The sequence below is a fragment of the Chlorobaculum parvum NCIB 8327 genome, from assembly GCF_000020505.1.
Classification (GTDB): domain Bacteria; phylum Bacteroidota; class Chlorobiia; order Chlorobiales; family Chlorobiaceae; genus Chlorobaculum; species Chlorobaculum parvum_A.
In genome coordinates this window covers 749,045-1,671,790 of record NC_011027.1, presented here as the reverse complement: position 1 = coordinate 1,671,790, position 922,746 = coordinate 749,045, and the positions used below count along the sequence as shown (strand labels likewise).

Below are 922,746 nucleotides of genomic sequence, written 5' to 3'. Positions count from 1 at the left end.
TCCGTCCGATGTGGATATTCGTGAAAGCGAGGCGCGAATTATCGCCTATCTCGTCAAGCCTTCTTTGCTTGATCGTAGCCGTACGGAACGCCAATATTCCCGACCGGTGTTCAGGTCTCCTGCCGGCCGTCGGAAAAAATTCTCCGGCTATCGGCGCAGCAGGTAGCTTAAACGATCAGACTGCCGACATATTCCTGGAACGACGGCGCATCCGGTTGCGAGAAGAAGTTGTCGATCTCGATAGCAATTTTTTCGCCAATGTCGGGATAGACGAAATTCATCGTGCCGATCTGGATGGCGCTGGCTCCTGCCAGCAGGAACTCCATCGCATCGGCGAACGAGGCGATACCGCCCATGCCTACGATCGGAATTTTGACGGCATTCGATACCTCCCAGACCTTGGCCAGCGCAATCGGCTTGATAGCCGGGCCGGACAGCCCGCCGGTCACATTCTTCAGAAGCGGCTTGCGGGTGCGGTAATCGATCGCCATGCCGACCACGGTGTTGATGAGCGATACCGAGTCCGCTCCGCTCTCTTCAGCAGCCAGTGCGATGGCGCTGATCGAGGTGACATTCGGCGTGAGCTTGACCATCAGGTGACGGTCGGTCAGCTTGCGCAACGTCGAGACGATCTCGCGGGTCGCGTCCGGGCTGACGCCCATGATCATGCACTCACCTTTCACGTTCGGGCAGGACAGGTTCAGCTCGTAGGCGGCGATGCCTTCAACCTGGTCGAGCCGTTCGACCACCTGACAGTAGTCATCAATCGACTTGCCTGCGATGTTGACGATCACCTGCGTGCCGATTGTCTGCAAAAACGGAACCTTGTCCGACACAAACTTGTCGAGGCCGACGTTGGCCAGTCCGATAGCGTTGATTATGCCGCACGAGGTTTCAGCAATGCGCTGCGGCTGGTTGCCCGTGCGGGGCTCAGGCGAAATGGCTTTGGTGACCAGTCCGCCGATTTTCGACAGGTCGCAGAGTTTTGAAAGCTCTTCGCCGTAAGACACGGTGCCCGAGGCGAGCATGACCGGCGAGCGGAGGTCGAGACCCCTGCCGAGATTGATGGCGGCAGGGGAGTTGGTAACTGTTGAAGCTGATGAGGTCATGGTACTCTGTTAATGGCTCAGGGACGCTGGTCATTGAGGTAGTAGCGCATGGTGTACTCCTTGACCATGCGGTCGGTGTTATAGACCGGAGCGATGGAGGCAATGGCGTTGCGCACGTTTTTCAGCCACCTGACCGGAATGTTGTGCTCGTTGCGCTCGTAGAAGGTTGGAATGACCTGGTGTTCGAGCACTTCGTACAGGTGGGCGGCATCGATGCGATACTGCTCGTCGTAATTGTCGTTCTCCTCTCCGCTGCCGATCGACCAGCCGTTGGTGCCGTTGTAGGCCTCACACCACCAGCCGTCCATGATGCTCAGGTTCAGGCCGCCGTGCAGCACGGTTTTCTGGCCGGAGGTGCCGCTGGCTTCCATCGGCCTGACCGGGTTGTTCAGCCAGACATCGACGCCTGAAATGAGGCGCTTGGCCACGCCGATATTGTAGTTCTCAAGGAAAATCACTTTACCGAGGAACTGCGGGCGGCGCGAGTGTTCGACGATCTGGCGGATGTACTCCTTGCCTGCATCGTCGTGCGGATGGGCTTTGCCGGCAAAGATGATCTGCACCGGCATGTTCGCATTGTTGACGATGGCGTTCAGCCTCTCCAGATCCTGGAAGATGAGCGGAGCGCGCTTGTAGGTCGCGAAACGCCGGGCGAAACCGATGGTCAGCACGTCGGGCGACAGAATGCTTTTGGCCGATCTCGATGAGTCCGCCGGTTTGTACGGCGTGTACTGGTGCTGGTGATAGAGCTGGTTGGACAGGTAGCGCGAAATGTAGTCCATAAGATTGCGCTTCAGACGGTAGCGCATGCACCACAGTTCGCTGTCGGAAACACGAGCCAGAACAGTTTCCGCAGACTCTCTCGACGAGAACAGCTCTTCAATGCTTTCGGCATGGTTTTTCCAGAACCGGTCGGTGAAACCGCTGCTCCAGCTTCTGGTGTGCACACCGTTGGTGATGTGGCCGATCGGCACCTGGTTGGGGTCGTCGGTGCCGTAGAGGTGCTTCCACATCTCACGTGAAACCTCGCCGTGCAGCTTCGAGACGCCATTGGCGCAGCGGGAGAGTTGCAGGGCGAGCACGGTCATGGTGAACAGTCCCGAGGTGTCCGCCGGATTTTCTGCCCCGAGCTTCATCATGTCTTCGAAATCGATGCCGATTTGACCCAGGTATTTCGAGAAGGTGTAGCTCATCATGTCTCTCGAAAAGCGGTCGTGGCCGGCAGGCACAGGAGTGTGCGTGGTGAAGACGCACTGCTCCTTGACTTTGGCTTTCGCCTCCTGGTAGGAGAGCCCCTTGCCGAGCTGTTCGGCAAGCAGTTCAAGCGTCAGGAAGGCCGAGTGCCCCTCGTTCATGTGATAGACCGCAGGATCGAGCTTCAGTGCCTTGAGCAGCTTGACGCCGCCGATGCCGAGCAGAATCTCCTGATTGATGCGCATGTTCTGGTCGCCGCCATAGACCCGCGAGCAGATTTCACGGTAGTGCGCTTCGTTGGCCGGAATGTTTGTGTCGAGCAGGTAGAGCGTGGCGCGTCCGACCTTCAGGCTCCAGGCTTGCGCATACACGGTGCTCTGCGCGATGGTCAGCTCGATGATCAGATCCTTGCCGTCTTCATCGGTCACCTTCTCGACCGGCAGGCTTTCAGGGTATTGCAGCGGGTAATCTTCGTTCTGCCAGCCATCCTGGTTCAGGTACTGGCGGAAATAGCCCTCTTTGTAAAAAAGGGTGACGCCGATGAAGTTGAGGCCGAGATCGCTGGCCGATTTGATGTGATCGCCGGAGAGAATGCCGAGGCCGCCAGAGTAAATCCGGACACTTTCGTGGATGCCGAACTCGGCGCTGAAATAGGCCACCGGTCTGGAAAGCAGTTGGGGCGCGTGGTTAGCCGCCCAGGTGTTCTTGTCCGCAAGGTAATCTTCAAAGCGCCTGCTGACCTGGTCGATGGTGATGCCCAGCTCGCACGAGCAGCGGGCTTCGAGCTCTTCTGCCGAGATGTGCCGCAGCAGCTCCACCGGGTTGTGATTGACCTTCTCCCACAGCAGTGGCGAGAGATTTTTGAACAGCTCTTTGGCTTCGGTATCCCATGACCACCACAGGTTCCTTGAGAGCTTTTTAACGGCGGAGATATTTTTTGACATATTGGATTTAAGGGTTTTGCTGCTCGCCTCAGGTGGTGCAGATTAAGAAAATGGAGTATCTTGCCGGATGCCTCCCCGAGGCGGGAGCGCAAGGGTGAACAACGGGGAGCGGAATGCTACCCCGCAACCAAGCCAGTTTCATCGATTGACTGACTGAATTTGAAAAGCTAAATTTAAGCCTTTCAATCTGTAAATCAACAGTGCACCAGTGTCCTTTGGTAAGAAAGTAACCATAGCTCATTTATCCGACCTGCATATTGCGGGAAAGAGCGATCGCCATCAGCTTGCAAGGCTCGAGCGCATGTTCGAGGAGTTCGTTCATCGGGGGTACGATCACCTCGTGATGACCGGTGATTTGATCGACACGGCCTCTCCTGCCGATTGGGAAATTTTGAGGGAGGCGCTTGAGCGAAACGGCCTGTTCGACTGGAACAAAACAACGCTTATTCCAGGCAATCATGACCTGATCAATCTCGAAGAGGAGATGCGCATTTACAACGCGCTCAATCCGATTGACGGCTCCCGGAAGAAGAGGGCCGAAGGACGGATTCGTGCGTTCGACGCCATCTTCCGGCCGCTCATCAGCGGTGACGGCGAGGCCGGAGCAGGCCTGCCTTTTGTCAAGGTGATGCGTTTCGGGGAGATGTCGATCTCTTTTGTGGCGGTCAATACTGTCGACCCGTGGTCGCCGACCGATAACCCGCTCGGTGCGCGGGGTAGCGTCTGGCCGCAAACGCTTCAGGCGCTGTCTGATCCGCAGGTCGCGCAAGCGCTCGATGGCAGTTTTGTCATCGGGCTCTGTCATCACGCCTACAAGGTCTATGGCACCGGCGCCATGATCGATCAGGCGTTTGACTGGACGATGCAGTTCAGAAACCGTGACGACTATCTGCGGATGATGAAAATGCTTGGTTCAAATCTGGTGCTGCATGGCCATTTTCACCGTTTCCAGGTTTACAGCGTCGGGGGAGTGACCTTCATCAACGGCGGCAGTTTCCGCTACTTCCCGAAACGGTACGGAGAACTGGTGATCGGCGCGGACGGCGAGTGGTCGCACCGGTTCGTCAATGTCGTGTGGTAAAGCTCCGGAATGCAGATTTCCGGAATTCTGCTAAAAAAAAGAACCCTGACAAAAGCCAGGGTTCGGTCGATCTTGAAACAGAATTTCCGGGATCAAGTCAGTTCATGCCGCGCCGGGCGAGCTGACGGTCCATCATGACCAGAGCGTGTCCCTTTTCCCCCGCCATCTTGATGGTGCCGAGAATTTCGCTCGCAGCCGCCTCTTCCTCAACCTGCTCTTCGATGAACCAGTGCAGGAGCACCTGGGCTGCGTAATCCTTCGCTTCGACGGCAGCTTCGTACAGCTTGTTGATCAATGCCGTGATTTTTCGTTCGTGGCTCAGTACCTCTTCGAACAGGTGGGCCGGCGATTTGAACTCCGAGGTCGGCTGGGGGATGGCAAGCAATTCAACTTTGCCGCCGCGCTCGTTGACGAACTTGTAGAGCTTCATGGCATGACCCTGCTCTTCTTTGTACTGAAGTTCGAGCCAGTGAGCGAATCCGGGAAGATTCATCGAATGGGCGTAAGCCGCCATCGACAGGTAAAGATAGGCCGAAGCCATCTCATGGTTGATCTGTTCGTTGAACGCCTGCTGAAGTTTTTTGCTGAGCATAGGTGTCTCCTTGAGTTGGGGAATGGTTGGTTGTGTGATGTTCAGGATTATCTGTCGCACAACCAACCATGAAGGGGGGCTGATCGTTTCAGCATTCTGTTGTTCAGGCGAGTTTTACGGCTTCGATACCCTGTTCTTTCATGTATTCCCGGATTCGCTTGGCGTGGTTCTGGTCTTCGCTGGCGAGCTGCTTGAAAATATCGGCCGTCAGCGATCCGGTTTCGCTCTCCATGAATTCCTGGAAGTGCGCCTCGCCAGCCGACATTTCAATCTCCAGGGCAAGGTTCAGGGCTTCGTCTCGCGAGTACGGATTCTGCTTGAAGCGGTTGGCCTCTCCGGTGATCCGTGCGTTGTTCTGTTTCAGCGCTTCGAGGTCTTTCGAGAGGAGATTTTCGGGGAAGAACTGCAACGGCTGGGGCTGCTTTTTTTCCTGCTGAAGCAGGGCGGCGTGGCTGCGCTCCTCCATCGAAAGCTGCCACCAGAACTCTTCATCTTCCTCGAAATGATCGTTGAAGAGAGTGTAGAGACTGGCCAGGTTCAGTTCGAGCTGTATCGATTCGTCCAGAAGGGCGGCAATGGTCGGTGATTCGGACATGGAATGCAATGGTTGGTGAACGGATTGAGATCGCAAGATAAACAACGGCAGGGATATTGCGGATGCTCAAGATAATTTTCGATGCGCATGCTTACTCGTATTGTTTCCGGCGGACAGACCGGCGTTGACCGCGGGGCGCTCGATGCGGCGATTGCGGCCGGGCTGGAGCACGGCGGTTGGTGCCCGCGCGGTCGCCGAGCCGAGGATGACGAGATCCCGCAGCGGTATCGGCTCCGTGAAACGCCATCGCCGCGCTACGAGGCGCGAACCGAGTGGAATGTCAGGGACTCTGATGGTACGCTGGTGCTTGTTACGGGAGCGCTGAGTGGCGGTACGAAGCTGACGGTTGAGTGCGCCCGTAAGTTCGAACGACCCTGCATGATTGTCGATCTGGGCAAAGCATCAGATGTGCAAGCTGTAGTTGAGTGGATCGGGGAAAACGGAATCGAGGTGCTGAACGTGGCCGGGCCGAGGGAGAGTGAGTCGCCGGGCGTCACTTTCGATACCCGGCGCTTCGTGGCGGAAATTATTGATCGCGATAGGTCGCGTACTCCTGCAGGCTCTTGACGCCAAACTCGTGGCGGCGCATGTAGGCGATCGCCATGGCCGACGCTTCGGCAGCCTCGATGGTGGTAACGAACGGCACGCCGCTCTGCACCGATGCCGCGCCGATGGCCTCTTCGTCATGCAGCGCCTGCTCGCCCCTCGGGGTGTTGATGACGAAATCGACCTTGCCGAGCTTGATGATGTCGAAAATATTCGGGCGTCCTTCTTCCCCCACCTTGAAGATTTTTTTGCACTCGATGCCGTGTTCAGTCAGGAAATTGTACGTGCCGGTTGTGGCTACCAGGTCGAAGTCCATCCGGTACAGCTCCCTGGCGATGTTGATGATCTTCTCCGACTTGTCCTGATCGTTGACGCTGATGAAGACCGTGCCGGACGGTGGCAGGTGCATGCTTGCCGCCTGGTAGGCTTTGGCGAACGCTTCCGGGAACACTTCGGCAAGGCTCATGGCTTCACCGGTAGAGCGCATCTCCGGGCCGAGATAGACGCCAGACTTGACGAATTTCGAGAACGGGAAGACCGGCTCTTTGATGGCCATGTGCTTCAGTCCCAACTCATCACAATCTTTCAGGTTGAACTCCTTGCGCAGGTCGCAGAGCTTTTCACCGAGCATGACGCGCGTGGCGATCTTGACCACCGGAATCGCGGTCGCCTTGCCGACGAACGGCACCGTGCGGCTGGCGCGCGGGTTGACCTCGATCACGTAAACGCTGCCGTTCTGCACGGCGTACTGCACGTTCATCAGGCCAATCACGCCGATGCTCTTGGCGAGCTTGCGGGTGTACTCCTTCATGGTGGCGATTGCCGCCGGATCCATGTTGTAGTAGGGCAGAATCGAGGTGGAGTCGCCGCTGTGGATACCGGCGGCCTCGACGTGCTGCATGATGCCGCTGATGACGCAGTCGGTCTCGTCGGCCAGAGCGTCGATGTCGAACTCCACGGCCGTTTCGAGGAAGTGGTCGATCAGAAGCGGATACTTCTCGCTGATGAAAAGTGCCTGATCGACGTACTCCTTGAGCGAGTCGTCATTGTAGATGATGCGCATGGCGCGACCGCCGAGCACGTAGCTGGGGCGAACCAGCACCGGATAGCCGATGCGTTTGGTGATTTCCTGAGCTTCGGCGAAGCTGGTTGCCGTACCGTATTCAGGATGCGGAATCTCAAGCTTTTCGAGCAGCGCACCGAACCGCTTGCGGTCTTCGGCCAGGTCGATGCCGTCGGACGAAGTACCGAGAATGTTCACGCCGGCAGCATCGAGCTTGGTCGAAAGCTTGAGCGGGGTCTGGCCGCCGAAGCTGACGATGACGCCGAGCGGCTGCTCGTGCTCGATGATGCGGATGGTGTCTTCAAAAGTCAGCGGTTCGAAGTAGAGCTTGTCGGCAATATCGTAGTCGGTCGAGACCGTCTCGGGGTTGCAGTTGACCATGATGGTTTCGTACCCGGCTTCACGCAGGGCGAACACCGCCTGCACGCAGCAGTAGTCGAACTCGATGCCCTGGCCGATGCGGTTCGGGCCGCCGCCGAGGATGATCACTTTCTTGTTGTCGGAACGCACCGACTCGTTTTCCTCGTCGTAGGTCGAGTAGTGGTACGGTGTGCTGGCGTCGAACTCCGCCGCGCAGGTGTCGACGGTCTTGAAGACCGAGACCACGCCGTAATGGCTTCGCAGCTCACGTACGGCCGCTTCATCGGTCTGGAATATGGTTGCGATCTGGAAATCGGAAAAGCCGTGCTCCTTGGCTTTTTTCATAGCCGAGGCGGGCAACTTCTGGCTGAGGGCCTGCGCCTGTTCGGAGAGTTCAGGGCGTGGTGTGGTCATGCGCGGACGTGTTGGAAAATCTTGAAAAGAGGTCTGTAAATCAAGATAACGATTCAGGGCTGTACATTACAACGGCCAGAGTATAATAAAAAGCCTCTCGAACTCAAAGCCCGCCTGTTCATCGTCGGCTGGAGTGGCTTTGCCTGTCGCTGAAGACGGTTCAGGAATTTTAGGGGTGCCCGTTATTTTACTATTATATTCTTTTCATGTAATTTCCGACCGGCAATCCGAGCCAGGTAACCACAGTATTGATCAGGAGTGTGATGAGCAACAATCAGTTCGATTCCATAGAATCAGCCATCGAAGACATTAAAAACGGCAAGCTGATCATCGTCGTCGATGACGAAGATCGGGAGGATGAAGGCGATTTTATCGCCGCTGCCGAGCATGTGACCCCCGAGATGGTGAACTTCATCACCAAAGAGGCGCGCGGCCTGCTCTGCGTGGCCATTCCCATGGAGCGCGCCCGCGAGTTACAGCTCGAACCGATGGTGCAGCGCAATACCTCCCAGCACGAAACCAACTTCACCGTTTCAATCGACGCGATCGCCGAAGGGGTGACCACCGGTATTTCGGCCTACGACCGATACATGACGCTCAAGATGCTTGCCGATCCGTCCTGCACGGCTGATGACTTCTCGCGTCCGGGGCACATCTTCCCGCTTCGCGCGATGGATGGTGGTGTACTCCGCAGGGTAGGCCATACTGAAGCGGCGGTCGATCTCTGCCGCCTTGCCGGATGCCAGCCGGCTGGACTGCTTTGCGAGATTTTGCACGACGACGGCAGCATGGCGCGTGTGCCCGAACTGCTCAAGCTCAAGGAGAAGCTCGGCGTGAAGCTCGTTACCATCAAGGATCTGGTGGCTTACCGGATGCAGCAGAGCAAGCTGGTGCACCGCGCCGTCGAGTCGAAACTTCCCACCGCGCACGGCGAGTTCGGCCTGATAGCCTACGAAACCATGGTCGATAACCAGAACCACATGGCCTTTGTCAAGGGCGATGTCGGCAATGGCGAGCCGGTGCTGGTTCGGGTGCACTCGCAGTGTGCCACCGGCGACACCTTCGGTTCGCTTCGCTGCGATTGTGGCCACCAGCTTGAAACCGCCCTGCGCATGATCGAAAAAGAGGGACGAGGCGTCCTGGTCTATCTGATGCAGGAAGGACGCGGCATCGGGCTCATCAACAAGCTCAAAGCGTACAATCTTCAGGATGAAGGGTTCGACACGGTCGAGGCCAACGAGAAGCTCGGTTTCAAACCCGACCTTCGCGACTACGGCATCGGTGCGCAGATTCTTCAGGACCTCGGCGTTCGGAAGATGCGGTTGATGACCAACAACCCGAAAAAGATTGTCGGTCTGGAAGGCTATGGCCTCGAAATCGTCGAACGCGTACCGCTCGAAATCGAGCCGAACGAGGTGAACCGCCACTACCTGCAGACCAAGCGCGACAAGCTCGGTCACATGATCGAAACCGTTTCCGGCAACGAACGCATTATCTTCGAGCGTCTTGCCGAAGAGCAACTGAAACAGCATAAAAAACAATAAAACTCCCACGGGAGAAGGACAGACGATGGACTACGAACTTCTCAAGCGGCTCGACCCCGAGGTCTTCGAGGCGATTGCCAATGAAACCAGACGCCAGACTGAAACCCTGGAGCTGATCGCTTCGGAAAACTTCACCAGCACGGCGGTCATGGAAGCCTGCGGTTCGGTCATGACCAATAAATATGCCGAGGGCTACCCCGGCAAGCGCTACTATGGTGGCTGCGAATTTGTCGATGTCGCTGAGAACCTCGCCCGCGACCGCGCCAAGAAGCTTTTCGGCTGTGAGTACGTCAACGTGCAGCCGCACTCCGGCTCCAGCGCCAACATGGCGGTGCTCTTCGCTGTGCTCAAGCCGGGCGACTCCATCATGGGGCTCGACCTCTCCCACGGCGGCCACCTTACCCATGGCAGCAAGGTGAACTTCTCCGGCCAGTTCTTCGACGCCCACTCCTACGGTGTCGACAAGGAAACCGGCATTATCGACATGAACGCGGTCGAAGAGATGGCATTAAAGGTCAAACCGAAGCTCATCATCACCGGCGCGAGCGCCTATTCTCAGGGCTTCGACTTCAAGGCGTTCCGCGAAATCGCCGACAAGGTTGGTGCGTTCCTTATGGCCGACATCGCGCATCCGGCAGGCCTCGTTGCCGCTGGACTTTCGGCCAACCCGGTTCCGCACTGCCACTTCGTGACCACCACCACCCACAAAACCCTGCGCGGCCCGCGCGGCGGCATGATTATGATGGGCAAGGATTTCGAGAATCCGATGGGCATTACGGTTAACACCAAGAATGGCCCGCGTGTGAAGATGATGTCCGAGGTGATCGACGCCGAGGTGATGCCTGGCATTCAGGGCGGTCCGCTCATGCACATCATCGCCGGCAAGGCGGTTGCCTTCGGCGAAGCGCTCCAGCCCGAGTTCAAAGCCTATGCGCAGCAGATCAAGGACAACGCCGCCGCGATGGCTGCCAAGTTCCTCGCTGCCGACTACCACATCGTCAGCGGCGGTACGAAGAACCACCTCATGCTGCTTGACCTGCGTAACAAGAACGTCAACGGCAAAGTGGCCGAAAACCTGCTGCACGACGCAGGCATCACGGTCAACAAGAACATGGTGCCCTTCGACGACAAATCACCATTCGTTACCAGTGGTATCCGCGTCGGTACCCCGGCCATGACCACCCGCGGCATGAAGGTCGCCGAAGCTGAAAAGATCGTTGAGTTCATCGATCGCGTCATCTCGGCAGCCAACGACGACAACGTCGCCGATGTCTGCAAACAGGTCAGGGCCGAAGTCCGCGAACTGTGCCTGCAGTTCCCGCTGAACGGCTACGGCTTGCAGGTGTAAGCTGGGGGCGCCAGAGCATTACCAAAAAGGCCGGTTACTGTGAAGGTGACCGGCTTTTTTTATTTTTGTTTTTTACTATATATTTTCGTTCTGGTCCTAACTGAAAACAGGGTAAAAAATTATGTCTGACACGGGTAACGGGCTTGCGGGGAGTTTTAATGATGATCTGTTAAGATTGGAAGAGATTTTTTTGCCGAGTTTTTTTTATAAGAAGATGCAGTATTATTTCTCGAGCTCAGGCTTGATTAGTAATGATGTCTTATTTGTTCATTACACATCGGCAGAGTCTGCTTTCTCTATTATTAGAAACAAGCGCGCTAACATGTGTAACGCTGTTCATATGTCAGACTATCGGGAAGTGCAGAATGGCTTCAATTTTATGGATGATTTTGTATCAAAAAAGAATAAACATTGGGTTAAATTTGGAAATATTATTGAGGAGTTCTTGCCTGGAGTTTTTGATAGATCTATAAAGGTTTATAATGATTATTCTCGTGGAGCTAAGGATAATCTTTATTTTTTATCAGTTTCAGAGCATGATGAAAGTGAGAATGAATTAGGTCGATTATCTATGTGGAGAGTTTTTGGTGGTCAGTCAAATCATGTTGCTATAGTTCTTCGAATTCCAGCCCTATCAGTCGTTTCACAAGCTTTGGGTATATCCTTTAATCCTGTTTTGTATGCTGAAAAAGATCAGTATTATTATGAGCTTGATGAGGTAATCAAAAATGTTAAAAATAATGAGTTCTTTCTCAAGAGGCTAAGTCCAGATCTTGTTGTAAATGCAATAGTTTCAATGATTCTGGTTAATGTTTTCTGTATTAAACATAAGGGATTTCAAGAAGAGCGTGAGTGGCGTTGTATTTATTTGCCAGAATGCGGTTTGCCAGAATTTTCTTCTCAATTAATTGAGTCAGGTGAGGATGAAATAGCGGGTTTTTCACAGAAAATATGCAAGATGCCTCTGGATTCTGCTATTCATCCTATGCTTTCTGCTATTGATTTTTGTAAAATGTTTGACAGCTTAATCATTGGTCCTTCGGAATGCCCTGATAGTATGTATGAGGCTTTTTGTCGGGAATTAACAAATATTGGTGTTTTGGAAGCAGAGTCGAAAGTAAGGGTTTCTGGTATTCCTGTTAGATGATTGAGTACCCGATTGCTGGCTTTATGGAATGCCTCATATTGCTCTGTTGCTTTCGTTAATAGATGTTGGATAAGAAATATTTATTAGAAGCTCTCGAATCGAATAGATAAAGTTTTATTCTCCCAGAATCCCTCTGATCGACTCGTCAACCTCCTGCTCCATTTCGCGGAGCTGGTTGTTGATGTCGTGGAGTTGCGCGAAAAGCTTTTTCTCTTCCGGCTTTTCAGATGTGCTGTTGAGGCGGTTGAGAATGTCCTGCTTCTGGCGTTGCAGCGGTTCGAGTACGATGGTTTTGACTGCGACGAGGAAGTGAGAAAGGCAGCGGCGGGCGTGCTGGGCGGCTTCCTGCGGGGAGGGGAGGTTGGTTTCGCTGACCGGAAGTCGGAAGAGGATGTCGAGCGCGATGTTGCGTGCTTCTTCCAGGCCGAGGGAGCTGATTTCCGAGGTGATGTCGATGTGGCCTTCTTTGTCGTCCATCTCGCGGAAGCGTTCGACCAGATGCGTAAAGATTGCTCGTGCAGCAGGGTGTTCAAGCGTGAACATCGATTCGTGCGAAGCGGCGAAATCGAGCACTTCGTTGCCGTAGAAGGTGCTTTCGAGCAGCGCTTCGAGAAAGGTGCGCTCGGCCACAGAGATCGGGCGATTATCGGCCTTCACTTCGGGCGAGCTTTTCTGCTGGCTTGGCCCCCGTGATTCGTAGCGAGGCGCACGATCATCGTTGCTGGAGGCCATCACCTTGCGGAGCGTCTGGCGGCTGAGGTCAAGCTTTTTCGACAGCTCTTCGAGGTATAACTCCTTTTGGACGGGGTCGGCGATCAAGGCGATGCTTTTGGTCATGGCCGAGATCGCTTTGGAGGCGGTATCAGGGTTTTCCATGAGCCCGGCGTCGCGATAACAGCGGAGCTGGAAATCCTGGAATGAGCTTTTCTCACTTTCGAGCTCTTCGAGAAACGCCTCCTTGCCATAGTTTCTGATGAAGCTGTCGGGGTCGTCGCCACCGGGCAGGAGGACTACCCACGGGGTAAGCCCCTCGGAGAGCAGGATGTCGATGCCGGCAAGCATCGACTTTTTGCCCGCGTTGTCGCCGTCGTACAGAAAAAGAACGCGCGAGGTGTAGCGCTTGAGAATTTTTGCCTGGTAGCGGGTGAGTGCCGTGCCCGAGGAGGCCACCGTGTTGGTGACTCCGGCCTGGTGCATGGCGATCACGTCCATGTAGCCTTCCACGAGAATTGCCGTCTCCTGCTTGCGGATGTCGTTTTTGGCGGCGTGCATTCCGTAGAGCAGTTTCGACTTTTCGAAAATGGCGCTCTCCGGCGAGTTGATGTACTTCGGTGTCTGCGGATCGTTCGAGAGCGTCCGGCCGCCGAAGCCGGCCACCTGTCCGCCGACAGTCAGAATCGGAAAGATGATCCGGTTGCGGAAGGTGTCGTATAGACTGTTGCGCTCCCGGTGGCGCGTCACGAGGCCGAGGGCGGTGAGCTGCTCGACCGGAATGTTGTCACGCCGGGCAGCGTCGAGCAGGAACTCCCACGCTTCGGGTGCAAAGCCGAGGCCGAATTTGCGGATCGTGCTCGCTTCCAGTCCACGCTTGCCGACGAGATAGGCATACGCCGCCCTGCCTGCATCGCTCTCCAGAGTTTGGTGAAACAACCGGGCTGCCCAGCGGAGCGTTTCATGCTGGTTGCTTTCCTGTTTGTCTTCCTGTTGCGCTTTCTGCAGCTGGTATTTGCTGGTGTCCACTCCGGCGCGCTTGGCCAGCATCTCGACCGCTTCGGGGAAAGTCACCTTCTCCATCTCCATGATGAAGGTGAAGACGTTGCCTCCCTTGCCGCTCGAAAAGCATTTGTAGATCTGCTTGTCGGGCGAAACGATGAAGGAGGGGGTTTTCTCCTGCGTGAAGGGGGAGAGGGCCTTGAAGTGGCGGCCTGACGGATTGAGCCTGACATAATCCGACACTATGTCAACAATGTCCGAACTCTGTCGGACTTCATCAATCATGCGTTGGGGGATCATGGGCGACTTTTCTTCCGGGTGACTTGGTTTGCGGTGTTATGATAGTCCTAAAATACATAAATCACAATCCGTTCTTCCCGGTTTTAAACAGGACGTTTTCTGAATTTTTTTTTGCCTGAACGCCATATTCCCACCTTCTTCTTCACTTTAGTCGTTGTCGGGAAAGTGCTTTGTTACTACATTATCACAGTGGTAACTCGTTTGTATTGAAGATGGCTTGATCCGCGGGGGCTGACCTGCCTGCCGATGAGTTGCCTGGTACTGTTTTTGAACAAAGGGGGGAATTTCCCATGAATTCCGATAACTCCAACCTTTCAATTTGTACGCTATGAAGCAGGGTTTTTTTACGGCGATTCTGATTGTGGTGACCTACTCGGTTTCTCTCGGATTCTATGTCTGGATGGGCACGACGCCACCGGATTCGATGTTCCACGCGCTCTGGAAGGGTGGGCCGATTGTGTCGGTGCTCATGGCGCTTATCCTGATGGTGATTGCCTACGTGGTCGAGCGTATCGTGGCGCTGAACAAGGCTTCGGGCAAGGGCAACATCACCGAGTTTGTGCAGAGCCTCAAGCAGGATATCGATGCGGGCGCGGTTGATCAGGCCATTTCCCGCTGCGACGATCATCAGAGTTCGCTTGCGGCTGTGATGCGGGCGGTGCTCGACCGCTACAAGATGCTGGCGGTGCACAATGTGACCGACCGTGAAAAGCGCATCAGCGAGATGGAGAAAGCTGTCGAGGAGGCGACCGTCATGGAGATGCCGCTGCTCGAAAAGAACCTCGTGGCCATCTCGACCATCGCCTCGATTTCGACCATGGTCGGCCTGCTCGGCACCACACTCGGCATGATCCGCGCCTTCGCAGCGATGGCCACCAGCGGCGCGCCCGACGCCGTGCAGCTTTCGCTCGGCATCTCCGAGGCGCTCTTCAACACGGCGCTCGGCATTCTCGGCGGTATTATGGGCATCGTGGCCTACAATGTGTTTACCAACCGGGTTGACAAGTTCAGCTACCAGATCGACGAGGCTGCCTTCTACATCATCCAGACCCTCGGCACGGGCAAATCCCAAGCGTGAAGTAAGTCATGTCCAGGATCAAACGAAAAAGGGTCGGGTTCCGGATCGACATGACGCCGATGGTGGACGTGGCGTTTCTGCTGCTCACCTTCTTCATGCTGACCACCAAGTTCCGGCCGCCGGAAGTGGTGCAGATCGATCTGCCCTCATCCCACTCCAACATGAAGCTGCCCGAGTCGGAGGTGCTCACTGTGACCGTTGCCGGCGACAACTCATTCTACATGGGGGTTTCGTCGCAGCCGACAAGAGAGCGGCTGTTCGATTCGGTCATCCGGCAGAAGCTCCTGAACGGTGGTATGTCTCCGGCAGCTGTGGCCGATTCGCTCAACAGGTTCAAGCTTACCGACAGTTTCAAAATCGAGAAGGAGGAGCTTGCCCGTTACATCATGATGTCGCGCTTTGCCGACCAGCGGATGAGGCCGGTCATCAAGGCGGACAACAACGCCGATTACGAGTCGGTCAACTATGTCATCAAGGTGTTCAAGAAGATGAACCTGCTCAACTTCAACCTGGTGACCGTGCTCGAAAAGGAGGTTCGCTGATATGGGCATGGTCGATTCACCCGAACGGCGCGGCTCGAAGCGGGGCAAACGCCAGCGCAAAAGGCTTGGTTTCCGGCTCGACATGACGCCGATGGTCGATGTCGCATTCCTGCTGCTCACTTTTTTCATGTTGACCACTACCTTCGCCAAGTCGAATACGATGGAGATCAACATTCCGCCGGAGAAGGGCGAGGTGGCGGTGGCCGAGCTGAACGTGATGACGCTCCGGGTGCCCGGCGACGGTTTTGCCTACTGGTCTCTCGGTGAGGCATCACCTCGTCAGGTTCCGTTGTATGACAAGGGCGACGCGCACTTTTCGCTCAGTCGTGAGCTGCGGCAGGCGCTGCGGCAGGAGTTCGCGCGAAACAGCAAGCTGGTAATCGTCGTTCGCATCAGCGACAAGGCCAAATACAAGTCGCTGGTCGATATTATCGACGAGTTCAACCTGATGAAGATCGACCGCTTCAGCCTCGATGATTTTACCGATCAGGATCAGGCTGAAATCAACAAGGTAGCGTCTCACCATGCAGCGTCGGAGCCCTCCGTCGCCAAGGGTGCGTGACCTGCAACAAGCAAGACAGGAGTACGGATCGTGTCGTCGAAATTGAAATAAATGCATGAGGATGCGGCCAGGAAGGCGCAGCGGTGGACCTTCCGCGAGCAGTTTCTCGATACCGACAGGCTGCGCCATATCAATTACGGGAATCTGACGCTACGTCGCGAGGCACACCTTTTTCTGACTCATGGGGTTGTGGTTTCGGTGCTTGCGCTGATGCTTTTCTGGATTGTCAGTGCCAACTGGAGCCGCCTGCTGGGCTTTACCGGCATGTTTGGATCGTCTGAGCCGGAGACGGTTCAGTGCTATGAAATCGTCACCAATGTGACGCAGCTTCCTCCACCGCCGCCGATCGCCCCGCCCGAACCACCGTCGGTCAAACGGGTTGCTGCACCGGTCGAAGCTGCGCCGAAGGTCGGTAAAATCAAAAAGGTTGCCGAAGCACCTCCGGAGCAGACCTTTGCCACGCAGAAAGAGATCAAGCAGGCTATTCAGCAAGGCCCTGCCGATCAGAATGCCGGTGGTGGAACTGGTGGCGATACCGTTGTGGAGTTCGTCAACTGTCAGACGCCGCCGACCGTGGTCAGTATTCCCAGCCTGAGATACCCGGAGATGGCCAGAATTGCCGGAATCGAAGGCCGTGTCTTTGTGCGCGTGCTTATCAGCGAGGATGGACGCGCCATGAAGGCCAATGTCGTCAAACGTATTCCGTCGGACGGCACGATGTTCGATCAGGAGGCGATCCGCATCGCGATGGAGACCAAGTACACGCCGGGAATCCAGAACGGCCGCAAGGTGAGAGTCTGGATGACCATCCCGGTGAGGTTTACGCTACGGGAGTCATAGGCGGTAACTGGCAATGGAAATGGTAAGGGCGACCGGTCGCCCTTTTGCATTATCTCCTCTTGTCTTATACGTTCTGCTTTTTCTTCCCCCGCCAGAAAATCGCGAACAGAATCCACAGATACGCGCCCACCAGTGTGAAGGGAGCGATGCCGAGGGCGAAGAAACCGTCAACCTCCTTCTCGATATACATGACGGCGTAGCTCAGGGCGAGCACTGCCGCGCCCAGTGCGATGAACAGGTAGTTCACTGCACCGAGCGGCATGACGGCAGGTGTCGGCTTCGCAGCCGCTGGCGGCTTTGCCGTTTCGGCTTTAGCCTTGCGCCTGTTTTTCTTCGCTGAAGATGGCATCGAGCGTATCGAGACAGAGTTGCGCCTCCTCCTTGCTGATCGACAGCGGCGGAAGCAGGCGGATGACGTTCTGGCTGGTAGCATTCACCAGCACGTTTCTTTTCAGCGCCTCATCGACATAATATTTGGCCTCGCGGTTGACCGTGATGCCGATCATCAGGCCGTACTGGCGGATTTCGAGAATCTGCGCATGCTTTTCAGCCATCTTTTCAAACGCGGCTCTCATCATCGCGCCGGTTTCGATGGCGTTTTCCATGAGCTTGTCTGCTTTGATTGCCTCGATCATGGCCAAGCCTGCCGCGCAGGCGACCGGGTTGCCGCCGAAAGTGGTGCCGTGGCTGCCGGGCGTGAAGACCTCCGCAACTTTTTCAGTGCCGATGATCGCGCCGAGCGGCAGGCCGCCGCCGAGCGGTTTGGCTACGCAGACCAGATCGGGCTGGATGTCAAACGGCATGTAGCTGAAGAAGCTGCCCGTACGTCCGCAACCGGCCTGGATTTCATCAGCAACGATGAGGAAGTCGTGCTCCGCTGCCAGCTCTTTCAGCCGCGCGATGAAGGCTTCGCTTACCTTGTGGATGCCGCCCTCGCCCTGCACGAACTCGACAAACACCGCAGCCGTGCGGCTGGAGACCTTGCGTTCCAGATCCTCAATGTTGTTGAAATCGATCATGCCGGTTTCGGGCACGAGCGGTTCGAAGCCGCCGACATATTTCGGTTTGGCGGTCAGCGAGAGCGCGCCGTAGGTTCTGCCGTGGAAGCAGTTGGTTAGTGAGAGCACCTGCGTTTTCGATGTGTCGCCATTGCGGGCGGCGAATCTTCTCGCCAGCTTGATGGCTGCCTCGATCGCTTCGGTCCCGCTGTTGCAGAAGAAGACCTTCGACATCCCGGAAATCTCCAGCAACGTCGCGGCCAGGTCGAACTGCGGCTTCTGCATGAAGAGGTTCGAGACGTGAATGTATTTGGCGGCCTGTTCCGTGATGGCGTGTTCAAGGCGCTGGTCGCCGTAGCCGATAGCGTTGACGCCGATGCCCGCGATCATGTCGAGGTAACGGTCGCCTCCACTCGTGTAGAGAAATGAGCCTTTGGCGTAAGCGATATCGAGAGGCAGCCTTGCATAGTTGTGGAAGAAAAGCTGCTGTTCGGTTTCGAGATTTATTGCAGGAGTGTGCATGGTTATCATTAATTCTTGAAAGATGACAAATCTGTAAAACGGTGCTTCAGTTGTTCTCGTTCTGCTGGTTTTGGCGATGACGAATCACGCTCCGGATCGCGCGCCAGACGCCGTATGCTCCCAGAAGCGCCGAATACCAGAGCAGGTCGCGGCCATCCTTGCCAGTCATGGTCGAAGCATACCAAGCAATATACGCTGCGAGCACCAGAAACGTCAGCGAGAGCAGGGCATCAAGTGTTGGAATGACCAGCGACAGGCGTTTTTTTTCGGGCGATTCCAGTTCAGGATGAGGGGGCATCGTCTTTGCACGCTTTCTTTTCCCGGTAGAAGCGCCAATCCTTGTTGACGATCAGCCGCGCGCCGTAGCCGAACGTGAAGTAGGACCAGGCCCACTGCATCAGCACGAAGACGCGGTGACGGAAGGTTGACAGGTAGTAAATGTGCACCAGGAGCCAGGTGAACCACGCCAGGGCGCCGTCGAACTTCAGGTTGCCGATCTCCACGATCGCCTTGTTGCGCCCGATGGTTGCCATCTGCCCCTTGTCGCGGTACTTGAACGGCTTGCGAGGCTTGCCTTTCAGGTCATCGCGAATCATTCGCCCGATGGCATTGCCCTGCTGCATTGCCACCGGAGCCATGCCCGGCAGGGTTGAGCCGTCTTCGAGCGTGAAACAGGCCTGATCGCCGCCGACGAACACTTCGGGATGACCGGGCAGGCTCAGGTCGTTTTCGATTTTGATCCGTCCGCTCCGGTCGGTTTCGACGCCCATGTTGGGGCCGATTTCGGAAGCTTTGACGCCTGCCGCCCAGAGCACCGTGGCAGCTTCGATGCGTTCTCGTCCGATCTGTACGCCATCGGCATCCACGTCGCTGACCATGCTCGATGTCCAGACCTGCACGCCGAGCTTTTCAAGTTCGCGGGTGGCCTTGCTCGACAGTTCGTGCGAAAAGGTGCCGAGAATACGCTCGGCAGCTTCGACGATGAAGATGCGGGTGAGCTTCGGGTCGATGTTCCTGTAGAATTTCGACAAGGTGTAACGACTCATTTCCCCGATCGAACCGGCAAGCTCTACGCCCGTTGGTCCGCCGCCAACGATCACGAAAGTGAGTTGCTTTTTGCGCTCTTTCGGATCTTTGGTGCGTTCGGCAGCTTCGTAAGCCTCCATCACCCTGCGGCGAATTTCAGAGGCCTGGGCAAGATTTTTCAGGCCCGGTGCGTGCTCTTCCCAGTCGTTTTTGCCGAAGTAGTGGTGCTGCGCTCCGCAGGCAAGGACGAGGTAGTCGTACTCAAGATCACCGAAATCGGTAATCACCTTCCGCTGTTCGAGATCGACGTTGGTGACCATGCCCTTGAAGACGGTAATGTTGTCGTGGCCAGCCAGCATGTTCCTGAGCGGCGTGGCAATATCGCCTTCGCCGAGCGCGGCCATGGCGACCTGGTACAGTAACGGCTGAAAGAGATGGTAGTTTTTCCTGTCGATCAGGGTGACTTCGACATCTTTGCTGTTACTGAGCATTCTTGCGGCGTTGAGTCCTGTAAAACCTCCGCCGACGATCACGACCTTTTTTTTCATCTTCTCCGGAAATCTCCTATTCACATGGATTTGGCGCGGGCATTGACGTTGATGATAATAACGGGGAGCAGGCTGGTTACGGCAACAATGCCCTCATCGTGCGCAAACTCTGAAAAGTAATAAAAAAGCGACGGAAATTACTATTGCCGTTGCCGAAGCGTTGCTGAAAACAGCTCGCTTCAGCTCAGCTTTTCGATGATTCGGGCATGGTCGGGAAACTTCGCGGTCAGCGCTTCCCGATCGGCGAAGGAGAAGTCGCGGAAGTCGAAGCCGGGTGCGACCACACAGCTCACGAGGGCGTATGCGTCTGGATCGTCCGACTCGGCAAGGGATGCGCCGAAATAGTCCCCAGCAGGAACCCAGGAGTGCAGCACCTCTCCGGCGTCCGGGTTGTCGCCAAGCGTAAACCGCGACGGTTTACCGGTTTCAGGGAAGCAATGCACGTCGAGTGGTGAGCCGGCGTGGAAGTACCACTGCTCGTCGGAGTGGATGCGGTGCAGCCGCGAGTGGTCGCCTTGCTCCAGCAGGTAGTAGATCGAGGTCGCGTAGCTTCGCGCGGAGCCGAAGGTCGCGGCTCCGCTGAAGTCGTACTCGCCCTCGCTGCGGTAGGTTTCGCGGTACCAGCCCCCTTCGGGGTGGCGTTCGAGCCGGAGCCGGTCGATCCAGAACTCAGCCGTTCGCACGGAGCTTTTCCCTGACTTTGGCGGTTTTCTGGCGCGAGGCGTCGGCAAGCTTTTGGCGGAACTCCTTGAGCTTCTGCATCAGCGCTTCGTCGCACAGTGCGAGCATCTGCACGGCGAGCAGCGCCGCGTTGCGGGCGTTGTCGATACCGACTGTGGCTATCGGAATGCCGGCGGGCATCTGCACGATGGCGTAGAGCGAGTCCTGGCCGCTGAGTTTCTTGTTGAAGATCGGTACGCCGATGACCGGCAGGGGAGTCATAGCCGCCGTGACGCCCGGCAGGTGCGCCGCGCCACCCGCACCGGCGATGATCGCCTTCAGGCCGCGCTCCTGCGCCGAAGACGCGTAGGCCTCGAGGTCGCCCGGCGTGCGGTGTGCCGAGATGACCGACATTTCAAACGGAATGCCGAACTCGTCGAGGACGCTGGCCGCCTCTTTCATGATGTCGAAATCGGAATCGGATCCCATCAGGATGCCGACCATTGGCGCCTGTGCGTCTGTGGATGATGGTGTCATGGAAAAAAGAAATTATGCGGCCTTACTAATGATTAAGGCCGTTGCAGTTTGAGGGCTATAAATTTGCGGAGTTTTTGTATTTTCACCAGTGCATCCAAAAAATAACACTTGCCAAGGAAGAATACAATGACAACAGATGTCGTCGCAAAGCTGGCCTTGAAGTACAGCAATCCCGGTCCGCGTTACACCAGTTATCCCACCATTCCGTCCTGGAGTGAGGATGGAGTGACTCAGGAACAGTGGAAAGAGGCTATGGTCAAAGGCTTCAACGAAAGCAACGAGACCTCGGGTATCAGTATGTATATCCACATCCCGTTCTGCGAAAACTATTGCTACTTCTGCGGCTGCAACGCTCATCGCACCACCGACCACTCGTTCGAGAAGCCTTACGTCGATGCGCTCATCAAAGAGTGGCAGATGTACCTCGACGTCTTCCCCGGCAAGCTCAACGTCAAGGAGCTGCACATCGGCGGTGGTACGCCGACCTTCCTCAGCCCCGAAAATATCATCCGTCTGGTCGAGACCCTGTTCAAGGATGTCAACAAGATGGACGACTATATTTTTAGTTTCGAGACCAATCCCCGTTCGACCACCCGCGAGCACCTCGAAGCGCTCTACAGCGTTGGTTTCCGCCGCATGAGCTTCGGCATCCAGGACTTCGACGCCACCGTGCAGGAGGAGATCAACCGTCCGCAGTCCTTCGAGCTGGTCAAGGAAAAGATCGACATGGCCCGCGAGATCGGCTTCAACTCGATCAACTTCGACCTCGTCTACGGCCTGCCCAAGCAGACGCTCGCCACGGTCACCGACACCATCCAGAAAGTGATGGAGCTGCGTCCCGACCGCCTCGCATTCTACGGTTACGGTCACAACCCGCACCTCTACGAAGGGCAGCGCCGTTTCAAGGAGGAGGATCTCCCGGTGGGCGACGTCAAGCAGGAGCTGTATGACAAGGGCCGCGCAATGCTCGAATCGATCGGCTACCACGAAATCGGCATGGACCACTTTGCCATCGAGGGCGATGCGCTTTACGAGGCGATGAAGAACAGTACCCTGCACAGGAACTTCATGGGTTACACCGAGAACACCACTCAGATGATGATAGCGCTCGGCGCTTCGTCGATCAGCGATACCTGGTACGCCTTCGCGCAGAACGAGCGCACCGACGCCCGCTACGTCGAAGAGGTCAACAAGGGCCGCTTCCCGATCATGCGCGGTCACCTGCTCTCGGACGAGGATCTGGTACTGCGCCGCCACATCCTGAACCTGATGTGCCGGCTTGAGACCTCCTGGGAAGATCCGAAACTTTACACCGATGAGCTCGACATTGCCCGTTTCCGCCTCGAAGACATGGAGAACGACGGAATCGTCGAACTCGGCGAGAAGAGCGTGAAGGTCACCGAAATCGGTGTGCCGTTCCTTCGCAATGTCTGTATGGCCTTTGACGCGCATCTCTGGCGCTCCGACAGCCTTTCCAAGGCCTACAACGTGTCGCGAGACATCCAGAAGGAGTACATCGAACGGGCCCGCCAGGCCAAGCTTCAGCAGACAAGCTGAAATAGTACCGGTTAGTTTTTTAAAGGGTGATCAGTTGGTCACCCTTTTTTTTGGCGCTGACCGTATGCGCAGCACGATGAAAACATGAAGACAAAGAAGATCAACCAACGATGACCAAACGGATCAAGACAGGATTTATCGGCAGCGGCTGGGCGCAGGTGGCGCAGGCACCGGCTTTTTCGCTGATGGACGATGTAGAGCTCGTCGCCGTGGCGAGCCCGACAGAACGGCGCCGCCAGAAGTTTCTCGATCGATTCGGTATTTCGAAGGGCTATGCCGACTGGCGTGAGATGCTCGATGAGTGTTTGCTCGACCTGGTTTGCGTCACCACGCCGACGTTTCTGCACGAGCCGATGGTTGCGGGCGTGCTTGACAAGGGCATCGGTGTGCTCTGTGAGAAGCCGTTCGCGCTGACCGTCGAGGAGGCCGAGCGCATGACGGAGCTTGCCGAAAAATCGCCGGGGCTGGCCTTGATCGATCACCAGCTTCGCTTTCACCCTTCGGTCAGAACCATGAAGCAGATGATCGACAGCGGCGAAATCGGTAAGCTTTACGAGGTTCGTGCGGTGGTGAATCTCGCCTCGCGCAACCGAATCGACTTGCCGTGGTCGTGGTGGAGCGACGCCTCGAAAGGGGGCGGAGCGCTCCGGGCGATCGGTTCGCACCTGATCGATCTGAACCGGTTCCTTGTCGGCAAAATTTCCGAAGTGTGCTGCAACCTCTCGACTTCGATCCCGCAGCGTCCCGACGCTTCAAAGCCGGGCAATACCCTGCCGGTTACTTCGGATGACAGCTTTGCCATGTTCATGAAGTTCGGCCCCTCGTCGGTGGCGCTTGGCGCTTCGTCGCTCATGCATGTGAGCACAGTGGGCTCCTACACCTGGTTCTCGCTCGAAGTGGTCGGCAGCCTCAAAACCATCCGGCTCGATGGGGCTGGACGGCTTTGGGAGATCGTCAACAGCGAGGTCAAGGGCGGACGCAGCCTGATCGACGCGCCGCGCTGGAAGCAGGTCGAGCCGATCCTCCCGTGGGACGAGCTGGTTCTTCAGGAGAAGATCAAACAGTCCTCACTCGCCGTGCACGGTATCTTCGCTGTCGGCTTTGCCTTCCTTGCGCACCGTATCGTCAAAGCGCTTAAAAACGGCGAGCGCTCCATCGAAGACGCCGCCAGCTTCCGCGACGGCCTCGCCATCCAGAAAATCATGCAGGCTGGCATGGATTCCGACCGCGAGAAGCGTTGGATGAAGGTGTAGTTGAGAATGGATAATTATGTAGGGGCAGGCCTTGCGCCAGTCCGGTTGCTTCCTTCGTCTGATCTGTCCAATAAACAATGTTAGAAACTGGAGAAACTGAATCGTGGCGTGGGTAATGCTGTTCATAGCCGGCCTGTTCGAGTGTGCCTGGGCGGTGGGGTTGAAATACTCCGAAGGATTCTCGCGCCCCGTGCCTTCTGTGCTGACCATTGCAGCGATGCTTGTCAGCTTCTGGCTGCTCTCCATGGCGATGAAAACCGTCCCGGTCGGAACGGCCTACGCGGTCTGGACGGGCATCGGCGCGGCAGGTGTGGCCGTAGCTGGTATGCTGCTCTTCAACGAGCCACGCGATCTTGCGCGGCTGTTCTGTATTTTTCTGATTATCGCCGGAGTTGCAGGGTTGCGAGTGCTGGCTGGGAAGTGAGCCGCCGTTAGCGAATCGCTCTCTTCAATTACCAATTACCCAGCCTCCTCTTCCCAGCACTGATAGAGCGCATCCAGTTCCCGGCAGATTTCGTCGTACTCCTCGGTAGCCTTGCGGGTTTCGTCGGTGGGTTGCTCGTAGAATGAGGGCTGGGCCATCATCTCTTCGTGCTGCTGTTTGGACTCTTCAAGCCGTTGAATCTCCTTTTCGATTGCCGCGATCTTTTTGCTGTTGGCTTTGGGCGCGGCAGGTTTTTTTTGCTGCCGGTTTGCTTGCCGCGGCTTTTTGTTCAGCAGCTTTTTTCGCTTCAGCTTCCGACTGCTGCTTTTTCTCCTCTTCCCACGCTTTTTCAGCTTTTTCGAGGTATTCGGCGTAGGTGCCGAGATAGACCTGCACTCCACCGTTTTTGATCTCGAACACCTTGTTTACCAGGCTGTCGAGGAAGTAGCGGTCGTGCGAGACGATGAGGAGCGTGCCGTCGTAGTTTTCGAGCGAGTCGATGAGCATCTCCTTGGAGCGCATGTCGAGGTGGTTGGTCGGCTCGTCCATGATGAGCAGGTTGGAGGCCTGAAGCAGGATTTTTGCCAGCGCAACCCTCGATTTTTCGCCGCCGGAGAGCACGGCGGTTTTCTTCTCCACCGCGTCGCCGCTGAAGAGGAAGCAGCCGAGGATGTCGCGCACACGGCGCTGTGCTTCGGCTGTCGGTGCAGCGTCCATCATCTCGTCCAAAATGCTCTTTTCCGGCGAGAGGTTGTCGGTCTGGTGCTGGGCGAAGTAGTTCATGCTGACGTGGTGGCCAAGCTGGCGCGTGCCTTTGAACTCGATCTCGTCAGCCAAAATCCGACAAAAGGTGGTCTTGCCCGCGCCGTTCGAACCGACGATGGCGATGCGGTCGCCGCGCATGATTTCGAGGTCAATATCTTTCAGCACCTCTTTGGTCGTGCCGTCCGGCAGGGTGAATGACTTGGAAACGCCCTCCAGCCGGAGCACTTCGCGGCCTGACGGTCTCGCCTTTGGGAACGAGAAAGAAATCTGCGACAGATCCTCCTCCGGGGCCTGCAGCTCCTCTTCGAGCTTCTGCATCTGGCGCAACCGGCTTTGCGCCTGACGCGCCTTGGTGGCCTTGTAGCGGAAGCGATCGACGAAGGACTTCAGGTCAGCCATCTTTTTCAGATCGTTCTCGTAGCGCGACATCATGAGTGTGTATCGCTCGGCCTTTTCTTTCTCATAAAAGCTGTAGTTGCCCTTGTACTCGGTGATTTCGTTGAAGGCGATTTCGAGTGTCTTGGTGGTGAGCTTGTCGAGGAAGAAGCGGTCGTGCGAGACGATCAGGTAGCTGTGCTCGTAGTTGAGCAGGTACTGTTCAAGCCAACGCAGCGAGTCGATGTCGAGGTGGTTGGTCGGCTCGTCTAGCAGGAGGAGCGTCGGGTTTTGCAGCAGCAGCCGGGCGATGAGCAGGCGCATCTGCCAGCCGCCGGAGAACTCCTTGACCTTTTTATAGAAATCCGCCCCGCTGAAGCCGAGGCCGGAAAGAATTTTCTCAGCGTCGGACTGCATCCGGTAGCCGCCGAGCCGCTCGAAGTCGTGCGAGGCGTCGCTGAAACGCTCGATCAGCTTGTGGTACTCCTCGCTTGCGTGATCCTGATCGGGCAGCGCGAGCTCGTGCTCCATGCGCGAAATCTTTTCAGAAAGTTCATGCAGCGTTTTGTTAGCTTCGAGAGCGTACTGGAGCGCGGTTTTGTCGAGGTCGCCTTCGAACGAAATCTCCTGCGGCAGATAGCCGATGGTGGTCGTCGAAGACTTCATGATCTGCCCTTCGCTGATGGGCCCGTCCTCCTTGAGCTGGCCGCTCAACAGGCGCAGGAGCGTTGACTTGCCGGTGCCGTTCAGGCCGACCAGCGAGGCGCGATCCTTGTCGCCGATCCGGAATGAGGTGTCGCGCAGGAGCACTTTGGTGCCTGCCGAAAGAGAGAGATTTCGTGCTTCGAGCATGGAGTCGCGGTTTCAGGTTTGTGGTGAAGATACGATATTTCGTTAAAGCTCCATGCTACCGTCCGTTTCCGTCCGGAATCGCCTTGCATGGCGCTTGAAATGAAATACCATGTCGTCCAACCGGTGAGTGTTTTTCAAATCACAGATTATTGATCCGCCTCATGAGACGATTTCGCGCAACTCGCATTTTTGTCGCGGTACTCTGTTTTGCCTGCCTGCCGGGGGCAGCCGCATCGGCGCTTGAAACGCTGAGCTGGTCGCAGTGCCTCGATGAAGCCGCCTCGCATCATCCCGATCTGCGTTCGGCGGCAGAGTCCGTCCGGCAGGCCGAGGCGCAGCGCAAGATCGTCAAGGGTGGCACGTTGCCGGCCGTCAGTGCCAGCGCTGGCGGAACGCGCTCCGCCTCAACTGACGCTGTGGCAAGCGGGGCGTGGTCGTACGGGGTCAACGCCAGCCAGTTGCTCTACGATGGCGCCAAAACCTCAAGCGAGGTGAAGTCCGCCACCGAAAAACTCAAGGCGTCGAGGTACAGCGAAGAGGCGGTTTCGGTCGATACTCGCTACGCCCTTCGGGCAGCGTTCGTGCAGTTGCTCACCGCGCAGCAACAGGTCTCCCTCGCCGAGGAGATCATGACGAAACGAAAGCAGAACCTCCGTTTGATTTCGCTGCTTTACAAGTCAGGAACGGAGAACATCGGCTCGCTCAGCAAGGCACAGGCTGATCTGGCGGAGTCGGAGTTCGAGGTGGCCCAGGCAAGGCGTGCGCTCGATCTTGCCCAGATGGTGCTCAGCACCCAGCTTGGTCGCCGCAGCTTCACGCCGATCCGCGTGACCGGGCAGTTCACGGCAAGCGAACAGACCCGCACACCGCCCGATTTCGACAGCATCGCGCGGAACAATCCGGCCTACCTCGAACTCACCGCGCAGAAAGATGCTGCCGGATACAACCTTCAGGCCTCGAAGAGCGCGTTCATGCCTTCAGTCTCTGTTTCCACTGGTTTTGGCAACAGCTCGTTCAGGCAGCTTCCGCCTGACCGCACTGACTGGCAGGCCGGGATCGACGTGTCGGTGCCCATTTATGCCGGTGGTGCAGGACGAGCCGGAGTGGCCAAAGCGAGAGCTGTGGTCAACCAGCTTAGCGCCGATGAAGAGAGCCTCTACTTTTCACTCATGCGGAGTCTGGAAGAGGCGTGGAAGAACTTCCGCGACGCTTCCGAAAAGGTGGATGTCCAGAAAAAATTTCTCGATGCCGCTGCCGAGCGGGCAAGAATCGCCGATGCGCAGTACTCTGCCGGCTTGGTCTCCTTCAACGACTGGACTATCATCGAAGACAATTTCGTCAGTGCGAAAAAATCATTTCTCAACGCCCGCTCAAATCTGCTGACCGCCGAAGCAGCCTGGGTGCAGGCAAAAGGAGGGACTCTTGAAACGAGGTAAACAGCTCATGATCTGGGGTGGCGTGCTTGCCATAGCGGCCATCGCAGGATTTTTTTATTTCACGACCGCTTTCGACAGCAAGGCGAAGGTGTCGTACCGGGAGTACCGGCCTGCAATCGGTGATATCCGTCAGATGGTATCGACCACGGCAACGGTCAAGCCGCAGAACCGGCTTGAGATCAAGTCGCCGGTCAGCGGGCGCATCGACCAGATTCTCGTCAAGGAGGGCGATTTCGTCAAGAAGGGGCAGGTGCTTGCGCTCATCAGCTCCACCGAACGGGCTGCGCTGCTCGATGCAGCCACGCAGAAAGGGCAGAGCGAGATCGATTACTGGAACAAAGTTTACAATCAGACGGCTCTCATTTCGCCCATCGACGGGCAGGTGATCGTGAGCGATCTCAATCCGGGCCAGACCATCACCACCAGCGATGCCGTGCTGGTGCTTTCAGACCGGCTGATTGTGCAGGCTGACGTTGACGAGACCGACATCGGCAACGTACAGGTCGGGCAGAGAACCGAGATCAGCCTTGATGCCTATCCCGAAATCAGCGTCGAGGGCGTCGTCGATCATATCTATTACGAGTCCACGCTGGTGAACAACGTGAATATCTACTATGTCGATATCCTGCCTGCCAGGGTGCCCGATGTGTTCAGATCCGGCATGAGCGCCAATGTCGATATCATCGTCAAGGAGGAAGACCGGGTGCTCACGCTTCCGCATGCTGCTGTCAAAATGCAGAATGGTCAGTCGTTCGTGCTGAAGAAAGTCGCGGGTAAGGACTCGCTGAAAACGGTGCCGGTACAGGTCGGCCTGCAGGACGACAGCAGTGTGGAGATTGTCAGCGGACTTTCGGCTTCGGATGTCGTGCTGGTTGAAAACAAGTCGTTTGAGCTGCCGAAAGATAATGGTGGCAGTAATCCATTTATGCCGCAACGCAAGCGTGACAATCAGAAGAAGGGCGAATGATCGAGGTCGTTGACATCACCAAAAGCTACACGATCGGCGAAAGCTCGGTTCATGCGCTGCAGGGGGTAAGTCTCACCATCGCGCAGGGCGAGTTCGTGGCGATCATGGGAGCGTCCGGATCAGGCAAGTCCACGCTGATGCACATCCTCGGCATGCTCGATGTGCCCGACAGCGGCCAGTACCGCCTGATGGGCAAGGATGTCGGCAAGCTGAACGGTGATGAACTGGCCACACTCCGCAACAATGTGGCGGGGTTCGTGTTCCAGCAGTTCCACCTGCTTGGCCGGATGAGCACGATCGACAACGTGATGCTGCCCTGCATCTACAGTGACGAACGAAGGGATTTCCGAAGCGATGCCCTTGCCCGGCTCGAAATGGTCGGCCTGGGGCACCGGGCGGATCATCGCCCGAACCAGATGTCCGGCGGCGAGCAGCAGCGGGTGGCCATTGCCAGGGCGCTGATTCGCGATCCGATGCTCATCTTTGCCGACGAGCCGACCGGCAATCTCGATACGAAGAACTCGCACGAGATCATGCGGATTCTCACCGAGCTGCATCAGCAGGGCAAAACCATCATCATGGTGACCCATGAGCATGACATTGCCGCCTATGCCGATCGCGTCATCACCATGCAGGACGGAAAGATTATCGATGATCGAAAAAAAGAGGATGCGGGCCGACGAAGCGAAGTTTCCGGCGAACCGATGAAACTCGATCACCAGCCGCTGTTCAAGCCGTCGCGGATGCTCGGATTTGTGAAGCAGGCGTTTCGTTCGATTGCGGCAAACAAGATCAGGACGCTGCTTTCGGTGCTTGGCATTCTGGTTGGCGTGGCGTCGGTGATCGCCATGATGGCCTTGGGATCGGGGGCTCGCGCTTCGATGGAGGAACGACTTAAATCGATGGGCTCGAATCTGCTCTCCGTCAGGGGCGGGTCAGCCAAGATTCGCGGTTCCGCCCAGGGCTCCGGCACCTTTACCCGCTTTACCAGGCAGGATGTCGAGGCCATTGCAGAGTTTTCGCCACTGGTCAGGTATGCTTCGGGCTATGTGACCGGGACGGCGCAGATGGTCTATCTGAACCGAAACTGGAGCAGTACGGTCGAGGGCGTGGGAATTGAATACGGCAAGATGCGTTCCACGATACCCACCATCGGCCGATGGTTTACCAGTGATGAAATCCGGTCGCGCAGGAAGGTTGCCATTATCGGCACCACGGTCGCTTCCGAGCTGTTCGGCAATGACGACCCCGTGGGCCAAACCATCAAGATCAACCGCATCAACTTCAGGGTGATCGGTATTCTTCCCCCCAAAGGATTTGCCGGTCATCGGGACCAGGACGATGCTGTGCTCGTTCCTGTAACTACCGCCATGCACCGGCTGCTTGGCCGGGACTATCTGAACAGCATCTATGTCGAAGTGACCAGCGCTGACAGGCTCGACGCGGCCAAAGAGGCGATCGACGCCCTTGTTCGCAAGCGACACAAACTTCAGCCGAATGACGAGGATTCATTCTACATCCGCGACATGACCGAGTTCCAGCAGATGCTCAGCGCCACGACCGAGACGATGAGCATGCTGCTCGGCTCGATTGCGGCCATCTCGCTGGTGGTGGGTGGCATCGGCATCATGAACATCATGCTGGTTTCGGTGACGGAACGCACCCGCGAGATCGGCCTGCGCAAGGCCATCGGCGCGCGGCGGGGGGACATCATGCTCCAGTTCCTGATCGAGTCGGTCGGCATGACGCTCACCGGCGGCCTCATCGGCATCGCGGTCGGCGTGGGCGTGTCGGTGATGCTTTCGACCTTTGCCGGGTGGGCGGTGCAGACCTCGATTTTTTCTGTCGTACTGGCGACCGGATTTTCGGTGCTGATCGGTCTGTTTTTCGGATTGTGGCCAGCCAAAAAAGCCGCCGGACTCAAGCCGGTCGAGGCGCTACGCTATGAGTGAGTTCTATGGCTGCTGGTAAAATCCCGTTTTTGCAGACCAGAAATATTTTTTTGAAAAAAATAAAAAAGCGCGCAAGGAATCGTGGGGGGCGTCGTCCTATTGATTGAAAGGTACGATTGAATGATATGATGATTATGTGATTGTGATGTTATTGTTAGTATGGGGTTGATGTGTTGTTCTTTGTGTTGTGAGTGACAGCAATATTCCGGATCTTCTTCGCTATGCTGTTAGGTTGTGTGCCGATGTGTGATTGTGGTTATGGCAGATGATTGATGAGATGCGGAGAAGGACGGACGATTGCTGAAATGACAGGGCGAAAGGTTGGTTGATCCTTTCGCCCTGTTTTTTTATATCGTTTTGGGGGATGAATTTTCAGGTTTCGAGGCAAAGCAAAAGCCCGCTTTCACATCGGTAGTGGAAGCGGGCTTTTCTGCTTTAATGCTTTGTATGGACAGGGCTCAGGCCGAGGCGAGTGCTTTCTGCACCTTTTCAGCGGCATCCCTCAGGCCGTTGGCGGCGATGAGGCTGAGGCCAGATTCATCGAGCATTTTCTGTGCCTCTTTGGCATTGGTGCCTTCGAGGCGCACGATGACCGGTACTGTCAGGCCAATATTCTTGGCAGCTTCGATGACGCCTCCGGCAACGCGGTCGCAGCGCACGATGCCACCGAAGACATTGACAAGGATGGCCTTGACGTTTTTGTCGCCGAGGATAATCTTGAAGCCCTCTTCAACCGTTTTGGGGCTGGCGCCACCGCCTACGTCGAGGAAGTTGGCCGGTTTGCCGCCGGCAAGCTGGATGAGGTCCATAGTGCCCATGGCAAGGCCGGCACCGTTGACCATGCAGCCGACGTTGCCGTCGAGGCGCACGTAGTTGAGGTTCGACTTCGATGCTTCGTACTCAAGCGGATCTTCTTCGGTGATGTCACGCAGTTCGTGGAAATCCGGATGACGGTACATGGCATTGTCATCGAAGTTGATCTTGGCGTCGAGAGCCAGCACGCGTCCCTCTTTGGTAACCACGAGCGGGTTGATTTCTGCCAGCGAGGCGTCGATGGTAGTGTATGCTTTGTACAGCGCATCGATGAACTTGACGCCATTGCGGAACTGCTCACCCTGCATGCCGAGGAAGAGCGCCGCTTCACGAGCCTGGAAGCCCTGCAGGCCGTACTTCGGATTGACCTGAATTTTGAGGAGCTTTTCGGGGGTCTCTTCGGCCACCTTTTCGATCTCCATGCCACCTTCGGTCGAGACCATCAGCACGTTGCACGACGTAGCGCGATCGAGGGTGATGCCGAGGTAGAACTCTTTGTCGATGTTCATGCCCTCTTCAATCAGCAGTCTCCTGACCTCCTTGCCTTCGGGGCCGGTCTGGTGGGTTACCAGTGTGGTGCCGAGCATTTTCTGGGCAATTTCATACACCTCTTCGGGGGATTTGGCCAGCTTGACGCCGCCGGCCTTGCCGCGCCCACCTGCGTGGATCTGCGCTTTGACGACCACTACGGGGCTTGACTGCTCTTCGAAAAGCTCGGCCGCAGCCTGTTTTGCTTCTTCAGCCGAAAATGCTACTATGCCCTTGGGAACGGCCACACCGAACTGTTTCAGGATGCCTTTGCCCTGATACTCATGAATATTCATCGCAGAGGTTCTATGGTTATCGAAGAATACGCGCCGGTTGAAAACCGGGCTTCAATGCGGAAAAAGTTTAAACTTTATGATAACAAAATTTCTGCTTTTACTGAAACCGCTGCGGCTTGTGGCGCAGATTTCTTCGCTTGCCTATGTCTGATCTGAATCGCTGCATGGAACTGGCTTTTCGGGAAGCCATCAAGGCTTATGAAAGCAAAGAGGTGCCGGTCGGTGCGGTGGTGCTCGACCCGAACGGTTTGGTCATCGGCCGTGGCTACAATCAGGTGGAGACTCTTTCGGATGCCACCGCTCATGCCGAGATGATCGCGTTGACCTCGGCGATGGCCACGCTCGATAATAAATACCTCGAAGGGTGTACGCTTGCCGTCACGCTGGAGCCCTGCCCGATGTGCGCCGGTGCGATCGTGCTTTCCAAAATCAGTCGCGTGGTGTTCGGTGCCTGGGACCCGAAGATGGGCGCATCCGGCACCGTGCTCAACGTCACCGGCTGCAGCGCCCTTAACCACCAGCCCGAGGTGTACGGCGGTATCATGGAACACAAAGCCGAAAGCCTGTTGCAGGATTTTTTCCGGGGGTTAAGAGGGCGATAAACGAGCGTGTGCGAAGAGGAGGGGAATACGGGGCGTTAATTCAGTTTCATTCAAGAGCTCTGTGCTTTTGTGTGCTCTCTTTCATTGATATTGATCGCGACCGCTAGTATTTACTCATTCCCGGTTTCTCTGATAATATGTTTCAACGAGCTGGCCAGGTGGGAGACGATGTCCTGGGCCACGCTGCTGCCTGTTGATGGGGCTGTGACGGTGTCAAGGCTTTCGATCCCGGCCTTCTTGACGGCATTGCTGATCGTAACCGACAGAATCGGGTTGCACTCCTTGACAATCTCCTTGACCATGAAGGATGCCTCGAACATGCTCTGCTGAATGATTTCCTGCTTGTCTTCAAGCGACAGCATCTGGCAGTGCTTCGAGGTGATGATACCGGCCAGGCAGGTCAGATAGGTGTTGGTTGCGCCCGCCAGAAACAGGTTGAGGAAAAACGGGGTCAGCAGGTTTCCTCCCGGTAAGAGCGAAGAGAGCGTGTTGCTGAACGAGCACTGGATGATCGGCTTGATGTGGGCCGGAAGTTCATCCTTGTTGAAGTCCGACAGCGGCAGGCATTCGTAAACCGATTTGAGTAGCTGCACGAACTCTCTGGCCGATTGATGGTGGTAGTAGCTGGAATAAATATGCCAGATCAGCTTGATGTTGTTCATCAGCGATGTTGTGGTGCCGTACGAGGTGTTCTGGGCAAAGGCGCCGATGAAGAAATTCTTGGTGGCGACGGTCTTGGTGTGGTTCAGCGCATCGACCTCATGCAATTTGAGGTTGGTTTTAACCCAACGCAGATCGCCACTTTTTCTGCTGTCTTCCGGCATTGTGGTATGCACCCTGAGTGCCCTGGAGAGGTAGGCGATATAGTCGTCAAAATGCTTGCCGCCCTCCCTGTCTGCCAGCGGCGGAATCTTCGGCGCTTTCCAGAGTCGGTAGCCGGTGACGGCTGTGATGATGAAAAAAATAGCCCAGAGCGCAAGGAAAGCGTAGCCCGAAAAGGGGAGAAGCTTTTCGAGCAGCATCGACAGGCTGTAAAGCTGGTTGACAGCTATGGCTGCCAGAAGCAGGAAGATGAATGAGGCCGAAAGCCTCAACCAGGAAATCAGATGGCGCTTCATGTCGGCAGGAAGGTGGTTTCTGACCGAAATGCTATTTCGTAACGGGCAAATTGTTCACCCTGTTACATCTTTCATACAAAGTAAGCTATCCGATCTTCCGAGGCAAAAATACTTCCTGCTTTCACTGCTCCTTTTCGATAGCCGGTTTGCTGATGGAGTGGTTTTCGCTCAGGAGGTAATCGTTGAAAATCTCCTCGGCTGTGGGCAGTTGCCAGGTGCCATCGGGCAGGCGGTTGGTGGTCTCTTTCAGGCGCGAGACCGTTTGCCCGCAGGTCCAGCAGTCATAGCGCGCCATACCGGTGCAGAGGCATGTGTGGTTTTTGACGACGAAACGGCCCTCGGCAGGGTCTCTAGATTCGAGCGCCTGGTAGTAGTCGTCGATGTAGGGGCATTTACCCGAGTTGTCGAGCAGGTAGCCGAGTCCCTCGCAGTTGGGCTTTATGCCGTACTGAAGCGTGGGTGACTGCTTGAGCATGCGCATCGGGTAGCCGGTCGTGGAAGCGGTGTTGACCTCGACATCTTCCGGCTGGGCATTGATATAGTGCTGTTTGACCTTGTCCGGAAGTCCCGATTCCTGCGCGATGGTGAACCGTGTGGCCACCTGAACAGCCGAAGCGCCCATCTGCAGGTACTCCACCGCGTCGGTACCGGTGAAGATGCCGCCTGCCGGAATGACCGGAATATCGAGATTCTCTTTTTTCAGGAAGGCGATCGTTTCAGCAACGATGGTTTGCAGACTCTGTGACTGCCAGTCGTCCAGGCTGAAGCCGAGATGGCCACCCGCAAGAGGCCCTTCGACCACAATATAGTCCGGCAGCCGCTCAAGCCGGATGGCTCGTTTCAGGAAAATCGAGAGTGCCCGCACCGAAGAGATGATGATTCCGAGCTTGACGTCACGGAACCGTTCGTGATCGCTGATAAGATCGAGGGTTCTGAGGTTCAGGCCGGCGGCGAGCGTGATGCCGTCGATGCCTGCGTTCAGGGCAGCCTCCAGGCGCACCTTGAGCGTCGCAGCGGAGTTGTTCATCGTGAGCTTCTCCATGCAGTTCATGAAGATCGCCCCATTGCCCGTTTTCCGGCTCATGGTGTAGTCAACGAAGCGCTTCTGCGCTTCGGCGAGCTGCTCCAGATCGAACTGCACGCTCGATTTGTCCGGATTATTGAAGTTCGAGGCGTACCTCTGGCGTTTGTCGCTGGTGTAGGTGGTTCCGAAAATCTGATCACAAACCTGCATGACCTCGGCATCGGAAATATGGCCGATACCGCCCAGCCGTTCTGCCGAGAGTGCAAGCTCCGAAGTCGAGATGTTGACTCCCATGCCGCCGATCACGATAGGGACAAACTCTTTTCCGCCGAGCGTAAATCTGAAATTGTTGACGTTCATGGTGTTCAGATACGATACGTGCTGATTACTGAGGTACTGCCCGGAGGGCACCGCTGATTGGTTCCGTCATTCGATGGGCAGCCTTTGCCGGTGCCATGGAGTCAGGTTTGCTCATCAAGCGTCAAAAATCATATAAGATAGAACATTTTGATCGATAATGCCATACACGCCACCTAACAGAGGAGAAAAAAACTGCACACGCATGACGGGAAAAAGAGGTTAGCAGCAACTGTGGGAGCTACTGAGAGAATGTTTGAGAATGGGGTTTCAGAATATTAAATTGACAAGCCCGTAAAGGGCGCACTCTTTCCTTTTTTCAAAATACACTAATAGAGTTAGGAGCGTTACATGAAAAAACTTGTCCTGCTGAGGCACGGCGAAAGCCAGTGGAACAGGGAGAACCGTTTTACCGGCTGGGTTGATATTGATCTTTCGGAAAAAGGAAGGGAAGAGGCCAAAGCCGCCGGTCAGCTCCTGAAGGACGAGGGATTCGTGTTCGATATGGCCTACGCTTCGGTACTCAAACGCGCCATCAGGACGCTCTGGACGGTGCTCGACCAGATGGATCTGATGTGGATTCCCGTCACCAAGTCCTGGAGGTTAAACGAACGTCACTACGGTGCGCTTCAGGGGCTCAACAAGACTGAGACCGCTCAGCGCCACGGCGACGAGCAGGTGCTGATCTGGCGCCGCAGCTACGACACTCCGCCCCCGGCCCTCGATGCTGACGACGAACGTCATCCGAGCAAGGATCGCCGTTATGCTGCGCTCACTCCCGAGGAGCTTCCGGCTACCGAGTGCCTGAAAGACACTGTCGCGCGCTTCCTGCCTTACTGGCACGAAACCATCGCGCCGCAGATCATGGACGGCAAGCGTGTCATCATTACGGCCCACGGCAACTCGCTCCGTGCGCTGGTCAAATATCTCGACAATATTTCCGATGAGGATATCGTCGGCCTGAACATTCCGACTGGCATTCCGCTCGTGTACGAGCTTGACGACGATCTGAAGCCAATCCGGAGTTATTACTTGGGCGACCAGGAGGAGCTGAAGAAAGCCCAGGAAGCCGTGGCAAAGCAGGGCAAGGCCTGAGGCCGGTAAGGTGAACGCTCCGGTTTCGCTGTTTTTCCGACTGCATTGAAGAGGACTTCAGAGCAGTCTTAAATGGTCAGGATTTTTTTATCCAATACCTTATATTCTGGCCTCTGAGCGAGGAACGTCCCGTTTTTTTGAATTTTTCTGAATTGATGTGCCTGAAAATATGAAAGCAAAGCATGAAGGGGGACTGTACGATCCACAGTTCGAGCATGACGCCTGTGGTGTAGGATTTGTCGCCAACATCAAGGGTGCCAAGTCTCATCAGATTATCCGGCAGGGCTTGCAGGTTCTGGTGAACATGAAGCATCGTGGCGCTACCGGCTATGAAAAGAATACCGGTGACGGCGCCGGCATTATGCTGCAGATTCCCGACAAGTTCATGCGCAAAGTCTGCGCCGAGAGGAATATCGAACTTCCCGCTCCGGGCGAGTACGGCGTTGGTATGGTCTTTCTTCCGCCGGACCTCACGCAGCGTCGTGCTATCGAGGATATCTGTCGCCAGATGGTGCAGGCCGAAGGCCAGAAATATCTCGGCCTCCGCAAGGTGCCGACCGACAACTCTACGCTCGGCCAGATGGCTCGTTCACAAGAGCCGGTCGTGAAGCAGATTTTCGTGGGCCGTGGCAACGATAACATGACGGAGCTCGAGTTCGAGCGTAAACTCTACGTCATCCGTCGCCGTATTTTCAAGCGTGTCCGTTTTACCTCCGGCCTGCTCGGCAGCGGTTATTTCTACGCATCGAGCTTTTCGTCTCGCACGATTGTTTATAAAGGCATGCTCAATCCGGAGCAGGTCGAGGAGTTCTATCCCGAGCTGAAAGATCCGGACATGGAGAGCGCCATCGCGATGGTGCACTCCCGCTTCAGCACCAACACCTTCCCGAGCTGGGATCGCGCCCATCCGTATCGTTTCCTGAGCCACAATGGTGAAATCAACACACTCCGCGGCAACGTGAACTGGATGAAGGCTCGCGAAAAGAACATGCAGTCCTCCATCTTCAAGGGTGCACTCGAAGAGATCAAGCCGATTCTGCTCGAAGAGGGCAGCGACTCGGCTACGCTCGACAACGCCTTCGAGCTGCTGGTCATGTGTGGCCGTTCGATGGCCCAGGCAGCCATGATGGTCATTCCGGAACCGTGGTCGGGCAACGAATCGATGGATCCGGACAAGCGCGCATTTTACGAATATCACAGCTGCCTCATGGAGCCGTGGGATGGCCCTGCATCGGTGGTCTTCACCGATGGCGTCCAGATTGGTGCCGTGCTCGACCGTAACGGTCTGCGCCCGTCGCGCTACTACATCACCAGTGACGACCTGGTGGTGATGGCCTCCGAGGTCGGCGTGCTCGACATCGAACCTGAAAAGATTATCAAGAAGGATCGCCTCCAGCCGGGCCGAATGTTCCTGGTCGATACCAAAGAGGGACGCATCATTTCCGACGAGGAGATCAAGCAGAGCATCGCTTCCGAGAAGCCCTACAAGGAGTGGATCGACCGCAACGTCATCGAACTCGATGCGCTGCCGGAGCGGGAGCTGATGAAGAATCCGGATCAGGACAACTACAGCATCACCGCCCGTCAGAAGGCGTTCGGCTACACCAATGAGGACATCACCCTCCAGGTCAGGCCGATGGCCCAGAATGCCATCGAGCGCATTGGTTCGATGGGCAATGATACGCCGCTGGCCGTGCTTTCCAATCGCCCGAGGTTGCTGTACGATTATTTCAAACAGCTCTTCGCACAGGTGACCAATCCTCCGATCGACTCGATCCGCGAGGAGATCGTGACCTCCACGACGGTCATGCTCGGCACCGAGGGCAACCTGCTCGAAGCCGAGGAGATCAACTGCCGTCGCCTGAGGGTGCCGCATCCGATTCTCACCAACGAGGATCTCGAAAAAATTCGTGGCATTGACAAGCCCGGTTTCAAAGCGATCACCCTGCCGATTTTCTACAACGTCGCAGAGGGTGGTCGGGGGATCCAGGAGACCATGCAGGACTTGTACCGTCAGGCCGAAAAGGCGATCAATCATGACGGCGTCAACATTATTATTCTTTCCGACAAGGGCGAACTTGAGCATTCGCGCGCTCCGATTCCTGCGCTGATGGCGCTTGCCGGATTCCACCAGTTCCTGATCAGCGCTGGTCTCAGGACGAAAGTCGGTCTCATTGTCGAGTCGGGCGAGCCGCGTACGGTGCACCACTTCTCGATGCTGATCGGCTATGGCGCAGGGGCGATCAACCCCTACCTGGCGTTCGAAACCATCAGCCAGCAGGTGGCCGAAGGACGCATCACGATCGATGAGAAGAAGGCGATCAAGAACTACGTAAAGGCGATTGTCAAGGGCGTAGTCAAGACGATGGCCAAGATGGGCATCTCGACCGTGCAGAGCTATCGCGGTGCGCAGATCTTCGAAGCGGTCGGCCTGAACGCCGAAGTGGTCGATGCCTACTTCACCAAGACCCCTTCCCGCATCGAAGGTATCGGGCTCGACACGCTGGCCGAAGAGGTGCGCAAACGCCATGAAGCAGCTTTCCCGCCTGGCGGTAACAAGGTCAATCGCGGCCTGGAGGCTGGCGGCGACCGCAAGTGGCGTCACGACGGCGAGTACCACCTGTTCAATCCTGAGACGATTCACTACCTGCAGCACTCCTGCCGCACGGGCGATTACGAGCTGTTCAAGAAGTATGAAAAGCTCATCGACGAGCAGAGTGAGCACTACTGCACGATTCGTGGTCTGATGGATATCCGTTTCCCCGGCAAACCGATTTCAATCGATGAGGTCGAGCCGGTTGAGGAGATCGTCAAGCGCTTCAAAACGGGAGCCATGTCGTACGGTTCCATCAGCAAGGAATCGCACGAGGCGCTGGCCATTGCGATGAACCGCCTCGGCGGCAAGAGCAATACCGGCGAGGGTGGTGAGGATCCGGATCGTTTCACGCCGGACGCCAACGGCGACAGCCGTATGTCGGCCATCAAGCAGGTTGCATCTGGCCGCTTCGGTGTGACCAGCGAGTACCTGACCAATGCGCAGGAGATCCAGATCAAGATGGCGCAGGGCGCCAAGCCCGGAGAGGGCGGCCAGTTGCCCGGCACCAAGGTCTATCCGTGGGTTGCCAAGACCCGCCACTCTACCCCCGGCGTGGGGCTGATTTCGCCGCCGCCGCATCACGATATTTACTCGATCGAAGATTTGGCTCAGCTCATTTTCGATCTCAAGAACGCAAACCGCGCAGCTCGTATCAACGTCAAGCTGGTTTCGACGGTTGGTGTCGGCACTATCGCTGCAGGCGTTGCCAAAGCTCATGCCGACGTGGTGCTTATCAGCGGCCACGATGGCGGTACCGGTGCTTCACCGATCTCCAGCATCATGCACGCTGGTATGCCGTGGGAACTCGGCCTTGCTGAAACGCACCAGACCCTCATGCTCAACAACCTGCGCAGCAGAATTGTCGTCGAGGTTGACGGTCAGCTCAAGACTGCGCGTGACATTGTCATCGCAGCCATGCTCGGTGCCGAGGAGTTCGGTTTCGCTACCACGACGTTGGTGGTGATGGGCTGCATCATGATGCGCTGCTGCCAGGATGACTCCTGCCCGGTAGGCATCGCCACGCAGAACCCCGAGCTTCGCAAGAATTTCAAGGGCAAGCCAGAGGATGTTGAGAACTTCATGCGCTTCATTGCCCAGGGCGTGCGCGAGTACATGGCACAGCTTGGTATCCGTACGCTGAACGAGCTTGTCGGTCGCGCTGACCTGCTTGCCACCTCACGCACCATCAAGCACTGGAAAGCCAACGGTGTGGATCTGTCCAAGATGCTGCACCAGGTCGATACGGGCGACAACGATACGCCGTACTGCACCATCAAGCAGGAGCACGGCATCGAGGAGAGCCTCGACATCAAGACCCTCCTGGCGATCTGTGAACCGGCCATCAAGCGCGGTGAGAAGGTTTCGACCACGCTGCCGATCAAGAACATCAACCGCGTCGTCGGCACCATCGTCGGTAACGAGGTCACTAAAGCTTGGGGTAGCAAAGGACTTCCGGATGACACCATCCACCTGAAGTTCATGGGTTCGGCTGGCCAGAGTCTCGGCGCGTTCATTCCGAAAGGCATGACCATCGAGCTGGTTGGCGATGCGAACGACTACATCGGCAAGGGCCTGTCGGGTGGCCGGATGGTGGTCTATCCGCCGAAGGCATCGACTTTTGTGCCCGAGGAAAATATTATCGTCGGCAACGTGGCCTTCTACGGCGCGACCTCCGGTGAGGCCTACATTCGCGGCATGGCGGGCGAGCGTTTCTGCGTGCGCAACAGCGGCATGGAAGCGGTTGTCGAATCGGTCGGCGACCACGGCTGCGAGTACATGACCGGCGGCAAGGTGATCATTCTCGGCAAGACCGGCCGCAACTTCGCGGCGGGCATGTCCGGCGGTGTGGCCTATGTCTATGATGTTGACGGCGCTTTTGCCGGACGCTGCAACCAGCAGATGGTGAGCCTCTCGCCGGTCGAAGAGTCGGAAGAGCTTGCGTGGCTCAGGTCGAAAGTCGAGCGGCATGTGGCCGAAACCGGCAGTGAACTTGGCAAGAGCCTGCTCGCAGAGTGGCCGAACGCATCACTGCGTTTCGTCAAGGTGCTGCCCAACGACTACCAGCGCGCCATCGATGCAATGAAAGAGGTCGAAGCGCAGGGCCTGACCGGCGACGAAGCCGTCATGGCAGCTTTTCAGAAAAATGTGCATGATCCTTCCCGTGTGTCGGGGAACTAAACTATCAGGGGTAACCCGAACAACGCATTACGATTTATGGGTAAACTGAAAGGATTTATGGAGTACCGGAGAGCCCTTCCCGCTGACAGGGAGCCTCTGGAGAGAATAAAGGACTGGAACGAGTTCCATGAGGAGATGTCGGTTGAACAGCTTGCCGACCAGGGTGCTCGCTGCATGGATTGCGGCACGCCGTTCTGCCACTCGGGCATCATGCTCAGCGGCATGACCTCAGGTTGTCCGATTCACAACCTTATTCCCGAGTGGAACGATCATGTTTATCGCGGCTTCTGGCGCGAAGCGTATGAGCGGCTCATGAAGACCAACAACTTCCCGGAGTTCACCGGAAGGGTCTGTCCCGCGCCGTGCGAAGGCTCCTGCGTGCTCGGCATCATCCAGCCACCGGTGACCATCAAGAATATCGAGTGCTCCATCATCGAACACGCTTTCGCTGAAGGGTGGGTTGAACCGAAAGAGATCGCCGTTCGCACCGGCAAGAAAGTCGCTGTTGTGGGTTCCGGCCCGGCAGGTTTGGCTTGCGCTGACCAGCTCAACAAGGCTGGCCACTCGGTCACCGTGTTCGAGCGTGACGACCGCATCGGTGGCTTGCTGATGTACGGCATCCCGAACATGAAGCTCGACAAGCAGCAGGTTGTGCAGCGTCGCGTCGACCTCATGAAAGAGGAGGGCGTCGCGTTCGTGACCGGTACTGAAGTCGGCGTCAACTACCCGGCTGACAAGCTGCTCTCGGAATACGATGCCGTGGTGCTCTGCACCGGTGCGACCAATCCGCGTGACCTTAACGCCGAAGGGCGCGAGCTTGATGGCATTCACTTCGCGATGGAGTTCCTCCGCGCAGGTACCAAAGCGGTGCTCGACGGCACCGAGCCTGAGCTGTCCGCCAAGGGCAAGCATGTGGTCGTGATCGGTGGCGGCGATACCGGCACTGACTGTGTGGCCACCTCGCTGCGCCAGGGGTGCAAGAGCGTCATGCAGCTTGAAATCATGCCCAAACCTGCCGACTTCCGCCAGGATGACAACCCGTGGCCCGAATGGCCGAAGGTCTTCAAGGTCGATTACGGTCAGGAAGAGGCCCACGCCGTGCAGGGTGAAGATCCCCGTAAATATCTCATGATGACCAAGAAGTTCATCGGCGAGAACGGCAAGCTGAGTGCTGTCGAGGTCTCGAAGGTTGAATGGATCAGTCAGGAAGGACGCACCATTCCCGTTCCGGTAGCCGGCAGCGAAGAGATCATTCCTGCTGACCTCGTACTGCTTGCAATGGGTTTTCTTGGCCCCGAATCGCAGCTTCTTGAATCGCTTGCTATCGAGACGGATGGACGCAGCAACATCAAGGCAGACACCAGCAGCTACCGCACCAGCGTTGACAACGTCTTCGCTGCCGGCGATGCCCGCCGTGGCCAGAGCCTCGTCGTTTGGGCCATCAATGAAGGCCGTGCAGCCGCAAGGGAGTGCGATCGCTTCCTGATGGGCAGCACCAGCCTGCCGTGAACGAATCAACAGGCAGAAGTGTTGCAAGAAAACAAAAGAGGCTGAACGAACAGAATAACCGATATGGAACAACAGAAACTGAGGGAACTGCTCGAAACCCTTCATCAGGAGCTCGGTCAGGTCGGCACGGTCGATGAAAAGACCGAAGAGGTGCTTTCCTCGCTTAGGGAAGACATCTCCAAGCTCGTCAAGGATGGCACGAAAGCGTGTGAGGAGGAGGAGAGCATGACTGACCGCATGAGCGATGCCGTCGGCCACTTCGAGGAAGATCATCCTCGCCTCAGCATGTTGATCCAGCATGTCCTCGACAGCCTTGCCCGCATGGGACTGTGAGCGTGAGGCTGTCGAGCCCCCTCCTTGATCATTCATGATTTTTTTTAGCTCCGATCTGACGGGCAACGTTTTACAAGAAATCAGGGCTTCAGCCCAATCCGTTCAACCACGGGACTTAGCCTCCTGTGGTTGACGTATCAACCGGTATCAAATGACCAAAGACAAAGAGCCACGCAAAGACCATACCAGCGGAAGAAAAAACTTTGGAGGCGAGCCTCCTGTGGTTTGCTCTTTCTGCGGCAGAACCAGCCATGAGGTCAATAGCATGGTGGCCGGGCCCAATGCTTTTATCTGTGATCGCTGCATTCTCAGCTCGGTCGAGATTCTGCGTAAAGAGATCAGCGCCATTCGCCATCCGGAGAAAACGAGTGAGCCGGCTTTCCAGCCACGCCTGAAGAGCCCTGTAAACATCAAGGAGTCGCTCGACCAGTACGTCATTGGTCAGGAACGCGCCAAGAAGTCGCTCTCCGTGGCGGTCTATAATCACTATAAGCGTATCGACGCTCACGAATGGACAGCAGAAGACGAGGTTGAAATCGAAAAGAGCAACATTCTGCTGATTGGCCCTACCGGTACCGGTAAGACCCTGCTCGCCCAGACGCTGGCCAACCTGCTGGAAGTCCCGTTCACCATCGCCGATGCAACTTCGCTTACTGAAGCAGGCTACGTAGGCGACGACGTCGAGACCATTCTCGCCCGTCTTCTGCACGCCTCCGACTTCAACCTCGAACGCGCCGAACGCGGCATTATCTACGTTGATGAAATCGACAAGATTGCCCGCAAATCGGCCAACGTCTCCATCACCCGTGACGTTTCAGGCGAAGGTGTTCAGCAGGCGCTGCTCAAAATTCTCGAAGGCTCGGTGGTTGGTGTGCCCCCGAAAGGCGGTCGCAAACACCCCGAGCAGCAGTTGATCAACATCAACACCAAGAACATCCTCTTCATCTGCGGAGGAGCGTTCGAGGGGCTCGACAAGATCATTGCTCGCCGCGTCTCCAAATCCTCGATGGGCTTCGGCTCCAAAGTCAAGGACAAGCAGACCGGCTACGATCCCGAGATTCTCAAACTCGTTACCCAGGACGACCTGCACGAATACGGCCTCATTCCCGAATTTATCGGTCGCCTGCCGGTGATGTCCGCACTTGATCCGCTCGACGCATCAGCTCTGCGTAATATTCTTGTCGAGCCGAAGAATGCGCTTGTCAAGCAGTACAAACGCCTCTTCGAAATGGACGGCGTTGAACTTGAATTCACCGACGAAGCGCTCGACAAGGTGGTTGAAATCGCTATAGAACGCGGTACAGGTGCTCGCGCCTTGCGCTCCGTGCTCGAAAACGTCATGATCGACATCATGTTCGAGTTGCCCACCCTCAAAGATGTTCAGAAGTGCATCATTACTTCCGAAACCATCGATAAAATAAGCGGGCCGGTGTATGAGAAAAAGGACGGAAAAGAGCGTTTGACTGCTTGAAGAGAGGCTTGAAAAGAATCTGAAAAACAGTTTGTATTCAATTCTGAAAGTTCTATATTAAGGCCTTCTCATAAGGGCGGTTAGCTCAGTTGGTTAGAGCGCTACCTTGACACGGTAGAGGTCAGAAGTTCGAATCTTCTATCGCCCACCCCCACAAAGCCCTGCAAGATAAAGACTTGCAGGGCTTTTTTATTCCTTCCAAAATACTCGGTTTTACGTGATTTTCGTCGTTTTTGAGCGTTTTTTATATTAAATCTGCGACGCATATGCGACGAGGATTTTCCTTCTCTGATCACTTGACAAGGAGGTTGCAATGAGATTCACGCTTAAACATCGGGTTCTGCCCCCAAGGCAAGAAAATGGTGACACTCTTTTTTATCGAAATTTTTGATCGGGGCGAGCGGAAGTATGAGTTGCTCGACATGGTCGCCGATCCGGCAGACAAGGACAACCAGAACCGTCTGGTCGAGGTGTTTCGGCGGCTCGAATACAACGGGTTTTCTGTTCGAAGCATCGACCGAGATCAGGGATTCGCTTTGCAACCATTTTCTACTACCTCTCGAAAACCGGAGCTTGCAATCTGAATCCGTATTCAGTTTTGGATACCTCAATGGGCGCTTGCTTCAAGCTACGGCTTTTCAGCATAAGACAGGATGTAGTCCAGACCGGCGTACACACTGTCGGCTGAACGATTCAGGGTTAATTGTGCCATAATCTTTGCAAGGGGATGCATCTTGCCGACAAATGTCCGGTTTTTTGCCAGATACTCATGAAGAGGTTCATAGACATCATCACGGATTGATTTGATATCAATATGGACAAATCCGGCTTTGGAGAGCTTGTTCTGGTAGGATGGGATCAGGTAGTAGTTGTCTTGTGGAATATTGAATTTTCCTGCCACAAGGTTCCATGAAAACCATTGCTCTATTCGCCTGAAGGGGTTGTCGGAGTTTTCTGTCGGCACAATGTCCGCTGTCACAAGCCTGCCGCCCGGCCGCAAAACGCGAAATGCTTCCCTGAAAAAATCCTCTCGGGTTCTGTAGTGGAAAGCGCTTTCCACGGAAACAACCAGATCGACGGATTCATTTTCAATCGGCATCTCCGTTGCCGAGCCTTCTTTTAAATCGACTGATTTTTCGAGTCCCGCATCGGCAACGTTCCGCCGGGCGCGTTCAACCTGGGATTTCGTAATGTTCAGCCCGATGATTTTTTCGGGCTTCAGTTTTCTTGCCCAGAGGATGTCCTGATCGCCAAAACCGTACCCGCAATCCAGGACGGTATCGCCTGGCCCCATGCCACCTTTTTTCGCCACCAGCAGCGCAAGCGCTTCACTGGCTTCATCGATGGTATCTGCCTCACGCCAATAGCCGAGATTCAGATAGAGGGCGTGCTCGGTCAGAGATGAAGTGCCGATCAGATCATAGACTTCCGTGGTCTTCAACCCGTGGAACGGATTGAAAAGCCAGTTCAGATACCTGAAAAATCGATCGGTTGCGTTGTCTGACATGGTGATTACTTTTTTGCAGTGAAGAGGACGGAATCATGCTGAGTGTCCGTCGATAAGCATAGTAACTTCTCAATGCGCTTAGAGGTTACAGGTCATCAGGAAGCCCTTGGTATCTGTTCAAGAAAACGCTTGCGCAGCTCTTCGGACGGCAGCATGCACTCCTCTTTTTTCCCGAAAAGCTGGTACCGGTTCTGCGCTATCAGATCATAGAGCATATCGCGCAAGGGCTTAGGAATAGCCTGGAATGCGGCGAGCAGATTCCACGGCATGTCGAGTCGGGAGGCGATTTCAATGGCGGCAGCACTTCGGGTGAAAGCGCGGTCACTGCTGACAAGCACTACGGTGTCAAGCCGGGAAGTGTTGATTCCGAAACGTGTTAGGAGAGATGCTCCGAGAGGAGACTGGGCTGGTGTGAAATAAAACAGCCCGGCGCCGTCACGCTCAAAGATGAAATTCACCGAAAACTCACACAGATTGCAGACACCGTCGAAAATCACGATGTTTTCCGGCAGAGAGGCTCGAGGCTTGTCCATTACGCTTTCAAATAAGATTAAGGATGCGATTGAATGGCTTTCTTACATGAACTCCCCGAAACAATCCGGAAGTTCCGGTCCTGCTTCCTAACTGTTGCCGCGTTACGTTAGCCACCAATACGCGGTGCTCGACATCGATTTCAAGGCAAGCGCCAAGTGCTGGCATGATCTCCGGCAGGATCAGGAGCCGGGCGTGGTTTCAGCCCAGGCTGCACGCCTTCCGGAAATCCTTAAGACAGCCAAACAGAAAGGAGCAGCCCAGCGCTTGTGATCATCGACCCAGCACTGCACTTCGAATCGGCTGCACTGGCTGCCGCGCGTTTCATCGGAGGAAAAAACTTCCAGCACCATTTGCTCAAACCCTTCTTTTTCTTATACTTCATCCGAACATGTGGTGTCTGTCATCGCGAGATGACGGGCTTAAAAGGGAATCCGGTGAAAGTCCGGAACAGTACCCGCTGCTGTAATCCCGCACCGGCTGCAAGGCTGGTGAAAAGGTTCGCCAACAATGCCACTGTCCCAGTTTTGGGATGGGAAGGCTGGTGAAACCCGGGAAAGTCAGAAGACCTGCCTCATTTTTTTAACGCTTCGGGAATAAAGCAACATACACCATGAAACACACCCTCGTTCCATTCTCTGGAACAGGCTGGTTTCGTGCATCGTTAACGGCGATGCGCAACCGGCTGTTCCGATCTCTTCTCTCTCGATTCATCCCTGCTGCCTGTTACGATCCGCTTCGCTGGTCGTTCGGCCTGCCATGGCATCCGGTGATTTTTACTGCCGACCCTCGTTTGATGGGCCATTCCCACCTTCACGAGCATTTTCTGTTGTTGTCGATTCATGAGGCTCAACGGAACGCTCAACATTTCAATGCATTTCCAGTTTCTCGCTGTCAACGTTGTGCGGGTTATGATGGCTTTGCCGCTGCCGCTCATCCGCTGAATTCCGTTCCTTTCTGGCTTTTTAACTGATAGAACAAAACACGCGACCATGAAAAAAAATCTTATGGCGGTAACGCTGCTGTGCTGCGCTGCCCCGGCGTATGCGGCCCATCCTCTTGTTACCGACGATACCGGAACCCAGGGCACCGGCGGCTGGCAGATCGAGTGCACGACTGGATTTTCCTCCAACAGTGAGAGTGACGAAGGCATCAGAATCAAAGAGCGGGAAAACGAAGCAGCGGTGGCGGTCTCCTACGGTCTGTCGGAGGACATCGACATCGTTGCCGGATTGCCGTACCTGTGGTATCAGGTGAAGGAAAATCAACTGGTTACTGCTGATGAAAGTGGCATCGGCGATATGACGCTTGAGCTCAAGTGGCGGTTCTGTGAAAACGAAAAGAACGGATTCAGCCTTGCCCTGAAGCCCGGTATCTCTCTGCCGACCGGTGACGCCGACAAGGGGCTCGGCGCTGGTCGGGTGACTGGCGGTGCGGTGCTGATCGCCACAAAAGAGTTCGGGGCGCTGACGCTGCACGCCAACGCTGGCTACCATCGCAACGCTTACGAACTCGACGAGGATGCGGCGGCGTGCAACAAGCACATCTGGAACGCATCCCTTGCGGGCGAATATGCGCTTTCGGAAAAGCTCAGGGCGGTTGCCGATATCGGTCTCGAAACGGCCGAAGAAAAGGGTTCACGCACACATCCTGCATTTCTGGTTGGAGGGCTGATTTACAGCGTCACCGAGGATTTCGATTTCGATCTTGGCATCAAGAGTGGTTTGAACGATGCCGAACCTGATACGGCTGTGCTGCTGGGCGTGGCCGCACGATTCAATTAAAGGAGGAGATGATGAACAATCTGAAATTTCGTTTTGTCGCTGTGCCCTCGATGGTTGCGGGCATGATACTTTTTGGCGGTGGCGAGGCTTGGGCGATGCACATCATGGAGGGGTTTTTGCCCCCTTCGTGGAGCCTGTTCTGGACGGCAGTGTCGTTGCCTTTTTTTGTGCTCGGCTTCCGTTCGATGCGCAAAATCGTTGCCGACAATCCGCGCATGAAGTTGCTGCTGGCTATGGTCGGGGCGTTCGCGTTCGTGCTCTCGTCGCTCAAGATTCCGTCAGTTACGGGAAGCTGTTCGCACCCGACTGGCGTGGGGCTCGGAGCGATCATGTTCGGGCCGTCGGTAATGAGCGTGCTCGGCGCGATCGTGCTGCTCTTCCAGGCGTTGCTGCTCGCACACGGCGGGTTGACGACGCTTGGTGCGAACCTCTTTTCGATGGGCATCGCCGGGCCGTTTGTGTCGTACGGCATCTACAAGCTCGCCGACGGGATGAAGGCTCCGCGCTCGATGGCGGTTTTTCTCGGCGCGGCACTGGGCGATCTGGTGACCTACGTCGTCACCTCGCTCCAGCTTGCCGCCGCTTTTCCGTCGACGACCGGCGGGTTTGCCGCAGCCATGTTCAAGTTCCTCGGCATTTTCGCCGTGACGCAGGTGCCGCTTGCCGTGAGCGAGGGCATTCTGACGGTGATGGTCTATAACACCATCCGCTCGTATGCCGGCGAGACTATGTTCAGTTCTGCAACGCTTTCCGGGGAGGTGAAATGATGAAAAAGTCGATCCTGAAAAATCTGCTGCTTGCGGCACTGGTGATAGCGCTCGCTGTCGTGCCGCTGATGACCCTCAAACATGCCGAGTTCGGCGGCGCTGACGGCCAGGCCGAGGAGGCGATTACGGAGTTGCAACCCAGCTACGAGCCGTGGTTTGCGCCGTTCTGGGAGCCGCCGGGTGGGGAGGTCGAGAGCCTGCTGTTTGCGTTGCAGGCGGCGCTGGGGGCTGGTGTGCTGGGCTATGGCCTCGGGTTTCTCCGGGCTTCGCGCGAACCGTCCGGAGAGGCACAGGTTTGAGAACGCTCGACCACTATGCCGCAAGCTCCCGGCTGCGCGATGTCGCGCCGGGCTACAAGCTGCTCTATGCGCTTCCACCCATCGCAATGGTGCTTTGGGTGGACTCCGTGCCGTTTTCGCTGCTGGTGTTTGGCCTGATGAGCGCCTCGGTCGTCATGAAGGGAGGTGTCCGGCCTGGTGACTATCTCCGCTGGCTGCTGCTTCCGGCAGCCTTTCTCATGACCGGAACGGCAGCTGTCGCGTTCGATATTTCCGTGCATCAAGAGTCATTTCTTTTCTCGATTCCGGTTGGCAGTGCTTTCATCGGCGTGACCTCAGCCGGCCTTGCGATGGCGATTCATCTGGCGTTCAAAGCGATGGCGTCGGTTTCGTGCCTCTACTTCATCGCCTTCACGACGCCGGTGGCCGACCTCGGACGCTCGATGTCGGCGCTGGGCGTTCCGGGGCTTTTCATCGAGATGACGTTGCTCATCTATCGTTTTGTGTTTCTGCTCTTCGAGACCGCCTCGGAGATGGCGACCGCGCAGCGCTCGCGGCTCGGCTACGCGGGCACGGCGGTTTCGTTCCGCTCCCTTGCGTTGCTCGCCTCGAACCTGTTCTTCTTTTCGGCCCGTCGCGCCGAGGAGGTGTATGTGGCGATGGAGTGCCGGGGCTATGACGGCTCGATCCGCGTACTGGCTCCGTCGAGCGGAGAGCGGCAGCCATCGTTCGCCGGTCTCGTGTTACTTGAGCTGGTGCTGCTTGGCCTCGCCGTCGCCACGCATTTCGGGAGGTTTTTCTGATGGCGTCACCGGATATTCTCCGAACCGAGGCGCTCCGGTGTGTCTGGCCGGACGGCACGGTGGCGCTCGATGGCGTCGATCTTTCGATTCGGACGGGTGAGGTTACAGCGTTGCTCGGCGGCAACGGTGCGGGTAAGTCGTCGCTTTTGCTCGGCTTCAACGGCATTCTGAAGCCGAGTTTGGGCCGGGTGCTCTTCGGCGATGAGCCGCTCGACTACTCGGCGAAGGGGCTGAAAGCGCTGCGGCAGGAGGTCGGCATCGTCTTCCAGAACCCCGACGCGCAACTGTTCGCGTCGAGCGTTTACGAGGACATCTCCTTCGGACTCTGCAATCTCGGCCTGCCGGAGCCGGAGGCGCGGCGGCGGATCGACGCGGCGATGGAGCTGGTCGGCGTCGCGGAGCTGGCGCGCAAGCCGGTGCACCACCTCAGCTTCGGGCAGAAAAAGCGGGTGGCGCTGGCCGGGGTGCTGGCGATGGAGCCGTCAGTACTCTTGCTCGACGAGCCGACCGCCGGACTCGATCCGCAGGGCGCGGACGCAATCATGCGGTTCATTCGTGATCTGCAAAGCACCTCAGGCATGACGGTGGTCGTCGCTACGCACGACATTGAAATGGTGCCGCTCTTCTGCGACCGGGCCTGCGTGATGGAGCGGGGAAGGGTGCTCTTCGAGGGTGAAGTTACCTCGATGTTCGAACATCGCGACCTCATCCGGCAGGCCGGGTTGCGGCTGCCACGCATCGCGCATTTGATTGAGATTCTCGTCTCGAAAGATGGTTTCACGCTGCCCGGCAATGCGATGACGATTGGGCAGGCGCGAAAGATTTTGAAACAGCTGAATGTGAAATCGGATGAAAACAAATCAGTGCAAGGGTAAGGTGTTTCTGGTCGGGGCCGGGCCGGGCGATCCGGAGTTGTTGACCGTTCGGGCGCACAAGCTGCTGCAATCGGCTGACGTGGTGCTACACGACGCGCTTGTCAGCCCGGAGGTTCTCGCGCTGCTGCCGCTTGGCGCGGAGAGGATCGCCGTCGGCAAGCGCATCGGTGACAAGGTCGATCAGACCGATCGCCAGTTGCGGATCAACGAGTTGCTGGCCCGGCACGCCCGCGCGGGTCGATGCGTCGTTCGGCTCAAAGCCGGTGACCCCTTCATGTTCGGGCGTGGCATCGAGGAGGTGCGCGCGCTGGCCGCTGTCGGTGCTCCTTGCGAGGTGGTGCCGGGCATCACGGCTGGCATCGCCGCCGCTGAGCTTTGCAGGATACCCTTGACCGAGCGCTACCGGAACACCTCGGCGCTCTTCTGCACTGGCCAGACGGCGGACTACTCGCTGTCACATTTCTCGGCGGTGATCGAGCTGATGAAGGCGGGTACGCCGCTGGTGATGTACATGGGCTTCGAGCAGCTCGACAGGATCGTCGAGCGCTTCATCGAATCAGGCCTTTCTCCAGACCTCCCGGCGTGCGCGGTGTCGCGAGTGTCGCGAAACGATCAGGCGCTGGTCAGCGGCACGCTCGGTACCATCACCCAGCAGCTCCGGGAGAGCGAGCTTCCCCTGCCGGTGGTCTTCATCATCGGTGAGTATGCTGTGCCGGAAGGGGCGCACAATCGAGATCAGACCGATCCATCTGATCAAAATCACAGTTTCAACCAACATGACCAAGCATCGTAAAAAACGGAAGCAGATCAACAAGAAGGCGATTCTGCTTGCCCATTTCGGCACGACCTATCCCTCGGCACTGCCGTCGCTGGAGAATATCCGGCGGCAGATACAGGCACGGATTCCCGGCATCGAGGTTCGTCACTGCTTCACCTCGAACATGGTGCGCAACATCTGGTCGGCGCGGCGTTGCGATCCCCGAAAGTGGCTCGACGAGGGGGTGGCCGACGAGTTCCTGAACGTGCAGGGTTTCCTCGGAGCGATCGGCAATTTACAGGACGGCAACTACCGGACGATCATCGTGCAGCCGACGCACATGTACCACGGCGAGCAGTTCGAGGATCTGAAATCGTACGTGTCGGCGCTTCAGTCGATCCGCACCATCAAGCGGGTCTGGTCGCCCTTCGAAAAGGTTGTGCTGTCGCGCCCGGCGCTCGGCACCTGCGGCGTGGAGCACGACTACACCGAGGACATCGAGGAGGTGGCCGCGTTGTTCGAGGATGACGTGGAACGCGCCCGCCAGCTTGACGCGGCGCTGGTTTATGTGGCGCACGGCAACGACTTCTTCTCGTCGGGCGTGTTCCACGAAACCTGTGACGTGATGCGCAGCCGCTATCCGGGCGCGGAGATTCACATCGGCATGGTGGAGGGGCAGCCCGGCGTGGAAGAGATCGTCGCTGAAGTGACGGGCAAAGGGCGCACGACGGTGCTGCTGCGGCCCTTCATGATAACGGCAGGCGACCACGCGCACAACGACATTGCCGATGACGATCCCGGTTCGTGGAAAGGCGCGTTCGAGGCGGCGGGATGCCGGGTCGAGACCCGCATGGAGGGACTCGGTTCAGACGACCGCTTTGCCTCGATCTTCGCCCGCCGGATTCTCGAAACCGCCGAGGATCATGGCATCGAGCTGTTTTCAGCATCCGACAAAATCGATTAGCGCTTTGAACAACCGTTTGCAACCCAATGAACAAACAAGGCTCTCTCATCAGCGTTTCGCTTGGGCCGGGTGATCCCGGTCTCATCACCGTCAAGGCGCTGGCCCAACTTCGCGAGGCTGACCTCATCTACTATCCCGGCACGGTCAGCGCTTCGGGCGCGGTGACGAGCGTGGCGCTCGATATTCTCGAAGCGTACAATCTTGATCCGTCGAAGCTTCGCGGGATGCTTGTGCCGATGTCGCGCTCGCGAAAAGCCGCTGAGGCGAGTTATGCCGCAAACTACGCCGCGATGGCGGAGGAGGTGCGAGCGGGTCGCCGCGTGGCGGTGGTGAGCGTGGGCGACGGGGGCTTTTACAGCACTGCGTCGGCGATCATCGAGCGGGCGCGGCGGGACGGTCTGGAGTGCTCGATGACGCCGGGCATTCCGGCCTTTATCGCTGCCGGGTCGGCTGCCGGAATGCCGCTTGCGTTGCAAAACGACAGCGTGCTGGTGCTGGCGCAGATCGATGAGATCGGTGAGCTCGACCGCGCCCTCGCAAGCCGCAGCACCGTGGTGGTGATGAAGCTTTCGACGGTCAGAGATGAACTGGTCGGTTTCCTCGAACGGTATAGCAAGCCCTTTCTCTACGCCGAAAAGGTGGGCATGGCGGGCGAGTTCATCTCGATGGAGATTGACGACTTGCGCGACCGCGCCATCCCTTACTTTTCGCTGCTGGTCTGCTCACCGCATTGCCGGCAGTCAACCTTTTCGCCATTTATGTCATGAAAGGCAAAATTACCGTCGCGGGCCTCGGCCCCGGCAGCGATTCGATGATGACCCCGGAGGTGCTCGATGCGATCCACTCAGCGGACGCGGTGGTCGGCTACACCGGCTATCTCAAAAGCATCGAGCACCTGATTCCGGACTCCGTCCAGACCGTGGCGACCGGCATGACCGGTGAGGTGCAGCGGGCTGAACAGGCGTTCGTGCTGGCCTCCGAAGGGCGGAGGGTCGTCGTGGTCAGTTCGGGGGACGCGGGCATCTACGGCATGGCGCCGCTCATCCTCGAACTGTACGCGAGCGGTCGCTGGCCCGAGGTCGCGGTCGAGGTGCTGCCAGGCATCAGCGCGTTCCAAGCCGCCGCTGCGCGGCTCGGCGCTCCGGTGAGCCACGACTTCTGCGCCATTTCGCTCTCCGACCTGATGACACCGTGGGAGGTGATCGAAAAGCGGATCGAGGCGGCGGCCTCAGCGGATTTCGTGACGGCGGTCTATAACCCCCGCAGCAGCGACCGCTACTGGCAGATTCATCGCTTCAGGGAGCTGTTCCTGCGCCACCGTTCACCCTCGACGCCGGTGGGGATCATCCGCAACGTCTCGCGTAGCGACGAGTCGGTCGTGCTGACGACGCTCGGCGAATTCGATCCCGACTCGCTCGACATGTTCACCGTGATGCTGGTGGGCAATTCGACCACCTTCTTTTCAGATGAACAGATGATTACGCCGAGGGGCTACTTCCGCCAGAAAGAGCCGGCTTTGACACCAGTCGGCCAGTCGATCATGAGCGGCAGTTTCCGCACCATCGCCGGACTGATGAAGCCGGATGCTCGCCCGACAGACGAGCGCTGGGCGGTCATGCACACGATTCACACCACCGCCGATTTCGAGATGCAGGATCTGTTCCACGCCTCGCCCGGCGCGATCCGGCGGTGGCACGAGGCGCTGACCGCCGGTGGCGCGACGATCATCACCGACGTCACGATGGTGCAGTCCGGTCTGCGCAAGGCGGCGCTGGAGCGCCACGGCGTGACGGTGCGCTGCTACCTGCACGACGAGCGCGTGGCCGGGCTGGCCAGAAGCGCGGGTATCACGCGCAGCCAGGCAGGGATGCGGCTTGCCGCCGAGGAGCATCCCGACGCCCTTTTCGTGATCGGCAACGCGCCGACGGCGCTGCTGGAGCTGGCCTCGCTGTTGCATCGCGGGGGCTTCGCGCCGATGGGGGTGATCGGCGCGCCGGTCGGCTTTGTGAACGTGGTCGAGTCGAAGCACCGGCTCAAGGCGGCGGCGGGCGCGACGCCGATTGCCGTCATCGAGGGGCGCAAGGGGGGCAGCGCCATCGCGGCCACCATCGTCAACGCCGCCTTCAGCCTCGACGAGGCGGAGGCGATGAATCCGGGGTGCTATGTCTGAGCAGTTCACGCTCATCGGCCTCAGCGACAGCGCGGAGCCGCGTCTCGATCCCGCCGCTATCGAGGCGATTGGTGCGGCTCGCATCTTCGCGGGCGGAACCCGCCATCGCGAAATCGTCAGCGCGTTGCTGCCGTCCAGCTCTCGCTGGATCACCATCGCTCCGCCGATTGACGAGGTGCTGTCGCAACTTGCCGGGGCGGACGAGCCGGTGGTGGTGTTCGCCTCTGGCGACCCCTTTTTTTACGGCTTCGGTGCGACCTTGCGGAAGCGCTTTCCCGGCGCGTCGATCCAAAGTTTTCCAGAGTTCCACTCGCTCCAGATGCTCGCGCAGCGCTGCATGATACCTTACCAGTCGATGCGCCACGCCTCGCTCACCGGGCGGAGCTGGGAGGAGCTGGACTGCGCTCTGATCGCGGGCGAGCGGCTCATCGGCGTCCTGACCGACACCCGTAAAACTCCGCCTGAGGTGGCGCGGCGAATGCTCGATTTCGGCTATTCGGGCTACCGCATGGTAGTCGGCGAATCGCTCGGCGGCAGCGATGAGCGGGTAACGCGCTGCACGCTCGACGAGGCCGCCGGGATGGAATTTGGCCGACTCAACTGCCTCTTGCTCGAAGCCACCGAACCGCCGAAACGCTGGTTCGGCATTCCCGAAAACCTGTTCGACGGCCTGCCGGGACGGCCCAACATGATTACCAAAATGCCCTTCCGCATGGCCGCCCTCGCCGCGCTGGAGCTTGGCCGGGCGCGAACCTTCTGGGACGTGGGCTTCTGCACGGGATCGGTGGCCATCGAAGCGCGGCTCCGGTTTCCGGGTCTTGCGGTGACCGCTTTCGAGAAGCGCCCGGAGTGCGACGCCCTGCTGGAGAGCAACGCCCGTCGCTTCGGAGCGCTCGGTATTGCGAAGGTGATGGGCGACTTTCTTGAGCAGGAGCACCCTGCGCTCTGCGGCAGCGACGGTGTCGATGCGGTTTTCATCGGCGGCCACGGCGACCGGCTCGACGAGGTGTTCGATGTGGTAGAGCGTCACCTCCCCCCCGGAGGCCGGGTGGTCATGAACGCAGTACGCGAGTCTAGCGCCGAAGCTTTCGCCGCCAGCGCCGTCCGCCACGGCATGGAACTCGCCGAGCCGCTCAAGCTAACCGTTGGCGAGCACAATCCCGTGAGCGTGATGAAAGCTGTGAAGCCGGGGTGAGCGCTCGACCCGATCCGTAAGATCAGACGGATAGGACTGATCTGTCTGATCAAAGCGTTGCGGGAAAATTTTCAACCAGTTGTTTCACAAAACCCATGCACGAACGAATCGCCATTATCGCCATCACCGAAACCGGAATTGCTCTCGGCCACTCCCTGAAAAGCCTGCTCGTGGCCGATGGGTTTGCCGGGTGCGGGCTGTTCTCGTCCCGCGCCTTCGAAGGTGTCGAAACCATCGAGAGCGTGCCCGCCTTTGTCCGGCAATCGTTCGGCAGCTTCGACGCCTTTATCTTTATAGGCTCGCTCGGCATCTGTGTGCGTTCGATTGCGCCGGTGTTGCAGAGCAAGCACACCGATCCGGCGGTCATCAACTGCGACGAATCGGGGCGGTTCGTGCAGAGCGTGCTGTCGGGCCATACGGGCGGGGCGAACGCGCTGGCGGGGCGGCTCGCGCGTCTGCTCGGGGCGCAGGCGGTGCTGAGCACGTCGAGCGATGTGCAGGGGTTGTGGCCGCTCGATATTCTGGGGCGCGAAGAGGGGTGGAGCGTGGAGTTTGCTTCGCCGGTCGCGGGAGAGTCGATGACCACGGTGATGGCGGTGTTCGTGAATCACGAGCCGACGACGCTGCTGCTTGACGTTCGCGACTCACTCACCGACCAGCTCGAACGCACCGCGCCGCCGTTCGTGACGATTGCGTATCGCTTCGAGGATGTCGATTTCAGCGCCTGCCGTCTTCTGATCGCCGTCACGCCGCGTCTCATCGAAGTACCGGTGCAGACGATTTTCTATCGCCCGAAGGTACTCTGCGTTGGGGTCGGGTCGGAAAGGGGCATCGATTCAGAACGCTTCGTCCGCTCAATCATGGCGGAGCTTGCCGCTGTCCGGCTTTCGCCGCGCTCGATCCGCAGCGTGGGGTCGGTCGATTTCAAGATGGATGAGCAGGCGTTCATCGCCTTTGCCGAAGCGTGTGGCACGACGCTGACGGGCTTCGCTCCAGAGCAGCTCGAAAGCGTCGGGCTGGTGCCGAATCCGTCGGATGTCGTCTTCCGCAAAACCGGCGTGCACAGCGTCTCCGAGGCTTCGGCGGCGCTGCTCTCCGGCGAGAACTGGTGGCTGGTGGAGAAGCAGAAGGTCGCGCTGGCTGGCATTCCCGAAGGTCAGCCGCGTCACTACACCTTCGCCGTCAGCCTTTTGCGCGGAGCCGAGCGGCGCGGGCGCATCGCCATTGTCGGGGCGGGGCCGGGCGATCCGGAGCTGGTGACGGTCAAGGGCAGGCGCTACCTCGAACAGGCCGACCTGATCCTCTATGCGGGCAGCCTCGTGCCGGAGAAGCTGACCCACTACGCCAGGCCGGGCGCGCTGGTGCGGAGTTCGGCTTCGCTCTCGCTCGAAGAGCAGTTTGCGTTGATGGAGCAATTCTACCGTCAGGGCAAGTTCGTCGTGCGGCTGCACACCGGCGATCCCTCGATCTACGGGGCGATTATGGAGCAGATGGCCTTTTTCGACGCCGGGGGCATGGAGTACGAAATCGTGCCGGGCGTGTCGTCGTTCCAGGCGGCAGCAGCGGTGTTGCAGTCGCAGTTCACCGTGCCGGAGAAGGTGCAGACTATCATCCTGACTCGCGGCAGTGGCCGGACGCCGGTGCCGGACAAGGAGCGGCTCTCGGAGCTGGCGCGCGCGCGTGCAACCATGTGCATCTACCTCAGCGCCGAGTGGAGCGACGAGGTGCAGTTCGAATTGCTCGAACACTACCCGCCCGACACTCCCGTGGCGGTCTGCTACCGGCTCACCTGGGACGACCAGCAGGTGTGGCGCGGGCGGCTCGACGGGCTGTCGGCGCTCGTCCGGCAGAGCGGCAAAACCCGCACGGTGCTGCTCGTGGTCGGCGAGGTGATCGGCGCGCGCGGCGGGCGCTCGAAGCTCTACGATCCGTCGTTCACGCACGGCTTCCGCGAAGGTCATGGCGCATGAGGTGGGCGGCGTGATTCTGCTCTTCGGCGGTACCACCGAGGGACGGAAGGCAGCGGCGTTGCTCGACCGGCTTGCGATGCCCTTCATCTACTCGACCAAAACCCGCGTCGAGACGTTCACGACCACGCACGGCGAGTTCCGCCACGGCTCGCTCGACGAGGCGTCGCTGTCCGAGCTCGTCTCATCGCGCGACGTGCGGCTTGTCATCGACGCCGCCCATCCCTTCGCCGCCCGACTTCACCGCTCGGTGTTCGAGGTTTGTGAGCGTCTCGCCGTCCGCCTGATCCGCTTCGACAGAGCGTCAGTGACTTTTCCTGATTTTGACGGACTGCATTCCGTCGCCGATTTTCCGGAAGCCCTCGGCCTGCTGAAGCGGCTCGATCCCGCTAAACTGCTCGCTCTGACCGGCGTGCAGTCTGTCGACCCGTTGCGTCCGTGGTGGGAGCGGCACGAGATGCTATTGCGCATTCTGCCGTCACCGGCTTCGATGGAGCTGGTGCAGCGCGAAGGTTTTCCCGAAGCGAAGCTGCTGCCGATGAACCCCGACGGTTCGGATGAGGCGCTCGAAGCGCTCGTTCGGGAGCATAGTGTCGATTGCCTGCTCACCAAGGAAAGCGGCGAATCAGGCTTTTTCTCATCGAAACTTCGGGTCGCCGAGCGGTGCGGGATTCCTGTTATCGTCATCCGCCGTCCGCCCGCTCCGGCGTTCGATACCGTCGTCTTCTCCGTCGATGAGCTTCAAAAATGCCTGACGGAGCACGCTGCCCTCAAGCCGCTCCGGACGGGCTACACCACCGGAGCCTGCGCCGCCGCCGCCACAAAAGCCGCTATGATCGCGCTGCTTGACGGCGCTGCCCCCGACTCGGTTACGCTCACGCTGCCGTCCGGCAAAGTCGCCAGCTTCGGAATCATCTCGTACCGGGCGGGAAATGGGAGGGTGCGGTGCGGTGTGCGAAAGTTTGCGGGCGACGATCCCGACGTGACGCACGGGTTGTTGATCGTCAGCGAAGTCTCGCTTGTGCCGGACGGCGAGCCGGGCGAGGTGCGATTTCTGCAAGGTGAGGGGGTTGGCAGGGTGACGCTGCCAGGGCTGGAGATTCCGCCCGGCGAACCGGCGATCAACCCCGTGCCGCGCCGGATGATCCGCGAGTGCGTCGCCGCTGAGCTGCGGCAGCGTGGGTTGCGCTACGCCGTTGACGTCACGATTTCAGCGCCGGGAGGCGAAGCGGTCGCCCGCAAAACCATGAATGCCCGGCTCGGCATCACCGGCGGCATTTCGATTCTCGGCACCAGCGGGGAGGTCGTGCCCTACTCGATTGAGGCGTGGCTCGCCAGCATCCGCCAGTCCATCGCCGTCGCCGCCGCCAACGGCTGCACGACCCTCGCCCTCACCTCCGGCCTTCGCAGCGAGCGTCACCTCCGCGCGCTCTACCCCGACCTGCCGGAGCTGGCCAGCATCCACTACGGTAACTTCATCGGTCGCTCGCTCGAACTCGCGGGCCAGCACGGTGGCTTCAAGCGCGTCATCGTCGGCGTCATGCTCGCCAAGGCCACCAAGCTCGCCCAGGGCCAGGCCGACCTCTCCAGCCGCGTCGTCCCGCTCGATCCCCGATGGCTCGCCACTCTTGCCGTAGACCTCGGCTACAGCGATGAGCTCGCCAACCAGCTCGCTGATCTTCATCTCGTCCGAAACGTGACCGATCTCATCTCCTTCACCAGCGACGAACCGCTTTATCTGGCCATCGCCAGCGCCTGTCATCGCGCTTGCCGCCAATGGCTCTCCGATACGCCGCTGAGCTTCGTGCTGTTCGATATGGAGGGAAGGTCGGTGATTTCAGACTGAACAGCGATTACCCCTTCTCTTTCAATGTTCCTGTTTAGTAAGAGCTTAAGAGTTACAAAGAAAAGCCTGCATGTTACAATACGAACATGCAGGGCTTTTCTTTGAGTATTTATGGCTTCTAAAGAAAAAAGCTTTTTCTCAGAAGTTTAAACGGAATACGCCGTTCTCCAGAGAATCAATACGCTCCAGATTTTCTTTCGAGATTTTTTACTGTCAGCCATACGCCGATAACCCCCATAACTGAAACTCCAATGGCCTGCGTTGTTGGGGACAAGTCTGTTACTGTATTGATGAGCGACGTGATCAACTCTCCCATATTTAATAAGTATCCCATGATTTTCTCCTTATTGGTCGTGTTTCGATATCAATTTCCTATTCTCAGTAGATTTTGTATATGTGCTGTGTTTCGTAAGTACGGCCGTTTATTTATTCGAAATGTGTATCAAATGATTTTTTGTACTGTTGAAATATAGTAATAAGCGCAAAAGCTTGCAAGAGAATTCTGTAGCTTTACATCATTTTTCTATTTGTATAAGTCATAGAATACAGTTAGTGAGGGGCATTAGGCGAAGAGCAGAGCGCTTGTTCATGACAGGCAAGTGGCTCACCACCCGGTGCTTTGACTCGCAATTGAGAGTGCTTTGTGGAATGGGCTATGTTTGCTGAAAAAAGAAGCTGAACAGCCCTGTGGCCATGTTTGTCACTCATAAATTCTGATCAATCGCGCTGCTGTTCAAGGAAACGCACGCATACGGTTCCATTGTGTAATTATCAATGCGTTTGCTCGTTAGATGTTATAAGCCAGTAAAGGCTCTCAAGGCCTTGGGAGATTAACGTTCACCTGGTTTTAGCCTACTCCGCATGGCTGTATTGTAGTTGCCTGTTTTATAAGTACTTATACAAAACGTCTCCTATCATGCCCTATCGTGGTTGATCGTGTCGCGGAGGCTGAGAGAGTCTTTTCTTTAACGGCTTTTCTGGAAAAAGGGGAGGGGGACAGGTTTATTCTTTGCCTGAAAGCGGAGTTCAGTTGGAGAGAGTATTGTGGGAGTTGTTTTTTGATGGCATGTGTATCGAGGAGGTTTTTGTGGAGAGGCGGTCTTATTTTGATGAGCTTGATTTTGTCAGGTTTGCTCCCAATCGTAATTTCCTTCCGGATTTTTTCCAGTCAAGAATTTATGGGGAACTTAAAGCAGTTTTTTCCGCTGGCAAGATCACTTAATATCTATAAAGGCGGAAAAGGGAGAGAGATGCGTTTGTCCCCTTTCGTTTATTCTTGTTCAGTCGGGTGATCTCTCTGTTTTGTTTAAAGGGTGCATTTTCCTTTCAGTCATGGATACCTTGAGTATTTATTTCAAAAGAAGTAATGGCGCTTTAATTCTAAACAGACGGCGTTGCATGGAATGGCGCAAGGCAAGTGGACGAGCGGGTCAACTCCGGTTTTGGGTAGATCATCAGCCCGATTGTCAGTGCCCGCAAAAGTTTTGCTCGTAAAAAATAGCTCTTTGAAATTGATTGTATATGTATTATATTTATTCCTGATGAGACGTGTATATTTTTTTTATGAATTCCGTGCGTTCTTCTCATTAAGTGCGTTTTGATGTTCCCTGTATACTTGTTAAATTTGTTAAGAGTTATAGAGTGCTAAATGATTAAACGTGCGTGATGTAATGATTTTAATTGGTTTACCGTGACTTGAGAATTATTGAAAAATAGGCTGTCATTAGGTTAAACTTTTTCATTGAGGTATTGGTCTGTTTTAATTAACTTTTGTTGTATCCTTTTAACTAACATCATCGGGAGACAAAATCATGTCAACTAATTTCTATGCCATCAAATTGTTTGTTGAAGCTTTGCTCAGCAAGTATTTCGGTGTGAAGTCGCAAAAAGGTGTTACTATGATTGAGTACGCCTTGATTGCTGCTTTGATTGCTGTCATTGCTATTGCGACGATTACCACTGTTGGTACCAATCTCAATTCCGTTTTCAATAGGGTTGGTACTGCTCTTAACTAAATAAGCGAGAGCTTTTTATGGTTAAAGCTTTGCAAATTTAAAGTCATAGCTGTGAAAAAACCAGTTATCATTGCCATCGCACTCGTTCTGGGTGCGATGGCCGCTTACATAGCTGCTCGCATGAGTACTGTTCAGACTGATGGTTCAGAGGCTAAGGTTGTTATTGTCGCTATGCCGATTGACGCTGGTAAGGTTATTGCGCCTGACCAGATTAAAGCTGTTCAGTGGCCAAGCTCGGCTGTTCCATTGAATGCGTTTGCTCGGACTGCTGATGTTGTCGGTCGGGTTGCGCGTGTCTCTATGATTGCTGGTGAGCCTGTTTTGCCAGATAAGTTGGCTCTCAAGGGAGCAAAAGGGGGCTTGGCCTCAACGCTTCCTGAGGGAAAACGCGCCATTACGGTCAAGGTAAATGAGGTTATTGCTGTTGCCGGGTTTGCTTTGCCTGGTAGCTACGTGGATATTCTGGTAAATGGTAAAGATGATAATCGCAGGTCTTTTTCGCGAACGGTGTTGTCGCGTGTTAAGGTGTTGGCGGTTGATCAGGTGACTACTGGAGACCCTGATAAACCAAAATTGGTTAATGCTGTAACCGTTGAGCTTTCTCCGCGAGAAGCCGAAAAGCTTGATCTCGCTCGCAACATTGGAAATCTTTCTTTGGTTTTGCGTAATGAACTTGATACCGCTGAAGTAAACTCTGAAGGCGTGCGCCTTCCCGATATTGTGCACCCGCAGGCCACTGGTGACATCACCTCTTCGCCTGATGTGCAGGTTGTGTCTCCACGTCAAAACCGTGGACCTGAAGAAATTCGTGGCACGAGCCGCGAGTCTGTTGCCACCCCATAGCCCATAGCCGACATGCAAATGAAATTAACATGTTTAAAGCGTTTCGCCTGCAAGACGGCTGCTCTTGCGGTGCTTGTTGGAGCCTTTCCCATGGCTGTGATCGCCGCTCCATCAACCTATCGTGTGTCTGAAGGTGAATCCAGGGTATACCGGATGGGTAGCCCCATCAAGCGCGTTGCTGTGGGGAATCCTGAGATTGCCGACTATATCATTCTTAACCCTACAGAGCTTTATTTGTTGGGCAAAAAAACGGGGGCCACTAATCTTATTGTCTGGGATCAAAACGGTAATTCTGCGTCTACGCCGCTGCAGGTTAGCAGGAATGTAGAACCTATAAAGGATCTGATCAGAACCGTTTTGCCGAATGAGACTGACATTCATATCTATTCTTCAGGGCCTGCATTGGTACTGGCAGGCACGGTGTCGAATTCCCTGGCTGCTGAAACCGCCTATCGTTTGGTAAAAGGGTATTTAGGGGGAGATGTGCCGGCGGATAACCCTGAAAAGACCCTAACCAATACCAAGCCCGCCGATAGCTATGCGGGAACTGCAAGCTTATCCGGTATTGTTAAAAGTGCTAGCCTTGTTGCTGGTGGGCCAACTGGTGCTGAGGGATCTGGAATGTCTGGTGTGGTCAATCTTCTCAAAGTTCGTGACGCACAGCAAGTTCGCCTTGAAGTACACATTGCAGAAGTTTCCAAAACTTTCATGCAGGCCTTAGGCTTCGAATGGGCGGGCCGTATAGGTAATGTTTCGGGGGGGCTTATGACTGGATTTGTCAGCAATGAGACTATCAATCTTCTGCTAAAGGACAACACTTCTCATTCACAGCGGATCAAAGCGGAAAACGAGTGTGATAATGGTTGGATTAAAATTTTGGCCGAGCCTACTATTGTAGCTATGAGTGGTCAGGAGGGCTATTTTCTTGTCGGCGGTAAAATCTATGTTCCTACTATAACCGCTAACGGGGCAGTTGACTACCAAGAACGTACGTATGGTGTTGGTTTGCGATTTACGCCCACCGTTTTGGATGCTGGTCGTATTTCGCTCAAGGTTGCACCGGAGGTTTCTGAGCCGCCAACGTCTGCGGCTGATGGAACTGGCACATTGCTGGCCTTTAAAACCAGCTATGCATCTACCACCGTTCAGATGAATGAAGGGCAAAACCTTGTTATTGGTGGTCTTTTGAAAGACAAAATCACAGAAACCTTAAAAGCCGTGCCTTTGCTGGGAGACATTCCTCTTCTTGGCGCTCTATTCCGGCACACCAAGATCGAATCTGAAAATACCGAACTTCTGGTTGTTGTTCGTCCTACTCTGGTTGAAGCCAGCGATACTCCACCAGAGCTTCCGACTGACAGGTTTATTCCGCCTACTCAAAAAGAGCTTTTCTTTGACGGAAAGCTGCAAGGTTCAAGGAGTGGACAATGAAAGCCATTCACGCAGATGTTGCCAAATTCAGGACGCCAGTGAATGCTGGCGTCCAATCGCAAAAGGGGAATGCGTTAATTGAATTTGCGTTCGTTCTGCCCGTCTTTCTGGTTCTCCTTTTTGGAATGGTTACTTTTTCTCTGGGCATTTATGACAAAACCGTGCTTACTATGGCTACACGAGAGGGCGCTCGTGCTGGAGCCGTATACGATGCAGGCAATTATGACAGCGATGGTGATCTTGATGTGACGAGCGTACAAACCAAAGCACGCAATGCCACCTTGGCTGTTTTAGCTAATAAGCTTATCTCTTTTGGGAGTAAGACCCCTACCGTGGACAACCCGAGCATTACAGGTGATATTCTTACTGTAACTGCGCATCTCAATTATACTGGCATTTTCTTTTTGACAGGGGGCCAGGATATTTCGGCTACATCAAGCATGAGGATTGAGGCTTTGCAATCATATGCATCACCATGACACCTTATATCCATCACTATGATACTTTTACGCCAAAATAAACTGCCGAATGGTCAGCGTGGTGCTGTTACCATTATGTTTGCCATTTTTTTAGTGGTATTGTTGGGCTTTGCCGCATTGGCTCTTGACCTGGGCCGCATGAACCTGACCAAAGTCCAGCTTCAAAGCGCAGCCGATGCTGCTGCTTTGGGTGGTGCGGGATCGCTTGTTAACTCGTCGCTCTCAACCTACGATTGGGACGCGGCAGAGCAAAAGGGACTGGTGCTTGCACAACACAATATTGTCAATGGCGAGCAGATTCAGCAAGCGACGATTGAAGCCGGATACTGGAACTCATCGGATGGTTTTCGCCACCATGGCACATCAGGTGTTCCCGTTACCGGAGATGTTCCCGCTGTGCGTGCTACGGTTGCTCTCACCAGCACCCAAAATAATGGGCCTTTAAAGTTGTTTTTCGCTCCTTTTCTTGGTATCAACGAAAGTAATATTCCGGCCAGTGCCATTGCCGCTATATACCCACCTGCAGGCGGCGTGGGCATGTTTCCTTTTACCCTCGGCAAGGATGTCTTCAACAATTTTTGGGACAGCGAGACGCAAACTCCTAAAACGGAGGATCCTTTCATGGTCAATCTTGAAACATATTATCCGAAAGGTGGTATGGGTACATGGACTTCTTTGACAGAAGAGATCGGTGGGGGATCAAGTGACGTCACAACAATTGGTGGTATTTTTTGGGACAAAAAGGATGATACTCCCATCAGGACAACGATACCGATGAAACTTGGACAGGAAATTTGGGTCGCAGACGGCGACATGTCTATACTGTACAAGAATAAACAATATGAGTTTCCTATCGGCGAACCGATTGTTATACCTGTTATTGAAAATGTTGATCCTGGAAGCTGGCAACCAATTGTCGCTTTTGCCGGCTTTGTTATTGATTCCTCTCATTCTCAAGGAACCCACAGCTATATTACTGGCCATTTTATTGATGCGACTACGATTCCAGGTCTCATTCCGGGCAATGGCAGCGGTGTTCCGTACGGCGCATTCACTCCTCCCTATTTAGTACAATAAACGCACATGAATATTGCTGTTTACTCTTCCCAGCCCTGGGAAGTTGATGATACACAAATTGAATTGAATCAACACCAGGTTGTGCGTTTGGTTGGCGAGCCAGGGGAGATGGTGCGAAAAATCAAGAGCAAAAACCCCGATCTCGTTTTGGTGGTCGGTTTTGACTGCAACGACGCCAATTACCTGCGAGAGCTGGAGAAGCTTTGCCTGACTCTATCGAATGCTGCTATTGTAACTCTGCATCCGCAAGCACAGCCTGAACAGTTGCGCTCACTTATGCGTGCGGGTGTACGTGAAGTTATTGATGACAGCACACCAAAAACCCTGCAACAGGTTATCGGACGCGCCCTCATTCGTTCCAAGGGCTCGCATATTATCCAGAATCATGTTTTTGGATTTGTTTCTTCAAAAGGGGGTGATGGCAGCTCTTGCATTGTTGCCAATTTGGCTTATGCACTTTCTCAGGTGCCCAATACCCGCGTACTTGCAGTTGATGTCTCTTTACCTTTTGGTGATCTTGACATGTATCTCACTGGAGAGACCCATCCTGATGATTTGGCAGACATCTCGAGTCAATCTGAAAGGCTTGACCAGTCGCTACTCGACAGCATGGTGCAGCATGTCAGCCCCACGCTTGATCTCATTCCCATGCCAACCACGTTCGAGAAAATTATTACTATCGAACCTGAGCGCGTGAGTGAGCTTATTCACATTGCTTCAAATTTTTACGACTACATTCTGGTTGATTTTGGTATATCTCTTGACCGCATAGGCATTTGGGTTGCAGAGTACCTTGACGAATTATGCATTGTATCGACCCCTTCGTTACCGTCGCTGCGAGGGGCAGGACAAGTCCTCAAGCTTTGTAAAGAGTTTGAAAAACCTATTGCTCGCATTGAGAATATTCTTAACCGATTTGACAACAATGCGCGCATCTCCGGCGCCGAAATCGAAAAAGTCATTGGCAGACCAATTAATAAAAGCCTGCCCTCTGATACTGACGCGGTGGAGGCTGCCCTCCTGATCGGTCAGCCCTTCGTGAAAGAGGCTCCCAAATCAAAACTTTCTCAATCTATTTTCGATTGGGCCGCTGACCTTACAGGTAACAGTCAACCAAAACGCTCGCTATGGGAACGCTTAAAGATCAAATAGCTCGCTGGAACCTCTCTACAAAACGTGGTTCAGGTGCTCCTGAATCTGAGTCGTCCACTTTCCCTGAAAAAACTGATATTGTTGAGGCTCCAACTCAACCAGTAGCGGCTAAAAAAAATAATGCCACAAGAGTGGATGACTTTTATGCAACCAAAACCAAGTTGCATCAAAAGTTACTCAGCCGTATAGATCTTGACTCCATAGAGGCTCTTACCCCTGAGCAGCTTCGTAATGAGCTGGGAGTATTGCTTACTGCGCTCATTGATGAGGAGGCCATGCCTCTTAATCATCAAGAGCGTGCCAGAGTTGTGGCTGACCTGAAAAACGAAATCATGGGTTTGGGGCCTTTGGAGCCCTTGTTGGCAGATCCTACTATTTCTGAAATCATGGTCAACGGGCACCAGAACGTCTATATCGAAAGACGGGGGCGCATTGAGCTCACTGATATTCGCTTCAGCGATGACGCCCACCTCATGAAGATCATCGACAAGATCGTTTCTCGTGTGGGCCGGCGAATCGATGAGTCTGTTCCCCTTGCAGATGCTCGCTTGCCAGATGGGTCGCGTGTCAATGCTATCATTCCTCCGCTGGCTCTTGATGGCCCATCACTCACTATTCGTCGTTTTGCAGTTGTTCCTCTGCAAATGCCAGATCTTCTTGAAAAGAATACTCTTACACCCGCCATGGCTGAATTGTTATCAGCTCTGGTTAAAGTCAAGTGTAACATCATTATATCAGGTGGTACTGGTTCGGGTAAAACTACGTTGCTCAATATTTTATCTGGCTATATTCCCCAAAGCGAACGAATTGTTACCATCGAAGATACTGCCGAACTCCAGCTGCAGCAGGATCACGTTGTTCGCTTGGAAACACGGCCGCCCAATATCGAAGGTAAAGGCGAAATCACCATGCGTGCGCTAGTAAAAAACTCTTTGCGTATGCGCCCTGATCGCATTGTGCTTGGTGAGGTTCGTAGCTCTGAAGTGATCGATATGCTACAAGCCATGAACACCGGTCACGATGGTTCGCTTACCACTATTCACGCCAATACTCCGCGAGATGCGATGGCCCGTCTCGAAAACCTTGTTGGACTGGGGGGAATCAATCTGCCCAGCAAGGCCCTGCGCCAGCTTATTGCTTCGTCGGTTCAATTTATCATTCAGATTTCACGACTCTCTGATGGCACCCGAAAGGTCACGAGTATCCAGGAGCTTATCGGCATGGAAGGCGATGTCATTACTACTCAGGAAATCTATAACTTCAAGCGTACCGGTACTACTCCGGATGGATTAGTCGAGGGACTCTTCAGTGCCACAGGGGTGCGTCCAAAAGTTGCAGAAAAAATCCATACTTATGGCATTGTGCTCAGTGATGGTATGTTCACCCCAGCTGAAGTTAACCTCTAACTTTTTAGCGCAACATGACGACGTTTTTGATCTCTTTTTTTGCTTTTGCGGCGGTTATCCTGATCGTGCTGTTTGCCTATGGGGTATGGGTCAATTTTTTTGATCCTAGCAACAAAGCCAAAAGAAAGCGTTTGAAGTCGATCAAAAGCGCTGTTCAATGGGGCGGGCAAAGTCCCAGCATTGCGCAAATCAACCAGAATGACAGTGACCTCGAAATATGGTTACGTTCGCATTACAGAGTATTTGTTCGGCTTGAAAACCTGCTTCACCGTGCCCGTAGTCCGTTTAGCGCCTTGCGTTTATTGGGGATCATGAGTGCCGTGTTTATTTTGGTTGTGATGCTCGGGCTCTTGGTCCATACGAACCCGATTGTTCTTTTTGTGTTAGCTGTTGCTTTTGCCAGCAGTCCGTTACTCTGGTTATCTCGACAGGCTAACAAACGTCGCCAGGCTTTCTCAGAAAAACTTCCGGAAGCGCTCGATTATGTTACGCGTTCTCTGCGTGCTGGCCACAGCCTTACCTCGGCTATTGGCATCGTGGGTAAGGAGTTCCCTGGCCCTATAGGGCAAGAATTCAAAATTGTTTTCGATGAAATCAGCTTTGGCATTCCATTCAAAGAAGCTATGGATCGGTTAGCTGACCGTGTCGAAAGCGTAGATCTTAATTTTTTTGTCATCTCTCTTGAGATCCAGCACGAAACTGGTGGCAACCTCACTGAACTGCTTGAGGGGTTGGCCAAAACTATTCGTGAGCGCTTCAAACTGCGCGGAAAAGTTCGCACGCTCTCAGCCGAAGGACGTATATCAGCCTTGGTGCTGGGCAGTATGCCATTTATTCTAACAGCTATTCTCACTGTAATAAACCCTGAATATACTTCGGTGCTCTGGAGCACTCCCCAAGGCCACACACTGATCATGGTCATGGCGGTGCTTATGGCCCTTGGATTCTTTTCGCTCAATCGCATCAGCCAGATAAAGGTTTAACCATAGCCAAACTCACCATGCCAACCACCCTACAAATTCTGACTATTGTGCTTTCAGGGGCCGCTGTTGCTTCGGTTGTGTTTGCTTTTTACAGTTTGGGAGTTGACAACGCCTTTAAAAAACGTCTTACCCAGATTTTTAGTGGTAGTGGGGCGCCTCCGGCCGATAAGCCTTCTTCCAAGCCGGTCAAAAGCCAGAGAGTCGCCACAGTTGTCAACATTCTTTCGAAACTTTCGCTTCCTGATGAAGGTTGGCAAAGTTCCGCTGTTCGTGTCAAATTTTTGCAAGCTGGCATTCGAAACCAAAACGCCCCTCAATACTACTTTGCTATTAAAACCTTACTTACCCTGGTTTTTCCTGTCTTGCTCGCTTTGTTTTTGGTATTAAACCAGCCTAAGCTTCAGCTGATTCATATCATTCTCTTTGCGCTGCTCACCGCAGCAGCTGGCTATTATCTGCCCGAGTTACTGCTTCGTTTTATTACTCAAAGACGCATTGAACGCATGCGTAACGGTCTGCCAGACATGATTGAACTCATGGTCATCTGCACTGAGGCGGGGATGAGCATCGACGCTGCATCAACCCGCATTTCGCGTGAAATGGCCCGTTCTTACCCCGACCTGTCTCAGGAATTTTACCTGTCTTCCCTTGAAATGCGTGCAGGCGCTACCCGTCTCGACGCCTTGCGCAACATGGCATTACGCGTAGGTCTTGAGGAACTTGAGGATCTTGTTTCCGTGCTTATACAGGCCGACAAATTTGGTACAAGCTTGGCGGATTCATTGCGCGTGCACTCAGATGTTATGCGTACGCGCCGCTCCCAACGTGCTGAAGAGCTTGCCAACAAAGTTCCTGTCAAAATGTTGCTGCCGCTTATCCTTTTTATTTTCCCTACGCTTTTAATGGTGCTGCTGGGACCAGCAATCATTCAGCTTCTTGATGTCTTATCCAAGCAATAAGGCCCTATGAGTCTTGGCAACATTTTGCATGTCTTTTGGACTCAATGGCCTTGGCTTATTGCCGGTGCATTGGTGGGGTTTTGGCTGGTTCCTTTTGGTCGCATGATTCCGAGCAAAGTGTTGCGGGGTGCACAAGTTCAATTGCATGAATGGCTTGGACCAGGTGGAGGCCTGGAGCAGCCCGTTTCGTTTGGTCGACGCCTTTGGGTGCCGGTCGTTAATGCCAGTTTGTGGGGCTATGCGGCAGCCGCCTTTACCTCCGCTACATTTTGGGCCGTGTTGTTATGGGCCTGTTTGTCCAGTACTCTTGTGTTACTTGCCCTCATTGACTGGGATACGACTCTGCTGCCGGATTTGGTTGTTTTGCCGTTAGGAATAGTCGGCATGGTCAGCAGTTATGCCGGATTTACCTCGCACACTCTTCTCGTAAGTACAGTGTCTGCGGCTGTGGTGTTTGGGCTGCTTGGGGGGCTTGCCTGGGCATTTCAGCGCATCAAAGGGGTTAGTGGTGTTGGTGGTGGCGATCTTAAACTCTTAGCCGCACTAGCGACTTGGTATGGCGTTATCGGCGTATTTTATGTAGTGTTATTGGGCAGTGTCGTTACTGTGATCTGGCATTTGGTGTGGCGTCGTTTCAAGGGCTTTGATCCCCAAGCCGAATGGCCTTTTGGTCCTGCCCTGGTACTGGCCGCGCTGGTATGGCTTGTCGGCTCTTTATATCCTCTCCTAGGTTGATTTTACAACCGTAACTTGCTTTTTATCTTTATTTTTTTAAAGTCTATTGTTACTTTTATTTATGATGATATGATTGTTTTTTTCCCTTCCCTTAGTAAGGATTGTATCATTTTCAGATTTGTTAATACTAACTAATTTGATAAGGAGCTTAAGCTATGCTAAAGAGGGAGAGCTTGCAAAAAGGTGTAACCACAATTGAGTATGCATTGTTAGCTTCTTTGGTTGCTATTATTTCGATTTTGGCTATTGGGGATGTTGGGGATCAGTTGGTAATTCTTTTTAATGCTGTTGTAAACGCCTTTCCTGGTTAGTAAGCGCGCCTGTCCTGACGCTTCGTCGGGTGATAATCGATTTTATTTTCATTCAGCCATGCCGTTCTATCTTGTCTGTTATTGCACAAGGTGAGAGTGTGATTATGCTTTGTTGACTGTAAACGTTTATCGCACATAGCACTACTCTACGCTAAGGTTCGGTTCACCTACCCCGCCTCTGTTCAGCTTTACAGCCCCCGCTTGTTGACAATCCGACATTAGTGAAATTGATATTCTTGGCAATTAGTATCATGAATCCGGGAGGGGAGCAGGCATTGCTATAAAAATACCACTTTTAGCTAAGAAAAAATGAAATATAGGTTTAAGTGGTGATCCCGGATTACCGAAAATCCTCTGGTAATCCGGAATTTTACCGGTTAGATTGTGCCATTGGATGTGTAACTTGAGGGCATTGTTGCCATTGAATTGGATGAGGGCATGACCTGTAGCTGTCTCGTTGTGTGATCGAGCTGCGTGTGAGGTGCTCTCTGCTCGAATAGTTAAGGTTTCTGGCAGAGCTGATTCGTGCAAAAGATGACCCCGATCGAATACCCTCAGATTTTGACAACAGTCGATAAATTTACTCAATAGGCTCGTTTCTACATTCCATGCCGAGACAAAACGAAGATAAAGGAGAACCCGCAAACTCAGATACGCATTGGCTTAATCGGGAGCGTCTTTCAGTGTACCCCCGTATCATTCTGGTACTATTCCTTTTGTATAGCCTTGCGTGGGTTTTGACGTCGAAAAATATGCTTGACCTAAATGGGAAGCCTCTTGGTGCAGACTTTATAATGTTCTGGGCGGCCTCTCATCTTGCTCTGACGGGTCATGCTCAAGACGCCTACCATATCTCGTTACTATTCAAGGCTCAGCAAATTGCAATACCTGCATCGAAAAGTGTTTACGCATGGTTTTACCCGCCTTCGTTCTATCTTGTTATTCTTCCCCTGGCCTTATTGCCTTATACGGCAGCATTCTGGGCCTTTATGTTGTCAACGCTGGGGGCATATCTTCTGGTATTACGTCGCATCATCCGGGGCGATATTGCGATGTGGTGTCTGGCTGCTTTCTCGGGATTGTGGGTGACCCTTATGCATGGTCAGAATTCATTTCTGACGGCGGCTCTCGCTGGTGCGGCATTGCTCAACGTTGAACGAAGGCCGGTGTTAGCAGGTATATTTATCGGCTTGCTTGCTATCAAACCTCATCTTGCAATTCTTTTTCCTTTAGTTTTAATCGCTATTGGCGCCTGGCGTACCTTTATAAGTGCCGCTGTGACGGCAATTACTTTTACTGCCATTGGTACAGCCGTATTGGGCTACGGTGTGCTAAAAAGCTCTTTGGAGAGTCTTGGCTATGCGCGACTATGCCTGGAAAACGGCTCTTTGCCCTGGGTGAAGACCCCATCAGTGTTTGCCTTTGCGCGTATGCTTGAGATGCCTGTTGCATGGGCTTACTTTATTCATTTTATCTGTGCTGTCGGTGCTGTTATTATCGTATGGCGGGTGTGGCGTCGTTGCCACGACCGTAATTTGCGTGGCGCTGTTTTTATGACGGCGACCTTTCTGGTCAGCCCATATCTTTTTGATTACGATCTTGTATGGTTGGCCTTTCCCATCGCATGGTTAGCCTTGGATGGGCTCCGTAACGGTTGGTTGCGCGGTGAACGAGAAGTGCTTGTCGTTGCCTGGTTGTTGCCGATGGTTATGGTTCCGATAGCTGTAGTTCTGAATGTGCAAATAGGGCCGTTCGTGCTTTGTGCTTTATTGTGGATTGCCGCCCGTCGGGCTACAGCTGCATCGATGATGGGCGATCCGGTAAGCGATAGTACAGATAAGTTCGAGACTGTACCGTAAGCGGTTTCGCCATAGCGTTTCCAAAGCGAAACAACAAGAGTTGTTTTAATTGTCAGCTGCTGTCTCGATTTTGGTTTTTTGCGCTTATTCCACTCAAGCGTTGACTTAATGGCCTCTGCAACCGGCTCAGCCTGAGCCGACTAAATACGGATTAGTGACAATCGCCGGTCGGAAAGCAGGCTCCCTCGTTCAAACGATAGAGTTCGTATTCGCCGCGCCGCTCCACCAACATCGCGTTGTTTTGTAACCAGCCGATCCATTCCCAGTTTGGCAAAACGATGGAGCGATCACAGGGCTGCACGAGCAGATAATCATCCGCGGACACTTTGGACGACGGCGTGAACGATTTAACTGTCCGCTTGGACAGATAAGTCATCGGGTAAGCTGCTTGCTCTATCAAGGCATAGATGCTTGCGGACGCAGGCAAAGCTGCCAGAAGAGCAGCCATTCCATCCTGGTTTGTTCGAGCCTGGAATAATTTCCCGGGGTTCCCAATCGCGAACCGCGAACATCTTCATACACCAGTGCAAGCGAGTCTCCTACCGCAAGTATGCGTATGTTGAGTAAAACCTGAATTGCACACATAAGGATAATCGCGGAGTGAGCAATCATAATCGTTCTATCCTGTCTCACACGGCTAAGGATAGTCAAACCGAGCAGGATGGCTGCCAGCCACAGAAGCGGAATAGCCGGCCAGAGATAACGGATGTGCGGTATTGGGGATTTGAGCACCCAGACGAGCCACCCCACACCACCCGCCAGCAAAAGGAAACTGCATAAATCTAAGAGCTTGCGATCATACTTCTCATTATCCAGCAAAGATATGAACCAGGCAAGCAGCGCGACGATGGCCATTACAGGAATAATTCCATTAGCCACCACCAGGTAGTTGAGCCGCATAATGATACCCCCGTATAGGGGGGCAAGTCCGGCGGCCCCTGCGGTTGCCAACAGGTGACTCTTAGAGAAGTCACCGAACGCATATAAATAGGCCGCTTCAAATCCGATGAAGACAAAAATAGCGACGTAAATGGCAATAATAGGATAAATAAGTCGAGCACCTCGGTGAACAAACGCCGACCACACCAGGATAGCCGGCAGCATCGTAAGACAGATCATGCGCGTGGCACAGGCAAGCCCGAATAACACACCGCCCAGGATTGCCATACCCATTGATCGATGACCAAAGTGGACCCAATACAGCGCTCCAAGCAAAAAAATGGTCGTCGCGACGATCTCCGCTGTCGCTAATGAGGCCTGTAACAGAAAGCCAGGGGCCGTTACGAACAGGGCTGTTCCGGCAGCAGCGAGAACCCTGTCCTTAACTCGGAGTTCGATTATTTTGAATACAATTCCTAACAGGAGCCCCGTAACGAGTAACGAAGCAAGGCGGTGGACGAAGATATTTTCGCCCCACACAAGAGCAATCAAGCCATGCAGCACGAAATGCACTCCACCGGAAGTGAGTACCGGTACCTCTACAGCGCTCGCAGGCAGGAATCGAATGCCGAAGGCCTTCATGGTGCTCATAAGGATACAGCTTTCATCGGGCTCCACGGTCATGGCGAACACGCCGATGCCAAAAATCAGGATAAAGCAGATAACGATTGCGCTATAAACGGTTGTCAGCACAGTTTTTTTTTGAATCATTTGTGTTTCAATTCCTTTTCTGTAATCCGGCGAGATGGCATCTTATTTCGCGGCTTCGATGACGCGTTTCCTGATACGATGAATGAGATACTATCCATGTTCTTCAGAAAAGCGTGTTCAGCAAGTTTTTTTCATGAAATACGCTGCTGTTATAGGTCGGCAGTATTATCGGAAGCCGAGGAGAGGCGCGCATAAATAAACTCACTCTGTCTGGTCAAAATTGATCCGCTCGGATTCGTACACCCGCGGTCTCGCAAGAACCTGAGTGTAAATTGCCCCCACGTATTCCCCAAGAATGCCGATAAAAAACAGCATCAGGCCGAAGAAAAAGAAATTACCGATAAGTAGCGGCGCGATGCCTGCCTGAAAATTGTCCCAGAAGATGAGCTTGCCAACAAGATAGCCGATCCCGACCAGAAAGCTCAAAAACGAAAGCACAAAGCCGGAAAACGTCGCAAGTCGTAACGGGACTTTGGAATTACTGATGATACCCAGAATCCCGATATCGTACAGGGTAAAAAAGTTGTTCTTGGTAATACCTCGCGCTCGTCTCGGCTGGGTATAGGTAATCCGCTCAACCCTGAACCCGACTTCAGCAATAATGCCTCTGAAAAACGGATAAGGGTCTGGAATGTTCTTCAGAATCTCTATGATCTTTCGGTCATACAAGCCGAAACCGGTATAGTTCTGGATGATATTCACATCCGATACGGATTTGAGCAGACCGTAATACAGCTTTCGAATGCCGAACATCAACTTGCTTTCCTTGCTCTCTTTTTTGACAGCCGCTACGATTTGCGCACCCTCTTCCCATTTCTTTATGAGTTCCGGAATCATGTCTGGCGGGTCTTGGAGATCTGACGCCATCACGATACAGGCATCTCCGCTGCTTTGAAGTATCGCATGATACGGAGAGCGGATATGACCGAAATTTCTCGAATTGACAATCAACTTCACCCGCTTGTCCTGCGCGGCGATCCTCTTGATTTTCTGCACCGTCGAATCCGTCGAGGCATTGTCGATCAGAATGAATTCGTAGTCGTACCCTTCCATGCCAGCCATGACGGCAGTGAGCTGCCGGTAGAGTTCCTCGACATTCTCCTCTTCATTGAAACAAGGAGAGACCAGGCTGATCATCTTTTTACCGCTCTCATTCATAACAAAACATGGTTATCGTTTGAAGGTAAAGCCTCGGTGTCCAAAAAAAGAAATCAGCGCTGTAACGGCAATAATAAGAAACTGCGCGATCCAGATCGAAAGCCGGGCATAATCCACCAGCAGCCAGAGCAGGACAATGCCAATGAGCGCACCAAAGCCATAAACGATATTGCTTTTGAGATATTCAATAAACCACCGTCCCTTGGTACGAAAGACAAATAATTTGTAAACAACAAATGACATGGCAATGGAAACGATATTGCCGATCAGCCCGATGATGGTTATATGGATGAATTTCGACAGCGTGAGGTACAAGCCAACGCCCGCAAAATAGCCGAAAAGAGTATTCCAGCCAGCCGCCAGCAGATACCGGAGATTCCGGTATCGAGCCTCTGTCAGCAGACCGGCAAAACCTGTCTGCAGTGTTTTCTGACCCAAACCGCTACCTCCCTTGCTGTTTGCGGTTGATTGACAGATACTCCTCGTACACCCGGAGGCAGGCCAGCCGGTCATCGAGATCAAATACTATTGCCTGCATCAATCAGCTCCACGAGCAGCCATAACGGCACGTTTGATTGCCTCATGCAATGGCACAGTAACAGTCAGACCAAGTTCTTTTGATGCGCGCGTAATGTCGGGGACATACCGACGTCTGAAATTTCCAGCATCTATACCAGTGTCGAGCACCTGCACCGGCACTTTTGGATGAACAGTTTCGGCAACCATATTGGCAAGTTCAAGAAGAGTGATCGCTTGATCGGATCCGACATTGTAGGGCCGACCGGATTGACCATGTTCAAGTATCGTCAATAGCCATGTTGCAAGATCACTTTGATCGAGATAAGAACGAATCGGCAACCCATTTCCCTTGATTGTGATTTGACGACCGGCAACAGCATCTGCGATGAAGTTCCCGATTGCAAAATGCGCATCAAGCGGCAAGTCCGGGCCGACGAAGGCAAAGCAACGCGCCACCAATATTTCTATACCAAATGCGTCGCCATACAGCGCACACAAGTGTTCGGCTGTGCGCTTGGCAACGCTATACGCATGGCTTGGCTGAAGCGGGTCTGGCATACCGTTATAGTCTTCGGGAATACGCTCCATTTTTTCTGGTTGTGGGCCGTAAACGCCACCGGAACTTGTCAGCAGAAAACGTGTTGCTTCGACCCGATGTGCAAAATCAAGCACATTGCGCGTACCATCAACAATCTGGTTAAAGCGTTCCAGCGGAGTCAACATCGGGCCGTTGGTAGAGTCCGTGGCGGCATGCAGGATGTGAGAACAATTCAGCTCGGTTGGGAAAGTTTTCGGCATTGTAACGTCTCCCTTGACAAGCGTAAGCCAAGGCAGCCCAACAAACTCAGGATAGGATGCAAGAAAGGCATCCGGAGAACGGCTCATGAGGGTTACTGCCGGAACAGATTTGCCCTGCGTTGATTGTTGTATCCAGTATCGAAGGAGAGATTTTCCGAAGAAGCCGGTCCCTCCAGTCAGAAACAATCGCTTGATTGTCATGCTTTCATCGTTCTGGTGCTGCATAAGGCACTGTAACTATGCCTGACCAAGCCTTTTTTCGAGCATTTCGATGCGATATTCATCTTCGGACTTGACGCGGTGATAGTAACGGCGCTTACTCTTGAGCCAGAGCAATTCGAATTCAACCGCTTTGAGAATAGCTTTCTCAGGATCATTAAGTATAGAATTCGATTTGAAAACAACTTTTCTGGTCTCAAATTTATCGATCAGCGCTTCAGAATGGAGCTTTGAAATGAAATCGATAGACCCGATCGAGATGGCACCGCCCAGGCCGGTTTTCAGTCCTTTCTGCCTAGCCTTGCTGAACACCGTATGGCAATAGTCGTACATCTGATCGCTATCGACGATATGACGGTCACGGCCTATCGAGCCAACAAAATCCACTCTTCCCATTGTAATGCCATGCAACAAATCGATATGCTCAAGAGCAAAGATTTCATCCAGATTGTTGTATGCTGTAATGGTTTCAATATTAATAGCAAAATCAATATCGGCGCGATTATCTTCAGCAACAAAGGTTTTGATAGCATTTAGAAACTTCGAGACGGCAAACGCTGTCTCCGCCATGGGCGCAATGACGCCTTTGACTCCGATGGAAAGGCCGTTGTAAATATCGGTTACGGCTTCAACCCCGCCGATTTTAAGAATAATCGGCAGGTTAACCTTAGAGGTAACGTCCTTGAGGCGCATCATCTCCTCAATCCTGCTCCCCTCGGCTTCAAACTCCGCCTTGATCTCGAACACCCCATACTCATCACGAAGTTGTTTGAGGACATCGAGCATCTGATATTCAATACTGTTCATATCACTGATTCTCAAAAATTTCAATTAATGTTTGTAACCCCGTCCTGAATTCATCCACCTTGAGATCGTCATATTTGGCCAGCATGAACTCTTTATCGGCAAGTACAATACTCAAATCTGCCCCAATGCGTTTCTTGTCATTTTTCATAGCTGCAAGCAGTAAGTCCGCATCATAATGCCGCGAATCGAACGCGATAGGCAGGCAGGGGAGCACAATTTTTTTAATACCTTCTAACATTTCCTGACTCATTACTCCTCTGGAAACCGATATAGTCCCGGCAAACAGAATGCCGATCGAAACGGCTATGCCGTGAGGTATGGCATAGCCTGAGGATATTTCAAGCGCATGGCCGAAGCAGTGCCCATAATTGAGCAGATTTCTTCTGCCAAGATCGAATTCATCGTTTTCCATGTAATCGATTTTGATCGCCATATTTTCCCTGATGATCTCATCAAGCATTTCATGACGTTTGACCTGTTCGATTTTTTCAGCTATCTGATAAAGGTCGGGTTTGGCAAACGGATTCATCAACTGAAACTTGATGGTTTCACCGATGCCGCTGTAATAATCGATTTCGGTCAGCGAGGAGAGCAATGCCGGGCAGAGATAGATAGTCGCTGGCGGGTAAAAAGTCCCAAGCAGGTTTTTACGGCTGCCGAAATTCAAAGAGGTTTTGCTACCAATGCAACTGTCGGTCTGGGCTAGAAAGGTCGTGGGTACGAACGTCCAGTTAACTCCTCGGTAGAGCGTGGAGGCAACGAAACCGGTTACATCCTGGGTTATGCCTCCTCCGATTGAAACCAAATTGATATTTCGTTTGGCATTCCGGTCAATCAGTGACGAATAGATGCCAGAAACCGCCTCAAGGTTTTTGTTCTCTTCGACCGCTTCGAAGGCGATAATGTCGGCTGCATCAGCCATCCGGTCGATGTCGGAGCGATAGATTTCCAGAACATTGGAATCGACGATCAACACTTTGTTCGGCAACGGCTGAATGGCTTTCGAGACCCTGTCAATCGTGTTCTCGAAAACAACTTTGTAGTCCCTTATGTTCGACTTGATCAGCAGATCGGTCATGCTATAAATCCCCCGTCGACAATAAGGGTTTGGCCGGTCATGTACGAGTTGCGCTCGCTGACCAGAAACGCGATCGATTCGGCAATCTCCCGAGGCTCGGCAAAGCGCCGCAGCGGAATTTCCTGCCTGATCTTTTCCTGCTCCTTTGGCGTCACGTTTTTCCGGGTCAGGGCTGTATCGACATAGCCGGGACAGATCGAGTTGACCAGTATATTGAACGGCCCGAGTTCTCTGGCAAGTGATCTGGTCATACCGTTTAGGCCAAACTTGGTAGCCGAGTAGAGGGTTCGTCTCTCCTTTGAGCGAATCCCCCAGATCGAGCTGACGTTGACGATTCGCCCAAAACCTTGTCGCTTCATGTGCGGTACGCAGTACTTGATGACAAGAAGAGGGGCGACAAGATTGATGTTCAGGGCAGTTTCGATCTGCTCAGTTTCGATCTGTTCGATGTTTTGTGGAGTGTTGATCCCGGCATTGTTAATAACAATATCATAGTCTGAACTCCGGGAAAAATATTCTTTAATGCTCTCCTGCAAGCCCAGATCAAGCTCGCTCCGGCTGGGAGCGTGGACGACAAAGCCAGGCTGTGCGGACAAGCAAGCGACTATCGAGGATCCGATCCCCCCTGTGCCGCCGGTAACCAGAATCTTCTTAATCTTCATCAATGGTTCCGATAATCATCTGTTGATTGAATACATCACGATCGAGAAACGGGAACATGTCTTCGAGCGGTTTGGAGACGATTCTGCCATCAGACTTGACTTCCGAAGAGAGTTTGGGTTCCATCTTTTCGCCGGGGTCAAGCATGACTTCGCATACGACCGGTCCATCTTCTGAGAGAAAAGCTTTGATCTGCTCGGAAAGCCCTTGGTGATTGTCGATTCTGCCATTTTTCAGGCCATAGGCCTCGGCCACTTTCAGGGTATCGGGACAACTGACGCCGCTACTTGCTTCGCAACCTACAAAGTGACCTTTAAAAAAGCCTTGCTGGGTGTTTCGGATCGAAATATACCCTTCGTTGTTCAGTACGAACAGCTTTATCGGCAGGTGATTGTGAACGATGGTCTGCAACTCCTGAATGTTCATCTGCATACTTCCGTCGCCGGTAACGCAGATTATCTGGCGATCTGGCGCAGCATAACAAGCTCCAATAGCTGCGGGAAGATCATAGCCCATCGAGGCACAGCCCGAGTTGACGACAATGTTCTGTCCTTGTTTGAGCCGCAAGCTCTGATAAGAAGAGACGCATGCCGTGCCGTTTCCGAATACGAACACCGCGTTGTCGGGGGCGCAGTCTGAAAGCACATCGAAGAAATGGTACGAATCCACCTTGATTTTGACTTTCTGGCGTTCTTCGATTATGGTGGGGAAGGTCTCCCGGTAACGGCGACACCGCTCCATCCATTGTTGATGCATCGGTGATAGCGTTTCAAGTGCGCATGACAACGCCTTGATGAACGCGCCCGCATCAGCACAGACGGGAATGTCTGCTTTGATCGTGTGCTTTTTAAGTTCGTTCTCATCGATATCGACAACGACTTTCTCGGCCTCACGACCGAAATATTCCCAGTTATAGCTAATGGCTCGAACGTTAAGTCTTGCTCCGATGGCGATGATAAGATCGCTGTTTTGTACCGCGAAATTGCCCGCCCGATGCCCGAGGGTTCCGAACCGGCCCGCATAGCAAGGGTCGGACTCCTTTACGATGTCGTAGCGGGCAAAAGTGCCAAGCACCGGAATGCCGAGTTTTTCTGCCAAAGCCCGAAACTTGCCGACCGCGCCCGAGAGTACGATGCCGTTTCCTGCGATTATCACAGGACGCTTGGCTCGCTTCAAAGCGGTCATGACCTGGTCGATTTTCAGGTCATAATCAGGTTCGGGGGGCGGCGCGAAGCCTTCGAGCGATTCCGGCTCGATCTGCGCGCCCTGGATGTCGAGCGGCACGTCGATCCAGACCGGCCCAGGCCTGCCATGCTTGGCCTCATACAACGCTTTTTCGAGGTGGAAGCGAATCGAATTCTTGTCAGTAATCATCACCGCATACTTGGTGATGGGACGAACGATATCGACGATGTTGATTTCCTGATCGCCGAGTTGCCGAAGGTTGAGTTCGGGCTGCGAGGCGATGGTGGTCTGGAATTTGACCTGACCGGAAACAATCAGCATGGGAATCGAATCGACCCAAGCCCCCATCACGCCGGTGATGGCGTTGGTGCCGCCTGGCCCGGTGGTCACATAGGCGATGCCAATCTGGTTCGACACCCGCGAGTATCCCTCGGCAGCGATCGCGCAGGCCTGTTCGTGATGGTTGCAGACGTAACGGAGCTTTTCGTTGCGGCCAAGAGCGTCGATCAGGTGCATGTTTCCGCCGCCGGAGACCATAAAAACGGTCTTCGCGGTCTGCTCATGTTCTGCGATAAGCTGTGCTATATAATCGGCAACTCTCATAACTCAAATAAAGGATTAAATAACTTTAAAGAACAATTACTTGATTGTCGATTTTCATCTTCTTTATTTGCTCAAGAATCTCCGAAGCAAACAGTGCTGAAGCAACAACAACAGGTCCGGAAAATTCACACAACACATTTGGCCCAAAAACCGGACGGCCGAATAACGACTTCCCCTGTTTTCCACTATCAGAATCAACAAAGAAAGATATCTTTGCTTCACCCAGCATTGAAGACGCAAGCAGGCGCTTGGTATAATTGCCTGCTCCCCATATAGCTATATTGAGCTGTGAGTCAATAATGTTTTTTAACGACTCAAGCCGAGTGTCAAGTAGTGACTTGGCAACATATTTTTTTAATTCATATCCAGCATTTGAACGAATAAAAACCATGCCCACTGCTGGATATAAATCAGTTCCGCTGACCTCAATAATTTTTTCTACCACCTCATTACTGGCCAAACCAACAGAAAGAGCAAGGTGATCCAATGAGTTACGATCAAAATGATTTATATGCTCAACATCAAAGTAATAAAACGGGACTTTATAAAAATTAGCATATCTTGATGCGTCAGGCACCTCTATATAAATCTTACCATCCGCTTTAAGAAGGGATATAACATTTTTTAGCGCCCCTTTTAAATCATAAATATGTTCAGCCACATGAGAAAGGATAATCAAGTCAAATTTCTTGCCCTCAAAAATCTGCATCAAATCATCGAATAACGATCCTGACTTTCCATTAATGTAAGAAGGCATTTCGTGAACACACTTCGAGGCAGGCTCAAGAGCGTTTAAGTCTGAATATCCTTTTTCTTTTAGTTCTTTTAACAGTCCACCACCTCCGGAACCAATGTCAAGAATAGCCTTCTCTCTGCTCAATAGCCCTGATATAAAATCAGCAGTAACAGACAATCGTTTTTTATCGTATTCTGTATCGCCATAGCCTGAGGCTGTATTCTTATCTTCATACTTAGAAAGCAGCTCATAATACAAATCATACTTCGCCTGATCAGCATCAACATCGGCAAACAGAAATGAGCAATCTGTGCATTTTACAACATCATATGAGGTAGGCAAGGGGTTTTCTGGTTCCAAAACAAAATCCATGTGGTGGATAATCTCCCCATAACCGCACCCGCAAACAGGACACGCCCTTGACAACTCTTTTTTTTTGTTCAATCATCTTCCTTCTACCTTTTTTGATAGAACTTGTATAATCCAGGAAATTTTTTCCTCGCTCATTCCCGGATACACCCCAACCAGAAAGTATCTCGCATGATTTTGTCGGTGACTTTTAGCCCCCTCACCACCCGGTAGCCTTTTCGGTCGCGACGCATCTCATCAAAACATGGGTGTTTGACGAGATTCCCGGCAAATAGCATTCTGGTCTGGATTCCGTTAGCCTCAAGATGGTTGACCATCTGGTCGCGTGTAATACCTGCATTTTCTCTTACCGTCATCAAGAATCCGAACCATGATGGCTCGCTGTCTTTTGTCGCCTCGGGCAATATGAACCGGTCTTCCAGGGGCGCCAGCCCATCACGAAGCATCTGCCAGTTTTTTTTGCGTGCAGCAATGAAGTCCGGCAGTTTTTCAAGTTGAGCGCACCCAATGGCGGCCTGCATATCGGTCACTTTCAGATTGTATCCGAAATGCGAATAAACATATTTGTGATCGTAACCGAACGGAAGCTCTCCAAACTGCTGCCCAAAGCGGTTCCCGCAGGTGTTGTCCCTGCCTGAAGGGCACCAGCAGTCTCGACCCCAGTCCCGGAATGAATCGATCAACCTTTTAAGCAGCGGATCATCAGTGTAGATAGCCCCACCTTCACCCATGGTCATATGGTGTGGGGGATAAAAACTGGAGGTGCCTATATGGCCAATGGTTCCGGTATATCGCCATTTCCCGTTCAACTCATAGCGCGATCCAAGAGCATCGCAATTGTCTTCTATCAGCCACAGATTGTTGGCATCACAGAACGCCTTGACTGTTGCAAGATCAAAAGGGTTGCCCAGCGTGTGTGCCAGCATGACGGCTTTCGTTTTATCCGATAGAGCAAGTTCAAGCTGCGAGCAATCTATGTTACAGGTCGGCAGTACAACATCCACAAAGACCGGAATGGCTCCATACTGGATAATCGGGGCTACCGTGGTTGGAAAGCCGGCAGCTACCGTTATGACTTCATCACCCGGCTTTATCCGGCGCTCGCCGAGTTTCGGTGAAGTAAGCGCCATAAAGGCCAACAGGTTTGCAGAGGAACCGGAATTGGTAAGGGAGCAATATTGAACACCAAGAAATGTTGCAAACTCTTTTTCAAACTGCTCGGCATACCGCCCGGAGGTCAGCCAGAATTCCAGTGAACTGTCAACAAGGTTGACCATCTCCTGCGCATCGAACACCCTGCCGGCGTAAGCCACCCGTGACTGACCGGGTTGAAATGGGGCTTGCTGAGCAGGCTTGTGCACCAGTTCGTAGTACTCTCTGGTTTTGTTCAGGATCTCCTGCTTCAGAGCTTCTGCCTTGTTTGTCATCAATTATCCGGGCTCCTGTTTCTGCTTGTGGTTATAACGCAATAATCTGATCGTCTTCGGCTGCCAGAACGTTCACAAAAATCTTGCGCGCGGCCTGTTCCGCCTCCATCCGGCTTTTCCTGTCGGGATACCTGAACGCATCGAAATGCACCAGCGCGAGCTGTTTGGCTCCTGCCTCGAGGGCGAGCCTGGCTGCGCTTTCGGGATTGAGATGCGGCCAGTCCTGATTCTCTTCGCCACTTCGAAAAGCACATTCGGCTATCAACAGATCGGCATTGCTGGCCAGCTCGACCGCGCTTTGGCAGTAGCCGGTGTCGGGGCAATAGGCCACGGTTTTGCCTTCGATGCCTAAGCGAAAGCCGATCGTGGGTACCGAGTGGCGCATTGGAGCCGACTGAACCGTAAAGCCGTCGAGTTCGATGGCTGTTCCGTCATGCTCCCTGAGCGTAACCGGATACGAAAGGGCGGAAAAAGGCAGGGAGTAGGGCGGGGCGATGATGGTTTTGAGATGTTGGAGATCGCCCTTACGGCAATGAATGGTCAGTCCTTTTGGAATACTGAACTTGTTGAGCAGGTGCAGGCCGATAATATGATCGAGATGCAGATGACTCAGAAACAGGTGAACCGGTTTGTCGGCACACATGAACCGGTCAGCGTTCTGCAAGCCGTTACCGGCATCGAGCACGATCACCGATGCGCTGGTTTCGACAAGAGTACAGATCGTCTTGCCTGTGGATGAGTCATACCATCCGTTCGTGCCGAGAAACACCACCTTCATACGCATTTCTCCGCTTGTCAACTATTCATGTAAGCCTCGATCTGCGCCTGGCAAATCTCTAATATCCGGCCACTTTGGTACTGCTGGTACCAGTTCACCGTTTCGCTGACCGCGCGATCGATGCTCCATATCGGCTTCCAGCCGAGAAGCGCTTTGGCCTTGGTGATGTCGAGCCTGAGCAGATGGGCCTCGTGAACTGCCTCCGGATTTGAACGGTTTTCCCGCGATCCGCTTCCCCAGACCTTGACGACAGAATCGACCAGTGCACCGACCGTCAGGAAGCTGGACTCTTCCGGCCCGAAATTCCAGGCCCCTTCGTAAACCCCAGGATTCTCGAAGAGCTTCTCGGCCAGCAGCAGGTAGCCGGAAAGCGGTTCGAGCACATGCTGCCACGGGCGGACAGCGTGAGGATTTCTCACCACGATCGGTTCACCCCTTTCGAGATGCCTTATGCAGTCTGGGAGAATCCGGTCAACCTGCCAGTCGCCGCCTCCGAAAACGTTGCCGGCTCTGGCCGACGCCAGACTTTTGCCATGTCGGGCAACGTCCGCAGGATTGAAAAAGGAGTTCCGGAAAGCCTCAGTCACCAGTTCGCTGCACGCCTTGCTTGAACTGTAGGGATCGAATCCGCCAAGCCGGTCGTTTTCCCGGTAACCCCAGACCCACTCCCTGTTTTCGTAACACTTGTCGGTCGTGACGTTGATGATCACCCGAACCGAATCGCAGCGGCGGCAGCATTCAAAAACGTTGACCGTGCCGCCAACATTGACGTCATAGGTCTCTTTGGGATTTTCGTATGAATACCTGACCAGCGGCTGGGCGGCGAGATGAAAAACGATCTCCGGCTGCTGCCGTTCAAAAACGCGAAACAGTGTGTCAAAATCCCTGACATCACCGATTTGAGAGGCGATATGCTCTCCGATGCCGGAGAGTACGAAGTTGTCGTTTGAAGTCAACGGAGCGAGGGCGTAGCCGGAGACCTCGGCTCCCATCATCTTCAGCCAGATAACAAGCCAGGAGCCCTTGAAACCGCTGTGCCCGGTTACAAGAACTTTTTTACCGGCCCAAAATAAGTTGTTCAGCATCGTCTCATCCGCCATTACCACTTTACCAGAGCTTCCATGGAGCGGCGCCCGTTTTCCAGAGTTCTTCGAGCATTACCTTGTCACGCAGGGTATCCATTGGCTGCCAGAACCCATGATGGGCATAAGCGGCAAGCTCACCTTCTCCAGCAAGACGCTCCAGAGGTTCCCGTTCCCATGAGGTGTGATCACCTTCAATATAATCGATCACCTCAGGCGAGAGAACGAAAAAGCCGCCATTAATCATTGCTCCATCGGTTCTGGGCTTTTCCTTAAAGGTATGAACCTTGTGGTTCTTATCGATGTCGAGCACGCCAAAGCGACCGGAAGCAGGCATGGTTGCCGTAAGAGTAGCCTTTACTCCCTTGGAACGGTGAAAAGCAAGCAATTTATCTATGTTGATATTGCTAACACCATCTCCATAGGTAAAAAAGACCTCCTTCTCGTCTTTCACATAGTCTTGCACTCTCTTGAGACGGCCACCTGTCATTGTGTGTTCGCCAGTATCGATCAGGGTGACGCGCCAGGGCTCGGCTTTATGATGATGGACCTGCATCTCGTTATGCTCCATGTCGAACGTGATGTCCGACATGTGCAGAAAGTAGTTGGCGAAATACTCTTTTATCAGGTAACCCTTGTAACCGCAGCAGATGATGAAGTCGTGAACGCCGTAAGCCGAATAAATTTTCATGATGTGCCATAGAATCGGCTTGCCACCGATTTCAATCATCGGTTTTGGCTTCAGGTGAGTCTCTTCGGAGATGCGGGTGCCGAGACCACCTGCAAGAATAACAGCTTTCATGATAGTTTGTTTTACGCCTAAAGACTTCGTTGTAAATCGTAAATCTGCTTATATGCCCGTAGCTGGAATGGCTAAATTAGAGTTTTCAGATCTATTGCATTGTGTTGCAATGCATTCCATAGGTGTCACTTGTTTCAAGGAATAATGGGGCCAGAGCGCGCTGTATTCCTTTCGCCAGGCTTCGATTTTCTGCCTCGCATCTTCCATGTCCAGGAGCCAGTTTTCCGACAGGCACTTGTCCTGTAACTTCCTGTTAAATGATTCAATATAGGGGTTATCCGTCGGTTTGCCAGAACGGGAGAAGTCCGGCACTCCCTGTCATAAGCTCAGCGATCCAGCTTCTTCGGGATGAACACGCAACCATTATCGCCTCGCAGCCGCGCCAGGCATACAACCTTTCGACTGTGAACCTGATGGTTTAGATGTTTCACGACATCATAAGCCTTGATTTGCCGATCGGCTACGAGATCCATGCCCACCTTCGATACGGAGACTGGTTTTGGCCTGACGGCGAGCAATGGCCATCTGCGCCCCAATGAATTTTTTTGTTTCATGGCAGTTTTTCCTTGTTTGGTTCGAGTTACTCGTTGCCCGAAAACTCTATTTTAGATCGGTCCAGTTTTCTGGGTGGGGGACAGGGGGGCAAGACCGGTGGCTAAGGACAAGCTTCTTTCCATTGGCTGAAAGCAGTTTTTAGAAGTTCAGAGAATGCAAAAAATGCCATCGGTCAGTATCACAATACCTGGTAAATTAAATCATATGGATGAAGCGAGAGCCTGTTTGTTATTCTTGAAATTCCCAACTTAAAAAGCCACTGTTTTAATCAAAAGTATTGGTTTATAAGCGGCGATATTTTGTATATTATTCTGCATTTTGTAAAAATCAAAGTCGTTAAATACGTTTGGATGTTATCTGAATCTGTCATAATTATAAGTTGAGAGTAGTTGAGTAGAATGGTAAATTAAAACGATAATTTTTTTTGCGTGAATAAAAAAGATCGGCCTGAAAGTTATTGCGGATATATTTAAAAAAAAGAGACGTAAAATGCTGAAAAATGTCAATGATCATTTTGTGGCTTATGATAATGAAGAAAGCGGATACCATCCGGTATTTATTGTTATAGTGATTCTGTTAATTCATGCATCAATTTTCATTAATAACCATGAGGCGATTTTAAATCAAATAACACTGCGTGATTTTGATGGGTACTGGCATCTCTTGAGAGTTGAAAGTTTATATCATACAGGCAATTTATACGATACTATAATTCCTCGAAGTAATGCTCCATATGGTGAGCATCTTCACTGGACGAGAGCTTTTGATTTGATATTATATGCTGGAGCATATGTGGGTTCTTTTTTTGTTGGTTTTAATGCCGCTCTTTTTTGGTGGTCCATGTTTGTTAACCCAATTTTACATATTTGTTCTTTTCTTGTGCTTTTTTGGGGGGTTCGTGATTTGATTGGAGATGCACGCGCTTCTCTTTTTGGGATTATTTTTCCTTTTCAGCCAGAAATCACTTCCGTATTTATGCCGGGTATTCCCGATCACCATGGAGCGCTTCTTTTTATTTTTTCACTATTTATAGTTCTCTTTATTAAGTCGATTTTGAATGATAATTTGAAAATACTTTCTATATGTGGGATTGTTGGCGGTATCTCTCTTTGGTTTAGTATTGAAAATATTGTAATCGTTCTAATCGCTTTTTCTGTTTTAGGATTTGCTTGGGTAATTGAGGGTAAGCCTTTTGAAAGTAAAAATATTCTCTTCTCTTTTACGTTGTTGATTTCAACGTTGTTGACAATGCTTGTTGATACAAGATTCGATGATTTAATGAAAGTCGTTTATGATCGTCGATCAATCGTTCATGTATTTCTTTGGCTTACTATTACGTTCTTTTGGATAGTTATCTTTTTCGTGAGCCGGTATTCTAAGATTATTGAGAAGAAAATTTCTCGAATTTTTGCGGCAATATTTGGGGTTTTTGTGTGTATTTTTTTGATGCACGAATTATTCCCGCTCTTTTTTAGAAGCCCACTTGCAGAAATTGATCCTGTAGTAAAATCAATCTATTTAAATCAAACAACAGAGTTTACTGGATTGTTTTCTGCGAATAGCCATTTGCCGAAATCAGCTATTGTATATTGGGCTATGACGCTGCCTGCGATTCCTATCAGTTCTTTTTTTGTGTGGCATAGTTTTGATAGGCAGAAGAAAGTTTGGGTATTTATAATGATTGTGAATATATTTTTTATAGTTTGGTCAGCCTTGACTTATCGTATGATTACATATGCTTTTTTATGCGCTTTAATACCAGTTTCTTATTTGCTTTATCTTCCTTTTGCGTATATTCAGAATAATGTTGGCCAGCCATATAATGCGTTGGTAAGATCATTTTATATTATTGTTTGTTGTTTTGGTTTGTTTATTCTTCCTGTTAAGATGTTTAGCTCCAGTAGTCAGGGGAATTTGTTAAGGGATGGAAAATTTTTGTTACAATTTAGCCGCTATCTTAATGAGGATAAATTTTTTAAAGAAGAAAAAAGACGAACTCTTACAAGTATGTACATGGGCCCCTTAATTCTTTATAAAACTCCACATGAGGTTATTGGTACACCATCACATCGGAATGTTTCAGGTATACTTGATACCTATCATGTTATGAATGCGCTAAACGAAAGTGATGCCCATATGATTATTCAACGAAGGGGTATACAGGTAATAATCATAGGTAGACCAGAGTCAGGAATCGGTGATTATTTTATTCAGGATGACAAAGCAAAGAATGATATGGGTGAAATATTTCACCACCAGCTTTGGAAAGGAAACGTCCCGACATGGCTTCAAATATATCCGGTTCCCAAATCATTACAAGGCAAAATAAAAGTATTTCTGGTTCTGGAGTAATGTGCCGGAAATCCTTCAAAAATAAATGATTGAACAATGGTTCAGAGACCTAAAGTTTTAATTTTTATTGTGGCTTACAATGCAGAAAAGACAATTCAGAAGGTCTTGACGCGCATTCCTGAAGATCTCCTTGATGATTATGAGGTAGAAATTTTAATTATAGATGATAAATCCTCTGATGATACTGTAGTGCGTTGCCATGAGGCAATAAAAAGCAGCCATCTTAAATTTAAGACCCATGTTAAGGTAAACCCTAAAAATCAGGGTTATGGAGGCAATCAGAAGATCGGGTACCAATACGCTATTGAGCAAAATTATGACTGTGTTGCTTTACTTCACGGTGATGGTCAATATGCTCCAGAATGCTTGCATGATTTAATAGAGCCCGTCATAAAGGGTGAGGCAGAGGCTGTATTCGGATCCAGAATGATGAAGCCTTTCGGAGCCTTAAAAGGTGGTATGCCTATGTATAAGTTTGTTGGTAATAAAATTCTTACTTTTTTTCAAAATCGAATGTTAAAAACCTCTTTAAGCGAGTTTCATTCTGGTTACAGGGTGTATTCTGTAGAGGCTTTAAAGCAAATTCCTTTTCAATTAAATACAGCTGATTTTCATTTTGACACCGAAATAATAATTCAACTGATTTTTAGAGGTCTTCGTATTGCCGAGCGCCCAATTCCGACATATTATGGAGATGAAATATGCTATGTGAATGGTATTAGGTATGCTTTTGATGTTGCTGTTGCCACTATTAAAGCAAAAATGCAGTTTCTTGGTGTTATTTATGATAAGAAATACGATATTTTTTAATAGCATTGTTATGGCAATAAGGGTGAGCTTACGCTTATCGGTTATTTAATTATCTTAAAATAATCAGGGTTAATACAGCTGCCGAGGGCTGTGATTGCTGGTTGACTTTACTTTTTACGGAAACAACAACTAACCTTTTCAGGAAGGAGTGGAATATGCAAAAGGAGAATTGGGAATGCCCTAAATGTGGCAACCGTTATTTCGAAACAGGTCAATTCGCAGCGACAGGCGGTTTGTTTGCAAAAATTTTCGATGTGCAAAACAAAAAGTTTACCACCGTTACCTGTACGCTTTGTCAGTATACTGAAATTTACAGGGCAGAATCGAGCAAAATTGCCAATATTTTTGACTTTTTCACGAGCTGATTAAATGAAGCTTCTCCCGGAGCTGAGAGTTGGTTCCGGGAGATGAGGTGATGATGTTTACAAGGCAATCTTGTTCGTACGACCATCGAGCATGCAAAATCGAATGCGATGCAGTTTTGAGTTTCGCTTCAGGAAAATACGATGAAGTCGGCTCAGAGTTGTTTAAACTCTTGTGTATTTTATACAGACCTCAAATCACATTGTTTGAGAAAATACTATGAATGAACGGCCAATATACCCAAAGGATGAAGAAGTTAAGGTTGAGTGGACAGTAATTCATAAAGCAATTATTGTTCTCTCAGTGATTGTTATTTGGCCATTGTTCTTTTATACGACAGATATCAATAATGACATTATGAAGAAGTTACTTGCTGTTTCAGGGCTGAATATTGATATAATTGGCGTTGTTGTAGCTTCACTTAAAACTCCATACTATGGTCTTTTTTGTGATGGAGGAAAAGTTGAAGTTACTCGTGCTAAGGTTGAAAAGAAATACTTCCAGTTTGGCATGTGGCTTATTGCGCTGGGGTCATTGTTTCAGGCAATCGGGACCTTACTTTAAATTGATTCTTTTAAGAATGTTATTTATGAGTCCTTAAAGTGAAAATTATAAAATATATGTCGAAGTAAATATGGATAAAAGTGATATGCCTACTGATCGACAAATCAAATACGCACAAGACTTGGGAGTCAGAAATCCTCAAGGTATTAGGCGAAGTGAATTAAGTGAGCTAATAGATGAGGCTCTTTTTCGGAAATATCCGCCAAGTGACAGAAACTTAAAGGCTGCGAGTGATTTTGGAATTGAAGTTCCTAAGTACATCACCAAGAGAGCTTTGTTTGACCTTATTTGGAACACACTAGAGAATGAAAAGAGAGATGAAGATTTGGCTTCTTGGTATGCTTATCGAATCTGTCGTAGCTTTGTAAAAGGTGCTGTAGATCATCCTGAGGCTAATAGTGTTATTTCGGCAAAAATAAAAGAAATAGGGAAAGCTTTAGCCGCCGATCCCAGAATTCTAACTTCGATTAAGCGCCATAGTGGACAAGATGTCATTTGGTTTGGACAATGGACAAGCCCAAACGGCGCCCTATTGGAAGGAGCAAGCAAAAGAACAAAAGCCTATAAGACGGCTTCTGCTCTTATCGAGAAGCACTTAGAGCTTTTTGATCCTAATATTCGTCATCCTGATGCTGGGTTTAACAGTAAAGACTTTCAAGGGGGTGGGTGTTTTTCAGTGATGTTTGTTTTGTTGCTTTTAGTGACTTTTTTGGTGTTTATGTTTGTGGTATAAACAATGCTTTTAGGGGCTATTATTCGATGCTTCTCATTATTTTTATGAATGAAAACCAACAAAAAAATCTATCATGAACGAGTAGCAAAAAAGAATTACCATCAATCCGGGGTAGTCTGGTGGACGTCTTTGTCTCCGAGGTTTGCGCATCAGAGTGGCTGACATTATCGACCTGCTGGCCAAAAGCTTTATTTGTGGTTTTCTGAAAGAGCTGGATTTTTCACTCTGCTTTGCTTCGTTTCGAATGACAATAAATGTAAAATCACTTATCGTCCTTGTATATCACCTCTTCAACTCTCCTCCGATTTTCGTACTTTCGAGCATAGATCATTGTAGTAATTCGATTTACCAATTATGAAAATCGGGATTTCCTGTCATCATACCTACGGCGGTAGCGGGGCAGTGGCGACCGAGTTGGGGAAGGCGCTGGCCACGAAAGGCCACACGGTGCACTTTTTCAGCCAGGCAGCCCCGTTCAGGCTCGGGCTCTATTCCAAGAACATCTTCTGCCACGAGGTGGAGGCGATGCACTATCCGCTGTTCGAGAGTCCGTTCTACTCGCTGGCGCTGGCCTCCAAAATCGCTGAGGTCGCGTACTACGAAGAGCTGGATGTGGTGCACGCCCATTACGCGATTCCCCATGCCATCAGCGCCGTGCTGGCTCGCCAGATGCTGGAAGAGCGATGCCCGGAGTCGCAGTGCTTCCGGATTGCCACCACGCTGCACGGCACGGACATTACCATCGTCGGTGCCGACAAGAGCATGAAAGATGCGGTGCGGTTGGCGATCAACAAGTCGGACGGCATCAGCGCCGTGTCTGGCTATCTGCGCGACGAGACCATCAAGATGTTCGACCCGCGCAAGCCTATCGAGGTGATTCACAACTTTGTCGATACGGCGCTGTTCAAGCGTCTCGATGATAATCGCCCGAAGCAGATGCTCGGCCTGGACGGCGGCAAGGTGGTGATTCACATCTCGAATTTCCGTCCGGTCAAGCGCATCATGGATGTGCTGGCGGTGTTCGAGCGCATTCAGCGTGACGTTGAGGCAACGCTGCTGCTGGTGGGCGACGGGCCGGATCGCAGCGAGGCGGAGACCTGGGTGCGGCGCAACGGGCTTGGCAGCAAGGTGCGGTTCCTCGGCAAGCTCGACGACATCGTGCCGCTGCTCTCCATTGCCGACCTGATGCTGATGCCGAGCAACGTCGAGTCGTTCGGACTTGCGGCGCTCGAAGCGATGGCATGCGGGGTGCCGGTGGTGGTGACCGATGCGGGCGGATTCCCGGAATTCGTGCGGCAGGGGATTGACGGCTATCTGCACGACCACGGCGACATCGAAGGCATGAGCCGCAGCGCGATTTCAATTCTCAAAGACGATGCCGTCTGGCAGCGCTTTTCGGACGCGGCCGTAAACCAGGCAGGGCGGTTCGAGACCGCCCTGAAGGTTCAAGAGTACGAAGCGTTTTATCGCAGGCTGATTGACGAAGCCCGCGAGCGCAAAGCTCAGTAACGCTTGGTCGAGAGCAGCACCGAGCGGTAGTTCTCCAGATCTTCGAGCACTGCGCCGGTGCCGCGCGCCACGGCGGTCAGCGGGTCTTCGCTGATGTGCACCATCAGCTTGGTCTCCTCGTTGATCTTCTTGTCCAGCCCTTTGATCAACGCGCCGCCACCCGCAAGGAACAAACCGCGGTCGAGGATGTCCGCCGAAAGCTCCGGCTTGGTGACCTCAAGGCTCTTCTTGACCGAGGTGATGATTTGGCTGATCGGAGTCGCGATCGCTTCGCGGATGGTTGCGGAGTTGATTTCGCGTTCCTCCGGCAGGGCGGTCACCAGGTTGCGGCCACGCACCATCATGGTCAGCTCCTTGTCGAGCTTGTACGCCGATGCGATCCTGATTTTCACCTCTTCAGCCGTGCGTTCGCCGATGGCCAGGTTGTAGGCCTTGCGGAAGTGGCGGATGATGGCGTTGGTGATGTCCGTGCCTGCCACGCGCAGCGATTCGCCCGAAGCGATGCCGCCGAGCGAGATCACCGCGATTTCAGTCGTCCCGCCACCAATGTCCACGATCATGTTGCCCATCGGCTCCTTGACGTCGATGCCGATGCCGATTGCGGCGGCCATCGGTTCGGCCACCAGATAGACCTCCTTGGCGCCGACGTGCTCTGCCGAGTCGCGCACGGCCCGTTTTTCCACCTCGGTGATGCCGGACGGAATGCCGATCACCATGCGGCGGATGCCGAGCGAGAACTGCTTTTTGGTCTTGTTGATGAGGCCGCGAATCAGCTCTTCGGTTGCCTCGTAGTCGGCGATGACGCCGTTGGCCAGCGGCTTGATGGTGACGATGCCGGGGTGCGTTTTTTCGTGCATCAGCAAGGCGTCGTGGCCGATGGCGACGACTTTGCCGGTATTGCGGTCGCGGGCGACGATGGACGGCTCGTTGAGCACGACGCCCTTGTTGCGGATGAAAATGAGAGTGTTGGCTGTTCCGAGATCGATGGCGATGTCTCTGAACAGGTTACCGAAAAAGCTCATGATGAGTAAAGATCTTGGTATGGTGCATAGAGGCTTGAAAAGAGCTTTTTTCTGAGCACGTTGAAAAAATTGCTGTGCGACCCGATTGCAGCGTTGCTCCGACAGCGGTCGGAATGGCGCCCCACATCAAGGTACGTTTTCGCGGTACTCTTCAGGCTGGATTCCAAGGGTTTCAAATGAATTCTAAAAGTACTTAAAGGAACCTTTTTTTCAAATGAAATCATTGGTCGTGCGAGCCTCTTTTTGATGCGCTCTTCAAGCCCTCCGCTGCCGGGGTCGTCGTGTTCGGCTGTTTCGTTTCAAGCGGGTATTGATTACATTACAGGCCAAAGAATAACGCTCCTCAAGCGGGGCTATCACAAAAAATCATCGAATCAGCCGTGCTAACGATCTATACTTTTCCTCAGGACGAAGCCGCCCTCAAAGAACAACTCAACCGGACGGTATCGTTTGATCCCGAAGCGCAGAAGACGGTCGATGAGATTCTGCATCGGGTCAGAACCGAGGGCGACAAAGCTATCCTCGACTACACCGAGCGCTTTCAGGGGGTTCGGCTCGAAAGCATGATGGTGCCGCAGGAGGAGATCGATGCTGCCTACGCGGAGTCAGATCCGGAGTTCATCTCGATCCTCGAAGAGGCGTATGCCAATATCACGGCGTTTCATCGTAACGAGGCGGAGAAAAGTTTTTTCTACGAGCAGAAGGGGGGAGTGATTCTCGGCCAGCGCGTGACGCCGATGGAGAAAGCGCTGCTCTACGTACCGGGCGGCAAGGCGGCCTACCCGTCGTCGGTGCTGATGAACGCCGCGCCCGCGCAGGTGGCTGGCGTCGATGAAATCTACATGACCACGCCTTGTGATGCCGAGGGCAAGGTCAACCCGCACATTCTCGCCGCAGCGAAGGTCGCGGGCATCACGAGCGTTTACCGCCTTGGCGGGGCGCAGGCCGTGGCGGCGTTCGCCTACGGCACGGCGTCGATTCCGAAGGTGGACATCGTCACCGGCCCCGGCAACAAATATGTCGCGCTGGCCAAGAAGCAGGTGTTCGGCCACGTCTCCATCGACAGCATCGCCGGGCCGTCCGAGGTGGTGGTGATTGCAGACGAGAAGGCCGATCCGGAGTTCATCGTGATGGACATGTTCGCCCAGGCCGAGCACGATCCGGACGCTTCGGCAGTGCTTATCACGCCGTCCGCCGCAGTTGCCAAGGCGGTGCAGGAAGCTGCCGCTCGTCTCGCCAGCACGATGCTGCGCGGCGAAGTCATCACCAAAGCGCTCACGGACAACGGCGGCATAGTCGTCACGAACTCGATGCAGGAGGCCTGCAAGGTGTCGGACATGATCGCGCCGGAGCACCTCGAACTGCACGTCGAAAATCCATGGGAGATTCTGCCCGACCTGCGCCACGCCGGCGCGATTTTCATGGGGCCGTGGTCGTGCGAGACGGTTGGCGACTACTTCGCCGGGCCGAACCACACGCTGCCGACCAACGGCACGGCGCGTTTCTTCTCGCCGCTCTCGGTGCGCGATTTTGTGAAGCACACCTCCATCATCGCCTGGTCGAAGGGTGAACTCGGAAGGGCCGGGGAGAAGATCGCCCGCTTCGCCGACCACGAGGGGCTTCAGGCTCACGCCGAAGCGGTTCGCGTCAGACTGAAAAAGCTATGAGGGTCGAAGAGTTCGACTACACCCTTCCCGAAGAGCGCATCGCAACCTACCCGCCAGCCGAACGCGGCTCGACGCGGCTGATCGTGCTCGACCGGGCGGCGGATTCGATCACCCATTCAGTTTACGCTTCGCTGCACGAGCGACTCCGTCCGGGTGACCTGCTCGTGCTGAACAATAGCAAGGTGATCCGTGCGCGGCTCATTGCTAACAAGCCGACCGGCGGACGCATCGAACTGATGTTGCTCGAAAAGCACGAAGGCGTGCAGAACCTCGCGCTCTACCGTGGACGGCTGAAGGTCGGCGACCGCTTGCTGGCGCACGGCGCGGAACTTACGGTCGAAGCGCTGCCCGACCACGGCGTCGCGCGTCTCTCGTGCGACACGGCGAACCTTACCGAATTGTTCGAAGCGCACGGCTCCGTGCCGATTCCGCCCTACCTCAAGCGCGACGCCGAAGAGGTGGATCGCGAGCGCTACCAGACGGTGTTCGCCGAGCTGCCCGGCTCGGTTGCCGCGCCGACCGCCTCGCTCAATCTCACCGACGAGCTGCTCGAAAAAATCAAGGCCAAGGGAGTCGATGTCGTCCACATCACGCTGCACGTTGGGCTCGGCACTTTTCTGCCGATCCGCTCCGAGACCTTCGAGGAGCACGTCATGCACCGCGAGTTTTACAACATCCCCGAATCGAGCGCCCACAAGATCGGTGAGGCCAAAGCCCGTGGCGGGAGAGTCGTCGCCGTCGGCACCACGGTCACCCGCGCGCTCGAACACGCCGCACCCCGTTTGCTCGATAGCGATTTTTCGCAGGAGGTCAGTGGTGAGGCGGACATCTTTATCTATCCCGGCTACGAGTTCAGAATTATCGACGCCCTGCTCACCAACTTCCATGCCCCACGTTCCACGGTGCTCATGCTCACCGCCGCTTTTGCAGGAAAAGAGCTGCTGAGGCGAGCCTACCAGGAAGCCCTCGAACGCGACTACCGTTTTCTAAGCTATGGTGACAGCATGTTTATCAGTTGATTATTGTCTGTCGAGACCGTGCGTGAACCGTCCGGACGCTTCGTGAAACATTCGTTTCGTCGTCCATTCTGTCAGATTTGTATCCAGCCGTGCAATTGCCCGGTTTAAAAAAATTCACCGCGATCTGACAGCCCCACCCATTTTCTGAAATTGTTAACTTCGACCTCTTTTTCTCCTCAAAAAGTTCGGTTTCCTCAGCTGCTCCTGCTTTTGTGATTTTGCATTTCTTTTGCAGTGGGGTTATTTTAACGTTTTGCCTTTTTTCAGGCAGATACCATTCCGGCTTTTACCGTTCGCCGTAATTACCATCGAATAATCACTCATAATCTTTTCAATGGAGATCATTATATGAGTCTCATCAGTCAGTATCGCGCCCATACAGAGGAACGCGCGAAACTTGGAATTCCGCCGCTTCCGCTGACCGCCGACCAGGCCGTCGAGCTGATCGCTCTGCTCAAGGAGAATCCGATTCAGGAGCAGGAGTATCTTGTCGATCTGTTCGTGAACCACATCAGCCCCGGCGTGGACGATGCGGCGCTCGAGAAAGCTTCGTTCCTCGATGCGATCATTCGCGGCGAAGCATCGTGCGCAGCCATCGATGCAGTCGAGGCGGTTCGCATTCTCGGCACGATGCTCGGCGGCTACAACGTCAAGCCGATGATCGACGCGCTTTCGAGCGCTGATAGCGCAGTTGCCGAAGCCGCCGCACTTGCGCTGAAAAAGACTCTGCTCGTCTATGATTCATTCGACACGGTGGTCGAGCTCTCCAAAACCAACAGCTACGCCAAAGAGGTGCTCGAATCATGGGCCAACGGCGAATGGTTCACCTCGAAGCCGACGCTTGCCGAAAAGATGACCCTGACGGTCTTCAAGGTTCCGGGCGAAACCAACACCGACGATCTCTCCCCGGCCAGCGAGGCCTTTACCCGCAGCGATATTCCGATGCACGCGCTCAGCATGCTCGGCTCCAAGATGGACGACCCGATCGGCACCATCGCCAAGCTCAAAGAGAAGGGCAACCCGCTCGCCTACGTCGGCGACGTGGTCGGCACCGGTTCCAGCCGTAAATCGGGCATTAACTCCGTGCAGTGGCACCTCGGCAACGATATCCCCGCCGTGCCGAACAAGCGCACCGGTGGCGTGGTGATCGGCGGCATCGTAGCTCCGATTTTCTTCAACACCGCCGAAGACTCCGGAGCGCTACCGATTCAGGCCGACGTGACCTCGATGGAGATGGGCGACGTGATCGACGTCTATCCCTTCAAAGGCACTATCGAGAAGAACGGCGAGGTGATCTCAACCTTCTCGCTCGAGCCCAACACGCTGGCCGACGAGGTTCGCGCTGGCGGACGTATTCCGCTCATCATCGGCCGCAACCTCACCCGCAAGGCCCGCAAGGTGCTCGGCCTCGGCGAAGAGTCGATCTTCAGCCGTCCCGAACAGCCCGCCGATACCGGCAAAGGCTACACGCTGGCGCAGAAGATGGTCGGCAAGGCGTGCGGCCTCGATGGCGTTCGCCCCGGCATGTATGTCGAAGCCGAGACCCTCACCGTCGGCTCGCAGGACACCACCGGCCCGATGACCCGCGACGAAATCAAGGAGCTTGCCGCCCTGAGCTTCGGCGCCGATCTTTTCATGCAGAGTTTCTGCCACACGGCGGCCTACCCGAAACCGTCCGACGTGAAGATGCACCGCAGCTTGCCGTACTTCATCATGAGCCGCGGCGGCGTGGCGCTCAAACCGGGCGACGGCGTCATCCACACCTGGCTGAACCGCATGGTGCTGCCCGATACGCTCGGCACCGGCGGCGACTCGCACACTCGCTTCCCGATCGGCTGCTCCTTCCCGGCAGGCTCTGGCCTCGTAGCCTTCGCAGGCGTGACCGGCACCATGCCGCTCAACATGCCCGAGTCGGTGCTCGTGCGCTTCAAGGGCGAACTCCAGCCCGGTATCACCCTGCGTGATCTGGTCAACGCCATTCCGTACGTCGCCATCAAAAAAGGCCTCCTGACTGTCGAGAAAAAGGGCAAGAAGAACATCTTCGCCGGTAAAGTACTGGAAATCGAAGGCTTGCCGCAGCTGAAGGTCGAGCAGGCGTTCGAGCTTTCTGATGCCTCTGCCGAGCGCAGCGCCGCGGCCTGCACCGTGTGCCTCGACAAGGAGCCGGTCATCGAGTATCTCGAGTCCAACGTCAAGCTGCTCGGCCAGATGATCGACGAGGGCTACGGTGACGCCGAAACCATCAAGCGCCGCATCGGCAAGATGGAGGAGTGGCTCAAGAAGCCGGAGCTGCTCGAACCGGATGCCGACGCCGAGTACGCAGCGGTCATCGAGATCGACATGAACGAAATCACCGAACCGATCCTGGCCTGCCCGAACGATCCTGACGACGTGGCCACGCTCAGCGAGATTCTTGCTGACGAGAAGCGCCCGAACAACATTGACGAGGTGTTCGTCGGAAGCTGCATGACCAACATCGGCCACTTCCGCGCCCTTGGCGAAGTGCTGCGCGACAAGGGTCAGGCGAAAGCCAAGCTTTGGGTTGTGCCGCCGACCAAGATGGACATGAAAAAGCTCATCGAAGAGGGCTACTATGCAGTTTATGGTACTGCCGGTGCTCGCACCGAGGTGCCAGGCTGTTCGCTTTGCATGGGCAACCAGGCTCGCGTGGCGGACAACGCCGTGGTCTTCTCGACCAGCACGCGCAACTTCGACAACCGCATGGGCAAAGGCGCGCAGGTCTATCTCGGCTCCGCCGAACTGGCCGCTGTCTGCGCACTGCTTGGCGAGATTCCGACCAAAGAGAAGTACATGGAGGTCGTCGGCTCGCTTGCCGAGAATGGCGACAAGGTCTATCGCTACCTGAACTTCCATCAGGTGAGCGCCGAAGAGCTGCAAATGCTCGTCGATTAATCGACCTTTGAGTGCATCCCGCCCCAGTTTCACCATGCTTGGGCGGGATTGCTCATGCAATGTATGAACAAATCCTTCACGGCTGCTTTTCGTATGGCGCTGTGGAGGATTTGTTATTTAAGAGATTGTGGGCTGAAACGCATTTTGCTAGTGAGGGGCGATGAAAAAAATATAGCTGTAAAGGATTTTTTGCAGGCCCTGCCCTTGCGTACCCGTCACCATCATGACAATTTTTGATGCGCCTCTTCTTTTTTTGCTTATTACGCCTGAAAATGCTTTTTTGACTATATTGGTGTATTTTTGGCGATTATTATTCGAATAAATGGTGTACAGAATTCTTCTGAAGCCATGAGTGTGATTTTTTGAAAACTCTCTCTTTTTGATTATCATTTAAGAGCTGAACAAGCTGTAACACAATCATTTATTTGACAATCAAACTGCATTCGAATCATGAAAAAACTTTTCGTGTTCATGTTCCTCCTGAGCTCTGTTTCTTTCGTTGGTTGCGCTCAGAAGTCAGAAGCACCTGTTGAAGAAGCCGCTCCGGCTGAAGCCCCTGCAGAAACCGCAGCTCCGGCTGAAGAAGCTGCTCCGGCTACCGAAGAAGCTGCTCCTGCTAAGTAATCTCTTTTACAAGAGCTTTAACGAAAAAGAGACAGAGGTAACTCTGTCTCTTTTTTTTGTTCATCCGTTACTGATTACCAAGCCTTGCTTTAAAGAGACTGGCGAATTATTATTTGGTAGTAGGTTTGCAAAAGGACTGTGGGCAAAAGGTTTTTCTTTAAGTTGCTATGCGTTTACCAGAATTTCAGTGGGCGCAAATACTCGATCATATCAACGCATTTGAATCTTCCTCAGGGGTTTGCTTTTGATTTTTTGATGCAAGCAAGCTTTGGCCGTTTCCTCGTCAGATTCCGGCATATAGGCCGTTATGAAACTTTGTCAACGTTGGGGTGGTTCACATCCGTATCAATGCTTAATTAATCAACAACGACATGAAAAGAGTGACCGTTTTTCCCTTGCGTGCAACCATGCTGTTGCTTGCAGGCCTGATGATCGGTGGTTGCAGCCCTACGGTGAAGGTGCAGGCGCCTGACAAGCCGATTACCATCAACATGAATATCAAGATTGACCATGAGATCAGGGTCAAGGTTGATCGTGACATCGACAACGCGCTCAACAAGAGAACAGACATTTTCTAAACAGGGAGCATAACCATGCAGATGAACAAAGCTTATCGTAAGGCAGCGCTGGCAAAGACCGTCGTTCTTTTTATCACGTTGCTTTTTGCATTCACGTCGTCAGCTTTCGCGCTCGATTTAGAAACGGCGCTGACCAAGGGATTGGTTGGGGAGGTTGATGACGGTTATATCGCTATTCCGCCCAAGGCGGGGAATGAAGCCGCCGAGCTTGTCGATGAGGTCAATGGAAAACGCCTTGACGTGTACAAAGAGATCGCCGAAAAGAATGGCATTTCAGTTGAGGCAACCGGCCAGCGCACCTTCCAGAAGCGCTATCCCGACTTCCCGGCAGGTACGTGGGTGAAGATACAGGGAACATGGTCACAGAAGTAGCCTGCCCGTCGTGAAATGGCTTCTCCGAATTCTCGTAGCGCTTGTATTCCTGGCGACGGCTGTTCTTGCCGGTGCGTGGCTCTTTTTTCCGTGGTATGCCCCCGCACTTGTTGAGCGACTGATTGCCCGGAATGGCGTTGCCATCGAACTGAGCGACGTCAAGCGCCCCGGCTTTTCAGGCATCGGTTTCGGCAGGCTTGAGGCTACGGTGACCACCGAACCAGACTCATGCGATACCATAGCTCCGAGTTACGCCCTGAAGCTTCTGAATGGCCGGGTTTCATGGCGTCGCATCGCGGCAAAAAACAATGCAGCCTTTAGCCTTCAGCTTGACGCCGATTCGGTGTCGGTGCGCCAGACCCCTTCGGATATTCGCTTCAGCCAGGCAAAGCCCCGCCTTCGTGCGCGCATCGACTTGTCAAAATCTGCCGGTTTTTTGCCCTCCGTTTCGCCCGATTCGATTACCACGAAGATCAGCAACGGCATCGTCGAAGCCGGGCAGTTGCGTCTCGAAAAGCTCTCCTATACTGTGCTGCTTACCAGGACGAACAACTGGGTGCAGCAACCGGCTCGTTTCCGCGCCGACTCGCTGTTGTCGGGCAATACCGCGACGCCGCTGAGTGACATCAAGGCGACTTTCGGCCTGAAAAAAGTCCGGAAAAGCCCTGCACGATAACTTTCACCGACTGCTCGGCACAGCTTTTCGGCGTCAGAGCTTCCGCTCCGAAAGTTGAATTCAACCTCCGAAACAAGCGCACGGCATTCGAGCTTAAGGTCGATAACGTGCCGCTTGCGGAGCTTTCGCCGAAAACCGGGAAAGCTGCTATAACCGGCAAACTCAGTGGCGTTATTCCTGTCGAGTACCTCGACTCTACAATCCGGATCAACAACGGGACCATTGATGCCGAGAAAGGTACAAAGATCGCTTTCAAGACCGACAAGACGACCGTCACGTTTGATGCGGGACACCGCCCAAGCGAATCGCCGCTTATCGCAAATCTCAACGCGCTGGTGAGCCTCGATACCGTCGATGGCTCTCTGTCGGCGATTACACTCAAGTCCTTTTCGGCCCGGTTGCTGGACGGACGCATCAACTCGACACCGGCCCGGTACGATCTCGATTCAGGTACAACGGCCGCTACCATCAACATTGACAACGCTTCGATTCTTGACCGTCTGCGCTTGCAAGGCGAGTTCAGCGGCAAACTGAAGGGCAGGATTTCCGGCTCGTTTCCTGTTCGTCTCACACGCAATGGTTTTGCTATCGATAATGCCAGGCTCTCAGCCCAAGGCTCCAGCTCGATCCTGCAGACGGTGGCGATACCGCCATCATCCGGGGAGGAGAGGCTGTTCTCGAAGGCGGGAAGCAGTGAGGTGCAATGGGATTTCACCGATCCGGTCATTGTGCTGAACCGCGCTCCAGCAGGCAAAGTGACGATGGACATCAATCTCAAAAGCCTGAAACGCAAGACTGGCAGCGGTGAGTTGCTTCTCACGTCGCCCAAAGGCAAGCTCACGATGTTCGCTCATCCTGCCCGTCCGACACTGCTTTCCTTGTCTGACTTTTCGGCGGGCCTTCTCGATGGCACGGTTGCTGTCGAGCGCATGGATTACGACCTTGCAACGAAGCATACTGAAACCCGCGTGCAGCTCAACGGCATTCCCATCCAGTCACTGCTTGACCTGCAAGGTGCTTCCAAACTTTCTGCGACCGGCACTATCCGCGCGACGATTCCGCTCGTGCTCGACAACAACGCATTCAGCATTCCTGATGGCAACATGGATGCGGAGACGAAGGGAACCATCACCTATTCGACCACCCCGGAAGAGCGTGCCGCTGCCGGGGCCGGTATGCGCCTGACCTACGAAGCGCTTGGCAATTTCTTCTACTCCGAACTGATCTCTACCATCACCATGACGCCTGACGGCAACTCCCTGATTTCGATCAAGCTCAAAGGTCGCAATCCCGATTTCCAGAACAATCGCCCGGTGAACCTCAACCTCAACATTGAGCAAAACCTGCTCGACCTTTTCAGAAGTCTCACGCTTTCATCGGACATCGAAGAGGCGATCTCGAAGAAGGCGCTGGAGAACAGCCAGAAGAAATAATGCTGGCGATGAAGCGCAGATTCACTCAACTCAATGGGTTCATGCGCACTTCTGCATGAGCGGCTTGCTGGTGGCGTCCATCGCGCTTTTTTTCAGATACCGTTCACACTGCTTGCGAATATCGTAACCGAGCATCGAGCCGAGCACAAAATCCTCCTCCGGTGTCAGATCGCGGAGCTTCTTCTCCCCGCAGATCAACCGGACAACCGTCACGCATTCCGGGGCGCCGAAAAACACGTTGATCGTCTTTGTTCCAGCCGCATGAATGTGGTAGTCGATGCCGAACCTGCGCAATCTGGCTGTCGCCTCGGCCATCTTTCCAACGGGCAGGGTGTGCATTACCAGACTCCGCAGCCCTTTGCGGAATTCGTAAATATGATGGATCAGAACTTTCATAGTCGTGGTTTCGTGAATTTTCGAGAAAGAGCGGGAATGCCGGAGGGCCGGGTCAGTTGATCCACTCATACCGTTTGTGCCTCATCCCGCCGCACTTGCCGCAACAGGCCGATCCGAACGCATCGTGCTGCTTGGCTGCGACGCGCCCCTTGAGAATCCAGTGATCGAGCATCGACTCGACCAGCGAAGAATCAGCTTTGAAGTGGTTCGCGATCTGCTTGAGCGAAGCGCTCTGTTCTTGCCGGAGATAGTCTCGAATATCAGTTAAGCTCATGATTGTAAAAGGTTATGGCTGTTGTAAAAAGGTTGCAATGGCGGGAGAGTGGGAGATTCTCCCGCCATCGTCATCAGAATCACGCACCTTCTCTCTTCGAAAATGCACCGTTCCCGGCCAGATACATCAGCGTCACCGCGACGGCAAGCACCAACAACATCACCGCGACCCATGCGGCGGAGGTGCCGGGGTGCGCTCCCCACGTGCCGATCTGGTAGCTGAGCACGGCGAAGACGTAGGCCAGGCCTGTCGTCCACGCTCCGGCGAAGAGCGTCCAGGCGAGGTTGGTTTCGCGATAGACCGCTGCGATGGCCGCCACGCACGGGAAGTAGAGCAGGATGAACACCAGGTAGGCGAACGCCCCCGCCGTGCCGTCGAAGAGATTGACCATCGAGCCGAAGATCGATGAGCCGACACCCTGCTCCTCGGCCACCGCGCCCCGGTCGCCGACGTTGATGCCAAGCGGATCGAGCAGCGATCCGGCGATGCCCGCCAGATTCTCCGGAATCGTGGCGAACGCTTCGCCGAGGCTCGCCATGAGGCTGAAGCCTTCGTCTGAACCGTCAGCCATGTCGTTCGCATCCATCGCCGCGTAGAGATTGTCGAGCGTGCCGACCACCGCCTCCTTGGCGAAGACGCCGGTGAAGAGACCGACGGCGGCGGGCCAGTTCTCCTCCTGCACGCCGAAGGGCTGGAACACCGGCACGAGCGCCTTGCCGGTGGCGGCAAGCACGGAGTTGTCGCTCTCCTCGTTGCCGAAGCTGCCGTCGGTGCCGATGGAGTTCATGAAGCCGAGCACCACGATCACCGGTACCAGCACCTTGCCTGCCTTGACAAGGAACGAGCCGAGCCGGTCGCCGACGCGGAGCGCAACGCCTTTGAAGGTCGGCAGGTGGTAGGGCGGCATCTCCATGATGAAGGGGGACGGATCACCTTTGAGCAGCGTTTTTTTGAGGATGAAGCCGGTCATGATCGCCACGGCGATGCCCATCAGGTAGAGCAGAAACACAAGGTTCTGCCCGCCGGTCGGGAAGAAGGCCGCCGCAAAGAGCGCATAGACCGGCATCCTCGCGCCGCAAGACATGAACGGCGTCATCATCACCGTCATGATTCGGTCGCGCTCGTCGCTCATCGTGCGGGCGGACATGATCGCCGGAACGTTGCAGCCGAAGCCGACCAGCAGCGGAATGAACGCCTTGCCGGGCAGGCCGACGGCCCGCATCCCGCGATCCATCACGTATGCCGCGCGGGCCATGTAGCCGGAGTCTTCGAGAATCGACAGGAAGATGAACATGAAGCCGATGGGCGGAATGAAGGTGGCCATCGTCTGCAACGCCCCGCCAACGCCGCTGGCGAGCAGCACCGTGAGCCATTCGGGCGAACCGACCGCTCCGAGTACGCGACCGAATCCATCGACGAAGAGCGCACCGGCGGCGATGTCGAAAAAGTCGATGAACGCACCGCCGAGATTGATCGTAAAGAGGAACATCAGGTACATTACGCCAAGGAAGAGCGGAATGCCGAGAAAGCGGTTCAGCACCAGCGAGTCGATCTTGTCGGAGAGCGACTTTTCGGTGCTCTCCTTGCGGGTGATGGCTGCCGCCGAAAGGTCGGAGACGAGCCGGTAGTGCGCATCGGCGATGACGATGTCGGGATCGTCGCCAAGCGCATCGGCAGTCCGCTCCCGCTCCTCGGCGAGCGACGAACGGGTCGCACCGTCGAGCCGCGCCTCCAGCTCGTGGTCGTGTTCGAGCAGCTTCATGGCGAACCAGCCGGGATCGTAGCCGAAAGCGCGAGCGTGGTTGGCGGTCGATTCGGCAACCCGTCGGATCGCCTCGTCAAGCTCCGCTGGAAAGCGCACCTTCGATCCAGGCGCGGAAGCCCCGCCGGTCGTAAACCCTTTCGCGATGGCCGCTTTCAGCTCCGCGACTCCTTCGCCGCGCGACGCCACCATCGGAATGACCGGACAGCCGAGCAGCGACGAGAGCCGCGCCGGATCGACCGAAATGCCGCGCTCTTCCGCCGAATCGACCATGTTGAGCGCCACCACTACTGGCACGCCCATTTCGAGCAGACGGCTGGTGAGGTAGAGGTTTCGGTCGGGATTCGAGGCATCGACGATGTTGACGACAAGTCCCGCCTCCCCGGAGAGGATGTAGCTTCGCGCCACCTCTTCGTCCTGCGAAAGCGACGAGAGCGAGTAGATGCCGGGCAGATCGACCAGCTCGTATTCCTCGCCGTCGTGGCGGAAGCGCCCTGTCTTTTTATCGACCGTCACGCCCGGCCAGTTGCCGACCCGCTGGTTCAGCCCGGTCAGGGCGTTGAAGAGCGTCGTCTTGCCACAGTTGGGATTGCCCACCACGGCCACGATTCGCTGGAGCGGCGAGGCCAGAGCCTTCGCGCTCGTCCGTTGTTTCTGTGCAGCCAGTTCCATCAGCGCACCTCCTCGACCGTGATGTTCTCGATGTCGGACTTGCGCAGTGACAGCCGATAGCGGCGAACGGTCATCTCGACCGGATCACCCAACGGCGCGATGCCTTCGATGCGGACAACCTCGCCGACCAGCATTCCCATCTCGGCCAGCCGCCTCCGCAGCCCGCCCGACGACGGCATGGCGACAATCCGCGCGGATTGTTCCTTTTTTCTAGTTCAGACAATTTCATGATGCAATCCTCCTGACCATGACGCGCATGGCGATTCCCCGGCCAATAGCCACCTTGCTGTCGTGTACCCGCACCAGCAGTGGCATCCCCGGACTGTTTTCGATGATTTCAATGGTCTGACCGACGGAAAATCCCATCTCGGCCAGACGTTTTCCATTTTCCCGGCCATACGAGTGATGACGATGACCGTGCAGGCCGGCCTGAGACCGGCCTGGCCGGAGGTTGACGATCTCGCCAACCTCCCCTTTGCCAAGCATTCCTAACGGAGCCATAACCACACGCCTCCTCAGAATTCCATGGCCAGTTGCAGCGTAAACAGGTCGCGATCGCCCTTTACGCCCTCATCGACCCGGCCGTTTTCGCGCAGATATTCGAGCGCTACCGCCGTATTTTCCATGAACTCGTAGCCGATGGTCGCGCCATACTGCCGACGGACGTCGAAATCGGTCGCGCCCGCGTAGCGCAGCGTTACCGCCACCGGTTCGGCGATGGCGTACTCAGCTTCGAGGTTCCACGCCAGCGGCTTACGGCCCGTACGATCACCATCGGCAAACTCATCGAGCGCCGTGATGTACTCCGCCCGCAGATCGACCGGCCCGAAGCCCGCCATCGCCGAAAGCCCTACGCCGCCGACCAGCTTCGAAGTGCTGCCGTCGAGCGCCTCGTAATCATCGCTCAGTCCGTCGGTAGCCGCGATATTGTTGGTCCACGAAGCGCCGACGCGATAGCGCAACTCCTCGCTTTCGTCGTCAGCCACGCACAAAGCGGCGACGATGGTATTGACCGCATTGTCGCCGCCCTTCTGCACATCGGCTTTGAACGCCGACACGCCTGCCACGAAAAGCTCCGATTCATAGCCGAGCGTCACGGTGCCGTGGTGCTTCGTTTCGGCTAGTTCGAGCGTCACCGGATCGGCCACCATGCCGGTCGAAAAATCACCGAACGACTGGGTGATGCGGCCAGCCTCGACGAACAACGGAAGGTTTGCCGGAGTAATGCGAACGAACGCCTCGTCCACCAGCAATTCGTCGTCGCCATCCTCTTCGTACAGCAGCGTCGCGAAACCGGAAACCCGGTCGTTCAGCTTCGCTTTGAGACCAAGCTCGAAGGTTGAAAGAGTAATGTCTGAAGAGGTTTTTCCATCTGAGGGGTCAGTGATGGAGCCCTCGGTCTCGATAAGACCGCCAACGGCAAGAGTGTCGCCAACTGGCCCCGAAGCTGCGCCATCGGCTTCAGCCGCATACAGGCCTTTCGAGCAGAGTACGCACAATGCGACAAGGGTAAGGGTTTTGGAAAAAGGGATGTTCATGGATCAGAATGATTTGAGATTGATGGAGATGCGCACCCAGAATGGGGCGCAGAAACTCGATCAACATAGTATTTAATTAGATTAAATAAAAATAAGAGGGAGGTGAAAATCATTTGTCCGCCTAAATCAGCACTCAGCGTTCAATCAGGCACGCTGTCATAATGCTGGTGATATGCTTGAATTCAGGGAAAAGTCGAAACGAAAGGGAAGTTTTCTGCAGATTTCTTCCGATCTGCAGAATCGGTCATACTAGTAGCAGAAAAAACTATCGACACCGAAAGGGATAACGCAACGCACAACAACTACTCAGCGTGCATATGATTTGGATTCGTTATAACGAAATCGCAGAAATTATGCGATAAAACCTTGTTATTTTAGCTGTTTATTACTATAATAATAGCGCGTTACTTCTGTTTTTCGTATTCAGCTTTTTGCTAAGCAATACGTTTTATGCATGGTAACGTCCTACTAAATATCTTCAACTTGTCGGAAACATCCGTTACCCGGCAAGATCAAGTGCCCGGCAGGGGAAAACCCCTATCCCCTGTCAGTGCACTTTAGCAGTCTGTTATCATCGAAACACCTTGCCGGTAGCAGATAGAAAGTAGCGCTCAGCTCTCCTTGGAGTTGTAGATACGGCCACCGGATTGTTGATACAGTAACAACACCTTACGCGCTCGTTCACGCTCAACGTCGGTGCTCACTTGAATACCCCTCGATTCAAGCTCCGCTATCCAGTTTTCCGGTTTTGCACCCTCATCAAATCCTATCGATTTCGCGTCTTCGCTCTGTGCGCCGGTCGCGACATACTGTACCCCTGACCAGGGAAGAGCCCCGAAACACATCGCGCAGGGCTCAGCGCTGGAGAGCAGCTCATGCGCTGGCATGCCGGGGTCACCGAGATCGTAGGTGTCCAATTGCTGTTGCGCCAGCATGATGGCCACCATTTCGGCGTGCAGGATCGAAGAGTTTCGGGAAACAACGAGATTGACGCCGAGCGATACCAGCTTGCCGGTTTCATGCTCGAACACAGCTGCGGCAAACGGCCCGCCCGTTTTTTCCTCAATATTTCTTCTCGCAGCTTCGATCACGAACCGCATTCGTTCCTCAAGTACAACGGATGCCCGGTAGCTTCCGGCATATTCTGCCAGCCATTCCGGGAGCGTAAATTCTATTATGTTTGGCTGCTTCGTCACGGTTTTTTCGACGGTCTTTTTCAGATAATGCTCGGCCTCACGCCTTCTTTTTCAGCAACGCTCGGCGTTTGCGGACCTGAAGCATCGGGAAGCTTTCGAGCGGGCCGAGTTTGTTTTTGTCGTGCTTGATGCGCGGCGTGGTCTGCAGATAGGCGCAGATGAGGTTGGTGAGCGAAACGAGCGAGTCGATGTGCGTGCGCTCATAGCCGTGCGAGGCTTCAAGGCCGAAGCAGATGAGCGCGGTGCGGATGTCGTTGCCAGCCGAGAGTGCGGAGGCGGCGTCGGAACGGTAGTGGCGGAAGAGGTCGCGGACGTAGGGGATATCGTTGTCTTCGCAGATCTGGATGAGCCGGTGGGTGAGGTGGTAGTCGTAGATCGCGCCCTGGTCGCGCATGGCGATGATGACCGTGTCTTCGCGCGAGTTCTGGCCGGGCGCGACCGTGGAGTTGTCGATGGCGACCATCGCGGCGATGTTGCCGGTGAGGATCGACGACGCGCCGGTGCCCTCCTCTTCGGTGATGGTGAAGAGCGGATGGCAGTTGACCGGCAGCGTGATGCCTGCCTCTACAATCGCCTTGATGGCCGTGAGCTGGCAGGCGACGCCGGCTTTGTTGTCGAGATGCCGCGCCTTGATGAAGCCGCTTTTCGTGATTTCCGGATTGGTATCGACCGCCACGAAGTCGCCGATGTTGAAGCCGAGTTTTTCCAGCCCCGCCTTGTCATATACCTTTTCATCCACCCGCACTTCGAGGTTGTCCCACGATACCGGCTGGGTGTCGATCTCCTCGTTATAGACGTGCCCCGAGGCTTTGAGTGGCTGGATGGTGCCGCGGTACATGTTGTCGTCGGTGTAGATGGTGACGCGCGCGCCCTCGGCGAACCGTGCCGACCAGTGGCCGATCATGACGATGCCGAGCCGTCCGTTGCTTTTCAGCTCGCGCACCATCGCGCCCGTGGTGTCGAGATGGGTGACGATGGCACGGTCGAGGTTCGGCTGTTCGCCTTTCAGCGTTGCCCGAATCGCGCCGCGACGGGTCAGCTCGAAGGGCACGCCCATTTTCACCAGCTCGCGCCCGACGAAGTGGACGATCTCGTCGGTGTAGCCCGTCGGGCTGGGAATCTGGAGCATCTTGAACAGAATGGAGCGGAGGTAATCGGTATCGATGTTGATCATGAAATCGCCCTTGCAATGCTTTGCGGAAACAGAAAATCGATGAAGCGCTCGGCGGTCGGTTGCGGCTCGTGGTTGGCCAGCCCCGGCCGTTCGTTGGCTTCGATAATGACATAATCGCTCTTCTCGGGCGATGATACAAGAAAATCGAGTCCGGTAACCGGAATGCCGAGAATGTCAGCGGCTTTACAGGCGGCCTTGCCAAGCTCAGGATGAAGCTGGTCGGTGACGTCGTGAATCGTACCGCCGGTGTGCAGGTTGGCCGTTTTGCGCACTTCGAGCTCCTCGCCTTTCGGCAGGATGTCGTCGAGTTTGTAGCCTTTCAGGCCGATGGTGCGCTGAAGCTCGTCGTCGATGGGAATCCGGCTTTCGCCCTGCGATGCCTTTTCCCTGCGGCGGCTCTGCTTTTTGACGAGGTCGAGAATCGAGTGCTGCCCGTCACCGGTGATTTTCGGAGGTCGTCTGACCGCGGCGGCAACCACTTCGTAGTCGATCACGATGATGCGCAGATCCGCGCCTTCGACCATCTCTTCGAGCAGCACCTTGGAGCAGATCGCTCCGGCGGTTTTGATCGCCTGTTCAAGCTCTTCGGTAGTGGTGATCCCAACCGTGATGCCCTTGCCCTGTTCGCTGTCGGCTGGCTTGACCACCAGATGCCCGTGTTTTTCGAGGAAGCGGATGTTTTCTTCCGGGCTGGTGGCGACCTGCTGATCCGGAACCCTTAGCCCGGCGGCGGAGAGCATGCGGTGCGTGGTCTGCTTGTCGGCGCAGCGGCTCATGGCGATGGCCGAGGTCAACTCGGTCAGCGATTCGCGGCACACCACGCTCGCTCCACCCCACGAAAGCCGGAAATAGTTATCGACCGGATCGAGCACATCAACGCGAATCCCACGGCGGCGAGCCTCATTGATGATGATGGTCGAGTAAGGATTCAGCTCCGCTTCAGGCTGCGGGCCGGAGAAGAGCCGCTCGTTGATCGCGTTTTTGTTCTTGACGGTGAAGACCGGAATCTGCACGAAGCCGAGCTTTTTGTACATCTCGATGGCCGCGCCGTTGCTGTGCAGCACCGAAAGGTCAACGAAGCTCCGGCCTTTGGCTTTGTAATGTTCCGCCACCGTCTGCACCACCTGAACCCCGAGTCCCGAATGCCTCGCTTGCGGATCGACCGCCAGCGCCCAGAGACTCGACCCGTTTTCCGGATCGTCGAATGCTGCCTTGTGGTCGATGGTCATGCACACGGCGATGACCTGATCCGTATCATCGTCCACGGCGACCCAGTAGTCGATGCACTGCTTTGCGGCGATTTCTCTCAAAAATTCCGGATCGGCAGGTACCATGTTGTGCACGTTGTAGATCCAGTTGACTCGGTCGATATCCTTTGCCGGATCGAGCTGACGAACCGAAAACATGCCACTCGACTTCTGTAGCGGAGTGTAGTCATCGAGCCACAAGCGGAAGGTATACGACGGGTCGATGAACAGGTTCTGCGGCGCGTACGAGAGCACTACCTGCGGATCGCGCAGATAGAGGGCGATGTCACGAAAGCCCTCTTTTTCCTGACGCAGTATTTCGGCGATCCGGGTGTTGTCGTGAAAGGTGTGGCCGAAAATGACGCGCCCCCATCCGCACTCGATGATCACGTTCTGCTTTGGTAACTCTGCCGGTTGCCCCCAGCTTTTCATGCTGGGGGACTGCATCGGTACCAGAGTCTCTTCACTTCGGTGTTTTCTTGTCATAGTCCCTGCTCCTGTAACCAGTATTCGAGAAGCGTGATCTGCCAGAGCTTCGAGCCGCGCAACGGTGTGATGTGTTCCTTCGGCGCATCGAGCAGCATGTCGACATACTCTTTTTTGAAGATGCCCCGCTGCCGGGCCACGTCGCGATTGAGCACGCTTCTGGCCATGTCGAGGTAGTCGCCTTCGAGGTACTTCAGCGCCGGAACAGGGAAGTATCCCTTCGGCCGGTCGATCACCTCGTGGGGAATGATGCGGCGCCCGACCTCTTTCAGCACATACTTGCCGCCGTCCGGCACCTTGTACTTGCCAGGGATTTTCGCCGCCAGCTCGACCAGCTCGTGATCGAGGAACGGCACGCGCGCTTCGAGTCCCCAGGCCATCGTCATGTTGTCCACCCGCTTGACCGGATCATCGACCAGCATCACGTTGCTGTCGAGCCGCAACGCCTGATCGATAGGCTCCTCCGCACCGGGCGCTGCAAAGTGGTTCGCGACGAACGCCGTGGCGTAATCCTCCTTGCAGTAGTTTGACGAAACCGCCTGGCAATACTCGTCGAAGTCCCGGTCGAAAAAGGCGTTCCGGTAGGTCTCGACCGCCGAGGCCGGAGTCGCCTCCATCATGGGCGGGTACCAGTGGTAGCCCGCGAACACTTCGTCCGCTCCCTGCCCGCTCTGCACCACCTTGACGTGTTTGCTCACCTCGCGCGAGAGCAGGTAGAAGCCGATCACGTCGTGGCTCACCATCGGCTCACTCATCGCCCGGATGCAGTCGGAGAGGTGGGTCTGCAACTCGCGGTGATCGACAAAAATCTTGTGGTGGTGCGTCGCGTAGCGCTCGGCGATGATGTCCGAGTAGCGGAACTCGTTGCCCTCCTCCTCGGCCACATCCTCGAAGCCGACCGAGAATGTGTTGAGATGCTTTTGCCCCAGCTCGCTCAGCAACCCGACGACAAGCGACGAGTCCAGTCCACCGGAGAGCAGTACGCCGACCGGCACGTCAGCCACCAACCGGCGTTTGACGCTCGTCAGCAGGCTCTCGTACACCATGTCGATCCACTCCTCTTCGGAACGTTTCAGCTCCTCATCGGTGCGGCTGTAATCGGCCTGCCAGTAAGTTTCGATGGTCGCCTGTCCATCGGGCTCAACCGTCATCGTGGTTGCAGGTGGAAGCTTTTTGACGCCGTTGAAGATCGTGTGCGGCGCAGGCACCACCGCGTGGAAGCTCATATAATAGTTCAGGGCGACCGGACCGAGCGAGGTGTCGATGCCGCCGGATTTCACCAGCGCGGGCAGCGACGAGGCGAACCGCATCAGCGAGCTGTTCCTGTGGTAGTAAAGCGGCTTGATGCCGAGCCGGTCACGCGCAAAAAAGACCCGCCCGCTGTCGCGCTCCCACACGGCGAACGCAAACATGCCCTGCAGGTGCAGAACGCAATCGCGCCCCCATGCGTGGTAGGCCTTGACGATCACCTCGGTATCGGAGTGGGAAAAGAAGGTGTACCCTTTTTGCTGAAGCTCGTCGCGCAATTCGGGGTAGTTGTAAATCGCGCCGTTGAAGACCAGCGTCAAGCCGAGCTGGCTATCGACCATCGGCTGCGAAGCGTGGTCGGAAAGATCGATGATTTTCAGCCGCCGGTGCCCGAAACAGACCCGGTTGTGAGCGAAAAGGCCCTCGGCGTCAGGCCCTCTGGGTTCAAGAATGTCGATCATACGACCAACCGCCTCCGACGAGGCCGCCACGCCATCGAAACGCAGCTCTCCGGCAATTCCACACATTATGATGTTCTTCTGTATCGTTCAGATTACGCCTGGGTCGGTCGCCGCATCAATCCTGATGTAGCTGACACTGTTAATGCGCAATATTTTTCTGCGCTTTGCCAGGGATCACTAAAGAATGGGTGATAAAAAACTCAAGTGACCTAATATAATGAACTTTGCCGGGGGGATAAAGGATGGCACGAAAACGTGTCACAGACAGGCCTGATCGTTGCTGGACGCGTGGGTTTTTCGGGAATTCCGACCTTGAGTGAGATTTGTTTTTCAGCACAAGTCCTGTCCCGGATTCAACACTGCTCTTGATGTAATCAATCGAGACACCTATATTCCCGCCTGATTTTGCTGTTTGGCCCGCCGAATTTGTTTCGATTTCTCCTGTCCTTCGCTTTTCAGCCGCTGGATACTGGCCAGATGACCACCAGAAGACCCATGCTCATGCAAAAAACTCTGAAACAGGAGTGGCTCTCCAATCCGCGCGGTGACTTTCTCTCCGGGCTCGTCGTGGCGCTCGCGCTCATTCCCGAGGCGATTGCCTTTTCGATCATCGCGGGCGTCGATCCCAAGATCGGCCTCTACGCCTCGTTCAGCATGGCGGTGGTCTCGGCTTTTGCCGGTGGGCGTCCGGGCATGATTTCGGCGGCGACTGGTGCGATGGCGCTGCTGATCGTGCACCTCGTTAAGGATCACGGGCTTGAGTATTTGCTTGCTGCTACGATTCTTACCGGTATCCTCCAGCTCATCGCCGGGTATCTCAACCTTGGCAATCTGATGCGCTTCGTCTCGCGCGCGGTGGTCACCGGCTTCGTCAATGCGCTGGCGATTCTCATCTTCATGGCACAGCTTCCAGAGCTGACCAACGTCACCTGGCACGTCTATGCGATGACCGCCGCGGGCCTCGTCATCATCTACCTCTTTCCCTACGTGCCGCTGGTCGGCAAGGTCATTCCCTCGCCGCTGGTCACCATTGTTGGCCTGACCATTGTTTCGATCCTGCTCGGCCTCGACATCCGAACCGTCGGCGACATGGGGCAGTTGCCCGATGCCCTCCCGGTGTTCCTGCTTCCGCAGGTACCGCTGAACTTTGAAACCCTGCAAATCATTTTCCCGTATTCGGTTGCGCTGGCCATCGTCGGAATGCTGGAGTCGATGATGACCGCCACCATCGTCGATGACCTCACCGACACGCCGAGCGACAAAAACCGCGAGTGCACAGGTCAGGGCTACGCCAACATCGCCACCGGATTTCTCGGCGGCATGGCTGGATGCGGCATGATCGGCCAGTCGGTCATCAACGTCAAATCGGGCGGACGCACGCGGCTTTCGACGCTGACGGCGGGCATCCTCCTGCTCATCATGGTGGTCTTTCTCAGCGACTGGATCCGCCAGATTCCGATGGCCGCGCTGGTGTCGGTGATGATTATGGTCTCCGTCGGCACCTTCTCGTGGGACTCGATTGCGAAGCTGAAAACCTACCCGGTTTCGACCAACATCGTCACGGTCGCCACGGTGATTACGGTGGTGTATACCCACAACCTCGCCATCGGTGTGCTGGTCGGCATCCTGCTCGCGGCGATGTTCTTCGCCAACAAGGTCGGGCGCTACATGGCCGTCACCAGCGCACTGAGCGGCGAAGGCGCGAGAACCTACACCGTCAGCGGGCAGGTCTTTTTCGCATCATCCGAGAAATTCTTTGGCTCGTTTGACTTCAAGGAGGTGCTCGACAAGGTGGTCATCGATCTGTCACGCGCCCATTTCTGGGACATCAGCGCCGTCACCGCGCTGGACAAGGTGGTGCTCAAGTTCCGGCGCGAAGGCACTGAGGTCGAGCTGATCGGTATGAACGAAGCCAGCGCCACCATCGTCGATCGCTTCGGCGTTCACGACAAGCCCGAAGAGGTTGAAAAACTGCTCGCAAGCCATTAACGGAGAACCGACAGCGACAAAAAAGATATTGGGCTAAAGCCCTTATATATATTGTCTTATCTGTAACCCCGGACTAAAGTCCGGGGCAACTGTTTACTAGTTGTAATCACTGGAGCAATAATCCGATCTTACATTCACATTGCCCCGGCTTTCAAGCCGGGGGATACAGAATCAACCAGAAATACCAAGGGCTTCAGCCCAATCTCTTCCGTTGACAACAGCTTCCGACTTGTGTCGCCGGATAATCAAGGAGAACCGACATGCCAAAAGTAATCGCCTGTATTGACGGATCGGCTGCCGCCGGAGCGGTGTGCGACGCCTCAGCCTGGGCCGCCTCGCAACTCGACGCGCCGCTGTTGCTCATGCACGTGCTGGAAAAACCGGAAACGCCGGTGAAGGGAGACCTCTCGGGCAACATTGGCCTCGGCACGCGCGAGCACATGCTCGAAGAGCTGGTGGAGCTGGAGGAGAAAAAGAGCCGGATCGCGCTCGACCTTGGCAAGCAGATGCTCCGCGACGCCTGCGAGCGCACGGCGGCACTCTACAAGGGCGAGACCGACTCCCTGCAACGTCACGGCAGCCTGGTCGAAACCGTGCTGGAGCTGCAACCGGAAAGTCGCCTGCTGGTGATGGGTCGGCAGGGCGAAGCGCACGAAAACAGCCCCGGAAGCATCGGCAGCCACATCGAAACAGTCGTCCGCGCCATGCAGCGCCCGATTCTGGTGGTGATGCCCGGATTCACGCCGCCGCAACGCTTCATGATCGCCTACGACGCCAGCGAAACGTCGGAAAAAGCGCTCGACATGGTGGCGCAAAGCCCCCTCCTGAAAGGCCTCGAATGCCACGTCGTGATGGTGGTCAGCAACAACAAACCGGAACACCACCAACGCCTCGACGCAGCCTGCCGAAAGCTCGAACAGGCGGGATTTACGGTCGAAAGGTCGCTGCTTTCAGGCGAAGTCATCGAAACTCTGCACGACTATCAGGACAGCCACGCCATCGACCTCATGGTCATGGGAGCCTACGGCCACTCAAAAATCCGCCAGTTTTTTGTGGGGAGTAATACGACGAAGATGATTGGTTCGAGCCGGATTCCGCTGTTGTTGTTGCGGTGAGAAGTGGGGGAGAGGATCAAGGAAAAAAGGGTGACACATTGTGGTCACCCTTTTTTATTTACGTTCACTGTGCATGGGGTTTTCTTCGTCTTGCGCCCAATTGGTGGGATTGTTTTTGATATACGTTCTGATATTTTCTAAGTCCCGTTCATTTCTGATGACCCGCTCAAAGTAGTTCCGCTGCCAGATTTTGCCGATCATATCCAAACCGTTCTCGTCAATGTGAGCAAGAACATCCTTTACTGATTTCGACTTGAACGCACCAACAATCATGCCCAACGTCGGGGTTGGTGGAGATATTGGAGCTGTAGGGGTAGGCCTTGCGCCTACCCTTTTTCTGCCATCACGAAACTCCGGTTTATCCGACTCGTTTATGAACACAATGCCATGCAAATGATTCGGCATGATAACGTATTCATCCAGCGAAATCATTGGAAAGCGTTCAGGCAACGTTCGCCAATTGCGATCCACGATTTCGCCGATTGATGTCAGTTCGAATCGGAGTGCAGAGTCGGGTTCGGGGTTGGGAGGTGTGTTGAGAGGATGGGTAGCCGCAAGGGCTACCCCTACATTTACATCAGGTTGTTGCGGTTTTGGCTGGTTTGACAATATCTGGTCGCCGTTTCGAGTGCAAATTGTTACGAAATATGCTCCGCCTTTTGAATAGTCATATTCGGCCAACCGAATCGAGCGGCGATGATGTTTTTGGGAATCGTAGTTCATTGTGAATCATAACGCCCCGGGCGCTCAGCAGTCGACCGTCACGGGTTACAGCACGAGTCATCTGACGCGACGGGCGCCCGGTCTGCTGAGCGAGGAGTTAGCCACGTGTGCGAAGCTCCCCAAAGAAGGCGATGGCTCTGCTCCCGCCAAAGAACCCCATACGAAGCAGACACCGAGGCCCTTCGCAGGGCGTGTGTACCTGATACCAGAACACGTCAGGGTTCGAGCCGTGCTTTGGCTCGACCTTGAACAGCTCATCGGCATAGCTTGCGAGCGCCATGCGAGCCTCCTGAATGTCGGCGGCATTGGGCTCATGGGGGAAATCGATGAAGTCCGCACGCACATGCAACTTCCCTTCCCATCGTTCACCGAAGTGATGAAAGTAGATTCCCTTGGCGACCAGCTCGAGGCTCTTGGAGAAACGTTCGCCGTCAAGGGCGAACTGCGTAGCCTCATGAACAGCTCCGGTTGCGCTATCCCGCACCCAGCAATCCTTGCTGCCTTCAAGAAGTGATGTCGTGAGAGCCGGCCGACGCGCAATTGCGCGCCCCAGCTTTGTCTGCACCTGAGCCAGCGCAATCTCATTTGAGGTGATGCTGGTGCTCAGCACGTACAGGAAGTACTCGTCGTCACCCGACTTTGTCAAATTGTGCTCGGTGCATGCAGGAACCGTGATAAGGTTGATGCGTCGATCTATGCCATCAAGCGAGTCCTTCGCCTCGGGGAAGAGACACTTGGGTGGAACGTGCTCCCGTGATGTTGACAGAGCGCCGCAGGAGTAGCAGAATGTCATGCTGACCTCAACTCGCTAACATTAATTAGGTTTATCTGCATAAGAACGCGGACTCTTGATTCGTGTCCGCATAAGATGCCCGCAATTACCCTTCATTCAAAAAAAACAATTTACTGCAAATCCACCCACAAACTAACCCCTCTCACATCCCCGCCTTCACCGGCAACACCAGCCGAAACCCCCGGAAATCATTCACCGCTTTCGGCACCACGAACGAACGTTGCGAGGCGCGGAAGGCGAATTTGTCGGGGTAGCGCCAGCAGCCTCCTCGTTCCTGGCGGAGGGCTTCGTCGCCGTCGGTGGCGTTGCCGGAATCGCCCTCGCCTTCCCAGATCGAGCACCACTCCATGATGTTGCCGCTCTGGTTCCAGGTGCCGTAGCCGGAGACCCCTTCGGGGTACGAATAGACCGGAGCGACGGACTCTTCGCCTTTGTTGTTGCGGTTCCGGCAGTTGTTTTCGTCCCATTTGTCGCCCCACGGGTAGAGCAACCCTTCCGGCCCGCGCGCGGCTTTTTCCCACTCGGCTTCGTTGGGCAGGCGGCATCCCGCCCATTTGGCGTAGGCGTCCGCGTCGTCCCAACTGATGAGGACGACCGGGTAGTCGTCGAACTCTGCGGGGCACCCCTCTTCGCGCCAGAAGGAGAGCGAGTCGATCCGAGCGCCGATGTTGGGCGGCTGGTGGCCGGTGGCTTCGACGAAGGCGCGGTACTGGCGGTTGGTGACCGGATAGACCGAGATGTAGAACGCTTCGAGTTGCACGCTCCGCTGCGGGCTTTCGCGGTCGAGGTCGTCGCCCATCGTGAACTTGCCCGCGGGCACGAGTACCATAGGGGAGCCATCCCGCTCGTTGACGATGACCGGCGGCAGCGCATCATCGGACGGGCGTATCGCGCGGCTTCTGAGTTCGGAAAGGGTGTCGTTCAAATTCATCGTAGCTCCGATTGTTGTGAAGCCGCCGCGCCTAGTTCGGCGGAGGCGTTGCGGGCCTGGCCGTTTTTGACCATCTCGCGCAGGCCGTCGATCACCGGCTGGTGCGAGGCCGAGAGCGGCACCATTGCGCGGGCGGCGTCGAGCAAGTCCTCGGTCTCGATCTCGCGGCGCTTGTCGCGGAAGGCGGGAAACATGGCATCGTTGACCAGCGCTTGCAGTTCCGCGCCAACGAAACCCTCGGTGGCGTCGGCGACGGCGTTGAGGTCGAAGCGGTGCGAGAGCATGGTGTAGCCGCGCTCCTTGAGGTGTACTTCGAGGATGTTGACGCGCTCGGCGTGGGTCGGCAGGTCGAGGAAAAAGACCTCGTCGAATCGCCCCTTGCGCAGCAGCTCGGGCGGCAGGCGCTCGACGTTGTTGGCCGTGGCGAAGACGAAGACCGGTGCGGTTTTTTCCTGCATCCAGGTCAGGAACGTTGCGAAGACGCGGCTTGCCGTACCGCTGTCGCCGACCGATCCGGCGAACGCTTTTTCGATCTCGTCAACCCAGAGTACGCACGGCGCGATCACCTCGGCAATGCGGATTGCTTCGCGGATGTTCTGCTCGCTCGATCCCAACAGCCCGCTGAAGATCGCGCCCACGTCCATGCGGAGCAGCGTCATGCCCCAGTGCCCGGCGGTGACCTTCGCGCAGAGGCTTTTGCCGGTGCCGGGAATGCCGATGAGCGCGACGCCTTTCGGGGTGCTGAGGCCGTACTCGCGCGCTTCCTGGCTGAACGCCTCCTGCCGCTGGTCGAGCCACTGCTTCAGCGCGCGAAGGCCGCCGACGTTGCTCATCGAGCCGGTGTAGGGGTAGAGTTCGAGCGCGCCGCTTTCGCGGATAATGTGGCGCTTTTCGTTCAGCACCTGCCGCACGCTCCGCTCGTCGAGCGGCTGGCCGCCCGCAAGCACAATCGCCTTGCGGAACGCCCGCGCCGCCTCGACCATCGACAGGCCGAGCGCGCCCTCGACGAGCCGCTCACGCAGGCCGTGCGTCGCGTTGTCGAGCGAGCGCGTGGAGCGGGTTTCGCGTTCGAGAAGCTCCAGAATCTGCTCGCTGCCGGGCTTGCCGACGTCGATGGTCGGGATGTCGTGGCACAGCTCTTCGGGCAGGTTCCGGCCCGGACTGGTGACGATGATGTTCACCGCTTCGTCGCGAAACGGCAGGCGCGAAGCGAGGTTGCGCAACATGCGCGACACCTTGCGGTTGTGCTCCCAGAAGTGGTTAAAATCCTTGAGGATAAAGGTCGCAGAGCCTTTGTACTCGTCGATGATGTCGAGCACGGTTTCGGGCGTCGCGCCCATCTTGCTGAAGGTCGCCGCCGGTTCGCGCACCTGCAGGAACTGGTCGCCGATGTCCCAGGTGATGAGGCCCATGCCGCTTGGCCAGTCGGATGCGTTCGACCACCCGGTGAGCGCCTTGAGCGCGTCCTCTTCATCGATGGTTACCAGATGGATGACGGCTACGCGTGCCGCAATGTTCAGTTTCAGTTCGTCGAGCCAGGACATGCTGATGTTGGTTTTACTTCTGTGACTCTGTGTTGCCAAAAAATCCGAAAAAATGCGCTGTCATTCTGATTTCGACCCAACAACTGTCGGGGCGGGCGAAGAATCCAGAAAGTCACGTAAAATATTTCAAATCAGTCAATTGTAGTGATGTCCGAAAAAAACTGGATTCTTTCCCGACAGTAGTCGGGACTGCCGCACGAGTTCACTTTGCTCCGTTCAGAATGACAGAAAGAATCGAAGATCATCCAGAGAAAAAACACTTTCGGAACAGCCTTTTTATTCCGTCAACGAAAATAAATCTCAAATGCCGCCGTAGAAAGAAATTGGGCTAAAGCCATGATTTATTTTGTTTTATCCATACACCCCGGACTAAAGTCCGGGGCAATTATTTAAGAGTTTAAATGACCAGAATTTAAAGCTTCACGACCGGCAAGTCGGCCACCGGCAGTGGGAGAGTGGAGCCGTCGCGCAACCGGATCGTTGACTGGTTACCCGGCTCGGTGTCGCGGAGCCAGAGCGTGAGGCGGCGGTTCTTGTCCACTCCGAATCCGGCGACAAAGCGGCGGTCGCCCGAGCGGCATGGTGGCACGGCATGGATGAATTCGCTGTCTTCGGGATTGAGCGCTTTGTGCCGCGACTCCAGCCGCTCGCCCTCTTTGACCGGACGCAGCCCGTCCGCGCCGTTGACGTAGGAAATGAGCGGGCGGCTCATCAGCGTGCGCTCGTAAATCACCAGCCCGAGCACCTCCTGCACGTCCGAGGCGGCCTTGATGTACTTGCTGCACACCGGTTTGCCGGTCGGGTAGGGCGTGCCGCGCGGAACCACCGGTACCAGCTCGAAGTCGCGCAACTCGCGGTTCCAGCTCCGCAGGCAGTAGTCGTGCGTCAGCGTCTGGTCGATCACGCCGCCCGAAAAGCGGCACGCGCCACGCGCAATGGCTTCGAACGGGCGGCCTGCGTGAACCTCCGTGCCGGGGAAGTACTCCCGGATTTTTTGCTGGATGCCGGGCAGCAGGCTGCTGCCGCCGACCAGGAAAATTCCCTTCAGCTCCTCCTTGCGGATGCCCGCCCGGTCGCGCGCCTGATCGAGAGCGCGGTCGAGCGTGCGGACGATGTGCTGGTAGAGGTTGTTCATGCCCGGCTCGCGCTTTTTTTCGAGCACCGCTTGCAGCGTGGCGGCGGTGAGCGTCACGTCGATCAACCGGCCCGTCACGTCGTTGAAGCGGGTGAAGGAGGCCTCCGGACTACCGTTCGAGAGGGCGATTTTGGCCTCTTCGACCGCTTCTAGCAGCGACGGGCCAATGGAGGCGATATCCTCGTCGCTGAGCGCTTGCTCTTGCTGGATATGCTCCAGCAGCCAGTTGTCGATCATGATGCCGCCGATCTCTTCGCCCGCGCGCCCGAGAATGCGGCAGCGGGCGTGCGAAGCGCTCCGCAGGTCGGTGCGGACGATGGAGACGTCGAGCGTGCCGCCGCCGAAATCGACGATGCCGTACGGCTCGTTGTCGAGAACTTCTTCGCTGTAGCCGAGCATACAGGCGGTCGCCTCGTCGATGATGCTGATGCCGCCAGGAAAGCGTTTGATCGCCGCCTCGCGCAGCCAGTCGATGTAGTGGTCGAACGCCTCGACCGGCACGGTCAGCACCAGCTCGTCGTCGATGTCGCCGAACGCGCCACGCACGAACATCAGGATGCGATCCACCAGATCGTCCGCCGCCAGCCGGGGGTAGATCACCCTGCCGTTCACCCGCCGCCCGCGGTTGGCCCCGCCGGTGCGCAGCATATCCATTTTCAGCCAGCGGAACGTGCCCGGATGGTTCGCCAATCCCGCTCCGGCAACCTGGCTGCCGACCAACGGCGTGTCGCCATCGCCGAAATGGATCATGGAGGGAATGACCCGCGCATCGGCCCCGCCCGGCTGGGGGTAGCGGATGCCGAGGTTGGGCAGCTCGGGAGTTTCTATGTCGTTCAGGGCCTCGTTCCAGCGAGTGACCACGCTGTTACAGGTACCAAAATCAAACGCAAGAGGCATAGATTAGCTACTCAAAGGTATAAAATGCCGTTTCCTCGTCATTCCCGCGCAAGCGGGAATCCAAAATTCGGAATAAGCACATGGGTTCCCGCTTTCGCGGGAATGACGGACCAGAATGCCGCGAGCCCAATGATGATGCATATTTGTTTTAGAAATGGAATGACATTGTCCGTGTTTGACCATTTCTTCCATTTTTCTACTCAGTCCATTTTGTTCATTTCCTCTTTCCCTGAGCTGGACTTCGCGGCTCCGGCCTGCGCCTTGGCGACGAGCTTGCCGTTGAACCGGAATCCCGCAAAGCGAATCAGCACCGGCTCGCCGGGTTGAGGGCGGGCGCCGTCGAGCATCTGGTGAAGCGCTGGATCGTACGGCTGAGTTTCGCCGACAGTGCCGATCTCTTCCAGCCCGCGTTCGGCAAGGATTTTCCGGAATGACGATGCCACCTGCAACAGATCGGCGGGATTCAGATCGCCCTTTTCAGCGTGGCGGGCCTGCATCGCCGAAAGCGTGGCCAGTGGCGCGGCGCATTGGTGGGCGATGCTCTCGACCGCCTTGCCTCCAGCCCTCTCGACCTGCGCTTTCGACTGCTCCCGCAGAAGCGCATACTCCTTTCTCAGCCGCGCAATCTCCTCATCACGTTCGGCAAGTTCGAGTCGCAACGTGGCGATGGCCTGGGTTTCAGCGCGATCGTCACCTTTCAGGGCTGCAAAAAGGCGTTGCAAGATGCCCCTACCACTCCACATCGGTCACCTCCTCCGTCTCCACCGCGTTGCTTTCCGTGGCGTCGTCGCTGCTGTCAACGGTGATGAGGCCACGCAGGAAGTAGCTTTGAAAGAGCGTGAGCAGTTGCAGGAGCTTGTGCCGATAGTCCTCTTCGGACGCGCTTCGGAGCTGATCAGTCAACCGGCTGCTCTCTTCAAGCGTTCCGGGCAGGCGCATCGAGAGGATGCCCGCCACGACGTTGTCCTGCGGACGAAGCCACAACACATGCTCATTTCGCGCGCTTTCATCCGGTGCGTTGAACAGGTATTGCACGGCGAGCTTTTCAGGCCACGTGCCGTTCACCGAAATCTCCCTAAGTTGACTGCGAGGGATCAAATTCCGCTGCGCACCGCAGTAGAGCGCTCCAGCACGTCGGAATGGATCGGGGCTTGACAAATCCTGCCGGATCGATTCGTCGCTCTGATAACGCTCCGTCCAGAACTCAAAAATCTCTCGTGTCCCCGGAGGTGTGGACCGGCGGGCTTCCGGAAGCAGCTCGGTAACTTCACGGAACAGCGCGACTGCCTGCCCGACAATGGCGGCTTTGGCGGGAGCTTTCGGCCTGCTACTGCTTTCCGCCCAGAACGCGATCACTTCGAGTGCGCCGTTGAACGGCAATCCCCGCAAGCGGTCGAACAGCGCGTCGTGGTCTCCGCAGAGCTTGAGGGCTTCGATGACCAGCTGTGGATCGTGCTCGTCGCGGACGGCGTGGTCGTAGGCCGCAATCAGGCGGGACTGCTGGCTGTTGAGCACCGTCAGGCTGATGCGCTGCCGCTGAACGCTCGATGCGGCGAGCCAGGCTTTTTCGAAAATGGAGTAGTCGGGGTCTTCGAAGTTCAGGTAGCGCTCCGGGTTGCCGCGCACCAGCCCGAACAGCGCATCCATTTCCAGCGCGGGCGCATGGCGGCCCTGTGCCTCGATCATCGCGGCGATGTCATCACGGTCGAGCTGGCTCCAGAGCGCGAACAGCAAGCCGCTGCCCCAGTCGTTCTTCGGCATGGCTTCGAGCGCTTGCAATAAGTCCGACTCAAACGATTTCGATGCTTCCGTTCTTTTCAGCAGCTCCTCGAAACGCCGCGATTTCCAGTAGTTCCACACCGCTGTGTGCATCACTGTTTCGCTGCTGTGCCGCAGGTTCAGCAGGCGCTTGAAGATCTCATCTGCTTCCGGATGCGCCTTTTCAACCGCTTCTGCCAGAGCTACCGCAGCCTCGCGGGTTTTGCTTGCAAAAAGGCGCTCCACGGCTTTTTTTCTGAGGAACTTGCCTAAAAACGCGTTCGTGGAGAAAAGGTGTTTTTCAGCGTGCATGACTCTTTGTCCGGCGTCTAAAAATGGTTGATGCAAAAGATGATACATAGATCACTTTTTATCAAGCCGGAGGAAGGTTTTGATGGTGATGCGCAGCGAGGATGAAAAAGCAAAAGGCTGCCCCGGTTCTGGAGTCCGGAGCAGCCTTTTGATGGATAGATGAGGCCAGCTTTTACTTGTTGAGCTGTTTGTGGCAGAACCACCAGTCGTAGCAGTCGTGCTGCTCTTTGCGCTTTTCGGCATCCTTGATGTTGGTAGCCGGCGGGATGATAACCCGGTCGTTGAGCAGGGCATTGTTCGGCCAGTCGGCAGGCATGGCGACCTTGTTTTTGTCGGAAATCTGCAACGCTGTTACCGCGCGCAGGATTTCATCCATGTTGCGGCCGATCTCCTGAGGATAGTAGAGCACGAGGCGCACCTTGCCTTCGGGGTCGCCGACGAACACGGCGCGGACGGTGTTGGTGCCCTTGCCGGGGTGCAACATGCCGAGCTTGTTGGCGATGCGGTCGTTGGCCGCCACGATCGGGAAGGTGATCTCGACGTTCAGGTTATCCTTGATCCACTCGACCCACTTGATGTGCGAGAAGACCTGATCGACGCTCATGCCGATGAGCTTGCAGCCGATCTCTTCGAATTTTTCAGCGCGCTGCTGGAACGCTACGAACTCGGTGGTGCAGACAGGGGTATAGTCTGCCGGATGGCTGAAGAGCACGAACCATGATCCCTTCAGGTCGCCGGGGATGCTCATCGGGCCATGCGTGGTCTGGACGTTCAGTTCCGGAAAGTCGTCGCCAAGCAGCGGCATGGACATTTCAAAGTACATTTCGTCGTCAAAATTTGACATGATGGATTTTCTCCTTTTTGATTGTTTTGGTGTTTGGTGAAAGACAATGGTTGGCACCAGGTGAATGGTCGGATCAGTGCCGTTTGTTCACGGGGTTAATGATCAAGAAAAGCCTGAAAAAGAGGAATTGGTTCCGGGTGATCGAGTTTTTTTAAAATAAATCTAAAGAAGCGCTTTCATCATGGAAAGGGAAGGGCGGTCAAAACGGAGAGGGGAGCTGAGCGGCATTGGTTTAAAGCCGAAAAATCGGTTCATTATGAAGCAGAATTATTTAAAAAAGTTTTCCAACCTTATCAGCGGAATCAATGAAGAAAGTGCTTGTGGCCGGGGCGACCGGTTACCTCGGCCGTTATGCGGTGCAGGAGTTCAAGAATCGCGGGTACTGGGTGCGCGTGCTGGTGCGCAATCCCGAGAAGTTCAAAAAGCCGGGGCCGTTTTTCGCGCCGCAGATCGATTCGCTTGTTGACGATGTGGTGTTTGGTGACGCCACCCAACCCGAAACCATTGCCGGGCTGTGCGACGGCATCGACGTGGTTTTTTCGTCGCTCGGCATGATAAAGCCTGACTTCGAGCACGACAACTTCGACGTTGATTATCAGGGCAACATGAACATTCTTTCCGAGGCGCTGAAGGCCGGGGTGAAGAAGTTCGTGTACGTTTCGGTGTTCGACGCGCACCGCATGATGAACATTCCGAACGTGCAGGCGCACGAAAAGTTCGTCCGCGAGTTGCAGGCCGCGAAGATCGAGAGCACGATCATTCGCCCGAACGGCTTCTTTTCGGAGATCGGCCAGTTCGTCGCCCGCGCCCGCCGTGGCTTCATGCTCTGGATTGGCGATGGCTATAACCGCCAGAATCCGATCCACGGCGCCGATCTCGCCAAGGTTTGTGCCGATGCTGTGGACAGCAAGGAGGCGGAGATCGAGGTCGGCGGCCCGGAGGTGTTCACCTATCGCGAGATGGTCGATCTGGCTATCGAAATCGCCGGCACGCAGCCCGCACAGGTTCCGTTGCCGTTCTGGCTGGCTGACGGAATCGTTGGCGTGGTTGGGCTTTTCAATCGCGACGTGCATGATGTTGCGCTGTTCGCCACCACGCTCAGCAAGATGGATTTCGTTTCGCCGAAGTACGGCACCCATCGCCTGCGCGATTTCTTCAACGAGTGCAAATCGCTGCCTTTGTAAGGTATCAGATTTTGATGCGTGATTGAAGCCGGAGGCTATCCGGCTTCATTTGTCCGACACAATGTTTGTTCACCCTTTGACTCTTTTCGAGTTGAACTGCAAAATGCGGCAGCAGTGGACGTTAAGGGGAACCTCTTGTCATAAAACGAGGTTGCTCTGAGCTGAATAGTTGATTCATCAAAGAAGAGTCGATGGCCTGTAACAGGGCCTTCGATATTTTATGAGGAACCTGTCTTTGCTTTTCCTGATCATTACCGGTTTTGCCGTTTCGGCAATCGCGCCATACCTCTATCGGCTGCTGAAGGCCCGGTTCGTCTGGTTCGGGGTGGCCTTTCCGCTGACGCTGTTTGCGAGCTTCATGCTGAAGTATCCGCAGGTGGCCTCCGGCGTTCCGGTGCGCGAGCGCTGGAGCTGGGTGCCGTCGCTTGGTCTCAATCTGAGCTTCGTGCTCGACGGGCTGAGCCTTACCTTCGTGATGCTGGTGACGCTGATCGGCGCGGCGGTGTTCCTGTACGCTTCGGTCTATCTGCGCCACTACGAGGAGGCCGACCGCTTTTTCGGCTTCATCGGCATGTTCATGACCTCGATGCTTGGCGTGGTGCTGGCCGACAACATGCTGTTGCTGTTTCTGTTCTGGGAGCTGACCAGCATCAGCTCGTTCCTGTTGATCGGTTTCAACCACCACGCGCCGACCTCACGCGCTTCGGCGCTGAAGGCGCTGCTTGTGACCGGCGCGGGCGGCCTTGCGCTGCTGGCCGGAATGCTGCTGCTGGGGAGCGTAACTGGCAGTTTCGAGATTTCCTCGTTCTACGCGATGAACGATCTCATCACCTCCCATCGCCTCTATCCGGCCATCGTCGCGCTGATTCTCGTCGGCGCGTTCACCAAGTCGGCGCAGTTTCCGTTCCACTTCTGGCTGCCTGACGCCATGGCCGCGCCCTCGCCGGTGAGCGCCTACCTGCACTCCGCCACGATGGTCAAGGCGGGCATCTACCTCATCGCGCGGTTCAACCACGAAATCGGCGGCACGGCGCTCTGGCAGGACACGATCCTCGTCGCTGGGGCGACAACCATGATTTTCGCGGGACTGCTCTCCTATCGCCAGAGCGACCTGAAGCGGCTGCTCGCCTACTCGACCCTGTCTGTGCTGGGCACGCTTGTGATGCTGCTTGGCATCGGCTCGAAGCTGGCGATCAAGGCCTTTTTCATCTACCTCATCGCGCACTCGCTTTACAAGGGCACGCTGTTTCTGGTGGCCGGAACGCTCGACCACGAGACCGGCACGCGCGATGTCTCGAAACTTGGCGGCCTGTGGAAGGCGATGCCGGTGACGGCGGTGACGGCGGCGCTTGCCTCGTTTTCGATGATGGGGGTTATTCCCTTGATCGGCTTCATCGGCAAGGAGACGCTCTACAAGGCGGTGCTCGAAGTGCAGCCGTGGGGCCGCGTGCTCATCGTGCTCGCGGTCGCGGCGAGTGCGCTTCTCGTGGTGGTGACCTTCCTCGTCGGTTTCCGCCCGTTCCTCGGTAAACCCCGGCCTGAGCTGCAGAAGGTGCACGAAGCGCCGGTGGCGATGCTCGTCGGTCCGTTCATCCTTGCGCTTTCGGGGCTGTTGCTGGGGCTGTTTCCGGACTTTTTCGTCGGTCACCTGCTCGAAGAGTCCGCCGTCAGCATCATCTCTCAACGGCTCGACATCGAGATCGAGTTGTGGCACGGCTTCAATCTGGTGCTGCTTCTGAGCTTCGTCACTCTGCTCGCGGGCGTCGGTCTCTACCTGCTGCGCTCCATCGCGCTCTCCCGCATAGAAAATCTCCATCTGCCGGGCCTCGTCAAGCCCTCGATCTGGTACGAACAGGCGCTGGCCGGAATGCTGCGCTTTGCCACCTGGCTTACTTCGTCACTCCAAAACGGCGACCTGCGCTGCTACCTCGCGGTCATCATCCTCTCGGCGCTGATTCCGGCTGGTCTGATGCTTTTTAGCTCGGGGGGCGCGGGCGGTTTTGCAGTGACGCTGCCCGCCGATCTTTCGGTCACGCCGTATGAAATTGCGCTCACCGTGATTATCGTGCTGGCGACTGGCCTCTTGCTGACGAGCGATTCGCGGCTGAAGGCGATCGTGTCGATGGGCGTGCTCGGCTTTGGCGTCGGCATCATTTTCATCATCTACGGCGCGCCCGACGTGGCGCTGACCACCTTCGCGATCGAGACGTTGAACGTCATTTTGTTCGTGCTGGTGCTGGCCCATCTACCGAAGTTCACCTCACGGTCGCGCCCGACCGGGCGGCTTCGTGACGGTCTGATCGCGGCCTCGGCGGGAGTTTTCATGACCCTGACCGTGCTTCAGGTTACCTCCACCGATCTGTCGTCCCGGCTGAAGGAGTACTTCGGCAGTGCCAGTCTGCCCGACGGGCATGGGCGGAATGTGGTGAATGTCATTCTCGTCGATTTCAGGGCACTTGATACGCTCGGCGAAATTACTGTGCTAGCCATCGCGGCTATCGGCGTATTTGCCCTGCTGAAACTCAGAACCGGTAAAACGGATTGATATGAATTCGCTGATTCTTTCGACATCCTCCCGCTATCTGCTGGTGCTGTTGCAGCTCTTTTCGGTGTTTCTGCTCTTGCGCGGGCACAACGAGCCGGGCGGCGGTTTTGCGGGCGGGCTGGTTGCAGCAGCGGCCTACGCGCTCTACTTCATCGCCAACGGCGTTGAGGAGGCGCGGCGCGTGTTCCGCTTCGAGCCGCTCACGGTGGTGGTCGCGGGCCTCGGCGTGGCGCTTGCGAGCACGCTGCCGTCGATTCTGGGCGGCATGGAGTTCATGCAGAGCGTCTGGGTCAACACCGGCATTCCGGTGATCGGCAAGGTCGGCACGCCGCTGCTTTTCGATGTCGGGGTCTATCTGCTGGTGCTTGGCATCACCCTCAAAATCGTTTTTTCGCTCGCCGGGGAGGATGAACCATGACGTTTCTGCTCGCGCTCATCACCGGCCTCTTTTACGCCGCCGGAATCTATCTGCTCCTGCGCCGCAGTCTGGTGAAGGTGATCTTCGGCATCATGTTCCTCGGCCACGCGGCCAACATGCTGATCTTCAGCACCGGGCGCTTGACCAAGGGCGCTCCGGCCTTCGTGCCCGAAGGGGCACAAGCGCTCGTCGAGCCGTTCGCCGATCCGCTGCCGCAGGCGCTGATTTTGACCGCCATCGTGATTGGCTTCGGCTTGCAGGCGTTCGCCATCGTGCTTTTCAGGCGAAGCTATGAGGAGCTTGGCACGGACGACGTTGACGCCATGCGCACGACCGACCGCATTGAGCAGGTTGGGGGAGGTGAGTCGTGAAACTGCTGCTCGTCCTCCCGATCCTCCTGCCGCTCGTGACGGCGCTCGTCATGCTGCCGTTCCGGGAGCGCTCCGGCGTGCAGCGCGGCCTCGGGCTTGGCGCGTCGCTCGTGCAGGCGGTGGTGGCAGTGGCGCTGCTCTCGCGGGTGTATGCGGGCGGCATCCTCACGCTTCAGGCTGGCGGGTGGGCGGCTCCGTTCGGCATCACGCTTGTGGCCGATCTGCTCTCGGCGGTGATGGTCGCCGCCACGGCGCTCATCGGCCTGACCACCTCGATCTACTCGCTCGGCAGCATCGACCGCGAGCGAGAGCGTTTCTTCTTCCATCCGCTCATGCAATTGCTGCTTGTTGGCATCAACGGCGCGTTCCTGACCGGCGACCTCTTCAACCTCTACGTCTGGTTCGAGGTGATGCTCATCAGCTCCTTCGTGCTGCTCGCGCTCGGCGGAACGCCGCGCCAGCTCGAAGGGTCGGTGAAGTACGTGACGATCAACCTGCTCTCATCGGCGATTTTCCTCTCGGCGGTTGGCATCCTGTACGGCGTGGCGGGCACGCTGAACATGGCCGACCTCTCGGCGCGGCTTCCGATGATTGAGCAGCGCAATCTGCTCTCGGTGGTGGCGGTGCTGCTGCTCGTCACCTTCGGCGTGAAGGCGGCGATTTTCCCGCTCTTCTTCTGGCTTCCGGCCTCGTACCACACGCCGCCGGTCGCCGTGTCGGCTATCTTCGCCGGACTGCTCACCAAGGTGGGCGTCTATGCGATTATGCGCGTGTTCACCACGGTCTTCACAGGCCCCGAGTCGGAGGCGATTTTCCGCATTCTGCTCTGGATCGCGCCGCTGACGATGGTGGTGGGCGTGCTCGGCGCGGCGGCGCAGTACGATTTGCGCAAGCTGCTCTCGTTCCACATCGTCAGCCAGATCGGCTATATGCTCTTCGCCATCGCGATCCAGTCGCCGCTGGCCATTGCGGGCGGGCTGTTCTACATCGTGCACAACATCATCGCCAAGACCAGCCTGTTTTACATCAGCGGCATCGTCCGCCACAAGACCGGCGCGTTCCAGCTCAAGAAGATCGGCGGGCTGTACAGCACGGAACCGCTCCTGGCCGCGCTTTTCCTCGTTTCGGCGCTCGCGCTCGCGGGCATTCCGCCGCTGTCGGGCTTCTGGGCCAAGCTCATGGTGATTCGCGCAGGCCTCGAAAGCGAGCACTACTTTGTGACCGCTGCCGCGCTTGTGGTGAGTTTGCTGACCCTCTTTTCGATGACCAAAATCTGGAACGAGGCGTTCTGGAAGGATGACCCCGGCGTCATCAAAGTCACGGACGAGGCGCACGGCAACGGACGCACGGCGCTGCTCTACCTGCCGGTTGTGATGCTCTGCGGGGTGATCATTTTCTTCGGCCTTTCGTTCGAACCGGTCTATGAACTCTCCGCCCGCGCGGCGGGGCAGTTGCTCGATGTCGAAAGCTACCGGAACGCGGTGCTGGGAGGTGGCCTGTGAGTCAGTTCCTCTTCAACATTCTGCTCGCCTTCGCGTGGATGCTGCTCACCGGCGAGAGCAGCGCGCCGAGCTTCATCTCCGGTATGGTGGTCGGCTACCTGATTCTCTGGATGTCGCGCTCGGCATTCGGCAAGGAGACCTATTTCTCGAAGATACGGCAGGTTACGGGCTTTGTGCTTTACTTCCTTAAGGAGCTGATTCTGGCCAATCTGCGGGTGGCATTCGATATTCTGACGCCGAAAAACTACCTCGATCCGGGCATCGTCGAGGTGCCGCTCGATGTCGAAACCGATCTCGAAATCACGCTCTTCGCCAATCTGGTCACCCTGACACCCGGCACGCTGAGCCTCGATGTTTCGGACGACCGTAAAACCCTTTATGTCCACGTGATGTATCTCGAAGATGAAGAGCAGTTCCGGCACGAGCTGAAAGATGGGCTCGAAAAACGATTGATCGGGGTGATGCGATGAGCTTTATCGAACTGTCGGCCACGATCGCCCTGTCGATCATCGGCCTCTCCATTCTGCTGATTTTCCTGCGGCTGCTGATCGGCCCGGAGATCGAGGATCGCATCGTCGCGCTCGATCTGCTCTCGGCCAACACCATCGCTTTCATCGCGGTCTATTCGATCCTGAACGCGAACACGGCCTTTCTCGATGTCGGAATCATTCTGGCGCTGCTCGCCTTTCTCGGCACGGTGGCGTTTGCGTACTATCTCGAACGAAGGAGGCGGTCATGACCGAAATCTTCAGCGGCATTTTCATTCTCGCGGGCACGATTTTCATCCTGCTCTCCGCGCTCGGCATCATCCGGATGCCCGACCTCTACACCCGCATGTCCGCCACCACCAAAGCCTCAACCCTCGGCATCGGCCTGGTGCTCACCGGCACGGTGCTCTTCTGGCAGGACGCCGCCATCACCTTCCGCGCCGCCGCCATCATCATCTTCCTCTTCCTGACGGCCCCCGTCGCCGCGCACATCATCGGGCGCGAAGCGTGGAGCCGGGGAGTGAAGCTCTGGTGCAAAGACGAGTCCGCGAAGTCCTGCCGGAAAGTGCGGGGATGGGACAAGAAGAATTGATGATTTGCGGGGGAGCATGGTGTGCGTCTGCGTTCCACGCCGCATCGAAACCATCGTTGTCTTCGTAGGGGCATCCCGATTAGTCGGGATGCCCTTTTTGTTTTTTTTGGACGGGAAGGGCGACCCCGACTCGTCGGGGATGGCGGAGCCGATTGTTATTTGGTCGCTGGGTCGTCGAGCAGCTCGATGGGCAAGCGGCGGCATCCGTCGGCGAGGCCGATCCAGCGCCAGGCGTTCGGCGACGCCCAAAGCAGCTTTGGCTCCGTTTCACTCCACGAAGCGGTTTCGTTGTCCGGTAGGTTGGCCATCGTCATGAGGCACTGGCCGGTTTGGGCGTCCCAGAGCTTGAGGGTTTTGTCGGAAGAGCCGGAAATGATGCGTGTACCGTCGGAATTGAATCTACATGAAAAGACAGGAGAACTATGCCCAGAAAATGTTATCAAACAATGTCCTGAATTTACATCCCAGAGCTTGAGAGTGTGATCAGATGAAGAGGAAAGGATTTTATCGCCATCTGGGCTGAATGCACAATCCCAAACGGCTTCTATATGGTCTTCAAAGGTGTTGATACATTGTCCGGTTTCAGAATCCCATAGCTTGAGTGTACTATCCAGTGATGTTGAAAGAAACTTTTTTCCATTGGGACTGAACGCGCAGGATACAATATCTCGTGGGTGCCCCTGTATAGTCATTAAAAGTTCTGCTGAATTTGCATCTAATAGCATTAACAAGCTATTTCTTGTATCAGTATTGACGTCTGTTGTTGCAAGTATTTTTTTACCATCAGGACTGAATGCGCAGGCGCGAAAAAAATAAGAGCTTTTATATTTTATAATACGTTTCCCTGTGAGGGTGTCCCACAGATAAATACTTCCATTCAAAGAAACAGAAAGGACCTTTTTACCATCAATGCTGAAAGCACAGTCTTTGAACCAACTTATTTTTTTTATGCTTAAAAGTCATTAAAACCTGGCCAGAAAAAGAATCGAAAAGTTTTATTTCGCTGCTATCCGTTACGGAAATAATGCGGCTTCCGTCAGGACTGAATGCACACATTAAAACAGCATTGCTGTACTCCGCCAATATCTTAACACATCGTCCTGATTCTGTTTCCCATAGTTTGATGAAATGATCGTGAGACCCAGAAATAAAGCGATTCCCAGAAGGATTAAACGCACATGCACTGATAAGACCGCCAGTTTTTGAAATGTTCATAATACACTGACCTGAAGAGCTTTCCCAGAGTTTGATGCCGTTGCGTGATGTTGATATAATTTTTGTTCCATCAGGACTGAATGCACAACTATTACTGTCAAACCAGCTACGATATTCAGGGAGTGAAATGAGAATTTGTTGAGAAAAGGCATCCCATAACTTCAGAGTATTGTCATATGAGGCGGAAATAATGCGTGTTCCATTCGGACTAAAGGCGCATGACCATACCGCACCCGTATGCCCAGAAAGAGTCTGAATACAATTTCCTGATTGAGCCTCCCAAATCTTTAGAGTGTGGTCGGAAGAGGCGGAAATAATGCGTGTTCCATCAGGGCTAAAAGCACATGACCATACCGCTTCGGTATGCCCAGAAAGAGTCAATAGGCACTGCCCTGATCGAGCGTCCCAAATCTTGAGCATTTTATCGGAAGACGCTGAGATGATGCGTTCACCATCGGGGCTGAATTTTGCATTATTGACCTCCGATAGATGACCACAAAGGGTTGAAATGCAATGGCCTGATTGAACATTCCATATTTTTATTGTCTTGTCATAGGACGAGGATATAACATATTTCCCGTCTGGGCTGAATGAACAATCGCTTATGGTTAAGGCGTGTTCGAAGAATGTCGAAATGCAATTGCCCGAATATGTATCCCAAATTTTAACTGTTTTGTCACCGGAGCCTGAAACAACTCGCGTACTATCCGGATTAAAATTGGCGGCGTTGACTGAACCAGTATGGCCGATCAAAGTTATAAGGCAGGTGCCGGATTTAGCATCCCAGAGCTTGACTGTTCCATCAGCTGAGCCAGATGCAATCTTTGTGCCATCCGAGTTGAAAGAGGTAGCTTTGATTCCAACAGAATGGCCATCATAGAGTGATAATTGCGGATGTTCTGGAAGTGACGAACTGACAATGCCTTCGCACCTCGCAGCAACGAACTCTGCATCAACGGGAAAATCGACCATTTCCGTCGCTTCACACTCAACAAACGACGCAAGCCTGAGTTCCGCCCCCGCCCAGCGGCTTTGCCGCAAATCGCAGTTCCGCAAGATTCCGGCGTCGGCATCGGCTTGCGAGTAGTCGACTCCGGTGGCGTTGCAGCCGAGGAACTCCGCGTTGACGAGGTTGGCGCGGCTGAACGAGGCTGCGGCGAGCACGGTGCTGCGGAAGCTCGTGCCGCGCAGATTCGCCCCGTCGAACCGCGCGCCCGAAAGGTTCAGGTTGCTAATCACCCATCCGGCAAGTTCGGCCTGTTCGAGCCGGACGTTCCGCGGCGCGGGGGTGCGCATTCCGCGCTCGTGCAGCTTCAGCCAGAGAGCGAAGGCGAGTTCCGAAACCTCCTTCCGGTAAGCGTTTTCAAGGATCGAGGCGAGTGCCGCGACCACCTTTTCGCCTTTCCGCTCATCGGCGGCGAGCATATCGGCCACGAAGTCGAGCGTCTCTTTCGACGGCATGTTCATCGCCAATTCCTGCGGCTCGAACTCCCGCGCCGACAACCCATCGACCAGAAATCCCGCAAGGAAATACTCCTGCAACGAGGTGTGGGCGAACGAGAAATTGTCCTCCTCCTCGCGGATGATAAAGGTCGCCGTGCGCAGGTCTTTCTTGAGTGTTTCGCGCGGCTTTTCTCCCCGATAGGCTTCGCTGATCGCCGGATGGTCGGCCAGCCAATCGTCGAGCCAATCGTCGAGATCGTCCGTCTCCAGCCCCTCGCCGCCGCGCCGGTGGAGTTCGGCAGCCAGCGACTTCATGAGCCGCTTCTTGTGCGACGTGCTGAACTCGTGCTTGCCCTCGTCCCGCGCCAGCCAGTTCTCGACCGTCGTGTCGTAGAGCGTGGCCGTGTTGACCTGCTTGTTTTCGGACGCCAGCCGCTCGATGTCCGGAATGAACTCCGTCATCAGGTTGAGCGTGTAGGGGCGCGACGCGAGCTCTTTCAGGTTGTGCACCTTCCCGAACAGCCCGATGATGCTCTCGATCTTGTCGCCATCGCAGCCGAGCCGCTTCTCCAGATACTCCCGGATCTGCGCCGCGTCGAAGGGCAGGAGCGTGCAGGAGCGGTACTCCTCGCGGGAGCGCCCCTCGCGATCCCTGCCGAGGAAAAGCGTGTTCTGCTCGATGGTGTCGCGGAAGTAGTGGGTGCGGCAACTGATGAGAATTTTGCCCTGCGGCGGCGCGTTCTCCTTGTCGCTCCGCTGCTCCCGGATGCTCCAGAGTTCGGCGATGAACCGGTTGGTCTCCTCCGGCGAAAAGTGCACTGTCTTTTCATCGAGACCGTCGAACAGAATCATCGCCCGGTTCGAGCGCACCAGCCGGATGACGTCCTCCGGCGTCACGATGCTCTTGTCGAGCGGATCCTTGGTGAACTCGATGGCGTCGCGCAAAACATCGACGAGGCGCGGCACCTTCTTCTCCGCGCCGACGCGGGTCGAAACCCGCCGCAAGTCGATGTAAATGCAGAGCGGCACCGACTCCGGCGACTCGTCGTGCAGCGCATTGATCTCCCGCGCCAGCATCCGGCAGGTAAAGGTCTTGCCCGTCCCGAAATCGCCAAGCAACGCAAAAAACGGCACGTCCGACTCAAGCGCCCAGCTCCTGATGTAAGGCCGCGCCTGCACGGTGTCCGCCGACGAAGTGGCTTCGGTTTGATGGGAGATAACGCCCGGCAGGCCACAAGTGTCGATGAATCGTTCACATTCGTACGACGAGCATCGATATTCCAGATTTCTTTTGATGAATTTCTGTGTGCCATCTTCGTCCCGAATGATGCCCTCAACTTCGTGCTCTTCCGTTTCAACGCAAGCGACCTCTTTATGCTTTTCCCGCTGTTTCAGAATGCTCTTTTCGATCTCTTCAACGAAATCGTTGATAAATTGACTCAGATTCGCACCGCTGACTTTTTGAAACGGTTTGGTCTGTTCAAAGAAAAATATCTGGCGGTGGTCAAGTCCGTGCGTTTCCAGATTGTCGATGTCGATGGGTTTGAGCGCGACGGGAAAGCACTTGTCTTGAAGCAGCGGAATTTCGTGTTTTTGGATGTAAGTGCTTGCCAGAAAGCGGTTCGACAGTAGTAAGATGCCGTAGTTGCACCGGCTGAGCCTGTCCTGCAATTCATCGTGCCATGTGTCGCCGCAGAGCAGATCGTTATCCGAGGATAAGACAAACTGGAAATGCCTTGAGATTGCAAGCCGCGCTTTCAGCTCATCGGTGAATCGTTGCTTGACGCTCTTGTCGTTGTGGGCATACGACAGGAAAAGCTCGATGCGTGGCTTGATTGTCGCACGAATCTCCACCGCTTCCGACGACCGGTAGCCCGCCATTTCGGCATAGCCGGGTTTCATCGCTTGTTCGACGTTGCTGGCATCTTGCGACAGCCTAGCGGATGCGGGCGGGTGGTTCGGCGGCGTGGAATCAGGCATGATTGTGTGGTCGAATGGCTCGGGAAATGGCGTAAAAAGAATATAGGATAATGAGCGTACCATCCCGCAATCAACAGAGGGAGAGTTAATCCATTTTCACTCCAGTCTCAACCTACCTCTTCACCTTCCGGTCGATAATACCCGCACCGACGCTGTCGCCCCAGACGTTGACGGTGGTTCGGCAGCGGTCGAGGAACCAGTCGATGGCCAAGATCAGCGCAATGCCTTCGACTGGGAGGTTCACCGCTTTGAGCACCAGCACCATCGTCACCAGCCCCGCTTCGGGAATGCCTGCCGCACCGATGGCGGCGAGCGTCGCCGTGAGGAAGACGACGACGAGCTCCGGCGTGCCGAGCGTGATGCCATTCATCTGCGCGATGAAGATCACCGCAACCGCTTCGTAGAGTGCGGTGCCGTCCATGTTGACCGTTGCGCCGAGCGGCAGCACGAATCCGGCGGTGCGTTTTGAGATGCCGTTGTTCTCCTCGGCGCACTCGATGGTGAGCGGCAGGGTGGCTGAACTCGACGCGGTCGAAAAGGCGGTGAGCAGCGCGGGGAAGGTTCGGACGGCGTAGCCCGACGGCGAGCGTTTGCCGAAGAATTTCAGGAGCAGCGGCAGCGTGACGAGGCTGTGGATCGCGAGGCCGCCGATGACCGTCGCGGCGTACTTGCCGAGCTGTTGCAGCTCCGGCCAGAAGCCGCTGAAGCCGCCCGCTTCGCTGAGTCGCCCGGCGATCAGCGCCCCGATGCCCACCGGCGCGACGTACATCCCGAGGTGGATGATCTTCATCATCGCCTCGTTGAGGCTGTTGAAAAACAGGATGGCCGTGCGGCCCGCCTCGCCGGTCATGGAGAGCGCTGCGCCGAGCAGCAGCGAAAAGGTGATGACCGGCAGGATTTCGTTGTTCGCCATCGCCTTGAAGATGTTCGACGGCACGAGGCCGCTCACGACTTCCTTGAGAATGTCACCGATGGCTCGCTTCTCCTGCATGAAACGCTTGTCAGGCTGTCGGTCGAGTCGGATGCCTTTTCCCTCGCCGTTCTCCGGCGTCACTGCTTCAGCCCGCCGTTTCCATCCGGATGTCGTGATGACAATCGTGTCGCCGGATTGCCGAGTCGAGTCGATCGAGGCCGAGAGGTTCCGGTCGAGCAGGTGCAGGGTCGAGGTCGTCAGATCGCTGTCCGGAAGCGCCGCCGAGTCTATCCGGACGGTGTTGCCTTCGATGCGGTACTGGACGTTGGCCTGCGTGATCGAAGCCTTCGAGTTCTCCAGTCCAGCTTTGCCCGGTTGAATCCAGAGCACCAGTAGAATGCCGGTGAAGACCGACAGCGCCGTGGTGCCGATGTAGTAGCCGAGCGTCCGCGTGCCGAGCGAGCCAAGCTTGCGGACGTCGCCGAGCCGCGCGATGCCGCTGACCATCGCTGCGATGATGAGCGGCATGACAATCATCATCAGGAACCGGATGAACAGGTCGCCAACAAATTTTACCGTGAGGCCGCCTTCCGGCCAGAAGCCGCCGAGCAGCGCCCCCGCCACGATGCCGGTAATAATCCCGATAAGGAGTCTGTTGTTGTGGTTGCTCTTTTTGACTGGTGACTGCTGCATTTCTTTGCGCTCCTCCATCGATTGTTTTACCACTGGTATCCCAGCTTCAGGCGGTAGGTTGTGTCCCAGGGCACGGTGCCTTCCGGGGCGTCGCCGTTGTACGAGGTTTTCAGTTCAGCGCTGGTGTTGAGCCCTCCGGCGATTGGTGCTTTCAGGCCGCTCCAGGTATCGAATGACAAACCACCAGCGTCGGCGAGGCTGACGAGGCCTTTGTTGCGATGGTACAATTCCAGCTTGCCGGGAATGATAAAATAGCTGAACTCCATTCTCCACGCGTCGGAAATAAAGCTTTCGTTGCTGCGCGAGAGGTACTCCTCGGAGGTGTATTCGAGACCGTTCTCAATGCTGAACTTCGTGCGGGTGTTGTTGACGATGTTCCAGCCGAAGTAGGGGCCAGCCGTCCAGCGCAGGTTCAGGTCGGTCATCCGGTCGCGCTTGACCGAGGCCGATGCGCCGTAGTAGAGATTTTTGGAGAAGTGGTTGTCGTAGGTCGTTCCGACCGTCCAGCGGTTCTGTATTTCGGTGCCGTCGGTTTTGTAGTATTCGAGCTCTCCTGCCAGCCTGACGCGGTGTTTCAGCTTTTTCCATTCGAGATTCGTCGCAATATCGCTCCGATTTTCATGCGTGTTGCCTCGGTCGAGTTTGAAGGAGAGGCCGATTTCGCCGCTGAGCCTTGCTGCCTTGCCGGTTTCCCAGTCGTCGGGATTGATTTGGGAGACATTCACTGCCGGTTCGCTTTGCTGGTCGAGCAGAATGCGATCGCCGTTCCGGATGATGGATTTGACCGGAATGGTGCCGTTGCCGGTCAGGCGCACGTGCATCGGTTCATCGTCGGAGCGGATTTCACGAACTTTTTTCCATTCGATGCTGATGGTTCCTGCGTAGCCGGTTTTGAATTTTACGATGTCGTCGCTCATGCGCTCGACGGTGCCGGTCAGCCGGTCGCCGTTGTCCAGCGTGATGGTTTGCGCAGCAAACGCAGGAGCGGCGTGTATCAGGCAGAAAAGCGTGAGGAGCGGAAGAAGCAGGGGAGAACGATGCAACGTCATGGTGGCTTGTCGGGGTTGTCAAAAGTGGGTGGTGATTGTGATGAAAAACAATATAGGCCTTGCGTTTTCCCCAGTCAACCGTACCGTTCTTTCCGACAATTTGGAACTTTACGCTTCTTCTCTTACGTTAAGTCACCATAATCTTTCGTGTACGAAATTATTCTGTACGAAAGAATTGTTTTTGTAAACCCAGTTTACCGGGGATATGCAGCAGCATGTGTATTCTGACCGCGATTCAGCCGGTCGCAGTTATGAGGCCCTTCGCCGCATTGCGCGGGCGCTCGATGTTCATTCCCGGAAGCTGTACCGGGAGTACAGCCTGACCTCACCCCAGATGTTGTGCCTTCACACCCTGAAGCGTGAGGGTCAGCATATCCTTTCCGCGCTTGCAGCTCGGCTGCATCTCAGCGTGAGCACGACCAACGGCATTATTGACCGTCTCGAAGCCAAGGGGCTGGTGCTGAGGAGCCGCTCGCAACAGGATCAGCGCAAGGTGTTCATCACCATCACGCCTGAGGGGGAGGAGCTGCTCGACAAGGTGCCGGAGCTGATGCGCGACATTTACGCGCAGGCGTTCGCACGGCTCGAGCCCGAGGAGCAGGCATCATTTGCGACAATGCTCGACAGGCTTGCAGGTTGGCTCGATCCTTCCGGTAACAACCAAGTATATCATGACCTTATCCCTTGCCCAGAAACAGATTATCAAACGAATCGACCCGGAGACGACTCCGTCGGACTGGAGTGACTGGCGGTGGCAGATGCGCCACAGCATCCGTGATCTCGATACCTTTGAGCGCCTTCTGGACATAACCCTTTCCGACGAGCAGCGCAAGGCATTCGGCGAGACGGTACAGAAGTTTCCGATGTCCACCACGCCCTACTACCTCTCGCTCATCAATACCGACGACATGGAGAACGATCCTGTCTTTCTCCAGAGCGTCCCCTCACCCCTCGAACTCAAGATCATGAAAGGCGACATGGCCGATCCGCTCCACGAGGACGAAGACAGCCCGGCTCCCTGCGTGACGCATCGCTACCCCGACCGCGTGCTGCTGCTCGTGAGTAACACTTGCCCGATGTACTGCCGACACTGCACCCGCAAGCGCAAGGTTGGCGACGAGGATACCATTCCCAATCGCGCGGCTATTCAAGCGGGGATCGACTACATCCGCAACACTCCACAAGTGCGCGACGTGCTTCTGAGCGGCGGCGACCCGTTCCTGCTTTCGGATGAAATGCTCGACTGGATCCTCACCGAGCTGCGAGCCATCGAGCACGTCGAGATTATCCGTGTCGGCACCCGCACGCCGGTGGTGTTGCCGCAGCGTATCACGCCAGAGCTGGTGGCGATTCTCGGCAAGCACCAGCCGGTGTGGGTCAACACGCACTTCAACCATCCGCGCGAAATGACCCAGTCGGCGCGTAACGCGCTTGCTCGCCTCGCCGATGTCGGCGTGCCGCTTGGCAACCAGACGGTGCTGCTCTCCGGCATCAACGACTGCCCGCGGATCATGAAGGCGCTGGTGCACAAGCTGGTGGCCAACCGTGTCCGTCCCTACTACCTCTACCAGTGTGACCTCTCCGAGGGGCTGTCGCATTTCCGCACGCCGGTGGGCAAGGGGATCGAGATTCTCGAAAGCCTGATCGGCCACACCAGCGGCTTCTGTGTGCCGACCTACGTCATCGACGCACCGGGCGGCGGCGGCAAGATTCCGGTGATGCCGAACTACCTCATTTCGTGGTCGACCAACAAGGTGGTGCTGCGCAACTACGAGGGTGTCATCACCACCTACAAAGAGCCGGACTCCTACGAGCCGACCTTCTGCGACCGCAATTGCACCGAGTGCGATTTGCAGCTCAACTTCGAGGATGCCGAACAGTCAAAGGCCATCGGCGTGCAGCAGCTTCTTGCGGATCATGACCAGACCATTTCGCTCATTCCATCGTCGAATGCTCGCCATAAAAGGCGGAAGGGGGAGGCCGAAGAGGCATGAGCTGGATCGACTACCTGATTTTCGCGGTTTACATGGCCGCGATTCTCGGTGTCGGAGTCTATCATTTCAGGCGTAACGGCGATGCCGAGGATTACTATGTTGGCGGGCGCGACATCGCCCCTTCGCACGTTGGTTTGTCGATCGTGGCGACTGACGTTGGCGGCGGCTTTTCAATCGGGCTCGGCGGCGTTGGCTTTCTGATGGGGCTTTCCGGGAGCTGGCTGCTCTTTACGGGTCTGGTCGGCGCGTGGCTCTCGGCGGTGCTGCTGATTCCGAAGCTGAAAAAGCTCGACCGGCACCACCGCTTCATGACCTATCCTGACTTTCTGCGCCACCGGTACGACAGCCGCGTGGCGGTGCTGGCCGCGCTGATCTCCGGCATCGGCTACCTCGGCTTCACCGCTGCCCAGATGCTTGCCGGCGCCAAGCTCGCCTCGGCTACCATTCTGCAAACCAACCCTTTCGGCATGGAGCAGGTGACCTTTTCACTGCTGGTGATCGCCGTGGTCACGGTGCTCTACACCATGATCGGCGGCTTGAAGGCGGTGATCTACACCGATACGGTGCAGTGGATCGTGCTGCTTGCCGGGCTGATTCTGGTGACCATTCCGGTGACGCTTGTCAAGATCGGTGGGTTCGGCGCGCTCGTTGCGGCGCTGCCTCCGAGCCACTTCAGCCTCACTGCCATCAAGCCGACCACCTTCATCAACTGGATGGTGACCATCGTACCGATCTGGTTCGTGGGCATGACGCTTTACCAGCGGGTGTACGCCTGCCGGAACGAGCGGGAGGCTAAAAAAGCGTGGTACATCGCCGGGCTTTTCGAGTATCCGATCATGGCTTTTACAGGCGTGTTCCTTGGCATGTGCGCCCGCGTGGTGTTCCCGCAGGCCGAGCCTGAGCAGGCGATGCCGATGCTTATCAGCCAGATTCTGCCCGCCGGAGTGACCGGCATCGTGGTGGCGGCCTACTTCTCGGCCATTATGTCCACGGCGGATAGTTGCATCATGGCCGCGTCGGGCAACTTCACCAACGACCTGCTGTTCCGGTTCTTTTTCAGGGGTTGGGAACACGGGCGCGGCGGCCTTCTGATTTCAATGGTCGTGACGCTTCTGATCGGGGTTGGTGCGGTGCTGCTGGCGGTGCAATTCACCACGGTGCTCGACGCCATTTTGCAGGCCTATGCGTTCATGGTTTCGGGGCTCTTCATTCCGACGCTTGGTGCGCTCTTCTGGCGACGCGGTTCCTCAGTTGGCGCGCTATTCGGCATGGCGGGCGGCGGCACGCTGACGTTGCTTCTGATCTCGAAGTTCATCGCGCTGCCACCGGAGATTGCAGCGCTCGGCCTCGATCCGACCCTGTACGGCATTCTGTTTTCGGCGTTTCTCTATGTCGCAGGATCGCTGCTTTTTCCACAACGCGAGCGTTCCGGCGGCGCCTCGTCAATCCTCGAATCATGACCACCACACCCGACATTATCGAAACCCGTTTCGGCGCGCTGTTGCAGCACGGGCCGTTCAGCCGCCGCATTTACCTGATGAAGATGGGTGATGCCGATCCGCGTAAACTTCCGGATCAGCTCGATGCGCTTGCACGAGAGCACGGCTACACCAAGATTTTCGCCAAGCTGCCGAGAGGTTCGGAAGGGGAGTTTGTTGCGAATGGATACCGCGTCGAAGCCTCGGTGCCGGGTTTTTATCGAGGAGAAACGGAGGCGATGTTCCTGGCGCGATACCTCGACCCGGCCCGCGCCGAATCGCCCGAGGTCGCCGAGATCGCCCGCATCGTGGAACTGGCGTCCAGCAAGCCAGCCGTCGAGCCGCCGCCGCTTTCGGCGGAGTTCACGCTCCGGGCCTGCACATGCGACGACGTGGCGGAGATGGCCGAAATCTATCGCGAAGTTTTTCCCACCTATCCGTTTCCGATCCACGATCCGGCATGGTTGCTCGAAACGATGGAGAGCCACATCGACTACTTCGGCGTCGAGGATGCACAACAGGGGGGCCGTCTTGTCGCGCTGGCCTCCTCGGAGATGGACCTCGACGGCCTGAACGTCGAAATGACCGACTTTGCGACGCTTCCTGAATTCCGTGGTCGCAACCTCGCGCTGCACCTGCTCGCCGAAATGGAAGAGGCGATGCGGGAGAAAGGTATGCGCACCGCTTACACCATCGCCCGTGCCGTCTCGCCTGGCATGAATATCACCTTTGCCAAAGCCGGGTATAAATTCAGCGGCACGCTGGTGAACAACACCAACATTTCGGGTGGCATCGAGAGCATGAACGTCTGGTACAAGAAGCTGGCCTGAACCGTTATGCGGCGTCTTTGCGTTGCCGGGTTCTGGGTTCGGTTGTTGGTGATTCAGGGCTCCGCTTACGAGGTGAGCGTGAAATTCCTTACATTACGTTCCGTTTCGTGTTCAGTGATCAAATCATAGGTTTTATGAGGTTTTTGAGTCATCCTTTCAGTTTGTTTTTGTTGTTCGCTTCTGTTTTTGCCAGCGCTTTTGTGCCGGGCGGTGAGTTGTATGCCTCCGCAGCACCGGCGGCGGCGCATGCTAACCTTCCACCGGTCTGGCTTGTTTCCCCCTTCGTAGTTCTGCTTTTGATGATCGCCACCGGCCCATTGTTCTACCACCGGTTCTGGGAGCGGCACTATCCGAAAGTCACCGTCGTTCTAGGGCTGATTGTGGCCGCCTATTACTGGCTGTTCATCCATCACGGAACCCACGCGCTCAGCCATGCCTTGCAGGAGTACATCTCCTTCATCGCGCTTGTCGGCTCGCTGTTCATTGTGTCGGGTGGTATTCTGATCAAGATCGACCGGCCAGGCACGCCAGTGGTCAATGTGCTGATTCTGATCTTCGGCGAGATTATCTCGAATTTCATCGGCACCACGGGTGCTTCCATGCTGCTTATTCGCCCTTATCTGCGCATCAACGAGGGGCGGCTCAAGCCTTTCCATATCGTCTTTTTCATTTTCGTCGTCAGCAATATCGGCGGCGCGCTTACGCCGATCGGTGACCCTCCGCTGTTTCTCGGCTTTCTGAAAGGGGTGCCCTTCTTCTGGGTTATTTCAAAGGTTTTCCTGCCCTGGTTTATTTCGCTTGCCCTGCTGCTGCTGGTGTTTTTTATCCTCGATTCAAGGGTTAAGGAGAGCGCCAAAAAAATCGAGAACGCTTCGGGCGGCATCAGCGTCACCGGCAGGCGCAGCTTCGGTTATCTGTTGATTGTCATTATTTCGGTGTTCCTCGATCCTGCCGTCATCAAGGGATTTCCGAGTCTTCAGCAGATGTTTGGTGTGCCATTCGGCATTCGGGAGCTGATTATGGGTGCGGTGTCGATCGTGGCGTACAAAACTGCCAACCAGAAAGCGCTTGCGGGCAATGAGTTCAACTTCGAGCCGATCAAGGAGGTTGCCTTCCTGTTCATCGGCATTTTCATGACCATGATTCCCGCGCTTGCGCTGATCGAGGGCTATGCGGCCACCCATGCGGCTGAACTTTCGCTGACGAGGATCTACTGGCTGACCGGTATGCTCTCCGGCGTGCTCGACAACGCGCCGACTTACCTGAACTTCCTTGCCGGTGCAATGGGCAAGTTCGGCCTCAACATCGGCGTGGTGAGTGATGTCGCTCTATTTGCCGCCGGAACAGATTCGCCGGTAACCGGGGATGCTACTTCGGATCTGTATCTGATGGCCATATCGGTTGCTTCGGTCTTTTTCGGGGCTATGACCTACCTGGGCAACGCGCCCAATTTCATGATCAAGAACATCGCCGCGCAGACGGAGGCGGAGGTTCCGAATTTTATCGAGTATGTTTACAAGTATTCGATTCCGATTCTGGTGCCTATATTCATCCTTATATGGTTCCTATTCTTCAATCACTGAGTTGCTCTCAATCCAATCGAACGATCCATGAAAAGTTTTATTGCTGCCGTTAACAACGGGGAGACGGGATTTGCCATTGGAAACTCCGTGTATCTGCCGTTTCATTGCGAAATCATCAGTATCTGGATTGGCAAGGAGATGTCGCTCATCTCGTCTCCGGATATGATTTCCGATCTTGCCGACGAGGAGACGATCGGCATCAGGGAGGGGGATTCCTTCACCAATCTGGTGTTCAGGAAGTGGGGTGATCTGGCAAGGGAGCTGGGCAATCACAAGGGCCATATCATTCTGCATGCGGCCGAGAAGGGGGATGACATCTTTAAACGCGAAAACCTCCATTACATCAGGATGGGTTTTCATGACCATCAGAAAGAGCTCTCTTTTGAGATCATTGACGATCCGTTCCGGTTATAGGCAAGAATCCGGCTGCCCGGTTTTAGCCGTGCCTCATTCTGCCTCAATTGAACCCTCATTACCCCTGTCATGTTCCTGAAGTCAGTGCTCAGACATCTCAATTTACGGCAGCATGCTGAAGCACCCGATGTGGTTCATGAGGCAGTCGAGACCGATATCGTGTTCACCGGAGCGCGTCTTTGGGTGCTGGTTTCGGCGATCATTCTGGCTTCGGTCGGGCTCAACATGAACTCCACCGCGGTGATCATCGGCGCCATGTTGATTTCTCCACTCATGGGGCCGATCAACGGCATGGGCTACAGCCTTGCTACCTACGATTTTCCGCTGCTGCGCCGCTCGTTCAAGAACTATTCGTTTGCGGTTGTTTCGAGCCTTGTGGCTTCGACGCTTTATTTTGCCATCACCCCCGTCTCCAGCGCCCACTCGGAGCTGCTTGCGCGCACCAGCCCGACCATTTACGACGTGCTGATCGCCCTGTTCGGCGGCCTTGCCGGAGCGATTGCCCTGACGACCAAGCTCAAGGGTAACGTGGTGCCGGGCGTGGCGATTGCGACCGCTCTCATGCCGCCGCTCTGCACGGCGGGTTACGGGCTGGCTACGGGCCATTTCAAGTTCTTTTTCGGCGCGATGTACCTGTTCGCCATCAACAGTGTCTTCATCGGCCTTGCCAACGCCTGGTTCGCGCGCGTGATGCGTATTCCGCTTCGAAGCACTCTTGCCGAGGAGAAGAAAGTTGGCATCCACCGCCTCATTACGGTGGTCACTTTTGTGATGCTTGTTCCGAGTCTCTATTTCGGGTATGTGCTTGTCAAGAAGGAGAATTTCATGCGAGATGCCACGAAGTTCATCCAGAACGTCAGCATTTTCGAGGGCGATTACCTTTTGCGTTACGATATCGATGCCGGTGATCGTTCGATCTTGCTCGTTTATGGCGGCAAGCCGCTGACTGCGGAGAACAAGACCGCTTTGCGCAAACGCGCCATCGAGTTCGACCTCGACGAGGCGACCCTGACCTTTGAGCAGGGACTGGTGATCGGTGATGACAAGGCGTATCAGGCTCAGCTGTATCAGGACAAGTTGAATCAGATGCAGGAAACCGATCAGCTGAAGCTTGAAATAGCCCGTCTCAATGCGGTTCTGCAGCGGAAAGCCCAGCAGCAGGACAGCCTTCGCCAGGTCAGCTATACCGGCCTGAAACTTCTCAACGAGGTCAAGCCCTTGTTCCCTCAGGTTACCAGCTGCCTCTACGCTGAACCCTACCTTTTCAGCGACAAGACCGGCGCAAAGGCCATACGGCAGCCCTACGTGCTGCTCTCCACAAGCAAGCCTCTCAGACTTGCCGACCGTACCAAAGTGGAGAAATGGCTCAAAGCCCGTCTCCAGAACGACACGTTGCGCGTGGTGTTCGAGGGGAAGTAGACGCGGTGATGATGGCCGCCTGTTGATGCTTTTCAAGCTGTTTCAGTGGGGCTGCTTTGCATGTCTCAATTACCAGCGTCCCCTTATCTGACACCAAGTCTTTTATAGAACTGCGCCTGAAATCAGGGCGGACATAAACCAACACCGACATCCGACAATGGAGCAAAGTGCTAAAAACTCAATAATTCGCTTCAAGTATCTCTATCGTGACGGAGGGAATTACAAAAAGTGGGGTTTTGCCGATTTTGAGAACCCGGAAGGGTTGGAACTCGGGGAAATCAACAGACGGCTGGAAAGCTGTTTTGACATGAAATGCTTGTTCAACGCCAAACAAGCTGAACTACCAGAGGTTTTTCTTTTCGAAGAGGATGAGTATTCAGTTAACGCCGATGACCACTGCCTTCATGAGTATGACTCCATTGAAGCAGTTGATGCTTCAAGAGAAGATATTGATTTGCAGGATCGAACGATTGGGGCGTTTGTGAAGCATGTAGAGAAATGTTGGAAAAATGGATGGAAGGTATTTGACCCAAATGACATTTGGTAACTTTAGCCGCTAATCAAGGTGATTTTTAGCCAATCTCCTCAACACCCAAGGCTTTGAGGTATTTGTAAGTGCTATCATAAAATCTGGATGATCTTGTCGGATCATCGCCGCTCCCTTCCGGCACAAAAATGACCATCCCTTGTCGAGCTCTGGTGAGCAAGACTCGGTAAGCATTTTTCTGATATTGTTTTCGCGATTCGCTTTTGATTTGCTGCCATTTATTGCCCCGGAATGAGTAATGCTCCCAACCTTTATTTCCGTAACGGAAGTCCCCATCCCACGAAACACAGGCCCAATCAAGCTCCAGACCTTGAACGTGAAACTCAGTAGCAACCTCTTCGAGATAGTAAGATGAACGAACATCCTCCTTACCGTCGAGGAACCATTTAATGTGATTCATTGGAGACCGAACATCGATAGCATAGGGTTTGAGACGTTGAGCTTGAGATGATACAACCATGCCATAACGCTCTGAGCCTCTCGCTTGCGCTTTCAGCCATTCTTTGGCACAATCAAGGTTTCTGGTGAGAACAATTGGGTAACGCTCCTGAAGCTGTTGATAGAGAGCCTTTGCTTCCTCGACTTCACAATCAAGCACCGTTTTGACAAACCTTGAAACGCTTTCCGCCCTAAAAGAGCGCATAGAAGTGGCGAGATGAAGCTCATTATGGAAATGGACGTTCTTTCGCGTTTGGATTGATGCAAGTACTTCACCAGACTCATATTCGCTATCGGTCAACGCCGACGAAATAAACAGATGCCAATCAGGATATTTTTCCCTGACCGCTTCAATCCATGCGCTGATACCAGCTTCTCCAGTGTTGATTTCCTGACCGCCACCGACAAGGCAAACAATGACTGCCCAATCGTCTCTGCGATCCATACAAGAAATGAGGTATTCAGGCTCGGATATTTCAAAATCAGGAACGCCTTTTTTCTGCTTCATGAAGAATGAAGTCTGCTCCTTGTTCCACGCGCGTTGTGCTTCGTCAAAAAGCGCAACATGCTCTACCGGAGCTTGTCCATCGTTCTTTTGGCAATCATCACGGAAATGGTGGACATTTTGAATAAATGCCTTAACCCTTGTTTGCGCTTCTGACTTTTTAAGCTTTTTTCCGTGGTTCAGTTTTTCTCGAAGAATAGTATCACGAGCAAGTGCTTCACGAAGAATATCTACAAGCGGTTTATTGCCAGAGAGAAAAACGCTATAGAGTTCGCTTTGTTCATCGCTATAACGGGTGGCAATATTCAGACCGACAAGGGTTTTTCCTGCTCCAGGCACCCCGGTGACGAAGCAAATGACTTTTTCTTTCTTTTCTCTTGCTTGGTCAATGATGCGAAAAAGCTGTTCCGAGGTCTTCGTGAGGTTGATCGCTCCGGCATCGTTCCTTGATATTTCAGCAACACCATGACCTGCATAAAGTGCTCTGGCAGCTTCGATAATGGTCGGTGTTGGTCGATACGCAGCATCAGCCCATAATTTTGGGTCAAGAGTGGTCTCGGGAATTTGATGAATAATTGCTTTAAGCGTTGAAGCAAATTCGGCTTCGTTGGTGCGCACTGGTTCATAAAGCCCTAGAATCCTTGGATGCTTAAACAATAAAGCAGGATTAGCTTGAGCTTTTGTTGCGAGCAATACCGGAATGACGATTGCGTTGTGACTCGCCTCATGGAAATATTTCAGGTCGAGCGCATAATCGTAGGATTGGTCAATATCTGTCATGAGATATTGATTGGCATCGATCTTGAATTCAATGGCTATGACAATACCTTTAATCAGCAGAACGGCATCGATCCGACGACCCATGCGTGGAATGTTGAATTCAAGATGCAACCAGCCATCATGGCCTTGTAAGGCTTTACGAAGGATCGAAATCTCTTTGATCCATGCAATTTTTTGAGTTGGGAGGTCGGCAAAGGTACTGTTCAACACGAGTTCTCCGATAACTTGCTCATCGGAAGCATGTTGAAAGACTTCAATACTTGCGCTGTACCATGACCGATTCATAATTTTTGAATTGAGGGGTTATGCGGTCAGAAACTCTTGATGCAACTTTGAAGTGCAAATTCTTTTCAAGAATTATAGGGATTCGCATTCCCACCTGCAAGGACAGGTGGAGGCAGGTACTGAACGAAGCGAACCGAATCGGCAAAAAGCATTTGCTGACCGTACAGCAAGGCATTTCGCTAAATCAGTTCCGTGAAATGCGTGCGCATGATGTGCAGCTCGTCGTTCCGGCAGAGATCATAAAATTGTATCACAAGGATATTCGAGCTGAAATCATGACACTTGAGGGATTTTTGAGCGAAGTAAAGACTCTGGATTCATGAGTTATGGAAACAATCTGACTGGTAGGCCATCATCCTTTCTCGCAATATTCCCCTAGCACGCTCTCCATCAATTCTCCCAGCTTTCGGTAGGCTTCGAGTTTCGCGCCCTCTTTCAAATCATCAATAAATTGTGGCACCCAGCGGCAGAGGTGCTGACGGATGAATCGCTCTGAGGCTTTTTGGGCATCCTTGCTCACGGCTTTGTCCAGCGATTCCGCGGAGGCGAGAAAGGCAAGGAACTCCAGCTCTGTCGATAGGTGGTCGATCAGTCCCGGCTCCACGGTCATCTCCCATTCGGCATAGGCGGCAGAGACCGCTACGGCAGCGTCGCCGTGCATCCGCTTTTCCAGATAGATCGATTCGTAGGGCGGGCAGGCGGTGTGCGGGTAGCCGTTGATGAACAGGCGCGTGTATTCGGCCTGAAGCGGCTCGGTCTCCTCAAGCTCGAAGGCTCTGATGAGTGCCTGACGCTCCTCTTTGCCCGTTTCGATTTCGTCCGATACCTCGACGAGCGTAGGAATGAACGCCTGGTTCGGATAGGCCAGGGTGCGGCTCAGAAATTTGAAGACGAGCGCCTTCTGCAATGGTGAACTCATAGTGGATAAACGATGGACGCCCGGTGATCCGACAAGCGGAGACCGGGCGTCGAGGTTTTTGCTTTCAAGCCGTAGGTTACCAGGGGAACTGGAACATACCGGCTTTCAGAACGTAGATACGCAAGAGGAAACCGCCGAAGAGCACCAGCGAGCTGGCCATCAGAACCGGCAGTGCGGACTTCTTTTCTTCGTGCCCGTGCCCGGCGAAGAAGATGCTGTAGGTCTCGATGAGCAACGGCACGATGAGGCCTGCCACGAAGAAGCCGCCGATAAAGAGCGGGCTCTGGAACAGGTACTCGGCCGAAGCGCGAGCGCCGGTGGGCAGGAACATTGCGAAGTTGAAGTAGGCTCCGAGAATGATCAGCTCGGTGACGATCAGGACGGCGTCGAGCTGTTCCAGCTTGGAGGTGATTTTGTGCGCGAACTCGTTCTGCGAGAAGGTCGAGAGCAGCAAGAGGAAGGCGGCGCCGGTCGAGAATCCCGAGATCACGAACAGCAGCGGCAGGGCCGGTGTGTTCCAGAAGTTGATGGCCGGAGCCGCTGAAATCAACAGGCCGGTGTAAATGGCCACCAGAAAGCCTGCCGCCGAACCGGCCAGCGCGGCCAGCTTGTTAAAGCGCTCCAGAAGGCCGAGGATCGACTCGGGAATTTTCCGGATGATCGGCTCGAGTTTCGGCCACACCTCAAGCAGTGGTATCACATACGCGATAGCCGATACAAAATAGAAGTTGATAAAGATGACGCCCCAGAAAATCCACGATTTGGGATTGGTGAGGGCGTAGATAGCCTTGAGTGGCTGGAGCATGTCCGCGAGCAGGAAGATGGTGCCAAGCACCAAAAAGAAGATCGATGACATGACGGCCACGGAAAGCATTTTGCGGTCGCATCCCTCGAAGAGGTGAAGCACCGCGCTGATGGCAAAGGTAGCGCCTCCCAGACCTCCAAGAAAAAGGTAGGTGGCAATCTGCCAGTGCCATACTTCCTGATGTACAAACGTCATAATGAGGGCCTCCTTGCTATGATGGGATGTAAAATACTTTCGGAGAGGTGCCGAGCCCCTGGTTCAGCGCCTGCGCCTTGCCGCTGGTGGCAAGCTTGTGCGCCTCGCTCGACGGGTCGTCGAGATCGCCGAAGATCCTCGAATGGGTCGGGCAGGTGGCTGCGCATGCGGGCTCCAGATTTTGAGCCAGTCGCTGCACGCAGAAGGTGCACTTGTCAACGTGAGGCACCTTGTGCGTGACATCCTCGCCGTACAGTTCGTGCTCCTTTTCGACATCCTCGCGGTCGTAAGGGTAGCGGGCATCGTACGGACAGGCGATGCAGCAGGCGTAGCAGCCGATGCAGCGGTCGTTGTTGACCAGCACGATACCATCATCGTTCATATGGGTTGCCCCGGTCGGACAGGCCGACAGGCACGGGGTGTTTTCGCAGTGCATACAGAGGCGCGGAAGCAGCACTCTGCGCACATCAGGGAATGAACCCTGTTCTTTGTCTTCGACATGCGTCCGGAACTTCTCGCTCCAGAAGGGCGTCTGGTTTTCAGCCGAGCAGGCAGCCATGCAGGCCTGACAGCCGACGCAGGTACGCATATCCATTACCATTCCATAACGGGCCATAGATACTTACTCCTCCAGTTAACTGTTTACAGGCTTGACGCTTACGGTGAACTCCTGCGACATGAACGAGGCCGCGATAGGCTCGATGCTGTAAGGCATCAGTTCGTTCAGTGCGGTGCCCTTTCCTCCGGCGACGCTGAGTTTCTTGTTCCTGCTGCCGTAGGCCGAGGGCAGGAAGACCGTATCGGGCCGGATCATTTCGGTGGTGAAGAGCGTGGCTTTCACCTTTGGGCCGTAGCGGAGGTTGGTGACCTCTACCTCCTGGCCGTTGGACAGGCCGAGCGCTTTTGCCTTTGCCGTGTTCATCCACAGGCCCATGAACTGGCCTTTTTTGGGTTCGGTGACTGCGGCGAGCAGCGCATTGTTGTTGTTGGTCGATGCGTGCGACACCACCGGCACTTTGCCGTAGGTGAAATAGAACTCGTCGCTGCTGAGATCGTTCTTGTCGCCCTGGTCGGTGACCATGCGTGGTACATAGCCGAGCACCGGGTTGAAGATGGGCTGCTGACCGGCCTGCTGCGTGAACGATTCGAGAATCGGGCTGAACAGCTCCAGACGTCCCGACATGGTCGGCACGGGAATCTTGCGCGGCAGGTTCATCTCTTCGACCACTTCGTCGGCGTTCTTGAGCAGGAGCAGACCTTTGTCCCTGATGGTCGCCTCGACCTGCGCGCCGGTCATCTCCTTGCCGGTGAGCTTGCCGGAGAATTTACCCATCGCCACGTAAGCGGTTTTGAGGAACGCTTCGTTGAGGGGTTTGCCGGCCTTGTGTGCGGCTTCGGCCTCGCTCTTGAGCATTTCGGGATCAAGCCCTGCATACTCGGCGATGCCCTCCAGATAGTGGTCGAGCTTGCCCATACGGCGTGCGATTTCGCACAGAATGTCGGTGGTATCGCGCGTGTCGAAGAGCGGATCGATCGCCCGCAGGCGGGTGGTGTAACCAATGCCGGTTTCGGGGCCGAGCGGGTAGAGTAAAGGCTCGTTGCGCTCCAGATAGGTGTGGTTCGGCAGAATCACATCCGCGTAAAGCGTCGTGTCCGAAGGCAGTACGTCGATGGCCACGACCAGGTCGAGATTGTCGTTGGTGAGAATCTCCTCCCACCGTTTGGCCGGGAAGTAGTGGCGGATCGGGTTGGCCGCGTTCATGATGAGCGCCTTCATCCGGTACGGTTCGCCGTTGTAGGTCATTTCACCCTTGACCGCTTCGAGCAGGCCTGTGTCGGCCATGGCCGGCAGGAATGCCGAAGGCTTGCCAGCCTTTTGCTGCTCCATTGCCCAGGCGAACGACAGAGCGGGTTTGCCATGTTCCCACGCCTTCGGGTTGGCGAAGATGTCGAGCAGGCCGTGCGCGAAGCCCATGCCGGGGCGTTCGACCGGCGGCTCGTGGCTGCTGTCGATGCCGTGCTGCATGTTGTGCCACGCTTTTTCGGAACGGTGGTGGTACTCGCCGCTCATCATCCAGCCTCCGGGTTTGTCGATACCGCCGACCAGCGTCTGGATGATCGCCTGCAAACGGCGCTGTCCGATGAGGTGGTGGTAGCGTGCACCCATCCATCCCGGATCGACAAGTGCCGGTCGCGCCTGACCGAACTCGACCGCGATGCGGCGAATGGTTGATGCTGGAATATCGGTGATTTCCGCTGCCCATTCGGGAGTGAACGGCTCGGACTCTTCGATGAACAGATCGAACACGGTCGTCACGTTGTGGCCATTCCAGGTCAGCCCTTTGGGCGCGTTGAGCGAGGGCTGGATGCGTCCACCGGCAGTCGTTTTCTCGTTGCTGTTGGTGTAGGCCGGAACGGCGCGGATGCCGTTGCTGATCGCGTCGTATACATAGTAGGCCGAAGGTTTGCCTCCGCTCATGTCGGCGGCAAGATGCACCGAGCCTTTTTCGTCCTTGTAGGCAAGGAACGGAGCGTTGGTGTGCTTAGAAACGAACGCTGCGTCGTAGAGCTTTTCGCGGAGCAGGGTGTGCAACATTGCGAGGAAGAAGGCGTGGTCGGTGCCCGGTTTGACCGGAATCCACTCGTCTGCCTTCGAGGCCAGCTCGCCCATGCGCGGGTCGAGACAGACCACTTTCGCACCGTTCTTCTTTGCCTGCCCGAAGCGCACAGCGCGAGCGGTCGAGATAGCCGCCACCGAGGCGTTGTTCAGGCTGAAGAGGATGTATCGGGCGTTTTCGAAGTCGGCCAGAATCTCGTCGTGCACGTTGAAGTTGCCGGTCACCAGATCGGTGCCGAGGTGACCCGCCGTCACGCAGTGCTGAAGCGGCGAGGCGATGATATTGGGAATCTGCATGGTCTGGCAGAAGGGCAGGCTGAAGTGCATGTACGATACGCACGCCGTCCAGCCGCCGATAAGGCTGGTTTCCCAGGGATTGATTTTCTGCAGACGGCTGACGATGTACTCGTATGCTTCGTCCCAGGTTGCCGCGCGGTAGTTCCACTCGCCGCGCTTGCTGCCCGCGACGCGAATCAGCGGCTGCTTGAGGCGATCCGGATCATAGGTCTGGCGAAGGCCGGCCTGGCCGCGGGCGCAGATGCGTCCACGATTCAGCGGGCTATCTTCGTTGCCATCGATTTTGACGATTCGACGCACGCCATCGCTCTCTTTGGTCTGGACCTTGATGTCGCAGAACGAAGAGCAGAAGTTACAGATGCTCGGCACCCAGGTGGTCGTGCTGCTTGCAGCGGCGCCCTCCGTAGCCGGAGCGGTGGCCATGCCCCAGATCGGATGCAGGAGGGACATGCCGCCGATTACGCCAGCCGCTTTGAGAAACTGACGGCGTGAAATGTGTGTTTTGTGCATAAATGCTCCCCTTCAGACAGATGGTTAATGCCGTAATCCCATAGCGGGAAAGAATATGATAGCTGGATAAGGGATGTAGGTCTGCCTTGTCTTTATTGCTGTTCCTGTAGCAGATAAGGCGATAATATAGCGTCACATGTAAAACGTTGCAATAGTTATTTTCTTGTTCTGTATGATGATAACAATTGTTTACGCGTGCGGAGACTTCATTTTTCAGAAGTGCTCTGGCGTGTTTTTTATGGTAACGATTGTTATTTCCTTTGTCCCTGAAATCAGCGGCTGCGTTATATCATTTTCTTGTTAACGATAGTGACTATGGTTCGGTTTGGCAATGAGTTGAATGGTGTGATATTTATGGCGTTATCATGAGTCCTGAATGTAGGATAACGATTGTGAATGCTGGATTTGTGAGGTTTGCGATAAAAAACAACAGGATGAGCGGTGTTGCTTTTTTAGGCAAAGCGAATTTCTTTTTTTTAGTGACGATAACGGCGTAGTTCTTCCGCTGTTTTAAAAAGCGATGGCTTCGCCTGCCGGGTAATGACGATCTGTCTGGAGAGTGGTCAGGAAGGGAAATGGCTCAAATCTGGTTAGATTGCCGGAGCTCTCGGAGTATTTCCCGGTTTCTACCTTGCCTGCGAGAGCTCTGCTGACAGGCAACGGCATGCTGTTTTCTTCTTCAGGCTATTTTTGACCATTGTTGACCATGCATAAAAATGTGAGGGGCGGTCTCCGGGCCGTTGCGTTATTCGAGGCCGGCAAGGGCGTTCTGGTTTTTTCGCTGGCGCTTCTGCTCTCAACGTTCGTTTCGCGCGATCTTCCCGGCATTCTTGCCGAGATCAAGCTGCGATGGCACGTCGATCCATCAAACCACATTCCGGGGCTGGCAAAAATGCTTCTGCATGATCTGACCGGAGCGCGCCTTCATTTTCTGATTATGCTTGCCGCTATCTACGCGCTCATGCGCTTCATCGAGGCTTACGGGCTCTGGTTCGAGCGACGGTGGGCCGAGTGGTTCGCGCTCGTGAGCGGGGGTGTGTATCTGCCGATCGAACTCTATGAGATTGCCCGGGGGTTCAGTTGGCTGAAGATGGGGGTGCTTGCGATCAATCTCATCATCGTCGGCTATATGGCTGTTCTGCTGATTCGCGGGAAGGTGGCGCCGTCCATAGAGCAGGATGCGCCTGATTGTGTTTCATGACGGTGCAGCATCCTCATTTTCCTGAATACTCCTGATTGCATAGTGTTGCGGAAGCGGCGAGCCGTTGCTGCACTGGTATTCCCGTTGTATGTTTATTAATACACCGGGGTTTCCGGAGTGCTTAACGGTTGCAGGGCAATGAACAAAACCAGATATACCGCGATACTGGCTGGCGTCCTCTTGTTGGCAGGGTTTGCCTACATCGGTCTCAATTACGGGGAGCTTGCCCGTTTCGTACAGCTTATCGCGCATATCGATCCCCTCTGGATTGCTGTGGCCGTTCTGTTGCAGGCCGGAACCTATGGCTCGCTTGCCTGGATCTGGTACCGCATTCTGGCTGTTCAGGCTGTCCGTGCCCCCTTCCTGCAACTGATTCCTCTGGCCGTCGCCAAGCTGTTTGCCGATCAGGCGTTGCCTTCAGGGGGAATCAGCGGTATGGCTTTCGTGATTGCCGCATTCAAGCGGCGTCAGATTTCCGGATCGCTTGGCATGGGCGTTATGCTGCTTACCCTGCTTTCGTTCTATATCTCTTTTGCCATCGTTGCGGTGGTGGCGCTGCTGGAATTGTGGGCGCATCACGAAGCGCATCGCTGGATGGCTTGGGTTGCCGGTATTTTTCTGTTAATGTCTTTGATCGTTCCCGGCGTCATTCTGCTGTTGAAGAGGGGTGGACATCAGCGCCACCTGCCGGGCAGGCTATTGCGTTTTCCTCTGGTTGCCCGATTTTTCGGTATGCTTGAGGAGGTGCCGGACGATCTCTGGCGAAAGCCCTGGCTGATGGCTGAGCTGACCGTCTATCAGACGGCGGTTTTTCTGCTCGATGCAGCCACGCTTCTTGCAATGCTTTACGCTTTGGGGGATACGGTGCCGTTCGTTTTGGTGTTTGCCTCTTTTGTGATGGCCTCGGTTGTCGCCACGGTCAGCCTGATTCCGATGGGACTGGGCTCCTTCGAACTCACCTGCACAGGCTTGCTGGTGTCAGGCGGGGTCAGCGTCGAGTCGGCAGTGACCGCCACGCTTCTTCTTCGTGGTTTTACACTCTGGATTCCCATGATTCCGGGATTGTTGATAACCCGCCGAGTTGCCAAGTGATACTACATCGGAATATTCCCGCCCATTTCCGCTGCAATGGAGGACATATCGGAAATACGCTGCTTTTTTATTAAATTCCATACTTATTTTTGGATTCCGTTTCGGCAGTAGCATTATCGCGGCGAAGATCGAACGCTGGTATGCTATCTGCAAGGCGACCGTCGATGCACGGGAATCGGGCGACCGGACAGACTTCCTATGAGAGTGATGAATACCAAGGCATTAACATTTTAATAAGTATTTGAGTGGCAAGACAACGCAAGACATCAAGACCGCGTCCCGAGAAAGGTCCGGCGAAGAAAAAGAAAAACCGCCCGGCGCGTCAACATGAGAACAATGAAAAAGTACGGGCGAACGATCATATTCTGATCAACGAATTTCTGTTCAAGCGGGGTGAAACCTCCATGGCGACGGAGATCATCTCGTTCCTGACCGATCACGAAGGCGAACGCTTCAGGTCGGTGGAACTGGCCAAAAAGATGGGGTATGGCGAGTCTCGCCAGCTTCCGGGTTTCTGGTACGTGCTGCACAAGTTGCAGGAGGACGGCGTCGTTGACAAGGACAGCAATCGCTGCTACGGCTGGGCTGGACTGGAACCCGACACCTACGAGGAGCATCTGGTCGAGGGCCGTCACTTCCCGCAGCCCGGCAAGGAGCGCTACAAGGTCGATCAGACCTACCAGGGCAAGCTCACTACCCATCCCAACGGTTACGGCTTCGTCGATGTCGAAGGCTTCGATGACGATATTTTCATCGGTGCCGACATGCTTGGTCAGTCGCTGCATGGCGACGAGGTCGAGGTGCTGGTTACCAAAGTGCCTGAAACCTACGTGTCGAAGCAGTCGCCGCACCAGCGTTGCGAGGGGCTTATTGTCAATGTGGTCAGCCGCAAGCTTACGACGATTGTCGGCACGCTTCAGCGCGAAAACCGCCGTTTTCTGCTCAAGCCCGACCAGCGCAAGATTCTGCCCGAAATTCACATCTCCGTCAAGGACGCCAAAAAAGCCAAGGATGGCGCCAAGGTGTTGGCTGGCGATCTGGAGTTCCTGAAGAACGGCACGATCCAGGCCAGGGTGATCGAGATTCTCGGTCAGGCCGGAGAGTCGCAGGTCGAAGTGAGCGCCATCGCTCGTGGCCTCGGTATTGACGAGACTTTCGAGCAGGAGCTGCTGACCTTCGCTGAAAAGGTTCGCGAAGAGATTACCGACGAGGATCTTAAAGAGCGGCTCGACATTCGCGACAAGGACGTCTTCACCATCGATCCGGTCGATGCGAAGGATTTCGACGACGCGCTCTCGATCGAGAAGCTCGGCAATGGCGGCGGCTACAAGGTCGGCGTGCACATCGCCGACGTGTCGCACTACGTGCCTGAGAATTCGGCGCTCGACAAGGAAGCTCGCAAGCGTGCCACGTCAGTCTACCTCGTTGACCGCGTGATTCCGATGCTGCCGTCGCGCCTTTCCGAAAAGGTGTGCAGCCTCAATCCGGGCGTGGATCGCATGGCTTTCTCGGTTTTCTTCAATATCACCAAAAAGGGTGAGGTCAAGAAGTTCGAGTTCCACAAGACGGTCATCCACTCCAAGCGCCGTTTTACCTACGAAGACGTGCAGCAGATTATCGATGCTGGCAAAGGGGATTACGTCGAGGAGCTGCAAGCGCTTGAAAGCCTGAGCAAGACGATTCGTGCCCAGCGCATGGAGTCGGGCGGGCTTGAATTCGAGACCGAGGAGGTGCGCTTCAAGCTCGGCAGCAATGGTGAACCGGTCGAGGTCATCAAGAAGGAGCGGCTCGACAGCCACCGCCTGATCGAGGAGTTCATGCTGCTGGCCAACCGCACGGTGGCCGCCTACCTGACCGCCCGGTACGCCGAGAACGAAAAGAATCCGCATCCGGTGATCTACCGCGTGCACGGTGCTCCTCAGATGGAGCGGGTGCAGGTGCTGGCCAACTTTGTACGCAAGATCGGCTTCGACCTCAAGCTCGACCGCAAGGGCAAAGACAGCGCCACGGTGTCGTCCAGAGCGCTGCGCGAGCTGTTGCAGAAGGTGCACGGCACGAACGTCGAGTTCCTGGTCAACGAGCTGGTGCTGCGCTCCATGTCGAAGGCGGTCTATATGTCCTCCAACGACGGCCACTTCGGCCTCGGTTTCGAGCACTACACGCACTTCACCTCGCCCATCAGGCGCTACCCGGATCTGGTCATACACCGCATTCTGTTCGAGTACGAAACGACGCGCAAGAAGCGTCGCAAGGTGACGCCCGAAAGGATCACCGAGATCAGCGCGACCATCACCGAGGTGTGCCAGATCACCAACGAGCGCGAGAAAATCGCCACCGAGGCGGAGCGCGAGTCGGTCAAGCTCAAGCAGGTGGAGTACATGTCGAGCCATCTCGGCAACACCTACGGAGGCGTCATCACCGGCGCGACCGAGTACGGCATTTACGTGCGCATGACCGACTTCGCCATCGAGGGTCTGGTGCACATGCGCAACCTCAAGGACGACTACTACGAATACGACGAGGCGACCTACTCACTCGTCGGTAGGCGCAAACACCGTCGCCTGCAAATCGGCCAGCGGTTGAAAGTAAAGGTGCACGAAGTCGATCTGACGAGAAGAACAATCGATCTCACGCTGGCGTGAGGTAGGGTTGATTTGTTGGGATTGATGAGAAAGCCGGGCTGCGAAGTCCGGCTTTCTGCGTTTTGTGGGGGGGATAGGGGAGGTGAGGTGAGCGTTAGTGTTTCTGTTACGAATAGATTCGGTGATAAAACTCCTAATAATTCATTGAATTATCACTGGACTAACGTTTAAGGCTAGTGTCATGTTTCTTTTATATTGACGGATAATGCTGTGGCGTTTGGATGCGCATCTGCTGCTAAGTGGCTTAAAGTAAATGATTTAATAAAGGATTTCTGGTCTTTGATGAGACAGTTTTGCGGAGACATGACACTAGGGGCGGTGAGGCCGTCCGACTGGGGTGATGTGTTAGATGTATGGTAGCTCGTACTCATACTGATGCACCTTCCCTGACATTACCTCACCTAACAAACTCCAATGACTTTGACTTTCCGTTGTGGCTCCAAACATCCAAAGCTCACGAATTTTTAAGCCATCCGTATCAATATCTGAAAATTCTATTCTTTCCCTTCGATTTATTTTAATACCTACTATAAGATCATCGCTTCCAGAATATTTCGACAAACTATTGATGATATTTTGGAGGTTGGCATTTGGGTTTGCATATGCCGGAACAAGCTCTTTAAGCTGGATAGGTGCGAAACTCTGTACTTCCCCATCATTCCATGTGAATATTGAATCGAAATCCGAGTGCTCCTCGCGCGAAAATAAAATATCTTTTTTTAATGTCAGTGAAAGTAGTTGGCAAAATATTGCTGCATCCCAACTTTCACGTTCTCGTTTTAGCTTATTTGTTCGTAGTGCCTTTATTTTATCAGGTGTGTTCGTTATTGATATTTCTTCTCGGATTTTCCGAAGCTTTGGTAGTACTATTTTCGGATTAAAGTATTCATACCTACGCCATTCTCTCGGTACTTGCTTATCCATACGTCTAACATTAATAAGATTGATTCGCAAAAGGTGCATTTTTTTTGATAGGGTGAAAAGAAAAGTTCATGCTTCAAACCTTTTCCAAACCTTCGCAAAGACCTCATCACCCGGAATTGTCTGAACTTTACCAGATCGCAACTCCCCAAGACGACGCTGTGCTTCTGTAACCCACTTTTTGTCTATTTCTGATTTCGGCTGGTTCAGGCTGCGCAGCAGTGAATCCACCACGAATGCGCGCTCTTCAACTGGCAGCGACACCGCTTCGTCAATAAGTTGCTTTGTATTCATTATTTAACCTTCGCTACTGATTTGTTTACCCATTCGCAGATTCTTAACCATCAACAGTAAAAAAATAGCGTAAAGATTTCAACCCTGCCATTTGTCCTCCCATCTCAGAACAGTGTAGCCTGCGACGAGCCGCTCATCTCGGCGATGTAGCGGGGGACGTCGAATTTTCTTTTGCAGCCGTTGGCGTTCATGTAGCGGATGGTGCCATAGATCGGGCGCTCGACCCAGGGGCGGTCGTGGAGGCCGCCGATTGACCAGGCGACGCCGACGTAGCCGTTGGGATCGCGTCCGTCGAGGGCGTAGCGATCGTTGAGCATGAGCGCGATGTCGAAGGCTGCCGCCGGGGTGGCGCTCCATTCGAGAATCTTTTTGGCCCAGTACATGCGCATGTAGCCGTGGATGACGCCGGTTTCGAGCAACTGCGTCTGGGCGGCGTTCCAGAGTGGATCGTGGGTTTGCGCCTGCTCGAACTGCTCTGGCGTGTAGATGGCGTCGCGGCGGTCGCCGGTGTGTTCCAGCAGCGTCTTTTTTGCCCACTCGGGGATGCCGTCGAACGAGTCGTACCGCTCGTTGTAGTAGCAGTAGTTCTCCGATAGCTCCCGTCGGATGAACAGCTCTTCGACGAAGGCTTCGCGGTTAGCTTCCGAAGCTTTGCTCCGAGCAGCCTCGAAAGCGGCGTGCTGGGCGCTAAGCTGGCCGAAGTGCAGGTAGGGCGACAAGCCTGAAACCGCGCCGGAGTTTGGATCGTTGCGCTCGTCGGCGTAGCGGCTCAGGCGGCCATCGACGAAGTCTCGCAGGTGCAATTCCGCCGCCGCTTCGCCCGGCTCCAGCGCGGGTACGGCTTTGACCGAGCGATCAACCTTGAGCAGCGTTTCCATCTCATCCCACTCCACCGGCGGCGGAAGCTTGTCGGGTTGATGCTGGAGTTCCGGTTCGGGGAAGTCTGTCAGAAACTCCTCGCGCAGGGTGTTGAGTTTCGGGCGGATCGTGCGCGCGGCGTACTCCTGCTTTGGCGAGGCGAGCCAGCACGGCACGATGTTGTGCGCATCGACTTCGTAAAACGTGCACGAGAGGCCTGGCGCGACTTCCTGCTTCCAGTCGCGCACCAGCTTCAGCGGCGAGAAGTCCGCGACGAGCGCTCCTGCGTTCCGGCTGGCGGCATACTCCGGCAGCGTTTTGCCCGGCTCGCCGTAGAGCGCAGTGAACAGCACGCCCAGCTCACGCAGTCTCGTTTCCACCTCACGAAGTCCGCGGAACATGAAGTCGTAGTGGCGCATCGGCGCGCCGAGAAAGCCGGGCGCGAGGGTGAACACCACTTCGAGCGGCTGGCCGAGCTGGTTGGCCTTTTGGCTGGCGAAGAGCAGCGCCCAGTTGTGGCGCACGCGCTGGTCGCGCGACATCCAGTAGATGACCGTGCCGTGCTGGTCTTCGATCTGGTTCAGGTGTCGCACGCGACGCTCGTCGATTGTTATTGCTTTGGCCATTAAAACTCTTAAACAATTGCCCCGTCCCGAAAGCTTTCGGGACGGGGTATGCGGATAAAACAATATAAAATAAGGGCTTTAGCCCAATTTCTTTCTTTGACGTCGATTGGTGTTATGGCCGCATTAGTAAGCTCATCGCGTCAGCACTTTCACGCTTTGACGAGGCCGGTTACGGCGAGGAAGTTCAGCAGGATCGAACGCCCGGTTTCGGCGTATTCCTCGCTGATGGCATCGAACTCCGCGAGCAGCTCATTGCGATTCATCGCCTTCAGGTCGGCGTCGATGCCGATCCAGCTCTCGAACATCTCGGGCGTCATCTCGAAGTGGCATTGCAGCCCCCATGCGTTGCTTCCGACCCGCACCACCTGATTCGTGCAGCCGCGCCCCGTGGCGAGCAGCGTCATACCGTCCGCCAACTCTACCGTTTCACCGTGAAGCTGAAACACCCGCAACCGCTCCGGCATCCCATGGAAAAGCGCGTCGCGCTTGTCGTCGTCCGTTAGCTCCACCATGAACGGTTCGCCGTCAGGTTCGCGGAACCCGATCTCCTGCCGGGGGCACTTCACCACGTTGCCGCCGCGAGCTTTCACAAGGAGCTGCAAGCCGAGGCAGATGCCGAGGTACGGTACGCCAGAGTCAAGCGCCTTCTTGATCAGCGCCAGTTCGCTGATGATCTGCGGTGTCGCGTCATTGGCGCTCTGCGGCCCGCCGAGTACCACCATGCCAGCAAAGCCCGCCGGATCGGGTGCGGTTTCGCCCTTCGAAAGATCGCAGAGCTTGAAGTCGATTCCATGCTCTTTCAGCAAATCGGCAAGGATTCCGGGGCCTTCATGGCTGATGTTCTGGACGATGAGCAGTTTGTTGTTCATAGGTCATCCTTGGGGTGATGGGTAGATGATGCAGCGACTTGAAAATCAATGTAGTACGGCAGGTTCTTTCCGGCAAATCCAGCGGATGCAAGAGGGAGATTGCGGTTCAATCCGGGGGGAGGGTGTGGGCGAGTGGAGTTGGCGCTTGATTTTTTGGGACTTTAGAGGCAGTAACGCCGTTGGTGCGTTGCCTCGGTTCCTGTTCGTTATTTAGATGTGTGTATAGGTTTGTCTTTGTTTGATAAAGGGTGTTTGTATAAAAAGTATACTATTTGCTTTGTTTTTTGTTCATCATATTCATAACTTCTATATGAGAAGTTTATAAATGACTATTTATTTTTTGATCGTCGCTCTAAACCGAGGTATCACTGATGAGAACAAAGATAATAGGATTTGGTTTTGCGGGGTTAGTGCTTACCGCAGGCACTCTGCAAGCTGCACCATTCGCACCGACCCCTGATGCGGGTAGTCTCCTGCGCGAACAGGAACCGCAGCGCATGCTCCCCTCCGATCAGTTGAAGAAGCCTGAGGTGGAGCCATTCGAAGAGGGAATGCAACCAGATGACGGAGTGCGTGTCCGTGTCAAGGGGTTCTCATTCCAAGGCTACGAAGGGGTGATTACTGAGAAAGAGCTCAACAATATTGTGGCGTCATCCGTAGGACAGGAGCTTTCTTTTGGCGACCTCCAAAGGCTGACAAACAAGATTACGTCAGTTCTCAAGGAGAGGGGTTGGTTCCTGTCGTGGGCCTACCTTCCGAAGCAGGATATTACCCAGGGGATAATCATTATCCGGGTTGAGCAGGGCAAGAGCGATGGCACCGTCCGCTACAATTTGGAACAAGCACCAAGGCTCAAGCAATGCTTTCTTGAGAATATGATCGGTGATTCTGTGGCCAAAGGTAAGGCCATGAATCAGAAAGAGTTTGAGAAGGCTGTCGTGTTGATGAACGATATTCCTGGTGTCATCAGCGCCAAAGCTTCGCTCTCTTCAGGATTTTATTCCGGAACGAGTCAGATAGATCTCACCGTGGTTGAAGGCCCCCTGGTTTCAGGAAACGTGTCGGAAGACAACTTTGGAAACCGCTATACAGGTGAGTGGCGTACTAATGCTCAGGTGACGTTGAATGATCTGAGTGGATGCGGAGACAAGCTCGATTTCACAGGTACCTATTCCGGTGATCTGAGGCAGGGCGCAATCAATTACTCTTTCCCGATTCTCTACGATGGTCTCAGGGGTAACGTGGGGTTCAAGGCAATGCACTATGAATTGGGTAAGGAGTTGTCGGTTTACGGATTTGATGGCGGCAGTTATGAAATCAATCTTGGCCTTGACTATCCGATTATAAGGACCCGGAAGTCAATTATGGTTGCTTCGGCGGGTTACGCATACCGGGAGTTGAAAGATCAGTGGTACAATGGTCAGACCTACCGTGAACGCTATACGAATGACGTGTCCTTTGGCCTGAAAGGAGAGCGTTGGGATTCCATCTTGGGAAACTCGTACACTTCGTTCCGTGCCATGGTGACATTGGGCGATTTGAACCGCCCTGTTGACCTGCTGGGCACCAACCTGGCTGAGACGGGCCAGTTTTCGAGATTCAATTTCGCCCTGTATCATCTTCACCATCTCGCCCCCCAGACGACTGCAAGCATTTCGTGGACGGGTCAGCTTGCGCCACAGAACCTCGATACGAGCGAGCAATTTTCATTGGGCGGCCCCTACGGCGTAAGGGCTTATCCGCTTGGCGAAGGCTTGGGTGACCAAGGCCAGATGATCAATGTGGATTTGCGTTATGCTATACCGGTAGAATCGCTTCGTGGAAGTGTTCAGCTTTTCGGTTTCTACGATGCGGGTCAGGTCCAGTTACATCATGATCTGAAAGGGACGAATGTCGATACAGCAACGGGAAAGAACACCTACTGGTTGCAGGGCGCCGGTCTTGGAGTCAATTACGATTACTCTTCGAGGTTCAGCCTTCGGGGTAGCTGGGCGCATGCGATCGGCAAGAATCCCGGCAGGGACATTTACGGAAACAATTCCGACGGCAAAGATGATCGTGATCGTTTCTGGCTTCAAGCAGTGCTTTTTTTCTGAATCACCCGTAGGATGTTGGGCGATCAAACAGGTCGGGCAAGGTGGCAGTTCTGTAGAGCCTCTCGATCTTGAAAACAGAGGTAACGTAGAGGTTTTGGAGTTCATAAGGCTTGTCAAGACATAGAATAATACTACCATGAACAAGATATTTCGCATTGTCTGGTCAGCGGTGAAAGATAAATGGATCGTCGTGTCGGAGAAAAGTTCGGCAAAAGGCGCCTACATGTTCACCGTAGGGGCTATTATGAGCCTCGCAGCATTTATGGCAATGGCATCGCCAGCAATGGCCCTCGATCCGGGAGCATTGCCTACTGGTGGTCAGGTCGCGGCAGGTAGCGCGAGCATCACCACCAGCGGCACCCAGATGACGGTCGATCAGGCGACCCAGCAGCTCATTGCCAACTGGAGCACCTTCAACATCGGTGAGGACGCTTCCGTGAATTTTGTTCAGCCGAATTCTACTTCGGTTGCGCTCAACAGGATTTCCGACCAAAACCCCAGCGAGATTCTGGGTACGCTTTCGGCGAATGGCAATTTGATGCTTGTAAACCGTGCTGGCGTCATGTTTGGCAAAACCGCGACCGTGAATGTCGGTGGTTTGGTGGCTTCTTCGCTTGATATCAGTGACAGCGATTTCCTTACGGGAAACTACCAGTTTACGAACGCAGGTTCGGCCGGTTCAGTAGTCAACGAAGGAGCGATAACAGCCAATGGTGGCGTCGTCGCGATGATAGCGCCGAAGGTTACCAACAACGGAACGATCAGCGCCCCGTCAGGAAGCGTGGCCATGATGGCCGGTGACCAGGTTACGGTTCAGTTTCTGGGTGACGGTATGATCAGCTATACTGTGGACAAGGGAACGATTGATGCTCTTGTTGAGAATAACAGCCTCATTCAGGCTGGCGACGGCTACGTGGTGATGACTGCCAAGGCAGCCGATGCGCTGACGAAGTCGGTGGTCAACCAGACGGGCATCGTTCAGGCCACAGGCATTAAGGCCGATGGTGGTCGGATCATTCTCGATGCCGATGGCGGGCAGGTCAACCTCTCAGGTACGCTGGACGTTTCGTCTGCCGCAGGCAACGGCGGATCGGTTGTCGTTACCGGTGACGAGGTGAATGTGCAGAGTGGCGCCTTGATTGCTGCTGACGCGACTGATAATGGTGACGGCGGTACCGTCGTTCTCTCTTCCGACGAGGCGACTACCTTTGCGGGTACCATATCGGCTGAGGGTGGCCCGAACGGCGGAAACGGTGGATTTGCCGAGGTGAGTTCCCTTGGTTCTCTTGACATTACTGGTCATGCTTCCTTGCTGGCTCCTGCAGGAACAGTTGGCACTCTTTTACTGGATCCCCATAGCATTGCTATTATTGATGGTGCCAATGATGGGGTAGCACCCTCCGGAGAATATTCAAAGATTACTAACGGCTGGCTTGCTTACCAGCTGAATCTCTCGACGGTTGACCTTGTGGCAACCAACGACATCAATTTTCTTGCTGATCTGACTTATTCAGGTTCCGCAAGCACATTGACCCTTAACGCTCCTACCATTGTATTGACAGGGGACGGAACGAGTTTCTCCATTAACGCCAGTACCGCAGACTTAAACCTCAACTTTGGTACTGCTACAGACCAGAATACGCTTCTGCTTGCCGACGCAACGATCACTACGCTCGGTGATGTTACGTTCAACGGCAATGTCGGTGGTGATCATGATCTGACAATTACCGCAGCGCAGGTCACGTTCAACAACGGGGCTACAGGTGGGTTCAGTGGTAGTTACTGGGATGGAACAATCGGTTCGTCACCGAACGACTACTATTTCACTTATTCTGGTGCAAGCCTGAACAATACGGTTTTCACTCTTGACTTTACAACGGCAACTGTTACTTCTGATAAAAATGGGGGTACAAACGTACCAATTACCGGTGAGTTTTTGCCAGGCAATGCCACCTTTAGGGTTGGTGATAATATTCACCTCAACTTTAATGGAAATAATGCTCGTGCCGGTACCGAGCCCGTTGTAGTTTATGGTGCAGATGGGTTGCCGATTGACTCTTCGTACTATGAAATTATGGGTACCGGGCAAGGATACCTTGTGTTCAATTCTGAAGTCGAGGTATCAAGAATCACCTTTACTGAGGGGAACGCGAGTGGGGCTGAAATTTCTGGAACATGGATTGGCCCTAGTTACAACGTGGTCGACGTGCTTTCAGCACCGGTACTGACCAACCTTGACATTACGGGCCCGACCTATATCACAGGGAACATTACGACCACCGAAGACCAGACGTATGTCGGCAATGTAGCTCTTAACAGTAACTCGGTGCTGACAGCCCGGGATGTTGCGATGAGCTCCTTGGTCAATCTTGGGAGTTATGACCTGACGGTGAACAATACCGGCACTGCCAGCTATATAGCTGGGACGATCAGTGGCACTGGCTCGCTGACCAAGGACGGTACAGGTACGCTGGTGCTGATAGGTAATAACACCTATAGCGGTACGACCACCATTAGTGATGGAACGCTGCGGGTTGGCTCGGGTATGACGAGTGGTACGCTGGGTACTGGCAATGTGCTCGATAACTCTCATCTGGTGTTTAACCGTTCTGATACTTCCAGCTATGCCGGAGTGATTTCGGGAACAGGAGACGTGACCAAGGACGGAGCAGGCACGCTGATACTAACTGGTGATAACACCTATAGCGGTACGACTACGATTAATGCTGGCACGCTTCAGGTCGGCAACAACGGAACGACCGGTACCTTGGGTACTGGCCAGGTGACCGACGACGCAAACCTGCTGTTCTACCGTTCCAACAGTTATGACCTTGACGAGGTGGCTGCTGGAGGCATCGTTGGTGACGGCAATGTCACCTTGGCATCGACGGGTGGGGATGTCTCTATCACCAATGCCACGATTGCGATGTCATCTGGAAGTACCATTACAGTCTTTTCTGGTACACCGGATACCGCTAATCTGTTTGCTCAGATGTCGGGACCTGATAAATCGGCTCTCAAATACAAAGCCTATGGTGTTGAGTATGGTGATGTGTCGATTCCAACGAATGGCACGTACAACTTCTTCTATCGCACAGAGCCAACTCTGACGGTCACACTGACTGATTCGAAGACTTATGACGGCACGAACACGGCAAATAATCCTCAGCTTGTAAGTGTTGTTTCAAGTGTTGACGACGGCGACTCATTTGATAGCCTTGATTACAGTGATTTAGTTACGAGCGATGTCACTTTTGATGGCGTTAATGCAGGTTCGCACAATTTGAACTTTGACGTCATTGATAACGAAGTAACGCCGATCGTTGTCGACAACTGGTCTATTTCTGGATACGATGTGCAGGGCGCAGGTACAGGTACGATCACGCAGGCCCCATTGACGATCACGGGCGGCACGACGAGTCACCAGTACGACGGAACCCAGTACACCAACACCTACAGCGTTACCTCTGGTACACTGTATGGAAGTGATGCGGTGACCGGTGTAACGACGCTGGGCACAGGCACGAATGCCGGCACGTACAACGACAATCTGACGTCGGCAACGGGCAGTGGCCTGTCGAACTACGACATCGATTTCGTGAACGGCTCACTGACGATCACGCAGGCCCCATTGACGATCACGGGCGGCACGACGAGTCACCAGTACGACGGAACCCAGTACACCAACACCTACAGCGTTACCTCTGGTACACTGTATGGAAGTGATGCGGTGACAGGAGTGACGACGCTGGGCACGGGCACGAATGCCGGCACGTACAACGACAATCTGACGTCGGCAACGGGCAGCGGCCTGTCGAACTACGACATCGATTTCGTGAACGGCTCACTGACGATCACGCAGGCCCCATTGACGATCACGGGCGGCACGACGAGTCACCAGTACGACGGAACCCAGTACACCAACACCTACAGCGTTACCTCTGGTACACTGTATGGAAGTGATGCGGTGACCGGTGTAACGACGCTGGGCACAGGCACGAATGCCGGCACGTACAACGACAATCTGACGTCGGCAACGGGCAGCGGCCTGTCGAACTACGACATCGATTTCGTGAACGGCTCACTGACGATCACGCAGGCCCCATTGACGATCACGGGCGGCACGACGAGTCACCAGTACGACGGAACCCAGTACACCAACACCTACAGCGTTACCTCTGGTACACTGTATGGAAGTGATGCGGTGACCGGTGTAACGACGCTGGGCACAGGCACGAATGCCGGCACGTACAACGACAATCTGACGTCGGCAACGGGCAGTGGCCTGTCGAACTACGACATCGATTTCGTGAACGGCTCACTGACGATCACGCAGGCCCCATTGACGATCACGGGCGGCACGACGAGTCACCAGTACGACGGAACCCAGTACACCAACACCTACAGCGTTACCTCTGGTACACTGTATGGAAGTGATGCGGTGACAGGAGTGACGACGCTGGGCACAGGCACGAATGCCGGCACGTACAACGACAATCTGACGTCGGCAACGGGCAGCGGCCTGTCGAACTACGACATCGATTTCGTGAACGGCTCACTGACGATCACGCAGGCCCCATTGACAATCACGGGCGGCACGACGAGTCACCAGTACGACGGAACCCAGTACACCAACACCTACAGCGTTACCTCTGGTACACTGTATGGAAGTGATGCGGTGACAGGAGTGACGACGCTGGGCACGGGCACAAATGCCGGCACGTACAACGACAATCTGACGTCGGCCACGGGCAGTGGGCTGTCGAACTACGACATCGATTTCGTGAACGGCTCACTGACGATCACGCAGGCCCCATTGACGATCACGGCCAATGACGACTCCAAGACCTATGATGCGGTGGCATACACAGGCGGCAACGGTGTCACGTACTTTGGTTTCGTCAATGGGGAAGACATCAGTATTCTTGGTACGCTCGTTTACACGGGCAATAGCCAAGGTGCCATCAATGCTGGGACCTATCAGATAATTCCAGCTATTGAGGAGGAAGAACCGGGATATTACAATTATTCCATCACGTATAATCCAGGTACCCTTACGATTGAGCAGAGCCTTAATCCGGCTGATGTTGTTGAACTGATTCCTCCGGGTCCCGTTATCCTGCCGGAAGATGTCATCGGCGGTAAAGGCTCTAATCCTCTGGTTAACACAACTGGTATGGATTTCGGCAGCTTCGCGGAACTGACTACTGGTAGTGCTGCCGAGCTTATCGCTGACGGCTCAGCTGAAGAGACTGGTGGTGGCACGCTGCTTGAGCAGAGTGGTGTGTCTGGCGAGACCAGGACGGTAGCTATGGGCAGTGAAGGTGAGGTCGCTTCATCCGAGATGACCTCTGGAACCGTCGAAGAGGCTACTGCTCAGGTGGTTGTCAAACTGGTCAGGAATGCTGAGGCAGGTACGACAGGCTTGATCGATGTTCTTATCCCTGAAGCAATGCTTCGCAGTAGTTCAGCTATTACGTTTGAACTTCCAAAAGAGGTGAAAGGGCTGCTGTTGAAAGGTGATGGTAATGAAACCGTGAAGCTGGAAAACAATAATCCTCTTCCGGCATGGATCACCTACAACAGAGGTAGTAAATCCTTCACCGCGATCAATCCGCCATCAAATGCCTTCCCGATGAAGGTGGCGATAACCGATTCTGCAATGCTTAGCTGGGTTGTCGACATTTCGATTCGTTAACAGGGTGGTGTGATGCCTGTGTTGTGGGAAGAGGGTGTTCCGGGAGGTAAATCCGGAACACCCTCTTTTTTTGTTGCTTGCGCGACCTTGAGGGGCGATGATTTTGCTTCGTGAAAAAAGCTGTTTGAGTTGGTAGTTTTCAGAGGAGGTAATTCTTGAGATAATCCTTTGCCACTCCAGAGTCGATATTTTTCAGCCGACGGTATACGTCCATAGCTACGACACGATTTTTTTTGGTTGCGTAATGTCTGCCTAAACCGACCAGTGCTTTAACATTGTTCGGGTCGCATCGCAATGCCTGTTTGAAGGCCTCTAAAGCTTTGTCGCTTTGATGGTTCTTCGTATATGCATCCCCGAGGGCTTGCCATGCTGTTGAATCGTTCAGATTTATTTCTGTCGACTGAATGTAGGTATTGATGCTTTCATCCACACGTCCTGTCAGACGATAGGTTTCGGCCAGGTTGTTTCGTGCGGTATCATAATTTGGATTGATTTGCAGTGCATGCCTGAAGGCATCGATCGATTGGTCGACATTGCCGTTATCCCTGTAGGCTAAGCCAAGGTTATTCCATATAACAGAGTTGTTGCCATTAATACTGATGGCTTTTGTGAAGGCTTGGATGGCTTCTTTCGGACTTCCGTTTGCTTGCAGCGATATTCCGAGGTTGACCCATGCTGAGAGATAATCAGGCTTGATTTGTACTGCCTGCTGGAAAGATTCTGTAGCCATATCAAGGTCGCCTTTTTTTAGGTACAGTATCCCTATGTTTTGCCATGCTGCAGCATTGTTCTGGTTCGTGAGGATCGATTTTTTATAGGCCTCGATGGCTTCGAGTTTCATCCCTGCAACGACATAAGCAAAACCAAGGTCATTCCATGCTTTAGAGTTATCCGGTTTGATCTGCACCGCATTTTGAAACGCACTGATGGCGTTTTGTGCATTTTGAATGCGGTTGTAGGCAATACCTAAGCAGTACCAGGCATCACAGTTTTTTGGCTGGGTCTTGGTCCACAGGGTACAATGCCTGATCATGCCTGACCAATCCTTGTTTTTTTCATAAGCGGCAGCTTTGTTAAGCCACTCGGAGCATTGCCTCGTCTTTTTCGCATGGCTTAGTTGTGGCTTGGAGGCTTCAAGCACCCATTCGACCGGAACGGCGAAATTGAGGCTTTTGCCGCTGACCATGTAAAACGTGGGGAGTCCTACCAAACGACCTTCTTCATCGAACAAACCTCCACCGCTTGAACCGGGAGATATCGGAGTTGTCGTCTGAATATAGTTTCCGCCATCGACAGTCCTGAATCCTGAAACAATTCCGTCGGAAAGTGTTTTTTCAAAGCCTTCCGGTGCTCCTATTGCATAGACCTTTTCTCCCACCTTGAGCTGGCTGGCATTGCCTATAACGGCACCTGGTGCGTTCAGCCCCTCGACGTCCAGCAGGCATATATCACGCTTTGGATCGGAGTGGGTTGCTTTGGCTTCGAACTCTTTTCCGTTAAAGAGAACCGTGATTTTATTTGCCCTGTTGACAACATGAAAATTGGTTGCGACCTTGCCGTCAGGCATGACAACGCCACTGCCAAGTTGTTGCTTGATACCTTTGTTATCGTAATTGTAGACAACGACGATGCTTTGGGATGCTTGCGCAAAGATCTCGCTTGCCGATTTGGCATAAAGCAGTCCTGGAAAGGCTTGGCTTGCTGACACCATCACAAGCAGGATAAGTGCTCTAAGAAGATGCTGGATCATTGCCGTTTGCTTTAATGGTTTTGCCGCAATACAAGAAGCGCAATCAGCTTACGAAGGTCGGTATTTTCAATTGATATACATGCTCTTGTCGTAATACGGGGCCCTTCGCTGATAGGCTTCTTATACATTTTAAGCAAATATAGTATAAGTGATTTTATGATGTTTACAAAACGGGAATCACTGTGACATATACTTGTAACACAATACATAAGAATATTTTAACGGGTATTTGTATATATATATTATAAATTCTGTTACTTTTTTTGATGTCTCAGTGTATACTGGGGTATATGGTTGTATAGGAGGCTTGTGCAGGGGTAATGAGCCGTAAGTTCTTTGATATAAGTTCTTTGATATAAGAAGTGATACGCTTTAGGGCGCGAATTGCCACAGTCTGGAAATGTTTATGATAGCTGCGTGGGGGAAATCGCAAAAAACGAAGAAAAATTTTTCCCGATGAGCTTCAATTCAACCGTTCAAAGGGATTTTTCAGCGGGACGATTGTCGCCGGAGGGGAGTCTGTTTTCTGGTTTCAAGGTAGGGTAAGGTCCTGTGAGATCAAGCGGAGCCGTGCGTTATGTGGCGGTTAAAATTCGGATTCTCACCTAACTGAAGCAGGTGGGGAGTGTGATGACAAAACAAGCTGGTGAGCTTCAGCCGCGTTTTAATCTGAGTGTTGAAGTGTCTATAGACAATGACCTCAAAAAAAGAATTGCTCACGTCAAGCTCGGCCACGGCAAAAGAGGGGCGCAGAGGCGGGTCATAGAAAATGCTTACTTCGTCAGTTATGATTTCCGGCGAAACATCTTCGTAATCCATGCGAATGGGCTCTGTGAGGGCTTTTTCTTTACCGGCAGCCCTTCGCGTTCCCAGCGGATGAGGCCGCTCTGCATATTGTGCACTTTTTTATGACCCTGGTTTGCCAGCATTTTCGAGGCCATCCCGCTTCGGCTACCGCTGTGGCAGGCAATAATGACCTTGCGTCCAGTTGGGATTTCATGAAGCTGGCTCTGGAACTTGCTCATCGGCACCGACATGAACTCTTCCACATCGAACGCCTTTCGGTCAATTTCACGGTTTTCCCGGACATCGACCAGCAAAGCCCCTTTTCTGATCATGGAGAGCGCTTCTGACGGGGCGATATTTTTGACATTGTTCCTGTTTGCCTTGGCCATAATGTAACTGCTTGGATTGAATGTTTGGTGAGGCTCGCGTTTTGACAGTACGGTTTCGTTTATGGGCAGAGATATTACAAAATATCGGCGGGAAGAGCAATGCCGGAGTTTCGGTTCAGAGCAATGCATCTGGCCGGAAGACAGGGGGCAGTGCTTCAGGGGCGTGAAGTTGATTTCTCTGTTTTCTATCCTGTCAGGGCGCTTGGTTACAAGTGGCTTTGTGCGTTGTTGATCGATTGACTTGTACAGTCGCTAAAAACACGAAGTCCCCCTGAATCATTCAGCAAAGCGAGTGAATCATGAGAATTCTGTTGAGTAGATGGTAGGAGCATTCGGGAGATCATACCGGGACAGATTTGGTGGCACTCGAGAAAAAGCTCCAGGCAGTCAACTCGGTAGATACGGCAGGCAAGCGCAGCTGCAAAGATTTCTGCGTTCGCGATGTTGCTCGTTCGATTTCGGCAGCACCGGTCTATTTCGAGCCAGTCAATATTCAAACTGGCGACAAGTCGGTCTAGTCGTTGATCGATGGGGGCGTGTTCGCCAATAACCCGGCGATGTGCGCCTGTGTTGAAGCGTTCAAGATGAATCCGACGATCAGGATCAATGAGTTGCAGGTTCTCTCGATCGGTACGGGCGCCATCCTGGATTCATACCACTACTCTGAAGCCAATAGCGCGATGGATTTCGCATTGGAAAAAAATGGATGCTTTACAGCGGGCCGCTATGATAATTTTACTGTACCGAAGCAGTTTGACAGCTTTGCAGAACTGGTTCTCTCGATTTGAGGGGGGCTTGCTATGGCGGTGAAGGGGGCGATTGCCCTGCTGGATACGAAGAACCCCGTTTGAGGCTGACGATTGGTTCGCCTTAAACGGGGTCATCTGTTTTGCGGAGAGGGTGGGATTCGAACCCACGGTACACTTGCGCGCACAACGGTTTTCGAGACCGCCCGATTCAACCACTCTCGCACCTCTCCGTGTGATAAATCAGGGACTGTGAATATAGGAAACCAGGGCAGATTAATCAAAGGAAATCTCTATCGGTTTCGCAGGACGGGCGGATAGACATTTTCTGGAATTCCACACGTGAAAGCATGCGCTTGGACGAAAAGGCTGATTATGTCAAGCATGCTCTTTTTGGCTCTGAGATATCTATGGTTTGCAGGTCGTGTTCACTCTTGTTGTTCCGCTGTTGGGATTGATGTATAACTGTTTTTATCCGATGAGAATAGCTATTTTTTTATCTGATTTTCTGCTTCCGTACTACATTGGTTTTACTCTCTTTGTCTTTCTGCTGAAGCTGAAGAATTCGGAATGTCAAAAAGTAAAGAAATGGATATACTGGCATTAAAGCTCTTTTCGCTGGTGATTAACACGTACCTGCGTATTCGTTACTCGCGCTATTATCGGCGCTTCAGAAGAGTGGTCGGTTATCATCCGAATGTTGCAATACCTGAGCGCTACCACGAAAAAATGTTGTGGAGAAAGATGTTCGATAAAAATCCGGAATTCAGAGTTTTTTGTGACAAGCTTGCGTCAAAAGCATATACCGAGAGCAAGTGCCCATCGTTGAAAATTCCGTTGACGCTATGGCAAACAGGCAGTGTCGATGATATTGAGAAGATGCCGCTTTCAGAAAACATGGTGATAAAGGCAAACCATGGTTCAGGATATAACTATTTTCCGTCAGGTGCTCAGGGTGATCAGGAGGAGTTGAAAGGTATGGCTTCGCAGTGGCTTGGGAAAGAGTATGGTCGGCGCGAGCATGAATGGGGGTATTACGGAGTTGAACGGAAGATTTTTGCTGAGAAGCTTCTTCCCAATTCGCCTGATGATCATTTTGTCGATATGGGAATAAGGTGCGCGAATGGTAAGCCGATTTTGCTTTCAGTCACTACCAATACGAAAAGACCCGATCAACGGATAGGGTATTTCGATCTGGATGGTAACCGGGTATATACCCCGGAATTACCTCGCGGAGCTATAAAAGGGCTTGATCATAACTTCGAATTGCCGCTAACATCAAGAGAGGCCATTCGCTTTGCGGAAATTCTGAGCGTTGGGGTTGATTATGCGCGCTTTGACTTCATGATCAGCCAATCGCAGGTGTATGCAGGTGAAATCACTGTCTATCCGGCAGCAGGCATGAGCAGGGCCAGCATAGAGAACCAGATCGGCCCGGATACCATTTGTAACGAGCATTGGGATCTTAGGGATAGCTGGTTTTTACGGAGCAGGCAGTCTGGGTGGAAGGCGCTCTATGCAAAGTTGTTAAGAAATTACTTGAACCGAAAGGCAATGCTTGCTGCATAAATATCCCGTTCGTTTGCCGGGGTTGGATAGGAATAATTGGGGCGTCGAGTATCGTAAAATTGTCCTTGCTATCGCCGAATGTTGTTTTTGAGCGGTAATGCCTGCAGCGGCGTGTTTCTGATTAAAACCAAAAAAAGCCTCCGGTGTTCGGAGGCTTTTTCTCTTTGGAGCGGGAAACGAGACTCGAACTCGCGACCCCAACCTTGGCAAGGTTGTGCTCTACCAGCTGAGCTATTCCCGCTTGAGAGGCCTAATTATAGGGAAAATTCTTTTTGTGTGCAACAGGTAGGTGAATTTTTTGCCAGCGTCCATTGGGGGGTGGCAAGTGATTTGCGAATGGCTGTTTAGTTGCGTTCTGTGACGGTTGCCAGGCGGGGCTGAGCGTGGTATTGAAGTCGAGGGGGATAGAAGTAAAAAAGCCTCCGGTGTTCGAAGGCTTTTTATCTCTTTGGAGCGGGAAACGAGACTCGAACTCGCGACCCCAACCTTGGCAAGGTTGTGCTCTACCAGCTGAGCTATTCCCGCGTCTGGTTAAGTGTGCTTAATGTAGGAAAAAGTCCAATTTCGCGCAACAGGATTGTGAAGATTTTTTGTCTTGCAAGATTCTCGCTCTTCTGTTGTCGGCTGATTCCGGGCAGCCGCAAGGGCTGCCCCTACAAGCATGAATTGCCGTGATTCAGTTTTACAGCTTCAGCTCATCCATGATGGTGCCCATATCCTTGTCACCCCTTCCGGAGAGATTCACCACGATGATCGACTCTTTCGGCATTTCGGCGGCTCGTTTCATGGCGTAGTGCACGGCGTGGGCCGATTCGAGGGCGCAGATGATTCCTTCGGTTTTGGCCAGTGCGTCGAGTGCTGCAAGAGCTTCTTTGTCCGTTGTTGAGGTGTAGCTGACCAGCCCAAGCCTCTGCAGGTAGCAATGCTCCGGGCCGACGCCTGGGTAGTCCAGACCGGCGGAGATCGAGTGCGCCTCCTGCACCTGGCCGTGCTCGTCCTGCAAGAGCTTCATCATTGCGCCGTGCAACACGCCGATTTCGCCCTTGGAGAGCGAAGCGGCGTGCCTGCCTTCGAGTCCCTCTCCGGCGGCTTCCACGCCGATCAGTTCGACCTCTTTGGCATCCGGCAGGAACTCGTAGAACATGCCGATGGCATTGCTACCGCCGCCAACGCAGGCCACAATTACATCAGGCAGACGTCCTGCTTGTTCAACAACCTGCCGACGGGTTTCGCGGCCGATGACCGACTGGAAGTCGCGCACCATCATCGGATACGGGTGCATTCCGATAACCGAACCGACGATGTAGAAGGTATCTTCGGGATTGTTCATCCAGTCGCGGATCGCTTCGCTGGTGGCGTCCTTGAGCGTTCTGCTCCCCGCAGTGACCGGGCGAACCTCCGTGCCGAGCAACTTCATCCGCGCGACGTTCGGAGCCTGGCGGCGGATGTCCTCTTCACCCATATAGACGATGCAGTCGAGACCAAAGAGCGCGCAGACGGTGGCCGTCGCCACGCCGTGCTGGCCCGCGCCGGTTTCAGCGATGATGCGCTTTTTGCCCATGCGTTTGGCGAGCAGCACCTGTCCGAGTGCGTTGTTGATTTTGTGCGCGCCGGTGTGGCAGAGGTCTTCGCGCTTCAGCCAGATCTGGGCGCCGCCCTGCCTTTCGCTGAGCCGCGCGGCGTGGTAGAGTGGGGTCGGGCGGCCAACGTAATGGCGAAGCAGGTTGTCGAATGTCTGGCGGAACTCCGGATCATCTTTCGCCTTGAGGTACTCCTCTTCGAGATCGGCGGCGTTTTTGACCAGCGTTTCGGGAATGAATTTGCCCCCGAACGTGCCGAAATGGCCGAATTCGTCGGGTGCGTTGTAGGTGACCTTCTGCGTCATAGAGCGTAGCGAAGTTTTTTGAGAATCGTTCTCTGAATGCGGCGTTGCCGCGGATGACGATGCCTGAATAGTTTGATGTTCTGAAACGTGCCCTTAATATAGAAAGCTTTGCCTCATATATCCATACGGCAAGATGTTCAGTCCGGTTTCGGGCCTCTGATAAAGGCCAAAGGTTTCCTATATTCCGTTTCTGTTCGATGAGTTTTAATCCCTGCTCGTAAATCCAGGAAGATTCGCCCGTGAAACTTGCCAGATCACTGAAACTTCTGATGCTGTTATTGGCCGTCCAGGCGGCTGACGGGCTTACGCCACTGCGTGCGGACGAGCCAGAGCGGAAGCCGGGAGATATCGACTCGACGGTGGTCTATACGGCGCGTGACTCGCTGTCGTATAACTTCGACCAGCGCACCATCGAGCTGTTTGGCAAGGCGAAAGTCGAGTACAAGGACATTCGCATCGAAGGTCCCACCATTACGGTCGAGCAATCGAAGAGCACCGCGTACACCAGCGCGTCGAGTGCTGCGTCCGGCCAGCCTCGTGAACTTCCGAAGTTTACCGACAAGGATGGCTCGTTCAACGCCGAGACGATGTCGTACAACTACAAAACCCGCTACGGTTCGGCATCGGCGGTGACGTCGAACGAGGAACTCGGCATTTTTTCCGGCAAGCAAATCGAACGGATGCCCTCCGGCGAACTGCATATCGAGGATGGAACGTACACTACCTGCGACCTCGAAGAGCCGCACTACTGGTTCTGGGGGAAGCACATGACGATCATTCCGGGCGACAGGCTCATCTCCCGGCCGTTCATCATGTACATCCATCCGGAAATTTTCAACAAACGGCTGCCGGTGATTCCGATCATTCCGCTGCCCTACATGTCGGTGCCGATTTCCAACAAACGCGCCTCGGGCTTCCTGTTCCCGAGGATCGGGCGCAGTTCCGGGCAAGGTATTTACCTGTCGAATCTCGGTTACTTCTGGGCAATCAACGATTACCTCGATCTCCGCGTAGATAGCGATGTGTCGTTTAATGGAAGCTGGCGGCTCGGCGAGCGTTTCCGGTACAAAAAAGGTGAATTGTTCAGCGGCAGGATCGAAGGTGAGTACGCGCGAATCGTGCGCAATGATCCCGGTGATCCGGACTATGCCCGTTACATCAAGCGCAATCTGCGTATCAAGCACCATCAGGTATTCGACCCGACAGCCAGGCTCGATGTCAACCTGCACTATCTGGACGGCAATCGCTACTACGATATCAATTCGATCGATTCCGAGTCGATCGTTACCCGGCAGGCAACCTCCTACGCTTCGTTCTCAAAGAGCTGGGATGAAGGGAACCGCTCTCTCATTCTGGGATACCAGCGGGTCGATGATCTGACCGATTCCGATTTGACCCAGAAGGCTTCGGCTTCGCTTTATCAGGAGCGGATCTATCCCTTCCGAACGAGGCTTTCGGCGCCGCTGTCCGATTGGCGTTCCCGTTTTTCCATTCAGCCGAGCCTGTCTTTCAGCGGGGAGTTTGTCGATGATGCGAACGGTACGAACGACCTCTATATCGGCAATGCCGGGCTGGAGGTGAACTACCAGCAGGAGTTCGCTCCCGGCTATCGCGCGATGTTCACTCAGGGGGTGACCGTTCAGGGGCAGCACAAGGTCATGACGGCGCAAGATGACCTGAGTGGCACGAGGGTTCAGTTGCCCTTTACGATTCACTCCACGCTGTTCAAATATCTGAACCTGACGCCATCGCTGACCTTTACCCATTACCGGGTCAACAGTACGTTGCAGTATGACAGTGGCAGTCAGTCGCTTGTTACCGTCAACGAGCCGGACGAGTATTCGACCACGGTCTTCTCTGTCGATGCCCAGACCCGTCTGTATGGCGTGCTCAACACTCCGCCGCTGGAAAAGCTGGTGGGCCTGAAGGCGTTGCGACATACCTTTATCCCGACGCTCACGTTCACGTATAACCCGAATTATCGGGGCGATGAGTACGACTATTACCGCTCCTATTACGATCCGGTTGCGCAGTCGATGGTGAGCTACAACCGGTTCGCTCAGTCGCTCTACTCCGAGGTGCCGGAAGAGCAGACGTATGTGGGCCTCAATCTCCAGAACCTCATTCACGGCAAGTTCCGCAACAACGACGGAAGCTATCGGACGGCGCAGCTCCTGTCACTGACGGCTTCGTCCGGCTACAATTTTGCGGCTGATGAAATGCCGCTTTCACCGCTGGTCGTGACGGCTTCCAGCAACGCCTTTTCGCCAGCCCTGCTTTTCAGCGCGGGGGCTACCTACGATTTCTACAGCTTCGATCCTGTGACGGGTGAGCGGGTGGATAAGCTGGCCATGGACGATGGCAAGGGGCTGTTGCGTTTCGTCAATGGATTCCTCAACATGAGCGTGAGTTTCAGCGGTCACCTGCGTTCGGAGTACAAGGCCGTCGATGGCAATCAGGAGGGGGAGTCGCTGGTGAAACAGAGTGAGTCACCGATCCAGCGTGCCATTTTCAGGGAGCGGTTCACGGACGACCAGCTTGTTGATTTCAAGTCGTCGCTGCCGTGGTCGCTGCGCATGTCGCTTTATCTTGTGAGCGATAAAACCGATCCCCTCGACCCGAGTACCACCGCTTTGCTTAATACGGCCACAAAAGTATCGCTTTCCCGAAACTGGCAGGTGGGCCTCAATACCGGCTTCGATCTCGGTAACGGCAAGTTCGTCTACCCGGCCCTGATGGTCTGGCGCGATCTGCACGATTTTCAGTTCAGCGCGCAGTGGGTGCCTTCAGGGGAGTATGAGGGCTACCTCTTGCAGATAGCCATGAAGCCTGCCCAGCTCAAGTACCTCAAGGTGCAGGCCACCAGCGGCAATACCACATCAGGCTTGTAGCATAGCTCACTCCAGACGCCCGAGAATGTGGGCGAGGCGTGCGTTGAAGGTTTCGTGCGCGTCGTGGTGGATGCAGTGACCCGCTTTCGGAATGATGTAGGCGCCTGCCTGCGGAAGCAACTCCTGGAATTCCGGAATGATTTTGTGCGGTGGCAGCGCGGTATCTTCCGCGCCCCACATCAGCCAGGCATCGCCCTTGTAGTTGCAGGGCTTGATGCCCTCGAGCATGAAGTCGTGCGGTCGTTTCGACGGCGACAGGTACGAAAACATTGCGCCTCGATCCGGAAGTGGGCGTGAAAACTGGTTGATCAGGTTCAGATCGACCTTTTTCTGGTTGTAGTAGGTCGGGGTGAGGCTCTGGCTGACGCCGACCGGGTTTGCGAACGCCGCGAAAAGCATTTCGCCGATCAGCGGTGAGCCGACCAGTCCGAAGAAAGCTTTGGCCATGCCGTCCATGCTGTCTCCATACAGGCCGGAGGGGTTGGCCAGAATCAGCCCGCGAACCCTTTCCGGATTCAGATGCGCATAGATGACGCTGCCCGCCCCGCCCATCGAGTGACCCACCAGAATGATTTTGTCGAGCTTTTTCAGGTGCATGAACGCCTTGATCTGGGCAGCGAACAGTTCCAGGCAGTACCGTACGTTGGGCTTGGTGGACTGGCCGAAACCGATCAGGTCCATCGCGTAGATTCTGTACCTGTCCGAAAACGCCGGAATGTTGTCGTTCCAGTGCTCGATCATGCCGCCATAACCGTGAACGAACAGCAATGGCGTGTGGGGTGAGTCAGCCGGGCCGTACTCCCGATAGCGGATTTTTGCTTCGTCTTTGTCCGAGAATTGCCAGATGAACCAGCGGTCTTTCGATGCCATTGTTGTGCCGAATTGGGGCAGGGAGCCCATTGAAGACTTTTGAAGGCAAGATATAGCGGTTCCGGCAAGAATTAAAAGCGGATCGGGGAATTTCCTGAAACAGGTGTTGGTTTATCCTGTTTTACAAAACATCCTATTTCGCTTATGCTGCAAGTATCCAGAAAATTCGAGTACGGCCTGCACGCCGTTTCCTACCTTGCTATGAAAGGCCCCGAACGACCCGTGACGGTCAAGGAGCTGGCTTCCGAAATCGGTTTTTCCCAAGTGTTTCTCGCCAAGGCGATGCAGAGTCTCAACAAGGCAGGCATCACCCGCTCGGTGCAGGGCGTCAAAGGCGGCTACACGCTTGCCAGACCTGCCGAACAGATTACCGTGGCAGACATCGGCGTGGCCATCGAAGGCGAACCACACCTCATGCGCTGCTCCCAGGAGAACTGCGACTGTGAAATTGAATCCACCTGTTCTCACAAAGCCTACATGTTCAACCTTCAGAAAAGAATCCAGCAACTGCTCGCAGAAACGACTGTTGCGTCGCTTCTTCATAATTATCATGCCCCTGTTTCGGGTTGATGCAAGGCATATCTGTTCCGGGAACGGAGATTGTTTTGTTTATTGTTCTGTCGTCACGCGGCTTTCCTCGTTGAAACGTCTGGAATTTTGTCAGTCAGAGCACTCATTGCATGTCATCCACTCAGAACCGTACCGAATCAAATACATCCATCGCAAGCACGGAGAATGGAGCTGAAACAAGGCTTCCCGACATCGTGCTTCGCGGCGTTTCGACGCATAACCTCAAGCATGTCACCGTTCGTATTCCCCGCAACCGGTTTGTCGTTCTGACCGGCTTGAGCGGTTCTGGCAAGTCGAGCCTGGCGTTCGATACGCTCTATGCCGAAGGCCATCGGCGCTACGTCGAGTCGCTTTCGGCCTACGTGCGGCAGTTTCTCGAACGGATGCCCAAGCCTGAGATCGAGAGCGTCGAGGGAATCGCGCCAGCTATCGCCATCGAGCAGAAGGCGATTCCGAAGAATCCCCGTTCGACGGTCGGCACCGTCTCTGAAATCTACGACTACCTGCGACTGCTTTATGCGCGAATCGGCAAGATCTATTCGCGCGACACCGGCGAGCTGGTGCTGAAGCACACGCCTGAGGATGTGAGTTTGCAGGCGCGGTTCTTCGAGGATCGTACGCGCTTTTATGTGGGCTATCCTTTTCCCAGCCATCACGACCTCAAGCATCACGATCGTACCGTGGCTGAGGAGCTGAAGAATCTTTTGAAGAAGGGCTTTTTCAGGCTGCTCAAGGATGAGACCGTACTCGATATTTCGGATGAGAAGGTTCGCGCCGGGGTGGAAAAGCTCAAGCGCGATGAACTGTCGAATCTGCTGGTGCTGGTTGACCGGTTTGCCGCCAAAAAGGATGAGAAAGTTTACAGCCGTGTCGCACAGGCTGCCGAGACCTGCTTTGCCGAGTCGGATGGCCACGCCATCATTCGCGTCGCCGGAGGCAAGGAGTACCGCTTCAGCGACCGGCTGGAGCTGAACGGCGTGGTTTATCAGGAGCCGTCGCCGCAGCTCTTCGCGTTCAACTCGCCCATCGGGGCGTGCACGGCATGTCAAGGGTTCGGTCGGATCGCGGGCATCGATGAGGATGCGGTCATTCCCGACAAATCGCTGAGCCTGAAGGAGGGCGCGATTTCGTGCTGGAACTCCGAGAAGTATTCGTGGTATCGCAAGCAGTTGCTGAACATTGCGCCCGAAGTGGGCATTCCTGTCGATGTGCCGTACGAAAAGCTCAGCCGCGTGCATCGCGAGATGGTCTGGAAGGGCATTCCGGAGCGGAGTTTCAAGGGCGTGCGCCCATTTTTCGAGGAGATCGAAAAGGATGCAGGCTACAAGGTGCATTACCGGGTGTTCCTGAGTCGCTACCGGGGCTACGCCACCTGTCCGGAGTGCGAGGGAGCGCGGCTCAATCCCGACGCCTTGCAGGTACGGGTCTCCGGCAGGAACATCGGCGAAGTCGTGCGTATGACCATCGCCGATGCGCAGGAGTTTTTCCAGGGGCTCGACATTTCGCCTTTCGACCGCTCGGTGGCCGACTCGGTGCTGCGCGAGATCAACAAGCGGCTCGGCTACCTGATGGATGTCGGGCTTGACTACCTCACGCTCGACCGGCTGACGCACACCCTCTCCGGCGGCGAGTTCCAGCGCATCAACCTTTCGACCTCGCTCGGCTCACCGCTGGTGGGCGCAATCTACATTCTCGACGAGCCGAGCATCGGCCTGCACCAGAGCGACTCGGCGCGGCTCGTGGCGCTGCTCAAGCGGCTGCGCGACCTCGGCAACACGGTGGTGGTGGTCGAGCACGACCGCGAAATCATCGAGGCTGCCGACGAGGTGATCGACCTCGGCCCGCGCGCCGGACGGCTCGGGGGCGAGGTGGTGTTCCACGGCCCGCCGTCGGCGATGGCAGGGGCGACGGGATCGCTGACTGCCGATTATCTCAGTGATCGCAAAAAGATCGCTGTGCCTGCCGAGCGGCGCACGCCGGACTTTTCGCGCTGCATTGAAATCACCGGCGCGATGCAGAACAACCTGCGCAACATTGACGTTCGATTCCCGCTCGGCGTCATGACCTGCATCACCGGCGTGAGCGGCTCGGGCAAATCGACGCTCGTGAACGACATCCTCAAGCTCGGTATCATCCGTGAAAAAGAGGGTTCGCGCGAGAAGGTTGGCACGCACCGGGCCATCAAGGGCGTCGAGCTGATCGAGAAGGTCGAGCATGTCGATCAGTCGCCCATCGGCAAATCGAGCCGCAGCAATCCGGCCACCTACCTCAAGATTTTCGACGACATCCGTCAGCTCTTCGCCTCGACCCGCGAGAGCAAGTCACGCGGCTGGAAGCCTGGCTACTTCTCGTTCAACATCCCCGGCGGGCGCTGCGAAACCTGCGCGGGCGAAGGTACGGTCAAGATCGAGATGCAGTTTCTGGCCGACATCGAGGCGGTGTGCGAAGAGTGCGAGGGCAAACGCTATAAATCCTCGACGCTGGAGGTGAAGTACAACGGTCTGTCGATCGACGAGGTGCTTGATCTGACCGTCGAGGAGGCGATCACCTTTTTCAGGTCGGAAAAGTCGATTCAGAAGAAGCTCAAAGTGTTGCAGGATGTGGGGCTTGAATACATCCGCCTCGGCCAGTCATCCAGCACGCTTTCCGGCGGCGAGGCGCAGCGACTGAAGCTCGCGCACTTTATCTCACGCTCCGACGTGAGCAACACGCTCTTCATCTTTGACGAGCCTACCACCGGCCTCCACTTCGACGACATCGACAAGCTGGTGCGCTGCTTCGAGGAGCTGATGGCGCGCGGCAACACACTGGTCATCATCGAGCACAATCCCGACATCATCAAACAGGCTGATTGGATCATCGACCTCGGCCCCGGCGCAGGTGTGCGTGGTGGCGAGGTGGTCGCCGTCGGTACACCCGAAGAGATTCGTGATTGCGAAGCTTCCCTGACGGGCAGGCATTTGAAGGGGTACGTGTAGCAGCAGGTCAACGAAAAACCTGAGAAACAGCAAGGGCAAGAGAACCGTTTCTGCCCTCGCTGTTTCTGAACGTTTGAATCCTCACAAATTCATCTTCAGTGGATCGTCCTCAAGTGCGCCGCCGTGCAGGCGGATATGGGGGTAGTGCGTCTCGGAGGTGCGTTCCGTCCACGCCTCGCCGCCATCTTCGACAATCGATTCGTTTTTCTCTACCGACAGGCGATTTGAGGCGAGTGCTACAATTTCAGAGAGGATTTCATGATTGGCCTTGTCGGCCTCGGTCGCGACGTCATCCCTGATTTTCGAAGAGAGGCTGTCCAGCTTTTCAAGCGCGACTTTGCCGATGGTGCCGAGCATTTCAGAATCTTGTTTGTTGCGGTCGTCCGGAGTCATAACTAATGGGTTCGATTTGCAGGCTTTTGCTGTATTTCGTGATGAAAAAGTATTTGCGGTCTGAAAATCTTTTTTTATAATGGATTCAGCTTTTAGCACTCTCGTTAGGTGAGTGCTAAACAGTGGCCCGAACCAGAAGTTCGGGGAAAATCTGACTTGAAAAGAAGTACAGACGATTCAATATAAACTCAAACGAGAAAGAAGACAATGAACTTGAAACCATTAGCTGATCGAGTTATTGTTAAGCCCGCACCGGCTGAGGAAAAAACCAAGGGTGGTCTCTACATCCCCGATACCGGTAAGGAAAAGCCTCAGTATGGCGAGGTTGTCGCCGTTGGCGAAGGCAAAGTGGCAGACAACGGCCAGCTTGTCCAGATGCAGGTCAAAGTCGGAGACAAAGTCCTGTATGGCAAATACTCCGGCACCGAAGTTCAGGTCGAAGCTGAGGATTACCTCATCATGCGTGAGTCTGACATTTTTGCGATTCTTGGCTGATCAATTCACCGTACAGTATTTACTAAATCCTAAAGGAGGAACGCTTTACAATGGCTGCTAAAGATATTCTCTTTGATTCCGACGCACGCGCCAAACTCAAGGTCGGCGTCGATAAACTCGCCAACGCCGTGAAAGTCACGCTTGGCCCAGCCGGTCGCAACGTGTTGATCGACAAAAAATTCGGTGCTCCCACCTCCACCAAAGACGGTGTGACCGTCGCCAAGGAGATCGAGCTCGAAGATGCATTCGAGAACATGGGCGCACAGATGGTTCGCGAAGTGGCTTCCAAGACCAGCGACGTTGCTGGTGACGGTACCACCACCGCTACCGTGCTTGCCCAGGCCATCTACCGTGAGGGTCTGAAGAACGTCGCCGCTGGCGCACGTCCGATCGACCTGAAGCGTGGCATCGACCGCGCCGTGAAGGAGGTTGTCGCTGAGCTTCGCAGCATCAGCCGCAACATCTCCGGCAAGAAAGAGATCGCCCAGGTCGGCACCATTTCGGCCAACAACGATCCTGAAATCGGTGAGCTGATCGCCGAGGCGATGGACAAAGTCGGTAAGGACGGCGTCATCACTGTCGAAGAGGCCAAGGGCATGGACACCGAGCTGAAGGTTGTCGAAGGTATGCAGTTTGATCGCGGCTACCTCTCTCCCTACTTTGTGACCAATCCCGAGACCATGGAAGCCGAGCTCGAAGAGGCTCTCATCCTGATCTACGACAAGAAGATCAGCAACATGAAAGAGCTGCTTCCGATTCTCGAAAAATCTGCCCAGTCCGGTCGTCCGTTGCTCATTATCGCCGAGGACATCGAGGGCGAGGCGCTGGCCACCATCGTGGTCAACAAGCTCCGTGGCACTCTGAAAGTCGCTGCCGTCAAGGCTCCGGGCTTCGGTGACCGCCGCAAGGCCATGCTCGAAGATATCGCCATCCTCACCGGTGGTACCGTTATCTCCGAAGAGAAGGGCTACAAACTTGAGAATGCTACCATGGCCTATCTCGGTCAGGCTTCCCGCGTCAACATCGACAAGGACAATACCACCATCGTCGAAGGCAAAGGCAAGCAGGAAGAGATCACGGCCCGCATCAACGAGATCAAAGGCCAGATCGAGAAATCGACCTCCGATTACGACACCGAGAAGCTCCAGGAACGCCTGGCCAAGCTCTCCGGCGGTGTTGCCGTGCTGAACATCGGCGCATCGACCGAAGTCGAGATGAAAGAGAAGAAAGCTCGCGTCGAAGATGCTCTGCACGCAACCCGTGCAGCGGTTCAGGAAGGTATCGTCGCAGGTGGCGGCGTCGCTCTGATCCGTGCCATCAAAGGCCTGGAGCGCGCAACTGCTGACAACGACGACCAGAAGACCGGTATCGACATCATTCGTCGCGCACTCGAAGAGCCGCTCCGCCAGATCGTTGCCAATACCGGCACGACCGATGGCGCTGTGGTGCTTGAGAAAGTCCGCAGCGGTGAAGGCGATTACGGCTTCAACGCCCGTACCGAAGAGTACGAAAACCTGGTGGACGCCGGTGTGGTCGATCCGACCAAGGTGACCCGTAGCGCGCTCGAGAACGCCGCTTCGGTTGCCAGCATCCTCCTCACCACTGAGGCTGCCATCACCGATCTTCCGGAAGACAAAGCTGACATGCCGGCAATGCCTCCGGGCGGCATGGGTGGCATGGGCGGTATGTACTGATCCCCCGATTGCTCATAGCAACAAAAAAAGGCCTGCGAAAGCGGGCCTTTTTTTGTTGCGTATTGTGGTTGTTGGGGGGCTCAGCTCAGCATCGCTTTTATCGTGGCGGTGAATTCTCGCATCTTAAACGGTTTGCTGATGAAACGCTCGTTTTCAGCAAGCTCATTAAGGTTTGTCAGATCCTTTGAGAAGCCCGACATGAAAATCGTTTTCAGGTGAGGTAATATGGAGATAAGTTTTTTTGAAAGTTCTTGTCCGCTCATCTCTGGCATGACTACATCAGTTAGCAGCAGATCGACTCTTGTCTCTGAGTTTGTTACGATGTTGATTGCCTCTTGTGCTGAAGTTGTAGAAAGAACACGGTAGTTGTTTTTCTCAAGCACTGTTTTAACAATGTAAAGAATGGTCCCATTATCATCGACTACGAGTATCGTTTGCTTATCATCAGGACTAGCGACATCTTTCGGGGTTATCTTTTTGTCTGGCTCGATTTTGTTTTCGACAACGGGCAGATAAATTGTAAAGCGGCTTCCATTGCCTGGATTGCTTTGGCAGTTAAGATAGCCCTTGTTCTGCTTTACAATACCATAAACGGTTGATAGTCCCAATCCAGAGCCTTTTCCGACGTCTTTGGTGGTGAAAAAAGGGTCGAAAATTTGGGACATTACTTTTTCGTCCATTCCGCAGCCTGTGTCGATTACTGAAATCATGGCAAATAATCCAGGTGTCTGGCAAGGATGATCGGAATAGCAATCGGAGGGTTTAACCCTGACGGTGGCTGTTTCTATCCTGACGGTACCAGTGTCGGTAATGGCGTCGCGTGCGTTTTCGCACAGGCTTATCATTATCTGATCGAGCTGTAAGGGATCAATCAGAATCTTTGCGTCATGACTGTCGGGGTGCCACTCCAGATTCAGTTGCTCCCCGATTAGCTTCCTCAGGTAGGGTAGCTTGGTGAGAAGCGTCGCATCGAGTTCCAGAATTTTGGGGTGGATCGTTTGTTTGCGTGCAAATGCCAGCAATTGCTGTATCAGGTTAGCCGCTTTTACTGTTGAATTTTTAATATGCTGAAGGTTTTCGGTGATCGTGCCCTTCGGAGATACCTGTTCAAGAACTATTTCAGTGTGCCCTAGGATAACGGCAAGCCCATTGTTGATGTCATGGGCAATGCCTCCGGCAAGCCGGCCGATCGAATCCATATTCTGTGTATGCTGAATGGCTTTCAGCATTTTTTGTTCTGACTCTTCGGCATGTTTTCTTGCGATGATGTCCCAGGCTACTCCAGTAAGCATGCTTACCAGTGTGCTGTCTTTTTCATCGTAATCGGTCGGTTTGTTGGCGAGCTCAAGTGTTGCCATGAGCTTGTCGTTGCGAATGATTGGCACGATCAGCTCGCGTTTTGCTTCTTGATGGCTGGCGATATTGCTGTTACAATGCTTGATCGAAGCATGATCGTTGTTGATCACAACTTTTTTTTGTGAGATCACATCTGCCAATAATTCGGGATCGATTTCAATGGGGGGCTTGGCATGCCCGCAGTTATCTGTTTTTGCAAGAGTCGAACAGGCGTGCCGAAAAATCTTATGGTCTTCCGAAATGAAATTGAAAAAGCCAAGTGTGCTGCCTGTCAGACGTTCTGCCTCATTGATCGTAAAGTTAAGCAGCTCTTCGGTCGAAGCGTGTTCAGCCAGTTCAAGCAGTTGGTGCCGGAATTTTGTCAGTGCCTCAAAGTATTGACGTTCGCCGTTTTCCTGCATGATGAAGTGGAGCACGGTTTTAGCTTGTAGCTTCGTTGTGCCGAAACTTACCTCCACATACTGAAGCATGCCGTTAGCGCAGCGGTGCATAGATGCAAAACGGCCGCGTTCCTGTGTCGCCAACTCCAGCAACCATGACTTGTTTCGCGTCCATGAAGGCGCATCGATTTCATTGATGTTTTTTGACTTGAGCTGTTCGATGGGCCATCCGTAAAACTCTGTAGCTGCTTGGTTAGCATCGATGATGTGCCCGGATTCAGCATCGATCAGCAGCATCACGGCAGAATGGTTTTCGAATGCCTTTAAAAAAAATGTTTCGCTTTGTGGAGTCACGGTCGAAGAGCTGTCACTCGTTTCTGCTTGTTGGGTGCTTTTTTCAGCATTACAGTTGAGCTTATCCTTGGGCATGGCGAGTGTTATTTTTCAAAACATTTAAGTTCAAAAATAACATGAAAAAATGAAGATTGAGAGTATTATTGCATAGATATTGGTTTTTTTTGAAAAACGTATGGTCGAAAATTGAATTTTCCTTGAGCTGTTAAAGAAACGATCGGAAGTTGAAGTAAAGTGATATGAGTGATGGTACAGCACACTTCAGGGGTGTGTCAGTAGGCTTCTCATTACATCTTTTTTATTTATGTCTCAGATTGCTTAAAATTACAACCAATTATTTATTCGTCATTACGACCTGAATTTATGAAAGCAGTGCTTCTGGTCAGCGGTGGGATGGACAGCCTCGTGGCGACCGCTCTGGCACATCATCACGGGTTTGAGCTTGCGGCGATGCATGTCAATTACGGGCAGCGTACGTGGCAGAAAGAGCTGGAGTGCTTCCGTCAGATCTGTGACCATTATGGCATCGAAAAGCGCCTTGAGATCGATGCCGGATTTCTCGGCGCAATCGGCGGCTCTTCGCTGACCGACGCAGCCATTCCGGTTGGCCCGGCTGATCTTGCCGGCACCGATATTCCCACCAGTTACGTGCCCTTCCGCAATGCCAATTTCCTCTCAATGGCCGTGAGCTGGTCGGAGGTGATTGGCGCGAATCGCATCTACATCGGCGCGGTCGAGGAGGATTCGTCCGGCTATCCTGATTGCCGCAAAGTCTTTTACGACGCCTTCAACCAGGTGATCGAGCACGGTACGCGGCCCGAAACCAGCATTGAAATCGTCACGCCGCTGATCGACATGAGCAAGGCCGAGATCGTCAAACGAGGTATGGAGCTCGACGCGCCGTTTCACTTTAGCTGGTCGTGCTACAAAAGCGAGGGCAAGGCGTGCGGCGTGTGCGACAGTTGCGCCCGGCGGCTGCGGGCGTTCGCATCGGTCGGTATCGCCGATCCGGTCGAGTACGAAGTCCGGCCCGATTATCTGCAATAACAAAGAAATTCTGAAGTTTCATGGAAAAGGCTTATTCCAATCCCTCCGAATCCGCATCGCTGAACGTGCGCTTCAAGCTCGCCTTCGGGCTGACGGCCCTGATCTGGATCACCGGCCTGGTCGGTCATTTCACCCCGCTCAAAGAGTGGCCCGCGCTGGCGCTCTACGTCATCGGCGGCATCGGCGTGGTCGTCTGGCGCGGCGTGAGCAAGGGGGAGTGGGCCGGGATGTATCTGGCGGGCGGCGATCTGAAGAAGTCGCTCAAGTGGGGTGGCATCGCGGGCGGAATCCTTTTCGTAATGGACATCGTCAACACGGTGATCTACTACTCGAAGGGCGCCCCGCCGATGGTGGACATGCTCGGCATTCTGGTTAACATGAACTTCCTTTTCCTCTTCCCGATTCTGGTGCTGGCCGAGGAGTTTCTGTGGCGCGGGCTGATGCTTTCATCGATGGTCGAGAAAGGTTTCAATCCTCACCTGAGCGTGTTCGTGACAGCGATGTGTTATGTGCTGAATCATTACGCCGTCGCGCCGGTCGGCATGTACGAACGCGGGCTGATGGCGATGATGGCTTTTCCGATTGGCATCCTCGGCGGTTATATTGTGCTCAAATCGAAAAACGTGTGGGGTAGCGTGCTGGTGCACATGATTACCATGTTCTCAATGGTGCTCGATATTTTTGTTATCCCAAATCTTGTGCCCTCATTATTTCATCTATGAAAGAGAATCGTATTACCCGGCTGATGAAGCAGGACAAGAAGCTTCTGCTGGCCTACTATATGCCTGAATTTCCCGTGCCGGGCGCGACCCTGCCGGTGCTCGAAGCGCTGCAGGAAAACGGGGCGGACATCATCGAACTCGGTATGCCGTATTCCGATCCGATCGGTGACGGGCCGGTGATTCAGGATGCGGCGCACAAGGCAATCAGCCACGGCGTGACCGTGCGGAGCATCCTCGATCTGGTCAAGCAGGCGCGCGCTGGCGAAGGGTGTAAGAAGATCACCACGCCGATTCTGCTCATGGGGTACAGCAATCCGCTCATCGCCTACGGTGGCGATTGTTTCATGGCCGATGCGGTCGAGGCTGGTGTCGATGGCCTGCTGATTCCCGACCTGCCGCCCGAGGAGTCGGAGGATTTCCTCGAACGTGCTCGGAGCTTCGGTCTGACGGTGGTTTACCTCATTTCACCGGTAACGCCACCCGACCGGATCGAGCTGATCGACTGCATGTCCACAGATTTTTCGTACTGTCTGGCGGTCAATGCCACCACCGGTACGGGCAAGCTCGACACTGCCGGTATGGACGAGCAGATCGCCGAGTACCTGAAACGTGTGCGCAAACATGCCAAGAAAAAGTTCGTGGTCGGTTTTGGCATCAAGGATCGCGAGCGCGTGCGCAAAATGTGGGAGCTGGCCGACGGTGCGGTGGTCGGTTCGGCGCTGTTGCAGCAGGTGGCTTCGGCGAAAACGCCCGAGGAGACCGCTGCCATGGCTGCCGAGTTCTGGCAATCACTGCGCTGACTCCGATGATGGAGCCCCGGCAAGTGGGGCTCCATCAAGCCCAACCTTACCTGATCATGAGCACGCCGAGCACACAGTCCCCGATGGTGACGGTCATCATTCCGCATCTGAAAAACTGGCTGATGCTCGAATCCTGCCTCGACGCTCTCCAGACAAGCACTTTTCAGGACTTCTCCATCATTGTTGTTGATAACGGTGGCAAGAAGTCCGACCTTTCCGGACTTGAAACCGATTATCCCGACGTCACCGTGCTTCGCTTGGTCGCTAACGCTGGGTATGCCGGCGGCTGCAATGAGGGGCTGAAGCACGCTGATTCGCCGTACGTGCTTTTTCTGAACGACGATGCTGTCGTCGAGTCCGATGCGCTCGGCCATCTGGTCGAAACCGCCGAGCGCGATCCGATGATCGGCGCGCTGCAACCGAAGATTCTTTCGCTGCCGGAGCGACGGAAGGGTAGGCGGGTGTTTGACTATGCCGGTGCGGCTGGCGGGCTGATCGATCGGCTGGGCTACCCTTACTGCCTTGGTCGGAATTTCCGTGAGCGGGAGGAAGATCACGGGCAGTATGACCAGTCCCGCGAAATTTTCTGGGCTTCGGGCGTAGCGCTGTTTGCTCGTTGCGATGTGTTCGAAAAGCTTGGTGGATTCGAGGCCGGTTTTTTCATGCACATGGAGGAGATCGATCTCTGCTGGCGCATGAAGTTGCAGGGCTACACGGTGCGCTCCGTACCGCAGGCTGTCGTTTGGCACGAAGGTGGCGCATCGCTTGCCGAAGGTTCGCCGCTGAAGGTCTATTACAACCACCGGAACGCCATGCTTATGTTGCTCCGCAACCGGAGCGCAACGCCGCTCATGCTGTCGCTTCCGTTGCGCCTGGCGCTCGAAGTGGTGTCGATGCTCTTCTATCTCACCGGCGGAAAAGAGGGGATAAAACGAGCCTCCCAAGTGGTACGGGCAGCTGCCGCTACACTGCGCCGATTGCCGGAAACACTTCAGCAGCGCCAGCTGATCCAGCGCATGAGAACTGTTACCGACAGCGAGCTGTTCCGTGACTCGCCGTTTTCGATCTTTCTTCCGAAACGCTCCCGTTAGCTTCATTTCTTTTCTATCCAATCCTCTCTTTTTCTTTTAAAGCATCGTCATTTTTTCGCTGAACTGTTTGCAGAAACGAAACGCGACGAAATGCTATGTTCGTACCGGATGCTCGAACATAGCGCTCAAACTATCCCCTCTTTCAAACCGATCATAATCAACATGAAACTCAAGGCATTGAGATACGGTGAGTTTTTCCAGGGCAAGATCAGCATGTACAATCACAAACGCCCCGTATTTATCAAATTCCTCGAATGCATCGAAAAAGAGACGCAGGAGTGGCTGGTCGATTTCTATCCCAGAAACGGCCTGACGCCTGGAACGGTGCTGGCGATCGATCACCCTGAAGAGAATGTTTTGTGCGAAATCCTCGGCAGAAAAAGCTCCGGTCGGTTTGTGCGTCTGCTGAACCCGGAAGTCGACCTCAAAGAGGTGTGGGCACAAAGTGAACTTGCACTTGCCGACTGATGGTTTCGTCAGGATTCTGATACGACTGGAACGGAAAGTCTTCGATATGCAAACCGTTGAAATCACGGAGGGGGGCCATGCTCCAAGAATCAATTGAATCGATAAGGCGTCAGGTGCTCACCCAATTGCACACCGCCCGGAAAGAGGGGCGAACTCCGGAATCGATTAAAACCGCGCCACATACCTACCACCATTTTCTGGTCGCCTTCATGCACCAGCTTAAAACCTCATCCAGCGGCGTTGAGCTTTTTGGTATTCCGCTGGTCATTGCTCATGATGTCGATGAAATAGCCGTGAGCCTAAGCTGATAGGCGCTATTCCGGTCTGCATCTTTTCCAGGCTCCAAGGAATGAACCCGCAACGTAAAAGCGCACAAGGCTATAGCTTAGCGTGAAGAAGAATGCGATTTTTCCTGCGTTCAACCATGGTCCCGAAATAGTGGATAGATGAGTGAATACGTTGATGTGTAATAATGCGTCAGCCTCAACCGGATAATAAAGCGTATAACCCAGCGCAAGGCTTCCGGCGAGGGATAAGGTTGCGACGGTGACCAGTAAAGCAAAATACTTCAAGGGCTTGTCGGTCATCTCCTGGCTCTGGAAAGCTATGCGTTCGCTGACATCATAGGGTTGATTATCAACTGGTACGGTATTTGAGCCGAGGCTTTCGACGATCAGGATTCTTCTCCACTCAATCGCCGCGCTGACCAGACGGCTGAAAATACCCCTGACCGGCCGGATTTTATTCCATTTATCTTCGAGCCATGACGGGGCCATTTTGCGGCTGTCGGCGGTTTCATCCTTGTATGCCGTCAGCAGGTTCGGCTGCACCCAGAGCAGAACAGCGGCAATGATGGACAGCCAGCGCCATAAGAGCGAGTCGTTCAGGATGCCATAACTGACCAGCGCCGTTGTTGCCAGTGTGGTGATTAACGGAATCAGGTAATAGGCCCACCGTTTCGCTGATTTGAACGCTCTTGTTTTTTCGTGAATCTCCTTCCAGACAAAGTCGTCGCTGGTGTTGGCGGTTTTGGTGTCGATAATTTTGTCAATGATGCCGAAGAAAAGCTCCTGATCCGTCCAGTACAGGTTGTGCGCAACGCCGGGAATGCCGTAACGCCTGAAAACGACATCGTGATTGCCTATCGGGTCGGTGTTGAACAGCGTTTGATACACCGGAGTTTTCATCGCCTCTTCCAGATGATGGCCAACCGGATCCTGTTCGTCGCAGAAGTTGTAATGATACATCTTTTCCGGGGCGGACGTGGTGACTGTTCCAGTGTCGTAGAGGTGCAGATAATTATCAGGCCAGAGTGCAAGAAATTTATCGATAGGAGAGCCGATGGTGATGAAATTGGTTACATGATTTTTCCATGATACGTAGGGGATTTCAGGTGCGGCAATGCTCTTGTGCTCTTGTTGGTCACCGTTTGCATGCGCGGTATCGGCGTTAAACAGCTCGTCTGCATTTGGAATGATGTGCCTGATAACGTCGAGAATAGCCGGGTTGCCTTGCTCGGCTTTCCATATGCTCTGGAGTTTGCCGTGCAGGTAGTTCCAGTTCTTTTTTTCGATGTCATGAATGAAATCGTAGCCTGGAAACGGCAGGCTCTCGGGCCACTCTTCGCTGGTGTAGTCGTTTCGCCGGATGTCGTCCCTGATGTGCGCGTAGACCAGCGAGTCGAAACTCATGATGCTGCCGAGACTGTGCGCGATGATGGTGAATTCCGGTGGTTCGTATGCCGGTTTTTTAGCGTTCTGCTCTTTGCTCTGGTAATAGATTTGCCAGTACCATTGCAGAAAATCCCTGATCATGATTTCATCCAGCACGACATGGAAATGCCTGACCGCGCGTCCTCGGGTTCTGCCGTAATCGCCATAAAGATGCACGTCGCCCAGGAAGCCGTCAAAAACCAGTTTCGTCAAGGCGGCATATTTGAATGCCAGCATCTCTTTAACGGGGATGGCCGTATTGACGATGGACTTGAGCATTGGCAGCGCCCAGGAAGCCATCGGCTTGCCATTCTTCTTCCGAAGCTCAAGCTTTTCGAGCAGGGCCGAGGCCCACTCTTCGGTTGAGGAACCGAAGGTTTCAATATCGCTCCTGAGAATGAATTGCCAGGCTATATCGACGAATCTGAAGTTCTTGCCGTTGGGGTCAGTGGAAATCGCTCCGTTGAATTCCTGCGGGTTGGAATCCTGCGATACGGAAATCCCCTCGAATTCTGCCCAGCCGTGACCGATTCCGTCATTGCGAACGGTTTGTTCCGAGAGATTGGCCGGTATGATAAAATTATAGGTCGGGGTTTCGGAGGATGAGCTGCGTTGAAACCACTGTTTTTTTGAATCTGGAGAGACGGGTTCTCTGTGGCGAGCTTCACCGAAACGCTCTACAACCGGAGGGGCCGTGACATTGGTTTTCTGCTCGCCCATGCCATGCACAACGACGATATATTGCCGTTTTTGAGGGCTCGCCGAATTCTGGTGCTGGTTATCCACGGCTCTCTCCTTTTCTTTCGGTGAATAGATAAAGGGAAACACGTAAAAAGTAATGTTTTTTTACCCTTTGTTAAAGGCTCAACACCGATGGCTGGTCAGCTTATTAAGGTGCAAAGGAGATTTGTGAATCTTTTGCGACCTCTCAGAAATGATTCTAAATCAGCAGGTTAGCAAGGTTTTTGCTAAAAGGTAGGACATTGGTTGGCCAGACAATCGGTGTTCCGATTCGAGACGATATCGGGGGTCACTCGCCGGTGAAGTCTGCCCAATTGTTTGGTGTTTCGTACCAGCGGAGGTTTTTGAGTGTCACGCCTTCGGGGAGCTTGTCGCTGATCTGGTTGAAGGCCCATTTGGCGAGGTATTCGGCGGTGGGGGGCTCGTCGGTGACCAGCACGCGGGTGTTGCGCTTGAGGATGAATTCGAGGTCTTCCTTATCCTCTTTCCAGACCGCAAAACCGTGATCGAGCACGTCATGAATCTGCTTGTCCATGATTTCGCGCAGGAACTTGAAATCCATCACCATGCCCTGTTCGGCATCGCCGTCGCGATTGATGACCGGGCCTTCGACGCTTGCAACAATCACGCCGCGGTGGCCGTGCAGCTGGTTGCAGAAGGTGAAGCTGTTGGGAAGGGTGTGGCCGTAGTCGATCTCGATTTTCCTTGAGATAAGCATGGTGTCGCGCGGTGTCGTATTCATGGAGCTGTAGGCAAGTGTACGTAAAATTTTTCAGAAAACATGGAGCATTTTCCGTTCGTTCAGACGACCTGATGCGTGGTGTGGCAAGGGGCAGGTGGATGGTTTGCAGCGTTTTGCGTACATTTGGCCAGCTGGTTTTATCAGGTGTTTGCAGGAGGCGGAGTTTGTCGCATACATCGACAGGAAACCTTTAAGAGACCGGCAGGACTTTATAGCATCATACGGCGGGCAGTTTCGGCTCGCTGCCACAAGCCATAGGGAAGGTGATTATGAGTGTACAGGATATCTGGTCGTTGATCCGGGAAGAGGCGCGTCTTGAGTGCGAGCGTGAGCCGGAGATACGGCTGTTTCTTGAACAGCACATTCTGCGGTACGACGAGTTTGCTCCAGCGCTGGCGATGTTGCTTTCCGTGAAGCTCGGCTCGAAGCACTTTCCTCCGCCGGTACTGGAGGGGATTTTCGAGGATTTTTACCGTCAGAATCCGGAGTCTGTCCGGTGCGCTGCCTGTGACATGGTGGCCACGCAGGAGCGCGACCCGGCAGCGGTGAACTATTTCGAGATCATGCTTTTTCTCAAAGGCTATCAGGCGCTCCAGTCTTACCGGTTGGCGCACTGGCTGTGGCAGAACGGCCGCAAATCGCTGGCCTATTTCCTGCAGAATCGCATGTCGGAGGTGTTCGCTGTCGATATTCACCCGGCGGCAAAGATCGGCAAAGGCATTTTGCTCGACCACGCCACCAGCCTCGTCATCGGCGAGACCGCCGTTGTTGAAGATAACGTGTCGATTCTGCACGAAGTGACGCTCGGCGGCACCGGCAAGGAGGGCGGCGACCGCCATCCCAAGGTCGGAAAGTCGGTGATGATTGGTGCTGGCGCCAAGATTCTCGGCAACATCAAAATCGGTGAAGGCGCTAAAATCGGTGCCGGCAGCGTGGTGCTCGACGATGTGCCGCCGCACTACACGGTCGCCGGCGTGCCTGCGCACATCGTGGGCCGCACTGAAGTGCCTGAACCGTCACTCGATATGAACCAACGCCTCGTGTTTCCGGAAAAACACAAGCAGACAGGCACCCATCACTCGTGCTTGTGAGTGGGTGAGTTGTGACAATCGAGAAAATGTAAGGGCGGACCTGCGTGTCCGCCCTTTGTGTGTCATCAGAAATCAGTGGTTCGCCACTTCAGACCATTGTTTTTCAGCTTTTACAGAATATCGATGGTCATCTCGATCGGAAAGTGGTCGCTGAATCCCTTTTTTGTCTTTTTATCGAATGCCTTGGGTCTTTGCTTGTTGCCTGGAGCCATTTCCGGCGTGGTGAATATCCGCATCGACTCCGGCCTCGTCTTCAGGCCTGACTCGCCGTAACAGAGCCCGCGTGACACCATGAACTGGTCGAACAGGTTCATCGTATTTGCCGAGTCGCTGCTGAAAAAGATTGTCCCCGTATCCGGTTGGGCGAGCAGCGGCCACGAGAGGTTGAACAGCGCTGGCTGGCGTTTTATGTAGGTGCTGATGGCAGGAATCTCGTGGTTCGACGAGGCTTTTACTACTTCTTCGACCTTGTCGAGATCTTTTGACGCCAGCAGATAGTCGGTGATGCTGCGGCAGAACGGGTCATCGTTGAAATCGCCCATCAGCAGTACATTGCGGTTCCAGCGTGCGTTCAGCTTTTCAAGCTCACCGGCAGCATCGTGAACCTCGGCGTACTCCTGCCGGCTGAGTTTCAGCACATCGTTCACGAGCTGGCCACAACGCTCTGCTACGGTGATGCGGTGCGGCTCCGATTGGTACTGCCCCTGACGGCGAGAGGGCCAATGGTTCACGAAGACATTTAGTTCTGCCCCAGTTGCCTTGAGCGTCAGTCGAACCTGAAAGATGTCGCGCGTCGGAAAGCGGAAGTTCACCAGATGGCCCTTCATATCTTCCACTGGCGGGTCGTTGAAGACCTTTGCCGAGTAGATGAGCGAGCAGTCGATGCCTCGGATGTCGGGCGCCTCGACATGGGCCAGACGATAGTCATTACGACCGATCTTTTCCAGCAGGTAATTCACCACCTCTTTATTTTCGACCTCGCACAAGCCCAGCAGGTCTGGGCCTGCGCCGCCATGCATCTGTTTGATGATGTTCGCGATATTGTCAACCTTGATGTTAAACACCTCTTCCGTCCATCCCTCTTCGGGCGTGAAGTCGAGATCGGTTGCGATGGTTGATGCTGTGGTGTCAAACAGGTTCTGAACGTTCCAGAACGCGACGTTGATTGCTGACATGATCAGGGGCCTCCGGATATTGTTGTAAAACCGTTGGTTATGTCATCTATCGTACATGCTGACGATCGGGATGTTTTTGACGTTAGCGGCTTAGGGGACGAGATCTGCTTGATAGCTATCGATGTTCAGGTTCAAAGTATGACCTCACGTTTTTCGACAATCTTGAATGCGGGGACTCATAATGATGCGGTTGAACTTCTGAGAGAGAGTACTGCGCTGCGAACTCCATAACGCACATGGTATTAAAGCGGCGATGTGGGCCGATTTTTACACCGACATAACTGAATGTGCCGTTCAGCATGTTTTTTCTGTGTCCGCGTGACAGAACGCCGTCATCGATGAGCAGCCCCACGATGACTTGGCGGGCATCATCGAATCCGTAAGCGAGATTCTCCGCTATACATCCATCCCATTGTCCGTAGCGTTCGATCCGGTCTGACATCGAAGAGCCGTCGTTGCCTGTATGCCCGGTTGTTCGGGTTAAGCCCTGATCTTGCACCAGATCACGAGCGGCCAGTGTAAGGCCTTTGCTCGGCAGCAAGGGACGCATCGGTCTGGTATTTTCCAGTTCGTTGATGCATTCTTCGAGCGCATCAACTCCTTCGCGTGTTCTGATGGGAAGTTTTCCGGGGAGCTGGAGCAGGTTTCCGTTGTAGTATTTTCTTAGAGGGGCAAGGTATTGGCGGGCATAGCCTGCAGGGTCGCTTCTCAACAGGTTGATTTCTGTGATTATCGCTAACTCGGTTCGGTTCAGGTAAGGTTCATTATTAAAATGGTGTGCAACTTCAGAAGCGCTTTCACCGCCTTGCTCAAATTGGCCGGAATCCCCTTTAAATAGTACGTGGGCGCCTTTCGCCTGCCCGGAGGCAAGCGTCAGCAGGAGCAGCACCAAGAGGGCTATTCTGTTACGATTGAATGGCATGATCTTGAAAACAGATCGTGTCGATGGTTCTACACCTAATTCCTGTGGTATCGATTATATGGTATCAGGCGTTTATAAAAAGAAAATAACAGGTATTATCAAATATATAGAACGGGAAAACACCTTGTCAACATGTTGGGTAATCAATTTGGTTAAGGTCATGATTCCCTTTTACGTCAAACCGCTATTGCGATATTGGTTGGGTTACTCCACGTCAATACCGTAGTGCTCAAGCAGGCCGGGCAGCCCATGGAGTGAGAATTTCGCTTTTCTGAGACGGTTCGATTCAGGCGGGATGGAGAAGTTAACGGCCGTGCGCAAATCGGCTTTTTCGAGATTGGTGTGGAAAAAAATCGCCAGCCGGAGGTCGCAGTTGTCGAAACGTGATCCCGTCAGGTTTGCCTCGGTGAAATCGGCTTCCTGCATGTCGCAGTCGTCAAACACGGTGTTTTTCAGATCGAGGTTGGTGAAAACTGAAAGTTTGAGGATGCATCGCTTGAAGTTTATCTCAAGCAGCAGTTTCCGACAGTCGCTGAACTGCACGCCGAGCAGTTTGCAGTCGATGAATTTCACCTCCTGAAACCCTGTGTCGATGAGTTTTGCAAGCCCCATGTCGCACTGCTCAAAAGAGCATTCCCTGAACATGAAGCCTGAAAGATCGGCTTGTGCCAGGTTGCACTGCACAAATCGACAATTTTCGAATACCTCGCCCAGCTTTTCAAGATCGCCGAACGCTTGTTTCTCAAAGACCTTGTCGACGACAGGTTCTGCTGTTTTTCTGTTCATCTGCTCCTGTTGAGGTTATCACCCGGTTTGTGAGGGCTTTCGGTTCCTGAAACTCTTCACAGCGCCGTGGGGTTGAGGTGTTCGATCGATCCATCCAGTAAATATACCATCACTCACTCAACTCATGCCCGCCGAATTTTTCTCATTGATTAGTGAGATGTTCCTGTGGTTCGAAGCGTGGTTTTTGGGGCAGCCGAGCAATGACGGAGATACGTTATCATGGCAGTTCAAAACGAATCGCCGTACGTCGCTCATGTTGAGGGGTGGAAAGGTGAGGTGAGGTGAGGGGGGCCACATCAGGCTGCTTGGGGCTTTGTACGAAGGAGCCCAATGTGATGATTTACACTCGGAAAGCGCAGTTTTCCGAAGTCAGCCAGGATGATGTTAATACGATTATATTGGTTCTTCAAGGTTTGATGACAGAGTTTCAGTTGTTCAGGCCTCCGGTTGATGTTTTTGGCTTTTTTCGCATTTCCTATGTTTGCAATTGACCTCTGGCTTGTCGGGAGGCGGTCAATGTCGGGACGTGCTGCAAGTGTCGATAGTTGCTCTGTCTGTGGTATCAGCATTCCTGTCAACTACTCGCCTTGTAAGTCTTCCACATACTCTTATGCTCATAGGAGCTTTTCAAAACCATACCGCATTGTTCGATCATGAAAACGTTACGACTATTCTTTCTGGCCGTTTTTCTGCTATCTATGTATCTGCCAGCCAGTACTCAGAATGTGAGTGCTGATGAGCCAGCATCGCTTGCAATTCCGTCAGGCGCTGGCGCGATTACTGTCAGAATTGCCGGTTTGCGCAATAGTGACGGCTCTCTTTCAGTTGCGCTGTTCAGTGCCAAAAAAGGGTTTCCCGGTAAATTCGATAAAGCGGTCAGAACCCTGAGCATTCCGGCGTCAGCGGAGCCTGTGGTGGTTTTCGGCGATGTGCCCTGGGGAACGTACGCCTTGGCTGTCCGTCATGACGAGAATGGTAACGGCAAGCTCGATGCCAACTTTCTCGGGATGCCCAAGGAGGGGGTCGGAACCTCGAACAATCCGAAGTCAAGCTTTGGCCCGCCTTCATTCAAGGACGCCTCTTTTATGCTTGACCGGAAGAATCTGGAAATGACCATCAAGCTCAGATATCTCTGAGATGGGGCGTGAGCAACCAGTTTGAATGCGTATCTTTGGCTCGAATAATTTGTCGCGATCACTAAAAAGTACAACGTATGGGTATGCTTGAAGCCATCTGCATGAGTGTTGAAAAGGGGACGGTCAAGCTGCCGGTTTCATCAGCCCGGCTCCGTGAGTCGTGGGGAATCGAGGGCGATGCTCATGCGGGTGAGTGGCACCGGCAGATTTCGCTTCTTGCTGCAGAGAGCATCGAGCAGGTTCGCCAGGTGTTGCCTGAACTCGAATTCGGTATGTTCGGTGAAAATCTCGTGACCCGCGGCATCGATCTTCCCGGGCTTCAGGTCGGCGACCGGTTGCAGGTTGGCGAAGCGGTGCTGCTTGAAGTGACCCAGATCGGCAAGGAGTGCCACAACGGCGGGTGCGTCATCCAGCAGGCGACCGGTGACTGCATCATGCCGCGCGAGGGCATCTTCTGCAAAGTGCTGGCTGGCGGAGAGGTCGTGCCTGGAAATTCAGTGAGTGTTTTATAGCGTTTCCCGCAAGGGTAGGAGCGAGGCCGGCCCCTACACTTTTTTTCATTTACCCCCCAATTCGGGACATACTTGATGCGGCGTTGTTTCGGCCGCTGTGCAATCCATCCTTCGGTTTTTTCCCTACCGCTTCGAGTATCTGTTTTCTGATCTGTTCGCGATTGAATCCGTCGTTCATGGCGGGTTTCAGATCGATGCTTTCCTGATGATAGAGGCAACTGATGATTCGGCCGTCCGCGGTGATTCTGAGGCGTGAGCAGCTGCCGCAGAAATTGCGGGAGAAGGCCGGGATGATGGCGATCGAGCCCTGATAGTTGGATAATCTGAAGCTGTAGTGTTCGGTGTCGCGCCCGGTGACCGCCTCAAGCTGTGGGTAGTGCTGGAAAAGCTGTTCCCGGATCATCTCGGCTCCCATGAACTTGCCGGTGCGCCATATCTGCTGGTCATCAAACGGTTGCAGCTCCATGAACCTGACGTTGAGCTTGTGGCTGCGGGTGAGTTCGACAAAGTCCGGAATTTCGTCGTTGTTGATGCCACGGAGCATGAGCGTGTTGATTTTGACGCTCATATCGGGAATGTCGAGCAGCCGGTCGAGCGCTGCGCGGACGCTGGCGAAGCGGTCGCGGCGGGTGATGTCGCGGTACTTTTGTGCGTCGAGTGTGTCGAGGCTGAGGTTGATACCGTCGAGCCCTGCCGCAATCAGCTCGTCCAGATACCGGTCGAGCAGAATGCCGTTGGTGGTGAACTTGACCGTGTCGATGCCGGGAGTCGCTTTGGCGCGCCGAACCAGTTCGACGATGTCCGGGTGAAGCAGCGGCTCGCCGCCCGTGAAGCGTACTTTCCGGATGCCCATCTGTGCGAGAACTTCGATGACCGCTACTGTTTGGTCCGCGTCGAGCTGGTCGATTTTCCGGTCAGCATCTTCCTCGTTTTTAAGGCAGTAGGTGCAGCGCAGGTTGCAGGCGCTGGTGACGGCGATGCGCACGTAGTCGATCGTGCGCCCGAACCGGTCGGTTAACGCGGCGCGGTTCTGTTCGGAATCCGGCGTCATCGCAGGCCTCCGTTTTCCATCATTCGCCGGGCTTTGTCGAAAGCATCGGGATCGTTGGCGTTGAAGAGTGCCGATGGGTCGCGCGGTTCGACGAGTTCCACCCGATTGCTGCGGAGAAACGAGCGCAGCGAGTCGTTGCCCGCGGCGTGCGCTTCGAGCAGCCGACGGCGCGATTTCGGTTCGTAGATCGTGAGCAGCGGCTCGGGCCGGTCACGGTCGCCCGCAGCGAACGCTGTGGCGAATCGGAACGGATTCCGCGCTTCCGTGAGTTCGGCAATCGCCGCTTCGTCGAGCAGCGGAAAGTCGCACGCCGCCACGAGCCAGGCGGCGTGCGGACGCTGGCGCTGCGCAGAGAGCAGGCCACCGAGCGGGCCTATGTCGAGATAGCTGTCCGCGATAGCCGGAATGTTCGCGCTCGTCGTAAAGCATTCGATCTGCTCGGCCTGGCAAGAGATGAACACTTCATCGCAGACGCCGCCAAGCAGCGCCGCAGTGCGTTCAAGCTGGTTCTGGCCGTGGTAGCTGAGCGTCGCCTTGTCGCGACCCATGCGCGAGCTTTGACCGCCCGCGAGCACGAGGCCATGGAGTGGCACGGCTTCGGCGCTTTTGCGGAGCAATCCTTCGACGAAAGTTCCGATCTCCGTCAACTCATTTCGATGGAAGAGCGGCAGGCCGAAGCGTTCGAGTCCGTCCGCATTTCCATCATGTACCAGCGCGAGGACTTGCGGGATTGCACCGTTTTCAAGCATCGGCAGCACGGCGCGGTCTCGATCCACCATCAGCAGTTTCGGAATCGGCAGCTCTTTCAGGCCTTCGATGAAAAGCAGGTCTGCCGAGAGCGTCGATCCGGCAATGTCCAGCCGATCCGTTCCTCGCGAAATGAGCGCCTCTTTTTCGCGGTCGGCGATCAGCACTGGTACGGCTCTGGCTTTCGTGAAACGGTCGGAGTCCTTGCCTTCACGGTCGATCTCGAAACGGTGGCAACCGTGCTTGAATGCGGCAACCTCGAATCCATTTTCCGAAAAACGCCGGATCAGCTTTTCAACGAGGGTGGTTTTGCCCGAGCCGGAGAGGCCGCCAACGGCTATTTCAAAGGGATGGAACATCGTGTCGTCTCGAATCAAAAAGCGTTCGCCCACGGCAGCCACGCGCAGGTGACTACTGAGCCAGCGGGGATCGGTTCGGGTGATGTTTCGGCTTCGATCAGGCAATCAGCTTCACTGAGCGCGGTGAGCATGTGGGAGTCGGTTTGCTGCGAAACGCGGCAGCGGAGCACGCCGTCGTCGATTTTCGTTGTGCCGAACAGAAAGCGGTAGCGCTTGCGGTCGGCGGGGAAGGGCTCGTCGAGCAGCGCGGTGAATTTCGGGGCCGGAGTCGCACCCTGCATCAGCGCGAGGGCGGGCAGGGCGTATTCGAGCAGGCAGACCAGCGCGGAAATCGGGTTTCCCGGCAACGCAAAGCAGAGTGTGCCCGCAGCGGTCGATCCGAAGTAGAAAGGCTTGCCGGGCTTCTGTGCCACCTTCCAGAACTTCTGCTCTACGCCAAGTTCGCCGAGTGTTTCGTGCATGAAGTCGTACTGGCCGGTCGAAATACCGCCTGCGGTGATGACCATGTCCGACTCGTCAATCGCCGAAGTGAGCGCCTCGCGAATCGCTTTACGATCATCTCTCAACTGGTGCATTTCGACGATCTGCGCTCCTGCGGCTTCAAGGCAGGCGGCCAGCATCGCCAGATTGCTGTTGTAGATCGCGAGTGGCTCAGCCTTTTCTCCGGGTAGGCGCAGCTCGTTGCCGACCGTGATGATCGAGATTTTCGGTTGTGGCCTCACGAGCGCAGAGCCGTGTCCAAAGGTGCCGAGCAGGCCGGTCTCCGCTGGTGTGAGGCGGGTTCCTGCGGCCATGAGCAGCTCGCCGATCTTAACCTCTTCGCCCGTGTGCCGGATGTTCGCGCCTTTTTTCGGAGCTTTGTAGAACTCCACGGTTTCTCTCTCGAACCCGCTGGTCTGCTCGAACGGCACTACGGTGTCGGCTCCGTCGGGTACAGGCGCGCCGGTCATGATGCGCGCGCAGCTTCCAGCTTCGAGCGGCGCAACGGCGAGCGCTCCGGCGGCCAGCTCCTGCGAGACCGGGAGCGTGACGGGTGCGCTGTCGGATGTTCCGGCAATCTCATCGAATCGCACGGCAAAGCCGTCCATCGCGGCGTTGGTGAAGCGCGGCATCGGGAAGCCTGCGCGAACCTCCTCGGCCAGTACGCGGCCACGGAGCTGGTGCAGCGGAACGGAGACGGTTGCGCCCAGTCGTTGCACCGTCGCGGCGATAATTTGGTGAGCTTCCTGAACGGTAATCATGCGTGGCCCTCCCCCCGGAGCATCGGAAAGGCGTGGAATATCGCGGGCAGCAGCACTTCGAGCGCGTCGCTGGCCGCGCCCGCGCTGCCCGGCAGGCAGACGACCAGCGTGTCGCCGATCAGCCCGGCGGCAAGGCGCGAGAGCATTGCGGTGCGCGTTTTGCCTTGCCCCCACCGGAGCAACTCCTGCTCGACGCCGGGCAGGCGGCGGGTGAACTTCGGCGTGAGCGTGTCGATGGTCACGTCGCGCGGCCCGAGGCCGGTCCCGCCGGAGGTGACGATCAGCTCCACGCCATTTTCGATCCATCCGTTGACTGTTGCAAGCAATTCTGCTGCTTCGTCCGGAATGATCGTCAGTTCCTCGACTGGGCATCCGGCGTTTTCAAGTCCTTCCCTCAGAATTCGTCCTGAACGGTCAGTTGCCATGCCTGCCGCAATCGAGTCTGACAGCACCAGCACGGCGCACTTCGGGCGATGCTCCGTCGCGAGCGACTGCTTACCGCCGGTTTTGCGGTCAAGCCGCACGCCGGTGATCTCCATCGTTTTATCTACCGCTTTGCACATGTCGTAAATCGTCAGCGCTGCAACCGACACCGCGGTCAGCGCTTCCATCTCTACGCCCGTCGCCTCGCGCGTGATGACGCTCGCCTTGATGCCGATGCGATCCGCGTCGATTTCGAATTCGATATCGACCCACGAGAGGTTGAGCTGGTGGCAGAGCGGAATCAGGTGCGCGGTCTGCTTGGCGGCCTGGATGCCCGCGATCTTGGCCGCGGCCAGCACGTTGCCCTTCGGCAGCTCGCGTTCACGGAGCAGCGCGATGGTCTCGGGGTTCATGACGATCCAGCCGGAGGCGCTGGCTTGTCGGCGCGTTGGCGGCTTGCCCGACACGTCAACCATGCTGACCATGCCGTTGTCGTCGATGTGGGTGAATTCCATGAAAAATCGTTTTTAGGCGCGATCCCGCATCCGGTTGGCGCAGGAGTGAAAAGCGGTTTCCCGGGCAATATAGGGATTCTTCATCCTTTTTTGCATTCTGCCTGCAACCTCTCCGGCAGGCCTGCTCCGGGCATCTCCTTTTTGTGAATTCTCATATAAGGTTTGGAACTCATTCAAGAAAATAAGAGTATAAAGAATGAGTTAACTGAAGCCAACGCTGCGTAGATGTGGGTCGGGCTTCTGTGAGAAAATCGTATAAAACATCTTAATAAAAAAGGATACCGTTATGGGAACCAGAGGACGTGAAATCGTAGGCGATTCCATTGATCGTGTACTTGAGCTGCTGAACAAGGCCTTTGCCGATGAGTGGCTTGCTTACTATCAGTACTGGATCGGCTCCAAGATTGTGGAAGGGCCGATGAAGGATGCAGTCATCGCCGAGCTTTTGCAGCACGCCGCCGATGAGCTTCGCCATGCTGAAATGGTGAGCACGCGCATTATTCAGCTTGGCGGTACGCCGTTGACCAGCCCGAAGCAGTGGTTTGTCGAGACCAACTGCGGCTATGACGAACCGACCGACAAGTTTGTCAAGATGATTCTCGAACAGAACATCTCCGGCGAACAGTGCGCCATCACCACCTACAACAGCATCATCCAGGAGATCGGCATGAAAGATCCGGTCACCTACAACCTGGCCGTGCAGATTCTCCAGGACGAGGTCGAGCACGAAGAGGATCTTCAGGCGCTTCTTGAAGACCTCGGCGTCTTCCTGCGGAAATAATTTTTAACGCATCATTTATCACTCATAATTCATCACTCAACTTATGCCGACGACACACGAAAACCTGAAGAACGCATTTGCCGGTGAAAGCCAGGCTTTCATGAAGTACATCACCTTCGCCGAAAAGGCCGAGAAAGATGGCTTCAAAAACATCGCCAAACTGTTCAGAACCACCGCACAGGCCGAGCGTATCCACGCGCAGGGGCACCTGGCTGCCGATGATGCCATCGGTTCGACCGCTGATAACCTTGAAACAGCCATCGGCGGCGAGACCTACGAGCACAACGAAATGTATCCGCCGATGTACGAGCAGGCCGTAGCCGAAGGGCACAAGGCCAAGCGCATGTTTGGTTTCGCCGTGGAGGCTGAAAAGGTGCACGCCGCGCTCTATCGCAAGGCGCTCGAAGCGGTCAAGGCCGGACAGGATTTGGCTGAAACCGAAATCTGGCTCTGCCCGGTATGCGGCCACATCGAACTTGGCACGCCTCCGGAGCACTGCCCGATCTGCAATGTGAAGGCATCGGTCTATATCCAGATCGCCTGAGCATTTGCTTTCAAGCACTCATGTTTTCGCCCTCCGGCCTCAAACCGGGGGGCTTTTTTTTTGTTTGCTGCCGTTCTCTACTTTGAAATGACGCTTGTGCCTCCAAAACAGTGCAAGGCGCAGGCTTTTGAAACCGTAACAGGCTCGTATGTCGGACACGAAGAAGAATTCACCGGTTTCGTCGCTGCTGCAGCATGAACGGCTGCGGGTGCCGGGTATGTACCTGTCGTTCATGGCGCGCCATTTTGTTCACGACAACATCCTCATGAGTGCCGGTTCGCTGGCGTTTCAGACCCTGCTTTCGCTGGTGCCGCTTATGGCGGTGAGCTTGTCCATCCTCCGGGTTTTCCCGGTTTTTGGTTCGCTCAAGCAGAACATCGGCGACTTTCTGTTTCAGAACTTTGCCCCTGCGCAGGGCGCGTTGATGAAAACCTATCTGTGGGAGTTCATCGATAAAACCTCTTCACTCTCTACCGTGGGAGGCATCTTTCTGATTGTGATCGCCCTGTTCCTGATTTCAACCATTGACCATACGCTGAACGGCATCTGGGAGGTGCAGGCTCCGCGCAAGGTGATGCAGGGCTTTACCCTTTACTGGACGGTGCTGACGCTTGGCCCGCTGCTGATCGGTACCAGCGTTGTGGCCAGTTCGTACGTCTGGTATTCGGTGTTTGCCGGTGGTGAGCTTCTGCAACAGAAGGTGACGGTTCTGTCCTATCTTCCATTGATTAATACCGCCATCGCCCTGTTTTTGCTCTACATGGTGGTGCCGAACCGGAAGGTGCGTTTCAGGCACGCGCTTGCCGGTGGCGTGCTGGCTGCGCTGCTGTTCGAGCTTGCCAAGCGCTGGTTTGCTTTCTATGTGGCGAATTTTGCCACCTTCGAGGCAATCTACGGCGCCTTGTCGGTGGTGCCGATGCTCTTTTTCTGGATCTATCTGGAGTGGGTGGTGGTGCTGACCGGTGCGGAGTTTGTTTTTTCACTCGGCTATTTCAACCCTGAAGAGCCTGACGAGCAGCAGGAGTTCGACCCGCTGCAGGGGGTTCCAGAGGTGCTCGCCGTGTTGAGCGCGGTCTGGCAAGCGCAGATATCGGGCAGCTTTCTGACCGGGAAAAAGCTCCTGACGTCGGAAATTATCGCCGACCGTAGTAAATTGGGCCTTATTGTCGAGTTTCTGGAGCGGAACCATTTTGTGCACCAGACAGCTGACGGCGGCCTTGCCGTCAATGTCGATCTGCACTCCATGACGCTTTACGAGCTCTATTCGCAGATGCCACGGGAGCTTTTCAGCAGCGAGCCGGGCAGGGAAGAGGTTGCTGATGGCGAGATATTTGAGCAGATGCGTTCAGGCATCCGCGCAGCGCTACAAAACACGATGCAGACACCACTGATCGAACTGGTTAACGATTCAACGCAACGAGATCCATGAGCTATCAGGTCATAGCACGAAAATACAGACCTTCACGATTTGCCGATATAACCGCGCAGGAGCATATCACCGGCACGATCCAGAACTCCCTCAGAATGGGGCGGGTCGGCCACGGCTACATCTTTTCCGGCCTTCGCGGCGTGGGCAAGACCACGGCGGCGCGCGTGTTCGCCAAAGCGGTGAACTGCCAGCGCATGATCGAGGACCCGAAGTACCTCAAAGAGGTCACCGAGCCGTGCGGTGAGTGCGAGAGCTGCCGCGACTTCGACGCGGGAGCGAGCCTGAATATTTCCGAGTTTGATGCGGCTTCGAACAACAGCGTGGACGACATCCGCCTGCTTCGCGAGAACGTGCGCTACGGCCCGCAGAAAGGACGCTATCGCGTCTACATCATCGACGAGGTGCACATGCTCTCGACGGCGGCGTTCAACGCTTTTCTCAAGACGCTCGAAGAGCCGCCGCCGCATGCGATCTTCATTTTCGCGACCACCGAGCTGCACAAGATTCCGGCCACGATCGCCTCGCGATGCCAGCGCTTCAACTTCAAGCGTATCCCGATTTCGGAGATTCAGCGCCAGCTTCAGTTCATCTGCGATGCCGAGGGAATTAGCGCGGATGATGATGCATTGCAGCTCATCGCGCGCAAGGCGCAGGGCTCGATGCGCGACGCCCAGAGCATTCTCGACCAGGTAATAGCCTTTGCCATCGACAGTGAAGGGGAGCGGGCGATCCGCTACGATAAGGTCTCCGACCTGCTGAGCTACATCGACGACGAGCACTTTTTCATGGTGACTGACGCCATCGTTTCCGGAGACGCTGCCGCCATGCTCGACGTGGCCGGCATGGTCAACCGCAACGGTTACGACGAGCAGGATTTTCTCGAAAAGCTGATCGAGCATTTCCGCAACTTCCTTGTCATTCACAATCTGCGCTCCAGCCGCCTGATCGAACGGCCCGAACCGGTCAAGGAGCGTTACGAGCGCGACGCGCTGAAGCTGACGCCCGAGGTGATCATGGCTATGACCGATCTGCTCATGCAGACGCAGCGTGAGCTGAAATTCTATGCCGAACATCAGTTCCGCTTCGAACTCGCGCTGCTCAAGCTCATCGCTTTGGGGCAGGGAACCACAACGGCGGATGAAAAAAAAAAGCCGATTCTGAGCCTGTAGGTTCACCTCAAGTTCCGCAAGCTGCCCAACCTTCTCCGAAACCAGCCAGAAAATCACAACGACCAGTGGCCGTGCCGCCGCCTGCCGCTTCCGCCAACATGCCTTCGGTACCGCCACCACCCCCTCCGGCGCCGCCATCTCCGCCGCCGTCATCAAGGGCTTTTTCATCCGAAGCTCCGGCCTCCAAACCGGCAGGAAAGATCGATCTCGGCTCCTGGAAACAGGCTTTCTCGAAGTTTGGCAGCAACGCCGACCAACGCATTCCGGCCAAGGCCCGGGCTGTTGCGGGAGGAGCCGCATCCGCACCGACTGGAGGGGCGCCGGTGGCCGTACTCGAACAGTTGCGCATGGAGTGGGGACGTTTTCTGGAACATCTCTCGGCCAAAGGGTTGCAGGTGATGGTTTCCCACCTCCACGCCTCTGATCTGATGGCGTGCAGCCCTGATGGGCTGGTCGAACTTGGCTGCTGCCGGAAATTCTCCTACGAAGAGTTGCAGCATGATGCCGATCTGCTCGCGCGCGAAATGGCCGACTTTTACAAGCTGCCGCTGAAAGTCTCGGTTCGTTACGATGCTGCCCGTGACGCCTGCACCCGGGAGAAAAGCGTGTTCACCATGTTCCAGGAGCTGTCCGAATCCAACGAGGTGGTCAGGTATCTGATCAAGGAGTTCGGCGGGGAGCTGGTTTACTGAATGGGGGGCTTTACAATTCGTTCAAAATTCATGATATTCAGGGTCATCTCTTTTAGCGGATTGCAGCGTTTTTTGCTCGCTTTTTACCGGCAGGGAGGTGCATTCAGGTTTTTCACAACGTTTGATCAGCGATAGTTTTATGAGTAAGGAGCCAACAGCGGCGGCAGGTTTACAGAATAGATTCAGAACTCACTACTGCGGTCTTTTGAACCGCGATTCGGAAGGGGCTGGGGTGAAACTCGGCGGTTGGGTGCACCGCATCCGCGACCACGGCGGTCTGATTTTCATCGATTTGCGCGACCACACCGGTATCTGCCAGCTCGTGATTCAGCCGGAAAGCGGCGAACTCTTCAGGATTGCCGAAGGTCTCCACTCCGAATCCGTCATCTCCGCTGAAGGTTCGGTGGTGCTTCGCTCCGACGAAACCGTCAATCCGCGCCTCGCTTCCGGCGCGATCGAGGTAGTTGTCTCCGCAATCAAGATCGAAAGCGCCGCACATCCGCTGCCCTTCCCGGTGGCCGATTACATGCCGACCTCCGAGGAGCTGCGCTTGAAATACCGTTTCCTCGACCTGCGCCGCGAAAGGCTGCATGAAAACATCATCTTCCGCAGCCAGCTCACCGCCGCTGTTCGCAAATATCTCACCGATCTGGATTTCATCGAAATCCAGACGCCGATTCTCACCTCCAGCTCGCCCGAAGGCGCGCGCGACTTCCTCGTGCCGAGCCGTCTGCATCCCGGCAAGTTCTACGCTTTGCCGCAGGCTCCGCAGCAGTTCAAGCAGCTTCTGATGGTCTCAGGCTTTCCGCGCTACTTCCAGATCGCCCCGTGCTTCCGCGACGAGGATGCCCGCGCCGACCGCAGCCCCGGTGAGTTCTATCAGGTCGATATCGAGATGTCTTTCGTCGAGCAGGACGACCTGTTCGTGATTCTCGAAGGCATGTTCAAGCATCTGGTCGAGACGATGACCACCAAGCGCATTGCGCAGTATCCGTTCCCGCGCATCAGCTACAAGGATGTGATGAACCGCTACGGTTCCGACAAACCCGATCTGCGCATTCCGATCGAGATTCAGGATGTCACCGAACTGTTCGTCAACTCCGGCTTCAAGGTGTTTGCTTCGAACACCAAAGAGGGGTGCTGCGTCAAGGCGATGGTGCTGAAAGGGATGGGCAACGAGTCGCGCCTGTTCTACGACAAGGCTGAAAAGCGCGCCCGCGAGCTTGGTTCGGCAGGTCTGGCCTACATCCAGTTCAAGGAAGAAGCACCAAAAGGGCCGGTCGTCAAGTTCCTCAAGGAGGAGGAGATGGCCGCGTTGAAGGAGCAGCTCGGCATCGAAACCGGCGACGTGGTGTTTTTTGGCGCAGGCAAATGGGAGCAGACCTGCAAGATCATGGGTGGTATGCGCAACTACTTCGCCGATGTCTTCCCGCTCGACAGGGACGAGCTGTCGTTCTGCTGGATTGTTGATTTCCCGATGTTCGAGTACAACGAGGAAGACAAGAAGATCGACTTCTCGCACAACCCCTTCTCCATGCCGCAGGGTGAGATGGAGGCGCTCGAACAGCACTCGCCGCTGGACATTCTTGCTTACCAGTACGACATCGTCTGCAACGGCATCGAGCTCTCCAGCGGCGCGATCAGGAACCACCGCCCTGACATCATGTACAAAGCGTTCGAGATCGCAGGTTATCCGCATGATGAGGTTGACGCCCGTTTCGGCCACATGATCGAAGCCTTCAAGCATGGTGCTCCGCCGCACGGAGGCATCGCGCCCGGCCTCGACCGTTTGGTGATGATCCTGCGCGACGAGCAGAACATCCGCGAAGTGATCGCCTTCCCGATGAACCAGTCCGCACAGGACCTTATGATGGCCGCCCCTTCGGAAGTTACCGCCCAGCAGCTCAAAGAGTTGCACATCAAGGTGGAGCTGCCGGAAGAAGAGGCGTGACGGCTGGCTGATCGGCACAGTTGGTTAAAAATGAAAACTCCCGCAAGACGCAAGGTTTTGCGGGAGTTTTCTCTTTTGAAAACATTTCCTGATTCCAAATAAGATCCTGTTTACAAAAACAGCAACAGGCTCACCGCCATGACCAGCATTCCGCCGACCAGGCCGCCGATGGCCAGGTGGTGTTCGCCGTACTCTTCGGCGGTGGGGAGAAGTTCGTCGAGGGAGATATAAACCATAATTCCGGCGACGCTGGCGAAGACAAGGCCGAAGGTGAGTTCGGTGAAGAGGGTACGCAACAGGAAAAAGCCTGCGATAGCTCCGATCGGCTCTGCAAGTCCGGAGAGGAATGAGAGCACAAAAGCTTTCTTTCGGCTTTTGGTCGCGAAGTAAATCGGGGCTGAAACCGCGAGACCTTCAGGAATATTGTGAATGGCAATGGCCACTGCAATGCTGATGCCGAGCGTCGGGTTTGAGAGGCCGCTCATGAAGGTCGCGAGGCCTTCAGGAAAGTTATGAATCCCAATGGCCAGTGCGGAGAAGAGCCCCATTCTCAGCAGTTTGGCTTTGTCTTTCGCCGAAGATTCTTCGATGATTTTCTCGGTATTCATCTCGTGCGGGTTTTCATAGGCCGGGACGAGTTTATCGATCAGCGCGATCACGAAAATTCCCACAAAGAAAGCGATCACCGTCCAGATATATCCCGCTTTATCTCCCAGCTCGACCGACAGGGCATCTTTTGCCTTGACAAAGATCTCGATCATCGAAACATAGAGCATCACTCCTGCGGAAAAACCGAGGGAAACGGTCAGCATTTTGGGGTTGACATCTTTCGACAGGAAGCCGATGATGCTGCCGATGCCGGTGGCAAGCCCAGCCAGCAGGGTGAGTGAAAAGGCGAAGAGGATGCTGTCTGACATGGGTTATCAAAAAGTTGATCGATCTGCTAACAATAGTTTGATGAGCAACTTACCATTCTTCCTGAATGTGGTCAAGGTTTTCTGACCAGAGGCGCGGGTTATCCAAAAATAAGACTTGCAGCTCGGGAGCGCGTTGGCGAGCCAGACCGGATTAAGAGGATGATGCTTTCTCGACCGGCGGCGAAAAAATTATATGGATGGAACTAAACGCGGAAATGCCATGGTTTGAAAAACAAAGTATCATGCCTATCGGAAATCACGGTGTAGGAGCACGTATCCGCTACTTCGCTTTTCCAACTTCCAACTTCAGGCTTTTTTGTTCGTACATAAAAAAGCTCAAACTGGAGATGTCATGAAAAAACATGTATTGCTGGCAACGCTGGCATCCGGATTGCTGTTTTTCAATCCTTCAGGTCAAGCTCTTGCTGACGTTGACTTGCACGTCAATGTAGGAGGCCCCGGCTTTGTGGTCGGTTACAATCCGGACTTTTTTTATGTGCCGGATCTTGGTTACTCCATCTCATATGGAGGTCCGTACGATATTATCATGTACGGAGGATACTACTATCTGTACCGTAACGGGTACTGGTATCGTTCACGCCATTATCGCCATGGGCGTTGGGTGCTTATCGACCGCTACCGGCTTCCCTACAAAATCAGAAGGTATCGCTGGCATGATATCCGAAGGTTCAGGGATGTTCATTACCGGCGGGTCCATCCGAATCGCTTCAGGGACCGTCGCGAGCGAGACTGGAGAGACCGACGGGATGACCGTCGCTGGGACCGGGATCGCAGAGACGATCGCCGTGATCGTCGGTACGACCGTGATGAAATCAGATTGCGTTAATTGTTGAAAAAATAAAGGAATGGAACCTTGGCTATGCTCTCGATAGCCGAGGTTCCATTGTTTTCATTCGCTGATTGATTGATGCTCCTATCGATGAAAACAGGGGAACAGAAAAAATCCCACACGACGTGCTGTCTTGTGGGATTTTCAGTTTTTGCTGATTCCGTCAACTGGTGAGTTCAGGACTTCAGAGATAGATCTCCGGCGTGAGTTTGCGGGTGAAGCGGTTCATGAGGAAGTTGACGAACCAGACCCAGTTGACGGGTTTGCCCTGCATGCGCTTCATGATGGCGCTGCCTTTGTAGACTTCGCGCTGAAGTTTGATGAAATTTTCGAGCAGCTTTTCGCCGCCGAGCTTTTTCGGCTCGAACATGTAGTGGTAGGTGTCGTACTTGTCCCAATCGAGGTGGCGTACCCTGTCTTTCATCTCCTCGAAATAGGGGGTGCCGGGGAAGGGCGTGACGAGCGAGAAGACCGGGAACTCGATGCGGTTCTGCATGATGAAGTCGTAGGTCGCCTGGAAGCTCTTTTCGTTGTCATCGTCGAAGCCGAACATGAAGTAGCCCTGGATGGCGATCTTGTTCTTGTGCAGGTTGTTCACCGCCGTTTCATAGTTTTGCAGGCGGTTCGAACCCTTGTTCATGGTTTTGAGAATGTCGGGATTGAGCGATTCGAAGCCGATGCTCATGAGGTCGCAGCCCGAACGCCCGGCTACTTCGGCCACCTCTGGTTTGTGCAGGAAGTTCATCGAGATGTTGGCATTCCAGCGCACGCCGAGCTTGGCCATTCCTTCGAGCAGCTCCATGAAGTATTTCGGCCTGAAACTGATGTTGTCGTCCATGAAGGAGAAGCGCACCTTCTCTTTGCCAAGCCGCTCCTGATGGGCGCGCATTTCGTCAAGCACCAGATCGATTTCGCGGTAGCGGTAGCTTTTGCCATACACCGTCGGCGTGGTGCAGAAGCTGCATCCAACCGGGCAGCCTTTGGTGGCCAGAATCGGGATAAGCTGGCTGTATTTTTTTGCGTGTGGAGAATTCAGGGCAAAGCTGAAATCCGGAGGCGTCATGTTGGTCATCGGACGCAAATCGCTGGATTTGTAGAAGCTCTTCATTGTACCCTGAAAAATATCGCGGGCAAGTTCGTCCCAGACCGATTCGATCTCGCCGTAAATGACGCTGGTGCAATGCGATGCGGCTTCGTCGTGCAGCATTGTGGGGTGAACGCCGCCGAGCAGCACGATTTTGCCCTGCGCTTTCGCGCGGTCGCCGATGCGGTAGGCGTTCGTGGCGTTGAGCGTGCGCGAGGTGATCGCCACAACGTCGAAGCCCGAGAAGTCCTGCGGAATCGTGTCGCCGGTTCGCTCATCGAGGAAGGTGATGTCGAAATACTTGCTGGCCAGCGTGGCAACCATGATGAGGTTCAGGGGCATGCTGACCGTACCGGAATCGACCATCATGCTGGTCTGGCTCTTGGGCTGGATGAGCAGCCATTTTTTCCGGGTCTTCTGTGCGGCGGCGAGTTGTTCGAGGGACGGGCCCGCACTGTCGGAACGGGAAACGGTCGATTCGGCGGTCTGAAGATCTTCTGCCAGCATGCCTATACTCAATAAGTGGTAATGATTTCAGGGCAGCGTGAAAAATTGACGTCTGTCGTCCCTATCCGGAAAGCCTCTGGAGAGGGAGCATTCATGACATTTGTTGCTTTTTCAAGGTGCCTTACAGAATGAATTCACAAGGTATGAAAATTTCCCTAAAAAAGTCTTTAACGCCCTGAAAAACAGGGGCGATCAGGAGCGTTTTTCAAGGACAGCGACGGTAAAGCGGCTGATGCAGACCAGTCGGCCCTGGTCGTCGCGCAGCTTGATGTCCCAGACCTGTGAGGTGCGTCCGAGATGCAGCGGGGTGGCGGTGGCATGCACGGCGCTTTCGCCTTGGCGCACGGCGCGAAGGTGGTTGGCGTTGATCTCCTGACCGACGATAAAGTATTTGTCACGATCCACGCAATACGAAGCGGCGATGCTGCCGACTGTTTCGGCAAGCGCTAACGAAGCTCCGCCGTGCAGAATGCCGATGCGCTGGATGGTACGGTGATCGACAGGCATAGTCGCCGTCATGAAGTCGGGCCCGACAGCCGTAATTTCAATGCTGAGATGGTGGGCCATCTGGCCTTCGATGATCTGCGTTGCATTGATCTCTTCGGGCGTGACCGGAACCGTGAAGATTGAATCCTGTGTCATGGCGCGAACGGGTTGGGCTGGAGAGGGACAGGCGAATCGGAGATTTCCGGGAATGCCGGAGAGCGGGTGACGAGATTCGAACTCGCGACATTTTGCTTGGGAAGCAAACACTCTACCAACTGAGTTACACCCGCTTTTCAACAGTACTCGCCTGACGGTCGAGATCAGGCGGGTGCTCTGTGTTTGGTGGTGAGAGAGGGAGTTGAACCCTCGACCTCAGGGTTATGAATCCTGTGCTCTAACCAACTGAGCTATCTCACCTTAGGGGCTGATAATATACGATGGCGCTTTTCAAAAAACAAGCGTCGGCCAGCAATTAATTTTCGCTTTTTCTGGCTTTGAGTCCGGCCAGAATCGCCTCACCGACAGGGACGTCTTCGGGCGTAGTGATCTTGATGTTGTGGTAGCCCATCTCGTAGACATGAATCTCCTGCTCGGGGAAGTAGCGCTCGACAAGCGCCGCGTCATCGGTGGCATACACGCCGTCGCTGGCGGCTTTCCGGTGTGCTTCGATGAGTTTCGCTGGTGTGAATCCCTGCGGGGTCTGCACCTGCAGCAGGCGGCTGCGGTCAAGGGTTTCGCCGAACACCTCGGGGGTGCGTCCGATGTATTTGATGGTGTCCTTGGGCTTTGTAGCGGGCACGCATGCGCCGTGCTCTGCCGAAATCCTTGCGATCTCGTCGATCTCTTCCGGTTGGATGAAGGGGCGTGCGCCGTCGTGTACCAGGATCGCGTCGGGCATGACGCCAGATGATTCGATCTCCTCTTCGATCAGATCCATGCAATTTCTGATCGAGTCCTGGCGTTCTTTTCCGCCTTCGATGATCGAGTGGATCTTCGTGAAGCCGTTCTCGCGGGCGAGCTGCTTAAACGGTTCGATGCTGTCGGATTTGGTGGCGATATAGACCGCGTCGACCGATTCGGCATCCTGAAAGGCTTTCATGGTGTGCCAGATGACCGTATGGCCTCCGATTTCGATCATCTGCTTGCTCATGCCGCCATCGAGCTTCATGCGTTTGCCGACTCCGCTGGCGGCGATGATTGCAACGGTTTTCATGGTCTTCAGACGATGAGCATTGAGTCCCCGTAGGCCAGGAACCGGTAGTTGTTCTTGAGTGCGGTTTTGTAGGCGTCCATGAGCAGGCGGTGCTCGGCGAAAGCGCTGACCACCATCATCAGGGTCGTTTCGGGCTGCTGGAAGTTGGTGATGAGCGCGTCGGTGACCTTGAAGTTGTAGGGCGGATAGATGAACTTGTCGGTCCATCCCTGGCCGAATTTGATCTTGCCCTCCACGGTGGCATTGGCTTCCAGTGCGCGGCAGGTCGTGGTGCCGACGACGAACACCCGTCCGGACTTGTTGACCTTGGTTTCGTTGATCTCCATGGCCGTCTGGTAGGGGATGTTGAAGTACTCGGAGTCCATCTTGTGCTTCGATACATCTTCAACCTCGATGGCGTTGAAGGTGCTCAGGCTCGGGTGCAGGGTGATGGGCAGAATCTTTACGCCCACTTTCTGGATCTGTTCCAGTAGCGGCATGGTGAAGTGCAGCCCGCCCATCGGGGCGACCACGGCACCGGTCTGGCTGGCGTAGACGGTCTGGTAGTCGGTCCGGTCCGAATCCTTTGGCTTTCTGGTGAAGTAGGGTGGCAGCGGTACCTGGCCGATTTTTTCAACCATCTTGAAGACGTCGATATCGGGGTTGAGGAAGCGGATCGTCCGGCCTCTCGAGGTGGTGTTGTCTACTACTTCGGCCACAACGTCGTCCTCGAAATAGATTTTATTGCCGACGCGAACCTTGCGCGCAGGATCAACCAGCACGTCCCAGAGCCCGGCCTCTTTGTTCAGCTCGCGGAGCAGAAAGACCTCGATCTTGGCGTCGGTTTTCTCTTTCTGGCCGAAGATTTTGGCCGGAAAAACCCGGCTGTTGTTGACCACCAGCAGGTCGCCTTTTTTGAAGTACGAGACAATGTCGGTGAAAACCTTGTGCTCGATGTCCTTTTTGCGCCGGTTCAGCACCATCAGCTTGCAGGCGTCGCGGGGCGATTCGGGGTGGTCGGCGATTCGTGTTTTGGGGAGGGTATATCGAAAGTTCGAGAGCCGCATATCGTTATTGGGGGTCTGTGAGTGATGAGCCCTGAATAGGCGAACTTAAATATAGGGCGTGCCGCGTGAAATACAAAATCCGGAGGAGGGTTGGGGCTCCTCCTCCGGGATGTGCGGTTTAGCTGATGTGTACGGTCGTTGCTTCGCCTTTTTTGAGCGTCACAGAGTGGCCGCCGATCAGAGCCGGTTTTTCCTCCGCCTCGGATTCGGTCAGGGTGACCGTGATGCTGGTTGGCGTGAGCGCGATTTTGTACCAGCTCTGTTGGAAGCAGAGGCTGGTTTCGATGCCTTTCCAGTGCACCGGGAAGTTCGGGCTGATGTTGAGCATGTCGTTGTAGAAGGCGATGCCGGCGAAGTAGCGGGTGACCGTGTCGATGGTTCCGGCCATCACACCGCAATGGATGCCTTCCTGGGTAGTGCCGCCCTGCGTGTCCTGAATGTCGCTCTTGAGCGCTTCGACGAACCAGTTCCACGCGGTTTCGTGGCCACCTTCGAGGTAGCTCGAGATGATCGAGTGCACCACCTTGCTCAGAGTCGATCCGTGGCTGGTTCTCGGTTCGTAGTAGGCGTAGTTGTCGCGCACGAACCTTATGGGATTTGGAATGTGGTAGCCGAGCTTTTCGAGGAGCGAACAGACTTCCATCGGGTTGAGCGTGTAGAAGGTCATCAGGACGTCTGCCTGCTTGGCCACTTTGTAGTGGTCGGGCGAATCGTTCTCGGCTTTCAGAATCCTGTCCATCCGGTGGATGTTGCCATATTTGAGCTTGTAGTGCTCCCAGTCGAGCTCCTTGAGCCCCATGTAGCCGTCGAACTGTTCGAGGATACCGTTCTTGTCGATGAGCACGTTCATCTTGCTCATGATCTCGCGCCACTGCATGAACTCGTCGTGGCCGATGCCGATCTTCTCCATGAGCTTGTCCATCACCTCGGGATCGAGTTTCTGGCTGAACTCGAGCGCTTTTTCAAGCAGCCAGGCGGTCATGATGTTGGTGTACGAGTTGTCTTTCAGGCCGTGCTTGCCGGTGCCGGGCAGCTCTTCGTGGAACTCGTCAGGGCCCATGACGCCTTCGATGTGGTAGCGACCGGTTTCGGGCGAGAAGGTGGCGATGCTGGCCCAGAAACGGGCGATCTCGAACATCATCTCGGCGCCATAGTTGTTCAGGAACTCCATGTCGCCGGTGTCGTGCACGTAGTGCCAGGCGTTGTAGAACACCGCAATCGAAACGTGGCGCTGGCGGCAGCTCAGGTCGGGATCCCAGGCGCCGCTCTTCGGATTGTAGTGAATGGTCGGCGTCTCCTCGCGTCCGTCATCGGCGGTCTGCCAAGGGTACATCGCGCCGTGGTAGCCGTTGTCGCGAGCGTAATCGCGCGCTGCGTCGAGGCTGTGGTAGCGGTACATCAGCAGGGCGCGTGCCACCTCGGGCGCGTGCTCGATGTAGAACGGCATGATATAAATTTCATCCCAGAAGTAGTGGCCGCGATACCCTTCGCCGCTGAGGCCGCGTGCGGCAATGCTGGCGTCGATGTTGACGTTGTGCGGCGAGGCGGTCGACATGAGGTGGTAGATGTGCAGCCGGAGCACCTTCTGGCTGAAGCGGTCGCCGTCGATTTTCATGTCGGCTTTGTTCCAGATGGCGCCCCATGCAGCGCAATGGCTCTGGAACAGCTCGTCGAAGGTGCCTGCCGATGCGAGCGTTTCGGCGCCGGCCTTCACCGGATCGTGCTGCCCCTCGTCGCGCGAGGTGTGGATCGAGACCACCTTTTCGATGATGCAGCGCTTGTCTGACGAAACCTTCAGGCGGAAGTTCTCGCTGATGCGCCGTGGGGTGCTGGTGACGCTGCCGCCGCTCATCGGTTCACCGTGGAAGCCGCAGCGGATGGACGTGCGGGCGTGGGTGACGATGTCAGTGCCAGTGTGGTTGGTGCGTACGTGCAGGTAGATGCCGCCGTTCTCACCTACTGTTCCGTGATCGACGTGGTCGAGGTGGTCGTTCGAGAGGCTGCTGTAGCGCTGGACGCCTTCGTTCTTGACCAGACCGTCGATGGTCGATCGGATTTCAAGTTCAGCCGAGTAGTTGATCGGCTCGATGATGTAGCGAAGCGCCGCGACATGCGGATTGTCCATGCTGCAGAAGCGGCGGCTTCTGATGCGGGTGATGTTGCCGAGTGTATCCTGCACAACCATCTCACGCTCCATCAGGGCGTGGCGCATGTCGAGGTTCTGGCGATAGCTCAGGATTTTCTGCTCCAGCGGATTGATGAACTCGCCGCTTCCGATTCGGAACTCGATGGGCAGCCAGTTCGGAGCGTTGACCATGTCATTGTTCCAGATGGTCTGGCCGTGAACCTGTGACGGAAGCTTGTTGAATACGCCGGCCAGGTAGGTGCCGGGGTAGTGGTGCTTCGAGGCCATGCCGCTCTCGAAAGCTCCGCGCACGCCCATGTAACCGTTGCCGATGGCCGTCAGCGATTCGCGGAGGCGTTCGTCCTTTGGCTTCCAGGAGTCGTAGCGAAGATCCCAGCCCTCTTTTTCAAGCCCTTCGTCGAACCACTGTTCAATATCCTCGATGGTGATTTCGCTCAGATCGCGCACCACGATGTCCGCGCCCTCTTCCTTGAGTTTGATACCCTCGATTTCGCGGGCGATGCCGAGCACCAGCCCGAAATTGCCTTTCGAACCCGCCTGCACGCCTGAAATGGCGTCTTCCACAACCACGCAATCGTTTGGTTCGAGGCCAAGGTTGGCTGCGGCAGTCGTGAAAATGTCCGGATTGGGCTTGCCTTTGAGTTTCAGCTCGATGGAAACTTCGCCGTCAACGCGCGTCTCAAAAAGCTCTTCCAGATGCGCGAGCTGGAGAATGAGTTTGCAGTTGCGGCTCGACGAGGCGATGCCGATGCGCACGCCGCGAGCCTTGAGGTTTTTGATGAACTCGACCGAGCTCTGAAATACCTCGGGCCCTTCCTTGACGAGAATTTCGGTAAAGAGGCTGTTCTTCCGGTTGCCGAGTCCGCAGACGGTCTCCTGTTCCGGAATATCGTCGAGCTCGCCGTAAGGAATTTCAATGTCCCTGGAGGCTAAAAAGCTTTTAACACCCTCCATACGCGGTTTACCGTCCACATATTTCAGATAGTCCTGATGAGGGTCGAAAGGGACGTAGGGCTCATTGTTGACCTCGGCATAATTCTTCAGAAATGAATTGAACATGGCCTCCCAGGCGAGGCTGTGGATTTTGGCCGTGCCGGTGATGACACCGTCGAGATCGAAAATGACTCCTTTGAAATTCATACTCATTCTTTGGGTTGTCGGTTAAAAGAAGGGCTTTACTTTTCGTTGAGTGCTCAGAGTGAAAGTAGCCCAAGAATCGTTAACAAAATATCGGGATAAGGTACCATGTAGCTTTTGGGGCAGATATCCTTGACCCGTTGCATAAGTTTTTCATCGCGGGTGACGAAAATTGTCCAGACATCGTCGTACATCTCCATCGCCTTTTTCAGCATCGGAAGGTCAGAGGAGGTGTCGCCGCAGACCAGTACCGAGCCGCTTGCGCGTTCAATGCCGAGTTTGCCGCAGATGAATTCCAGACCGTCGCCCTTGTCGAAATCCCTGATCTGGTTCGTCGCGGGATCGTCGTCGATGGTGAGGATGATTTCGATGTCGAGGCCGGTGTCCTCGATTCTGAAGTTCTTGCCTTCCGGATCAATATTTCGCACGATGCCTTTGACCTTTTCGAGAAACGCTGTCGACTCGGCTTCATTGATCGAGCGGGTGATGTCCTGACGGGCGATGGTGGTCTGGCCGAACTTTATCTGCAGGGCTGAACCGATGAAGTTGAATTTCTCGAACGAAGGGTCGCGCAGAATCAGTTGCATCCGCTCGTTGAGCAAACGGATCAGCTCCTGCTTGCCGGGCGCGATGGGGTAGGAGTGGAACTGCCCGTCGATGTCGATGAACTCACGCCCTTTCGAACCCGCATACACAAAGATGTGCTCAGGGTTGATCGAAACATTCAGGATGCCGAAATCCTTGAGCGGCGCCGAGGTGATGATCAGCGGATACTTGCAGCAGTTTTTGGCGAACCGGGAAAGAAAGACCGAATTGTAAATCGGCTGGATCGATGAGCGGTAGCGCCCGCAATAGTTGTTGGTGGTGCCGTCGCGGTCGGTGATGAACGCGCTGAAGCTTTTACCACGAAGCATCTCCACGCCGTCGGTGACGTAATCGGTGAAGCCGGGAATGAACTTGGCGAGGTATTCGATGAAACGGTCTTCACCGTATTCGAGGTAGTAAATATCCTTCTGCAATTCGCGAATTTCGTAGGTCAGATCGACCTCGATCTGCTTCATGCCGTCCAGACGCAAGAGACGCTGGCCGGTGTAATCGTCGATATAGATGGTTTCGAGGGAGTACAGCGCATTTTTCAGGGACTCGATGCAGCCTTTGCCTACGACCCTCTGCTTCATGATGTTCCGAACGATCGGCTCTCTCAGATCTCGGGTTTCGGATTTGAGCCGGTAGAGTTCCTTGAGCGTTCTGATATCCTGCAACGTAATGGGAAAGTTGCAGGTGCGGAGACTTCTCTCATTAACAATCGTAGTGTGCATACGAGCCCGGCTGAAGGAATAGAATAACGATGTGAAACGTAAATTTACGAAAAAAGAGTTTCACGATTCAGTAAATCTTGTTTTTTGTGTCGCTGCCAATGCCTAACAGCTCCCACGTTTTTCCGGTTCCGTCTTAGCGTTTACCGTCTTCTGGAACCTCGAGAGCTTGAAGTGCCGAGAGGATTTTCCGGTGGATTTCCTGTGGCGTCAGAAGTGCGTCGATCATGATAATTCGCTGCGGTTCAGCTTCCAGAATGGCGTGATAACCGGCCCGGACACGCTGGTAAAATTCAAGCCCCGAATTCTCCATGCGGTCCAGCTCTTCGGACTCGAACGCCAGCGGCAGCGATTTTTCGGAGAACTTCCTCAACAGCGCGTCTTCAGGCGTGAGGTCGAGGTAAAAGGTGATGTCGGGGCGAATGCCGTGCGAGGCGATCCGGTTGATTTCTGCGAGCATGTCGAGGTTCAGCCCGCGGCCGTAGCCCTGGTAAGCGGTGGTCGAATCGAAAAAACGATCCAGAATGACGTCGCAGCCGTCCTCCAGTGCGGGCACGATGATCTTCTCCATCAGCTCTGCCCGGCTTGCCGAAAAGAGCAGCAACTCTGCGATCGAGGTGATATCGTTATGGCTTTCGAGCAGCAGCTCCCGAATCTGCTCGGCAACGGGTGTCCCGCCCGGCTCGCGCAGGGTGAGCACCTCACGGCCGCGTTCCTGGAGATGGCGTTTCAGCTTGACGACCTGGGTCGATTTTCCTGCGCCGTCGATTCCTTCGAAGGTGATAAGCATAAGTCTTAATGCGCTGGTGTTTCCTCAAAAATAAAATTTTTGACCGCCGAGCTGAACTTTTCCGGGTATTCAAGCATAGGGCAGTGGCCGCAATCCCTGAAGACGATCAGCTTTGATGTGGGCAGCTCTTGCTTGACCACAGGGGCGATTTTCGGTGAAATATACTGGTCATGGTCGCCCCAGATGATCAGTACAGGCTGCGTCAACTCGCCAAGCCTCGAACGCAGGCCAGTGCGCTGCATGTCGAGCAGCGGCATGTTCCGGTTCAGCTTCATGGTCGTGTCGAAGGCTCCGTGGTCACGTGCAATTCCGAGCAGCTTCCGGTAGAGCCCTCGGTCGATTGCCTGCCGGTTGTACAGGGCGGCATCGAACATTTTGCGGGACATCTTTTCGGTCGTTACCAGCGGTTTGAGCAGGTGACGCACGCCGGGTAGGCTGATGGCTCTCGACCATGACGGCAGGGTGACGAAGCCGTCAGTATTGCTCAACACCATTTTGTCGAACGTTCCGGGATGAATCAGGGCGGTCGCGAGCAAGTACTTTCCCCCCATCGAGTGACCGGTACCGTACACCGGCCACCGCGCGATTGCGCCGGTTTTTTCAAGGAACTCGTGGATCAGATCGGCATAGAGCTGAAGCGAGTAGACGATGCTCTGCGGTTTGTCGGAGCCGCCGAATCCAAGCAGGTCGAGACCGAGAACCCTGAATGAGCCGGCAAGCTGCGGTATGACCGGATCGTAAAAATCGAACGATGCTGAAATCCCGTGCAGAAGCAGCATTACGGGAGCATTGCCCCCTGTATCGAGATACCGGTGACGGTGACCGCTAAGCGTGATGTACCTGTCTTGAGCCGCCATTGCCAGAGGGCATTATGATCACAAAGAGGTGTTGTTGCGAGGGTTGAACGGGAAGTAAAAGCAAAATAAGCAATGAACGGCAAAAAACCGTTACGGCGGCGTTTTAAAGGGGCTTGCAGAAAACGATGAACGGCTCTTCTGCGTTTATTAAAAATAGTGTATGTTCCCGCCGATCATGTAAAAAATATAACGTGCATTTTCTCTATGACTCTGAACAGTGTGATTCATCTTCTGCATCAGCACGACCAAAGAACGGCATTGCTGCACAGTGCCGGTAGGGCGTTCGTTGGCGTGGCGTTGTGCTGTGGCTTGCAGGGCTGTTCGGGGCGCTCCGACGACCAGAACCTTGCGCCACGGGATGTCCCGGGAGATCACCATCAGATGGCACCCGTTGATCCACAGCCCTCGTCCAGAGATATGCCTGGCTGGCTCGACCTTTATCGTGAGAAACGTCTGGAGAACATCTCAAGTGTCGATCATGTCGTCATCGTAAGGTTCGAGTCTCTCGGAGACCGTGACGAGGTGTATAGCTACTATGCCGACAAGTTTGGCAATGAGGAGAATTTCTCCTCATTTCGTGACAACCGCGACATTATCAGCTTCATAAAAGAGGGGTATGGGGTGAAAATCACACTACTCAACCCATCGAAAAACCTGTGGTCTCTCGAATACCATCGTCAGTCGATCTGAGCCTCCCGCCAAGGGGGGCTAATTTTTTGCCTCGTTCTGTTTGCTGACCTCAAACGGAGCGTTTCCTCTTCTTGCCACTTTTGCTTTTTCTCGGCCTGTCTGCAGCCGTGCGTTAGTTGCTCATTTCCTCATTCAGAAAAAAATATTCAGCTGAACGCAGGAATTTCCGCTGGCGGTCGTCGTATTGGGTGAGCGGTTGCCGCATTGATAATACTGGCACCCGATACGATAAACAAACGAGAGCTATACGATGAAAAAGACGATTATTACGACAGCACTTCTTGCCGGATTTATCGGTGCGGCAGGTACCGCATCAGCAGCAAACAACGACAGGCAGGCTCCGTGCCCGCCTCCAAGCGTTTCCCGGTCGGCTGACGCTCCCGGTTACGGTATGAGGCCGGATGCAAGAGCACAGAAGAGGGCTTCGATCAAACAGGCGCTGAATCTGAGCGATCGTCAGGAACGGAAAATGGTCGAGTTGCGACAGAACTTTTTCACCCGCAGCCGTCCTGTTGTTCAGGATCTCATGAATATGAGACGTGAGCTTGCTCTTGAATCGGTCAGGAAACATCCCAACAGGATGAAAATCGACAAACTTACCCGTAGAATCGGACAGGTGCATGAACAGTTGGCTGAAATGCAAAGCCGCCATCTCCATAATGTGGCGTCAGTGCTTGACGACAAGCAGCTTGACCGGTTTATGCATATGAAAGATCAACGTGGCGACAGGCACTGGAAGAGAAGCTGAGCCGTTCACAGACAAAATAACCGCTGAAAGCAGGAAAGCCGGGATTACCTTTATCCCGGCTTTCCTGTGTCTGATCGATTTTTTCAGTGAGCCTGTCCGGTCGGCCTGATAATGATTTCACTTACATCCACATGCGGAGGCTGGCTGAGAGCGTACATCACGCCTCGCGCCACGTCGTCCGGAAGCAGTTCCGGAGCGACCGGTTTCTGCAAGCCATCCCAGAACGGCGTATCCACAATGCCCGGCTCGACCAACGTGACCCGCACGCCCTTGCTTGCCACTTCGTTGCGGATCGCCTGCGCCATGCCGGTTACCGCCCATTTGGTGGCTCCGTAGAGGTTTCGCATCGAGGTAACCCGGCCCAGAACCGAACCCGTCACGAGGAAATGTCCCCCGGTTTTGACCAGCTCCGGCAGCGTGAGGCGCGCCGTGGCTGCCGCGCCGAAAACGTTGGTCATCACCATGTCGCGCCACTCGTTGGGTCTGTGCTCGCCCTCGATGAAAGACGATCCATTTGAAAATCCCGCATTGGCGAAAACCGCGTCGAGTCTGCCGAAGCGCTCGATGGTTTTCTGCACCATCGCCTCCTGCTGTTCCCATTCCGCCACGTCGCACGGCACGGCTATTGCCCGCTCGGCGCCGAGTTCATCGACAAGCGCCGTCAGCTTTTCCGCCGACCGCGCTGCCACCACGACCCGCCAGCCCGCCTCCACGGCCTGAATCGCCGTCGAACGCCCGATGCCGGTCGAAGCCCCGGTTATGAGAAGAACCTTTCCGTTATCTGAAGTACTCATAATGTGCTATTTGTATGGTGATTTAAGCGTTCATGTTTGGCGCTATAAGTTTACTGAGGAGATTTGCCTTTCAGTACTTCTCGTATGATCTGGGCAAGCACGGTAAGCCTGACTGGTTTTTTGATCACTTTACGGATTCCGTAACGATTGAGCGATATCGAATCTTCTATGTTTTTGCCGTAACCGGTCATCAGAAGTATCGGAAGCTGTGAATTGAGCTTGTGCAGATTTCGAGCCAGTGCGGTGCCTGTCATTTCTGGCATGGTCAGGTCGGTAATCACCAAATCATAAGCTTTCGGGTCATTACGGAACTCTTCAATCGCTTCAAGGGGGGAATTTTTTACCGTAACAGCTATCCCGAGGTGGTTCATCATGACACGCATTACCTTGGTGGCAGCGTGTTCATCATCGACAACAAGTACCCGTATTCCCGAGTTGTTTTCTGCAGACAGGTCGTTACTCTGCTGAGCATGCAGTTCCTCTGCGATCACGGGAAGATAAATTCTGAATGTGCTGCCATTACCAGGTAAGCTCTCGACCGTTATGTCTCCTTTAAAGCTGGTTACAATACCATGCACCACTGAAAGACCGAGTCCTGTGCCCTTGTTGAATCCTCTGGTTGAATAGAAAGGCTCGAAGATCCTTTCTATTGTGCTTGCTTCCATACCGTGACCGTTATCGGTAACCGTAAGCTGAGCATAGTGACTGTCTTTCAGATTCGGATGCTTTTTGTGAAACTCGTTATCAGCAATAATCTCCCGAAGGTCTATGGACATTTCACCACCCGAATCCTCCATTGCCTGGAAGGCGTTAGTGCAGAGATTCATGATTACCTGGTGAAGCTGCGTTGGATCGACCAGCACGTTACCGCATTTGCTGAAACGGGTCTCGATGGAGATCGTTGATGGGATTGATGGACGCAAAAGTTGCATTGCCTCTTCGACGATCTGCTGCACTTTTATGATTGCAGGTTCGGCCTTTTCAGCGCGGCTGAACATCAGAATCTGTGACACAAGGTTCTTTGCTCGTTCTGCTGCCTGCATGATCTGCGTATAGAAATCATGCGGCAAGTTGTTCTCCTGCATCAGAATGGAGCCCATTTCCGCATAGCCGAGGATCGGTGTGAGAATGTTGTTGAAATCGTGCGCGATGCCGCCGGCAAGTGTGCCGATGGTTTCAAGGCGTTGGGTTTTTATCAGGTTTTCTTCGAGCAGCTTTTTTTCTGCCTGTGCGTTCACCTTGTCGGTTATGTCAAACAGAATGCCGTCAATCCCTGAAAAGCTTCCGCCGTCCGAAAAGACCGAAGTGCATCTGTTTTCGAGCCATTTGACTTCGTTGTCAGGCAGGATTATCCTGAATACATTTGTCTTCGATGTCTGGGCTTGGTGGAGTTGGTTGAAGAAATCAGCAAGAGGTTGCCGGTCTTCAGGATGAACCAGTGTCAGTGCGTGATCGAGTGAGCCCAGGTTATTGTCCAGAACAAGATGTTTCGTCCATGCTTGTTTGGCATCTGAAAGGAAGTTGATGGCATTATCGGTCGATAGGTGATAGACGATACCGGGAATATTGCCGATGATGGATCTGAACTCTTCGCTGATCCGTTTCTGAAGCGCGCTTTCGCGCAAGGCAGCTTCAGCCCGCTTCATTTCGGTGAGATCGATCACTGTGGTGCGTATTCCGGCAACTTTCCGCCCTTTTCTGATGGGGGTGTTGTATAGCAGTAACGGTAACCGGCGTCCGTCTTTCATGACTATGGTCTCCTCGTTACCTTGGGCGGTATAGTCTGGATCAAATATTTTCTGTTGCTTTTCAAAGGCCAGTTCGAGATTTTCTGGACAGCAAAAACTCAAGGCGGGCACACCCTTTTGAAGCTCTTCGGGAGAAATATCGAAAAACTTCATTCCCGAATTATTGATATAATTCACGATGCCCTTCAGGTTGGTTTCGAAGAGCGGAAAAGGCAGGAATTCGGTGAGCTCGCGGAATTTTTTTTCACTTTCGATAATCGCCGCTTGGCTTTTCAGGCGATCTGAAATATTCCGGGCGATCCCGAATACGACCGGTTCGCCGTCCCAAGTGCCAGGAGTGATTTTCGTTTCCACGGGGATGGTCTCGCCCGATTTCTTGAGAAGGGGAACAGTACAGAGCTTTTCTGTGTCGGAAAGTATCGCATCGACAATTTTTTGAGCATGTGTTCGCTGCCCTGACGGATGGATTTCGAGCACGTTCATTTGCCGCAGCTCATCGAGTGAATAACCGAGTGCTGCTACTGTTGCCATATTGGCATGCACAATGGTTCCATTCTCGGCAAAAATGAACAGCATGTCGTCGATCGATTCGAACAGGGTTTCAAGATTACGGCTGACCGCGCTGATGCGCTCTTCGTGTCTTGCCTGCATAATGGTTGGCCCTATATGCGAAGCAACCGTTTCAAGGGCTTTGCGGGCAAACACCGGGACTTCATCGAGCTTGTGTGAGCTGATAGTGAATAGGGCGATAGGACGTTTTTTGTTGAATACGGGCAAAATGGCGTAGGCATTCACGCCCTCCTGTAGCAAACATTGAGTCGTTTGTTCGCTGATTTCAGGCGTCTGATCGTTGTACAGGGCTTTTCCGGACTTCATGAGCTGGTATTCCGGAGAGTTCTTCTTGAATACAGCAAGTGTCTTGATGAGCTCATCTGACAGTCCCTGACTGTGGAAAAGGTTCAGGGCTTTTTTGTTCTCATTGAGCAGATAGACCGCGCCGCTATCCATGCCTGAAATCTCCATCGCAGTATTGAGGCAATGCTGTATGGTTTCTTCAAATGACTGTGACATACTCAGTTTCAGGGCCAGATCCAGCTCGCACTGAAGCAGTTTTTTTACCCTTTGACGCTGTAAAGCATTGGCGATGATGCCTCCAGCCAGTGCAAGGATCGATGCGGAATCGGAGGGCCATTGACGCTCCACCCTTACGGCGTCAAAGCCGATGAAGCCAAACGGATCATTGCCCGATATGAGTGGGATGAGAATGAGTGACTTAATATTTTGCTGTTCGAAAATCTTCCGTTCTGCAGCAGCAGCGTCCGGGAGTTCAGATACCCTCGGTATGATGATCACCTCGTTATTGGTGATTTTTTTTGTGATCCAACGGAATTCGGAGGAAGGAAGCTGCTGAAATATATCGATCTTCGGTTTGACGCCTTTGGCGCACCATTCGTGGGTGTTGTCCATGAAGCGCATGTTGTCATAGAGCTGGAAAATATAGCTTCGGTCAGCCCCTACGAACGCGCCGATTGTCTCCAGTGCTTTGTTGATCATGCTGTCGATCTGCTCTGAAGAAGCGCTGATGAACTGGTTGGCAATGGTTGAAATCAGGCGATCCAGTCGCCGGTTGTAGGCTTGGGCGAGTTCGGATTGTTTTCTCAGGGTGTTATCGAGCACATAGCCTTCAAACCTGGTGATGCAGCCGTTTTCATCCCTGACGATTGTGGTGAAATCGTACATCCAGGTGATGCCGCCATCTTTGCGAATGATGCGGTACTCCTGCTCGAATGAGGTGCTTTCGGGATTGGTGAAAAAAGCGGTCATCTCATTCAGAACCCTGTCAAGATCATCCGGGTGGATGATATCATCATATCCGATGACTTCCGATGTAAAATCTTCGGGAGCGTATCCCGTCAGCGTGGTTACATTCGGAGAGACATATTCGGCTGGGTAGCCTTCAGTATTTAACCAGCGAAAAACCGTGATCGGGCCTTCCAGAAAGAGATTTATTTCCTGCCGAAGCTTCTCTTCGGCATGTTTGCGCTCCGTAATGTCTTGGTGCGATCCAGCCATTCGGATTGCATTCCCTTCCCGGTCATGTTCGAATACCTTGCCGCGAGTGAGGATCCAGACCCAGTGGCCATTTTTGTGTTGCATCCGGATCTCTGCCTCGTAGTCATCTAACTTGCCTCGTAAATTATCTTCAAGCAGTATGTTGGCCTTTTTCAGATCATCAGGATGGCAGAGACTTTTCCATTTTGCAAGCGTGATCGGCCCAAGCTCTTTTTGAGTATAGCCGATCATTTCAGCCCATGCTTTGTTAATAGATACAAGTCCGGTTTGAATGTTCCAGTCCCAGTAGCCGGCTTTTGTGCCTTCGATAACCAGAGATAGTCGCTGAAGCTCCTTTTTCAGTTCAGCATGTTCTTTTTTGAGGCTGTCAATATCCGATTCATTGTTTTGAATCGGATTTGCGATTTTGGAGCCCTTGTTCATTAGAGGTAAGATTGCCGTGATGGTAAACTCGGATGACGAGTAAAATACTGCTGTTTGACGATTTTTCTAAATATTTACGAGTTATTACGTCGTTTATGACGTAGAGATTGCCGTTGTTTTTTTGTTGAATAAAGGGGCATTTTTAGGAACTAACCTGTATCGGGGGATTGGTTATGGGGTTGATCGGTGATGCTGATGCCTGGCATCTCAAGCTGTCGCTGTATGAATTGACATCTTGATGCTCAAAAAGATTTAGGGGGATTGTCGATTGTTGAGTTTTGTTGGAGCCTCTTTACAAAGGGGGGGGAAAGTTTTACGTTATCAGTTCAGGCAATCGGGTCTTCCATCCGGAGAAGAGGACAAGGCCGCGTTCGAGGGCTGGAGCGTTTTTGCGGATGAGTTTGAGTTTGCCGATATGCTGTTGTGTTTGTTCGGCGAAAGCGCTGCAAGTAAACTTTGGTGCGGCTTTTTTGTATTCGGTTTTGTCGTCGCTGGCGATGTAGCCAATTTCCCGGTTTTTCCATAGATTTGTGACATCGTTTCGTCAACCCGTAAAATCATTTTTTGCTATGGCTTTGATGGATCCGGCAAGCTGGATGTTCGTGCTTGTTGTCAGTATCGTCTGCTCGATTGCGTGCGCGATTGTTTCGTTCAATAAAGGGTATCGCGGTTCTCCGGTGTTCGCGTGGTTCGCAGCGGGTTTCGTGTTCAGCGTGTTCGCACTGATTGCCATCATTCTCGCACCGCACCACCACGAGGCGTAAATGGGGGCTGATGGCAAACAAAAAGGGAGCCGTGCGTGGCTCCCTTTTTGTTTGCTTGATGCTGGATCTTACCTGTAGTCTCGATCCCGGTCTCTGTTCCTGTCATTATCCCGGTCTTTGCGTTCACCGTCATCGTTTTTGTCGCCCCGATCGAATGAGCGCTTCTGTTCCTGATCGGACTGAAATCTCGGTTTGAAATCCCGTTTGTTGTCGTTGTTTCTGTAATCAGGATTGCTGTTGAATCGTCCATCAGATTTGAAGTCCGGTTTCCCGTCTTTTTTGTCATCTGAACGGCGATCCTTTCTGAAATCCTGCCTGAAGTCGGGTTTGGTGTCCAGCCTGCCCTCGGGTTTGAAATCCTTTCGACCGTCAGGCCTGAAGTTCGGTCTCTCATCCGGCCTTCTGTCACGCAGGTCGCGGTTGTCCCGGATTCTCTGTTCCCTGAAATGCCTGTCCCAATAGGAGCGGTCGTGGCGGCGGTACTCGTAGTCGCGGCGGTGCCAGATGTCGTTCCATTTATGCCTTCTGATTTGCCAGGGCAGGTCGTAATATCTCACCAGCCTCCACGGGCCGCGGTAGTAGGAGGCGCGGTACCAGTTGCCGTCGCGGAAGACGAAATAGAAGTCGCCGAAACGGATGAGATCGTAGTCCCAGCCATACGAAACGTAAAAGCCGTAATCATCGAGATAGATGAAGTCGGGATAGTTGCTGACGACAAGAACCGGACTTCTGTTACCCATGCTGATATGGACGTTCAATTCGGCCTTGGCATCGCTCTGTGGCGCGAAAAGCAGGACGCCTGCGATGCCAGTGGTTGCAAGAAAGAGTGATTTTTTCATGGTCGGTAGCTTTGGTTTATACACTTGACTGCAAGAGCATGTGCTGTATACTCGTGGAGAAGCGCGCTGCATGTTGCGCCTTCTCGTTCTCAACCATATGACGTTGCCGTCTGGCGATTTCTTTCACTTGCGTAAAAAAATCTTTTTCAGCGGGCTGAGAACAGTGCTTGCATGGGTCAAGCTTTGCCTTTTGCTACCGATCTGTTCAGCGCAGGTCGCGGATTTTTTCCAGCAGCACTTTGTGGGTGGAAATATCCGGATCACTTTCAGAGAAGCCGTTCAGTTCGAGGTTTTTGGCTACGAATTGGAGCAGGCGGCCATCGAGGTGTTCGGCGATGCCAAGCATGTGAGAGCGATGGTGCAGCAGTTCGAACAGAATCACTTTTTCGGCCTGGTTGCGCTTCATCTTTTCGAAAATGCGGGCCATAAGTTCGTCATCGATATGACGTGAAACTTCGCTGAAGTATTCGAGCGGGAGGTCGTTGGCGTAACCTACAGCCTGGTCGACGCCCATAGTCCGGCAAACGCCGGCTGAAATCTGCGGGCGGATGTGTTCGACCATGAGCGGTATGACGATGAAGTGCGGAATGAATCGCACGATCGAGCCAATGGCGTGATAGAGTTCGTCAAAGCCGTCGGTTTTATTGTTCACCACGTCTTTAACATAACCCGCGAGTGCTTCCTGTGCTTCAGCATCAAGCGTTTTGAGGGATTCGGGCAGAGGGGTTTCAGTCCAGGCGAGCGTTTGTTCGATAGATGACATAGGAGGATAGTATTGTCCGGCGACAGAAAGCCGGAGTTGATGCCGGGCAGGTTGCTTTTCGGCGCAGTACTGCGTTCAATAATGGTATTCAAAATAATGGTGAAATGAAAAGCAATTACGCGAGTTTGCCCTAAGGCTTTTCGCGGCGCGCGACTTGTTGTTTGTGTCATTGATTTTTCGTTTCGCCGGAATAAAAAATATTCGCAATGATTACTTTGTTTTTGGGCGTACAGCAATGGTCTACACGCGCTGTTGTTCTTCAGTTTCACGTTCAAACAACCTTATCGAAAGGAGTAAAACTGTATGGCGACTATTAAAGCGGATTTCGACAGCTACAAAATCTGGTATTACAGCGGTCATCCCTATGAGGCGCTGATCTATGTCTATAAAGACAAAAAGTATGTCGGGCGTATCGTTTTCTTTAAGGATGACGCGGCGATACCGGCGAATGCAAGCTATCCTGAGCCGTCGATTCACTATCCCTTGAGCCGCTTCGATCATGTGGTAAGCATTCTGCGCGAGGAGAAGCCGCTCTACCTGCACCTTAACCTCACCAACAAGATTGGTACGGTAGCTACTGCCGACCTCGAACCTACCGGAGAGGAAGAGGGTGTGTAAGCGATTTCGTGATGATAACGATCAAAAAGCCCCGTCTTCAGCGGGGCTTTTTCTTTGAGGTTTTTCAGGCGTGAGTCGGACTTATGGTGTATTGGCTATCCTCTGCTCAACAATCGAGCGCTGGGAGCAAACGGGTAGGGCAACAAATGTTTGCAGTAAAGAACAATCCGATCTTTTTACAGGCTATCAGGCTGCGATGACTTTCTGTAATTTGACAATGGCCGCTTTTTTCGCTTTGCGTCCTTCCTCCCAGTCGCTGCCGAACATGGCGGCTTCGCTGATTTTGTCCATAATGGAGGTCAGACTTCTGATTTTTCGCCTGTCTGAACCGCTTACTTCAATTTCCAGAATCGCATTCTGCAAGCACTGGATTGCATCAAGGAACTTATCCTTTTCGATATGCTGGATGGCGAGTTGTGCTATATTTGCTGTCATGGTTTACTAACGTAGTTGTATTGTGCCAAGGGGCTAAAGAATGTTTTTAGAATGACAACGTTGTCGAGAAAAGATCCCTCAGGCAGCTTTTTGGATTTTGAAGTTCAAAATACGTCATCTTTGTGACGTACCTTTATGCTCAAAATATATGAGATGCGACTATTATTTGCTAACGGTTTGTGTAGCCTATATAATCGCATTCCAGGGAACACAGGAGTTACGTAAATGCTTCCGGGATCAAGTTATCAGTTTGACGTTAATGCCCTTCAGTTTCTTGCGCGATCCGCGAGGTGAAGTTGTATCAGTTGAAGCTGCCGTTTTTTGTGCTGCCTTCTACGTCTTGTCTATTCGTATCGCTTTGCCTCTTCAGACTTGTTCGTAGCCTGATCGGGTTGCCGTGGTGTGTCAGGATTGGCCGGAAAGGTTTACTTGTGAATCTCAGAAGTTCATTAGGGCTTCTTGCCAATCGTTTACAGACTGAGCATGTTCAGGAATGGCCAAAGCAAGATTATCGCAATGGCTAACCTTATTATTTCCACGGGGAGTGTCAATGATGGGTACGAATGTAAAGATTTTAGAGGATTATTTCAATGGAGATCTACCCGAAATTTATCAGTGCCCTTACAAAACCTAAAAGCGTTTTTTGTGAAGACATTGCAGCGGCGTTTTTGTGGTGTAATAAGTGTGTTGTGTGATCAAGCGTTGGTGAAGTGGCTGGTATCCTGAGGAGAGAAGTGGGGGAATGGAATATTCAGAAAGGAAGTATAGTTTTAGACGGCACTTGTCGTTTAAACGTAAAGGATAACAGAGAGGCAGGGTGGTTGTGGAGCATATTTTTGAGTTCAGCAATATCAGCGCCTATCGGGGCGGCACCAGGGTATTCGATGGGTTTAACCTGACCATCCGCAAAGGAGAGAATACGGCTATTCTGGGGCCGAACGGGTCTGGGAAGACGACGCTGATGAAACTGATTTCCCGGGAGATTTATCCGGTGCATTCTGAAAAGAGCCGGATGCTGGTGTATGGGCGCAACCGGTGGAATGTGGAGGAGTTGCGTTCGCGGCTGGGGATTGTGTCCAATGACCTCCAGCAGGAGTACGGTGCTTGTGCGCGAGGGCGGGATGTGATTCTTTCGGGTTACTATTCGAGCATCGACGTGTGGCCGCATCAGATGTTCAGCGCCGATGAGCTGGAGCACGCCGAAACGTTGATGGGGGAGCTTGGCATTGAAGCGCTGGCCGAAAGGCCATACGGCAGGATGTCGACCGGGCAGCAGCGGCGCTTTCTTCTGGGTCGAGCACTCGTGCACGAGCCCGAAGCACTTTTGCTCGACGAACCGACCAGCGGCCTCGATATTCCAGCGACTTTCCACTACCTCGACACGGTCAGGCGGCTGATGCGTCATGGTACTCAGCTTATCCTCGTGACTCATCACCTGCACGAGATCCCGCCGGAAATCAGCCGGGTGGTGTTCATGCGAGACGGTCGGGTTGTAGCTGATGGAGGCAAACAACAATTGCTCACCTCCGGGCCAGTTTCGGAGCTGTTCGAGTGCAGCGTCGAGGTTGTCGAGCGAAACGGGTTTTATCAGGTGTTACCGGGGAGTCGTTGACCGTTGATAACGGCCGATTTTGTTGGTCTTCTTGGTTTTGTGCTCTCACTCGGAAATCGTTCTTTGTCCCTTTGTCTCCATCTTATTTGTGCGGACTTTGTTGCTTCTGTGACTTGGCGGGAACGGAACTTTCCTGTAACTGGTTAGTCAAGCAAGTGCTTTTGAATGTTTTCATATAATCATTTAAACCATCTCCATTATGGCAACAATTACCCTGAAAGGTAATTCCATCAATACTGCCGGTGAGCTTCCGGCAGTCGGCAGTCAGCTTCCTGCATTCACTCTTGTGAAAAGCGATCTGTCTGAAGTAACCCAGGCCGATTTTGCAGGCAAAAAGGTTGTGCTGAACATTTTTCCGAGCCTCGATACGGCTGTTTGCGCTGCATCGGTGAGGCGTTTCAACAAGGAAGCCGGTGAGCGCGGTGATACGGTTGTACTTTGCATCTCCGCCGATCTGCCGTTCGCGCAGGGCCGTTTCTGCACCACTGAGGGACTTGAAAATGTGGTGTCGCTTTCAGTATTCCGTTCGCCCGAGTTCGGTGGCGATTACGGCCTGACCATCACCGACGGCCCGCTGAAAGGCCTGCTTTCACGCGCGGTGATCGTCGCCGACGCCGCAGGCAAGGTGCTTTACACCGAACAGGTGCCCGAGATCGTGCAGGAGCCTGATTACGATAAAGCGCTTGCGGCGCTCGCCTGATTCCTTCTGATTTTTCGTGCAAGCCATGCCCGCGTGATTGCGGCATGGCTGCCGACTCATCCTTTTTTTTGTTACTATATTCATCCGGTTACGCCGGATTTTTTCATTTGTTATCACCAAGAATCGTACAAGGATGTTTACCGGAATCGTAAAGGATATTGGCACGGTCGAGAGCGCCGCGCGGCAGGGAAGCGGGATGCGGTTGAAGGTTCGTTACACTTCGCAGGCGGAGTTCGGCGACCTCTGCATCGATGAGAGCGTGAGCATCGGCGGCGCTTGCCAGACGGTTGTGGCGACGGGGCCGGGGTGGTTCGAGGTCGATACGGTGGCTGAAACGCTCAAGAAGACGACGCTCGGCTCGTTCCGTCCGGGTGCGAAGGTCAATCTCGAACGTGCCGTGCGGCCAATGGATCGGCTCGGCGGACACTTCGTTCTTGGCCACGTCGATGGCGTCGGGCGGGTTTCGCGCATCGAAGAGGTGGGCGGCAGCCGGATGATTTCGGTGGCGTTCGACTCGCGCTTCGACGCCTGGATCGTCTCCGCCGGTTCCATCGCCATCGACGGCGTGAGCCTCACCGTAGCGTCGGTCGAGCCGGGCGAGTTCACCGTGGCGATCATCCCCTACACCTTCGCCAACACCACCATCACCGGTCTCGCTGCCGGGAGTGAGGTGAACCTCGAATTCGACATTCTCGGCAAGTACGTCGCTCGGCAGCACTCCGCCGCTGCGCCGCCGTCGCAGGAGTCGAGCCGTATCACCGAATCGTGGCTCAGCGGCCAGGGGTTTGCATGATGCCGGACGAACACGCGCAATCCGACCTGTTCGGCTACTCCGATCCGGGCCGCTCGTCCGGCAAAGGGAGTGCGTTCCAGCCGCTGGCCGAGCGGGTGCGTCCGCGCTCGATCGACGAGCTGTTTGGCCAGGAGCATCTCGTTGGCCCCGGCGGGCCGGTCAGGAGCTACCTCGAACAGGGGCGGATTCCCTCGATGATCTTTTGGGGGCCGCCCGGCTCCGGCAAGACCACGCTTGCCGAAATCTGCGCCGGGTCGCTGAACTACCGCTTCGAGCAGCTCTCGGCGACCGACGCGGGCGTCAAGGATGTGCGCCGCGTGCTGGAAGTCGCGCAGAAAAGCCGCTCCATCGACGGGCGGCAGATGCTGCTCTTCATCGACGAAATCCACCGCTTCAACAAGGCGCAGCAGGATACGCTGCTTCACGCCATCGAGCAGGGCCTCATCGTGCTGATCGGCGCGACTACCGAGAATCCGTCGTTCGAGGTGAACCGCGCGCTGCTCTCCCGGATGCAGGTTTACATTCTCAATCCGCTGAGCGAAGCCGAGGTGCAGCGCGTTGTCGAGCGGGCCATCGGGAGCGATCCGCAGCTCGCCGCCGCCGGAGTCGAGGTGCGCGACATGGAGTTCCTGTTGGCCTACGCGGCGGGCGACGCGCGAAAGGCGCTCAACGCGCTCGAAGCCGCCCTGTCGCTCGCGCCGCTCGGGACCGCGCCGATGGTGATCGACCGCAAGCTGCTCGAACAGGCGCTCCAGCACCGCGCTCCGGCCTACGACAAAGGCGGTGAGGCGCATTACGACACGGTGTCGGCCTTCATCAAATCGATGCGCGGCTCCGACCCTGATGCGGCGCTCTTCTGGATGGCCAAAATGATCGACGGCGGCGAAGACCCGAAGTTCATCGCCCGCCGCATGGTGATTTTCGCCAGCGAGGACATCGGCAACGCGGACCCCTACGCGCTCACGCTCGCCGTTTCGGTGTTCCATGCCGTCGAACTGATCGGCCTGCCCGAAGCGCGGATCAACCTCGCCCAGGGCGCGACCTACCTGGCCTCGTGCCCGAAATCGAACGCGAGCTACCAGGGCATCAACGAGGCGCTGTCGGAGGTCAAAAAGGGCGCCGCCAACGCCGTGCCGCCGCTCTACCTTCGCAACGCCCCGACCGACCTGATGAAAGAGATCGGCTACGGCAAAGGCTACCGCTACCCGCATAGCTTCCCCGGCCACTTCGTCGATGAGCACTACTTCCCCGAACAGATGGAGCCAAAAGCCTACTACCGCCCCACCGGCGAAGGCCGCGAAAAGTTCATCCGCGAACGGCTGGAGGGGTTGTGGAAGGATCGGTACGGGGAGTGATTGCATTGCATAGACGCTGGTGGTATATTTGAAGCACAACTATAATTCATACCCCGCCATGAGCCTGCTCAGATTTTTCATTCCTCTTTTTCTTACGCTTTGCCTGGCGTGGCCGGCCTTCGCCGAAACCAAGCCTGAAACTGAAGCTGAAATGCCCGTCGGATCGGAGCAGCCCAAAGCAGCGCCGCTTGTTATCAGTCTTGACGATGCCGTCCGGATCGGGTTGCAGCATAACCGGCAGCTTGAGATTGCGCGCCTGGACAAGCGGATGGCTGGGCAGAAGGTTCGGGAGTCGTGGGCCGAGGTTCTGCCGCATCTTTCGTCGAGTTTGACTTACACCCGCACGCTGAAGCCATCAGTGATCTTTTTGCCGTCAACCATTTTCGGTGGCACTGGAGGCACGCAGGCGATCGAGATCAGTTCAGACAACTCATCGGTTGCGTCGCTCAATCTCAACCAGAATATCTTCAAGCTCTCGGCTTTCGCGGGCATCAAGGCTTCCGGGCTGGTGCGCGAGATCAGCGACGAGTCGTATCGCAACACTAACGCCGAGGTGGTGACTTCGATCCGCCGGGCCTATTATGACGTGCTGATTGCAGCTGAAAACCGTAAGCTTGTCGAGCAGAGTATTGCCCGTTGGGAGCAGGCGCAGCGCGATACTGATGCCCTGTTCCGGCAGGGAGTTGCGGCCGACATCGATACGCTCAAGGCCTGGCTTTCAGTCGAGAACCTCAAGCCGGATCTGATTCGTGCGCGTCACGGAGAGTCCATCGCAGCCACGAAACTGAAGGTTGTCATGGGGATCGAGCAGGATACTCCGCTCGCGCTTTCCGACTCTTTGGCTTTTACTGAAATTCCTGTTCCGCAGGGAGTTGCTGCTGCGTATCGAGAGGCGCTCGATAATCGTCCCGACGTCAGAAGCCTGGGGCTTCAGGTCGAAGCGGAGAATGAAAAGGTAACCGCCGCACGCTCCGAGGGTTTGCCGGTGCTTAGCGCGTTTGGTCAGCTCCAGGCGCAGACTCAGTTTGATGACGACACCGCGCTTGATTCGACCCGCTGGCCGGTTTCATCCTCTGTGGGCTTGCAACTCAGCGTCCCTATTTTTTCAGGTTTCGCAACCAGCTCGCGGATCGAGCAGGCCAAGATCAATCGCTTGCAGCAGAGAACCCGGTACGAAGACCTGAAAGCGCAGGTCAGGGCCGACGTTGAGGTTCGCCTCTCGAACCTTATCGAGGCTCGCAAGCGCATCGACGTGCAGTCGAAAACCATCGCTGTCGCCGAGCGCAGCTACCGCATTACGCGTCTCCGCTTGCGTGAAGGTATCGGCTCACGACTGGAACTGACCGACGCCGAACTGCAATTGCAGACCGCCAAGACCAACTACCTGCAAGCGGTGTATGATTATCTGATCGCAGCGACTGAATTGGAGAAGTCTCTCGGCCGTATCAATCCTCCAGGGCAGGAGATGTGAGGACGGTTGATCGTGGGGAGGAGGGCAGCCGCAAGGGCTGCTCCTACAAAACAACCAAGAACATCATCAATCCCCTTGCGCTTCTCGTAGGAGTAGCCCTTGCGGCTACCCTTTTCGCGTGTTAGTGTGAGCAGGGAAGGCACAGGATCCCCCCTACGAAAGATTCATAATCTATCAACCATAATCCCGCGCAGGCGGTTATCCCTTCAGCCTGACCGCGCGGACGACGATGCTCGATGCTCGTTTCGGATCGATACCTGCGAAAAGCGAGCCTGTTGTCCGAAGCGCGGCTCGTGCGAGGCCGCCGATGCCGAACGGTTGCCCGTTGACTTCGCGATCCAGCTTTTCGCTGTACCAGACGTTGTAAACGGTATCTGGCAGCCATTTGCCGATTTCGATCACTGAAAATCCGTGTTTTTTGAGAAGCGCTTCCAACGTTTCAGGGGTGAAGTGGTAGAGGTGGCGTGGGGCGTCGAGGGCGATCCAGTTTCGTCCGTAACGGCGTGCGTCATCGCTGTCGAGGTTGGGCAAGGCGATGATAAGCTGGCCTCTCGCATCGAGAAGCTCTCGAGCTTTGTCCAGATTTTCACCAATCCGGTGCAGGTGTTCGAGCGCGTGCCAGAAGACGATGCGGTCGAAACGGCAGTCAATGCTGGTGTCCGGTAATTCCGTTTTCGTGACGTGCGCGAGTCCGGCGGTTCGGGCTGCCGAGGCGGCGTTGGGGTCGGGTTCGATTCCCCAGAGATTTTCCGTCGGAATGCCGAAATCCTTCTGAAGCCGAAGCAGCAATCGGCCCGACGAGCAGCCGACTTCGAGCACCTTTGCCGATCTGGCAGGCTTGTCGAGTTCTTTCATCACCAGTCTCGCTTTTCCGGCCAGCAGCAGATCGCTGAGCGCAAGATAGGCGCGGTCGCGCAATGAACGGGAGTTGGTTTGGTTCAGGAACGGGTCGTAGGATTCAGCGGGGTAGTGTGCGGCCATTTCGTTCGCATCGGGCCGGGGATCGAGCATGACGAGGCCTGATTTCTTCGAGCGCACAAGATGCCACGGTTTGCCGGAAAGGTTGAATCGGTCGGGAACCTGCATCAGCGGGGTGAACTCCCGGTTTCCGGAGAGGGGGCAGGGGGCCGATTCCATGTGCTCGGGTTACGAAGCTTTCTGCTCGCTTTTGAGCTTGTCGATGGCCTCTTTGAGCTGGACGTAGGTTCTGCGCAGGTCGTTGGAGAGCACCTTGGTTTCACCGAGCACCGGCATGAAGTTGGTGTCGCCCTCCCAGCGGGGCACGATGTGGAAGTGGATGTGCGTATCGACGCTGCCGCCCGCAACCTTGCCGAGGTTGGCGCCGAAGTTGAATCCCTGCGGCTTGTGGGTGATTTTGAGCGCTCTCATGCAGAGGTCGGAGATTTGCATGATTTCAAGCATCGTCTTGTCGTCAAGATCGCTGAATTCCGGAGTCTGGCGGTAAGGAATGACCATCAGGTGCCCGCAGTTGTACGGGTAGAGATTCAGAATGGCGAAGCAGTACTCACCACGAGTGAGCACGTAGCGCTCTTCATCCTGCTCCGGCGGAATATCGGCGAAGACGGACTTGCCTTTCTCCGGCTTCGGGTGTTTTTCATCCTTGAACGAGTCCATATACACTTCGCGCCAGGGGGAGTACATTCGTTGCATGGGAAATCTCTGCTGATCTTGTGATCCGGTCTTACGGGTTGCCGGGATCATGACACATTTTAGAGGGGGCTTGAACAATCACTGCGTACCAAAGGTGGGACTCGAACCCACACGAGCTTGCGCCCACTGGATTTTGAGTCCAGCGCGTCTACCAATTCCGCCACTTTGGCATGAGTCCATCATGAAAAACCTGCTTCGTAATTTGATTGCAGCACTTCCCGAAATTTGTCGGGATTACACTCAAACCGCTTACGACGGTTTTTCATGATGTCAAAGAACGTATGGTGCGAGAGAAGGGACTCGAACCCTTACGCCTCACGGCACTAGTTCCTAAGACTAGCGTGTATACCAATTTCACCACTCTCGCGTTAAAGAACGCCAATATACGTGGTTTCCCGTGATAATACATAATCTTCTCGAATTTTCCTGATCGCGATTTGAAAGCGGATTTCTTACAAGCATTGAATGCGCACCGATCGAGGCGACAGGCGCTGAATACTCTCTGAATCATAAGCCATGAGCGAAGTGTTGGCGTGATCTGTTGCTTTCGGTTTGTGTTGGAAAGCGTTATCTTCTCGAACTCCTGAAATTGGTCGATCAGACCTCTTTTTTTCACTTACAGATTCTCTGATGCAGTTCGATATACGCCGGTTCGCCTCTCTGGTTTCATGGGTTATCAGTCCTGTCGTCGTGGCGCCGGCAGTTTATCTGTTTGTTGTGCTGATCGGTTATCGTGAGGAGCCTCGCCACTACGAGTGGCTTACCGTGCTTTTTCTGGCTGCAACTATCGCGCCGATGTTTCTGATCTACGGCTTGAAGAAAATCGGCAAGGTTTCGGATTACAACATCAGCTTCAGGGAGCAGCGCTTTCTGCCGCTGTTTGTGCTTGTCGGCCTGAACCTGATCGGCTACGAGTTGATGAAGCAGCTCGATTCCCCGCGTTTTCTTTCGGGGATTCTGTTTTTCAATGCGGTTAATACCGTCGTCATTCTGCTGGTTACCCTTCAGTGGAAGATCAGCATTCATCTTTTTTCTCTTACATCGTCGATTGCGCTTCTGGTGCTGTTTTTCGGCCCGCAGTTTCTTGGACTCCTTGTCTTTATGCCGCTGCTGATGTGGTCGCGCATTCACCTCAGAGCGCACAATTTCATGCAGACGCTGGTGGGCGGCATCATCGGGTTTCTGATGATGTACCTTGAATTCAAATGGTGGCTTACCCTGTGAGAAAACGGCGCTACACGGTGGTGCTGGTGACGTATGGAGAGGTTGAAAAGCTCTCGGTGCGCGCTCTCTGGCCGAGTTCCCGCAAGATTGTTGAGGTGGTGACCCGGCAGATCGTGCAGTTGCCGAAGCTGCTGATCTACATGCTTGCCGATTACCGTTCAGCCAAGCACTATCTCGACTGGAAGCTGAACCGCTACCGTTCACGGCTGGTTGAAATCAACCGTAAACAGACGAAGGGCGTGGCTGATGAGTTTCGGCGTCATCCGGAGCTTGCTGGCGAGAGTGCGGTCGAGGTGACTGATGCCTATTATTTCGTTCCGCCATTTCTGGAAGAGGTGATCGAAAAGGCGCAAGGCAGGTCTGACGGGATTCTGGTTGTGCCGATGATTCCGGTCGAGTCGGCGTTTTCCTGCGGTCCGGCCTGCCAGATGGCTGGCGATCTTTTGGGCGAGGGGCATCTCGGATTGCTCAGAGTTGTTCGCGGCCTCTGGAAAGATGAGGAGCTGCACCGCCTCTATCTCGATCATCTTTTCGAGTCGCTTGGCTCTATCGAAAAGCCTGGTCGGAAGGGACTGGTGCTGGTGATTCACGGTACGATCGTACGCAATCGCAGAGGAGAGCGTCCATCGGTGTTTACCGGCTTGGATGAGACCTTCGAGTTTTACCGGATCATGCGCGATAAAATTATGGCCGATCCGCGCAATTCGTTCGACGAGATCAAGATCGGTTGCCTGAACCACAGTCGGGGAGGCGAGTGGACGCCCGAGACGGTGGAACGCGCCATCGCCGAGTTCGAGCAGGAGGGATTCGAATCGGTTGCGATGTTTCCGTTCGGCTATTTCGCCGACAACAGCGAGACCGATTACGAGTCCAAAAAGTTGCTTGACCATTCAAGCGTTGCCCATAAACACTATATTTCGTGCATCAACGATTCTCCGGCATTCGCCAGGTGGCTGGCCTCCAAAATCGCTGGTGAACTCGGAGTGCTCGAACTCCAGCTTCGGGCGTTTGGTGCAGATGAAACCCAGGAATGAATACCATGAACGATAAAGAGCCCATCGCTCCGTTGACAGACGATCATGCCACCGCCCGTGAGGGGCAGTATCGGGAGGCGCTTGAACATATCGAGGCAGGAAAGTACCATCAGGCGATTGAGTTGCTTAATGTGCTTGCGGGACCAGCCTCAAGGGATGCGCGGATTCGCTATGCCCGCGCCGTGGCGCTGCTCTCGACCGGTCTTTACCGCCAGGCGGGCACTGATCTTGTCTTTACCGTCGTGCTCGACAGGGAGTTCCTTCCTGCGTATCGCCATCTCGGTTACGTGCTGCTTTCGATGGGAAAAGAGGAAGCAGCGATCAAGGTGCTACACAAAGCGCTCGAGCTGGATCCGAACTTTGTCGATGCCTGGGGCGTGCTTGCCGATGTCTATATGGATCTCGGGGAGAATGAAAAAGCGTTCGAGGCGCTCGACAAGGCGCTTGAACTTGAGCCACGGAACAGCGAGGTGCACTGCAAGCTGGCCATGTATTATCTGTCTCGAGGCGACATCAAGGGGTTGCGTAGCGAGTATGAGCTGCTCAAGGAGATGGAGCCCGATGTGGCTGCCCAGATTGCTGAGCTGCTGCCCTGACAGGCTGGCTTGAAAAGAAGAACAATGAAAAACGATCAGGAACGATGAAGTTTTTTCCAGACGAGGAGAAAAAAAAGCGGTTCATGAAAAACGGCCTGCCGGTAATGTTTGCCGTGGCCTGGACGCCCATTATCTGGATGGTGCTTGCTGCTGTGCTTGGACCGGTGCTTGAGCGTGTTTTACCGGTATGGCAGTTGGTTGTGCTCATCATAGCGATGCTTTCCGTGCTGGCTATGGTGATGCTTGTCCGATTGTTCAGAATTCTCGGTTTAAAGTTTTTTGGTGAAAATGGCTGATCGCTAAAATATTAAGACTGTTAATTGCTTCTACTTAAAATGTGTGGGTGAAGTGTTTTTGGTGTCTGCTTTTTTGTGTCAAAAAAAGCAGCTTTTTGTATCGGCTTCAATGGTTTTTTTCTTATATTTGCGGCACTTGATTCAGAGGCTTTTCAAGCCCCGCATAGAAAAGGGAGCCAGAAACTCCCTTTCCTTTTAATGTCAAACAGCTGAACATGGATCAGACGTTAAGCAATTTTGGTACCGTTTTCGTGTTCCTCGTCCTCGGTATCGTGTTTGTGGTGGGTGGTTACCTGACGGCGAGAATGCTCCGCCCGAGCAGGCCCAACGAGGAAAAGCTTTCAACCTATGAGTGCGGTGAGCCGGCTGTGGGTAGTGCCTGGGTCAAATTCAATATCCGCTTTTACGTTGTCGCCCTTATCTTTATCATCTTCGATGTCGAGGTGGTGTTCCTCTATCCCTGGGCAACGGTTTTTAAGCAGCTCGGTATGTTTGCGCTTGTCGAGGTGCTGATTTTTGCCGGCATTCTTGTGCTGGGACTTGTTTATGCATGGGTGAAGGGTGACCTGGACTGGGTGCGTCCGACTCCGAATATCCCGAAAATGCCGGAGCTGCCGAAACGGCACTCGTCTGGTCGTTCGAACGGATAATCTTTCAATCATCATCGATTACACGCTATGGGTTTGCTTGATGCCAAGGTATCGAACCGGAATGTTCTGGTAACATCGGTTGACAATGTGATGAACTGGGCCCGCCTCTCTTCTCTGTGGCCTATGGGTTTCGGTCTTGCATGCTGCGCTATCGAGATGATGGCAACCAACGCTTCGAACTACGATCTCGAGCGCTTCGGGATTTTCCCGCGTTCGTCGCCTCGCCAGTCCGACCTTATGATTGTGGCCGGCACGGTCACCATGAAGATGGCCGAAAGGGTGGTGACGCTCTACGAACAGATGCCTGAGCCTCGCTATGTGCTTTCTATGGGAAGCTGCTCGAACTGCGGCGGTCCTTATTGGGATCACGGTTATCACGTGCTCAAAGGTGTTGATCGCGTCATTCCTGTCGATGTGTATGTGCCCGGTTGCCCTCCGCGTCCCGAGGCGCTGATCGGCGGGCTGATGAAGATTCAGGAGTTGATTCGTATGGAGGGGCTCGGTATTTCGCGTGAAGAGGCCCTGAAAAAGCTTGCCGAAAAGAGTGTCGACGCCCAGCAGGTACTCGACCAGACTCGCAAAGCGGCGATAGCCTAACCAATATTATCCAAGACAAGGGAATGGAAGAAGCAGCAAACCAAATGTCGCCGGCGGTTCTTGAAAGCAAGGCGGCCTATGATATTATCAAAGAGCGGTTCGGTGATGCGGTGTCGGAGTTCGATGCCAACCCCACCATGCCCTTTTTCGAGGTGCTCGATGCCAGCAGATGGGTAGACATCGCACTCTACATGCGCGATAATTCTCTTCTGCAATTCAACTACCTTGCCTGCCTTTCGGGCATGGATTATCCCGAAGAGGAGAAGCTCGGTATCGTCTGCAATCTCGAGTGCATCGGTAAGTACACCCACAAGCTTGCCGTCAAGGTCAAGTGCCAGCGTGACGGTGGCTCCATTCCTTCGGTCTCATGCGTGTGGCATACGGCCAACTGGCATGAGCGTGAAGCCTACGATATGTACGGCATGGTCTTTGAAGATCATCCCGATCTGCGACGGATTCTCTGTCCTGAAGACTGGACCGGTTATCCGCTTCGCAAGGACTACAAGGTTCAGGAAACCTATCACGGCATCAAGGTTCCGTACTGACTCCAATCACGACGCTAACAGACGAGAGCACAAAACGTAAACAAGCTTCCGAGCATGCAGGAATTAGGTAAAGTTGAATCGAACTCCATAAGGGTCACCCGTCAGGACGACAAGCGCATCACTATCGAAAAGGATCTCGATACTGAGCATATGGTGCTCAGCATGGGTCCGCAGCACCCTTCGACTCACGGCGTGCTCCGTCTCGAATGCATCACTGACGGTGAGGTGATTGTCGAGGCCGAGCCCTATCTCGGTTATCTCCATCGCTGTTTCGAGAAGCATTGCGAAAACGTTGACTATCCCGGCATTGTTCCCTACACCGACAGGATGGACTACCTCGCCGGCATGAACAGCGAGCTGGCCTACTGCCTTACCGTCGAGAAACTGCTCGACATCGAAATTCCCCGCCGCGTTGAGTTCATCAGGGTCATCACCTCCGAGCTGAACCGGATCGCCTCACACCTTGTCGCTATCGGCACCTACGCTATCGACCTTGGCGCGTTTACTCCGTTCCTTTTCTGCTTCCGCGATCGCGAGCATATCATGAATCTGCTCGAATGGATCTCCGGTGCGCGTATGCTTTATAACTATATCTGGATCGGTGGTTTGGCTTATGATGTTCCGGCCGATTTCAAAAAGCGCGTTGCCGAGTTCGTGACCTACTTCAGGCCGAAAGCGGTCGAACTGTACAAGCTTCTGACCGAGAACGAAATTTTCGTCAAGCGTACCAAGGGCATTGGCATCATGCCTGCCGACGTGGCAATCAACTTCGCCTGGAGCGGCCCGATGCTCCGCGGCTCCGGTGTCAAGTGGGACTTGCGCCGCAACGACCCCTATTCGGTTTATCCGGAACTCGATTTCGAGGTGCCGGTGCCGGACGGCAAGTTCTCCGACGTCGGTGACTGCCTGTCTCGCCACCTGGTTCGTGCGCTCGAAATGGAGGAGAGCCTCAAAATTATCGAGCAGTGCCTCGACAAAATGCCTGAAGAGCAGGGTTTCGACCCGCGGGCGCTTATCCCCAAGAAAATCCGACCGAAAGCTGGTGAAGTCTATGGCCGTGCCGAGAACCCGAGAGGGGAGCTTGGCTACTACATCGTAAGCGATGGAAAGTCGACCAAGCCTGTTCGTTGCAAGGCCCGCTCGTCGTGCTTTGTCAACCTGGCGGCCATGAAGGATCTTTCGAAGGGGCAGTTGCTTCCCGATCTGGTGGCCATCATCGGCAGTATCGATATCGTGCTGGGAGAAGTTGACCGCTGACCGTTTTAACAAGACAATAGTTTATTTCAAGCAGGTTCGCCTATTGATATGAGTTCATCACCATCTCTGAATACCTGGTCCGACGCCCTTTCAGGATTGTCCATCGGCTGGTTCCCGCTCGGTCTGGTCATCATTGCGGCCATTCCGCTCGTGTTCATTGCGCTCTACGCGCTGACCTATGGCGTGTACGGCGAGCGCAAGATTTCTGCGTTCATGCAGGACAGGCTTGGCCCGATGGAGGTCGGTATCTGGGGTCTGTTGCAGACGCTGGCCGACATTCTGAAGCTTCTCCAGAAAGAGGATATCGTGCCGAAGCTGGCCGACAAGTTCCTCTTCGTGATCGGCCCCGGTATCCTTTTCGTTGGTTCTTTTCTTGCCTTTGCGGTACTTCCGTTCGGCCCGGCCTTTATCGGTGCCGACCTGAACGTGGGTCTCTTCTACGCTGTCGGTATCGTTGCCATCGAGGTTGTTGGTATCCTCGCCGCCGGTTGGGGTTCCAATAACAAGTGGGCGCTCTACGGCGCGGTTCGAAGCGTCGCCCAGATCGTGAGCTACGAAATTCCCGCATCCATCGCGCTCCTGTGCGCCGCCATGCTGGCCGGCACGCTGAGCATGCAGCAGATCACCATGATGCAGGCAGGCCCCGGTGGCTTCATGCACTGGTTCCTGTTCACCAACCCGATCGCCTGGCTGCCGTTCCTTATCTATTTCATTTCCTCGCTTGCCGAGACCAACCGAGCCCCGTTCGATATTCCTGAAGCTGAATCCGAGCTTGTGGCCGGTTATTTCACCGAGTACAGCGGCATGAAGTTCGCCGTGATCTTCCTTGCCGAGTATGGCCGCATGTTCATGGTGTCGGCGATTATCTCCATCGCGTTCCTCGGCGGCTGGACCTCTCCGCTTCCGAACATCGGTGGTCTGGAACTCAATACCATGACCAGCGGGCCGGTGTGGGGCGCTTTCTGGATCATCATGAAGGGCTTCTTCTTCATCTTCGTGCAGATGTGGCTTCGCTGGACGCTTCCCAGGCTCAGGGTTGACCAGCTCATGTATCTCTGCTGGAAGGTGCTGACGCCTTTCTCCCTGATTGCATTTGTGCTGACCGCAATCTGGGTGATCAACCATTAATCGTGAGAGCATAGACAGGCAAGCAAGACGAACAACAAACTATGAGCGAGTACTTCAGCAATATAAAGACCAGTGCGACCACCATCGCGACCGGCATGGGCATTACCCTCAAGCACTTCTTCAATGCGGTCAAACGCAAGGGAGATGCGGGTATCGACGATGCCGACTACTTCCGCCAGGTCGATGGTCTGTGCACCTTGCAGTATCCGAAGGAGGCGATTCCGACTCCGCCGCATGGCCGCTATCGCCTGTATTGCAATATCGATGACTGCATCGGTTGCCGTCAGTGCGACCGCGCTTGCCCGGTGCAGTGCATCACCATCGAGACCATCAAGGCGACCAGCGATGATCTTGAGGCCTGTGGCAAGACCTCCGGTGGTCAGCAGAAGAGAATGTGGGTTCCGGTTTTCGACATTGATGTCGCCAAGTGCATGACCTGCGGCATCTGTGTCAGCGTCTGCCCGACCGAGTGCCTGTATCACACTCCAGTGGCTGATTTTTCGGAATTCAACGTAAAGAACATGATGTATCACTTCGGCAACCTCTCGAAGATCGAGGCCGAAGCGAAGACGAAAAAACTTGCCGAGCAGCAGGCCCAGGCAGCCAAGGAAAAAGCTGCTGCAGGTGGTGCTCCGGGAGCAAAGCCGGCACCGAAACCGAAACCGGCGCCTCCGCAGGCCTGAAGACTGTCATACGATTAACTGTAGATGAATGCAACGGCGAGAACGGCGCCGAATACCAACAAGTGCTGATAAATCATGAATGAACTGACCATTCCAATCATCTTCTACATCTTCGCGGCTGTGACCGTTGTGTCGGCGGCGTTTGTCGTGTTTTCGAAAAACGTCATCTACTCGGCCTTCTCATTGCTGTTCACCTTTTTCGGCGTGGCTGCCCTGTATGTTTTTCTGAGCGCGGACTTCATCGCCGTGACGCAGGTGGTCGTCTATGTCGGCGGTATTCTGGTGCTGCTGCTGTTCGGTGTCATGTTCACCAACACCATCATGTCAACCGAGCTGAAAGCGGATGTCATGAACATGGTGCCGGGGGTGATTCTGCTGTTTCTCATGATTGCCGGTATGCTGTTCACTTTCTACACTGGAGGCGGCTGGATGCCCGGACTGGTGCAGCTTCAGGGCAGTGTTGTCGAGAGCATCGGCATGGAAACCATGTCCCGCTACATGCTGCCGTTTGAAATGGTCTCTATCGTGCTGCTGGTCGCCCTGCTTGGCGCGGCGTACCTGGCTCGCTACGACAAGGCTCAAAACAAAGAACAATAAGGGGAGTTCAAGAATACATGGAACAGTTTCTGTCGATTGGCGTCAATCACTTCCTGACGATTTCCGTATTGCTTTTCAGTCTCGGCATGTTTGCCGTGATGACCCGCAAGAACGCCATCGTCATTCTGATGGGTGTCGAGTTGATTCTCAATGCGGCCAATATCAACTTCCTGACCTTCTCGAAGTACAACGGAGGCATGGAGGGGGTGATGTTCAGCCTTTTCGTGATCGTGCTGGCCGCTGCTGAAGCTGCCGTTGCCCTGGCTATTGTGATCAATATTTTCAAGACCTTCAAGACGGTCGATGTCTCAAGCGTGGACACCATGAAGGAGTGACCTGTCACGCCATAACTCTTAAAGCTGCAAATTCTCTGTAAACCGAAACATGATGCACAGTTTAATCCAGTTATCGATCGCTGTTCTGCTCCTGCCGCTGCTCTCGTTTGTGGTGCTGATATTCTTCAACCGCAGGCTGCCGCGCAATGGCGATTTTGTTGGACTCGGTCTGTTGGGAACGTCTTTGGCGATTTCCCTCTATATTTTCTGGACCGTGATCGTTCAGCACTACGATCCTGCGTTCAGGGTTGCTTGGGATTTCACCTGGCTTGATTTCGGCAATGTGCCCGGAGTCGGTCCGCTGCAGATCAAGATGGGAATCGTGATCGATAACCTCACCGCGATCATGCTGGCGATGGTCAACCTCATCAGCTTCCTGGTGCATCTGTACTCGACCGGTTACATGCACGGCGAAACCTATTATGGCCGTTTCTTTGCCTATCTCGGTATCTTCACCTTCTCGATGTTCGGCATCGTGCTCTCCGACAACCTTTTCTCTATCTATATTTTCTGGGAGCTTGTCGGTCTGTCTTCCTATCTCCTCATCGGTTTCTACTTCCACAAAGACAGTGCGGCTGATGCACAGAAGAAGGCCTTCCTGACCAACCGTGTCGGTGATATCGGCATGTGGCTCGGTATCCTTATTCTTTATTCGCAGTTCCACACTTTCGGTTACCAGGAGATTTTCGCGCATATAAAGAACGGCGACTTCCACATGTCACAGGCCTGGCTGACTGCTGCCGGTGTGCTGCTCTTCATGGGTTGCGTCGGTAAATCGGCCCAGTTCCCGCTGCACGTCTGGCTGCCGGACGCTATGGAAGGCCCGACTCCTGTTTCGGCGCTTATCCATGCGGCGACGATGGTTGCGGCCGGTGTCTATTTCGTGGCACGTATCTTCGTGATCCTGACTCCGGACGCGCTGCACGTGATCGCTTTCATTGGTGCCTTCACCGCTTTCATGGCCGCGACCATTGCTATTACCCAGCACGACATCAAGCGCGTTCTGGCCTACTCGACTGTTTCGCAGCTCGGTTACATGGTGCTCGGCCTCGGCGTCGGTGCTTACTCTGCCGCGCTGTTCCACCTTCTGACACACGCTTTCTTCAAGGCTTGCCTCTTCCTCGGTTCCGGTGCGATCATTCACGCTATGCACCACGAGCAGGATATGCGCTGGATGGGTGGCCTGTACAAGAAGATGCCGTGGACCTTTGCTACGTTCATGATCGCTACGCTGGCGCTTGCCGGTCTGCCGCTTACCAGTGGCTTCCTTTCGAAAGACGCTATTCTTGCCGGTTCGCTCGGCTTTGCAGCAGTCGAAGGCGGCGGAATTTTCTACCTGATTCCGGTGCTCGGTTTCGGTGCTGCTGTTCTGACCGCCTTCTACATGGGCCGTCAGATCTGGCTGGTTTTCTTCGGTGAGAGCCGTACCCACCTCAAGCCGAAATCGGCTCACAGCATGGACGATCACTCCGATGGCGATGTCGATCACATTCATGACGCAGCACATGGCGGTCACGACGATCATCATCCGGTTCACGAGGTTGCCTGGAACATGAGGCTCCCGCTGGTGGTGCTGGCTACGCTTTCGGTTTTTGCCGTCTTTTCGCCTGATCCGTTTGATGGCGGAAAGGGTTGGTTCATGCACCTGGTGCAGACTCCGGCAACGGTGGTCAGCTCCGGTGAAGCGGTGCCTCACGAAGGTGCCGCGCTTCACACAACGCAGGCAGGTATGCTTCTGGCTGAAGCCCACACCGACACGCAGCATGTCGAGGCAGCAGCAGAGCATGGTCATGTTGCCGAATCCGCTCATGGTGAGGAGGCTCACCACGGCCCGGTGTACGATGACCCTCGTCAGGCCGAAATCGCGCACATGACGCACGAGAACCACTACACGGCTATCAAGCTGTCGTCGATTATGGTGGTCATCGGTATCGGTATGGCGCTGATTTTCTATGTTTTCAGAATCATCGATCCCGACAAGACTGCGCAGGCCATTCGTCCGCTCTATCTGTACTCGTTCAACAAGTGGTACTGGGACGAGATTTACGACGCGACTGTTATCAAGGGTTCGATGCTTATCGCCAGGATTTTTGCCTGGTTCGATGCCAACATCATCGATGGTATCGTCAATGGCGTTGCGACTGTCTTCAGAAAGGTTGCATTCGCCAACGGCAGTTTCGACAAGTATGTCGTGGACGGACTGGTCAATTTCACGGCCTTCACCGTTCAGACCACCGGCGCCGTCTTCCGGAAGGTTCAGACAGGCAAGGTGCAGACCTATCTGGTCATGGTGGTTGTGGCAGTTCTGGGCTCGTTTGCCTGGTTCATTACACAATTCATGAAATAACCGAACGATTTAATTTATCTCCGAACATAACAGGTACTGAACATGCTGAGCTTAATTGTATTTCTGCCGATCATTGCCGGACTTATCATTTTGGCTGTGCCCGCGTCGCAGAAGCAGATCATCAGGATCGTGTCGCTCCTGGCTGCGCTGGCGCAGGGAGTGCTCGCCTTCCTTATCTGGCGTCAATACGACCCCACGATGGCGGGTATTATCGCCGCTCCCGGAGGGTCGCCGGAAGGTTCCTTCCAGATGATCGAGCGCCTGCCGTGGATCTCTCTCAACCTCGGCTCGTTCGGCCCGCTGAACATCGAGTACTTCCTCGGCGTTGACGGTCTTTCGATTACGATGGTCATCCTGACCGCGCTGATTTCGATCATTGGCGTGCTGTCGAGCTGGACGATCCAGAAACAGGTGAAGGGTTACTTTATTCTCTATAACCTGCTCAGCACGGCCATGATGGGCTGCTTCGTGGCGCTTGACTTCTTCCTGTTCTACGTGTTCTGGGAGCTGATGCTTCTTCCGATGTACTTCCTCATCGGTATCTGGGGCGGTCCGAGAAGAGAGTATGCTGCCATCAAGTTTTTCCTCTACACGCTGTTCGGTTCGGTGTTCATGCTTCTGGTTATGATCGGCTTGTACTTCAGCGTTATCGATCCGGTGACCGGTCACAACACCTTCAGCCTCGTTGCCATGGCCAGCCAGGAGAACTACATCCCCGGTGCTATCCTCGGCCCTGAAAGCACGACCTGGAGATATATCGCCTTTATCGTTCTGTTCATCGGTTTTGCCATCAAGGTTCCGATGTTCCCGTTCCACACCTGGCTCCCTGATGCTCACGTTGAGGCTCCGACTCCGATCTCGGTTATTCTGGCCGGTGTGCTTCTGAAGCTCGGTACTTATGGTATGATGAGGATCAACTTCCCGCTGTTCCCTGAGGTTTTCCATGCAGGTCTTTATGTGATCGGTGTGTTCGGCGCGATCAACATCATCTACGGCGCATTCTGCGCTCTGGCCCAGCAGGATCTGAAGAAGATGGTTGCTTACTCGTCGATCAGCCACATGGGTTATGTGCTGCTCGGTCTGGCCGCTGCCAATACCGAAGGTATGATCGGTGCGCTCTACCAGATGTTCAACCACGGTACCATCACCGCCATGCTCTTCCTTCTGGTCGGTGTCATTTACGATCGCGCACACTCTCGTCAGATCGACAAGTTCGGTGGTCTGGCTACCTATATGCCGGTCTATGCCGGTTTCGTGACCGTCGCATGGTTCGCTTCGCTTGGCCTTCCTGGCCTCAGTGGCTTCATCTCTGAGGCGCTCGTGTTCGTCGGTGCGTTCACCGAGCCGATCACCCGCCCGATCGCTATGGTTTCCGTACTCGGTATCGTTTTCGGTGCTGCTTACCTGCTCTGGTCGCTGCAGAGGATGTTCCTCGGCAAGCGCAAGCCGGATGCACTGTATGAACTTGAAACGGATGCAGAAGGTCATGAGCACATCCACTTCCACGACTGGAAAGGCAAGCTCGATCTCGACGCTCGCGAACTTACCATGCTTGTTCCGCTGACCATTATCGTTATCGCGCTCGGTATTTATCCGATGCCGGTGATGGGGCTTTTGACCAGCAGCATCAACAAGCTTGTCGAAGTTCTCGGCCCGGTTGCCATGACGGCGATGCATTGATCCGGTAATCCAAGTAAAAAGACTAAACGTTTGAGCACTATGTTCGAAATGCCATCAGGCGCTGAAATACAAAGCATCATCTCGACGCTCAAGAGCGGTGCTGGATATTTTCTCCCTGAAATCTACTTGTCGGCCCTGTTTCTGGTGTTGATCGCTCTTGATCTGCTCACTGGCAGGAAGAACAGCCGGCTGCTCGGGCCGGTTACCATTGCCGGTCTGCTCGGCGGCCTGTACTTTGTCTTTCAGCAGCAAGCCATGCCGGACACTCAGTTCTTCTTTGGTTTGTACACGCTTGACAGGTTCGGAATTTTCTTCAAGTACTTCTTCATCGCCTCGGGTATTCTGGCCGTGCTCACCACCATGGTGGACGACACGATGAAAAAACACGAGTCCGGCATGGGTGAGTACTATGCGCTGACCGTGGCCATGGTTGTCGGTATGATGATGATGGCCTCTTCAAATGAGCTGCTGATGCTCTTCCTCGCTATGGAGCTGGTCAGTCTTTCGGCCTATGCGCTTACCGGTTACTACAAGCGCGAGAAGCGCTCTTCTGAAGCTGCGCTCAAGTACCTTGTCTATGGCGCTGTCTCATCGGGAATGCTGCTGTATGGTTTCTCGCTGATCTATGGCATGACCGCCGAAACCAATCTTATCCGGATCAACATGATGCTGATCGCTCATGGTTACGATCCTCTGGTTATGATTCTGGCGTCGTTGCTCATCATTGCCGGCCTGGGTTACAAGATGGGCGCTGTACCGTTCCACTTCTGGAGTCCCGATGTTTATGAAGGTGCTCCGACTCCGGTGACCGCATATCTGTCCGTTGCTTCGAAAGCTGCGGGTTTTGCCATGCTCATGCGCTTCTTCTACGTGGCGATCCCTCATGGAATGACCGGATATGAAGATTTTCTGCATATCGACTGGCTCATGATTTTGATGGTCATCTCAGCGGCCTCGATGATTTATGGTAATGTTGTCGCTATCTGGCAGAAGAATGTCAAGCGTCTGCTTGCTTACTCTTCGATCGCTCATGCCGGTTATCTGCTGCTTGGCATCATTACGATGAATGAGTTGGGCGTCCAGGCGACTCTGGTTTATCTGGCCTCCTATCTCCTGATGAACTACGGTGCATTCTATGTTGTGATTCTGATCGCCAATCGCACCGGAAGCGAAAATCTCGACGATTACAAAGGCCTTGGCAAAAAGATGCCGCTGGCTGGAGCAGCGCTCACCGTGTTTCTGATTTCTCTGGTCGGTCTGCCTCCGACCTTCGGTTTCATCGGCAAGCTGATGATTTTCTCGGCACTGCTTTCCAAAGGAAGTGTCTTTATGTGGCTGGCTCTGATCGGTATTCTGACCAGTGTCATTTCGCTCTTCTACTACATGCTGATCCCGCTCAACATGTACCTTCGGGAGTCTGAGAATCCTGAGGAGAATGTGGTCGAAACCGGCATGGGCGCCAAGCTTGTGACGGCAGCGCTTATGATCCTGACGCTCTATTTCGGTCTCTTCTTCCAGCCGATTGCGAACTACGCACACTACTCTTCAGTTCTTTTCGGTGCGATTCTGAACTGAACGATTTTGCCATACCCTCTTTGATAAGTCTTAAAAACCCGGTCTATTTTACAAGATGGTCCGGGTTTTTTATTTGATTCATCCCGGTTGATTAATAAATTTCGGATAGGTGAAGGATTTTGTTAATAACAATTGTTACGTATATTTGTTCTATAATGATTTTGTGATGCCACCCCGGTAGTTGAGGAAAAGCATCGTGACAGCCCCTTTTCCCCGTATACCGTGAATCTCTTTCAATATCCACGGAGGGTTCTATGCAACAAAAGCAGACATTCGAGGAGGTGTTTCAGTCACGAGGCCTCTCCCGAAGGGATTTCCTGAAATTTTGCAGTTTAACGTCCGTCGCTCTTGGCCTTGCGCCTTCGATGCTCCCCAAGGTCGTCCACGCCATGGAGACCAAACCCCGCACTCCTGTCATCTGGCTTCACGGTCTTGAATGCACCTGTTGTACTGAATCCTTCATTCGCTCTTCCCATCCCATCGTTGCTGACGTCATCATGAACATGATCTCCCTTGATTATGATGACACCCTGAGTGCTGCTGCCGGCCATCAGCTCGAAGCTGTTCGCAAGCAGATCATGAAGGACTACAAAGGGCAGTACATTCTCGCCGTCGAGGGCAATGTGCCGACAAAGGATGACGGCATGTACTGCATCATTGGTGGTGACTCGTTCCAGAACGTGCTCAAGGAGACGGCTGCCGATGCAGCAGCGGTGATCGCCTGGGGTGCATGTGCCTCGTTCGGCTGCGTGCAGAACGCCAAGCCCAATCCGACCGGAGCGCAACCGATCGACAAGATCATCAAGGACAAGCCGATCGTCAAGGTGCCCGGTTGCCCGCCCATCGCCGAGGTGATGACTGGTGTCATTACCCACGTGCATACTTTTGGTGAGCTTCCCGAGCTCGATCGCATGGGACGTCCGAAAGCGTTCTACAACACCCGGATACACGATAAGTGTTATCGTCGCTCGTTCTTCGATGCCGGCATGTTCGTGGAGTCGTTCGACGATGAATCGACCCGCAAAGGGTGGTGTCTCTACAAGATGGGCTGCAAAGGGCCGACCACTTACAACTCCTGTTCCAAGATTCAGTGGAATGAAGGGACCAGTTTCCCCATCGGTTCAGGCCATCCCTGCATCGGCTGTTCCGAGCCGAATTTCTGGGACAAGGGGCCATTCTACACGAGGCTTGCCGATGTTGAGCTGTTCGGTACCGATTCGACGGCCGACAAGATCGGTATGGTGGCGCTCGGTGCCGCCGCAGCCGGTGCGGCCGCTCATGCGGCAGTGACGGCGGTCAAGCATCGCGGTGGCGAGGGAAAGGAATCTGAACAATAACCCAAGGAGTAGCAGGCATGTCGAAGAAAATTGTTGTTGATCCGATTCCCCGTATCGAGGGGCATCTGAGAATAGAGGCGAAGATGAACGATGCCAACGTCATCGAGGATGCGTACAGCACCGGCACCATGTGGCGCGGCATCGAGGTGATCCTGAAGGGGCGCGATCCTCGTGACGCCTGGGCTTTCGCCGAACGCATCTGCGGCGTCTGCACGACGGTGCATGCGCTTGCGTCGGTGCGCTGCGTTGAGGATGCGCTCGGTATCGAGATTCCGAAAAACGCACGCATCATCAGGAACCTGATGAACGCCACGCAGCAGACGCAGGACCATCTGGTGCACTTCTACCATCTGCACGCCCTCGACTGGGTCGATGTGGTCAGCGCATTGAAGGCCGATCCCGGCCAGGCATCTGCGATCGCGCAGAGCATTTCGGCTTGGCCGAAGTCCTCGGTCGGCTACTTCAAGGATTTGCAGAAGCGCCTCGTGGCTTTTGTCGAAAGCGGTCAGCTCGGCATTTTCTCGAATGGTTACTGGGGCCATCCGGCCTACAAGCTGCCCCCGGAGGTGAATCTGATTGCCGTAGCGCACTACCTCGAAGCGCTCGAATTCCAGAAAGAGATCGTCAAGATTCAGACCATCTTCGGTGGCAAGAACCCGCATCCGAACTACGTGGTGGGCGGCATGGCCTGCGCCATCGACCCGAACAGCGACACGGCCATTAACATCGAACGGCTTTCGATGGTCAAGTCGATCATCGACCGAACGCAGCAGTTCATCGACCAGGTTTACATTCCTGATCTTATCGCCATCGCCGGGTACTATAAAGGCTGGCTCTACGGTGGCGGTCTCGGTAATTTCATGAGCTATGGGGATTTCCCGGAGACCACGCTCGACGATTACGAAAAGCTCTTGTGGCCGCGCGGCGTCATCATGGGCAAGGATCTTACGACGGTGCTCGACGTCGATCCACGTGATATGTCGCAGATCAAGGAGGAGATCGCCCACAGCTGGTACACCTACAGCAATGGCAGCGATCAGGGTTTACACCCGTGGGAAGGGGAGACCAACCCTAAATACACCGGTCCGAAGCCACCGTTCGAGTATCTCGATACGGACAAGAAGTACAGCTGGCTCAAGACGCCGCGCTGGAAAGACCAGCCGGTCGAGGTCGGCCCGCTGGCCCGCGTGCTGGTAGCCTACGCGAAGGGCGATCCGATGATCAAGGATACGGTTGGCATGGTGCTTTCGAAGCTCGAAGTCGGCCCCGAAGCACTCTATTCGACCCTCGGACGAACAGCCGCGCGCGGCATCGAGTGCAAGCAGACAGCCGGCTTCATGCGCCACTTCTACGACGAGCTGGTTGCCAACGTTAAAACCGGTGATTACCAGACCTTCAACAGCGAACGCTGGGAGCCGTCGACCTGGCCGAAGGAGTGCAAAGGGTTCGGATACACCGAAGCGCCGCGCGGCTCGCTCGGTCACTGGATCAGGATCGAAAATGGCAAGATCGGCGATTACCAGATCGTGGTGCCATCGACCTGGAACGCTTCACCGAGGGATGGCCGTGGCAACTCAGGCGCGTACGAAGCTGCCTTGAAGGGCACGCCGATGCACGATCCCTCGCAGCCGCTTGAGATCCTTCGCACGGTGCACTCGTTCGATCCTTGTCTTGCCTGTGCGTCGCACGTGTTTGACATGAATGGTAACGAGATTACGAAGGTAAGGATCGTTTAATACGGAGGTTATCATGGGACGGATTATCGAGGAAATCTATGTGTGGCGCCTGCCGGTCAGGCTCTACCACTGGGTCAACGCTTTCAGCATCGCGGTACTGCTTGGCACTGGTCTGTATATTGCGTACCCCGTGCTGGCCGCACCGTCCGGGGAGGCGGTGTTTCACCACGGCATGGCGACCTGGCGGGGCGTGCACTTTGCGGTGGCCTTCGTGTTCATCGCCAACTTCCTGTTCCGGATGTACTACGCCCTGATGGCCCGGAACGACCAGTATGCCCGTTTCGGCGGTTTTCAGCCCTGGAAACCCTCGTGGTGGGGCAAGCCTTTCAAGGAGCAGATGGCTGCCTATCTTTTCCTTCGCAAGGGTGAGCCGGACTACGTCGGCCATAACCCGGTGGCTGCGCTGACCCACTTTCTGTTTATCTTCTGCGGTTCAGTGTTTATGATCACCTCGGGACTTGCCATGTACGGAGAGAACAACCCCGGCGGCCTGAGCGAAACGCTGTTTGGCTGGATGCTTCCACTCTTTGGCGGAAGCTACAACTTGCGATTTGCTCACCACCTGATGGCTTGGATTTTCCCGTTCTACATTCTGGTGCACCTGTACGCGGTGTTCCGCCACGACATCGTCGATCGCAGCAGCGTAACCTCTTCGATCATAACCGGTTACAAGCACAAGGTTGAGGATGAAGCTGCGTTGTAATTGATGATCGAAAATGAAGCATTGATAACTGGGGCGGGCCTGTGTGTCCGCCCTTTGGCTGTTCAGTAAGTCGAAGTTCGAATGCTTTTTCCATAACTCCCATAATCTTTTAGTTTTTCCCCTGTGAAAACAATCAACGTAGTTGGTCTCGGCAATATTCTGTTTGGTGATGAGGGGTTTGGCGTCGAGGCTGTTCGGGCCCTGGAGGCGTTCGGTGAATGGCCTCAATCGGTTCAGTTTGTGGATGGCGGCACACAGGGGCTCTATCTGCTCGACTATTTCGAGTCGTGCGATGCGCTGATGGTGTTTGATTCGATCATTCCTGTCGAGTTCGAGCCAAAGGTCTACTGCTACCGGAACGACGAGCTGCCGGCATTTATCCATCGCAAGATGTCGTCACATCAGATGGGGCTGAGCGAGTTGCTGAGCGTTGCAAAACTGCACGACCAGGTGCCGTCAGAAATTGTGCTTATCGGCGCGCCGCCGCATGATCTGGGGCTTGGCAACGGTCTCAGTGAGCCGATGCGTGGCCACTTGGATCGAGCGGTAGCGATGGGACGCGAAGTTCTGGAAGAGTGGCTGGAACAATGAAGAACCCCGCTTCTCGAAAGTTCATCAGAGAAGCGGGGTTCTTCATTGTTATGTGCTGCGGTGATTGTCCGGCGCGACGTTAGTGGCTGCCGATCAGGCGCAGGAACTCGCTCCGCGTGGACTGGCTTGTCATGAAGTCGCCCGACATGGCCGAGGTCGTGGTCACCGAGTTCTGCTTTTCGACGCCACGCATCACCATGCACATGTGAGTCGCTTCGATCACCACTGCCACGCCGCGTGGGTTGAGCACGTTCTGGATTGCATCCCGAATCTGCTGTGTCAGGCGCTCCTGCACCTGAAGCCGCCGGGCGAACACCTCAACTACTCTCGGAATCTTGGACAGTCCTACGATTTTGCCGTCGGGAATGTAGGCCACGTGCGCCTTGCCGAAGAAGGGGAGCATGTGGTGCTCGCACATCGAGTAGAGGTCAATATCTTTGACCAGCACCATTTCATCATACGACTCGGTAAAGAGCGCCTTCATCAGCAACTCTTCCGGATCCTGCTCGTAGCCTTTGGTCAGAAATCGCAGAGATTTGGCTACCCGCTCCGGGGTCATAAGCAGCCCTTCACGCTCCGGATCCTCTCCAATACCTTGCAGAAGGCTGTATACGGCATTGCCCATCAAGCTGAGGCGTTCCTCTTCCTGATGGTCGCAAGCTTCATCAAAGCACTCATCGAGATCGCATTGCGAAAGGCGTGATTCTGCAGATCGGTTATTCTCCACGATAGGTGACACTGTTTTTTCCTGTTTCATGTATTTTGACTTCATGGAGGCTAACCTCCTGTTTGGTAATGGTTTCCAGTCGCGTTTCGAGGATGTCCCACACGACAACAGCCAGAATTTCCGTTGTCGGGACGTGGTTCTGAAGCTCCTTGACCTCGAAGTTCATGTGCCGATGATCGAACCGTGTGACGATTTCCTCTTCAAGAATCGTTTTCAGCTTTTTCAGGTCGAAAAGATAACCGGTTTTCCGATTGATCGGGCCTGAAAGGGTGATTTCAAGCAGATAATTGTGGCCATGCCCATACTTGCCACTGCACTTCCCGTACAGGCTTCGGTTTTCCTCTTCGGAAAGTTCGGGATTAAACAACCGGTGGGCGGCATTGAACTCAATCGTGCGTGTGACGTATATTTTTCTCGGTTTTTCGAGGATGTCATTCATCGGCAATTGGTAATGGAGATGCCCGTTTTTCGACACAGAGCCGTTCAAAAAACAGGACGGTGAACCGTAATTTTTCAGATCAACCTTGTCGGTTGGCTATAAGTTTCAGCAGCCTCAATCCTGAGGGCTTGGTCATATGCAACGCTTCGGTACGATAATCGAAACGGTCAAAGGGGGAGAGCTGTTTTTTTATGCAAGAGTCCTGTCACTGACAAGGGCTGTTTTCTATAAGTTGCAAACGATAATGTTGTTCAATCATTATGGCTAAATCACTTGACGATCTTATCAGAACAAGTGCACTACCTGTTTTTGTCGATTTCTGGGCGGATTGGTGTGGCCCTTGCAAGATAGTGGCTCCAGCCGTTCAGCAGCTTGCCAAAGAGTTTAAAGGCCGGATAACCGTGGTCAAGGTCAACGTCGATCAGCAGCCAGATGCTGCCGCCCGCTTCCAGGTTCAGGGTATTCCGGCCCTTATGCTCTTTGTCGGTGGTCAGATTCAATGGCGTACCGCCGGTGCTATCCCTTACCAGCAGATGCGTCAGGAAGTCTTAAAGGTGATCGGGTAGCGGTGTGCGCATGCGACGCGAAAGGTGTCGTTCGCCAAAATAGCAGGAAAAACAGAGGGGCGACCGGTTGGCCGCCCCTTTTTGTATTCTCTCTTGTCTCTTGCGATTAATCTCGCCGGTTCATGACCATCACATAATAAAGCAACTGCATGATCGCCTGCGCGGCGGCAGCAACGTAGGTAAGCGCAGCAGCATCAAGCACGGCGTTTACGCCTTCCATTTCACGCTGTGAGACGATGCCCTGGGAAACCAGCAACTCCTTGGCTCGGCGGCTTGCATCAAACTCCACCGGCAGCGTTACCAGCGCGAAAAGCGCCGTGCCGCCAAACAGAATGATGCCCGCCCAAGCCAGCGAACTGCCCAGCGTGCCGGAGAGGAAAAAGCCGATCATGAAGAGGATCGGCCCAAGCCAACTGCCGAGTGAAACCACCGGTACCATCGCTGAACGGATGGCAAGCGGGAAGTAGTCCTTCTTGTCCTGCAAGGCGTGCCCTGCCTCGTGCGCGGCAACGCCCACCGATGCAATGCTCGGGAGGCTGTAGACCTCTTCGCTGAGGCGCAGCACTTTGTGGCGAGGATCGTAGTGGTCGGAGAGCATTCCCCGAGTCATCTCGACGTTGACGCTGCCGAGACCGCCACGCTGGAGAATCTTCAAGGCCGCCTGCGCTCCCGTCATGCCACTCTGGGTCGCCACCTGCGAATATTTTTTAAACGCTGATTTGACTTTGAACTGCGCCCAGAGGCCGAGCAACAGCGGCGGAAGGGCGAACAGAAAATATGCCGGATCGAAATAAAACATGGTTGTGCTATAAAATATTGGTTGGTTTTGCCTTGTAAATCTGTCAATAAAACAGAAAAGAGGCAAGAATCGTTTCGAAGAAAAGGAGTGTCCCCAGCTTCTTCAAGCGTACGAATCTCACCGCTCATTTGACGTCAAAGCGGTGTGCTTCCGGCGCGCTGATCGTAAGCCTGTACAACAAAAAAAGCCGCCTCGTACTGCAGGCGGCTTCTTGGTGGTGGGGACAGGACTTGAACCTGCAACCTTCGGGTTATGAGCCCGACGAGCTACCAATTGCTCCACCCCACGATGTTATGGCTCTAAATCTAAGAGAATATCCGGATTATCCAAATAGAAATCCGGGAAAGTACATCCGGATCACAGAACGAATGAACATTATGGTCAGCGTTATTCGCGACCGGCGATCATTCAGCCCTCCTTTTCAAAATCGAACAGTCCTCCACTCGAAGATTTCGCTTTTTTCGGACTTCGCGATCGATTCGGTGCTTGTCATGCCATTGCAAAAGCTTGGGGATTTTTCAGCGAGCGACGCGACTGGTGGTTGTTTTGTACAAAAATACCGGTTTTTGCGGCATTTTCCGCTCTTGGAACGAATGTGGTCAGGATTTGTTCTGCCATCGAAACAAAATGTCAGCTTCATTTTGAATGCGTCACTTAAAAGGAAATAGCTGATTTCAAATATTGTTATGTTTGATAAGCATTCCTGTGATTCAACGAAATCCTAAAAACTCACGAGTATGAAAGGCAGAGTCGCATTGGTTACGGGTGCGAGCCGGGGTATCGGGCGGGCTACGGCCAAGCTTCTGGCTGCCGAGGGGGCAGCGGTGGCGGTCAACTATTTCCAGAGTGAAGGCGCGGCTCATGCTGTCGTCGATGAAATTACGCAGGCTGGCGGCAAGGCGCTCGCCGTCCGCGCCGATGTGCGCGATGAGGCGCAGGTGCAGGCGATGGTTGCGGAGGTGGAGCAACACCTCGGGCCGGTTGATCTGCTGGTCAGCAACGCATCGATCGGTTTTCCGGTCAAGCCGTTTACGCAGTTCGCCTGGGATGAATTCGAGGCCAAGCTCACCGGCGAGCTGAAATCGATCTTTTTCTGCTCTCAGGCGGTTCTGCCGGGTATGATCGAGCAGAAATCGGGCAGCATCATCGCTATTTCGAGCACGCTGTCGCGTCACTCCTCGCCTGGATTCATCGTTCACAGCACGGCCAAATCGGGCCTTGACGCTTTCGTGCGCTCGCTCGCTGAAGAGGTCGGCGCCTTCGGCATCCGTGTCAACGTGATCGCTCCCGGCCTCACTCTGACTGACGCTACGGCCTGGCTACCCGACGATCAAAAGGCGATGATGGCCGATATGACACCGCTCAAGCGAGTCGCCCTTCCGGAAGATGTCGCCGGGGCGGTGCTTGCGGTAGCCTCCGACCACAGCCGCTTCGTGACCGGCTGCTACATTCCGGTCTCGGGAGGTATGTTTATGCTTTGAGGCCGAATATGTCTGGCCGATGAAAAGGATTTATGCAACGTCAATTAACGGACACCACAAATGCAGCAAGAGTCAATACTGACAAATTACAGTTCGTTTTCCTGTCGACGTATGCCGGTGGGTTTGATCGGAATCAGGGCGCACGGTGGACGGGTTACTGATCTATTATTTATGCACGTTGAGCCGTCAACGGCTGTCAGTGCTCCAGGTTCACCGTTGATCGACGAGGCGTTCGGGCAGCTCGACGCGTGGTTTGCAGGGCGCCTGAAAGCATTTTCGTTGCCTTTGGCTGATGCTCGAACCGATTTCGAGCGCCGGGTGCGGGAGGCGATGCTCGCCATTCCGTATGGGCAGACAGCGCCGTATGGTGAGCTGGCTGCGGCGATTGGCTCACCGGGTGCGGCACGAGCGGTCGGGTCGGCGTGCGGGCGGAATCCGTTGCCGATCATCGTGCCGTGCCACCGGGTCGTTGGTGTTGGGGGACGGCTTGGAGGCTATTCAAGCGGGGTGGAGCTGAAGCGGTGGCTGCTCGATTTTGAGCGCAGGAATCGTGGATAACTGACGTCACAAAGTGAACCTATGAGCCAGGTGTATCCGAAAATTTTCAGGCTGAGTTTGGTGATGTCCGGAATTTATTGGTAGGTTTCGGTCTTTTCGTTGATTTTACGTTATTTGTGATAATAGACTGTAACATCTTTTCCGCTGTTGTGTTTTCACTATTGTTAAACCGGGTTTTGTATTTTTCTTTCTTTACATTCCAGCATTTGCGTTTATCTGTCATTTTTGTCTCGCCCTGACCATGAGCACGATTCCCACATTCAGATCCCATCTTTTCAGGCTCGCTTCCGCTGGATTGCTTGTCTCATCGCTTTTTCTTTCAGGATGCGGCAGCAAGCAGGAGAAGCCGCAGCAGATGATGCCGGAGCTACCGGTGATGAAGGTCGAGCCCTCGTCAGCGTCGGTTGCGAGCACCTATTCCGTCCGGCTGGAAGGTTTGGCTGATGCGGAGATCCGGCCGCAGGTGGATGGAACGCTGCAGGCGATTCTGGTCAAAGAGGGTGAGCTGGTTAAAAAGGGACAGGCGCTGTTCAAAATCGACGACGCGGTCTATCGCGAGCAGTACAAGACGGCGCTGGCTGCGCAACATGCTGCAGAGGCGCAGGCGCGGGTGGCGAAGGTCAATGTCGACAAGCTGATTCCGCTGGTGGAGAACAAAGTGGTTTCGCCGGTGCAACTTACGACGGCCAGGGCGCAGTTCCAGGCTGCAAAAGCGCAAGCCGATCAGGCGGCGGCAACGGCCAAGACCGCGGCGATCAACCTCGGTTATACCGAGATCAAGGCTCCGGTGGCCGGTTACGTCGGGCGGATTCCGTTCCGTCAGGGTAATCTTGTGACCAAAAACCAGACGCAGGCCTTGACCATGCTCTCGGACGTGAACCGCATGTACGCGGTGTTCAGCATGAGCGAATCTGCATTTGCAGATTTCAAACAACGCTACGCCGGTGCGACGCTTCAGGAGAAAATCAATGCCGTGCCTCCGGTCAGGCTGACCCTGTCGGATGGTACGGTCTATCAGCATGAGGGCAAGCTCGAATCGATCAGCGGCGGGTTCGATTCCTCGACCGGCTCGATCGGCCTTCGGGTGTCGTTCCCGAACAGGGAGGGGCTGCTGCGCAGCGGCAACTCCGGGACGGTGAGCCTCATGGCCGGCTATCACAACGTGATGCTCGTGCCGCAGGCGGCCACGGTTGAGCTTCAGGACAAAGTGATGGTCTGCGTTCTGACCGAGGGCAACAAGGTGATGAAAAAGGTTATTACCGTTGAGGGTGCGAGCGGCCAGAACTACATCGTCAGTGACGGCATCAAGCCGGGCGACACGATTGTTACGGCCGGTATCGACCGTTTGCAGGATGGCATGGTCATCAAGCCGCTGTCCGGGGATTCGGCGGGCGCTACGGCACCGGCTCCATCAAATCAAAACGGTCATTAATCCCCAGGGCTTATGTTTGAACGCTTCATCTCCCGCCCTGTACTGGCGACTGTCATTTCGGTCATTCTCGTGATTCTTGGCCTGGTCAGCATGAACCAGCTCTCGATCACGCGCTTTCCCGACATCGCTCCGCCGAGCGTTTCGGTGACGGCGAGCTATCCCGGCGCGAACGCCGAAACCGTCGGACGCACGGTGGCTCCGCCGCTCGAAGAGGCGATCAACGGCGTCGAGAACATGACCTACATGACCTCGACCTCCTCGAACGACGGGTCACTTTCCATCAACGTTTTCTTCAAGCAGGGCACCGACCCCGACCAGGCGGCGGTGAACGTGCAGAACCGCGTAGCGCAGGCTACCAGCCGCTTGCCCGCCGAGGTGAACCAGATCGGCGTTTCGACCATCAAGCGGCAGAACAGCCAGATCATGCTCATCAATCTGTCGAGCAGCGTCAAGGCGTTCGATGCGACTTTTTTGCAGAACTACGCCAAGATCAATATCGTCGATGCGCTGGCCCGCGTGCCGGGTGTCGGTCAGGTGGCGGTGTACGGCAAGATGGATTACGCGATGCGCGTCTGGCTGCGTCCGGCGCAGATGGCCGCGTATGGCCTGTCGCCGCAGGAGGTGTCGGCGGCGATCCAGAGCCAGAACCTCGAAGCTGCGCCGGGTGAATTCGGCCAGATGAGCGACGCGCCGATGCAGTATGTGATGAAGTATCGCGGCAAATTCGAGCGCCCGGAGGATTACGAAAACATCGTCATCCGAGCCAATCCGGACGGTTCGCTGCTGCGCCTGAAGGACATTGCGCGCGTCGAGTTCGCCGCGTACAGCTACACGGTTAACGCCAAGGCAAACGGCCAGCCGAGCGCGGTCATGGCGGTCTATCAGGCGCCCGGCTCCAACGCCAACGAGGTCGAGACCCAGCTTCGCGAGGTGCTGGAAAAGGCGTCACGAAGCTTTCCTACGGGCGTCGAGTATGCTATTCCGTTCAGCTCCAAAAAAGTTGTGGATGAGTCGATCGAGCAGGTGCAGCACACCCTTATCGAGGCGTTCCTGTTGGTATTCCTCGTGGTGTTCCTCTTTTTGCAGGATTTCCGCTCGACCCTGATTCCGGCCATCGCCGTGCCGGTGGCGATCATCGGCACCTTCTTTTTTATGAACCTGTTCGGTTTCTCGATCAACGTACTGACGCTTTTCGGCCTGGTGCTGGCCATCGGTATCGTGGTTGATGACGCCATCGTGGTGGTCGAGGCGGTGCACGCCAAGATCGAGGAGAAAGGCTACCCGGCCAAAGTCGCCACCGTTTCGGCGATGCGCGAAATCACCACGGCCATCGTGACCATCACGCTCGTCATGGCGTCGGTGTTTCTGCCGGTTGGATTTCTCGAAGGTTCGACCGGCGTCTTCTACCGCCAGTTCGCCTTCACGCTCGCCATCGCGATCCTGATTTCAGCGGTCAACGCGCTGACCCTCAGCCCGGCGCTCTGCGCGATTTTCCTGACTGATCTGCACTCCGAAGAGAAGCACTCGCGTTTCGGAGGTTTCGCCGGGCGCTTTGTCAAGGGGTTCAATGCCGGATTTGACGCGGTTCGCCAGCGCTACAGCGGCATCCTCGACTATTTCATGCGTCACCGGATGGTGGCGTTCGGGGCGCTTGCCGTGGTGACTGCCGTGGCGTTCTGGATGTTCCAAACCACGCCGACCGGCTTTATTCCCGACGAAGACAACGGCTTCGTGATCGTCTCGGTCTCCACGCCGCCCGGCGCGTCGATGGCCCGTACGCAGGAGGTGATGGATCGGGCGGACAAGGTTCTGCGCACCATGCCTGCGATCAAGAAGGTGATTTCGGTGACCGGCATCAACATCCTTACCCGCAGCTCCTCACCTTCGGCGGGCCTCATGTTTATTCAGCTTCACGATCTGAAAGAGCGCGGCAAGGTTCGAGACATCAAAGCGATTCTCGGGCAGGTCAACCAGAAGCTCGCGCCGATCAAGGAGGGCAACTTCTTCGCGCTCTCGATGCCAACCGTGCCCGGCTTCGGTACGGTGAGCGGTCTCGAAATGGTGTTGCAGGATCGCAGCGGCGGTGATCTGCACAAGTTCGAGGGGGTGGCGCAGGGGTTCATCGGCGCCCTGATGCAGCGGCCTGAAATCGCCGTGGCGTTCACCACTTTCAAGGCTACCTATCCGCAGTACGAGCTGGTGGTCGATAACGTCCGCGCGGCCGATCTTGGCGTGAGCGTCAAGGAGCTGATGACCGTGCTTCAGGCCTATTACGGCAGCCAGCAGGCCTCCGATTTCAACCGCTTCGGCAAGTACTTCCGCGTCGTTCTGCAGGCCGAGCCGAACGACCGCCGCACGCCTGATTCGCTCAACGGTATCTTCGTCAAGAACGCCAGCGGCGAGATGGTACCGGTCAGCGCGATCATTACCCTCAAGCGCGTCTATGGCCCGGATGCGGTTGATCACTTCAACCTGTTCAACGCCATTTCGATCAACGCCATGCCTGCCCCCGGTTACAGCACCGGTCAGGCGATTCAGGCCGTCGAGGAGGTCTCGCGCACCAATCTGCCGACAGGCTTCACCTATGACTGGAAAGGGCAGAGTCGCGAGGAGATCGAATCGTCGGGTGGATTGTTTTTCATCTTCCTGCTCTCGGTGGTGTTTGTCTATTTCCTGCTCTCGGCCTTGTACGAAAGCTATCTTTTGCCGCTGGCTGTTATGTTTTCCATTCCGACCGGTCTGCTTGGCGTGTTTATCGGCATCAAGCTGGCGGGGATCGAGAACAATATTTACGTGCAGGTGGCCATTATCATGCTGATCGGCCTGCTCGCTAAAAATGCGATCCTCATCGTCGAGTTTGCGCTCCAGCGGCGTTTGGCCGGTATGCCGCTGGTTGATGCGGCGATGGCGGGAGCCAGGGCAAGGCTTCGCCCGATTCTGATGACCTCGCTGGCTTTTGTCGCCGGTCTTTTGCCTCTGCTTTTCGTGACCGGCCCGGCCGCGTTGGGGAACCACTCGATCGGCGCGTCGGCCATCGGTGGCATGTTCATCGGCATGGTGCTCGGCATTCTCGTGGTGCCGGTGCTCTTCGTGGCGTTCCAGGGCTTGCAGGAGCGCTTCACCGGCCCGGCAGCTCCGATCGTCGAGGCGGGCGACCTGCTTGCCGAGCATCTGAAAAACGAGGGGGCGCACGAATGAAGAACCAGTACAATCAAGTTATGAAACGCGCGCTGCCGCTGTTGTTGTTGATCTCCTTTGCCGGATTTGGCCTCTCGGCCTGTAGTCCGATCAAGGAGTACAGGCGTCCCGATGTGGCGCTTCCCGAGACGTATCCCGGACAGAAAACTCCCGGCAAAGAGCTGGCCAGGGTGCCGTACCGTGAATTCTTTGCCGATCCGGCGTTGCTCGAACTGATCGATAGCGCGGTCGAGAACAACCACGATCTGCGCATCGCGATGAAGAATATCGACTACGCACGCAAGTCGCTCGATGTGGCAAAGCTCTGGTTCCTGCCCGAGGCCGATCTGGGCGCTACATACAGCTATTCAAAAGATTCGCGCAACAGCTATGGCGCTTCGAAAGGTCAGGAGCGTACGAGCCGAAGCTACACGGCGGCGCTGAGCGTGTCGTGGGATGCAGACATCTGGGCGAAGTTGCAGAACTCGAAAAAGGCCGCCCTCGCCGAGTATCTTCGGAGCACCGACGCGGCAAGAGCTGTGCGCACAACGCTCGTTTCATCGGTTGCACAGGGCTACTGGAACCTCACCATGCTTGACGAGCAGATCGACATCGCCCGCCGCAACATTGCGCTTGCCGATACCACGCTGGCCATGATGCGCCTGCAATACGATGCGGGTAACGTCACCAGCCTTGCCGTCGATCAGCAGGAGGCGCAACTGCTGACGGCTAAACTCGCATTGCCGAAGCTCGAGGCGTCGAGAAACGCGCAGGAGAATGCGCTGTCGATTCTGGCAGGCAGGATGCCCGGCACGCCCATCAAACGGAGCCAAGGTGCGAAGGCAGTCGTGCTGCCCGATTCGCTCGGCGCTGGCGTGCCGCTGGCGCTGCTCCGCAATCGTCCTGATGTGCGCGCCGCCGAAGCCTCGCTGATGGAGGCGCACGCCATGACCGGAGTGAATAAGGCGATGATGTACCCTTCGCTGACGGTCACGGCGGAGGGCGGGCTGAACGCCATCGAGTCGAGCAAGTGGTTCTCGACGCCCGGTTCACTCTTCGAGTCGCTTCTGGGCGGTCTTACGCAGCCTGTGTTTCGCCACGGACAGCTCAAGGCGCAGTACGAACAGTCGAAAATCAAGCGCGACCAGGCTGAGCTGGCGTTCCGTAAAACGCTGTTTGTGGCCGTAGGGGAGGTCTCCAACGCGCTTGAACAGGTGGATAAAACCGGTGAGCAGGAGAACATCGCCGAAGCCCGCGTGGCCGCGCTGCGCAAGGCCGCCAGCAATTCCTGCTTGCTCTTCAACAGCGGCATGGCGACTTACCTCGAAGTGATCACCGCCGAAAGCTCGCTGCTCCAGTCAGAGCTTGAACTGGCCGATGTCCAGCGAAGTCATCTGGCAGCTATCGCCGATCTGTACCGTGCCGTGGGAGGCGGCTGGCAGGAAGAGGGTGAAGTGCTCGGTCAGCGATGAACAGCATCAGGACAGAGGTCATTGTGGATGCGCCGCCAGAGCAGGTTTGGGCGGTGCTGACTGGGCTCGATCGTTACTGCGAGTGGAATCCATGCATCCGGAGCGTTGACGGAGAGGGAGGGCCAGACCAAACCCTTCTCATTACCATCAGGTTTGCATGGCTGCCGCCGATCCGGTTCAAGGCTCAGCTCGATCGATTCCGTCAAAACGAAATTCTTGGCTGGCGCGCGGTTTTCCTCGCCGGGCTGTTCATCGGGCATCACTGGTTCGAGCTGCACCCGCTCGACTCCGGCAGCAGCACACGATTCGTGCATTGCGAAACCTTTGACGGATTGCTCTCCACACCTATTTTTGTAGTCCTCTCCGGTCTGTTCCGTCAAGGCTACACTGCGATGAATCGGGCGTTGAAAACCCGTGTTGAGCAAAAGTAACTGTCCAGAAGTTGCATTCGTTGCTGTTTTTTGTGTAATATCTTACTTACGCGAAAACATGCATACGATATTCAGATCAACGAAACTTAACTGAACGGACATGTTGAAAGAAACTGCCAGTGCCGTTGGCGCGGCATTTGTGTTCTCGCCAATCGGTATGCCGATCGTTGCGCACGGCCTTGCCGGACTGCTCGTCGGAACCGCCACGCTTCATGTAGTCAACGGAGTCATCAACGACGTCAAAGGCGCCGGAGATACGCTGCGCCGCGAGCGCATCCAGCCTCAGGATGACCAGAAATGGGAGCAGGAGGATTAAAGCCCTCTATCCTTTGCTCCTTTTTCAGCCCTTGGTTTCTGACGAGGCCTTTGCTTCCTATCCCTTCTGATTTACCGGCAGCCAGAGTGTTTGTCGGCTATACACTCTTTTTTCGGTTTGCAAGGTTCTTCCAAAATTTCGATGCAGCGTTGATCGGATTTTTACGACTTGTTTTTAGCTTTAGCAACTTGCGCAAGGCGTAATCGTGTTGTCTAACGCTTCGTTGCTGTTGTTTGGCTGTTTATTTCATTGTTTTATTACAATCCGAAACTATCTGGTTCAAATCATTTTTGCCGACTCTTTTGTTTCGGGCAGCCTGAAGCGCAGATGCGTACAGTCTTCCATCTGGTATCAGAACGATTGTGTAGAGAGCTATTTCCCTTCGAAGGTGGGTTTTTTCGTTATATTTAAAATAAGATCCGAAAGGTGATCGCTTACATTCAAGAGCGAACGCGAGCTGGGCACTGTAGAGGGAAATTGGGAATGATGGAGAGATGTGGTGGACAATGTAGGATTCGAACCTACGACCTCTCGCGTGTGAAGCGAACGCTCTAACCAACTGAGCTAATTGTCCTCAAAAATGGAGAGGTAATGTAGACTTTAGTGGCGATTTTTGCAACGGTTTGAACAATTTTTCGTCTTGCCTGTCCATGTTTTTCCATCATTCGGGGTGGAATAAGGTAAGCCCCGAGAGACAGAGTTTTTATCTGACATCAACCTAACCAATTGACTTATGGAACAAGAGCCTATTAAAGGGAGTGTGCTGACGACTGCGGCCGGTGTCGCCGGAGCTGGCGCGTTGTTGTCTCCTGCCGGTTTGCCGATTTTACCGGGTCTTGTGGGGCTGGCCGTTGTGGGGGCAGGCCTCTTTGCTGCAGGAACAGCCGCGAAGAAGGTCGGCGAAATGCTTGCCGGTGGCCTCAATCAATCGCAAGAACCGAAGGAGGAGGATTCGCCCTTCATGTGATCACCGGTTTATTTGATGCCTTTGCAGCTTTCTGCGGGGTATTACTCTTACCTTTAAGCCCCTCCCAAGTTCGGTTTTGGGAGGGGCTTTTTTCTTTATCCGAGACTTTTCAGCAGCGTATCGAGTTCTTCTGGCTCAGTGACCGCCGGGTAGCACTGCCCCTTCGCGCAAAGCCAGGCGGCAGGCTGACCGTGGTGATCTTTTGCGATAGCGACAGCCTCGGAGGGCAGCCACTCCACATTCTCATTGGCATGAAGAATCGTCAATTCCGGTTGGAAGTGGCGGCTGGCCGCTTCGACAAACCGCTGTATCGCCGGATCGCTGCGCTTGCCGGAAACGATGAGCTGTGCCGGTGCGGTGTCGGCCATCGCTCTGGCCGCAAGCATCAGCGGCAGGGCGACGGGGTTGGCGTCGAGCGTGCTGCTGAAAAAGTTGATGGTGCGCAGGGCAATCTCGCGCAGCTCGTCGCGCCCGGTCATGGCGGCGAGCCGGAGATAGTTGAAGGCGCTCACCGAGTTTGGCGAAGGCTCGGCGGTGTCGTTGTCTTCAATCATGCGCAGAGGCGCGCTCTCGTCGTCGAACGCAGTGCTGTAAAAAACGCCCTGCTTCTGGTCGAAAAAGCGTTCGATCTGCGTTTCGGCCAGTGCGATAGCCGTGGAGAGATATTCGGGGTCGAGCGATGCCTGGTAGAGGTCAATCAGCGCCTGAATCATGCAGGCGTAGTCACTCGCCTTGCCGTCGATGGCCGCTTCGCCGTCACGGTAGCGCCGGAGCAGCTTGCCGGTCGCCGAATCGTAGAGCGTACCTAGAATGAAAAGGGCAGCACGTTCGGCGGCTTCGAGGAGCTTCTTGTCCCGCAGCACCAGCGCGCCTTTGGCGAGCGCGGAGATCATCATGCCGTTCCATGCGACGAGGATTTTGTCATCCAACCCCGGTCGCGGTCGCGTCAGCCGTGACTCAAACAGCTTCGATCGCGCTTCTTTCAATCGTCGAGAGGCCTCGTCCATCGAAAGCCCGAAACGATTTGTCAGCTCTTCATCCGAAGCGGTGCGCTTCAGGATATTCCTGCCGATGAATTCTCCGTGCGGATCGACCGGTGCGTTGCCTTCCGGTCGGACGCCGTAAGCCTCCATGAAGAGCACGGCCTCGTCCGGGTCGAGCAGATTGCCGATCTCTTCTTCCGTCCACACATAGAATGTGCCCTCACGCTTTTCTCCGCTGCCGTTCGGATCAAGGCTGTCGGCATCTTCGGCCGACCAGAATCCGCCCTCAGGCGAAGTCATATCGCAGAGCACGTAGTTGAAGATGTCGCGGGCGGTGTCAGCAAAGAGTGCCTCTCCGGTCAGTTGATACGCTTCGAGGTACGAGGCGGCGAGCTGAGCATTGTCGTAAAGCATCTTCTCGAAGTGAGGCACGTGCCAGAAGCGGTCGGTGGAGTAGCGGGCAAAACCGCCGCCGCCTCGTCCGGTCACACCGAGCTGGTCGTGGAGGCCTCCGGCGGCCATCTTCCTGAGCGTCACGAGCGCCATGTCAGCCGCGGTCTGGTTGCCGGTGCGGGCGGCATGGCTGAAAAGGAAGCCGAGAATCGATGGCTGCGGGAACTTCGGTGCATTGCCAAAGCCGCCCCACTCGGCGTCGAAGCGTTGCGCCAGCGCCTCGAAGCAGCGTGCGGCATGAGCGTCGCTAACATCTCCCGGTCCTGACTGGGGTTTGGCGATGTCGAAAAGCTGATCCATGATCGAACCCGCCGAGGCGAGCAGTTTCGGGCGGTCGTGCTCCCACATCCGCGCCAGGGTTTCGAGCACTGAGCGGAACGACGGCATTCCCCAACGTTCGGCGGGCGGAAAGTAGCTTCCACCAAAAAAGGGCTTGCGATCCGGTGTCATCCACACCGACATCGGCCAGCCGGCGTTACTCGTGGTTGCCTGCACGAAGAGCATGTAAAACCGGTCGATGTCGGGATGCTCCTCGCGGTCGAGCTTCACCGGCACAAAGTGAGCGTTGAGGAACCCGGCGATTTCCGGGTCTTCGAACGACTCCCGCTCCATCACGTGGCACCAGTGGCAGGTCGAGTAGCCCGAGGAGAGAAAGATCGGCAACTCTTGCTGTTGCGCTTTCCGGAACGCCTCTTCGCCCCACGGATGCCAGTCAACGGGGTTCCATGCGTGCTGGAGAAGGTAGGGGCTTTTTTCGTTGATGAGCCTATTGGGTTGCTGTTCCATCGCCGGAGGGTTTGGTGATTGTCGTTACTCGTACAACGCACAGCGCAAGGTTGAGCGTTCATGCCTCGGAAACATTCTGGCGGAGCCAGCGGTTAAAAGAACAAACTCGCGACGGACTGCCCGTTCGCAAGGAGGAATACATCGTGAACAGAATTTTTTTCATACTTCTGACCGTGCTGCTGGCCGCTTGCGGGAATTCTCCGGAAGGTCGCGCCTTGCCCAGCACGGCAATGAACACGCACAAGGAGGCATCAATGACCTGGAATAAGCTCACGCCAGAGGAGAAATACGTCATCATCGACAAGGGAACCGAGCGACCGTTCAGCGGGGAATATTATCTCAACAAGGAAAAAGGCGTCTATCAGTGCCGTCAGTGCGGGGCGGATCTTTTCCGTTCGGATGCCAAATTCGAGTCGGGAACCGGCTGGCCGAGTTTCGATGACGCCATTCCGGGCGCAGTCCGTCAGGAGACCGATCGCGATGGCCGAAGAACCGAAATTCTCTGCGCCAACTGTGGCGGGCATCTTGGCCATGTCTTTTTCAACGAAGGCTTTACCTCGAAAAACGCCCGCTACTGCGTCAACTCCATCTCCCTGTCGTTCGATCCTGCCGACAAGCCAGCACCGACCACCGAGAAGGCGATTTTTGCCGGAGGGTGTTTCTGGGGCGTCGAGTACCATTTCAAGAAGACGCCAGGCGTGATTTCGACAACCGTCGGGTACAGCGGTGGCCACACCGATCACCCAACCTACGAAGAGGTGTGCACCGGACGAACGGGTCATGCCGAGTCCATAGAAGTGGAGTTCGATCCTTCAGTCGTCAGTTACGAAACGCTGGCCAAGCTCTTCTTCGAGATTCATGATCCGACGCAGGAAAATCGGCAGGGGCCCGACATCGGCACGCAGTACCGTTCGGCGGTGTTCTATCAGAACGAACAGCAGAAAAAGATCGCCGAGGCGCTGATCGATCAGCTCAAGAGCCGCGGTTACGACGTGGTGACCACGGTTGAAAAAGCTGGAGAGTTCTGGCCCGCCGAGCTGTACCATCAGGACTATTACGAAAAGACGGGGCATCGTCCTTACTGCCATATCTATCAGAAAAGATTTTAACTGCCCTGTGACACCAACAATCAGCTTTTTGCGGGATGCGCTTGACATCCCGCTTTTTTTGTGATATTTTATTGGCATATGCTAATAATAAAATTCAACTGACGATGCCCAGACCAATGAAATGCAGAGCTATCACCGAAGATCCGGAGCACCGGGCGTTCGGGCCGTTTGCTGCCGAGCACTCCGATGCAGAGCCGCTGGAGATGACCTTCGACGAGTTCGAGGCAATCCGGTTGGCCGATGTGGAGGGGTTGTATCAGGAGGAAGCTGCCCGTCGGATGCAGGTGTCGCGCCAGACCTTCGGCAACATTCTGGCTTCAGCCAGGCAGAAACTCGGGCAGATGCTCGTGCTGGGCAGACGGTTAAACGTAAAAGGAGGAAACATCATGGTTTCAAATGAAGAGAGAAAGTTCGGTTGCGCCGCGTGCGGCCATAGCTGGTCGGTGCCGTTCGGAACCGGACGGCCAGAGGCATGCCCATCATGCTCAAACGAGAATATCCATCGCCTGTCGCCCGGTGGCGGATTCGGTGGTGGTCGCCGGGGCGGCGGACGTTGCCGCGGATTCCGTACCGGTTTGCAGCAACATGAAGGTCACGGAGAAGGGCGTGGACAGGGCAAGGGTCAAGGCAAGGGCAACGGTCAGGGCCGGATGCGTCGCAATCGTGAAGCAGGAGGTGAAGCATGAAAATCATCATTCCGCTTGACGAGAACAACGGGCTCGGCTCAAAAGTGTGCGAACATTTCGGCAGCGCCCCGTTTTACGGGATTGTGGAGACCGGAACCGGAGCAGTCGAGATTATCGAGAATGCGAACATGCACCACGACCACGGCCAGTGCACACCTGCCGATGCGTTCGCAACTGTAGGTGCGGGGGCCGTCATTGTTAATGGCATCGGAGCACGCGCGGCGGCAAGGCTGCAAAGCCTCGGAATCGACATCTACATGGCTGCGAAGGCCCCAACCCTCGCCGAGGCCATTGACCGCTTCAGCAACGGCTTGTTGCAGAAAGTCGGCCCGCAAAAAGCCTGCGAAGGGCATGGCTGCCACTGAGCAGTTGATAGTTGACAGTTGATAATTGATAATGAGGGCGACCGGTTGGTCGTCCTTTTTTATCCGCTCTCTTTTCACTTCGTCTATCCCGTCCACCAAGCCCATTTCGTCCGTAGTGTTCACCTTTGCTTTTGTGTCTCTCTTTTGGGAGATTGAAGGAAAAGGGGGATGATGCGTGCGATGTTGCTTGAGCGGATTACCGATCTGCATGTGGAAGCGGAGCCGTTGGTGTTTCGTGAGGTGCCAGTGCCCGAGCCGCAACGGGGCGAACTGCTGCTTCGGGTGGGCGCGTGTGGCGTTTGTCATACGGAGCTCGATGAGATCGAGGGGCGGACGTCACCGCCACGCTTTCCGGTCATCCTCGGACACCAAGTTGTAGGGCGCGTCGTCGCTTGCGGCGATGGCGTCGCAGGCATCGAGATCGGCAGCCGCCGCGGCGTGGCTTGGATTTTCTCCTCGTGCGGCCACTGTTCGCTCTGCCTTTCAGGCAACGAAAACCTCTGCCCGGAGTTCCGTGCGACCGGGCGCGATGCTGACGGTGGCTATGCCGAGTATATGACTGTGCTCGCGGATTTTACCTATCCCGTTCCCGACGTGTTTACCGATGCCGAAGCAGCGCCGCTTTTGTGTGGTGGTGCGATTGGCTATCGCTCGCTGATGCTCGCAAATCTCCGCGATGGCCAGATTCTCGGCCTGACCGGCTTTGGCGCTTCGGGCCATCAGGTGCTCAAACTTTCTCGTTACCTCTTTCCCAAATCTCCGGTTTTTGTCTTCGCTCGTAGCGAAAAGGATCGTGAGTTCGCCCTCTCGCTCGGCGCGGACTGGGTTGGGGAAATCACCGCCGATCCGCCGGAACCGTGCGATTCCATTATCGACACGACGCCCGCCTGGTTGCCGGTGCTCTCGGCACTCGAACGGCTGCGGCCCGGCGGACGGCTCGTCATTAACGCTATCCGCAAGGAGTCGCGTGATAACGATCTGCTCGCAGGCATTTCCTACGAACGCCACCTCTGGATGGAAAAGGAGATCAAAAGCGTGGCCAACATTACGCGAGCCGATGTGTCGGCATTTCTCGATATCGCAGCCCGGATGGGGCTGAAGCCCGAGGTGCGGTGCTATCCGCTCGAAGAGGCCAATCGCGCGTTGCTCGACCTGCGTCACGGCAGAGCCAAAGGCGCGGCGGTGCTCATTCCGTAATCAGGAGGTTTTGGCGATCTCCTCTCTGACGGTTTCAATGAGATCATCGAGGTTTTTGACCGCGTCGATCCGCTCTTTGCTCAGCAGAACCTCGATCTTTTCGTTTTTACGAAGGATGACCGGATAGTCGAATCTGAGATCATACTTTTTTTCGAATTCGTCATGGTGAAAGAACTCCATCGGCAGGCCGATGCTTTTGCGGAACTCCCGCCAGCGTTCTTTTTCGCCGAGCGTGTCCTGCGTCAACTCGCAGAGGCTGCACTTGTAAGTTGACGGGCTGAGCGTTTTGTGCCCGGTATCGAGCAGAGTGCTGACCCCTCCGCTGTCGGTGCTGTAGATGAAAATCAGTGAAGTTGCCATGATGTATGCTGTTGCAGCTGTTCGCTATTTTTACATGTCTATTCGGGTAACGCCTGTCCTGGCTGAAACGATCCATTCGGGTGGCAATTTGAGTTCATACTGCATTATTTGAAGGGAGAAGACTTTTCGTTGAGTCTCTCGGCTCGAATATCAATTTGAAATCTTTATTTTTGTGAAAATGCCGTAGTATATTGTGCTTATGGCACGCTTTTCCCCTGCCCCGGTTTTCTGTTCGCGATAGTTCTAAACTCTCTTACCCCTATCGTTATGAAGCCCATCCGCATTGACGATTACTGTTTCGACCGTATCCATCTCTGGTTGCAGTACGACCCCTTCGTGCCCGAGTTTATCGAGATGGTGATCGAAGTCTTTTATCCGGCGAACCGCAAGGCCAACGGCTTGGTGATGTTCAATCACGGCTTTCTGATTGGCAACGATCTGCTTTGGTATCCCAAAAAGATTGCCGGTATGCTGCTCAACGACAATCCGCTCTTTGGCATCAATCCGTCCGCTTACTATAACTATAGCGAGGCGATCGTCGAAAAGAACTGGGCGATGGCGTTTGTCAGCGCCAGTCATGCGCAGGTTGACTGGATGCCGTGGACCGATATCGGCGGCAATCCGAGGGTGGGGCAGGAGACCTATGCCGCTGCATCATACCTTATTCGGTACGGCTTGACCGAGTTCTTCTGGCTGGCTGAGGCCAAGGGGCACAACAGCAAGAGCTTTGATGCCAAGCTCGCCCGCGACGCGCAGTTCATGGTTTCCAACAACGTCATTTTCGCTGGGCATTCGGTTGGCGGCGCTCACGCGCAGGCTGCGGCGTGCGGGTTTGACACGCTTCGGCAGATCGGGCGCAAGCAGTGTCGCCCCTTCAACCCGGTGATCTACAACCGGGAGCTTCTGCCCGCGTTCAGCAGGCCAATGGCCGACTGGCCTGAGGAGGATCGTGCCAATCCGGTCGGGTTGCTCATGCTCTCGCCGGTTGACCAGCATGTGCCGATCTTCATGCCCGGCATGAGCGAATACCGCGCGGCGCTCGCCTCCCGCCAGATGCCGATGACGATGATTGTCGGCCAGTGCGATTGCGCGAGCCTCGACATGTCCCAACCGCCCGCCTGGTCGGACACTCCCGGCGTCGAGAGCGAGTTCAGCCAGCTCACTGGCGATGGTTCCTGGGTCGTAGCCTCGCAGGTGGAGCGCGGCAGCCATTGCGGTTATCTGACTGACAAGAGTCCGCTGTGCAGCGTGGCTGACCTGCCGAGCCAGTGCAAGCGCTGCCCCGGCGTCGATGTGTACAAACCGATGGGCGCAGAAACGGCGTTCACCACCGAGATGCTCGGGAAGTTCATCGATCTCTATCCGAATGGCGGTGGATTCCAGGGGGGCTTCAGCGACTGGATCGACAGCGAGTTCATCACCTGGCTGAACCGTCAAAGTCCGTGCTGCGATCTGAACCTGATGCCGATGCCCGGTGGCGGTTACATCGACAACGTTCCGCCGGTGTAGTGTTAGTGCGCGGAAAATTTGAAACAGAAAAGGCCGGGATTTGACGTTCCGGCCTTTCTTTTTTTCGCTTTGAATTTTTTCAGGCGTTGGTGTTTTGCCGGTCGATCAGCGCGAGCACGTCGCTGGCAGAGTTGCAGACTTCGTAGTAGTTTTCGTAACCGGGCTTGACCATCCGGTCGGCAGCGATTCGTTCGAAGAATTGTAAAAGCTGATCCCAGAAGCCTTCCGTGTTGAGCAGGATGATCGGTTTGTGGTGCTGGCCGAGGTGCTTCCAGGTGAGGATTTCCATCAGCTCGTCGAGCGTGCCGAGTCCGCCCGGTAAAATCACGAAGGCGTCCGCCCAGTCGGTGAGCAGCATTTTGCGCTGGTGCATGGTTTCGACCACGTGCAGCTCGGTCAGTCCGGAGTGAGCCACCTCGCGCTCTTCGAGGAAGCGCGGGATGATGCCTTTCACCGTGCCGCCAGCCTTCAGAGCTGCGTCAGCGGTGTGGCCCATCAGCCCGACGTTTCCGCCACCGAAGACCACATCGATCTTCCGCTCGGCAAGTCCGCGGCCAAGCGCTTCGGCCTGGCTGAAGTAGGGTTCGGGCGCGAGGTTGCTGGAGCTGCAATAGACGGTGACGGAACGGATCATGATTTGGCTGGTTTGTAGGTTCCGGTGATGCTGTCCGGCGAGCGCCGGTAGAGGTAGGTCGCAGGTTCGTCGATCTTCAGAACGCGATGGCGTTGGGCGGCGCGATCCCACAAATCCGGATCTTCGGCATAGTCGAGCGCCCGGAAGCCTCCGATCTCGATGAACAGTTCGCGCCGCCCGAACATGGTCGCGGCGAGGATGCAGTCGTTGACGTGTACCAACTTTTCGACGTCGTGTCGATCGCAAACCCAGGGATCGCCTTCGCACACAAAGCCGCCCGAAAGCAGATCGGTCTCCGGCATCGATTCGAGCATCGAGAAGCGCGATTCAAGGTGCCCGGGCAGGTACAGGTCGTCGCTGTCGAGAAAGGTGATGTAGCGCCCGAACGAGGCCTGAATGCCCGCGTTGCGGGACAGTGCGACTTTGCGGTTGCGGTGCTTCAGGTAGCGGATGTTGGCGTGTTGACGGAGGTAGCCGTCAACCACGTCGAAAGTTTCGTCTGAACTGCCGTCGTCGATGACGATCAGTTCCCAGTCGGTGAAACTCTGCTCAAGGATGCTGTCGATGGCCGACGAGAGGTGTGGCGCACGATTAAACGTGGGCAGGATGATCGAAACAGCCGGCTGGATGTCGAAAAGCGTGGTCTTCATGCTCTTCACTCCTTGCTTTTCAGGGTTCGCCGACAAGCTGCACGAAAATTTCGCGGCTGCGCGGCCGGTTGTCGTGGTCGATGAAGACGATCTGCTGCCAGGTGCCGAGCACCGGTTCGCCGCCGCTGACCGGCAGCGTGACGGCTGGACCCATGAACGAGGCACGCATGTGCGAGAAGCCGTTGTCGTCGCCCCAGGTCTCCGAGTGGCGGCTGCGCTCGGTGCTCGGAAAGAGCTGCTGGAGCTTCTCGCGGAAATCCTCGACAAGCGCCGGTTCGAACTCTATCGTCGTTACGGAAGCGGTCGATCCAACAGCCGATACTGTGACGATGCCGCTCTTCAGGCCCGAGTCGGCGATGATGCGATTGACTTCACGAGTCACATCGACGATGTCGGAAAAACCCTGCGTGTCAAGCCGTATGCGGTCGCTGTAGGTCATGGATTGATCGCTTTGATGGCGAAGGCGCAAACCATCATGCCTGCGACGAGGAAGTTCTGGGCGATGGCGTTGTAGCGCACGTCCATAGTTCTCGGCGAGCGCACGAGGCTGAATTGAAGGAAAAACTGCGGCACGACGAGCGCTGCCGTCACCCATCCGTACACCGGTTCGCCGATCAAAAACATGTAGCCCGCTGCCATGAGCTGGCCGAGGTCGATCATGATCGCTGCGATCAGCGCTGCTTTTCGTTCGCCGAAGACCGCCGGAAGGGTGTGGATGCCGACCTGCCGGTCGCCTTCGATGGATTTGAAGTCGTTGATGGTCATGGTGCCGGTGCTTGCGATGGTGTAGAGCGTGGCCACGATGAGCGACGGCGTGATGGCGTGCAGCGAAAAGTCGGGCCGGTAGGCGATTTCGCCCGCCACCCACGGAATGATGAGGTACGACACCGCGACAATGATGTTGCCCGCCCAGAGCCGCTTTTTCAGCTTGATCGGATTAGCGCTATACAGGTGCGCGTTGATGATGCCGACGACGACGTAAAGCGCGATGAGCGGATGCACCAGCCAGCCGACGACGACCGAGAGCACTGACCAGAGCGCGATGAGCATCGTGGCGCTTTTGAGCGAAATCGCGCCGCCGGGAATCGGACGGTTGGGTTCGTTGATTTCGTCGAGGTCGCGGTCGAAGTAGTCGTTGAGCATCTGGCAGGTGCCGGTAGCGAGCGGGCCGGTCAAGAGCACGGCGAGCCAAAACTTTGTTTCTCCGAGCTGTTGCCAGCCGAAGGCGCCGCTCGCCACCGCGCCACAGATGAAGCTCCAGACGACCGGAATCCAGGTGACTGGCTTCAGGAACCGCACGAACAGGCTGAGGCTTGAAACCGGTTCGAATGAGCGGCGCCCCTGAACGAAGGGCTTGCGCCGGCTCACTTCGGAGGACGCGCGTTCCTGCGTTTTATCGAAAGGGATGTTGTCCGGAGAATTGTTGCTCACCCGATAGGCGTTGGGTTGGTCGAAACTCAAAGCCTCAAAAATAACATGTAAAACCAAGGAATAAAACTTCATGCGGGAAATAATGGGAAACGGTTTCTGTGCTATTATACTTGTTCGGAGAGGATTGGGAGTTTAATTTCCCATGTTTTCACGTTAAGACCAGCACTTTTAGAACCTATGTCAAGCCCCAAGCCTATGTCTTTTGTCAAGTTTATCAAAGAGATGAAACAGAGCTTCATGCTGCATCCCATAGCGGCTCATTTCAGTAACGGTTTGATTCCTGTTGCCGTGCTCTACCTGTTGCTTACCCTTTTCGACGGCAGTCCCTTCTTCGAGCATACGGTGATTCATCTGCTCCTCGTTTCGCTTCTTGCCATTCCTTTTTCGTTTTATTCAGGCATTCGCGATTGGAAAACCAAATACAAGGGTGCCAAAGCTCCGGTGTTTCAGAAAAAAATCAGGCTTTCGATTCTGCTGCTGGTTGCCGGTATTCTTGCCACGGCGATTCGTTTTGCCGTTCCCGATGTGATGCAGCAGGGCGGTCCGCTTGCCTGGGCCTATGTGGCCATGCTGCTTGTTATGCTTCCCACGGTGGTGCTGCTGGGCCATCATGGTGGCAAGCTCTCGGCAGGGCAGCGCACCGAACGGTTCCGCTGATGCAGGTCGAGCTGTTACCGGTTTGCGCGGACGATCTTGAGGAGATGGCCGCCATCTTCAATGATTATGTCGAGCACAGTCTGGCCACCTGGACTGAAACGCCGGTCAGCGTCGATCGTTTTGAGGAGCTGATGTGCTTTGCGCCGGACTATCCGGCCTTTGTTGCGCGAGACGTAGATGGAGTGATGGCTGGATTTGGTTTGCTGCGACCGTACAGCTCGATTCCGGCTTTCGACCGAGCTACTGAAATGACGTGCTTTCTCAAGCAGGACTTTACCGGCCAGGGGATCGGCCGCAAGCTTCTCGCGGCGCTTGAGTCTGATGCTGCAAAACTTGGTGTAACTACAATTATTTCGATGCTTTCATCGTTAAACAAGCAGAGTCTGCATTTTCACAGTAGGTGCGGGTTTATCGAACGGGGTCGCCTGGTTGGCATCGGTCGACGCAATGGTCTCGATTTTGATGTGGTGCTGTTTCAGAAGAGCATCGGTGAAGAGTGATGAAACTCGAAACGTATCGGGATGCAGTCAAAAAATGCCTACACTACGGTGAAACGTCGTCATTGTAGTGGGCTTGTGCAGAAAAAGAGCTTTTTAGCAACAAATTCCGCCTTCTCTTTGTACTTTTTAATATAAAGGTGAAGTGTGTTTTTCTCTGCTTGTCGGAAGTTGTGACAGTGGGCAGTAGAAGTTTAAAACAAGGGTAATTAACTATGTCAGGCAGGATCAGACATTCCCTTGCAGGAGGGGCTCATGTGGTGATCGGTGAAGTAGGCACAACGTTCAGTCAATCGAGTGCATCGGTTTTCGTTGTCACGGTGATGCTGGTGTTTGGTGCACTGATATTGCTTCATGGAAATGCCGTTGCCAAACAAAAGGTCGTTCCTCAGGGGGAAGACGCGGTTACCTCTTTTCTGGTCAAAGAGACGGGGAGTTCTAATTTCCTGAAAGCAAAAAATATTGACCAACGTATTTCTCCGGCCAGTCTTACCAAAATTATGACCTGCATGCTCGCCATCGAGAGCGGTCGTCTTGACGATGTCGTGACCATCCCGCCTGAAGCAACGAAGGTTGAGCCCACAAGAGCCGGTTTCAAACCTGGAGACCGCATCAGATTGCGTGATCTTGTTGCGGCGGCGATGGTCAATTCAAGTAATGATGCGGCCTTTGCCATCGCTATTCATCTTGGCGGCAGCTTGAATGGATTCGTCTCCAAAATGAATGCCCGTGCCCGTGCGCTTGGCATGACGCATACCAGGTTTACGAATCCTGCCGGTTACGATCGCGGTTCGTATGCCGGGAACCATTCGACAGCTCGGGATTTGATGAAGTTGACCGAGCATGCTATCAGGTATTCGGAGTTCAACAAGATCGCCAAACTTGACAGAGTTGTATTCAATGAGCTGAATACCGGCAAGCGTTACTCTCTGCGTTCTCATAACAAGCTTCTTGATCGCTATCCTTACAGCGTCGGTATCAAGACCGGCTATACGTCAAAAGCCGGCCCGTGCCTCATTGCCAGGGCCGTGTGCGAGGGCAAGGATATGCTGGTCATCATGCTTCATGCTAAAACTGACCGCTGGGAGCTTGCCTCATCGATGTTTGACCAGGGGTTCAACCTTGAGACTACTCCAAGGAGAACGTTGCGGGGGAAGAAAACGCAAATTGAGGAGATCCGCGCCACTGAAATCAAGAAGAGTCAGGCAGCTAAAAAGTCGTCGACAAAGAGTTCAAAAACTGCTGTTGTTTCCGTCAAGAAGCCTTCTGTGAAAAAGCCAGCCACTGTTCCGGCTGAGGTGGTGTACGCTCGAAGGGCCGAGGCGCTTGAGGCTTTAAGGCTCAAGGTCGAACGCCAGAAAGCCGAGCGGGAGGCGGCCAATAAAGAACCTGAAAAGCATTCAGAAGATCAGGCTGGAAATCAGCAGACTCAGAACGTCGGGGATCAAGAATTTTCGCTCTCCAGTCAGTCCGCTTTTGTGTCAAATGGATAATCTGACTGATTTTCGTTGAGCTTTTTCTCATCGTGCTTTAACCCCGCTTGATGATCTGATTTTTTCTCACTACCAATTTGTTTTATGGTCAAACACATCGTGATGTGGCGGCTCAGAGAGGAGGCGCATGGCAACAGCCCGGAAGTTAACGCTCGCCTCATCAAGGAGAAGCTCGAAGCGCTTTCTGGAAAGATTCCCGGATTACTTTCGATTGAAGTCGGGCTTGATTTCAGCCGCACCGACAGCTCTGCCGATGTGGTGCTTTTGTCGGAATTCACCGATAAGGTTGCGCTCGAAGCCTACCAGCGGCACCCGGAGCATCAAGCGCTTATACCGTTCATCGGAGGAGCGTCAAGAGAGAGGCGCGTGGTTGATTACGAGTGCTGAGAAGTGAAAGAGAAGGGATCGTGAGCAGTGGAGATTTTGTCGGCGACTCCCATAATGTTCGTGATTATTTGGCGCCGGTACGTTTTCTGTAAGAATCGGTGAGTGTTATAACTTCCAATCGCTTTGCTTTGAGCAACAAAAAAAGAGGCCACAGAAAGCGGCCTCTTTTTTTATAGCGATAACAGGGAGGTTGAATCAGCCCTGAACGATGCACTCTGCCGGGCAGACTGCAACGCAAAGCGGAGCATCAGCATAACCTTCGCACTCGGTGCAGGAAGCTGCATCGATAACGTAGATTTCGCTGCCTGCGGAGATGGCGTTAACCGGGCATTCGGGTTCGCAAGCACCGCAGTAGGTGCATTCTTCAGTGATATACAGTGCCATATTGATGACGTGCTTTGATAGTTATAAAAAACAGAAAGAACAGGTTTTGGTCAATTCTTTGAATATAAACTTTTTTCACCCCCGAAAACAAGCCGAAGGTGAGAATTTCGAGGTCAAATTCTGACCCCTGTCATCGGAGTGTGGCGCGGTGTATTACCGCCAGTCAACACCTATGCATGATTGCTGCTCAGACTTTGTCAATGCAGTCAACCGGACAGACGGCAACGCAAGCCGGCTCGTCATGATAGCCCACACAATCCACGCAGACATCTTCGTCAATAACATAAATGCTGTCGCCGGGTGAAATTGCGTTGACCGGGCATTCGGGTTCACATGCTGCGCAGTAAGTGCATTCATCGTTAATACGGTGTGCCATGATCGTTGGGGTTTGGATTTGAAAAACGGCTTTGACGCACTGGTGCAGAGTTGTTTGCGTGCAGTAAGCGCTGCTTCTTCTTCGTGAGATGGCGCGGGCGCTTGATTGTTCACCTCTGTACTTTAACAAACAGAGTTGGGGCGGTCAAAGTTTCGGCTTTGGCGAACTGGCAGGTTGGAGTGCCTCTTCATGGTGTTCGTAGGCGTTGATGATATCCTTGACCAAACGATGACGCACGACGTCCGATTTGTCGAGGAAGACGAAGCTGATGCCTTTGATGCCTTTCAGGATGTGTTGCGCGTTCATCAGGCCGGACTCCATCTCTTTGGGCAAATCAACCTGCGTGACGTCGCCGGTGATGATCGCTTTCGAGTTGACGCCAAGCCGGGTGAGACACATTTTCATCTGCTTGCTCGACGCATTCTGCGCTTCGTCGAGAATGATGAAAGAGTTGTTCAGCGTCCGGCCGCGCATGTAGGCGAGCGGCACGATTTCGATGACTCGCCGCTCAGTGAGGAATTTGAGTTTTTCGGCAGTCAGCATGTCCTGCAGGGCGTCATAAAGCGGACGCAGGTAGGGATCGATTTTCTGTGCCAAGTCACCGGGCAGGAAGCCGAGACTTTCACCAGCTTCGACGGCTGGACGGGCCAGGACGATGCGTTTGATGCTTTTGGATTTCCATGCGGCTACGGCAATCGCGACCGCCGTGTACGTTTTGCCGGTGCCCGCCGGGCCGATGGCGAAGACTACATCATTTTTTTTCGCTTCGGCTACCATCCGGCGTTGTCCGCCGGTTTTGGCCTTGACGACGTAATCCTTTGTTTCGACGATGACGTCCTGATCACCGGCGTGGCTGATCGATGGGTGCGAAACCGGCGAGAGGGCAAGGCTGACCAGCGCATTGACATCGTTCTCAAGTACTTCACCGTGCTGGTCGGCAAGAAAGATCATCTCCCTGAAAATTTTTTCGATTGCCGTTACCTCGGGTTCATCGCCGCTGATCGTAATTTTATTACCCCGGGCGTTGATGCGCGTGTCCGGGAAGGCTTCACGGACTTTTTTCAGATAGCTGTCGTATGGCCCGAAAATAATGACCGGCTCGATGCCTTCGAATTCGATTGTTTTTTCAGTCAAGGTTTTCCTTGTTTTATTCTGTCGACCGACGGTTTTCCAGATGCGGTGAAGCGGTGTTCAGGTGGTTGCGGACATAATCGCGCACGCCATCTTCAAGCGAAGTCATTGGCTCGGTAAATCCGGCTTGCCTGAGATTGCCGCAATCGGCGCAGGTGTAGTACTGGTATTTTTCCCGAATGGTTTCGGGCATGTCGATAAACTCGATGTTGACCGGTTGCTCCAGCGCGTCGAACGTTGCCGTTACAAGGTCTTTGAAACTACGCGCCTGACCGGTTCCCACATTGAACAGTCCTGCCGCCGCAGGAGTTTCCAGCAGCCAGTGCATGATGCGGGTGCAATCTTTCACGTAGACGAAGTCGCGCATCTGCTCTCCGTCCGCAAAATCCGGATGATGCGACCGGAAGAGCTTGACCGTCCCGTGTTCGCGAATCTGGTTGAAGGCCTTGAAGACCACGCTGGTCATATCCTCTTTGTGGTACTCGTTCGGGCCGTAAACATTATAGAATTTCAGGCCGGCCGCCTTGTCGAGGATGCCGTTGCGGTGCGCCCAGCAGTCGAAGAGATGCTTGGAGTAGCCGTACATGTTCAGCGGCCTCAGTCGGTCGAGCGGTTCAGTGCCATCGGTGTATCCCGCCGAGCCGTCGCCGAAGGTCGCGGCGCTCGATGCGTAGATAAATCGCACGCCTTTGTCGGCGCACCATGATGCCAGCAACTTTGAATACTCGTAGTTGTTGCGCATGAGCAAGCCGGCATCCTGCTCTGTTGTGGAGCTGATGGCGCCCATGTGGATGATCGCCTCGATGTCTGGAAGCTGGTTATGCTGTAAGAGGACGGGGAGGTCGTCTTTGTGGACGAAGTCGGCGTAGCGAAGGCCTCTGAGATTGAGCCATTTTCCTTCGGATGCAAGCCCAAGGTCATCGACGATCAGTACATCGTTAAGACCATGACGGTTCAGCTCCCAGAGCATGGCGCTGCCGATGAATCCGGCGCCGCCGGTAATGATGATCATGAAAAAGGGTCAAAATGGTTGTGCACAAAAAAATATACGCCTGTTGGCCTGTAAAAGCAAAAGACCGGTTCGCTGGAGAAACCGGTCTTGCGCTGGGATATATGGAGGCATCAAAACGATTCAGGCAGAGGCCCTTAGAAGATGGTCGTGGGTAAAGAACTTCCGTCCCCAGAACAGCCACAACCTGATGGTGTCCACCGGTTTGCCGATGACTTCAGAAATCTGCGCGTGCTTCAGGCCGGTGATTTCGGAAAGCAGCACCGAGAGCTTGATGTCTGCCGTCCATTTCCTGAATGAATCCATCAGACTTGCAGGTGCGTGGTCGCTCTCGTAAATGTCCAGATCGGCGTGTTGTCCGTAGGTTTCCAAGTAGCAGTTCCTGAACGTTTTCAGTACATCGGTCTTTTCGACATCGAAATCGGTGTTGAGGTACGTGGAACTCACCAGATCGGAAGAGGCCTTTTCGCTGCCGGTCATCCAGTAGGCGATGCTGTATATATCGTCAATCAGATCCAGAGGGGTTCTTTTGATCTCTATCATGATGGCTCCTTTTCTATGATTGTAACTTGGATAAATTTTGTCCTGTTTTAATGTAGATAAAAAAAGTGACTTGTCCAGTTTTTTTTCCCGAAAAATGCAAAAAATCGTTTCTTACTGAGGTTATTGGCTGGCATGGGGGAACTTTGTATTTGTTTGATGATCCCAAGACTGGCAAAACAACTTATTACGGCGAGGTGACCGTTACTCCGACCCTCTACCATAAGACGTCGAAAACCGGAAATTCCAGCACTATGAAGAGAGATTTCAGAGCCTTGCTTAATCCAGCCCTGGAGCGGATCGAGGCCTACAAAGTCGAGGGAGGTCAGGACGCAGAAGTCAAGCTCAACCAGAACGAAAGCCCGTTCGACCTGCCGATGTGGCTCAAGGACAAAATTCTCGACGAGTTCCGCCGTGAGCCCTGGAACCGCTATCCCGACATTTTGCCGTATCGCGGCATGGCGACCTACGCCTCGTTCCTTGGGGTGCCCGCCGAATCGGTGATTATGAGCAACGGCTCGAACGAGATGCTCTATACAATCTTCATGGCGTGCGTCGGCGCGGGCCGCAAGGTGTTGATTCCGGAGCCGTCGTTTTCGCTCTACGACAAGCTTGCCGTGCTGTTGCAGGGGGAGATTGTGAGCGTGCCGCTGAATCCGGATCTCAGCTTCGATGTTGATGCCATTATCGCAGCAGCCGAGAGGGAGAAGGTCGATTTCATCGTGCTTTCGACGCCAAACAATCCGGCCGGCAAGTCGATGAGTCACGACGAGGTCGAGCGGATCGTTTCGACTTGCGACGCTATCGTGCTTGCCGACGAGGCGTACATCGAGTTTTCGCAGCAGGAGTCGGTGGTCGATCTGATCGACCGTTATCCAAACCTGATCGTGCTGCGTACCATGTCCAAAGCGCTGGCGCTGGCCGGGATGCGCATCGGCTTCGCCATTACGAATCCCGAGCTGATGGCGGAGATCACCAAGCCGAAGATCCCCTTTGCGTCGGGCCGCCTGGCTGAAATCACCCTGGCCAATGTGCTTGAGAACTATTCGCTGGTGACTGATGCGGTGCACTACATTCTCGCCGAGCGGCAGCGCATGGAGCAGGAGCTGGCCGGAATCGCCGGTGTCGAGGTGTTCGAGAGCGATACCAACTTCCTCATCATCAGGGTTGGCAATGCCAAAGAGGTGTTTACGAAACTTCGGGAAGGGGGCGTTTTGGTGCGCAATGTTTCGGGCTATCCGCTCATGCAGAACTGCCTGCGCTGCAACATCGGGCTCATCGAGGAGAACGATCGCCTGCTGGAACTGCTGAAGAGCTGCTGATAATGGGGGAGTTCCGGCAACTCTCCGGCGACGAAATGGGGCGGTTGACGCCGGAGGCCTACAGCGCTACCGAGCGCCATCCGGTGACGCTGATGCTGCACAACATCCGGAGCATGTGGAATGTCGGCTCGATGTTCAGGACAGCCGATGCGGCGGGCATCGACGAGATCGTCATCACCGGCTACACGGCCACGCCGCCGCGCAAGGAGATCGACAAAACCGCTCTCGGTGCGCAACTCACCGTCCCGTGGCGTCACTTCGCCGACCCGCTGGAGGCGCTATCGGTGCTGAAAGGCGAGGGATGCAAGGTGTTCGGGCTTGAAATCGCCGAGAACAGCCGCTCCTACTCTTCACTCCAACCCGATGATTATCCGCTCGTGCTGCTTGTGGGCAATGAAGTTGACGGGATCGGCGATGAGCTGCTTGCCCGGTGCGACGGCGTGCTTGAAATTCCCCAGTACGGAACAAAGCATTCGCTCAATGTGTCGGTGGCTGCCGGGGTGGCTCTTTTCGAGTGTGTACGGCTTTTCCGGGGGTAGCGGTGAACTTTTAAACACGAAGCGGATTCTTATAGTTAATAATTGTATATTCAGGTTGCTTTCCGGTTCGTGGGTTTTTCTTATAAGGCACTGTTTTTCTTTACGCATTTGACCAGCCTTCATGGGCGGCCGGAACAGCAGACCTGAAGCTTTGCCTGCCTTCATTGCCTTGGCTCTTATCAGTAACATTGCATGCTTCACTACAAAAAACATCTGATTGCCGAAGATGCCCCCTGGGTAGTGTTCGTGCATGGCGCGGGAGGAAGTTCCTCGATCTGGTTTTTGCAGATCAAGGAGTTCGTCAAGCACTTCAACGTTCTTCTTGTCGATCTTCGCGGGCATGGACGTTCCAAGCAGATGGCTTCCTCGAAGGAGGATCGGCACTACAATTTCGATGTGGTTACCCGTGATGTGATCGAGGTACTCGATGATCTCAATATTGAGTGTGCGCACTTCATTGGCATTTCGCTCGGCACTATTCTGATCCGCAATATCAGCGAACTGGCTCCTGAACGGGTCAGCTCCATGGTGATGGGCGGGGCGATCATCCGGCTCAATGTTCGCGCCAAGGTGCTGGTTGCCGTGGGCAATATGTTCAAGCGCTTCGTTCCCTATATGTGGTTGTACCGCTTTTTCGCATGGATCATCATGCCGCGCGAGCGCCACAAGCAATCGAGGCTTCTGTTTGTAAACGAGGCCAAGAAGGTTGCCCAGAAGGAGTTCATGCGCTGGTACCGGTTGACCTACGAGCTGACCCCGCTTCTGAAATATTTCGAGGAAAAGGATACGGCGATTCCGACCCTCTACCTCATGGGTGAAGAAGATCACATGTTCTTGCCGGCAGTGCGCTTTATCGTGAGCCGTCACACCAACTCAAAGCTTGAGGTTATCGGCAACTCTGGCCATGTCTGCAACGTGGATCAACCTGCCGAATTCAACGCCCGTGCGATTGCATTTCTTAAAGGTGTCAGCAAGAATGGCTGTAAGTCTGCGCCTGAATCCGAGCCATCAACTCCATCTCTGGAACTGGCGGTCTGTTAAGCTGTTGTGTGTCTGATTCTGCTGTCGTCTGCCCTGTGGTGAATGGCAGGGGAGTCGGTCTTCCTGTGTTCAGGCAACCGTTTTGTTGAACTGGGTCATCGCGTGTTCGATGCCGTTGAGTGCGAAGTCGAGCACGGCATCGGCGCTGGTTTCGACTACGCGGTCGATCACTTTTCTCTCCTCCTCATCGAATTTCCCAAGCACGAATGATGAAAACGAGCCGGGGGGCATGTCGCCCTTGCGGATGCCGATTCGCAAGCGGGAAAATTCGTTGGTGCCCATTTGCTGGATAATGTGCTTCAGGCCGTTCTGTCCACCGTCCGAGCCTTTGGCGCGCAAGCGGATGGTGCCGACCGGGAGGTTCAGGTCGTCGCAGATGACGAGCATGTCCTGTCTCTTGACTTTGTAGAACTGCATGGCCGCCATGACTGCCTGGCCGGAGTGGTTCATGTAGGTCGTCGGCCTGACGAGCAGCAGCGACTCTCCGCGGTGGCTGCATTTGGCTTCGTGGTATTTACCTTTGCCCGCCTTGAACGGCGCCTGGAATGACGATGCAAGCCGATCCACGACCTCGAAGCCGACGTTGTGGCGGGTGCCGTCGTAGCGGGGTTCCGGATTACCGAGTCCGATGATGAGTTTCATGGTAGCGTGCTTGTCGATCGAGCAGTGTCATGCAAAAGAAAACGGCGGCCTTCCGTAGAGGAAGACCGCCGTATGGTACGAAACCGTCGCGATTAATCAAAGCAGTGGAGCGATGACCAGTGCGACAACGGCGATGAGTTTCATGAGAATGTTGAGGCTCGGGCCGCTGGTGTCCTTCAGCGGATCGCCAACCGTGTCGCCGACGACCGCCGCCTTGTGCGTGTCGGAACCCTTGCCATAGACCACGCCGTCGAACTCGATCTTGCCCTCGATGCGTTTCTTGGCATTATCCCATGCGCCACCGGCGTTGGACTGGAAGATAGCCATCAGCACGCCCGAAGAGGTTACACCGGCGAGCAGGCCGCCGAGCATCTCCTTCGAGGTGAAGCCGACTACAACCGGTACGAGTACGCCAAGCATACCGGGCAGCACCATTTCGCGGATGGCTGCTTTGGTGGAAATATCGACGCAGTGCGAGAACTCAGCCGTGGCAGTGCCTTCGCGCAGACCGGGAATTTCATTGAACTGACGGCCGACCTCGCGGATCATGTCGCCAGCTGCACGGCCAACCGCGCCCATTGCCAGAGCGCTGAACACGAATGGCAGCATCGCGCCGATGAACAGGCCAGCCATGATGATTGGCTTGGAGATATCGAGCGTTTCGATGTGCGCCTGCTGGCGGAAGGCAGCGAAAAGAGCCAGTGCGGTCAGCGCTGCGCTACCGATGGCGAAGCCCTTGCCGATGGCGGCGGTGGTGTTGCCGACAGCGTCGAGCTTGTCGGTGCGTTCGCGCACTTCCGGCGGCAGAGCGGCCATTTCGGCGATACCACCAGCGTTGTCAGAAATCGGGCCATAAGCGTCAACGGCGAGCTGAATGCCGGTCACCGAAAGCATACCGAGTGCCGCGATGGCGATACCGTAGAGGCCTGCGAAGTGGTACGAGGCGACGATGGCGATCGAGAGCACGATAATCGGCAGGCCGGTGGACATCATGCCAGTGCCGAGACCGGCGATGATGTTGGTAGCCGCGCCGGTGATGCTCTGGCGAGCGATTTCAATGACAGGCTTGTTGTCGGTCGAGCAGTAGTACTCGGTGATAAGGCCGATCAGCACGCCGGAAGCAAGGCCGATGAGCACTGCGTAAAAGACGTTCAGCGAGGTGTAGGTGAAGCCTTCGGCGGTCCAGCTTGCGGGCAGGAAGTAGTCGATGATCACGTAGCTTAGTCCAGCCATGATGAATGATGCACCGAACTCACCCATGTTGAGGCCATGCTGCGGGTTGCCGCCTTCCTTGACCTTCACGAAGAATGAACCAACAATCGAAACGATGATGCCGACCGCCGCAATGATGAGCGGCAGCATGACGGCCGCCACCGGGCTGACGCCCATGGAGTTGAATGCCGGAACGAAAGCCGCACCGAGCACCATGGTGCCGATGATCGAACCGACGTAGCTCTCGAACAAGTCAGCGCCCATGCCTGCGACGTCACCGACGTTGTCACCTACGTTATCGGCGATGGTTGCCGGGTTGCGCGGGTCATCCTCCGGAATGCCTTCATACACCTTGCCAGCCAGGTCGGCGCCGACGTCAGCCGCCTTGGTGTAGATGCCACCGCCAACGCGGGCGAACAACGCGATGGACGAAGCGCCCAGCGAGAAGCCCGAAATCAGGTTGATCACTTCGGCCACGTCGGTAAACATGTTCGAATAGATAATAAAGAGAGTGGACAGGCCCAGTACGCCGAGACCGACCACCGAGAGTCCCATCACCAGACCACCCGAGAACGCGATGTTGAGCGCATCAGCCAGGCCGGTTCGTGCCGCATTGGTCGTACGAACGTTGGCTTTGGTGGCCACTCTCATGCCGAAGAACCCGGCCAGAGCGGAGCACAGCGCGCCTACGATGAAGCTGACGGCGATGATGGGGGAGGTTTCAGGACGGTTGCTGTTGGCGAAGCCGAGAAGAATGGCGACGGAGATGACGAAGATGATGAGCACTTTGTACTCTCGCTTCAGAAAGGCCAGTGCTCCGTCCGCGATGTGACCGGCGATGGTGGCCATTGTCTCGGTACCTACATCCTGGCGGGAGATCCACGAGGCCTTCATGAAGGCGTACAACAAGGCAAGAACACCACTTACAGGAATGGCATACAAAACAAATTGTTGGTCCATGTTCTTTGCTGTTAGAATTGCTTGTTATCTGGAATGAAAAGGCGCAAAACAAGAACATCAGGCTTGCAGGAAGCCGTCGGCAGGTGATGGGGAAGCTCTCGATGGAGGCTTCGGTGGGGGGATTTGCTTGATCATGGTAATCATAGCGACTTAAAAATGTACACTTTATTGTCTGCCCGTCAAAGCCTAAACAGTGAGTGATCTCCAGTTCAGGGGACGAAATGATCGCTGAATGAGGAGGTTTTTTCTGATTGCGGCTACAAGTCAGGGGGCTGGCAATTCAACTTCATCGAAAGTTTGTATCCGATTGGCTGCTGTGGAGTTACCAAAAAAGCAAAGCGGAAAGCCGAAATAGTTACGGAACGACGTCAATCTTCAGGAGCAACGGCAGGTGGTCGGAGTAACCCCCTTTGAACTTGCCTCGCTGATAGGTCGAGTAGAGCGTTTTTCCGGGATGGCTGAACATTTCGGGAATGGAGAAGACTCTGAATGATTTTGTGTCGATAGAGAGCTTACTGTTATCGAGCAGCGCTGGGGAAACCAGGATCTGATCGATCCGTTCCCACTGTTTTCGGTAATAGTAAGTGCCGGGGGATTTGGTGTCGTTCCAGCAGTTATAGAGCAATCGATTGGCTGAGCTTGTGACCTCCTTTCGGTCAAACGAAGAACCGAGCACCGTTCTGATCGAGCGGTCGTTGGGATGATCGTTGAAATCGCCCATTACGATTATCTCGGCCATCGGGTTACGGGTCGTGAGGCTGTCAACAATGTGGCGGGCAACTTTTGCGGCAGCGATGCGCTTTGGCTCGCTCCACTTGGCATCGAACGAGCGCGAAGGCCAGTGGTTCAGCACGACGGAAAATGGATGGCCGGATGCCATGAACCCGGCCACGATGACGTATCGGGTGCCTCGGCCGTTATCAAGCGTTACGCGGCAAGGTTTCGAGCCTGTGAATTTCAGCGTTGCCGGATTCCATGCCAGTCCAATGTCGATGCCTCTCGGATCGGGGCTTTCATGATAATCGATCTTGTATTGGGCATGATCGATGGCTTGGAGCGTTCCCTCGAATACGCCCCGGTTCTCTGTCTCCGCAAAAGCCACGATATCCGGATAGCGTTCGTACTCACGTTGCTGTTCAATCGCCCGAAACACCTGAGCGATTCGCAACTGCTTCAGAAGCAGCTTTTTAGGCGTCCAGTGACGAGACCCGCCCGGTGTGAACTCCCGGTCATCGACCTGTTTGTCATTCTTTGTGTCAAACAGGTTTTCGACGTTCCACCACATGATAACGACTGACTTTCGTGGCTCTTTGCTCATTCCATTGGAGCATGGAGTGGTGAGAAGCAGGAGCAGTAGTATAAATATCCGGCTTGATCGCATACTCAGTTGAAGACTGTTTTTGGCCTGGATTGGCGTATTTTTTTTGCTGTTATTTTTAACAGAACTGTGTTCTTATTGTAAGATTGTCTGTTAATGTACTACAGTATAAATACTTTTATTTCTCCTTTTTGTCGGTATGACAAAAAGGAAATATTTTTCAAATTCTGTGCTAGAAAATCTCTTTTCAGTGTGTTTGAAAAAGATTTTCGCCTTTGTCAAAAGAATTGCTGTTTATAACTGTATGTTCATGTGTGAGCTTCTGTTGGTTGGATTTTTATTTTGTTTTTTTGTGTAATTGTGCCTACGTTTTAAGTGAAACGCAATAAGGTTTTAGTCACATGAGCCTTAAAAGATTTTTGGCAAAATCAGTTGTAATTGAGTACCAGTTTACTTATGTGTTCAATGAGTTATTGCCAGACAGTCGATTGTGGTGCGTGTGGTGTGGCTGTTGGTTAACCAGGATTCAAAAAATTTTGAATCCTGGTTAGTATTATTTTGGCGTTAATCGTAATTTTTTACTCATTCTGAAAATCATAGGTTTTGTTCTGTGAGGTCATCATCTTACCCAAAAAAAAAGGAGAAAGACATGAAAAAAATTCTTTCAGCGGTACTTCTGGCACTCCTCTGCGGATCCGGAACGTCATTTGCATCGGATAAAACCGACGAAGGCTGTAACACCAAGCAGTTCAGCTTGGGTTACGAAGGCGTGTTTGCTGGTGACGTGTTGCAGGGACTTAGCTCACGTTACTGGTTTAATGAGAATCTCGGTGGTGAGCTGAATCTCTTCTATGGAAGAGTTGGTGTTGATTTTGATTATTCTGACACAAATGCAGATCTGTTCCTTGCCGAGCTGAAGATGCTTTACGCGCCGATCGTCAAAGAGAACAGCCGCTTCTATGTCGGTCTCGAGGGTGGAATCGGTTCGATTGGTGGTGACACTATTCCTGATGATGTCGACATCACCGTTTATACCATCAGCCCATTAATCGGTACCGAGTTCAGATTTGCCGAGATCCCCGATGTTTGCTTCAACTGGGAAGTTGGCTACAAGTTCCATCGGGTCAACGTGGATACTGAAGAAGGAGATGTGGACGTCAATATCGACGGTACTTTCGTGACCTTGGGTGCTCACTACTACTTCTAATCGAAGGAGTGTTCCTATCTGGTGTACGCACCAGAATGACAGTCAGACAGCCACCTCATGTTAAAATGAGGTGGCTGTTTTTTTTGGGGGGTCACAAAAAGCTACAGCAGGTAAATAAATCTTATTACTGGGTGAGTTTTCTCTTATGGAGATCGGGGAGAAGATTCACGGATGCCAGCATGTTTAGCAACCTACTGTGGAGTGTGATGTGAGCGGATGGCTGTTTTCAGTTTCACCGGGCGCGATAGTGTCCAGAAAGTTCTTATACTTGTGCTTTTAATTGCTCGAAAAACCTCTTTTGTCTCTTTTGTGACATTTTTCCTCCGCCATGAACTCCCGGTCATCGACATGCTTGTCGTTCTTTGTGTCAAACAGGTTTTCGACATTCCACCACATAATAGCGGCTGGCTTTGGGAGTGCTCTGTAAAATCTGTTGCCTTATGAAGCTCTTTATTTGTCCGAGAGTTGAATGAGCGAGGTGATTATTTTGAGGATTAATTAGCATTCCTCACAGATTGCTTGTGAATTACGGATAAGGTTTGTTATTGTAAGTATAATTATTAATGAACTTTATCTATTTGTGCTGGCTCTGTGTTATCGAACCAAAAATCAACAGTTTTATGAAGCGTTTCATACTTGGCAGTCTTGCTGTATTTATGATAGCTGTTCCTGTATCGGGGAGTGGAGAGAGTTTACAGGCAGGCGACGCATCAAAGGGAGTCGCCGTTCAAATGAACGCCGATGCTGAGAGCGGAGATGCCGGTCAACAATATCTCATGGCAGTCAGGTACTACCATGGGCAGGGCGTAGAGCGTGACTATGCCGAGGCGATGAAATGGTTTAAGCGTTCCGCCGAACACGGCAATGCCGAGGCGGAGTACGCCGTTGGATACATGTATGACAAGGGAATCGGGGTAAAGCAGGACTACGTTGAGGCGATGAAATGGTACCAGCGTGCAGCTGCAAAAGGCAACGACAACGCTCAAAACCAGATCGGTTACCTCTACCAGCATGGGTGGGGTGTGCCGATCGACTATGCTGAAGCGATGAAGTGGTTCAGGTTATCGGCTGCCAAAGGCAACTATGCTGGTGAAAGTAATATCGGGGTTCTGTACGAGCGCGCTCAGGGGGTCGAACAGGACTATGCTGAAGCGATGAAATGGTATCGCATCTCGGCGGCCAAAGGCAATGGCGAAGCGGAACTCAATATCGGCAACTTGTATCACCATGGTCTCGGGGTTAAACGAGACCTTAATGAAGCCATGAGATGGTATCGTTCGGCTGCGGCCAAAGGGAATGAGGAGGCTGCACAAAAGCTCCGCATCTTGAATGGCAGTGAACGGGAATCATCACATGATGGCAGCATGCATGAAGCACATCATGACTAATCATTATTGCTTTGACTTAAAATGCTGATGGTGTCGGGTTCTGGCCAGTCTTGGATTTTGAATTCTGGTCAGAACAATCGCAAGGGCCTATCGGTTTGGGCAAGTCTTGCGCGGTGAAGTTTTTTCTTTACGTTTTAGCGTGCGATACGTAACTTAATCAGGAATTTTTGATCACCTTGACCCGGACAACCGGCTGTTTACAGGAGTATGACCAACAAGTTCGATGTTAAGGAGCAGGCCAGGGATATTCTCGAGGAGACGCTCGACATGGAAGCCGTCGTCTATCTCGGCAAGATTTCTGATGAGATGCAGCAGATTTTTGCCGGCAATCCCATGCCCTCCTTTGCTGATGTCGCTCGTATTGTGACCGACTATTTTACCCGCGATGGCCGTCCAACGGAATTCATCGAGGACTGGCTTCGCACTGCCGATGAGCATAGCAAATCGCGAGGGCTTGATGAGACCGATCGCCCCAAGGCGATTCTCTCGGATCTTGGCGTTTTCAGATTTATGTGGTTCCTGAAGGAGCGTGGCCTGACTGAAGAGCAGATCAATATTGTGCTGACCGGAGCCGTGCAGCAGGCGACTGACGGCCAGCAGGGCGAATGAAATTTTTATCGATTCCGGGGCAAGTGAACCGGGATTCACCAGGACGACAAAACTTTTAGAAGTATTCTTTCAATGAACAAGCTTACACTGCTTCACGAGGGCAAGGCTAAAAAAGTCTGGCAGACCGATGACCCGGACCTCATCATACAGGAGTTCAAGGACGACGCGACCGCGTTTAACAACAAGAAAAAGGGTTCCATCGCCGACAAAGGCGTGACCAACAATGCCATCGCCAGCCGCCTGTTCACCATGCTTGGTGAAAATGGCATTCCAACACACTTCGTCAGCAAGCTGAACGACCGCGACATGCTTTGCAAGAAGCTCGACATTCTTCTGATCGAGGTGGTTACGCGCAACGTCGCTGCCGGTTCGCTGGTCAGGCGTTACGGGTTTGCCGAAGGTACCGTGCTTGAGAAGCCGATTGTCGAGCTCTACCTCAAGAATGACGATTTGGACGATCCGCTCATGAACGAGGATCACGCTGTTGCGCTTGGCCTCGGAACCTACGAAGAGGTTGCCCAGCTCAAGGATATGGCCGAGAAAATCAATAGCCTTCTCGTGCCGTGGTTTGCTGAACGGAAGCTCAGACTCGTGGATTTCAAGCTCGAATTCGGGCGTCACAAGGGCGAGATTCTGCTCGGGGACGAGATCAGCCCCGACACCTGCCGTTTCTGGGATGCCGAGTCGGGCGAGAAGCTTGACAAGGATCGTTTCCGCCTCGACCTTGGCGGCGTTGAGGATGCATACTCCGAGGTAAAGAGGCGCGTCCTGGAGCAGTAAATCATCGATGCCGGAAACCTCTTCAATGCTTGAATCAGTTGTTGCCTACCTGCAACAGGCCGAACCTTCTTCGGTCTATGCAGTATTGTTTCTATCGGCATATTTTGAGAACGTCATTCCCCCGATTCCGGGGGATGTGCCCGTGGCTCTTGCCGGATACCTTCTCACCTTCAGCCATATCACCGTTTCCGCTGCTTTGTTCTGGTCAACGTTTGGTTCGGTGGCCGGCTTCATGACCGTGTTTCTGCTCAGTCGTTTTCTTGGGCTGAAGCTCTACGCAGCTGGAGAAAGCGAGGTGCGTCACAAATTTGCCCGAAGCATTCACAAACTGTTTCCTCCCTCCGAAATGGAGGCCGTGCGCCAGAAGTTTTCGGGCCACGGCTACATGGCGGTTTTGGTGAACCGCTTTCTTTTCGGGTCGCGGGCGGTTATCTGCATCGTGGCCGGCATGTTACATCTGAAAATACCGCTGGTGCTCGCTGCCTCTTTTGTCAGCTCGCTGCTCTGGAATATTCTTTTATTGAGCACTGGCTATCTGCTCGGCAGCAACTGGGACAAGATCGGTCAATACGCGGTGCTTTACACTGCGCCGTTCACCATCCTGTTTACAGGTTTTATTATCTGGAAAGTCGTGGCCTATCTCAAAAAAAGAAAACAGCAAGCTGACGGGGCATAACTTGGTAAATTAGGCGTCCGCTTTTAACTTTAAGGTTTTCTGACGGGCGGTTTCCGGCGTCCTTCTGACACCATTTTTTCATTTTCAGCCATCATTTATTTATCGCTTCCATCATGGCAAAACATCTGAAGCCTTATCCTGCGGAGAAAAAAGGCAAGCACTTGCAGCTTTCAACCATCGATGAACTCAAGGACATGGCCCGTCAGGTGCGCCGTGATGTGGTTCGCATGCTGGCTAAAGCCAATTCGGGCCATACCGGTGGTTCGCTTGGCATGGCCGATATTTTTACGGCACTGTATTTCAAGATTCTGAAGCATCATCCGCATCAGTTCAAGGGCGAAACCGATCAGGATATGCTGTTTCTCTCGAACGGCCATATTGCTCCGGTCTGGTACAGCGTACTGGCCCGTTCGGGTTACTTCTCCCTCGATGAGCTGAATTATCTGCGCGAGATCAACTCCTACCTGCAGGGGCATCCGACCTGCGAGTCGGGGCTTCCGGGCATCAATATCGCATCCGGTTCGCTTGGTCAGGGTTTGTCGGCGGCTGTCGGTGCGGCGCTTGGCCTGCGCATGGATGGCAAAAAGGGTAGAGGTTTTCTGTCTGATGGGCGACGGCGAGTGCCAGGAAGGGCAGATTTGGGAGGCCGCCATGAGCGCCGCCCATTATCAACTCGGCAACCTGATCGGCATTGTCGATTACAACAACCAGCAGATCGACGGTGAGGTTTCGGACGTGATGGAGGTCGAGCCTTTTGCCGACAAATGGCGAGCCTTCGGCTGGGATGTGCTCTCCTGCGACGGCAACGACATCGAGCATTTCATCGATACGCTTGAGTATCTTCGCAAGGATACAGGCCGCACCAAACCGGTGGTGGTTCTGGCTAAAACGGTCATGGGCAAGGGTGTACCCTTCTTTGAAGGTACGATGCCCGACAAGTCCAACTGGCATGGCAAACCTCCGTCCAAAGAGGACGAGGCAAAGGCGCTGGAGATTCTCGGCGTGACTATTTTCGGTGACTTTTAAGCTGTTTCGATAGGACTTGCAGATTCATGCGGGCAGATACCGGGGGCGAAAGATCAGGCATCTGCCTTCGCGCGACATCCGGCCCTGCACCAGCAGGGTCAAAAAGTCGCTCTTTGATACGCTTGCGGCGCGGATCGATTTTGAGGGCATCGACGTGCTGGACCTGTTTGCCGGATTCGGCAATCTCGGCTTCGAGGCGCTGAGCCGCGGCGCACGGAGCGTGTGCTTTGTGGAGCAGAATCGCAAGGCGCTCGATACGATGAAGCAGACGGCTGCCGACATCGGCGTACAGAGTTCAGCGCGGTTCGTCATGGCCGATGTCTCGGCGTTTCTCAAGCGGCAGGAGGGGCCATTCGAGCTGGTGTTCTGCGATCCGCCCTACCGCTGGGAGGATTACGAGCTGCTTATCCGTTCGATTCTCGATACCGGTCTGCTTGCTGCCGATGGGCTGCTGTTGATCGAGCACCATGCAAGCCACGATTTTTCTCAATCACGCGGGTACCTTTTCCACAAGGATTACGGAACGACGCGAGTCTCTTTTTTTACACCCGAACCGTGATTTCATGACCAGAAAAGCCATCTATCCGGGAACCTTCGACCCCTTCACCAACGGTCATCTCGACGTGCTCGAACGGGCGCTGAACATCTTCGATCACGTCGAAGTGGTACTGGCCGAGAACAGCCAGAAGCAGACCCTTTTTTCTGTCGATGAACGTCTTGAAATGGTTCACGAGGTGGTGCGCGAGTTCTCGAATGTGAGCGTCGATGTGCTGCACGCGGGGCTTCTGGCCGATTACGCGCGGCAGGCCGGAGCCAGCGCCATTGTTCGCGGCGTGCGGCAGGTCAAGGACTTCGAGTACGAGTTCCAGATGTCGCTTCTGAACCGCCACCTCTATCCGGAGGTGACGACGGTGTTCCTCATGCCGAACGTCAAATACACCTACGTCGCCTCGACCATCATCCGCGAAGTCTCCATGCTTGGCGGCGACGTGAGCAAGTTCGTTCACCCCTTCGTGCTCGACAAGCTGAACGCAAAGCGGGCTGAGCGCGAGGGGCAGTCATAACAGTTTGCATTACCAAATTAACAACCAATACCACCACCATGAGCGCAGAGAGCCATGAGCAATACCTGAGCAAGAGAGTGCAGAACATGCAGGAATCGCAGACGATGCGGATTACCGGCCTGGCTAAAAAGATGAAGGCGGAAGGCAAGGATGTCGTGAGCCTTTCTGCGGGCGAACCGGACTTCCCGACTCCGGATAACGTCTGCGAGGCGGGCATCGAGGCGATCCGTTCCGGCTTCACCCGCTATACGGCAAACGCCGGAATTCCGGAGCTGAAAAAAGCGATCATCCGTAAACTCCAGCGCGATAACGGCCTGGAATACGCCGAAGATGAAATCATCGTCAGCAACGGTGGCAAGCAGACGCTCGCCAACACCTTCCTTGCGCTCTGCGACGAGGGTGACGAGGTGATCGTGCCCGCGCCCTACTGGGTGAGCTTCCCCGAGATGGCTCGCCTGGCCGGAGCGACGCCGGTGATCGTCGAAACCTCCATCGAGACCGGCTACAAAATGACGCCGGAGCAACTCGCCGCGGCCATCACGCCGAAGACGAAGGTGCTCGTGCTCAACTCGCCATCGAACCCCTCCGGCGCGGTGTACAACGAAGCCGAGGTGCGTGCGTTGATGAAGGTGCTCGAGGGCAAGGAGATTTTCATCATCTCCGACGAGATGTACGACATGATCTGCTATGGTGGCGTGCGACCCTTCTCACCTGCGCGGATTCCGGAGATGAAGCCCTGGGTGATCGTCAGCAACGGCACTTCCAAGAGCTACTCGATGACCGGTTGGCGTATCGGCTACCTGGCTGCGCCGAAATGGATCATCAAGGCGTGCGACAAGATTCAGTCGCAGACCACCTCGAACGCGAACTCCATCGCCCAGAAGGCCGCCGTGGCTGCTCTCGATGGCGACCAGTCCATCGTCGAACAGCGCCGTGCGGAGTTCGAGAAGCGCCGCGATTTTATGTTCCGCGAGTTGAACACCATTCCCGGCATCGAATGCACGTTGCCGGAGGGCGCATTCTACATCTTCCCGTCCATCAAAGGTCTGCTCGGCAAAACCTTTGGTGGCAATGTGATGAAGGACTCGACCGACGTCGCGGAGTATCTGCTCGCCGAGCACTACGTGGCCACCGTGCCTGGTGATGCGTTCGGAGCGCCGGAGAACCTGCGCCTGTCCTATGCGGCCTCTATCGAAGAGCTGGCCGAGGCGGTCAACCGCATCAGAAAAGCGTTCAGCTAAGCGCAGCCCATGCTGAAGGTTCGCCGGAGCTGGGCATATACTCGATGGTTCGGCTGGTATTCGCGCTGGCAGTTCCGGCGGCATTTCCACTCGCTGAGGGTGCAGATGCCGACCGGTCTGCCGGAAATGGATCCTTCGATTCCGGTCATTTTCTACGGTAACCACGCCTACTGGTGGGATGGCTTCTGGTCGCAGCTCTGCACGGAGCTCTATTTCCGGCAGAACCTCTTCATCATCATCGAGTATCCGCAGCTTCTCAAGCACCAGTTTTTCACCCGGCTCGGGGCCTTTTCCATCGACCGATCCAATGCGCGAAGCGCCATCGCCACGCTTGATTACGCTGCAACGTGCCTGCTGTCACCAAGTGAAAAGCAGAACGCGCTCTGGATTTTTCCGCAGGGAAAGATCGAGCATGTCGATAAACGTCCGCTCGTTTTTTTCAGGGGAACGGCCGGCATTGCTGATCGTGTTCTGAAAAAGAGCGAATCACTCTATCTTGTTTCAGTTGTCAGCCGTATTGAATATCTTGAGGAGCAGAAACCTGAACTTTTCCTGTCTTTCGGGTCGCCGAGAGTGCTGAAAAGAGCGGATTGGCAGGGGCTTGACGCCCTGACCGCCTTCATGGAGCAGACGACCGAATCCCATCTCGACAAGGTGAAGCAAGCGGTGATCGAGCGACGTCTCGACGGCTTCGATATGGTTATACGCGGTTCGGAATCGATCAACCGGCGTGTCGAAGCGTTTCGTAAGCTCTTCTCCGGAAGTGGTTCGGCAGAGAAGTGAGGTTAAAAAATAGTGCTGTCGTTTCACCGAGCAGGGGAGCGGCAGTGATGATCAGGACAATGTTGTATGAGTACGGTTTTATGCAGTTGCCTGCTTGGCGATAATGCCAGGATCAGGCTGAAACTTTCGAAGCTACTACATGAGCAGACCACTGACCTCTATGCCGGGGAACTGGCGGAGAGTGCCGCTCAGGTCTGCGAGGTCGAGCTGAAAGGATGCCGCCGGGAATTTTACGTCAACAAGACAGGTGGTGAGCTTTCGATCGGCATGCCGGTGATTCTGGAAGCTGATGGCGGTTATGATTTCGGCATGGTCTATTCGATGGGCCGGATTGCGCAGCGCAAGCTTGAGCTCAAGGGTTTGATGGAAAAAATAGATGAGCTGCCGGCTGTCATCCGCAACGCCAGCGAGGAGGATGTTGCTGCGTTTACCGAGCTTCGCAAACGCGAGCCGGAGATCAGGGCAGCCTGTCACGAGCGGATCGAGCGTCATCGGCTCGACATGAAGCTGGTCGATATCGACCTCAGGCTCGATCAGCAGAAGCTTTCGGTCTATTACACGGCTACGCATCGCGTCGATTTCCGCGGCCTGGTACGTGACCTTGCCGGCGAGTTCAAGGCGCGAATCCAGATGGTGCAGATCACCACACGCGAAGAGGCCCGTCGCACCAACAGCCAGGGCTCGTGCGGCTGCTCGCTGTGCTGCTCGACCTGGATGCAGAAGATTCACTCCAATCCGTTTGCTGAAAAACCTCAGACGTTTGAGGGGACGAACGGAGATAACCTCTCTTTCAACACCATCGGTTTGTGCAACCGTCCCAAATGCTGCCTCGGGTTTTCGAAAGGGAATGGAGGCAAGAACGGTTCATGCCGCAGCAATAGCTGGCCAGCAGTCGGCACTACTTTTGCCGTTCGGGAGGGCAATGCCGTTGTCGAGGGGGTCGATCCACAGCGGAAATGCATCTGGATCCGCTACGAGAGCAGCGGCCAGAAGCGCCGCATCTCGTTCGATCAGTACAACAAAATGGCTGGTCAGCGCCCGTAAGTGCCGTTGTCGCTCCACATTTCCTGATACAGTTAAACGCATTTTTCCCCTTGCCGGGAGCTAGACCTATTTTCTGAAAGACCTTTCGATATGAGCCATACGTTCCAAAGGACGCTTGTCACGACCGCTCTTCCTTACGCCAACGGCCCGGTGCACCTCGGCCACCTCGCCGGGGTTTATCTGCCCGCCGACATTTACGTACGCTACAAACGCCTCTGCGGCCACGACGTGATCCACATCGGCGGCTCGGACGAGCACGGCGTGCCGATTACCATTACCGCCGACAAGGAGGGCATTTCACCGCAGGACGTGGTTGATCGCTACCACAAAATGAATGCGGATGCCTTCGCCAGGTGCGGTATCTCCTTTGATTATTACGGCCGCACCAGCGGGCCGGTGCATCACGAGACCGCTCGTGAGTTTTTCTCGGAAATCGAGAAAAAGGGGATTTTCGTCAAGAAGACCGAAAAGCAGTTTTTCGATCCGAAGGCGGGGCGCTTCCTCTCCGACCGCTACATCACCGGCACATGCCCGGTCTGCAAGACTCCCGGCGCGAACGGCGACCAGTGTGAGCAGTGCGGCACGCACCTCAGTCCGACCGAGCTGATCGATCCGAAGAGCAAGCTCTCCGATGCTACGCCGGAGTTGCGCGAAACCCTGCACTGGTACTTCCCGCTCGGGCGCTACCAGAAGCAGCTCGAAGCCTTTGTTGAACGGCACACCGGCGACTGGCGCTCCAACGTGGTGAACTACTCTCGCACGTGGCTCAACCAGGGCCTCGCCGACCGCGCCATCACCCGCGACCTCTTCTGGGGCATCTCGTTGCCGCTCGACTCCGAAGAGGCGAAGGGCAAGGTGCTCTACGTCTGGTTCGACGCCGTGCTTGGCTACATTTCATTCACGAAAGAGTGGGCCGAAAAGCAGGGCGACTCCGAACTCTGGCGGCGCTACTGGCAGGATCCGGAGACCCGCATCATCAACTTCATCGGCAAGGACAACGTCGTGTTCCACACGCTGATGTTCCCGGCGATTTTGATGGCCTGGAACGAGGGGCGCAGCGAGGGACGCTACGAGCTGGCCGACAATGTTCCGGCCTCCGAGTTCATGAACTTCGAGGGACGCAAGTTCTCCAAGTCGCGCAACTATGCGGTCTATCTCGGCGAGTTCCTCGAACGCTTCCCGGCGGACACGCTGCGCTACAGCATCGCGATGAACTACCCGGAGAACAAGGACACCGACTTCAGCTGGAGCGACTTCCAGAACCGCACCAACGGCGAGCTGGCCGACACGCTCGGCAACTTCATCAAGCGCTCGATCGACTTCACTAACTCGCGCTTCGGCGGCGAGGTGCCTGCGGACATCGATCTTGAAGCGTGGGACGGCCTCGGCATCGACTGGTTGGCGAGCTTCGGCAAGCTCGAAGCGGCCTACGAGGGCTTCCATTTCCGCGAGGCAACCGCACAGGCGATGGAGATTGCCCGCTTCGCCAACCGCTATCTCACCGAGAGCGAGCCGTGGAAAGTCATCAAGGTCGATCCGGAAGCCGCGGGCCGCACGATGGCCGTGTCGCTGAACCTTTGCCACACGCTCGCGCTGCTCTTCTGGCCGATCGTGCCTGAAACCGCCAATCGCATCTGGAAGATGCTCGGCTTCGAGGGCAGAATCGACGACCTGGTCGAACCCGGCAATCCGGTTTGGCGCAAGGCGCTCGAACCGGGGTTGAAGAAAGGGCACAAGCTGCTCGGTTCGTCGGAAATCCTCTTCTCGAAGATCGAAGACAAAGACCTCGAGCCCGAGCTGAAAAAGATCGAAGCCCTGCTTGCCGAAGCGGAGCGACGCGAAGCCGCCGAACAGCCTGCGCCGATGACCTTCAAGCCGGAGATCACCTTCGACGACTTCCAGAAAGTCGATCTGCGCGTTGCCAGAGTGATCGCATGCGAGCCGGTCAAGAAGGCCAACAAGCTGCTCAAGCTGCAATTGCAGGTCGGCTCGGAACAGCGCCAGGTGCTCTCGGGCATCGCGCAGCACTTCACGCCCGAACAGATGGTGGGCAAGAACGTTGTGCTGGTGGCCAATCTCGCCGACCGCACCATGCGGGGCGAGCTGTCGCAGGGCATGATTCTCGCCGTCGAGGGCGCCGATGGTCGCCTGTTTCTGCTGGAACCGCAGGGCGAGGGTATAAATGGGAACTCTGTCAGTTAATTGTTTGTTAATTACGATGGAAGTTGTACATTAAAAAGACTTTACATCGTGGGGTGGAGCAATTGGTAGCTCGTCGGGCTCATAACCCGAAGGTTGCAGGTTCAAGTCCTGTCCCCACCACCATTCAGAGGCCGCGCCATGTTGTGCGGCCTTTTTTTGTTTAGAGCCTCCGTGTTTTTTTACTGCTTTCGCAAAGTATATTGCCTTCGTTTAGCTTTTTTCTTATAGGACTTATACGACCTATAAGTTCTGTAAGAAGCAAGACCAATCCTCCGCAAATTTCCAGGGCTATTTCCTCATGGGCCGCATTACCTCTTTTTTGTTGTTTCTGCTTGTTCTTGCTGCTTCCACAGCCTATGCCGAGCCGTTCCGGTATGGGATTGACGTGCTTGATTCCGAAAGATGTTTGCAGCTTCAGGGTAAACGGGTGGGCATGATTACCAATGCCGTGTCGGTTTCGCGCTCCGGGGAGCCGGGCTATCAGGTGTTGCTGAGCAATGGCGTTGATCTGAAATTTCTCATGGCGCCGGAGCATGGCTTCACGCTTGAGCGGCAGGCGGGGGAGGCAGTCGGTAATGACGAAGTTGGCGGCAGCATTGCGGTCTATTCGCTCTACGGCAAGACGAAGCGCCCCGATCTTGAGCTTCTCAAAACTATCGATGTGCTGGTGTTCGACCTTCAGGACGCCGGTGTCCGCTGCTTTACCTACATCTCTACCATGAAGCTCGCCATGGAGGCGTGCCGTGACGCGGGGATCGTCTTCATGGTGCTTGACCGGCCGAATCCCATTGCGCCTATGCCAGTTTCCGGCTTCGTGCTGGATCCGGACTATGAGTCGTTTGTCGGAGCGGCTGAGCTGCCCTTCATTCACGGTATGACGGTGGGGGAGATCGCTACGTGGCTGCAACAGCGGGATTACCCGGAGCTTTCGTTGCAGGTTGTCCGCATGAGTGGCTATCGTCACGACTTGTTCGCCGACGCGCTTGAGGGGTACAGCTTCCGTTCGCCATCGCCCAATCTCCGTGACTTCGAGACGCTGCTGCTTTACCCGGCTACGGTCATGCTCGAAGCTACCGCAGTGAGCGAGGGGCGCGGCACCGAGGCTCCGTTCAAACTTTTCGGTGCCCCGTTTATCGACAGCGAAGTCCTGTTATCGGAACTGCAGCAATACGATTTACCGGGCCTTTCTCTTCAGCCGGCATCGTTCATCCCGTCGAGCAGCAAGTTTGCTGGGCTGACGTGCTACGGTATCCGCCTTGCCGTGACCGATCGTGCGATTTTCGATCCTTTCAGGATGCAAGTGGCGATTCTGCTGGTTTTGCAAAAGCTGTATCCCGACCAGCTCGACCTGAACAAGGAGTTTTTCGACAAGCTTGCCGGAACCGATCGCTATCGACATATGCTTGTCAGGAAGAAGCCGATCGACAAGATTCTCCATACTGCGCAGAAAGAGGTGCGCAAATTCAACGAGAAGAACCACGGTCGCTTTCTCTATCCCTGAACCCTGATGCGGATGGCTCGTGCGGAATCAGGCACTTGCCCCTGATGCCGCTCGGGCTGAGCAGAATCTGCCATAGCTGGATGGCGCGCGCCCGGAAAGCGCCCGAACAGCTTAACAGGTAGTAGCGCCACATGCGGTAGAACCGGTTATCATAGTTCTTTTCAAGTCGCGGCCAGTTGCGTCTGAAATTCTCTTCCCAGGCCTTGAGCGTCAGTGAGTAGTCGTGGCCGAAAGAGTGCCAGTCTTCGAGGATAAAGCAGCGTTCATACGCACGGGTGATCTGGCTGGCCGCGGGCAAAAGGGAGTTCGGGAAGATATATTTTTCGATCCAGGGATCGTTCGCCATTGAGGGGGTATTGCTGCCAATGCTCTGCACGAGGAGACGCCCATCGTGATGAAGGCAGTGACGGGCGGTTTCGAAAAAGGTGCGGTAGTTCCGATATCCCACATGTTCGAGCATGCCGAGGGAGACGATGCGGTCGAACGTGCCTTCGAGCTTGCGGTAATCCATCAGCCTGATTTCGACATCGAGGTTTGCGCAGAACTTCCTCGCGAAGCTTGCCTGTTCTTCGGAAACGGTAATGCCGACCACTTTCGCTCCATACTGTTCTGCGGCAAACCGCGCGGTTCCGCCCCAGCCGCAACCGATGTCGAGCAGCTTCATGCCCGGTTCGAGGCCGAGCTTGTTGAATACCAGCGTCAGCTTGTTGCGCTGCGCCTGAGCGAGTTCGCTGGTCTTGTTCCAGCAGGCGCAACTGTAGAGCATCAGGGGATCGAGCATAGCCAGGAAAAGGTCATTGCCCGCATCGTAATGCCGTTTGCCCACTGTGAAGGCTCGTGCGGGTTTTTGCAGGTTTCGAACCGTGCTCTGGAGCGTTTTGACCGCTTTGGTGAGCGTGACAAGCTGCTGGTCGATGCCGGAGGAGAGAATCCGGTAAAACAGCTCGTCGAGATCGTCGCACTCCCACCAGCCATCCATATAGGACTCGCCAAAGCCGAGGTTGCCCTCAAGCACGGTTTTTCTGAACATGCGGGGATCGTGCACGCGGACATCCCACGGATTGGGGCCGTCGATGGTTACACCTGCGGTGTCAAGAAGTGTTTTGAGCCGATCGCGAAAGAGGTCGTCAAGCATGGCAAGGCGCTCCTTTCTCTGGATAAAACAGTTCGTTTTTCAAGAGAAGGCGGCAAGGTACTGACCACCGTTCAAAAAATAGTGTAGACGCTAAAAAAAGTCAAATGGAGGGCTGGCGGATAGTGCTGCGTGTTGAGCTGGAAGCCGAGATGGGCAGTCAGTCCAAATGTTCGGATTTTTTTCTGACCGCCTTCACCGGTTGAGAATTTTTCTTCGGGCGGCCGCGCTTTTTCGGCGTTTTAGCCACTTTGCGGGGCTTGACTTCGGCTTCATCATCGTCCTCTTCGCGCTCGTTGCTGTCGTCGGTTGTTTCGTCGTCCATGTCGTCGAACGATTCGCTTTCGTATGCATCGTCGGGCAGAATATCGATCTCTTCGTTCACCTCATCGTCACCGTCGTTGTCATCATCATTTTGCTGCTGCCGGCGCGCCTTGCTGGCACGTTTACCTTTCAGGGCCGGTTCGATCAGGGTCATGACCTCGTTGATCGATGAGAAGATGAAGAGCTGTTTGTCCAGGTTGGCGAGTTTGAGCAGATCCTTGATCTGCTGGCAGAGCGAGACGAAAATAGCCAGCCCTTCTGAACTGTTGGCGCGCTGGTGGGCAAGAAGGATGGAACCTATGCCAGACGAGTCGATTGCCTTGACTTGTGAAAAATCGATGATGATGTTTCTGCTTGCCTCATCACTGACCATCGTATCGATTGTTGTCCTGAACCATTCGGCATGCCGGACATCAAAAACCTGCTCTTCGAGCTTGAGGATGGTCAACTCCTTGCGAGTCGATATGGAGTGTTTCATAAAAAAACTCCAGCGGAAAAACGGTAACTAATTTTTTTAAGGCATGTGAACAGCCTTTTCGCTCCACAATCAGTGAGGGATGGTTATACAATCGATGCGGAGCGACCCCTATCCCTATTATCGTACAAAATTCCATTCATTCAAATCATATTTTTTGCGATAGCGTAAAATATCGGTGGGAGTTGAGAGGGGAGGTGGGTGCGTTCAGAGCTTTATTGCGTAGAGGCAGGTGAATGTGGTAAAAGATCAGGCAATTTTCTCGCAAAGCGACTCAACCAGCGCCTCAATCCCGGCTTCATCAAGCGGGCCTTTTACCCATTCCACATCGAGTCGGTTACGGAAAAATGTCAACTGGCGTTTGGCATAGTTGCGGGTGTGCTGGGCGATAAGGGCTTCAGCGGTCTCCAAATTGTACAGCCCTTCGAAGTGTTCGAAGAGTTCGCGATAGCCAACGGTAGCAAGGGCGTTGAGTTTTTTGCTGCGCCATTCGTCACGAAACTTGTCGAAAAGATGGCGGGTTTCGGCTTCGAGTCCGGCGTGCATCATTTCGCTTGTGCGTCGGTTGATGCGCTCGTAGAGCACTTCGCGGGGCAGATCGAGGGCGATGACGGTGAACTCGATGCCGGGCGGCGGGCCGGAGGTTTTGCGTTGCAGGGCGGTGACCGTCGTTCCCGAAATTTCGATGATTTCGAGGCTCCGGATGAGGCGCTGGGTTTTGGTGGGGTCGAGGGTTTTGGCCTGCTCCGGGTCGAACGCTTCGAGCCGTCGGTAGAGCGCTTCTGCGCCGTGCAGCTCAAGTTCATGCTTCAGCCGCGCTCTGATCTCCGGATTGGATTGCGGCAGTTCGGCGAAGCCTTTGAGCAGGCCTTCGAGGTAGAGCGTCGAGCCGCCCGCCACGATAGGTGTAATGCCGCGCTGACGTAGTTCGCGGATTCTCTCTGCCGCCTGTTCTGCGAAATCTCCCGCGCTGAAGGGTTCGCCGATCTCCTTTTCGTCGATGAAATGGTGTTTGACTTCATTGAGCATCCACTTCGGCGGCTTGGCGGTGCCGATGTCCATGCTGCGATAGATCTGGCGCGAGTCGGCCGAGATGATTTCTCCGCCGGTTTTACGGGCGATGCGGAAGGCCAGCTCCGTTTTGCCGGAGGCGGTGGGGCCGAGGATGACGAGGACAGGTTTCTGGCTCATCGATTCGCGTCCAGTGGGAAGAGTGGTTTGAGCGCGGCGTACACTTTCGAGACCGGCAGGCCGACGACGTTGTAGTAGCAGCCGTCGATGCCGGTGACGAAGCAGGCGAGCAGCGGGTCCTGAATGCCGTACGATCCGGCTTTGTCGAACGGTTTCATCACTTCGATGTAGCGGGTGATCTCTCCGGGCGTCATCGCGCCGATCTCGACGATGGTGCGGGCGTAGTCCGTGATTGCCTTGCCATCGTGCAGGATACAGAAGCCGGTGAGCACCTCGTGGCTGCGGCCTTGCAGCGCGGAGAGCATCTCAAAGGCGTGGTCGGCGTCGCCGGGTTTTCCGAGCGCGGCGCCATCGAGCACTACCGTGGTGTCCGATCCGAGTACGATCGCTTCGCCAGCGTCTTGCGGCAACGTCCACATTACGGCTTCGGCCTTCTGCTTCGAGATCGCCATCACGTTCTTCTCGACTGTCAGCGCCGGGTCGAAGGTTTCATCGATCTCGACCGAGGCGGTTTCGAACGGAATTCCCGTCATGGCGAGCAATTCCCGACGTCGCGGCGATTGCGAGGCGAGGATGAGTTTGCGGCGCGAGGTCATTGTTAATCGAAGGTTTTCCAGTTTCTCTTCGACAGGTCGCGGTAGATCATTACGCCAGCCAATGCTCCGGCGGCGTAGTAGAGCGCGGCAGCCAGCGGTTCGCCAAAGATCAGTTTGCCGGTTCCGAACAGTGTGGCGTAAACCAGCACGATGCCGAAAAACCAGTTGGCAAAAAGGGCCGGGAAGCCGGTGTCGCCTTGTACGTCAGGAAGTTCGTCGGCCACCGGTTTCCACAGCGCTCCGCCAACCCTCGTGGTGCGGTAGAAGGCGTGCAACGTTGATCTGTCAGTTGGTTTGGTGAGCCAGGTGACGGCGAGGGTTACGGCAATCGTGAAGAGCACGATGATGTAGATTGACTCGGGGAACACGATCGTGGTGAACTGGCTGATCCAGGTGTATGCAACGATCGGCGCGACCATCGAGGTGATCTCCGACCAGGCGTTGAGCCGCCACCAGAACCAGCGCATGATCAGCACGAAGCCTGTGCCCGCGCCGCACTGGATGATGAACTCCCAGGCGCCGGTGATGGTCTCCAGCACGTAGAACGTGATGTAAAGGGCGAAGATCGCCGTGATCGCCGTGACGATCCGCGACATCAGCACGTAGTGGTTCTGTTCAGCCTCCGGCTTGACGAAGCGCTTGTAAAGGTCGTTGATGAGGTAGCTCGTGCCCCAGTTCAGGTGGGTCGAGAGCGTTGACATGTAGGCCGCCATGAAGGCTGCGATGAGCAGGCCCTTCAGTCCGGCGGGCAGCACGGCGTTCATGACATACACGAAGCCGTCCTCCTTCTGACCGGCGGGCAGGTGAGGGAACATCACGAGGCTCGCCAGGCCGACGACGATCCATGGCCACGGGCGTACGCAGTAGTGCGCAATAGTGAACCAGAGCGTCGCCAGCAGCGAGTTTTTTTCGTCCTTGGCGCTCATCATGCGCTGGGCGATGTAGCCGCCGCCGCCCGGCTCCGCGCCCGGATACCACGACGACCACCACTGCACGAACGCCATAGCAGCAAAGGCGGTGAAGGGCAGGGCGTAGGCTCCGGTCGCCGATGTGTTGACGGTCGAAGAGAACGACGGGAAGAAGTCGAACATCCAGCCAGGCAGGGCCTCTTTCAGGCCGCCAGCCGCCGTAACCTGCGGCGAGTTGACCGCCAGCACTGCGAGGACGATGCAACCACCCATCGCGATGATGAACTGCACGGCATCGGTGATTGAAACGCCCCACAGGCCAGACATGCCGGAGTAGATCGCCGTGAAAATCACGAGCCCCACGATGGTGAGCTGCGGGTCTAGGCCGGGGATCATGATCTTGATGATTTTGAACATGGCCAGGTTCACCCACCCGATGATCACCGCGTTGATGAAGAGGCCGAAATAAATCGCCTTGAAGCCGCGCAGAAAGCTCGCAGCCTTGCCGCTGTAGCGCAGCTCGATGAATTCGAGGTCGGTTAGAATGTTTGCCCGTCGCCAGAGCCGGGCGAAAAAGAACACCGTAAGCATTCCACCCGACACGAACGTCCACCACACCCAGTTCCCCGCGATGCCGTTTTTGGCAACAAACCCCGCCACGGCGAGCGGTGTGTCGGCGGCGAACGTTGTGGCAACCATGCCGGTACCTGCGATCCACCACGGTAGCTTGCGTCCCGAAAGGAAGAACTCGCCAACGTTTTCGGATGCCCGCCTTGAAAAGAACAGGCCGACCAGCAGGGTTAACAGCAGGTAACCCGCAATGAATGAGATGTCCAGTGGGGTGAGTTGTGCCATGGTCGTGTGTTGGGTTTGGTGCCTTTTCAGGAATGTGGTGGGCGGTTATCCATGTTGTCCATTGGGTCTATTTTGCCCATCAAATCCACCGTGATTACTCACAAGGGCGGTTCACAAACCGCCCCTGCAAGTTGCGCGCCGGTTCTTTGTTACGCCTCTATGCGCGACAGTTCTAGGAAGCTCTGGTAGCGGTCGTCTACTTCGAGCAGGTTGAGATCGTTGTAGCGGTATGGGCCGAACTGCTCCACGCAGAAGCTGGCCATCGCGCTGCCGTAGAGCACGGCTTTGCGCATCTCGGCTTCGCTGGTGTTGCCGCAGCGGGCCAGGTGGCCGATGAAGCCGCCTGCGAAGGTGTCGCCAGCGCCGGTCGGGTCGTAGATCGATTCGAGCGGGAAGGCCGGAGCTGCGAAAATACCGTTGTCGGTGAAGAGCAGGGCACCGTGTTCGCCCTTTTTGATGATGAGGGTTTTCGGACCCATCTCGCGGATGATGCGGGCGGTCTTGACCAGATTCGGTTCGCCGGAGAGCAGGCGGGCTTCGCTATCGTTGACGATGAAGACGTCCACACGTGCGAGCACTTTTTTCAGCTCCTCGGGTTTGCCTTCGATCCAGAAGTTCATGGTGTCGCAGACGACCAGCTCCGGGTCGGTGATCTGGTCGAGCACTTTGAGCTGCAACTCGGGATCGATGTTGCCGAGGCACACATACTTCGCGTCGCGGTACTGCGTCGGGACATGCGGGTCGAACTCGGCGAAGACGTTCAGCTGCGTGTCGAGCGTGTCACGGGTGTTCATGTCGTAGTGGTAACGGCCCGCCCAGCGGAAGGTTTTGCCATCCTCGATGACCTGGATGCCCTTGGTGTCGATGTTCTTGGAGTGGAGCAGGTCGAAGTGCTCTTTTCCGGAATCGGAACCCACGACGCCGACCATTTTGATCGGTTCGTCGGTGAAGTAACTGGCCGACAGCGCGATGTAGGTCGAAGAGCCGCCGAGGGTGTTGTCAGAACGGCCAAAAGGAGTTTCGATGTCGTCGAAAGCGAGGGATCCAATGACGAGAAGTGACATGATGTGATGATAGTTAAATGGTTTACTGGAAAAATTTTTTCGGAATTACTCTTCATCCGTGCCGGGTAGTTCGAACAGCACACACTGACCGGGAGCGAAATCGATCACGAGCTTGTGATCGGAAACCGTCAGCGTTCGCCCGGTGATCAGCTCTTCGAACTCCATCTCTTGCTGACCGAACTCCATTGTGCCGGTGACCGGCTCTTCGAAGTTGCTGTTACCGACGAAGACAAGGTTTTTGCCACCCGATTTGCGCATGACGGTCAACAACTGCAGATCGGAGATGTAGGGCTGCGTGATCGAGCCTTTGTCGCCGCAGCGGATGAGATCGAAGTACTGCTGCCGGATGTCGAGCACCTTGCGGATGTCGTCGCAGAGCGGGTCGAGGCCATTCGTTTTCGCCCAGTCGCAGGCAGCGGGCGCGAAGAGCGGCAGCGTCTCGGCGGGGAAGCGCTGGCGGTCGTCGTCGGTGAAGTTCAGGCCGAGGTTAACAGGATGCCACTCGCAAATTTCCATGCCGGAGTGGATGAACGGCATGGCCGGAAGCACTGCGCCAAGCGTGAAGAGGAAGAGCGAGCGGCGGCGCCCGGCCTCTTTGCCCGCGAGGTTATGGCAGACTCTCGGCGTGTTGTGGTTCTCGCCCGTGGCGAAAAACGGGATCGCTACGCCGTTGCGGTTCAGGAAGTTGAGCAGCCCCTTGATGAAGAGCACATCGTGAATCACGAAGGGCAACGAGCCGAAGACGGCGTTGAACCCCTCCTCCTTCAGCTTCGGCGACGGGTCGAAGTTTTCATCCCAGAAGGCAAACTCTGGCGCACCTTTGCGAGCTTCAGCCACGATGGATGCCTTCAGTTCCGGCGGCAGGGCATGGCCCATATCGATCATCGCGCCGTCGATGCCGAACTCTTTGCGGTAGTGCGGAATGATGCCCGTAATCTCCCGCCAGAGCTTCATGGCGCGGAACTCGGGCTGTTCGAGCGCCTCGTCGTACATCCGTATCGTGTTGTAGGCAATGTAGTTAAAACGCGGCGAATCGTGCAACTTCAAATAGGTGACGTCGGTCCACGGTGGCTGGCGGTCGTCCGGCGGCCAGTCCGAGAAGGCGCTCGCGATGACGCATTCACCGCCGTCATCGGTCGTGCCGGTGTAGCCGTTCGCACCGAGTGTGAGCTTCTCCGGAGCCGGGACGAAGCGGTTGCGGTACGTCTCATCCGGTTCAGGAAGCTCGTGGAAGTCGTGCTTGTCCACCTGCTCGTAGATGCGCGTCAGCTTGTCGTCCTCGAATGCCGGAGCACTGTAGGGCGGCAGGCTCTCGCCGGATTTGATCCAGTAGAACCACTCGGGATGTTTTTCGATCCAGTCGCTGTCGATTGATGCCGTGCGGAAAACGAACTCGAAGACGACCCTCATGCCGAGGTGGTGTGACGCTTCGACGAGCGCTCTGAGCTGCGTTTCAAGCGACAGGTCGAGCACCGGTTCACCGAGGGTTTCGTCGAGCTTGTACTGGTTTTTGATCGCATACGGCGAGCCGAGCGAACCCTTTCGGTTGACTGCCCCGATGCTGGTCAGCGGCAGGAGGTAGAGCGTGTTGACGCCCATTCGCTGGATATACGGCAGCATCGCGATTGCCTTGAGCAGCGTGCCGGTTTCGCGGAATCCCTCCGGCAGCGCATCCGTGCCGATGTGCCCGTCCAGGTTGTGATCGAACGCGGCATCGTACCTGACGAAAAGGTTGTACACCGTTGCCGAAGCGCTCCAGTCGGCATCGTCCGGCCCGGTGTTCAGGGCGCAAGGCGGCGCATTTCGGATGGCGTTGAGCGTGTCGCCGTAGTAGTCAACCGGATCGACCATTGACACGCCGGTTGTGCCGTTGTGCCAGAGGTTCGGCACGGCATATCGGTGCGAATAGCTGCTGCGGTCAGCTGTTGCCAGTGATGCGAGAAGCAGGTCGAGGGATGGTATTGTCAAGCTGTTAGCCGGTTTTTCAGGATCGATGAGGCGAAAATTATGGCTAAAGATAATTATTATCGGGAAAAGAATAGCGGAACGATTGACGGTAGAGAGTGAAATGGGCGGAAGGTCGATGAGAACCATCAGGATGCAGATCGAGTACGACGGCACCGATTACTCGGGGTGGCAGCGGCAGCCGGGTGACGTAGTGACCGTGCAGGGCGAGATCGAGCGCGTGCTCGGACGCATCACGCAGGAACCGGTGAGCATCGATGGCGCAGGCCGAACCGACAGGGGAGTGCACGCGCGCGGGCAGGTAGCGAGCTTTGCGGTCGCTTCGGAAATGCCACTTGGACGCATGATGCACTCGGCCAACTCGCTGTTGCCTTCGACGATTCGCATCACCTCCATGCGGCAAGTGCCGGAGTCGTTCCACGCGCGCTTCAGCGCTACCTCGCGGGAGTACCGCTACGTTCTGCTCGAACGTCCCTCGGCCATCGACTCCCGCTTCGCCGGGTGCTCGCACGGCAAGCCGGATGTGGTTTTGATGAACCGGCTGGCGGCGATGCTGGTCGGAACCCATGATTTCGCAGCCTTCTCGAAAGAGACCCCTGACCAGCAGGGAACGCTTTGCACGGTCACGGAGGCGCGCTGGTACCGCTCTGGGCGATTCCACGTTTTCCGCATCGAGGCGAACCGTTTTCTCCGCAGCATGGTGCGCTTTCTTGTCGCCGGGATGATCGAGGTTGGGATGGGGCGGCTTAGCGAAGAGGAGTTCTCCCGGATGCTTGTCGATGGAGGGCGCCCCGCGTCGCTGGTTCCTGCCGATCCTGCCGGGCTTTTTCTCTGGAAGGTTCGGTATTGATTCCTGCACGAGCTGCGAGTGCTTTGGCAATTTCCCTCGCTTGTAATAATCGGGCCGTCTGGTTATGTTAAATTTTAGGTTGTTTGCGCCATGACTTGCTTCCGTTCTGATTTTATTCATCTGCTTAACTCGGCCAAACTTGTGAAGAACTTTCTGCAGTCAGGGTTTTTTCTTTTCTGCGTCATCGTGCAGATTGCATGCTTCCGCTCCGATGCGTTTGGGGAGCAATATTACAGCGTTCCGGAGATGCGGGCTTCGCGGGTGAATGCCATGCTCGACAGCCTGGTGCGCACCACCTATGTGCAGCCCGACCGTTTTTATTCTGAAAGAACTGCCTCGGGTGGTGATGTTTTTCCCGAAGAGTTCATCCCTCAGTTCACCGATTCTGTTTACGTTTCCAGGATTGCCGGGCTTGCCAGAAAAAGCAGGTTCAATCTGGTCTATAATCAGCACGTCAAAGGCTTTATCCGCGTCTATGCGGTGGATAAGCGGAAGGCCGTTTCAAAAGTACTTGGCCTGACCAGCATCTATTTCCCGTTGTTCGAGGAGAAGCTCCGCGAGTACAATATTCCTCCGGAGATGAAGTATCTGCCCATTGTGGAGTCTGCGCTGAATTCTACCGCTGTTTCCCGTGCAGGAGCGCGGGGGCTGTGGCAGTTCATGAGTGGCACGGGCAGGATGTATGGCCTGCAAACCTCGTCGTTCATCGAAGACCGCTACGATCCCACCAAGGCGACGGTTGCCGCGTGTGAACATCTCAACGATCTTTACGACATGTTCGGCGACTGGTTTCTGGTGCTTGCAGCATACAACGCCGGTGCCGGTAATGTGAGGAAGGCAATCAGGAAGGCAGGTGGAGCCCGCGATTTCTGGGAGATATTCCCGTACCTTCCGCAGGAAACGCGGGGATACGTTCCGGCTTTCATTGCCGTGAATTATGTGATGAACTTCTACAGCGACCACAATATCAAGTCGGTAGAGCCCAGCTATCGCTATTCGGAGACCGAACGGGTACCGGTCAGGACTGCTCTTACCTTCGAGCAGCTCCACGAAACCATCGGTGTGCCGATGGAGGACTTGGCATTTCTGAATCCGCAGTACACGGCCGGCCTGATTCCTTCGCCAGAATCAGTACCGAACATGATTCGCCTGAACAGGCGCCATGCACAGATGTTCCGGGATAAAGAACGGGATATTTACGCTTACCGTCCGGAACTGGTGGCTGAAAAGGAGCGTCAGTATGCGATGGCGCGCAGCACCGAATGCCAGAAGGAGGTTGTCAGTCAAAGCCGCCGCAGTGGCCGCAAAGTGCATGTGGTCAGGCAGGGAGGCTCACTTTCAAAGATTGCCCGCAGATATGGCTGTTCTGTCAGTCAGCTCATTTCCTGGAATAATCTGAAAAGTTCTACGCTGAAACCGGGCCAGAAGCTCGTGGTCTTTAAGTCTGTTTCGGGTGACAGGGGATGACGCATTCCTTGAAGGAAGCAGCGGCACGGTTTGTAATAACCTCGCAACAAGCTGACGGGGTGGGTTCCGATAAAACAGTTGGATGCTTACTTTACCCCTTCAGCCACAGTTCTGCGATGGGTAGCAGCATTCCTGGTCGCCAGTAAGGCTGGCTTTTCCGGTACGGTTGTGAATGAGCGTGCCGAAGTGCTTTGGTGAGGGAGTTGATTGCCGAAGGAGTTAATTCCGTGGCACTTGTTCTTCTTGTCATTGCAAGTTTTTTCTTATCTTAGCTTTTCAAATTTTGCACGCATCGGATGCCCGGTTCTTTCCGGGATAAGGACAGTTTTTTTAACCACCAACAAAGGGTACTTAACACAGCGTATGCGTAATATCATTTTCACCGGCAAGGGTGGCGTCGGCAAAACTTCAGTTGCAGCAGCGACAGCCCTGAGAGCAGCAGATATGGGTTACAAAACCCTCATCATGTCTACCGACCCGGCCCATAGCCTCGGTGACTCTCTCGATGTAGAACTTGGCCCCTCTCCCGTTAAAATCACGGAGAACCTCTGGGGTCAGGAGGTCAGCGTTTTCGGTGACCTTAACCTGAACTGGGATGTAGTCAGGGAGCATTTCGCCCACCTCATGGCTTCGCGTGGTATCGAGGGCGTTTATGCTGAAGAGATGGGTGTTCTTCCGGGTATGGAGGAGCTCTTCTCACTTTCGTATATCAAGCGCTACAACGAGGAGCAGAAGGATTTCGATCTTCTGGTGGTTGACTGCGCTCCGACCGGTGAGACCCTCAGGCTGCTTTCGCTGCCCGAGACCTTCGGCTGGTTTATCAAGTTCATCCGCAACGTCGAGAAGTACATGGTCAAGCCGATGATTCGACCGCTCTCCAAGAAGGTCAAGAAGCTCGACGATTTCGTCGCTCCCGAAGAGGTGTACGAGAAAGTCGACAACCTGTTCTCTTCGACCGAGGGCATTATCGATCTTTTGGCCGATGGCACCAAAACCACCATGCGCCTTGTGATGAACCCGGAGAAGATGGTCATCAAGGAGTCGATGCGTGCGCTGACCTACCTGAACCTCTACGGTATCACGGTCGACAGAATCACCATCAACCGAGTCATGCCCGACAAGAGCCCCGACCCGTACTTCCAGCAGTGGCGTGGCATCCAGCAGAAATATATCGACCAGATCAACGATGCCTTCGCACCGATTCCGGTTGCTGAAGTACCGCTGTTCAACAACGAGGTGGTCGGTCTGGAGATGCTCCGCAAGGTTGGCGAGAAGGTCTATGGAGACGACAACCCGCTGGATGTCTTCTTCAAGGAGAACCCGATCAACGTCATCAAGAACTCCGAAGGCCACTACACGGTTCGCGTCAAGCTGCCGTTCATGGAGAACATGGGCCTTGAGCCGAAAATCATGAAGCTCGGCGATGACCTGACCATCCGTATCGGTGACTATCAGAAGATTGTGGCGCTTCCGATCTTCCTGGCCGGCATGGAGTCTACCGGTGCTTCGTTCGAGGGCGGCTGGCTCAATATCGAGTTTACCAAGGAGTAAGAGCTCCTTTCTTTCATACCCCATTGGAGGAACAGGAGAACCTGCCAGCGTGGCAGGTTTTCCTGTTTAGGGACGTATGTTGCAGCCGCAAGGGAATTTACACGCGACGGCTCCCGTTATTCTGGTTGATTTATTATCTTCCTCACATATTGTGTATAATTGACGATTTTTCTGAGTACTACGAATGCAGCAATTACAGGATTTACGAGTTTCAAATATCATCACGCTCTCTGCGCCTCGGGAACTGAAGGAGAAGTTGCCCGTGACCGAGCATATCGCCGATACGGTTTTTCAGGCAAGGCGTGAAGTAGAGGATATTCTTACTGGCAAGGACTCGAGGATGCTGGTCATCGTCGGGCCCTGTTCCATCCATGACATCGATGCAGCCAAGGAGTATGCTACCCGGCTTCTTTCCTTGCGTGAAGAGCTCAAGGAGCAGTTCTGCATCGTGATGCGTGTCTATTTTGAAAAGCCGAGAACAACGGTTGGATGGAAAGGCTTTATCAACGATCCTCATCTGAACGATACCTATGATATCGAGCATGGGCTCTACCATGCGCGCAAGCTGCTGCTCGAGTTGAACAAGCTGGGTTTGCCGGCGGCAACCGAGTTTCTGGACCCCATTACGCCACAGTACGTGGCTGACCTGATCAGTTGGGCCGCTATCGGTGCCCGTACGATCGAGTCGCAGACCCACCGCCAGATGGCGAGCGGCCTTTCGATGCCGGTTGGTTTCAAGAATTCAACCGATGGACGGCTTCAGGTGGCCATCGACGCGATTCATTCGGCGATGCACCAGCACAGTTTCCTGGGGATCGATCAGAACGGCAGGAGCAGTGTTATTACCACCAAGGGAAATCCTTTTGGTCATCTCGTGCTGCGCGGCGGATCGAAAGGGCCTAATTACGATGCCGAGAATGTTACCAGAGCTGAAAAGCAGCTTCAGAAAGCCAAGCTTTCACCTTACTTGCTTGTCGATTGCAGCCATGCCAATTCCGGCAAGAAGTTCGGTAATCAGGTCAAGGTCTGGGAGGATATTCTTGCCCAGAAGGAGAACGGCAACAAGAGCATTGCAGGTGTTATGATCGAAAGCAACATCTGTTCCGGGAACCAGCCGATTCCGGACAACCGTGAAGAGTTACAGTATGGCGTCTCCATTACCGACGAGTGCGTCTCCTGGGAGGAGACTGCCAAGATGCTTCGCGATGGTGCTGATTTTATGAAGCGCATCAGCGCGACGGTTTAACGAACATTTATTTAATCATTAAGTTTTTAAGCGATGAATATCGATAGAGTTGTCTATGCCGTGGCCGGATTTTTTATTCTGGCCAGTGTTCTTCTTTCTCAATACCATGATATTCGCTGGCTCTGGTTCACCGGATTTGTGGGTCTGAACCTTTTCCAGGCAGCATTTACCGGCTTCTGTCCCCTTGCCAAAGTTCTCAAGGCGCTTGGCGTGGAGCCCGGGCAGGCGTTTAAATAACGTCCCAATTTTTCAGCCCCCGGCCGTTTCAACGCTGGCCGGGGGCAGCCCTTTCAGCGGGGGCGGCCTTTTCTCCGCTGTGAACGTCTTAACCCGATCAGATCGACATGAGCATCGAAATCAGGCGCGTCAATACCAGGCATGAGCGGAAGCAGTTCATCAAGTTTGCGTGGAAAATCTATCGCAAAGATCCGGAGCTGAATCGTAACTGGGTGCCGCCGGTCGTGTCGGATTACATGAAGACTCTCGATACTGAAAAGTACCCCCTCTACGAACATGCCGACCTGGCCATGTTCACCGCATGGAAGGAGGGCATCATGGTTGGAACGATTGCTGCCATTCAGAACCGCCGTCACAACGAGATTCATCAGGATAAGGTTGGTTTCTGGGGCTTTTTCGAGTGCATTGACGACCAGAAAGTGGCTGACGCCCTTTTCGAAGCGGCCGCCATGTGGCTCAAGAGCAAAGGGCTCGATACAATGCGGGGCCCGGTGAGCCCGTCGATGAACGATCAGTGCGGTATGCTCACCAAAGGCTACGACAGCCCGCCGGTGTTCCTGATGCTTTACAATCCTCCCTACTACAACGAACTTTGCCTGAACAGCGGCCACAAGATTGGCCAGGAGTTGCTTGCCTGGTATATCGACCAGAAGATGATCGATATCACCCGCCTGAGCCGCATCGCGCAGCACGTACTGAAGCGCGAGGGGTTGAGCGTCCGGGATCTCGACATGAAGCGCTTCGACAGTGAGATCGAAAAGATCAGGGAGATTTACAACAAGGCCTGGGAGAAGAACTGGGGCTTCGTGCCTATGACAGACAAAGAGTTCGATTTCATGGCCAAGAGCCTCAAACCGCTGGCTGATCCCCATTTCATTTATTTCGTGGAAGACAAGGATGGCAAAACCATCGGCTTCTCGCTTTCCCTGCCCGACATCAATCAGGCGCTCAAGCATGTGAACGGCAATCCTTTCACGCCGTGGGGGCTGGTCAAGTATCTCTGGTACAAGCGCAATATCTCCACATACCGTACCATTACGATGGGGGTGTTGCCTGAATACCGCAACAAGGGTATCGACAGCATCATGAACGCGCGTATTTCGGAATATGGCGGCAAACACGGCCTGTTCGCCAGCGAGATGAGCTGGGTGCTCAAGTCCAACGAAGCCATGAGCAAGCTCGCCAAGGTCATTGGCGGCATACCCTACAAAGAGTATGTGATCTATGAAAAGGCGATCTGAGGAAGGTCGGAGTTCCGCTTTGGTTTGACAGGCAAAGTGGACAATGTGGCGGAGGAAAAATCGTTTTCAGCACAAAACAAAAAAGGAGCCTAATGGCTCCTTTTTTGTTAACCTAACAAAGAACGTTTCCACACTTAGAACGAGGCCATGAAGACCAGGTAAGAATTTTCGGTATCCGGGTTGTAGATAGCCGAAGCGGTGTAGCGGTCTTTCGACACAGCGATACCGGTGTTGACCAGAGCAAGTTTCTTGCCTTCGCCATCACCATAGTAGCCTTCGTTACCGAGACCTGCGACAGCTTTGGCGGTGTAGCCATCCTTATCGTAGAACTGGTAACCAGCTTCGCAGTACCATGCGTTGTCATAGTCGTTGCCTGCGACGAACACGGCGGCCATCAGGTCGATATTTGCATAGGTACCGCTGGCGCTGATTTCGATGGTGTTGTTGCCATTTTCACCGAAGTCGAAGGTGTTGCCTTCTTCAGGATCGCCGTTGTAGTCGGTTACAGCAAGGGTGACAGGGCCAACCGGCATGCTGATGGTGAGATCAACTTCTTTATAACGGTCCTTGGGATCAGGCCAGGTTCCGCTGTTTTCCGAGAGAGCATAGGAGCCCCAAAGGCCGACGGAAAGACCGTTTTCGAAGGTGTAGGAAAGGCTGGGCTGGATCGCAGCGGAATCACCGAGATCGCTACCTCTCCAGACATAGCTGCTGACGATGTCTGCGCCGAGCTCAAAACCTTCAGCTGCCATTGCGTTGCTTGAGCCGAAACCTGCGAACAGAACTGCGGCGAGTGCAATCAGTTTTGCTGTCTTTTTCATTTGACAATAACTCCTTACGTTTACTGTGGTGTTATGGTTTGTGTGTACATACCGGGAGCTCCCGCCACACGAAAGCTCCCGAAAAGGTCAGAATGCTGGATTAACCGATGGCGCTGTTGCCTTTTTCTTCGGTTCTGATCCGAATGCATTCCGGAAGGTCGAATATAAAAATTTTTCCGTCACCAATCTCACCTGTTTTTGCTCCTTTTATGATTGCTTTTACCGTAGTGTCAACAAATTCATCATTGATACCGATCTCAAGCTTGAGCTTTTTCAGGAGATTGACCTCACTCGGGACGCCGCGATAGACCTCGGTGTAACCACCCTGAGCGCCGCATCCGAGAGCGTTGGTAACGGTCATTTTTCGAACCCCGGCGTCGGCAAGGCTTTTTTTCACGTCCGACAGCTTGTGGGGCTGGATCATTGCTACAATGTATTTCATTGCTTAGGCTCCGTTTAAATGCGTTACTGGGTTGTGTAGATATCGAAGCCATAATAAGCTTCTTCTTCATGTTCTGAAATATCGAGGCCTTTCATTTCTTCATCCTTGTGAACGCGCAGGATACCCATAGCTTTCAGGATGAGGAACAGGACCAGCATGGTGCCGAAACCCCAGGCCGGGATCACGAGCGAACCGGTGATCTGGGCAACCATAGGCTGGCCACCGAAAATCCAGGCGGCGATACCACCCCAGATGCCGTTCAGGCCATGTACCGGCCATGCGCCGACCGGGTCGTCGATACGGAGCTTGTCGAGCAGCATGATGCCGAGCACGACAAGAACACCACCGACTGCACCGATAATCAGCGAAGCATTATAGGAAACCACGTCGCAGTTTGCCGTGATGGCGACCAAACCGGCAAGCATACCGTTCAGAGCCATGGTAAGGTCTGGCTTCTTGAAGAGGCCCCAGGCGAAGATCATGGCAACAACCGCGCCAGCGCAGGCGGCAAGGGTGGTGTTGACAGCAATCTTCATGACGGCAGCCGTGTTGTCACCGCCGACAATGGCAAGCTGGCTGCCGGGGTTGAAGCCGTACCAGCCGACAAGAAGAATGAACACACCAAGGGTGCTGAGTGCGAGGTTGTGGCCAGGCATGGCGTTCGGCGAACCATCTTCGTTGAAGCGGCCAAGACGGGGGCCGAGTACGATGGCACCGGCAAGACCGGCAAAACCGCCGAGAGCGTGCACCACAAGCGAACCTGCAAAATCGTGGAAGCCCATGGCGTTCAACCAGCCGCCACCCCACTGCCAGAAGCCACTAATGGGATAGACAAGTCCTGAAATGACTGCTGAATAGATCAGATAAGACCTGAACTGCATCCTTCCGGCAACCGCTCCCGAGACGATCGTTGCGGCTGTTGCGGCAAAGGCGACCTGGAAGAGGAAGTCCACCGCAGGATAGAGGCTGCCAGCTGCAATATCTGGCATGTCAGTAGTGATTCCCCAGCTGCCGAAACCAAAGAAGCCGCCGCTGAAGGCATCACCGGGGTACATCATTCCGTATCCGATGAAGTAGAAGAGGATAGCGCCGATGGCCATATCCATCAGGTTCTTGAACAGGATGTTCACGGTGTTTTTGGCGGCGTTCAGGCCTGTTTCAACCAAAGCAAATCCCGCCTGCATGAACAGCACCAGCACGGCGCAAATAAACAGGAAGAAGTTGTCGATGGCGAAGGCATTGACAGCGTCCGGTGTCGGCGCGGCTGCGGCCGTTTCCGCCAGGAGCGGAGGGCTCAAGATTGCCGCTGCTACAAGCAGTCCGGCAGCAATTGCCCCGGATTTCGACAGAAATGATTTCATGATTGTTGAAAGGTTACGGTTGTGAAAAAAATAAAGCTGAGTGTGCTCTTTTGCGTTGAATTATTAGCTCATCACACAGGTGCAATATAAATTTTAAATGAAAAATTACAAATCGGTAAGAAAAATAAGTTGGATATTGTTGGTGGACTAAAAAAATAAAGTCGAGGTTTTTCAGGGGTGGTTTGCCTGCATCATCAGTGCTCATTACCTTATCTGACAAGTGTTTTCGGGCATCAATTCATGTTGCCATGAGCTACTACCGATTTTCTCTGCCATCTCAACTCAGCTTTGCAGATCAGCTCAGGCGGTGGGTTGCGACGCTGTCCAGCATTGAGGGATATGGTGAGCAGTTTTCATCGGTGCTGTGGCTGACCGTACATGAGGCCTTCGTCAATGCGGTTTTACACGGCAATCAAAGCGATCCGGAGCAGCCTGTCGTTATGCTGTTCGAGTCGGGCTGGAAAGGTGGTGCCAGATTTCTTGGGGTTCAGATACGCGATTTCGGTAAAGGTTTCGATCCTGCCCCTCAGCTCGCCGCGACCCGCTCAGAGGCTGCCCGGTCGAGACCTTGTGGAAGAGGTTTATTGCTGATGAACCATTACGCTGCCAACCTGACCGTCGAACGGCTGCCGGACGGATGTGTCGTGCTCATGCGTTATATTCCTTACTGAGATTCATCGACTCTATAATTATTAAATCCCCCCAGATCATTATGCACCTGTCCCGCAGTGCCGAATGGAGTGCCCTTGAATCCCATTTTCAGGACACCGGCAATCTCGCTATGACTGAGCTTTTCATGGCCGATTCCGGTCGAGCCGAACGTTTTTCGCTCTCGCTGAACGGTATTCACCTCGACTACTCAAAGAACAGGATCACCGATCGCACCATGGAGCTGCTCATGGATCTGGTGAAGCGTTCGGGTATTGAAACAAGGCGCCGCGAGATGTTCGACGGTGAGCGCATCAACTTCACCGAAAACCGTGCCGTGCTGCATACCGCACTGCGCCGCCCTCCGGGCTACGAAATCAGCGTCGATGGCGAGGATGTGGCTTCTGAGGTCGCCGATGTGCTTGAGCAGATGAAGGTGTTCTGCGAGAAGGTGATTTCAGGGGAGTGGCTTGGTTACACCGGCAAGCGCATGACGGATGTCGTCAACATTGGCATCGGCGGCTCGGATCTCGGCCCCTATATGGTCACCGAAGCGCTGAAACCGTTTGCTCACGGCAAGCTGAAGGTGCATTTCGTCTCGAATGTCGATGGTTCTCATCTTGCCGAAACCGTTCGAGAGCTGAATCCGGAAACGACGTTGTTTATCATCGCATCCAAGACGTTCACCACGCAGGAGACCCTCGCCAACGCCATGAGTGCCAGGGCATGGTTTCTTGACAAGGCTACTGATCACGCGCACGTCGCAAAGCACTTTGTGGCGGTTTCCACCAATCAGGAGAAGGTCGAGGAGTTTGGTATCGACTCGGCCAACATGTTCCGCTTCTGGGATTGGGTCGGCGGGCGTTACTCCCTCTGGTCGGCGATCGGTCTGTCCATTGCGCTCTATCTCGGCTTCGACCGTTTCGGTGAACTGCTTGCTGGCGCGAACGCGATGGACGAGCACTTCCGGAGCGCGCCACCGGAGGAGAACATGCCGGTGATTCTCGCTATGCTCGGCATCTGGTACAACAACTTTTTCGGTGCGCACACGCAGGCGATCATTCCTTACGACCAGTATCTGCACCGATTCCCGGCTTTTCTGCAGCAGCTCGACATGGAGAGCAACGGCAAGCGGGTTGATCGCGCGGGAGTCGAAACTGAATACGCCACCGGGCCGGTGATCTGGGGTGAGCCGGGCACCAACGCACAGCATGCTTTTTTCCAGCTGCTGCACCAGGGGCCGAATTTCATTCCGGTCGATTTCATCCTGCCGCTCAGGAGCCAGAACCCCATCGGCATGCACCACGACATGCTGGTTGCCAACTGCTTCGCCCAGTCCGAAGTGCTCATGCGCGGCAAAAGTGAGGCCGAGGCGCGCAAGGAGCTGGAGGCCAGCGGCTTGTCGGGGCTCGATCTCAAGATGCTGTTGCCGCACAAGGTCTTTCCGGGCAATCGGCCGACCAATACCATCCTGCTCGATCAGCTCGATCCCTTTACGCTGGGCAGCCTGATCGCGCTTTACGAGCATAAGGTGTTCGTGCAGGGAGTGGTCTGGAACATCAACTCCTTCGACCAGTGGGGCGTAGAGCTTGGCAAACAGCTCGCCAAGGCGATTCTGCCGGAGTTCGAGTCCGAAGAGCCGATCGAAGGTCACGACGCTTCGACCAACGCGCTGGTCAATCGCTACCGGAAATTTCGCAAGGCCGAACCTTCGTCGGAAAGTGATCAGCTCTCAATGTTCTGAGCGCTGATACAAAAATCGGAATCAGAAAAGGCCGGTCGGTATTGTGGGAATACCAATCGGCCTTTCGTTTTTCATTCAGTCAGAAGTCAGCGATCAGAGTCCGTTCCGCTTGAAAATAATATCCACGCTGTTTTTGAGCTTGCCCTGAATCGTCTCCGGGCTGAAGAGTTTGTTGATCTCTTCGGCGGTGATGTGTTCGAGCAGCTCCTTGTCCTGAAGCACCAGTTCCTTGAGCTGAATTTTCTCCTGCCAGCTCTTCATGGCGTTGCGCTGTACGAGGCGGTAGGCCTCCTCGCGGGTGAGTCCTTTGCCGGTGAGGGCGAGCAGCAGCGTCTGCGAGAGGGTAAGGCCGTAGGAGGTGTCGAAGTTCTGCTCCATGCGTTCCGGATAGACGAGCAAGGTCTCGATCGAGTCGCGGAAGGTGCGCAGCATGTAGACCAGCGCGATGGTCGAGTCGGGCATGATGACACGCTCGACCGAGGAGTGCGAAATGTCGCGCTCGTGCCACAGAGCGACGTTCTCCATCGCGGCGATGGAGTTGGAGCGCACCACGCGGGCCAGGCCGGTGAGCCGCTCGAAAGTGATCGGATTGCGCTTGTGCGGCATCGCAGAGCTGCCTTTCTGGCCCTTGCTGAAGAACTCTTCGGTTTCGCGAACCTCGGTGCGCTGCAGGTGGCGCAGCTCGGTCGAGAACTTCTCGATCGACGAGGCGATAATGGCGAGTGTCGTGGCGTACTCGGCGTGTCGGTCGCGCTGCAGAATCTGCGTCGAGATCGATGATGGTTTCAGGCCGAGCTTCTCGCAGACGGCAGCCTCGATGTCCGGTGACAGGTGCTGGTAGGTGCCGACTGCGCCGGAAATTTTGCCGACCGAAACGGTTTCGAGCGCGCGCTTCATGCGTTCGAGGTTGCGCTTCATCTCCTCGTGCCAGAGCAAGAGCTTCAAGCCAAAGGTGGTCGGCTCGGCGTGGATGCCGTGCGTGCGGCCCATCTGCAGGGTGTATTTGTGCTCGACGGCTTTCTTGCCAAGAACAACGATCAGTGACTCGATATCTGCGATGATGATCTTGCCTGCGTCGCGCATTTGCATGGCCAGGCAGGTATCGACCACGTCCGAAGAGGTGAGTCCCTCGTGGACGTAACGCGAGTCGGGGCCGACGTATCCGGCGACGTTGGTCAGGAACGCGATGACGTCGTGCTTGGTCTCGCGCTCGATGGTGAGAATCTCCTCGACGTTGAACTTCGCTTTCTCTTTGATGGTCGCAAGCGCGTCGGACGGGACGATTCCGGCTTCCATGCGCGCCTCGACGGCGGCGATTTCAAGTTGCAGCCAGCGTTCGAATTTGGCTTCATCGCTCCAGATTGCCGAAATGTCTTTCGGCGAGTAACGTGGTATCAAGGTAGGGTGATGTTTGGTTCAGGAAGTTGTGTGTCAATAAATATAAGTAAAGCAAGAGCGGAGGGAAAACCAGGTCGTCAGGAGACGGATGTACGTGTTTTCAAGCCTCCCTCTTCTCCACCATTTCCCGGTACACCGCACTTACAAAATCCAGCGCGGCCTGGCGGTCGTAGGGAATATCGCCGTCGATGATGGCGTTCTCCATGCGCGACTTGATGATGCCCACCAGCTTGCCCTGCGGCAGGTTCAGCATCTCCATGATGTCGGTGCCGCTGACGGGAGGACGCCATTTCGCCAGCAGATCCTTTTCGCCAACCTCGGCAATTTTCGCTTCGACGTTGTTGAAATTCTTCATGATCCGCTGCACCTTGCGCGGATTTTTACTGGTGACGTCGGCGCGGCAGAGCGTCATCAGGTCGTCAAGGTCCTGCCCGGCATCGAACATCAGGCGGCGCACCGCCGAGTCGGTGATTTCGTCCTTCGACAGCGGAATCGGGCGGTGGTGCAGCCGCACCATCTTCTGCACGTACTCCATCGGTTCCATGGGCCACTTCATCGCCCGGAAAATGCGTCGTACCAGCTTGACTCCCACCGCCTCGTGGCCGTGGAAGGTCCAACCGGAGCCTAGGTGGAAGCGCTTGGTCACCGGCTTGGCGATGTCGTGGAAGAGAGCGCTCACGCGCAGCCAAAGTTTGTCAGAATGCTCCGCGAGGTTGTCCACCACCTGAAAGGTGTGGAACAGCGTATCCTTGTGGCCGAGGCCATCCACCTGTTCGATGCCCGCCATAACGTCCAGTTCCGGGATGATCTCCTTGAGCAGGCCCGTCGAATGCAGAATTTTGAGCCCGATCGATGGCTTCGGGGCCGCCATGATTTTGAGGAATTCGTGGCTGACGCGCTCGCGCGAGACGATCTGGATCCGGCTGCTCATCGCCTCCATCGCTTCGAGCGTTGCCTCATCGAGCCTGAAATCGAGCTGGCAGGCGAAGCGGGCGGCGCGCATCATGCGAAGGGGATCGTCCGAAAAGGTCTGTTCCGGATCGAGTGGCGTTTTGAGCAGTTTTTCGCGGATGTGGCGCTGACCGTCGTACAGATCGACGAGCTCGCCGCGTTGCTCCCGGTTCAGGCGCAGGGCGAGGGCGTTGATCGTGAAGTCGCGGCGTGAGAGGTCATCCTCCAGCGTGCCGATGCTGGTGATCGGCTTGCGTGATTCGGGGTTATAGCTCTCCTTGCGTGCGCCGACGATTTCAAGCTTGAAGGTGCCCGCCTCCGGATCGTCCAGCTCGATCTGCGCGGTGCGGAAGCGCTCGAATAGCACGAAATTCCGGCCGCCAAGCTGCTCGGCAATCGCTTTGGCGAACGGCACCGGTTCGCCGATCACCATGATGTCGATGTCGGTGCAGGGGCGCTGCATGATGAGATCGCGAACGTAACCGCCCACGAGGTAGCAGGGGAGACCGGCCTGGTCGGCGAGGTCTCCGATGCGGTACAAAATCTCTGGAATGTCGTCGTGCTTTGCTTTCAGCATTCGGTCGTCGGTATCGTATTCGTCGGGTCGGATTCAGTCGAGGTCAGCGGTGTTCTTCCGGATTTCATCGGTGATTCTGCCCGCCACCATCAACGCACGGCGTCCCTCTTCGGAGGTGACCACCGCCGGACGGCCTGTGCGGAGGGCGTCGATGAACTGCTCCAACTCCACCTTCAGCGCGTTGACCTTCGGCACGTCGGGGCTGACGTAGTCGAGCGCCAGATCCTTCAGCGACTCCTGAATTTCGCCGAACTGTTCCAGAATCTTTTTGGTGGCGAAGTTCTTGATAGGATTTTTCGAGGAGCGATCCTCGGGCTTGACCAGCCGGAACACCTCTGACTTGCCGCTGTTGAAGTCCAGCGAAGCGTAGCTTTTAGGCTTGCGGCTGAAGAAGCGCAGCTTGCGGAGTTTGCTGCGGCTCAGGCGGCTTGCCGTGACGTTGGCGATGGCGCCGTTCTCGAATTCGATGCGCGCCGTGGCCATGTCCAGCTCGTTCGAGAAAACCTTCACGCCCGAAGCCGCGATGCTGCGAATGTCGGACTTGATGAGCGAGAGCACCAGGTCGATATCGTGAATCATCAGGTCGAGCACCACCGAGACGTCGGTTACGCGGCGTGAAAAGCCGCTCAGCCGCTCGGCCTGGATGTACATTGGCTCGCCAATGTACGGCTCGACCGCCAGCAATGCCGGGTTGAAGCGTTCGATGTGGCCAACCTGGATGGTCAGTCCCTTCTCCTTTTCGAGCCGGATCAGCTCGTCGGCCTCCTCAAGGGTTGCCGTGATCGGCTTTTCGATGAACAGGCTCAGTCCCGCTTCGAGAAGCTGTTTGGCGATGACGTAGTGCGAGCTGGTGGTCGTGGCGATCACCGCAGCGTCGCACGTGTCGGCCAGTTCCGCCAGCGAGCCGAAGCAGTGCACATCGTACTTTTTGCCAATCTCCTGCAATCGCTCGGGGTTCAGGTCGAACACACCGGAAAGCTCCACATCCGGGTTCTCGGCGGCGATCTGTTTGAGTAGGTTCGTATGGAATTCGCCGAGCTTGCCGACGCCTGCAACGCCTATGCGCATGGTTGTCTCCTTTTCGTTTGCAGTCGGTTGGTTAGTCTGCTACGCTTGCCGATGGCTCCAGCGCCTCGATGTCGTATTTGAACAGGCTCATGGATATGATCGTCCCGATGATGGTCAGCGCTCCCGCCGTGTAGTAGGGGAACCGGTAGTCCATCCCGTAAAGCACACTGCCGGTGATGGGGCCGAGGATGCGGGCCAGGGCGTTGACCGACTGCGCGAAGCCCATAATCTGCCCCTGCTTCTGCTTGTAGCTGTAGAGCGAGATCATCGAAATGTTCAGCGGGTTGACCAGACTCGTGCCGATGGCGAAAAAGAGCAGGATGCCGAGGCCGATCGTGAAGAGTGCGTTTACCGGAATGAACGGGATGAAAAAGACACCGATAAACGAAGCAATGTGGCCGAAAACCATGAGCTTGTGCTCGCCGAGCTTGCGGGTCATTTTCGGCAGCATTCCGCCCTGCACGATCACCGAAATGAACCCGACGTAAGCGAACAGGTAGCCTACCTGCTGCTCGGTAGTGTGGAACCTGTCGCCCCAAAGCAGAATCGCCGCCACCTGCATGTTCACGATTGCCAGCGAGTAGATGAAGTTGATAATCATCAGCAGCGCCACCGGACGTGAGCTGAACGCTTCGTGGACTCGTTCCGCATACGCGCTGCTCTTGCGGGCGAGCGAGGCCAGGAGCGAGGTGTCGGCATGAGCTGCTTCTCCGCTCTTTCTGAAGAGCGACAGGAAGCCCTCGGCGTGAGGATTGGTTTCGCTTAGCAGGAAGAGCGCCAGGGTGAAGTTGGTGAAGTTCAGTCCGGCTGCGAACAGACCGACCATCGAAATGCCGAAGTTGGTCATCAGCACACCGCCGATCAGCGGGCCGATGATGAAGCCGATACCGAACGCTGCGCCAAGCATGCCCATTGCGCCCGAGCGGCTTTTCGAGTCGGTCACGTCGGTAATGGCTGCCTGCGCCGCCGCGATGTTGGCCGAGCCGATTCCCGACAGCGAACGCGCCAGAATCAGGAGAGGAATCGTCACCGCCTGTGAGAAGAAGACGTAGGAGACTGAGGCCAGAAAGATGCTCGACAGCATTACCGGACGTCGTCCGATCTTGTCGCTCAGCTTGCCCCAGATCGGCGAAAAGATGAACTGCATCGTCGAGTAGATCGCCGCGATCAGGCCGATCATGAAGGGCGACGCTCCAAGCTCCTTGGCATAGGTCGGCAGCAGCGGAAGCACGATACCGAAGCCGATCAGGTCGAGCAGAACTGTCAGGAACAGAATGACCAGCGGTGATTTCTTCATGAAGGGGCGAGCCGTTAGATGGAGCTGAAAATGCCCAAAATACAAAAATCGCCCGCCATGTTGAAACGGCATGTCAAGTTTGTGGGGTGGATGGGGGAAATCACGTCAGAGTGTTCTCAGTGAACCAGTAGGCGCTTCGCTCTTTCCCCTTGTGAGAGGTGTAACCAATCAGTATATAAAAGAGACTGGTGTCTACGGCAGGCTGATGGACTCTTCAATCAAAAGATATTGATGAAATAATGTCAACGCGATCTGATCAGGAGCGGGATCAGTGTATCGATATGCTCATCGCCCGAGTGCAAGAGCTTGAGGGCGAAGTCCTGCGTTTGAAAGGAGACCAGCATGATTCAGCTCCCGGCGTTTCAGCGCCGAAGGTGAAACCGGTTTCAGTAACAAGACCAGCAAGGTCATCTGAGCTCCAACGTTCAAAAAGCGCCAAGCCCTCTTCTTCAGCTACTCTCGAAAATGTCATCGGCACCCGCTGGATCGGCACTATCGGGATTGTCGCTGTCATTTTTGGCGTCTCATTTTTCCTCAAGTACTCTTTCGATAACAACCTCATCGGTGAAGCCGGAAGGGTGATGCTTGGTATCGTTGGCGGTATCGCTTTTCTCATTACGGGCGAATACCTTCAAAAAAACAAAAACCTCGGACGTTATGCGCAGATCCTCAGCGGCGGCGGTTTGGCCGTGCTGTATCTGTCTTTGTATGCAGCATTTACGCTCTATCATCTGATTCCTGCATTTCTGGCGACAATTGGCATGGTGGCGGTCACGACGACCGGCATTACGCTTTCGCATCGTTATTCGGCCTATTCACTCGCTCTGGTCGCCCTCGCCGGTGGATTTCTGACTCCCGTCTTGCTTTCAACTGGCGAGAACCAGCCTGTTGAGCTGTTCAGCTACATTTTGTTACTCGATTTAGGAACCTTGCTCCTGCTGCGGTTTCGCCAATGGCCTTCGCTTGCTGCCATTTCGCTCTTCGGAACCGCATTGCTCTATGCTCTCTGGCATGAAGCGTTTTACAGCCTCGATCAACACACGATTGCTTTCGTTGCGGTAACGGTGTTTTTTATTGTTTACAACCTCTATCTCCTCTTTTTCCGTGATCGAAAGGCATCGGAATCGACAGCCGATCATCTCGTCATTTTTGGCTCGGGCCTGTTTTTCTTCATGGCGTTTCTTGCCCAGCAGGAATTTGCCGATACCTGGCCGGTCAGGTTCTTCGCGCTGCTTCTTGCCGGAATCGAGATCGGACTGGCCGGTTTCACCAGCCTCCGTTCGAAGGCGCTGCCGATGACGGTTGTGTCGTATGCGGTGTTGTCCATCGTTTTGACGGTCATTGCAACCTTCGTCACTCTCGGGCAGCATTGGGTTTTGGCGGCGCTTTCGGTTGAAATGGCCGTTCTTGGCTGGTGGGCTTTCAAGCTCGATCTGCCGGTTTTCCGCTGGGGCGTCTATCTGCTTGGCCTTGTGGTACTGTTGCGCTTTTCCTATGAAGCAACCTTGTATCTCGCACCTTTTGAAAGCTTCGTTCCTGTTTTCAACAAACGTTTTCCGGGTTGTGCATTAGCGATCGCCGGTTTTTATGTGTTGCTGTATGCCGGTTCGCGGCACAGGAATATTCTGAGTATCAATGAAAGAAGCATCAATGCGATCATCTTTTTCATCACCCAGGCGCTGTCTCTGATCCTCTTGTCTCTTGAGGTTCATGAGTTCTTTGACCTCGGCCCCGGCAGTGATTCCTCGGTTTATGCCTATCAGATGTCTCTTTCGGTACTCTGGACGCTCTATGCGTCATTCCTGATTGGAGTTGGAATCGTCAGGCGAATCCGCAGGGCCCGTATTCTGGGTATCCTGATTCTGGGTGTCGCGGTGCTGAAGGTGTTTTTTATGGACCTGTCGTTCCTCGAAACGGTGTATCGTATTATTTCATTTATTGTTCTCGGGTTGTTGCTTCTGGCTGTGTCCTATGGCTATAACCGTTTCAGGCATATCATTTTCGGAGAAGATCAATCATGAAGAAATCTGTCCTTCAGGTACTGCTTTGCCTGATTCTGCTGCTCGATGGAGCCGCAGGCGTTTGCGCGACGTTTGACGAGCGCCTCTGGGAAAAGTATGCGCAGATCGAATTACCGAAAGAAGGAAGCAATGGTTCTCTTGCGGCCTTGCCCCTCGACAGTTACCGCCTTGGAGATTTGACGGCGAGCACTCCTTTCGCCGATTTCCGTGTGGTAACCGACCGGAAAGAGGAGGTGCCCTGGCAGATTGTATCGAAACGTCCCGAAACGCGCCAGGAGTTGATAGCTTTCCAGATGCGAAATCTCTCGACAACCGAAAATGGTGATACCTGGGCCGAGTTTCTTGTCGATGAGAACGGTACGGCTGTGAACGCTTTGCAGATCATCTCGCCCGACACCAACTACATCCGCCCGGTGGAGGTTCTCGGTAGCCGGGATGGCAAGGCATGGCAAACGCTTCGCAAGGACGGCGTGATTTTCGAGCTGGATAAAGGTGAAAAACTGAAGAACGACAGGCTGTCAATTCCAAAAACTACGTTCCCACATCTTGCCATCAGAATTGCCAATGGCGGGAAAGAGGCGTTGAAGATCACCGAGGTCAGGTTGTTCCGGCAAAGGAATTCGGCAGGGCAAACTTACAGGATTCGGGGGACCATCGAGAAGCAGGCGTTCGATGATTCGAGAAAGGAAAACAGCGTTGTGATGCGGATGGACAAGGCTTTTCCTGTGGATCGTCTGGAAATTGTAACGAACGATCGCAATTTCCAGCGCTTCGTCACTGTTGAAACCAAAAACAACAAAGGAGTTTGGGCGGCGGTTGGCGGAGGGACTATTTACAATTTCGATACGCCTGATCTTCACTCATCGCAACTCTCGATAGAGCTGCCTGAAATTTCCGCGGCGGAATATCGCCTGGTTTTTCGCAATCACGACAGCCCGCCGCTGACCATCAGCAGTGTTTCCGGTATAGGGTACCGGAGGGTGCTGGTGTTCAAAACCTATCCGGATCGTAAACTTTTTCTTTTCTGGGGCAATCCATCAGCTAAAAATCCGCAGTACGATCTGGCAAAAGCTATTAATGCCGAGAGCGTGGACAAACTGCCAGTTGCAGGGCTTGGCCCGGTTCGCGAGAATCCTTCGTTTGCAGGAGATGAGGCTCGGCTGCCCTTTTCCGAACGCTACCAGTTTCTGCTCTATGGGGCCGTCATTCTTGCCATCGCCGCTCTACTGTTCATGCAGTACCGTGTGTTCAGGCGCATTCATGTTGATGACGCGAAAACGAAATCCTGACACTGAATTTTGAAATGAAACGCAATCAACTGAACCATTTTTTTACGCAGCTGCTTTTAGTGGCGTCGTTCCTTGCCATGGTTGCTCCGGCGCAATCCCTGGGTTTCTCTGGTAAGGTGCAGCGCGTCTATACTCCGCCACCGGACAGCGTGGAGCGCAAGGCGATACTCGATGCCATGCGCGCGGAGCTCCAAAAGCAGCACAATCTCGACGTGGCATTTGTCGTCAGGGAGATGAAGGTCAGCGGCGGCTGGGCGTGGGTACATACCATGCCGCGCTCAAAGGATGGCGGCTCCAGATATGAGGATTTTTCCGCGCTCTTGCGCAAGACGGATGGGCGCTGGAGGGTTGTTGAAATTCCCTGCACCGAGCCTGATAATCCGGAGTGCATCGATAATCCCGACTATTTCAGCAAACTGCTCGATCGATTTCCCGGACTTCCTGCTTCTATTCTGCCTGCCGGAACTCCGGAACGTTGACAAAGATTTTGATCCTGAGCCGGAAAAGGTCTGAAAAGCAGTTTTTAAAACAAATGCCCGATCATGCCAAACAGAAACCAGCACCCGTTAGCGCTTGCGCTCTTCTCACTACTCAGCGCACTCATCGTTGCTCACGCTATTTACCACTACACCATTCTGCCAGACCGGGTTGCCACTCACTTCGGGCTTTGGGGAGAGCCGGATGCCTGGGGGGCGAAAAGTGTGTTTTTCATCTGGTACGGCATCATCGGCCTACTCCTCGTGGCCACCTGGGCCTGGGTGAAGCGGACGCTTACGCCGGGTCATACCTCGTGGCTCAATATTCCCAACAAGGAGTACTGGCTTGCCCCTGAGCGTCAGGATGAAACACTCGCCTGGCTCAGGACGGGCCTGCTTCTAGGCGGTTCTGCCACGCTGCTTTTCCTGCTCGACCTCATGCACCAGTCATTTCAGGTCTCCCTCGGAAAAGCGACAAAGCTGACGCACATCGTTACCAGCTTTGCCATCTACCTCACTTTCTGCGTGGCCTGGATCATCTCAATTTATCGGCGGTTCGGGAGGAAGGGGTGACGGGGGAATTCGTGGACAGAGGAGCCGTCGGTGTTCGCAACGTTACGTAGATGCCGGTTTTGGCGGTCGCTGATTTTTAAGCGTTTTTTAAGATGATGTTTATCCTGTTTTAAGGTCGATGCGGGTATGTTTTCTCAAGCTGATTTTTCAGCCTTTGAGTAAACGTATTCAACCATGCAAAAACCTTGAGACACCATGAAAGCTAACATTCGATCCTGGGCTACGCCGCTTGTGACCGGGGCACTTCTGATTTCCGCCGTTACCGGCGTGTTTCTGTTTTTTGAATTTGAAAAAGGGCTGGTCAAGCCGGTTCACGAGTGGCTTGGCTGGCTGCTCGTCGCAGGCGTTGTTTTTCACGTGATCGCGAACTGGAAAGCCTTTACGGGCTATTTTTCAAAAAAGCTCGCCATGTCGATCATCGGCTTGTGTGCCGTCGTGACGGTGGTTTCGGCAATGCCATTCCTCGGTGATAAGGAGCACGAGAACGGCAAGCGCGTTGCCCGAGCATCGGCAAAGATGCTCGAATCGTCATCGCTTGAAACCGTGGCGCTGGTGGTGAAGCAGCAGCCCGACGAGCTGATGGCGAAGCTCCGCAATAACGGTTTTGCCGTCGATGCGCCATCGCAGACGATTGCCGGTATCGCTTCGGCCAACGGCAAGAGCCCATCCGAACTGCTCGGCGCGCTGATCGGCAAACAGGGCGGTGGTGAGCATGGCGACGATGATGACGATCATTAATCCAAACGCCGCATGAGACTGCTGATTATCGAAGATGAACCGGGAATCGCGGGCTTTCTGAAGGAGGGCCTTGAAGAAGAGTACTTTGCGGTCGATGTCGCCAGCGACGGCCGCACGGGGCTCGACCTTGCCATGACCAACGAGTACGATCTTTTGCTCGTGGACTGGATGATTCCCGGCATCAGCGGTATCGAGGTGTGTCGGAGACTGCGCAAGGAGGGCAACGATGTGCCGATCATTTTCCTGACGGCAAAGGACACCATCGAGGATGTTGTGTTCGGTCTCGATGCAGGCGCGAACGACTACATCCGCAAGCCCTTTGAATTCGAGGAGCTGCTGGCTCGCATCCGTGTGCAGTTGCGACGGCGGGGCAGCGAAAGTTCCAAGCTGAGCACCGGTGAACTGACGGTCGATCCCGCTTCCCATCAGGCCCGGTGTGAGTCTATCGATCTGGCCCTTACGCCAAAAGAGTTCGCGCTGCTCGAATTTCTTTTGCGTAACAAGGGGCGGGTCTGCACCCGGAGCCGCATCATCGAGCATGTGTGGGACATGCACTTCGATTCCGACACCTCGGTGATCGACGTCTACATCAACTTCCTTCGCAAAAAGCTTGATGCGGCCGGATGCCGTGATCTCATCCAGACCATCCGCGGCGTGGGCTACATCATTCGCGACGAGGGCGGAGAGGCGCAATGACGACCTCGTCCGGTACGGCTTCGGGTCGCTCCCGGCGCAGGCGGATTTTCTCCTCGATGAGCCTGCGCAGCCGGATCGCCCTCTACTACACCGGCGCGACCGCTGTACTGATTGCCATCGTCTTTGCCGCCATCATCTTCACGGTCGATAACGTGGTCTATCGTCACCTCGACGAGGAGCTTCGCCATGAGGCTGCCGAGACGCTTCGCGAGGGGCGTATCTGTAACGATAATTTCGAGGGCTTCGTCCGAGGCGGCGTTCATGTTGACGACGAAGAGGCGGATCATCAAGGCGACCGCGAACGGCATCACCAACGCGGTCGCCGCAGAGACCTCGACGTCGAGTTCGTGCAGTTTTCGGACGCCGAGGGACGAATCGTCCAGAAATCGGAAAGCCTGTTCGAGAACGTGCTGAGCGTCGAGAATGGCAACCGCGAGCCTGTCTTGCGCAACAGCACGGTCGGCAGCTCGACGGTGCGTCAGCTCCAGCTACCGCTCCTGGGCAGTGACGGCAAAATCAACGGTTACCTCGTCGTTGCCGTGCCGCTGCGTGGCGCGATTCTTGTGCTGCGCGACATGTCCACGACGATGCTCATTTCGTTTCCCGTCATCATCATTCTGCTTTTCGTCGTGACGCGGTTGATTGCCGGACAGAGCATCAGGCCGATCGACGAGGTGATCGCCACGGCGGAGACGATCACGCAGTCGAACCTCGACCAGCGCATAGCCCTGCCCCGGAACCGCGATGAGCTGTACCGGATGTCGGTGACGGTGAACGCGCTGCTCGACCGCCTGCAACAGGCGTTCGGGCGTGAAAAGCAGTTCACTTCCGATGCGGCGCACGAGCTGAAAACGCCGCTTTCGGTGGTTAAGGGAACGCTCGAAGTGCTGGTGCGCAAGCCGCGAGAGGCCGAGCATTACGAAAGCCGCGTCCGCATTTGCCTCGCGGAGCTGAACCGCATGGCGCGGCTGATCGACCAGCTCCTGATGCTGGCTCGTTACGAGAGTCAGAGCGGCAAGCCCACCATCACCGAGGTTGATCTAGCACAGCCCGTCAACGCCGTTTTGGAACGCTTGCAACCCATAGCCGCTCAAAAGGGCATCGCCATCACGCTGCATGACAGCCGCCCTGGCGTGGTCCCCGCCGATCCCGCGCTGCTTGAGATCATGCTTGGCAATCTTCTCTCCAACGCGATCAACTATTCGCCCGAAGGCTCGCCGGTTGAAATCCGGATCGGGCGGCGCGACGGCGCAGTGATTTGCGCCATCGAAGACCACGGAGTCGGCATTCCGGAAGCGCAGCTTCTTGCGATCTTCGACCGCTTCTACCGCGTTGACGAGTCGCGGAGTGCGGGGACTGGCGGCACGGGCCTCGGTCTGTCAATCGTCAAAAAACTGGCCGACCTCCAGTCCATCACCGTCTCGGTCACAAGTGAGCCGGACAAGGGCAGCATCTTTGAACTGGTGTGGCGTCAAGAAAAAACTGAAAGATGAGCAAGTCCGCAAGGTGTTTGTTGGTTTCATCATGTCACCAGGATTGCCGAATGACTGGAATTTCGAGTCGGAAAAAGAGCGTGATAAAGCTTTGCGGTGTGATTTTTCGAAAGTGAATGAGGAATAGAGCAGGTGGGAAATCTCCCCGGAGTTTGTTCGATCAATCAACTCCGGGGGGCTGGTTCATTAGGTGTCTTTATTCGTCCTCTCCTACCGGTTCGCTTCCTGTGTAGATTTGTGCGGAATTGTCTGCTTCATTGTAGTTGAAATACACCGGTTTTTCATGCCGAAGTATATCGACGATTGCTTCCCAGTCACGGATATGATAGTGAACGTCAATGAAGTGTGTTATTGAGCGTATTTTGTTGCCCGGCAGGGGATGGCCGTCCGGAATGAACCACACAACAGCTCTACCAAAACTCCCGAACAGATTGATTAATCGCTTGCCCCCATGGGTTTTAGGGTCAAGCATATTGATGAAGTAGGCATCGATTTGCCCGAAATGGGTTGCCATAATCTCCTCCTTGTTTTGATGTTCAGCTCATCGTGTTATTTCAGTGATCGTGAAAAACGTTGAATTTTCTGAAAAAGCAGGAGCAACTTAAGGGCATCATTACTATGTTACCGACTTTCTCAAAGAGATGCAATCAGATCGCGTGCTGATGCCGAGAGAACACGGCTTCCGGTAATGATTTTTCTGTTGGCAGTGGTGCCTTGGTTCCTATGCATTCCAGACTGTATCTTGTTGTATGGCAAGAATCTGCGCGTTTGTGAAACTGGCAAATAATAACCATGTCCGCTCAATCCCGTAACCATTCGCTTACTCGTTTTGTGTGGCTGTCGATAACAGCTGCTCTGGTCACCATTGTGCTGAAAATGGCGGCGTGGCAGCTGACCGGCTCGGTAGGGCTGCTCTCCGATGCGCTCGAATCGTTCGTCAATCTTGCCGGGGCGATGATGGCGCTGGCGATGCTGACCTTGGCCGAGCGTCCGGCGGACGAATCCCACGCTTTCGGGCACGGCAAGGCGGAGTATTTTTCGAGCGGCTTCGAGGGATTGCTGATCCTGATTGCTGCGCTCGGAATCGGTTACAGCGCGATCGAGCGCTTTTTTCATCCGCAGGCGCTGCATGACGTCGGGCCTGCTCTCGTCGTCTCCGTTTGCGCCGGGGCGGTGAACCTCCTGACCGCACGCACGCTGCTGAAGGTTGGCGAGCGGGAGCACTCGATTACGCTTGAAGCTGACGCGCATCACCTGATGACCGACGTCTGGACTTCCGTCGGGGTGATTGCCGGTGTTGCGCTGGTGTGGCTCACCGGACTGACCTGGCTCGATCCGCTCATTGCGCTCGTCGTGGCGTTCAATATTCTCTTCACCGGTTGGCGTCTTCTGAAACGCACCGCGGACGGCATGATGGATGCCGCGCTCTCCCCCGACCAGATTGCCGAAATCCAAACCGCTCTGCTTGAGGTGTGCGGGGACGAAGTGACATACAAAAATCTCAAAACGCGGCTGGGCGGCAATGTGGCGTTCATCACGCTCGACGTTCTCGTTCCGGCCAGCTGGAGCGTGCAGCTCGGCCACGACTGGTGTGAGCGCATCGAAGCGCATCTGCATCAAGTCATCCAGAACTCGCAGGTCGTGACGCATCTCGAACCGCGCACACAGTCGTGAAGAGGAGCGTCATTGAATCGTGGAGGTGATGGCGGCATGAAGTATCGTCTCATTGTGTTTGATTTCGACGGCACGCTGGCCGACAGCGAACAGAGCATCATGGAGGCCATGCGGCTGGTGGCGCGTGATTTCAGGCTGTCGGAGATCGATCCCGCAATTGTCCGCCGCGGGATCGGACTGCCGTTGCAGCGTACGATTGAAATGGGGCTTGGGCTTGAAGCCGATGATGCCGCTGAGGCGGTCGAGCGTTACCGGAAGTATTACAAGGAGATCGCTTTCGACACGACCAGTCTGTTCCCGGAGGTCAAGGAGACGCTGGAGCTGTTGCAGCGGGAGTATTTGCTTGCTATCGCTTCCAGTAAAAGCAGGCAGGGGCTTCTGTCTATGATGCAGCATCTCGGCATTTTCCAGCACTTTGCTTCCATCGCCGGAGCGCAGGATGTGCAGCGGGGCAAGCCAGCGCCCGACATGGTGCAGCTCTCGCTGGCGCGCCTCGCTGTTCCGGCGGAACGGTGCCTCGTCGTGGGCGACACGGTGTTCGACATCGAGATGGGCCAGCGGGCATCCGCCGATACCTGCGCCGTTACCTACGGGAACCATTCTGCCGAGGAGCTGCGCGGGGTGAATCCCACCTGGCTCATCGATTCGTTCGAGCACATCCTGTCGTGCCTGCATGGCGGCGGTGAGGCGGATTGACCAATCTTAACCGGATATTTTTTCATGCAACGTGCGTCGGCTGATAGCGTGGTGGTGCTGGACTTTGAAACAACGGGCTTGTCGCCGCAGTATGGTGACCGGGCCATCGAAATCGGCGCGGTGCTTCTCGAAAACGGCGTAATCGTCGACCGTTTCCAGCGGCTGATGAATCCCGGCTTTCGGATCAGCCCGTTCATCGAGAGCTATACTGGCATTACCAACGAAATGCTCAAAGTCGAGCCGCCCTGCGAAGAGGTGATGGCCGGGTTTTCGGACTTTATCGCCGGGCACAACATCGTGGCGCATAACGCCTCGTTCGACCGGCGCTTTCTCGACTTCGAGCTGAAACGGGCGCGCCGAGCCTACGAGGGCGATTGCTGCTGCTCGTTGCTTCTGTCGCGGCGGATTTATCAGGATGCTCCGAACCACAAGTTGCAGACTTTGGTCAACCATGCAGGCATACCGAAAGTCGGCAGCTTTCACCGCGCGTTGGCTGACGCCGAGATGACAGCGCATTTGTGGCTGTCGATGATCGACCGCATCCGCCAGCACTACGGTGTTCAGGCGATCTTCTTCGACCAGCTCACCGAACTTTCGAAAATCGACAAGCTTTACGCTCATCGCTACCTCACCGATCTGGCGAATGGATGAGTGGAACGACGGCGATGAGGACTCTTGAGTCATCGAAAATTTCCGCGCGGAGCATTGGTTCGAAGCGCTGTTTTTGATATACTTTACACGAGCATGTGGTGCCCGGCATGGAATCGTGACGGGCTTAAAAGGGAATCCGGTGCAAGTCCGGAACAGTACCCGCTGCTGTAATCCCGCATCGGTCGCAAGGCTGCTGACACGGTTTGCCGAAAAGGCCACTGTCCCGACAATTCGGGACGGGAAGGAGGGCAAAACCACGGGAAAGTCAGAAGACCTGCCGCATCTTTTTTTACAAGCTTCGGGAATAAAGCACCATATCATCATGAAAAAACCCCTTGTCCCATCTGCCTGGGCAGGCAGGTTGCGCGCCTCATTCAGAGCGCTACGAAACCGGCTGTTCCAGGCGCTTCTCAACCGGTTCATCCCCGGTTTTCTTCACGATCCGTTTCGCCTGCCGTTCGTCGTGCCGATGCGGCCGGTATCGTTTCCCACGAACGCTTACGAGCTTTTCTCTGCTCAGCAGGAGGGAGCCTCGCTGTTGTTTCATCAGGAGGATGACGGGAGCGACAATCTTTCTGAACTCACCTCATGCGCCGCCTGTCAGCGCTGCGCGGGCAACGACAGCATTGCCTTTGCCGGGAACACGCTCACCACGTTTCCTGCTTGGCGGTATAACTGACGGAAGCTATCGGCGCAGAGGCTTTGCGTTATCAAATAAAAAATCTCCGGACACGAGGATTTTCAATGAAACCAACGTTATCAGAGCATGAGCGCCGTCGCCTGGATCTACGCGTCGCTGAAACGGAAAAGCGCACCGGAACCCAGATCGTTCTGAGCGTCATCCAGCGTAGCGACGCGTATGCCGAGTTGCCATGGAACGCTTTCGCTTTGGGCGCGTCGGTCGCCGGATTGATCCTGTTTCTGTTGCATTGGAGGCTCTATGCGTGGTATCCGGAAGCGTCTCTACTGATTGTGGTGGTGGGCATACTGGCGGGTGGTGCGCTTTTGGCGCTGCTGACGGTCATGATGCCGCGATTTGCAAAACTGTTCTTGTCCGACTACCGCGCCGAAGTTGAGGTGCAGCAGTATGCCAAAGCGCTGTTTCTGGATCGCGAGCTGTTTGCCACCCGGCAGAGAACAGGCATTCTGCTGCTGGTCAGTTTGTTCGAACATCGGGTTGTGATTCTGCCTGACAAGGGGCTGGGCAAGCGTTTAAAGGAAGATGATGTAAACAACATGATCGCGGCAATGACTTCATTGCTGAAGCGTAGGCAAGTCGCCCAAGCCTTCGATGCCGGTCTGGACTATCTGTCCCGAATACTCACCGCCACCTCGCCTGAACTCCATAGCGACGAATTGCCCAACGACATTATCGAGGAGGAGGGAGTATGAAGCAGCGAGTGATCTTTCTGTTACTCCCGATCGTGCTGTTTGTCAGCTCAGCCCTTTTTGGCGCGGAGGTGCCGTACCTGACCGGGAGGGTCACGGACAACGCGCAGCTTCTTTCCCCTGAGGTGAAGCGCTCATTGTCGGAGAGTCTGAAGGAACATGAACAGCGCACCGGCAACCAGATTGCCGTCCTGACGATTCCAACGCTTGATGGGGAGAGCATCGAAGATTACGCGGTCAGGGTTTTCGAAACATGGAAACTCGGTCAGAAAGAGAAGGATAATGGTGTCTTGATCGTCGTGGTGCCAAACGACCGGCGGATGCGCATCGAAGTGGGGTACGGTCTTGAGGGCACGCTTACTGATGCAACGGCAGGGCGAATCATTCAAAACATTATGACCCCAAAATTCAAAAACGAAGACTTTAATGGTGGTATCACGGATGGCGCCAAAGCCGTGATGAACGTCCTCGAGGGTGGGGTATTGCCGGAGACAGCAGTCAAGTCCGATTCGAAGAAAAAGTCGGGTTTCTTTGAAATGGAGGGGCCGGAGCTTTCGATAACGGAGCGCATTCTCATTGGCGCGTTTGTTTTCGGCATCATCGGGCTGTTTACGGCGATTGGCATCCTCACGCCTGGTTTCGGGTGGTTCTTATACTTTTTTCTGATACCCTTCTGGGCGGTTTTTCCCATGGTTGTGCTGGGCCCGGATGGCGCATTGTATTGTTTGATCACCTATCTGGTCGGCTTTCCGGCAGCAAAGCTGTTCATCCGGAACACCGACTGGTATCAGAAAGCTCAGAAAGATCTTCGCACGAAGGGGCAGGCTTCAATCGGTGGCATGGTGATTCGCTCTGGAGGTTCCGGTTCGTCGTGGTCGTCCGGTGGATCGAGTTTTTCTGGCGGTGGGGGATCGTCAGGCGGTGGCGGTGCCTCCGGCAGCTGGTAGGGGGATGGTGATGGCTGTTGAATCGCGTCACCACGCCGACAATATGGACATTTGATTTGTCCTTTTCGGGAAAGGAAATCCAGAATATTGCAGAAATTTTTTGGCCGTCGGCCACTCCTTAGACCATAGCATCGTGATGCAGAAAGATTGGTGGATCCCGATACTTCAATGGACACTTCCGGGCGTTGCGCTGACCATCATCATGGGATGGCTCTCGAAGAGCAGGATGAGTCGACGGTCTGTAACGGAAGTCAATACCTTAAGGCATCCAACGGGTATTCTGGTCATAGGGCTCATCGGATTCGCTTTTTTTGCCGGTATCGCTGTGGTGTCGAACACCATCGGCAAGAACAGCACAACCACTATCTGGACGACCCTCATTTTCCTTTTCTTCGCAGGGATGTCGCTCGCTATGGTCGCCGACTACTTTTTTGCCCGTCATCGCCTCAGCGCCGATGGGCTCGACTATGGCAGGTTGACTGGACAACGCGGTTACATCCGCTGGGTGCAGGTTCGACGTGTTGAGTACGCGCCCTCGATGCGGTGGTTCAAGCTTCATATGCCGTCTGGGCCTCCCATCAGGATTTCAGCAATGCTGATGGGTTTGCCTGCGTTTGCGCAACATGTTCTGGCGTACGTACCGGCCGGGCGAATCGACAATTCAGCAAAAGCTTTGCTGATCGAGACTGCCGATGGCAACCTGCCTGAAGTCTGGAGTTAGTCCGATGCCGCAGGAGTAGCCGAGCCATTACATCAAACTGACATTCCGGCAGCAGAGCTTTTCTGGCGTTTTGACGTTGCGTAACCCTCCTCGTCTTTTCTTCTCTGTTCATCATGGAGTTGCTTATTTCAGCAGTTTCTTGCCGCGCGTTTTTTTCTTGAATGGTTATTGCGTTACGTTTCAGATAAGCGATATCTGGCCAACCTCATGGCTGACATAATCGCGCACAATCGCAGATGGTGCGAGTTGTACAAGCTGCTGAATCCGTTCTTTCAAGCTGGGGTCTATGCTCAGCAATAACCGGCGGCTTCAATCCTGAATTCCAGTGACGCATGAAACCGTTTGATGTGGTGATTTCCGGGGCTGGTCCTGCAGGGTGCACGGCAGCTTTGTCGCTTGCGCGGAAAGGGTTGCGCGTTGCCTTGATCGACAAGGCGCAGTTCCCGAGAGATAAAACGTGCGGCGACGGCGTCACCCCAGCATCGGTCAGGCTTCTTGAAGAGCTTGGTGTCGTGGAGGTCGTTCGCCAGCGAGTAGGGCCGCTGACGGTGTTCAAAGGCATCACCCTCTTTTCTCCCGATGGCGCGGTTGTGCAGGGACGGTTGTCGCAAACCGGCGACCGGTCGAGCGAAAGTTACGTTATCCCCCGATCGTTGCTCGACGACTGTTTCGTTACCTGTGTAAAAGCCCACGAATCGATTTCCTTTTTCGACAATACCGAGTCGCGCGAGCTCATCATAAACGGTGATTCGGCCAGGGGGCTAAGTACTTCTGGAGGTGAATTTTACGGGAAGTGCATTGTTGCGGCTGACGGCGTCTATTCGCCGATAGCCGCTCAGCTTGGGCTCCTGAACCGACAGAAAGAGCAGCAGGGATTTGCCATGCGGGCCTATTTTTCAAACGTTAACGGCCTGAGCGATTCCATCGAACTTCATTACGACAATCTCATTCTGCCGGGCTACGGCTGGGTATTTCCCGCCGGTGAAAAGCGAGCCAACATCGGCGTGGGCATCATGACGCGTTTCAAGGAGCCGCGCGGTCTCAAAAACATGTTCAAGCGTTTTGTCGCTGAAAACCCGGTTGTCTCCAGCAAGCTGAAAGATGCGGCGATGGAGCCGGGTACGCTGAAAGCGTGGCCTCTGCCGTTCGGTTCATTTCGGGGAATGCGGAGTCAACGCAATGTTTTGCTTGCTGGCGATGCCGGCAGTTTTGTTGATCCGCTGAGCGGAGAGGGGATTTTTTATGCCATAAAAAGTGGTCAATTCGCAGCTGATGCTATCGTCAAAGCGCTTGCGGAGAATGATCGCGCACAGGCCGGAGCGTTTTATGAAAAGTTGTGGAGAAAAGCATTCGAGTTCGACGAGTTCAGCGTCGGCTATTTTCTGCAAACCATGCTGAACAGCCGTTTTCTTATGGAAACGCTTTTGCAGTTTGCATCGAAAAAACAGTCTCGCGCTGATTTGCTGGCCGATATTATTGCTCATAACCGGAAAAAACTCGATCTGGTGAATCTGCTCAATCCGTTGTTTTGAGGTGTATCGCGTTAACCTTTAAGGTAAAGTGAGGGAAATATGCAACTCGATATGCACTATTATGGTACCTACGCCATGGCTCGGGCTGCCGGGTTGAAAAAAGAGGTTTGCGAAACGATTGCGACAGCTGCTCAATTTGTTGATGATAATGCTGAAAAAGAGAGTGTATTTTTCAGGGACGGCGCCCGATTGGATGCTGAGGCTACTGCGCATCATACGATGCATTTGAAGAATCTTAGCCGGGAAGATCAGCGGCAAATATGGGTCCCTTTTCATTTCCTACCGGGTAATGAGGGCGATAGTTATACGCAGCGACTGGTTTGCAAAAAAGATAGTGAAATAGCACAAGAAATGATCAAATACAATGTAGCGTTGCTGAACCAGCCGTTTGCTTTGCCGTTACTTGGTATAATAGCCCATGTCTATGCAGATACCTTTGCGCATTATGGTTTTTCCGGAGTGAGTTCGAGGCATAACAAAATTGTGAACAATAGTATTGCTTTTCATGTATCATTAAGTCCTGATATCGAGAAATATATCACTGATAAAGCGAAAAAATTTGTGAATGATTACCCGAAAGAGGGTGGGTTATTTCATAATATCAAGTCATGGCTTGCAGAGGAGGTAACCGGTGCTTTAGGACATGGAGCTGTAATGACCTATCCTGACAGGCCTTTTCTTGTCTGGAATTTTGTTTATGAAAATAATACTGATGGGGCACATTGTCCAGTTAGAAATAATCCGGAAACCTATGTCGAATTCTGTGTAAAAATCCATGAAATATTTCAGAGAGTAGCTAAAGAACATCCTGATTTTGCCGATAAGGCAGCATTTATAGATTTTTCAAAGATAGAGTCAACGGTAAAAGAAATTATCAATCTACAAGCTCCTAAAGAGGGTAGAGTTGATGCCTGGAAAAAGGCTGCGCGGAATGGACTGCTCTTTGGAACAGGGCAAGAAACAATTCCTGATTATGATGAAAACGTTTGGCATAACAACAGAGATAACCTTAAAAGAACTAAAGACTCAAGAGTTACTCCAGGTTTTCCTGTGTATCGATTTTATCAGGCTGCGGCAGTGCATCGTATCAATATTCTGAGGCATATTTTGCCAGCAAAAGAATTGATCGTTGCGTGATTCAGAGCTTCACTTCATTTTATCGCTGCTCGTTACAGTCGCTCTATTGAGGTGTTGCTGTAAGAGCCCTTTACGTCGTTTCGTGTTGGCATAAAGCCGAAAATCCTCGTTTTTCTCCTTTCAAATTCTCCAGCACAAACTCGCACCGTTCATCGACCGGCACTTTCGGTACTTCAATGAGTTTGTATCCCAGCGATTCGTACACCGCGCGGATGGCGTGGTGGAGCGCTTCGGCTTCTGCGAGGCTTTGGGGGCGTTCGGTGTCGTTGATATAGATTTCAGTCCACGGGGGGAGGATAAAGACCGTGCGCTCGTATCGGCACCGGTTGTGGGTGTCGAGCCATGCTTCGGGGATGTCGAGGCCGCTCTCGTGGAGGTAGCCGAAGATGTCGGGAAGGCCTCGGTCGAAAAAGCAGAGCTCGCCAGTTGCTGCGGCGTGGTTGTGCTGGCGGAGCATTTCTTCGAAGGCGAGGCTGGCGAAGGCTTCGAGGTCGTTCCAAGGCATTACGCCGTTCGGACGCTGGGCTTCGCGGCGGATCAGCTCGCGTGACACTTCTGCATAGCAGCGGTGGCCGTGCTGTTCGAGCCTGGCGATAAGCGTGCTTTTGCCACTGCCCGGCCCGCCGGTGATGATGTAACGGCAGGTCGTTTTTGTTTCGGTCGCGCTCATGCCAGCGTCAGAACAGGGAACCAGTTGGCGATCATGTCGAGCTTTTTTCGGCAAAGAATGTTCGCTCAAATTTGTTATCGAAAAACCGCATAATGGCTTTAAAAGTATCAGATTCTGGCGAAAAAGCATGCAATAATCCCGGCAAAAAGCTCATTAATCGGTATTGCGCCGACCTGCCGGATTCCGGAATAAAAGAACCGTCTTCTTGTTTTTTATGGTAACAATTGTTAATAATGGGGAAGCGAAATTCAATGGAGGTGCAAGTGAAAATAGCAATTAGTGGTAAAGGCGGCGTCGGAAAAACGACGATCAGTTCAATGATTGTGAGGGAGCTTGCATCAAGGGGGCGAAAGGTTCTCGCGATTGATGCCGACCCCAATGCAGGGCTGGCTGATGCGCTCGGTTACGATAGCGAACGGATGGGAGCTATCGTGCCGCTGGTGGAACGCAAGGCGCTGATCGAGGAGCGCACCGGAGCGAAGCCGGGGGAGTCTGGCGGCTATTTCGTTCTGAATCCAAAGGTTGATGATTTCGTTTCCCGCTATTCGGTCGATGTGAACGGTGTGCCGACCATCGTCATGGGTGCCCTGAAGGAGGCGCTGTCGGGCTGTTACTGTTCCGAAAACGCGCTGCTCCGGTCGTTTTTGCGGCACCTCATGGTCGAGCGCGACGAATGGGTCGTGCTCGACATGGAGGCGGGTTTTGAGCACATGACGCGCGGTACCGCGCAGTCGGTCGATCTGTTGCTGGTGGTCGTCGAGCCGGGCGAACGCTCGATCAGCACAGCGCGGAAGCTGATCGAACTTGCTGAACACACCGGCATTCCGGAGACGCGCCTGGTGCTCAACAAGCTTCACGGCGAGGAGCAGGCTCTCGCTGTCGCCGGAAAGCTCGGCGCGGAGCGGGTCATCGAGCGGATGCCGTTCGACATGGAGGCGGTCAGCGCGGATCTTTCCGGGGCGATGCCGTATGAGGCCTGTCCGGAGCTGGTCGCAAAAATCAGGAGCCTTGTTGACCGCCTCGAATCCCTGACAGAAAGAGAAAAAATTTTCTGACAGGATGGTCTCAGTTTTGGAATATTGTAAACAATTGTTAATATCATAATGAGATGTCGATATAGAAATGTAATTAAGTGCCGATACAGTAGTAAGCCATTCTCTTCCCTTCGAGTACTGACTTCAGCGTTCACTGACATCACGAACGCGCTTATTGCAAGCAGCATATCAGGTTTTCGTTCACTTCCAGCAATCGGAAGTCTTTTTTTAGTGGTCGATATTAACAATTGTTATCATTTTGTTTTCTGCTTTTCAGCAGGGGGGGATGTGCGGCAGCATGCGCGCGCTACCTGACTATACGCTGAGTTCGGAAAAGAGTCGTTTCAAATTATCCATTCAACAAGCAAAAGGAGGCTCTCATGAGTCAAGGAAACAATGGCTTTTCACGCAGGGATTTTATCAAGCAGTCGGCCATCGGTCTCGGCGCGGTTCTTGGCGGCAGTTCATTGCTGGCAGCGTGCAGCCCTAAATCCGAAGGTGGTTCCGCTGCGGTGAAGGGCGGCAAGAAGGTCACGAGCTGTTACCTGCCGATTACCGACGCCACGCCGATCATCCTTGCTCATGAGCTTGGCTTCTACAAGGAGCTGGGTATCGACTCCGAACGGCCGGTGCTGATCCGCGGCTGGGCGCCGATGGCCGAGGCCTTTATGGCCGGACGCTTCAACCTGACCCATCTCTTGGCTCCCATTCCGATCTACATGCGCTACAGCAAGAACTTCCCGGTCAAGGTGGTTGCCTGGGATCACATCAACGGCTCGGCCATAACCGTCGGCAAAGAGAGCGGCATCAAGTCGTATGCCGATCTCGGCGGCAAGCAGATCGCCATTCCTTACTGGTATTCGATGCACAACATCATTTTGCAGATGATCGCCCGCGAATATGGTATCGAACCGGTGATCCAGAGCAAGACCGCGCCGCTGAGCAGCAAGCAGGTCAACCTGTTCGTCATGGCTCCGCCGGACATGCCGACGGCTATCGCCTCGAACGCCATCGATGGGTACATCGTCGCCGAGCCGTTTAACGCCGCTGGTGAAGTGCTGGCGGGTGGTCGTATCGTGCGCTTCACGGGCGACGTGTGGAAAAACCACCCCTGTTGTGTAGCGGTCATGAACGAGAAGGATATTGCCGATCAGGAGTGGTCGCACAAGGTGATTCAGGCGCTGGTCAAGGCGGAGCTTTGGGCGCTTAACAACCCCGAACAGGCTGCGCATATCCTCTCCAAAGATGGGTCGAAGTACCTCCCACTTCCTGAAAAGATCGTAAAACGAGCGATGATGAAGTACGATCTGGAAACCTACGGCCCCTCCGGCACGGGCGCGATCAAGCATCCGGAGTGGAATGCTCGCCGTCTTTCTTACGAGCCTTACCAGTTCGAGTCGGCTACCAGGCATATGGTCGAAATGATGAAACAGACCAGAATGGATGGCGACACCAGCTTCCTTCAGAAACTCGATCCCGGCCGTGTTCACAGTGAACTTATGTACACGGCGGGCGTCGAGGCGGCGGCCTCAGCCCTCGGTGGCCTGACGCAGTTCGCTGCAATCGACCCCAAACAACCTACCGTCCGGGAAGAGATAATCAGCATCTGACCGCGTCAGGGATCGTTCACTTCCTCCGGTCCATTTTAACCCCGGCATCGTTCTGGCACGTCTCGCCCGTGCCGGTTGTGGGCGCGCGCGTGTCAGGAATATTTTGGTAACCAGCTATCGGAATCTGTTTTATGGCAAATCAGAATGGCAGCAATGCCACAGGAGTTCAGGGGAAACTGCTGGACAGGGTATTTTATCTAACCGGTATTTTGCTCTTCCTCGCCGTCTGGCAGCTCGCCAGCATGTTCAAACTTTTCGGCGCTGATTTCAGCGACTCATTCTCGCCTGTTGCGGCATTTTCGGCGCTGTTCGAGATGATAAAAAGCGGAGAGCTGATACACCACGCCATTCCAAGTATTCGCAGGGTGTTGACCAGCCTTTTACTGGCCATTATCGTTGCGCTCCCTATCGGTGTTCTGGTTGGCTACTTCAAAAGAGTCGAGCAGCTCACTTACGTGGTGTTCCAGTTCATGCGCATGATTTCGCCGCTTGCGTGGATGCCCATCGCTATCATCATCTTTGGTGTGGGCGATGTTTCCGTGACCTTTCTGCTCTGGCTGGTCGCTATCTGGCCGCTGATCCTGAATACTTCGCACGGCGCGGGACGGGTCAGCCCGCTTTGGGTGAACATGTCCCGAACGATGGGCGCAAAGGACACTGGCATTCTGCGCAAGGTGATTATCCCCGCTGCCGTACCGGACATGCTCACCGGCCTCAGGCTCGCCGTAGGGGTGAGCTGGATCATCCTCGTTCCGGCGGAGATGCTGGGCGTGCCGGACGGTCTCGGCTACTTCATTCTCGACACCCGCGACCGCTTCCGCTACGACCAGCTCATGGCCACCATCATGGTAATCGGCGCGATCGGCTATCTGCTCGACTCGGCCAACCGGTGGTTGATTAAAAAATTCGCATGGAAACTTTGAAGGGAGAACCGATGAAGCAAGAACAGATTCTCATCAGCGTTGAGCATGTTTCGAAACGCTTCGAACGGGAGCGGGGGTGATGCAGGTGCTTCATGACTGTACCTTCGAGGTGATGAAAAATGAATTCCTCGTCATCGTCGGTCCGACCGGTTGCGGCAAGTCCACCCTGCTGAACCTGATTGCGGGGCTCGATTTCCCCAGTACCGGCTCCATCCTTCTCGAAGGCGAGCAGGTCACAGGGCCGGGTGCGGATCGGGGGATGATTTTTCAGGAGTATGCGCTGCTTCCGTGGCGCACCGTGCTGAAAAACGTGGAACTCGGTTTCGAGTTCCAGAACCGCGAGATGGACGCAGGGCAGCGCAAGGCCGAGGCGATGCGCTACCTCGACATGGTCGGCCTCGGCTACGCCGCCAACAAGCACCCTGTCGAGCTTTCCGGCGGCATGAAGCGCCGCGCGTCGCTGGCGATGATTTTGGCCATCCGCCCGAAAATCCTGCTCATGGATGGCGCTTTCAATGCGCTCGACTCGAAGACGAAGATGACCATGCATCAGGAGATTACCAACATCTGGGCGACTGAAAAGAATACGGTGGTGTTCGTCACCTCCGATCTTGACGAAGCGGTCAAGCTCTCCGACCGCATCATCGTGCTCGGCAAACATGGGGAAATCGACGCGGTGCTGCGCAACGAGCTGCCAAGGCCGAGGCTTGGCAGCGCGGCCCGCGATCCCGGGTTCCACCACCGCTTCGTGGCGTTCCGCGAGACGGTGATGAATGTCATCAAAAAGGATGTCGGGATGCGAACCTGCCGCGTGGCCTGAACGGCTTCGCCGGTCAAAGATAAAATCTGAAAAACATGAACGAGACGATCACAACCGGAAAACTTCTGCTTGAGCTGAAAGATGTCTGCAAGACCTTCGTGAAGGATGGCGCTGAATTCAGGGTGCTCGAGGGGGTGAATCTCAAGATCGACGAAGGGGAGTTCGTCTGCATCCTCGGCCCGACCGGATGCGGCAAATCGGTCACCCTGCAAATCGTTGCCGGTCTCCTGGAGCAGTCCTCGGGCCGCGTGATTCTCGACGGCAAGGAGGAGCATGGACCCGGTCCGCACAAGGGGATGGTGTTTCAGGAGTACGCGCTCCTGCCGTGGCGGAACGTGGTAGAAAATGTGGAGATCGGCCTTGAACTCAAGGGGGTCTCGAAAAAGGAGCGGCGAAAAATCGCGCTGGAGTACCTCGACATCGTCGGCTTGAAGGGATCTGCAGAGAACATGGTGCATGAAATTTCCGGCGGTATGCGCCAGCGGGCGGCGATTGCGCGCGCTTTGGCGAACCACCCGAAAATCCTGCTCATGGACGAACCGTTCGAGGCGCTCGACGCCCTCACCAAGGAGGAGATGCAGATCCAGATTCTGAAAGCGTGGGAAAAAACTAGGACGACCATCTTTTTCGTGACCCACGACGTCGATGAGGCGATCTTCCTTTCCGACAAAATCTGCGTGATGGACATCAATCCCGGCAGGGTGAAAAAGATCATCGAGAACCATTTGCCCCGGCCACGGCACGAAAAGGTGTGTCGCACGGATGCGGAGTTCAGTGATCTGCGCGACCAGATCATTCAGCTCTATTCGTCTCTGAAGGATGATGAACTTGATCTTGTCTTTTAGGGCTGCCTTTTAACATAAACGGATAACCCTATCGCATCATGGCACACAAGAAATATAGAGGGGCTGTTACCTGCCTCCTTCTGGCTACGGGATTGCTCGGCGCATGCAAGGGCGAGCCGCTAGGCGAAAAGCGGGGAAAAGTAGCGGATAATATGCCGGCGGCCGGGGTGGCGGAGTTGGAGCACGCAACCGGCAATGACCCGACGACCAACGAACGTGCGGTCAACGGCCTTCGGCTCTACCTCGGCTACTGCTTCATCTGCCACGGTCAGAGCGGGCGCGGCGACGGCCCTTACGCCTGGACGCTTTCGGTGAAGCCAGCCGATCTGGCGGATCGCGACTCCTTTGCCGGGAAAACCGACAGGGAGATTCACGACGTCATCAGCCGGGGCGGCGTGTCGCACGGAAAGTCGATTCACATGCGTCCGCTCGGCATGCAGCTCAGTTACGCCCAGATCGAGGATATCGTGGCCTATATCCGGGTACTTAACCGAGGGGTGCCGGTCGAGCTGGAGAAAAAAAGCGGCTACACCGCTTCGGACATTTACGGTATGTCGTGCATCATGTGCCACGGCAAGAAAGGTGATGGCAACGGAGAGATCGCGCGAAAGCTCGGCATTACTATCAGGCCGCTCGGCGGCAGCGAGGTGCAGGCGATGAGCGACGAAGAACTCAGAAAAATTATTTCAGAAGGCATCGCCGATCCGGCGCGGTCCAACGCTTACTACATGCCGCCGTGGCGTGAGAGCCTCACCGGCGAGCAGATCGACGAGCTGGTGCGCTATGTCCGGTCGCTGAAAAAGCCCTGAACCAACAATGGAGTACGATCATGTCAGACGAGAAAAAATATCAGTACAACGACGAGCTGACCAGTTCGCGGCAGGCTCCGGTGTATCGTCCGGGGATGTCGCTGAATGAGCGTATAAAGCTCGTGCACAAGCTCAATTACAGCAAGGAAGAGGTGATCGCCCACACGGCCAACAAGGCGGTGGCGGAGATGGTCGGGCACATGGAGAAAGAGGGGATAGGCAACACCTTCGACCGCTTCATGCAGCAGCATCCGCAGTGCGGTTTCGGCCTCACCGGCGCGTGTTGCGCCTTCTGCTCGTACGGCCCGTGCCGGGTGAACGAAAAGCATCCCCACTCGATCTGTGGGAAGGATGTCGATCTGATCGTCGCGGGCAACGCGCTGCGGCGGCTCGCCTCGGGCATGTCGGCGCACGGCGCGCACGCCCGCGAGGTGTTCATCGCCCTAAAGGCGGCAGGCGATGGATCGGCGCCGATTCCGATCAAGTGCCCCGAAAAGGCGTGGGCGGTCGCCAAAGCGCTCGGTCTCGACGCCGAGGGCAAAAGCGTCGAGCAGATCTGCGTCGAGATCGCCGACCGCTTCATCGACGACTTGCAGCGCGCCTTGCCGAAGCATCACGACACGCTCTTTGCGCTCGCCCCGAAAGAGCGCTCGGAGCTTTGGGAGCAGCTCGGCATCATCCCGATCAGCGCCTATCACGAGTGTTTCGAGTCCAACAACCTCACCAGTCACGGCACAGACTCCGACTTCGAGAGCCACATGCAGGCGTTCCTGCGCACGGTGCTCGCCTACGCCTACACCACCGTGGTCTCGACGTCGCTCGCCACTGATATCGTGTACGGCCTGCCTCGGCGCTCGAAGCTCAACGTCAATCTCGGCAGCATCCGCAAGGACAACTGCATCAACATCGGCATCAACGGCCACGCGCCGATGGTGGCCTTCGCCATCTGCGACATCGTCGGCACGCCGAAGATCATGGAGAAGGTGAAGGCGGTCGGCGCGGAGGACATCCGCCTCTACGGCATGTGCTGCACCGGCGGGGAGTTCGTCGAGCGCGACCTCGGCATTCCGCTCGTCGCAATGGCCTCCTCCGCCGAAATGGCCGTCGCCACGGGCGCGTTCGAGGCGATCGTGGTCGATCAGCAGGATGTGCTGCCCGGCATGATGCCTGTCGCCCGTCGCTTCCACACCAAGGTGATCACCACCTCGCCATCGGGCCGCAAGGAGGGGGCGATTGTGCTCGAACTCGACTACTATCTCAAAAATCTCGACAGGATTTACGAGCTTGCCGAAGAGATTCTCGACATTGCCATCGAAAACTATGTCAACCGCGACAGCGAAAAAATCCATATTCCCGACATCAAGGCAAAGGTGGAGTTGGGCTTCAGCGTCGAGGAGATCGCCCGGCTGTTCGAGGGATCGATGCCCGAAAAGAAGATTCACGGCCTCGCCCGGTTGCTGGAGGAGGGCAAGATTCGCGGCATCGTGAACTTCGGTTCCTGCGGCAACATTCGCGGCGCGGTGTTCGAGCGCAACCAGGTCATCATCGCCCGCCAGCTTATCAAGAACGACGTGCTCGTGACCGCCCACGGCTGCTCCGGTATGGGGCTGCTGTTCGCCGGTCTGGCGCACCCGGACGCCTCGAAGCTGTGCGGCCCCGGACTTCGCGAGGTGGTCGAAACCTTGCAGATTCCGCCTGTGCTGCACGTCGGCGCGTGCACTGACAGCACGCGAGCCAGCCAGGTCATGGCCTACACGGCCAACGCGGCGGGCCAGCCAAATCCGGCGATGCCCTTTGCGATGGTGGCTGCCGACCCCGCCGCCGAAAAGACGATGGGCGCGCGCTACGCCTTCATCCTCAACGGCATCGAAACCTACTCCTGCGTGCAGGACAATACCCTCGCATCCGACCGCTTTATCGATTACGTGAGCAACCGGCTGCGCACGATGGTCGGCGCGGCGATGAACTGGAATCCCGATCCCTACCAGACCTCCGAAGACATTCTGCGGATGCTCAATCGCAAGCGCGAAGCCCTCGGCTGGCCGGTCAGCGACTACGTCATCGGTACGAAGGAAGAGATCGAGGAGACGATTCCTGACACGGTCGAGATCGGCAAATCGTGCTGCATGAATGGTTGACGGGGGAACGACATGTCCAGACATTGTTCAACCGAAGCGGAAGAGCTGCGCCAGCACTGGGATGCAAAATATCACGCCGCGCCATTCGAGCGCCTGAGCTGGTATCAGAGCGTCCCGCAGGAGTCGCTGCGCCTGATTGAGGCGACGGGTATCGCCCGAGATGCGCCGGTTATCGACGCGGGCGGCGGCGCGTCGCTGCTTGCGGAAACGCTGGTGAATCTCGGCTATGCCGACATCACGATTGTGGATTGTTCCCAAAAAGCGCTCGATGAAGCTCGAAACCGGATAAGCTCGTCAGCTTCTCGCGTCGCCTGGATTTGTGCCGACATCCGCACGTTCCGCTCGCCAAAAAAATTCAGCCTGTGGCATGACCGGGCGGTGTTTCACTTCATGACAGGCGAGGATGACCGCCGCCGCTATCTGGCGAGCCTCGACGCCTGCCTCGACGAGGACGGCGTGGCGATCATCGGCACCTTCGCCACGAACGGCCCGGAACGGTGCAGCGGTCTCACGGTGCAACGCTACGATGCCGCACTGGTTTCGAGCGTTTTCGCGCCGCGCTTCAAACTTGTCTCATCAAGCGACGTTCAACATCTTACTCCTTCCGGCTCGACGCAGGAGTTCGCCTGGTTCACATTCCGGCGAACGAACCGCTGAGGTCAGCTGTCATGCTGATTCGTTTATAACTGTATTCAGAAAAACCAGTTAGCGAGATGGTCGCGTTCGCCCCAGTAGAGGTGCAGGTAGGAGGCGATGGTGTTGCCGACGCGGAAGAGGCTGGTTGGAACCTCTTGGTCGCGGGCGTTGCGGATTTCGGCGATGGTGTCGATTTCGCCTTGCCGCGAGATGCGGGAGTAGTGGAATTCGTGGCCTCGCAGCTCCACACCGTTCGCATCCGCCGGATACACCTTGCGGTAGCCGAGCGTGAGGCGGGCCTCCTGCATGGTGGTGTCGAGGTCGAGCACGCCGCACATCGGGTGGGTCGCCCCGTCGGCGAGGGTGAGCGTCTGGCCGAGGTACATCAGACCACCGCATTCGGCGTAGGTCGCGCCTCCGTTGCGGCACCATTCAGCGATAGCATTGCGCATTTCGGCGTTCGCGGCAAGCGCTCGCGCGTGCAGCTCCGGGTAGCCTCCGGCGAGGTAAACCAGGTCGGCTTCGGGTAGCTCGTGGTCGTGCAGCGGGCTGAAGAAGCGCACCTCGCCGTACTGCTTGAGCGCCTCGATGTTGGCGTGGTAGATGAAGTTGAACGCTTCGTCCCGCGCCACGGCGATCATCTTGCCCGACTTTTTCGCCACCGGACGGATCGGTTCGACTTCCGGCAGTTCGATCCGCGCCACTTCGAGCAACCGCTCGATGTTGACCGTTTTTTCGATGTGGTCGGCCATCGCATCGATGAGCTTTTCGCGGTCGTACTCCGCCGAGGTGTTGAGGCCGAGGTGTCGCTCGTCGATGGTGATGGCGCTGTTGCGCGGCAGGTAGCCGAGCGGTTCGACGCCAACGTCCTTCGCGGCGGCTTCGAGGTAGCTGTAGTGCGACGCGCTGCCGACGCGGTTGAAGATCACGCCCGCCACGTTGACCGACGGGTCGAAGTTCTTGAATCCGTACAGGATCGGCGCTGCCGAGTAGGCCATCTTCGAACCATCGATCACCATGATGACCGGTAGGCCAAGCAAGGTGGCGATCTCGGCGCTGCTGCCGTTCGAGCGCTCGGCTCCGTCAAACAGCCCCATCACCCCCTCGACCATCGAGATGTCTGCCGATGCCGCGTGGCTGGCGAAGAGCGAACGCACGTGCTCTTTCGAGGCCATGAAGGTATCGAGATTGAGGCCCGGTTTCGAGGCTTCTCCGGTCGAAGCGGCCATCGCGTGCAGCATCGTGTCGAGGTAGTCCGGCCCGCACTTGAAGGGCTGCACCTCCATGCCGCGCCGCGCGAAAAGCCGCAACAGACCGAGGGTGATAGTCGTCTTGCCGGAGCCGCTCGACGGGGCGGCGATGAGAAAGCCACGATTACTCTTCATTGCTCTCGATCAGCTTTTTCATTCCGGCGATGCCTTCGAGGATGCGCGGGCCGGGGCGCAGGTAGAGGCGGTTGTCGAACTTGTCGTAAACCCGGTCGTTGCGCACGGCGCTGATGCCCTGCCAGCCGGGACGCTGCTTCAAAGCGGCAGCGGCAGGCGCTTCGTTGGCCATGTACATGCAGGCGATCACGTCCGGATTCTGCTTGATGACCCATTCCGGTGAGACCTGGAAGTACTCCTTCTCGACCTCGTCACCGATGTTCTGGCCGCCCGCGTAACCGATCAGCCGCGACACGAAGCTGTCGCGACCGCCTGTCCAGAGCGGATCGTTCCAGATTTCAAGGTAGATGCGGGTTTTGTGCTGCTTCGCATCGGCCTCCTTGCGATACTTCGCCAGTCCTTGCTCGATCACCGTCGCGAGGCTGTCTGCCTGCCGGACGTGGCCGGTGAGCGCGCCGAGCTTGCGGAGTGCGGTGGGCAGCTCCTCGGGATCCTGGCAGCGGATGTGCTCGCGACGGATGTGCATCTCGGCCATTTTTTTCGCCGTCTGGTCATCGTCAAGATCGACGTCGAGCACGAGGTCGGGATTCATCGATGCGAGCACCTCCAGTGACGGGCGTCCGAACGAACCGACCACCGCCACCTTTTCGGCTTCGGCGGGCCAGTCGCAGGCGCTGGTTCTGCCTACGAGCTGTGGCCCCGCGCCGATGGCGTAGAGCATCTCGGTGAGGCTCGGCGCGAGGCTGACGATGCGTTGCGGAACTTCCGCCACCGCTTTCTCTGCATTGTCGGAGCTCTGCGGTTTCGAGCACCCCGCCAGCGTTTGCAGACAGAGCGCGAGGAGAATGAAAAGGGGAGTTAGATTACGGCGTGAGCAAGCGGGCATACTGTTGCAGGACAAGGTTATGGGTGAAAGCAAGTTGCATCGAGAGCGCTTCGTCGAGTGGGAACCACGCCATTTCGGATACTTCTTCGGGCTGCTCTTGCAACGCGCCCGATCCGGTTCCGGCAAAAACGAGCGCCACGGCGTGGAAGTTGTACTCCGGAAAAATCTCCTCGAACCAGCCGACGAACGTTTCTGGCGCAAAGTCGAGGTTCGTCTCCTCCTTCACTTCCCGAACTACGGCCTGTTCGACAGGTTCGTAATCGTCGATATGCCCGCCGGGTAGGCACCAATGATCCTTGAACGGATTGACGTTACGCCTGGTGAGCAGGATAGTCGAGCGCTCGCTTTCCGATGGGTGAATGATGGCTCCGACGGTAGCTTTCGGCATGAGCAGGGGAGTTGATGATCTGGTGGATTCACGAACTGGTGGATTCACGAAAAATCACCTGCAAGATAGTGCAGAGGTGTTTTCAGGGCAAGTGGTTTTCGTGGGGAGAGGGGAGAGGACGGGGTGTTGGTGTAAATCAACTTTATCGTGCTTGGCACGCACGGCAGAAACGGCTTCGATAACATGTTTTTTAGCGGCGAAAAAAAACGTCTTAGTGGTTGTACGCTGATCAGAAACCATGAGTATATTTACCCCGTCTCACTTTTCAGCAAACCCAAGCCTATTCAGGACTGTATTTAGTGGAAGGGCTTATTCTTCTGAATCTGTTTTGTTTGAATTTTCACCACCAGAGGCGTCACCGTCCCCTGTCGTAAATGTCGGAATTTTATCCGGTTTTTTACTTGTATTGCTTGTAATATCATGTTCAAAAATAGCATCTTTAAAATGCTCTTCTCTATTTTTTCCCTCTGATTCGAGATTTTTTTTCTTGTCGTAGCTCATTATTAATCCTCCTCAATTGTTCGAATATATATGATTTGCTCGCCAGATGGTGAATAGTACCACGCCTTATCTGGAGTAAGTTTCCCACCCTTCATAACCATTCTCGCATCCTCTATCAATGCCTCATGAGTTTTGTGATTGAACTCTCGCAAAACTCCAACAATTTCCGTTCCATTAGAAAACTTTACCAAATGCCATTTACCTATAAACTTATCTATTGCTTTTACCGGAAATATACTTGAATGAGTTGAAAGTCGGTAATCACTAGAATGGAGAATTTTTGAGATCCAATCTCTATTGATAACTTCAGACCACGTAAGTGCAGATATTATCGTAAGTGTGAATATACTTAAAATAGGCTTCCATCCAGTACTTGTAACTTGAATATTTAGAATTTTTGCCATTGAGTAAATGACAAGTGAAGCAATTAATGCATCAACAATGTAGTGATGAGCTTCATATTTTGTGAGTGAACACCTTAGATTTACCACTTTGAGAAATAAAAAACCTGGAAGAAGCAGTATTAAAACCTCTATTGTTTCTTTTGATACATCCATGATTCATCTTCTTTTTTGCGTTTAATCGGTAGAGAAGCATGCAAAGTCTATGCAAAGATTAATTATAGGGGTGCCTCATAAATCCTAAAATTTTGATTTTGCAGTATTGCACGCTAGAATTCTCAGCCTATCTAAACACATTTATTACTCGTTTAGTCGGCGTATCGTATCGACGCAATCCTGCATCGCATGTTTGCACTGAAAATTTCAACAATCATCGCACACGTAAATTATAAGCAAAATTCTGCACATCACCGCACAAAACTCCCGTCTGCCGCGCATAAGCATTTGCGGCAACACCCGATCATCGATAACACCAAAAATCGACCGGAAATGCGCTAATGGGATACTTTTACCGCCCTACGTCGTTACAAAAAAAGAGCCGGTCGATACCGCTGAACGAAACTGAGATGTAACGAACTGAATGAGTACGCATACAAAAACTTGGGTACAGCGGTTGCCTGTGCCGATAGATGAGGCGTGGGACTTTTTCTCACAACCGGGTAATCTTGCCCGAATCACTCCGCCCGAAATGATGCTGAAGGCCGAGGGCGGCAATGCGGGAATGGCAATCTATGAAGGCATGAAGCTGAACTTCGTGCTCTATCCCTTCATGATGATTCCCGTGCGGTGGACGACAGAGATTATGACAGTCTCGAAGCCCGATTTCTTTGCGGATCGGCAGCTTGCGGGGCCGTACGAGCACTGGTATCACCGCCACCTTTTTCGCCAAATCGAGGGCGGGACGGAGATGACCGACATCGTGGAGTATGCGCTGCCGCTCGATCTTTTCGGCGAGGTGGTCGAGGCGCTGATTGTGGGGCGGCGGCTCGACGAGGTGTTCGAGTTCCGGCGGCGCAAGGTGGCGGAGATTTTGGGGGCCATGCCTCCTGAAAAGGAGTAACATCAGACAACCGAAGTGATGGAGTCACAATCCGTACTCTCCAATTTTCTCCTGTTCGCGGGAGGACTGGCGGTTTTCCTATTGGGCATGAAGTCGCTCAATGCGGGGCTTCGGAAAGCGTCGAGTGGCAAGATTGCGGGGTGGCTCTCCTCGATTACCGGGAACTCGCTTTCTGCGCTGCTTTCGGGCGCGGTGGCGACGATTGCCGTGCAGTCGAGCAGCATGGTAATGCTGACGCTGATCGGGCTTGTGCAGTCGCAGATTCTCACCTTTACGCAGTCGCTCGGCGTGGTGCTTGGCGCGGAGATCGGCACCACGACGATGGCGCAGCTCATCGCTTTTTCGCCGGGTGAACTCGGATTGCCGATGTTCGCTGTCGGTTTTTTCCTCTCGCTTGTCAGGCGGAAACGTGGCGTTGCCCTGTTCGGTGAGGTGCTTGCCGGGCTCGGTTTGCTCTTCTTCGGCCTCAAGCTGATGGGCATGGCGGTCGCGCCGCTTCGCACCAGCGAAGAGTTCCTCTCGATTCTGACCACGCTCGAAAATCCCATCCTCTGCGTGCTGGCCGGAGCGATCATGACCGCTATTATCCAGAGCAGCGGGGCGTTCATCGCGATCGTCATCACCATGGCCCAGCAGGGGACGATCACCCTTGAAATCGCCGTGCCGCTGATGTTCGGGGCCAATGTCGGCACCTGCATCACGGCGGCTATCGGCAGCGCCGGAAGCATGCGCGCAGCACGGCGGGTGTTCCTTGCGCAGCTCATTTTCAACCTGGCTTACGTCGTTGTTTTCGTCATTTTCCTGTCGCCCTATCTCGACCTGATCCGCTCGATTTCGCCGTCCGATGCTGCCGGAGGGCTGCCACGTCAGATCGCTAATGCCCATACCGTTTCCAACGTCTTCATGGCGATCGTGTTTCTGCCATTTCTGCCGCTGTACGGGCGTTTTCTCACCAAAATTTTGCCAGACGACCCGGAGGAGATCGGGCGCATTCCGGCCGTGTGGCATCTGAAAGACTCCGCGCTCGCCACGCCGGAGGTGGCTGTCGGGCTGGCCCGTCAGGAGATTGCGCGCATGAACAAGATTCTCGGGCGCATGTCGCGAGCGCTGCCCGAACCGTTCCTCGGCACCGGGAATGGTCGGGACATCATCTACAAGCATCTTCCGGTTTCTGAAGGCCTTTTGATGCGCGAGGAGAAACTCGATTTTCTGGAGAAGAAGGTGACCGCCTACCTGATCCACATCATGCAGGAGGCAGTCGATGAACCGCTTCTTCGGCAGGCGGCGGCTTTGATGGCGCTGGCCAAAGATCTCGAATCGGCTGGGGATGTGGTCGAGACCCTGCTTGAAGAGTTTCCGTCGGGAGGCAATGGCAGCCAGCTGACCGAGGAGGGCAAGGCGGAGATCGAGCGGCTGCACGAGCAGGTGTGCCGCGAGATTGCGGCCATGAATTTGGCGATTGCGGAGATGAGCTTCCAGCGAGCCGCGGCGGTGCTCAAAGAGGGCAAAGCGTTCCAGCGCATGTTCCTCGAACTCGGCTTTACGCACATGAAGCGCATCAAGAGTCGCCCCGAGTCGGGAAAAACGCACGACCTGCACATGGAGTTGCTTCGTGCGCTGGATGTGTTGCATCACCAGACGATGTCGATGGCCCGCACCATCATCCGGATGGCTGACGGCAATGCGTCCTGAACTGCTTGCAAATGAGGCGGAAAATTGTAAATTGCCTCCGCAAAGATAACGTTCTTTTACATGATAGCTGGTGCCGGTTTTAAAGCCGGAGAATAGGGAAGTACGTGAGATTCGTACACTGTACCCGCAACTGTACAACGGCAAGCTGCCGCTGACGAACATGGCCACATGTCCGGATGCTGCAGTCGGTGCGCGTCACTGCCAGGCTCCTCCAGGGAGCGGGTGGGAAGGCCGTACTGCTTGAGCCGCCAAAGTCAGGAGACCTGCCAGTTAGCTCTTTGCTCAGTAACAAGACTACGGGTTATAGTCAGGCAAAGCACTTCCGGTTTATCCGAAAACCAACAGCATCGTTTTCAGAATCCATGCTGCTCTTGCGGTACTTTCCGCTGAGCGCGGCTTTCGTCAGTCCGTTCGATCCATGCTGTGTTTCGGCGCCGGTTCAGTCCTTTTCCTCTATCCCTGTCTGTTGATGATTCAGTTAATTCAACACAGGACAACACCATGAACAAACGTTCGCTCGCCATTCTGATGGCGGCCATGCTCTGCAACTCCGGTCTTCGGGCTGAAGTGGCTTCAAACAACTATGTCGGTCAGGAGGTCGTCGTCTCGGCTACCAAAACGCTCAATTCTGTTGCCGATGCCGGCGGCAGTTCGGTGACGGTGATCACCTCCAAAGAGATCGAAGAGTCGGGTCAGACCAGCGTCGAAGAGGTCATCAAGGGCCAGCCGGGAATCGATATCGCATCCAATGGCGGTCCCGGTTCGACCACCAGCATTTTTCTCCGGGGCGCCGATGCCAAGTACACGCTTGTGCTGATCGACGGGGTGCCGATCAACGACCCTTCGGACGGCACGATGGCCGCAGATATCTCGAAAATCACCACCGACAATATCGAGCGCATTGAGATCGTTCGAGGCCCGGCAAGCATGCTGTATGGTTCAGGCGCTTCGGCCGGTGTCATCAACATCATCACGAAAAAAGGTAGCGCAAAGCCGTCGGTGTATGCCGGTGCTGAGGGCGGTTCCTACTCGACCTGGAAAGCGTACGTTGGCGCAAACGGCAGCACTGATCTGATCGATTACTCGATCAGCGCTTCGCGGACGAAAACGGACGGTTTTTCAACAACCGATGAGCGTAACAAATGCATCAATCCCGATGACAACAGCTTCGAGAAGGATGGATATGAGAACTCTACGCTGTCCGGCAATTTTGGCCTGAAACTCAACAAGCATGTGACGCTTGAGACCTCCCTCAGGTATACCGATGCGGAGTATGAGTACGATGGTCCCGGCACGGATGTCATCGGAAACAAGCAGGAATCCGCGTTGTTCAGTGGCCGGGTTGCGCTGAAAATGAATTATCAGCCGCTCTTGAGCACCCTTTACTACAATGTCAGCGACCAGAACAGGAGATATTTCACTATTGACGGGCTGAGCAGCACCTACGACGGTTATCTCTACGAGATCGGCTGGCAGGGCGACTACGCTCTTGCCGACAACAATACGGTCAGCGTGGGAATCAATTCCCGTGAAGAGAGCATGCAGAACGAGAGCTTCGGTATGTACGCTTCCAGCCTCGACAAGAGCATGGGCACGACCGGCATTTTCGTCGAGGATCAGTGGCGTATCGGCGGTTTGCGCCTGGTGCAGGGCATTCGCTACGAGGACAATCAGAAGTTCGGCAGCAAAACGACCTGGCGTGTCGCGCCTTCCTATACCTTTGGGAGCACCACTCTAAAATGCAGCTACGCCACCGGTTTCAGGGCGCCTTCACTCTACGAGCTTTACTCGCCCTACGGCAATGAAACACTCAGCGCCGAAACCAGCGAAGGGTGGGATGCCGGGTTCGAGCGGAAGCTTGCCGATAACCTCACGATTGGCAGTACCTGGTTCAGAACAGATTATGACGACCGCATTGCCTTTGACATGTCCACCTGGAAATACGCCCAGGTCGAAGGCAAGACCAAAACGTACGGTCTGGAGAGCTTTGCCGAGTGGCGTCCGTCAAATGTGCTGTTCTTATCCGTGAACTACACCTATACCTACACGAAAGATCCCGAGGGAGAAAGCCTTAACCGTCGCCCTCGTCACAAAGGCGGGCTTGCGGCAACATGGAAGGCCTCGAAAAAGGCGACCCTGAACACGAATCTCCAGTGGGTCGGATCACGTCTGGACTCTGGCGCCAAGGATGATGATTGCGTCGTGACCAACAAGCTCGAAAGCTATTTCCTTGTCAACGTTTCCGCCTCATACAAAATGACCGACAACGTCGAACTGTACGGCCGTATCGACAACCTCTTCGACGAGTACTACGAGGAAGCCTGGCGCTACGCAACGCCCGGCAGGTCGGCTTACGCTGGTGTGAAGGTGACGCTGTAAATCCGGTCGTCATCAATCATGAAACAATTGATACTTACGATGCTGCTCCTGCTTGTTGCGGGGGCAGCCGGGGCGGGGGAGCGGATCGTCAGTCAGTCGCCGTATATCACCAACACCCTGATGTATCTCGGACTCGGTGACCGGATTGTCGGCGTCAGCCGGTATGACGATCTCGACAGGCCGAAAACCGGTGGTGTCATGGATCCCGACAAAAAAGCAATTGCTGCGCTTCATCCCGATTATCTGTTTGCTTCGGACTGGACGAGCGAGGAGGTGCTCAGGCAAGTGACACCAAAAGGCGCCGAGTGTGTCGTGCTGCATGGTTTCCAGAACATGAATGAGGTTACCGAAAACATCCGCACCATTTGTAAGACGCTCGGCGTCGAGGATGGCGAAGCGAAAGCTGCCGCATTCGACCGGCGGTGGCGCGAGGCTGCAGCTCAGGTCGATGGCCTTGGGCGTCGGGCGCTGATTCTTTCGAGTTGCAAAGGGACGCCTTTTTCTTTCGGCGTAAAGACTTATCTTCATGATCTTTTCGCCACGGCAGGTTTCAATGTCGTCGAGGATTATCCGACGATCCGTCACCTCAGGCCGGGTGCGCCGGTGGCAACCGTTGCCGATCTTGTGCGTCGAACAAAGCCAGAGATCATTTTTGTGCTCAAGGATGATGCCCATTCGTGCCCAGTCGTCATCGGTACCGGGAACTACCAGGTGGTGCAGTTGAACGGGGCCAGTTTCACCTCTGCTTCGCCGAGGCTCCTTTCGGGTATCGAGGAGTTGCAGCGACAATTCGGTGAACAGCATGGGAGGCTGAAATGACCATCAGCACTTCAGAGCGTGATGCGCTCTACAAAGTGATTTACAACCGCCGCGATGTGCGAGGTCAGTATCTGCTCGATCCGGTGCCGGACGAGGTGCTTCGCCGGGTGCTCGATGCGGCGCATCACGCGCCGAGCGTTGGCTTCATGCAGCCGTGGGACTTCGTCGTCGTGCGCGATTTCGAGGTGCGGAAGCAGATCAAGGACGGCTTCGAGCAGGCGCACGCTGAAGCTGCTCGTATGTTCGAGGGTGAACGGCGCGAGCAGTATCGCAGCTTCAAGCTCGAAGGGATTCTCGAAGCGCCGGTCGGCATCTGCGTCACCTGCGACCGCAGCCGCAGTGGCGAGGTGGTGATCGGGCGCACGGCCAATCCGGAGATGGACCTGTACAGCTCGGTCTGCGCGGTGCAGAACCTGTGGCTCGCTGCACGTGCGGAAAATCTCGGCGTCGGCTGGGTGAGCATCATCCACCACGACCATGTGCGCCGGGTACTCGGCATTCCGGAGCACATCGTGCCGGTGGCGTGGCTCTGCATCGGTTACGTGAGCTTTTTCCACGAAACGCCGGAGCTGGAGCAGGCCGGCTGGCTGCCGCGCCTTGCACTCGACGACCTGCTGCATCAGGAGCAATGGTAACTGATTTCGTAACGCCCATGACCAACATCGCCATACTCGGTACCGCCTCGGACGTCGGCAAGAGCATCGTGGCCACCGCGCTGTGCCGCATTTTCAGCAACGCGGGAGTCGATGTGGCGCCCTACAAAGCGCAGAACATGTCGAATAATTCAGGCGTCACGCCGGACGGTTTCGAGATGGGCCGGGCGCAGATCGTGCAGGCGATTGCCGCGCGGGTGACGCCCCATGCGGACATGAACCCGGTGCTGCTCAAGCCTAACACCGACACCGGCGCGCAGGTCGTGCTGCAAGGCAAAGTGTGCGCGGACAAGAGCGCTCGCGAATATTTCGGCGACACGCGGCGCTGGGCCGAGGCGGCGTTCGAGAGCCTCGACCGGCTGGCAGCAGAGCACGAGCTGCTGGTGATCGAGGGGGCGGGGTCGTGTGCCGAGATGAACCTCTACAAGCGCGATTTCGTGAATTTCAAGACCGCTCGGCGCGCCGGGGCGGCGGTGATTCTCGTGGCGGACATCGACCGCGGCGGCGTGTTCGCGCAGGTGGCGGGCACGCTGGCGGTGATTCCGCCGGAGGATCGGGCGCTGGTCAAGGGCGTCATCATCAACCGCTTTCGGGGCGACAAATCGCTCTTCGACGAAGGCGTCCGGATGCTCGAATCGATGACCGGCGTGCCGGTGCTCGGCGTGCTGCCTTGGGTCAAGGCGCTCGCCATCGACGCCGAGGACGCCGTACCATTGTCGTCGGTGGTCGATCCGAAGCGCGAGCCGTCTGGCGACAAGATCGGCATCGCGGCGATCTACTTCCCGCACATCTCCAACTTTACTGACCTCGCACCGCTGGAGCGCGATCCCTCGGTCGAGCTGCACTACCTCCACCGTCCGAAGTCGCTCGATAGCTACAATGCGCTGATCCTGCCCGGCTCGAAGAACGTGCGCGGTGACCTCGCATGGCTCGAAAAAATGGGCTGGCGCGACGAGATCGAGAAATTTCGCAAACGCGGTGGCATCATCGTCGGCCTCTGCGGCGGCTATCAGATGCTCGGGGCCTCCATCGCTGATCCGCACGGCGTCGAGGGCGCTCCGGGCGAAAGCGCGGGGCTTGGGCTGTTGACCGTCAAAACTGTGCTCGAACGCGAGAAGATGCTGAGCAACACCATCGGCACGCTTGCGGGCTCGTCCTGTTTGGTCGGCGGTTACGAAATTCACATGGGTCGGACGGAGGTCGATCCGGGCGCGTCGCCGCTCATCGACGTGACGGAGCGCAATGGCAAGGCCGATGCAGGCTTCGACGGAGCTTTGAGTGCCGACGGGCGGGTGATGGGCACCTATTTTCACGGCTTCTTCGACCGTCCGGAAGTCCGCACCTGGTTTCTGCGAATGCTGGACAGCGGTTACGAATCGCCAGTGGGAGCGTCCGCCGCTGATCCATTCGAGCTGCTTGCCAAGCATTTCTCGGAAAATCTCGATCTTGAGAAGCTGTTTGCTATTGCCGGTCTTTCGGTCAAAGGGGAGAAAGAGTCATGAACCACGATCATCTGCTGGCACATCGCCACGGCGACCGTTCGGGCGACAGGCTTGCGAGTGCCATTTCGCTCGACTTCAGCGTCAATCTCGCGCCTATCGACCCTCCGTTGCAGGAGCTGTTCTCCACCACCATTCCATTTGCATCCTATCCCTCGATGGATGGACATAGTGTGCGCGAGTTCTATGCGGCCCGGTTCGGCCTCGAACGGCAGTGCGTGCTGGCTACGAACGGTGCAATCGAGGGGCTGTACCTGATTCCGAGAGCGCTTGGCCTCAAGCGTGTGCTCGTTCCGCAGCCGAGCTTCTTTGACTACGGGCGCGCTTGCCGTCTTGCCGGAGCAGAGGTTGTGCCGCTGCCGCTGGAGGCCGCCACGGACTTCGCCTTTCCCGACATCGACACCGTAGCCTCGGCGCTCGAAGGGTGCGACGCGCTGATCGCAGGCAGTCCGAACAACCCGACCGGTACGCTGATTCCGAAGGAGCTGATTCTGGCGCTGGCCTGCCGTTTTCCTGACAAACTTTTCATCATCGACGAGGCCTTCATCCAGTTCACGGAAGCGTTTCCGTCAAACTCGCTGATGTCGGAGATCAAGGCGTTCCGGAACATCGCTGTGGTGCATTCGCTCACCAAGTTCTACGCCATCGCCGGGTTGCGCCTCGGCGCGGTGATTGCACATCCCTCGATGATCCGGCGGCTGTTCGGCCACAAGGAGCCGTGGACGATCAACGCTATCGCTGAACGCGCTGCTACGCTGTTGCTCGACTGCGGGGATTTCGAGGAGCGGGTGCGTGCCATCGTTGCCGAAGGGCGCCGCCAGTTCTCCGAAGGGCTTGCCGGTAACCCGGCCATCAAGCTTTACGGCGGCGCGGCCAATTTCCTGTTTGCTTCGGTTGACGAAACGGTCGGTCTCGATTTTCTGCAGGGTTTTCTTGCCGAGCGCGGAATCCTGGTGCGCGATTGCTCCAATTTCGACTCCATCGATCCGACCTTTTTCCGCTTCTGTATCCGGATGCCGATGGAGAATCGACGTCTGATTTCGGCGCTGAACGATTTCGGAAAGGCATCGAAAAGCGCCAAATCTACCGTCCGGGAGGCGGTTCGATGACCTTTCTGCTTTTGCCGCTGGCTTTTCTGCTCGATCTGCTGCTTGGCGATCCGCAGTGGTTTCCTCATCCGGTGAGGCTGGTCGGCAAACTGGCGTCAAGCACGGAAGCGCTGTTTCGTGGCATGACGTTTTTGCCGCTCAGGATGGCCGGAGCGCTGACGGTGGCGATGGTCATCACGAGCACGGTGGTGACCGTACTCGCTGTGGAGGTGCTCGCTTTTGTGCTGCACCCGATTGTGGGCATTGCGGTGTCGGTGCTGCTGCTCTATTTCGCGATCGCTCCACGCGATCTCTACGACCATGCAGCGGCAGTTCGGAATGCGCTCCGTGCGGGTGATCTGGAGTTGGCTCGCCGGAAGGTGGCGATGATGGTCGGGCGCGATACTTCGACGCTCGACGAAGAAGGGGTTGCGCGTGCGACGGTGGAGAGCGTGGCCGAGAACACCTCGGACGGTGTGAGTGCGCCGCTTTTCTATGGCCTGCTGTTCGGCCCGGCAGGGGCCTGGCTGTACAAGGCATCGAACACGCTCGACTCGATGTTCGGTTACCGCAACGAGCGCTACCGTGAGTTCGGCTGGGCGTCGGCGCGATTTGATGATTTTATGAACTACCTGCCGTCGCGCCTGACGGTTTTGGCTGTTGCTGCTGCGGCTTTTATTTTAAGGCTCGATCCGCAGGGCGCATTCCGCGCGGTGAAGGCGGGGGCGCGGCTGCACGAAAGCCCGAATGCGGGCTATCCCGAAGCGGCCTTTGCCGGGGCGCTCGGCGTCACGCTCGGCGGTGAGCGGAGCTACGGCGGCGTTACCAAAGCCGTGCCAACGCTCGGTCTTCGCAACGGGGCGATGGACGCCGACACGATCACCCGCGCCATGCGACTCATGTACGCGGCATCGGCGCTTTTTCTTGCCGCCGGTTCGGGGATGCTGTTTGTTTTTTACCTCATCTTATTTTCAAACATACACTTATGACACAGAAACGGGTTCTTCTTTTTACGGGTGATGGCAAGGGCAAGAGTACGGCCGCATTCGGCATGCTCTCTCGCGCGATCGGCCACGGCATGAAAGCACGGGTTATCCAGTTCGTCAAGGCGCAGGAAGGGGTCGGCGAGGTGCTGTTTTTCACCCGCTTCGAGGAGGTCGAGTGGGATCATTACGGAAAGGGATTTCTGCCGACCGATCCCGAAAGCCCGATGATGCAGAAGCATCTCGAAGCGGCGGAGTTCGGCTTCGAAGAGGCCATCGACGCGCTGGCTTCGGACGAGTATGACTTTGTGCTGCTCGACGAAGTGTGCTATGCGGCCTCGAAAGGAATCATTCCGCTCGAACCTCTCATCAAGGCGATTGTCGATGCTGATGACAAGATCATCGTGCTCACCGGTCGTAACGCGCCGCAGGCGCTGATCGACGTTGCCGACACCGTGACCGAGATGAAGATGGTCAAGCACGGCTACGAGCAGGGATTGCTCTCGCAGGCTGGCGTGGAGGAGTGAGCCTGACGCGCTCGAATAAAATGAAGGGCGGCGACGGCTGCCGCCCGATGATCGTTCAGGGTTCGCCGGTCAATCGCCGACGGGCGCTGCTGCTGGCGGCGGCCATTCCGGCGCTGCTCGGTCTGTCGCTTCTGCTTGGTCCGTCCGGCATCGGTCTGCCCGACACGTCGTCGATTTCGGGCCGCGCGATCATCGACCTGCGGCTCGGTCGCTTCGTGATGGGGATGCTGGTCGGTGCGGCGCTCTCGACCTCCGGCACGGTGTTCCAAGCGATTCTGCGCAACCCGCTGGCCGAGCCGTACGTGCTTGGCGTGAGCGGCGGCGCAGGGCTTGGCGCGGCGTTGAGCATCCTCGTTGGCGGCGGAATCCTCGGCGCGGCGGGGCTGCCGGTGACGGCGTTCTTTTTTGCCGTCGTCACGCTTTTCGCGGTCTACGCCATCGCGGGTCAGGGCGGCGGTATGCCGTCGGTTTACAGCCTGATCCTCTCAGGCGTGATCGTGAGCGCGATCTGTTCGAGCGTCATCATGTTTCTCGTCTCGACGGCCAATGTCGAGGGGATGCACACCGTGATGTGGTGGATGCTCGGCAACCTCCAGCCCTCCTCGTGGGGCGACCAGCTCATCGCGCTGCTCTTCATCGCGAGTGCGTCGGTGGCGCTGTGGCTGCTCGCACCGGCGCTGAACGTGCTGACGCTGGGCCGCGAAATGGCGCACTATCAGGGGCTGAACGCCGGGACGGTCACCGTTTCAAGCTTGCTGCTCGCCACGTTGCTGGCGGCCACGGCGGTCTCGATGGGCGGCATGATCGGCTTCGTGGGTCTCATCGTGCCGCACGTCATGCGGGCGATCTTCGGCCCCGACCACCGCTGGCTGGTGCCTGCCTCGGCCTTCGGCGGCGGGGCGTTTCTCGTGCTCTGCGACGCTTTGGCCCGCATCGTTATGGCTCCCATCGAAATTCCCGTTGGAGTGGTGACGGCGCTGGCGGGCGGCCCGTTTTTCCTCATTGTGCTCAGAAAAAGGATGAAGTATGCCTGGAATGACTGAGCTGGGAGCGCCCGCGCTCGCGTTCCGGGGCGTCACCGCCGGGTACAAGGGGCGCACGGTACTGCACGGCGTCGATTTCGGGATCGCCGAGGGTGAGTTCGTCTCGCTGATCGGCCCGAACGGCTCCGGCAAGAGCACCTTGCTCAAAACCGCCACCGGCTTGCTCAAGGCGTCAGAGGGCAAGGTCGAGGTGTTCGGGCGCGAGGTCTCGTCGCTCAAACCGCGTGAACGCGCCTCGCTCATCGGTGTGGTGCCGCAGAAGCTCGACTCGCCGATGGCCTTTACGGTGGGCGAAATCGTGATGCTGGGCCGGAATCTGCGCGGGCGCTGGACGGGGCTGGAGGGGCGAGACTACGACAGCGTCGAGAAGGCGATGATCTACACCAACGTGTTCGACATGAAGGAGCGCCGCTTCAACGAACTGAGCGCTGGGGAGCAGCAGCGCACGGCGCTCGCGATGGCTCTGGCGCAGGAGCCGCGCATCATCATGCTCGACGAATCGATCGCGCACCTCGACATCAACCACAGCCAGGAGGTGCTCCGCATCCTGATGAACATCAACCGCGAGGAGAAGATCACGGTGCTGCTCGTCAGCCACGACCTCAACCTTGCCGCGCAGGTTGCCGGGCGGCTGATGCTGGTGCAGCACGGGCGGCTGGTGAAGAACGGCTCGCCGGAGGAGGTGATGAAGTCCGACTTGCTGAGCCGCGTCTATGACTGTGAACTGCGCGTGCGGCGCGACCCCTTCAGCGGCAATCCGGTGGTGAGCGGCGCGCTCGATGAGCTGCTGCGGCGACCGGCAGTGCGCAAGCGGCTGCACGTCATATGCGGCGGTGGGTCGGGCATCGAGTTGTTCCGGCGGCTCTCCATCGAGGGCTTCGAGGTGACGTCCGGGGTGCTCAACCGGCTCGACTCCGACGCCGAAGCGGCCCGTGCGCTTGACATTCCGTGCGTGCTCGAACAGCCCTTCTCGGCGGTCGGAAGCGAGGCGTTCCGGCAGGCTGCCGCGATGGTGTCGCAAGCCGACGGCGTGGTGATCGGCCCGGTGCCCATCGGCCCCGGCAACCTCGTGAACCTCCGGCTCGCCGCCGAAGCGCTCGACGCGGGCAAGCCGGTCTGGATCGCCTCCGGCCTCGACAAGCGCGACTACACGCCCGGCAAGGAGGCCGCCGAAATGTCATCGAGGCTTCGCAATGCCGGAGCGACGGAGTGGAAAGGAATCCAGGAACTGACGGCTCTGCTCAATCGGGCGTGGCCGGAATCGCAACGTTAAATGAAGAAGTACCCGTTCAGACTCGGCACCTCGTCCTACATCATTCCGGACGACATTCTGCCCAACGTGCACTACCTGGCGGGCAAGGTGCAGGACATCGAGCTTGTGCTCTTCGAGTCTGACGAATTCAGCAACCTGCCGACGCCAGAGGTGATCGCAGAGCTTGTCGCGCTGGCCGCAGAGCACGACCTCACCTACTCGGTGCACCTGCCGCTCGACGTCTATCTTGGCAACGACGATCCAGGCGAGCGCGAGCGTTCGGTGGGCAAGTGCCACCGGATTATCGAGTTGACGCGCGAGCTGCCAAAGTCCGCTTTCGTGATGCACTTCGAGGCGGGCAAGGGGGTGGACATCAACGAATTTTCCGACGAAGAGCGTTTGCGTTTTGCCGGAAACCTCGCCGATTCAGCGAAGATGCTGCTCGACGGCTGCGGCGAATCGGCCTCGATGTTCTGCGCCGAAAACCTGAACTACCCCTTCGAGATCGTCTGGCCGGTCGTCGAAGAGTTCGACTTTTCGGTAACGCTTGACGTGGGCCATCTCGAATTCTACGGCTTCCCGACCGCCGACTATCTCCGCCGCTACCTGTCGCGTGCGCGAGTGCTGCACATGCACGGCACGACGGAAGGTCGTGACCATAACTCACTCGCGTACATGAATCCCAAAGCGCTTGATCTGGTGGTCGAAGCGCTGCGTAAGGCTGATGGCGAACCGAAGGTGTTCACGCTGGAGATTTTCTCGGAAGCGGATTTTCTGTCGTCAGTTGAAACACTTGAACGATTTTCATCATGATTCGAGCCGTCGCTGATTCATCAAACACAATTCAATCGCTATGCCTGAAGTGATCTACGTGACCGGCGGAGCGCGGAGCGGCAAGAGCAGTTATGCGCTGAGGCTTGCCGCTGCCTACGAACGCCGGGTGTTTCTTGCCACCGCCGAGGCGTTCGATGACGAGATGCAGCGTCGTATCGATAAGCACAAGGAGGAGCGTGAAGAGCGATTCACGACGGTGGAGGAGCCGGTGTATCTCGACAAGGCCTTGCGGGCGTTGCCCGAAGGTACTGAGGTGGTGCTGGTCGATTGCCTGACCGTGTGGCTGGGAAACATGATGCACTATCTCGGCGATGAGTCGGTGATCAATGAGCGCATCGATGCTCTGCTCGACGTGCTGAACGCTCCGCCGTGCGACATCATCTTCGTCTCCAACGAGGTCGGTATGGGCATCGTACCCGAAAACGCGATGGCTCGAGACTTCCGCGACCTTGCCGGAACGCTCAATCGCAAGGTGGCCGAACGCGCTACGCAGGCGTATCTACTGTGCAGCGGACTGCCTTTGGTTCTCAAACAATCAACCCCGGACTAAAGTCCGGGGCAACATGAATGTAAGATTATTGAATGTCCAGTGGGATGAATCCCGCCTGAATCTAAAACTGTAATTCAACTTCTATGACCGACCGTTTTCAGCAGCTTCTCGCTTCCATCAAGCCTGTCGATATGAACCTGACCTCCGCCGTCAAGGCGCATCTCGATGATCTGACCAAACCGCAGGGGAGCCTTGGGCGGCTCGAAGAGATCGCGATGAAATATTGTATCGCGACCGGCACAAGCAAGCCCTCGCTGTCGAAAAAGAAGGTGTTCTGCTTTGCGGGCGATCATGGCGTGGCAGCCGAGGGCGTGTCGGCGTTTCCTGCCGAGGTGACGCCGCAGATGGTGTACAACATGCTGGGCGGCGGGGCGGCTATCAACGTCTTGTCGCGCCATGCCGGGGCCGATCTTGAAGTTGTCGATATGGGGGTGAACCACGATTTCGCGGAGCATCCGATGCTGCGCCGATGCAAGGTGAAGCACGGTTCGGCGAACATGGCCGAAGGCCCGGCGATGAGTATCGATGAAACCTTGCAGGCGATCATGGCGGGTGCGGAGCTGGCCATTGAGGCGCGCGAGCAGGGTTACGAGTTGCTTGCCACCGGCGAGATGGGCATTGCCAACACGACGCCCGCGACGGCGCTCTACTCGGTGCTGCTCGACATGTCGGTGAATGCAATCACCGGGCGCGGCACGGGCATCGACGACGAGCGGCTCCATCACAAAATTGCGGTGATCGAAAAGGCGATCGAGGTCAATCGCGCCAATCTCGCCACGCCGCTCGAAGTGCTGGCGGCGCTGGGCGGTTTCGAGATTGCGGGCATCTGCGGTTTGATTCTCGGGGCGGCGTCGGTCGGGATGCCAGTGGTCGTCGATGGTTTCATCTCAAGCTCGGCGGCGGTGTGCGCCATCAAGCTCTCATGCAAGGTGAGCGACTACCTCTTTTTCAGCCACCTCTCCAATGAGCAGGGCCACCGCGCGGTGATGCAGAAGCTCGGTGCAAGGCCGATCCTCGATCTCGATTTGCGGCTCGGCGAGGGCACCGGTGCGGCGATGGCGATGCAGGTGATCGAGGCGTCGCTGAAAATCTACAACGAAATGGCTACCTTCAGTTCGGCAGGAGTTTCCGGCAAAAACGACTGAGTAACATGGACTCTTTTCTCGACATACAGCGGCAGCGCGCCGACAGTGAAAGCAAGTTTATTGACTGCAACGGTTTCAGGGTGCACTACAAGCTCTACGGCAGTGGCAAGCCGCCTTACGTCGTGCTGCTGCACGGCAGCTTTCTGAGCATGCGCTCGTGGTACGACGTGACAAAGCCGCTCTCTGAAGGGGCGACGGTGCTGATTTTCGATCGCCCTGCATTCGGGTTGACCTCGCGCTCGCTGCCGAAGCGCAACAACGAGGTGCGTTACAGTCCGGAGGCGCAGAGCGATCTCGTCGTGGCGTTGATGGACAAGCTCGGTTTCGACCGCGCGGTGCTGGTGGGCAACTCCACTGGCGGCACGCTGGCGCTGCTCACCGCCATGCGCCATCCGAAGCGCGTGCAGGGCCTTGTGCTCGTCGGCGCGATGATCTACAGCGGCTACGCCAACAGCGAGGTGCCGTCGTTCGTAAAGCCCTTCATGAAGGCGATGCGGCCGGTCTTTTCACGCCTGATGAAACTGCTCATCGCGAAGTTGTATGACAAAAACACCAGGGGATTCTGGCACGTCAAGTCGCGCCTTTCGGACGAGACGCTTGCCGCTTTCAGAAATGACTTTATGGTTGGCGACTGGTCGCGTGGTTTCTGGGAGCTGTTTCTCGAAACGCACCGACTCCATTTCGACAAGCGCGTGCCTTCGGTCGCGACGCCGTCGCTCGTGGTGACCGGTGAGCACGACCTGACAGTCAAAACCGAGGAGAGCTTCCGGTTGGCCAAGGAGCTGCCGGGTGCGGAGTTGCTTGTCATCCCCGATTGCGCTCATCTTCCGCAGGAGGAGCAGCCTGCCGCGTTCGCTGCCGGGGTGAAGCAATTTGTCGAAAAGCTCGCCTGAGATGCTGAGCGGACTCGTGACGGCGCTCCGGACGCTGACCGTGCTGCCGGTGCCGGGGCGTGACGCCGAGCGGTTCAGTTCGTCGCTCTACTGGTTTCCGGTGGTTGGGCTCGTCATCGGCGGCATCGTCGTGCTGTTTGCCCGCGCCGGAATGGGCGCCGGATGGCCGGAGCTGGCCGCCGTGCTCGCGCTGCTGGGCGGGTTCATCCTCACTCGCGGGCTGCATGCCGACGGGCTGGCTGATCTCGCCGACGGCTTTTTTGGTGGGCGAAACCGCGAGGCGGCGTTGCGAATCATGAAAGACCCCAACGTCGGTTCGTTCGGCTCGCTGGCGCTCATCGGAGTAATGCTCTTCAAGTGGATTTGTCTGCTTGAACTGGCCCGCGCCGGAGCGTACGGCATGATCGCCGCCGGAGTCGTCCTGTCGCGCACGGCGCAGGTGCTGCTTGCCGCGAGGATGCCTTACGCCCGCAGTGAGGGCGGTACGGCTACGGCGTTTGTCGAGGATGCGGGCTGGCCGCACCTGCTCGTCGCCTCGGTCTCCGGCGTCGTGTTGCTTTTCGTGCTGCTCGACTGGCAGGTCGTCCCATCGTCGATCCTGCTCTTTGGCTCGGTTGTCGCCCTGTTCTTCGTCGGCTGGTTGAGTCACCGCAAGATCGGCGGCATCACGGGCGACGTGCTCGGTGCGTGCAGCGAGCTGGTGGAGATTGCCGTGTGGTTCGTGGCGGCGCTGTGGCTCAAAGGTCTTTTTTCGGCGATAGCGTAGTGCCCGTTTGCACTCGGTGATTTTTTCAGCACGTTGCTAATCAATTGCTATATCGTTATACTTGGACACGGAATTTTAACTTCAAGCTAAAGACATTTCCATCTATGGCCAGTGATTTGATCGTGACGTTCGGCGGCGGTAAAAAGGTTAACGCCGAATTCAGAGGATTTACCATCAAGACCGACCAGTCCGTTCACGGCGGTGGCGAGGGTTCTGCCCCCGAGCCTTTTGCCCTGTTTCTCGCTTCAATCGGCACCTGCGCAGGCATCTACGTCTATTCGTTTTGCCAGAGCCGCGAGATTCCGACCGACGGCATAAAAATCGTGCAGAGTCACGAGCCTAAAGCGGGTGGGCGCGGTATCGGCAAGATTACCCTGACCATCGAGGTTCCGCCGACCTTCCCGGAAAAGTACAAGGATGCGGTTATCAACGCAGCCAACCTCTGCGCGGTCAAGAAGCACATCATGGAACCCCCGGCTTTCGAGGTGAAAACCGAAGTGGTCGAGGGCTGAAGGATATTTCATACCAAGGTGGTGCTACCCGGCTTGAAAGCCGGGGCAACATGAAATGTAAGAGGTCTGAATGTCCGCGGGGCTGAAACCCAGCTGAATATTCTCGAACCGCTTATTACACTTGAAAGGCTGTCCCGGTGTGTCGTCACTGCGACGGCCTTCCTGCTTTAAACGATACCGGCTGATCTATGAAAAACCAGCGCGCGGGCAGACCGGTCAGCTGCCGTTCTGTCGAAGATGTTCCCAAAGTGACCTGCTTTCTCCCCGAAGGGGTGCGCCCGGAGCGCCAGCAGAATGTGGTGCTGACGCTCGATGAGGTCGAGTCCCTGCGGCTTGCGGACCTTGATGGGCTGTACCACGCCGATGCGGCTGAAAAGATGAAGGTCTCCCGCCAGACCTTTGGGCGCATCATCAAATCCGCCCGGAAAAAGGTTGCCGACGCCTTGGTGGGCGGCAAGACTATCTGCATCGAGGGTGGTAACATCGACCAGCCTTGTCCGAACGAAGCGGCGGAGGGGGAGGCGGCTTGCGTCTGTCTGCACTGCGGCCACCGCCAGCCTTGGGTGCAGGGCATTCCGTGCCGGACGGCGCGTTGCCCGCAGTGCGGTAAACTGTTGATTCGTCAGGGGAGGTACAGCAATGTCGAGTGAGCAAAACCTCGATTTTTCCATTCTGCCGTTGCCGCGCATCCATTTCGGCGCGGGCAAGCTTTCTTGCCTGCCTTCATCCGTTTCGGCATACGGCCGCACTCTGTTGCTGGTGACTGGCCGGAGCACGCTTCGGCGCTCCGAAGCGGCTTCGGGGTTGCTGGAAGAGTTTCATCGCTCTGGGATCGAGGTCGAACTTCTGGAGGTCGCGGGCGAGCCGTCGCCTGAACTGATCGACCATGCCGTGGAGCTTGGGCGCAAGCGCCCGTTCGATGCGGTTGCGGCAATCGGCGGTGGCAGTGTGCTCGATGCGGGCAAGGCGATTTCGGGCATGCTGCTCCAGCACCATTCGGTCGAGCGTTTCATCGAAGGACGTCCGGGCGTATTGCTGCACGACGGACGCAAAGTGCCGTTTATCGCTGTGCCGACCACCTCGGGCACCGGCAGCGAAGTGACGAACAACTCGGTCATCAGCCGCGTCGGGCCGGGTGGCTTCAAGCGCTCGCTGCGCCATCCGGCATTCGTGCCCGATGTGGCGATTATCGATCCGGAGCTGATGGTGAGCCTGCCGCGCGAGGTGACGGTTTCGACCGGCATGGACGCCTTCACCCAGTTGCTCGAAGCCTACCTCTCGCCTTTCGCCAGCGCCTACACCGACGCGCTCTGTTGCAGTGGCCTGGAGCACTTCGCCCGCTCGTTCGAGGCTGCCAGCGGCGACGGCGCGGCTTCGGTTGCTGTGCGCGCCGACATGGCCTACGCAGCGCTGATGTCGGGCATCGCGCTGGCCAACGCGGGTCTAGGCATCGTGCACGGCTTCGCCTCGTCGGTCGGCGGCCTGTTCGACATCCCTCACGGCACGCTCTGCGCCACGCTGCTCGCCGAAGCCACCCGCGAGAACATTCGCCAGCTTCAGGCAAAAGGGGAGCCTTCAGTCGGCCTGTCCAAATTTGCCAACGCGGCCAGAATTCTCACCGGCAAATCATTTTCGAGCGAAGCCGAAGCGTGCGAGCAACTTGTCGCAAAGCTCGAAGCGTGGCAGGAGCAGTTCGCGTTTCCGCGTCTCGGCGAGTTCGGGATGAGCGAGGAAGATTTCGAGGAGATCATCGCCACAACGCGAAGCAAGAGTAACGCAGCTCCGCTTGATGCAGCTGCGATGCGGCGGATTCTCGCAGCGAGGGTTTGATTAGTTGATAATGGATAGTTGACAGTTGATAGTTTGGGAAGAGCAAAGTCCGAACCCCGAAAGGTGTTTTTGTGGCCTTCCTTGATTCGTTGCGCTCAAAAATTCAATTTCCCATAGTCAACTGTCAACTGTCAACTGTCAACTGTCAACTGTCAACTGTCAACTGTCAACTGTCAAAAATCTGCCTTTTCGCCTCTTGAACTCCACCATTCGTCGCCGTAGTTGTAGTACATCTCTTCGCCTTCGCTGATGTTGCGCAGGGCGTAGAGCACCAGCTCGGTGCCGGTTGGGGTGTCTTCGCGGTAGTAGGCGACGTTGGGGGTCGAGGAGTGGTTGAACATCATGCCGTAGCCCATGGCCACGAGTCTGCGGGTTTCGTCGCTGCCGTAAAAGACGTAGTTGTAGAGTTCGCCGCCGATGTCTTTTTCGTTCACTTCAAGCGCCGGGCAGCGCTCGATGATGTCGCCTTCGTTGATCGCTTTGAGCGCAAATGCGCCGCGTCCGGCGACCGTCGATGGACCGATGCGCACGCTGCCGCGGCAGATTCCGTCCTGCTTTTTGCGGAGAACGTTGACGGCAACCGCGCCCGCAGCCGCCCCGGCGGCGAAGATGATGGTCGCTATAAAAAAGAGAAGTGGTGTCATGCGATTCCGGCTGTCGATGGAAAAGCTGAAAATACAAATCTCGCGGCTGAATCCATCGAGCGGATGCCGGAGCATTCAGGAATGTTTTCTCCGGCGGAGTGGTTCGATTCGGAGAGGTTTTTTTTAACCATGTCTGAAGGTTTGTGCCGATGATCGATCAAGCGCATCAATCCGTTCTTACCGTCGATGGGGTGTCGAAAAGTTACCTGATGGGTGAGGTGACCGTCAAGGCTCTGCACGACATTTCGCTCGATTTCGGGGCAGGCCAGCTCGTGGTGCTGCTCGGCGCGTCGGGCAGCGGGAAATCGACGCTGCTCAACATTGTCGGCGGCCTCGACGTGCCCGATACCGGCAAAGTCACCTTCCGGGGCAAGGACATCAACGCTTCGGGCGAGGAGGGCTTGACCGCCTACCGCCGCCGCTCCATCGGCTTCGTCTTCCAGTTTTACAACCTCATCTCAAGCCTCTCGGCGCTCGAAAACGTGCAGCTCGTGACCGAGCTCGTCGAAAATCCCATGCCGCCAGACGAAGCGTTGCGCCTCGTCGGCCTTGGCGACCGCATTAACCATTTCCCATCCCAGCTTTCCGGTGGCGAGCAGCAGCGCGTCGCCATCGCCCGCGCGGTCGCCAAACGCCCGGAACTGCTGCTCTGCGACGAACCCACCGGCGCGCTCGACTACACTACTGGCAAGCTCGTGCTGGAAGTGATTGAAAAAGTCAACCGCGAACTCGGCACCACCACGCTCGTCATCACGCACAATGTTTCCATCGCGGGCATGGCAGACCGGGTTATTACGTTGCGAAGTGGGGAGGTGATTGAGGATCGGCGGAATGAAGAGAAGATTTCGCCTTCGGAGTTGTCGTGGTGATGAAGGGGATTCTTTCAGGTATATTATCAGGGCATAACTCAAGAATCAGGCGTGTTATAGGTAAACCATATAATCAATTTTCGCAAAGGGTTAGTATTGTGCTAATGGATATTTATATCGACCATAACGTATGGGACTTTCTGTTTGATCGTCAGATTGACCTTATGAAAGAGCTTGCCACGAGTGAATTCGCATTGCACCTGACTCGTGAGGCTGAGTTTGAAATTCCACCTACACCAGATCATAAGCGTCGATATATTGAGCAGACTATTGCAACGTGTAATATTGATGTTCGTCCGTACTTTGGTTTTTATGATGAGCAACATAGCTCATCAGATCAACGAGTTGGCGGCTGGGGTGTTGGCTATTGGGCAAGCGAAGAAGAAATGAAATTCATTGATTCCCAACAATCAAGGTTAGGCGCAAATAAGAAAAGAAAAACGAGATTATTCAAGAATGAGGCAGATATATCGTTGGCAGCACGCTCGTTGCAATCGGTTGTTCTAACACTGGATAAGAAAGCGGGGCCGCTCCAAGATGCATACCGCCAAGGGGGAAAGGTCGTTTATTTGACTGATTTCGATAACAGTGGTCTTTCATTAAAAGATTTTATTATGTCAGCGCTGAAAGGGACAAATAGCTAGTCAGGCATTGAACGGAATGGCGTTTCCGCGTCACCTTTGGCACTACTCCAAAGCCTCCTGTTAACTGAGTATTAGCCAACATGAAACCAGACGATAAACTCTGCAAGCTCGACAAGAAGGAGATCGAGGAAAATATGCCTGCTATCGTAGAAGCAGTTTCAAAGCCTAGGTACATTTGCCAGAAATGTGCGAGGGTGTCGAAAAAGAAGAAGAATCTTTGCAAGCCGAAGAAGTTGCCTTCGCGCTAATGGGCTTTTTTGCCTATCTCTTCAATCCTGCCTTACTGATATTTCCTGAAATCATACTGTGCAGCCAGCCTCTTTTTCTCTTCCTGCGGGAGCGAGGTGAAGTAGGCTTTCCAGCCGGGGCAGAAGTTGATGTGCCAGCGCCAGAATCGGCCGACGAGTGAGCTTGGATTCTGGTCGTATTTGGCGCGCAGTTTGCAGTTTTTGCAGGGTGCATCAGCCATGAGTTTCTCCTGTTTGTAATCAGTTCGATTTGATTATTTGCCTGCCTGTTCAATCATCCTTTCAATCCTGAATGTAAAGATTTTCCAATTCCAGCCGTCGGGTCTGTCATCAATATCAAGATAAAAATGACGAAGAGTCGTCATCGCGAGTCCCGACCTGTCGGGGCGTGGCGATCCATTTTTGCCTTCGCTGATTGCGGCATGGATTGCCGCGTCGCTTTGCTCCTCGCAATGACGGTGATGCTGGACTGTTATGGCGACAACACTATGCTGATACGTAACAGCCGGTAAAACGGTTTTTTGTGGTTCGGTGTTGATACCTTGTAGATGTACGCTGATACGAGAATCTCCACACGCAATTGTCCATGAAAGAGCTCAACCGGAAACTTCTGCGCGATCTTCTGCACATGAAGGGGCAGATGCTGGCGGTGACGGCAGTGGTGCTGTGCGGGATTGCGGTGTTTGTGTCGATGACCAATGTGAAGTACTCGCTGGAGGTGTCGCGCTCCGATTATTACAGCCGCTACCGGTTTGCCGATCTGTTCATGCAGTGCAAGCGTGCGCCGGAGTTTTTGCGCGGCAAGGTGAGCCGCATTCCGGGCGTGGCGACGGTGAGCACGCGCATCCAGACCGATGTGACCGTGGATGTTCCGGGGCTCGATGAACCGGCGACCGCGCACCTGGTGTCGCTTCCCGACCGGGGCGAGCCGTCGCTGAACGGCGTGTACATTTCATCGGGGCGCATGCCCGATCCGTCCCGCCCGGAGGAGGTGGTGGTGAGCAAACCGTTCATGAAGGCGAACCGCCTTCAGCCGGGCGACCACATTGGCGTGGTGATCAACGGGCGCTGGAAGCGGTTGCAGATCGTGGGCGTCGGGTTGTCGCCGGAGTATATTTACGAGGTGCAGCCGGGCGCGTTTTTCCCGGATAACCGCCGATTCGGGGTGTTCTGGATGAACCGCAAGGCGCTTGAGTCGGCGCTTGACATGAGCGGCGCGTTCAACGATATGGCGTTGACTCTGGCGCACGGAGCTTCGGAAAAAGAGGTGATCCGTCAGCTCGACAGGATCTTCGCCCGCTACGGTTCGCTCGGGGCTTACGGGCGTGACCAGCAGCTTTCCGACCGCTTTATCTCCGATGAAATCCGCATTCTCGGCATCGAAATTACCGTTTTGCCGACCATTTTTCTGGCGGTCGCGATCTTCCTTCTGAACATCGTCCTGCGGCGGCTGGTGAGCACGCAGCGAGAGCAGATCGCCGTGCTCAAGGCGATGGGGTACAGCAACGAGGATATCGGCCTGCACGTGCTCGGGTTTGCGCTTGTGCCGACGGTTGCGGGCGTGATGCTCGGTACGGGAGGCGGTGCGTGGCTGGGTACGCAGTTGCTGCAACTGTACGGCGACGTCTATAATTTTCCCAGGCTGATCTATGATTTCCGGATGGAGAACGCCTTGGCCGCGGTGCTGCTGAGCTTCGGTGCGGCGGTTGGCGGAGCGCTCGATGCGGCTCGCAAGGCCGTGAATCTCCCTCCAGCCGAGGCAATGCGTCCCGAGTCGCCAGCGATCTACAAGCCGGGCATTCTCGACAATCCGCAAATCGCCCGCCGGTTTTCGACGCCGGTGCGAATCATCGTGCGCAATATCGAGCGCCATCCGTTCAAATCGCTTCTGTCTGTGACCATGATCGCGCTCTCCATCGCCATTCTGGTGGTGAGCCGCTACACCTTCGACTCGGTCAAGCGCATGAGCGAGGTGGAGTTCGGCTCGCGTCATCGGGAGGATGTGACCGTGATTTTCAACGAGGCCATGCCGCCTTCGACCGCGTTCAGCTTCGCGTCGATGAAGGGGGTGCTCGATGCGGAATATTATCGCGAGGAGCCGGTTCGGCTGCGGTTCGGTTCCCATTCGCGGCGGCAAACGCTGAAAGGCTTGCAGAAAACCGACGGTTTGCAGCGCCTGACCGACAGCAATGACCGGCTGCAGAATCTCCCCGCCCGTGGTTTGCTTTTGACGACCACGCTGGCCGACCTGCTCGACGTCAAGGCGGGTGATGTGCTACAGGTCGAGTTTTTGCAGGGGGAGCGCCGTTCGGTGGAGGTGCCGGTGGCAGGAACCATCGACGAACTTCTCGGTCTTTCAGCGTATCTTCGCATCGATGAGCTGAATCGCCTCGCCGGAGATGGCGGCGCGCTGAGCGCAGCATTGCTGAAGCTCGACGGTTCGAAGCGCATCGCGTTGTACGAGCGCTTCAAGCAGACGCCGGGGATTGCCGGTGTCATGATGCTTCAGGCCATGAAAAAGAGCTTCGACGAGATGATCGCCAAAAGCATGAACACCTCGACCTTCATCCTGACAGCGTTCGCCTGCGTGCTGGCGTTCGCGATGATCTACAACGGTGCGCGCATCACCTTGTCGGAGCGGGTGCGTGAGCTGTCGAGCCTTCGCGTGCTCGGCATGACCAAGCGGGAGATCGCCGTGATCCTCCTCGGCGAGCAGGCAGTTTTCTGCATCGCGGCCATTCCGCTCGGCTTTGCGATTGGCGTCGTGCTTTCGGTTCTGCTGGCGAAAGCGTTGAGTTCGGAACTGTACCGGATGCCGCTTGTTTTTACGCCGGTCAACTTTCTTTTTGCCTTTGCCGTTATGGTTACGGTTGCTATCGTTACGGGTCTGATTGTGGGTCGCAGAATCCATACGCTCGACCTGATCGCCGTTTTGAAAACAAGGGAGTGAGATGAAACCATTGAGCAGAACCCAGCGCATTGTCGCCATTTCATCGGTCGTAGTCATCGCCCTGCTCGCGCTGGTGCTTCGGCCAGCACCGTTGCCGGTCGATGCCGGAAAGGTGAGCTACGGGCCGCTCGACGTGACGCTTGAAGACGAGGGATACACCAGGGTGATCGACCGCTTTGCCATCGCCGCACCGGTGACCGGCAAGCTGCTGCGGATCGGGCTGGTGGAGGGCGACAGTGTCCGGTCCGGCATGACGGTGGCCTCGATTTTGCCGCCTGATCAGAATACGCGGGAATACCGCGAAGCGGCGGCAATGGCCGGTTCGGCATCAGCTTCCGTGGCCGAAGCCCAGGCGCGGCAGCGGCAGATTTCGGTGCAGCTTGCCCAGGCACGTCTGAAAGCGGAGCGTTACGACCGCCTCTATCAGGAGGGCGCGGTGTCGAAGGAGAGCCACGAGCTTGCTCGGGAGGATGCCTCGGTACTTGAAAAAGAGGCGCGTGCAGCGCAAGAGGCGGTGCGTGCAGCGCGCTTGCAGGCTGTCGCCGCCGAGGCGCGCATCGACCGGAAAATCGCCACGAAGGCGGTCGAGGTACGTTCCCCGGTGACGGGCCGGGTGTTGCGCATTCCCGACAAGAGCGAGCGATTCGTGACGGCCGGTACGCCGCTGGTCGAGATCGGTAATCCGGAGCAGCTTGAGGTTGTCATTGATGTGCTCTCTTCGGACGCCGTCAGTGTGAAGCCCGGTGATCCGGTTGCTATCGACGACTGGGGCGGCAAGGGGACGCTCAAGGCCTCCGTGACGCGCATCGAACCGGCAGCGTTCACCAAGACCTCCGCGCTCGGAATCGAGGAAAAGCGGGTGAACATCATTGCCACGCTCGACCAGCCGGAACCGCTTCTCGGCGACAATTTCCGCGTTCAGGCCAGCATCGTCACCTGGAGTGCCGAACGGGTGCTCAGGGTGCCGGTCAGTGCGCTTTTCAGGAGCGGCCAGCAGTGGGAAGTGTTCGTCATCGACGGCAGACGGGCTAAAACTCGCAAGGTGAGCATCGGCCAGCGCGGCATCGATGACGCCGAAGTACTCGACGGTCTCCGCGATGGCGAGCGCGTGGTGATGCATCCGCCGAACGAGTTGCAGGACGGCATGAGGGTGACAACCAGCAGCGAGTAGTGTAGGGGCACAGTCCCTTGCGGCGGCCCTTTTTGATAACAGCTTTTCATCCGACGGATCTGTTGGATTCTTTAAAAAATCGAGTTAGTAGTGCAGAAGAACGGAATTGAGCGTGTGCTGCTCATCGTCGGGGCGGGGGCTTCGGGGATGCTTGCGGCGATTTCGGCGCGGAAACAGGCAAGAGCGCTTGGTATCGCTGACAAGCAGTTTCGCATCATTCTGTTTGAGCGCAATCCGAAGCCGGGCAACAAAATCGCTATTTCGGGGGGGGGACACTGCAACCTTACCCATGCTGGCGATGTTCGGCATCTGCTCGAAACCGGTTTCTTCGACAAAAAGGAGCAGCGTTTCCTGCGTCACGCGGTGCACCGTTTTTCCAATGCCGATCTTCTTGAGCTGTTCGGCAGGTATGGTCTCAAAACGATGGCGCGTGAGAACGGTCGGGTTTTTCCTGAATCGGGTCGCGCCGCCGAGGTGCTGGAGCTCATGCAGCGAATGCTTCGCGACAGCGCGGCGGAGATCGTAACCGGCGCACGAATCGATCGTCTCGACTGTGACGACCGCGGCTGCATTGTCTGCGCTGGAGATCGGTGCTTCGAAGGCGATACGGTGATTCTGGCGGCTGGCGGCTCCTCATGGGGCTCGTCGGGCACCACCGGTGACGGGGTCAGGCTGGCGGCTTCCGCCGGGCAGACCGTCGTTCGTGTGCTGCCCGCGCTCGCACCGCTCTGGTTCAACGCACCGCCGCGACGTGAGCTGGTAGGGATTTCGCTGCGTAACGTGGCGCTTGTTGCCGAGTCGGACGGCGCGAGTGATGTGCGCCGCGGCGATGTGCTTGTCAGCCATCGGGGCGTTTCCGGCCCGGCGTGCCTCTCGCTGTCGCGCTCCGTGGCTTCCATGATGGCGTCAGGTGCTCAGGTCAGGATTGCAATCGATCTCTTTCCCGGTCACAACGAACAGGCGCTCTCCTCGTTTTTGCTCGACCAGGCTTCTCGCCATGGTAGCCGTCTTTTGCGTACCGTGCTCCAACGGATGCCGGTCGCTCCTGAAAAGCTTGGTGAGTCGGAGAACGAGAATGGGGAGGTGCAGACCATTCCAAATGCTTTTGCCAACGAAATTATGCGCTTGGCGAAAATCGATGAGACGGTGACGATGAGCGTGCTCGGAAAGCAGCAGCGCCAGCGTATCGTCTCATTGCTGAAGCGTTTGCCGCTCGGTACGGTGCGCAAGGTGCCGCTTGAACAGGCCGAAGTCTCAGCTGGAGGGGTTGCGCTTGGCGAAATCGATCCCAAAACGATGCGCTCGAAGCTTAACTCTCGCCTCTACTGCTGCGGTGAGCTGCTCGACTACGCGGGCGAGGTGGGTGGTTTCAACCTGCAAGCAGCATTTTCAACAGGCTGGGTGGCCGGTCTGGAAGCCACCCAGGCATTGTTCGGAACCGAACCCGCTTAGCCCGCGCAGGAGTATGCTGGGTCGCCTTTGCGGTCGTAAGGCCTAACTTCGATTTTGCACTGCTGGAGATTGAACGACTCCTGTCGGTCTTCGAACACTATTCTTCCCTCGCTGAACCTTACTTTCATCGGTACCACGATTTTGCGCTCGACGCCGCAGGTGTTGTCCTTCAGGCTGGGGGCGAAGCGGTGTGCGTTGCCAAGCTGATCGGTTACGGTGATCTCTTCTGCGATGGTTTTGAGTGCCATAACGGTGCCTTCCGGGCTGAACTGGAGCGAATTGAGGTCGCCATGCACACCCTGCGGATCGTTGTCATAAGCGGTCATGGTGCCAATGGGCGTTTCGACCTGTACCACGCCTGCCGGTTCGAGCGAGCGGATCGCGCCGTCCTCGTAGAATGCAATACCCGTGCGAACCCTGATCTGACCTGCCGGCGTCATCAGCGTCAGGAACTCGCCCGGCCACAGGGTCAGGCTCTTTAGAGCGCCGCTTTCGTAAAACTGGATGGCGATGAACTTGGCGCGAAGGCTGCCGATCGGCGATTCGACGGTCATCTCTTCAGCCAGTTCAAACTCGTTTTTGGCCGTCCAGAAGCCACTGAGCTTGCCATCGAGCGGGAAAACCCGCTTGACACTGCCCGATTCGTAAAAGGTGACCAGCTCGGCAGGAATGCCTCCGACCGGCGTGCGAAGAAGGGTTTGGGTCTGTAGCGCTACCGATTTGATGGCGCCGTTCTTATAGAAATAAAAAGGTTTAAGCTGGCGGCGCCCCATGTCTTCTGCCTCGTACTGCGGAATCAGCTCTCCGTAGGGTGTGCTGAGCACATTCTCCTCCTGGACAAGGCAGCCGTCGGTTTTGCCATTCGAATAGAGTGTTCTGAATTCGACGCCTTTGAGCTCGCCATATTTGGTGTTGAAAGAGGTCATAATTAGTCCTTTTTTGTGCCGTGGAAATGTGCCTTTCTTGTATTGTTATATGCAATTACTGTGCCAGCGAAGAATGCTTTTGTTCTAAACTATTGAAGCGTAGGCGTTTGGCGATTTTTCTACTGTTCGCCTCCAATAATCTTAATTCATGGATAAGGCTACATTTCTGTAGGTGTGCTTGAAAAATCTACATTTTCGATGTTTTTGGCCGGTGCCGAGCTCCTCACTTTTTCTCTTCGGGGTTGCGGAGGTACTTCATGTTGATGTTCAGGGTTATTTTCTGCTGGGCAAGGTCAAACTGGGAGTCCGAAAACGAAGGTGGGCCCATTTTCAGCTTCGGATTGTTTGATGTGCCAAACCCCTCTTTCGGAATGCCGAGGAACGCCTTGTCCATTTTGCCGTTGCCATTCTCATCGTGCAGTACACTGACCGCGTAGGTGCCGTAAGGAACGTTCTTGAAAAGCACGATGCACTGCTTTCCGGCTGGAACGCTTTTGCCCTTGATGGCCCTTTCGCTTTTATCGGGGAATCCCTTTTTGGTGTTGAACAGCGCGACGCCGACCGTGCCGTCGGAACTGCGGATATTGTCGATGCAAACCTCGATGATGCCTGCGGAGTCAGGATTCTGTTCAGCGCCTGCGGGAGCCGAGAGGGCGAAAATCAGCAACAGGAGCAATGCAATTTTTTTCATCGTTCAGTAACGTAGTGTTCAGGAGAAAGACTTTGGATGTATAACCGCCGCGCCGGCTCTGGAGTTTATTCTTCAGGAGCGGACGTTACCATTCGGTACATTGACAAGAAAGGATTTTGTTTTGAAACTGCTCAATAAAAAAGGAGATGAGATGTCAGTTGAATCCACACTTCAGCTTGCCGCCGATGCTCTCGAGGATGTTCGCAAACGCCTTGAACGGGCAAGGGCCGATGCGGATGACGATTATGAAATCCGTCAGGCGATGCAGCATCTCGACGATGCTTCAGAGTATGTCAGAAAAGCTGTGAAGGAGATCAGGCAGCAGGGCTGAACGTGCATGGTCAGCCCTGCTGAAGAGGTGTGTGATCAGAAGCTGTAAGCCACGCCGACGGAAACAACCGGGTAGTACTGGAGGTATTCCAGGTCCTTTTTAAGATCGGCGGTCTCTTTTTCAAGGCTGTCATCGAATCCGGGAATGAGCGACGTATCTTTCGTTGGCTCAAGCGTGACATTCGGTTTGCCCTGGAACAAAACTCCGATATCAACGGTGACTTTCACAGGGCTGCCCTTGCTGAGAGCGTTTCCCCAGCCAATTCCCAGATACGGGGATGCTTTCCTGAAATCGATCTTACCGTTTACATCACCGATGCTCAGAATCTCGTATTTTATCCCGCCGATGTCAAGCATTAACCCTTCGGGCTGAGCGACGCCGGTCACTTTGCTGTTATTGATGAAGATGCCGGAGGTAACCTTGAACCCGTTGTCAAATGGATAATAGTCGAGTAACAGCGGGACCGACCTGAGTTTGACCGTGTAGTCGTACTCTGTTTCGCTCTCTATGCCGGAGCCATCGTAGCTGAAGAAGTTCAGGCCGCTTCGGAAATTAAGTCTGGAGAGCAGGCCGACTGTTACCTCGCCTCCTATGCCGGCACTTCCGCCTCTGAGGCCGATGGCAACGTTTTTTGCTTTTGCTGAAGCAGGAGCGATCAGGCTGATGGCCAGTATCGCCGAAAGAAGTGTTTTGCTGAAAAGTTTTTTTTGCATGCCCGTTGATGTTTTGATAACCATTGATGAAGGGGTGGTTATATATGCGGGCGTAATTAAAGATAAAATCCGGGCAATGCCAAAAGTAAAGTTAAGCCTGTAAACGCTTGCGGTTTTTTTGTCTCATCGGTTTCCCGTAAGCTCAGGGAGCCGTTATTTTTATTTCTACAGGTGACTCTCTATTTTATTTGCCATTTTTACGTCTTTTCTGAACGCTCAACGATAAACTACTGACCAATGCAAAGCCGTGCCCCTTTTGATTTTCAGAACGATGTCATTGAACAAAGTAATTTTATTCCGGTGCTGGTCGATTTCTGGGCTCCTTGGTGCGGGCCTTGCCAAAGCCTTGCTCCGGTGCTTGAAAGCCTTGCCGAGCGCCATGTAGATAAATGGAAGCTTGTCAAGGTCAATACCGAGGAGTTGCCCGACATTGCGTCCCGATATGGTGTGAGAGGCATTCCCAATGTGAAGCTTTTTTCACACGGCGAGGTGATCGACGAGTTTACCGGTGCGCTTCCCGAATATCAGATCGAGCAGTGGCTCAAAAAGGCGCTGCCAAGCCAGTGGGCCGAACAGGTGCAGCGCGCTTCCGCAGAAATGGCTGATGGCAATGAGGCAGGCGCCGTTACCTTGCTCGAAGAGGTGCTTGCCAATGAGCCCGACAACAGCAAGGCTGCGGCGATGCTGATTCGCCTGATTCTGTTCTCGCGTCCCGACGAAGCGCTGCGTCTTGCTGAGCCGCTTGAGGGAGAGCCGGAGTATGCCGATCTCAGCGAAGCTGCGCGAACTCTTGGAACACTTCTGGTACGACCGCCCGGAGAACTTCCGGATGGTGACTCGAAAGATGCTTACGGTTCGGCCATCGAAAGCCTGAGAGCGGGAGAGCTTGACAGCGCTCTCGACCGTTTTATCGGCGTGCTGAGGGAGGATCGTTACTACGACGATGACGGTTCGCGCAAAGCCTGCATCGCTATTTTCCGCCTGCTTGGCGAGGAGCACGATATCACGATGAAGTATCGCCGAACCTTCGACCGCGCATTCTGAGTTTGATTGATCAGGGCGGTTTACGAACCGCTCTGATGGCGGGAGTAAGCATCCTGCATCATTTCTCTGTTGCCTTTTCTGTATCTGAAGTTCTAGCAGTTTTCTCTGCAGAAATGTTTCGATAACCAGAATTACGTCAACTTATGCCGGAGCAACGAAATATTGTCATCGGTGTCGATCTTGATGGTGTGTGCGCCGATTTTTACGGGCGCATGCGCCAGATTGCCGCCGAGTGGTTCGAGCGGCCAATTGGCGAGCTGCCTGCCGAAGTTTCATACGGCTTGTCGGAATGGGGGATCCGGAACAAGAGCGATTATGACAGTCTGCACCGTTTTGCCGTGACGCAGCGAGAGCTGTTCAGCAGCATGGAGATGATTCCAGGCGCCCGCAAATACCTCCGCATGCTCTCCGACGAGGGGTATCGCATCCGCATTATCACGCACCGGTTGTTCATTCACTACTTCCATGCCACTGCCGTTCAGCAGACGGTCAACTGGCTCGACAGCCACGGAATTCCTTATTGGGACCTCTGCTTCATGAAGGAGAAATCACAAGTAGGAGCGGATATCTATGTGGAGGATACGCCTGAAAATGTCATGAGCCTTCGTGAAAAAGGGCTGTATACCATCTGTTTCGGCAACAGCACCAATCGGCACGTGGATGCGCCCAGAGCCGAGTCCTGGCAGGAGGTGTACGAGATGGTTCGGTCGTACCTCGCGTAATTTAAGGGGCTTTGTAGCGGCAGGCACAAAAAAAGCAGCATGACGTACCCCTATACATCATGCTGCACATGTAAACTATGTTAATCAACGGGCGTCAATTATATAGTTTACTCGCCTTTAATATAGGTGGGAAAAGATTATTCGCAAAACAGAATTGTCGAAAATTTTGCGATTTCTTCATATTTGTAGAACGTGATGCCGTAGTATTGTGGCAAGAAGTGCGGGTTATGTCGTAAAGTGCTGCGTTTTCTCCGGAGCCTGAGCCTCTCGTCACCTGATCTATATCGGGTGACGAGCATGAACAGTCAGCTCAACTTTTCGGGATTACAGGTTCGTTACGTAAAAGCAGGCGAACTTGAGGTAGCTGGTTTCGGGCATGGAGAGCAGTATCGGGTGATCCGGCGGCTGCGCATTGCGGGAGATGAGTCTGAGGTGCTTGCCTGCGTGTAGTGCCCCGAGCTGGACAGCGGCCAGAAAATCCTCTTCGGAAACGTGGTGTGAGCATGAGGCTGTGGCCAGAAATCCTTCATTTTTGACGAGCTGAAGACCAAGGCGGTTAAGCTTGGTATACGCTTTCAGGGCGGTCGGAACGGTTTTGCGGCTCTTCGTGAAGCTTGGCGGGTCGAGAATCACCAGATCGTACGAGCGGTTTTCCTGCCTGAGTCGGCCAAGCGTTGCAAATGCGTCATCCGCCACGATCGAGAACTTCTCCAGGCCATTCATGCGGGCGTTCTGCTCGGCGCGTTGAAGTGCATCCTGCGATATATCGACCATCGTCGTTGATCGCGCTCCGGCGTGCATGGCATTGAGCGCAAAGCCTCCGTCGTTGGTATAGACGTCGAGTACGTCGGCATCCGCGGCGTATTTCCGGATGTGGCGGCGGTTTTCGCGCTGGTCGAGGAAAAAGCCCGTCTTCTGTCCTTCGAGAATGTTGACCCGGTAGCTGATGCCATCGTCATTGATGACCTGCCAGGCATCGTTTTCATCACCCAAAAGCATCTCTTTGTAGAGCGGCAAGCCTTCGAGTTCCCTGAGTGGCGATTCGTTGCGCAGCACAATCGCTTTTGGGTCGAACAGCTCTCGCAGTACTTCGGTGATGATCGGCAGGTGGTTTTCCATACCAGCCGAAAAGGATTGCAGGACGAAAGCTTTGTCAAACCGGTCAATCACCAGGCCCGGCAAGCCGTCCGACTCCCCGTGCACCAGCCGCCAGGCGTTGGTTTCGCTTTCCGGATAGATTTTTTCGCGCAGTTTGAGCGCTTCTCGGATTTTATTGCGGAAAAATTCCCGATCAGGCTGGGTTTCGTCTCTGGTCAGCAGGCGGAAAGCGATCAGCGAGTGCGGATTGAAAAAGCCGGTGCCGAGTAGCCGCCCGTCGTTAGTGAAGAGCTGGACGGTTTCTCCAGCAGCGATGTCACGCGGCACCTCTTTGAGTTCGTTGCTGAAAACCCACAGGTGGCCGCCAAGCAGCCGCCGATGCTCTTTCGGTTTGAGGTAAAGTGCGTGCATGGATCGAAAACTCCGGAAGACGTGTTTTGATAGAGACAGGATTTGATTAAAATAACATTTCATAACAATCCACCTCATGCGGGAACTGACATTCCCGGCAAGCCGGGTGGTCTGTCAGAATGAGATGAAAAGGCAAGGGAGATGGTGATGAAGAGAGTTATTCGAGCGATGTTTTTTATGGTTCTGCTGATTGCGGCTGGTTGCTCCCAGATGCGCACCGTTTCCCGGTTGCCATCGGCGCCGGGTGAGTCGGTGACGCTGACGCCTGAACTTGAAAGGCTCTACCGCCAGGTTGCATCCCACACCAGCAAGGTTGAGGCGCTTGACGGCTATGCCGATCTTTATCTTACGACGCCGAAGCGCAAGGCCAAGGCGTACTGTAATGTTCAGCTTCGCAAATCGCAGGATGCCCGCCTCATCGTGAGTGCCGGCATTCTCGGCTGGCCTGTTGCCGACCTCTGGATCCGTCCCGATTCGCTGTTCGTCAACGATATGCTGAACAACAGAATGCTGGTTGGCCGCAACAGCGGAGAGAATCTCGGCAAGATTATCGGTCTTAGAAGCAGTTTCGGCAAGCTGACCGAAACGCTGTTTGGTGTTCCTGATATGACCGAGCCGGTCAGTGCGATCGAATCGGTCAGAATGGTAGGGGATCTGGTATGCTACAAGGTTCGCTCAAGCAGTGGCGCCAAGGAGCTGTTTGTCGATGCGATGTCGAAAGAGCTGAATGGGATTACCTATTTCGATCTTTACGGCCGCAAGACTGCCGAGTTCCGGTTTGCCGATTATCAGATGAAGCAGCAGGGTTCGTCAGAGCTGATGGTGCCCAGAGAGATCGATATGACGCTGTTTCCCGATGCTCCCCCTGATGGATCGAGAAGCCTGAAAGTGGTGTATGATGAACGGGTGATCAATCCGGAGCACTTTTCCATCCGGTTCAAGAAACCTTCTAAAGCCCGTACGGTCAATCTGGATGAAGTCGAGCAGTTGCCCTGGTTGTGATGGCCGATGGTAACCGTATTCAACGCGACCCAAACGACAAAAGGCCCCTTTTCGGAGGCCTTTTGTGATCTGAATTGACGGTCAAGGCTTATTTTGCAGCCTTGTAGTTTTCGTTGACGAACTCCCAGTTGAGGAGGTTGTCGATGACCGCAGCTACATGATCGGGACGGCGGTTCTGGTAATCGAGGTAGTAAGCGTGTTCCCAGACGTCGATGCAGAGCAGGGGAGTCTGGCCGCTGGTCATGGGGTTCTGAGCGTTACCGGTTTTAACCACCTTGAGCGTGCCATTGTCGAGTACCAGCCAAGCCCATCCGCTGCCGAACTGGGTTGCAGCGGCGGTTTTCAGCTCTTCCTTGAATTTCTCCACGCTGCCGAAATCTTCGACGATTTTTGCAGCTACGTCGCCGGTCGGCTCGCCGCCGCCATTCGGGCTGAGGCAGTTCCAGTAAAAGCTGTGGTTCCAAGCCTGTGCGCCATTGTTGAAAACGCCTACCTTTGAAGCGTCATCAGCCGTTTTGAGGATAACCTCTTCAAGACTCATTGAGTCAAACGGCGTACCTTCGACAAGGCCATTATAATTTTTGACGTAGGCTGCATGGTGCTTGCCATAGTGAAAACCAATGGTGTTGGCCGAAATATGCGGTTCAAGAGCATTGTCGGCGTACGGGAGTGCAGGTTGCTGATATGCCATAGGAGTATTTGATTTTTATGGTTGAGCAGACTACGTTAAGAAGTAACCCATTAACCGGCCTTCTGACCTTTTTAGTTTCAGGGGGCGGAAAATAAATCAGTCCAGTTGCACCAGACTTTTTTTTCTAACAGCGCGAAGGTTGATTGCTGCCATGCGGTCGTTGCCGATTTTTGTTGCGTTCACGGTCGTGCTCAGCGGCTGTGGTTTGCAGCAAGAGAAAGCGCTCGATGCCAACGATCTTCGTTTCGCCGATTTTTACGGTGATTATCTTGCCCGTTCAGGCGTGACCCCAAAAGGCAAGGCTGCGCCGTATACCGATCTCACTCCGGCCGAACTCGATACGCTGTTCGCGCGGCACGGTCTTGATCAGAAGACCTTCGATGCCAAGCTGCAGGCTTATGCACAGAACCCCCGACTTTGGCGCAAAGTGCTCGAACGGGTACAGAAAGATCTTCACCACAAACAGTAGCAGAGCATGGAGCGTTTACCATTGCTTGTCGGAGTTACCGGCGGCATCGGCAGCGGCAAAAGCACGGTTTGCGCCATGCTTGTCGGGATGGGCTGCGAGCTGTTCGAGGCCGACCGCGTCGCCAAAGAGCTTCAGCTTCAGGATCCCGAAGTCATTGCCGGAATCAAGGCGTTGTTCGGCAGCGAAGTTTATCACTGCGACGATTTGGGCGTACTTTCGATCGATCGCAAGCTCATCGCCTCGGTTGTCTTTTCCGACAGCCGGAAGCTTGAGGCTCTCAATCGCCTGATTCATCCCAAAGTCGGGGAGGCCTTCCAGCGCGAAATTTTACGCTGTGCAAAAGAGGGGAAAAGGATTTTGTGCAAGGAGGCGGCAATTCTGTTCGAGTCCGGAATGTATCACGAGCTTGATCGTATCATCGTGGTGGCGGCAAACGACGGCTTGCGTCTGGAGCGCGCCGTGGAGCGAGGCATGGGCACTCGTGAAGAGATCAAGCGGCGCATGAAAGCGCAGTGGCCGCAGGAGCAGCTCATCAAGAGGGCTCACTACGTGATCTTCAACGACGGCACTCTCGACGAACTGCGCGCGCAGGTCGAGCAGGTGTATCAAAGCCTCGAAAGTCTGGTCGCGTCACTCTGAAATCGCTTCTGCCAGCAGTGGCAGCGAAGCCCGGTAACGATAGGATGTGTCGGTGTGAGTGTCAGGAAATTCTTCGTATCGGTGCGCAATACCCAGTTCGTTTGCTCTCGTGGTAAAGCTCCGGTGCCCGAACTGGAGGTTGTACTCGTCGAGCGATCCGCAGTCCAGGTAGAGCAACCGGAGCGATCCGAGCGCATCCTGATAGCGAGGCTCTTCAAGCATCGTGAGTGGATCGAAGCTTTTCCAACGCTCCCAGCGTTCCGGAATAAGCTGGCAGGTGTGTGGCTCGAATGGCAGGTGCATGTTTGACGGCGCAGGCTTCGATGGGTCGGGATCGTAGCAGGCAGCCATTGCCATGATGTCGAGCAGCGTAAACTCTCCCTTTGGTTTTTTGTCGAGTGACTCCCAGCGCTGGAAAAAAGCCTCAATACTTCCATCATAGCGTTCGAGAATGCGTGCAGCGTTCGGGAAGTTCGGGCGGTAGCAAAGCTCGAAATCCATATCTCCGCTGTGGCAGGCTAGGGCTGAAAAGCGATCAGGATGCCTCATGCCGAGCCTCAGCGCGCCGAACCCGCCAGATGATTTACCGACAATTGCGCGGTGACGGGCTTCCGGAAGGGTGCTGAATTTGCGGTCGATCACGTCGATCAGTTCCCCGGTCAGGTAGGTTTCATATGCGCCGGTCGCCGCTGAGTCGACATATTGGGAGCCTCCGTACCGGGTCATGCAGTCCGGCATAACCACGATCGTTTCCGGCATCGAACCCTCACGAATCAGCCTGTCAATCATCTCCGGCACGGTTTGCCGACCGAATCCATAGTTCAGGAAGCTCATGCCGGTCGAGGCAAATCCTGCCAGCAGGTAGATCACCGGAAAGCTTTTCGTGCCATCGTAGGATGGCGGGAGATAGACCGGTACGTAACGCAGCGCCGGATCGCCAAGGGGGTTGTTTTTCAGTACCTCGCTCTTTACAGGCTCGAATACCAGGTTCGGTCGGCGTGCCTCAGACCGGTTCATACCTGACTCTCCTGCATCTGCTGCTTGTTGCGCTTTTTCTGCACTGCGGCCGAAATGTAGATGCTGATTTCATACAGCAAAATCATAGGCACGGCGATAACCGTCTGGGTCACCATGTCGGTCGAAGGGGTGACGATGGCCGCCACCACCAGCATGGTCACCACGGCGTGACGTCGGTAGAAGCGCATGAAGGCCGGCGTGAGCAGGCCGATTTTGGACAGCACGTACGAGAGGAAAGGCAGCTCGAACACCAGCCCCGTCGTCAGCAAGGTGCCCATGAAGAAGCTGATATAGTCCTGAATGGCGATGTTGTTGGTGATGAGTTCAGAACCGAATCCGGCAAAGAACTTCAGCGAAATGGGCAGGAAGACAAAGTAACCGAAGGCGATGCCGGAAAAGAAGCAGACCGAGATGAACAGGATAATGAAACGGCTGGCCGCTTTTTCCGTGTCGTGCAGGCCGGGCTCCACAAATTTCCATATCTGCCAGACAAGAAAGGGAAAGGCAAGAACGAAGGCCGAGAAAAAGATAACCTGAAAATAGAGTGAGAGCTGGCCATACGGCACCAGGTTCTGCAGGTGAATGTCGGGACCACTTTTCTTGAGCGGGCCAATGAGCACGTCATTGACCAGATAGTCGGAAAAGAATGCGCTGGCAATGGCCGCCACGAGGAAAGCGATTCCCGCCCTGATGAGCCTCCAGCGAAGCTCTTCGAGATGATCGATGAATCCCATCCCTTCCGCTTCCTGTTCCTGGTCGGCATCAGCTTCCTCTGCGGTCGCCGGGGTCTGTTCGCTTTTTGCGGTCAGCGCGCCTACCGCCGCTTCGGCCGCTTCGAACGTCTCAATTTCCGACGACTCTTCAGGCGCGTCACTGTTTTCCTGTACAAGCTCTTCGGCCTTGACGGGAAGCAGTTCATCTCCGTTGTTGTTCTCGGCTCCTGTGCCGTCCGTTGGCGGTATGGTTGGTTCGCTGTCGTTACTCATCTCGAATTACGGAGGCGGATTGCCGTGAATGGTAGCCACTGTTCAGGAAAAAATCGGGAGGGATGTTGGGCCGCATGCTTTGAATGCCTGCAGGAACAGCCCGTAATCCGTTTTATAGTAAGAAAGATAGCCTTTGTGCGCAAATGGTTTTTTAGGTTGCCCTTCCAAGCCGGGAGTGGCGGGAACGGCTTGCTGCGCTTGGCGATTTGTTCAATCATGGAAATATCGATAACTTCACCCGGTTTCAACCCAAGCGCAATTCCGCCGGGCATTCGAGCGCACACACATAGTCAGGAACGTCTGTGAATATCAATGAGGTTACCTCTTCGGTTGCCGAAGAGCTGAAATTGTTCCAGGAGCGGTACAAAACCGTTCTGCACTCCAGCAACACTCTGGTTGACAAGGTTACCCGCTACGTTCTTCGGCAGCAGGGCAAACAGATCAGGCCGACGCTGGTGATTCTGGGCGCTAAGGTGTGCGGGGGAGTCGGCGACGTGACCTACCGCGGGGCTATCATGGTCGAACTGCTCCATTCGGCCACGCTGATTCACGATGACGTGGTGGACGGCGCCGAGATGCGGCGCGGGATTCCATCGATCAACGCGCTCTGGAAAAACAAGATTTCCGTTTTGATCGGTGACTACCTGCTCTCCAAAGGGTTGCTTTACTCGCTTGAAAACAGCGATTACCGTTCGCTTCATCTAGTGTCGGAGGCTGTCCGGCGCATGAGTGAAGGTGAAATTCTCCAGATTCAGAAGACCCGCAGTCTCGACATCACCGAAGAGGATTACCTGAGTGTCATTGCTGACAAGACCGGTTCGCTGATCGCCACATCCTGCGCCATCGGCGCGGCAAGCGCCACCGATTCCGAAGAGGAGATCGCCAGGCTCAAGCACTATGGCGAGTTTCTCGGGTTGGCGTTCCAGATCAGGGATGACCTGCTCGACTACACCGGTGACTCCAAAAAAACCGGCAAGCAGCTCGGCATCGACATCAAAGATCGCAAGATCACCCTTCCGCTGATCTATGCGCTGCGCCAGTCTGACAAGGCGGAGCAGAACAAGATCAAATCGATTCTGAAAAGTTCAAAGAAGCGCTCGGTCCGAAGCGGCGAAGTGATCGATTTCGTCACCCGGAAAGGGGGGCTTGAGTACGCAGCGACTGTCGCCGAAGGCTTTGCCGACAAGGCGCTCGAATCGATTGCCAATTTTCCTGAAAGCCCCGCGCGGCGTTCTCTTGAACTGCTCGTCGATTTTGTCATGAAGCGCCAGCATTAAGAAGCTTTTAATGTTTGAGACGTTCGTCAGGTATCAACACACCAGCCCCTACAGATGAAGAAAGTTCTGATAGTCATTCTGCTGTTTTTCGCAGCGATTGTCGCCATCGACAAGCTTCTGCTGCCTTACTATACCGAGATCGGGCAACAGACCGTTGTTCCTGATGTGCGGAACATGACCTATGCGCAGGCTTCCAAAGCCTTGGAAAAAGTCGGGCTGAAGGCGATGAAGAGTTACAATGTGCGCTACCTGCCCAATGTGTCGCCGGATCAGGTGATCGATCAGGTGCCAGCACCTTCATCGGTGGTCAAGCCAGGTCGCAACGTCTATCTGGTTCTGAACCGCAAAGATAAACCGAACTACCCGATGCCGGATCTGAGTGGCCGTACCGAGCATGAGGCTCGACAGGCGCTTGAGCGGATCGGCATGGTTATTTCCGATGTGCAGACCCAGGCTATATCCGAGCCCGACCAGGACGGTCGTGTGCTCAGCCAGTCGGTGCCACCCGATGTGGTGCTCAAATCTGGCAGCGAAGTGTCGTTTATTGTTGGTAAGCTCGAACAGGAGCCGACCGGCACGAGGCGCGTGATCGTGCCCGATGTGCTCGGCATGTCGGTCGATCAGGCGCGTGGCGTGCTGATTCGAAGCGGCTTGTCGCTCGGCAAGGTCAGCTATGAGCGCTCGATGCTTCTGGTGCCTGATACGGTTATCGGTCAGAAGCCTTCGGCTAACGAGATGGTTCAGTACGGCCAGTCGGTCGACATGACTGTCGCTGAGGCAGAATGACCTTATCGCCCACGCCTTGTTATGGCTGAGTGGCGCTTTTTCTGCTTTCACCTGCGTTGCTCATGACATTTTCAGAGGTGCCCCTGATGAATGATTATGTTCTTCTACTGACCGGTATCGCGTGCGCTGGATTCGGCGGAGAGCTGTTTGTCCGGGGTACGGTCGGTATCGCCTCCGTCCTGCGTATTGCACCATCAGTTATTGCGGTCACCATTGCGGCATTTGCGACATCCAGTCCGGAGCTTTCTGTTGCAATCAACTCTGGGCTGGCCGGGAAGTCCCAGCTCTCTCTCGGTGACGCACTCGGCAGCAACATCGTCAACATCTCGCTTGTCCTGGGTTTTACGCTGCTCATCTCCGGGATTCCGGTCAGCAAAGAGGTCTTGAAACGCGATGCACCGGTGGCTATTCTGGTGCCCTTGCTGATCGCAATTTTTCTCATTGACAACATCATCGATCGGCTCGAAGGTCTGTTCATGCTCGTCTTTTTCGGCGCGTGGATGGCAACAACGCTGAAACAGGCCCTTAAAGAAAGGGCTCCAGCTGGTGGTAGGGTAAGGACAGTCGACAGGCTCGTGCCCTTGCTTCAGGGGGTCGGGGGGCTGATTCTGCTTGTCGTTGCCGGGCGGCTGATTGTCGTTTCCACGGCCGGCATCGCCAGGGATTTTGCGATCGACGACTTCATCATCGGCGCGACGCTTGTAGCGTTCGGAACATCCGTGCCTGAACTCGCCTCGACCGTACTGGCAAAAATAAAAGGGCACGATGAAATCGGCGTCGGAACGGTTCTTGGCAGCAACATCTTCAACAGCCTTTTTTATTGTTCCCATTGCGGCTATCATCAAACCGATTAAAGTTCCGCTCCCGGAAGTCGCTCCCGCGCTTTTTTTCGGTGTCCTGTCGCTCCTGATCGCCCTTCCGCAGCGCAATACCAGGCTGGTGCGCCGCAGGCAGGGGGTGCTTCTGGTGCTGATGTACTCCGTGTATGTGATGACGCTTTTCTTTTTCAGCCGGTGAAGGGCAGGAAGCTGCTCATTTGGTTCTGATTTGATCCGGAATATCCGAGAATGTCTATTGTTATATCTAGTCTGTTCGATGATGTACAATTGCTGTTTTGTAGTATTAAGAGGTTGTTTTTTGTGTATAAATGAGATACTTTAAAGGCGGTTTAACTAGCCTCTACTCCTATACTTTCGAACAGCAAAATCTGGTAAGCGTTTATGAGTTTTGAGTACAGTATTTCACATTGTTTTAGATGATAGAGCGTGTCAAATAGTGCTAACTATTTTTAATAAATTTATCATACTTGATCTGCTTTGCTTTATTACACTTTTATATTAATTAGTTTTTCTTAATCAACCTCAAAAGCGACAATATGTTTAAATATCTTCGCATCTTCTCATTCCTAGCTATTTTTGTATTTGTTGGTTGCGCATCACCAACCATTTACACAAAACCTGAATTTTCTGATGTTACGAAATCTCATCGGAAAGTAGCTATTCTCCCATTTACTGTAAACATTGATTCAAAAAATCAATCGAAGGATTTTACTGTTGAAATGGCAAGAAAAGCCGAAAAGGATGAAGGGTATTTATTCCAGCAGCAGATTTACGCTCAGTTCCTCAAACAGCAGTCAAAAGGTAGGTATACAGTTGATTTTCAGGATGTCGAATACACGAACTTCCTTTTGCGTAAAGGTGGTATTACCTATGAAAATATAATGAATTATACAAAATCAGACCTTGCAAGAAAACTCGGTGTTGATGCGGTGATATCCGGTACGATCAAGCGTACAAAGCCAATGTCGGGAACTGGGGCAGCAGTATTAGGTATTTTGGTTGGTTATTGGGGATCAACCAATAAAGTTGATGTTTCCTTGAATCTCTATGGTGAGAAATCAAATGATTTACTCTGGAAATATGATCACGAAGCATCCGGTAGTGTAGGTAGTTCTCCTGAGAGGCTTGCGAAATCTTTGATGAAGGGAATTTCAAAAGATTTTCCCTATAAAAGACAGAGGAACTGAGACTCAGGTTCTGTAAATTCTTAATAGAATAGGCTGTCTTGGAGGCAAGATTTCAGGGCAGCCTATTTTGCATTTGCAGAAAACAGGCTTTTTATCTCGCGATTGTGCCGTGTGTTTTTTAGATATATGTGGCGCTGTACAAATAAGCTTAGCAATGAAATACGGATTTGGTGACGTTATAATGTACTCCGTGTATGTGATGACGCTTTTCTTTTTCAGCCGGTGACGGATACCGTTCATTTTCGGGAATTCATCAAGCCTCAAAACAGCATGAACATTGCCGCCTTGTTTGACCGTTGCGCGACAGGATACGACCGTGACCGCCCCAAACTCGTGCCCTGCTTTGACCAGTTTTACGGCGCAGCTATGTGGATGATTCCGTTTCCGTCCGATGCGCTGCTCCGCGTGCTCGATCTCGGCTCGGGCACAGGTCTTTTTGCTGCGATGGTAGCAGAGGCGCATCCGAATGCCTTGTTGCATCTTACGGACATTTCGGAAGCGATGCTCGGCGTGGCGCGTCAACGGTTCGCCGGAAATTCACAGGTCAGCTTTGCCGTGCAGGAGCATCTCGCACTCATCGACGAATCTGCGTTCGATCTGGTGATGTCCGCTCTGTCGATTCACCATCTCGAAGATGAAAGCAAGCGCGAGCTTTTTGGCAAGATATTCCGTGCTTTGCGCCCCGATGGCATGTTCATCAACGCCGACCAGGCGCTCGGCACAACGCCGGAAGAAGAGGCGGACTACGAACGCCAGTGGCTCGCCGATGTCGCAGCCAATGGCGCGACTGCCGAAGCGATTGAAGCTGCGAAGGCACGAATGCGCGCCGACAGGAATACTACGCTTGCCGATCAGTTGCGATGGCTCGAAGAGGCGGGATTCCGCGAGGTGCGTTGCCGGTATTCACGAGCGCGGTTCGTGGTGTATGGGGGATGGAAGAGTGGATAGTTGCTGAACATGCGTTTTCAGCTTATGCCTGGCGCATTCAAACACAGTGACGGATGATGGTCGGGGCAAAAGAGGTTGAAAACCTCTCTGTCTCTGAACCTTTGCGGATGAACTTCACCGGTAGTTGGTATTTTTGTACTCTTCGCGCATGTCTTTGATGCCGGTTGTGCGGTCGTTGCCGTCGCTGATGATGCCGAAGTATTCAAGGATGATTCTGAACACAAGCCAGAGACCGGCGAAAAGGAGGCGGATGCTTTCGGCAATGGAGCTGAAGAACTTCATGGATGATGACGTTAAATATTGGCCAGGAAGGGTTAGAACGCTTCCCGCCGTGTACTGGGAAAACCTGAATATAAAAAAGCCATTCGATGAATGGCTTTTTTCATTGTCAGAATTCAAGAACGCGGTTATCCCTTAATCTGTTTCTCAGCCTCAGTCCAGTCATCTTCGTGACCGCCGTGGGTCATGCCGCGTTCCACCCAGCGGTAGTAGGCAGCGACGCGGATCTGCTCTTCGGTCATTTCCGGTGCAGCTGCTGCGGGTTTACGGGTTCTGGTCGTTTTAGCCGGTTTGGTTGCCCCTGCGGCTGTTTTTTTTGTGGTTCCGGCTTTTGTGGTTTTTGCGCTGTCCGATTTTTTTGCGGCTTTCGGTTTGGCTTCAGCAGTCGTGGCAGCTTTTTTGGTGGTTTTCTTCTTGGCCGGAGTTTCCGGGGTTTCAGAAGTGGTTGCTTTTTTTGCCATGGTATTCAGGTCTTCTTCGAGAAAGAAATTCGATAAATGAGAGTATTTCTGTGCAGAACGCTCCGTAAAAAATGGGCCTCCTGTCGGCAGGAAAGATAACCAATTAAGGCGATGAGTGTAAGGTGAATCGTCACTTTTTCACCAAGGTGTAACTGAAAAAGTGACGAGTGGAGGGTAAGGTTTAAGCGCTGTTCAGTCCTATTCTAAAACCTTGCTTTTCAACCTCTTTTCAGCCCTGTTTTGAAAAGAGCGGGGAAGCTGATAATCGAGAGGATTGCGATGGCTTGCACCATCATGAAGATGTCTTTGGGCACCATCGTGTTGACGGCCAGACCTCCGTAATCGAGCCAGGCGAAGAGGAGCGCCGAGACGATGATCCACACCGGATTCGATCCGGCCAGCAGCGCAACGGCGATACCGATGAATCCGACTCCAGAGGTCAGCCCTGCTTCGTACCAGTGCTTGTAGCCGAGCACGAGGTTCGCTGCGCCGAGTCCGGCCATCGCTCCGCCGAGCGCCATGGCTCCGAGGATATGCCGATCCGTCGCGATTCCCGCGTGGCGGGCGGCGTCGGGGTTGAGGCCGGAGGCGATCATCGCGTAGCCGTAGCGCGAGCGGTAGAGCAGAATCGCCGCACCTGCGGTCACGCTGAACGCGATGAAAAGTGAAAGGTTCGCCGGGGAGTGCCAGTTAAGGCCGAAAAGCTGGTCGAAGCCGGGCAGGATACCGCCGGAGATGATCTCCGGAGTGTGTACGGTTGACGGCACGGCGAAATAGTTGGTGAGCAGGTAGCCGACCAAGCCAAGCGCGATGAAATTGAGCATGATGGTCGAGATCACCTCGTTGACGCCGTAGCTCACTTTCAGCCAGCCAGCCAGCAGCCCCCACGCTCCGCCAGCGGCCATTGCCGCGAGCATTAACACCGGTATGGCGACGAGGGCAGGCGTGCCTGCCGGGAGCGCGATACCGCAGAGCGCGGCGGCGAAGGCGCCCATCAAAAGCTGGCCTTCGCCACCGATGTTGAAGAGGCGCACCTTGAAGGGCAGCGCCACGGCGAGGCCGGTGAAAATGAGCGTCGTCGCCCGGAACAGCACCTGCCCGCTGCCGTAGCCGGAGGAGACGGTCGAACGCAGCATCTTTTGCCAGACGGCGAGCGGATCGCTTCCCGAGGCCACGATGATGAGGCTGCCCGCCACGAGGGCGAACAGAAGCGACAAAAGCGGGATGAACGGTTCGATGCGTTTCGGCGACATGTGCGGGCGTGGTTTCAGGTGATGTGCAGGCCGATCTCTTTCTCGAAGCCCGACTCGTGCTCACGTCCCTGGCGCACCTCAGCTTCGGTGAACTCGTGCCGGATCACGCCTTTATAGAGGCAGCCGATGCGGGTCGAGAGCGCGATCAGCTCTTCGAGTTCGGAGGAGATGAGCAGAATGGCGAGGCCTTTCTGGCGGGCATCGATGATCCGTTTGTGAATCTGCTCGATTGCGCCGATATCGACGCCGCGCGTGGGCTGGGCGAGCACGAGCAGCTTGAGCCCGGGGCGCTCCATTTCACGTGCCACCACCACCTTCTGCTGGTTGCCGCCCGAGAGTGACGCAACGGGCGGATTCGCGCCGGGCGCGCTGCTCCGGATGTCGTAACGTTCGATCATCGTAGCGGCGTTCTTGCGGAGGGTTTCGCTATCGAAACCGATGCCGCGATGAAATGCTGGTTCCCGATGCCGTCCCAGAATCAGATTTTCCGCGATGCCGTATTCGGCCACGACGGCCGATTTGAGGCGGTCTTCGGGAATCATCGACACGCCGAGTCCGGCAATCTCTGTCGGGCTCAGGCCGAGCGCAGATTGACCTCCGATCCGGATCGCGCCTTCGGTTCTGCCGTCGCGGTCGAACGTGCCCCACAAGAGCGAGAGCAGTTCGCTCTGGCCGTTGCCCTCCACGCCTGCGATGCCGTAGATTTCACCTGCGTGTACCGTAAGGCTGAGTCCCCGCAGCTTTTCGATCCCTTGCGGCGAAACGTATCGCAGCTTGTCGATGGAGAGCACCGTCGCTTCCGGCGTCTGTTCCGGATTGTCGGTGCGCAGCAGCACATCGCGGCCCACCATCATCCGCGCCAGCTCCTCCTTGCTCGTCTCTGCGGTCTGCACGGTGCCGACCAGCTTGCCCTTGCGCATGACGCTCACTGCGTCGGAGATAGCGAGTACTTCGTCGAGCTTGTGGGTGATGAGCAAAATCGTTTTCCCTTCGGCCACCAGCGAGCGGAGCGTGGCGAAGAGCCGCTCGGTTTCGGGAGGGGAGAGCACTGCGGTCGGTTCGTCGAGAATCAGGATGTTCGACTTCCGGTAGAGCAGCTTGAGAATCTCCACCCGTTGCTGCTGGCCGACCGAGAGTGACGATACCAGCGCGTTGGGCTCGATGTCGAGTCCGTGCTGTTTACCTAGCTTTTCGATTTCGTCGCCGAGTCGTTTTGACGGCAGCATAAAACGGCTGCCTTCCTTGCCGAGCATGATGTTTTCGGCAGCGGTCAGCGTCGGTACGAGCATGAAGTGCTGGTGAACCATGCCGATGCCTGTGTCGATAGCCTCTCGCGTTGAGCTGAAGCTGCGCTTTTTGCCGTCGATTTCAATGGTGCCGGAGTCGGGATGAAGCAGCCCGTAGATGATGTTTGACAGGGTGCTTTTGCCTGCGCCGTTTTCGCCGACCAGCGCGTGGATCGTGCCCGCTTCGATCGACAGGCTGACGCCGTCGTTGGCCTTGAGGTTGCCGAACTGTTTGGTGATGCCGGAGAGCTTTACTGCCGTCGCCATGCAGCCTCCGCCTAAATCCAGCTCAGCACTGTCTTGATCGCCTCCTTGCTGTCGAGGGCGACCCGGTAGGCAAGTTCGAACTGCTCGACCGGAAAGACGTTGGTGAAGAACTTTTCGGTATCGAGCACCTCCTGATCGAGCAAGGCCTGGGCGTCATCGAGGTGCCGGCGCTCGGTAACGCTGGAGCAGATGATCACCGGTTCCTTGTGCTGAATCAGCCGGTAATCGTAGCCGAGCACTTCGTAGCTGCCCATGAGCAGCGTTTTGGCCCGCGGTTTCATCAGGCGCATCGACTTTTCGATCATCAGAATGCGACCGGTGGTTTCGATCACCAGATCGTAACTGTCGTTGAAGTCCGAAGTGAAATCGGCGATGTCGATGGCGATGTTTTCGGCATGGGAAAGCTGGCCGCGAAGGGGGAACACCTCAAGCGCATCGACCTGCCTGACGCCTCGATGATAGAGGTACTCCGAAACCATCAGGCCTACCGAGCCGAGGCCGAGGATGAGCACGCGCATCGACGGGTCGAAATCGATCTTTTCCATCGCAGTGAGCACATAGGCCACCAGACCGGTTAGCAGGTCGCGGTGAATCGGCTCTCGGCCGAGCGGCAGCACGTTCTCTTCGGAGGTGGGAATCACTTCAGCGTGGCAGCCGTAATACGGGTCAATGCCGACCCAGCGGTCGCCCTTGAAGGCATAGACGAAATCGCCCTCTTTGACCCCGGTTACCTCTGGGCCGGTGTGCATCACCTGGCCGATGGTTTCGCTGCCCGGCATCACCGGATAGGCGAGCACCTTGTGCGAAACCGGCTTGTTGGTCAGAAGCAGTCGGTCAAGGCCCGGCGTGATGGTGCTGGCGATGGTCCTGACGAGAACGTCACGTGGCCCGTCGGCCACATACTTCACGGACTGGAGCTTGAGCTTGTTGGCTTTGAGGAGGACGAGGGCCTGTGCTTCTCCCTGCATGGTCGTCTGTCGATTGTCTTGAGTTTCAGATGTTCAGTACGGCGTTCATGAGCCATGAGACCACGCTGATGCAGACTGAGCCGAGCACGGCCCACCAGAAACTCTGTACGCCGAAGCTGTCTACCAGCACAGCGGCGAGTTGCAGCATGAGCGCGTTGATGACCAGCATGAAGAGCCCGAGCGTGAGGAGCAGGAGCGGAATCGAAAAGAAGACCAGCACCGGCTTGAGGAGTGCGTTGACGAGGCCAAGCACCAGCGCTACGATGAGCGCCGCACCGAAGCTTTTGATGGTAATGCCCGGCAGCATGTTGGCAGTCACGTACACCGCCGTAGCGCTGATGAGCCAGTGAATCAATATACTGAACATGGTGATCTCCTTTCTTTGCGTAACGTTTCAATTCTTGCGCTTCTCTGCTCTTCCAATGTAAGACATTTCAGGTAAAATGGCAGAAAACCTGTAGGGGCGTCTTGTGCCTGCCCAACCCTGCCTGGCATCGCTATTCATCTCGCCCAAGCCGTTCCCATTTTTCCTCTTCAAACCCCCATCGCTTCGAGCGCTTCGTGCAGCGTTCGGCAGCCGTGGATTCTGATCGGCAGCTTTTTGATCGACGCTTTCAGCTCGCGTGTGTTCGACTCCGGCAGCACGATCGATTTGAAGCCGAGATGCACCGCCTCGCGGATGCGGCGCTCACCGTCGCTGATGGCGCGCAGCTCGCCTGATAGGCCGATCTCGCCGCAGCAGCAGGCGGTCGGGTTGCACGGCTTGTCCTGCAATCCGGAGGCGACGGCAGCGGCAATGGCCAGGTCTGCAGCCGGTTCGACCAGTTTCAGGCCGCCCGCGATCTTGACGAACACATCCTGCCCGGCGGTCTGGAACTGCAAGCGCTTTTCGAGCACGGCGAGGATGATGGCGATGCGCTTGAGGTCGAATCCGGTGCTGATGCGCTGCGGCATCGAGTAGCCGGTTCGCGACACCAGCGCCTGCACCTCCACCATCAGCGCGCGTGACCCCTCGATTCCGGCTAGCACTGCCGTGCCGGGTACGTCCGTGCGTCGATCTGAAATGAAGAACTCTGACGGGTTCGAGACCTCTGTCAGGCCGTCTTCCTCCATCTTGAAGACGCCGATTTCGTTGGTCGGGCCGAAGCGGTTTTTGACCGAGCGGACGATGCGGTAGCGCTGGTAGTTTTCGCCCTCGAACTGGATGACCGTATCGACCATGTGCTCCAGCGCCTTCGGCCCGGCCAGTGACCCCTCCTTGGTGATGTGGCCGATGATGAGCAGGATGAAGTTCTGCTCCTTGGCCGCGCGGATGAGCGAGGCGGCGCATTCGCGAATCTGCGTGATGGTGCCTGCCGAACTCTGGTAGTCGCTCGAATAGACGGTCTGGATTGAATCGACGATCACCATTTCCGGCTGCTCGTTCGCGATGGCGTCGAGGATGCGTTCGAGCGCCACTTCGGAGACGAGCCGCAGGTTCGGAGCCTTGATTGAGAGCCTCCTGGCGCGTTCGCGAATCTGGTTCGGCGACTCCTCGCCCGCGACGTACAGCACTTTTTTGCCCGCCAGTCGCGGAACGAGTTGGATCATCAGCGTCGATTTGCCGATGCCCGGTTCACCGCCGACGAGGATCGCCGAAGCCTCCATCAGCCCGCCGCCGAGTACGCGGTCGAGCTCGCCGATGCCGGTCATCAAGCGGTGGAATCCCTCCGGAGGGGTGTCATCGAGGTTCTGCACTTCAGGTATGGAGCCGGCTGGGCGCTTCTTGCGGGTTTTGGCGTCCGGTTCTTCGGCGTGGGTTTCAACCAGCGTGCCCCAGCTCTGGCACTCGAAGCAGCGCCCCTGGTATTTCAGCGAAACTGCTCCGCAGGCCGAGCAGATATAACGAACGGTCGATTTAGCCATGAAACGGTGCTTTCTGTCGATTTTTTTCGCAAAGCCCGCAGCTTTGCAACTTTCAACTCTATTGATTACATAGAGTGCGTTGATGCAGAGGTCTTGCTGTTTTGAATGCAACTTCTGCGCGCAATGTTCCGTTGAAGATACGATGATATTGTCATTCCGCCGATACCTCTCGAAACGACTCTATTGGCTTTTCTTTGCGAGAATCAGGGACGAGGGGGGCATGATGAATGTTCAAAGCACAAGACAGTGAAGAGCCTTCAAATTCGTACGCAGATTTTCCATTCCGTTTTTCCCACCCATCCAGGCCGGTTTTGTCGAGCCACGCCGCCGGTTCCGGTATTCCATTACTGAAGATGTCCGTTGTTTCCATCGGTGAAGTGCTTGTCGATCGCGCCGTGCTTGACGCAAAGTTCAGTTGCCCTCTCGAGCTGTGCAAGGGAGAGTGCTGTGTCGAAGGCGAGCTTGGTGCTCCGATCGACGAAGCCGAGGCGCACTATCTCGAAAGCGTCGTCGAGCCGCTCCGTCCTGTGCTGCCGGAACGTGCGCTCAAGTACATCCGTCGCCATGGCTGCACGGAAATCTATCAGGGCAACCTCTACACCCGCACTATCGACGAGCGTGAATGCGTCTTCGTCATCCACGAGAACGGTATCGCGCTCTGCGCTGTCGAAGCGGCGTGGAAACGGGGGGAGCTGTCGGCCACCAAGCCCCTGTCATGCCGACTGTTCCCGATCAGGGTGCGGAAAAAGTTCGGATTGGATTATCTTGTTTATGAACAGCATGCCATGTGCCGCGAGGCCCGTCGTCAGGGCGCGGAACAGCAGGTCAGGCTCATCGATTATGTCGCCGCGCCCCTCATCGAACGCTACGGGCGCGAGTGGTACAACAGCCTGAAGGAATTTGTCGATTTATCCTCCTGAAGTAATTCATGGCCGAGATCAGGCTACAGCAGAGGCAGACCCAGAGCCTCCAACTGACCGCCCAGCAGGTGCTGACCAGTCAGTTGCTCCAGCTTCCGCTCAACCAGCTTGAACAGCGGATTTACGAAGAACTGCAAGAAAATCCGATGCTCGAACTGGTCGAGGAGCGTAGCCAGCCTGATTCTCGGGACGGAACCGCTCCGGCGGCCGGGGTTGACGATTCTCAGGAGATGTTCGATTCGGAAGGGCGCTTCGACCGTGCTGCTCTCAAAGAGCGCAGCAGCGACAAGGCTCCGGGCATCTCTGCCCGATCGTCCGGCTCGTCATCGGGTGGCGAGGATCGCTTTTTCCAGGCTGTGCAGCACGATACGTTCCACGAGCAGTTATTACGCGAATTGTCGTTTCAGGAGGGGATAGGTCAGCGCGAGGTGCTCATTGCTGCCGAAATTCTCGGCAATCTCGACGGCGACGGCTACTTCACCGAGGAGCCGGAGGTGATCATCGACGGGCTCCGGGAGGCGGATATCGAAACCGACGAAGCTGAAATCCGGGCGATCCAGAAGCGCATCTGGTATCTCGATCCGCCCGGCGTGGCGGTTGCCGATCTCCGCGAGCGACTCTTGGTGCAGCTCTCGGTCTTCGATCACGACCACGATCCGGCAGCGGTGAAGCTTGCTCGCACGATCCTCGAAAAGTCGTTCGACGATTTCATGAACAAGCGCTTCGACCGCCTGCTGAAAAAGCTCGATATCGGCAAGCAGCAGCTCGAAGAGGCTATCGGAGTGATTACGTCGCTCGATCCGCATCCTGCCGGTGTGTTTGTCGATGAAGGAGGGCACTATATCTCTCCGGATTTCATCGTGACCTATGAAAACGGCGCGTTGACCGCCGTGCTGAACGATCGGAGTAGCTTGTCGGTCCGGGTCTCGGACGAGTATCGCGAGGTGCTTGCAAAGCGGATGGTGCCTACCGCAGACCGGCAGTTCATGCGCAAAAAGCTCCAGCGCGCGAACGACTTCGCCACGGCGCTGCAGATCAGGCGGCAGACTCTGCTGAAGGTAATGGAGACCTTGCTGATCGCCCAGGCCCGTTTTTTCATCGACGGCCCGCGCTATCTCCAGCCGCTGGTGATGAAGACCGTGGCTGAAGAGAGCGGTTACGATATTTCAACCATCAGCCGCGCGGTCAACGGCAAGTACGTCCAGACCCGCTATGGTGTGTTCGAGTTGAAATACTTCTTCAGCGGCGCGCTTTCGACCGACGAGGGCGAAGAGTTGTCGTCGAGAATCATCAAGGCGCAACTTCGTGAGATTATCGAAGCGGAGAATCCGGCAAAGCCGCTCAGCGACGACCGGTTGGCCGAACTGCTTGGCGAAAAAGGGGTGAAGATCGCCCGCAGAACGGTTGCAAAATACCGTGAACAAATGCAAATTCCAGTTGCAAGATTAAGAAAAAGAATAGGTTAAACTCATTATTACGATAGCTCTATGGGTCAGCAAAAACCGCAGATACGATCGACTACAGTCCTCGGTGTGCTCAGGGATGGCAAGGCCGCGCTCGGCAGCGACGGCCAGATGACGCTCGGTAACACCGTGATGAAACACTCAACCCGCAAAATTCGTAGCCTCTACCAGGGCAAGTTCGTGACCGGATTTGCCGGAGCTACCGCCGACGCGCTCACCCTGCTCGAACGGTTCGAGGCGAAGCTCGAAGCCTACAGCGGACGGCTTGACCGCGCTGCCGTGGAGCTTGCAAAAGACTGGCGCACCGACAAATACCTTCGCCGCCTCGAAGCGATGCTGGCCGTCGTCAGCTCCGACAAGGCGCTCATCATCTCCGGTACCGGCGACGTGATCGAGCCGGAGGACGGCATCGTGGCCATCGGGAGTGGCAGCATGTACGCGCTGGCTGCGGCACGGGCGCTCATGAAGCACACTACGCTTTCCGCCGAAGAGATCGTTCGCGAAAGCCTGCAAACGGCCGCCGAAATCTGCATCTATACCAACGACCACATTGCTATTGAAACCCTCTGATGTCGGCTTTACGGCAGCAAGGGTTCACTTTATGAACTTTTGAACGAACTCAATGAATAAGGATTCTCAGGAAATGTCATCATCCAGCGATCTTCAGAACCCTTCGGTAAAGTTGATCGGCGACGAGCAGCTCACGCCGAGCCAGATCGTTGAACAGCTCGACAAATACATCATCGGCCAGAAGGATGCCAAGAAATCTGTGGCCATCGCCCTGCGCAACCGGCTGCGCCGCCAGAACGTCAGCGAAGAGCTTCGCGACGAAATCATGCCGAACAACATCATCATGATCGGCCCAACCGGCGTCGGTAAAACGGAAATCGCCCGGCGGCTGGCCAAGCTCGCCAAAGCGCCGTTCGTGAAGGTGGAGGCTTCGAAGTTCACCGAGGTCGGCTATGTCGGCCGGGATGTCGAATCGATGATCCGTGACCTGGCCGAGCAGGCGGTAGCGATGGTGCGCAGCGAAAAATCGGAAGAGGTGCGCGAAAAGGCGGCCTTGCTGGTCGAAGAGCGTTTGCTCGATATTCTGTTGCCTCCTGTCAGTGGTATTGAGGAGCAGGAGAGCGAAGGCGATGAGGAGGGGCTGGTTGTTTCGGGTGATGAGGTGACCGGTGACGAGCGAAACCTCGAACGCGAAATCAACCGGAAGAGCCGCGAAAAGATGCTCGAACGGCTCCGCAGCGGGCGGATGGAAGACCGGCAGATCGAAATCGAGATCAGCAGCGATGGGCAGGGCGGCATGATGCAGATTTTCGGGCCGCTCGGCCAGATGGAAGATCTCGGCGGCATCATGCAGGATTTGATGAGCGGTATGCCGAAGAAGAAGAAAAAACGCCGCCTGACCATTGCCGAAGCGCGCAAGCTGCTCGAACAGGAGGAGGTGCAGAAGCTCATCGATATGGACGTGGTTGTCAAAGAGGCGCTCCGCAAAGCCGAAGAGTCAGGCATCGTGTTCATCGACGAAATCGACAAAATCGCCGCGCCGACCACCGGTGCGGGCGGCAAAGGCCCCGATGTAAGCCGTGAAGGTGTCCAGCGCGATCTGCTGCCGATTGTCGAAGGTTCGGCGGTTTCCACCAAGCACGGCATCGTCAAGACCGATCACGTGCTTTTCATCGCTTCGGGGGCGTTCCACGTGGCCCGTCCGTCCGACCTCATTCCCGAACTGCAGGGCCGTTTCCCGATCAGGGTCGAACTGAAAAGCCTCACCGAGGAGGACTTCTTCCTGATTCTGACCCAGCCGCGCAACGCACTGATCAAGCAGTATCGCGCCATGCTTCTGACCGAGGAGATCGACCTCGAATTTACCGAAGATGCGATCCGCGAAATCGCCAGGACGGCCGCCAAGGTGAACGAGACCGTCGAAAATATCGGCGCTCGCCGTCTGCACACCATTCTGACCAATCTGCTCGAAGAGCTGATGTTCGGTATTCCCGAAATGGTCAAGGACGGCAGCATTGACAAACATGTGGTTATCGATGCCGAAAAGGTTCGCGAGAAGCTTGGCAAGATCGCTGCTGACAGAGATCTCAGCCAGTACATCCTCTAATCGAAACACGGAGCAGCCATGAAACCCGTCTCCATTCTGGTGATGAACGGCCCGAATCTTTCGCGACTCGGCAAACGCGAGCCGGAGATCTACGGTAGCCTGACGCTTGATGACATCAACCGTGGCCTTGCTGATGCGTTTCCAGAGGTGACCTTCGAGTTTTTTCAGTCCGAGTACGAAGGTGCGTTGCTGGAAAAGCTCTTCGAGCTTGAAGACCGGGGCGGTTGCTCCGGCGTGGTGCTCAACGCTGGTGCACTGACGCACTATTCGATTGCCCTGCGTGATGCAATCAGCGCCGTGATCATGCCTGTGGTTGAAGTGCATCTCTCCAATGTGCACAAGCGTGAAGGGTTCCGCCGAACCTCGGTCATCTCAGAGGTTTGTGTCGGAGTGATCGGAGGGTTTGGCGCCGACAGTTATCACCTTGGGGTGCAGGATCTGCTGAAACGGGTTGAGAAGGAGTGAGAGGATTTCAGGGTCTGAAATCCAGGCTAATGTAAAAAGGCGGTTCATGAACCGCCTTTTTACATCAATCATCCAGTTTTTTCTTCAGCTTCCGGATCAGCTCCCTGATTTCGTCGAGTCGCCTGATGTCGCTTTTCATAAGCACCGGTTTGTTTTCAGCGGCAAGGAGAATGTCGAGCGCCTCTTTGTCCCGATTTTCCTCAAGATAAAGAAGCGCGAGCTCGTGGTAGTGCCTGATGACTCTCGGGTTGAGGCTGATCGCTTTTTTGAAATCCTGCTCGGCTTTCTCCCGGCTTCCTTCTGGCATTTTTCCTACAAACGTCCCACCCATGAAGCGGCTGAACCAGCCGATATTGGAGACCTGAAAGTTGTATGAGCCGAGCATCGACCAGGCGACGTCGTCGTTCGGGTTCAGCGCGAGTGCTTTGTCAAGCTCGTGTTTGATTTCTGCGGCTCGCGCCAGCTTCTCTTTCGATCCGAGCTTGTCGGATTTTACGGCCAGGGCGGCGGCCAGCTAGGTGTGGGCACTGGCGTTGGTGCTGTCGATTTGCACCGCTCTCCGGCCGTAGTTGACCGCTTTCGTGTAAAATGGCATGCGTCGCTCCTTTTCATCCGGGTCGATGGCCTCGGCCATGCTGATGTTCAGGCGGGCGAGTTTCCAGTACAGAGCCGCAGAGTTTGGCGCGATGGGCAGAAGGCTGCTGTAGAGCGAGTCGGCTTTTTCGTACTTCAACGACAGGTATGCGCTGTCGGCTGCATCAAGTATCGCGGTCTCTTCTTCGGTGAGCGCATAACCGATTCCGCATGGTGTCATCAGCATGACGAGCAGGAGCAGCAGCGTGAAGCGTATCGAGGGCGTAGCGTATCGTTCCTGTTGCAGTTGTCTCGGGGCGTGAATCATTTGAAGAGCATTGAATTCGGATGTTTCCGGTGAAGCGATCGGTCAAGTCCCAACCACTGCCCGGTGGGCAGAACCATGAACAGTACGGACATGATAACGAGCGGCGGAATGGTTTCGTTATAGTAACCACCAGCAGCGAAGTTGAGCAACATGAAGAGCCCGAATGCCGCGTTGATGCGGGTTGTGACGCCGAGCAGCAGCGCAACGCCGATAATCAGTTCGCCGATGGTAACGATCCAGGCGATGGGCATGACCATCGGAATGGCAAAATGCGCCAGATAGGAAGCCTGGAATGCGGCGACAGAAGCCTCAAAAGAACCGGCGGTAGCGGTTTCCGCAGCCATCCGTAGCTCGCCCAGCCGCTCGGTGAAGTGTTGGGTCAGGATGTCGCCCCACATCCAGCCGTGCATGATCTTGTGGACGAATCCGTACAGAAAGAGCAGGGTGTAAAGATAGCGCAAAAGCAGCACGAGAATCACGCCCGAGGCTTTGAGCCAATGCGACTTAAGGTAACTGGTGTTCCACTGAAACTCTGTCATGGATTTCGGGTTGATTATTTCTGCGTTGTAACCGGTTTCGCAGAAATTTACGACAAAAAAAGCGTTTTACAGAAGATGCTGGGGATCGACATCGACGGTGATGACCAGGTTGTCACCTCGGAAAAGGCCGAGTGCGTCGTACTGTACCTGTCTGAGGAGCGAGCTTGGCAAACGGACGCCGAAGAGTTTCAGGATGAGCTGAAAGCGGAACCGCCCTTTCATTTTCATCATACCTGCCGGCGCGGGGCCGAGAATCGTGCCGATCTTTTCGGTTACGACCGGTTCGATTTTTTCCCGGAGCGCCATTGCGCCGCGTTCGGCGGCCTGTTCGGAGGGTGAGGAGCACTCGAACTTGATGAGTCTCGAAAAAGGCGGATAGCCAAGCTCTTTGCGGGTGAGCATCTCGGCTTCGAAGAAATGCCGGTAGTCGCTTTTCAGTACGTGGCTGAACAGCTCGTTGTCGCGGTTGTAGAGTTGAAGCAGCACTTCGCCAGGTCTCGATGCTCGTCCTGCTCGTCCCGACACCTGCGTCAGCAGCGAGTAGATGCGCTCCGAGGCGCGGAAGTCCGGCAGGTTCAGGCCTATGTCGGCCATCAGCACGCCAACCAGCGTGACGTCCGGAAAGTCCAGCCCCTTGGCCACCATCTGGGTGCCGAGGAGAATCCGAGCGGTTTTGTTGCGGAAGGCGGTCAGAATCGTGGCGTGGGCGTCTTTGGTAGAGGTGGTGTCGATGTCCATCCGCAAAATCTTCTCATCCGGAAACAGTTCACCCAGCTCCTCCTCGATGCGCTCTGTGCCGCTGCTTTTGTAGAACAGATTGCCGGATTTGCACGAGGGGCAGGTTTCGCGGAACGGCTCGATGTGGCCGCAGTAGTGGCAGCGGAGCGTCCGGTCGGTCGAATGGTAGACCAGCGGGATGTTGCAGTGGCTGCATTGCGGGGTGTGGCCGCATTCGAGGCAGAGCAGGCTGCCCGCAAAGCCGCGGCGGTTTTGCAAGAGGATGACCTGCTCGTCGCGCTTGAGGCGTTCGCGGATTGCGTCGTACAGCGCTCCGGAGATCGACGGCGTGACGCGCTGACTGCCGGGCATCCAGACCAGCTCGATTTTGGGCATTTGTGCCTGGTCGATGCGTTCGGGCAGTTCGAGCAGGGCGTATTTGCTTTCGACGGCATTGTGGTACGACTCGAACGATGGTGTGGCCGAGCCGAGCACGCAGATGGCGTTTTCGAACATGGCGCGCATCACCGCCGTGTCGCGAGCGTGGTAGCGTGGTGTGCGATCCTGCTTGTATGCTCCGTCGTGTTCCTCGTCCACGATAATCGCTCCGACATTCTCCAGTGGTGCAAACAGGGTCGAGCGCGCGCCGAGCGCGATGCGCGCCTTGCCCGTACTGAGCCGTTGCCACGCCTCGTACTTTTCCTGATCGCTCATGGCGCTGTGTATGATCTGGATTTCATCACCGAAATAGTGGCGGAAGCGGGCCGCGGTTTGTGGGGTGAGGGCGATTTCGGGGACGAGTACGATAGCTGTTTTGCCGCTGTCGAGCACCCGGCGCAGCAGCTCGATATAGACCAGCGTCTTGCCGCTGCCGGTCACGCCGTGCAACAGAAACGTCCGGAACCGCTCCTCTTCGAGCGACCCGGTCAGCGCGTCGAGCGCCTGCTGCTGGTGCCGGCTGAGCGCGGTGATCTCCTTCTGCACTTCGTCGAAGCGAAGCCCCTCCTTGAGTGGCGCGGCGATTTCGACTTTTTCGGCCAGCCCCAGCTCGACCAGTCCGTTCAGTACCGCTCTCGAAATGCCGCTTTCCTCGGCCCGGAGCGGCTTGTCGGGTTCAGCGAAGAGCAGCTCGAACGCCTCGCGCTTTCGCGGCGAGCGGGCGATCAGTTTTTCTGGCTCTTCGGGGAGCGTGGGGCTCAGCCGCCATGCCGTGACGGTTCTCGGCTTTGTTTCAGCAAAGCGCTTGGTGATTTTAATCAGCCCGCCTCTTTCGAGCTCGCCAAGTGTGGAGTAGAGCCCCTTTCTGCCGAGGCGTTTGCGGAGCTGCCGAACGGTCAGGCGCTTGTCGCGGCTCAGCATCTGCAGAATTTTCCGGCGCAAATCGGTGCTTTTAATTCGGGACTCCGGGCTTTCCAGACGGAAATCGCACAGCTCGATCACCTCGTCGACCGTGTTCCGCAGCGGCGCGGGAAGGGCGGTGGTGATGCAGTCGACGGGCCGGGCGACATAGTGATCCGACATCCAGAGCGCCAACCGCATCATCTGTGGTGTCAGTACCGGCCTGCCGTCGTTGAGCACGTCCAGCACCTCGCCGTCTACCGCATTCTCGCCTGGCTGTTCATCCAGAGACGCAACGTAGCCGATGTACGCCGAAGCCCTGTGTCCCCCGAGCTTCACCAGCACCTGACAACCGGTCTGCAGACGCTCTTCCAGCGCCTCTGGCACCGACAACAGGAACGGTTCGTCCCGATAGATTCTTTCAACGTAAACCTGTGCGCGCATCGAGGAGGTTGTTCAAGAGCGGATGTTTCATCAGCAAAAAGAGAGTTCGATCGTTGTCATATAAACAAAAAAAGCCAGTCATAACAACTGGCTTTTTTCCTGATGCTCTGTTTGGCGATCACTGCTTCAGTGCAGCGATAATATCCTGCTTGATCTGCTCGACCTGGCCGATGCCGTTGATGCAGCTGTACTTCGGCGCATCATCAGATCCTTCAATGGCGAGATTGCGATAGTAGCCCACCAGCGGTTCGGTCTGATCGTGATAGACCTTGAGGCGTTTGCGTACAGTTTCTTCGGTGTCGTCGTCGCGCTGCACCAGGTCTTCGCCGGTGACGTCATCCTTGCCCTCGACGGCCGGAGGATTGAAGACGATGTGATAGGTACGGCCCGAAGCAGGATGCACACGGCGACCGCTCATGCGTTTGATGATCTCTTCGTCGGGAACGTCGATTTCGATGATGTTGTCGATGCGGATACCTTCGGTTCTGAGGGCGTCTGCCTGGGCGATGGTGCGGGGGAAGCCGTCGAACAGGCAGCCGTTCGCGCAATCATCCTCTTCGATGCGCTCCTTGACGAGGCCGATGATGATGTCGTCCGGCACGAGACCGCCTTCATCCATAACTTTCTTGGCGGCCATACCCAGTTCGCTCTGCGCCTTGACGGCGGCGCGGAGCATGTCGCCGGTTGAAATCTGGGGAATGTCGAATGCTTCCGATATGTATTGTGCTTGTGTTCCTTTTCCTGCGCCTGGTGCGCCCAACAGGATTACTCTCATGAAACGCTTTCCTTTATGAATTTTTTTTCAGGGAGACAACGGTAATTTTCGGTCGTGATGGCTTTTTAGCCTCTTCCTGACCAGTTGATGCCGGAGTTTCCGCGGGAGTGCCGTTCTGGATGGGGGAGATGGGTTCGGGCGCATTGGCCGTCTCTCCGCCGTTGCGGGATGATTTGAACTCGATGGTCTGCTTGGTGGCAGGCTTTTTGAGTTCGATGGTCTGTTTCGAGGGTTTTTTCAGTTCGATCGACTGTTTGGCAGGCTTCTTCAGCTCGATGGCTTTGGGCTTCGGGTTGCTTGAGCGGTGCTCGAGCTTTGTTTCGTCGAAGAGCTGCTGGAAGGCGCTGGAAGAGTTTTTCGGATCGAGGGAGCGCAGGACATAGTCGTCTTCGCTGAGAATCTGCGGTCTGAACTCGAAATCGAGCGAAGCGAGCATCATGCGCAGCATTCTGCGGCTTTCTCCGAGATCGCCCCTGGCATCAATTCTTGTATGAGCTTTGGCGTTGACCGTGGTGATTTTGAGGCCGTTGACATCGGTTTCTTCGATCAGCCCGAAGGTGACGTCGATCTTCATGCCGAGCAGAGCAAACGATGAGACTTCGGCGCGGATCGACTTCATGCCGCCCACAGCCGTTTTCTCGCTTTTGAGATCCCAGCCGACCCAGCTTTCGACTTTGTTGACAATGACCTCGGAGACCTCGTTTGAAGGGGCGGCGTAGTGACGCACCTTGAGCTCGGCGAAGACTGGTTTATCGGAGGTGTGGGTGGCATTGCTTGTCAGGCCATGATAGACCTTGACCATTTCGTCTCGGAAGGGCAAGAAGCTGAATAGATCCATGATGAGAAGTGCCGGTGTTAAAAATTACTGCGGGACACGGTTAAGAAGGTCTCATGCGTTCCGGTTGAAGCTGTTTCTCCGGAGAGTTGCAAGCATGACATGTCTTTGCGGCGTCCTACGGCTTCGCCCCGTCGTTACCCGACCTGGTGGCTAACTGGCCGCAAGCGGCGTTGATGGTAGCACCCTGACTTTTTCTGACGGTGACGTGCAGACCGGCATCCAGCAAACGCTCGATAAACATGGATTTTGCGCTGCCGTAACCTGGCCTGAACTTTAAATTAACGATTGCATTATAATCAATCAAATTAATTTTGCACAAGCCCCGCTTTGCAAAACGGGCCAGTTTTCGCGCGTCTTCAGGGGCGTCGTTGATTCCCTCGAGCAGCATGTAAACGAGCGTGACCGGCTGGCCGGTTTTGGTGTTGTAGGCCGAGATTGCCCTGGAGAGTTCGTCCAGCGGGTAATCGGCTGCCACCGGCATCATTCGCTCCCGCGTGGCCTGGTCTGCGCTGTGTAGCGAGATTGCAAGCTTGGTCTTGAGCCCTGATGTGGCAATCCTGCCGATTTCCGGCACGAGGCCTACGGTGGAGATGGTGATTTTCCGCTCGGAAATGCTGAAACGGTACTCCTGCTCGGTGAGCGTGGAGATCGATTCGAACACGTTGTCGAGGTTCAGCAGCGGCTCGCCCATGCCCATGAATACAGTGTTGGTGATCCCCCGGCCATACAGCCGGTGGGCTTCCTGCTGGAGCAGGAACACCTGATCGGTGATTTCCGGGGCCACGAGGTCACGTTTGAAGCCCATCTGCCCGGTGGCGCAGAAGGTGCAGCGCAGCGCACAGCCGACCTGCGAGGAGATGCAGGCGGTCATGCGCTCTTCCGAAGGGATCAGGACGCTTTCGATCAGCACACCGTCATCCAGCTTTACGAGAAATTTGGAGGTCGGAATAGCGCCGGGTGCAGCGCACTGGGCTGGTTCGGTTTCAGTAGCATCAAGCGTAGCTGGGCGGATGGCCCAGGAGCCCGCCAGTTGTTCGCGCAACTTCTTGCCGAACGAGGTCATGTCTTCGAAACTGAGAGCCTGATGGCTGTAAAGCCACTGGTGCAGCTGTCGGGCGCGGTAGGCCGGTTGACCGAGGCGCTGCATGAGGTGCTCAAGCTCCTGCCGGTTCAGTTCCCTGATGTTCGGCAGAGCGTCGTCAAAGGGTTTGGATGCACCAGAAAAAGACGGTTCCGGCATAAAACTTTTGCTTCTCTTTTGATGAGCCGATAAAAAAAGTACTTTATTTTGTATACTTGTTATCGGATTTGTAATAGTCGTAATAAGTAACCGAGAAAATAGTATGTCAGTGGAACCAACGAAAGATAAAAAAGATTACAATCATCAGTTGCTCGACAAGGTCATTTACGCCCGCATCCGGTTTGCGGCCCTGGCTTACCTGATGAGCGTACCTGAAGCATCATTCGTTGAAATCCGTGACAGTATCAGGGCTACGGATGGCAATCTGAGCATCCACCTTAGAAAACTCGAGTCGGCTGGCTATGTTGAGTGCCACAAGACCTTTGAGAGCCGGAAGCCGTTGACCAATTTTCGTGTAACCGACAAGGGCCGTGAAGCTTTTGAGCAGCATTTCCGGAACATGGAGATGTTCTGCGGTAGCACGCCGGGTTTGCAGATGGCCTGAACAGTAGGGCTTTCGGTTGCTTTTTCGCTATGTTTTCCGGATCGGTGTTCCGGTTTTAGCTGTTTTGATATGGCTGGATTGTATCAGGTGAGGGAATCGCTTTTCTTCATTGTTGTGCAGTAATGTTGAGTTTTTTGCCACCTATTTCCCGATCTGATGATTACACCTGAATATGGCCGGACATTGACTCCTGAGGAGTGGCAACCGGTCGTCGATGAAATGCTGGCAGCGAGCCACATTCTTCTTTCCACCCACGAAAATTCCGATGGTGACGGACTTGGCAGTCAGGTCGCGCTTGCCATCGTTCTCCGGGCTCTCGGCAAGGAGGTGGTGATCATCAATCCTACCATCGTGCCGCCGAACTATGTTTTTCTCACAGACTTTTACGATATCAAGGTTTTCCGCGACCGCAACGAGGAGGATATTCAGGAAATTTTCCTGGCCGATCTCCTTGTGGTGCTCGATGCCAACCTGCACGACCGGATCGGTAACCTCTGGCCACATGTGGAATTCGCGCGGGAAATGGGCAAGCTCAGGTTGTTGTGCATCGATCACCATCTCGATCCCGAGGATTTCGCCGATCTGACGATTTGCGAAACCTACGCCTCTTCGACCGGCGAACTGGTGGGCGATCTCATTGCGGCTATTGAGCTGAAAACCGGGAAAAAGCTCTGCACCAGCGATGCGGCCTCCGCGCTCTATGCGGCCATCATGACCGATACGGGCTCGTTCAGGTTTCCCAAAACGACCCCGTATACCTATCGTCTTGCCGGAAAACTGGTTGAGAAGGGCGCTGATCCGGAAATGGTTTATGACTTTATTTACAACTCATTGACTCCCGAATCACTCAAGCTGCTTGGTCTTTCTCTTACCAATATCCGTATTCTTGACGACGGTCTGATTTCATGGCTTTTTATCAGCCAGGAGATGCTCGAAGAAACCGGCAGCAAGCTGTTCGATACCGATCTGATTATCCGCTATCTTCTGAGTGTGCCGACCGTGAGGGTTGCTGTGCTGATGGTCGAAATGCAGGATGGCCGCGCCAAGGTGAGCTTCAGGTCGAGAGGCAAAATCCACGTCAATCGCCTGGCCGGTCATTACGGTGGCGGAGGCCATATGAATGCGGCCGGATGCCTGCTGAAAATGTCCGCCGAGAAAGCTCAGCGGGTGGTTCTGGAAGATGTGCGTAAGTTCACCCGGGAAAATCTCAACGTTTAATTTCATCATCACTTTAAAGATTTAAGCTCAAGTATGCGACTTACCGTTACTGCAAAAGAGGGGGGCTCGATCAAGGCTGATGCCCTCGTCCTGTTCATCTCCACGAAAGACCTGAAAAAAGAGGCTGGAAAGCTCCTCAGAAGTCTTGGCGCTGATGAAGGCGCTTTGAAGGATTTCAAGGCTTCCGCAGGCGAACTTGTGATGGCTTACCGGGCAGCTTCCGGGAAGAGCCCTTTGAGGCTTTTGCTGGCGGGGATCGGTGATGGCCTCAAACTGGAAGAGTTTCGCAAGGCTGCTGAAGCAGCCGCACGAAAGGCGGTTGATCTGAAGATCGGCATTCTGGCGCTTGATTGTTCCGGAGCTGCTCAGTGGGCAAAACAGTTGAAATGCAAGAGCGATGAGTTGGCGGCTGTTCTGGCCGGGGCAGCACAATACGGCGCTTACCGTTTCGATCGCCTCAAGAGCGGTAAACTCGACAAGAAGAAGGATGAGAGCAAGCCGAAAGGCATTTCGGAGCTGGTGTTTGCCGGGTGCGGCACTCAGCTCGGCGCTATTGAAAACGGCGCGAACGCAGGTATGATCGTCGGTTCGTGCCAGAACGCGGCAAGAGATCTGGTCAACCTTCCGGGCAACCATCTCTCCGCCGAAGATCTGGCTGATGCCGCCCGTGAGGCCGGCAAACGCGGCGGATTCGAGGTAACGGTGTTCGACAAGAAGAAGATCACCGAGCTGAAGATGGGCGGATTGCTTGCCGTCAACAAGGGAAGCGAGCAGCCTCCGACGTTCACCATCATGGACTACAAGCCCGAAGGCAAGGCCAAAAAGACCATCGCACTGGTTGGTAAGGGCGTGACCTTCGATTCCGGCGGCATTTCCCTGAAGCCTGCCCAGGGCATGGAGGAGATGAAGTCCGATATGGCTGGTGCAGCCTGCGTCATCGAGGCTGTCGAGGCAGCTGCCCGGCTTGCCTTGCCGGTTCGCGTGATCGGCTTCGTGCCCTCCACGGACAACATGCCGAGCGGTTCGGCGCAAATGCCCGGTGACGTCATTACCACCATGTCAGGCATTACGGTCGAGGTGGGCAACACTGACGCCGAAGGCCGTCTGATTTTGGCCGATGCGCTCACTTACGCCAAGCAGGAGTACAATCCTGACGTGATGATCGACCTGGCCACCCTCACCGGAGCCTGCATTGTGGCGCTCGGTTATCCGGTCGCCGGGTTGTTCAGCAACGATGAAGCTCTGGCAGACCGTTTGTTCAAATCGGGTCAGGCTTCCGGTGAAAAGGTCTGGCAGCTGCCGCTCTGGGACGAGTACGCTGAGCTGATCAAATCCGATGTGGCCGACGTGCACAACACGGGCGGACGCGGCGCAGGCTCGATTACGGCAGCCAAGTTCCTCGAAAAGTTCATCGATGGCCATAAGCACTGGGCTCACGTCGATATCGCCGGCCCGGCTTTCCCGACCAAGGGAGGATCGAAGGTATCCGGAGCAACCGGTTTCGGTGTGCGACTTCTGGTGGATTTGCTGCAAAGCTGGTCCTGAGCTGAAACGTGGCGGAGGAGGTGTTACGCGATATGGCAGAGATCAGTCAGAATCCCGTGGTGATCGTTCCCGGTGTGCTGTTCTGGGACTCTCTTTACGAGGTGATGAGGGATGCGTTGTCTGAATGGATCCCGAAAGAGAAGATCGCTATCGCGCCAGTCAGTCTGCTGGACTGGATCGGCATGCCTCCTTCGCCCGAGCGCTCGACCAACAGCGTCATGGCGGCTCTGGACCGCACGGTGCGGCAGATGGCCGCGAAGTTTCCTGGCGAGCCGGTCACCATCGTCGCCCACAGCGGCGGTGGAACGGTGGCCATGATCTACCTCCTCCAACACTCCTTTCAGGGCGATGTCTATCAGGTGAATGGTATGGTCGGCAAGCTTGTGACCCTCGGCACTCCTTTTCATACCCACGAGCATTTTGCGAAAATCAAGACCGACTTCATTTTCAAGCATCTCGATCCCGATTTTTTCAGCAGATACCCTGTGGTATCTGTCGTTAGTGATCGCTATCAAGGTGCGCTCGATAGTGGTTTCACCGAAAAACTCTGTTACCTCTTTTACCGCGGAGTCACCGATGAGGGAAATCTCCCCGGAGATGGCGTGGTACCTGCAAAAAGCTGCTTTCTGCAGGGAGCTGAAAACGTGACCATTCCCGACTGCGAACACGTGCCAGCTCCGCATACCCGCTGGTATGGCACCAAAGAGGGGGTAGCGCAATGGATAGAGTGGTTATGAGCTGAACGCAGTTTGTTGGTTGGCTTTGAGTGACGATAACCGTGACTCTTTCCGGTCAGTCAGCCCGACTTTCAGTCTTGTCGGGAAAGTGGTAGAGCGGGCCGTGTCCGTGACCAAGTCTCCAGCCTGCGCCGGCCTGCAATGCTTTGCGGGTATAATCGATTCCTCTGGCTACGGCTTCGGACATCCCCAATTTCATTGCAAACCCCGCTGCGATGGCTGATGAGAGCGTGCAGCCGGTGCCGTGCGTGTTGACGGTGTTGATTTTCGGATTCGAAAACCAGTAAAACCTCTCTTCGTGCAGCAGGCAGTCGTGACAAACCTTGCCCTCCCAGTGCCCGCCTTTGACCAGCACCGACGGTGCTCCCTGCATTTGTAACTCCAGCGCGATCTGTTCGATCTCCTCTTTGCCGCCTGATGGCGGGGCGTTACGGCCTGTCAGCATGGTTGCTTCGGGCAGGTTCGGGGTGATGAGGCTTACCAGCGGAAATAGACGTTTCATTGCCGCCGTATCGTTCGCCGAAAACAGCGCGGCACCGCTCGAAGAGCGCAGCACGGTGTCGAGCACGATCGGCACGCCGTCGAGTCCTGCAATCAGCCCTGCAATCGTCTCAGCGTTCCCAGCAGGGCCCAGCATGCCGATCTTGATCGCATCGATGCGGATATCCGATACAATTGTCTCGAACTGCTTGGCGATAAATGAGGATGGAATCGGGTGAACGTCAGCTACCCCCATCGTGCTTTGCGCAGTCACGGCGGTGATGACGCTCAGGCCGTAGCAGCTATGCGCGGCGATGGTTTTCAGGTCTGCCTGGATACCTGCACCGCCACTGCCGTCCGAACCGGCGATGGTCAGTACTGTTGTGTAGTCGCGTGTCGCGTTCATTGACGGATGCGTTTGACCAGTTCGCGGGTCGCTGCAACCGGGTCGGCACTACCTGAGACTGCCGAGATGACCGCAACGCCTGATGCTCCGGCCTTGATGACCTCAGCTACGTTCTGCAGTTCGATGCCGCCTATTGCGATGACCGGCAGCCCAGAAGCCTCGATGATCGGTCGGATCGCGCTCGTACCGATAGGTGGCATCGGTTTCTCCTTGGAGCTGGTGGGGAAGATGTGCCCCACGCCGAGGTAATCGGCCCCTTCTTCTGCGGCTTTTGCGGCTTCGGAGGGGGTTGATACCGACACGCCGATGAGCGTTTCAGGGCCAAGCAGCGCTCTTGCCGAAGCAACAGGTATGTCCTGCTGGCCGAGATGCACGCCGTCGGCATGTGCCGCAAGAGCAATGTCTACGCGGTCGTTAACGATAAACAACGCTTCGTATTCGCGGCAGAGCGCCTGGATTCTGACTGCCCATTCAAAAAGGTCACGGCCTGATGCCGATTTCCTTCGAAGTTGTACCATGCGCGCGCCTCCTTCGAGGGCCATGCGGGCCAGTTCGACAGGGTTGGATTGCTGGTCGGTGATGACGCAAAGCAGTCGTCGTGGAATAGTCATGAGGGCAGATACGAAAGGAAGAGGTTGATCGTTTCAGGCATGGTTTCTGGATCAAAAAAGGGTCTCATGGCGGCAACTCCCCAAGCTCCGCATTCAATGCACGACGGAGAGCGCTCTGGCGTTATGCCTCCCACCGCGAAGACCGGCAGGGGTGTTGCCCGGCAGACCTCGCGCAGTCGTTCGAGCCCTTGTGGGGCGCCGAACGGTTCCTTGGATGGCGTCTGAAAGACCGGCCCGAAAAGCAGATAATCAAGTCCGGCCGCGGTGGCAGCTCGTGCCGCTTTTGCCGAATGCACGCTCTGGCCGACAATCAGCGAGGGCGCAGCCTTTCTTACCGCGTCTGGAGGACATGAGGCTTCGGGAAGGTGGACGCCCGAGGCTTTCGAAGTCAGGGCAATGTCAAATCGTTCGTTGACTGTGAAAAGTGATCCTGTTGCCTTAATGGCAGGGACAATCTGTCGGCAGAGGGCTTCAAGTTCTCCCGCATCGAGCCCTTTTTCTCGCAACTGATACACCACTGGTGCTGAACAGCCGAGAGCTTCGGCTTGGCGAAGCGCAAGTCCTTGCAGCGAACGATGCTCCTCGCCACTGCTGACAATCATGAGGCGGGGGAGTGGGGTTTGTTTTCTGACCATGAAAGCAATTTCAGGCACGATAACTATTTTTCAAAAGTAATCATAATTGCCTGGAGCCGCTCAATATGAGTGACGGATAGGCGGTTTTTTAAATCAAAAATGGAGCATGACTATGCTTACCAACGAAGAACGTCTCATTAAAGCAGGCATCGTTCTGCCAGAAATTCCCATGCCGGCGGGGCTGTATCAGCCAGCTATCAGGGCAGGGGGAATGATCTATACTTCTGGTCAGCTGCCGCTGGTTAACGGAGAATTGTTGAATCCTGGAGGGCGCGGTTGCGTGACTAATGAGCGAGAGCATGAGGCTATAAATGCAGCGAGGGTAGCCGCCCTTAATGCCGTTGCAGCTGTTCGTGTAGTCGCCGGATCACTGGACAATATCTCTCAAATTGTAAAGCTAACCGTCTATGTTTCAAGTGCTGATGGATTTACGAATCAGCACAAAGTTGCTAACGGAGCATCCGAAATTATTGGTGAAATCTTCGGAGAAGAGGGGAGACATGTTCGAAGCGCAGTAGGCGTAAAGTCTCTTCCATTAAATGCAAGTATTGAGGTTGATCTATTGGTGATTTCTATGGATTTTTAGTGTTTAATTTTATGATAAATGCTTGTATTGATTGCTTTTTATTTGAAGTTTTATTTTCATTAATGATTTAAAATTAACTTTCTATGAAAAGTCATAAGTTATTTTATTTTAATAACTAATTGTTATTTATAGTAAAAACATTTTATGTATTTAATTGCCTTTTTTTATCTTTTTATTGTTTTGTTTTTGTTTGTGATTTAATGGAGTGTTGGTGTCTTTAATTTTTAATTATTTTTTGTATTTACTCGGAATAGGTGCGTGATTTAGTGAGTTTTATGGCAGTATTTAAGAGTCTTTTTGCTGTCTTATTGATGGTTTATTAATCTGTTGATTGCCTCATAAGAGGAAGTTTTGTGGAGGGTTTATTTGGTTTTTAGCTGGTATTGGCTGCTGCTTATTACTCTCTTGCTAATGTGGTTTTTTGTGATTTCTACGTGTTCTTATTGTGCCTGCTTTCGTAATTGGTCGGCTCGAGCTTTACGCTGATGCGGCGGTCATTGCGTCTGTGTTTTTCCATTCAGAGTGCAGGCATTCTGCTGCGATTTCATTATCATTTAAGGTGAATCCATTCTTTCTGGTCATCCCTTTGCCCAGAAATTCCCTATTGTACTGATTTCAATCCGCTCCTTTTTTATGTCTCGTATAATCAGCGTACTGGTGATGATTTTCGTTCTGGTGTTTGGTATCTTCATCGGATCGAGGTTGAATCGTGAAAACGTGGGGGAGCTTTCGGGCAGTCAGTCCAAAATGGTCGATGCCTACAGGCTGATCAGTTCGAGTTATGTCGATCCTGTCAATAGCGACAGTCTTGCAAGTGCGGGCATTCAGGGCATGGTTCAGTCACTTGATCCTCATACGATGTACCTCGAGCCTGAAAAGGCGGCCTACAGTAATGCTGAATTCAAAGGGAATTTCGATGGAATCGGCATTGAGTTCGACGTTGTCCGGGACACTCTACTCGTGGTCACTCCCCTTGCGGGAGGTCCCAGCGATGCGGTCGGTATTATGCCTGGCGACAGGATTATTGCCATTGATTCGAAGCGCGTTATCGGCATTACCCCTACAGCGGTGCTCAAGCGTCTAAGAGGCGAAAGAGGCTCCAAAGTCAACCTCGCGATTTATCGCCCACTGACCAGCCGTACCCTTGATTTTACAGTCACCAGGGACAAAATTTCGACTTCAAGCATCGATGCGGCTTTTCTCGATGACGCTGAAACCGGATATATCAGAATCAGTCAGTTTGTAGCGACTACCTCAAAAGAGTTTCGCGCCGCTCTGGAGAAGCTTCGTGCACAGGGGATGAAGCGACTGATTATTGACGTCAGGGGTAATCCGGGCGGTTTTCTCGATCAGGCTGTGGCTGTGGCCGACGAACTTTTGCCTGACGGTAAGCTTATTGTTTATACCAAAAGCCGTCATGGCGGTGAAGACCAGATGAAGTACAGCTCCAAATCAGGCGGTCTTTTTGAAGCCGGGCCGCTCGCCTTGCTTGTTGATCGGGGGAGTGCTTCGGCGGCTGAAATTCTTGCCGGCGCTTTGCAAGACAACCACAGAGCGGTTGTTATCGGAGAGCTGACGTTCGGCAAGGGGCTGGTTCAGCGCCAGTTTGCCTTTTCCGACGGTTCCGCCCTGAGGCTCACGGTTTCCCGTTACTTCACTCCATCAGGACGGCAGATTCAACGCAGTTACGACGAGGGGCTTCAGGGGCGTGAGCACTATTACAAGGAGCGGTTTACCCGAGAGCTGCCGGACAGTTTCATGAAGAAGTATGGTGGGTTTATCTACCGTGACGGTGGCGATATTTCGGTGTACAGCACCAACGGCATGATGGGGAGTGCGACAAGCGACAGCTTGAAGACCGTGCTTGCCCGAGTTGGCGGTATCATGCCCGATTACTGGGTGTTCAGCAAATCATACAGTAACCTCTATCAGGAGCTGTATGCCAGAGGGGTGATCCAGGATATCGCGTTGAAATTGATCGATGATCCGAAGAGTCATGTTCAGCAATACCGTGATTCGGCTGAAAAATATTTTGAAGAGTATCACGGGCCGACCGATTTGAAGGCTTTGATCAGAAAAGAGTGTGCTGCCCAGAAAATTCCGTTTTCTATTGTTGAATTCAATCGTGATCGCAACGATATTGCCCTAGCGCTTAAAGCCAGAATTGCACGGCAGTTGTTCGGAACGGAAGAACAGATTCGTGTGTTGATTCGTGAAGGTGATCCGTTCATGAAGGTTGCAAGGCATTTTATTGAAAAAAAGCCTTCGTGAGGCATCCCAAAACACTTGTTGGACCATCTCCCTTTACCGACGATCCGGTTCGGGCAAGTAGATCAATGCTCATCCTGAATTTTTCAGGAGATGGTGTTCTTTTTGCTTATGCCAGCTTTTCATGGCGCCTTGAACCGCTGAAAATTTCCGGTTCATTGTTGTGAAATGGTTTCACTGAAAATCAACCACTTCATCATTATCGACTATGTCACTCCTCGAAAAAATCAATAGCAATACCTGTACGCTCAGGTTCAACAACGACTGGCTGAAGATTTTTACCTGCCCGGTGCCTTCATCCGACTTTCTTTCCTTTGTTGGTGTTGCGACCATTGACGCTCCGCAGCACTCCGTTCTCAGCCTTCTTTACGACATCGAGTCGGCACCTGACTGGGTCTGGAAAACCAGCGAAATGCGTATTCTTCAGGAACTTGACAACGACAATGAGGGCCGTGTGGTTCTGCAGCACGTCACTGCGCCCTGGCCGGTGACGGACCGGGAAATCATCAGCCGATCGACTGCCTACAAAGATCCCGAAACCGGTGAGGCTTTTATCAAGATTGAATGCCTTCCGGATTTCATCCCTGAGGATAGCCGGTACGTCAGGGTTCGCAAGCTCGAAGGGGCGTGGAATATTCTGCCGCTGTCGGACGAGCAGTGCCGTGTGGTGTTCAGACTGCATATCGAACCGGGCGGAGAGATTCCCTCATGGCTGGCAAATATCGCCGTGATCGACACGCCATATCACACGTTGAACAACCTGCGCGACTTTGTGAAGCGCGAAAAGTACCGCGAGCCTGTCGATGCAGCGTTTAACGAGTCGCCAAAAGATATTATCAGAAACTATACCGATTTTATCTCGGAATAGAGCCCTCGGGTTTCTCTCGTATCATCATCAGAAGTTCAAGCCAATGGATGTAGCTACCGCCCTGCAGGGCAACTGGGAATTTCGTGTCGATCACAAGGCTATCAAGGTCTATTCATCGAAGATCCGTGGCTCCGAGGTGCTGGGCTTCAAGGGTGAGACCGAGTTCGATGTGTCACTCAGGAAGCTGATCAGTCTGTTTCATGATTTTGACAGCTACGGGCGCTGGGTGCATCAGCTTTCCGAAATGCAGGTGTTGCATCAGAACGACGATCTCGATTACGTCGTCCGCCAGGTGCTCAACACGCCCTGGCCGATTCCCAAGCGCGAGATGATTGTGCGTACCGAGTTGCATGCTTCCGAGGAGGGGGCGCTTGCGTTGACGATGAACAGCGCTCACGATTTTGTGCCGGTGAAGCCGGATATGTATCGGGTGCGTGAGGCCTGGGGCGCCTGGATACTACTGCCCGTCAACGAGAGCAGGGTGCACGTGACGTTCGTGATGCATCTCGATCCGGGTGCCGATATCCCGCCTGCGCTCAGCAACGCTGCGCTGTTCGAGGTGCCTTTTTATTCACTGCAGAAGATGCGATCGCTGGCGCAGGACTCCTCGTACGCGCCACCGTGGCCATCAGTGGTCGATAACCACATCCACATTTCCTGAGTGGAACTTGAGCCGCCAACCCTTGTTGTTATAAAGAGTTCCTCAAATGGGCTATGCAGGCGTTGAAGAGTTTTTCCGGCCTGACCGGTACTGCGCCGACCTCCTGACAGACGGTGTGGGCTGCAAGATTGGCTATCCGGGTGCTGGTGACCAGGTCGAGGTCCGAGGCCATGCCGAGCGCCAAGAGGGCGATCACCGTATCGCCGGCGCCTGATACATCGGCCACATCGAGCGAGATGGCCGGAAGGTGAGTGAATTTGCCGTCGTAGACCGTCATGCCTTTTTCGCTTCGGGTCACCACGAGGCTTGATACCACGAGTTTTTCTACAAGCTGAAGGCAGGCATTTTCGACCTCGCTGTCGTCGTTGCTCACTGCAATACCGAGCGATGCGGCGAGTTCTGAGAGATTTGGCTTGAAGACCGTGCAGCCGCTGTAGGAGAAAAATCCCTTGAGCTTCGGATCGACCAGTACCGGCACATTCAGTGCCTTGCAGGTTGTGATGACCGCTTCGACCAGTGACGGGGTGAGCACTCCTTTATTATAGTCTTCAAGTACCACTGCGTCCAGTGACGGCGCGACTTCCCGGAACATGCCGAGCAGTTGCGCTTCGATTGCCGCATCGAGCGGATGGCGCCGCTCGTAATCGACCCGGGTGATATGGTGGTTCTGTGAGAGGATGCGGGTTTTGCAGGTGGTGGGGCGCGAAGGGTCGGCTACGATCATGCCCGTATCGAGCTCCTGCTCCTGCATCAGTCTGAGGAGGTTCTCGCGCTCCGCATCCTGACCGGTTACGCCTATCAGGAGGGTTTCGGCACCGAGTACATGAGTGTTGATCGCCACGTTGGCCGCTCCGCCGAGTCGGCTGTCTTCACGGGAAACATCGACCACCGGCACCGGATATTCCGGCGAGATGCGCGAAACATGGCCGAAGATATACTTATCGATCATCAGATCGCCGATAACGGCAATTTTCCGGTGTTTGAAGGTCTGAAAAATGTGTTCGATAATTTCGGCGGGCATGGGTGACAGGTTAAATTGAAGTCAGGTAAATATAAAGGAAAAATACCATGAGGGTCATTGCATTGACTGGTTTTATTTTATGATAATTTTTTTATATTTAAAGCTATCCATTTTTAGAATTTATGTGACCGATTCATCATGTTCGACAATCTCAGTGATAAACTTGAGCTGACCTTCAAGAAACTCGCCGGACAGGCGACGATCAACGAGGTCAACATCGGTATCGCCATGCGTGACATCAAGCGCGCTCTGTTGAGTGCCGATGTCAACTACAAGGTTGCCAAGAAGCTGGTCGAGGATATAAGAGAGAAGTCTCTCGGCGAGGAGGTCATCAAGAGCGTTTCGCCCGCGCAGATGATCGTCAAGATCGTCAACGACGAGCTGGCCGAGATCATGGGTGGCGAGAACCAGCCGCTGAATCTTCCGCCGAAAAAGATGCCGGCAATCGTCATGGTGGCCGGTTTGCAGGGTTCGGGTAAAACCACTTTCTGCGCCAAGCTTGCCAAGCGCCTCAAGAAGAACGGCAAGAACCCGATGCTTGTGGCTGCAGACGTCTATCGTCCGGCTGCTATCGAGCAGCTCAAGACGCTCGGCGAACAGATCGACGTTCCGGTTTACTCGGTCGAAGAGCAGGATGCCATGAAGGCTGCCCTCGGCGGTCTCGAGGCGGCTAAAAACGGCGCCAAGGATGTGCTGATTGTCGATACCGCCGGTCGCTTGCAGATCGACGAGGCGATGATGGCCGAGGCCGAAGCGCTCAAGAACAAGCTCAGCCCTGACGAGCTGCTCTTTGTCGTTGATTCGATGATGGGTCAAGAGGCGGTCAATACGGCCAAGGCCTTCAACGAACGTCTCGATTTCGACGGCGTGGTGCTCACCAAGCTCGACGGTGATTCCCGCGGCGGTGCAGCGCTTTCGATCCGTCAGGTGGTTGAAAAGCCGATCAAGTTCATGAGCGTGGGGGAGAAGGTCGATGATCTCGATCTGTTCTATCCCGATCGTATGGCCCAGAGGATTCTCGGAATGGGCGACATCGTCAGTTTTGTCGAGAAGGCCCAGGAGACCCTCGACCTCGAAAAGACGATGCAGATGCAGTCGAAGCTCATGAAAAATGAGTTCGACCTCGAGGACTTTTTTGATCAGTTGCAGCAGCTCAAGAAGATGGGCTCGATTCAGGGGCTCATTGAAATGGTGCCCGGCCTGAACAAGATGGTACCCAAGCAGGATCTCGAAAATATCAACTTCAAGCCCATCGAGGCGATGATCTCCTCGATGACCAAAGAGGAGCGCAAAAGCCCTGAAATCATCAACGGCAGCCGCCGCAAGCGCATCGCGCTCGGCAGCGGAACCCGGGTTCAGGAGGTCAACATGCTGCTCAAGCAGTTTACCGAAATGAAAAAAATGATGCGTTCGGTCAACCGCCTGACCAAGTCCGGCAGGAAGATCACCACGGAGAACCTAGCGCTCGACAAGTTTCTGAAACGATAAATGAATACTATCTCTTACAATAAATTAAACACATTACGTTTTGGTTAAGATCAGATTGAAAAGAGCCGGAAGGAAAAAGATGCCATTTTACCAGATCGTTGCTGCCGACGGGCGTGCACCGCGAGATGGTAAGTTTCTCGAAGTGATCGGTCACTACAACCCGACCGCCAAGCCGCATGCTGTAACCATCGAGAAAGATCGCGTCGCCTACTGGCTGAACGTGGGTGCCCAGCCGACCGCTACGGCCCATAGCCTCATTCGCGCAACCGGTTTGCTTCATGAAATGAACCTGAAGCGCCGCGGTGTCAGCGAGGCTGATATCGCTACCGAGATGGAAGCGTGGCAGCAGCGTGAAGCCGAGCGTCGCCAGAAGCGTCTTACGGCCAAGACTCGTCGCCGTCAGGCCAAGAAGGCTGCCGAAGCTGCCGGTTCCGCCGAAGGCTGAGGTCGATACAGGGAATTCTGAACCGGCTGAATAGGAGTGGAACTGTTTCTGACAGGCATCGTTTTGAAGCCCAAAGGGCTGAAAGGCGAACTCAAGGTTCAGCCGGTGACCGATTTTCCCGAAAGTTTTCTGACGCGCCGTGAATATTATATAGGCAAGAGTCCCGAAGAGGTCGTTGTCCGCAAAGTGCGGTCAGCCAAGTTTCAGCAGGGTTTTGCCTGGTTGATGTTCGAAGGCATCGAATCCCGCGAAGAGGCCGAGGCCGCAGCCGGTTCAAGGCTTTACGTGACCGGAGACGCGCTCGAGCCCATGCCCGACGATCGAGCCTACCTTCACGACCTGATCGGTCTGGAAGTGGTTGACGAAGCAGAAGGTAGAGTGGGGGTTATCAGCAATGTCTTGCAGATGCCGGCGCAGGATGTCTATGAAATCGATACGGGTGGCAAAAAAGTGCTTGTGCCCGCAGTCGAAGAGTTTATAACGGAAATCGATCTCGATAAAGGGATCGTGACGTTGCGGAGATTTTCCGAATTTCTGTAGCGTCGAAGCCTCAGATTTTGGGGCGATATGTTCTTGACAAGATTGAAAAGGCAATGACTCAGATGTGGACGCCATGAGGATAGATATCATTTCCGTCATTCCGGATTTTTTTGCCTCGCCCCTTGAAAAAGGGTTGCTTGGCATCGCAAGGCGGAAAGGTCTTGCGGAAATCCATGTGCATAATCTGCACGATTACGGATTGGGCCGCTACCAGCAGGTAGATGATGCGCCGTTCGGAGGAGGGGCTGGAATGGTGATCCGTCCAGAGCCGGTGTTTGCATGTATTGAGAAGTTGCAGGCTGAAAGGGCGTATGACGAAGTCATTTTCATGACCCCTGACGGTGAGCGTTTCGAGCAGAAGAGAGCCAACAGGCTGTCTACAGTGGAGAATCTCATCGTGCTGTGCGGCCACTACAAAGCCATGGACGAAAGGATTCGCCAAACGCTGGTGACTCTGGAGCTTTCGGTCGGTGATGTGGTGCTTTCCGGAGGAGAGATTCCCGCACTCATGGTCATGGACGCCGTCGTCAGGCTCATTCCCGGAGTGCTCGGTGACGGTGAGTCGGCATTGACCGATTCGTTTCAGGGCGAGCTTCTGGACTGTTCGTGGTATACTCGCCCAGCGGAGTTCCGCGGGATGAAGGTGCCCGATGTGCTGCTTTCAGGCCATCATGAAAAAATCGAGCGCTGGCGGCAGGAAAATGCGCGTGAACGAACGCTCAGGCGCAGGCCGGAGCTGCTACGCAGAGAGAGTGAAGAAGAATAACCATAAAGATAAAGTGTCATCATGGATCAGTTAATTCAGTTGGTTGAAGCGACCCAGGAAAGGAACGATATTCCTGAAGTTCGTCCCGGCGATACCGTCAGGATTCAGCTCAAGGTTATCGAGGGTGAAAAAGAGCGTCTTCAGGCTTTCGAAGGCGTCGTGATCGGCGACAAGGGTGCCGGTACATCCAAAACCATTACCGTTCGCAAGATTTCTCACGGCGTTGGCGTTGAGAGGATCATCCCGGTCAACTCGCCAAACGTTGAGAGCATCACGGTCGTCAGGAATGGCAAGGCACGCCGCGCCAAGCTCTTCTACCTGCGCAAGCGTACCGGTAAAGCTGCACTCAAGGTCAAAGAGCGCAAGACCGCTTCTGCCCAGGCCTGAGCTGTACTCTTTCCAGCATTACACGCAGAGCTGCACTGCCTTAAAAAAAGGTGGTGCAGCTTTCTTGCGTTCCGGCAAAAGTTCAATGGAATGGACGTGGTTGCATTTGGCTGATTTGATGGATGAGCGTTGATGACAAGTGCGAACCATCCCGACAGCATTCTGCGAATTACTTGCCCGCCTTTTATGCCTGACCGATCCCTTTTCCTTCCTTGTTTGGTGCTTTTCCAGCTTCTTGCTTATGTTGCTTTTCCGTTAACGGTAAACCAGCATTGCAGAAGCTATGAATGTCACTTTTGTCGAGTCTTTCCAGTCAAAAATTCTCGAGTTCTACCAGCAGAACAGACGCAGCTTTCCCTGGCGTATGACCACCGACCGCTACGCCATCATGGTGAGCGAAGTGATGCTTCAGCAGACGCAGGCCGACCGCGTGGCGCGCCGGTTTCCGCTCTGGCTGGAGCGCTTTCCTGACGTACAGACGCTCGCTTCCGCTTCGCTTCGGGAGGTGCTCGATGCCTGGAGCGGTCTCGGCTATAACTCTCGTGGTCAGCGCTTGCACCGAGCAGCGGCAATGGTTGTCGAACAGTTTGACGGTTGCGTGCCATCGGATCCTGCCCGTCTTATCGAGCTGCCCGGCATCGGAGCCTACACGAGCCGCTCGATTCCTGTCTTCGCGGACAATCTCGATCTTGCTGCTGTTGATACCAACATCCGGCGAGTGCTGATTCATGAACTGAACCTTCCAGAATCGATTACTCCAAAAGCGCTTCTGGCGGTTGCCGAAGAGGTGCTTCCGAAGGGGAGAAGCCGCGACTGGCACAATGCGCTCATGGATTACGGTGCGATGGAGCTGACCGGGCGGAAGACAGGCATTGCGCCGCTAACGCGCCAGTCAACCTTCAAAGGTTCCCGACGTTGGTACCGCAGCGCGTTGCTGCGCGAGCTGCTCAAGAGCGGCGAACTTTCCCGCGAGGCGGTCGAAGAGCGGTACGCGGATTGCCCTTACGGCATCGGCACGATTGTCGATATGCTGGTCGAGGAGGCGATGATAGAGGAGTATGGCGAGCAGCGGATGTTGCGGATTGCAGGGGAGTCTGGTGGGGGCGGAGGTAAATGATGAAAACTCCTTTACCCGAAGGAGCGATTACGGTCACGTTGTTTTTTGATTCCGATTTTGATTTTTTTCTTCCAGCCTGGGGCTCAGGCTGCCTGGATTCGACACCCTTTGGTTTACTTGGGCAGGATGACCGCTAACGCTCCGCCGGTCAGCGGCGGACGCTGGGGCGTCAGTTGTCCCGGCGTGTTAGCGAGGGAGTCACCTCTTACTACGGTCCGCCGACAAGTGAGTAGGCCCAATAGCTACCGTCCTGAGCTTGCACACAGATCACCGTGGACGTCGAGTCCAGGACAGCAATAGCAGGAGAGGGGCTGTCGAGAATCGCCTTGAACCGCAAGCTCCCTCCAGCCACACGTTGCAGATCAGCTGGGTCTTCGATCTTGCCGGGGAACCGAGACTGGAATTCCTCCCACGACTCACCTAGGCGGTAGTCACGCCCTTTGTACTGGACGACAACCGGAGGAGGGAACGGATAGATCCAGTAAAGGCAAATCAGGAGTGCGACGACCAAGGTGGCAGCCACCGATACGAGCAACCGCCTTGGTCCCCGCCGATTACATGGTGCGATATGCCCTTTCTCCAGATTCATGCGCTTTCCCTCGTTGCTCATCTCGCTAACGCTGCAAATAACCGGACGCAAAAAGCGCGTAGCGGTTTTTGTGGTCCGAGTTAATTTGCCTTGTTATGTTTTCTCTAGCGATGAACATTGTGATCGGTAAAGCTTTCGCCTTCTGAATGCGACACCCACCTTCTGTATTTGCTATTTCTTAGCTTCTCACTAGACTCAAATTCCGACTGATCAATGAAGATTCCCAAATTGATTACAAGCTCAGACATCCCATTGGAAATCAAATCCAAAATGGCATTATCAAGGAGATGCGTGTTAATAATTAGCTTTCGAGTGCTTGGATCAAAAATTCCCAGCGTGTAATGTGGAAACAACCCTCCAAGCAAAGATATTTCTTGTTCGTCAGGGTAAGGCTCGTCATTGTAGGTTGGCAAGTCTAGGTGCTTTAAGCGTTGCTCAAGCTGTATGAGACTACCCAGATATGCAGCCCTTTTCTTTATGGGCCTCGGTATCCACCCACAATAGACAATCTGATCATGACCAAATCGATTTGCGACTTTATGGTTCTTTGTTGTAGATAAAAAGTTAGAGTATCGTTTGTACTCCGTTTCTCCGATCACGTGCAAGAGCCAGAGATAATAAATTTTTATTTGTTGTTTTTCTTCGTCATCGACAAGCGAGATTTTCTCGATAAAGGAATCCCTATTGGCTCTACAAAAATACCGAGTAAACTCACTTTCCCCAGAATACAAACCATCCTCAATGGAATGTTCAATTTCGTTGAATATTGTTTTAAAAACAGAGTTATCCAGTGAGCGTATCTCGATCGGCACATCTATGCCATCGGTAGCATATAAATAGGATCTTGATTTTGTTCCGATGTAGAAAATAATGTCTGAATGAGTTGCTAGTAACTGTTCTCGACCGAGGCTTGTCGTTGTGTTGGCGCCAGATTGCTCATATGCACTAACCCTGTCTTCTCCCCTAAACACTGCTTGGCAGTTATCCTCATCAAGCAGAGCATCAATGAACACCCTGATTAATTTTTCTTTCTCAGGCGACACTGAACCCAAAGAATCGTTTGTGACGCGCTGAATACCCACACTTTTCAGCAGTTCTTTGAGATACATATACTACCTCCCTTTAAAACATAACGCCTAGCTCATCGGGAAAATGCGAGCACAGCGAGTATTTTTTCCGGTGGAGCTACTTGTTAGCCGAATTGTCTCGTTTCTCAACTGCATCAAGCGCACCAGAAGGCAGATCATCGTAGAAGCTCTCTATTTCTTTTGGCTCTGTGATCATTTTGTCAGCAATAAAGTTTATAAGACCAAATAGTTTCAGAACTCGATCAGGTTCCTCCGAAAGGTTTATTTCACCAGGATGTACCGCATTGTTTCCAGTAATTCTTAGTGCATCCAAGGACTTTTGGACGAGGGGATTTAGACCTTTCGCAACGAGACTCTTTATATCAGAATTTATGTTTTCTCCCTTTTCACCGAGTTGCACACAGAGCTTTTGCAAACTCAGCCTTAGAAGAGCTCCTGCTGCTCTAGGTGAGTCACCAAGAATATTGGCGGCTTCCAAGTAATCTGCTTTTATTTCATCGGACAAATCAGAATTAGGAGGTGGTGGTAATATTTTCTTGGGGTATAGCATGTTGTTGTCATGCCAAACTGAAATCCCGTTGCAGTGTTGACACTTTGTAACAATCCAGTCTTTTGTAAGAGGTTCATTGAACTTCGATTGCTGATCTACGATGCTTTCCCAGCCAAAATTGGAGATTGCATGCACGTGTCCATAGAATTGTTTTGCATACACGTTGCAATGGGGGCAATGATATTCTCCCTTACCAAGAACCGGAGGATAGTAGTCAGTATTTTTCATATTAAATTGTAACCTCCAGACGGCTAACAAGTTATTAGTTCGTTTCTTCATATCTCGTCTCATGTGACGCTCATCAACAGTCTTCTGTAATCAAACCCGTTAAAAAAATACCATAAAAGTTGAGTAAAATCAAGAAAGTTTTAAATTCCACTTTTATGGATATCATATTGAAATCAGGATAAACGAGAATAGAGATATCACCTATGATCACCCTGCCGAAAGCGCTTGTAGACAAATTCAACGACTGGCTGGGGCGTGAGGCGGTTGATACCAACCGTCATGGCGAATATCGGAAATGGTTGCGCTATTATCTGGATTTCTGCCATAAATACGGGCATGGATACCTCGACGAACGGAGCCTTGGGCTATAGAAAGACAAAGCACCACATTCCTTTCAGAGCGGGGGAGCAGTCACGTGCTGTTCGCTTGTACTATCGAATGGCGGGTAATGTGGATGGTGTCTTGTCGGCATCTGCTTGAGAACCTAAAATAATAGCAAAACGGTCTCCAGCCCCCACGCAGTCTGAAGGTGCCTCTTGGGTGGATGAACTGACAAAGCTGAGGGAAGAAATCCAGGTTCGACATTATTCTGCTAAAACGTTCGTGAGCGAGGTTTTGGCTCGCTGACCTCACTCGGTGTTGTAGACCATGTTGAGGGCGTTGTAGAGCTTGTCGATCTCATCGTTGTACTTTTTCGAGATTTCCTTGCGCTTGAGCTTGAGGGTCGGAGTCATCAGAGCGTTTTCAATTGAAAATGCCTCCTCGACCAGCAGGAACTTTCTCACCTTTTCATGCGTGGCAAGCTGTCTCGAGACGGTTCGCAGCAGTTGTTCGTAGACTTTGATAACCTCCTTGGCCTCGATCAGCTCTTTGTTACTGCCTGCCGTTATCTGATGTTCAGACGCGAACTCGCTGAGCTTCTGGAAATCGGGCACAATCAGGGCGATGAGGAAGGGGCGTTTTTCACCGACAACCATCGTCTGATCGACATACGGGCTTTCGAGAATGAGATTCTCGATGGGCAGTGGAGCGATGTTCTTGCCGCCGGAGGTTACGATGATATGCTTCTTGCGGTCGGTGATCTTCAGGTAGCCGTCGGCATCGATCTCGCCGATGTCTCCGGTGTAGAACCAGCCATCCTTGATCACTTCTGCGGTTGCTTCATCATCTTTCCAGTACCCTTTCATGATGTTGGGCCCCTTGAGCAGGATTTCGCCATCCTGGGCGATGCGCACCTCGACGTTTTTGACCGGCGGACCGACCGTGCCGAATTTGACATTTTCGGGCCGGTTGACGTTGGTGACTGGCGACGTTTCGGTCAAGCCAAATCCTTCGAGAATGGTGATGCCGATGGACTGGAAGAACTCCCCGGTTTTCTGCGGCAGCGCCGCGCCTCCCGACACGAAGTAGCGCAACCGTCCGCCGAACTTCTCCCTGAGCTTATGATAGACCAGCTTGTCGGCCAGCTTGTGCTGCACGTTGACTATCGGCGAGACTTTTCCTTCCGCGAGCTGGTTGTGGTACTTTTCACCCGTGCTGACCGCCCAGTAAAAGATTTTCTCCTTGAGCCCGCCCTCTTTGGCAACCGCCTTGAGCATGTTGGCTTTCATTCTGTCGAACAGCCTCGGCACCGTAAAGATAATGGTCGGTTTCGCCTCCATGATGTTCAGGGAGATGGTCTCGATGCTTTCAGCGAGATAGATTCTGGCTCCGCAGGCGAACATCAGGTAGTAGCCGCCGGTGCGCTCGTAGGCGTGGGAAAGCGGCAGGAACGACAGGCTGCTGTCGGTTTCGTCCAGCCGGATGACTGTGGAGCACGACTTGACGTTCTCGCAGAGGTTCCGGTGGGTGAGCATGACCCCTTTTGGCAGCCCGGTGGTGCCCGACGTGTAGATGATGGTGGCAACGTCGTCAGGCCCGGTTTTAATGCCGTCAAGCTGCCAGGGGGCTGCTTCCAGTATCTTTTTGCCCTCGCTCTTGGCCTGGCTCAGCTCGATGACATCCTCGATCGGTTCGTCGAGCTTGTTCATGACGATCACCAGGTTCAGATCGTTGAGCTTGGGCCAGATAGAGAGGATTTTGCCGAGCTGAAGCATGTTCGAGACGATGATGCCCTTGGCTCCACAATTGTTCAGAATGTACTCGATCTGATTCGGAGGGAGTGACGGATAGAGCGGCACGTCGATCGCTCCGAGCGAGAGAATGGCCATGTCCGCAAGATACCAGCTGGGCCGGTTCTCTGACAGGATCGCAACCCGGTCACCGGATTCGATGCCCTTTTCCTTCAGAAAAGCTGCGAGCTGCCGGCAATCCTCTGCGAGGGAGTCGTAGCTTATCGGAACATAGGCTCCGTTGATTTTTCTTGCGATAGGGGCTTGGTCGCTCTGGCCTTTGAAGTGGCTGAAGACCGAGGTGAACAGTTCGGGCAGAGTCCGAAAATCAGGATTGATAAGTCCCATGAATTACAGGTTTTGTTCCGGAAATCTGTAGTCCTGTATGTCAGGATTGAGGCATGTAGTCAGTCAGAGAAGAGCCCGGCTTGCATTGCAAGCAAAACGGGCCTGATCAGGCGATCATCATCGAAACCGGGAGCATCTGGGTCAGCGTCATATACACAATAACTATTTACTAATCGGTAACCTCTTCTCCAACAGCTTTTCATCGTCTATCCCATTATTTTGATGAGATGTACCGGGAGAGCGCTGACCATGTGATATTACTGCTGGATTTTTGATATATTCATTGCTTGGAATAAGTTACCGGCTTTTTTCCCGGAATGGAACGCGGGCTTTGTTTCCCGGATGTTTTCTCATCGACATCTGATTTATGCAAAAACAAAACAACGGAGCAAAGACGTGGCCCGGGTATGCGGGGCTTGCCGTCGGCCTGGTGCTCATTGGTTACCTCCTTTTCCATGAGATCGATCTTGCCGCCGCTATCGAGCGGATCCGTTCAATCGGCATCTCTTCGGTCTGGATTCTGGTGCCCTATCTCTGTCTGCATGTTCTGGAAACACTGGCCTGGCAGAGGCTTTTTCCGAAAGAGGTCGGACCGGTTCCTTTTGCCGGTCTTTTCAAGATTCAGGTGGTTAGCGAAACGGTTTCGATGACTCTGCCGGCGGGCGTGGCCGTAGGGGAGCCCTTGCGACCCTGGCTCTGCCGGAAGTTCCTCGGCATTCCGTTGCCGGACGGCTTTGCCAGCGTGGCTGTTCGCAAGCTGCTGCTCGGTGTCACCCAGGGCATCTATACGCTGCTTGGTGCGATTGCCGGATTCGGTATGCTCCAGTCGGTCTCATCGCAGGTGGTTGGCTTTAAAGGCCTCGGTCTCATTATGGTGGCGGCAGCTCTTTTCATTACCGTGGCCATCTCCATGCTGCTGCTATTGTTGACCAACGGCAAGGCCGCTTCGAGTCTGCACGGGCTGATGATGAAAATTCCGTTCCAGAAGGTGCGAAGCTGGCTGCTGGAGCAGGAAGCGGGGTTTGCCGAGACCGACCGCAAGCTGCAGCACCTCAAATCCGGCGGCCTTGCACCGTTGATTCCCGTCATAGTGCTCTACGTGTGCGCCTGGATGACACTGGCGGTTGAAAGTTATCTTATATTGCATTTCTTGGGTCTCAAGGTGACCTTTTTTCAGGTGCTTGCTTTCGACACGGCCTTGACCATTCTTAGAGCGATCTTCTTTTTCATCCCGTCCGGCCTGGGGATTCAGGACTTGGGCTACCTCGCATTTTTTCATGCGCTCGGTTTTCCCGATTACCTTGCTTATGGAGGAGCATTCGTGATGTTACGGCGCCTGAAAGAGATCATCTGGTATGCGATCGGCTACGGGGTGATGTTCATGGAAGGCATTCATCTTCAGGATGCACAACAAGTTAGTGAAGAGGGCGAATGAGGAAGAAGATTCTGTTTGTGTGCGGTTCCATGAACCAGACCACCCAGATGCACCAGATTGCAAGACATCTCGGTGAGTACGATCAGTGGTTCACCCCCTTTTTCAGCGACGGACTGCTCGGCAAAGCCTCAGAAATGGGGATGCTCGAATTCACGATCATGGGCAAAAAGCGCTCCAGCAAAGCCATCGATTACCTGCTTTCCAACGGCCTTCAGCTCGATATCGGCGGTGTTCTGCACCGTTACGATCTTGTGGTGACCTGCACTGATCTGATCGTTCCGAAGCACCTCAAGCGCAGCAAAATCGTGCTGGTACAGGAGGGGATGACCGAGCCGGAAACCATTCTTTTTCATCTCGCCCGGAACTTCCGCTGGGTGCCCCGCTGGATTGCGGGCACGTCGACGACCGGCCTGTCCGACACCTACGAAAAGTTCTGCGTGGCAAGCGAAGGGTACCGCGATCTCTTCATCAGCAAGGGCGTCCGGCCAGAAAAGATCGAGGTGACGAGCATTCCCAACTTCGATGATTGCGAGCGCTTTCTCGACAACGATTTCGAGCATCGCGACTACGTGCTGGTCTGCACCTCCGACAACCGCGAGACCTTCATCTACGAAAACCGCAAGCGCAACATTTTCAACTACCTCGACATGGCCGACGGGCGTCAGTTGCTCTTCAAGCTGCATCCGAATGAAAACGTCAGCCGCGCAACCCGCGAGATCGAGCGTTACGCGCCCGGCAGCTACGTCTATGCCGAAGGGAAGACCGAGGAGATGATCGCCAATTCGCAGATGATGATCGCCCAGTTCTCCTCGACCATCTTTGTCGGCTCGGCGCTGAACAAGCCGGTACACTGCGGCCTCGACCCCGACTGGCTCCGGCGACTGACGCCGTTGCAGAATCGGTCCGCGGCCAGCCGGATCGCCAAAGTCTGCCGCCAGGTGATCGAAGGGTGACATGCAGGAAAATCTTCAGCGCAATGCGCAGAGTGTAGGGCAATATCGTCCGGTGCGATATATTGAATCCTGCCGAAGCCGTATCGGCTGAGGTCAACGTGACCGGCAATTTTTGAAGACGAGATAACGGGACATGCAAACGGTAGCCATCATTCCAGCCAGAGGCGGCTCCAAAGGGCTGGAACGGAAGAACATCCATCCGGTTGCCGGCAAGCCGCTGCTTGCCTGGAGCGTTTTGCAGGCTCTCGATTCGAGCCACGTCGATCGCGTGTTCGTGACCACCGATGATCCTGCCATCGCCGAGGTCGCTCGAGCGTACGGCGCGGAGGTGATCGACCGTCCCGAACATATCAGTGGCGACAAGGCGACCTCGGAGTCGGCGCTCCTCCATGCGCTCGAAGAGATTGCCGCGCGGCACGGCGCAGAGCCGGAGACGGTCGTGTTTCTCCAAGCGACTTCACCGTTGCGCAAGCCCGGCGACATCGACCGTGCCATCGAGGTGTTCCGCCGCGAAGCTGCCGACTCACTCATTTCAGTTACCCGCGCCGACGACCTCACCATCTGGGAGCAGCGGGGAAGTGACTGGAACAGCGTGAACTTCGACTACCGCAATCGCGGGATGCGGCAGGATCGCCCGTCGCAGTACATCGAAAATGGCTCGATCTATCTGTTTACCCCATCGGTGCTGCGCGATTTCGGCAATCGTATCGGCCAGAAGCTCTCGGTCTATCCGATGGAGTTCTGGCAGACCTGGGAGATCGACACCATCGAAGAGGTCGATCTCGTTGAGTATTACATGACCAAAAAGGGGCTCGCTCAATCGGGGCAGGCCGCATCTGAAACCTGAAGAACCCAACAGAATCAGCATGAACTTTTTCCTTTCCACCGACCTGTGCATCGGGGTCAACGAAGCCCTTGCCGTGCATGAACATCTGCAATCACTCGGCATGAAGAAACCGGGCCTCATCTACGATGCGAGCCTTTCGGGCAACCTTTACTTCGAGGATGTGCTGCGCAATATCAATGCGAGCTTTTCTAATTGCGTGGTCTATTGCAACGAGTTCAAGGGGGAGCCGACCTACAAGCATCTTGAGCACGTGGCCGAGTTCTTCCGCCGCGAGTCGCCCGACGGCCTGGTGGTGATCGGCGGCGGCAGCACCATCGACCTCGGCAAGGGCATTGCGCTGCTGCTGACCAACAATGTGCCTGCGCTGTCGCTCAAGGGCTTCCCGACGGATGTGAACGACCCGGTGCCACTCGTGACTGTGCCGTCACTACTCGGCAGCGGTGCGGAGGTGAGCTTCAACGCGGTTTTCATCGACGAGGACGAAGGGCGCAAGCTCGGCATCAACAGCCGCAAGAACTTCCCGAAACGCACGGTCATCGACCCGAAGCTTTCGATGAGTGCTCCGATGGAGAGCGTCATCGCTTCGGCGATGGACAGCCTCGTGCACTGTGTGGACAGCTTCGGCTCGGTAAAGCACACCGCGCTGAGCCGCATCTTTTCGATCGAAGGCTTCCAGCGCACCTTCTACGCTCTGCAGCAAGGCCAGCTCGACCGCGCCGAAGCGCGACTCGACCTGGCGCTCGGCAGTATCTGCGGCACCACGGCGCTGATGAACTCCGGCGACGGCCCGACCAACGGATTCGCCTACTACCTCGGCGTGAAGCACCAGGTACCGCACGGTCTGGCCGGTGCGATTTTCCTCAAGGAGGTCATGCGCTACAACGTCAGCAAGGGTTACGATAAATACGCGCTGCTCAACCCGATGCGCCGCGAAACCCCGCCTCGCGAGTCGGCGCTTGAACTGCTCGAACAGATGGATGCGCTCTATCGCCAACTTTCCATTCCGAACCTCGTGCCCTATGGCTACGGCAAAGGCAACGTCGCCGAGCTGGCCAGCAAAGCCTCGCAGGCGCTTTCGGGATCGTTCGGTGGCAACCCGGTCGAGTTCAACGAAGAGTCGGCCAGGGTGGTCATTGACGCCTTGACCTGAGTTGTGACGTTTTCTTCTTGACCGATAAGTCCTATTGGCAAAAAACTTTGTTGACTTAACCAAACCTAAACGTACTACGAAATTATGGCAGGAGCCGAGCTGATTGGCCAGGAGGAACTGGCCCAGATACAGGAGTTGTTCAGCGGGGAGAAAACCACTCTTTACCGGTATGCACCGGGCAATTACAAGGCGCGGGAGCTGGAGGAGAAGTTTGCCGCCTACATGGGTGTGAAGTACGCCCACGCCGTGTCGTCGGGCACGGCGGCGATTCACTGTGCGCTGGCGGGCGCAGGCGTTGGCCCCGGCGACGAGGTTATCAGCACCGCCTGGACCTTCATCGCTCCGGTCGAAGCCGCCGCTGCGCTTGGCGCGGTGCCGGTACCGGTGGAGATCGACGAGACCTACCACCTCGATCCGGTGGAGGTCGAAAAGGCGATCACGCCGAAGACCAAGGCCGTCGTGGCAATCCCGATGTGGGCCGCACCGAAAATGGATGAGCTCGCCGAAATCTGCGAGCGCCGCGGCGTGACGCTCATTGAAGACGCCGCCCAGTCGCTCGGCGCGACCTACAAGGGCCGCAAGCTCGGCACCATCGGTAAGGTCGGCTCCTTCTCGTTCGACGCAGGCAAGACCCTGCACGTTGGCGAGGGCGGCATGGTCATCACCGATGATAAGGATGTTTACGACCGCGTCGCCGAGTTCAGCGACCATGGCCACATGCACCTGCCCGGCCTGCCGCGCGGCAAGGATCCGCGCCGCGCCAAGGGCTTGAACTACCGCCTCAGCGAAGTGACCGCCGCCATTGGCGTCGCCCAGCTCGCCAAAATCGACTACATCCTCTCCAAAGCAAGGGAGAACAAGTACAAGATCAAGGATCGCATCAGCCACCTCAGCAACCTCACGATGCGTCCCTTCACCGACGAAGCCGGCGCGCAGGGCGACACGTTGATCTTCAAGGTTCGCGATCCCAAGGCTGCGTTGGAGTTCGAGGCGCACCTGATGGAGCACGGTTTCGGTACGAAGATTCTGCCCGAAGCGATTGACTGGCACTACGCCGCCGTCTGGGGCCATCTGCTCAAGGCCTACGACCGCTACCGCGACGCCAACCTCGAAGAGCTGTGGCCCAGAACCGGCCAGCTCCTCCAGAGCAGCATCTGCCTGAACATCCCGGTGCTGATGGACGACGCCACCATCGACAAGCTGGTAGCCGCCATTATTTCCGGTGCCGAGAAGATCGGGTAAAAGAGGGGAGTTCTGTAAACGAAAAAAGCCTGCGTCAAAGCAGGCTTTTTTATTGGAGGTGAAGAGCGGATTCGAACCGCTGTACGAGGTTTTGCAGACCTCTGCCTAGCCACTCGGCCACTTCACCAAAGTGAAGCTAAAGGTAAGAAAAAAATCGTTTTCCCAAAACAGCTCATGTTTTTTAGCCTCTTTGAATCGGGAGGCTGGCATTACAAGTTTGAAGCCCGTATCATTAAACAATAGTCTCATTTGTAAAAACACTGAACGACGAACGTTATGATCGATTTTAAAGTTGACAGCGCACGCTGTACACGGTGCGGACAATGTGTGGCGGATTGTCCGTCCCGGATTATCGTCATGGAAAAGGGGGATTATCCTGTAATTGCTCCGGGGAAGGAGTCCGCCTGTTTGCGGTGTGAGCACTGCCTGGCTATTTGTCCGGAGGCGGCCATTTCCATCCTCGGGTTCAGTCCGGACGGGAGTACACCGCTGAAGGGGCATCTTCCCGAACCAGACCAGCTCGAAACTCTGATCGCCGGTCGCCGCTCGGTGCGGCGCTACCGTCCGGAGAATCTCTCGCCGGAGTTGATCGACAAGCTGATTACGGTTGCATCCTGCGCGCCGACCGGCGTCAACGCGAGAAAGGTACGCTTCACCGTGCTCGATGACCGCGAGAAGACAGCCCATTTCCGTGACGAGGTGATGAACAGGCTCGTGCAGTTGCTCGAAGAGGGGGCCCTGCCAGAATCGAAGGCGTACTACGCCCGCTTCGTGAAGGTATGGCAGAAGCACAAGATCGATCTCGTTTTCCGGGACGCGCCCCATCTGCTAATCGCCACGGCTCCGAAAAGCCTCTCCACGCCGAGGGAGGATTGCGTAATCGCACTGACAACTTTCGAATTGTACGCGCAGGCTTGCGGCGTCGGCACGCTCTGGAACGGTATCGCGACCTGGGCGATCGAAGAGATGCTGCCTGAAATGCGCCAGCGCCTCGGCATTCCCGACGATCATGCGTTCGGCTACGCTATGCTCTTCGGCAAGCCAGCAGTCCGGTACGCCCGCACAGTGCAGCACCATCCGCCGGAGATTTATCGCGTGCCATAGTCTGGGCTGCCTGTAGTTCCTTGCTGCCAACTCTGCCGTAATTTTTGCGCCAATGGCTATCTTCAGAAAAGCGTGAACGCGCAACCCCACAACTTCACCGCATCATGGACTCAGCCGCCGCCAAAGCCAGAAAGGATTTCTTCATCAGCTACACTGGGGTTGATGAAGAGATCGCCTCATGGATTGCCTGGACGCTCGAAGATGCCGGGTACGATGTCGTGTTTCAGGCGTGGGATATGCGGCAGGCGGGCAAAAGCGTGATCGGCAATATCGACAAGGCGGCGAAGGATTGTGCTCGAACGATTGCGGTTGTTTCACCGGAGTACTTCGAGTCTGACTTCACGGTGCCGGAGTGGGAAACGGCAATGCACAGCGATCCGACCGGTGAAAGAGGATTGCTGATTCCGGTGATCGTTCGTCCGCACGAGATCGATGGCGTGATGAAGCGTCTGGCTTACATTTCGCTCGTAGGTCTTGATGAGGAGCAGGCGGAAACTGCGTTGCTGAATGGCGTTCGCAGCGATACGCGATTCAAGCCCACCAGCAAACCGGCGTATAATCTTAATCGGGTGAAGAAAAAGCCTCGCTTTCCCGGTTCGATGCCGCCCGTTTGCAAATTGCCGCATCGCAATCCAAACTTTTCCGGTCGGGAACAGCTCTTGCTCGAACTTCGAGAATCGTTGACCAAAGGACAGAAAACCGCCTTGACGCAGCAGGCGTTGTACGGGCTGGGCGGGATTGGCAAGACGAAGCTCGCTATCGAGTATGCGTATCGCCACAGTGCGTCATACGAGGTGATCTGGTGGATTCGCTCGGAGGAGCCCTCGGCGCTGGCGAGCGATTATGCGGGTCTGGCTCTGGAGCTGGATTTGCCGGAGAAGGAGGAGACTAACCAGGCGCTGGTCGTTCAGGCTGTGACGAGGTGGCTGGAGCGCAACAGCAACTGGCTCCTGATTTTCGACAACGCCAGAGATGCTGACAGCATAAGGAGTTATCTGCCCCGTTCGGCCAGCGGCCACGTACTGATCACCTCCCGGAATCCTGACTGGAAAAGCGTCGGCAATCCATTGCAGATGGAGGTGTGGGAGCGGAACGAGTCGGTTGCATTTCTCTTGAAGCGAACCGGTCGGACGGATGAAGCGGGGGCTGATGCGCTTGCCGAAGCGCTCGGCGATTTGCCACTCGCGCTTGAACAGGCGGCGGCTTATTGCGATACGAAAAAGAGGAGTTTTGTGGATTATCTGACGCTGTTCAACACCCGGAGATCGGAACTCTGGAATCGTGAAAAAGCGCCGGACGGTTATCACAGCACCGTTGCGACAACGTGGAGCTTGGCCTTCGAGGAGATTCGCAAAGTTCCGATGGCCGAATTGCTATTGTCGTTATGCAGCATCGTAGCGCCCGACGCTATTCCCCGAACGCTGCTGGAAAGGGCGCTGGAGATTTATGGGGAAGCTGTGAAGAAAGAGGAAAGCGTCGATGAATTCATGCTTGACGAGGCTTATGAAGCATTGCGTTCCTATTCATTGATAACGCTCGATGAAAAGTTTGTTACCGTGCATCGTCTGGTACAATCGGTCGTCAGGGATCGTATGAGTGAGGATGCGCTTGCCAAATGCCGGGATGTGATTGTGGTGGCTTTGAGTTTAGATTTTCCGAAAGATGGGAGTAGCAATATCTCAAGTTGGCCTTTGTGTTCAATGCTTTTATCTCATGCACAAGTAGTAATTGAAAATTGTCTAAATGATCAATATATAATTTGGGAAGCCTGTGGATTATTGATGAATGGCATGGCTTCATATCATTTTGGCAAAGCCGCATACGGTGAATCAGAGGCTTTGCTCAGACGTTCGTTGGCTCTATTTGAAAGTAAACTCGGCTCTGATCATTCTTATGTAACAGGGAGCTTATGTAATCTTGCGGAATCAGTAAAAGCTCAAGGTAAGAATTTAGATGCAGCAGAACTGTATCGTCGTGTCTTGAAGATCATAACAAAACGTTTCGGTTTAGATCATCATGAAGCAGCAGGTATACTACAAAACATAGGATTACTGCTACAAGATCAAGGTATGTATGTAGAAGCGGATTTATTGTTGAGAAGATCGTTAGAGATATATGAAAAAAAGTATGGCGCCGATCACTCACTTGTAGCCAGAAGCCTGAATAATATTGGCACCTTGTTACAATATCAGGGCAAATTTTTAGAAGCAGAAACAGTTTTAAAGAAAGCATTAGAGATATTTATAAGGCAGTATGATCCCAATCATTCAGCTATTGCAATGAGTGTGAACAATCTTGGTTCTTTGTTACATGCTCAAAGAAAGTACACTGATGCAGAGTCATTGTATCGTCGAGCGCTGGAAATATGGGAAAAACAACTTGGCAGCGATCACCCGCATACGCAAATCGCACAAAGAAATCTCGACAAGCTTTTGCAAGACATGCAAAACAAAAAATAATCATCCCAACTAACATTAATCCCCAATCCACCCATGACCTCAACCCTTGTCATCCTCATGCTCGTGATTCTCATAACCGCACTCGGATTCCTGCTTCTGCGCAGTCAGCGGGAGTCCAAGGCGCTTTCGGTGGAGAATGCGCGGTTGCAGGCAGAGGTGGAGCATGAGCGGGAGCGGGGTACGGCAGCGCAGGAGGCTCGACGCTCTGATGAGGCGCGGTTGCAGGCGACGATGGAGAATTTGGCGAACCGGATCGTGGAGGAGCGGGGCGCGGCGCTTTCGGAGCAGCACCGGCAGTGGCTCGATGGCCTTCTGGAGCCGTTCCGCTTGCAGCTCGACTCGTTTCGCCAGCGCGTCGATGAGGTGCATCGCAGCGATACGGAGCTTTCGGCGCGGCTGCTCGAACAGGTGCGGCAGCTTCAGGAGCTGAACCATCAGGTGAGCGACGAGGCCAACAACCTCGCGCGGGCCATCAAGGGCGAGAGCAAGAAGCAGGGCGACTGGGGCGAGCTGATCGTCGAGCGGCTTTTCGAGGCGTCGGGGCTGGTCAAGGGGCGTGAATACACTGTCCAAGAGAGCGACCGCACCGACGACGGGCGGCTGGTGCGTCCCGATTTCATGGTGCACCTGCCGGGCGAAAAGGCGGTGGTCGTCGATGCCAAGGTGTCGCTGACCGCCTACGAGCGCTGGTGCGGCGAGGAGAACGAGGCGCGACGCAGCGAGGCGTTGCGTGAGCACGTGCAGTCGGTGCGGCGGCACGTGGCCGAGCTGGAACGCAAGGACTATGCGGCGCTCCGAGGCAACCGCACGCTCGACTTCGTCATCATGTGCATCCCGCTCGAACCGGCATACCAGGCGGCGATGCAGGCCGATCCGTCGCTTTTCTACGAACTTGCCGGAAAGAACGTCGTCGTCACCGGTCCGACGACGCTCATGATTACCCTGCGCCTGATCGCCCAAATCTGGCGGCGCGAAAACGAGAACCGCAACGCCGAACTCATTGCCGACAAAGCGGGCCGCATCTACGACCAGGTGGTGCTCGTCGCTGAAGCGATGACCGACGCCCGCCGCAAGCTCACCGGCGTTTCGGACTCTTTCGATCTCGCCATGAAACGCCTCACCGAAGGACGCGGCAACCTCGCCGGACGCGCCGAGGAAATTCGCAAACTCGGCGCGAAAGTCTCGAAAAAGCTGCCGCAAGAGTTAATGGATAATGGAGAATTGACAATTGATGATGAATCGTAGGGGTAGGTTTGAAAACCCTACAAGACTGCTGATTGCAAAGCCCGTGGAATGAGATGGTGAGCGTCTTACGGGCACTTCGCGAAGCGTCCGTAATGGGAGGTTGTTTTTGTAGGGGCGAACCTGTGTGTTCGCCCTGTTGTCCTTGTAGTCTTTTTTGTTGACTCATACGGACAAGCACGGACGAAAACGGATGCAGGTATTCGATGAGTTTTTTTTGTTGTAATAGTGACAAAGTGCTTTACATATCAAAGTAATATACCATAACCGAATTTCAGCGATTAGAGGCAGCTCAACAGTTGCCGGGCGCCTAGCCTCTTTCTACATTGTCAATTATCCATTCTCCATTATCCATTGTGAAAATCCTTCATACATCGGACTGGCATCTTGGGCGAACGCTTTACGGACGCAGTCGGCAGCGTGAGTTCGAGCTGTTTCTCGACTGGCTTGCCGAGCTCGTCGAGTCGCGGGGGATCGAGGCATTGATCGTTTCCGGTGACATTTTCGACACGACCACGCCTTCCAACGCTTCGCAGAGGCTCTACTACCGGTTCCTGCATCGCATCGCTTTGTCGTCCGACTCGCCTTGCCGCCATATTATCATAGTGGGGGGAAATCACGACTCGCCGTCGTTCCTCGATGCTCCGAAGGATCTTTTGCGTTCCTTCGACGTGCATGTGCTCGGGGCGGTGAACGGCGAGCCGGAGGAGGAGGTGCTGGTGCTTCGCGACGCTAATGGCGAGCCGGAGGCGGTGGTGTGCGCGGTGCCGTACTTGCGGGATCGCGACATCCGGACGGTCGAGGCGGGGGAGAGCATGGAGGATAAAAATCGCAAGTTGATCGAGGGCGTGGCCCGTCACTACGCCGAGGTGGCCCGCATTGCTGAGGAGCGTCGTCAAAGCCTCGGATGCGACATTCCGGTGATCGCGACGGGCCATCTCTTTACGGCGGGCGGCGTGAAGCTTGAGGATGACGGCGTGCGCGAAATCTACGTGGGGTCGCTCGCCCGCATCGGCGCGTCGGCTTTTCCGGCGTCGCTCGATTACGTGGCGCTCGGCCACCTGCACGTGCCGCAGCGGGTGGGCGGCGAGGAGCGATTGCGCTACAGCGGCTCGCCGATTCCGATGGGCTTCGGCGAGGCCCGGCAGCGGAAGCTGGTGCTGGAGGTGGAGTTCGAGGGGCATGTGCCGAAGGTCACGGAAGTCGAGGTGCCCTGCTTTCAGCCACTCGAAAAGCTTGCGGGCAGCCTCGACGAGGTAACGGCCGCCATCGCCGTGTTGCGGTCGGCGGGCAGCTCGGCGTGGCTCGAAATCGACTATATCGGCGACCAGCCCGCGTCGGTCGTGCAGGAAGCGCTCGAGGCTGCGGTCGAAGCCTCGCTGCTTGAAATCCGCCGCATCCGCAACAATCGTCCGCTTCGGCAGGCGATGGGTCAGCTCGACGAGGACGAGACGCTCGAACAGCTCGATCCCGAAGCGGTGTTCGAGCGCTGCCTCGACGTACGCAAAATCGATGAAACGCTCCGGCCTGTGCTTCTCGAAAGCTACCGCGAGGTGCTTCGCTCGATCCACGAGGATGACGTCCGGGCCGAAGAGGGAGGGGCGGGATGAAAATTCTGACCTTGCGTTTTGCCAACCTCAACTCGCTGCAAGGGGAGTGGCAGATCGATTTCACCCGCCCGGAGTACGTGGCCGACGGTGTGTTCGCCATAACCGGCCCCACCGGTTCGGGCAAGAGCACCATCCTCGACGCCATCTGCCTGGCGCTCTACGGCGAGACGCCGCGTCTTGGCAAGATCACCGTTAGCAGCAACGAAATCATGTCGCGCCACGCGGGCGAGTGCTTCGCCGAGGTGACCTTCGCCGCCGCCTCCGGCACCTTCCGCTGCACCTGGAGCCAGCACCGGTCGCGCAAAAAGCCGGGCGGCGCGTTGCAGGCGCAGAAGCACGAAATCGCCGATGCCGCGACCGGAGCGATCATCCAGTCGAGGGTGCAGGAGACGCGGCTGGAGGTGGAGGCGCGAACCGGCATGGACTTCGACCGCTTCACCCGTTCGATGCTGCTCGCGCAGGGGGACTTCGCAAAGTTTCTGCAAGCTGATGCCGACCAGCGTGCCCCAGTGCTCGAACAGATCACCGGCACCGAGATTTACTCGTTAATTTCGATGAAGGTACACGAGCGCAAGCGTGCCGAACTGGAACGCCTTCAGCGGCTGGAAATCGAGGTGGGCGGCATCCGCCTGCTGGGGGCGGAGGAACTTGCTGCGCTTGAGGCGGAGCGGAGTGAAGCTCTGGAGCAGGAAGCGAAAATGTCGGCAAGCCTTGAATCGGATTCCGCTGCCCTGCGCTGGCTCGAAGAGATCGCGCGGCTCGAAGAGGCGGTTGCCGCCAACAGCCGGGAGGCCGAGGCACTCAATACCGAACGCGAAGCGTTCGCTGCTGATGCTCGCCGCCTTGAACGTGCGCAAACTGCCGCGCTAATCGAGGTCGCGTATGCCGAGGTGCGGCTTATGCGCGAGGAGTTGCAACGCAATGCAGGAGAACTGGCCGGAAAAGAGGTGCAACATCCTGAATCGGAACGCGCTGTCCGTGAGGCAGGGGAGGCGTTCGAAGCTGCTGAACGCGGGGTTGCATCGGCGCAGCAAGCCTTGCAGGATGGCAGGCCGCTGATCGCTCACGCCCGTCAGCTCGACGAGCAGATTGCGGGCAAGTCGGGCGAAGTCGAGCGGCTGCAACACGATGCCGAAACGCTTGAAGAGCGTCAGGCGCAGCTCCGGAGCGAACGTGCCGAAGTTTCGACAGCCCTCGGATCCATCCGTATCGCCTTGCAAAATTTGCAGGCATGGCAAAATCAACATCAGACTGATGCATCACTCGCCGGAGCGCTGTCCGGTATCCGTCACGCGCTCGACGAGCTTCGTCCCGCCGCCGAACGCGAGGTGGCTGCCGCTTCGGGAATCACTGATACCCAGCACAACCTTGAAGTGTTGCAGGGCGAATTGGTGCTTGCCGAAGCGGACGCTCGTGCTTCTCAAAGCGCATTCGATGATGCTCGCATGGCGCTCGGAAAAATGAAGGAGTCGTTCGCCTTGCAACTGGATGGGGCAAGCCTTTCGTCGCTTCGTGGGGAGCTTGATCGTCTCCGCGAACGACATCGCCAGCTTGAAGCGATTGTCGCGCTGTATGCCGAGGGAAAGCAGTTTGTACCAAAGATCGACAAGATCTGGGTGGAAATCCAGCAGACAGAGCGCAGGCAGGAGGAACTTTCGCTTAAATTCGATCATGCCCGGCAACTTCTCGAACATGCCGAGCGAGACCTGGTTTCGCAGGAAGAACTTGCACGACTTGCCGACCGGGTACGCAGTCTTGAAGAGGAGCGCGAGCGGCTTGTCGATGGCCAGCCATGCCCGCTTTGCGGCTCGCCCAGTCATCCCTGGGCTGACGGTGCGTCGGAGTTGCTTGAGCGCAGCCAGGAGGCGTTGCATGAAGCCAGGCGCATCGTTCAGGAACGCTCGAAAGCGCTCAAAGAGCTGGAACTTGCTTTGGCTAAAACCGGCACGGAGATCGATGAGCGCCGCAAGAGCTTGCAAGAACTTGCCGAATTGCGAGAATCATCCGGCCGAAAGTGCCTCGCCCTGCTCAAAGAGGTCGGAGTTAATGTGCCTGCACGAGAAGCCGAGCCGGTAGTGGAGGAAGCTTTGCAGCAAACCGCGTCGCAGCGGGATGCGCTTGCCGGACGCATTGAACAACTCGAAACGCTCGAACAGCGGATTAGAGACCATGAGGCCGATGTGGCCCAACTGAACGAGACGGCACATACTGCTCAGCGCCGTCTTGAACAAGTGACCGAACGTCAGCGGTCACTGCTACTCGATCTTGCACGGCTGAAAAAGGAACTTGGTCTGGCGCAGCAGAACGTTGCCGAGCGGCAGCGAAGCTTCTCCAGGCTGGTGGAGCCATTCGGAGTTCGAGAGATCGATGATCCGGCAGAGATCGTGTCTGCGCTCGCACTGCGAAGCACAGAGTGGGCGAGCAACGAAAAACGCATCCGAACCCTCGAACAGGAGGAGCTTGCTGGCCAGTCGCGCCTGAAAAATCTCGATGATCAACTTGCCACGATTAGTGCAGATTTTTTAGAGAAAGATCGGGATGTCAAGGCGGCAGTCACCAGCCTTGAAGCCTTGAAGTCCAAACGTGCAGGCGTGCTCCAGGGCCATGATCCCGATGTTGAGGAAGAACGTCTCGAACGCACGTTGCAAGCTGCTCGCACCAAGCTTGATGAGCTCACCGAAAAACGCAACGCCGCGCGTGAAGCTCTGTCCGTGCTCGAAACAGCGATTGCCGGGCTGCACCAGGCTCTGCAAGAACGGCGGTTAGTGCTTGAGCGTAGGGAAGAGGCTTTTACGCTTGAACTCAAGCAAAAGGGATTTATCGGCGAAGCGGTTTTTCTTGAGGCTCGTTTGCCCATCGGAGAACGGCAGAAGCTCGAACAGAAAGCCGATTCGCTCAACAAGCGTGCGCATGAGCTCGAAGCGCGACGCAAAGAGCGGCAGACGAAGCTTCATGAAGTGCGCGAACGCCAACTCACATCGGAGAGCAACGAGAAGCTTTCGGAGCGCATCGCCCGGCGGCAGGAGCAGTTACGCGAAGTCAGGGGACGGATCGGCGCTATCGCAAATCAGCTTCGGGAAAACGAACAGGCTGCCGGTGAGCATCGCATCAAATTGCATGCAGTCGAGGCGCAGAAGTCAGAGTACCGCCGCTGGGAGTTGCTGCACGATTTGATCGGTTCAGTGGACGGCAAGAAGTTCCGCAACTTCGCGCAGGGCATCACTTTCGAGCTGATGATCTCGCATGCCAACCGCCAGCTCCGACAGATGACCGACCGTTACCAGCTCCTGCACGATCCAAACAATCCGCTCGAACTCAGCGTCATCGATCAGTGGCAGGCGGGTGAAGTACGCTCGACGCGCAACCTCTCCGGCGGAGAGAGCTTCATCGTCAGCCTCGCGCTCGCCCTCGGCTTGTCGCAGATGTCAAGCCGCAACGTTCGGGTCGATTCGCTCTTTCTGGATGAAGGGTTCGGCACGCTGGACGAGGAGGCGCTTGAAACGGCGCTCGACACCCTTGCCGGGTTGCAGCAGTCCGGCAAACTGATTGGCGTCATCTCTCATGTGGCTGCGCTCAGGGAACGCATCTCGACCCACATCAGAGTCGCCCCTAAAACCGGAGGTCGTAGTTCAATCGAAGGCCCCGGAGTCGCCGCTATGCCGTCGATTCAGGGGTAATGCAAAAAAGCTGCCGTCAGTAATAAGCCAGCAGGTAATAGATGTTTTTCTTGATCTCGTTGATCACGAATTGTTTACTGAACGGATCACGCCACCAGAACAAGGGATGCCACCACTCCGGCTCGGTAGTCACCAGAATGAATTGTTTCGAAGAGCCGGCAAACGCCTGCGTCCAGGTTTTATGAAGTCGAAGCATATGCGGCGGATCGCTCACCACAAGCGCTGAGTTCCACCCCTTTTTATCCATCAAATCCGAGGTATTCTCCGCCTCTTCCCAGGTAGTTTCTGACCAGATATCGACCGTGATCGCTTTTTTAGGTACTCCGGCTTCCAGCATTCGGCGTTCACGCCAATTGGGACGACTCGGACTGTAGTAACGGCTGTCGATGCCGGTCAGCACGATGTTTTTCGCATAGCCGGCTTTGTAAAGTTCAGTGCCCTTTTCGACCCGCAAGCCATTGTCTCCCCCCAAGACCACGATTACATCAGCCTTTTCAGGTTTTGTGGAGTGAAGCGATACCAGAAAGCCGAGACCGAGATAAACGGTCGCGAACAGAGTGCTGGTAATGAGAAAAAACAGCAGTGATATTTTTATGAATGACTTCATACTACGTCAAAAAGGTCGGTGTCGCCCAGCCCACATTCCTTATTACGGCCTGGTATGGTTGATGATTGACGTATGTATGCAATACAGGGGGTCAACCTCATCGCTTCAAGCTTCAGGAAGGGGAGTATTGTGTTCAATCGCACCGTCTTTCGATACGATTTCAGGGGGTTAATATACCTATTTCTTACCGATCAAAACACCTGGCGATTAGCCCTTGGGAGTTTTTGCGGAGAGTTTTTGGCAGAAGCCAAGCTCACGATGGTGAGCCGGTCTCGTCAATGGCGTCGGAATGAAGGTCTACGTTCTGAGGATGTTGGCTCTCCGGCAGGTCGACAATGCGCACAGCCGTTGCGTACCGCTTGAGGAAATAGCCTGAAGAGAGTCTGTCGAGGGCGATGCCTCTGGAAAGCGAGGCGTGAATGAAGGTATCGTTTCCGATGAAGATGCCGACGTGGTTGATGCGATCGCCTGAGTTTTTGAAAAACACCAGGTCGCCGGGGCGCAACTCGCTGCGATCAATCTGGATGCCCATTGCCGACATTGCTCTCGACGAGTGCGGCAATTCAATATTCAGCTCTTTGCTGAACATGAAGCGCACGAAGCCCGAGCAATCGAACCCTGCAGGGGAGTCGCCTCCGAAGCGGTATCGGATGCCGAAGTACTTTTTGAGGTCGGTGAAGAAATTTTTTGCTGTCGAAGCCGATGGCTCTTCCTGCATGGAGATGGCCGTCACAGGAAGGCAGGTTTCCGGTATTTCAGCAGTCGGTTCGGCAGCCTTCAGCGAGGAAGGGCTTTGAAGCAAAGAGAGAAGGAGAACAAAACTACATGCCAGAGGTTTCATGATTGGCATGGTTGGCCGGAAGAGATGTTCTGCTCGCATATACCGGTAATGGGTGTTCAGTGCCTTTGTCCTGACATATAAATTGAACGATACGACCATTTTGTGAAATAACCTTACGGCTTGTCGCCCTTTTCTGTGGTATCCTGCGTTTTTTGCTGGTTTTGACGTTTATCGCGAATCTTTTTTCTGATCTGCTGCTGATTTTTTTTCAGGAACAGACCGAGCTCGTTTCCGACTTTCCGAATTGCCGAAGCGCCGATGCGAATCGGTTCCGGTACGACCACGTCAACATACCCTTCAGCAATATTGGCTGCACCGTAGCTGGCCGGGTAGATCATGATTTTGCTGATGCCTCCGAAATGCTTTTCGAGCTGTTCCGGGCTCTGGTCGAAATAGGGTTTGTATGAAAGCGAATCCTTTCGGGCGCTGACCAGCACGATGATGTCGTCATCCTTGAAGCGCTTGCGTTGTCTGGACAGGTTTTCCCAGTCGCGTGCATTTTTCATCGGCTCGAAAAGCAACTTGGGCGCCGACTGCATCGAGTCGAAGCTGTCGAGCACGGCGGCGTGGGTTTTGCTGTTGCAGTGGAGTTCCATCGGTATGCTCAGCTCCAGTGACAGCAGCGTCATTTTCGCGACCCACTGCTCGAAGCCTTTCTCCATTTCGGCCAGCGGCGGAATGATCACCACCAACCGGCGATGCAAAGCGAGCGGTTGGGTGATTTGGCAGATGATGGTGGTTTTGCTGGTGCAGTTGACGATGCTTTCTGCCGAATCGTTGATCAGCCGGGCAATGAAACCTCTGTGCAGTGGCCAGCCATACACCACCAGGTCGGCTTGCAGCTCTCTTGCCATACGACTGATGCCGCTGCTGACGTTATAGTCGATTGTGGCCACGATATCGAGTTTCGTATCGAACGAAGCCGCGTAGTTGATCATCGGCTCCAGCGCCTTTTTGGATTTTTTCATGTTCAACTCAGCCTCGTGGTCGTTGGGCACCACACTCAGCAGAATCAGCGGCTTGGCCGAGCGTTTCTCCCTGATGAGCACCGCAAATTCAAGTACCCGTTCAGAGGGCAACCCTTCGGCGATCGGTAGCAAAATCTGCTCGGAGAAGCTCGCCTCATCACTCTCATCTACCGGACTTGCCTGGCTCTCCTCGACGACGATCTCTTTGGCGGCTTTTTCGGTGACCATTGAGCCTACGATGCACGTCACCAGAATCAGAATGATGGTAGCGTTCAGAATGTTCAGGTCGAGAATACGAGCCTGATAGCCGACCAGCACGATCGCGATGGTGGCCGCCGCCCGGGAGCTGCTCAATCCGAAGATCAGCTGCCGTTGCGCTGCCGACAACTTGAACAGCTTCTGGGTCACCCATGCCGGGAGCCATTTTCCTGCAAGCGCCACCACCGTCAGCAACGCTGCGATGATGAGGGTCATCGGGCCGCTCAGGATCACCCTGAGATCCACCAGCATTCCCACGCTGATCAGGAAAAACGGGATGAACAGGGAATTGCCGATAAATTCGATGCGGTTCATCAGAGCTGAAGAGTTCGGAATGAGCCGGTTGAGCGCCAGGCCCGCAGCGAATGCTCCGACAATCGGTTCAAGCCCGGCGACTCTGGAGAGGAAGGCCGAGAAAAAGACGGCCGAAAGCACAAAGATGTAGTGCGCATGCTTCTCGTTTTCGAGCTTGGTAAAGAACCAACGCGCGATAAACGGCAGTACGATGAAGACGATCATCGTGAAAATCGTGAGCGAAATGGCGAGGTGGAGCCAGAACTCCTGAGTGAGATTGCCCTGACTGTAGCCGATGATGACTGCAAGCAGCAGCAGGACAGCGGTGTCGGTCAGAATCGTGCCGGCCACCGTTATGGGCACGGCCTGGTTTTTTGCAATGCCCATGCGGTTGACGATCGGATAAGCTACCAGCGTATGGGTCGCAAGCATGCTGGCCGTAAGCAGGCTCGCACTCACATTGTAATTGAGTAAATAGCGGCACACCGGATAAACCGCAACGATAGGCACGATGAGGGTCAGGAGGCCAAACAGGAGGCTTTGATTGCGGTTTCGCTTCAGCTCGTTGACCTGAAGTTCTGCCCCGGCAATGAACATGATGTAAAGCAGGCCGATGGTCGAAAACAGATCCACCGCCGAGCTTTTTTCAAGCAGATTCAGGGCATAGGGGCCAATCAGCACGCCGGAGAGAATCAGACCGACCGTTCCCGGAATATTAAAACGCTTGAGGACGATAGGCGAGAGCAAAATGATGAACAACACGAGCGAAAAAATCAGCACCGGATTGGTCAGCGGTAACTGAAATTCCTGAAGAAGTTCAACGTAGTAATGCTCCATGCGTGCGAGTCCGCTTCAAGGTTTTCGGATCGTGGTATCGCTGAAATTTAAACAATTTATCCGAATGCGCTGACAGGTAATGGGTGGACAAAGCGGGGGAGAGGTGATCCTCACTCCGATGAATATTTCGTAGATTCCCGTTGGATCAAAAAAACTAACCGAGCATTAAGGCTATTGAGCAACGTTCCTCAATCATTGGGAGTGGTCATTACAGGTGGAACTGCCGGGCTTGGATTGGCGATGGCTCTGGAGTTTCTGCGTGCCGGTGACCGGGTGGTGATTTGCGGCCGTCGCAAAGTGCAGCTCGATGAGGCGTTGCAGCAGCTTCAGATGGCCGTGTCGAGCTGTGAAGTCTATGGCATGGTTTGTGACATCTCCGATCCTGAGCAAGCCACGACATTTGTTGATTTTGCCGTTTCAAAGCTCGGTATCATCCATCGCTGGATCAACAATGCCGGAACTGCAGGCCGTATGCGCCGTCCGCTCTGGCAGCTCGATCCGCACGACATCGATGAAACCTGCCGCACGAATCTTTCCGGCAGCATGATGGTGTGTGCAGCAGTGCTCAAAGCCATGCTCCGGCAATCGGCAGGAGACGGACAGCCGGTTTATCATCTCTTTAACATGGGCTTTTCATCGGCTGGACTGCGTTCTTCGCCGACTTCGGTTGCGCATCGCGCTTCAAAACGCGCAGTGGCCCTGATGAGTGAGTTGTTGCTTGAAGAGTTGGAACGGTCGAGCAATCGAAGCATCGGGGTTCATGAACTGAGCCCGGGGCTGGTGCTGACCGAGCTGCTGCTTCGTGACGCTACGATTGAGCATAAGCGCTTTTTCAATGCCATGGCTGAAACTGCCGAAACAGTAGCCGCACGGCTTGTGCCTGCGATCAGGCGAATCGACAAACGAGACGGTGCCGTGCGCTACCAGCCGGTCATTACGATGCTGCTCCGCCTTGTTGCTTCAAGGTTCGGCTATCGCAAGGAGCGATTTTTCGATAGCGGGGGGATGCGTCGAAACAATTAACGAGAGGCATGCTTTTCACGCAGCCACCCACTGTACGGCGCTATCCATATCTTCAAAAAGATCGACACGGCGAGCTCCCCGGCCGTTGTCGCCGTCGAAGAGATCAACAATGGCGTTGTGAAGGCCATTCTGCAACACAATGGCAACCTTGTTGTTCTTTCTGCTCTTCTGGTTCAGCTTTTTGATAATTGGCATGACCGACGAGATGGTTGCGAGCGAAAGGCTTGTGTCATCATCGCCTTTAAAAACCCAGACTCGGCTCTTTTCGCCAAAACCGGGTAAAGCCGTGATGCGCAGGAAGGCGTCGAGAAGTTCCGAAAAACTGACCGATCCGGTGAAGGTCACCGCGATGTATTCCGCTTCGTTGATGATTCTATACATGGCTTTTATCGTGCTTGACGTTAATGGCATTCTTAGGTCTGAATCTTTATAAGAAAGAATTGCAAAATACATGCCAAATTGCCAGAAAGCACAAAGAACAGCGGCTTCTTATCGTTTTCTCACAATCTTGTAATGAGATTAAGATATTTTAAAATAGAGTGATAGGTTTGGTTATTGGAGGAATGAAGAAAATTTTATCAGGCAAAAGAGGGGAGATGAAATAGTGTACAGAGTAAAGAAATAAGTTGCGATAATGTAGAAAAGTGGGCTGCTGTGCCGCGACTTCCCAAGAATTCTTCATAATTGTAGGATTGTGTTGAGAGCCGAGACGAAATAGCGGTGAATGGATGGGCTGGGAATTGTGCTCTCTGCCTTGTAGTAAGACGAGTGAAATATCAGGGCGACCAACCGGGTCGCCCTGACTTGTTGTAACTAAAACAGTACGGCCTGGGCTTTTGCGGCTTGGGCCAGGAAGCGTTCTTGCCAGTTGGGGCCGGAGAGTTTTTCGGCCAACGCAACGGCGATGTGCTTGGGTTCCACGCCCATATCCTGGTTGCGTCCAAGCCCCTGTACGCACGAGGGGCAGTTGGTAAGGATGGTTGCCGTGGCCGAACCATGCATCGACTCCTTGAGCGCTTCTCGTTTGCGCTGGAGCATCGAGTCGGTGATGTCAGGCCTCGAAAGTGCCAGCGTACCGGCTTCCGAACAGCAGTGCGGCACCTCAGTCACCTTGCCGAATCCACCGACGTCGCGCAACAGGTCACACGCCTTGCCTTTCAGCGAGTCGTGGCACGGAGCGTGATAGAGGTTTTCGGGAGCGCTTCCACCCTCGACCCGCATCCCTTTTTCGAAGGCGTACCGCGACACGTCAACGATGCGATTGCCGAACAGCTTCGGAGCATCCATAATTTCAAGCCCCTCCATACAGGTGCCGCAAGAAATGACGCAGGCATCGAAATCGAGATACGAAAACATCTCCTTGATCTGGCTGAACATGACCGAGTTACGCAATACGATCTTGTCGTACTCGTCGTTTTTGGCGTTGACGTGCAGCGGGAAGCCGCAGCACAGGAACGGTGGCGGTAGAATTACCCGCGTACCAGTTTCGAGCAGAATGTGGATTGCCGCCATCGACACGGTCGAGTGAAGGCGCTCCGAGCCACAGCCGGGGAAGTAGAAGACGGTCGAGGTGGCCTCTTTGCCCTCCGGCTCGAACACCAGCACCTGATCGCTGTCGCAGGGTGGCAGCACGTCTCGCAGCGTTTTTTCCGGCACCGGCGGTACGGCCGAGCGCAGCAGGCGCAGCGGTGGCAGCATTTTCTGTGCCTCCTCCGAAGTCTGAAGTGGCGCAGTGAGCTTCGTTCCTGTCCGCTGGGCAGCGCCGCCAGCCCGCAGCACGGCATTGCGGAAAATCCGGTTGTAAAACGGCGAGCGGTTGGTCAGGTAGTCGAGCGTCAGCTTCGTAATAGGTGGCGTGTTTTTGAATCCGCGTGCCGAGAGAATTTCCCGCTCCAGTATCGAAACCTCGCCAGTATCGATGTCTACCGGGCAGGGTTTGAGACACTTGTGGCAAATCGTGCAGTGATCGGCTACCTCTTCGAGCCATTGCAGCAGGCTGAAGTCGGTCGAACGCTCGCGCTGGGCGTCGTAAAGCAACGCCTCGATGAGTGAACCGATGGCCAGGTTCTTGTTGCGCGGATGGTAGAACATGCCGCGTGCCGGGTAGTAAACACAGCAGTCCGGCTTGCACTTGCCGCAGCGGATACAGTGGTCCACCTTCTTCGACAGCTCTTCGAGCTTGCCTCGTTTCAGGATGTGCGCTTCAAGCTCCAGCAGGTTGAACGACGGGGTGAAGATATGGTTCAGCGCCTCGTAATCCTCCAGTTTGCCGGGATTCATGATGCGATCAGGATCGACCTCGTTTCGGTAGGCCGATAGCTCTTCGATGCGCGCCTTGTCCATGTACTTCAACTTCGTCACGCCGATGCCGTGCTCGCCCGATACCACGCCGCCCAGCGAAATCACCTTTTCCATCACCTGGTCGATGACGTGGTCTGCCCGTTCCAGCATCGGTCGATCGTTCGAGAGTACCGGCACGTTGACGTGCACGTTCCCATCGCCGGCGTGCATGTGCGTGGCCAGCACAATACGGCGGTCCCGAACGTACTTGTATGCCGCCTCGATGGCATCGAGCGTTTTCGGGTAGCCGCGGAAGAGCTGTTTCAGTTCCGAACGAAACTCCTGAACCAGCGTCAGCGAGCGAAGCATCAGCGGATCAGCCGTGTCAAGACGTCCGCGGATCAGATCGCACAGAGCGAGGCCAGCCGGGATTTTGGCCTCGAATGCAGAGAGGCTGGCCGGTTTGCTGCTTTCGTGCAGCATTGTCTCAACCCGGTCAATATAGAGCTGCTGCGAGTAACGCTCCTCCTCGACGTTAAGATCGTCGATGAAGCGGGCGAACACCGCAAGCTGATCGATCGGAATGACGATATCCTCGTTCAGCTTGAAGGCATTGGTCCGTCGTGCGATTGCGCTGAGCCGTTTGCGATCCTGCCAGTACAGGGTGGCTTCGGCCTGGTCGCGAGCGACGAACATCAGGGTGTTCGGGTGCTTGCCGAGCAGCTCACGCACCCGTTCGATACCCGCGTCGACCTCTGCCTCGTTGTGGCCGGCGATATCGATCAGAAGCACCGCTTTCGGCGTCTGCGGCCGCGTGGCCTTCACTTTGTAGTCGATTGCGCGGATGTACTCGTCGTCGAAATGCTCCAGCGCGAGCAGCGCCTCATGCTCCACCTCCCGGTAGGGGAAGATGTTGGCAAGCTCGACGATGACCCGGCTGGCTTCGTCCATGTCGGGGCCAAAGAACTCCAGACAGAGCGTGCGTTTCTCTTCGTACTTCGGATAGAGCACGAACACTGCCGAAGTGATGACGCCGTCGGTGCCCTCTTTCTGCAGTCCCGGCACGCCACCGAGCGCCTTGTTGGTAATATCTTTCCACAGCCCCTGTTTGCGGATTTCGGTGCCGCGCAAGGTGATGCGCTTTAGCGGCGCACCGTGCTGATCGAGCACCTCGTAGGTCACGGTGTCCTCTGGCAGAATTTTGCGAAGCTGATGATCGGTTCGGCGAACGGTCCACAGTTTGCCGCCCGGCATGGCGATCTTCCACTCCAGCAAATTGTCGATGCAGGTGCCCCAGCGCACGGCCATTTTGCCGCCCGCGTTCTCGGCGATGTTGCCGCCGATGGTGCAGGCCCACTCGCTGGTCGGGTCGGTTGCAAACACCAAGCCATGCTCGTCGGCATGGTGCATGGCCGCCTCGGTGATGACGCCCGACTCGACCTCGATCACCTTACCCGTTACTGAATGCCCCTCCTTCAAGTGGAACGTCCGCTCGCTAATGCCACGCACGTGGTTCAGTTTCTCGGTGTTGATGATGACGCAATCCGAACGCAGCGGCACTGCGCCGCCGGTCAGGCCGGTACCGGCACCGCGCGGAATCACACGCAGCCCAAGCTTGGCGATAGCAGCGATTAGGGGCGCCACCTGCGCCTCGTTGTCCGGCGTCACCACGGCTACTGGCAGGTACAAGCGCCAGTCGGTGGCGTCAGTAGCGTGCGCGACAATCGAGAAAGGATCAAACAGTACATTTTTGGTCCCAACGATGGGCGCCAGCTCCCGCTTCAGCTTTTGGCGGTAGGCAGGAATGACTTCGATCTCGGCACGAAATTTATCAAGCTTTTTACGCAGGGTCTGCACGATGGCCAGTACCCTCGAATCGCCGTTGGCCGATGCTTCGATGGTTTCAAGATCTTTCCGCGCATGTTCGAAAATACGGTTCCTGCGGCGTTCCGAATCGAGCAGCTCCTGAAACAGGTAGGGATTGCGTCCGTGAATAAGGATGTCACCGAAAATCTGCATCAGCAGGCGTGCGGAACGCCCTGTCACGCGAAAATCGCGCAACTCGTCAACCTGCCGCACCACAGCTTCGCCCAGTATGAACGAAATCGCCTGCCGGTCGCTGGCGGAGGTATAATTGTATGGAATTTCGCGTTTGACGGCAGGAGCCGTTTTCGCGATTTCAAGCTCTTTATTAACAGTCATAGGACGTACTAAAAACAAAAATTTCTTGTTCAGCTCTCAATCTCTTTTCCGGTAAAGGGGATTAATCATCAATGACGACAGTGTCGCGCAATTCTTGCATCCGCCAGTCATTATGGTAATCTGCAGTGGCAAACTGCCGGGGCCTCTTCCCTTTAAGTCCGGGATTGACTTGTTTATCAATATAACCAAAACCCCTGTAACTCTTTTGTTGTCATTCAGTCAGCAGCAACTCTAACGAGTGTCGATATGAGATTTTGGGTATCACCGAGGAATAACCAGCATCTGCCTTACCATCGTTTTTTTGAGGTTGTTAACCCAGTTAACCATGTTGCGCCAATGAACATTCCCGGAATCATCACGCCATAACCTCTTTTGGCACACCCGAATCAATGGCTCGTCGGTGTTGGTGTTGAAAGAACCGTAAAAAAAGAAAAAGAGAGTGTTATTATTGGTGTAATACGTCCTTATTGCTATATTTTTGACAGGACATAACGCTCGCCTTCGCCGATGGTTACTCGTATAGCCGGCTATGATTGCTGATTGTCAAGCGCAGGGGCGCGTGGATTGATAAGCTTGTTGGAATGATTTTTTCAGATTCGCTTAGCTTTTTATCAGAGCCTTGTGCTCTCAAACAATGAAAAAAAATTGTGAGCCAGCTTGATTTATTTTATAGATTCAATATGGGGTTTAGTACTGTTCAGTAGTGCCTCTTCGCAATATTTTTACTATTATTCAAAATACTGAGCAACTACAGTCCGTGTACAAAGTCTATAACAAACTCTACTATCTTCAAGTGTCGATTACTGGTCATATTGACCAGAAAGCACTTTTTGAGGCGCAGCAAGCCTTAATGCTGCATCCTGAATACCCTCACAAGAACTCTCTTTGGGTTTTAGATGGGGAAGTTATCTGTGATTTTTCGAACATCGATTTTTTTGAGACGGTTAAAAGGATAAAAACCTTTTTTCCTGCTGGAGCCACAAAGAAGAAAGGTGCTATGTTTGCAGCTGGAGGGTTTCAGTATGCCATGTTAAAGCTTTTTTGTGAAGAGGCTTGTCGTGAAAGAGTTCCCTTTGAGATGAAGCCGTTTCAAAGCTATTTGGAAGCAGAAAACTGGCTGATTTAGGATCGTGTTCGTCATTCTCTTTTTTGTTGCCTTTGCATTTCCTCGCTACAGATCTCCAATAGATTAGCCCCTGACGTACTGCGAAAGTGCAAGAGTGATCGTTTTCTCGAAGATCTAAGCCTCTCGACGCGCTCCATTATCCTATCTTTGTTGTCACCCATTTCCAGCAAGCAGTCTGAAGCTCAGTTTAGTGCTGATCTGATACTTCGCGCCATGATACATAAAGGATTCATGGTTTTCCCTTCCTGATTCTGCTGTACTCAATAGCTTGGTTGATAATTTTCCTCCGGCAATTACTGCGTCTTTATTCTTGTTTCTAACGTATTATTTAAAACGATGATTGAGGCGATAGCTATTGTCCTGTGTTTTTTGCATTATTCTCATGCTGTTACGCGGCTTTAATCAGGGCCTGTGGTGATATTGGCGGATTTCGGTCCTGCTGCAGCTGCATATTGTTAGGGTGATCCTGGTGTTGTCTTTTAACCTTTCCCTGGATGTCTGAAAATCACCGAATGTTCGAGCCGGCGTCTATCGGTTCGATCAGGCTTCGCAATCGTTTTCTTCGTTCGGCGACCCACGAGGGAATGGCCGACGCAGATGGCGCTCCGACCGAGTTGCTTGAAGAGCTCTACGTGCGGCTGGCCAAAGGGGAGGCCGGTGCGCTGATCGCCGGATATGCCGGCGTGCTTCAGCAGGGCAGGAGCAGCTTTCCCGGAATGTTGATGATGCACGACGACAGGTTGGTGCCTGCATACAGGCGCCTGCTCGATACGGTGCACCAGGCAGGTGCACCGGTTATCGCGCAGCTTGCCCACTGCGGTCGCCAGACCCGCTCGGCGGTGACCGGCAAAAGAACCGTGGCTCCGTCGGCGCAGAAGGATCCTTTTTTCACTGAAGAGGTTCCGCACGAGCTTTCGGACAGCGATATCCGGGAAATCATCGAGGCGTTCTCCGGGGCCGCTGTCCGGGCAAGGGCTTCCGGTTTCGATGGCGTGCAGTTGCATTGCGCGCACGGTTACCTGCTTGCCCAGTTCCTGTCACCGTTCAGCAATCGCCGTACCGACCGCTGGGGTGGTTCGATCGAGAACCGGTTTCGCATCGTTTCGGAGATCATGCAGAGCATCCATCGCAAGGTTGGCGATTTTCCGGTGCTGGCCAAAATCAACGCCTACGATGGTATGAAGGGCGGTATGAAGGTGGAGGATGCGGTTCAGATAGCCATGATGCTCGAGCAGGCCGGTTGTGCCGCTGTCGAGGTTTCTTCAGGCGTGATTTCGGAAGGACTGGCCGTGATGAGGGGCCCAAAAACGCCACTCGATCCTCTGTTTGAAGCCAATTTCAAATTCGCCTCAATCCCACAGCTGCTCCAACCGGTTCTGAAGCGCGTGCTGCCGCCGTTTCTCCCGGCAAGCCCCAAACCTTACCGGTGTTATAACGTGCAGGCCTCCAAAGAGATCAAGGCAGCTGTTTCGATGCCGGTGATCGTTGTCGGCGGCATTCATACGCTCGAAGATGCTTCGGTGGTGCTCTCAGGTAGCCGGGCCGATTTCGTTTCGATGTCGCGGCCGTTCATCAACGATCCCGCAATTGTCCGGAAGTTCCGTGAAGGCAGCCAGACGATGTCGAAATGCACGATGTGCAATTATTGCGCGATCATGATCGAACAGGAATCACTGCGATGCTGGAGAGGCCGCCTGCCTGATCGGTCATGACCGGCAAGCCTCAGATTACCCGAGTCCTCGAAACCTGATGCCGCGATAGAGCACCAGATGGTGCTGCTCCTGATACAGCGGCTGTTGTACGGCGTAAAAGGTGTCGTACACATACGAGGCGATCTGTTTTTTCTGACTGTCGCTGTACTGGTGCACTCCCGGATAGAGCAGAATCATCCAGACCACTTTCATCAATTTGACGAAATCATTGACGTAAAACCGCACCTTGCTTGTGCTGAGGTGGAGCTGCGTGTTCCGGAACTCCGGCAGGCGTTCGAGGCGGCGTTTCAGCTCCGGCAGGCTCTGGTCGTTGCAGATGCCGAAATAGTTGCCCGCGAAACGGCTATAGAGCGAGGTCGTGGTAAGCGGATCACGGCTCGATGGCGCCATAAGCACGGCGTGAATCGCACCCGATCGCGCAAGGAGGTGCTGGTGGATATTTCTGAACAGCGGCACCCACTGCTCCATTTCACAATAGTAGAGCGAATGGTGCAGGGTAATGAGATCGACGGGACGGTTGTCGAGCGATTGTTCGAGGAACTGCCTGGTGCGTTGCCCCTCATGAAGCTGTTCGTTGTAGTCGGCGGCAATCATGCTGACATGGCCGATATTCTGCCGTGTCACCCGATCCCTGACCGTCTCAAGCGCGTTCGGATCGATGTCAAGCAGGTAAAGTCCACCCCGGAAGGCGGTCTCAAGGATCCGGAATTGCGGTTCGCTGCTTGAGCCGATGGAGAGCGCCCTGAGCTTCCGGTTCAGCGGCACAGCCGCAGACAGCGTCCGGATGACCCGTGCCAGATGCTCGCCGATATCGGTTTTGTCGTTGCTGTAACGGCTCCAGATGTCATCCTCATCCACCATAGGGGAGAGTGCGCAACGAATGCCAGCCTCGATCAAGGCGCTTCTCGACTGCTGCTGAGAGGTTGATGTCATGGCTCTTATCCTTTGCCGGGGCTGGTCCGATCAGGTTGGGGGAGACCTGTCCCTGCCTTGTTTTTGCTTCAGAGGAAATATAACGATCCTCTTTTCTCTTTACTCGTGATGCCGCGGTTGGTTATGGCTGATCAGACTTTTTTGTGACTGAAGAGTTAACAGTGGTGAATGATGTGGAATTGTTGCTTGTAAATTTGCAAGTGATTCGTTATATAGCCACATAATCATATAGCGCCCCTCATTGTATGATTTACCCTTGTCAGGATGGGCGCTCATGCGATAGAAGGTTATCGGTGAGGATGATTTTCATCGATGCTCAGGCTCATTAATGAGTGAACATCACGACAAGCTATGGCGAAGACGATTTCTCGCAGGACATTCAACAAGCTGTTGCTTTCCGGTGTGGCCGCGAGTTCATCACTGCTAATGTCGGGTTTGCCGGTTATGGCGGCTGGCGCCAAAGCAAGAGTTGTTGTCATCGGTGGGGGATTCGGCGGGGCGACGGTCGCCAAATATCTGAAAATGGCTGATTCCGAACTTTCCGTGACGCTTGTCGAGCCGAAAACGGTATTCCATACCTGCCCGATGAGCAATTCGGTGATCGGCGGGTTGCGGAGCATGAGCTTTATCGCACAGAATTACGATGCGCTGCGTCAACAGTACGGCGTCGAGGTGGTTCACGATTACGCAATGGCGGTAGATCCGGTGAAGAAAACGGTGAAGCTCAAAGGTGGCAGATCGCTCGGTTACGACCGGCTTGTGGTCTCTCCCGGCGTGGATTTCATCTGGAACTCCATCGAGGGCTACAGCGAGCAGGCGGCTGAATCGAGCATGCCTCACGCTTACGAAGCCGGGCCGCAGACCGATCTTCTCCGTCGGCAGCTTCTGGCCATGAAGGATGGCGACAAGGTGATTATCGTAGCTCCCAGGAATCCGTTCCGCTGTCCGGCCGCGCCGTATGAGCGGGCGAGCCTGATCGCGAACTATCTGAAACAGCACAAGCCGAAGTCCAAAATCCTCATTCTCGACGACAAGGAGGTTTTTACAAAGCAGGACCTGTTCATGTTAGGCTGGGACCGGCTCTATCCGCGTATGATCGAGTGGCGTTCCGGCTCGTTCGGTGGGCATGTCGAGCGTCTCGATCCTTCAACGATGACGGTCTCGACCGAATTCGGTGATGAAAAGGGCGGCGTCATCAACGTTATTCCGCCCCAGAAAGCGGGCCGGATTGCGTTCGAGGCCGGGCTTGTCGACGAGTCGGGATGGTGTCCGGTCGATCAGGTAACGTTTGAGTCACTCAAACAGCCGGGTATTCACGTGATCGGCGATTCGGCTCTGGCCGGGCCGATGCCGAAGTCGGGAGTTTCAGCCAATACCCAGGCCAAGGTGCTTGCCGCTTCGTTGATCGAGTTGTTCGGGGGCAAGGCAGTCGAAACGCCCGATCTTTCAAGCCTTTGTTACAGCCTCATCGGGCCGGGTTACGCGGTTTCCGTAGCCGGGGCTTATTCCAGAAGCGCAAAGGGGATCACCGAAAAGCCCGAAGCGGTGCACCTGACGTCGATGGAGGCGACATCAAAACAGCTTGCCGAGGAGGCCATGCAGTCGGATCAATGGTATCATGCAATCACTTATGACATCTGGCATTGACCGGTGATTTTTCATTGGTGACATGAATTTTCAACACACTTAAATAAAGAGGCATATGAAATTTTCAGGCATTATCGCAGCAGTGGCGATCCTCATGTTGCCTGCGCTGGGACAGGCTGCCGGCAAGGTCGATCAGGATGCTCTTGCCAAAGGCAAGGCGCTGGCTTTCGATAGCGGCAAGGGCAATTGTCTGGCCTGCCACATGATTGCCGACGGTGAGTTCCCCGGCAATTTCGGCCCACCGATGATTCAGATGAAAGAGCGTTTCCCTGAAAGAGCAGTGCTTCGCGAGCAGATCTGGGACGCGTCGGCCAAGAATCCGAAAAGCATGATGCCTCCTTTCGGCAAGAACGGCGTTCTGACCGACAAAGAGGTTGACCTCATCGTGGATTATCTCTATACGCTTTGAACGCCATGAAAAACCCGTTGAGCGCTCCGTACGCTTTGCCCTCGAATCGCTCATGACCGTTTTTCACGGCATTCGGATTTAATGATTTTTTAAACAAGACCCCCGCAGGGTCAAACCACTAACACCCTTTTTTAACAGGAGGCAAACATGGGTATTTCCCGCCGAGATTTTTGTAGAACGGTCGCCGGTTCGGCGGCTTCGGTTGCCGTTTTGTCGATGATGCCGGGCACGCTTCTGGCCAAGTGGAGCGACAAGGCGTTCACGGCCAACGAGCTCGATGCAGCTATCGCAGCCAAGTACGGTTCTCAGCCGATCGAAGATTCAACCGCAATCGAAATCAAAGCTCCTGAAATCGCCGAAAACGGTGCGTTCGTGCCTGTCACGGTATCGACCACCATTCCCGGCGTCACCAATCTCAGCATTTTCACTCCGGCTAACTTCAACCCGCTTGTGGCATCCTTCGATGTGCTGCCGCGCATGAAGCCCGACGTTTCATTCCGCATGAGGATGGCCAAAACCTCCAATGTGATCGTCATTGCGCAGGCTGGCGGCAAGCTCTATCGCGCCACCCGCGAAGTCAAGGTCACCATCGGCGGCTGCGGTGGTTAATCGACAATTTTTCAAACCAATTTTCGGAGTGAAACCATGAAAATCAAAGCATCAATTCAGAATAACGTCACCTCGGTCAAGATGCTGATTCCGCATCCGATGGAGACTGGTCGCAGGAAAGATCAGAGCGGAGCGCTTGTTCCGGCTCATTTCATTACCGAGGTCACCGCCTCCTGTGGAGGCGACACCGTTTTCCGCGCAGAACTCGGCCCTGGCGTTTCGAAAGATCCTTACCTGTCGTTTCAGTTCGACGGCGCCAAAGCGGGGGATATGCTCAGTGTCTCCTGGGTGGACAGCAAAGGAGAGTCTGGAAAGGGCGAGGCAGCAATTGCGGCCATGTAATCCCCAAACAGAGGAGAACCCATTGATGATGAACAACAAGATCCTGAGGCGGCTGATGCCGGCCGCGCTCATGGTGTCGGCGGTCATGGTCGCCCGACCGGCCCATGCAACGGACTATCAGAAGCTGGTCGATGCCGATACCCAGGCCTTCCAGAGCTATTTCCAGAAAGAGTTTCCGGAGGTGAAACTTGCCGACTTCGCCAACGGCGTCTATGCGCTCGACGAGGATGCCCGCACGCAGTGGCAGGAGATGGAAGAGTTTCCGCCCTACGAGCTGGATGTCGAGGCGGGCAAGGCGCTGTTCAACAAGCCCTTCGCCAATGGCAAGTCGCTGGCCAGCTGCTTCCCGAACGGGGGAGCCGTGCGCGGTCAGTACCCCTATTTCGACGAGAAGCGCGGCGAGGTGGTGACGCTTGAAATGGCCATCAACGAGTGCCGCGTTAAGAATGGCGAAAAAGCCTGGCCCTGGCAAAAAGGTGATCTGGCAAAGGTTTCAGCCTATATGGCCTACATCAGCCGCGGTCAGAAGGTCGATGTGAAGGTCAAGAGCAAGGCGGCTTACGATGCCTACATGAAGGGCAAGAAGTTTTTCTATGCCAAGCGCGGTCAGCTCAACATGTCGTGCTCGGGCTGCCATATGGAGTATGCCGGTCGCCATCTGAGGGCGGAAATCGTCAGCCCGGCGCTCGGTCAGACCACCCACTTCCCGGTGTTCCGCTCCAAGTGGGGCGAAATCGGCACGCTGCACAGACGCTATGCCGGCTGCAACAAGAACATCGGCGCAAAGCCTTTCCCGGCGCAGAGCGAAGAGTATCGCGATCTGGAGTTTTTCCAGACGGCCATGTCAAACGGCCTGGAGTATAACGGCCCTGCATCACGCAAGTAAAAGGAGGAATGATGAAAAAAGTGTTATCGCTTTTGAGCCTGCTGGTGCTCATGCCTTCCGGCTCGATGCTGCTTGCCGGAGGCTGCTCGTCAACGCTGATCGACCAGGCCGAGGCGGCAAGAAAGGAGGCCGCCGCGCTGCGGAATGAATGGCGTGATACGGCTTCATTGATCGCCTCAGCCAAAGAGGCGTGCGAGCAGGGTCAGCAGGCGAAGGCCGACGAGCTGGCATCTCGCGCCCTGAATGAAAGCCAACAGGCCGTTGCCCAGGCTCAGTTTATGGAGAAGAACTGGGAGATGATGATTCCTGAACACTGAACATAGTTACGGTGCCGGTTTGAGGTCGGCACCGTTCTGTTGATTCTATTTTATTCGTTTACTGTAACCAAAACCGCCATCGATTCATGAACCTATCCCGTCGCGAGTTTTTACGCATTCTCGGATTTGCCGGTGCCGCAGGTCTTTTTCTGCCTGGCATGTCCATGGCCCAATCCGGCTCTTCAGACCTGTATGACTTTGGCAATTTCGGTGACATCCGCCTGATGCACATCACCGACACCCATGCCCAGCTCATGCCGATCTACTACCGTGAGCCGAGTATGAACCTCGGGCTCGGGCAGGCTTTCGGGCGTCCTCCGCATCTGGTGACCGAGGCGTTTTTGAAATATTATGGCATCGCGCCCGGCTCGCAGCTCGCTCATGCCTACACTGCGATCAATTACGCCGAGGCGGCGCAGCGGTTCGGAAAGGTCGGTGGTTTTGCGCATCTGAAAACGCTTGTGGACAAGATGCGCTCCGGTTATGGAGCCGACAAGACACTCCTGCTCGATGGCGGCGACACCTGGCAGGGTTCGGGAACGGCGTTCTGGAACCGCGGCATGGACATGGTGGAAGCCTGCAACCTGCTCGGGGTTGATGTCATGACCGGCCACTGGGAGTTCACCTATCTCGAAGAGGAGGTTCGCAAGAACCTGGCAGCCTTCAAGGGTGACTTTGTGGCGCAGAATATCAAGACCAAAGAGGTTGCAATGTTCGAGGGCGCGCAGGCCTATGACGAAAACACCGGTCATACTTTCCGGCCTTATGTGATGAAGACGTTGGGCAAACATCGCGTTGCCGTTGTCGGTCAGGCCTTCCCTTACACGCCGATCGCCAATCCATCACGCTTCATTCCTGACTGGACGTTCGGCATCAATGCGAGCGACATGCAGGCGCTGGTCGATCAGATTCGAGCCAAAGAGAAGCCCGATGCGGTGGTGCTCATTTCTCACAACGGCATGGACGTTGACGTCAAGCTTGCCGAGGTGGTCAGTGGCATCGATGTGATTTTCGGCGGTCACACGCACGACGGCGTACCGCAGCCCTTCGTGGTGAAAAACGCCAAAGGGCGCACGCTGGTGACCAACGCCGGATCGAACGGCAAGTTCCTCGGCGTTATCGACCTCAAGCTCGGCGATGGCGGTGTCAAGGAGTTCCAGTACAAGCTGCTACCCGTCTTCTCCAACGAACTCCCGGCGCATTCCGGAATGCAGGCCCTCATCGATAAAATCAGGGCTCCGTATCTCGACAAGCTTCAGGAGCCTCTCGCCATGGCCGGCTCGCTGCTCTATCGCCGCGGCAACTTCGACGGCCCGTTCGACCAGATCATCTGCGACGCCCTGCGCGAGCGGAACGAGGCCCAGATTTCGCTCTCGCCCGGTTTCCGGTGGGGCACCACGGTGCTGCCGGGCCAGACCATTACGATGGAGCACGTGCTCGACCAGACCTGCATGACCTATCCCGAAACCTATGCGCGCGACATGACCGGCCAGCAGATCAAGGATATTCTCGAAGACGTGGCCGACAACCTCTTCAACCTCGACCCCTTCTACCAGCAGGGAGGCGACATGGTGCGCACCGGCGGCCTGAACTACCGGATCGACCCGACGGCAACGATGGGCAAGCGCATCGACAACATGCGGCTTGAAAACGGCCAGCCCGTCGAGGCGTCCAAAAAGTATCGGGTTGCCGGCTGGGCGACCGTCGGTTCCAAATCGCCAGGCGAACCGGTGTGGGACACCGTGGCCGCGTACCTGAAAGACAAAAAGGTTGTGGAGATCAACAAGCTCCACACGCCGGAGCTGAAAAACATCGGCAGCAATCCGGGCATCGATGTAGCCTGACACCGGCAAAACATCGGTATCGGCGAAACAGCAGAGGGGGCGTTCGTAGGATTACGGCGCCCTTTCTTTGTATCTTTTCTTTGAGGAATTTCAGAAACCGTTCAACCAATTCGAGCTTCATGAACTCCGTACGAAAACTTTTCGGCGCAGCTTTTCTGGCTTTCTGCATCAGCGGCATGGCGGCACCAGTTCCGGCCGTTGCAGCGGTTTTTCAGGACAGCTTTCCAGCAATAGCGGAGCACGCTCCGGCATTCAGGATGAAGACGCTCGACGGACGCGAAGTGACCAGCGCCCAGCTTGCCGGCAAGCCGTATATCGTCAACTTTTTCGCTTCGTGGTGCCCGCCATGCAGGCGTGAATTGCCGGGCATGGTCGAGCTGCAGAAGAAGTATGCCAAACAGGGCTTTACCTTTATCGGCATCGCTTTCAGGGATCGCGCATCGACACTGCCCGATTTTCTTTGGGAAATGGGGGTTGAATATCCTGTCGGCATGACCAATCCGGAGCTCGAAGCCACCTTCGGCCAGTACCTTACGGACGGCAGAATCCGGGCAATTCCGGTCTCCTTTGTGGTGGGCCGTGACGGGCGGTTGCTGAATGCGGTCACCGGTGGCTTGACCAAAGAGGATTTCGAATCTCTGATTCTCAAAGCAATCAGCACGAAGCCCGCAAAGTGATTTCACCCGGGGGATTTTCCTCGGAGCATTTTTTCATAGCCAAGCCATCAGGAGCCTGAGCAACTTCTGGTGGCTTGTTTGTTTTCAGCCGTTTGTTCAGCCCGACAAGGTTTCAATTCCGGATCATCATAACGGCCTTTAAGTCTTCTGCTTACCGATCCTTCAGTTTCGCCTTTTAGTTGTGCTTCCATCGCATTTTTCCATCTTCTCATTCACATCCGATCGGAGCTTCAAAGCCTGAAAAGCAGATGGTGGCAGGGGAGCCTGATCTGAAAATTGATGAAAACTGCGATTCTCACGGAACTTTTCAGGCTTTCTCTGAAAAAATCTTGCCTTACAAGGCTTTATAGCTGATTCGTTGCTTGTAATTATGCTTATGGTTTAATATATTTATCTAATTGTTCAACGATATGGTTATATAGTTGAGTCTGGCGACACAGCGAACGTCGCGGATTGGTGTTTGTGCGTGCCTGGGTCGTAACAATTGTTTACGGCTTCGCTTTATTGAATTTTCTATTTCAACAACAACTGAACAGCGCTGGAGGCTGGAGTATGTCAAAAAAAATCGTCGTTTTGGGGGCGGGTACCGCCGGTACGATCGTGTCGAACAATCTGAGGCGCCATCTGCCGGCAGATTGGGAAATTACCGTTATCGATCGCGATGACAACCACGTTTATCAGCCTGGACTGCTGTTCGTCCCGTTCGGCATCCAGAAATCCAGCACCTTGACCAAGTCGAGGAAAAAGTACATCACCGCGGGTATCAATTTCGTGATCGATGAAATCACCCATATCGATCCCGACAAAAAGCAGGTCAAGACCCGCAATCACCAGTTCGACTACGACTTTCTCGTCATCAGCACCGGTTGCCGTATTAACCCCGAGGAAAACGACGGTATGATGGATGCGTGGGGTAAGAATGTTTTCACCTTCTACTACCTCGAAATGGCTGACATGCTCCGCCAGAAGCTCAATGAGTTCCAAGGCGGCAAGATTGTGATGAATATCGCCGAAATGCCGATCAAATGCCCGGTTGCGCCGATCGAGTTTGTTTTTCTGGCAGACTGGTACACCAAAAGCAAGGGCATCAGGAATAAAACCGAGATCGAGCTTGTGACGCCTCTGCCGGGTGCGTTCACCAAACCGAAAGCTACGGCTGTCTTTACTGAGGCTGCAAAACAAAAGAATATCAAGATCACTCCCGGTTTTGAACTGAACCGTGTGGATGGTAAGGAGAAGTTTATTGAGTCAGTGCAGGGCGACAAGGTCAATTACGATCTGCTTGTTACCGTACCGACAACCAGCGGCGACCCGGTTATCACCAACTCGAAAATGGACGATGGCCTTGGCTTTGTGCCGACGCACCACAATACTCTGAAGGCGCTGAAGCACGATGGGGTGTATGTGATTGGCGATGCCACCAACGTGCCGACCTCCAAAGCCGGTTCGGTTGCGCACTATGAGGCGGACGTCGTGGTGTTCAACATCATGGCGGAAATTTACGGCGCGAAGCCGGAAGAGATTTTCGACGGCCACTCGACCTGCTTCATCGTCTATTCAAAAGGCTCTTCGTCGCTGATCGACTTCAACTACAAAATCGAGCCGCTGCCGGGCAAATTCCCGATGCCGAAGCTCGGCCCATTCACCCTCCTCAAAGAGACCAAGATGAACTGGTACGGCAAACTCGGCTTCGAGGCGCTCTACTGGAACGTTCTGCTTGCCGGTAAGCACCTCGGTGCACCGCCGACCCTCGTTATGGCCGGTAAAGAGGTGGGATAAAAGCTACATCCACATATCCGAAGAATTCTTCCAGCCGGGAGTTTGCTGCAAAGCAGGCTCCCGGTTTTTTTATTGTGGGCATTTTAAGGGAAAAATGTTGGATTTTGTGTTCTTGTTTTTGTATGTTGAAAACAGATATACACCTTGCACATACATCAACTACCCCTAAGTATAGTTCAAGCAGCGCATTGTTATAAGTTCAAGGTGACATTCATCTTTTCAAGAAAAAGTAGTGTTTTTTGTGGGTCCAATATGCTTTTTCCTATCTATAAGCATTATTTATTTTTCCAAAAAATTATGGCATGAAATGTAGGGTTAGATTGTTTGTTTTCTCATTTTTGGGTGCAAAAAGTTTTGAATAAGCAGATCGTAGAGTCTTTATTTTCTGCACTCACCTTCTAACTTTATCAACAAAACCGTTTAGAGCCTTTAAGCAGCATGAGTTGTGTTATAATGGCTGTTATGATAACGCTCAAAAAGCAGCGCTTTAAGGCGGCTAATTTTTTTTAAATAAGATTAGTTATAAAGTTTTGGTTGTCTCTATGCTTTTTTGTTTTAAATCAAATTAAGAATCTGGTGTTTTATATAGAAAGTATATGAGCTCTTTTATGGCACAAGAACGACAATAAAAAGGAGGATCAAAATTTTTTAGATAAAGCTTAATGATTAGTGAATTTCTACTCTTTTCAATCGAAAATATTTTTGGAGGACCTCATGGCTATTAAAGTAATCAATGAAATTGAAGATAATGGCAAGTCAAAAGAAGTGGTTTTTGAATTGCATTTGCCAAGCCATTTCAAACATTCAAATCACCTTGAATGCGAACAAAGCGATATATTTGAATGGGGTGTCGGTGGTAAGTGTGATGAGGACGACCATAAAATCTCATGCAAAGTAAACATGCCTGAAAAATCTGATAAGCATCTTGAAATAAATGCTAAAAGTGGCGATACAGTAGTTGTTCGTTTCTCCAATGGAGATTATACGTTAAAGGTATATTCTCCAGAATAAAACGTCTGGCTTTTCACACAAAATCGGACCACAAAAGGCATCGCTTATTATCTTAATCTGCTTTTTGGGCCCGATTTTGTGTGATACTGAAATCGTTTCAGTTCAGCCCCGTTTCCCAAAGTATCTTCTTTTGCGCCCTGAGCTTTTCGTAGCTGAGTCCTGCTTTGCTTTCTTCTCCTTCTCCTTCGGTTTTTGCTGACCTCCATTGCCTTTCTTCGATACTATAGGCTTCGGCGCTTCCACCTCGAAGTTCATCATCGGATACGGATGGTTGTCGATAACCGTAATCGATTTGTCGATCAGTTTTTCGATGTCGCGCAGGTACTCTTTCTCTTCGGCGTTGCAGAAGGAGTAGGCCGTGCCGCGGTTGCCAGCCCGGCCTGTGCGGCCGATGCGGTGGACGTAGGTTTCGGCTACGTTGGGCAGGTCGATGTTGATGACGTATTCGAGGTCGTCCACGTCGATGCCTCTGGCCGCGATGTCGGTGGCGACCAGCACACGGGTTTCGCCGCTTTTGAAGTTGCCGAGCGCTCGCTGGCGGGCGTTTTGCGATTTGTTGCCGTGGATAGCTTCGGCTTTGATGTTTTTACGTGTCAGGAATTTCGCGACCTTGTCGGCGCCGTGTTTGGTGCGGGTGAATGCAAGAACTGACGAGATGTCGCGGTTTTGCAGCAGATGTTCGAGAAGGCTGTTTTTGTTCTCGCGGTCAACGAACAGGATGTGCTGGTTGATGATTTCAGCAGTCGATGAAACCGGCGTGACGGTCACCTTTTTCGGCTGGTGCAGAATCGATGCGGCCAGATTGACGATGGCCGGGGGCATGGTCGCCGAAAAGAAGAGCGACTGCTTTTTCTTTGGCAGTGCAGCAAGCACTTTTTTTACATCGTGGATAAAGCCCATGTCGAGCATCCGGTCGGCCTCGTCGAGCACGAAATATTCGATGTCGCGCAAGTGCAGATGCTCCTGTCCCATCAGGTCGAGCAGTCGGCCCGGCGTGGCGACCAGAATATCCACGCCGCCTGCAAGCGTTCTTGTCTGCGGGTTCTGGTTCACGCCGCCGAAGATCACGGTGCTTTTTAGTCCGGTATGGCGACCGTAAGCCTCGAAGCTCTCGCCGATCTGCAGGGCAAGTTCTCGCGTCGGCGTCAGCACCAGGCACCGGATTTTGCGCTTGCGTCCGTGCTCCTGATCCTGATGCAGCAGTTGCAGAATCGGAAGTGCGAACGCAGCGGTTTTGCCGGTGCCGGTCTGGGCGCAGCCAAGCAGGTCGTGACCTTCGAGCAGTAGCGGAATCGCTTCGGCCTGAATGGGGGTGGGGGAGCTGTAGCCCTCTTCGTCAAGAGCTTTGAGGAGCGGATCGATAAGGCCGAGTGCGGAAAACTGCATGGAAGATGTGATGGGTGAAAAAGTCAGGGCAATGTATTCATAGTGCGCAAAGGGCAGAATTTAGCATGTTTATCGGGAAAACCTGCCGGATATTTTCAGATCGGGGCGGTGCGCATGCTCAATGAGCGTTAACCCATTGCTGTTATTTGTTCTCGCCAAGCGACTGAAAGCCGGAAACGACGTCAAACAGCTCTTCGTCGATCTCCGCCTGACGGCGTTCGTTGTAGCGCTGGCCGAGCTCTTCGAGCATGTCGTCGATGTTTTTTTCGGCTCGCTGCATGGCCGAAAGGCGGCTGGCGTTTTCGGCAGCGAGCGATTCGGCGCAGGCACGGAAGAGCGAGACGAAGAGGTACTCCCGAACCAGCGCCCACTGCACGGTGCGCACGCCGTTCAGTATTTCCGGTGGCGAACTGGTCGGCCATTTTCTGACATGGCTTTTAACCTGCTTTTCCCACTCTTCGTCAAACGGCAAGAGGTGCATCGAGACTGCCTGGTACTGTTCGCCGCTGACCGGGCTGTTGTAGAAGAGCCGGAGTTCGATGGCCGGTGCCTTTTCGCGCAGCCGCTCGACCTCGGTGAGCAGGTCGCCGACGAGCGGGGTTATGGCGTTGACCGAGTTCGGCAGAGCGAAGAGCGTGCTGGTGTGGACGCCTGCGTCTTCGAGCCTCGTCTGCACGCGCTCGCCGACCGGAATAACGGTAATCTCTCCGGAGATGGTTGCGATTTCTTGCTTCACCGTGTCGGCGATGAGGTCGTTGAACTGGCCGACCAGCCCCTGGTCGGAGCCGAAAATGATGGCGATGACGAGCACCTTCCGGCTGTGCTGGCGCCGGAATGCCGAGTGGCCGTTTTCGGTGAGGTGCAGGCTGCCGAACAGACCGAGTTCGATGGTGCGGTAGTAGTCGCCGAGTGCCCGGACGGCCTCTTCGTACTGGCGGATGTTGACTGCGGCGAGCGTTTTCATCGTCCGAACCACCGAGCCGAGTGTGCCCGCGTGCGCGATTTTGCTGCGCAGAAGTTCAATCGATTCGCTCATGAGCTTTTTCCGAACTGTTCGAGCGCCCGGTTCGCGATTTCGAGCATGAAAAGACGGTCGTCGTCGGCAAGCTCCTTGCCGGAGAGAATTCGCGCCACCAGCTCCTCCGGTAATTCCGATGCCGATGCCTGCACCTTGTCCATCGCCTCGCGTATCGCCTCAAGCCCGATCCGCTCGAAGCTCCCTTCGGTCAGCGCCAGCAGAATGAGCATCTGCTCGGGCAGCGAGAGGACGTCGAATTCGTCCTGCTTGAAGCACTCGCGGATGCGCTGGCCGTGCTCGATGATGTTGCGGCTCGCTTCGTCCAGCCGCGTGCCGAAACGGGCGAAGTTTTCCAGCTCCTCGAACTGCGCGTAGGCGAGCTTGAGGCTGCCGGTGACCGCGCGGTAGGCCGCGAGTTGCGCCTTGCCACCAACGCGCGAGACCGATTTGCCGATGTCAACGGCGGGCAGAATGCCAAGCTCGAAAAGCGTCGGCGAAAGATAGAGCTGGCCATCGGTGATCGAGATCAGGTTGGTCGGGATGTAGGCCGAGATGTTCTGCGCCTCGGTTTCGATGATCGGCAGAGCGGTCAAGGAGCCGCCGCCGAGTTCGCGGCGCAGGTGCGTGGCACGTTCCAGAAGCCGAGAGTGGATGTAGAAGATGTCGCCCGGAAAAGCCTCGCGTCCGGGCGGGCGCTTGAGCAGCAGCGACAGCTCGCGGTAGGCGCGGGCGTGATTCGTCAAATCGTCGTAAACAATCAGCACGTCGCGCCCCTGCTGCATGAAATATTCGGCGATGCTGGTGGCGGCGTACGGCGCGATGTATTGCAGGCCGGGCGGGTCGTTGCCTTCGGTGACCAGCACGATGGTGTGCTCCATTGCGCCGTGGTCGCGCAAGACCGCGACCGCCTTGGCGACGGAAGCCGCTTTCTGACCAATGGCGCAGTAGATGCATAGCACCTCGTTCTGGCGCTGGTTGATCATCGCCGAGAGCGCCACAGAGGTTTTGCCGGTCTGCCGGTCGCCGAGGATCAACTCGCGCTGGCCCCGCCCGACCGGCACGATGGCGTCGATCACCTTGATGCCGGTTTGCAGCGGCACGGTCACCGGATCGCGATCCATGATGGGCGGGGCGGGGCGCTCGATCGGCCACCGCTTGGTGGTTTTGACTGGGCCGAGTTCGTCGAGCGGCTGGCCGAGCGGATCGATCACGCGCCCGATGAGCTGCTCGCCGACCGGCACGTCGGTAACGCGGCCCGTGCGCCACGCCCTGTCGCCAGTTCTGAGTCGGGCGTAGTCGCCGAGCAGCACCACGCCCACCTCGCCGGGATCGATGTTGAAGGCGATGCCGTAAAGGTTTTCGTGAAATCGCACCAGCTCCTCGTAGCCGACGCCCGGCAGGCCGTCAACCTTGACGATGCCGTTCAGCACTGTCCGCACGACGCCCTCCTCGACGAGCGCCAGATCAGCCGACCACCCTTCGCGTGCCTGCCGGACACTGTCGAGTGCCTTGTCCAGAGGATGTCCGCTTTTATCTGGCATCCGCCGCTCCGTTATCCGTTTCACGATCACGGTACTCGTCGGCGGCTCGCTTCAGCGCGTCTAGCGCCGCCTGGAAGTGCCACGAAATGCACAAGCCATCCACGCACAGCTCGATGCCGCATCCGGCTTTATCCGATTGCTCGAATGAAAGGGGAGTCTCCACGCCGAGCAACGTCGTTATCGTGCCGCTCACCTTTTCACGCTGCTCCGGCGTGAGCGGGAAGGTGCTGCGCACGATGGCCTGCTTCGCTGCGCCGTTTTGTCCTTCGAGTTGTCCGGCAATCTCCGGGCCGCCCGCTTCGAGCTTGCGGCAGAACTTGTCGATAATCCGCGATTCGAGCGACTCGTCGGCGAGCTCGGTCAGCAGCTTTCCGGCCACCGAAAAGATTTCGTCGCTTACTCGCCGTTCGGCCTCCTCCTGCCGCTCGGCTTCTTCGCGCTTCAGGGTTTCGAGCAGTCTCGAATGAAGCGCGTCGTATTCCTGTCGCGCCTCGTCGAGCAGCTCGCTGCGCCGGGTCGTGGCCTCGTCCGTTGCCTGTTTCATCATCTGCTGGCGCTGCTGCGCAAACTCGTCGTTCTTCTTCTGCCACTCGGCCTTCTCGCGAGAGGCCTCGGCTTCGACGCTCGCGGCGTGTTCAAGCTCGGTGGCGATCTTTATTTCCCGCTCGTCGAGCGCTTTCAGCACCGGCTGGTAGAGAAAGCGCTTCAGCAGCCAGATCAGGATCAGAAAATTGACGAGCTGCGCTACAACCGTGAACCAGTCGATCAGCATTAGTGGCCTCCAACTTGAGCAATTGCGTGGTTCCAAAACGGATTGGCGAAGATCAGGATGATCGAAATCACGAAGCAGTAGATCGCGATCGATTCGATCATGGCCAGTCCGACAAAGAGCGTGCGGGTGATGGTGGAGGCGGCGTCAGGCTGCTGGGCGAGCGCCGTGAGGGCGGACGAAACGGCCCGTCCCTGGCCGAGTGCCGGGCCAATGACGCCGATGCCGATCGACAGTCCCGCGGTGGCGATGGAGACAATCGCGATGATGGTGAGCGTATCCATGATGGTTTCTCGTTTGGTTAACTTGTTGATTTTTCGCGCGTTCTGGTTGCGGCGGCGATATAGACCGTGGCCAGGATGCTGAAAATGTAGGCCTGCACCATGCCGGTCAAGAGGCCGAGGATGTTCATCAGCACCGGAAAGACGAGCGGTGAAATCGTCAGCAGAATGACGAGAATCATGTCGCCACTCATCATGTTGCCGAACAGACGCACGGCAAGCGCCATCGTGCGGGTCAGCTCGCCGACGATGTTGAAGGGGAGCATGATGGGCGTCGGTTCGGCGTAGGTTTTCAGGTAGCCCACGAGGCCGCTCTCCGCGATTCCGAAGAGCGGCACCGCGATGAAGACCGAGAGCGCGAGCGCCGCCGTGGTGGAGAGCGAACCGGTCGGCGGTTCGTAGCCGGGAATGACCGTGCAGAGGTTCGCCGTGGCGATGAAGAGGAAGAGCGTTGCGATGAAGGGGAGGTACTTTTCAGGCTTTTGCAGGCCGACCTCGCCGATCTGCCGACGCGCCATCGTAACGATGATCTCCAGCACGCTCTGCCAGCGCGAAATCGTGATGCCGGTCGAGAGCCGCCGCGTGATGAGCCACGAACCGCCCGCGAGCAGCAGCATCACCGCCCAGGTGGTGACGATGGTCAGGTTGAGCTTCAGAAAACCCGACTGCCAGAGGACGACCTCGTCGCTGCTCAGATGCATGGTGTCTCCTTTTTGCCGCGATGTTCCGACGCGCCGTCGCGGCGTCCGAGGACGATGCTCGTCACTTTTGCCGCCACGAATCCGCCGACAGCCAGCAGCAGACGCACCGGATCGCCCGCCGAAATGAGGAGGAATCCGCCGATCACGCCCGCCGTGCGCAGCAGCGAGCTTGTCAGGAACAGCAGCGCCGGGTGCGGCGAGAAGAGTCCCTTCCTGACCGTCAGCCAGAGTCCGCCGAAGTAGAACAATCCCAGCGCGAAGCCGCCGAGTATTGCCAGAAGATTCGTTGTCATGTCACTCCTCCTTGTCGATATTCCGGTTTTCCTCCGAGACCCAGTGCCAGGCGTTCAGGCAGCCGATCACTACGCCGATGACGATCATGGTCAGCGTCCAGGAGTGAGGCGACGGGTAGTGCCGGTCGAGCCAGACGCCGACCGCCACGCCGACGAGCGTCGGAATCGCCACCGCCCAGCCGATGATGCCGAACATAGCGAATCCCTCCCAGATGCTCCGGTTCGCGTTTTTCCGCGCCATGATTTTGCGCAGTTCACTGTCGCCGACGCGCTTTTCAAGCGGCTTTTCGTCTGCCGACAGTTTGCCGTGCTCGCGTTCATTCATGCTTCAGCTCCATGTAGCGCCGGATGAAGCTGCTCTCCAGCTTGGCCATCGTACCGCGCACGCTGCGTTCCCGCTCATCGAGATCGAGAAACTGCTGCTTCACCGCCGATTCGAGCTGGCCGAGATCGACACCGCCAATGGCGTGACGCACCGATACGACGACCTCGGGGCCGGTTTTGACGAGAATGCCCTGATCGACCGCAACGAAGGTTTCTCCTTCGTTGGCAGTCTTATACATCAGAATGCCCGGCACAAGCGGCGCGATGCAGTCGAGCCGGTTCGGCAGAACGCCGTAGGAGCCCTTCTCCGTTTCGGCCACGATGTCCACCACATTCTCTTTTACGGCGAACACCTTGTACGGCAGCAGGATTTTCAGATGCATCGAGTCGGCAAGCATTTCAGTTTCCTCCTTCCGGTTTGACTGTTGCTGACCCTTGAGTCATTGTTCCCGCTTCTGGCTGCTTGGCGGTCTCGTTCTTTTCGATCTCGACTTTCTCTTGAGCTTCCGCGATGGAGCCGATCATATAGAGCGCCCGTTCCGGGTAGTTCTCGAACTCGTCGCGCAGGATGCGTTCGCAGCCGTCGATGGTATCGGTAATCGGCACACTTTTGCCTTTGAGCCCGGAAAACTGTTCGGTCGTGAAAAATGGCTGGGTGAAGAATCGTTCGAGCCGTCGAGCCCGTCCGACAAGGCGACGATCCTCCGCCGAGAGCTGTTCAAGGCCGAGCATGGCGATGATGTCCTTCAGCTCGGCGTACTGCGCGAGTACCCGCCGCACTTCGCGCGCCAGATCGTAGTGGCGGCGACCAACGATGCTCTCGCCGGCCATCTTCGAGCCGGACGAGAGCGGATCGACCGCCGGGTAGAACCCTTCTCCCGCCCGTTTGCGCGACAGCACCAGCGAGGCCGAGAGGTGCGAAAAGGTGTGCACCGCTGCCGGGTCGGTGAAGTCGTCGGCGGGCACATAGACCGCCTGAATCGAGGTGATCGCGCCCGTGCCGGTGTTGGCGATGCGCTCTTCGAGGGCGGAGAGTTCGGTGCCGATGGTCGGCTGGTAGCCGAGTCGGGAGGGCATCTGGCCGGTCATGCCGGAAATTTCCGAACCGGCCTGGATGAAGCGGAAGATGTTATCGATGAGCAGCAGCACATCCTGATGCAGGTCGTCCCGAAAGTACTCGGCCATCGTCAGCGCGGCAAGGCCAACGCGGAAGCGGCTTCCGGGCGGTTCGTTCATCTGGCCGAACACCATCACCATGTTGTCGAGCACGCCCGCCTCGCTCATGTCGCGATAGAGCTCCTCGCCCTCGCGGCACCGCTCGCCGATGCCGCAGAAGATGCTCACGCCGCTCTCCGTGCTCACCATGTTGTGGATCATCTCGGTCAGCAGCACGGTCTTGCCGACGCCCGCGCCGCCGAACAGTCCGGCCTTGCCGCCGCGTTCGAGGGGCACGAGCAGGTCGATGATCTTGATGCCGGTCTGGAACACCTCGGCTTTCGTCGAGCGTCGGGAGAGCGGGGGAGGCGCGCCGTGCACCGAGCGCCAGGTGACGTTGGAGAGCGGGCCGCCCCGGTCGATGGCGTTGCCGAAGACGTCGAACATGCGGGACAGCGTCCCTTTGCCGACGGGAGCTTTGAGCGGTGCGCCGGTGTTCAGGGCTTTCATGCCGCGGCAGAGGCCCTCGGTCGGCGTCAGGGCGATACCTCGCACGTGGCGACGGTCAAGCTGCATGAGAATCTCGATAACCACCTCCATCTCTCGCCCGGTTTTGACGACCGAGTAGATCGACGGCAGAAGCTCATCGAAGCGCATATCGACCACGCTTCCGCGGATCGAAGTGACGATTCCCGAATGTTCCGGCTTTGTTACTTGCTCGGTCACGATTCTCCCGCTTCTGTTGGGCAGATCGATCTCTTTTGGAGGCACAGAGGGCTGGTCTGCCCGGTTGGCTTGAAAGGTCAGGCCGTGTAAGAATAGTAGCGAATCCGCCGGGATAAGTCAAAAGCTGCGGCTTTCGGCGAGGGGGAATCAGACCTTTCGCCTGCGCTGCTGGCCGTAAGCGTCGGCGGCAAGCATGGCGTGCAGCACTTTGTTTGGCGTGACTGTTCCGGCTTCGTTGTGGATGCATTCGCTCGGAGCACAGGCTTTTTCGGCAGCCGGCATCAGTTTCGCAGGGTCGGCGTTTTCGAGGCCGATGTCGGCAAGCGTGGTCGGTAGGCCGACCTGTTCGCAGAAGCTGTACACTGTCTCGATTTCAGCCGGATCTGCATCGGTGAGGTGCAGTCCCGCAAGCGTGCCAAACGCCACCTTTTCGCCGTGATAAAAGCGGTGCGTTTCGGGCAGCGCCGTGAGTCCGTTGTGAATCGAATGCGCACTGGCCAGTCCGCCGCTCTCAAATCCCACACCGCTCAGAAGGATGTTGGCTTCGACGATGTGTTCAAGTGCGGGCGTGATCACCTGCTGTTCAGCTGCGATGCGGGCCGCGTTTCCGTACTGGAGTAGCGTGTCGTAACAGAGCTGCGCGAGGCTGAGGCCGGTCAGGGTGCTGAGTCCGCCGCACGAATTCGGGGATTTGGTGGCGCTGCACGAGCGCGCTTCGAACCAGGTGGCCAGTGCGTCGCCCATACCAGCTACGAGGAACCGGGCCGGAGCCTTGGCGATAATGTTCAGATCCACCAGCACCGCCGCCGGATTCGATTTCTGATACGCGACCGATTCGAACGCGCCATCGTCGGAATAGACCACGGCGCAACCGCTGCATGGAGCATCGGTTGATGCGATGGTCGGTACGATGATGACCGGAACGCCAGCGCGATCAGCAGCGACCTTGGCAGCGTCGATCGTTTTGCCGCCACCCATACCCACCAGCACGTCGCTTTTCCGCTCACGGATCACTTTTTCCAGTCTCGACAGCTCGGTTGCCGAGCACTCGCCATGAAACAGCTCGGTATTCAACAGCCCGCTTTGAACATCCAGACCGCTGTCCGGAAGGATTGTTTCCAGCACCGTCGGCGACCCGAGCAGCAAGCCGCATTTGCCGAATGAGCGGATAAGCTCAGGCAACTCGTCGAGCGCGCCTGCTCCCTGAATATATTTCCCCGGAAAAAAGACTTTGTTTAGCATAGGTGGATACGATTTAAGACAGATTACGTGGCTGTCTTCGAATGTTTAGGATCGTGTAAAGTACACAAGTTGAATTGCTTGCGAAAGACGGGTTTGTTCGGTTGTGCGGGAAGAGATAAAGAGCTTTACAGAGCAAAGCACCACTCTAACCGAAAAAACAAATCAAGAAGAACCGGTAACATCGTCGAAAAACCAACGTTCATTAAACAACAGGGGCATTTACAGGAACAACTTCATACTGGCATTATGCCTCAGTCGCAGGGATAAAGAAGGGGAGTGATTGTGGAATCTCAACCCAGAGGTCGGCCACAGATTTTGCAGAAGCAGGCGTCTTTGTCGTGTTTGGTAGATTCGCAGCAGGAAACCTCTTTTTTGTTGCCAGCCTCGATTTTTTCGTGCATTGCAGCCATTTCAGCGCTGACGATGCCGGTCGGAACGGCGATGATACTGTAGCCGACGATCATAAGCAGGGAGGCGAGGGTACGCCCGAGCACGGTCTGCGGGTAGATGTCGCCATAGCCGACCGTCGTGATGGTGACGATTGCCCAATATACCCCTTTGGGGATACTGGTGAATCCGCTCTCTTCACCCTCGATAAGGTACATGAGCGCCCCGATAATGCTCACTGTTACCAGAACGAAGAAGAGGAAGAAGACAATTTTGCGGCTTGAGGCGATCAGTGAGGCTTTGACGAACTCGGCTTCCTGGACGAACTTGACCAGTTTAAGCAATCGGAAGATTCGGAGCACCCGGAAAAAGCGGATGACGAGCAGGTATTGGGTGCCGGGTACGAAGATGCTGAAATAGGTTGGCAGAATCGCCAGCAGGTCGATGATGCCATAAAAGCTGAAGATGTATCGCGCTCTGGAATCCGAAGCGTAAATCCTGATCAGATATTCAACGGTGAAGAGTATCGTAAAGAACCATTCGAGTCCGTACAGCAGCTCGCCATAACCGATGCGAATCGAGCTGACAGTATCGAGCATCACAGCCGTTACGCTCAGCAGGATAGCCACAATCAACACCAGATCGAACGCTTTGGCGGGAATCGTATCGTAATCGAAGATGATGTGGTGCAGTTTCTGCCGCAAGTTCTTTCTGGATGTCATGTCGGGGCGTTTTTTCTTGTTTCGACCGGAGCGGATCGATGTTCAGAGAAAAATATACGATAGCCCGGCCTTGATACGAAACCGATGCTCTGCTACCTGGAAAAGCAGCCAGAAAAAGTGATTTTGTGAAAAGATTTGCGAACGATGGCTTTATTCAGGGCGTTAAGTGTTATCTTAAGCCCGTTAATTTCCCGTTAATCTGAAAACATAGGAGCATTTTTTATGTCAATGTTCAGAAAGTCGATGACCGCTCTCGCGTTAACTCTTGCCCTTCTTTTTTCGTTTGGCACATCGGTCAATACTGCCTCAGCCGAACCACAGGCTACTGTGCAGAGCAGCAATAAAGGCCTGTTCGTGATCGTCACCTCGGACGATTCCATGGCGCAGATGATGGCAATGGTGCTGTCAACCCAGACCCTCAATCAGGGCCGTTCCGTTCGCGTGCTGCTTTGCGGCGAGGCTGGCGAGCTTGCCCTGAAAGGCAGCCAGGAAAAGATGTTCAAGCCGCTCAACAAGTCACCCCAGATGCTGCTCAAGGGGCTGATCGCCAAAGGCGTCAAAGTCGAGGTTTGCCCGCTTTATCTTCCTAACACAGGCAAGCAGCCGTCGGATCTTATCGCTGGTGTTACCGTTGCCAAACCGCCGGTTATTGCTGCTGCGATGGCTGAAGAGGGCATCAAGCTGTTGACGTACTGATCCTCTCGGATAATTTTTTCAGGGCGCTTTTTCGTGATAGGCTTTGCTGCCGGTCAGAAAACGCGCCCTTTATGTTTCCCGCGCAAACAGCTCTGGCAGCACGCGTCCGGCTTTGCCCCGAATGGTTTGGTGGTAACTGGTTGCGCCCGATGGCTCGGGGTTGATTTCAATGCAATAGGCTCCGGATTGCCGGGCAAGTTCGGGAAATCCTGCAGCTGGCCACACGGTTCCCGAGGTGCCGATGCTGATGAACAGATCGCACGATGCGATGATTTCCGAGGCTTGCTGCATCACGACTTCATCGAGCCTGTCGCCGAACCAGGTGATTGCGGGTCGGAGCCAGCAGCCGCAGTCGCATCGTAACGTTTCGTACTCTCGCCCGAAATCTTCTTTCATCGTTTCACACTCCTCGCATCGCAATTGCCACAGGCTTCCGTGCAGTTCGATGACCTTTTTCGAGCCCGCGCGCTGGTGCATACCGTCGATATTCTGTGTAATCACGAAAGTCTCCGGCATTCCGGAGATCACCCGGTGCCCCTCGTGCGGCTCGCAATCGAGCACCGCCTGACGCCGCAGTTCGTGAAAATGCAACACCTTTTCGGGCTGGCGCTCGAAGGCTTCCTGGCAGGCATACTCCTCATAGTCGCACTGGCTCCAGAAGCCTCCTTTGCCCCGATAGGTGGGAATGCCGCTTTCGGCGGACATGCCTGCACCGGTAAAGAAGACAATTCGCTGATATGCTGTCGGGTTGATCTTTTTCATCGGTTGATCAGTTCTCGATTATTGTCAGAACATGGTTGCAATGCATAGTTCCAAAATACAGGTTTGCCGTGATTTGAGCTTTTCCTGACCTTTTTCTTTGCTTGATGATGTGCTCAAAAAGGCGGATGGGGAAGAGGGTAAAGTGATTGGTTGCTTAAGCGTAACCTTCGCGATGGGATGAATTCTGCATAATCGGGAAATGATTGTATATTAAAAATTATTGTTATCCGAAGATTGTTATCCACAACAAACGGGAGTTACTATGCTTAAAGAAGCTGCTGCTGTTACCGGAGGAGCGCTCATGTTTCCTCCACTTGGAGTTGCCGTTGTTTCCTGTGGAGTGTCGGGACTGCTTGTTGCCGGGGCTGGTATGTTTTTCGCCAATACCATGATGAAAGAGCGTCGTGCCGCCGTGGCACAGTCTGGCATGGCTCCCGAGCATGTCAGTCTGGAAGATAAATTGCATGATCCATTCTCTTCGAACGATTGAGCTGAAGGGGAGTGTCCTCAAGATTTCTCTGCATGATCAGAACTTTATGAAAACCCGGCAATCGCCGGGTTTTCGCATTGCCGAGGCATCCGTATAAACCTCGTGTTTTGGGAACGTCAGGTGATTGTCTGCAGACAGCTCGGTTGTAGACGTTTGAGAGAGGGAGTCCCGCGCAGGGGTGAATGAGCAGGTGATGCCGTTATTTCAGGGTTGATTGCTGGCTGGTGAAAAAGCAAAAGGGCCGTGCCTTTCAGCACAGCCCTTCAAGCAGATTCATCATCCTTTAGCGGCAGCTACAAGCTCGGGAAGGAATGATTCGAACGTTCTCCATCCGGCCATGACCGGGCGGTTACGGAAATAGTCGGCGCTCATGTGGCCAAGGCGCAGGGCAGCACCCATTTCGACGTAGTTCTTTGCCGTCTCTTCGGGAACCCCGACTGCCAGCATTTCGTCAAGCTCTTCACTGTCGGTGCGCTCGACCCAGGCGAGATCGGGCTTGTTCATCGCCTTGCCGATCAGTTCGACAATTTCGGCTGGAGTTTTTTCGTCGCTGGCGATGTAGCTGAAGCCTCTGCCGATGTGGTATTTATCCTTTAGCGCTTTGGCGGCGTGCTCGGCGATATCGGCAGGGTGGACCAGCACCATCTTGACGTCAGGGCCGTAGTTGCCGCTCATGACGCCTTTCTGCTTGATCTCCTGAACGCTGTCCAGGAAGTTGGTGTAAAAGTAGCCTGGACGAAGGTGCCGTACATTTACCCCGCTCATGGCATCCATCGCAAGCTCGACTTTCGCGAGAGCGCTGACCGGACCGCATTTGTCAACCAGGTGCGCACCGATGCTGCTGAGGTTGACGACCTGTTTCACGCCAGAGGCTTTGATTGCGCTGATGTAATTGTTGCCAATCGAGACGATCCAGGCTTTCCAGTCATTGCCTTCGTACTGCGGAGGAATCATGGTGAACACCGCATCCGCTCCCCGGAACGTTTCGGTCAGGAACTGGACATCTTCGACAGTGCCGATAGCCGCTTTAGCACCGAGCGCTTCAATCTGTTTTGTTGTTTCAACATGGCTGCTGATGACGGTTACCGAATGCCCCTCTTTGCAGAGTTGCGTGACCAGCGGTTTGCCAATGTGGCCCAGTGAACCGGTAATAACGTAATGCATAGTGGTTGTTTTTATGTTTCGACACCTGAGCGGCTTCGAGCTCGGGCATCATGGTTGCCGTAATTCCTGATCTTCTATAATTAAGATCAACCCAATCAAGCATTTAAACGGTTCCTGATGGGCTTTTTTCATGAACAGGCAAATTTTGTTCGCCTCTTATAAAAAGATATGATTCAATTCTGTTTTTTGCGAACTTGGAAGAAAGCTAACTGATGATACAACAAGCTTTACAAGCTGATTTTGCAGTTTTCGTCAACTGGTTACAGGAGCAGCACCCATGAAGTTCGATCTCAAGCAGTTCAGATATGACGGAAGCGGGAAACTCCGTCTCGACAAACGCCCGACCCGCATCAAGCCGGTCTATGACTCGAAAGATGAGTACAAGGAGATGCTTGCCGATCACGTCGATCAGTTGAGCGGCATTCAGAACATTCTCTACGCCGACAATCGCTACGCCTTGCTGCTGATTTTTCAGGCTATGGACGCAGCGGGTAAGGATAGCGTCATCAAGCATGTGATGTCGGGCGTGAATCCACAGGGGTGCCAGGTGCACAGCTTCAAGCATCCGTCGATCATGGAGCTTGAACACGATTTTCTCTGGCGCACCAATTGCGGGCTTCCCGAACGTGGACGCATCGGCATTTTTAACCGCTCCTATTACGAAGAGGTGCTGATCGTGCGGGTGCATCCCGAAATTCTCAAAAGCCAGAACATCCCTGATGAACTGACCAACCATGGCAAGGTTTGGGAACATCGCTATCGATCGATTGTCAATCAGGAGCAACATCTGCATTTGAACGGCACCCGTATCCTCAAATTCTATCTGCACTTGTCGAAAGAGGAGCAGCGCCTGCGTTTTCTTGAACGGATCGATAATCCCGAGAAGAACTGGAAGTTCAGCGTGGCCGATCTCGAAGAACGGAAGTTCTGGGATCAGTACATGGAGGCCTACGAAGCCTGCATCGAGGGCACCAGCACCAAAGATGCGCCCTGGTACATCATTCCTGCTGATGACAAAAAGAACGCCCGTTTGTTCGTTTCCAGCATTGTGCTCGAAACGCTCGAAGGCTTGAAGCTAACCTATCCCGAAACCAGTCCCGAACGGCACAAGGAGCTGCTCGATATCCGCAAGCGTCTCGAAAATCCGGAGAATGGGAAGTGACAGTTGAGAATGGATAATGAAAAATGGGAGGAGTATAGCTATTGGACGGGCAGAAATCGGCCAATTTCTTAGGGGCGAACCTGTGTGCTCGCCCTGTTTTTTCTATTGAGATTCAGATTTACCTGTAAAAGGGCAACTGCAAGGGTTGCCCCTACAGCAAGAGCCTCACGGTTTATCAGATCGGCCAGTCACAAAAAAAAGCTGCCCCAGAAAAAAATCAGGGCAGCTTTTTTCATTAGTTCATTATCAACTGTCAACTACTCTTCAACCTCTTCCCAGCCGGTGACCATGGCCTTGATGTTAGAGGTCAGCGTGTGGCCGGTGGTGGTCATGTAAATGTGCATCACCACGAACCCGATCAGCAGGTAAGCCAGAAGCGTGTGCAGCCAGGCGATGGGGCCGAGCCAGTTCGCAGGCATACCCATGGCGACCAGTTCATTGAAGTAGTAGTAGACAAACCCGACGATGATCTGCATCGGTAAACCGATGAGCGTCAGCAGCAGGTAGGTGATGCGCTGCAACGGGTTGAGACGCGAAATCTCGTTTTTCTTGAACGGGTGGGGCTCGTTCTTGAAAATCCCGATCATGTAGTAGCGCACCTGCATCATGATCTTTTCGAGCAGGTTGCCTTCGGTAAGGTACTGACGGAAGTCACCAGTGGTGATATACCAGAAGAAGGCGAGGAAAATGAAACCAAGCAGACCGAACGCCAGAGCGTTGTGCAGCTTGCAGGCCAATTCGTAATCGATCCCGAGGAACAGGCCATGCACCTCCAGACCGGTAAACAGGAGTCCGAGGATGATGATGGCCTGCATCCAGTGCCAGAAGCGTTGGAAGCGTGCGTAGAGATAGACCCTTCTCATTCGTGTCCTCCTTTTCCGATATTCCGGTTGCTGATATACCGCATGACGCTATGCACTGAAACGCCGACAACCGATCCCACAATAACGATGAGACCTATAATCTCCACAACGGGATTGGCGTCGCGTCCAGGCATATAGATTCCGCAGAGCTGATCGAGACGGCCGTGTCGGGCGTGACATTCCGCACAGGCGAGCGCATCCTCTTTGGGGGCAACCATGTGGTTGATCGGCCAGTACATTTCGGTCTCAACAAAGCCGTATTTGCCGCTGTAGTCCATCCCGGCATTCTTCATGCCAACCTCGATGGACTTGCCCCAGTCGAAGTCCGACCAGTAGGCTCCCGAGCCTTTTGGGCCGAAGAGTTTCGGTTTGACAAATCGCTTCAGCTCGGCGTCGTATGGCTGTTTGCCACGATGTACTTTGAAGGGCCAGATTCTCGACCTGCTGTCCGCGCAACTGCCGTCCGGGTGGTTGATTTGGACGACCTTTTTGTCGTCGATGGTGTTCATGAAGGTTATCTGGTTCATGTTGCCGTTGAACCAGCGATACTCGGGTGCGACGTTTTTAGCCCATTTGAATTCACCCTTTTTGGTGACGTATGAGGGCATTCCCGTCGAATCCTTTTTGGTGATTTCTTTGCCCTCCTTGTCTTTTATTCCTGCCTTCGACCAGTCCCACCACATCTTGGTAGCCCGCTCCTTGGCGATATACGGAATATGGCAGGTCTGGCAGGCGACGCGCGCGATGTGGTCGTTCAGCTTTTTGTTTTTCTTGTGCGGCTCCAGACCGTGGCACGAACTGCACGTGGCGGGGAAGTCGTCCGGCAGGGGATAGTCGAAACCGTGCGCGTCGCTTGCATGAGGCGTGTAGCGGCTGCCCGGCACCTGGTGGCCGGTGGTCTTGTGGCAGTCGATGCAGGTCATGTTGAGCTGATCTTTGCCGGAAGCCATGTGCACGTCGAGTGACTCGGACGGGTGCACCATCGAATTGTCCAAGTCGCCGTGCTTGACCGCATCCGCACCGCCGCCTTCGAAATGGCACTGTCCGCAGTTGTGGCGATCGGGGTTCTGGATGTGCTGCGCAACATAAGCAAGATCAACCTTCGGCCAGACCTTGCCTTCGACCTTGGTCTCCTTATAAGCCGGATGGCCAGCACCGGGCGGCAGTTTTTTGTAGGTTGCCGTACCGTCGTGGCAGACCAGGCAGTCGACCTGCTCCTGGCTGGCGAAATCGAAGCTGTTGTCCTTCCAACCGTAGCCGACGTGGCAGGAGGTGCAGCGAGGCTCGTTGCCCTCGACAGAGATGCAGAAGTTGTTGACTACATGACGCTTTCCGAGCATCTTGCCATCCTTCATCGGCACCTCCCACGTCCAGTGCTTGGTGCGGTGCACCTGCTTTGCGGCCTCAGTATGGCACTCAAGGCACGCTTTGGTCACTTCGGGACCGCTTTTAAAGTCCTTCTGCAACTGCTTGAATTTGGTGTGGTCTGCCGTGGAAAGCGACAGAGAATCGAGATGCTGATGGAACTCAACAGCTGGAAGCGGCGTGCTGAAGAGAAGGGAAGTAATCATAACCGGCACAAACCGGCCTATCAGCGAGAGTTTCATAAGCGCCTGGGTTTGGTTGCTGATAGAAGAACTATGTCAAGTCAATTATACGGATAACTTTTTTATTTATAAAGAGTTAACAATCGTGTAGCGATATTCGTGACGCAACTAAAATGAGAAGAGAATATCTGTTGAAGAATTTATGCGGGATGAGATATGCCGAAGCTTGGAGATTGGTTGAAATTAACTGGAGGGTTCAAGCCAGTGAAAAAGTGTCCGGTCAGTCAGTAAATCGATAAACCCCATCGAATGAGCAAGTTCAACGAGGAGAGATGGCGACAACCAGACGCCGGGTCCAGCGCAGAGCCGCATGGTGCGCCAGACTGGACGGAACTTGTTCTTGAAATGGTACAGCCCGTGGTAATCATAGGCGTGCCTGAACAAAGGTGCTGCGGAAAACAGCAATCGTTCTATGATGCTTAACGGCCTGTTATCGTCTTCATGAAGCATAAACGGCACTTCGCCCAGACTTAATTCGGCTGCGCCTTCTGATCGAAGTATTTCTGCCGCATCGGCAATCAGACACTCCATGATGTCTCCAGGAGCATGTCGGTTGCGAATCATCAATTCAGTACGGTAAGCATTTTCTGTCTGTCTGGTCAGCGTCAGGCAGGCCAGCCAGTGCCCGGAAAATGAGCGAAAAACAAAGCATCTGGAGGCATTCAGAGGATCGTTCCGGAACAGATGTTTCAATGGCGGTTTTCCGGCATGCGATGATTCGGATATGAGAAGCTGAAGCCGATCGGCGTGATCTTTGTTCAGAGGAATCTCTTCAACCGATCCGTGACGCCATCCGCGCTTGAGTGCAGCCAGAACCTTTTTCCCATCGAAGTGGGAACGGTCGGACAGGTCGATGACGGCATCGACTCCTGTGCGGCAGGTGTCGTGCCGCAATGCATGAAAGAGTTGGCTGATCTCAGGAGGACACCCACGGATGACAAAACCCTCGGGGTATGCGTTTTTCAGGTCGTTATAAAGGGCAACATGATCGTAAGAGTGCGGGACGTCCGCAAACGGAAGCCATGTATGACGGGATATGGGAAGTTTAACTTCATGGTACTGTGGTTCGGAGCCATCAATACTGAGCCAGCTCGAAGGAAGTGACATACCCATGTTTACTGCATAAGAATTACTATCGAAAATCTATTGGAAGCGAGTTCCACAAATCAGATTCTATATTGCACAACTTAGGACTCCACAGTGAAGTTTCACAAACCATGGATGATGTTTTGATAGGCTATGAACAACTCTCATGATCATGTTCCATCAGCCAGTTCCCGCTGGAACTTGTTATTGTTGTATAATATAAATTATGTAAAGTTATGGATATTGAAATAACTGTGGGTATCAAGAATGTGCCATCCCCCTATGCTGATACATCTTTGTCATTGCGAAAAGCACGGCGACGTGGCAATCCAGTACATCTTCTGTTCTGTTGTCAAAGCTTCCCTTCGTCACGGAGTTTGTCGAGCTGGTCGCGGAATTGCTTTTGCAGGTCTTCGATGGATTTGTACTCGGTGTGGTAGTGGCCGAGGTCGCCGAGCTTTTTCTGGAAACTTGTCAGAGAGATCAGATCGTCAATATTGAGTGAGCTGGTTGGAAACGTAAGCGTCTTTGAACCAGGTGTAGATCAGCGGTTTGCCGGTGTCTTTGAAGGTTTGGTGAGCGACGTCGAACTCTTCTTCGGTGTATTTGCCGGTTTTGGTTTTGAAGAGGCTGACGAAGAGGTCGCAATTGCGGATTGCTTCGTTGTATTCGTTCTGCATCCGGGTGCTGGACATCGCGTCGAGGAAGTTCTCCCAGCGGACAATTTCCAGATAGAGGCCCACTTTTCGCAACCGGTCGTTTTGTTGCCGGAAATAAAGGTCGAAGGCGTCGCGATCTTCGCGCATTTCGGATGATGAGGCGAGGAAAATTTTATTCAACAGTATCTCATTCCGACAAGCATCCGAACATCTCTACTATTTCGGTGTCATCAGCGTCTCGCGTTTGCCTTGGTTCATCGTCAAGCCAGTCGTTAGGAGGTTCCTCAATGCGTGTTAGTAATTCCTCTTTGGCCTCTTCAATTCGCTCATGAATGCTGTCCAAAGACACATCAAAAGTCAGTTCAAAAGCAGCTGCTGTATTGTCAAGTTCATCCAGTTCATTTTCGTCATCAGCTCGGCTAATATCAAAATAAAAGATGTCGTATCCTTCCTCTATAAGACGTGTTCTAACCACCTGAATTTTGTCGTCTTCAATTGCATTAGGCGCCGCCTCAACGAAGTCCTTAAGAGCTATATATTGTTTAAGCTCCTCGTAGTCATCGGTATTTTCATAGAGTCGAGTGGCCAACTCAATCAATCGCTCACAAGCATCAGAAATTTCAGGGACTGACTTAGCAGCTGAAATAACTTGAGGTAAATCAGAAAGATTAACATTTCCCGTTATTATTCTCTTTTCTTCGTGCATCAGCACTTGAACTATGAAAGAAGCGCGCTCTAAGCTTGGTAGATCATTTGACATGCGTATCGCATGAACGATATTTTGCTCTAAGCTTGTACAGATTAAATTAGAGACTCTTGCAGCTCCATCCCAATTGATGCGTAAAATAGGTTTTTTAGCCGCACGCGTTACTGTACGAAGCGCTGCCGATAAAATTGCGCTCTGTTCTAATCCTTCACCAATTCGCGTAGGATTTCGTTGATATAGTGTCGCATGTGGGGTGAATACTCCCCGGAATTGATCATAGAAAACAAGACTATCACATAGTATCAGAGCTTGATCAGAGTTAATCGACATATGCTTCTCAAGAAAGTCACGCACTGATGGATCATGAAAAGCTACAGCAACACTATAGGCATTACGTTCACATCGAATTAATGATCCTTCTAGCTCATCAAGTACAGTAGTGAACTCGTTAGCAGCACGCATCGCGCTAAGTTGCTGAGCTTCCAGTCGCCTGAATGCTTCAAATGCTTCCCGTAAATCCTCCAAGTCAACTGACCCTTGGAAGGAGTATAGTACAAGTAGCATGCTGCGTGCAGCTGGAGAAAGGTGGTTTCGGTAGGCATGCCGCCAGAGATTCTCTGGGTCATTTAGTGTGCTTATGAAGACATTTGGATATTCAGCCGGAGTGCAGTCTCGGATGTTCTGGACTCCAGACATCCATTCCACTATTCGAGGCGAGTAATTTCTGTGATCAACAATGGCCAATAGACTCTTCTTTCGTACTAACGCATTTTTATGCTCTGGCGTCAAGTCCGAAAAGAACACATGATTCAAGAGGATATGAGCCTTGTTTCGGCGAGTGTAGGATCCAAGTTCAATGATGCACTTAGCATGATCAAAATCCGCAGCATGAAGTTTCTCGTATACAGTTCGAGCCTGCTGTAAAATATACTCCCGAGTCGTTAAAATAAAAACCGCGTGCTCATGATTTCTAACGTAGGCAACGAAATCTAAAATGCTCTGCTCTTCATTCTTCTCAAGCTTATCCTCCCATCCCGTCTGACCAAGGAAATCATCATAATAGAAGACCTGTTTCGTGTTGGCCTTGAGTAATTTAAAGGCCTCAGAAATATGGCTTCTTACAACAACCGGCTCAAAACCTTGGCAAATATGTTCAAGGAGTAACATTTCAGCTAAAAATGTCTTTCCTATGCCGGGATTTCCTGAGATTATGCAATACTTGTAGCTTCTTAGCAGTTTAAGGGCATCAAAAAAGCTACTGTTTTGAACATAGAGCCGAGCTTTTCGCTGTATTGACTCAACGAGTAACACTGTTTGATTATATACATCACTGTGAACGATCCGCTCTAAAACTGTCGTGCTGGTCAGCCACAGCTTGTAATGGTTTCGCTCAATGTCCGGGTAAAGAGTGAGCAAGTTGTTAAGATCCTCAAGCCCCAAGATGTCTTCGTCGATTTTGCAGTGTGGTTCGAATATTGCGCGAATTTCTTGCTTGTTAGCAGGTGAGAGCGGAACTGATGTTGCAATACAGTACCGATTGGGGGCAAGTCGGTTAACCTTTGAATTCTCTTTTTTTAGGGCAAATAGTAGTCCGGAGTATCCCGTTTCTGCATAGTGCTTGCATTGCACTACAAGTGAATCATCAGCTGAGGGCGCATAGCGCAAATCAACGCCACCGTCTCTCCCAGACTTAAAGCTTTCGAGTACTATACCAAGTTTCTTTTGCAAAAGATCACGAACAAGCAACTCAAAGTCGTAGGCAGACAATGTCTTGAAATCGTACATCTTTTTTTCTCCTACCTCGAACATTATCTATTAATTCTTCAAAACACACAGGAGCCCCCCCCCTCTCACTCCGAAGTCTTCCGATACCGGTTCACCGCCAGCGCCAGCATCACCACAGCCTCCGCTCCGAGAATTCCGAATGGCTTTGCAATATCGCCAAGATTCGACCCTTTCAGCATTGCCCTTCGCATGATGTCAACGAAATGGCGGACGGGGTTGGCGAGGGTGAGGTTCTGGGCCCAGTGAGGCATGCTCTGGATCGGCGTGAAGAGGCCGCTGAGCAAGACGAAAATCACGATGAAAAACCAGGCGATGAACATCGCCTGCTGCTGGCTTTCGGTGACGGTTGAAATCAACAGCCCCATGCCGAGCACCACGAGCAGGTAGATCGCCGCGACGAGGTAGATCACGTAATAATGCCCAAGCATTGGCACGTGGAACAGGACGCGGGCAATGACGAGGCCAACGGTCAGCTCGCCGAGGCCGATGATCCAGAACGGCAGCAGCTTGCCGGTGATGAACTGCCAGCGCCTGATCGGCGTGACGTTGATCTGGTCGATGGTGCCGATCTCCTTTTCCCGCACGACGTTCATGCCCGACAGGAACAGCCCGATCAGCGTCACCAGCACCACCAGCACGCCCGGCACCATGTAGTCGATGTAGGCCAGCTCCGGATTGTACCAGCCTCTGGGCCGGATATCGATCACCGGCAGCACGGTCTGCGTTCCGGCGAGTTGCGGCAGCAGCTCCGGCAGGTCGCGGTTGAAGGCGACCACGATGTCGTTGGCGTAGCCCTGAATCACGCCCGCAGTGAAGCCGTCCTCGGCGTCGATCAGGAGCTGAACCTGCGCGTGGCCGGTGGTCATCATCTCCTGCTCGAAATCCTTCGGAATCGTCAGCACCATGTCCGCCCGGTTACCGGTGAGCACGCCGATGGCGTTCCCCTGCCGGAACGACTCCCCTGTCATCTTGAAATAACCCGTTGAGGTGAAACGCTTGACGAGCCGATCCGATAGCGCCGTGCGGTCGAAATCCTGTAAATGGAACGGCACTTCAGGCACGTCGAAGGTGGCCGCGTTGGAGAGGATGATGAGCTGGATGAAGGGCATGACGAACATGATCGGCAGCATCCCCTTGTTGCGGAAAATCTGCAAAAACTCCTTTTGCAGGAGATAGCCGACGACGGCGAGTGATGCTTTTATCTTTTGGATACGATCCTTCATTGCAACCTCTCGCTGAATTTCCGAACGCTGGCCGCCATGAAAAGCACGGTCATGACGAGCAGGATGAGGGTCTCCTTCCAGAGCACGGCGATGCCTGCGCCCTTGAGCATAATCCCGCGCACGATAACGAGATACCAACGTGCGGGAATGATGTTGCTGATTGCCTGCAACGGCCACGGCATACTGTGAATCGGGAAGATGAAACCCGAAAGCAGCACCGTCGGCAGGAGCAGACCGGCGAGCGAAATCATCATCGCCACCTGCTGCGAATTGGTTATAGTGGAGATCATGATGCCGAGCGAGAGGGCGGTCATGATGAAGAGCAGCGACTCGACCAGCAGCAGCGCGATGTTGCCCCGGCACGGCACGCCGAAGACAAAGTAGGCCAGCGACACCACGGTGATGACGTTCACGAACGAGAGCAACAGGTACGGCACCACCTTGCCGACGATGATCTGCACCGGACGCAGCGAGGAAACCAAGAGCAGCTCCATCGTGCCGCTCTCCTTTTCGCGCGTGATACTGATGGAGGTCATGAGCGCCGACACGAGCATCAGGATCATCGCCATCAGCCCCGGCACGAAGAGATAGACGCTCTTGAGCGATGGATTGAACATCATCAGCGGCACCGCCTCGACGCCCGCCTGCCGGGCTGATCCGTCCGTCTGTTCGGCAAGATAATCGCGCACCACCGCCTGCGTGTAGCCGGTCACGATGCGCGACACGTTGGGATCGGAACCGTCCGTGACGACCTGCATCTGCGCAACGCCATCCTTTAGCAGCCGCCTGGCGAAGTCCGGCTCGAAGACCACCACCTCGTTCATCTGCCCCGCCGCGAAAGCTGGTGCTATCTCTTTCTCGCTCTGCAGGTTACCGGCAAAGATGAAGGTGCCCGACGAGAACAGCTTGTCGGTAATCGCCTCGGTGACGGTGTCGTGCGACATATCGAGAATGCCCGTGCGGACTTCCGAGACCTCGTTGCGGATCGCGTAGCCGAAGAGCAGCAACTGAAGAATCGGCATCCCGAACAGAATTGCCGCCGTCCGCCGGTCACGCACGATGTGGTAGAATTCTTTCCTGATGAATGCGATGAACCGTTTCATCATGCTTTATCTGTCATTCATAAGTCTATGTTGGGGCTGCTTTCTAATTGATAGATGTTGTTGTGATGACCAAAAATTGAAATCAATCATCAAAAGAAATTGGGCTAAAGCCCTGATTTATTATGCCTTATCAATTAACCCCGGACTGAAGTCCGGGGCAATTAATTGAAGATTGAATTGCCCTCCATTCAGGACAAGAGAGATTCCTTGACAGACCACTTAACCTGATCTTACATTCAGGAGGGTTTTAACCCTCTGGACATTCAAGACTTTTACATTCATGTTGCCCCGGCTTTCAAGCCGGGGTTGGAATAAGGTCATATTTTCATGGGCTTTAGCCCAATTTCTTGATTCCGGTTGATTTCGACCATTCAAGTAGGAGGGCGGGCGCAAGGCCAGCCCCTACAAAACTTCCCCGATCCCGATTTTTCAATTATCAACTATCAATTGATTTACTCCCCCTCTTCGCCGGTCGGGCAAGCTGGATGAACACCTCGTTCATCGTTTCGGCCCCGAAACTCTTTTTCAACTCCTCCGGCGTGTCGAGCGCGGCGATTCGGCCATCGACCATGATGGAAACGCGGTCGCAGTATTCGGCTTCGTCCATGTAGTGCGTGGTGACGAAGACTGTGACGCCGCGGTCGGCGGCTTCGTAGATCATGTCCCAGAAGCGCCGCCGCGTGACCGGATCGACGCCGCCGGTTGGTTCGTCGAGAAAGATGAGCTTCGGCTCGTGCAGGAGCGCCACCGAAAAGGCGAGCTTCTGCTTCCAGCCGAGCGGCAGCGCGACCAGGCGCGTGTCGGCGGCCTCTTTCAGGTCGAGCGATTCGAGCAGCCGCTCCCCTTTTTCGCGCAGTTCCGACGAACCGAGTCCGTAGATGCCGCCGAAGAAGCGGATGTTTTCACGCGGAGTCAAATCATCATACAGCGAAAAGCGCTGGCTCATGTAGCCGATGCTGCGGCGGATTGATTCGGTCTGGCGATAGACGTCGAAGCCCGCCACGGTCGCCTTGCCGGAGGTGGGAGCAAGCAGGCCGGTGAGCATCTTCATGGCGGTGGTCTTCCCTGCTCCGTTGGCTCCAAGGAAGCCGAAGATTTCGCCAGCAGCCACGCTGAACGAAAGTTCGTCAACCGCCGTAAAGCTGCCGAACTTGCGGGTCAGCTTTTCTGTCTGAATGACCGCTTCAGCCATTGCCATGCCCCTTTTCCGTCGAAGATTCTTCCATCAGCGACATGAAAGTATCCTCGATGCCCGGTTCGACTCGCTCGACGGTCGCGTCGTCGAACCCCCGCGAGCGGAGCCACGTCGCCAGCTCGGACGGGTTTGCGTCATCTCGCGCATCCGTAAAATGCACCGAGCTGCCGAAGGCGTAGGCCGACCGGGCGTGCTCGTAGCCACGCAACTCGGCAATGAGCTTGTGCTTGTCACTTGCGCGCACGGCGAAGAGCGGGCGCTTGAAGAGCTTCGTGATGCCCTGCGGCGTGTCGATGGCGAGGATTCGCCCCTCCTGCATGAAGGCCACCCGGTCGCAGAGCACCGCTTCGTCCATGTAGGGCGTCGAGACGAGTATCGTAATTCCTTGCGATTTCAGGCGCTGGAGCATCTGCCAGAACTCCTGGCGCGAGACGGCGTCAACGCCGGTGGTCGGTTCGTCGAGGAGCAGCAGTTCAGGACGGTGCACCAAAGCGCAGCAGAGCGCGAGCTTCTGTTTCATACCGCCAGAGAGCTGCCCGGCGCGGCGCGTGCGGAACGGTTCGAGCTGCACGTAGATGTCGCGGATGAGGTCGTAGTTCTCCTCGACGGTCGCACCGAACACAGTGGCAAAAAAGTTGAGATTCTCCTCGACGCTGAGGTCCTGATAGAGCGAAAATCGCCCCGGCATGTAGCCTATGCGCGTCCGGATTTCGCGGTATCCAACCACCGTATCAAGGCCGAGCATCGTCGCCTTGCCTTCGTCAGGCACGAGCAGCGTGGCGAGGATGCGCAGAAGCGTGGTTTTGCCCGCTCCGTCAGCCCCGATCAGCCCGAACAGCTCGGCTTCGGCCACCGACAGGCTTGCCTCGCGGAGCGCATCGACGGTGCCGAATTTCTTGCCAAGCCGCTCTGTCTTGATCGCCGACTTCATTTCCCGTCTTTGGCGATGAAGCGGATTTCGCCCGGCATGCCAATCTTCAGCACGCCATCCGGATTTTCAACCAGCACCTTGACCGCATAGACCATGTTGACGCGGTCTTCGCGGGTCTGGATGATCTTTGGCGTGAACTCGGCTTTCGACGAAATCCAGGTAATCACGCCAGTCAGATGCTTGCTCGCAGCCTTCTCTTCGTCGATCAACACATCGACCTTCTGGCCGATCTTGACCTGCGAAAGCTGCGTTTCGGAGATCCACACGCGAAGATACATCGAACCGGTATCGGCAATCCGGTAGAGCGGCTTTCCGTAGCTCACTACTTCACCCGGCTCGGCGTATTTTGCCAGCACGACGCCTTTGGCCGGGTTGCGCACGACAGCTTTCGTAATCTGGTCATCGACCTTGCCGATCTGATCCCGGAGAGCTTTTGCCTGTGAATTGATGGTCGGAATTTTTGAATCGACCGCACTGATCTGCTGATCGATGACGCGGGCCTGATCCTGAACATTTTCGAGCGTTTTGACCGACACAGCGCCCTCTTTGACCAACCGCGTGTAGCGGTCGAGATCGCGCTGGATGTTGCGACGCTGCTGGCGATAGACGTTGGCTTCGGCGATGACCGACGGCTTTTGTTCGAGCAGCGCCTTGAGCTGCGCCCGAAGCTGCCTGCGGTCGAGCGCAAGCTGGGTGGTATCGACCACGGCGGCCACCTGCCCCTTGTCGAGCCGCACGCCATCATCGACATCGTAGCGAATCAGCTTGCCGGAGGCTTCGGACGACACGACAATCTCGGTCGCCTCGAAGTTCCCGTAGCCATCGGAGCGGTCGTTGTTGCCACATCCCGACAGGGCAAAAACACCGAGGCCCAGAATGGCGGTTAACACTTTTCCGTATCTGCTGGACAAAAGATTCATGGCAATCAAACGTTACTGGTTTCAATCGTTTTTAACGAAAAGTCAGGGCTTCGGACAGTCGGCCTTGATAACATTCGGCACGCCCTCAAATCCGGTGTAAAACACGACGAGGCTCGCAGTCCCCTTGCCGGTGTTGGTGCCGTTGTGCATGAGGTTCAGTACCTCGATGATCGGCTCCCCTTTCACGAATTTCTTCTCGACACCATTCTCCGTCCGCACCGTCAATTCGCCTTCGAGCATGTAGGCGTAAACCGGCACCGGATGCTTGTGCCAGCCGGTCGAGCTGCCGGGCGGCATGTGCACAACGAGCGCCGTCACCTCAGGTATTCCCAATTGGGGATACGACAGCGGCTGCCCGGCGTAATTGGTCGAGGTGACCTCAAGCGTTTCGACTTTCGCCTGCGCGTAGTCTTTGGCGAAGGCCGACTTCGGGCAGGCGATTATCAACGCTATCCACAAAATCGGCAGAAACACGAAGCGCAATTGGCCGTGTTTTTTCGCGGCGGATCGACAGTTGAAGCGCATCATGGCTTGATCGATTTGAGTTCTGGCAAGGGTTTAAGGATGCCTTTCAGGTCATCGAAAGAGAGATCGACGGTGATCTGACCGGCGGCGTAGGGGGCGATGTCGTATTGATTGTAGAGGAAGCGGATCCCGGAACCGGTCACGGCAAAGTTGTCGTTGTGCTTGATTTTGTTCTCGAAAAGCCCGCCTTTTTCTCCGTTGAGCGGATCGGTTTCCGACAAGCCCCGAATCTGCCGGAATCGGCGTTCGATCAGCTTGTCGAGCTGCGCCTCGAATCCCTGCGCAAAAATATCGGTCAGCCCGAGCTGCTTGCCGGTGGCCGTGTCGAACACCAGGTATTGCGTGACGCTCATGCCGTGAGCGCCACCGGTGAAGGCGTAGGTAAAGATCGAGACCGTCACCAGGCCGGGCTGGTCGAGCAGCACCTCGCCGGTGGTCTCCGATTGCCACGGCCATGAGTGCACCTGCTCATCGTTCATCTGCTCGTCGCACCCTTTGATGAAAGCGCTCGCCGCTGCTTCGACGCTCGTTGCCGTCGGTTTCGAGTCAGGCGAAGGGGTTTGGCTGACGACCGCTTTCAGGATTGACGCATTGATGATGTCACCAATTTTCGAGCTCTCAAACACCGGATAGTCGCACTTCCAGTAGGTCTGGGCATTGATTTGCGAGTACTGTTCATAGCTGTAAAGACCGAACCCGAGCGGGCAGGAAGAAGATTTTGCTGAACCAAGAGCAGGCAGCAGCGCTGCTGTGATGAAAGCCACAAAAACCGCGAAAAGCTTTTTCATGATCGGAGCGATGAGAGGTTGAACCGGGCAGTTCCATTGAACAATGTATGGATTTTCTTTAATCCGTGTCCAATGAGCAGCCAGTCGGATTGACCAACGATTAATTTCCAGTATTTCGATCCCGACTTGTCGAGCGAAGCAATTCATGCGCATTTATCATGAAGATCGATGGCCGCATCGCTACGCTCTTCGCAATGACAACAGAAAAGAAGCAAAGTTCGACAGGCCGTTATCCCATTTCGTCCACCTCACTCGTCTGACGATAGCGGGCATAATTGTCAGGATTGGCTATATTCGTGAAAACTTTTTCACCCTCAGCCCGACAACGCCGCATGAACTCCGGTCCCGGAAAGAAACCCGACTGGCTCAAGATCAAGCTCACCTCCGGCTCGTCGTTCGCTTCGACCAAAAAGCTGCTCAACAAGCACAGCCTGCACACCGTGTGCCGCTCAGCGATGTGCCCGAACCTGCACGAGTGCTGGTCGAAAGGCACAGCAACGTTCCTCTTGCTCGGCAACGTCTGCACCCGCTCGTGCCGTTTCTGCGCGGTCGGCACCGAGCGCCGTCCGGCGATGCCCGATCCGGAGGAAACGGCGAAAATCGGCGAGGCGGTGAAAGCGATGAAGCTCCGGCACGCCGTGCTGACGAGCGTCAATCGCGACGACCTTGCGGACGGTGGCGCAGCGCACTGGGTCGAAACCATCCGCGCGATCCGTGAAGTGAATCCCGGTGTCAGCATCGAGTGCCTCATTCCCGATTTTCAGGGTGATGAACAAGCGCTCGATTCGGTGATGCGAGAGCGACCCGAAGTGCTGAACCACAACATCGAAACCGTACCGTCACGCTATGCCAGCGTGCGCCCGCAAGCCTCGTACGAACGCTCGCTCGCGGTGATCGAACGGGCGAAGCGCCAATTCCGGCTAGCCACGAAATCCGGCATGATGGTCGGCATGGGCGAAACGCCGGAGGAGGTCAATGCCGCGCTGCGCGACCTGCGTGCTCACGGCTGCGACATGGTGACTATCGGCCAGTACCTGCAACCGACCGCCACGCATCTGCCGGTGAGCCGTTACGTGACGCCCGAAGAGTTCGAGCGATACCGCGAAATCGCGCTCGACGCCGGATTCCGGCATGTGCAGTCCGGCCCGTTCGTGCGCAGCTCTTACCACGCCGAAGCGTTCGAGCCGGTTGAAGAAATTTCCAACTCTTAACCAAAACCTTCACGATCAATGGAAACCATTCCAGCGCCGCTGCAAATCTACATCTACTGGGCCATCGCCATCCTCATTGGTGTGGTCTTTTTCCGCAAAGATATCACCGCTCCCGAGCCGCCATACGACGCGCGGCGCATCGGCCTACTCATCTTCTCAGTAGTGATTCTCGGCCTGAACGCCTACATCTACTCCAACTCTACAACCGACGGAGGCCGGACGCTCGACGTCTGGAGCGCCCTCATCTTCAGCGTTGGCAACGGCATCGCGGAGACCTTCATGTTTTACGCCATGTTTCGTCTTGGCCAAACGCTCATCGGCAAAGTTACCAAGAACCAGTGGGCGGGCTTCGCCGTCGGCTTTCTCTTCTTCATGATTTACAGCGGCTTGATTCACGGACTCTTCTGGCTCGCCATTCTGCCGGAACACGTCGTCCAGACCAGCCCGTTCAAGCCATTCTTTTTTCCGATCCAGCTCATGATCGCCCTGAGCTGGGCGCTGGCGTTTTTCTGGTACCGCGACCTGCGCACCGTGTTCGTGCTGCATGCCATCGTTGATTTGACGATGATCATGAACGTTAAGTTCTCTATGTTTCCTTGAGCATGTAGGCCAGACAAGAAATTGTAGCGAATGATTTTTAAAATGAAGGAGAAGCCCTGATGAAAGCACCATTCAAAGGGACCGTGTTGGTCGCGGGAGCGACTGGCAGAACCGGCCAGCTCGTCGTCCGGAGACTCCAGGCGCACGGCATCGATTTCCGGCTTTTCGTGCGCTCCGGCGAAAAAGCGATCGAACTCTTCGGCCCCGAAATTGTTGACCGGCTCGTCATCGGCTCGGTGCTCAACGACGAGGAGGTCGAGGCCGCCGTCCGGAATATCGATGCTCTCATCTGCGCCATCGGCGGCAACGTGATGGACCCCGACGCTCCTCCCCCGTCCGCCATCGACCGCGACGGCGTGATCCGCCTCGCCCGCGCGGCAAAAGCGGCGGGCGTCGAAACCTTCGTGCTCATCAGCTCCCTCGCCGTCACCCATCCAGAGCATCCGCTCAACAAGTACGGACGCGTGCTCGACATGAAGCTTGCCGGAGAAGAAGCCGTCCGCAAACTCTACGGAGAAGCAGGATTCCGCTACACCATCCTCCGCCCCGGCGGCCTGCTCGACGGCCCGGCTTTCCGGCACAAACTACGCTTCGACACCGGCGACAAAATCACCGGCTCGATCGATCGCGGCGACGTCGCCGAAGCTGCGGTGATTTCGTTATGGCATCCAAAGGCGGAAAACAAAACTTTCGAGCTGATTAAAGAAGGAGATGAAGAAGTGGCGCAGACCTCGCTGGAAGGGTTTTTCGAGGGGTTGTGAAGACTGGTCTTGTGGTCAAACGAAAACGTCTGACCACCGGACAGGATCGAGGCTGTTTATTCGGTCATACATAGACGTTTTTGTAATGATCGTGAAGCCAGTCAACAAGCTTGCGGTCTCGGGCGGCGTCACCCAACAGGCCACCATATGCAGCCAGGGCATCGTCAACAGACAAGCTTACGGCATAACGAACAGTCATAGCCAAATCAGGCACTGTTCCATCAGGGAACGGCTTTACATAGCCCTCAACAAACCCAACCCCTCTTGCGATACTTTCTGCCGTTGTAACGTCAAGCAAGGTAATCTGCGGAGGGACTTTTGATTGCTCGTGCAAAGTCAAGTCCATCAACTGTGACACTTCAAGCAGTCGAGCTAGAGTCTTTACCTCCTCCAACCAGGTGTCCCCGAGGCTTTCGCCATCCACCTGCTGAATGTAAACATACTTCAGAAGGTCATGGACGGTGACGGCAGCATCCCAAGCCATTCTATAATAGTTCACAGTCTCATTCTTGACTTTCTCCTCGGTTGTCGTGGTCTTGCCCGATCCTGAAACGCCTGGTGTAAACGTTTTACCGGCATATTTACTTACGCCCCAATCCCGTCGGGGAAGCTCCTCATAATGCGCCGCATTGTTGATCTTTGTTTCCTCTTCTGCAGACTCGTAGCCAGAAGTGCCGTAATAGACGTAATCCTTGATGTCGGAGTTGGAAAGGTGAGCTGCCTCGTGGAGAAGTATAGTCTTCGAGCGAGGGGTCTCTGGATCAGAGACGACTGTGGACATGATGAACAACTCCTGGTCATCATACGCAGCCCATCCACCGAGAAAAGTTTCCTGGGAATCAAGGTTGTAGTCCGTAGAGATATTCGTATCAATAGTTGTTGCCAGATAGTTGAGGCGACCCTGGATTGTCCTGTAGTTTTGCTGCGCAGTAGTGACGTACTTTTCGTTTGTTATGGATGGGAAACTCCACAATTTTCCCATGGTAAGAACAGGCCTCTTGCCATTACCAAATACCGCTTCCAGCCCGGTTTTGTCGTTGGCTACCGTACCGGCTGTAGCTGCTGCGGCCTCAAGCCCTTTTTTCAGTTTGGCATGGTCTTTGGTATCGGGCGTAGTGTAGGAATCGTCAACAGATTCGTACACCATCTTCCGATCGGAAGGGTCGATGTAGCGCTCGAAGGCTGCCTGATCGAGATAGCCCGGTGATGGAAAAATAGCCGCCATCGCCGTATCGATATCGGTAGTCATATCGCTATCGACACTGGAGGTAAAAGAGTACAGGCGCCCTTCACGATACATTCGCTCAAGCAGCTTGCGAACTCGCGAAAGGACTACAGCCTTATCTACGGTTCCAGACGTCAGCATCCCTTGAAGATCGGCTGACGACGGGATACGCAACCTGGCATTCGATGGTGGTCGGGTGACATTTCGAAAATCAAGACGGCGCAAGCTTTTATCCTCGCTTGCGACCGCAGCTTCGGGCTGTTTCTGAAAGAATGGTGTGGTCTCGGGGCTCTGGTCAAAAAACGGGCGGCTCGCCTGCTTTATCGTTTGTGGCCGCGATGTCTGCGAACCAGCTTTTGATTTCTTTGCGAACGCAGACATGAGCAATCTCTCTCCAGCTATTTTGCGGGCATCAGTATTATCAAAAAACTACGAAAAGTTTAGGAAAGCGTTTACTCACGAAGCTTTAAATCTGTTCACGCCGGGATCGCGATCAAGCTCGTAAAACAAAAAAGGCGGACAAATAAGCCCGCCCCCTGATCATTCCTGATCCTCCATTTCGTCAACTCTTCTTCAATTCATCACTCATAATCTCTCCAAGTGTCTCAGGAATTCCTGAGCCTCGACAAATCCAATAATCCTGTTGTCTGATTGCTCGTTGCCTGACTTGTCGAAAAAGATGATTCCGGGCGGGCCAAACAGGCTGAAACGTTTCATCAGAGCTTTGTCGTCTTCACTGTTTGCCGTCACATCGACCTGCAGCAGTGTGACGTTTGCAAGCGCCTGCTGCACCTTGGGATCGCTGAAGGTGAACTTTTCCAGCTCCTTGCACGAAACGCACCAATCGGCGTAAAAATCAAGCATGACGGGGTTGCCTGCGGAGGCTTGCAGTTCACGATCGAGTTCGTCGATGGAGTGGACTCGCTTGAAGGTGAGGTGCTCTGTCTTTGTGGCAACCGAGCCGGAAACACTGTGGAATCCCGAGAGCGGTTTCAGCGCATCGGTACCGCCAGATGCCGCTCCTACCAGTTCCATGACGCCGATGATGAAGAGCACCAGACCGAGTGCTTTTTTGAATTTGCCGCCGATGGTGAGTTTTTCGGCGGGTGGGCCGAAGACTCCGGCGAAGACCGCGCAGAGGATACCGAGCGTACCCCACGCGACCATCAGAGCCTGTGGCGGTAGCACGGGCGTTACCATCCAGATAGCAACGGCAAGCAGCAACAGACCGAACACGTATTTGACGCCGATCATCCAGGCTCCGGCTTTCGGAAGCAAGCTTCCGGCGGAAAGGCCGATAAGTAGCAGCGGCACGCTCATGCCCATCGCCATCGAAAAGAGCGCCAGACCGCCGATGAACACATCCTTCGTCTGGCTGATATAGACCAGCGTTCCGGCCAGCGGTGCGGCCACGCAGGGGCCGACGATCAGCGCAGAAATGGCGCCCATCAGGAACACGCCAGCGAATTTACCGCCCTTGAGCTTGCCGGTGGTTTTGTTCAGGCTCGTTTGCAGCGAAGAGGGCAGCTGAAGCTCGTAGACGTCGAACATCGAGAGTGACAGTGCAACCAGCAGCAGGCTGAACAGCGCCAGCACCCAGGGTTTCTGGAGCGCTCCGGCAAGCCCTTCCCCGGCAAGTCCCGCGGCCACGCCGAGCGAGGTGTACACCAGTGCCATGCCGAGGCAGTAGGCTACCGCCATGAGGAAGCTCTTCATTTTGGTGCTCTCCCCTTCTCCGACGATGATCGAGGAGAGAATCGGCACCATCGGCAGCACGCAGGGCGTGAAGGACAGCAGCAGTCCGAAGAGCAGGAACGCAGCGGAAATCTTCCACCAGCTTCCGCTTTCGAGCGTGGATTTTGCGAGCGAAAGATCGTTCTGGCCGCCCGATTCTTTCGATGCCGTGGAAGCAGGTGTGACTGTCTCAGGCTGGACTTGAGCTGTTGCCGGTAATAACCCGGCCGAACCGCTGCCATCCGGCTCAGTCACAATAGATAAAACACCCGGTTTTGATGGATCGACACGGAAGTCTGTCGTAATCGGAGGATAACACAACCCGTCCTCCGAACAGCCTTGGTAGCCGACGCTTACGGTAAATGGTGCCAAGGCCTCTTTGATCGGTACTTCGACCGTCAGTTTATCATGATAAATGATCTCTTTTTCGCCAGTTGTCGGATCGGTGAAAAGAATACCCTCGGGAAACGACGGGTTACCGAGGGTGGCCGTTCCGCTGGTCACGTCGACCGTCATCTGGTTCTTGTAAAGCTTGTATGACTCGGCGATGTTCCAGTGCAAGGCGATGGTTTTGTTGCCGGTCAGTTCCGCACTGATTTTGAATGCCTGTTCAGGATCGAGAAAATCAGCGGCAAGGCCAGTGGTGCTCCTCATGAGCAGAATAAGGAGCACCGTGAAAACCGAAATCAGACGTCGAGGGGTTACTTGTTTGATCATGATGGTTGTTCAATGGTTATGATACAGCTTGCCGTTTTGATCGATTGCCAGATAGTTGAAGCCGGACTTTTTCAGATAGGTCACGCCCTGTTTTTCGAGCAGCATCGCGATGGTTGCGCAACTGCCCGCCGTTGTTGCCAGTGGGGCGAGCACCGTGACCGAGCGCCAGAAGCTCACCGGCCAGCCACTCTTCGGGTTGATGATGTGGCAGTAGCGCTGCCCCGCCAACTCGAAAAAGCGCTCGTAATCGCCGCTCGTGGCGATGGCACCGGAACTGACCGGAATCGAGGCGATCATGCTGCCTGGCTTGCGCGGATCGCGAATGCCGATTGTCCACGGCTCACCGCTGGGCTTCGGGCCGATGATGCGGAGGTCACCGCCCAGATTCACATAGCCGTGCCGGACACCCTGCTCATTCAGAAGCTCCGCTGCCGCATCGGCGGCATACTCCTTGCCGATACCGCCGAAGTCGAGCTGCATTCCCACCTCTGGCAATCGCACAACACTTCCCTCTCGCTCCACATGCTCCCAGCCGACGAGCTTCAGCAACTCAAAGAGCATCTTTTGCGATGGCACTTCAGCGCGGTCGAAATCCCACGCTTTTCGCAGCACGCCGGAGGTCACGTCGAAGAGTCCTCCGCTGCTGCGATACACGGCATCAGCATAGTCGATCAACGCCGATGTCTCCTCGTCGCACACTGTCAAGCCGAGTCCGGCTTGTGCATTGATCTTCGAGATTACGCTTTCCGGCTGGTAACGGGAAAACTTCCGCTCGATCCGGGCGACATCTTTCATGGCAAGCGCGGCCAGAATCTTCGACTCCTTTTTGTCGACTCCTGCGAGCACAATCTCGCACGCACTGCCCATCGCCCTGAATTCAAACCGTTGCATACGGACAATAAATTACATCAATGCAGACGTTTTTTAAGCATCACAGCTTGCGCGACAATCCGAGCTGGATGTTTCTGAACCTGAAGGATGGGATGCCCGAATCGCCATCGTCGTTGATGCACCAGTCGTAACGCTGTTGATAGTTTTCGTACTGCACGTCCGCAGTCCAGCTTCGCCCCAGCTCTTTGGAGACCTTCACGCCGTAACTGAAAGCGCCGAAAGCTGATAACCGCTGGTCTTCGGAGTAGTGTTCAGCTCCGGCAGGCACCGGCGTCGGGGCGAGCGGATCGTCGCCGGTAGGCACATAGAAATCGGCCGCGCTTTGCGAATAGAATCGCACCATCGGTGTAATTTCCCACCCGTTCGGCAACGGCTGCACGTATTCAAGATCGAACGTGTGCGCCACGATGCCGAACGAGTCGTTGTAATAACGGTACGAAAATCTCGCGGTGCCGTCCGGTCCGTCGAAATGGTGGTTCCAGCGGGTCAGGAAGGTGAACATGTTCCGCTTACCGGGCCGCACGTCGGGGTCTTTGTACGGGTCGCTGTAGTAGCCGTCGCCATGTGCGTAGGTTGCGGTCATCTGCACAATGTCGTTTTGCGACATGACCTGTGTCACGCCGAACAGACCCGAAACGATTCGTTTTCTGCCTGGCGTATCGCTTTGCTTGGAAGCCACCACCGTTGACTTGTTCAGAAAAATCGTGTCGCTGCTGTAAGCCGTTCCGAGGCTGAAAGTGGTGTTCCTGCTTTCGGTTGACCAGGTGCCGTTCAGCGAGCAGCCGCGCGAGATGTAATCGGACTCCTCCGAATAGCTGCCGCCGACACTCAACGTGCCCCTCGAAAAGTAGCGGGTGAGCTTCAGATCGCCCGAGTAACGGATCTCTGCCGAGGCGCCTGACATCGAGTCCGCCGGAAAGCCCGCTCCATGATACGCCGGTGATGCGCCGCTTACCGAATCCTCGGTAAAGGTGCCCGCAATCGACCACTTCCCGGCGATCGGCATCATGCCGTAAAACGAAAGCGCATTGACATCGATCCGGTCGCGCGACATGCCAGCCGTCAGGTCAGTATCACCTTTCTGGTAGTCATGATAATTCAGGTACCTCATGCTCACGACGCCCTGTTCAGGCGGCGTATCGGCGCAAGCGTTCTTGGCCGACGGAAGCAGCATGGCCGCAGAGGCGAGCAGCGCTGTGGCCGTTCTCGATTTATTCTTCAATTGCATCCGCAACCGCCTCCGCCGATTCCGGCCCCACCGGATGCCGCCTCCTTGCTGCTGTAAATATGTTCGGTATAGCCGGATTCAAGCCGATCCCGGTCAAAGGTCATGGCCGGTTTTGCCAGGTTCTGCTTCTCCCAGGGCTGCACGCTCGCACATCCAGCAAGTCCCACAAAGCTCATCATCGCCAGCAACAGTGCTTTGCCTGTATTACTCATCAACGGGCCTCCAGTGCGGCTTGAATCTTCTGCTCAAGCTCTTGGGTATCGGCAGAATTGAACCCGGCATGTTGCCACAAAACCTTGCCATTCCGATCAATCAAAAAGCTCGTAGGCATTCCTTTTACGCCATACACGCGCGGTGTTTGACCTTTCGAATCGAACGCAACGGTAAAATCGGCGGGCACCTGCGAGAGAAATTTCGTGGCCTGATCGGTTTTTGCATCGAGATTGACCGCCAGCACCTGGAATCCTTTGTCCTTGAACTTCGCCTGCATCCGGTTCATCCACGGAAACGACTGACGGCACGGCCCGCACCACGAAGCCCAGAAATCGAGATAGATCACCGACCCTTTCATGTCAGAGAGTTTCACCACTCCGGTTTTTCCGGGAAGCGTAAAATCCGCCGCCTGCTCCCCCGGCTCAAACGCCTTCGCATCGACGCTTATGCCAAAGGCCACAATGAACGCAATCAGGACGGAACTCACTCTTTTCAGGATGAATGACATAACGGTAACGGCTTTTAAAATGAGCGGAACAAGAGCATATTGCAGGCGAAAGCCTGACCATAATAGTACCAAATCATCGAGGGTTTTCCATATGCCGAGTAACAATTGTTACTTATTTTACACTCTTTAGCATTTCCTGAAAATTTTTGTGTTCTATTTTGAAACAAAACCACAACGACATCTTGCCCAAAGCCAGCGGATGCTTGTCAAACAATCACATCATTAGCCGTGCTCAACACGGATTTTTTCTGAACCAGAAAAGGAGGTAGGTATGCCAGCAGTAACATCATACACGGTTCTGTTCTATGGCGGACCTGACGGTTACCAGACTAACCGTGCGCAGATCCAGTTGAACGATGCCAGTGGCAAAGCTGTTGCCTGGATCAGATTCAACGATCCTGGAATGAAGTTTGAGAACGACTACATCTCTGGCGGTATCATCAGAATGCACATGCCGTCATCCATGTTCGAAAATGTGCTCGATGTTCTGAGGAACGAAAAACCGATCAACGTCTATTTCGCACAGAACCGCGGTTTTCTCGGCACAGGCCCAGAACCGGTCGGCGAAGGCGAATAGATTGGTGGTTCGACAAAAACAGGAAGCCCTTCGATGAAGGGCTTCCTGTTTGGGAAAAATAATTCTCGCACGTTATTTCAATTTACTGTATAGGCGTAATAACGCTGGTGTTGAAAATATTCTATGATTTATTTTTTTTATCTCAGATATAAAATTAGATTGTGATCACGGGTCAAGCGTTGGCCTGTACGCTCTCAAGTAATTTGTGCTTTTTTTTATTTGTCGGCTCATCTCTTTGATAAAAAGCACTATTACTGTACACAACTATGAATATTTACATCGGCAATCTTGATTACGAAATCACTGAAACCGATCTTCGTGATGCTTTCAGCGAATTTGGTGATGTCGCCAAAGCAAGCGTCATTATGGACAAATTCTCCGGACGCTCCAAAGGTTTTGGCTTTGTCGAAATGACAAACGACGAAGAAGCGAATGAAGCCATTTCGTCTTTGAACGAGAGCAAGCTTGGCTCCAGAAACATCAAGGTCAACGAGGCAAAACCCCGCGAAGAGCGTTCTTCGTCAAGGTACTGAGCCATTAAGGTTTCAACGGATTTCCGTTGACTTATCCTTATAAACGAGCTATCGGCGGTGATGATGCAATCTTATGTTCATCACCGCCGATTTTTTATTTATTCCCGCCCCTGTTTTTAAAAATCTCCATCCGCTCAATTCCGGACCACCACAAGGAGTCATTGAGACTTTTTCATCATTACGTTAGTCCCAATCCCCTTCTTCTTTCGATGATTGCGATGACTGCTGTGTTTCGGGCAATGAGGGCGTCGGGACAGGTCTCTGAAGTTCGGCAACTTTGGCTTTGTGCTCACTCACTTCATGTTCGAGCGCGTTGATTCGTTTCCGCTGACTCGAAGCCTTGAAGGTCTTTTTGAGCGCTGAAGGAGCAAGCACGAGCAAACCAATCAGCACGCCGATAGCGAGGGTGGCTAACAAAACCAGTGAAAGCGATCCGGAAATCTCCCAGCTTAAAAAGGAGATGGTGACAAGCATCGAGTTTTGCAACGCAAACAGCACCGCAATAACCGCAATGACAAGCGCGACGATCAAATAAAGTGTTGGCATTTTCTGCAAAAGTTGGTGTTTGAATTACCTCTGCTGATTAAAACCCTGCCTGCTCAGCTCTGTGCGTTGAATGCAATACTACGATACCGATTTTTTTCATTAATCCATTTTTTTGACTTAACGGCCTCTCTACGTTATTGCTGACATCTTTTCGGTACAGCCGGATTCCCGCACGGCGTGAAGCTCGAAGGCGTTTTCCTCGTAAGGTTTACGTCCCCGAAAAAGTGCCCAAAGACTTGCAAGCGGGTATGCAATAAGGAAAAAAGGGCCGAACAATTCGCACTGTCTGACGTGAACCTGCTCATGCGGACGCAAAACAGCGAGAAGTTCATGACTCTGGCCGATGATCACATGGCCGAGAGTGATAGCACCAAAAGGGTACTTGCTGATCCAGCACGGCACCTGTTCCTGACTGTGGCGAACCCCGACTTCAATGGTATGACCAACCCGGCGAATACTCCCACCAAGCAAAAGGGTCACGACTCCAGGAATGACCGCAAGCATGGTGCAAGGCAACGCCCAGAGAAAGCGACGGATACAAACGAAGTGGATGTTCATGCGGAGTCAATATGTTACGTGTGACAGAAGGTATGCGAGAAATATTTTTAAGTCATATCAATACAAGTATTATACTTTCGAGACAGCAAATATTCCTTACAGATTCATAACCAAAAATAGCGCTTTATGATAAGGCAGAAAATAAAGGCTTTATTACAGTCATTGTAGCTATTATTTCTATAAATCATCGACATCTTCGTCAAAATATGAACTAAATTTAGCCTTTATAAGCTGTAGGTTATCGTCATTTTGCCTGTATTGATGCTCAAGAAAATATGAGCCTATCGCCAAACAACTTAACCCAATAATTATTTCCCCTTTTTCCTCAACAACACTTTTTACAAAACAAATAGGGGTTACAACTTTTTTCCCTTGCAAATGAGTCCCCCAGGCCGAGTTTGAAGTAGCTTCATATGCATCAAATTCGAACTCTAATTTAACGCCATCTTTCTTGTAATAACATAAGCGTCTTTGGTTTTTGCCTTCATTGCTGCTTGATAAGTCTTTAAAATAAAAGCCCCCTTGAAATGCAATGAATTTGCCGGGCGTTAACAATGCCCTTATATCCTCTTTATTAAATTTATCAGTAATATCAATTAAAGGAATTGTTTTTAAGACATCATTAAACAATTCTTTCATATAATAATAAAGTATATGCCCGTCCCCAAAATTATAGAACTGTGTCTTTTCACTATCTTTTACTGAAAAAGTTCCAATTTCATTTATTAAACCCAATTCTTGAACTCTGTGTGTCGTTTTATAATCTGTGTTACTCAGGCTCTTATCCAAAAACATTTCAAATATTCTATTATGATTAAAATAATCCCACCTACCACCATCGTGAGATGAAAGCCCCAATATTGTCAAAGCATCGACACACTTAACCGTTTTAATCCATTCCTTTTTGGCTTCAATTATTTGTCTTTCAGTTAAACTTAAACTCTGTCCTTTTTTTGTGTGCGCATCATTGTGATGCTCCAAGCATAGAACAACAAGATTATCTTCACTATGATCTTTACTTAGATGCCATTCTTTTATATGATGAATCACTACTGATCTATCCTTATCTCTACAAATACAACACACTCTTTTGGATTCATATAATAGCTTGATAACTGTATCTATTGGGATCGGGGGTCTCTGTTCTTTTAGTATAGACTCTATTTTTAACCTATCAATCCCGAGCTTCTCAAGAGCTTTTGAGTCGGATTGTTTTAATTTGGTTAATGTTAGTCCTTTACTTATGATCGAATTAGCTAACTGACTATCAAATCCTCTGGATATCAAAGCATTAAATGTTTTTTTGCTCATTTTTTTCAAATAACAGCTAAATTGTTTTTACGTAAAACGCTATTGTGCCTTGCGTCCCATATCGGACGACTGAGCCTAACGAGAAACTCTCCTCTGAAGCCACTTTTTAAACGACGCCTGACTTTTCGCTGGACGGCTTCCCGGCCAGAAGCCCTTCCTCGCTGATGTCTTCTATCCATATCGGGCCAATGGATTCCGTGGCCCTTGCCAATCAGCCGCCAGTTTGCTCGTTCTTCAAGACATCTGTTTTCAAGGCGCGGAAGCCAGCCTAAAGAAACAAAAATGGTGTGGCCGTCGCTCAGTTCGACGATTAGCGGATCCTCGCTGACACGAACGTCCTGAGCGAAAGGATATTCGATTTCAACAACCAAAGTATTTATTCCATGCCTTCATGAAGGCTCCTGTTGCTTTTCAATTATATCGCGAATCTTTTTCAATTCAAACCAGGTGAGGTGACTGCTAACTTCTCTCTCAACCCGCTCCTCCGCTCTGTCCGGCGCTTCACCGCCGCCGAAAAAACAGCCTCGTCGCTCCAAATCGCAACTTTCTGCTTCGCCCGCGTAATCCCGGTATAAATCAATTCCCTTGTCAGCAAAACAGTATCCTCCGGCGGCAGAACCATCAAAACCCTGTCAAACTCCGATCCCTGGCTTTTGTGGACGGTCATGGCGAAAGCGGTTTCGTGCCTAGGCAGGAACTCTTGCGGAATGGCGCGGATCGTGCCGTCGGGGGCGGCGAAGAAGGCTCGGAGGTTGCCGGTTTCGGGGTCGGGGAGGATGATGCCGGTGTCGCCGTTGAAAAGTTTGTGGGTGTAGTCGTTTTCGGTGACGAGCACGGGGCGGCCACGGTAGAACGGCGTGTCGCGGCGGATGAGTCCGGCTTCGTGGAGCAGCGTTTCGGCGGCGTGGTTCATGCCGGCGGCTCCCCACGGGCCTTCGCGCAGGGCGGTGAGGATGCGGAAGCGGTCGAAGAGGCGCAGCGCTGCGGCGGGCGTTTCGGCTTCGAGGCAGGGGCGGAACCCTTCGAGCACCGGGGCGGCGAGGCGCTTTTTGATCGTTTCGCGCGTCGGCGTCGCTTCGAGGACAATGCTGCTGCTGGAGTCGTCGAGCAGGCGGAGCGCTTCACTGTCGTCGCCAGCGTTGACGGCACGGCTGAGGGCGGCGATGCCGGAGCCGTCGCCGAAACGGTAGTTGCGGTCGAGCACGGTGACGCATCCGGCGATGGAGGAACCGGGCGATTCGGCAGCGCGACAGATGTCGCCAAGCACCGCTCCGGCTTCGACCGAGGCGAGCTGGTCGCGGTCGCCGATGAAAATGAGCCGGGCGTGCGGCGGAAGCGCCGTGACGAGCGCGGTCATGAGCGGCAGATCGACCATCGAGGCTTCATCGACGATCACCACATCGCAAGGCAGCGGGTTGCGCTCGTTGTGGCGAAAGCCAGTCGAGCCGGGCAGCGTGCCGAGCAGTCGGTGGATCGTCGTAACCTGGCTCGGGACGGCGCGTTTGACCTCTTCAGCGCATGGCAGCGTTTTCCGGAGCGAGGCGATGGACGAGGCGAGCCGGGCGGCGGCTTTGCCGGTGGGCGCAGCCATCGCGATGCGCAGGCGCTCTCCGCCGGGTTGTTCGAGCAGGAGGCCGAGGATGCGCGCGACTGTGGTGGTTTTGCCGGTGCCGGGGCCGCCGGAGATGACCGAAAAGCGCCGCCGGAGCGCCGTCAGCGCGGCCTGCCGCTGGTTATCCTTGCCGGACTCGTCGGAACCAAAGTAACGATCGAGCTGCGCGGCAAGCGCGGCTTCATCGATTTCGTCTGTTTCCGACGCAGCGCGGGCGCGAATGGCGTCAGCAAGCAGCGACTCGTAGCGGTAGTAGCGGTAGAGATAGAGCCGTCCGGCGGCGTCGAGAATCAACGGGCAATGCTCCCCTGGCCCACCGAGCGTCGGCAGCGAGCGCAGAGCGGTGATGAGGCTTGCGGCGTCGGACAGGCGCAGCGGCTCATCCTGTCCGGAAATCCGCACGAGCTCTTCGGCAATCTCCTCCAGATCGAGGCAGACATGCCCCTGCCCCACCGCCTGACTGAGCAGCGAAACCACCGTGCGCAGCAATTCCGCGTTTTCCGTCACACCCCGGCAGAGAAATGTCGCCGCCTGCCGATCGATAGGTCGTTCGATAAAGTCGATCATTCTTCACCCTCCCCTGTTCCGGTTTCGACAAGCAATTCGCTCAGCTCGCGGATCAGCTCTACGGATGGCAGGTCTCGATAGAAACCGAACTCTTCGCCGCGTTCGGCGCTGACGCCTCGCAGGAAGACGTAGATCGCTCCGCCGAAGTGCGTCTCGTAGCGGTAATCCGGTACGCGCAGCGACAGGTAGCGGTCAAGCGCCACCGTGTAGAGCAGGTATTGCAGGTGGTAGAGATTGTCCTGCATCGCCCGGTCGAGCTGCTCGCGGCGGTACTCTTCAACCGAATTGCCGAGGTGGTTGGACTTCCAGTCGAGCAGCCAGAACCGCCCCTGCGCCTCGAACACCATATCCATGAAGCCCATCAGCATTCCCTTGACCGGCGCGAAGTCGAGCGCCTGCAATGTAGCGGCGGGGTCGGCACCCGCCGGGATAATGCCATGCCTGACGAGCAATTTGGCAAGCTCCGGCGCGGTGATGCGCTTGAGCGGGAAGAAGAACTCCAGCTCGGTGAACCACGCTTGCTTCTTGAGATTGCCGAGGGTGAACAAACCGTTCGGCGACGAAAGCGGCGTAGCGAGCACCTGACGCACCATGCCGGTGAGGGCTGGCTGCCACTCCTCGTCAAAGCCGTACCGGTCGAGCGCCGTTGCACAGGCCTCGTCGATGTCGGCGTCGGAAGCCGAAACGAAGTCGAGTGTCTCGAAGATCGAGTGCATCAGGATGCCCGCCCCGGCTCCTTTCGGAAAGGCGAAGATGCTGCGCTCCGCATCCGGCAACGCGAGCGGCGCAGCGGGTTCCGACGGAGCGCTTTCGTCGCGGTCGGGCAGCTCGAAGGCCATGTGCTTGTGGCGGCTGAGGGTGGTGAAGCTCGCGATTCGCCAGTCGGTTTCGAGGATTTTTCTGAACTCTCGCAGCACGAGTTCAGGCCGCTCCGTCGATTCGGAAAGCGGAACGCTCACGCGGAAATCGTCGCCCAGCGTTAGACGTTTGACCTGTATTGCGCCATCCGATTCGTCCGCCAGCACTTGCAATCGTCCGGCCATCGTATTCACCCCGATGACTGAAAGCTCGCCCGTCGCGTCGGCGACCGGATCGGAGCTTTTTCTGGCATCGTCCGAGGCGTAGAGTAAATAAGAGGCGGGCGTAAGTTGCGGCGGCTTGCCGCTTTTGCGGCCATCGACGATCCGCGCGGTGAAGAAGATGCAGCGCTGTTCGGCCCGCGTCAGGGCGACGTAGAAGAGGCGCAGGTTCTCGGCAAGCGTCTCCCGCGCGGCAAGCGTCCGGTGATGCGCGATGGACGCAGAGCCGAAATCGCGCACCATCCGCCCTGCGTCGTCGTGGCAGAGAACTACGTCGTCCTTATCGCCTCCTCTGACGAACTGGAACGGGCAGAAGACGACCGGGTACTGCAACCCTTTGCTGACGTGCGCGGTGATGATCTTGACTGCCGGTTCGTCGCTTTCGAGGCGAATCTGGTACTCCTCGCCGGTTTCGCGAGTCGCCACGCGCTCGCTGAACCACGCCACGAGGCTCTCCATGCCGAGGCCTCGCGCGTGCGCTTCGCGGTGTAGCAGCTCGAAGCAGTGCAGCACGTTGGTCAGCGCCCGTTCGCCCGACGCCTCCGCCGTGGCCAGCAGCCGCTCGCGCACCCCTTCGCGGCGCATCAGCTCGCGGGCCATCACCATGAAGCCGCGCTCCCGCCAGAGTCGGTGGTAGTCGCGGAACTCTTGCAACCGAGCGGCCAGGGCGTTTTCGTCGTCGTTGAAACGGGCGATGTCGCTGCCGTTCAGCCCGAAAAGCGGCGTGACGAGCGCGGCCCGCACAAGTGTTTCGCGCCCCGGCTCGGCGAGCGCCGTCACGAGAATGCGCACCTCCTCGGCCTCGACGGAGGTGAAGACGCTCTCGTCGCTGCGCATGACCGACACAATGCCCGCCTTGCGCAGCGTCGCCTGCATCAGCCGGGCCTGCCGGTGGGTGCGCACGATCACCGCAATGCCGCTCGCGTCTGCACCGTCGCGGATCGTTTCGGCAACCATCGAGGCGCACGCATCCGCTGCGAACTGCGTGGCGTCGCCGCTTTTGAGGCTGCCGTCCCCATCGCCGCCATCGAGCAGGCAGAGTTCGAGCGGCGGCTTGCAGGTCAACTCCGATTCGGGGATGACGCGGCCCGCCACGAGCGGCGGTGACGGAATGCCGTCGAAGACGAAGGGCTGGCGAGCGTGATCGAAGAGGCGGTTGAAGCCGTCGAGCAGCTTCGGCGTCGAGCGCCAGTTGGTGTTGAGCGTGAAGCGCCGCTCCTCGCCAACATCGCTGGCAGCATGGAAATAGGCAAAAATGTCCGCTCCCCGGAAGCTGTAGATCGCCTGCTTGGGATCGCCGATGAGGAAGAGCGGCGCGTCCGAGGTAGCGTAGATGCGCCGGAAGATGTCGTACTGAACCGGATCGGTGTCCTGAAACTCGTCGATCAGCGCTGCCTTGTAGCGAGTCCGTAGCGCCTCGGCCAGCGTGGCGGCTTCCGGGCCATCGGCCAGCGCGTGGTAGAGATCGGTGAGCAGATCGTCGAAAAAGCGGATGTTGCCCTCCTTCTTGCGCTCCGGCAGGCGCTTTCGGTAGAAAGTCACAAGCTCAGACTTCAGAGCCAGCAACCGCTCATCCGCCTCCGATTGCAACCGCTCGCATGCCTCGAAAAAGGGATGTTCAGGCGAAGCCTTGGAAGACTTTGTGCCTGCCGCGATGCCGGAAGCGGTCAGCTTCTCGAAGCCGTCGAAGAGCGCGAAGGGGTTTCGCTCTTCGATGAACTCGTCAAGCGACGACAGCAACGGCTCGACTTTATCATCGCGATAATATTTCTCGGAGCGACTGAGGCTTTTGTCGCTGCGCAGAATCGTCGAAATTGCTTCGCGCTCGTCACGCCAGATGCGGCGTATTTCGTCATAGGCTGCTTGAGCCTCGTCCTCGATCCGCGCGATCTCCGTTTCGCCGTAAACCGGCAGCACCACGTCGCGCTCCGAGAGCTGCAACGATTGCAGGAAAGCCATGAGTTTGTCGGGCGTCCACTTTTTCAGCAGCGCGCAGGAGAGCAGACGGTTGGCGCTTCCGAAAAATCGCTCCCGCCAGAAGTCGTCGATTACCTGCCCGGCAAGCGCGGACTGGTCGTCCATCAGCTCGGTGTCGTAGAGTGCGCCGCTCTCGAAAGCGTGATCCTGCAACGCCCGCAAACAGAAGCCGTGAATCGTGAAGATCGAGGCCATGTCGAACTCGGCGAGCGCCGCTTCGAGCAGTACTGCGACGTGGTCGGTCGAACCGGTTACGTCAGCGCGGTCGCGAAGATTGGCGAGAAAGTCATCCTCCGTCGGCTCACCGCGCATCACGTCAAGCGCCTCGCGAATGCGGCGACGGATGCGCGCGCGAAGCTCCTGCGTGGCGGCTTCGGTGAAGGTGACGACGAGAATCTGTTCGGGCCGCAACTCCTTTTCGACGAGCAACCGCAGGTAGAGCGAGGCGATGGCGTAGGTCTTGCCCGTGCCCGCGCTTGCCTCGATGAGGTTCATGCCCGAGAGCGAAACGGCGGCGTGATCGAGAATGCGGATCGTCATACCTTGCCTCCGTGCTCGATCATTGGTTGCAGCAGATCGGCGGCGATGGTCTCGAAGTGGTCGCCGAAGGGCGGTTCTTGGCCGAAGCAGCGGCGGATGGCCGGGTCGCTCCCCTCACCCTCGATTCCGCCGAAGCCGTCGAGCCATTCGCCGAGGGCGGCTTTGCGCCGATCGGCTTCGGGTTTGTCAGCCTTTTCAGCCCAGGCAAGCGAGGTGCAGGGAAAGAATGGCAGCGGCTCGGCAAGGCCTTCGCGATAAAAATCGAGCAACGCTTCGAGTCGTTCGGCTGCTCCGGTAACGGGGCGATAGCAGATCGAGCGGTCGAGCGTGACGATGCGCGTTTCGTGCGACTCACCGTGCCCGGCAGCGAGTCGCGCGAGGTGCAGAAGCCACGAGCGGAGGCGATCCTGCGCGCGCATTCTTGCGCAGCGGTAGAGGAGCTGGCCAGTCGGCAAAAGGTGGTCGAGTGTTCCAGTCAGGCGGAATCCGCCGATGTCAAGATCGATGTCGAGCTGGCTGAACGTGCCGCCGCCTTTCAGTTCCTGCACCTTCTCCGCGAACTCCTCGACCTCGGCGAGCAACTTGCGGAACAGCAGCTCGCCGTGCGTCGCCGGAGGAAGCAATCCACGCGAACGGAAGAGCGGTAGCATCGCTCGCCCATCGCGGCCTTCGAGCAGCGCTTCGAGCAGTTCCTGACGCATTGCGTAGCGTTCGAGTCCCACCGCTTCAAACGGCTCGCGCTCACCGAGTGGTTCCGCTGCTGACGAGGGTTTCAAGCCAAGTCTTCGCTCCAGAAAAAACGCCGCCGGGTTGGCGAAAAAGCGGGCGAGATCGTCAAGCGTCACCGTCCGCTCTTCATCGGTTAGACCGTCGAGCGGCTCCTCGATAAACGGTCTGGTGTCAAGCGAATTGCGTCCCGCGAGCGCACGGAAGTTTTCCACCGAGTAGCTGAAAAGCGGCGATCCTTTCGTGAAGTAGGCCGGGCTGAAGCCCTGGAGGCGATGCTGCACGACCAGCCTCGACGAGGCATCCTCGCCGTCAGGAAACTCGAAACCGCGCTCGACGGCGTCGAGCAACTCGCTCACCAGTACAGACGGTGGTAGTGGGCTGTTGTCGCGGACGCTCTGGCCGACGTAGCTCAGGTAGAGCACGTCGCGGGCGGAGAGGATCGATTCGAGGAAGAGATAGCGGTCGTCGCCGCGCACCGAGCGGTCGCCCTTGCGCGGCTTGCGGGCGAGCAGGTCGAAGCCGGGCGGACGCTGCTGGCGCGGAAATGCGCCGTCGTTCATGCCGATCATCGCCACCACGCGGAACGGAATGCTGCGCATCGGCAGCATCGCGCAGAAGGTGATGCCACCGGTCATGAAGCCGAGGCCCATCTCGAACTGTTCGAGCCGACCGCGCAGCCAGGCGATCATCACCTGCGCCGAGACCTCACCTGCAAAATTGGAGTGTTCGGCCAGCGCGGTGAGACTGTCGATCTCCTTCTTGACATGCGCCAGCTCGCGCTCCGAATCGGCGTCGGCTTCGATGAAGCTTTCGAGGATCCAGAGGAAGTGCTCCCGCCACTCGCCGAGTGGGCGCGGGCGGCTGAAGCGCTTCGAGAGCTGATCGACGGCGTCGATGAAATCGGCCAGCTTGCCGAGCGTTTCGGCGTCGCCTGCGACTTCGAACGGCAGCACGCCATCGAAAAGCCGCCCCTCGTCAGGCATCGCGTAGCCGAGCAGCATCCGCTCCAGCCCCGCTCGCCACGAGTTCTCGCGGAACGGCGGCAGGCCGAGACTGCTGCGCGAACGCTCGTCCATTCCCCATCGGATGCGCGTCTCTTCGATCCAGCGCCGCACCGTGTCGAGCTCCTCCTCGCCGAGCCGGAACCGGCGGCTGACCGGCGGCGACGAGACGAGGTCGAAGAGCGCGGGCGCGGTGTGGCGGCTGCCGTAGAGTTCGAGCAATTTGAGCATCGCCGGAGCGACGCCGCCCTCGTCGAGCATCCGGCGGTCGGCGATGGAGTGCGGCAGGCGCGGCTCCCCATTTCCAGCAGCGCCAAACACCGTGGCGATGTAGGGCGCGTAGGTTTCGATGTCGGGCGTCATTACCACGATGTCGCGCGGTTCGAGGCTGGGCACGCGGTTGAGCAGATCGAGCAGATTGTCGTGCAGCACCTCGACCTCGCGCAGCGGATTGTGGCAGGAGTGCACCTGCACCGAGCGGTCGCTGGCGTCGGGCGCTGGATGCTTCGCCTCAGTGGCGTCGCCGCGCAGATTGAGCATGTCCGACTGCACGGCGCGGAGCAGCGTCTCCGTGCTGGGGTCGTCGTAGATTTCGTGCTCACCTTTTACATTGCCGACCTCAAGCAGCAGTTCGGCGAACTCGCGTCCGCTCTTGCCGAGCGAGGCGAGCAGCGGATTGCCCTCCATGCTCAGCGCCCGCTCGCTCTCGCTCATGCGGAACAGCCGCCGCCGCGAAACGATGTCCGTCCAGAACTCTCGGGTCGGACTCAGGAGAAACAGGTTGACCGGAATCCGCGCGGCGAGCGCCTGGAGCATCTCGACGTGAAACGGCGGCATGTAGGAAACGCCGAAGAGCGAAATGCGTTTCGGAAAGTCGTCGGGCAGCTCGGCATTTTTCAGCTTCCGGATGAACGCCGCCTTGAGCTGGCCGCGATGCTTGCCAGCGCTTTCCGCGATGAGCGTGCGCCATAGCTCTGGTTGCCAGTCGCGAGCTGCGTCGTCGTTACCTGTCTCCCATGCTGAGAGCAGGCCGGGACGGAACAGCGTGTACTGGTCGAAGGTGTCGCCAATCCTGCCGCAGAGCTGAAAGAGCTTCAGGCCGTCGCGGTCGCCATCGAGATAGGCGCGAAGTGGAACGAACGAGTCGCGTTCGAGCAAGCCCGGCAAGAGGCGCATCAGACTCCAGCAGATCGACTCCTTCGAGAATCGCTCGGTGTCAGCCTGCTTGGATAGCTCCAGCCACTCGAAAAGCCGCTGCACAAGCGCGTTCGGAAACGGGTACTCCGCCCCGGCCCAGACGCCGAACTGCGCGGCGAGCCGCATCGAGAGCCACCGCTGCATTCCCCGGCTCTGCACGACGATCCACTCGCGCTCGAACGGCGAAGCGAGCGGCGAGGCCGCGACCATGTCGCCGAACGCTGAAACGAGCGTTTCTAGCCGGTTGCCTGTGTAGATCTCAAGCACGGCGGGCAGCTCCGGAGGTTAGGGCAACGTGTGATGAACGGGGCATGTAGATATCGCTTGGTTTGCGGCAGTCCTTAAAACTATAAGTACTGAATTGCCCGTGTATTATCAAGAACAGACAACATGGACGAAGCATCTAACAGAGTGATTTGTTGCAAAATCGGCCATCATTATTCATCATCAATTCTCAATTATCAATGGGCCGAATTCATTACATTGAAGGCATAATTTTATTTCCCACAATTTTATACGAAATCATCTCATGGACGCGAAAACCACCGTTCTCGAAGTGCTGAAAAAAGAGGGCGAACCGATGAGCGCCGGTCAGATCGCCGAAAAAAGTGGCCTCGACCGCAAAGAGGTTGACAAAGCAATGAAGCAGCTCAAGGAAGAAGAGGCAATCGTTTCCCCCAAGCGTTGCTACTGGGAGCCAAAAGCGTAAAAGCAGCCGAGCGGATACCTCTTCTCTGTTGCGACAGAGGTCAAAATACCAACAACCACCATCATCGAACATCATGATCCAATCCGATTCCTCCCTGCTCCCTCTGTCACAGGAAGAGCTGAACGAGCTTGAAGGCTTTCTCGTCTCTGACAAAACGTCGGAGGAGTGCATGTCGTCGCTCGAAATGATCGACGGTTACATGACGGCTCTGGTTATCGGCCCGGAAATGGTGCCGCAGCCGCGCTGGATTCAGTACATGATCGATCCTGACAACAAGCAGGAGCAACTTTTCGAGTCGACCGAAGTGGAAGAGTCGATCACCGGCTTGCTGTTCAGGCATGCCAGCGCCATTGCGGCACAATTCGAAACCAATCCGGAAGAGTTCCTGCCGCTGTATGAAATGTTCGGCTACGGTGAACCGGAAGAGCGTGAAATCGCCATCGAAGAGTGGGCACTCGGCTTCATTCTCGGCATGGAGTTGTCGCACGAAGCGTGGCAACCGCTGTTCGACGAGGAGAGCTCAGCCATGCTTGCCGGACCGCTTTTTATTCTGGGCAAGGTCAGCGATGATTACGAAGCCATGTCGCAGGAGGAGCGGGATGAAATAACCGCCATGCTCGAAGAATCGATCATAAACATCCACGCTTTCTGGCAGCAGGAAGATGAGGACGAAGAGTAAATGACTCATAGCGAACCAGCACAAAAAAAGCCGGACTTTCTAAAACGTCCGGCTTTTTTTGTGTGCGTTCAACGCTCTTATCGTCGCTGCATCGGCCAGTCATCACGTCTATCGTAACGACGGTCGTCTCTTCTGTCGTCACGCCGGTCGTCACGGCGATCATCCCGCCTTTCAAAGCGACGGTCACGACGGTCGTAACGATTATGCCAGCGATTGTTCTCCACAGCCCTGAATTTGCGAATCTGGTCGATACGGTAGCGCCTGATTTTGTAAGGAAGTTTCCGATGATGAATCTCTTTCCATGGGCCGTTGTAGCGATGCGAACGATACCAGTGCCCGTTATTGTACAGGTAATAGAAATTACCCGAGAGAATGATATCGTAAGGGCTATTTCCGATGGCAATCGAGAATCCCGGGGTTGCCAGACGCACAAATGTTGGTGGGCGGTCGATCACAAAGGCTGGCCGATGGTAACCGCCGGTGCCAATCCTGATGTTGACATCCGCGAGGGCATTGGAAGAAGGGCTGGCCATCAGTATGCCGGCGACACCCGCCAGCATCAACAGTTTGCTTTTCATAAGTGTCTCCTGTTTATTTCAGTGTCAAGACAGGCGACCAATTTCATGAAGCCGTTTCCGGCAGTCCGATGTCACCCGCTTCTATAGTCTCTGACGACAGTCAACGCGTGATTCCTGCGCACCAAAAAAGATGCGCATTAAAATTCTCGAAGATCATCTGCATGAATACATCGAAAAACGAGGAGAGCAACCAACTCGAAGCCTTGTTCCTTCCCGCCGTCGAAGAGATCGTGAAGCGGTGGGCCGATGGTAAGCCTCCGAACCCTTCGCCGGCGGCAACTTCCGACAAACCGAGCGGATACTTCCGGTTGACGAACTACCTGCTCGATTATCTGCTGAAAAACCGCGAGTTTCCGAAAGGCGTGCACCGGATGCCTGAAGGCCGCGACCGTTTCGGTACGTTTGAGCCAGGCTTCGTAGTCAATTTCGATCCGATTATCGGCGATTCGGTGCTGCCAAAGGCGTGAACAGTCAGGGAGTTTCCGACTCGATCGCGCTGTTGAGGAATGAGACCATCGGCATAACCGAACGACAGCACATGCCGAGTTGCTTGGTAAAATCGCTCTTCAACACTTCGGCGTCGCTGAAAAAGCGTTGCGTGAAGTAGCCTTTGTAACGAAGATACTCGATGGCAGGATTGGACTCCTCGTACCCTTTTGGTGCACGTTTGAGGGCACCGGACGGCTGGACGCCTTCTGGAAAGTTGTCAAGCAGTTCGGTGGCTTGAACGATGGTGCGCCATTCGTCGAACCGGGCAGCGATTGCCTCACGGGTTTGGGCAAGTACCGACGCTTCGGGCATGTAAAGACCCCCACCGCCAAACGAGTTGCCCGGTTCGAGATGCAGGTAGTAGCCCGCCAGCGGCCCCTTCCGCCCGCCCTTGCTTACGTAGGCGAAAAGGCCGGTTTTGTAGGGCGTCTTGTCCTTCGAGAAACGCACATCACGGTAGATGCGCATGATGCACGACTTCGGATCAGGCATCACCTCGGCGATACCTTCGTCGAAGGTGGCGAGGATTTGAATGAATTGCGCAATCGTATCGAAAAAATCAGCAGAAGCCTGCTGGTAACGCGGGCGATTGGCCTCGAACCATTCGCGATTGTTGTTGGCCTTCAGATCGGCAAGGAAATCAAGGGTGGATCGGGTAATCATGAGCAGCTCCTCAGAACATGGAGTGCGCTCCGAGCTCCTGCCCGGCAAGTCCCTCTTTGAGCGCGCGCTTGTAGAAATCACGTAACGTATCGGTGCCATATGAGGGGGTGGCATCGGCGTCATACTGTTGCTTGACCGGATCCCACACCAACATCGATTCCGAGCAATAGTACTTGCCGATCCGGGCGAACTCGGCTTTTTCGGCAAACGACGGAAAAACCTTTGACAAGAGCGTCAGCACCGGAATGATCACGTCGAACATCTGGATCGGCACCTTTTTGAGCTTCGGCTCGCGGCCGAGCAGCTCGAACAGCATCAGCGCCTGATCGAGGTTCGTCACGGCCTCACCCGGCCCGCCGATGGGCATGATCTTGTTCTGCTTCTCCGGATCTTCAAGACAATCGGCAATAAAGCGGGCCAAGTCAGCCTCGCTGATCGGCTTGCACGCTGTGAGCTTGCCATCGCCGAACATGACGTAGGGCTTGCCGTTTTTGACCTTTTCGATCTGTCCGGCAATCGACTTGAAAAAAGCGGTGGGCCGAACGATGGAGTACGTGACGCCGGACTCGCGTAACTCCTTTTCGAACTTCAGCTTGGCGCGCTGGAACTCCAGCATGGGCTTCTGCACGCAGATGGCCGAAAGCAACACGAACTGGCTGATGCCCGCCGACATACCGGCATCGAGTGCGTTGCGGGTCGCCTGATAATCGATGTTCCATGAATCCTTGATGCCGCCGTTGCGCGAGGTCAGGCACGAAACCACCGCATCGAAATGCTCTCCCCTGACGCCGTCGCGCATGAGCGAATCCATATCGGATACGTCACCGAACCGCACCTCCGAACCCTTCAGCTCCTGGCGGGTCTGCTCAGCGGTGGTCGAAGCGTTCACGCCGGAGCGCTGGCGAGCGAAACTCACCACCTCGTAGCCTCTTGTCACCAGTTCCCGGACGACAAACTTGCCGATATAGCCGGTGGCACCAACGACAAATACACGTTTCTTTTGCTGCTTTCCACTCTTTTCAGCCGGAACAGATGAGGTCATCAATGGTCGATAATTTTGAACATTGCCGAAATCCCATGTACAGAACGATTATACAGCTAAAATGATGATTTTGAAACTCTTGGACAAGATTCGCCGAATGGCCGTTTCACATGATGGCAAACCGGTTTGCCGGATTTTTCTTTATGACTTCGGTGTTACATTCAACGTGAAGCAATAAGCAGAGATGGTGTTTTGAAAAAGGAGTCCGAGATGCTCAATCCCTTCATTGAAAGCCTTTTATTGCGACTCAAAAGCTCGTTTGATCTTGAACATCTGGGCAGTTTGCTCGGCGAATTTCTGATTGAGCTGGTCAGCGTGTTTCTCGTTCTTGCTGTTTTCTACCTGCTGTGGCGGATCGTTCGGGGGATTTTGTCTTCCCGGCTCGCTCAACGTCTTGACCGCACCAGTGCGGCGTTTGCTGAAACAGTCATCAAATTCGGCATCTTCGGCATCGGAGCGCTGACGGCCCTGGGTGTGGCAGGAATCAAAACCTCCACCCTGCTTGGCTCGCTTGGCGTGCTCGGCCTGACCCTCGGCTTTGCCCTGCGCGACACGCTTTCCAACATCATTTCCGGGATTCTGATTTTTATCGACCGGCCGTTCACGATCAACGACCTCATCGAGATCGACAACAACTACGGCCGCGTTGACAAAATCACCCTTCGCACCACCCGCATCGTCACGGTTGACGGCAAGATGCTTGCCGTTCCGAACGCCGTGATCATGAACAAAACCGTGACCTCCTATACCAATTTTCCGCATCTTCGTCTCGATATTGCCGTCACCATCGCCGTCACCGAAAATATTGAACGGGCTCGTTCGATCCTGCTTTCGCTGGTTAAGGACGATCCCGATTGCATGCGCGATCCTGCACCGGTCGTTGTCGTGACGCAACTGAACGACTACAACGTCGTGCTTGAACTTCAGGTGTGGCTCAACAACGAAAGAGAACACATCCAGAAGCGGCTGGAGCTGCGGGAAAAGGTGTTCAACGCGCTGAACGAAGCGGGTGTGAAGATGCCATACGAAACCATTCAGCTTGCGCCGCACCGGGTCGAGGTGAACAACCAGTCCGGCGGCTGACCGGAAAAGTAACAGAAGATCAATAATGAAACCAATTGCCGATTACACCATCAGAACCATGAGCCGCCGGGAGATCGATCTCGCTGTCGATTGGGCTGCCGCCGAGGGGTGGAACCCCGGCCTCGAAGATGCCGAATGTTTTTACCACACTGATCCGGAAGGCTTTCTGGTTGGCCTCGTCGGTAACGAGCCGGTGGCGACCATTTCCGTGGTGCGTTATGGCAACTCCTTCGCATTCCTTGGCTTTTACATCGTCAAGCCGGAATGGCGGGGCAAAGGGCTGGGGCTCCGGATATGGAATGCCGGGCTGGAGCGGCTGGCCGAGCGTACTGTCGGGCTCGACGGCGTCGTGGCACAACAGAAGAACTATCGGAAATCTGGATTTGCGCTGGCGTACCGGAATATTCGCTTCATGGGCGCGGCTGCGGAAAACGCTGAATCGTACCCCGGCATCGTGCCGCTCACGGAAATTCCTTTTGCAACGCTCCATGCCTACGACCGCCCGTTTTTTCCGGCTGACCGGAGCGCGTTTCTTCAGTGCTGGACAAGCCGCACAGGCAGCAAGGCGTTCGGCGCTCTGCACGACGGGGCGCTTGCCGGTTACGGCCTCATCCGACCATGCCGCTCCGGCTTCAAGATCGGCCCCCTTTTTGCCGACAATCCCGACGTGGCCGAAGCGCTGTTCAAGACGTTAATCGGTTCGGTTCCTGCCGGAAGCCCGATCTTTCTCGACATTCCGGAAGTGAACCCCGAAGCGCTCCAACTCACGCAGCGCCATGGCATGAAGGTGGTGTTCGAGACCGCGCGGATGTACAAGGGCGAAGCTCCCGATTTGCCGGTCGAGCGGATTTATGGCGTCACGACCTTCGAGCTGGGATAAGGGAAGCATTTCAAGCGGCAAAGGCTGTTCACCATTCGACCGTGTTGGATATTTTTTCCCGAAGAGGCTTGTCTGATACCGAGGCAAAACTATATTACTGCATAACCATTCAGCATGCGGGGCATCCGGAAACATTGTTTGCCGTCACTCCGGCAGAAGATAACCATCGGGCAAGCCCTTGCTGTTCATGACCTCTCAGCTTCAGCAGTATGAATTACTTTGAATTGTCAATGATCGTCGGTGCAGGATCGCTTGTGGCGGGCCTGCTCGGCTCACTGACCGGACTTGGCGGTGGTGTTGTTATCGTGCCGCTACTCACCCTTGGACTCGGAATCGACCTGCGTTACGCCGTGGGGGCTTCACTCATCGCGGTGATCGCAACCTCCTCCGGAGCTGCGGCGGCATACGTCACCGAGGGTTACTCGAACATTCGCATCGGCATGTTCCTCGAAATCGCCACCACCATCGGTGCGCTTTTCGGAGCTTTTCTCGCCGGCATTCTTTCGACCAACATCATTGCCATCGTCTTCGGCGTGGTGCTGCTCTACTCCGCATGGCTTTCGAGCCGCCCCAAAGAGGATCACTCAGATCAAACAGAGTCCGATGCGCTGGCTACCCGCCTCAAGCTTAACAGCACCTACCCGACCGAAGACGGCATCAAACACTACAGCGTACACAACGTCGGTGCGGGCTTCAGCCTGATGGGGCTGGCCGGTGTGCTGTCGGGTCTGCTCGGCATCGGCTCGGGAGCCGTGAAGGTGCTGGCGATGGATCACGCCATGCGGCTGCCTTTCAAGGTTTCAACCACGACCAGCAATTTCATGATCGGGGTCACCGCTGCGGCCAGCGCAGGCGTCTATCTGAGCCGTGGCTACATCGATCCGGGGCTCTCCATGCCCGTCATGCTTGGCATTCTGGCCGGCTCGTTCATTGGCGCACGCCTGCTGATGGTTGCCAAAACCAAGTGGCTGCGCCTGGTGTTCGGTGCGGTGATTTTTGTGCTCGGTATCGAAATGATTTACAACGGCATTGTCGGGAGGATATGAGATGAGCCACCACACGAAACCGGAATGGAATGATCAGCGCATTGAAATCATCATCGGCACACTGCTGAAATGGGGCGTGATGCTTGCCGCCGCAACCGTTTTTACCGGAGGCATGCTGTTTCTGCTCACCCATGGCGGTGAACACCTGAACTACCACATCTTTCATGGTGCGCAATCACCATTGCGCAGCTTTAAGGGAATTGTGTCGGGTGTGATGCGCTTTGAACTCAAAGCCATCATTCAGCTTGGTCTGGTTATGCTTATTCTGACCCCCATCGCGCGCGTTGTCCTGTCCATTTTTGCTTTTTACAAGGAGCGTGACCAGCTCTATGTCGCGATTTCATCCATCGTGCTCATCTTTCTTCTTATCAGCCTTGCCAGCGGAGTTGTCTGATCAGCAATAAAAGAGAGCTTTATATTGGGAATAATGTTAACAATAATTAACTTTAAAAATTAAACGACTGAGTTTTCAACGCGGCCACAACTCATAACCGGACAGTCACCATGCGCCAGAAGATTTCGCACCGACGATATTTCTTTATGGCCCTCGTCGCCATGTTGTGCCTGCTGACCTTCTCTCCGCTCGATTCATGGGCCGCCGTATCGGGCAAAAATGATGAAGCAGAATTCAAGGGCATTTCGGTTCAAACCACTGACCTTGATGATGGCATTACCGGCGTCACAGGTTCGGTCTACATCGCGGCTTCACCGAAGCACATCTGGGCAGCCATCACCGATTACAACAATCACAAACATTTCGTGCCCAAGCTGATCGACAGCGGTCTGATTTCAGACAACGGGCGTGAGCAGGTAATGTTTGAAAGGGGCAAAACCGGCATTTTGCTTTTCAGAAAAACCGTGTATATCAAGCTGAGCCTTCAGGGAGAGTATCCGAAAAGGCTTGATTTTCACCAGCTGGAAGGCGATTTCAAGGTTTATGAGGGTGAGTGGTTGATCGATAAAGCCCCTGACGGTAAAGGAACCATGCTTACTTTCAATGCAAAGATCAAACCGGATTTTTTTGCACCGCCGATGTTCGTTCGCAAGGTTCAACAGAACGATCTGCCGATGGTGCTTGCCGCAATGAAAAAGCGTGCTGAATCAAGCATATACGCCTTGCATTTTGCCGAGACTGTCGGAATCAAACCTAAACCGGGACAACAAACTCCGCAACCTGTTGCAGACTGATTTTGCCTCTCATCATCCGGCAAAGGCGACAGTCAAGAAATTTTGTCACCTCTGCTGTAAAGAGAGCCATGCACCACACTTCCGCCCTCTTCATTCAAGTTCGTCGCACACCACCCGAACCTTTGCCGCATTGGCAATTGCCTGCTGCCTGACAAGCTCGACATCGCTGTCGGATTCGCCAGACATGAGCGCTACGCCCATGCGCCGGTAGGGGCGCGTGGTGGGTTTGCCGAAAATCCGGATGTCGCTGCCGGGTTGTTCAAGCGCTTTTTCCACACCATCGAACGACGGATTTGTGCCCGCTTTATCGGCAAGAATCACCGCGCTTGCGCCGACGCGCAAGAGTTCGATGCCGGGAATCGGCAGGCCGAGCACTGCGCGGGCGTGCAGCTCGAACTCCGAAAGATTCTGCGTACCGGTCAGCGTCACCATGCCGGTATCATGCGGACGCGGCGAGAGTTCCGAGAAATAGAGCCCATCGGCGGCAAGGAAAAACTCCACGCCCCAGATGCCTGCGCCGCTGAGCGCTTCGGTTACTTTTCCGGCAATCTGTTGTGCCTGCGACAAATGCTCCGGGCTGATGCGGCACGGTTGCCAGCTTTCCTGGTAGTCGCCACGCTCCTGCCGGTGGCCGATGGGCGGGCAGAAGAGCGTCGGCCCGTTTTTCTGCGTCACGGTCAACAGCGTGATTTCGGTATGGAACGCCACGAACGCTTCGACGATCACCTCGGCGATGTCGCCCCGCTTACCGCTCTGCGAATAGCTCCACGCCTTTTCGATATCAGCCTCGCTCCGCACGGTGCTCTGCCCTTTTCCCGACGAGCTCATCAGCGGTTTGACCACGCAGGGCAGGCCGACCTCCGCCACCGCCGTCCGCAACTCGTCGAGAGAGGCAGCATAAAGATAGTTGGCCGTGCGCAGACCGAGGTCACGGGCGGCAAGGTCACGGATGGCTTTGCGGTTCATGGTGAAGTTGGCCGCACGCGCGGAGGGTACCATCTGAATCCCCTGCTGCTCGTAATCGTAGAAGCGCTCAGTGCGAATAGCTTCGATCTCCGGCACAATGATGTCGGGCTTGTGCTTGGCAACAATCGCGTCGAGCGCGTTGCCGTCGAGCATGTCGATCACTTCGCGTTTGTCAGCGACCTGCTGGGCGGGTGCATCGTCATAGCTGTCCACGGCGATAACGCGCTGGCCCAGACGCTTGACGGCAATCACGAACTCTTTCCCCAACTCCCCGCTGCCCAGCAGCATGATTGTTTTCGACATAAATTCTTTTACTTGTTGTATTTGTAAAACCCTTTCGCCTTGATCTGCGCGAACCACTCGCGGGCTTTTTCTTTCGCATCACGGTCAGGCGGCCAATGGACGAAGGTTGCCACATCCCGCAGTCCGACCGTGCCGAGCGAAGGGATTTCGACACTTCTCGGCTCACCGAGCTTCCAGGCCGCAGGCTGGCGGACACGCCCCTTTTCGGGATGATCGAACTCCAGCGGCGGAAACAGCTCGGCAAAAGAGCGGCCACGCCACTCATCTTCGGGAAAAGTAATGCAGGCGGCCATGTCTTCCCTGGGCTTCATTTTCGCGCAGGCAGCGGCCAGCAGAAGCGGACGGCCGAACACCGAGCCGGTGAACTCCTTCGGTGTGCCCGCAAAGCCGGCAGCGACTCGTCCGCTGGCGATGCCCATATCCGGCTTGAACAGCAGTTCGTCATTTTCGCCCATCCAGCGCGCAGCACGGATAGCGTCGAAAAACGGCTCCTCCGAACCGAACTTTTTTGAGAAAAGCAGCACAATCGCGCTGTCCAGAAAACGCTCGACCACGCAGAACGGCTCCCGCGCAAGCGACTCCCGCATCCAGACGAGAAACATGTTCAGGTAGATCAGGATCTCCGTAGGCGAAAACTCAAGGGTCAGTCGTGCAAAATCGTGCATCCCGACGTACAGTACCGTGGCGTCGAATTCGATGCACTTCAGGGGAAAGCAGCCCGCCTTTTCGTCATCGATCTCGACATCGACCGTCAGCGGCTGCGACAGGAGAAAATCCGTTATGGTGTTGTAGCTGTATGGCGTTTTCACTGGTGCGGATCGGCGAAATTAAAGCAAAATAGAAGATAGCACTCCCGTGCGGTTATCCCGCTTGCCGACAGGACATGAACATCAATGAACGGCTCACTTTGCCGGAATATCGGCCAGCACATCGACGAGGAAGTCCCAGAATTTCTGGACCGACGCGCATTCGACCTTTTCGTCAGGCGAGTGAGGAAAACGAATCGTCGGCCCGAACGAAATCATGTCGAGCCCGGGATAGATACCGCCGATGATGCCGCACTCCAGCCCGGCGTGAATAGCCTTGACTTCCGGAGCTTTTCCGAAACGTTGTTGATAGATGCGCTGCATCAGGCTCAGGATAGGCGAATCCGGATCTGGTTTCCAGCCAGGGTAGCCGCCGGTGAACGAAGAGGTCGCACCAACACGATCAGCGACGCTCTGGATGCTCGTCGCAAGCTCTTCAAGCGACGAATCAACGGAGCTTCTGAGCAGGCACTCGACAGCAATGCTTCCGGCGTTCGATTTCACCCTCGCCAGATTGTTCGACGTTTCAACCACGCCATCCATTTCGCCGCTCATTCGCACGACACCATTCGGGCAGTCGGCAACGGCCTGGAGGAGGCGCCCGAAAGATTCGTTATCGATAACCGTATCCGGAATCTCAGCAGCTCTAATCTCGATACGCAAATCCGGGTCAACCGCCGCCAGTTCTTCCGCGATTGTTGCCCCAAGGCGCTTGAGCGTTTCGACAAAAAGCTCAGCGCGATCGGATGGAAGCGTGACGAGTGACGTTGATTCACGGGGAATTGCGTTGCGCAGGCTTCCGCCATCAATCGAGGCCAACCGCAAGCTGCAACAGTCGTGGCCAGCTTGCAACAGCCTGTTCATGATCTTGTTGGCGTTGCCCCGACCAAGATGAATATCCAAACCGCTATGCCCACCTTTCAGTCCTGAAACCCTGATCTCAAATCCGGCATAGTCGGGAGGAAGCGATGCTTCGCTGTACCTGAACGTCATCGTGCCATCAAGCCCACCGGCGCACCCGATGAACAGTTCACCCTCATCTTCGGAGTCGAGGTTCAGAAGAATTTCTCCCTCAAGAACCTCCGGCTTCAACCCCATTGCCCCGGTCATTCCGGCCTCCTCATTGGCTGTGAACAGCGCTTCGAGTGGCCCATGTGATAGCGATTCCGACTCCAGCACTGCCAGCGCTGCGGCGACGCCGATGCCATTGTCGGCCCCGAGCGTTGTGCCTCGGGCACGAACCCAACCCTTCTCGAAGTAAGCTTCGATCGGATCTCGCTCAAAATCGTGATGGCTGTCCGCATTCTTCTGCGGCACCATGTCGAGATGCGCCTGAAGGATGACGCCTTTGCGCTGCTCCATGCCTTTCTTGGCAGGCTTTCTGATGATGACATTGCCTGCCTCATCGATCAGGCTTTTCAACCCGAGCCGTCGGCCAAAATCAGCAACGTACTCCCTGATCTGTTGCTCGTGGCCGGATGGTCGTGGGATTTGCGTCAGGTTATAAAAATGCCTCCAAAGCGCACGGGGCTCCAGCTCAGGAATGGTAGTGGTCATAATCTCCAGATTCAACGTTTCTGCGACAAACTGATTGTTATAGTATCACCATAATTTGAGAGAATAAAAAAGCGCTGCATAAAGTCAACGATGTTCCCCGTCAGATAACCAATAGTTATGGAAATCGTTATTTTATATTTCAAACAAACCGCAAACAGGTCAATCGCTTAAGCCAACACTTTATGATCGATTTCAGGCTCAAGGTTTTCGATACGGTCGCACGCAGACTCAGCTTTACCAAAGCCGCCGAGGAGCTTTACATCAGCCAGCCTGCGGTGACCAAGCATATCAAGGAGCTGGAGCGGCAGATGAACCTGCGACTGTTCGAGCGCCGGGGCAACCGCGTGGCGCTGAGCGAGGGCGGCCGGATTCTCCTGAAGCATACCGAAGCGATTCACGACATTGCACGCCAGCTCGAGGACGAGCTCAACATGCTCCACGAAGTGCACCGCGGATCGCTCAGCATCGGCGCCAGCACCACCATCGCGCAGTATGTGCTGCCTCCCCTGCTGGCGATGTTTCACCGGCTCTACGCAGAAGTACGCCTTTCGATGCTCACGGCCAACACGGAACAGATCGAAAACGCGCTGTTGCAGCATACAATCATGCTCGGCATCATCGAGGGTGAATCAAAGCGGCGGGACATCATCTACACCCCGTTCGCGAGAGACGAAATTCTGCTGGTCTGCAATCCCGCCCATCCGCTTGCGCGCAAAGATGATATCCGCCTCGATGAACTGGCCGCCACCCCGCTGCTGCTCCGCGAACCAGGGTCCGGCACTCTCGAAGTGATCGCCAACGGCTTGAAGCTGGCAGGGCTCCGGCTGTCGGACATGACCGTCGAGATGCATCTCGGCAGCTCAGAATCGATCAAGTCCTACCTGATGTATTCGCAGAACTGCATGGCTTTTATTTCAAAGGATGCGGTCAAAAAAGAGCTGGAAGAGGGGCTGCTCAAAACGCTGCGGGTCAGGAAACTTTCGATGCACCGGCAGCTCTACTTCATCACGCTGCACGGCCAGAGCGGTGGACTGGTCGAACTCTTCATGCGCTTCGGCCTGCAGCATCACACCCAACGGTGACATTCGCTATTTGATCAGTCCGGCCTCTTTTGCCTGATGTACCAGCACGGCCAGTGCGCAGGAGAGCAATCTGGTTCGGAGGTTGTCCGCACGACTCGTCAGGATCACCGGCACCCTTGCGCCCATGACGACGCCCGCCGCATCGGCGTGGCTGATGAAAGTAAGCTGCTTGGCGAGGATGTTGCCCGCCTCGATATCCGGCGCAAGCAGAATGTCCGCATCCCCCGCAACCTGTGAAACGATGTGCTTCTCTTTGGCTGCCTGCTTGCTGATGGCGTTGTCGAATGCCAGCGGGCCGTCGATGATGCAGCCGGTGATCTGCTTGCGCTCGGCCATTTTACAGAGTGCGGCGGCATCGAGCGTGGCCTGCATGGAAGGATTGACAACTTCAACAGCGGCGAGCACGGCGATTTTCGGCAGGCGCTCCTCCCCGGTGAGCGCCACCCAGGCATCGACGGCATTCCGACAGATGTCAGCCTTTGCGCACAGATCCGGCGAAATGTTCACTACCGCATCGGTGACGATGAGCCATTTGTGGTACCCGGCCGTATCCATCACATAGGAGTGCGACAAGCGCCGCTCGGTACGCAGCCCGGAGCCGTGGGCCACGATCGGCCCGAGCAGCTCGTCGGTATGCAGCGAGCCTTTCATGATCGCCTGAACGTGGCCGGTTGCGGCAAGCCTGACGGCGTGCTCGGCGGCCTGGTGACTGTGCTCCGTGTCCACAATTTCCCAATCGGCGAGATCGATTCCAGCCTTCGAAGCCGCCTCACGGATGCGGTCGGCAGGCCCCACAAGCACAGGCACGATCAGATGCTCCCTGACCGCATCAGCGACAAACTGAAGATCGAGCGCCTCAACCGGATGCACCACGGCCGTTACAAGCGGAGGCAGTGACGCGCATCGCTCGATGACAGCATGGTAACGATCGTGAGGATGCACCTGTATTTCCGGCGGTTCATCGGTGGCAAATGCATGGGTTCGCTGGCTCATATCACGTCTTTGTAGGTTGCTTGCAGATATGGATTGCTGATTTCAATATAATCAACTCCAAGATTCAGCGTGTTACGTTCACCGGCTCGTTACTTTTCCTTGCTGAACCTGTGCGTCGTCTTTCAAGGTTATGAAGAATGATTTAATGAATTATTGGCATATGACCATAATTCTCATTATATTAACGGCCTTATCATTCTCCACTGAAAAGGTGTAACTAAAGAAGTAGCTGGTTGTGAAAAAAGTTTTGATTCTGGGAGGAGGCATTGCCGGTATTGCGGCTGCGATCGCCTTCCGCAAGAGAGGATTCGAGGTCGAAGTGGTATCCGACCGTGAGTATCTGTTCATCTACCCGATTGCCATCTGGATTCCGGTAGGAACCGAGAAGTTCAACAACGTGGCCTTTCCGCTCGCCAAACTGGCAAAAAAGCATGGCTTTACCTTGACCCTTGACAAAGTAACAGGTATCGACGCCGCACGCGACGCGGTGACGCTTCAGCAAGGTGGTAAGCGCAGCGATTTCGACTTCCTCGTGATTGCGCTCGGTTCGGACAAAGTCAAGCACGAAGGCATTGAGCACACCCTGTCGATCTGCGGCGCACCGGAGCACTCGATTCGCCTGAAAGAGCGCATTGACGCTCTCATCGAGCGCGGCCACGGCAAGATCGCCTTCGGCTTCGGCGGCAACCCGAAAGACCCAAGCGCAGTGCGTGGCGGCCCGGGTTTCGAGCTGTTTTTCAACCTCCACCACAAGCTCACCAAGCTCGGCATCAGAGACAATTTCGAGATGACCTTTTTCGCTCCAATGGCCTCACCGGGCCAGAAAATGGGCCAGAAGGCACTCGATATGATGGACATCATGTTCAAGTCGAAAAACATGCACCAGCACTACGGGAAAAAGATTACGCGCTTCGAATCTGACGGCGTGGTGTTCGAGGATGGCAGCAAGCTGGACAGCGATCTCACCATGTTCATTCCTGCCGGATCAGGCCACAGCGTTTTCAAGAATTCCGATCTTCCCCTGAGTGATGCCGGGTTCGTGAAAATCGACGACTTCTGCCGCGTCATCGGCGTGGATGGCTGGTACGCTGTCGGCGATTCAGCAGCGCTTGAAGGGCCGGAATGGAAAGCCAAGCAGGGCCATATCGCAGAGTTCATGGCCGACTGTACGGCCAACAACTGCCTCGCCGAACACTTCGGTCATCAGGAGCCGATGAAGGGCTACCAGGAGCACCTGAACGTCCTCTGCGTCATGGACACCGGCGACGGCGCAGGCTTCGTCTACCGTACCGGCCACAGCCAGATGTTTATTCCGTTGCCGATTGTCGGCCACTGGCTGAAAAAGTCGTGGGGAATCTATTACAAGCTGTCGAAGATGAAATATATCCCCCGCATTCCCGGCATGTAATCGCTACCGGGTTGTTGGTCTGGCAAAGCAACTTGATTCTTTGCCGACTGCTATCCTCAGAATAACAGAAAAAGCAGGCTTTTGGCCTGCTTTTTTACTGTTGAAACGGAACGTGGGATCACCACGTCCCGTCCTGTAATACTATTACCTTACTTCTTTTCAGGAACCTCTTGTTCAGGTTTCACTGCGTAGTTGATCAGGTAGTCGTAGAGCCTGATGAGGCGCGAGTTCTGGTTGTTCTGATCGATCCAGTGGCCGATCATACCGATGGTACGGGCCAGAACGAAGAAGCCGTTCAGGGAGTGCACCGGGAAGTCGAGGTCCATCAGAATGCAGCCGATGGTGCCATCAACGTTCAGAATCAGGTTGCCCTTCTTGGCCGTAGTGACCTTCTCGACCTCAAGCGCGTAGTCGAGGCACGGAGTGTGCAGCGACGTTTCGTTCTTGATGTAGCTCACCAGATACTTCACGCGCTGGTCGGGATTCTTGACGCTCTTGACCCTGTGGCCGATACCGGGAACCGGGCCGACATTCTTCTTCATCCAGGAAAGGAAGCCGGGGATGTCGTTCGGGTAGTCCTCGACAGCCATCTTGAAGTATTTGCCGGCATTGGTCACGGCGCCGCCGAAACGGGGGCCGATCATGGTCATGCCAGCCGAAACAGCCTGCGGCATGTCGATGCCTGCGCAAGCGGCGAGAATCGAACCAAACGCACCCGACACGGCAGGACCGTGGTCTGCCGAAATCATGACGATGCGTTTGATAATTTCGGACTCTTCGCGGGTCGGAAGCTTTTTGTTCCAGAGCAGGCCGATGACATCTTCGATGCCATAGCCTTTCGAGCAGAGCTCCGAAGCGGCGTAACCGGCATAGCGCGGCTCTTCGCCACGGTCGTCGGAAATGGTGGTGCGGATGAGCGGCTCAACGATCACTTCACCCTGCTTCATGACCTCCTGAACGCTCGGCGGCAGCTCAGGCAGCACAGCCTCGTCGATCTCGGTGCTGATTTCACCGGCAGCGATCAGCTCTTCATAGACTTTTTTGATCTCCTTGCTGAGACCACCGAAGGTATCCGGAACGTACGCACCGGCGTCGCGGAGTGCGTTCATCTTGGAGCGGGCGGAGCCTGCACCTTTCTTGCCTTCCTTGGCACCGGCATGGCCGAACTTCATACCCTGAGGCAGAACTTCCTGGCAGGTACCACCGATGGCGGCGATCAGCTTGATGCGGCGCGGCTCAGCGGCCAGCCACTCTGCGGCTTCTTCTTCGAGATTACCACCAACCTCGCCGATCATGACGACCGCCTTGGTTGCGGGATCCTTCTCGAACATTTCGAGGTAGGTCACGAAGTCGGTGCCGGGATAGGCGTCGCCACCGATAGCCACGGCAGAGGTGATGCCGTCGCCGTTCTGGGCACAAAGCCACATGGCTTCGTTGGACAGGCCACCGGACTTGGTCAGAACGCCGAACGAACCCTGACGGTACAGGTTGCAAAGCTTCAGGTTCTTGAACTCACCACCGATCACGCCAAGGCGGCACTCGCCGGCAGACATGATACCGATGGAGGACGGGCCATTCAGCATCTTGCCAAGCTTCTGGGCAAGTTTTCTCAGACGCTTGGCGTCCTTTTCCGGAACACCTTCAGTGATCATCGAGACCAGCTGAATGTTCGGGGACTCAAGCGCCTCTTTGGCAGCCTGGGCAGCGCGGGATGCGCCGAGGTAGATAAGTGCGGTGTTGATATCCGGATGCTCTTCGAGAGCAGGAGCCAGGGAGTCGTAAACGGTGACGTTCTTGAGTTCGCCGCCGCGGAAGATCTCTTTCTGCTGGCCGGCTTCGGGCGGATACACGAAAGCCTGGACGGTCAGCGGACGGTTGACCAGAAAGTCAAACTGGGCCATGCGTTTTGCCGCATTGACGCCTGCTACGCCGCCGATGATGACTGCCCGGGTATCTTTATTTGCGAGAATGCTCACGGTTCAATCAGATTTAATGAGTTTCTATAGTCTTAAATTTCAACATCTTACAAGGACATCCCTCAAGACTTCATCGCCATATCGACGATATCGGTCATCGGCATGCTGCGGTCGTAGACGTGAATGTCGAAGCCTTCCTCCTGGAGCTGCTTGATAGCGGCAAGGCCCTGAGCTTCGTTCGGGCCGCCACGGCGCACCCAGATTTTTACGCCTTCGAGGTAGCCCTTCGACTTGCTTTCGCGGAAGCCGTTGATGATACCGCTGAAGGTAGCCTTCACGTCGGTAAAGTTGGCGATAGCGCCGCCGACAATGATGTGCTTGATGTTGGGCAGACGGCAGATGGTTTCGGTGAGCGCTTCCACAGCCCAGTCGGCCGGGTCGCCCGAATATTCTGCATAGTTGGCGATGGTTCCGCCGCGAGCCACGACTGCGTCGGCATAGAAGACCGATGCGCCGCCGCCTGCGGTCAGCAGAGCGATTTCACCACCGGGAACCTCAACGAACTTGACCGAACCCTTGATCCTGGAGTCGATCTCCATGATCTGCTGCTCGGCTTCGGTGAACGGACGGCCGATTTCGGAAACCGGCTTGAAATCCCAGTCGGCATGGCGGAACCGGGCATCATAGTCCACGTTCATAACGGCGTCAAGCGCGGCGAAGCGCATGTCGCTCTTGCGGATAACCAGCGGGTTGATTTCGATGGACTGTGCGTCCTCGTTGTCGAAACAGAGAATGAGACGGGAGCAGATCTTGCCGACGCGCTCGGCGATTTCGCCTTCGAAACCGGCATCCTTGGCAAGCTCGGTGAGTCGCTCGATGGTGGGATTCTCGTCGAGTTCGATCTGGATACGGCGGACGCTGTCCCAGTTGTCTTCGATATCGACGCCGCCGTGCTTGGAAATCAGCAGTTCAGCGCCATCTTTGTTACCGATAATCGAAACGTAGAACTCCGCGTCATGCTCGAGCATTTCAGCGATGATGACCTGGCCGATTTCAGCCGTGCCGACTTTGGCGCCAAGCATCTCTTTGGCAGCTTCGATGGCCTGTTCGAGATTAAGACCAATTTTAACGAGACCGAGTTTGAAACGGCCGCCGATGGCTTCGTGTGCCTTGACGACGAGTTTCGATTCACGCAGCCATTTATTAGCTTCACCAAGCTGTGCAAGACGGTCAGGGTCCATGATGACAACATAATTAGGCACAGGAATGCCCCATTTGTTGAACAACTTCATGGCCGGCCCTTCAAGAATTTTAGCCATGCTCTATGTGTTTACGTTTTCAGGTAATTGTGCGAAAAGAAAAGTGCAAAGTTTAAATATAGCTATATTCTGTCTTGTTACCAAGACGTTAAGACTCGTTAACCCAATCCAACCGACAAAAAAGTAACAATGCACGATTTCATTACCTGGTGGCAGCATCTACCATACGACATGAACCCCATCATTTTTTCTGTCGGCCCTGTTGCCATCCGCTGGTACGGAACCATGTATATCATTGCGTTCGCGATCGTCTGGCTGCTTTCGAAGTACAGAATCGCGACTGAAAAACTCCCCTTCGACAAGAGCTTTCCCGGTGATGCCCTTACCTGGGCGATGGGCGGGGTGCTGATCGGCGGGCGTCTTGGCTACATCCTTTTTTACGGTTTCGAATGGTTTCTGCAGGATCCCATCGGAACCCTGCTGCCGTTCAACTTCGGTAATGGAACCTGCGCCTTCGCGGGCATTACCGGCATGTCGTTCCACGGCGGGCTGATCGGCGTTGCCCTCGCCTTGTGGCTGTTTACCCGAAAGCACAAGGTTGATTTTCTCAAAACCGTTGATCTCTTCATTCCCGCCCTGCCGCTCGGCTATACCTTCGGCCGTCTCGGCAACTTCATCAACGGCGAACTCTACGGCCGCGTCACAACCTCGGCCATCGGCATGTACTTCCCTGCCGCTCCAACCGTGGCGCTACGCCATCCTTCCCAGCTTTACGAAGCATTTTTCGAAGGCATCGTGCTTTTCATCATCCTCTGGTCGATTCGCAAAAAAGCTCCGTGGCCCGGCTTTCTCTCCGGTCTTTACCTTATCGGCTACGGCACGGTACGCTTTTTCATCGAATTCTACCGCGAACCCGACGCCCAGCTCGGCTTTGTCTTCCTGAACTTCTCGATGGGCCAGGTGTTATGCTTTCTGATGATTGCGGCGGGAATCGGGATTCTGGTGTGGTCTAAGCGGCGGGCGGCAGGAGCTGTGGCGAGCGAGAACAAGAAATAAGTTTTGGGGGCTGATCTTTTCCTCTCTTGTCAAGCAAGCAGTTGTATTGATCTGCCCCCAACAAACTCGTCCCATTCCCTTTCAAAGACGATTCTTGCCCAGCATCAGCAATAGTTCTTTGCCGTCTTCCATAATGACGAAAAGGGTATCGCTACCGCGAACCGTCACCTCTTTCACACCCGCAAGTCCCCGCAGATATTCAGCGGTTTTGTTCGTTGCCGCTACGCGATCGCCTTCATTGGCGGCCAGATATTCGTCATACTTTGCGTCTGCCTGTTCCACCAGTACCTCGGGTGTAAGCTGTTCATGTGAGGACGCTTCCACACCAGTCCCCGACTCCGAGACACATGCCGTAGCCGTGAACAGAAACAGCCATATCCAGAGAGAAAAAAATCTTTTCATACAGCACCTCCTGTAAACAAGAAGGCGGAGCCGATTTTTGGCCGACTCCGCCGTTTTTCAATTGGGAATTCTTAGACACTGTCGGTTACTTCAGCACCGTAACGCTTCCGGTATCGGGCAGCCGATCCTTGCCGCTCATGTCATAGAGCCAAACCTTGGCGCTGCCAGCCGCACCTAAAGAGGTGTTCCACGGAATATCGAAACTGTAATCATTACCGCTCTTGGTAACGGTTCCGGTATAGACCTTGTTGTTGTACAAGCCCGGCTGAGTCTGCTTGTAAACCTCCACATTGCTTCCGTGACATTTCACCAGTACTTCAGCAGCAGCATTGCCGGAGGTATCGACGTAGAAAAAGAACTCGTTAAAAGCCGGCGCGCTGTAAAAAGAGATGGTTGCATAGAGCCTGCCATAACCCGACACCAGCCTGAGCAGTTTGAAATCACGGGAGTCGGGCACTGCAGCTTCATTGGCATCGGCTTTGTACACGGCCAGTTGGCAAGCCCCCTTGTTGGTCGGAAAAGCAACCAGCTCGGGAGGACGGCAACCGGTAGCATATACGGCGTCAACCGCCTCGGCAACGGTCTTCTGCTCGTTAGCCAGCTTCTGGAAAAAGAGGTCCGTGCCGTTGTCGCCGCAATTGAAGGAGACCGATTCGTTCCATCCAAGCCATACCGAAGCACCGTGATTGGTGGTCCAGGTAGGCATGCCGGGCAGAGCACCCGGATCGGCACCGTGGCAGCTCTCCAGGAAGAATATCGTGGAAGGAAACGCCTTGTCAGCCCAATAGGTAGAGCTGAACGTTCCGGTAATGACATATCCGAACTGCGTGGCTCCAACCGCATGGTTGTACGCACTGGCAGGAATGGTGCCAGCATAGCCGCTGCTGCCCGACGGGTAACTGGAGTACCAGGGACGAACAAGGAAACCGAAATCACCACCCAGGTCACCACCGTGACCACGCATCACCACAACACCGTATTCGCCATTGTCGATCAGGGCGGCATTGGAGAGATTGGCAGAGTTGTTGAGCCGCGTCGTTACGCTGTACCCGAGCGATTCCAGATCGGATTTGACCTGTTGCCAGATTTTTGGCGACACCACATTGGCATCATCCTCAAGGCAATCGAAAATCAGAGCCTTGTTGCTCTTGGGCGCACACGGGATAAGCTTAAGCACTGGGCGCCTGATCTCCGTTACAGGAATAAGCTGCTTCTTTACCGGAGTCAACTGTTGTTGCACCGGTAGCAGCACCTTTTTCTGCACCGGCTGAATTTGATCGGCGGAACCGAGACGATCTTCCCCCAGCAGCATCAGCAGCTTCTTGCCATCCTTGAACTGCACCAGCAGGTTGTTGCCCTTCAGTTCCCGCACCTCCTGAACTTCCGGTTGAGTCAGCAGAAACGTTTTCTGCTCTCTGACTGCAATGGGCAACTGAACCTTTCTGACTTTAACCAGTTGATTTACGTCGGTGTGTACCTTGCTGGCAAGCTGAGTAATTCTGGCCGCATCGGCCCCCCACACCGTGCCCGCTGACATAAGCAGCAGACAAATGATGAGTCCACACTTTCTGACAAACTTCATGATAGACCTCCTTTGATTGTTGAGAGAAGTCTCAGTCAACTACCGATCAGGCGCACAAATCAAGCAAAAATGGCCATGCGCTCAAATCAACCTCAAGAGACAGTTAAAACCGTTTGATGAACGAAGTTTGATGTTTGAGTACTGGAAAAAACCAGCCTGAAATTCAAGCCGGGTATTTTTTGCGCTGAAGACAACAAGCCCTTCTCAGAGCAAGGGCGTTACGGAGTCTTGAGAAAAGAGTTATGGAAACTCTTGTTAAATGGAAGGTTAATTCTGCATACGAAAGCCTGGGAGCTAAATACTCATCCGTTCCGCAACCAGAATAGAGAAGCTGTGAAAAAAATAATTTTCTCACTTATGAAGTTATCAAATCGCAAGCATTAAAAAACAGCCATCGATCAAAATAATCGAAGAGATCCGCCAAACGGATATCCATCTCGACTTTGTGGATATGGATTTTTCGATCGGTAAGGAGCGATGCTGCTTGGTGATCGCTATGGGAATTGAGATGTTGTGTGAACGAGCTGCAAACAGAGAAGTTGAGGCTGCAGAAAATGCAAGTTGATGAGCGTTGTAATACGTTATAAAGTCAACGGCTTCGCCATTCCCCTATTTAGTCCGCCGACACAACCAGCTCTTCGCTTTTTCCGAAGCAACGGCGGCGGATGATGAGCGTCACGATGATGGTGCTCATAGCGGTGGAGCCGACGAGCATGAACATGACGACGATCTGGTAGCGGATGGCGATAAGTGGGTCGGCCCCTGCGAGGATCTGGCCGGACATCATGCCGGGGATGAACACAAGGCCGACGCCCATCATGGCGTTGATCGAGGGAATCATACCCGCCTTGACCGCTCCTTTGAAGATGTCGCGGCTCGCCTCCTTGAAGTTCGCGCCGAGGCAGAGTTTCATCTCCACCAGCTCGCGCTGCTGGCGCATCTGCGAGAAAAGCCGCTCGATGGAGATCGCGAGCGCGGACATCGAGTTGCCTATCACCATGCCCGCCGTCGGAATGAAGTAGCGCGGATCCCACCACGGGTGCACGCCGATCACCAGCCACGAGACGAAAAGCGCCGTCAGAAAGTAGCTTGATACCATCGTCAAAAAAGTCGGCACTTCGTAGGCGATCTGCTTCTCCTTCACCCTCCCCCGCACGATGAACACCGCCGAGAAGACCATGACAACAAAGATGCCGACCGTCAGCCACGGATTGTTGGCGCCAAAGATGAAGGTCAGGGCGTACCCCATAACGAAGAGCTGAGAGACCGTGCGGATCGTTCCGATGGTGATGTCCTTGTTCAGCCCGAGCTTGTGGATGAACGAGGTTGCCTGCGCAACGAGGATAAAGAGCAGCGCAAGCAGCAGCTGCGGGATGGAAATTTCTATGATCGGGTTCATGCGCATTCAAGGTTTCCGTTGCGGAAGGTGCAGCTTCGTGCCTGCGGAACGTCTGGCTGGTAGTCGCTATGCGTAACGATGAGCACAGTTTTGCCCTCCTCGGTGTTGAGTCGTTCGATGATCGAAAAAACCATCGTCGCGCTTTCGGCATCGAGCGCCGAGGTCGGTTCGTCGAGCAGCAGCACATCGGGCTCGGTGAGAATCGCGCGCATGATCGACAGGCGCTGTTTCTGACCGACCGACAGCTTGTTTGCCGATTGCGCAAGCGTGACGCCGTTCAGATAGAAGGCTTCGAGCATCCGCTCAAGCGTTTGGTCATCCGGTGCCGTTTTACGCTGGCCCTGTACAAAGGTGAACGGAAGAAGCAGGTTGTCGCGAATCGAGCCATCGATCATCTGCGGAATCTGCGGCACATAGGTCACCATCGAGCGAAGCGAAGAGGGCTTCATTCCGCTTGTGTTCTCGCCCTTGAAAAGAATCGACCCGGAGCGAGGCGTGTTCAGCCGGCAGATGAGTCGTAACAGGGTTGACTTGCCGCTTCCCGATGCCCCCTTGATGACGAGCAGCTCGCCGGATCGCACCTCAAGGGAAAGATGCTCGAAAACCGGCGGTCCACCTTTGTCGTAGCCGAACGAAAGGTCTCTGAGTTCAAGGAGTTTTATCATCGGTGATTTCTGTTTTTAGCCTGCCCTTGGGTAAAAAGGATTGTTGAAAAGATCGGAACTTATTTTCTTATTTACTAAATCAATGGATCGCCCATCAAAACCACCCCCGCACATGATGAAAGCTCCCGAAGAACGGCTTGGCTCCTTTTACCTCGGCGCTGAATACGACCTCAAGTCGGGCGCACGTCTTGAGCAACCGGTGCATTACGATGCCCGCGACCTGACCACCCACGCGGTCTGCGTCGGCATGACCGGCAGCGGCAAAACCGGCCTCTGCATCGACCTGCTTGAAGAAGCAGCGCTCGACAAGGTGCCGGTGATCCTCGTCGACCCAAAGGGCGACATGACCAACCTGCTTTTGCAGTTCCCCAACCTCTCGCCCGAAGATTTCCTGCCGTGGGTCGATCAGGACGAGGCGCGTCGCAAAGGCAAAAGCCCCGAAGAGCTTGCCGCGGATACTGCCTCGATGTGGAAAAACGGTCTGGCTGACTGGGGAATCACTCCTGATCGCATTCGTCAACTCAAGGATTCGGCGGAGCTTACCATCTATACCCCTGGCTCCGATGCCGGGATTCCGGTAAACATTCTCGGCAGCCTTGCCGCTCCCAAGCTCGATTTCACCGCAGAAGCTGAGGCGATCCGTGAACGCATCGCCGGAACGGTCAGCGCCCTGCTCGGCCTCGTCGGCATCGATGGCGATCCGGTCAAAAGCCGCGAATCGATTCTGCTCTCCGGAATCTTCGAGCATTTCTGGCGAGCGGGCACCGACCTCGATCTGGTCTCGCTGATCGGCTCCATCCAGAACCCGCCGATGCGACAGGTCGGCGTGTTCGACGTCAACACTTTCTACCCCGAAAAAGAGCGCTTCGAACTCGCCATGACCTTCAATGCCCTGCTCGCCTCGCCGTCGTTCCAGAGCTGGCTTGACGGCGAACCGCTCGACATCGGCACCATGCTGTACACCGCCGATGCCAAGCCTCGCCTCGGAATCTTCTCGCTGGCCCACCTTTCGGAAAACGAGCGGATGTTCTTCGTCACGCTGCTGCTCGAAAACGTCCTGACCTGGACGCGAGCCCAGCAAGGCACGTCGAGCCTTCGGGCGCTACTCTATTTCGACGAGGTGTTTGGCTACCTGCCTCCGGTCTCCGAACCACCATCGAAACGGCCGCTCATGACGATGCTGAAACAGGCCCGCGCGTTCGGCGTCGGCTGCGTACTGGTGACGCAGAACCCGGTCGATCTGGACTACAAGGCGCTGACCAACACCGGCACCTGGTTCATCGGCAAATTGCAGGCCGAGCGCGACAAGGCGCGCGTGCTCGAAGGACTGAAAAGCGCCATCAGCACGGCAGGCGGGTCGGATGCCGGATTCGATTTCGACACGGTCATCAGCCAGCTCGGCAAGCGCGTCTTCCTCATGCACAACGTTCACGAAGACCGTCCGGTAATCTTCCAGACCCGCTGGGCGATGAGCTTCCTCTCCGGTCCGATGACCCGCCCGCAGATCAAAACCCTCATGGCCGGGCGCAAAAATGGCTCAACCGCTCAATCAGCAACGTCCAGCCCAACGCCCACAAACGGCACAACTTCCGCTCCGACTCCGAATGCCGAAGCTGAGTTGCCATCCGGATACACAGCCGTTCCGCCGGGGTTAGACCCTTCGATACAGCAACTGTTCGTGCCGGTCACCGTCAATCCGGTAGCCGCTCTCGCCCGACGTTCCGGAGCGGGCGCTTCGCAGCCGTTACCGGCATCAGCAGAGCTGTTGTACGAACCCGCGCTCATCGGCTGCGCTTCGGTCGATTTCGTGGATAAAAAACGGGACATCAGCCGAAGCCGGCAGCTGCTTCTTGCCTGCACGGATTTCGATGTCGCGGGCAATCCCGACTGGGACAACAGTCAACCGGTCAGCCTTACCCAAGACGAACTTTCGGAGCAAGCCGACTCCAAAGCAGCCGGATTCTCCGCCTTGCCCGAAACGCTCACCAGCGCCCGAAAGCTATCGTCGTGCAACCGCTCGTTTTCCGACTGGCTGTACCGGAATGAACGTATGCCGATCTCCATCCATCCGGCGACAGGCCTGTTCCGTACCGAGGAAGAGAGCAAACGCAATTTCGCCATTCGCTTGCAACAAGCCGCTCGCGAACAGCGTGACAAGGAGGTCGATGCGCTCGAAAAGAAATATGCCACCCAGCTTGACCGCATTGCCGACAAGATCAGGAAAGAGGAGCGCGAGCTGGCGCAGGATGAGGCCGAACATCAGAACCGCAAAGCCAGCGAACTGGTCGGGATCGGCGAAACATTGCTGGGCTTCTTTCTCGGGAGAAAAAGCACCCGGGGCATCAGCAGCGCCATCAACCGCCGCCGCATGACGGCCAACGCCAAGGCGGATATCGAAGAGTCGGTCGAGACCATCGAGGAGCTGAAAAACCAGCAGGAGGAGATAGAGGCTGAATTGAAAGAGCAGGCAGCGGAAATCACGGCGCGGTGGGAACATCTCGAATCGGCGCTCACGACCGAAGAGCTCTCGCCCCGGCGGAGCGACGTGGTAATTCAGATCGTCACAACCGGCTGGCTCCCCTTCTGGCAGGTCACGCTCGATCAGACCGAGGGCGGTGGAACGCTTTTTCTGCCGGCATACGAAACTGCGGACGCATCGTAAATCTGCTCACCGTTCAGGCTTCGTTGCCGCGCTGCTTCCAGATCAGATCACGGAAAAAGAAGAGTGCGGCAACAACCAGCACGAGTAGCGCAATTCCCCAGATCATCAGGGAGAGCATGACGCCGCCGAGGTACATCCAGTAAACGCCGAACAGGAAAAAAACGATAGCGGCTCCCGTGGTCACGACCTTTTCCGGCAGGTTCCTGCCCATCATCCTGCCGACCATGACCGCCAGGCCATCCGACACCACCATGCCCAGGGTTGAGCCTATCCAGACCGGAATAAATGGATTCGTGGTGGCGAGGCTGATTGTGGAGAGCATGGTCTTGTCGCCAAGTTCAGCCATGAAAAAGGTCGAGAAAACCAGCCAGAAAGGATTGACGCCGGTTTTGCACTCCCCCGCCTCATCATCGTTGTCGAGGCTGTCGCCGCGAAGCGTCCAGAAGCCGAAGATGACAAACGACACTCCAGCAGCAAAAGTGATAAGATCGGTCGGCAGCAAATCTCCCATCAGCCAGCCGATACCCGTCGAAAAGACGTGCACGGCAAGCGTCGACCAGAAAATTCCCCACAGCACCGTACGCGGACTGTAGCAGGTCGCCAAAGCAAGGGCCAGAAGCTGGCTTTTATCGCCAAGCTCGGCCAGAAAAATCATCGCGAAAGAGAGCCAGAATGCCTGCATCGGGGAAAATCGGGATTACTGATTGCTTTGCCGCAAAATATGCCCGAATTTCCCCTTTGTTCCAAACACAACAACTCAGGAACCGTCAAGCAGGAAGCTTTATCCCTGAGCGGTCTTCACCATCTGAGCTGTATCGATTCCCTTCAGGCGCAACTGCTCGAGCAGCTCTGCGTAGGTGGCATCATCCATGTACGGCGTTCTGGACAGCACCCAGCAGCGCGTTCTGGAAGGATTCGACACCAGCGCCCACGAGTAGTCGTCGGCCAGCCCGATGACCCAGTAATCAGCTTTGATCCATCTGAAAAAGGTGACGATCAACTTGGCGTTGCCGCTACCGTCTACGGGCACGGCGGTCGCACGGATGGATTTTTCCCGGCCGTTCCGCTTGCACGAGTTGCGTACCAGCACCATGCCTTTGGCGGCGTCGAGCGTGTACTCGGCTTTCGTGCTGGCGCAGCCGCGCTGCTGCTTGCTCGGTATCGAGGCGATTTCATACCACGTGCCGCAGTATTTCATGACATCGACTTCCGGAACCGTGGCTGGCCCGCCGCGATGCAACCGTTTGCGTAAAAGATTTCCGAACATGATAGAATGAAGTTTTACCGTTTTCTGATGACATACTTTTATAAACGAAAAGCGGTAACGCCAAAGTTTCACCATAATCGTAACACTGCGAAACAATTGCTATTGTCGCTCTTTTTCAATAGCATTCAAGCTTGAAACTCTCTTCACCTTTGCGTTGTTAATCATGCCGACTATTCGTATCGCCGAACCGAGCGACATCGACGCCTGCGTCCGGTTGCTGCACCTGCTCTTCAGCCAGGAACACGAATTCGTGCCGGATTCGTCGAAGCAGGTGGCCGGACTCGAAATGATCATCGGCAACCCATCGACGGGCACAGTGTTCGTCTGCGAAAGCGAGGGACGCATCGTCGGCATGGTTGCGCTGCTGAACCTGGTCAGTACGGCGCTCGGCAAGAAGGTTGCGATGCTTGAGGATATGATCGTCGAGCCCGCCCTCCGGGGCCAGGGTATCGGTTCCCAGCTCCTCGATTATGCGTGCAAATGGGCGAATGAAAACGAATACGGGAGGATCACCCTCCTGACCGACGGCGACAACGATGCCGCCCACCGTTTTTACGAAACGCACGGTTTTTCGCGCTCGTCGATGGTGGCCTTCAGGAAATTTCTGGAAAATGACTCAACCGGAGGAACAGTTATGAACCAAACCGAAAGCAAACAGGACAAGCCGGAGATGCAGGCCTGGATGTGTGAGGAGTGCGGTTACATTTACGATCCTGCCGAAGGCGACCTCGAAACCAACATCCCGCCGGGCGTCTGCTTCGACAAGCTTCCCGGTGACTGGTGCTGCCCGGTCTGCAACGGCGCCATGAGCCAGTTCAAAAAATTTGAATCTCAACTCTGACCCCAATCAGAGCCGCTTTCCAACCAATACAACACACCATCATGGAACAGTGGAAATGCGTGATCTGCGGATACATTTACAGCCCTGAAAAAGGCGATCCCGAGGGAGATATTCAGGCTGGCACGTCGTTTGAAGATCTGCCTGAAAACTGGATTTGCCCGATATGCGGCGCTGGAAAGGAGGAGTTCACAAAGGAGTGAGCGAGACAATCTTGATGGTTGTCATCATCTTCTGTAGGGGCAATCCCTTGCGGTTGCCCTGATTTTTTCATTTCTCCGTCAAACAGAAATCAAACTACGATAACCAAGAACATTGGGCTGAAGCCCTTGATTTTTTTGTTGATCCATGATCCCCGGCTTAAAAGCCGGGGCAATATTATTCCAATTCCAGATCATTCATGTATCGATAAAATGCCGCTTACTCGTCATTCCCGCGAAAGCGGGGATCTATGTGCTTATTCCGGATTCTGGATTCCCGCCTTCGCGGGAATGACGGGCTGAAATACCACAAGTCTAATGATGATGTATACTTTTTTAGAAATGGAATTAAATGTAAAACCTGGAATATCCGTCGGGTTAAAACCCTCCTGAAGAAAAGACTGTTTTATCATCCCCCCCTCACTCGCTCTTGTCTTCCAGCGACCGGCTCGTGGCAATCGCGGCAGCTTTTCCGGCGGGATAGAGGCTGACCAGCAGCGTAAAGAGCATCGCGGCGGCTCCGACGGCCACGAAATCCCATGCCTGCATGCTGACGGGGTAGGCTTTGATGATGAAGGCGCTTTCCGATGGAAGTTTTACGAAGCCATACAGCTCCTGCGCTTTAAGGAGAAGCCAGGCAATCAGCGAACCGAGCGCCGTGCCGACCAGTCCGGTCAAGCCTCCTTCCACGATGAAAATGGTCATGAACTGCGGGCGCTCCATGCCAAGGCAGCGCAGGTAGAACAGTTCGTGCTTTTTATCGATCACCGTCATGGCGAGCGACCCGGCAAGGCTCAGCAGCGCAACCATAATCACCAGCATCAGCACCGCGAAGCTCGCCCACTTTTCGAGACGCATCACAGCGAACAGCTCCCGATGCTTCTCTTCGAGCGTCATCACCGTCCACTTCCCGCCAAGCCCGTTCGCCGCAAGCCACTGGCGAAGTTCCCGTTCAAGCTCGTCAGCCCGCACACCGCTCTCCGGTCGCACATCGAGGCCGGAATAGCGCTCCTTGCCGTAAAGCAGAATCGTCCGGCCAACTGAAAGAGGCGCAAGCACGTAGCGGTCATCGAAAATCTGCTGCAAGACGAACGCCGACTCGACTCTCGCCTCGCCGATCGAAAGCGCGGGCAACAGCTCCGGCTGCGAGAGCGCCTGCAAGCCCGCCGAAATCAGTTCCGGACTGAAGAGCCGCACCCGCTGGCCCGCGTAGAGCTCCATGCGTTCTGCCAGCAGGCTTCCGACGGAAACCCCATCGCCGGAAAAAAGCGGCGGACGAACCCCGGTACCCGTTTGCATCCGGCGTTGCGCATCCGGCGTCACCCCCTTGACCATGACCAGTTCGCTCTTGCCCGGCGTGGAAAGAATCGCCTGCCCTTCGACGAACGGATCGACCGTCTGCACGCCATTGATTTTGCCGATAGCCGCCAGCAGCGAGTCGGAAACCACCATCGAGCGCCCCTCCGCAGGCACGAGCTGTACCGGGCTTTCGACGGTCACGAACAGGTCGCGTGCGAGCTGCTGGAACCCGTTCAGCACGCTCATCACAATCAGCAGCGTTGAAACGCCGACTACGATCCCTGCGAGGCTGATGCCGGAGATGATGTTGATCACCCGAAACCGCTTCCGCGCGAAGCTGTAACGACTCGCTATCCAGAACCCTGCGTTCATCGTTCGTGGCTCCTCATACGGTCAGGGCCGTGCTGGGCCGCAGCGAGGCAGCCACACGCGATGGAATGAAAGCAAACAGCAGCGTCAGCAGCGCCACGGCAGCGGAGACGAGCAGGTAGTTCATCGGGTCGATCTGGATCGGCACCTGGCTGACGAAGTAGCTCTCCTCAGGAAGTTTGATGAGGTGGAAGTGCAGCTCGAACAGCGACAGCCCAAGCGCAAGCAGATTACCCGTGCCGATGCCCACCAGCGCAATCATCAGCGCCTGCCCCATGAACACCCGGCTGATGCCGCCCGGTTCAAGCCCGAGCGCTGAGAGCATCCCGATCTCCTTCGTCTTTTCGATGATGAGCACCAGCAGCGTCGAAACGATGTTGAACACCGCCACCACCGTGATGGTCACGATCAGGAGCGGTGTGATGTTCTTCTGGAGCTTCAGCCACTCGAAGAGGTTTGAGTAGCGCTGATAAACCGTGTAGGAATAAAAGGGATAGCCGAGCGCCTCGGTCACTTGCGCCGAAATGGCGTCGAGGTTGCGCAGGTCGGTGACGTTAGCCTCGTAGCCAGAAATCATGCCGGGATGGTAGAGCGCCTGGAGCCGCCCCAGACCGGCGAACACCACCAGATCGTCGAACCCCTCGGTCAGGCCGGTGTTGTAGATGCCCGCAACTCTGGCCACCTGCAGATCGAGGCCGGATAAAAGCTCAACCACGCTCTGCGCTCCGGAAAGAGCCGAGCCATTTGCACCACCATCGACACCCACAATCATCAGCCGGTCGCCGGTCTTGATGCCGAGCTGCTCGGCCAGCGCCTTGCCGCACATCACCGGCAGCGCTCCATCTGCCTCTGCATCCGTGCCATCCAGCGCCTGCCACAAACCGCTCTCTGCACCGCCGAGAAATTTCCGGGCCTCCTCCGGCGTGATCCCCCGAATCTGCGCGGGCGCAATGCCACCGCCGTCACCGCGCGACTGGTTCCGGCTCTTGAGCATCACGTTCAGTTCGAGGAACGGGTAAGTTTCAGCAATGCCCGGCACGCCGTTCAACGTCTGGCGATCTCGGCGAGTCTCGTAAAAAAGACGCCCATCCGCCTGCCGCACCTGAAGATGCGACGTAAACCGGATGAGCTTGCCTTCGATGACGGATGAAAACCCGTTGACGATAGACAACGTCAAAATCAGCGCCGCCGTCCCGACCGCAATGCCCAGCGCTGAAGCAAACACAATAAAGGTCGGCTTCGAATGCGACCGCGGCTTGAACGCAAATCGACGGGCAATATAGAACTCGGCTTTCACTGGGTAGATAAGGGCGTGTGGTGGCTTTCTGGGAACGGGTCTTTGAAGATTAATGACGGGAAAGATAAGAATTTCCGGGTTGCTGGTGCAGGATTGCGAGATTGAGTTTAAGGTAGAAGCTCAACCAACGGCGAAGGTTGGATTTGGTCAACGTTGAATGGAGGGATTAATGGTATCAGCAACTATAGAGTCGTCCGGCTCTACATTCCCCTTTTCCCCCTCCTCTTCCTTCGGAGTCTCTTCAAGCGCTTTCAGACGCTCCTCCAATTGCTTGATTGCTTCCTGCTTGGCCGTTTTCTCTTCCTCGTCACTCACCTCTTTTAACAAAGCTTCCAGCTTTTCGATCTCTTGCCTGATTTGCTGCTTTTCCTTCTCAAGCTTTTCCGCTTTTTCGGCTTTGTCAAAAACGATGTCTTCGGCTGAGGACTCGTGCTTCCCGGTTTTTGGCACGGCAACATGAGTTGACGGGATAATTTTTTCTTTATCGCTGAGCTGGCGCTGGTTCATGAAGGTGGGCGACATGATTTCGATTCCCTTGCTATGCAGCGTATCCAGCACACTGGCATAAAGTTTTGAACGCGCTGAAATAAGGTATTTGGGATCCTCAAGCAAACCCGACACGCGATAGGCAACCGAAAAGTTGCCTAACTCCACAATATGAACGAATGGCTCGACCAGACCACTCGTTTTAGCAGCTTCGATCAGTAAGGATTCGATTTGTCGATGATCCAGATCGTAGCCCAACGAGAGCGACGACGAGATAATGGTGCCCGAGCTCCGGGTTGTCGTGACAGGGTTCGAAATGCAGTAGGAGTTCGGCAAAGAGATAAGTTCACGAGCTTCAGTCTGGATTTCGGTGTCGAACAATCCTCGCTCGGATACCCTGCCAAAATGGTCGCCGATGCGAATAAAATCACCGACTCTGAACGGCGTGGTGATTCGCATCAACACCCCACCCATGAGATTCGCAATGACCGTCGAAGAAGAGAAAGCAAAAAGTCCCGACAGTATAAGTCCAATCAATGTAAGCAATTGATTGCGTGAACTATCGCTCATGGGCAGCACAAGAACGGAGACAATGATTCCAATAATAGTCAACCCGAGTATAATGAGCTGACGCGAAAACTTGCGCTCACTGCCGAAGTCTGGATGCCGTTTGATAAGCAGCCAATGCACTCCCCACAGGAGTCCGCCAATAACGGTAACCGTGGCTATAAACGGCCCGAATGATATGAGTTTTTCAAGCATGGTATCCAAACCTTTCAAACGTTAATTGTACCGATCAACTCATTTTGCCCTGTTTAAAGTCAACACTGTCTGTCTGGCGGTTGTTCCTGACAGAATTCCCTCGTAAATCCTAAAACTCTGTTGCGGCCCAAAGACTTTGCTTTGTAAAGAGCTTTATCGGCATTATTAACCAACGAATACCAGTCGGTTGCATCATCAGGCAGCGCAGCCACACCGATGCTTACGGTCAACTGGCCTTCCGGCTGGGTGTGCTCGTGCTCGAAGGGTTCGGCGCTGATGATGCTTTGCAGCCGTTCGGCAATCTCCAGCGCTGTCTGGCGATCGGTTTTCGGGAACAGCAGCGCGAACTCCTCACCACCGAACCGTGACGGAATGTCGGTCGCGCGGCACTCCTGGTGGATGATTTCGGCGATCCTGACAAGCACCTTATCGCCCTCGATGTGGCCGTGCAGATCGTTGTACATCTTGAAGTAGTCGATGTCGATCATGGCCAGCGCAATACTGGCGCCAAACCGCTTGGCCCGCTCCACATCGATGATGAGGTGCTCCTTAAAGTGGCGGTAGTTGTAGAGGCCAGTCTTTTCATCGCGAATGTAAATTTCGTCGAGCTTCTTGTTTTTGGCCTCGATGTCGTGGCAGAGCGAAGCTACCGAGCTGGTGACGGAGCGCATTTCGGCGGAGGGGTTGGGGCCGGTCAGCATATCCTCGGCGGCTTCGGCCGTGTCGTGCAGGCTTTCGGGCAGATCGCGGTTCAACTGCATCAGGCGTTGCGCAAGCTGGTGGAGCGGAATGATCGAGTGGCGATAGTTTGACGCGAGGAGGCGACCGCCTGCAAGCACGATAAAGAGCAGCAGAATGGTGATGAATACGAGGTAGTAGATCAGGCTCAGGCCGACCATATCGTTCTCTTCAGCGATCTGGCTGGTCATGGCCGCGATCATTTCGTCCAGATCGACCACGATAAGCTGAAGCGTTTCCCGATTGACAATGCTGGTAATGGGCTTTCTTTTCATCAGCCACTCCCCCAGCTCGCTTTCCGGCTTGATGCCTGAATTCTTTTTCACATCCGCAAAGCGGGCGCATTCGATGCGCAATCTCGACTGAATCTCCTCGCGCTGGGCAAGCGAGAGCTGCTCACTCCCCAACTGCTGTTCGATCGAAGCAACCGTTGTGCGGCACTCGACCAGCTTCATGCGAAGATCCTGCTTGAGCGAAATAGCCCGGATATGCTCTGTCTGGTAAGCCCCGAACCATGCCGTGCCGCCGAAAGCCAGCAGCAGCGCTGCAATACCAGTGATAATGGGCAGTCGGAGCAAGCCTCTGCCGGAAGTTTCGTATTCCTGTTTCATCCATTCATTTGATAATGATCGTGCGCACGAGCTGCTGGTATGGAGCCATGTCGCCGCGCTCGAAAAGCTTCTGCCCCTCCTTGGCGAGCCATGCGCCAAAACCGGTGGCAAGGGGATTGTACGGGTCGTACAGATAGAGGATGACCGTCGAGAGCGGATACTCTCCACGGTACACCGTTGCAGGCGAAGCGCTTACCGGCGCTCCCCCATCGTCACCAATGAGCGGCACCGCCCGAAGACTTTGGCCGTATCTGCCGCTGCGCAAGGTTTCTGCCCAGGCTGGCATAGTGATGACTGCCAAGGCGTTGCGGTCACTGCTCACCCGCTCAAGCAGCTCGGAAAGGCCTGGTTCGGCGGAAGCTTTCAGTTCATCCTGCTTGCCGAAAAGCAGCGACGAAAGCACCAGCCTCGACCGCAGATCGCTGCCGTTCACACAGGGGACGATCGGGCCGGATACACTGCTGACAGCTTTCCAGTCCAACATCTTGCCGGAAAAGATTTGGCGCAACTGTTCAAGGGAAAAAGTACGGACAGGATTGGCCTTATTAACCACCAGCACCAGAGCGTTACGAGCCACCGACTGCTGTTTGACCGGACGTTTCAATGAAGTCATCACCGAATCCTCCTCGGCAGAAAGCGCTCCCTGAATCAGAGCAGCCCCGGCCTCACGGCGCAGGAATTGCAGCACGGGCCGTGAACTGGAGCCTTCGATGGAAATCGACGCCTGGCCATATTGATCGGAAAAAGCTCGGGACTGAAGAGTAGCTACCGGCATCAGGGTGTGGTCAACAGCCACGATGAGGCTCCCGCTGATCGGCGTCGGACCGGACACTGCCGAGCTCACCTGTTGCTCGGAAGCGGGAGGACGCATCCATAACCACAACGGCACCAGAATGCCTGCGGCCAGGATGAGGATGATCACAACGTTACGGAACCGGTGATTCATGGCTATAGTAGATTTATAGTTGAAATGTAGGCAAAAAACAGCAGAAAGGTACTATCAGGCGCTGAAAATCCGGATTAACAGCAACCCCTGCAACTCATTGAAAAACCAAAAGAAAACGAAGACTCAAAGGAGGATTGTGAACTGAATGGAGCCGAGCAGAAATTGGCTTTGTAAACAATCATCAATTTTCATGGAAAAACGACACGAATTAAGTAATATATCCGCTTCCCTGAATATTTATTCACTTTACTGAATACGTGTAATCGTCGATGAATCAACAGCAAAAAACCTGGACGGCCTCGGTGATTGGTGCTTCCGGATATTCGGGAGCCGAGCTGATCAAACTGCTCAAGAGGCATCCCGGAATTGAAATCGAAGCGCTGTACGCCCACACCCAGGCGGGCAAGCACTTTTCGGAGCTTTACCCGGCCATTCCCTGCGACAAGGTATTCCAGACCTACGAGGGACAGACCGATAGCGATATCTATTTCCTCGCGCTTCCGCATGGCGAAGCACTGCGACTGGTGCCGGGCTTGCTTGCTGCCGGCAAGAAGATCATCGATCTGTCGGGCGATTACAGGCTCGAAAAAGTCGACGAGCACAAGCATTTCTACGGTGGCGACAAGTCGCCGGAAGCTGTTCTACAGTACGGTATGCCAGAGCTGTTCCGCGACGAAATCGTCAAATCGACGGCAATCAGCAATCCGGGATGCTATGCCACGAGCATCATCCTCGGGCTCGCTCCCCTGTTCCGTGGCGGCATGGTGGGGCTCGAAGTGGAGTCGGTCAACGTGACGGCGATATCAGGCATTTCGGGTGCGGGCAGAAGTGCAAAGACCGAACTCTCGTTCTCGGAAATGAGCGGCAACATGCGCGCCTACAAGGTGGGCAAACACCAGCACACGCCGGAGATCATGCAGGCACTCGGCACTTCGGCCACGGAGCCATCGTTCCGCTTCGTCATGACGCCGATGATCGCCCCGTACGTGCGCGGCATCTACTCGGTGCTGAACGTACGCCTCGCCTCACCGGCGACGATGGCGTCGATTCGTGAGCTGTACGCGGGATTCTATGCCGACGCTCCGTTCGTGCGTCTGCGCAACGGCGTGACCGAGGTGAGCCATGTGGCCAACACCAACTTCTGCGACGTCAGCCTCGCATTCGAAAACGACGGCTCGCTTGTCATCATCACGGCCATCGACAATCTGGTCAAGGGCGCAGCCGGTCAGGCGGTTCAGAACATGAACCTGATGCTCGGCTTCGACGAAACAACTGCCTTGTTATAACGTATTATCGACTTAAAGAAAAGTGGAACCATTCGATAAATCGATTACCGCTGTCAAACGCCTCGCCGCCAGAACCGTCTGGCCGCAGGGGGTGATGCCGGTTATTGCCGATCCCGCATCGGGCGATACATTCTGGCCTGAAGGCTTCACGCTCTCGGGCATCAACTGCGGAATCAAGCCGACGCGCAAGGATCTGATGCTGCTGCTTTGCGACCAGCTCGCCAGCACCGCCTCGGTATTTACGACAAACCTTTGCTGCGCGGCTCCGGTCGAGCTGTCGAAAGCTGCGCTGTCGGCCTCAAACGGCAAAATGCGTGCGGTCATCTGCAACAGCGGCAACGCCAACGCTGCCACGGGCGCCGAGGGCATGAAGAACGCACAACGCATGGCTGAAGCCACGGCTGCCGCGTTCGGCGTCGATGCGGGCGAAGTACTTGTCGCCTCAACGGGCGTGATCGGGCAGACGCTGCCGGTCGACAAAATCGACGCAGCCATGCCAGCGCTGAAAGCCGCTTCCGGCACCGCGAACTGGGCTGAGGCCGCCGAAGCGATCATGACCACCGACACCTTCCCGAAGGCCTTCGCGGTTGACGTGAAGCTCTCGAGCGGCACTACTCGCATCGCGGGCATCGCCAAAGGTTCGGGGATGATCTGCCCGAATATGGCGACGATGCTCGCCTTCCTCGGCACCGATGTGTCGATTGAACCGGCGCTGTTGCAGGAGCTGCTCTCGGCGGCCAACATGGTGAGCTTCAACGCCATCACGGTTGACGGCGACACCAGCACCAACGACATGGCAGCCATCATGGCGAGCGGCAAAGGGCCGGAGGTATTGCGCGGCACGGAGGATGCCAAGCTCTTTGGCGAGGCGCTGCGCTCGGTAATGACCATGCTCGCCCAGCTCATCATCGTCGATGGCGAGGGAGCGACCAAGTTCGTCGAACTGCGCGTCACCGGCGCGAAAAGCGATGCCGAGGCTCGCATGGCGGCGATGACCGTGGCCAACTCCCCGCTCGTCAAAACGGCCATCCACGGTGAGGACGCCAACTGGGGCCGCATCATTGCAGCGGCAGGACGCTCGGGCGCCTCATTCATTCAGGAGGAGCTGTCGGTTTATTTCGACGACGAACCGATTCTCAAACCGGGCCTCGACGCCAACTTCTCCGAAGAGCGGGCCAAAGAGGTCATGCAGCAGAAAGAGTTCACCATCACGCTTTCGCTCGGCAACGGTCCGGGCGCAGCCACCGTCTGGACCTGCGACCTGAGCCACGGTTATATCGAAATCAACGGCAGCTATCGGAGTTGATAATTGATAATGTAGTTGACAGTTTTGGTTGGGTGGTAATCAGTGCTTTTGCTTTTTCATCCAGATTGTCCACTTCGTCCACTAAGTCCATGCCGCCAATAGTACCTTTGGTTTCTTGCGTTGGGCTTGTGAGAGCTTTCTTTTTTTGAATTTCAGAGATTTGACATGGAAAAAATGTGCAGTGAATTCCGCCCCGACGGCAAACGTCCCCAGCCGGTGATCGGCCACGTGCTTGTCGAGGCGCTGCCCTATATCAGACAGTTCGAGGGCAAAACTTTCGTCATCAAGTACGGCGGCGCGGCCATGAAAGACGAGGTGCTCAAGAACATCTTCGCCGAAAACGTTACTCTGTTACGCAAAGTCGGCATCAAGGTGGTGATCGTGCACGGCGGGGGCGATGCCATTACCAAGACCTCCGACAAGATGGGGCTGGAAACCACCTTCGTGCACGGCAAGCGCGTCACCGACCTCGAAACCATCAACGTGGTGCAGATGACGCTGGCCGGTAAGGTGAACCAGGACATCGTGCAGCTCATCAACGAGGATGGCGGCAACGCAGTCGGCGTCAGCGGCCTCGACGCCGACATGATCCGCGCCGTGCCAGCCGCCAATGCAGAGACGCTGGGGCTGGTGGGCCAGGTCGCTGAAATCAACACGCGCTACATCGACCTGCTCACCGATGCCGGACTGATTCCAGTGATCGCCCCCATCGGCTACGACATGGAGAGCAACGTCTACAACATCAACGCCGACGACGCGGCCGCAGCCATCGCCGTAGCGCTCAAGGCTGAAAAGCTGATCTACATCAGCGACGTCGAAGGCGTCCGGGTCGGCGACCGCATCCTGAAAACGATCTGCAAAGCTGACGCCGCAGAGTTCATCGAGCGCGGCGTCATCACTGGAGGCATGATTCCGAAGGTGGTTTCGGCCTACCAGACGCTTGACGGAGGGGTCGGCAAAGTTCATCTCATCGACGGGCAGATTACCCATGCCCTGCTGCTCGAAGTCTTTACCAATGAAGGCGTCGGCACGCAGTTCGTCGTCGAAACCGAAAAAGAAATTCTATCATGAGCAAACAACAGACCGGAACCAAAAAACGCGACTTTCTCGGATTCACGGGACTCGATGCCGAAAAGATCATCGAACTGTTCGACTACTCGCTCCACATCAAGCAACAGCGTGAAGCCAACCGCCAGACTGCCGAGTTCCGCCCGATCCGCCACAAAACCGTGGCCATGATCTTCAACAAGCCATCGCTGCGCACGCGGGTTTCGTTCGAGCTGGGCGTCTATGAACTCGGTGGCCACGCCATCAGCCTCGAAGGCAAATCCATCGGCGTCGGCGAACGTGAATCGGTCGAGGATATCGCCCGTCTGCTGTCGCGCTACAACGACGCGATTGTGGCCCGCCTGCACGAGCACGAAATCATCGAGACACTCGCCGCGCACGCAAGCATTCCGGTCATCAACGCGCTCACCGATCTGTCACACCCGTGCCAGATTCTGGCCGACGCCTTCACGCTTTACGAAAAAGGGCTGTGGCGCGACGACATCAAGGTGGTCTTCGTTGGCGACGGCAACAACGTGGCGAATTCGTGGATCGAGCTTGCCGGAATCCTCCCGTTCCACTTCGTGCTCACCTGCCCCGAAGGCTATCTGCCGGACGAAACGCTGCTGAAGCAGGCGCGCGCAAACGCAAAAAGCGTCATCGAAATCGTGCACGACCCGATGGAAGCTGCCAAAGACGCCGACGTGCTCTACACCGACGTCTGGACGAGCATGGGCCAGGAGGATGAGATGGCCGAGCGTTTGAAGACTTTCGAGCCCTACCAGATCAACTCGAAGATGATGGCTGAAGCCAAATCGTCTGCTGTGGTGATGCACTGTATGCCCGCCCATCGCGGCCAGGAGATCAGCGCCGAAGTGATGGACGGCCCGCAGTCGATCATCATCGACGAGGCCGAAAACCGCCTGCACGTGCAGAAAGCGCTCATGGTGAAACTGATGAACCACGACGTCTATCGCAAGTTCCACCTGACGCACCGCCTGAACCGCGCGGCCAGCCAGCTCAAAGCCTGAGAAGGAAACGATGAACAAGGCGCTCAGGCAGAAAAAGATCAGAGAGCTGGTCGAAAACAACGACGTATCCGGCCAGCAGGAGTTGCTCGGAATGCTTGAAAAGGAGGGCTTTTCCGTCGCCCAGCCTACACTTTCGCGCGACTTCGCCGAAATGGGCATCGTCCGCAACCGCACCGCCGACGGTGGCTACCGGCTCTCAGTGCCCGAAGAGCCCCAGGAGGACATTCTTCGCGGGCTTGTCGGCATGGAGGTGCTCTCGATCACAGCCAACGAAACCTCGATCATCATCAACACCCTGCCCGGTCGCGCTCACGGCGTCGGATCGTTCCTCGACCGCATAAACAGCCCCGAAATCCTCGGCACCATCGCCGGGGACGATACGGTGCTCGTAATTCCTGCAACCATCAGGAAAATTTCGTCCGTCAAATCCTATATTCAGAAAATTCTCTCACAACCATAACCGGTATCGCAAGCATGAGCAAGGAAAAAATTGCGGTCGCCTACTCCGGCGGCCTCGACACGTCAGTCATGATCAAGTGGCTGAAGGATAAATATGAAGGCGCAGAAATCGTGGCAGTCACGGGCAACCTCGGCCAGAAGATGGAGGTCGATAACCTCGAACCGAAAGCACTCGCCACCGGCGCGGCGTCGTTCCACTTCGTCGATCTGCGCAAAACGTTCGTCGAAGATTGCATCTGGAAAGCACTGAAAGCCGGTGCGCTTTACGAGGACGTGTACCCGCTCGCCACGGCGCTCGGACGTCCGATCCTCGCCAAGGCGCTGGTCGATGTGGCGCTCGCCGAAGGATGCACCATGCTCACCCACGGCTGCACCGGCAAGGGCAACGACCAGGTTCGTTTCGAGGTGACCTTCGCCTCACTCGCCCCGCACATGAAGGTGGTCGCCCCGCTGCGCGAGTGGGAGTTCACCTCGCGCGAGCAGGAGATCACCTACGCGCTGGAGCACAACATCCCGGTTTCGGCAACCAAGAAAAATCCCTACTCGATCGACGAGAACATCTGGGGCATCAGCATCGAGTGCGGCGTGCTCGAAGACCCGATGGTGCCGCCGCCCGCCGACGCCTACCAGATCACCACCTCGCCCGAAGAGGCTCCCGACAAGCCGACCGTGGTTGACATCGACTTCGTCGAAGGTATCCCGGTGGCGCTCGACGGCCAGCAGATGGAGGGCCTCGACCTCATCGTCAAGCTCAACGAACTCGGCGCGATGAACGGCGTCGGCAGGCTCGATATGATCGAGAACCGTGTGGTCGGCATCAAGTCACGCGAGATTTATGAAGCTCCGGCAGCCACCATCCTGCACTTCGCCCACCGCGAACTCGAACGCCTCACGCTTGAAAAAAGCGTCTTCCAGTACAAGCGGAACATCGGTCAGGACTATGCCAACATCATCTACAACGGCACCTGGTTCTCCCCGATGCGCGAAGCTCTCGACGCCTTCGTTGACGTCACGCAGAAACCGGTCACCGGCATGGTCAGGCTCAAGCTCTACAAGGGTAACGTCACCCTGCTCGGTCGCACCTCGCCGAACTCGCTCTACAACGAAGAGCTGGCCACCTACACCGAAGCCGACACCTTCAACCACAAAGCAGCCGAAGGCTTCATCCAGCTTTATGGCCTCGGATTGAAGACCTACAGCGAGGTGAATCTGGGGAAATGACAATTGATAATTATCGATTGAATGCCATTTCGTAGGGGCAGTCCCTTGCAGCTGTCCTCCTCATCAAAACGCAAAAAGCAGGCGCGAATTTCCGTAGCCTGCTTTTTTATTATGCGATGTGGAATCAAAATTGCCTGCCCCCTTAATCATTTGACAGGCACCGAATCTTTTTGGCGAAAGTTGTCGACTCGCAGAAAAAGGTTGCTTCACCACTTTTCCCACCGGATTGTTTATCTTCCCAGCAAACCATTATCATTGGGCGTTTAGCCCTGCAAATCTCATAGCGTTACGTTACCATGTCCGACCAGTCAAAACAGAAGGAACTCTTGTGGCAGAGCCGTTTTTCGGAACCGTTTGACCGGGAGGCTTTGCAGTTCTCCTCGTCCGTTCATGTGGACGGATTGCTCTACCGTGAAGATATTCAGGGTTCGATCGCCCATGCGACGATGCTTGGCGAGGAAGGGATCATCTCTGCCGGAGAGTCTGAACAGATTGTCGAAGGTCTCAAGGCTGTCGAAAAGGAGATCGAGTCGGGCGAGCTGGTACCGGTGTGGGAGGACGAGGATATTCACACCGTGATCGAGAACCGGCTGAAGGAGCTGATCGGCCCGGCGGCCGGCAAACTGCATTCGGGGCGCAGCCGCAACGACCAGGTGGCGACCGACACGCGCCTTTACCTGCGCCGGAACATCGACCGGCTGGTCGGCCTGCTCGAAGCGATGCAATCGACGCTGCTCGACAAGGCGGAGCGGTACAAGAGCACGATCATGTTCGGCTACACCCACCTGCAACGCGCCCAGCCGATGTCCGCCGGGCACTACTACATGGCGTGGCACTCGATGTTTGGCCGCGACGCCGAGCGGCTCGCCGACCTGCGCAAGCGGGCGAATATCTCGCCGCTCGGCGCGGCGGCCTTTGCGGGCAGCACGTTGCCGCTGAACCCCGCGCGCTCGGCGGAGCTGCTTGAGTTCGACGGCGTGTTCGCCAACAGCATCGATGCGGTGAGCGACCGCGACCTGGTGATCGAGTTCGTCTCGGCCTGCTCGATGATTATGATGCACCTGTCGCGCTTCTCGGAGGATGTGATTCTCTGGACATCGGCGGAGTTCAACTACCTGTCAATCAGCGACGCCTTCGCGACCGGGTCGTCGATCATGCCGCAGAAGAAGAACGCCGACATCGCCGAGCTGGTGCGTGGCAAGACGGGTCGGGTTTATGGTAATTTGATGAACCTGCTGACGATCATGAAAGGGTTGCCGCTCTCCTACAACCGCGACATGCAGGAAGACAAACCGCCGCTGTTCGACACCGCCGAAACCACAGCGTCGAGCCTGTCGGTGTTCCGCCGGATGATCGAAAAAACCTGGCTCAACGAGGAGCGCCTCGCAAAGCTCACCGCCGAGGATCTGAGCCTCGCGACAGAAATCGCCGAATACCTGGTCAAAAAGCAGATCCCCTTCCGTGACGCTCACCGCATCACCGGAAAAATCGTGGCCTACGCTATCGAAAAGAGCAAGACCCTGCCGACCATTTCGCTCGACGAGTATCGCACCTTCTCCGAATCGTTCGACGAAGGCATCTATGATGACCTCAAACCCGACGCCAGCGTCAACTCCAAGAAAACCGCTGGCAGTTGCTCGTTCAAGTCCGTCGAAGAGCAGATCGCCAGAGCAAGGAAGAATAGTTGATGGATTGCTGACGCGGTACCCATTAAACGCAAAAAGCAGGCTCCGTAATAAGCCTGCTTTTTTATTCACGTCTCCAAAGATATTTTGCCTTGTAAAGTACTTTATCGCCCACAAGAAGAGACAGGGCGGACATCTCTAGCCCGCCCTGGCAACGATCAACTATTCATACTCAGCACTCATTTCTTCCCTAGCGGCATAGCCTTGATGAGCTGTGCTGCCGGTTTCTGAAGCATCGGCGCATCTGTCTCCTGAGCTTTGAGGTCAATCAGATCATCCATGATACCGGCGGTTTCCTGAATGATAAAGTCGGTTTTCTTTTTCTTGCCGGTTTCAAGATTCTCGTCACCCCAGCGATCCTGAATCTGCTTCAGGGTCTTGCTCTCCGTCTCGAAGTTCTTTTCCTGAAGCGAGACGCTCTTCTTGTTTCTGATACGGTTCAGGGTTGCCAGATCGGCAAGGTAGGCCTGGTATTGACTATCCTTTGCAGCCCGCGCTTTGAACTCGCTTTTCAACATCGAAATATCGGCGCGGCTGACCGAACCGACCGGAGTGTAGTCCGCCCTTGAAATGGTTGTCCAGGGCAGACTGCTGGTGTAGGTATCTTCGCCGACAACCTCCGGATCGATCATCGAGGGCAGCACGATGTCGGGCAACACGCCGATATGCTGGGTGCTTCCGCCAGAGATGCGGTAGAACTTTGCCACGGTCAGCTTGAGCTGGCCAAGATCGGGCTGGTTCGTGAACATGCTGAAGGGGCGCTTGATCGATACGATGCTCTGCACGGTGCCCTTGCCGAACGTGCGATCGCCGACAATGACGCCACGTCCGTAATCCTGAATGGCTGCGGCAAAAATTTCCGAAGCCGAAGCGCTGTAGCGGTTGACCAGCACAACAAGCGGCCCGGTGTACAATGCCGGATACTCTTCGTCCTTGAGCACCATCTTGCCGCCAAGAGCGTTGCTGACCTGCACGACCGGGCCCTGTCCAACGAACAGGCCGGTCACGTTGACCGCCTCTTCGAGCGAACCCCCGCCATTATCACGCAGGTCGAGAATAATACCATCCACCTTCGCAGCGTTCAGCTCATTAAGAATCTTGATGACATCGCGTGTGGTGCTGGTGTAATTCGTTTTATTCTGTCGTTCACCTTCGAAATCGAGATAGAACGAGGGCAGCACGATCACGCCGATCTTTTTACCTTTTTCGATGATAATCTTCTTCTGGGCTGCCTGCTCCTGCAGATCGACTTTGGCTCTGACAATCCTGATGATGCGGGCCGGCCCCTTGTTGGCCTGGCTGGCCGGAAGCACCTTGAGCCGCACCACGGTTCCTTTGGGACCCCTGATTTTTTTGACCACGTCGTTGATCCGCCATCCGACCACATCGATAATTTCACCATTCTCGCCCTGACCGACGCCGATAATCTGATCCCCTTTCTTGAGCTGGTTGCCCTTGAAAGCCGGCCCGCCGGGAATGATTTCATTCACCACCGTGTATTCGTTCTCCATCTGCAACTTCGCTCCGATACCTTCGAGCGAGCGGCTCATGTCGATCTGAAAGTTCTCATACATATCGGGCGAGAAATAGTCCGTATGGGGATCGAACGAGGTGGTCACGGCATTCATGTAGGCCACGAAAGCGTCTTCGGGCTTCTGCTGGTTGAAGAGGTTCAGGCGGTTCCGGAAACTCTTTTCAAGCGCGCTCTTGATGCTTTTTCCCTTTTCGCCGGTGAACTTCATGTTCAGGTACTGATACTTCAACTCTTTACGCCACTGATCCTGCAGGGCGGCAAGATCAACCGACCAGGGAGCGGTTTTGCTTCGTTCGAGTTCAAGCGTTTCGGGCTTGGTGAAATCGAATGTCGAAGTTTTGAGCGCCTTCATCATGAACGCCATCTTCTGACGAGCCCGTTTCAGGAACTGATTGTAGATGGCGAACCCGCCCTCCGGATTACCGGTTATGAAATCGTCGTCGAGGCGGTTGCCGTACTCCTTTCTGAGTCTTTCGACGTCTGAGGCCGTAAAGTAGCTCCGGTTGTTGTCGATATTATCCAGGAAGCGGTCGAAGATCTGCTGGGAAAGCGAATCGTTCAGCGGAACTTTCCGGTAATGGTTCTGGATAAGATACTGGGCCAGATGGCGCGAGGCCTCCATCTGTTCAGGAGTCGGTGCGAGCAAGGCTGGCGGTGCGGCGGCTTTCGCTGGAACTGCCTGTGATTGACCCCATGACATCGTCAGGATCGAGAAAATCAGGAAAACGGGAAACAGTGCCGTACGTAGCGATTTCATATTTATAAACTATGACGTATTGGTAAAAAGAACCTTTAAAGTAACGAGAGCCTCAAATCTTGGTTCAATATATTATATTTGCTAAACATAGTATTTAACTAACAGGTTTCATGCGAATGCGTAAAATCGCATTGCAGACCACCCCGATTAACGCCGATAACCCAACAAATCCAAACGGAGAGCTTTTTATGTCGAAAATCACCAGTTACAAAGAGCTGGGGCTCGTTAACAGTCGTGATCTTTTTGCCAAGGCGGTCAGCGGCGGCTATGCCATTCCTGCCTACAACTTCAACAATCTCGAACAGCTGCAGGCAATCATCATGGCTTGCGCGGAAACCTCCTCGCCGGTCATCCTGCAGGTATCGAAAGGCGCCCGGAACTATGCGAACCAGACCCTCCTGCGCCATCTGGCTGCCGGTGCTGTTGAATATGCCGCTGAACTCGGTTGCGCCGTTCCGATTGTGCTGCACCTCGACCACGGCGACAGCTTCGAGCTTTGCAAGGACTGCATCGAAACCGGCTTTTCATCGGTGATGATCGACGGCTCTCACCTGAGCTACGACGAAAACGTGAAACTGACCCGCAAGGTCGTGGAGTTTGCGCACCAGCATGATGTCACCGTCGAGGGCGAACTCGGCGTGCTGGCCGGCATCGAAGACGATGTGCATGCCGCCGAGCACACCTACACGGAGCCCGACCAGGTCGAGGACTTCGTCGGCAAAACCGGCGTGGACAGCCTGGCCATCGCCATCGGCACCTCGCACGGCGCGTTCAAGTTCAAACCGGGTGAAGATCATAAAATCAGGCTCGACATTCTCGCTGAGATCGAGAAGCGCATTCCCGGCTTCCCCATCGTGCTGCACGGCGCTTCGTCGGTACCGCAGGATCTGGTGCAGATGATCAACGCCCACGGCGGCAAGCTCAAGGACGCGGTCGGCATCGGCGAAGATCAGCTCCGCGAAGCAGCGCGCTCGGCAGTCTGCAAGATCAACATCGACTCCGACGGTCGCCTGGCAATGACTGCTGCCGTGCGCAAGGTGCTCGACGAAAAGCCGGAAGAGTTCGATCCTCGCAAATATCTCGGACCGGCTCGCGAAGCCCTCAAAGAGCTCTACAAGCACAAAATTATCAACGTGCTCGGTTCGAACGGCAAAGCGTAAAAGAACGCTTTCCCCGCCAGTCAAAAAAGGCTGTCCCGACAATTCGTGACAGCCTTTTTCTTTTCCCTTTCTTTCCACTTCTGTCTTGTAGGGGCAATCCCTTGCGGTTGCCCTTTGCAATCTGTACATAAACCGCAAGAGAGGGCGAACACACAGGTTCATCCCTACAATCACAAAAAATCAGAACGCCCCCCTTACCGCAAGTAACGCAAGGCAAGATAGCTCATCATGCCAACGCCGGTTTCGAGTGAGTGCTCGTCGGGATTAAAGGTCGGTGAATGCAGCAGATTCCCCGGCTTGTCATCAGCAAGACCGGTGCCGAGCTGCCAGAAACTTCCCGGACATTCTCGCAGGTAGTAAGCGAAATCCTCGGCGGTCATGAGCGGCGCGGAGGGGTGCACGTTTTCGTCGCCGAGATACTCCTTGGCGGCTTCCCAGGCCAGATCGGTCATATCGGGATCGTTGTAGAGCACCGGATAGCCGAACCGTATTTCGACGTCGGCTTCGACCTCGAACGCTTCGGCCACCTGTTTGACCGTCTTCTCGAAGCGCTCGTGCAGAAGCGAACGAAGCTCTTCATTCATGGTTCGCATGGTGCCCTGCATCGTCACCTTGCCGGGAATGATGTTGGTGGCGTGGCCGCCGTTGATTGAGGCGATCGAGAGCACTGCGGGTTCGTGCGGCGGCGCCACGCGGCTAACCAGATGCTGGAGCGCCGTGATGATGTGGGCTGAGGCAAGAATCGGGTCTCGGGTCTTGTGCGGCGACGAGGCGTGGCCTCCCTGCCCGTGCACGGTGATGTACAGCTCGTCAGCGGCAGCCATGAAGCCGCCCTTGCACATGGCGACCGAGCCGCTCTGAACGCTGGAAAAGCAGTGCTGGGCAAAAATGGCTGACGGCTGGTAACGTTTCAGCAGACCGGCATCGATCATCGGCTTCGCGCCGCCCGGCGCTTTCTCTTCGGCTGGCTGGAAAATCAGCAGCACATCGCCGTTCAGTTCATCCTTCATATCGCTGAGCACAGATGCCGCACCGAGCAGCATCGCCGTGTGCATATCGTGACCGCAGGCATGCATGCATCCCGCTTCAGTCGAGCAGAAGTCGTGCGAGTTCTCCTCCTGAAGCGGAAGGGCATCGATGTCCGCCCGCAGCGCGACCGTTTTGCGCTCTTTGGACTCTGGAGCGCCCGTTCCACGCAGCACGGCAACGACGCCCGTTTCGAGAAGCTGAGGCTCGGGCTCGATGCCGAGTTTGGCAAGATACTCCTTGATGAAGGCTGTGGTGCGAAACTCCTGGTACGAAAGTTCCGGGTGCATGTGCAGATGCCGACGCACCGCAGCTATATCCGGATACAACCGTTGCGCAGCCTCTCTGACCCTCGTGGCAAGGATGCTCAATTCATCATTCTGCATAAACCATATCGTTCGTGGTGACTTCGTGAAGTCAAAAACTCTGAAATTGCCCCTTTCTCCGTGCAATGAGCGCCAATAGCATCAAGGCAACAACACGGCTACATATCCATGTAGCGGATGAACTCAAGGGCTTTTTCCCGAAGCTCGTCGTAACCGGCTTCAGGGAAAAGGGAATGGTACCGGATAAGGTAACCGTATTTCTCCATATTCCGGATAAGCCGGTAAAAGTCGTGAGTGGCGAGCCGGAAAAAGATAATGTTGCCAGCCTGACCTGGCCCGGTAGGCCATGAGGTGAAGCTCAGCACGGAAGCGTCGTTTTTTTCAATCGTCTCGATTATCTCCGAGAGCTTCGTGCCTGTTGGCGGCACCTCGATCTCAAGGTTGTAGCCGCCTTCACCGGAGTGCATCCGGTCAGCGAGGAACGCAAGGACACGGCTTTTGGAAACCACCCCTTCCAACCGTTCATCTTCATCGACAACCGGCACAATTCCACACCTGGCTGACGCAACAGCGGAGAGGTTGTCGAAAAGCTGCTCGTCCGGCCCGTAGGCACGTGCCTTCTCGATCATATCCGCGCCAAGCGTTTGTGAGGCATCAGGTGTCCCTTCCCGATCCCGCAGCAATCGTGACAGGGACACCATGCCAACATAACGGCCATCGTCAAGCGCCGGAGCACATTCAAGCTCTTTGGCGACAAGCGTTTTGGTCACCTCTTCCAGCGGATCACCAATGGTGAACGCTGTAGAGACCGCATCGGCCAGATATGAGAAGGTGACGCTCATTCAGCTACCGGCTTCAAGTTTATCGACACGGCGCTGGTGACGGCCTCCCTCGAACTCCGAAGCAAACCAGCTTTCGAGAATCTTCTCGGCAGTGGGCACATCGTTGAAGCGCGCCGCAAAGCAGAGCACGTTGGCGTTGTTGTGCTGACGGGCAAGTGCCGCGAATTCAGGGCCGCACGCCAGCCCGGCGCGAATGCCCTTCACCTTGTTGGCCGCGATGGACATGCCGATACCGGTGCCACACATCAGAATCCCCTGATCGGCTTTGCCTTCCAGAACTGCGCTGCACACCTTATGGGCGAAATCGGGGTAATCGACCGACTCTTCGGTATATGGCCCCATATCCTCAGCGGTGTGGCCGTTCTTTTCGAGCCAGGCGATGACGCTTTTCTTCATTTCCACGCCTGCGTGGTCGCTTCCAACTGCAATGTTCATAATCCGTTAACTTTGGTTTTGTGGGTTTTCTTTCTCCGGAGCGCACGCCGCATGAACAGCCGCTGGCTATCGGTCACGCTGCGAGCCTCCTTTTTCGTTCTGCTGTAGGTTCCGTCGGGATTCATCTCCCAGGACTTCCGGTTATCGCGAAGCATCAGCTCCAGATCGGCTACGACCGACCCCACGAGCTTCTGGTCGAGCACAGGGAAAATGGTTTCAACGCGGCGATCAAGATTGCGCGGCATGAAATCGGCGCTGCCCATGAACAGCTCACCGTTACCGCCGTTGCCAAAATAGAAGGCCCTGCTGTGTTCCAGAAAACGTCCGATAATGCTCACCACGCGGATGTTGTCGCTCACTCCCGGCACGCCAGGCTTCAGGCAGCAGATGCCGCGGATGATCAGGTCGATCTCAACCCCTGCCATCGATGCGCGGTAGAGCGCCCTGATGATCTCCTCATCGACCAGCGAGTTCATCTTGATGACGATCCGGCCGCCGCGTCCCTGCTTCTGCCATTCGATTTCACGCTGGATCATCTCCAGCGCCCACCGCCGGGTGTGCAGCGGCGAGACGATCAGCGAGCGGTAGTTGCGATGCTTTGAGTAGCCAGTCAGCGAATTGAACAGCTCCGACACATCGTCGGCAAGCGCTTTGTTCGTGGTCAGATAGCTGTAATCGGTGTAAATTTTGGCCGTAATCGAGTTATAATTTCCGGTTCCCAGATGCAGGTAGTGGCAAAGCTTCCCCTGCTCACGCCGGACGATGAGCGTCAATTTGGCGTGGGTCTTCAGGTTCGGCAAACCGTACACCACGTGTGCGCCAACATCTTCGAGCGCCCTTGCCCAAAGGATGTTGTTCTCCTCGTCGAAGCGCGCCTTCAGCTCCACCAGAACGGCAACCTGCTTATGCTGCTCGGCGGCAAACATCAGCGCCTTGATGATCGGTGAGTTACTGCCGGTGCGGTAAAGCGTCTGCTTGATGGAAAGCACATCGGGATCGCGCGCCGCCTGCCAGACGAGATCGACCACCGGCTTGAACGAATCGTACGGATGATACAGCAGCATATCGCCCGAACGGAGCCGCGCAAACATGTCCGGCTGACGCTTGTCGTCGAGCGGATTGTTCGGCACGAACGCCTTGTCTTTCAGATCGGGCCGGTCGATTTTAAGCAGCTCCATCAGCGCGCTCATGCCAAGAAATCCACCGATTTCGTAGACGTTGCGCTCGTAAATCTCAAGATTCTTGACCAACAGGCTCCTGATGGAATGCGGCATTTCCGGATTGACATCCAGCCGCACCACCTTGCCATAACGACGCGAACGCACCCCCTGCTCGATGCTTTCGAGCAGATCGCCCGCCTCGTCCTCCTCGATCTCGATGTCGGCGTCGCGGATGATCCTGAACGGATGGCACTGCAGGATGCGCATCTTCGGGAAGAGCTGCCACAGGTTGTGCTCGATCAAATCTTCGAGCCGGAGCAACCGGATGCGGTCGTCGGTGAAATCGAGCCCTTCGATCTCGTCGAGCCTTATGAACCTTGGCAGAATGCCCGGCACCTTGACCCTGGCGAACTTGATCGAGCCGCTCTCCTCGTCCTCAAGCTCGATTGCCAGATTGAGTGACAGGTTGGACATGAAGGGAAACGGATGGCCGGTATCGAACGCCAGCGGAGTCAGCACCGGAAAAATCTCCTTGCGGAAGAACTCCTGAAGCACCTTCTGCTGGTGCGGAGTGAGCGACGAGGCAAGAACGAACTCGATCCCCTTTTTCTTCAGCGCCGGATAGAGCACCTCGAAAAAACAGGCGTTGCGCTGACGGAGCTGTTCGCTGACCTGCTCCCGAATCTTCTCGACCATCTCCATCGGCGTCAGGCCATCGACCGAACGCTCCGTGATGCCCGCCGCGCACTGGTCGTCAAGACCGGCTACACGGATCATAAAGAACTCGTCGAGATTCGAGCTGAAAATCGAGATAAACTTGATGCGTTCGAGCAGCGGATGTGCCAGCAGATCGGTCGCCTCCTCCAGCACGCGCTGGTTGAAATCGATCCAGCTCAGCTCCCGGTTCACGTAGAGCGACGGATCGCGCAGGTCCGTTTCCGGCGCCGCAACCATGGTTCGGTTTTGTCCGCTCTTCATGACCTGCTGTTCAAACACTTGATGATCCCGGTTTCAGTTACCACATAGTCGAGCCGCTGGTCCCATGGGTCGAAAGGAACCGCCAGCACCTCCTGGCAATCGAACGCCAGGCCGACTCTGACCGGGCTGATGCCACGGGTTGACAACTCCTCGAAAAATCGGTCGTACCACCCTTTTCCAAAGCCAATGCGTCCCCCCTGACGATCGAAACCGACAAGCGGCACAATCACAGCATCGAAACACCGCTCGTCAGTAAGTTCAAGCGGCACAGGAAGCGGAGGGCCTATTTTGGCAGCTTCGAATCGCTGGCTTGGCAAATAGCGCACTGCAAGCATCCGGTCACGCTCAATATAAGGCATGAACACCGCTTTCCGTTCGCTGCAAAGCCATTCGAGCACTTCGAGCGTCCCTACCTCCCGGTCACGTTCCATCGAAACGTAGCAGTGAACCTTTCCTGCACCGAGCAGCTCCGGCATGGTCATGAGCCACTGCCGGATTGTTCCGCTTTTTTCAAGCCATGCCTCCCGACTCAGAGCCCTGCGCTTCAAAAGCAGCTCCCTGCGGATGTCCACCTTGCTGTTCATCATCTTTAACCTGCAAAAAAACAAGCCATGACGGCTGTTGATCCCTTTCGCCAACGTCCGGCAAAACCCTCCGATCAGCCCGTTGGATTAGAAATGTTAAGATAATAAAACAGAAGCCGATAACGCAGAACAGAACGCATTTTAACCGTTGCCTTTAGAAGCAGAACTTAATGCCCGCTTCGGCCACAATGCTCAACATACGTTTCAACGCTTTCGGTTATGTGAAATAAGGGCGGATTGTATTACATTTAAAGTATTGGGCACAAGTTTATGAAACTCCACAACTGTAGCCTGCATCGATTTTTTTCTACCTTTTCATCAAACCATAAATCATAGACAATCATGGCAAACGAATCAGGAAACGGCGTATTCAGCGATCTCTTCACGGCTGTCGGCGACCTTGCCCAGCAGGCAACCGACATGGCCGGAAGCGCTGTCAAAACCGCTACCGACACTGTTCAGCCGGTCAGCAACGCTGCTATCGAGCTGTGCACCACCACCATCAACTCGGCTACCCAGCTCGTCGAGGGCGTAACCAAAGCCATCACTTCGGCAATCGCTCCAAAACAGTAAGCCTGAGAAGTGTCCCGTCGCCCACCTGTTCAAACTGAACGAAGCAATGGCGCGACAAACTCAAAAGCCCTTTACGCTGCCTAAACGTAAAGGGCTTTTCTCATTTACCACCCTAAGCTACCCTTGGTTGAAAAGGTTGGACGAGCAGCGTGCGTGGCGTACATTGTGATGCAACGTTCATCTCCGAAGCAGCACCGTTATGCATCACCTCACACTGCCAGCCACGCCCCGTTCGATTTTCTGCGTCGGCAAAAACTATCCCGATCACGCCCGCGAAATGGCGACCTGGGAAGCCTGGGAGACGGCAACCGACGAGACGCATGAGAACGAGCCGATCATCTTTATGAAGCCCGGCTCGGCGCTCTCCGACGATGGCACTACCTCGATTCCGCTGTTCGAGGGCCGTCCAGTCAGCGCAAGCCTCCATTACGAAGGCGAACTGGTACTGCTTATTGGGCGGGACGCCGAAAAAGTCTCGATTGAAGAAGCTGCGTCATACATCGCCGGTTACGCTGCAGGACTCGACATGACGCTCCGGGATGTGCAGCTCGAAGCCAAAAAGGGCGGGAATCCCTGGCTGAAAAGCAAAGGATTCCGCAACAGCGCTCTCGCCTCGGATTTCATCGCGCCTGACAAGGCGGGAGCATGGAGCGAACTGTCGATTTCACTGAAGCTGAACGGCGAACTCAAACAACACTCCCCCGTGGCGGCCATGACCTTTTCACCGGCCTATCTGGTGCACTATTTGTCGTATATTTATGGACTCCGGGCAGGAGACCTCATCTTCACCGGCACACCGGCTGGTGTCGGAAGCGTCCTGCCCGGAGATCGGCTCGAAGTCTCCCTCGAAACCGGAGGCAAACAACATGTTCAGACGACCCGTCTGGCCTTGCTTGAAGCAACAGTTTCCTGAATCATTCACATCCCGATCATGAGCACACTCTTCCTAAACGCAAGACTCCTGAACCCGGCCGAAGACCTCGATACCACGGGTTCGATAAAAATCGACGACCAAGGCATCATCGAAGCCGTAGCTACCGGCGCGGAAACCATAGCAGCCGGAGACGGCGATCTCATCATCGATCTGGAAGGCAAGGTGCTCGCACCCGGCCTGTTCGACATGCATTGCCACTTCAGGGAACCGGGCCAGGAGTACAAGGAGACGCTTGAGAGCGGCTCGGCAGCAGCAGTCGCAGGCGGCTTCACCGGCGTGGCGCTTATGCCGAACACCAAGCCGGTCATCGACAGCCCGCTCGGTGTGGCCTACATCCGCCACCACAGCGCCGAACTGCCGATCGACATCGAAGTGATCGGCGCCATGACCGTCGGAAGCCTCGGCGAAGCGCTCGCCCCTTACGGCAAGTACAGTTCCTATGGCGTCAAAGCTATTTCAGATGACGGCACGGCGATCCAGAACACGCAGATCATGCGGCTGGCCGTCGAGTACACAGCCAATTTCGACCTGCTGCTGATCCAGCATGCCGAAGACAAATACCTCACCGCTGGCGGTATCATGAACGACGGCGCAGCATCGGCCATGCTCGGCCTGAAAGGTATCCCCGAAGTGGCCGAACCGATCATGATCGGCCGTGACCTGCAACTGATCACCTGGCTGAAAAAGCACAAGCTCAGCGGCGCCCTGCCGGAGCCGCGCTACCATGTGGCGCACATCAGTACGGCAGCCTCGGTCGATCTGGTGCGCAAGGCCAAGGCCGCTGGCCTGAAGGCCTCCTGCGAAGTGACGCCGCACCACTTCACCCTCACCGAAAACGATCTGGTAGCCGCGAAAGAAAAAGGCAACTACATCATGAAGCCGCCGCTCCCCTCCGAAGAAAATCGTGACGCACTCATCGAAGGGCTCCGCGACGGCACCATCGAGGCCATCGCCACCGACCATGCCCCGCACGCCCGCCACGAGAAGGAGTGTCCGCCCGACCAGGCGGCCTTCGGCATCATCGGCCTCGAAACCTCGCTGGGGCTCACCATTACCGAGCTGGTGGACAAGGGCGTCATCACCCTGTCACGGGCTATCGAACTGCTTTCGACCAATCCGAGGCGCATCATGGGGCTGGAAGAGATTCTCTTCAAACCCGGCAAGAAAGCCAACTTTGCCATCATCGACCCCGATCTTGAGTGGACGGTCAGCGACGATGAGTTCGGTTCGAAATCGAGAAACACGCCTTTCTTGGGCCGCAAGCTCAAGGGTAAAGCGCTCGGTATTTACAACAAGGCAAAGCTCATTATGCGATAAAACGACTGAAGCGATACAATATTTTATCTTTTTTCTTTACACGATTTTTCTTACTTTCGGTATCATTTTATCTGAAGGCAAAGATTCAGCGTCAACTCTAAGTATTTCTTTTACGACCCATGGCCAAAAAACAAACGTTCGGTGACAAGCAGAAAAAAGGCGCAGCTGATTTCAAAATGGCAAAACTGGTCTATTCGGTGAAATCCGAAAAAACCAACGCCTGGAAATTCGTCGAGAAAAACGTCCGCATTCCCAATGGGGAGAATGATGTGGATGTCCTGAAAAAAGCCATGACCGCCCAGGGTAAGTAATTCCCTCCCGGCTCAAGGCTATTCATCCCTCCTTTTTCGCATGAGCGATCACCAGACACATTCCCGGGACAATGAAACCCGGGAATGGTTCGAAGAATGGTTCGACCATCCCCTCTACCTCGAAGTTTACCAGCACCGCGACCAGAAGGAAGCGGCTCGTTGTGCACACACCATCCTGTCACTGACCGGCCTTGAAGCCACTAATCCCCCGGCCTCGATGCTCGATATCGCCTGCGGCGCAGGGCGGCACGCAGCTGAATTCGCCCGCTCAGGACTGACGGTAACCGCCAACGACCTCTCGGCATTTCTGCTCGACCAGGCTCGCGACCTTGCCCGCAAGGAAGGGCTTGAAATCGACTTCAGCCGCCAGGACATGCGCACTATCCGGTTCGACCGGCAGTTCGACCTCGCTACCCAGCTCTTCTCCAGCTTCGGCTATTTCGAGACTGACGAAGAGGATCGCGACATTCTGGGCCACGTCTTCTCGATGCTCCGCCCCGGCGGCTGGTACGTGCTCGACCTGCTCAATCCCGAGCACCTGAAACGCAACTTCGTGCCGCGCACCGAACGCAGCAACCGCGGCCTGCGGATCACCGAAGAGCGTACCCTTTCCGATCATCACGTCACCAAGCGCCTCACCCTCACCGAAGAGAACGGCAAGAGCCACTCTTTTACCGAGTCGGTCAGATTCTTCACGCCCGATGAAGCAATTGGGCTGCTTGAGTCGGCAGGATTCAGCCTAGAACGCATCATCGGCGACTATGAAGGCTCCACGTTCGAAGCAGCCACATCACCGCGCATGATGCTGCTTGCCCGCAAACCGGCCGTCTCCTGACGAACGAGCCTTCCGATTCCGATTTCAATCTGGATTGTCCTGGACTTTTTGCCGCGGCAACGTCACTTCAGCAAGAGCTTGCCGAGCGTATCGATACCCGCTTTGCGGCCAAGCGCGAGAAGGCGCTGGAAAAGCTGGGCGGTAAGGTAGGCGTCCCCTGGTGCGGTGTGGCGGTCGTAGAGGCGGATGCCGTAACGGGCGCAGAGGTTGTCAAGGCGGTACTCACCACCCTTATGCGCAAGGTTGTAGTAGGGACCTTTTTCAAGCCGTTTGGCAAAGCTGGCCGTATCGAGAGCTTCGTTGAAGAGCCGCATTCCGAAGCGCCTCGAAAGCACCTGATTGATCATGGCGATATCGAAATCGGCATGATGCGCCACGATCACCGCATTGCCGAGATAGTCCAGAAAACGGCAAACCGCCTCGCTCTCTTCCAGACCGCTGTCGATATCGCGCTTGAGCAGGCCATGCACCGTCACCGCATCGCGCTCGCTGCACACCTCCTGACGAAGCAGCACCTCGAACGAATCGGCGATATCGATCACCTCCCCTTTCGTGCCGACCGCGCCGATCGAAATGATCCGGTCATGCCTGAAATCGAATCCGGTGGTTTCGGTATCGTAAATGACGAAACGCGCATCCTCTATCGGCGTCTGTGCGCGAAAGCCTTCGTCGAACCGGTGCAGGTAGCGGCAGACGCTCTCCGGCAGCTCTCCGTTCCGGCACTTCCGCAAGAGCAGCTTTTTCTGGATCAGCTCAATCACGGATGTAGTCGAGCTGGAACCGGAGGTTGAGCATGCTCTGCACCTTGCCGATGGTTGAAAAGACGTTTCTGAGCATCTGGCGTTCGATCTTGTTAAGCCCTTCCGGATCGATATAACGACCTGAAGAGTCGTTGGCCAGGCCATGCTTTGTTTTCAGAAGAATCAGAAACTCATAGGCCTCAATTGCTTCCGAAGCCAGCTCTTCGAAACCTGAAATCACCTGACCGAGCCGCCTGAACCGTTCGGTTGTACTCAGAAATTCTCCGATCTTCTGCTCGTACACCAGCACTCGAGCCGCATCGGAAAGCGGCATCATGGCCCGAGCCTTGATGTCGAACTCGTGAGCGTGTTCGCGGCTTTTCTCCACAAGGAAGTTCCTGAAAAATCCGAGCGGTGGCGGATTCTGCAAGGCGTTCTTGGCAAAAAACTGCAGGAAGCCACGGCCCTGTTCGACCTCCTTCAGAATCTGCCGTTTCATCTCGACAGCCAGCGAAGTGCTGCCATAGACCGGACGGAAATCGAAAAAGATCGTCGAGTGCATCAACGCTTTCGGCTCAGGCGTCTGGATCCACTTGCGGAAATAGTTCATCCACCCGCCGAGCGGCTGGCACCATTGCGGATTGCTGGCCATGATATCCGCCGGGCACTTCGTAAAACCGCAAGCCACCAGCGTGGCGCACACCCGCTTGCCAAGTTCGAGGAAGTAGCGCTCCGCCGCTTCCCTGCCTTCCGGAGGCGGATCGGCGTAGAGAATCGCGTTGTCCTGATCGGTGCGGAGCAACTGCTCCTTGCGTCCCTCGCTGCCCAGCGACAGCCAGCAGAACTCCACATCGGGCATCGCCAAGCCCTCTGCGTTCATTTCAGCAATGGCGAAGTCAATCGCCTTGACGATCACCGCGTCGTTCAGCTCGGCGAAAATATTCAGCACGAAGTGGATTGAAACCTCCTGAGCGATGTACATCTGCAGAAGCTTTTCGGCCTTGTCGCGCTCGGCGCTCAGCTGCTCTACGCTCTCCGACTGCATGATCGACTTCATGAGCACCGCGGGATTAACCCCTTCGGAGGTCACGATGTCGTGCTCCGAAATGATGCCCGTAATCGGACTGTTCAGAGTGCCGTCCTCGGTGATGCAAAAGTGTCGAAGCTTGGTTCTGACCATGAGCATCGTCATGTCGGCCACGGTCTTGCCAGCGGTGATCGTATAGACCGGACTGCTCATGATCTCGCTCACCGGGCGATCGCTGACCTGGCCTGGCACGGCCACAACCTTTTTGCGCAGGTCGGTATCGGTGATGATGCCAAGTGGATGGCGCTCTTCGGAGACGACGATAATCGAGCCGATGTTGTTGTCGGACATGATTTTGGCCGCCTCCCGGATAGAAATATCTGGCGAACAGGTGATCACGTCACGCACCTGATCGACCACGAGAGGCTCGTTATCGAGCAGGCATCTGAGGGTAAGCTCGGAGGGTTCCATAGAACCCCGGCGCAAGTCGAACGCTTCGGAGAGCGAGTGCTCGATATTCTGCACGCTTTTTGCGATCGCGCCGGTAAAGAATGCCGCAACCGAAGGTTCGGACTGGGACAGCTCGCGAATCGTCTCAACCGGAATGGCAAACAGCAGACTCTCTTCAACGACCTGCGCCGAAAGCAGGTAGTCACTGGTACCGAAAATGGCCCGCACGCCGAACAGATCGCCCTCGTCACACAGATCGACAAGCACCTCCTCGCCGTCGATGGTATCGTACAGGCGGACAGCCCCCTTCATCACCATGTAGGAAACCTTACCGAGCTCATCACCTTTCCGGAAAAGCATTTCGCCCTCCTCATGGTACTCGACAAACAACGATTCAGCTATTTTGCGAATCCGTTCTTCGGAAAGATGGTCAAAAGGTGGATATTTGCCGAGATCGGCAGCGACCCTCTCGACAATGGTGTTGGACGGAGTAGCGTTGTTCATGCCTGAGACTCCCGAAGATTGGCGGGTTCATCCTCTTATCTATGGCCGCACCGGAACGATGTGACAGGAATGGGACAGAAAGTCAGACCAGCATGCGGTGTTCACGATACCACTCGAACGTGCGCTTGATGCTCTTTTCGTAGGGCTCGTAGCGCATTCCCAGCTCACGCTCCGCTTTCGATGAGTCGAAATAAAGAAACTTCGAAGCCACGGTGAACATGCTCATGTTGAACAGCTTGGATATTCTGTTCCTCTCCTTACTGAATTTAAGAAGATACGTGATGAAATGCGCAGCCCATATTGGAAGCGGAAGTGAAAGCTGATGTACACCAGTCACCTTCATGATGGTCTGCGCCAGCTCCTTGAAGGAAACGTTGTCGCCGCCGACGATGTAGCGTTCACCTTTGCGCCCCTGGTTCATCGCGGCTATCAGGGTCTCGGCCACAATCTCGACATCGACCACGCAGATGCCTCCGAGGGGATAAAACGGCATCTTGCGGTTATAGACATCCTTGATAATGCGACCGGCATTGAAGTTGATATCGCCGGCACCGAACACAAAGGCCGGCACCACGATCACGCAATCGAGCCCCTTGCGAACCTCTTCGGCCACGATCTGCTCGGCGACATACTTGGTGCGAGCGTATTCGAGATCGATCGTATCGAAATTCCAGGGACTCTCCTCGTCGAATTTCCGGTTCGGGCCGCTTATGCCGACCGCAGTAATCGAGCTGACATGCACAACCCGCCTGACACCGGCCAAGCGCGAAGCTTCAAGCACATGGCGGGTACCGTCAACGTTGATTTTCTGAAGCAGCGGATTCTTCTTGCCCCCCATGTAGGTGATGCCGGCGCAATGATAGACCTCATCGACGCCATCGAACACACCTTTCAGAGACGACGCATTGGTGACATCGCCATACACCAGATTGATCTTGTCGAGGCAGCCCTTGAGCGACGTGAGGTCGGAGCTCGTACGAACAAGCGCATTGACCTCGTGCCCCGATTCAGCGAGTTTGTGCACAAGGCGGGAGCCGATAAAGCCGGTGCCTCCGGTAACGACGATTTTTTTCCCCACGGATGATCTCAAGAACTGTTGGTAATAAATGCGCGCAATAAGCTCCTGCCGCGCTGAAAGCCCTTTCGGGCGCTATTGTTTTACTCCGTAACGGAGATGTTGCCGTCCAGAATGTCCTGGCGAATCTTCTCGATGCGCTCATGTACGGCCGGATCGATCAGCTTTTCGGTATCGCTGTTCCACACGTAATCGGTGTAGCGCCCGTCAAGGCCGAACATCCGCTGACGTCCTCCCTGGAAGCGGCCGTTCATCGCATCGTCAATCGTGGTCAGCACCGCCTTGTCGATCGCCTTGTTGATGCTGGTCAGCATCTGATCCGGCGCTGGCCACTCAAGTGCCATGTCGGTGCAGATCACCAGCTTGCCAGTCTCCCGGGCCGCTTCGATCACGCCGAGACCGCTTGCACCAGCCGCCTGATAGATGATGTCCGCGCCACGGCTGTACTGACCGAGTGCCAGCTCTTTGCCTTTGGCCGGATCGTTGAACGCACTGCCGGTCATGCCGATGAAGTTTGTAATGATCTTGATGTCCGGCTTCATATAGCGGGCACCAGCTGCATAACCACTCTCGAACTTGCGAATGATGTTCGAATCCATGCCGCCGATAAAACCGATCGTACCGGTTTGGGACTCAAGTGCGGCAAGCGCCCCGGCCAGGAACGACCCCTTTTTCTCCTCGAACACAATCCCCGAAAGATTCGACGGAATCTCGGTTCCGGGCTGCGGATTGTAATCGATACAGGCGAACTTCTTGTCAGGAAAATCCTTGGCGATAGCCGTAATATCTTCGGTAAAGAGCAGGCCGACACCGATAACGAGCTTTACGTCCGGATCGGCAGCCATCTGGCGCAATGCAGCCTCACGGTCTGCACCCTCTCCCTGAGGCTCGATATAGTCGAAATCGATGCCAAGCTTTTGTTTGGCCAGTTCGAGTCCGTTATAGGCAGAATCGTTGAACGACTTGTCGCCACGACCTCCGACATCGAACACCAGCCCAACCTTGTAGGCGTCCGGATTCGAGCTGGCCGCTTTTTCCTTACCGGAACAACCGGCAAGAAGCGAAACGAAAATGAGCAGGAAAGACGAAAGCCTGAGGAGCGATGGTGAAAAGTGCCGATGCGCCATGTCCGTAAAGAGAGGTTGATTCGTCGAAAATATTGAACGGAATGTAACAAAATCGCGCCGTTTTTGGAAACCGCCGCGCCGGAAATCATCTCCGCGCCGCATTCACGTCCGCATCCATCTAAAGAGCAGCAGGACTCGAATCCTGCCATTTCATGCCATTCAATCGATATTGACAACAAATCCTGTTCCAGGGATTCTCACAGAGAACGAAATGGGGAAAAGCAAAAACCCCGTCACGACTTTGCTCTCGAAACGGGGTTATGTCACGATGAAAAAAGGAGTGCGTTACGGCTTCAACTGATTTTCGCGTTGTGCGAACAGGCTCCGGATCCCCGAAAGCATTGAGATGGCCGACTGATCGTCACCACTTCTGACAACCTGGGCAAGCTCCTCAAGCGCGCGGCCGATATGCTGGTCGACAATGGTATCGACCGAACCGGATTCGGTCAGAAAGCGCGTCTCGCCGCCAAGCCGCAACACTCTGGTTTTCATCTCCTGACGAGCGCATTGATGACCGATAGCCTCAAGGCGTTCAGCCCACTCTTTCGGGCCGGCTTTCTGCTCTGGAACCGATTTTGCCTTGCGCTGCATCGCCGCGCCATCCATGCCGGTGGCCACAAGCAGAAGAGCGAAACCGACCACCGTCACCAGACCGGCAATCATCGCTCCCATGTGCAAGCCATTCAGCACCATCGCCACGCCACTGGCCGAAACCAGAAGCATGAGCGCCGCAATCACCGTACCGACAAGCGCCGGAACACTCCACCCCTGCACAAAGCCCCTGACGGGTGAATAAACGGCTGAAGCCGCGGCAAGCGCCATCAGCGTCACCGAACCAAACAGCATGCCGCTGTCAAAAAACAGGCCCGGAAAAAGTGCAAAAAAGAATCCGAAAACCGCCAGAAGAACGGTCAATGGCAACAGTGCCCACAGCCAAGATTGTTTCATGCCTCAGAAAAAATTTATCGCCACATGATTTTGTTGCACGGCATTCCGACTATCAACAATCAGAATGAGTTACACCGCCAGGCAGATGGATAGTAACTACCGGTAAACCGCGCCTTTTGAATGCCAAAGATAAGAAAATCCGGCGCAAAGGCATTGCAATTCTACAGACGGTTCACCATGTTTCGCAAACTCAACAGCTCTCGCAAATTCGCAGCGCCATCACTCCGCGGCATTCCGATCGTTGAACATCACCGAGGGCTGGGCCTCATCCCAGAGGGTGCCGTATTTTTCCTTTTCCTTGTCGGTGAAGCGTATCGCACCCGCAAGGTACCAGGAGGCCGGATGCTTTTCGGGGTCGGTTCCTTCTGTCACCCCCATCGGGCGCAAGCTGGTCACCTTGTTGCCCTCGCCACGAATCACCTGCCAGTGCCCCATCACGTACTGGTTCGCATCGGCAGCCACCACATCCAGCACCTCCTCGATCTGGCCGAGGTCGCTGTCGCCCCGCAAAGCAAGCCCACCATAAGCATACGCAACCGACTGGTGCTCATCCAGCACATAGCGGAGATACTTGTTCCGCGCCATCGGCTGCAAGGTCAAACCATCGATCAGGTAAATGAACTGCTTGCCGTCGGCATCAACGCCCGAAATCGAGCGCGGCAACACACCGTTCTCTTCGGCGATGCTCAGATACCAATCCAGATACTCCTCGTATAACTCTCTGAGAAACTCGATTGAACTCATAATTCATTCTCTTTGTAATTATGTAAGTGAAGCACAATCCTTTGAACAGCCAACTTGCCAAACAAGTTATGGAAAACGCCCACAAGGAACTTATCGAATCGGCGCGCAAAAAGTTCGCCCGCTACCGTGAACTGAGCCAGAAACTTGGAGAATCTGCCGCTTGGGAAACCATGCTCGAAGGGTTTCCGGAAGTGCAGAAACAGCGCATGGGCCCGCTCCTTGCCCGCCCCACCCTCGCCAAAGCGTTCCGCGAAGCCATTCCGCAGTTTGAAAGCATCGGAATGGAAATGGACGTGGTGGATATTTCAAACAAAGGCATCGATGCCGTGCTGGAAATCCAGCGCATCTGCCCGTGGCTGGAGGTGAGCAAGGAGTACGGATTCGACACTCCGTGCCATGTGGTCTGCGAGCTGGATATGGAGGCTACCCGACGAGCGTTCCCGGAAATGAGCGGCGAAATCCTTTGCCGCCAGGCACTCGGCTGCCCGGTCTGCATCTTCAAGTATGAGCGCCCGGCAACCCCCGAATCTGGCACTGCAACGTAAACCGTTGGGACAATTGGGGACTGAGCCTGTCCAAAAGAGACTCTCAACAGCAATCCCGTCTTAGCTTTGAATCTTATTCAGATCCCGACAAGTCGGGGTCTGAATCAATACGTGATGGCCTCTAAAGAGTATTGAGGCTTCGCTTCATCGAGAAGAGCCCTCCCTTCTCTGGATTTCTTTACAACCAATTGTTTTCGGACGCTTGTACAACTCCTTCTTCTTTCTTGACAAGAGCCTTTACTTTGCCTTGTAAAGTTCTTTACGCAAAAAAAAACACAAAAGGAATCCGCCAATCACTGAAACGCCGCTTAGGCTTTGCGGACGAACTCCGACTTCAACTGCATCGCGCCGAAGCCGTCGATTTTACAGTCGATGTCGTGATCACCCACTACGAGGCGAATGTTCTTGACCTTCGTGCCGCCCTTGATCGGCGAAGAGGCTCCTTTAACCTTGAGATCCTTGATCACCGTCACGGTATCGCCATCGTGCAGCACATTGCCGTTCGCATCCTTCCAGACCCGCTCTCCTTCTGTCGCGCCAGCAGCCTCGGCAGGGCTCCATTCATGGGCACACTCGGGGCATACCAGCAACGTGCCGTTCTCGTAGGTGTATTCGGAATTGCATTTGGGGCAGTTTGGCAGAGTGCTCATAGCGGTCAAATCGAGAAATTGAAAAGAAACAGTGCGCGGGAGTATAATGAATTCCAAAGCGCAGACCTAACTGGTGAAGTTCGGACACTGGGTGGCGAGAAATGGAGACGCGTTCAAAACCCGACCAGCTCCTTAACACGGGTTACACAACGCCCAAAAAGAGGGCAACGCACCCGATCACGGCGTGAGAAAATGAAACGGCAAAAAGGTTCGCCTGCCTGATGTAGCTGTACGACCAGAACACGCCGACAATCAGGGTAAAAATCAAGGTCAACGCATTGTGATAGATGATGTGGACAAACACATACGGAAGCGCCATGAAAAGGACGAACACGAACCGGTTCTCCCAGCCGCAACGCTTCAGCAGCGCGAACATATAACTGCGATAGACAAACTCCTGAAAAGGAGCGGAGATAAACACATAAAACACCAGAAACAGCTCTTTCGACAGGAATTCCCGTTCGACAAAACCAAGCCTGTGGGCAAAGGAGAGAACGAACAAAAACAGCATCAGAAACGGAGCCTGCATCAGAAAGGCTTTACGAATATTGTCCTTTCTGAACCCAAGCTCATTCAGCGTGTACCCACGGAGATACGAGAGGAAGGAAAAGATGACGCCCAGTGCAAGAAGCATATAAATGCGCCATCCGTAAGGAATAACATCGAAGTAGATCAAGGCAGGAACCACCATCAGAATCGCCACCGAATACAACAATTGCCACCGGGCCTTCTGCACAGACTGATCACTACCGAATACACTCTCCATTGTTCTGATAAAGCTCGCGTTAGCTCTTTTATGAACGATCTGCCTGCTGTAACCCGGAATTCACGATAATAATTCGGGTTGTGAGGTATAAGAGCACACCATTCAAGAGATGCCACACAAAGTGCGTCCCGAGTGGCCAAACCGAGCAAAGAACCGCGTCAATCGTGCGAAAGAAGAGCGATAGAGCAAACACGATCAAGGCATACCAACCCAGCATCGGCTCGATCTTTTTTCGGAAATAGTGAAAGACGGCAACCGCCATAACCGACAGAATTGCAGGCAGATACATCACCGAGCCGTTCAACAAGCCTTTAAACGTCAAGGCGTACAGACTGACAAGCAGAAACACTCCCACCAGCGCAACACGGGAAAAGGTGCCGAGCCGGGCTACCCGCTGCATGTAGAGCCATAAAAACGCGAGCTGATACAAAAAGATCGGAACCACATCGAGCAGCCTGGCCCATTCAGTCGCAAATGAATGAAACAGCGTGCTCCCGACCCCGATGAACGCAACCAGAGTCAAAAGAAGAATATTGCCGCGATTGAACTGACCGCGATCGCGCAGTAAACGGTAAACAAAAGCGGCGGCGACAATGAACGAGAGGTTCGTCAGCAGGTTGACCGGTTCATCGAACAAGCCGGAGCCGGTTCTTTCGCAATAGTCGTAGAGCATGACGGGAACGAATCAGTTTATGTCACGATCTTCACGCCATCTGCTTCGGCAGCACATTTCGATTTGATAAACTCAAACATCGAACGAAAGACCTCGAAACATGATGAATCGAGATTTGGTACGACTTCTTTGGCAAATGCTGTCTTCTCTCTGTCTGATTTAAACACAATCTTGCTACCGCCAACACACGGTTCTTTTTGGTAATAATTCATTGTTGCATCAAGACCGTAAAACAGGTGCTCTATCTCACAGCACGAGTCGCCACCGAAGGTTTCACCGGTAGTGGGATTTCGAATGACCTGTTTTTGGATGTCAACATTTGCTGGCACCGGCAACATCAGAGCATAAGATTCACCCTCAGCCCATTTCTTGATCATACCTTTCAATGGATCGGCTTCACTGACGGAGCCATTCAATCCGTTCCATTGATCATAGGCCTTGTCAAAATCAAAAAGGGCGAAAACCGGCAATCCACCCATTTCAGCATGAATGCGACCGTCAGTCAGTAACTGCTTGATGTAGGTACAACTGAAGGCATAAAACGGGATGAAAGGCATCTCAACGTCATACAGCTTGTACCATGCCACCTTGAGAATCACCGGATCAGTGCTGCCCTCGGTGAACAGTACCGGTTTGTTTTCAATCTGGATGGCATTGATGATGCTAAGTAACTGTTCCTGCTCTGAATATTTGATAATATCTGCACTCAGCTTTTTGATGGCAACTGCCTTTGGTAAGTCGTAACAATTTGCATGGCTTTCCTTGATATCGAAAAATTTAATTTTCTTCTTGTCATGAGGAATTAAGGTAACCGCACTATGACTGCTCATCAGCACATGATTGTTCTTTGCCGCAGTATCGGTAATCTCAAAGATCTGCTGGAGAAATTGGTATTGCCATTCGGGGTGAAGAAATGAGTCTGGTTCGTCGAGCAAGGTAATGCAGTTGCGATCCTTGAACAATTCGATAATAGAATAGATGTAAACCGACTGAAATTGCCCATCGCTGAAATGGGAGATAAATCCGCTACGACCATTTGAGAACTTCAGACGTAACGTGATGTTTGCCAACATTCCCAATGTCTTGAGGTTGTCAAACTGCCGGAAAATCTCCGATACCGAATCATCTTTGAATCGTTTCTTAAAGATATCAAGATTGATGTTGAAGCGATAGCTATCCTTACCACGATTATACATATCAAAGTGGTTGAATTCGCCTTTGATACAGGATGCTAATTTGTTGAGGAACTCGCGTGTAATACCGTCTGTACCCCAGTAATGGGTGCGTGGATCGAAGGCCTCAATGCCATCAACCCCAAGCTCTTTCAAGCGCCCTCTGGCAAAATCGGGCCGCCTGAATTCAACAATGAGTTCCTTGCCGACCGTTGCAATGCCCAATTTATCCATGATAAATCGTCTGGCCTTGTTCGTTTCCGGTTGTGAAAGCAGCACGGCCAACAACAATGACTTGTATTTCGGACCAATGCTGATAAAGCGACGATTGTCTTCAATGTTGGCCCCCTTGAGTCGGCGACGAAAGGCTTTTTCATAACGTTCCACAAGGTCGGATACCGCATAATTATGACCAGAGTAATAGATCAGCACATTATCAGGCATCGGTGTTTTGCCCACAGTTCTCCGTTCCTCACCATCAATGATCAATTTACCGGAGTTCCATGCGATCTCGGTTGTTTTTTCATCAATCACGAATTTGATACGGTAATTGAAATCGCAGGGAACCTTTTCGCGATCGTACTCCACAAGATGGCGGAATATCTCGATGAGTGCCTCGAACAGGTTGGATTTTCCGGTGCCGTTTTTCCCTACAAAGACATCGATGAAACTGCTGCCATCGAAGCTCAGGGAAAAATCCCGCAGATTTTTGTATTGGCCGATGTAGAGTGATGTCAGGCGCATAGTTTTCCCCTCCTACACCTGAGTCATCACGGCGTTGAGTAGTTCGGTTTGTTTACGGGTGGCGTCATCGATCTGCTGCTCCAGCGTATCGCACAAAGCCATCAACTGATCGATGCGAGCGACGATGCGGTGTTGTTCGGGAAGTGGGGGAATTAGCATCAACAAACGTTTCACCTTATCTTGAGAAATATTCATTTGACTCTCAGCCATACCAGATTTAAACATCTCAATTTGTTCGGAACAATATCCTGTATTCAAAGAAAGAGCGCAATAATCCGGGGAAATCAGATCACCATAGATTTTGAACCGAATAATTTTATCCGATAACATCAGTTTAGGCCTTATAGACGTAGCAACACAACATATACCAACTCGATTCTTTGGGCCTGCACGAGTAATCAAAATATCTTTTTCCTCTACCTGATATTCTGGTCGAGGTGTTAATTTTATAGGCAAAGTCTTATTTTCATGCGGCAAGAATTCCAATTTTTGAACCGCTGTGGTTTTTAAAACTCCCCATTCCGAATCACTTGCCGGTCCAGTTTCGCACTTCGGACTCCAACCTGCATCCATATAAGAAATCACGTCTCCCAATCTCACCCACTCCCAACTATCCGGCAGCGGATACGGAACTTCATCCGGCTTAATCGGCGACACCGCCTTCGGCTTTTTGATCTTCCCCTCTTTGACCAACCGCTGTTTCTCAGCTTCAATCTCCTTCAACAGTTCACAGGCAGGCGGATCATTCGGGTCTTGCGGGACGAGCTTGCCCATGACGGCGAGCTGGAGAATGGCTTTGCGGAGTTCGGCGACGTTTTCCTTATCGCTATAAAGTTCACGGAAATTCCGGGAGATGAACTGCCATGCGTTGGCGCTTGACTCCGGCTCCGTCGTATCGAGCAACTGCCTGACTGCGGCGGCGTGAACTTTGACGCGCTTCTGCTCCCGCTCCGCACGCAGCTTTTCCAGCTCATCACAATGCGCCATCAATTCATCGATACGAGCGACGATACGGTGTTGTTCGGGAAGTGGTGGAAGTGGATGAATACTCGCCACTGCATTATCCGTTCCAAGTCGAGGCATTTTCACACCATACATCAAAGAATTGACATAGGATAAAAATGCTGGACGTTTTAATAACCATTTGAGAAAATCAGAATGCAATCCAACGAAAGAAACAATAGGAACAATTTCAGTAGTACAAACCCCATCTCTATCAGCAACAACTATTTTATCCAAATATGGACGTAGTTTACCGTAGAGCACATCACCTTTTAAAAAAGTAGATTTTGTTGATTTTGATTGTCTTTCAGAGAACTTCGCGCGATATAAAATTCTTGAAGTATCCTTTTCAATATCCTCAAGATCAAGCACCCAGGTATCTGGATCAATTTGATCTCCTGATATATTTTTTCTACCGTTATAGGCTGTAATTTCACCAAGCCTTACCCACTCCCAACCATCCGGCAATTCATACGGAACATCGTCAGCCGTAATCGGCGGTAACGCTTTCGGATTCTTGATTTTCCCCTCTTTCACCAACCGCTGTTTTTCAGCTTCAATCTCCTTCAGCATCTCACTCGCCGGTTGATCGTTCGGATCCTGCGGCACGAGTTTGCCCTTCATCGCAAGCGTCAGAATCAACTCCCGCAGCTTCTTCACCCCATCCGGCGCAGAAAACGCCACCTCGAAATGCCGCTCAAGCAGCTCAACCACCGATGTTTCGCCGTCCCGAAAATCCATCGTCATCCCCTCCCCTCCAGCGCATCGATCAACTCGCGCTTCAGCGCCTCTTGCGCCTCTTCGAGCTGGCGGACGATCCCATGATACTCCTGCATCAACTCCTCCGGATCACCATGCACCACCTCGACCTCGTGCGGATTCTTGCAATCGAGGTTGCCGTTGCGCGCCACAATCTCCTCCGCGCTCACCTTCCAGGCGTACTCCGTCGTTTGGCGACCTTTGCGCGACGCTCCGCCCCACCATGCCTTTTCTCGGTCGAACTCCGCGATAGTCAGCGGTTTCGAGCGGGAGTAGGATTTGTACCCTTCCGGATAGGGATGCTCGAAGAACCAGACCTCTTTTGTCGGCCCGCCCTTCTTGAAAAACAGAATGTTGGTCGCAATGCTGGTGTAGGGGCTGAACACCCCTTTGGGCAACCGCACAATGGTGTGCAGATCGAACGATTCGAGCAGCTCTTTTTTGAGCGTCGTCTTGACCCCTTCGCCAAAGAGGAACCCGTCCGGCAGCACCACGGCAGCCTTGCCGGTATCGGGCTTCAACAGGTGCATGATAAGCGCCATAAACAGGTCGGCGGTTTCGCGGGTCTGGTACTGGCGGGGAAAGTTCTTCTCGATGCCATCCTCTTCCATCCCCCCGAACGGCGGATTGGTGATGATGAGATCGACCCGATCTTTCGGGCTGTAATCCTTGAGCGGACGGCTGAGCGTATTATCGTGCCGGATGTTAGTCGGTACGTCGATGCCATGCAGCATCATGTTCGTCACGGCCAGCATGTGCGGCAGGGGCTTCTTCTCTACGCCGTGCAGGCTCTCCTGAATCTTTTCGCGGTCATCGACGGTCTTGACCTGCTCGTTCAGATGCTCGATGGCGCAGGTGAGAAAGCCGCCGGTACCGCAGGCCGGATCAAGCAAAGACTCGCCGAGTTGCGGGTCGAGCATGTCCACCATGAACTGCGTCACCGCACGTGGCGTGAAGTATTCACCAGCATTTCCGGCGGATTGCAGATCGGCGAGCAGCTTTTCGTAAATGTCGTTGAACAGATGCCGGTCGCCAGAGGTATTGAAGTCCACATCCTCCTCGATGATGTTAATCACCTGGCGCAGCAACGTACCGGACTTCATATAGTTATAGGCATCCTCGAACACCGAGCCAACCACGCGCCCATGCGAGGAAACGCCAGGCGTGGTGGCGAGATTTTTCAGCGAGGGGAAAAGATCGTTGTTGACGAAATCGATCAGCTCCTCACCGGTGATACCTTCCGGGTCTTTGGCCCAGTTGCTCCAGCGAAGATGAGGCAGCAGTGGCGAACGGTATTCGGGCAGAGTGAACAGCCACTCCTGCTCGCGGTCATCAAAGATTTTCAGGAAAAGGAGCCACACAATCTGACTGATGCGCTGAGCGTCGCCATCAACGCCAACATCCTTGCGCATGATATCCTGTATGGATTTTACGAGGTTCTGGATAGACATTACTGATTGTCTGTCAAGTTGTTGTTTTCAGGCGCAATAGAGTTCATGCTCAAGATCGAGCAGCGCTTGGCGGTACCCATCCACTCCGCCGAAAAAGCGCACGATCTCCATTGGCGTACCAATTTCGGTAAACGGCGAAATGGTAAGGATTTGCGTCTCCTCGACGTGGCCGATGCCTTCGTCGGCATACTTGTCAAGAAGCGCTTCGAGCACCTTGCGGGCCTCCTCACCATACTTCGTGAAATAGTTTCGCTTTTTGACCTGCTCGGCTCGCTCCTTCCGGCTGAGCGGCGGCATGTCCCAGGCTACATGGCAAATGAGATCGAACGGATCGAAGGACTTACCGGACTTGCGCCCGATCTCGTCGGCAAGCGCCTCGAAAAAGATGCCGTGTTCGGCCAACTCGTCGATGATCGCCTGCTTCTGTTCGGCGCTGTTCCAGCGGTTGAGGAAGTCATAGAGCGATTCAAACTCCCCGGCAAGCGCCTTGCGCGTGTAGTCGCGGAGCGATTCAGTGATGAGCTTGCCATTGGCGTCGAAGTACTGCACCCGCTCGGCAACCACCCGCACTTCAACATTATCGACGACATAGCGGCGCACTCCGCCAGTAACAGGCTTATCCTGTAAATCGGGCCAATCCTGATCCTCTTGACCTTCCGGATAGGGCTCTCCGCCCGAAATATCGGGAGGTAAGGGAGAGTCGCCGGCTTGTGGTTCATATATCTGCACTGGATCACCGTCGAAATCGGGGTCGGCAAACAGCTCGGTCGCCTTTTTGAAATCGATGATGGTGAAATAAAACTTGCCAAACTCCTCGTTGATGCGCGTGCCGCGCCCGATAATCTGCTTGAACTCTGTCATCGACTGGATGCGCTGGTCGAGCACGATGAGCTTGCAGGTCTGTGCATCGACACCGGTGGTCATGAGTTTTGAGGTGGTGGCGATGACCGGAAAGGTTTTTTCGGGAAAGATGAAGTTGTCGAGTTCGGCCTTGCCCTCTTCGTTATCGCCGGTGATGCGCACGACGTACTTGTCGTGCTTCGAGGCCAGGTCGCTGTTTTCGTTCACCAACGCCTGCCTCATACGCTCAGCGTGTTCGATGTTCTCGCAGAAGATGATGGTTTTGTCAAAGCGATTGGTACGGCGCAGAAAATCGCTCACCTTCCTGGCCACCAGTTCAGTGCGCTTTTCCAGCACGAGGCTACGGTCGAAATCCCGCTGGTTGTAAATGCGATCTTCGATTTCGTTGCCGTACTTGTCGAGCATTCCCTTGTCGGGCCGCCAGCCTTCGAGGTCTTTGTCGATGTCGATACGCACCACCTTATACGGCGCCAGAAAGCCGTCATTGATGCCCTGCTTGAGAGAATAGGTGTAAATCGGTTCGCCGAAATAGTCGATGTTCGAGACCTCTTTGGTCTCTTTCGGCGTAGCAGTCAGGCCGATCTGCGTAGCCGAATTGAAGTATTCCAGAATCTCGCGCCATGCCGAATCCTCAGCGGCGCTACCCCGATGGCACTCGTCGATAATGACCAGATCGAAAAAGTCGGGACTGAACTGTTTGTAGATATTCTTCTCTTCTTCATTGCCCGTAACTGCTTGATAAAGGGAAAGATAGATTTCATACGACTTGTCGGCCTGCCGCTTCTGAATCTTGGTCATTGCCGATCCGAAGGGCTTGAAGTCGTTGGTAATGGCCTGATCGACCAGAATGTTGCGGTCAGCAAGAAAAAGGATGCGCTTTTTCGCTTTCGATTTCCAAAGCCGCCAGATGATCTGAAAAGCGGTGAAGGTCTTGCCAGTTCCGGTCGCCATGACCAAGAGGATGCGGTTCTGCCCGCCTGCAATGGCCTCGACAGTTTTGTTGATCGCGAGTAACTGGTAGTATCGGGGCGTCTTGCCGGAACCGTCGCTGAAATAGTCCTGAGTTACGAGGTTGTTCTGTCGATCGTCAAGTCCTCGGTGCGCTGCCCACCACTGCCAGAGCGTTTCGGCGGAAGGAAATTCATGCAAGGCAAGTTCGCGCTCAATGATGCCGTCAGGGGCAAGTTTGTTATGGAACAGAAATCCGTCACCGTTAGAGCTGAAGACGAAAGGAACTTGAAGCAAATCGGCATAGCCCAGAGCCTGCTGCATTCCATCGCCCAGCGAATGCTTGTTATCCTTGGCTTCGATGACGGCAATGGGAATGTTGGGCTTGTAAAACAGCACGTAATCCGCGCGCTTGCGGCTGCCGCGAGTATGCACGCTGCCCCGCACGATGATGCGACCATTGGTCAACGGAAACTCCTCGCGCACCTGGGTAGCGATGTCCCACCCCACTTGCTCAAGTGATGGCGTGATAAATTTGGTACAGATGTCCCGCTCGGAGAGTTGCTTTTTATCCATCAGAGCGCTCTTCAATCTTGTTGCGTCAAGCCGATAAAAGATGGGAATCAGTTGCGCGCAACAGGTGAATCAATAAGGAAACCAGGTACTTAGCAAAGGTTTCAGGAGACATTGATAACTTTTGCACTACTAACACAAGCATCTTGTTATATACTGAATGGTTAAGCCCTTTACAAGCAAGGAAATGAAAAACAAAACCAGCCTCGACATCTTCTGGCTGAAAGACCAATCCCTCTCCGACCTCGACAACCTGCCCGACCCAGAAGAGCTGGCGGCGGAGATCATCGAAAACATCGAAGCCGACCTGAACAGCTTCCGACAAATAGCCGTTAGCTTAGGGGGAAACGAGGCATAAAACAGACCCACCTCTAACTATCAATCACCAAGAGAAAAAGCCTTACAGGCACGTTCTGTAAGGCTTTTTTGTTGTTTGGCTCACACGCAAGGGCTCAAATCTTGAACCCACTAACAAAAAATCAGTCGCGCTACCAACTGTGCTGCGAGTGCAAATCTCACCTTGCAGCCTAAGTCAGCTATCGAGTTTTTTGCCACTCAATCGCGGCATCAAATGAAAAGCAAATCCAACCTAAACCCATCCATACCCCGATTTCATCGAATCTTCAGCTCGATTACTCAACCATTTTCTGCTGACAAAAAAGAACAGACAAAACCAGCCTCATCAACTCAATTCAACTCTCATCGACGTTTTCAAAGGCAAATCAAGTGCAGGTGCATCTGAATTTTTAAATCACCGTTCAAAGCACCAACACACCAATCATCAAATCTTCATAAACAAAAACGAAAAGAATTAATAGCATTATTATAATCGCCAAAGCAACCATATTAAGGCGACTTACAAAACAAAAACCGAAAATAAAAAACAACCATAAAAAATTAAAATCACGCTTTAAGACAAAACAAAACAACTATACACACAATAATTTAATGGATTAATTTATTAAATTATCAGCAAATTTAAAGCAAATATTATAGAGTAATGAAAAAACAATACAAGATCAGTAAAAACAAAATTTTAAGCACCAAAAAAGCCAAAACAAACCAGATTAAAGAAATATTTATCCAAATTTTTACACCAAAAACAGACATAACATAAGCATGAGATAAATCAATTTAAGTCATTCAAATTAAAGATGTTAGATTACTTGTCTAAATATTCATTAGGCAAATAAATACCAGAATTATGAACACAAATTATGGCAGACGCTAAAGAATTATCAAAAACCATAATAAAATCTCATCGAAACTTTGATTTACACGCAACACTGTTCAGTGGCCAAAGTTTTAGGTGGTCTCAAAAAGAAAATTTTAGCGGTTATTACTCCACAGTAATCGACAATAAAATCTTTTTACTGCGCAGTATTGATAGCACTACTTTTGAAATTTTCAGCCAAAGTAAAGAAGCTTTTTGCTTGCAAATTAGTGATTTTTTTAGGTGGTATTTTGCTTTTGATATTGATGAAAACAGCATCTTTTCATCAGATTTTCAGCGAGATTATCCGGAACTATGGCGAATGGTAAAACCGTACCGATCCGTTCGGGTAATGCGGCAGGAGCCGTTCGAAATCATGGTCACTTTCATGTGCGCTCAAGGCATCGGAATGCACCTGATTCGCCGTCAGGTCTCCATGATTGCCGAACGGTATGGGCAAAAGATTGTGCTTGAGACGCCGGAAGGCGAGATGGTTTTCTACGGCTTCCCTACCCCGTCAGCTCTTGCTTCTGCTGATCCTTCTGAGCTGGCATTATGCACGAATAACAACCGGATTAGGGCTGCAAACATCATCGCCATGGCCCGTTCGTTCGAGTCTGGCAAGCTGGCGCTAGCCTGTGTTGGTTCAGGCGAATGCGATCTCGAAACGCTTCGCGAAACCTTGTGCGTGCACAGCGGAATCGGCCTCAAAATCGCCGATTGCATCGCCCTGTTCGGGCTTGGCCGGTTCGATGCGTTCCCCATCGATACGCATGTAAAACAGTACCTCTGGGAGTGGTTCGGCATTGAAGAAGCCCGCCGCAGCCTGACTGAAAAGAACTACCGGATTCTACAGGAAAAGGCGCGAGCCATCCTCGGCACTGAATGCGCTGGCTATGCCGGGCACATCCTGTTCCATTGCTGGCGGAAAGAGGTCAAAAAGATGAAGGCGTTTTAAGGGCACGTTGTAACGGCGTCGCTGGTTAGATTTAAGAGTTTGATTCTTATCAACCCATCACCCTTGTTCATTATGAAAAAGGTACTTGTCGCCGGCTCGACCGGCTATATCGGACGCTATGTGGTGCAGGAGTTCAAGAATCGCGGCTATTGGGTACGCGCTCTGGTGCGGAGCGTCGAAAAAGCCGCAAAGCCGGGCGCTCACCTTGAACCGGCGATTGCCGACCTTGCCGACGAGCTCGTGGTCGCCGAGGCCACCAATCCCAAAACCCTTACCGGACTGTGCGATGACATCGAAATCGTCTTTTCATCGCTCGGCATGACCCGCCCCGACTTTGTGCATTCGAGCTTCGATGTGGATTACCATGCGAACCTGAACATCCTCCGCGAGGCCATGAAAGCGAAAGTTCGGAAGTTCGTCTATATCTCGGTGTTCAATGCGCACAACATGATGGAGATCGAGAACATCCAGGCGCACGAAAAGTTCGTCGATGAGCTGCGCGCCTCGGGGCTTGAGTACGCGATTGTGCGGCCAACGGGCTATTTCTCCGACATGGCGCAGTTCCTGAACATGGCGCGCAACGGCATCATGCTCTCGCTCGGCGAGGGCGACCGCAAATCCAACCCTATCCACGGAGCCGACCTGGCCAAGGTGTGCGTCGATGCCGCCGAGGGTGACAACACCAACATCGATGCCGGAGGACCTGAAATCTTTACCTATCGCGAGGTGGCGGAGATGGCCTCCGATGTGGTCAAGAAAAGCCCGTTCACCATCTCGGTACCGATCTGGGTAGCGGATGGTCTGACGGCTGTGACCGGCTTCATCAACCGTGACATCCACGACATCGCCCTGTTCGCCTCCACCGTCAGCAAGAACGACACGGTCGCCCCGCAATACGGCACCCACAAGCTGCGAGCGTTCTTCGAGCAGATGGCTGCGAAGAATAGTTGATAATGGATAATTGATCTGTAGGGGCGGGTTTCACACCCGCCCTTCCCCACCGAATGAACACGGACAGCGTGGACAAAATGGACATCATAGACTACGAATGATGAAAATGTCCGGCCATACCGGGTTGTTCCAGCCTGTCCACTTCGGTCAACACTTCCCGCGCCCCCTTTACCCCACCCACAAGCCTCAACAATTCAACTATCAACTATCAACTTTCCACTATCAATTATCCATTATTTATCCTTCATTTGTATTTTTTCAGCGTGCTAAATTCGGTACTTTAAGGGTCATGGTGAGGTACGCCTGTAGCCGCTGAGGCTGTTACGAAACATTGCAGAAATCAAGAGTTTACATGTTAAAAATTTTCACCAAGCTGTTTGGATCGAAGCACGAAAAAGACGTCAAGAAAATCAAGCCGATCGTTGACCAGATAAATGAACTCTACGGCCCGCTTCAGTCGCTCTCGGACGAGGCGTTCCGCAATAAAGGCACTGAGCTGCGCAAAAAGGTTCGGGACAGCCTGATCCCCATCGAAAAGAACATCGCTGATACCGAAAAAAAGCTCGACAACCCCGACCTCAGCCATGAGGAAAACGAGCAGCTCAACGACACGCTCGACAACCTTCGCAAAGAGTACGAAACCGCCACAGCAAGCATCCTCGACGAGGTGCTGCCCGAAACCTTCGCGCTGGTCAAGGAGACCTGCCGCCGACTGAAAGGCCACACCTACGAGGTGATGGGCCGCGAAATGGTGTGGGACATGGTTCCGTATGACGTACAGCTTATCGGCGGCGTGGTGCTGCATCAGGGCAAGATTGCGGAAATGGCCACCGGTGAAGGTAAAACGCTGGTCTCCACCCTGCCAGTCTTCCTGAACGCGCTGACCGGACGCGGCGTGCACGTGGTGACGGTCAACGAGTACCTCGCCCAGCGCGATATGGAGTGGATGCGACCGGTTTACGAGTACCACGGTCTTTCGACCGGTGTGATTCTGTCGGGCCTGTATTCGCACCAGCGGCGCAACGAGTACCTGTGCGACATCACCTGGGGCACCAACAGCGAGTTCGGCTTCGACTACCTGCGCGACAACATGGCCGGAACGGTGGAGGAGATGGTGCAGCGCGACTACTACTTCGCCATCGTTGACGAGGTTGACAGCGTGCTGATCGACGAGGCCCGAACCCCGCTGATCATCTCCGGCCCGGTACCGAACTCGGATACCGACACGAAGTACCGCGAAATCAAGCCCTGGATCGAGCAGATCGTCCGCGCACAGCAGAACCTCGTGGCCTCCCTGCTCGGCGAAGCTGAAAAGACTCTGAAAACCAAGCCGAACGATTTCGATGCGGGCCTCGCCCTGCTGCGCGTCAAACGCGGCCAGCCGAAAAACAACCGCCTCAGCAAAATGCTCTCGCAGACCGGCGTGGGCAAACTCATCCAGTCGGTCGAGAACGAATACCTCAAAGACAACGCCAGCCGCATGCACGAGGTGGACGAAATGCTCTACTATGCGGTGGACGAAAAGGCCAACACCATCGATCTGACCGACAAGGGCCGCGAATTCCTGAGCAAACTGAGCCATCAGGATCAGGATCTGTTCCTCTTGCCGGACGTGGGCAGCGAGGTTGCGGCCATCGATGCCGATGCGAATCTCCAACCTTCCGACAAGGTTCGCAAGAAGGACGAAGTCTATCGGCTCTACGCGGAGCGCTCCGACAGCCTGCACACCATCAGCCAGCTGCTCAAAGCCTACACGCTCTTCGCCAAGGATGACGAATATGTGGTGCAGGACGGACAGGTCAACATCGTTGACGAGTTCACCGGCCGCGTGCTCGCCGGACGCCGTTACAGCGACGGGCTGCATCAGGCTATCGAGGCCAAGGAGAACGTCAAGATCGAGGGTGAAACCCAGACGATGGCCACCATCACCATCCAGAACTTCTTCCGCCTCTACAAAAAGCTGGCCGGCATGACCGGTACGGCCGAAACCGAAGCCTCGGAGTTCTTCGAAATCTACAAGCTCGACGTGGTGGTCATTCCGACCAACAAGCCAATCGCGCGTAACGATATGGACGACCTGGTCTATAAAACGCGCCGCGAGAAGTACAATGCCATCACCAGCAAGGTGCAGGAGCTGGTCGCCAAAGGTCAGCCCGTTCTCGTTGGTACGGCCAGCGTCGAGGTATCGGAAACCCTGTCGAGAATGCTGCGCGCCAAGCGCATTCAGCACAACGTGCTCAACGCCAAGCAGCACGCCCGCGAGGCGGACATCGTGGCCATGGCCGGTCAGAAAGGGGCCGTGACCATCGCCACCAACATGGCCGGTCGAGGCACCGACATCAAGCTCGGCGAAGGCATCCGTGAAATGGGCGGCCTGTTCATCCTCGGTTCGGAACGGCACGAGTCGCGCCGTATCGACCGCCAGCTCCGTGGCCGCGCCGGACGCCAGGGCGATCCCGGTGAATCGATCTTCTACGTCTCGCTCGAAGACCAGCTCATGCGCCTGTTCGGCTCGGAGCGGGTCATTTCGGTCATGGACAGGCTGGGGCACGAAGAGGGCGACGTCATCGAACACTCGATGATCACCAAGTCGATCGAACGCGCGCAGAAAAAGGTCGAGGAACAGAACTTCGCCATCCGCAAGCGCCTGCTCGAATATGACGACGTCATGAACCAGCAGCGCGAAGTGGTCTACTCCCGCCGTCGCAAGGCGCTCAAAATGGATCGCCTGACAGCCGACATCATGGATCTCCTGCTCGACTACTGCAATACCGTGGTGAAAAAATTCCACGAAGCCAACGATCCCGCTGGACTCGAAGAACAGGTCATGCGCGAGCTGATGGTCGAGTTCAAACCCGACCCGTCGGCATTCGAGCGCGAACCGTACGAAAAGAGCGCCGAAGAGCTGTTCAAAGCGGCAAGCGAATTTTATCATCGCAAGGAGTCCGATCTGCCGGACGACATCATGCGCCAGATCGAAAAGTATGCCGTCCTGTCGGTGATTGACCAGAAGTGGCGCGAACACTTGCGCGAAATCGACGGATTGCGCGAAGGCATCAACCTGCGCGCTTATGGCCAGAAGGATCCGCTGCTTGAGTACAAGCAGGAGGCCTACAAACTGTTCGTCGACCTGCTGCAGGAGATCGAGCACGAAACCCTGTCGCTGGCATTCAAGCTCTTCCCGATCACGCCGGAAGAGTCGGAGGCAATCGAAGCCCGCCAGCGCCAGCAGGCAATAAACCAGGAACGCCTCGTGGCGCAGCATAAAGAGGCTGAAAGCGCCTATGAGGTTTCGCCCAACGCCAGCGTGGATTCAACCATGTCGATGCCCGGAGACGAAATCGTCGTGCAGCAGCCGATCCGCGCCGAACAGAAGCCCGGGCGTAACGATCCCTGTCCGTGCGGCAGCGGCAAAAAGTACAAGAACTGCTGCGGCACAAATGAGTAACTGATAATGGACAATGGACTAATTGTAGGGGCGAGTCTTGCGCCCGCCCTTTCATCTCTTATCCTGTTCAATCTGTACATCTTATACGACCTGTTAGACCTGTAAAAATTCCTACCGAACAATGAGCATCGAACCCGAAGTCAACCTGCAACTGGCCCAGGAACATGGCCTGAACGAAGAGGAATACGCCAAAATATGTGAAGTTCTGGGCCGCACCCCCTCCTTCACCGAGCTGGGCATCTATTCAGTCATGTGGTCCGAGCATTGCAGCTACAAGAACTCCATCGCCGTGCTCAAGACGTTGCCGCGCGACGGTGCTGCGCTGCTGACGCAGGCGGGAGAGGAGAATGCCGGTCTGGTTGACATCGGCGACAACCTCGCCGTGGCGTTCAAAATCGAGTCGCACAACCACCCTTCGGCGGTCGAACCCTACCAGGGCGCGGCCACGGGCGTCGGCGGCATCCACCGCGACATCTTCACGATGGGCGCTCGTCCTGTCGCATCGCTCGACTCGCTGCGCTTCGGCTCACCGCGTGACCCGCGTGTGCGCTACCTCGTTGACGGCGTGGTGCGTGGCATCGGCGACTACGGCAACTCGTTCGGCGTGCCGACCGTTGCGGGCGAAATCTATTTCGAGGATTGCTACACGGGCAACCCGCTGGTCAACGCCATGTCGGTCGGCCTCGTTGAGCATCATAAAACCGTCAGCGCCACGGCGCACGGCAAGGGCAATCCGGTGCTGATCGTCGGGTCATCGACCGGACGAGACGGCATCCACGGCGCAACCTTCGCGTCGGAAGATTTGAGCGAAGCGTCGGAAGACAAGCGCCCCAGCGTACAGGTGGGCGATCCATTCGCCGAAAAGCTGCTGCTCGAAGCGACGCTCGAAGCGATCGCCACCGGCGCGGTAGCCGGCTTGCAGGACATGGGCGCGGCAGGGCTGACCAGCTCCACTTCGGAAATGAGTGCGCGCGGCATCGAAAAGACCGGCAGCGGCGGCATCGACATCGATCTCGACCTGGTGCCCGCCCGCGAAGAGGGCATGACCGCCTACGAGTTGATGCTCTCCGAATCGCAGGAACGGATGCTGATTGTGGCTGAAAAGGGCCGCGAACAGGAGATTATCGACGTCTATAAAAAATGGGATGTGAGCGCCGTCGTGATCGGCGAGGTAACCGACGACAACATGCTTCGCGTGCGTCAGCACGGCAAGGTAATGGCTGAAATTCCGGCCATGTCACTCGTACTCGGCGGCGGTGCTCCGGTCTACATCCGTGAGGCTGTCGAGAAAAAGCCCGACACGAAAGCTGCTGAACTCGCGCCGGACGATTCGCTCGATCTTAAAGCACTCACGCTGCAACTGCTCTCGCGCCCAAATATCGCCAGCAAGGCGTGGGTATACGACCAGTACGACTCGATGGTGCAGACCAACACCGTCACCCCGGTCGGCCAGACCGACGCAGCAGTCATCCGCATCAAGGGCACCAAAAAAGGGCTCGCGATGAAGACCGACTGCAACTCACGCTACGTCTATCTCAATCCGAAAGCGGGCGGTGCGATTGCCGTCGCCGAGTGCGCGCGCAACATCGCCTGTACGGGTGCCAGACCGCTCGCCGTCACCAACTGCCTGAACTTCGGCAATCCCTACAAGCCTGAGGTGTACTTTCAGTTCAAAACTGCCGTCGAAGGCATGGGCGACGCCTGCCGCATGTTCGATACTCCTGTAACCGGTGGCAACGTAAGCTTTTACAACGAGACCTCGCTTGGCGGCGGACGCACGGCCATCTACCCCACCCCGACCATCGGCATGGTAGGCCTGCTCGACGACATGGATCATCTGGTGGTTTCGACCTTCCAGGAAGAGGGTGACGCCATCGTGCTGCTCGGCGATCCGGAACTCGCGCTCGACGGCTCGGAGTATCTGGTGATGCAGTACGGCACTCCCGGTACTGAATCCCCGGCGGTCGATCTGGAGCACGAAAAGAACCTTCAGGATCTGCTGGTCACCCTTGCTTCGAAAAAGCTCGTCCGCTCGGCGCACGACGTTTCAGACGGTGGCATCGCGGTAACGCTCATCGAACAGTCGATCATGAACCGCGATAACATGCTTGGCTTCAAGGTCAATCTCGAATGTTCCTGCAAGGAGAGCGCGGCTATCCAGAATCAGTTTTTCTCGGAAGCGCAGGGCCGCGTGGTGATTTCAATCAATCCGGATAACGCCGCAGCGGTCATTGAAGAGGCCGAACGCCTGAATGTGCCGGTGCGCATCATCGGCAAGGTCGTCTCGGAAGGCGCGAGCATCGCGGTCAACGGCCGTCAGGTAGCGGAATTCTCGCTCGACGAGCTGGTTCATGCCTACGAACATGCGCTGGAGTCCTCACTGCATCTCGAAGAACTCTGATAACAGGACGAACGATGAATCCGGTACTGACTGCCAAAGAGATGAGCCTGGCCGACAAGGCGGCCATCGAGGAGCTGCGCACCGGCGAGACGCGGCTGATGGAGCTTGCCGGGCGGGAGACAGCCCGAATGATCGCCGAGCGATTCGAAACCGGCGCTGACCTCGACGGCGTTTCAGTGCTCGTGGTGTGCGGCAAAGGCAATAACGGCGGCGACGGCTTCGTTGCAGCGCGCCACCTCTTGAACAAAGGGGCGCAAGTCGATGTGCTGCTGACGTGGCCAGAAGAAGAGCTGGCCGGCGTGAACCTCGAAGGACTGCACATCCTCAAGGCTTACCGCCGTTACAACGAACGCCTGCGAATCTTCACGGGACTGGACGAGGCCCGCACGGCGGTCGGAGCGACAACCTATCAGGTCGTAGTCGATGCCCTGCTCGGTACAGGCCTCCGCATCAATGCTGACAGTCCGCAGCTGCATGAGCCGGCCAAGTCTGCGGTCGAGCTGATCAATTTCATCAACGAGCACTCCGAAGCGGTGACGGTAGCCATCGACCTGCCATCGGGACTTGATGCAACAACCGGGCACTGCTCCGAACCTTGCGTCAAGGCCGATATGACCATTACGATGGCCTTCCTCAAAACCGGCTTTTTCCAGAATAGCGGCCCAGAAGTTTCGGGAGAGATCCAGACGGCTGAAATCTCCATTCCGGAATTCCTCGTCGAGCCGACCTCCTGCCAACTGATCGATGAAACCTTCGCCGCCGAAAGCTACCTGTTGCGCGACCCATCCAGCGCCAAGCACCTGAACGGCAAAGTGCTGCTCGTCACCGGCTCGGCTGACGGCGGAGGCTCGATGCTCGGGGCGGCGCTACTCTCCGCGCGTGCAGCGGTCAAAACCGGCGCGGGCTACGTCTGCTGTTCACTGCCCGACGGCCATGCCTCGGTTATGCACAGCTTTGCACCCGAAGTGGTGGTAATCGGACGGGATATGGTCTCCATCATCGAAAAAGCCAAATGGGCCGACGCCATCGTCATCGGCTGCGGCATTGGTCGCAGCGAGGAGTCGCTGGAGCTGATCGAAGCCCTTTTGTGCACCCCTGAAATTGCGGAAAAGAAACTGGTTCTCGACGCTGACGCGCTCTTTGCCCTCGCCGAACGGAACCTGATGGAGCGCATCACCAGCCTCGAAGACGCCGTGTTGACGCCCCATGCCGGCGAGTGCAGCCGGTTGTCCGGACTGGAAGTCGATGAAATCCTGAGCGCCCCGATCGACACGGCGCGCAATCTCGCTTCGGTCTGGAACGTCAACCTGCTGCTCAAAGGCGCCCCGACCTTCATCGCCTCGCCGTCAGGCATGGTGTTCATTTCGGACAGCGGAACCGAAGCCCTTGCCTCGGCAGGCACCGGCGACGTGCTCTCGGGCATGATCGGAGCCTTGGCTGCTAAAGGGCTCGACACCCACGAGGCTGCAGCTGCAGCCGCATGGCTGCACGGCCGCGCCGGAGACCTCGCCTCCAATGTCTCCAGCCTCGTATCCTCGATGGATGTCCTCGAAGCCATTCCTCAGGCCATTCTGGAGTTGTTCGAGAGCGAAGAGTAAAGCTTCGCTTTCAATTCAGCCTGAACGGTTCGCACTCTTCCTTGTAGGGGCAGGCCTTGCGCCTGCCCTGTTTCGGCTTACCGCATTGACATTGTGAACGCAATCGACAACGTGAACAAAAAAAAGAGGTGCCGTTTCCAGCACCTCTCTTGATTCTCGTCACTCGTTGCGTTCCAGCTCGTCACTGCCCGGCATTATTTTTCAAAAAGCGCTTGATATTCCTTGCTGCCTGACGAATGCGCTCCTCATTCTCGATCATGGCTACACGTACGTATTCGTCACCATAAGCGCCAAAGCCGATGCCGGGACTCACGGCCACCTTCCCCTCTATGAGCAGCTTCTTGCTGAATTCGAGACTCCCCAGATGGCGCATCGATTCGGGGATCCTGGCCCACACGAACATCGAGGCCTTGGGCGTCACAATGTCCCAACCGGCATTGGAGAAGCTTGAAATCAGCACGTCGCGCCGTTTGCGGTACACCTCCCTGATTTCATCGACGCAGCTCTGATCGCCGGTAAGCGCAATGGTCGATGCAACCTGAATCGGTGTAAAAGTGCCATAATCAAGCCAACTCTTGATCTTTTCCAACGCTCCGATCAGCTTAGCGTTGCCCACCATGAAGCCCATGCGCCAGCCAGCCATGTTGTAGGTTTTGGAAAGCGTGTAGCTCTCGACGGCGACATCTTTCGCCCCCGGCACCTGAAGAATCGACGGAGTCACATAGCCGTCGAAAGTAATTTCAGCATAAGCGATGTCGCTGATGATGTAAAAACGTTCGCGGCGCGCCAGCTCGACCAGACGTTCGTAGAAAGGCAGTTCGACCGTTGCGGTGGTCGGGTTGTTCGGGAAATTGACTACGAGATACTTCGGCTTCGGCGATGATTCCCGGAATACGGTTTCGATATTATGGAAAAACGCCTCCTCGTCGAGCGTGTAGTCGTCGTTCATCTCCAGCTTCATGCGATGCACGTTCCCGCCGGCAAGAATGAACGCCTGCGAGTGAATCGGGTAGCACGGGTCGGGCACGATGGCCAGATCGCCGGGATTGGTGATGGCCTGCACGAGGTGCACGTACCCCTCTTTTGAACCCATCGTTACAACCACCTCGCGGTCGAGATCGAGATCGACATTGTACTTGTTGCGGTACCATGTGCCTACAGCGCCACGCAGTTTGTAAATGCCTTTGGAGACCGAATAGCCGTGGGTCTTCGGTTTCTGGACACTTTCGACGAGCTTGTCGATGATATGCTGCGGCGTCGGGCCGTCGGGATTGCCCATCGAAAAATCGATCACATCCTCGCCGGCTCGCCGCTCGGCCATTTTCAGCTCATTGACGGCAGCAAAAACATATTTCGGCAATCTCTTGATCTTGTCGAATTCAATCTCGTCAAACATGGGAATGGTTTCCGAAAAATCGTTAAAACAGAAGCGGTTGTGACACTATAGGTTATGAAAACAACTCCAATCATAAACAAAAAGCCGTTGATCTCCATAGGGGAACTTGCAAATTGTTATGGAAACTCCCCATGAATTCACGCGCTTACAACTGCGACGTGCAGTTCGGGCAACGCACGGCCTTGACAGGGATGGCCGAGAAGCAGAACGGGCACTCCTTGGTATCGGGAGCGGCGGCTGGCTCCGGGGGTTTTTCGGTCATCTTACGCAGTCTATTGATGCCGCGAACCAGGAAAAACACGGCGACAGCCATAATCACAAAACTTATGAACGCATTGATAAACAGGCCATAATTAAGCGTTACCGCTCCAGCGCTCTGCGCCTGCTCAAGCGCAAGGTACGGCCCAGGAGTAGCCCCCTCCTTGAGCACAACAAACAGATTGGTAAAATCGACTCCGTTGAGCAGAAGCCCGAGCGGCGGAGTCAGAACATCGCCGACCAGTGATTTAACGATGCCAGTAAAAGCACCACCAATAATGATGCCGACAGCCATATCGACAACGTTACCCTTCAGGGCGAATTCCTTGAACTCTTTCAGCATGGTTCCGGTTATTGAAATTTGAGGAAGTACTCTGGTGTCATGGGGGACAACGAGGGAATATCAAGAAATTAAACCCCCTTAATTGGACATTAGTGTATTTTTTGTTAAAATTAAAGCTCATGCCCTTGTTGAGCCCGCACGAAATTATCCAAAAATAAAAGGCAATACTGAAACAGTGACGTAACCGATAGAGTATCGAAACGCCCGTAAGGCTATCAAACTATCAAAAACGCACAGCGGTTTTCAGGATGCCGATAACTCAGGCAGTCATCAATCGATGGAGCATACTATTCGTACAGATTCATTGAAGCAGCAACTTGAAAATGCAACAGGTAATAACTACGCCTGCTGCTATCAATGTGGCAAATGTACCGCCGGTTGTCCTGCCGGCGGCTTCATGGACAATCCACCGGCCAGAATCATGCGCCTTATCCAGGCCGGTTACGTCGAAGAGGCCATGCGCAGTGACGCATTATGGTACTGCATCGGCTGCATGACATGCACTTCGCGCTGCCCGCAGAATATGGAGATCGCAGGCACGATGGACGCGCTTCGCGAGATGGCCCTCAAGAGCGGCATCGTCTCCTCCGATAAATCAAAAAAGCTGGTCACCGCATTCCACACTTCTTTCCTGAACACGGTGCGCAAGAGCGGCCGCTTGCAGGAGCTGGCCCTGGTCAACAGCTACAAGCTGCGCACGCGCACCCTTACGCAGGATGTTGCGGCGGGCTTCAAAATGATGAAACAGGGCAAGATCAACCCTGTCAAGGCTTTCACTGCAAAAGAAGAGGTCGAGAACAAAGGCCAAATCGAAAAGATTTTCCAGCTTTCCGAAAAGGAGAGCCACACCCCTGCGCCGAAACGCAAGCCTGTCAAGCGCACTTTTAAACCTGACGAGCCGATCAAAGTCGCGCCCGGCATGACCGTCGGCTACTACCCCGGCTGCTCGCTCTCCGGTACGGCGAAGGATTACGATATTTCCATCCGCCGCATGTGCGACCATCTTGGCATCAAGCTGCGCGAAATCGAAGACTGGAACTGCTGCGGAGCCAGTTCGGCCCACGCGACCAATCACAAGCTCTCGATGCTGCTACCGGCAAGGAATCAGGCGCTGGCCGATCAGCAGGGTCTCGATTACGTACTGACCCCCTGCGCCGCCTGCCTGAACCGCCAGGTAACAGCACGCAAAGCGCTGAAGGAGTCCGAAGAGCTTCGCGAGGAGTTGAAAAGCGTCATGGGCTACGACACCGAGGGCAAGGCTCAGTTCATCGGTGTCATGCAGTTGCTTGAAGGCATGGATCCCGAAGAGATCAAAAAGCGTGTAACGCATCCGCTCAAGGAGCTGCCGCTGGCCTGCTATTATGGCTGCCTGCTGGTACGCCCCTTCGACGCGATGGGTTACGACGATCCGGAAAACCCGACCAAGATGGAGTCCATCGTCGAAGCGCTTGGCGCCAAACCGGTGGATTGGGGTTACAAAGTCGAATGCTGCGGTGCAGGCTTGACCATGGCACAGCAGGAGATGATCGAGGATCTCACGCACAAAATCGCCAGAAACGCCACCAACAGCGGCGCTGGCGCATACGTCGTCGCCTGTCCGCTCTGCCATGCCAACCTCGACATGCGTCAGGAGAGCATGCGCAAACGCTACAACGATGTTGGCGAAATGCCGGTATACTACATTTCAGACCTGGTCGCCCTGGCCTGTGGAGCGAGCCCTGAAGAGGTAGCGCTCGACAAGCACTTCGTTCAGGCAAGCGACATGGTAAGAAACCTTTAATACGCTCCGGATGTATGAAAAAAGAGCATTGGATTCGTACATTAAAGGTCTTCATCAGACCATCAGATTATTCCCCCCTGGACATTCGCCCAGGCGGATAATCTCCTGAACATCCGCACCTGCCCTTTTATGTTTCTTGTCGATAGGGCCATCATGTTACGGATCACGGGTGAGTCTGGAAACTCAAGACACAAATCTCGAAATGCTCCGCTAAAATCAGCGGTATAAGGGGCTGATTGTCCCCATAGTCTGGCGGTACGGAAGGGCAAATCCAACTTCCGGTATCGGAAACCTAAAAAATCAGGACTTCAGGATGGCAAAAATAGGAGTCTTCGTCTGCCACTGCGGTGAGAACATCGCTTCGGTCGTCGATACGGAAAAGCTGGTCAAGGAAATATCCGAACATCCCGGCGTCGCCGTAGCCACCGAGTACAAATATTTCTGCTCCGACCCCGGACAGGAAACCGTCAAACGCGCAATCAGGGAGAACAACCTGACCGGTGTCGTGGTGTCGGCCTGCTCCCCGAGGATGCACGAAACAACCTTCCGCAAAGCATGCGCTGAAGCGGGCCTCAACCCGTACATGCTCGAAATGGCCAACATCCGCGAGCACTGCTCCTGGGTGCACTCCGACAAGGAGGAGGCCACAAACAAGGCCATCGAAATCACCCGCTCGCTTGTCGAAAAGGTCAAACGCAACAATGACCTGAAACCGATTTCAGTACCGGTCACCCGCCGCGCGCTGGTCATCGGCGGCGGTATCGCGGGCATCCAGGCTGCGCTCGATATTGCCAGTGCCGGACGCGAGGTTGTGCTGGTTGAACGCGAGCCTTCGATCGGCGGTCACATGTCGCAGCTCTCCGAAACCTTTCCGACGCTGGACTGCTCGCAGTGCATTCTGACGCCACGAATGGTGGAGGCTATTCAGCACCCCAACATCAAGGTGCTCACCTACTCTGAGATTGAATCGGTTGACGGCTATATAGGCAACTTCAAGGTGAAGGTTCGCAAAAAGGCCCGCTACGTCGATATGGACAAGTGCACCGGTTGTGGCGACTGCATCCAGAAGTGCCCCGTCAAGAAAATTCCGAGCGAATTCGAGTGCGGACTTGGCAACCGAACGGCGATCTACACCCCGTTCGCCCAGGCCGTGCCGAACGTGCCGGTCATCGATACAACTCGCTGCACCTACTTCAAGAACGGCAAGTGCAAAATCTGCCAGAAGACCTGCCAGATCGAAAACTGCATCGACTTCGAGATGCAGGATACCTTCGAGGAGATCGAGGTTGGCGCTATCGTGGTAGCAACCGGGTTCCAGATTCAGGACACCACCCTTTACGGTGAATACGGCTACGGCAAATACAAGGACGTCATCACCGGCCTGAGCTTCGAGCGTCTCGCTTCGGCGAGCGGCCCGACCGGCGGGGTTATCAGGCGACCATCGGATGGCAAGATTCCCGATACGATCGTCTTTATCCAGTGCGCCGGATCGCGCGACCCGTCGAAAGGCGTCAAGTACTGCTCGAAAATCTGCTGCATGTACACGGCCAAGCACGCCATGCTGTACGCACACAAGAACCATGACGGCAAGAGCCAGATCTTCTACATGGACATCCGCGCTGCGGGCAAGGGCTACGACGAGTTCACCCGCCGCGCCATCGAGGAGGACGGAGCCGAATATCTGCGTGGCCGCGTCAGCAAACTTTACGAAGAGAACGGCAAGCTGATCGTGCGCGGCGTCGATTCGCTGCTTGGCAAGCCGGTCGAGGTGGCTGCCGACATGGTGGTGCTCGCCACGGCCATGGTGCCACAACCCGACGCCAAGGAGACCGCCAAAAAGATCGGTATCGGCTACGATGAGTACGGCTTCTACAACGAGGCGCACCTGAAGCTTCGCCCGGTCGAAACCGCCACGGCTGGCATTTACCTTTGCGGAGCATGCCAGTCGCCGAAGGATATTCCAGACTCGGTCGCCCAGGCATCCGCCGCCGCGGCCAAGGTGATCGGCCTCTTCAGTCGCGAGCAGCTCGAACGCGAGCCGGTGGTGGCATCGGTCAGCGATGCGACCTGCGCCGGATGCTTCGGCTGCGTCATGGCCTGCCCGTACAACGCCATCGACGTGCGCGACATCAACGACCGCAACGGCAACCTCATCAAACAGGTGGCCGACATCAATCCCGGACTCTGTCAGGGCTGCGGCACCTGCGTGACCTTCTGCCGCTCCAACAGCATCGATCTGGCCGGATTCACTGAAAAGCAGATTTTTGCAGAAGTCATGGCCCTCTGACGGGCCGTGACTCTGTTGAAGCACGCAACAGCAAACTGAACCAAAACCAAGCGACCGAATTCAGCCGATGAGCGAATCATTCGAACCGAAAATCGTGGCTTTTGTCTGCACCTACTGCACCTACGCTGGTGCTGACCTTGCAGGCACAAGCCGTCTGAAATACGCGCCGAACGTCAGGATCGTGCGCCTTCCCTGCACCGGACGCATCAGCCCGATGTTCATCCTCAAAGCCCTCCAGAAAGGAGCTGACTCCGTACTGGTCAGCGGCTGCCACCCCGGCGACTGCCACTTCGCGGCCGGAAACTACCATGCCCGCCGCCGCTGGACGGTGTTCCGCGCGCTGCTCGCCTTCACCGGCATTCCCGAAGAGCGCATCCGCTTCTCGTGGGTCAGCGCCGCCGAGGGAGCCAAGTTCGCCGATCTGATCAACGAGATCACCGAGGACACAAAAAAACTCGGCCCGTTCACGCAGTACCAGGAGCTGCAGAAAGTTATTGAAACCCAGTCTTCGTATTAAGGAACCATTCATGGGAATACAGGAACAATACAGAAGTGAAGCGGCATCGCTGCTCTCGTCAGGTGAAGTGAAGCTGGTGATCGGCTTCGGCCCCGGCACGACCGCCGACCGCCGTCGTGCACTGTTCGCCCGCACGGCTGAAGAGGCAGAAAAGCTGGTGCTCGACCCGGCATGTATCGCCAACCTCACGACCTATCTGGTCGCCGGAGGCTTGCTTTCGGACGGCAAGAAGGTCGCGATTTTTCTGAAACCGGACGCCATCCGAAGCCTCAACATCCTCATCTCCGAGTCGCAGGTCAAGCCCGAGCAGGTGGTGATCTTCGGCTACACCATCGAGAACAACGAAATCAAGGAGCTTCCGGGACACTCGATCGGCGATTTCGCCAATCTTGGCGAAAAGCTTCGTACCGCCACTGCGCCACCGTCTGTGCAGCAGGAGGCCGAGAAGCTCGAAGCGATGAGCCCCGCCGAGCGTTTCGAGTACTGGAAAGAGCAGTTCGCGAAATGCATCAAGTGCTACGCCTGCCGCCAGGCCTGCCCGATGTGCTACTGCCGCCGCTGCATTGTTGACGTCAACCAGCCGCAGTGGGTCAGCACCTCGTCGCACACCCTCGGCAACTTCGAGTGGAACCTCGTCAGGGCCTTCCACCTTGCAGGCCGCTGCGCCGCCTGCGGAGCCTGCGACCGCGCCTGCCCGGTGAACATCCCACTCAGGCTTATCAACTACCGCATGGGCAAAGAGGTCAAAGAGGCCTTCGACTATTACGCCGGTGAAAGCAGCGATCAGAATCCTGTGCTCGCAAGCTTCAGCCAGGACGATCCCGAGACCTTCATTCTTTAAGCATCCGGACAAGCATGACCAGAATACTTCTCAAGAATAAACTCGACGACTGCATTGCAGCCTGGCAGAAAGCCGGTTACAGCGTGCTCGCGCCGGTTCAGCGCCACGACATGAGCTCCTTTGACGAGGTGCAGAAGGGCTCCGACATGGCCCTCGACCTCATCCTGACGGAACGCACCATCAAAGATCAGTTCTTCCCGCAGACCGAACCGCTCATCAAGTACAACATCTCCAAAAAGGAGATCGCCTCCGAAACCATGACCCCGCCCGACAAGAAGCGCGTCTTCTTCGGCGTGCGCCCGTGCGACGCTTCGGGTCTGGCGATCGACGATCCCCTCTTTGGCTGGGACTACAAGGACGACTACTGGTTCAAGCGCCGCGAGAATTCGGTGATCATCTCCATCGCCTGCACCGAAGCGGATGACTTCTGCATGTGCACTTCGGTGAAGCTCTCGCCGGACAGCACCAAAGGCGCAGACGTGATGCTCCGCCCGCTGGCCAACGGCAACGGCTGGCAGGTCGACGCCGTCTCGGATCGAGGCACGGCGCTGCTCGAAAGCGTCTCATCGCTGCTTGAAGAAAGCTCGGACGAGGCTGCTCCCGTGCCCCAGGTTGCGGAAAAATTCGATGTCGAAAAGGTAATGGAGTGGCTCGGCGACAAGGAAAACTTCGAGAGCCAGTTCTGGAAAGACATCTCCATGCGCTGCATCGGCTGCGGCAGTTGCACCTTCCTCTGTCCCACCTGCCACTGCTTCGACATCCAGGACGAGGGCGACACCTACCAGGGCATCCGCCGCAAGAACTGGGACAGCTGCTCCTTCGCGCTCTTCACCATGCACACCTCCGGCCACAACCCGAGGAACGCGCAATCGACCCGCTGGCGTCAGCGCATCATGCACAAGTTCAATTACTACCGTGGCAAATTCGGCGTCAACAGTTGCAGCGGCTGCGGCCGGTGCACCCGCCAGTGCCCGGTGGACATGGGTATTACTGAAACTCTGCAAGCGATTACAAATTTACCGAGGTGACACAAGACCGATACCACACCAACGACATGATCTACACCCCGTTCCCGATGCGGGTTGTATCGAAGCGTGTCGAGGCCCCCGGCGTCAACACGCTCAAACTTGAATTCGTCAATCAGGAAGATCACGAGTTCTTCAAGGCAAACTACCATACCGGCATGTTCGGTCTGTACGGCATCTACGGCGAAGGCGAAAGCACCTTCTGCGTCGCCAGCCCGGAGACCCGCAAGGACTACATCGAATGCACCTTCCGGCAGTCTGGCCGCGTGACCACCACGCTCGCCAACACCGACGAGGGAGACATCGTAACCTTCCGCGGTCCATACGGCAACCGCTTCCCGATCGAGCAGTTCGAAGGCAAAAACCTGCTCTTCATCGCCGGTGGCATCGCCCTTCCTCCGACCCGCAGCGTCATCTGGTCGTGCCTCGACCAGCGTGAGAAGTACAAGGACGTGACGATTGTGTACGGCGCAAGAACCGTAGCTGACCTCGTGTACAAGCACGAGCTTGAGGAGTGGAAACAGCGCGACGATGTCAACCTGGTGCTCACGGTCGATCCCGGAGGCGAAACCCCCGACTGGCACGACCACGTCGGCTTCGTGCCCACCGTGCTCGAACAGGCTGCCCCGTCGCCAGAAAACACCATCGCCGTCCTCTGTGGCCCGCCGATCATGATCAAGTTCACGCTCGCAGCGCTCGAAAAGCTCGGTTTCACGGCAGAAAATGTGTACACGACACTGGAGAACCGGATGAAATGCGGCGTAGGCAAATGCGGCCGCTGCAACGTCGGCTCGGTTTACATCTGCAAAGAAGGCCCGGTCTTCACCGCCGCCGAAGTGCAGGCAATGCCACAGGCTGATTTGTGATGGACGGCGTGGATTGACACGGACACAAAAAAAAGGGAGCATTTTCGCTCCCTTTTTTATTCTCCGTTTTTCCCGCAATATTGTCCACTCCGTCCGTGCATCTTTGTAAGGGCGACCGGCCGGTCGCCCTTACAAAGATGGCAAAAAAGATGAGTCATAATAACGGCATCAGCGTTGGCGAAATCTGCAGGACGTTGAAAATTTGACGGGCAACTTACTATCTGTTTTTGAAGATCTGTGATTAATGGTTCAGAACGAGAAAAAATTACTTTTTTAGCGGTGCCCTTTCGGAAAAAAAATAAAAAAATTTTGGCAAAGTGCTTATTTTTATTAAAATACGTCAAGGCATTAGTTTGGCCGAGTACATATTAGTATTGGTTATAAACATTACCCTTAATGCCATGATTCCTTGGAAAAAACATATTTAGTATTCCTTTTGCAACGACAAGAGTATTCTTTTTTTATTTCCGAGAGTATTACTCTTTTTACTTTTTGATATGTTATTTAAATTAATATCAAAAAGTGTTCCGCGAATATAATGATCAACAAAAAAGTGCGTTTTTTGATTACGGATTTTAAGAGTGAAGAATTATAAATACAAAAAATACAGGTATGAAAAAGAGCATTATAGTTATCACCCTTTTGTCATATTTGGTATCAATGTCCGGCTGTACTGCTACTAATCAGGCAGGAGCTCCAGATTCTGGCAAGACTGCAGTTAAGACCGGCGCTGCAGCTGGCTTAGGGGGCTTTTTGGCTAGTTATTTAGCAACTGGTGACGTTAATAAAGCGTTGAGGACTGGAATTAAGGCTGCTGCTGCAGGTTTAATCGTCGGATATATAGTTGGAGAGATTAGGGCGCGTGAGTATAAGTCTTCGGCCCAGATTTACAGGGAGAAGCCAGTGCTTGCAAAGCCATCTTCGGCCAGCATGCCTCCACGTGTAACAAGTATAGTCCCTACTATTACCGACACCAACAATCGACCGCTAAGGGTGCTCAGAGGAGGGCAGCAAGTGTGGCTTGGAACAAAGTATCAGTTGGAAATTCCGAAATATAGTAATCTCAGTGCGGTTGATGTTGTTGAGATCAACATACTTACTGATCCAGATGGCTTGACAACTCGGACAAATGATATGAAACGAACGATGAGAAGGCAGTGTGGCGGTGTCGATGCAGGTATTCAGTTTACGCTTCCAAGAAACGCTAAAGAGGGTATTTACACGCACACGGCAATAGTTCAGATTGAAGGCAGAGAGCCATACAAGGTACAGCGTAAAATCCAGGTTGTGAAAGTTGATGGCGTTATGAATTTTTACGCCGTTAACTAAAGACGCAGAGGTTTGAAATCAACCATTATTATCCTTTTATAGCTGATGTTGTGGAGATTCAAGGAGACAATCTGGGTGCAGGATGAGCTTAAAAAGAGATTCACCATACAAAGCATTTTTGGAAAGAATTGTGATCCCGTTCAGGTTGCGCCTATCGAACTTCTGGTGGGCGCAAAGCTTCATCCAGATAACGGCCTTGATTGCGCCAGACAGAAATATCCTCCTGAGTTCCAGTATTGTCCTTTTTGTCAGGCAAAATTAATCAGTCTCGAAGAGGAGCCTTGCAATCTCTGGCTACCTCCTTACGGAGATGGCACTGGCCTGAAAATCATGCAGGGCCCTGATGTCAGCCATCATCCTCATACTATCAAGGACGTTTGCATATCCAAAGATCATCAGGCAAAGCTTTTCCCGTTGCCAGGAAGGGACGGGATTTTTGCTTTCTGTTCACTGAAACTCGGCGCCAAACAGCGCATGCTTCTTGCGCTGCAGCGTGACTTGGGGCTGCTGTGGGTGTATCGAAACCATGAAGAAAAACGATGGAGCCGCATTCCTGCCAGCGTCGGCAAAGATTCGCTTCCAGGTTGGTCATGGTCAATGGCAACTGACAAAGCTGAATCGGGGCTGTGCCTGCCAACAGATGACGGACCGTTATGGGTTACGTTTGACTGGCCATCGAACAGTATCCAGGTCAGTCGAAATGTGGGCAGATCGATCGGGGGCCCCATCCGGATCGCAGAGTATATTTTTGCGCCTGTTGAGAAGGATGGCTGTTTCGCCATGGCTTACAAAAAAGAAGGAGAATCAGAATGGCTTGATTGTCCTTCGGTGTCAGACCGTGTCGAGGTCATGACGCAGTTGACGCAACGTGCTGACCAGCAGGCTTATCTCGGTATTCCCTATCTCCATGCGGCAAAAAAGACCGCGTACTGGTCATGCCGTGGTGGTTACGTGAGCGTCATCGTCGATGAATTTTCATCGAGCGTTCAGTGGAAGTTCAGGGCTTGGGAAACTGATGAATATCCTGCAACGGCACTGATCGAGCTTGGACCTCCGTATCGCACGAATGGCTTGAAAGGGGGGTTCTGGCAACTGTGTAAAGATAAAGACAAAGAAGTTAGAGACGGCGAGATCTACAAAATTATCAAAATCGATGGTGACGAAGTTGTCGATTCCCAGAAGATCGAGTTTGGCGAGTTTGTTACCACTGGCCGAAGCAGTTTTTCATGGGTCGATGATTACTGGAATGATATCAACGGTCTTAATACGAACACGCGCCCTCAGGAAGAGTTGAGATATCCGCTTTTGCAATTCGGCGAAAACGGGATGGTTTTGTTAGCGAAGGTGGATCAATGGGCAGGCCGCGATGCATTGGGAGCCTTCAGCGAGCATTTCTATAAAACGGATTTACCAGTGAGTACGAGAGTCAGGTTGGTGCTGGAAGGTGCCGGAGTGCCTGAGCGACCACTTTTTGCAGAAGAGCTTTCCGGTTCGGTCAAAACTGAAAAAGGTAGCTCCTTCAGGATCAGTCTTGCGCATCTGCCTGAAATACGCGCATTTATCTATAACAAGATGCTCTACGTGCATTTTCCTGAAAATAATCATTGCTTTTCCTGGCCAATCGAGATAACGGAGAAATAATCGTGGGTGCTATCCGTAACATATCCAGGCTGTCTTTGATACTGGTTCTTGCATCGATATCACGACCTGTACAGCTGATGGCCAAAACGCCAGTCAAGCAGATATACCTGATACAGAATTCGGGCTGGATGCTACCATTTTACGAGGATCGCTCATCCAAGTTTAAAGAACTCGGCATAGTGATTGCTGAAAGAATTGCCAAATACGGCCAAACCGATCAGGTTGTGGCGAGTTTCAATCAGAGCATCCAGGATAATAAGTCTCCAAAAATGGTTTATCACGGAAGCGATCAGAACAAGGTTAATGCGGCAATACAATCGATCATGCCGGTTCGCAAGCCTGGTAAAACGACCTATGCTGATACGGATTTCAAGGAAGCTATCGTCGGAGCGATCACGCAGTACTCCGCTGGTCAACCCTGTATTTTGTGGATTATCACGAACAATAAAAACAGTCCGGACAATAGCCCTGAGACAATTGAGAAAAACAAGGAGTTTTATGCATTTCTGCAAAATTCCGATCAAATCAAAAGAATAGTCGCATTTCCCTATCAAATGGCGGTAAAAGGGGTTACGGGAAATTATACTGCCAATGGCCTGATGATCTACGCAATGGCCTACGGCGACGATGCCGACCAACTTTTGCAGAAAATGCTTAAAGGCAATGTTCCGTTCGGAGCAAGGGTGGCTCGACTCAAGCCGCTGAACGCCGACGCCGTGACCTTCATGCCACTCAGGGTTCAGGGAGGCAAAGGTGTCAAGGCCAGTATTGTTGGGAATAAAACACTAATGCTTAGCTTTAATGCGGCACGACGGCCTGAAGCAGCCCGGATTATCGGGCAGTTGCGAAACGATTTTTATCCATACGATATTCAATCCGCCAAAGTTGCTATATCATCTGGGTTAAACCACGATAACAACGGGATCGAAACAAAAAACGATGTGATCGACAAATTGGCTATCAAGGCAGGCGATGTATCCCCTCAACTGACAGTAACTATATCAGTACCGCCGATACCATCTATATGGAGCCCAAATGTGATTTTCAAATCCGGCTACACAACGACAGGCAAGATAAAATTCGAAGTGTCAGATCAGAAACTTGCCATTTCAAAAGGATTTATCAAGCAGATGTCAGAGTTGTTTCCGGGAGACCCTTTGCCGGATATCTTCAGCCCTGGCGAAAGTTCAAGAAATTCTCTGACCGAGCAATCTGTCTTGGTGAAGGTTTTCTATCCTTCATGGCCGCTATTCGTTTTTGGGGGTATCATCTTTATAGCTCTTGGCGGTGCTGTTTTCGGAATGATGATGTTGCAGGGAGAAACGGTTTACAAGGTCTCAGTCGACGGTGTTCAGAAGAACTTTGCCCTGAAAATGTTTCACGAACAGGTCATCAATGACGCGAACGGGAAACGGGTCGGAATGCTGAAGCGCGGCATCGGACAGCCGCAAATCATCAAAGACAAGGATGCCAATTGTACCATACGGTTAATGTGATTTTTTACTTAAAACAGCAAAACAATACAAAAAGAGTATACCTATGGAAGACAAGAACGCATCGGTACTGCCTCCGGTGAAATCGGGGCAGGATAGTTCGGAGCTTGGAAGTTTACAAGAAATTTCAGGCGACATCGAGGCGCTGACCGGCCCGAGCACCAAAGAGGTGCTCATGGGGGTCGGGTTGCTCCTGATCCTGTCTGTTGTGTTTTTTTTCATCCGAAACGCTTTTGTTGGATATCTGGTAGGCCCCGCCATGAAGCGCTCTCCGAATAATGCTGCTATGGCTGGCTGGGGACTGTTCGGTGGGCTGTTTTTTGCATCTGCCATTTTGTGCGTCGCTCTTTTCGGAAAGATTTTTCTGACCATGTTTGTGGTCATTCCGTTATCAATAGCAATGATTCTTTGTTTCGTACTTGCAGTCGTTATGTCTGCCAAAAAGTGAAATATCTGCTTGAATCTTTAAAAGAGAATCGAATATGGTAGAAGAGTTGAAAGTTGGCAAAAAGACGGAGGTAACTCTTACGGAGGTTGTCCCGACACTGTTCATCGCACTTGGTGGCACTGGAGCTCAGGTCTTATGGCGCATAAGACGGCGTATCATCAATAATCTGTGGGGCTCAGGAACCGGTCAGGCTGTCAGGATAGATAATCTGACCGAATTCCCGTTTGCGGAATTCCTGCAGATCGACCTGAGCGCGTTCGAGACGGAACAGGGAAAAGCGGAGAAAAACGATATCCTGTCGAACAAAATAAAATTCAAAGAGTCAGAACGCCTGGTTAAAAAGCTTGACCTCAATCAGTACATAAAAAGCGAGGAGGCTCTTGACTGTTATCCGCTGATACGCGAATGGTTTCCGCTGTCGAGAAAAACCATAAACGAACTCAATATCGATCCTGAGAAGGGTGCTGGTCAGATACGGGCGCTTTCAAGACTGTTTTTCTTTGATAAATATCAAGAGATCAAAGGGGCTATCAGAACTAAATGTGACTCTCTTCTTGACAATGTCAAGTCAGGAACAGCCCAGAAGCGACTGGGTCTGAATGTCCAGACGGGTGCATTGAAAATCGTTGTGGTGGCGTCTACAGCTGGTGGAACCGGATCGGGAAGTTTTCTTGATCTTGGATATCTCTCAACCATCATCGGGAACGATGTAGCCAATCAGGGGGTAACGACCAATCTTGTGCTGCTGCTGCCATCCGGCTACAAGGGGGCGGGCCTGACCCGTACTGAGGCGAATACCTATGCGGCACTCATGGAACTGGAAACCTGCATGCGTCAGGGATCTCGCTATATCAAACAATGGGCCGCAGGCGAGGTGCCCCGGAACATGCCCAATTCACCGTATAGCGACGTCTATCTGATTGATACGACAAATCTTGCCGGAGCCAAGACCGGTGAAGTCATGGATCTCTATGATATGGTGGCCGATACCCTTTTCGAGGATTATTCGACCTCGGTATTTGCCAATCGGAAACGCTCAGTATCGGTCAACCAGAATCAGTACAAAATCATACCATATGAGATGCTGTTGCCGAGGGAGACCTATGGCGATATGAGCATCACATTTTCCCGTGCCTATTCAACGTTTGGGCAGGCAATCATCGATACGCAGCTTGAGCAGAAAAAGAATGTTGTATTGTACCGTCAGGTCAACGGAATGCTTAAGGCATTTTTTGGCATAGCACTCGACGATCCGAAAAGCAACATGCCAACCGATGGCGAACGAGATGAACTGCTGGCTTCGAGAATGCATCTTTCGGTGGAAAACGAAATTATCGATTACGATTTTTCACTCAAGAACGAAATGTACAGAAAGGGGATAGAGCGAACATCATATCCCATCGTAAACGAGCTTTTGAGGGTCAATGGCATATCACGATTCGATGATATCGAAAAGAGAATCGCGGATCGTTTCGAGGAGATACGCGTAGGCGGTAATTACAAGGGATGGGCTGAAAAAATTTCAGAGGCCATTACCAACATCAATCACGACACCTTCAAGGATGTCGAGACTGGCAGCGGATTGCATGTAGACGCTATCCAGAAGAGAAGAAGAGAGCTGTTGGCCGAACTGCTCGATCCGAATCGGGAGCATGGTCTGATCAAGGCGCTGTGGATGCGCGTTGACAACAAGGAGCGGGGAGGACTTGATTATACCATAGAGCTAATCGGCAGGATCAAGGACAGGCTGGAGAACGCCAACACAGGTCTTGTCAGGGTTCTTGAAGAGAACGCAAACTGGTTTCAGGATCTTTCGGGATTTTTACAAAAAGATGAAACGCGTAATCTGCAAGACCACCTCCAGCAAGCAAGAGGACAGCTGTTTGGAGCGCAGTCTCAATCCGAGATGAAGCTCAAGCAAATATCCGATGCCGTCAGACTCTACGTTCGGTACCACCTCTATGCTGCCGCCAGCAGGGAAGCAGCAAGACTCATTCATGATCTTTCGGAGGCGCTCGGCAAGCAGCAGGGTACCGATGAAAATGGCGAACCGGTTTGGAGCGGCTTTATCGGTGAGCTGCAAGAGGGTCGGGGTCTGGTTAACGCTATCATAGAAAGTGCTGAAGAGCAGATCGCGCTGACAAACGAGGCGATGAAACAGAATCACGCCATGTATTTCGTTCTTCCCGCTCCGAAGAGCCAGATCGATGAACTGGAGTTGCTTCCGCCAAGCCAGGCCCGTCAGTGGGCGGAAGAAGCATTTGAAGATTTCGGCGGCACTCAGGAGCTATTTAAAATGCTCAAAGATGAAGATGGGCGTTCCGAACTCTTGGGAAAGCTGAGGAACCGTGCCTTGGATCTTATCGGCGACGATGAAATGCAGGATGAAGAGAATCCGTTGTTTGCCGCCTTGGATCAGCATCAGAATCTGTCAATGCTTTTTTCTGACTTTTTTCAGCGTGCCATGCCCTGGATTGCGGCTAAAGTTGACGGATATCTGAAACCGCAGAATCCTAACGATCAGTACAAATGCTTCATCGGCGTGAAAGACTCTTCGAAATTCAGGGAGAAATACGGAGAGCAACTCTTGAGCAAGTTGCCTACTGTTACGATGATGACCAGAAAAGAGGTTGGATTCGTCGAAATAGACGCGCCAGGAAAGCTGATCTGTTATACCGAACTTTCCGGGCTCCCCATTCCGTCGATCAAGTCGCTTGACCAATGGTATGTCAGTTACAGAAGCGAGGATAAAATACCGGTGCATACACATCGGATCACCAGTACGTTTGTCCATGCGAGAGAGTTGACTCTGGATGAACTGGCTAACCGTGCTGAAGATTTCAAATTGTTTGTGCTTGCCGTAGCTCTCGGCGTGTTGAGAAGAACGGAAAACGGTGCGGACGCGGGTTTGTACAGCGTGTCGAAAAAGGGAAGGACCCAGGCGATCGGAGATGAGAAAAAGCTGCGGCTTATGGGAATACCGGACGCTTACCGTTCCATCATTACGGAGCAGGTGTCCCTGGATATCGAGAAGCTCTCATCTCTGGAGCAACTGGCGATGCTTGTCGCACTGCTCGACTATTATGTGAACTTTGTCTATCCTGTGGCAACGCTCAGGCTTGATGGTACCGATGTTGATAAAAAACAGTTTCCGACATTGATTTGTGAAAAACTTGTCGAGGAGTGGGCTGGCCGTCTGGAGGCCAAGGCGGGAAGCGCGAACGCCGAACGCCTTCGCCGGGAAGCGAGCGACAAGCTGAATGAATGGACTGCAGAGCTGCCCGGTTCGGTCAAAGACGTTTATGAATACGAGGTGAACTTCAGGGAATGCATGGCAAAAAAAGTGCTTCAACTGGATGTTTTTGATGATGGCTGGTCTTTTACTGGTCGGAAACAGGAAGCCGAACCTGAAATACAGGTGAGCAAACCGGAACCCATACGGCCGCAGCTCTGTTTTCATGTTGCTGTGGACGGCCATGCGGCAGGCCCGTTCATGGAAGAAAAATTGCTCCAGATGATCAGTATGGGCCAGTTGACAGAAACGACCAAGGTCTGGAAGAAAGGTATGCCGAGCTGGTTGACTGCCAGTGAAGTACCCGAGTTATCAGTATTTTTTGAAACGCCTCCGGCACTCAATGACGGTCCGCCTCTGCTGGACTGAGGGGAGAGCAGCGAGGCCGGATCAGACCTGCGTATGAACTGATGCAGTCCGATCCGGCTTCGCTGCGTGAAATTCAGGTGTTGCGCCAGGAAAGACAAAAATCAGTATTTGCAGTTACACGTGCATAATCCTGTAATGATGATATTTCATGCTGTTGAAAAACGATTTTCCCTTCAACTGTAAGCACTGTGGCCAAACTATTTCCGGCCCTGTGAAATATTGCCCTTTCTGTGGAGAGCTACAGGAGATTATAGCAGCGCCTCCTGTACTACCGGCTGAGCCCCCGCAGCCTAAGCGGCCTCAGCGGCCTCAGCCCTCAGAAGAAGTATCTGAACCTAAAGTTACACCCTCTATACCTGAGGTTGTGTCATCAAGGCCTGAGCTTATACCTCAAAATCAAGAGTTGAACTCTTCGGAATTGGAGATAAATCTACCGGAGTATGAAACGGCAGAAGCTCATAAACACGAAGATGATAGTTGGAAGAATAAAGAGGGCCAGAAGCCTGTACCGCCGCCGCTCTCACCATTCGTACGCAATGCTGGCATTGCTGTCGCTATGATTATTGGCCTCCTTTTTGTTAAAAGTCTTTTTACAGACAAACAGCCAACGCCACTAGACCCGGTTCCGGTACCTCCATCTGCCGTAGAACCAGCTCCTTCTGCACCACCGGCAGAAGTGGCGCCTCCTGCACCTGTTAAAGAACAACCAGCGGTTTTTGTAACATCACCGCCATACTCACCGCCTTCAATCGAGATAAAGCCAGATAATTCCACAGAATTGCAACGGCAGCAAAAGATCGACAATGCTATCTCTGAAGGGATTTCATCCTACAAGAGAAAACGATACGAGCAATCAAAAGCACATATGAGAGATGCTTTAACGCTTGACCCCGGTAATCAGGTTGCTCAGAGTTACATCGATCAGAGTAATGATGCGTTAAGAAGAATTAACGAATATGTACGAACAGGCATTGCCTACTATAACAAAGGTCAGCTTGAGCTGACTATTGAAAAAATGAATGAGGCGCTCCGGCTTGATCCCGGCAACAATACAGCTAGGCAGTATCTGGCAATGGCCGAAAACCGTCAAAGAGAGAGAGACCGCGAGTTTGAGCATCCAGTAACTGGGGAAGTCAGGTGAGCCGGAATGGTGCTGGTCTGAAAGCAAACAAGCCGCTTCATATTCTGCGCATGAGCGAATTTGTTGTATTTGATGGGCGGGTGTAAAACCCGCCCCTACGAACTCACGCCAACGCCAACTCGCAGAACCGGCCTGGCTGGTGGAAATCGGGCTTGCCTTCGTCGCACCACCACGGGAACAGGCCGTAGCGCCCGCCTCCGAGGCTAGCAGCGCATTGCAGGTGCAAGGAACCATCACGAATAAAGGGTTCGAGCATTTCGTAACTGAGCTCCATGCCGAAGCCTTGGTCACCAGCAAACGGCTGCACCTTGCCTAGCCACAGCGCTTCCGAAGGCGTTTCGTGCCCGGCGGCGCGGTGGCGCGGGGCGTCGAAACGAAGCGCTACCCAGTGGCCTTCGGGCGTTAACTCGAATTCGAGATAGCCTTCCCCATCTCTACCACCAATGAAAAGCTCCGAGACGCTGAATGCCCACAAGCGATCAACGAATGCGCCTGCCGGAGCATCGGGTCGAAGCGGAAAAGCTGTGCCGCTCTCGTCGCGAGTCGTCCAGCGGATAAAGGGTTTTTCGGGCGCACGCCGAGCCTCTTCGAGCGACGCAAGCTGCTCGACCCTCACTGTGATGCCGAACGGAAATTCCGCATCGGTACAAGCGTAACCGAGCATCGGACCGTGGAGGAGCGTTCGGGGGAACACCGCCGCCCCGAAATCCGGAAAGCGCAAGAGGCCAGTCCAGCCGTAACCGGGGCGTGATGGCTCTGGCGTCGAGGCGATGCCGCACTGGTCGAGCAACGCCATCTCGAAAAGGCCGGCGCAGTGCAATTCGAGGTCGAGATTAGCTCCAACCTGCTCCCTGGCGGCGGTGCGCATGGCTGCGGCAAGGCGAAGTACATCGACAGCTTTCGCGCCGCCGGTGTTGAAGATGAAGTTGGCGTGGTGCTCGCTAACCTGCGCCCCAGCCTCGCGCCGCCGCCTGAAGCCGAGAGCGTCGAAAATCTGCCCGCTCGGCTGTCCGGCTTCATAGCTGTTCTTGAAGGTCGAGCCGCAGCTTGGATAATCAAACTGGTGCTTCGCCTCGCGGTCATCCGAATACTCCTGCATTCGCCTTCCGATCGCCTCTGGATCGTCCTCGCTGTCGAATTCGAGCAGCGCTCCGACGACGATCTCGGGACTCTGCATCAGGCTGGTGTGCTTGTAACCGAGAAACACCTCGCAGCCTTCCCGAAAGCAAACCGTACCGTCAAGCCCGACCGTCACCACACTCCGGGTTACAGCAGAAACTTCTTGACCGTAGCAACGCCCGTTCATGCGCACCGTGGCGCCAATGGTGCCTGGAAGCCGGTAAAGCCACTCTCCATCTGTTCTCCCCGCCTGCTGGAGCCGCAGGGCGACATCACTATTCTCAGCCCCCGCTTCGCAGAAAAAGAGGCTTTCTGAAAGCTGGATGATGCGCTTCATCGATTCAAGCAAAATCACCGCTCCCGGAAAATGCTCATCCGAAAAAAGCATGTTGGTGCCCTTTCCTGCAATGATCACCGGAATCGCATGCTGACGGCACTGCGCAAGAGCGGCGGCAAGTTCCGCAACGGTTCGAGGCAAAAGCAGCCATCTGGCCTCTCCGCCGATCGCGTAGTAGCCTACCGTCGAAAGATCAACATGTTCACGGAACGGGCAGGCAAATGGAGCGGTGTTCATAAGGCCTGAATACTTGGGAGGATTGGCGCAATCGACAACAAAGTCAAAGGTAGGAACGATTCAGACAAAAAGGAAAAGGACGCCGGAACCAACAGAAGGATGTGCAGTTACACATCCCTCGTTGTTGCCTTCGGTGTCCCTGAAATCTCTAAGCCAGTATACGTTTGTTACTGCGGCTGCTGGTTCTTGGTGAGAATGCCATCGCTAACCATTTTGTCGATCATCTTGCCGAACTGGTCGTGAACACGGATAAGAGCAGGCAACGACATGGCAAGTGTTGCGTTCGGGCGAACATTGGGCTCTTTGTCTTTTTCGACCGAGGTGACATTCACAAGATCGACGCGAACAACGCCATCGACAAGAAGCATGTTGGCGATTCCATCAGCGTAAATGGTCTGCATATGGTAGTTCCTCCGGATAAATGGTGGGTTAATAATCTGTTGTCAGTAAAAGCCGGGTGATAATATACATAAAGTCATCTATTGTGACCTACAAGTCAGAAAAATCACACGAAAAAGTACCTGCAAACGGCTGGTTACGACCCGATCCACCCTTTTCGGATGAACCATTTGACCAGTTCGATGACCGGCACCACGGTCAACGCACCGCCAAGCACAATCAGCCAGTCTGAAAACGGCATCATGAAGGTGCCGAAGGGCGCGGCGAGCGCGGGCACGTAGATGATGGCGAAAAGAACGGCCAGCTCCCAGACAATAGCCAGGTTGAGCCAGCGGTTCGAGAAGAGATTCGTGAACACATGCTCTCGTTCAGAGCGGAAGTTATAGGCCTTGAAAAACTGGATAAGCACCAGAGAGACGAAGGTCATCGTCATCGCTTCGTCGAGGCTGCGGCCCGAGTGACGCGCCCATTGGAACAAAAGCAGGTTCACAGCAGTTGACCAGATGCCGCCGGCCAGCATCAGGGCCATCACCGTGCGGGTGAAGATACCGCGCTTCTGGTCATTCGGCGGGCGCCGCATGATGTCGTGGTCGGCAGGATCGACGGCAAGCGCCAGTGCCGGAAGGCCGTCGGTAGCGAGGTTGACGTAGAGAATCTGCACGGCGGTCAAGGGCAGCGGCAGACCGAACAGCGTCGCTCCGGCCATGAGGCCCAGCTCGCCGATGTTGGAGGAAAGCAGGTAGGTGAGGTACTTTTTGATGTTGTCGTAGATGCCTCGTCCCTCCTCGATGGCCGACACGATGGTGGCGAAGTTGTCGTCGAGCAGCGTCATGGCCGAGGCCTCGCGCGAAACGTCGGTGCCCGCAATGCCCATCGAAATGCCGATATCGGCCCGTTTGAGCGCTGGCGCATCGTTGACGCCATCGCCAGTCATGGCCACCACTTCGCCACGCTGCTGCAACGCCTGCACGAGACGGAGCTTGTGTTCGGGCGAGACTCTGGCGAAGACCGCCACGCTTCCGGCAGCCTGGCTGAGCGCTTCGTCATCCATCGCTTCGAGCTCCGCGCCAGTCACCACCTTATCGTTCCGCAGGATGCCCAATTCGCGTGCTACGGCCTGCGCGGTGACAGGATGGTCGCCGGTAATCATGACCGGTCGGATACCGGCTGCGATGCAGCGTTCGACTGCTTCTGCGGCCTCGCTGCGCGGCGGATCGATCATGCCGAACAAGCCGAGAAAGGTCAGGCCATCCGAAAAGTCGCTGATGGACGCATTCTCTTTGCGCGCAACAGCCAGCACACGAAGCGCCTCCTGTCCCATCGAATCAGCTTGCCGGACAGCCTCTTCCCTCACCGTTGAATCGAATGGCTTGAGCTCTCCTGAAGCATCGAGATAATCGGAGCATGAGGGCAGAATCACCTCCGGAGCGCCCTTCACCACAGCAAACGTCGAGCCGCCGAAACGATGCACGGTCACCATACGCTTCGTTGCCGAATCGAACGGCTCCTCGTCGATGCGCGGGTAACGCTGCTGGAGCGCGGCTTCGTCGAGACCAGCCTTGCGGGCGGCCACGATCAGCGCCGCTTCGGTCGGGTCTCCAGTGATGCCCCACTCCCCTTTCTCCGATTCTTCAAGATGTGAGTCATTGCACAACACGCCCGCTTCGAGCAACGCATTGAACGGATGAGCAAGCGAGCCATCGCCAATCTCGGAAGTGATGGCACCTTCGGGCTTGTACCCCGATCCGCTCACCGTCGCAGAAATCGCACCAGCATAGAGGCGACGGACGGTCATTTCGTCGCGGGTCAGCGTGCCGGTTTTATCCGAGCAGATGACGGTGGTGCTGCCGAGCGTTTCAACCGCAGGCAGGCGGCGCATGAGCGCGTTACGTTTAACCATGCGCTGCACGCCGAGAGCGAGCGAGATGGTGACCACGGCGGGAAGCGCTTCGGGCACCACGGCCACGGCGAGCGCAATGCCGAAGATGAGGATTTCGATGAACGGCTGGCCCCGGAAAATGCCGAGCGCAACGATGAGCGCAACGATCACCAATGCAGCGCGCGCCAGTGACGCGCCTACCTTGTCGAGGTTTTTCTGAAGCGGCGTCTTTTCGACCTTCACCTGCGAAAGCATTCCGGCGATGCGCCCGAACTCGGTCTGCATCCCGGTTGCGGTCACCACGGCAAGCCCACGGCCGTACACCACCGAAGTTCCGGAAAAAACCATGTTGCGCCGATCGCCGACCGAGGTCTGGGGCGACAACATGGCAGACGCCTCCTTTTCAGCCGGCAGGGACTCGCCGGTCAGCGCTGCCTCGTCGGTGCGGAGGTTCACCGCCTCGACGAGGCGAGCGTCGGCAGGAATGCGGTCGCCAGTCGCCAGCACCACAATGTCGCCCGGAACCACCTCCTGCGAAGGGATCAGCTTTTCAACCCCATCCCGGATGACGCGCGACGCCGGAGCAGCCATGCGACGCAACGCCTCGATGGACTTTTCGGCCCGATACTCCTGAATGAACCCGAGCAGTACGGCGAACAGCACAATCACCGCGATAGCGATCGCTTCGATGCCGTGGCCGAGAAATGCGGAGAGAACCGTGGCGACAAGGAGGGTGATAATCAGCACGTTGGCGAACTGCTGCACGAGCAGCTTCCAGGGGCTGACCGGTGGTGCGGTATCGAGCTGATTGAAACCGTACTGCTCCAGCTTTCTGGAGGCCTCCTCTTCGGAGAGGCCGCGGGGAGAGGTGTTGAACTGTTTGAGAACAGCCTCGACGGAAATGCTGTGGGCAGCTTCGGGCATAAGAAAAAGGCGATTGAGCGGGCGGCTGTCGTTAAACTGACAGCCGCCATTTTTGTGCAAACTCTATCGCTTCAACCGTTGGAACGCTACAGCCGTTCCCGTGAGCATCAGCTAGGAAAATGGACGTAGCCGTCAGGGAACTGCCTCAGGCTGACGCCACTGGTTCCCGGCTTTTCCTTGTTGAGCCACTGCATCAGGCTGCCGTTTTTCCAGGTATCAAATGAGCAGTTCGCAGGATCTTTGCCGGCAACGAAGCCGATGTACTGATCGAGCAGTTCATTGCTGAAACGGTACTCCTCCTGCTTGGCCGTGTAGGGGGTAACCGACGGATCGCACAGGCTCTTCTTGTCGGCCTGCGTGCAGAGATCATTGTGGTGGGCGAGATAACCGCAATGGCTTCCCCGCTCCACCATGCAGGTCGCAGCCCATGAATTGCTGCTACCGTAGGCCATCTGGGCGTACTGGCTGGTGCTTCTGTCAGCAACATCGATCCAGGCCGGAGGATCGGAGTTTTTCGGATCGAGGCATGCACTGTCGCAAGCGCCCGTCACCATCAGATTGGGCATGGCCACGCTCGCCAGATGCTCACGGTAGGGCTTCATGCCAGGAGCAAGGTACGGTACGGTCTTGCCTCCTGCGCCATCGACCGGCGAAAGCTGAAGCAGACCGATCGGACGCGCCCGGCTCGATTCATCCCACTTCGACATCGGAAGCGTGTGATCGGGCGTCACCTCACGGTTGTAGAAAACGGGATCGAACGGCATCAGGTTCCGGGCTCCGATCTCCTGCAAGGCATCGAACCCGGTCGCAGCAACCTGCGCATGAGCACCGCCAACCGAATGGCCCGCAAAGATGACCCGGTTGAGCATACTGTTGTTGCTGGAGGCATCTGCACGCAGGAACCGCGCTTTCATGACCGATTCGTGATCGTCGTACTTGTGCGTCGCGCCGTACTTGATGAGGTACGATGCGGCCGCATACGCCGCCTGCCCGACGCGCGGATTTCCGCCGAGATTGGTCCAGGGCATCATGTCGAACTGCAAATGGGCGGTGGTCACAAAGCCCAAGGCCCAGTTGTTGTTGATAGCCGCCTGCGAGTAGTTGTAGTACCAGGAGGGATTGACCTGAAAAAGCGGCGTATCCTGATTAGTAAGCTTGCTGATGAACTGCTTCGGATAAAATAACAGGTCGGTACCGATCAGAAACCCATGGTTGAACATCACTAGCCCGTCGGCCTGCATGTTGTTCGGATAGAACACTTCGATGACAATTTCCGTGAAAAACGGGAGCTTGTCGGAATGCTGCAACCAGAGGTAAAGCCTTTTGAAATCGTAATTGCCTATCTGAATCGGATACATGAACCGACCTCCTGTTTAAGCGCGACTGCACGCGCATGATTGGAAAGTATAACCGAACGGACCAAATGGCCTCAGTGCCATACGCCGCCACCGCAATAGCCACCGCGCTTGTTACGCTCGTCAAGCAGCACCTGGCAGAACCACCCACCCTCATGGCCAAGCGCTCCGGGAGGCATGTTCGATTTTGCATGATCGAGTTCCTCCTCGGTAAACTCGAATCCTGCCTTTTTGATAAGCTCCATTCTTGACTTCAGGAGATCGTCCACAAGCTGAAGACGCAGTTCATCGTCTGCCATAATTTTGTCAAGGAATGCTCTGGCTGAAGAAAGTGACATGATGAATGAGGAATAATTAACTGAAGAATCAGGGGAACAATACACTATTAACACTAAATATGAACAATCGGCGGACAGGAAACAATGGAAAGTTGACAATTGGCAATGGATCGTTGATCATGCCGCAGGCGACTCATTTGACACGACAACGTAACCGCCTCCTCTTCAAACTATCAACTGTCAACTATCCATTATCAACTGCTTACAGTCTTGCGCCGCCGGAAATTTCGAGGATCTGGCCGGTAATGAACGCCGCATCGTCCGAAGCGAAAAAGAGTGCCGCTCTGGCCACATCATCGGGCGTAGCGATCCGGCCTAATGGATAGCGTTCTGCTGACGCTTTGGCGAGAGCTGCCCACCGTTCCGGGCCAAGTGCGCGAACAAAGACCTCCACCTCGACCAGAGCGGGCGCAAGCGCATTGGCTGTGATATTATGCGCCCCAAGCGTCAGGGCAAGCGAGCGGGTGAACGAGAAGATCCCCCCTTTCGAGGCTGCGTAACTGAACTGGCCCGGGCTCCCGCGATACACCAGCGAGCTCATATTGACGATCCGGCCATAAGATTGCGGCTTCATGATTTTAACCGCTTCACGGCAACAGAGCATGGTGGATTTCAGATTGAGCTCGAAATTCTTCATGGCAAGTTCTGGATCGATCTCCTCGACGGGCGCACCCGGCTGGCAATCCCCCCGGCTATATTGACCAGAATATCCAAGCGTCCGTACTCACGCCGAACCTCCTCGAACAACCCGACGACCTCGGGTTCGGAAGTCAGATCGGCAGGATAACAACGAGCCTTTCCGCCCAGCCCGACAATCTCATCAAGCATGCGGTGACAACCGTCGCCGTCGATATCCACCATCACCACCGTTGCGCCCTCACGAGCGAAGCAGCGCGCCGTGGCGCTGCCGATTCCCCCTGCCGCCCCGGTCACGATGGCGACCTTGCCTTCCAGTCTCATAGCTTGAATGAAATAATGGTTAGCGGGTTTTTGCGGGCAAGTCTGGTTACGTTACCGGAATCACCCGTTTCTGACTTGCCGATCCGGCGAACAGTTTAAAGCCCATAAGGCTGGTCATGGACTGCACCGCAGAGTTGAAGCGGCCGATAAACAGATCGAGCTCGTTGACCTGAAACTGCTCGTCGAGGGCAACCTCGTTCATGAATTCAACAAACTGCTCATGGCGCATCGATCCTATTCTGGACGACCACGAGCGGCCGGAAATCCGAAACGCGCAGAGCGCTTCGTCGATCATCCAGAGATTGCCGAGCCGCAACAACTGTACCCAGAAATCGAGATCGGTAGTATACGGAATGCGTGCGCTATAGCCGTTGGTCGAAGCGATCAGGCTGGATGGATAGAGCCCGCAGACCGGCTCGCCGATGATATTAGTGCCTGTACGCACCATTTTTCTGACAACATCCGAAGGGCTTTTCAGGCCATCATCGAGGAAACTGACTTTGTTGATGAGCGGGTTGCCCTCATGGTCGATGATGGTTCGCGACGACGAGACCAGGCTCACCTTCTCCTGACCCGAAAGCTCGTAGGCTGCACACTGCTTTTCAAGGCACTCCGGGAACAGCAGATCGTCCGCGCAGAGCAGCTTGACGTACCGCCCCCGCACATCGCTGATTGAGCGGTTCCAGTTAGCCTCCGGGCCAAGGTTTTTCTCGCTGGTAAAAACGCTGATCCGACGGTCGTCGTAAGACTGAGCTATCTCAAGCGAACGGTCGGTCGAATGATCGTCATAGATCAGCAGTTCGAAATCGGGCATCGTCTGCGCAAGAACAGACTCGATCGTTTCTGCGATATAGCGCTCATTGTTGTACATCGGTATGGTGACCGTAACCAGCGGCGAAGCGCTTCGTACCATAAAAAATCCTCCTTCTGCAAAACATCGCTACCTCGTTGGCAACTACTCTTCGGTGAATCGGGCGGCATGTTCATCAGCCCAGGCCCTGGTGGCTTTCTTTCCATTATCGAGCACCGTTTCCGGCGAAACAATCGCCCCGTCAAATTTTGAGCGGCTGGTATTGGCAAGCCACAAATTCGCCCCCCGGAGATCGGCCTGGCGGAAATCGACCTGCTGGAGATTGGCCGAACGCAGGTCAGCGCCCCGGAGATTGGCGCCGCGAAAATCGGCTTCATCCAGATCGGTGCGCTTGAAGGACGCCTTTTCCAGATCAGCCTCATGCAGATCGGCATAGGCCAGTACCCGGTTGGCAAGCGGCGCTTCCCGGAGCATAACCTTGAGGCTCGGTTGCTCTTCCCTCATCCGGTTCCATTTCGTGACATTCGATTTGAGCTGCTCGTACTGATCGGCGTCATAAGCAATCGATTCAGGATCGGGTCGCCATGCGCGAAGCGGCTTGAGCGTGGCGGCAAGCGGCTGCTCTGGCGACATGCCTTGCGGCGCTGGCTTCCCGGCGAGAGGTGCTGATGCTGGAGCTGTTGCCGACGAGCCTGCCATTTCTTTCGATGAGGCTGCAACGGAAGAAGTGGCGGCTTTGTTCGGCGCTGCAACCGGTTTTGAAACCGGCATGAACACGACGCCGTGCTCGGCAGCCCACTTCACTGAACCGGGCTTACCGTTCGGCAGCACGGTTTCGTCGGAAATCAGCGCCCCGTTGAAATTGACCCCGCTGGTGCTCGCCAGCCAGAAATTGGCTGCCCGGAGGTCGGCATGGCTGAGGTCGGCATGTTCCATTCTCGACTCACGAAGATCGGCTCCGCGAAGATCGGCCCCCGCGAATCGAGCGCCGGTCAACTCGGAGCGCCGAAGCACGCTCGAAGGCATCTTTGCCCGGCTGAAATCGGCCTCCGCTGCCGAAGCGCGTTCAAAGGATGCACCTGAAAGATCGGCTCCCGCCATTCTGCTTCCCCCCAGATACGCCTCGTCCAGCATCGCGCCGTGCAGATCAGCGTCGCTGAAATCGGAACCACCTAAATCGGACTGGCTCAGATCAGCTCCGACAAGCTTGGCCTTGCTGAGATCGACCTCGCGCAAACGACGACCTTTCAGCTTCGCCTCGGAAAGATCAACCGGCACAGACGGCTGAGCCTTTCGCATCTCGTTCCACTCGGAGCTGCCCTCGCGCAGCACAGCTTCCTGCCGGGCATCGGCAGCGCAAACCGGCTGCGGGCTGCTGGTCAGCACGAGTGTCGCAGAAGCGGCAAGGACAAGGGAACGGTAACGTGACGGTGTCATCGGAGGTTATTGGTTATCACCAGTCTCGAAGACCGGATCGTGGAAAAGGTTGCGTAACAGGTACAGAGCCGCGAAAGCATACACCACCCCGCCGAAGCCCAGCGCAAGGTCAGAGCCGGTGAAGAAGCTCACGATAATCACGGTGCCTGAAACCAGCATAAGCGCAAGTTGCACGAACGCACGGTTCATGGTATGCTCGTCAAGCAACTGGTCCAGCGGATCACCCGAATGCAAAAGGTCGAGCGAACCCAACTTTTGGATCGCAGGCAGCACAATGTAGATCATCCCGGTGAACGACAGGGTGATCCAGCCCAGCAGCGCCGAGTGGGTGTGGGAGTGGTAAATCCACATCTTGTCGCCACGAATCGGCGGATAGCTGCCGAACAGAATCCCCTTTGCGTAGTAGATATTCAGAATACCGAACGCGCTGGTGGCGAACAGAAACGCCAGCCCGCCGAGCAGGAACGCCAGCGCTGGATGGGCAAAGTTGTTACGGAAATAGTTGCGCAGGAACACCCCGAAGGTGTAGAGCAGCGCCATCACGCCGAAGGTCAGAATGTGGCTGATAAGCATCATGCCGAGGTAATCGCCCAAAAGGATGACGATCAGGAAGTAGAGCACACCGCCGACGAAGAGGTAAAACCAGAGGCTGAAGAGCTGCTTGGCCAGCTCTTTTTTCGATGATTTCCGCCAGGCATAGGTGTAGAGAAAGCCCATCACACTGATGCTCAGCGGGAAGGAGGAGCCGAGGAAATAGGAGGACTGCGTCACGAAGAACGGAATGATGCCGTTATCGGGAAACGCCTCTTTCAGACCCAAGGTGAACAGACCGAGGTTGGCGTTCAGGAGGAACACGACGTCGAAAATGTAGTAGCGCACCGATACCTCGTTCCAGATCTTCGAGACGGAAAGCGTGGTCAGAATTTCGTAAAGCGGCACAACCACCACACCCATCAGCATGAGACCCGCAGCAGCTTTCAGCAACGGCAGCTCGAACGCCACCGCGACAGAAACCATCACCAGCGCCAGCAGCACAAGGCCGATAAACACACGCTGACGCGCCGGATTAATCCTTAGCTCAGGATAGATTGCCGAGGTCAGGTAGCGGTTGAAGAGCAGAATGGCGAGGTTTCCGAATCCAACAAAAAAGATATAGGGATGCACCTTGAGCAGGAACGCATTGTCCGTCAACACCCCCAAACCGCCGACAAGCACGGCAACGGAGATGATAATGACCGAAACGGCAAGAAAGGTTCTGGTGATTCCGCGAAGCGAAGGTTCTGAAGTCACAGGAGTCATGGATCGTTCTGATTTCATTGAGTGCTCACCACGGATTTGCGCATCTCACGGTAAGCTATAACAGAAAGGGCTATGACCGTCACATTGAGCGTCACCGGATTGAACGCTTCGGCCAACAGATGCGGTTCATGCCACGCGACAAAGCCAAACAGGCTCAGCATGGCCGCAATGTTCAAGAGAAACGGCCAGCGCCATGGGGTCAACAACAGCAGAATCCCGAACGCTATCTCACCGTATCCCATGACCGAGCACATAAAACCGAACAGCGGGCCCAGATGTGAAAGCAGCCCCAACTCGACCGGACTCGGGCACACCAGCTTCGGCACGGCGCCCTGATAGAGCCAAACAAAAGCAAGAGCAACCCGGCAGATAAGCACCACCAGCGGCTGAGAGGCAAAAAAATTCATCATGATAAAAAATTCTCGGATTGAGATTGGAAGATAAGGACTTGCAGGCAAAATACACCAACCCCAACGCAATTGGCACATTGAAAGTGCTCAACAGAAGCGACAGATTTCAGCGGAGCCTCACAACGATTAACCTCCACTTCACCTCCCGATTCTCCCGAGTTTTGCGGCAACTAAATTCTTCACCCTGTCGAACCAGACGTACACCACCGGGATTACCAGCAGCGTGAGAAACATTGAGCTCGACAGGCCGCCGACGAGGGCTACGGCGAGACCGGATTTCCATTCGGAGCCGGAGCTGCCGGACAGAGCGATAGGCATGAGTCCAAAAATAAGGGTGAGCGTCGTCATAAGGATGGGGCGCAGGCGTTCGCGCCCGGCTTCGGTGATGGCGGGAATAAGCTCAAGTCCTTCCTCCCGGAACTTGTTGATGAAGTCCACCAGCAGAATCGCGTTCTTACCGACGAGACCGACGAGCATGATAATGCCGAGAATGGTGAAAATGCTGAGCGATTTGCCTAACAGCGCCAGCGCCCAGAGCGCGCCGATGATGGCGAGCGGAATGGAGAACATGACCACGCCAGGCCAGAGCCATGAGTCGTAGAGCGCAACCATGATGAGATAGACAAAAAGGATTGCCACAATGAAAGCGTAGAGCAGGCTGACGTTGGACTCCCCCTGCCGTTTGAGGTCGGCCTGGTATTCGCGAGTGACGCTGGCAGGCATGATCCCCTGCTGCTTCATGTTGGTAATGACTCGCTCGATCTCCTGCCCGATTGCGCCGACCGGACGGCCCACCACCTGCGCCTTGACCCAGACCGATTCGTTGCGGTTGTGGCGTTGCAGCAGGGCGTAGCCGCGCGACTGTTCAAGGCGGGCGAACTGACCGAGACGCACCAGATCACCGGCCGGCGTGCGGAACGAGAGGTCGCCGATACTGCCGGTGCGCTTGCGGAAGCGCTCGTCGAGAATGAGGCGAATGTCGTACTCGTCGCCCTCTTCACGATACTTGTTCGTGTCGTCCCCCTCGAAACCGATGCGCATGGCCGACCCCACCTCGGCGAGATTAAGCCCGAAGGCTGCCATCTGCTCGCGGTCAACCTCAACGCGCATCTCGGGCATTCCAGGCTGCGAACTCAGCCGAACATCGGCTGTGCCGCGAATCGTTTTGAGGCTGTCCTGCAGCGCATTGGCCACACGCGCAACCTCGCTCCGCGACGGGCCGCTCAGAATCACCGTAACCGGCGTTTCGTTGGCCGTGCCGAAGATGCCGATAGGGTTGACACTCACCTTCAGCCCCGGCGTTCCGGCCAGCTCCTCGCGGACAAGCTGCATGAGCTGGTCGGTCGAACGCGTACGCTTATCCTTGGGCGTCAACTGAACGTTGAGTTCGGCCACGTGGTCAGAAGATTGGCCGAGGAACCCTTCGTTCGAAGTGCCGGTAACAGCGAAGATTTTATCGACTTCGGGATAGCTCCGGAGGCGTCGCTCGACCGTTCGGACAAAGCGATCGGTCTGACGCAGACTCGTGCCAGGCTCCAGTTCGAGCATGATCGAAAAGTCGCCGCGATCCGACACCTCGATGAATTCACCGCCGATTCTACCGGAAACCACCAGCGCCAGCGAGGAGACGAGCAGCAATACGGCGGTCACGACGACCTTCACCGGGTGCTGCAAACCCCAGCCAAGCAGGCGCAGATACCAGTCGCGCCCACGCTCGTACCAGCGCTCGAAGCCAAGAGCGATGCGCCCCCCGAGAGACGATTCGGAAAGCTGCTCGACTTTGGAGAAGCGCGAGGCGAGCAGCGGCGTCACCGTAAAGGAGACAAAGAGGCTCACCAGCGTCGAAATCACCATCACCACGGCGAACTCGCGCAGGATGTCGCCAACCAGCCCGCTGAGCAGCGAGAGCGGCAGGAACACCACCACGTCAACCAGCGTAATCGCAACCGCCGTAAAGCCGATCTCATTCCGTCCCACCAGCGCTGCTTCACGCGGCGCTTCGCCCTGTTCGAGGTGGCGGTAGATGTTCTCCAGCACCACAATCGAGTCATCCACCAGAATACCGATCACCAGCGACAGCGACAGCAACGTCATCAGGTTGAGCGAAAAATCGAACAGGTACATCCCGATGAAGGTCGAAACGAGCGAAGTCGGAATCGAAACCATCACGATGAGCGAGTTGCGCAGGCTGTGCAGGAAGAGCAGCATAACGACGGCAACCAGCAGAATCGCAAGCAAAAGGTCGTGCTGCACGGCGTTGACCGCATCAACGGTGAAGGTCGAGGCGTCCTGCCCGATCACGAAGTGCAGACCCTTACCGGCGTAGCGCTGTTCCAGCTCGGCGAGCTTCTCTCGCGCCAGGCGGCACACTTCAACCGTGTTGGCGTCGGTCTGTTTGACCACGAGAATACCCACGGCGTTTCGGCCATTGATGCGCGTCAGCGTTTTGATGTCGCGGTAGGTATCCTGCACCTCGGCCACGTCTCGCAGGCGCACCTGCCCGGCTGACCCGCCGTCACGCACCACGAGGTTTCGCATCTGGTCGAGACTCGTGAACTTTCCCGCCATGCGCACAACGTACTTTCGGTCGGGCGCTTCGACCGACCCGGCCGGAAAATCGAGGTTCGCCTTGCGGACTGCATCCAGCAGATCGCCGACCGTCATGCCGAGGCTTTCGAGGCGGTCGAGATCGATGTTGACTCGAATCTCCCGCTCGCGCCCACCCTGAATGGCCACCTGCCCGACGCCTGAAATGTTCGACAGCGCGGGTTTGACGTCATCCTTGAGAAACTGATAAAAGTCGGTATCGGAGAGGTTTGAGGTCGCGCCGATGCGCAAAACAGGCATCTCGTCGATGGCGAAGCGCGACACCACCGGCTCCTTCGCCCCATCCGGAAGATCGTCGCGCGTTTCGTTCACCTTGCGCTGCACATCCTGCAGGGCGAGGTCGATGTCGGCATCGCTGTCGAATTCGATGGTGACCAGCGACAGACCTTCACTGGAGGAGGAGTTGATAGAGGAAATTTTTTCGATGGACGAAACCGCCTCTTCGACCTTCATGGTGATCGAGGTCTCGATTTCGTCCGGCGACGCGCCCGCGTAGATGGTGGTGACGGTGACGTACGGCGTGCTCATGCGCGGCAACAGCTCGTACTGGAGCTGCCGGTAGCTGAAGAAGCCGAGAATGGCGATCACCGAAAACAACACCGCCACCAGCGTCGGACGCCGGATGGCGAGCGCAGTCAGGGAACCGTTCACCGCGCCTCCTCCGGACCGGTGACGGCGACCGGCGAGCCGTCGTCCAGATCGCTCTGGCCGCTCACCACCACCTTGTCGCCCGGTGCAAGCCCCTGGACCACTTCAATCTGCGTGCCGTATTCGGCTCCGGCAACGAGCTTCGTGAGCTTCGCCTTGCCATCGCGAACAACGAACACCGCGGCCTCGGATGCGCTGCCGACAAGCGCCTGACGCGGGATGAGCAGAGCTTCTCGCGACTGTTTGCCGACAAAGGCCGTGCGGGCAAACATCCCTGCGCGGAACGGGGTTTTCAGCGGATTGGGCATGACCGACTCTACTTCGTAGGTGTGATCGCGCGACGATTTGGCGCTGACCGACAGCACACGGGCCTCGAACACCTTGCCCGGCCAAACGTCCGTCGTAATCTGCACCGGCATACCCTCGGTGACCAGTGAGACCTGTTTTTCAGGAATCGAAGAGCGAATTTTGAGCTTCGAGAGATCGACCATGTTAGCCACCTTCGCGCCCGGCTGCACAAGGTCGCCCACCTCGACAAGTTTTGACGTAACGACGCCCGCAAACGGCGCTTTGATCGCCGTATCCTCAAGACGGCGGCGGGCAGCAACCAGATCGGCTTCCGCGTCAGCGAACTTGAGCCTCATCGCCTCGAAGCTAGATTCAGACACCGCGCCTTCCTTGTGAAGCCGCTCGTAGCGTTCGAAATCGCGGTACGCCAGCTCGCGGTTCACCCGGGCTTTGCGCAGAGCCGAGGCCGCGACCTCGTCATCGACATTGAAAAGCGGCTGACCGGCCTTGAGCCTCTCGCCCACCTCGACGTTTACCTTGCGAACAATACCGGAGGTCTCAGCGTGAAGATCGACGTCCCGCCACGCATCGACCAGCGCAACCACGGAAAGGCTGTCGCGCACCGAAGCCAACGTTGCCGGTTCGACGCTCACGGCGATGCTCATCGCCGAAACCCGCTCGCTTTCAGAAGATGGGGTTGTCGGCTTCGGCTTTTTATTCAAAGCCAGAAAAGCCAACACAGCTACCGCCAGCAGCAGCACGACAGCGATGATTCGGTTACGATGCTTCATAGGAGAAAAATAGACTTGGTGGACAAAGCAGGCAAAGAATGCCGAAACACTTTGCTCCACGTCCTCAAACAGAACTTTGTCCAATAATATGACGTATCAACCGAAATCATCAAAAAAAGAAAGGCGGGACATGCCCGCCTTTTCAGAATTTTCCATGCGTTGACTCAGCAGAATCTCTTGGCGATCACGCAGGAGATTTCGGCGGAGGCGTAGACGTGCTCGACAACCGACAGGATGCCGGTGTAGTTGGTGATGTTCGAATCGTTGACTTCTGCCTTGAGCTTTGCGACTGCCTTCTGGTAGATGCCTTCAATCTTTTTCATCATGTCGAGCGTCTCGGTGGCGTGTTTCGAGTTGCCGCTGACGTAGGCTTCGACCGCCTTCTTGATCATTTCGGCGGTGTCGTCACCCATCGGCTTCAGGTCGTACTCGTCCTTGTGCAGAATCTCGATGTTGGCGAGCTGAATGTACTCGGTTTTGTTGGCGATGTTGAGCGCGTACTGACCAAGGGTTTCAAGCTGTCCGAGAATAAAGCGCGCATCAGCCACAGCCTTGTTGGCAGCCTCATCGAGGCTCTGGAAGTTCAGGTACGCGAGCGTCATGTACTCCACCTCGAACTTCAGCTTCTGGATGTACTGCTCGTCGGTGGCAAAAATCGAAACGGCAAGATCCTTGTTCTTTTTGGTCGAAGCCCTGACGGCGTTCATGAGATTGTTTTCTACCATCGAGGAGAGCTTGGTGAGCCTCTGCTTCATGGTTTCGAGCTGCTCGTGCACCGGCCCCGCGGGTTTGGTGGCAAGGTTGAATTTCGAGGGGTCTATCTGGATGGTGAATGCGCTCGGGATAGCCGCTGATTTTGAAGATGCGGAAGATTTCTTACCAAACAGTGCCATAGTGGTGATGCTCGTTGCAGAAATTGGAAGAGTTAGGTACGCCCGCTGCACCGGCAGTATAGGGCGAATTAGACAGCCCTTAATTTACGCTTCCGGATGGGTTAAGGCAAGGCTTGGGGACAAAAAAAGCCCGCCATCAAAAGAGGCGCATTTGCATTCGTTTCTCTGACAGAAAGCAATCGTTCGGCAGCCCGACCTGCCGTCCACTGTAAGGGACTCGCTCATGGCTCCGCTTCCCGAACCACCTGCCCACGCGAGGTGAACGAAATACCCTGCTGCATACCAGTGCCGATCATCACCGTTTCCACAATCGGCGAACTGACCCGTACCGTCGATTTCCATGATACAATGAAGCTCGCTCCGACACCTCCGGCTTTGTCGGACTCATCGATCACATAAACCAGCGTCGAGACAGGACGGACAATCCGTGGGGTTTTCAGCATGTGGCGGATAAAACGTCCTGAAGCATCGAAATAATCGACTTTGGTAACCGTAATCGGCGTATCGGGATCCGAATTCCTGATCGCCAAAGAGGCCGTCAGGTCGAAGGTTTTCAAGCGATCACCAACAAAGATATGCGAGTACGACGGCACATACACCGTCTGCCCTTTTGACCATGACAACGGCTCGGCAAGCAGCGCCGTCAAAGGCATGAGCAAAAACAGAATAGAAACAAGAACTGATCTGATGACTGGAAAAAGGTGGACGGGCTTCATGATTGTTGAGGCTATGGTGACGATATTACGCCTTCGGCACAGGCTGCCAACTCAAGGTAGCATTTCCAGTCGAAACTACGCAAATGGGTCAAAAGCAACTTCCGCCATTGGGCCACCATTCTCCAATGGCGGGGTTTAATTTCGCGCCCCACCCCCACAACACAAAAATCCTGCCACCGGAACGCACGTCTTGTTCCAATGGCAGGATTCATATCATTTCAACCGCGTCAGCGGCTATGCGACCAAACTCAGTCCTGAAGCGACTGGATCAGCTTTTCGAAGCTGTCTTCGTTATGACGGACGATTTCGCCAGTAACCAGGTAGATCACTTCGCGAGCGATGCGGGTGGCGTGGTCGGCCATGCGTTCGATGTAACGTGAAACGCTGAGGATCGCAAGCAACTGCTCGGTATCGGTTGCAGAGCAGCTCTTCATGACCTCGGCCACCTTCTTGAACACAACACGGTGCATGGCATCCACATCTTCATCCATCAGGCAAACCTTGTCGGCAAGCGGCCTGTCTCTTTGGATGAATGCCTCGATCGACTTCCTCACCATACCGGCCGCAAGATTGCCCATCTTCTCGAACTCGTAGGTCTCCATGACCTCCTGACCGAGTTCCGGCATGCGCTCGATGATGTGCACGGCCAAATCGCCGATGCGTTCGAGGTCGTCGTTGATCTTGATAATGGTCACCATCGTGCGCAGGTCGCGGGCGACGGGCTGGTGCAGAGCCAAGAACTCAAGGCACTGCTCTTCGAGCTTCACCTCGGCCTGGTCGATCTCGTCATCGACCACCCTGATCCGCCGGGCGGTCTGGAGATCATTGTGCGTAACGGCGTCCAGAGCTTCCCTGAAGTTCTGCAATACCATCTCGGAAAGCTGTACGAGGGCTTCCGAAAGTTCCTTGATGTACTCGTGAACGGGTCTTTCCGGCATGGGAGTGGTAGAGTTTCGTTAGCTGAATCTTCCGGTTATGTAATCCTCGGTCATTTGATCTTTCGGCCTGGTAAACAACTCGCTTGTAGGCGCATGTTCCACGAGAACACCTTCGTAGAAGAACATCGTGTGGTCCGAAACGCGTGAAGCCTGCTGCATGTTGTGCGTCACAATCATGATGGTATAGCTTCCGCGAAGCTCCTGAATCAGATCCTCGATCTTGGCCGTAGCCTTCGGGTCGAGCGCAGAGGTCGGTTCGTCGAGCAGCAGAATCTCCGGTTCGACGGCAAGGGTGCGGGCAACGCAGAGGCGCTGCTGCTGTCCACCGGACAAGCCGAGAGCGTTCTTGTCGAGCCGGTCGCTGACCTCGTCCCAGAGCGCAGCCTTGCGAAGGCTCTGTTCGACGATGCCTTCGAGCGTCTTGCGATCTCTCACGCCATGCAGGCGCGGACCGTAGGCGATGTTGTCGAAGATCGATTTCGGGAAGGGATTCGGCTTCTGGAACACCATGCCGATCTTCTTGCGCAGGAGCACTTCATCGGTGAATTTACCATAAACATCCTCGCCATCAAACATCAGCGCGCCGGTGGTGTGGCAATTCGGAATCAGATCGTTCATCCGGTTGATGGAACGAAGGAAGGTACTCTTGCCGCAGCCGCTGGGGCCAATGATAGCCGTCACGTACTTCGAGAGAATATCGGCATTGACCTTCTTGACCGCTTCGAACTCTCCGTAATAGATCGAAAAGTTCTTGGCCATAACGTGAGGTTTGCCACCATCATCGATCTTCTTTCGCTCAGGAGGAAGATAAATATCGAGCGCAGGTGAACCGTTGCTCTTTTTCTTGGTATCGGTTGCTTCGAGTGCCATTGGCATGAGTCTCACCCTTTAAGTTTTTTGGATATGCGCGCCCTGAGAATGATTGCGCTCAGGTTGAGCAGAAGGACGATGGTTACCAGAGAGAGCACCATGCCGTACTGGACATGGCGAATCTCGGCGGCAGCTTCATGCTCACTTGCAAGATTGTAAATATTCCACGAAAGTGCAGGTGTCGGTGAATTCAGCACGTCGCCGAGCCCGATGGCAGCACCGACGCTGACGGCAGCCGTAAAGATAATCGGCGCAGTCTCGCCCGCTGCTCTGCCGAGGCTGATGACGCCGCCGGTCAGAATGCCCGGCAAGGCCGCCGGAAGAATCACCGTAACGATCGTATTCCACTTGGTGGAACCGAGCCCGAGCGAGGCCTCCTTGTAGGTCTTCGGTACGGCCAGAATCGCCTCTTCAGCAGCGCGGATGATGGTCGGCAGAATCATGATGGCCAGCGTCAGCGAACCGGCCAGCACACTTTTTGAGTGTGAAACGTGCAGGGTATTGATGAAAAAGGCCAGACCGAACAGACCGAACACGATGCTCGGCACACCGGCCAGCGTACTGTTGGCACTGCGCAACATGCTGGTCAGGAATCCATCTTTCGCATATTCGGTAAAATAAACCGCCGCAATGACACCCAGCGGAAAGGCAAACACCATCGCGCCGATGGCAAGGAAAATGGTGCCCTGGATTTCAGGCCAGATGCCGCCAAAAAAGTGCGCATCGATCGATTTATCGGTGATGAAGCCCCAGTAAACCGTCCACTCGGGAAGCATCATCTTGTCGAGGTTCTCCTCGACGTAGGAGAAGAGCTTAACTAACGAAGTACCCTCGAATTCCGCCGCGCGGCTGACGTCGTAAGGCTTGGCGATCACGTCAGGGTTGGAGTAGTCCCACTTCTGTTCGTAGAGCAGGTCGTGGAGTTTTTCCTCAGCCTTGTCCCACCGGGTCTGGCCGTAGCGGAACCTTGTCAGGGCAGGCTCGGTATCGCCGGGCAGCGGGCCGAAGAGACCTCGCAGCGCAGTTTTGACCTGATCGTAATTGCCGCGATACTTCGACTGCTGTTCATAATCCATCCCGTCGAGTTCCTGATCGAACTCGCTGAGCATGTCGAATACCTTCTGGCGATACTCGTTGGCGCTGGCCTCCTCCTTGCCGATTTTGGCGGCATCTCCGCGATGGAACTCGTTTAGCAGGAGTTTGCGATGCTCGATCGTTCCTTTGAAAACAATCGCGCCGATGCCTTTGGAGGCAATGGGAGCAAGCACGACAAGCAGCGCCAGACCCATGATCACGATCGACCCGAAGCCGAGGGCTGTGAAGGAGCGGTCGAGAAGCTTTCTGGTACCGAGATTCATACGTTCACTTCATTGGTTTGATTGGGCCTCACTGACCGGAAAGAATCTTGCGCTGCCGGACGACAATGCGCTCACTGATGAGGTTACTCACAAAGCTGACAACGAGCAGCAACAGGCCCATCGCGAACAGCACATGGAACCTCGCCGAACCGGTCACCTGGTCGGCCTCGCCCATGTCACCGGCGATCGTGGCCGTCAGGGTTCGAACCGAATCGAGATAGTTGTAGAAAGGCACGGGAATGCTTGACGAGTTACCCGACGCCATCCAGACCACCATCGTCTCGCCAAGGGCGCGCATGATGCCGAGAATGACCGCGGCGAGAATGCCGCTGCTGGCCGCCGGAAGAATCGTCTTCACGATGGTCTCAGCCCTGGTTGCGCCAAGCGCGTAGCTGCCCTCGCGAAGATCGCGCCCGACCGCCTGCAACGCATCTTCGGAAACGCTGACGATGGTCGGCAGAGCCATGAAGCTCAGGATGATCGACACGTTCAGAGCGTTGGTGCCACTGAGAATGGTGAGGCTGTTCAACTTGTTGCCCACAAAATAAAGGAAGCCGAGGGAGATCGCGCCGAGCACCAGGCCGGTAACAAGCGTGGCCCTCTTTTTCTTTGACTCATCGGCTATCGAGGCAGTCATCAGTTCGGCGACAACGATCACCGCGATCAGCAGGAATGGCGCTGAAATAACCCACCAGGTCCACATCAGAATCGGGCCACCGTAGTTCTGAAGCAGCGGCGCAAACACGACGAGGGCGAAAAAGCCGTAGGCAACTGATGGAATAGCCGCCAGCATTTCGATGACCGGCTTGACGTACTGGCGAACCGAGAAAGGAAGAATATCGGAGAGACAGATCGAAGCGATGACGCCCATCGGCACGGCAAGCAGTGCCGAGCCGGCCGTTACCATAACACTACCGTAGATAATGGCCAGTGCGCCGAACTCCGCAGGATCATCTGCGGGATACCAATTGGTGCTGGTGAAAAACTCCCTGAAGCCCCTGAGCTGGAAGAATGGTACCGCATCACGCGCCACGAACCAGAAGATGAAGAGCACGACAATCGCCACGAACGAAGCGATCAGTAACAGCACTCCTTCACCGGTCTTCTGCTTGAACTTCTGGGTCTTGCGCTTTTGTTCGCTGACCACGAATGCGGACGACCTGCCCTGGGTTGGTTTTACTTCATCACTCATACCGTTGCGGTTTTGCAGGTTTGTGGTCCGTTCGCGTTACTTCGACAGGAAACATATGAGCGGCACGTCTTACAATCATAAACAAAATGATACTGTTTAAGGCCGCTCAAATCTACACGCTGGAAGGCAAAGAAAAAAAGGATGGATTGTTACAATTCGGGAACATTCACTCTTCAAAGCAGCTCAACCGGTAGCAGGCTCGCACGGTGAAACGGAGCCTGCCGCCACGGCGAAGAGTGAACGCAAGAATTGATAACCAAATTCAGTATTTAGGAACGAAACCCAACTCGCGGATAATCCTTTTACCATCCGGCGTTTTAGGCAGATCGATGAATTTGGCGACCATCCCTTTAGGCGTGCCGTTGGTGTACATAAACAAAGGACGGGAAAGAGGATAGGTGTTGTTTTTGACCGTTGCGACCGAAGGCATCACCTTGTTGACCGCAATCGGCTTGACGGAAGAATCCACATAGCCGAGGCCAAGAAAGCCGATGGCTCCGCGCGTCTGGGAGACGCGATTCTTGACCGCGCCATTGCTGGCCTGCGTTTCGGCGCTGCGAACCACCTTGCGCTTGTCGAGCACGAGCTCCCTGAAAGTCTCCTGGGTACCGCTGTTGGATTCACGCTGAATGACCACGACCGGAAAGTTGGGGCCGCCCACCTGACGCCAGTTGGTCACCCTGCCGGTATAGATATCGGCAATTTGCGTTTTGGTAAGTGAACGCACGGGATTGGAAGGATGCACAACCATGGCGATGCCGTCGAGAGCCGCCACATGCGCAACCGGGTTGATGCCCTTGGCCTTAGCTGCCGCAAGCTCCTGCGGCTTCATCGAGCGGGACATGTCGGCAATATCGCAGCTGCCGTTGATAAGGCTCTTGGCGCCATTGCCCGAGCCGGATTCGCTGACCGTCACCGGCACTTTGTACTTTTTCATAAACAGTGCCGCGAAAGATTTGGAAATCGGGCCGACGGTGGTCGATCCGTCGATCATGATTCCCTTGGCAACCGCCTCAGGACTTCCACCCCAGGCGATCAGCATTCCCAGCAGCAACAATACCATTCCAGTTCTTCTCATTCAATTCTCCATCTCGTTAACTCGTCGTTGAAAACCGCTCCCGGCACAACCGATGCGTCGAGGGCGTTTAATGTGCCGGAATTTAACCAATGCGCCCCTTCTTTTACAAACTGCATCATCGGCCACGCTGTGCTCGTTAATGACAACGGAATGATGAGCGGCTCAATCGTGTAAAAACGGTTCGCATTCCCCATGTTTTACAGACAAAAAACGGAAGTCTGCCGATGAAAGCAGGCTTCCGCAGAGAAAAGACATGATGCTTCGCTGTGAGGTCGAAGAATCAGTACTTATTGACGAAACCGATCTCGCTGATCATCTTCTTGCCATCTTCGGTTTTCGGCAGATCGATGAACGCTTTCACGTCGCCGGTCGGCTGGCCATTGGTGTACATAAAGAGCGGGCGGGCAACCGGGTATTTGGCAGCCTTGACCGTCGCGACAGTCGGCTCGACGCCATCAACGGCGAGGGCTTTGACCGAAGAGTCAACATAACCGAGGCCGACAAAACCGACAGCAGTCGGGGTCGAAGCAACACGGCTCTTGACGGCGCCGTTGCTGGCCTGGGTTTCGGCACGCTTCGAAATCGGAGCCTCTTTGCCCATAACGAGGTGCTTGAAGGAGTCCTGGGTACCGCTGTTCGACTCACGCTGGATCATGACGATCGGAGCGTTCGGGCCACCGACCTGGCTCCAGTTGCGCACTTTGCCGGAGTAGATATCGCGAATCTGGGCGCGGCTGAGAGCAGCAACCCTGTTGCCGGGGTGCACGATGATGGCGATACCGTCGAGCGCAACGACGTGCTCGACCGGGTTGACGCCTTTCGACTTGGCGGCAGCAATCTCGTTATCCTTCATCGCGCGAGACATGTTGGCGATGTCGCAAGTGCCGTTAATGAGGCTCTTGGCGCCGTTACCGGAACCGGACTCGCTGACGGTCACGTCAACACCGGTCTTCTTGGTGTAGTAGGCAGCGAAAGCCTTGGCGATCGGGCCAACGGTGGTCGAACCGTCGAGGGTGATCTTGCCGGCGGCGGAAGCGCTACCGGTACCCATGAGGCCCATAACAGCTGCACCGAAAACGATTTTCTTAAGCAGGTTCATAATGATAATCCCTGGTTAGATGATTGGTTTGTTTTGAAATAGAATCTTTTCATAGACACCATGCTGCCGATCTCCGAAAAAGGTCGCCCGGCCATACCCGGGCGGCCTTTGCAGCAATCCGGATGAGCACCACACACCCACCCAACGGAAAGAACATTACACACAAAAAGAACAGCAGTTAAAGAATCTTAGAACTTCACGACAACGTCAGCCTGCAGGAGGTGATTGGTCAGATCCTTGTCAGGGCCGGTGATATCGTTGAAGTTGAAGTAGGTCACACCGAGCGTCATGTTCTGGATCAACTGATATTTCGCGTTGAGCTTGATGCCCTCGCAGTTGGTACCACCACCGTTACGATCCGAATCGGTGAACTCGGAAGCAACAGCATCGCTTTCGAGGTGCACATACTCAACTGAACCTTCGATCTGCCCCGGCTTCTTGGCCTTGCCGATCTTCAGACCGACCAGATAACCGTCACGCTCACTGTCATCAATGAAGAAATTATCGTCATGCGAAGCGGTGTTGAAAGCATACTGGCCATAGAGCTTCCACGGCACGGTTTCGGTAAGATCGCCACCGATGCTGCCGAAGAACTCGACGATGTTCAAGTCGTAACCGGGCATGTAGTGCACAAAATCATGGTAACCGACACCGAGGTCGTACTTGAGATCGCTGGCTTCGCCTTTGTAAGCACCCTGAAGCGAAACAAAGTAAGGATCACCCTCGGACTTGCTTTCATTAATCGAGTACCAGCCGGCAATCGCGCCGAAACCGCTCTTCTGCTTGCCGTTGATATCCTTGCCATACTGGAGGGTGATACCTTCCAGGGTCAGGTCGCCGTCCCAGAGCAGATCATCCTCGACAAAGAGGGTGCTCTTGGTCTCGCGCTTACCGAGAAGCAGGTTCACATCGCCATCGAACATCATCGGATGGTAGTTGATGTAAGCCTCATCGAGCATGATGTTCTTCCCGCCAAAATTATTCGTGAGAGTCTGGTTGCGGGAGATCGGATCATCCTCGTCACCGGTAGCAAGACGCAGACCAGCGGACAGCTCTTCGTTGATCCAGGCGTTCATACCGAAACGGACACGGATACGATGACGATCGCGGCTATGATCCTGATCCTCCTGGATCTTGGATTCGTAACGGTAACGGATATCACCTTTCCAGTCCCAATCAACCGCCTGAGCGTTGTTGAAACCCATAGCGGTTGCAAGCGCTACAAAAAAGAGAGTTTTTTTCATAATAAGAGCTTTTGTGTGTTGTGCTGTTTTGTGCTGTGAGAAAAACTGATTGAACACGGAGGAGTGCGCCCCTCCTTTTATGGCCATTAATCTACGCTGTTAATTGTTGAGGAACTGTTAAGGCAGTGAAAAGAGATTGTTAATAACAGCTTTTGTATAGATGAAATACAGACGATACCCCTCTATCCGACTCAAAAGCGGGGCCGGAAAACACCGAAACCCTGATTTTTTCCCGTTCCCGTTCAGACCTGCGGTCTGAAGCCGCGCCGTTTGGCATACGCAACTTCGATCTTGCCGCGCAATCCTTCCGCAAGCTCCTGATACAATCGGCTACGGCTGTCCTTGATGCGGTTGTAGAGTTTGAGAATATCGAGCGTCAGGATGATGCGCGTCGAGCTGCAATTGAGCTCACCGAACAGATGGCTGCCGATCACCTCGAACCCCAGCACGCGGGTGTGAAAGTTCAGCGGCGAGTGCTCCTCGCCCTTGAACACGTCAGTGATGAAGTGCGTGTAGCCACGTTCGACCACCTCAGCCGTTGCGGCCCGCATGAGGCGCAGGGCGACCCGGTACTGCCGCCTGAACTGCGGACGAATCATGAAACGACCTATCTCCACATACTGCCCTGCCGCCTTGAGGGTTTCGAGATCGATGCCCGGCTCAAAGCGCGCCTGGCACGATTCGGGAAGCTCCAGCGACGGATCGTAATAGAGGCGCATGATGCCCGCGGGCTTGCCTCCCACTCTGGCAAGGAACCACGAAAACTGCTGGTTTCCGGCCAACTCGTGCGGAATCTGCTCTTCGATCTCCTGCATCCACTGCTTTTCCCGGACAAACACCTCCTCGATCACCGAAAGAGCATCGAGCCGGTCACGGGACGACAGCACCTTCGAAACGGTTATGAGGGACATAAAGCCTCCATGGTTTGGTTGTCGTTTGTGATAGATTCAGATTCCTCACGGCCGCCGTGCGGATACACCTTGCCGCACAGCACCGAAATGGAGAGCATGACCTGTTCGGCCACCTCCCGCGCAAGCTCACTTTTGCGGACTCTCTGGCCCTCAGCGGGCAGCGAACGGTAGTTGGAAAGCTCCTCTTCGAACTGCATGGGACGACCGAAACGCACCACGATGCGCCCGATGGAGGGCACACGGTTGCGCTTGCCGCTCGCGATAAAGTCGATGCCTACCGGCAGCACTGGAGCGCCCGATTCGAGCGCGATGTAGCCGATACCCGGCTTGGCTTTTAGCAGCGTGGAAGGATCGGGATTGCGCGTGCCTTCGGGAAAAATGCCGATACTCTTCCCCGAAGCGAGCCGCCCGATGCACTCTCCGCGGCTCGACGACGAAGCCTCCCGCAGGCGGGTTCGTTCGAGAAATGGCATGGTGGAGCGCTTGTGGTGGACATAGACCGGATCGATAAGGTTCATCATCCAGCCGATGACCGGCAACCGCCCGAACATCCAGTCGATCACGAAACTCACCGTCCGCCCACCGCGCAGGTAAAAGAGCAGCACCGGCACAAACAGCGACTCGAACGCATTGTTATGATTGAACGCAAAGATGCAGGGCTTGCCGCCAACCGCTTCGAGATGCGAGGCGCCTTCGACCCTGATGAGAAAAAGATTGGGAAACATGAGCATCCTGAGCAGCAAGGCCTTGCCCGCCGTCAGATGCGGAAGCGGTGTGCGAAACAGTTCGAGCAATCGATTCATGAGAAGCTCAACAGACTGTTATAAAACTCATGAGACCTGTGGAACGAAAAGAGCAGGCCGGTGACCACTCTTCCCGCATCCGCCAAACACTCTATTTATTGTTGAAAGTCAAGATAACCGGCGATTGTTGGGGCTCCGTTGAGCGCTGGAAACGATTGTGAAACATCGTATCAAAAACAGCGAAATGACCGGAAGAAATGATTATCGGGCACACCTTTTACGCTTTGGCGATGAACTGTATATTGCGCACAGCCGTTACGATTTCAACTTGTATGATGTAAACGATTTGAACCGCCATGACCGACAAAAACTGGACCGATACCCAACGTTTTGACGACAAGGCTGCCGAGTGGGACGACAACGCACGCCGCGCGGCAATGGCCGATGCGGTGGCCCGCGCCATCATTGCCCATATGCCGATCAACAAGCCGCAGAATGCGCTCGAATTCGGCTGTGGCACCGGCCCCTGGTGACCACGCGCATCGCGCCCCACTGCGCCCGGCTGACCGCCGTGGACAGCTCGCGCGAAATGATCCGGATGCTCAATGAAAAAGTCGCTGCCGGAAACATCGTCAACATCGAGCCTTTGCATCTCGATTTCAGCCGCCCCGAAAAGGCTACGGAACTTGCCGGTGACTTCGACTTCGTCTTCAGCAGCATGACCCTGCACCACATTCCCGACCCCGAAAGCTTCCTGCGGGAACTGATCGGCCACATGTCGCCCGGCGGAACGCTCTCCATTGCCGATCTGGACGCCGAGGACGGGTTGTTCCACGACGACGCGACCGAAAAGGTGCATCACGGCTTCGACCGACAGGAGTTGCAATCGAGCCTCGAATCGGCAGGCTTTGCAAACGTCGCCTTCATCACGGCGCACGTCATCGAAAAAAAGAACCGCGCAGGCAAGCAGACCGCCTACCCGATTTTCCTCCTCACAGCAGTCAAACCTCAGCCATAACGACACCATGAACCAGCAAAAAACCTCCCCGTTCTCCGCTGTGGTGTTCGACCTGGACGGCACCCTGCTCAACACCATCGAAGACATCTCGTACTGCCTCAACTCGGTGCTCGACCAACACGGCTACCCTACCCACTCGCTTGACCGTTGCCGGGAAATGATTGGATTCGGGATGCGCGTACTGATAAAGAAAGCGGTGCCGGAAGAGGCGCACGACGAGGCGATCACCGAACCGTTGCTCAAGGAGATGCAGGCCTGTTACGCCGAGCACTGGAACGAACGTTCACGGCCTTATGACGGCATCGACACCCTGCTAAACGCCATCGACGAACTCGGCCTGAAAAAGGCGGTCCTCTCCAACAAGCCCGACCGCTTTACCCGCCAGTGCGCCGAAGAGTTGCTCGCGCCGTGGACATTCGACGCCATCATGGGCTTCCGGGAAGAGATTCCGGCCAAGCCAGATCCCCAGGGCGCCCTGCGCGTCGCCGATATGCTCGGAGTCTCCCCCTCCTCGATTCTCTACGTCGGCGACAGCGGGGTCGACATGGAAACCGCCGTAGCAGCAGGCATGTATCCGCTTGGCGTGCTTTGGGGCTACCGCCCGGCCGAAGACCTGCTCGCCACGGGAGCCCGGCACCTGGTTTCCACACCGGAAGAGATCATTCCGCTGCTCTCTTTTTAAGGCCGCAACTCCATACAGGGTTACGATTTAACCATTCCGTAACATTTCAGCATGCAACGATTAACTACGTTTAAAGATTAGTAGTTAATCGAACTCGTTCAATTGCAATGCTTTTGAACGGTTTCCGTATGACCGTTCGGCTGATCGATACAACAAACGGTTACACTCCTTACCGACATCAGTTGCGCTTCTGAACCATGAGCGAAACCAGTTCCGACAACCTTCTGAACACCATCACGCCGAAGCCGGTAAAACTCAACGGCAAAGGCCGCATCGAGGATTTTTCCGATCCGTCGCTCTACATCAACCGCGAGCTGAGCTGGCTGCTCTTCAACCAGCGGGTGCTCGAAGAGGCCACGCGCCCCGGCCTGCATCCGTTGCTCGAACGGGTCAAGTTCATCTCGATCTTCAGCTCCAACCTCGACGAGTTTTTCATGATCCGCGTGGCGGGCATCGAAAAGCAGGTCGAGGCGGGAATCCAGAAAAAAACGGTCGATGGCTTCACCCCGAACGAGCAGCTCGAACAGATCCGCTCGGCGGTGCTCAAACAGCTCGAACAGCGCCACACCTGCCTCTACGACGACCTCATTCCGGCGATGGCGGCGGAAGGCATCACCTTCGTTTCGTTCAGGGAGTTACCGCAACAGGAGCGCGACGCACTGACCGACTATTTCTTCAAGGAGATCTATCCGGTACTCACGCCGCTGGCCTTCGACACCGGCCACCCGTTCCCGTTCATGTCGAACCTGTCGCTGAACCTGGCCATCGAGCTGGAGGATTGCGAGCACGGCAACATCAAATTCGCCCGCGTCAAGGTACCAAACATCCTGCCCCGCCTGCTCAAGCTCAACGACATCGAGGGCATCGAATCGAGCGACTCCGCGATACGTTTCCTCTGGATGGAAGACCTGATCCAGAACAACCTGGAGCGGCTCTTCCCGAAGATGAAAATCATCCGCTCGCACCAGTTCCGAATCATTCGGGACGCCGATATCGAAATCGAGGAAGACGAGGCTGGCGACCTGTTACAGACCATCGAAAAAGGGGTGCGCTCGCGCCGCTACGGCGACGTGGTCAGGCTCGACGTCAGCCCGAAAATGCCCGCATTCATCCGGCAACTGCTCATCAACAACCTTGAGGTTGACGAGCGAAACGTCTATGAAATCGATGGAACGCTCGGGCTCAGCTGCCTGATCGAGCTGCTGAAAATCGACCTCCCCGGTTTGAAGGACGAGCCGTTCATCCCTTTCAATCCGTTTGAGGAGAAGCGCACCACCGACCTGTTCAACGCGATTCGCGACCGGGATATTCTGCTCTACCACCCGTACGACTCGTTCCAGCCGGTGGTGGATTTCATCGACCGCGCGGCCAGTGACCCGGATGTGCTCTCCATCAAGCAGACGCTCTACCGTGTCGGAGGCAACTCGCCCATCGTCAAATCGCTGATGAAGGCGGCCGAATTGGGCAAGCAGGTAGCCGTGCTGGTGGAGTTGAAGGCGCGCTTCGACGAGGAGAACAACATCGTCTGGGCCAAGGCGCTCGAAGAGGTCGGTGCGCACGTCATCTACGGTCTGCCGGGGCTGAAAACCCACGCCAAGCTCACGATGGTCGTGCGCCGCGAACCCGTAGGCCTGAAACGCTACCTGCATCTCGGCACGGGCAACTACAACCCGTCAACCGGCAAGCTCTACACCGACTACAGCTTCTTTACCGACGACGAAGCGCTGGCCGGTGAAGTGGCCGAGCTGTTCAACGCCCTGACCGGCTACTTCCGCCACACCGGCTACCACCACCTGCTGGTATCGCCGATCAACACACGGCAGCGGATCATCGAAATGATCGAGCGGGAAATCGAGTGGAAAACCAAAACCGGAAGCGGCCACGTGATGATGAAGATGAACTCGCTGGTCGATCCGGCCACCATTCGGGCGCTCTACAAAGCATCGTGCGCCGGAGTGACGATCGATCTGGTGGTCAGGGGCATCTGCTGCCTCAAGCCGGGCGTGCAGGGAGTCAGCGAAAACATCCGGGTGGTGAGCATCATCGGGCGCTACCTCGAACACAGCCGCGCCTACTATTTCGCCAACGGCGGAAGGCCAGAGGTGTACCTCGGCAGCGCCGACATCATGCCGCGCAACCTCGACGACCGGGTCGAAACTCTCTTCCCGATCTTCGACCCCGAGCTGGTACAACGGGTAAAGGCCGATCTCGACCTGATGCTGTCGGACAACGTGAAGGCCTGGCGCATCCGGCCCGACGGCACCTGCGAACCGCTGGTCAACGAAGCGCCGAAGGTCAACAGCCAGGATCGCTTCATGAAACGCGGTCAGCAGAAAAAGAAATCGACCGGAATCAAGCGCGGCCTGACGATGAACTGACCGTGAGTTTCACGCCCGATTGACTGACTGTAACGAACCCGTCAAGAATGTGTTAACTCGATGTGACATTCCTGAGGAAGGGGTGCGTATCAAGCTACCTTAACGATCGAAAATGTCTGATAACTCTGTTCAATCATCGATTGCCGGACAAAACGCGGGACTCCCGGAAAACGGAGCCTTACCCCTCGCACAGGTCGGCCGCGTCATCGCCACGCGCGAGCTGCGCCCGATGTCGGCATCGAATCAACATCGATCGGAAATGAAACGCACATTCAGGGATGTGATGGGCACGCTCGACGGCACCACCGATATTGACTGCTCGAACATGGGGCTCACCTCGCTCGAAGGTTGCCCGGAAATCGTGGAAGGCTCGTTCAACTGCTCCGGCAACGAGCTGACTTCGCTCGAAGGCGCACCGCACGTCACCGGCAGCTTTGACTGTTCCGGCAACAAGCTCGCCTCGCTCGAAGGCGCGCCGCGCAAGGTCAGCGGCGACTTCAACTGCTCCCACAATTTGCTGAACTGCCTGAAAGGCGCACCGGCAAAGGTGAAAGGATCGTTCGACTGCTCCCGCAACCGCCTCATCGCGCTCACCGGTGCACCGAAAAAGGTGAAGGGACTGTTCGACTGTTCCGGCAACAACCTCGTTTCGCTTCACGGAGCACCGCTCATCACCGGTTCGTTCAACTGCTCGAACAACCGCCTGCGCACCCTGCACGGCGCGCCGGACGAAGTGCACTTCGACTTCGACTGCTCCTCGAACATGATCTCCACGCTCGACGGCGCCCCGGAATTCGTCAACGGCCACTTCTCCTGCGCGAACAACCTGCTGGAGAACCTCGAACACGGTCCGCTCGAAGTCACGGGTGATTTCAACTGTTCCGGCAACCGGCTCACGAACCTGAAACGGTTCCCAAAAAAAGTCATCGGCTCGCTCGACTGCGCAGAAAATCCGGCCGTGTCGTGCGATACCGTCCGGCAGGATCCCGGCAACCGTTGCGTCCGGCTGGTTCAGGGTGGCTCGACCCGCTGCTGCTGCCAGGAATCGACCCCGGAAAAATCTGTCGCGCTGAGTCCGCCATCTCCACCGATCAACACTGCAATCTGATATGAGCACCGCTCCCGAAAGCCTTTACTTCAGGGTCAGCGGAGACGATCCGCTGGATCAGACCGTCGGGCGTAACCTGCCTGATGGCTGGAAGATCGCTAAAATCTCCACACGACGGGAGCGCCAGATTTTTTACGATACGTTTGAGGAAGAGGCGTTCCGCAATGGTTTTGCCGTCGTGCGCAGGAAGGCCAAGCTGCTGGTCATCGAGCTCGACACCGGCCTGACGCTTGCCGAAGCCCCCTTTTCCGGCTCACCAGCCTCATTTTTCGCTGCCTCCCTGCCGGAAGGCACAGCGCAGAAGCTGCTCCTGAAATGCAGCGACCTCCGCGCGTTCATCAACCGCTGCACCATCGACCACTTCATCTCCTCATGGCGACTGCTGGACGAGGACGATAAAACCGTCGCCAAGCTCGAATACGAATCGATCCACCCGGTTGACAAAAACAGTGATGCCGTCTTTCCGCGCCACTATTCGATCACACCACTGAAAGGCTACCACAAGGAGCTTTCGCAGATGCTCATGGCGCTCCCCGAACCGGTCGATGCCTACCGCATCGTCAGCTTCAAAGAGCGCTACATGACCATCATGGAGGCCGCCGCACCGTTCGGGCAGGGCTACTCTGCAAAGCTGCATCTGCAACTCGACCCGAAAGCGCCGATCCACGAAAACATCAAGCGGCTGCTGCGCTTCACCACCTCGATCATGGAGATCAACGAGTCGGGCATCCGCAAAGACATCGACTCCGAATTTCTGCACGACTACCGGGTGGCCGTCCGCCGGAGCCGCTCGATCATCAAGCTGCTCAACGGCGCGTTCGTGCCCGAAAAGACCGCTTGGGCGCTGGCCGGGCTGCGCGAGCTGGGCAAGGGCACCAACGAGCTGCGCGACAGCGACGTCTATCTGCTCCGCCGCGACGAGTACACCTCGCTTCTGCCGCAGTCGCTTCAGACTGCGCTCAATCCCTTTTTCAGCGACATTGAAGCTGCCAAACGCTTGCATCACAAACAATTCTGTCGTTACCTTTCAAGCAGGGAATATCTCGACTTCATGACCTCCTGGAAAGCGTTTATCGACGACGAAAAACTTCCGGATGAGGAACTTGCTCCGCTGGCAGCCCAACCAACCGCGGTTGTTGCAGCCAAAACGATCAGAAAAGCCCTGAAAAAGGTGCTCGTGCATGGCCGGAGAACCGGACAGGAAACCAGCGACGCCGAGCTGCATGAACTGCGCATCGATTGCAAAAAGCTGCGCTACCTGCTCGAATTCTTCTCATCGCTCTTTCCGCCGAAAGCGGCATCCAGAGTGCTTAAACAGATGAAAGCGTTGCAGGACAACCTCGGCACTTTCGTGGACATGTCGGTGCAGATGACCTTCCTGCAAAGCCGCCTTGAAGAGATTCCGGCTGGCAGAGGCGGCATCGAAGAGGCGGCGGCCATCGGCGGACTGCTCACCACGCTGTACAACGAAAGGGAGAAAGTCAGAGAACATTTCCATGAAATCTTTTCCGGTTTCGACAACGAAGAGACCGGAAACCTGTTCGATGAACTCCTGAACGGACTTGCCTCAGCATGAAAACCATCGCGCTCTACAGCATCAAAGGCGGAGTCGGCAAAACAGCCGCCGCCGTGAACCTCTCGTTCCTTGCCGCCTCTCCCTCGACGCCATCGCTCATCTGCGACCTCGATCCACAGGGCGCAAGTTCTTTTTATTTCAGGATTAAAGCCTCGAAGAAGTACAACAGCGAGAAGTTCCTGAAGGGCAACCAGAAGATCATTCGCAACATCAAGGCAACCGATTTCGACCATCTCGACCTGTTGCCTTCGGACATGTCGTACCGGAACCTCGACATTGAGCTTTCGGAAGCAAAAAACCCGAAGAAAAAGCTCTCAAAAAACCTCGAAGGGCTGGAAGAGGAGTACAAGTACCTCTTTTTCGACTGCCCGCCGAACCTCACCCTGCTTTCGGAAAGCGTGTTCCGGGCCTCGGATCTGATTCTCGTGCCGATCATCCCCACAACGCTCTCCATCCGCACCTTCAACCAGCTCCTCGACTTTTTCAGGCAAAGCGGACTGGACACAAGCAAAATTGTCGGCTTTTTCTCGATGGAGGAGAAGCGCAAAACCATGCACAGGGAGATTGTCGACGAGTTCCGCGAAGACCCGGTCATGCTGAACCAGACCATTCCCTACAGCTCGGATGTCGAAAAAATGGGCAACTTCCGCGCCCCACTCAACGCCGTCCATCCCAGCGCGCCGGCTGCGAAGGCTTACCAGAGCTTATGGGATGAGGTGCGAGAACGGGTTCACCGTTAACAGCCCGATCTTGTAGGGACGACCGATCCCCCGCTCACGCCAGCAGCCGAATCCGCGAAAACACATAATCGAGCCGGTCTTCATTCAGCACGATGCGGTAAATGCCGCTGCTGCCCAGCTCTTCGGCCTTGTGGAGGCGCTCCCCGGGATAGGTGCCTCTCATCCCGTCTTTTGTCCAATAGACCAGCCGGATCATGCCGTCCTCGATTTCGAGAGCCGTCACGCCGCGTTTACCGATGCAACAGCCCGAATTGAAGATGCTCGGAATAGCGATGGTGTCGTAACGGCCGCTTCTCAGACTTTTGCGGGAACCATCTCGGTAGCACGATTCAAGCTCACGCCGCAGCTCGCCGATTTCATGCTCGATCGACTGCTGGAGCGCGACGTCCGCTTCGGTGTAGCTGCGGCACAGCTCCTCGATGCGGTAGTTCAGATAATCGAGCTTCGACATCGATTCGAACAGCGGCCGGTGGGTGTGGCCAATGATTGAAATCACCTTCGAACGGTTGGAAAACTCATAGACCGAACGCTCGATGGCGTAGCGCTTGCGGTTGCTGTATGAAACCGAGTAGTTGCGAAAGCCGAACGGGCGGGCAAAGTAGCGGAGAAGATAGAACAGCGATCGGCTGAAAATCGAACTCGGTTCGTTCAGATAGGGCGAAGCCTGATGGCCATGGAACAGCAACAGACGCTGACCTTCGTAGTGCAGGCAGAGCGACTCGGCCAGCACATCGGCGAGACGGTAATCGCTGTGATCAAGAAGTGCATGGTCGTGGTTGCCGTAGAGCTTGCGCACGAACCCGTTTCGCCTGAACAGCAAAAAAAGCTCCCACAGCTCGCCCCACGCGGCCTCGATGCTGTGCAGGTCGAACTTGAACAGCTCCTCGATATCGCCGTTCAGCACCAGACTGAATCTGCCGGAAAGGTAATGGTTGCGCAGAAGCGTTTCGAATAGCGGCCCGTTATGCCGGAATTCGTCATTACGCCCGCCGTCACCCAGATGCAGATCACTGAAGACGACGATCCTCGAATCGCGGCTGATATCGATGGTTTCGGAAGCGTGAAGCAGTCGTTCAAGATTGGAGAAGCACTTCATGGACCGCCTGATGAATGAACGGGAGGCTTTGTGTTCGAATCACCAAAGGTACACCATTTCGGGCGGGCACACTGCAAACATCAGGTAAACTCTGATGAGCTCAAGCCAACAGGTGAATCCGCGAAAACACGTAGTCGAGTTGGTCCTCGTTAAGCACGATGCGGTAAAAACCGGTGTTTCCGAGCTGTTCTGGCTCGTGGTTGCGGTCGCTGACGTAGCGCCTGCCCGGCTTGCCCTTGAACCAGTAAACCAGCCGAATGCGGTCACCGTCGATTTCGATGGCGGTCACACCGCGCTTGCCGATAGCGCAGCCGGAGTTGAACACGCTCGGAATGACGATGTTGTTGTACCGCCCGCTGCGCAGACCGATTCTTTTGCCCTGCGAAAAACAGGCGTCCAGCTCGGCTTTCAGTTCGCTGATCTGCTCCTGAATCCCCTGCTTCTCCCCGCCATCAGCCGAGGCGTAGAGACGGCAGAGCTCCTCGATCCGGTAGTTGAGATGATCGACCTTCGAGAGCGATTCGAACAGCGGGCGGTGCGTGTGACCGATGATCGAGACAATCTTGGCCTGGTTGGAAAAATCGTAGATCGACTTTTCAATGGCGAAACGGCGGCGGCTGTTGTAGGCAGAGGAGAAGTTACGGATACCGATGGGTTTGGCGATGTAGCGCAGGAACAGAATGATTGCACGGCTCACGAGCGGATAGGTTTCCCAGAGCAGAATCGAAGCCTGGTGGCCATGAAAGAGCAGCAACGTCTCGTCGCCATAGACAAACTTGACCGCCTCCTGCAGGTAGGGCGCAAGCCGGTAACCGCGCTCTCCGTCAAGATCGGAATCGTGATTGCCGTAGGTCTTCCAGAGGAAACCGTTCTTTTCAAAGCGGAGAAACAGATCGTACATCTCCGCCCAGCGCTCGGTAATGCTGTCCACTGAAAACTTGAATAACTCTTCGACATCGCCGTTCAGGGCAAGACTGTAACTGCCGGGAAGGTAATAGTCGCGCAGCATCGAACGCACCAGCCGCGCATTCCTCCGGAATTCATCCCGGCGACCACCATTGCCCATGTGTAAATCACTGAGAATCAGCACCTTTGAAGAGCTGTCGAGCTGAACCGTCTTGGCTGTTGACAGCAACTTCTCAAGATGAGGATGTTTTTTCTGATGCAGACGCATATAGGCAATAATGTTCGTACTGCCTGCGTTAGCGATAACTCATACAGGCTTTATGATTTTTAACCTCCGGAAACGCTCAATGGTTCTCGAATCCCCTGCCGGAAAAAGAGCACTATTGAGCACGGCCAAAACGCTCATAATATAGCATCAACGGCCACTTCGGGAAACCCGCTCCCCTGATCTGATTGAAGATTTTACGAAAAAAGGCTTTCTTGTTTGGAAGGCTTCATTTAACGAAACCCAACGCCCTTGATAGCCCCCGAACGATTTCAGAAAATCCACCAGCTTCTTGAAAGGCGCCAGACCGACCTGACGCTCGTCATGGACAACGTCAACAAGCCGCACAACCTGGCGGCCATCATCCGGAGTTGCGACGCGGTCGGCATCCACCAGGTGCACGCCATCTCCCGGCGCTCCTCGATCAGAACCAAGCAGCACACCGCCGCCGGCGCAAGCCGCTGGGTCAAGGTCGGCCTGAGCGATTCGATCGTGCCGGTCGGCGAAAAGATCCGGGAAGCGGGCATGCAGATTCTCGTCGCCACCTACCGGCCCGATGCGGTCGACTTCCGCTCGATCGACTACACCCGTCCGACAGCCATCGTGATGGGCGAAGAGCTGACCGGCCCGTCCGAAGAGGCGATGAACCTGGCCGACCATTTCGTGTACATTCCCATGTTCGGCATGGTTGAATCGCTGAACGTCTCGGTCGCGGCAGCCCTGATTTTGTTCGAAGCACAACGGCAGCGCAAGGCGGCCGACTTGTACGACTCACGGCACTTCAGCGACGCAGAGTTCGAGCGCCTGCTGTTCGAATACGCCTACCCTCGCCTGAGCGCTGTGTTGCGCGAACAGGGTAAACCTTATCCGCAACTTGACGAGCAGGGCTCATTCCACACAGGCGATGTTGCGGAATAGACCTCACTGCTGTTTGCAAATCACTACGTTGCCCGAAGCAACAAAAAAAATCTTCCGCACATATACATATTCATAAAGTTTTTTTGAGCAAACTCAACCGTCCAACCTGTATTTCACATAGAGAGCCGGGCTCGCGTCCGGTTTTTCCATTTTGACACAAGCAGTGATAATGGTAGCTTTTTGTATTGGTAGATACAGCCACTCAACCACAACGAAATCCAGCATTTATAGTTATCCGTATGCTGGTTGTATCGTACGATGGTTTTCAATCAAACGCTGTTCTTTCGAGTTAGAGCTGACTGGCATTGCTGCCCGGTAACCCCGAAGCGCGAATATCGTTTTTCCATCATATTCGCCATCACTGCCGGACATCGAGCATACGGCGCATGAAACCTGACCATGCCTGCCAATGCAACAAAAAAACGCATTCGGAAAATCGTGAGGGGTTCCTGAAAACCCGAAACACGAAACGAATCGCAGAAAAGACAAATCCAGAGGGCTCCCCATGATTTCACACGGCCTGTCCATCGTGGTCAACGAACTGAATGCGCATCTCGATGACATCTATGGCACGGGATCGGGCAACGCGGCGCTGGGCAATCCCTCCGACGGATTCGACTCATCAGGTTCGGCCCTTTCGCGCGACTCGGTCATCTGTTCGGTCATCAATATCCGGGAAGAAAAAACCCTCAAGAACCAGCCGAACTATGTGCGGGACGAGAGCGCGCTGAAAGCGCTGTATGAAAACCCGCCCGTGTTCCTCAATTTCCAGATTCTCATCATCGCCCCGAATAAAAGCTATACCGGCGGCCTGTTACAACTCTCAAGGGTCATCCGCTTTTTCCAGTTCAGAAACCACTTCACGCAGGACAACGTCGCTCCGGCCTCGATCACCAGCGACGCTCCGGCCAACAGCCTCGACCGCCTCGAATCGTTCAAGATGATTTTCGATCTCTACTCTCCGTCGATGGAGGAGGTGAACCACCTCTGGGGAACGCTCGGCGGCAAACAGTACCCTTTCGTGATCTACTGGATGCGCATGCTCGACCTGAAGTTCGCCTCCCGGCAGCATGAAAGCGGCCTGATTACGGAGATCGTCACCGATTTCAGCCACAAATCCTGAGCCCCAAACCATGAGCGAACGCCGCAAACAGAAATACTCCCGGCTGCTGGAGGTTTGGCTGCTCCACCACTACTGGCTGGACAAGGGATCGACGCTGTTCGACAATCTTTCGGACGAAGAGCAGGAGCGCTATCTCATCGACTATGACATCACCGCATGGATTCAAATCGAGCCGACTGAAAAAGCAAAAAAAACCTTGAAGGCTTGCGGGGCGACATGGCACCAGACGAAGCGCGGCTTCCTTGTAGCCGTGCCTGATGACGCCGTTATACCACAGGAGACCGTTCTGGAGTGGATGCTGACGCCTGCGTCCTCAGACTTTTTCAACTACACGGCGCTGACCTTCCGGCCACAGGCACTCCACGAATGCTACACTGCTGACAAAAGCACCCGCTACCGCTTCAAAGAGGACGTCCCGGTCTTCAGCAACATTACCGGAGCTTCAAGGGGAAGCGGGGCGAATAAAACGCGTTTTCTCTCCAGCGAAATCGGTGCGCTTGAGACCGGGGATGGCGTCGAAGCGCTTTTCGAAAAAAGCGGCGCACTCTGCCAGCTAACGGCTGACCAGATCGGAAGCACACCCTCCTCGCAGACACTCGATGCCGATAAATCCGCCATGCCGGTCTTCGCCAACCAGCGCGACGTGCCGGACATCGACGCACCAGAAGGCATAACGGATGCCCCGGCAAAAGGCATCCAGCTCGACGACGATATGCCCGACGATCTGTTCGCGCTCATCAGGCTCACGGCGAAACGCGACGATGACAACGATTTCAGCTTAATCGACAACGAAGGCAAACCGCTGACGAAGTGCCCGGTGTTCCACCTGCGCTTTAAAAACCGCCACAGCTGGTGGAAATGGATCGAGCGTGACAGCAGCGAAAGCCTTTCATCTGAACCGCTACCCCTGACCTTTCACGGCAATGCCGCCGGAACGAACGGCAAAAAACCCTCGTCCGGCATGGTCAAGGCTGACTTGAATGAGCAGAAAGCGGTTTCCAGACTTGTTTCCGAGATATTTATCTGACGTAACCTCAACCTAAACGGGATAAACCATGGCAACAACGTATAAGACCCCCGGCGTCTATATCGAAGAGATCCCGAAGTTCCCACCTTCGATTGCACCCGTGGAGACGGCGATTCCGGCCTTTATCGGCTACACCGAAAAAGCGCTGAACAAAGGTGAGTCGCTCACAAACAAACCGACGAAAATCGAATCCATTGCCGAGTACGTCGAGCTGTTCGGCGAGGGACCTTCGCAGGAGATCGAAGTCTACCTCGACTCGGACAACAACTATGTCGGGTGCGGACAATCCGGCACCGGCGGCCGTCTGCTCTACGACAGCCTCAGGATGTTCTACGCCAACGGTGGAGGCAACTGCTACATCGTCTCGATCGGCAGTTATGACGACAGCCTCGACAAACAGGACTTCCTCGACGGCCTCGAAGCGGTCGAGAGCGAGGACGAGCCGACCATTCTGCTCTTCCCCGACGCCGTGAACCTGTCGGGCAACGAGCTGCATGACGTGCAGGTTGCCGCGCTCTCGCAGTGCAACAAGCTGCAGGACAGGGTGACGGTGTGCGACACGGTCAAATCGGATGACTTCGGCGACGACGTGCAGCAGCTGCGCGACAACATCGGCATCAACAACCTCAAGTATGGCGCGGCTTACGGGCCGTGGATCAACACCAGCCTTCCCCGCTACTTCTACTTCCGCGACCTCACGCTCAAGCGCGGCGACACGGCTGGCGACGTCATCGAAGCTGCAAGCCTTACCAGCGACACCGCAATTCTGCAAATGCTTTCGGATGTCACCGAAGCACAGGAGGCTGTCGATGAGCTCAAAGACGCTGAAACCGCCATCGCCGGTGAAGGCAAGAGCTGGTCGGACAAACTGAAAGAGATGACAGACGCCTACAACTCCTCGGCAGCCACAACGCTGGCCGCTCTGGAAGCCCCGTTGCAAGGCATCTATGACCTCCTTGCCGACATCGTGGCCGAAGTAAGCGACATGATCGATGGACTTCCGACGGTCGTCACCGCGTCGCCCGACCCGTCGGTTCCGGAAACGAAAGACTTCATCCTGAAAAAAGACATCACGCAGTACCTCGGCAGCTCCAAGCTGAAAAGTTCGGTGTTCGACGTGCTGGCCGCAAACTACAACTACGTGCTGGCCAATGGCACGATCAACCTCTTCTCGGACGACCCGGCGACCGCCACGACCGATCTCGGTAAGGCAATCGCCCTGTTGGGTTATACCGATTCGGCAGCATTCCTTGCCGTAACCAACGCCGAAGTCACCGCGAAGTACACGGTTTCGGGCATCACCGAAAAGCAGCAGGCCGACGTGGCCAAAAACGCTGCCATACAGGCTGCCAGCTCCATCATCGCGCTCTTCCGCTTCGCGCAGAATTCCGCGGCGGAGTACGAGAAAAAGTTCAACGACGCCCTCCTCGGCGCGTTCGGCACCTACAAAAACCTCGTCAGCAAGGCGATCGAATCGCTCAACCAGCTTCCGCCATCTGGCGCGATTGCGGGCGTTTATGCGGCCGTCGACTCGGATCGCGGCGTCTGGAAAGCGCCGGCAAACGTCAGCCTGAACTCGGTCATCAGCCCCGCCGCGAAAATTTCGCAGGAGCAGCAGGCCGACTACAACGTCGATGCCAACGCCGGCAAATCGATCAACATCATCCGCAGCTTCACCGGCAAGGGCGTGCTGGTGTGGGGTGCCCGCACGCTGGCAGGCAACGACAACGAATGGCGCTATGTTAACGTCCGGCGCTTCTTCAACTTCGTCGAAGAGTCGGTCAAAAAGGCGACCGAGCAGTTCGTCTTCGAGCCCAACGACGCCAACACCTGGGTACGCATCCAGGCCATGATCGAGAACTTCCTGACCGTCCTCTGGCGCCAGGGCGCATTGCAGGGCATCAAACCGGAACATGCGTTTTACGTCGCCGTCGGCCTCGGCAAAACCATGACCGCGCTGGACATCCTCGAAGGACGCATGATCATCGAAATCGGCATGGCCGCCGTCAGGCCCGCCGAGTTCATCATCCTGCGCTTCTCGCACAAGATGGCCGAATCGTAAACGCTGAACTGAAAAATCGATAACAGTTTTATCAATCCATAAATCTCACACACGATTATGGCACAGGAATATCCGATACCAAGGTTTCACTTCCAGGTTGACTGGGGAGGCGCGAAACTCAGCTTCACCGAAGTCACCGGACTGGTGATGGAGCGCGAAAAGATCGAGTACCGCCACAGCGACAGCAAGGATTTCAACAAAATCGCCATGCCGGGCATGGTCAAGAACAGCAACATCACGCTCAAGCGGGGCAAGTTTGAAAACGACTTCGACTTCAACACCTGGCTTGAGGATGTGGCAAACGAGCGCGTCGAAAACCGGCGTGACGTCACCATCCGGCTGCTCAACGAGAAGCACGCACCGGTTGCGGCATGGACGGCAGCGCGCTGCTTCCCGGTCAAGATCACCGCGCCCGACCTGAAATCCGACGCCAACGAGGTGGCCATCGAAAGCATCGAGCTGGCGCACGAGGGGCTGAAACTGATGAAGGTCTGAGCGGAACAGCGTTATGGTTGACTACTATCCGCCGTGGGGCTTCTATTTTCGGGTTGTCTTTGATATCAGCAAAGACAAGAACGACGCGCGTTTCCAGTCGGTCTCAGGCCTGTCGGTCGAGTACGATTTCGAGACCTTCAAGGAGGGCGGCGAGAACCGCTTCGAGCACAAACTGCCGGTGAGGACGAAGTATGCCGACCTGGTACTCAAGCGCGGTCTCTTGACCGACTCGGCCGTCATCGACTGGGCGCTCAAGGCGTTCCGCGACCGCACGTTCAGCCCCACGGATCTGACCGTCAACCTGTTGAACGAAAAAGGCGAGCCGCTGCAAACCTGGAACGTGGTTCACGCCATACCCAAAAAGTGGCTCGTCAGCGATTTCAACGCCAATGAAAACGGCGTGGTCATCGAAACGATGGAACTGAGTTACCGTTACTTCACCGTCCAGAAGGGGTAAACACGATGCCAATAGAGATCAGAGAGCTGCATATCAAGGTGACGGTCAACGAATCCGGAACGCCGGATAACAACCGGAACAGTGTGAGCCGGAGCGCCGAAGGTGCCGGCAATGAAACAGCTCGCGAGGAGCTGGTGGCCGAGTGCATCGAGCAGATGGTGAAGATCATGGAAAACAAACGCGAACGGTGATGGCTGAGAGCGGACAACTTGAAAAAATGCTGATCCTGGCATTCTCCGATTCCCGGAAGGCCGAAAGCGGCGGCAAGCAAGAGGCCGACGCCTACGTCGAGGCGTTGATCAATCCCGAGAGCTACACCCAGAGTTACAAACTGAAGTTCTCGAAATCGGGGCAGGGACAGGGCACCAGTGGCCAGCAGTTGAAGTACGAGTATTCGGAGCCCGGGGAGATGAGCTTCGAGTTCCTGTTCGACAACACCGGCATTATCGACGGTGAGAGCCGGGACTCCATCGCCGGTGATCTGAAGAAATTCCGCGAGGTGCTGATCGACTACAAGGGCGACGCGCACGAACCTCGCCACTTCAAGCTGGTGTGGGGTGAAAACTCCATCTTCAAAGGGCGAGTCACCGAGCTTGAAATAACCTACAAGCTCTTCAAACCGGACGGCACTCCCCTGCGCGCCACGGCGAAAGTGACCTTCAAGAGCAGCATCGAAGAGGAGAAACGCGCCGCATCCGAAGACCGGCAGTCCGCCGACCTGACCCACATCCGGACGGTCAAGGCGGGCGACACCCTGCCGCTGATGTGCTTCCGGATTTACGGCAACTCGAAGTACTATCTCGACGTAGCCGCGGCGAACAGACTCGACAACTTCCGATCGCTCGAACCCGGCATGAAAATCAGATTTCCGTCCATCGAGAAAAAGAGCAAGTCATCGTGAGCCCCGAGAACACCATTCCGACCCCGGCAACACCGGATGTCTGCACCATTGCGGTGCTGATCGACGGCGCGGAAATTCCGGGCCGGTTCCAGATCGTGGCGCTCTCGGTGTCGCATGAGCTGAACCGCATTCCGTCGGCAGTGTTGCAGTTTCTCGATGGCGAGGCCTCCAAAGGCACCTTCGAGGCAAGCGACGAGGAGCTGTTCGTGCCGGGCAAAGAGATCGAAATTCAGCTCGGCTATCGCGCCCAGAATGATTCGGTTTTCAGCGGCCTTGTGATCAAGCAGAGCCTGAAAATCCGAAAAAACGGCAGTTTCCTGTCGGTGGAGTGCCGGGGCAAGGCGATCAAAATGACCCGCGGCATCAAAAACCGCTACTTCAACGACGTGAAGGATAGTGACGTGATGGAGGAGATCATCGGCGCGTACGGCCTGCAAAGTGACGTAGCGGCGACCACGCCGGAGCCAGAATCGGTGGTGCAGTATGAATCGACCGACTGGGACTTCCTGCTCTGCCGCGCCGAAGCCAACGGCATGGTGGTCATGGCCTCGAATGACTCCGTGACGGTCGGCCCGCCCGATGCTTCAGCAGAACCATCGGTGACCGTGCGCTACGGAGCAACAGTGCTGGAGCTCGATGCAGAGCTGGATGCTCGCGTGCAGGAGACAGGAATCACGGCGTCGGCATGGAGCCCTGCTGATCAGGAGATCGTGGAAACGGAGGCCACCGAACCATCGACCACCGGCAACGGCAACCTTTCACCGAGCGACCTTGCCGACGTGCTTGGTGGCGAAGCGAACGTCATCCGCCACGGCGGAAATCTGAGCCAGCCAGAGCTTCAGGCCTGGGCGGACGCGCGGCTAACCAAGGAGCGGCTCGCCAAGGTTCGCGGACGGGTGCGGTTTCAGGGTCTGGCCACCATCGTGCCCGGCCAGGTGATCGAAGTGACCGGCATCGGCGCGCGGTTCGAGGGCAACCTCTACGTTTCGGGCATCCGGCACACGGTCAGCGGTGGCAACTGGGAGACCGATGTGCAGTTCGGCCTCGATCCGGAGCTCTTCCCGGAGCGCTACAACCTCCGTCCCCTGCCCGCCGCGGGTCTCTTGCCCGGCGTCGGCGGCTTGCAGATGGGAGTGGTCACGGTGCTCGAAGGCGACCCGGCAGGCATGGAGCGCATCAAAGTGCGGCTGCCGATGATCAGCGACGCGGACGAAGGCGTCTGGGCGCGGCTCGCCACGCTCGACGCCGGCGAGGAGCGCGGCACCTTTTTCCGCCCCGAGATCAACGACGAGGTGGTCGTGGGATTCCTCGGCGACGACCCGCGCCATCCGGTGGTGCTCGGCATGTGCCACAGCGCAGCAAAACCCGCGCCGGAAACCGCCTCGGACGATAACCACCGGAAAGGCTACGTCAGCCGCGAAAAGATGATGCTCACTTTCGATGATGATAAAAAGATCATCCATCTCGAAACGCCCGGCGGCAACAAGCTCTCACTTTCGGATGAAGACAATGGCATTCTCGTCGAGGATATGAACGGCAACAAAATCACCCTCGACGACAACGGCATCACCATCGAAAGCGCAAGCGACATCGTGCTGAAAGCGACCGGAGACATCAAGGCCGAAGGGGCGAACATCGAGTTCTCGGCGCAGAGCGGCTTCAAGGCCGAAGGAGCGGCGACCGCCGAACTCTCCGGAGCCAGCACAGAGGTCAAGGGCAGCGGCACGACAAAGATCAGCGGCGGAATGGTACAGATTAACTGAAAACCGGAAAACGAGATGCCTTTTGCAGCACGCGTCGGCGACATGATCGTCAGCACAGCAACCCAGGGGGCACCGATCCCCATCATCCCGCCCGGAGCGCCGACGGTGCTCATCGGCGGCATGCCAGCTGCACGGCTGGGCGATACGTGCGGCGCGGACTCCATCGTGATGGGATCGACCAGCGTGTCGATCGGCGGCATGCCGGCAGCCAGAGTCGGCGACCCGACCGCAGGAGGCGGCACGGTCATGCCGCCAGGCGCAACCACGGTGATGATCGGAGGATAGTTGATAATGGGCAGACGACTGGTCATCACCCATAAGAAAATCCCTGTAGGGGCAGGCCTTGCGCCTGCCCTGCCCGAAAATCAATCATAAACTGTAACTCTTTTTTAAACAGATACCATCATGCAATTGCCGTTTCTTGGACGTGGATGGGCCTTTCCCCCGGCATTCGACCGGAACGTGCCCGGCGTGCAGATGCTTGAGGACGAAGCCGAGATCGCCTCGAGCCTTGCCGTGCTGCTCGGCACCTTGCAGGGCGAGCGCGTCATGATTCCATGGTACGGCTGCAACCTTGACGAACTGATTTTCGAAAACCTCGACACGCGCATCAAAACCCTTGTCGCCGACAAGATCGAGTCATCCCTGCTTTACTTCGAGCCGCGCATCAGGGCTGAAAAAATCTCGATAGAGACTCACGAGGAACAGAATGGCGTGCTGCTGATCAGCATCGACTACCTGATCAAGGCAACCAACTCACGATTCAACATGGTCTATCCATACTACATTCAGGAAGGAACCGACATCGATCTGGCAATAACCGTCAATCCTTTGGGGGAGAGCTGAAGTATGGCCGGTGGTAACAAGTGCCAGATGCAACAGGACCCGAACCGCCTCACGCGCGAAGGAACGAGCCAGAAGCAGCGATTCCCTGCCGCGCTCGATCCGGCCAGTGCGCCAATTGACGGGCGAATGCCGGAACACGCCGTTGCATTTGCCCGAAACTATTCGGCATGGCTGCGTTTCCATGATCTGAACAACGCCGAAGTTGACGACTGGCAGCGCTTCTTCAGCCAGGACGCGCTCGTCGGGGTTGCCTGCACTGCCATCGAGAAGGTCGATCGGTATCGCATCAGAACAAAAACGCTGTTCGAGCTGCTCAAAAACTCCCGAAGCGCACCATCGGGAACCGATTTTCGCGCCAGCCTCGGCATGCTGTTCAGCAACGTCGGAACCCTGGCCCGAGAGCTCGACCGGCTCAAGGACGAGCTCGACGACAGCCTCGCGCTCAAGGCAACCCTGAACAAGCTGATCACTACCCGCCTTGCCCCGGCGTTCAGGAAGCTGATCGCTATCTACAAGGGTGGATGCGCAAGCGACCTGATCGATACCGATGCAACCGACGAGCAATTGCTCATCTTCGACGCTGCCACTGGATCGTTCCAGAGCATCTGCGACACAGGGCTGTCGAAAACTTGGATAACCAACGGCTCGGCAACCTGGGCAGCGTTCCATTCAGCCATCGATGCCGATGAAAGCCTCTATTCGGTCGATTCAGGACAGGACGTCTACAGCCATCTGGCAACGCATAACCTCTTCGCCTCGCTGTTCGATCTGTTTCTGAAAGCCTTCGCCCGAACGGTTGCCGATGCCAACGCCGCGCTTCCTGGCCTGATGACCGGCCAAAACGACCATCAGCCCCATTACGGCCTGTTCCTCGCCTTCCTGCAGCTCATGGAACACTCGCGTGAGCACCTGAATACACTCACCGGCAGGCATCTGGATCACTACTACAAGGAGGTGCTGCAACTCAAGCCGAACGCCTCGGTAGCCAACGAAGTACATCTGCTGTTCGAGCTGGCCAAAAACCGTGACAGCGCACGGCTGGAGAGTGGCACACTGTTCAAGGGCAAAAATGCGGCGGGCCAGACCGTTCAGTACGCGCTGAACGAGCAGCTCGTAGCCAACAAAGCATCGGTTGACGCCATGAAAGCGGTGGGGCGCTCGACGACGGACGCAACACCCCGCCTCTACGCCTGGCCCATGATGAACTCCAGCGACGGCATTGGAGGAGAGCTGACGACGGCGGATGGCGCATGGCACCCGTTCATCAACGTCACCGGCACGGAAAATCTGGCCAGTGCTGGATTCGTCATCGCCTCACACTACCTTTTGCTCCGTGAGGGAAGCCGCACCATCACTCTGACGCTTGAATGCAAGGAAAAAACCATTTCGACGCAGGAGTTCTGCAACAGTTTCGAGTTTTACGTTTCAGGAGAAAAAGAGTGGAGCAAGGCAACCATCGACACAAGCAAACTGTCAGGTTCGACGAGCAGCAAGATTATCATTCCGCTTACGCTCGACGGCTCCATGCCGGCAGTGGTGCCGATGACCGGGGCAGATCCGGGCAATGCCCTCCCTTCCGACCTGCCGATGCTCAAGGCCGTCCTGAAGCAGGATGCAAAGAGCCTCTCTTTCGAAACGCTACAGGGACTGCATCTGAACCTGGCCAAGGCAACGCTTGACGTGCGCGTCGGTTACGGCAGCGACAACAAGCCTGACGGCACTGGCCTGAAAAACCTGAGCGTCTCGAACAAGTTCGGCGACCTCAAAACCGACAAGCCGTTCCAGCCCTTTGGTGCAACGCCCGAAACCGGCGACGCGCTCATTATCGGCTCGGACGAACTGTTCCAGAAAAAGAATGCCCGTTTCCAACTGCGCGTCGTCTGGAAAGGCTTGCCCTTCTGGAGAGGCAACATCGATTTCGACTGGGTCAACGAATTTTATCCGAAAGTCTCGCTGAGCTTTCTGAAGAAGGGCTCCTGGCCTGAAACTCCCGACAAGGAACGGCTCTCGCTGTTCCGGTGGAACCATGCAGATCTGACCATTCCGGACAGCAACACAACCCTGCCGGTGCAGACCGTGACGGAAGCTCATTTCGATACGACCCGCTACACGCTCGACAGCCGTTGCGGATTCATGAAACTCAACCTCGAAGACGATTTCGGCCACGAGCTCTATCCCCTGACGCTCAGCCAATACCTCATACGCAAGGCATCGGGCGAAGAGATGGCTGATGACTGCATGAGCTTGTGGAAACAGGTACGCAACGATCTGTATGTCTGGAAAGACGGACGAAAAGAGCCGAAAGACCCAAAGAATTTCACCCAGCAGTTTGTCGAAGCGTTCTCGAAATGCATGCCGGTCGAGCCCTACACGCCCCTCATCGAGTCGCTGACGCTGAGCTACCGGGCAACGGTTGCGCTATCCGACACCACGCTATACCATCTCACCCCGTTTGGAAGCACGGAGGTCTCGGAAGAAACCAAGCCTACGTTGCTCTACCCGTTCAAGAACGAAGGCGAATTCTACATCGGAATCAAAGATTTGCAAGCCGGCAGCACGCTTTCGCTGCTCTTCCAGCTCGCCGAAGGCAGCGCTGCGCCGACCGTCGCCAAGCCTGAAGAGCATATCCAGTGGAGTTACCTCTGTTCCGGAGAATGGGTTGACTTCGCCACCACCGAACTCTCGGACGACACCGCACAGCTCACCCGCTCCGGCATTATCCGCTTTGCCGTACCCTCAGCAGCTACGACCGGGGATTCGCTATTCGGCGCTGAGAATCTGCACTGGCTGCGAGCCGTGGTCAGCGAAAAACCGGAAGCGGTCTGCAAGATCATCACCATTTCGGCCCAGGCTGCCAGAGCGACGCAGCTCCTTTCAGAGGAGTCCAGTGATGACCAGCAGAGCGAACAGTTGGCTGCTGGTACCGTCACCAAAGCGGTCACGCCCGATGCGGCAATCAAAAAAATCACGCAGCCCTACGCAACCTTCGGCGGTCGTGCGGCGGAAGATGAAACCGCATTCCGCACCAGAGTGAGCGAACGGCTAAGGCACCGGAACCGCGCCATCACGATGTGGGATTACGAGCGCCTTGTGCTGCAAGCCTTCCCGAACATCTACAAGGTCAAGTGCCTGAACCACACCTGGTTCGAGCCCGACGATGCCGGCACCGGCATCTACCGCGAGCTTGCGCCCGGCCATGTCACCATCGTGGCGATTCCGAACCTGCGCAACAACAACGCCATCGATCCACTGCGCCCGTACACAAGCCTCGGCGATCTCGATCTCGTCAAAACGCACCTCGAAGCGCACGCCTCCGACATGGTGACCCTGCATGTGGAGAATCCGGTGTTTGAGTCGGTACAGACAGAGTTCAAAGTCCGCTTGCTGCCCGGTTTTGATGAGAATTACCATATCGAACTGCTTCGGCAGGAGCTGATGCGTCACCTCTCGCCCTGGGCCTTCGAGGAGGGGGCGGATATCAGCTTCGGGGGAAAAATTCATAAGTCCTCGCTCATCGATTTCGTCGAAGAGCGCGCCTATGTGGACTACGTCACCGATTTCCGGATGTACCACATCGACGGCAACGAAAAGAAAAGCGACGACACCGATGAAGCCGAAGCCTCCCTGCCGATCTCGATTCTTGTCTCGGTGGAGGCGGGCCAACACCTGATCGAGACGATTTCCGACGAGGAAAGCGTCACCGGCCAGCAATCATAGCGCACTGACGACGTTTCAAACAACCATTCCGCGATGCCTGAAAAGAGCGTAACCATACCGAAGGAGCCAAAGCGCCAGCCGGATCAGAACTTCACTCTGCTTCGACACCAGGGAATCGAGCTGATCGAACGGATGAGCAGCAAGTGGTGGACCGACTACAACAGTCACGATCCGGGCATCACCATTCTCGAAGCGCTCTGTTACGCCATCACCGATCTCGGCTATCGCATCGGCTGGAATGTGCAGGATCTTCTTGCTGATCCGCCTGGAAAGGATGCTGCGAAATCGACCCAACCCTTTTTCACGGCAAGGCAAACGTTGACGGTCAATCCGCTCACGGCGGACGATTTCCGGCGTCTGCTCATCGACCACGACGGTGTGCGGAACGCATGGGCCACGCCGCGAAAATCCGTATGCGAAAGCTACTGGTATCCGGATTTCAAGGAGGATCGGCTGAGCTTTTTGCCCTCCGTTCTCAAGAAAAACGTATCGGCAATCTGGCCGCTTGGCATGTGGGACATCCATCTCCAGTTCGAAACGCACCCGGAACTCGGAGACCTGAACGAGCGGAAGGCAACGTACACCCTTGCCGTAGAGACCGACCCGAGCCAGTCGCTGTTCGTCACCTTGGAGTTCAGGCTGCCCGAATGGGATTCCGAAGCATGGGGCCAACCATCCGGATACGTCGATAGCGATGGCAAGCTGCTGAAATCGGTCTCGAAAGTCTCACTCAAAAACGCGGCCAGTTCCGCCGGACAGAAACGAAGCTACACCGTCGATATCGAGCTCTTTATCGATAATGAAACCCAACCTTCGATCGTGCTTGAACAGGTTCCGGTAAGCCTGTACGGCACCTCAACGGCGATCAAAAGCTTCGGCGCTGCGTTTGAATCGAACAGCTTCTTCGAACAGGAGCTGGTGCAGGCACTGGCCGAACCGTTCATCCTGAAGTCAGCCGCTGTCCGGCAAATCATGGAGCAGGTTTCCGCAACGCTGCAAAGCCACAGGAACCTCTGCGAAGAGTTCTGCAGCATCAAGCCGATCCAGGTCGAGGAGGTTGCCGTTTGCGCGGACATCGTCGTAGCGGCGGACGCCGACATCGAACAGGCACTGGCCTCGGTGCTCTTCACCATCGAAAACCATTTTAATCCGCAGGTGCCGTTCCACTCGCTGCAGGAACTTTTGGACGAAGGCGTGGCGGTCGATGAAATCTTCGAAGGCCCGATGCTGAACCATGGCTTCATCCGGCAGGATGAACTGGACGAAGCGCAACTGCGTCAAGGGCTGCGAACTTCAGACATCATCAACGAGCTGGTTGAAATCGATGGCATCATCGCGGTACGGAACCTGCGCCTGACCCGTCTGGACAGCACCGGCAAAGCGGTCAGCGGCGTGGCCGATACCGGAACGGGTACGGACAAGGACAAGGTGAGCGCCGAATGGACGCTCAAGATCAGCGACAACCACTTGCCGGTATTGTCGATTGAAAACTCGGCCTTCACCTTCTACAAAAACGAGCTACCGTTCACGGCCGATTTCCTTGAGGTTCGCGATACGCTCAACCTGCTCCGTGGACAGGCCGAGCAGCTGAAAATCGAGCAAAAGAGTGTCCTCGACCTTCCTGCTCCGGAGGGCACCTGGCGCAATCCGGGCGACTACAGCCCCGTGCAGTACGAGCTGCCTGCGATCTACGGCACCGGCCCCGACGGGGTTCGCGAACCGGCAACGGAGGAGCGGCGGGCGCAGGTAAAGCAGCTCAAGACCTACCTGATGGTCTTCGAGCAGCTTCTGGCCAACGCCTACTCGCAGCTGGCAAATGCGCGGCACCTCTTTTCGCTCGACCCAGGTGTGGAGCAAACCCTGTTCGTCAAGGATCTGAACCACGAAGAGCTCATCCGCGGGGTCAGTGACATCCTCAAAGCGGAGCTTGACGCATCGACGCTGCACAGCATGGTGGAAAGCGATTCGACCATGCAGGAGCGCCGGAACCTTTTCCTCGACCATCTCCTTGCACGCTTCGGGGAGCGCATCACCGATTACGCCCTGCACCTCACCGGGTATGACGGCAAACAGAAATCGGCCGCGCAGCTCATCAAGGACAAGCTGACGCTCCTGTCAGCACTGCCATCGCTGAGCCGCAACCGCGCCAGAGGCCTGAACAGCGAAGAAGAGGCTGTGCTGAAAAAGCGGATCGCACTGCTTGCCGGCATGGCCGAAGAGAGCGAAGAGAAGATCATCATTGTGGAGCACCTCCTGCTCAGGCCGCGCTTCCACGGAGATGCCCTGCTGGAGGTGTGCCTCGACGGAAGCAGCGCCACCTCATGCGGCAGGCAGGATCCGTACTCGTTCCAGCTTACGGTCATCATGCCTGGCTGGCATGCGCCGTTCGACAGCAACATCGACCTGCGCCGCTCCATTGAGCGCACCATCAGGCAGGAAATCCCGGCGCACCTGCTCGGCAAAATCTGCTGGATCGACAATCAGGAGTACCCGTCGAGCGAGCGCAACAAATTCGTCGAACTGCTGACCACCTATCTGCGCAAAAAGGGCAAAACCGCAGGCAACGCCATGCCGACCATCACGAGCGCCAGCAACGGAGCGGGACTGATCCACGATGCCGCGCTACCGGTGGTCACAGCGTGGCTGGAGAGCGGAGAGTACCGGCTTTACCAGGGCGGGACGGTTAAAACAGCGCTGCGCGAACTGCTCAGCGAAAAGCTCGATCCTTTGTCGGCAATCTACGGCGGCGTCAGCAACTACGACACCATCGCCGAAGACGTGTTCGAGTATCTTACCGACCACTTTATCGATCTGGTTACCGATGACCGCTGGCACCTGCACGACCGTTTCACCGAAGTCTGGAACGCATGGCTCACGGTGCCGAATGAAGAGCATCAGGCGCCGGAGCGCTCGAACGACTTTATCGAACAGGTCCGGAAAGCTATGATCGGCAAAATCGGCCCATGGCTCGATCCGGCTGAAACCGCCCGGCAGGCTGTCGGGCAGTTCGGCGAGCTCTTCTCGAAAGCCCTGAACCAGCCGGGCGCCAAAAGCGAGAGCCTCGACGATCCAAAAAAGTTTGTCGGCAGCGTTTTCGATACGGCAACAGGCTACGAACCGCTCAACAACCGCTCGCTGTCGGATTCGGAAAAGCAGCAGCTGAAAGAACTTTTCATCGACTTCTACGCACCACGCATCGAACAAAGCCTCCTGTTGCGCGACGTGGTTTCGATGCTCGCAAGACTGCGAAGCATCTACCCGTCGGCAACCCTGCACGACTGCAAAGAGGGCAACGATATCAACCCGGTCCGGCTCGACAGCACCATGCTCGGCGGGTAAAAACCATGGTCATCAATCGCTAAACAACAGCTTGTCATGATCCCTGAGAACAACTACTATCCGTTATTCGAGGTCAACCAGGTGCTGAGCGCCTCACACCTCAATACGCTCCACGACCGGCTCGACGAACAGAACCGCCTGACGCGAGCCACGCTGCACGGCATCGGCATCGTCTGCGGGTTGGAGATTTCGGTAAGCAAGAGCGGCGGAAACGCAACCATTGCGATCTCCAAAGGGTACGGCGTTACCTCGGAAGGGTACGCCGTCATCATCGGCGACGAGGGATTTCAGGCTGACCGGTGCAGGAAACTGACCATCGAGGATGACTATACTCCCTTGCTCGTGGACGAAGACGAAGAGGCCGAGCTGCTCGAACTGCTCGACAGCGACCACGAACTCTACGACGACGATGACAGCTCCACGATCGATGCTACGAGCCTTTCCGGGATGGCTGTTTTACTCTACGTCGAGCGGCTCGAAACCAGCCTGAAAACCTGCACGCCAAGCTCATGCGAAGATCAGGGAACAACGGTAACCGAGCGCGTGCGCAAGCTGCTCGTTCCGACCAGTTTTCTGGACAGCCTGCACGAACAGACCTCAAAAGAGATCGAAACCGAGGGGGACTTTTTCCCAGATCGTGCCACACGCCTCAACCTGCCCGACATCGACATGCCGCGTTTCGACGTTCCGGCAACCGAGTTAACAGACACCGAATCGATCCTCCAGGCATACAAAACCATCCTCGTCGATCAATCGCTCTTCAAACGAATCGCGGAAGCCCTCGAGCAGGCACGAGACGCTTTCAGCCCGCTTCTGACCGATAGCGGTTCGGCATTTACCAAACGCCTTGAACGCCTTGAACGAATCGCCGAAGAGTTCATGAAGCCGTCACCGGCCACAAAAGCGGTGAGCTTCCAGTATTACTATGGTTTTCTGAACGACCTCATCGACGCCTACAATGAATTCCGCTGGAAAGCGCTTGAGCTGACGGAGCTCTGCACTCCCCCATCACAGTTATTCCCGCGTCATCTGGAGCTGGGCGAACTGGATGTAGCTTCTGGCAGTAAGCCTTCGGAAAAGGCAGGCGCTCTCGCCTATCGCCATACGTTCCGGCCATCTCCGGCACTTGGAGAGCTGAAGGTCACAAGCCGTGAAGTACAATCGCTCTTCGACAGGCTGCAGGCAATGATCGACCGCTTCGACCTTCCAGAACCGGAACAAACAAAGGGCCCGGAGAAGCAGATACAGATTACGCCGGGCCGCACAGCAGAAGTGCCGCTCTCGCAACGCCCCATCCCGTGCTATTACAGCGTCAACTCGACCCTGCTGGACGTCTGGGACTTTGCGAAAACCGATGCAGGAAGAGCCAGCCTCAACCGGGGCTATGGAGTCTCCGGCGATGATCCGCTGGCCCTTTCGTTCGACAAAAGCGGCTTTTTCCGTATCGAGGGGCACCTTGGCCATGAATGGAGCAAAACCCTCGACGCGCTGAAAAAGAAGATCGCCGACTACCGTCTGCCTTTTGATGTGCTTGTCGTAAAAACCGAAACTCCGCCGGACGACGCCACCGAAGAGGAACGATTGGGCTATCTGCAGGAATTCGTAAAAAACATCCAGGAATCGTGCACAGCGCAGGCGTTCTCCCCGGCGGTACCTTCGTCATGGTTTGCAACAGCACATCGGGCACTGTTCCTTCAGGCAACCCTTTCCACGAGGTGCTGATCAACCTGAGGTTGAACACGATTATCGCGGATTTTTCTCTCCCGTACCGAGTCAGTGAAACGACAACAGCCGCCGATGTTCCGGTTGGAGAGTGCGAATATCACTGGATCGACAGCGTCCGGCACCTGAACAACATTACGCTTCGAAAGTACCGTAAAAACGCAACACCAAAAGCCCCGGCCTCGCACGAACAGGAGCGCAACCGCCTTGCCACCAACTATGTCGTGCGAATCAAGCGGTACGAAATCCAGGGCCGCAACCTTCTTGAAAACAACAGCTACGTCGATGTCAACGTACCACTGAGCGAGCTGAAAAGCTACGGCCACGCCGCCATCATGAAAAAACTCAACGAGGAATTTCCGCTCGGCGTAGTGTTCGATCACACCGCAGGGACAGGAAACATGCTCATCCGTTTTGTGCGGGGACAGCGCTTCCGCATCGAGCTTGAAGGCGTGCAAGGCAACCGCATCCGCTACGCTTACGATCAGACCGGTATGTACCGCAAGTACGGTGACAACTGGGAGCCGGTAGGCACTCCGAAGAAAGAGGAGTCGTGCCGCATGGTTGCCGGAAACTACGACGAAAACGTCTACGGCTGGCTGCACCAGAACTTCGGGCAGTCATCGCTCACCACCATTGCCCGTCCGACAGCCAAAGAGGTCATCGACTGGCAAAAGCTCGCCCTTGCGCGTGCTCGGCGCTACCCGAACGCCGCCTCCTTGCCGATTGCCTCACTCCTGACCACCGTCGCTGCGGCGATCAGGCAGATCGATCCGCAAGCAGGGATCGTGCTGGTTGGATGTTGGGCTAACGGAAGCTGGCTGTCGAGAATCGAAAGTGAGAACCTTGAGAGCTTCGGATCTGCGGCAAACCTGAATACCTTCCGGACGCTCAACAAAAAGGTGACCGGCAGAAGCGGTTACAGTGACATCGACCTGCTGATCGACAGCGATGAAGCCATCACGCCGGAGATGATCCGCGTCACCAGCGGCTATGCTATCTCGATGTTCAGGGGAAAGAAGGATGCGCAGAAAGGGATGGGGCTCTGATGGAGGGTCGCTATAAAAAGGAGAACCACCGGCGTGCTTTCATGACTTTCTGCCTACTTGTATTTTCGGACGCCGCTTTCACGACTCAGAATTTCACTTTTTCACCGGTGGTATTTGTAGGTTCGCCATACCGAAGTATGAATCCTCCCTTTGCGTCGAATCGCATTGCTATTGCGTTCCTCAACTCAGTAAAAGAAGTTACGCTTTTCAGATAATACGGTGCAACTTTTTTATGGCAACAGGTCAACGGCATACTATCGTCCGGCACACGCTCGACGTCAGGTTCAACGGCAGTAAAGCCGGAGCAGCGTCCCTTCAGACCTCGTTGTCCGAACTGTGCCGGCAAAGCATCACCGCTGCGCTTGAACCGGTGCTTGACCGATATACCGTTGACGGAAGCGTCCTGAAAATCGACAAGCTTGAGATCGATGCCGGATCGCTGCATCTCGACCAGCTCGACGAACGCTTTCCGGCTATGATTGCTGAAGCACTTGACAATGCACTGGGGAAAGTTGCCACAGCTGGCCAGGCAATGCCTACTGAAACCCATGAGCAGCAGACGGGCAGTCGAATCCCGGAAACGGAATCTGCAGTCGATGCTCTGCTCTTTTTCCTCCGGCACGGCACCTTGCCCTCGACCTTCAGACCGCAGTCACACGAAGCCTTTGAAACGCAACTGCGTGAAGCTTTCGAACAACCTGATCTGGCAGCACAAGCGACAAAAGAACTAATGGCACCGACAGCTCGGCAACGCCTGCTCTTGCAGTTCTCTCGACCAGTCGCCATCAAGCTGTTGGAAAGATTGACGCCCGCTGCCCTGCCGGTTATCGATGAGCTTACAACGCGGGGCCGCAACGCAGGCCTGCCTGCGAGCTCAATCATCAGCATTGAACAAAAGCTGCTCGACCGTGCCTTATCGATTGCTGCCAACCGAAACAACACTCCGCCCGAAGAGGTGCGCCAAGCGCTTCTGTCCGTTGCCATAACCATCCCGGAGGTTGTAAAAAGCGACCTCATAGCGACTCATGGTGACCAGACCGCCACTAAACCTCGCTCCGCCGAAACGCCATCGAAGCCCCAAACAACCGCCGCAGAGATGGACGTGGCCAAGTTGTCCGAAACCGTCAAAACAGCACAAACCCAGTCAGGCAGGCAAAAATCTGAACCGGCATCGCCCGGCAGCGAAACCCCTGCCCCCGAATCCCAGCTAACTGGAAACCGCTCCGAAACAACCGGCAAACCATCCGACGCATCATCCGATCCCGCCCTGACGTCGCACAAAAAGGATTCAGGAACGACACGCACCGAGCCTGCTCAGGCTGTCGCCGCTGAACGGGATACGATGGAAAAAGCCGCGCTGGAAACCGTACGAGAACATCCGGATGAACGCAACGGCCTGTACGTTGAAAACGCTGGATTGGTGCTGCTCCACCCCTTCCTACCGCAGTTTTTCAGCGCACTGAAGGTCGCCGGAGATAAGGAATTACTCCAGCCCGACCGGGCACTCCAGCTTCTGCACTTCCTCGCAACCGGCAGTGAAAATGTGCCGGAATACGAACTGGTTCTCCCCAAAATTCTCTGCGGTCTCGCGCCAGCAAGCCTCGCCGGAAAAGCGGATACACTTTCGGATGAAGAAAAAGAGGAGTCGGAAGCCCTGCTCTCAGCCGTCACGCGCCACTGGGATGTGCTGAAAAACACGGGCATCGACGCCCTGCGGGAAACCTATCTCAAACGCAACGGCAAGCTGACCCGTTGGTACGACGGCGGCTGGCTGATACAGGTCGAATCGAAAAGCTTCGACATTCTTCTGGAGAGTCTGCCTTGGGGAATTTCCATGATCAAGTTGCCCTGGATGCCGCACATGCTCCGGGTGGAATGGTTTGGTAACGCCTGAGAACCTGAGTCGATGAAAACAGCTGCAAGAAAATCGTCGAGCGCAACGCAATCAGCCCTTCATCAGGCACCAAACCCCTTCTTTGCAAAAACAGGAGAGAGGGCCTTCTTTGCCCCCGCAAAACCATCGGTTCAGGCAAAGCTTACCGTCGGCCACCCAAAAGACAAGTTCGAGCTGGAAGCCGACCACATGGCCGAAAAAGTCATGCGAATGCCCGCGCCCGCAGCTTCACCATCCACGCTAAAGGACGACAAGCTCCAGAAAAGCGAAGACCAAAGACTTCAGAAAGCGACGGAGCAAGACAAGGAGATTCAGAAAAAAGAGGATAACAAGCTCCAGCAAAAGGATGACGTGGATATTCAGAAAAGTGAGGACGATAAACTTCAGAAAGCCACCGAGCCCGACAAGGACATCCAGAAAAAGAAGGATGACAAGCTTCAGCAGAAGAACGACGAAGAGCTTCAGAAAAGCGAGGACGATAAACTCCAGAAAGCCACCGAGCCTGACAAAGACATCCAGAAAAAGGAGGACGACAAGCTCCAGCAGAAAGAAGACGAAACCCTTCAGAAAAGTGAGGACGATAAACTTCAGAAAGCCACCGAGCTCGACAAGGACATCCAGAAAAAGGAGGACGATAAACTTCAGAAAACGGAAGGTGACAAACTTCAGCGTAAAGAGAACAGCCAGGCAACAGCTCCAGACGCAGTTCACTCAGGAATTCGAAACAGTACCGGAGGTCATGCACTATCTGACGAGGTGCGCGGGTTCATGGAGCCCCGTTTCAACGCCGACTTCGGCAACGTCCGCATCCACAGCGATCAGGAAGCCGCGCACCTCAGCAACCGGCTTGGTGCCCGCGCCTTCGCCCACAAGAACCACATCTATTTCTCACGCGGCCAGTACCAACCGGGCACCAGTCAGGGCAAGCAGCTTCTTGCCCATGAACTGACCCACACCATTCAGCAAGGCCATGCCATCCAGCGGGCGCCACAGGTTTCGACGGCAAGCTCGCCGCCTCAGGTGCAGCGCCTCGGCTTGCAGGACGCACTCGACTACTTTGCCGACAAAGCGGCCAACATTCCCGGCTTCACGATGCTGACGGTCATCATCGGCTTCAACCCCATCAACCAGCGCAGCGTCGACCGCAGCGCCACGAACATTCTACGCGCGATGGTCGAAATGGTGCCGGGCGGGCACATGATTTCGCAGGCACTGGACAACCACGGCGTTTTTAACCGCGTCGCAACCTGGGCTGAGCAGCAATTCGCCACGCTGGGAGACATCGGCAGCGATCTTGTCAGCAGCCTCGACCGTTTTCTGGACTCGCTCAGCTGGACGGACATTTTCGACCTTGGGGGCGTCTGGAGTCGCGCCAAGCGCATCTTTACAGCTCCAATCAACCGACTGATTTCGTTCGCCAAGAACCTTGCGAGCGAAATTCTCGGCTTCATCAAGGATGCAATTCTCAAGCCGCTGGCCGCAATGGCGCAGGGAACGCGGGGTTACGACCTGCTTCGAGCACTGCTCGGCCAGGATCCGATCACCGGCGAGGCGGTGCCGCGAACGCCCGACACGCTCATCGGCGGCTTCATGAAGCTGATCGGTCAGGAGGAGATCTGGGAGAACATCAAGAAAGGCAATGCCATCCAGAGAGCATGGGCGTGGTTCCAAGGCACACTGGCCGGGCTGCTCGGCTTCGCCCGTTCAATTCCGCAAAAGATCATCCAGACGCTCTCCTCGCTAACGATCACCGACCTGCTGACGGTTGTCGGAGCGTTCAGAAAGATCGGCACGGCCTTCCTCAGCATCGCCGCCGAGTTCGGAAGCTGGGCACTCGGCCAGGTGGTGACCCTGCTGGAAATCCTCTTTTCGGTAGTCGCACCGGGCGTTTTGCCGTACCTGAAAAAGGCGAAAGGCGCTTTCGTCTCCATCCTGACAAACCCGATCGGCTTTGTCGGCAATCTGGTTCGAGCCGCCAAACTCGGGTTCCAGCGATTCGCGGGCAACATCGTCAAACACCTGAAAACAGCACTCATCAAGTGGCTTGTCGGGCCGCTGGCCGATGCCGGTGTTTACATCCCGAAGTCGTTCAGCCTGATAGAGATCGTCAAACTCGTGCTCTCGGTGCTGGGGCTAACGTGGCAGAACATCCGTGCCAAACTGGTGAAAATCATTCCGGAACCAGTACTTGCAGGGCTGGAAAAAACCGCCGGAATTCTGGTGACGCTCGTCAAGGAGGGGCCTGCCGCCGCCTGGAAGCAGATCAAGGGTGAGTTGAACGAACTCAAGGGCCAGCTCATCGCGCAGGTGACGCAGATGGTTTCGATCGAAATCGTGAAAGCAGCCGTGATGAAGCTGGTGAGCATGATCAATCCGGCCGGAGCGGTAGTGCAGGCGATCATCGCAATCTACAACACGATCAGCTTCTTCATCGAAAAGGCCCGGCAGATTGCAGCCGTGGTCGGCTCGTTCATCAATTCGATTGCGGCCATCGCCGCCGGTCAGGTCAACGCCGCTGCAAACAAGGTCGAGCAGACGCTGGCCAACACGCTCACCGTGGTGATTTCGTTCCTGGCCAAATTCGCCGGAATCGGCGGCATCCCGAAAAAGCTCGTCGGCATCGTCAAGAAAATCCGCAAACCCATCGACAAAGGGTTGGACAAGATTGTGGCGTGGCTCGGCAAGATATTGAAGAAGATGGTCGGCGCAGTTGCTCAGACCGGACTGCCAAAAGACCCGAACAAACGCCTGCAAATGGGCTTGAAAACCGCCGCTAAAGGAGTTCGTGCCATATCGGGAACCCCCACCCAGGCACTGATGTCCCCAATGTTATCGGCAATTAAAACCAGGTATGGGTTCGTAAAACTCGAAGCCTATCCCCGCAATGAAACCTGGTGGCTGAAAGGCAAAATCAATCCGGAAAACGAACTCGACACCGGCAAACCCGAGAAGGAAAAAACCGCAGAAGAGGCGCACAATGAGGTCATGGGGAAAATGAGCAGCAGTAACAAAACACTCCTGCAGGGACATGGCGACTTTACGAGCGGACATGCAGGCAGGTCCTTTACGACGCCTACTCGCGATTCACTGGATGATATCGGATATGCCACTGGGGACCACAGCAATTCATCGATCAAAGACCCCGGTACCAAAGGACTCCCAGCCACAAAATGGGGAAAAAAGGGCATGGGCAACTGGATTCCCGATCATCAACCTCCGGATACGCTGGTAAGCGGCGGAGCTGCTTCTTTGACGTTCCGTTTCTACCCCCATTCCCAAACTTCAGCCCGCAAGCAAGGCGGTGCTGTCCGGGTTTACAAGTTATGGATGAAAAAGGCCCGAAAACGCGAAAATAACAATTGGGCGGAAGGTGTTCAGAGCCAATGGTTCTGGTAAGAAACACGCCGCCATCCACTCATACAGCTTTACCGATAAAAATGGTTAATCCTGACAATCTTAACACGGCCTTACAATGGCTAAATACAACCATAACCCATTGCTTGGAGGTTTATTTCAGCAATACTGAAGAGTATGAGCCTGAGCCGATCAGTTTGTTTCCCGACAATTCATGGTTGCCCAATTTCCTGGAACAGCGCCACCCGTCTCTGGAAGAGTTTACCCTGCCATTGCTCGCACTTGCACCCCATCTTCAGCCTGATTTCTTCAGCAAGATCATCGCCAAATTTCTCCCCGACGGCGGCGACTTCCCTGAGTTCGGCGGACTCAGAGGCACAAACCACCGCGGCATCCTGCCCACCGGCGAGACGGCGCAGTTTGTCATTGCGGGTGACGATCTTGAAAAGCGGCTGGAGGTGCAGCGCATCCTCAGCAACGACCACTGGTTCGCCAGAGAGCACATTCTCTGGCTGGAGCCAGTACCGGAGGGCGAACCGGTCATGAGCGGGCGGCTGACGCTCAATCCAGAGGTAGTCGAACAGCTCACGCTCGGCACGACGAGCAAGCCGCGCTTCAGCATGGACTTCCCCGCCGAGCCGATCGAAACCGACATGGAGTGGAGCGATCTGGTGCTTCCCGCAACAACCCTGCAACAGATTCGGGAGATCGAACACTGGATTCTGCACAACGACACGCTGCTGCACGACTGGGGCATGAAAAAGCGCGTCAAACCGGGCTACCGTGCGCTCTTCTACGGCCCACCCGGCACCGGCAAGACGCTGACGGCAACGCTGCTCGGCAAAGAGACCGGCAAGCAGGTGTTCCGCATCGACCTGTCGCGCATCATCTCGAAGTACATCGGCGAAACCGAAAAGAACCTCTCGCGCCTCTTCGACAAGGCGGAGAACAAGAACTGGATCCTCTTTTTTGACGAAGCCGACGCGCTCTTCGGCAAACGCACCGACATCCGCGACGCGCACGACAAATACGCCAATCAGGAGACCGCCTACCTCTTGCAACGCATCGAGAGCCATAACGGGCTGATTATCCTCGCCTCCAACAAGCGCGGCAACCTCGACGAAGCCTTTTCGCGGCGCTTCCAGAGCATCATCAACTTCCCCATGCCCAAAGCCGACGACCGCCACACGCTCTGGATGAACACCCTGCCGGAGCAACTGAAAATCGACGAACAGATCGACTGGCACTCCATCGCCTCGCGCTACGAACTCTCCGGCGCGGGCATTCTGAACATCGTGCACTACTGCGCCCTCGAATCGCTGGCAGCACCGGAACGCACCCTCGACAACACACGCCTCGAACAGGCGATCCTGCGAGAGTTCATCAAGGAAGGCAAGGTGGTGTGATGAAACGATCCGGTGCGAGCATCATCCTGCAAAACAGCCGCAACGAAGTGCTGCTCTTTCTGCGCGACGACAAGCCGGACATACCGTACCCCAACTTTTGGGACTTGCCCGGCGGCCATGTGGAAGATGATGAAACTCCGGAAATGTGCATCCGGCGGGAGATGCTGGAGGAGATCGAAACCGACGTTTCTGACTGCCGACGTCATGCCGTCTACGACTTCCCTGACCGGATCGAGTGCCTCTTTTTCATGGAGTTTGAAGCTGAAACCGACACCATTCCGCTACACGAAGGCCAGCGACTGCAATGGTTTACGGAAACGGAAATTCCGTGGAACCGGCTAGCCTACGGCTTCGATCTCGTCCTTCGAGACTTCTTCGCAGGACGAAAAAGATCGGACGACGACACCCCGCCTTACTCCTGATCTTTACCGGAGGTGATGAAGCAGGTGTACTCGCCACTCCCCTCCTGTCGATCGACGTGTTCGTGCAGCGCCTGAAGCAGCCGGTCGATCTCCGCAAGCAGATGGCGGTGATTGAACGCCAGCGACACGAGGAACAGCGGAAAGGAGATGTGCTCCCGCCGCAGCTTCCGAAGCACGTTACCCATCGCCAAAGTCATCATCGAAAAACAATGCCGGTCATCCGCCCTCCGCTCCTCCGATTCAACCGCCTTCCGATCACCCTCCGTCAGATAGCGGCACGAAAACATGAAATCGCCATTTTCCCGCCACTCGACGTGAATGCTCGACGGCTTGGGCTTGTTCGATGATGGTTCCATGATACGTCACGTTGGTTATTCCGCCTGTTGGAATAGATAACATCCTCATCGGCAGCAAACCACCCGCAGAGTGCAACAAGCCTGCAAAATCGTGCCGGAACGGATGAACAGACAACAAACGTTCACGCCTCATTCAATAACTTCATATTATGATAAATAACGATTAACGATTGGCTTTGCTGTACATTTTTCGGCACTTTATAACCGGTTCACAACAAAAAATTTATGAGGTGCCAATGAACAACGAGAACATACAAAAAGCGATATTCTGGATTCTGCTAGCGGCAAGCTGCATTCCGCTGGTTCATGCGCCGATGGCGCTGGTGGCGGGCATCGTGTTCGGTATAGCTGTCGGTAATCCGTGGGGCAAGTCGGTCTCGGTGTGGACCAAGCGTCTGCTCCAGATCTCGGTGGTCGGTCTTGGCTTCGGCATGAACCTGCCGGTGCTGATCGCTACTGGCAAGAGCGCCTTCCTCTACACCGCCGTCAGCATTGCCCTGACGATGGGTATCGGCCTCTTGCTCGGCAAGCTCTTCAAGACCCCGAAGCAGACCTCGACGCTCATTTCGTTCGGCACGGCCATCTGCGGTGGCAGCGCGATTGCAGCCATGGCTCCGGTCATCAAGGCCGAGTCTGAGGAGACCGGCGTGGCGCTGGCCACCATCTTTACGCTCAACTCGCTGGCACTCATACTCTTTCCGCCGCTCGGCCACCTGCTGAACATGACGCAGGAGCAGTTCGGCATCTGGTCGGCGCTGGCCATTCACGATACCAGCAGCGTGGTCGGCGCGGCCTCGGCCTTCGGCGCCGTGGCGCTTGGCATCGGCACCACCGTCAAGCTCACCCGCGCGCTCTGGATCATGCCTTCAGCACTGATTGGCTCATGGCTGAACAAAGCAGGCGGCAAAGTCAGCATCCCGCTTTTTATCATCGGCTTCGTGCTCGCCGCGGTCATCAAGACGTTGCTCCCGCAGTTCGATACTGTCTGGCACGGCGTCAACAGCGTAGCCAAGCAGAGCCTCGTCGTCACCCTCTTCATGATCGGCAGCGGCCTGACCCGCGAAGTGCTCGCCAAAACCGGCATCAAGCCGCTCGCTCAGGGTGTAAGCCTGTGGGTCATCGTCTCGGCCATCAGCTGCCTGGCAATCATGCAGGGGCTGATTCATTGATGAATTCTGGATCAATAAACACAACCACCATGGAACCGTTCAATACCATTCTTGCGGCTGTCGATTTTTCGGAGAACTCCGATCACGCGTTCGAGTATGCGCTGACGATGGCAAAAAAATTTGACGCTCATCTCGTCGTGCTGCACGTGGTGAGCGAACAGGTCGATGTCGATCTGCGCACCTATTACGGCTCTACGATTCCGTTCGAGAAGCTTGAAGAGGATGTGATGAGCGCGGCGGAAGGAATGATGAGCGACTTCTGCTCAAGGAAACTCGGCGACTACGAGAACTACTCGACCGTCACCGCCGGCGGCCAGCCCTACAAGGAGATTCTGAACACGGCAAAAGAGCAGCAGGCAAACCTGATCGTACTCGGCACCCACGGCAGAACAGGCATCGACCACATGATTTTCGGCAGCACCGCCGAACGAGTCGTCCGACTCTCAGACACCCCCGTCATGACCATCCGCACGCACAAGTCGGGACATTAAACCGGAAATTCATGGGCGCTTTAGCAAAAGCAGGAAGCGCCCTCGTGGAGTCATGAGGTTTGAGGATTCTCACGCAGGGCAATAATTTTCTCAACCTTGACGTCAGCGATTTTTCGAGCTCCCTCCATGAAATACCCGCGCGTTCCAACTGAAATGCATGCATTTAATTTCAGAGTGCGAGTAAAGACGATAACTCAACTCGGAGTCGGCTTTGTATCCTCAGATTTTCTCGTACGTTCAGCTGTTAGGATGTAACGCCAAGAGAGAGAAGGCTTTCAGTTCGAAATAAGCTTACAAGCTGATTGAGCACCTTGTCATACGATTTCATAGTACGCATTCTCCTTAAACTCGAAGCTCTCAGAACCTAACCCTGCCAAAGACAACCGCTCTTTGAATTCAGGCTCCGAACCTTGATCGCCTTCCCAGCAGCAAAAGATCTCGATGTTCGCACCATCGCTCATCAGTTCGCCCAGATAGCGCACGAGTGAATCGTAATTGGCTTGTACCAGCAATAACTCTTCGCCAGATGCGCCTTCTTTGAAAAAACCGCAGCCGCACCCCTGGTGAGAGCCCACATAGACTACATTCTGGTTCCGAAACTGCTTTTTCACGAGCAGTTCATCGTCAATGATCGGCACCACATTGAAGCGAGGAGCCGCATCATTCCACTCAACAAGCGGAATTGGCTTATTACTGGCGAGATAGACAGCAAGGCACATTTTCAAGCATAATGCTCGGCATAACCGACGTTATTTAGACCACGATCATGGCTTGCTAAAAAGGCGGGCAAAATAACCCTTGCGCCAGTAGGCCGCCAAGCGCTCCGCGCTAAGGAAGTACTTCTGAACGGCAACCGAGTGAGAGCGTTCGACATCTTGCCAGAAGGAAGCAGGTGCGACAAAAAGCGAGTAGCCGTCACCCGTCATTGGTGTGAACTGACGAATCTCGAAGTCGGGACATAGCGCACGATTTAGCGAGGCAATAAGGTCTTCTTGTCTGGTTTTGAGCTGCACTTCAATCGGACTTGAACCTCGACCTCCCGCGTGAAGCAGAAACCCGCCGTCTTTTGCCTCAGAGCGAAGATAACCTTTTGGCAAGAAGGGCTCGACTGCGGCAATAAGCTCTAACAATCCGTCTCGCCAATCGATGACTGCACAATTGTCGCTGTCGCCAAACTGCTCAATGGCAGCTTGCTCCCCATCGAGCACACGTAAAAGTAGCGCCTTGTCCATTTTCCTATTGAAAACCGCTTACGATAAACACACAAGCAAATCATAAGCAAAATACAGTATCTCACTACGACCAAATCTTTCCCCTCTCGATCACAATCCACTCCGAACCCGCATGCAGCATTGTTTCTTTACCTCACATCATTCGCGAGTTCAATGTGTGTATTACCCAGATGGTTCCGGCGATGAAGATGAACAGCAACAGCGCGGTAAACGATATCGTTATTACGTTCCAGCGCTGGGATTTTGAGCTGTCGAGGTGTAGGAAATAGTAGAGATGGACGGCTATTTGCGCGGCGGCAGCTGCGAAAAGACCGATGACAGCAATCTGTTTCGGAACGACACCGGTCAGAACCAGACTGAATGAAATGATTGTCAGGACAACGGCGAGAATAAAACCGGTAATGTAGTTTTTATACGAAACGTGTTCGGTAGCCGTGTTTTCGATATGAGTCTGTTCCACTGTTGTGATTCCGGTTTTAATGTTTTATGACATCATTAGAGCAATTGCCACAAGTAAACAACGGTAAAGACGCCTACCCAGACTATATCCAGAAAGTGCCAGAACAGACTCAGGCGCATCAGGCGGGAGCGGACTCCAGCGGTAAATCCTTTTGTCATCACCTGAATCATCATCACGGCCATCCACAGCAAGCCGAAACTTACGTGCGTGCCATGTGTGCCGACGAGGGCAAAAAAGGATGATAAAAATCCGCTGTTCGCCGGGCCGTGTCCAGCCATAATCAATCCATGAAATTCGTGAATCTCCATCACCACGAATCCCGCGCCCAAAAGAAAAGCGACCACCAGCCCGGTCAATACTGCGCGTCTCTTTTCCTTTTGCATTGCCACCATGCCGAATCCGTAGGCAACGCTGCTGGTCAAGAGCAGCATTGTTTCCCCAAAAAGATAGGGCAGGTCAAAGAGCTGTTTCGGACCGGGGCCACCAGCGTAGTTCTGGCCCAGCACAATAAACGTGGCGAACAGGATCGCAAAAATCACAAGATCACTCATCAGGTAAATCCAGAAACCGAGCATCTGCATGTCGAGACGGTCGGGTTCTTTCCACTCTGCCAGATATGTTGAATCCATACTGTTTTGCATTGAACGCTCCGTTTTATCAACTATTCCCTGAATCTTGCGCTGCGGCCAAAGCCCGGAATCGTTCCTCTTCGATGCGCTGCACTTCGTGCGCGGGGATCACATATTCCGTGTCGTCTGTGACGGCGCTCATGATGACGGTGCCGATGATGCCAGCCATGCTCAACGCGGCCAGCCACCAGATGTACCAGACCATCGCAAAGCCGAAGGTGAGGGCCAATGCGCAGATAATCACGCCATGCGGGCGGTTTTTCGGCATACGAATGTCATGATACTTTTCGGGTCGCTGGTAGGCGACGCCGCGCTCTTTTCTGTCCCAGAAGTCGTCGATGTTCTGGACTGTCGGAATAACGGCAAAGTTATATTCGGCTGGTGGCGAGGATGTTGCCCACTCCAGCGTACGTCCGCCCCACGGGTCTCCGGTTACATCAACATTGTCTTTCCGGTTTTTGATGCTGACGATGAACTGGATTATCAGAGAGAGGATGCCAAATGCAATGAACACTGCGCCAGCGAGCGCTACAATCAGCAACGGGTGCCAGGCCAGGTTGGAGTAGTGAGACATGCGCCGAGGCATTCCCATGAACCCGAGGATATAGAGCGGCATAAAAGCGACTAAAAAACCGATAAACCAGCCCCAGAAAGCACGCTTTCCCCATTTTTCATCCAAGCGGAACCCGAATGCTTTGGGGAACCAGTACTGAATGCCCGCGAAATAGCCGAACAGTGCGCCGGGAATAAGCATGTTGTGGAAGTGCGCAATCAGAAAAACGCTGTTGTGGAACACGAAATCGGCGGGCGGGATCGACAACAGCACGCCGGTCATGCCACCAAGCACGAAGATCGTCAGAAAGCCCATCGTCCAGTACATCGGCACGCTGAAGGTAATCCGCCCGCGGTACATCGTAAACAGCCAGTCGTACACCTTGACGCCGGTCGGAATGGCGATCAGCATGGTGGTAATTCCGAAGAAGACGTTGACTTCTGGAGTATTGCCCATCGTAAAGAAGTGATGAAGCCAGACCGTGAAGGAGAGGAACATGATGGCAACCGTGGCATAGACCAGCGATTTGTAGCCAAACAGTTTTTTTCTGGAGAAGGTCGCCACCACTTCGGAAAAAACTCCGAAGGCCGGGAGAATGAGGATATAGACCTCCGGATGGCCCCACATCCAGAAAAGGTTGTTCCACAACATCATATTTCCGCCCAGATCATTGGTGTAGAAATGCATGCCGAGGTAACGATCCAGAGCCAGAAGGAAAAGGGCGGCTGTCAGCACAGGGAACGACAAAATCATGAGAACATTGGTGGTCAGCGCGGTCCAGACGAAAAGCGGCAGGCGCATGAAAGTGAGGCCCGGAGCGCGCATTTTTATGATCGTCACCAGGAAGTTGATACCCGTCAGGGTGGAGCCTACGCCGGAGATTTGCAGCGCCCACATCCAATAATCGACGCCCGTGCCGGGGTTGAATTGCTTCTCGAAAAGAGGCGCGATGCCCGACCAGCCCGCGGTGGTGAACTGGCCGACGCCGAGTGAAATCATGACGAGGAATGCGCCCGCTATGGTCAAGCCGAGGCTTATGGAGTTCATGAGCGGAAAAGCGACATCACGCGCGCCGATCTGCTGGGGGATGACGATGTTCATCAGTCCGGTCAAAAAGGGCATCAGCACGAACACAATCATGATGGTGCCGTGCGAGCCGAAAATCTGGTCGAAGTGGGGCGGCGGCAGGAATCCCGGGTTCGCGCCCGCCGCCATAGCTTGTTGCAAACGCATGAGCATGGCATCCGAAAATCCGCGTACCAGCATCACGCTCGCGAGAACAATGTACATGATGCCGATTTTCTTGTGGTCGAGGCTGGTGAGCCATTCGTTCCACAAAAATGACCACTTCCTGAACCAGGTGAGCAGTCCGATAATGACAGCCGCCAGCACCAGAGAGCCATAAACCGCGTTCATGATGATGGCGTCATTGAGCGGTATGTCGGAGAGCGATAGTTTGCCAAGCATATTATTCATGCGCCTTTCCGTTGGGTTGCGTCATTGATTTCATCGCGCCATCCGCGCCCATCCAGCCGGTAAATTGACCGACGATGTGGTCGAACAAACCGGGCACAACCGGCGAGTAAACCGTCACAGGATGATTGCTGTTGGGTTCGGCCAGCGCTTTGTATTCCGCCATGCTCAAGGCGTTCGCGGTTTGCCGAGCGTTCTGCACCCAAACCTGAAATTCTTCCGGCGTTTTTACGATTGTTTTGAAATGCATGGTGGCATACCCCTTGCCACTGAACTCCCGGTTGTGCCCATCAAAAGTGCCGGTTTCATCCGCCAGGAGATGTAACTGCGTCTGCATTCCGGCCATGGCGTACATCTGGCTTCCTAACTGGGGAACATAGAACGAGGTCATGACCGTCGCGGAGGTGAGCCGGAAATTGAGCGGCGTATGGGCCGGAAGCACAAGCTCGTTGACCGTGGCGATGTTGTAATCGGGATAGATGAAAAGCCAGTTCCAGTCCAGCGATACCACCTCGACCCGCAGCGGTTTGGCTTCGGCGGCAATCGGCTTGTACGGATCGAGCCGGAAGGTGCCAGTCCAGGTCAGCCAGGAGAGAAACGCGACAATGATGACGGGAACCAGCCAGACGATCAGTTCGACTTTGATGGAATTTGCCCAGTTTGGCTTGTAGGTGGCTTTGTCGTTAGAGGCTCTGTACCGGATGGCAAATCCGATTGCCATGACCAGAACCGGAATCACGACAATCAGCATCAGCCCGAAAGCCGTGTAGATAAGGAGGGCTTCATCGCGAGCGACAGGGCCTTTTGGCTGAAAGACCACCATCTTGTTGCACCCTGTCAGGATAAATGACGTAAAAAATAGACTGAATGCCTTGAACAAGGCGTAAGCATTATTTTTTCTCATTATCCCCCTTTCGCCAGTTATTAAATCAGGGCATAATCCTGAACGCTGAAAAATAGCGGCAGTCGTTTTGCGCTCTGCATAAGACTTGCCAGCGCGCCTTCATTGCCAGGCTCCAATTCAGTGTCAGGCATTGTTTTATTAGACGAATCTCATTGGATGAAAAATAAGAGATTACGTCATTACTGCAATAAACGTCATTTCCTGCCAAATTGGCGTATCTTTACATAAAGTAGCAAAAAGAAAGAGAAGGAGTCTTTCGGTGAGGCTGGGGCTCGGTGAATTTTTCTACACTTTCTTGTGCTATTTGATTCATCGCAAAAGAAGAAGGGTATTTCGATGCATCAGCTCTTTGCCTATATACAGTTGACAAAGCCACGCATTACGATTCTGGTCATCATGACCACCGTTGCCGGCTACCTGTTTGCCGGAGGCACGACCGTGCTGGATGCCAAGCTGTTTTACCTTGTCGCAGGATCGGTGGCGGCATGCTCCGGTTCCGCCGTACTCAACCAGTACCTGGAGCGCGACTTCGACGCCAGAATGGAGCATACCCGTGACCGGCCGATACCGGCGGGGGTGGTGCAACCGGTTCATGCCCTGAATTTCGGCATCCTTCTCGTGCTCGCTGGCGTAACCGTCGCAGGCTTGATGGTGAATCTCTTGAGTGCCTTCCTGATTCTGTTGACCGCTTTTATCTATATCGTCATCTACACGCCGATGAAAAGGGTGAGCTGGCTAAGCACGAGCCTCGGCGCGGTTTCCGGCGCTATACCACCTGTCACCGGATGGGCCGCAGCTACAGGGACAATCGGCTCCGGCGCGTGGATACTTTTTTTGATTCTGTTCCTGTGGCAGCATCCCCATTTTTACTCCGTCGCCTGGATGTATCGCAACGATTACCGCACCGGTGGATTCAAAATACTCTCGGCAATCGATTCAAGGGGGAACAGGATATTCAAACACATTCTCGCTTCTACACTGCTCCTTGTGCTCGCCTCTTTTCTTCCATACCTTTTCGGCTTGTCAGGTTTACGCTTCGGCATCAGCTCGTTACTTCTCGGAATCATTCCGGTCATGGTCAGCGTGCAGCTGTTTTTCTCGCGCTCCGACAGGGATACCCGCCGGGTTTTCAGAGCTACCCTTGCCTACCTGCCGGTGCTTTTGACGCTGATCGTTCTGGGCAGTTTTTTTTAGTGCGCTTCCGCAAACCGATGCTGGCTGCGGAAGCGCGCTTTGAAAAGTCCCCGGATGCGGACGCGCGATCACAAAATCTTGTCGCCCATCCAGGAGCCCATCTTCCACTGCCAGTACGGCACCTTGCCGCCCATCGCGAAGTAGGAGGTTTTGAAGGCGACCTTCAGGTCGTAGTAGAGCTTACCCATCTTCAGAATTTCGATGTCGCCGCCGTACCAGACGTTCGAGTGGATGTAAAAGGCCTTGCCGTCGCCCATGTCGCCGTAGCAGATCACCTCCGGGCTGTACAGCTCGCTGTCGGCTTCTTCATCGCTGAGCGCACCGAGATCGCGGGCCAGTTGCCGCGCGACGATGTAGGACTGGTGGTGGCCGATGGAGCCGAGCTTCGGTACCGTGCAGGCCGCGGCGTCACCGGCGGCATACACTTCGGGATAGTCTGGATTTTTTAGCTGCTTGTTGGTGATAACGAACCCCTTTTCGTCGCAGATCGGCAGCCCTTTCAGAAATTCGTGCGGCACCCAGTCCGGGAAGATGATCTTCAGCTCGGCCTCGATGGACTCGCCGTTGGCGAACTCGATGCCATCCTTGCCGATCTGCTTGATGTCTTCGAGCTTGTTCTTGTAGCCGAACCCCATGCCGCCCGCGATTTCAAGCAATTGCCCAACGATTTTCTTGCCCGCGTCTTCGGCGATCAGATCGGCGGGGGTGAAGATCGTCACCTTCTGCGGCCCGCCCATTTCATGATGCTTCAGCCACGAAGCGAGCGACAGCGCCATTTCGACCGGCGGTCCCTCGCAGGCGGCTTTGGCCATCGGCACGAAGTCGAGCTTGCCTTTCGTTCCCTGATGGAATCGAGCCGAGCCGATCGCGATCGGGCCGCCCTTGTAGCCGCCCTCGTGCAGGTAGTGGCGGAGCTTGTTGCCGTAAAAACCGTCCGATACGGTGTGGCCATGCTCGGCGAAGCCGTCGATCTTGTCAAACGCGAGTCGGTTGCCGAGGGCGATGACCAGGTAGTCGTAGGTGAGCACATCGGTTGTCGCGCCAGGCCGTTCGGTCGGCTGGATGGTCACTTTTTTGCTCTCGACGTCGATGTCGAGAACCTCGGCCTGGATGAAGCGGGTTTCGTCCTTGTCAAGCACCGGAGCCAGCGGGAGTTGCATGCTGCTGTCCGGATTTTTGTTTTCGAGAATTTCAATCGGGATGTTGGGAATGAAAAGCAGGTACGACCGTTTATCGACCACGGTGACCGATGCGTCTTCGGGCTTCACATGGTCACGGATGTGGCGGGCAACCTGCAATCCGGCAAAGTTGCCGCCAAGAATCAAGACATGCGGTTTCGTTTTCATCGTGTCAATCCTCCCGAGTTGTTGTTGCAGAAGTTATCAGAACCCTTTCATGCAGTAAAAAAGAACATCCGAGCTATGCAATACAATTAGTGATTACAGAGCTTAGGAAATTTTAAGCTTTGGCACTCTAACGTAACGTAATAGTCACTTTCCCCCTTTTCCAACCCAACAACAAGTTAAAACGCTATAATTCCGATGAGTTATCAGAATTTCAGGACACAATTACTTCGCACCTCAAAAAAGAGCCGTTGAATAAACTTTTCACCGTAAACCCTGCTATGATTTGATCGTTTTCCGGGGAAAAAATCGATATTTTCGATGATGTTTTTTTTCGGCAACACCTCATTAGTCCCTCCTCGTAATGCAGTCACCCGCCTTGCAGTCGTACACCTATTTCAAGAACATACAGCGTTATCAAAAACCGACCTCCAGAATTGTGTCGGTAGCTTCGGAAATCCCTGAGAACCGGGTCGATAACGAAACACTGGTCGATATGATCGACGCTCCGCCTGAGATCAAAAAGATGCTTCCGACCCTGATCTACCGAACAACCAAGTGCAAAACGCGCGCCTATTCCGAGCCGGGCACCTCCCCCTCCGACCTCGCCGTTGCCGCAGCCCTCAAAGCGCTGGATCGCTGTGAGCTCACGCTGGCGGATATCGACACACTGATCTTTTCGAGCACCGACATGGACATGCTCGAACCGGCGACGGCCAACATTGTCCAGCAGAAACTTGGGCTGGATATGCTCAATTCGTTCGATGTCACCAACGCCTGCAACAGCTTTTTGCAGGCGATAAACGTGGCCAACAGCATGATTACCACCGGCGCAGCGCGGAATGTGCTGATCTGCAGCGGCGAAATCGGCAGTTATGTCGCCAACCGCCAGATCAATTCACTTGATGAGCTTGATGTGAAAATGGGCGGTTTGACGCTGGGTGATGCCGGAGCGGCGATGATTCTTTCAGCATCAGATGGCAACAAGGGAATACTGGAAATCAACCTGATGAATCTTGGTGAACACTGGGAGCAGTGCCATGCGCCGGAAAACACGGCATGGAGGCCAAGCGGCGGCCTTATCCACGGCTGGTTCTATCTGGATATGCCAAAGCTGGCAAAAGTCGCTAAACTGCACACGGAAGCCTATTTCCGGGAATACATGATGGTTCGGATGCTTCTGGAAGGAGATGCCTTGTTCTACAACAACATCGACCAGATCATCCCCCACCAGATTTCGCGCAAATTCATCGAAAACACTGTAGGAAAATTCGGCTACGACCTTTCAAAAGTTCCCATCGTCGCCGACCTCCTCGGCAACACCGCCAGCACCTCGATTCCACTAGTACTAAGTCAACTGATCGAGGAAAAAACGCTTAGCTTCGGTTCCGGTCAGGAAGTTATGTTCTACGGAGCCGCCAGTGGGTTTGGTATAGGGCACGTGCGGGTGAGACTGTGAGGAGAAATGAGGGGAATGGGAATAACTAACTGGCAAGGCTCCATTGATCAATGGATGTTCGATTCAGATTCTGTGCATAGTAGATCACGAAACACTCGTCATTATACTTCCGCTCAGGTATTTCGCGCACGATCAACCCGCTCGATCAAGTCCTGAATCAGAGGATTTTTAGAAAAAAATGGAAAAAGGCGCGTTGGTGGGTTAAATACCAATTCCTTACCAAGCGGGCCTTCATTTCTTACATTGATCACAATACGTTCAGGAGAACTCATTTGAGCGTAATCGATATTTACTATATCTCTGAGGTTGACGCGCTGCTCTTTACCATCTTTTTTAAAAAGCAATTGATCTCCCAAGTCATACACCTCATCAACTAAATCCCACACAAGCCTCTTAAAGAAGAAATAACCGAAAACACCCATAATAATTGGCACAACAAGAAACATGACCGATTCACCGGTTGCTCCTGACCGAAGCGTTGTAACAGAAAAAAACGCCAGGAATCCAAACCAGAAAACTGGGAATACTTTCTTGAAATAGACGTTTGAGCCCGAAATCTTTTTCATTTTCTTCTCACTTAAAGCAATAATCAGATAGTTAGAACAGGTGACGGATGAACTGTCCAATACCTCGATCAAGGACAAATCCAACCTGGGCAATACATTGATAGCATAGCGCGATCTGGGCAATAGCAAAATAGGCTATCGTGATCTGTGAGAGCGATACTATGCCAATACCGAATTGACTGACACATACTATCCCTGCCGCAAATTGCCCGATGGCAATAATACCGATTGCTGGCTTAGGCACACGATTTCGATTATAACAGAAGGAGATACAGAGCAAGGGCAGACCGAAAATCAACAGTTTGGATTGATAGTAAAATCCATACCCATGCCATGTAGCTTTGTATGGCTGTGGCGCTCCACAGCGAGGACAGATTGGTGCATTTTCGCTGACAGAAGCTTTGCATTCACGACACTGAACCATAGCTATTCCCTTCGTTCTGGACTGATTATTTGGTTTCCACATAAGCTACACCCCTCTTTTCCCCTGATTTGACAGTCCTTATTCGGTGCGCCAACACCGCAAACAATAACGGTACTGATAAATCATAAGCAAAATCCTGCACTTCACCAGCGATTAATCCGTTCGATTGACTTGCGAAAGTCCCTTGAAATTATGTAGTTAGATGCGCTCCTGCAGAGGGGTCTTGTTTTTTTAACGCAGTCATCGAAATAGTATGAAAGCACTGGTGCTTACCGGCAAAGAACAGTTAAAGCTTGTGGATAAGCCAGTACCGGTTCCCGCAGAAAACGAAGTTGCCGTGCGGGTTGTTGCGACAGCGATCTGCCGAACCGATGCAAAGATGTGGCGCTCGGGACATCGTGATCTGGTGATGCCGCGCGTGCTGGGCCATGAAGTGTGCGGAAGCATCGAGGAGGCTCCAGGAAAGCTGTTCGCAATCTGGCCGGGCAAGGCTTGCGGTGCGTGCGAGGCGTGCCGGAGCGGGCGGGAGAACCTGTGCCCGGCGATGCAGATTACCGGTTTCCACCACGATGGCGGCTTTGCGGAGTTCCTCACCGTGCCGCGTTCGAGCCTGCTCGAAGTACCGAAAGGCCTAGGCGCAGCGATGGCGACGCTCGCCGAACCGCTTGCCTGCGCTGTCCATGCCATCAAACTGTGCAGTATCCGCCGCGCCGACCGGGTGCTGATCTACGGCGCGGGGACGCTCGGCTTGCTGCTTGCCCTCGCAGCCGTCAACCGAGGTGCCAGCGTAACGATGTGCGAGCCCGACGCAACAAAGCTTGACAAAAGCGCTGCATTCAGGAACCGCTACGCAATCGACGTCGATAACGCCCAAACGTCTAATGGATTCGACATCGCAATCAACGCTACCTCGTCTGCCGATACGCTCGCTTCGGGTATCGGTCGACTCACGCCGGGTGGACGGTTCTGCCTCTTCAGCGGCCTCGGCGAAGCACCCGAAAGTCCGGCGACACTCTTCAACGATTTGCACTACCGCGAACTCGAACTGGTCGGTTCCTACGGCTGTACCAAGGAGGACATGCGCGACGCCCTGCGCCTGCTCGTCCGTTACGGCCACGACCTCGGCTTTCTCATCGAACGCACGATCAGCCTCGATGAGGTACCGTCGGTCATGGAGGAAGTACTCGCAGGCAAAGGCTTCAGGCAAATAATAATCGATTTCAGCAAAAAGTCTTAACCTCTTCATCCTATACGACCTGTCAGACGTATCAGACCCATAAGACCTATTCTTAAAAAAATGACACAAGAACACGAACTACGCGCCTTTGGGCGGCTGATTTCATCCATCGCTTCGGGTCACATCATGAGCCGCGAAGAGTCGTACGAAGCCTACCGACAGGTAATTCTGAACCTTCAGCCGGAACTTCAGCAGGGCGCGTTTCTTGCAGCGCACCTGATGCGCAACCCAACCACCGAGGAGCTATCCGGAGCGTGGGATGCGCTCGACCGGCACGATACGGCAAAGATCGACGTCGATCTCGACGGCCCGGTGTGCGACATCGTCGGCACGGGATCAGACAAACTCAAAACCCTGAACTGCTCCAGCCCGGCAGCACTGATCGCTGCAGCGTGTGGGCTCCCGGTGGCCAAGAAAGGCGCCCGCCTCGTCACCGGCGTGTCAGGCGCTTCGGACATCTTCGAGTCGCTCGGCATCGATCTCGACCATCCACTCGAACGCGCGGCAATGAGCCTCGAAAACGCCGGCATCTGCTACCTGCCCGGCGAGGCGTTCCTGAAATCGGGCTGGGCGCGACTGATCGGCGCCATGCGCTTCACCTCGGCATTCAACATTCTTGGCCCACTCACCCGCCCCTGCGCGCAAAACAACTGTGCGGTCATCGGCGCGTACGCCCCGGAGGTGTCAGTGCAGATGATCGACATTCTCGCTGAAATCGGCATGCCGGCCGCCCTCTCCCCTTACGGTCTGGCCGAAGGATTCGATCCGTCGCTTGGCATGGATGAATTCTCCCTTTGCGGCCCAACTAAAGTGGTCGAACTGCGCAACGGCACGATCACCAGCTACGAAGTGACACCAGAGGATTTTGGCATGAAACAGGTGCCGCTGGAACAGATCGCGAGCATGAAAAGCGGTGAGGAAAATGCCTCCGTGGTGCTGGAAGTGCTGCAAGGCAAACGCGGAGGAGCCGCCGCGGACTTCTTCTGCATGAACGCCGCCGCCGCGCTCTACATTGCAGGCATGGCCAAAGACTACCGAAAGGCAACCGACATGGCCTGCGAGGCGCTCGAATCAGGCAAAGCCTGGGAAAAACTCGAAGCGATGCTCGAATACCAGGGCACCGACGCCCTCGCCGAATGCTGAATGACCTGTACTTGTAGGGGGCAACCCTTGCGGTTGCCCTTCTCGTCCATTCCACCCCAACGCAAAAAGGCACCAGAACCTCAACAGCCCCGGTGCCTTTCAAAAAGCAGCAAGTTTGACCGTTACCTGATCGACTCCAGGAAACGCTCGGCTTCGATCGCCGACATGCAACCGGTGCCGACAGCCGTCACCGCCTGGCGATAGGTGAAGTCCTGCACGTCGCCACAGGCGAAGACACCCTTGACGCTGGTTTCAGTCGAGTGCGGTTTGGTCAGGATATAACCGTAATCGTCCATGTCGAGCTGGCCTTGGAAGAGCTTTGCGTTCGGCTCGTGGCCGATGGCGACAAAAACGCCGTCGCAGGCGTGCTCGGTCAGTTCGCCGGTCTTGACGTTCTTGAGACGAATGCCGGTCACCTTCATGCCGTCACCGAGAATTTCATCGACCACCTCGTTGAGCATGGTGGTGATCTTCTCGTTCTTACTGGCGCGAAGGCTCATGATCTTGGAAGCACGGAACTCTTCGCGGCGATGCACCAGTACCACTTCCGAAGCGAACTTGGTCAGGTAGAGCGCCTCTTCCATCGCCGTATCGCCGCCACCGACAACGAACACGCGGCAGTTGCGGAAGAAAAAGCCGTCACAGGTCGCGCAGGCCGATACGCCGCGTCCGCGGTAGGTCTCTTCGGACTCGATGCCGAGCCACTTGGCGTTGGCACCGGTCGCGATGATGATCGTCCTGGCAAGAATTTCGCTGCCGTCATCGAGCGTAAGGCTGAACGGACTGCGCGAAACATCGGCCTCGGTAACACTGCCGAACTTGAATTCGACACCGAAGCGCGCAGCCTGCTCACGCATTCTGCCCATCAACTCCGGACCGGGAATGCCTTCCGGGAAACCGGGAAAGTTCTCGATGTCGGTGGTAATCATGAGCTGACCGCCGGGCTGGTGGCCTTCGATAACCAGCGGCTTGAGGTTGGCTCTTCCGGTATAAATGGCCGCAGTGTATCCGGCAGGGCCGGTTCCGATGATGACGACGTCCCTGATGTCTTTATCCATCGTTGATCTCCGGGAAGATGTGTTGGGGTATGCTTAGATATAACTATCCCGGCATGAAGCCGGGATAGTTGAAGAAAAAAACGGAAGGAAAATCAGGCGAGGTACTCGTCGATCTTCTTTGCGATCATGTTCTTGGGAAGAGCGCCGACCATCTGGTCAACAACCTGTCCGCCTTTGAAGATCAGCATGGTAGGAATGCTGCGAATACCGAACTGTGCTGCCGTGTTGGGGTTCTCATCGACGTTGAGTTTGGCGATGACGGCCTTGCCTTCGTAATCACCGGCAAGCTCTTCGATAACCGGGCCGAGCATCATGCACGGGCCACACCAGGAAGCCCAGAAATCAACGAGAGCCACTTTATCAGAGTTGATGATATCAGACTGGAAATTCTGATCAGTAGCCACAAAATATTTTCCGCTCATAAGATCTAACGATAAGGGTTAACAATTGATAAGAGAAACACTGTTACTCTATGCCAATATAACTGAATAAATCAGAACTTGGCAACAAGTGCTGAAATTCTATCCGGTTATTTTCACATTATCTGGCCCGAGAATCTCTTCGAGCTGGTTGAGTGTCTCGTCATCGGGCTCAATCGGCGTGTTACGCGCAAAAACCTTCAGCATTTCGATTTTCGCTCCTACTGTGGCCCGAAGCTCGAAATCGACCGGTGTTTCCCCCTTGTGCTTCTCGAACAGCTCGCGTACTTCTTTGAGCTTTTCGAGCTGCGAGGGATCGTCGGCATCGATGCGCAACATCACCTTTTTGATCAGGGCGGAACGCACCTTTTTGAGCGGTGCGACCTCGCGAACCAGCAGCTTCAGGCTGCCGTCCCGCGCTTCAGCCTCAGCGCTAAGCATCACCGCTTCGTCGGGCTGAAGCATGTGGCGATACTGCTCGTAAACGCTTGCAAACACGGTAAAATCAGCCTTGCCGGTGAAGTCTTCGAGCACGCCAAACAGCATCTGTTTGCCCTTACGATCCTGATAGGGCTTGACCGAAACGATCACTCCGATCGTCTTGTAGAGCTTCGAGGGGGTCACCTCGCGCATGTCGAGCGTGAGGTTGGCAAAGGCCTCCCAGTCACGCCGGTAACGATCAAGCGGGTGGTGGCTGAGGTAGAAACCGACAAGCCGCTTTTCGTGCTGGAGCTTTTCGCTCTCCGGCATGGGCTCGCCGTTGTCCAGCTCCGGGTAGTAGATTCCGGCCTGTTCGTTGCTGAAGTCGTCGTTGAAAAAGCCGCCCTGGCCCAGCGTGACCGCTTTGTTCTGAATCTGCCCGAACTTGATGGCCTTGTCCACGTTTGCCAGCAGCTTGCCGCGGTTGGGATCGATCTCGTCGAGCGCTCCGGCCTGAATGAGGCATTCGAGCGCCTTGCGGTTCATAGCTCGCAGATCGACCGAAGCAGTCAGATCAAACAGATTGGCGAACGGCTTGCCGTCACGGCGCAGACGAGCCGCAACAACAGCCCTTGCCCCATTACCAACCTGCTTGATAGCCGACAAGCCGACGCGGATGCAGGGCTTGCCCTTGTGCTCGTCAACCGAGAAGAGCGCATCGCTCTGGTTGATCGAGGGCGGCAGGGTGAAGATACCGAACCCTTTGGCCTCGTCGGTCAGGTGCTTCATGCGCTCGGTGTCGCCAATCTCGCTGTTCAGGATCGCCGTGACGAACTCGATGGTGTAGTGCGCCTTCAGGTAGCCCGTCCAGTAGGCCAGCACGCCGTATGCCGCCGAGTGGCTCTTGTTGAAACCATAACCCGCGAACTCGGCCATCAGGTCGAAGATGCGCGTTGCCAGAGCCTCGTTGACATCGATGCTGACGGCACCCTGCACGAACTCCTCCTTGAACTTCTGCATCAGCGCCGGATTCTTCTTGCCCATCGCCTTGCGCAGGTTGTCCGCCTTGCCGAGCGAGAAGCGGCCCATCACCTGCGAAATCTGCATCACCTGTTCCTGATAGACGATGACGCCGTAGGTCTCCTTGAGAATCTCCTCAAGCATCGGGTGCATGTAGTCGATCTCCTCGCGCCCGTGCTTGCGGTCAACAAACAGATCGACCGCGTTGCGGTGCTCGTCGATGACGGCGTTCAGAGCGCCGGGTCGGTAAAGCGCGCTCATAGCGATGATGTCGCCGATAGTCGTTGGCTGGAGCCGCGTCATGTAGCTCTGCATGCCGGAGGATTCAAACTGGAAGATGCCGGCCATCTTGCCCTCCTGGAAGATGCGGAAGGTCTGGCGGTCGTCCATCGGCACCTTTTCGAGTTCGATGTCGATGCCGTGCCGCTTCTTGATGAGCCGCAGGGTTTCGTCGATCACGGCGAGGGTTTCGAGGCCGAGGTAGTCGATTTTCAGCAGACCCGCCTGCTCGATGCAGTTCTTGTCGAACTGGGTGACGACCTGCTTCTCGTCGCTGCTTTCAGCCTTCGTACCGTCGATGTCATTCTGGTCGAACTCGTCGGCGTATTTGCGCTCCTCGGTCTCGATCTTGTTGGAGACGTAAAGCGGCACCTGCTCTTCGAGCGCGCCATCGGTGATGACCACCGCGCCCGCGTGCATCGAGACGTTGCGTGCACGCCCTTCCATCGCCCGCGCGTACTGCATGAGCTGCTGGTATTGCGGATCGCTATCGACAAGCCGTTTCAGCTCTTTGACCTCCTTGAAAGCGTCTTTGAGCGATGTCCCCGGTTTGGAGGGCACCAGCTTGGCGAGCTGATCGACTGCCTTGAGCGGCACATCGAGCACGCGCCCTGCATCGCGGATTGCCGCCTTCGCGCCGAGCGTACCGATAGCCACCACCTTCGCCACGCTCTCCGCACCGTACTTCTGCACGGTGTAATCGAGAACCTTCTGCTTGCCGACCGGTGTAAAATCGATGTCGATATCGGGCATCGAAATACGCTCCGGATTCAGGAAGCGCTCGAACAGCAGCTTGTACTTCAGCGGATCGATCCGGGTGATGCCGGTCAGGTAGGCGATGATGCTGCCCGCCGCCGAGCCGCGTCCGGGGCCGACCGAGTAGCCCATCTCGCGCGAAGCGGCGATAAGGTCACTGACGATCAGGAAGTAGGCGCTGTAACCCATCTTCTCGATGACGCCAAGCTCCAGCTCGATGCGCTCCTTCACCTCCTCCGGAATTGCACCGTCCTCCACGCCGTACTTGTTGCGCGCCCCCTCCCAGGTCAGGTGGCGCAGATACCCCTTCTCGCTGTCGAAGCCCTCCGGCAGCGGGAACTTAGGTAGATGCGGATCCTGATCGACGAACTTGTAGGAGCACGCCTCGGCGATCTTCACAGTGTTGCTGAGTTCGTCGTGCGAGTTGTCGAAGAGCGCGGACATCTCCGAGGCCGACTTGAAGTAGTTCTCGTGGCCCGGCAGGCATTGCAGGTTCTGGCTGTTCAGCCGCTCCTTGGTGCGGTTGGCAATCATCGCCCGATAGCAACCGGAGTCGCGCCGATCGAGATAGTGCACATTGTTGGTCGCGACCAGCGGAATGCCGAGCTGTTCGGCAAGACGGATCGTGGCAGGCACGAGCAGCTCCTCGTAGGGCACACCGTGCTTCTGAAGTTCGAGGTAGAAATGCTCGCCAAAAAGCGAACGGTACTGCTCCGCCAGCTTCGCAGCTTCTGCTTCGTTGCCCGCAAGCAGCGTGCGGCCGATTTGCCCGGAATGAGCCGCCGACAGGCAGGTCAACCCTTCACTGCACTCTTTGAGGACTGAACGATCCACATGCGGCAAGCCGTTTGAAAAACCATCCCTCGCCGCCCGCGACAGGATGACGCACATGTTGCGATAGCCGATGTCATTGCGGATGAGCAGGATGAGCGTAGCCGGGCGGCCCGTATCGTGCGCGTCGGTGCCCGCAAGATAGATCTCCGAGCCCATGATCAGCTTCACCTCTGCCTTCGCCGCCTGGCCGAACAGCTCGGGCATGTTGAACATTGCGCCGTAATCGGTCACGGCGACGGTCGTCATGCCCTGCTTCTTGCAGGCCGCGAAAAGCTCGCCCGGAAAGATCGGGCTGCTCTGCATCGAGTAGTGGGTGTGGGTGTGAAGATGAACGAACTCCAAGGCACTTTTCCTGACTGGTTGCAATCGCCGGACGGCGTGGGAATCATCCGCCGTGCCGGTGCTTCACCCATCATTATAACCTTTCGAGCCGTTCCTGCAAGATCAAAATTGGGTGTCCACCAGCGAGCGGCACGAAAGGCTGTCGAGCTGTGCCTGCGGTTCATTTTGAAAAGAACACCGAGGTGCGTCAAACCAAAACGCCACGGCAAGTAAAGCCCAAGCAACAGGTTACAAAAACGTTCGGCGTCTTTTCATCGCTTGGGTCGCGTTCAGGATAAGCGGAGGCGAAGGAACCGAAGAGCGCGCGGAGGGAGCAGCGATGACGTTCCGATAGAGCGTTTCATATTTTTCAACCATGTGACGCAAGGTGAAGCGCTGTTCGAATTCGCGCCTGCATGCAGCCCTTGAAATCGAGTCGATATTGTGGATCGCCCTGATGAAATCGAGCTGGCTGTCGCAGATAAAACCGGTGACGCCGTGGGTAATGACCTCCGGGCTGGAGCCGCACCGCCGCACGATCACCGGCGTGCCGCAGGCGAGCGCCTCGATCATCACCAGCCCGAAAGGCTCGGGCCAGTCGATGGTGTTGAGCAGCGCCTTGGCGTTCCGGAGCAACTCCCCTTTCCGGCGGTCGTTCACCTCGCCGATGTACTCGATGTAGGGGCTGTCGAGAAGAGGCTCGACCTTGGCCTTGAAATAGGCCTTGTCGGCAGAGTCGATCTTGGCGGCCAGCTTCAGGTGAATTTTGCACGCCCGTGCCAGCCGGATCGCTTCATCGGGCCGCTTCTCCTCCGAAAAACGACCGAGGTAGAGAAAGTAATCTTCCGGATCGGGGTTAAACTCGAAAAGATCCTCCGGATAACCGTGATAGACCGTGCCCGCCCAGTTAATGCCCGGCACCGGCGCTCGCTGAGAGTCACTGATCGAAACCCAGGCCATCGAGCCGTACCGCTTGAGAATATCGACATAATCGGGAACATCGAGCCGTCCGTGCATGGTCAGCACGGTCGGAGTCTGGAAGCGGGTAGCATAAGGCAGAGTGAGGTATTCGAGATGCGAATGGATGATGTCGAACTCTCCCGCCATCTCTTCGTAAACCTTCGAGAGCATCAGCATGTGCATGATGATGGTCGAGTGGATCTTGCGACCGAGCCGGAGACTTTGTGTCACAGGCGCAATCAGGCGGGCGCTGGTAACGGAGTCCCCGGATGCAAAGAGCGTCACCTCGTGGCCACGCTCAACCAGCCCCTCGGTCAGGTAATAGACCACCCGTTCCGTGCCGCCATATTTCTTTGGCGGGACGCTTTCGATCAGGGGAGAAATCTGTGCAATTCTGAGCTTTTTCATGGAAGCGGTCTCCTCGTCATTTTGACGGACAGTATTGAAGGGTATAGGGCTTGTTTGTCCTGATCTTGTAATTCTGGCCGTACAGCGTGCAGGGCAGCGTCACATCCGAAACAGCATCGATCCTTATCGACACCTCGCTGTGAGTGATATCGAGATGAACATCGCGTTCGCGCCACCGCACCCTGAACGACAGGCGCTTCCATTTTTTTGGCAGCCACGGCGTCAGCACAATCCGGTCGGACTTGAGCGTCAGGCCCGCGAATCCGTGGATGACCGCCTGCCAGCTTCCGCCGACCGAGGCCGCATGAATGCCAAGTTCGGTATTGTTGTGCAGGTTTTCGAGATCGAACAGGGCAGTTTTCATGAAATAGCGATAGGCGTTGGCTCGCTCGGAAACAGCCAGCCCCATCATGGCGTAGGTGCAGTGGCTCAGGGAGGATTTGTGCGCCGTGCGCGGCTCGTAAAAGTCGTAGTTGACCTTCTTTTCCTCGACGCTGAAGCAGTGCGGGAAGAGCAGCATCATGAGCAGCACGTCGGCCTGTTTGATAAGTCGGGTGCGCCCGATATTCCGGTAGTTCACGCCCGGAGGCAGCACCGGATGACCGAAGCGGTCGGGATGGCCGATCACATAATCTTTGAGGTCGAAGTAGCCGTCGAACTGCTCGACCAGCCCTGTCTCGGGATCCTGGGTGAACTTGAGGCGACGGCTGATGTCGAGCCAGTGTTCCGGTTCATCATCAGCAAGCGAAATCTTTCCGGCAAGCTCTCGCAACGCCTCCGGAGCCGTCTTGCCGACGTGCCTGAAAAGCATGGTCGCCAGCCGCAGATGCCACTTGACCAGCCAGTTGGTGTAGGCGTTGTTGTTGACGTGCTCGTGAAATTCATCCGGCCCGATCACCTTGTGAATTTCATAATGCTCGCCCACCTTCGTCACCCGGCTCGCCCAGAACCGCGCCGTCAGGAACACCATCTCCAGACCGCAATGCAAGAGGAAACTCTCGTCGCCAGTCACCCGGAAGTAGCGCTCCACGCCGTAAATAACGTCGGACACGATATGATCCTCCTCGGCGCCGGTATAGATCAGCCTGATGGTTTTTTCGAGCTTGGAGGCAAAACGGGGCGTCACATCCTCGCCGGTCGTGGCCGACTCCCAGGCGAAGCGCGCGCCATCGTAACCCGACTTTTCGGCGTTCCTGATCGCGCCGGGCAGGGTGTTGCAACGGTACATCAAGATGTTGCGCGCCATCGACGGAAAATTGTGGATGTAGAAGGGCAAAATGAAAATTTCGGTGTCCCAGAACACGTGGCCCATGTAACCCTCCGAGCTGAGGAATTTCGCTCCGATAGGGCCGGGCTTTGACGGGCCGTTGATGAGCAGCTGGTAGATGTTGTAGCGAAGCGCCTGCTGGGCGGCATCATCGCCTTCAATCCGAACGTCGGCGCGACTCCACAGATTGCGCCAGACATCGATATGCCGTTTGATTTCGACCGGCGCACCGGTACGCACGTAGCAGCGGAGGTTGCAGATCGCTTCCCGGATCATGTTGTTCGCACGATCGACCGGCACATCGCGGTTGGTCATAACGACGGCGAGCTTTTCAAAGGTGTAGGACTCCCCCTGCGAAGCGTCGATGGTGATTTCGCTGGTAAACTTCTCACCGTAAATCCTCGGCTCCCAGCGGCGCCTCCGCTCCTGACCGTTCATCATCTTCCACGACGCGGCCTCGGCGATGCGGATGCCGCGCTCGCGGGTCTTCATTTCGAGGTACATGAAGTTGCGGCCCCGCTCGATCTTTTCGAGCTGGAGGTGCTTGTACTGTTCGTGCGGAAAAAATCCGCGATTGAACACCTCACCGTTCAGCCCCGAAAGTACCCTGATCTGCCCGGAAAAATTTACCGGCGTGATCCGCACCCGCATGTAGCCCCGATGAGCGTCGTGCATGAACACGAGCCGCGAGGTTTCGAGGGTGAGAATTTTTCCGTGTGAATTTTTGAAGGTGGTGCGGCGGTGCAGGATGCCTTTTTTCATGTCGAGCACCTGCTCATGCTCCAGCGCGCGGCTGCATGAGAGGCAGAACTTTTCATCCTCATACCAGACCGAGACGTCGGTCCACATCGGGCACTTGACCAGCTCTTCGACATCGGCTTCCGATTTGTCGTAAATCCCGGACAGGTACATGCCGCCACAGTGACCGGGCGGAAGCTCTTCGAGGCTGCCCCTGATGTTGAGGTAACCGTTGCCGACCGTCAACAAGGTCTCGTTGATCTGAATCGACTTCGAACCTTTCCTGAACCCCTTTTTTCTCAGGAGCCACTCTTTGGATGAAAGTTCGAACAGAGCGTCCGTTTCAGCAACAAGACGCTCAACGCCTGATGAAGCTTGCCCGGTCATAATTCCTCCCAATACCTCACGAATTCCACTGTCTGGAAAAGTCCACACAACACACCTTACCAATGCACATGACCACACAAACTTCAATGGCCCGCCTTACTTTTATTAACAAAGCAAACGGGTCTGATAGTTCATCCTTTTGCCGAAGACCGGGCACTCAACCCCATGAAAACGCCAGCAATCAAAGCCGGCTGTTTATGGTTTGAGGCTGTTTTTTTCTTATTTTAGGCAAACATTTCAGCATCAACCAACCCCTCAAGCTCACACTCACTTTGGAGCAAAACATCTACCAAAAGTGTCCTGTCTGCGGCTTTCCGTTGACGCAGGATAACGCGATCTGTCCGCGATGCAAGAACGATATTCTCGAAGACATCAATACCCTTGACGAGCAGAATCTCGAAAAGCATTACCGGATCATCGAGGAGAAAAAAGCTGACTGGTACATTCGCTGCCTGGCCGAGCATCTCGACACCGGAAAAGCTCCGGCCGTCACCTTCTCGCCGGAAGACACTGCACCGCGGCATGGCTTCAAAGACCGGCTGACTCCGGCCGAAGAGGAGGCGCTGGCAGCATCCCGGGCCGTGCTGCTGCGTGAGCCGCAAAAACGCCACGACTGGTATCAAGCGCTGAGTAACGATTGGAAAGAGGTGGTCAGGCACACCCTGAAACTCCAGCGTGACCCGTCCGACACGGAACTGCTCGACTTCCTGAACGTAACGAGTGTGCGCTGCGACAACACGCGAATCCACAATCTCGCGCCGATCAGCCTGTTGGAAAACCTGCAACAAGTCCGCTGTGATGAAACCCCGATCGAAAGCCTCGAACCGCTCAGGAACCTCCGACAGCTCAAGCGCCTCTACGCGTTCGACTGCGATTTCCTTTCGCTCGACCCGCTGCGCAACATCACCTCGCTGAAACTGCTCTGGGTTTCAAGCACCGAAATCAGCGACCTCGAACCGATTGCAGGCCTCATCAACCTCGAAGAGCTCTACTGCTCGGAAACCTTGGTGAGCGACCTTTCGCCAATCGCCGGGCTGATCAATCTCGAAAAACTCAGTTGCTACAAAACGGAGATCGAGTCGATCGAGCCAGTCAAAAAGCTCGAAAACCTGATCGAGCTTGGCATCAACAGCACCCGCATCAGCTCACTGGAGCCACTCGCCGGACTCGACAAGCTCGAATACCTGCGCTGCAGCCGCACCAACATCACCAGCCTCGAACCGCTGCGCAAGCTCTCCTCACTCAAAGAGCTGAGCGTCGAACAGACCGGTGTATTCCACCTCGACCCATTGGCGGGACTCGAAGAACTTGAAGAGCTGAACATCATCGGCACCGAGGTCGAATCGATCGCGCCACTGATCGAGCTACCCAATCTGGAAAAGCTGGAACTGTCGGCAGGACGGATACCGCAATCCGAAATCGAACGCTTCATGTTCACCCACCCAGCTTGTGATGTTATCATCAAGCCGAGGGGATGATGGATTGAAGGGATAGAGTTGGCATGAATTGAGAAAGGGGATAACGGTAATTTCAACAAGCCGTTATCCCTTTTTTTATATTTGAAAACGCCACCCCGATATTGGCTCGTTATCACTCACTGTCGATAAGGGCGAACACACAGGTTCGCCCCTACAACTGAAGGACGGACACCACGCGAAAGCCGACGCTGGACTGTCTGATCTTCGAGCAAAAGGATGACGTGTTCTGACGCTAAATCCTCATGATTCTGTTGCCAAAGTGCACACAATGGCATAAATTACTCTTATGAAACTGATAAACTGGAATAGAGACAAGAACGAGTGGCTAAGAAAAAACAGAGGGATCTGTTTTGAGGATGTACTTTTTTATCTGGACAGTCAGTGCCTGATAGACGATATAGAACATCCGAATCAGGAAAAATATGGTGGGCAAAGAATGATGGTTTTGAATATCGATAACTATATCCACCTTGTTCCTTATGTAGAAACAGCTGATGAGATTTTCCTGAAAACGATTATTCCAAGCAGAAAAGCGACAAAAGAATATCTGGAGAGTAAAAAATGAATAATTTGGACAATGATGAAAAAGAGTTGCTGGATTCTTTTGAAAAAAATGAATGGCGTTCTGTTAAAGACCTGAAAAAGCGGAAGCTTGAACTGGAAGAATCTGCGCGTGCTACTATCCGAAAGGATAAAAGGGTAAATATCCGGATTTCCGAACGCGATCTGAAAGAGTTACAGAAAATCGCCCTGAGAGAAGGATTACCATACCAGACTTTGATTTCGAGTATTTTGCATAAATACGTAAACAAGGCTCAGGCAGAGTGAATGTGAAACTGGAACTGTCGGCAGGGCGGATACCCCAATCCGAAATCGAACGCTTCATGTTCACCCACCCTGCCTGCGACGTGATTATCAAACCGAGGGGATGAGGGATTAGGTTGAAAGAATGGGGATGAAATGACGAAGGGGAAGAGTTTCCTGAATGGAGCCTCTTCCCCTTTTTTCGTTGGTAGACAGATTTTCTTCTTGTCGGGGTGGTATAGGTTGTAATAATCATTGGTAGTGCTTTTGCAAGTTATCACGAATATGGTCAATATCTTCGTAAGGTGGATAATGATCGACCATAATACAACCACTGCAAGCATCTACACTTCTCCATGAATTTTGCAAATGTGCTAACCGAAATTTATTTAACTCGGAACCTCTCCATATTTCTTGCATCGTCGAATTCTTTATTGACCCGATATTGGTTTGATGGTGCCAATCAGAACAACAGACACCAACATCTCCATTCACATGAACAGAGAGCGAATAGAATGGAGAAGGGCATACGAACCTTCCCTCAGATATACTTACACCTGTCATGCCCCTCTTTTTATCTCCGATCAATTTTTCCGCCTTCTCAGTTACAGGCATAAGGTTTTCAATCCCAACGGAATCAGAAATAGGAGAAAATACATTAAAAAATTTTCGTTTATCTTCTGGTGTTAATCCAATATCAATAATTTTTACGTAAATGAATGTTTTGTTACCGTACCGCCTTACAGATTTATAAAAATCTGTAATATTTTTTACGATTTTATCGAAAGAAACATTAACGTTGACTGTGTTTTTGTATGCTTCGTCAGATAAACCCTCAATCGATATTCTTATTTTATGCAAACCAGCTAATGCAATTTTTTCACCTATTTCCTTATCAAGTAAAGCAGCATTGGTAATCAAAGAAACCTCCCTTACAGATTTCGAAGATACCGCGTACTCGATCATTTCAGATATATCTTTATTTAACAAAAGTTCTCCATAGTTTCCTAGAACCAATTCATCGATTTTATTTGGAAACCACACAAAATCATTAATCATTTTTTTAAATAACTCTAGTTTCATTACCCCAGTCTTAAAGCCAGCCAACTTTAGAGATTCAAGGTCTGATTGCGGGCAAAAGAAACACTTGAAATTGCACCCACTTGCCGGATCGACATGGACTTTATTAGGTGTATTCAAAGGCAACATTTTAGCTAAACCACGTCCGCGGCCAAAAATAAAATATCTCCAGTGCATTCTTACCAAGCCGACAATAACTTTTAATGCACGAAAGAATCCTGCATCTTTCGCAACATCAAATAGCCGCCCGATTGCAGTCATAACTACTTCAATTAAATTAAATGGACGTGCCTCCGTCTATAAGAGCACTTCTTCTTGACAAAAATCCGTTTACTGAACCAGGAATTCTACCGGTACCTGTCATCCTAATGAGCTGTGCGGCCGAATGGAATTGTAATCCTCCTGCCATCGCCTGATAACCTCACGGGCATAATCCAAACTCATAAACCAGTTCGCGTTCAGCAGCAACAAAAAACCATTACACCAAATTTATCACTTGATCAGCAAACAAAAAAAGGGCAGACCTGTTAAGTCTGCCCTTTTGAATAGTGCTATGATAAATCGCTTCCAGATCAATCGATATACATCAGCGGCTGGTCGGCGGAAACCGCATCGCCCGGTTTGGCGAGGACTACCGTGACGATGCCCGACTTGGGGGCCTTGACCGGGGACTCCATCTTCATAGCCTCCATGACGGCGACCTCCTGGCCTTCCTCGACCTTCTGGCCGACTTCGACTTCCATCTTGAAGACGTTGCCCGGCATTGACGGCATCACGGGTGTGCCCTGGTGCTGCTGGACAGCGGCGGGAGCGGCCATTTGCGGCATCGCCATCGGCTGCGCGCCGGGGGCGGTGGACTGCGCCATCACCATGCCGTCGGCGATCACCACGTTGAACGACTTGCCATCGACCATCACCATGTAGTTGCCCGACAGATTGCTGCGGCCAGCCGGTTTGATGAGGTCAGACAAGCGATCCTGCAACGAGTTGCCGTGCGAGGTGACCTTCAACTCTTCCTCGCTATGCTTGGCCTCCTCCTCAGCCTCGATATCCGCCTTGTAGCGGATGCCCATCGGCTTGTCGCCCTGAAGGAAACCGATGCCCTTCGCGCCGCAGGTAGCCGCGATGAAGATGTTTTCGTCGGTAATCTCCAGACCTGCCTCTTCGAGCAGCTTGGTGTTGTGCTCGATGCCAAGATCGGGATTGCGGTCGTTGATGTCGTGCACGTCCTGAACGGTCGGCTCGAGGCCGAGCTGTTCCGAGGCGAGCGCCACCACCTCCGGATCGGGGGCTGCCGGGGTCTTGCCGAAGTAGCCGAGCACCATCTTGCCGTAGCCGTCCACGATCTTTTTCCACGGCCCCTGCACGGTGTTGGCGAAAGCCTGCTGGAAGTAGAACTGCGAAACCGGCGTCACCGAAGCGCCGAAGCCGCCCTTGGCGACAACTTCGCGCATGTTGCGGATCACCTCGGGGAAGAAGTGCAGCGTGTCGTGGTCGCGCATCATCTGGGTGTTGGCGGTCAGCGCGCCGCCGGGCATCGGGGAGAACGGAATCACCGGATTGACCTCTTTGGCTTCCGGCGGCATGTAGTATTTGTCCATGTGCTCGATGAACATCCGCTCGACTTCGAGGTACTTCTCCTGGTCGATGTCGAGGGTGTAGTCGGTGCCACGCAGGCGGTGCCACATGGTGAGAATGTCAACCTCGGCGGTGCCACCGCTGACCGGAGCCATCGCAAGGTCGATGATGTCGATACCGGCCTCGATAGCAGCGTAGTTACACGCCACGCCCATTCCAGCGGTGTCGTGCGTGTGGAATTCGAGCGTGGTGCCCTCGGGCAGCATTTTGCGCGCACCCTTGACCGTTTCGTACACGACGGCGGGAGTGGTGGTGCCAGAGGCGTCCTTGAAAGCGACGCTATCGAACGGAATACCCGCATCGAGAATATCCTTGAGCTTGTCGAGGTAGAACTGCGGCGTGTGGCAGTACGACTCCTTGAGGCCCGGAGGCAGACCCATCAGGGCGATCACCACCTGGTGCTTCAGCCCGGCGTTGACGATGCACTGACCCGACCATGCGAGGTTGCGCACATCCATGAGCGCGTCGAAGTTGCGGATGGTGCTGATGCCGTGCTTCTTGAAAAGCTTGGCGTGAAGGTCGATGATGTCACGCGACTGCGACACGAGACCCACCACGTTTGCACCTCGCGACAGAGTCTGGAGGTTGATGTCCGGCCCGACCACGCGGCGGCAGGCATCCATCATCTCGAAGGCGTCCTCCTGGCAGTAGAAGTAGAGGCTCTGGAAGCGTGCGCCGCCGCCCACCTCGAAGTTATCGGTGCCCGCATCGACCGCAGCCTGAAGCACCGGAAGGAAATCCTCGGTTTTGACCCTTGCTCCGTAACAGGACTGGAACCCGTCGCGGAAGGAGACATCCATGAACCGTATTTTTTTCATATAACGCTCTCGTTGGTTTTATCTTGATCCGTTAGGGCCGCCTCCCGCCAAGCAGGCAAACAGCCTCGAAAAATGATTGATCCGGCTCAGCCGTGATCGTTACTCTTTGCCGATCTTTTCGAGAATCGCGAACGACTCCTCATCGACCTGCTGGTGCAGGCTGTTACCGTTGGCGTCCATCGTGACGATTGCCGGGAATGCCTTGACCTGCAAGTGCCACATCGCTTCTGGCACACCCATCTCTTCGAGAAAATCGACGCCGGTCACCTTTTCTACCGAGCGGGCGTAGTACTGTGCCGCACCGCCGATGGCGTTGAGGTACACCGCGCCATGCTTCTGCAGGCCGGCCAGCGTCTTCGGCCCCATGCCGCCCTTGCCGATCACAGCGCGAAGGCCGAGCTTCTCGATCACGTCCGCCTGGTAGGGCTCCTCGCGGATCGAGGTGGTCGGCCCTGCGGCGACAACCCGGTACTCACCATCGTCGTTCTTGAGCATCACCGGGCCGCAGTGGTAGATAATGCCGCCACTGATGTCGAGATCCTCCGGCAGGTCGTGGTGCATCACGTAGTGGTGGAAGGCGTCGCGGCCGGTGTGCATCTCGCCCTCGACGATGACGATGTCGCCCACCTTGAGCGAGCGGATCGTCTCCTCGCTGATCGGAGCCTTGAGCACCACCTCGCGGCCCGTAAGCGGAATGCCCTCGCCCTGAGCCATGCGTTTGATTTCATCGTCGGAACGGTACTGCCACTCGGTGATCGAGCCCTCTGCGGGATCGATGATGACGCCGAGACGGCGGTAAGCCCAGCAGTTGTAGGCCACCGAGACGAAGAAGCTGGCCGGCACTCGGTGCGACTTGCCGATCTTGCAGCCGAGCAGCGTGCTCTTGCCGGAGAAGCCCATCGGGCCAATGTTCAGCGTGTTGGCCTTTTCGAGCATCTCCTGTTCGAGGCCAGCCAGTTCCGGATCGGGATTGGTGTCATCGACATAACGGAGAAGCTGCTTCTTGGCCAGCTCGAAGCCGCTGGTGCGGTCGCCGCCGACGCCGACGCCGATGAAACCAGGGCTGCACCCCTGCCCCTGCGCCTGGTACACCGCGTGGGCGATGCACTTGCGCACGCCGTCGATGTCGCGAGCCGCACGGCCCTGTCCGGGAATTTCAGCCGGAAGCGAATACTGGATGTTCTTGTTCTCGCAGCCGCCGCCTTTGAGGATAAGCTTCACCTCGATCTCGTCGCGATCCCACGGTTCGAAATGGATCACCGGCACGTGGCAGCCGAGGTTGTTGCCGGAGTTCTTGCCGCTCATCGAATCAACCGCATTGGGGCGAAGCTTGCCGGTGCGGGTCGCCTCGACGATAGCCTCTTCGATGTCGCGCTTCATGGCGAGCTGATCGACGCCTTTCGGAGTGTGCACGAAAAAGGTGGGCATGCCGGTATCCTGACAGACCGGGCCGACGTTATCGACAGCCATGTCGATGTTGAGCGTGATGGCCGACATGGCCAGACCGGCTCTCGAATCGGCGGTCTCCTGACCGACCGCATCGGCAATCGCCTTGCGCACGTCGCTCGGCAGGTTGGCGGAGGTCTCCGTAATCAAGGCTATCATTGAATCCCTGAACTGTTTCATAATCGGGAAGCTTGAAAGTGAACAATAGTAGTTGAGGCCGCCCGGATCGCGTCCAGAGAAACCCCGCTGATAAATCGCTTATTCAGTAGCAGTTTTGTCGATGGCATCCTGCTTGATAAGCAGAACCGGAATCGAAGCCGAACGGTACACCGCCTCGGCAACGCTGCCCATCATCAGGCGCATGAGGCCACTCCTGCCATGCGAGCCCATCACGATAAGATCGGCACCCCACTGCTCTGCCTGGCTGATGATCACCTCTTTCGGCTCACCACCGGCCTCCTTCACATCGGCCTGCAAGCCGTTTTTGATTTCCGACATGAGCATCTGCGAAAAACGTTCGGGCATCGAGGCTTCATCAGCAGTGGTGCCGGACGCGTAGCCATCTTTTTCACGGATATGCAGAAACCTGACGTGGGCATCGACGCGTTTTGCCAGCTCCACGGCATATCGCACAGCTTTGGCGGAGGCGTTGGAATAATCGGTGGGGCACAGAATTCTGGAAAGCTGTATCATCAATTACGCTTTAGTTTACTGATAGTTGGGCGATCAATGAAGGCTGGCAATGAAACCTTGAATTTACATTTTTTTTGAGAAACACCGAACTTACCTGCATGATCAAATGCACATACAGGCATACGTATAAAAAATCCAGCATGGCAATCCCGGATTTTTTGCCTTAGCTTTCAGAAAGCACCATCTTCGGCTCGAAACGCTTTGCAGAAACCGACGTGAAAGCATGAACAAGGTAGCCCAGGCATTGCTGAATCCACAAGCCTATCCTCACCCGACCACACCTGAGATCGAGCTAGTGGAAACCCACATTTCATGGGTTTTCCTGACCGGTGAGTACGCCTACAAGCTCAAAAAACCGGTCGATCTGGGCTTCCTCGACTTCTCGACGCTCGAACTCCGCCGCCACTTCTGCCATGAAGAGCTTCGCCTGAACCGCCACCTCTGCCCCGACCTCTATCTCGAAGTGCTGCCATTGACCGATGAGGGTGGCCGGATTCGCATCGGCGGCAACGGCAAGCCGATCGATTACGTCGTCCGCATGGTGCAGTTCGACCGAAGCCTGGAACTCGACCGGCTGCTTCGGAATGACGAGCTGACTCCGCAGCATATCGACGATGCAGCCTGCGTCATTGCCGAATTTCACGCTTCGATCCCGCAAGCCGATCCCGACTCCCCTTTCGGCAGGCCCGAAGAGGTGATCAAGCCGATGCTCGCCAACCTTCACCTCACCGGTGAGGTGGCCCGTTCGGACGATGAACGGGACGCAATCGAACGACTGCGCCAATGGACGCTTGAGGAGCATGGACGACTGAACGAAGTGCTGAGGAAACGCAAGGAGGGCGGCATGGTGCGGGAGTGCCACGGCGACATGCACACGGGCAACATGCTGATCCGCAACGAGCGTGTCATGATCTTCGACTGCATCGAGTTCAGCCCGCAGCTCAGCAAGATCGACATCATCAACGATCTGGCGTTTCTCTTCATGGATTTACAGCACGCTGGTCATAAGGAGCTGGCCTGGCGGCTGCTCAACGGCTGGCTGTCGAAAAACGGAGATTACGACGGATTAAGAGTGCTCAACTTTTATTGCACTTACCGCGCGATGGTGCGCGCCAAGGTCACCTCGATCCGACTGGCGCAGGAAACGAACGAGGCCGAAAAACAGGAGACGCTCGACGAGCACCACTCCTACCTGCACCTCGCCCTCGGCTACACCGAGCGCCCCGAACCGCTGCTCGTGCTCACGCACGGCGTCTCCGGCAGCGGTAAATCGACGATTTCGGCCAGGCTCGCCGAAGCGGGGGGCTTCATCCACATCCGCTCCGACGTCGAACGCAAACGCCTGTTTGGCATCGGCAGCCTCGAAAAAAGCGCCGAACAGGGGCTCGACATCTACACGCCCGACGCCACGGAGAAAACATACTCGGCAATGCTCGAAGCGGCGAAAGCAGCGCTGGAGGGAGGCTATCCGGTCATCGCGGACGCGACCTTCCCCACCAGAGATTTCCGCAAGCCATTCCTGGAACTTGCTGAATCGATGGGCTGCCAATGCCGCATCCTCCACTTTCACGCATCGCCGGATGAGCTGCGTCGGCGAGTGCGGGAGCGCCATGCTTCAGGCGACGATCCATCCGAAGCCGATCTGGCCGTGCTCGAAGCGCAGATGCGCAAGATCGAGCCGTTCGACAACAACGAAAAAGCCCTCTGCATCGATATCGACACAGAGGGCGATCTTGCCATCGAATCCATCCTTGAAAGACTCGAACGCTGACGGGAACAAAACAATCTATACCTCGATCCCGAAAAAGAACCGCATAGCCAAGCCAGCCAAAAAGCTGATACCCGAAACCACCACGATCAGCCCGGCCATTTCAAGAAAACGGCTCCTGAACGGCACCCCTTTGGCAACCGAAACGTAGAAGTTGAACAGCGCCACGATGAGCAAAGCACCCGCAAATGCAAAGGCGAGGCTAAGGTAAATATTCGACAGCACGAAATAGGGAATGATCAGTACGGCCACGGCCAGAATGTAGGCCACGCCGGTATAAATTGAGGCCTTGACCGGATTCTTCGCGCCGGGTTCGGCCTTCGTGGAGAGGTACTCCGACGAAGCCATCGAAAGCGCGGCTGCAAAACCGGTGATCAGCCCTGTCAAGGCCACCAGGCTGGTATCCTGCAAGGCGAAGGTCAGGCCTGCCAACGCGCCGGTCAGCTCCACAAGGGCGTCGTTCAGGCCAAGCACGATCGAGCCCGTGTACTGGAGCCGCTCCTCATCGAGCAGCGTAAGCAGCGCCTGTTCGTGCTCCTCCTCGTCCTTGATGACGTTGCTGATCTCATCGCCAAGATCGGACATTTTTTCATAGGCGTGCTGTGCAGCCTTTTCCCCACCCTCCATCAGCTTGACGGCAAACGTGAAGCCGAACAGCAAGCTGATCAGCGAGTAGAACCAGATTTTGAACTTGCTCGGCGCCACATCCTGCTGGGTGTACTTTTTCCAGATATTGTAGTGGCGAAGCTCATCATCGGAAATCTGCGCAAAAATCCGGCGGTTCTTCACCCCTTCGATGCGCTTGGCGAGGTTCTTGTAGATATGGTGCTCGGTGATCTCGTTTTTCTGAAAGCCGAGAATCAGCCGCGTTTGCTGTTCGTTGAGTGTATTCACGGATAGCGTGGCGTTAGTGAATTACAAATCAGCCTACCGCGGACGTCGCAGCAGGCTGACAAAGGACTTACAATAGACGCGGAACGATCAGGCTCTGGTAGCCGCCTCGACCAGTTCGTTCATGCGCGACACATAATCAGAAACCGACTCGAGATCACCCTCAAGCAGCATGGCGCTGTCGAAAAGCTGCATGACAGCAGCACGCACGATCGGATCGGATGACATACCGACCGCCTGCTTGCCGGCGAGGTTCCTGATGATCGGGTGCGCGGTGTTGACTTCGAGCACCTTCTTGGCGCCAGGCATGTCGGCATCCTGCTGCATCATCTTCATCACCTTCTCCATCTGACTGTCCATCGCGTCCTTGGCGCTCACCAGCGTCACGGGCGAGCTGACGAGGCGTTTGGACTCTACGACGTCGGCCACGCGCTCACCGAGCACCTCTTTGAAAAGCGAAATCACGCCGACGGTTCCCTCCGCGCCGAGCTTTTCGGCCTCGGGCTCGATGGTGCTGGCATCGATCTCGGCTTTCTCGATCGACTTGAGCGGCTTCTTCTCATACTCGAAGAGTGAGGGAATCACGAACACATCGACCGGGTCGGAGAGCAAGAGCACCTCGATGTCCTTCTTGCGGAAGTACTCGAGGTTCGGGTGCGCCAGCATCTGGGCGCGGCTGTTGCCGGAGTGGTAGTAGATCTCCTCCTGCCCCTCGGCCATGCGCCCCACATACTGCTTGAGCGTGACGTATTCGCCCTCGCCAGTCTTGGTGGTCTCGAAGCGCAGCAGCTCGATGAGCTTGTCACGATTCGTAAAATCGGTGTTGAGACCGATTTTCAGGATGGTGCCGAACGCCTTGTAGAAGGTGCGGAATTTTTCCGGCTGCTCCTTGGCGAGCGTGTCGAACCAGCCGAGCAGCTTGCTGGTAAGAATCTGGCGAATCTTCGCCATCACCGGGCTCGACTGCACCAGCTCCCGCGAAACGTTCAGCGACAGGTCTTCGGTATCGACCACGCCACTCACGAAACGGAGATATTCCGGCAGAAGATCGCGGCACTCGTGCTGGATCAGGACCTTTTTGACGTAGAGCTGCGGGCCGCGTTTTTCAAGTGCACCCTGCTGATAGAGCAGCTCCATCGGCGCTTCGGAAGGAATGAAAAGCAGCGCCTTGAAGCTTACCACGCCCTCGACCGACACGTGCAGGTAGTCGAGCGGCTCCTTGTAGTCGTTGGAGATGAACTTGTAGAACTCGTTGACCTCCTCCTCTTTCAGCTCGCTCTTCGGGCGCTGCCAGAGGGCGGTCATGCTGTTGATCTGGCGGCTGCCGAGCATGATCGGATATTCCACAAAGTTGGAGTACTTCTTGATGATCTGCTCGACGCGATACTCCTCGGCAAACTCCTTGAACTCCTCCTTGAGGGTGAACGAAATTTTCGTACCGCGAGCCTCGCGCTCGATCGGCTCGATGGTGTAGGTGCCCTGACCGGACGAAACCCAGCGCCACCCCTGCGAACCGGCCTCGGCGCTTTTGGTCTCGACGGTCACCTCGTCGGTCACCATGAAAACCGAGTAGAAGCCGACGCCGAACTGGCCGATGAGGTTTGCGTCGAGCGGCTGCCCCTCTTTCTGCTGCGCCTTGAGCGACTCCATGAAGCCGAGCGTACCCGATTTGGCCACCGTGCCGAGGTTGGCAATCAACTCCTCCTCGCTCATGCCGATGCCGGTGTCCTCGATCACGAAGTTGCCGGACTCTTTATCGACGGTGATCGTGATCTTCAGGTCACCCGACTTGTCAATGCCCTCGTCGGACGAAAGCATCCGGAAACGCGCCTTGCCGAGCGCATCGGAGGCGTTGGAGATCAGCTCGCGGAGAAAAATTTCAGGGTGGGTGTACAGCGAATGGACGATCAGGTCCAGAAGCTGTTTCATTTCGGCCTTGTATTCAAATTGCTTTGCCGAGGAAGTATGTTCACTCATTGCAGTCATCGTTTGGAATTAATCGGATTTCGCCTGCAGGCCAAGACCTGGAACGATGGCGAATGGGAGAATTTTCGGGGTAAATTTAAGGGTGAGGAGCAAATAACGCAAGTGCCCGAAACACGGGCACTTGGTAGTAAAAAAGAAAGGAAGCTCAAACGCGGCGCAGCTTTTTGCGTGCTGCCGCCTCGCCCTCGTAGACACGCTTGACGCCGTCGCCGAGCGCTTTTTCGATGTCGCGGATGTTGGCAACCAGGCGCGCCATACCGGAAATTTCCACAGACGCCGCCTGATCGGAGCCCCACATGGCGCGGTCGAGCGTCACGTGGCGCTCGATGAAGGTTGCACCAAGCGCCACGGCCGCCCACGTCGTAGCCAGCCCGACCTCGTGGCCCGAGTAGCCGATGGGATTGTCGGGATAGCGCTGCTGAAGCGTGTGGATCATGCGAAGGTTCAGCTCCTCGACCGGGCAGGGGTAGGTCGAGTTGGTGTGCGCGATCAGCAGGTTCTCCCTGCCCAGCTCTGTAACCGCCGCATCGACCTCCTCCATGGTTGACATGCCGGTCGAAATCATCAGCGGACGACCAGTCGCCCTAGTCTTCTTAAGCAACGTCAGGTCGGTCAGCGATGCCGAAGCCGCCTTGTAGCACGGCGGGTTGAACTGCTCCATGAAATCGACCGCCTCTTCGTCCCAGCACGAAGCGAACCAGGCAATCCCTTTCTCACGGCAGTATTCGTCGATTTCCGAATACTCGTCGAAACCGAACTCCACCTTGTAACGATAATCCATGTAGGTCATGCGCCCCCACGGAGTATCGCGCTCGATCTGCCGCTGATCCATCGGAACGCACAGCTCCGGCGTCCGTTTCTGGAACTTGACCGCATCGCAACCGGCCTGGGCGGCGCCATCGATCAGCTTTTTGGCCACTTCGAGCGAACCGTTATGGTTGATGCCAATCTCTGCAATAACGTAAACCCGATGGCCGTCGCCGACCATCCGATTTCCCATTTTCACTTCAGCCATAAATAACACCGATCAGATAGTGGAAAGCGCGCACTGCACGCCCTCGGATTTATAATAAAGAATGATGAGTTCTCTGGAACGAACGTGCGATTATGAAGCTCGCAGGGAAATGAGTAATTCGGCATACTCCCGGAACGCGCCACGCCCGCCGAAAACGGTGCATCGATAGTGAACGCTCGGCTCCACCAGATGCATCCCGTCACCGGGGCAGGCCACCAGGCCAAATGGTGCGATAGCGTTCATGATACCGAGATCGTTGACATCATCGCCGATATAGGCAATTTCGGAAACGTCAAGGCCGGTATCACGAAGCACGTCCTCCAGTCGGGCCAATTTGTCCTTGACGCCAAGATAAAGGCTCGTGATATGAAGCTTCTCGGCCCGTTTGACCAGACTTGGAGAGACCTCGCCCGTCATAATGCCGGTTTCAATGCCATGAGCACGAAGGCGCTCGACACCCATGCCGTCACGAATGGAAAAGCGCTTGAACTCCTCGCCTCTCTCCGAGTAATACACGCCGTTATCGGTAAAAACCCCGTCATTGTCCGAAAGGACAAGTCTGATGCGTGAAGCCCTCGACTTCAGTTCCTGCGGGGAGAGTTCTATCATGAGAATCTGGTCTTTTCCGTAAAAAACTGTTGATCAAAAAATGAACCGCAAATATATCACTTTTCTCTTGAGGATGCCACGCGAAAGCACCACAGACACGAAATCTCCACAGCAATCAACAAGTTATCAACATTCCGTCCACAACATCCTAAAGACAAATCTTATAAACTTTTGCGGACGGATTACACCATTAACGCAAAAATCGACATTTCCGTATAAAAACCCGTAAAACTTTTTATATAAATGATTTAAAACGTCAAAAAGGGATACATCCAGATAAAATCTCGCTTTTTGGCACCATAGCCACCTCGCATGCTCAGGAGACCTATATGAACTTATCAACATTATACAAGCTGCCATATACTTTATTTTACCAAGTCACCAAATAAAGCAGCAAGCCTCTGAGTACAAAGCAACAACGAACAACTGATCGAGTCTCAATATCGGATGATGCAATCAAAAAGGCGGCATAAAACACAGGTTTTATGCCGCCCTGAAAAATGGACAATCGCGATGCGAGGCCCCTCAGACGAAGGTCTTGCTGTATCTATCGATCGATTCGAGCAGAATCCGCTTTGCGGTTGCAGCGTCCTGGAAATTCTCGACCAGAACAGTTTTGTTTTCGAGCGCCTTGTACTCTTCGAAGAAGTGCTGAAGCTCCATCTTGAAGTGCTTGCCGAGATCACCAATATCGTTGATGCCGCTGACGCTCATATCGTCTTCAGCCACCGCGATGATCTTGTCGTCGCCCTCGCCATGGTCGATCATGCGCATCACGCCGATCACTCTGGCCTTCACCATGCACATCGGCACAATGGAGCACTGCGAAACAACGACGATGTCGAGCGGATCATGGTCTTCACCGAGGGTTTTGGGGATAAAGCCATAATTTTCGGGATAAAGAACGGAGGAGAACAACACGCGGTCGAGCTTCAGCATGCCGGTCTTTTTGTCCAGCTCGTACTTGGTTTTGCTGTCTTTGGCAATTTCGATGATCGCATTAACGACATTCGGACACTCTTCACCGATTTCGACGTGGTGCCACGGGTTAAAATTCATAGTTGACTGTCCTTATCTTGATGGTGTTGATGGAAGGTGAGCCAAAATAGAATTTTTTTTCAAACCTTCCAGAAAAAAGTAGGGGCAGCCCTCGCAGCTGCCCTCCCCCGAATCACCTCTTTGCCTCTTTGTCCGAACGCAAAGCCATGCACTTGTACGCTTGCCGTTCCGTTGCCTCCGGGTCTCCCTCTTTCACTCCCGCCGCGCGAAGTATGCTTTCGTTTCGCTGGCGATCACCGGGCTCAGCAACAGTAGCGAAACGAGGTTCGGCACCGCCATGAGGCCATTGGCGATATCGGCGAAGGTCCAGACCGCTTGCAGCGAAGCAACCGAGCCGATCATCACCGCCGCGACCCAGGCCCAGCGATAGGGCTTGATCGCACGCTTGCCCGCAAGATATTCGAGCGCTTTCTCGCCGTAGTACGACCAGCCGAGGATGGTACGAAAACACGAAGGTCAGCAGGCCGAACGAGAGCACCAGCGGTCCGACAGCCCCCATGTCCGCGAAGGCCGCGTTGGTCAGTTCCGCACCCTTCAGGCCGGTCGTCCACGCTCCCGAATTGACGATGACGATGCCGGTCACGGCGCACACCACCACCGTATCCCAGAAGGTGCCGGTCGAGGAGATCAGCGCCTGACGAACAGGATTGGTGGTCTGCGCCGCCGCCGCTACGATAGGCGCACTGCCAAGACCAGACTCGTTGGAGAACAACCCGCGCGAAATGCCGTACCGCACCGCCTCGCGCGCGCCGACGCCCGCGAATCCGCCAAACGCCGCCTGTCCCGAAAACGCCGAGCTAAAGATCACGCCGAGCGTCTCGCCAATCGAGTGGTGGCCCATCACCAGCAACACGATGCAGCCAAGCAGGTAGAGCGCGGCCATAAACGGCACGAGGTACTCGCATACGCGGGCGATGGACTTGATACCGCCGATAATCACCACACCGGTGAACACGGTCAGCACCACGCCGGTCAGCCACGGCGACACCTGGTACTTCGCCTCAAGCAGCGACGCAATCGAGTTGGACTGCACCATGTTGCCGATCCCGAACGACGCCACGACGGTGAACACCGCGAACAGCACGCCGAGCCACTTCATATTCAGCCCCTTTTCGAGCACATACATCGGCCCGCCAGCCACCGAGCCATCCTCGCCGATCACGCGGTACTTCACCGACAGTAGCGCCTCGCCATACTTGGTCGCGATGCCGAACACGCCGGTCAGCCACATCCACAGCACCGCCCCCGGCCCGCCAAGCGCCACGGCGGTCGAAACGCCGACGATGTTGCCCGTGCCAATCGTCGCCGCCAGCGAAGTCACCAATGCCCCGAAATGGCTGATCTCCCCCTCCCCTTCGCTCGTCCGGGTAAAAGAGATCCGAATCGCCTCCGGCAGATGCTTCTGGATAATGCCGAGCCTGAACGTCAGAAACAGATGCGTCCCGAACAACGCCACCAGCAGCGGAATGCCCCAGACAACATCGGCGACTTGCAAGAGAAGGGTTTCAAGTGATTGCATGATTTTGGGTTAGGATGAATGTGTGGGAGAGGCGATGATAGATGCCAGAAGCAGCCCACTGAAGCCCTATGACATCGCGATCCTGGTGAAATGTTTGTGCGTTTATCAGGAAAAAGTACGGAAATTCCCGAAGCCCCCAAGGACGAAACCCTACGAAACTGACCGCGCCGGATCGGCTTGATCGACTGGTCAGGCGATTTCATTTACGAATGTTGGGGTTCGCTCTCGATCACCCAAATCTACGCAGGCCTCTCCGCCAGGAAGCAGTGCGAGAGGCTGCCATAAAACACCCGCAATACAGGTAATACACAACTACTATACCTTAAAATATTCAACACCCTCAGAGAACTCGCAGATAAGAGAGTGGCGTTTACGGTCTAAATCTGAATCAAATGATCTTACCCCAATCCCGCCCGGCGTCTTGTTTGCATCGAATACTATTGGCTTGCCATCATTTAAAGCCCAGTCTATTCTGCCAAAATCCATACCGAGTTTTTCACGAACAGCACGGACCTCTTGAGGAACATTTGCGTTACTTACAATTTCTATGTTCCACCATTCTTCTCGAGACCGTTTTTTCTCTTCCTCATTCAGGTTGCTCCATTTTGGTATTGGATTAAAAGATGATAGTGTTCTATTGAACTCCTTATCACCGAAAAAATACCAGTGCCGCAAGACATACCTCCCATCTGCATCCTGTTCAGGTAAAAACTTTTCTACGATCAAGCGGGGATTTTTCCATACCCCCGGAGGAACATCTTTTATTGAATCGAAAATCGGATAATTATTAGGATCGAGAATTCGTACGTTTTTCCAAAAAAAAGATTTTAAAAAGCGGCTATTCAGGGATTTTGATAAAGCAATATCCCTGATTATAACCATAGCTTTACGTCTTATTATTGAACAATCCCCTCTGTATAACTCTGATAAACCCCCAAAATTTTCTTTCGTTTTTACAATCACTTTTCCATCATAACCAAAAGGCTGTTCTACAATCTGATTACTGAAAAGCTCTTTACTAATGCTGTCGGTATTCCTGTTTATTACAACAGGAAACCTTTTCGAGAAGTCCAAATAAGTCAATGGGACTTGAGTCAAATCAACATGAAGAAAAGCAATATCAGCTTCTACCTTTGTCTTCAGATTAGAAATAAACTCTACAGAGTAACCGGCATCAGTCCAGCAGCCAGCCATCCACTCTATTAGAGAACCTTTAAATGAGCCTGCGTTCGTTATAATCACAATCCTCTTATTAGGCATAGCTTTACCAATCTTACTTAGTACTTCATTTTATGTTGGCTAATTGTAGTACCCAGACCAAGTAATCGTCGCGTCTCTTGAACAGAAGCGATAGGCCTCTCAAGAAGTTTTGCAGCACGTACGACACGCCGTACCAGGTCGGCGTTGGTGGCCAGCCTAGTTCGAGCTGCATCAAAATACACGTTGTCCTCAAGCCCCACGCGAACGTGACCGCCTGCAGCCATCGAGATGGTATTCATGGGCAACTGAAACCCTCCAAGTCCTGCTGCCGACCATATGGAATTGCCCGGAAGACTCTGCACGAGATAAGAGAGACTGTGAATCGTCGCTGGCGCCGAACTGATACCGCCAAGCAGGATATTGAAGTATTTGGTGCCACCGATAATTCGATGACGCTCAAGGTATCGAGCGAAATTGATCATACCAGCATCGAAAATTTCAAGCTCCGGTTTGATACCTTGCTCTTTCATGGTCTGAGCCAAGCGTTCAATGGTCGATGGGCCGTTGACACTAGGCCCTGTATTGAAGTTCAGTGAGCTCAGTGTCAGGCTCGCCATGTCAGGCTTGGCATTGCCTTCCAGATGGAGCACGGCTGCTCGCTCCTCGAATGAGAGCCCCCCACGCCCTGACGTTGTTGCACAACAGATGAGGTCAGGACGCTCACGCCGAATTCCGGAAATGATCTGCTCGAATACGGCAGGGTTGGAAGTAGGCGTTCCATCATGGTTTCGAGCGTGTAAATGAACAATAGAGGCGCCGAGATCGTGGGCCTCGACGGCTTGCGTGATAATCTCCTCGGGATGAACAGGAACGTAAGCCGTAAACTCCTTTTGCGGGATCATCCCTGTCAGACAAACATTGATTACAAGCGGCTGATATGGCCCTAATGGAGGCGGATCATTAGCCTCGATGTATGCCTGACGATGAGTTTCCCTGCTGGGTTGATCGTCGAAAAATTCATACAGATCCGTCTGTAGAGTCGTCCACTGGTCCAAGTCCGGATCACCAAAACTCATGACCTTCTTGACGTACCCGATGGGACGATACCCGAAATTGCGCTGATACCAGGCAATTACTTCCGGTCGGTCGGCATTCGTCACGAGGCTCCTGACTCCTAGGGTGTGAATCTCACGCATACGCGCCAGTTGCAGTTCCTTGCCAATTCCGGTGCCATTAAACGCAGGAAGTACTCCAAGGAGAGTAGTTTTTGCTGTCCCGTCACTTTGAATCGCGTAACCCGACGCACCTACGATTTCTTTCCCACGCACAGCGACGAAAAAACAGTTCATGTCAATCTCGGGCATTTCCGGGGAAGGAACATGATGCATATTCCAGGGACGCATCACATCGAGAATCCCCTGGTAATCATCCGAAGCAGCTTTACGAATAGTAACATCTATAGGCAACATCATAAAAAGGTAATCTCCGTGTTTTTGATCGTTGATTATTATCGGCCCAATGTTGCATATATGCTTCCATATAAGGCTATACAAAAAAATAAGACGCAGAGTTCTTAATCCGAGACATGATAAGATGCATGAAATTATCATTAAAATAACAGGTAAAGATAACTCATTTCAACAACTTATATACTCTTTACAACTTTTTATTCGATGAATTTTATATGGGGGGCTCATAATATTCACGCGGGGACAAACTATCAGGCATGAAAACACGCGTCCGTGTTTCGTAGAGCCGTTTTCAAAAAAACGCTTTAAACCATTTATAAAGGCTGTTCGAGAGGTTGTTTCATTGACTCGTACAACATCATGTCAATGCAATGCGATCCGTTCCTCAGCTAAAAGCACGAACAAGAACAAGAATTTTATTGCGGGAAAAATCCTCGTACTGAACTCGCAAGCGCAGGGTTCCTATCAACCTCAGTCCAGAACTAAATATGGCCCCACCACAACAACGTTGCCTGGAATTTCTAAAGGCTCGAACGCAATGTTCCCAGCTGCCCAAGACAAAACGCGGCCATTACCATTCTGAAAGACGCTCCCCCACTCTCCACCCATGCCCGATATTCCCGATTTTTTAATATTTTCCGCCCTTATCACAGAGAGCCGGACTTGACACATCAGACAGAGAGACGAAAAGCATGGAGTTAGCAAAGGAGATCGCTCGGCGGCGGACGTTCGCTATTATCAGCCACCCGGATGCGGGTAAGACCACCCTCACCGAAAAGCTGCTGCTGTTCGGCGGCGCGATCCATACGGCGGGCGCAGTGAAGAGCAACAAGATCCGCAAATCGGCGACCAGCGACTTCATGGAGATCGAAAAGCAGCGCGGCATTTCGGTGGCGACTTCGGTGATGGGCTTCGAGTATCGCGGCAAGCGCATCAACATTCTCGATACGCCGGGCCACAAGGACTTCGCCGAAGACACGTATCGCACGCTGACGGCTGTCGATAGTGTCATCCTCGTCGTCGATAGTATGAAGGGCGTCGAGGAACAGACCGAGCGGCTGATGGAGGTGTGCCGGATGCGCCACACACCGGTGATTATTTTCATCAACAAGCTCGACCGCGAGGGGCGCGACCCGTTCGAGCTGCTCGACGAGCTGGAGGAGAAGCTCGACATCCAGACCTGCCCGATGACCTGGCCGATCAGTCAGGGGCAGAACTTCAAGGGCGTCTACAACCTGTTTGACAAATCGCTGAACCTGTTCGAGGCCACCTCCACGAAAATCGGCCAGAAGCTCACCGACATCGAGGGCATCAACGATCCGAAACTTGCCGACTGGGTCGGGACAGCCAACGCCGCGAAACTTCGCGAAGACGTGGAGCTGATCGATGGCGTCTACGAGCCGTTCGACCTGGAGCTGTATCGCGAAGGGATGCTCGCGCCGGTCTTTTTTGGCAGCGCGGTCAACAACTTCGGCGTCCACGAACTGCTCGACACCTTCATCAGCGTCGCCCCCTGCCCGCACGAGCGCGAGGCGACCGAGCGCATGGTGAACGCCTCCGAACCGGCGCTGAGTGGCTTTGTCTTCAAGATTCACGCCAACCTCGACCCGAACCACCGCGACCGCACGGCCTTCTTCAAAATCTGCTCCGGACGGTTCGAGCGCAACAAGTTCTACCAGCACACGCGGCTCGGCAAGAAGCTGCGCTTCTCCAACCCGACGCAGTTCATGGCGCAGGAAAAAAGCGTCATCGACGAAGCGTGGGCGGGCGACGTGATCGGCCTGTACGACAACGGTTCGCTCAAGATCGGCGACACGCTCACCGAGGGCGAAGCGCTGCATTTCCGGGGCATTCCGAGCTTTTCGCCGGAGATTTTCAAGGTGCTCGAAAACCGCGACCCGCTCAAGACCAAGCAGCTCGAAAAGGGCATCCGCCAGCTCACCGACGAGGGTGTGGCACAGCTCTTCGTGCAATACGGCACGCGCAAGATCGTCGGTACGGTCGGCGAACTCCAGTTCGACGTCATCCAGTTCCGGCTCGAACACGAATACGGCGCGCAGTGCTCCTTCATGCCCCTGCGCTTCCACAAAGCCTTCTGGATCACCAGCGACAACCAGGAGCAGCTCGACGAATTCATGCGCCGCCGCGCCAACGTCATCGCCCTCGACAAGGAGGAACACCCGGTCTTCTTCGCCGAAACCGAATGGATGCTCAAAATCGCCAAAGAGGATTTCCCAGAGATTGAGTTCCACTCGACCTCGGAATTCAAAACCGAAGGCGAAGACGCCTGACGGGTGAATTGTAGGGGCGGGCCCCCATGCCTGACCGGCAAACCAAAAGGGCGGGCGTAAAACCGCCCCTACGGGATAAACACAAAATTCTGCCTGTATGGACGATTTGCGAATCACTATTCCGGAAAATCGGAAAACGTCCACCCTTTGTGTTGTAGGGGTAGGCCTCGCGCCTACCCTGATCCGAACCACCTCAACGCCACTTTGAATTTTTCCCCTGTACGGGTGCACGGCGTGCGCCCGCGCGTTGTGGACATTGTGGACAACATGCTCACCAAATGCAAAGGAACCATTGAGGTTGGCTGGGGTAGTAATTTATAATTGTTACTACCCACGAAAACCAACCATGACCAAACGCACCTACTCGGTCAAAGGAATGCACTGCGCGAGTTGCGTGGCGATCATTACCAAAAAGCTCTCGGCGCTCGACGGCATTGCGAAAGCTGATGTCAATCTGGCGACTGAAACGGCGCGCATCGAGTTCACCGGAAAGCCGTTGGGCATCAAGGTGATGAACGAGCTGCTCGGCAAGTACGGCTTTTCACTGGTTGAGGAAACGCCCCCGAAATCCGCCGCGCAGGAGATCCCAACTGACCGACACGCATCGAAAAAGCAGGAGAAGCTCGATGAACTGCTCCACCAGAAGCGTCAGGTGCAGGTCGCGCTGCCGCTGGCGCTGCTCTTTTTCGCGGTGATGATGTGGCACACCGTCGCCGCTCTCGTTCCTTCGATTCCCCAATTCCCCATCGATATGGAGACCTGGCACTCCATCACGCTGCTGGTTGCGGCGTGGGTGGTGTTCCGTATCGGCGAGCCATTTCTCAAGGGTGTCGGCACATTCGCCCGAACAGGAACGGCCAGCATGGACACGCTGGTCGGCATGGGCGCGCTGGTCGCGTGGAGCTACAGCGCTTTTTCAATTCTCTTTCCGACGCTGCGGGACCGGCTTGGCCTGCCGCACGAGAGCTTTGCCGATGCCGCCATCGTGGTGATCGGCTTCGTGCTCTTCGGCAAATACCTCGAAGCCCGCTCGAAGCTCAAAACCGGCGAGGCGATCGAGAAGCTCGTCGGCTTACAGGCAAAATCTGCCATCGTTTATGATAACGGAAAAGAGACCGAAGTGCCGGTCGAAACTGTCGTCGAGGGCACGATGCTCGTCGTCAAGCCGGGTGGCCGGGTGCCGGTCGATGGCGTGATCTTTTCGGGCAGTTCGTCGATCGACGAGTCGATGATCACCGGCGAACCGGTTCCGGTGGACAAGCACGAAGGCGACACGGTGATCGGCGGCACCATCAACAAGCAGGGCGCGTTCACCTTCACGGCCACCGGGGTGGGCACGGAGACGATGCTCGCCCGCATCATTTCGATGGTCGAGGATGCACAGGGGTCGAAAGCGCCGGTGCAGAATTTGGCCGACAAGGTAGCCGCGGTCTTCGTACCAACGGTGCTCGTCGTTTCCGTACTGGTCTTTCTTCTCTGGCTCGGCATCGGCACCCCGGCGCTCGGCTTCAAAAGCGCTCTCTCCTACGGCATCATGGCGATAGTCGGTATTCTGGTAATCGCCTGCCCCTGCGCGCTCGGCCTCGCCACGCCGACGGCGATCATCGTTGGCACCGGCCTCGGCGCGAAGCACGGCATCCTCGTCCGCAACGCCGAGAACCTCCAGACCCTCAGCAAAATTGATACCGTCGTATTCGACAAAACCGGCACCATCACACGAGGCGAGCCGTCAGTCACGTCCATCGAGCCATTTGACAAGAATGACAAGACTGACGAACTGCTCGCGCTGGCGGCAGGCATCGAAAAACACTCGGAACACCCGCTCGCCCAGGCCATTGTCACCGCAGCGAAGGAGCGAAATATCGAGCCGTTGAAGGTTTCGGATTTCAAGGCGCTCGAAGGAGTCGGCGTCGATGCAAAGCTCGGCGACGATCCGGTCAGGGTGCGCAAGCCTGAAGGCAACGAAAGCGCTCGCCCGGAGATCGAACGGCTCCAGCAGGAGGGCAAAACGGTGGTGATCATCGAGCAAAACGGCAAGACGCTCGGCCTCATCGCGCTCTCCGACACGCTGAAGCCCGAGGCCAAAGAGACGGTCGCTGAACTGCAACGGATGGGCAAGCGCGTGGTGATGCTCACCGGCGACAACCGCCACGCAGCAGAGTTCATCGCCCGGCAGGCGGGCATTGACGAGGTCGTCGCCGAAGTGCTGCCCGGCGACAAAGCTGACGCCATCAAAAAGTTACAGGCTGAAGGAAGGACGGTCGCCATGACCGGTGATGGCATCAACGACGCCCCGGCGCTTACGCAGGCTGACGTCGGCATCGCGCTCGCCAGCGGCACCGACATCGCCATCGAATCGGCAGGCATCACGCTGCTCGGCGGTGACATCGGCAAAGTCACGCAAGCCATCACGCTCTCGAAAAAAACGATGCGAGTCATCCGCCAGAACCTCTTCTGGGCCTTCATCTACAACGTCATCGGCATTCCGATCGCCGCCGGAGCGCTCTTCCCATTCTACGGTATCTTCCTGAACCCGGCCTTCTCCGGCATCGCGATGGCCGGAAGCAGCGTTTCGGTCGTCACCAATTCGCTCAGACTCAGGGCGGCAAAATTGTCATAAATCCAACAAACATGAACAAGCAGCTCATCGATCACTACCGCGAGTTTTTGAAAGACAACATCCGGCAGCGCATCGACTTCTCGCAGACCGACCAGAACCGTCGCATTCCGCCGCCGCCGCTTGAAAAGCCGATTCCGGAAGGCGCGGAGACGATCCCCCTGCCGCCGCTCGAAAAGGCGAAGCTTGCGGGCAACATCGACCTCTGGTCAGCCATCGGGCAACGCGAAAGTTGCCGGTTCTATTCCGATGAACCGCTCTCGCTCGACGAACTCTCGCTCCTGCTCTGGGCAACGCAGGGTGTCCGGCTGAAGCTCGACGCGGGCCACGCCTTGCGGACGGTACCCTCTGCGGGGTGCCGTCACGCTTTCGAGACCTACCTCTGCGTGCTGAACGTCAAAGGGCTGGAGAAAGGCATCTATCGCTATCTGCCGCTCGAACATGCGTTGCTTTTTTCGCACGCGCCGGACCAGCTCGAACAAAGCATCGTCCAGGCAACGCTCGGGCAGCGCTTCACAGGCGACGCTGCAGTCACCTTCATCTGGACGGCGCTTCCCTACCGGATGGAGTGGCGCTATGGGCTCGCCGCGCATAAGGTGATCGCACTCGACGCGGGCCACGTCTGCCAGAACCTCTACCTCGCCTGCGAGGCCATCGGCGCGGGCACTTGCGCCATCGCGGCATATCATCAGGATGGAATGGACGAATTAATCGACGTGGACGGCAAAGAGGAGTTCACGATCTACCTCGCGCCGGTCGGCAAAAAAGAAGCGTAAGATCAACGCTGACGAGCCGTTCGCCAGGAAGAGATGCGAGTGCGCAGTATCAGCAAAATGAGCAGAATGGCTGACGAAATGGCCAGTACGCCACTTTCCTCGCGCGCAGCGCCGGTCGCCCAATGCTTCGGATCGAAGCCAAGCCAGCCGTAGAGGTGATTGACAAGGATGCCGAACAGGAGCGACATCACGATGATAACCGCCAGATAAACCACCGTGCCCTTTTTGCCGAGCAGTTTCGAGATCACCGGCAACGAGGCGGCGTTGGTCGCCGGACCGGCAAGCAGGAACACAAGCGCCGCGCCGGGCGAAATGCCTTTGAGCGCAAGCGCTGCGACAATGGGCGTTGACGAGGTGGCGCAGACGTACATCGGCACCGAAATCGCCAGCATCATAATCATGGCGACAACATCGTTCGACAGGTAACGCTCGACAAACTCCCCGGAAACGAAAACCGAAATCAGGCCCGCAAGCAGCACGCCGCCCAGCAGCCAGCCTCCAACATCGCCAAGCAATTCGCCGAAAGAAAAGGAAAGGCCCGATTTTATTTTCTGAACGACGCCCGGCTTCTCGACTTTCTTGTGACCACAACCGCATGAACAGCCAGAATCCTGCGTACCGCACTCAGACTCCGTTGCAGGTGCTGCTGGCTCAGCCTTGCCGGTAAACGAGACAGAGACACCGGTCGCGATGGCCGTCACGAACGCCGCGATGGGTCTGAAAATGGTCATCAGGGGATCGAGCAAGGCGTAGGTAATCGCAATCGAATCGATGCCGGTCTCCGGGGTGGAAACAAGAAACGAGGCCACCGCCCCCTTCCCCGCGCCCTGTTTTTTGAGGCCAGCCGCCGCAGGAATCACCCCGCAACTGCACAACGGAATCGGCACGCCGATCGCCGAAGCCTTGACGATACTCCACAAGCCGCCGCCAAGATGAGCCTGCACCAACTCTTCGGGCACAAACGCCTTGACGAGACCAGCAACCAAAAATCCGAACAGCACCCATGGTGCAGCGTCGAGCAGTACCGACCAGGAGGCCAAAATAATAGTGAAAACAACGCCCAAAGCTTCGGTCATACTGCACCTCGCCTGCAACCTGAATATTTTCGGATGTTCATGCGCTCATCCATAAAAAAAGATGGGATGTGAACCGCCTGAAGCCTCTACGGACAGATACGGAAATGTGATGGGATTCACGGCTTTTCAGGTCTGCACCGAGCTAACCCACGATGCCGGAACACTCAATTCCGCCTGTGGTTGCCGAAAGCCACCACACAGAGCATGAGAGTATCGGCTTTTTCACCCGCCTCATCATCACCGAGAAGCTTTTTGGTCAACAGATATGCCAATCTTTCGTAAAACCCTGCCGTATCGGCAAGCTGGTCGGCTATATCGGGGTACCCGGACCTCTCACCGATAATAATGCTCAGAGAGGAGTGCAGAGCATCGAAGTCCATACGGGTTGCGAGCGGCATGTATTCATCGGCAAGTTTATGCAGCTCGCGGTATGCCATCAAATAGCTTTCCGATTCAATATATCCCAATACCTTCTTGAATAATTGGTCGTTCATGTCCAGTGACAAGTCAGAGGTAAAAAGTGATGATTCCTCGAATATCAAGTAAAAACATTAACGACAATCGTTTGCAAAACGATCCATTACCCCACGCCACGGGCTCTTGAACGAAGAGATCATGACCATGGAAAGCTCTTTTCAGTCACAAAGAGATAAAACGGCAAAACGGGCAGAAGTGCCGGGTCAGCGGCAGAACAGGTAAAACTTATGAGCCAGCGAGAACAAAAAACTCATCGATCCCGTCAAGATCAGACTCGCTGAGCAATCCGGCCGCATCCCTGAGCATGAGCCTGTTGAGGATATACTGGTATCGCGCCCGGGCAAGACTTCGCCGGATATCATACAGTTTCTTCACCGCATCGAGCACTTCGGCGTTAGTCCTGAAACCGGCCTGAAACCCTTTTCTGGTGCCTTCAAGGGCGATTTCAGCAGATTTGGCTGCCTGTTCATATGCCCTGACCTGCGCGATGCTGTTGATCTGGGCCTGATAGTAACGCCTGACTCTGGTAAGCGACTCCCGTTCCTGAAAATGAAGCCCTTCCTGCGCCTTGAGACGGCGAGCCCAAGCCTGGCGAACAGCGGCGCTGGTGTACCCACCGGTATAGATCGGCATGCTCAATTGCACGTTGACCGACCAGGTATCATACGTCGAGCCAATGGTATAGTTGTTCTCGCTGACCGAATAGCTTCGTCCGGCCCAGAGATCGAGTTGGGGATACCGTGAAGCTTTGGTCTTGTCGATCTCCTTGCGAGTGATTTCAACCTCCTGACGCGCCGCACCGATCCTGCCGTTATGCTCCTCTGCAAGCGCCACCCAGGCTTCGACATTCTGCGGTTCCGGGCGGGCAAGGACAAGGCGCTCCGGATCGAGCCGGCAAAGCTCGTCGGTATAAATTCCGGTGATGCGTTCAAGTTCGCGGGAACTGTTTTCCAGACCGGCAATGGCATCGGCGTGATCGGCAACCGCCAAATCGAAGCTTGCCTGCGCCTCGTTGATTTCGGTGATGGTGCCGAACCCTTTTTCAAACCGTTTCTTCGACTGTTCGAGCTGCTCTTTTGTGGCTTCGACCTGGGCGCTGGCGAAGGTAATGTTGTCCTGCGAAAAGAGCACATTGCAAAACTGTTCGGCCGTCCGGACAATCAACGAAGCGTGCTCGCTGCGGAACAGCTCTTCGCTCTTGGCTTTCACGGCGTGGGCCTGTTTCCAGGATGCAATGCTGCCAAGATTGAAAAGCGGCTGGCGGAGTGAAACGCTGTGACTTTGAGTGCTGTAATAGACACCCTCCCTGGAGCTGTAGGGAGTCTCGCTGTCGGTACGGCTGCGTCCTTTCGAAGTAGCTGCCTTGATGTTGGGCATGAAGGCTGCCGCCGCTTTCGAAACCTCCTCTTTGGCGATCCGGGTGTCGGCCTCGGCGGAACGGTACTGCGCGTCATACTGCAACGCATGTTCGTAGGCCTCTTTCAACGAGAGGGACTTGGCCTGTGCTGCCATTGGCAAAAAGAACTGAACGAGAACAAGCAAAAACGCCATCTTCCTGCTCTTTCTGCCCGAACTGCGCATAAGAAAATGTCGAATCGTTAGCGCCATGATTTCTTACTCCTCCTTCAGGGATGCCGCCATGCGCTGCATCAGCGGGTGAAGGATATAGGTGAGCATGGAACGCTCGCCGGTTTTGATAACCGCAAGCACCGGCATGCCCGCCTGGATCTTGTGATCACCAAGCTCCTGCATCCCCTCGGGCGTCACCGCGATACGGGCCAGATAGTAGGAGACGGCCGGCTGCGCGCCGGATGGAGATTCAGTCAGCAAATCGCTTGACACCGACTCGACCTTGCCGGGAACAACCATTTGCGGCGTGTGGGAAAACGCTGTGAAGTGGAGATCAACTGTCAGACCGGTACGTACCTTATCGATAAGATGCGGCGCGATTTTTGCCTCGATAAGCAGGGGCTCGTCGAGCGGCACGACATCCATCACCTTCTGCCCGGGTTGGATCACCGCGCCTACAGTCTGCACCTGAAGTCCGACAACCTGACCGTCTGCCGGAGAGGTGATCCGGGTATCGGCAAGCTCCTGGGCCAACGCCTTCGATTTCTCCGCATCGGCTTTGACTTCGTTCTGCACTCGGGCCAGTTCCGACTGACTGTCGGCACGCAACTGCGCAATCCTGATTTCAAGGTCGCGTTGCTGGCTCAACGGCGCAAACCCCTCTGCAGCAAGGCTCTTCATACCTGCAAGCTGCGCCTGCATCAGCCTCATGATCTCCATGCGCGATTGCAGCAGCTCCTTTTGCGTCCTGACCAGACGCTTGACCAATTCCTGGTCGGGATCGGACAACAAGTCAGGATGCAGTGTCATCTTCGAAGCACCACGCTCTTCGGCAAGCAGACGCGCCTCGGCTGCGCGAAGGCCGAGATAGTGCTGATGGATTTCGACATATCGGGCTTTGGCCGTCTGGTCGTCGAGCAGAATCAAGAGATCGCCCTTTTTCACATGCTGCCCCTCCTGCACGTGCACTGCGGTCACCGTGCCGCCATAGCGATGCTGCACCACCTTGCGCTTGGTAGCGATGCTCACCAGCCCCTGGCAAGGCACCCCCTCGTCCAGCGGGGCGAACGCAGCCCAGAGCAGAAAGCCGCCGAAGCCGATGATGAGCACGATGATGCCGATGCGCACCGGACTGCGGGTGTCGGTGTGCCGGGGCTCCAGCGCGCCGTTCTCGTCGCCGGATTTCGCGTCTTGCTTGCCTTTGAAAAAGTCGCCTGTCTTCATGTTCAGCTTCGTTTATCCTTCTACGTTTTGTTCGGCTGGTGCAGGTTTCGGGGCTGGTCTTGACGCTGGTTTAGCTGCCGCTTTTTGCGCGCTCAACACTTCGAGCACGCCGTCACGCGGGCCGAAATGCTCGATCCGCCCCTCTTTCATCACCATGAGCCGGTCGGCGGCCCCGAGAATGTTCATGCGGTGGGTAATCAGCACGACCGTTTTGCCGGAAGCTTTCAAGTCGTTCAGCACCTTTACGAGCGCTTTTTCACCCGCATCGTCAAGATTTGAGTTCGGTTCGTCAAGCACAACTACCGAGGGATTGCCATACAGAGCACGTGCGAGGCCGATACGCTGGCGTTGACCGCCCGAAAGCATTCCGCCCGCCTCGCCGATCTGCGAATTGTAGCCGTTCGGAAAGCGCAGAATCGCCTCGTGAATACCGGTACGCTGCGTGGCTTCAATCACTTTCGACGAATCGGTCTCTGCGAAGCGGGAAATGTTTTCGGCAATCGTGCCCTCGAACAGTTCGATATCCTGCGGCAGGTATCCGATCGAAGGGCCAAGCTCTTCGCGGTTCCAGCTCTCGATCGGCTGCTCGTCGTACAGCACACGCCCCTGCGTCTCCGGCCACGCGCCGACCAGGCAGCGGGCCAGCGTTGACTTGCCCGAGCCAGAGGGACCGATGATCGCCGTAACCGTCCCGGGGGCAAAGGTAGCATCGAGACCGTGCAGGATCGGCTCCGTCCGTCCAGGCGCGGTGGCGACAAGGCCGTCAATCCGCACATCTCCCTGCGGGGCCGGGCGCTCCGGTTTTGGCGCGGCTTCCGGAAAATCGCCAAACAGCTTTTCGAGACGGGAAAAAGCGTCACGAGCCTGAATAAAGGGCTTCCAGACAACGATCAACAAGTCGAGCGGTTGCAGCGCACGCGACATGAGCACGTTGCCGGCAATCATCCCGCCGGCGCTCATCTCACCGTTGATGACCATCAGGGCACCCGCGCCAAGCGTCAGCGACTGCATGACGTAGCGTACGAACTTTGAAAAGGCCTGCTGCCGGTGCTGCTTGTGCAAGGTTTCGCCGTTGTAAGCCAGCGCCTGCTCATGCCTGGCAATCCACTGCTCGCGGAGGCTGCCGGTCATGCCCATCGCGTGGATCGGCTCGATGTTGCGCAGCTTGCTGAAGAAGTAGGCGTTACTCTCACTACCCGCCTTGCTCGACCGCTCGATATCGTTGATGGTCGCCTTGTGGTTCCCCCAGGCCACCACGAGCTGGATGATGCTGAACAGGATCGAAATCCAGCCGAGCACGGGATGGAGCAGAAAGATAACCGCAATGTAGATGGGCGTCCAGGGGATATCGAAAAAGGCGAAAATGCCGTTGCCAGTCAGGAACTGGCGGATCGCCGAAAGATCGCCCATCGCTTCGGATGGATTTGAACCCGCCTGCTTGAGATTTTTCTCGAAGCTGGCATTGAAAACGATAGCGTTCATCGCTTCGTCCATCCGCACACCGCCGCGCACCAGCAGCCTCGAACGCAGCCACTCGGCCACTACCATGATCCCGTAAAAAAACACCATGAGCAGCGTGACGACGATGAGGGTCAGCTCACTCCGGCCCTTAAGGACGCGGTCGTAGAGTTGCAGCATGTAGAGCGTCGGGGTCAACATCAGCAGATTGGCGATCATGCTGAACAGGCCGACCCAGAGAAACTCCCTGCGGAACGACCATAGGCGACGCGTCAGCTCGCTTTTATCGAACCACGACCCCGGCTTCATGCCTGTCCTCCAGGAGCTGGAATCAGTGATATACCTTGGGGTTGCTGCGGCTGAGGTTTTGGCGCGGCTTGAGACGCTGACGGTTGCTGACCCTTGAGCGCGGCGAGCACCTGCTCTTTCGGACCAAAGTGCTTGATCTGGCCGTCGACCAGCACCAGCATGAAGCCTACAACCTGAAGAATGTTCATGCGATGCGTCATGATAATCACTGTGCTTCCAGCCTTCTTGAGCTGCTGAAGTGTGTGGATGAGCGCCGCGTCGCCGTCGGTATCGAGGTTTGAGTTGGGCTCGTCAAGCACCACGAAGCTGGGCATGCCATAGACCGCGCGGGCAAGCGCCACGCGCTGGCGCTGACCACCGGAGAGAAACGCCCCATCTTCACCGATTCGCGTATCGAATCCGTCCGGCAGACTCGCGATGAACTCATCAAGCCCTACCATCTGGCAGGCTGCCTGCACCTTGTCAACGTCCGGCTTACCGAACCGAGCAATATTTTCTGCGATGGTGCCGTCGAACAGCTCAACGGTTTGCGGCATATAGCCGACGTGCGGCCCCAGCTCCTCCTTGTTCCATGCGTAGATGTCGCTGCCGTCGAGCCGCACCTTACCGGTCATCGGAGGCCAGATGCCGGTGAGCAGGCGGGCCAGCGTGGTTTTGCCTGATGCTGACGGTCCGACCACAGCCAGCGAATCACCAGGCGCAACGCGAAAACCTACGCCTTTGAGAATTTGCGCCGGGCTACCAGGCGCCCCGGCAATCACGCCTTCGACCGAAAGCGCTCCTTTTGGGGCGGGAAGCGCCATTGCGCTCTCGGGAGCCGGAAAGGAGCGCAACATGCCATCGAGACGCACAACCGCCTCGCGGGCGTTTTCAACCTGCCGCCAGTTGGCAATGATCTGCACCAGCGGGCTGAGCACCTTGCCACCGAGAATGGAACCGACGATCATCCCCGATCCCCCCAGATTCCCCTCCAGCGTCAGCCAGCAGCCGATACCGAGCAACGAGGAACTTAGCAGCGATTGCAGCAGCTTCGATAAAGCCGCATTGGTACCCGCCGTATCAGAAGCGTCCGCCTGATTGGCGATGAACTCCCGCTGCTTTGCCAGCCAACGCTCACGCAGATGGCCAAGCATCCCCATCGAACGGATCACCTGGGCGTTGCGCAGAATGCTTCCGGCATAAATCTGTGAAGCATTCGAACCTCGCGTTGCCTTCGAAAGCGGTTCGCGAATACGCCGTTCGTTGAAAAAACCGATCATCACCTGAACAACCGCACCAATCACCGAAAACCACCCAAGCAGCGGATGCATCAGGAAAAGGATAATCAGCACCAGCAAGGCAAGCGGCGCATCGATAAAGGAGAGGATAACGTGCGAAGAGATCGCATCCCTGACCGTTTTGAGATCGGCTGTCACCTGGGATGCAGCACCGAGGGGAAGATTCTTCAGGCGCGCGGCGAACGCGGTGTCGAACGCACGGCGACGCATTCGGCGGTCAAACGAGAACGCGGCCTCCTGCATAATGCCGGAACGCACCCATTCCAAGGCTTCGAGCATGAGGTAGAGACCAACGACAAGAATGGTCAGCATCAGCAAGGTCTGGTGGTTCCGGCTGTTGACCACCCTGTCATAGACCTCAAGCATATAACCGCTTGGCGTAAGAACGAGGATATTGGTAACGATACTGAAAAGCAGCACGCGAAGCACCCACGGACTGAGTGAAAAGAGCGCTTCTCGAACTTCAGATTTCTTTTCGGGCTGAATCATGTGGGGAACATCGCTTGAAAAACCGGGACGACAGGAATGGAAGACGCACATTCATTTGGCGGGCAATTATTCGCAAAAATACCTGGAGTCTGGCTGGTCGGAATATACAGCGGGTTATTGTTACAAAACCAATAACAATCGCCACTTCCCGTAGAAAAGGTGCAGTCGTGATGCAAGCTGGCGCATGCGCTGGAAGGCGAGAAAAAAAGGAATCCTGAAGGATAGGAGAAAAAGAAAAAGGCGGCTACAGTACCTGCTGTAACCGCCTTTGTGTCGGGGTGGCGGGACTCGAACCCACGACCTCTGCGTCCCGAACGCAGCACTCTACCAGCTGAGCCACACCCCGATGGTGTCCTGATGAACCTTGCGCCCTTGGACAGATTCGAACTGCCGACCTTCAGTTCCGGAAACTGCTGCTCTATCCACTGAGCTACAAGGGCCTGCCGACCTTTTGGGTCATTCAATCAGGTCAGCAAAGATAATAATTTAGATGAGAAAAAGAACAACTTTTCCATTCCGTCGAAAAGTTTTCCAGCTCGTCACCTGTCACCCATTTTCACCGGCCGCCTTCATGAGCGCATCGACGGCCAGGTTAGCGCTCATGACTGCGCCGCCCATGGAATCGTAGTAGAGCTGCTGCGAGTAGCCGCCGGAAATGAACAGGTTGCTCACCGGCGTTTTCTGCGTCGGGCGATAGACCTCCATGCCCGGCAGCGGCGCATAAACCGAATGCGGAATCTTGACCAGTGTGGATTTCAGAATTTTGGCGCCCTGCGTCTCTTTCGGGAAGTTGGCGCGCACACTGCGGTCAACCCTGTCGATGATCTCCTCTTTGTTCAGCCCCATCAGCTCCCTGGCAGGCGCAACGCAGAACTCGAAGCGCGTCTTGCCCTCGAAGCGCTCGCCGCGCAGGGTGCGGTAATCGGGCGTGGTACGAGCCAGGTTGGCGTACACCGGAATGATGCCATCAGGGCTGAAAAGGACGTTATCGATCGAAGAGATCTCACGGTCGTACCAGATCTGCGCCGAAATGACCGGTACTCCTTCGAGTTTGTCGAGATTACCGAAAAAGCGGTCGTGCTGCTTGAGCGACGACGGCAACACCTTGCACAGATCGTGAATTGGCAACGCAGTCAGGTAGTAATCAGCATCGAGAATCTCGCCGTTGCGCAACTGCACACCGCGAATCTGTTTACCGTCGAAGAGCAGTTCGTCCACCGGTGACTGGCTCTGGAACACCGCGCCCTTGTTGCGCGAGTGCGCCACCAACGGATCATGGAGGTACTCCTGCGGGGAGCCTTTCAGAAAGCCCATGCAGGAAGAATCCGGGATGCGGTAGAAGGTCTCGGTAACGTCGAGAATGATCTTGGCTGAAATCTCCTCCGGCGGAATGAACTTGAGTGCGAGCGCCATCGGACGGAACATCTTGTCCATCAGACGCTTGCCGAACTTCTTCTCTTCGGCCCACTGCGCAAAGGTCACATGATCCTGCGTCGGCGGATAGTTGGCTTTCTGCAACGCCAGCGGAATGAGCGATTTGGAGAACGAAGCCATTTCGCCGAAAGTGAAATAGCCATTCTTGATGATCGCCGGCAAAAGGTGCAGCGGGCTGGGCAGATCCCAGGTGTTGAACGTGAAGTTGTTGCCCCCTTCAAGCGTGTAGGTAAGCTGGTGCTGCTTCCAGTCGACGGCGTGGTACGTTTTGATCTCTTTCATGAGATCGTAGAGCACGTTGTAGGCACCGAAAAAACAGTGGGTGCCGGATTCAATCCAGTCACCCTCGTCATCTTTCCAGGCTGAAACCTTGCCACCGTAAATGGAGCGCTTCTCAAGCACCTTGACCTCAAATCCGCGGTCAACGAGTCGCTTTGCCGCGGTCAGGCCGGCAAGACCTCCGCCGAGAATCAGTACCTTTTTATTCTTTCCGTTCATCACTCAAATTAACTGAATAGCTTTTTCTTTAAGTAGCCATCGAGATTCTCAGACGGCCGACCGCCCATCCATCGCCCGCGAAAGGGTCGCTTCGTCGATGAATTCAAGCTCGGCACCCACCGGAATTCCTCTGGCGATTCTGGTGACGTTGATGCCGAGTGGTTTGAGCAGTTTGCTGATATAGAGCGAGGTCGTTTCCCCCTCGACCGTGGGATTGAGCGCCAGTACCACCTCACGAACCCCGCCCTCCGAATCAGGGCTGATTCGAGCCAGCAGTTCACGCACTTTGATGTCGTCGGGACCAACGCCGTCGAGCGGCGAAATCACCCCGTGCAGCACGTGGTACAGTCCTTTGTAATGACCTGTTTTTTCAAAGGCGAGCACTTCTGTGGGCGATTCGACAACACAGATGACCGAGCGGTCACGACCTGTTGAGGTGCAGAGCAGGCAGGGGTCGGTGCCGAGATCGGTGATGTTCTGGCAGATCGAGCAGCGCACCACCTTCTCTTTGACGTCGATCAGGGCAGCCGCAAGTTTTTCAACCTCTCCGCGCCTCTCCTGCAGCACATGCATCGTCAGGCGCTGTGCGGTCTTCCGGCCAATACCGGGCAGTTTGGCAAACTCTTCGATGAGCGCCTCGACGGCTCCTGAGCTGTAACGCATGAAATAACCCGCTTATCCCTGACCGCCGAACTGTTTCAGCAGATCGGCCGGGTTGATCATACCGCCAGCCGCCTTCTGAATCTCGTTCTGCGCGAGCTGCGCCGAAGCGTCAAGCGCCTTGTTCACGGCAGCGACAACAAGATCCTGCACCATATCGACATCGTCCATAATCTCCGGGTCGATGGAGAGTTCGAGCAGCTTCTGCCGCCCGTTGACTTTCGCCTTGACCATGCCGCCGCCGGCTTCCCCCTCGGAAACGAGCTTTTCAAGCTGCTTCTGGACATCCTGCATCTTCGCTCCAGCCTCCTGAAGCTGCTTCATCATATCACCGAAATTTGGCATCGCCATGATTCATTCTCCTGTAGTGCGGGAACTGTCTGAAAAGTCAGAGCCTGACAGCTTTTTATGACATCAGGCTCCGGTATTTCAAAAAAGTCTTGCGGGATTCCTGCAAGACCTGTTCCCCATTATTTAATCTTTTCTTCTGAGCACCAGGTAAATCTTCTCCAGAATATCCTCGGTGGTCAGTTTGTACTTGCGGAGCAGATCGTCCGGCTTGCCGGACTCGCCGAAGGAGTCCTCGACAGCGACCATTTCGATCGGCACCGGAATGTTGCGGGCGCAGACGTTGGCCACAGCTTCACCGAGACCGGTGTACATCTGGTGCTCCTCGGCGGTGACGATCGCGCCGGTGTCGTGAGCCGCGCGGACGATGGCCAGCGTGTCGATCGGCTTGATGGTGTGCATGTTGATGACGCGCACCGAAACGCCCTCCTTTTCGAGGATCCGCGCCGCTTCGAGCGCTTTCCAGACCATGATGCCGCAAGCGATGACGGTCACATCCTTGCCGGGATGCAGCTCGATAGACTTGCCGAGCTCGAACCCATCCTCGTCGGAGGTGAAGTCCGGGACATTCGGACGGCCGAAGCGGAGATAAACCGGGCCTTCGTGCTCGATGATCGCCTTGGTGGCACGTTTGGTTTCGCTGTAGTCGCACGGTACGACAACAGTCATGCGCGGAAGACTGCGCATCAGACCGATATCTTCAAGAATCTGGTGGGTCGCACCGTCCTCGCCGAGCGTCAGGCCGGCGTGCGATGCGCAGATTTTAACGTTGAGATTCGAATAGCAGACCGACTGGCGGATCTGGTCGAACACGCGGCCGGTAGCAAAAACAGCGAAGGTCGAAGCCACAGGCGTTTTGCCGGTGGTAGCAAGACCGGCGGCCATCGAAATCATGTTCGCCTCGGCAATACCGGTCTGGATGAAGCGTTCCGGAAACTCTTTGCGGAAGAGGTTCATGTTCAGCGAGCCAGTCAGGTCGGCGCAAAGCGCGACAACCGAAGGGTTTTCGCGTCCGGCTTCGAGCAGCGCTTCACCGAATCCCGTGCGGGTAGCCTTGTTGCCCCGGGAAGCGTACTTCTCGGTCTCCTCGACGATATTTTTCTCTCCCATTAATGACAGAATACCTTAGATTAGAAAAACTTATGCAGGACCCGGATGACCTCCGGGTTAACCTCTGCCCACTTATCGAGTTGCGATTCCAGAGCACAGGCCGATGACGAAAGTTGAATATAAGCATACGCATATAGCGGCAAAAAAAAAATTGGGCCAAAACTTCCTGCTGGACAAGAACATCCCGAGGAAGATTGTCCGCGAATCGGGCATTAAGGAGGGCGACCTCGTACTTGAGATTGGCCCTGGCTTCGGCGCACTCAGCACCGCGATCCTCGAAGTGATGCCGTCATTCACCGCCATCGAAAAAGACCCGGAGTTGGCGCGATTCATCCGCGAGGAGCACCCGGAGATCAATCTCATCGAGGGCGACTTCCTCAAGGTGCCGCTCGAACCACTCACGGGCAGTGGCAAACTTGCTGTGCTCGGCAACATTCCCTACTCCATCACCAGCCCGATTCTGTTCCGGCTGCTCGACAACCGGCATTTGATCGAATCGGCCACGCTGATGATGCAGCACGAAGTGGCCCAGCGCATCACCGCCGTGCCCGGTACGAAGGAGTACGGTATCCTCGCCGTGCAGATGCAGGCATTCTGTGATGTCAAGTATCTCTTCAAGGTAGGAAGGGCTGTCTTCAAACCCCGCCCGGAGGTGGACAGCGCGGTCATCCGCCTGGTGCCGAAAGCTCAGAACCCGGTCGAAGACAGCGAAGGGTTCAGAACCTTCGTCCGCCGCGCGTTCCATCAACGCAGGAAAACGCTCTGGAACAACCTGAAGGAGTATTACAACACCTCGGAAGTTCCGGCAGAGACACTGAAGTTGCGAGCGGAGGCGCTGACGGTGGAAGGGCTGATAGAACTCTTCGAGAAGCTCACGCCCATCGACCATGCGCTGAATGATCCGGAAACTCGCAATGGCATTGAGTAACGGGTTATTTTTGTTACCATTCAAAGAACAGTTTCATCCACTCCTGCATCAGGATATGCGGACTCCACCAAAGCATCGATTCCCGCACCCGCCCTGCACACGGCACTCCATTGCGTTCATCCCATCATTAACTCCATAGTTCAAGGGGGCTTGCAGTATGTCACCATCCTATAACGAGACTCACCGCCAATCGATCGAAAACCCGGAACAGTTCTGGGGCGAACTTGCCGAAGATTTCCACTGGTACAAACGGTGGAACAAGGTGCTCGACGACTCGAATCCGCCTTTCTACCGCTGGTTCGCAGGCGGCGTGACCAACACCTGCTACAACGCCCTCGACCGGCATGTGGATGAGGGCAACGGCAACCTGACCGCGGTCATCTACGACAGCCCCGTCACCGGCACCATCGAAAAGTTCACCTACCGCGAGTTCCGCGACAAGGTGGCACTCTTCGCCGGAGCGCTTCAGGCGCGCGGCGTGCGCAAGGGCGACAGGGTGATTATCTACATGCCGATGATTCCCGAAGCGCTCGTGGCGATGCTCGCCTGCGCCCGGCTTGGCGCGATTCACTCGGTGGTTTTCGGCGGCTTCGCCTCGCACGAGCTTGCCGTACGCATCGACGACTGCAAGCCCAAGGTGATCGTTTCGGCCTCCTGCGGCATCGAGCACGGCAAAATCATCGACTACAAACGCCTGCTCGACTTCGCCATCGAGCTGGCGCACTTCAAGCCAGAAATCTGCATCATCCACCAGCGCGAGCAGCTCAAGGCGGAGCTGAACGAGGAGCGCGACCTGACCTGGAAGCAGGCGCTGCTCGGCGTCGCGCCGGCGCAGTGCACGCCGGTGGAATCGACCGACCCGCTCTATATTCTTTACACCTCCGGCACCACCGGCCAGCCGAAGGGCATCGTGCGCGACAACGGCGGCCACATGGTGGCAATGAAGTGGTCGATGGAGAGCGTCTACAACGTCAAGCCGGGCGAGGTGTTCTGGGCGGCCAGCGACGTCGGCTGGGTGGTCGGTCACTCCTACATCGTCTATGCGCCGCTGCTGCACGGTTGCACGACGATTGTGTTCGAGGGCAAGCCGGTCGGCACACCCGATCCCGGCACTTTCTGGCGCATTATCAGCGAGCACGACGTCTCGGTGCTCTTCACGGCGCCGACTGCGTTCCGCGCGATCAAGAAGGAGGATCCCGACGGCAAGTACATCAAGCGCTACAACTTCTCGAACTTCCGGACGCTCTTCCTCGCCGGTGAACGCGCCGACCCCGACACCGTGCGCTGGGCGGAGAACCACTTGCAGGTTCCGGTAATCGACCACTGGTGGCAGACCGAAACCGGCTGGGCCATCGCGGCCAACTGCCAGGGCATCGAGCCCGGCCCGGTCAAGTACGGTTCCGCATCGAAGGCAGTACCAGGCTACGACGTCAAGGTGCTCAACGAGGCGCACGAAGAGCTGCCGCCCGGCACGATGGGCGACATCGTCGTCAAGCTGCCGTTGCCTCCGGGGACGATGACCACGCTCTGGCGAGCCGACCTGCGCTTCGTCGAGAGCTACATGCAGAACTTCCCCGGCTACTACCAGACCAGCGACGCGGGTTACATCGACGAGGATGGTTACATCTACATCATGTCGCGGACGGACGACATCATCAACGTCGCAGGCCATCGCCTCTCGACCGGGGCCATCGAGGCTGAACTGTGCGAACACCCGGACGTCGCCGAAAGCGCGGTCATCGGCGTCCATGACGACCTCAAGGGCGAAGTGCCGCTCGGCTTCCTCGTGCTCAAGTCGGGCGTCGATACACCGCCGGAGATGATCGTCAAGCATGTCATCGAGTACGTGCGCGAGAACATCGGCCCGGTCGCCTCGTTCAAGCAGGCGATCATCGTCAAGCGCCTGCCCAAAACCCGCTCGGGGAAAATCCTGCGAGCCACGATGCGCAAAATCGCCAACAGCGAAGAGTACACCATGCCGCCGACCATCGACGATCCGGCCATCCTCGACGAAATCAAAGAGGCGCTCCAGACCATCGGCTACGCAAAATCGTCAACCTGAAACTGAACTCATGATCGACCGGATCGACCACATCGCCATCGCCGTCCAGGACCTCAACAGCGCGGTCGACACCTTTGTCGCCGTGCTGGGCTGCGAGCGCTCAAGCGTGACCATCCACGAGGTTCCGGCAGAGAAGGTGCGCGTAGCCTTCATTCCTGTCGGCCAGACCAAAATCGAACTGCTCGAACCGCTTGGCGACGATGGCGCAATTGCTAAATTCCTGTCGAAAAACGGCGAAGGGATGCACCATATCGCCTTGGCGACGGACGACCTCAACCGCGAAACCGAGCGTGCCGCCGGGCTTGGCCTGACGCCGCTCGGCGAGCCGTCGGAGGGCGCGAACGACAAACGGATCGTCTTTCTCCATCCTCGCCAGACCAGCCATGTTCTTGTGGAATACGTGGAACCGAAGTCTCCCCATCAACCCAGTCAACAATCGTGAAACACTTCTTCCTGCCTTTCGAGAAAACCAACGGGTTCAGCTACAGCGCCAAATCAATCGAACGGCTGTCGGAATACGAAAAATACCAGCTCTCGTTTCACCCCGAACGTCCGAAATACCTCGACTACCTGGCGGTTTTCGACAACGTGGAGGAGTGCCTTGCAAACGATCTTCACGGCAGTCGCCTGATCCAGACCCACCGCGCCGACCTGCATCGCAGTGGAAAGGCTTGGCCGGTGATGCTGATCGGCCAGCAGTCTGGGCCGACCTCCGACTTCGTGGAGCTGACCCGAATCATGCAGGATCAGGATGAAATGCGCCGCTGGAACCAGGGCATGCCGACCCCGGCTGCGTTCGACAAGGCGATCGAGGCCATCGACATCGCCGAGCGCGAAGGCCGCACGATCATCACGGTAATTGACACGGCCGGAGCCGACCCGACCGAAGAGTCAGAGGCTGGTGGAATCGCATGGAAAATCGGGCGCTGCATGCAGGCGCTCGCCGAGGCGACCGTGCCGACCATCTCGGTCATCATCAACCGCGGATGCAGTGGAGGAGCCATCGCCCTCACCGGCTGCGACGCCGTGCTCGCGATGGAGTACTCGACCTACCTCGTCATCTCGCCTGAAGCCTGCTCGTCGATCCTGTTTCGCACGCGCGACAAGGCGAACCTCGCGGCCGAGATTTCGCAAATCACCTCGAAGGAGGGATTCAGCAACGGCATCGTGGACGAGCTGATTGGCGAACCGGCAGGCCCGGCGCATCGCTTCCCCGCCGAGGCGCTCGAATCGTTCCGCGAAGTTGTCGGTCGCCGGATCGAGGCGTTCGGCAAAGCCCCGCTCGACTCGCTTCAGCAGCGGCGTATCGAGCGGTGGGAGAAGATCGGCGAGTGGAATGAAACCACCGAAGAAGCCATCACAGCTTACGAAAAGCCGGTTTCATGCTTCATCCCGGCACCAAAAAAGGGACTCTTCATCAAACGCCACAAGCATTGCCGGAACGAGCACAAACGGGAAATTATCGATCCGGTGCTGTACAAAAAACTGCTGGCCGACAACTTCATCTGCGACACCTGTGGCGTGCGCTACACCCGCCTGAGCGCGCATGACTACATCGGCCTGCTCCTCGACTGCGGCTCATTCGCGAAGCACCCGGAGACGCGCTACATCATCGACCGCGACATTCTGGAGTTCCCGGACTATGCCGACAAGCTGCGCGAGGAGCGCGTAAAAAACGGCATAACAACGGCGCTCATCACCGGCGACGGCACGGTTGACGGACGCGAGGTTGTGCTGTGCGCGACCAGCTTCGGCTTTCTCGGCGGCTCGTTCTGCATGTCCACCGGCGAAAAGGTTTGGCGAGCCGCGAAAATCGCAATCGAGAAGCGCCGCCCGCTCATCATCCAGGCGGCAGGTGGCGGCGCGCGAATGCACGAAGGGTGCTCCTCAATGGTGAGCATTCCGAAGATTCATCTGGCGCTCTCGCTCGTCGAACAGGCAGGACTTCCGCTCATCACCATCGTCACCGACCCGACACTCGGCGGCGTGGCCATCGGCTTCGGCTCGCGCGGCATCCGGATTTTCGAGCACAACGCGGGCAACATCGGCTTTTCCGGCAAGCGCGTCATCGAGCAGTACACCGGCAAAAAAACCTCGAAGGAGTTCCAGACAACCGGCTGGCTTCAGTCAAAAGGCTACGTCGATATGGTTGCTCACCCGCTCGAATTGAAAAGCCGTATCGCCGGAATCATTGATAACTGGACGCAACGTTGAGACACTTGAACCCCCTGACCGATGAACGATACTGAATCGCTGTTTTCCGGATTTCCTGCCATCGATCACGCGCAGTGGAAGTCCAAAGTGCTCGATGAACTGAAGGGCGCAGGCTACTCGAAAGTTGTCTGGAAGACGCCTGACGGCTTCGAGATGGAGCCCTGGTATAACCGCCACACCGCCGCGCCCGCGTCTGCAGTGCAGTTCAGGCGTTCGACGAACCGCTGGCGCATCTGCCAGCAGATTGCTGTTACGAGGCTTCTTGACGATCCGGCGCTGCTCGGCGACGCAGTGTCCGGAGGCGCGGATGCCATCGAACTGCGATTCGAGAAGGCGCCGGAAAAAGCCGAAGTAAAACGGTTGCTCGATGTGTTGAAGAACATCGATCTGTCGCAAATAGCATTCTACTTTTCGGGACTCATCGATGAGCCGACTCCTCTGCTCGAAGCGCTCACGACGCTGCCAGGCTTCACCTCGAACTCCGGTGCGCTTCTCTTCGACGCGCTCGCGAATCCTGATGCCGACCTGCCGCTGCCGTCGGCGGAGAAAACAGGATCGGAATTCCGCACCATCGCCGTCGATACCGTGCGCTTCCACCATGACGGCGCGACCGTCGCCCAGGAGCTGGCGTTCGCTCTCGCCGGCCTCAGCGACTGCCTCGACCGCATGACCGATGCGGGCGTCGATACCACCAAGGCCGCTTCCGCCATCGAAATCGTCGTTGCCTGCGGGACCAGCCACCTGCCGGAGCTGGCAAAGCTGCGGGCGCTCCGCGCCATCTGGCCGCAACTGCTCGGGGCATGGGGCGTTCCAGCGGAAACGATGCCCGAACCGCGCCTGTTCGTGCGCGCGTCAAGCCGCTCTTTTTCGGTGCTCGACCCCTACACGAACATTCTGCGCCTCTCGACCGAAGCGCTTTCAGCCATTCTCGGCGGTTGCGACACCCTGCAAGTAACGCCATTCGACCCGACCGGATCGCTCTCACCGGAGTTTTCAGACCGCATCGCACGCAACATCCAGCTGCTGTTCAGAGAGGAGTCAACCCTCGATCACGTCGTTGATCCGGCCGCCGGTTCGTACTATATCGAGACCTTGACCTCAAAGCTCGGACGTGAAGCGTGGAGGATTTTTGTAAAAATCCAAGCCGAAGGCGGACTCCGAGAGGCCGAAGCCAACGGATTCATCAGTTCGCTCATCACCTCGTCGGCTGAAGTGCGCCAGAAAGAGATCGACACCCGTCGCCGAACATTGGTCGGCATCAACCGCTACACCGTGCCACCATCGCCCGAAGTGGTGACGGCTGTTCAGCAACGCCTTGGCGTAACCGCAATCAACAGCTACGAAGAGCTCCGGATGCGCATAATCGCCCACGCCGCCGCCGGAGGCTCGACGCCACGAGCCGCCTTGTGGCTGCATGGCGAACCCGCAAAAAGCCAGCGCGTGGCCGCCTTCGCCGAGGATTTCCTGCGGAGCGGCGGCTTCGAGGTGCTGCCTCCTGTGACGCTCGATGCCACCCCCGGAAGCTGCGAAGCGATTCTTTCGGGCAAGCCACAGATCGTCGTGCTCTGCTGGGCGGATGAAGAAAGTTTCGTCGCCATACCGGAAGCCTGCGCAGCGATTCACGAAGCTGACCGCGAATGCGTCGTCATCATGGCCGCTAAACCTCCGGCTCAGGCCGACGAACTTTTGCAGGCGGGACTCGATCGCTTCATCTACACCGGCTGCGACGCCTTCGCCGACCTGCTTGCGCTGCAAAAGAAAACAGGAGTGCTATGAGACCCGATTTTTCCCGTATCGATCCTTTCGTGGCAGCGGCCCCGGCAACGCCTCGTACCAGCAGTGAAGCTTGGGAAACGCCGGAGGGCATTTCAGTTCACGCGAGCTACGGCACTCCGACGGAACCAACGCCCGACTTCGCGCCGGGATTTCCGCCCTTCCTCGCCGGGCCGTACGCCAGCATGTACACCTCGCGTCCGTGGACGATCCGGCAGTACGCGGGCTTTTCGACCGCTGAGGAGTCGAACCGCTTCTACCGCCAGAACCTCGCGGCGGGGCAGAAAGGGTTGTCGGTCGCCTTCGATCTGCCGACCCATCGCGGCTACGACTCCGACCATCCGCGCGTCGTCGGCGACGTCGGCAAGGCGGGCGTAGCCATCGACACGGTCGAGGAGATGAAGATTCTCTTCGACGGCATTCCGCTCGACGACATCTCGGTTTCGATGACGATGAACGGCGCGGTGCTGCCGGTAATGGCGTTTTACATCGTGGCTGCCGAGGAGCAGGGCGTCCCACCGGAAAAGCTGAGCGGCACCATCCAGAACGACATCCTCAAAGAGTTCATGGTGCGCAACACCTACATCTACCCGCCTGCACCGTCGATGAAGATCATCGCCGACATCTTCCGGTTCACGAGCGAGCGGATGCCGAAGTTCAACTCGATCAGCATTTCAGGCTACCACATGCAGGAGGCAGGCGCGACCGCCGACCTTGAACTCGCCTTCACGCTGGCCGACGGGTTGGAGTACATCCGCACGGGCCTTGCCGCCGGACTCGACATCGACGCCTTCGCGCCGCGTTTGTCGTTCTTCTGGGGCATCGGCATGAACTACTTCATGGAGATCGCCAAGCTCCGTGCCGCGCGGCTGCTCTGGTCGAAAATCGTCGCGCAGTTCAATCCGAAGAATCCGAAATCGCTCATGCTGCGCTCGCACTGCCAGACCTCTGGCTGGAGCCTCACCGAGCAGGATCCGTTCAACAACGTCGCCCGCACCACCGTCGAGGCAATGGCCGCCGCGCTCGGCCACACGCAGTCGCTGCACACCAACGCGCTCGACGAAGCGATTGCCCTGCCCTCGGTCTTTTCGGCGCGAATCGCCCGCAACACGCAGCTCTATTTACAGGAAGAGACCGACATCACCAAAGCGATTGACCCGTGGAGCGGCTCCTATTACGTCGAGGAGCTGACGCGCCAGCTCGCCGAAAAAGCGTGGACGATTATCGAAGAGATCGAGGCCACAGGCGGCATGGTGAAGGCAATCGAGCAGGGGTTGCCAAAGATGCGCATCGAACAAGCCGCCACGCGCAAGCAGGCACGCATCGACAGCGGCAAGGAAACAATCGTCGGCGTCAACGCATTCCGGACCGAAAGCAAGAGTGAAATCGAACTGCTCGAAGTTGATAACACCGCCGTGCTTCAGCAGCAGCTCGCGCGGCTCAAAGAGGTGAAAGGCAAGCGCGATGGCGAGGCGGTGCAACGCTCGCTCGAAGCGCTCGAACGGTGCGCTGAAACCGGAGAAGGCAACCTGCTCGCCCTCTCGGTCGAGGCCGCCCGCAATCGAGCCACGCTCGGCGAAATTTCCTCAGCACTCGAAAAGGTTTTCGGACGCTACCGCGCGACCACGAGCCTCAACACCACCGTATACCAGTCGCAGATGCAGGACAATCCCCTTTTCGAACAGGCACAAAAACTGGCCGATTCCTTCGCCGAACACGAAGGCCGTCGCCCGCGCATCATGGTGTCCAAGGTCGGCCAGGACGGCCACGATCGAGGTGCAAAAGTGATCGCCGCCGCCTTTGCCGACATCGGCTTCGACGTCGATATTTCTCCGCTCTTCCAGACGCCGGAGGAGATCGTGCAGCAGGCGCTCGACAACGACGTGCACATCGTCGGCATTTCAAGCCTCGCTGGTGGGCACAAAACGCTGGTGCCGCAGGTGGTCGAAGGATTAAAGGAGGCGCGACGCGAGGATATTCTGGTGATCGCTGGTGGCGTCATTCCTGAACGCGATTACGACTACCTCTACGAACGCGGCGTGGCGGGCGTCTTCGGCCCCGGCACGGTGATCGCTGAAGCGGCCATCAAACTGCTTAAACTTCTTCTCGAACAGCACAAATAGGCGAAGCGTACGGAAAGATGAACGGCACGAAGCGGCACGAACCGACAATCGAGGAGTTTGTCGAAGGCATCAGAAACGGCGACCGCCGTCTGTTGAGCCGCGCCATCACGCTCGTCGAATCGAACCGCCCGGAGCACGAACGGCTGGCGCACGAGATCCTCGACCGCTGCCTTGGCGATGGAGGTAACTCGATCCGCATCGGCGTGACCGGAGCGCCGGGCGCGGGCAAAAGCACCTTCATCGAAACGCTGGGGCTTGATATCCTGCGGGAAGGCCAGCGGGTGGCGGTGCTCGCCATCGACCCGAGCAGCGCCCGAACGAAAGGCAGTATCCTCGGCGACAAGTCCCGCATGGAACAGCTCGCCGCCCGCCCCGAAGCCTTCATTCGTCCCTCGGCCTCCTCGGGTTTTCTCGGCGGCACCGCCCCCCGCACGCACGAAGCCATCCTGCTCTGCGAAGCCGCCGGATACGACGTCATCATCGTCGAAACGGTCGGCGTCGGCCAGTCGGAAATCGTGGTCAACTCGATGGTGGATTTCATCCTGCTGCTCATGCTCCCCGGATCGGGCGACGACCTGCAGGGCATCAAGCGCGGTATCATGGAGATCGCCGATCTCGTAGCCGTCAACAAGGCCGATTCAGGGCGGCAGGCAATCGCCGAAATCTCGAAAGCCGACTTTGAAGCAGCGCTCAGGCTCCTGCCGGAAAAGCACACGGGATGGGAAAGAAACGTTCTGCTCACCTCCGCACTCGAAGGCTCGGGAGTTTCAGAGGTCTGGCAAATCGTCCGACGCTTTGAAGAGAGGATGAAGCAAAACGAGGCGTGGGAGAACACTCGCCGGGAACAGCTCCGGAACCTTCTCTACACCATCGCCGAAGAGCGGCTGAAACGGGAATTTTACGACCATCAGCTGGTCAGAACCCTTCAACAGTCGATTGAACACCAGGTGTTCGAAGGCTCGCTGAGCCCATTCAGCGGTGCGCTGAAATTGCTGGAAGCTTTTTTTGGGGAAAAAAGATCAGACTGATCGGTCGAATCAGACGGATTAGGCCGATCGTAAAACGGCACAAAAAAACCGAGGGCGGCCAAAAGAGCCGCCCACACAAATTCAATTCATAATTCTTCCCCCTCTACCCTTCGCTGATAAACTCTTTTTCGTTCGCCTTCACAATCAGCACCGGCACCTGCGCTTTGCGCACCACCGCTTCGGCAACGCTCCCCATCAGAAGACGGCTCAGCCCTGTTTTGCCGTGAGAACCCATGATCACCAGACTCACGTCAAGATCGTCCGTTTGTTGCAGAATCACCTCTGCCGGAACACCAATCATCACATCGGCGCTGATATCGAGCCCGGCATTCTTGCACTGATCAATCATCGGAATGAAATCTTCCTTTGCAGCAGCGGCAAGATCTTCCTCAAGCGGGATGTAGTTCAGTGTCATGTCAGCCGCTATGGGACGGGGCTCGATCACATTGAGCAGCACGACGCTCGCACCCATCGATTTGGCGAACTCACAAGCGTACCGATAAGCATTTTTCGAAGCTTCCGAAAAATCCATCGGGCAGAGAATCGACTTGATGGTAATCATGGCCGTATTGTTTGATCATTTGAAATATTCCTGAAAAACCGGGTCAGGCTTTTTTCTCGAAAAAGGTCCTGAACAGATCGACCGGAACCGGGAAAATCGTGGTCGAATTGTTCTCGACGGCGATGTCCTGCAAGGTCTGGAGATAACGCAACTGCAGAGCCGCCGGATTCTGCGAGATGATCGCCGCCGCTTCCGACAAACGCTGCGCAGCCTGGAACTCGCCCTCTGCGTTGATGATCTTTGAACGGCGCTCGCGCTCGGCCTCAGCCTGCTTTGCCATCGCACGACGCATCTCGTCAGGCAAGTCGATCTCCTTGACCTCGACCTTGCTGACCTTCACGCCCCACGGTTCGGTATCCTTGTCGAGAATCGTCTGAATGCGCTCGTTGATTTCGTCGCGCTCAGCAAGAAGGTTGTCCATCTCCCCCTGTCCGCAAACGCTGCGGAGCGTGGTCTGGGCGAGCTGAGATGTAGCGAAATGGAAATCTTCCACATCGATAATCGCCTTGATCGAGTCGATCACCCGGAAATAGACCACGGCGCTCACCTTCACCGACACGTTGTCGCGGGTGATGATGTCCTGCGGAGGAACGTCGAGAGTCACGGTTCGCAAGTCAACCCGAATCATACGATCGATGTAAGGAATCAGGATGATCAGGCCCGGGCCCTTGGCTCCGATAATCCGGCCAAGCCGGAACACCACTCCCCGCTCGTACTCTGGCAAAATCTTGACCGCGGAGACGAAAAACGCCGCCACAAGCATCAGCAATACCACAATATTAACTGAAATCATCACTCCTCCTTGGTTGGGTTTGGTTTAACGTTAAGCCTCATTCCGTCGATCCCTGTCACCGTTACCTGCACTCCAGCGGGAATCGGCACAGCAGCCGTTGCATCCCACAATTCACCATGTACAAAAACCTTGCCAGACTTGCCAGCAGCGATCCCCTTCTCGATAACTCCGGCCTCACCGACAAGCCCCTCGATGCCGGAAGCCACCTTTCGTCGGGTGGAACGAAGTACAACAAAAACAAGTAACAGGACTCCAGCGGAAAAAGAAAGAAATAACGGCAGAAAAAACCACCAGTTAATCGTCATGCCGATCTCCGGCGCATCGAACACCATCACCGAGCCGATGAACAGCGCAACCAGACCGGCGATGGCCAGCACGCCTCCACTCGTCACGAAAATCTCAAGTGCAAAAAAGATGATAGCCAGGAGGATAAGCAGAAGTCCGGTAACACTGACCGACAGGAGTTGCATCGCCCAGGCACCAAGCAAGAGCGAAATCACGCCGGCCACACCGGGAAAGATCGCACCCGGCGTCGTCAGCTCGAAATAGAGCCCGGCAATGCCGAGAAGAAGCAGAAACGCCGCAATGTTCGGATCGGCGATGGTCATCATCACCTTCTCCCGAAAAGTCGGCTCGGACTGGAGCACAGGAACCCCCTTGGTATGAATGGTCACCTCGCCCGCGGCAGTCTCGACCTTGCGCCCGTCGAGAAACGCCAGCAACTCCTCGCGACGGGACGCAACCGTATCGATCACCCCGGCCTCAAGCGCTTCGGATGCCGTCGAGGATATGCTTTCGCGCACGGCCCGCTCTGCCCATTGCTGGCTCCGGCCCCGCTTCTGGGCAAGGCTGCGGGCAAAGGCGGCAAGATCGTTCTCGATCTTGGTGTTCATGACGCTCTCCTTGTCGATCTGCCCGCCAAGACCGACCGGATGAGCCGCACCAGTCTCGGTACCTGGAGCCATCACCGCAACATGAGACGACAAAAGCAACAGGGCTCCCGCCGAAGCCGCCTGAGCACCGGACGGAGCCACATAGACCACCACTGGCACTTTGGATGCCAGCACCCCCTGCACCATCTGGCGCAGGGACGCTACGAGGCCTCCCGGCGTATCGAGCTCGACCAGCAGCAGCGTGTCGCCTTCACGATTGGCTTCGTCGAGTTCACGCAGAAACCAGGCCGCACTGCCCGGATTGACGCTTCCACTTAGCGTCATGCTGCGGATTTGGGCTGACTCGCCAATGAGCGGAGTAAACGCAAGACATAGCATCACCGCAATCACCGGCATCAAGCCGAGCTTCAGAAACCTGCTGATCATCGCCTGAATCATGTTGAAAAAACTGAATTCACTGACTCACATTCATTGATAACAATAACAAAACAAACGGGATGGTTCCCCTGAGAGCTGATGCAGAAGACACTAAAAATACTGTTTCAAACAGATTGTTCTTCGCTGCGATTCACTTTGTGGCCAAAAGGTTAATGCGCCGGAAGGTCTCGAAGCAGCGCCCATCCGGCTCGCGGGTCTCTTCGATCATGCGCTGCACCACTAAGTCGCGGAACGCCGGTTGTTCGCGCTCGGGCAGGTACGGCAGAAACGGTACGATACTCGGCTGATCAATCCAGCGCGTCATGGTATCGGCGTCGGGAAAATGGCGGTCGGCGTTTTCGCCCCAGACCTCGACGTTCCGTAACCCGCTCGCTTCAGCAAGCTTGCGGTAGGCTTCGAGCGACGGCATGAACCAAGGCCACTCGAAGGCCGCGAAAAAGCTCCGGAACCGCTCGTCGCTCATCGCCTCGCAGATCACCCGAAAAAAGGCCATGCAGTTGCCATCCCCCGCGAAGTTGAAGCGCACGCGCCCGCCCGGACGCAACGCACGGCGCACGTTGCGCAGCAGCTTTTCGTGATCTTTGACCCAGTGCAACGCTGCGTTCGAGAAAATCACGTCGAACTCATCCTCGAAATCAAGATCGTCAATGTCGAGCAGCCGGAAATAGAGATTGCCTCCCGCCTTCGGCAACGCGGCGTCGATCATGCCGCGCGAGGCGTCGATGCCGATGGCCTCGCCCTCCGGCAGCAATTCTGCGATCACCGCTGTCAGGCTTCCGTCACCGCACCCCAGATCGAGCACCCGCTCGCTGCCCTTCAGGCCAAGCTCGGCAATCAGCTTCCGACCCCACTCCTGCTGATGGGTCGAAGCCTTTTCATACCTCTTTCCGTCGAATTCGTGCGCCATAATCGTATCGATTGGAGTTATGAACTTCAAAGCTTGAAAATGAAATTGGCCACCGATTCCCGTTCCTGCCAGCCAAGTTTCTGGTAAAATCCGCGTTTATAGGAATCGCGGCTACGACCATTGCAAAGCATCAGGCGCGAACAGCCGCGCTCCCGAGCTTCCCGTTCGACGGTTTCGATCAGGCGCTGACCAATCCCCTGACCCCGCCACGCATCATCGACAAACAATTCGGAAACATATCCTTCCGGCGCAGCCAGAAACAGATATGGCAGCCACTGCACGGTACAGTAACCCACAACAATCCCACTTTCGGTCTCGGCAACATAAACCGAACGGCTGTCGGCTTCCGTATATGAACTTTCGAGAAACGCTTCGATCCGCTCGGCATCGGTCTGGCGCGACTCTTCAGAGAAATACGAAAACCATCCGGACTGCAACAAAATCGCAGCAATGGCAGCTGCATCATCAGCAATTCCCGTTCGTATTGTTATGCTCTGAGGCATTGCAACTCCTTACAGAAAAGCATTAAAACAACCAACATTCTCTATTCAATAATAGAGCCACAAAATATGATTTTGCATTGCATGAAACATTTCACAAAAATCATGCAATGATGCAATGAAACAAACATATTGTTTCCAAAACAGGTTATTTAGCAATCCAGGCAGGAAAGTCGATAGTATCGTCCGGTCGATCGGGAGACAACTCAAAGCTCCCGACCAGACTCCATCAGTCGCTTGTAGTAGGAACCGGAGGTATAGAGCGCGGCGGCAGGGTTGTGGGCGAGCACTCGATCCTTGACGATCAACGTGGTGGCCGGCGCGTCTGAGTGTTTTGTGAAGAGGCTGTCGTGGCCAACGCAGAGGCCGATGATGACGTTCAGGCCGGTGCCGTGCTCGTTCATGAGGCGGGCCTGAAGCACCGGGTTGCAGAGCGATTCGTGTGTGCCCGGCTGGAGTTTAAGCTCATCCTCGATGCCGATCTCGCCTTTATCCACAGCCCCGGCTTTGCAGAGCACGGCAAAGGGTTCGAGTCCGTTGGCCCGCAAAACCTTCGAGAAAATCCTCGCCTCTTCGGCAAGACCGACGCACATGGCCAGCCCGATCTTCTTCGCGCCGAGCCGGTTGGCAAAAGCGACAATCTCCTCGGCACGAGTCAGCTTTCCGTAATAGAGCCCCTCCACCTCGGCGGCGGCGCGGGCGATGCGGGCGTCGATGCCTTCACCCCGGTACTGGTCGAGGCACTCGTCTATCTTTTGCTCATCGAGGGAACCCGCCACACATTCGTCCGGCAATCGCTTCTCTTTGCGGTAACAGCTCATGGGCCGGCAGTCCTTGCAACTCCGTTCTTCAGCGCCGCCATTCGATACGTTGTCGTTCATAGTCTTTGTCCTCCGCTATTCGTTTATCAGAACTCTGCCCGATCAGGCTCATCGAGCCTGCCTTTCACGAGCTTCCGGCCATCTCGCTGCACAGCACCGTCCGGATTCGTGGCGCTGGTGCTCACGCCGGTCAGAATCAGCAGGCCGATAGCGAAAAACAGCAGCAGCGATGCCAACGCCGCCTTCTGGCTTCCGGCCTGCACCGACACGAAACCGAACACGAGCGGCCCGATCACCGCCGAGGCTTTGCCGAAACTGCCATCGTAAAAGCCGAAAAACTCGGTGCGATGCTCCTTCGGCGTCAGCCGCGCCATCAGCGAGCGGGAGGCCGCCTGCGACGAGCCCATCGAGAGACCCGCCACCAGACCGGTCACGAAAAAGCTCTGCTTGGTGGAGGCGAAAATGGCCAGAAAGATCACGAAAATCCAGATAAACAACGTCAGGACGATAGCGCGTTTCGGGCCGATACGATCGGTCACAAAACCAAAAACGATCGAGCCCACGATGGCCGTCGTCTGAACGGTGATGAAGAATTTGATCAGTTCCGTCGCCGTAAAGCCAAGCGTGTTCTGAGCATAGATCGAGGCGAAGGCGATCACGGTCAGTATGGCGTCGTTGTAAAAAAAGAACGCGAGCAGGAAGCGGGCCAGATCGGGATAGCTCATAATGTGACGGATGGTGTAACCCACCTCCCGAAGCGAATGGAGAAACGATGCGTTCCTGCGGCGCATTCCGGTTTCGCCGGGCAGCAGCCCCGCCTTGCCTTTCGTGTCGCGCAAGGTGAAGAAGAGCGGCGCCGAGAACACGGCGAAAAAGAGCGCGACGACAAGGAAGCTCAGTTGCAGATTGGGGATGTTCGAGCTGTCGATCCCCTTCATCAGGAGCGGCTGCAACAGCAGCAAAATCGCCAGCGCGCCAAGATAGCCCATCGCAAAGCCGTAACCCGACACCCTGCCGATACTGCGCTGCGACGTAATTTCCGGCAGGTAGGCGTCGTAAAACACCAGCCCTCCCTCGAAGCCGATGTTGGCGAGAATGAAGAGTGTGGCGGCGACAAGCACGTTACCCGGCCCCGAAAAGGAGAGCAGCGCCGTGGCGATGACCGAGACGAGCGTGAAGGCGAACAGGAAGCGTTTGCGACGGCCCGAGTAGTCGGCCTGCGCGCCAAGCACCGGCGAGATCACCGCCACCAGCAGCATCGAAATGCTGACGCTGTTGCCCCAGAGCTGGTCGCCCTGGGGATCGCCCTGGCAGATGACGTTTTTAAAATAGAGGGGAAAGGCGAAAGTGACCATCATGACGCTGAACGACGTGTTGGCGAAGTCGAACAGCAGCCACGAGAAGATCTTTTTGTTCCGGCAAGATGAGCAAACAGGGATTCGAAAACTCTGCGGCCATCACCAGAGCCGAGCAGCTCTTCGCTGGCCCGCTCGGGATGCGGCATCAGGCCGAGCACGTTGCCCTGCTTGTTGGTAATACCGGCGATGTTGTTCAGCGATCCGTTGAAATTAGCTTCGGCAGTAGCATTGCCTTCCGCATCAGTATAACGGAAAACCACCTGGCCGTTCGATTCGAGGCTGTCGATGGTCTCAACGGAGGCGTAGTAGTTGCCCTCACCATGCGCAACCGGCACGCGAAGCACTTCGCCCTTTTCGTAACGATCGGTAAAGATGGTCGAGTTGTTCACCACGCTGATGGTTGACTGACGGCAGATAAACTTCCGACCAGCGTTGCGGATCAGCGCGCCTTCGAGCAGGCCGCTTTCGACCAGCACCTGAAAACCGTTGCAGATGCCGAGCACCGGACGGCCTTGCCCTGCGAAGTCGATCACTTCACGCATGATCGGCGAGAAGCGGGCGATGGAGCCACAGCGGAGGTAATCGCCGTAGGAGAAGCCACCAGGGAGAATAATCGCGTCGCAGCCTTTCAGGTCGTGCTCGTTGTGCCAGAGCATGACCGGCTTGACTCCGGAAAACGAGGCAACGGCATATTCGGTATCGTGGTCGCAGTTCGAACCGGGAAACACCACGACGCCAACGTTGAGATCAGCCATAGCAAAAAGCGAAATTTAGTTGACGGGTTCCAGTTCGAAAGTGAAATCTTCCATCACCGGATTCGACAGGAGTTTCTGACAGATTTCGATCGCGACCTTCTCGGCCTCAGCGCGTGAGTCCTCGCCGATAATCACCTCCATGTATTTACCGATCCTGACCGATGAAACGCTTGAGTAGCCGAGATTTTCAAGCGCATGCTGCGCAGCTTTACCCTGCACGTCGAGAATGGAGGGACGCAAGGTCACCTTGATGTTCGCCTTGAATGCCATAACTGGTTACGTTGCATGTTTAGATGACGCCGGAAAGAGACGCTTCAGACCTGCCATTGCCTGACCGTGAGCGTCAGGGACCTGATAATTCCCAGCAGAATATACAATAACATGGAGACAAAAAAAGCCTTGGCCTGAAAGAAGAGCACGCAGACAATCGCGATTGCGTAAGCGCTCATCTGCACGGGATGCTGGCGGAACGAATCGCGGGTAGGTTTGGGCAGCGCGTCGTAATTCACCTTGCTTACCATGAGCACGGCAAGCACCACGCTCAGCAAAGCAAGGCCACGCTGAAGCTCGATGCCGGTCAGGAGCGGCTCGGCCGTCATCCAGAGCACAAACGAGGCAACAGTCATAGCCTGGGCCGGTGTAGGCAGCCCGGAAAACGACTCCTTGTTGTAGCCGATCAGGCTGATATTGAACCGCGCAAGCCGCAGGCCGCTGCCTACCATCAGCAGCGAGCTGAGCAGCAGACCCCACGGCATTCCAAGGTGTTCGAGTCCGAATTTATAGACCAGATAGGCCGGAGCCGCGCCGAAAGAGACCAAATCCGAAAGCGAATCGAGCTCGACGCCGAACTCCGAGGAGCCGTTGGTGAGCCGAGCCACAAACCCGTCGATGGTATCGAAAAACGCCGCGACAAAGATGAGCCAGCCGGCAATGATAAAGCTCTTCTCGCCGGACATGATGATGGAAACATAGCCTGAAACCATGTTCATGACCGTAAACGCCGAAGGAACAAACGATCGTGAAACGAACGGAAAACGGCCCTGAGGCCGTTCTGTTTCGTCCTGAAGAACCGGCGGATACTGCTTCCTTGCTGTTTTTCTATCGTCTTTACCCATACAAACTGTCATACATCCGACGGCGCCATCTTGTCAGGGAAAGGCTATCCGCATGAAAAAAAGTGAGCGAAAAATCTTCCGGATAAGCATCAGGCTCTGTTCAACCATGTGCAGGAGATCAAGGCCGGAAAACGCTCCGGCCATTTCCGGCATGTTTTTTAAAATAGAAGATTTATCACAACATGAAAAGCAAAGAGTGCTGCATACCAGCCAAAGCTCAGTAGCTTTCATCCTCCGAAGGAAAGCTGTTGGCTCGCACATCAGCCACATAACTCTGCACAGCCTTTTCAATGACCGATGAGAGGTCGGCATAGCGACGGACGAACCTCGGGTGGAACTCGGTGTTGAGACCGAGCATGTCGTTGATCACCAGCACCTGGCCGTCGCACTCCGGCCCGGCACCGATGCCGATGGTCGGAATAGTCAGCGAGCGGCTCACCTCCCCGGCGAGCTTCGAGGGAATCTTTTCGAGCACGATGGCGAACGCCCCGGACTCTTCGAGAATGCGGGCATCCTCCATAAGCTGCTCGGCCTCGTCGCCCTCCTTGGCCCGCACCTTGTAGCTGCCGTATTTGTAGATCGACTGCGGCATCAGGCCGAGGTGGCCCATTACAGGAATACCGATGTCGGTAATCCGTTTGACCGCTTCAGCGATCACCTTGCCGCCCTCCATCTTGACGGCGTCGCACTCATGTTCTTTCATGATTTTGCCCGCGTTGCGCACCGCATCCTCCGGCGAAAGCTGGTAGCTCATGAAGGGCATGTCGACAATCACCATCGCGCGGCTCGTCTCTGCCTGCACGCCGCGAACCACCGCTTTAGCATGGTAGATCATCTCGTCGACCGTGATCGGAAGCGTGGTATTGTGGCCCGAAAAGACGTTGCTGGCCGAATCGCCGACCAGAATCGCATCGACTCCCGAGCGGTCGAGAATCCGCGCCATCGTGTAGTCGTAAGCGGTCAGAACGGCAATCTTTTCGCCGCGCTCTTTCATATCGAGCATCCTGCGGGTCGTAACGTGAGGCAGTTTGTTGGCGGAACCGTTGGGCATGATGGAAAAACATTAAGTGATTGAAACTTGAGACACGCCGAAACGTTCAAGGTCATCCTGACTCAGAACCCTTGCCCCCTCTTCAGCGGACGTTCCGGCGGCTGAGACGATCAGGGGCACCAGCTCGGCATAACCGGCATCGGTAAACTCATCGAGCGACGCGGTCTTCTCTGCCATACCGGCATCGACCGCTTCGACAAGCTCGCGGGACGCACCTGCAAGATAACGAGAAATCTGACGATGGCGTGAAGAAAGAGGTAGCGAACCGTGCTGAAGGATAACATTACCGTGACGGCGTTGCGCCGAACCGACCAGCTTGCGTCCATCGACCTGCAATTCGTAGCGGGCTGACGCTGTGAAACAGGAAACTGAATCCGCCGAAGCGTACCGGGCCCGGAAGTCGGGCTGCGTCCGGCAGAACTCCGCCTCGACGCCAACGCCAGCCAGCGCCTGTTGCAGCGTTTCGTGCACCATGCGGTAGATGGTTTCGTTCGGCAGCTCAGTCGCCGCGAAAAACGAATAGGTCAGTTCATCGGCATGAAACACCGCTCGCCCACCGGTGGGACGGACGACGACATCGACGCCATCGGCGCGGCACCGCTCCCGGTCGATCTCTTCCGGATTCTGGTTTTTGCCGAGCGAAATGGCCGAAGGTGACCACGAATAAAATCGCCAGAGGCAACCGTTCGCGCCGAACAACCGCTGGAACGAATCATCGGCCATCGCCTGCATGAGCCATAGATCGAGTTCCATGTTGAACCGGCCGGAACCGGCTCCGGTATCAATGCAGCAAACGGATGAAAAAAGAGGTGGCATGTTCAGATATCGAAACAAGGTCGTCCTGCCTGAAATTGCACGGACGCGCCGGCAGGAGTGCGCGACCGTCACGGAAATATAGGAAAAGAAAAAACCCCCGCCATCCGGCGACAGACCGGATAGCGGGGGAAAAAACAGTCGCTCTAAAACAGACTCGACTCAGACCGCAAGAGCTAGGCTACCATCAGCATCCACGGGCACACCAACGATCAGATCGAAGGTCTGGCTCGCGTACGCGCCGCTCTCGTCGGTAGCTGTCACCACAATCTCCAGCGCGCCGACATCTTCACTGTCCGGCGTACCGCTGAAAATCATCGCCACCGGATACGGCGTCGTGCCGCCCTGTGCCGGATCGTAGCCAATGGTCGGATCGTAGGTATCGGGATCATACGGATCCACGCCGTTCAGTGCCGCATAGTTGTTGTACGACGTCACATCCCAGGTCGTAGCGTAGCCCGTCCAGCCGTCTTCCAGCTCGCCCCAGTCCTGCCATGACAGGCCGAAGTCTTCACCGTACAGATAGCGGCTTGCGGCAATTTCATGCTCGATGTTCATGCCATCGCCGATCATCAAAATGATGTGCTCGGCGCCGGCATTCTCGGCGGCGTTCATCATCGCATCGTAAATCTGCGTGTTGTCGATGATGTCCGTGCCGGCGTAAATCTCACCCGCAAGCTCGGCGAAGTACTCCGCACCCGCGCCGCGCGCAGAGACCGTCACCAGCTCGTTGGTGTGACCGCCGGATGCGTAGGTCACGTCCGTACCCACCTCGCCGAGGTCGCCGATGCCAAGCACGCTCTCGTTGCGCATGTAGCTGTTCGAGTGGTCGCTCGTGACGATCACCAGCGTGTTCGACCAGTCGATGTCATCATCAGGATTCAGATCGACAAATTGCTCCACTGCCTGAACCGCAAGATCGAGGTCATAGACGCCACCGATCATGCTTTCGTAGTCGTTGGCGTGGTTGCTCCAGTCGATATCGCCCTGTTCGAACATAATGAAGAAGCCGTCCTCGTCCTGGTTCAGCACCGTCAGCGCAGCATCGACCATTTCAGCCATCGTCGGGTCTTCATCAACCGTCGGAGTGCCGTCACCCGTGCTGCGCGTGATCGTTACCTCGCCCGGAGTATCCGCTACATCGTAGTACTCAAAATGGCCGCCCGTGGTACCGAACAAGCCGAACAGCCTTTCGCCGGCAGCGAGGTCAACGTTCGCTGCGGCTGCGGCCAGCGCATCGCCGCCGTCAACGCCCGACGCGCGCTCCACGAACTCCACGTTGGCGGTGTATTCGGTGTTCTGCCCGGTGTGGAAAGCATCGTATTCATCGTTGTAGCCGTTGTTGTCGAGGTCTCTGTCATAACCTGCCGCATCCTTGACCGCCTTGGCAAAGTAGCTGTCGAAGCCCGCGCCAATCACCACTTCCGGCTGCGTTTCGGTCAGGATTTCATGGGCGATGTCCCACTTGTCGCCACGGTTCACGTCGTGGCTCACCACACCGGCGGGCGTTGCATGCGAAAACTCCACCGTGCTGGCCACGCCGATAGCGAAGCCGTAGTCAGCGCGCAACGTTTCGGCAATCGTCGTCAGCTCGCCGCCTTCAGGATCGCCCGCCGCCCACGAGATGTTGCCCGCATCGGTCTTCTCGCCGGTCACCATCGCCGTGATTGCCGAGGCCGAGTCGGTGGCCCACTTCGACGAATCCCCGTTCAGGAAGTACGCTTCCATCGTCTCAAGATCGTGGCTCGACGCATCGAAGTGCAGCCAATCGGGCAGCTCCGAACCGTCGGCCAACGTTGCCGTGTAAGTCAGCGTGTCGCCATCAACATCGGTAAAGGCGTTGGAAAGCACGCGGTAGTTGAGCTGCTCACCCGCCAGTACGGCCACATCTTCGATTTCAATGCCGACCTTCACGGAGCTGTCCACCTCGAAGATGCTCACGGTATTGGACACCTCATTGCTGACAATCAGCAACTCGTGGCCGGTCGGGCTATCGGCAGCCGAGATGAACAGCACACCTTCCGGACTCACATCACCGGGATTCCTCAGATACTGCACGAAGCTGACATCCGACGGATCGGTGACGTCATAAACCATCACACCGCCGCCACCCCGTTCGAGGGTGACGAATGCGAGGGTTTTTCCATCCACGACGCCGATGGTGATGCCCTCCGGTTCCGGCCCCTTGTTGTCGGAACGGCCATCATCGAAAAGCCCATCGCCATAAGCATCGGTGAACAGGCCACTCTCGGCGACAAACTGCTCGATATGCGAACCACTGTCGAAAACGATGTTACCTTCGGAATCGAGAATGCTGAACGAACGGGCGCCGTAAGCGAGGAGCTGGTCGATGTCGCCGTCGCCATCGGTGTCACCGTTGTTGCCCGGCGCATTCGAGACGTTGAGGCGGCCGAGTTCGCTATTCGTCTGAAGCTCCGCCGCGTCAGGAAAAACCGTCGGATCGAGCGTGAGGTCTTTGACCCGGGCGCTCTCCGGCGTGTCCAGAAAATCGTCGCGGTCATCGCCTTCGTTCGCGATCACATAGTAGGCGTGACCGTCCGCGCCGGTAAACGACGCAATGGCGTCCGGCATGTACTGACCGTAAACAGGAAGGCCAGTTTCGAGATCGATGCCATCCTTGTCGCTACCGTCGAACGGCAGGCTGGAGAAGCTCTTCAACCCAAGCGGCACGATGTCGGTGAACTCACCCGAAGCGATGGCGAGAATGGCGATAGCGTTGTTCTCCTGAAGCGTCACGAACGCCGTTGTGCCGTCGGGAGAGATGCTGATGTATTCTGGTTCGAGGTCTTGGGCGACCGTCGTGCTTTCAAAGCCCTCCTCACCGGCAAAGAGCCTGACGCCAGACTCTTTGAGCGCATCGATCTGGTCGTTGAACGCGCCGAATCCGGCGGTTGCGACGGTCGCAAATTCTACTCCGGCGCTGAGGTCGATGATGCTCACCGAGCCTTCGGGATCATTATCCACGCTCGCCATTTCGCCCTCGTTGGCCACGAGCACCTTGGTGCCATCGGGTGTGAAGGTCAGCATGTCAGGATTCGCGCCGACCGTGACGCTGCCGAGAATCATCGAAGCATCAATTGTGTCCGCATCTGCATCGAGGAAGTAGACCGTACCCGGCAACGTTTTGTCCGCATTGGCGACCGCAACCGCGACGATGCCGTGGCTGACGGAGACGCTGTTGACCACGTTGCTGCCGAGGTCGATGGTGCCAATCTTGGTCATCTGCAACTGACCGTCGATGCTGACAACCTGAAGGCCGTCTTCGGGAGAGGTCACGAACAGACGTCCGCTGTCGGCATCGAACGCCGAAATCTCAGCGCCGAAATCCATCTGGATTGTCGAGGCGAACTCAAAGGACTCGCTCTCCGATGGGGTCAGCGAAAGATGGTTTTCAACCTCGGCATTTTGAAAGGAGACCACCTTGTGACCATCGAGCTTCTCAAGAGTATGCGGCTTTGCGGTATACGAAACCGTGAGCTGCATCGAGCTGTCGATGGGTGACGCCAAGGTCAGGACAACCTGGTTGTTGACCACCTCAACTCCCGTGATCGTCTGTTTTTCATCATCGCTGAGAACGGTAAACTGCTTGAGCGCCGGAAGGCTCGACGCATCGAGTTTTTCTGAAAAATAGAGGGTCACGACATTGCCGAGACCGTCCACGCTGGCATTGAGCAGCGAGTTATGATTGCCTTTACCATTCACGCTCTCATTGAGCAGCGAGATATGTTTGTTCTTTGGCATAGGATCTCCCTGTAAGTTGTAACGGTTGATGTGCTGGAAATGACGAGAGGGATCGGGCTGTTTACCATCCCGAAAACGCGTTCGGAACTCCCCTCGATTAATACGATTCAAAGTTACCGAGCGGCTATTACCGGCTCATTGAGGAAGTGTTACAGGAAAGAAAATCATGGTTACAAATCCGTGACGCCTACCGGGATTTGTTTAGTCGTAAGTGGTTGTACCGTATGAAAAGACAGAAGAAGAAAAGGGCGGATTACCAACAGAAGCGACCGGCTGCATGAGAATCAACTGGATGGATGAGAGAAAAAGGGATTTATGATAGCAGAAGTGATGAAATCGGCATCATCAATCAACTTTTGCAGAATTTAGTCAGCATTCTGGCCGACATCCTACCGCACAACTCCCCCAAGAAAAACACTTCAACAACAAACCATTATTTATCAATAACTTAACCAAAAATAAGCCATTGTATCACATCCTTTCATTCGACAAACCGACTTTATGCATCGCTTCCTTTTACCCAAAATAAAAGCAGCGAAAAGAGGTGAGGCTCTTTTCGCTGCTCGATTCCCAATAACCACTAGGCAGATAATATAAATATGACGAACATCATTTTGCTTCTTGCAACCCTGGTCGCGTTGATTGTGGTCATTAAGATTCAAATCTAATGACCTGGACATCTAGAAGAAAATGTTGCCCTGCCGAGGCAGCTACAAGCCTCGGCTTTTGTTTTTTCCCACAACCGGTTGTGAGTCTGCTACCAGACCGGTATTTTCATCAGGAACAGCGGCTTTCCAGCGGACTGATTGAAACTCTTTCATCTTAGTAATGGACATCAAATCGATACTCACCAACTACCGGCACATCGCCATCGTCGGGCTTTCAGACAAGCACGACCGGCCAAGCCATGCGATTGCGCGGCATCTGATGCACGAGGGTTATACGATTTATCCGGTCAATCCGTCAATCAGCACAGTGCTCGGGCTCGAATGCTGGCCTTCCCTTTTGGCCATCCCGGCTGAAAAAAGCCGGCTGATCGAAATTGTCGTCATTTTCCGCAAACCGCAGGATGTGCCGCCCATCGTCGACGAAGCCATCGCCATCGGCGCGAAAGTGGTCTGGATGCAGCTCGGCATCACCAACGAAGCCGCCGCCGAAAAGGCGCGCAATGCCGGACTCGATGTCGTCCAGAACCGTTGCATCAGCGTCGAACACCAACGCCTCGAACTCTGACCCGTTCAAACTCACCCAACACTGCCATGCCCAAGCAAACTGTCGCGCTCTTCTTCGGAGGAAAATCGGTAGAACACATCATTTCGATCATCTCGGCAAGGGCTGTGGCCAGCCATATCGACCATAGCCGCTACGACATCACGCCGCTGTATATCGACCGTGGCGGCCACTGGCATGGCGGCGCGTGCGCCAAGCGAATCCTTGCGCTCGACGTCGCAGTGCTGCTCAGGAACGGGGGGCAGGATGAGGTCTTCGAGCGGCTCGACGAAATCACTTCATTCGATGAAGGCAAACGCTTCGACCTGACGGCATTTTTCGACTCCATCGACGTGGCGTTCCTGACGCTGCATGGCTCGTACGGAGAGGACGGAAAAATCCAGGGCTGCCTCGACACCTTCGACATTCCCTATGCCGGTTGCGGCCTGACCTCTTCGGCGCTGTCGATGGACAAGGCGCTGACCAAACTGTGTGCGGCAGACGCAGGCGTCGAAGTCGCGGGCTTCATGTCAGTAACGAGCGCCGACTACGCCGCTGATCCCCAAGCAATCTGCAACGCTGTAACGGAACGCTTTGCTTTCCCGGTTTTCGTCAAACCCGCAAACCTCGGCTCGTCGGTCGGCATCTCGAAGGTGCATAACGCTGCCGAACTCCGCCCGGCGCTCGACAAGGCATGCGCACTGGACGCCAAGGTGCTGGTAGAAGAGACCATCACGGGCCGTGAAGTGGAGGTCGCCGTGCTCGGCAACGACGATCCGATCGCCTCCGTGCCTGGCGAAATCATTCCCGGCAGCGATTTTTATGACTTCGAGGACAAGTATGTCAAAAGCGACGCGAAGCTTGTCATTCCAGCCGACCTTCCGGGCGAGGTATCAGCGGCGGTTCGCAACGCTGCGTTGACCGTGTTCAAGGCACTCGGGTGCAGTGGGATGGCACGGGTCGATTTCTTCGTCGAGCATGGCACGAATCGCATCATCCTGAACGAAATCAACACCATCCCGGGATTCACCGATATCAGCATGTACCCGATGCTGATGTCCGCCTCGGGCGTCGAGTTCGACGAACTGATCTCCAGATTGCTGCTTTTGGCTTTGGAAAAGCGTGCGATAAACCCTAAAATTTGAGCTCAGGAAAAAAGTCCCCTTCACCTCCAGCCAACCCACTGGATCCAAAACGCGGTATGATCAGCAGCGACCCGCATCTCATCTTTGCCGACGTTTCTCTGGATATCAGTCGCGGCGCGTTCCAGTCGGCTCTCGACAAGCTGACCGAGATGGATGGGTGGTTTCCTGAATCGTACGTACTCCATCTGCTTTTTGCGCGTGCGTCCCGGGGGCTGAAACGCTATAGTGACGCAGCCCGGCATCTGACTCATTGCTGCCGCATCGCACCGTCGAACCAGGTCGCCTGGCAGGAGCTGATCGAGGTCAAGACGTTGGAAGCACAGCACCCGGAACCGGAGCCCGCGCCGGTCATCGACGCCATCACCGAAGAGCTCGAACAGCTCTCCGCCGCACTGTCAGCCTTCTCCGCGCCCGGCGCCACCGAATCCTACGACCCCACTCCCATCATCGAGCAGAAGCAACCCTTTCCCGACGACGCGTCGATTCCTGTACCGACCGAATCGCTGGCAAACCTCTTCATCCAGCAGGGTGCGTACAAAAAAGCCATTAAGGTCTATACATCGCTCATCCAGCTCAACCCTGCCAACGCAGAGTATTATCAGGGACAGATCGACAAGGTTCTGGAAAAGCTCTGAGCGTGAGAGCCTGACCGACGAAACAGGCACACGTAGGGGCAACCCTTGCGGTTGCCCTGGCGGAATTACCTGAGAAGCTCGCATCAAAAGGGCTTCCCGACAGGTCAGCCGTCATTCCCGCGAAGGCGGGGATCCAGAATCCGGAATAAGTACATAGATTCCCGCTTTCGCGGGAATAACGAGGAAATTGCATTTTTATTGATGCATGAATGATCCGGAATTAGAATTACCCCAGATTCCGCGCTTCTTCGCCCCGGTGAACTATCAGTATTGCCGGTTCGTTGCGTATATTCGTAACGTAATTCAGCAACAACGATGTATCGACACAAGGGCTAAACCTTCACGCCACCGATGGTTAACAAAAGCGTTCTCATTTTTCTCATCTTCCTTCTGCTGCCCGCCGCAGCCATCCGTGCCACCGAGCGGCCTCAGAAAAACCTGTCGCTCTCCGAATGCGTCTCGATAGCGCTTGAAAATGCCTCGTCGATACAAAAAAGCCGAAAACGCCCGGCACCTTCAGGGCGTCGAGCTGCTGAAAAGCTATGGCAGCTTCCTGCCCAAAGTCACCTCTTCGGCCAGCTGGGTACCAACGGCGGTCAACCGCTCCTACAGCGTTTCCTCGCCCCTGTATGGCGGCACCTCCACCGACGCCTACAAAACCCGCACCGAGTCCTCGACGGTCGATGTCAGCCTGACCGCATCGCTCAACCTGTTCAACGGTCTGAGCGATTACGCGGCCCTGCAATCGGCGCTCGACCGGAAAAAGGCATCAGGATTCAGCCTCCAGCGGGCAAAGGAGGCAGTCGCTTACGACGTAACACAGAGCTACTACCAGGTGCTGCTCGATCGGGAGCTGCTCGGCATCGCCCAGGAGAACCTCAAATCGGCCAGCGACCTGTTGACCCTCACCGAGCGGCAGTTCAACATCGGCCTGAAATCGATAACCGACCTCTACCAGCAGCAGGCCGACACCAGCAACGGCAAGCTCGAAGTCATTCGGGCCGAAAACCGCCTGCGCCGAAGCAAGCTCGAACTGCTCCGGCGGCTGCGCATCGATCCGGAAACGGAAATCACGCTCGAACCGGTCGACACCGCAACGCTTGCCGCGCTCTCTCCTGAGATCGACCTGAACGCCCTGAAAGCCACCGCCCTTGCCCGCCGCGCCGACCTCGAAGCGGAGGCACTCCAGAGCAACGCCGCCCGCTGGGATGTCAGGAACACCGCCGGAACCCGCCTGCCAAAACTCGACCTGGCCTTTTCTGTAAGCACTGATGCAATCGATTCTTACTCGATGATGCTTCAGGGCATGAACTACGATTATCCCTATCCGTCTCTCGGCAAGCAGCTTGAGAACGGCACCGACTATGCGCTCTCTCTCAACCTCTCGTGGACGATCTTCGACGGCTTCCAGTCGCGCTACGCGGTCCAGTCGGCCAAAATCGCGCAGCTGAACAAGCAGCTCGATTACGAGGATTTGAAGGATGACATCCAGATCGACCTGCAGCAGGTTGCCGAAGAGTACCGGGCGGCGTTCGACCAGATCGCCTCGGCCCGTACGAGCCTGAAAGCCGCCGAATCAGCCTTCGCAGGCATTCAGCGCAAATACGAACTTGGCGCGTCCGGCTTCGTCGAACTCAGCGCGTCGCGAGCGGCGCTTTTCAACGCCCGATCTTCGGTGACACAGGCGCTCTACAACCTCGCGCTGCAAAAAGCGCTGCTCGACTTCACAGCCGGGGCCACAAGCATTGAATAGAACAGACAACGATTTATGACAAAGAAACAGCGCTCCGGCAAGTTCCGGACTATCATCATCATCGCCGTCACGCTGCTCGTCGCCGGTGGCGGGCTCATCTTCTGGCTGAACACGCGGGAAAAACCGATCGAGGTCACGACTGAAAAGGCGTTCCGCAAGGAAGTAGTGCACCTGGTGACGGCAACCGGCAAAATCGAGCCCGAGGTGGAGGTCGCCATGTCGCCTGACGTGTCGGGTGAGATCATCGAGCTGCCGATTGTCGAGGGTCAGGAGGTCAAAACGGGCGACCTGCTCTTCCGCATCCAGCCGGACATCTACGTCAATCAGGTCAAGCAGAGCCGGGCGCAGCTCAATCTCGCCAAGGCACAAAGCCTTGAAGCGCAGGCACGGATGCTCAAGGCGGAGGACGATTTCCGCAAAGCCGACATTCTGTACAAAGACAAACTCATTTCGCAGACCGACTGGCTGTCGGCGAAGACCAACGCCGAGACGAGCCAGGCAGCCTGGAAAGCGGCCCGATATTCCATCGACCAGAACCAGAGCCTGCTCGACCAGAACGAAGAGCGCTTGACGAAAACCGTGGTGCGTTCGCCCATCAACGGCACCATTATTTCGCTGAGCAGCAAGTCCGGCGAGCGCGTGGTCGGCACCGGCCAGTTCCCCGGCACCGAGGTGCTCAAGATCGCCGATCTGGACAACATGCTGCTCAAGGTCGAGGTGAACGAAAACGACATCGTGAACGTGCAGGTCGGCAACCCGGTCACCATAACGGTCGATGCCTTCGGCGAACGCACCTTCAAAGGTGAGGTGAGCGAAATCGCCAATTCAGCCAAAACGCAGGCCGCAAACACGCAGGAGGAGGTAACCAACTTCGAGGTCAAAATCAAAATCCTCAACCACCAGCGCCTGCTCAAGCCCGGCATGAGCGGCACGGCGGATATCGAAACCCAGCGAGTGCCGAACGCACTGGTGGTGCCAATCCAAAGCGTCACCATGCGGACGGCGAGCGGCAAAAAAGCGGCGACACCAACCGATTCGTCAGGCAACGACAACGTGGTACAGGTCAACAAGAATCAACGCGTCAACGATGAAACGGAAGGCGTATTCGTGCTTGAAGGCAAACGTGTTCGTTTCAGAAAGGTCAAAACCGGTACGACCGACAACACCCATATTATTATCCTCGACGGACTGAAAGAGGGCGAAGAGGTCGTGTCGGGCAGTTACGGCGCCATCAGCCGTGAATTGCAGGACGGCAGCACCGTGAAGCTTCAGGAGAAGCGATGAGCGAGCAGCCGCACATCATCCGGATCAGCGACCTCTGCCGCTATTACACCATGGGCGACCAGACGGTCAAGGCGCTGGACGGCATCAATCTGGACTTCCGCAAAAACGACTATGCGGCCATCATGGGCCCGTCGGGCAGCGGCAAATCGACCTTGATGAACATCCTCGGCTGCCTCGACACCCCCACCTCCGGACACTACGAGCTGAACGGCCAGAACGTGGCCGACATGGATGACGACGAGCTGGCCCGCATCCGCAACCGGGAAATCGGCTTCGTGTTCCAGACCTTCAACCTGCTCTCGCGGCTCGACTGCCTGCGCAACGTCGAGCTGCCGCTCATCTACGCCGGCGTATCGCCCGAAGAGCGCCGTGAACGGGCGCGGCAGGCGCTCGAACAGGTCGGCCTCGCTGACCGGATCAACCACAAGCCCGGCGAACTTTCAGGCGGCCAGATCCAGCGCGTGGCCATCGCGCGGGCGCTGATCAACAACCCGTCGATCATCCTTGCCGACGAGCCGACCGGCAACCTCGACACGGCCACCAGCCACGACATCATGGAGATTTTCAGCAAACTCTCCGATGCGGGCAACACCATCATTCTCATCACTCACGAAGAGGACATTGCCCGCTACACCCGCCGCATCATCCGCCTGCGCGACGGCAAAATCGAAAGCGACTCCGCGCCATGAATGACCGCGTCCGGCAGCTTCGATACGAGACGATCGAGAGCCTGAACATCGCTGTCTATCAGATCAAGGCGAACAAAATCCGCTCTTTCCTGACGGCGCTCGGCGTGATTATCGGCATCGTGGCGATCACCATGATGGGCACGGCGATCAATGGCATCGACATCGGCTTCGACCGCAGCCTGGCCATGCTCGGTTACGACGTAGTCTATGTGCAGAAAGGCTCCTGGAGCACGATGGGATCGTGGTGGCGCTATCGCAACCGGCCGGACATCGAAACCCGCTACGCCGACGAAATCAACCGCATCATTGCCGACGATCCGAATTCGGAGCTGGTGGTGGCCGTACCGCAGATGTCCACCATCCAGGCCTCGGCGCGCTACCGCGACCGCGAGATTCTGCAGATCTTCGCGCTCGGTACCAATCAGGACTACCCGCTGACAGCTTCGGGAGACTTGTCAGCAGGACGTTTTTTCACCGCGCAGGAGTCGGCGGCCGGTGATCCGGTCTGCGTCATCGGCGACGACATCGCCACGGGACTTTTTCCGGATGGACGGGTGGTCGGTAAATCGATCCGGTTGCGCAACCACAACGTGCGCGTGGTGGGAGTGTTCAAGAAACAGGGCAAGTTCCTCGGCCTGTTCAGCTTCGACAACCAGCTCATCATGCCGTTGCGCGCGTTCACGAAGGTGTACGGCAAGACCTCGATGGTCACCATCAGGGTCAAGGTCAAGGATGAAAAACGGATTCCCGAAGCGAAGGATGAGCTGACCGGCCTGATGCGACGCATCCGGAGGCTACCACCCGCCAGAGCCAACGATTTCGGCATCAACGAACAGCAGGCCTTCAAAAGCCAGCTCGACCCGATCAAGAACGGTATCGCGGCGGCGGGCATCTTCATCACCGGCATGTCGCTTTTTGTAGGCGCAATCGGCATTATGAACATCACCTTCGTGAGCGTCAAGGAGCGCACGCGAGAGATCGGCCTGCGCAAAGCGCTCGGCGCGCGCCGCCGCACGATTCTGTTGCAGTTTCTGATCGAGTCGGTCATGATCTGCCTGATCGGCGGCTTCATCGGGCTTGCCACTGCCCTGTCGATCACCATCCTGATTCAGAACCTGCTGCCGAGCTTCCCCGTCAGCTTCTCGCCGGTGCTCGTGGTGACCAGCCTGGTGATTTCTGTGGCGACCGGCATCATTTCTGGCCTGGCCCCGGCGATCACCGCCTCGAAGCTCGACCCGGCCGATTCACTCAGATACGAATAGCCATGATGCTCTCGATCCGGGAAACCCTGATACAGGCCGCAACATCACTGGCGGTCAACAAGATGCGCTCGGCGCTTACCACGCTCGGCGTTGCCGTTGGCGTATTCTCGATCATCGCGGTGATGACGGCGCTCGACGCGGTTGACCGCTCGATTGCCTCGGGCCTGTCGAGCCTCGGTGCGAACACCTTTCAGATCCAGAAATATCCCGCCACGGTTTTCGGCAGCGGCCACAGCCGTAACATCTATGCCAACCGGCAGGATATCACCTGGCAGCAGGCACAGCGGTTCAAAAAGTACATGGGCGACAGCGCGAGCAACATCGGGCTTGTCGTGTCGCTTCAGGGCATCCAGGCCTCATACGCCACAGAGGTCACCAATCCTGACATCACCCTGTCGGGAGGAGATGAGAACTTTGCGCTGGCCAACGGTTTCGATATTGTGCAGGGACGAAATCTGAATGAAAACGACATCAGAAACGCCTCGGCTAATATCGTGCTTGGCAGCGATCTGGCTGCCTACCTGTTCCGGGAGGGGCAGAACCCGATCGGCAAGACGATCAAAATCAACGGCAAGGCGGGGCGCGTCGTCGGCGTGTTCAGTTCGAAAGGACCGGCATTCGGTCAGAGCCAGGACAACTTCGTCCTCATCCCGATCACCCGCTTCCTCGAAGAGGTGAATCAGGAGTCCAGCATAGCCATCAGCGTTGAGGCGACCTCGCAGAAAACCTACCAGCAGACCATCGATCAGGCCATCGGGGCAATGCGGCTCGCGCGCGGTCTGACGGTGAAAATGCCGAATGATTTCGAAATCAGAACCAATGAGTCGCTGGTGGAGTCATTTCGCGACATTCAGAACATTATCGGCACCGGCGCTTTCATCATCAGCTTCATGGCGCTGCTGACAGCAGGCGTGGGCATCATGAACATCATGCTGGTGAGCGTGACCGAACGGACGCGGGAGATCGGCATACGCATGTCGGTCGGCGCGCCGCGGCGCTCGATCTTGCAGCAGTTCCTGCTCGAAGCGCTGTTGCTTTCGCTGGGCGGTGGGCTCGTAGGTATCGCTCTGGGGGCGGGAGCGGGCAACCTGGTGGCGGTCAAATTCAACCTGCCAGTCATGTTCCCTTGGCTGTGGGTCATCGTGTCGCTGACGGTCTGCTCGGCAATCGGCATCTCGTTCGGCCTTTTCCCGGCCTGGAAAGCCTCACGGCTCGACCCGGTCACGGCGCTGCACGCTTCGAGGTAAATGAGCAGGTCACTGCTTACAGGCAGCCATTTTCTGTAACTCGTTTCTGGTCGGGCACGGTGCGCTCATCTGTCGCTCTGCAGCCTGCCATGAGGGGATGACGCTCTGTTCGACCCAACGCCACCGGTCGTCTGGATTGGCCACGCTTTTCAGGCCCGTAAGTGTCTCGAGATAACCGTGAAACAAGCTGAAGGAGGTACGGTAACGGGAGTCGGGAAACAGCGCTCCTGAAAAATCGAGCTCGCTGCCGAACGAAGCCGTAATGCGCCCGCCGACGCTCAGCGTGTCAAATATCGGCTGAAGCACATCGACCTGCTCGTGACGAAGCAGGCAGATATTGCCCTCCCAGATCAATCGCTCGCCCTCCTGACTGCGGGCATCCCGGCGCAACAGAGCGCGACCTTGGTCGATCATGCCGAACCCCTGAACCAGCAAGCTGTCTTCTGTCTCGGAAGCGCACGCTTCCAGCTCGGCCATCCCGCCACCAACGTAGGCGGCATGCGCCCAGGCGATGTCACGATAAATATTGTTGTTGCCCTGGCGAATCTGTTCGAAATCGGCACGCATGAACCAGTCCGCACCGAAACGGTGAAGTGCCAGCAACGGGTTACCGGAACCGTCTCGCTCTGGCGCGGTCATGAGATCGGCTGCCATGATGGCCAAGCCGACCTGCCGGGAGGCAAAGGCCGCCATTCCGGCCCATTTCAGGGTTCCGGGATTTTCGAGATACCAGCCTGCATAGCGAGCGGTAATCATGCGGTTACGGTCGGCATACCGCTCTTCCGGCGGCAAAACCGACTCGGCGGTCTCCTGCCACTCATCTCTGCTTCGCAACATAGATATTTGTCTTGAAATGGGTTACAACTTCAGCTCACCGCTATCGTGTTTCGCAAGGAGTCCCCAAAAACGATGCCATCACCGGATTTGAGAAGAACATGAACAGATGAGCCAATCCTGTACTGACAACCCCGGATTCCGGCAAATAATTTTCCCCCTTTTTGGCATTGAGGGAACCCTTCATACGGGGAATAGCATTACTTTTCATAAATTTGCTCAAGAGCCGCATCTGGCCATTCAGTATCTGTTGCGGCTGATCTGATCGCAATAGCACATGATATTTTTATTGAACCCCAAACCATGATGACGATGAAAACGATCAAGAAATTCTCGAAACCGGCGGCCTTGCTCCTCCTTGCTTCGACAGCTACTGTCACCACAGGCTGCCAGTCCACGACAAACGCTGGGCGCGGAGCCGGAATCGGCGCAACAAGCGGTGCGGTCATCGGCGGCATAATCGGCAGCAGAAGCGGCAGTTGGGCACAGGGCGCACTGATTGGGGCAGCCATAGGCGGCGCAGGCGGCGCGATTATCGGTGATTACATGGACAAACAGGCCGAGGAGATTCGCCAGGAAGTGGGCAACGCCGATGTCGAACGGGTCGGCGAAGGCATCCGGGTGGTCTTCGATACCGGACTGCTCTTTTCAACCAATTCGTCCACGCTCAACCCAAACAGCCGGTACAATATTGAAAACCTCGCCAGAGTCCTGAACCGCTACCCCGATACCAACGTGGTCGTTGAAGGACACACCGACAGCATCGGTTCAGAAGCCACCAACCAAGTTCTCTCGGAACGTCGAGCCGAATCGGTCGTATCCCTGTTGCGAGCCTACGGCGTTTATGGCAATCGACTAACGGCAGTCGGATATGGCGAAACCAGACCGGTAGCCACCAACGAAACAGAGATGGGACGCCGTCAGAATCGCCGTGTCGAAGTCCTGATCTATGCCAACAACGAACTGAAACGTCAGGCTGAAACAGGCCAGTTAAGACTCTAAGGCATTTGCTCAAAAAAGCTTATTTTTGCATGGTACCGCTTCTGCCCAGATGAGGCGGTACCATTATGACAATCGCTCAACTTCACTCAGTTCAACCATGCAGTTCCAGAACGCTGAAGATGTACTTGCACAATGGGTATCCGGGGTTTGTACCGGTCAAATCGACAACATCGTACAGCTCTATCATGACAACGCCATTCTGATTCCCACTTTCTCTCCCCATACCGTTTGCGCCAGCGAAGGCATCCGCAACTACTTCGAACAACTCTCCACCCGCGAAAACCTGCAAGTCCGTCTGTACGAAAAGTCCGTCAAAAAGCAGTTTCTTGGCGGAAGCGCCTGGGTTTTGAGCGGCATGTACGCGTTCGAATTCGAAGTCGATCAACTGCTCCTCACCTTTCCGTCACGATTCACTTTCGGGCTCAATCTGGACCACGAAAAGCCGATCCTTCACCACCACTCTTCACAGGTACCAAGAAACCTGTCATGATCAAGCTGCCTCATGAAGTGTACCCCCAGTGATCAACTAGTAAACAATTACCAGAAAGCACTATGAACACACTTAAACTTCGTTTTTTTCCACGCTATGAACCGATAAAAAAAGTTGTACTTTATTGAACGGAACAACAGTGGGCAATAGTAAATTACCGATAAAAGTCGTATATAAAGAAGTATTTAAAACATAAAAACAAGCCGACCCACTCTCTCCAGCAATCGATAGCGTTCAGCGTTCTTAATTTTTCAAAAATCAGGAACCATTTCCTGCAAGAGTTAAAATTGTAGTAACTTGAGATCAATGTCGGATCAGTCCTTATTGTACATAGAGAGACTCGGGCACTGCTGTGCAAGACAATACCTGTACAATCAAGATATAAGCGGACAAGCTGAGAGCTATTAAACAGTTCCGAACAGCCATGATTGACAAAAGCACAAGTCGAGTTCGCACATAAAACAAAGCCATAAATTACTGAAATCAGTTTTTTTTATGAGCGCCTGTATGACACAGAAAACGAATCATCACCAGGAAGGGGCTAATGATACCCGATACTGCGTTCCGGTTCCCCCCCCTATATTCTGCTCATCGACGGAGACAGCCTTCCATTTTCTCCTGAAGATCAGCTGGTACTCAGAGCCGAATCACCTGAAGAAGCATGCAACTTCCAGCGACTTCTTGGGAATACATGTCAACCCTTCCTTTCCCAAGAATATCGCCGTATTCATCCCGGTCTTTACGAAAAACTTGAAACAATCGCTAGCTTGGGTTTCAGCAATGATGAGCTTTTCGGCATTGATACGGCAGCCCGCCTAATGGGGAAACTTCCGCTTGACCTCAGAAGCCTTATCAACAGTCCAATCGCCATTGGTCAAAATGATGCGTTGCCCAATCCAATACAGAAAAACATGGTTCACAAGCAACACGATGCCAACGTTTTGGTCTCGGAACCATTCACAATTGGAGGTCTGCGTTACTTCAATATTTTTTCAGAAACTGCCGAGCTAAAATTCGATCATGATGCACCACACTTCCAAGGAATGCTTATTCTCGAAGCATTGAGACAAGCTGCAATTGCAAGCGCTCATTACCAAGGATTACCGATCGATGGAAAACTTGCCCTGCTAAACTACAACACGAATTTTCACGCTTTTCTTGAGCGTGAATCACCTATAGTATGCAGGTCTTACAGCGATTTTACAGTAGACGAAACAAGTAAGGATACGGAAGCTGGAATCTATATTCAGGTTTTCCAGTGGGGTCGACTCTGTGCGGATACCGTTCTGAAAGCATTCGCATGCATTACCAATGAGCGTTATCAGCAAAAAGAACAACGCCTAAAAAAAATAACAGAACGGTATAAGTCAAATTTTTATTCGAAGCTCAAAAAATTTCATGAATCGACGTTATCAACACCATGCGTGTAGCAGTTATTGGTAGCGGAATATCAGGCATTGCTGCTGCATTTTACCTTGCCAAACGGCAAGTAAGGGTAGACCTTTTTGAATCTGAAAAACAAATAGGCGGTAGAGTTGGTAGCGATTTACTGCAAGGGCGCTGGGTAGATTTCGGCGGTAAAAACATTGGAAATTACTACAATCATTTCCGTGAATTTGCCAAGACATACGGAAATCCAGAATACGAATATTTTGGAATCAACACATCCCAGCTGCTTAACGGACGCCTCATCTCCATTAGCCGCGAAGGATATCCATTGCTTAACATTTTCAAGCTCGTTCAACTGTGCGGCTTGCAAGGAATTATTCGTCTTTACCCTCACATCAAAGCAATCTGGAATGACCGAAGCCAAGGGGTGCTAGGCAGTGATTGTTTCAAATCGCTGAGCGATCAGTTTGACCATCTCACTCTTGACCAATACCTCAACCGCCAGTGTATCGACAATGTAATAAGACCGATCACAGTAAGAATGAACGGGGCTGAGCCCGAGGAATGCTATCCCGGTAATTTTGGCTCGAACCTTGGCCTTGCCTTGGACAGCTTCGAACAATTGAGCATTGGAATGCATGATCTGCTCAATACCTTCGCAAACAATTATGAGTCAGATTCGCACCGAATACTGACCGGGCACCATATCACCGCTATAACCAAAGACAGGGATACGTTTCGCATAGATTACCTGCACCAGGGAATTCCTGGCACGGGGAATTATGACAAAGTCATTTCAGCCCTTCCTGCTCATAGCTTGGCAGCTTTACTCCAGAATGAGAGACCGGAAGTAGCAGAATTGCTTCGTCAAATCAGCTATTATCCTGTAAGCGTAGCCATTGTAAAATACAGCGATGACGTATTTCAGAAAAAACGTCGGGCGATGGTTTTCGGCCGTAATTTACCATTGAGTAATGCGGGAGCTTATGGACTTAATGATCTGGATATGGTCAGATATACTTTTAGTGGTAAAGCATCAAGAGCCGCAATCACTGAAAAAACGTCCCCTGAGGAGGCAATTGAACTTGCTGAAAAGCTAGCAAGTCCTTACTTTAATATCCAGAACAATAAAAAAGAGGGCTTTGTGTACCGATACTTCTCTAAAGGGTTATGCGCATACTCATCCAGGCATCATCTGCTTCTTGAAAAAATAGATAAGTATATCAGTAGTTTTACAGGCTTCGGATACACTGGGGATTATCGTCGGGGAGCTTCGATTGAGGCCTGTTTCAGGGCAGCTCATGAGTGTGTGGAAACCGTAATTGGGAATTGATTTTGAAGAAAAAGCTAACCCACCTGAACGAGTACATGAAAGAAGGGATATTTGTTTCTCGTTCAGATGCTATGGTATCAGGCATTATTGGTGCGTTGGCTAATGTTTTCTTTTATTTTACTTTTAAGTATGGCTTTCATCTTCCCTATGAAAATTTTTGGCTTCGGCTGATTGCCACCCTCATGTGCATAAGCGTCATCTTCATGCACCGCCTACCTAAGTCATTCTCCCCCTATTTCCCTTACTATTGGCACACTTTTCTGATTTTTGTGCTACCATTCATCTTCACGGTCAACTTGCTCATGAACAATTTTCACGAGCTTTGGCTGTATTGGGAAATATTCATGATATTTGTCCTGATGATGTTCATACCGAACTGGTTTATGTTCATGTTCGATTTCCTGATCGGCGTACTGGGAGCCATAATCTTTTATAATTTTTCCACGCATAATATTCCGCTCGATCCCAGTTTCAATATTCCGCTTTATTTGATTGTTATAGTCTTTTCAATCATTGCTGGATATATTTTTAGCTTCGGTAATGCTAATACAATAAAAGAACTCGAGAGAAAAAAATCTGAAGAAAAATATCTTGCCCTTGAAGCCCTTGCGGGCAGTATAGCCCATGAGTTACGCAATCCTCTTTCACAGGTACACCATAATCTAAATGAAATCCTGCTTGAGCTACCGGTGAAAACCACTGAAAAAGAGACAGAGTCATTACCGAATAAAAATATAGAAACGATCCATAAACGAGTTGTCCAAGCTCAAAGCGCTGTCAACCGAGGGCTCCATGTTATCACCATGACCTTGGGCAATTTCAGGAAACCTGATATAGCAAAAAGCACCTTGACCTGTCTTTCTGCTGCAACCGTTACCCGTAAGGCAATAGAAGAGTATGGCTATGCATCCGATCAAGAAAAAAAGATGATCACGTTCGAGCCTGGACATGATTTTATTTTTCTCGGAGAGGAGGATAATTACACGCTAGTACTTTACAACCTTCTGGTCAATGCACTACAGGTTCTCCAGGCAAAACCAGATGGACGCATCGTGATCAGTCTAAAACAAGGTGACACCACTAACAGAGTTTACGTCAGAGACAACGGCCCTGGCATACAACCGGAAGTTCTGCCCAGAATTTTCGACTCCTTTTTCACTTCCGGTAAAAAAGGCGGTACCGGCCTTGGCCTTGCTTTCTGTAAACGGGTCATGACGTCTTTTGACGGTACAATCTCCTGCAACTCAGAAAAAGATCGATATACTGAATTCGTGCTTGAGTTCCCCGCTGTCGACCCCAAAGTGATCAGGAACTACGAATCACAACTTTACGAGGAATACAGACCATTCTTCACAGGCAAAAAGCTCTTGATTGCCTGTGACAAGCCAGAATTCAGGAAAACGTTCAAAGCCCTTCTCGCACCGTTGATGCTCGGAACGGATACGGTAACCGATGGACGCGAGGCTTTCAAAAAACTATCGACAGAACGCTTCGATCTTGTGCTGATCGACAGCGAACTTCCGTATCTCAATGCCGACGAACTGAGCAAAAAGCTAAATATAGCTACCAAGGAGCTTCCTGTTGTCACCTGCGTCACCTCCTCCAGAACAACACCTCTGGACTACAACCTCGAGTCAGAGAGCACCCTTTTTACGCCGCTGGCCTTGCATGAAGTGCTAAAAACCCTGAAAAGCACCATTGAAGCAACTCGAGCACCGATTAAGGAGTCGATGTCCGACAAAACAGTGCTTGTCGTTGATGACCAGGACTTCAACCGCAAGCTCATCAAAACGATGCTCAACAAGCTCGGGGTCAGAATTTTGGAGGGAGCCAATGGTCTCGAAGCCCTGAAAATTCTGGAAAAAGAACACTGCGATCTGTTAATCATGGATATGAGGATGCCGGTGATGGACGGCTTTGAAACCGCAGCACAGATCAGGTCAGGAACAACCGCGTTCCGCACCATTCCCATTCTTGGCCTGAGCGGCAATGTGGATAGTGAGTCCTTGAAAATGGCGGCTGAGAGCGGCATCAACGATAACCTCATGAAGCCAGTGAAACTCAAGCCCTTCCTTCAGAAGGTCACTGCCATGCTCAATATCAGCCAGCCAGCCTGACGAATGAGCGTTTCCTGAAGAATATTCCCCCCTTCCCGCCTTTGCGCAATCACAAATCCACGACTGAACCACATAGGGCGTTTTGAGGTTATTGCCTGAAACTCCATTTTGAACCTCTCCCGACACTATGTATCGGAATATTTCGGATTACGGACTGATCGGCAACATGCAAACAGCGGCCCTTGTCTCAGCCGACGGCTCGATCGATTATTACTCTTTGCCGTACTTCGACTCCCCTACCATATTCGCTTCACTGCTCGATGAGCGCAACGGTGGATTTTTCAGCCTCAAACCTTCCGAACCTTTCACGTCGAGCCGGGAATACCTTACCGGCACCTGCATCCTCTCCACCTCGTTCACGACAAAACATGGCAGGGCAACGCTGTATGATTTCATGCCTGTTGAAAACAGCAGCCTGAGCCAACGGCCGCCGGGGATTCATCGGTGTCTGCGCGTTGACTATGGGCGTATGGATTTCATGCTGACCCTGGCACCTCGTCCGGATTATGCACGCAGCAAAAGCGTTATCCAGCATGATGGCCCCGGTTTTACCATCAGTCATGCTAACTCGCCCGTTACCCTGCTGCACTCCTTGCAGGATTTCGATGCTGACGGCACCGGAACCGACACGCTGACACTCTCGTTTTCTCTCGATCAGGGAGAATCGGCGCATTTCGATCTGGTGCACGGCCCGGTCAATCTCGAAGAAAAGCTCCCCTGTCCTTTTGAATCAACGAAAAGCTGGTGGAAGGAGTGGCTGCACTACTGCATCGGCGAGCGGTGCACCTGGCTCGGTGAATTCACCCCGCTGGTTCACCGCTCGATGCTAACGCTCAAGCTGCTCACCTTCCAGCCGACCGGGTCCATCATTGCCGCCGTCACGACCTCTTTGCCTGAAAGCATCGGTGGAGAACGAAACTGGGACTACCGTTTTACCTGGCTCCGGGACGCCTCGTTTACGCTCAAGTCCTTGTTCACGCTCGGCCACATCAACGAAGCGGACAGCTTCATCCGCTGGCTGCACGATACGTACCGAAAACACGGCAGCCGGGAGTTGATGATCATGTATTCGATCCACGGAGAACAGGCCCTTCGCGAACAGCATCTGACGCATCTTGACGGTTACAGGCACTCAAAGCCGCTCAGAATCGGCAACGCCGCGCACAGTCAGCAACAGTGGGATATCTACGGCGAGGTCATGGATGCCGCACTCCGGCTTTCCGATTATGCCGGCAAGATCGATGAAACGCTCTGGCCTTTTTTCCGGGATATTTGTGAAATGGCTATCGAAAACTGGCGCAAGCCCGATGACGGCATCTGGGAAGTCCGCAACGGACCGTACCATTTCGTCTATTCCAAGGTGATGTGCTGGGTAGCTCTCGACCGCGGCATCACCATCGCCAGGCGATTCGGATTCAATGCGCCACTCGATCGCTGGACTCGTGAACGGGAGGAGATCAGAAGCCAGGTGCTGTCACGGGGCTTCAGCAACAAGCTGAACTCGTTCGTCCAGCGTTTCGACACGGAGATTCTCGATGCAAGCCTGCTGATTTTGCCTCTGGTCAATTTTCTGCCTGTATCGGACCATCGCATTCAGGGCACCATCGAAGCCTGCCGGAAACATCTCATGAAAAACGGCTTCATCAGGCGCTACCTTGCCGATGACGGACTTCAGGGAGAGGAGGGTGGCTTTCTGCTCTGTAATTTCTGGATGATCGAATGCCTTGCCCTGTCGGGAAAAATCATCGAGGCCGAGGAGCTGCTTGGCGTCACCATGAACGCAGCCAACGATCTCGGACTGTTTGCAGAGGAATACGATCCTCGCCGAAAGGAGATGCTCGGCAACTTTCCGCAGGCGTTCAGCCACATCGGTTATATCAACGCCATCGCGGCGCTGCTCAGCGGAAAACTTCCGCCGGAAACCCGGGATCCCGAGCTTTCGCTGATGCAGAGAATGCAGTGGCTGCTGCCTCTCAGGCTCACCCTCAACGAATCTCGGCAGCCAGCTGAAAGTACAACGGAAAAAATCGAGACAAGACTGGATGCCAGACTGAAGGTCATGCTCGGACGACTTCAGGGAGCATTCTTCGATTCAAGGCATAGACGGGTCGACTACCCCGCCATGAAACGCTCCAGAAGTTTCGGGGAGTACCAGCGGCTTGCGCAGCATCTGCACAGATTCGATCCGGAGAGCCTGCAAACCGACATGGAGCGGAAAGCATTCTGGATCAACATCTACAACATTCTCATTATCCACGGCGTCATCACCCTTGATATCCAGCGTTCGGTGCTTGAAATCGTCAACTTTTTCGGCCGGATCGGTTACGACATCGGCGACCGGTTCTACTCGCCCGATGACATCGAGCACGGAATCCTGAGAAAAAATCGTTCTCATCCGACCTTTCCGATCAGGCAGTTCAGCAGCAATGATCCCCGGTTGCAACTTGCGGTCGAAACCTTCGATCCGAGAATTCATTTCGCGCTGGTCTGCGCATCAAGTTCCTGCCCTCCCATTGAATTCTACGATGCCGAAAAGATCGACCATCAGCTCGATATCGCCGCGCGCAGTTTCATCAACCGGAACGGTCTTGAACTGGATGAGAAAAAAAGGGAACTTCGCCTGTCGAGGATATTTCAGTGGTATGGGCGGGATTTCGGAGACAATCGAGACCAGGTGCTCGATTATCTCCTGCAATTCTGCGACGAATCTCTCCGCGAAAGGATTGTGTCGATGAGGACGCAACTACGCATACGCTATCTGCCCTACAACTGGGATCTCAACCGCAGATTGGGCGAAACGTAAGCGCGATTATCAAGCTAAACCGTCAAGCCGCTCCCACAACTCCTGCAATTTCGTTTCAAGCGCTTCGATTTTTGCCTTCATCTCCCCGAGTGAGCGAATCTGGGCTTCCTGGCGGAGCTGGTCACGCATGGGCTGGGCCGGCACGCCGCGAATGGCTTGGCCTGACTGCATGAAGGATTTGGAGATGCCGGCCTTGGCCGCCACCGAAATCTTGTCGGCAAGTTCAAGATGGCCTGCAAAGCCCGCCTGCCCGCCGATAAGGCAGTTGCGGCCGATCTTCACGCTGCCGGAAATGCCAGCCTGCGAAGCGATGACCGTATCGCCACCGATCCGGCAGTTATGCGCAATCTGCACAAGATTGTCGATCTTGACCCCTTTTTCGATGACGGTCTCCCCCATCGTCGCACGGTCAATCGTCGTGTTCGCGCCGATTTCGACATCATCCTCGATGCGCACCGTACCCATCTGGGGAATCTTTACGTAGGAGCCATCTTTCTGCGGCGCAAAACCGAAACCGTCGGCTCCGATGACCGTCCCGCTGTGAATCGTGACCCGATCTCCTATCAACGTGCCATCATACATGGTCACCTGTGGAAACAGCGTACACTCTGAACCAATCGTCACCTCGTCGAGCAGTACGGTGTTGGGGCCGATCACTGTATTGTCGCCAATCACGCAGCGCTCCCCGATGACCGCATGCTCGCCAACCGAAACGTTCCGACCGAGACGCGCCGATGGCGCAATCGACGCCGATGCGGCCACGCCAGACTCCGCAATCCGACGCGCTCCTGCAAAGTGCCGCAGGATGAACACAAACGCGGTGTAAGGGTCTTCGACCTTCAGGAAACTCATTCCCTCAGGCGCATCATCGACAGGAGCTTTGGGGTGCACAATCAGCAGCGAAGCGCCACTTTGCGCAATGTGTCGGTAATACTTTTCATTAGAGACGAAACTGACCTGCCCGGAGACGGCCTCTTCAATTTTAGCCGGACCGGTGATTTCGGTCTGATCCGAACCGACAAGCTCGACGGAGCTGAAATAACGCCCGAGAAAGGCATTGATGTCTGCAATGTTCATACTGTATGCGATGGCCGGAGAAAGCCAGAAAATTTACTTAGTAATTCAATCCATTTTGCTATATTCAAAATCCTAAATCGCGCCGGATGCGACAGCGTACGCCCGTACCCGATAAACGAAGGTGTTGGCGTAATATAATTCGTTTCATCAGAAAAAGCAGTGAAGGATGGAAACACCTATCAAAATTTTCGCAGGACGCAGTAACCCCGAACTTGCAGAGAAAATTGCCGATTACCTCGGGATGCCGCTGTGTGACGCAAAAGTGGAGAACTTCTCCGACGGCGAAATTTCGGTCAACTACTTCGAGTCGATTAGAGGCTCGGATATGTTCATCATCCAGTCGACCAATCCTCCGGGAGACAACCTGCTGGAACTGCTTATCATGATCGATGCTGCCAAACGCTCATCGGCGGCCAGAATTACGGCAGTCATGCCCTATTACGGCTATGCTCGTCAGGACAGAAAAGACAAGCCCCGCGTAGCCATCACGGCCAAGCTTGTGGCAAACCTCCTGACCCAGGCCGGCGCTGACAGAATTCTTACCATGGATCTGCACGCAGCGCAGATTCAGGGCTTTTTCGACATCCCGTTCGACCATCTCTATTCGAGTGTGGTGCTGATCGATTATGTCAAGAACATGGACATCGCCGACAACCTCGTCGTGGCCTCACCAGACGTCGGTGGCGTCAAACTGGCTCGCAAGTTTGCATCCGAGCTCGGCACCGAGCTGGTCATTGTTGACAAACGTCGTCCGAGAGCAAACGTGGCCGAGGTGATGAACATCATCGGCGACGTGAAGGGCAAAAACGTGCTGCTGGTCGATGACATGATCGACACGGCGGGCACCATCGTCAACGCTGCCAAAGCCATCCAGGAAGCCGGCGGCCTGAAGATTTATGCTGCGGCGACCCACCCGATTCTCTCCGGCCCGGCCATCGAGCGTATCAACAACTCGGTTTTCGAAAAAGTGATTGTCACCGACTCGCTGGTCAGCGAGCACGACTACTGCCCGAAACTCGAAATCGTCACCATCAGCAACCTGTTCGGCGAAGCCATCAAGCGTATCTACGACGGTGAGTCGGTCAGCTACCTGTTCGACAGCAAGAACATCTCGCACAAGATCACCAATCATAATTAATTCTTAAGCGTTAACAGTTAAAGGAGATAGAGGAAGAAGATGGAAACAAGAGCATTGTCTGTTAATCTTCGCGAAGTGAAGAAAAATGGAGCCGCAAAGCTGCGCCAGCAGGGTATGGTTCCGGCCGTTGTGTACCATAAAGGAGAAGAGACCGTTGCAATCAGTGTCGATGAAATCGCTCTGGACAAGCTCGTCCACTCTGCCGAATCGCACCTGATCGACCTGCAGTACCCCGATGGCAAATCGGTTCGCGCCTTCATCAAGGACTTGCAGTTCGACCCCGTCACCGATCGCGTCATCCATGCCGACTTCAAGCGCTTCACGGCTGACGAAGTTGTTGAGATGGAAGTTCCGATCCATGTCGAAGGTGAAGCTGTCGGCGTGAAAATCGGCGGCGGTAAACTCCAGATCAACATGCACACCCTGACCCTGAAAGGCAAACCGGCCAACATGCCCGAGCACTTCACGATCGATGTCTCTGCCCTTGAAACCGGTCACTCACTGCACATCAGCGACCTTCAGGCTACCGTTCCGGCAGGCACCATCGAGATCATCGGTGATGCCGACGCAGCCATTGTTTCGGTTGCTGCTCCCAGAAAAGAGGCTGAGGCTGAAGCCGAAGAGGAAACCACTGAAGAGGCCTGATTCAAAACCAGCCCAATCGCAGGATAAGCTCAAGCTGCCTTTCTCCGGAAAGGCAGCTTTTTTTTCGTCTCGCCGTTTGCAATCGAACGGCAAGTATCGTTTTTTGAGAAGTGCACGGAAAAAACAGCATTGCTTTCACTTAGCCCTATTCTCATTTTCCAATGGCTGCACAGCAACCGAATGATTCGCACGTCCCTGTCTGGTACCGCATCGTGCCGGGGCTTGGCCTGTTGAGAGCCGGCAAAACCGCCCAGGGCCTCTTTTTCGTGCTGGCGTTTACAGCATTCATCGTGTTGATGGTGCTCCGGTTCGATCTGCTGACGATCAGCCTGCGCTCACTCGTAACCGGCCTGAGTCTGCTGGTGCTCTCCCCCGTCAACTTCCAGCAAATTTTCACCCAGGAAATCCTCGAATTCTGGATCGCTGCGCTCTATCTGCTGCTCGTGCCGGTGCTGCTCATCTACTTTTCGTGGCGCTCGTACCGCAAACATCTCGAACGGCAACATGCCGCCGGGTCAGGGGAACTGAGCCTGTGGCAGCTCGGCATGATTTCCTTCAAACGCAACGGCATTTCGGTCGCCGCGTCAGTAGTCATCTTTCTGCTCTATTCGGTGGCCTTCCTTGCGCCATTTCTTGCCCCTTTCAGCCCTTTCGATCAGCAGGACTTTCTCGTCACCGCCTACCAGCCTCCTCTGACCCGCATCGACGCGCTGGTGCTCGACAAACATCGTACCGTCGTCATTCCGCAAAGACAAGGCGACGACGCGGTCGCCTCGCTGAGCAACGCCCTCATCACCGACAGCCAGAAGCTCAGGTCGAGAAACCGTGACTACGGACTGAAATTCGTTGACGGCTACCGCGTAGAAGGCGAACAGCTCTTCTACCGTCAGGGCATCAGGGAAAAAAGCATACCGCTCAACGAGCTTCGGTCGGTACACGACGGAAGCAGCAAACCGGGCTATATCGTCACAAAAACCTTTCTGCTCGGCACTGACCAGTACGGGCGTGACATCTTCAGCCGAGTGCTCTACGGCTCGCGCATTTCGCTCTCCATCGGCTTTCTGGTGGTACTCATTTCGGTGACACTCGGCACGGTGATCGGCGTCTCGTCGGGCTACTTCGGCGGCTGGGTGGACAGCATCCTGATGCGCATCGTCGATGTGCTGATCGCCTTTCCGGCGCTGTTTCTGATTCTGATTATCATCGCCACCTTCGGCAACTCGATCTACCTGATCGTCATCACCCTTTCGTTTACTGGCTGGATGGGCGTGGCCCGAATCGTGCGCGGCCAGGTGCTTTCGCTCAAGGAGCAGGAGTTCATCCTCGCGGCCAAGTCGCTCGGTCTGTCGAGCGCGCGCATCATCTTCCGCCACGTGATGCCCAACACGCTGACGCCGGTTATCGTGGCCGCAACGCTGCGCATCGGCAGCATTATCCTGACCGAAGCGGGCCTCTCCTTCCTCGGCCTCGGCGTGCAGCCACCAACCCCGAGCTGGGGCAACATCATCAACGAAGGGCGCGACAGCCTGCTCAACCACTGGTGGATTTCGACGTTCCCCGGCATCGCAATCCTCACCACGGTGGTTTCGTTCAACCTTATCGGCGACGGCATCCGAGACGCCCTCGACCCGAGGATGCGATCATGAGCAAACAGTTACCGGACGACCCACAGCCGTGGCAGACCCTTGAGTCGGAGTACCTGCACCGCGAAACATGGCTGACCATCCGCCGAGACAAGGTGAAGCTCTCCAACGGCAGAACCATCGACGATTACTATGTTCAGGAGTTCCCCGAGTGGATCAACGTCCTGGCCATCACGAAGGAGCGGAAGGCTGTTCTCATCCGGCAATACCGGCATGGGCTTGGCTCGGTCGATTACGAACTGCCGGCAGGCGTTTGCGAGCCCGACGAGTCGCCGCTTGAGGCCGCGCAACGCGAGCTGCTCGAAGAGACCGGGTACAGCGGCGGAGCGTGGTCGCCCTTGATGACGTTGAGTCCGAACCCGGCACTCCAGAACAACCTCTCCTACTCGTTCCTGGCCGAAGGAGTCACGCTTTCAGCAAGCCAACATCTCGATCCGACCGAAGAGATTACCGTCCACGAGGTGCCGCTGGATGACCTGCGCAACCTGATTTTCGAGGGCGAGATAATCCAGGCACTACATGCTGCACCCGTGCTCAAGTACCTGATGCAACAGTCGATACCTTGAGGGACAAAGAGGAGGCATGGCATGAAAAAACAGAAACAGCTCGAACTGCTTGAAGAGGCCATCAGCTCGACCGGTCACAAAATCCGGTACGAAAAAGGCAGTTTCGTTGGCGGAGAATGCCGGGTCAGGGAAAACAAAATCGTCGTGGTCAACAAGTTTTTACCCATCGAAGGCAAAATCGCCACCCTCGCTTCGGTACTGCGCCAACTCAATCCGCCCGGACTCTCCGCCAACGTTGTCAAAATCCTGGACGACCTGACGGCAAACGACCTGTTCAGCGGCAGGAACAGGTAGGGAAAGGGGCTGCCGCGAAGGCTGTACCCCTATGGGGATGTCCTGGAAAATCTGTAGGGGCAGTCCCTTGCGGCTGCCCTTCCCCCCCCTCAGTACCACACCGTCTGCCCGCTTTTCGACCGCACCTCAACCACCGGATGTTGCATCGCGAACCGCTCCAGCAAACCGCGCTGAACGTGCGGCATCGCAACACCAGGCACGAGCAGCATCCGCTGAGGATGAACCGAAGCAACCCACGATTCAAGTCGCGACCACTCCTTTTCAGTAAAGCGGCCGATCCAGAGTACCACATTCCCCCCATTCGCCGGAGTCTGTTCAAGTCGTTTCAGCCCTGATACGAACAGCCACGAACGCTGCTTGCTGTCGATCCTGAGCACTCGGTCAGCCGGACGACGGACGACGAACTGCCGTGACGCTGAAAGAAGTCCAGCGCTGACAGGCTGGAGCTGCTCATCCAAATCTGCCGAAAACATTCCCACCGAAGCCACCGGCTCCGCAAGTCCCCAGAGGCTCGACTGTCGCTTGATGCGCTCCCGATCCATCGGACGTCGCCCATCCTCAACCAGCAGGGTTTCGCTCCCTGACGAAAGCAGAAGCGCCATATCCCGTCCAGCATTGACCGTCACCATTCTTGGGGAATCGGGAACCGGGCGAATCACCTCATGCCAGAGCAACAGGTTCAAACCGATCAGAACGGAAACAGCCAACCGCCCCCAAGCTTTTGAGACAAGCGCATACAACGCCAACACGACTGTCAGATAGAACACTACCACCCCGAACAGATCGGGGTGAACCTCGATGCTGGCAAACGGCAGGCGGTTGAACAGCTCCACAAACCAAAGCGCGACATTGGCAAACAGCCACGAACTGAGTCCGAAAAGCTCCGCCACACCACCACCAAAACCGTGCAAAAGCGCCATCGGAAACGAGGCGTACATGGCCATGCTTGAAAAGAACACAACCGGCACATTGGCGATAATGCCCGAAGGTGCGTAGGTGCCGAAATACCACGCAATCACCGGAGCAATGCCGATCATCGCCGCCAGGCTCACGCTGAATGCGCTCCAGAAGAAATGCGCGACTTTGCGCAACACTCCATCGCCATCCGGAATGAGGCTTGAAAGCCACGGATAAATGGTAAGGATACCCACTACCGCGGCGTTGGTCATCTGAAACCCAGGGCTCAGCAGTTCGAGAGGATTGAAAAGCAGAATAATGAGATCGGCTGCGGCCAGCGAGTTTAACGGATAGCTTTTGCGCCCGATCGTGCCGCCGGCGATAATCACCGATGCCATAATCGCCGCACGTCTGGTCGAGGGCGCATTGCCGGTCACGAAACAGTACAGCGCAATCACCACCACCAGAATGAAAAGCGACAGCCATTTGCCCGCCAACGTCACCCGCAGGCGTTGCAAAGCAAGGTTGACCACATAGGCCAGCAACGCCACGTGCAGCCCCGACACAACCAGCACATGCGCCGTACCGGTACGCCGGAACGCATCGTACACCTCCTCCTGCACCAGCTCCCGCTCGCCGAGCATCATCCCCTTGATGAAGCCCTGTTCAGGCCCTTCCGGAAAGCGCTGATCGATAGCTGACCGGAGATAATTTCGCAAAGGATTAATGGCCAGCCCGAACGATAGAGAACTTGTCGGCTGCACTCCTTGGCGAACCATCCACGGGCCGACGCAAAAGAGCTGGCAATGCACACCCTTCAACCGGGAATACCACCGGGGGTCAAACTCGTCGCGGTTGGAGGCTGGCGGGATCAGACCGACCGAGCCCTTGACGTGAACAAAATCACCTTGCTGAATCCTGAACTGCTGATCGCCAGACATGCGGATAACCACCGTCACCGGCTCATCGACCCGAGTCGTGCGCCCGTTTTCGAACACCTCGCGAGCACTCACGCGCAAGCGCGCTTTGCCGTGGTTCACGACCGGACGAGCATCCACAATGCCGGACACAATCACCTCACGCCCAACCCACGAAAGCAACGAAGGTGAAGGCACGAGCCGAAAAACTGCTGCAGCATAAAAAGCAAACCCGGCAAACACCATCAGCAGGTAGCTCACAGCCAAAAGTGCCGACAGCTTGCTCACCAGAAGCCGTTTCCGATGAACGAACAAAAGAAGGCCGGTCACGATGCAAGCAAACAGCGCCACGGCAAGCCAGCCAAAAGGCGAAAACGGCAAAGCAATGGCGGCCAGAATGCCGAAAACGGCGCAGGCAAGCAGGCGCAGTGCTGGATGAGCAGGAAGGAAAAACCGCTTCATACTAGGGGTTATGGCGGTTATTTCAGGATTTAAGCAACAGGATAATTTAGTATATTCAGGTCATTTCCCGTTAACCAGCCAAACAAAACACCCGGATGCTTGTCAAAGAGATTCTCGACGCCAAAACCGAACCGGTCTTCAGCCTGGAATTTTTCCCTCCGAAAAAGCAGGACGACTGGGACAAACTCTTTGCCACCATCTCGAACCTTTCCCCTCTCGATCCTTCGTACGTGAGCGTCACTTACGGCGCAGGCGGCTCGACGCGGGAACGCACGCACAATCTGGTCACCAAAATCCAGCAGGAAACCGGCCTGACGGTTGTTTCGCACCTGACCTGCATCGGCGCGGAGAAGAGCGAAATCGAAAGCGTTCTGCAAAACTACCGGGAGCACGGAATCACCAATGTGCTCGCCCTGCGCGGCGATAAACCTGCCGACATCCCCACGCTCGCTGAGGCGATCAAGGACTTTCCGCACGCCATCGACCTCGTGAAATTCATCAAAGCGAACTTCCCGGAAATGGGCATCGGCGTGGCAGGCTTCCCCGAAGGCCACCCAGAAACGCCGAACAGGATGAAGGAGCTTGAATATCTCAAGGAGAAGATTGACGCCGGAGCCGACTACATCGTCACCCAGCTCTTCTTCGACAACCGCGACTACTTCGACTACGTCGAGCGCTGTGAGCTGGCGGGCATCACCGTGCCGATCATCCCCGGCATCATGCCCATCATGACGAAGAAAGGCATGATCCGCATGGGCGAACTCGCCCTCGGCTCAAGAATCCCGTCGAAGCTGTTGCGCAAAGTACTCGAAGCGTCGGATGACAAAGAGGTCGCCGAAATCGGCGTTGAATGGGCCACCAACCAGGTGCAGGAGTTATTGGATCACAAAGTCAAAGGCATCCACTTCTACACCCTCAACCTGTCCGAAGCCACGCTGAAGATTTTCCGGAATCTGAAGCGGGGGTAAGTAATCATTAAACACTGACCTTTTGAAGGTCATGCGATCCATGCATTTCGAAAAATGAAAAAGCCTCAACTATAAACTGAGGCTTTTATTATTAAACTTCTCGAGAAACCGGAGCTATAACCGTATTTACATTTGGAGAAACGTCACCAAAAAGGTCTATTTGAGGTTGTTGTTCATAACTGTTCAACAATTCTGGTTGCGCTAAAGGCTGTAGTGATTCAATTATCTCGATGAGAGGATATTCCCTCCTATCTTCTAAAAGTCTTGCCACCATCCTATGAGATGCCATAGGTAGATTTACTTCTCTTGGAACTCTCGCATCTGCTGCCAAAAATTGCTGCACAATCCCCCACGCAACGTAAAAAAGCTCCATAAATGCACCATCATAGGGCAAAGGACATACTACAAGATTTTTCTGAAAATCTAATCTTATTCTATCATCTCTTCCTTGCTGCGAAGGAATAATTGCAATACGCAATCCTTTTGCCCCCTCAAGATGTCTTGGGTTTATTTTTACCGTTGTCCCAACCCACCTATCCGAGTCGCTCATGCCTAAAAACAAATCAGCCTTCCACAAGCCACTAATACTATAAGGAAGTGAAGGACGTGTTGTTGGTTTTCTAAATGCAGCTGCCAACATATTTATATACCTACGCAATTTAATTGGTTGAGCCTGAGCCCCTGTTAATAATCGAGACTCGTCTGTCAGCAAATTTTCCGCAGTCTCAAGCAATTGGATCGCTCCAGACTTTTCAGCCCCAAATAATATCGAAGATGTCTGATTACCCGGAACACGACAATATTTCCGCATACTATCATTCACCTTTTCAAGAATCGGCGCATCACCTCGGCGAATGGCATCATGCACCGCATATTCGAAACATATACCACAATCACCATCACCCGGCCGGTACAATCGCGGAAGCATAAAAAGCTTCACATTAGCATAACCATTAACCTCCTCAACTACCTCACGCTTTAAAGCATGTAATAATCCATAAAGTATTGGCCTCACAACAGCTATAATTGCAGAAACCTCATCTGCAATTTCATTAATCTGTTGTTCCACACGAACCTTAATTATATCTGACATAACATTACTTTAGAAAGGTTTTTCTGGAAAAATAAAACTCTTTTTTTTTAAGGATAAAATACATCTCACAACACCATATTTCAATGCCTTCGTTTCTATTTAATTATTTAAACCCAATCGCCGGATAACCCACCCAATGCCTCTGCATAGCAATCGCCGTCTCACCCATTCCCAGATCATCGACTTTCAAATGCGGCTGGCTGATGCTCGTAGCATAAGCAATCGGCACGCCTTTTAACGGAGCGCTTTTTTCCAGCTTCTGCAAATCCCGGGACGTCAACAGAGCAACGGAAATAGCATAGTTTCCGCACCAGCTCCATTTGTATTCCTTGAAATTATCCGGCTTGGTCGTGTAGGCATAAAATCTGGCAACTTTCTTTTCGGTCAATTCCGAGTCAAAACAGGTGCTGATTATTTCCCGATCATAAGCTTCTGCCAGCGCATTCGCTTTGCTGCCGGTTCCGTAATAGGCATAATTGTATCCGCCCCAATCTTCATCGCCATAATGCACGGCGTCGGACGAAATCAGGATGGCAACATCCTCTCCCCAGCGCAAATTCTTCTGGCTCATCACGATAAACAGTGCCTTGGCCAAATGCTTGCTGATGGTTTGCATCCGCTCGAAATCCATGTACGGCACCAGAATGCTGATGACTTCAACATCCCTTTTCTGGTATTGCAGAAACGGAATCATCGCCTCCACGGAATATTCCTCGCTCTGCATCGGATCGTGCACGATGGCCATATCGGCAGGCAACTGCTTGATGATTTCTTCCCGCAGCGGCGACACCGTGACCGGTCCGTACGGACCGCGCCATGAGCTGAAGCTGTCGAAAACGAGCCAGTTTTCGAGATTGTAGCGCCACGCTTTGTGAGCCACGCCGAAAATGATGACTGTTTTTGCCTTGATATTTCTCAACACCGCCGGATAGAGCCAGCTCGCGTAGGTGTAATCGTCATGCGGACAGATCGCCGCCCGCCACACGGTTCCCACTGGCTGCTGCGTACGAGCAAGATCGTCATGATACAGTCTATCGATTCGCACCATGACTGAATCCATTTGCCTGGCCTTATGCGCAAATCCAACCGTATCAGCCAATGCGCGCGTCGAAAATTCAGGATCGGATCGAGCAAGCAGTACACTGTTCGACAGGATAAGCGCAAAAAACAAGCACATCGAAATAACCGTTCGCGCGATATATCTCATCTTTTCAGCTTGCTGCATGGTTCTTTGTTTGATAACAAAACAAGCGCTGCTATTCTGAAATCAACATCAGAACAGGCGCGAGTATCTATAAAAAAAGATAGGGAATTCCGGAGGTAAAAGGGCGAAGTATAGCGTGGAGGCTCGGCTCATCAACGGACGAAGCGGATCAGGAGAACATTCCAATCCACTTCGTCCGTATTAGTCCATGCTCTTAAATTTCGTTCTGCACGAGCTGCTCGTAGGTTTCACGGCGGCGAATCAGCTTGGCTTCGCTGCCGTCAACCATTACTTCTGCGGGACGACGGCGACCATTGTAGTTGGTGCCCATGACTGCGCCATAAGCTCCGGAAGAGAGTACGGCGAGCAATTCACCTTCAGGAGCATCGCCGATAGTGCGGTGGCGGACGAAGAAGTCGCTTGATTCGCAAACCGGCCCTACCACGTCAGCCACAACGCTCTTGTCGTGCTGCTTGACCGTGAGCACTTCGTGGTGCGACTGATAGAGCGCAGGGCGGATCAGTTCGGTCATACCGGCATCGACAATGAAGAACTCTTTGCCCGCATGGTTTTTCTTGCGATAGAGAATTTTGGTGACCAGCACCGACGAGTTGGCGGCAATGAACCGGCCCGGCTCGAAAATAACCGTCACGCCTTTGTCGTCGAGCATCGGAATAAGCTTTTCGGCAAACTTGGTGATCGGCGTAGCTGGTTTCTGCGGATCGTAGGTTGCCGGGAAACCTCCACCGAGATCGAGCCATTTGATATCGAAGCCAAGATGACGCGCCGATTCAAGCACCTCGAGCAGCTTCTGCGTGGCGGCCACGTAGTACTCCGGATCGAAAATCTGCGAGCCGATGTGCATGTCGAGACCGTGAAGCTCAAGGTTCGTTAATGCTTTAAACAAGTCGAACACCTCGGCCAGCCCGGCCTCGTCGATGCCGAACTTCTCCTTACTGTCGCCCGTGGTGATGTAGGGATGGGTCTCGGCGGTCACGTTGGGAGTAACCCTGACGCCGACCTGTGCGACCTTGCCAAGGCGAGCAGCCACACGATTGATCGCCTTGAGCTCGGCAGTCGACTCGGCCTTGATCATCATCACGCCCGAGTTCAGGCCATACTCGATCTCCTCCTCGGTTTTACCAACTCCAGCCATGATGATTTTCTCGGCAGGTACGCCGGCTTTCAGTGCACGATAGAGTTCACCTCCGGAATTGACGTCGCATCCGCAACCTTCGGCAGCAAGCGTGCGGATAACCTCAAGATTGAAGTTAGCCTTGACTGAATAACAGGTGAAATGCGGAAGAGCGGCAAATGCCTCCTCGAAGGCCCGGTACTGGCTGATCAGGCTCTGGCGGCTGGTCACGAACAGTGGCGTGCCGTACTGCCGGGCAAGTTCGTCAAGCTTTAGAGATTCACATGAAAGGGTTCCGTCGGAGTATGAAAAAAAGTGACTGTCGAGCACGATGCGCTGGTAATTTGATGGTTCATTGGCGATTAGAAGGAACATAATAGCCTTTCTTCATTCCTGAAACAAAAAAACAGCAGACCTTGCATAATAGGAGTCCAAGGTGTATATTCGTTGCTCATTTAATAATCAACTGATCGACGCTACTGATGGCAAAAGGAAAAGAGAACAGGATCATTGTGACGCTTGAGTGCACCGAAGCTAAAAAGGAAGGCAAACCGGTCTCAAGATACACCACGACCAAGAACAAAAAGAACACCACGGAGCGACTCATACTCAAGAAGTACAATCCGAATCTCAAGAGGCACACCGAGCACAAAGAGATCAAGTAATTAGCATAATCGTCGAAAAGAACTTATCTTTCCAAGTAAGGCTTTTTGACAATTTGCAATGCCCGAATGGCGGAATTGGTAGACGCACTCGTTTCAGGGGCGAGCGCCGAGAGGTGTAGGAGTTCGAATCTCCTTTCGGGCACCAACTACCTGCAAAAGTTACATGTGCAAGAGGATCAGGGTTAAGAATATCACGACGTCTCCTGTTACAGAGAACTAATTTGAAATACTGGGGTAAGCACCTTCGATGGAGGTGCTTTTTTTTTCCTTTTTTTACAATCTAAACCGGTGCAGTAGTGGATCATACTAAAATCAATCTCATCGTTCGCCTTCAGCACATCGACAATCAGATCGAGGAGATCATGAGCCTGCAGAAAGGCCTTCCGGAAGAGATTTCTGCGCTCGAAGAGGATTTGGCCTTCACGATTCGCCAGATCGAGGCTCGCAAAAAAATCACCGAAGATCATCTGAAACTCCGTGAGCGGCTGAACGGGCTCATTAACGACTGCAAGGAAAAAATCAAATCGTTCAAGGATAAGCAGACTCAGGCGCGCAACAACAAGGAGTATGATGCGCTGTCAAAGCAGATCGAATACGAAGAAAAAGAGATCGCGCAGTGCGAAATCCAGCTTCAGGACATTTCGCAGGCCGAGCACCATGCAACAGAACTGCAGAACAAAGGTCGCGAACTGATTGCCGAGAACCGTTACGACGAGATTTCCGAAGAGATGATGCCTGACGATGTGCTTCAGCAGCAGATGTCGGATCTGAGCGAGCAGGTCAAACTCAAAAAAGAGGAGCTGGAGAGCATCGAGGTCGAAACAGCCGAAGAGGTTGCTCAACTCAGGGAAAGCCTTGATAAACAGCGAGCCGTCGTAACCAAGGAAGCCAAGCGCCTGCTCGATAAATACGACCACCTCAAAAGCGGTACGCTGCAAAACGCTGTGGTCAAGCTGGATCGCCAAGCCTGCTCTGGCTGCAACACCAGGGTTCCGACCAACCGCCACACCCTGATCGTGCAGGGCGGTTTTTACGTTTGCGAATCGTGTGGCCGCATCGTGGTTCACGAGCGCCTGTTCGACGAGGCTGCCAACGAAGACAGCAAGTAATATTTTTTGTCAGAACGGCCGAACGGAATAACTCTGTTCGGCTGTTCTCTTTTTTCACTCCCCGCATGGGGAGCACTGTTCATCTTTAAAGCTGAAACCGCAAGTGTGCAGTCGCTGTATGGCTTGACGCTGTGCAGAGGAAAGTCCGAACTTCACAGGGCAGGGTGCCGGTCGAGAACCTGGTTCAAGGCCGGGGGCAGCGGTGCAAACCGTCTGTCACAGAGAGTGCAACAGAAAGCAAACCGCCCCGGCTCCGGCCGGAGTAAGGGTGAAAAGGCGGTGTAAGAGACCACCAGGTGCGTCAGCAATGCCGTACGCTATGAAAACCTCCCCGAAGCAAGGCCAAATATGGAAGCTTTTTCCGCAAGGAAAGAAGGGTTGCCCGCCCAACGTTTCCGGGTAGGCCGCATCAGATAAATGACTGCAGCTTCATCACTCGATGATGATTCACAGAATTCGGCTTACAGCTTCGGTTTCAGCTTTTTTCTTTCCTGCTTTTTCGCTGCTCCATTTCCGTTCTCGAGCACGTACCTGACTTTATCCAGCAGGACTGGCACCGCGAACGGCTTCTGCAGAAAAGTCAGCCCCTCATTCATGATGCCTTGACTTGAAATGATGTCTTTGGCATACCCGGACATGTAAATCACCCTGATCGACGGAATAATCTCCTGAATTTTTTCATACAGAACGCGTCCATTCATGCCTCGCATGACCAGATCGGTCAGAAGCAAATCCGGAATAAATCCATCCTTCACAATCAGTGCAAGCGCCTCTTCCCCGCCTTCGGCTTCCCGAATGGTAAAACCGGCTTCATCAAGAGTCTGGACAACAAACTTTCGTACCAGCTCGTCATCTTCGACAACCAGCACTTTGGCGCCGCCGTCCACATGATTCACGAACTCTTCAGCAGCAGGAATTTCCTGAACATCACTGTGCTGAATTGGCAATAAGATCTTGAAACACGTACCCTCACCACGCTCGCTGCCAACCTGGATAATGCCACCATGCTGGCGAACAATGCCATAAACGGTCGAGAGTCCCAACCCGGTGCCTTTGCCCTTGGGCTTGGTGGTATAAAAAGGCTCGAACAGATGACTCAGCGTCTTTTGATCCATCCCCTCTCCGGTATCACGAACCGTCAGCAAGGCATAGGAGCCTGCGGCCAGACCTTCGAAATATTTCTCCTCCCCTTTTTTGATCACCAGCAGCGAGGACTCCATAATCAGTTCGCCCCCCGCCGGCATGGCATCTTCGGCGTTAACGGCAAGGTTCATGATGATCTGTTCGAGCTGGCTGGCATCCCCGCGCATGGGAAGCGGTTGCTCATGCAGATGGTAGCGAATGTCGATGTCGGCCCGGATGGTTCGCCGCAAAAGCTGCTCGAAGTCCCGGATCACTTCGTTCAGATCAACGGTTCTGAACTCAAGCGACTGGCGGCTGCTGAAGGCCAGAAGCTGCCGGACAAGTTCACGAGATTTGAGGGCGGCGTGATGGATGACTTCGACATACTGCTTGCTCTTTTCGGGTTCACGGATGCGCTTCAACAGCATCTCGGAGTAGCCGAGAATCGGGGTCAGGAGATTGTTCAGATCATGCGCGATGCCACCGGCAAGCCGACCGATCGATTCGATTTTCTGCGACTGATAGAGCTGCTGTTCAAGCTCGGCACGCTCCTTTTCAGCTTTTTTCCGGCGCCTGATGTCACGGAGGAAAACCAGCGCTCCAGGCTTACCGGAAAAGGTAAACGGCACGGCGGAGGCCTCGACCTCAACGGTAGAACCATCCAGACGCAAAAGCCGCTCTTCGATCGCAGGAGCAGACTGGCGAAGCTCGTTGAGCCTGCGCATTCTGGTATCGACCAGCTCGCGGCAATCGGGATGAATCATGTCAAGAACCTTGCGCCCGAGCAGCTCATCAGGAGTCGAGGCTCCGAACAGAGTGAGCGCGCGGTTGTTCAGATAACTGAAACACTCGCTGGTCTGAATGAAGATGGCGTCCGGCGCCGACTCCACTACCGAACGGAACCGCTCCTCGCTTTCGCGCAGGGCCGATTGCGATTTGAGCCGTCCGGTAATATCCTGCACGGTGGCAACCCTGTACATAAGCTGCCCGTCATCTCCCCGGACGCTGACCACATCCATCTGCGCGGGAAAAGCGCTGCCATCCGGCCGTTGCATTCTCGCCTGGTAACTGATAAATCCCGTACGGTCAACGGTTCTGATATTGTTCATTACCGTTTCACGATCTTCAGGAACATAGAGACTCGCAATCCTGACCCCCTCGATCTCACTGACCGGCCGACCACACAGGCGAGCAAACGCCTCGTTGCAGGCAAGCACCTGGTTGGTCTGCGGCAACCCTATGGCGATGCCGTGAGCACAAAGCCTGAATGCATCGGCCCAGAGACGGGTCTGCTTCTCCTGCTCGATTCGCTCGGTAATGTCTCTCGTAACAGCATAAATCACCCCTTCTTCAAGCGGCGTGCTATTCCATTCAAACCATCGATACGAGCCGTCGCTGGCCCGGTAACGATTCACAAAATTCAGCGAACGCTGACCATCCAGTATTTTTTCAATTTCAGCCCAGGTGACCTTGATATCGTCGGGATGAATCAGTTTGAGGAATGGCGTGGAAAGAAGCTCCTGTTCGGAATAACCGAGCGTTTTCTGCCATGCCTTGTTGATTTTGGTGAAGTGCCCGTTGGAGGAGGCGATACACACCATATCCGGCGTGAGATTGAACAGTCTGTCGAACTCGAGCTCAGCCTTTTTTCTGCGACTGATATCCCTTGCCATGCACAGAATGGCCGTGACCTGACCGGAAGCATCGAACACCGGGGTCTTCTTCACCCGGAACCAGACCCGGCCTTTCGGGCCGGCAATTACCCTGTCTTTTTCCAGATGCTGCCGGGTTTTCAGGACTTCAGCATCCTGACCGGCGCACAAAACCGCATCCTCAGGAGAGAGCAGCTCCTCATCATTTTTGCCGATAATCTCATCTGCCCTCATGCCAAGAAAACGGCAGAACGCCTGGTTGACGCTACGGTAACGGAAGTTCGCGTCTTTCAGAACTAAAAGATCCGGAGTGGCTTCGAGCAGCGCATCCATGAAGCTGCGCTGCTCGACCAGTTCGTCCTGAAGCTTTTCGTTGAGCTGCTTGGCCTCTTCAAGCTCACGGCGAAGGCTTAGCAACTCCTGCTCTCGGGAATTTTCGAAAGGCTGGTCAGACATCCTCTCCCTGGGTCATTGCGGTCACGGTGCCATCCTCGGCGACATCGATCACAAGGCTTACCGGACGGCAGCAGATTTCACAATCCTCGATATACTCCTGATGCTCGACCGAACATTCGACAAGCACCTCAAAACTCTGGCCGCAGTAGGGACACTGCACGGTAACGCTCTGTTCATACTCCATAACTGCCTCGCTCTTCCATGTGTTACAAAATTCAATCGGCAGGGCTGCGTGCTCTACCAGAGGCCACGGCCCTGCTTCTTTGTGTAAAACAACCGCTGCCTCGGAGAGGTTTCGCAACCGCTTGAAAAATGGTTCAGAGCGTTCGAAGTTTTTGCAGTTTTTCACAAGCCTCGTCCAGCACCGACTGCTCTTTGGCGAAGCAGAAGCGGACAAGATTCTCACCACCTGTGCCGTGAAAAAACGCCGAACCGGGTACCGATGCGACACCGGTATGATGGAGAATATGCATCGCCCGCTCCCGGGCCGTTTCGCCCGGCAAGCCGTCCGTGTTTGCAAGCACGTAGTAAGCTCCTTCGGGGATGAACGGATCGAGACCGGCCTCGGAAAGCGCCGCGCAGAAGCGGTTGCGCTTGGCTTCATACTCGGCTGAAAGCCCGTGGTAATAGCTATCGTCGAGGCTGCGAAGCCCGAGGGTGACGCCAGCCTGAAGCGGCGACGGCGCGCAGACGTAGCAAAGATCGTTGAAGTAGCCAATCGCGCCGGCCCAGCGCGCATCGCACATGGCGTAGCCGATGCGCCAGCCCGTGATGCTGAAGGTTTTGGAGAGGCCTGACACGGTAATCGTCCGTTCTCTCATGCCGGGCAAGGTGGCCATCGAGACATGCGCACGTCCGTCAAAGACGAAATGTTCGTACATCTCGTCGGTCAGCACAAACAGATCGTGACGAATGGCAAACTCCGCCAGAAGCGAAAGCTCCTCGCGCGAGAAGACCTTGCCGGAGGGGTTGGCGGGGGTGTTGATCAGAATAGCTTTGGTGTTCGGTGTCACCGCTGCTTCGAGCGCTTCGAGCGCAAACGACCAGTGAGGCGGATCGAGCGGCACGAACACCGGCACGGCCTCGACCGCTCGAAGCGTCGAAACGTGGTACCCATAAAACGGCTCGAACACCAGCACCTCGTCACCGCGATTGAGCAGGGTCTGAAACGCGCAGTACATCGCACCGGTCGCGCCAGCCGAAATCACGACTTCGCGCTCAGGGTCGAGTTCCATGCCGCTGAATCGCCGTTGCTTATCAGCGATTGCCTGGCGAAGCTCGTGCAAACCAGCGTAATGGGTGTAGATGTTGGGCCCCTGCATGACGGCATCGGCCGCTCCACGCAGCACTTCCGGCGGCACCGGCGTATCGCAGATTCCCTGCGAAAGGTTGATGCCCCCGATCCGGGCGCACTCGAGCGACATGGTACGGATATCGGACTGCATCACCAGATCGCAGCGATCGGCAAGGTTCAGGCTCATGAGATGGATACGTTCAAGGGTGAAAAAACAAGCTGGCCGACCCGCACATCAATAACTGGAAAACTGCCGGAACAGGTCGGAAAATATCTCCATGCCGCCAAACAGAAGCATCAGAATCGCAACAAAAGCAAACATCACAGCCCAAATAATCAGAAGCGCTGGAATGCTTGCGAGAGCCAGCTTGACCAGAAAAATCACCATGGAACCGAACGGCATTTTGATGTCGGTCACGACCACATTCCTGTTGTTACCGGTATTCACATCCATCTACGGGCCTCCTTGTGTTTTTTCGATGATTAACTGGTTATCGGACGCTGAGCGGCAGCGGTTTTTCACTACAAAACAAACTCCCCCGGCTCATCACCGGGGGAGTAAAAAAGAATGTAACCGTAAATACGGTCAGGCTTTAGGCTTCGGCTGAACAGTGATCGTCACCTTTTCAAGCGCTTCAGTCGATTCCTTCTTGGCTGGCAGGAAAGGAAGCTGGAACGGAAGCTGCGGCAGTGAAATCGGCAACTGGATCTGCGAAAGCGAAACCGGAAGCTGCGGCAGTTTGCCGATCACGTCCATGATCTGATCCTTGAACGGGATGGGAAGGTTCTGCGGAAGCTGCTGAACGGTTTCGACAACCAGACCTGCAGCGCCCTGCACGGACTCCATCAGATCGCCAAGCGCTTCCTTGCCGCCCATCTCACCACGCTGTATGCGGCCAATGAAGTTCTGGACGCCCGGCACGATCTGCTGCGCGGTGTCTTTGCCCATATCAGCGGCATATCCAATAAGCTGGAACGGGTTGCTGAACACCATGCGGCGCACCTCTTCCGGACGGGACAGCACCTTCACCGTACCCTCTTTGGCAAGCGTAGCCTGGCAGGCCATGCGACCACCGGCAGCGATCTGGCGCGGAGAAAGGAACGCTTTTTCGACATCGGTCAGCGGGCCGAGGCAGTCTGCGCCCTCCTGAACGGTAACGTAGCAAGCCTGGCAAAGGCCGTGGCCGCCACAAACATAACCCACATGGGCATGATTCAGCCTGGCAGCCTTGCCGACGGTTTCGCCGACGGTCGCCTGAGCTGTTTTGTCGTTAATGATGAGATTCATTGGTGTAGTGATTGATCGTTTGAATGCCATGCCCGTGCATAGCCATCACCAAACAGCGTGACGGCAGAAAAGTACTTCGATGCAAGGGGTGTTATGAGGGGAATTTAATGAAAAAATTCGATCTCTGATGCAAACATCGTGTGTCATGGCGAGCTACCTGACCGCAAAATCGTATGACAGGAATGAAAGGATTAAAACGACGACATTCGATAACGATTTCGATCTGGATTTGGATGAACGGATTACCGTCAATGATTCGATGCTCCGCGAATTCGGTCCAGATACAAATCCTCCCGGCGACTCATTGCGATTCGAAGCTCGGGGGTTTCGTCGTCGTAGCCCATGAGGTGCAGAGCGGAGTGGATGGTGACGCGAAGCAATTCATCCTCAAACATGACGCCAAAGCGGCGAGCGTTGGACTCAATGACGTCGAGGGAGATGTAAAACTCCCCTTCCACCTCCCCGCCTTCGTTGTAGCCGAAGGTGATGGTGTCGGTGGCGTAGTCGTGGTTGAGAAAGTCGCGGTTGATGCGACGGATCATTTTATTGCCGCAGTAGATAGCTTCGATGGAACCGACCTTGCCACCCTCTTCGCCGATCACCAGTTGGATGGCTTCGGCGAGGAGCGCTTCGTCAATCGTGCGTTTCGTGGTGTTGAAAATTTGCAGCGGCATGGTTTTTCAATGCGGACGCCTTGAGCATGGCGTCGATCTGTTTGAGGTTGTTGCGGTGCACGCGGATGGTGAGCAGCACATCCTCATCGACGTGCTTTTTGTCGATCACCTCGGCGTGGTCGTAGAGGTAGCCGATCAGCTTGTAGTTCGAGACGTGCGTGCGCACCTTGCGCTGCTTGTAGTCGCGGGCGACGTAGTTGGCGATAGTTTCCTTCAGCACCGTGAGGTTCAGTCCGCGCGCGGCGGAGATGAACACCGCGTCGGGATACTTGCCGCGCAGGCCGGTCAGCACCGCCGGGTCTTCGAGCGCGTCGATCTTGTTGAACACCTCGATGATGTGGTCGTGCTTGACTCCGATCTCCTTGAGCGTCTCGCGCACCACCTGCATGTGCTCCTCGAAAGCCGGATGGCTCACGTCGATGACGTGCAGGAGAAAGTCGGCCTGCAACACCTCGTCAAGCGTGGATTTGAAACTCTCGACCAGCGTATGCGGCAGCTTGCGGATGAAGCCGACCGTGTCGGAGAGCAGCACGAGCTTGTTGATCCTGAGTTCGAGCCGCCGGGTTTTGGTGTCGAGCGTCGCGAACAGGCGGTTCTCGGCGTAGGCCTCCGCTTCCGGGCAGAGCGCGTTCATGAGCGTCGATTTGCCCGCGTTGGTGTAGCCTACCAGCGCCACGCGCGGCACGGTGGTGCGACCACGGGTCTGGGTGTCGTGCTGAAGCGAGACGGCGCGGAGTTTCTTTTTGAGCGAAGCGATGCGATTGCGCACCAGTCGCCGGTCGGTCTCGATCTGCGTTTCGCCAGGACCTTTGGTGCCGATGCCGCCCTTCTGCTTTGAGAGGTGCGTCCACGCGCCGGAAAGCCGTGGCAGGAGATATTCAAGCTGCGCCAGCTCCACCTGCGTGCGGGCCTGCGCGGATTTGGCTCGGAGGGCAAATATTTGCAGGATGAGACCCGTTCGGTCGATCACCTTGCACTTGAGGATGCGTTCGAGGTTGCGCACCTGCACCGGCGTGAGGTCGTCGTCGAAAATGACGATGTCGATCGACTCCGTCTCGACCAGCGCGGCCAGTTCTTCAGCTTTGCCGCTGCCGATACAGGTGGCTGTATCGAGCTGCTTCTTTTCCTGAATGATGGTACTGACGACGTCGGCTCCCGCCGTATCGGCAAGAAAAGCCAGTTCGTCGAGGTACTCTTCGACAAGATGTCTCGGAATATCGGGCGAGGAGGTAATGCCGACAAGTACAGCACGCTCTCTCGGTTCAGCGGATGGAATGGGTATCAAATGGATCTTCTCGTAATAGTAATTCACACTACGGAGGCTCGCACCATGCGAAGACGGACACCTCCTGCGCTCTTGCTATATTAAAGCCTTTAGGTTATTTTGCCGTCACGTTATGACAACGTATTCCGGCCACAGAAAGTTACATATTTTCGCTTCTCCGGCACACAAAAACATGACCGAAGGAGCGTATCGGCGATGATGCCCGACAGGCAAGTTGCGGTATCTGGACAGGCAAAATCGATGAACGTTTTATGAACTACAGCTACAACGGACAGACAGTACTTCACGACGCAGGCCAACCACTGTCGCTCCCGAACGCCTACGACTACTGCCGCCAGATCGCCAAGCACCACGCCAAAACCTTCTACCTCGCCACGAAGTTTCTGCCCAAACGCCAGCAGAATCCGATCTTCGCCATGTACGCCCTGTTGCGCACGGTGGATGATCTGGTCGATCTGGCCGAGGACAAGCTGAGCAACGGCCAGTTGACGCGCGAGGAGCTCAACGATTCGATTGAGGATTGGAAGACGCGCCTCCGCGCCTGCTACGACGGCAAGCCGAGCAACGACCCGATTTTGATGGCGTGGCAGGACACGTTGCGCCACTACAGGATTCCCATCGAACTGCCGCTCGACCTGATCGACGGCGTGGCGATGGACATCGATTTCCAGACCTTCGAGACCTTCGACGAGCTGTACGTCTACTGCTACAAGGTCGCCTCGGTGGTCGGGCTGATGACGGTCGAAATCTTCGGCTATAAAGATAAAGCCGCCCTCCAGCACGCCATCGACCTCGGCATCGCCATGCAGCTCACCAACATCCTGCGCGACATCGGCGAAGACATTGACCGCAACCGTATCTATTTGCCGCTCGAAGATTTGCGTCGCTTCAACTACAGCCGCGAGGAGTTCATGAGCCGCACGATGAACGACAAGTTCGTCGCGCTGATGAAGTTCCAGATCGAGCGAGCGCGCAACTACTACGCCTCCGCCGACCGCGGCATTCCGATGCTCGAAAGGAACAGCCGCCTGGCCGTCGGTATCAGCAGCCGCAACTACAGCGACATCCTCAAGGCCATCGAAGAGAACGACTACGACGTCTTCACCCGACGCGCCTACCGCTCGCTGTACCAGAAACTGAGCACCCTGCCGTCGATCTGGATCAAAACCATGATCTCGGCCTGACTGCACCTTCGCAACTTTTTTTACCACTTCAGACCATCAGCATGTCCAACGCACCAGAAAAGAAAAACCAGCAGAACGATCCCTCACCCGCAGTTTCGCTCAACGACCAGATGAAGCGCCGCTTCGAAGAGCGCGCGCACCTCGCCGAATCGGGCATCGAACCCTATCCCTATAAATTCGACGTCACAGCCACCTCGAAAGGCATTATCGAGCGCTTCGACGAAGAGAATCCGGAGGATGTCTCGGTCGCCGGTCGCATCATGGCGATCCGCAAGATGGGCAAGGCGTCGTTCTTCCACATTCAGGACTCCGTTGGACGCATCCAGATCTACCTCAAGCGCGATGAGGTCGGCGTCGATTCGTACAACACCTTCAAACTGCTCGACATCGGCGACATCGTCGGCGTCAAGGGCTTCAGCTTCCGGACGAAGACCGGCGAAATTTCGGTGCACGCCAAAGAATTCGAGCTGCTCTCGAAATCGCTCCGCCCGATTCCCATTGCCAAGGAGAAAGAGGTTGACGGCGAAAAAGTGGTTTACGACGCCTTCGCCGACCGCGAGCTGCGCTACCGCCAGCGCTATGTCGATCTGATCGTCAACCCGGAAGTGCGCGACACCTTCATCAAGCGGACGAAGATCGTCGCCCTGATGCGCAACTACTTCGCCTCGAACGGCTGGCTTGAAGTGGAAACGCCGATCCTCCAACCGATCTACGGCGGCGCAGCGGCGCGTCCCTTCACGACGCACCACAACGCGCTCGACATGCAGCTCTACCTGCGCATCGCCAACGAGCTCTACCTCAAGCGCCTTATCGTTGGCGGCTTTGACGGCGTGTACGAGTTCGCCAAGGACTTCCGCAACGAGGGCATCGACCGCTTCCACAACCCCGAATTCACTCAGGTCGAGCTCTACGTCGCCTACAAGGATTACGTCTGGATGATGGAGCTGGTCGAAGATTTACTGCACAAAGCGTGCGTGGAAGTGAACGGCAAGGATTCGACCATGTTCCTCGGCAACGAAATCAACCTCAAGCCGCCGTTCCGCCGCCTCACCATCGCCGACTCGATCAAAGAGTACACCGGCATGGAGATTCGCGACAAATCGGAAGCGCAGCTCCGCGACATTGCGAAAGATTTGGGACTCGAACTCGACCCCAAGATCAGCAGCGGCAAGATCATCGATGAAATCTTCGGCGAGTTCGTCGAGCCGAAGCTCATCCAGCCGACCTTCATCACCGACTACCCGGAGGAGATGTCGCCACTCGCCAAAAAGCACCGCTCCGAACCCGGCCTCGTCGAGCGCTTCGAGCTGATCGTCGGCGGCAAGGAGGTGTGCAACAGCTTCTCCGAGCTGAACGACCCGGTCATCCAGCGCGAACGCCTCGAAGAGCAGGCCCGCCTCCGCCAGCGCGGCGACGACGAAGCGATGATCGTGGACGAGGACTTCCTCCGCGCGCTGGAATACGGAATGCCACCCTGCGCCGGCCTCGGTATCGGCATCGACCGCATGGTCATGCTCCTCACCGGCGAAGACTCCATCCGCGACGTCATCTTCTTCCCCCACATGAAGCCGGAGTGACGGACGGATTGACGAGAGTGAAATGCAAAAGCCCCGGAGCTTCATCAACTCCGGGGCTTTTTGGTTTTGGTTGTCATTCTGAACGAAGTGAAGAATCAAGTTTTCTTCCCGAAAGTTGCCGAATGAATTATTCCACAGAAATCTCATCATCCTCAATTTTCTTTCCCGATATTTTTTCCAACTCTTGTTTTTCATACTCTCTCTTTTCAGCCTCTGCCAGAGCACGATCTCCCGAAGAAAAGATATCAACTTTCAGTTTTTTAAAGCCACTTAAAATATGATCAAAATCTTTTTGAATTCTTTCAAGACTCTGCGCAATAGTATAAAGTGGTGGATCCCCTCCTATCCTACAAGTACCCTTATGTTCGGACATATCAATTATCAGAGTCTCTTTATAGCTTTTTTTTGTAGCACTTTCACACACAACATCAAATCCGATAACAGCCTTCATTTTTTCCTGATAATTCCTGACCATATTTGTATCGCCAGAAACAAATTCTTGTCCAGGGCTAATATATACCAAACCAACTTAAAAAAATTAACCCTCGTTAACTCCTCAATCATTTGCGATGCAGTATCACCTCCACTTAATACTTTTGGGGTAAACTTAACACTCAAAGCTGGTCCAAGCCCAATATTACGCACATGAAGTCTCATAATATTAATATTCACCTCATGAGAACGCACTGTAATTTCTATCTTTGGTTCAGTTTGGACTTGTCGCATTAAAGCTGTCTCTTTTACGAGCCAATACGTAAGTATTGCATATGATATTGTCGCCAAAGTAACAACCGCAGTAAAAATAACACTAAATGCTCCCGCATTTTCATTCAGAAATTCAAGAAATTCCATGTTTTACAATTTTACATTTTGACTGTAAGATTATACAAAACGTACGCCTAAAAAAGAGAAAAAAGAATCATTGCTTTTTGGACAAGTCACTCTCTATCTCCTTTTCAATCATCCGCTCCCTGATCGCCGATTTTCCGGTAAACACAAACACGCCCATGCCGTGAAAGAACAATCCAATCCCCCATCCCACCGACGGCCAGATGAACCATAAATATTCAGGCGAATTCCTCAAATTGATAACAATCAGCCGGAACGTTCGATGAATCAAGGCGGGTAAAAAATGCGAGCAGGAGGCTTTTCCAGACTTTCAATAAAGAATGATACTAAAAATCTGATACAGCCTCCTGCTCCGAGAAGAATCGCAGGTGGGTTATTGCCGGGTCAACCTTTCATGACCAAGACTGTCGGTCGGGTTCGTTCACCTGTGGTTCCGAGGTTTTTGACGGGTGAGAGTGATCGCCGCCCGGCCAGGAGAGTGACCAGACGAAGGCTCCGATCCAGCCGAGGCCAGTCCAGCCAAGCAGGGTGTTCAGGGCGATAATGGCGGGAAGGCTGCGATGCTTGCGCGACCAGGCGATGAGGGAGGGCACGAAATAGAAAGCCCAGCCAAAAACATTGAGCAGGATGAATGGAATGGAGGATGAGGTTGACCAGACCCAGGTGCGGAGTATTTCTTGTTCCATAGTTTCGATTTTCTTGAATATGCGTTGTTCTTCACCTTGTATGACGTCAGTTCCCTCATTTTTGGTCGTTCATCGAGGAAGATTTTCGAGACGCAATTCAAACGCCCGCATCTCGTTTCATCCCGCGCCGACAACGCTGACAGTCAGAACTTCTGCGTTCAGAACAAATAAATGGGGGCTCTTTTTGGTATCCACACCCAGAACCAATACATTCCGATATTGCTATGACTGCTAATTACAGTAATTCGATTCCATGAAGGGGCGTTTTCGAAACAGCCGTCTCAGACGGCGTTTTATTGCATTATCCTATCTTATCCTTCGAAAGAGCCGATACTTCAAGGGAACGTCGCAGCAATTCTTCCGCATGACGTGGGCCTCGTTTCTTGCCCAGCTCAACCTCAATCAGGATCTTCCCTTTCTGCTCGTGGCCATCTTCGTGGGCGTGGTCACCGGTTATCTGGCCGTCATTTTCCACGATGCCATCAAAATCATCAGCTCGTACCTCTTTTACGGTACCACCGCGCTGGGCCTGCCGAATTTCAATAATTATCTGCGCATTATTCTGCTTCCGCTCATCCCTGCTCTGGGCGGCTTGGTTGTCGGGCTTTACAATGCTTTTGTTGCGAAGTCAAAGCCTGAGCACGGCTTGCCTTCGGTCATCAAGGCTGTGGCCCAGAAAAACGGCAAGATTCCGATGAGAAACTGGTTTCACAAAACCATCACCTCGGTCGTCAGCATCGGAACCGGTGGCAGCGGTGGACGGGAAGCGCCAATCGCGCAGGTGGGCGCGTCGGTTGGCTCGACCGTGGCGCAGTTGCTTAAGTTTTCTCCGGGCAGAACCAGGACGCTGCTCGGTTGCGGCGCGGCGGCAGGTCTTGCTGCGGTGTTCAATGCCCCGATCGGCGGCGTCATGTTCGCCGTGGAGGTGATTCTCGGAGACTTCAGCGTCAGAACGTTCAGCCCCATCGTGGTGGCCTCGGTGGTCGGCACGGTGGTGTCGCGTAGCCATCTCGGAAACTATCAAACCTTTCAGGTACCGACCTACAGTCTCGTTTCCGATACCGAGCTGGTCTTCTACTTCATCCTCGGCGTACTGGCCGGTCTGTCAGCGGTTCTTTTTATCCGGACCTTTTACACAGTCGAGGAGTATTTACAGAAAATGGAGAAGCGGTTCCGCATTCCGCTATGGGCTATGCCCGCTGTCGGTGGCCTGTTGTGTGGTCTGGTAAGCATGTGGGTACCTGAGCTGTACGGCTTCAGCTATGAGACGATCGATCGCGCCCTGACCGGCACCGAGACGTGGCAGAATATGATTGCCGTCTACCTGCTCAAACCGGTCACCGCAGCATTCACGATCGGCTCCGGCGGTTCGGGTGGTATGTTCGCCCCGACCATGAAAATGGGCGCGATGCTCGGCAGCATGTTCGGCAAGCTGGTCAACGACCTGTTCCCGAACATCACCGCTGCATCGGGCGCATACGCGCTGGTCGGCATGGGCGCCGTCACGGCAGGCATCATGCGCGCTCCGCTCACCGTCATCCTGATTCTGTTCGAAGTCACCGGCCAGTATGAAATTGTGCTCCCCATCATGTTCGCGGCGGTCACCTCGGCGCTCGTAGCCCGACTGGCCTACCCCTACACGATGGAGACCTACGTGCTGGAAAAAGAGAATGTGCGCGTCGGCTTCGGCATCGCCCTGACCATTGCGGGCAACATCAGCGTGCTGGATGTCATGCAGCGCAAATTCGTGAAGTTCTTCGATGTCACAAGGGTCGAAACCATTATCGATGCTTTCCACAACACACGCGACTCCCACTTCTTCATCACGACGCCCGACGGGGTATTCATCGGCATCATCGGACTTGACGAGATGAGCATCGTGCTCAAGGAGGGGGGCTTTGCGGGCATGATTGCCGACGATCTGGTCAAAAAGAACGTCACCATGCTTTACGACACCTCCAAGCTCGATGAAGCGCTCAAGATCTTTGAGATTTCCGAATACTCCACCCTGCCGGTCGTGGCAAGCGGTACGGGCAAGCTGCTCGGCATTCTCAAGCAGGACGAAGCCTTTTCCTACTACCGCAAGCAGATGAACCTGATCGGCGAGAATACCGGCGATCAGGCCGAACAGAAAGCGGGGTAAACCCTGCCACAGCACCAACTCCACCCATCCTTTTTTCGCCTGGAAGGTTTGTCACAAGAGTATGAATGGGCTTGCATTTACCTTTTTGACTGCGTATGGTATAAAAAGCACTTCTTCGGAGTTGCTCCGCCGCCTTGACGGCCCGATCCGGAGATTGCCCGCAAAAGGTTCGTAACTGAAGTTCTGCGAACCGTGTTGGCCCCCATTAACCACAATGGAGACGCCTCATGACCTTCTTCAGAAAGAACGCCTCAGGACGCAGTCTGCTCGACCTTGTAGAAAAGGGAGAGGGGCCAACCATCGAATTCAAGCGCCTTATTCACTCCGCCCCCAAAATCGCCCGCTCAATCGTTTCATTTGCCAACACGTCGGGGGGCACCATTCTGATCGGGGTTGACGATGATCGGAGAATCGTGGGCATCCAGAGCGAGAAAGAGATGCTGGCGGTGATCGACGAAGCCTTGAGATACCACGTTGAACCGAAACCGCGCCTCAACGTTCGTATTGAAGAATTCAAGCGCCGCATGGTGTTGCTCATCGATATTCCTGAAAGCCCCGAACGGCCGCACTTCCATATCGAGCGCCTCATCCGGCGCGACACCGGCAAAAGAACCGTCGAGCGCCGGGTGTTCATGCGCGATGGCAGCCACAACAAGGCGGTCAACGAAGACCAGATCGCGCTCATGCTCTCGTCGAAAGAACCGGTCAGGCTGTCGTTCACCGATCGGGAAAAACGACTGCTCGACTACCTGAGCGACCACGAACGCATCACGGCTGACGAGTTCGCTGAGAACGCCTGCATCCCCATGCGCGAAGCGCGGCGTATTCTGGTTTCGCTGGTCCGCTCAGGGATGCTGCGCCTGGTCACGGAAGGCCGAAGCAGCAGCTATACCCTGACCGCGCACTGAGTTCGATCTACCGATCCACCATCCCGCATTCTCCCACAACCGCGCTCCGGAAAAAGAGCGCGCGCCTGCATTTACGCCGGTGCAAGGCGCTATTTTATTTAGGAAATATCCCGGATTAACTCTATTTATTTAAGGTGGGCAATCGCCGCTCAGAGTTGTTTAAACCTTACCCGCCGGTCATGACCCGACTGTTCAATCTGTACAACGCGGAACCATCACGTTATTTTGATGAAGTAATCAACCGGGAAGAGACGCCGAAGTCTCATTACGATATCCTGATCAACCGGTTCAACCAGTTTTCATCCACCGATATTCATACCCGCCGGGAGCTGGCCAACATCTTTTTCCGCAATCAGGGCATCACCTTTACCGTGTATGGGGTCGATGAGGGCGTCGAACGCATCTTTCCCTTTGACCTGATTCCACGCATCATTCCGGGCTCCGAGTGGGACACCATCGAGCGCGGGCTCACCCAGCGCATCACGGCGCTCAACCTGTTTCTGTCGGATATTTACCAGAACCAAAAAATTCTGCGCGACAAGGTGATTCCCCCGGAACTGGTGCTTGGCAGCAAGCATTTCCGGCGCGAGTTCATCGGCGTCAGACCGCCGCTCGATATTTACATTCACGTCACCGGCAGCGACATTATCCGCGGCCTTGACGGGCGTTACCTCGTGCTCGAAGACAACCTCCGCACGCCGAGCGGCGTGTCGTACATGCTGCAGAACCGCAACGCGATGAAGCGCGCCTTCCCGGTGCTCTTCAACCGCTACACGGTGCGCCCGGTGGAAAGCTACCCGCAGCAGCTGCTCCGAACCCTTCAGGAGATCAGTCCGTCGCCAAAGCCCGATCCGAACGTGGTAATTCTCACGCCGGGCGTTTACAACTCGGCCTACTTCGAGCACAGCTTCCTGGCACAGCAGATGGGCGTAGAGCTGACCGAGGGGCGCGATCTGGTGGTCAACAACAACAAGGTCTACACCCGCACGACGCGGGGCTTGCAACGGGTTGACGTCATCTACCGCCGCGTGGATGACGACTTCCTCGATCCGCTGGTCTTCCGGCCCGACTCGGTGCTCGGCGTGGCCGGACTCATCAACGCCTACCGCAAAGGCAACGTGACGCTGGCCAACGCCATCGGCACCGGCGTTGCGGACGACAAGGTGATCTACAGCTTCGTTCCGCAGATCATCAAATACTACCTCGGCGAAGATCCGATTCTCGACAATGTGGAGACCTGGCTGGCCAGCAATCCGAAGCACCTGAAGTACATCCTCGAAAATCTCGACAAACTGGTGGTGAAAGCGGCAAACGAATCGGGCGGCTACGGGATGCTGGTCGGGCCGCAATCAACTGCTGTGGAGCGGGAGGCCTTCGCCGAAAAGATCGTGGCCGATCCGCGCAACTACATCGCCCAGCCGACCATCTCGCTTTCACGCCATCCGAGCTTCGTCACCGATACGGAGGTCGCACCGTGCCACATCGACCTGCGCCCTTACGTGCTATACGGCAATTCGATCTCCATCGTGCCGGGCGGCCTGACCAGGGTGGCCCTCAAGCGCGGCTCGCTGGTGGTGAACTCCTCTCAGGGCGGCGGAAGCAAGGACACCTGGGTCATCGATAACTGAACCTTTAACGAACGAATTTCATGCTGAGTCGTGTCGCCGAATCGCTGTTCTGGATGAGCCGCTACTTCGAACGCGCGGAAAATACCGCCCGGTTCCTCGACGTCAATTTCAACCTGCTGCTCGACCTGAACAGCATTACCACGCTCGATCATCCGAACTACTGGAAACCGTTGATCATGGTTATGTCGGACCCCGGCCATTTCGGCACGCTTTACGAGGAGTACGACGCGCAGTCGGTAACCGATTACCTGGTCTTCAACCGCCAGAACACCAACTCGATTCTCTCCTCGATCAGCATGGCTCGCGAAAACGCCCGGAGTGTGATCGAGAGCATTTCAAGCGAGATGTGGGAGCAGCTCAACAACCTGTACCACTTCCTGCAAAGCGCCTCGCCACAGCAGGTGCACAACGACCCATACCCTTTCTACAAAGAAATCAAGAACGCCTCGCACCTCTTTCAGGGCATTACCGACAACACCTTTTCCCACAACGAGGGGTGGGATTTCGTGCAGATCGGCAAGTACCTCGAACGCGCCGACAACTCGGCACGCCTGATCGACGTCAAATACCACATGCTCACGCACGGACATGAGCACCATGTAGCCATCGTCAGAAATTCGATCGACATCATTCAGTGGATGGCCGTGCTGAAAAGCTGTAGCGCCCTCGAAGCGTTCCGAAAAATCTATCTGTCGAAAATCACTCCAGATAACATTCTGGACTTCCTGATTCTGGACCGCACCTTTCCGCGCAGCATCACCTATTCGATCTGTGCCGCACAGGAGGCGCTGTGGAGAATTTCAGGCAGCTCGTCGCACCGGTACGCCAACAACGTCGATCGGCTGATCGGCAAGATGGAGGCAGAAATGACCTACACCACGGTTGACGATATCCTGCGCAAAGGGGTACACCATTTTCTCGAAGAGGTCGAGCAGGGGCTGATCAAAGTAGGCGAACAACTTCACCTGCTCTACTTCGCTTACCACACGCCGAAAATCGAACCGCACGACGTTACCGAAGCCCTCCCCTTTACCGGCCTCGGCGGCGGCAGGGCCAACTGGAGCCAATCGCAGCAGCAGCAACAACAGTAAGCGACGAATCGCCATCATCAATCTCTACCGCGCATGATCCTCAAAGTTGAACATTCAACGCTTTTCGAGTACGAAGAGCCGATTTACGAAACCGCCACCGAAGTGCGTCTGCATCCGAGAAGCGGCACCGGTGCGCAACGATGCGCAAGTTTCAGCCTTCAGGTCAACCCTTCCGCGACGGTTTTCAATTACACCGACTTCTACGGAAACAACGTGCACCATTTTAACATCCTGCAAAGCCACAAACAGGTGCACATCATGGCCACCTCGATCATCGAAACCCTGAACCACCCGGCCAGCGGGCCGCACGAAGAGGATGAGATCATGCTGCTTGACCTGCTCTCGGAAAGCCGTTACGTCCATTACGATCCAGCTATTCTGGCGCTGGCCGCGCAGTTCAAACCGATCACGGATCCTTGGCTGAAAGCGATGGAGATCTGCCGACACATCAACGACACCTTTTTGTACGAACCGGGCGTCACCGACGTGCACAGCACCAGCGCGGTTGTCATGGCGCTCGGTCGGGGCGTCTGCCAGGACTTCGCGCACCTCATGCTTGCCGTCTGCCGCCATCTCGGGCTGCCGGCACGCTACGTGAGCGGTTATCTCTACGGCGGAGGAAGCACGCCTGACGGACAGGATGAAGCCAGCCACGCCTGGTGCGAAATCTGGTGCGGAAAAGAAAAGGGATGGGTGGGATTCGATCCGACGCACAAAACGCTGGTGGTCGATGATCGCTACATCAAGATCGGCAGCGGAAGGGATTACGGCGACGTTCCCCCCGTTCGAGGCACCTACAAAGGCGCCTCATCGGAAAAGATGAGCGTTTCAGTCCGAGTCAGCGCGCTTGAACTGACCCCTGGCGAGATACGCCAGCACAACACCTGAGCAGGCATAAAATCTCACTTTGCCTCAAGAACAGCGTTCACCTTTTCGATCAACGTCTTGATGGTAAAAGGTTTGCGGAGCAGATTGAACGAATTGTGCGGCATACCCTTGTCCGCGATAATATCTGCCGAATAACCCGACATAAAGAGAACCCTGAAGCCGGGGCTGATCGTCGAAAGTTTCGAGGCAAGCTCGACACCATTCATTTCCGGCATAATGACATCGGTCAACAGCAGATCAATCTTGCCACTGAACTCTTCAGCAATCATGATCGCATCTTTAGGAAATGCTGCAGTTAATACCGTAAAACCGGACTTTTGAAGCATCATCTTACAAAGACTGAGAATCTCAGGTTCGTCTTCAACCACGAGAATAGTGGTATGATTCGATGGACTTGAAGAGTTCTGCCTGTCAATCCCTAACCCGTTTGTTTTTTCTCTGTAGAGAGGCAGGTAGATATGGAAAGTTGTCCCATTCCCCTTCTCGCTCTCAAAATCAACAAATCCCCGATTCTGTTTGACGATACCATAGATCGAAGAAAGCCCCAGACCGGTTCCCTTACCGAGAACTTTCGTAGTAAAAAATGGCTCGAAAATATGCAACTGGTGCTCTTCGGGAATTCCCTGTCCGGAGTCACTAACCGAAATCTGAACATACTCACCGGGCTCTCTTATCCCTCCCGGATGTTCCAGAGTATGATCGACTTTTAACCGTTTAGCCTTAATGACGATAGTTCCCTCACCGCCCATAGCATCACTTGCATTCAGACAAAGATTCATGAGAATCTGGTCGAACTGTGACGGGTCGACACGCACCTTGCACCCGGCGCCTGACGGATGCCAATCAAACCCGATCTTCTTACCAACCACTCTCTGCAAAATGGCAAGAGAATCTCCAATCGCCTGATCGACCTCAAAAACACTGGGCACGGCAGTCTGCTTGCGGGCAAACGCCAACAATTGACTGGTCATCTCGGCTGAACGCTCCGCCGCCCGATAAATCTCGGCAAGATTCTCTTCAACGGAAGGATCCAGACCATCGTTGCACATCGCCAACTCGGTATTACCCATAATGACACCGAGCATATTGTTAAAATCGTGAGCTATACCACCAGCAAGCTGACCGATCAACTCCATTTTCTGAATCTGCAACAAAATAGACTGAATCCGATTCTCAGACTGCTCGTTCATTTTTCGGGTAACGATATCCCAAACCATATTAGCCAGAGTACTCACCCACTGGGCGTCATTATCAACGTATGGAAACGGTTTGTTACCAACCAGGCACACGGCCACCACCTCCCCTCCATCGATAACAGGCACGACAAGGCGATTTTTAACATCTGGCTGAAAAGAAGAAAACTCTAAATCGAGGGAAAGAGATGGCTCATTGACGATAATTGCACGGCGTTTCTCAATGGCCTCCTTAAGAAAGGGCATGGAATTGAATGACGGATGTTCTCCATTGCCGCCCATGGCACTCATCTCATCGCGAACCTTGGTCGACCAAATATACTTCGGCAAACCATTTGAATCATCAGAGAGAAAGTAAATGAACCCAAGCGAACTGTCAGTAAGCTGCTCTGCCTCGTCGAGCGCCCCTTGCAAAATCTCCTCGATCGAGGCATCTTCAGCGCGTCTGAGCAGATCGAAACGAAATTCAGTCAATAGATCGAACCGTTTGCGCTGAGTCAAATCGTATAAGACCCCAATGGCACCCTCAACACGATGATCACTATACTTATGCAGTCTGATCTCAACAGGAAATACCGACCCATCCCTTTTGCGCATTGTACATTCACACTTTCGTATATCCTCAGAATTGGAAATCACATCATCAAGCATCAACATCACACCAGAATTCCCCCCATCAGTCTCTTCAAAAAATTTCGTGAACGATCTGTTGAGACATTCTGATGAAGCATAGCCGGAAACCTCTTCAAATGCAGGCGAAACGTATTTGATCAAACCTTCTATATCAGCAATAAACACAGGATAATCAGCCTGCTCTAAAATTGAGCGAAAACGCTGCTCGCTCACCATCAAAGCCTTTTCCGCTTTTTTGAGTCTCGTTATATCGACGCCAGTACCGGTGATGAAAACGGCTCCATCGCACTCGTAACGGTTGGCCATAAGAACAAACCACCGGTATGTTGGCCCTCCCTTGAAGAGCACCCTGACCTCAACACTTTCTTCCACACCCCGATTCAGGATATTGCGCATTCGCTGCCGCACCAGTTCTCGGTCTTCAGGATGAATCAGATCAATAAAATTGATAGACTCCATCGATTGATCAGAAAGACCAGCAATCCGATCACGAAACAAAGGGCTCCATCTAACCATATGCCCTTCAGCATCAATGAGGTACATCGACTGGGGCAACATATCCGTCATACTTTTGCCCTCCACCATACCGGAAACCTCATGATCTGCCAATCCATGAGATCCGCTTGTGCGATTTTCTTGCATGAAAAGAGGATTTTTTGAGAATACTGGTTATGGAAAAGACTAAAGAGTACAGACATCACCACTATTCGACAACCAGACAAGCCGCCTTTTTATATACTGAAATACATAAAAAAGCAGCACTATTGCAGTAATATTTCAATTTATAATATATTTTTTTTCTTCATAACTATTTTTCCCACAGGTATCCTTATAAGAAGAAGACTCATATCAGGCGCATTAAATTGACTTGCTTTTTTTTCTGCTCTCTGTTCCCTACTTTCTTTCATCGTTCATCAACCTCTGAGGCATGGCCATTGCGCCTCCGGAAACACTTGGGGCCGGGCCTTGCTTGGACGATGCGGTTTCAATAGGCAACTGTTGTATTGCCTATATCCTATTTTCGTCACCTGCCCAGCACTATGAAGTTTTCCGTCACAGCCAAGGACAGCAGCTCGGCTGCGCGTTGCGGCGTGCTCTCGACCGCGCATGGCGACATTCCGACGCCAATCTTCATGCCAGTCGGCACGCGGGCGAGCGTCAAATCAGTCGAGCCGGACGAGCTGAAAGCGCTCGACGCTAAGATCATTCTGGCCAACACCTACCACCTCTATCTGAAACCCGGCAACGACATCCTCTTCAAGGCTGGAGGCGTGCACCGTTTCATGAACTGGGACGGCCCACTGTTGACCGACAGCGGCGGCTACCAGGTCTATTCGCTCACCGACCTGCGCAAGATCAGCGAGGAGGGGGTAATGTTCAAGTCGCACCTCGACGGTTCGAAACTCCATTTTACGCCAGAGAACGTGGTCGATACGCAGCGTATTATCGGGAGCGACATCATGATGCCGCTCGACGAGTGCCCGCCGTGGCCCGCCGAGCGCGAGTATGTGCAGAAGTCCGGAGAGCTGACGCTGCGCTGGGCCGAGCGGGCGCGCAAGCACTTCCTCTCGACCCGCCCTCACTACGGCCACGAGCAATTCCAGTTCGGCATAACCCAAGGCGGCACGTTTGACGATTTGCGGGCGCACTCCAGCCGTGAGCTGATCGGGATGGATTTCGATGGCTACGCGGTCGGCGGCATGGCGGTTGGCGAACCGGCCGAGGAGATGTACCGGATGCTGGAGCTGTCGCACACGATTCTGCCCGAATCGAAGCCACGCTACCTGATGGGCGTCGGCACGCCCTCGAACATCCTCAACGCCATCGAGCGGGGCGTCGACATGTTCGACTGCGTCATCCCGACGCGCGAGGGGCGCAACGGGCGCGTCTATACCCGCAAGGGGACACTCAACCTGCGCTCGGCAAAATACGCCGACGACTTCCGCCCGATTGACGAAGGGTTCGACAACCACGTCTGCCGCAACTACAGCCGGGCCTACATCCGCCACCTGCTCAACGTCGGCGAAATTCTCGGCCTGAAGCTCTGCACGATGCAGAACCTCTCGTTCTACCTCTGGCTCACCAGAACGGCGCGCGAGCACATCGCGGCAGGCGACTTCACCGACTGGAAAGAGTCATTCCTCATGGAGTTCAACCGCAATGGCAACAAGTAACGAACGGAAACCGGCGATCTTCCTGCTCAGCCTCGGCTGCTCGAAAAACACCGTCGATAGCGAACGGCTCACCGCGCAGGCGGTCGCTTCGGGACTGACCTTCACCGACGACGTTGACGAGGCAAGCATCATCCTCATCAACACCTGTGGCTTCATCGAGGACGCCAAAAAGGAGTCGATCGACGAAATGCTCGCCGCCATCGGCAAAAAGGAGGAGGGCATCGTGCGCGAGGTGTACGTGATGGGTTGCCTCGTCGAACTCTACCGCAAGGAGCTGAGCGAGGAGATGCCGGAGGTTGACGGATGGTTCGGCACCCGCCAGCTCCCCGACGTGCTCGCGGCCATTGGCGCGCACTACTGCGAGGAGCTGTACGACCGGCGCGAACTGCTCACGCCACCGCACTACGCCTTCCTGAAAATCAGCGAGGGGTGCAACCGCCGCTGCTCCTTCTGCTCCATCCCGAAAATCCGCGGCCCCTACGTCAGCCAGCCCATCGAGCAGCTCCTCCGCGAAGCCGCGCTGCTCCAGGAGCAGGGCGTCCGCGAGCTGAACCTCATCGCGCAGGACATCAGCGTCTATGGCTACGACCTCTACGGCAAACCGGCGCTCAACGACCTCACGCTGCGCCTCTCCGACATGGGCTTCGACTGGATCCGCCTCCTCTACGCCTACCCGCTCAACTTCCCGCTGGAGGTAATCGATACCATGCGCCAGCGCCGTAACGTCTGCAACTACCTCGACATGCCGTTGCAGCACATCAACGACCGCATCCTGAAATCGATGCAGCGCGGCATCGGGCGCAAAGGCACGGAAGAGTTGATCGACGCCATTCGCCAGAAGAACCCCGACATCCGCCTCCGCACCACCATGATCGCCGGCTACCCCAGCGAAACCCGCGAAGAGTTCGACGAGCTGCTCGACTTCGTGCGCCAGGCCCGCTTCGACCGCCTCGGCTGCTTCCCCTACCGCCACGAAGAGCACGCCCCCGCCTACGCGCTTGAGGATACGATCAGCGACAAAGAGAAGGAAGAGCGGGTCGGCGAACTGATGGAACTGCAAGAAAGCATAGCCGCCAGCCTCAACCGAAAGCTTGAAGGCCAAACGCTCACCGTCCTCATCGACCGAATCGAGGATAACGTTGCCTACGGAAGAACCGAATACGACGCCCCCGAAGTCGATAACGACGTAATTATCGAGATTGGCGATGAAGCTGTGGAAGAAGGAGAATTCCGACAGGTGACGGTCGAAGACTCGACCGCGTATGAGTTGTTTGGGAGGGTGGGTTCAGAATGCAGCTAACTAAATATTGTAATGCGTTTTAATGAAAACTACAGCATTTTGTATATCAATCTCGCAACTCCAAATCATCCATTTTACCGTTATTTGAAGAATTAACATTCCTCACAAAATCATTAGTATGTATAATTATCTCAACAAGCACGATACCAATATACATCAAAAATGCCACTATAAATACCAAAAACAAATAAGAATTAAAGCTATATTCAGCATCTGAAATCGCAAAAAACGCCATGAAGCCCAAAGAAAGCAACAGCAATGCAAATAATTTATTACTACAATCTCTTAAAAGTGACCCTACCACATTTGATGCAACCCAGCTAATTCTCAATTCATCAATATATTCTTCAACATGAACTATAGACTGAATTAATGAATAGACATTTTTATTCTTCACATCAATATCGGCATCACCAAAAGCAAGACGGGATGGCTTTTGGATAGTATCCCAATCTAATTTTACCGCAAAAAGGTCTGTACGAATGTTTAAGTTCTCAAGATATTGAATACATTTATCTAAAGGCTCACATAATTGAAAATATTCATATACTAAACTATGTAGAACATCTCTCATCTCTTTTAACTCATGCTTGAGTTCTATGTACCATAACTGTCGACCAGACTCAATCGACTGAAGCTTAGAAATAATAAAACCAACCATTATTGCACCTACCGTACCGCTTATACCTGCAATCAACGAGGCAAACTCTACAAATACTGATGTTTGAATCTTTACCTTAATTATACCGCCAAGATCTAAGACAATCACAATAGCACAAATAATTGAAGTTGAAAATATCCAAGTAACCAGCTGTTGAGCAGGCTGCAAAAAAAGGATTCTATGGATATATTTCTTTTTTTTCACCATCTAAGCACACCTAAGAAATAGGATTTAGGTTAAACTTACTCTCCATCGAAAAAAAATCATTTACTCTACCGATAATTTTTCGAACCTCAGCCGTCACCTTTTTCAGTTCCTCTTACGACGCAGTCATCAATGACTGAAGTATTCATACTAATTATCCAATAATAACGCTCTTGACCAAGAAGAAAATAGCAACAGAACCAGCCAAGAGAGTCGCTGCTGCTATTGGCAAAGTGTGACGCTTACCACGCCATTCACGAAACCACAGAATTGCACCAGTTAACCCCATGAGCATACTGATCCAAACGATGGGCAGAAAGACTGACCCGGCAGCCCAGGCACTCCAGCCATCAAGATGCGATATCTGCCAATACGCCCATGCAAACAACGCCAACGGTATCCAGGAAAGACTTACAAATATTTGACTGATTCTCATTCTTTTGCCTCCTATCAACTTGGTCTTGAGATCAACATAACAGGCTAACCTGTTCAAAATAGGTCTGAAATCCGCAGTTAATCAATCACTGAATCGCCACGTCACGACGCTCCTCGCAATGACAAAAAGCGCTACCGATACGTGGTAGCGCTACCTGTAAAATACTAACTCCGTCTACACAACAAACGAACCTCGCTTGTCCAAAATGATGCCGGTTTCGACTGCGTTGGCGATTCTCTGCGCCCGCTTGTCGGAATCGGTCATACTGGTGTGAGAGCGCAGGTCGATGTATTCGTCGAGAACCCTTCGTTCGTCGTCGTCACTCCAGGTTGCAGGGTCTTTGCTGCCACCGACTTTCGTCACGGCTTCTGCGATCGTCTTTGGCACATGGCCGGGACGGTTGATATGCTGGTCGAGAAGCAGGGCAACGCCGTATTCTGACGAAACGTAATCGCAAACCGGACGTCCGTTGATTTGGTGGCGGGGGCTATTGTAGAAGATATGGATGCGATCCATCGCTTGCCGGATTTCAGCAGCGCGGACAACGTCGTCGTGACCGGCAAGCCAGAAACGGTAAGCCCACTCAAGCGTGCGCAACTTCTCCTTTGCTGCCGAACTGGAAATTTTTTCACCATCGAGCGAGCAGTAACCGGTAGGCGTGATACCCGGATTCTCGGGCGCTCCGGCACGAACCCCCGTCACATCAAGGCCAAACTGGCCGAAGTAGCGCTCAAAGACATCTGCGTCATCCTGCTTGAGCCGCGCGAGCAAGGCTGGAAGCTCTCCGCTGCCCGCGCCTGTGCCGACAGTCCACTGAAAAGTGCCGAAAGTCAGAAAGGCGTTGTCCCACGTATTGATCGCCTCCAGCTTGCCTTCGTTCTCCGACACGGCGTCCATGATGTTCAACAGAGAGGTCGAAACGTCTGAAAACGCCGTCCGGTTTTGACGGACAAAATCCCGGATGGTCGTCTTGCCGTAATGGTACACGCCCTTGCGAAACTTCCTGGCAAACACCGTGTTGTCTGGCGCGACTGCGTTGTTTCCTTCAAACCGGAAAAATCCGGCAGGCGTTGTTGTCGGCGCTGCCGGGGCGACAACATAGATGCCGGAAAGGGTGTCGGGCCAGTCGATGGCAAGCGCGGAGGCCGTCTGCGGGCCGACGATGCCGTCGTCTTCGCTCGGGCCAAATTCGGCGGTCTGGAAGTCGAGCAGAGCCTGAAGCGTTCGAAGGCCGAAGTCGCTATCGATTTTACCTTCGTAAAAACCCCGCGCACTGAGCTTCTGCTGAATGACGTGAACAAGCTCCCCTTGCGAACCGAACCGCAGCCGAGGCGACATCGCCCTTTGGGAAGTGGCCACCCGCTGCGCTTCCCACCCGGTCAGGAGGACGTAATGAAAACTGCGCTGGTCGATTGCGTAGGCATTCTCCTTGAAAGCTTTCCAGGGGCCGGTGTCCGGATTGTTCCCGCGTTTTTCGCATTGCGGAAATCCCACCAGCACCTGGCAACCGGCACTCGCGTAAAGGTCTGATTCGACGCTCATACACCAGCCGGCGTGAAGGTTATCGAACGGCTGGCCGAACTCGACGCGATCGTCCGCGTCATAATCGACATCATCGGCCGTGCGGCGAACCGGAAGCTTGTGATCCTGCCGAAACGCCTGATGCCCGGTCGATTGGCCTGCTTTATGCACCCCTTTCCGGTAGTCCTTGTAGCAACCGGTGAGCAGCTGGTTAGTACCCTGCCCATTTTTGCTGATGGAGCTCTCCACATGCTTGCGATGCGGAACCGTACTACCCGGAAACACCGCAAAGCCCTTGCCCGGAGCCCACTGGCCGATCGTGCATCGCGGATGAACATAGTCGGGAGTGACGACCTCAAGCCGATGCTCCCGCGCAAAGGAGTGATCCTGATCGTCAACCGGAAGGCAGCCACGCAATCCAAAGAAAACCCACTGATCTTTGGGAATATCAAACTGGTTGATCTGCCACAAGCGCAGCAAATCTTCTTCTTTCAGGATAAACATGATTCGCTCCTTTGGATTTGTAGTTCTTGAGGAGATAGCATGATCCAAATTACCACTTGAACATCGGCAGAGGATCTTTCGGATGCGTTTTCATCCGCTCGAAGGTCAGGCGGGCGAGGGCTGGATGGTAGCCGGCATTGGGATAGCGGCCCTGGATTTCGAGGATGTAGCGACGCGGAAGGCCGAAGTTGCGTGCGCCAAAGGTGACGTCGATCCAGTCAGCCTGGCGGAAGGGTTCGACAAGCCATGCGGGGTTGCAGCTCCACGGGCCGAGCTTGTGGTGGTTTTCGATCATGGCTTCGATTTCATCCGCCCAGTCGGTCTTGCCGATCGATTCGAGATAGGCGCGCGCGAGCCGCTTTGAGGGGCCCAGATAGTCGAACGTGCCGTCCGTCCAGATTCCGAGGTCGTGATAAGCTGCCGCAATGGCTATTTTCTGCTGATTGTCGCCATCTTTTCCAGCTAACGCGCAACCGAAAAGAAACACTCTCCGGCAATGGTTTCGGTACCCCTCAAAATCTCGCCCGATCACGCTCAACCAGGGATCGATCAGAGCATCGGCCATCGATACCTGTTCATTATCAGCTTTCATGATACTGCCCGTTTGTTATCGGTTAACTCTTTTCAGTTTAACGAAATTCGCCCGACGAGGGTTCACCTTTTGCTGAAAAAACGTATCGGCCCTTTTGTATATTGTGCGGATTAAGCCGAAACAACGACACGATTAACCCTGAGGAGACACCCACATCATGAACAGAGACGAAAAAGAAGCTGGCAAAAGCATCGGTTTGGCATGGGCGGCAAGTCTGGTAGCCACAGCGCTTGTCACGCTGCTGCTTTCGTTCTGGCTCCAGAGCGCTTCGTTCATGAGTGGCGGCAGTGCCTCGATGCAAAAGCAGGCGCTGCTGGCCGAAATGCGAGTCAATCTTGTGCGCTCGGTCGAGAAGGAGAAAAGTGCCGTTCTGGCCACGACCGACGAGGAGTCACGCACCTATGCCGAACAGTCAAGCGCCGCTGCGCGTGAGGTCAATCGCGACCTGAAAACGCTCGAATCGATGGTTGCCAAAGACGGCTCCGGCAAGGAGAAAGAGCTGGTCGACAAATTCAGCAAATCGTGGGCAACGGTCAGCGCGATTGACGCAACGCTGCTCGAAACCGCCACGGAGAACACAAACCTCAAGGCTCTCAACCTTTCATCAACGATCGGCGAAGAGCTGATGCGCAAGATCGACGGCAACCTCGACAAGTTGACCGCGAGGGTCAAGCCTGAGTGGCGCAAAGCGCAGATGGAAAAGACCGCTGAAGATGCCAAGCTGGCCATCCGCAATCTTGTCATCCTTCAGACGCACCATGTAAACGCCGCTGATGAGAAAGCAAAGAAGAGCATCGAAGAAACGATGCAGGCTGAACAAAAGAGCATTGAGACTGCGCTGAACAAACTCAATACGATGACGGGCAAAAAGAGCAAGCCTTACATCAGGGAGGCAAAGACCGAGTTCAGCGAGTTCATGCGGCTGAACACCGAAATCGTTCGTCTTTCAACGCTCAACACGAACCAGACGAGCGCAGCACTTTCGCTCGGCAACAAACGCAAGGCCGAAGCCGAGTGCGACCGCACACTTCAGGCGCTCCAGAAACTCGCCGCCGGAACTCCGTAAAGCACTCTGCCCTGCCGGTCGTCCACTTCGTCCACAAAGTCCACTGCACAACCAATGACAACACCCGCCGACACCCATGAAGAGCGCCTCTCGGGTTCCGTCGAGCGGGTAACGTTTCACAGCGAGGAATCTGGCTTCACGGTGCTGCGCCTGCGGGTTGCCGGGCAGCGCGAGCCGGTGGCGGTGGTCGGCCTCGCTGCCTCGCCTGCCGTGGGCGAGTTCATGGAGTGCGTTGGCACGTGGCAGAACGACCGCACGCACGGCTTGCAGTTCAAGGCGACGAAAATAACCCCCGTACAGCCCACCACGCTCGAAGGCAAGGAGCGCTACCTCGCATCGGGGCAGGTGAAGGGACTTGGCAACTATTACGCAAAAAAGCTGATCGAGCAGTTTGGCGACGCGGTGTTCGATGTGATCGAAAACGAACCGGAGCGACTACTCGAAGTGCCAGGCATCGGACGCAAGCGGCTCGACATGGTGATCGAATCGTGGACTGAGCAGAGAGCCATACGGGACATCATGCTCTTTCTGCAGGAGCACGGCGTCGGCGCAGCAAGGGCCTGGAAAATCTACCGCCGCTACCGCGAAGGGGCCATCGCCACCATCACGGAAAATCCCTACCGCCTCTCGCTCGACATCGAAGGCATCGGCTTCCAGACGGCCGACACCATCGCTGCGAGCCTTGGCGTCGAACGGAACTCGCTCATGCGGGCCGAAGCGGGCATCACCCATGTGCTCGGCCAGATGTCGAGCGACGGCCACTGCGCCGTTCCGGAAGAGACGCTCATCGGCGAAGCCTCACGCCTGCTCGAAATCGACCGCCCGCTCGTTGCCGAAGCCGTGACGAACGAAAAGCTGACCCGCCGAATCGTAGGTGAAACGATCGACGAAGTGCCGTGCATCTTTCTCGAATCGCTGCACCGCGCCGAAACGGGCGTCGCCTCGGCGCTGCACCGACTGAAGCGTGGCCCCCTGCCGTGGGAGCCGCTTGATCCGCACGATGTGCTGCCGTGGATCGAGGAGCAGACCGGCCTTGAGCTCTCCCCTTCGCAACGCAGCGCGGTGACACTCGTGCTGGCCAGCAAAGTATCGATCATCACCGGCGGGCCGGGCGTCGGCAAGACCACCATCCTCAAGGCGATCCTCTCGGTGCTTCAGCGCGAAAAGGTCTCCGTGGCGCTCTGCGCTCCGACCGGCCGGGCAGCCAAGCGGCTCACCGAATCGACCGGTATCGAGGCCAAAACCATCCATCGCCTGCTCGAATTCGATCCGCAGATTTTCGATTTCAAACGAGGACGCGGCAATCCGCTCGACGTTTCGTTCGTGGTGGTTGACGAAACCTCGATGGTGGACGTCGTGCTGATGCAGAAGCTCGTGGCGGCGATTCCCGACCGCGCGGCGGTGGTCTTCGTCGGCGACGTCGATCAGTTGCCATCGGTTGGCCCCGGCGCGGTGCTCGCCGACCTGATCGCCTCGGAGGTCATCCCCACCGTCTGCCTGACCGAAATCTTCCGGCAAGCCGCCGAATCGATGATCGTCGTCAACGCCCACCGCATCAACCAGGGCGAAATGCCGCTGACCGACGAGGGCGAGGAGCTTTCCGATTTCTACATCGTTCCGGCAAGTTCCCCGGAGGCGATTCACGACAAGGTGATGCAGCTCGTCACGGAGCGCATCCCGAAACGCTTCGATCTAGACCCGGTGCGTGACGTGCAGGTGCTGACACCGATGAACAAGGGCGGCATCGGCGTACAGGCCCTGAACGCCGAGCTGCAGGCGCGCCTCAACCCGACCGCCGAGCCGAAAGTGACCCGCTTCGGCAGCACCTTCGCGCCGGGTGACAAAGTGATTCAGACAGTCAACAACTACGACAAAGAGGTCTTCAACGGCGACATTGGCCTGATCGAACAGATCGACACCGATGCGGAGACGCTGACGGCGCTCTTCGACCATCACCACGTCGAGTACGACTTCAGCGACCTCGACGAACTGTCGCTCGCCTATGCCATCAGCATCCACAAAAGCCAGGGCTCAGAATACCCGGCAGTGGTCATTCCGCTCTCCATGCAGCACTACCCCCTGCTCGAACGCAACCTTGCCTATACGGCCGTCACGCGGGGACGCAAGCTCGTGGTCATCGTTGCCGAACCGAAGGCGCTTGACCGGGCGATCAGGAACTGTAAATCGAAACGCCGCCTGACCGGCCTCGTGCAACGGCTCAAAGAGTCCGGAAAACAAAGCTGGCAAAATTTGTAAGCACCCGCCCGGCGAACGGCGCGTCCGACACAACCTCGCGTAACGCTCCGGCATCTTCGCCAACCGCTTCAAGGCCAGCGATCTCATCGCGCACATAGGTCTGCATGATCTCCCGCGTGTACTCCGGATGGAACTGCACACCCCAAGCCGATTCACCGACCTGGAAGGCGTGATGCGATTCGAAGCCGTTGAAAGCGAGATGGACAGCGCCCTCCGGCAGCCGCAACACGCTCTGCGCATGAGTCGCGTGCGCTACGAACCGCGCCGGAATGGCTTCGAAAAGCGAATCGCGCTGGCCTTCAGGCGTCAGTTCGATGGAGACCGTGCCGACCTCCCGACCTCGCGGATGGTAGCCCACCTCGCCGCCAGCCGCCCGTCCGAGAAGCTGGTGGCCGTAGCAGATGCCGAGGAAAGGCACACGGACGGCGATCAGCTCGCGAATCCACCGCTCGATGCCGAGGCTCCACGGCAAATTGTCGGTCACCATGGCGTGCGAGCCGGTCACGACCGCCCCGGCGCACAGCTCCGGCGCTGGCAACGCCTCGCCGCCCTCAGCGTTCACCACCGCAACCGGACACGCCACGTCGCCCAGTCCGCGCCGCACCCACTCTTCGAAATCGCCGAGCCGCGCCACCTCGGTGGCAAAGGTGCTCCCGGCCTTGATGATATACAGACTTTTCATAGACCATAATGTCCAGTGATCGAAATTTCTGCCCCAAAGCTATCATCTTTCAGCGGCTGAAACAATCGCACCTCGCCGGTTATCGCTCCGTTTTTTCGTATATTGGCCGCAAATCAACAGTGGGACGCCGTCGCCCGCAGAATAACAGGATGAAACACCACTCACTCATATTTCTGACCGGCTTCAGCGGTTCAGGCAAATCGACCATCGGCCCGCTCCTGGCCAACTCGCTCGGCTTCGAGTTCATCGACCTCGACCGTGAAATCGAGCTTGCCGCCGGAAAGAGCATCAACCGCATCTTCGCCGAGGATGGCGAGGCCGCATTCCGGGAGCTGGAACTTCGGACGCTCGAACGTATTGGCAGTCAGAAAGAGATGGTGGTATCGCTTGGCGGCGGCGTGCTTGAAAACGACCGCTGCTTCGAGCTGATCAGGCGCACCGGCACGCTGGTCTACATGAAATCGAGCCCGGAAATTCTCTCGCTCAGACTTCAGCATAAAACCGATCGACCGCTTTTAAAAGGCCCGAACGGTGAGAAGCTTTCGCGGGAACAGGTGGAGCAGCGAATCAGCGAGATTCTCGAAAAACGGGAGCCCCGTTACCAGAAAGCCGATCTGATCATCGTGACCGATTCAAAGAAAATCGGCAGCACGGTCGAAGAGATGACAAGAAAAATCGAAAGACATATCCGCCGCGTTGAGCGGGACAGCTAACAAGGAGAGATAAGCATCATGGAAAGTGCGGCCAGTCATATTATCGTCAGAACCCCCGTCATCGACTCGATCGGAGAGCTGTACGAAACCCGTGGACTCGGCAAAAAAAGCGTGGTGCTGTTCGACGAGAACACCCGGAAGCTCTACGGCGATAAGATCATCGCATCGATGCAGCGCCAGGGGTTCCGCACCGTCGAGCTGGTCGTGCCTGCGCGCGAGACCTCCAAAAGCGTCTCGACCGCATGGAAACTCTACGGACAGATGATCGAGACTGACGTCGACCGGAGCTGGAACCTGCTCTGCGTCGGCGGCGGCGTGGTCGGTGATCTCGGCGGCTACATCGCGGCGAGCTACTACCGCGGCATTCCGGTGGTACAGTTGCCAACCACGCTGCTTGCCATGACCGACAGCTCCATCGGCGGCAAGGTGGCCATCAACCACCCGCTCGGCAAGAACCTCATCGGCTACTTCCACATGCCCGCGTTGGTGCTGATCGACCCGGCATTTCTCCGGACGCTGCCTGCGCGCGAAATCTTCGGCGGTATGGCCGAGGTGGTCAAGTACGGCTTCATCGCCGACCGGAAGTTTTTCGACATGCTCGCCGAGCACTGGGATGAGGTAACGAGACTTGAAGAGCCGTGGATTTCCGACGCTGTCAGCCGCAGCGCCTTCACCAAGGCCGATGTGGTGGAGAAAGATTTCCGCGAAACCAGCGGCCTGCGGGCAACGCTCAACTTCGGGCACACCTTCGCGCATGGGCTTGAAAAGATGGCCGAGTACCGCAACCTGCGCCACGGCGAGGCGGTCACCATCGGCATGGCCTGCGCGCTCTACCTCTCGTATCGACTTGGATTTTTGGCTGAGGCGGAACTCAACGAAGGGCTCGCGCTCATCGCCCGCTTCCGCTTCCCGCGAAACCTCGTCAACAAGCGATTCATCTCGCTCGACCTGGAGGAGCTGTTCGACGCCATGCACTCCGACAAAAAGAAGATCGACAAGCAGTTGCGCTTCGTCCTGCTCGACCGCATCGGCCACGCCTTCCTGCACGACCGCGAAGTACCGAAAGCTGACGTGCTTCATGCGATTGATGACGCCCAGCGCTGGTTCTCGGAGAAGAGATAGGACTCAAGGCGGATGCTTTGTAGGGGCAACCCTTGCGGTTGCCCTCATTGGGATGTTGACAGGTATTCCCGAACGGGGCAACCGCAAGGGTTGCCCCTACGATCTTCCTGCATTTGATGCGATTTTGAAGGAGAAAAAAACAGCCCCTGCTTGTCCTCTGAACAAGCTCATGAGTTCAGTCGTAGCAGCAGGTCGATTCCGCGAAGCACGGCAAGCTCGTCGAGGTGGGTAATTGAAGCGATCTCAGGAGCGATAATCCGGCTGTTGCCGCCGGTAACAAGCACTTCGGCTGGAGCAGCTTTTGACTCGCCCGGCAGCTCTGCCCCGATGGCGTCGATCAGCCCGGCAATCTGTCTGACCGCTCCCCAGAAAATGCCGTTTCTGATACACTCGATGGTGGATCGACCAAGCAGGCTTTCCGGCTTGTCGATGTCGACCAGCGGAAGCTGCGCGGTTCTCGAATTGAGCGCTCCGGCCATCATATCGATCCCCGGCATAATCAACCCGCCACGATAGTTTCCCTCAGCATCGAGCACATCGAAGGTAATCGCTGTACCGATATCGACCGCGATCACCGGGCAGTCGCCGAACAGATGTCGGCTCCAGGCGCACAGCGCGATACGATCCGCGCCAAAGGTGTGCGGAGTTGCATAATCAAGCTGGAACGGCAGGCGAAGCGAGGCAGCGATCGTCACCACGGGCACAGAAAAAAGCGATTCGAGTTGCGCCGAGCAGGAGGCTGCCGCGGCTGGCACTACGCTGCACACCGCAACAGCCTGAGGCGTACCGTGCCGATGAGCCAGCGAGAGAAACAGCTCGGCAACCGCTTTCGGCTCACCGAACAGCGTGCTCTGAACCGATTCGACCGACGGCTCAGTCTCTCCGGTGAACACGGCCAGCGTCGTGGTGGTGTTGCCGATATCAACGACCAGCCGCACGAACGCCTCAGTCGAAACGCTTCTGGAACTCTGCATGGAAGTTTCCCGGAAACAGCAGGATTACGGCCTCTTGACGGTCACGCCGCTTCGCTTCGACAGCTCTGAGAGCATCTTGCCAGCATCCGGCAGGCCGTCCTTGCCGTCGGTGACGGTGATCGAATCGCGCAGACCGGCATTGTTGGCCACAATGAACACCTGCGGCGGAGGATTGTAGGTGATCTGCTCCTGGTAAATCGAAACGATGTCCTTGTACAGGAACATCTTCTTTTCACCTTTGCGCGAGACGTATTCAATGCGATCCGGAGTCAACGTCACCGAATCACCGTCACGGCCATGCTCGGCGCTGAAACGGGTGTTGTAATATTGCGGCACGCCGAGAGCAATCGTGGTGATGAGAATCATCAGCGTGGTTTTCCAGAGACATCCGAAATCAACGCCGTAACTGAACTTGCCGTAGCGGTAAAAAAGGGCCCAGCCGCCGCCCAGAAACAGCATACTCAGAAACCAGGTAACGTAGTAGTAGTTATCGAGCCACCAGCCGGGAAAGGACATCGGGTACTGGAAAAGGTCGGTCATGAGCGGAAAGCCGTCTGAAGAGCAACGCAGAAAACGGATTGACCCGGCAGACCGGAATCATCACGCTATTGAGAGCTGCCCAAGTTTCTTATTATTCAAAGGTCAAAAAATACACCTTTTCAGGAGATGTTCTAAATACAAATATCCCGATCAACCACAGACCTGTCAACGCATGAAATCGTATTACAAGGAACTCTGGATGGAAGTCCCGACCAGAATGGATTTCGTCAACATCACCCGCGACGTCGAACGCGCACTCGGCGAAAGCGGCATCCGGGAAGGGCTTTGCCTGGTCAACGCCATGCACATCTCGGCCTCGGTGTTCATCAACGACGACGAACCGGGCCTGCACGCCGACTACAAGCAGTGGCTCGAAGAGCTGGCGCCGCACGATCCGTCGCGCTACCGCCACAACCGTACTGGCGAGGACAACGGCGACGCGCACCACAAGCGCCAGATCATGGGCCGCGAAGTGGTGGTAGCCGTTACCGAAGGGCGACTGCATTTCGGCCCCTGGGAGCAGATCTTCTACGGCGAATTCGATGGACGAAGAAGAAAGCGCGTGCTCATCAAAATCATCGGAGAATAGTCTTCCCTATTCCATCCGCCAAGTTCACCTTTTTCTCCTTGCCGCAAAACAAAAGAGCCCCGACATTTCGGGGCTCTTTTTACTTGTGCTTTCGTTCCGGCTCTTAGTGCTCGAAGAGCATTTCGGAGTAGGTCGGAAGCTGCCAGCGGCTGCGATCGACCTGGAGTTCCAGCTTGTCGGCCACTTCGCGCACGGCGTTCATGCAGGGCAGAAGCCTTGCGGAGCAGAAATCGGCTTTGTCGAGCTCGCTCTCCTGCTCTTCCATCTCTTCGATGGTCTCTTCGAGAATGCTGGTCAGTGCGATCAGCTGCGACAGATCCTCGGCGAGGGTTTTCAGATGTCCGGCCTGGTTCTTGAAGGCCTCGTCGGACAAACCGATAGAGTCGGCGGCAGCCACGAGGTTGTTGAACGAGCTGGCCAGATCGCCCTGATACTCCGAAGCATCCGGAATGACCATGGTCTTGATCATGAGCAGCAGCGTACGGGCTTCGATGTCGATGCCTTTGACGTAGCGCTCGATGCGGACGTTGTAGCGGGAGTCGATCTCCTCGGCAGTCAGCACACCGTACTTGACAAACATGGCGACAGTATCCTTGTCGGTCCAGGCACGAACCGATTCCGGAGTGTTTTTCATGTTCGGCAGACCACGCTCGGCAGCGGCCTTCTGGAGATCTTCGCTGTAGTTGTCGCCAGGGTAGCGCACAGCCTTGGTTGCGGTGATGCCATCGCGGACAGCGGCCAGGATTGCCTCTTCCTTCGACATGCCAGCCTCGATCTTTGCGAGAATTTCGGCGTTCAGGTCATCGACCGCTTCGGCCATGAGCGTGTTGAGCACCGTGTTCGGCACCGAGATCGGCTGGCTGGAGCCCACAGCGCGGAACTCGAACTTGTTGCCGGTGAAGGCGAACGGCGAGGTGCGGTTACGGTCGGTGTAGTCTTTGTTGAGCACCGGCACATGGCTGAGGCCGAGGTCGAGAATCTGCTTCTCGGTCTTGAGATCAACCTTGCCGCTCTCGATGGCGTCGAGCACTTTTTCAAGCAGATCACCGAGAAAGACGGTGACGACAGCCGGCGGAGCCTCGTTAGCACCGAGACGGTGGTCGTTGCCAATGCTGGCAACAGAAGCGCGCAGAATCGCGGAGCGTTTGAGCACGCCCTTGAGCACGGCCACAAGGAAGACCAGGAAGCTGATGTTGGATTCAGGAGTGTCACCCGGATCGAGGAGGTTCATGCCGCCGTCGATGCCGATCGACCAGTTGTTGTGCTTGCCGGAGCCGTTGATGCCTGCGAAGGGCTTTTCAAAGAGCAGCATGGCAAAGCCTTTCTTTTCGGCCACCTTGCGCATCACTTCCATGACGAGCAGGTTGTGGTCGGAAGCGAGGTTGGCCTGCTCGAAGATCGGAGCGATCTCGAACTGGTGCGGAGCCACTTCGTTGTGACGGGTCTTGGCCGGAATGCCGAGCAGGAAGAGCTCTTCTTCAACCTCCTGCATGAACTCGAGCACGCGATCCGGGATCGAGCCGAAGTAGTGATCTTCGAGCTGCTGGCCCTTCGGCGGAAGAGCGCCAAGCAGGGTGCGGCCGGTCATCACCAGGTCAGGACGCTGCGTGTAGAACTTCTTGTCGATCAGGAAGTACTCCTGCTCCGGACCAGCGTAGGTGTTGACCTTGGTCACGCCGGTGATGCCGAGCGTGTCGAGCAGGCGGATTGCAGCCTTGCTGACGGCGTCCATGGAACGCAGAAGCGGGGTCTTCTCGTCGAGCGCTTCACCGTGATAGGAGATGAAAACGGTCGGAATGCAGAGGGTCATGCCCTTGCCGCCCTTCATCAGGAATGCCGGGCTGGAAGGATCCCATGCGGTGTAGCCGCGAGCCTCGAAGGTCGAACGCATACCGCCGGACGGGAAACTCGAAGCGTCAGGCTCACCCTGAATGAGCTGCTCGCCTGAGAAACGCTCGATCACGGTACCATCCATCTGGGTGGTCAGGAAGGCGTCGTGTTTTTCAGCGGTCGTGCCGGTCATCGGCTGGAACCAGTGGGTATAATGGGTAGCGCCATGCTCCATGGCCCACTCTTTCATACCGTGGGCTACGACGCCAGCGATGTCGGCGGGAAGTTTTTTGCCAGCTTTGATCGTCTCCTGCAGCGCCTTGAAAACCTCTTTCGGAAGCTTTGCGCTCATGGCTTCAGTACCAAAGGTCAATGCGCCATAATAGGACACCACCGATTTTTTGCTCTCGTTAATCAAGAGTTCCTCCTTTACTTGTTTTTAAACATGATAGATGAACACGAACTGATACTATTTTCTTGATTTCTTTTCATCGAAGGTGAGCAGCACCTGCCTGTCCTGCAGGTTCTTCTTCACGATATCCGCGCTGATGCAGTTGTTCTTTTTCAGCTGCGACAGAACGAAGCTCGTATTGGTGCCCAGCACTCCCGGCCAGCTCTGGATGCGCGACAGGAACTGTTCGAGCGATGCGGTATTGTGCGTCATCACCTTCATGATATGCGATCCCTCGCCGGTCACCGAGTAGCACTCCATGATCTCCTCCTCCTTCATGACATGCTCCATGAAGGACTTGTAGTGCTTCGAGGAATCAACCCGCACCCGCACAAACGCCTGAATATCGAAACCGAGCCTGCGCTCGTCGACCTCCGTCGTAAACCCTTTGATGATACCGTTCTTCTGCAATTTGTCGAGCCGCTCGCTGACCGATGGAATCGACAATCCAACGATTTCAGCAAGCTCGCTGAGCCGCACTCTGCCGTTACCACCGAGTGATTCGATGATTTTCAGATCGATAAGGTCGAGGTGTCCGGACATAAGCAGAATCTTCGATTTTGTAGGAAATTAATGAAATCTAAGAAATAAACAAGCCTATTCTTAATAAAGGCGGATTTGACCAGCACTTTCCCTAAATAATTTAGGATACGGAGTCAAAAACGAGGAAAAGGGCGTGATGGCGATGTTGGTATTTGCAAACAAGAATGTAAGTTAATAATCTATGCCTCTCAAACGCTTATTCCGGCTGCTGGCAGAGCGCTCCGCCTTTCGCGACACGGAATAAAGCCAGGCAAGTCTTACCGATTCAGAAGTTTTTTGAGTTACCGTCATGAAGGAAGTGTCCAGAAAATTCTCCGAAGATTCCGATGAGCCACAGGGTTCATCCGAACGCTCTATTCCGCAGCCGGTGCGACAGCACGGCCCTGCTTCGCACGATGTGCGTTTTGTGGTAAAGGAGTCACTCAACCTCGGCTTCCGTTTTCTCAACGACGTCGAGCTGTTCCTGAAAAAAATGCAGCCCGAAGAGCCGCAAAAGGGTGAGCAACCGGAAAACGAGCCCGAAAAGAAAGAGTAACCGGCTCTCAACACCCAATACATCCGGCAACGACAATGCAAAGGTACTTTCGAGATACGGCGGCAAATCGTTATATTCCCCGCAATCATTGTTATCAGGACATCAGAAAAACGTGCCGATCATGCCGGTTTGTTGAGTAAAACGCAACAATCTGGTCGCATGGCCGGGGTTTCATGATGCCTTTCAGCATTTCCAACACCAAGCCAAAGCAACGTTGAAAGTAGCCATATTCGGAGCCGGTGTCGCCGGTCTCAGCGCGGCCATCGAACTGGTCGATCGCGGCCATACCGTCGAACTGTATGAAAAACGCAAGGTTCTCGGCGGAAAAGTATCGGTCTGGAAAGACAGTGACGGCGACTCGATCGAGTCCGGACTGCATATCGTCTTCGGCGGTTACACCCAGCTTCAGAAGTATCTGGACAAGATCGGCACGGGCGATAACTATCTCTGGAAAGATCATTCGCTGATCTACGCCGAGTCGGACGGCAAGCAGTCGTTCTTCAAAAAGGCCAACCTGCCCAGCCCGTGGGCCGAAGTGGTCGGCGGACTTCAGGCGGACTTCCTCACCATGTGGGACAAGATTTCGCTCATCAAAGGGCTTTGGCCCGCGCTGGCCGGCAACGAGGAGTACTTCCGCAGCCAGGATCACATGACCTACTCCGAGTGGCACCACCTGCACGGCGCATCGGAGCACTCGCTCCAGAAGCTCTGGCGGGCGATCGCTCTGGCGATGAACTTCATCGAGCCGAACGTCATCAGCGCCCGCCCGATGATCACCATCTTCAAGTACTTCGGCACCGACTACGCCGCCACCAAGTTTGCCTTCTTCCGCAAGAACCCCGGTGACTCGATGATCGAACCGATGCGCCAGTACATCCAGAGCAAGGGTGGCCGCATCTTCATCGATGCTCGCCTGTCGCGCTTCGAGCTGAATGATGACAAGACCATCAAGCACGCCGTGCTGCGCGACGGCCACACCGTCGAGGCCGACGCTTACATCTCTGCCCTGCCAGTGCACAGCGTCAAGAAGATCGTGCCGAACGAGTGGCTGGAGCACGACTACTTCCGGAACCTGCACCAGTTCGTCGGCAGCCCGGTGGCCAACTGCCAACTCTGGTTCGACAAAAAGATCACCGATACCGACAACCTGATGTTCTCGCAGGGCACCACCTTCGCCACCTTCGCCGACGTCTCGATCACCTGCCCGGAGGACTTCCAGGCGGGCATGGGCTCGGCGACCGGCGGCAGCGTGATGAGCCTCGTGCTCGCCCCGGCGCACCAGCTGCTCGACCTGCCGAACGAGGTCATCACGGAGATGGTGATGAAGGAGATTCACGACCGCTTCCCGAAATCGCGCGATGCGAAGCTGCTGAAATCGACCATCGTCAAGATTCCGCAGTCGGTGTACAAGGCTGTGCCAGACGTCGATCAGTACCGCCCAGATCAGGTCAGCCCGATCCGCAACTTTTTCCTCGCTGGGGACTACACCGACCAGCACTACCTCGCCTCGATGGAGGGCGCAGCGCTCAGCGGACGGCAGGTAGCAGAAAAGCTACACCAGCGGATGGGCGGCTGAGAGAGATTCCCGTAGGGGCGGGCAGGTGTTTTACAACCACATTCTGTAGGGGCAGACCTGCGTGTCTGCCCTTCCCATGCGATGGTGTCGCGATGTGCCTTGAAGGCGGGGCGAACACATAGGTTCGCCCCTACAACCGAAATCGACAACCTCCCGGAGAGCCTCGCATGAAAAGCCGAAATGACAAACTGCTGATCGTCTTTTCAAAAAACCCTGTCGCCGGATGGGTCAAAACACGACTTGCCGCGTCAATCGGTGACGCCGAAGCACTGAGAATCTATGAGCAGCTTCGGGAGTTAACCAAGCAGGCGACAACAGGCATCGACGCATCGAAAGCCATCGCCTACTCGGACTTCATCCCCAACACTGACCTCTTGCTTGCCCCCGACACGGAAGCATGGCTCCAGCAAGGCAGCGACCTCGGCGAACGGATGCACCGCGCTTTTGTGAAAGGCTTTTCGCTCGGCTTCAGCCGCATCGCGCTGATCGGCACCGACTGCCCGGAACTCAGCCCGTTCATTCTCGATCTCGCGTTCACGAAGCTCGAAACGAGCGATGTCGTGCTCGGCCCGGCACGCGACGGCGGTTTCTACCTTGTCGCGCTGAAGCGTCCATTTCCGGAGTTGTTCCTCGGCAGGATATGGAGCACCTCATCCGTGCTGAACGATTCGCAGCGCATTGTGCGCGAGCATGGCAAATCGTGCGACCTGCTCCCGGCGCTCTCGGACATCGACACCATCGACGACCTCAAAGCCAGCAGCTTATGGACTCCGAAACAAAGCTGAGCATCATCATACCGGCCTGGAACGAAGAGGCGACCATTGCCAAAACGCTTGAAATGCTGCTCGGGTTGACGGCTGGACGAAGCGACACCGAAATCATCGTCAGCGTCTCGGGAGACGACCGCACCGCCGAACTCGCCAGCGCCTTTCCGGTCACCGTCTGCCACTCGGAAAAGGGACGCGCCATCCAGATGAACACTGGGGCAAAACTTGCAAAAGGCTCGATTCTCTACTTCCTGCACGCCGACACCGTTCCGCCGCCATCGTTCTGCAACGACATCCTGTCGGCGGTCGAACGCGGCTTCGAAGCCGGATGCTTCCGGATGACTTTTGACGATCCCGACTGGCTCATGCAGCTCTACGGCTGGTTCACGCAATTCCCCCTCACCATCTGCCGGGGCGGCGACCAGTCGCTGTTCATCACGCGGGAGCTGTTCGAGCGGATCGGCGGTTTCGACGAGCGGATGCAGATTATGGAGGACATCGACATCATCGAGCGGATTCAGCGTCAAACCGAATTCCACATTCTCGACTCCACAGTCACCACCTCGGCCAGAAAATATCATGCCAACGGCACCGTTCGGCTGCAAGCCATTTTCGGCACCATCCACCTGATGTACGCTCTCGGATTCAGCCAGGACGACATCCGGGAATTTTACCGGAATTCAGTCAGTTAAGAGCCTCCTCCTCGCCCGCATTTCTATCTTTTCCAGCTCAGTTCAACACCTGTAACGACGCGTTTTTTAGATTATTTATAACTATATTTACACCATATAACGTCCAACCGGAAGCTACGTGCTTCATCAGGAAAAACCCTTTATATCACACTCTTCAAACATCATCTATCATGGCTAACGAAGAAACCAGCAAACCCGCCGCAGGAGCTGCTCCCGGAGCGCCCAAACCGGCGGTTCAACCACAGGAGACCAATGCCGGCAACGGCGACATGGCTCATTTGATCGGCAACATGGGCATTCTGATCGATTCGACCATCGAGTCGGTTCAGGGCATGATCAACACGGTCAGCTCGGCCACCGGCCAGATTATGGAAGGCGTTAACACGACCATCAACTCCGATCAGGTCAAAGGCATTATCGACAATGTCAATTCGGTCTCGGGCCAGCTCATCGAGGGCGTCACCAGCACCCTGAACTCCGAGCAGCTCCAGAACTCGTTCAACGAGCTGGGCAAGTTCTGGGCAGGCATGATTTCCAACCTGAACTCGACGGTCAACTCCAACCAGGTCAAGGATCTGTTCGACAACGTCAGCGCAGGCATCAACCAGCTTACCGGCATGGTCTTTTCGCAGGGAATGCAGCCCCCGTTCATGATGGGCTCCGGAAGCAGCGACGAACCCCGGAAGCAGGCCAGGGAAATTCCGGTAACACATTCAGCGCCCAAAGCTCCGGCTCCAGCTCCGGCGGGAGAGACGAAACCGGCAACGGCACCAGCTCCGGAAAAGAAACCGGAAGCGTAACGCTGCATACCAAAAGGCGATCAATCGCAAAAGGGCGGGGCTAAAAACCTCGCCCTTTTGCATTGCAAGGGCGCATGGCGTGTGCCTGGCAACGGTAGCATGACCGCGTAACCTTATGCGGGTGGTTCGCGCCCCCCTACTGGGAATTGGCAACAGAGAAATCGTTGCACCCGATCAGTCAGATCCGTCAGATCAACCGGATCGCTTACTCGGCTTTCGAGGCCACGCCGGTGTGACCGAATCCCCCTTCCCCGCGCTCCGTATCGGACAGTGAATCGACCTCCTCGAACGCGACGCGATCAACCTTTGAGACGACCATCTGCGCGATGCGGTCGCCGTGATTGACCGTAAACGGCTCGCGTCCGTGATTGATGAGAATAACCCCGACTTCGCCGCGATAATCAGCATCGATGGTTGCAGGCGAATTGGGCAGCGAGATGAGGTGGCGAAGTGCCAGCCCGCTCCTCGGGCGAAGCTGCGCCTCGTATCCCTCGGGCAGCTCGATGGCGAGGCCGGTGGGAATAAGCGCGGACGATGAGGGTTCGAGGGTGACTGGAGCATCGAGGCAGGCGGAAACATCCATTCCCGCAGCGTGAGCAGTGGCATAAGCCGGCAGGCTTGCCTTTTCTTTCAGGCGAACTATTTTTACTTTGATCATCGACTATGGCTGAAGTTGCTTGAAGCCCGGAAGGGCCTGATGGTTACTCAGCCGCAATATAAACAAACCCTACCTTGAGCGCACCCATCGAACCTGTTTACGCCCTCGCTTTCGGAGCGCACCCTGACGACGTCGAGCTGGCCTGCGGAGCCACGCTGCTGAAAATCATGGACGAAGGCCGCCGCGTAGCCGTCTGCGACCTCACGAAGGGCGAGATGGGCACGGCGGGCACACCAGAGACCCGCCGGAAAGAGGCCCTGCTGGCGGCTGAAAAGATGGGCTACGTGGCTCGTGAAGCGCTGGACTTCGGCGACTCGGAGCTGTTCTACACCAAAGAGAACCTGCACGAACTCATCCGAATCATCCGCAAATACCGGCCCGACACGGTTTTCAGCAACCCGCCCGACGAACGCCACCCCGACCATATGAAAGCCTCGCGGCTGATCAGCGACGCCTGTTTCTACGCGGGTCTGCGCAAAATCGAAACCGTCGAGAACGGCGTCCCACAACAGGCACATCGACCGAAACACCTGCTGTACTATATCCAGTTCAAGCAAACCGAGCCGGAGATCATTGTCGATGTCTCCTCGACCTTCGAGCGGTCGCGGCAAGGCGTGCTGGCGTTCGGCTCGCAGTTCCAGCGTGACGAGAACAGCAACCAGCCGGTCACGATGATCAACCGCAAGGAGTTCCTGCCAGGACTTGAAGCGCGCGCCCGCTCCCTCGGCGAGCAGATCGGCGTGATGTACGGCGAAGGCTTCCTGCTGCACGGCGTGCTCGGCATCGACCGCTTCACGGAAGTGTTCAAACCCGGCAACTGAACAAAGGCCAGCTTAATCGAAATAACCCGAGACGACACCATGCGAAAATCGCTGTTCACCATCCTCACCCTTCTCTTCGCGACGCTGCTTGGTGCATGCGGCTCCAAATCGTCCGATACGTCGCGCAATAACACCATCGTGGTTGCCGTCTCAGCCGATTTCGACCACCTCAATCCCCTGCTCATCCAGCTCTCGCTCTCCCGCGAGCTGTGCACGATGATCTATCCGACGCTCTTCCGCCCTACGTTTGACGAAAAGAATGGCACGATCAATTACGAACCGGGAGCCGCCGAAAGCTGGGAGTTTACGCCGGATGGCCGAAACGTGACGTTCCACCTGAACGAAAAGGCGGTCTGGGAGGATGGCAAGCCGCTCACCTCGAAGGACTTCAGTTTTTCCTACCGCCTGTATGCCGACCCGAACGTGGCAAGCAGTCGTCAGGACTACCTGTACGACCTGTTGCTCAAGCCTGACGGCTCGGTCGATTTCGACAAAGCAGTCGAGACTCCGGACGACAAAACGCTGGTGCTGCACTTCAACAAACCGATGGCCGAAAGCATTGTGCTCGACCACTTCAACGACCTGATGCCGGTAGCCGAACACCTTTTCCGCGACATCAAGCCGGAACAGATCCGCCAGCAGGCCGCCACCCTGCCAATCGTGGGTGCAGGCCCGTTCAAGGTCAAGGAGTGGCAGCGGCAATCGAAGCTGGTGCTCGAATCGAATCCGACCTCGGTGCTGCCCCATCCGGCAGCCTCGCCGACGCTCACATTCATGGTGGTGCCGGAGTACACCACGCGGCTCGCGATGCTCAAATCTGGTCAGATCGACGCGCTCGTATCGGCGGGCGGCATCAACCCGAAAGACGCCGCGGAGCTGGCGAAAAGCAACCCGGAAATAGCGATCATCCCGGTGGCCGACCGCTACTTTGATAGCGTCGTCTGGCTGAACATCGACGGCGCGGCGTGGCGCAATGGCAAGAAGATCGAGCCGAATCGCTTTTTCGGCGACCGCCGCGTGCGGCAGGCCATGACCTACGCCATCGACCGGCAGGCGATCATCGACGGCTTCATGGGACCGAAGCACGCAACCATCGTCAACACCACGCTCTCGCCCGCCTACACCTCGATCATCGACACATCGCTGCCCTCCTACGCGTATGACCCCGATAAGGCGCTCGCCCTGCTCAAAGAGGCTGGCTGGACGCCGGGGCCGGACGGCATTTTGCAGAAAAACGGGTTGAAGTTCTCATTCGAACTCGCCGCGCCCACCGGCAACCCGAGGCGCAACTACGCGGCAACGATCATCCAGCAGAACCTCCGCGAAATCGGCATCGACTGCAAGCTGAAGTTCGACGAAACCCTCATGTTCAACAAGAACCAGAACGAGTACCGCTACGACGCCGCGCTGTCTGGCCTCGCCGCCGAAACGCTCCCCTTCCAGCTCGTCATCTGGGGCTCGGATTTTGAGAAAAAACCCTTCAACTCCTCAGCCTTCCAGAACGCCGAACTCGACCGCGTCGTCGCCAAACTCACCGGCCCGCTCCCCAAAGCCGAGCAACTCAAGCTCTGGAAAGATTACCAGCAGATTCTCGCCAACGAGCAGCCGAGAACCTTCCTGTATTATTACGATGAGCTGGAAGGATTCAGCCCGCGAGTGCAGAACGTCAAGCTAAGCCTGCTCTACACGCTCGGAAATATGTATGACTGGAAGGTGAAGAAGAATTGATGAAATCAACGCCATACAAACGAGCAACTGTGCATTTTCAGAAACATGCAGAAGTCATCTCTCTTATGACGTTTAAGGTTTGCGCTATAGCTAACTTTTAAGATTTTTTTCGATAACGGTTGAGTGTAAGTGCCGTAAGGGATTGCGGGTGACTCCCTATCAATTTACACGAAGAGTTAAAGCGGACTTCTGACCTTCGCATACCTCTGAAACCCTTATGGCATTTACACTTTGTTGGCTACTGAGCTTTATATACGATTTGTAATATCAAGGAAAATAGATAGTCCTTTATCAGTTAAGTTATGGCTTTCATCTATCATGTCATATTTTTCCAAATCACGAACAAACCCTGGAGAAAATCTTTTGCATGAAACATTAAATTCCTCCATTATTCTTCTCACATCCTGAGATTCAAATATTTCTCTTAAATCTTTATTTTCAATTAGGTTCCTTGTAAAATATTTAATTATTCTTGATGGAATATCATATTTGTCATCAATTTCTTCGCTTATTTGTCTGTTTGAAATTTCAAATAATTTTAATTTTCTCTGCAATCTATTTACTTCCTGATTTTTAATATCAAGTTGCTCGATAAATTTATTTTTATCTTGTTCGGCAACTTTATACTTTTTTGTAAATGCGTCTAATAATTCTTTTTGCTCTTGCAATTCTTTTTCTAATTTATTCTGGACCTCTTGTTCTTTTTTAGCATCTTTTTCAACATCCTTTTCAGTCTTAGGAAAGTTGGAATAATACTTGTCTATTCGACCGGATAATGATTTGTTTTCTTCTTTCAATGATTCCAGCTTTTCACCAAACCTTTCCTCAATTCGACCCAAAGTTTCTGAGATGTCTTTTGTAAACGTATATGTGTTGTTGTAAAATTTATTGCTTGTCTCATTGTTTTTATGGTAAAAATTAATTGATATCCATACAGCAAACAAAGCTAATATTAAAGACAAGAGGTCAGTGAAATTGAATTGAATCTTACTGATATCAATATCAGCTAGTAATAACTTAATAATTATAGCAATTACAACGATTGTGGTTAATCCCCATTTAAACCATGTTGCGATATTTTCTTTTTCATTCATAATTATATATTATTAATTTCTATATTCATCTTTAGCTTTGTAGCCAACTTAGTTATCTGCGCTACTCTATTGCGCCTTACATGCCTCATTGGACGAATAAGCGCAACAAAGTAGCGTGTTATTGTTCCAATCTCATCTCACGAACAACAGTCAAGCACTTCTGGACACATCAATGATCTATCATAGCAAACGTAACATCAACGATCATCTAAAACCGTCTCGAAAGGGGTACAAAATAAGCCCGACGGCATGGCTTACAGATTATAGGTACGAAGATCACGTCTGATTTTCAAGCAAATCACTTGAATTGCCACATCGCTACGCTCCTCGCAATGACAGGAAAAAGCACAGACGCTTAGCGAACCACACCCTACGAAACCCCGAGACCATCCGCACGCGCCTTTCCCCAACTCCCAGACATTCAACCATCAACTCTCAACTATTTCCCCCGCTTTTACTATATTCTCCGTCGTTTCGACGCGCACCGCGTGCCCTTTTAATCCACCGAACTGAACCGATCATCCATCATGCCTCGTTATACACCGGAACAGCTTGAAAAAAGAAATGCGTCCAAATGGACGACCGTGCAGGCGATTCTTGCGCCGATCCAGTTCCTCATCTTCCTTGCCGGTCTGACGGTCACGTACCTCTATTCGCAAGGCATCTGGATCACCGATTTCTGGTGGGTGACCTTTTTCGTGGCGCTCAAGACCTTCATGCTCGTGCTGATCTTCGTGACCGGCGGCTTTTTCGAGCTTGAGGTGTTCGGAAAATTCGCCTTCGCGCACGAGTTCTTTTGGGAGGATTTCGGCAGCGCGATTGCCATGATTGTGCACCTCGCCTATTTTGTTCTGTTCTTCTGGATCAAACCGGCGGAAAACATTCTCATTCTGACTGCCTATCTTGCCTACCTGAGCTATCTCATCAACGCGGCGCAGTTCGTCATTCGCCTGCTGCTTGAAAAGCATAACGAAAAGAAGCTCAAGGCCAGCGGTTCGGTAGCCTGAGCCTTAACCTTTCGACAAAAAGCATGGAAGCGAAAAAATCCAAAGCGATCGTCTTCAGCGGCGTCCGGCAGATCGAGCTGCGTGATGTAACGCTCAAGCCGATCTCGTCGACCGATGTGCTGGTCGAGACCTGGTGGTCGTCCATCAGCACCGGCACCGAGAAGATGGCCCTGAACGGCCTGATTCCGTCACCGCCGTTCATCTTTCCGTTCATCCCCGGTTACGAAACTGTGGGGCGGATCGTCGAGGCGGGCGACCACGTCAATCAGGACTTGATCGGCAAATTCGCCTACGTTGCCGGCTCGTTCGGCTACGAGGATGTGAACGCGGCTTTCGGCGGCGCGTCGCAGTTTATCGTCTGCCCGGTCGAGAGCCTGACGGTGCTCGACGGCATCGCTAATCCGCAGTGCGGCATTGCGCTGCCACTCGGCGCGACGGCGCTGCACATCGTCGATCTGGCAGAGGTGAAAAATCGCAAGGTGCTGGTGCTGGGCCAGGGCGCGGTGGGCATCCTTGCCGCCGAGCTGGCAAAGCACATGGGTGCGAGTCTTGTGGCGGTCACCGAACCGCACCAGAACCGGCTCGACATCTCGACGGCGGACATCAAGGTCAACCCCGACAAGCAGGACGTTTCAGCGGCGCTGGCCGGGCACGAATTCGACGTGCTCATCGACAGCACCGGCATCATGAGCGCCATCGACACCGGGCTGCGCTTCGTGAAGTTCCACGGCAAGGTGATCTTCGGTGGCTACTACCAGCGCATCAACATCGACTACTCGCAGGCGTTCAACAAGGAGCTTTCGTTCATCGCCGCCCGGCAGTGGGCCAAGGGCGATCTGCGCCGCGTGCGCGACCTGATCGCGAACGGCAAAATCAACGCCGAGAAAATTTTCACGCACCAGTGCTCGCTGGAGGACAACCTCATGGAAGCGTACATGCAGGCCTTCGACGATCCCGACTGCCTGAAGATGATCATCCACTGGCAGGACGGCTCGGAAGCTGAAAAGGACGGCGGCATGGCAACCTGCAACATGGGACGCTGAGAACGGGTATGGCACCAAAAACCATCGCCATTTACGGCAAAGGCGGCATCGGCAAGAGCTTCACCACGACGAACCTCAGCGCCACCTTCGCCATGATGAACAAGCGGGTGTTACAGCTCGGTTGCGACCCGAAGCATGACTCCACGACCTCGCTCTTTGGCGGCATGTCACTGCCCACGGTGACTGAAGTTTTCGCCGAAAAGAACGCGAAGAACGAACAGGTTCAGATCAGCGACATCGTGTTCCGACGCGATATTCCGGACTTTCCGCAGCCGATCTACGGCATCGAACTCGGCGGCCCGCAGGTCGGGCGCGGCTGCGGCGGGCGCGGCATCATCTCCGGCTTCGACGTGCTTGAAAAGCTCGGCATCTTCGAGTGGGACATCGACATCATTTTGATGGATTTCCTCGGCGACGTGGTGTGCGGCGGCTTCGCGACTCCGCTCGCCCGCTCGCTCAGCGAGGAGGTCATTCTGGTGACCAGTAACGACCGGCAGTCGATTTTCACCTCGAACAACATCTGCCAGGCCAACAACTACTTCCGCACCATCGGCGGCCGCTCGCGCCTGCTCGGCATGATCGTCAACCGCGACGACGGCAGCGGCATGGCCGAGAAATACGCAAAGGCAGCAGGCATCAACGTGCTGATGAAGGTGCCCTACAACCTCGAAGCGCGTGACATGGACGACAGCTTCGACTTCGCCGTCCGCCTGCCAGAGATCGGCGCGCCGTTCCGCAAGCTTGCCGAAGAGATCCTCAACAACGCCATCACGCCGTGCAATGCGAGCGGACTCAGCTTTGCCGATTTCGTCAAGCTCTTCGGCGATGTCAGCGACGAGCTGCCGGTTGCGGCAAGCGCCGATGAACTGTTCAAACGCAACGGAGACACCGATGCAGGAAACGGCGGCCAAAACCGCGAACAGCAGCGCCTGCTGGAATGCATCGAACAACTGCCGGAAGCGGAGCGCGAAATTTACACCCTCCTCGAAGTCAAAGGCAAATCCCCCGAGCAGATCGCCGAACTGAAAGGCGTCGGCCAGGAACAGGTGCAAGCCACCATCGCCAGCGCCCGCAAAGCGATGCGCAAACTCTTTTTCGGGTTGTAAGCAACAAGTTCCACAGAATCTCCCCGGCCTTTCTCAGATCAGTCGGATCAGTCCGATCTGACTGATCCGACTGATCCGACTGATCTTTTTTTTTGCTCACCCAACAAAAAAGGCTGCCCACTCGGAGCAGCCTTTTTCATTATCAAGTATCAAAATTCTCCCCTCACACCATTGCTTTGGCTTTTTTTGGCAGCCTTCTGGCGCTGGTCGGCGTTGAGAATCTTCTTGCGAATGCGGATGTTCTCCGGCGTCACTTCGAGCAGCTCGTCGTCGTTGATGAACTCGAGTGCCTGTTCGAGCGACAACTTGCGCGGCGGCGTAAGCCTCATCGACTCATCCGAACCGGAAGCGCGCATGTTGGTGAGCTTCTTGGTTTTGCAGATGTTCATCGTAATGTCGAGGTCACGCGTCGACTCGCCAACCACCATACCTTCGTAGACCTTCGTGTTCGGCCCGATGAAGAAAGTGCCGCGATCTTCGAGGCTCGAAAGAGCATAGGCCACGGCCACGCCGGTTTCGGCAGAGACAAGCGCGCCGGTTTCGCGTGACGGCAGCTTGCCCTTGAAAGGCTGGTAGTTGTGGAAAACGTGCGACATGATACCCTCGCCTTTGGTATCGGTGGTGAACTCAAGGTTGTAACCGATCAGGCCTCGGGTCGGAATTTCGAACTCAAGTCGGTTCATGCCGCCGCGAAGGGTTCCCATGTGGGTCATCTCAGCCTTCCTGCGCCCCATCTTCTCGATGACCACGCCGGTGTACTCTTCCGGAACGTCGATGGTAACATGCTCGACCGGCTCCATCTTCACGCCGTTCTCCTCGCGGAGAATCACCTCAGGACGGGAGATCGCGAGCTCGTAGCCCTCGCGGCGCATCGTCTCGATGAGCACGGAGAGGTGAAGCTCGCCGCGGCCCGAAACCCGGAAGGTGTCGGCGCTGTCGGTCTCCTCAACGTTCAGCGCGACGTTGGTCATGATCTCCTTCATCAGGCGCTCGCGAATCTTGCGGCTGGTCACCTCCTTGCCCTCCTGACCGGCGAACGGCGAATCGTTCACCGAAAAGAGCATCGAAAGGGTCGGCTTGCTGATCTCGAACGATTCGAGCGGTTCGGGCTGGTCGGGGGTGGTGAGGGTTTCGCCGACGTTGGCCGCCGCGATACCGGCAAGTGCGACGATGTCGCCCGCCGTCGCTTCGGTCGCCTCGACGCGCTGCGTGCGGTCGAAGAGGAAGAGCTTGGTGACCGTACCCTTGCCGACAACACCATCCTGCGTCACCAGCGTGAGCTGGTTGCCGGGCGCGACCTTGCCGCGCTGGATGCGGCCGATGGCGATCTTGCCGATATAGTCATTGTAGTCGAGGCTGGTGACGAGCATCTGGAATCCGGCGTCGTCATCCGCTTCAGGGGCGGGAATCTCCTTGACGATCATGTCGAGCAGAAGGCTCATGTCGCCGTCCGGATCCGCCATATCATATTTGGCAATGCCGTTCTTGGCCGAAGCGAAGATGTAGGGGAAATCGAGCTGGTCCTCGTCGGCGCCAAGCGCGATGAACAGGTCGAGCACCTGATCGTGCACCTTCTCCGGATCGGCCTGCGGGCGGTCGATCTTGTTGATAACCACGATCGGCTTCAGGTGCAGTTCGAGCGCCTTGCGAAGCACAAACTTGGTCTGCGGCATCGGGCCTTCGAAGGCATCGACAAGCAGGAGCACGCCATCCACCATCTTCAGGATGCGCTCGACCTCGCCGCCGAAATCGGCGTGACCAGGAGTGTCGACGATGTTGATCTTGCAGCCCTTGTGCTGTGCGGCGGCGTTTTTGGAGAAGATGGTAATGCCCCGCTCCCGCTCCTGGGGATTGGAGTCCATCACCCTGACATCCACCTGCTGGTTTTCCCTGAAAGCACCTGTCTGCTGAAAAATCGAATCGACAAGGGTCGTCTTTCCGTGGTCAACGTGCGCGATAATGGCGATATTGCGAATATTCTGTTTCCTGCTCATCTTTGGCGATAAATAAGTATATTTGTAGACTTGAGTTCACTCGTGGCGAATATACACTTTTTCCTTTGATTATATTGCAGGGCGGGAATGAAAAGCCTTGCTCGTCAGTTTTCGGTTACGAACCGGAGGTATGAGCGTAAGCGCTTGCCTGAAAAGAATGTACAGGCCCTTTCGAGAACCTCGTACCATGTAAAAAGATTCTCTTTTGTTGCGGATTATGGCAAATATTTTTCTTGACAACAGCCTGCTTTTTGCTCTCACGCAGATCGTGCCGGTGCTCTACATCGCCACAACCGTGCTGTACGGGCTTCACTTCTTCCGCGAGCTGCCCCTTGCCGGCAAACTCAAGCAACCAGCGCTGATTCTTACGATCGTCACCCATATCGCCGACATCGGCCTGCTCACCTCAATTGAAGGATACCGTCTAAGCTACTCCGCTTACAACCTCATGGGCATGGTGGCGCTGACCCTGACGATCACCTACATGTTCATCGAGCTGACCACCAAAAGCGACAAGACCGGCTTTTTCGTGATTGCCTTCGCGGCCGGTTCAGCCTTGCTCTCTTCGATTCTAAGCGCCAAATCGATCGATGCCGGGCCGGCATTCAGCGGCTTGCGCATCGGCGTTCACCTGATCGCCGCAATCTTCGGTTTCAGCTCAGTGGCCATCGCTGGCCTGTACAGCGGCCTCTACCTGATCCTGTTCCGGCAGATACGTCTCAACCGCTTCGGGCTGCTTTTCCAGCGACTGCCCAACCTCGAAGCACTTGAACTGCTGATCATGCACGCCGTGGCTTTCGGCTTCTTTTTCCTGACGATCACCATCGTGGCGGGCGTGCTCGAACAGCACGCATCGCAGGAGGCGATCAAACTGCTCGATCCGAGGCTTATTTCAATTGTCGTCATCTGGCTCCTTTACGGCATCAGCCTCTTCATCAAGCCGCTGTTCGGCTGGGACATCAAGCACATGGCGGTACTGCTGATCGCCACCTTCGTGCTGGTCACGGCATTCCTGTTCATCATGAGCCTGATCACGCCGAGTTTCCACGGAGGAGGGGTTTAACAAAGCCCGAAAGAGAACCGGGAAGCGGCATAATCATTATTCGACGGCTCGGAGCACAGGACTTTAAGGAAACGACTGGCAAAGCAACCGAGGTGTGGATCATCGAATACGTCACTGAATACGCGTAATGTGTTTTTAACCGCGGCATCGATTTGAAAATTCACCCCTTTACGATATATTATCACTCTTTCGGGAAACCCCCGATCAGGCTCTTTTTGCACGGTTTACGAACGGTTAACAAAATAATCCTGCTATGAACATCATTTCAGTTGGTGTCAACCACAAGACAGCACCTATTGAAATCCGTGAAAGGATCGCTCTTTCGGAGGTTCAGAACAAGGAGTTCGTCACCGACCTGGTATCGAGCGGACTGGCAAGTGAAGCCATGGTTGTATCGACCTGCAACCGTACGGAACTCTATGTGGTTCCGGGAATGCCCGAGGTGAACTGCGATTATCTCAAAGATTACATCATCTCATACAAGGACGCCCGTAACGCCGTCCGTCCCGAACACTTCTTCAACCGCTTCTACTGCGGCACCGCCCGTCACCTCTTCGAGGTTTCCAGCGCCATCGACTCTCTGGTGCTCGGCGAGGGCCAGATTCTCGGTCAGGTCAAGGACGCCTACCGCATCGCCGCGGAGGTGGGAACTGCCGGCATTCTGCTCACAAGACTTTGCCACACCGCTTTCAGCGTCGCAAAAAAAGTCAAGACTCGCACCAAACTCATGGAGGGCGCCGTTTCGGTCAGCTATGCAGCTGTCGAACTTGCCCAGAAGATATTCTCGAACCTCTCGATGAAGAAAGTGCTGCTGATCGGCGCCGGTGAAACCGGAGAGCTGGCAGCAAAGCACATGTACGCCAAGAACGCCCGGAACATCGTCATCACCAACAGGACGCAATCCAAGGCCGAGGCGCTTGCCGAAGAGCTGGGCACCAACCGCGTACTTCCTTACGAAAGCTACAAGGAACATCTGCACGAATTCGACATCATCATCACGGCAGTCAGCACCAAGGAGTATATCCTCAATGCCGCCGAGATGCAGCAGAGCATGGCGAAACGCCGCCTGAAACCGGTCATCATTCTCGATCTCGGTCTGCCGAGAAACGTCGATCCCGAAGTAGGCGCACTGCAGAATATGTTCCTCAAGGATATCGACGCGCTCAAGCATATCATCGACAAAAACCTCGAACGCCGCCGCGCCGAACTTCCGAAGGTCAAGAGCATTATCGACGAAGAGCTGATCGGCTTCGGCCAGTGGATCAACACCCTCAAGGTACGTCCGACCATCGTTGACCTGCAATCCAAGTTCATCGAAATCAAGGAGAAAGAACTCGAGCGCTACCGCCACAAGGTGAGCGAAGAGGAGTTGAAGCGCATGGAACACCTGACCGACAGGATCCTGAAAAAAATCCTGCATCATCCTATCAAGATGCTCAAGGCTCCGGTCGATACCGCCGACAACATCCCCAGCAAAGTCAACCTCGTCAGGAACATCTTCGATCTTGAAGAACCAAACCAGTCACTCCAATAAAATCAATCTGTATTCGCATTGAAAAAAGAGATTATCATCGGCACTCGTTCCAGCCCGCTGGCTCTGTGGCAGGCTGAGTTCACCAAAGCAGAACTTTCCAAGCGCTTTCCCGACATGAACATCACGCTCAAGCTGGTCAAAACGACCGGTGACGTGCTGCTCGACTCTCCGCTCTCCAAAATCGGAGATATGGGTCTGTTCACCAAGGATATCGAGAAACACCTGCTTGCCGGTGAGATCGATCTGGCCGTGCACAGCCTGAAGGACGTTCCGACCGGTACGCCGGAAGGCCTGGTTATCACCTCGTTCACCGAGCGTGAAGACACCCGCGACGTCATCATTTCCAAGTCCGGCAAGGGGTTGATGGACCTTCCGCAGAACGCCAAAATGGCTACCAGCTCCCTGCGCAGAATGTCTCAGCTCCTGAGCCTGAGGCCTGACCTGGAGATTATGGACATCCGCGGCAACCTCAACACCCGCTTCAAGAAGTTCGACGAAGGTGATTTCGATGCAATGATGCTTGCTTATGCCGGCGTCTATCGTCTTGAATTCAGCGACCGCATCACCGAAATCCTGCCACACGAAACCATGCTTCCGGCAGTTGGACAGGGCGCACTCGGTATCGAGACCCGCACGGATGATGCCGAGACCAGAGAAATTGTCCGCGTGCTCAACGATGACAACACTGAAATGTGCTGCCGCGCCGAACGTGCGCTGCTCAGGCATTTGCAGGGTGGTTGCCAGATCCCGATCGGATCGTTCGGCTCGTACATCGACGGCACTCTGAAGTTGCTTGCATTTGTTGGTTCGGTGGATGGCAAAACCGGTCTTCGCAACGAAGTGACCAAAGCGGTCAAGACCCCGGAAGAAGCAGAAGCCGTTGGCATCGAGCTGGCAGAGATCCTGCTGTCAATGGGCGCAGAAAAAATCCTTGCCGACATCCGCAAAACCTGCTGATGAAAACAGTTCTCGTTACACGCCCAAAACATCAGGCAGCGCCTTTTGTCAGGGAGCTTGAGCAGTACGGCCTGAGCACGGTTGTCTTTCCGACAATCGAGATCAGGCCGGTTGCCGGCTGGAACGTACCCGACCTCACCAAATTCGCGGGCATTTTTTTCACCAGCCCCAACAGCGTCCAGTTTTTCCTCAAACATCTTTTGCAGACAGCTCCTGACGAGTTGAAAAACCTGCAACAGACGCGCGTGTGGGCTGTAGGCAAAACCACGGGCCAGGATCTCGAAAAACATGGCGTCAGCATTGAGCCACTGCCTAAAATCGCCGATGCGGTCAACCTTATGGCCGACATTGATCCGGCTGAAATCAAAGGCCAAACATTCCTCTTTGTTCGCGGCAGCCTGTCACTTGGCACCATTCCGGAACTGATCGCAGAGTTCGGTGGAACCTGCGTCGAGCTGACAGTTTATGAAAATCTGCCACCCTCCCTTGAAGACACACAGAGGGTCAAGGATATGCTTGCTGAAGGCAAGCTCGACTGCCTCTCCTTCACCAGTCCGTCGACGGCCAAAAACTTCTTCGAAGCAATAGGCTCGAAAGAGCTCTCTGACTCGGTTCAGATTGCAGCCATCGGCACCACAACTTCCGGTGCGCTTGAAAAAATGGGCATCAAGGTGGACATCATTCCCGAATACTTTGACGGCCCGAGCTTTGCCAAGGCAATAGCTGAAGCTCTGAAATGAGTTGCAAAAAAAAGAAATTGTAAGGGCGACCAACTGGTCGCCCTTTTTATTTATATCATCGAATATGGGGATTGTGTAACGACAATCGCCGGCTCCAACAAATCAACCCGACGATCAACACCATTTCATCGGCTCACTCGACATCCGGAATGTCATCGATGTAGCCCATGTGAATGGTTTCAGCTTCAGGCTGAAGGTCGGCGGGCTTTTCAGGCTCAGTCTGTACGGTTGATGGGGTTTGTGCAACCGTGGGTTTCTCCGAAAAAAGCGAGATCTGCATAGCCTGTAAGGGCGATTCATAACTGCCGTTATCAGCCTCTTCTGCGCCACCCATATCGGGAACAGGGCAGGAATCGACCTCCTGCATCTTCTTTCGTGCACCTCTCCGCGAACGTCCTCTTGGCGCAGCAGCGGCCATTTCGCGCTCAACCGATTCGCGAACAGCATCTTCGATCTCGATACGGATAGCCTTCATGAGCTGAAGATTATCGCTACGCTGTTCGGCCATCTCGCGACGCAAGCCGTTGCCCAGCCGTTCCATCTCTTCTCGCTGCCGTCCGGGCCACCCCGTCACCATCATAAAAATGATGAGGCCGAGCAGAAGAATAATCACGGCAAGCAAAATCGTCACCAGCGTCATCGGTCACGCTCCCCGTTGCCGATGGCTGCAATAAGATTGCGGCCCATCGCGTTGTTGGCGCTCACGAGACCCTCGCCGTCGATGATCGACTGACGGCCGCGGTAATCGAAACAACAGCCCCCGGCCTCCTCGACAATCGGGATGACAGCTGCACAGTCCCAGGGGCTCATAATCTTGTCCACCGCCACCTCGGCCCGACCGGACGCCACCAACATGTGGCCGTAGCAATCGCCCCATCCACGCACCAGACCTGCGTCGATGCGAAGCTGATCAACAGGGTGATTCGACGGCGGGTCAAGCAGGTACTCCTTTTCGGTGAAAACCACGGTAGAAGCCGAATTCTCAGCGATAGCCGAAACCTGCACCGGCGAACCGTTCATGAACGCCCCGCTCCCCGCTCGGCCTGGTAAAGCTCGCCGAGAGCCGGGAAATTGATGACGCCGAGTTGCATTGCCCCTTCGACTTCGAGCGCGATCATCACGCCGTACAGCGGGACGCCGTGAATAAAGGAGCGGGTACCGTCGATCGGATCGATGATCCAGCGCCGACCGTTGCCAGACGGATGCTCGTCGAACTCCTCACCGAACAGGCCATCATCAGGAAACTTTGCCGAGATACCCTGCCGGATCAGCTCCTCGGCATTTCGATCAGCCTCGGTCACCGGCGTATCGTCTCGTTTGGAAAAGACCTGAAGCGACCTGCGTCCAAAATAGTCAAGCGTCAGTTTGCCGGCCTTTTCGGCCAGTTCAAGCGCAAGCTGAAGGTCGGGAGTCATAGGCAAACGGTTCTGTCAAATGATTGATGCTGCAAATGATGACGTAAGATAATCAACTGAGGCCGAACCTAACGATATAGGCTGAAAAACACAAGGGCGCCTTCACGATGTTGACGGATTTTCTTATCTTCGTTTTTCTTCATAACAAAATCATTCCAGAACCATGAGCCAGCTCGACCTCCTCAATATTGTGCATCGCCCGAGAAGACTTCGCAGAACCGCAGCGCTCCGCAACCTTGTGCAGGAAAACACGCTGACGGTCAACGATCTTGTGTTCCCCCTGTTCGTCATGCCCGGCACCAACGCCGTTGAAGAGGTTTCATCCATGCCCGGCAGCTTCCGCTTCACCATCGACCGCGCTGTCGAAGAGTGCAAGGAGCTTTACGATCTCGGCATCCAGGGCATCGATCTGTTCGGCATTCCGGAGCAGAAAACCGAAGACGGCAGCGAAGCCTACAACGACAACGGCATTCTTCAGCAGGCCATCCGCGCCATCAAGAAAGCCGTGCCGGAGCTGTGCATCATGACCGACGTTGCACTTGACCCGTTCACCCCATTCGGCCACGATGGCCTGGTCAAGGACGGCATCATCCTCAACGACGAAACCGTCGAAGTACTCCAGAAAATGGCCGTTTCTCACGCCGAAGCTGGCGCAGACTTCGTCTCCCCGAGCGACATGATGGACGGCCGCATCGGCGCCATCCGCGAAGCACTCGACGAAACCGACCACTCCGACGTGGGCATTCTCTCCTACGCTGCCAAGTACGCTTCGAGCTTCTACGGCCCGTTCCGTGACGCGCTGCACTCAGCACCGCAGTTCGGCGACAAAAGCACCTACCAGATGAACCCGGCCAACACCGAAGAGGCGATGAAAGAGGTCGAACTCGACATCGTCGAAGGCGCTGACATCGTCATGGTCAAACCTGGCCTGGCCTACCTCGACATCGTCTGGCGCACCAAGGAGCGCTTCGACGTGCCGGTCGCCATCTACCACGTTTCCGGCGAATACGCCATGGTGAAAGCTGCCGCCGCCAAGGGCTGGATCGACGAAGATCGCGTCATGATGGAGTCGCTGCTCTGCATGAAGCGCGCAGGTGCTGACATCATCTTCACCTACTACGCCAAAGAAGCCGCCAAAAAGCTGCGCTGATTCCCGGCTGAAAAGTTATGACCAAAGCCCGGTGCACCATCACCGGGCTTTTTTATTATCTTTATTGCACTTGAAACTCGAACATCTCTGTAGGGGTATCCCGATAAGTCGCGATCCCCTTTTATGATGCGCCCAAAAACAACCGATACATTTTTCTCACCACACTGATATGATCCGTTACTTCACCGCAGGCGAATCGCACGGCCCGGCGCTTTCGGCAATCGTCGAGGGAATGCCTGCTGGCGTCGCGCTGACCGAATCCGACATCAACGATCAGCTTGCCCGCCGCCAGCAGGGCTACGGTCGCGGCGGCCGCATGAAGATCGAAACCGACCGCGCCGAAGTGCTCTCCGGCATCCGGTTCGGCAAAACCATAGGCTCGCCCGTCGCGATGGTCATCCGCAACCGCGACTGGGAGAACTGGACCGTCCCGATGGCGCAGTTCGACGACAACTCCGCGGAGGTACAGAAAATCACCATCCCGCGCCCCGGCCACGCCGATCTGACCGGTTTCGTCAAGTACGGCTTCGACGACATCCGCCCGGTCATCGACCGCTCCTCGGCCCGAGAAACCGCCGCCAGAGTCGCTGCCGGATCGCTCGCGCGAGCATTTTTGCGGCAGCTCGGCATCCAGATTGGAAGCTACATCTCCACCATAGGTCCCGTCTCCGAAGCCTCAGCTCCCGCCGCATTGCCAGAGCTGCTCGACGCTGGAGCTGAAAGCCTCGCCGCCGAAGCGGACAAATCGCCCGTGCGCATGATCGACCCGGCAACCAGCGAGGCCGCCATCGCGGCTATCGACCAAGCCAAAGCCGACGGCGACACCCTCGGCGGCATCGTCGAAGTCTATATCACCGGCGTGCCGATGGGCCTCGGCAGCTACGTCCAGCATGACCGCAGGCTCGACTCGGCGCTCGCCGCCGCCATCATGTCGATCCAGGCGATCAAGGGCGTCGAAATCGGCCCGGCCTTCGACAATGCCCGCAAACCAGGCTCAGAGGTGCACGACGAACTCTTTGCCGGTGGAGAGAAAGGATTGAGGCGCAAGACCAACCGCGCAGGAGGCATCGAGGGCAGCATGTCGAGCGGCCAGCCGATCCACATCCGCGCCGCCATGAAACCGATCTCCTCGCTCGTCTCCCCCCTCCGCTCCTTCGACCTGGCGACGCTCGAAGCTGTTCAGTCGAGATTTGAACGCAGCGACACCTGTGCCGTCCCCGCCGCCGGAATCGTCGCCGAAGCCGTCGTAGCCCCGTCATCGCCAACGCCCTGCTGGAAAAGCTCGGCGGAGATCATATGGCGGAGATTAAGGAAAGGCTGGAGGCTTATCGGGAAGCGTTACGAATACGCTTTACAAGGTAAAAAGCTCCGCAGAGAACCCGAAGTCTTTGCTATCGATTAAGACAACAGCTACGCTTAACTATTCCTACCCCACCTCAAGTCGCACCTCCTGAATAGAAAAAGCTTCCGATGTTGCAGGAAGCTTTTTCTATTCAGCGGAAAGGAAGGGATTGATTAGCTTCAGCCAACAGATTCTGCTCAACCCCGCATGCGGGGGTTGTCTTTGGCATCGAACCTCATCCGGCATTATCTCCCTCCCGAGATTTCAAACCCTCTTTTCGGGTTCGACTCCTTCCTCTTCCTGATTCGTACCTCCTGAAACAAAAAAAAGCTCCCGGTGTTTCCGGAAGCTTTTTCTATTCAGCGGAGAGGGAGGGATTCGAACCCTCGGTAGCTCTAGTCGAACTACGTCGGTTTAGCAAACCGGTGCCTTCAGCCACTCGGCCACCTCTCCTGAACTGTGTGCGGAGGATGAGGGACTCGAACCCCCAAGGGCGCAAACCCGGCAGTTTTCAAGACTGCTGCCTTACCAATTAGGCTAATCCTCCAACGATGTATGTAAAGAACGGGCAAGAAAATAGCGATTTCGCAGAAAATAGCCAGAAGAAAATTGCATCTCCTGTTTTTTCCTGGCGGAGAGGGAGGGATTCGAACCCTCGAGGGCTGTTACACCCTACCCGCTTTCCAGGCGAGCGCACTAGACCAACTATGCGACCTCTCCATTTTCGATGGTTTGCAATGTACAACGCTTTTCTGATTTTTAAAACTTTTATCACGGTTTCATGGCCGGAAAAATCACTAAAACCGCTGCCCATGAGCCGCGCGGCATTGCCATTCCGTGCTCACTTTCGTAAATTGGCTGATTCATTTTTGCCGCAAATATTTTAACAAGCCACCTATGGACAAAATTCTGTACGATGCACTGACGTTCGATGATGTATTGCTCGTTCCCGCCTATTCCAACGTTCTGCCCAAGGAGACCGTCGTCAAATCTCGCGTGACCCGCAACATCGAGGTCAACCTCCCGCTGGTGAGTGCGGCTATGGATACAGTCACCGAAGCGGAACTGGCTATTGCTCTGGCACGAGCTGGCGGCATCGGCATCATCCACAAAAATCTGTCGATCGACGTACAGGCGCGGCACGTGGCAAAAGTCAAGCGCTTCGAGAGCGGTATCATCCGCAATCCCATCACCCTGTTCGAGGATGCGACCATTCAGGAAGCGATCGACCTGATGCTCCGCCACTCCATCTCGGGCATTCCGGTCGTCGAACGCCCGACCCCTGAAGGCTGCCTGCTGCTCAAAGGCATCGTCACCAACAGGGATCTGCGCATGACCACCTCGTCCAACGAGAAGATCACCACCATCATGACGACCGACCTCATCACGGCTCAGGAGGACATCGACCTGCTGGCCGCCGAGGAGATCCTCATGCAAAACAAAATTGAAAAGCTCCTCGTCATCGACGAGGAAGGCTATCTCAAGGGCCTCATCACCTTCAAGGACATTCAGAAGCGCAAGCAATGCCCGGATGCCTGCAAAGACATGCATGGAAGGCTTCGTGTCGGCGCGGCAGTCGGCATCCGCTCCAACACTATCACGAGGGTCGATGCCCTGGTCGAGGCTGGCGTCGATGTGGTGGCGGTCGATACGGCGCACGGCCACAGTCAGGCGGTGCTCGACATGGTCGCAACCATCAAGGAGAAATATCCCGAACTCGAAGTCATCGCCGGTAACGTAGCCACGCCGGAAGCCGTCAGGGATCTGGTCAAAGCCGGTGCCGACGCCGTCAAGGTCGGAATCGGGCCCGGCAGCATCTGCACCACCCGCGTCGTGGCGGGCGTCGGCATGCCGCAGCTCACCGCTATCATGAACTGCGCCAAAGAGGCCGCCAAAACCGATACGCCGATCATCGCTGATGGCGGCATCAAATACAGCGGCGACATCTCCAAGGCGCTCGCCGCCGGAGCCGACACGGTCATGATGGGCAGCATCTTCGCCGGTACGGACGAAAGCCCCGGTGAGACAATTCTTTACGAAGGCCGCCGCTTCAAGGCGTACCGCGGCATGGGCTCACTCGGCGCGATGAGCGAACCGGAAGGCAGCAGCGACCGCTACTTCCAGGACGCTTCGGCGGAAACCAAGAAGTACGTGCCCGAAGGCATCGAAGGCCGAATCCCGGCCAAAGGCCCGCTCGACGAGGTGGTTTATCAGCTCATCGGCGGCCTGAAATCCTCGATGGGCTACTGCGGCGTCAAAAACATCGAAGAGCTGAAGAAAAACACCCGCTTCGTGCGCATTACCTCCGCAGGCCTCCGCGAAAGCCACCCGCACGATGTGATGATCACCCGGGAAGCTCCGAACTACTCGACTTCGCATTAAACGACTGTTCAGCACCACACTCGAAAAACCCCGGCCCGAACCGGGGTTTTTCGATTTACAGCATACCACATCAGAACTCCTTACCAGCCATCCTGAAAATGATTATTTTCGGGTCATGAAACTCTGTCGGCCTCTTATGGCTGAATCTTCACCTTACCATCAATGACAAGAAGTAACACGATGAACAGAGCATTCCGGTTCGCCGCCCTCATGTTCCTCTTAAACCTGTTCCTGAGCGGCTGCTCACATGACCAGGAACAGGGCCTGTCACAACGGCAAATCGAAAAGCTGGTGCTTGCCGCCAGCCCGCATGTCGATTCACCCGACATCTGGGCAAGAGCCATCAGGGAGAGCCTTCAGGAATTGGGCCAACCGGTTGACAAGGAACACGCCTGCGCTGTAATCTCGGTAATCATGCAGGAAAGCAGCTTCAAGACCGTTCCGAAAAATAGCGGCATGCCGAACATCCTCCGGAAAAAGATTGAAAACGCCAGTTCCAACCTCATTGTACAGCAACTGATTCAGCTGAGGCTGGACCAGCACGCAGCGAACGGCAACACCTTCCGCGAGAACATCGACTCGATCAAGAGCGAGCGCGATTTCGAGCTCTGGTACAACGAGTTCACCTCGGCCAGCATCACCAAGCCCATTCTCATCGTGTTCAACAAAGACATCAGCGACCTGGTCACAACCCTCGGTTCGATGCAGGTATCGGTGAAGTTCGCCGAGCACTACCCGAAAAAGCCGAAAAACGTCGGCAGCGGAAGCATCCGTGAAATCCTCTACACCTGCAAGGGCGGCGTCTTTTACGGATCCGCCCGGCTGCTCGACTATAAGCACAACTATGATGACTGGAAATATGTGTTCGCCGATTACAACGCCGGACGTTATTCAAGCCGCAATGCCGGGTTCCAGAAAATGCTGGCGCGTGTAGCACGGAAAACCGTCGATCTGGACGGCGACCTGCTCAGTTACGAAAACGGCAAAGGTGTTCCCTCGGCAACCTACGCCAGCTTCATCGAGTTGTTGAAAGACAAAGAGATCGTATTCGACGAGGAGCAAATCAGAAAGGATTTCTCAAAAGAAAAGAGCTACGACTTTGAGGATACCTGGTCGTACAAAACACTTGCGGAAATGTACAAGAAAAAGTACGGCCGCACTATCTACGCCGTGCTTCCTGAAATTTCCCTGCACAGCCCGAAATTTGTCAGCAAGAACCTCACGACGAAATGGTTCGCCAACCGCGTTAAAGGCCGCTTCATCCACTGTATGAGGACGCGGATTTGAGGCAAGCTCGAATGAATCCGACCGATCAGGGCGGGCGTGAAACCCGCCCCTACAAATTCCCCGGACAAAAGCAGGCGCAAGCGGTCTGACGCACGAAAGGCGATCCCGACAAGTCGGGACCGCCTTTCACTATTCATGATCAACGGTCAAGTATCAACTAATCGTCGTCCGCCATACCTTCCAGCCTGTCCTCAAGGTCGGCATAGATCTCCTGCAGCTCCTCGATCATACTCTGATCGGCTTTCCACATGCCACGGCCGTGCGCTTCAAGCATTCGGCCAACGATGTTCTTGATCGCCTGCGGGTTGAGCGTGGCGAGGCGTTCGCGCATTTCGGGGTCGAGCGCGTAGGTTTCGGCGGTCTTTTTATAGACCCAGTCGTCCACGCTCTTGGTGACGGCGTCCCAGCCGAGCATGTAGGTGACGCGGTTGCTGATTTCGCCCGCGCCGCTGTGGCCGTGCTTGAGCATCCCCTCGAACCACTTTGGATTGAGCAACTTGGAGCGATACTCCACGCGCAGCGATTTGTCGGCCTCGTCGAGCTTGATGTCCGAGGTGAAGGACTCGACGTAGTTGAGTTTGATGTCCGAAGTCTTCGTGTTGCGACGCCGCGCGGCGAGCTGGAGCGAACCGGATGAGGAGAAGTAGTGGTCGATGTCGGAAATACCGAACTCTGTGGAGTCCACCTGGTGCACCACGCGATCGACCGAGCCGAGCAGCTTCTGCAGAATCTCCGACTGCTTCTCGCCCTTGCGCCCGCCGCCGTACGCGCTGCTGTTGCGACGGATGAAGAGGTCATCCAGATCGCCCTCGTTCTCCCACGCCGAGTCTTCGATCATGTCGTCAACGTAGGTTCCGTAAGCACCCGGCGCCTGCGTGAACTGGCGCGAGGTGGCCGCTTCGAAATCCATCCCTTCGGCCAGCGCTTCGTCCACATGCTTTTTGATGAAGTTCATCTCATGCGGCTCGTCGGCCTTCGCCGCGTCCTTGACGAGGCGGTCGAGCTGATCCATCAGAATACCGAAGGCGTCGCGGAAGATCGGGCTGAGCTGCATCAGCACATCGACGCGCGGACGGCCCAGCTTGTCGAGCGGCGTGAGGTTGTAGTGGCTGATCTTGCCGAAGGCGTCGTAGGCCGGTTCCGCGCCCATGAGCCGGATCACCACGGCCACCGCTTCGCCCTTGGTCTTGATGGTGTCGAGACCCCAGATCACCTCGGCGATGGTTTCGGGATACTGGCCGTCGTTCTCGGCGACATGCTTCGAGATCAAGCCGTCGGCGATGAGTGTGCCGCGCTTGAAAGCGGTCTCGGACGGGATGCGCCACGGATCGATGGAGTGGATATTGCGTCCCGACGGCAAGACGTTCATGCCGTCGCGCACCAGGTCGCCGCCGGGGCCTGAGGGAATGTAGCCGCCGTCGAGCACCTTGACGAGCGAGTTCATTTCGCTGCTGTTGTCGCTGAGCGCCTGAATCATCATCGCGCCCTCCTGAATGATGCGCTGGATGAAGGGCTTGTCCTCCTCCGGCATCCTGCCGCCGCCGGTGACCGACTCGAAGACCTGCATCGGATTCTTGCGGTCGAACATCGTCTGCTTGACGAACTCGCGGCAGGCGTTCTCGGCCCACTCGCGGAGCTGGATCGCCGCTTCGTCGCCCTTGCGCGAGAGGCTCGAAATCTCTTCGTAGCTGCCGTAGTGGCCGTTCCTGCCCGATGTATCGATGAAAATGTAGGGCAACGAGCGACCGTTTTCGCCGCGATTCTTGATGGTTTCGGTAATCGTGATGATCTGCGATTCGAGCGGCCCCGCTTCGCCGAAGACGTGCAGCGAGTTGGAGATGAGCCGGTTTTCCAGCTCGACGATGTAGATGTAGAGGCGGCTGACGAAGTCGCTGAACGGCTCGTCGGGGCGGCGCGGGCAGTCGTCGGTCAGGTTGAGCAGCTCGGCCTTGGTCATGATCGCCTCCTGCACCTGCTCGACATCCTCGCCCTGAGCCTGATTGCGCTCGCGGTAGTCGGCGAGCAGATCCTTAAGCGCGGGAAGCTCTTTGTACAATCCCGCGCGAGCCAGCGGCGGCACCACGTGAGAAACCATCGTGGCCAGTCCGCGGCGCTTGGCGATGGTCGATTCGCTCGGGTTGTTGACCGGATAGATGTAGAAGTGCGGCACTTCGCCAAGCAGCGCGTCGGGCCAGCACTCGCCGGTCAGGCCGGTCTGGAGTCCCGGCATCCATTCGACCGAGCCGTGCATTCCCACGTGCACCAGCGCGTGCGCGTCGAACTCGCGGCTGATCCAGCGGTAGAACGAGATGTACTGGTGGTGTGGCGTGTTGGCTTTGTCGAAGATCAGGCGCATCGGGTCGCCCTGCACGCCAAGGCGCGGCTGGACGCCGATGTAGATGTTGCCAAGCCGCAAACCGCCGAGGAACACCTCCTCCGAGCCAACCGGCGCGATCTCACCGGGGAAGGCTTGCCACCGCTCCTCGATGCGCTCACGCTCGTGGTACGTGGCCAGCTCGTTGTACTTCTCGCGGCTCACCTTGATGGCCTCCGGCTTGTTCTGCATGATCTGGTAATCGGTCGCGCGATCGAGCATTTCGAAAAGCTTCGTCGGCGACTCGGGCAGCGTGCCGACGTTGTACCCCTCTTTCTTCAGGCGCTCCAGAATCCGCAGAAGCGTGGTCGGCACGTCGAGCAGGGCCGCCGTCGCCTTTTTGCCGAGGCCGGGCGGATAGTCGTAAACCACCAGCGCCACGCGCTTGTCGCGGTTCGAGGTGGCCCGCAGGCGCATCCATTTTTTGGAAAGGATCGCCAGCCGGTCGAGCCGCTCCTGCACGGTTTCGACCTTGCCGTCCTGCAACGCGCCGAGAATCACCGGAGCGGTCGCGCCGTCCATTTCAGGAATCGAGTAGGTGAAGGTCACCTGCATCGGCGAAACGCCAAGCTCGTGCCACGACTCGAAATCCTGCACCAGCAGCGGCTGGGCGACCATGTAGGGCACGTCGAGGCCGGTCAGAATCTCGTGCCGCGCATCAGCCGCCGTGCCGGGTTTGGTCGAACCTGCCGGGCCACCGACGAGGCCGAAGCCCATCATGTTCACGAGCAGGTCGATCTTCTCCTTCATCAGCCAGTCGCGCACGAGAACGTGGCCCTCAACGCCCATCACGAAAGCAGGGAACACATTCACGCCATGCTTTTCAAGCGTGCGGATGGTGTTGTCGATATAGGTTTTTTCCTGCAACAAATGCTTGCGGAAGAAGAGCAACGCCATCTTCTGCGACTTGTCGAAGTTCACACCGCGTTTCTTCGACCAGCTCTTGAAGCTCTTCACATCCTTGAAATACTCCTTCGCGTCGGGATGGTAGAGCCCCATGTTCGGAACATCGACAATCGGCTCCACCTTGACATTCGAGTCAAAATACTCACGCAAAATCAGGCGGAACATGTTGACGATATTCTCCGGCGTCGGCTGGAGCCAGTAGGAATAGACCATCAGCCAGTTCTTGAAGTCCTTCGCCTTGTTCGGCACCAGCGGCAGGATCGTGCGCATGATCTTCATCAACTTCATATAGCCGTAGAGAGCATCCTCGTCACGCCCCTTCACCAGCATCTTGGCGATCTTCTTCACCATGTCCGGCATCCCCGACTTGCCCTCGGTCACCTGATAGCTGCCGACCTTGGTGAGCGCCATCGCCTCCGGCATCGACTCGAAGATGAAGATCGTCTTCTCGTTGATCGCCTGATCGAGCTGCTCCTTGAACCAGTCGATCTGCTCCTTGAAGTTAATCATGCTCATGAACACGCAGTCAGCCTCGCGGATGGCCGTCGCCGCCTCGGGATTCTGCTTTTCGAGATCGACATCGCTCAACTGAACCAGCTCGGCGTCTTTGTCGAGCATGCTCTTGATTTTCCTCCAGAGCCCGGCATTGTACTGCTCAAGCCCGACAATAGCCGTAATTTTACGTCTTTGTGCCATGATCAGGGAATTCTACTGACATTAGTTAAGAACCGTTTGGCGTAATAAAAATGCCTTGCCGCCTGACGATAATCCAATGTATAAAAGACGAGATTAATTCCTATGGAAACCTATATGTATTAGTCATGAAATGAGGAAACATGAGGGGGAAAACTCAAAATACTTACACGTTCTCATCAGCAGAAACGATGCCATGCAAGCATCTAAACACACGTTCAGAACGAGCTTGTCCGATAAGAGGGCAATCCAGGTAATGAGTTGGATAACGTGAGAGTCATCGTACCGCCCCATGCGGGACGGTACGTGACAAAAGGCAGGTCAGCTCAGGGCTGCTTCGACGATCTGTTCGGCTTTGGCGTTGGGAAGGTAGAAGTAGCGGCCACCGAGTTTCTGGGCGAGCTTGGGGGCTTCGCCGCGTGAGAGGTAGTTCATCTGGGTATCGACCACGATAGAGGCGATGCCGTCGCTCTGGATTGAGAGGGCCAGTGCTTCCACCTCTTTCTCCAGCTCCTCTTTGGGCGCTTTGGCGGCGGCGGGATCGACTGCGGCGGCCAGCGGAATGTTACCGCGACCGTCGGTAATCATGACGAACATGATCTGCGTGATCCCCTTGGTGCGCGCCTGCTTGGCGGTTTCCCAGCCGGTGAGCAGCGCCGAGGCGAGCGGAGTTCCGCCGCCGGTAGGCAGCACGTCAAGCTCACGCTTGGCGCGATCCACGCTCTGCGATGGTGGCAGGAGCACCTGCGCCTGCTTGCCGCGGAACGAGATCAACGAGACCTGGTCGCGATGCACGTAGGCGTTCTGCAACAGGCTCGCCACCGCGCCCTTGGCCTGGCGCATGCGGTTCAGCGCCATCGAGCCGGAGGCATCCACCATGAAGATGAACAGCGTGCCGGACTTGTCGCGGAAACGCTTGATCTTGACATCGTCCGTGCTGATGACCAGCGCGCCGGTCTTGATGCCTTTTTTAGCCTTCTCGGCCTTTCGCGCTGCCTGCCAAGGTGCGGCAGAGATGAGCGTCGGGATGAGCGCGACCTTGCCGCTCTTGATCTCGCCGGGCTGCGAGCGCACAAAGCGACCGCGCTTGTTGTTCAGCGCTTCGCCACGGCTTCCGGACTTGGCCTTCTTTTTGGATGCGAGCGAGATGTTGAGAATGTTCTCGGGAAGATCGGTCTCGATAGCGTCCATCATCAGCTCCTCGATCATGTCGGGAGTCTCCTCCTGCTCCTCGTCGGCATCGGAATCGGTCTCGTCTGGTGGTGCGTTTTCGTCTTCCCCCTCCTGTTCGGGCTGCTCCTCTGGCGGTGGCGGCTCTTCCTGCTGCATCTCCTCCTCGCTGGGCTCGCGCTCGGGCATGCGGGTAGCGCGAGGCACAAGCACAAGCTTGACGGCAAGCTTGAGGTCCTCGTCGTCCACTTCGGTGCGCTGACCGAGCGCGGCGTTGGCAAGGGCGGCGCGAATCGCGAAGATATCGACGCGGTTGCCCTCGACGCCGAGGCTGATGGCTGTCTGAATGAGCCCCTTGATCTGCTCGTTGGTAATCGAGACGTGGTGCAACTGCTCCCTTGCGGCGCCGATGATGCCGCGAAGCATGCGCAGTTCATCCTGCGTATCCTCTTCGTTACGCGTGCCCATCACGAGGCTGACGATCTGCTTGCGGGCGCGATAGTCGTTGACAGGGGTGAACGGCACGATGATGCCGATGCGGTCGAGCAGGCCCATGCGCACCTCACCGTCACTCGGGTCATAGGTGCCGACCAGCATGAAGTCAGCCGGATGCACCTCGCTGAGGCCCTCGCGTTCGACGATCACCGCGCCGCGGCTCATGGCATCCATGATGTGCGACACAGCGGAGCTGTCGAGCAGGCTGAGTGAATCGACGTAAAGCACACCCTTATGTGCTTTGGAAAGCACGCCGTGCTGCACGACGCGCTGGCCGGAGGCAAGGGTCGCTTCAAGATCGACACCGCCGATAAGACGGTCTTCGGTCACGTTCAGCGGCAGCTCCACGAAGGGAGTGCCTTCAGGCAGAATATCGGCGAATGCCCTTGCGAGCGTCGATTTTCCAGAACCTACGGTTGAAGGAATCACAACACCGCCAAGGGAGGGATCGACGGCCAAGAGCATCAGCGCCTGCTTGGCCAGATCCATTCCTACAATGTCGGTAAATGCTATCATGCTGCTACTTCGGCCTCTCCCAATACTTTAGCGAGTTCGCGATCGATCTTTTCACCCGCATCGACGGTTTCGAGCGGATCCTTGCGCAGACGGTGGCGGAGGCACAGACCGGCGATCTTGCGGACGTGCTCCATGGTTACATTCGTGTCGCCCTGCAGCGCGGCAAAGGCGTGGGCGGTGCGGGTGATGGTCAGCTCGCCGCGGTGGCCGTCGATGCCGAGAGCCATGCAAAGACGGGCGATGTCGGTCAGCACCGAGTCGTCCATGGAAACCTTCGGAAGGAGCTTCTGGGCAGCGACGATCTCCTTCTGGAGCTTCTGCTGCTGGCGAACGACCTTCTTGAGAAACGCTTCCGGATTCTCGTCGTACTCACGGCGGAGCTTGACGATCTCGACCCTCTTGGCCACGTCGTTGATGGTGATGATGCGGGCGTGCAGACCGAAACGGTCGAGCAGCTGCGGACGAAGCTCACCCTCTTCCGGGTTACCTGAACCAACCAGCACGAAGCGGGCAGGGTGGCGAATGCTGATACCTTCGCGTTCGACCACGTTCTTACCGCTGGCGGCCACGTCGAGCAGCACGTCAACAAGGTGGTCATCGAGCAGGTTGACCTCGTCAATGTAGAGGAAGCCGCGGTTGGCCTGGGCGAGCAGTCCGGGCTCGAAAGCCTTGACGCCGCTGGTGAGAGCCTTTTCAATATCGATGGTTCCGCAAACACGGTCTTCAGTAGCGCCGAGCGGAAGGTCAACAACAGGGACGGGAATCTTTTCGGTCTTGACATCGGAAGCCTTGAGCACCGGAGCGCCCTTGACGCCGGACTCCATTTCGATGTACTGTTCGACGGTGCGGTTGTAGATGTCGCCCTTGACGCGGTCGATGAGCGGAAGCACCTCGGCCAGCGCGCGAACGGTCGTGCTCTTACCGGTACCGCGATGACCCATGACCAGAACGCCGCCGATCCTCGGATCGATGATGTTGAGAATCAGACTGAGCTTCATCTCTTCCTGACCAACGATGGAAGTAAAGGGGAATGCCATGGCACTCTTCTTCTTGGCAGCGGGCGCCTTTGCAGTCGTCGCAGCCTTCTTTTCTGCAGTTGCCTTGGCTGCAGTGGTGGCCGTGGCTTTGGCTGAAGTGGTCTTTTTTGCGGCTTTGGCAGTCTGGGTCATAGTCACTTGGTTGGTTAATACCCGACCCGGGCTCGCCGATCACGGTTTCCCGGCAGGGGCTTGCTTGGTTAAGACTAAAGACGAAAAATCAATAATGAACTCTGAATTTATGCTTTTACCATAGACATAACAAACGCTTTTCACGAATGTGACCGTGAAAAACGGCATGGCGAAAACAGGCGGTTAAAGAGCGATTTTGGGAGAAGGAAAATCAGTCGGATCAGACCGATTGGTCTGATCCGACTGATCGAAAACCCGCTCACCCGGTCACCCCTTGCTTTGCAGCGCGGCGAACGCGGCCTCGCGAACCGTCTCCGAGAGCGTCGGGTGCGCGTGCACCGTGCCGACCAGCCCTTCGGCGGTCACGCCGTAGCGGCACGCCAGCCCCAATTCGCCGATCAGCTCGACCGCGTCGTGGCCGATGAGGTGGCCGCCGAGCATCTTGCCGGTTTCGGCGTTGAAGACCAGCTTGACGAAGCCTTCGAGCTGGCCGTAGGCGTTGGCTTTACCGGATGCAGCAAACTGCGAACGTCCGACCAGCACCTTGTAACCCGCCGCAATCGCAGCCTCTTCGGTCAGGCCGACCGATGCCACCGAGGGCTGGGCATAGACACATCGAGGAATCAACGGCTCGGATAGCGGCTCGGGCAACTTTCCGGCGATTGCCTCGACCGCAATCGCCGCCTCCGCCGAGGCCTTATGCGCCAGCAGCATTCCGCCACGCACGTCGCCGATAGCGTAAATGCCGGATGCGGAGGTGCGGCACAGTTCGTCGGTGCGAATGAATCCGCGCTCCGTCTCGATGCCCGCCGCATCGAGGCCGAGGCCATCGATGACGCCAGTCACGCCCACCGCCACGAGCATACACGAAGCCTCGATTTTCTGAGGCTCCTTCCCCTCCGCGAGCAAATCGGCATTCACACCGAACTCGCTGATGGCGACATTGCCGAGCTTCGCACCGCACTGCACGGTAATATCCACCTTCTCGAACGAGCGTTTCAGCGCTTCGGAAACCTCCGCCTCCTCAGCTGGCAACAAGCGCGGCATCAGTTCGACGATGGTCACTTTCGCCCCCGCCTTGGCGTAGAACCAGGCCATCTCGACGCCGATCGCCCCGCCGCCGACCACGATCATCGACTCCGGAACATCTTTCAGAATCAGCGCCTCTCGGCTCGTGATGATCTTCTTGCCGTCCGGTTCAAGCCCCGGAATTACGCGCGGCTGCGCGCCGGTCGCGACGATGATGTTCGCCGCTTCGAGCGAACGCTCCGAACCATCCTCCGCGGTCACCTTCACACCTTTACTACCAGTCAGCACCGCTTCGCCTCTCCACACCTCGACCTTTGCCTTTTTCAGCATGAATTCGACACCTTTGGAACTTTTCAGCGACACCTTCCGGCTGCGCTTGACAGCCTGCGCGAGATCAAACGACAACTCGCTGACGTTCACGCCGAACTCCGACGGATTCTTCGCCAGATCGTACACTTCGGCACTCCGGAGCAGCGCCTTGGTCGGAATACAGCCCCAGTTCACGCAAACCCCGCCAAGCGAAGCCTTTTCAACAAGACACACCTTCATGCCGTGACGGGCTGCATGAAGCGCCGCTTCGTAACCACCGGGGCCGGAACCGATGACAGCCACATCGAACTGCGCTGACGAACTCTCTGACTGCTGCATGGAATTCTGAATTTATTGACCGCAACCACGCCTCGAATCAGCGAAGACAAACGATCAAAGTTGCAAAGGATGATTCTTTGACTATAATAACATTCACGAGTCATGACGCGCCTTCGAAAAAATGTCACGACCCCGACTTGTCGGGGAAGACGGCTGAAGCACAGAAACCGGAGCTCTTCAGCGGGGTTTCAACCCTGCGGACATTCAGAACTCTTACATTCACTTTGCCCCGGCTTTCAAGCCGGGGTCACGTGAGGATTTTCAGCACCACCCAATCCTGACTCGTTGGGATACCAATTTTTTCATGGCGCGACCGAAGCCGCAACAAAATGCAAAAAGAGCCGCTAAAAACCGAATCACCGGAAGAGCTTCAGCCCGAAGCCGCGCCGAAGACGATGACCCTCGATGTCAGCAAAGTGCAGACGCCGATGCGCATCGACCGCTACCTCACCCAGCAGGTCGAGAACATGACGCGCAACAAGGTGCAAGCGGCCATCGAGGAGGGGCGCGTGCTGGTCAACGGCAAACCGGTCAAGTCGAACTACCGCGTCAAATCGTGCGACCACATCCACCTCACCTTCCTGCGCCCGCCCGCCCCGGAACTTGCGCCGGAGGACATTCCGATCACCATTCTCTACGAGGATGACGACCTCATGGTGATCGACAAGGAGGCCGGCATGGTGGTGCATCCGGCGTTCGGCAACTGGACGGGTACGCTCGCCAACGCGATTCTGCACCACCTCGGCAAGGATGCCGACGAGCTCGACAAAACAGAGATGCGACCCGGCATCGTGCACCGGCTCGACAAGGACACCTCGGGCCTCATCATCATCGCCAAAAACCCGACGGCGCTGCACAAACTCGCGCGGCAGTTCGCCAACCGGCAGGTCGAAAAGGTCTATAAAGCGATCGTCTGGGGCGTTCCAAAAGCGGAGTCCGGCACCATTAAAACCAACATCGGTCGCTCGCACAAAAACCGCAAGGTAATGGCCAACTTCCCTTACGAAGGCGCTGAAGGCAAACACGCCATCACCGACTACCAGGTTGTCGAAGACCTCGGATACTTCTCGCTGATGGATGTGACGCTGCACACGGGTCGGACGCACCAGATCCGTGTGCACCTGCAACACCTCGGCCACTCCATCCTCGGCGACGAAACCTACGGCGGCGCGACACCGCGCACGCTGCCATTCAGCAAAAGCGAACCGTTCACCCGCAATCTGCTGGAGCTGATGTCCCGCCAGGCGCTGCACGCCCAGACCCTCCGTTTCCGCCAGCCCACCACCGGCGAACCGCTCTCCTTCTCCGCCCCCCTGCCGGAAGATATGGAGCTCGTGCTTGAAAAAATCCGAACCGTTATGACGGCCTCTCAATCCTGAAAACGGTTTGCCGCTCCCCGGCGTTACTTCTCCGAGCTTATCGCTTATATTGCCGGTATCTCTTTATGAACTCTCCGGATGGCGAATACTCATCCGGAACAGCGCAAACCAATGAAAGTCATCGGAATCAATGGCAGCCCCCGCCCGGCGGGCAACACCTCGATCATGCTCAAAACCGTCTTCGAGACGCTCGAACAGGAGGGCATCGAAACGGAACTGATCCAGGTCGGAGGCACCGACATCAAGGGCTGTCGCGCTTGCTACGCCTGCATCAGGAACAAGAACAGCAAGTGTTCGACCAAAGACGGCTTCAATGAAATTTTTGAAAAGATGGTCGAGGCCAACGGCATGATTCTCGGCTCGCCGGTCTATTTCGCCGACATCACCCCGGAGCTGAAAGCGCTCATCGACCGCTCAGGCTTTGTGTCGAGAACCAACGGCCAGCTCTTCCGCCACAAGGTGGGCGCATCGATCGTCTCGCTCCGTCGCGGCGGCGGCGTGCACGCCTACGACAGCATCAACCATCTCTTCCAGATCTGCCAGATGTTCATGGTCGGCTCGACCTACTGGAACCTCGGCTTCGGCGGACGCGACGGCGGCGAGGTGGTCAACGACACCGAAGGCATGGACAACATGCGCGACCTCGGCAAGTCGATGGCCTTCCTGCTGAAGAAGCTGAATGCGAGTTAAAAACAAAAAAGACGTCTCAGGCAGAGATTGGGCTAAAGCCCTATAATATTTTAATCTACTTATACACCCCGGACTAAAGTCCGGGGCAATTGTTACAAGAGTATTAGTAATAAAAGCCAATTAGCAGCCTCCCATGAACAGGCGATGAAATCTACCTGGCATGCATTCATTTTGCCCCGGCTTCTTACATTCAGGAGGGATTCATCCCGACGGACATTAAGCCTCTTACATTTGAGGTCAGTTGCCCCGTCCCGAAAGCTTTCGGGACGGGGATTATGGATAGAGACAAAATTAATCAGGGCTTCAGCCCAATTTCTTAAGCCATCCAAAACGATCCCTGATACCGTATGCGAAAGCTCCGACTTCCCGCCCTCCTGCACCTCGTTGCCCTGCTGCTCATCTCGTCGCTTCCGGCCTTTGCAGGAAGCAAGGCTAACATGGAGGCGCCGTCCTCCAACGTGGTCGAAACCGTCTGTGGCGAGCGCATCGCCGACCCCTATCGCCCGCTCGAAAATCTCAAAGACCCGAAAGTCCAAGCCTGGTACAAGCGTGAGGCTGATCATGCGCGCGCGGTGCTTGACGCCATTCCGGGACGTAGCGAGCTGATCGCAAAAATGGTGGAGTTCGACAAGCGGCGTCCGGAGAAGATTTACAACCTCTCGATTACCGACAACGACCGCTACTTCTACCTCAAGCAAACGCCTGCGGACGAAACCGGCAAGCTCTTTTTCCGCAAAGGATACAAAGGCAAGGAGCGACTGCTCTTCGACCCGACGACCTACAAAGACGGCAGCGACGGCGCGTTCGTCATCAGCCGGGTTTCGCCGAATATCGACGGCTCGAAGGTGGTGATCGGCGTCTCCGCAAACGGGTCGGAGGACGCAATTCTTTTCGTCATGGATGTCAAAAACGGCCACATCTGGCCCGAACGGATCGACCGTTGCCGCTTCGCCTCCCCATCGTGGCTGCCCTGCGGCAAGGCGTTTTTCTACACCCGCATGAACAGCAACGATCCGCTCGACCAGGATCGTCAGAAAGACAGCCGCGTTTATCTGCACTTCGTCGGCACCGACCCTTCGACCGACCCCGAAATCTTTTCGCGCACGCACGATCCCGAACTGAAGATCAGAGCGGAGGACATCCCGTATGTTTCGTACGACGACAAAAGCCGCAAACTCTACGCCTTCGTGAGCAGCGTCGATCCGCGCATCACCGCGTGGTACGCCGATGACGACGCGATTCGCAAAGCATCAATTCCGTGGAAGCCGCTCCTGCGTGCGGAGGACGAGGTGTACGATTTCGCGGCAACGAAGCACGATCTCTACCTCTTCACACCGAAAAACGCTCCGCGCTTCAAGGTACTGAAAACCTCGCTCGACCGACCTGATCTGGCGACCGCCGAAACGGTCATTCCGGAACCGGCAGAAGGCACGCTGACCGCCCTTGCACTGACCGACAACGGACTGTTTTATACCATCTCCACCAACGGCGTCCGGGAGGAGTTGTATCATCTGAACTACGGCGACACGCAGCCGCAAAAGATCGAAACCCCGTTCGAGGCGGGCACGATGTCGATCAGCTCGAAAGGGTTCGACCAGCCTGAACTGTGGGCAATCATGGGCGGCTGGAACCACGACTACCGCCGCTACCGCTACGATGCGAAGCACAACCGCTTCATCGACGAAACGCTCTCGTCGAAGGCGAGCTATCCCGAATACGACAACCTCGAAGTCCGCGAAGTGATGGTTCCGTCGCACGACGGCGTCAAGGTGCCGCTGTCGCTAATCTTCAATCGTGGCATGAAAAAGGACGGCAAAACCCCCGTGCTGATCTACGGTTACGGTGCGTACGGCAACTCGATCACCCCTTTCTTCAGCCCCTCGTTCCTGCTCTGGACGCACCGGGGCGGCATGATCGCCGTGGCCCACGTACGCGGCGGCGGCGAGCTGGGCGACGACTGGCACAAGGCGGGCATGAAATCGACCAAGCCGAACACCTGGAAAGACCTCATCGCCTGCGCTGAATATTTGATTAAGGAGGGCTACACCTCGCCCGAGCACATCGCCATCAACGCCGGCAGCGCGGGCGGCATCCTCATCGGACGCGCCATAACCGAACGCCCCGACCTCTTCGCCGCCGCCATGCCGCAAGTCGGCGTGCTCAACGCGCTTCGGGGCGAATTCAGCCCCAACGGCCCGGTCAACGTCCCCGAATTCGGCACGGTGAAGAATCCGGACGATTGCAAAGCGCTCCTCGAAATGGACGCCTACCTGCACATCCGCAACGGCGTAAAGTATCCGGCAGCACTCATCACCGCAGGCATGAACGACCCCCGAGTCCCCGCCTGGCAACCCGCCAAATTCGCCGCAAGGTTACAGGAAGCGACCGCCTCCGGCAAGCCCGTACTCTTCTTCACGGATTACAAAGCCGGTCACGGCATAGGCGACACCAAGACCAAGCAGTTCGAATCGCTGGCTGACATGCTGAGCTTCGGGCTGTGGCAGACGGGTGAAGATGGGAAATGATGAATGAATTGCAACGGAGCACCGCCGTGTTCCCTTACGTGAGGCACAAGCTGTAGAAGCCAACGCCAAACCTCCTGACAGACCCGGGAAGAGACGTCTTCCCCGGAAGCGCCATTTCCGAAAATCAGGCCAGAATTCATTTCTTTTGGTCTGCCGGCTTGCCAGAATCAATCACTTGCAACCGTTCCGCCTCTGCTTTTAGTGCAGTAAGTCCTGCAACCATGTCTTTTTTAAGAACGCCCTGAAAAATAAAGTCTGGTGCGACAAAAGAAGGTTTAATTTCTGATTTATAGGTTAATATGGTTCCTTTGGATGAATAGGCCTGAAGTATCCAGGAGCCTCTGTAGATTTCGAAATCACCTGAAATTTTTTCATAATCGATTCTTGAAGGATAGGTTTCATGCATGTTGATTGATAATCGAATGGTTTTTTTAAAAAAAAGTACTCGAAACTCACCGATTAAAGCAATCACTTTCAAGTCGCCATTTTCCTCAACAAGATCACTTTCCGTCATTCTCGGGATATAACGCTTGAGGTTATTGTAATCGGTAAGAACCTTCCATACCGTAACAGGAAGTGCGTTGATGTAAACAGTACTTTTCATGCCGGTAACGCCATCCGGCATCTTTGAGAGATCAATTTCAAGCAGTTTTTCGTATTCCCTGGCAGCTTCTGAAGGCTGTGCTTGAGGAAACTCTTCTGCTTTGCATAGACGCGGATAGAGTGAAAATATGAGTTGCATGACAGCAACAATCGTGATCGTTGCCAGACGCAAACGACCAGTTAACAAGAGACCTGATGATCCAATGGATCGTGATAATGAAAATCCTGAGTTCACCGTCTATCGAATGAGTGATTATGACTACCGTGTATTATCAAACCGGATTCACCAGCGAATCTTCCTTCCTGATATACAACTGCGAAACTTTGCGAAAATGATTACCGTAAATAGCCAGCGTTATTGCAAGAGGCAGTGCACGGCGGTGATGTACAATGGTCCAGATCAACATACTCCAGTACTGAACGCGCTCCTTTCCAACAACACCAAGCAGTACTACCGAACGCACAAAAGCCATAAACTGGGATATCCTGATACGGTTTTTTATTTCCGGTACCTTGTATTCCTTAATCAATGTCCGTATGCGTTGGTAGTAGTTCTTTGGCGCATAGAGATAGAGCATCATCTTCATATAGCCTTTTCGCAGAAGCTCGGAATCCATTTTGGGTATGATATTGGTATTGCCATCAGCATTGTCGCCGCTTGAATTGTTCAACAGCCGGCCTTCGAGCTTCATCCGTTCATACAATTTCGTACCTGGCAATGCCTGCAGAATACCTACCATGGCAGTCACAATACCGCTTTGCTGAATAAATTCGATTTGTTTTGAAAAAATCGAAGGGGTATCGCTGTCAAAACCGACGATAAACCCACCCATGACCTCCAGACCGGCATGCTGAATCAGCCTGATGTTGTCAAGAAGATTTCTCGAAGTATTGTGCTGTTTTCCACACGCCTTCAAGGCAGAATCATCAGGTGTTTCAATGCCAATAAAGACCTGGTTAAAGCCTGCCTGCACCATGAGATCCATGAGTTCCGGATCATCAGCCAGATTTATGGAACATTCGGTATAGTACTGATTTGTCAGTGAGTTCGCCTTTCGCCAGGCGATCAGTTGCGGAAGCAGCTCTTTTTTCAGATACGATTTATTGGCAATGAAATTATCGTCAACAAAAAAAACAGTACCTTTCCATCCAAGCTTACGAAGAGCGTCAAGCTCTCTGATAATTTGAGCGCTTGTTTTGGTGCGTATTTTATGGCCCAGGAGGGCGGTGATATTACAAAAATCACACTGGTAAGGACATCCTCTTGAAAACTGTATGGCCATAGATGCATATTTTTCCATGTCAAGCAGTTGCCACTCTGGTGCCGGTGTGCTCGTTATATCAGCAAACTTATCCGTGGTATAGATTCTGTCAGGCAACCCTTGTTTCATATCTTCAAGGAAAGGAGGAAAGGTCAGTTCTGCCTCATTTAACACGAAATGATCGACATCCGGATATTGTTCATACCCGGCAGTAAACAATGGGCCACCAGCAACCAGTTTTATGCCGACATTATGGCATCGCTCAATCACTTCCTTTGCAGACTTCTGCTGAACAGCCATTGCGCTGATAAAAACCATATCAGCCCATAAAAGATCTTTTGCTTTAAGCGGACTTACATTGAGATCAAGAAGCTTTCGGCCCCACTGTTCAGGAAGCATCGACGCTATGGTTAGCAATCCAAGAGGTGGTAAAGCAGCTTTCTTGCCGACAAATTTCAGCGCATGCTTAAAGCTCCAGAACGTATCTGGAAATTCAGGATAGATGAGCAGAACGTTCATCGAAGTAGACTTTTATCTTCAGAAAAGTAACGCGTCATGACTATAAGCCACAATAACCTAAACAATTTTATAATAACCGCTTAACATGACGTTGACCAGCAAGTCAGACCTCATCTGCCAAGCTTTCTATCAGCGACAGGCACATTGTTTCGTATTTGTTACCTACGGCATCCTCACTGAGCCCCATAGTGATTCTGGACGGCATTGACAGGGCGCCGTCATGGATTGGTTCAGCGATTCGAAAAGCAACGTCATCAGGTATTTGAAATCTTCATCTCAAGGCTATGAAATACAATGCTTTTAGGAGGAAGATTTAGAATGTCAGCAGTCGAACGATAAATCCTGGCTGCTAACATTCAATCTTTTGCGCTCAATAAGCATCGTCCTCAAAACGCTTGATAAATAGCTAAGGCCTTGTTGGATTTTCATTTGAATTACCAACGATATCTTTGTTGCTTTTTGAGGCATCCTGATTGGATGATCCTTTTATTGAGCCTTTGTATGTTGTTGTGCATCCGAAAATTGCCAGCAACATAATTACCAACAATGCATAGATTTTCATGATAAGCTCCTTTAGTTTATTTTATTGCCAATCAAAGCATCATCCTCAATCCTTAAACTTTTCCGCAACATCATGAATGGCTTTGCGTAATCCATTCATTGCCTTTTCAACGCCATCCTTCAATTTTTCCCAACCATCCTCTCCCGCCTCGCCCAATTCCTTCAACCTGGCCTTTGCCGTTTCAACACCATGCTCAAGCTCGTCGAGATGTTTGGCATATTTGATACGAGTATCGGCAGTAAAATTCTTCGCTTTGGCCTTGAATTCAGCGACTCTGGCGTGCGCGATCTCCAGTTCTGCTTCAGCCTTTTGTTTGTAGGCATCTTTCGTGTTCATCACAATTCTCCTTTATTCTTTTAATTGCCATTCATTGCACCATCATTCCTGAGACACACAAAATAAGTCTATAGTAACCTTTGTTTCAGAAGCCCACAGCTTTCGACAAGGGACAATAATTAAACAGATTGCCATTGCCGACCTGTTTGCGCCCCCAGGATAACCACATTCTTATTGTTTCGAGAGACTCTCCTGTTATTTCAGAAATATCACGATGTTTAAGGCAGGATATCTCAGACAGCAGAACCGAGAGCTTTATATCCTCAAACCATCGCAAAAATGATTGCGTAAAATTATTTTCTGCTCGGTACAGATTATTCGTAAAACCGGAAATAAGTTCAACTCCAATACTATCGAAATAACAGTTTCTGAACATTTTGATAACCTCTTTTTCAGAGCTTTCAATATCGACATTCAGATATACCCTGTTTAAAAGATCACTCGCAGATTTTTCAGAGCTTGTCATCCAATAAGCAAGACTATATATATCATCCATCAAGTCAATTGGCATTTTTTTCACATCAATCATGGTTCCTCCATCGGCTAACGTTATGCTATACATAGAATAAAGCTCTCTTTCCCTTCCCCTAATCTGCTCGTTTATCGTTCTCGCCTTTTTTCCCATCTTTGTCATCACTCTTTCTTGACGGCTCCGAGACCTTCCGACCCTCTGGAATTCTGTTTGGTTGTTCCTGGAGCTGCCTGCCCTCTGGTGCCTTGTACTTTTTCTCGAGTAATCTCCTTCGGCCATCATCGTTGCGTTGATACCTGTTATTTCGCCAGTCAGACCGACGATACTCTATGTCGCGGTACCTGCGAATATCCTCCCAGCGGTGTCTTCTTATCCTTAAAGGAATCCGGGCGTTCTGGATGAAAAACCACGGCCCGCGATAACTATAGGAACGGTACCAGCGACCGGCATGGTACAAATAGTAGCGGTTCCCGTAGTAGATTATGTCGTATGGACTGCCGCTGGTGCATTGACCGATGGAACACCAAGAAGCATTCCCGCAATGACAGCACTCAACCCTATGTACTTTTTCATGGTGATTCTTCCGTTAACCTTTTTCCCATCAAAACTTGCCCTTTCATTGACGTCATGGGACTTGCAAACCAAATCTGTTTATCGCCTCAGAGCAGGGCGAAATACGCTTGCAATCTGTAACAGTTACAAGCGTATTTCGTCCCGGCGCTACCTCCGGTTGTCGTCGCGTCGCTGATCCATATTATTCCGGTTATCGTTGCGTCGCTGATCCATGTTATTCCGGTTGTCGTGTCTCCTGTACTCGACGTCGCGGTATCTGCGTATATCCTCGATGCGATGACGTCTTATCCGGTCTGGCAACCTGCTCTCCTTGATATATACCCATGGCCCCCGGTAATCAGGTGATCTGTACCAGCCGCCATCCTGGTAGAGGTAATACAGGTTGTCGTAGCTGATAATATCATAGGGGCTGCCTACAGATATTGAAAATCCCTGATCGGTCAGGTAGATAAAATCAGGGTGTGAACTGATCACAATGGAGGGACCTCCTCTCCTGTTCGACATAGCCTGTGCATTGTTGGCATTTGCAGTAAAACTTACGAATGCCATCACGACGCTTGCTGTTGCAAGACAAATACTTTTTCTCATTATCATCTCCTGCTAACATGTTTTTTATCAAAAACTTTCCAGATCGCTCCATCAGCCAACAATCCCTCATCACACACAGTCCACTATCGTTTTTCATCTCGATTCGGAGGATCGGCGTAATGCCTCATTCTCTTCTCATCACGCCGATCGCGCTCATACCAGTGGCTGACCTGCTGATGCAACGACCTGCTTTGCTGAATTCAGTCATCACATCACAAAATCCGTCGTCCTTGAATGAGACGAATCACAATCACCACGATCGCAATAACGAGAAGTATATGAATCAGCCCTCCCATGGTGTAAGAGGTTACCAATCCAAGCAGCCAGAGGATTATCAATATGATGGCAATGGTCTCAAGCATTTTACACCGTCCCTTTGTTTTCATTGAAAAATCGTTATGCCCGCATCTGATCGACGAGAGTGAAGCGGACTGAACAACAGCGAGCAAACAAAAAAATGCAGTAATAAAAAGCAATAATCACGTTTCGAGGCGCCCTATGAAAAAGACGATAAACACCTCCTGCCTCAACAAATAACTCATTGTTGCGCAAGCGATTAAACAATAATGTACTGGGTACTGATTGTATCAAATGACTTGTTCATTTGATACGGAACTGTGGATGGCACAAGTTCAAGTAAGAGATATGACGTAAGTGGTCAGATACTTAGATCTTGTTCGTAAATAAATTTGATGGTGCTACAGAACTCTATCAGGAACAACTCCAGTCGCTATGAGTTCGTTTTTTATACGGTTTTGCTCAATAAAAATGGACACAATCAATGGCTCCAGCAAAGAGCATCTTATTTACGAACAAGTTCTTAGAGCCACGTCAGGCTTTCTACTGCTCACTGTTTTATTTAAACAGCGTAAGAAGTCATAAAAGTTCCCCTGTAAAAAGAACCATCCTCTCGCTGCTCGGCACTTAGCGCTTTTTCAGATAGGCCAGCCGCTCCTCCTCTGGAAAACGCTCGATAGCATACCGAAGCATGGTGCGCGGCATGACTGTGGCATACTCTTCGAGGAAGGCTTCGAGCTGGGGCTGATCGCGCTTGCCGACTTCACGGAGCATCCACCCGGTGGCTTTGTGGAGCAGCTCTTCGGGGTCGGCGAGCAGGCGTTCGGCGAGAATGAGAGTATCGGTAAAATTGTTGTCGCGGATAAAGTGAAAGGTGGAAACGATGGCGATGCGGCGCTCCCAGAGATTCGAGGACTCGACGAAGCGGTAGAGCGGCGAGCGATCGCGGGTCTGCAGGTGGCGGCCGACGATGTGCGGGCAAGAGACATCGACCAGATCCCAGTTGTTGACGCGGTCGCTTCGTGAGCAGTAGAAGTCGTACAGCTCTTCCCTGCCGCTTTCGCTCGACGCGCGATAGCGCTCCATGAGCAGCAACAAAGCAAGCATCCGGTCTTCATGCCACGGCGATTCGAGCAGCTCTGAGATCACCTCGATGCCCGCGTGCCGGAACTCCCGGCAAAGTTTACGCAACACCGGCACGCGAATCCCGCGAAACCGGTCGCCCTCGCCATACTCGCCGGGGCCGGTCTTGAAAAAGCCTCGAAGAATTGCCGCCGTAGGCAAGTCAGCGAGCGCTTCGAGGCGAGTGTTGATTGTCGAGATCATGGCGGGTTGTGCGTTTTGTGCGAAGAATGGGTCTTAAAGGACGATTGGGAGTAAGAAAAGACGACGATACAGCGCAGGGTGCTGATTTTGTTAAGCGCGATATTCTTCGGCATTCCCAAATGGGCAACCGCAAGGGTTGCCCCTACAAATTCCCGGTAATCTCCCGCAAGGGCGAACACACAGGTTCGCCCCTACGACACCGTTTCATTTCCCGTCCACGCCGTCCACGCTTCCCGTCACGCCAGCTCTGCCAACTCGCCCCAGCGCTCCATGTCGCTTTCGAGCTTCTCCTGAATCTTGTGCAGTTCGTCACCCAGCCTTTGTACCGCCTCGAAGTCAGAACCGGCGGCGGAGAGTTCGGCGTTGATCGCTTCCTGACGCTCTTCGGCTTCGGCGATGGCCTGCTCGAGTTGCTCAAGTTCGCGCTTCTCCTTGCTGTTGAGTTTGCGCTGCTTGGGCGATGATGTCGGCTTCGGCGACTCGGACGCGGGTTTTGCGGCGGGCGCGGGCTTGGGCTTGGCGGCCTGCTCTTCGGCAGCGGTGGCGGCTTTCATTTCGAGATAGACGCTGTAGTTGCCTGGATAGCGGCGCACAATGCCGTCGCCCTCGAAGGCGAAAATGTGCTCGACGGTGCGGTCGAGGAAGTAGCGGTCGTGGCTGACGACGACGAGGCACCCCGGAAAGGTGTCGAGGTAGTCTTCGAGCACGCGCAGGGTGGGGATGTCGAGGTCGTTGGTCGGCTCGTCGAGCAGGAGCACGTTCGGTGCTCCGATGAGCTGACGCAGCAGGTAGAGCCGCCGCCGCTCGCCGCCGGAGAGGTTGCCGATGGGATTGTACTGCGCCGACGGGGCGAAGAGGAACCGTTCAAGCATTTTGGCCGCCGAGACCAGCGTGCCGTCCTTCGTTTTGATCTGCTCGGCCTCCTCCTTGATGTACTCGATGACGCGCTTTTCGTCGTCGAGGTAACGGCTTTCCTGATCGTAGTAGCCGATTTTGACCGTCGGGCCGATCTCGATGCGCCCGCTGTCGGGCTTCGTGCGTCCGGCGATCATTTCGAGCAGCGTGGTCTTGCCGGAACCGTTCGGGCCGATGATGCCGATGCGGTCGCCCTTTTCGAGCAGGTAGTCGAACGAGCGAAGCAGCTTCTTCTCGCCCCACGATTTCGAGACGTCGTGAAACTCGACGATCTTGTTGCCGAGCCGTTCCGCGCCGAAGCCGATCTCCATCTCCTGTTTCTGCTCTTTTTTCGGCGCATAGACCAGCGTTTCGGCTCGCTGCAAGCGCGCTTTCTGTTTGGTGGTGCGGGCCTTAGCGCCGGTGCGCATCCATTCGAGTTCCTGCTTGGCGAGTGCGTTGCGCTTGCACTCGTCGCGAATCTCCTGCGCCTCCTCTTCCTCCTTCTGAACGAGGTAGCTCGCGTAGCCGCCGGTGTAGGTTTTGGCCGTTTTGCCGTCCAGTTCGATCATACGGGTGGCAACGCGGTCGAGGAAGTAGCGGTCGTGCGTGATGAGAATCACCGCCCCGGCGTAGCGGCGGATGTAGCTTTCGAGCCACTCGACGCTGTCGGCATCGAGGTGGTTGGTCGGCTCGTCGAGAATCAGCGCGTCGCTCGGCACCACAAGGGCGTGGGCGAGCGCGACGCGCTTGCGCTGGCCGCCGGAGAGCGTGCCCATTTTCGCCGTCAGATCGTTCAGGCCGAGCTTGCCGAGCACCGCCTTGGCGTTCGACTCCAGCTCCCACGCGCCCTTCACGTCGAGTTCATGCGACAGGTGCGTCACCTTCTCGATCAGCGCGGTCTGGTCACCGTCTGCATGGTCGAGCGCCTCAAGAGCCAGTTCGTACTCGCAGATCAGCGCCATGACTTTATCGCCCGACTTCAGCACCGCTTCGAGCACGGTATCGTCCGCGTCGTACGGCGAGACCTGCGGCAGGTAGGAGATTTTCTTTTCCTTCGACACCATCACCCTCCCGGTGTCGGGCGTCTCGCTGCCGGCCAGAATTTTCATCAGCGTACTCTTGCCACTGCCGTTCGCGCCGATGATGCCCACCTTGTCGCGGTCATCGATGCCGAACGACACATCCGTGAACAGCGTTTTCAACCCGTACGTCTTGCCAATCCCCTCGACCGTCAGAAGAACCATGCCCCATCCTGTTTAGCGCTAAAAAAGGATTCAATATAACGCAAATGCCCACCGATTCCCCTGCTCCTGCGCAATCAAGCATCGATCACCGTTTCACTCGTGAATAACGTGGCCATTCACTTGTCGTATGTCTGGTAAGTTGATCTGATGCGAAACCGCAAAAAAAAGAAAGCCATCCCGTCCTGAGAGGGGCTCGGACGGAATGGCAATCAATCGCAGCGGGTGGAAAAAGGGAAGGCCCTGCTCAGTTCCATTTACCCGGCTTCGCGACGCCGTAACGACCCGCGCCGAGAAAAGCCACGGCAAGAGCACCAAAGAAGTAGAAGGCCTGAAGTTCGAGTGCGTAGCCACCGTGCGGACCAAGCGAGGCGAGCTGGCCCATGTGGACGAGCCAGACAGCCATGCCCATCAGGAAAGCCTGAATGAGCGCGGCAGGCCGGGTGTAAAGCCCCAACACGATGAGCAACGGAGCCACCACCTCGCCGACAGGCACGCCCAGAACCAGCAGCCAGGGCAAATGCGCATCTTTGAGCTTCGAGATGATAAAGCTGTAGCCATAGATCAGCTTGTGCACGCCGTGAAAGAGCATAAGCCCCCCGACGCACAAACGCAGAATCAGTTTACCAAGATCGTCGTTCTTCATGAATCCTCCGGAAAAAGCGTTTACACTCTCTCGATTGTTGTTGCCGTTACGTTTGAAAAAATCCTGCCATCAGCGTACCGGATAGGCTTCGACCAGCAGGTCTTCGCCGAACCTCTCGACTCGCGTGAAACTGAGCTTTGTGGCCATGTCGGGACGAATGACGTCGAGTGGCCCGAATGAGGGCAACCCATCGTCACCAAAGAGTTTCGGAGCAATGAACACGTAGTACTTGTCCACGATTCCAGACCTGACCATCGCGGCCGACAACCGGCTGCCGCCTTCGACCATCACCGAGAGCACCCGCCGACGGTGCAGCTCCGCAAACACCTGCGCGAGATCGAGGGTGCCTTCAGACTGGCCGATTAGAACCACCTCGACGCCTCGTGCTTCGAGCTGGCTGACCAACACAGGCTCAGCCTCATCTCGAAGTGCGAAGACAAGCGTTTTGGCCGCATCGTTAAAAATCCGGAACTCGTGCGGCACCTGAAGCCGGGGATCGAGCAGCACGCGAAGCGGTTGGCGGCCAGCGCAGAAGCGAACGGTCAGCTCGGCGTCATCGGCCAGCGCAGTCGAAGCGCCGCACAGCACGGCGTCATACGCGCATCGCAGCCGGTGCACCTCGCACCTCGACGCTTCGCCGGTGATCCACTTCGACGCGCCAAGCGAGGTGGCGATACGCCCGTCGAGCGTTTGCGCTGTCTTGAGCGCCACAAACGGTCGGCCCTTGCGATGCGAGGTCATGAACGCCTCGTTGAGCCGCTCCGACTCCGCTTCGAGTACGCCAACCGTCACTTCGACGCCCGCCTCCCGGAGCCGGGCAATCCCTTTGCCAGCCACTTTCTTGTGCGGGTCGAGGCAACCAACGACAACGCGCGGAATGCACTTTTCAACGATCAGGTCGGCGCACGGCGGCGTCTTGCCGTGGTGCGAACACGGCTCCAGATTGACGTACAGCGTCGATTGCCGGAGCAGCGCCTCATCCTCGACCGACGCGATGGCGTGCGGCTCGGCGTGCGGCCCACCGTACTTCTGGTGCCACCCCTCGCCGATGACACGCCCGTCATGGACGATCACCGAACCGACCATCGGATTCGGACTCACGCTGCCCGCGCCGCGCTCGGCCAGTTCAAGGCATCGCCGCATGTGGCCTTCGTCCTCCGGACGCATCCCCACATTTGGATTCATCGCGCCGTCCCCCTTCAGCAGTTTTCGGCGTGCACCTGCACCAGCTTGATACCCGACAGGCGCAACAGCTCGGCGATGTGCTCGATCTTGTAGGGCTTGTCGTAATAAATGGTTTTGATGCCCACGTTAATGAGCACCTTCAGGCAGTGGATGCAGGGGCTGGCGGTGATGTAAATATCGGCATCTTTTATCGATACACCGTGCTTGGCGGCCTGTGCGATGGCGTTGATTTCGGCGTGAATCGTGTTGACGCAGTTCTCCTCGACGGTGCCGTCGGGATGGGTACTGCGGTAGATTTTGCAGTTGGTCTCGTTGCAGTGCGGCAGTCCGGAAGGCGCGCCGTTGTAGCCGGTCGAGAGGATGTTGTTGTCGCGCACGATCACCGCACCGATGTGCCCCCGCGTGCAGGTCGCCCGGCGTGAAATGAGGTGCGCTACGCACATGAAATATTCGTGCCACCCGAGCCGCGCCTGCTCACCAGCGCCATTTTCGCCTCGCGAACTGCAACCACAACCGCTTTTGCTTTCTTCCTGCATAGTTATCTTCTTTTTAGATTGTTTCAGGAAAATAGAGTAAAGAAAGCGGCTGCGCAATATTTTTGAACGGCTGAGCCTTCTCCCTCATCTTCTTGCTTGGCAACAATTTGCGAGATCGATTTTTCAGACATGCTCAGAAGTTATTTCACCCTCTACCATATCGCCGACGAGCTGCATGAACGGCTGGCAGGCGGCTACCTGTTCGAGATTCACTCGCAGCAGAAAAACGAGGTCATGCTGGCCTTCGTCACCCCGGACGGCCGACACGAGCAGCTCGTCGTCACGGTGCGCTCGCCGCACTTTTCGCTGCACATGCAGGAAGGGCTGAACCGCAAACGCCGCAACACAGCCGGGCTCATGAAGGAGGTGTATGAGCGGCAGGTCACAGGCGTAGCGATCTCGCCCGCCGACCGGCAGATCAGCTTTGAGCTGGACGATGGCCACGCCATCGTGCTGCGCATGTTCAGCGCCGAAACCAACGTGCTGCTGGTGCGCGACGGCAAGATCGTCGAGACCTTCAAGGAGGGACGGAAACTGGAAAATACACCGTTTGAGGAGACAAGCGCTGACATACCGTACTTCAGAGCGCTGGAAACTCTCGCCAACGATCCAGAACTGTTTGTGCGAAAACTAAAAGAGGCAGGAGAGGACGAACCACTCGACCGGCGATTGCTGACAGCGCTGCCAGGCTTTGATCGCAAGCTGGTGCGGCGACTGCTCGACGTGGCGGAAAGCAAAGAGCCGGAGCAGCTCCATCGGACTTTCGTCGCGCTCTTTTACGACCTGACCTCCCCTGCTCCGTGCGTCATCGAACGCCTCGGCGAGCCGCCGCGCTTCTCGCTGTTTGAGCCGCTCGACGACGGGCCATTCACGCCCTTCGAGAGCGTGCTCGACGCGATCAACCACTACAGCCGCAAAATGTACCGCCACCTGCGCCAGCAGGAAAAGGTGACCTCAGTGAAACGGGAGCTGAGCGCAAAAATCGGCAAGATCGAAAAAGAGCTGGCCTCGGCCGACAAGCACGATCCGGAAGAGCTTGCGCAACAGTACGAAACCTACGGCCACCTGCTGACCGGCGCAATCGGAACCGCGGAGCCTTCCGGCGACTCGATCACGGTGCCGAACCTCTTTGACCCCGGCTCGTCTGACGTGACGATTCCGCTCAAGCCACGCATCAACCTTCAGGAAAACGCCGCCTGGTACTTCACGCAGGCGACGAAAAATCGCAAACGCATCCAAGCCAACAAGCTCCGCCACGCCGAACTCAACAGGGAGCTCGACGATCTGCGGCAGAAACTCCAAGCGCTTGACCACGCTACCGGTTCGCCGGAAAGCCTGCGAAGGCTGCTTGAAACCTCCGGCAGCAAATCCGACAAGGACCAGCACCGGAAGCAGGAAAAAAAGCACCCGTTCCGCGCCATTCCGCTTGGCCCCAACATCAACCTCTACATCGGCAAAAGCGCCGCGAACAACGAAAAGCTCACCTTCGGCTTCGCCAAACCCAACGACATCTGGCTCCACGCCCGCGGAGCCTCCGGCTCGCACTGCGTGCTCAAAGGCGCAGGCATGCACAACCTGTCAGAAATTCAACGCGCCGCCGAAATCGCCGCTTGGCACTCCTCGGCCAAACACTCCGAACTGGTCCCGGTGATGTACACCGAAAAGAAGTATGTCAAAAAAGACCGCAAAAGTCCCGGCAGCGTCATTCTCGAGCGCGAAAAGGTCGTGATGGTGAAGCCGATGAAGGAGTGAAAAATAGTTGGCAACTGATCGTTGATGGTTGAAAATGTAGGGGGATCCCTTGCGGTTGCCTGGAACCGCGCAAGCACGGAACTTTGTACTTGAAAATCTACATTGTTCCTGTTACCACAGTAAACCCAGGACGACCGGGTGGCCGCACTTAAAAAATTCTTATCAATACACTTATGGAAACGCACAAGCTCGTCATGCCGGAACACCTGAACCATTACGGGTTCCTGTTCGGCGGAAATCTGCTCAAATGGATCGACGAGGTCAGCTATATCGCCGTTACGCTCGACTACCCCGGCTGCAACTTCGTGACGGTCGGCATGGACAATATCAAGTTCAAGAAAAGCATCCGGCAGGGCACGATCCTTTGTTTCGAATCGAAGAAAAACCACGTCGGCACAACTTCAGTCGAGTATGTTGTGGATGTCACCCGCGAAGAGATCGCCACTGGCGAGAAGGAGCTGGTGTTCACGACGCGGATCACCTTCGTGAGCGTGGATGAAAACGGCAATAAGCGCGCCATCAAGACAGCAACCTTGCGTTGACCGTCAAGCTAACCCCGCGGTCAGCGCGCGGATGCGTTGACCGAATGGCTCAGGCGGTAAAGCATGAAGAGCCCGGCGCAGGTCAGAATCGCATTGGGTAGCCAGACGCTGACCGCCGGTGATAGCAGCCCCTGATCGGCAATCTTTTCACCACCAATCATCAGCACCCAGTAAAGCACAAAAAAGAAGAGCGACAAGGCCGCGCCCGCACCAAATCCGCCTCGACGGGCCATTACACCGAGGGGTGCGCCAACCATCGCGAACACGAGGCAGGCAAACGCCAGCGAGTACTTTTTGTGGTACTCGATCATGTATTTGCGGTAGTCTTCTCGATGCTGCTGCATTTGTTTAAGCTGAACATTCAGGCCGCCGAGCATCGCATCCACGGCTTCGGTAGCCCGGCCAGGCACGACTGGCGGCAGCACCGCAGGCTCTGATCCGGAGCTGTCATGACTGCTCCGAATCCTTTCAACCGCAGCTTTCAGCTCATCTACCCCCTTGACCGCCGAGCGCTCTGCCGCATCTCCCTTCTGCCGAAACTCCTGCGCTACGGCCAGCAGATCAGACGCTGAAAGCTCCTTACCACCACGGCGGCGGCCTTCGTCCGAACGTTCGAAATCGTAACCGGTCGCGTCGAACACATAGCGGTTCTTCGAAAACGACATGGTGCGGTAACGATCCATTGCAGGCAGCCGAAGCTCGTGAATCTGCCCATCTTCAAGCGTCAGCACAAGGTGAGTATTGTCGGGCGTGAACTCGATTTTGCCCCTGGCGGCCAGAATGACCGTGCGCACATCGGGCTGGGCGCGATCGTAAAGCACAATGTCACGAAGCTCGCCGGTTTTGTTATCAACATCACGCGCCATGATGGAGTAGCCCTTGATCATATCCGAAAAGGCGTTCTTGTCGAGCCCCAGCGCCGGTTTCAGGCGGGTGATATCGGCAAAAAGCGCGTTGGCCCGATAGTTGGCTTCGGGCATCAGCACATTGTTGTACCGCTCCATCATCAGCGAAAGAGCGAGTGCGGCCAGCAGCACCGGCGCAACGAGTCGATAGATCGAAATGCCACCTGCGCGCATCACGGTCAGCTCGGAGCTGTTGGTCAGCACGCCGAACGCCATCACGGTGGTCACCAGCACGGCCATCGGCACGGCAAACCCGACCATCCATGCCGACTGCAACAGCACCACCTCGGCGATGATACCGAAATCAAGTCCCTTGCCGATCAGCCGTTCCAGAAACTTGGTCACGAACGACAGAATGAACACCGACATGATGGTGACAAACGCAAAAAAGAAGGTGCCGAGATGCGTCTTGAGAATGTATCGATCGAATATTTTCATCAAAAATCGTTTACGCTGCAAATCGAGCCACGTGCAGCAATATACGGCGCAAGGCTGTGTCTGCAATATCGGTCGCCTCAGAGACCCTCCCCAATACCCTATTCAGCGCTCTCAAGTTCAGACAAATGTAGCAACATCGAAATAATGGTAGACAATACGTAAAATCACCCCTGCACGTTTCAACTATACCTTGAGATTTCGTCAACCTTGGCTACCTTTCAATGGATCATAGTATTGACATCAATTGAACACAAGGAAACCCTGGAGGAATCATGGCAGCATTTGATTTTGGGCAGAAAGTCGATCCTGCGCTTTTCGGGCAGCTCATTGAGAATGGCTATGAGGTCAACACCTCGGATTACGTGCAGAAAGGTTGGGAAATGTTTAAGGAGCACGTCGGCGAATTCGTCGGCTTCACCCTGCTCGTCTTTGCGATATCACTTGCCAGTGCGAAACTGGAAGCGCTCGGCTCACTGCTCTTTTCAGCTCTCGCCGCGCCGCTCTATGCCGGCTACAGTATCGCCGCGTTCAGGCTCATAAACGGCCAGTCGCTCCAGTTCAGCGACTTTTTCAGAGGCTTCAACTACTTCCTGCCGCTTTTTCTTGCCGGACTGGCAAGCGGCATCATTGTCTCGGTCGGGTTCATGCTGCTCATCATTCCCGGCATCTATCTTGCTATCGGCTACATGTTGACCACCTTTCTCATCATCGATCACCGGATGGAGTTCTGGCAGGCGATGGAAACCAGCAGAAAGATCATCACGAAAAACTGGTTCGCCTTTTTCGTCTTTGCCCTTGTGCTCGCACTCATCAATGTGCTTGGTATCCTTGCCCTCGGCGTCGGCCTCCTGATCAGCGCACCGGTAACCTCCTGCGCGGCCGCGATTGCGTACAAGGAGATCGTCGGGTTACATTCTTCAGAGTGGTAAGCTGTCTTTTGACAACCGGTTATGCGAATGACCATGACCGGTTGTCATATCCTTTCAAAATCAATGAACCCCTGTTCGACATCGGCCAAAACAAGCTTTACCTTGATCTTTTTACCAACGCTGACTTTCCCGTAAGTTCTGACCAGACGCCCCTCGGCTGGCGGCGTCAGGATCCTCACCCACGTGCCCCGCTCCGAATGACCGGAGACAACAGCGTCGAAGTGCTGACCGATCATGGTTCCCAGAAGTAACGCGGCTTCAGACTTGCGTACGCGACGCTCCACCTTGCGGGCCGCATCCTCCTGGCGGGTGCAATGAACCGCCAACTCTTCAAGCTCGTCAACGCCATACGGGGACGGGCAGTTGGCCAGAAAAGCCTTGGTCATTCTCAGGGTAATCAGATCGGGATAGCGTCTGTTCGGTGCCGTCGAGTGAGTGTAATCGCGCTCGGCAAGGCCAAAGTGCCCGATGGGTTTCTGCCCCGGAAATTCCACGACGTACTCTCCTGCTCCCATAAGCTTGATGATGGTGAGCGAAAGGTCAGGGAAACGCAATGGATCGGCCTTGTGCCTCACGGCTAGGAATTTTTCGAGCGCTTTTCCGTCGGGCTCACCGGGCAGCGAATAGCCGTACTCCTTGGCCACCTCCACAATGCGCTTCCATCGCTCAGGCGACTTTACCACCCGACGAATCGACGCAACACCCTTTTCAGCAAGAAAATCGGCGGTGCAGGCGTTGGTGGCAATCATGAACTCCTCGATCAGTTGTCGCGCCCGGTTCTTCTCCTGCTGAGTGATGCCAACAACGCGATCCCCTTCGAACACGGCGCGAGGCTGAAAGGTCTCGAATTCCAGAGAACCTTTCGCATGCCGTTGCAACCGTAATTTTTGCGCCACAGCATCCTGACGGCGCAACTGCTCATCCATCCCCGGAACGGCCTTTGCAGCCGCAGGCAGCTCGTCTTTACCATCGATCCAAGCCGAGACAGAATCATACGCGAGTTGAGCCTTGTTCCTCACCCATGCGCGCTCGACCGTCGAGTTGATCAACTCGCCATCAGGGCCGATTTTCATGATGGTGACGATGGCCAGCCGGTTCTGATCGGGATTGAGGGAGGTCAGGTCGGTGGAAAGACGCAAGGGCAGCATCGGAAAGACTTTAGCTGACGTATAGACGGAGGTGGTATTTGTCCGTGCGTGGCCATCGATCGGCGAGCCTTTTTTCACCAGCGTATCGACGTCAGCGATAGCCACATAAATGATGGTGGAGGAATCATCCAGCACCTCACAGGCGGTAATCTGGTCCAGATCACGCGAGTCGTCGTTGTCAATCGAACACCAGAGCAACGAGGTCAAATCAAGAATCTCCGAACCATACCCCTCTGTGGGCCCATGCATCGAGCCCAACTGCTGCTTTGCCTGGGGCGAAAAATCGGGATCCAACCCGTTAACCAGCATGGCATCAACAGCGATATTGACGATATCGGCTTTCGTGAATGTTTTGCTCATAGCGCTCCTCGAATACTTACCTCTTTGATGTACACGGCAGCCCGTAAAACAGAAAGATTTGTTCCGGGAGAATACAGGTTTACCGCGGAAACAGCCTACCATTTCAAGGTACACAAATCCCTACGTTTTCGGTGATTAGATAACATCACCGCACGCCAGAGCCGATGACCTTGCCAAAAGAACGGCACAACCAGTCATACATTAAAATGCCTCGCCCACTCTTGCGCCCATAAACGAAAAAAGCCTCACAGACGTTGATCTGTGAGGCTTTGCGACAGTATGGTGCACTCGCAAGGACTCGAACCTTGAACCCACTGATTAAGAGTCAGTTGCTCTACCAATTGAGCTACGAGTGCAGAAGTTTATTGTGCCGGTTCTGTTGGCTGCTGATCCGGAGACGGGAGATTGCCGGTTGCCGGAAGTTCCTGCGGGAGGTTGTTAACGGGGAGAGATGCCGGAACGTCCTTCTGCAGAATGCTGTTCCCGTTACCAGCCTGGTGACGGGCCGGAAGGGTGAACTGGGCGATAAACGAAAGAACCATAACGGCTCCGGCCAAAACAGCCGTAACCTTGCTCAGGAAGTCACCGGTACGCCTGACGCCAAGCGTCTGCACGGTACCCAAGCTTGCAATACCACCGGTAAGACCGCTGCCCGACTTGGGGCTTTGCAGCAGAACCGACACGATCAGCAGGATCGCGGCGATCAGAGCAAGGATGACGATCAATCCGTTGAGCATGTCAGGCCACTTCTGTAAATTCCGAAATTCTCTTTTGCTATCGTATCTTACGATAGTGAGGGCATAATTTAGCAACTTTTGAACAATATGCAAGACCCGTTTTCAGCTATGGGCAAAATGCTCTTTTTTGTCGGAGCTTCGATCGCAGCTCTCGGCTTACTGCTCATGCTGGCCCAGAAATCGGGCGGGAACGGTTGGTTCGGATGGTTCGGAAACCTCCCTCTCGACATTAACATTCAGAAGGAGAATTTCCGTTTCTACTTCCCCATCGGCAGCTCGATTGTACTCTCGATCATCCTGAGCCTGGTCTTCGGCCTCATCACCAAGTTCTTCAGATAATTTCTTTTCATTACAGATTCAGCATCCATGACGCAGCGCATCGCTTCACACTCCCGCAAAACCGCAGAAACCGATATTACGGCCACGGTCAACCTCGACGGCACCGGCACTTCGGCCATAGAAACCGGCGTGGTGTTTCTCGACCACATGCTCACCAGCTTCAGCCGTCACTCGGGCATCGACGTGCAGCTCAGGTGCAGCGGCGACCTCGACGTTGATGACCACCACACGGTGGAAGACGTGGCTCTGGTGCTCGGCAAAGCCATTGAGGAAGCGCTTGGAGACAAAAAAGGCATCGAACGATACGGTTGGGCGATCATTCCGATGGACGAGGCGCTGGCGCGCTGCTCGATCGATCTGGGTGGGCGAAGCTACTGCGTTTTCAAGGCGGAGTTCAGGCGACCGGTCATTCAGGGGCTCTCGACTGAAATGGTGGAACACTTCTTCATCTCGCTCTCCCGAACGATGAACGCCAACCTGCACCTGGCGATCCTTGAAGGTCAGAACACGCATCACCTGATCGAGGCGCTCTTCAAATCGCTCGCCTACGCGATGAAACAGGCAGTCAGAGTCAGCGGCACGAGGATTCCCTCGACCAAGGAGTCGCTATAAAATAGCGCCACGGCGACAAACGAAAAAAGGCGGGAGAACATCCCGCCTTTTGATTTTCAGCCAGTAGCAATCGTTTACTTCGCGAAGGCAACCGAGCGTTTTTCGCGAAGAATGGTCACCTTGATCTGGCCAGGATACTGTGCTTCGGACTCGATCTTGTTGGCGATGTCGTGCGCGAGCACATCGGCCTGCGAGTCGCTGACGTTGTCACCTTCGACAATCACCCGGATCTCGCGACCAGCCTGCAAAGCGTAGGTCTTGATGACGCCGGGGAAGCCTTTGGCGATCTCTTCAAGGCTTTCGAGGCGCTTGACGTTGCCTTCGGCGGTCACGGCTCCACGCGCACCAGGGCGGGAGAGCGAAATAACGTTGGCGGCATCGACCAGATCGGCGATGGGCGACTCTTTACCGACTTCACCATGATGAGCGCCAATCGCATTGAGCACCACCGGCGACTCGTTGAATTTCCTGAGGAACTCCATTCCTGCCAGCGCATGCGGCAGCTCGGTTTCGGGAAGCACAAGACCGATGTCGTGCAACAGGCCGGCACGCTTGGCCTGCTTGGCGTCGAGCTTCAGCTCGGCGGCCATGAGCCCCGCCAGCATAGCGACTTCGCGGCTGTGAAGGAGCAGATTCTGGCCATAAACCGTGTGGAATTTCATCTTGCCGATCAGGGCAACAAGTTCGGCCGGCATGTTGGGAATCTGCAGCGACGAGAGCACCTCTTCGCCGGAAGACATGATGACGTCGTCGATCTCTTTCTTGGCGTCCTGATAGGCCTTCTCGATCGCGACCGGATGGATGATGCCGTCGACGAGCAGCTTCTGCAGGGTCAGCTTGGCCATTTCGCGACGCAGCGGATCGAAGCAAGAAAGAATAACCACTTCCGGAGTATCGTCAACAATGATGTCAACGCCGGTTGCATTCTCAAAGGCCTTGATGTTACGCCCTTCGCGACCGATGATACGACCTTTGAGCTCGTCGCTCTGGATGTGCACCACCGAAAGAGCGTTCTCGGTAGCCTGCTCGAAAGAGATGCGCTGAATGGCCGTCAGCAGAATCTTTTCGGCAGCCCGGTCAGCTTTCTGCGTAGCCTCTTCGTGAATCTGGTGAATGGTTTCGGTCGCCTCTTCCCTGGCCTTCGAAACCATGTTGTCAATCAGCATCTGACGGGCCTCTTCGGCAGTCAGGTTCGAAATGCTTTCGAGGCGCTGGTTCTGTTCGAAGATGATCTTTTCAAGCTCCTCGGAGCGGCCCTGCACCGTTTCAGTCAGGTGTTTCAGCTCGGCTTTCTGCTCCTGAAGTTTCTTTTCAGTTTCACGCACATCCCGCTGCTGGTTGTTCAGCGACGACTCTTTCTGGCGAATCTGCTTCTGCATCTGAGCGAACTTGTTGTTCTTGATCGTCACCTCGCTATCGAACTCGCGCTTGCGCTTTTTCCACTCCTGGTTGACTTCGTTGACCTTCAGATCCTTGTATTCATTGGCCTCTTTCTGGGCCTCCTGAACAACCTGCACGGCACGCTCCTCAGCTTCGAGAACTTTAGTAGTACCGATACGCTCAAGAAAGAACCGGCCGATGTAGAAACCGACCGCAAAAAAGATCACGGATGCCGCAATAATGAGAAACAGATTTATTACGATCCCCATTAAAAAAACCTCCTTTTAACCGGCCAGAGAGGGCCGATCCTTCAAAATTGAACAAAAAAAACCCGCACCCTAAGAGATGTGTAAGATTCAAGAACCCGTAAATCACGGTGGGCGTCTCCTTCAGATTTTTTGCTTCCAATGTGTCGCTTCGAAAAGCGCCAATGCCTGTGGCTTGTCGCCTTTTAGCATCAAGGCCTGCAATCAAAAAGAAGAGTTTGGACTCCCTGTTCTAAAGTGTTAGTTCTTTTACTTACAAAACACCTCTTGTCGTGGTGCGGATATTTCGTCTACTTTCAATGTAACGCTTTAGTGCAAATTCTGCTCGATAAATTCATTCACCCGAGCCATTTTCTGCCTGAGCTGCGACAGCTCTTCTTCAAGTTCATTCTTTTTTTCAGCAAACTGAATCGCTGCCAGTACGGCCAGCTTTTTAGGCTCCAGATCGGGAGCTTTCGCAGCGAAGCGCCTCATGACGCCATCGACATCACCGGCAGCTTTGCCGGTCAGTTCACTGTTCTCTACCCTTAAAGGATAGTTGTCGCCGTAAACATTGACAGTTATCTTTTCCATGGACATCAAAATCCGGCTTTCTCGCCTCTCAGTTCTCTTTCGATCTTCTGCAGAACCAGAACCAGTTTCTGTTTGATCTGGAGCATTCCGGCGTAGGACAAGCCGTCACCAGCCCCGCCCTGCACCTCGGCCGACGGGCCTTCAGTTCCCGGCAGCTTGAATGATCGCAATATGTTCTGAAGACTCGAAACCTCAGCTTTCAATAACTCGTTTTCTTTCCTGCACTCCGTCAACTGCTCGACAAGCCTCGCAACGTTCTCTTCGAGACCAGCCAGCAGGTCATGACCATTATGCTCATCTATTGCATCCATGGCTGAAATGGCTCAAACTTGCCTGATTTCCGCACCAAGTTCACTCTTGGCATTGTCACTCACTTTCTGAACAACAGCGTTGATCGTTTCCTCGTTCATCGTTCCTGTTCTGTCGGCAAGCTCAAGCGAAATCGCTACACTGCGTTCGGCCTGCCCATGGCCTCCGGACTCGCCGCGGTCAAACACATCGAAGATGCGCACGGACCTGACCAGCGGATCGCTCTCTGTTGCCAGATCGACCAGGCGCTGTGCCGGAATATGTCGGGGAAGAGCAAATGACAGGTCTCTTTCGACGACAGGAAACTTCGACGGCGGTTCATAAACCACGCCGGACTCGAAGCAGCGCTCCAGTACGGAAACATCGATTTCAGCAAGAAAAACATCCTGATCGAGATCAAAGGCGGCGAGCACTTCTTTGCTGACCTGCTGAACCGTTCCGGCTTTCAGAGCCGGGCTGTTTCCGTTTTCGGCCGATGTGATTTCAATACCAATCGTGTTGGCATTATAAATATTAAGTGCTGATTTATCAAGTAAATTCAGCTTCTCAAGCAACATCTCGACCACACCCCGGAGATCGTAAAAATCGACCTCTTCGCCGGAATGGTTCCAGCTTCGTGGCTCTCGACGCCCGGTGATGACCATCGAGAGCAGCTCGCGTTCACGATACTTTGCAAGTGGTCCGGAACCACTGCGCTCGGCTTCCGGCAGCATCTCGAATCCGTGTGCAACCTCGAACAGGCGAAGGTCGCGATTGCCGTGACGGATGTTGTGGCCGACGATCCTGAGCAGTGAAGGAGCAAGGCAGGGTCGAAGCACTTCGAGCTCTTCGCTGATCGGATTCAGGGCACTGACCGGCTGGTCACTGAAACAACTCGCTTCAGCTT

At 55.1% G+C, this 922,746-nt stretch carries 826 protein-coding genes, 19 tRNA genes, 1 other RNA gene, 9 pseudogenes and 3 riboswitches (2 of these 858 only partly in view); of the genes and pseudogenes, 453 read left to right on the top strand and 402 right to left on the bottom strand.

Annotated elements, in window-relative coordinates; all coding sequences use genetic code 11:
* Positions 1 to 166, top strand: the 3' portion of a protein-coding gene (locus CPAR_RS07745) for a DUF4407 domain-containing protein (RefSeq protein WP_012502758.1). It extends 935 nt beyond the left edge of the window; only the last 166 of its 1,101 coding nucleotides appear in the window; its start codon lies off the left edge, out of view; the stop codon is at positions 164 to 166.
* A gap of 1 nt (position 167) precedes the next feature.
* On the opposite strand, the gene CPAR_RS07740 is transcribed toward CPAR_RS07745, so the two are convergent.
* Together CPAR_RS07740 and glgP are read right to left on the bottom strand one after the other, a co-directional pair.
* Positions 168 to 1,109 (bottom strand): dihydroorotate dehydrogenase, encoded by a 942-nt coding sequence (locus CPAR_RS07740; RefSeq protein WP_012502757.1) that lies wholly within the window; start codon positions 1,107 to 1,109, stop codon positions 168 to 170.
* A 17-nt stretch (positions 1,110 to 1,126) separates the two neighbouring features.
* Entirely contained in the window at positions 1,127 to 3,247 is a 2,121-nt protein-coding gene (gene glgP, locus CPAR_RS07735) for an alpha-glucan family phosphorylase (protein WP_012502756.1), read from the bottom strand.
* 208 nt (positions 3,248 to 3,455) lie between these two features.
* Between glgP and CPAR_RS07730 the strand changes: the two genes are divergently transcribed.
* A complete protein-coding gene (locus CPAR_RS07730) occupies positions 3,456 to 4,328 on the top strand; it encodes a metallophosphoesterase family protein (RefSeq protein ID WP_012502755.1) in 873 nt (290 codons plus the stop codon).
* A 97-nt stretch (positions 4,329 to 4,425) separates the two neighbouring features.
* Here the strand turns inward: CPAR_RS07730 and CPAR_RS07725 are convergent, their stop codons facing one another.
* Together CPAR_RS07725 and CPAR_RS07720 are read right to left on the bottom strand one after the other, a co-directional pair.
* The gene (locus CPAR_RS07725) at positions 4,426 to 4,920 is read right to left on the bottom strand and encodes a ferritin (RefSeq protein ID WP_012502754.1); all 495 of its coding nucleotides are present in this window, start codon (positions 4,918 to 4,920) and stop codon (positions 4,426 to 4,428) included.
* 103 nt (positions 4,921 to 5,023) lie between these two features.
* Positions 5,024 to 5,515: a hypothetical protein gene (locus CPAR_RS07720; protein WP_012502753.1), complete on the bottom strand. Its 492-nt coding sequence runs from the start codon at positions 5,513 to 5,515 to the stop codon at positions 5,024 to 5,026.
* 87 nt (positions 5,516 to 5,602) lie between these two features.
* Here CPAR_RS07720 and CPAR_RS07715 point away from each other — a divergent pair, with 87 nt between their 5' ends.
* Complete coding sequence (locus tag CPAR_RS07715; RefSeq protein ID WP_156773411.1) at positions 5,603 to 6,082, top strand: putative molybdenum carrier protein; 480 nt, start codon at positions 5,603 to 5,605, stop codon at positions 6,080 to 6,082.
* Here the strand turns inward: CPAR_RS07715 and carB are convergent.
* Positions 6,042 to 7,898 carry a carbamoyl-phosphate synthase large subunit gene (carB, locus tag CPAR_RS07710; RefSeq protein WP_012502751.1) on the bottom strand — a complete coding sequence of 619 codons (1,857 nt, stop codon included), beginning with the start codon at positions 7,896 to 7,898 and terminating at the stop codon, positions 6,042 to 6,044. The two genes, CPAR_RS07715 and carB, sit on opposite strands and share 41 nt — an antisense overlap.
* A 263-nt stretch (positions 7,899 to 8,161) precedes the next feature.
* Between carB and CPAR_RS07705 the strand changes: the two genes are divergently transcribed.
* The 3 genes from CPAR_RS07705 to CPAR_RS07695 all read left to right on the top strand — a co-directional run bounded on the left by CPAR_RS07705 (position 8,162) and on the right by CPAR_RS07695 (position 11,937).
* The gene (locus tag CPAR_RS07705; protein WP_012502750.1) at positions 8,162 to 9,442 is read left to right on the top strand and encodes a bifunctional 3,4-dihydroxy-2-butanone-4-phosphate synthase/GTP cyclohydrolase II; all 1,281 of its coding nucleotides are present in this window, start codon (positions 8,162 to 8,164) and stop codon (positions 9,440 to 9,442) included.
* A gap of 25 nt (positions 9,443 to 9,467) precedes the next feature.
* The gene (glyA, locus tag CPAR_RS07700) at positions 9,468 to 10,790 is read left to right on the top strand and encodes a serine hydroxymethyltransferase (protein ID WP_012502749.1); all 1,323 of its coding nucleotides are present in this window, start codon (positions 9,468 to 9,470) and stop codon (positions 10,788 to 10,790) included.
* A gap of 121 nt (positions 10,791 to 10,911) precedes the next feature.
* A complete protein-coding gene (locus tag CPAR_RS07695; protein WP_012502748.1) occupies positions 10,912 to 11,937 on the top strand; it encodes a DUF2971 domain-containing protein in 1,026 nt (341 codons plus the stop codon).
* 114 nt (positions 11,938 to 12,051) lie between these two features.
* Here CPAR_RS07695 and dnaG read toward each other — a convergent pair whose 3' ends face one another.
* On the bottom strand, positions 12,052 to 13,935 hold the full coding sequence (gene dnaG / locus CPAR_RS07690) for a DNA primase (RefSeq protein WP_156773409.1): 1,884 nt from the start codon (positions 13,933 to 13,935) through the stop codon (positions 12,052 to 12,054).
* 343 nt (positions 13,936 to 14,278) lie between these two features.
* Between dnaG and CPAR_RS07685 the strand changes: the two genes are divergently transcribed.
* From CPAR_RS07685 to CPAR_RS07670, 4 genes are read left to right on the top strand one after another with little or no spacing between them, the layout of a single operon-like run.
* Positions 14,279 to 15,028, top strand: a complete 750-nt coding sequence (locus tag CPAR_RS07685) for a MotA/TolQ/ExbB proton channel family protein (RefSeq protein ID WP_012502746.1) — start codon at positions 14,279 to 14,281, stop codon at positions 15,026 to 15,028.
* Between the two features lie 8 nt (positions 15,029 to 15,036).
* Positions 15,037 to 15,570: an ExbD/TolR family protein gene (locus CPAR_RS07680; RefSeq protein WP_012502745.1), complete on the top strand. Its 534-nt coding sequence runs from the start codon at positions 15,037 to 15,039 to the stop codon at positions 15,568 to 15,570.
* A gap of 1 nt (position 15,571) precedes the next feature.
* Positions 15,572 to 16,132: an ExbD/TolR family protein gene (locus tag CPAR_RS07675; RefSeq protein WP_012502744.1), complete on the top strand. Its 561-nt coding sequence runs from the start codon at positions 15,572 to 15,574 to the stop codon at positions 16,130 to 16,132.
* A gap of 51 nt (positions 16,133 to 16,183) precedes the next feature.
* Entirely contained in the window at positions 16,184 to 16,972 is a 789-nt protein-coding gene (locus tag CPAR_RS07670; RefSeq protein ID WP_012502743.1) for an energy transducer TonB, read from the top strand.
* Positions 16,973 to 17,036: 64 nt separating this feature from the next.
* On the opposite strand, the gene CPAR_RS07665 is transcribed toward CPAR_RS07670, so the two are convergent.
* From CPAR_RS07665 to purE, 6 genes are all read right to left on the bottom strand, one after another.
* Positions 17,037 to 17,321 carry a hypothetical protein gene (locus CPAR_RS07665; RefSeq protein ID WP_156773408.1) on the bottom strand — a complete coding sequence of 95 codons (285 nt, stop codon included), beginning with the start codon at positions 17,319 to 17,321 and terminating at the stop codon, positions 17,037 to 17,039.
* Complete coding sequence (locus CPAR_RS07660) at positions 17,284 to 18,492, bottom strand: aspartate aminotransferase family protein (protein ID WP_041466176.1); 1,209 nt, start codon at positions 18,490 to 18,492, stop codon at positions 17,284 to 17,286. Before CPAR_RS07660 ends, CPAR_RS07665 begins: the two co-directional genes overlap by 38 nt.
* Before the next feature lie 46 nt (positions 18,493 to 18,538).
* Positions 18,539 to 18,790 (bottom strand): hypothetical protein, encoded by a 252-nt coding sequence (locus tag CPAR_RS07655; RefSeq protein WP_012502740.1) that lies wholly within the window; start codon positions 18,788 to 18,790, stop codon positions 18,539 to 18,541.
* Complete coding sequence (locus CPAR_RS07650; RefSeq protein WP_012502739.1) at positions 18,774 to 20,066, bottom strand: NAD(P)/FAD-dependent oxidoreductase; 1,293 nt, start codon at positions 20,064 to 20,066, stop codon at positions 18,774 to 18,776. The genes CPAR_RS07655 and CPAR_RS07650 overlap by 17 nt, the downstream gene beginning before the upstream one ends.
* 179 nt (positions 20,067 to 20,245) lie before the next feature.
* Positions 20,246 to 20,749: a cupin domain-containing protein gene (locus CPAR_RS07645; protein ID WP_012502738.1), complete on the bottom strand. Its 504-nt coding sequence runs from the start codon at positions 20,747 to 20,749 to the stop codon at positions 20,246 to 20,248.
* Positions 20,736 to 21,263, bottom strand: coding sequence for a 5-(carboxyamino)imidazole ribonucleotide mutase (gene purE, locus CPAR_RS07640; protein WP_041466175.1), 528 nt, complete (start codon positions 21,261 to 21,263; stop codon positions 20,736 to 20,738). Before purE ends, CPAR_RS07645 begins: the two co-directional genes overlap by 14 nt.
* A gap of 126 nt (positions 21,264 to 21,389) precedes the next feature.
* Here purE and hemN point away from each other — a divergent pair, with 126 nt between their 5' ends.
* The 3 genes from hemN (at position 21,390) to CPAR_RS07625 (ending at position 24,497) form a co-directional block, all read left to right on the top strand.
* A complete protein-coding gene (gene hemN / locus CPAR_RS07635) occupies positions 21,390 to 22,820 on the top strand; it encodes an oxygen-independent coproporphyrinogen III oxidase (RefSeq protein ID WP_012502736.1) in 1,431 nt (476 codons plus the stop codon).
* A gap of 110 nt (positions 22,821 to 22,930) precedes the next feature.
* Complete coding sequence (locus CPAR_RS07630) at positions 22,931 to 24,073, top strand: Gfo/Idh/MocA family protein (RefSeq protein ID WP_012502735.1); 1,143 nt, start codon at positions 22,931 to 22,933, stop codon at positions 24,071 to 24,073.
* Between the two features lie 115 nt (positions 24,074 to 24,188).
* Positions 24,189 to 24,497: a DMT family transporter gene (locus CPAR_RS07625; protein ID WP_012502734.1), complete on the top strand. Its 309-nt coding sequence runs from the start codon at positions 24,189 to 24,191 to the stop codon at positions 24,495 to 24,497.
* Positions 24,498 to 24,532: 35 nt separating this feature from the next.
* On the opposite strand, the gene CPAR_RS11290 is transcribed toward CPAR_RS07625, so the two are convergent.
* Together CPAR_RS11290 and CPAR_RS07620 are read right to left on the bottom strand one after the other, a co-directional pair.
* On the bottom strand, positions 24,533 to 24,697 hold the full coding sequence (locus CPAR_RS11290; RefSeq protein ID WP_232203956.1) for a hypothetical protein: 165 nt from the start codon (positions 24,695 to 24,697) through the stop codon (positions 24,533 to 24,535).
* The gene (locus CPAR_RS07620; protein WP_012502732.1) at positions 24,684 to 26,489 is read right to left on the bottom strand and encodes an ABC-F family ATP-binding cassette domain-containing protein; all 1,806 of its coding nucleotides are present in this window, start codon (positions 26,487 to 26,489) and stop codon (positions 24,684 to 24,686) included. The genes CPAR_RS11290 and CPAR_RS07620 overlap by 14 nt, the downstream gene beginning before the upstream one ends.
* Before the next feature lie 161 nt (positions 26,490 to 26,650).
* On the opposite strand from CPAR_RS07620, the gene CPAR_RS07615 reads away from it, so the two are divergent.
* From CPAR_RS07615 to CPAR_RS07605, 3 genes are read left to right on the top strand one after another with little or no spacing between them, the layout of a single operon-like run.
* On the top strand, positions 26,651 to 27,925 hold the full coding sequence (locus CPAR_RS07615) for a TolC family protein (protein WP_012502731.1): 1,275 nt from the start codon (positions 26,651 to 26,653) through the stop codon (positions 27,923 to 27,925).
* Positions 27,926 to 27,932: 7 nt separating this feature from the next.
* Complete coding sequence (locus tag CPAR_RS07610; protein ID WP_012502730.1) at positions 27,933 to 28,892, top strand: efflux RND transporter periplasmic adaptor subunit; 960 nt, start codon at positions 27,933 to 27,935, stop codon at positions 28,890 to 28,892.
* The gene (locus CPAR_RS07605; RefSeq protein ID WP_012502729.1) at positions 28,889 to 30,844 is read left to right on the top strand and encodes a MacB family efflux pump subunit; all 1,956 of its coding nucleotides are present in this window, start codon (positions 28,889 to 28,891) and stop codon (positions 30,842 to 30,844) included. Before CPAR_RS07610 ends, CPAR_RS07605 begins: the two co-directional genes overlap by 4 nt.
* Before the next feature lie 458 nt (positions 30,845 to 31,302).
* Here the strand turns inward: CPAR_RS07605 and sucC are convergent, their stop codons facing one another.
* Positions 31,303 to 32,481: an ADP-forming succinate--CoA ligase subunit beta gene (gene sucC / locus CPAR_RS07600; protein WP_012502728.1), complete on the bottom strand. Its 1,179-nt coding sequence runs from the start codon at positions 32,479 to 32,481 to the stop codon at positions 31,303 to 31,305.
* A gap of 12 nt (positions 32,482 to 32,493) precedes the next feature.
* On the opposite strand from sucC, the gene CPAR_RS11070 reads away from it, so the two are divergent.
* Together CPAR_RS11070 and CPAR_RS07595 are read left to right on the top strand one after the other, a co-directional pair.
* The gene (locus tag CPAR_RS11070) at positions 32,494 to 32,637 is read left to right on the top strand and encodes a hypothetical protein (RefSeq protein WP_156773406.1); all 144 of its coding nucleotides are present in this window, start codon (positions 32,494 to 32,496) and stop codon (positions 32,635 to 32,637) included.
* Positions 32,625 to 33,083, top strand: a complete 459-nt coding sequence (locus CPAR_RS07595; RefSeq protein WP_012502727.1) for a nucleoside deaminase — start codon at positions 32,625 to 32,627, stop codon at positions 33,081 to 33,083. Before CPAR_RS11070 ends, CPAR_RS07595 begins: the two co-directional genes overlap by 13 nt.
* A 110-nt stretch (positions 33,084 to 33,193) precedes the next feature.
* Here CPAR_RS07595 and CPAR_RS07590 read toward each other — a convergent pair whose 3' ends face one another.
* Both CPAR_RS07590 and CPAR_RS07585 read right to left on the bottom strand, forming a co-directional pair.
* A complete protein-coding gene (locus CPAR_RS07590; protein WP_012502726.1) occupies positions 33,194 to 34,201 on the bottom strand; it encodes a hypothetical protein in 1,008 nt (335 codons plus the stop codon).
* 121 nt (positions 34,202 to 34,322) lie between these two features.
* Complete coding sequence (locus CPAR_RS07585) at positions 34,323 to 35,585, bottom strand: nitronate monooxygenase (RefSeq protein WP_012502725.1); 1,263 nt, start codon at positions 35,583 to 35,585, stop codon at positions 34,323 to 34,325.
* Positions 35,586 to 35,933: 348 nt separating this feature from the next.
* Here CPAR_RS07585 and gpmA point away from each other — a divergent pair, with 348 nt between their 5' ends.
* From gpmA to CPAR_RS07550, 7 genes are all read left to right on the top strand, one after another.
* Positions 35,934 to 36,677, top strand: coding sequence for a 2,3-diphosphoglycerate-dependent phosphoglycerate mutase (gene gpmA / locus CPAR_RS07580; protein ID WP_012502724.1), 744 nt, complete (start codon positions 35,934 to 35,936; stop codon positions 36,675 to 36,677).
* Positions 36,678 to 36,846: 169 nt separating this feature from the next.
* Positions 36,847 to 41,451 (top strand): glutamate synthase large subunit, encoded by a 4,605-nt coding sequence (gene gltB, locus CPAR_RS07575; RefSeq protein ID WP_012502723.1) that lies wholly within the window; start codon positions 36,847 to 36,849, stop codon positions 41,449 to 41,451.
* 36 nt (positions 41,452 to 41,487) lie between these two features.
* Complete coding sequence (locus tag CPAR_RS07570) at positions 41,488 to 42,960, top strand: glutamate synthase subunit beta (protein WP_012502722.1); 1,473 nt, start codon at positions 41,488 to 41,490, stop codon at positions 42,958 to 42,960.
* Positions 42,961 to 43,023: 63 nt separating this feature from the next.
* Positions 43,024 to 43,293, top strand: a complete 270-nt coding sequence (locus CPAR_RS07565) for a DUF4404 family protein (protein WP_012502721.1) — start codon at positions 43,024 to 43,026, stop codon at positions 43,291 to 43,293.
* Between the two features lie 151 nt (positions 43,294 to 43,444).
* A complete protein-coding gene (clpX, locus tag CPAR_RS07560; RefSeq protein ID WP_012502720.1) occupies positions 43,445 to 44,764 on the top strand; it encodes an ATP-dependent Clp protease ATP-binding subunit ClpX in 1,320 nt (439 codons plus the stop codon).
* Between the two features lie 74 nt (positions 44,765 to 44,838).
* Positions 44,839 to 44,912 (top strand) — tRNA-Val (locus CPAR_RS07555).
* A 211-nt stretch (positions 44,913 to 45,123) separates the two neighbouring features.
* A complete protein-coding gene (locus CPAR_RS07550; protein ID WP_012502719.1) occupies positions 45,124 to 45,348 on the top strand; it encodes a hypothetical protein in 225 nt (74 codons plus the stop codon).
* Between the two features lie 44 nt (positions 45,349 to 45,392).
* Here CPAR_RS07550 and CPAR_RS07545 read toward each other — a convergent pair whose 3' ends face one another.
* Together CPAR_RS07545 and CPAR_RS07540 are read right to left on the bottom strand one after the other, a co-directional pair.
* Complete coding sequence (locus tag CPAR_RS07545) at positions 45,393 to 46,271, bottom strand: class I SAM-dependent methyltransferase (protein WP_012502718.1); 879 nt, start codon at positions 46,269 to 46,271, stop codon at positions 45,393 to 45,395.
* Between the two features lie 95 nt (positions 46,272 to 46,366).
* Complete coding sequence (locus tag CPAR_RS07540; RefSeq protein ID WP_012502717.1) at positions 46,367 to 46,804, bottom strand: thiol-disulfide oxidoreductase DCC family protein; 438 nt, start codon at positions 46,802 to 46,804, stop codon at positions 46,367 to 46,369.
* A gap of 94 nt (positions 46,805 to 46,898) precedes the next feature.
* Here CPAR_RS07540 and CPAR_RS10815 point away from each other — a divergent pair, with 94 nt between their 5' ends.
* The 26 genes from CPAR_RS10815 to CPAR_RS07415 all read left to right on the top strand — a co-directional run bounded on the left by CPAR_RS10815 (position 46,899) and on the right by CPAR_RS07415 (position 73,458).
* Complete coding sequence (locus CPAR_RS10815) at positions 46,899 to 47,075, top strand: hypothetical protein (RefSeq protein WP_198002613.1); 177 nt, start codon at positions 46,899 to 46,901, stop codon at positions 47,073 to 47,075.
* A 104-nt stretch (positions 47,076 to 47,179) separates the two neighbouring features.
* Positions 47,180 to 47,393, top strand: a riboswitch (cobalamin riboswitch).
* 22 nt (positions 47,394 to 47,415) lie between these two features.
* The gene (locus CPAR_RS11065; RefSeq protein ID WP_156773405.1) at positions 47,416 to 47,775 is read left to right on the top strand and encodes a hypothetical protein; all 360 of its coding nucleotides are present in this window, start codon (positions 47,416 to 47,418) and stop codon (positions 47,773 to 47,775) included.
* Between the two features lie 19 nt (positions 47,776 to 47,794).
* Positions 47,795 to 48,586, top strand: a complete 792-nt coding sequence (locus tag CPAR_RS07535) for a transporter (protein WP_012502716.1) — start codon at positions 47,795 to 47,797, stop codon at positions 48,584 to 48,586.
* Positions 48,587 to 48,597: 11 nt separating this feature from the next.
* The gene (locus tag CPAR_RS07530; protein WP_012502715.1) at positions 48,598 to 49,353 is read left to right on the top strand and encodes an energy-coupling factor ABC transporter permease; all 756 of its coding nucleotides are present in this window, start codon (positions 48,598 to 48,600) and stop codon (positions 49,351 to 49,353) included.
* Positions 49,350 to 49,652 (top strand): energy-coupling factor ABC transporter substrate-binding protein, encoded by a 303-nt coding sequence (locus CPAR_RS07525; RefSeq protein ID WP_012502714.1) that lies wholly within the window; start codon positions 49,350 to 49,352, stop codon positions 49,650 to 49,652. Before CPAR_RS07530 ends, CPAR_RS07525 begins: the two co-directional genes overlap by 4 nt.
* Entirely contained in the window at positions 49,649 to 50,434 is a 786-nt protein-coding gene (gene cbiQ / locus CPAR_RS07520; RefSeq protein WP_012502713.1) for a cobalt ECF transporter T component CbiQ, read from the top strand. The genes CPAR_RS07525 and cbiQ overlap by 4 nt, the downstream gene beginning before the upstream one ends.
* Positions 50,434 to 51,309 (top strand): ATP-binding cassette domain-containing protein, encoded by an 876-nt coding sequence (locus tag CPAR_RS07515; protein ID WP_012502712.1) that lies wholly within the window; start codon positions 50,434 to 50,436, stop codon positions 51,307 to 51,309. The genes cbiQ and CPAR_RS07515 overlap by 1 nt, the downstream gene beginning before the upstream one ends.
* Positions 51,284 to 52,102, top strand: coding sequence for a uroporphyrinogen-III C-methyltransferase (cobA, locus tag CPAR_RS07510; RefSeq protein WP_012502711.1), 819 nt, complete (start codon positions 51,284 to 51,286; stop codon positions 52,100 to 52,102). Before CPAR_RS07515 ends, cobA begins: the two co-directional genes overlap by 26 nt.
* Positions 52,086 to 53,030, top strand: a complete 945-nt coding sequence (locus CPAR_RS07505; RefSeq protein ID WP_012502710.1) for a sirohydrochlorin cobaltochelatase — start codon at positions 52,086 to 52,088, stop codon at positions 53,028 to 53,030. Before cobA ends, CPAR_RS07505 begins: the two co-directional genes overlap by 17 nt.
* A 26-nt stretch (positions 53,031 to 53,056) precedes the next feature.
* Complete coding sequence (locus CPAR_RS07500; RefSeq protein ID WP_012502709.1) at positions 53,057 to 53,797, top strand: precorrin-2 C(20)-methyltransferase; 741 nt, start codon at positions 53,057 to 53,059, stop codon at positions 53,795 to 53,797.
* A complete protein-coding gene (gene cobJ, locus CPAR_RS07495; RefSeq protein WP_012502708.1) occupies positions 53,794 to 55,200 on the top strand; it encodes a precorrin-3B C(17)-methyltransferase in 1,407 nt (468 codons plus the stop codon). Before CPAR_RS07500 ends, cobJ begins: the two co-directional genes overlap by 4 nt.
* Positions 55,193 to 56,395, top strand: a complete 1,203-nt coding sequence (locus tag CPAR_RS07490) for a bifunctional cobalt-precorrin-7 (C(5))-methyltransferase/cobalt-precorrin-6B (C(15))-methyltransferase (RefSeq protein WP_012502707.1) — start codon at positions 55,193 to 55,195, stop codon at positions 56,393 to 56,395. Before cobJ ends, CPAR_RS07490 begins: the two co-directional genes overlap by 8 nt.
* Positions 56,396 to 56,490: 95 nt before the next feature.
* A complete protein-coding gene (gene cobM, locus CPAR_RS07485; RefSeq protein WP_012502706.1) occupies positions 56,491 to 58,365 on the top strand; it encodes a precorrin-4 C(11)-methyltransferase in 1,875 nt (624 codons plus the stop codon).
* The gene (gene cbiD, locus CPAR_RS07480; protein WP_012502705.1) at positions 58,355 to 60,208 is read left to right on the top strand and encodes a cobalt-precorrin-5B (C(1))-methyltransferase CbiD; all 1,854 of its coding nucleotides are present in this window, start codon (positions 58,355 to 58,357) and stop codon (positions 60,206 to 60,208) included. The genes cobM and cbiD overlap by 11 nt, the downstream gene beginning before the upstream one ends.
* Before the next feature lie 1,811 nt (positions 60,209 to 62,019).
* Positions 62,020 to 62,223: a Flp family type IVb pilin gene (locus CPAR_RS07470; RefSeq protein ID WP_012502703.1), complete on the top strand. Its 204-nt coding sequence runs from the start codon at positions 62,020 to 62,022 to the stop codon at positions 62,221 to 62,223.
* Positions 62,224 to 62,274: 51 nt separating this feature from the next.
* Positions 62,275 to 63,066: a Flp pilus assembly protein CpaB gene (gene cpaB, locus CPAR_RS07465; protein ID WP_012502702.1), complete on the top strand. Its 792-nt coding sequence runs from the start codon at positions 62,275 to 62,277 to the stop codon at positions 63,064 to 63,066.
* 12 nt (positions 63,067 to 63,078) lie between these two features.
* Positions 63,079 to 64,497, top strand: a complete 1,419-nt coding sequence (locus tag CPAR_RS07460) for a type II and III secretion system protein family protein (protein ID WP_012502701.1) — start codon at positions 63,079 to 63,081, stop codon at positions 64,495 to 64,497.
* The gene (locus CPAR_RS07455; RefSeq protein ID WP_012502700.1) at positions 64,494 to 64,976 is read left to right on the top strand and encodes a TadE/TadG family type IV pilus assembly protein; all 483 of its coding nucleotides are present in this window, start codon (positions 64,494 to 64,496) and stop codon (positions 64,974 to 64,976) included. The genes CPAR_RS07460 and CPAR_RS07455 overlap by 4 nt, the downstream gene beginning before the upstream one ends.
* Positions 64,977 to 64,994: 18 nt before the next feature.
* Positions 64,995 to 66,053, top strand: coding sequence for a pilus assembly protein TadG-related protein (locus CPAR_RS07450; protein ID WP_012502699.1), 1,059 nt, complete (start codon positions 64,995 to 64,997; stop codon positions 66,051 to 66,053).
* 6 nt (positions 66,054 to 66,059) lie between these two features.
* Positions 66,060 to 67,205, top strand: coding sequence for an AAA family ATPase (locus CPAR_RS07445; protein ID WP_012502698.1), 1,146 nt, complete (start codon positions 66,060 to 66,062; stop codon positions 67,203 to 67,205).
* On the top strand, positions 67,181 to 68,611 hold the full coding sequence (locus CPAR_RS07440) for a CpaF family protein (protein WP_012502697.1): 1,431 nt from the start codon (positions 67,181 to 67,183) through the stop codon (positions 68,609 to 68,611). The genes CPAR_RS07445 and CPAR_RS07440 overlap by 25 nt, the downstream gene beginning before the upstream one ends.
* Positions 68,612 to 68,625: 14 nt before the next feature.
* On the top strand, positions 68,626 to 69,594 hold the full coding sequence (locus CPAR_RS07435; RefSeq protein ID WP_012502696.1) for a type II secretion system F family protein: 969 nt from the start codon (positions 68,626 to 68,628) through the stop codon (positions 69,592 to 69,594).
* Positions 69,595 to 69,611: 17 nt separating this feature from the next.
* Positions 69,612 to 70,553: a type II secretion system F family protein gene (locus CPAR_RS07430; protein ID WP_012502695.1), complete on the top strand. Its 942-nt coding sequence runs from the start codon at positions 69,612 to 69,614 to the stop codon at positions 70,551 to 70,553.
* A gap of 6 nt (positions 70,554 to 70,559) precedes the next feature.
* Positions 70,560 to 71,288 (top strand): prepilin peptidase, encoded by a 729-nt coding sequence (locus tag CPAR_RS07425; RefSeq protein WP_012502694.1) that lies wholly within the window; start codon positions 70,560 to 70,562, stop codon positions 71,286 to 71,288.
* Between the two features lie 155 nt (positions 71,289 to 71,443).
* A complete protein-coding gene (locus CPAR_RS07420; RefSeq protein ID WP_041466172.1) occupies positions 71,444 to 71,599 on the top strand; it encodes a Flp family type IVb pilin in 156 nt (51 codons plus the stop codon).
* Positions 71,600 to 72,207: 608 nt separating this feature from the next.
* On the top strand, positions 72,208 to 73,458 hold the full coding sequence (locus tag CPAR_RS07415; protein WP_012502693.1) for a glycosyltransferase family 87 protein: 1,251 nt from the start codon (positions 72,208 to 72,210) through the stop codon (positions 73,456 to 73,458).
* Between the two features lie 151 nt (positions 73,459 to 73,609).
* Here CPAR_RS07415 and CPAR_RS11055 read toward each other — a convergent pair whose 3' ends face one another.
* From CPAR_RS11055 to CPAR_RS07345, 16 genes and pseudogenes are all read right to left on the bottom strand, one after another.
* Positions 73,610 to 73,834, bottom strand: coding sequence for a hypothetical protein (locus CPAR_RS11055; protein ID WP_012502692.1), 225 nt, complete (start codon positions 73,832 to 73,834; stop codon positions 73,610 to 73,612).
* Positions 73,835 to 73,854: 20 nt separating this feature from the next.
* Complete coding sequence (locus CPAR_RS07410; protein ID WP_012502691.1) at positions 73,855 to 75,108, bottom strand: glycosyltransferase family 39 protein; 1,254 nt, start codon at positions 75,106 to 75,108, stop codon at positions 73,855 to 73,857.
* Positions 75,109 to 75,309: 201 nt separating this feature from the next.
* Positions 75,310 to 76,266: a glycosyltransferase family 2 protein gene (locus CPAR_RS07405; protein WP_012502690.1), complete on the bottom strand. Its 957-nt coding sequence runs from the start codon at positions 76,264 to 76,266 to the stop codon at positions 75,310 to 75,312.
* Between the two features lie 12 nt (positions 76,267 to 76,278).
* Complete coding sequence (locus CPAR_RS07400; protein WP_041466171.1) at positions 76,279 to 76,704, bottom strand: GtrA family protein; 426 nt, start codon at positions 76,702 to 76,704, stop codon at positions 76,279 to 76,281.
* A gap of 99 nt (positions 76,705 to 76,803) precedes the next feature.
* Positions 76,804 to 77,808 carry an NAD-dependent epimerase/dehydratase family protein gene (locus CPAR_RS07395; protein WP_012502688.1) on the bottom strand — a complete coding sequence of 335 codons (1,005 nt, stop codon included), beginning with the start codon at positions 77,806 to 77,808 and terminating at the stop codon, positions 76,804 to 76,806.
* A gap of 12 nt (positions 77,809 to 77,820) precedes the next feature.
* Positions 77,821 to 78,609 carry an aldolase/citrate lyase family protein gene (locus CPAR_RS07390; protein WP_012502687.1) on the bottom strand — a complete coding sequence of 263 codons (789 nt, stop codon included), beginning with the start codon at positions 78,607 to 78,609 and terminating at the stop codon, positions 77,821 to 77,823.
* Position 78,610: 1 nt separating this feature from the next.
* Positions 78,611 to 79,687, bottom strand: a complete 1,077-nt coding sequence (locus CPAR_RS07385; protein WP_012502686.1) for an AroB-related putative sugar phosphate phospholyase (cyclizing) — start codon at positions 79,685 to 79,687, stop codon at positions 78,611 to 78,613.
* On the bottom strand, positions 79,684 to 80,349 hold the full coding sequence (locus tag CPAR_RS07380) for an SDR family NAD(P)-dependent oxidoreductase (RefSeq protein WP_012502685.1): 666 nt from the start codon (positions 80,347 to 80,349) through the stop codon (positions 79,684 to 79,686). Before CPAR_RS07380 ends, CPAR_RS07385 begins: the two co-directional genes overlap by 4 nt.
* The gene (locus tag CPAR_RS07375; protein ID WP_012502684.1) at positions 80,339 to 82,135 is read right to left on the bottom strand and encodes a thiamine pyrophosphate-binding protein; all 1,797 of its coding nucleotides are present in this window, start codon (positions 82,133 to 82,135) and stop codon (positions 80,339 to 80,341) included. Before CPAR_RS07375 ends, CPAR_RS07380 begins: the two co-directional genes overlap by 11 nt.
* 25 nt (positions 82,136 to 82,160) lie before the next feature.
* Positions 82,161 to 83,315 (bottom strand): class I SAM-dependent methyltransferase, encoded by a 1,155-nt coding sequence (locus CPAR_RS07370; RefSeq protein ID WP_012502683.1) that lies wholly within the window; start codon positions 83,313 to 83,315, stop codon positions 82,161 to 82,163.
* Positions 83,316 to 84,667 (bottom strand): annotated as a pseudogene (rfbH, locus tag CPAR_RS07365) (lipopolysaccharide biosynthesis protein RfbH).
* 31 nt (positions 84,668 to 84,698) lie between these two features.
* Positions 84,699 to 85,445: an MBL fold metallo-hydrolase gene (locus tag CPAR_RS07360; protein ID WP_012502681.1), complete on the bottom strand. Its 747-nt coding sequence runs from the start codon at positions 85,443 to 85,445 to the stop codon at positions 84,699 to 84,701.
* Between the two features lie 17 nt (positions 85,446 to 85,462).
* Complete coding sequence (rfbG, locus tag CPAR_RS07355) at positions 85,463 to 86,530, bottom strand: CDP-glucose 4,6-dehydratase (protein WP_198002610.1); 1,068 nt, start codon at positions 86,528 to 86,530, stop codon at positions 85,463 to 85,465.
* Between the two features lie 22 nt (positions 86,531 to 86,552).
* Complete coding sequence (gene rfbF / locus CPAR_RS07350; RefSeq protein WP_012502679.1) at positions 86,553 to 87,329, bottom strand: glucose-1-phosphate cytidylyltransferase; 777 nt, start codon at positions 87,327 to 87,329, stop codon at positions 86,553 to 86,555.
* A gap of 48 nt (positions 87,330 to 87,377) precedes the next feature.
* On the bottom strand, positions 87,378 to 87,641 hold the full coding sequence (locus CPAR_RS11420) for an integrase core domain-containing protein (RefSeq protein WP_083762340.1): 264 nt from the start codon (positions 87,639 to 87,641) through the stop codon (positions 87,378 to 87,380).
* 14 nt (positions 87,642 to 87,655) lie between these two features.
* On the bottom strand, positions 87,656 to 87,883 hold the full coding sequence (locus CPAR_RS07345; protein ID WP_041466170.1) for a hypothetical protein: 228 nt from the start codon (positions 87,881 to 87,883) through the stop codon (positions 87,656 to 87,658).
* 490 nt (positions 87,884 to 88,373) lie between these two features.
* On the opposite strand from CPAR_RS07345, the gene CPAR_RS07340 reads away from it, so the two are divergent.
* The 6 genes from CPAR_RS07340 (at position 88,374) to bshA (ending at position 94,215) form a co-directional block, all read left to right on the top strand.
* The gene (locus CPAR_RS07340; RefSeq protein ID WP_012502678.1) at positions 88,374 to 90,236 is read left to right on the top strand and encodes a hypothetical protein; all 1,863 of its coding nucleotides are present in this window, start codon (positions 88,374 to 88,376) and stop codon (positions 90,234 to 90,236) included.
* Positions 90,237 to 90,272: 36 nt separating this feature from the next.
* Positions 90,273 to 91,046, top strand: a complete 774-nt coding sequence (locus CPAR_RS07335; protein WP_012502677.1) for a glycosyltransferase family 2 protein — start codon at positions 90,273 to 90,275, stop codon at positions 91,044 to 91,046.
* Between the two features lie 155 nt (positions 91,047 to 91,201).
* Entirely contained in the window at positions 91,202 to 91,411 is a 210-nt protein-coding gene (locus tag CPAR_RS07330; protein WP_012502676.1) for a zinc ribbon domain-containing protein, read from the top strand.
* A 217-nt stretch (positions 91,412 to 91,628) separates the two neighbouring features.
* Complete coding sequence (locus CPAR_RS07325; protein ID WP_041466169.1) at positions 91,629 to 91,973, top strand: hypothetical protein; 345 nt, start codon at positions 91,629 to 91,631, stop codon at positions 91,971 to 91,973.
* A gap of 70 nt (positions 91,974 to 92,043) precedes the next feature.
* Entirely contained in the window at positions 92,044 to 92,706 is a 663-nt protein-coding gene (locus CPAR_RS07320) for a hypothetical protein (RefSeq protein WP_012502675.1), read from the top strand.
* Between the two features lie 354 nt (positions 92,707 to 93,060).
* Complete coding sequence (gene bshA / locus CPAR_RS07315; RefSeq protein WP_012502674.1) at positions 93,061 to 94,215, top strand: N-acetyl-alpha-D-glucosaminyl L-malate synthase BshA; 1,155 nt, start codon at positions 93,061 to 93,063, stop codon at positions 94,213 to 94,215.
* Here bshA and mreB read toward each other — a convergent pair.
* On the bottom strand, positions 94,209 to 95,237 hold the full coding sequence (gene mreB, locus CPAR_RS07310) for a rod shape-determining protein (protein WP_012502673.1): 1,029 nt from the start codon (positions 95,235 to 95,237) through the stop codon (positions 94,209 to 94,211). The two genes, bshA and mreB, sit on opposite strands and share 7 nt — an antisense overlap.
* A gap of 380 nt (positions 95,238 to 95,617) precedes the next feature.
* Here mreB and hisD point away from each other — a divergent pair, with 380 nt between their 5' ends.
* From hisD to CPAR_RS11180, 8 genes are all read left to right on the top strand, one after another.
* Entirely contained in the window at positions 95,618 to 96,904 is a 1,287-nt protein-coding gene (gene hisD / locus CPAR_RS07305; RefSeq protein WP_012502672.1) for a histidinol dehydrogenase, read from the top strand.
* The gene (gene queA, locus CPAR_RS07300; RefSeq protein WP_012502671.1) at positions 96,901 to 97,923 is read left to right on the top strand and encodes a tRNA preQ1(34) S-adenosylmethionine ribosyltransferase-isomerase QueA; all 1,023 of its coding nucleotides are present in this window, start codon (positions 96,901 to 96,903) and stop codon (positions 97,921 to 97,923) included. Before hisD ends, queA (CPAR_RS07300) begins: the two co-directional genes overlap by 4 nt.
* A gap of 348 nt (positions 97,924 to 98,271) precedes the next feature.
* The gene (gene acnB, locus CPAR_RS07295) at positions 98,272 to 100,836 is read left to right on the top strand and encodes a bifunctional aconitate hydratase 2/2-methylisocitrate dehydratase (protein ID WP_012502670.1); all 2,565 of its coding nucleotides are present in this window, start codon (positions 98,272 to 98,274) and stop codon (positions 100,834 to 100,836) included.
* Positions 100,837 to 101,286: 450 nt separating this feature from the next.
* Entirely contained in the window at positions 101,287 to 101,460 is a 174-nt protein-coding gene (locus CPAR_RS11190) for a hypothetical protein (RefSeq protein WP_198002609.1), read from the top strand.
* Between the two features lie 371 nt (positions 101,461 to 101,831).
* Positions 101,832 to 102,038 carry a YnbE family lipoprotein gene (locus CPAR_RS07285; protein ID WP_012502668.1) on the top strand — a complete coding sequence of 69 codons (207 nt, stop codon included), beginning with the start codon at positions 101,832 to 101,834 and terminating at the stop codon, positions 102,036 to 102,038.
* 15 nt (positions 102,039 to 102,053) lie between these two features.
* Positions 102,054 to 102,410, top strand: coding sequence for a YdbL family protein (locus CPAR_RS07280; protein ID WP_012502667.1), 357 nt, complete (start codon positions 102,054 to 102,056; stop codon positions 102,408 to 102,410).
* 10 nt (positions 102,411 to 102,420) lie between these two features.
* Positions 102,421 to 103,086, top strand: a complete 666-nt coding sequence (locus tag CPAR_RS11185; RefSeq protein ID WP_041466168.1) for a hypothetical protein — start codon at positions 102,421 to 102,423, stop codon at positions 103,084 to 103,086.
* On the top strand, positions 103,083 to 104,519 hold the full coding sequence (locus CPAR_RS11180) for an intermembrane phospholipid transport protein YdbH family protein (protein ID WP_232203954.1): 1,437 nt from the start codon (positions 103,083 to 103,085) through the stop codon (positions 104,517 to 104,519). The genes CPAR_RS11185 and CPAR_RS11180 overlap by 4 nt, the downstream gene beginning before the upstream one ends.
* Before the next feature lie 39 nt (positions 104,520 to 104,558).
* On the opposite strand, the gene CPAR_RS07265 is transcribed toward CPAR_RS11180, so the two are convergent.
* From CPAR_RS07265 to CPAR_RS07220, 10 genes are all read right to left on the bottom strand, one after another.
* Positions 104,559 to 104,915 (bottom strand): DUF2023 family protein, encoded by a 357-nt coding sequence (locus CPAR_RS07265; RefSeq protein ID WP_012502666.1) that lies wholly within the window; start codon positions 104,913 to 104,915, stop codon positions 104,559 to 104,561.
* Between the two features lie 52 nt (positions 104,916 to 104,967).
* On the bottom strand, positions 104,968 to 105,189 hold the full coding sequence (locus tag CPAR_RS07260) for a FeoC-like transcriptional regulator (RefSeq protein WP_012502665.1): 222 nt from the start codon (positions 105,187 to 105,189) through the stop codon (positions 104,968 to 104,970).
* Positions 105,190 to 105,268: 79 nt separating this feature from the next.
* On the bottom strand, positions 105,269 to 107,623 hold the full coding sequence (feoB, locus tag CPAR_RS07255; protein WP_012502664.1) for a Fe(2+) transporter permease subunit FeoB: 2,355 nt from the start codon (positions 107,621 to 107,623) through the stop codon (positions 105,269 to 105,271).
* On the bottom strand, positions 107,623 to 107,802 hold the full coding sequence (locus tag CPAR_RS07250; RefSeq protein WP_012502663.1) for a FeoA family protein: 180 nt from the start codon (positions 107,800 to 107,802) through the stop codon (positions 107,623 to 107,625). The genes feoB and CPAR_RS07250 overlap by 1 nt, the downstream gene beginning before the upstream one ends.
* Before the next feature lie 46 nt (positions 107,803 to 107,848).
* Positions 107,849 to 108,124 carry a FeoA family protein gene (locus CPAR_RS07245; RefSeq protein WP_012502662.1) on the bottom strand — a complete coding sequence of 92 codons (276 nt, stop codon included), beginning with the start codon at positions 108,122 to 108,124 and terminating at the stop codon, positions 107,849 to 107,851.
* A 14-nt stretch (positions 108,125 to 108,138) separates the two neighbouring features.
* Positions 108,139 to 109,161: an LbtU family siderophore porin gene (locus tag CPAR_RS07240; protein WP_012502661.1), complete on the bottom strand. Its 1,023-nt coding sequence runs from the start codon at positions 109,159 to 109,161 to the stop codon at positions 108,139 to 108,141.
* Between the two features lie 611 nt (positions 109,162 to 109,772).
* A complete protein-coding gene (locus tag CPAR_RS07235; protein ID WP_012502660.1) occupies positions 109,773 to 110,357 on the bottom strand; it encodes a nucleoside deaminase in 585 nt (194 codons plus the stop codon).
* A gap of 37 nt (positions 110,358 to 110,394) precedes the next feature.
* A complete protein-coding gene (locus tag CPAR_RS07230) occupies positions 110,395 to 111,531 on the bottom strand; it encodes an osmoprotectant NAGGN system M42 family peptidase (RefSeq protein ID WP_012502659.1) in 1,137 nt (378 codons plus the stop codon).
* On the bottom strand, positions 111,528 to 113,264 hold the full coding sequence (ngg, locus tag CPAR_RS07225; RefSeq protein ID WP_012502658.1) for an N-acetylglutaminylglutamine synthetase: 1,737 nt from the start codon (positions 113,262 to 113,264) through the stop codon (positions 111,528 to 111,530). Before ngg ends, CPAR_RS07230 begins: the two co-directional genes overlap by 4 nt.
* Positions 113,261 to 115,039 (bottom strand): N-acetylglutaminylglutamine amidotransferase, encoded by a 1,779-nt coding sequence (locus CPAR_RS07220; protein WP_012502657.1) that lies wholly within the window; start codon positions 115,037 to 115,039, stop codon positions 113,261 to 113,263. Before CPAR_RS07220 ends, ngg begins: the two co-directional genes overlap by 4 nt.
* Positions 115,040 to 115,474: 435 nt before the next feature.
* Between CPAR_RS07220 and CPAR_RS07215 the strand changes: the two genes are divergently transcribed.
* Together CPAR_RS07215 and CPAR_RS07210 are read left to right on the top strand one after the other, a co-directional pair.
* Positions 115,475 to 116,962 carry a SulP family inorganic anion transporter gene (locus CPAR_RS07215; RefSeq protein WP_041466320.1) on the top strand — a complete coding sequence of 496 codons (1,488 nt, stop codon included), beginning with the start codon at positions 115,475 to 115,477 and terminating at the stop codon, positions 116,960 to 116,962.
* 260 nt (positions 116,963 to 117,222) lie between these two features.
* Positions 117,223 to 118,077, top strand: coding sequence for a universal stress protein (locus tag CPAR_RS07210; RefSeq protein ID WP_012502655.1), 855 nt, complete (start codon positions 117,223 to 117,225; stop codon positions 118,075 to 118,077).
* Positions 118,078 to 118,131: 54 nt separating this feature from the next.
* Here CPAR_RS07210 and CPAR_RS11035 read toward each other — a convergent pair whose 3' ends face one another.
* From CPAR_RS11035 to CPAR_RS07170, 8 genes are all read right to left on the bottom strand, one after another.
* Complete coding sequence (locus tag CPAR_RS11035; protein ID WP_012502654.1) at positions 118,132 to 118,800, bottom strand: transposase; 669 nt, start codon at positions 118,798 to 118,800, stop codon at positions 118,132 to 118,134.
* Between the two features lie 97 nt (positions 118,801 to 118,897).
* Positions 118,898 to 119,446 (bottom strand): hypothetical protein, encoded by a 549-nt coding sequence (locus tag CPAR_RS07200; RefSeq protein WP_041466166.1) that lies wholly within the window; start codon positions 119,444 to 119,446, stop codon positions 118,898 to 118,900.
* Between the two features lie 289 nt (positions 119,447 to 119,735).
* The gene (locus CPAR_RS07195; RefSeq protein WP_012502652.1) at positions 119,736 to 120,524 is read right to left on the bottom strand and encodes a formylglycine-generating enzyme family protein; all 789 of its coding nucleotides are present in this window, start codon (positions 120,522 to 120,524) and stop codon (positions 119,736 to 119,738) included.
* On the bottom strand, positions 120,521 to 122,068 hold the full coding sequence (locus tag CPAR_RS07190; protein ID WP_012502651.1) for an AAA family ATPase: 1,548 nt from the start codon (positions 122,066 to 122,068) through the stop codon (positions 120,521 to 120,523). Before CPAR_RS07190 ends, CPAR_RS07195 begins: the two co-directional genes overlap by 4 nt.
* A gap of 412 nt (positions 122,069 to 122,480) precedes the next feature.
* Positions 122,481 to 124,100 carry an Hsp70 family protein gene (locus tag CPAR_RS07185; protein WP_012502650.1) on the bottom strand — a complete coding sequence of 540 codons (1,620 nt, stop codon included), beginning with the start codon at positions 124,098 to 124,100 and terminating at the stop codon, positions 122,481 to 122,483.
* Between the two features lie 200 nt (positions 124,101 to 124,300).
* Positions 124,301 to 124,843 carry a nucleotide exchange factor GrpE gene (locus CPAR_RS07180; protein WP_012502649.1) on the bottom strand — a complete coding sequence of 181 codons (543 nt, stop codon included), beginning with the start codon at positions 124,841 to 124,843 and terminating at the stop codon, positions 124,301 to 124,303.
* Positions 124,830 to 126,170 (bottom strand): hypothetical protein, encoded by a 1,341-nt coding sequence (locus CPAR_RS07175; protein ID WP_012502648.1) that lies wholly within the window; start codon positions 126,168 to 126,170, stop codon positions 124,830 to 124,832. Before CPAR_RS07175 ends, CPAR_RS07180 begins: the two co-directional genes overlap by 14 nt.
* Before the next feature lie 172 nt (positions 126,171 to 126,342).
* Positions 126,343 to 127,014 carry a peroxiredoxin gene (locus CPAR_RS07170; RefSeq protein ID WP_012502647.1) on the bottom strand — a complete coding sequence of 224 codons (672 nt, stop codon included), beginning with the start codon at positions 127,012 to 127,014 and terminating at the stop codon, positions 126,343 to 126,345.
* A 305-nt stretch (positions 127,015 to 127,319) separates the two neighbouring features.
* Between CPAR_RS07170 and CPAR_RS07165 the strand changes: the two genes are divergently transcribed.
* From CPAR_RS07165 to mnhG, 8 genes are all read left to right on the top strand, one after another.
* Positions 127,320 to 128,198 (top strand): SDR family oxidoreductase, encoded by an 879-nt coding sequence (locus CPAR_RS07165; RefSeq protein ID WP_012502646.1) that lies wholly within the window; start codon positions 127,320 to 127,322, stop codon positions 128,196 to 128,198.
* Between the two features lie 220 nt (positions 128,199 to 128,418).
* A complete protein-coding gene (locus CPAR_RS07160) occupies positions 128,419 to 130,743 on the top strand; it encodes a putative monovalent cation/H+ antiporter subunit A (RefSeq protein WP_012502645.1) in 2,325 nt (774 codons plus the stop codon).
* A gap of 1 nt (position 130,744) precedes the next feature.
* Positions 130,745 to 131,161 carry a Na+/H+ antiporter subunit B gene (locus tag CPAR_RS07155; RefSeq protein ID WP_012502644.1) on the top strand — a complete coding sequence of 139 codons (417 nt, stop codon included), beginning with the start codon at positions 130,745 to 130,747 and terminating at the stop codon, positions 131,159 to 131,161.
* Complete coding sequence (locus tag CPAR_RS07150; protein WP_012502643.1) at positions 131,158 to 131,532, top strand: Na+/H+ antiporter subunit C; 375 nt, start codon at positions 131,158 to 131,160, stop codon at positions 131,530 to 131,532. Before CPAR_RS07155 ends, CPAR_RS07150 begins: the two co-directional genes overlap by 4 nt.
* Complete coding sequence (locus tag CPAR_RS07145; protein WP_012502642.1) at positions 131,529 to 133,034, top strand: Na+/H+ antiporter subunit D; 1,506 nt, start codon at positions 131,529 to 131,531, stop codon at positions 133,032 to 133,034. Before CPAR_RS07150 ends, CPAR_RS07145 begins: the two co-directional genes overlap by 4 nt.
* The gene (locus CPAR_RS07140; RefSeq protein WP_012502641.1) at positions 133,031 to 133,504 is read left to right on the top strand and encodes a Na+/H+ antiporter subunit E; all 474 of its coding nucleotides are present in this window, start codon (positions 133,031 to 133,033) and stop codon (positions 133,502 to 133,504) included. Before CPAR_RS07145 ends, CPAR_RS07140 begins: the two co-directional genes overlap by 4 nt.
* On the top strand, positions 133,501 to 133,773 hold the full coding sequence (locus CPAR_RS07135) for a monovalent cation/H+ antiporter complex subunit F (RefSeq protein WP_012502640.1): 273 nt from the start codon (positions 133,501 to 133,503) through the stop codon (positions 133,771 to 133,773). Before CPAR_RS07140 ends, CPAR_RS07135 begins: the two co-directional genes overlap by 4 nt.
* Entirely contained in the window at positions 133,770 to 134,114 is a 345-nt protein-coding gene (gene mnhG, locus CPAR_RS07130) for a monovalent cation/H(+) antiporter subunit G (RefSeq protein WP_012502639.1), read from the top strand. The genes CPAR_RS07135 and mnhG overlap by 4 nt, the downstream gene beginning before the upstream one ends.
* Before the next feature lie 155 nt (positions 134,115 to 134,269).
* Here the strand turns inward: mnhG and CPAR_RS11285 are convergent, their stop codons facing one another.
* The 5 genes and pseudogenes from CPAR_RS11285 to CPAR_RS07115 form a co-directional block, all read right to left on the bottom strand.
* Positions 134,270 to 134,557 (bottom strand): hypothetical protein, encoded by a 288-nt coding sequence (locus CPAR_RS11285; RefSeq protein ID WP_232203882.1) that lies wholly within the window; start codon positions 134,555 to 134,557, stop codon positions 134,270 to 134,272.
* A gap of 30 nt (positions 134,558 to 134,587) precedes the next feature.
* Positions 134,588 to 135,025 (bottom strand): annotated as a pseudogene (locus tag CPAR_RS11415) (WD40 repeat domain-containing protein); the annotation flags it as partial.
* Positions 135,021 to 138,752, bottom strand: coding sequence for an eIF2A-related protein (locus tag CPAR_RS10670; RefSeq protein ID WP_198002608.1), 3,732 nt, complete (start codon positions 138,750 to 138,752; stop codon positions 135,021 to 135,023). The gene CPAR_RS10670 and the pseudogene CPAR_RS11415, both read right to left, overlap by 5 nt.
* A 112-nt stretch (positions 138,753 to 138,864) precedes the next feature.
* Positions 138,865 to 140,358, bottom strand: coding sequence for a dicarboxylate/amino acid:cation symporter (locus tag CPAR_RS11280; protein WP_156773401.1), 1,494 nt, complete (start codon positions 140,356 to 140,358; stop codon positions 138,865 to 138,867).
* A 26-nt stretch (positions 140,359 to 140,384) separates the two neighbouring features.
* The gene (locus CPAR_RS07115; protein ID WP_012502635.1) at positions 140,385 to 141,407 is read right to left on the bottom strand and encodes a DUF481 domain-containing protein; all 1,023 of its coding nucleotides are present in this window, start codon (positions 141,405 to 141,407) and stop codon (positions 140,385 to 140,387) included.
* Between the two features lie 205 nt (positions 141,408 to 141,612).
* On the opposite strand from CPAR_RS07115, the gene CPAR_RS07110 reads away from it, so the two are divergent.
* From CPAR_RS07110 to CPAR_RS07075, 8 genes are all read left to right on the top strand, one after another.
* Entirely contained in the window at positions 141,613 to 142,152 is a 540-nt protein-coding gene (locus CPAR_RS07110) for a MarR family winged helix-turn-helix transcriptional regulator (protein ID WP_012502634.1), read from the top strand.
* Positions 142,079 to 143,401 (top strand): lysine 2,3-aminomutase, encoded by a 1,323-nt coding sequence (gene kamA / locus CPAR_RS07105; RefSeq protein ID WP_012502633.1) that lies wholly within the window; start codon positions 142,079 to 142,081, stop codon positions 143,399 to 143,401. Before CPAR_RS07110 ends, kamA begins: the two co-directional genes overlap by 74 nt.
* Complete coding sequence (locus tag CPAR_RS07100) at positions 143,398 to 144,861, top strand: sodium:solute symporter family protein (protein WP_012502632.1); 1,464 nt, start codon at positions 143,398 to 143,400, stop codon at positions 144,859 to 144,861. Before kamA ends, CPAR_RS07100 begins: the two co-directional genes overlap by 4 nt.
* Positions 144,858 to 145,709 (top strand): putative beta-lysine N-acetyltransferase, encoded by an 852-nt coding sequence (gene ablB, locus CPAR_RS07095; protein ID WP_012502631.1) that lies wholly within the window; start codon positions 144,858 to 144,860, stop codon positions 145,707 to 145,709. Before CPAR_RS07100 ends, ablB begins: the two co-directional genes overlap by 4 nt.
* Positions 145,710 to 145,843: 134 nt before the next feature.
* Complete coding sequence (locus CPAR_RS07090) at positions 145,844 to 147,292, top strand: sodium:proton antiporter (RefSeq protein ID WP_012502630.1); 1,449 nt, start codon at positions 145,844 to 145,846, stop codon at positions 147,290 to 147,292.
* 27 nt (positions 147,293 to 147,319) lie between these two features.
* Positions 147,320 to 147,706: a hypothetical protein gene (locus CPAR_RS07085; protein ID WP_012502629.1), complete on the top strand. Its 387-nt coding sequence runs from the start codon at positions 147,320 to 147,322 to the stop codon at positions 147,704 to 147,706.
* A 69-nt stretch (positions 147,707 to 147,775) separates the two neighbouring features.
* Entirely contained in the window at positions 147,776 to 149,125 is a 1,350-nt protein-coding gene (locus CPAR_RS07080) for a DUF389 domain-containing protein (RefSeq protein WP_012502628.1), read from the top strand.
* 157 nt (positions 149,126 to 149,282) lie between these two features.
* Complete coding sequence (locus CPAR_RS07075) at positions 149,283 to 149,672, top strand: hypothetical protein (RefSeq protein ID WP_012502627.1); 390 nt, start codon at positions 149,283 to 149,285, stop codon at positions 149,670 to 149,672.
* 25 nt (positions 149,673 to 149,697) lie between these two features.
* Here the strand turns inward: CPAR_RS07075 and CPAR_RS07070 are convergent, their stop codons facing one another.
* Positions 149,698 to 151,680, bottom strand: coding sequence for a DUF2075 domain-containing protein (locus CPAR_RS07070; RefSeq protein WP_012502626.1), 1,983 nt, complete (start codon positions 151,678 to 151,680; stop codon positions 149,698 to 149,700).
* 20 nt (positions 151,681 to 151,700) lie between these two features.
* Here CPAR_RS07070 and CPAR_RS07065 point away from each other — a divergent pair, with 20 nt between their 5' ends.
* On the top strand, positions 151,701 to 152,003 hold the full coding sequence (locus CPAR_RS07065) for a type II restriction endonuclease (protein WP_041466164.1): 303 nt from the start codon (positions 151,701 to 151,703) through the stop codon (positions 152,001 to 152,003).
* A gap of 29 nt (positions 152,004 to 152,032) precedes the next feature.
* On the opposite strand, the gene CPAR_RS07060 is transcribed toward CPAR_RS07065, so the two are convergent.
* From CPAR_RS07060 to CPAR_RS07045, 4 genes are all read right to left on the bottom strand, one after another.
* Positions 152,033 to 152,599, bottom strand: coding sequence for a TorD/DmsD family molecular chaperone (locus CPAR_RS07060; RefSeq protein WP_012502625.1), 567 nt, complete (start codon positions 152,597 to 152,599; stop codon positions 152,033 to 152,035).
* Positions 152,600 to 152,675: 76 nt separating this feature from the next.
* Complete coding sequence (gene nrfD, locus CPAR_RS07055) at positions 152,676 to 153,599, bottom strand: NrfD/PsrC family molybdoenzyme membrane anchor subunit (RefSeq protein ID WP_012502624.1); 924 nt, start codon at positions 153,597 to 153,599, stop codon at positions 152,676 to 152,678.
* 16 nt (positions 153,600 to 153,615) lie between these two features.
* Positions 153,616 to 154,215 (bottom strand): 4Fe-4S dicluster domain-containing protein, encoded by a 600-nt coding sequence (locus CPAR_RS07050; protein ID WP_012502623.1) that lies wholly within the window; start codon positions 154,213 to 154,215, stop codon positions 153,616 to 153,618.
* A gap of 18 nt (positions 154,216 to 154,233) precedes the next feature.
* Positions 154,234 to 157,023, bottom strand: a complete 2,790-nt coding sequence (locus tag CPAR_RS07045) for a molybdopterin-dependent oxidoreductase (RefSeq protein WP_012502622.1) — start codon at positions 157,021 to 157,023, stop codon at positions 154,234 to 154,236.
* Positions 157,024 to 157,729: 706 nt separating this feature from the next.
* Between CPAR_RS07045 and CPAR_RS07040 the strand changes: the two genes are divergently transcribed.
* From CPAR_RS07040 to rnr, 3 genes are all read left to right on the top strand, one after another.
* Positions 157,730 to 158,224, top strand: coding sequence for a DUF2127 domain-containing protein (locus CPAR_RS07040; protein WP_012502621.1), 495 nt, complete (start codon positions 157,730 to 157,732; stop codon positions 158,222 to 158,224).
* 138 nt (positions 158,225 to 158,362) lie between these two features.
* Entirely contained in the window at positions 158,363 to 159,316 is a 954-nt protein-coding gene (locus tag CPAR_RS07035) for a lysylphosphatidylglycerol synthase transmembrane domain-containing protein (protein ID WP_012502620.1), read from the top strand.
* A 245-nt stretch (positions 159,317 to 159,561) separates the two neighbouring features.
* Entirely contained in the window at positions 159,562 to 161,958 is a 2,397-nt protein-coding gene (rnr, locus tag CPAR_RS07030) for a ribonuclease R (protein WP_012502619.1), read from the top strand.
* Between the two features lie 345 nt (positions 161,959 to 162,303).
* On the opposite strand, the gene CPAR_RS07025 is transcribed toward rnr, so the two are convergent.
* The 4 genes from CPAR_RS07025 to CPAR_RS07010 all read right to left on the bottom strand — a co-directional run bounded on the left by CPAR_RS07025 (position 162,304) and on the right by CPAR_RS07010 (position 165,526).
* The gene (locus tag CPAR_RS07025) at positions 162,304 to 162,882 is read right to left on the bottom strand and encodes a hypothetical protein (RefSeq protein WP_156773399.1); all 579 of its coding nucleotides are present in this window, start codon (positions 162,880 to 162,882) and stop codon (positions 162,304 to 162,306) included.
* Positions 162,883 to 162,948: 66 nt separating this feature from the next.
* Positions 162,949 to 163,173 carry an addiction module protein gene (locus tag CPAR_RS07020; RefSeq protein WP_012502617.1) on the bottom strand — a complete coding sequence of 75 codons (225 nt, stop codon included), beginning with the start codon at positions 163,171 to 163,173 and terminating at the stop codon, positions 162,949 to 162,951.
* Positions 163,174 to 163,277: 104 nt separating this feature from the next.
* Entirely contained in the window at positions 163,278 to 164,657 is a 1,380-nt protein-coding gene (locus CPAR_RS07015; RefSeq protein ID WP_012502616.1) for a deoxyribodipyrimidine photo-lyase, read from the bottom strand.
* Positions 164,658 to 164,806: 149 nt separating this feature from the next.
* Positions 164,807 to 165,526, bottom strand: coding sequence for a type 1 glutamine amidotransferase (locus tag CPAR_RS07010; protein WP_012502615.1), 720 nt, complete (start codon positions 165,524 to 165,526; stop codon positions 164,807 to 164,809).
* 371 nt (positions 165,527 to 165,897) lie between these two features.
* On the opposite strand from CPAR_RS07010, the gene CPAR_RS07005 reads away from it, so the two are divergent.
* Both CPAR_RS07005 and CPAR_RS07000 read left to right on the top strand, forming a co-directional pair.
* The gene (locus CPAR_RS07005; RefSeq protein ID WP_012502614.1) at positions 165,898 to 167,622 is read left to right on the top strand and encodes a ShlB/FhaC/HecB family hemolysin secretion/activation protein; all 1,725 of its coding nucleotides are present in this window, start codon (positions 165,898 to 165,900) and stop codon (positions 167,620 to 167,622) included.
* A gap of 136 nt (positions 167,623 to 167,758) precedes the next feature.
* Positions 167,759 to 173,320 (top strand): two-partner secretion domain-containing protein, encoded by a 5,562-nt coding sequence (locus CPAR_RS07000; RefSeq protein WP_012502613.1) that lies wholly within the window; start codon positions 167,759 to 167,761, stop codon positions 173,318 to 173,320.
* Between the two features lie 139 nt (positions 173,321 to 173,459).
* Here the strand turns inward: CPAR_RS07000 and CPAR_RS10665 are convergent, their stop codons facing one another.
* From CPAR_RS10665 to CPAR_RS06990, 3 genes are all read right to left on the bottom strand, one after another.
* Complete coding sequence (locus CPAR_RS10665) at positions 173,460 to 175,070, bottom strand: serine protease (RefSeq protein ID WP_012502612.1); 1,611 nt, start codon at positions 175,068 to 175,070, stop codon at positions 173,460 to 173,462.
* 558 nt (positions 175,071 to 175,628) lie between these two features.
* Positions 175,629 to 175,889, bottom strand: coding sequence for a hypothetical protein (locus CPAR_RS11030; RefSeq protein ID WP_012502611.1), 261 nt, complete (start codon positions 175,887 to 175,889; stop codon positions 175,629 to 175,631).
* Positions 175,856 to 176,245, bottom strand: a complete 390-nt coding sequence (locus CPAR_RS06990; RefSeq protein ID WP_012502610.1) for a rhodanese-like domain-containing protein — start codon at positions 176,243 to 176,245, stop codon at positions 175,856 to 175,858. Before CPAR_RS06990 ends, CPAR_RS11030 begins: the two co-directional genes overlap by 34 nt.
* Positions 176,246 to 176,604: 359 nt before the next feature.
* Here CPAR_RS06990 and CPAR_RS11025 point away from each other — a divergent pair, with 359 nt between their 5' ends.
* Positions 176,605 to 176,763 (top strand): hypothetical protein, encoded by a 159-nt coding sequence (locus CPAR_RS11025; protein WP_156773398.1) that lies wholly within the window; start codon positions 176,605 to 176,607, stop codon positions 176,761 to 176,763.
* An 18-nt stretch (positions 176,764 to 176,781) separates the two neighbouring features.
* The gene (locus CPAR_RS06985) at positions 176,782 to 177,033 is read left to right on the top strand and encodes a hypothetical protein (RefSeq protein WP_156773397.1); all 252 of its coding nucleotides are present in this window, start codon (positions 176,782 to 176,784) and stop codon (positions 177,031 to 177,033) included.
* A gap of 104 nt (positions 177,034 to 177,137) precedes the next feature.
* Here the strand turns inward: CPAR_RS06985 and CPAR_RS06980 are convergent.
* Positions 177,138 to 177,224: transfer RNA gene (locus CPAR_RS06980), tRNA-Ser, on the bottom strand.
* Between the two features lie 337 nt (positions 177,225 to 177,561).
* Between CPAR_RS06980 and CPAR_RS06975 the strand changes: the two genes are divergently transcribed.
* Entirely contained in the window at positions 177,562 to 178,560 is a 999-nt protein-coding gene (locus CPAR_RS06975; protein ID WP_012502609.1) for an ATP-grasp fold amidoligase family protein, read from the top strand.
* Positions 178,561 to 178,725: 165 nt separating this feature from the next.
* Here CPAR_RS06975 and CPAR_RS06970 read toward each other — a convergent pair.
* From CPAR_RS06970 to trpB, 3 genes are all read right to left on the bottom strand, one after another.
* Positions 178,726 to 178,801 (bottom strand) — tRNA-Gly (locus CPAR_RS06970).
* Between the two features lie 208 nt (positions 178,802 to 179,009).
* Positions 179,010 to 179,085, bottom strand: a tRNA-Gly gene (locus tag CPAR_RS06965).
* 157 nt (positions 179,086 to 179,242) lie between these two features.
* A complete protein-coding gene (gene trpB / locus CPAR_RS06960) occupies positions 179,243 to 180,445 on the bottom strand; it encodes a tryptophan synthase subunit beta (RefSeq protein ID WP_012502608.1) in 1,203 nt (400 codons plus the stop codon).
* A gap of 239 nt (positions 180,446 to 180,684) precedes the next feature.
* Here trpB and CPAR_RS06955 point away from each other — a divergent pair, with 239 nt between their 5' ends.
* On the top strand, positions 180,685 to 183,336 hold the full coding sequence (locus tag CPAR_RS06955; protein ID WP_198002607.1) for a putative LPS assembly protein LptD: 2,652 nt from the start codon (positions 180,685 to 180,687) through the stop codon (positions 183,334 to 183,336).
* Positions 183,337 to 183,342: 6 nt separating this feature from the next.
* Here the strand turns inward: CPAR_RS06955 and CPAR_RS06950 are convergent, their stop codons facing one another.
* On the bottom strand, positions 183,343 to 184,206 hold the full coding sequence (locus CPAR_RS06950; RefSeq protein ID WP_041466312.1) for an alpha/beta fold hydrolase: 864 nt from the start codon (positions 184,204 to 184,206) through the stop codon (positions 183,343 to 183,345).
* 144 nt (positions 184,207 to 184,350) lie between these two features.
* On the opposite strand from CPAR_RS06950, the gene CPAR_RS06945 reads away from it, so the two are divergent.
* On the top strand, positions 184,351 to 184,776 hold the full coding sequence (locus CPAR_RS06945) for an Rrf2 family transcriptional regulator (protein ID WP_012502605.1): 426 nt from the start codon (positions 184,351 to 184,353) through the stop codon (positions 184,774 to 184,776).
* A 110-nt stretch (positions 184,777 to 184,886) separates the two neighbouring features.
* On the top strand, positions 184,887 to 187,754 hold the full coding sequence (gene uvrA, locus CPAR_RS06940; protein WP_012502604.1) for an excinuclease ABC subunit UvrA: 2,868 nt from the start codon (positions 184,887 to 184,889) through the stop codon (positions 187,752 to 187,754).
* An 81-nt stretch (positions 187,755 to 187,835) separates the two neighbouring features.
* On the opposite strand, the gene CPAR_RS06935 is transcribed toward uvrA, so the two are convergent.
* Positions 187,836 to 188,147 carry a hypothetical protein gene (locus CPAR_RS06935; RefSeq protein WP_012502603.1) on the bottom strand — a complete coding sequence of 104 codons (312 nt, stop codon included), beginning with the start codon at positions 188,145 to 188,147 and terminating at the stop codon, positions 187,836 to 187,838.
* A gap of 207 nt (positions 188,148 to 188,354) precedes the next feature.
* On the opposite strand from CPAR_RS06935, the gene groES reads away from it, so the two are divergent.
* Complete coding sequence (groES, locus tag CPAR_RS06930; protein ID WP_012502602.1) at positions 188,355 to 188,642, top strand: co-chaperone GroES; 288 nt, start codon at positions 188,355 to 188,357, stop codon at positions 188,640 to 188,642.
* Between the two features lie 50 nt (positions 188,643 to 188,692).
* Positions 188,693 to 190,336: a chaperonin GroEL gene (groL, locus tag CPAR_RS06925; protein ID WP_012502601.1), complete on the top strand. Its 1,644-nt coding sequence runs from the start codon at positions 188,693 to 188,695 to the stop codon at positions 190,334 to 190,336.
* An 80-nt stretch (positions 190,337 to 190,416) separates the two neighbouring features.
* On the opposite strand, the gene CPAR_RS06920 is transcribed toward groL, so the two are convergent.
* On the bottom strand, positions 190,417 to 192,501 hold the full coding sequence (locus CPAR_RS06920; RefSeq protein ID WP_012502600.1) for a GAF domain-containing protein: 2,085 nt from the start codon (positions 192,499 to 192,501) through the stop codon (positions 190,417 to 190,419).
* A gap of 288 nt (positions 192,502 to 192,789) precedes the next feature.
* Between CPAR_RS06920 and queC the strand changes: the two genes are divergently transcribed.
* From queC to CPAR_RS06890, 6 genes are all read left to right on the top strand, one after another.
* Positions 192,790 to 193,473 carry a 7-cyano-7-deazaguanine synthase QueC gene (queC, locus tag CPAR_RS06915; protein ID WP_012502599.1) on the top strand — a complete coding sequence of 228 codons (684 nt, stop codon included), beginning with the start codon at positions 192,790 to 192,792 and terminating at the stop codon, positions 193,471 to 193,473.
* Positions 193,474 to 193,493: 20 nt separating this feature from the next.
* Positions 193,494 to 194,195 carry a CPBP family intramembrane glutamic endopeptidase gene (locus tag CPAR_RS06910; RefSeq protein ID WP_012502598.1) on the top strand — a complete coding sequence of 234 codons (702 nt, stop codon included), beginning with the start codon at positions 193,494 to 193,496 and terminating at the stop codon, positions 194,193 to 194,195.
* Positions 194,192 to 194,995 (top strand): tryptophan synthase subunit alpha, encoded by an 804-nt coding sequence (gene trpA / locus CPAR_RS06905; protein WP_012502597.1) that lies wholly within the window; start codon positions 194,192 to 194,194, stop codon positions 194,993 to 194,995. Before CPAR_RS06910 ends, trpA begins: the two co-directional genes overlap by 4 nt.
* Before the next feature lie 56 nt (positions 194,996 to 195,051).
* The gene (locus CPAR_RS06900) at positions 195,052 to 196,086 is read left to right on the top strand and encodes a glycosyltransferase family 2 protein (RefSeq protein ID WP_041466161.1); all 1,035 of its coding nucleotides are present in this window, start codon (positions 195,052 to 195,054) and stop codon (positions 196,084 to 196,086) included.
* Between the two features lie 162 nt (positions 196,087 to 196,248).
* The gene (locus CPAR_RS06895) at positions 196,249 to 196,554 is read left to right on the top strand and encodes a hypothetical protein (protein ID WP_041466160.1); all 306 of its coding nucleotides are present in this window, start codon (positions 196,249 to 196,251) and stop codon (positions 196,552 to 196,554) included.
* A 77-nt stretch (positions 196,555 to 196,631) separates the two neighbouring features.
* Positions 196,632 to 196,862 carry a hypothetical protein gene (locus CPAR_RS06890; RefSeq protein ID WP_012502594.1) on the top strand — a complete coding sequence of 77 codons (231 nt, stop codon included), beginning with the start codon at positions 196,632 to 196,634 and terminating at the stop codon, positions 196,860 to 196,862.
* Positions 196,863 to 196,868: 6 nt separating this feature from the next.
* Here the strand turns inward: CPAR_RS06890 and CPAR_RS06885 are convergent, their stop codons facing one another.
* Entirely contained in the window at positions 196,869 to 199,052 is a 2,184-nt protein-coding gene (locus tag CPAR_RS06885) for a hypothetical protein (RefSeq protein ID WP_156773396.1), read from the bottom strand.
* Positions 199,053 to 199,296: 244 nt separating this feature from the next.
* On the bottom strand, positions 199,297 to 199,725 hold the full coding sequence (locus CPAR_RS06880) for a 6-pyruvoyl trahydropterin synthase family protein (protein ID WP_041466309.1): 429 nt from the start codon (positions 199,723 to 199,725) through the stop codon (positions 199,297 to 199,299).
* A gap of 293 nt (positions 199,726 to 200,018) precedes the next feature.
* Between CPAR_RS06880 and cysE the strand changes: the two genes are divergently transcribed.
* Complete coding sequence (cysE, locus tag CPAR_RS06875) at positions 200,019 to 200,840, top strand: serine O-acetyltransferase (RefSeq protein WP_012502591.1); 822 nt, start codon at positions 200,019 to 200,021, stop codon at positions 200,838 to 200,840.
* Between the two features lie 110 nt (positions 200,841 to 200,950).
* Here cysE and CPAR_RS11165 read toward each other — a convergent pair whose 3' ends face one another.
* The 3 genes from CPAR_RS11165 to CPAR_RS06860 all read right to left on the bottom strand — a co-directional run bounded on the left by CPAR_RS11165 (position 200,951) and on the right by CPAR_RS06860 (position 203,723).
* Entirely contained in the window at positions 200,951 to 202,015 is a 1,065-nt protein-coding gene (locus CPAR_RS11165; RefSeq protein WP_012502590.1) for an endonuclease/exonuclease/phosphatase family protein, read from the bottom strand.
* A gap of 115 nt (positions 202,016 to 202,130) precedes the next feature.
* On the bottom strand, positions 202,131 to 202,937 hold the full coding sequence (locus tag CPAR_RS06865) for a CAP domain-containing protein (protein ID WP_012502589.1): 807 nt from the start codon (positions 202,935 to 202,937) through the stop codon (positions 202,131 to 202,133).
* Between the two features lie 204 nt (positions 202,938 to 203,141).
* Positions 203,142 to 203,723: a pentapeptide repeat-containing protein gene (locus CPAR_RS06860; RefSeq protein ID WP_012502588.1), complete on the bottom strand. Its 582-nt coding sequence runs from the start codon at positions 203,721 to 203,723 to the stop codon at positions 203,142 to 203,144.
* Between the two features lie 725 nt (positions 203,724 to 204,448).
* Between CPAR_RS06860 and CPAR_RS06850 the strand changes: the two genes are divergently transcribed.
* Positions 204,449 to 204,859 (top strand): DUF2141 domain-containing protein, encoded by a 411-nt coding sequence (locus tag CPAR_RS06850; RefSeq protein WP_232203880.1) that lies wholly within the window; start codon positions 204,449 to 204,451, stop codon positions 204,857 to 204,859.
* Between the two features lie 77 nt (positions 204,860 to 204,936).
* Positions 204,937 to 205,371 (top strand): MOSC domain-containing protein, encoded by a 435-nt coding sequence (locus tag CPAR_RS06845; RefSeq protein ID WP_012502586.1) that lies wholly within the window; start codon positions 204,937 to 204,939, stop codon positions 205,369 to 205,371.
* A gap of 49 nt (positions 205,372 to 205,420) precedes the next feature.
* Here the strand turns inward: CPAR_RS06845 and moaA are convergent, their stop codons facing one another.
* The 4 genes from moaA to moaCB are packed head-to-tail and all read right to left on the bottom strand — an operon-like array spanning position 205,421 to position 209,707.
* Positions 205,421 to 206,422 carry a GTP 3',8-cyclase MoaA gene (moaA, locus tag CPAR_RS06840; protein ID WP_012502585.1) on the bottom strand — a complete coding sequence of 334 codons (1,002 nt, stop codon included), beginning with the start codon at positions 206,420 to 206,422 and terminating at the stop codon, positions 205,421 to 205,423.
* Complete coding sequence (gene mobAB, locus CPAR_RS06835; protein ID WP_012502584.1) at positions 206,419 to 207,528, bottom strand: bifunctional molybdenum cofactor guanylyltransferase MobA/molybdopterin-guanine dinucleotide biosynthesis adaptor protein MobB; 1,110 nt, start codon at positions 207,526 to 207,528, stop codon at positions 206,419 to 206,421. The genes moaA and mobAB overlap by 4 nt, the downstream gene beginning before the upstream one ends.
* A gap of 14 nt (positions 207,529 to 207,542) precedes the next feature.
* Positions 207,543 to 208,769 (bottom strand): molybdopterin molybdotransferase MoeA, encoded by a 1,227-nt coding sequence (locus tag CPAR_RS06830; protein ID WP_012502583.1) that lies wholly within the window; start codon positions 208,767 to 208,769, stop codon positions 207,543 to 207,545.
* Positions 208,766 to 209,707: a bifunctional molybdenum cofactor biosynthesis protein MoaC/MoaB gene (gene moaCB / locus CPAR_RS06825; protein WP_012502582.1), complete on the bottom strand. Its 942-nt coding sequence runs from the start codon at positions 209,705 to 209,707 to the stop codon at positions 208,766 to 208,768. Before moaCB ends, CPAR_RS06830 begins: the two co-directional genes overlap by 4 nt.
* A gap of 286 nt (positions 209,708 to 209,993) precedes the next feature.
* On the opposite strand from moaCB, the gene CPAR_RS06820 reads away from it, so the two are divergent.
* The 6 genes from CPAR_RS06820 (at position 209,994) to aspS (ending at position 216,273) form a co-directional block, all read left to right on the top strand.
* A complete protein-coding gene (locus CPAR_RS06820; RefSeq protein WP_012502581.1) occupies positions 209,994 to 210,488 on the top strand; it encodes a ferritin-like domain-containing protein in 495 nt (164 codons plus the stop codon).
* A gap of 43 nt (positions 210,489 to 210,531) precedes the next feature.
* The gene (locus CPAR_RS06815; RefSeq protein WP_012502580.1) at positions 210,532 to 211,032 is read left to right on the top strand and encodes a rubrerythrin family protein; all 501 of its coding nucleotides are present in this window, start codon (positions 210,532 to 210,534) and stop codon (positions 211,030 to 211,032) included.
* 148 nt (positions 211,033 to 211,180) lie between these two features.
* A complete protein-coding gene (locus CPAR_RS06810; RefSeq protein ID WP_012502579.1) occupies positions 211,181 to 212,461 on the top strand; it encodes a YihY family inner membrane protein in 1,281 nt (426 codons plus the stop codon).
* On the top strand, positions 212,458 to 213,630 hold the full coding sequence (gene dnaX, locus CPAR_RS10660; protein ID WP_012502578.1) for a DNA polymerase III subunit gamma/tau: 1,173 nt from the start codon (positions 212,458 to 212,460) through the stop codon (positions 213,628 to 213,630). Before CPAR_RS06810 ends, dnaX begins: the two co-directional genes overlap by 4 nt.
* Positions 213,631 to 213,695: 65 nt before the next feature.
* Positions 213,696 to 214,322, top strand: a complete 627-nt coding sequence (locus CPAR_RS11275) for a hypothetical protein (RefSeq protein ID WP_012502577.1) — start codon at positions 213,696 to 213,698, stop codon at positions 214,320 to 214,322.
* A gap of 139 nt (positions 214,323 to 214,461) precedes the next feature.
* Positions 214,462 to 216,273 (top strand): aspartate--tRNA ligase, encoded by a 1,812-nt coding sequence (aspS, locus tag CPAR_RS06800; RefSeq protein ID WP_012502576.1) that lies wholly within the window; start codon positions 214,462 to 214,464, stop codon positions 216,271 to 216,273.
* 110 nt (positions 216,274 to 216,383) lie between these two features.
* On the opposite strand, the gene zupT is transcribed toward aspS, so the two are convergent.
* Positions 216,384 to 217,190, bottom strand: coding sequence for a zinc transporter ZupT (gene zupT, locus CPAR_RS06795; protein ID WP_012502575.1), 807 nt, complete (start codon positions 217,188 to 217,190; stop codon positions 216,384 to 216,386).
* A gap of 352 nt (positions 217,191 to 217,542) precedes the next feature.
* Between zupT and CPAR_RS10795 the strand changes: the two genes are divergently transcribed.
* Entirely contained in the window at positions 217,543 to 218,037 is a 495-nt protein-coding gene (locus CPAR_RS10795) for a YXWGXW repeat-containing protein (RefSeq protein ID WP_012502574.1), read from the top strand.
* A 187-nt stretch (positions 218,038 to 218,224) separates the two neighbouring features.
* Here the strand turns inward: CPAR_RS10795 and CPAR_RS06785 are convergent, their stop codons facing one another.
* The 10 genes from CPAR_RS06785 to CPAR_RS06740 all read right to left on the bottom strand — a co-directional run bounded on the left by CPAR_RS06785 (position 218,225) and on the right by CPAR_RS06740 (position 228,544).
* Positions 218,225 to 219,631 carry a B12-binding domain-containing radical SAM protein gene (locus tag CPAR_RS06785; protein ID WP_012502573.1) on the bottom strand — a complete coding sequence of 469 codons (1,407 nt, stop codon included), beginning with the start codon at positions 219,629 to 219,631 and terminating at the stop codon, positions 218,225 to 218,227.
* Between the two features lie 192 nt (positions 219,632 to 219,823).
* Positions 219,824 to 220,273, bottom strand: coding sequence for a hotdog fold thioesterase (locus CPAR_RS06780; protein ID WP_012502572.1), 450 nt, complete (start codon positions 220,271 to 220,273; stop codon positions 219,824 to 219,826).
* A 61-nt stretch (positions 220,274 to 220,334) separates the two neighbouring features.
* Positions 220,335 to 220,407, bottom strand: a tRNA-Gly gene (locus CPAR_RS06775).
* Between the two features lie 50 nt (positions 220,408 to 220,457).
* Positions 220,458 to 220,534 (bottom strand) — tRNA-Met (locus CPAR_RS06770).
* Positions 220,535 to 220,589: 55 nt separating this feature from the next.
* Entirely contained in the window at positions 220,590 to 221,330 is a 741-nt protein-coding gene (locus CPAR_RS06765; RefSeq protein WP_012502571.1) for an IspD/TarI family cytidylyltransferase, read from the bottom strand.
* A 5-nt stretch (positions 221,331 to 221,335) separates the two neighbouring features.
* Positions 221,336 to 222,376, bottom strand: a complete 1,041-nt coding sequence (gene queA, locus CPAR_RS06760; protein WP_012502570.1) for a tRNA preQ1(34) S-adenosylmethionine ribosyltransferase-isomerase QueA — start codon at positions 222,374 to 222,376, stop codon at positions 221,336 to 221,338.
* A gap of 118 nt (positions 222,377 to 222,494) precedes the next feature.
* Complete coding sequence (locus tag CPAR_RS06755) at positions 222,495 to 225,668, bottom strand: beta-phosphoglucomutase family hydrolase (RefSeq protein WP_012502569.1); 3,174 nt, start codon at positions 225,666 to 225,668, stop codon at positions 222,495 to 222,497.
* A 47-nt stretch (positions 225,669 to 225,715) separates the two neighbouring features.
* Complete coding sequence (locus CPAR_RS06750; RefSeq protein ID WP_012502568.1) at positions 225,716 to 226,978, bottom strand: hypothetical protein; 1,263 nt, start codon at positions 226,976 to 226,978, stop codon at positions 225,716 to 225,718.
* A 133-nt stretch (positions 226,979 to 227,111) separates the two neighbouring features.
* Positions 227,112 to 227,765: a dTMP kinase gene (gene tmk, locus CPAR_RS06745; RefSeq protein ID WP_012502567.1), complete on the bottom strand. Its 654-nt coding sequence runs from the start codon at positions 227,763 to 227,765 to the stop codon at positions 227,112 to 227,114.
* A gap of 5 nt (positions 227,766 to 227,770) precedes the next feature.
* On the bottom strand, positions 227,771 to 228,544 hold the full coding sequence (locus CPAR_RS06740) for an alpha/beta fold hydrolase (RefSeq protein WP_232203879.1): 774 nt from the start codon (positions 228,542 to 228,544) through the stop codon (positions 227,771 to 227,773).
* A 282-nt stretch (positions 228,545 to 228,826) separates the two neighbouring features.
* On the opposite strand from CPAR_RS06740, the gene CPAR_RS06735 reads away from it, so the two are divergent.
* Both CPAR_RS06735 and CPAR_RS06730 read left to right on the top strand, forming a co-directional pair.
* Complete coding sequence (locus tag CPAR_RS06735) at positions 228,827 to 229,312, top strand: hypothetical protein (RefSeq protein ID WP_041466156.1); 486 nt, start codon at positions 228,827 to 228,829, stop codon at positions 229,310 to 229,312.
* A gap of 250 nt (positions 229,313 to 229,562) precedes the next feature.
* The gene (locus CPAR_RS06730; RefSeq protein ID WP_041466155.1) at positions 229,563 to 230,060 is read left to right on the top strand and encodes a Spy/CpxP family protein refolding chaperone; all 498 of its coding nucleotides are present in this window, start codon (positions 229,563 to 229,565) and stop codon (positions 230,058 to 230,060) included.
* Between the two features lie 83 nt (positions 230,061 to 230,143).
* Here CPAR_RS06730 and CPAR_RS06725 read toward each other — a convergent pair whose 3' ends face one another.
* Positions 230,144 to 230,854, bottom strand: a complete 711-nt coding sequence (locus CPAR_RS06725; protein ID WP_012502562.1) for an SDR family oxidoreductase — start codon at positions 230,852 to 230,854, stop codon at positions 230,144 to 230,146.
* 50 nt (positions 230,855 to 230,904) lie between these two features.
* The gene (locus tag CPAR_RS10650; protein WP_012502561.1) at positions 230,905 to 235,098 is read right to left on the bottom strand and encodes a PAS domain S-box protein; all 4,194 of its coding nucleotides are present in this window, start codon (positions 235,096 to 235,098) and stop codon (positions 230,905 to 230,907) included.
* A gap of 268 nt (positions 235,099 to 235,366) precedes the next feature.
* On the opposite strand from CPAR_RS10650, the gene CPAR_RS11160 reads away from it, so the two are divergent.
* Together CPAR_RS11160 and CPAR_RS06710 are read left to right on the top strand one after the other, a co-directional pair.
* Positions 235,367 to 235,624 carry a hypothetical protein gene (locus tag CPAR_RS11160; protein WP_041466154.1) on the top strand — a complete coding sequence of 86 codons (258 nt, stop codon included), beginning with the start codon at positions 235,367 to 235,369 and terminating at the stop codon, positions 235,622 to 235,624.
* A gap of 43 nt (positions 235,625 to 235,667) precedes the next feature.
* Positions 235,668 to 235,862, top strand: a complete 195-nt coding sequence (locus CPAR_RS06710) for a hypothetical protein (protein WP_012502560.1) — start codon at positions 235,668 to 235,670, stop codon at positions 235,860 to 235,862.
* Between the two features lie 68 nt (positions 235,863 to 235,930).
* Here the strand turns inward: CPAR_RS06710 and CPAR_RS10645 are convergent, their stop codons facing one another.
* Together CPAR_RS10645 and CPAR_RS06700 are read right to left on the bottom strand one after the other, a co-directional pair.
* A complete protein-coding gene (locus CPAR_RS10645) occupies positions 235,931 to 236,701 on the bottom strand; it encodes a hypothetical protein (protein ID WP_012502559.1) in 771 nt (256 codons plus the stop codon).
* Between the two features lie 205 nt (positions 236,702 to 236,906).
* Positions 236,907 to 237,464: a hypothetical protein gene (locus CPAR_RS06700; RefSeq protein WP_012502558.1), complete on the bottom strand. Its 558-nt coding sequence runs from the start codon at positions 237,462 to 237,464 to the stop codon at positions 236,907 to 236,909.
* 303 nt (positions 237,465 to 237,767) lie between these two features.
* Here CPAR_RS06700 and CPAR_RS06695 point away from each other — a divergent pair, with 303 nt between their 5' ends.
* Positions 237,768 to 238,082: a hypothetical protein gene (locus CPAR_RS06695; protein WP_012502557.1), complete on the top strand. Its 315-nt coding sequence runs from the start codon at positions 237,768 to 237,770 to the stop codon at positions 238,080 to 238,082.
* A gap of 186 nt (positions 238,083 to 238,268) precedes the next feature.
* On the opposite strand, the gene CPAR_RS06690 is transcribed toward CPAR_RS06695, so the two are convergent.
* Positions 238,269 to 238,517, bottom strand: a complete 249-nt coding sequence (locus tag CPAR_RS06690; RefSeq protein WP_012502556.1) for a hypothetical protein — start codon at positions 238,515 to 238,517, stop codon at positions 238,269 to 238,271.
* A gap of 823 nt (positions 238,518 to 239,340) precedes the next feature.
* Here CPAR_RS06690 and CPAR_RS06685 point away from each other — a divergent pair.
* The 5 genes from CPAR_RS06685 (at position 239,341) to CPAR_RS06665 (ending at position 244,448) form a co-directional block, all read left to right on the top strand.
* On the top strand, positions 239,341 to 240,129 hold the full coding sequence (locus CPAR_RS06685) for an ABC transporter ATP-binding protein (protein WP_012502555.1): 789 nt from the start codon (positions 239,341 to 239,343) through the stop codon (positions 240,127 to 240,129).
* Positions 240,130 to 240,328: 199 nt separating this feature from the next.
* Complete coding sequence (gene tpx / locus CPAR_RS06680) at positions 240,329 to 240,829, top strand: thiol peroxidase (protein ID WP_012502554.1); 501 nt, start codon at positions 240,329 to 240,331, stop codon at positions 240,827 to 240,829.
* A 133-nt stretch (positions 240,830 to 240,962) separates the two neighbouring features.
* Complete coding sequence (locus CPAR_RS06675) at positions 240,963 to 241,622, top strand: riboflavin synthase (RefSeq protein ID WP_012502553.1); 660 nt, start codon at positions 240,963 to 240,965, stop codon at positions 241,620 to 241,622.
* A complete protein-coding gene (locus tag CPAR_RS06670; protein WP_012502552.1) occupies positions 241,619 to 242,977 on the top strand; it encodes a replication-associated recombination protein A in 1,359 nt (452 codons plus the stop codon). Before CPAR_RS06675 ends, CPAR_RS06670 begins: the two co-directional genes overlap by 4 nt.
* Positions 242,978 to 243,035: 58 nt before the next feature.
* The gene (locus CPAR_RS06665; RefSeq protein ID WP_012502551.1) at positions 243,036 to 244,448 is read left to right on the top strand and encodes a TolC family protein; all 1,413 of its coding nucleotides are present in this window, start codon (positions 243,036 to 243,038) and stop codon (positions 244,446 to 244,448) included.
* Between the two features lie 198 nt (positions 244,449 to 244,646).
* Here the strand turns inward: CPAR_RS06665 and CPAR_RS06660 are convergent, their stop codons facing one another.
* The 4 genes from CPAR_RS06660 to CPAR_RS06645 form a co-directional block, all read right to left on the bottom strand.
* Positions 244,647 to 245,585, bottom strand: a complete 939-nt coding sequence (locus CPAR_RS06660) for a class I SAM-dependent methyltransferase (protein WP_012502550.1) — start codon at positions 245,583 to 245,585, stop codon at positions 244,647 to 244,649.
* 9 nt (positions 245,586 to 245,594) lie between these two features.
* Positions 245,595 to 246,119 (bottom strand): HIT family protein, encoded by a 525-nt coding sequence (locus CPAR_RS06655; protein ID WP_012502549.1) that lies wholly within the window; start codon positions 246,117 to 246,119, stop codon positions 245,595 to 245,597.
* Between the two features lie 86 nt (positions 246,120 to 246,205).
* Positions 246,206 to 246,289: transfer RNA gene (locus CPAR_RS06650), tRNA-Leu, on the bottom strand.
* Positions 246,290 to 246,401: 112 nt separating this feature from the next.
* Positions 246,402 to 246,486, bottom strand: a tRNA-Leu gene (locus CPAR_RS06645).
* 263 nt (positions 246,487 to 246,749) lie between these two features.
* Between CPAR_RS06645 and CPAR_RS06640 the strand changes: the two genes are divergently transcribed.
* From CPAR_RS06640 to CPAR_RS06550, 19 genes are all read left to right on the top strand, one after another.
* Entirely contained in the window at positions 246,750 to 247,343 is a 594-nt protein-coding gene (locus CPAR_RS06640) for a hypothetical protein (RefSeq protein WP_012502548.1), read from the top strand.
* Positions 247,325 to 248,377 carry a ferrochelatase gene (locus tag CPAR_RS06635; protein ID WP_012502547.1) on the top strand — a complete coding sequence of 351 codons (1,053 nt, stop codon included), beginning with the start codon at positions 247,325 to 247,327 and terminating at the stop codon, positions 248,375 to 248,377. Before CPAR_RS06640 ends, CPAR_RS06635 begins: the two co-directional genes overlap by 19 nt.
* Positions 248,378 to 248,382: 5 nt before the next feature.
* A complete protein-coding gene (locus tag CPAR_RS06630) occupies positions 248,383 to 248,973 on the top strand; it encodes a tetratricopeptide repeat protein (RefSeq protein ID WP_012502546.1) in 591 nt (196 codons plus the stop codon).
* Between the two features lie 44 nt (positions 248,974 to 249,017).
* On the top strand, positions 249,018 to 249,269 hold the full coding sequence (locus CPAR_RS06625; protein WP_012502545.1) for a hypothetical protein: 252 nt from the start codon (positions 249,018 to 249,020) through the stop codon (positions 249,267 to 249,269).
* Between the two features lie 215 nt (positions 249,270 to 249,484).
* A complete protein-coding gene (locus CPAR_RS06620; protein WP_012502544.1) occupies positions 249,485 to 249,919 on the top strand; it encodes an NADH-quinone oxidoreductase subunit A in 435 nt (144 codons plus the stop codon).
* Between the two features lie 27 nt (positions 249,920 to 249,946).
* The gene (locus CPAR_RS06615; protein WP_012502543.1) at positions 249,947 to 250,516 is read left to right on the top strand and encodes an NADH-quinone oxidoreductase subunit B; all 570 of its coding nucleotides are present in this window, start codon (positions 249,947 to 249,949) and stop codon (positions 250,514 to 250,516) included.
* A 44-nt stretch (positions 250,517 to 250,560) separates the two neighbouring features.
* Positions 250,561 to 251,061, top strand: a complete 501-nt coding sequence (locus CPAR_RS06610; RefSeq protein ID WP_012502542.1) for an NADH-quinone oxidoreductase subunit C — start codon at positions 250,561 to 250,563, stop codon at positions 251,059 to 251,061.
* 54 nt (positions 251,062 to 251,115) lie between these two features.
* Positions 251,116 to 252,318 carry an NADH-quinone oxidoreductase subunit D gene (locus CPAR_RS06605; protein ID WP_012502541.1) on the top strand — a complete coding sequence of 401 codons (1,203 nt, stop codon included), beginning with the start codon at positions 251,116 to 251,118 and terminating at the stop codon, positions 252,316 to 252,318.
* 48 nt (positions 252,319 to 252,366) lie between these two features.
* On the top strand, positions 252,367 to 253,446 hold the full coding sequence (nuoH, locus tag CPAR_RS06600) for an NADH-quinone oxidoreductase subunit NuoH (RefSeq protein WP_012502540.1): 1,080 nt from the start codon (positions 252,367 to 252,369) through the stop codon (positions 253,444 to 253,446).
* A gap of 41 nt (positions 253,447 to 253,487) precedes the next feature.
* The gene (locus tag CPAR_RS06595; protein WP_012502539.1) at positions 253,488 to 254,129 is read left to right on the top strand and encodes a 4Fe-4S binding protein; all 642 of its coding nucleotides are present in this window, start codon (positions 253,488 to 253,490) and stop codon (positions 254,127 to 254,129) included.
* 75 nt (positions 254,130 to 254,204) lie between these two features.
* On the top strand, positions 254,205 to 254,726 hold the full coding sequence (locus CPAR_RS06590; protein WP_012502538.1) for an NADH-quinone oxidoreductase subunit J family protein: 522 nt from the start codon (positions 254,205 to 254,207) through the stop codon (positions 254,724 to 254,726).
* Positions 254,727 to 254,743: 17 nt separating this feature from the next.
* A complete protein-coding gene (gene nuoK / locus CPAR_RS06585; RefSeq protein ID WP_012502537.1) occupies positions 254,744 to 255,061 on the top strand; it encodes an NADH-quinone oxidoreductase subunit NuoK in 318 nt (105 codons plus the stop codon).
* Between the two features lie 52 nt (positions 255,062 to 255,113).
* On the top strand, positions 255,114 to 257,408 hold the full coding sequence (gene nuoL, locus CPAR_RS06580; protein WP_041466305.1) for an NADH-quinone oxidoreductase subunit L: 2,295 nt from the start codon (positions 255,114 to 255,116) through the stop codon (positions 257,406 to 257,408).
* Between the two features lie 42 nt (positions 257,409 to 257,450).
* Positions 257,451 to 259,088, top strand: a complete 1,638-nt coding sequence (locus CPAR_RS06575) for a complex I subunit 4 family protein (protein ID WP_012502535.1) — start codon at positions 257,451 to 257,453, stop codon at positions 259,086 to 259,088.
* Between the two features lie 39 nt (positions 259,089 to 259,127).
* The gene (locus CPAR_RS06570) at positions 259,128 to 260,663 is read left to right on the top strand and encodes an NADH-quinone oxidoreductase subunit N (RefSeq protein ID WP_012502534.1); all 1,536 of its coding nucleotides are present in this window, start codon (positions 259,128 to 259,130) and stop codon (positions 260,661 to 260,663) included.
* Between the two features lie 254 nt (positions 260,664 to 260,917).
* Positions 260,918 to 262,000, top strand: coding sequence for a hydrogenase small subunit (locus tag CPAR_RS06565; protein ID WP_012502533.1), 1,083 nt, complete (start codon positions 260,918 to 260,920; stop codon positions 261,998 to 262,000).
* Between the two features lie 17 nt (positions 262,001 to 262,017).
* On the top strand, positions 262,018 to 263,736 hold the full coding sequence (locus CPAR_RS06560; protein ID WP_012502532.1) for a nickel-dependent hydrogenase large subunit: 1,719 nt from the start codon (positions 262,018 to 262,020) through the stop codon (positions 263,734 to 263,736).
* Between the two features lie 13 nt (positions 263,737 to 263,749).
* A complete protein-coding gene (cybH, locus tag CPAR_RS06555) occupies positions 263,750 to 264,439 on the top strand; it encodes a Ni/Fe-hydrogenase, b-type cytochrome subunit (RefSeq protein WP_012502531.1) in 690 nt (229 codons plus the stop codon).
* 123 nt (positions 264,440 to 264,562) lie between these two features.
* A complete protein-coding gene (locus tag CPAR_RS06550) occupies positions 264,563 to 265,030 on the top strand; it encodes a HyaD/HybD family hydrogenase maturation endopeptidase (RefSeq protein ID WP_012502530.1) in 468 nt (155 codons plus the stop codon).
* 79 nt (positions 265,031 to 265,109) lie between these two features.
* Here the strand turns inward: CPAR_RS06550 and folE are convergent, their stop codons facing one another.
* Complete coding sequence (gene folE, locus CPAR_RS06545; RefSeq protein WP_041466150.1) at positions 265,110 to 265,787, bottom strand: GTP cyclohydrolase I FolE; 678 nt, start codon at positions 265,785 to 265,787, stop codon at positions 265,110 to 265,112.
* A complete protein-coding gene (locus CPAR_RS06540) occupies positions 265,747 to 266,196 on the bottom strand; it encodes a 6-carboxytetrahydropterin synthase (RefSeq protein WP_012502528.1) in 450 nt (149 codons plus the stop codon). Before CPAR_RS06540 ends, folE begins: the two co-directional genes overlap by 41 nt.
* Positions 266,197 to 266,456: 260 nt before the next feature.
* Here CPAR_RS06540 and trxA (CPAR_RS06535) point away from each other — a divergent pair, with 260 nt between their 5' ends.
* A complete protein-coding gene (gene trxA, locus CPAR_RS06535; protein ID WP_012502527.1) occupies positions 266,457 to 266,762 on the top strand; it encodes a thioredoxin in 306 nt (101 codons plus the stop codon).
* 106 nt (positions 266,763 to 266,868) lie between these two features.
* Here trxA (CPAR_RS06535) and CPAR_RS06530 read toward each other — a convergent pair whose 3' ends face one another.
* The 3 genes from CPAR_RS06530 to CPAR_RS11345 all read right to left on the bottom strand — a co-directional run bounded on the left by CPAR_RS06530 (position 266,869) and on the right by CPAR_RS11345 (position 268,179).
* Positions 266,869 to 267,561 carry a zinc metallopeptidase gene (locus CPAR_RS06530; RefSeq protein ID WP_012502526.1) on the bottom strand — a complete coding sequence of 231 codons (693 nt, stop codon included), beginning with the start codon at positions 267,559 to 267,561 and terminating at the stop codon, positions 266,869 to 266,871.
* 212 nt (positions 267,562 to 267,773) lie between these two features.
* Positions 267,774 to 267,849: transfer RNA gene (locus CPAR_RS06525), tRNA-Met, on the bottom strand.
* A gap of 201 nt (positions 267,850 to 268,050) precedes the next feature.
* Complete coding sequence (locus tag CPAR_RS11345; protein ID WP_269478989.1) at positions 268,051 to 268,179, bottom strand: hypothetical protein; 129 nt, start codon at positions 268,177 to 268,179, stop codon at positions 268,051 to 268,053.
* A gap of 119 nt (positions 268,180 to 268,298) precedes the next feature.
* Here CPAR_RS11345 and CPAR_RS06520 point away from each other — a divergent pair, with 119 nt between their 5' ends.
* The 7 genes from CPAR_RS06520 to CPAR_RS06490 all read left to right on the top strand — a co-directional run bounded on the left by CPAR_RS06520 (position 268,299) and on the right by CPAR_RS06490 (position 276,428).
* Positions 268,299 to 269,042, top strand: a complete 744-nt coding sequence (locus CPAR_RS06520) for an SDR family NAD(P)-dependent oxidoreductase (RefSeq protein ID WP_012502525.1) — start codon at positions 268,299 to 268,301, stop codon at positions 269,040 to 269,042.
* Between the two features lie 171 nt (positions 269,043 to 269,213).
* Entirely contained in the window at positions 269,214 to 269,600 is a 387-nt protein-coding gene (locus tag CPAR_RS06515) for a methylated-DNA--[protein]-cysteine S-methyltransferase (protein ID WP_232203878.1), read from the top strand.
* Positions 269,601 to 269,841: 241 nt separating this feature from the next.
* Positions 269,842 to 271,032 (top strand): efflux RND transporter periplasmic adaptor subunit, encoded by a 1,191-nt coding sequence (locus CPAR_RS06510; RefSeq protein ID WP_012502523.1) that lies wholly within the window; start codon positions 269,842 to 269,844, stop codon positions 271,030 to 271,032.
* A gap of 12 nt (positions 271,033 to 271,044) precedes the next feature.
* Positions 271,045 to 274,230 carry an efflux RND transporter permease subunit gene (locus tag CPAR_RS06505; protein WP_012502522.1) on the top strand — a complete coding sequence of 1,062 codons (3,186 nt, stop codon included), beginning with the start codon at positions 271,045 to 271,047 and terminating at the stop codon, positions 274,228 to 274,230.
* Between the two features lie 20 nt (positions 274,231 to 274,250).
* Positions 274,251 to 275,681, top strand: a complete 1,431-nt coding sequence (locus CPAR_RS06500) for an efflux transporter outer membrane subunit (RefSeq protein ID WP_232203877.1) — start codon at positions 274,251 to 274,253, stop codon at positions 275,679 to 275,681.
* Positions 275,678 to 276,112, top strand: a complete 435-nt coding sequence (locus CPAR_RS06495) for an SRPBCC domain-containing protein (protein WP_012502520.1) — start codon at positions 275,678 to 275,680, stop codon at positions 276,110 to 276,112. The genes CPAR_RS06500 and CPAR_RS06495 overlap by 4 nt, the downstream gene beginning before the upstream one ends.
* A 100-nt stretch (positions 276,113 to 276,212) precedes the next feature.
* Positions 276,213 to 276,428 (top strand): hypothetical protein, encoded by a 216-nt coding sequence (locus tag CPAR_RS06490; RefSeq protein WP_012502519.1) that lies wholly within the window; start codon positions 276,213 to 276,215, stop codon positions 276,426 to 276,428.
* 497 nt (positions 276,429 to 276,925) lie between these two features.
* Here CPAR_RS06490 and CPAR_RS06485 read toward each other — a convergent pair.
* Positions 276,926 to 277,002, bottom strand: a tRNA-Val gene (locus CPAR_RS06485).
* Between the two features lie 159 nt (positions 277,003 to 277,161).
* On the opposite strand from CPAR_RS06485, the gene CPAR_RS06480 reads away from it, so the two are divergent.
* Positions 277,162 to 277,395, top strand: a complete 234-nt coding sequence (locus tag CPAR_RS06480; protein WP_012502518.1) for a hypothetical protein — start codon at positions 277,162 to 277,164, stop codon at positions 277,393 to 277,395.
* 95 nt (positions 277,396 to 277,490) lie between these two features.
* On the opposite strand, the gene CPAR_RS06475 is transcribed toward CPAR_RS06480, so the two are convergent.
* Positions 277,491 to 279,617 carry a thioredoxin domain-containing protein gene (locus CPAR_RS06475; RefSeq protein ID WP_012502517.1) on the bottom strand — a complete coding sequence of 709 codons (2,127 nt, stop codon included), beginning with the start codon at positions 279,615 to 279,617 and terminating at the stop codon, positions 277,491 to 277,493.
* A gap of 254 nt (positions 279,618 to 279,871) precedes the next feature.
* On the opposite strand from CPAR_RS06475, the gene CPAR_RS06470 reads away from it, so the two are divergent.
* The 4 genes from CPAR_RS06470 to CPAR_RS06455 all read left to right on the top strand — a co-directional run bounded on the left by CPAR_RS06470 (position 279,872) and on the right by CPAR_RS06455 (position 282,974).
* Positions 279,872 to 280,726, top strand: coding sequence for a bifunctional methionine sulfoxide reductase B/A protein (locus CPAR_RS06470; protein WP_012502516.1), 855 nt, complete (start codon positions 279,872 to 279,874; stop codon positions 280,724 to 280,726).
* Positions 280,727 to 280,842: 116 nt separating this feature from the next.
* The gene (locus tag CPAR_RS06465) at positions 280,843 to 281,412 is read left to right on the top strand and encodes a DUF134 domain-containing protein (protein WP_012502515.1); all 570 of its coding nucleotides are present in this window, start codon (positions 280,843 to 280,845) and stop codon (positions 281,410 to 281,412) included.
* Positions 281,409 to 281,777: a NifB/NifX family molybdenum-iron cluster-binding protein gene (locus CPAR_RS06460; protein WP_012502514.1), complete on the top strand. Its 369-nt coding sequence runs from the start codon at positions 281,409 to 281,411 to the stop codon at positions 281,775 to 281,777. The genes CPAR_RS06465 and CPAR_RS06460 overlap by 4 nt, the downstream gene beginning before the upstream one ends.
* Positions 281,778 to 281,948: 171 nt before the next feature.
* Positions 281,949 to 282,974 (top strand): zinc-dependent alcohol dehydrogenase family protein, encoded by a 1,026-nt coding sequence (locus CPAR_RS06455; protein WP_041466304.1) that lies wholly within the window; start codon positions 281,949 to 281,951, stop codon positions 282,972 to 282,974.
* On the opposite strand, the gene CPAR_RS06450 is transcribed toward CPAR_RS06455, so the two are convergent.
* Positions 282,975 to 283,334, bottom strand: a complete 360-nt coding sequence (locus CPAR_RS06450; protein WP_012502512.1) for a hypothetical protein — start codon at positions 283,332 to 283,334, stop codon at positions 282,975 to 282,977.
* Positions 283,335 to 283,601: 267 nt separating this feature from the next.
* Between CPAR_RS06450 and CPAR_RS06445 the strand changes: the two genes are divergently transcribed.
* The gene (locus CPAR_RS06445; protein WP_012502511.1) at positions 283,602 to 284,843 is read left to right on the top strand and encodes a hypothetical protein; all 1,242 of its coding nucleotides are present in this window, start codon (positions 283,602 to 283,604) and stop codon (positions 284,841 to 284,843) included.
* Positions 284,844 to 284,922: 79 nt separating this feature from the next.
* Here the strand turns inward: CPAR_RS06445 and CPAR_RS06440 are convergent, their stop codons facing one another.
* From CPAR_RS06440 to chlG, 4 genes are read right to left on the bottom strand one after another with little or no spacing between them, the layout of a single operon-like run.
* On the bottom strand, positions 284,923 to 285,477 hold the full coding sequence (locus tag CPAR_RS06440; protein WP_012502510.1) for an LOG family protein: 555 nt from the start codon (positions 285,475 to 285,477) through the stop codon (positions 284,923 to 284,925).
* Positions 285,474 to 286,127: a glycosyltransferase family 2 protein gene (locus tag CPAR_RS06435; protein ID WP_012502509.1), complete on the bottom strand. Its 654-nt coding sequence runs from the start codon at positions 286,125 to 286,127 to the stop codon at positions 285,474 to 285,476. Before CPAR_RS06435 ends, CPAR_RS06440 begins: the two co-directional genes overlap by 4 nt.
* A gap of 19 nt (positions 286,128 to 286,146) precedes the next feature.
* Positions 286,147 to 286,566 (bottom strand): secondary thiamine-phosphate synthase enzyme YjbQ, encoded by a 420-nt coding sequence (locus CPAR_RS06430; RefSeq protein WP_012502508.1) that lies wholly within the window; start codon positions 286,564 to 286,566, stop codon positions 286,147 to 286,149.
* The gene (gene chlG, locus CPAR_RS06425) at positions 286,563 to 287,630 is read right to left on the bottom strand and encodes a chlorophyll synthase ChlG (RefSeq protein ID WP_012502507.1); all 1,068 of its coding nucleotides are present in this window, start codon (positions 287,628 to 287,630) and stop codon (positions 286,563 to 286,565) included. Before chlG ends, CPAR_RS06430 begins: the two co-directional genes overlap by 4 nt.
* 123 nt (positions 287,631 to 287,753) lie before the next feature.
* Here chlG and CPAR_RS06420 point away from each other — a divergent pair, with 123 nt between their 5' ends.
* The 4 genes from CPAR_RS06420 (at position 287,754) to CPAR_RS06405 (ending at position 290,592) form a co-directional block, all read left to right on the top strand.
* Positions 287,754 to 288,215 carry a DUF2231 domain-containing protein gene (locus CPAR_RS06420; protein ID WP_012502506.1) on the top strand — a complete coding sequence of 154 codons (462 nt, stop codon included), beginning with the start codon at positions 287,754 to 287,756 and terminating at the stop codon, positions 288,213 to 288,215.
* Positions 288,215 to 288,715 carry a GNAT family N-acetyltransferase gene (locus CPAR_RS06415; RefSeq protein ID WP_012502505.1) on the top strand — a complete coding sequence of 167 codons (501 nt, stop codon included), beginning with the start codon at positions 288,215 to 288,217 and terminating at the stop codon, positions 288,713 to 288,715. The genes CPAR_RS06420 and CPAR_RS06415 overlap by 1 nt, the downstream gene beginning before the upstream one ends.
* A 212-nt stretch (positions 288,716 to 288,927) precedes the next feature.
* A complete protein-coding gene (locus CPAR_RS06410; RefSeq protein ID WP_156773395.1) occupies positions 288,928 to 290,205 on the top strand; it encodes a D-alanyl-D-alanine carboxypeptidase family protein in 1,278 nt (425 codons plus the stop codon).
* Between the two features lie 84 nt (positions 290,206 to 290,289).
* Positions 290,290 to 290,592 (top strand): Dabb family protein, encoded by a 303-nt coding sequence (locus CPAR_RS06405; protein WP_012502503.1) that lies wholly within the window; start codon positions 290,290 to 290,292, stop codon positions 290,590 to 290,592.
* A 195-nt stretch (positions 290,593 to 290,787) separates the two neighbouring features.
* Here the strand turns inward: CPAR_RS06405 and CPAR_RS06400 are convergent, their stop codons facing one another.
* The 5 genes from CPAR_RS06400 to CPAR_RS06385 all read right to left on the bottom strand — a co-directional run bounded on the left by CPAR_RS06400 (position 290,788) and on the right by CPAR_RS06385 (position 294,035).
* Entirely contained in the window at positions 290,788 to 290,976 is a 189-nt protein-coding gene (locus tag CPAR_RS06400; protein WP_012502502.1) for a 4Fe-4S binding protein, read from the bottom strand.
* Between the two features lie 187 nt (positions 290,977 to 291,163).
* Complete coding sequence (locus tag CPAR_RS10790; RefSeq protein ID WP_012502501.1) at positions 291,164 to 291,352, bottom strand: 4Fe-4S binding protein; 189 nt, start codon at positions 291,350 to 291,352, stop codon at positions 291,164 to 291,166.
* A gap of 144 nt (positions 291,353 to 291,496) precedes the next feature.
* The gene (locus CPAR_RS06395; protein WP_012502500.1) at positions 291,497 to 292,486 is read right to left on the bottom strand and encodes a PhoH family protein; all 990 of its coding nucleotides are present in this window, start codon (positions 292,484 to 292,486) and stop codon (positions 291,497 to 291,499) included.
* A gap of 13 nt (positions 292,487 to 292,499) precedes the next feature.
* The gene (rfaD, locus tag CPAR_RS06390; RefSeq protein ID WP_012502499.1) at positions 292,500 to 293,495 is read right to left on the bottom strand and encodes an ADP-glyceromanno-heptose 6-epimerase; all 996 of its coding nucleotides are present in this window, start codon (positions 293,493 to 293,495) and stop codon (positions 292,500 to 292,502) included.
* Positions 293,496 to 293,615: 120 nt separating this feature from the next.
* Entirely contained in the window at positions 293,616 to 294,035 is a 420-nt protein-coding gene (locus CPAR_RS06385) for an RNA polymerase sigma24 factor (protein WP_012502498.1), read from the bottom strand.
* A gap of 251 nt (positions 294,036 to 294,286) precedes the next feature.
* Between CPAR_RS06385 and hisC the strand changes: the two genes are divergently transcribed.
* The 3 genes from hisC (at position 294,287) to CPAR_RS06370 (ending at position 296,934) form a co-directional block, all read left to right on the top strand.
* On the top strand, positions 294,287 to 295,354 hold the full coding sequence (gene hisC / locus CPAR_RS06380) for a histidinol-phosphate transaminase (RefSeq protein WP_012502497.1): 1,068 nt from the start codon (positions 294,287 to 294,289) through the stop codon (positions 295,352 to 295,354).
* 2 nt (positions 295,355 to 295,356) lie between these two features.
* Positions 295,357 to 295,893 carry an RNA methyltransferase gene (locus CPAR_RS06375; RefSeq protein ID WP_012502496.1) on the top strand — a complete coding sequence of 179 codons (537 nt, stop codon included), beginning with the start codon at positions 295,357 to 295,359 and terminating at the stop codon, positions 295,891 to 295,893.
* Positions 295,894 to 296,085: 192 nt separating this feature from the next.
* The gene (locus CPAR_RS06370; RefSeq protein WP_012502495.1) at positions 296,086 to 296,934 is read left to right on the top strand and encodes an alpha/beta fold hydrolase; all 849 of its coding nucleotides are present in this window, start codon (positions 296,086 to 296,088) and stop codon (positions 296,932 to 296,934) included.
* 69 nt (positions 296,935 to 297,003) lie between these two features.
* Here CPAR_RS06370 and pth read toward each other — a convergent pair whose 3' ends face one another.
* The 3 genes from pth to CPAR_RS06355 form a co-directional block, all read right to left on the bottom strand.
* Positions 297,004 to 297,576 (bottom strand): aminoacyl-tRNA hydrolase, encoded by a 573-nt coding sequence (gene pth / locus CPAR_RS06365; protein WP_012502494.1) that lies wholly within the window; start codon positions 297,574 to 297,576, stop codon positions 297,004 to 297,006.
* Positions 297,577 to 297,672: 96 nt separating this feature from the next.
* Positions 297,673 to 299,748, bottom strand: a complete 2,076-nt coding sequence (locus CPAR_RS06360; protein ID WP_012502493.1) for a sodium-translocating pyrophosphatase — start codon at positions 299,746 to 299,748, stop codon at positions 297,673 to 297,675.
* A gap of 355 nt (positions 299,749 to 300,103) precedes the next feature.
* Positions 300,104 to 301,066, bottom strand: coding sequence for an endonuclease/exonuclease/phosphatase family protein (locus CPAR_RS06355; protein ID WP_232203875.1), 963 nt, complete (start codon positions 301,064 to 301,066; stop codon positions 300,104 to 300,106).
* A gap of 649 nt (positions 301,067 to 301,715) precedes the next feature.
* On the opposite strand from CPAR_RS06355, the gene CPAR_RS06350 reads away from it, so the two are divergent.
* The 14 genes and pseudogenes from CPAR_RS06350 (at position 301,716) to CPAR_RS06285 (ending at position 314,587) form a co-directional block, all read left to right on the top strand.
* A complete protein-coding gene (locus CPAR_RS06350; protein WP_012502491.1) occupies positions 301,716 to 302,273 on the top strand; it encodes a hypothetical protein in 558 nt (185 codons plus the stop codon).
* 620 nt (positions 302,274 to 302,893) lie between these two features.
* On the top strand, positions 302,894 to 303,661 hold the full coding sequence (locus CPAR_RS06345) for a tetratricopeptide repeat protein (RefSeq protein WP_156773393.1): 768 nt from the start codon (positions 302,894 to 302,896) through the stop codon (positions 303,659 to 303,661).
* A 207-nt stretch (positions 303,662 to 303,868) separates the two neighbouring features.
* The gene (locus CPAR_RS06340) at positions 303,869 to 304,270 is read left to right on the top strand and encodes a hypothetical protein (protein WP_012502489.1); all 402 of its coding nucleotides are present in this window, start codon (positions 303,869 to 303,871) and stop codon (positions 304,268 to 304,270) included.
* A gap of 72 nt (positions 304,271 to 304,342) precedes the next feature.
* A complete protein-coding gene (gene purC, locus CPAR_RS06335) occupies positions 304,343 to 305,050 on the top strand; it encodes a phosphoribosylaminoimidazolesuccinocarboxamide synthase (protein ID WP_012502488.1) in 708 nt (235 codons plus the stop codon).
* A 7-nt stretch (positions 305,051 to 305,057) separates the two neighbouring features.
* Positions 305,058 to 305,726, top strand: a complete 669-nt coding sequence (locus tag CPAR_RS06330) for a DedA family protein (RefSeq protein ID WP_012502487.1) — start codon at positions 305,058 to 305,060, stop codon at positions 305,724 to 305,726.
* Positions 305,727 to 305,839: 113 nt separating this feature from the next.
* A pseudogene (locus CPAR_RS06325) lies at positions 305,840 to 306,752 on the top strand (transketolase).
* Between the two features lie 16 nt (positions 306,753 to 306,768).
* The gene (rsmD, locus tag CPAR_RS06320) at positions 306,769 to 307,311 is read left to right on the top strand and encodes a 16S rRNA (guanine(966)-N(2))-methyltransferase RsmD (RefSeq protein ID WP_012502486.1); all 543 of its coding nucleotides are present in this window, start codon (positions 306,769 to 306,771) and stop codon (positions 307,309 to 307,311) included.
* Between the two features lie 4 nt (positions 307,312 to 307,315).
* Positions 307,316 to 307,816 carry a pantetheine-phosphate adenylyltransferase gene (gene coaD / locus CPAR_RS06315; RefSeq protein WP_012502485.1) on the top strand — a complete coding sequence of 167 codons (501 nt, stop codon included), beginning with the start codon at positions 307,316 to 307,318 and terminating at the stop codon, positions 307,814 to 307,816.
* Positions 307,817 to 307,854: 38 nt separating this feature from the next.
* Entirely contained in the window at positions 307,855 to 309,057 is a 1,203-nt protein-coding gene (locus CPAR_RS06310; RefSeq protein ID WP_012502484.1) for a pyridoxal phosphate-dependent aminotransferase, read from the top strand.
* 9 nt (positions 309,058 to 309,066) lie between these two features.
* Complete coding sequence (locus CPAR_RS06305) at positions 309,067 to 309,840, top strand: lysophospholipid acyltransferase family protein (RefSeq protein ID WP_012502483.1); 774 nt, start codon at positions 309,067 to 309,069, stop codon at positions 309,838 to 309,840.
* Between the two features lie 66 nt (positions 309,841 to 309,906).
* Positions 309,907 to 310,884, top strand: coding sequence for a PSP1 domain-containing protein (locus CPAR_RS06300; protein ID WP_012502482.1), 978 nt, complete (start codon positions 309,907 to 309,909; stop codon positions 310,882 to 310,884).
* 90 nt (positions 310,885 to 310,974) lie between these two features.
* Positions 310,975 to 313,086, top strand: coding sequence for a methionine--tRNA ligase (metG, locus tag CPAR_RS06295; protein WP_012502481.1), 2,112 nt, complete (start codon positions 310,975 to 310,977; stop codon positions 313,084 to 313,086).
* Between the two features lie 47 nt (positions 313,087 to 313,133).
* Positions 313,134 to 313,209, top strand: a tRNA-Met gene (locus CPAR_RS06290).
* Positions 313,210 to 313,384: 175 nt separating this feature from the next.
* Complete coding sequence (locus CPAR_RS06285; RefSeq protein WP_012502480.1) at positions 313,385 to 314,587, top strand: exo-beta-N-acetylmuramidase NamZ family protein; 1,203 nt, start codon at positions 313,385 to 313,387, stop codon at positions 314,585 to 314,587.
* Here the strand turns inward: CPAR_RS06285 and cfa are convergent.
* The 7 genes from cfa to CPAR_RS06250 all read right to left on the bottom strand — a co-directional run bounded on the left by cfa (position 314,550) and on the right by CPAR_RS06250 (position 323,100).
* Positions 314,550 to 315,722 (bottom strand): cyclopropane fatty acyl phospholipid synthase, encoded by a 1,173-nt coding sequence (gene cfa, locus CPAR_RS06280; RefSeq protein ID WP_012502479.1) that lies wholly within the window; start codon positions 315,720 to 315,722, stop codon positions 314,550 to 314,552. The genes CPAR_RS06285 and cfa overlap by 38 nt on opposite strands.
* Before the next feature lie 157 nt (positions 315,723 to 315,879).
* Positions 315,880 to 316,521 (bottom strand): STAS domain-containing protein, encoded by a 642-nt coding sequence (locus CPAR_RS06275; protein WP_012502477.1) that lies wholly within the window; start codon positions 316,519 to 316,521, stop codon positions 315,880 to 315,882.
* 246 nt (positions 316,522 to 316,767) lie between these two features.
* Positions 316,768 to 317,709, bottom strand: coding sequence for a tRNA (adenosine(37)-N6)-dimethylallyltransferase MiaA (miaA, locus tag CPAR_RS06270; protein ID WP_012502476.1), 942 nt, complete (start codon positions 317,707 to 317,709; stop codon positions 316,768 to 316,770).
* Positions 317,706 to 318,305 (bottom strand): Maf family protein, encoded by a 600-nt coding sequence (locus CPAR_RS06265; protein WP_012502475.1) that lies wholly within the window; start codon positions 318,303 to 318,305, stop codon positions 317,706 to 317,708. Before CPAR_RS06265 ends, miaA begins: the two co-directional genes overlap by 4 nt.
* Positions 318,306 to 318,307: 2 nt before the next feature.
* Complete coding sequence (locus CPAR_RS06260; RefSeq protein WP_012502474.1) at positions 318,308 to 320,068, bottom strand: sodium:solute symporter family protein; 1,761 nt, start codon at positions 320,066 to 320,068, stop codon at positions 318,308 to 318,310.
* Between the two features lie 149 nt (positions 320,069 to 320,217).
* Positions 320,218 to 321,132 (bottom strand): carbohydrate kinase family protein, encoded by a 915-nt coding sequence (locus tag CPAR_RS06255; RefSeq protein ID WP_012502473.1) that lies wholly within the window; start codon positions 321,130 to 321,132, stop codon positions 320,218 to 320,220.
* A 45-nt stretch (positions 321,133 to 321,177) separates the two neighbouring features.
* Positions 321,178 to 323,100, bottom strand: coding sequence for an alpha-amylase family glycosyl hydrolase (locus tag CPAR_RS06250; protein WP_012502472.1), 1,923 nt, complete (start codon positions 323,098 to 323,100; stop codon positions 321,178 to 321,180).
* A 115-nt stretch (positions 323,101 to 323,215) separates the two neighbouring features.
* Between CPAR_RS06250 and truA the strand changes: the two genes are divergently transcribed.
* The 6 genes from truA to CPAR_RS06220 all read left to right on the top strand — a co-directional run bounded on the left by truA (position 323,216) and on the right by CPAR_RS06220 (position 329,689).
* Positions 323,216 to 323,947, top strand: a complete 732-nt coding sequence (gene truA / locus CPAR_RS06245) for a tRNA pseudouridine(38-40) synthase TruA (protein ID WP_041466299.1) — start codon at positions 323,216 to 323,218, stop codon at positions 323,945 to 323,947.
* A gap of 141 nt (positions 323,948 to 324,088) precedes the next feature.
* Positions 324,089 to 325,414: a lytic transglycosylase domain-containing protein gene (locus CPAR_RS06240; protein WP_198002606.1), complete on the top strand. Its 1,326-nt coding sequence runs from the start codon at positions 324,089 to 324,091 to the stop codon at positions 325,412 to 325,414.
* 363 nt (positions 325,415 to 325,777) lie between these two features.
* A complete protein-coding gene (locus tag CPAR_RS06235) occupies positions 325,778 to 326,965 on the top strand; it encodes an ArsA family ATPase (protein WP_012502469.1) in 1,188 nt (395 codons plus the stop codon).
* 184 nt (positions 326,966 to 327,149) lie between these two features.
* Positions 327,150 to 328,211 carry a 3-deoxy-7-phosphoheptulonate synthase gene (locus tag CPAR_RS06230; protein ID WP_012502468.1) on the top strand — a complete coding sequence of 354 codons (1,062 nt, stop codon included), beginning with the start codon at positions 327,150 to 327,152 and terminating at the stop codon, positions 328,209 to 328,211.
* 33 nt (positions 328,212 to 328,244) lie between these two features.
* The gene (locus tag CPAR_RS06225) at positions 328,245 to 328,448 is read left to right on the top strand and encodes a YgaP family membrane protein (RefSeq protein WP_012502467.1); all 204 of its coding nucleotides are present in this window, start codon (positions 328,245 to 328,247) and stop codon (positions 328,446 to 328,448) included.
* Positions 328,449 to 328,555: 107 nt separating this feature from the next.
* Complete coding sequence (locus CPAR_RS06220; protein ID WP_012502466.1) at positions 328,556 to 329,689, top strand: GNAT family N-acetyltransferase; 1,134 nt, start codon at positions 328,556 to 328,558, stop codon at positions 329,687 to 329,689.
* A 134-nt stretch (positions 329,690 to 329,823) separates the two neighbouring features.
* Here CPAR_RS06220 and CPAR_RS06215 read toward each other — a convergent pair whose 3' ends face one another.
* The 3 genes from CPAR_RS06215 to CPAR_RS06205 all read right to left on the bottom strand — a co-directional run bounded on the left by CPAR_RS06215 (position 329,824) and on the right by CPAR_RS06205 (position 332,313).
* Positions 329,824 to 330,510 (bottom strand): TorF family putative porin, encoded by a 687-nt coding sequence (locus CPAR_RS06215; RefSeq protein WP_012502465.1) that lies wholly within the window; start codon positions 330,508 to 330,510, stop codon positions 329,824 to 329,826.
* Positions 330,511 to 330,610: 100 nt separating this feature from the next.
* Entirely contained in the window at positions 330,611 to 330,952 is a 342-nt protein-coding gene (locus CPAR_RS06210) for a P-II family nitrogen regulator (RefSeq protein ID WP_012502464.1), read from the bottom strand.
* A gap of 23 nt (positions 330,953 to 330,975) precedes the next feature.
* Entirely contained in the window at positions 330,976 to 332,313 is a 1,338-nt protein-coding gene (locus CPAR_RS06205) for an ammonium transporter (protein WP_012502463.1), read from the bottom strand.
* Between the two features lie 248 nt (positions 332,314 to 332,561).
* Between CPAR_RS06205 and CPAR_RS10640 the strand changes: the two genes are divergently transcribed.
* A complete protein-coding gene (locus CPAR_RS10640; protein ID WP_012502462.1) occupies positions 332,562 to 332,984 on the top strand; it encodes an ATP-binding protein in 423 nt (140 codons plus the stop codon).
* A gap of 41 nt (positions 332,985 to 333,025) precedes the next feature.
* Positions 333,026 to 334,705 carry a glucose-6-phosphate isomerase gene (gene pgi, locus CPAR_RS06195; RefSeq protein ID WP_012502461.1) on the top strand — a complete coding sequence of 560 codons (1,680 nt, stop codon included), beginning with the start codon at positions 333,026 to 333,028 and terminating at the stop codon, positions 334,703 to 334,705.
* Between the two features lie 93 nt (positions 334,706 to 334,798).
* Here the strand turns inward: pgi and purB are convergent, their stop codons facing one another.
* From purB to CPAR_RS06175, 4 genes are all read right to left on the bottom strand, one after another.
* Entirely contained in the window at positions 334,799 to 336,103 is a 1,305-nt protein-coding gene (purB, locus tag CPAR_RS06190) for an adenylosuccinate lyase (protein WP_012502460.1), read from the bottom strand.
* Between the two features lie 100 nt (positions 336,104 to 336,203).
* Entirely contained in the window at positions 336,204 to 337,631 is a 1,428-nt protein-coding gene (locus tag CPAR_RS06185; RefSeq protein WP_012502459.1) for a CCA tRNA nucleotidyltransferase, read from the bottom strand.
* Between the two features lie 33 nt (positions 337,632 to 337,664).
* Entirely contained in the window at positions 337,665 to 338,699 is a 1,035-nt protein-coding gene (locus tag CPAR_RS06180; RefSeq protein WP_012502458.1) for a Gfo/Idh/MocA family oxidoreductase, read from the bottom strand.
* A 31-nt stretch (positions 338,700 to 338,730) separates the two neighbouring features.
* Positions 338,731 to 339,996: an MFS transporter gene (locus CPAR_RS06175; RefSeq protein ID WP_012502457.1), complete on the bottom strand. Its 1,266-nt coding sequence runs from the start codon at positions 339,994 to 339,996 to the stop codon at positions 338,731 to 338,733.
* Between the two features lie 281 nt (positions 339,997 to 340,277).
* Between CPAR_RS06175 and CPAR_RS06170 the strand changes: the two genes are divergently transcribed.
* From CPAR_RS06170 to CPAR_RS06140, 7 genes are all read left to right on the top strand, one after another.
* On the top strand, positions 340,278 to 342,017 hold the full coding sequence (locus CPAR_RS06170; protein ID WP_198002605.1) for a DUF2339 domain-containing protein: 1,740 nt from the start codon (positions 340,278 to 340,280) through the stop codon (positions 342,015 to 342,017).
* Positions 342,014 to 343,306: a DUF3999 family protein gene (locus tag CPAR_RS06165; protein WP_012502455.1), complete on the top strand. Its 1,293-nt coding sequence runs from the start codon at positions 342,014 to 342,016 to the stop codon at positions 343,304 to 343,306. Before CPAR_RS06170 ends, CPAR_RS06165 begins: the two co-directional genes overlap by 4 nt.
* A gap of 14 nt (positions 343,307 to 343,320) precedes the next feature.
* Complete coding sequence (locus CPAR_RS06160) at positions 343,321 to 343,785, top strand: Cif family virulence factor (protein ID WP_012502454.1); 465 nt, start codon at positions 343,321 to 343,323, stop codon at positions 343,783 to 343,785.
* A 63-nt stretch (positions 343,786 to 343,848) separates the two neighbouring features.
* The gene (locus tag CPAR_RS06155; protein WP_012502453.1) at positions 343,849 to 344,355 is read left to right on the top strand and encodes a DUF1648 domain-containing protein; all 507 of its coding nucleotides are present in this window, start codon (positions 343,849 to 343,851) and stop codon (positions 344,353 to 344,355) included.
* Positions 344,356 to 344,550: 195 nt separating this feature from the next.
* A complete protein-coding gene (locus tag CPAR_RS06150; protein ID WP_012502452.1) occupies positions 344,551 to 345,093 on the top strand; it encodes a DUF4405 domain-containing protein in 543 nt (180 codons plus the stop codon).
* 12 nt (positions 345,094 to 345,105) lie between these two features.
* Positions 345,106 to 345,789 (top strand): response regulator transcription factor, encoded by a 684-nt coding sequence (locus CPAR_RS06145; protein WP_012502451.1) that lies wholly within the window; start codon positions 345,106 to 345,108, stop codon positions 345,787 to 345,789.
* Positions 345,786 to 347,282: an ATP-binding protein gene (locus tag CPAR_RS06140; protein WP_012502450.1), complete on the top strand. Its 1,497-nt coding sequence runs from the start codon at positions 345,786 to 345,788 to the stop codon at positions 347,280 to 347,282. Before CPAR_RS06145 ends, CPAR_RS06140 begins: the two co-directional genes overlap by 4 nt.
* Positions 347,283 to 347,478: 196 nt before the next feature.
* On the opposite strand, the gene CPAR_RS06135 is transcribed toward CPAR_RS06140, so the two are convergent.
* Positions 347,479 to 347,796, bottom strand: coding sequence for a hypothetical protein (locus CPAR_RS06135; protein ID WP_012502449.1), 318 nt, complete (start codon positions 347,794 to 347,796; stop codon positions 347,479 to 347,481).
* Positions 347,797 to 348,074: 278 nt separating this feature from the next.
* Between CPAR_RS06135 and CPAR_RS06130 the strand changes: the two genes are divergently transcribed.
* The 9 genes from CPAR_RS06130 (at position 348,075) to CPAR_RS06090 (ending at position 356,029) form a co-directional block, all read left to right on the top strand.
* Complete coding sequence (locus tag CPAR_RS06130; protein WP_012502448.1) at positions 348,075 to 348,956, top strand: cation diffusion facilitator family transporter; 882 nt, start codon at positions 348,075 to 348,077, stop codon at positions 348,954 to 348,956.
* A gap of 36 nt (positions 348,957 to 348,992) precedes the next feature.
* Positions 348,993 to 349,652 (top strand): HAD family hydrolase, encoded by a 660-nt coding sequence (locus tag CPAR_RS06125; protein WP_012502447.1) that lies wholly within the window; start codon positions 348,993 to 348,995, stop codon positions 349,650 to 349,652.
* Between the two features lie 24 nt (positions 349,653 to 349,676).
* On the top strand, positions 349,677 to 350,303 hold the full coding sequence (locus CPAR_RS06120) for a 3'-5' exonuclease (RefSeq protein ID WP_012502446.1): 627 nt from the start codon (positions 349,677 to 349,679) through the stop codon (positions 350,301 to 350,303).
* A gap of 79 nt (positions 350,304 to 350,382) precedes the next feature.
* A riboswitch (cobalamin riboswitch) is annotated at positions 350,383 to 350,599 on the top strand.
* Positions 350,600 to 350,625: 26 nt separating this feature from the next.
* Positions 350,626 to 350,982, top strand: a complete 357-nt coding sequence (locus CPAR_RS06115) for a hypothetical protein (RefSeq protein ID WP_012502445.1) — start codon at positions 350,626 to 350,628, stop codon at positions 350,980 to 350,982.
* A gap of 65 nt (positions 350,983 to 351,047) precedes the next feature.
* Positions 351,048 to 351,695: a TPM domain-containing protein gene (locus CPAR_RS06110; RefSeq protein WP_012502444.1), complete on the top strand. Its 648-nt coding sequence runs from the start codon at positions 351,048 to 351,050 to the stop codon at positions 351,693 to 351,695.
* Entirely contained in the window at positions 351,692 to 352,639 is a 948-nt protein-coding gene (locus CPAR_RS06105; protein ID WP_012502443.1) for a TPM domain-containing protein, read from the top strand. The genes CPAR_RS06110 and CPAR_RS06105 overlap by 4 nt, the downstream gene beginning before the upstream one ends.
* A gap of 226 nt (positions 352,640 to 352,865) precedes the next feature.
* The gene (locus CPAR_RS06100; RefSeq protein ID WP_156773391.1) at positions 352,866 to 353,360 is read left to right on the top strand and encodes a hypothetical protein; all 495 of its coding nucleotides are present in this window, start codon (positions 352,866 to 352,868) and stop codon (positions 353,358 to 353,360) included.
* 332 nt (positions 353,361 to 353,692) lie between these two features.
* The gene (locus CPAR_RS06095) at positions 353,693 to 354,892 is read left to right on the top strand and encodes a geranylgeranyl reductase family protein (protein WP_012502441.1); all 1,200 of its coding nucleotides are present in this window, start codon (positions 353,693 to 353,695) and stop codon (positions 354,890 to 354,892) included.
* 39 nt (positions 354,893 to 354,931) lie between these two features.
* Positions 354,932 to 356,029 (top strand): DUF6765 family protein, encoded by a 1,098-nt coding sequence (locus tag CPAR_RS06090; protein ID WP_012502440.1) that lies wholly within the window; start codon positions 354,932 to 354,934, stop codon positions 356,027 to 356,029.
* Between the two features lie 70 nt (positions 356,030 to 356,099).
* Here CPAR_RS06090 and CPAR_RS06085 read toward each other — a convergent pair whose 3' ends face one another.
* The gene (locus tag CPAR_RS06085; protein WP_012502439.1) at positions 356,100 to 356,699 is read right to left on the bottom strand and encodes an AAA family ATPase; all 600 of its coding nucleotides are present in this window, start codon (positions 356,697 to 356,699) and stop codon (positions 356,100 to 356,102) included.
* Between the two features lie 263 nt (positions 356,700 to 356,962).
* On the opposite strand from CPAR_RS06085, the gene CPAR_RS06080 reads away from it, so the two are divergent.
* From CPAR_RS06080 to CPAR_RS06045, 8 genes are all read left to right on the top strand, one after another.
* Positions 356,963 to 357,754, top strand: a complete 792-nt coding sequence (locus CPAR_RS06080; RefSeq protein ID WP_232203874.1) for an ATP-binding protein — start codon at positions 356,963 to 356,965, stop codon at positions 357,752 to 357,754.
* A 359-nt stretch (positions 357,755 to 358,113) separates the two neighbouring features.
* Complete coding sequence (locus CPAR_RS06075; RefSeq protein WP_012502437.1) at positions 358,114 to 359,343, top strand: ABC transporter substrate-binding protein; 1,230 nt, start codon at positions 358,114 to 358,116, stop codon at positions 359,341 to 359,343.
* Positions 359,344 to 359,474: 131 nt separating this feature from the next.
* Positions 359,475 to 360,266 (top strand): ABC transporter permease, encoded by a 792-nt coding sequence (locus tag CPAR_RS06070; RefSeq protein WP_012502436.1) that lies wholly within the window; start codon positions 359,475 to 359,477, stop codon positions 360,264 to 360,266.
* A gap of 79 nt (positions 360,267 to 360,345) precedes the next feature.
* Complete coding sequence (locus CPAR_RS06065; protein ID WP_012502435.1) at positions 360,346 to 361,086, top strand: ABC transporter ATP-binding protein; 741 nt, start codon at positions 360,346 to 360,348, stop codon at positions 361,084 to 361,086.
* Between the two features lie 35 nt (positions 361,087 to 361,121).
* On the top strand, positions 361,122 to 361,931 hold the full coding sequence (locus CPAR_RS06060) for an ABC transporter ATP-binding protein (protein WP_012502434.1): 810 nt from the start codon (positions 361,122 to 361,124) through the stop codon (positions 361,929 to 361,931).
* A 38-nt stretch (positions 361,932 to 361,969) separates the two neighbouring features.
* On the top strand, positions 361,970 to 362,740 hold the full coding sequence (locus tag CPAR_RS06055) for a c-type cytochrome (RefSeq protein WP_012502433.1): 771 nt from the start codon (positions 361,970 to 361,972) through the stop codon (positions 362,738 to 362,740).
* 20 nt (positions 362,741 to 362,760) lie between these two features.
* A complete protein-coding gene (locus tag CPAR_RS06050; RefSeq protein WP_012502432.1) occupies positions 362,761 to 364,878 on the top strand; it encodes an anaerobic carbon-monoxide dehydrogenase catalytic subunit in 2,118 nt (705 codons plus the stop codon).
* Between the two features lie 12 nt (positions 364,879 to 364,890).
* Positions 364,891 to 365,535 carry a class I SAM-dependent methyltransferase gene (locus CPAR_RS06045; protein ID WP_012502431.1) on the top strand — a complete coding sequence of 215 codons (645 nt, stop codon included), beginning with the start codon at positions 364,891 to 364,893 and terminating at the stop codon, positions 365,533 to 365,535.
* 35 nt (positions 365,536 to 365,570) lie between these two features.
* Here CPAR_RS06045 and CPAR_RS06040 read toward each other — a convergent pair whose 3' ends face one another.
* The 5 genes from CPAR_RS06040 to CPAR_RS06025 form a co-directional block, all read right to left on the bottom strand.
* Entirely contained in the window at positions 365,571 to 366,899 is a 1,329-nt protein-coding gene (locus CPAR_RS06040; RefSeq protein WP_012502430.1) for a cobyrinate a,c-diamide synthase, read from the bottom strand.
* Positions 366,889 to 367,785 carry a cobalamin-binding protein gene (locus CPAR_RS06035; protein WP_012502429.1) on the bottom strand — a complete coding sequence of 299 codons (897 nt, stop codon included), beginning with the start codon at positions 367,783 to 367,785 and terminating at the stop codon, positions 366,889 to 366,891. Before CPAR_RS06035 ends, CPAR_RS06040 begins: the two co-directional genes overlap by 11 nt.
* On the bottom strand, positions 367,763 to 368,173 hold the full coding sequence (locus tag CPAR_RS06030; protein WP_012502428.1) for an NUDIX hydrolase: 411 nt from the start codon (positions 368,171 to 368,173) through the stop codon (positions 367,763 to 367,765). The genes CPAR_RS06035 and CPAR_RS06030 overlap by 23 nt, the downstream gene beginning before the upstream one ends.
* Before the next feature lie 309 nt (positions 368,174 to 368,482).
* Entirely contained in the window at positions 368,483 to 368,674 is a 192-nt protein-coding gene (locus CPAR_RS11005; protein ID WP_012502427.1) for a hypothetical protein, read from the bottom strand.
* 2 nt (positions 368,675 to 368,676) lie between these two features.
* Positions 368,677 to 369,231, bottom strand: a complete 555-nt coding sequence (locus CPAR_RS06025; RefSeq protein ID WP_012502426.1) for a hypothetical protein — start codon at positions 369,229 to 369,231, stop codon at positions 368,677 to 368,679.
* A 424-nt stretch (positions 369,232 to 369,655) separates the two neighbouring features.
* Between CPAR_RS06025 and CPAR_RS06020 the strand changes: the two genes are divergently transcribed.
* The 19 genes from CPAR_RS06020 to CPAR_RS05930 all read left to right on the top strand — a co-directional run bounded on the left by CPAR_RS06020 (position 369,656) and on the right by CPAR_RS05930 (position 388,600).
* On the top strand, positions 369,656 to 370,135 hold the full coding sequence (locus tag CPAR_RS06020) for an SRPBCC family protein (RefSeq protein ID WP_012502425.1): 480 nt from the start codon (positions 369,656 to 369,658) through the stop codon (positions 370,133 to 370,135).
* An 18-nt stretch (positions 370,136 to 370,153) separates the two neighbouring features.
* On the top strand, positions 370,154 to 371,827 hold the full coding sequence (locus CPAR_RS06015) for a Na/Pi cotransporter family protein (protein ID WP_012502424.1): 1,674 nt from the start codon (positions 370,154 to 370,156) through the stop codon (positions 371,825 to 371,827).
* A 51-nt stretch (positions 371,828 to 371,878) separates the two neighbouring features.
* Positions 371,879 to 372,112: riboswitch (cobalamin riboswitch) on the top strand.
* Between the two features lie 216 nt (positions 372,113 to 372,328).
* Entirely contained in the window at positions 372,329 to 374,206 is a 1,878-nt protein-coding gene (locus tag CPAR_RS06010) for a TonB-dependent receptor plug domain-containing protein (protein ID WP_012502423.1), read from the top strand.
* Between the two features lie 18 nt (positions 374,207 to 374,224).
* A complete protein-coding gene (locus CPAR_RS06005; RefSeq protein ID WP_012502422.1) occupies positions 374,225 to 375,025 on the top strand; it encodes an ABC transporter substrate-binding protein in 801 nt (266 codons plus the stop codon).
* Positions 375,022 to 375,660: a 5,6-dimethylbenzimidazole synthase gene (bluB, locus tag CPAR_RS06000; protein WP_012502421.1), complete on the top strand. Its 639-nt coding sequence runs from the start codon at positions 375,022 to 375,024 to the stop codon at positions 375,658 to 375,660. Before CPAR_RS06005 ends, bluB begins: the two co-directional genes overlap by 4 nt.
* Positions 375,654 to 377,180, top strand: coding sequence for a cobyric acid synthase (locus tag CPAR_RS05995; protein WP_012502420.1), 1,527 nt, complete (start codon positions 375,654 to 375,656; stop codon positions 377,178 to 377,180). The genes bluB and CPAR_RS05995 overlap by 7 nt, the downstream gene beginning before the upstream one ends.
* The gene (gene cobD, locus CPAR_RS05990) at positions 377,177 to 378,286 is read left to right on the top strand and encodes a threonine-phosphate decarboxylase CobD (protein WP_012502419.1); all 1,110 of its coding nucleotides are present in this window, start codon (positions 377,177 to 377,179) and stop codon (positions 378,284 to 378,286) included. Before CPAR_RS05995 ends, cobD begins: the two co-directional genes overlap by 4 nt.
* Complete coding sequence (cbiB, locus tag CPAR_RS05985; RefSeq protein WP_012502418.1) at positions 378,283 to 379,254, top strand: adenosylcobinamide-phosphate synthase CbiB; 972 nt, start codon at positions 378,283 to 378,285, stop codon at positions 379,252 to 379,254. The genes cobD and cbiB overlap by 4 nt, the downstream gene beginning before the upstream one ends.
* Complete coding sequence (locus CPAR_RS05980) at positions 379,251 to 379,775, top strand: cob(I)yrinic acid a,c-diamide adenosyltransferase (RefSeq protein ID WP_012502417.1); 525 nt, start codon at positions 379,251 to 379,253, stop codon at positions 379,773 to 379,775. The genes cbiB and CPAR_RS05980 overlap by 4 nt, the downstream gene beginning before the upstream one ends.
* A gap of 20 nt (positions 379,776 to 379,795) precedes the next feature.
* On the top strand, positions 379,796 to 380,818 hold the full coding sequence (locus CPAR_RS05975) for a FecCD family ABC transporter permease (protein WP_012502416.1): 1,023 nt from the start codon (positions 379,796 to 379,798) through the stop codon (positions 380,816 to 380,818).
* A complete protein-coding gene (locus tag CPAR_RS05970) occupies positions 380,802 to 382,091 on the top strand; it encodes an ABC transporter ATP-binding protein (protein ID WP_012502415.1) in 1,290 nt (429 codons plus the stop codon). The genes CPAR_RS05975 and CPAR_RS05970 overlap by 17 nt, the downstream gene beginning before the upstream one ends.
* Positions 382,092 to 382,883 (top strand): cobamide remodeling phosphodiesterase CbiR, encoded by a 792-nt coding sequence (gene cbiR / locus CPAR_RS05965; RefSeq protein ID WP_012502414.1) that lies wholly within the window; start codon positions 382,092 to 382,094, stop codon positions 382,881 to 382,883.
* Between the two features lie 40 nt (positions 382,884 to 382,923).
* Positions 382,924 to 383,454, top strand: coding sequence for a bifunctional adenosylcobinamide kinase/adenosylcobinamide-phosphate guanylyltransferase (gene cobU / locus CPAR_RS05960; protein ID WP_012502413.1), 531 nt, complete (start codon positions 382,924 to 382,926; stop codon positions 383,452 to 383,454).
* A gap of 83 nt (positions 383,455 to 383,537) precedes the next feature.
* Entirely contained in the window at positions 383,538 to 384,599 is a 1,062-nt protein-coding gene (cobT, locus tag CPAR_RS05955; protein ID WP_012502412.1) for a nicotinate-nucleotide--dimethylbenzimidazole phosphoribosyltransferase, read from the top strand.
* A 5-nt stretch (positions 384,600 to 384,604) separates the two neighbouring features.
* Complete coding sequence (locus CPAR_RS05950; RefSeq protein WP_012502411.1) at positions 384,605 to 385,492, top strand: alpha/beta fold hydrolase; 888 nt, start codon at positions 384,605 to 384,607, stop codon at positions 385,490 to 385,492.
* A 1-nt stretch (position 385,493) separates the two neighbouring features.
* Complete coding sequence (cobS, locus tag CPAR_RS05945; RefSeq protein ID WP_012502410.1) at positions 385,494 to 386,258, top strand: adenosylcobinamide-GDP ribazoletransferase; 765 nt, start codon at positions 385,494 to 385,496, stop codon at positions 386,256 to 386,258.
* A 104-nt stretch (positions 386,259 to 386,362) separates the two neighbouring features.
* The gene (locus CPAR_RS05940; RefSeq protein WP_012502409.1) at positions 386,363 to 386,770 is read left to right on the top strand and encodes an OsmC family protein; all 408 of its coding nucleotides are present in this window, start codon (positions 386,363 to 386,365) and stop codon (positions 386,768 to 386,770) included.
* A 188-nt stretch (positions 386,771 to 386,958) separates the two neighbouring features.
* Entirely contained in the window at positions 386,959 to 387,420 is a 462-nt protein-coding gene (locus CPAR_RS05935; protein ID WP_012502408.1) for a DUF134 domain-containing protein, read from the top strand.
* Positions 387,410 to 388,600 (top strand): iron-containing alcohol dehydrogenase, encoded by a 1,191-nt coding sequence (locus tag CPAR_RS05930; protein WP_012502407.1) that lies wholly within the window; start codon positions 387,410 to 387,412, stop codon positions 388,598 to 388,600. Before CPAR_RS05935 ends, CPAR_RS05930 begins: the two co-directional genes overlap by 11 nt.
* Before the next feature lie 173 nt (positions 388,601 to 388,773).
* On the opposite strand, the gene CPAR_RS05925 is transcribed toward CPAR_RS05930, so the two are convergent.
* Positions 388,774 to 389,244 (bottom strand): SET domain-containing protein, encoded by a 471-nt coding sequence (locus CPAR_RS05925; protein WP_012502406.1) that lies wholly within the window; start codon positions 389,242 to 389,244, stop codon positions 388,774 to 388,776.
* A gap of 149 nt (positions 389,245 to 389,393) precedes the next feature.
* Here CPAR_RS05925 and CPAR_RS05920 point away from each other — a divergent pair, with 149 nt between their 5' ends.
* Both CPAR_RS05920 and CPAR_RS10635 read left to right on the top strand, forming a co-directional pair.
* A complete protein-coding gene (locus CPAR_RS05920) occupies positions 389,394 to 390,113 on the top strand; it encodes an ABC transporter ATP-binding protein (RefSeq protein WP_012502405.1) in 720 nt (239 codons plus the stop codon).
* Positions 390,110 to 390,757 (top strand): hypothetical protein, encoded by a 648-nt coding sequence (locus CPAR_RS10635; RefSeq protein ID WP_156773386.1) that lies wholly within the window; start codon positions 390,110 to 390,112, stop codon positions 390,755 to 390,757. The genes CPAR_RS05920 and CPAR_RS10635 overlap by 4 nt, the downstream gene beginning before the upstream one ends.
* Before the next feature lie 280 nt (positions 390,758 to 391,037).
* On the opposite strand, the gene CPAR_RS05910 is transcribed toward CPAR_RS10635, so the two are convergent.
* A complete protein-coding gene (locus CPAR_RS05910) occupies positions 391,038 to 391,226 on the bottom strand; it encodes a hypothetical protein (protein ID WP_012502402.1) in 189 nt (62 codons plus the stop codon).
* A gap of 365 nt (positions 391,227 to 391,591) precedes the next feature.
* Here CPAR_RS05910 and CPAR_RS05905 point away from each other — a divergent pair, with 365 nt between their 5' ends.
* The 3 genes from CPAR_RS05905 (at position 391,592) to CPAR_RS05895 (ending at position 396,578) form a co-directional block, all read left to right on the top strand.
* Positions 391,592 to 393,955, top strand: coding sequence for an ABC transporter permease (locus CPAR_RS05905; RefSeq protein WP_012502401.1), 2,364 nt, complete (start codon positions 391,592 to 391,594; stop codon positions 393,953 to 393,955).
* A gap of 1 nt (position 393,956) precedes the next feature.
* On the top strand, positions 393,957 to 395,126 hold the full coding sequence (locus CPAR_RS05900; protein WP_012502400.1) for an efflux RND transporter periplasmic adaptor subunit: 1,170 nt from the start codon (positions 393,957 to 393,959) through the stop codon (positions 395,124 to 395,126).
* A gap of 90 nt (positions 395,127 to 395,216) precedes the next feature.
* Complete coding sequence (locus CPAR_RS05895; protein WP_012502399.1) at positions 395,217 to 396,578, top strand: BaiN/RdsA family NAD(P)/FAD-dependent oxidoreductase; 1,362 nt, start codon at positions 395,217 to 395,219, stop codon at positions 396,576 to 396,578.
* On the opposite strand, the gene CPAR_RS05890 is transcribed toward CPAR_RS05895, so the two are convergent.
* Positions 396,575 to 397,504 carry a hypothetical protein gene (locus CPAR_RS05890; RefSeq protein ID WP_012502398.1) on the bottom strand — a complete coding sequence of 310 codons (930 nt, stop codon included), beginning with the start codon at positions 397,502 to 397,504 and terminating at the stop codon, positions 396,575 to 396,577. The genes CPAR_RS05895 and CPAR_RS05890 overlap by 4 nt on opposite strands.
* Positions 397,505 to 397,727: 223 nt before the next feature.
* Positions 397,728 to 398,195, bottom strand: coding sequence for a DUF2141 domain-containing protein (locus tag CPAR_RS05885; protein WP_012502397.1), 468 nt, complete (start codon positions 398,193 to 398,195; stop codon positions 397,728 to 397,730).
* 151 nt (positions 398,196 to 398,346) lie between these two features.
* Here CPAR_RS05885 and CPAR_RS05880 point away from each other — a divergent pair, with 151 nt between their 5' ends.
* Positions 398,347 to 398,526: a hypothetical protein gene (locus CPAR_RS05880; protein WP_012502396.1), complete on the top strand. Its 180-nt coding sequence runs from the start codon at positions 398,347 to 398,349 to the stop codon at positions 398,524 to 398,526.
* A gap of 35 nt (positions 398,527 to 398,561) precedes the next feature.
* On the opposite strand, the gene CPAR_RS10630 is transcribed toward CPAR_RS05880, so the two are convergent.
* On the bottom strand, positions 398,562 to 399,239 hold the full coding sequence (locus tag CPAR_RS10630; protein ID WP_012502395.1) for a hypothetical protein: 678 nt from the start codon (positions 399,237 to 399,239) through the stop codon (positions 398,562 to 398,564).
* Between the two features lie 237 nt (positions 399,240 to 399,476).
* On the opposite strand from CPAR_RS10630, the gene trxA (CPAR_RS05870) reads away from it, so the two are divergent.
* On the top strand, positions 399,477 to 400,283 hold the full coding sequence (gene trxA, locus CPAR_RS05870) for a thioredoxin (protein ID WP_012502394.1): 807 nt from the start codon (positions 399,477 to 399,479) through the stop codon (positions 400,281 to 400,283).
* A gap of 143 nt (positions 400,284 to 400,426) precedes the next feature.
* Entirely contained in the window at positions 400,427 to 401,005 is a 579-nt protein-coding gene (locus tag CPAR_RS05865) for a 5' nucleotidase, NT5C type (protein WP_012502393.1), read from the top strand.
* 324 nt (positions 401,006 to 401,329) lie between these two features.
* Here CPAR_RS05865 and CPAR_RS05860 read toward each other — a convergent pair whose 3' ends face one another.
* Complete coding sequence (locus CPAR_RS05860) at positions 401,330 to 402,514, bottom strand: class I SAM-dependent rRNA methyltransferase (RefSeq protein WP_012502392.1); 1,185 nt, start codon at positions 402,512 to 402,514, stop codon at positions 401,330 to 401,332.
* A gap of 147 nt (positions 402,515 to 402,661) precedes the next feature.
* Here CPAR_RS05860 and CPAR_RS05855 point away from each other — a divergent pair, with 147 nt between their 5' ends.
* The gene (locus CPAR_RS05855) at positions 402,662 to 403,516 is read left to right on the top strand and encodes a DUF4292 domain-containing protein (protein WP_049755886.1); all 855 of its coding nucleotides are present in this window, start codon (positions 402,662 to 402,664) and stop codon (positions 403,514 to 403,516) included.
* An 88-nt stretch (positions 403,517 to 403,604) separates the two neighbouring features.
* Here the strand turns inward: CPAR_RS05855 and CPAR_RS05850 are convergent, their stop codons facing one another.
* Positions 403,605 to 404,207 (bottom strand): superoxide dismutase, encoded by a 603-nt coding sequence (locus CPAR_RS05850; protein ID WP_012502390.1) that lies wholly within the window; start codon positions 404,205 to 404,207, stop codon positions 403,605 to 403,607.
* A 151-nt stretch (positions 404,208 to 404,358) separates the two neighbouring features.
* Between CPAR_RS05850 and CPAR_RS05845 the strand changes: the two genes are divergently transcribed.
* Entirely contained in the window at positions 404,359 to 404,676 is a 318-nt protein-coding gene (locus tag CPAR_RS05845) for a hypothetical protein (protein ID WP_012502389.1), read from the top strand.
* 6 nt (positions 404,677 to 404,682) lie between these two features.
* Complete coding sequence (gene coaE, locus CPAR_RS05840; RefSeq protein ID WP_012502388.1) at positions 404,683 to 405,315, top strand: dephospho-CoA kinase; 633 nt, start codon at positions 404,683 to 404,685, stop codon at positions 405,313 to 405,315.
* Here coaE and CPAR_RS05835 read toward each other — a convergent pair.
* Both CPAR_RS05835 and tatC read right to left on the bottom strand, forming a co-directional pair.
* Positions 405,307 to 406,332 carry an alpha/beta hydrolase gene (locus tag CPAR_RS05835; RefSeq protein WP_012502387.1) on the bottom strand — a complete coding sequence of 342 codons (1,026 nt, stop codon included), beginning with the start codon at positions 406,330 to 406,332 and terminating at the stop codon, positions 405,307 to 405,309. The genes coaE and CPAR_RS05835 overlap by 9 nt on opposite strands.
* On the bottom strand, positions 406,329 to 407,318 hold the full coding sequence (gene tatC / locus CPAR_RS05830) for a twin-arginine translocase subunit TatC (RefSeq protein WP_012502386.1): 990 nt from the start codon (positions 407,316 to 407,318) through the stop codon (positions 406,329 to 406,331). Before tatC ends, CPAR_RS05835 begins: the two co-directional genes overlap by 4 nt.
* Positions 407,319 to 407,620: 302 nt before the next feature.
* Between tatC and CPAR_RS05825 the strand changes: the two genes are divergently transcribed.
* The 5 genes from CPAR_RS05825 to CPAR_RS05805 all read left to right on the top strand — a co-directional run bounded on the left by CPAR_RS05825 (position 407,621) and on the right by CPAR_RS05805 (position 412,355).
* Entirely contained in the window at positions 407,621 to 408,595 is a 975-nt protein-coding gene (locus tag CPAR_RS05825) for a polyprenyl synthetase family protein (RefSeq protein WP_012502385.1), read from the top strand.
* Positions 408,596 to 408,649: 54 nt separating this feature from the next.
* On the top strand, positions 408,650 to 409,381 hold the full coding sequence (locus CPAR_RS05820; RefSeq protein ID WP_012502384.1) for a PASTA domain-containing protein: 732 nt from the start codon (positions 408,650 to 408,652) through the stop codon (positions 409,379 to 409,381).
* A gap of 86 nt (positions 409,382 to 409,467) precedes the next feature.
* Complete coding sequence (locus CPAR_RS05815; protein ID WP_232203873.1) at positions 409,468 to 410,235, top strand: sodium:calcium antiporter; 768 nt, start codon at positions 409,468 to 409,470, stop codon at positions 410,233 to 410,235.
* A gap of 521 nt (positions 410,236 to 410,756) precedes the next feature.
* A complete protein-coding gene (locus CPAR_RS05810; protein WP_012502382.1) occupies positions 410,757 to 411,407 on the top strand; it encodes a hypothetical protein in 651 nt (216 codons plus the stop codon).
* Between the two features lie 270 nt (positions 411,408 to 411,677).
* Positions 411,678 to 412,355 carry a class I SAM-dependent methyltransferase gene (locus CPAR_RS05805; protein WP_012502381.1) on the top strand — a complete coding sequence of 226 codons (678 nt, stop codon included), beginning with the start codon at positions 411,678 to 411,680 and terminating at the stop codon, positions 412,353 to 412,355.
* Positions 412,356 to 412,469: 114 nt separating this feature from the next.
* Here the strand turns inward: CPAR_RS05805 and CPAR_RS11000 are convergent, their stop codons facing one another.
* The 7 genes from CPAR_RS11000 to radA form a co-directional block, all read right to left on the bottom strand.
* Positions 412,470 to 412,637, bottom strand: coding sequence for a hypothetical protein (locus CPAR_RS11000; RefSeq protein WP_012502380.1), 168 nt, complete (start codon positions 412,635 to 412,637; stop codon positions 412,470 to 412,472).
* Between the two features lie 125 nt (positions 412,638 to 412,762).
* Positions 412,763 to 413,095 (bottom strand): DUF2934 domain-containing protein, encoded by a 333-nt coding sequence (locus CPAR_RS05800; protein ID WP_012502379.1) that lies wholly within the window; start codon positions 413,093 to 413,095, stop codon positions 412,763 to 412,765.
* Positions 413,096 to 413,313: 218 nt separating this feature from the next.
* A complete protein-coding gene (locus tag CPAR_RS05795) occupies positions 413,314 to 414,348 on the bottom strand; it encodes an ABC transporter permease (RefSeq protein ID WP_012502378.1) in 1,035 nt (344 codons plus the stop codon).
* A 14-nt stretch (positions 414,349 to 414,362) separates the two neighbouring features.
* A complete protein-coding gene (locus CPAR_RS05790) occupies positions 414,363 to 415,901 on the bottom strand; it encodes an ABC transporter ATP-binding protein (RefSeq protein ID WP_012502377.1) in 1,539 nt (512 codons plus the stop codon).
* 11 nt (positions 415,902 to 415,912) lie between these two features.
* Positions 415,913 to 416,869, bottom strand: a complete 957-nt coding sequence (locus tag CPAR_RS05785; protein WP_012502376.1) for a zinc-dependent alcohol dehydrogenase — start codon at positions 416,867 to 416,869, stop codon at positions 415,913 to 415,915.
* Between the two features lie 25 nt (positions 416,870 to 416,894).
* Positions 416,895 to 417,236 (bottom strand): phage holin family protein, encoded by a 342-nt coding sequence (locus tag CPAR_RS05780; RefSeq protein WP_012502375.1) that lies wholly within the window; start codon positions 417,234 to 417,236, stop codon positions 416,895 to 416,897.
* A 167-nt stretch (positions 417,237 to 417,403) separates the two neighbouring features.
* Positions 417,404 to 418,774: a DNA repair protein RadA gene (gene radA, locus CPAR_RS05775; RefSeq protein ID WP_012502374.1), complete on the bottom strand. Its 1,371-nt coding sequence runs from the start codon at positions 418,772 to 418,774 to the stop codon at positions 417,404 to 417,406.
* Between the two features lie 353 nt (positions 418,775 to 419,127).
* Between radA and CPAR_RS05770 the strand changes: the two genes are divergently transcribed.
* The 5 genes from CPAR_RS05770 (at position 419,128) to aroQ (ending at position 423,738) form a co-directional block, all read left to right on the top strand.
* Positions 419,128 to 419,694 (top strand): DUF3109 family protein, encoded by a 567-nt coding sequence (locus CPAR_RS05770; protein WP_012502373.1) that lies wholly within the window; start codon positions 419,128 to 419,130, stop codon positions 419,692 to 419,694.
* Positions 419,695 to 419,702: 8 nt separating this feature from the next.
* Positions 419,703 to 421,160, top strand: coding sequence for an RNA polymerase factor sigma-54 (gene rpoN, locus CPAR_RS05765; RefSeq protein WP_012502372.1), 1,458 nt, complete (start codon positions 419,703 to 419,705; stop codon positions 421,158 to 421,160).
* Between the two features lie 21 nt (positions 421,161 to 421,181).
* On the top strand, positions 421,182 to 421,727 hold the full coding sequence (gene hslV / locus CPAR_RS05760; RefSeq protein ID WP_012502371.1) for an ATP-dependent protease subunit HslV: 546 nt from the start codon (positions 421,182 to 421,184) through the stop codon (positions 421,725 to 421,727).
* A gap of 73 nt (positions 421,728 to 421,800) precedes the next feature.
* A complete protein-coding gene (hslU, locus tag CPAR_RS05755) occupies positions 421,801 to 423,273 on the top strand; it encodes an ATP-dependent protease ATPase subunit HslU (protein ID WP_012502370.1) in 1,473 nt (490 codons plus the stop codon).
* Positions 423,274 to 423,291: 18 nt separating this feature from the next.
* A complete protein-coding gene (aroQ, locus tag CPAR_RS05750; protein WP_012502369.1) occupies positions 423,292 to 423,738 on the top strand; it encodes a type II 3-dehydroquinate dehydratase in 447 nt (148 codons plus the stop codon).
* Positions 423,739 to 423,802: 64 nt separating this feature from the next.
* Here aroQ and CPAR_RS11155 read toward each other — a convergent pair whose 3' ends face one another.
* The 7 genes from CPAR_RS11155 to rlmN all read right to left on the bottom strand — a co-directional run bounded on the left by CPAR_RS11155 (position 423,803) and on the right by rlmN (position 430,530).
* A complete protein-coding gene (locus CPAR_RS11155) occupies positions 423,803 to 424,183 on the bottom strand; it encodes a tetratricopeptide repeat protein (protein WP_332130397.1) in 381 nt (126 codons plus the stop codon).
* Between the two features lie 69 nt (positions 424,184 to 424,252).
* Positions 424,253 to 424,639: a hypothetical protein gene (locus tag CPAR_RS11150; RefSeq protein ID WP_049755829.1), complete on the bottom strand. Its 387-nt coding sequence runs from the start codon at positions 424,637 to 424,639 to the stop codon at positions 424,253 to 424,255.
* Entirely contained in the window at positions 424,636 to 425,178 is a 543-nt protein-coding gene (locus CPAR_RS05740; RefSeq protein WP_012502368.1) for a DoxX family protein, read from the bottom strand. Before CPAR_RS05740 ends, CPAR_RS11150 begins: the two co-directional genes overlap by 4 nt.
* 66 nt (positions 425,179 to 425,244) lie before the next feature.
* On the bottom strand, positions 425,245 to 427,677 hold the full coding sequence (gene priA, locus CPAR_RS05735) for a replication restart helicase PriA (RefSeq protein ID WP_012502367.1): 2,433 nt from the start codon (positions 427,675 to 427,677) through the stop codon (positions 425,245 to 425,247).
* A gap of 118 nt (positions 427,678 to 427,795) precedes the next feature.
* The gene (gene adk, locus CPAR_RS05730; RefSeq protein ID WP_012502366.1) at positions 427,796 to 428,452 is read right to left on the bottom strand and encodes an adenylate kinase; all 657 of its coding nucleotides are present in this window, start codon (positions 428,450 to 428,452) and stop codon (positions 427,796 to 427,798) included.
* 13 nt (positions 428,453 to 428,465) lie between these two features.
* Positions 428,466 to 429,290 (bottom strand): hypothetical protein, encoded by an 825-nt coding sequence (locus CPAR_RS05725; RefSeq protein ID WP_012502365.1) that lies wholly within the window; start codon positions 429,288 to 429,290, stop codon positions 428,466 to 428,468.
* 115 nt (positions 429,291 to 429,405) lie between these two features.
* A complete protein-coding gene (rlmN, locus tag CPAR_RS05720) occupies positions 429,406 to 430,530 on the bottom strand; it encodes a 23S rRNA (adenine(2503)-C(2))-methyltransferase RlmN (protein WP_012502364.1) in 1,125 nt (374 codons plus the stop codon).
* 103 nt (positions 430,531 to 430,633) lie between these two features.
* Here rlmN and CPAR_RS05715 point away from each other — a divergent pair, with 103 nt between their 5' ends.
* The 4 genes from CPAR_RS05715 (at position 430,634) to CPAR_RS05700 (ending at position 434,475) form a co-directional block, all read left to right on the top strand.
* Complete coding sequence (locus CPAR_RS05715; protein WP_012502363.1) at positions 430,634 to 430,975, top strand: winged helix-turn-helix domain-containing protein; 342 nt, start codon at positions 430,634 to 430,636, stop codon at positions 430,973 to 430,975.
* A gap of 156 nt (positions 430,976 to 431,131) precedes the next feature.
* Entirely contained in the window at positions 431,132 to 432,193 is a 1,062-nt protein-coding gene (locus CPAR_RS05710) for a DHH family phosphoesterase (protein ID WP_012502362.1), read from the top strand.
* A 33-nt stretch (positions 432,194 to 432,226) separates the two neighbouring features.
* Positions 432,227 to 433,738: a leucyl aminopeptidase gene (locus CPAR_RS05705; protein ID WP_012502361.1), complete on the top strand. Its 1,512-nt coding sequence runs from the start codon at positions 432,227 to 432,229 to the stop codon at positions 433,736 to 433,738.
* 32 nt (positions 433,739 to 433,770) lie between these two features.
* The gene (locus tag CPAR_RS05700) at positions 433,771 to 434,475 is read left to right on the top strand and encodes an esterase/lipase family protein (RefSeq protein ID WP_012502360.1); all 705 of its coding nucleotides are present in this window, start codon (positions 433,771 to 433,773) and stop codon (positions 434,473 to 434,475) included.
* 55 nt (positions 434,476 to 434,530) lie between these two features.
* On the opposite strand, the gene thiD is transcribed toward CPAR_RS05700, so the two are convergent.
* The 3 genes from thiD to CPAR_RS05685 are packed head-to-tail and all read right to left on the bottom strand — an operon-like array spanning position 434,531 to position 436,574.
* Entirely contained in the window at positions 434,531 to 435,361 is an 831-nt protein-coding gene (gene thiD, locus CPAR_RS05695) for a bifunctional hydroxymethylpyrimidine kinase/phosphomethylpyrimidine kinase (protein ID WP_012502359.1), read from the bottom strand.
* Complete coding sequence (gene thiE / locus CPAR_RS05690; RefSeq protein WP_012502358.1) at positions 435,358 to 435,972, bottom strand: thiamine phosphate synthase; 615 nt, start codon at positions 435,970 to 435,972, stop codon at positions 435,358 to 435,360. The genes thiD and thiE overlap by 4 nt, the downstream gene beginning before the upstream one ends.
* Complete coding sequence (locus CPAR_RS05685; RefSeq protein ID WP_232203872.1) at positions 435,969 to 436,574, bottom strand: thiamine phosphate synthase; 606 nt, start codon at positions 436,572 to 436,574, stop codon at positions 435,969 to 435,971. The genes thiE and CPAR_RS05685 overlap by 4 nt, the downstream gene beginning before the upstream one ends.
* A gap of 145 nt (positions 436,575 to 436,719) precedes the next feature.
* On the opposite strand from CPAR_RS05685, the gene CPAR_RS05680 reads away from it, so the two are divergent.
* The 4 genes from CPAR_RS05680 (at position 436,720) to CPAR_RS05665 (ending at position 440,990) form a co-directional block, all read left to right on the top strand.
* On the top strand, positions 436,720 to 437,193 hold the full coding sequence (locus CPAR_RS05680; protein ID WP_041466288.1) for a RidA family protein: 474 nt from the start codon (positions 436,720 to 436,722) through the stop codon (positions 437,191 to 437,193).
* 633 nt (positions 437,194 to 437,826) lie between these two features.
* Positions 437,827 to 439,464 (top strand): S41 family peptidase, encoded by a 1,638-nt coding sequence (locus CPAR_RS05675; protein ID WP_012502355.1) that lies wholly within the window; start codon positions 437,827 to 437,829, stop codon positions 439,462 to 439,464.
* Positions 439,465 to 439,669: 205 nt separating this feature from the next.
* Positions 439,670 to 440,329, top strand: coding sequence for an START domain-containing protein (locus CPAR_RS05670; protein ID WP_012502354.1), 660 nt, complete (start codon positions 439,670 to 439,672; stop codon positions 440,327 to 440,329).
* 43 nt (positions 440,330 to 440,372) lie between these two features.
* Complete coding sequence (locus tag CPAR_RS05665; protein WP_012502353.1) at positions 440,373 to 440,990, top strand: START domain-containing protein; 618 nt, start codon at positions 440,373 to 440,375, stop codon at positions 440,988 to 440,990.
* Between the two features lie 28 nt (positions 440,991 to 441,018).
* Here the strand turns inward: CPAR_RS05665 and rfaE1 are convergent, their stop codons facing one another.
* Positions 441,019 to 442,011: a D-glycero-beta-D-manno-heptose-7-phosphate kinase gene (gene rfaE1 / locus CPAR_RS05660; RefSeq protein WP_012502352.1), complete on the bottom strand. Its 993-nt coding sequence runs from the start codon at positions 442,009 to 442,011 to the stop codon at positions 441,019 to 441,021.
* A gap of 138 nt (positions 442,012 to 442,149) precedes the next feature.
* On the opposite strand from rfaE1, the gene ffh reads away from it, so the two are divergent.
* The 6 genes from ffh (at position 442,150) to CPAR_RS05630 (ending at position 446,754) form a co-directional block, all read left to right on the top strand.
* Positions 442,150 to 443,499: a signal recognition particle protein gene (gene ffh / locus CPAR_RS05655; protein WP_012502351.1), complete on the top strand. Its 1,350-nt coding sequence runs from the start codon at positions 442,150 to 442,152 to the stop codon at positions 443,497 to 443,499.
* A 40-nt stretch (positions 443,500 to 443,539) separates the two neighbouring features.
* Positions 443,540 to 443,944, top strand: a complete 405-nt coding sequence (gene rpsP / locus CPAR_RS05650; protein WP_012502350.1) for a 30S ribosomal protein S16 — start codon at positions 443,540 to 443,542, stop codon at positions 443,942 to 443,944.
* A 36-nt stretch (positions 443,945 to 443,980) separates the two neighbouring features.
* The gene (gene rimM, locus CPAR_RS05645; RefSeq protein WP_012502349.1) at positions 443,981 to 444,484 is read left to right on the top strand and encodes a ribosome maturation factor RimM; all 504 of its coding nucleotides are present in this window, start codon (positions 443,981 to 443,983) and stop codon (positions 444,482 to 444,484) included.
* A 73-nt stretch (positions 444,485 to 444,557) separates the two neighbouring features.
* The gene (gene trmD / locus CPAR_RS05640) at positions 444,558 to 445,250 is read left to right on the top strand and encodes a tRNA (guanosine(37)-N1)-methyltransferase TrmD (RefSeq protein WP_012502348.1); all 693 of its coding nucleotides are present in this window, start codon (positions 444,558 to 444,560) and stop codon (positions 445,248 to 445,250) included.
* Positions 445,251 to 445,271: 21 nt separating this feature from the next.
* Positions 445,272 to 445,637, top strand: coding sequence for a 50S ribosomal protein L19 (rplS, locus tag CPAR_RS05635; RefSeq protein WP_012502347.1), 366 nt, complete (start codon positions 445,272 to 445,274; stop codon positions 445,635 to 445,637).
* Positions 445,638 to 445,920: 283 nt separating this feature from the next.
* A complete protein-coding gene (locus CPAR_RS05630) occupies positions 445,921 to 446,754 on the top strand; it encodes an HhH-GPD family protein (RefSeq protein ID WP_012502346.1) in 834 nt (277 codons plus the stop codon).
* A gap of 693 nt (positions 446,755 to 447,447) precedes the next feature.
* Here CPAR_RS05630 and CPAR_RS05620 read toward each other — a convergent pair.
* The gene (locus CPAR_RS05620; protein ID WP_012502344.1) at positions 447,448 to 448,452 is read right to left on the bottom strand and encodes a hypothetical protein; all 1,005 of its coding nucleotides are present in this window, start codon (positions 448,450 to 448,452) and stop codon (positions 447,448 to 447,450) included.
* A gap of 76 nt (positions 448,453 to 448,528) precedes the next feature.
* A complete protein-coding gene (locus CPAR_RS05615; RefSeq protein ID WP_198002603.1) occupies positions 448,529 to 449,260 on the bottom strand; it encodes a DUF4145 domain-containing protein in 732 nt (243 codons plus the stop codon).
* Positions 449,261 to 449,412: 152 nt separating this feature from the next.
* Here CPAR_RS05615 and CPAR_RS10995 point away from each other — a divergent pair, with 152 nt between their 5' ends.
* On the top strand, positions 449,413 to 449,580 hold the full coding sequence (locus CPAR_RS10995; RefSeq protein ID WP_156773383.1) for a hypothetical protein: 168 nt from the start codon (positions 449,413 to 449,415) through the stop codon (positions 449,578 to 449,580).
* 258 nt (positions 449,581 to 449,838) lie between these two features.
* Here CPAR_RS10995 and CPAR_RS05610 read toward each other — a convergent pair whose 3' ends face one another.
* Positions 449,839 to 451,668 carry an AMP-dependent synthetase/ligase gene (locus CPAR_RS05610; protein WP_012502342.1) on the bottom strand — a complete coding sequence of 610 codons (1,830 nt, stop codon included), beginning with the start codon at positions 451,666 to 451,668 and terminating at the stop codon, positions 449,839 to 449,841.
* A gap of 367 nt (positions 451,669 to 452,035) precedes the next feature.
* On the opposite strand from CPAR_RS05610, the gene CPAR_RS05605 reads away from it, so the two are divergent.
* From CPAR_RS05605 to CPAR_RS05585, 5 genes are all read left to right on the top strand, one after another.
* The gene (locus tag CPAR_RS05605; protein ID WP_012502341.1) at positions 452,036 to 453,103 is read left to right on the top strand and encodes a lysylphosphatidylglycerol synthase transmembrane domain-containing protein; all 1,068 of its coding nucleotides are present in this window, start codon (positions 452,036 to 452,038) and stop codon (positions 453,101 to 453,103) included.
* Positions 453,100 to 454,056, top strand: a complete 957-nt coding sequence (locus CPAR_RS05600; protein WP_012502340.1) for a glycosyltransferase family protein — start codon at positions 453,100 to 453,102, stop codon at positions 454,054 to 454,056. The genes CPAR_RS05605 and CPAR_RS05600 overlap by 4 nt, the downstream gene beginning before the upstream one ends.
* 133 nt (positions 454,057 to 454,189) lie before the next feature.
* Positions 454,190 to 454,903 (top strand): acylneuraminate cytidylyltransferase family protein, encoded by a 714-nt coding sequence (locus CPAR_RS05595; protein WP_012502339.1) that lies wholly within the window; start codon positions 454,190 to 454,192, stop codon positions 454,901 to 454,903.
* A gap of 19 nt (positions 454,904 to 454,922) precedes the next feature.
* Complete coding sequence (locus CPAR_RS05590) at positions 454,923 to 456,053, top strand: iron-containing alcohol dehydrogenase (protein WP_012502338.1); 1,131 nt, start codon at positions 454,923 to 454,925, stop codon at positions 456,051 to 456,053.
* 84 nt (positions 456,054 to 456,137) lie between these two features.
* A complete protein-coding gene (locus CPAR_RS05585) occupies positions 456,138 to 457,295 on the top strand; it encodes a DegT/DnrJ/EryC1/StrS aminotransferase family protein (RefSeq protein WP_012502337.1) in 1,158 nt (385 codons plus the stop codon).
* A 53-nt stretch (positions 457,296 to 457,348) separates the two neighbouring features.
* Here the strand turns inward: CPAR_RS05585 and CPAR_RS05580 are convergent.
* A tRNA-Cys gene (locus tag CPAR_RS05580) sits at positions 457,349 to 457,422 on the bottom strand.
* A 149-nt stretch (positions 457,423 to 457,571) separates the two neighbouring features.
* Between CPAR_RS05580 and CPAR_RS05575 the strand changes: the two genes are divergently transcribed.
* From CPAR_RS05575 to CPAR_RS05555, 5 genes are all read left to right on the top strand, one after another.
* Entirely contained in the window at positions 457,572 to 458,399 is an 828-nt protein-coding gene (locus CPAR_RS05575; RefSeq protein ID WP_012502336.1) for a nitroreductase family protein, read from the top strand.
* 104 nt (positions 458,400 to 458,503) lie between these two features.
* On the top strand, positions 458,504 to 460,858 hold the full coding sequence (fxsT, locus tag CPAR_RS05570; protein ID WP_012502335.1) for an FxSxx-COOH system tetratricopeptide repeat protein: 2,355 nt from the start codon (positions 458,504 to 458,506) through the stop codon (positions 460,856 to 460,858).
* 33 nt (positions 460,859 to 460,891) lie between these two features.
* Entirely contained in the window at positions 460,892 to 462,103 is a 1,212-nt protein-coding gene (locus CPAR_RS05565; RefSeq protein WP_012502334.1) for a DNA recombination protein RmuC, read from the top strand.
* Positions 462,104 to 462,456: 353 nt separating this feature from the next.
* Positions 462,457 to 463,710, top strand: a complete 1,254-nt coding sequence (locus tag CPAR_RS05560) for an exonuclease SbcCD subunit D C-terminal domain-containing protein (protein ID WP_012502333.1) — start codon at positions 462,457 to 462,459, stop codon at positions 463,708 to 463,710.
* Complete coding sequence (locus CPAR_RS05555; protein WP_012502332.1) at positions 463,707 to 467,387, top strand: AAA family ATPase; 3,681 nt, start codon at positions 463,707 to 463,709, stop codon at positions 467,385 to 467,387. Before CPAR_RS05560 ends, CPAR_RS05555 begins: the two co-directional genes overlap by 4 nt.
* Before the next feature lie 16 nt (positions 467,388 to 467,403).
* Here the strand turns inward: CPAR_RS05555 and CPAR_RS05550 are convergent, their stop codons facing one another.
* The 3 genes from CPAR_RS05550 to CPAR_RS05540 form a co-directional block, all read right to left on the bottom strand.
* Positions 467,404 to 467,994 (bottom strand): YdcF family protein, encoded by a 591-nt coding sequence (locus tag CPAR_RS05550; RefSeq protein ID WP_012502331.1) that lies wholly within the window; start codon positions 467,992 to 467,994, stop codon positions 467,404 to 467,406.
* 253 nt (positions 467,995 to 468,247) lie between these two features.
* Positions 468,248 to 468,844, bottom strand: a complete 597-nt coding sequence (locus CPAR_RS05545; RefSeq protein ID WP_156773382.1) for a C40 family peptidase — start codon at positions 468,842 to 468,844, stop codon at positions 468,248 to 468,250.
* A gap of 104 nt (positions 468,845 to 468,948) precedes the next feature.
* Positions 468,949 to 471,192 (bottom strand): cation:proton antiporter, encoded by a 2,244-nt coding sequence (locus tag CPAR_RS05540; RefSeq protein WP_012502329.1) that lies wholly within the window; start codon positions 471,190 to 471,192, stop codon positions 468,949 to 468,951.
* 174 nt (positions 471,193 to 471,366) lie between these two features.
* Between CPAR_RS05540 and CPAR_RS05535 the strand changes: the two genes are divergently transcribed.
* Complete coding sequence (locus CPAR_RS05535; protein WP_012502328.1) at positions 471,367 to 472,215, top strand: SDR family oxidoreductase; 849 nt, start codon at positions 471,367 to 471,369, stop codon at positions 472,213 to 472,215.
* Between the two features lie 15 nt (positions 472,216 to 472,230).
* Here the strand turns inward: CPAR_RS05535 and CPAR_RS11145 are convergent, their stop codons facing one another.
* Entirely contained in the window at positions 472,231 to 472,596 is a 366-nt protein-coding gene (locus CPAR_RS11145) for a hypothetical protein (protein ID WP_012502327.1), read from the bottom strand.
* A gap of 432 nt (positions 472,597 to 473,028) precedes the next feature.
* Positions 473,029 to 476,697 (bottom strand): DUF3683 domain-containing protein, encoded by a 3,669-nt coding sequence (locus CPAR_RS05525; RefSeq protein WP_012502326.1) that lies wholly within the window; start codon positions 476,695 to 476,697, stop codon positions 473,029 to 473,031.
* A 757-nt stretch (positions 476,698 to 477,454) separates the two neighbouring features.
* Here CPAR_RS05525 and CPAR_RS05520 point away from each other — a divergent pair.
* Both CPAR_RS05520 and CPAR_RS05515 read left to right on the top strand, forming a co-directional pair.
* Positions 477,455 to 477,823 (top strand): hypothetical protein, encoded by a 369-nt coding sequence (locus CPAR_RS05520; protein WP_156773381.1) that lies wholly within the window; start codon positions 477,455 to 477,457, stop codon positions 477,821 to 477,823.
* Positions 477,824 to 478,317: 494 nt separating this feature from the next.
* Positions 478,318 to 479,535, top strand: a complete 1,218-nt coding sequence (locus CPAR_RS05515) for an NADH:flavin oxidoreductase (RefSeq protein WP_041466142.1) — start codon at positions 478,318 to 478,320, stop codon at positions 479,533 to 479,535.
* A gap of 15 nt (positions 479,536 to 479,550) precedes the next feature.
* Here the strand turns inward: CPAR_RS05515 and CPAR_RS05510 are convergent, their stop codons facing one another.
* Complete coding sequence (locus CPAR_RS05510; protein ID WP_012502324.1) at positions 479,551 to 480,468, bottom strand: class I SAM-dependent methyltransferase; 918 nt, start codon at positions 480,466 to 480,468, stop codon at positions 479,551 to 479,553.
* 351 nt (positions 480,469 to 480,819) lie between these two features.
* Here CPAR_RS05510 and CPAR_RS05505 point away from each other — a divergent pair, with 351 nt between their 5' ends.
* The 10 genes from CPAR_RS05505 (at position 480,820) to CPAR_RS05460 (ending at position 489,989) form a co-directional block, all read left to right on the top strand.
* Positions 480,820 to 482,115, top strand: coding sequence for an NAD(P)/FAD-dependent oxidoreductase (locus CPAR_RS05505; protein WP_012502323.1), 1,296 nt, complete (start codon positions 480,820 to 480,822; stop codon positions 482,113 to 482,115).
* Positions 482,116 to 482,170: 55 nt separating this feature from the next.
* The gene (gene soxX, locus CPAR_RS05500) at positions 482,171 to 482,524 is read left to right on the top strand and encodes a sulfur oxidation c-type cytochrome SoxX (RefSeq protein WP_012502322.1); all 354 of its coding nucleotides are present in this window, start codon (positions 482,171 to 482,173) and stop codon (positions 482,522 to 482,524) included.
* Between the two features lie 147 nt (positions 482,525 to 482,671).
* Positions 482,672 to 483,133, top strand: a complete 462-nt coding sequence (gene soxY, locus CPAR_RS05495; protein ID WP_012502321.1) for a thiosulfate oxidation carrier protein SoxY — start codon at positions 482,672 to 482,674, stop codon at positions 483,131 to 483,133.
* Between the two features lie 36 nt (positions 483,134 to 483,169).
* Complete coding sequence (gene soxZ / locus CPAR_RS05490) at positions 483,170 to 483,475, top strand: thiosulfate oxidation carrier complex protein SoxZ (RefSeq protein ID WP_012502320.1); 306 nt, start codon at positions 483,170 to 483,172, stop codon at positions 483,473 to 483,475.
* A gap of 25 nt (positions 483,476 to 483,500) precedes the next feature.
* A complete protein-coding gene (gene soxA, locus CPAR_RS05485) occupies positions 483,501 to 484,361 on the top strand; it encodes a sulfur oxidation c-type cytochrome SoxA (protein ID WP_012502319.1) in 861 nt (286 codons plus the stop codon).
* Positions 484,362 to 484,372: 11 nt separating this feature from the next.
* On the top strand, positions 484,373 to 484,678 hold the full coding sequence (locus CPAR_RS05480) for a hypothetical protein (RefSeq protein ID WP_012502318.1): 306 nt from the start codon (positions 484,373 to 484,375) through the stop codon (positions 484,676 to 484,678).
* Between the two features lie 86 nt (positions 484,679 to 484,764).
* Entirely contained in the window at positions 484,765 to 486,522 is a 1,758-nt protein-coding gene (gene soxB / locus CPAR_RS05475; RefSeq protein ID WP_012502317.1) for a thiosulfohydrolase SoxB, read from the top strand.
* 119 nt (positions 486,523 to 486,641) lie between these two features.
* Positions 486,642 to 487,199, top strand: a complete 558-nt coding sequence (locus tag CPAR_RS05470) for a TlpA family protein disulfide reductase (RefSeq protein WP_012502316.1) — start codon at positions 486,642 to 486,644, stop codon at positions 487,197 to 487,199.
* 552 nt (positions 487,200 to 487,751) lie between these two features.
* The gene (gene sqr, locus CPAR_RS05465; RefSeq protein WP_012502315.1) at positions 487,752 to 488,978 is read left to right on the top strand and encodes a type III sulfide quinone reductase, selenoprotein subtype; all 1,227 of its coding nucleotides are present in this window, start codon (positions 487,752 to 487,754) and stop codon (positions 488,976 to 488,978) included.
* 714 nt (positions 488,979 to 489,692) lie between these two features.
* The gene (locus CPAR_RS05460; RefSeq protein WP_156773380.1) at positions 489,693 to 489,989 is read left to right on the top strand and encodes a hypothetical protein; all 297 of its coding nucleotides are present in this window, start codon (positions 489,693 to 489,695) and stop codon (positions 489,987 to 489,989) included.
* A gap of 102 nt (positions 489,990 to 490,091) precedes the next feature.
* Here CPAR_RS05460 and CPAR_RS05455 read toward each other — a convergent pair whose 3' ends face one another.
* From CPAR_RS05455 to CPAR_RS05400, 12 genes are all read right to left on the bottom strand, one after another.
* Positions 490,092 to 491,375, bottom strand: a complete 1,284-nt coding sequence (locus CPAR_RS05455; protein WP_012502314.1) for a DEAD/DEAH box helicase — start codon at positions 491,373 to 491,375, stop codon at positions 490,092 to 490,094.
* 142 nt (positions 491,376 to 491,517) lie between these two features.
* Positions 491,518 to 492,411, bottom strand: a complete 894-nt coding sequence (locus CPAR_RS05450) for a F0F1 ATP synthase subunit gamma (RefSeq protein ID WP_012502313.1) — start codon at positions 492,409 to 492,411, stop codon at positions 491,518 to 491,520.
* A complete protein-coding gene (locus CPAR_RS05445) occupies positions 492,408 to 493,934 on the bottom strand; it encodes an alternate F1F0 ATPase, F1 subunit alpha (RefSeq protein WP_012502312.1) in 1,527 nt (508 codons plus the stop codon). Before CPAR_RS05445 ends, CPAR_RS05450 begins: the two co-directional genes overlap by 4 nt.
* Complete coding sequence (locus CPAR_RS05440; protein WP_012502311.1) at positions 493,924 to 494,706, bottom strand: F0F1 ATP synthase subunit B family protein; 783 nt, start codon at positions 494,704 to 494,706, stop codon at positions 493,924 to 493,926. The genes CPAR_RS05445 and CPAR_RS05440 overlap by 11 nt, the downstream gene beginning before the upstream one ends.
* Positions 494,706 to 494,987 (bottom strand): F0F1 ATP synthase subunit C, encoded by a 282-nt coding sequence (locus CPAR_RS05435; protein WP_012502310.1) that lies wholly within the window; start codon positions 494,985 to 494,987, stop codon positions 494,706 to 494,708. Before CPAR_RS05435 ends, CPAR_RS05440 begins: the two co-directional genes overlap by 1 nt.
* A 17-nt stretch (positions 494,988 to 495,004) precedes the next feature.
* Positions 495,005 to 495,685 carry a F0F1 ATP synthase subunit A gene (locus CPAR_RS05430; RefSeq protein ID WP_012502309.1) on the bottom strand — a complete coding sequence of 227 codons (681 nt, stop codon included), beginning with the start codon at positions 495,683 to 495,685 and terminating at the stop codon, positions 495,005 to 495,007.
* Entirely contained in the window at positions 495,676 to 495,978 is a 303-nt protein-coding gene (locus CPAR_RS05425) for an N-ATPase subunit AtpR (protein WP_012502308.1), read from the bottom strand. The genes CPAR_RS05430 and CPAR_RS05425 overlap by 10 nt, the downstream gene beginning before the upstream one ends.
* A gap of 1 nt (position 495,979) precedes the next feature.
* A complete protein-coding gene (locus CPAR_RS05420) occupies positions 495,980 to 496,303 on the bottom strand; it encodes an AtpZ/AtpI family protein (protein WP_012502307.1) in 324 nt (107 codons plus the stop codon).
* On the bottom strand, positions 496,296 to 496,700 hold the full coding sequence (locus CPAR_RS05415) for a F0F1 ATP synthase subunit epsilon (protein WP_012502306.1): 405 nt from the start codon (positions 496,698 to 496,700) through the stop codon (positions 496,296 to 496,298). Before CPAR_RS05415 ends, CPAR_RS05420 begins: the two co-directional genes overlap by 8 nt.
* A gap of 1 nt (position 496,701) precedes the next feature.
* A complete protein-coding gene (atpD, locus tag CPAR_RS05410) occupies positions 496,702 to 498,114 on the bottom strand; it encodes a F0F1 ATP synthase subunit beta (protein ID WP_232203953.1) in 1,413 nt (470 codons plus the stop codon).
* 216 nt (positions 498,115 to 498,330) lie between these two features.
* The gene (locus CPAR_RS05405) at positions 498,331 to 499,425 is read right to left on the bottom strand and encodes a glycerol dehydrogenase (RefSeq protein ID WP_012502304.1); all 1,095 of its coding nucleotides are present in this window, start codon (positions 499,423 to 499,425) and stop codon (positions 498,331 to 498,333) included.
* A 290-nt stretch (positions 499,426 to 499,715) separates the two neighbouring features.
* Positions 499,716 to 500,534, bottom strand: a complete 819-nt coding sequence (locus tag CPAR_RS05400) for an ion transporter (protein ID WP_012502303.1) — start codon at positions 500,532 to 500,534, stop codon at positions 499,716 to 499,718.
* Between the two features lie 222 nt (positions 500,535 to 500,756).
* Between CPAR_RS05400 and CPAR_RS05395 the strand changes: the two genes are divergently transcribed.
* Positions 500,757 to 501,230: a DsrE family protein gene (locus CPAR_RS05395; protein ID WP_012502302.1), complete on the top strand. Its 474-nt coding sequence runs from the start codon at positions 500,757 to 500,759 to the stop codon at positions 501,228 to 501,230.
* A gap of 69 nt (positions 501,231 to 501,299) precedes the next feature.
* Here CPAR_RS05395 and CPAR_RS05390 read toward each other — a convergent pair whose 3' ends face one another.
* Positions 501,300 to 501,992, bottom strand: coding sequence for an SIR2 family NAD-dependent protein deacylase (locus CPAR_RS05390; RefSeq protein WP_012502301.1), 693 nt, complete (start codon positions 501,990 to 501,992; stop codon positions 501,300 to 501,302).
* 262 nt (positions 501,993 to 502,254) lie between these two features.
* Here CPAR_RS05390 and CPAR_RS05385 point away from each other — a divergent pair, with 262 nt between their 5' ends.
* Positions 502,255 to 502,482 carry a hypothetical protein gene (locus CPAR_RS05385; RefSeq protein WP_012502300.1) on the top strand — a complete coding sequence of 76 codons (228 nt, stop codon included), beginning with the start codon at positions 502,255 to 502,257 and terminating at the stop codon, positions 502,480 to 502,482.
* A 276-nt stretch (positions 502,483 to 502,758) separates the two neighbouring features.
* Here CPAR_RS05385 and CPAR_RS05380 read toward each other — a convergent pair whose 3' ends face one another.
* Positions 502,759 to 503,646 carry an NmrA family NAD(P)-binding protein gene (locus tag CPAR_RS05380; RefSeq protein WP_012502299.1) on the bottom strand — a complete coding sequence of 296 codons (888 nt, stop codon included), beginning with the start codon at positions 503,644 to 503,646 and terminating at the stop codon, positions 502,759 to 502,761.
* Between the two features lie 277 nt (positions 503,647 to 503,923).
* Between CPAR_RS05380 and CPAR_RS05375 the strand changes: the two genes are divergently transcribed.
* The gene (locus CPAR_RS05375; RefSeq protein ID WP_012502298.1) at positions 503,924 to 504,808 is read left to right on the top strand and encodes an ADP-polyphosphate phosphotransferase; all 885 of its coding nucleotides are present in this window, start codon (positions 503,924 to 503,926) and stop codon (positions 504,806 to 504,808) included.
* Positions 504,809 to 505,065: 257 nt separating this feature from the next.
* Here the strand turns inward: CPAR_RS05375 and CPAR_RS05370 are convergent, their stop codons facing one another.
* The 3 genes from CPAR_RS05370 to CPAR_RS05360 form a co-directional block, all read right to left on the bottom strand.
* Positions 505,066 to 505,671, bottom strand: a complete 606-nt coding sequence (locus CPAR_RS05370; RefSeq protein WP_012502297.1) for a cytochrome b/b6 domain-containing protein — start codon at positions 505,669 to 505,671, stop codon at positions 505,066 to 505,068.
* On the bottom strand, positions 505,668 to 507,278 hold the full coding sequence (locus CPAR_RS05365) for a tetrathionate reductase family octaheme c-type cytochrome (RefSeq protein WP_012502296.1): 1,611 nt from the start codon (positions 507,276 to 507,278) through the stop codon (positions 505,668 to 505,670). The genes CPAR_RS05370 and CPAR_RS05365 overlap by 4 nt, the downstream gene beginning before the upstream one ends.
* 183 nt (positions 507,279 to 507,461) lie before the next feature.
* Entirely contained in the window at positions 507,462 to 508,391 is a 930-nt protein-coding gene (locus tag CPAR_RS05360) for a phosphatidylglycerol lysyltransferase domain-containing protein (RefSeq protein ID WP_012502295.1), read from the bottom strand.
* Between the two features lie 322 nt (positions 508,392 to 508,713).
* Between CPAR_RS05360 and CPAR_RS10985 the strand changes: the two genes are divergently transcribed.
* Entirely contained in the window at positions 508,714 to 508,869 is a 156-nt protein-coding gene (locus tag CPAR_RS10985; RefSeq protein WP_156773379.1) for a hypothetical protein, read from the top strand.
* On the opposite strand, the gene CPAR_RS05355 is transcribed toward CPAR_RS10985, so the two are convergent.
* From CPAR_RS05355 to CPAR_RS05315, 9 genes are all read right to left on the bottom strand, one after another.
* The gene (locus CPAR_RS05355) at positions 508,856 to 509,203 is read right to left on the bottom strand and encodes a hypothetical protein (protein ID WP_156773378.1); all 348 of its coding nucleotides are present in this window, start codon (positions 509,201 to 509,203) and stop codon (positions 508,856 to 508,858) included. The two genes, CPAR_RS10985 and CPAR_RS05355, sit on opposite strands and share 14 nt — an antisense overlap.
* 7 nt (positions 509,204 to 509,210) lie before the next feature.
* Complete coding sequence (locus CPAR_RS05350) at positions 509,211 to 511,538, bottom strand: nSTAND3 domain-containing NTPase (RefSeq protein ID WP_232203871.1); 2,328 nt, start codon at positions 511,536 to 511,538, stop codon at positions 509,211 to 509,213.
* Positions 511,539 to 511,579: 41 nt separating this feature from the next.
* A complete protein-coding gene (locus CPAR_RS05345; RefSeq protein ID WP_012502292.1) occupies positions 511,580 to 512,737 on the bottom strand; it encodes an ABC transporter permease in 1,158 nt (385 codons plus the stop codon).
* On the bottom strand, positions 512,734 to 513,840 hold the full coding sequence (locus CPAR_RS05340; protein WP_041466283.1) for an ABC transporter permease: 1,107 nt from the start codon (positions 513,838 to 513,840) through the stop codon (positions 512,734 to 512,736). Before CPAR_RS05340 ends, CPAR_RS05345 begins: the two co-directional genes overlap by 4 nt.
* Before the next feature lie 436 nt (positions 513,841 to 514,276).
* Complete coding sequence (locus CPAR_RS05335) at positions 514,277 to 515,032, bottom strand: ABC transporter ATP-binding protein (RefSeq protein ID WP_012502290.1); 756 nt, start codon at positions 515,030 to 515,032, stop codon at positions 514,277 to 514,279.
* Positions 515,025 to 515,966, bottom strand: a complete 942-nt coding sequence (locus CPAR_RS05330; RefSeq protein WP_012502289.1) for an ABC transporter ATP-binding protein — start codon at positions 515,964 to 515,966, stop codon at positions 515,025 to 515,027. Before CPAR_RS05330 ends, CPAR_RS05335 begins: the two co-directional genes overlap by 8 nt.
* Positions 515,963 to 516,886, bottom strand: a complete 924-nt coding sequence (locus tag CPAR_RS05325) for an HlyD family secretion protein (protein WP_012502288.1) — start codon at positions 516,884 to 516,886, stop codon at positions 515,963 to 515,965. The genes CPAR_RS05330 and CPAR_RS05325 overlap by 4 nt, the downstream gene beginning before the upstream one ends.
* Positions 516,887 to 516,928: 42 nt before the next feature.
* Complete coding sequence (locus tag CPAR_RS05320) at positions 516,929 to 517,414, bottom strand: cupin domain-containing protein (protein WP_012502287.1); 486 nt, start codon at positions 517,412 to 517,414, stop codon at positions 516,929 to 516,931.
* Positions 517,411 to 518,199 (bottom strand): DUF3298 and DUF4163 domain-containing protein, encoded by a 789-nt coding sequence (locus CPAR_RS05315; RefSeq protein WP_012502286.1) that lies wholly within the window; start codon positions 518,197 to 518,199, stop codon positions 517,411 to 517,413. Before CPAR_RS05315 ends, CPAR_RS05320 begins: the two co-directional genes overlap by 4 nt.
* Before the next feature lie 332 nt (positions 518,200 to 518,531).
* Between CPAR_RS05315 and lipA the strand changes: the two genes are divergently transcribed.
* From lipA to CPAR_RS05300, 3 genes are read left to right on the top strand one after another with little or no spacing between them, the layout of a single operon-like run.
* Entirely contained in the window at positions 518,532 to 519,410 is an 879-nt protein-coding gene (lipA, locus tag CPAR_RS05310) for a lipoyl synthase (RefSeq protein ID WP_012502285.1), read from the top strand.
* A gap of 18 nt (positions 519,411 to 519,428) precedes the next feature.
* The gene (locus CPAR_RS05305) at positions 519,429 to 520,010 is read left to right on the top strand and encodes a hypothetical protein (RefSeq protein ID WP_012502284.1); all 582 of its coding nucleotides are present in this window, start codon (positions 519,429 to 519,431) and stop codon (positions 520,008 to 520,010) included.
* Positions 520,011 to 520,069: 59 nt separating this feature from the next.
* The gene (locus CPAR_RS05300; RefSeq protein WP_012502283.1) at positions 520,070 to 520,771 is read left to right on the top strand and encodes an SDR family oxidoreductase; all 702 of its coding nucleotides are present in this window, start codon (positions 520,070 to 520,072) and stop codon (positions 520,769 to 520,771) included.
* Positions 520,772 to 520,835: 64 nt separating this feature from the next.
* Here the strand turns inward: CPAR_RS05300 and CPAR_RS05295 are convergent, their stop codons facing one another.
* The 6 genes from CPAR_RS05295 to CPAR_RS05270 all read right to left on the bottom strand — a co-directional run bounded on the left by CPAR_RS05295 (position 520,836) and on the right by CPAR_RS05270 (position 527,287).
* Positions 520,836 to 522,377: a hypothetical protein gene (locus tag CPAR_RS05295; protein ID WP_041466140.1), complete on the bottom strand. Its 1,542-nt coding sequence runs from the start codon at positions 522,375 to 522,377 to the stop codon at positions 520,836 to 520,838.
* Positions 522,378 to 522,581: 204 nt separating this feature from the next.
* Positions 522,582 to 524,447 (bottom strand): protein-disulfide reductase DsbD, encoded by a 1,866-nt coding sequence (gene dsbD / locus CPAR_RS05290; RefSeq protein ID WP_012502281.1) that lies wholly within the window; start codon positions 524,445 to 524,447, stop codon positions 522,582 to 522,584.
* A 9-nt stretch (positions 524,448 to 524,456) separates the two neighbouring features.
* A complete protein-coding gene (locus CPAR_RS05285; protein ID WP_012502280.1) occupies positions 524,457 to 525,338 on the bottom strand; it encodes an FAD:protein FMN transferase in 882 nt (293 codons plus the stop codon).
* Between the two features lie 40 nt (positions 525,339 to 525,378).
* Positions 525,379 to 526,566 carry a DUF3570 domain-containing protein gene (locus CPAR_RS05280; RefSeq protein ID WP_012502279.1) on the bottom strand — a complete coding sequence of 396 codons (1,188 nt, stop codon included), beginning with the start codon at positions 526,564 to 526,566 and terminating at the stop codon, positions 525,379 to 525,381.
* Positions 526,557 to 526,778, bottom strand: a complete 222-nt coding sequence (locus CPAR_RS05275) for a DUF4266 domain-containing protein (protein ID WP_012502278.1) — start codon at positions 526,776 to 526,778, stop codon at positions 526,557 to 526,559. Before CPAR_RS05275 ends, CPAR_RS05280 begins: the two co-directional genes overlap by 10 nt.
* On the bottom strand, positions 526,778 to 527,287 hold the full coding sequence (locus CPAR_RS05270; RefSeq protein ID WP_012502277.1) for a TlpA family protein disulfide reductase: 510 nt from the start codon (positions 527,285 to 527,287) through the stop codon (positions 526,778 to 526,780). The genes CPAR_RS05275 and CPAR_RS05270 overlap by 1 nt, the downstream gene beginning before the upstream one ends.
* Positions 527,288 to 527,558: 271 nt before the next feature.
* Here CPAR_RS05270 and CPAR_RS05265 point away from each other — a divergent pair, with 271 nt between their 5' ends.
* Positions 527,559 to 527,864, top strand: coding sequence for a hypothetical protein (locus CPAR_RS05265; protein ID WP_012502276.1), 306 nt, complete (start codon positions 527,559 to 527,561; stop codon positions 527,862 to 527,864).
* A gap of 266 nt (positions 527,865 to 528,130) precedes the next feature.
* On the top strand, positions 528,131 to 528,397 hold the full coding sequence (locus tag CPAR_RS05260; RefSeq protein WP_012502275.1) for an RNA recognition motif domain-containing protein: 267 nt from the start codon (positions 528,131 to 528,133) through the stop codon (positions 528,395 to 528,397).
* Positions 528,398 to 528,580: 183 nt separating this feature from the next.
* Here CPAR_RS05260 and CPAR_RS05255 read toward each other — a convergent pair whose 3' ends face one another.
* The 7 genes from CPAR_RS05255 to recC all read right to left on the bottom strand — a co-directional run bounded on the left by CPAR_RS05255 (position 528,581) and on the right by recC (position 539,781).
* The gene (locus CPAR_RS05255) at positions 528,581 to 528,943 is read right to left on the bottom strand and encodes a LapA family protein (RefSeq protein ID WP_012502274.1); all 363 of its coding nucleotides are present in this window, start codon (positions 528,941 to 528,943) and stop codon (positions 528,581 to 528,583) included.
* 129 nt (positions 528,944 to 529,072) lie between these two features.
* Positions 529,073 to 529,501: a hypothetical protein gene (locus CPAR_RS10980; RefSeq protein WP_012502273.1), complete on the bottom strand. Its 429-nt coding sequence runs from the start codon at positions 529,499 to 529,501 to the stop codon at positions 529,073 to 529,075.
* A 177-nt stretch (positions 529,502 to 529,678) separates the two neighbouring features.
* Positions 529,679 to 530,812 carry an HNH endonuclease signature motif containing protein gene (locus tag CPAR_RS05245; protein WP_012502272.1) on the bottom strand — a complete coding sequence of 378 codons (1,134 nt, stop codon included), beginning with the start codon at positions 530,810 to 530,812 and terminating at the stop codon, positions 529,679 to 529,681.
* Positions 530,813 to 530,817: 5 nt separating this feature from the next.
* Positions 530,818 to 531,183: a DUF2442 domain-containing protein gene (locus CPAR_RS10780; protein WP_012502271.1), complete on the bottom strand. Its 366-nt coding sequence runs from the start codon at positions 531,181 to 531,183 to the stop codon at positions 530,818 to 530,820.
* 62 nt (positions 531,184 to 531,245) lie between these two features.
* Complete coding sequence (recD, locus tag CPAR_RS05240) at positions 531,246 to 532,991, bottom strand: exodeoxyribonuclease V subunit alpha (RefSeq protein ID WP_012502270.1); 1,746 nt, start codon at positions 532,989 to 532,991, stop codon at positions 531,246 to 531,248.
* Positions 532,988 to 536,587, bottom strand: coding sequence for an exodeoxyribonuclease V subunit beta (gene recB, locus CPAR_RS05235; protein ID WP_012502269.1), 3,600 nt, complete (start codon positions 536,585 to 536,587; stop codon positions 532,988 to 532,990). Before recB ends, recD begins: the two co-directional genes overlap by 4 nt.
* Positions 536,584 to 539,781 carry an exodeoxyribonuclease V subunit gamma gene (gene recC, locus CPAR_RS05230; RefSeq protein ID WP_012502268.1) on the bottom strand — a complete coding sequence of 1,066 codons (3,198 nt, stop codon included), beginning with the start codon at positions 539,779 to 539,781 and terminating at the stop codon, positions 536,584 to 536,586. Before recC ends, recB begins: the two co-directional genes overlap by 4 nt.
* A gap of 262 nt (positions 539,782 to 540,043) precedes the next feature.
* On the opposite strand from recC, the gene CPAR_RS05225 reads away from it, so the two are divergent.
* Together CPAR_RS05225 and CPAR_RS05220 are read left to right on the top strand one after the other, a co-directional pair.
* Positions 540,044 to 540,223, top strand: a complete 180-nt coding sequence (locus tag CPAR_RS05225; protein ID WP_012502267.1) for a helix-turn-helix domain-containing protein — start codon at positions 540,044 to 540,046, stop codon at positions 540,221 to 540,223.
* Between the two features lie 73 nt (positions 540,224 to 540,296).
* Complete coding sequence (locus CPAR_RS05220) at positions 540,297 to 540,902, top strand: UPF0149 family protein (protein WP_012502266.1); 606 nt, start codon at positions 540,297 to 540,299, stop codon at positions 540,900 to 540,902.
* A 77-nt stretch (positions 540,903 to 540,979) separates the two neighbouring features.
* Here the strand turns inward: CPAR_RS05220 and CPAR_RS05215 are convergent, their stop codons facing one another.
* Positions 540,980 to 541,480, bottom strand: a complete 501-nt coding sequence (locus CPAR_RS05215; protein WP_012502265.1) for a YXWGXW repeat-containing protein — start codon at positions 541,478 to 541,480, stop codon at positions 540,980 to 540,982.
* A gap of 161 nt (positions 541,481 to 541,641) precedes the next feature.
* On the opposite strand from CPAR_RS05215, the gene CPAR_RS05210 reads away from it, so the two are divergent.
* The gene (locus CPAR_RS05210) at positions 541,642 to 541,947 is read left to right on the top strand and encodes a hypothetical protein (RefSeq protein ID WP_012502264.1); all 306 of its coding nucleotides are present in this window, start codon (positions 541,642 to 541,644) and stop codon (positions 541,945 to 541,947) included.
* Between the two features lie 4 nt (positions 541,948 to 541,951).
* On the opposite strand, the gene CPAR_RS05205 is transcribed toward CPAR_RS05210, so the two are convergent.
* Together CPAR_RS05205 and CPAR_RS05200 are read right to left on the bottom strand one after the other, a co-directional pair.
* Positions 541,952 to 542,632, bottom strand: a complete 681-nt coding sequence (locus CPAR_RS05205) for a DUF2461 domain-containing protein (protein ID WP_012502263.1) — start codon at positions 542,630 to 542,632, stop codon at positions 541,952 to 541,954.
* Between the two features lie 10 nt (positions 542,633 to 542,642).
* Entirely contained in the window at positions 542,643 to 543,677 is a 1,035-nt protein-coding gene (locus CPAR_RS05200; protein ID WP_408610139.1) for an NAD(P)-dependent oxidoreductase, read from the bottom strand.
* 189 nt (positions 543,678 to 543,866) lie between these two features.
* Between CPAR_RS05200 and CPAR_RS05195 the strand changes: the two genes are divergently transcribed.
* The 5 genes from CPAR_RS05195 to CPAR_RS05175 all read left to right on the top strand — a co-directional run bounded on the left by CPAR_RS05195 (position 543,867) and on the right by CPAR_RS05175 (position 547,871).
* Positions 543,867 to 544,757, top strand: coding sequence for a mechanosensitive ion channel family protein (locus CPAR_RS05195; RefSeq protein WP_232203947.1), 891 nt, complete (start codon positions 543,867 to 543,869; stop codon positions 544,755 to 544,757).
* 25 nt (positions 544,758 to 544,782) lie between these two features.
* Complete coding sequence (locus tag CPAR_RS05190) at positions 544,783 to 545,637, top strand: GNAT family N-acetyltransferase (protein ID WP_012502260.1); 855 nt, start codon at positions 544,783 to 544,785, stop codon at positions 545,635 to 545,637.
* Between the two features lie 209 nt (positions 545,638 to 545,846).
* Positions 545,847 to 546,683: a sulfite exporter TauE/SafE family protein gene (locus tag CPAR_RS05185; protein ID WP_012502259.1), complete on the top strand. Its 837-nt coding sequence runs from the start codon at positions 545,847 to 545,849 to the stop codon at positions 546,681 to 546,683.
* Position 546,684: 1 nt separating this feature from the next.
* Positions 546,685 to 547,077, top strand: a complete 393-nt coding sequence (locus CPAR_RS05180; RefSeq protein ID WP_012502258.1) for a DUF1634 domain-containing protein — start codon at positions 546,685 to 546,687, stop codon at positions 547,075 to 547,077.
* A 110-nt stretch (positions 547,078 to 547,187) separates the two neighbouring features.
* Positions 547,188 to 547,871, top strand: coding sequence for an SRPBCC family protein (locus CPAR_RS05175; protein ID WP_156773376.1), 684 nt, complete (start codon positions 547,188 to 547,190; stop codon positions 547,869 to 547,871).
* A gap of 90 nt (positions 547,872 to 547,961) precedes the next feature.
* Here the strand turns inward: CPAR_RS05175 and purT are convergent, their stop codons facing one another.
* The 3 genes from purT to CPAR_RS05160 form a co-directional block, all read right to left on the bottom strand.
* Positions 547,962 to 549,140, bottom strand: a complete 1,179-nt coding sequence (purT, locus tag CPAR_RS05170; protein ID WP_012502256.1) for a formate-dependent phosphoribosylglycinamide formyltransferase — start codon at positions 549,138 to 549,140, stop codon at positions 547,962 to 547,964.
* Between the two features lie 8 nt (positions 549,141 to 549,148).
* Entirely contained in the window at positions 549,149 to 549,949 is an 801-nt protein-coding gene (locus CPAR_RS05165) for an adenylate cyclase (protein ID WP_012502255.1), read from the bottom strand.
* A 93-nt stretch (positions 549,950 to 550,042) separates the two neighbouring features.
* Positions 550,043 to 551,503, bottom strand: coding sequence for an aminoacyl-histidine dipeptidase (locus tag CPAR_RS05160; RefSeq protein WP_012502254.1), 1,461 nt, complete (start codon positions 551,501 to 551,503; stop codon positions 550,043 to 550,045).
* A 182-nt stretch (positions 551,504 to 551,685) separates the two neighbouring features.
* On the opposite strand from CPAR_RS05160, the gene CPAR_RS05155 reads away from it, so the two are divergent.
* Positions 551,686 to 552,585, top strand: a complete 900-nt coding sequence (locus tag CPAR_RS05155) for a LysR family transcriptional regulator (RefSeq protein WP_012502253.1) — start codon at positions 551,686 to 551,688, stop codon at positions 552,583 to 552,585.
* A gap of 6 nt (positions 552,586 to 552,591) precedes the next feature.
* Here the strand turns inward: CPAR_RS05155 and CPAR_RS05150 are convergent, their stop codons facing one another.
* The gene (locus tag CPAR_RS05150) at positions 552,592 to 553,578 is read right to left on the bottom strand and encodes a phosphate acetyltransferase (RefSeq protein ID WP_012502252.1); all 987 of its coding nucleotides are present in this window, start codon (positions 553,576 to 553,578) and stop codon (positions 552,592 to 552,594) included.
* A gap of 235 nt (positions 553,579 to 553,813) precedes the next feature.
* Here CPAR_RS05150 and CPAR_RS05145 point away from each other — a divergent pair, with 235 nt between their 5' ends.
* Positions 553,814 to 554,986, top strand: coding sequence for an NAD(P)/FAD-dependent oxidoreductase (locus CPAR_RS05145; RefSeq protein WP_012502251.1), 1,173 nt, complete (start codon positions 553,814 to 553,816; stop codon positions 554,984 to 554,986).
* 149 nt (positions 554,987 to 555,135) lie between these two features.
* On the opposite strand, the gene CPAR_RS05140 is transcribed toward CPAR_RS05145, so the two are convergent.
* Entirely contained in the window at positions 555,136 to 556,962 is a 1,827-nt protein-coding gene (locus tag CPAR_RS05140; protein WP_012502250.1) for a citrate/2-methylcitrate synthase, read from the bottom strand.
* Positions 556,963 to 557,024: 62 nt separating this feature from the next.
* Positions 557,025 to 558,221 carry an ATP citrate lyase citrate-binding domain-containing protein gene (locus tag CPAR_RS05135; protein WP_012502249.1) on the bottom strand — a complete coding sequence of 399 codons (1,197 nt, stop codon included), beginning with the start codon at positions 558,219 to 558,221 and terminating at the stop codon, positions 557,025 to 557,027.
* A 129-nt stretch (positions 558,222 to 558,350) separates the two neighbouring features.
* Here CPAR_RS05135 and lgt point away from each other — a divergent pair, with 129 nt between their 5' ends.
* Positions 558,351 to 559,217 (top strand): prolipoprotein diacylglyceryl transferase, encoded by an 867-nt coding sequence (gene lgt / locus CPAR_RS05130; RefSeq protein WP_012502248.1) that lies wholly within the window; start codon positions 558,351 to 558,353, stop codon positions 559,215 to 559,217.
* An 81-nt stretch (positions 559,218 to 559,298) separates the two neighbouring features.
* On the opposite strand, the gene CPAR_RS05125 is transcribed toward lgt, so the two are convergent.
* The 4 genes from CPAR_RS05125 to CPAR_RS05110 all read right to left on the bottom strand — a co-directional run bounded on the left by CPAR_RS05125 (position 559,299) and on the right by CPAR_RS05110 (position 563,265).
* Positions 559,299 to 559,619 (bottom strand): hypothetical protein, encoded by a 321-nt coding sequence (locus CPAR_RS05125; RefSeq protein ID WP_012502247.1) that lies wholly within the window; start codon positions 559,617 to 559,619, stop codon positions 559,299 to 559,301.
* An 85-nt stretch (positions 559,620 to 559,704) separates the two neighbouring features.
* Complete coding sequence (locus CPAR_RS05120; RefSeq protein ID WP_012502246.1) at positions 559,705 to 561,201, bottom strand: hypothetical protein; 1,497 nt, start codon at positions 561,199 to 561,201, stop codon at positions 559,705 to 559,707.
* A 613-nt stretch (positions 561,202 to 561,814) separates the two neighbouring features.
* On the bottom strand, positions 561,815 to 562,600 hold the full coding sequence (locus CPAR_RS05115; protein ID WP_012502245.1) for an ABC transporter permease: 786 nt from the start codon (positions 562,598 to 562,600) through the stop codon (positions 561,815 to 561,817).
* Complete coding sequence (locus CPAR_RS05110; RefSeq protein ID WP_012502244.1) at positions 562,597 to 563,265, bottom strand: ABC transporter ATP-binding protein; 669 nt, start codon at positions 563,263 to 563,265, stop codon at positions 562,597 to 562,599. The genes CPAR_RS05115 and CPAR_RS05110 overlap by 4 nt, the downstream gene beginning before the upstream one ends.
* Before the next feature lie 115 nt (positions 563,266 to 563,380).
* On the opposite strand from CPAR_RS05110, the gene CPAR_RS05105 reads away from it, so the two are divergent.
* The gene (locus CPAR_RS05105; RefSeq protein ID WP_041466279.1) at positions 563,381 to 565,927 is read left to right on the top strand and encodes an ATP-binding protein; all 2,547 of its coding nucleotides are present in this window, start codon (positions 563,381 to 563,383) and stop codon (positions 565,925 to 565,927) included.
* Between the two features lie 13 nt (positions 565,928 to 565,940).
* Here CPAR_RS05105 and CPAR_RS05100 read toward each other — a convergent pair whose 3' ends face one another.
* Together CPAR_RS05100 and CPAR_RS05095 are read right to left on the bottom strand one after the other, a co-directional pair.
* Positions 565,941 to 566,609 (bottom strand): TMEM165/GDT1 family protein, encoded by a 669-nt coding sequence (locus tag CPAR_RS05100; protein WP_012502242.1) that lies wholly within the window; start codon positions 566,607 to 566,609, stop codon positions 565,941 to 565,943.
* A gap of 99 nt (positions 566,610 to 566,708) precedes the next feature.
* Positions 566,709 to 567,194: a lipocalin family protein gene (locus CPAR_RS05095; protein ID WP_012502241.1), complete on the bottom strand. Its 486-nt coding sequence runs from the start codon at positions 567,192 to 567,194 to the stop codon at positions 566,709 to 566,711.
* A gap of 163 nt (positions 567,195 to 567,357) precedes the next feature.
* On the opposite strand from CPAR_RS05095, the gene CPAR_RS11380 reads away from it, so the two are divergent.
* Together CPAR_RS11380 and rd are read left to right on the top strand one after the other, a co-directional pair.
* Complete coding sequence (locus CPAR_RS11380) at positions 567,358 to 568,035, top strand: GNAT family N-acetyltransferase (RefSeq protein WP_012502240.1); 678 nt, start codon at positions 567,358 to 567,360, stop codon at positions 568,033 to 568,035.
* Positions 568,036 to 568,076: 41 nt separating this feature from the next.
* Complete coding sequence (rd, locus tag CPAR_RS05085) at positions 568,077 to 568,235, top strand: rubredoxin (RefSeq protein ID WP_012502239.1); 159 nt, start codon at positions 568,077 to 568,079, stop codon at positions 568,233 to 568,235.
* A gap of 417 nt (positions 568,236 to 568,652) precedes the next feature.
* On the opposite strand, the gene CPAR_RS05080 is transcribed toward rd, so the two are convergent.
* The 5 genes from CPAR_RS05080 to CPAR_RS05060 form a co-directional block, all read right to left on the bottom strand.
* Positions 568,653 to 569,903, bottom strand: coding sequence for an ABC transporter permease (locus CPAR_RS05080; RefSeq protein WP_012502237.1), 1,251 nt, complete (start codon positions 569,901 to 569,903; stop codon positions 568,653 to 568,655).
* 13 nt (positions 569,904 to 569,916) lie between these two features.
* Positions 569,917 to 571,197 carry an ABC transporter permease gene (locus tag CPAR_RS05075; RefSeq protein ID WP_012502236.1) on the bottom strand — a complete coding sequence of 427 codons (1,281 nt, stop codon included), beginning with the start codon at positions 571,195 to 571,197 and terminating at the stop codon, positions 569,917 to 569,919.
* Between the two features lie 147 nt (positions 571,198 to 571,344).
* Complete coding sequence (locus CPAR_RS05070) at positions 571,345 to 572,445, bottom strand: mechanosensitive ion channel domain-containing protein (RefSeq protein ID WP_012502235.1); 1,101 nt, start codon at positions 572,443 to 572,445, stop codon at positions 571,345 to 571,347.
* Between the two features lie 59 nt (positions 572,446 to 572,504).
* Positions 572,505 to 573,794, bottom strand: coding sequence for a GGDEF domain-containing protein (locus tag CPAR_RS05065; RefSeq protein ID WP_012502234.1), 1,290 nt, complete (start codon positions 573,792 to 573,794; stop codon positions 572,505 to 572,507).
* A gap of 4 nt (positions 573,795 to 573,798) precedes the next feature.
* Complete coding sequence (locus tag CPAR_RS05060; RefSeq protein ID WP_012502233.1) at positions 573,799 to 574,740, bottom strand: PstS family phosphate ABC transporter substrate-binding protein; 942 nt, start codon at positions 574,738 to 574,740, stop codon at positions 573,799 to 573,801.
* 269 nt (positions 574,741 to 575,009) lie between these two features.
* Between CPAR_RS05060 and argC the strand changes: the two genes are divergently transcribed.
* From argC to argH, 7 genes are all read left to right on the top strand, one after another.
* Entirely contained in the window at positions 575,010 to 576,026 is a 1,017-nt protein-coding gene (argC, locus tag CPAR_RS05055) for an N-acetyl-gamma-glutamyl-phosphate reductase (protein ID WP_012502232.1), read from the top strand.
* A 22-nt stretch (positions 576,027 to 576,048) separates the two neighbouring features.
* Positions 576,049 to 577,332, top strand: a complete 1,284-nt coding sequence (argJ, locus tag CPAR_RS05050; protein ID WP_012502231.1) for a bifunctional glutamate N-acetyltransferase/amino-acid acetyltransferase ArgJ — start codon at positions 576,049 to 576,051, stop codon at positions 577,330 to 577,332.
* A 165-nt stretch (positions 577,333 to 577,497) separates the two neighbouring features.
* Positions 577,498 to 578,403 carry an acetylglutamate kinase gene (gene argB, locus CPAR_RS05045; RefSeq protein ID WP_012502230.1) on the top strand — a complete coding sequence of 302 codons (906 nt, stop codon included), beginning with the start codon at positions 577,498 to 577,500 and terminating at the stop codon, positions 578,401 to 578,403.
* Positions 578,400 to 579,410 (top strand): ornithine carbamoyltransferase, encoded by a 1,011-nt coding sequence (gene argF, locus CPAR_RS05040; protein WP_012502229.1) that lies wholly within the window; start codon positions 578,400 to 578,402, stop codon positions 579,408 to 579,410. The genes argB and argF overlap by 4 nt, the downstream gene beginning before the upstream one ends.
* A gap of 10 nt (positions 579,411 to 579,420) precedes the next feature.
* Positions 579,421 to 579,870 (top strand): arginine repressor, encoded by a 450-nt coding sequence (locus CPAR_RS05035; RefSeq protein ID WP_012502228.1) that lies wholly within the window; start codon positions 579,421 to 579,423, stop codon positions 579,868 to 579,870.
* A gap of 14 nt (positions 579,871 to 579,884) precedes the next feature.
* The gene (locus CPAR_RS05030) at positions 579,885 to 581,090 is read left to right on the top strand and encodes an argininosuccinate synthase (RefSeq protein WP_012502227.1); all 1,206 of its coding nucleotides are present in this window, start codon (positions 579,885 to 579,887) and stop codon (positions 581,088 to 581,090) included.
* A 296-nt stretch (positions 581,091 to 581,386) separates the two neighbouring features.
* The gene (argH, locus tag CPAR_RS05025; protein ID WP_012502226.1) at positions 581,387 to 582,778 is read left to right on the top strand and encodes an argininosuccinate lyase; all 1,392 of its coding nucleotides are present in this window, start codon (positions 581,387 to 581,389) and stop codon (positions 582,776 to 582,778) included.
* Positions 582,779 to 582,954: 176 nt separating this feature from the next.
* On the opposite strand, the gene CPAR_RS05020 is transcribed toward argH, so the two are convergent.
* Entirely contained in the window at positions 582,955 to 585,009 is a 2,055-nt protein-coding gene (locus tag CPAR_RS05020) for a carboxy terminal-processing peptidase (protein WP_156773374.1), read from the bottom strand.
* A gap of 245 nt (positions 585,010 to 585,254) precedes the next feature.
* On the opposite strand from CPAR_RS05020, the gene CPAR_RS05015 reads away from it, so the two are divergent.
* Complete coding sequence (locus tag CPAR_RS05015) at positions 585,255 to 586,226, top strand: class II fructose-bisphosphate aldolase (RefSeq protein ID WP_012502224.1); 972 nt, start codon at positions 585,255 to 585,257, stop codon at positions 586,224 to 586,226.
* Positions 586,227 to 586,420: 194 nt separating this feature from the next.
* On the opposite strand, the gene CPAR_RS05010 is transcribed toward CPAR_RS05015, so the two are convergent.
* The 5 genes from CPAR_RS05010 to CPAR_RS04990 all read right to left on the bottom strand — a co-directional run bounded on the left by CPAR_RS05010 (position 586,421) and on the right by CPAR_RS04990 (position 591,580).
* On the bottom strand, positions 586,421 to 587,638 hold the full coding sequence (locus CPAR_RS05010; protein WP_012502223.1) for a M20 metallopeptidase family protein: 1,218 nt from the start codon (positions 587,636 to 587,638) through the stop codon (positions 586,421 to 586,423).
* A gap of 98 nt (positions 587,639 to 587,736) precedes the next feature.
* A complete protein-coding gene (locus tag CPAR_RS05005) occupies positions 587,737 to 588,420 on the bottom strand; it encodes a CBS domain-containing protein (protein ID WP_012502222.1) in 684 nt (227 codons plus the stop codon).
* On the bottom strand, positions 588,421 to 588,855 hold the full coding sequence (gene rpiB / locus CPAR_RS05000; protein ID WP_012502221.1) for a ribose 5-phosphate isomerase B: 435 nt from the start codon (positions 588,853 to 588,855) through the stop codon (positions 588,421 to 588,423).
* Positions 588,852 to 590,969, bottom strand: coding sequence for a polyphosphate kinase 1 (gene ppk1 / locus CPAR_RS04995; RefSeq protein ID WP_012502220.1), 2,118 nt, complete (start codon positions 590,967 to 590,969; stop codon positions 588,852 to 588,854). The genes rpiB and ppk1 (CPAR_RS04995) overlap by 4 nt, the downstream gene beginning before the upstream one ends.
* A 20-nt stretch (positions 590,970 to 590,989) precedes the next feature.
* Positions 590,990 to 591,580 (bottom strand): 5-formyltetrahydrofolate cyclo-ligase, encoded by a 591-nt coding sequence (locus CPAR_RS04990; protein ID WP_012502219.1) that lies wholly within the window; start codon positions 591,578 to 591,580, stop codon positions 590,990 to 590,992.
* A 339-nt stretch (positions 591,581 to 591,919) separates the two neighbouring features.
* On the opposite strand from CPAR_RS04990, the gene CPAR_RS04985 reads away from it, so the two are divergent.
* The 5 genes from CPAR_RS04985 (at position 591,920) to CPAR_RS04965 (ending at position 595,547) form a co-directional block, all read left to right on the top strand.
* A complete protein-coding gene (locus CPAR_RS04985) occupies positions 591,920 to 592,150 on the top strand; it encodes a hypothetical protein (protein ID WP_012502218.1) in 231 nt (76 codons plus the stop codon).
* Between the two features lie 199 nt (positions 592,151 to 592,349).
* Entirely contained in the window at positions 592,350 to 593,063 is a 714-nt protein-coding gene (locus CPAR_RS04980) for a fumarylacetoacetate hydrolase family protein (protein ID WP_012502217.1), read from the top strand.
* An 18-nt stretch (positions 593,064 to 593,081) separates the two neighbouring features.
* Entirely contained in the window at positions 593,082 to 594,401 is a 1,320-nt protein-coding gene (locus CPAR_RS04975; protein WP_012502216.1) for a dihydroorotase, read from the top strand.
* 119 nt (positions 594,402 to 594,520) lie between these two features.
* Complete coding sequence (locus CPAR_RS04970; RefSeq protein WP_012502215.1) at positions 594,521 to 594,712, top strand: hypothetical protein; 192 nt, start codon at positions 594,521 to 594,523, stop codon at positions 594,710 to 594,712.
* 40 nt (positions 594,713 to 594,752) lie between these two features.
* A complete protein-coding gene (locus CPAR_RS04965) occupies positions 594,753 to 595,547 on the top strand; it encodes a class I SAM-dependent methyltransferase (protein ID WP_012502214.1) in 795 nt (264 codons plus the stop codon).
* A 62-nt stretch (positions 595,548 to 595,609) separates the two neighbouring features.
* Here the strand turns inward: CPAR_RS04965 and CPAR_RS04960 are convergent, their stop codons facing one another.
* From CPAR_RS04960 to CPAR_RS04935, 6 genes are all read right to left on the bottom strand, one after another.
* A complete protein-coding gene (locus tag CPAR_RS04960; RefSeq protein WP_012502213.1) occupies positions 595,610 to 596,308 on the bottom strand; it encodes a 3'-5' exonuclease in 699 nt (232 codons plus the stop codon).
* Positions 596,301 to 598,268 carry a DUF294 nucleotidyltransferase-like domain-containing protein gene (locus tag CPAR_RS04955; protein ID WP_012502212.1) on the bottom strand — a complete coding sequence of 656 codons (1,968 nt, stop codon included), beginning with the start codon at positions 598,266 to 598,268 and terminating at the stop codon, positions 596,301 to 596,303. Before CPAR_RS04955 ends, CPAR_RS04960 begins: the two co-directional genes overlap by 8 nt.
* Before the next feature lie 82 nt (positions 598,269 to 598,350).
* On the bottom strand, positions 598,351 to 599,346 hold the full coding sequence (locus CPAR_RS04950; protein ID WP_012502211.1) for an SDR family oxidoreductase: 996 nt from the start codon (positions 599,344 to 599,346) through the stop codon (positions 598,351 to 598,353).
* Between the two features lie 80 nt (positions 599,347 to 599,426).
* Positions 599,427 to 600,470: a BMP family lipoprotein gene (locus CPAR_RS04945; protein ID WP_012502210.1), complete on the bottom strand. Its 1,044-nt coding sequence runs from the start codon at positions 600,468 to 600,470 to the stop codon at positions 599,427 to 599,429.
* A gap of 285 nt (positions 600,471 to 600,755) precedes the next feature.
* Positions 600,756 to 601,418 (bottom strand): hypothetical protein, encoded by a 663-nt coding sequence (locus tag CPAR_RS04940; RefSeq protein WP_012502209.1) that lies wholly within the window; start codon positions 601,416 to 601,418, stop codon positions 600,756 to 600,758.
* A gap of 219 nt (positions 601,419 to 601,637) precedes the next feature.
* Complete coding sequence (locus tag CPAR_RS04935; protein ID WP_012502208.1) at positions 601,638 to 602,162, bottom strand: hypothetical protein; 525 nt, start codon at positions 602,160 to 602,162, stop codon at positions 601,638 to 601,640.
* Between the two features lie 68 nt (positions 602,163 to 602,230).
* Here CPAR_RS04935 and CPAR_RS04930 point away from each other — a divergent pair, with 68 nt between their 5' ends.
* On the top strand, positions 602,231 to 602,707 hold the full coding sequence (locus CPAR_RS04930; protein ID WP_012502207.1) for an L-2-amino-thiazoline-4-carboxylic acid hydrolase: 477 nt from the start codon (positions 602,231 to 602,233) through the stop codon (positions 602,705 to 602,707).
* Positions 602,708 to 603,015: 308 nt separating this feature from the next.
* Here CPAR_RS04930 and CPAR_RS04925 read toward each other — a convergent pair whose 3' ends face one another.
* The 7 genes from CPAR_RS04925 to hsdR form a co-directional block, all read right to left on the bottom strand.
* Positions 603,016 to 603,357: a zinc ribbon domain-containing protein YjdM gene (locus tag CPAR_RS04925; RefSeq protein ID WP_012502206.1), complete on the bottom strand. Its 342-nt coding sequence runs from the start codon at positions 603,355 to 603,357 to the stop codon at positions 603,016 to 603,018.
* Between the two features lie 142 nt (positions 603,358 to 603,499).
* Positions 603,500 to 604,123 (bottom strand): CPBP family intramembrane glutamic endopeptidase, encoded by a 624-nt coding sequence (locus tag CPAR_RS04920; protein WP_012502205.1) that lies wholly within the window; start codon positions 604,121 to 604,123, stop codon positions 603,500 to 603,502.
* A 28-nt stretch (positions 604,124 to 604,151) separates the two neighbouring features.
* The gene (locus CPAR_RS04915) at positions 604,152 to 604,796 is read right to left on the bottom strand and encodes a ceramidase domain-containing protein (protein WP_012502204.1); all 645 of its coding nucleotides are present in this window, start codon (positions 604,794 to 604,796) and stop codon (positions 604,152 to 604,154) included.
* A 17-nt stretch (positions 604,797 to 604,813) separates the two neighbouring features.
* Entirely contained in the window at positions 604,814 to 606,712 is a 1,899-nt protein-coding gene (locus tag CPAR_RS04910) for an AAA family ATPase (protein ID WP_012502203.1), read from the bottom strand.
* Between the two features lie 12 nt (positions 606,713 to 606,724).
* Positions 606,725 to 608,455: a restriction endonuclease subunit S gene (locus CPAR_RS04905; RefSeq protein ID WP_156773373.1), complete on the bottom strand. Its 1,731-nt coding sequence runs from the start codon at positions 608,453 to 608,455 to the stop codon at positions 606,725 to 606,727.
* Between the two features lie 2 nt (positions 608,456 to 608,457).
* Positions 608,458 to 609,924, bottom strand: coding sequence for a type I restriction-modification system subunit M (locus tag CPAR_RS04900; protein WP_012502201.1), 1,467 nt, complete (start codon positions 609,922 to 609,924; stop codon positions 608,458 to 608,460).
* A gap of 27 nt (positions 609,925 to 609,951) precedes the next feature.
* Positions 609,952 to 612,309 (bottom strand): EcoAI/FtnUII family type I restriction enzme subunit R, encoded by a 2,358-nt coding sequence (gene hsdR, locus CPAR_RS04895; protein WP_012502200.1) that lies wholly within the window; start codon positions 612,307 to 612,309, stop codon positions 609,952 to 609,954.
* Positions 612,310 to 612,496: 187 nt separating this feature from the next.
* Here hsdR and CPAR_RS04890 point away from each other — a divergent pair.
* The 6 genes and pseudogenes from CPAR_RS04890 to CPAR_RS04860 form a co-directional block, all read left to right on the top strand.
* Positions 612,497 to 612,664 (top strand): annotated as a pseudogene (locus CPAR_RS04890) (SAM-dependent DNA methyltransferase); the annotation flags it as partial.
* Positions 612,665 to 613,523: 859 nt separating this feature from the next.
* Positions 613,524 to 614,477, top strand: coding sequence for a DNA glycosylase (locus tag CPAR_RS04880; protein WP_012502199.1), 954 nt, complete (start codon positions 613,524 to 613,526; stop codon positions 614,475 to 614,477).
* Positions 614,478 to 614,549: 72 nt separating this feature from the next.
* Positions 614,550 to 615,428, top strand: coding sequence for an SDR family oxidoreductase (locus tag CPAR_RS04875; RefSeq protein ID WP_012502198.1), 879 nt, complete (start codon positions 614,550 to 614,552; stop codon positions 615,426 to 615,428).
* Positions 615,429 to 615,780: 352 nt separating this feature from the next.
* Positions 615,781 to 618,876 (top strand): preprotein translocase subunit SecA, encoded by a 3,096-nt coding sequence (gene secA, locus CPAR_RS04870; RefSeq protein WP_012502197.1) that lies wholly within the window; start codon positions 615,781 to 615,783, stop codon positions 618,874 to 618,876.
* Between the two features lie 121 nt (positions 618,877 to 618,997).
* Positions 618,998 to 621,277 (top strand): phosphoribosylformylglycinamidine synthase subunit PurL, encoded by a 2,280-nt coding sequence (gene purL / locus CPAR_RS04865; RefSeq protein WP_012502196.1) that lies wholly within the window; start codon positions 618,998 to 619,000, stop codon positions 621,275 to 621,277.
* Between the two features lie 14 nt (positions 621,278 to 621,291).
* On the top strand, positions 621,292 to 622,875 hold the full coding sequence (locus tag CPAR_RS04860) for a bifunctional ADP-dependent NAD(P)H-hydrate dehydratase/NAD(P)H-hydrate epimerase (protein ID WP_012502195.1): 1,584 nt from the start codon (positions 621,292 to 621,294) through the stop codon (positions 622,873 to 622,875).
* 181 nt (positions 622,876 to 623,056) lie between these two features.
* On the opposite strand, the gene CPAR_RS04855 is transcribed toward CPAR_RS04860, so the two are convergent.
* Both CPAR_RS04855 and mscL read right to left on the bottom strand, forming a co-directional pair.
* Positions 623,057 to 624,271, bottom strand: coding sequence for an LL-diaminopimelate aminotransferase (locus CPAR_RS04855; protein WP_012502194.1), 1,215 nt, complete (start codon positions 624,269 to 624,271; stop codon positions 623,057 to 623,059).
* A 145-nt stretch (positions 624,272 to 624,416) separates the two neighbouring features.
* Positions 624,417 to 624,872, bottom strand: a complete 456-nt coding sequence (gene mscL, locus CPAR_RS04850; protein WP_012502193.1) for a large-conductance mechanosensitive channel protein MscL — start codon at positions 624,870 to 624,872, stop codon at positions 624,417 to 624,419.
* A 277-nt stretch (positions 624,873 to 625,149) separates the two neighbouring features.
* Here mscL and CPAR_RS04845 point away from each other — a divergent pair, with 277 nt between their 5' ends.
* The 12 genes from CPAR_RS04845 (at position 625,150) to CPAR_RS10975 (ending at position 641,901) form a co-directional block, all read left to right on the top strand.
* A complete protein-coding gene (locus CPAR_RS04845; RefSeq protein ID WP_012502192.1) occupies positions 625,150 to 626,652 on the top strand; it encodes a heterodisulfide reductase-related iron-sulfur binding cluster in 1,503 nt (500 codons plus the stop codon).
* Positions 626,653 to 626,965: 313 nt separating this feature from the next.
* Positions 626,966 to 628,939: a CoB--CoM heterodisulfide reductase iron-sulfur subunit A family protein gene (locus tag CPAR_RS04840; RefSeq protein WP_012502191.1), complete on the top strand. Its 1,974-nt coding sequence runs from the start codon at positions 626,966 to 626,968 to the stop codon at positions 628,937 to 628,939.
* A gap of 67 nt (positions 628,940 to 629,006) precedes the next feature.
* A complete protein-coding gene (locus CPAR_RS04835) occupies positions 629,007 to 629,456 on the top strand; it encodes a hydrogenase iron-sulfur subunit (protein ID WP_012502190.1) in 450 nt (149 codons plus the stop codon).
* A gap of 10 nt (positions 629,457 to 629,466) precedes the next feature.
* Positions 629,467 to 630,297 carry a 4Fe-4S dicluster domain-containing protein gene (locus CPAR_RS04830; protein WP_012502189.1) on the top strand — a complete coding sequence of 277 codons (831 nt, stop codon included), beginning with the start codon at positions 629,467 to 629,469 and terminating at the stop codon, positions 630,295 to 630,297.
* Between the two features lie 14 nt (positions 630,298 to 630,311).
* Positions 630,312 to 631,325: a 4Fe-4S dicluster domain-containing protein gene (locus CPAR_RS04825; RefSeq protein ID WP_012502188.1), complete on the top strand. Its 1,014-nt coding sequence runs from the start codon at positions 630,312 to 630,314 to the stop codon at positions 631,323 to 631,325.
* Positions 631,326 to 631,351: 26 nt separating this feature from the next.
* Positions 631,352 to 632,188 carry an FAD/NAD(P)-binding protein gene (locus CPAR_RS04820; RefSeq protein WP_012502187.1) on the top strand — a complete coding sequence of 279 codons (837 nt, stop codon included), beginning with the start codon at positions 631,352 to 631,354 and terminating at the stop codon, positions 632,186 to 632,188.
* A 612-nt stretch (positions 632,189 to 632,800) separates the two neighbouring features.
* Positions 632,801 to 633,517, top strand: a complete 717-nt coding sequence (locus CPAR_RS04815) for a hypothetical protein (protein ID WP_012502186.1) — start codon at positions 632,801 to 632,803, stop codon at positions 633,515 to 633,517.
* Positions 633,518 to 633,592: 75 nt separating this feature from the next.
* Entirely contained in the window at positions 633,593 to 635,158 is a 1,566-nt protein-coding gene (locus CPAR_RS04810) for a hypothetical protein (RefSeq protein ID WP_156773372.1), read from the top strand.
* A 77-nt stretch (positions 635,159 to 635,235) separates the two neighbouring features.
* Positions 635,236 to 636,654: a hypothetical protein gene (locus CPAR_RS04805; protein ID WP_012502184.1), complete on the top strand. Its 1,419-nt coding sequence runs from the start codon at positions 635,236 to 635,238 to the stop codon at positions 636,652 to 636,654.
* Between the two features lie 43 nt (positions 636,655 to 636,697).
* A complete protein-coding gene (locus tag CPAR_RS10615) occupies positions 636,698 to 637,099 on the top strand; it encodes a hypothetical protein (RefSeq protein WP_012502183.1) in 402 nt (133 codons plus the stop codon).
* Between the two features lie 34 nt (positions 637,100 to 637,133).
* The gene (locus CPAR_RS04795; protein WP_012502182.1) at positions 637,134 to 640,760 is read left to right on the top strand and encodes a tubulin-like doman-containing protein; all 3,627 of its coding nucleotides are present in this window, start codon (positions 637,134 to 637,136) and stop codon (positions 640,758 to 640,760) included.
* Positions 640,761 to 641,124: 364 nt separating this feature from the next.
* On the top strand, positions 641,125 to 641,901 hold the full coding sequence (locus CPAR_RS10975) for a tetratricopeptide repeat protein (RefSeq protein WP_198002636.1): 777 nt from the start codon (positions 641,125 to 641,127) through the stop codon (positions 641,899 to 641,901).
* A gap of 103 nt (positions 641,902 to 642,004) precedes the next feature.
* Here CPAR_RS10975 and murB read toward each other — a convergent pair whose 3' ends face one another.
* From murB to CPAR_RS04670, 24 genes are all read right to left on the bottom strand, one after another.
* Positions 642,005 to 643,594: a UDP-N-acetylmuramate dehydrogenase gene (murB, locus tag CPAR_RS04785; RefSeq protein WP_012502180.1), complete on the bottom strand. Its 1,590-nt coding sequence runs from the start codon at positions 643,592 to 643,594 to the stop codon at positions 642,005 to 642,007.
* A 167-nt stretch (positions 643,595 to 643,761) separates the two neighbouring features.
* A complete protein-coding gene (locus CPAR_RS04780; RefSeq protein ID WP_012502179.1) occupies positions 643,762 to 643,995 on the bottom strand; it encodes a hypothetical protein in 234 nt (77 codons plus the stop codon).
* A gap of 134 nt (positions 643,996 to 644,129) precedes the next feature.
* Entirely contained in the window at positions 644,130 to 646,796 is a 2,667-nt protein-coding gene (locus CPAR_RS04775; RefSeq protein ID WP_012502178.1) for a cation-translocating P-type ATPase, read from the bottom strand.
* 107 nt (positions 646,797 to 646,903) lie between these two features.
* Positions 646,904 to 648,154, bottom strand: coding sequence for a hypothetical protein (locus CPAR_RS04770; protein ID WP_012502177.1), 1,251 nt, complete (start codon positions 648,152 to 648,154; stop codon positions 646,904 to 646,906).
* 71 nt (positions 648,155 to 648,225) lie between these two features.
* The gene (locus tag CPAR_RS04765) at positions 648,226 to 648,489 is read right to left on the bottom strand and encodes a Nif11-like leader peptide family natural product precursor (RefSeq protein ID WP_012502176.1); all 264 of its coding nucleotides are present in this window, start codon (positions 648,487 to 648,489) and stop codon (positions 648,226 to 648,228) included.
* Positions 648,490 to 648,691: 202 nt separating this feature from the next.
* Positions 648,692 to 649,126, bottom strand: coding sequence for an SDR family NAD(P)-dependent oxidoreductase (locus CPAR_RS11375; RefSeq protein WP_332130388.1), 435 nt, complete (start codon positions 649,124 to 649,126; stop codon positions 648,692 to 648,694).
* Positions 649,123 to 649,449 (bottom strand): SDR family NAD(P)-dependent oxidoreductase, encoded by a 327-nt coding sequence (locus CPAR_RS11370; RefSeq protein WP_332130387.1) that lies wholly within the window; start codon positions 649,447 to 649,449, stop codon positions 649,123 to 649,125. The genes CPAR_RS11375 and CPAR_RS11370 overlap by 4 nt, the downstream gene beginning before the upstream one ends.
* A 46-nt stretch (positions 649,450 to 649,495) precedes the next feature.
* Positions 649,496 to 650,362 (bottom strand): glycosyltransferase family 2 protein, encoded by an 867-nt coding sequence (locus CPAR_RS04755; RefSeq protein WP_012502175.1) that lies wholly within the window; start codon positions 650,360 to 650,362, stop codon positions 649,496 to 649,498.
* Positions 650,363 to 650,404: 42 nt separating this feature from the next.
* Positions 650,405 to 651,697, bottom strand: a complete 1,293-nt coding sequence (locus tag CPAR_RS04750; RefSeq protein WP_012502174.1) for a pentapeptide repeat-containing protein — start codon at positions 651,695 to 651,697, stop codon at positions 650,405 to 650,407.
* Between the two features lie 6 nt (positions 651,698 to 651,703).
* On the bottom strand, positions 651,704 to 652,996 hold the full coding sequence (locus CPAR_RS04745; RefSeq protein ID WP_012502173.1) for a hypothetical protein: 1,293 nt from the start codon (positions 652,994 to 652,996) through the stop codon (positions 651,704 to 651,706).
* 14 nt (positions 652,997 to 653,010) lie between these two features.
* Positions 653,011 to 653,406, bottom strand: a complete 396-nt coding sequence (locus CPAR_RS04740; protein ID WP_012502172.1) for a DoxX-like family protein — start codon at positions 653,404 to 653,406, stop codon at positions 653,011 to 653,013.
* 138 nt (positions 653,407 to 653,544) lie between these two features.
* Positions 653,545 to 656,664, bottom strand: coding sequence for an efflux RND transporter permease subunit (locus CPAR_RS04735; protein WP_012502171.1), 3,120 nt, complete (start codon positions 656,662 to 656,664; stop codon positions 653,545 to 653,547).
* Positions 656,661 to 657,740, bottom strand: coding sequence for an efflux RND transporter periplasmic adaptor subunit (locus CPAR_RS04730; RefSeq protein ID WP_012502170.1), 1,080 nt, complete (start codon positions 657,738 to 657,740; stop codon positions 656,661 to 656,663). Before CPAR_RS04730 ends, CPAR_RS04735 begins: the two co-directional genes overlap by 4 nt.
* A gap of 164 nt (positions 657,741 to 657,904) precedes the next feature.
* Complete coding sequence (locus CPAR_RS04725; RefSeq protein ID WP_012502169.1) at positions 657,905 to 658,633, bottom strand: PhoU domain-containing protein; 729 nt, start codon at positions 658,631 to 658,633, stop codon at positions 657,905 to 657,907.
* A gap of 221 nt (positions 658,634 to 658,854) precedes the next feature.
* Complete coding sequence (locus CPAR_RS04720) at positions 658,855 to 659,286, bottom strand: DUF3124 domain-containing protein (protein ID WP_232203945.1); 432 nt, start codon at positions 659,284 to 659,286, stop codon at positions 658,855 to 658,857.
* A 311-nt stretch (positions 659,287 to 659,597) separates the two neighbouring features.
* Positions 659,598 to 660,287, bottom strand: a complete 690-nt coding sequence (gene phoU, locus CPAR_RS04715; protein WP_012502167.1) for a phosphate signaling complex protein PhoU — start codon at positions 660,285 to 660,287, stop codon at positions 659,598 to 659,600.
* 18 nt (positions 660,288 to 660,305) lie between these two features.
* Positions 660,306 to 661,163 carry a phosphate ABC transporter ATP-binding protein PstB gene (pstB, locus tag CPAR_RS04710; protein ID WP_012502166.1) on the bottom strand — a complete coding sequence of 286 codons (858 nt, stop codon included), beginning with the start codon at positions 661,161 to 661,163 and terminating at the stop codon, positions 660,306 to 660,308.
* 5 nt (positions 661,164 to 661,168) lie between these two features.
* On the bottom strand, positions 661,169 to 662,515 hold the full coding sequence (gene pstA / locus CPAR_RS04705; RefSeq protein WP_012502165.1) for a phosphate ABC transporter permease PstA: 1,347 nt from the start codon (positions 662,513 to 662,515) through the stop codon (positions 661,169 to 661,171).
* A 28-nt stretch (positions 662,516 to 662,543) separates the two neighbouring features.
* Complete coding sequence (pstC, locus tag CPAR_RS04700) at positions 662,544 to 663,707, bottom strand: phosphate ABC transporter permease subunit PstC (RefSeq protein ID WP_012502164.1); 1,164 nt, start codon at positions 663,705 to 663,707, stop codon at positions 662,544 to 662,546.
* A gap of 262 nt (positions 663,708 to 663,969) precedes the next feature.
* Complete coding sequence (locus CPAR_RS04695) at positions 663,970 to 664,785, bottom strand: phosphate ABC transporter substrate-binding protein (RefSeq protein ID WP_012502163.1); 816 nt, start codon at positions 664,783 to 664,785, stop codon at positions 663,970 to 663,972.
* Positions 664,786 to 665,065: 280 nt separating this feature from the next.
* Positions 665,066 to 665,884 carry a phosphate ABC transporter substrate-binding protein gene (locus CPAR_RS04685; RefSeq protein ID WP_012502161.1) on the bottom strand — a complete coding sequence of 273 codons (819 nt, stop codon included), beginning with the start codon at positions 665,882 to 665,884 and terminating at the stop codon, positions 665,066 to 665,068.
* A 188-nt stretch (positions 665,885 to 666,072) separates the two neighbouring features.
* The gene (locus CPAR_RS04680; protein WP_041466133.1) at positions 666,073 to 667,128 is read right to left on the bottom strand and encodes a putative porin; all 1,056 of its coding nucleotides are present in this window, start codon (positions 667,126 to 667,128) and stop codon (positions 666,073 to 666,075) included.
* Between the two features lie 242 nt (positions 667,129 to 667,370).
* Positions 667,371 to 668,039, bottom strand: a complete 669-nt coding sequence (locus CPAR_RS04675) for a GNAT family N-acetyltransferase (RefSeq protein ID WP_012502159.1) — start codon at positions 668,037 to 668,039, stop codon at positions 667,371 to 667,373.
* Complete coding sequence (locus tag CPAR_RS04670) at positions 668,027 to 668,842, bottom strand: lysophospholipid acyltransferase family protein (RefSeq protein ID WP_012502158.1); 816 nt, start codon at positions 668,840 to 668,842, stop codon at positions 668,027 to 668,029. Before CPAR_RS04670 ends, CPAR_RS04675 begins: the two co-directional genes overlap by 13 nt.
* Positions 668,843 to 669,138: 296 nt before the next feature.
* Between CPAR_RS04670 and CPAR_RS11260 the strand changes: the two genes are divergently transcribed.
* From CPAR_RS11260 to CPAR_RS04640, 7 genes are all read left to right on the top strand, one after another.
* Complete coding sequence (locus tag CPAR_RS11260; protein ID WP_232203944.1) at positions 669,139 to 669,315, top strand: class I SAM-dependent methyltransferase; 177 nt, start codon at positions 669,139 to 669,141, stop codon at positions 669,313 to 669,315.
* Complete coding sequence (locus CPAR_RS04665; RefSeq protein WP_232203943.1) at positions 669,312 to 669,800, top strand: class I SAM-dependent methyltransferase; 489 nt, start codon at positions 669,312 to 669,314, stop codon at positions 669,798 to 669,800. The genes CPAR_RS11260 and CPAR_RS04665 overlap by 4 nt, the downstream gene beginning before the upstream one ends.
* 7 nt (positions 669,801 to 669,807) lie before the next feature.
* The gene (locus tag CPAR_RS04660; RefSeq protein WP_012502157.1) at positions 669,808 to 670,482 is read left to right on the top strand and encodes an HAD family hydrolase; all 675 of its coding nucleotides are present in this window, start codon (positions 669,808 to 669,810) and stop codon (positions 670,480 to 670,482) included.
* A gap of 197 nt (positions 670,483 to 670,679) precedes the next feature.
* Positions 670,680 to 672,860 carry a polyphosphate kinase 1 gene (gene ppk1, locus CPAR_RS04655; RefSeq protein ID WP_012502156.1) on the top strand — a complete coding sequence of 727 codons (2,181 nt, stop codon included), beginning with the start codon at positions 670,680 to 670,682 and terminating at the stop codon, positions 672,858 to 672,860.
* 112 nt (positions 672,861 to 672,972) lie between these two features.
* Complete coding sequence (locus tag CPAR_RS04650) at positions 672,973 to 673,968, top strand: NEL-type E3 ubiquitin ligase domain-containing protein (RefSeq protein WP_012502155.1); 996 nt, start codon at positions 672,973 to 672,975, stop codon at positions 673,966 to 673,968.
* 1 nt (position 673,969) lies between these two features.
* Complete coding sequence (locus CPAR_RS04645; RefSeq protein WP_012502154.1) at positions 673,970 to 675,544, top strand: CHAD domain-containing protein; 1,575 nt, start codon at positions 673,970 to 673,972, stop codon at positions 675,542 to 675,544.
* On the top strand, positions 675,541 to 676,284 hold the full coding sequence (locus CPAR_RS04640) for a ParA family protein (RefSeq protein ID WP_012502153.1): 744 nt from the start codon (positions 675,541 to 675,543) through the stop codon (positions 676,282 to 676,284). Before CPAR_RS04645 ends, CPAR_RS04640 begins: the two co-directional genes overlap by 4 nt.
* Before the next feature lie 34 nt (positions 676,285 to 676,318).
* Here the strand turns inward: CPAR_RS04640 and CPAR_RS04635 are convergent, their stop codons facing one another.
* On the bottom strand, positions 676,319 to 677,380 hold the full coding sequence (locus CPAR_RS04635; protein WP_012502152.1) for a metallophosphoesterase family protein: 1,062 nt from the start codon (positions 677,378 to 677,380) through the stop codon (positions 676,319 to 676,321).
* Positions 677,381 to 677,480: 100 nt separating this feature from the next.
* Complete coding sequence (locus CPAR_RS04630) at positions 677,481 to 678,554, bottom strand: metallophosphoesterase (protein ID WP_012502151.1); 1,074 nt, start codon at positions 678,552 to 678,554, stop codon at positions 677,481 to 677,483.
* Between the two features lie 249 nt (positions 678,555 to 678,803).
* Between CPAR_RS04630 and trmH the strand changes: the two genes are divergently transcribed.
* The 19 genes from trmH to CPAR_RS04535 all read left to right on the top strand — a co-directional run bounded on the left by trmH (position 678,804) and on the right by CPAR_RS04535 (position 705,046).
* A complete protein-coding gene (trmH, locus tag CPAR_RS04625; protein WP_012502150.1) occupies positions 678,804 to 679,469 on the top strand; it encodes a tRNA (guanosine(18)-2'-O)-methyltransferase TrmH in 666 nt (221 codons plus the stop codon).
* Positions 679,470 to 679,974: 505 nt separating this feature from the next.
* Entirely contained in the window at positions 679,975 to 680,592 is a 618-nt protein-coding gene (locus tag CPAR_RS04620) for a DUF4255 domain-containing protein (protein WP_012502149.1), read from the top strand.
* 10 nt (positions 680,593 to 680,602) lie between these two features.
* Complete coding sequence (locus tag CPAR_RS04615; RefSeq protein WP_012502148.1) at positions 680,603 to 681,619, top strand: hypothetical protein; 1,017 nt, start codon at positions 680,603 to 680,605, stop codon at positions 681,617 to 681,619.
* Positions 681,620 to 681,647: 28 nt separating this feature from the next.
* The gene (locus CPAR_RS04610; protein ID WP_012502147.1) at positions 681,648 to 683,681 is read left to right on the top strand and encodes a phage tail sheath family protein; all 2,034 of its coding nucleotides are present in this window, start codon (positions 681,648 to 681,650) and stop codon (positions 683,679 to 683,681) included.
* A gap of 57 nt (positions 683,682 to 683,738) precedes the next feature.
* The gene (locus CPAR_RS04605; RefSeq protein ID WP_012502146.1) at positions 683,739 to 684,176 is read left to right on the top strand and encodes a phage tail protein; all 438 of its coding nucleotides are present in this window, start codon (positions 683,739 to 683,741) and stop codon (positions 684,174 to 684,176) included.
* A 13-nt stretch (positions 684,177 to 684,189) separates the two neighbouring features.
* On the top strand, positions 684,190 to 684,633 hold the full coding sequence (locus CPAR_RS04600) for a phage tail protein (RefSeq protein WP_012502145.1): 444 nt from the start codon (positions 684,190 to 684,192) through the stop codon (positions 684,631 to 684,633).
* Positions 684,634 to 684,638: 5 nt separating this feature from the next.
* Complete coding sequence (locus CPAR_RS04595) at positions 684,639 to 684,824, top strand: DUF5908 family protein (RefSeq protein ID WP_012502144.1); 186 nt, start codon at positions 684,639 to 684,641, stop codon at positions 684,822 to 684,824.
* Positions 684,824 to 685,534 (top strand): CIS tube protein, encoded by a 711-nt coding sequence (locus tag CPAR_RS04590; RefSeq protein WP_012502143.1) that lies wholly within the window; start codon positions 684,824 to 684,826, stop codon positions 685,532 to 685,534. The genes CPAR_RS04595 and CPAR_RS04590 overlap by 1 nt, the downstream gene beginning before the upstream one ends.
* Positions 685,531 to 687,297, top strand: coding sequence for a type VI secretion system tip protein VgrG (gene vgrG / locus CPAR_RS04585; RefSeq protein WP_012502142.1), 1,767 nt, complete (start codon positions 685,531 to 685,533; stop codon positions 687,295 to 687,297). The genes CPAR_RS04590 and vgrG overlap by 4 nt, the downstream gene beginning before the upstream one ends.
* Positions 687,298 to 687,312: 15 nt before the next feature.
* A complete protein-coding gene (locus CPAR_RS04580) occupies positions 687,313 to 687,582 on the top strand; it encodes a PAAR domain-containing protein (RefSeq protein WP_012502141.1) in 270 nt (89 codons plus the stop codon).
* 120 nt (positions 687,583 to 687,702) lie between these two features.
* A complete protein-coding gene (locus tag CPAR_RS04575; RefSeq protein ID WP_012502140.1) occupies positions 687,703 to 688,143 on the top strand; it encodes a GPW/gp25 family protein in 441 nt (146 codons plus the stop codon).
* A gap of 27 nt (positions 688,144 to 688,170) precedes the next feature.
* The gene (locus CPAR_RS04570) at positions 688,171 to 691,860 is read left to right on the top strand and encodes a baseplate J/gp47 family protein (RefSeq protein ID WP_198002635.1); all 3,690 of its coding nucleotides are present in this window, start codon (positions 688,171 to 688,173) and stop codon (positions 691,858 to 691,860) included.
* Between the two features lie 33 nt (positions 691,861 to 691,893).
* Positions 691,894 to 695,199, top strand: a complete 3,306-nt coding sequence (locus tag CPAR_RS04565) for a hypothetical protein (RefSeq protein ID WP_012502138.1) — start codon at positions 691,894 to 691,896, stop codon at positions 695,197 to 695,199.
* Positions 695,200 to 695,235: 36 nt separating this feature from the next.
* Positions 695,236 to 696,921 carry a hypothetical protein gene (locus CPAR_RS04560; RefSeq protein WP_012502137.1) on the top strand — a complete coding sequence of 562 codons (1,686 nt, stop codon included), beginning with the start codon at positions 695,236 to 695,238 and terminating at the stop codon, positions 696,919 to 696,921.
* The gene (locus CPAR_RS04555; protein WP_156773370.1) at positions 696,822 to 697,970 is read left to right on the top strand and encodes a hypothetical protein; all 1,149 of its coding nucleotides are present in this window, start codon (positions 696,822 to 696,824) and stop codon (positions 697,968 to 697,970) included. The genes CPAR_RS04560 and CPAR_RS04555 overlap by 100 nt, the downstream gene beginning before the upstream one ends.
* A 232-nt stretch (positions 697,971 to 698,202) precedes the next feature.
* Positions 698,203 to 699,864, top strand: a complete 1,662-nt coding sequence (locus tag CPAR_RS10610) for a contractile injection system tape measure protein (protein ID WP_012502135.1) — start codon at positions 698,203 to 698,205, stop codon at positions 699,862 to 699,864.
* A gap of 12 nt (positions 699,865 to 699,876) precedes the next feature.
* The gene (locus CPAR_RS04545) at positions 699,877 to 703,260 is read left to right on the top strand and encodes an eCIS core domain-containing protein (protein WP_012502134.1); all 3,384 of its coding nucleotides are present in this window, start codon (positions 699,877 to 699,879) and stop codon (positions 703,258 to 703,260) included.
* A 41-nt stretch (positions 703,261 to 703,301) separates the two neighbouring features.
* Entirely contained in the window at positions 703,302 to 704,624 is a 1,323-nt protein-coding gene (locus CPAR_RS04540) for an ATP-binding protein (protein WP_012502133.1), read from the top strand.
* Positions 704,624 to 705,046 carry an NUDIX hydrolase gene (locus CPAR_RS04535; RefSeq protein WP_012502132.1) on the top strand — a complete coding sequence of 141 codons (423 nt, stop codon included), beginning with the start codon at positions 704,624 to 704,626 and terminating at the stop codon, positions 705,044 to 705,046. The genes CPAR_RS04540 and CPAR_RS04535 overlap by 1 nt, the downstream gene beginning before the upstream one ends.
* Here the strand turns inward: CPAR_RS04535 and CPAR_RS04530 are convergent.
* Positions 705,037 to 705,402, bottom strand: a complete 366-nt coding sequence (locus CPAR_RS04530; protein ID WP_012502131.1) for a hypothetical protein — start codon at positions 705,400 to 705,402, stop codon at positions 705,037 to 705,039. The two genes, CPAR_RS04535 and CPAR_RS04530, sit on opposite strands and share 10 nt — an antisense overlap.
* 236 nt (positions 705,403 to 705,638) lie before the next feature.
* Here CPAR_RS04530 and CPAR_RS04525 point away from each other — a divergent pair, with 236 nt between their 5' ends.
* Together CPAR_RS04525 and CPAR_RS04520 are read left to right on the top strand one after the other, a co-directional pair.
* Positions 705,639 to 706,571 carry a YeiH family protein gene (locus CPAR_RS04525; protein ID WP_012502130.1) on the top strand — a complete coding sequence of 311 codons (933 nt, stop codon included), beginning with the start codon at positions 705,639 to 705,641 and terminating at the stop codon, positions 706,569 to 706,571.
* Positions 706,572 to 706,600: 29 nt separating this feature from the next.
* Positions 706,601 to 707,062, top strand: a complete 462-nt coding sequence (locus CPAR_RS04520; RefSeq protein ID WP_012502129.1) for a universal stress protein — start codon at positions 706,601 to 706,603, stop codon at positions 707,060 to 707,062.
* A 314-nt stretch (positions 707,063 to 707,376) separates the two neighbouring features.
* Here CPAR_RS04520 and CPAR_RS04515 read toward each other — a convergent pair whose 3' ends face one another.
* The 6 genes from CPAR_RS04515 to cyoA form a co-directional block, all read right to left on the bottom strand.
* Entirely contained in the window at positions 707,377 to 707,781 is a 405-nt protein-coding gene (locus CPAR_RS04515) for a hypothetical protein (RefSeq protein WP_012502128.1), read from the bottom strand.
* A 45-nt stretch (positions 707,782 to 707,826) separates the two neighbouring features.
* Positions 707,827 to 708,294, bottom strand: coding sequence for a hypothetical protein (locus tag CPAR_RS04510; RefSeq protein ID WP_012502127.1), 468 nt, complete (start codon positions 708,292 to 708,294; stop codon positions 707,827 to 707,829).
* A gap of 133 nt (positions 708,295 to 708,427) precedes the next feature.
* Positions 708,428 to 708,754 (bottom strand): cytochrome o ubiquinol oxidase subunit IV, encoded by a 327-nt coding sequence (gene cyoD / locus CPAR_RS04505; protein WP_012502126.1) that lies wholly within the window; start codon positions 708,752 to 708,754, stop codon positions 708,428 to 708,430.
* 35 nt (positions 708,755 to 708,789) lie between these two features.
* A complete protein-coding gene (gene cyoC, locus CPAR_RS04500) occupies positions 708,790 to 709,383 on the bottom strand; it encodes a cytochrome o ubiquinol oxidase subunit III (protein WP_041466132.1) in 594 nt (197 codons plus the stop codon).
* Between the two features lie 28 nt (positions 709,384 to 709,411).
* On the bottom strand, positions 709,412 to 711,403 hold the full coding sequence (cyoB, locus tag CPAR_RS04495) for a cytochrome o ubiquinol oxidase subunit I (RefSeq protein WP_012502124.1): 1,992 nt from the start codon (positions 711,401 to 711,403) through the stop codon (positions 709,412 to 709,414).
* Between the two features lies 1 nt (position 711,404).
* Entirely contained in the window at positions 711,405 to 712,313 is a 909-nt protein-coding gene (cyoA, locus tag CPAR_RS04490) for a ubiquinol oxidase subunit II (RefSeq protein ID WP_012502123.1), read from the bottom strand.
* A 336-nt stretch (positions 712,314 to 712,649) separates the two neighbouring features.
* Between cyoA and cyoE the strand changes: the two genes are divergently transcribed.
* Positions 712,650 to 713,507: a heme o synthase gene (gene cyoE / locus CPAR_RS04485; RefSeq protein WP_012502122.1), complete on the top strand. Its 858-nt coding sequence runs from the start codon at positions 712,650 to 712,652 to the stop codon at positions 713,505 to 713,507.
* A gap of 68 nt (positions 713,508 to 713,575) precedes the next feature.
* Here the strand turns inward: cyoE and CPAR_RS04480 are convergent, their stop codons facing one another.
* Positions 713,576 to 714,853: an NAD(P)/FAD-dependent oxidoreductase gene (locus CPAR_RS04480; RefSeq protein ID WP_012502121.1), complete on the bottom strand. Its 1,278-nt coding sequence runs from the start codon at positions 714,851 to 714,853 to the stop codon at positions 713,576 to 713,578.
* A gap of 361 nt (positions 714,854 to 715,214) precedes the next feature.
* Between CPAR_RS04480 and CPAR_RS04475 the strand changes: the two genes are divergently transcribed.
* The gene (locus CPAR_RS04475; RefSeq protein WP_012502120.1) at positions 715,215 to 716,309 is read left to right on the top strand and encodes a 3-oxoacyl-ACP synthase III family protein; all 1,095 of its coding nucleotides are present in this window, start codon (positions 715,215 to 715,217) and stop codon (positions 716,307 to 716,309) included.
* 113 nt (positions 716,310 to 716,422) lie between these two features.
* Here the strand turns inward: CPAR_RS04475 and CPAR_RS04470 are convergent, their stop codons facing one another.
* Positions 716,423 to 716,875, bottom strand: coding sequence for a hypothetical protein (locus CPAR_RS04470; RefSeq protein WP_012502119.1), 453 nt, complete (start codon positions 716,873 to 716,875; stop codon positions 716,423 to 716,425).
* Positions 716,876 to 717,552: 677 nt separating this feature from the next.
* On the opposite strand from CPAR_RS04470, the gene CPAR_RS04465 reads away from it, so the two are divergent.
* Both CPAR_RS04465 and trpD read left to right on the top strand, forming a co-directional pair.
* The gene (locus CPAR_RS04465) at positions 717,553 to 718,536 is read left to right on the top strand and encodes an alcohol dehydrogenase catalytic domain-containing protein (protein WP_012502117.1); all 984 of its coding nucleotides are present in this window, start codon (positions 717,553 to 717,555) and stop codon (positions 718,534 to 718,536) included.
* Between the two features lie 60 nt (positions 718,537 to 718,596).
* Positions 718,597 to 719,679: an anthranilate phosphoribosyltransferase gene (trpD, locus tag CPAR_RS04460; RefSeq protein WP_012502116.1), complete on the top strand. Its 1,083-nt coding sequence runs from the start codon at positions 718,597 to 718,599 to the stop codon at positions 719,677 to 719,679.
* A 122-nt stretch (positions 719,680 to 719,801) separates the two neighbouring features.
* Here the strand turns inward: trpD and trxB are convergent, their stop codons facing one another.
* The 5 genes from trxB to CPAR_RS04435 form a co-directional block, all read right to left on the bottom strand.
* Positions 719,802 to 720,737 (bottom strand): thioredoxin-disulfide reductase, encoded by a 936-nt coding sequence (trxB, locus tag CPAR_RS04455; RefSeq protein ID WP_012502115.1) that lies wholly within the window; start codon positions 720,735 to 720,737, stop codon positions 719,802 to 719,804.
* A 92-nt stretch (positions 720,738 to 720,829) separates the two neighbouring features.
* Positions 720,830 to 721,159 (bottom strand): thioredoxin, encoded by a 330-nt coding sequence (gene trxA / locus CPAR_RS04450; RefSeq protein ID WP_012502114.1) that lies wholly within the window; start codon positions 721,157 to 721,159, stop codon positions 720,830 to 720,832.
* A 99-nt stretch (positions 721,160 to 721,258) separates the two neighbouring features.
* The gene (gene dnaE, locus CPAR_RS04445) at positions 721,259 to 724,807 is read right to left on the bottom strand and encodes a DNA polymerase III subunit alpha (protein WP_041466130.1); all 3,549 of its coding nucleotides are present in this window, start codon (positions 724,805 to 724,807) and stop codon (positions 721,259 to 721,261) included.
* A gap of 228 nt (positions 724,808 to 725,035) precedes the next feature.
* The gene (locus CPAR_RS04440) at positions 725,036 to 726,154 is read right to left on the bottom strand and encodes a glycosyltransferase family 4 protein (protein WP_012502112.1); all 1,119 of its coding nucleotides are present in this window, start codon (positions 726,152 to 726,154) and stop codon (positions 725,036 to 725,038) included.
* Between the two features lie 16 nt (positions 726,155 to 726,170).
* Positions 726,171 to 728,546 (bottom strand): glycoside hydrolase family 65 protein, encoded by a 2,376-nt coding sequence (locus CPAR_RS04435; protein WP_012502111.1) that lies wholly within the window; start codon positions 728,544 to 728,546, stop codon positions 726,171 to 726,173.
* Between the two features lie 272 nt (positions 728,547 to 728,818).
* Between CPAR_RS04435 and CPAR_RS04430 the strand changes: the two genes are divergently transcribed.
* The 3 genes from CPAR_RS04430 to CPAR_RS04420 all read left to right on the top strand — a co-directional run bounded on the left by CPAR_RS04430 (position 728,819) and on the right by CPAR_RS04420 (position 730,852).
* The gene (locus tag CPAR_RS04430; RefSeq protein ID WP_012502110.1) at positions 728,819 to 730,024 is read left to right on the top strand and encodes a leucine-rich repeat domain-containing protein; all 1,206 of its coding nucleotides are present in this window, start codon (positions 728,819 to 728,821) and stop codon (positions 730,022 to 730,024) included.
* 286 nt (positions 730,025 to 730,310) lie between these two features.
* Positions 730,311 to 730,589, top strand: a complete 279-nt coding sequence (locus CPAR_RS04425) for a BrnT family toxin (RefSeq protein WP_012502109.1) — start codon at positions 730,311 to 730,313, stop codon at positions 730,587 to 730,589.
* Positions 730,586 to 730,852 carry an antitoxin gene (locus tag CPAR_RS04420; protein ID WP_012502108.1) on the top strand — a complete coding sequence of 89 codons (267 nt, stop codon included), beginning with the start codon at positions 730,586 to 730,588 and terminating at the stop codon, positions 730,850 to 730,852. The genes CPAR_RS04425 and CPAR_RS04420 overlap by 4 nt, the downstream gene beginning before the upstream one ends.
* 228 nt (positions 730,853 to 731,080) lie before the next feature.
* Here CPAR_RS04420 and CPAR_RS04415 read toward each other — a convergent pair whose 3' ends face one another.
* The 5 genes and pseudogenes from CPAR_RS04415 to CPAR_RS04400 form a co-directional block, all read right to left on the bottom strand.
* The gene (locus CPAR_RS04415; RefSeq protein WP_041466129.1) at positions 731,081 to 732,169 is read right to left on the bottom strand and encodes a radical SAM/SPASM domain-containing protein; all 1,089 of its coding nucleotides are present in this window, start codon (positions 732,167 to 732,169) and stop codon (positions 731,081 to 731,083) included.
* Positions 732,170 to 732,271: 102 nt separating this feature from the next.
* Positions 732,272 to 732,370 (bottom strand): annotated as a pseudogene (locus CPAR_RS10770) (integrase core domain-containing protein); the annotation flags it as partial.
* 110 nt (positions 732,371 to 732,480) lie between these two features.
* A complete protein-coding gene (locus tag CPAR_RS04410) occupies positions 732,481 to 734,364 on the bottom strand; it encodes a biotin/lipoyl-containing protein (RefSeq protein WP_012502106.1) in 1,884 nt (627 codons plus the stop codon).
* A gap of 99 nt (positions 734,365 to 734,463) precedes the next feature.
* Positions 734,464 to 735,990, bottom strand: coding sequence for a fumarate hydratase (locus CPAR_RS04405; protein WP_012502105.1), 1,527 nt, complete (start codon positions 735,988 to 735,990; stop codon positions 734,464 to 734,466).
* 78 nt (positions 735,991 to 736,068) lie between these two features.
* Positions 736,069 to 736,503, bottom strand: coding sequence for a universal stress protein (locus CPAR_RS04400; protein ID WP_012502104.1), 435 nt, complete (start codon positions 736,501 to 736,503; stop codon positions 736,069 to 736,071).
* Between the two features lie 223 nt (positions 736,504 to 736,726).
* On the opposite strand from CPAR_RS04400, the gene CPAR_RS04395 reads away from it, so the two are divergent.
* Complete coding sequence (locus CPAR_RS04395) at positions 736,727 to 738,274, top strand: bifunctional aminoglycoside phosphotransferase/ATP-binding protein (RefSeq protein WP_012502103.1); 1,548 nt, start codon at positions 736,727 to 736,729, stop codon at positions 738,272 to 738,274.
* 15 nt (positions 738,275 to 738,289) lie between these two features.
* Here the strand turns inward: CPAR_RS04395 and CPAR_RS04390 are convergent, their stop codons facing one another.
* The 8 genes and pseudogenes from CPAR_RS04390 to CPAR_RS04355 all read right to left on the bottom strand — a co-directional run bounded on the left by CPAR_RS04390 (position 738,290) and on the right by CPAR_RS04355 (position 748,022).
* Positions 738,290 to 739,165: a VIT1/CCC1 transporter family protein gene (locus CPAR_RS04390; protein ID WP_012502102.1), complete on the bottom strand. Its 876-nt coding sequence runs from the start codon at positions 739,163 to 739,165 to the stop codon at positions 738,290 to 738,292.
* Between the two features lie 87 nt (positions 739,166 to 739,252).
* Positions 739,253 to 741,139 (bottom strand): molecular chaperone HtpG, encoded by a 1,887-nt coding sequence (gene htpG / locus CPAR_RS04385; protein ID WP_012502101.1) that lies wholly within the window; start codon positions 741,137 to 741,139, stop codon positions 739,253 to 739,255.
* Positions 741,140 to 741,293: 154 nt separating this feature from the next.
* A complete protein-coding gene (locus tag CPAR_RS04380) occupies positions 741,294 to 742,163 on the bottom strand; it encodes an N-acetylneuraminate synthase family protein (protein ID WP_012502100.1) in 870 nt (289 codons plus the stop codon).
* A gap of 90 nt (positions 742,164 to 742,253) precedes the next feature.
* On the bottom strand, positions 742,254 to 742,772 hold the full coding sequence (locus CPAR_RS04375) for a KdsC family phosphatase (protein WP_012502099.1): 519 nt from the start codon (positions 742,770 to 742,772) through the stop codon (positions 742,254 to 742,256).
* Positions 742,773 to 743,297: 525 nt separating this feature from the next.
* Positions 743,298 to 743,831 (bottom strand): inorganic diphosphatase, encoded by a 534-nt coding sequence (locus CPAR_RS04370; RefSeq protein WP_012502098.1) that lies wholly within the window; start codon positions 743,829 to 743,831, stop codon positions 743,298 to 743,300.
* Positions 743,832 to 744,023: 192 nt separating this feature from the next.
* Positions 744,024 to 745,350 (bottom strand): annotated as a pseudogene (locus CPAR_RS04365) (alanine/glycine:cation symporter family protein).
* Between the two features lie 315 nt (positions 745,351 to 745,665).
* Entirely contained in the window at positions 745,666 to 746,610 is a 945-nt protein-coding gene (locus CPAR_RS04360) for a hypothetical protein (protein WP_012502096.1), read from the bottom strand.
* Positions 746,611 to 746,627: 17 nt separating this feature from the next.
* Positions 746,628 to 748,022 (bottom strand): GNAT family N-acetyltransferase, encoded by a 1,395-nt coding sequence (locus CPAR_RS04355; RefSeq protein ID WP_232203941.1) that lies wholly within the window; start codon positions 748,020 to 748,022, stop codon positions 746,628 to 746,630.
* Positions 748,023 to 748,711: 689 nt separating this feature from the next.
* Between CPAR_RS04355 and CPAR_RS04350 the strand changes: the two genes are divergently transcribed.
* From CPAR_RS04350 to CPAR_RS04340, 3 genes are all read left to right on the top strand, one after another.
* Positions 748,712 to 750,310, top strand: coding sequence for a peptide chain release factor 3 (locus tag CPAR_RS04350; protein WP_012502094.1), 1,599 nt, complete (start codon positions 748,712 to 748,714; stop codon positions 750,308 to 750,310).
* A 346-nt stretch (positions 750,311 to 750,656) separates the two neighbouring features.
* The gene (locus CPAR_RS04345; protein WP_012502093.1) at positions 750,657 to 752,930 is read left to right on the top strand and encodes a heavy metal translocating P-type ATPase; all 2,274 of its coding nucleotides are present in this window, start codon (positions 750,657 to 750,659) and stop codon (positions 752,928 to 752,930) included.
* A gap of 11 nt (positions 752,931 to 752,941) precedes the next feature.
* Positions 752,942 to 753,703 carry a SagB/ThcOx family dehydrogenase gene (locus tag CPAR_RS04340; RefSeq protein ID WP_012502092.1) on the top strand — a complete coding sequence of 254 codons (762 nt, stop codon included), beginning with the start codon at positions 752,942 to 752,944 and terminating at the stop codon, positions 753,701 to 753,703.
* A gap of 2 nt (positions 753,704 to 753,705) precedes the next feature.
* Here CPAR_RS04340 and CPAR_RS04335 read toward each other — a convergent pair whose 3' ends face one another.
* The 12 genes from CPAR_RS04335 to CPAR_RS04280 form a co-directional block, all read right to left on the bottom strand.
* Positions 753,706 to 754,779 carry an SO_0444 family Cu/Zn efflux transporter gene (locus CPAR_RS04335; protein ID WP_012502091.1) on the bottom strand — a complete coding sequence of 358 codons (1,074 nt, stop codon included), beginning with the start codon at positions 754,777 to 754,779 and terminating at the stop codon, positions 753,706 to 753,708.
* Positions 754,780 to 754,943: 164 nt separating this feature from the next.
* Positions 754,944 to 755,321 (bottom strand): hypothetical protein, encoded by a 378-nt coding sequence (locus CPAR_RS04330; RefSeq protein WP_041466128.1) that lies wholly within the window; start codon positions 755,319 to 755,321, stop codon positions 754,944 to 754,946.
* Between the two features lie 160 nt (positions 755,322 to 755,481).
* Positions 755,482 to 756,768 (bottom strand): TolC family outer membrane protein, encoded by a 1,287-nt coding sequence (locus CPAR_RS04325; RefSeq protein ID WP_198002632.1) that lies wholly within the window; start codon positions 756,766 to 756,768, stop codon positions 755,482 to 755,484.
* A gap of 102 nt (positions 756,769 to 756,870) precedes the next feature.
* Positions 756,871 to 758,049, bottom strand: a complete 1,179-nt coding sequence (locus CPAR_RS04320; RefSeq protein ID WP_012502088.1) for an HlyD family efflux transporter periplasmic adaptor subunit — start codon at positions 758,047 to 758,049, stop codon at positions 756,871 to 756,873.
* A 12-nt stretch (positions 758,050 to 758,061) separates the two neighbouring features.
* Complete coding sequence (locus tag CPAR_RS04315; protein ID WP_012502087.1) at positions 758,062 to 759,816, bottom strand: type I secretion system permease/ATPase; 1,755 nt, start codon at positions 759,814 to 759,816, stop codon at positions 758,062 to 758,064.
* Positions 759,813 to 761,582, bottom strand: a complete 1,770-nt coding sequence (locus CPAR_RS04310; protein ID WP_012502086.1) for a type I secretion system permease/ATPase — start codon at positions 761,580 to 761,582, stop codon at positions 759,813 to 759,815. Before CPAR_RS04310 ends, CPAR_RS04315 begins: the two co-directional genes overlap by 4 nt.
* Positions 761,583 to 761,855: 273 nt before the next feature.
* Positions 761,856 to 761,928 (bottom strand) — tRNA-Pro (locus CPAR_RS04305).
* Positions 761,929 to 761,949: 21 nt separating this feature from the next.
* Positions 761,950 to 762,022 (bottom strand) — tRNA-Arg (locus CPAR_RS04300).
* A 106-nt stretch (positions 762,023 to 762,128) separates the two neighbouring features.
* Positions 762,129 to 763,514 carry an FAD-dependent oxidoreductase gene (locus CPAR_RS04295; RefSeq protein WP_012502085.1) on the bottom strand — a complete coding sequence of 462 codons (1,386 nt, stop codon included), beginning with the start codon at positions 763,512 to 763,514 and terminating at the stop codon, positions 762,129 to 762,131.
* Positions 763,515 to 763,562: 48 nt separating this feature from the next.
* Positions 763,563 to 764,177: a recombination mediator RecR gene (gene recR, locus CPAR_RS04290; RefSeq protein WP_012502084.1), complete on the bottom strand. Its 615-nt coding sequence runs from the start codon at positions 764,175 to 764,177 to the stop codon at positions 763,563 to 763,565.
* Positions 764,178 to 764,189: 12 nt separating this feature from the next.
* On the bottom strand, positions 764,190 to 764,525 hold the full coding sequence (locus tag CPAR_RS04285) for a YbaB/EbfC family nucleoid-associated protein (RefSeq protein ID WP_012502083.1): 336 nt from the start codon (positions 764,523 to 764,525) through the stop codon (positions 764,190 to 764,192).
* Between the two features lie 123 nt (positions 764,526 to 764,648).
* Positions 764,649 to 765,632: a transketolase family protein gene (locus tag CPAR_RS04280; RefSeq protein WP_012502082.1), complete on the bottom strand. Its 984-nt coding sequence runs from the start codon at positions 765,630 to 765,632 to the stop codon at positions 764,649 to 764,651.
* A 103-nt stretch (positions 765,633 to 765,735) separates the two neighbouring features.
* Between CPAR_RS04280 and rsmA the strand changes: the two genes are divergently transcribed.
* The 7 genes from rsmA (at position 765,736) to meaB (ending at position 775,760) form a co-directional block, all read left to right on the top strand.
* Positions 765,736 to 766,560: a 16S rRNA (adenine(1518)-N(6)/adenine(1519)-N(6))-dimethyltransferase RsmA gene (rsmA, locus tag CPAR_RS04275; protein WP_012502081.1), complete on the top strand. Its 825-nt coding sequence runs from the start codon at positions 765,736 to 765,738 to the stop codon at positions 766,558 to 766,560.
* Between the two features lie 157 nt (positions 766,561 to 766,717).
* Positions 766,718 to 768,622 carry a propionyl-CoA synthetase gene (locus CPAR_RS04270; RefSeq protein ID WP_012502080.1) on the top strand — a complete coding sequence of 635 codons (1,905 nt, stop codon included), beginning with the start codon at positions 766,718 to 766,720 and terminating at the stop codon, positions 768,620 to 768,622.
* A 10-nt stretch (positions 768,623 to 768,632) separates the two neighbouring features.
* Positions 768,633 to 769,064, top strand: coding sequence for a methylmalonyl-CoA epimerase (gene mce, locus CPAR_RS04265; RefSeq protein ID WP_012502079.1), 432 nt, complete (start codon positions 768,633 to 768,635; stop codon positions 769,062 to 769,064).
* A complete protein-coding gene (locus CPAR_RS04260; protein WP_012502078.1) occupies positions 769,061 to 770,836 on the top strand; it encodes a carboxyl transferase domain-containing protein in 1,776 nt (591 codons plus the stop codon). The genes mce and CPAR_RS04260 overlap by 4 nt, the downstream gene beginning before the upstream one ends.
* 21 nt (positions 770,837 to 770,857) lie before the next feature.
* The gene (locus CPAR_RS04255) at positions 770,858 to 772,612 is read left to right on the top strand and encodes a methylmalonyl-CoA mutase family protein (RefSeq protein WP_012502077.1); all 1,755 of its coding nucleotides are present in this window, start codon (positions 770,858 to 770,860) and stop codon (positions 772,610 to 772,612) included.
* Positions 772,609 to 774,732, top strand: a complete 2,124-nt coding sequence (scpA, locus tag CPAR_RS04250; protein WP_012502076.1) for a methylmalonyl-CoA mutase — start codon at positions 772,609 to 772,611, stop codon at positions 774,730 to 774,732. The genes CPAR_RS04255 and scpA overlap by 4 nt, the downstream gene beginning before the upstream one ends.
* Before the next feature lie 17 nt (positions 774,733 to 774,749).
* On the top strand, positions 774,750 to 775,760 hold the full coding sequence (gene meaB / locus CPAR_RS04245; protein ID WP_012502075.1) for a methylmalonyl Co-A mutase-associated GTPase MeaB: 1,011 nt from the start codon (positions 774,750 to 774,752) through the stop codon (positions 775,758 to 775,760).
* Between the two features lie 103 nt (positions 775,761 to 775,863).
* Here meaB and CPAR_RS04240 read toward each other — a convergent pair whose 3' ends face one another.
* The 13 genes from CPAR_RS04240 to CPAR_RS10605 all read right to left on the bottom strand — a co-directional run bounded on the left by CPAR_RS04240 (position 775,864) and on the right by CPAR_RS10605 (position 789,528).
* Positions 775,864 to 776,322, bottom strand: coding sequence for a universal stress protein (locus CPAR_RS04240; protein WP_012502074.1), 459 nt, complete (start codon positions 776,320 to 776,322; stop codon positions 775,864 to 775,866).
* A 43-nt stretch (positions 776,323 to 776,365) separates the two neighbouring features.
* Positions 776,366 to 777,115, bottom strand: coding sequence for a slipin family protein (locus CPAR_RS04235; protein WP_012502073.1), 750 nt, complete (start codon positions 777,113 to 777,115; stop codon positions 776,366 to 776,368).
* A complete protein-coding gene (locus CPAR_RS04230) occupies positions 777,115 to 778,446 on the bottom strand; it encodes an NfeD family protein (protein WP_012502072.1) in 1,332 nt (443 codons plus the stop codon). Before CPAR_RS04230 ends, CPAR_RS04235 begins: the two co-directional genes overlap by 1 nt.
* Before the next feature lie 130 nt (positions 778,447 to 778,576).
* Positions 778,577 to 779,353, bottom strand: a complete 777-nt coding sequence (locus CPAR_RS04225) for a class I SAM-dependent methyltransferase (RefSeq protein WP_012502071.1) — start codon at positions 779,351 to 779,353, stop codon at positions 778,577 to 778,579.
* Between the two features lie 26 nt (positions 779,354 to 779,379).
* Positions 779,380 to 779,856 carry a GNAT family N-acetyltransferase gene (locus tag CPAR_RS04220; protein ID WP_012502070.1) on the bottom strand — a complete coding sequence of 159 codons (477 nt, stop codon included), beginning with the start codon at positions 779,854 to 779,856 and terminating at the stop codon, positions 779,380 to 779,382.
* A 203-nt stretch (positions 779,857 to 780,059) separates the two neighbouring features.
* Entirely contained in the window at positions 780,060 to 780,734 is a 675-nt protein-coding gene (locus CPAR_RS04215) for a DUF1847 domain-containing protein (RefSeq protein WP_012502069.1), read from the bottom strand.
* Between the two features lie 26 nt (positions 780,735 to 780,760).
* Positions 780,761 to 782,032, bottom strand: a complete 1,272-nt coding sequence (locus tag CPAR_RS04210) for an MFS transporter (protein WP_012502068.1) — start codon at positions 782,030 to 782,032, stop codon at positions 780,761 to 780,763.
* Positions 782,029 to 782,787: a phosphoribosylformylglycinamidine synthase subunit PurQ gene (purQ, locus tag CPAR_RS04205; RefSeq protein WP_012502067.1), complete on the bottom strand. Its 759-nt coding sequence runs from the start codon at positions 782,785 to 782,787 to the stop codon at positions 782,029 to 782,031. The genes CPAR_RS04210 and purQ overlap by 4 nt, the downstream gene beginning before the upstream one ends.
* 15 nt (positions 782,788 to 782,802) lie before the next feature.
* Positions 782,803 to 783,057 carry a phosphoribosylformylglycinamidine synthase subunit PurS gene (gene purS / locus CPAR_RS04200; RefSeq protein WP_012502066.1) on the bottom strand — a complete coding sequence of 85 codons (255 nt, stop codon included), beginning with the start codon at positions 783,055 to 783,057 and terminating at the stop codon, positions 782,803 to 782,805.
* Between the two features lie 44 nt (positions 783,058 to 783,101).
* Positions 783,102 to 783,902 carry a CDP-diacylglycerol--serine O-phosphatidyltransferase gene (pssA, locus tag CPAR_RS04195; protein ID WP_041466126.1) on the bottom strand — a complete coding sequence of 267 codons (801 nt, stop codon included), beginning with the start codon at positions 783,900 to 783,902 and terminating at the stop codon, positions 783,102 to 783,104.
* A 217-nt stretch (positions 783,903 to 784,119) separates the two neighbouring features.
* Positions 784,120 to 784,953, bottom strand: coding sequence for a 3-methyl-2-oxobutanoate hydroxymethyltransferase (panB, locus tag CPAR_RS04190; RefSeq protein ID WP_012502064.1), 834 nt, complete (start codon positions 784,951 to 784,953; stop codon positions 784,120 to 784,122).
* A gap of 12 nt (positions 784,954 to 784,965) precedes the next feature.
* Positions 784,966 to 785,706 carry a lipoate--protein ligase family protein gene (locus CPAR_RS04185; RefSeq protein WP_012502063.1) on the bottom strand — a complete coding sequence of 247 codons (741 nt, stop codon included), beginning with the start codon at positions 785,704 to 785,706 and terminating at the stop codon, positions 784,966 to 784,968.
* 222 nt (positions 785,707 to 785,928) lie between these two features.
* Positions 785,929 to 789,528, bottom strand: coding sequence for a choice-of-anchor I family protein (locus CPAR_RS10605; RefSeq protein ID WP_012502062.1), 3,600 nt, complete (start codon positions 789,526 to 789,528; stop codon positions 785,929 to 785,931).
* An 828-nt stretch (positions 789,529 to 790,356) separates the two neighbouring features.
* On the opposite strand from CPAR_RS10605, the gene CPAR_RS04175 reads away from it, so the two are divergent.
* From CPAR_RS04175 to CPAR_RS04140, 8 genes are all read left to right on the top strand, one after another.
* A complete protein-coding gene (locus CPAR_RS04175; RefSeq protein WP_012502061.1) occupies positions 790,357 to 790,761 on the top strand; it encodes a CoA-binding protein in 405 nt (134 codons plus the stop codon).
* Between the two features lie 26 nt (positions 790,762 to 790,787).
* Complete coding sequence (locus CPAR_RS04170) at positions 790,788 to 791,882, top strand: D-alanine--D-alanine ligase family protein (protein WP_012502060.1); 1,095 nt, start codon at positions 790,788 to 790,790, stop codon at positions 791,880 to 791,882.
* Positions 791,883 to 791,938: 56 nt separating this feature from the next.
* Complete coding sequence (locus tag CPAR_RS04165; RefSeq protein WP_012502059.1) at positions 791,939 to 792,517, top strand: tetratricopeptide repeat protein; 579 nt, start codon at positions 791,939 to 791,941, stop codon at positions 792,515 to 792,517.
* 475 nt (positions 792,518 to 792,992) lie between these two features.
* Positions 792,993 to 794,270 (top strand): TolC family protein, encoded by a 1,278-nt coding sequence (locus CPAR_RS04160; protein WP_012502058.1) that lies wholly within the window; start codon positions 792,993 to 792,995, stop codon positions 794,268 to 794,270.
* Positions 794,271 to 794,285: 15 nt separating this feature from the next.
* Positions 794,286 to 795,554, top strand: a complete 1,269-nt coding sequence (locus tag CPAR_RS04155; protein ID WP_012502057.1) for an efflux RND transporter periplasmic adaptor subunit — start codon at positions 794,286 to 794,288, stop codon at positions 795,552 to 795,554.
* Entirely contained in the window at positions 795,551 to 796,243 is a 693-nt protein-coding gene (locus tag CPAR_RS04150; protein ID WP_012502056.1) for an ABC transporter ATP-binding protein, read from the top strand. The genes CPAR_RS04155 and CPAR_RS04150 overlap by 4 nt, the downstream gene beginning before the upstream one ends.
* Positions 796,240 to 797,505 (top strand): ABC transporter permease, encoded by a 1,266-nt coding sequence (locus CPAR_RS04145; RefSeq protein ID WP_012502055.1) that lies wholly within the window; start codon positions 796,240 to 796,242, stop codon positions 797,503 to 797,505. Before CPAR_RS04150 ends, CPAR_RS04145 begins: the two co-directional genes overlap by 4 nt.
* Before the next feature lie 2 nt (positions 797,506 to 797,507).
* Complete coding sequence (locus CPAR_RS04140) at positions 797,508 to 798,752, top strand: ABC transporter permease (RefSeq protein WP_012502054.1); 1,245 nt, start codon at positions 797,508 to 797,510, stop codon at positions 798,750 to 798,752.
* Positions 798,753 to 798,761: 9 nt separating this feature from the next.
* On the opposite strand, the gene CPAR_RS04135 is transcribed toward CPAR_RS04140, so the two are convergent.
* Positions 798,762 to 799,589, bottom strand: coding sequence for a DUF2515 family protein (locus CPAR_RS04135; protein ID WP_012502053.1), 828 nt, complete (start codon positions 799,587 to 799,589; stop codon positions 798,762 to 798,764).
* Positions 799,590 to 799,898: 309 nt separating this feature from the next.
* Here CPAR_RS04135 and CPAR_RS04130 point away from each other — a divergent pair, with 309 nt between their 5' ends.
* The 6 genes from CPAR_RS04130 (at position 799,899) to CPAR_RS04105 (ending at position 808,720) form a co-directional block, all read left to right on the top strand.
* Positions 799,899 to 800,588, top strand: coding sequence for an OmpA family protein (locus CPAR_RS04130; protein ID WP_041466265.1), 690 nt, complete (start codon positions 799,899 to 799,901; stop codon positions 800,586 to 800,588).
* A gap of 97 nt (positions 800,589 to 800,685) precedes the next feature.
* Complete coding sequence (locus CPAR_RS04125; protein WP_012502051.1) at positions 800,686 to 801,078, top strand: nuclear transport factor 2 family protein; 393 nt, start codon at positions 800,686 to 800,688, stop codon at positions 801,076 to 801,078.
* 767 nt (positions 801,079 to 801,845) lie between these two features.
* Positions 801,846 to 802,508, top strand: a complete 663-nt coding sequence (locus CPAR_RS04120) for an AfsA-related hotdog domain-containing protein (RefSeq protein WP_012502050.1) — start codon at positions 801,846 to 801,848, stop codon at positions 802,506 to 802,508.
* Positions 802,499 to 803,800: a protoporphyrinogen/coproporphyrinogen oxidase gene (locus CPAR_RS04115; protein ID WP_012502049.1), complete on the top strand. Its 1,302-nt coding sequence runs from the start codon at positions 802,499 to 802,501 to the stop codon at positions 803,798 to 803,800. Before CPAR_RS04120 ends, CPAR_RS04115 begins: the two co-directional genes overlap by 10 nt.
* 35 nt (positions 803,801 to 803,835) lie before the next feature.
* A complete protein-coding gene (locus tag CPAR_RS04110) occupies positions 803,836 to 805,917 on the top strand; it encodes an ATP-binding response regulator (protein WP_232203940.1) in 2,082 nt (693 codons plus the stop codon).
* A gap of 127 nt (positions 805,918 to 806,044) precedes the next feature.
* Complete coding sequence (locus tag CPAR_RS04105; protein WP_012502047.1) at positions 806,045 to 808,720, top strand: glycoside hydrolase family 15 protein; 2,676 nt, start codon at positions 806,045 to 806,047, stop codon at positions 808,718 to 808,720.
* A gap of 9 nt (positions 808,721 to 808,729) precedes the next feature.
* On the opposite strand, the gene lpxD is transcribed toward CPAR_RS04105, so the two are convergent.
* Entirely contained in the window at positions 808,730 to 809,797 is a 1,068-nt protein-coding gene (gene lpxD, locus CPAR_RS04100; RefSeq protein WP_012502046.1) for a UDP-3-O-(3-hydroxymyristoyl)glucosamine N-acyltransferase, read from the bottom strand.
* 166 nt (positions 809,798 to 809,963) lie between these two features.
* Between lpxD and CPAR_RS04095 the strand changes: the two genes are divergently transcribed.
* The 5 genes from CPAR_RS04095 to CPAR_RS04075 all read left to right on the top strand — a co-directional run bounded on the left by CPAR_RS04095 (position 809,964) and on the right by CPAR_RS04075 (position 814,083).
* Entirely contained in the window at positions 809,964 to 810,935 is a 972-nt protein-coding gene (locus CPAR_RS04095) for a ribose-phosphate pyrophosphokinase (protein WP_012502045.1), read from the top strand.
* A 39-nt stretch (positions 810,936 to 810,974) separates the two neighbouring features.
* Positions 810,975 to 811,580, top strand: a complete 606-nt coding sequence (locus CPAR_RS04090) for a 50S ribosomal protein L25/general stress protein Ctc (RefSeq protein ID WP_012502044.1) — start codon at positions 810,975 to 810,977, stop codon at positions 811,578 to 811,580.
* A 161-nt stretch (positions 811,581 to 811,741) separates the two neighbouring features.
* The gene (locus tag CPAR_RS04085) at positions 811,742 to 813,226 is read left to right on the top strand and encodes an ABC transporter permease (RefSeq protein ID WP_012502043.1); all 1,485 of its coding nucleotides are present in this window, start codon (positions 811,742 to 811,744) and stop codon (positions 813,224 to 813,226) included.
* A complete protein-coding gene (locus CPAR_RS04080) occupies positions 813,223 to 813,789 on the top strand; it encodes an NUDIX hydrolase (protein ID WP_012502042.1) in 567 nt (188 codons plus the stop codon). Before CPAR_RS04085 ends, CPAR_RS04080 begins: the two co-directional genes overlap by 4 nt.
* A gap of 21 nt (positions 813,790 to 813,810) precedes the next feature.
* Positions 813,811 to 814,083: a hypothetical protein gene (locus CPAR_RS04075; protein WP_012502041.1), complete on the top strand. Its 273-nt coding sequence runs from the start codon at positions 813,811 to 813,813 to the stop codon at positions 814,081 to 814,083.
* An 89-nt stretch (positions 814,084 to 814,172) separates the two neighbouring features.
* On the opposite strand, the gene CPAR_RS04070 is transcribed toward CPAR_RS04075, so the two are convergent.
* Complete coding sequence (locus CPAR_RS04070; RefSeq protein ID WP_012502040.1) at positions 814,173 to 816,359, bottom strand: ComEC/Rec2 family competence protein; 2,187 nt, start codon at positions 816,357 to 816,359, stop codon at positions 814,173 to 814,175.
* A 95-nt stretch (positions 816,360 to 816,454) separates the two neighbouring features.
* Here CPAR_RS04070 and metF point away from each other — a divergent pair, with 95 nt between their 5' ends.
* Positions 816,455 to 817,327, top strand: a complete 873-nt coding sequence (gene metF / locus CPAR_RS04065; RefSeq protein WP_012502039.1) for a methylenetetrahydrofolate reductase [NAD(P)H] — start codon at positions 816,455 to 816,457, stop codon at positions 817,325 to 817,327.
* A gap of 91 nt (positions 817,328 to 817,418) precedes the next feature.
* Here the strand turns inward: metF and CPAR_RS04060 are convergent, their stop codons facing one another.
* The 3 genes from CPAR_RS04060 to lysA form a co-directional block, all read right to left on the bottom strand.
* A complete protein-coding gene (locus tag CPAR_RS04060; protein ID WP_012502038.1) occupies positions 817,419 to 818,420 on the bottom strand; it encodes a hypothetical protein in 1,002 nt (333 codons plus the stop codon).
* A 103-nt stretch (positions 818,421 to 818,523) separates the two neighbouring features.
* Positions 818,524 to 819,645, bottom strand: coding sequence for an AmmeMemoRadiSam system protein B (gene amrB, locus CPAR_RS04055; protein ID WP_232203939.1), 1,122 nt, complete (start codon positions 819,643 to 819,645; stop codon positions 818,524 to 818,526).
* A 193-nt stretch (positions 819,646 to 819,838) separates the two neighbouring features.
* Positions 819,839 to 821,089, bottom strand: a complete 1,251-nt coding sequence (gene lysA, locus CPAR_RS04050; protein WP_041466264.1) for a diaminopimelate decarboxylase — start codon at positions 821,087 to 821,089, stop codon at positions 819,839 to 819,841.
* Between the two features lie 152 nt (positions 821,090 to 821,241).
* On the opposite strand from lysA, the gene rpmG reads away from it, so the two are divergent.
* From rpmG to rnpB, 4 genes are all read left to right on the top strand, one after another.
* Positions 821,242 to 821,424 (top strand): 50S ribosomal protein L33, encoded by a 183-nt coding sequence (gene rpmG / locus CPAR_RS04045; protein ID WP_012502035.1) that lies wholly within the window; start codon positions 821,242 to 821,244, stop codon positions 821,422 to 821,424.
* A gap of 60 nt (positions 821,425 to 821,484) precedes the next feature.
* Positions 821,485 to 821,569 (top strand) — tRNA-Leu (locus tag CPAR_RS04040).
* Between the two features lie 151 nt (positions 821,570 to 821,720).
* Positions 821,721 to 822,533 carry a zinc ribbon domain-containing protein gene (locus tag CPAR_RS04035; RefSeq protein ID WP_012502034.1) on the top strand — a complete coding sequence of 271 codons (813 nt, stop codon included), beginning with the start codon at positions 821,721 to 821,723 and terminating at the stop codon, positions 822,531 to 822,533.
* A gap of 94 nt (positions 822,534 to 822,627) precedes the next feature.
* Positions 822,628 to 823,013, top strand: an RNA gene (rnpB, locus tag CPAR_RS10705) — RNase P RNA component class A.
* Between the two features lie 65 nt (positions 823,014 to 823,078).
* Here rnpB and CPAR_RS11410 read toward each other — a convergent pair.
* The 7 genes and pseudogenes from CPAR_RS11410 to hflX all read right to left on the bottom strand — a co-directional run.
* A pseudogene (locus CPAR_RS11410) lies at positions 823,079 to 825,640 on the bottom strand (PAS domain S-box protein); the annotation flags it as partial.
* A gap of 115 nt (positions 825,641 to 825,755) precedes the next feature.
* Positions 825,756 to 825,947, bottom strand: coding sequence for a CPXCG motif-containing cysteine-rich protein (locus CPAR_RS04025; protein WP_012502032.1), 192 nt, complete (start codon positions 825,945 to 825,947; stop codon positions 825,756 to 825,758).
* 133 nt (positions 825,948 to 826,080) lie between these two features.
* Positions 826,081 to 827,244, bottom strand: a complete 1,164-nt coding sequence (locus CPAR_RS04020; protein ID WP_012502031.1) for a pyridoxal phosphate-dependent aminotransferase — start codon at positions 827,242 to 827,244, stop codon at positions 826,081 to 826,083.
* Between the two features lie 48 nt (positions 827,245 to 827,292).
* Complete coding sequence (locus CPAR_RS04015; protein ID WP_012502030.1) at positions 827,293 to 827,511, bottom strand: hypothetical protein; 219 nt, start codon at positions 827,509 to 827,511, stop codon at positions 827,293 to 827,295.
* 132 nt (positions 827,512 to 827,643) lie between these two features.
* A complete protein-coding gene (locus CPAR_RS04010; RefSeq protein WP_012502029.1) occupies positions 827,644 to 828,345 on the bottom strand; it encodes a 2Fe-2S iron-sulfur cluster-binding protein in 702 nt (233 codons plus the stop codon).
* 248 nt (positions 828,346 to 828,593) lie between these two features.
* Entirely contained in the window at positions 828,594 to 829,019 is a 426-nt protein-coding gene (gene ybeY, locus CPAR_RS04005; protein ID WP_012502028.1) for an rRNA maturation RNase YbeY, read from the bottom strand.
* Positions 828,979 to 830,331, bottom strand: a complete 1,353-nt coding sequence (gene hflX / locus CPAR_RS04000) for a GTPase HflX (RefSeq protein ID WP_012502027.1) — start codon at positions 830,329 to 830,331, stop codon at positions 828,979 to 828,981. The genes ybeY and hflX overlap by 41 nt, the downstream gene beginning before the upstream one ends.
* Positions 830,332 to 830,555: 224 nt before the next feature.
* On the opposite strand from hflX, the gene CPAR_RS03995 reads away from it, so the two are divergent.
* Positions 830,556 to 831,488: a phytoene/squalene synthase family protein gene (locus CPAR_RS03995; RefSeq protein WP_012502026.1), complete on the top strand. Its 933-nt coding sequence runs from the start codon at positions 830,556 to 830,558 to the stop codon at positions 831,486 to 831,488.
* Positions 831,489 to 831,529: 41 nt separating this feature from the next.
* Complete coding sequence (gene lysS, locus CPAR_RS03990) at positions 831,530 to 833,065, top strand: lysine--tRNA ligase (protein WP_012502025.1); 1,536 nt, start codon at positions 831,530 to 831,532, stop codon at positions 833,063 to 833,065.
* A gap of 127 nt (positions 833,066 to 833,192) precedes the next feature.
* Here the strand turns inward: lysS and CPAR_RS03985 are convergent, their stop codons facing one another.
* The 4 genes from CPAR_RS03985 to CPAR_RS03970 form a co-directional block, all read right to left on the bottom strand.
* Positions 833,193 to 833,516, bottom strand: a complete 324-nt coding sequence (locus tag CPAR_RS03985; RefSeq protein ID WP_041466125.1) for a hypothetical protein — start codon at positions 833,514 to 833,516, stop codon at positions 833,193 to 833,195.
* The gene (locus CPAR_RS03980) at positions 833,513 to 833,917 is read right to left on the bottom strand and encodes a hypothetical protein (protein ID WP_041466124.1); all 405 of its coding nucleotides are present in this window, start codon (positions 833,915 to 833,917) and stop codon (positions 833,513 to 833,515) included. The genes CPAR_RS03985 and CPAR_RS03980 overlap by 4 nt, the downstream gene beginning before the upstream one ends.
* A 67-nt stretch (positions 833,918 to 833,984) precedes the next feature.
* The gene (locus tag CPAR_RS11335) at positions 833,985 to 834,185 is read right to left on the bottom strand and encodes a 2TM domain-containing protein (protein WP_041466123.1); all 201 of its coding nucleotides are present in this window, start codon (positions 834,183 to 834,185) and stop codon (positions 833,985 to 833,987) included.
* A 121-nt stretch (positions 834,186 to 834,306) separates the two neighbouring features.
* Positions 834,307 to 834,600, bottom strand: a complete 294-nt coding sequence (locus tag CPAR_RS03970; protein ID WP_012502024.1) for a superinfection immunity protein — start codon at positions 834,598 to 834,600, stop codon at positions 834,307 to 834,309.
* 253 nt (positions 834,601 to 834,853) lie between these two features.
* Between CPAR_RS03970 and CPAR_RS03965 the strand changes: the two genes are divergently transcribed.
* From CPAR_RS03965 to CPAR_RS03945, 5 genes are all read left to right on the top strand, one after another.
* Positions 834,854 to 836,743 carry a chloride channel protein gene (locus CPAR_RS03965; protein ID WP_012502023.1) on the top strand — a complete coding sequence of 630 codons (1,890 nt, stop codon included), beginning with the start codon at positions 834,854 to 834,856 and terminating at the stop codon, positions 836,741 to 836,743.
* A 227-nt stretch (positions 836,744 to 836,970) separates the two neighbouring features.
* On the top strand, positions 836,971 to 837,651 hold the full coding sequence (locus CPAR_RS03960) for an RNA-binding domain-containing protein (protein ID WP_012502022.1): 681 nt from the start codon (positions 836,971 to 836,973) through the stop codon (positions 837,649 to 837,651).
* A 179-nt stretch (positions 837,652 to 837,830) separates the two neighbouring features.
* Complete coding sequence (locus CPAR_RS03955; RefSeq protein ID WP_012502021.1) at positions 837,831 to 839,279, top strand: circularly permuted type 2 ATP-grasp protein; 1,449 nt, start codon at positions 837,831 to 837,833, stop codon at positions 839,277 to 839,279.
* A gap of 20 nt (positions 839,280 to 839,299) precedes the next feature.
* Positions 839,300 to 840,370 (top strand): alpha-E domain-containing protein, encoded by a 1,071-nt coding sequence (locus CPAR_RS03950; RefSeq protein WP_012502020.1) that lies wholly within the window; start codon positions 839,300 to 839,302, stop codon positions 840,368 to 840,370.
* A gap of 33 nt (positions 840,371 to 840,403) precedes the next feature.
* On the top strand, positions 840,404 to 841,258 hold the full coding sequence (locus CPAR_RS03945) for a transglutaminase family protein (protein WP_012502019.1): 855 nt from the start codon (positions 840,404 to 840,406) through the stop codon (positions 841,256 to 841,258).
* 14 nt (positions 841,259 to 841,272) lie between these two features.
* Here CPAR_RS03945 and CPAR_RS03940 read toward each other — a convergent pair whose 3' ends face one another.
* The gene (locus CPAR_RS03940; protein WP_232203936.1) at positions 841,273 to 843,726 is read right to left on the bottom strand and encodes a PAS domain S-box protein; all 2,454 of its coding nucleotides are present in this window, start codon (positions 843,724 to 843,726) and stop codon (positions 841,273 to 841,275) included.
* A 398-nt stretch (positions 843,727 to 844,124) separates the two neighbouring features.
* On the opposite strand from CPAR_RS03940, the gene tgt reads away from it, so the two are divergent.
* Positions 844,125 to 845,258 carry a tRNA guanosine(34) transglycosylase Tgt gene (gene tgt, locus CPAR_RS03935; protein WP_012502017.1) on the top strand — a complete coding sequence of 378 codons (1,134 nt, stop codon included), beginning with the start codon at positions 844,125 to 844,127 and terminating at the stop codon, positions 845,256 to 845,258.
* Complete coding sequence (rimO, locus tag CPAR_RS03930; protein WP_012502016.1) at positions 845,245 to 846,558, top strand: 30S ribosomal protein S12 methylthiotransferase RimO; 1,314 nt, start codon at positions 845,245 to 845,247, stop codon at positions 846,556 to 846,558. The genes tgt and rimO overlap by 14 nt, the downstream gene beginning before the upstream one ends.
* Before the next feature lie 46 nt (positions 846,559 to 846,604).
* Here rimO and CPAR_RS03925 read toward each other — a convergent pair whose 3' ends face one another.
* The 4 genes from CPAR_RS03925 to CPAR_RS03910 form a co-directional block, all read right to left on the bottom strand.
* Positions 846,605 to 847,426, bottom strand: a complete 822-nt coding sequence (locus tag CPAR_RS03925; protein ID WP_012502015.1) for a hypothetical protein — start codon at positions 847,424 to 847,426, stop codon at positions 846,605 to 846,607.
* Between the two features lie 151 nt (positions 847,427 to 847,577).
* Complete coding sequence (locus tag CPAR_RS03920; RefSeq protein WP_041466122.1) at positions 847,578 to 847,859, bottom strand: hypothetical protein; 282 nt, start codon at positions 847,857 to 847,859, stop codon at positions 847,578 to 847,580.
* A gap of 174 nt (positions 847,860 to 848,033) precedes the next feature.
* Positions 848,034 to 849,884: a peptidoglycan-binding domain-containing protein gene (locus CPAR_RS10595; RefSeq protein WP_012502014.1), complete on the bottom strand. Its 1,851-nt coding sequence runs from the start codon at positions 849,882 to 849,884 to the stop codon at positions 848,034 to 848,036.
* A gap of 49 nt (positions 849,885 to 849,933) precedes the next feature.
* Positions 849,934 to 850,476, bottom strand: coding sequence for an HD domain-containing protein (locus tag CPAR_RS03910; RefSeq protein WP_012502013.1), 543 nt, complete (start codon positions 850,474 to 850,476; stop codon positions 849,934 to 849,936).
* 157 nt (positions 850,477 to 850,633) lie between these two features.
* Between CPAR_RS03910 and CPAR_RS03905 the strand changes: the two genes are divergently transcribed.
* Entirely contained in the window at positions 850,634 to 851,542 is a 909-nt protein-coding gene (locus tag CPAR_RS03905; RefSeq protein WP_012502012.1) for an MCP four helix bundle domain-containing protein, read from the top strand.
* A gap of 54 nt (positions 851,543 to 851,596) precedes the next feature.
* Positions 851,597 to 853,798: an SF1B family DNA helicase RecD2 gene (gene recD2, locus CPAR_RS03900; RefSeq protein ID WP_012502011.1), complete on the top strand. Its 2,202-nt coding sequence runs from the start codon at positions 851,597 to 851,599 to the stop codon at positions 853,796 to 853,798.
* Here the strand turns inward: recD2 and CPAR_RS03895 are convergent.
* On the bottom strand, positions 853,761 to 854,480 hold the full coding sequence (locus CPAR_RS03895; protein ID WP_012502010.1) for a glutamine amidotransferase: 720 nt from the start codon (positions 854,478 to 854,480) through the stop codon (positions 853,761 to 853,763). The genes recD2 and CPAR_RS03895 overlap by 38 nt on opposite strands.
* Positions 854,481 to 854,629: 149 nt before the next feature.
* Between CPAR_RS03895 and CPAR_RS03890 the strand changes: the two genes are divergently transcribed.
* Positions 854,630 to 855,193 carry a shikimate kinase gene (locus tag CPAR_RS03890; protein WP_012502009.1) on the top strand — a complete coding sequence of 188 codons (564 nt, stop codon included), beginning with the start codon at positions 854,630 to 854,632 and terminating at the stop codon, positions 855,191 to 855,193.
* An 18-nt stretch (positions 855,194 to 855,211) separates the two neighbouring features.
* Positions 855,212 to 856,315 (top strand): 3-dehydroquinate synthase, encoded by a 1,104-nt coding sequence (gene aroB / locus CPAR_RS03885; protein ID WP_012502008.1) that lies wholly within the window; start codon positions 855,212 to 855,214, stop codon positions 856,313 to 856,315.
* A gap of 167 nt (positions 856,316 to 856,482) precedes the next feature.
* Here the strand turns inward: aroB and CPAR_RS03880 are convergent, their stop codons facing one another.
* Positions 856,483 to 857,289 (bottom strand): pantothenate kinase, encoded by an 807-nt coding sequence (locus tag CPAR_RS03880; RefSeq protein WP_012502007.1) that lies wholly within the window; start codon positions 857,287 to 857,289, stop codon positions 856,483 to 856,485.
* A 24-nt stretch (positions 857,290 to 857,313) separates the two neighbouring features.
* Positions 857,314 to 857,829 (bottom strand): hypothetical protein, encoded by a 516-nt coding sequence (locus CPAR_RS03875; RefSeq protein ID WP_012502006.1) that lies wholly within the window; start codon positions 857,827 to 857,829, stop codon positions 857,314 to 857,316.
* Positions 857,830 to 858,001: 172 nt separating this feature from the next.
* Between CPAR_RS03875 and CPAR_RS03870 the strand changes: the two genes are divergently transcribed.
* Positions 858,002 to 858,418 (top strand): secondary thiamine-phosphate synthase enzyme YjbQ, encoded by a 417-nt coding sequence (locus CPAR_RS03870; protein ID WP_012502005.1) that lies wholly within the window; start codon positions 858,002 to 858,004, stop codon positions 858,416 to 858,418.
* A 103-nt stretch (positions 858,419 to 858,521) separates the two neighbouring features.
* Here the strand turns inward: CPAR_RS03870 and CPAR_RS03865 are convergent, their stop codons facing one another.
* On the bottom strand, positions 858,522 to 860,666 hold the full coding sequence (locus CPAR_RS03865) for a glutamine synthetase III family protein (RefSeq protein ID WP_012502004.1): 2,145 nt from the start codon (positions 860,664 to 860,666) through the stop codon (positions 858,522 to 858,524).
* Positions 860,667 to 860,717: 51 nt separating this feature from the next.
* A complete protein-coding gene (locus tag CPAR_RS03860; protein ID WP_012502003.1) occupies positions 860,718 to 861,242 on the bottom strand; it encodes an Lrp/AsnC family transcriptional regulator in 525 nt (174 codons plus the stop codon).
* Positions 861,243 to 861,531: 289 nt separating this feature from the next.
* Here CPAR_RS03860 and CPAR_RS03855 point away from each other — a divergent pair, with 289 nt between their 5' ends.
* The 5 genes from CPAR_RS03855 to csmH all read left to right on the top strand — a co-directional run bounded on the left by CPAR_RS03855 (position 861,532) and on the right by csmH (position 865,612).
* The gene (locus tag CPAR_RS03855; RefSeq protein ID WP_012502002.1) at positions 861,532 to 861,777 is read left to right on the top strand and encodes a hypothetical protein; all 246 of its coding nucleotides are present in this window, start codon (positions 861,532 to 861,534) and stop codon (positions 861,775 to 861,777) included.
* A 214-nt stretch (positions 861,778 to 861,991) separates the two neighbouring features.
* A complete protein-coding gene (locus tag CPAR_RS03850) occupies positions 861,992 to 863,353 on the top strand; it encodes an FAD-dependent oxidoreductase (protein WP_012502001.1) in 1,362 nt (453 codons plus the stop codon).
* A 167-nt stretch (positions 863,354 to 863,520) separates the two neighbouring features.
* Positions 863,521 to 864,138 carry a TIGR04282 family arsenosugar biosynthesis glycosyltransferase gene (locus CPAR_RS03845; protein ID WP_012502000.1) on the top strand — a complete coding sequence of 206 codons (618 nt, stop codon included), beginning with the start codon at positions 863,521 to 863,523 and terminating at the stop codon, positions 864,136 to 864,138.
* The gene (locus CPAR_RS03840; protein ID WP_012501999.1) at positions 864,117 to 864,812 is read left to right on the top strand and encodes a TIGR04283 family arsenosugar biosynthesis glycosyltransferase; all 696 of its coding nucleotides are present in this window, start codon (positions 864,117 to 864,119) and stop codon (positions 864,810 to 864,812) included. The genes CPAR_RS03845 and CPAR_RS03840 overlap by 22 nt, the downstream gene beginning before the upstream one ends.
* 170 nt (positions 864,813 to 864,982) lie before the next feature.
* Positions 864,983 to 865,612, top strand: a complete 630-nt coding sequence (gene csmH / locus CPAR_RS03835) for a chlorosome envelope protein H (RefSeq protein WP_012501998.1) — start codon at positions 864,983 to 864,985, stop codon at positions 865,610 to 865,612.
* A 205-nt stretch (positions 865,613 to 865,817) separates the two neighbouring features.
* Here csmH and dut read toward each other — a convergent pair whose 3' ends face one another.
* Positions 865,818 to 866,270 carry a dUTP diphosphatase gene (gene dut, locus CPAR_RS03830; RefSeq protein WP_012501997.1) on the bottom strand — a complete coding sequence of 151 codons (453 nt, stop codon included), beginning with the start codon at positions 866,268 to 866,270 and terminating at the stop codon, positions 865,818 to 865,820.
* A gap of 74 nt (positions 866,271 to 866,344) precedes the next feature.
* Between dut and bshB1 the strand changes: the two genes are divergently transcribed.
* Both bshB1 and CPAR_RS03820 read left to right on the top strand, forming a co-directional pair.
* Positions 866,345 to 867,091 (top strand): bacillithiol biosynthesis deacetylase BshB1, encoded by a 747-nt coding sequence (gene bshB1 / locus CPAR_RS03825; RefSeq protein WP_012501996.1) that lies wholly within the window; start codon positions 866,345 to 866,347, stop codon positions 867,089 to 867,091.
* Between the two features lie 39 nt (positions 867,092 to 867,130).
* Positions 867,131 to 868,819, top strand: a complete 1,689-nt coding sequence (locus CPAR_RS03820) for a peptide-binding protein (protein WP_012501995.1) — start codon at positions 867,131 to 867,133, stop codon at positions 868,817 to 868,819.
* 248 nt (positions 868,820 to 869,067) lie between these two features.
* Here CPAR_RS03820 and CPAR_RS03815 read toward each other — a convergent pair whose 3' ends face one another.
* The gene (locus CPAR_RS03815; RefSeq protein ID WP_012501994.1) at positions 869,068 to 869,913 is read right to left on the bottom strand and encodes a hypothetical protein; all 846 of its coding nucleotides are present in this window, start codon (positions 869,911 to 869,913) and stop codon (positions 869,068 to 869,070) included.
* Between the two features lie 527 nt (positions 869,914 to 870,440).
* Between CPAR_RS03815 and bchF the strand changes: the two genes are divergently transcribed.
* From bchF to CPAR_RS03800, 3 genes are read left to right on the top strand one after another with little or no spacing between them, the layout of a single operon-like run.
* Positions 870,441 to 870,920: a 2-vinyl bacteriochlorophyllide hydratase gene (gene bchF, locus CPAR_RS03810; protein ID WP_012501993.1), complete on the top strand. Its 480-nt coding sequence runs from the start codon at positions 870,441 to 870,443 to the stop codon at positions 870,918 to 870,920.
* Positions 870,921 to 870,943: 23 nt separating this feature from the next.
* Complete coding sequence (gene bchC / locus CPAR_RS03805; RefSeq protein ID WP_012501992.1) at positions 870,944 to 871,963, top strand: chlorophyll synthesis pathway protein BchC; 1,020 nt, start codon at positions 870,944 to 870,946, stop codon at positions 871,961 to 871,963.
* 8 nt (positions 871,964 to 871,971) lie between these two features.
* Positions 871,972 to 873,069 carry a chlorophyllide a reductase iron protein subunit X gene (locus CPAR_RS03800; RefSeq protein ID WP_012501991.1) on the top strand — a complete coding sequence of 366 codons (1,098 nt, stop codon included), beginning with the start codon at positions 871,972 to 871,974 and terminating at the stop codon, positions 873,067 to 873,069.
* A gap of 149 nt (positions 873,070 to 873,218) precedes the next feature.
* Here the strand turns inward: CPAR_RS03800 and typA are convergent, their stop codons facing one another.
* Positions 873,219 to 875,063: a translational GTPase TypA gene (gene typA, locus CPAR_RS03795; RefSeq protein WP_012501990.1), complete on the bottom strand. Its 1,845-nt coding sequence runs from the start codon at positions 875,061 to 875,063 to the stop codon at positions 873,219 to 873,221.
* A 217-nt stretch (positions 875,064 to 875,280) separates the two neighbouring features.
* Here typA and CPAR_RS03790 point away from each other — a divergent pair, with 217 nt between their 5' ends.
* The 4 genes from CPAR_RS03790 (at position 875,281) to CPAR_RS03775 (ending at position 879,357) form a co-directional block, all read left to right on the top strand.
* The gene (locus tag CPAR_RS03790; protein ID WP_012501989.1) at positions 875,281 to 876,126 is read left to right on the top strand and encodes a cytochrome C assembly family protein; all 846 of its coding nucleotides are present in this window, start codon (positions 875,281 to 875,283) and stop codon (positions 876,124 to 876,126) included.
* Positions 876,127 to 876,379: 253 nt separating this feature from the next.
* Positions 876,380 to 877,660: a glutamyl-tRNA reductase gene (hemA, locus tag CPAR_RS03785; protein WP_012501988.1), complete on the top strand. Its 1,281-nt coding sequence runs from the start codon at positions 876,380 to 876,382 to the stop codon at positions 877,658 to 877,660.
* 18 nt (positions 877,661 to 877,678) lie between these two features.
* The gene (gene hemC, locus CPAR_RS03780) at positions 877,679 to 878,617 is read left to right on the top strand and encodes a hydroxymethylbilane synthase (protein WP_012501987.1); all 939 of its coding nucleotides are present in this window, start codon (positions 877,679 to 877,681) and stop codon (positions 878,615 to 878,617) included.
* Positions 878,617 to 879,357 carry a uroporphyrinogen-III synthase gene (locus CPAR_RS03775; protein ID WP_012501986.1) on the top strand — a complete coding sequence of 247 codons (741 nt, stop codon included), beginning with the start codon at positions 878,617 to 878,619 and terminating at the stop codon, positions 879,355 to 879,357. Before hemC ends, CPAR_RS03775 begins: the two co-directional genes overlap by 1 nt.
* A 133-nt stretch (positions 879,358 to 879,490) precedes the next feature.
* Here the strand turns inward: CPAR_RS03775 and CPAR_RS03770 are convergent, their stop codons facing one another.
* Both CPAR_RS03770 and hisN read right to left on the bottom strand, forming a co-directional pair.
* Positions 879,491 to 879,997, bottom strand: coding sequence for a hypothetical protein (locus CPAR_RS03770; protein WP_012501985.1), 507 nt, complete (start codon positions 879,995 to 879,997; stop codon positions 879,491 to 879,493).
* A pseudogene (hisN, locus tag CPAR_RS03765) lies at positions 879,994 to 880,772 on the bottom strand (histidinol-phosphatase). The gene CPAR_RS03770 and the pseudogene hisN overlap by 4 nt, the downstream one beginning before the upstream one ends.
* A 163-nt stretch (positions 880,773 to 880,935) precedes the next feature.
* Between hisN and hemB the strand changes: the two are divergent.
* A complete protein-coding gene (hemB, locus tag CPAR_RS03760; protein ID WP_012501984.1) occupies positions 880,936 to 881,922 on the top strand; it encodes a porphobilinogen synthase in 987 nt (328 codons plus the stop codon).
* A gap of 169 nt (positions 881,923 to 882,091) precedes the next feature.
* A pseudogene (gene aroC / locus CPAR_RS03755) lies at positions 882,092 to 883,284 on the top strand (chorismate synthase).
* Between the two features lie 343 nt (positions 883,285 to 883,627).
* Here aroC and CPAR_RS03750 read toward each other — a convergent pair.
* The 3 genes from CPAR_RS03750 to CPAR_RS03740 all read right to left on the bottom strand — a co-directional run bounded on the left by CPAR_RS03750 (position 883,628) and on the right by CPAR_RS03740 (position 883,984).
* Positions 883,628 to 883,717: transfer RNA gene (locus tag CPAR_RS03750), tRNA-Ser, on the bottom strand.
* 11 nt (positions 883,718 to 883,728) lie between these two features.
* Positions 883,729 to 883,811: transfer RNA gene (locus CPAR_RS03745), tRNA-Ser, on the bottom strand.
* A gap of 82 nt (positions 883,812 to 883,893) precedes the next feature.
* A tRNA-Ser gene (locus CPAR_RS03740) sits at positions 883,894 to 883,984 on the bottom strand.
* Positions 883,985 to 884,161: 177 nt separating this feature from the next.
* On the opposite strand from CPAR_RS03740, the gene guaB reads away from it, so the two are divergent.
* Entirely contained in the window at positions 884,162 to 885,646 is a 1,485-nt protein-coding gene (gene guaB, locus CPAR_RS03735) for an IMP dehydrogenase (RefSeq protein WP_012501982.1), read from the top strand.
* A gap of 180 nt (positions 885,647 to 885,826) precedes the next feature.
* A complete protein-coding gene (locus CPAR_RS03730) occupies positions 885,827 to 886,933 on the top strand; it encodes a DUF1615 family protein (RefSeq protein WP_012501981.1) in 1,107 nt (368 codons plus the stop codon).
* Between the two features lie 157 nt (positions 886,934 to 887,090).
* Here the strand turns inward: CPAR_RS03730 and bchH are convergent, their stop codons facing one another.
* The 3 genes from bchH to bchI form a co-directional block, all read right to left on the bottom strand.
* A complete protein-coding gene (gene bchH / locus CPAR_RS03725) occupies positions 887,091 to 890,909 on the bottom strand; it encodes a magnesium chelatase subunit H (RefSeq protein WP_012501980.1) in 3,819 nt (1,272 codons plus the stop codon).
* A gap of 318 nt (positions 890,910 to 891,227) precedes the next feature.
* On the bottom strand, positions 891,228 to 893,087 hold the full coding sequence (gene bchD / locus CPAR_RS03720; RefSeq protein ID WP_012501978.1) for a magnesium chelatase ATPase subunit D: 1,860 nt from the start codon (positions 893,085 to 893,087) through the stop codon (positions 891,228 to 891,230).
* The gene (gene bchI / locus CPAR_RS03715; RefSeq protein ID WP_232203935.1) at positions 893,084 to 894,124 is read right to left on the bottom strand and encodes a magnesium chelatase ATPase subunit I; all 1,041 of its coding nucleotides are present in this window, start codon (positions 894,122 to 894,124) and stop codon (positions 893,084 to 893,086) included. Before bchI ends, bchD begins: the two co-directional genes overlap by 4 nt.
* Between bchI and CPAR_RS11245 the strand changes: the two genes are divergently transcribed.
* Positions 894,123 to 894,380, top strand: coding sequence for a hypothetical protein (locus CPAR_RS11245; protein WP_232203934.1), 258 nt, complete (start codon positions 894,123 to 894,125; stop codon positions 894,378 to 894,380). The genes bchI and CPAR_RS11245 overlap by 2 nt on opposite strands.
* A 143-nt stretch (positions 894,381 to 894,523) precedes the next feature.
* Here CPAR_RS11245 and lpdA read toward each other — a convergent pair whose 3' ends face one another.
* Entirely contained in the window at positions 894,524 to 895,933 is a 1,410-nt protein-coding gene (gene lpdA / locus CPAR_RS03710; protein ID WP_012501976.1) for a dihydrolipoyl dehydrogenase, read from the bottom strand.
* Between the two features lie 329 nt (positions 895,934 to 896,262).
* Here lpdA and CPAR_RS03705 point away from each other — a divergent pair, with 329 nt between their 5' ends.
* From CPAR_RS03705 to CPAR_RS03695, 3 genes are all read left to right on the top strand, one after another.
* On the top strand, positions 896,263 to 897,312 hold the full coding sequence (locus CPAR_RS03705) for an RluA family pseudouridine synthase (protein ID WP_012501975.1): 1,050 nt from the start codon (positions 896,263 to 896,265) through the stop codon (positions 897,310 to 897,312).
* A gap of 111 nt (positions 897,313 to 897,423) precedes the next feature.
* Positions 897,424 to 898,002, top strand: coding sequence for a flavodoxin family protein (locus tag CPAR_RS03700; protein WP_012501974.1), 579 nt, complete (start codon positions 897,424 to 897,426; stop codon positions 898,000 to 898,002).
* A 347-nt stretch (positions 898,003 to 898,349) separates the two neighbouring features.
* A complete protein-coding gene (locus tag CPAR_RS03695; protein WP_012501973.1) occupies positions 898,350 to 900,527 on the top strand; it encodes a prolyl oligopeptidase family serine peptidase in 2,178 nt (725 codons plus the stop codon).
* Between the two features lie 136 nt (positions 900,528 to 900,663).
* Here the strand turns inward: CPAR_RS03695 and CPAR_RS03690 are convergent, their stop codons facing one another.
* The 12 genes from CPAR_RS03690 to CPAR_RS03645 all read right to left on the bottom strand — a co-directional run bounded on the left by CPAR_RS03690 (position 900,664) and on the right by CPAR_RS03645 (position 911,570).
* A complete protein-coding gene (locus CPAR_RS03690) occupies positions 900,664 to 901,365 on the bottom strand; it encodes an SRPBCC family protein (RefSeq protein ID WP_156773364.1) in 702 nt (233 codons plus the stop codon).
* 37 nt (positions 901,366 to 901,402) lie between these two features.
* Positions 901,403 to 902,911, bottom strand: a complete 1,509-nt coding sequence (locus CPAR_RS03685) for a B12-binding domain-containing radical SAM protein (protein ID WP_012501971.1) — start codon at positions 902,909 to 902,911, stop codon at positions 901,403 to 901,405.
* 406 nt (positions 902,912 to 903,317) lie between these two features.
* On the bottom strand, positions 903,318 to 903,473 hold the full coding sequence (locus tag CPAR_RS11135; protein WP_198002631.1) for a hypothetical protein: 156 nt from the start codon (positions 903,471 to 903,473) through the stop codon (positions 903,318 to 903,320).
* A 45-nt stretch (positions 903,474 to 903,518) separates the two neighbouring features.
* The gene (locus CPAR_RS03680) at positions 903,519 to 903,809 is read right to left on the bottom strand and encodes a sll1863 family stress response protein (RefSeq protein ID WP_012501970.1); all 291 of its coding nucleotides are present in this window, start codon (positions 903,807 to 903,809) and stop codon (positions 903,519 to 903,521) included.
* A gap of 85 nt (positions 903,810 to 903,894) precedes the next feature.
* The gene (locus tag CPAR_RS03675) at positions 903,895 to 904,563 is read right to left on the bottom strand and encodes a hypothetical protein (RefSeq protein ID WP_232203968.1); all 669 of its coding nucleotides are present in this window, start codon (positions 904,561 to 904,563) and stop codon (positions 903,895 to 903,897) included.
* A gap of 438 nt (positions 904,564 to 905,001) precedes the next feature.
* Positions 905,002 to 905,442 carry a YXWGXW repeat-containing protein gene (locus CPAR_RS03670; protein WP_012501968.1) on the bottom strand — a complete coding sequence of 147 codons (441 nt, stop codon included), beginning with the start codon at positions 905,440 to 905,442 and terminating at the stop codon, positions 905,002 to 905,004.
* A 212-nt stretch (positions 905,443 to 905,654) separates the two neighbouring features.
* Positions 905,655 to 905,804 carry a lmo0937 family membrane protein gene (locus tag CPAR_RS10965; RefSeq protein ID WP_012501967.1) on the bottom strand — a complete coding sequence of 50 codons (150 nt, stop codon included), beginning with the start codon at positions 905,802 to 905,804 and terminating at the stop codon, positions 905,655 to 905,657.
* A 562-nt stretch (positions 905,805 to 906,366) separates the two neighbouring features.
* Entirely contained in the window at positions 906,367 to 907,065 is a 699-nt protein-coding gene (locus CPAR_RS03665; RefSeq protein WP_012501966.1) for a DNA alkylation repair protein, read from the bottom strand.
* Between the two features lie 236 nt (positions 907,066 to 907,301).
* The gene (locus CPAR_RS03660; protein ID WP_012501965.1) at positions 907,302 to 909,206 is read right to left on the bottom strand and encodes an ABC-F family ATP-binding cassette domain-containing protein; all 1,905 of its coding nucleotides are present in this window, start codon (positions 909,204 to 909,206) and stop codon (positions 907,302 to 907,304) included.
* A gap of 244 nt (positions 909,207 to 909,450) precedes the next feature.
* Complete coding sequence (locus CPAR_RS03655) at positions 909,451 to 909,849, bottom strand: DoxX family protein (RefSeq protein WP_012501964.1); 399 nt, start codon at positions 909,847 to 909,849, stop codon at positions 909,451 to 909,453.
* Between the two features lie 69 nt (positions 909,850 to 909,918).
* A complete protein-coding gene (gene ribD, locus CPAR_RS03650; protein WP_012501963.1) occupies positions 909,919 to 911,034 on the bottom strand; it encodes a bifunctional diaminohydroxyphosphoribosylaminopyrimidine deaminase/5-amino-6-(5-phosphoribosylamino)uracil reductase RibD in 1,116 nt (371 codons plus the stop codon).
* A 14-nt stretch (positions 911,035 to 911,048) separates the two neighbouring features.
* Positions 911,049 to 911,570 carry a deoxycytidylate deaminase gene (locus CPAR_RS03645; protein WP_012501962.1) on the bottom strand — a complete coding sequence of 174 codons (522 nt, stop codon included), beginning with the start codon at positions 911,568 to 911,570 and terminating at the stop codon, positions 911,049 to 911,051.
* A 129-nt stretch (positions 911,571 to 911,699) separates the two neighbouring features.
* On the opposite strand from CPAR_RS03645, the gene CPAR_RS03640 reads away from it, so the two are divergent.
* Both CPAR_RS03640 and CPAR_RS03635 read left to right on the top strand, forming a co-directional pair.
* Positions 911,700 to 913,322 (top strand): NFACT RNA binding domain-containing protein, encoded by a 1,623-nt coding sequence (locus CPAR_RS03640; RefSeq protein ID WP_012501961.1) that lies wholly within the window; start codon positions 911,700 to 911,702, stop codon positions 913,320 to 913,322.
* Positions 913,323 to 913,495: 173 nt separating this feature from the next.
* Complete coding sequence (locus CPAR_RS03635) at positions 913,496 to 913,864, top strand: acyl-CoA thioesterase (RefSeq protein ID WP_012501960.1); 369 nt, start codon at positions 913,496 to 913,498, stop codon at positions 913,862 to 913,864.
* A 20-nt stretch (positions 913,865 to 913,884) separates the two neighbouring features.
* Here CPAR_RS03635 and CPAR_RS03630 read toward each other — a convergent pair whose 3' ends face one another.
* Positions 913,885 to 915,207, bottom strand: coding sequence for an LptF/LptG family permease (locus tag CPAR_RS03630; protein ID WP_012501959.1), 1,323 nt, complete (start codon positions 915,205 to 915,207; stop codon positions 913,885 to 913,887).
* A gap of 272 nt (positions 915,208 to 915,479) precedes the next feature.
* On the opposite strand from CPAR_RS03630, the gene CPAR_RS03625 reads away from it, so the two are divergent.
* Complete coding sequence (locus CPAR_RS03625; protein WP_012501958.1) at positions 915,480 to 916,136, top strand: hypothetical protein; 657 nt, start codon at positions 915,480 to 915,482, stop codon at positions 916,134 to 916,136.
* Between the two features lie 44 nt (positions 916,137 to 916,180).
* Here CPAR_RS03625 and CPAR_RS03620 read toward each other — a convergent pair whose 3' ends face one another.
* The 3 genes from CPAR_RS03620 to secG all read right to left on the bottom strand — a co-directional run bounded on the left by CPAR_RS03620 (position 916,181) and on the right by secG (position 918,381).
* Positions 916,181 to 917,644 (bottom strand): RNB domain-containing ribonuclease, encoded by a 1,464-nt coding sequence (locus tag CPAR_RS03620; RefSeq protein ID WP_012501957.1) that lies wholly within the window; start codon positions 917,642 to 917,644, stop codon positions 916,181 to 916,183.
* Between the two features lie 280 nt (positions 917,645 to 917,924).
* Positions 917,925 to 918,000: transfer RNA gene (locus CPAR_RS03615), tRNA-Lys, on the bottom strand.
* A gap of 6 nt (positions 918,001 to 918,006) precedes the next feature.
* On the bottom strand, positions 918,007 to 918,381 hold the full coding sequence (gene secG / locus CPAR_RS03610) for a preprotein translocase subunit SecG (protein WP_012501956.1): 375 nt from the start codon (positions 918,379 to 918,381) through the stop codon (positions 918,007 to 918,009).
* Between the two features lie 87 nt (positions 918,382 to 918,468).
* Between secG and CPAR_RS03605 the strand changes: the two genes are divergently transcribed.
* Positions 918,469 to 918,720, top strand: coding sequence for a DUF2905 domain-containing protein (locus CPAR_RS03605; RefSeq protein ID WP_012501955.1), 252 nt, complete (start codon positions 918,469 to 918,471; stop codon positions 918,718 to 918,720).
* Between the two features lie 27 nt (positions 918,721 to 918,747).
* Positions 918,748 to 919,332 carry an imidazoleglycerol-phosphate dehydratase HisB gene (gene hisB, locus CPAR_RS03600; protein ID WP_012501954.1) on the top strand — a complete coding sequence of 195 codons (585 nt, stop codon included), beginning with the start codon at positions 918,748 to 918,750 and terminating at the stop codon, positions 919,330 to 919,332.
* A gap of 74 nt (positions 919,333 to 919,406) precedes the next feature.
* Here the strand turns inward: hisB and rny are convergent, their stop codons facing one another.
* The 4 genes from rny to pheT form a co-directional block, all read right to left on the bottom strand.
* Positions 919,407 to 920,981 carry a ribonuclease Y gene (gene rny, locus CPAR_RS03595; RefSeq protein ID WP_012501953.1) on the bottom strand — a complete coding sequence of 525 codons (1,575 nt, stop codon included), beginning with the start codon at positions 920,979 to 920,981 and terminating at the stop codon, positions 919,407 to 919,409.
* 306 nt (positions 920,982 to 921,287) lie between these two features.
* Positions 921,288 to 921,551, bottom strand: coding sequence for a cell division protein ZapA (locus CPAR_RS03590; RefSeq protein WP_041466256.1), 264 nt, complete (start codon positions 921,549 to 921,551; stop codon positions 921,288 to 921,290).
* A 5-nt stretch (positions 921,552 to 921,556) separates the two neighbouring features.
* Positions 921,557 to 921,862, bottom strand: a complete 306-nt coding sequence (locus CPAR_RS03585; RefSeq protein ID WP_012501951.1) for a hypothetical protein — start codon at positions 921,860 to 921,862, stop codon at positions 921,557 to 921,559.
* A 12-nt stretch (positions 921,863 to 921,874) separates the two neighbouring features.
* Positions 921,875 to 922,746 carry the end of a phenylalanine--tRNA ligase subunit beta gene (pheT, locus tag CPAR_RS03580; RefSeq protein WP_012501950.1) on the bottom strand. It continues 1,561 nt past the right edge of the window, so 872 of the gene's 2,433 nt are visible here — the last part of the coding sequence; its start codon lies beyond the right edge, outside the window; it ends in the stop codon at positions 921,875 to 921,877.

Coding starts and splice junctions, on each gene's coding strand:
- CPAR_RS05345 (WP_012502292.1), bottom strand. CDS start 512,737: ATGAAGGATCGTATCCAAAAGATAAAAGCATCACTCGCCGTCGTCGGC.
- CPAR_RS05035 (WP_012502228.1), top strand. CDS start 579,421: ATGAACAAGGCGCTCAGGCAGAAAAAGATCAGAGAGCTGGTCGAAAAC.
- CPAR_RS05885 (WP_012502397.1), bottom strand. CDS start 398,195: ATGAAAAAAATTGCATTGCTCCTGTTGCTGATTTTCGCCCTCTCGGCT.
- CPAR_RS04230 (WP_012502072.1), bottom strand. CDS start 778,446: ATGATTCAGGCGATGATCAGCAGGTTTCTGAAGCTCGGCTTGATGCCG.
- soxA (WP_012502319.1), top strand. CDS start 483,501: ATGATGAACAACAAGATCCTGAGGCGGCTGATGCCGGCCGCGCTCATG.
- CPAR_RS05255 (WP_012502274.1), bottom strand. CDS start 528,943: ATGCCAACACTTTATTTGATCGTCGCGCTTGTCATTGCGGTTATTGCG.
- CPAR_RS04980 (WP_012502217.1), top strand. CDS start 592,350: ATGCATCACCTCACACTGCCAGCCACGCCCCGTTCGATTTTCTGCGTC.
- CPAR_RS04115 (WP_012502049.1), top strand. CDS start 802,499: ATGCGTGTAGCAGTTATTGGTAGCGGAATATCAGGCATTGCTGCTGCA.
- CPAR_RS11190 (WP_198002609.1), top strand. CDS start 101,287: ATGAAAAAACTTTTCGTGTTCATGTTCCTCCTGAGCTCTGTTTCTTTC.
- CPAR_RS04280 (WP_012502082.1), bottom strand. CDS start 765,632: ATGGGAGAGAAAAATATCGTCGAGGAGACCGAGAAGTACGCTTCCCGG.
- CPAR_RS04210 (WP_012502068.1), bottom strand. CDS start 782,032: ATGATGGTCACTTTCGCCTTTCCCCTCTATTTTAAAAACGTCATCTGC.
- CPAR_RS06410 (WP_156773395.1), top strand. CDS start 288,928: ATGTCAGGCAGGATCAGACATTCCCTTGCAGGAGGGGCTCATGTGGTG.
- CPAR_RS05315 (WP_012502286.1), bottom strand. CDS start 518,199: ATGAAAAAGCTTTTCGCGGTTTTTGTGGCTTTCATCACAGCAGCGCTG.
- CPAR_RS06330 (WP_012502487.1), top strand. CDS start 305,058: ATGCCGGAAACCTCTTCAATGCTTGAATCAGTTGTTGCCTACCTGCAA.
- CPAR_RS07565 (WP_012502721.1), top strand. CDS start 43,024: ATGGAACAACAGAAACTGAGGGAACTGCTCGAAACCCTTCATCAGGAG.
- cobU (WP_012502413.1), top strand. CDS start 382,924: ATGCCTGAAGTGATCTACGTGACCGGCGGAGCGCGGAGCGGCAAGAGC.
- CPAR_RS04480 (WP_012502121.1), bottom strand. CDS start 714,853: ATGAAAACGAAACCGCATGTCTTGATTCTTGGCGGCAACTTTGCCGGA.
- folE (WP_041466150.1), bottom strand. CDS start 265,787: ATGAAACAGGAAAAAACAGTGTCACCTATCGTGGAGAATAACCGATCT.
- CPAR_RS04755 (WP_012502175.1), bottom strand. CDS start 650,362: ATGGTACGAAGCGCTTCGCCGCTGGTTACGGTCACCATACCGATGTAC.
- CPAR_RS05820 (WP_012502384.1), top strand. CDS start 408,650: ATGAAGAAAGTTCTGATAGTCATTCTGCTGTTTTTCGCAGCGATTGTC.
- CPAR_RS11030 (WP_012502611.1), bottom strand. CDS start 175,889: ATGGATTACGAAGATGTTTCGCCGGAAATCATAACTGACGAAGTAAGC.
- CPAR_RS11145 (WP_012502327.1), bottom strand. CDS start 472,596: ATGTATAGAATCATCAACGAAGCGGAATACATCGCGGTGACCTTCACC.
- argC (WP_012502232.1), top strand. CDS start 575,010: ATGAATCAACAGCAAAAAACCTGGACGGCCTCGGTGATTGGTGCTTCC.
- CPAR_RS05080 (WP_012502237.1), bottom strand. CDS start 569,903: ATGAACGCAGGGTTCTGGATAGCGAGTCGTTACAGCTTCGCGCGGAAG.
- metG (WP_012502481.1), top strand. CDS start 310,975: ATGAGCCATACGTTCCAAAGGACGCTTGTCACGACCGCTCTTCCTTAC.
- CPAR_RS03995 (WP_012502026.1), top strand. CDS start 830,556: ATGAACTACAGCTACAACGGACAGACAGTACTTCACGACGCAGGCCAA.
- CPAR_RS03675 (WP_232203968.1), bottom strand. CDS start 904,563: ATGATGGCCGAAGGAGATTACTCGAGAAAAAGTACAAGGCACCAGAGG.
- soxB (WP_012502317.1), top strand. CDS start 484,765: ATGAACCTATCCCGTCGCGAGTTTTTACGCATTCTCGGATTTGCCGGT.
- CPAR_RS07010 (WP_012502615.1), bottom strand. CDS start 165,526: ATGAACAACAAACTGCTCATCGTCCAGAACATCAGCCATGAAGGCCCC.
- CPAR_RS04565 (WP_012502138.1), top strand. CDS start 691,894: ATGCCTGAAAAGAGCGTAACCATACCGAAGGAGCCAAAGCGCCAGCCG.
- CPAR_RS06160 (WP_012502454.1), top strand. CDS start 343,321: ATGAAACGCAATCAACTGAACCATTTTTTTACGCAGCTGCTTTTAGTG.
- CPAR_RS11245 (WP_232203934.1), top strand. CDS start 894,123: ATGGCACTCTTCTTCTTGGCAGCGGGCGCCTTTGCAGTCGTCGCAGCC.
- CPAR_RS07005 (WP_012502614.1), top strand. CDS start 165,898: ATGAGAACAAAGATAATAGGATTTGGTTTTGCGGGGTTAGTGCTTACC.
- CPAR_RS06215 (WP_012502465.1), bottom strand. CDS start 330,510: ATGAAAAAGACAGCAAAACTGATTGCACTCGCCGCAGTTCTGTTCGCA.
- CPAR_RS05340 (WP_041466283.1), bottom strand. CDS start 513,840: ATGAAACGGTTCATCGCATTCATCAGGAAAGAATTCTACCACATCGTG.
- CPAR_RS07320 (WP_012502675.1), top strand. CDS start 92,044: ATGGATAAAAGTGATATGCCTACTGATCGACAAATCAAATACGCACAA.
- CPAR_RS10605 (WP_012502062.1), bottom strand. CDS start 789,528: ATGCCAAAGAACAAACATATCTCGCTGCTCAATGAGAGCGTGAATGGT.
- cobJ (WP_012502708.1), top strand. CDS start 53,794: ATGAAAGGCAAAATTACCGTCGCGGGCCTCGGCCCCGGCAGCGATTCG.
- moaA (WP_012502585.1), bottom strand. CDS start 206,422: ATGACGCCGGATTCCGAACAGAACCGCGCCGCGTTAACCGACCGGTTC.
- CPAR_RS06695 (WP_012502557.1), top strand. CDS start 237,768: ATGGCGACTATTAAAGCGGATTTCGACAGCTACAAAATCTGGTATTAC.
- hemA (WP_012501988.1), top strand. CDS start 876,380: ATGAACATCATTTCAGTTGGTGTCAACCACAAGACAGCACCTATTGAA.
- CPAR_RS06275 (WP_012502477.1), bottom strand. CDS start 316,521: ATGAAACACTCCATATCGACTCGCAAGGAGTTGACCATCCTCAAGCTC.
- CPAR_RS04525 (WP_012502130.1), top strand. CDS start 705,639: ATGAACAACGAGAACATACAAAAAGCGATATTCTGGATTCTGCTAGCG.
- rny (WP_012501953.1), bottom strand. CDS start 920,981: ATGGGGATCGTAATAAATCTGTTTCTCATTATTGCGGCATCCGTGATC.
- CPAR_RS04920 (WP_012502205.1), bottom strand. CDS start 604,123: ATGGAGAGTGTATTCGGTAGTGATCAGTCTGTGCAGAAGGCCCGGTGG.
- CPAR_RS04310 (WP_012502086.1), bottom strand. CDS start 761,582: ATGATTCAGCCCGAAAAGAAATCTGAAGTTCGAGAAGCGCTCTTTTCA.
- CPAR_RS07590 (WP_012502726.1), bottom strand. CDS start 34,201: ATGAAGCGCCATCTGATTTCCTGGTTGAGGCTTTCGGCCTCATTCATC.
- CPAR_RS05545 (WP_156773382.1), bottom strand. CDS start 468,844: ATGCCAATCATGAAACCTCTGGCATGTAGTTTTGTTCTCCTTCTCTCT.
- CPAR_RS04615 (WP_012502148.1), top strand. CDS start 680,603: ATGAGCGAACGCCGCAAACAGAAATACTCCCGGCTGCTGGAGGTTTGG.
- CPAR_RS05435 (WP_012502310.1), bottom strand. CDS start 494,987: ATGGATACGCTCACCATCATCGCGATTGTCTCCATCGCCACCGCGGGA.
- CPAR_RS05555 (WP_012502332.1), top strand. CDS start 463,707: ATGAAAATTCTGACCTTGCGTTTTGCCAACCTCAACTCGCTGCAAGGG.
- bchF (WP_012501993.1), top strand. CDS start 870,441: ATGCCTCGTTATACACCGGAACAGCTTGAAAAAAGAAATGCGTCCAAA.
- CPAR_RS05710 (WP_012502362.1), top strand. CDS start 431,132: ATGATTACACCTGAATATGGCCGGACATTGACTCCTGAGGAGTGGCAA.
- CPAR_RS04320 (WP_012502088.1), bottom strand. CDS start 758,049: ATGAAGACAGGCGACTTTTTCAAAGGCAAGCAAGACGCGAAATCCGGC.
- CPAR_RS05265 (WP_012502276.1), top strand. CDS start 527,559: ATGCCAGCAGTAACATCATACACGGTTCTGTTCTATGGCGGACCTGAC.
- CPAR_RS04875 (WP_012502198.1), top strand. CDS start 614,550: ATGAAAAAGGTACTTGTCGCCGGCTCGACCGGCTATATCGGACGCTAT.
- rfbG (WP_198002610.1), bottom strand. CDS start 86,530: ATGCTGAACAACTTATTTTGGGCCGGTAAAAAAGTTCTTGTAACCGGG.
- purT (WP_012502256.1), bottom strand. CDS start 549,140: ATGTCGAAAACAATCATGCTGCTGGGCAGCGGGGAGTTGGGGAAAGAG.
- CPAR_RS04975 (WP_012502216.1), top strand. CDS start 593,082: ATGAGCACACTCTTCCTAAACGCAAGACTCCTGAACCCGGCCGAAGAC.
- CPAR_RS05620 (WP_012502344.1), bottom strand. CDS start 448,452: ATGTATCTCAAAGAACTGCTGAAAAGTGTGGGTATTCAGCGCGTCACA.
- CPAR_RS07550 (WP_012502719.1), top strand. CDS start 45,124: ATGGTGACACTCTTTTTTATCGAAATTTTTGATCGGGGCGAGCGGAAG.
- CPAR_RS06155 (WP_012502453.1), top strand. CDS start 343,849: ATGCCAAACAGAAACCAGCACCCGTTAGCGCTTGCGCTCTTCTCACTA.
- CPAR_RS05215 (WP_012502265.1), bottom strand. CDS start 541,480: ATGAAAAGCAAACTGTTGATGCTGGCGGGTGTCGCCGGCATACTGATG.
- CPAR_RS04080 (WP_012502042.1), top strand. CDS start 813,223: ATGAGCAAACAGTTACCGGACGACCCACAGCCGTGGCAGACCCTTGAG.
- CPAR_RS03815 (WP_012501994.1), bottom strand. CDS start 869,913: ATGAATGAAAAAGAAAATATCGCAACATGGTTTAAATGGGGATTAACC.
- CPAR_RS05800 (WP_012502379.1), bottom strand. CDS start 413,095: ATGGCAAAAAAAGCAACCACTTCTGAAACCCCGGAAACTCCGGCCAAG.
- CPAR_RS03910 (WP_012502013.1), bottom strand. CDS start 850,476: ATGAAAGCTGATAATGAACAGGTATCGATGGCCGATGCTCTGATCGAT.
- CPAR_RS05910 (WP_012502402.1), bottom strand. CDS start 391,226: ATGGCTGATGCACCCTGCAAAAACTGCAAACTGCGCGCCAAATACGAC.
- rfaD (WP_012502499.1), bottom strand. CDS start 293,495: ATGATCATCATTACCGGCGGCGCCGGATTCATCGGCAGCGCCATGCTC.
- CPAR_RS04795 (WP_012502182.1), top strand. CDS start 637,134: ATGGTAGAAGAGTTGAAAGTTGGCAAAAAGACGGAGGTAACTCTTACG.
- rd (WP_012502239.1), top strand. CDS start 568,077: ATGGAACAGTGGAAATGCGTGATCTGCGGATACATTTACAGCCCTGAA.
- CPAR_RS07650 (WP_012502739.1), bottom strand. CDS start 20,066: ATGAAAAAAAAGGTCGTGATCGTCGGCGGAGGTTTTACAGGACTCAAC.
- CPAR_RS05070 (WP_012502235.1), bottom strand. CDS start 572,445: ATGCTTGAAAAACTCATATCATTCGGGCCGTTTATAGCCACGGTTACC.
- CPAR_RS04355 (WP_232203941.1), bottom strand. CDS start 748,022: ATGATGTTGCCTATAGATGTTACTATTCGTAAAGCTGCTTCGGATGAT.
- CPAR_RS04435 (WP_012502111.1), bottom strand. CDS start 728,546: ATGACCGGGCAAGCTTCATCAGGCGTTGAGCGTCTTGTTGCTGAAACG.
- cobD (WP_012502419.1), top strand. CDS start 377,177: ATGAACCACGATCATCTGCTGGCACATCGCCACGGCGACCGTTCGGGC.
- CPAR_RS10610 (WP_012502135.1), top strand. CDS start 698,203: ATGGCAACAGGTCAACGGCATACTATCGTCCGGCACACGCTCGACGTC.
- rlmN (WP_012502364.1), bottom strand. CDS start 430,530: ATGCCGGAACCGTCTTTTTCTGGTGCATCCAAACCCTTTGACGACGCT.
- CPAR_RS04095 (WP_012502045.1), top strand. CDS start 809,964: ATGGAAACACCTATCAAAATTTTCGCAGGACGCAGTAACCCCGAACTT.
- CPAR_RS07545 (WP_012502718.1), bottom strand. CDS start 46,271: ATGTCAGACAACGCAACCGATCGATTTTTCAGGTATCTGAACTGGCTT.
- lgt (WP_012502248.1), top strand. CDS start 558,351: ATGCACGATTTCATTACCTGGTGGCAGCATCTACCATACGACATGAAC.
- CPAR_RS06075 (WP_012502437.1), top strand. CDS start 358,114: ATGAGTCAAGGAAACAATGGCTTTTCACGCAGGGATTTTATCAAGCAG.
- dnaG (WP_156773409.1), bottom strand. CDS start 13,935: ATGATTGATGAAGTCCGACAGAGTTCGGACATTGTTGACATAGTGTCG.
- CPAR_RS07100 (WP_012502632.1), top strand. CDS start 143,398: ATGAGCTGGATCGACTACCTGATTTTCGCGGTTTACATGGCCGCGATT.
- CPAR_RS03585 (WP_012501951.1), bottom strand. CDS start 921,862: ATGGATGCAATAGATGAGCATAATGGTCATGACCTGCTGGCTGGTCTC.
- CPAR_RS05700 (WP_012502360.1), top strand. CDS start 433,771: ATGGCAGAGATCAGTCAGAATCCCGTGGTGATCGTTCCCGGTGTGCTG.
- CPAR_RS03670 (WP_012501968.1), bottom strand. CDS start 905,442: ATGAGAAAAAGTATTTGTCTTGCAACAGCAAGCGTCGTGATGGCATTC.
- CPAR_RS05180 (WP_012502258.1), top strand. CDS start 546,685: ATGAGCCACCACACGAAACCGGAATGGAATGATCAGCGCATTGAAATC.
- CPAR_RS07040 (WP_012502621.1), top strand. CDS start 157,730: ATGCATAAAAATGTGAGGGGCGGTCTCCGGGCCGTTGCGTTATTCGAG.
- CPAR_RS04125 (WP_012502051.1), top strand. CDS start 800,686: ATGCAGTTCCAGAACGCTGAAGATGTACTTGCACAATGGGTATCCGGG.
- CPAR_RS11345 (WP_269478989.1), bottom strand. CDS start 268,179: ATGGCAGAACAAATCCTGACCACATTCGTTCCAAGAGCGGAAAATGCC.
- CPAR_RS06040 (WP_012502430.1), bottom strand. CDS start 366,899: ATGAAGAGTAATCGTGGCTTTCTCATCGCCGCCCCGTCGAGCGGCTCC.
- clpX (WP_012502720.1), top strand. CDS start 43,445: ATGACCAAAGACAAAGAGCCACGCAAAGACCATACCAGCGGAAGAAAA.
- soxY (WP_012502321.1), top strand. CDS start 482,672: ATGGGTATTTCCCGCCGAGATTTTTGTAGAACGGTCGCCGGTTCGGCG.
- CPAR_RS07420 (WP_041466172.1), top strand. CDS start 71,444: ATGCTAAAGAGGGAGAGCTTGCAAAAAGGTGTAACCACAATTGAGTAT.
- CPAR_RS04685 (WP_012502161.1), bottom strand. CDS start 665,884: ATGAACCTGCTTAAGAAAATCGTTTTCGGTGCAGCTGTTATGGGCCTC.
- nrfD (WP_012502624.1), bottom strand. CDS start 153,599: ATGACGTTTGTACATCAGGAAGTATGGCACTGGCAGATTGCCACCTAC.
- CPAR_RS03770 (WP_012501985.1), bottom strand. CDS start 879,997: ATGACGCTGGTGACGATTTTGCTTGCCGTGATTATTCTTCTGCTCGGC.
- CPAR_RS11370 (WP_332130387.1), bottom strand. CDS start 649,449: ATGAGACTGGAAGGCAAGGTCGCCATCGTGACCGGGGCGGCAGGGGGA.
- argH (WP_012502226.1), top strand. CDS start 581,387: ATGTCCGACCAGTCAAAACAGAAGGAACTCTTGTGGCAGAGCCGTTTT.
- cybH (WP_012502531.1), top strand. CDS start 263,750: ATGGGACGGATTATCGAGGAAATCTATGTGTGGCGCCTGCCGGTCAGG.
- CPAR_RS07360 (WP_012502681.1), bottom strand. CDS start 85,445: ATGAAGGTGGTGTTTCTCGGCACGAACGGATGGTATGACTCATCCACA.
- CPAR_RS05280 (WP_012502279.1), bottom strand. CDS start 526,566: ATGCAATTGAAGAATAAATCGAGAACGGCCACAGCGCTGCTCGCCTCT.
- CPAR_RS07155 (WP_012502644.1), top strand. CDS start 130,745: ATGAATTCGCTGATTCTTTCGACATCCTCCCGCTATCTGCTGGTGCTG.
- CPAR_RS05460 (WP_156773380.1), top strand. CDS start 489,693: ATGGCTATTAAAGTAATCAATGAAATTGAAGATAATGGCAAGTCAAAA.
- CPAR_RS04840 (WP_012502191.1), top strand. CDS start 626,966: ATGGCAAAAATAGGAGTCTTCGTCTGCCACTGCGGTGAGAACATCGCT.
- CPAR_RS06385 (WP_012502498.1), bottom strand. CDS start 294,035: ATGATAGAGATCAAAAGAACCCCTCTGGATCTGATTGACGATATATAC.
- CPAR_RS06300 (WP_012502482.1), top strand. CDS start 309,907: ATGAGTACGGTTTTATGCAGTTGCCTGCTTGGCGATAATGCCAGGATC.
- CPAR_RS06630 (WP_012502546.1), top strand. CDS start 248,383: ATGAACGATAAAGAGCCCATCGCTCCGTTGACAGACGATCATGCCACC.
- CPAR_RS07660 (WP_041466176.1), bottom strand. CDS start 18,492: ATGCACACTCCTGCAATAAATCTCGAAACCGAACAGCAGCTTTTCTTC.
- CPAR_RS04725 (WP_012502169.1), bottom strand. CDS start 658,633: ATGGCACTGTTTGGTAAGAAATCTTCCGCATCTTCAAAATCAGCGGCT.
- CPAR_RS07425 (WP_012502694.1), top strand. CDS start 70,560: ATGAGTCTTGGCAACATTTTGCATGTCTTTTGGACTCAATGGCCTTGG.
- CPAR_RS04225 (WP_012502071.1), bottom strand. CDS start 779,353: ATGGCGCACGAATTCGACGGAAAGAGGTATGAAAAGGCTTCGACCCAT.
- tgt (WP_012502017.1), top strand. CDS start 844,125: ATGAAGTTTTCCGTCACAGCCAAGGACAGCAGCTCGGCTGCGCGTTGC.
- CPAR_RS05385 (WP_012502300.1), top strand. CDS start 502,255: ATGCTTAAAGAAGCTGCTGCTGTTACCGGAGGAGCGCTCATGTTTCCT.
- CPAR_RS04750 (WP_012502174.1), bottom strand. CDS start 651,697: ATGACACCGTCACGTTACCGTTCCCTTGTCCTTGCCGCTTCTGCGACA.
- CPAR_RS07395 (WP_012502688.1), bottom strand. CDS start 77,808: ATGCAGCACCAGAACGATGAAAGCATGACAATCAAGCGATTGTTTCTG.
- CPAR_RS06640 (WP_012502548.1), top strand. CDS start 246,750: ATGCAGTTCGATATACGCCGGTTCGCCTCTCTGGTTTCATGGGTTATC.
- CPAR_RS04185 (WP_012502063.1), bottom strand. CDS start 785,706: ATGGAACTCGATCTATGGCTCATGCAGGCGATGGCCGATGATTCGTTC.
- CPAR_RS03705 (WP_012501975.1), top strand. CDS start 896,263: ATGCAAAAAGAGCCGCTAAAAACCGAATCACCGGAAGAGCTTCAGCCC.
- CPAR_RS03840 (WP_012501999.1), top strand. CDS start 864,117: ATGGACTCCGAAACAAAGCTGAGCATCATCATACCGGCCTGGAACGAA.
- CPAR_RS06360 (WP_012502493.1), bottom strand. CDS start 299,748: ATGGACCAACAATTTGTTTTGTATGCCATTCCTGTAAGTGGTGTTCTT.
- CPAR_RS07330 (WP_012502676.1), top strand. CDS start 91,202: ATGCAAAAGGAGAATTGGGAATGCCCTAAATGTGGCAACCGTTATTTC.
- CPAR_RS07595 (WP_012502727.1), top strand. CDS start 32,625: ATGTCTGATCTGAATCGCTGCATGGAACTGGCTTTTCGGGAAGCCATC.
- CPAR_RS06865 (WP_012502589.1), bottom strand. CDS start 202,937: ATGCCATTCAATCGTAACAGAATAGCCCTCTTGGTGCTGCTCCTGCTG.
- CPAR_RS07170 (WP_012502647.1), bottom strand. CDS start 127,014: ATGTCAAATTTTGACGACGAAATGTACTTTGAAATGTCCATGCCGCTG.
- trxA (WP_012502114.1), bottom strand. CDS start 721,159: ATGAGCGGAAAATATTTTGTGGCTACTGATCAGAATTTCCAGTCTGAT.
- CPAR_RS06225 (WP_012502467.1), top strand. CDS start 328,245: ATGAATATCGATAGAGTTGTCTATGCCGTGGCCGGATTTTTTATTCTG.
- CPAR_RS06105 (WP_012502443.1), top strand. CDS start 351,692: ATGAAGCAGCGAGTGATCTTTCTGTTACTCCCGATCGTGCTGTTTGTC.
- CPAR_RS04010 (WP_012502029.1), bottom strand. CDS start 828,345: ATGAATCTCATCATTAACGACAAAACAGCTCAGGCGACCGTCGGCGAA.
- CPAR_RS06750 (WP_012502568.1), bottom strand. CDS start 226,978: ATGCACACTACGATTGTTAATGAGAGAAGTCTCCGCACCTGCAACTTT.
- CPAR_RS06255 (WP_012502473.1), bottom strand. CDS start 321,132: ATGTCACTTCTCGTCATTGGATCCCTCGCTTTCGACGACATCGAAACT.
- CPAR_RS04255 (WP_012502077.1), top strand. CDS start 770,858: ATGAACGATACTGAATCGCTGTTTTCCGGATTTCCTGCCATCGATCAC.
- CPAR_RS07740 (WP_012502757.1), bottom strand. CDS start 1,109: ATGACCTCATCAGCTTCAACAGTTACCAACTCCCCTGCCGCCATCAAT.
- CPAR_RS05105 (WP_041466279.1), top strand. CDS start 563,381: ATGAAAGCTCCCGAAGAACGGCTTGGCTCCTTTTACCTCGGCGCTGAA.
- CPAR_RS06175 (WP_012502457.1), bottom strand. CDS start 339,996: ATGAAGAAATCACCGCTGGTCATTCTGTTCCTGACAGTTCTGCTCGAC.
- CPAR_RS04720 (WP_232203945.1), bottom strand. CDS start 659,286: ATGCCTTTGACGGCGCTGCTTGCCGAGCCGTTGTCATGGTCAAAAGGG.
- CPAR_RS03730 (WP_012501981.1), top strand. CDS start 885,827: ATGAACAGAGCATTCCGGTTCGCCGCCCTCATGTTCCTCTTAAACCTG.
- CPAR_RS04640 (WP_012502153.1), top strand. CDS start 675,541: ATGAAAACCATCGCGCTCTACAGCATCAAAGGCGGAGTCGGCAAAACA.
- cbiB (WP_012502418.1), top strand. CDS start 378,283: ATGACCTTTCTGCTTTTGCCGCTGGCTTTTCTGCTCGATCTGCTGCTT.
- CPAR_RS10965 (WP_012501967.1), bottom strand. CDS start 905,804: ATGCTTGAGACCATTGCCATCATATTGATAATCCTCTGGCTGCTTGGA.
- CPAR_RS05135 (WP_012502249.1), bottom strand. CDS start 558,221: ATGGCTAAAATTCTTGAAGGGCCGGCCATGAAGTTGTTCAACAAATGG.
- CPAR_RS04060 (WP_012502038.1), bottom strand. CDS start 818,420: ATGTCAGATATAATTAAGGTTCGTGTGGAACAACAGATTAATGAAATT.
- CPAR_RS06415 (WP_012502505.1), top strand. CDS start 288,215: ATGCAGGTCGAGCTGTTACCGGTTTGCGCGGACGATCTTGAGGAGATG.
- CPAR_RS04130 (WP_041466265.1), top strand. CDS start 799,899: ATGAAAACGATCAAGAAATTCTCGAAACCGGCGGCCTTGCTCCTCCTT.
- CPAR_RS11260 (WP_232203944.1), top strand. CDS start 669,139: ATGACCGACAAAAACTGGACCGATACCCAACGTTTTGACGACAAGGCT.
- CPAR_RS04965 (WP_012502214.1), top strand. CDS start 594,753: ATGAGCGATCACCAGACACATTCCCGGGACAATGAAACCCGGGAATGG.
- CPAR_RS05865 (WP_012502393.1), top strand. CDS start 400,427: ATGCCGGAGCAACGAAATATTGTCATCGGTGTCGATCTTGATGGTGTG.
- CPAR_RS07705 (WP_012502750.1), top strand. CDS start 8,162: ATGAGCAACAATCAGTTCGATTCCATAGAATCAGCCATCGAAGACATT.
- CPAR_RS10665 (WP_012502612.1), bottom strand. CDS start 175,070: ATGATCCAGCATCTTCTTAGAGCACTTATCCTGCTTGTGATGGTGTCA.
- CPAR_RS07620 (WP_012502732.1), bottom strand. CDS start 26,489: ATGCTCGAAGCACGAAATCTCTCTCTTTCGGCAGGCACCAAAGTGCTC.
- CPAR_RS05115 (WP_012502245.1), bottom strand. CDS start 562,600: ATGAACCCGATCATAGAAATTTCCATCCCGCAGCTGCTGCTTGCGCTG.
- tatC (WP_012502386.1), bottom strand. CDS start 407,318: ATGAGTAACGACAGCGAACCAACCATACCGCCAACGGACGGCACAGGA.
- CPAR_RS07175 (WP_012502648.1), bottom strand. CDS start 126,170: ATGCACGCTGAAAAACACCTTTTCTCCACGAACGCGTTTTTAGGCAAG.
- coaD (WP_012502485.1), top strand. CDS start 307,316: ATGACCAGAAAAGCCATCTATCCGGGAACCTTCGACCCCTTCACCAAC.
- CPAR_RS05850 (WP_012502390.1), bottom strand. CDS start 404,207: ATGGCATATCAGCAACCTGCACTCCCGTACGCCGACAATGCTCTTGAA.
- CPAR_RS04990 (WP_012502219.1), bottom strand. CDS start 591,580: ATGATGAACAGCAAGGTGGACATCCGCAGGGAGCTGCTTTTGAAGCGC.
- trpD (WP_012502116.1), top strand. CDS start 718,597: ATGACACAAGAACACGAACTACGCGCCTTTGGGCGGCTGATTTCATCC.
- CPAR_RS06655 (WP_012502549.1), bottom strand. CDS start 246,119: ATGCAACGAATGTACTCCCCCTGGCGCGAAGTGTATATGGACTCGTTC.
- trxB (WP_012502115.1), bottom strand. CDS start 720,737: ATGGATAAAGACATCAGGGACGTCGTCATCATCGGAACCGGCCCTGCC.
- CPAR_RS05970 (WP_012502415.1), top strand. CDS start 380,802: ATGCCTGGAATGACTGAGCTGGGAGCGCCCGCGCTCGCGTTCCGGGGC.
- CPAR_RS04610 (WP_012502147.1), top strand. CDS start 681,648: ATGGCAACAACGTATAAGACCCCCGGCGTCTATATCGAAGAGATCCCG.
- CPAR_RS04740 (WP_012502172.1), bottom strand. CDS start 653,406: ATGATGAATTTTTTTGCCTCTCAGCCGCTGGTGGTGCTTATCTGCCGG.
- panB (WP_012502064.1), bottom strand. CDS start 784,953: ATGCCCAACGGTTCCGCCAACAAACTGCCTCACGTTACGACCCGCAGG.
- CPAR_RS05880 (WP_012502396.1), top strand. CDS start 398,347: ATGTCAGTTGAATCCACACTTCAGCTTGCCGCCGATGCTCTCGAGGAT.
- CPAR_RS06340 (WP_012502489.1), top strand. CDS start 303,869: ATGACCAACAAGTTCGATGTTAAGGAGCAGGCCAGGGATATTCTCGAG.
- cobA (WP_012502711.1), top strand. CDS start 51,284: ATGAAAACAAATCAGTGCAAGGGTAAGGTGTTTCTGGTCGGGGCCGGG.
- groL (WP_012502601.1), top strand. CDS start 188,693: ATGGCTGCTAAAGATATTCTCTTTGATTCCGACGCACGCGCCAAACTC.
- CPAR_RS05725 (WP_012502365.1), bottom strand. CDS start 429,290: ATGGATCTATTCAGCTTCTTGCCCTTCCGAGACGAAATGGTCAAGGTC.
- CPAR_RS07490 (WP_012502707.1), top strand. CDS start 55,193: ATGTCTGAGCAGTTCACGCTCATCGGCCTCAGCGACAGCGCGGAGCCG.
- CPAR_RS07260 (WP_012502665.1), bottom strand. CDS start 105,189: ATGAGCTTAACTGATATTCGAGACTATCTCCGGCAAGAACAGAGCGCT.
- CPAR_RS05245 (WP_012502272.1), bottom strand. CDS start 530,812: ATGAGCAAAAAAACATTTAATGCTTTGATATCCAGAGGATTTGATAGT.
- CPAR_RS10615 (WP_012502183.1), top strand. CDS start 636,698: ATGGAAGACAAGAACGCATCGGTACTGCCTCCGGTGAAATCGGGGCAG.
- CPAR_RS04825 (WP_012502188.1), top strand. CDS start 630,312: ATGACCAGAATACTTCTCAAGAATAAACTCGACGACTGCATTGCAGCC.
- CPAR_RS07340 (WP_012502678.1), top strand. CDS start 88,374: ATGCTGAAAAATGTCAATGATCATTTTGTGGCTTATGATAATGAAGAA.
- CPAR_RS07325 (WP_041466169.1), top strand. CDS start 91,629: ATGAATGAACGGCCAATATACCCAAAGGATGAAGAAGTTAAGGTTGAG.
- CPAR_RS06140 (WP_012502450.1), top strand. CDS start 345,786: ATGACGACCTCGTCCGGTACGGCTTCGGGTCGCTCCCGGCGCAGGCGG.
- CPAR_RS03590 (WP_041466256.1), bottom strand. CDS start 921,551: ATGGAAAAGATAACTGTCAATGTTTACGGCGACAACTATCCTTTAAGG.
- CPAR_RS07500 (WP_012502709.1), top strand. CDS start 53,057: ATGAACAAACAAGGCTCTCTCATCAGCGTTTCGCTTGGGCCGGGTGAT.
- CPAR_RS05810 (WP_012502382.1), top strand. CDS start 410,757: ATGTTTAAATATCTTCGCATCTTCTCATTCCTAGCTATTTTTGTATTT.
- CPAR_RS05590 (WP_012502338.1), top strand. CDS start 454,923: ATGAACTTTTTCCTTTCCACCGACCTGTGCATCGGGGTCAACGAAGCC.
- CPAR_RS05160 (WP_012502254.1), bottom strand. CDS start 551,503: ATGACCACTACCATTCCTGAGCTGGAGCCCCGTGCGCTTTGGAGGCAT.
- CPAR_RS06475 (WP_012502517.1), bottom strand. CDS start 279,617: ATGGAACAGCAACCCAATAGGCTCATCAACGAAAAAAGCCCCTACCTT.
- CPAR_RS04510 (WP_012502127.1), bottom strand. CDS start 708,294: ATGGACAAGGCGCTACTTTTACGTGTGCTCGATGGGGAGCAAGCTGCC.
- CPAR_RS04855 (WP_012502194.1), bottom strand. CDS start 624,271: ATGTTTGACGAGATTGAATTCGACAAGATCAAGAGATTGCCGAAATAT.
- CPAR_RS03960 (WP_012502022.1), top strand. CDS start 836,971: ATGACCTTCTTCAGAAAGAACGCCTCAGGACGCAGTCTGCTCGACCTT.
- CPAR_RS05540 (WP_012502329.1), bottom strand. CDS start 471,192: ATGGAGCATTACTACGTTGAACTTCTTCAGGAATTTCAGTTACCGCTG.
- CPAR_RS05860 (WP_012502392.1), bottom strand. CDS start 402,514: ATGCACGCACTTTACCTCAAACCGAAAGAGCATCGGCGGCTGCTTGGC.
- CPAR_RS06345 (WP_156773393.1), top strand. CDS start 302,894: ATGAAGCGTTTCATACTTGGCAGTCTTGCTGTATTTATGATAGCTGTT.
- CPAR_RS07525 (WP_012502714.1), top strand. CDS start 49,350: ATGATGAAAAAGTCGATCCTGAAAAATCTGCTGCTTGCGGCACTGGTG.
- CPAR_RS04775 (WP_012502178.1), bottom strand. CDS start 646,796: ATGCCCGAAGCTGCCCACAGCATTTCCGTCGAGGCTGTTCTCAAACAG.
- CPAR_RS04730 (WP_012502170.1), bottom strand. CDS start 657,740: ATGAAGCATCGTAACCGAATCATCGCTGTCGTGCTGCTGCTGGCGGTA.
- CPAR_RS07515 (WP_012502712.1), top strand. CDS start 50,434: ATGGCGTCACCGGATATTCTCCGAACCGAGGCGCTCCGGTGTGTCTGG.
- CPAR_RS06725 (WP_012502562.1), bottom strand. CDS start 230,854: ATGAGTACTTCAGATAACGGAAAGGTTCTTCTCATAACCGGGGCTTCG.
- rfbF (WP_012502679.1), bottom strand. CDS start 87,329: ATGAAAGCTGTTATTCTTGCAGGTGGTCTCGGCACCCGCATCTCCGAA.
- CPAR_RS06505 (WP_012502522.1), top strand. CDS start 271,045: ATGTTTGAACGCTTCATCTCCCGCCCTGTACTGGCGACTGTCATTTCG.
- hisC (WP_012502497.1), top strand. CDS start 294,287: ATGAAGAGAGATTTCAGAGCCTTGCTTAATCCAGCCCTGGAGCGGATC.
- CPAR_RS04770 (WP_012502177.1), bottom strand. CDS start 648,154: ATGTATCCGATTCAGATAGGCAATTACGATTTCAAAAGGCTTTACCTC.
- CPAR_RS06150 (WP_012502452.1), top strand. CDS start 344,551: ATGAAAGCTAACATTCGATCCTGGGCTACGCCGCTTGTGACCGGGGCA.
- bchH (WP_012501980.1), bottom strand. CDS start 890,909: ATGGCACAAAGACGTAAAATTACGGCTATTGTCGGGCTTGAGCAGTAC.
- CPAR_RS04880 (WP_012502199.1), top strand. CDS start 613,524: ATGGCAGACGCTAAAGAATTATCAAAAACCATAATAAAATCTCATCGA.
- zupT (WP_012502575.1), bottom strand. CDS start 217,190: ATGTCAGACAGCATCCTCTTCGCCTTTTCACTCACCCTGCTGGCTGGG.
- CPAR_RS05425 (WP_012502308.1), bottom strand. CDS start 495,978: ATGACAACGAATCTTCTGGCAATACTCGGCGGCTTCGCGCTGGGATTG.
- CPAR_RS04930 (WP_012502207.1), top strand. CDS start 602,231: ATGGAAAACGCCCACAAGGAACTTATCGAATCGGCGCGCAAAAAGTTC.
- CPAR_RS07135 (WP_012502640.1), top strand. CDS start 133,501: ATGAGCTTTATCGAACTGTCGGCCACGATCGCCCTGTCGATCATCGGC.
- CPAR_RS04845 (WP_012502192.1), top strand. CDS start 625,150: ATGGAGCATACTATTCGTACAGATTCATTGAAGCAGCAACTTGAAAAT.
- CPAR_RS06780 (WP_012502572.1), bottom strand. CDS start 220,273: ATGACACAGGATTCAATCTTCACGGTTCCGGTCACGCCCGAAGAGATC.
- CPAR_RS03620 (WP_012501957.1), bottom strand. CDS start 917,644: ATGAGCAAAACATTCACGAAAGCCGATATCGTCAATATCGCTGTTGAT.
- CPAR_RS07430 (WP_012502695.1), top strand. CDS start 69,612: ATGCCAACCACCCTACAAATTCTGACTATTGTGCTTTCAGGGGCCGCT.
- CPAR_RS04150 (WP_012502056.1), top strand. CDS start 795,551: ATGAGCGAGCAGCCGCACATCATCCGGATCAGCGACCTCTGCCGCTAT.
- tmk (WP_012502567.1), bottom strand. CDS start 227,765: ATGCTTATCACCTTCGAAGGAATCGACGGCGCAGGAAAATCGACCCAG.
- CPAR_RS06740 (WP_232203879.1), bottom strand. CDS start 228,544: ATGCTGCTTCTGCACGGGATTTCAGCATCGTTCGATTTTTACGATCCG.
- CPAR_RS04970 (WP_012502215.1), top strand. CDS start 594,521: ATGGCCAAAAAACAAACGTTCGGTGACAAGCAGAAAAAAGGCGCAGCT.
- CPAR_RS06570 (WP_012502534.1), top strand. CDS start 259,128: ATGTTCGAAATGCCATCAGGCGCTGAAATACAAAGCATCATCTCGACG.
- CPAR_RS06845 (WP_012502586.1), top strand. CDS start 204,937: ATGGGTATGCTTGAAGCCATCTGCATGAGTGTTGAAAAGGGGACGGTC.
- CPAR_RS04570 (WP_198002635.1), top strand. CDS start 688,171: ATGCAACAGGACCCGAACCGCCTCACGCGCGAAGGAACGAGCCAGAAG.
- CPAR_RS05740 (WP_012502368.1), bottom strand. CDS start 425,178: ATGACAGAGTTTCAGTGGAACACCAGTTACCTTAAGTCGCATTGGCTC.
- CPAR_RS05020 (WP_156773374.1), bottom strand. CDS start 585,009: ATGTCATGGGGTCAATCACAGGCAGTTCCAGCGAAAGCCGCCGCACCG.
- mreB (WP_012502673.1), bottom strand. CDS start 95,237: ATGAGCTTTTTCGGTAACCTGTTCAGAGACATCGCCATCGATCTCGGA.
- CPAR_RS05785 (WP_012502376.1), bottom strand. CDS start 416,869: ATGCAGGGAGAAGCACAGGCCCTCGTCCTCCTCAAAGCCAACAAGCTC.
- CPAR_RS04020 (WP_012502031.1), bottom strand. CDS start 827,244: ATGAGCCTGAACCTTGCCGATCGCTGCGATCTGGTGATGCAGTCCGAT.
- CPAR_RS05260 (WP_012502275.1), top strand. CDS start 528,131: ATGAATATTTACATCGGCAATCTTGATTACGAAATCACTGAAACCGAT.
- cyoC (WP_041466132.1), bottom strand. CDS start 709,383: ATGGATTCAACATATCTGGCAGAGTGGAAAGAACCCGACCGTCTCGAC.
- CPAR_RS04425 (WP_012502109.1), top strand. CDS start 730,311: ATGAAACTGATAAACTGGAATAGAGACAAGAACGAGTGGCTAAGAAAA.
- soxZ (WP_012502320.1), top strand. CDS start 483,170: ATGAAAATCAAAGCATCAATTCAGAATAACGTCACCTCGGTCAAGATG.
- CPAR_RS03820 (WP_012501995.1), top strand. CDS start 867,131: ATGCGAAAATCGCTGTTCACCATCCTCACCCTTCTCTTCGCGACGCTG.
- recD2 (WP_012502011.1), top strand. CDS start 851,597: ATGACAACACCCGCCGACACCCATGAAGAGCGCCTCTCGGGTTCCGTC.
- CPAR_RS06470 (WP_012502516.1), top strand. CDS start 279,872: ATGACCTGGAATAAGCTCACGCCAGAGGAGAAATACGTCATCATCGAC.
- CPAR_RS07115 (WP_012502635.1), bottom strand. CDS start 141,407: ATGACGTTGCATCGTTCTCCCCTGCTTCTTCCGCTCCTCACGCTTTTC.
- hemB (WP_012501984.1), top strand. CDS start 880,936: ATGAGCCAGCTCGACCTCCTCAATATTGTGCATCGCCCGAGAAGACTT.
- cyoA (WP_012502123.1), bottom strand. CDS start 712,313: ATGAGAAAAAATAATGCTTACGCCTTGTTCAAGGCATTCAGTCTATTT.
- CPAR_RS05675 (WP_012502355.1), top strand. CDS start 437,827: ATGTCTCGTATAATCAGCGTACTGGTGATGATTTTCGTTCTGGTGTTT.
- CPAR_RS05950 (WP_012502411.1), top strand. CDS start 384,605: ATGGACTCTTTTCTCGACATACAGCGGCAGCGCGCCGACAGTGAAAGC.
- CPAR_RS06050 (WP_012502432.1), top strand. CDS start 362,761: ATGTCAGACGAGAAAAAATATCAGTACAACGACGAGCTGACCAGTTCG.
- CPAR_RS10790 (WP_012502501.1), bottom strand. CDS start 291,352: ATGGCACACCGTATTAACGATGAATGCACTTACTGCGCAGCATGTGAA.
- argB (WP_012502230.1), top strand. CDS start 577,498: ATGGAAAAAATGTGCAGTGAATTCCGCCCCGACGGCAAACGTCCCCAG.
- CPAR_RS07065 (WP_041466164.1), top strand. CDS start 151,701: ATGCGGTCAGAAACTCTTGATGCAACTTTGAAGTGCAAATTCTTTTCA.
- CPAR_RS04935 (WP_012502208.1), bottom strand. CDS start 602,162: ATGAGTTCAATCGAGTTTCTCAGAGAGTTATACGAGGAGTATCTGGAT.
- priA (WP_012502367.1), bottom strand. CDS start 427,677: ATGCGCGCACAGGTTTACGTTGAAAGAATCTATCGGGACGAACCGTTC.
- CPAR_RS07695 (WP_012502748.1), top strand. CDS start 10,912: ATGTCTGACACGGGTAACGGGCTTGCGGGGAGTTTTAATGATGATCTG.
- CPAR_RS10795 (WP_012502574.1), top strand. CDS start 217,543: ATGAAAAAACATGTATTGCTGGCAACGCTGGCATCCGGATTGCTGTTT.
- CPAR_RS06205 (WP_012502463.1), bottom strand. CDS start 332,313: ATGAAATCATTTCTGTCGAAATCCGGGGCAATTGCTGCCGGACTGCTT.
- CPAR_RS04285 (WP_012502083.1), bottom strand. CDS start 764,525: ATGGCGATGCCAAATTTCGGTGATATGATGAAGCAGCTTCAGGAGGCT.
- CPAR_RS04470 (WP_012502119.1), bottom strand. CDS start 716,875: ATGAAAAAGATTTCGGGCTCAAACGTCTATTTCAAGAAAGTATTCCCA.
- nuoH (WP_012502540.1), top strand. CDS start 252,367: ATGAGTTCATCACCATCTCTGAATACCTGGTCCGACGCCCTTTCAGGA.
- CPAR_RS06450 (WP_012502512.1), bottom strand. CDS start 283,334: ATGGCAACTTCACTGATTTTCATCTACAGCACCGACAGCGGAGGGGTC.
- gpmA (WP_012502724.1), top strand. CDS start 35,934: ATGAAAAAACTTGTCCTGCTGAGGCACGGCGAAAGCCAGTGGAACAGG.
- CPAR_RS07090 (WP_012502630.1), top strand. CDS start 145,844: ATGAGGTTTTTGAGTCATCCTTTCAGTTTGTTTTTGTTGTTCGCTTCT.
- CPAR_RS11380 (WP_012502240.1), top strand. CDS start 567,358: ATGCCGACTATTCGTATCGCCGAACCGAGCGACATCGACGCCTGCGTC.
- CPAR_RS04160 (WP_012502058.1), top strand. CDS start 792,993: ATGCCTCGTCGATACAAAAAAGCCGAAAACGCCCGGCACCTTCAGGGC.
- CPAR_RS07440 (WP_012502697.1), top strand. CDS start 67,181: ATGGGAACGCTTAAAGATCAAATAGCTCGCTGGAACCTCTCTACAAAA.
- CPAR_RS03845 (WP_012502000.1), top strand. CDS start 863,521: ATGAAAAGCCGAAATGACAAACTGCTGATCGTCTTTTCAAAAAACCCT.
- CPAR_RS06670 (WP_012502552.1), top strand. CDS start 241,619: ATGATGCCGGACGAACACGCGCAATCCGACCTGTTCGGCTACTCCGAT.
- CPAR_RS06180 (WP_012502458.1), bottom strand. CDS start 338,699: ATGCGCATAGGCGTTGCAGGCGTCGGCAAGCTCGGCGAATTCCATACG.
- CPAR_RS05210 (WP_012502264.1), top strand. CDS start 541,642: ATGAATACATCGAAAAACGAGGAGAGCAACCAACTCGAAGCCTTGTTC.
- CPAR_RS04830 (WP_012502189.1), top strand. CDS start 629,467: ATGGGAATACAGGAACAATACAGAAGTGAAGCGGCATCGCTGCTCTCG.
- CPAR_RS06130 (WP_012502448.1), top strand. CDS start 348,075: ATGTCCGCTCAATCCCGTAACCATTCGCTTACTCGTTTTGTGTGGCTG.
- CPAR_RS03950 (WP_012502020.1), top strand. CDS start 839,300: ATGCTGAGTCGTGTCGCCGAATCGCTGTTCTGGATGAGCCGCTACTTC.
- CPAR_RS05120 (WP_012502246.1), bottom strand. CDS start 561,201: ATGAAGTTTGTCAGAAAGTGTGGACTCATCATTTGTCTGCTGCTTATG.
- CPAR_RS05480 (WP_012502318.1), top strand. CDS start 484,373: ATGAAAAAAGTGTTATCGCTTTTGAGCCTGCTGGTGCTCATGCCTTCC.
- CPAR_RS05605 (WP_012502341.1), top strand. CDS start 452,036: ATGCAAAAACAAAACAACGGAGCAAAGACGTGGCCCGGGTATGCGGGG.
- CPAR_RS07380 (WP_012502685.1), bottom strand. CDS start 80,349: ATGAAGATTAAGAAGATTCTGGTTACCGGCGGCACAGGGGGGATCGGA.
- CPAR_RS04580 (WP_012502141.1), top strand. CDS start 687,313: ATGCCTTTTGCAGCACGCGTCGGCGACATGATCGTCAGCACAGCAACC.
- pssA (WP_041466126.1), bottom strand. CDS start 783,902: ATGGGTAAAGACGATAGAAAAACAGCAAGGAAGCAGTATCCGCCGGTT.
- typA (WP_012501990.1), bottom strand. CDS start 875,063: ATGAGCAGGAAACAGAATATTCGCAATATCGCCATTATCGCGCACGTT.
- CPAR_RS06370 (WP_012502495.1), top strand. CDS start 296,086: ATGCTTCACTACAAAAAACATCTGATTGCCGAAGATGCCCCCTGGGTA.
- CPAR_RS04620 (WP_012502149.1), top strand. CDS start 679,975: ATGATTTCACACGGCCTGTCCATCGTGGTCAACGAACTGAATGCGCAT.
- CPAR_RS03860 (WP_012502003.1), bottom strand. CDS start 861,242: ATGTCCGGACACCTCGACCTTATCGATCTGAAAATCATCGAATCACTC.
- CPAR_RS10995 (WP_156773383.1), top strand. CDS start 449,413: ATGATCACCCTGCCGAAAGCGCTTGTAGACAAATTCAACGACTGGCTG.
- cyoB (WP_012502124.1), bottom strand. CDS start 711,403: ATGCTTGGCAAACTATCGCTCTCCGACATACCGCTCAATGACGCCATC.
- CPAR_RS04535 (WP_012502132.1), top strand. CDS start 704,624: ATGAAACGATCCGGTGCGAGCATCATCCTGCAAAACAGCCGCAACGAA.
- CPAR_RS06620 (WP_012502544.1), top strand. CDS start 249,485: ATGGATCAGACGTTAAGCAATTTTGGTACCGTTTTCGTGTTCCTCGTC.
- soxX (WP_012502322.1), top strand. CDS start 482,171: ATGAAATTTTCAGGCATTATCGCAGCAGTGGCGATCCTCATGTTGCCT.
- CPAR_RS07655 (WP_012502740.1), bottom strand. CDS start 18,790: ATGCCCCCTCATCCTGAACTGGAATCGCCCGAAAAAAAACGCCTGTCG.
- CPAR_RS05380 (WP_012502299.1), bottom strand. CDS start 503,646: ATGCATTACGTTATTACCGGTTCACTGGGCCACATTGGCAAACCGCTG.
- CPAR_RS04325 (WP_198002632.1), bottom strand. CDS start 756,768: ATGGCAGCACAGGCCAAGTCCCTCTCGTTGAAAGAGGCCTACGAACAT.
- CPAR_RS06210 (WP_012502464.1), bottom strand. CDS start 330,952: ATGAAATACATTGTAGCAATGATCCAGCCCCACAAGCTGTCGGACGTG.
- trxA (WP_012502527.1), top strand. CDS start 266,457: ATGGCTAAATCACTTGACGATCTTATCAGAACAAGTGCACTACCTGTT.
- ffh (WP_012502351.1), top strand. CDS start 442,150: ATGTTCGACAATCTCAGTGATAAACTTGAGCTGACCTTCAAGAAACTC.
- CPAR_RS06920 (WP_012502600.1), bottom strand. CDS start 192,501: ATGCCCAAGGATAAGCTCAACTGTAATGCTGAAAAAAGCACCCAACAA.
- CPAR_RS05330 (WP_012502289.1), bottom strand. CDS start 515,966: ATGAAGTCGGCGATCAAGACAGAGCGGCTTGGCAAGAAATTCGGCACC.
- CPAR_RS06235 (WP_012502469.1), top strand. CDS start 325,778: ATGCGTAATATCATTTTCACCGGCAAGGGTGGCGTCGGCAAAACTTCA.
- cfa (WP_012502479.1), bottom strand. CDS start 315,722: ATGCTTGACGACCTCTTTCGCGATCGGCTCAAAACACTTCTTGACACC.
- CPAR_RS05440 (WP_012502311.1), bottom strand. CDS start 494,706: ATGCTGATCGACTGGTTCACGGTTGTAGCGCAGCTCGTCAATTTTCTG.
- CPAR_RS04370 (WP_012502098.1), bottom strand. CDS start 743,831: ATGAATTTTAACCCGTGGCACCACGTCGAAATCGGTGAAGAGTGTCCG.
- CPAR_RS07000 (WP_012502613.1), top strand. CDS start 167,759: ATGAACAAGATATTTCGCATTGTCTGGTCAGCGGTGAAAGATAAATGG.
- CPAR_RS06125 (WP_012502447.1), top strand. CDS start 348,993: ATGAAGTATCGTCTCATTGTGTTTGATTTCGACGGCACGCTGGCCGAC.
- CPAR_RS05680 (WP_041466288.1), top strand. CDS start 436,720: ATGCTTACCAACGAAGAACGTCTCATTAAAGCAGGCATCGTTCTGCCA.
- CPAR_RS07220 (WP_012502657.1), bottom strand. CDS start 115,039: ATGTGTGGAATTGCCGGAGAGCTGCGTTTCGATGGCGTGGCGGCCTCG.
- CPAR_RS05305 (WP_012502284.1), top strand. CDS start 519,429: ATGGAAACCATTCCAGCGCCGCTGCAAATCTACATCTACTGGGCCATC.
- CPAR_RS06785 (WP_012502573.1), bottom strand. CDS start 219,631: ATGCTGGCAGAAGATCTTCAGACCGCCGAATCGACCGTTTCCCGTTCC.
- CPAR_RS07570 (WP_012502722.1), top strand. CDS start 41,488: ATGGGTAAACTGAAAGGATTTATGGAGTACCGGAGAGCCCTTCCCGCT.
- mobAB (WP_012502584.1), bottom strand. CDS start 207,528: ATGTTCCATCCCTTTGAAATAGCCGTTGGCGGCCTCTCCGGCTCGGGC.
- CPAR_RS05375 (WP_012502298.1), top strand. CDS start 503,924: ATGAAGTTCGATCTCAAGCAGTTCAGATATGACGGAAGCGGGAAACTC.
- CPAR_RS07615 (WP_012502731.1), top strand. CDS start 26,651: ATGAGACGATTTCGCGCAACTCGCATTTTTGTCGCGGTACTCTGTTTT.
- CPAR_RS04085 (WP_012502043.1), top strand. CDS start 811,742: ATGGCTGCACAGCAACCGAATGATTCGCACGTCCCTGTCTGGTACCGC.
- metF (WP_012502039.1), top strand. CDS start 816,455: ATGCTTGTCAAAGAGATTCTCGACGCCAAAACCGAACCGGTCTTCAGC.
- CPAR_RS03925 (WP_012502015.1), bottom strand. CDS start 847,426: ATGGTGAAAAAAAAGAAATATATCCATAGAATCCTTTTTTTGCAGCCT.
- CPAR_RS07070 (WP_012502626.1), bottom strand. CDS start 151,680: ATGAATCGGTCATGGTACAGCGCAAGTATTGAAGTCTTTCAACATGCT.
- rsmA (WP_012502081.1), top strand. CDS start 765,736: ATGACGAAAGTTGAATATAAGCATACGCATATAGCGGCAAAAAAAAAA.
- CPAR_RS05325 (WP_012502288.1), bottom strand. CDS start 516,886: ATGAATCTTTTGTCCAGCAGATACGGAAAAGTGTTAACCGCCATTCTG.
- dsbD (WP_012502281.1), bottom strand. CDS start 524,447: ATGATCAAACAAGTAACCCCTCGACGTCTGATTTCGGTTTTCACGGTG.
- CPAR_RS05815 (WP_232203873.1), top strand. CDS start 409,468: ATGAATGATTATGTTCTTCTACTGACCGGTATCGCGTGCGCTGGATTC.
- CPAR_RS03920 (WP_041466122.1), bottom strand. CDS start 847,859: ATGAGAATCAGTCAAATATTTGTAAGTCTTTCCTGGATACCGTTGGCG.
- CPAR_RS06465 (WP_012502515.1), top strand. CDS start 280,843: ATGAAATGCAGAGCTATCACCGAAGATCCGGAGCACCGGGCGTTCGGG.
- CPAR_RS05595 (WP_012502339.1), top strand. CDS start 454,190: ATGCAAACGGTAGCCATCATTCCAGCCAGAGGCGGCTCCAAAGGGCTG.
- CPAR_RS06735 (WP_041466156.1), top strand. CDS start 228,827: ATGACTCTGAACAGTGTGATTCATCTTCTGCATCAGCACGACCAAAGA.
- CPAR_RS06890 (WP_012502594.1), top strand. CDS start 196,632: ATGCTCCAAGAATCAATTGAATCGATAAGGCGTCAGGTGCTCACCCAA.
- CPAR_RS06910 (WP_012502598.1), top strand. CDS start 193,494: ATGGAAAAGGCTTATTCCAATCCCTCCGAATCCGCATCGCTGAACGTG.
- CPAR_RS04765 (WP_012502176.1), bottom strand. CDS start 648,489: ATGTCACTTTCTTCAGCCAGAGCATTCCTTGACAAAATTATGGCAGAC.
- queA (WP_012502570.1), bottom strand. CDS start 222,376: ATGCGGCTCTCGAACTTTCGATATACCCTCCCCAAAACACGAATCGCC.
- CPAR_RS05670 (WP_012502354.1), top strand. CDS start 439,670: ATGTCACTCCTCGAAAAAATCAATAGCAATACCTGTACGCTCAGGTTC.
- CPAR_RS03905 (WP_012502012.1), top strand. CDS start 850,634: ATGAACAGAGACGAAAAAGAAGCTGGCAAAAGCATCGGTTTGGCATGG.
- CPAR_RS05770 (WP_012502373.1), top strand. CDS start 419,128: ATGTCCGTTGTTTCCATCGGTGAAGTGCTTGTCGATCGCGCCGTGCTT.
- CPAR_RS04915 (WP_012502204.1), bottom strand. CDS start 604,796: ATGCTCTACGACTATTGCGAAAGAACCGGCTCCGGCTTGTTCGATGAA.
- CPAR_RS06730 (WP_041466155.1), top strand. CDS start 229,563: ATGAAAAAGACGATTATTACGACAGCACTTCTTGCCGGATTTATCGGT.
- CPAR_RS05015 (WP_012502224.1), top strand. CDS start 585,255: ATGTCGAAAATCACCAGTTACAAAGAGCTGGGGCTCGTTAACAGTCGT.
- CPAR_RS07250 (WP_012502663.1), bottom strand. CDS start 107,802: ATGCCGTCGTCGGGCGGGCTGCGGAGGCGGCTGGCCGAGATGGGAATG.
- bchC (WP_012501992.1), top strand. CDS start 870,944: ATGGAAGCGAAAAAATCCAAAGCGATCGTCTTCAGCGGCGTCCGGCAG.
- atpD (WP_232203953.1), bottom strand. CDS start 498,114: ATGCGCTTCGATGAGCTTCTGCCGTCGATCTACTCGGTCGTCAAAACC.
- CPAR_RS06565 (WP_012502533.1), top strand. CDS start 260,918: ATGCAACAAAAGCAGACATTCGAGGAGGTGTTTCAGTCACGAGGCCTC.
- CPAR_RS07530 (WP_012502715.1), top strand. CDS start 48,598: ATGAACAATCTGAAATTTCGTTTTGTCGCTGTGCCCTCGATGGTTGCG.
- CPAR_RS07285 (WP_012502668.1), top strand. CDS start 101,832: ATGAAAAGAGTGACCGTTTTTCCCTTGCGTGCAACCATGCTGTTGCTT.
- secA (WP_012502197.1), top strand. CDS start 615,781: ATGTTAAAAATTTTCACCAAGCTGTTTGGATCGAAGCACGAAAAAGAC.
- CPAR_RS07210 (WP_012502655.1), top strand. CDS start 117,223: ATGCCAAAAGTAATCGCCTGTATTGACGGATCGGCTGCCGCCGGAGCG.
- cbiD (WP_012502705.1), top strand. CDS start 58,355: ATGGCGCATGAGGTGGGCGGCGTGATTCTGCTCTTCGGCGGTACCACC.
- CPAR_RS04235 (WP_012502073.1), bottom strand. CDS start 777,115: ATGATTTCAGTTAATATTGTGGTATTGCTGATGCTTGTGGCGGCGTTT.
- hsdR (WP_012502200.1), bottom strand. CDS start 612,309: ATGGATAAAAAGCAACTCTCCGAGCGGGACATCTGTACCAAATTTATC.
- CPAR_RS04680 (WP_041466133.1), bottom strand. CDS start 667,128: ATGAAAAAAACTCTCTTTTTTGTAGCGCTTGCAACCGCTATGGGTTTC.
- CPAR_RS04415 (WP_041466129.1), bottom strand. CDS start 732,169: ATGACTGCAATCGGGCGGCTATTTGATGTTGCGAAAGATGCAGGATTC.
- CPAR_RS06900 (WP_041466161.1), top strand. CDS start 195,052: ATGAGCACGCCGAGCACACAGTCCCCGATGGTGACGGTCATCATTCCG.
- CPAR_RS06065 (WP_012502435.1), top strand. CDS start 360,346: ATGCAGGTGCTTCATGACTGTACCTTCGAGGTGATGAAAAATGAATTC.
- CPAR_RS07265 (WP_012502666.1), bottom strand. CDS start 104,915: ATGAAAGTTCTGATCCATCATATTTACGAATTCCGCAAAGGGCTGCGG.
- nuoK (WP_012502537.1), top strand. CDS start 254,744: ATGGAACAGTTTCTGTCGATTGGCGTCAATCACTTCCTGACGATTTCC.
- ppk1 (WP_012502156.1), top strand. CDS start 670,680: ATGAGCGAAACCAGTTCCGACAACCTTCTGAACACCATCACGCCGAAG.
- CPAR_RS07665 (WP_156773408.1), bottom strand. CDS start 17,321: ATGCCATCTTCAGCGAAGAAAAACAGGCGCAAGGCTAAAGCCGAAACG.
- CPAR_RS05855 (WP_049755886.1), top strand. CDS start 402,662: ATGAAGAGAGTTATTCGAGCGATGTTTTTTATGGTTCTGCTGATTGCG.
- CPAR_RS06440 (WP_012502510.1), bottom strand. CDS start 285,477: ATGATCCGTTCCGTCACCGTCTATTGCAGCTCCAGCAACCTCGCGCCC.
- CPAR_RS04315 (WP_012502087.1), bottom strand. CDS start 759,816: ATGAAGCCGGGGTCGTGGTTCGATAAAAGCGAGCTGACGCGTCGCCTA.
- CPAR_RS03970 (WP_012502024.1), bottom strand. CDS start 834,600: ATGGAACAAGAAATACTCCGCACCTGGGTCTGGTCAACCTCATCCTCC.
- CPAR_RS04090 (WP_012502044.1), top strand. CDS start 810,975: ATGGAAACAAGAGCATTGTCTGTTAATCTTCGCGAAGTGAAGAAAAAT.
- CPAR_RS03625 (WP_012501958.1), top strand. CDS start 915,480: ATGGCAGCATTTGATTTTGGGCAGAAAGTCGATCCTGCGCTTTTCGGG.
- CPAR_RS06605 (WP_012502541.1), top strand. CDS start 251,116: ATGCAGGAATTAGGTAAAGTTGAATCGAACTCCATAAGGGTCACCCGT.
- CPAR_RS05705 (WP_012502361.1), top strand. CDS start 432,227: ATGCGACTTACCGTTACTGCAAAAGAGGGGGGCTCGATCAAGGCTGAT.
- ablB (WP_012502631.1), top strand. CDS start 144,858: ATGACCACCACACCCGACATTATCGAAACCCGTTTCGGCGCGCTGTTG.
- CPAR_RS05980 (WP_012502417.1), top strand. CDS start 379,251: ATGACACAGAAACGGGTTCTTCTTTTTACGGGTGATGGCAAGGGCAAG.
- radA (WP_012502374.1), bottom strand. CDS start 418,774: ATGGCTAAATCGACCGTTCGTTATATCTGCTCGGCCTGCGGAGCAGTT.
- CPAR_RS07045 (WP_012502622.1), bottom strand. CDS start 157,023: ATGCACAAAACACACATTTCACGCCGTCAGTTTCTCAAAGCGGCTGGC.
- CPAR_RS05185 (WP_012502259.1), top strand. CDS start 545,847: ATGAATTACTTTGAATTGTCAATGATCGTCGGTGCAGGATCGCTTGTG.
- CPAR_RS04545 (WP_012502134.1), top strand. CDS start 699,877: ATGAAAACAGCTGCAAGAAAATCGTCGAGCGCAACGCAATCAGCCCTT.
- amrB (WP_232203939.1), bottom strand. CDS start 819,645: ATGCAGCAAGCTGAAAAGATGAGATATATCGCGCGAACGGTTATTTCG.
- CPAR_RS11165 (WP_012502590.1), bottom strand. CDS start 202,015: ATGTCAGCAATCAACGTCGCGTTCTGGAACGTTCAGAACCTGTTTGAC.
- pgi (WP_012502461.1), top strand. CDS start 333,026: ATGCACCTGTCCCGCAGTGCCGAATGGAGTGCCCTTGAATCCCATTTT.
- CPAR_RS06530 (WP_012502526.1), bottom strand. CDS start 267,561: ATGTTTTATTTCGATCCGGCATATTTTCTGTTCGCCCTTCCGCCGCTG.
- CPAR_RS03945 (WP_012502019.1), top strand. CDS start 840,404: ATGATCCTCAAAGTTGAACATTCAACGCTTTTCGAGTACGAAGAGCCG.
- CPAR_RS06635 (WP_012502547.1), top strand. CDS start 247,325: ATGGTGGCTTACCCTGTGAGAAAACGGCGCTACACGGTGGTGCTGGTG.
- CPAR_RS03880 (WP_012502007.1), bottom strand. CDS start 857,289: ATGCAGAGTTCCAGAAGCGTTTCGACTGAGGCGTTCGTGCGGCTGGTC.
- CPAR_RS05780 (WP_012502375.1), bottom strand. CDS start 417,236: ATGTTCAGTATATTGATTCACTGGCTCATCAGCGCTACGGCGGTGTAC.
- scpA (WP_012502076.1), top strand. CDS start 772,609: ATGAGACCCGATTTTTCCCGTATCGATCCTTTCGTGGCAGCGGCCCCG.
- CPAR_RS06700 (WP_012502558.1), bottom strand. CDS start 237,464: ATGTCATCTATCGAACAAACGCTCGCCTGGACTGAAACCCCTCTGCCC.
- CPAR_RS07110 (WP_012502634.1), top strand. CDS start 141,613: ATGCAGCAGCATGTGTATTCTGACCGCGATTCAGCCGGTCGCAGTTAT.
- trpB (WP_012502608.1), bottom strand. CDS start 180,445: ATGACGCAGAAGGTCACCTACAACGCACCCGACGAATTCGGCCATTTC.
- CPAR_RS04650 (WP_012502155.1), top strand. CDS start 672,973: ATGTCTGATAACTCTGTTCAATCATCGATTGCCGGACAAAACGCGGGA.
- CPAR_RS06115 (WP_012502445.1), top strand. CDS start 350,626: ATGAAAAAACCCCTTGTCCCATCTGCCTGGGCAGGCAGGTTGCGCGCC.
- CPAR_RS04940 (WP_012502209.1), bottom strand. CDS start 601,418: ATGAAACAATCTTGGCTGTGGGCACTGTTGCCATTGACCGTTCTTCTG.
- CPAR_RS04860 (WP_012502195.1), top strand. CDS start 621,292: ATGAATCCGGTACTGACTGCCAAAGAGATGAGCCTGGCCGACAAGGCG.
- queA (WP_012502671.1), top strand. CDS start 96,901: ATGAGGGTCGAAGAGTTCGACTACACCCTTCCCGAAGAGCGCATCGCA.
- CPAR_RS06310 (WP_012502484.1), top strand. CDS start 307,855: ATGAGCGCAGAGAGCCATGAGCAATACCTGAGCAAGAGAGTGCAGAAC.
- pstC (WP_012502164.1), bottom strand. CDS start 663,707: ATGAGTGATGAAGTAAAACCAACCCAGGGCAGGTCGTCCGCATTCGTG.
- CPAR_RS04465 (WP_012502117.1), top strand. CDS start 717,553: ATGAAAGCACTGGTGCTTACCGGCAAAGAACAGTTAAAGCTTGTGGAT.
- ppk1 (WP_012502220.1), bottom strand. CDS start 590,969: ATGGTTGCGGCGCCGGAAACGGACCTGCGCGATCCGTCGCTCTACGTG.
- CPAR_RS07060 (WP_012502625.1), bottom strand. CDS start 152,599: ATGAGTTCACCATTGCAGAAGGCGCTCGTCTTCAAATTTCTGAGCCGC.
- CPAR_RS04155 (WP_012502057.1), top strand. CDS start 794,286: ATGACAAAGAAACAGCGCTCCGGCAAGTTCCGGACTATCATCATCATC.
- CPAR_RS05205 (WP_012502263.1), bottom strand. CDS start 542,632: ATGATTACCCGATCCACCCTTGATTTCCTTGCCGATCTGAAGGCCAAC.
- CPAR_RS03645 (WP_012501962.1), bottom strand. CDS start 911,570: ATGCAGGAAGAAAGCAAAAGCGGTTGTGGTTGCAGTTCGCGAGGCGAA.
- CPAR_RS06060 (WP_012502434.1), top strand. CDS start 361,122: ATGAACGAGACGATCACAACCGGAAAACTTCTGCTTGAGCTGAAAGAT.
- CPAR_RS07470 (WP_012502703.1), top strand. CDS start 62,020: ATGTCAACTAATTTCTATGCCATCAAATTGTTTGTTGAAGCTTTGCTC.
- purQ (WP_012502067.1), bottom strand. CDS start 782,787: ATGGCTGATCTCAACGTTGGCGTCGTGGTGTTTCCCGGTTCGAACTGC.
- CPAR_RS04945 (WP_012502210.1), bottom strand. CDS start 600,470: ATGGCGCATCGGCACTTTTCACCATCGCTCCTCAGGCTTTCGTCTTTC.
- CPAR_RS06590 (WP_012502538.1), top strand. CDS start 254,205: ATGAATGAACTGACCATTCCAATCATCTTCTACATCTTCGCGGCTGTG.
- CPAR_RS06090 (WP_012502440.1), top strand. CDS start 354,932: ATGCAACTCGATATGCACTATTATGGTACCTACGCCATGGCTCGGGCT.
- CPAR_RS06135 (WP_012502449.1), bottom strand. CDS start 347,796: ATGGCAACCCATTTCGGGCAAATCGATGCCTACTTCATCAATATGCTT.
- CPAR_RS06095 (WP_012502441.1), top strand. CDS start 353,693: ATGAAACCGTTTGATGTGGTGATTTCCGGGGCTGGTCCTGCAGGGTGC.
- CPAR_RS05900 (WP_012502400.1), top strand. CDS start 393,957: ATGAAACCATTGAGCAGAACCCAGCGCATTGTCGCCATTTCATCGGTC.
- lpxD (WP_012502046.1), bottom strand. CDS start 809,797: ATGAACATTGCAGACATCAATGCCTTTCTCGGGCGTTATTTCAGCTCC.
- CPAR_RS07080 (WP_012502628.1), top strand. CDS start 147,776: ATGTTCCTGAAGTCAGTGCTCAGACATCTCAATTTACGGCAGCATGCT.
- CPAR_RS06660 (WP_012502550.1), bottom strand. CDS start 245,585: ATGGAATCGGCCCCCTGCCCCCTCTCCGGAAACCGGGAGTTCACCCCG.
- CPAR_RS06880 (WP_041466309.1), bottom strand. CDS start 199,725: ATGCTTATCTCAAGGAAAATCGAGATCGACTACGGCCACACCCTTCCC.
- CPAR_RS03875 (WP_012502006.1), bottom strand. CDS start 857,829: ATGACCGACCTTTTCCAGTACCCGATGTCCTTTCCCGGCTGGTGGCTC.
- bchD (WP_012501978.1), bottom strand. CDS start 893,087: ATGATAGCATTTACCGACATTGTAGGAATGGATCTGGCCAAGCAGGCG.
- CPAR_RS04985 (WP_012502218.1), top strand. CDS start 591,920: ATGGCAAACGAATCAGGAAACGGCGTATTCAGCGATCTCTTCACGGCT.
- CPAR_RS06540 (WP_012502528.1), bottom strand. CDS start 266,196: ATGAATGACATCCTCGAAAAACCGAGAAAAATATACGTCACACGCACG.
- CPAR_RS05505 (WP_012502323.1), top strand. CDS start 480,820: ATGGCGAAGACGATTTCTCGCAGGACATTCAACAAGCTGTTGCTTTCC.
- sucC (WP_012502728.1), bottom strand. CDS start 32,481: ATGAATATTCATGAGTATCAGGGCAAAGGCATCCTGAAACAGTTCGGT.
- CPAR_RS03790 (WP_012501989.1), top strand. CDS start 875,281: ATGGCAAATATTTTTCTTGACAACAGCCTGCTTTTTGCTCTCACGCAG.
- CPAR_RS05790 (WP_012502377.1), bottom strand. CDS start 415,901: ATGGCGACGGCAGTAAAGCTCTCCGGCATCACCAAACAGTTCGGCAAC.
- CPAR_RS07190 (WP_012502651.1), bottom strand. CDS start 122,068: ATGTCCTGGCTCGACGAACTGAAACTGAACATTGCGGCACGCGTAGCC.
- recR (WP_012502084.1), bottom strand. CDS start 764,177: ATGCGTTACAGCTCAGGAGCCGTCGAGGCGCTCATCGAAGAGTTTGCC.
- recB (WP_012502269.1), bottom strand. CDS start 536,587: ATGACGATCCGCATTCTCGATCACGCCGCCGTTTCGCTCTCGGGCATG.
- carB (WP_012502751.1), bottom strand. CDS start 7,898: ATGACCACACCACGCCCTGAACTCTCCGAACAGGCGCAGGCCCTCAGC.
- CPAR_RS05470 (WP_012502316.1), top strand. CDS start 486,642: ATGAACTCCGTACGAAAACTTTTCGGCGCAGCTTTTCTGGCTTTCTGC.
- CPAR_RS03800 (WP_012501991.1), top strand. CDS start 871,972: ATGGCACCAAAAACCATCGCCATTTACGGCAAAGGCGGCATCGGCAAG.
- CPAR_RS04595 (WP_012502144.1), top strand. CDS start 684,639: ATGCCAATAGAGATCAGAGAGCTGCATATCAAGGTGACGGTCAACGAA.
- CPAR_RS06010 (WP_012502423.1), top strand. CDS start 372,329: ATGAACAAACGTTCGCTCGCCATTCTGATGGCGGCCATGCTCTGCAAC.
- CPAR_RS04135 (WP_012502053.1), bottom strand. CDS start 799,589: ATGTTGCGAAGCAGAGATGAGTGGCAGGAGACCGCCGAGTCGGTTTTG.
- thiD (WP_012502359.1), bottom strand. CDS start 435,361: ATGAACGCGACACGCGACTACACAACAGTACTGACCATCGCCGGTTCG.
- CPAR_RS04015 (WP_012502030.1), bottom strand. CDS start 827,511: ATGGATGTGAATACCGGTAACAACAGGAATGTGGTCGTGACCGACATC.
- CPAR_RS11055 (WP_012502692.1), bottom strand. CDS start 73,834: ATGACTTATCTGTCCAAGCGGACAGTTAAATCGTTCACGCCGTCGTCC.
- csmH (WP_012501998.1), top strand. CDS start 864,983: ATGGCTAACGAAGAAACCAGCAAACCCGCCGCAGGAGCTGCTCCCGGA.
- CPAR_RS07415 (WP_012502693.1), top strand. CDS start 72,208: ATGCCGAGACAAAACGAAGATAAAGGAGAACCCGCAAACTCAGATACG.
- CPAR_RS06220 (WP_012502466.1), top strand. CDS start 328,556: ATGAGCATCGAAATCAGGCGCGTCAATACCAGGCATGAGCGGAAGCAG.
- CPAR_RS05285 (WP_012502280.1), bottom strand. CDS start 525,338: ATGCAACGGTTTGAATTCAGGGCGATGGGCAGTGCGTGCGAGATTGTG.
- CPAR_RS05600 (WP_012502340.1), top strand. CDS start 453,100: ATGAGGAAGAAGATTCTGTTTGTGTGCGGTTCCATGAACCAGACCACC.
- CPAR_RS04835 (WP_012502190.1), top strand. CDS start 629,007: ATGAGCGAATCATTCGAACCGAAAATCGTGGCTTTTGTCTGCACCTAC.
- sqr (WP_012502315.1), top strand. CDS start 487,752: ATGTCAAAAAAAATCGTCGTTTTGGGGGCGGGTACCGCCGGTACGATC.
- gltB (WP_012502723.1), top strand. CDS start 36,847: ATGAAAGCAAAGCATGAAGGGGGACTGTACGATCCACAGTTCGAGCAT.
- CPAR_RS05515 (WP_041466142.1), top strand. CDS start 478,318: ATGTCTGAAAATCACCGAATGTTCGAGCCGGCGTCTATCGGTTCGATC.
- CPAR_RS06520 (WP_012502525.1), top strand. CDS start 268,299: ATGAAAGGCAGAGTCGCATTGGTTACGGGTGCGAGCCGGGGTATCGGG.
- CPAR_RS07685 (WP_012502746.1), top strand. CDS start 14,279: ATGAAGCAGGGTTTTTTTACGGCGATTCTGATTGTGGTGACCTACTCG.
- rpmG (WP_012502035.1), top strand. CDS start 821,242: ATGGCAAAAGGAAAAGAGAACAGGATCATTGTGACGCTTGAGTGCACC.
- CPAR_RS06110 (WP_012502444.1), top strand. CDS start 351,048: ATGAAACCAACGTTATCAGAGCATGAGCGCCGTCGCCTGGATCTACGC.
- CPAR_RS07680 (WP_012502745.1), top strand. CDS start 15,037: ATGTCCAGGATCAAACGAAAAAGGGTCGGGTTCCGGATCGACATGACG.
- CPAR_RS06025 (WP_012502426.1), bottom strand. CDS start 369,231: ATGGATGTATCAAAAGAAACAATAGAGGTTTTAATACTGCTTCTTCCA.
- cysE (WP_012502591.1), top strand. CDS start 200,019: ATGAGTGTACAGGATATCTGGTCGTTGATCCGGGAAGAGGCGCGTCTT.
- tpx (WP_012502554.1), top strand. CDS start 240,329: ATGGCAACAATTACCCTGAAAGGTAATTCCATCAATACTGCCGGTGAG.
- CPAR_RS05455 (WP_012502314.1), bottom strand. CDS start 491,375: ATGCAGTTTTCCGCACTCGGCCTTATCGATCCGCTCCTCAAAGCTCTT.
- moaCB (WP_012502582.1), bottom strand. CDS start 209,707: ATGGAATTCACCCACATCGACGACAACGGCATGGTCAGCATGGTTGAC.
- CPAR_RS03680 (WP_012501970.1), bottom strand. CDS start 903,809: ATGAACACGAAAGATGCCTACAAACAAAAGGCTGAAGCAGAACTGGAG.
- CPAR_RS05295 (WP_041466140.1), bottom strand. CDS start 522,377: ATGTCTGCGTTCGCAAAGAAATCAAAAGCTGGTTCGCAGACATCGCGG.
- CPAR_RS06455 (WP_041466304.1), top strand. CDS start 281,949: ATGCGTGCGATGTTGCTTGAGCGGATTACCGATCTGCATGTGGAAGCG.
- CPAR_RS11375 (WP_332130388.1), bottom strand. CDS start 649,126: ATGAAGAATTTCGAGCTCAATCTGAAATCCACCATGCTCTGTTGCCGT.
- CPAR_RS04440 (WP_012502112.1), bottom strand. CDS start 726,154: ATGAAAAAGCTCAGAATTGCACAGATTTCTCCCCTGATCGAAAGCGTC.
- CPAR_RS06815 (WP_012502580.1), top strand. CDS start 210,532: ATGCCGACGACACACGAAAACCTGAAGAACGCATTTGCCGGTGAAAGC.
- CPAR_RS07390 (WP_012502687.1), bottom strand. CDS start 78,609: ATGAACAGTATTGAATATCAGATGCTCGATGTCCTCAAACAACTTCGT.
- CPAR_RS04745 (WP_012502173.1), bottom strand. CDS start 652,996: ATGACTCCTGTGACTTCAGAACCTTCGCTTCGCGGAATCACCAGAACC.
- coaE (WP_012502388.1), top strand. CDS start 404,683: ATGGAGCGTTTACCATTGCTTGTCGGAGTTACCGGCGGCATCGGCAGC.
- CPAR_RS04675 (WP_012502159.1), bottom strand. CDS start 668,039: ATGTCCCTCATAACCGTTTCGAAGGTGCTGTCGTCCCGTGACCGGCTC.
- CPAR_RS07020 (WP_012502617.1), bottom strand. CDS start 163,173: ATGAATACAAAGCAACTTATTGACGAAGCGGTGTCGCTGCCAGTTGAA.
- CPAR_RS05335 (WP_012502290.1), bottom strand. CDS start 515,032: ATGGCTGAAGCGGTCATTCAGACAGAAAAGCTGACCCGCAAGTTCGGC.
- CPAR_RS04600 (WP_012502145.1), top strand. CDS start 684,190: ATGGTTGACTACTATCCGCCGTGGGGCTTCTATTTTCGGGTTGTCTTT.
- CPAR_RS11035 (WP_012502654.1), bottom strand. CDS start 118,800: ATGAACTACGATTCCCAAAAACATCATCGCCGCTCGATTCGGTTGGCC.
- CPAR_RS06435 (WP_012502509.1), bottom strand. CDS start 286,127: ATGAAGACCACGCTTTTCGACATCCAGCCGGCTGTTTCGATCATCCTG.
- CPAR_RS07230 (WP_012502659.1), bottom strand. CDS start 111,531: ATGATCAACATCGATACCGATTACCTCCGCTCCATTCTGTTCAAGATG.
- CPAR_RS11000 (WP_012502380.1), bottom strand. CDS start 412,637: ATGAAGTTCTTCAGCTCCATTGCCGAAAGCATCCGCCTCCTTTTCGCC.
- bluB (WP_012502421.1), top strand. CDS start 375,022: ATGACCATCAGCACTTCAGAGCGTGATGCGCTCTACAAAGTGATTTAC.
- CPAR_RS06560 (WP_012502532.1), top strand. CDS start 262,018: ATGTCGAAGAAAATTGTTGTTGATCCGATTCCCCGTATCGAGGGGCAT.
- hslV (WP_012502371.1), top strand. CDS start 421,182: ATGGGTCAGCAAAAACCGCAGATACGATCGACTACAGTCCTCGGTGTG.
- CPAR_RS07185 (WP_012502650.1), bottom strand. CDS start 124,100: ATGCCTCTTGCGTTTGATTTTGGTACCTGTAACAGCGTGGTCACTCGC.
- rpoN (WP_012502372.1), top strand. CDS start 419,703: ATGGCCGAGATCAGGCTACAGCAGAGGCAGACCCAGAGCCTCCAACTG.
- CPAR_RS06895 (WP_041466160.1), top strand. CDS start 196,249: ATGAAACTCAAGGCATTGAGATACGGTGAGTTTTTCCAGGGCAAGATC.
- CPAR_RS04165 (WP_012502059.1), top strand. CDS start 791,939: ATGATCAGCAGCGACCCGCATCTCATCTTTGCCGACGTTTCTCTGGAT.
- CPAR_RS05565 (WP_012502334.1), top strand. CDS start 460,892: ATGACCTCAACCCTTGTCATCCTCATGCTCGTGATTCTCATAACCGCA.
- CPAR_RS04360 (WP_012502096.1), bottom strand. CDS start 746,610: ATGCCTAATAAGAGGATTGTGATTATAACGAACGCAGGCTCATTTAAA.
- CPAR_RS05415 (WP_012502306.1), bottom strand. CDS start 496,700: ATGCTTGCCGACTCGATGCATCTGAAAATCCTGCTGCCGTACAAGGTG.
- cobT (WP_012502412.1), top strand. CDS start 383,538: ATGACCGACCGTTTTCAGCAGCTTCTCGCTTCCATCAAGCCTGTCGAT.
- CPAR_RS07725 (WP_012502754.1), bottom strand. CDS start 4,920: ATGCTCAGCAAAAAACTTCAGCAGGCGTTCAACGAACAGATCAACCAT.
- ngg (WP_012502658.1), bottom strand. CDS start 113,264: ATGACAAGAAAACACCGAAGTGAAGAGACTCTGGTACCGATGCAGTCC.
- trxA (WP_012502394.1), top strand. CDS start 399,477: ATGCAAAGCCGTGCCCCTTTTGATTTTCAGAACGATGTCATTGAACAA.
- trpA (WP_012502597.1), top strand. CDS start 194,192: ATGAAAGAGAATCGTATTACCCGGCTGATGAAGCAGGACAAGAAGCTT.
- CPAR_RS07075 (WP_012502627.1), top strand. CDS start 149,283: ATGGAGCAAAGTGCTAAAAACTCAATAATTCGCTTCAAGTATCTCTAT.
- CPAR_RS05995 (WP_012502420.1), top strand. CDS start 375,654: ATGGTAACTGATTTCGTAACGCCCATGACCAACATCGCCATACTCGGT.
- CPAR_RS05350 (WP_232203871.1), bottom strand. CDS start 511,538: ATGTTCGAGGTAGGAGAAAAAAAGATGTACGATTTCAAGACATTGTCT.
- CPAR_RS04215 (WP_012502069.1), bottom strand. CDS start 780,734: ATGAACGACAACGTATCGAATGGCGGCGCTGAAGAACGGAGTTGCAAG.
- CPAR_RS07435 (WP_012502696.1), top strand. CDS start 68,626: ATGACGACGTTTTTGATCTCTTTTTTTGCTTTTGCGGCGGTTATCCTG.
- CPAR_RS07050 (WP_012502623.1), bottom strand. CDS start 154,215: ATGGCCCGTTATGGAATGGTAATGGATATGCGTACCTGCGTCGGCTGT.
- CPAR_RS05270 (WP_012502277.1), bottom strand. CDS start 527,287: ATGTCATTCATCCTGAAAAGAGTGAGTTCCGTCCTGATTGCGTTCATT.
- CPAR_RS06480 (WP_012502518.1), top strand. CDS start 277,162: ATGGAACAAGAGCCTATTAAAGGGAGTGTGCTGACGACTGCGGCCGGT.
- CPAR_RS06230 (WP_012502468.1), top strand. CDS start 327,150: ATGCAGCAATTACAGGATTTACGAGTTTCAAATATCATCACGCTCTCT.
- CPAR_RS04560 (WP_012502137.1), top strand. CDS start 695,236: ATGATCCCTGAGAACAACTACTATCCGTTATTCGAGGTCAACCAGGTG.
- rfaE1 (WP_012502352.1), bottom strand. CDS start 442,011: ATGCCCGCCGAAATTATCGAACACATTTTTCAGACCTTCAAACACCGG.
- CPAR_RS06515 (WP_232203878.1), top strand. CDS start 269,214: ATGCACGTTGAGCCGTCAACGGCTGTCAGTGCTCCAGGTTCACCGTTG.
- CPAR_RS04530 (WP_012502131.1), bottom strand. CDS start 705,402: ATGGAACCATCATCGAACAAGCCCAAGCCGTCGAGCATTCACGTCGAG.
- CPAR_RS05005 (WP_012502222.1), bottom strand. CDS start 588,420: ATGAGCGTCACCTTCTCATATCTGGCCGATGCGGTCTCTACAGCGTTC.
- CPAR_RS05610 (WP_012502342.1), bottom strand. CDS start 451,668: ATGGGACTTATCAATCCTGATTTTCGGACTCTGCCCGAACTGTTCACC.
- CPAR_RS05975 (WP_012502416.1), top strand. CDS start 379,796: ATGAAGGGCGGCGACGGCTGCCGCCCGATGATCGTTCAGGGTTCGCCG.
- CPAR_RS05905 (WP_012502401.1), top strand. CDS start 391,592: ATGAAAGAGCTCAACCGGAAACTTCTGCGCGATCTTCTGCACATGAAG.
- CPAR_RS05795 (WP_012502378.1), bottom strand. CDS start 414,348: ATGTCGCCGAAACGCATCGAACCGTTCATCCCGCTTTTGTCGCTTCTG.
- lpdA (WP_012501976.1), bottom strand. CDS start 895,933: ATGCAGCAGTCAGAGAGTTCGTCAGCGCAGTTCGATGTGGCTGTCATC.
- dut (WP_012501997.1), bottom strand. CDS start 866,270: ATGATCAAAGTAAAAATAGTTCGCCTGAAAGAAAAGGCAAGCCTGCCG.
- CPAR_RS06495 (WP_012502520.1), top strand. CDS start 275,678: ATGAACAGCATCAGGACAGAGGTCATTGTGGATGCGCCGCCAGAGCAG.
- CPAR_RS06810 (WP_012502579.1), top strand. CDS start 211,181: ATGTCGGACACGAAGAAGAATTCACCGGTTTCGTCGCTGCTGCAGCAT.
- CPAR_RS07455 (WP_012502700.1), top strand. CDS start 64,494: ATGAAAGCCATTCACGCAGATGTTGCCAAATTCAGGACGCCAGTGAAT.
- CPAR_RS06445 (WP_012502511.1), top strand. CDS start 283,602: ATGAAGCCCATCCGCATTGACGATTACTGTTTCGACCGTATCCATCTC.
- CPAR_RS05405 (WP_012502304.1), bottom strand. CDS start 499,425: ATGCTAAACAAAGTCTTTTTTCCGGGGAAATATATTCAGGGAGCAGGC.
- CPAR_RS06860 (WP_012502588.1), bottom strand. CDS start 203,723: ATGAACAGAAAAACAGCAGAACCTGTCGTCGACAAGGTCTTTGAGAAA.
- CPAR_RS05125 (WP_012502247.1), bottom strand. CDS start 559,619: ATGAAAAGATTTTTTTCTCTCTGGATATGGCTGTTTCTGTTCACGGCT.
- CPAR_RS07505 (WP_012502710.1), top strand. CDS start 52,086: ATGACCAAGCATCGTAAAAAACGGAAGCAGATCAACAAGAAGGCGATT.
- CPAR_RS03985 (WP_041466125.1), bottom strand. CDS start 833,516: ATGAAGGCTGTTATCGGATTTGATGTTGTGTGTGAAAGTGCTACAAAA.
- CPAR_RS11135 (WP_198002631.1), bottom strand. CDS start 903,473: ATGAAAATCTATGCATTGTTGGTAATTATGTTGCTGGCAATTTTCGGA.
- aroQ (WP_012502369.1), top strand. CDS start 423,292: ATGAAACCCGTCTCCATTCTGGTGATGAACGGCCCGAATCTTTCGCGA.
- CPAR_RS05370 (WP_012502297.1), bottom strand. CDS start 505,671: ATGAGAAGGGTCTATCTCTACGCACGCTTCCAACGCTTCTGGCACTGG.
- meaB (WP_012502075.1), top strand. CDS start 774,750: ATGAACGGCACGAAGCGGCACGAACCGACAATCGAGGAGTTTGTCGAA.
- CPAR_RS04815 (WP_012502186.1), top strand. CDS start 632,801: ATGAAAAAGAGCATTATAGTTATCACCCTTTTGTCATATTTGGTATCA.
- CPAR_RS05925 (WP_012502406.1), bottom strand. CDS start 389,244: ATGACACCACTTCTCTTTTTTATAGCGACCATCATCTTCGCCGCCGGG.
- CPAR_RS07720 (WP_012502753.1), bottom strand. CDS start 5,515: ATGTCCGAATCACCGACCATTGCCGCCCTTCTGGACGAATCGATACAG.
- CPAR_RS04475 (WP_012502120.1), top strand. CDS start 715,215: ATGCAGTCACCCGCCTTGCAGTCGTACACCTATTTCAAGAACATACAG.
- CPAR_RS07150 (WP_012502643.1), top strand. CDS start 131,158: ATGACGTTTCTGCTCGCGCTCATCACCGGCCTCTTTTACGCCGCCGGA.
- bchI (WP_232203935.1), bottom strand. CDS start 894,124: ATGGCATTCCCCTTTACTTCCATCGTTGGTCAGGAAGAGATGAAGCTC.
- bshA (WP_012502674.1), top strand. CDS start 93,061: ATGAAAATCGGGATTTCCTGTCATCATACCTACGGCGGTAGCGGGGCA.
- CPAR_RS04630 (WP_012502151.1), bottom strand. CDS start 678,554: ATGCGTCTGCATCAGAAAAAACATCCTCATCTTGAGAAGTTGCTGTCA.
- CPAR_RS06420 (WP_012502506.1), top strand. CDS start 287,754: ATGTCTTTTGTCAAGTTTATCAAAGAGATGAAACAGAGCTTCATGCTG.
- CPAR_RS03980 (WP_041466124.1), bottom strand. CDS start 833,917: ATGGAATTTCTTGAATTTCTGAATGAAAATGCGGGAGCATTTAGTGTT.
- CPAR_RS03965 (WP_012502023.1), top strand. CDS start 834,854: ATGAAGGGGCGTTTTCGAAACAGCCGTCTCAGACGGCGTTTTATTGCA.
- CPAR_RS05060 (WP_012502233.1), bottom strand. CDS start 574,740: ATGAATCACCGGTTCCGTAACGTTGTGATCATCCTCATCCTGGCCGCA.
- pstB (WP_012502166.1), bottom strand. CDS start 661,163: ATGCCAATGGCACTCGAAGCAACCGATACCAAGAAAAAGAGCAACGGT.
- CPAR_RS05220 (WP_012502266.1), top strand. CDS start 540,297: ATGATCCAATCCGATTCCTCCCTGCTCCCTCTGTCACAGGAAGAGCTG.
- CPAR_RS05575 (WP_012502336.1), top strand. CDS start 457,572: ATGATCGATTTTAAAGTTGACAGCGCACGCTGTACACGGTGCGGACAA.
- CPAR_RS05420 (WP_012502307.1), bottom strand. CDS start 496,303: ATGAATGAACGCGAGCACGGCAAACTGTCGGCAGACGAAAAGCCGCTT.
- hisB (WP_012501954.1), top strand. CDS start 918,748: ATGACGCAGCGCATCGCTTCACACTCCCGCAAAACCGCAGAAACCGAT.
- CPAR_RS06400 (WP_012502502.1), bottom strand. CDS start 290,976: ATGGCACTGTATATCACTGAAGAATGCACCTACTGCGGTGCTTGCGAA.
- CPAR_RS06405 (WP_012502503.1), top strand. CDS start 290,290: ATGGTCAAACACATCGTGATGTGGCGGCTCAGAGAGGAGGCGCATGGC.
- CPAR_RS05940 (WP_012502409.1), top strand. CDS start 386,363: ATGGCCAGTGATTTGATCGTGACGTTCGGCGGCGGTAAAAAGGTTAAC.
- CPAR_RS06675 (WP_012502553.1), top strand. CDS start 240,963: ATGTTTACCGGAATCGTAAAGGATATTGGCACGGTCGAGAGCGCCGCG.
- CPAR_RS05630 (WP_012502346.1), top strand. CDS start 445,921: ATGAATGTCACTTTTGTCGAGTCTTTCCAGTCAAAAATTCTCGAGTTC.
- CPAR_RS05615 (WP_198002603.1), bottom strand. CDS start 449,260: ATGAAGAAACGAACTAATAACTTGTTAGCCGTCTGGAGGTTACAATTT.
- CPAR_RS10645 (WP_012502559.1), bottom strand. CDS start 236,701: ATGAAAAAATCACTCTTTCTTGCAACCACTGGCATCGCAGGCGTCCTG.
- aspS (WP_012502576.1), top strand. CDS start 214,462: ATGAGTAAGGAGCCAACAGCGGCGGCAGGTTTACAGAATAGATTCAGA.
- mnhG (WP_012502639.1), top strand. CDS start 133,770: ATGACCGAAATCTTCAGCGGCATTTTCATTCTCGCGGGCACGATTTTC.
- CPAR_RS05300 (WP_012502283.1), top strand. CDS start 520,070: ATGAAAGCACCATTCAAAGGGACCGTGTTGGTCGCGGGAGCGACTGGC.
- CPAR_RS06595 (WP_012502539.1), top strand. CDS start 253,488: ATGAGCGAGTACTTCAGCAATATAAAGACCAGTGCGACCACCATCGCG.
- feoB (WP_012502664.1), bottom strand. CDS start 107,623: ATGGAACTGGCTGCACAGAAACAACGGACGAGCGCGAAGGCTCTGGCC.
- CPAR_RS06055 (WP_012502433.1), top strand. CDS start 361,970: ATGGCACACAAGAAATATAGAGGGGCTGTTACCTGCCTCCTTCTGGCT.
- CPAR_RS11065 (WP_156773405.1), top strand. CDS start 47,416: ATGAAACACACCCTCGTTCCATTCTCTGGAACAGGCTGGTTTCGTGCA.
- CPAR_RS04575 (WP_012502140.1), top strand. CDS start 687,703: ATGCAATTGCCGTTTCTTGGACGTGGATGGGCCTTTCCCCCGGCATTC.
- CPAR_RS03685 (WP_012501971.1), bottom strand. CDS start 902,911: ATGAACGTTCTGCTCATCTATCCTGAATTTCCAGATACGTTCTGGAGC.
- CPAR_RS07605 (WP_012502729.1), top strand. CDS start 28,889: ATGATCGAGGTCGTTGACATCACCAAAAGCTACACGATCGGCGAAAGC.
- pstA (WP_012502165.1), bottom strand. CDS start 662,515: ATGAATCTCGGTACCAGAAAGCTTCTCGACCGCTCCTTCACAGCCCTC.
- CPAR_RS03660 (WP_012501965.1), bottom strand. CDS start 909,206: ATGGTTCTTCTGACGGTCGAGGGGATTGGCAAGACGTACGGGTTGAAA.
- CPAR_RS05550 (WP_012502331.1), bottom strand. CDS start 467,994: ATGAAGTCATTCATAAAAATATCACTGCTGTTTTTTCTCATTACCAGC.
- CPAR_RS04805 (WP_012502184.1), top strand. CDS start 635,236: ATGGCCAAAACGCCAGTCAAGCAGATATACCTGATACAGAATTCGGGC.
- CPAR_RS06070 (WP_012502436.1), top strand. CDS start 359,475: ATGGCAAATCAGAATGGCAGCAATGCCACAGGAGTTCAGGGGAAACTG.
- CPAR_RS06575 (WP_012502535.1), top strand. CDS start 257,451: ATGCTGAGCTTAATTGTATTTCTGCCGATCATTGCCGGACTTATCATT.
- CPAR_RS04605 (WP_012502146.1), top strand. CDS start 683,739: ATGGCACAGGAATATCCGATACCAAGGTTTCACTTCCAGGTTGACTGG.
- CPAR_RS05930 (WP_012502407.1), top strand. CDS start 387,410: ATGTCGAGTGAGCAAAACCTCGATTTTTCCATTCTGCCGTTGCCGCGC.
- CPAR_RS04670 (WP_012502158.1), bottom strand. CDS start 668,842: ATGAATCGATTGCTCGAACTGTTTCGCACACCGCTTCCGCATCTGACG.
- CPAR_RS05065 (WP_012502234.1), bottom strand. CDS start 573,794: ATGAAACAGGAATACGAAACTTCCGGCAGAGGCTTGCTCCGACTGCCC.
- uvrA (WP_012502604.1), top strand. CDS start 184,887: ATGTCATCCACTCAGAACCGTACCGAATCAAATACATCCATCGCAAGC.
- CPAR_RS04695 (WP_012502163.1), bottom strand. CDS start 664,785: ATGAGAAGAACTGGAATGGTATTGTTGCTGCTGGGAATGCTGATCGCC.
- CPAR_RS05365 (WP_012502296.1), bottom strand. CDS start 507,278: ATGAAACTCTCGCTGATAGGCCGGTTTGTGCCGGTTATGATTACTTCC.
- cyoE (WP_012502122.1), top strand. CDS start 712,650: ATGCATCAGCTCTTTGCCTATATACAGTTGACAAAGCCACGCATTACG.
- CPAR_RS07625 (WP_012502734.1), top strand. CDS start 24,189: ATGCTGTTCATAGCCGGCCTGTTCGAGTGTGCCTGGGCGGTGGGGTTG.
- CPAR_RS07215 (WP_041466320.1), top strand. CDS start 115,475: ATGCAAAAAACTCTGAAACAGGAGTGGCTCTCCAATCCGCGCGGTGAC.
- CPAR_RS06430 (WP_012502508.1), bottom strand. CDS start 286,566: ATGACCTACAGCGACCGCATACGGCTTGACACGCAGGGTTTTTCCGAC.
- CPAR_RS07535 (WP_012502716.1), top strand. CDS start 47,795: ATGAAAAAAAATCTTATGGCGGTAACGCTGCTGTGCTGCGCTGCCCCG.
- CPAR_RS07540 (WP_012502717.1), bottom strand. CDS start 46,804: ATGGACAAGCCTCGAGCCTCTCTGCCGGAAAACATCGTGATTTTCGAC.
- CPAR_RS04295 (WP_012502085.1), bottom strand. CDS start 763,514: ATGAACGGAAAGAATAAAAAGGTACTGATTCTCGGCGGAGGTCTTGCC.
- CPAR_RS04515 (WP_012502128.1), bottom strand. CDS start 707,781: ATGTGCCTTGCTGTCTATCTCGCCAGTAATAAGCCAATTCCGCTTGTT.
- CPAR_RS06610 (WP_012502542.1), top strand. CDS start 250,561: ATGTCGCCGGCGGTTCTTGAAAGCAAGGCGGCCTATGATATTATCAAA.
- CPAR_RS03605 (WP_012501955.1), top strand. CDS start 918,469: ATGCAAGACCCGTTTTCAGCTATGGGCAAAATGCTCTTTTTTGTCGGA.
- CPAR_RS07035 (WP_012502620.1), top strand. CDS start 158,363: ATGAACAAAACCAGATATACCGCGATACTGGCTGGCGTCCTCTTGTTG.
- CPAR_RS04955 (WP_012502212.1), bottom strand. CDS start 598,268: ATGAACAACGCTACTCCGTCCAACACCATTGTCGAGAGGGTCGCTGCC.
- CPAR_RS06830 (WP_012502583.1), bottom strand. CDS start 208,769: ATGATTACCGTTCAGGAAGCTCACCAAATTATCGCCGCGACGGTGCAA.
- CPAR_RS05445 (WP_012502312.1), bottom strand. CDS start 493,934: ATGCCAGATAAAAGCGGACATCCTCTGGACAAGGCACTCGACAGTGTC.
- CPAR_RS04070 (WP_012502040.1), bottom strand. CDS start 816,359: ATGAAGCGGTTTTTCCTTCCTGCTCATCCAGCACTGCGCCTGCTTGCC.
- CPAR_RS05225 (WP_012502267.1), top strand. CDS start 540,044: ATGGACGCGAAAACCACCGTTCTCGAAGTGCTGAAAAAAGAGGGCGAA.
- CPAR_RS04635 (WP_012502152.1), bottom strand. CDS start 677,380: ATGAAGTGCTTCTCCAATCTTGAACGACTGCTTCACGCTTCCGAAACC.
- CPAR_RS10630 (WP_012502395.1), bottom strand. CDS start 399,239: ATGCAAAAAAAACTTTTCAGCAAAACACTTCTTTCGGCGATACTGGCC.
- glgP (WP_012502756.1), bottom strand. CDS start 3,247: ATGTCAAAAAATATCTCCGCCGTTAAAAAGCTCTCAAGGAACCTGTGG.
- CPAR_RS05360 (WP_012502295.1), bottom strand. CDS start 508,391: ATGGGTATGTCACTTCCTTCGAGCTGGCTCAGTATTGATGGCTCCGAA.
- CPAR_RS10980 (WP_012502273.1), bottom strand. CDS start 529,501: ATGAACATCCACTTCGTTTGTATCCGTCGCTTTCTCTGGGCGTTGCCT.
- CPAR_RS07670 (WP_012502743.1), top strand. CDS start 16,184: ATGCATGAGGATGCGGCCAGGAAGGCGCAGCGGTGGACCTTCCGCGAG.
- CPAR_RS04145 (WP_012502055.1), top strand. CDS start 796,240: ATGAATGACCGCGTCCGGCAGCTTCGATACGAGACGATCGAGAGCCTG.
- CPAR_RS04910 (WP_012502203.1), bottom strand. CDS start 606,712: ATGCGCCTGACATCACTCTACATCGGCCAATACAAAAATCTGCGGGAT.
- CPAR_RS05715 (WP_012502363.1), top strand. CDS start 430,634: ATGTCAGTGGAACCAACGAAAGATAAAAAAGATTACAATCATCAGTTG.
- CPAR_RS06185 (WP_012502459.1), bottom strand. CDS start 337,631: ATGCTGAAAGCAAAGCACGACGACATTCCAGAGATTTTGTACCGCATC.
- CPAR_RS07245 (WP_012502662.1), bottom strand. CDS start 108,124: ATGGCTCCGTTAGGAATGCTTGGCAAAGGGGAGGTTGGCGAGATCGTC.
- CPAR_RS07405 (WP_012502690.1), bottom strand. CDS start 76,266: ATGAATGAGAGCGGTAAAAAGATGATCAGCCTGGTCTCTCCTTGTTTC.
- CPAR_RS03700 (WP_012501974.1), top strand. CDS start 897,424: ATGAAAGTCATCGGAATCAATGGCAGCCCCCGCCCGGCGGGCAACACC.
- CPAR_RS07450 (WP_012502699.1), top strand. CDS start 64,995: ATGATACTTTTACGCCAAAATAAACTGCCGAATGGTCAGCGTGGTGCT.
- CPAR_RS03665 (WP_012501966.1), bottom strand. CDS start 907,065: ATGATCTCGACAATCAACACTCGCCTCGAAGCGCTCGCTGACTTGCCT.
- CPAR_RS04140 (WP_012502054.1), top strand. CDS start 797,508: ATGATGCTCTCGATCCGGGAAACCCTGATACAGGCCGCAACATCACTG.
- CPAR_RS06755 (WP_012502569.1), bottom strand. CDS start 225,668: ATGAGTATGAATTTCAAAGGAGTCATTTTCGATCTCGACGGTGTCATC.
- CPAR_RS03635 (WP_012501960.1), top strand. CDS start 913,496: ATGGAAACGCACAAGCTCGTCATGCCGGAACACCTGAACCATTACGGG.
- CPAR_RS05190 (WP_012502260.1), top strand. CDS start 544,783: ATGAAACCAATTGCCGATTACACCATCAGAACCATGAGCCGCCGGGAG.
- CPAR_RS06085 (WP_012502439.1), bottom strand. CDS start 356,699: ATGAGCGCGACCGAAACAAAAACGACCTGCCGTTACATCATCACCGGC.
- CPAR_RS06015 (WP_012502424.1), top strand. CDS start 370,154: ATGGAGTCACAATCCGTACTCTCCAATTTTCTCCTGTTCGCGGGAGGA.
- CPAR_RS07715 (WP_156773411.1), top strand. CDS start 5,603: ATGCTTACTCGTATTGTTTCCGGCGGACAGACCGGCGTTGACCGCGGG.
- thiE (WP_012502358.1), bottom strand. CDS start 435,972: ATGACTATTCCACGACGACTGCTTTGCGTCATCACCGACCAGCAATCC.
- CPAR_RS05275 (WP_012502278.1), bottom strand. CDS start 526,778: ATGAGTAATACAGGCAAAGCACTGTTGCTGGCGATGATGAGCTTTGTG.
- CPAR_RS03870 (WP_012502005.1), top strand. CDS start 858,002: ATGAAATCGTATTACAAGGAACTCTGGATGGAAGTCCCGACCAGAATG.
- CPAR_RS05390 (WP_012502301.1), bottom strand. CDS start 501,992: ATGAAAAAGATCAACCCGACAGCATATCAGCGAATTGTCTTCTTTACC.
- CPAR_RS07410 (WP_012502691.1), bottom strand. CDS start 75,108: ATGATTCAAAAAAAAACTGTGCTGACAACCGTTTATAGCGCAATCGTT.
- CPAR_RS06975 (WP_012502609.1), top strand. CDS start 177,562: ATGTCAAAAAGTAAAGAAATGGATATACTGGCATTAAAGCTCTTTTCG.
- CPAR_RS07460 (WP_012502701.1), top strand. CDS start 63,079: ATGCAAATGAAATTAACATGTTTAAAGCGTTTCGCCTGCAAGACGGCT.
- ybeY (WP_012502028.1), bottom strand. CDS start 829,019: ATGCCGCTGCAAATTTTCAACACCACGAAACGCACGATTGACGAAGCG.
- CPAR_RS07195 (WP_012502652.1), bottom strand. CDS start 120,524: ATGAATTTGAACGACACCCTTTCCGAACTCAGAAGCCGCGCGATACGC.
- queC (WP_012502599.1), top strand. CDS start 192,790: ATGAAAGCAGTGCTTCTGGTCAGCGGTGGGATGGACAGCCTCGTGGCG.
- CPAR_RS06710 (WP_012502560.1), top strand. CDS start 235,668: ATGGCTTTGATGGATCCGGCAAGCTGGATGTTCGTGCTTGTTGTCAGT.
- CPAR_RS03640 (WP_012501961.1), top strand. CDS start 911,700: ATGCTCAGAAGTTATTTCACCCTCTACCATATCGCCGACGAGCTGCAT.
- CPAR_RS07675 (WP_012502744.1), top strand. CDS start 15,572: ATGGGCATGGTCGATTCACCCGAACGGCGCGGCTCGAAGCGGGGCAAA.
- argF (WP_012502229.1), top strand. CDS start 578,400: ATGAGCAAACAACAGACCGGAACCAAAAAACGCGACTTTCTCGGATTC.
- CPAR_RS03695 (WP_012501973.1), top strand. CDS start 898,350: ATGCGAAAGCTCCGACTTCCCGCCCTCCTGCACCTCGTTGCCCTGCTG.
- CPAR_RS06820 (WP_012502581.1), top strand. CDS start 209,994: ATGGGAACCAGAGGACGTGAAATCGTAGGCGATTCCATTGATCGTGTA.
- CPAR_RS06765 (WP_012502571.1), bottom strand. CDS start 221,330: ATGAAAACCGTTGCAATCATCGCCGCCAGCGGAGTCGGCAAACGCATG.
- CPAR_RS06120 (WP_012502446.1), top strand. CDS start 349,677: ATGCAACGTGCGTCGGCTGATAGCGTGGTGGTGCTGGACTTTGAAACA.
- CPAR_RS10595 (WP_012502014.1), bottom strand. CDS start 849,884: ATGTTTATCCTGAAAGAAGAAGATTTGCTGCGCTTGTGGCAGATCAAC.
- CPAR_RS04375 (WP_012502099.1), bottom strand. CDS start 742,772: ATGATAGAACTCTCCCCGCAGGAACTGAAGTCGAGGGCTTCACGCATC.
- hemN (WP_012502736.1), top strand. CDS start 21,390: ATGACAACAGATGTCGTCGCAAAGCTGGCCTTGAAGTACAGCAATCCC.
- CPAR_RS04335 (WP_012502091.1), bottom strand. CDS start 754,779: ATGACCGAAGCTTTGGGCGTTGTTTTCACTATTATTTTGGCCTCCTGG.
- rpiB (WP_012502221.1), bottom strand. CDS start 588,855: ATGAACATTGCAGTTGGAAGCGACCACGCAGGCGTGGAAATGAAGAAA.
- CPAR_RS05510 (WP_012502324.1), bottom strand. CDS start 480,468: ATGACATCAACCTCTCAGCAGCAGTCGAGAAGCGCCTTGATCGAGGCT.
- CPAR_RS05030 (WP_012502227.1), top strand. CDS start 579,885: ATGAGCAAGGAAAAAATTGCGGTCGCCTACTCCGGCGGCCTCGACACG.
- CPAR_RS11280 (WP_156773401.1), bottom strand. CDS start 140,358: ATGCAGCAGTCACCAGTCAAAAAGAGCAACCACAACAACAGACTCCTT.
- CPAR_RS04780 (WP_012502179.1), bottom strand. CDS start 643,995: ATGCAGACCATTTACGCTGATGGAATCGCCAACATGCTTCTTGTCGAT.
- CPAR_RS06020 (WP_012502425.1), top strand. CDS start 369,656: ATGAGTACGCATACAAAAACTTGGGTACAGCGGTTGCCTGTGCCGATA.
- CPAR_RS04170 (WP_012502060.1), top strand. CDS start 790,788: ATGCCCAAGCAAACTGTCGCGCTCTTCTTCGGAGGAAAATCGGTAGAA.
- CPAR_RS04520 (WP_012502129.1), top strand. CDS start 706,601: ATGGAACCGTTCAATACCATTCTTGCGGCTGTCGATTTTTCGGAGAAC.
- CPAR_RS04380 (WP_012502100.1), bottom strand. CDS start 742,163: ATGGCTGAAGTGAAAATGGGAAATCGGATGGTCGGCGACGGCCATCGG.
- groES (WP_012502602.1), top strand. CDS start 188,355: ATGAACTTGAAACCATTAGCTGATCGAGTTATTGTTAAGCCCGCACCG.
- CPAR_RS11150 (WP_049755829.1), bottom strand. CDS start 424,639: ATGATTCACGCCCCGAGACAACTGCAACAGGAACGATACGCTACGCCC.
- kamA (WP_012502633.1), top strand. CDS start 142,079: ATGACCTTATCCCTTGCCCAGAAACAGATTATCAAACGAATCGACCCG.
- CPAR_RS03890 (WP_012502009.1), top strand. CDS start 854,630: ATGAAACACCACTCACTCATATTTCTGACCGGCTTCAGCGGTTCAGGC.
- CPAR_RS06945 (WP_012502605.1), top strand. CDS start 184,351: ATGCTGCAAGTATCCAGAAAATTCGAGTACGGCCTGCACGCCGTTTCC.
- CPAR_RS06035 (WP_012502429.1), bottom strand. CDS start 367,785: ATGCCCGCTTGCTCACGCCGTAATCTAACTCCCCTTTTCATTCTCCTC.
- purS (WP_012502066.1), bottom strand. CDS start 783,057: ATGGCATTCAAGGCGAACATCAAGGTGACCTTGCGTCCCTCCATTCTC.
- CPAR_RS11005 (WP_012502427.1), bottom strand. CDS start 368,674: ATGAGCTACGACAAGAAAAAAAATCTCGAATCAGAGGGAAAAAATAGA.
- CPAR_RS04590 (WP_012502143.1), top strand. CDS start 684,824: ATGGCTGAGAGCGGACAACTTGAAAAAATGCTGATCCTGGCATTCTCC.
- glyA (WP_012502749.1), top strand. CDS start 9,468: ATGGACTACGAACTTCTCAAGCGGCTCGACCCCGAGGTCTTCGAGGCG.
- CPAR_RS05450 (WP_012502313.1), bottom strand. CDS start 492,411: ATGAGCGAATCGATTGAACTTCTGCGCAGCAAAATCGCGCACGCGGGC.
- lysS (WP_012502025.1), top strand. CDS start 831,530: ATGTCCAACGCACCAGAAAAGAAAAACCAGCAGAACGATCCCTCACCC.
- CPAR_RS04175 (WP_012502061.1), top strand. CDS start 790,357: ATGGACATCAAATCGATACTCACCAACTACCGGCACATCGCCATCGTC.
- CPAR_RS06490 (WP_012502519.1), top strand. CDS start 276,213: ATGTTGAAAGAAACTGCCAGTGCCGTTGGCGCGGCATTTGTGTTCTCG.
- aroB (WP_012502008.1), top strand. CDS start 855,212: ATGGAAAGTGCGGCCAGTCATATTATCGTCAGAACCCCCGTCATCGAC.
- secG (WP_012501956.1), bottom strand. CDS start 918,381: ATGCTCAACGGATTGATCGTCATCCTTGCTCTGATCGCCGCGATCCTG.
- CPAR_RS06305 (WP_012502483.1), top strand. CDS start 309,067: ATGCTGAAGGTTCGCCGGAGCTGGGCATATACTCGATGGTTCGGCTGG.
- CPAR_RS03955 (WP_012502021.1), top strand. CDS start 837,831: ATGACCCGACTGTTCAATCTGTACAACGCGGAACCATCACGTTATTTT.
- purC (WP_012502488.1), top strand. CDS start 304,343: ATGAACAAGCTTACACTGCTTCACGAGGGCAAGGCTAAAAAAGTCTGG.
- nuoL (WP_041466305.1), top strand. CDS start 255,114: ATGCACAGTTTAATCCAGTTATCGATCGCTGTTCTGCTCCTGCCGCTG.
- CPAR_RS06165 (WP_012502455.1), top strand. CDS start 342,014: ATGAAGAAATCTGTCCTTCAGGTACTGCTTTGCCTGATTCTGCTGCTC.
- CPAR_RS07345 (WP_041466170.1), bottom strand. CDS start 87,883: ATGAAACAAAAAAATTCATTGGGGCGCAGATGGCCATTGCTCGCCGTC.
- htpG (WP_012502101.1), bottom strand. CDS start 741,139: ATGAGTGAACATACTTCCTCGGCAAAGCAATTTGAATACAAGGCCGAA.
- CPAR_RS06030 (WP_012502428.1), bottom strand. CDS start 368,173: ATGCCGAAAGCTACCGTCGGAGCCATCATTCACCCATCGGAAAGCGAG.
- CPAR_RS05395 (WP_012502302.1), top strand. CDS start 500,757: ATGTCAATGTTCAGAAAGTCGATGACCGCTCTCGCGTTAACTCTTGCC.
- CPAR_RS05100 (WP_012502242.1), bottom strand. CDS start 566,609: ATGCAGGCATTCTGGCTCTCTTTCGCGATGATTTTTCTGGCCGAGCTT.
- CPAR_RS04075 (WP_012502041.1), top strand. CDS start 813,811: ATGAAAAAACAGAAACAGCTCGAACTGCTTGAAGAGGCCATCAGCTCG.
- CPAR_RS05525 (WP_012502326.1), bottom strand. CDS start 476,697: ATGACTGTTAATAAAGAGCTTGAAATCGCGAAAACGGCTCCTGCCGTC.
- CPAR_RS04340 (WP_012502092.1), top strand. CDS start 752,942: ATGAACAAGCAGCTCATCGATCACTACCGCGAGTTTTTGAAAGACAAC.
- recD (WP_012502270.1), bottom strand. CDS start 532,991: ATGATCGACTTTATCGAACGACCTATCGATCGGCAGGCGGCGACATTT.
- cobS (WP_012502410.1), top strand. CDS start 385,494: ATGCTGAGCGGACTCGTGACGGCGCTCCGGACGCTGACCGTGCTGCCG.
- CPAR_RS04025 (WP_012502032.1), bottom strand. CDS start 825,947: ATGGAGTATGAACAGAGCGTTACCGTGCAGTGTCCCTACTGCGGCCAG.
- CPAR_RS04905 (WP_156773373.1), bottom strand. CDS start 608,455: ATGGATTTTCGGGACGGCGAAACATCGGTGGTTGAGCTGCTTGAGCGG.
- CPAR_RS05685 (WP_232203872.1), bottom strand. CDS start 436,574: ATGATTGTCAGCAGTGGCGAGGAGCATCGTTCGCTGCAAGGACTTGCG.
- hslU (WP_012502370.1), top strand. CDS start 421,801: ATGTCATCATCCAGCGATCTTCAGAACCCTTCGGTAAAGTTGATCGGC.
- CPAR_RS05150 (WP_012502252.1), bottom strand. CDS start 553,578: ATGAGCCAGCGAACCCATGCATTTGCCACCGATGAACCGCCGGAAATA.
- CPAR_RS07385 (WP_012502686.1), bottom strand. CDS start 79,687: ATGACCGATCTGCTGATCAAGTCGAACATAAGGGACTACAAAGTTGTT.
- CPAR_RS05110 (WP_012502244.1), bottom strand. CDS start 563,265: ATGATAAAACTCCTTGAACTCAGAGACCTTTCGTTCGGCTACGACAAA.
- CPAR_RS07585 (WP_012502725.1), bottom strand. CDS start 35,585: ATGAACGTCAACAATTTCAGATTTACGCTCGGCGGAAAAGAGTTTGTC.
- murB (WP_012502180.1), bottom strand. CDS start 643,594: ATGAACACCGCTCCATTTGCCTGCCCGTTCCGTGAACATGTTGATCTT.
- CPAR_RS03655 (WP_012501964.1), bottom strand. CDS start 909,849: ATGAAGAACGACGATCTTGGTAAACTGATTCTGCGTTTGTGCGTCGGG.
- CPAR_RS07610 (WP_012502730.1), top strand. CDS start 27,933: ATGATCTGGGGTGGCGTGCTTGCCATAGCGGCCATCGCAGGATTTTTT.
- CPAR_RS07165 (WP_012502646.1), top strand. CDS start 127,320: ATGAAGAAAGTGCTTGTGGCCGGGGCGACCGGTTACCTCGGCCGTTAT.
- CPAR_RS06375 (WP_012502496.1), top strand. CDS start 295,357: ATGGGGGAGTTCCGGCAACTCTCCGGCGACGAAATGGGGCGGTTGACG.
- CPAR_RS05585 (WP_012502337.1), top strand. CDS start 456,138: ATGGCAGGAGCCGAGCTGATTGGCCAGGAGGAACTGGCCCAGATACAG.
- trmD (WP_012502348.1), top strand. CDS start 444,558: ATGAGGATAGATATCATTTCCGTCATTCCGGATTTTTTTGCCTCGCCC.
- CPAR_RS07240 (WP_012502661.1), bottom strand. CDS start 109,161: ATGAACATCCCTTTTTCCAAAACCCTTACCCTTGTCGCATTGTGCGTA.
- guaB (WP_012501982.1), top strand. CDS start 884,162: ATGGACAAAATTCTGTACGATGCACTGACGTTCGATGATGTATTGCTC.
- acnB (WP_012502670.1), top strand. CDS start 98,272: ATGAGTCTCATCAGTCAGTATCGCGCCCATACAGAGGAACGCGCGAAA.
- CPAR_RS06950 (WP_041466312.1), bottom strand. CDS start 184,206: ATGGCATCGAAAGACCGCTGGTTCATCTGGCAATTCTCGGACAAAGAC.
- adk (WP_012502366.1), bottom strand. CDS start 428,452: ATGAGAGTAATCCTGTTGGGCGCACCAGGCGCAGGAAAAGGAACACAA.
- CPAR_RS06170 (WP_198002605.1), top strand. CDS start 340,278: ATGCTCATCGCCCGAGTGCAAGAGCTTGAGGGCGAAGTCCTGCGTTTG.
- CPAR_RS04820 (WP_012502187.1), top strand. CDS start 631,352: ATGATCTACACCCCGTTCCCGATGCGGGTTGTATCGAAGCGTGTCGAG.
- truA (WP_041466299.1), top strand. CDS start 323,216: ATGAGAACCATCAGGATGCAGATCGAGTACGACGGCACCGATTACTCG.
- purE (WP_041466175.1), bottom strand. CDS start 21,263: ATGACACCATCATCCACAGACGCACAGGCGCCAATGGTCGGCATCCTG.
- CPAR_RS05890 (WP_012502398.1), bottom strand. CDS start 397,504: ATGACCTCTTTCAACACCAAATATGGCGAGCTCAAAGGCGTCGAATTC.
- lipA (WP_012502285.1), top strand. CDS start 518,532: ATGAACTCCGGTCCCGGAAAGAAACCCGACTGGCTCAAGATCAAGCTC.
- miaA (WP_012502476.1), bottom strand. CDS start 317,709: ATGAGCCAGAAACCTGTCCTCGTCATCCTCGGCCCCACCGCCTCCGGC.
- cbiR (WP_012502414.1), top strand. CDS start 382,092: ATGAAGAAGTACCCGTTCAGACTCGGCACCTCGTCCTACATCATTCCG.
- CPAR_RS11070 (WP_156773406.1), top strand. CDS start 32,494: ATGGTTATCGAAGAATACGCGCCGGTTGAAAACCGGGCTTCAATGCGG.
- CPAR_RS06990 (WP_012502610.1), bottom strand. CDS start 176,245: ATGGCCAAGGCAAACAGGAACAATGTCAAAAATATCGCCCCGTCAGAA.
- purL (WP_012502196.1), top strand. CDS start 618,998: ATGAGCATCGAACCCGAAGTCAACCTGCAACTGGCCCAGGAACATGGC.
- CPAR_RS06460 (WP_012502514.1), top strand. CDS start 281,409: ATGAAAATCATCATTCCGCTTGACGAGAACAACGGGCTCGGCTCAAAA.
- phoU (WP_012502167.1), bottom strand. CDS start 660,287: ATGCCGGAAAGACCCGTTCACGAGTACATCAAGGAACTTTCGGAAGCC.
- CPAR_RS04240 (WP_012502074.1), bottom strand. CDS start 776,322: ATGATTACCATCAAGTCGATTCTCTGCCCGATGGATTTTTCGGAAGCT.
- CPAR_RS04110 (WP_232203940.1), top strand. CDS start 803,836: ATGAAAGAAGGGATATTTGTTTCTCGTTCAGATGCTATGGTATCAGGC.
- pth (WP_012502494.1), bottom strand. CDS start 297,576: ATGAAACTCATCATCGGACTCGGTAATCCGGAACCCCGCTACGACGGC.
- chlG (WP_012502507.1), bottom strand. CDS start 287,630: ATGAAGTTTTATTCCTTGGTTTTACATGTTATTTTTGAGGCTTTGAGT.
- CPAR_RS04410 (WP_012502106.1), bottom strand. CDS start 734,364: ATGAAAAAAATACGGTTCATGGATGTCTCCTTCCGCGACGGGTTCCAG.
- CPAR_RS04900 (WP_012502201.1), bottom strand. CDS start 609,924: ATGTCTATCCAGAACCTCGTAAAATCCATACAGGATATCATGCGCAAG.
- CPAR_RS04400 (WP_012502104.1), bottom strand. CDS start 736,503: ATGATACAGCTTTCCAGAATTCTGTGCCCCACCGATTATTCCAACGCC.
- CPAR_RS05400 (WP_012502303.1), bottom strand. CDS start 500,534: ATGACATCCAGAAAGAACTTGCGGCAGAAACTGCACCACATCATCTTC.
- CPAR_RS05665 (WP_012502353.1), top strand. CDS start 440,373: ATGGATGTAGCTACCGCCCTGCAGGGCAACTGGGAATTTCGTGTCGAT.
- CPAR_RS03940 (WP_232203936.1), bottom strand. CDS start 843,726: ATGCAAGAAAATCGCACAAGCGGATCTCATGGATTGGCAGATCATGAG.
- CPAR_RS03630 (WP_012501959.1), bottom strand. CDS start 915,207: ATGAAAATATTCGATCGATACATTCTCAAGACGCATCTCGGCACCTTC.
- mscL (WP_012502193.1), bottom strand. CDS start 624,872: ATGCTGAAAGAGTTCAAGGAATTCGCCCTGAAGGGTAACGTTGTCGAT.
- CPAR_RS10650 (WP_012502561.1), bottom strand. CDS start 235,098: ATGAACAAGGGCTCCAAAATCGCAAATCCGATTCAAAACAATGAATCG.
- CPAR_RS06005 (WP_012502422.1), top strand. CDS start 374,225: ATGAAACAATTGATACTTACGATGCTGCTCCTGCTTGTTGCGGGGGCA.
- CPAR_RS04660 (WP_012502157.1), top strand. CDS start 669,808: ATGAACCAGCAAAAAACCTCCCCGTTCTCCGCTGTGGTGTTCGACCTG.
- CPAR_RS04405 (WP_012502105.1), bottom strand. CDS start 735,990: ATGAAACAGTTCAGGGATTCAATGATAGCCTTGATTACGGAGACCTCC.
- CPAR_RS06260 (WP_012502474.1), bottom strand. CDS start 320,068: ATGGCACAACTCACCCCACTGGACATCTCATTCATTGCGGGTTACCTG.
- CPAR_RS06145 (WP_012502451.1), top strand. CDS start 345,106: ATGAGACTGCTGATTATCGAAGATGAACCGGGAATCGCGGGCTTTCTG.
- CPAR_RS07375 (WP_012502684.1), bottom strand. CDS start 82,135: ATGAGAGTTGCCGATTATATAGCACAGCTTATCGCAGAACATGAGCAG.
- CPAR_RS04345 (WP_012502093.1), top strand. CDS start 750,657: ATGACCAAACGCACCTACTCGGTCAAAGGAATGCACTGCGCGAGTTGC.
- CPAR_RS07160 (WP_012502645.1), top strand. CDS start 128,419: ATGAGGAACCTGTCTTTGCTTTTCCTGATCATTACCGGTTTTGCCGTT.
- CPAR_RS04420 (WP_012502108.1), top strand. CDS start 730,586: ATGAATAATTTGGACAATGATGAAAAAGAGTTGCTGGATTCTTTTGAA.
- CPAR_RS07280 (WP_012502667.1), top strand. CDS start 102,054: ATGCAGATGAACAAAGCTTATCGTAAGGCAGCGCTGGCAAAGACCGTC.
- CPAR_RS06265 (WP_012502475.1), bottom strand. CDS start 318,305: ATGACCTCGCGCCGCAAACTCATCCTCGCCTCGCAATCGCCGCGACGT.
- dnaX (WP_012502578.1), top strand. CDS start 212,458: ATGAGCTATCAGGTCATAGCACGAAAATACAGACCTTCACGATTTGCC.
- CPAR_RS06690 (WP_012502556.1), bottom strand. CDS start 238,517: ATGACAGCAAATATAGCACAACTCGCCATCCAGCATATCGAAAAGGAT.
- CPAR_RS06285 (WP_012502480.1), top strand. CDS start 313,385: ATGGGCCGCATTACCTCTTTTTTGTTGTTTCTGCTTGTTCTTGCTGCT.
- CPAR_RS06935 (WP_012502603.1), bottom strand. CDS start 188,147: ATGACTCCGGACGACCGCAACAAACAAGATTCTGAAATGCTCGGCACC.
- CPAR_RS06625 (WP_012502545.1), top strand. CDS start 249,018: ATGAAGTTTTTTCCAGACGAGGAGAAAAAAAAGCGGTTCATGAAAAAC.
- CPAR_RS05430 (WP_012502309.1), bottom strand. CDS start 495,685: ATGCATCTGAGCAGCGACGAGGTCGTCCTCTGGCAGTCGGGTTTTCTG.
- CPAR_RS06665 (WP_012502551.1), top strand. CDS start 243,036: ATGAGCCTGCTCAGATTTTTCATTCCTCTTTTTCTTACGCTTTGCCTG.
- CPAR_RS05320 (WP_012502287.1), bottom strand. CDS start 517,414: ATGATGCGCTTCAACTGTCGATCCGCCGCGAAAAAACACGGCCAATTG.
- CPAR_RS07015 (WP_012502616.1), bottom strand. CDS start 164,657: ATGGCCAAAGCAATAACAATCGACGAGCGTCGCGTGCGACACCTGAAC.
- CPAR_RS05920 (WP_012502405.1), top strand. CDS start 389,394: ATGATCGATCAAGCGCATCAATCCGTTCTTACCGTCGATGGGGTGTCG.
- CPAR_RS05805 (WP_012502381.1), top strand. CDS start 411,678: ATGAACATTGCCGCCTTGTTTGACCGTTGCGCGACAGGATACGACCGT.
- CPAR_RS06510 (WP_012502523.1), top strand. CDS start 269,842: ATGAGCACGATTCCCACATTCAGATCCCATCTTTTCAGGCTCGCTTCC.
- CPAR_RS07630 (WP_012502735.1), top strand. CDS start 22,931: ATGACCAAACGGATCAAGACAGGATTTATCGGCAGCGGCTGGGCGCAG.
- CPAR_RS05935 (WP_012502408.1), top strand. CDS start 386,959: ATGAAAAACCAGCGCGCGGGCAGACCGGTCAGCTGCCGTTCTGTCGAA.
- CPAR_RS04540 (WP_012502133.1), top strand. CDS start 703,302: ATGGTTAATCCTGACAATCTTAACACGGCCTTACAATGGCTAAATACA.
- CPAR_RS04925 (WP_012502206.1), bottom strand. CDS start 603,357: ATGAGCACTCTGCCAAACTGCCCCAAATGCAATTCCGAATACACCTAC.
- ribD (WP_012501963.1), bottom strand. CDS start 911,034: ATGAATCCAAATGTGGGGATGCGTCCGGAGGACGAAGGCCACATGCGG.
- CPAR_RS10640 (WP_012502462.1), top strand. CDS start 332,562: ATGAGCTACTACCGATTTTCTCTGCCATCTCAACTCAGCTTTGCAGAT.
- CPAR_RS03775 (WP_012501986.1), top strand. CDS start 878,617: ATGAAAACAGTTCTCGTTACACGCCCAAAACATCAGGCAGCGCCTTTT.
- CPAR_RS04350 (WP_012502094.1), top strand. CDS start 748,712: ATGGAGTTAGCAAAGGAGATCGCTCGGCGGCGGACGTTCGCTATTATC.
- CPAR_RS04220 (WP_012502070.1), bottom strand. CDS start 779,856: ATGCCTCAGAGCATAACAATACGAACGGGAATTGCTGATGATGCAGCT.
- CPAR_RS06045 (WP_012502431.1), top strand. CDS start 364,891: ATGTCCAGACATTGTTCAACCGAAGCGGAAGAGCTGCGCCAGCACTGG.
- CPAR_RS06500 (WP_232203877.1), top strand. CDS start 274,251: ATGAAACGCGCGCTGCCGCTGTTGTTGTTGATCTCCTTTGCCGGATTT.
- CPAR_RS05095 (WP_012502241.1), bottom strand. CDS start 567,194: ATGTTCGGAAATCTTTTACGCAAACGGTTGCATCGCGGCGGGCCAGCC.
- CPAR_RS05835 (WP_012502387.1), bottom strand. CDS start 406,332: ATGAACCGGTCTGAGGCACGCCGACCGAACCTGGTATTCGAGCCTGTA.
- CPAR_RS07335 (WP_012502677.1), top strand. CDS start 90,273: ATGGTTCAGAGACCTAAAGTTTTAATTTTTATTGTGGCTTACAATGCA.
- CPAR_RS03895 (WP_012502010.1), bottom strand. CDS start 854,480: ATGAAAAGTCTGTATATCATCAAGGCCGGGAGCACCTTTGCCACCGAG.
- CPAR_RS07445 (WP_012502698.1), top strand. CDS start 66,060: ATGAATATTGCTGTTTACTCTTCCCAGCCCTGGGAAGTTGATGATACA.
- CPAR_RS03855 (WP_012502002.1), top strand. CDS start 861,532: ATGAAGGAAGTGTCCAGAAAATTCTCCGAAGATTCCGATGAGCCACAG.
- CPAR_RS06350 (WP_012502491.1), top strand. CDS start 301,716: ATGAAAAAAATTCTTTCAGCGGTACTTCTGGCACTCCTCTGCGGATCC.
- CPAR_RS06355 (WP_232203875.1), bottom strand. CDS start 301,066: ATGAGCAAAGAGCCACGAAAGTCAGTCGTTATCATGTGGTGGAACGTC.
- CPAR_RS05175 (WP_156773376.1), top strand. CDS start 547,188: ATGCGCCAGAAGATTTCGCACCGACGATATTTCTTTATGGCCCTCGTC.
- cobM (WP_012502706.1), top strand. CDS start 56,491: ATGCACGAACGAATCGCCATTATCGCCATCACCGAAACCGGAATTGCT.
- CPAR_RS05155 (WP_012502253.1), top strand. CDS start 551,686: ATGATCGATTTCAGGCTCAAGGTTTTCGATACGGTCGCACGCAGACTC.
- CPAR_RS06100 (WP_156773391.1), top strand. CDS start 352,866: ATGAGTCGACGGTCTGTAACGGAAGTCAATACCTTAAGGCATCCAACG.
- fxsT (WP_012502335.1), top strand. CDS start 458,504: ATGGACTCAGCCGCCGCCAAAGCCAGAAAGGATTTCTTCATCAGCTAC.
- CPAR_RS07180 (WP_012502649.1), bottom strand. CDS start 124,843: ATGTGGAGTGGTAGGGGCATCTTGCAACGCCTTTTTGCAGCCCTGAAA.
- rimO (WP_012502016.1), top strand. CDS start 845,245: ATGGCAACAAGTAACGAACGGAAACCGGCGATCTTCCTGCTCAGCCTC.
- CPAR_RS07025 (WP_156773399.1), bottom strand. CDS start 162,882: ATGGATAAGCAAGTACCGAGAGAATGGCGTAGGTATGAATACTTTAAT.
- rplS (WP_012502347.1), top strand. CDS start 445,272: ATGGATCAGTTAATTCAGTTGGTTGAAGCGACCCAGGAAAGGAACGAT.
- CPAR_RS05845 (WP_012502389.1), top strand. CDS start 404,359: ATGCGGTCGTTGCCGATTTTTGTTGCGTTCACGGTCGTGCTCAGCGGC.
- CPAR_RS04645 (WP_012502154.1), top strand. CDS start 673,970: ATGAGCACCGCTCCCGAAAGCCTTTACTTCAGGGTCAGCGGAGACGAT.
- CPAR_RS10670 (WP_198002608.1), bottom strand. CDS start 138,752: ATGCCTGATTCCACGCCGCCGAACCACCCGCCCGCATCCGCTAGGCTG.
- CPAR_RS04270 (WP_012502080.1), top strand. CDS start 766,718: ATGTCACCATCCTATAACGAGACTCACCGCCAATCGATCGAAAACCCG.
- CPAR_RS07085 (WP_012502629.1), top strand. CDS start 147,320: ATGAAAAGTTTTATTGCTGCCGTTAACAACGGGGAGACGGGATTTGCC.
- mce (WP_012502079.1), top strand. CDS start 768,633: ATGATCGACCGGATCGACCACATCGCCATCGCCGTCCAGGACCTCAAC.
- CPAR_RS05010 (WP_012502223.1), bottom strand. CDS start 587,638: ATGCAGAATGATGAATTGAGCATCCTTGCCACGAGGGTCAGAGAGGCT.
- CPAR_RS06615 (WP_012502543.1), top strand. CDS start 249,947: ATGGGTTTGCTTGATGCCAAGGTATCGAACCGGAATGTTCTGGTAACA.
- CPAR_RS04395 (WP_012502103.1), top strand. CDS start 736,727: ATGAACAAGGTAGCCCAGGCATTGCTGAATCCACAAGCCTATCCTCAC.
- CPAR_RS04105 (WP_012502047.1), top strand. CDS start 806,045: ATGTATCGGAATATTTCGGATTACGGACTGATCGGCAACATGCAAACA.